Source organism: Acinetobacter baumannii, assembly GCF_009759685.1.
GTDB classification, from domain to species: Bacteria; Pseudomonadota; Gammaproteobacteria; order Pseudomonadales; family Moraxellaceae; genus Acinetobacter; species Acinetobacter baumannii.
This window is the reverse complement of sequence record NZ_CP046654.1, coordinates 114,482-1,037,227: the sequence shown is the minus strand read 5'-3', so window position 1 is coordinate 1,037,227 and position 922,746 is coordinate 114,482. Positions and strand designations below refer to the sequence as shown.

Below are 922,746 nucleotides of genomic sequence, written 5' to 3'. Positions count from 1 at the left end.
GGCTAATAGCTGCGCCTGTATTACGTAATGGTACAACCCGAGCCCTTGCTATATAGGCAGCTTCACCTAATGCCTCGACATAGTTCACACCATGATAGCTTGGGTCTGGCGTGTTCAATACTTTAAAACGCTCCGGATATTTACCCCAAGGAAACTTACCGCTATCGATAATCGCACCACCAATACTATTGCCATGACCACCAATATATTTAGTCAAAGAATGTATGACGATATCGGCGCCATATTGGAATGGTTTTAATAAAGCAGGGGTAGCGACTGTATTATCAACAACGACAGGTACGCCATATTCATGGGCGATTTTCGAAATTTCTTCTAGATCGATGATATTTCCAAGCGGATTGCCGATTGACTCAACAAAAACAAGTTTAGTTTTATCATCAATTAAGTTACGTAAGCTTTCAGGCTTTTGATAATCAAAAAAGCGAACTTCAATGCCTTGTTTTGGCAGGGTATGAGCAAATAAGTTGTACGTTCCACCATATAAAGTTGAGACTGAGGCAATATTATCTCCAGCTTCAGTAATGGTCTGAATTGCGTAAGTAATAGCTGCCATTCCCGATGCCAAAGCTAATGCCCCAATACCGCCTTCTAACGCAGCAAGGCGCTGCTCAAGTACGGCTGTGGTTGGATTCATAATACGGGTATAGATATTGCCTTGAACTTTTAAATCGAAAAGGTCGGCACCGTGTTGTGTGTTATCAAATGCATACGAAGTTGTTTGATAGATAGGGACTGCAACAGCTTTAGTGGTTGCTTCTGGAGTGTAGCCTGCGTGAATGGCTAAGGTTTCATCTTTATAAGTCATGATTACTTCATCTTCGTGAGTTAAATATTGAGCGAGTCTAGCTTAAAATTTATATAGAAAATTGCAGAAATTCTGGTTTGTTATCCAATTTTAGGAATATAGATAGAAAAATATACGCTGAAACGTTGTATAAATCTTATACATAAACATTTTGCAACTTATTGAAAAAGAAAATTGTTTGATAAATCCGTACGATGGAAATCATAACTTCAAGTCATTAGTGTTTTCATCGTATAATACGCGCGATTATTTTGTCGCGTTTTGCGATGTATTGGTTTTTCAATTGAGGAGTCCTGCGTGGCCCAATATATTTATACGATGAACCGAGTGTCTAAGATGGTTCCGCCAAAGCGCGAAATCTTAAAAGACATCTCTTTATCATTTTTCCCGGGTGCCAAAATTGGTGTTCTCGGTTTGAACGGTGCGGGTAAGTCTACCTTGCTTCGTATTATGGCTGGCGTAGATAAAGATTTCTCTGGTGAAGCTCGTGCACAACCTGGAATTAAAATCGGCTATTTAGAGCAAGAACCGCCACTTGATCCGACTAAAGACGTTCGTGGTAACGTTGAAGATGGTGTGCGTGAAGCTTTAGATGCTTTAGAGCGTCTTGATCAGGTATTTGCAGAATATGCAGACCCAGATGCTGATTTTGATGCGCTTGCGAAAGAGCAGGAAAAATTAGAATCAATTATCCATGCTTGGGATGCACATAACCTAAATAACCAGCTTGAAATCGCGGCAGATGCCTTGAACCTTCCAGCTTGGGATGCAGATGTAACTAAGCTTTCTGGTGGTGAACGCCGTCGTGTAGCACTTTGCCGTTTATTGCTCTCTAAACCAGATATGTTGCTTCTTGACGAACCAACGAACCATTTGGATGCAGAGTCTGTATCTTGGTTAGAGCGATTCTTAAAAGATTTCCCTGGCACAATCGTGGCGATTACGCACGACCGTTATTTCTTAGATAACGTTGCCGAGTGGATCTTGGAGCTTGACCGTGGACACGGTATTCCTTACCAAGGTAACTATACTTCTTGGTTGGAGCAAAAAAATGCTCGTTTAGAACAAGAGCAGAAACAAGAAGAATCTTTTGCTAAAGCATTGAAAAAAGAACTTGAATGGGTTCGTCAAAATGCGAAAGGTCAGCAAAAGAAAAACAAAGCGCGTATGGAGCGTTTTGAAGAGCTTAACTCACGCGAATTCCAACAGCGTAATGAGACCTCTGAAATCTATATTCCACCTGGTCCACGTTTAGGTAACAAGGTTGTTGAAGTAGAAAATATCAGCAAGTCATTTGGTGATCGTTTACTTTACGAAAACTTGTCATTTACCGTACCACCAGCAGCGATTGTAGGTATTGTTGGTCCTAACGGTGCCGGTAAAACGACTTTATTCCGTATGATGACAGGTGAGCAAAAACCTGACACCGGTACTGTAACACTTGGTGATTCGGTTAAAGTTGCTTATGTTGGTCAGATTCGTGACACTTTAGATGATAACAAAACGGTTTGGGAAGAAGTTTCTGGCGGTTTAGACATCTTGAAAGTGGGCGATTATGAAATTGCATCACGTGCTTATATTGGTCGTTTTAACTTTAAAGGCCAAGATCAGCAAAAACGCGTAGGTGAATTGTCAGGTGGTGAGCGTAACCGTTTACAACTTGCGAAAATTTTACAGCAAGGTGCAAACGTTATCTTACTGGATGAACCATCAAACGACTTGGACGTAGAAACTTTACGTGCACTTGAAGATGCAATTTTGGTATTCCCAGGTACAGTCATGGTTGTATCGCATGACCGTTGGTTCCTTGACCGTATTGCGACTCATATCTTGTCATTTGAAGATGAACAACCAGAGTTCTATACAGGTAACTATACCGAGTTTGAAGCTTATCGCCGCGCTAAGCTAGGTGACGACGCTCAGCCTCATCGCAAGAAATACAAAAAAATTAGCGGTTAATTACTGCTAAATTTAAAAACCAGCCTAAGGGCTGGTTTTTTGTTAGAAGGCAAGTTTACTAAAAGCTTCTTGTAAGCAACGTTCAGCATCAGGATGTCCCTGACTTGCTGCTTTGTTTAACCACTTTTCAGCTTCAGTGTAGTTTTTATCTAAACCAAATTGACCATTTAAATAGCCAATACCAAGTTTAAAGGAAGCGTCAGCATTACCTCTTAAAGCTGCACGGAGGTAGCACCACATCGCATTGCGGTCATTTTGGGTAATATCTAACCAATTCTGCATACGTTCATGATCTTGTATGGCTAACTCTTCAAAGCGTAAGCCTTGTTCAATTTCTTCCTCAGCTTGTGAATGCATATCGGCTGGTAAGTTTTCAAAGGCAAACAAGTGATTAAGCCCATGCTTGATTGTTTTCATATTCATGACAGTCTCCCCTTGTTCCTCAATTTGATTGAATTGACTCACACTTTTAAGCTAGTCCCTTATATGAAAATCTTATGTTATTTTTTGTAAATCTGATATAGCGCATTTGGATGAAAAATGATGAAGTTTTAGCTTACATAAAAGTTACACGTGTTTTTACGCTTAGCGAAATTTCTATAAAAGTATTGGTATACAAACGTGAAAATAGAATTTAAAAAGTTTAAGAACAAATGATTATTCAAAATAAAAAAATTGAGAAAATTTATAAATATCAAACAAAAGAAATTTTCTTAAACAAAACCAGCCTAAGGGCTGGTTTGTTTTTAGATTAGTAAGGGCGCTTATTTAGTAAAGTCACCTCGTAAATCTGACAAGATGAGAGAAGGGGCTACCGTCACTATATCAAATGCCATCGCTAAAGGATAAAGCGCCATACGCGTTACACGTTTAAACGGATGTTTCTTGGTTATTTCATCTTTTTGTTGTAAGGCGATTGGATATGGAGTTGGAATCGTTTGTTGGACTTTTAAAGTAGGACTGGTTTGATAAATTTGGCCTTTAAAACGAATAATAGCGTAGGGATATAAAAGCTGTGTTTGGTTCTCCATAACCATAAAATGATTTTTAAACCCTAAATTTTTTAAATTTTCTTTCTGTTGATCAGAGAGGTTTGAAGTGGGAATATTGTATTGAAACTTGAGTTCGCCATGAAAATGCGTAGGATCATCCATTTCGAGTAGCAGAGGAGAGGGAATAATTAAAGTTCTTTGATTTACAGGAATATTTTTAATGATATTTAAAAATTCCGAACTTCCTTCGGTCATTAAATAATTAAAGTCTTGACCTATAAATACGACGCCTTGTTCTTGCTGGTTTTTAACGGCTTGCCCAAGTGCAATAATTTGATCTGTTTTTAAAATAGTTGTTTGGACCTCAGTCGTCTCATTCGGCAGGGCAGTCGATAAAATAGAAGTTGCACATCCACTTAAGCCAAGACAAGTTACTAGTAGGCAAGTGGTCAATGTTTTATACATGAACATTACTCTTAAAAATTATTTTTGAAAAACTTAGGAAAGATATGGGTTAAGAATGGAACCCATAAATCAACGTTTTGTAATTTTATTACATGTAGCTCGCCTGCTATAGTTGCTTCGTGCAATTTCTAACAGCCATGGTGTACTGTTGCCACGTTCTGCAATTTTCATGTCCGTCTTATTCTGTTTGCTTATATTCCAGAGTTTATGGAATATAGCAGCGGCTTTTTGCGCGCATGAAAATCAAGAAAAAGCACTACATCATTTTGGTCATCATGCAGCTTTAAATGTATATCAAACGTCTTCCCATACCCATGTTGAACATACTGAGACTTTAGATGCTGCTCATAAAGCACCTTTAAACTTACAAGACCATCATGATCATTTACCGACATGTTTTCATGTCGTCATGACAGAAGTTGCAAAACAAGCTCAAACCCCTGTTTTGCATGTGCATGAACTTTCACAAATTTATCATTGGTCTAATTCTTACCAGTCTCCACATCTTAGTGCCTTAAAACCGCCTCCTGTTTTAACCCCGCTATAGGTGGGGTAGCCAAAAAAAGCCCACCGCATCTTTTATTTATTGCGGGGCTAAAACATGTCTTCTATTTTTTCAAATCGGGTGAACCATCCCGACTTATTGGGTTGTAACGTTAAGATAACGTTGAAAAAGGTTGTAACCATCTCAAGCCTGTCTATTGTCATGTTATTGGCGGGACAAATGGCAAATGCTGCTTCTGATATTCAACAGGGCTCTTATACCCAAAAAGCAGCTTTTAGTTTTGAACAGGCATTAGCGCGAGCACAAAGCTATCAAACTCAACAAGGTGTCTGGCAGGCACAGCAGCAAATGGCTGAGGCGCAATTAAAACAAAGTCGCTTATGGGCAAATCCAAGTCTTTCTATTGAGCAAACAGGTTTGCAGAGTGACCAAGAAAAAGAACTCGCGATCGGCATCTCTCAGCCTTTAGATATTTTTGGGCAGCGTAAGGCCGCACAGCATTTAGCTAAAGTAGAAATGTCAAAGGTTGACTTGGCCGAACAACGTTATAAGGCTGAGCTTGAGTTAATAGTTAAATATTTCTGGTCACAAGTGGCCTTGCTTGAACTTGAAAAGTCTCTCATTGGAGAACAGTTAGCAGTTAGCCAAGAGAACTTGTCTGCATCGGAAAAGCGTTATCAGGCAGGGAGTATTGCTCAGGTTGATGTAGATCGAGTACGTATGTCTCACTTGGAAAACCAGCGTTTATATCAGCAGGTCGATTTGAAACTACAAGTTGCTAAACAGCAACTGGCCAACTTATGGGGCGGTGATTCAAATCAGATCCAACTATCTCAAAGCTCTAATCAGCTGTGGGTATTGGCAGCGGATGTAGAGTCTGGTCAAGATCGACAAAACAATTTGCTAGAGCGCTCTTTTCAACTAGATGCTCTTGCGCAGCAAGCCACTATTCAACAGCTGAAGGCAAAAGCAAGACCACAACCTGCGGTAACTTTGGGGGTGAATAACACTCGTTCCCCAGAGCAGCGTACGGAAAATCAAATCCGCTTAGGGGTGGAAATTCCTTTAAATCTTTTTAATCGTCAACAATACGGAATCAAGATTGCTCAGGCCAAACAAGAGCTGTCTCAACGACAACAGAGCTTTTATCGACAGCAGAATCAAGTGGATATTGAAACTCTGATGTCAGAGTTAAAAGGCTTACATATTCAGTTCAAGCAATTAAATGATCAGCAAGTTCCTCTTGCCGTTCAGGTTCAACAAAAAACATTGCAAGGTTTCCGTTTGGGTAAGTTTGCCGTTACCGATGTGCAGCAAGCCACAATGCAGTTGCAAGATGTGCGCTTACGTAAAGTCGAGCTATTAAAACAGGCTTGGCAAAATTCAATTGAAATTCAAAGTTTACGTCTAGGGCTAGAGCCAGAACAGATCATGGCGAAAGATGCCTTAATGCAACTTAATCAACGTGCTTGGCAACAAGCTCAAGCATTCCCAACTCAGGCAGGAGAATAATAATGTCGGCAAATTTAAAGAAAAATTCTCAATGGCTTTGGGTTGGAGTAATTGCTGCCATTACTGCAATATTAATTGGTTTACTCGTTTTAAATTCAAAAAATAAATCTAATTCTTCGGAACCATCGGAAGGCCACGGGCATGCTGAAGAAGAGGGTGAAGAACACCATGATGAGGGAGAAAAACCACTACTACTCACTGCTCAGCAAATGCAGGAACAAAATTTAAAAATTGAACAAGCTGAACTAGGTGAAGTTCCTCAACTTCAGACTTATCCAGGCAAACTAGTAGTCAATACAGACCGCCAAGCCCATGTTTCGCCAAGTTTTAGTGGTCGTGTCGAAGCGGTATATGTTGAACTAGGACAACAAGTTAAAAAAGGCCAGGCACTTGCAAACTTATTAGTGCCAGATTTAGTCGATCAGCAAGCCAATTTGCAAATAGCCCAGTCTAATCTTGAGTTAGCACGTCAGGACTATGAGCGTGAACGTAGCTTATGGTCTCAAGGAATTTCCGCGAAACAAGATTATCAACGAGCTTATAACGCTTATCAGCAAGCACAAATTCAGGTTAAAGCAGCTCGCTCGCGCTTAAGTGCATTCGGGGCAGGTTCTGGTTCAGCAGGGCGTTATACCTTAACAGCGCCAATTGCGGGTATCGTGAGTAATAAAGATATTGTAGTGGGTGAAAACGTACAGTTAGCAGATCAGCTTTTTATTATTAATCAGCTTGATCGGTTATGGCTGGAATTTATTTTACCAAGCAATGCAAATATCAATGTACAGCCAAATCAAGAGATTGAATTTAAATCTTTACAAACTGGGAATACATTTTCTGCTCAGGTTCAAAGTTTAACAACAGAGGCAGATGCTCAGACTGGACGCTTACAAGTGCGTGCCAAAGTTTTGGCAAATAGCAGTGAGTTGCGTCCGAACTTGATGGTTAACGTTGAGCTAAATGCAGGGTCAACACAAAAAGTGACTCGTGTAAAAGCGCAAGCAGTTCAACAAGTTGAAGGTAAAGACGTTATCTTTACACCAAAAATGGTCAAAACAGGTTTTGAGTTTGAACCTGTCACTGTACAGCTAGGCCAACGTTCTAAAGATGGTCAATGGGTTGAAGTTGTAAAAGGAATAAATCCAAGCCAGCGCTATGTTGCAGAAGGCAGCTTCTTACTTAAGTCCGAATTGGAAAAAGGAGAGGCTGAGCATGGACATTAATAAGCCTGAGCTGCCCAAGCCAGAAGGACTGTTTGACAGAGTTATTCAGTTTGCTATTCAAAATGCTATTTGGGTCATGCTATTTGTTCTGGCGTGGATTGGTGTTGGCATTTGGAGTTATCAAAAACTCCCTATTGATGCCGTTCCAGATATTACCAATACCCAAGTCCAGATTAATACTCAAGCCAATGGGTATACCGCTTTAGAGGTCGAACAGCGGATTACCTATCCTATTGAAAATGCGATGGCAGGAATTCCAAATCTGGAACAAACTCGCTCCATTTCTCGTTATGGGCTTTCCCAAGTCACCATCATTTTTAAAGATGGGACAGATATTTATTGGGCAAGACAACTGATTAACCAGCGTTTACAAGAAGCGGATGGCCAACTACCCGAATCAGTTGATCCTATCATGTCTCCTGTTTCAACAGGCTTGGGTGAAATTTACCAATGGGTGGTAAAAGCAAAATCAGGTGCTAAGAAAGCAGATGGCACAGCCTATACAGCCATGGATTTACGTGAAATTCAGGACTGGATTGTACGTCCTCAATTGCAGCGTGTGAAAGGCGTGGCGGAAATCAACAGTATCGGTGGCTACAATAAAACCTATATTGTGTCACCTGATTTAAAACGTTTGCAGCAGCTTCAGATTTCAATCAATGAATTTCAAACTGCTCTGCAAGAAAATAATGAAAATCGCGGTGCAGGTTTTATCGAAGAAAACGGAGAGCAACTCACCGTTCGTGTACCGGGCATGTTAAGTAGTGTTGAAGATATTCAAAACATTACTGTAAGTACCAAAAATGGTTTGCCGATCCGCGTGGTTGATGTTGCGAATGTCTCTATTGGACACGATTTAAGAACAGGGGCTGCAACTTACAACGGTGAGGAAACGGTTCTTGGCATTGCCATGATGATGATGGGAGAAAACAGTCGTACAGTTGCTCAGGCGGTCGATGCCAAAATTAAGGAAATACAATCTACCTTACCTAAAGGAGTGGAAATCGAGACGGTTTATGACCGGACGAGCTTAGTAAACAAAGCAATCGCAACGGTGCAGAAGAACCTTGTAGAAGGCGCGATTCTGGTTATTGTGATTTTGTTTATTTTTCTAGGAAATTTTCGAGCTGCTTTAATCACAGCCTGCGTTATTCCATTATCGATGTTATTTACCCTGACAGGTATGGCTGAACAAAACATTAGTGCCAACCTCATGAGCTTAGGAGCGCTCGATTTCGGGATTATTGTAGATGGTGCAGTTGTTATTGTAGAAAACTGTATTCGACGTCTAGCAGAAGCACAGCATGCTTTACATCGGCCTCTTACGCGGTCTGAACGATTCAAAGAAGTTTTCCTTGCAGCAAAACAGGCCCGTCGCCCACTGATTTTTGGGCAAATGATTATTTTAGTGGTCTATTTACCTATTTTTGCCCTATCTGGTGTTGAAGCCAAAATGTTCCATCCAATGGCGATGACTGTGGTGATGGCATTATTGGGTGCCATGATTCTTTCTGTGACATTTGTACCTGCGGCAGTTGCTCTTTTTGTTACGGGTGAAGTGAAAGAAAAAGAAACACGTTGGATGCAGCTTTTAAAGCAGAAATACCGAGATGTCCTCGATCAGGCTTATCAGCTTAAGATAGTAGTTGTTAGTTTTGCATTAAGTATTTTAGTGCTCACAGGTGTGTTAGCGACCCAAATGGGCAGTGAATTTGCTCCGCAGCTCAGTGAAGGTGACTTTGCCCTGCAGCAAATGCGTTCACCGAGTACTGGTCTCGAGCAATCACTGCGAATGCAGGAAAATACTGAAAAGCTCATTTTGAAAAACTTTCCAGAGGTGAAAGCTGTTTTTGCTCGAACAGGGACAGCTGAGGTTGCAACTGATGTGATGCCGCCGAATATCTCTGATGCGGTCATTTTGCTTAAACCGCATGATCAATGGCCAAACCCGAAAGAGACGCTAGCTGAGCTACGTTCACGTATGGAAGCTTTCTTGGCAACCTTACCGGGGAATAACAGTGAGTTCTCTCAACCGATTGAGCTACGCTTTAATGAGCTAATTTCAGGGATTCGTAGTGATATTGGCGTCAAGATTTTTGGCGACGATATGCAAGTACTCAATGAGCAGGCACAGGCACTCGCTCAGAAAGTACAAAAAATTTCAGGTGCTACCGCGGTTAAGGTAGAACAAACGAGCGGTTTACCGGTGCTGAGTGTAGAAATTAATCGTCCTCTGGCCGCGCAATACGGATTATCTGCCAAAGCTATTCAAGATATTGTTGCTGCAAGTGTTGGTGGACAAAATGTTGGACAGATTTTACAAGGCGATAGACGATTTGATTTTGAAATTCGCCTAGAAGACCAGCAGCGTACCATCCAAAACTTAGCTCAACTTCCGATTCAGTTGCCAAATGGTGGACTTATCCAACTTCAAGATGTAGCTAAAGTTGAACGTACCTCAGGCCTAAATCAGGTGGGACGTGAAAATGGAAAGCGCCGTGTCATTATTACTGCGAACGTAGAAGGCCGTGACTTAGGGTCATTTGTTCAAGAGTTAAGAACAACACTCGCAAAAGAACAACTGCCAGCGGGTTATTGGTTGGAATATGGCGGTCAGTTTGAAAATTTAGCTTCAGCTGCTGCACGAATGAAAATAGTTGTTCCATTAGCGCTTGCTATGATTTTCATTCTACTCATGGCTGTATTCCATAATGTGAAAGAAAGTCTGTTGGTCTTTAGCGGCGTGCCGTTTGCTTTGTCAGGTGGTCTGATTGCGCTTTGGCTAAGAGATATCCCGCTGTCCATGTCAGCTGGTGTTGGGTTTATTGCATTATCTGGTGTCGCTGTTTTGAATGGTTTGGTGATGCTGAGCTTTATTAAAGAGCTTAGAGAAAAATTTGATATTCAAATAGCCACGTGGAATGGGGCGATCTTGCGCTTAAGACCGGTACTCATGACGGCTTGTGTTGCTTCACTTGGTTTTATTCCGATGGCTTTGGCTACGGGAACTGGTGCAGAAGTTCAGCGGCCTTTGGCAACAGTGGTTATTGGTGGCATTATTTCATCTACGATATTAACTTTGGTTTTATTACCGGTCATTTATCGATGGATGAATGAAGACAAGACGAAAAGTGTTGAGCATTCATAATGTCATCGATTTGAGATATCTTTTTTGATTACAAAATTTAAGTCGAAAAAGTGTTTGTAAGAGTTAAAGGTAAAGGTGTCTTCATCGTTACTTTTAACTCACCATAAAGATAAATAAAAAGGAGTCCGCAAAATGGGTGGACATCATGGTCATGATCATAGTCATGCTGTAGTGACTGAAGGTAATGCTAAAAAATTAACGATTGCCTTGGCGCTTACCACGACATTCTTAATTGTTGAGGTGATTGCAGGTTTAATCACACAAAGTTTGGCATTGCTCTCTGACGCTGCACATATGTTTACAGATGCAGCTGCTTTAGCAATTGCTTTGGTTGCCATACAGATTTCTAAACGTCCTGCCGATAATAAACGTACTTTCGGTTATCAGCGCTTTGAAATTCTGGCCGCTTTATTTAATGCGCTCATGCTTTTTGTGGTGGCAATTTATATTTTATATGAAGCCTATATCCGCTTTTCGCAGCCACCTGAAATTCAAAGTGTAGGTATGCTCATTGTGGCGACCATTGGCTTGGTAATAAACCTCATCTCAATGAAAATTCTTATGTCGAGTGCTAATAACAGCTTAAATGTGAAAGGTGCTTATCTAGAAGTATTGAGTGATGCACTAGGCTCAGTTGGCGTTATTATTGGTGCAATTATTATTTACTTCACTAATTGGTACTGGATTGACACGCTTATTGCAGTACTGATTGGATTTTGGGTGTTGCCAAGAACATGGGTTTTACTTAAGCAAAGTATTAATATTTTGCTCGAAGGTGTACCCGAAGAGGTCGATATTGAGAAGCTACGTGCGGATTTACTTGCTTTAAATGGTGTTGAGAGTATTCACCAACTCAAAGTGTGGGCGATTACGTCTAAAAATATCCATTTAACCGTGCACTTATTTGCGCCTGAAGCTGACCGTACCAAGTTGTATCAAGATGCTGTTGAAATGCTTTCTCATGAGCATGGTATTGGTGAAGTGACATTGCAAATTGAAGATGATGCTGAGATTAACTGTCAGCATATTGCTCAACATGCTTCACACGAGCATAACGATAATGACAAGACACATTCACATCAGCATTAAGCTGATGTGAATACAGTTTTAAATTTCCCACTCATGATTGCAGTCACGACATTTCCAATGTTTTTGTGACTGCATAAATGCTTGCATAGACAATTTAAAATCAGGCAAATCGCGCCAGAACATAAAACCTGCCCCTACAGTAACCACAAATGCAACTACTGTTGCAATTTGAAGAGAGCTGCCTGCACCATTGCCAAAAATCCACATAAAAATACTAATCACAACCAAGAGTAAAAGCACAAAAATGGCAGGAACTAAAATCACTAAGCTTTTAGGCACAACAGGTTTAGCACTATTAACACCTTGGCTCACCGGCATAATTTTAACACTTTGACATTGAGGGCAACGATATTGCATGACAGCTCCACATTAAATTTGAATCTATTCTAACGGAAATGCAAAGAAAGAAAAAAATTTGTAGCTGATTAAAAAGTTGAGGTGAATATCCAATATAAAATACTTTTTTGAAACAATGGTATATAAAAAAATGATGATTTATGCGTACACATAAAAATTAAAATAATGCTGTAGAGCATGCTAATCTAGATAAAAACCAAGTGTGTCCAACACTGGAAATGAGCTGAAATGCTCATCAATAGGATGTGAAAGAAATATAAAAAGGAGAGGGACTTGGGTCAAGAAGATGACAATAAGTCGAAGCCTACAACGACATCAACAGTTTCAGGGAATCCTGACCCTATAAAACTGTCATTCTCACGCCGTTTGCTGCATAAAACATTACAGCATGCACAAGATGCCGTCGGGTTTGCTAGTGATACTACACGTAATCTTGCTGAAGTTGCTGATGCAGCCTTAGATGCTTTGGATCAGGTGACATCTCATACAAAGCGTGGAGTGGTGGGCATGACTAATCTGGCAGCAGGGACTGTCAGAGATATGGTGTCTGAAACAAGTGAAACTGCAAGACAGGTTGCCTTAATCATGGCACGTACTTTTCTAGGTAAAAGTACCTTGAATTTGTATTTGCCTGAAATGCTATTAAACAGTCAAATTCGTAAACGCATAGATCGTTCGGAAATTGATGATATTAAAGTTCAATGTGGCAATGATCGGTTTCAGATTGAAATCGATGGGCACTATCACCGTTTTCTATATCGGCTTAGTTTAGATTTTCGAGTATTGGAATGTCGCATTGGACAAGAAAAGTTCTTACGCTTACGCCAAATGGATGAAAGTCTGGATGTGCAAATACGTCATGGTGGAACATTATCGAATTGGGCTGTTCGCCGTATTGGTCGAGTAGGTTTTGAAGTGATTAATATGTTGCCTATTCCATCGCTGATTAATCATTTAATTCGTGATATTCCGGGTATTCAGCGTGATGGTCATCGCATGTGGTTCATTGACCTTGAGCAAGCAGGTTTTATTGATTTCATTAATAACCGTTCATGGATGGTAGAAAAACTTTTAAATTTAACCGACTTTAGTATTCTACCGGGACTCAATATTTTAAGAGAAAGTCGTGAGCTTGTGCAGCAACTGGTAGATCAGTTCGAAATAAAAGGACTACGTGTTCAATCAGGCCGTCTGGAAGTTCAGGTTGGAATCGCAAATTAAATAAGTATGACGGGAAGCTGGTTTATGATCAGCTTTTTTATTGTCTAGATAAGAAAAAAGCCACTGTCGTTATGCAGTGGCTTTTTAGAATTTGGCGTCCCTACGGGGATTCGAACCCCGGTTACCGCCGTGAAAGGGCGATGTCCTAGGCCTCTAGACGATAGGGACTTATATGAGGCATACATCTGAAAAATATTGGCGTCCCTACGGGGATTCGAACCCCGGTTACCGCCGTGAAAGGGCGATGTCCTAGGCCTCTAGACGATAGGGACGTTTCAGAGGTGGGCGTATATTAGGTCGATTTAATAAAAGTGTCAAATAGTTTTCTGAAGAAATATTAAAAAAATCAGTTAAGCGCTTAAAAATAACTCAAATTGTAGAAAATATATACGTTTATAGATATTTTTTATTGGAAAGGCTCAATAATTGTTTTTACCACAGCATGATGTTGTAAGTAGCCGACAATTTCATGAGGTTGGTTGGCAAAAGTAAAAATCTCTTGATTAATAATGGGAGGAGTAAAATTAAAAGGTGCCTCACTTAAGGGAAAAGCGGTTAAAAAGTCATCTTTAGAATAAAAGTTATACCAGTCGCCCTTTAAACATTTAGGACGTTCAATGGGAGTGGGGAGTTTGCTTTGTATGACGCGAAAAGAAAGAGGGGATGCTAAGGTAATAAAACGCTGTACTGAAAACTGATAGGAAGGATCTGATAATAAATGATAGGCAATTACAGAACCCAAAGAGTGGGCGACTACAATACAATCTTCATCATCATGCATTTGTTTTAAAATTCTTTGATGAACCTCATACATAAAATCAGGATTAGATAAGTACATATAAGTTTCAATCAAGAATTGCTGAATTAAGCTTTCATGTAATTTCGGAAAATTATTTAAAAGAACCACCATTTCCTTAAGAACGCGATCTTTCACCAACTGTGAAGTTAAATATAAACGCTCTGATAAGCTTTGCGCTGGTTGATCGGGTGAAAGAGGAAGGTGGGGTATAAAAGGAGTATGTTCCTTGGGTGTTGATGGTTGATGATGTAAATGGATGGGTAAATGAAAATTAAAAGTTTTTGGAAGTAAAGTATTAAGATCAAGTTGATTGGATAATTGATACTTCGTCATTAAATCGCCATAAAATGGCATATGTATATGTAGATCTCTTAAATTAACTCTACAGTGCAATTGTTTTAAGCCCAGTTTAAATACTTTTAGCCAGTGCTCTTTTAAACGATGTGCTGTGTAATTCTGCTGATTCATCCCATGGATAAATATAATTTTCATTGTATACAAGGAATTGTTTTTTAATATAAATTTAAATCTACAACGGTAGATTATATAAAGCCAGTCTCTAAGCAAAAAAAAGTGTAGCTTTTTGCTACACTTTTTAAATTACAAACACTTAAGCTTTATTTCGATAGAAAATAAAGTAGCTGAGATAGCACAAGGCAGTAAAAATTAAGCAACCTATAAAGCCAGCACGCATTTCAGGATCTGCTGCCATACTTAAACATGTAATAAAGCAGAAAAGAAAACCTAAAATTGGAACGATAGGGAATAACGGTGCTGCATATTTTAAATCGCTAACCGAATGTCCAGAACGGTACCATTGTCGACGGAAATTGAACTGGCTTAAACAAATGCTCATCCAGACAATAACCATAGTAAAAGCTGCAACACCTAGCAAGTTTTTAAAGATGGTTTCAGGAGCAAATTGCTCTGATAATAAGCCTGGAATTGCACCGAACATCGTTACAACTAAAGCAACAATAGGTGTCCCGCTTTTTGAAAGTGTTGCAAATACACCCGGAAGGAGTTTTTGCTCCGATAAAGACCACATCATACGTGAAGCTGCATATAGTCCCGAGTTTGCGGCTGAGAGTAGTGCAGTAATAATAACAAAACGGATGATGTCATCTGCATATGGAATACCGATGTAATTAAATACGGTAACGAAAGGACTATTACTTACGTTGTCACCACCTAAACCAGCAAGTTGGAAAGGAAGTAATGCACTAATTACAATAATAGTGCCCACAAAGAAAATCAGAAGACGCCAGATTGCAGCATTAATCGCTTTAGGGACATTCTGAGCAGGATCTTTAGTTTCGCCAGCAGCTACACCAATTAACTCTGTTCCAGAGAAAGCAAAATTAACAATGAGCATAGTGGTGAAAATAGGAAGAAAACCGTGTGGGAACCAACCTTGGGCGGTTAAATTACTAAACAATGGAGCAGTTTGAGCGCCGTGGAAAGGAATTAAACCAAAAATTGCTAATAATCCAAGCACAATAAAAGCAATAACGGTAATGACCTTAACTAGCGCTAGCCAGAACTCTGACTCGGCAAATACTCGGGTTGAACTGATATTTAACCCGAAAATAGTTACTGCAAAAATAAGTGTCCAGATCCACATTGAAATTTGTGGAAACCATTCCTGCATAAGTAGAGCAGCGGCGGTAAACTCGGTTCCTAGCGTTGCTGTCCATGTTAGCCAGTACATCCATGAAATCATGTAACCTGTACTTGGACTAATGTACTTTCGAGCGTATGCGCCGAAAGAACCCGAAACAGGCATATGTACAGCCAGCTCGCCTAAACAGAGCATGACCATGTAAGCAATTGCACCCCCAAGAATATAGGCAATAATTGCGCCAATAGGTCCAGTTTGTGAAATGACTTCCCCTGAACCCAAAAATAAACCAGTACCGATTGCTCCACCTAGCGATAACATGACAAGGTGGCGGGTACTCATGGCTCTTTTTAAAGGTGCAGTACTGTTCTGATGCTGAGCATCTAGTTGTTTGTCAGATGGCTGCATATTACACATTGAGAGAATTTGAGAAAGACGCTATTTTAGATAAAATAGACAAATGTGCAATCAAGAAGCAGTCAAAGAATAGACAGGAAGGTGACGATAGAGTCTTTAAAAGGAATTTTTAAAATAGAAAATGGCGTCCCTACGGGGATTCGAACCCCGGTTACCGCCGTGAAAGGGCGATGTCCTAGGCCTCTAGACGATAGGGACTTGATGAGGCAAACACAAAGGAGCTTGGTGGAGCCAAGCGGGATCGAACCGCTGACCTCTACAATGCCATTGTAGCGCTCTACCAACTGAGCTATGACCCCAGTTTGTGTGAGCGCAATATTAGGGTGAATGCGCTCACACGTCAATAAAAAAATGAATTAAGCTTCGCTAGTTGCTTCATTTTTCGGCAATTTTAAACTTTCATTAAGCTTTTCCCAGTTTTTTACCTCTTTTTTACTCGGTGCACCCACAATTTCTAGCGCATGACGTAAGCGAGCAAAAGTTAAGTCAGGGCCAAGTGTAACCATCGACTGCATAACTGGTGTTGAACTGGTTGAGCCAGCAATTGCAATAAAGAACGTTGGCATGAAGTCACGTAATTTAATGCCCATCTGATTTGCCAAATCCATTAAAGTTTGACTAACTGTGTCGTTATTCCAAGTAAACTGACTTTCAAGACGCCAAATTGCGAATTGTAAACTTTGACGAACTTGCTCTTGAGTCAATTTTTTACTTTCAAACATTTCAGCCGTAATTTGTGGCATATGGTTAAAGTAGAAACCAGCCCAATTTACAGCTTCAGAAAGTAAATTAATACGTGGTTGAATAGCGGCAGCAATGTCTTCTAAAGTGCTGCGATCACTTTTCCATGTCAATAAACGGTCTAATAGTTGTCCTGGGGTTAACCCTTTAATCCATTGACCATTTAACCAATTGAGTTTTTCAACGTCAAAAATTGGTCCACCTAGTGATACGCGTTGAATATCAAAGTTATCCATCATGTCTTGTAATGTGAAAACTTCTCTTTCATCCGGCATTGACCAACCCATACGGCCTAAATAGTTGAGTAAGGCTTCTGGTAGAACGCCGATATCACGGTAGTAGTTAATTGAGGTCGGGTTTTTGCGTTTAGATAACTTCGATTTATCCGGATTACGAAGCAACGGCATATGGCAAAGCGTTGGCATTTCCCAACCAAAGTATTGGTAAAGCAACTGATGCTTCGGCGCAGATGGAAGCCATTCTTCACCACGTAATACATGGGTGATTTCCATTAAATGGTCATCAACAACGTTAGCTAAATGGTAGGTTGGTAAACCATCTGTTTTAAGAAGTACTTGCATGTCGACTTGTGCCCAAGGAATTTCAACTTCCCCACGGAGTAAGTCGTTAAATTTACACACGCCTTCTTCAGGCACTTTCATACGGATAACATGAGGTTCACCCGCTTCAAGACGTCGAGCTACTTCTTCTTGAGACAGCTTTAAACCACGACCATCGTATTTTGGTGTTTCGCCACGAGCTTGCTGCTCGGCACGCATTTGGTCAAGTTCTTCTGCTGTAGCAAAACAATAAAAAGCATGACCTTTTTCAACAAGTTCTAACGCGTATTGCTTATAAATTCCCATGCGCTCTGATTGGCGGTAAGGAGCGTGAGGACCACCTACATCCGGACCTTCAGACCAATTTAAGCCTAACCAGCGTAGAGAGTCTAAAATCATTTTTTCAGATTCTGGCGTAGAGCGAAGCTGGTCTGTATCTTCAATTCTTAAAATGAATTCCCCGCCATGCTGTTTCGCAAAACACATATTGAATAGGGCGATGTAGGCAGTACCAACATGTGGGAAACCGGTAGGAGAAGGTGCAATACGAGTACGAACTTTCATAGTTAATGGGTCAAAATAAAAATTGAAACTATTATAACGAAAAAGCCCAGTATTCTGACGTTTTATTTAACGACAGTCTGGGCTGAAATTGAAACGATGAGGGGGGCGTTTCAAATATTAAGAAGTGTGTGGCTGGAAGATTGCCTGAACAAAACGTGAAAAACGTTCATGCTGTGCTGCAAGAAAGTTTTGAGTTGGTGTAACACGGATAGTATTAAGTACTTTTAACTCATCATCTGTTGATGGAAGTACAATAGTGTTACGTTTTTGCTGGTCTAAAGCTTTTTCAATAAGTGAAGACTGTTTATCTGAAAGACTTTTACTTGGTGTATCTTTCAGTACGGCTGCTGTAGATAGTTGCGATGCAAAACTAAGCACCAAACCCAAGCTTAAAGCTTTTCCATAATGAATTTTCATTTTCTGTTCATCCCCTCAGTACATTTCGTCTATTTTTTGAGTTTAACCAAATGTAAAATTACGGTAACGCTACGATTCAAACATAAATTTTAATAAAAAAGTAGAACTATGTCACACTTTTTACAAAAAATACCTTTATTTTACGCTGGTACCTTTAAATGTAGCCTATGTGTATCCATTACGTCTCATTATTTAACAAATTAATGTGTAGATAAAGTGAAGACTATAAATAAACTATAAGAATAATTACAAAACTTTTCAAAAAGGAGAAGGAAAAATTAGAGTTAACTATATCTTTTAAAGTGATTAGTAAAACATTTATTTATATAACTATTTGATTGAAAACTAAAAAAATAAAAATATAGTAGACGTTAAAAGTAAAAGTGGTTTTTATAAATGAAAAGAATAGCAAGAATTGCAGTCGCTACGTATATGGGGTTGGCAGTAAGTGCTGTGCAGGCGGCGACTACATTTTTAAATGTTTCTTATGACCCAACTCGAGAGTTTTATCAGGAATATAATCAGGCATTTGGTAAGTTCTGGAAACAACGTACCGGGCAGGACGTGGATTTTAAACAATCCCATGGGGGCTCAGGAAAACAGGCTCGCGCTGTAGCAACTGGTCTTGAGGCAGATGTGGTGACCTTAGCCTTAGCCAATGATATTGATGAAATTGTAAAAGCAGGCTTTATCCAGCCAAACTGGCAAAAAGAATTCCCTAATAATTCTGCACCGTATACCTCTACAGTTGTGTTTTTAGTAAGAAAAGGCAATCCAAAAAATATTCGTGATTGGAATGATTTAACTAAACCTGGTGTTGAAATTATTACGCCTAATCCAAAAACGGGTGGGGCACCGCGTTGGATTTATCTTTCTGCATGGGGATATGCTTTAAAGCAGCCGGGTGGAAATGACGCTAAAGCCAAAGAGCTGGTTAAAAAACTTTATCACAACGTTAAGGTGTTAGATTCGGGAGCGCGAGGCTCGCTTACTACATTTGCTGAGCGTGGAATTGGAGATGTTCTACTTTCTTGGGAAAATGAAGCACTATTGGCAACGAAAGGTCTCGATAAAGATAAATATGAAATTGTTTACCCATCAATTTCAATTTTGGCAGAACCATCTGTTGCCATTGTTGACAAAACAGTCGACAAAGACGGTAACCGTACTTTGGCAAAAGGTTATCTCAACTTTTTATACTCACCTTTAGGTCAAGAGTTGGCTGCTAAACACTATTTCCGTCCTCGCAACCCTCAAGTTGCTGCTAAATATGCAGCACAATTCCCAAAAATTAAATTATTTACGATCAATGATGTTTTTGGCGGTTGGGCAAAAGCCCAGAAAACCCATTTTACCAATGGAGCCATCTTTGATCAGATTTATGATGGAAAGCAGTAGGTAAAATATTGGTAGAGTAGAAGTTTAAAAATTAGTTTACTTTTTTATAGTGAAGCAAGTGAACCTGAAAAGGTGAGCTTGCTTTTTTGTTTTGCTTAAAAAATGAAAAGAAAACGGTTTTCTCTATGAAAAATTAATATTTTCCTACAAAAAGCCGTTTGGTGTTAGCCATAAACAAGGTGATAATGTGCAGTTACATTTTTACGCTATGATTTAACTCCTATGTCGCATATTTCTGTCTTACTTTTTGAGACCGTTGAAAGCTTATTGGCAGATCGCACAACTGGGGTGTATATCGATGCAACCTTTGGACGAGGTGGGCATACGCGCTTGTTATTGTCGAAACTCGATGAAAACGCCCGAGTATATGCTTTTGATAAAGACCCTCAAGCTCTGGAAGTTGCGGCTGCTTTAGCACAAGAAGATCCAAGATTTACGATTATTCATGCAAGTTTTGCTGATATTAAGGAAAAAATGCAGGAAATTGGGGTGCAAAGTGTCGATGGAATTATGGCAGACTTAGGTGTGTCCTCTCCTCAACTCGACCAGGCTGAACGCGGCTTTAGCTTTATGCAAGATGGCCCGTTAGATATGCGTATGGATAACTCTAAGGGATTGACTGCTGCCGAATGGTTACTTGAGGTAGAAGAGGAAGATTTGGCAAATATCATTTATCAATATGGTGAAGAACGATATAGTCGCCGTATTGCTAGGGCAATTAAGCAGGCCGGAAAATTGGATACTACGGCGCAATTGGCTGAAATAGTAAAAACAGCCCATCCAAAATGGGAAAAGCATAAACATCCGGCGACACGTACGTTTCAGGCAATCCGTATTGCTATTAACAAAGAACTAGATGATATTGAAGTATTTTTACCGCAAGCTGTAGACTTGCTTAAACCAAAAGGGCGTTTGTCTGTGATCAGCTTCCATTCGCTTGAAGATCGGTTGATCAAACAGTTTATTCAAAAAGAATCAACTCTAGCAGAAGATTCTGGTTGGGGGATGCCTCAACAGCAGGTTGATACGAGAAGATTAAAGAAAATTTCACGGGTTCGTGCGAGTGAAGAAGAAGTAAAAGCGAATCCACGTTCACGTAGTGCATGGCTTCGGGTTGCTGAACGCTTGGAACAAAAAGGCGCGTAATGAAAAGCAGTGATGAAATCGAAACCACAGAAAATAAAGTGGTCAAAAAAGTTGTGGTATATGCAGTCATGGTGGCATTGGTTTTTATCAGTGCCATGATGGTGGTATTTCAAGTATTTGAATACCGTCATGATTATAGAGAGTTAAGCTCTTATATGCGTGAACGTGATGACCTCAATGCTGAATGGGGGCGTTTATTGATTGAGCAACAAACATTTGGTGCGACTGCTCAAATTGGTACACGTGCTGTGACACAATTACGAATGTTTTCGCCACCTGCTGCAGAAACGGTGGTAATTTCTTTACCGATGACCTCAGAGCAAAATAAGTAAGGCCTTGCTGTATGGTAGATAAGCGAACAAAGCAAACACGAAAAAAACAGCAGTCTATTTCGGAAAAACCAAGTCTTGCCTTTGATATGTGGCGGTTTTATCTGCTCTGGGCGGTAGTGCTACTGTGTTTTGTGGTATTAATTGCACGTGCATTTTATGTTCAAGTCATTAATAAAGACTTTTTGCAAAATAAGGCCAATGCCAATATTTTGCGTACTGAACGTATAGAGGCTATGCGTGGAGTGATTAGTGATCGCCACGGTGTACCTTTAGCGATTAGTAGTCCAATCATGAAAATTGTGATTGATCCGCGTGATTATTTTGAGACCAAGCATTTATATGATCAAATTACGGCTGAACTAAAACAAGATCCAAACAACCGTAAATTAAAACGCCAATTGCCAGATAAAAATTTAAATCTTGATGAACTTGCCGACGTGGTGGGTGTTGATCGTGCTGATCTTAAAAAACAGATGAATGCGCGTCCGCGTTCTCGCTATCTGGTTTTGAAAAAAGAAGTACCTCCTCAGCAAGCTGACCTCATTATGAAAGGTAATTTCCAAGGGGTGTATGCAGAAAAAACTTATAAACGTTATTACCCGCAACCTCAGCCAAATGCCCAAATTATTGGTTTGACCAATAGTGAAGGTCAAGGTATCGAAGGCTTGGAAATGCAGTTGAATAAGCAACTGTCAGGTGTAGACGGTGAGCAAAAAATTATTCGCGATAAGCGTGGTAACCGTTTAAAAGTTTCTGAGGTAATTCGTGAGGGTGAACCTGGTGAAAATATCACTTTAAGTATCGACTCACGTTTGCAGTACATTATGTACCGTGAATTAACGGCTGCAGGTGTGGCTAACAATGCGCGTTCAGCAACGGCGATTGCAGTTGATGTTAAAACGGGTGAAATTCTGGCAATGACCAGTTGGCCATCTTATAACCCGAATGATAAGAATGGCTTATCAAATAAAGATGCTATGCGTAACCGTGGGGCGATCGATATGTTCGAGCCAGGTTCAACCATGAAACCTTTTACTATTTCTGCAGCTTTAGAAACTGGTCAATATACGCCAAATACGATTGTAAATACCTCCCCTGGCTCAATGCGTTTAGGCTGGCATACTATTCGTGATACCCATAACTATGGGGCTTTGACCGTAAGTGGTGTCATTATTAAGTCTTCAAACGTGGGTTCTGCAAAAATTGCGTTATCACTTCCGAAAGAAACTTTGCCGAGCTTCTTTAATCGTGTTGGTTTTGGTAAGCGTTCTGCAGTAAGGTTCCCTGGGGAAAGTTCAGGTCTGGTTTTACCTGTTAATAAATTAAACTCTTCTCAAATCGGGACCATGGCATATGGTTATGGCTTAAACGCGACAATCCTTCAATTGGCTCAAGGTTATGCCATGCTTGCAAATCATGGTGTCAAAATGCCATTAAGCTTGCATAAACTAGATCAGCCACCTAAAGGTGAGCAAGTTTTAAATCCGAAAATTGCCGATCAAGTTTTGTTAATGCTTGAGCAAGTGACTATGCCGGGTGGTACTGCAAAACAAGCCAATATTCCTGGTTATAGGGTAGGTGGTAAAACAGGTACTGCACATAAATTGCGTGCAGATGGTAAAGGATATTCAAATAATGAGTATCGTGCCTTATTTGCGGGTGTCGCACCAATTAGTGATCCACGTTTAGCCGTTATTGTAGTGGTGGAAAACCCACAAGGTCGCTATTACGGTGGTTTGGTTGCCGCTCCAGTTTTTGCTCGTATTATGCAAGAGTCGTTGCGCTTAATGAATGTGCCGCTTGATAAGCCACTTAATACTCCAGAAAATCCTATTCGCAGGTAAGCTATGACTGTTTCTTTTCAAGAAATTCATCCAATCGAAATTGATGCTCAATGGCCTCGACAGCCATTTTACGGCTTTAGTTTAGATAGTCGTAAAGTTGAAACGGGCCAAATTTTTATTGCTTTGACAAGTTATAGCCAGCCTGAAAAAACGCGTACATTTGCTGAAGCAGCTTTAGCAAATGGAGCGTTGGCTGTCATTAGCGAAACCGAATTAGGTGTAGCAAATGAATGGGTATGCCCTGATGTGCGTCAGCGCATGGGAGAGTGGCAAAAACGTTATTTGCAACAAGCTGATGTAGTAAAACCTCTACGGATTATTGCTGTAACAGGCACAAATGGTAAAACAACAATTTCTCGTTTAATTGCTGAGTTAATTAGTTCACAACAGCAGCGCTGTGCAGTGATGGGGACAACAGGGAATGGTATTTTACCTAACTTAACGCCTTCTACGCATACTACCCTCGACGCTCTACAGTTACAAAATGCGCTACATGATTATGCTAAACAGGGAGCAACTTTTGCTTCTTTAGAAGCAAGTTCACATGGTCTTGAACAGGGTCGATTAAATGGTTGCGATATTGAAATTGCTGTTTATAGCAACTTAAGTCGTGACCATCTGGATTATCACGGCACTTTAGAAGCTTATGCAGAAGCGAAGGCGCGTTTATTTCAGTTTAATTCGTTAAAAGTCGCTGTTATTAATTTAGATGATGCGCATGCTGACTTGATGATTAAGTCTGCCCAAAATAATCCAGCACAACCTAAAATTTTGACTTACTCACTAACTCAAAATACAGCTGATTATTACATTACCGATTTAAGCTATAGCTTAGCGGGTGCAACTTTTCATTTAGTAAGTCAGCAAGGTTCATTTGCGGTAGAAAGCCCATTATTAGGTCATTTCAATGTTGAAAATTTAATTGCCGCACTCATCGCTGCTGAGCAAGCTGGTTTCGATTTACAGGCATTGGTTAATTTTGTTCCTAAACTAATTGGTGCGCCAGGCCGAATGCAAGTTATTCGTGATGATGAGCGATTATTTGTAGTGGATTATGCGCATACACCAGATGCATTGATTCAAGTGCTTAAAACATTAAAGCGTCATGTTTCGAATCAGCTTTGGGCGGTGTTTGGATGTGGTGGTGACCGTGACCGTGGTAAGCGTCCACTCATGACTCAAGCAGCTTTGGATGGCGCAAATCCTGTTATTCTGACTTCAGATAATCCAAGAACAGAAGACCCTGAACAAATTTTTGCTGACATGAAGCAAGGAATTGATTTTTCAGGGCATCGTATGCATGAAATTCATGACCGCCGTGAAGCAATTAAATTTGTTGCAGAGCAAGCTCAAGCTGGTGACATTGTAGTGATTGCCGGCAAAGGACATGAAAATTATCAAGAAATTAATGGTGTGCGTCACTGGTTTGATGATGTGGTTGAAGTGCGTTCCGCGATTGATGCCCAACATCATACGGTAGATGCTGCTTACCCTGCACAATAGGAAAAATTATGCATACTTCAACCACCAGTACCGTGCCTTTGGAACCGTGGACAGCTCAACAATTACAACAGGCAACACAGGGTTACTGGCATAAAGACCAGATCCCTCAAACTGAAATTAAACGTATTTTGACTGACTCGCGTCATGCAGAAAGTGGGGATGCCTTTTTAGCACTAAAAGGTGAACGTTTCGACGCGCATAATTTTGTCGCGCAAGTGGCTGCAAATGGTTGCCAAGTCGCTATTGTCGAGCGGCCTATAGATGCAGAAATTGCTCAGCTTGTAGTTGCCGATACCCGTTTGGCTTTAGGGCAACTTGGTGCGTATCGTCGTGAACAAAATGCTCAATTGAAAGTAATTGCTTTAACGGGTAGTAGTGGTAAAACCACCACCAAAGAAATGCTAGGAAGTATTTTGTCTCGTTTAGCACCTACATTGATTACCCGAGGCAATTTAAATAATGACCTTGGTGTGCCGATGATGTTGCTTGAGCTTCGAAAGGAGCATCAGTATGCGGTGATGGAACTTGGTGCAAATCATCAAGGTGAAATTGATTACACATCAAAAATTGTTCAACCGCATGTTGCTGGCATTTTAAATATTGGAACTGCTCATTTGGGTGAGTTCGGCGGGCGTGATGGCATTTGCCGCGCTAAATCAGAAATCTATCATCATATTTTACCTCAGGGCGTTGCTATTATTCCGCAACAAGATGACTTTACCGCTGAGATTCGTGAAGCAGCCAAAAGCCATCAAATCATGAGCTTTGGTGCTGGTGGTGATGTCTTTGCTACAGAGATTGAATTGTTGCCACAATCTGCCAATTTCCAGTTACATACGCCTCAAGGTTCAAGTTTTGTAAGACTGCCGTTTGCGGGTGAGCACAATGTGCAAAACGCAACTGCAGCAGTAGCATTTGCTTTGGCGTTAGGTGTTAGCTTGGAAGATATCGTAAAAGGTCTAGAGCAAGCACAAGGTGCAAAAGGTCGTTTGAATTTTATTCAAAAAGCGCCTCATTTATTTATTGATGATACTTATAACGCCAATCCAACATCTATGCGTGCTGCGGCACAAGTATTACTTCAGCAAAATGGCATTAAAGTCATGGTGATGGGGGATATTGGGGAGTTAGGTGATAGCAGTTGGCAAGAACATCACGATTTAGGTCGCGATCTTGCTGAGCTTCCTTTAGACCATATTGTTGCAGTTGGGCAGTTTGCCTCAGCAGCTCTCGAAGGCGCAGGTCTTCATTCTACTAAATTGAAAGCATTTCAGACTCAAGCTGAGGCGCTTCCATTTTTAATCAATCTAATCCAAACACATCAACCCCAGTCCATGAGTTTCCTGTTTAAAGGTTCTCGCTTTACTCATATGGAAACGTTGATGGCTGATTTGATGGAGAAACTTTAAATGCTGTTATGGTTGTTTGAACAACTTGCGGGCTATCACAGTTCGTTTCAGGTTGTTCGTTATTTAACATTACGTTCTTTACTCAGTGTATTAACGTCACTGACCATTGGTTTGGTTCTCGGACCAATCATGATTCGTAAATTACAAGCGTTAAAATACGGTCAGGCAGTAAGTTCGTTTGCTCCTGAAAATCATGCTAAGAAAATGGGTACACCGACCATGGGTGGGATTTTAATTCTGCTCTCAATTGGTATTAGTACTTTATTGTGGGCTGATTTATCTAACCCTTATGTTTGGATTGTACTTGGTGTAATGGTTGTGTTCGGTGCGGTTGGCTGGGCAGATGACTGGATTAAAATTCGCTATAAAGATAATGCAGGTCTACCTGCCCGTAAGAAGTTTTTCTGGACTTCTGTCGCATCGCTGGGTGCTGGTATTGCGTTATATTTAATTGCTACCCAACAATCTAATGCAGAATACACAGCAAATATGCTGGATTTATTGATTCCTTTCTTTAAGAATCTTTCAATTCCGCTTTCTATTGTTCCTTTAGGTTTAGCATTTATTGTATTTACCTATTTAGTAATTAATGGTGCCTCTAATGCGGTTAACCTAACTGATGGTTTAGATGGTTTAGCCATTATGCCAGTGGTTATGGTAGCGACGGGCTTAGGCGTATTTGCGTATTTATCTGGTGACATTCGTTTTGCCAACTATTTGCATATTCCTTATGTGAAATACACTTCAGAACTTGTGGTGATCTGTTCTGCCATGATTGGTGCGGGTTTGGCATTTCTTTGGTATAACGCACATCCGGCGCAAGTCTTTATGGGTGATGTGGGCGCTTTAGCTTTAGGTGCAATGCTTGGAACCATTGCCGTTATGGTTCGCCAAGAAATTGTATTCGCAATTATGGGCGGTGTTTTCGTTATGGAAGCGGTATCGGTATTCCTGCAAATCGGCTCATTACGAATGCGGAATAAACGCGTATTTTTGATGGCACCTTTGCACCATCACTATGAAAAACAAGGCTGGAAAGAAACCCAAGTAGTTATCCGTTTCTGGATTATTACGATTATGCTGGTTGTTTTAGGCCTAATGACCTTAAAATTGCGCTAGAACTTATTTTGGTGTCAATATAAAGCCAGTTTCTACTGGCTTTTTTTATTGGAGAGGTAAATGACAAAAGTTGCTGGTCTAGACCAATTATCTGTAATTAATCAAAAAGTAGTTGGAGAGGGCGAAGTCTTACCTCAAGTTGTGCTTAAAGATGGAAGTCAGGTGCAAACGGGAACTGTCGCGACGATGCTGCATAATATTGAACTCTATAATGCGGGGCAAAGAGGGCAAATTGAAGAAGAGTTGAAGATCGCAATTCCAACTTTAGTTAAAGTGGGCTTGTTTGATTTGTTTGAAGTAGATGAATGGATTAAGGGAACAAATGCAGGCCGTACATTTGTTGGAATGCATGCTAAGGCTTATTTACAACAAAAAGAACAAGAGAATAATTAAACGTGACTACGCAAAATTTAATGTGCCCTGTGTGTCGTCAACGACTTGAGCTGGTAAGCAAAACATGGCGGTGTGAACAGGGCCATAGCTATGACATTGCAAAGCAAGGTTATGTGAACTTACATGTTGTACAGCACAAACATAGTAAAAATCCGGGAGATACTCCTGAGTCTGTAGATGCGCGCCGTGCTTTTTTACAAGGTGGCTATTATCAACCTTTACAGCAAGCAGTAGTTCATTTGCTGAAACAACTTAAAGCTAAAACGGTACTTGATATTGGCTGTGGTGAGGGCTATTACACCAGTGCAATGCAACAGGTCGTTGAACAGTGTATAGGTGTAGATATTGCAAAAAATGCAGTACAACGCGCAGCAAAGTTAAATGACAAAGTGACATGGGTGGTTGGTACAGGAGCAACTTTACCGGTCATCGATCAAAGCATGGATGTGTGTACGAGTCTTTTTAGCCCGATTCCCCAAACGGAAATTCTGCGTGTTTTAAAAGATGATGGTTATTTAATTGTTGTGACCCCGGCAACCGATCATTTGTATGCGATGCGTGAGGCGTTGTTTGAACAGGTTAATCCTCACACACCACAGAAATTTGTTGAACAATTGCAAGATTTATTTGAGTTGAAAGAGCAGCAAGTTATTGATGCTCCTTTAGTACTTGACCAGCAGGCTTTAAAAAATCTTATTGCTATGACTCCCTATGCTTATAAGGCATCTCCAGAACGTCGTATGCAATTAGAACAGAAAGCACACTTACAAGTGACCGCATCTTTTCAAATTTATCTTTTTCAAAAGCGTAATAAAAAAGCCATCTAACGATGGCTTTTTTATTTTTATTCAATTTGATTAATCAAGTTTTCTAATTCATCTTTTTCACGCTTCGGCGCTGCCCCTTGCGAAGGTTTCATCGCTGGAGGTGTTGTCTTGGAAGGAATCACAATTTCCTCACCCGGTAAGTCATCGAAGTCATTATTGGTGGTTTTAGGTTGTGGTGGTGCAGGACGATAGAGTGGGCGTGCTAATGGAGGGGCAGCACGATAGGTTTTCTTATCGCCTACTTCAGTTGTGACTTCTTGCTTATCGCGAGAAATAGGTGCCTGAGCATCTTTTTCTAAACGAACCCAAGCAGCTGGTGTACCTTGCAATGCTTGACCCATAAAGTTAATCCAGATTGGTAGTGCAGCAATACCACCATACTCACGGCGACCAAGTGTAGTCGGCTGGTCAAAACCAACCCATGTTACAGTTACTAACTTGCCATTAAAACCTGCAAACCATGCATCTTTTGCATCGTTAGTCGTACCTGTTTTACCTCCTAAATCACTACGGCCGATCTTGAGTGCAGCACGACCTGTACCATGCTCAATTACGTCACGTAAGATATTTGCCATGTCATAAGCAGAGCTTGATTTTAAAATGCGCTGAGCTTGACGATATTGACTGTTATTTTTGTCCGTCTGTTTAAGATTGAGTTGTTTGGTTGTCTTTTCTTTCTGCTCTAGCTCTTTATTTGTGACTTCAATAACTTGATCGTCTGGAGTAGTTACCTGTGCATCGTCAGTTGTCTCAGGAGCATTAATACATGGAATACATGCATATTCTGGCTTGGCTTCGTAAATGACTTTACCGTATGCATCTTCAATACGCTGAATAAAATGCGGTTGAACACGGTAACCACCGTTTGCGAATGTTGCATAACCAGTTGCCATTTGAATTGGTAATACTTGAGGCGTACCTAAAGCAATGGTGTAGTTACGTGGAATTTGATCCTCTTGTAAACCAAAATCCATGAATAATTGGCGAGTACGTTCAATTCCTACAGTTTGTAAAAGTCTTACTGAAACCGTATTACGAGACAAATACAAAGCACGGCGTAACGGGATCATGCCTAGGTAGCGACCATCAGAGTTCTTCGGTGTCCACTTGCCAATCGTAATAGGGCTATCATTCACCATACTATAAGGTGTCATGCCACGTTCTAATGCTAAAGCATAGAGGAATGGTTTGATGGTAGAACCTGGCTGACGCCAGCCTTGTAAAGCACGGTTAAATTTTGATTGATAGAAATTATAACCACCTACAATTGCTTCAATTGAGCCATCGTTTGGGTTAATTGCAATGAGCTGACCTTGAACTTTTGGTACTTGAACTAGTGACCACGCAGTTTTAGCTTCATTTGGGCGTAAACGAACAATATCTTTAACTTTAACAATTTGAGATGCACGAGAAGGCGCTGCCCCTACGCTATTTGCATTGCGATAGGGACGGGCCCATGACATGCCGGACCATTGCACGGTTACTGTTGAGCCATCTTGCATTAATGCTTCAAAAGAGCTGCTATTTACCTTGGTGACTTGCGCCGGATAAGTGTTGGCATATGCTCTAAATTCGCTTAATGGCTTATCATGTGCTTCTGCACCACGCCAGCCATGACGACGGTCATAAGCTTCAAGACCGTCCTGCACAGCTTTTTCCGCAATCGCTTGGCGTTTCGCATTAATTGTTGTGTAGACTTTATAACCAGAATCAATTGCTTGTTCACCAAAATGTTTTACAAGCTCTGAGCGGACCATTTCACCTGCGTAGGGGTGAATATTATTTAGGTCACGGTTGGGCATATTCAAATTGATTGGCTCTGCAACGGCCTTTTGATATTCCGCTTGAGAGATATAACCAAGTTGAAGCATTCGGCCTAAAATCCAGTTGCGACGTTCAAGTGCACGCTCAGGGTTAACAACTGGATTATATTTAGATGGTGCTTTAGGCAAGCCGGCAATCATGGCCATTTGGGCAATGCTGAGCTCATTAATGCTTTTGTTGTAGTAAATCTTTGCAGCCGCTGCGATACCGTAAGCATTTTTACCTAAGAAAATCTTATTTACATAGAGGCTTAAGATGTCTTCTTTAGATAAGTTTTGCTCAATTTTTCGAGCCAAAAAGATTTCTGTTAGTTTGCGTTTTAAAGTTCTTTCTGGACTCAAATAATAGTTCTTTGCGACCTGCATCGTGATGGTTGAGCCACCAGTTTGTACATCAGAACCCGTAACACTTTCACTCAAAGCACGGCCTAAACCTTTAAAACTAATGCCGCTATGTTCAAAGAAAGAAGAATCTTCTGCTGCTAGGAATGCATGAATAAAATTAGGAGGAATTTGTTTGTATTCAACCGGAATAGAAAGTTTACCACCGTATTCAGCAATGAGTTGATTATCGGCTGTATAGACTTGCAATGGTTTTAAAAGCGGTGCTTTTTTTAGTGAACTCATTTCCGGAAGCGTTGGGGCAATATAGAGATACATGCCATAGAATCCCATCGGAAGTGAGACTAAGATAATAATAATGATCAAAAAAATTGGACGCACGAAGCCCAAACTGGATAGCTTTTTCATGATAAGTAAGCTTTAATAAGATCGAATACAAACTAATTGTGGTCAGTATAGCCTTTAGACATGCGGATTGTTAGATGAGATATTGTATCCGTGTAAAAATAAAGACCGAGATTATTGGTTTGTAATTTTTTTGGGGATAAAAAAATAATAGGACAATAGTGTGCTCAGGTTATATCGTAAACCTAATAAGGGGTTAATGGGTGTCGATATTAGTTCGACTTCTGTTAAGTTGTTAGAGCTCTCTGTCAAGAACGGTAAATATTGGGTAGAAAGCTATGCTTTGATGCCTTTACCCGAAAACAGTGTAGTTGAAAAAAATATCTTAAATCCAGAAGCAGTTGCAGAGGCTTTGGAACGGGCGATGAATTTAGCAAATCCCCAAACCACTCATGCTGCAATTGCTGTTCCGACATCGACGGTTATTCATAAAACTATCGAAATGGATGCAGATATGAGCGATGACGAACGCGAAGTTCAGATTCGTGTAGATGCGGAGCAGTATATACCGTTCCCTTTAGATGAGGTGAGCCTTGATTTTGAGGTTTTGCCCGATCGTCTTGCGAATCCAAATCGTGTAAATGTGCTCTTGGTCGCCACAAGAACAGAAAACGTTGAAACACGCGTTGAAGTGCTTGAATTGGCAGATTTAAATCCTAAATTGGCTGATGTCGAAAGTTACGCGGTTGAGCGCGCTTTTAGCGTGTTTGCTGATAGCTTACCGATGGGTGCAAATACCATAGGGATTTTAGATATCGGCCATATCATGACGACATTATCTGTCATGCAAAATGGCAAGATTATTTATACACGAGAGCAGGTTTTCGGCGGAAAACAACTTACGCTTGAAATTCAAAGTCGTTATGGTTTGTCTTTAGAAGAAGCAAGCAGAGCGAAAAAAGATCGTTCTTTACCAGATGATTATGAAATTGAAGTGCTAGACCCATTTCTAGATGCGGTAGTGCAGCAGGCGGCCCGCTCACTACAATTTTTCTTTTCTTCATCCCAATTTAACGAAATAGACCATATTTTGCTCGCTGGTGGAAATGCGAATATTCCAGGCCTTGCCAAGCTTTTGCAGCAAAAATTAGGTTACCGTGTCACGATTGCCAACCCGTTTTTACAAATGGGCTTTTCTCCTCAAGTCGACGTTCAAAAAATTGAAAATGATGCTTCATCTTTAATGGTGGCATGTGGCTTGGCTTTAAGGAGTTTTGATTAATGGCAACAATTAATTTACTGCCTTGGCGCGAAGAGCTGAGGGAGCAACGAAAAAAACAATTTATAACGTTATGTTTTGGGGTGGTTGTTTTGGGGATTACAACCGTATTTGGGGGATAGTTTTATTTTGACCATAAATTAGATGATCAAGAGCAAGCGAATCAGCTCATTATGAGCACAAATCAGAACCTTGATCAGCAATTAAAAACATTAAACGGCTTACAGGAACAGCGTGATGCCATTATTGAACGCATGAAGTTGATTCAAGGTTTGCAGAGTCAACGTCCAGTAGTGGTAAGACTTGTTGATGAGTTAGTTCGAGTCACACCATCAGCTATGTATTTAACGAAATTTAGCCGAACCGGAGATAAGTTTACGATTGAAGGTAAAGCTGAAAGTCCAAATACAGTAGCCGAACTACTCCGTAATCTTGAAGCATCTCCTTGGTATCGTAATGCTTTTATGAACTCTTTCTTGGCTAATGAAGAGAAAAAAGATAAGGCTGCAAGTTCTCTTCTTCCTAGGGTGGAAGACCACTATGGTAGTTTTGTTGTGACTGTCGATTTGGGGGAAATGGGCGTGACCACAACGGATGATTCTGCTAAGCCATCTGCTGGTGAAAGTGTGGGGGCTGCTAAATGAGTCAAGACGAACTTCAAGAATTGTCATTAGAACAATTATCTGCAAAGAAAAAGAAATTTAATCTCGATAAATTCCTTCAGCAATTTAATACGCTGGATATGAACAACTACGGTAGTTGGCCAATATCTGTAAAAATTACGTGTTGGATTTTTATTTTCTTTGCTGTGTTAGCTTTGGGGTATTTCATTGTTATTCAACCGAAATTACAAGCTATTGATAATGCTCAAGCTCAGGAAAGCAATTTATTAAACGAATTTCGTGAAAAAGACTCGAAATTACGTAACCTGCAACAGTATCAGGTACAGCTTCAAGAAATGCAGGCAAATTTCAACCAGCAACTAGAGCAGTTACCAAAAGAAACTGAGATTCCGAGTTTAGTTGAAGATATCAACTTAACAGGAGTGAACTCTGGATTGAAATTTAAAAATATTCGCTTGGAAGATGAAGTAAAGCAGGAAATTTTTATTGAGCAACCAATTGCCATAGAAGCGACCGGGGACTATCACGCATTTGGAGCTTTTGTAAGTAGTATCGCTGCTTTGCCTCGTATTGTAACCATGCACGATTTTACTGTTGATGTATCGCCAGCTAAAGATAACAAGTCTGATATTCCTGTGCTGAACTATTCCATTAAAGCAAAAACATACCGATACGTAGGGGCAACAGATACATCGGAGCAAACAGGCAAAGCTCCAGCAGCATCTGCTTCAACGAACACTACTGTTCAGCCGAAATAGGAGAGTTATGATGAAAATTAAGCAAATTACTCTTTATGTTTTGGCGTGTGCTGTGCTTGTCGGTTGTGATTCAAGAATTGATGCAGTAAATCAGGAAATGGCCAATATTCGTAATCAGCCGCCACTCCCTATTGAACCAGCACCGATTTTTACTCCTGTACCGCAATTTAATTACGCTGCTCATCAATTAAAAAGCCCATTTATGCCAAGTTCTCTGGCTGCCGAGCTCAAGATTATGGCGGGGAAACGGGTTTATCCGAATTTCTCACGTGCGCCGCAACCACTCGAAAGTTATGCTCTTGAAGCTTTAAATATGAAAGGGAGCATGCGAAATAATCGAGGGCAGATATTGGCCTTGATCCAGACACCGGATCAGCAGATTGAACGGGTACAAGTGGGTAACTATATGGGTATGAATCAGGGCCGTATTACCCATATTAGTCCAACCCAGATTGATCTGGTTGAAATCGTACCTGATGGTCGAGAAGGCTATGTCGAAAGACCAAGAACCTTGGTCTTGATTGGGCCTGCACCCTAAAATTTAGGGAATAACAACGAAAAAATATTTTTAAAGATTATTTAATTGGGGATGGTCAGACAATGAATCACGTATTCCGTCAGTTTTCTATGGGGGCTGTAGCTATTGCGATTATGCAGGCTGCATCTGCACAGGTCAGCATGACCAACATTGTACCAATGCAAATTGCAGGTCAGGGCACAGAAATTAGAGTCATGTTTAATGGCTTGCCACCACAACCACAAGCTTACCAACTTGAAAATCCTTCACGTTTAATCCTTGATTTTGATAAGGCACAGCAAGGTTTAAAACAGTCTAAAATTAGTGTTGCAACTAATGAGGCTAGTTCTGTAGATGTTACTTCAGATGACCAGCGTTCACGTTTAACTGTAAACCTAAAAGATGCTGGAGCATTTACAACACGAGTAGAAGGTAATACCTTTATTTTAAAAATTAATTCTGCTCAAACAAGTAATAACCCGCTACCTGTGGTCTCAGCACAACCACAAGGTGTTTCAAATATTGGCTTTCAACGTGGTAGTCAGGGAGAAGGTCTGGTTGTTGTAGATCTTTTAGGAAGTAATACGCCTGTAGATGTTCAGCAGCAGGGTAGTAAAGTCGTTATAAGAACAATAGGTACAAAAATCCCGACACATTTAGCACGTCGCTTAAATGTAAATGATTTTGCAACACCGGTTTCAAGTATCGATGCTTATAATGATAAAGGGGTTGGTGTAATAACTATCCAGTCCTCTGGTAGCTATGAATATATGGCCTATCAGGCAGAGAATAAGCTCACGATCAGTTTGAAACGTCCCCAAGATAAAAATGTTACCTCTTTATATAAAACGCCGAATTATTCGGGAAATAAACTTTCATTAGACTTCCAGGATATTGAAGTACGTCGTGTGTTGCAATTGCTTGCTGATTTTACAGGCATCAATATGGTAGCTGCCGATAGTGTACAAGGTAATATCACACTACGTTTAAAAGATGTACCTTGGGATCAGGCGCTTGATATTATTTTAAAAACTAAAAATCTTGATAAACGCCGTAACGGCAATGTGATTTGGATTGCTCCAGTTGCAGAATTGATTAAAGCGGAAGAAGAAGAAGCGAAAGCTGTTGCACAAAGTGTCAAACTTGCACCCTTACAGACTGAGTATATTCAACTGAAGTATGCTAAAGCTGGCGATATTATGGGTCTCATTACACAAGGCTCAAATAATAGTAATGGCTTACAACATACTTCTGGTGGAGGGACCTCAACTTCAACCAATTTAAATACTGGAGTTGATAGTCTAGGCAATAATGTGGGTAGTTTGCTTAGCCCGCGTGGCACTATTACTCAAGATGACCGAACCAATACTCTTATTATTAATGATACTGCTCAGTCAATTGATCAAATTCGTAAAATGATTGACTTGCTTGATGTGCAAGTTAAACAGGTTATGGTTGAAGCACGTATTGTCAGAGCCTCTACTTCATTTACCAAAGAACTTGGTGTGAAGTGGGGCATTCTGTCGCAAGGTATTACCAATAACAACAATTTGCTGGTTGGCGGTAGTGAAACAACTTTATGGAATTTACGCGAACCGAAGAAAGATGAAACTACTGGTGGGTATAAATATACGATTGAGCGCCCAGATAACTTAAACGTGGATTTAGGGGTTTCTAATCCTGCAGGAAGTATTGCTTTTGGCTTGATTAGTATGTCTGACTTTATGTTAGATCTTGAATTGTCTGCTTTACAAGCGGATGGTTATGGTGAGGTTATTTCTACCCCTAAAGTCATGACTGCCGATAAACAAACAGCAAAAGTTGCAACTGGTCAACAAGTTCCATATCAATCTACAACTAACTCTGCAGCAGGTTCAACTGCTACAACATCTTTTAAAGATGCTTTGCTGAGTTTAAATGTGACACCAAGTATTACACCTGATGGCAAGATTCAAATGAAGTTGGATATTTCTAAGGATTCTGTAGCGGGTGCGGCTCCAAATGGAGAGTTGATTTTAAATAAAAATAATATCAACACCAATGTATTGGTAGATAATGGCGAAACTGTCATTTTGGGTGGTGTTTTTGAGCAAACAACTATGAATTCACAAACCAAAGTTCCTTTCTTTGGTGATATTCCTGTTGTTGGGCGTTTATTTAGAAAAGATGTAAAGTCTGATGATAAACAAGAGTTGCTGATTTTCGTTACACCACGAATTGTTAATGACACTTTAGCGAGAAATCATTAATATATTTTTTAATGAAAGCAATTGAAATAGGTGGCGCCTTGCCAAGCAAAGCGTTTGAAACCCTACCAAATATTTATTTGGTAGGGCCCATGGGGGCAGGAAAAACAACCGTTGGACGTCATTTAGCAGAACTATTAGGGCGTGAATTTTTAGATAGTGATCATGAAATTGAACGCAAGACAGGGGCAACTATTCCCTGGATTTTTGAAAAAGAGGGAGAAGTCGGCTTCCGTACGCGTGAAACTGTCGTTTTAAATGAGCTTACTTCACGTAAGGCATTAGTGCTTGCCACAGGTGGCGGTGCTATTACTCAGGCGCCTAATCGGGAGTTTTTAAAGCAACGTGGAATCGTTGTTTATCTATATACTCCTGTCGAATTACAACTACAAAGAACCTATCGCGATAAAAATAGACCTTTATTACAAGTTGAAAATCCTGAACAAAAATTGCGGGATTTATTAAAGATCAGAGATCCTCTGTATCGTGAAGTTGCACACTATACGATTGAAACGAATCAAGGTGCTGCACGTGATCTTGCCCAAAAGATTTTGCAACTTATTCTATCGAACAAGTTAAAATAGACGAACTGACTAGTGGTTTTATAAATTCATGCAAACTTTACATGTTGAATTAGGCGAACGCCGTTATCCTATTTTCATTGGTAGCCAACTTGACCCGAAACAATTACTAGAGCCTTACATTCATGGTCAACAGGTCATGATTGTGAGTAATGTTACGGTTGCACCTTTATATTTAAGCCACTATCAGGAAGCTTTGAAAAGTCTAGGTAAAACGGTTGCGACCTGTATTTTACCTGATGGCGAAAAGTATAAAGATATTCAGCATTTAAACTTAATTTTTGATGCATTGCTTGAAGCTGGTTTTAACCGTGATTGTACGGTTTTAGCTTTAGGTGGTGGTGTCATTGGTGATATGGCTGGTTTTGCTTCTGCTTGTTTCCAACGTGGCGTTTACTTTGTACAGGTTCCTACGACCTTACTTTCACAAGTAGATTCAAGTGTTGGTGGAAAAACAGGAATTAATCATCCGCTTGGCAAGAATATGTTAGGTGCTTTTCAGCAACCACAAGTTGTTTTAGCTGACATGGCACAATTGAATACATTGCCAGAACGTGAGCTTTCGGCAGGTTTAGCCGAAGTAATTAAATATGCACTTTTGGGTGATGAAGATTTCCTGGTTTGGCTTGAAGAAAATATGGATGGCCTGGTTGCAAGAGATGCTGACCTTTTAGCAGAGGCTGTTTATCGTTCATGTGCTCACAAAGCCCGCATTGTTGCCAACGATGAGAAAGAGCAAGGGGAACGTGCTTTACTTAACTTAGGCCATACTTTTGGCCATGCGATTGAGTCGTATCTAGGTTATGGGACTTGGTTGCATGGTGAAGCTGTCGCAACTGGAATGGTTATGGCGGCAGATTTATCACAACGTTTGGGCTGGATCTCAAATGAAGATGTGGCACGTACAAAAAAAATCATTCAACGTGCGAATTTGCCGATATCATGTCCACAAATTCCATTGGATGATTTCCTTGGATATATGGCTCATGACAAAAAAGTTCTTAATGGGCAATTACGTTTGGTGTTGTTAAAACAACTCGGACAAGCTGTAATTACCAAAGACTTTGATGTTGAACTTATGAAACAAGCTATTTTGGCGAATCAACACGGATAACAAATAAGGTAAAGCATGACTGTATCACGTACACTTTGGCAGAATGTTCAACAATATATCTGGTTGGTTGGTGGTATTGTCTGCTTATTCCTTGCTTTTATTTTTTGGGTCATAACTGATAATAAAAAACTGGTTGAGGTTGAAAAGTCAGCTGATTCCGATGCACCTGTACAAATTCAGCCAGAGAAAGTTGCAACCACTCCTAACTTAGGTGCTTTAGCTGACGAGGTTCGTCCACTGGATTTAACAACGCGAACTGTGGCGTCAGGTGAACATGAGCCTGAGTTTCGTGGCACAAAATTTATTAATGAAAATAAAAAACAATGGACGCTTGAGTTATTCAGAGCTTCTGATGAAGACATCATTAAAAACTTTTTAAAAAGTCGTACTGATCGTAATAAGTTTATTTATTTCCGCTTAAGCGGAGAACAACAAGCAGAACAATATGTGTTGGCTTACGGAACATTCAAACGTTCAGAAGATGCGGTTCAGCAATTAACACAGATTAATTTGCAGTTACCTGATTCGGTTAAACCTCAGCCACAGCAGTTCTCAAGTTATGCCCCACTGGTAAATGATTTGGGGGCAGATGAGATGAAAGGTGGCAATAATCAGTTATATGAAGTTAGATTGCGTCCAGCGGCTTTGCCTAGAATTGATGAATCTTTATTAATGTCAGCTCCAGCGAGTGGTACCCTAAACACTCAGCCAAAACCTGCTAATACTAACTCAGCTACAAAAACTACTATTGTGCGTCGTGATGCGGCAGGGAATGTGGTTGATGTACAGCAATCGAATTCTAATATTGATCAGCCAAATAAACCTGCACAGACACGGGTTAGTGAGAATCAACCCAAAAATGCTACAAATGAGGGCACAAGAGGGAACTAAATCACCTTAAGTCGTGCTCTAAAATAGTGCAAATATAAGGTGTATTAATATTTTTTGACCAGATGTGGTGCATATTTAGTCATTTTTTAACATGATAACGTGAATAAAATAATTATATTTATAATAAATATAAAGATTTAGGCCTATTTTTCTATTTTGGCACACTTTTTGCTTTATTGTTGTGCTTATTAATGTGCTGCAAACTATTTTAGCCTCTAAGAAGTGAATTCTATGCAGAGTCGTGGGGTCGAACTGCTTTAAAAGAGTGCGAAATAAGTCAAAACATTTTTCTAGCAAAAACCAGTGTACGTAAAAATGGAACAGCGTATATTGGCTTATCCGCCCAAAATTTTTTTTTGCGAAACATTGAGCTAACTATCGTCCATAGGCACTATCGCAAAAAGAAGTTGTTTGTTTGACGCTCGAAAGAGCCTTATTGAAAGAAGGGTACGCTATGCACATGCCATCGCCTAATACTGTAGCTCCCGCTCAAGGTTTATATCAGCCTGATGAGTTTAAGGATAACTGTGGTTTTGGACTGATTGCCCATATGAAGGGTGAATCAAGTCATCATCTAGTAGAAACCGCGATTCACAGTTTAAGTTGCATGACGCACCGTGGTGGTATTGCCGCAGATGGCAAGACGGGAGATGGTTGCGGCTTATTATTGGCGATGCCAAAGCAATTTTTCCGTGATGAAGCAAAAAAACTGAGTGATATTACACTGAGTGAAATTTTTGCTGTGGGTACGGTATTTTTAAATATTGATCCAGCATTAGCACAGCACTCTAAAAATATTTTAACGAAAGAAATTGAGTCAGAAGGTTTACGTGTACTTGCTTGGCGTATCGTTCCAACAAACAACGATGCATTGGGTGAAATCGCGCTTCAATCTTTACCTGCTTTTGAGCAAGTCATTGTGAACTGTCCAATGGGCGTAACTGAGGTTGAATTTAACCGTAAGTTATTCTTGGCGCGTCGCCGTGCGGAACAACAACTCCAAAATGATCCGTTATTTTACGTGACTACGCTTTGCTCGACAGTTATTAGCTATAAAGGCTTAATGATGCCTGCGGCGATTGCCGAGTTTTATACAGACTTGGCAGATGAGCGTTTAAAATCACATATCGTGGTATTCCACCAACGTTTCTCTACAAATACATTACCGCGTTGGCCATTAGCTCAGCCATTCCGTTATCTTGCGCATAATGGTGAAATCAACACAATTACAGCAAACCGTAACTGGGCATTAGCGCGTACTCCTAAATTTGAAAACCCATTATTGCCAGGTCTTACTGAGCTTAACCCGATTGTAAACCGTACAGGTTCGGACTCTTCAAGTTTAGATAATATGCTTGAGATTCTGGTGGGCGGTGGTATGGATTTATTCCGTGCTTTACGTATGCTCGTGCCACCAGCTTGGCAGAACGTTGAAACTTTAGATGCAGACTTGCGTGCATTCTATGAGTTCAACTCAAAACATATGGAAGCTTGGGATGGTCCGGCAGGCCTCGTTATTCAAGATGGTCGTCATGCGATTTGTATGCTTGACCGTAATGGTTTACGTCCTGCGCGTTGGGTTATTACCAAAAATGATTACATTACCTTGGCATCTGAAATTGGTGTTTGGGGCTATGAGCCAGAAGATGTAGTATCAAAAGGTCGTGTAGGTCCTGGTCAAATCTTGGTTGTAGACACCCTTACAGGTAAAGTGCTTGATACTAAAGACGTTAGCAATCACTTGAAAAACATGCGTCCGTACCGTGAGTGGTTACGTGACCATGCAATTCGCTTAAATGCAAACCCGGAACTTGAAGAACAACTTGTTGATAAAGGTTTAACTGGCGATGCATTAAAAGCGGCTCAAAAAATGTTTATGGTGACATTTGAAGAGCGCGATCAGTTGTTACGTCCAATCGCTGAGAGCGGTCAGGAAGCTGTTGGTTCTATGGGTGACGATACACCAATGGCTGTATTGTCTCGTCAAGTACGTCATGTGACCGATTACTTCCGTCAACAGTTTGCACAGGTGACAAACCCACCAATTGACCCATTACGTGAGTCAATTGTTATGTCACTTGAAACCTGTTTGGGTCGTGAGCAGAACGTATTCGAACAAGGCCCTGAACATGCTGATCGTATCATCATCTCTAGCCCGGTTTTATCAAATTCAAAAATGCAGCAAATTCGTAGCATTGAACGTGCGGGTTATGAGGCGGTTGATATTGATCTGAACTATGCTGAAACCGAAGGTTTACAAGCTGCGATTACTCGTATTTGTGAAGAATCTGCACAAGCTGTTCGTGATGGTAAGACCTTAATTGTTTTAACTGATAAAAACATTCGTCAAGGTTATTTACCTGCAAATGCTGCGCTTGCAACAGGTGCGGTACACCATCACCTCATAAAAACTGGTTTGCGTACTGATGCAAACATTATGGTTGAAACCGGTTTTGCACGTGATCCACATCAATTTGCGGTGTTACTCGGTTTTGGTGCTACTGCCATTTACCCATACCTTGCATATGATGTAATCAATGATTTGATTGCTAAAGGTGAGCTTTTAGGTGATCCAATCCATGCACAGGCAAACTTCCGTAAAGGTATCGAGAAAGGCTTATTAAAAGTTCTTTCAAAGATGGGTATCTCGACAGTAGCTTCTTACCGTGGTGGTCAGTTATTTGAAGCAGTTGGTTTATCTTCTGAAGTTGTAGATCAATGTTTCTTAGGTGTTCCTAGTCGTATCCAAGGTGCAACATTTGTTGATCTTGAAAATGACCAGAAAAAGTTAGCGGCTACAGCTTGGTCTAACCGTAAACCAATTGATCAAGGTGGTTTGCTGAAATTCGTATTTGGTAAAGAATATCATGCGTTTAACCCAGACGTGATTAACTCGCTACATAAGGCAGTTCGTTCTGGCAAATACGAAGACTTTAAAGAATATGCCGAGTTAGTGAATAACCGTCCGATCGCGACTATTCGTGACTTATTTAAGTTAAAAACAACCAATCCAATTCCGGTTGAGCAAGTTGAATCGGTTGAAGCTATCTTGCCTCGTTTCGACTCGGCAGGGATGTCATTAGGCGCGCTTTCTCCAGAAGCCCATGAAGCAATTGCAATTGCCATGAATACCATTGGTGGTCGTTCAAACTCTGGTGAGGGTGGTGAAGATCCTGCGCGTTACGGCACAATTCGTAACTCCAAAATTAAGCAAATTGCATCTGGGCGTTTTGGTGTAACACCTGCATATTTAACTTCTGCTGAAGTCTTGCAAATTAAAGTTGCTCAAGGTGCAAAACCGGGTGAAGGTGGTCAGTTGCCAGGTGGTAAAGTGAATGGCTTGATTGCACGTTTACGTTACTCTGTTCCGGGTGTGACACTTATTTCACCTCCGCCGCATCATGACATTTACTCAATTGAAGATTTGTCGCAACTGATTTTTGACTTGAAACAAGTTAACCCGAAAGCCATGGTATCTGTGAAGTTAGTATCTGAGCCGGGTGTAGGTACAATTGCTGCAGGTGTTGCTAAAGCATATGCAGACTTTATTACCATTTCAGGTTATGACGGTGGTACTGCTGCGTCTCCGCTTTCATCAATTCACCATGCAGGTTCGCCATGGGAGCTTGGCTTGAGTGAAGCGCATCAGGCACTTCGTGTAAATGACTTGCGTGGCAAAGTACGTGTACAAACTGACGGTGGTTTAAAGACTGGTCTTGATGTTATTAAGGCGGCTATTTTAGGTGCTGAAAGTTTCGGTTTTGGTTCTACACCAATGATCGCATTAGGTTGTAAATACCTACGTATTTGCCACTTAAACAACTGTGCGACCGGTGTTGCGACTCAACAAGATCATTTACGTCAAGAGCACTATATTGGCGAACCACAAATGCTCATTAATTTCTTCCACTTTATTGCAGAAGAAACGCGTGAATGGTTGGCAGCTCTTGGTGTAGCTTCACTTAAAGACTTGATTGGCCGTGTAGATTTACTTGAAGTCTTACCGGGTGAAACAGAGAAACATGCTCATCTTGATTTAAGTGCATTATTAACTTCTCATCCTGCTGCTGAAGGTAAAGCACAGTATTGTGAAGTAGAAGGTAATGCACCGTTTGACAAGGGCGTATTGGCTGAAAGAATGGTCGAAGAAATGCTTCCTGCAATCGAGTCAAGCGCTGGTGGTCAATTCAATTTTAATGTCGTGAACTGTGACCGTTCAATTGGTGCACGTGTATCGGGTGAGATTGCTCGTCGCTATGGCAACTTGGGTATGGAAGCACATCCGGTTGTAATGAACCTAACAGGTACTGCTGGTCAGTCACTTGGTGTTTGGAATGCTGGTGGTTTGCACATCCGTCTTGAAGGTGATGCAAATGACTATGTAGGTAAAGGTATGGCTGGTGGTCGTATTTCGATCTTCCCACCAAAAGGTTCACCTTTCCAGACACAAAATACAGCAATTATTGGTAATACTTGTTTGTATGGTGCAACTGGCGGTAAGTTATTTGCTGCAGGTACAGCAGGTGAGCGTTTCGCGGTTCGTAACTCTGGTGCGTTTGCTGTTATTGAAGGTGCAGGTGATCACTGCTGTGAATATATGACTGGTGGTGTTGTGACTGTGCTTGGAAAAGTGGGTCATAACTTCGGTGCAGGTATGACAGGCGGTTTTGCTTACGTGCTTGACCTCGATAATGACTTTGTAGATTACTACAACCACGAGTTAATTGACTTAACCCGTATTTCAACAGAATCTATGGAAGATCATAAAGAGTTCTTGTTGCGTATTATTGACGAGCACATCAAGGAAACAGGTAGTGCTTGGGCTTACAAAATCCGCAATGAGTTTGACTTCTACAGCCGTAAATTCTGGCTTGTGAAACCAAAAGCTGCTAACTTGCAATCGCTTTTGAAAACTACACAAGCTGACCCACAATAATTCCACGACTGCAAAGACATAGGCAGGTGCGGGCAACAAGGAAATCCGCGCCTACCCACGGAGAGAGACATGGCAGAACGCCTAAATAATGACTTTCAATTTCTGGATGTACCACGTCAAGATCCAGAGAAAAAAGATATTACTGTCCGCAAAGCAGAGTTTGTGGAAATTTATAAACCTTTTACTTCGGAAACTGTAACCAATCAGACGCACCGTTGTTTAGGTTGTGGTAACCCATATTGCGAATGGAAATGTCCTGTACATAACTACATTCCAAATTGGCTAAAACTCATTGCTGAAGGCCAAATTTTCCAGGCTGCTGAGCTTTGCCATCAAACAAATACTTTACCTGAGGTATGTGGTCGTGTATGTCCGCAGGACCGTTTGTGTGAAGGTGCTTGTACCTTAAATGATGGCTTTGGTGCAGTAACTATTGGTAATGCTGAAAAATATATCAATGACACGGCTTTTGCTTTGGGGTGGCGCCCAGATATGTCACATGTGAAGTGGACAGGTAAAAAAGTTGCAATCATTGGTGCAGGTCCAGCAGGCCTAGGCTGTGCCGACATTTTAGCTCGTGGTGGTGTTAAACCGGTGGTATTTGACAAGCGTCCTGAGATTGGTGGCTTACTAACATTTGGTATTCCAGAATTCAAGATGGAAAAAGATGTGATGAAGCGCCGCCGTGAAATTTTCACTGGCATGGGCATTGAATTCCGCTTAAATACTGAAATTGGTAAAGACGTCACGATTGATGAATTACTTGCTGAATATGATGCAGTATTCATGGGAATGGGTACTTATACCTACATGAAAGGTGGTTTCCCTGGTGAAGATCTTGACGGTGTTTATGATGCGCTTGATTTCTTAATCTCTAACGTGAACCGTTGTCAGGGATGGGAAAAGGACCCAAGCGAATACATTAGCATGGATGGTAAGAAAGTTATTGTTCTTGGTGGTGGTGATACCGCAATGGACTGTAACCGTACTTCATTACGTCAAGGTGCCCACGACGTAACATGTGCATACCGCCGTGATGAAAGTAATATGCCGGGTTCTGCACGTGAAGTAAAAAATGCGTATGAAGAAGGCGTAAAGTTCTTGTTTAACCGTCAACCAATCGAGATTGTTGGTGAGAATGGCAAAGTGACAGGCGTAAAAGTGGTAACGACGCAGATGGGTGAACCAGATAGTCGTGGCCGCCGTAGCCCTGAGCCAATTCCGGGTTCGGAAGAAATTTTACCGGCAGATGCAGTTTTACTTGCGTTCGGTTTCCGTCCAAGTCCAGCAGACTGGTTTGGTAATGTGAATATTAATCTTGATGGTTCAGGTCGTGTTGTTGCACCTGAACAGCAAGAATTTAAATTCCAGACTTCAAACCCAAAAATCTTTGCTGGTGGAGATATGGTACGTGGTTCAGACCTTGTGGTTACAGCTATCTGGGAAGGTCGCCAAGCTGCTGAAGGTATTTTAGATTACCTTGGTGTTTAATCTAAAAAATCATTATTAAAGTTTTTGATAAAGCCTGCGATATGCAGGCTTTATTTTTTTTACCATTAATCAGTTTGATGTTTTTGGCAAATACAATAAGCTTTTTTGCCCTGTTTAGCCCCTTAGTCGCAAGAGATACTCAAAACTTCCTTCTTCAATACAATAGGTGTTGAATATGAACATCGCAGGCATGACGGCAGAAAAATCATATTTAAATCGTCGAAAAGCGTTGGGTATTACAGTGCGTCGCCTTGAGTTTAATCCTCAAGCTATCAAACGCTATTATTTTGCAAATTCGCCTTTAATGTCCCATTTTTTAACTGCACTCTCTTCAACATTTCCCGTAGGAGAACAGTTTTTTGTAAATAGCGTGCGTAATGTACGTGACAAAGTTTCCGACCCTCAACTACAGGCTCAGATTGCGGCATTTATTGGGCAAGAAGCAATGCATTCGAAAGCACATGGAGAGTTCAATGAGGCTTGGCGTCGTGATGACTATAATCTGGATCGCTTTCAAAACTGGTTGAATGAGCGTGACAAATATTTAAGAACAATTCCACCTAAGCTACAGCTGGCACTGACATGTGCATTTGAGCATTTTACGGCTTTGCTTGGAGGATATATTTTACAGCATCCTGAATTATTAAAAACTTTGGATCAAGATGCGTTAAAGCTTTGGGTCTGGCACGCTATTGAGGAAATTGAACATCGTTCAGTTGCATTTGATGTCTATCAACATGTCTATGGCGATGACCGTATTCGCAGATTATTAATGCGTAGTGTCACTACAGGATTTGCGAGTCTTGCTTTCTATGGTACGACGCGATTATTTTGGCAAGATAAATGGAAAAGCTTGCCTAAAATGGGAGGAAATATTTTTGGTGTGTATTTGCTTGTTAAAATGCTTATACAGCTAACTCCTGAATATTTTGCTTATTACAAAAAGGACTTCCACCCGAGTCAAAAAGATTATGGTCATATGGTCGATTATTGGAAAAGTTATTTGGCTGATGAATATCAAATGACAAGTTTCCAAGAGGAAAAAAATCCAAGACCAAGCTAATAAAAAACCGGATTTAAAAATCCGGTTTTTTTAAATCTATAAAATAAAAGCAACACAATAATGCCAAAATCGTCATACAATCGGGAAAAGTGGTTAAAAATATAAAGAAAAACTTGAGGATAATGTGACGATGAAAACGTTTAAACAACTTGCTATCGCGACAACACTTGCCAGTACCCTACTATTTTCAGGCTGTGGCTATAATACCTTACAGGTTAAAGATGAAGCTGTAACAGCGGCTTGGTCTGAAGTACAAAACCAATATCAACGTCGTGCCGATCTAGTTCCAAATTTGGTAAATGTTGTAAAAGGTTATGCTAAACATGAAGAACAGGTTTTAACAGAAGTCACTCAAGCACGTGCCAATGTTGCAGGCTTGAAGGTTGATAAAGAAGTATTAGAAGACCCAGCATTACTTGAAAAATATCAACAGGCACAAAGCCAGTTAACTGGGGCATTATCTCGACTTATTGCCGTTTCAGAAAATTACCCAGATTTAAAAGCCAATACCCAATTCCAAGAATTGCAAGTTCAGCTTGAGGGAACAGAAAACCGAATTGCTGTTGCCCGTAATCGTTATATTACAACTGTTCAGGACTATAACGCTTATGTTCGTCAATTCCCACAAGCAGTAACAGCAAAAGTGATTGGCATGCATCCTAAAGCCAATTTCTCTGCAGAAGCATCTGCTCAGCAGGCTCCAAAAGTTTCTTTTGATTAATTTTATAAATCAAAGGAGTGCCGTATGAGAAATACTCTATTGCTTCAATCAAAGCAAATTAAGGTCTTTATTTCGACCTTAATTTTGCTCTGTTGTGGTGTTCTTTTCCAGAATACGGCATGGAGTGAAAGTAATATTGCAACTGCTACTGATGAGGCTGATGCAGTAGTTGCTGGCAAAATTATACAAAAGCAACAAGCTCAAGCTGCTGCATCTAAACTAGAGGGGCAAGCTGCTTCAGGTCCTGCTCCTCAAGTTCAAGTTGCTAACGATATGGCTGATGGTGAATCAATACGTGGTTTACCAACTTTGAACCAGCCGGTAATTGATCAAGCTAACATTTTAAGTGAGGCTGAGAAGCAACAGCTCGATCAAAAAATTCTAAGTTTGTATCAACAAGGCAAAGCGCAGATTGGTATTGTGATTGTTCCTACCACTGGCCAAGAAGATATCTTTGATTATGCATTGCGCGTTGGTGAAAAGTGGCAATTGGGATCATCTAAACGTGATAATGGATTACTCATTGCAGTCGCTGTAAATGATCGCCGTATGCAAATTTTAACCGGTTATGGCTTAGAAGGTGTGTTGCCGGATATTGTGGCAAGTCGGATTATTCGAAACCAAATTACACCTTATTTTAAACAAGCCCAATATGCACAAGGTTTGAGTGCAGGTATCGATGAAATCGGAAGAATTTTAAATCTTGACCCAGAAGTAGCACAGCAAGCTGCTCAAGATTTAAAAGAACGCCAACATCAAGCTGCTGAAGAACAACAAGCCAAACAGACAACACTGACAATGGCTTTATTTATTCTGGTTGCTGGAATTGTGGGTTCATTTATTGTTGGACGACCACTTAGCGCGTCAACAGCTGGCGTTGCGGCAGCGGTAGCTGGTTTTGTAAATGGTGCTGGCGTAGTAATGAGTTTACTACTAGGTTTTGGTATTTTCTTTTTACTCATAACTTCAATTGCCCAACTGATTTTACAGGCTATTCTGAGTGGAGCTGGTGGCGGTGGGCGCGGAGGAGGCTTTGGCGGTGGTGGCGGAGGCTATGGCGGCGGCGGTGGACGTTTTGGCGGTGGAGGTGCTTCAGGCTCATGGTAACAACATCAGAAACAACCCAAATTATTACTCAGCCAAAAATTGAGGAATCTGTAGAGCCAAGTTTAAAACGTTGGTTTAAGCATTTTTGTTATTTACCAGCAAGTAGCAGATATTTCTCCAAACAAGACAAACAAGTTATTGCTGAGGCTGTACAGCAAGCAGAGCATGGACATGTTGGCGAAATACAGGTTGTCATAGAAGGCCATATCCCATGTTCACAAGCGTATAGACAAAATACACGTTTAAGAGCCCAGCAATTATTTGCAGAACTGGGTGTATGGGATACAGAGCTCAATAGTGGTGTATTGCTCTATTTAAATCTGTGTGAACGCACAGTAGAAATCATCTTTGATCGTGGGATTAGGAATGCAACTACTGAACAAATATGGCAGCAGATTTGTAAGTCGATTGTAGAGCAGCTTCAACAAAAACAATATCAGAAAGCGGTAGTTACAGGAGTTCAGCAAATTGGAGAAGTGATGGCGCGCTTTTACGATGAAAACATGCCAGATCAATTAAATGAATTAGGTAACGCACCTATCATTATTAATTAAATGATTGACTCAAAAATTTAACTGTTTTTTTTAAATTTTTGCTCAATAAGGTGACTGACAAAAAATGTCACCTATTTGATTATTTTTATAGAGATTTTTATCACATTCGATATTAAAAAAATGAAATAGGCAATAAATTAACTTTTATCGGTGATTCAGTTCTACTAAATTCCTAGTGACAATTTTTGTCAGTTAATTACAGCTTAAGCTACTAAAATAAGGCTTTATAAATTATAAGTTTATGTTTTTTAACAATAATAAAAGTTGGCATGGTTGCTGCAATATATTTGATAGCTGAAAAGCTTATATAAAAACATACATACAATCTTTGGGGAAAAGGCTATGAATGCACAAAAAGGTTTTACATTAATCGAACTTATGATCGTGGTTGCCATTATCGGTATTTTGGCGGCAATTGCGATTCCTGCGTATCAAAACTATATTGCTAAGTCACAAGCATCTGAGGCATTTACTCTAGCAGATGGATTGAAAACAACAATTAATACTAATTTACAGGCTGGGACATGTTTTGCTGGCGGCGCTACTGCAGCAACGGCCGCTGATCAAGTAGCTGGAAAATATGGTGATGCTGAGATTGGCGGAACTGCACCAAATTGTACGATCACCTATACATTCAAATCATCGGGTGTATCAACTAAACTTACTTCTAAACAGATTGTAATGAATGTAAGCGAAACAGGTATTTTAACAAAGAATAGCAGTACTAATGCTCCAGCTGAGTTACTTCCACAATCTTTTACAGCTTCATAAGTTGATATAAAAAAGAGAGGTTTCGGCCTCTCTTTTTTTATTGAAGAAAATAAATATGTTAAAAAAAATTATTCTATTTCTATTAGTCGCAATTTATCTTATTACAGCTATATTAGGGTATCAAACTGGCTGGTCTATTTTTCAATATGATGAACTTCGTTTATTGCAGTTTCCTTTAGCGCTATATGCTTTATTAATATTAATCTTCGCAAAAAAACTAAAATTTTCAATTTATAGTCAAATTACTTTTTTTATTATTGCTGGGCTCATATTAACTCAACAAATAAATTGGGAAATTTTTGAGTTTCAAGAGCTTTGGTCTGTGATAGCATTACTTTTTATATTTTCTGCCTTAACATATGAGTTAAGGAATATAAAAAATATAGAGCATGGTATTGCACTAATTGTAGTTACAGCGATTATTCCATGTTTGTTTATTTTGATTTCTATTTTTAATTTTATTATCCATCAACAATGGTTTGATTGGCAGTTTAACTCTGGCACGATTCGGATTTATGATAGTGTTATTGTTCCCTTGTTTTTCTTCCTGATTTATCTAAAAAATAAGAAATATCCTTATATCTCTTATTCTTACCCTATAGCAATTTTCTTTTTTGCTTTAGCATGGTTTTTTGATGGAGCTAGGTCCGCTTTACTTGCGGTAATGACAGGATTACTAGTTCTCTTTATATACTCTAAAGAAAATCGAAAGCTTATTTTGCAAAGCTGTATTTATATTTTTTTAGCTTTTTTTGTTTATAAAATTACTATTTTTTTAGCTGAAAAAAGTACAATGACTGTAATACGAGCGGGGACATCGCTGCGCGCAGAAATGTGGAAGTTTGTATTTGAACAATGGAAACAGCACCCATTTACTGGGGTTGGTGGTGGCTATTTGTCTAAGATCCAGTATGCGTATGGACGTCATATACATAATCTATATTTAAGACTTATTTTTGAATGGGGCATTATAGGTCTCATATTCTGTATATGGATGTTGACCCAGTTAATTGGCTTATTTAAAGATAAAACTGTTTCACTAATTTTGAAAGTTGGTGTGATCGCCGTTTTAGTTGATGCAATGTTCTCAGGTAGTATGGTGTACCCAGCGTCACAAATTGCCTGTGTATTATTTATAGCTTTTACTTTTTCTCATAGAGAGTTAACTTCTAGTTCCCAATATTCTTTTAGATCGACAAAAATACTGATTGCTTTATGGGGAGTTTTATTCTTATACATCACAATAATGTATTTAGGACAAGATTTAAATTGTTGGAATTGTGGAAGCTATGGAGGACGAATGGCTCCAAACTTTTGGTTTTATGGTGGTGCGGAGCACTTAGTACCAACCTCAAAAATTCCTTAACTTTTGAAGTAAACTTTATCAAGTCCTTTTCATATAGACTCATACATTTTTCTTTAGGGTTCCATGTATAATTTCACCCATTTCTAATAGTCTCAAACCTATCACTATGCAAGTATTCTTTCTGTTCCTCGCAGCAATTTTGTTGGGTTTTGCGTGGTTATCACCATTTCACTATAACCCTTGGGTAATGTTTTCTAGTGAAATGAGTACTTTTGCGGCAGGTTTAAGTGTCTTAGCTGCACTTTTTTATCAAAATATTAAAATTCCGCGTGCACAATTATTGCTATTGCCATTTATTTTAATTCCAGTGGTGCAGTGGGCTTTTGGTCTAGTTTTTGATTTTAGTACAGCTTTGTTAAGTTCACTTTACTTATTAGGCTTCTGGTTTATGGTTGTGGCGGGTTATAACTTGTCACTAGATCAACAAAAGCGAGATCAAATTTTTACAGGCTTTAGTTTATTACTGATTATTGTATCAATTGCGACCAGCTTTATTGCGATATGCCAATGGTTAAATATTGAGTCTCATTTTGTGCATATGTTGCATTTAATTGGTAACCGTCCTTACGGCAACTTTGGTCAACCTAACAATATGGCAACCTTTCTGATTATGGGGCTATTAGGTTGTCTATTTTTATATGAAAAGAATAAAGCAACAGTTTGGTTACTTTTCCCTTCAGCACTCCTTATCTTGTTTACAATCACTTTAAGCCAATCAAGAACGTCTTGGGTCGTTTTTCCATTTTTACTTATCTATTGGATAGTTAAACTATTTGGAAAACAAAAAAGATTTGGTTTTATGCAAGGGTTCTTGTGGTGCGCTGGTTTTTTTGTAATAGCTGGCGTGATTCTGCCATTTGCTACTAGTTTAATTGAAGCATGGTCAAGCGCTGAAGTAACCCAAGCAAGTAGTTTAGTTGAAAGAGCAAGTTCTGGATATTTACGTTTTAATATCTGGACCCAAATGCTACTTGCTGTACAGCAGCATCCTTGGTTGGGGTATGGTTGGCACCAAACCAGTGTGGCGCAAATGTCAGCTTATGCTCTTTTTCCAACAACTGAGTGGACGACCAGTGCCCATAATATTTTATTAGATCTCATCATCTGGAACGGTATCCCAATAGGTATAGTCATTATTGCTTACTTTGCATGTTGGTTCGTTTGGCTAAATCAGCAGGCTAAAGAAACTATCTCAATTATTGCAATTATGATGGTGTGTACCGTACTCATTCATGCCATGTTAGAGTTTCCTCAACGCTACGCTTACTTCTTACTTACTTGTGGTTTCTTATTAGGCATAATTCAGGCACAGACACCTGTACTCAAAGGTATTGTACTCAACAAGCAGGTTCTTCGATTAATTTGGGGAATAAGTGTAATACTTCTGGTAGCAATTTGGCGTGACTATAATGTCTATGTCACAAATAGTAATTTGCTGTTTAAGAATAAACAGCCAAATGCTGAGATTTTAGGAAGTAATCAGATTTTTATTTTAACGCAGTTTGAGCAGCGTCTAAAATGGATTGAGATGAAGCCTGAAACTACTTTATCTGATGCTGATTTAGCAGTATGGGGTAATTTTGTGAAGAATAAAGCGACGCCTTATAACTTGCGTAAATATGCCCAGCTACTTGCCTATAATGGAAAAGTAGAACAGGCCGAGCAGCAAATATTTATTTTGCAGCATCTTTATCGACAGCAAATAACTTTGGCAGAGTTGTTAAAAAATAAATAAAAAAAATCCCCTTGAGTACAAGGGGATTTTTTTTATGAGGAATTACATTTGGCTTTGGATATAATTTTCGATACCAACACTGCCAATAAGATCAATTTGAGTATCTAACCAATCCCAATATTCTTCCTCTTTTTCTAAGATTTCTTGTACCAAATCACGCGTTACATAGTCTTGTTCTGTTTCGGCTAAAGCGACCGCTTTCTGAATTGCTTCAATATTTTCTTTTACTTTACGGATGTCGCATTGCAGAACTTCTTCTGTATGTTGACCGATATACAATTTACCTAAGTGTTGAAGATTAGGGAGACCTTCTAAAAATAAGATACGCTCAATAATTTTATCAGCATGCTTCATTTGGCGAATTGATTCTTTATATTCGGCAGAACCGAGTTGTTCAATTCCCCAATCATTAAACATACGAGAGTGTAAAAAGTATTGATTAATTGCAGTTAAATGATGATACAGCACTTGGTTGAGCTGATTAATGAGATCACGATTGCCTTTCATTGTAGCTACTCCAAAACAATTTCTGCCTTAATTCAATTAAGGCAATCTATAAATTCATTTTAGTGAACAATCATGGATATGGCGAGTAATTTATGGAACAGCAAATGAAAATCGCAATCAAAAACAACACGATATTGGTAAATGTGAATTTCCTTCCAAAAAAAACCGCTTCAATGAGGAACATTTAACGTTCCGCAAAAAGCGGTGGAGGAGTCAATAAATTTTTGTTAAATATTAATTTTTATTATGCAGCTACAGAAATGCGAGCAGCAATTTCTGCTAATTCTTCACTAATAATAGCACGTGCTTCTGGTGCACAGCGTCCACAGCAAGTACCAAGATCAAGCAAATCGCGAATTTCACGATAGCTTTCAGCGCCATTTTCAATAGCGTCTTTAATATCCTGATCGGTAATGCCACGACACAAGCAAACGTACATGGGAGTAATCCCCAAATATAAATGCGATAATTGATATTATTGATAATTATTATCGTTTGTCAATGAAATTCATTTAAAATCTCATTTATCGTTATTGGGATTTTGGATAAAAAAATACCACCTAAGCGGAAATCTGAGAGTTACTCAGCTTTTTAAGCTGGGGTGGTATCTAATTTTAGAGCTAAATAATTTCTAGTTAATATTTTATCTTACTGATTAATAATAACAATTCCATCCATTTCAACTAAAGCCCCTTTAGGCAGGCTTGCTACACCAAGTGCAGCACGCGCTGGGTATGGTTGAGCAAAATATTCGCCCATAATTTGGTTAACGAGTTGGAAATTAGATAAATCAGTAAGAAAAATATTGAGCTTTGCAATATCTGCAAGTGTGCCGCCTGCAGCTTCACATACTGCTTTAAGGTTATCAAAAACACGGCGGATTTGAGCTTCAATGCCGTCTACAAGTTCCATACTGTAAGGATCTAAACCAATTTGCCCTGATAGATATAGTGTGTTACCTACTAAAATGGCTTGAGAATATGTGCCGATGGCAGCAGGGGCATTTTCAGTATGAATGACTTGACGGGACATTTGGTTCTCCTTGATTAAATCTTTTTTCATCATAATCGATGATACGTTTTGACAAAAGTATCATCGATTTAATTGATTAAGTACTTCTAGAAGTTAGATTTTAGTAAAGCAGAACAAATTTTAGCTGACTTTGGAAATTTCCATTTGTGGAGCAGGGGCGTCTAGACGCTCAATACGTGGGAAGCCATAGTGCATTCGTAAATCACGAATGACTTTTGCAATATGTTTACGGTTGTTTACTACAATATTGACGAAAGTACGCTGTTCGTTGGAATGTACCATTTCTACCCCAGCATTATTTTTACGACATTGGTAGATGAGGTCTGATACCTGTTCATCATTCATTGCCATATAAATCGCAAGGTAAGCAGTAAAACGTACATCATCTACGTCATCTGCTTTCCATTGAAGCGGCATAATGTTTTCTGGGTGTAAATGTTGTTCATGAAGCAAATTATGACAACGAATACGGTGCACAATTAAACCACGTCGTGTTAAATGGCCTTGAATTGGATCGCCTAAAATAGGATTACAACAGTGGGCATATTTAACATCAATGCCTTCAGTTCCTTGAATTAGTCGATCTGAATTTTCTGCTCGAGGATGCTTGTCATTTGCAAACAAATGGTTAGCTACAAGTTGAGGAAGTAAATCTCCAACAGCAATTTGCTCAAATAATGCATCTTTATTATCAATATGACGCCATTGTAAAAGATCCAACCAATCTGCATCTGAAAGGTCGTTAATAGAACGATTAAAGAGTTTCAAAGCTCGTGAAAGTGCTTGGGCACCAACTAAACGTTGTTCTTCAATATCTTGGTCTTTGAGTACGTGCTGTAAAGCACGGCGAGCTTTTTGAGTGTTAATGAAGCTCAGCCAATCTGGATTTGGCGTTGCTAAAACGTCAGTAATAATCTCAATAACCTGCCCACTAACTAATGGTGTAGAAAGTGGCTTAATTTCACCATCAACTTTCGCACCTACCGCATGGTTGCCTAAGAAAAGACTAGCTGAATAGGCAAAATCAACTACTGTGGCACCTTGTGGTAACTCATGTAACTGGCCGTGTGGTGTGTAAACCCAAATTTTTTCTTGATGCAAATAATCAAGTAAGTCATTAAAAGTCGTTTTAGCACATTCACCATCAATGAGTGTATTTAGGTTCTGCATGGAGGCTTGAATGGCAGAGCGGCAAGTTTGTGGGGCATTTTCGCCGAGTACTACACCGAAACGTGCAGCTTTACGCATCAACTCAGTTTGAATAGTGAGCGATAAGGTAGTTTTTTCACCCTTAAGCTTGATCATTAATGACTGATTGCCACCTGGTAACGGGCGGCGGATATGATCTTGATATTGGATGACCTGAAAATTTTCTTTTAAGGCTGCTACTAAACGATCGCAGTCTGCAATGGATTGCAAAACGATTTCAAAGGCATGGCTATGAGTAAGTTCTTGTAAATCCATTTCATTTTTTACGAAATGGCGTAAGAGCTCAATATTATTATTTTTCTTTTTAATTCGACCTTGAATATGATAATTGTGGAGAAGCTCCGCAAGATTTTGTTCCCAGATACTTTGGTATTTACATCGCTCTGGTTTGGTTTGAAGCAACGCATTTTGAACGTTATCAAACATATCTAAATCGAGATTTTGATAACATAAATTTTCAAGGTTATCGGCCATTTCATTCATGCCGACTAATCTTGCCATCGGTACGAAAATATCAAAGGTTTCTTGAGCAATACGAGCACGCTTATCGGGCCGTAAGGCGCCCAATGTGGTCATATTGTGGTAGCGATCAGCTAGTTTAATAATAATGACGCGTGGATCTTGCAAAGTAGCTTGTAGAATTTTTCTAAAAGAAGCAGCTTTATTATATTCTTTATCGCTCGACTGGCTTAATTTGGTTACGCCATCAACAAGCTCTGCAACTGTTTGCCCAAATCGCTCAATAATATCGTCTTTTGTATATTGAGTGTCTTCAATGACATCATGTAAAAGTGCAGCCATTAATGTTTCAGGATCCAGACGCATATTCGCTAAAATACAGCTAACCGCGATAGGATGCAGAATATAAGGTTCACCACTTTTACGGGTAATACCAGTGTGTGCCAGATCTCCAAAATCGCAGGCAGCAAGCACTTTTTCGACTTCACTTACCGATAAGTAAGGGTCGATAATTAATTTGAGCTGTTGCTTGGCTTGGCTGACCTCTTCGCCTGGCATAGACCACCCTTTTTCTGTTGCTTAAAAAACTAAATCTATCTACTTCTTAATGAAAAGCATATTGCGGAACTTGTCAATTTTTTCGTTTGAAAAAGTGTATTTTTTTTTCAATGAAAATAATTGCTTTTACCAATATGTTTTAAATATGCATAAGCCAAATAAAAAACCATCGCAAAAAAACGATGGTTTTTTATAGAAACAGGAGTAATTAGAAAGAAAAACCTTCTAAATTTAAGCTGTTTGTAGAAAGGGCAAGATCAAGACTAGAAGTTTGGTAATCTTGCTCACGTTGTTTAAGAATTTCTTTCGTTACGTGACCTACAGCGATTTCACGTAAAGCAACAACTGTTGGTTTGTCGTTATCCCATTCTACAGTTGGCTCCATGCCTTGACGTGCCAATTGACGAGCACGTTTACTTGCAACGAGCACAAGCTCAAAACGGTTGTCTACATGATCTAAACAATCTTCAACGGTGACGCGTGCCATAAAAGTTCTCGTTTTGGAATGGTAAATTTGAACAGACTAAATAGTATAAAAGGCTTTCGTTCCAGACTCAAGTTATTCCTGTTTTGGTTGTGGAGTAATCAAGTCTTGAATTAGATTTTGATGTCTTTTTGCCTGTTGAGATAAGACTAAACGATTTGCCGTAATGACGGCTTCAAGCTCATGTAGGGCTTTATTAAAGTCATCATTAATGATGATATAGTCGAAATTTACATAATGCTGCATGTCTTCAACAGCACAGCTTAAGCGGTGTTCAATAACTTCAACAGAGTCTGTACCACGGTTAGATAAACGTTGACGTAAATCGAATTGAGTAGGTGGTAAAATAAAGATCTGTTTAGATTCAGGAAACAGCTTACGTACTTGCTCTGCACCTTGCCAGTCAATTTCAAGCAAGACATCATGTCCTTGAGCTAACTGTTGTTTTACGGTTGCTTGCGAAGTGCCATAGTAGTTACCAAATACTTCAGCATATTCGATAAATCCACCTTGGTTTACTTGGTCTAAAAATTCATCTTTTGTTGTGAAGTGATAGTGAACACCATCTAACTCACCTGGTCGTTGACCTCGGGTAGTATGCGAAACTGAAACATGTAAATTGCTCACACGGTCAAGTAGGGCTTTCACCAAAGATGTTTTGCCCGTTCCTGATGCAGCAGAAACGACAAACAATAGACCCGACATGATATTTTTCCTGATATGATAAAATATCTTCGCTATTGTAGTGTACCGTGCGTTTAAACTGAATAGTTTTAACTGCAAATATTTACGAGAAGTTCCCCTGTTTTATTAATTTTGAGGCTGTTATGGAAATTGTGTTAGCTAATCCGCGTGGTTTTTGTGCCGGTGTTGATCGAGCCATAGCAATCGTCAATCGGGCTTTGGAATGTTTTAATCCTCCTATTTATGTACGTCATGAAGTTGTACACAATAAATTTGTGGTAGATGACTTACGCCAAAGAGGGGCTGTTTTCGTTGATGAGCTGGACCAAGTGCCAGATGATTCTATTGTAATTTTCAGTGCGCACGGTGTTTCAAAAGCAGTTCAGCAAGAAGCAGAGCGTCGAGGCTTAAAAGTATTTGATGCGACTTGTCCATTGGTGACTAAAGTACATATTGAAGTAACTAAATATGCTCGCGAAGGGACAGAAGCTATTTTAATTGGTCATGAAGGACACCCAGAAGTTGAAGGTACGATGGGACAATATGACAAATTAAAAGGTGGCGATATTTATCTGGTTGAAGATGAGGCTGATGTGGCAGCACTTGAGGTTAGACATCCGGAAAAATTAGCATTTGTTACGCAAACGACCTTATCTATTGATGATACAGCAAAAGTGATTGATGCTTTGCGTGCAAAATTCCCGAATATTCAAGGTCCGCGTAAAGATGACATCTGTTATGCAACTCAAAATAGACAAGATGCAGTACGTGACTTAGCTGAAAAATGTGATGTTGTGCTGGTTGTTGGCTCGCCTAACTCGTCAAATTCGAATCGTTTACGTGAGCTTGCTGAGCGTATGGGGAAAGCTGCTTATCTAGTAGATAATGCAGATCAACTTGAACAATCATGGTTCAATGATACTTGTAAAATTGGTGTTACAGCAGGAGCTTCAGCCCCAGAAATTTTAATTAAGCAAGTGATTCAACGTTTACAAGATTGGGGAGCTCAGGCGCCTAAAGAATTAGAAGGACGTGAGGAAAATATTACTTTTAGTCTTCCTAAAGAATTACGTATTCATGTGACCCAGGCATAAAATGTGACTTATTTAACATACTGATTTTAAATAGTTAAACAGATAATTGTTAACATGACAGTTATCTGTTTTTTTATACCCTTTGTCTGTTTTGTATTTGTTTTGTAGTTTGTAAAAGTAAAATTTAAATAAGAAATAAAAAATTTTAGTTTTATTTGGGGTTCTGGGGATGAGGGGAATTATTCCACAAGAAGGGTTCACCTTGGTCGAGCTAATGGTGACGATTGCAGTCATGGCTATTATTGCACTGATGGCTGCGCCATCAATGTCAAATTTATTAGAAAGTAAACGTTTAGATGCTAATCAAAGAGACTTAATCAACACTTTATCAGAAGCGAAAAGTCAGGCAATTTTAGGTCGTCAGAATGTTTCTGTTAACTTGAACTCAACAGCTTCAAATACACCCACTTCATTAAATTGGAAGACAGCTTCTAATAATACTCTTGAGCTAAAAAATATAGCCGCTGATGGTACGCAAAGTTCTTTAACGACTACCACTTTAGCTTTTAATGCAAATGGAGTAGTGGCAAATATAACTCAAGATACGCTTTTATCTATTTGTAATTCTAGAATAAATAAAAAGAAAGTCATTATTTTGACCAAGCTTGGCACTTTAGTTTTTAAGGCCGAGGAGACTTGTTAATGCATCACTATAAGCAAAAAGCCCAAGCTGGGGTGGGCTTACTCGAAGTTTTGGTTGCCTTAATTTTACTTGCTATTGGAGTTTTAGGTTATGTTGCCTTGCAGCTAAGAGCTATGGATGCATCTTCAGAAGCATTAAGTAAATCTCAAGCCATTCTAGTGATGAGGGGATTAGCAGAAAATATCCGTACAAATAGTACTCAAGCTAGCCAGTATCCTACATTTGTGCGTAGTTATAGCAACTATACATCTGATACTCCTGCACCCACGTCATGTTTTAACTCTCTATGTACTGCCTCCCAACTTGCTCAATTTGATGCCTATCAAGCAGCTAGAAATGCTAATCAACTGGGTATGAGAATTACGATGTCAAATTGCCCTGGCGTTACAAATACAATGGTGCAACAACGCCAGTGCCTATTTGTCTTTTGGGGTAAAACTGCGCCAGTGATTACTACAAATGGAACAAATACTAGTGTGGATGTTTCAAGTTGTATGAGTAATAACGGTGTTTACGTGAATAATTCAACTTGCTTAATGATGGAGGCATATTAAATGGCTCAATCATTTATTTCTAATAAAGAACAAGGTTTTACCTTGATTGAACTTATAGTCGCCTTAGCTTTAGGCCTAATATTAGTGGCTGCTGCAACACAGCTATTTATTGGAGGGCTTTTATCCAGCCGATTGCAAAAGGCCAATGCTGAAATTCAGGACAGCGGTATTTTTGGTTTGGAATATATGGCACGTGATATACGGCTTCTAAATTATGGAAATGTTGTAAATCCACAATTAACAGATACAACGCCTTGGGGAGGTATTGTATTAACAGGTTCAACAGCAACAAATGCCAACAATATTAATTTTATTCCAAAAGTTGATACAAATACTTATATTCCGGAAGCGTTATTAAGCCGTGGTGCAGGTGATACGGTAAGTACAGTGAATAACCACTGGAAAGGTCTTTCAAATATACAGAATAGTTCAAATGCTGAAGTACAAAGCGATCAACTAACTATTCAATTCATTGCCCCGACCAATATGACTAATTGTGAAGGTGTGAATGTGTTAGCGGGGGACCTAATAGTTCAACGGTATTTTTTACGTGTTGATAATAATGGTAGTTCTCAACAGGATTATGCACTTGCATGTGATGCGAATACCCCTGCGGTTAGTGCTACAGCTCAACCTGATATCGTTAATGGATTAGGAGATGCAGGGCAAATTATACTGCCTCGTATTGACCATTTTCATGTCTTATTAGGTGCGAAAAACGCAGCTGGTAATTTTGCTTATTACACAATTCCTCAGTATCGGGTGGCTGCACAAGCTGCTCGAGATGCGAGTCCAGCTGTGGCTGCTCCAAGAATTCTGTCAATACAAATATCGGTATTAGCCCGTTCTACAAATAATGCTCAAAATAAGGCAATAGACCCTAATCAGTTTTTTCTTATGCTAGATCAGAATGTGCATGCTGCCGATAACAGAACTCGCTTTTTGCGACGCGTATATAGCGTGACAATTGCTTTACGCAATGCAATGGGGGAAACAATATGACCCATTTAAATTATAAAAATATTAAAGGTCGATCTAAGGAAACGGGTGCCACACTTATTGTTGTACTTATTATTTTATTGATTGTTATTTCTGTCGGGGTTTTGGCAATAAGAGTAGCGATTGTTTCTCTAAAAGTTGCAACTAATAGCCAAGTTGGCCAATTAAACTTTCAATCTTCAGATACTCCGTTAGAGCTTATTGTACAGATGAACCCAACCACATTGACAAATATTACCAATGTGATTGGTGCAGCACTTAAAGCACATGAAAGTAACCCTGGTGCGGAATATAACTTTTGCTATAAACCAACCTCTACATCTGTAAGTTTTGCTCAAACTCGGGGAGCAAGTTTGCTTCGGGCTGGCAGCGCCAATAATGCTGTGGTTGAAGACGGTGGAGTAGCAGGTTTCTGCGATTTAACAAGTGACTATGGAAGTAATCGTCAAGCGGTAGTTACTCAAGTTGCTGTCAGTATCCCAACCGATGCCATGCCTGATATTCCGGGTTCAAATCTACCTCGGGACATAAATCTTTCCGAAGGAACCCAACTTCCTAAAAGTATGCTATCTACGCAACGTATTCGGGTTATTACAACAGCGTTTTTACCTGCTTATGCATCAACTTCTTTAGAAACTCTGCAATCTGATTGCTTAAGTACGAGTTCCGCAAAAATTAGTGACAACTTTGATAGTGCATTAACGGATAAGCAAACTCTAGCTGATTGTTTGGCAAACCATAACGTACCTTTTAGTACTCAAGTTCAAGAATTTAACTATACCAATAAGCTGACTGAAATCACGGCACCAGGTTCATAATGGGGAATATCATGAAACTAAAATTGAAGAATTTTAAGCCAAATAATTTGTGGTATGCCGTCTATTCAAGCTCAATGATATTCACATGGCTAATGACAAGCTCTGTGGTGCAAGCAAGTGATTTACAAATTTATGCCTCACCTACAGCAGGTAAAAAAACAATTGTGATGATGTTGGATACATCAGGAAGTATGACCAACAATAGTTATGGTGAAAACCGCTTAGCCATGCTTAAAAATGGTATGAATGCTTTTTTGGCTAGCAATAACCCTGTCTTAAATGATACGCGAGTAGGTTTAGGAAATTTCTCGGCAAATGGTGACAGCCGAAGTGGACAAATTTTAGTGGCTGCTGCTCCTTTAGGTGATGCAAGTACTTTAAATACGGTAGGCTCACAACGTTATAAATTAAAACAAGCTGTTGCTAATTTAACTGCGGGAGGCTCAACACCTTCAGCCCACGCTTATGCTGAAGCAGCTGCTTACTTAATGGGGACAACCACATATTCAGAGACGAATTATGCTATTCGTAAAGATAGTTATATCAAACGTGTAAGAAGATCTGATAATAGAACTGAATATTCATATTGTACTAATTACCGTGATTCGCAAATTGATACAGCCAACCTATGGCAACCTTGTCGTTCAAATAGTTATTGGAGTAGCTGGTCAACAAATAATCCAGGTGTGGATAATGCTACTGCTTATGATACTTCATCTGACTGGACTTATTACTATACTTATTACTACACCACTTTTAATTATGCTGTAGCAAATGCAGATAGCGGTATTCCAAAATCTAAATCAAACGATACAGCTAGCAATCCGAATATTGTTGTAGACCGAAATGCTACTAACTCCAATGCAGTGTATCAGTCACCTTTACCTGCAGTAGCGAATCGCCAGAGTTGTGATGGGCAAGGTATTTACTTCTTATCGGATGGCGAACCGAACAATACAACAAATACACGTTCGGCAAGTGTCATGTCGACTGCTTTAGGTAGTACTTTTGGAGCTGATTTTAATTGTTCTGGAGGTTTATCTAACACTACGGCAGACTCTGGTTGGGCTTGTATGGGGGAGTTTGCAAAAAGATTATTTGATAAAACAAAGAACCCTGCCGGAGTTTCTATTCAAACAGCATTTGTCGGTTTTGGTAGTGACTTTTCTAGTTTGAGTTCTTCTGATGTAAAAAATGCCTGCCGTTTAAGTTCGAGAACCCAGTCTGACCGAAAAGGAGATGATGCGTGTTCACCGAATCAATCTACAAATGCGGTAGCTGCACCAGGTTATGGGAATGGTGGTTTTTTCCCTACTCAGAGTTCACAAGGCGTAACAGACAGCGTTATCGCATTTATTAATAATTTAGATAAAGTTCCTTTAGAACCCTTAACCACAGGTGCTATCTCAGTTCCATATGATGCATTGAATCCCAAAAATTTACAGGAATATGGTTATTTACGAGCTTTTGAGCCAAATCCAGCTAACACGTACTTAACATGGCGTGGAAATTTAAAGAAATATCATGTTGTTTTATCTGGAGCGAATGCAGGTGCTTTTGAGGCCAATTCTGGCGGATTAGTCTACAATGCAAGTGGGGCTTTTAGGACTGGAACAAAGGATTATTGGAATAGCTCTACTTATACTGACGGAGGCAAAGTCTTTTTAGGTGGTTCATATGCGAATGTGCCTTTACCCATTGCTGGACAACCTGAAACACGTGATGCAGAAGGAAATATCACAAAATATTATTACGCAGTACAAAGTAAAATCCGCAACTTATTTACTGATGTTTCCGCCGTTGCAGCAGATGGTAGCTTAACGAAAATTTCAACTTCTGGAACTAATTTGCTAAAAATTCCAGCTGCTCCACCAGAAGGAACTAATCCTTTTGATACGGTGGCTAATACAGCAAGTTATGTTTTAGGTAAATTTGATCCATCAACTGGACAAAATATTTTAAAAGCTTTTCCTATAAGCTTGAAATTAAAAATATTAAATTATTTAGGTTATTCAACAGATATTAATGCAACAACTCTGCCTTCATCTTTGGTTACATCGAATGAACCTTATTTATCGATGGGGGGAAGTATTCACTCTTTACCGGTTCAACTAACCTACAATGGAACACTAGATGATAATGGGAATTTAACATCTGCCCGAGAACAATCCATCCTCTATGGAACTATGGAAGGCGGATTACATATTGTGGATGCTTCATCTGGTATTGAGCAAATGGTCTTTGTTCCTGCAGATATTTTAAATGATTCAGTTGCTTCCAAAGCTTTAGTTGTTGGTCAAAGTGATGCTTCAGCTCCCGCTCATGGTATGGACGGAGCTTGGGTATCTGATCCAGCCTATAATATTACTACAGTAGGAAGTGGTAGCTCGGCAGTATCAAAAGTAACTGCAAAGCAAATGAATATTTATGGCGGCATGCGTATGGGAGGAAGTAGCTACTACGGACTAGATGTATTAAGCCCTACTTCACCGAAACTGCTTTTTAGAATAGGGGCAGACCAGACTGACTATAGCCGTATGGGTCAAAGCTGGTCTAAACCCGTACTCGCGAACATCCGTTATAACGGTTCTATTAGACGCGTCCTGATTGTTGGCGGTGGTTATGATCAGTGTTATGAAAAACCAAATATTACGTTGACTGACGCTTGCTTTACCAATGGAAAAGCAAAAGGAAATGCTGTCTATATTATTGACGCAAAAACTGGTCAGCGTTTGTGGTGGACAAGTGATACAGGTTCTAATACTGATAACGCCAATATGAAGCATAGTATTGTTAGCCGTATTAGTACTTTAGACCGTGATGCTGATGGCTTAGTCGACCATCTATATTTTGGAGATTTAGGCGGACAAATTTTTCGCGTGGACCTTAATAATAATCAGACAAAAACCAATTCGACCTATAGCAGTTTTGGTGTCAGAGTTGTGCGTTTAGCGAATTTAGCAACAAATGATTCAACTTATGATGGCACAAATGATTATACAGGTGGGAATGCTCCTCGTTTTTATGAGCCTCCAACAGTAACGATCCACGATTATGGAATTCACACTTTTATTACAGTAGGTATTGCATCAGGAGACCGTAGTACACCTTTAGACGTTTACCCACTCACAGGTCGTGAAGGTATGACGCCTGCAAGTGCATTAAGTGGACGTCCTGTAAATAATGTATATGGAATTATTGATAAAGACTTTGTTAAAAAGAACTTAATGTCTTTAACTGATAATCAGCTTGAAACAAAAGATATTACACGGACAGGCTTAAGAAAAAATCCACAAATTCTAAGAACAGGTGAAACAAGAGTAGCTCAAATTTTCTTCCCCACTACAGGAGTAGGTAAAGGTGGTTGGTATCGCTCGCTTTCTAGTACGAGCGATGGTACAGAAAAAGCTAATAATAGTTTTCGTATTAAAGGAGGACTCAAAGCTTTTGAGGAACCAATGGCAATTACGGGTAATTTAATTATTCCAGTTTATGACCCTCAAGGAACGGGAATTGTTGCGGCAGATCCTTGTCTACCTCGTGTTGTGGGAGAAACAGACCGACAAACTTATTGTTTACCATTTGGTGCTTGTCTTAATCCGGATGGAACCATTAATTCAAATAAAGAAAACCCGAGCGGGTTTCAAACAAAAACTGGTAGTAACTGTCCAGCTGGAGTCTCTGAATGTAATACAAATGTCATTGGTGCAGGTATTCGTAATATCACATTTGTTCCAAAAAGAGATGAACCTCCTGTGACTAATAGTTGTGGGAAATTACAGCTGTCTGGAAACGAGAACGGAACAGGTGAGTGGCAATGTACAAGTCATTTACTTCCTGTGCGCTGGTATGAGCGCTATCGCTAGAAGGAACAGCTTATGAATAAGTACTCTATTCTACGGTTCAATCAAGGGGTTACCTTGATTGAGCTTATGGTCGTGATTGTTATCGTTGCTATTTTTGCTTCAATTGCTATCCCTTCATATCAAAGTTATAGCCGTAGAGCTACTGCATCTGCGGCTAAAAGTGAAATTTTGAAATTAGCTGAACAATTGGAACAGCATAAATCAAGAAATTTTACTTATAGGGGGTTTACCACAACCTCTATAACCCTACCTCGCGGGGGATATACGATTCAGATTACTGATGATACGACGACAGGAAATTTATTGACGAATGCTGCTGCAAATGGACAAACATGGGTCATTAAAGCGACAACTACAGATTCAAGAAACTTTAATTTTATTGCTAAGAATTCAGGTTTGCGTTGTCAAAGTTTAACAGCTACGGCTGTTGATAATGACTGTGGTGGAACAGTCACTTGCAATGTATGTGAAACAAATAGTGAGAATTGGCAATGAAGAATGGTTTTACTTTAATAGAAATCATGATTGTAGTAGCGATAATTGCAATTTTAGCAGCTATAGCGACACCTTCATATTTGCAATATTTACGTAAAGGGCATCGTACAGCTGTTCAATCCGAAATGATGAATATTGCCCAAACATTAGAATCAGAAAAAGTAGTTCACAATCGTTATTCGTCGAATGCGACCATACAGTCGATTTATGGTTCTAATGTGAGTCCTCTTCAGGGCAAAGCTTTATATACTTTAGCTTTTACTACTTTAAACGATTCGACATGGGTGCTTACGGCAACACCAATCGCTAATACTTCACAAGCTGGTGATGGAATTATTTGCTTAAATGATCAAGGGCAAAAATTTTGGGCAAAAGGTGCTACAGATTGTGCACTATCGGCTTCATCAAGTTGGACAGAGTAATTTAAATTCAAAACTGCGGATAACTCAAAATTTAATCTTTCTTTCAGGGTGAAAATCACGTAGAATGTCGCCCTCTATGAAAGGGGTTTGAAGTGTTGCCGATGGTCGGCGCAGGGATAATCCGTAAGAATTATAAGGCTTTTATCATGGTTGTTATTCGTTTAGCACGTGGCGGCGCAAAAAAACGTCCATTCTATCAAATCGTTGTGACTGATAGCCGCAATGCACGTGATGGTCGTTTCATCGAGCGTATCGGTTTCTTTAACCCAACTGCACAAGGTCAAGCAGAAAAACTTCGTTTAGATGCAGACCGTTTTGCTCACTGGGTTTCTCAAGGTGCTCAACCTTCTGAACGTGTTGCTTCTTTGGCTGCTCAAGCTAAAAAAGCTACTGCATAATTATTGTAGTAGGTAGCCCATGACACCAACACAGAATGTTCCCGAAGATCGTATTCAGATTGGACAGTTACGTTCAGCTTATGGATTAAATGGGTGGCTCTGGGTGTATTCCAATACAGAACCCATGAGCAATATGTTTGACTACTTGCCTTGGTACATCGAGACCAAGGCCGGTTGGCAAATCGTTGATGTAAAACGTTGGAAACCACATGGCAAAGGCCTGGTTGTTGCTCTAAAAGGTGTGAGTGATCGCACAGGAGCAGAAAGCTTGGTTGGCGCTAATATCTGGATTGCTAAATCTCAACTGCCGAAAGCAGATGTAGATGAGTACTACTGGTCAGATTTGAAAGGCTTAACAGTGTTAGGTCTTGATGACGACGAACAGGAAGTGAACTTGGGGCAAATTCATGAGTTGTTTGAAACTGGAGCCAATGATGTGATGGTTGTACGCGCTACACCAGACAGCATTGATTCAGAAGAACGCATGATCCCGTGGCATAAAGATGTGGTGCAACGCGTTGATCTTGAAGCTGGTCGCATTTACGTCAATTGGGGCGTAGATTATTAATCCTTTTTATAGGATTAACGCAGCAGGAAAATAGAGGAGTCTGCGGTGTTTTTTGCAGTCATTACGCTTTTTCCTGAAATGTTTGAAGCGATTACAGCCTACGGGATTAGCGGGCGTGCAGCAAAACGTGACATAGTACAAGTCACTTGTATTAATCCACGTGATTTTGCTGAAGGGAATTACCGAAGAGTGGATGAACGTCCATTTGGTGGTGGTCCTGGTATGGTGATGATGGCGGAGCCTTTGGCAAAAGCAATTAACCATGCCAAACAACTTGCTTCGCAAGCAGGATGTGTTCATGTACCTGTGGTGTATATGTCTCCACAAGGCAAAACTTTAAATGAACAGGCAGTACAGCAGTTTGTCGATTATGATGGCTTAATTGTATTGTGTGGGCGTTATGAAGGCGTCGATGAGCGTTTGATCCAGCATTATGTTGATCAGGAATGGTCGATTGGAGATTACGTCTTATCTGGTGGTGAACTACCTGCCATGGTGTTGCTTGATAGTATTATTCGCCGTTTGCCGAATGTAATGTCAGATGAGCAATCAGCGATACAGGATTCTTTTGTAGATGGTCTTTTGGATTGTCCGCAATACACTAAGCCAGACCAGTTTGAAGGTTTAGATGTTCCTGAAATTTTAAAGTCGGGACATCATGCCAATATTGAGAAATGGCGTTTTTTGCAGCGTTATCAACGAACTTTAGAGCGTCGACCTGAGTTGATTGAACAGGTTACGTTGACTAAGCAGCAAAAAAAATGGCTGTCAGATGAACAAGGGTAAGCATATTCCCTGTGTTTTTCTGAGCAAAAGATGAGAAGCTTTGCTTCGAATTAAAGCATAAGTCTATTTTTTTATAGATTTATGTGCACTTAAGGCTCTTTACGGTTGTCGTAAAGGGAAAGTTAAACGGGTTGATATGCGCTTTAGCCTCTATCCCCAGCGGAAACTCAGGCCTCTTCTGACTCCGCACATATTGGAGATTCCCACAATGAGTGGTAAACATCCTTTAGTTCAAGCTATTGAAAATTCACAGTTAAAAACTGACCTTCCTGAATTTGCTCCTGGTGACACAGTAGTTGTTCAAGTTAAAGTAAAAGAAGGTGACCGTGAACGTCTTCAGGCATTTGAAGGTGTTGTAATCGCTAAGAAAAACCGTGGTTTGAACTCTGCGTTCACAGTACGTAAAATTTCTAGCGGTGTTGGTGTTGAGCGTGTATTCCAAACTCACTCACCAGTTGTTGCTAAAATCGAAGTGAAACGTCGTGGTGACGTTCGTCGTGCTAAACTTTACTACCTCCGTGACTTGTCTGGTAAAGCTGCACGTATTCGTGAAAAATTACCAGCTCGTAAAGCGTAAGCTTATAGCGAGTAAAAAATGCGCCTTTTGGCGCATTTTTTTGTTTTAAAGCTTATAATCCTTGAAGTTTTAAACGGTTAGCATGTTGACGATAAACCGAGACAGGGTCTGCTGCAAAAATAGAACGTATTCCCATGACCTGATTGACTTCATCTAAATGATTCCAGTTATAGTCGTCACGAATAGTTTTACCAAATTTGGCACTGCATCGAGAAACCAGCCCATCATTATCCCCAAATGGGTCAACCACTAGACTACTTCCTGTTAATGCAATATCAAAAGGATCTAATGGATTTGTGAGTGCTTTATTGCCAGAGAATGAATACATATAGATTCCTTTCTCTTGATAAGCACCTTCACCACAAGACGTGGTAGGAACACCCATTGGAAATTGAGAATTAAACTGTGCAGAGCCTTGAGTCGATAAACTGTGGGCACCTGCTAAGGAGTCATGCGGATAACTATTTGGGTCTAGACCTCCTGCCCAAGTAATTGCTGCGGAAAACCAGTTTACTAATGTTGCCAGTCCGGATAGAGGAGTACCCTCAACATTCAGGATGACATCTGCCATTGGCGATCCTTTGTGAGGTGCACCAATAGTAGTAAGCGAAGCGACTTTTTCAGGCATGATCCCAGCGACATAGCGAATTGTAGGTCCCCCGTGGCTATGTCCGATCAAGTTGACTTTAGGCTTTCCAGTGATGGCAATAATTTCTTCTACTTGTTGGGCAAGTTGTTCTCCACGAACTTCAGTTGAGTTAAACGGTGAAACTCTTGTTGCCCAGACATTTCCTCCGTTACGCGCAAGATCAGGAAGAATCTGATACCAGTAGTCCAGACCAAGCGTATCTGTTCCAACTCGGTTAAAACCAGCCATACCATGGTTAAAAACCAATGGATATTTGGTTTGTGCATAAGTTGAATAGACGAATGAGCTTTTGACTTGCTCTGCATTTGTGGCATGGGTTGCTGAAACACTCAGTCCTGAGAGTATTGCAGCACAGAAAAATATTAAGTTCCTTTTCATTTTTTACTCACTATTTTTATTTTGTATGAGAAGCAGCTTCTACTGCTGGATAAGGTTTGGCTCACTTTGAAATAGAAAAGCCTAGTAGTTAAAGGGTAGTTCACCTCCTTGGTCATGGACTGTTTCAAAAGTTCTAAGACGAAGCTGTTCTTGCGATGAGCTAAATTGTTGTTGGCGTAGTTGTTGAATAGCTTGTTTTTTAGCGCTGTCACTCATATTGCTATGCAGGACTTCATCACGTTGATTTAAGTAGCCAGTCACTCGCTGTTGCCACGCATTACGCTGTATATCTAAAGTTTCTAATCGTTGAGTTGCCTCGGCTCCAACAAGTGCTGTACGCATTTGCCGAAGTTCCTCTGCTGAACCATTGCGAGCTTTAATTTGTTTGGTCAGTGTGTGTAAATCATCAAGCTTTGAGAGTTCTTGTAGGTTTTCTTGCCAGTCTTCTGGTAATTGTTCAAAGCGCTCTTTGAGTTTTTTAGCTTTTTCAATTTCGCTTAAAGATGAATCTTCTAAAATCTTCATGCGATCTAATGTGTAGTTCTGATAAATGTCTTCTGTTGAAAATAACCCTTCAATTTCAGAGGCAGAGAAGAAACGTTTTCTTATATCTTGAATTGAACTGAAGATCTTTTGAAAATAATTTTGATCCTGTTGTTTAGATTGAGGCGGTTGAATTTGTGCAAGCTGCTCACGGTATTTTAAATAACGCGTCCACAAATCAATAATCTGTGAGCGGGCTGGCTCTAAATATTGATCTTGTATAAATTTCTCAAAATGAGTTTTAACTTGTTGTAAATTGCTCTCGCCATACTGCGTAATAAAATATTCAAAGCAGTCACGGGTTTGGCTATTCACAACTAAATGCTGTGAACTATCAATTTTTAATTGGCAGTTAACTTGAGTATCTTGCTGACTTTTACTCAAATAAGTATTTTCGTTTAATGGTGAATTTAAAGTAGATTGTGAAGTAGCTACCAACCTAGCTTCATCCTGATTTGGCTGAGGTGAAGTATTTTCCGAGTCTGGGCTTAGCCAATACACACATGCGATGAGGCTCAAAATAAAAAATCCGAGCACACACCACCATATCTTTTTCTGCATCCTTTGCATAAAGATATCTTCCTTAAGTTTTCATTTGTTGTTTTTTTACTCGATCATTAATGTGCCATAAAATAAGTGAAAAGGCACCTAAATATTATGAAAATATCTTGCTGAATTTGCTAACATGTCGGCACTTTTCTCTAGCTTTGTGTTCCAGTAAAAATGACGACAAAAAATCAAAAAATTTCTCGTCGCCATATCAGTGGTGTATTTCTTTTAAATAAACCATTAGGGCTAAGTTCTAACGCTGCTTTGCAAAAAGTGCGTTGGCTTTACCGTGCCCAAAAGGCGGGTCATACTGGTGCATTAGATCCATTAGCAACCGGTTTACTTCCTATTTGTTTAGGAGAGGCCACTAAATTCTCACATTACTTGCTGGACTCGACAAAGCGTTATCAAACTACTGTTCGATTAGGCCAAACTACAACAACAGGTGATGTTGAAGGCGATATTTTACAAGAACGTCCTATCCCGGTTCTTAGCAAAGAGCTTATTGAGCAAACTTTAGAAAAGTTTAGGGGCGATATTCAACAAGTTCCACCGATGTACTCGGCATTAAAAAAAGAAGGTAAGCCACTATATGAGCTGGCCAGAAAGGGTATAGAGATTGAGCGTGAGGCACGCCCAGTTACGATTTATGCCTTAGAACTCATTGAATTTACTGAAAATAGTATCACTTTAGATGTAACTTGTTCTAAAGGAACATATATTCGTGTGCTAGGTGAAGATATTGGTGAGGCACTTGGTTGTGGTGGTCATTTAACCATGCTTCACCGTATTCAAACTGGACATTTTGAACTCATCCCAAGTTATACCATTGAATATTTGGAAAGCTTAACGGAAGAGCAAAGAGAAGCTTCGCTACTGCCCGTATATGCTCCAATTGACCATTTCTTAAAAATTCAGGTTCCCGAAGGACGGGAAAAATATTTTTGTAACGGTCTAGAAAGCAATATTGATCATTCTGCAGAAGCAGAAGTGTTGGTTTTTTCGGGTGAACGCTGTCTAGGTTTAGCTGAAATTACCGATAAAAAACGGTTGGTACCTAAACGTATCTTAAATTTGTAGTAGATGTAGAGTATAAAACATGGGCATGGAATGGGATGTTATCCTTAGTTTGATCTTTTTTGCGTTTACTGCGGGAGCAATTGATGCTGCTGTTGGTGGCGGCGGACTCATCCAGATTCCCGGGATCATGAGCACTTTCCCTAACATGTCGACTGCTACGGTGATTGGTACCAATAAAGTCTCATCCATTTTTGGTACGGCATCGGCAGCTTATACATTTGCTAAAAAAGTAAAGTTGCAATGGAAGCTTTTAGCCGTTATTGCCATTTGTGCCTTGATTAGTTCTTTCGCTGGTGCAGCTTGTTTGTCGCTTATCCCTCAATCGGTATTGCGTCCTTTCGTTTTTGTGATGTTGATTGTGATTGCGATTTATACCCTAGTTAAAAAGAACTTCGGACAGGTTCATACCGAGCAAAAAATTACCACGAAAATGCTCGTTTTAGCTGGTATCGGTAGTCTGGCGATTGGCTTTTATGACGGTATTTTCGGACCGGGTACTGGTAGTTTCTTTATCTTTTTCTTCATTCGTTTTTTACAAGTCGATTTTTTACATGCTTCGGCGTTGTCAAAAATCGGTAATTTTATGACTAACTTAGCTGCGCTGAGTTTCCTCATTCCAACTGGGCACGCTATTTTACATATTGGTTTAATGATGGCAGCGGCTAACGTGCTAGGTTCTATTGTTGGGGTGCGTACCGCACTTAAATACGGTAGTGGGTTTGTACGTATTATCTTTTTAATTTTGGTGAGTATCCTGATTTGCCGTTTGGGATATCAAATGTTTGTTACAGGTTAAATAAGATAAAAAGTATGAACTGTTCCTGAGGAGTGGTTCATACTTTTATGTATCTTTTAAAATTAGAAATATAAAAAACATTACAGAAACTTACTAGAAAGAAAACTGTGTAAAAAATAGTCTCATTTTAAGCTACTTAAATAATATAAATTTTGCCGTACGATAAACCTTGAAATAAAAAAGATTTTTTAACTAAAAATGAGGAAGAGAATGAATATTTTCGAAGCATTAAGAGAAAGCCACGAAAATCAACGCAACCTTTCTGAACAATTAATCCAGACACATGGTTTAACCGAAGAACGAAAAGAATTATTTGATGCATTAAAAAACGAACTTTATGCTCACTCAGTTGCCGAAGACCGTTATTTATATATCCCTTTAATGTTTGATGATGTCGGTTTGGATATTACGAGACATGCTTTATCTGAACACCATGAAATGGATGAGTTGGTCGAGCAACTCGAAAAAACGGATATGAGTAGCCCAAGTTGGTTGGCAACCGCTAAACAGTTGAGCGAAAAAGTCCATCACCACTTAAAAGAAGAAGAGCATAAATTTTTTCAGCAAGCCGGTAAAATTCTTAAAGACAGTGAAAAAGAAACGCTAGGCAATAAATATTTAAAGGAATATAAAAAGTATAAAAAACAGCAATAAGCTACACCTATGATGCTGTTTTACTTCTTAAAGTAACCCCAATTGACGCTAGCATTACGCAAGCTAAAGCCACCCATTGCAGCATGCTGATTTCTTCGTGAAGTAATAAGAAACCTGTTAATGCTGCCAATGCTGGCGCTAAACTTGTTAGGGTGCCATAAGTTAATTTATTAAGTTGTTTGAGTGCCATTAGGTCGAGTGCATAGGGAATAGCAGTCGCTAAAACTGCAATAAGTAAGGCTTTACCCCAGTACTGTGTATCAAGTAATGCTGGGCCATTATACCAAATACCAATTGGTAATAAGGCGATGGCAGATACGGTAATCCCTATGGTTAAGGCATGCATTCCTATATTTTGAGTTACAACTTTTTGACCAAAATAAATATAGAATGCCCAGCAAAGCCCTGCGCCTAAAGCACAGGCTGCACCTACGTAAGAAAAGTGGTGTTGAGTTGGATCTTGCCAAGGTACCATGAGTGCAATACCCAGCATGGCAAAAGCTACCCAGATATATTCGCTCTTTTGTTTGATAGAAACTAGGGCTAGGCCTAATGGACCAATAAATTCTAGACCTACTGCAATCCCTTGGGGCAATTTCCCAAGAGATGTGTAAAATAAGATATTCATTAACCCTAAAGATGCGCAATACATTAATAAATCACGCCATTTTAAATAAGGTAAACGAGACCAGATTTTCCAAGAACGGAACATAACGGCAACAATCACTGCTGCAAAACATAGTCTTAAAATAGTAACGGTAAGCGGATCTAAAGCCGCGATAAGTTGCTTGGCAAATGAAGCGCTGATTTGATACGAAACCATCGACAAAATCATATAGAGCACAGCAATAATTGGAAGATTTTGCATGGAAGTACCTTAACGCTTCATTTGATATGTAAAAAAATAAGAGTGATTCATTATAGTCAATACTGGGTTTCAACTCGCAGGTTTTGCAGAATTAACTTACTGTTTTTTCACGTTGTTGTCGGGCTCTTTGGGTGGTTATGGTACAACCCACAGAAGCAGTAATAATAGTGGCGAGTGCCAACCATTGATTCCATAACAGGTATTCACCTAAGAAGATAAAACCGGAAAGTGCAGCAACAGCTGGCTCTAGGCTCATCAATGTTCCAAAACTTAAAGGTGTTAAATTGCGTAGAGCTAACATTTCTAAAGAGAATGGAAGTGCACTGGCTAAAACGGCGAGACCAATAAAATAAAAAAAGTATGGTAATTCTATAACTTGCCCAATCGAGCCTGAGAAAAAAGTAATAGGTAAAAGTATACAAGCACCTACAGTCATGCCCAAACAAACTGTATGATTACCTGAGATACCAGAAGGCTTTTGCCCTGCAATAATATATAGGGCCCAACAAGCACCCGCACTCATCGCAAATAGGACTCCGATCCAGTCCAAACTATGTGCTTGGTTAAAAGGAAATAATAAAATGAGACCAATAATTGCGAAAGTGACCCAGACAAAATCATATTTTTGTTTAGCATGGTAAAGGGCCACACTGAGTGGACCAATAAATTCAAATGCAACCGCAATACCAATGGGTAAACGTTCAAGCGATAAATAGAAAAGGGCATTCATGCCAGCAAGAGCAAAGCCATAACTTAAAATAGCTTTCCATCGGACCTGACTAAAATTAATTTTCCAGATCTGAAAAATGAAAGCCAAAATAAATGCCCCGATACATAAACGCATTGCAGAAACAGTCAGTACAGGAAAGTTCTGAAACAGGACTTTAGCTAAGGATGCGCTACTTTGGACACTTAACATGGCAAGAATAAGAAAGCCCAAAGCATGAAGCTGGGATTTCTGGCTTGGACTGGACATTTTATTATTTGATCAATTGGTATACTTTTCACATGATAATGTAAATACCTATAAAAAAGCCACAGACAATGCTGTGGCTTTTAAAGTTACAGTCTGTATTAGAACAATACGCGTACGCGAATTGTGCCCTCAACTTCATGCAACATATCTAAAGCTTCTTGAGAGGCAGAAGCATCTACGTCCATTACAAGGTAACCGATGTCGCCTTTAGTCATAAGTGACTGACCAGAAATGTTGATGCCTTGTTCAGCAAACAAGTTGTTGATTTTAGACAATACACCCGGTACGTTTTTGTGGATGTGTAGTAAACGGTGTTGACCCGCTGTCAATGGCAACGCGATTTCTGGGAAGTTTACGGCAGAAAGTGTCATACCCTTATCAGAGTAAGCAACAAATTTCTCTGCTACTTCTAAACCGATGTTTGCTTGAGCTTCCATTGTTGAACCACCAACGTGAGGAGTCAAGATCACGTTGTCTAAACCACGAAGTGGAGACTGGAATTCTTCACCATTTGCTTTTGGTTCTTTCGGGAATACGTCAACTGCCGCGCCTGCAAGGTGACCAGATTTGATTGCATCAGCTAAATCTTCGATTACTACACATGTACCACGTGCAGCATTTAAGAAGATCGCGCCTTCTTTCATTTTTGCAAATTGTTCTTTAGTGAAGAAGTTACGTGTAGACGGAACATCCGGTACATGCAAAGTCACAACATCAGCAGTTGCTAAAAGTTCATCTAAAGAACCAACTTGGCGAGCATTACCCATTGGTAATTTAGTGACTGCATCATAATAAATGACATGCATACCCATACTTTCAGCAAGAACCGAAAGTTGAGAACCGATGGAACCGTAACCCACAATACCTAAAGTTTTGCCACGAGTTTCAAAAGAACCCACAGCAGATTTGTCCCAACCACCACGATGACAAGCCGCTGACTTTTCAGGAACACGGCGAAGAAGAAGAATAGTTTCAGCAAGTACGAGCTCTGCAACCGAACGCGTATTTGAATATGGTGCGTTAAATACAGGGATACCACGTGCCATCGCTGCTTTAAGATCTACTTGGTTTGTTCCGATACAGAAACAACCTACTGCGATCAATTTATTTGCAGCTTCGAAAACTTCTTCAGTCAATTGGGTACGCGAACGAATACCAATAAAGTGAGCATCTTTAATTGCTTCTTTAAGCGCTTCGCCTTCAAGAGCAGTTTTGCGATAGTCAATGTTGGTATAACCCGCAGCGTTTAAAGTATCGACTGCGTTTTGGTGAACGCCTTCTAACAAAAGGAAACGGATTTTATCTTTAGGTAGTGAAAGATGTTGGCTCATTACGGCTCCGCTACAAAGGCCAAATTTGGTGGCGGTATAATAACATACTGGGCAGCGCTATAGATATTTCGTTTATACCATCGCCTTATGGCAATTTTATCTATGTCTAATCACTTCCATTTATGGCTTGTCGAACATTACAAAATATGCTTGATCTACGTTTAGGCCCAAATTTTCCTTTAAGGCCTTATAAAAAGTGTTTTATTGGTGTTAAACATGTTTTGTAGTGACAGTATCTCTATTCTGAACTTTATCGCTTGTGCTGTTACATGTAGAATATAGGAGTTCCTTGAACATTATGGCTTTGCTCAGGTGAAAACCTAGAGAAATATGAGGTCATAGTCCCACCACAGTTTACTTCTTGCTAGGTCTGCAAACGATGAATGCTCCAGTCGCTTTAACACCTGAGTTACTCACCCAATTAACAGCAATCGTCGGTGAAAACCGTATTAAAACCGATGCTGATAGTCTCGAAAACTGGGGTAAAGATCATACCAAGCATTTTAATCCGAACCCATCGGTCATCGTTTTTCCATCAACGACTGAACAAGTTCAGGAAGTTGTGAAGCTTGCAAACCAGTTTAATATCGCAATTACACCGTCAGGTGGTCGTACTGGACTCTCTGCTGGTGCTGTAGCAACCAATGGTGAAATTGTCATTAGCATGGACAAAATGAACCAGATTCTTGAGTTCTTCCCGGCAGACCGTATGGTCCGTGTACAAGCTGGTGTTGTGACTGAGCAATTGCAAAATTATGCAGAAGAGCAGGGTATGTATTATCCGGTTGACTTTGCATCAGCGGGTTCTAGTCAGATTGGCGGTAATATCGGTACCAACGCTGGTGGTATTAAAGTCATTAAATATGGCATGACGCGTAACTGGGTACTCGGTTTAACTGTAGTGACGGGTAAGGGCGACATTTTACGTTTAAACAAAGGCATGATTAAAAATGCAACTGGATATGCATTACAGCATTTGTTTATTGGTGGTGAAGGTACATTAGGTTTAGTGACTGAAGCAGAAATTAAACTTGAGCGTCAACCACAAAACCTACAAGTTTTAGTTTTAGGTGTTCCTGATTTTGATGCAGTAATGCCTGTGTTACATGCTTTCCAAAAAGATATCGACTTAACTGCATTTGAGTTCTTTGGTGAGCTTGCAATGCAAAAAGTACTCGACCGTGGTCATGTTCAACGTCCCTTTGAAACTCAATGTCCATTCTATGTATTGCTTGAGTTTGAAGCGCCATACGAACCGATTATCGACAAAGCAATGGAGATTTTCGAGCACTGTATGGAACAAGGTTGGGTACTTGATGGTGTAATGAGCCAGAGTCTTGACCAAGTAGAGAGCTTGTGGCGTTTACGCGAAGATATCTCTGAATCAATCGCGCCTTTTATTCCGTACAAAAACGATATTTCAGTATTAATTACTCACGTACCTGCATTTATTCGTGAAATTGATGCGATTGTTCAAGAAAACTATCCTGACTTTGAAATTTGCTGGTTCGGCCATATTGGCGACGGTAACTTACACTTAAATATTTTAAAACCTGAAAACTTGACCAAAGATGAGTTCTTTGCGAAGTGTCAGGTCGTGAATAAATATGTATTTGATACCGTTAAAAAATACGATGGTTCAATCTCTGCCGAGCATGGCGTAGGTATGACGAAAAAGCCATATTTGGAATATTCACGCTCAGCTGAAGAAATCGAATATATGAAAGCTTTGAAAAAAGTATTTGACCCGAAAGGTATTATGAATCCGGGTAAATTATTCGATCTTTAAATTAGATCTATTTTGTAGAACTACATAGTTTCTACAGAGTAACCGACAAAGGCATAGCATCATAAAGCTATGCCTTTTGTTTTTTGGTGATGAAAATGCAACGTTTATTTTTAATTTCTGCACTCTGTGCTGGACTTATGACGGGTTGTGCAACTACAAGTAAATTAATTCCTTTTGTGGGCTCGGAAACCCCAATGCAACAAGTACTTAAAACGCAACCCGAGATTGTAAAAGAGCATAACAATACTTCAGTTCAGCAGGTATTTAACCGAGTAGAATCCCCAACTGTTTCTCGCATTACTGTTATACAAACCGGTTTAATGGATGACTCTGTCTCAGCAATTCGGACGGAATATTTATTTAAATTGGTTGATGAAAAGTGGCAATTGCAAAATAAGCAAAAGAGCTACCAATGTGCAAGAGGAAAAGGTTCTAAAGGTTTCCAAATGCAGCTTTGTTCTTAAGCATAAAAAAGACGATAAATATATCGTCTTTTTTATTTCTTAAATTATACGCCGCTTTCTAAAATTTTAATTTTGACGTCAACTACATCATCTTTGACTGCTTCATGATGCGCTTGCATATGAGGTGTAGCTAAGTGTGCTTCAAGATGAGCTACACTTTCCCATTTTTCTAACATCACAATAATGTCAGGGTCTTTGTTCTGGAAGCTCGCATTTGAAATGTGGTCAACTAAAGGTTCATAACCATGGCAACCATCTTCTGCTAAAACAGTTGGAATGATTTTTTGAAATGCATTCAATACGTTTTGGCGGTGCTGCCCACCCGATTGAGTACGAATTTCCGCGATAATAGTAAGCATGGTTTTCTCCGGATTAGGCTGCTGCAAATAGTGTGTTCAAATGTGCTTTGTATGCTTCCACATAACTATCTACATCAGGCATTTTAATTACATCATTTACAATAAATGTTGGTAGGGTACTCATACCTAAGAACTGATTTGCTTTATGAAATGGTAAATAAACACCATCTACACCCACGCCATGGAAAAACTGATCCGCATCGTCAAATGCTTCCATTGGCGCATTCCAAGTAAGCGACAGCATATATTTTTTGTCATGAATTAAACCACCTGAACCATATTTTTTTGAGGTATCAGAGCGGCTACGACCATCATTTGCATAAAGAGAACCATGACCTGTCGTAAATACATCGTCAATATATTTTTTTACGGTCCACGGTGCACCCATCCACCAGCCAGGCATTTGATAAATTACGACATCTGCCCATAAATACTTTTCTACTTCGGCTTCAGCATTGTAGTCGCTATCTGCACGAGTGACTTTTACTTCATGACCGAGTTCAGTGAGATGATTCGTTGCTAATGTCGTGAGTGTGTCATTTAATTCACCATTTGAGTGGGCAAATTGTTTGGCACCATTAATGACTAAAATATTGCTCATGGGAGTTACTCTAATTCAATTCTTAAACTTGAGCGATACTTTAGAGAACTTACTCTTAAAGAAAAATGTAGTAATTGGAAAAATATTATTGATTAAAAATCATTAATCTTGGTTTGATACCTCATACTGGTTTCTTCATTTTAATGGTAAATACTTTACAAAGTTGAACGGAAAAAATTGTTTGTAGCCTTTAGCATCATGGTGAAGTTGTGGTGGAGTTGTGGTGGAGTTGAGTATGAAAAAGATTGGTTTACTCATGATGTATAATTTGCTGATTCTGAGTGCTTGTACACCAAATACAAATCCACCTACACCTCAAGCGAACAGTCCGATACAAGCTGTTTTACTCGATCAACCTAATCTTTTAAATAATGCCAGTAATTTAAGTATTTCACAGCAAATGAATGCCTTAGAGGACCCTTCTAATGCTCAAGTTACTATTTTGCAGACAGAGCCGAGTGAAGATGCTGTTTCGAAAACACGTACTGAGTATTTATTAAAAAAAGATCAGACTGTTTGGAAAATCGTGAATAAAAAACAAAGTTATCAATGTACAAAAGGCGAGGAAACAGCAGACTTTCAAGTTAATCCTTGTCCTTAAAGCTGAATTACTATTGAATATGTGGATAACTTTAGGGTTATTCGCAATATAAAAATGAGTTCGTCATCATTAAAATATAGAATTTAAAATTGTTGGAATTGTCCGATTGATGATCAATTTGAAAAGTGATATTGTGTCATCCGGCAATTATGCCAGATGGTAAAAATTACCGAATCTCACGTCATACATTTTTTCTCGTTTTAGACACCTTGTGAATACGGTGTTTCACATTCTAAACATGCACTCTCACGGCATATAACAACTTAACTAAAGATTGACTGACCATACTGTCATCGTCATGACTACATTATTTATTTCAATATGTAGTTGCTGAGACATATTGGCCGCTATTTTGAAGTGTACAAACTCATGAAAAATATTCAAACGACAGCGTTGAACCGTACGACGTTGATGTTTCCTTTAGCTTTAGTGCTATTTGAATTTGCGGTTTATATTGGTAATGACCTGATTCAGCCAGCCATGTTGGCAATTACTGAAGATTTCGGTGTAAGTGCAACTTGGGCGCCGTCTTCAATGTCATTTTATTTATTAGGTGGTGCATCTGTTGCATGGTTACTAGGACCTTTATCAGATCGATTAGGCCGTAAAAAAGTACTTTTGTCTGGTGTTTTATTTTTTGCCTTGTGCTGTTTTTTAATTTTATTAACGCGGCAAATTGAACACTTTCTGACATTACGTTTTTTACAAGGTATTGGGTTAAGCGTAATTTCAGCAGTGGGATATGCCGCAATTCAGGAAAACTTTGCCGAGCGTGATGCGATTAAAGTCATGGCCCTCATGGCAAATATTTCATTGCTTGCGCCTTTGCTAGGGCCTGTACTTGGAGCTTTCTTAATTGATTATGTTTCATGGCACTGGGGTTTCGTGGCAATTGCTTTACTTGCACTGCTGAGTTGGGTTGGCTTAAAGAAACAAATGCCTAGTCATAAGGTGAGTGTAACCAAACAGCCTTTTAGTTATCTTTTTGATGACTTTAAAAAGGTATTTAGCAATCGGCAGTTCCTTGGGTTAACGTTGGCCTTACCGCTTGTAGGTATGCCGCTTATGCTCTGGATCGCGTTATCACCAATTATTTTGGTCGATGAACTGAAGCTAACGAGCGTGCAATATGGTTTAGCACAGTTCCCGGTATTTTTAGGTTTAATTGTTGGTAACATTGTTTTAATTAAAATTATTGACCGTTTAGCTTTAGGTAAAACTGTCTTAATTGGCTTACCGATTATGCTCACTGGTACGCTAATTTTAATATTAGGTGTTGTCTGGCAAGCCTATTTAATTCCTTGCTTGTTAATAGGTATGACACTCATTTGTTTTGGTGAAGGAATTAGCTTCTCAGTGTTGTACCGTTTTGCACTCATGTCATCTGAAGTGTCAAAAGGAACTGTAGCTGCTGCTGTTTCAATGCTATTGATGACGAGCTTTTTTGCAATGATTGAGCTTGTACGCTATCTCTACACTCAATTTCATTTATGGGCTTTTGTCTTATCTGCTTTTGCATTTATTGCCTTGTGGTTTACTCAACCACGTTTAGCTTTAAAACGAGAAATGCAGGAAAGAGTTGCACAAGACTTACATTAAAAAATACCGGAATTTATATTCCGGTATTTTTTTATTCTATTTAATTTCATGCTCTAAAAGTTTGCCTTTTAAGCTTAAGAGTTCAGGCAAGGTTTCTAATAATAAACTCATCTGTTTTAAGACAAGTGTGTAGTTCTCTGAAAAATGTTCGTGAGTTATTAAACTTTGAATTTGCTTTAAAGTCTGTTCAAGAAAATTAAAGTTAACCAAAGCTTGTTCAAATAAACTTTGTTTAAGAATTTGCTGACAATCCAGTAAAAGTTGTAATACCTGTTGATCATCAATTTTTTGTCTTTGGCTGCCTAATGCTGCGACATAACTCAACTGGCTGTGGCTATAAACCAAATAACGAAAGGCGTAATGAATCAGCTCGGGATTTGGGTTGGGCTCGGCACTTAAGCTTGAAATCATATTCGACAGTTCAATTTGCGCGTTATGTGCAGCTCGGCGAATTCTACGATATTCAATGTCTTGATTTTTCCCGTGCTGATATTGCTCAACAATCACATTGAAGTAATCGAAGGTTGCTTGGCTACTTTTCTTAATATTGTTTGGAATATTACGGAAGTTCCAGTCTGGCCAAATAAAATTAACAGCAAGCCAAGCAATAAAGCAGCCTAATAAGGTGTCGATTAGGCGAGGTAAAATAATGCTGTAACCTGCACCTTTTAAGTTGAAAATGAGCAATACCATTAAGGTTGCCATCAGTGTTGCCAGCGCATATTTTTTCTGGCGTAAGTAGAAAAAGCTAACTCCACAAATAATGGTAAGAATGAGTTGACCTTCAATACTAGGAACAAAATATAAAATGGGAATACCCAATAAAACGCCGAGTAAAGTCCCAATCGTTCTAAGCTTTAAACGACTTTTGGTTGCAAAGTAAGTAATTTGGCAAACAAATAAACTGGTGAGCAAAATCCAGTAACCATGTTGGGCAAAAGGTAAGAGGGAAATGGCATAACCTGCGGCAAATACAACCGCAATTCGTACTGCATGTCTAAATAGGGCCGATTGTGGCGTCAGTTGCTGCCGAATTTTTAAAACAAGGTCTGAAAATCCTTGAATATCATCATCTAGTAAATTGAGATGTTCTTGCTTGTTCTGACTTAGCGTTTCATTAAACGGTTGAGCATATTGAAGCTGCTCAAATTGTTCATGCATTCCTTTTAAATTATTAAAAATTAGCTTTAAATTTTTAACTTCAAAATTTTGTGGATGCTGTTGTATCCAGTCTTTCAAAGAGCTTTCCAAATGGTTTAGGCCAATTTGGCTTTCTTGAGAAGACTGATATTGTTGATTATGCAAAATGCATTGGGCTAAATCATGGCAAGCTTGTGCCTGTAAGCGTAGGTTTTTCTGAAAACGAAAAATGAGATCACTACGGCTAAAATTTTGTTGGATATGCTCGTAGTGTAAATAATTAGAAGTTGCCTGCTCGTGTATATCTCGCGCAAAAAAGTATAGGTTTAACCAGTAAATACTTTTATTACTGACTCGTGATGCCTTAAGGCGAGTCAGCAGAGAGCTGCGTATTTGGTTAAGGCTCTGTGCAACTTGTGTATTTTGTAGTGATAATTCAAATAAAAGCTGTTCAACATTTTCTTTATTATCTGGGTCGAATAACCGTGCTTTAGCTTGAAGTAAGGCTGAAATTTCTTCAAAAATTTGTGAAAGTTTATCTTGTAAAGGAAGTGTTGGTTTAAGAATAAAAAATAAAATAGAAGTTAGGCCGTACCACAACGCACCATAGACAAAATAAGTAGGCTGTTGGTACCAGTGTGCATATTCTCCTAAACCAAACATACTATAAATTGAGAGTAAAATCGTACCAAAAGAAATGGTGGCGTAGCGTTGCCCTAAAGCTCCCAATAAAATGAAACAAGCACTGGAAATTGAAAGATATAAAATAAATAAAAATTTATAAGGTGCTAAAAAACCAAGAATAGTGCTAACAGTAAAAAAGAGTAGGCAGACATAGAGCAGGTTGCGTAAACGAAGACTTAAGCGATCATCAAAATCAGTAAGTGCAGCAGCAATCGCACCTAAAGTCACAGGAACGATCAGCTCATTATGACCTAACCAAAGTAAACCTAAAGTTGTGCCTGTGAGTACAATTAAAATTTGCAGGCAATAAATTAAAATTGAATTCGCTTTAAAACGATTGAATAGTTGAGTCAGATTATTCACGGCTTTTTTCTAAATGAGAGGGTACGTGACAATAGGTATTTAAATTTTTATTACTTGAAAAATATTATGCGTTTTGTCTAAAAAAGTCAGTTTATTTTTTAAGATTTTATAATAATTAATTAGTCTAAGTTGCTTAATAAAATAACAAAATTGTGGATATCTTTTTAGATACCCACAATTTAAAAATAGCACTTATTTGATTACACCACATGCAATTCGCGCTCCGCCACCACCTAGAGGCAGAGGAGAATCTGAATAGTTATCACCACCAGCATGAATCATGATAGCGCGACCTTGAATGTCAGCAAGTTTTAAACGTGGTGCAATAACAGCAGTTGTAGCTACACCAGTATTGTCAACGACTAATGCTGGTAAATCGCCTAAATGCCCAGTTGTTGGCGTACCATGATGGGGGGCTTGGTTAGGGTTATAGTGGCTACCAGCAGCTAAAGCAGCGCCTGGTTTTCCATCTTTAACAGCAGGGGCACAAGATGGATTTTCATGGATGTGGAAACCGCGAGTACCACTTGGTAAATCTGCTAAAGCAGGGGTAATGATTAAGCCCTTATCACTATCTTGAAAGCTAATAGTACCAATTTTTTTACCTATACCATTAGCTGTCACTTCATTAACATCCACCACTTTTTTAGTATGCATTGTGGTAAGTGCATGGGCTGTATCAGATACAGTCTTACTTACCGTGCTACAACCAACCGTTAATAAAGCTGTCAGTGCACATACTGCACCAATTTTATTAAATACTGGCATTATAGATATCCTTATAACTATAAATCTGATTTTTTTATTCAAGCAAAGGTGCGTGAACCCTACAAGTTAATTTAAATAGTCACTTTGTATCTTGAAATATTTTTAAATCATTAGCTTAGTTTTTAGATGGCGGTAAATCATCATCTGAATCATAAATCATGGTTGTTTTTGGCATGGGTTCAGGGTCAATTGTCTCATGAAGCCATTCACGCCAAATTGCTAATAAAACAGCTAAAATAACAGGGCCAATAAATAGACCAACTAAACCAAAACTTGCAATTCCACCCAATACACCGAACATAATCAATAAAAACGGAATTTGAGTCGCACCAGAGATTACAAGTGGGCGGATCACATTGTCTGAACTACTTACAATCAGCACACCCCATAAGATGACGCCAATAGCTTCCATGGTTTGACCTTGAGAGAACAACCATAGACCAACACCTAAATAGGAAACAGGAGTACCAAACGGAATTAGCGCTAATAAGAACGTTGCAATGGTGAGAACCATTGGATTAGGTACACCAGCGACGAAATAACTTAATCCAGCAAGTACAGCTTGAGCAATTGCAGTTAAACCCACGCCATACACAACGGCACGTGTGGTTTCTGAAATTGTGTCGAGATAATGATGAATACGTGGCCCAATCACCATTTCCAAGGCTTTACTCACTTGGGTTAAGATCGTGTGGCCATCACGATAAAAGAAGAAAAGACTTAAAATTGCAAAACAAAGTTTGACGATATTTTTACTAATTTCATTTAATAACACACGCCCATAACTTAAATGGCTTTGTACCCAAGCTGCAATATTTTGAATAGTACTATTAGGGTCTGTGTTAATTTCGTTGAGTGTGCGAGATATTTCTTTACCAATAAACGGAAGATTACGAATAAAATCGGGAACGCTTAAATGACCTGAAAAGACTTGACGCTGTAAATCAAAATAAAGGTTTCGGCCTTCATGTTGTAGAATAAAAATAGCACATGTAAATGGCACACCAACAATTAAAATGACTAAGCTAATCATAACTGTAGCATTTAAATTATTACGGTTTTCACCAAAAAAATGCTGAATTCTTAAATAAATCGGCCAAGTCATGTAGGCAATAATGGCAGCCCAAAGTACAGGTACAATAAAGTACTTCAGGATGTTAAATCCTAAAAAGATCAGGATAAAAAACAGCCCAAACAATAAAACGCGCTGTAAAGTAGGAGCGTATGGATGCACGAACAAAATTCTCTAATTTTTAAAATAGAATAAGGTCATATTAACTGAAAAATGACCTGAGACAAATTTTAGGCAGGCGTGCTCATTTCTGCATCTTGCCCACCTAAAATAGAGAGATGGTTTTAGAACCATTCAGATTTATCTTCAATCAGTTTATTTAAAAGAGGCTGCCACTGGCTTTGAATTGCAATAAAGTTCTTTTGTGGTTTATCAAATACACTTAAACCTTGCATTGCTAAACTGCCATAAGCACTACGCTCTGCAATCCATGCGATAGGTTCATGTTCGATTTTTTCAAAAAATTGCTGAATATCTTTTGAGCTGGCGCTGTTCGGTTTAACTCGGTTTGCAAGTAGTAAAATTTGTACTTTACCTTTACGAATACGTTTAATATCCTGCAAATGCTTGAGAAAACGTCGTGTACTGTCGATATCGAAAAATGAAGGCTGAAGTGGAGTAATAATCGCATGGGCTTCGCTGACTAATTGTTCAGCATGATCACCTGAAAGAGCACCCGGTGCATCAATAATTAAATAGTCTAAATTTTTAGGTGCATCACCAATTGATTTTTCTTGACGCCAGTCGAGGCTTTGAATTACAGCTACGTTATCTGGACGTTGCTTTAACCATTGTAAGGAAGATTTCTGGTTGTCAGAATCTGCCAATGCTACTTTATATCCTTTTTGTGCCAAAGCTGTTGCCAACGTAATGGCTGTCATGGTTTTTCCGCATCCGCCCTTTTGATTTGCAATAAGTATCGTTTTCATAAATTCAGTTATATTCAGCAGCACACTTGTTCTACTTATACCTTAGCATCTTTTTATGTGAAGTAGATGACTGCCTTTGACAAAAGTTTAAGCTACTCCCTAATTTTAGATATGATTGCTCATCTATCGCGATGATGTGTATTTGTTAAGGAAAATTTATGTCCGTATGGCTGGCCATGCTTATTGGTGCTGGTATTGGTATTATTATCACGACGCTTATTTTATCAAATACCCGTAATGGCCGAATCAAGGCTGAATACGAGCAATATATTGCCGAGTTGGAGCTTGAGCATCAACAAGCCCTTGCCCAAGCACAAAAGAGAAGTGTAAATACGAGCCGCGCCGTATTAAAAGGAAAAATGGCAGAACAATTTGCGCCAGTCTTGCCGGAATTTCAGTATTTGCCAAGTGATGCCAAGTTTATGGGCGACCCAGTTGATTATATTATTTTCGATGGCTATACCGATTTTCGAGATGGAGACGGAACTGCCGATGATATTCAAATTATTTTGCTAGATGTCAAAAGTGGAGGGGCACGTTTAACAAAAGGGCAGCAAGCAATTGCTCAGGCAATTAAGGAAGGGAAAGTTCGCTTTGAAACGTTGAGAATAGATTTTGAAGATTAATAATCTATTTAATTAGGCACAAAAATAGACGAAATTGATCTGTATTGTTACTAAATTCCGATATTTTTTTCATACCTTAGAGCTACCATAAAACGAAGATCTAATGAATTTGATCTAGCAATATTTGAGGTATAAAGCGATGAAAAAACAACGTTTGATGATAGCTTTGCTGGCGACTTTAGGCATGGGTTCAGCATTTGCATCAACCTCGAGTGAATACAATATTGCCAATGGCTTGCTTCCAGTTGAAAAAGATCAATCAATTTCTGTATTACAACCATTTCAGGGAAATTTTAGGATTTTAGGTTCAAAAATTTATCACAATGATGAGCAAGCCAAATTTTCACCGATTGATTATGCGGTAAGTTGGGGTTTATTTGCTCAACCTGAAATCGCACGACATATTTCAGTGAAACAATATGACCGCTATTTAAACTGGAAAATAGCAAAACTTCCTGTACCCGCTGAGCAAGCGATGCAGATGGTATCGAATATGCACATTATTCCTGCAAACCCTGAAATCGCCCAACAAATTAAGCAAGTTAAACGTGGTGATTTGGTTTATTTAAAAGGTGATCTGGTTGAAATCAAAGATAAAGATTTGGTTTGGAAGTCATCTTTGACCCCAACTGATACCGGCGATGGTGCATGTGAACTCTTCCGTGTTCAATCCATTCACTGGGTTGAAAAACAAAATATTTAAATTAAAAAAGCCTTCTTTATAAGAAGGCTTTTTATTGCATGCAGTTAAATTAATGCTGCTGTGAGGCTTTCCAGTACTTTAACTGATTTTGTGCTTGTAAATAGTCAGCAAGCTGTTTGACCTGTTCATCTTTACTTGCCTGCTTATCACTAAAGTTCTTTTCTTGGTTTTCCCAATATTGATAGAGTAAGCCCTGAATATAACGACCTTGTTCAGTTTTTAAATCGAGGTCTTTTAACATGGTCAATGCTGAGCGCACATTATCAAGCGTACGTTTTTGTTCAAACTCTGCGGTGAGTGTGCCAGCCTCATGCATTTTCGCTAACTCATTTTCCATCTCGTCACTCATTTCAGTAAAGCGGCGATCGTAATCTTCTAGTAGCGCAATATCATGGGCATCATCCGCAGTAGCTGGGAATTTCTTCACTGGTCTTTCATTGAGTTTTTCCAAGACCTGGTCGGTAGATGAACTTGTATGAGATTGTTCAGTCTTTGCTGGCTCATCTGCTTTTTTACAAGCCGTCAATAATAGGCTAGAGCTGAGCAAAGACATTAAGATGATATGAGGCGTTTTTTTTAACATAGCTTTCAACCGAACCTATTCTCTATGATTTGACGACGTACTTTTTTGAAAATGATATGCATATGTAATATATGGAAAAACAATCTGATCTTGTGGGCCTAACCCAGTAAAATCATAAACAATTTTTTCAAACTGAGCTTTGAGCTGTAGTTGATCTTTTTCAGTCATTGCTGCAATAAAACTTGTTGAAAGTAACCGTTTACTCACCACTTGTTCGACAGTACCATGCTGCGATTGCGAAAAAGTATTTAAATTGTCAAAAGTAAATAAATCTTGCTCTTCAAAAACCTTTTTCCACCTTTCACTATGGTAACGAGGTGTATCACCTTCGAGTGGTAGTAGAAAATCCGCTAAGGCTTTTACCCAGTCTGTACCTTCATCGCGCTGGTTCCAAACAAGTCCTAAATGTCCTTGAGGTTTTAATACCCGATGGATTTCGGTCAATGTTTCTATGTTGTCAAACCAATGAAAAGATTGGGCACAAATGACAGCATCAATCTGTTGGTCATTTACCGGAATATTGTGGCTAAAGGCTTGTATAGTTTTAATATCAGGATAGGCTTGCTGAAGCTGTTGTAACATCTCGCCAATTGGCTCTACCGCAATAATATTGGCATGTGTCTGTTTTAAGTAAGGTAAGAATTTGCCAGTACCCGATCCAAGATCGATAACAGTAGAATTTTCATGTATTTGGAGCCGATCTTGTAGCCAACTTACTATTTCTACGGGATAATTTGGTCTAACTTGCTGATAAAGCTCAGCAGCAGAGCTGAAGCCTTTTTGAGCGGCAGGATGTAAGGATTGTGTCATATTTTGCGCTTTTTAATCTGACTGGCATCTATAAAATAAGATACTCCGCAATCATAAATTGGCAAAACACCTATTTTGTTTCATTTTTGACGATGTATGTGGGAGTAAATTTTCTTTCGGTGTGAGCATGGATAAGCAAATTATTTTTGAAGACGAACACATTAGAGCCATTTTTTTACAAGGCGATTCTAATACATTAGTTCTCTCTTTTGGCGATTTGATTACCCGGGCGAGTGGCTTATCTATCAATGCTGAAAAGTCTCTAATAAAGTACCAATACAGTGTTATTGGGGTGATGCCAAAACAAAAATCATGGTTCCCAAAGGCCAGTATGGTTGAGCTGGCAAAAGTCATTTTGCCTATTATTCAGCGTTTTAAAAATATTGTAGGTTATGGCGGCTCAATGGGCGGCTATGCAGCAATTAAATATTCGAATTTATTAAATATGAATCGAATCATTGCATTTGTGCCTCAGTATTCAATTGACCCTGAACAAGTTGAAGACCGACGCTATGCTGAGTTTTTCGATGCTGTCGCGAATAAAGACATGCAAATTCAGCTGCAAGATGTAGATGCAAGTCGTGAATACATTATTGTTTATGACCCTTACTTTTCAATTGATCGCGAACATTACTTAAAAATAAAAGAGATCTTACCAAGTTTACATACAATTCATTTGCCTTTTACAGGACATGAAGCTTTATCTGTATTGGCAAGCTCAAGCCTTTTACATGATTTTATTGAGCATGAATTTGATGAAACGTATTTCTATCAACAAGTTCGTAAAATCAAAAAACAAAGTAAGTTCTATTATCGTAATGTTCTTGCAAATGTGCTGACATACCATGACAGCATGTTATTGAAAATATTGCGTCAAAATGACTTTCAGTTAGATGAACGTTATTTAGACAATGCGCTTAAGCAAGCGGTCTCACGTAGTCTTATTAAAACAAAGCAAGCTACAGAGCAAGATTTTCAGAAGCTTGGAATTAAAATTCAGTATAGCCAGCAAGCTGAAAACCCTAAAAAAGGTTTTAAAAATCAATTTAATGCAATACTAGTATTTAATTTGATTAATCTAAAGCTTGAAACCTATGCTGTAGATGTAGTGTTGGCAAACCCATCATATTTGATTCCGATTGTGGCAGAACACACTGGGGTTGTTCAGATTGAGTTAAATAATGAACTTTATTTGTTAGGGATGAATGATCGAAAAATTATTAAATTGTTTAAACAGGGTGATGCACTCACTTCGGATATGAGTCCGTTTGTTATTAAGCAATATTCTGATTTCTTTGCGTTAAGCTATAAGCAATTAAATTTAAATTGTGATGAACAAGGTGTATGTGATTACGTTGAAAGTTCCATTCAGCCATCTCAACAGTTTGTATTGACCAGTTACTAAGTTATTTCCTCGATTAAATAAAGCTCAAATCTCGAGATTTGAGCTTTATTTTTTGCTTAAAAAATATTTTTTTATCAATTTATTTGTATATAAAATTAAAAGTCATTATTTAAATAAATAGTGTCTCTAATTTTTAAATAAAGATAGAGCTAAAAGTAGGTATAGTGAATTAAGTGAAAAATTATTATATTTTAAAAAGTATGATTTTTTAATTTATATAAATTAAAGAAATGATGCAAGATTAATTAAAATACAATAATTACCCTAATAATTATTAATTGATTGTTTTTAATATATATTTTATTTGATTGGCAAAAGATTGCTTAAAATAACTTCACTATTCAAAGATAATTGCATATTTATTTTTTTATCCTAAAATGATTTTTTACTAAATTGTCGTTACAGTTTTTTATATGCAATCATTAAATTATCGGAATAATGATGCATCGCAACATGGAAGTTCTGCACCTTTGAAACGAGCAATGAGTACTCGACATTTGGTGATGATCTCCCTTGGCGGTGCCATAGGTACAGGTCTTTTTCTTGGGTCTGGCGACGTAATCTCTCAAGCAGGTCCAATTGGCGCAATTATCTCTTATTTCTTGGGCGGTCTAATTGCCTATACCGTTATGCTGTGTCTCGGTGAGCTAGCGGTTCATGTCCCTGAGTCTGGCTCTTTTGGTGAATACGCACGGCGTTATATCGGTCCAGGTACGGGGTATATGATTACTTGGCTGTATTGGCTGACTTGGACTGCAACTTTGGGGACTGAGTTTACCGCTGCGGCCTTGTTGGTTCAGGAGTGGTTTCCATCTACCTCGGTGTGGGCTTGGACTCTTTTCTTTGGCGCCTTGGTTTTCTTTCTTAATGTAAGTTCCACCCGCTTATTTGCAGAGTCTGAATTTTGGCTGGCGCTTGTAAAAGTAATCACCATTATCTGTTTTATTGGTTTGGGGTTACTGGCGATTTTTGGCTTTATTCCTTATCAGGGGCATGAAACAGCACCATTGTTCAGTAATTTGACTGCTCATGGTTGGTTCCCAAATGGTCTTTTCCCAATTTTTGCCACTATGCTTATCGTTAACTTTGCATTTTCTGGCACAGAATTAATTGGGGTGGCGGCTGGCGAAGCTGAGAATCCAGCAAAAACAGTTCCTAAGGCAATTAATGCGGCTATTTGGCGCTTATTGATTTTCTTTGTTGGTACGATTGTAGTGATTAGCTCACTATTGCCATACCACCTAGCAGGTCTTAGTGCAAATGATGTGAGCAGTAGCCCATTTGTGACTGTATTTAATTACATTGGTATTCCGTATGCAGAGGATATTATCCGTTTCGTAATTATTACGGCTTTACTTTCAGCTGCTAATTCGGGTCTATTTGCTGCATCACGTATGATGTGGTCGCTTTCAGCAAAAAATCAATTACCTAAAATTTTCGCGAAACTCACGCCGTCTGGAACACCTATTATTGCCATTATTGTCACCATGTTTGGTGCTATTCCAGGATTGCTTTCAGAACAATTTGCACCAGAAACAATTTTTAAAAATTTGTTGGGTGTTGCTGCTTTTACAATGGTTGTCGTTTGGATTGCAATTTGTATTTCGCAATTTAACTTCCGTAGACAGTGGTATAAGTCAGGAAAAACAGTAAAAGATCTACGTTTCGCTGCACCACTTTTTCCTCTTACTCCAATTGTAGGCGGGCTATTCTGTATAGTTACTTGTATCAGTATGGTATTTGATCCTTCTATGCAAGTGGGCTTTATCTGCTGCATTATTTTTATCTTGCTATGCTATGTCAGCTATTTCATCTTTTATCGTAAAAAAGATATAGCTCAAAACTAAGTCTTTTGCTAACTTGGTTGTGTTGATTGAAGGCTCCTTATGGGGCCTTTTTTCATGGGCGTAACTTGAGCTTTAAAGTGAGTTTTATATATTTTTTTTGAAAATGTTTTTTTTGTTTTGATAATAAAAGCAAATATTGACACATAAATTAACCACTTGTCGGAATATTATTAATAGCTAATTATTATAAGTTTTTAAATAAGTATATGTTTATCATGGTTATTTAATAAAGAGATTGTTTAAATATTTATATATCTTTGTTTTGAATTAGAGAAACTGAATAAATATTATGAAAATTTATAGAAATTTTAAGAATTTTTTGAAATTTTTTGTTAATTAAGTTGTTGTTATTAAATGGTAATTTTTTAATCATTTTTAATTTTAATATTTTTTTAATTTCCATAAAATAAAATTATTATAGTGTAGTGTTTTTTTAGGTCTGGTTACTTTTTTATTATAAAAAATAGAGAAAATTGATTATTTTTTCTCTGCTTGTTTATTTTAAAATGTTCTAAATTAACTTGCTCTGTGCTATATTTACTTAAAGATTTTATGTCTATATGAAGGCTTGATTAACTCGCTTGAGTAGTGATGTGAAACTTGCAGTATTACTGAACAATTTTTATTTAAAAAGACTAATGGAGGGATCTATCGATTAGTCAAAAATAATTTTAGGGACTTATGGTTTTTTTGTTTCATGAACCCTAGTTCTTTTTAACTCCCAAACGGTTATGTCACCTCTTTTGTACTTATTTCCAGTCGACTTATTTGAGTTGGTTGCGGTGGAACTTTTGCTTTTATAAAGACTTTTTATAAATGGCAGATGAGGCAAAAGAATATTGTAAAAGATATCGATATATAAAAGTAAATCGTACTTTTGATATCACAAGATGGAATTTAAAAGGTCTAAAGCTTTAGAAGAGCTGAAGATTTTATAAATAAATCAAAACATTGTTATTGCAAGGTTTTGGTTGCTGAATAATAAAGACTGCAGATTTATCACATCTGAGTCTGTGTAGGTAGATAGGAAAAAAGATGTCAGATCTTTCATACGTAAACGAACATAGCGATGCATGGCAAACTTACTTGGCTCAAATTGACCGTGTAGCGCCATACTTAGAACATTTAGCTGATTATATCGATACTTTAAAACGTCCTAAGCGTGCGCTTATTGTGGACGTGCCAATTGTAATGGACGACGGTTCAATCCAGCACTTTGAAGGCTACCGTGTACAACACAACTTGTCTCGTGGTCCTGGTAAAGGTGGTGTTCGTTACCATCCAAATGTTGACTTAAATGAAGTGATGGCATTGTCTGCATGGATGACAATTAAAACTGCTGTTTTGAACTTGCCATTTGGTGGTGCAAAAGGTGGTATCCGTGTTGACCCACGTAAATTATCAAATCGTGAATTAGAGCGTTTAACTCGCCGTTATACGACTGAAATTGGTCACATTATCGGACCTCAAAAAGACATTCCTGCTCCAGACGTTGGTACAAATGCCAATATCATGGGTTGGATGATGGATACTTACTCTACTAGCCAGGGTCACACAGTGACGGGTGTTGTAACTGGTAAACCAGTTCACTTAGGCGGCTCTTTAGGTCGTGTGAAAGCAACTGGTCGCGGTGTATTCGTTACTGGTCGTGAAGTTGCTGCAAAAATCAACTTACCAATTGAAGGCGCAAAAGTTGCTGTTCAAGGTTTTGGTAATGTAGGTAGTGAAGCTGCTTTCTTATTTGTTGAATCAAAAGCAAAAATCACTCACGTTCAAGACCATACTGGCACAATTTTCAATGCTGATGGTATTGATCTTGTTGCGCTACGTGATCACGTAAATGCAAACCAAGGTGTTGGTGGTTTTGCTGGTGCACAAGCAATTGCAGATGAAGATTTCTGGACTGCAGAAGTAGACATCATTATTCCTGCTGCATTAGAAGGCCAAATTACAGTTGAGCGTGCTGAAAAACTTAAAGCTAAGTTGATTTTAGAAGGCGCGAACGGCCCGACTTATCCTAAAGCTGAAGATGTATTGGTTGAGCGTGGCATTGTTGTAGTTCCTGACGTTGTATGTAACGCCGGCGGTGTAACTGTAAGTTACTTCGAATGGGTTCAAGACATGGCGAGCTATTTCTGGAGCGAAGAAGAAATCAACGAGCGTTTAGACAAGTTGATGGTTCAAGCAATGGATGACGTTTGGAATACAGCGAACAAGAATGCTTGTACTTTACGTACAGCAGCTTACATCTTGGCATGTGAGCGTATCTTAAAAGCTCGTAAAGAACGCGGTATTTTCCCAGGCTAATCTGAGGAAACTACCTTTTAGGAAAGGTGGGCCGAGCAAATATAAAGGATGTTATAGGGTTATTTGTTCGGTCCCTTTTTCTAAATGAATTAAATTAAAGACAGTAAGACAGATTAAATAAATTAAATAGATACTGAGGTAAGCATGGAACAGCCAATTTCTGTAACTCGAAGCAACTTTAATGACTGGATGGTTCCAGTATTTGCACCGGCAAATTTCATTCCGGTACGTGGTGAAGGTTCACGTATCTGGGATCAAGAAAATAAAGAATATATCGATTTTGCAGGCGGGATTGCAGTAAATGCATTAGGTCATGCGCATCCAGTGGCAGTCAATGCGTTAACAGAACAAGCAAAAAAACTTTGGCACGTTGGTAATGGCTATACCAATGAACCAGTACTACGCCTTGCTAAACAACTCACCGAAAATACATTTGCAGACAAGGTTTTCTTCTGTAACTCAGGTGCAGAAGCGAATGAAGCAGCATTAAAACTTGCGCGTAAAGTTGGACTCGACAGCGGTGTTGCAGGTAAAAGTGGCATTGTGGCATTTAACAATGCTTTCCACGGCCGTACTTTATTTACCGTTTCAGCAGGTGGCCAACCAAAATATTCACAAGACTTTGCACCACTTCCAAACGGTATTAGCCATGTTGCTTATAATGATTTAGAAGCAGCTAAAGCAGTCATAAATGAACAAACTTGTGCAGTAATTGTGGAGCCTGTACAAGGTGAGGGCGGGGTTATTCCTGCTGACATCGAATTTTTAAAAGGTTTACGTGAACTGTGTGATCAGTTCGGTGCCTTACTTATTTTTGATGAAGTACAAACTGGTGTAGGTCGTACAGGTGCACTTTATGCCTACATGAACTACGGTGTGATTCCGGATGTACTTACGACTGCAAAAGCATTGGGCGGTGGTTTCCCGGTCGGTGCAATGTTAACAACTGATAAGTTCGCACCGCATTTTTCTGTAGGTACACATGGTACGACTTATGGTGGTAATCCGTTAGCAAGTGCAGTTGCAGGTGCAGTTTTTGAGTTTATTAATACACCAGAAGTACTTGAAGGTGTGAAACACCGTCATCAATATTTCCTTGATGCATTAAATACTTTAAATGCTGAATATCAAGTATTTGATGAAATTCGTGGTCAAGGTTTATTGATTGGCTGTGTACTAAAAGCTGAATATGCAGGTAAAGCGAAAGACATTACCACATGGGCAGGCGAAGAAGGATTACTCGCTTTAATCGCAGGACCTAACGTGGTTCGTTTCACTCCTTCTCTAATTATTCCTGAACAAGATATTGATGAAGGGATTGCTCGTTTAAAAAGAGCTTTGGCAAAGTTGGCTAAATAAAAAAAAGGAAAGCTAGCCATGATGATTGTCCGTCATGCCGAGTTTCGAGACCTTGAAGATATTTATAAATTAGCGGGTAAGTCAGGTGTTGGCCTGACTTCCTTGCCACAAAATATGGATACGCTTTCGGCTCGAATTTCACGTACTCGCAATACTTTAAATGGCAATGTTCATAAGAGTGAACAGGGATATTTGTTTGTTCTTGAAGATACCGAAGCTCAACGTGTTATTGGTGTAAGTGCAATTGAGGTTGCTGTAGGTTTAATTGAACCTTGGTACAACTTTCATGTGGGAACACAAGTACACGCTTCAAAAGCATTAAACGTTTATAAATCATTACCGACTTTATTTTTAAGTAATGACAGAACAGGAAGTAGTGAGCTCTGTACATTATTTTTAGATCCGGAGCGCCGTGAAAATCAAAACGGTAAATTTTTATCGAAAATCCGTTTTATGTTTATCGCAGCATTTAAGCAATATTTTGAGAAAAAACTAATTGCGGAAATGCGTGGCTACTCTGATGAAAATGGATGTTCACCTTTTTGGGATGCGATTGGGCACCATTTTTTTAATATGGATTTCTCAACTGCAGACTATTTAAGTGGTATTGGCCAAAAAGTTTTTATTGCCGAGCTGATGCCACGTTTTCCAGTCTATGTTGACCTTTTGCCAAAAGATGCGCAAGAAGTGATTGGAAAAATGCATCCACATACTTTGCCTGCTTATCATGTGCTTGAATCAGAAGGTTTACGTTATCAAGGGTATGTCGATATTTTTGATGCGGGTCCAACTATTGAAGCCAATATTGATGAGTTGCGTGCAGTCAAAGAAAGTCAACTCTTAAACGTCAAAATTACCAATGAGGCAACAGTGGGTAAAACACAATACCTTGTTGCCAATGATAATTACCACGACTATCGGGCCATGTTATTGAAGCTTGATCTCGTAGATAACACTTTAAATTTAACGCATGAACAAGCTGAAAAACTCGGTGTACAAGAAGGTCACGCTGTTCGTGTGTTATCACTAAATCCTATGGAAGTATCCTGATGTCAAACTCTTTATTTATAAACGGTGTCTGGTTACAAGGCAGCGGTACAACATTTGTAAAAACTAACCCGGTTGATAACCAAACTGTATGGTCAGGCGCTGAAGCTACGGCTAGTGATGTTGAGAAAGCTTGCCAAGCTGCTCGTACAGCATTCCCAGCGTGGGCGCGTTTACCTTTTGCTGAGCGTGTGGCGATTGTAGAAAAGTTTGCAGTTTTGCTTGAAGAAAATAAAAAGCCTTTAGCAGAAGTGATTAGCCAAGAAACCAGTAAACCTTTTTGGGAAACATTAACTGAAGTTCAGTCAATGATTGGCAAGGTTGCAATTTCGATTCGTGCTTATCACCAACGTACCGGTGAAAGCTCAACTGAAATGGCAGATGGTGTGGCATCTTTACGTCACCGTCCACATGGCGTACTTGCAGTTTTTGGTCCATATAACTTCCCGGGCCACTTGCCGAACGGACATATTGTTCCTGCGTTACTTGCTGGTAACACAGTTGTATTCAAACCAAGTGAATTAACGCCTTGGACTGCTGAAGAAACTGTAAAACTCTGGCAACAAGCCGGTTTGCCAAATGGTGTAATGAATTTGGTGCAAGGTGGTCGTACCACGGGTGAAGCGCTAGCTGCCTCACATGAAATTGATGGCCTATTATTTACCGGAAGCGCAAACACAGGTTATCACCTACACAAACAAATGGCGGGTGCTCCTGAGAAAATTCTTGCGCTTGAAATGGGCGGCAATAATGCATTGATTATCGATGAAATCGAAAATATGGATGCTGTTGTTAACCTCACTATTCAATCTGCATTTGTTTCGGCAGGGCAGCGTTGTACATGTGCGCGCCGTATCTTGGTAAAAAATGGTGCGCAAGGCGATGCATTTATTCAACGTTTTGTTGAGGTTGCTAAAAACTTAAAAGTTGGTCGTTGGAACGATGAGCAACAACCATTTATGGGCGGCGTAATTTCATCGGCTGCTGCAACAAACATGATGAATGCCCAGCAAAAGTTGCTTGAGCTTGGTGCAAGAAGCTTGTTGCCAATGACACGTCCTCAAGAAGACAGCTCATTACTTACTCCAGGCATTATTGACGTAACAGGTGTAGCGGGTATTCCAGATGAAGAATATTTCGGTCCGCTTACCACTATTCAGCGTTATGACAGTTTTGATGAAGCATTAAAAATTGCTAATGCAACTCGTTTTGGCTTGTCTGTTGGTTTGGTTTCTCCAAAACGTGAATTGTTTGATGACTTACTCATTGAAGCACGTGCCGGAATTGTGAATTGGAACAAACCATTAACAGGTGCATCGAGTGCAGCACCATTTGGTGGTGTAGGAGCTTCAGGTAATCACCGTGCAAGTGCATTTTATGCTGCTGACTACTGTGCTTGGCCAATGGCTTCACTCGAAAGTGAAAGCTTGACGTTGCCAGAAAAATTATCTCCAGGGATTGTGTTGCCTTAACACTAGGGAAAGAAAAAATGAAAGGATATGAAGTAAATTTTGATGGTTTAGTGGGACCAACACATCACTATGCGGGTTTGTCTTTTGGTAATGAAGCATCGACCAAAAACCGCAATAATTTGTCTAACCCAAAATTGGCGGCGAAACAAGGCTTATTAAAAATGAAAGCTTTGGCTGACATGGGGATGAAACAAGGTGTACTTGCTCCGCATGAGCGTCCACATGTTCCGATGTTACGCCGTTTAGGTTTTACCGGAGATGACATTAGTGTTGTGGCTCAAGCAATGCGTTATTCACCAGAGCTACTGTCATCTTTAAGCTCAGCTTCTCCAATGTGGACTGCAAATGCTGCGACTGTTTCACCTTCGGCTGATAGCCAAGATGAGCGCGTGCATTTTACAGCGGCTAACCTGAACAATAAATTTCACCGTTCAATTGAAGCTGAAACTACAAGCCAAGTTTTACAAGCGATCTTTAAAAATGAACGTCATTTTGTACACCATGAAGCTTTACCGCAAGTGGCTTTGTTCGGTGATGAAGGGGCAGCAAATCACAATCGTTTAGGTGGTGATTATGCTAAACGTGGTGTTCAGGTGTTTGTTTATGGTCAACAACATTTAAATAATGGTTTACCGGGACCAAAACGTTATCCTGCACGTCAGACACGTGAAGCGAGCGAGGCCATTGCACGATTGCACCGTTTAGATGAAGCACATACCGTTTTTGTTCAGCAAAACCCGGATGTGATTGATCAGGGTGTTTTCCATAATGATGTAATTGCGGTAAGTAACCAGCAGGTTTTATTCCACCATCAACATGCATTTTTAAATCAAGATCAGGCATTTGCCGAAATTCGTCAGAAAATGGCAAGCATCGGTGAAGACTTTATTTCAATTGAAGTGCCTGAAAACCGTGTGACTGTGGACGATGCTGTTGCAACATATTTATTTAATAGTCAGATTTTGACTCGTCCAGATGGTGGAATGACCATTGTTGTGCCAGAAGAGTCTCGCCAAAATGCTGCAGTATGGAGCTATTTGAATGACATGATTCAAATGGGTACACCAATTGATGCAATTCAGGTTTATGACTTGCGTGAAAGTATGCGTAACGGTGGTGGTCCGGCTTGTTTGCGTTTACGTGTAGCATTAAATGAAACCGAATTAAATGCCGTAAATCCAAAAGTTCTCATGAATGATCAATTGTTTATGACACTTAATCAGTGGGTAGATAAACACTATCGCGATCGTTTAGCACAAGAAGATTTGGCAGATCCGCATTTACTCATGGAAAGCCGTATGGCACTTGATGAACTGACTAAAATTTTAGGTTTAGGTTCGGTTTATCCTTTCCAAAAATAATGAGGAGGTGACATGCAAGATTTTCTAGCATTAACCTTACAAGGTGAGCAACCTGCAACGCGCGAGGGAAAACAAGCAAATTTTTCTTGGCGTTGGTTAGGTGAGGGACTTCTTGAATGTACACCACATGCGCAGTACGACAAAGCTGTCGTACTGTCAGCTGGAGTACATGGAAATGAAACGGCACCAATTGAATTGCTATCTCATCTTTGCACCGATTTATTTGCTGGGCGTTTAAAGCTTGCGGTGAGATTATTGCTTGTATTGGGTAATCCCTATGCGATGCGTCAAGGCAAGCGTTATGTACATGACGATGTAAACCGTATGTTCTGTGGTGGGTATAAAAATCTGCCTGTAACTGAAGAATCTAAGCGTGCTGAGGTTTTAGAGCAGACTGTTGCCACTTTCTTTCAGGAAAGTTCGAGTCAGGCAAAACGTTATCATTATGATTTGCACACCGCAATTCGGGCTTCATTATTACCAACATTTGCTTTATTTCCATATCAAACACATGGCTATGATGCTGATTTAACAGCAAGTCTTGAAGCAGCTGATTTGGATGCTTTGGTTTATCATAATGCGATAGGTAAAACGTTTACCCATTTTACGAGTGAGAATTTTAAGGCGGCGAGTGCAACTTTAGAGTTAGGCAAAGCATTGCCATTTGGACAAAATGACTTGAGTCAATTTGCTTCAATTGATGAAGTCATTCGTAACGTGGTTTCTGAGCAAGCTTTACCAGTGCGTAATAAACCAAAAATTCGTGTGTTTCAGGTATCTGACTCTTTAATAAAAAAAGATGAAGAGTTCCACCTGAATTTATCTGCTGAGGCTCCCAACTTTTCAACTTTTACTAAAGGCGAAATCATTGCGACTCAACCTTCTGGTAACTATGTAGTTGAACAAGATCAGGTCTGGATTTTATTTCCAAACCCGAATGTGAAGATTGGTTTACGTGCAGGCTTGGTTTTAACTGAAACAATCTGAATAGTTAATTTTAGACAAATAAAAAAGGGCGATGAATCGCCCTTTTTTATTGCTAACTTAATTAGTTAGTACCGAAAAGACCTTTAATAAAAGATTTCTTTTCGCCTTTTTGTGTAGTCGCTTGAGCGCCTGCATTTACGTTTGCATTTGCATTAATACCAGCAACATTAACACCAACGTTTACACCTGTTTGAGCGTTAACTCCATGAGCCGGTTGAGCTGCATTTAATTTTGCTTGAGCATCAGCTTTAGTGTCAGCAACGAATTCTTTTTGCTCAGCTTGATTTTGTGCTACACGAGCTTTAACAGCATCTACGCGTGCTTGAGCATCGGCCTGTTTTTCAGCAGTAAATTCTTTTTGGTCAGCTTGTTTTTCTGCTACCTTAGTTTTTACAGCATCAAGATGTGCTTTTGTATCTGCTTTAGCTTCAACTGCTAGGTTTTTAGTGCCAGTTGCAGCCTTAGTCGCTAAATTTTTTGTACCTGTAGCAGCTTCGGTAGCAAAATGTTTAGTACCAGTTACAGCTTCACTTGCTACATGTTTAGTGCCAGTAGCAGCTTTAGAAGAAAGTTCAGTTACTTTACCTGTTGTTTTTTTTGTAGCTTTAACGGTTGTGTCAGCAGCTACATGACCAGCATGTTTTGCTGTGTTCCCTACAGTATGTGCAGTATTTTTGACTGTATTGGCTACGCCACTAACAAGACCACCTGGTTGTACGTTGACTTGAGCAGATGCACCTGCATTAACGCCCGCACTTTGTGCAAAAATAGAGGCAGAAGCAAGTACACTTGCAGTAACGATAGCTGTTTTCATCATTTTCATTGCGATATCCTTCAAAGAATATACCCTTTTAGTGAGGTATTTCATAAACGCAATCGCATCATAGCTAAGGAAATATGAGCTTGGGAACTCACTTCATCAAAACGTTACAACAGTGTTACATTGAGTAAACAGACTAGGGATAAATTGTGAAGATTAATAAAAATTAATAATAAAGTGAAAAAGAACATTTATTTTTTAGTTATTCTTATTAAGCTGGTCCTATTTTCATCTTACAGCTTTTTAACCTTCATCTCCTAAATTTTTCTATCGTTGTTCATGTGATACATGCCTATATCTATAAATGTGATGTAGTTCTCGTTATTTATTAGAGGAAACGGCATAATAATTGCTTATTATGAGAATAGGGTGCTTTTTAGCACTTTTTTGAACCTTATTCTGCCAGAAATATAAACGTAAAGGGCAGAACTGTATTTTTGCTTATTCGAGAAAAGATATTTTAGCTTTTCTCATGTTTATACATTTTATGAAATAGAAATTTCACATGAAATGTAACTCAAGAAATGTCTCTTTATTTCGAATAATCAAAAATAAATATAGATGTCTATAAACAAAAGAACAGAGATCTTAAATGATGAAAATTATAGCTTCCTTACTTGTAATAGTCGGCTTGATCGCCGTTGTTCTTTATTTCAAACCCACAAGCGGTGCATCTGATGTATTCAATTCTGCTTTACATGAGACGAATTCACCACAACCAGATACTTCATCTTCCCTTTCTAAACTTAAGGAGCCTACTCAACCTAAAAACGTATCTTTAAATTCAAATCACTCTCAATCGGTATCAGCAGATACCGTTCCTTTTTATGACACAAAAAGTGATCCTTCGATTCAACCGATTGATCCAGAAAAAGATCCAGCAAATGAAATAAAAGCGAAATAAGCAAATTGTTAGTTGAAAAACTACGGAGAAAAATAATGCAAAGTAAAACGTTGTTTCTATTAGGTCTATGTACAATTTTCAGTACAACTGCGTCCGCTCTTCCTTTGGACTCCAAAGGGGCCAAACAGCGGTTAACTCAAGCAGCAAAACAAAAAGTATTCCAAGGTAAAATAGATTTAGATGCCTTGGTTAGTAATGATTCAAACGATTTAATTGTCGAATACAATATTCCTTCATCGAGCGTACCTTCTGGTTTAGAACGGCGAAGTTATATTGCTACAAATAAAAAGAATCTTCAGACAAGGTTTAATCGTGCCGGCGGTGTACAAGTACTTCGGGATTACAATAACCTGCCTTTAGCTTTTTATCGGATTAGTAACCGTGAGGCTTTAGTATCTTTATTAAATGATCCGAACGTTAAAGCAGTTTATCCAAACCGTATTAACCGTACTACAACTACTGAAAGTTTGCCTTTGATTAATCAACCACAAGCCAATACCAATGGTTTTACGGGGGAGGGATCTAGTGTTGCTGTGCTGGATACAGGGGTAAATTATCTACATTCAGATTTCGGATGTACCGCTGTGAATACTCCATCAAGTACTTGCCGCGTGGTTTATTCTTTTGATAGTGCACCAGATGATGGCACTTTGGATGATGATGGGCATGGCAGTAACGTTTCCGCTATTGTGTCGAAAGTCGCTACTAAAACTAAAATTATTGGTATTGATGTATTTAGAAAGGTCAGATCGCAAGGTAAGTGGGTAAGCACCGCTTATGATAGTGATATTCTCGCGGGGATTAACTGGGCTGTAAACAATGCACAAACCTATAATATTAAAGCGGTGAATTTGAGCCTTGGCGTGCCAGGAGTCAAATATACCTCTGAGTGTAGCGATAGTAGTTATGGAACAGCATTTGCCAATGCGCGAGCTGCTGGCGTGGTTCCGGTTGTAGCCTCTGGTAATGATGCCTTCCCTGACGGCATTTCATCTCCTGCTTGTGTGGCAGGGGCAGTAAGGGTAGGTGCTGTTTATGATAGTAATATTGGTGGTGTGTCATGGGGTAACCCCGTGAAATGTTCTGACCCAACTACAGCAGCAGATAAGGTAGCCTGCTTTAGTAATGGGGGAAGCCTTGTGACTTTATTGGCGCCGGGTGCAATGATTACCGCAGGTGGCTATACCATGGGCGGTACCTCTCAAGCGACGCCACACGTGGCAGGCGCGATTGCTCTATTGAGAGCGAATAGTGTGAGTCCAACTGAAAGTATCGATCAAACCATTAGTCGGTTAAAAGCTACGGGTAAACCTATTACTGACTCAAGAACGGGCTTGGTTTTCCCACGGATTGATTTACTGGCGGCAACCAATGGTTTAACCGTTAACTAAATAGCATATTTATAATTTTTTATTAGGTCCAAAAAATTTAAATGGCTATGGCTCGTTGCAAAAGATAACTTCTGCAACGAGTTTTTTTATGAAAAAGCCTTAATCACACTTTGCTAAGTTGTCTTTACTAAAATTACTTTGAAGTTTTTTGAAATTATTTTGAATTTCGGGATCTTGGATATTAAAAGTGGTAGAGCTTTTGGTTGTCGAATTGGTCGCTTGACTTAATATGCCAGAAGAGTCTGGATATTGTTCTGTAAATGATTGAGCTGAAATCAGACCTTTATTATTAAAAATCCAATGTTCAGTTACTTGTCCACCACCTAAATAACCCGTAAATTCAATCATACAAGCTTGCTTATCGTGTTTAATGAGCTTGGCTACATTGCCTGTGGTGGTTGGATAAGCTTCGATATTGGTATCTTGTTCTAAAACTTGTGCCTGAGGATAAGAAGAAAGAGGTGCGGTAGTTGCACATGCAGTTAATGCTAAGCAGCACAGGGTAGAAAAGAGAAGTTTTTGACTGTTCATAAGGCAGGTTCCTAGCTCTTTGTAGTGGATGTATGTCTTTTTTAAAGTGTGTTTCTTTGGAAGCGCGATATGATCGCGCTAATCTGGTTTAATCTTAATTGGCAGTCGTACTAGATTTACTTAGCTCACCTTGTTCGATTGGAATATTTTCACCGTTTCTACTGCTGGTGATATTTTGCTTAGCTTGTTCTATTTTCTGTTCAGTAAATACTTTGGCTGTATCCGCTTTTTGTTGAACAACTTCTGCTTTTTCGGCGGTAAATTCTTTCGTATCTTTCCATTTTTCACTAATTTTATTTGAAGTTTTTTCAGAAGCGCCTTGAATAGAATCTCCTAAATTTTGAATTCCTTTTCCTGTTTTGTATAACAGTACGCGGCCTAAGCTTGGATTATCGCCATAAGGCATTGTCTTAGAGGTTGCTTCATTCACTTGTTGAGGTTGAGGTGTTTCAGCAAAGAGAGATGATGAAACCAAGATAGAGCTTGTAATACATAAAATTTTTATGGCTTTCATTTTGGATTAATCTCCCCAATGACTATCAAAATATAGATAGCTGATCTTACTGTTAAAAATAAATCTTGTGCAGACATGAGATAAAACCCATACGATTTGATTACGAGAAATCATCATTTGAAGGGAATAGCATCCTTACCCAAATGCTTTATAAACAAAACTCAGACTTAATCAATTCTATAAACATGTCTCTCGCTTTATGGTTACTCACATTTTTATGCCAGAAAAAATGATTTTGCATAAAGGCAAGGTATTCGAATTTATAACTTTGAATATGCGCTAAATTTTTATATTGCTCATAAATACTCTTAGGCACTAACGCCACGCCAGAACCCGCACTGACACACCCAATAATGGTGGCGTAACTGGTAATACTGGTGATAGGGAGAGAGATATTCTTCAGTTTAAGCCATTCTTCAAGAGCTGCGCGGTAAGGACAGCCTTCAGTCCACATAAAAATTTCTTTACCAATCAAATCTTCTTGGCAACGAATTTCTCCCAAAGAGTGAGATGCAATTAAGACCATGTCTTCTTGATAAATACTGAGTTTATTCAGCATAGGAAACTCAATATTGCCTGCAACAATTGCTCCATCAAGTTTGTGCTGAGAAATATCGACTAGTAACTGTTTCCATGTGCCAGTAATAATTTGAATAGAAACTTCTGGATAACGTTGATGATATTTTGCAAGTAAGTTGGGCAGGCGAGTTGTGGCAGAAGATTCAATTGCTCCAATTTTTAGTGGGCCAGAGGGAGGTGCATCTGGATGAATACTCCGTTTCGCTTCATCGCATAGCGCTAAAATTTTATGGCAATAATCGAGAAAGATTTCTCCTGATGGGGTGAGTTTTAAAGCTTTACCTTCACGATAAAACAGCGGTGCGCCTAGTTCTTCTTCAAGTTGCTTAATGCGTGTAGTGATATTGGAGGGTACGCAATGTAGTTGTAGTGATGCTTTAGCCATGGTTCCGCATTCAACCACGGTTTGAAACATTTTTAACTGGGTAATATCCATATTTAATCATTCACTTTTAATGAATATTTGACTCAATATAAGTTAATTTTATTCAACTATCTATACGCATATGATGAAAGAGTTCCATTTCATTAGTGCAGATTTAACATGGCAATTTCTCTTGCTGCCGAAACCCAGCCTCCAGCATTTAAGCTTTACTTATGTATTGCTGTAACCGTTTTTTGTTGGGGCTATTCACCTATTGGTGTACATAGTGCTTTGCATTCATATACACCGCAGCACATTGCCTTGCTTCGCTTTTTGATTGCATCGGTTTTCTTGCTGCTTTTAGTCATGAAAAAAGGGATTCAGCTTTTAAAATGGAAAGATGTTCCTGCGCTTGCCGTATTAGGGTTTTTCTCTGTAACGCTGCATCATTTGCTTATCAATACGGGGCAGCAATATGTAACTGCTGTCGCTTCTAGTATTTTGAGTCAATCTATTCCGCTATTCACTTTTATTATTTCAGCTTTGGTTTTTAAAGAGCATATTCGGTTCAAACAGTGGTTGTGTATTTTGCTAGGGCTTTGTGGCGCCGTGTTAGTGGTCAGCGGAGATCATGGTTTTGGTATGCCGAGCCCTTATAGTTTGTTGATTGTTTTAGCTGCAATCGCCTGGGGGATTTATTTTAATTTATATAAAAAATTTGCCTTAAATTATGATGCCTTGAGCATGATGTGCTACATCATTTGGTTCGGGACCCTTCCTTTACTATTTTATAGTGCTCATTTACCTAGTGAAATTTTACATGCTACTTGGCAGGCCAATATGTCGGTTGTCTTATTAGGTGTTTTTCCAAGTGCGATGGCTTATGTACTTTGGGGCTATGTACTTAAAAATATGCCGTTAACGATTGCATCGAATTTTTTGTATTGCTCGCCGATTGTCGCCATGAGTTTGGCGGTTCTTTTCTTAAATGAAAAACCATCAATGATGGTGCTGCTAGGTGGAGTAATTATTGTGGGGAGTTTGGTGTGGATGAATTGGGGGAGAAAGAAAGGGGTGTGATGGGTACCCTTCTCCTTTCCTATTAATGGTTCCAATCCTGTGTACGAATACGACCAGTTTGATAATAGATAGATACAAGCTCAATAAAATTTTTGAAGTCAGCATTTTCATTCACAATACGATTAATAGATTGCCAATCAACTTCTGTTCGTCTGCGTGCGGGCAATAAAATTTCACTTTCAGTTGGGTTTTCTGGTGTTAATAAAATGACACCAATACCGTGTAATGCAGATAACATACGGAGTTCATCTTCAACATCACTTGTAGAAATCGAGGTTGCAACTAAATATCCTTCATTTGCCCAGCTTGAGTTACTTACAGCTTGAAAGAAGCTACTACGAATATTTGTGCTATTGAGTTCTTTTTTTACTTCAAATGACCATAAGCGAACATTTTGTCCAGAACCGTGTTTAACGCAACTTTTAACTGGTTCATTCCAGTGTCTGTCTAAAGGTTGCATGGCAACAATATCGGGATGCAACCATTGATTACCATTTTGTCCTCGAGAATTCTTAGATCGTTTTTCATCTATTCTGAGGCAATATAAATTGAGTTCTGACTTTAGAAATTCGGTAAGAATAGGGTATAAATCATGCTCAGATAAATTCCCAGACTTTATAATTGGCAAATTAATTTCAGGTTCTAAACTGTCTAAAAGAGATTCGCTAATATCTGAATTTATATTATGGTTTGCTTCATAAATTGTGTGGGGATCAAACCAGAATTGTCTTGGCCGAGGTTGATCTTGTAGGTGAATATGTGGGGATATTTTTAGAATATTGGTTTTTGCTCCGCTACTAATTTCACGGACAATTTGTTGTAAGAAGTCTGCTTCTGATTCAAAACGATTATTTTTCCTTTTTTGGTCATAATCTTCTGGATATTTTTGAATGATAGATTCGGCAATCTCTCGTGCATTAAATTTTTTATTTGGATACGTTTTTAAGAATTCTGCGACTTTTTGCGTTTGTGATAACTTAGACATACTTGAGTAGATCTGTTTAAAAAGAAAACCCCACTATTATTAGCAGGGTTTCTAAGTTATTTCAATGAATTACAGAGCTTAGCCTTGCAACACACTCACATCAGCAACAGCAGTAAACAAGTTACGTAACTGAGCTAATAAACGTAAACGGTTTGCTTTTAGGTCAGCATCGTCTGCCATAACCATTACACCATCAAAGAATGCATCAATCGGCGCGCGAAGTGCTGCAAGCTTAGAAAGGGCAGCAGTATAGTCCTTTGCTGCAAGTAATGGTTCAACCACAGGTGTCACTGCTTGAAGCTCAGCAAATAATGCTTTTTCAGCATCTTCAACCAAGTTCGCTTCAACGACAGAACCTTCTGGTGCTGCTTCTTTTGCAAGAATGTTAGCAACACGTTTGTTTGCAGCAGCAAGTGCAGCAGCTTCAGGTAATGTACGGAAGTGGTTAACAGCATTTACGCGCTTGTCAAAATCAAGTGGAGATTTTGGTGCAAGAGCTTGAACTGCTTGAAGGACGTCAACAGCAACGCCTTGGTCTTCATACTTAGCACGGTAACGACCTTCCAAGAACGCAACAGCATCAGCGCGAGTTTTGTCATGGTCTTTAACGATATCGCCATAACCTTGAAGCGCAAGATTTACTAACTCTTCAATTGTTACGTCTAGCTCATTTTCAATAATTAAACGTAAGATACCGATTGCTGAACGACGAAGAGCAAACGGGTCTTTAGAACCTGTAGGCGCTTGTCCAATACCAAAAATACCAACAAGCGTATCTAAACGGTCAGCAAGGGCAATAGTTGTACCTGTTTTGGTTTTTGGTAAAACATCACCCGCAAATTTTGGTAAGTATTGTTCACCTAAAGCTTCTGAAACTTCAGTATTTTCACCTTCAATACGTGCGTAGTAAGTACCCGCAATACCTTGAAGCTCTGGGAATTCACCAACAAGCTCAGAGGTTAAGTCGCATTTAGCAAGTAATGCAGCTTTTTCAGCATCAGCTGGGTTTGCACCAGTGATTGAAGATAATGCAACTGCAAGTTTTGCAATACGTGTTGATTTGTCCCAAAGCGTACCAAGCTGTGCTTGGAATACCATGTTTGCTAATTTTTCTTTACGAGATGCAAGCGGTTGCTTTTGATCTTGTAAGAAGAAGAATTCAGCATCAGACAAACGAGGGCGAACAACTTTTTCGTTACCTTCAATAATTTGAGTCGGGTCTTTAGACTCAATATTTGAAACAGTAATGAAGTAAGGCTGCAATTTACCTTCCGCATTGATCAAACAGAAATATTTCTGGTTGTCTTGCATTGTCGTAATAAGAGCTTCTTGAGGAACAGCTAAGTAGCGTTCTTCAAAAGTTGCACGTAAAGCCACAGGCCATTCAACTAGACTTGTTACTTCATCAAGTAAGTCAGCTGGAACAATCGCAGTTGCATTCACTTCATCAGCTAACTTTTTCACTTGTTCTTGAATGGTTGCCTGACGCTTTTCAAAGTTCGCTACAACATATGCTTTTTCTAACGCAGCTAAATAGTCATTTGCATGCGCTAAGGTCACAGCTTCAGGTGCATGGAAACGGTGACCATAAGTCACATTACCAGCTTTGTGATCTTGAATAGTCGCCTCAATAACTTGGTCATCTTTGAGTAAGACAACCCATTTCACTGGACGTACAAATTCGGTACGGCTTGCAGCAGAACGCATGCGCTTAGCAATTGGTAAATTATCTAACGCAGTTTGTAAAATCTGTGGAAGTAAAGCATCAAGGCTTTGACCTTTCACATCTTTTAAATAGCAAACTTTTTCAACTTTACCTGCTTGGAAAGTGGAAAGCTGATCAACTGTAATACCTTGACCACGCATAAAGCCTTCGAGTGCTTTAGTCGGTTTGCCTTCTGCATCGTAAGCTGCTTGAACAGCAGGGCCGTCAAAACGTTTTTGTGTATCCGCTTGAGCAGCATCTACATCTACAATTTTAAGCGCTAAACGACGTGGAGCGGCATAAGCTTCAACAGATGCGAAGTCTAAACCTGCTTCATTTAAGCCTTTTACAGTTTCTGCTTGTAGTGCATCACGTAACGTTTTTAAGCTTTTTGGTGGAAGCTCTTCACAGCCAAGTTCGAATAAAACAGTATGTTTGCTCATTAGTTTTTCTCCGCCTTTGCTGCTTCACTTTCAGCTTGTGCTTTTAGCTGTGCCAATACTTCATCACGTAAGTGTGGTTCTGCCATTGGGAAGCCAAGCTCTGCACGTGCTTGTACATAACTTTGTGCAATAGCGCGCGCCAAAGTACGTACACGTAAAATATAACGTTGACGCTCAGTTACAGAAATTGCGCCACGTGCATCAAGCAAGTTAAAGGTATGAGACGCTTTAACCACTTGCTCATAAGCTGGAAGTGGAAGTTTAGCTTCCATTAAACGGTTAGCTTCTGACTCGTAGAAATCAAATAGTTCAAATAGTTTGTCAACTGGAGCGTATTCAAAGTTATAAGTCGATTGCTCAACTTCATTTTGATGGAATACGTCGCCGTAAGTCACAGTACCAAATTGGCCTTTGGTCCAAACAAGGTCATAAACCGAGTCAACGCCTTGAAGGTACATTGCAAGACGTTCTAAACCGTAAGTAATTTCGCCTGTTACTGGGTAACATTCAACACCACCAACTTGTTGGAAGTAAGTGAACTGAGTCACTTCCATACCGTTCAGCCAAACTTCCCAACCTAAGCCCCAAGCACCAAGAGTTGGAGATTCCCAGTTGTCTTCTACGAAACGGATATCGTGAGTAAGCGTGTCAATCCCGATTGCTTTTAAAGAATCAAGATAAAGCTGTTGAATGTTGTCTGGGTTTGGCTTAAGTACCACTTGGAACTGGTAGTAGTGTTGCAAACGGTTCGGGTTTTCACCGTAGCGACCATCTTTTGGACGACGTGAAGGTTGAACGTATGCAGCATTCCAAGTCTCAGGCCCTAAAGCACGTAAGAATGTTGCGGTGTGGAATGTTCCAGCGCCCATTTCCATGTCGTAAGGTTGTAGTACGACGCAGCCTTGTTCGGCCCAATAGTTTTGTAGGGCAAGAATTAAGCCCTGAAATGTATCAATGTGCGAGATGGCGCGACTCATGTAGCATCCACGAATTTATGAGAAAAATTGCCCCTAAGTATAAGGATTTTGTGGGGGAGTGGCAAAGGCTTAATGCGGAGGAAATTATTGAGGCGGTAACTAAAACTTTAATATTTCCATAATCCTGTTGGGGTAATTGTTAGCCACATCATTTTAATGATAATATCCACCCGTAATCTTTTTTATTGTTACGATAAAAAATCGCGAAAAATCGACTTAAGTTTCATTTCTCTTCCACTAGAAAATACTCAGTCGACACATATCCCAATCTTTAAGATTCGGCCAGCGTTCATCAGGGCTTGAGTTGTTATCAAGCATCGTTAACAGGTTTTCACATTTACTGTGCCTGACTTTTCGATAGGACGCTTTATGAATCGATCTTTATTTATTATCTTTGCAACTATTGCTTTAGATGCTATTGGTATCGGTCTTATTTTTCCGATTCTTCCTTTATTACTACAAGATATGACGCATAGTACTCATATTGCTGTATATATGGGTATATTGGCCAGTCTCTATGCGGCCATGCAATTTATCTTCTCTCCCTTATTAGGAGCTTTAAGTGATCGATGGGGACGTAGACCAGTCTTACTTATTTCACTGGCTGGTTCGGCAGTTAACTATCTCTTTCTAACTTTTTCACATAGCCTAATTTTATTGCTAGTAGGTCGCATTATTGCTGGAATCACCAGTGCCAACATGGCTGTTGCAAGTGCTTACATTGTCGATGTTTCTCAAGAAAATAACCGCGCAAAATATTTTGGTTTAATCAATGCTATGTTTGGTGCAGGCTTCATTATTGGCCCTGTATTGGGTGGATTCTTGAGTGAATATGGATTAAGACTTCCTTTCTTTGCGGCAGCTATATTGACAGGGCTTAATCTTTTATTTGCCTATTTTGTTTTGCCTGAATCCCGAAAAGAGACTTTGGAGAACAAACAATTATCTACATTAAACCCTTTTAAAATATTTGCTGGTATTAGCTCTATTCGTGGTGTACTTCCACTTGTTACCACCTTTTTTATCTTTAGTGCCATAGGGGAGGTATATGGAGTCTGCTGGGCATTATGGGGACATGACACATTTCAGTGGAGCGGTTTCTGGGTAGGTCTTTCTCTAGGCGCATTTGGTCTATGTCAAATGCTGGTACAGATTTTTATTCCGAGTCATGCTTCAAGATTACTGGGTAATCGTAATGCTGTGCTGGCTGGTATTGCTTGTTCTTGTTTGGCTTTAGCTGTAATGGCTTTCGCCCAAAATGGTTGGATGATTTTTGCTATTATGCCTATTTTTGCGCTAGGGAGTATGGGGACACCTTCATTACAAGCCTTAGCTTCTCAAAAGGTTTCTGCTGAACATCAAGGACAGTTTCAGGGAGTGATAGCATCTACGGTAAGTATGGCCTCTATGATTGCCCCTATGTTTTTCTCCACTCTTTATTTTCAGTTTCAGGAAAAATGGCCGGGAGCAATTTGGTTGAGCGTGATTTTGATTTACCTGATCACCTTACCGATCATTTTGTATAGTACCCGGCCAGTCGTACAACAAAGATAGTAATGTAGAGTTAAACTCTCTATTTATCCTAAATAGAGAAGATCTATGGCCTACTCCCTTAGATCATTCTAATTTAAAACGTCACTTCATGACGCCGAGCGTACTTCACTGGATTAAATTTAAGAATGCGAAATGATATTTTTTAAACGATGCCATAAATGAGTCGTTTGATATGTCTGATCGCATTCGGGAAAAAACTACAAATTCTTGCTGATGCTGCTAAATATGATGTGTCTTGTTCATCAAGTGGCAGTGATCGTAAAAACAAAAATAAAGGTCTGGGGGATGCCAGTCATTCGGGTATTTGCCATAGCTATACCGAAGATGGCCGCTGTGTATCTCTCTTAAAAATTCTATTTAGCAATGTTTGTATTTTTGACTGCGCCTATTGCGTTTCACGCCGTTCTAATGACGTCCAACGTGCGGCATTTACGGTGCAAGAGGTTGTTGACTTAACCATTAATTTTTACCGTCGTAATTATATTGAAGGTTTATTTTTAAGCTCAGGCATTTTTAAATCGGCAGATCACACGATGGAGCGTATGCTTCAAGTCGTGAAAAAGTTGCGTCTTGAAGAAAACTTTAATGGTTATATTCACCTAAAAACAATTCCGGGAGCATCGCCTGAACTGATTCATGAAGCAGGTTTATATGCTGACCGGATGAGTATTAATTTAGAGATGCCGACTGAGATTGGGTTAAAAACTTTTGCGCCAGAAAAATCACATCAGGAAGTACAAAAAGATTTAGGTTTGGTTCGTGACCGGCTCATTCAATTGAAAGATGAGCGACAAATTATTAAGCACGTGCCGAAATATGTACCGGCAGGGCAGACTACGCAAATGGTTGTTGGCGCTCATCAAGAGTCAGACCAAGATGTTTTGTTTATGGCTGACAAACACTATAAAGAATTTAAACTCAAACGTGTCTATTTTTCGGGTTATATCCCAATTAATAACGAAAATAATTACTTGCCCGCAGTTGGCTCTGCGCCTCCGTTGCTTCGTGAAAACCGACTCTATCAAAGTGACTGGCTGATGCGTTTTTACGGTTTTGAAGTCAATGAAATCGTTAATGAAAAACACCCTAACTTAGAACTTGATGTAGACCCAAAATTAAGCTGGGCCTTAAGGCATCCTGAACAGTTTCCGGTAGATTTAAACCGTGCCGATTACCAGATGATTTTACGTGTACCGGGCATTGGTGTGAAATCGGCCAAGAAAATTGTGCAGGCTCGTCGTTTTGGGAAAATCCATATCGATTTACTTAAAAAACTCGGTGTGGCCTACCAACGAGCAAAATTCTTTATTCGCTGTGAAGACAGTCCAAAATTCCAAAAAGAACTATCTTCAAGTTTTATTCGGCAGCAGATTTTAATGCAAGGCTCGTCGAAATATGTGCAGCAGCTTTCGCCACAATTAAGCCTTGGGTTTTAGCTATGTTTAATGAGGAAGTCGCTTATTATTTTGATGGTTCAATGGTTGGGCTGCTGAGCTGTGTTTTTCGTGCATTTCAATTTAAAGAATTACAGGTTAGGCTTTGCTTGAATGATGCGGCTCAACATGGCCTGTTTGCCGATAAAATTGAGGTTTCAAATAATGAGCAACATGCAGAACGTGTTTGGTCAGCGCTACAAAAAAAGCTTTCATCCTCTTCGTTAAGACAATTTTATTTTGCCTCTTTATCTGAATCTTTAGATGCCTATCAACATTTATTTAATTACTGTATTTATGTGTTTAGTAGCCATTCTTCTGTAGAAAAAGATTATTCACATCCCAGTGTTTTAGCGATTGCGCAGTGGACGAAAAAAGTTGGACGAGAGAAGCATCGGATGGAGGCTTTTATTCGTTTTAAGAAAACCAAAGATGAGCTTTTTTTAAGTCTGGTTCGTCCTGATTTTAATGTTTTACCGCTTATTCAGCCGCATTTTAAACGGCGTTATCAAGATCAGCGTTGGCTAATTTATGATGAGCAACGCAAGTTTGGCCTATATTATGATTTACGGGAAATACATGAAGTTTCACTCGAAGCCTCTGACGTTGACCGTAATTTAAAAAATGGAATGAGCCAAAGTTTTCAGCTTGAGCTAGATGAGCAAGAAGTCTTATATGACCAGCTTTGGAAGGATTATTTTAAAAGCGTTAATATTACGGAACGCCAGAATATTAAGCTTCATGTGCAATATTTGCCAAAAAGATACTGGCGCTATTTAAATGAAAAGTTAATTGAATATTAAAACATTAAAATAGTAAGAGCACATTCAACAGGTTTTCTGATAATTGAAAGATATAATTTAAATGCACTTTATGTGGCTTTGGGCGTATACTTTTGCCCGTTATAAATAACGGCATATCCCCTAAGGTGTACTGTGAGTGTTATACAGCCAGAATGGTTACAGATTTTAAAACCGAATTTTAAGGTTTTACCCCTAAAAGAACGGTTGCTTTGTGGCGTTGGAGCGCTATGTGGTTTAGCAATTTCCTCATTAATTAGCTGGTATGTTTTAGGCGGAATTAATGCTTGGTACATTGCACCAATGGGGGCCTCATCTGTTCTCTTATTTGCTGTACCTACCAGTCCATTGGCTCAGCCTTGGAATGTTATTGTCGGTAATACATTAGCCGGAATTATTGGGGTCGCCTGTGCACAGTGGATTCCGGATTTAACCACGGCTTTTAGCGTGGCTGTGGGTTTTGCCATATTTTTGATGATGACTACCGACTCCTTGCATCCACCTAGTGGAGCAGTTGCGATTACGGCTGTGTTGGGCGGCGCTGCCATTCATAAATTAGGCTTTTATTTCGTTTTTTATCCGGTTCTGCTCAACTCATTACTTCTACTCGGTTTTGCTGTATTTTTTAATCGATTGATTGGGCGACATTATCCGGTTACTGCACATTTAAATGAGCGTAGTAAAGATCCAACGCCCACTCAAAAAGTATCAATTCAGCCAAAAGATATTGAGTATGCATTAGAACATCATACTGAACTGTTAGATATCAGCCAGTACGACTTAGAAAAAATCATTTTAGAAGCGCAAGAACATGCCAATGAACGTATGGTGAACCAATATACCTGTCAGGATATTATGAGCCGTGATGTGATTAAATTGCATGAAAATGATGATATTCATCAGGCATTAGATAAATTTAAACAAGAAAATCTCATGAGTTTGCCTGTAGTTAATGCAGACAACCATTTAGTGGGTACTTTGGCGCTATATGAAGTTGTGGAATGGTTTAAAGGGGCAACAGATCCAAGAAACTCATGGCAGCATTACGTAAGACAAATTATGAGTCGTCGAGTAGTTACTGTACTGCCAACTCAGCCGATTCAAGACCTTGTACCTTACTTTGTTGAGAAGTCTTTTAACTATATTCCAGTGGTTGAGGAACGAAAACTGATTGGAATCATTAGCCGTGCAGATATGATTGCGGCTTTACAACAGCAGTTAAATCGTAAATTGTAATTTTAAACATAAAAAAAGCTACGGTTGATTAGGGGATGCAACCGTAGCGACCAAAATAAACTAAGTTTTTTAATGTATTTGTTCTTCTCGTACAGTGCGAACAGGTTGTTGATAACCTTGCACTTGTTCTGGCTGTTTTTTAGGAATTACCAACCATAAAACTAAGTACACTAAAATCCCTGGAAAAGCCGCGCTCATTATCGAAACTAACACGAAAATAATGCGTAATAAATTTGCATTCCAACCAAATCGTTCAGCAATACCGCCCATTACACCGGCGATCATGCTTTGTCGGTTCGAGCGATATAAACCAGAATTGGCCATCTAAGTCTCCTCAAATATATAAGTTACAAGGAATCATTTATTCACTTGGTTAATAAGAATATGGAGCCAATCCGAATGAATTAAAGGTTCACGAAACTAAAAATGGTTAAAATATGTAAATGGTTTAAATCAATGAAAGCAACATCTACTAAAATGCACTGTTTCGGGGCTGAAAGTGTTTGTAGCAGCGATGATATCGTTCCTGAACAATAAGGTTGAACTGTAGCATTGCTGTTGTATGTGAATGATGTATATGTCTTTGAAGTGGTCTGGTCTTTTAATAAAACATTTGGGTGTGGCAGCCATCTTGTGTATGGGGTTAAGTGCCTGCGATGTAAATCATGCCGACTCTAAAGATCACTCCGCGGTAGCAACGACTTCTAGACATGAAGATAGTTTGATTAAAAGCACCACGAAGGTTAAAACTTTAGATGATGCAGCAGGGCGAACTTTCTTGCCTGAGGGCGTTCCAGATCAAACCTCAAAACTATCCGAAGCAGACCAACAATATGCAGGCCGTTATCACACTCGTATTTCATGTGAAGATAATTTTGCCGATTGTGAAACAGGCGAGGCAGAATATATTTTAAATTTATTACCTGATGGAACTGCATATTGGAATGTTGTTCATTTTGGTCGTGTTGGTAGTAAAGATGGCTCAAAAAGTGCGGTCATCAATCAATTATGTCCTTCCTTGAAATGGAAGGTCGAACCTGCCGCTCATGAGTTAACGATTCAATGTCCTTTATCAGATGTTAACTTCTATTTTGATATTGATGCAAAACAAAGATTGGTCGTAAATTTAGAAAAATTATTTTATAGCGATTTTGGTAAAAACCGTGAGTTTTTGGAACAAAATTATTTTGTTCCTACAAAAGCTTATGTACTTGATAAAGAGTAAAGCCAATTTTAGCAAAATAAAAAAGAGCGCAATATCAATTGCGCTCTTTTGATTTTAGAGTCTATAGATCATTAGTAGTCGAAACTAAAGTGTTCCGCTGGTAATGAAGTCAGCGTACGAGAAGTCGTTACCATTGATTCTGCATGACCTTGAGCACGTGGTAATAAACGGTCAAAGTAGAAATCTGCAACTTTAATTTTTGCTTTATAGAACTCAGGAGTTTCTTGGCCATTACCTGCTTCTAATTTTTCAGAAGCGACAACTGCTTGTTGTGCCCAGAAATAAGCCATCATCACATAGCCTGAGAACATCAAGAAATCTACAGAAGCAGAAGATACGATGTCACGGTCTTTACGTGCAGCAAGCATGATACGAACAGTTAAAGTGTTCCACTGAGCACAAAGCTTTGTTAAGTCCCAAGCAAAACGACGTAAGTATTTATTACGCGCATGTGCAGCACAGAACTTTAAGATTTCAGCAGTGTATTCACGAACTACTTTACCTTTTGAGCTTAACAACACTTTACGACCAATCAAATCGAGTGCCTGAACACCAGTTGTTCCTTCATACAAAGTAGAAATACGGGCATCACGTACGATTTGCTCCATACCCCATTCTTTAATGTAACCATGGCCGCCGTACACTTGCATACCGTGGTTAGCAGCTTCTAGGCCAAGCTCGGTCAAGAAACCTTTTAAGATTGGTGTATAGAAACCAAGTTTATCGTCATAATCTTCAAATGCAGCTTGGTCACCGCGTGTCAAAGCATCTGTCATTTTGTCAGCAAGCTGTGCTGCGTAGTAGATCATTGAACGACCACCTTCAGCGATTGCTTTTTGAGTTAACAACATGCGGCGTACGTCAGCATGGTGAATGATCGCATCAGCAACTTTATCTGGATCTTTTTTACCTGAAAGGGCACGCATAGACATACGTTCTTTGGCATATGGTAGAGCGCCTTGGAAAGATAACTCTGCATGGGCAATACCTTGAACCGCAGTACCAATACGCGCTGTGTTCATAAAGGTAAACATGGCATGTAAGCCTTTGTTTACTTCACCAATGAGGTAACCTGTTGCATTATCAAAGTTCAATACAGCAGTTGCAGAAGCGCGGATACCCATTTTGTGTTCGATTGAACCACAGCTTACAGTATTACGTTCACCTACGCCGCCATCCGCAGTTGGGATAAATTTAGGGACGATAAATAATGAAATACCACGAGTACCTGCTGGTGCATCTGGAAGACGTGCAAGCACAATATGAATAATATTTTCTGTTAAATCATGCTCACCGGCAGAAATAAAGATTTTTGTACCAGAAATCTTATAAGTACCGTCAGCTTGTGGTTCAGCTTTGGTTTTTACCTGACCTAAGTCTGTACCACATTGAGGTTCGGTTAAGCACATTGTGCCGCTCCATGTACCTTCAACAAGTTTCGGCATATACGTTTGTTTTTGCTCATCTGTACCGAATTGCAAAATAGTATTCATACAGCCTGAACTTAAACCTGGATACATGGTAAATGACCAGTTCGCAGTACCCATCATCTCTGATTTAATCAGGTTTAAAGACATTGGTAGGCCTTGACCACCAAATTCTTCAGGATAAGAAAGACCTTGCCAGCCACCCATTACAAACTGGTCATAAGCTTCTTTAAAACCTTTTGGCGTTTTAACTTCGCCGTTGTCAAAATGGCAACCTTCTTCATCGCCAGATTGGTTAAGTGGAGACAGTACGTTTTCACAGTAATCTGCTGCGCCTTCAAGAATCATATCTACTGTATCAGGATCTGCACTTTCACCATTTGATAAAGTTTTGTAGTGAGCAGGATAGTCTAGTACTTCATTCATTAAGAAGCGGATATCGTGTAGCGGAGCTTTATATGCTGGCATGGCTTTAATCCTAATTTTGAATCATTGTGGGATTATCTGAATCGATGATTTGATTATTCACTCGCATGATAAAAATACAATGTTAATCGCACCCGAAAGGAATGTCAGAAAAGCGAATTTTGTCGAAAATAAATACACCTGAAATTATAATTTCTGCTAAAGTCGGGACTTATACTTTTATGTGAAAAAACAACTAATTTTTTTTATTTTTAGCAAGTTTTGTTAAAAAGATAAAGCGATAAGGTTTTAAAAAAGGTTATGCATTTAAAATATCTCAGTTTATGTTTATTTAGTTTGGGCTTGACGGCATGTGCACAACACGGCGTGCGTCCACAGGTGGCATCTGCGAGTTTAGAGCAAAAAGCCATTCAAAGTGTTAATGCGATGTATGAATACCCAAGTTATGATTATCGCGGAAACTTTAAAATTACCGTTGATCCTTCACAAATAAAGCAAAATGTAAAAGCTGAGAATACTGCTAAGCTAGATGCTGAATTACAAAAGAAAGTTGATCAATATTTACGTGAACAAAAAGTTGCCTTAAGTAAAGCACAGAAACAAACCTTATATGCGGCGATTGCAAACGAACAAGGTGATTTGGGACTGACTTCCTCAGCACGTTCTGAAAAAATTAATACCGTATTATTTAATTTGTTAAATGATCTTCAGTTTAGTTATGACGGCTCGATACATTATCGTCAAAAAATGGGTTCATTTAATTTAACTGCTAGATATGAAAAACCGACACTTTTAGTTCAGGCAAAATTGCCAATGGTGCTTGATCTTGAGAATTATAAGTTTTACATAAATTATTTTGGTTTGATGCCATATTTGGTCAATAAAGATAACCAAAATAATTTAGCTTATGTTGATTTCTCAAAATATAAAGCCTTCTTTAAAAATGTCGATCAGAAGAAGTTTATTGAATACCTTAAAGCTTCAAGTGCTGTTTCATACCGATTAGCTGAACCGCAAAACTTACAACGTGTATCGTTAACTGAGGCTGATCGTAAAGCAGGGGCGGTTGAAAGAATTCGTTTAAAGACGACGGTTGAACAACTGCTTTTAGAAGTAGATTTGTTTGGGCAAGTTAATGAAAAATATCTTCAAAAAAGTGTTTTAGGTCTTGATGAGGAAAAACTTGCTGAAACGCTTGCCGCAGAGATTGCTGCTTCTGATGCGAAAAAAGGCACTGCAGGTAAAGAAGAACAAAAGGTTTCTTCTGATGACGCCGCTGCTGTTAGCCAACAGTTGTACTCCCTTGTTAATGCTCATTTAGGCAATACCTCTACTTCTGAAGATGAGGAAGTAGAGCCTGCTTCTAGTGAAGAGGCGAGTGATGTAGCTGTAGCAGAGACTGAACAAACTTCAGAAAATGAAGAAGTAGTTGCCTTGACGGAAGATCAATGTATTGAATTAAAATCACTTAAAAAACCGGTCGCTTTAGGGGATATTAATTATTGCCAAATCTACGGTATTGATGTTCTAGATCAGAGCGATACAAGTATTCAAAAAGCGCAAATCAAGTCTCGTCAGGACGCTTTAAAGCAAACTTTTGAAGCTTATAACCAAAACCAGTTTATTAATGATGAAGCATTCAAAGCTCTTTGGTTAAAACATAAGGATGAAATTGAACAAGCTTTACCGAAGCAAAGAAACCCAATCACAATTGATGTGGCTTTAGATGACAAAGGCCGTGCAGTCAATATGGATTACGATGTTGATTACACGCCAGCTGAGTTTAAGCACCGCTTCAATATTAAAGCAGATATGCAAATTCTGAATTATGGGAAAGCGACTTCAATTGATCAGCAGCAGCTTAAACAAGCTAAATCTGTGGCTGAAGCAAGTAAAGGTTCTATGCTGGAAAACTTTATTAAAGGTTTTAGTGAAAAGCTTGGGCAAAGTGATGTTTCAGAGCACCCTGTGGGCACACATAGTGATGTACAAGATTTAGATGCAAATCTGGCTGTACTTGCAGATAAAACCTATGATGCAACGCATGCTTATGACAAAACTTATAAAGCAGTATTTATTGCCAAATTGACTGCCGAAAAACCGTCATATATTAAGTATTATTCAGTTCAACAGCTACAAGAAATTGCTGAGGTTTATGCTTACTGGTTCTCTGATGAAGATACATATAATCCTCAAGGAAAAGCCTTAGAGCGTATTACCGCTTTACAGAAAAAACATCATCTTGAACAAGATGATCAGTTTGACCACGAGTTAGGACGTGCTGTAGATCATATTGTATTAACGACTATACAAGGTAAAACAGGGTGTGAAGCTTGGCAGAAGCTACAGAAGCAATATAAACAGCCAGCCCAACTTTTCTCAAAACAGTATCAGTTAGAGTTTGAAAAACAAAATGGTGTTTCTGCTGAAGAAAAGCATCTGTTATCAGAAACGGCTGATATTTTAGGGAATGTTTATGTGGCTGCTCGTAAAAAACAGCTTTCGGAAAAAACAATTCAGAACTTAAAACCTGAACATAATGAATTTATCGATTATGAAATTTTCCGTGAGGTTTATAAGCAAATGGTTGCCGCTAGAAAATAATAAGTAAGATAAAAAAGAACCTACATATGTAGGTTCTTTTTTTGGTTTATAGAAAATCTTTTAATTGTGGTCGTACATTATTCCAGATAGAGAAGGCTTCAATAGCTTGGCCTACTAACATGCCAAAACCTTCCGCATAAGGCACATTACGCTGTTTCGCTTGATCAAGGAAACTAGAAGGTTTGCCATAAGCCATTTCATAGGCATATTTAAATTTTAATTTTTCAGGTAGTTGTAAAGCATCGCCTGAAAGACTTGCCGAAGTTGCATTAATCACAATATCAAAATCGCCTTCTAAATCATTTAGGGAAATTGCTTGTAATTGGGCTTGTGGAACTGCTGTTTTTAAGTCATCTACAAGTTGTTCTGCACGAGCTAAAGTTCGGTTTGCAATGACGATTTTTTGGGCACCAGCCTGTACAAGGGGATAAATAACACCACGCGTTGCGCCGCCAGCTCCTAAAATTAAAATAGTTGTATTTTCAAGATTCCATTCTAAAGCTTGAATTGCGGCAACTAAGCCTTGGCCGTCTGTATTGTCACCATGTAATTTGCCATTTTCCATCCATAAGGTATTTACAGCTTTAGCAATTTGAGCACGATCGGTTAACACATCACATAAAGCAAAAGCTTGCTCTTTAAAAGGAACAGTAACGTTCATACCACTGCCGCCTTCTGCAAAAAAACTTCGCATGCTCGATTCAAAACCGTCAAGAGGAGCAAGCCGTTTTTGATAGTTTAGATCAACACCTGTTTTTTCAGCGAAAGCATGATGCAATTCAGGAGAGCGTGATTGTTCGATCGGATTGCCAATTACTGCAAACTGTTTGGTCATTGTTATATCCAAAATTTTAAAATGGCATGAGGCAGATAGAGCCTGCACTGAATATTTAGCAGGCCTCACTATAAGTCAAAATAGCACAAGAAAAAATATTTGAATGAAGGCAAATGGAAATCAAAAAAGGAGATTCTTTAGGGTGGAAGCCAAAGAATCCCCAAAACAAAAAATTAGGCGACTTTTTCTTCTAAACCTAACCAATCACGAGGTTTTAAATAGTAATCAGTTAAACGCTTCTCTGGAGAGTCTTCATCCCATTCAGGGCGATAAGACCATGCAGCTAGATTAGGTAAGCTAACTAAAATCGACTCAATACGGCCACCTGTTTGTAATCCAAACAACGTACCACGGTCATACACCAAGTTATATTCCACATATCTGCCACGGCGGTAAAGCTGGAACTCTCGTTGAGCCTCGGTATAAGGCTGTTCGCGGTGTTTTTCGAAAATTGGCAAGATCGCATTTAAATAGCCATTACCTACTGCTTGAATATATTTAAAGCAGGTTTCGAAATCCCAGCAATTTAAATCATCAAAGAATAAACCGCCCACACCACGTTGTTCATCGCGATGCTTTAAATAGAAATAGTCATCGCACCATTTTTTATGTTCAGCATAAACATTGTCACCAAAAGGCTTACACAGGTCATAAGCGGCTTGGTGCCAATTTAAAACATCTTGATCATCTGGATAAAATGGCGTTAAGTCAAAACCTCCACCAAACCACCAAATCGGATCTTGACCTTCACGCTCTGCAACGAATAAGCGGACATTCGCATGCGAGGTTGGAATATTCGGGTTTTTAGGGTGAATGACTAAAGACACACCTAGCGCTTGAGCTTTTGCCCCTGCAATTTGAGGGTGACGTTCTGTTGCAGAAGCAGGCAGTTTACTAATGTTGATATGTGAAAACATCACGCCGCCTTTTTCAATCACTGTACCATTTTGCAGTACACGTGAACGGCCGCCACCGCCTTCAGGGCGCTCCCAATCATCAATGATAAATTCTGCTGTCCCACCACCAGCTTTTTCTTGTTGTTCTAAACCGGCACAAATACGGGCTTGTAAATCGAGGAGAAATTCGCGGACACGTTGAATATCTGTTGAAGTCGGATGTTGCATAATGACCCTCAAAGATGATCGAAATAGATTAGATACATCAAAACATAAATCCATAAAAAAAGTAAGGGATTTTTTCTAATTCCTGAAAAAATCCCTTAAATATAATTTTTAAATTTTGGACTTGAAATCAAAAATCATCTTTTTGGTAAAGGTGATCCATTCTTTCACGTTTGGTTTTTAAATATTGTTCATTAAAAGGATTACGACCTACGGTTAACGGTACACGGTCTACAACGTTAATACCTTGATCTTTGAGTGCCTGAATTTTCAAAGGATTATTGGTAATTAACTTTACTTCTTTTACTTTTAAGTGATCGAGCATGATGCTACACATATCGTAACGACGTGCATCGGCAGGTAAATTCAGTAGTAAATTGGCATCTACTGTATCGTGTCCCTGATCTTGTAGGGCATAAGCACGAATTTTATTGGTTAAACCAATTCCACGACCTTCTTGGCGTAAATATAGAATTACGCCTTGTCCTGCTTCATTGATGAGTTTTTGAGTGGCTTGTAGTTGTGGGCCACAATCACATTTTAATGATGCAAAAGCATCACCTGTTAAACATTCAGAATGTACACGGACTAAAACAGGACCTGTTGGCGGATTTTCTAACCCTTTAGAAAGTGCCACATGTTCTTCACCTGTTGCTGGATCTTGAAACACAGAAATATTGAATTCACCAAAAGCGGTCGGGAGTTTTGATGTTGCAATGAACTCTATAGGCACAGATTAACTCATCTTTTAACCGAAAACGGTTTAAAGTATAGCGTAATGCTGGGAGATTGGTCGAATTGTCATAATCATTTTGCACACTAAGGTTTTCTTTTTTGTATAAAGAAGACGATAATAGTTGATAAATAGTCAGATTATTCAGGATAATCTGCCAACCATACCCATACTGTATGAGAGACTGCTTTGCATGATCTCGTTCGCAAATGTGGCTGATTGAAGGTGACTTCATTCGATTGTATGATCGACCCATTTTGACCCAGCTTAGGATTTGCCAGGCTTATAAAGGCTTTGCCACATATGTTGTATACCGAAATTCCAACTCAACGCCCTGTTACGCCATTGTTAGATGCGATTGATCATCCTCAACAATTACGTCAGCTCGAGCATAGCCAATTACTACAAGTGGCTGATGAGTTGCGTCAATATATTTTATATGCAGCAGGCCAGAGTGGTGGCCATTTCGGTGCTAACCTCGGCGTGGTTGAGCTGACGGTAGCGCTGCATTATTGCTTTAATACACCAAATGACCGTTTAGTTTGGGATGTGGGACACCAAGCATACCCACATAAAATCCTGACTGGACGTCGTGAACAAATTACGACCATTCGCGCTAAAAATGGATTGGCTGCTTTCCCAGCCAGAGAAGAGTCTGTTTTTGATACCTTTGGGGTAGGGCATTCTTCAACTGCTATTTCAGCTGGTTTGGGTATGTCTTTGGCACGTCGCTATCAGAAAGACCCATGTGAAGTCGTTTGTATTGTGGGTGATGGTGCAATGACTGCGGGCATGGCATTTGAAGCAATGAATGATGCTGTTGCTCATGATGCAGATTTAATTGTTGTACTCAATGACAACGATATGTCGATTTCTTGCAGTACAGGTGGCTTTGCCAAACATTTAGCTGCAATTTGGGAAAAAGGTCATTTAGTTAATGTCAATGAACATGGTGAAGCTTATATCCAGCCACACCCAAAATGGACATATAACTCTCGGTTACACCAATCTGCAACCGATGCGGCAGATAATTTATTTAAAGCAATTGGTTTTGATTATTTCGGGCCTTTTGATGGACACGATGTCACTCAGTTGGTTCAGGTGTTCAACGCGCTCAAAAAACGCAAAGGTCCACGTTTAGTTCACGTTTATACCAAGAAAGGTAAAGGCTTTGCTCCTGCTGAAGCAGACCCGATTACTTACCATGCGATTGGCAAAATTAATGCTGCTTCGGGCGGGAAAACACCACCAAAATACTCTGATGTGTTTGGTGAGTGGTTATGTGATGAAGCTGCACAAGATGAGCGTTTGCTTGCGATCACGCCTGCAATGTGTGAAGGCTCGGGCATGGTTAAATTTGCGAAGCAATTTCCTCAGCGTTTCTTCGATGTCGCGATTGCAGAGCAGCATGCTGTAACACTTGCAGCAGGAATGGCATGCGAAGGGCTAAAACCTGTTGTCGCCATTTATTCAACATTCCTGCAGCGTGGTTACGATCAGCTTATTCATGATGTCGCATTGCAAAATCTTGACGTGACTTTTGGTATTGACCGTGCAGGCTTGGTTGGTGAAGATGGTCCAACGCATGCAGGTGCATATGACTATGCCTATATGCGTACTGTGCCTAATATGGTGATCATGGCACCGAAAGATGAAAATGAATGCCGTCAAATGCTTCATACGGCCTATGCCTATAATGGCCCGGCTGCGGTACGCTATCCACGTGGTGCAGGTGTGGGCGTCGAAATCCAAAAAGAGATGACTGTTCTTGAATTGGGTAAAGCTGAAATTGTTGCAGAAATTAAAGCAAACAGTGATGAGCAGATTACGGTTTTAGCATTTGGTAGTCGTGTCATGGTTGCTCTGGAAGCAGCTGAGCAATTTGCGCAAAAACATGAAGTCAGTGTGTGTGTTGTAAATATGCGCTTCGTAAAACCGCTTGATGAACAAATGATTCGAGACTTGGCTGAGCATACTCATTTATTCGTGACAGTTGAAGAACACGCGATTATGGGTGGTGCGGGTAGTGCAGTGAATGAGTTTATGGCTCAAGAACAAATTGTTAAACCTATCATTAATTTAGGTCTACCAGACTCGTTCTTGCATCAGGCGACACATAATCAAATGCTACAAGATTGTGGTTTAGATGCTAAGGGTATTTTGAACTCGATTGAGCGAGCATGGCTTAAGGTAAATCAGGTGGTTTAATACCTCAATAAAATTTTTCGAAACATTTTTTCCCAAAAAGCGTATTCATTTGCTAAAATGGATACGCTTTTATGCATTATTCTTTGTCAAAATCTTCAAATTTGTATTGTAGTGGGTGTTCAATGGAACCTATGGTGGTGATGGCTGCGCGTGCGGCTCAAACAGTTGGTCAAGAGCTTTTAAAAGCGCATCAAAATCGTCATAAGCTCGATTTGCAAGTTGAAGAGAAAGGCATTGATGGTCCTGTAACACGTGTAGATCGTTATTTAGAACAATTGACGATTGATACATTACGTAAAAGTTATAAAAACCATAGCTTCTTAGGTGAAGAGTTCGGTTTGCAAGAGGGCAAAGGCCACGATGCAGACTGGTGCTGGGTGATCGACCCTCTTGATGGCACGCAAAACTTTATTAATGGTTTCCCTCATTTCTGTATTTCTATTGCTGTTCAGCACAAAGGTGTTACTCAGCACGGCGTAATTTACGATCCAGTACGTGACGAATTGTTTTCTGCAAGTCGTGGCCGTGGTGCAGTGATGAACCAGCGCCGTATTCGCGTAAATGTAAAAGACAGCCTAGAAAATACATTCTTGGCAGTAGGTCACCCTTACCGTGCTAAACGTGCTGGTGAAATTGTGTCTTATGCAGAACAACATTTCGCATCACTCTTGGCGGTAACACAAGCGGGTGCTCAAATCCGTCGTGGTGGCTCAGCTGCTCTCGACTTAGCTTATGTTGCTGCTGGTCGTTTTGATGGTTTCTTTGAACTTGGTTTAAAACCATGGGATATCGCTGCTGGTGAGCTTATTATCAAGGAAGCTGGTGGTGTTGTGGTTGACGCACGTGGTGGTAATGATTCACTTGAAAATGGTCAAGTGATTGCATGCTCACTGAAAATGTTAAAGCCATTAATGCAAACTGTAGTTCCTGCTTGGGACAAAGCTGCAAAATAATTTAAAAAGTTATTTCTGAGTAAGACCCTCTTTTTATAGAGGGTTTTACTTTTTAATGGTCGGTAAAATACAAATAACAGTAGAAATACCGAGAAAGTTGATTAAAACACATGACTTTTAAATTCTTTCTGCTATAATCCGCCCACGCACTTAAATTTCCGTTCATTACCTGAACATTCTGTTCTATTCATTGTAAGCGCACGCTGTCCATAGAGAGGACCATTTCTTGCGCCCCAATCGCTCAGCGATTCTTCAGGTTGCGGCCGTAATCAAGCGTGCGTTTAGTCCACATCGTCGTTACTCGGATTGCTGCTGAATAATAAGATTCAGCTAATATTTGCTTTGCCGCTTTTGCCGATGTCTATTTGTATTTATTAAAAATGGAGCACCCTTTGGGGTGGAACTCTCTATGAGCAAAACTTTTGCCGAATTTTCTTTGCACGAAACCTTACAACAAGCTCTTGAAGGTTTAGGTTTTACTAACCCAACTCCTGTGCAAGAACAATCTATTCCTGCTGCTTTAGAAGGTAAAGACCTTCTTGTTTCTAGCCAGACTGGTTCTGGTAAAACTGCTGCATTCTTATTACCGACATTACATAATTTGGCAGGTCAAGATACTTTCGTTCCGTTCAAAGAACGTATGAAAGCAGTGACTCAGCCTAGCATTTTAGTTTTATGCCCAACACGTGAATTGGCTCAACAAGTTAGCCAAGACGCAATTGCTTTTGTACGTCACATGAAAGGTGTTCGTATTGCTGCAATTATGGGTGGTATGCCTTTTGGTAAACAAATTCAACAGCTTAAAGGTGCTCAAGTTGTAGTTGCGACTCCAGGTCGTTTATTAGACTTAGTTAACCGTCGTCAATTAAAGCTAGACAAAGTTGATGCTTTAATCGTGGACGAAGCTGACCGTATGTTAGACCTTGGTTTCTCTGAAGACTTAGAAGCGATCAGTGACTTGGCTGCGAATCGTGGTCAAACGTTAATGTTCTCTGCAACTTTTGCTGACCGTATTATTCGTCTTGCTGAGCGCATGATGAATGAACCTGAGCGTATTGCAATTGAAACTGGTCACAGCACCAATACTGACATCACCCAAACTTTACACTGGACAGATGGTTTCGAACACAAGAAGAAACTTCTGACTCACTGGTTGGCTGATGAAACGCTTGACCAAGCTGTTGTATTCGCGAGCACACAAGAAGATACAGATATGTTGGCTGAAGAACTTGCAGAAGCAGGTCATTCAGTTGTTGCACTTCACGGTGCAATGCCGCAAACAGTTCGTAACCGTCGTTTACGTAGTATCCGTGAAGGCCGTGCGAAAATCTTAGTTGCTACTGACGTTGCTGCACGTGGTCTTGACGTTCCAACAATTTCACACGTTATTAACTTCGGCTTACCAATGAAGCATGAAGATTATGTACACCGTATTGGTCGTACAGGTCGTGCTGGTCGTACAGGTCAAGCGATTACTTTAGCGACTTATCGTGAACGCGGTAAAATCCGTGCGCTTGAAGATTACTTAGAAGCTCGTTTAAATGTTTCTGAAATTGAAGGTTTAGAGCCATCTCCACCTCCAGCTCGTCCACGTCGTGAAGGCGGTCGTGGTGGTAACGGTGGCCGTGATGGTCGTCGTGGTGGCGGTTTCGGCGGTGGTCGTCGTTTCGAAGGTGAAGGTAACTTCAAACGTCGTGAAGGTGGTCGTGATGATCGTCCACGTCGTAGCTTTGATGATAAGCCTCGTGGTGAGCGTCCTGCTTTCGGTGGCGAAGATCGTCCACGTCGCGAGTTCAACTCAGATCGTCCACGTCGTGAAGGTGGTTTTGAAGACCGTCCAAAACGTAGCTTCGGTGGTGAAGACCGTCCACGTCGCGAGTTCAACTCAGACCGTCCACGTCGTGAAGGTGGTTTTGAAGACCGTCCAAAACGTAGCTTCGGTGGTGAAGATCGTCCGCGTCGCGAGTTCAACTCAGATCGTCCACGCCGTGAAGGTGGTTTTAACGATAAGCCTCGTTTTGATTCAAATGATGACAATCGTGGTAACCGCGTAGACTATAAACCACGTCGTGAAAACGGTTTCGGTGACCGTCCACAACGTAGCTTTGGTGGTGAAGATCGTCCACGTCGTGAAGGTGGTTTTGGTGATCGTCCAAAACGTAGCTTTGGTGGTGAAGACCGTCCGCGTCGCGCAGTTCGCGAAGAACACTTTAATCAAGAATCTCGTGGTGAGCGCCGTCGTAAATTCGACCGTTAATCTTTAAGAGATTTAAAAAAAGGCCAGTTTACATACTGGCCTTTTTTATTTTTTAGTTTTGTTATAAAATAACAAAGTGTGAAACAGTTCAATGTTTATTGTAATAATGCGTAAAAGTAAGCGAAAAGAGTCGCCTTTGGCATGGTTGAGTAAATTCTTATTTCAACATGGTTTGCCATATCTTTTTATTGCACTTGCTTTGTGCAATGGAATTTACTTTGCCTATGCTTTATTAACTGGCCATTTCGTAGACCAGTTTCAAGTTCTCGATCAATAAATTTCTTTTCAAAATCTAGCTCCTATTCCTATATTAGCTTGTTTTGCTTTTGTCAAAATTACAACAAGATTCCCAAAATTCAGTGTTATAGTATGCGGGCATAAAAGTGCAGGAATGATTGCCATTATGAATAATAAAACTCCTCTCTCGACTCAATCACTGATTGAAGTGAAAAACTTGAGTTTTAACCGAGGGGAACGCGTCATTTATGACAATATTAGTTTAAATATACGTCGAGGCCAGATCACGGCCATTATGGGACCATCTGGTACAGGTAAAACGACCTTATTACGCTTGATTGGTGGACAGCTTGTTCCCGATCATGGCGAAGTTTTGCTTGATGGCAAAGATATTGCTCAAATGTCACGTCAGGAATTATTTGCAGCACGTGCGCGTATGGGAATGCTGTTCCAGAGTGGAGCTTTATTTACCGATATGTCGGTTTATGAAAATGTCGCTTTTCCAATTCGTGCGCATACTAAGCTTTCTGAAAATCTCATTGCAGAACTGGTCGCTTTAAAACTTGAATCGGTGGGCTTGCGTGGAACAGAACAGCTTATGCCTACTGAGTTGTCAGGTGGTATGAACCGACGGGTCGCTTTAGCTCGTGCAATTGCGCTTGATCCCGATTTAATTATGTATGACGAACCTTTTGCGGGGCAAGACCCGATTGTGATGGGTGTTTTAACGCGTCTCATTCGCTCATTGCGAGAGGCACTTGATTTAACCACCATTATTGTCTCGCATGATGTGGCAGAGACGTTGTCGATTGCCGACTATATTTATGTTGTCGCTGAAGGCAGAATTCAGGGTGAAGGTACACCTGAGCAACTCAAGGCACATGCTTCTCCATTTGTAAAACAGTTCTTAACCGGTTCGGTAGAAGGTCCGGTTGAATATCAGTTTAGCCACCAAGCTTATTTAGATAACGAGGTTCGTCCATGAATACGATTGCCTGGTTAGGTAGACTCGTTATTGAGCGGATTCGAGGCATTGGTGCTGCGGCACATATGCTCTTGCAGATTATTTTTTCATTTCCTACCAAAGGTGGTTTTGGTCGTTTTGTTTACCAAATGCACCGCGTAGGTGTGATGTCCTTACTTATTATTGCTGTTTCTGGTTTGTTTATTGGCGCGGTTCTTGGCTTGCAAATGTATAGCATTTTGGTCACTTTCGGTGCTGAGTCGATGTTGGGTACAGCGATTTCGTTAACACTACTCCGTGAGCTTGCTTCTGTGGTTGCTGCATTGCTATTTGCAGGACGAGCAGGTTCTGCATTAACTGCCGAAATTGGTTCAATGAAACAAAGTGAACAGCTTGCCAGTATGGAAATGATTGGTGTTGATCCTTTAAAGCAAATCGTATCACCACGTCTTTGGGCTGGCATAGTCAGTTTGCCAATGTTAACTGTTATCTTTGCGGCCATTGGTATTATTGGTGGCAAGATGGTCGGTGTTGACTTTTTAGGTGCTGATGAAGGCTCCTTCTGGAGTGGTATGCAAAATACAGTGCGTTTCGGGCATGACATTTTCAATGGCACGATTATTAAAAGTATTGTTTTTGCTTTGATTTGTACATGGGTTGCTGTTTATCAAGGTTATGCCTGTGATCCAACACCTGAAGGTATTGCAACGGCAATGACCCGGACGGTTGTGTATTCTTCATTATGTGTTTTAGGTTTTGATTTCGTGTTGACTGCGGTCATGTTCGGAGGGATTTAATGAAATCACGTACTAGTGAGCTGGCCGTAGGTATCTTTGTCATTATCTTCGGTATCGCTTTATTCTTTTTAGCAATGAAAGTGAGTGGTTTAGTGGGCACGAACTTGAGCGATGGCTACACCATGAAAGCTCAGTTTGATAACGTTAATGGTTTAAAGCCTCGTGCTAAAGTGACGATGAGCGGTGTAACAATTGGCCGCGTTGATTCAATCACGCTTGATCCGGTTACACGTTTGGCTACGGTTACTTTTGATCTTGATGGAAAACTGACAAGCTTTAATGCTGAACAGTTAAAAGAAGTTCAAAAAAATGCTTTAGACGAATTACGTTATAGTTCTGATTATACGCAAGCGACTCCAGCGCAACAAAAAACAATGGAACAGCAACTGATCAGTAACATGAACTCCATCACAAGTATTGATGAAGATGCTTATATAATGGTTGCAACCAATGGTTTATTGGGTGAGAAATATTTAAAAATCGTACCGGGTGGTGGTTTAAACTACCTTAAACGTGGCGATACTATTTCTAATACCCAAGGAACGATGGATCTAGAAGATCTTATTAGTAAATTTATTACTGGTGGTGGCGCAGGTAAGGTTGCCGCTGGTTCATCCTCAGCAGAAGAAAAAGCTCCTGCAAGTACTGACAGCAGTGCACAGCCGTCATTTGTTGAGTAAGAGATTATTTGAAGGAGTGGTTCCAGGTGAATACGTTGTTTAAACAAACCCTTACAGCAAGTATTTTGTCTACTATGATTGCTGGTACAGCTTTTGCTGCACCTTCAGAAGCACCACCTGACTTTATTAAGCGTGTTGCTGATGGCTTGATTTCTCGTTTAAAAGCCGATCATGCTAAATTGCAAAATAACCCAGCATTAGTAAAAACAATTGTACGCCAAAACTTAGACCCGTATGTTGATTCACAAGCGTTTACTCGTATTGTGATGGGTACTTATGCAACAAACCAATATAGTACTGCTGCACAGCGTGCTCAGTTTGAAACGAACTTCCGTAATACATTAATTGAGAATTACGGTAGTGCATTTGCTAAGTATACAAACCAAACTTACACGATGCGTCCATACAAGGCGACAGCTGGTAAAAACCCTGTTGTGACTTTAGATTTTAATCACAATGGTGAAAAAATTCCTGTGTCGTTCCAGTTGGCAGACAAAGGTTCGCAATGGAAAATCCGTAACATCAATGTTTCTGGTATTGATTTAGGATTGCAGTTCCGTAACCAGTTTGCTGCAACTGTGAAACGTAATGGCGGTGATTTGAATAAAGCAATTGCTACGTTCCAACCTGATGCAGATGCTGCTGTTAATCAGAATAAACAAAAATAAGTAGGTGAAGAGTGGTTCAGTATCTTAACCAAGAGTTAGTTGTTTCAGGCAAAATTGATTTTGAAAATGCTGAACAACAATACCAAGCTGGATTGGCAATTATTAAAAAGCAAACAAGCTTTCCTTTAATTGTTGATTTAAAGCAGCTTGAGCATGGTAATACGTTAGCCTTGGCTGTTTTAGTGCAATGGCTACGTCAAACTCCACAAAAGTCTGGATTACATTTTAAAAATGTACCGGAGAAGATGCTGAAAATCATTCAAGCCTGCCATTTGCAAGAAGACCTACATTTGGTTTGATGAGCAAAGATAAAAAAGCACCTAAATTTAGGTGCTTTTTTATCTACAAAATTTGCGGGGGTAATCTCTTTAAATCCATTTTTTCCAGCGGAAATAAATGATAGGTCCAATAAAGAAACCAATAATAATTAATAAAACGATAATAAAGCTGGTTGTACCGTGTGCGAAAGGAAGTACATCCGTGTTCATCCCATAGATACTGGCGATCAACATAGGTGGTGCCAACATACTTGGTAATATCGAGAATCGACGGATCGTATCGTTTTGTTCAGTGTTAATAAATCCTGACGTTGTATCAAGCAAGAATCGTACTTTTTGGAATAAGAAAGCGTCATGTTCAACAAGCGAGCGAACATCTTCACTAAGTTCTCGAATATCTGCATCGTAGATATGGCTACCTAAAGCACGTGGACGAGACAAGAAGGTTAAAACACGGCGCAAATCAATTAAACAGAGCTGTGCTTTCCCAAGCATGTCTTCTTGTTGTGCCAAGCGAGTAATCATGTCATCAAGATCTAAAATCTGTTCACGTTGATGGTTATTGAGAACCTCGGTTGAGTATTTTTCTAGATCCTTGTGGATATCTTCCAAGATATCCGCAAGCTCATCTAGCTTTGCTTCAAGTAAGCCCAATAAAATCCATGTTGGATCTTTATAATCCATTTCGTAGTCATTACGACGAGCTCGAGCACGAAAAGCACGAAAGGCAACTAACTTTTCACCACGTAAAGTAAATAAGCGGTCTTTATGTAAGATGAATGCAACAGTCTGCACCATGGCAAGCATATGGGAAGAATCTTCGGCATCCCCATCAACCTGATAATTTTTATTTTTCGTTAAAAAATAGGTGCTGATATGCAAAATACCGTCATCATCACGGTAGAATCGAGCAGAAGATGAAATGTCTTCTAACGACTTTAGTGTAGGTAAGTTCTGATTGTAAGCATCTAAGACCCATTGTTGTTCTTCTTGAGAGGGTGCAATAAGATCAAGCCATACTAATTCGGGATGTAGATCAAATCCACCATTGATGGTGGCATCTTCCAGACTTCCGCGTTCTGTGGCATAAAAGGCTTCAAGCATGTGTCTTTTTTCCTTACGCAGTCTGATGGAAATTGATGGGTGTATTTTAGACAAGGATTTGCCGAAAAACACTTGCCAATACGCTATTTTGCAAAAAAAAACTCTGTCGATAGTCTAGTTTGTCAGCATGACAGTTCAATAAAACGGTTTTTATACTATGAATTCAATTTGTATTTTCTGTGGTTCATCTCTTGGTTCAAACCCAATCTTTCAACAAATTGCTCAATTAACCGGTGAAGCTATTGCTAAACAAGGTAAAACACTCGTTTATGGCGGTGGCCGTTCTGGTTTAATGGGTGTTGTTGCTGATAGTGCTTTGCAAGCCGGCGGGCAGGTCATTGGGGTAATTCCTCGTGCTTTAGTTGATCGCGAGTTAGCTCATCCTGGACTGACAAAATTATATGTCGTCGAAAATATGCATGAGCGTAAAACCAAAATGGCAGATCTGTCGGACGGTTTTATTGCTTTACCAGGTGGGGCAGGTACATTGGAAGAAATCTTTGAACAATGGACATGGGCACAATTAGGTATTCATCAAAAGCCGTGTGCTTTTCTAAATGTAGCTGGCTTTTATGAAGATTTGCTTAAAATGATTCAGGGAACTGTAGATAACGGATTTAGCCAAGCGCGATTTGTTGATAAATTGATTGCCTCAGACAAAATTGAAGATATTCTTCAACAATTTGAGCAATATCAGGCTCCTGCTCCGAAATGGACAAATGCCGACGTTCAACCATAAATGAGGTTAAATAGGTGAAAACAATTACGGTTGCCGCTGCGGTGATCTTAAATGAACAAAATGAATTATTGCTTGTCAGAAAGCGTAATACACAAGCTTTTATGCAGGTAGGCGGTAAACTGGAGCCGAATGAGGCTCCGGAAGCTGCTATACAGCGTGAAATCTTGGAAGAAATAGGCAGCCCGTGTGTAATAGAACAGTTTATAGGGCGTTTTGAGACAGCAGCTGCCAATGAACCGGATCATACGCTTATTAGCCATTTATATTTGGTTCGATTAAAACAATCTCCACAAATTGCAGCTGAAATTGCTGAAATGAAGTGGGTGAAATTTAATGATTCCGAGACAAAACTCGCACCATTAACCAAAGAAATTGTAATTCCGTGGTGTCAGCAGAACTTATCTATAACTCTATAATTTTAATATGATGTAGACGAAGCAGCAGCTAGGCAACTGGCATGAATAGATGTACACCCTAGCTGTTTTAGCGCCTGACTTAAAGCGTGAATTGAACTTCCTGTTGTGATTACATCATCAATAATCAGCACACGACGATAACGCCGTTTTTCTTGAGTGAGCGCAACAAATTGCTGTTCAATATTTTCAAATCTTTCGAGTCGAGATAATCCCTTTTGAGAATGCTCATTTAAGCGTTGTACAGGCTGCCAAACTGGTATTTTTAATTGCTTACTCAAAAGATTGGCAAGTAATAAGGATTGATTAAAACCACGTTCAGTTAAACGTTGTTTAGAAATAGGCATGGGTACAATCGCTTGTACCTTAGGAAATTTTAATTGGTGTAAAACTTCAGCGAGTAAGGTTTGGTAATGTAATTTTTGTTCATATTTAAACTGCTGAATAATCCGGTTAATTGGATAGGCGTAGTGACAGGCCACAAGAACAGACTGATCATTGCGCTGAATGGTTTGCTTAAGCCACGGTAGCTGTTCCCAGCATTCTTTACAAAGAGAATATTTTTCCCGTGTTCCTATTTCGCAAAGTAGGCAAGGGGACAGCAACTGGAAAAGATACTGTGGGTTTAAAAACTTAAACATATGCGTATCGAGGAGCTTCGGGAAGCCAGCGTTTCAATAAGGCATCAGCTTGCTCAGGGTAATCTTTTAGAACTTGTTGTGCAACGTAGTGTGCTTGACTCAATAAATGATCATCTCGCTCTAAACGTGCGACACGGAAACCCATATCACCTGTTTGTTTTGTTCCTAATAACTCACCCGGGCCTCTTAGCTCAAGATCTTTTTCAGCAATAACAAAGCCATCATTACTTTCTCTTAAAATTGAAAGTCTTTCTTGCCCATTTTGTGAAAGTGGTGGTTTATAGAGAAGAACACAAAAACTGGCTTTTGCACCTCGTCCTACACGCCCTCGTAATTGGTGTAGCTGTGAAAGCCCTAATCGTTCAGCATTCTCAATGACCATAATCGAAGCGTTAGGTACATCTACCCCAACCTCAATAACAGTTGTGGCAATTAGCAGCTGTAGTTCATTGTTTTTAAATGCTTGCATGACAGCCTGTTTTTCATCGGCTTTCATTTTGCCATGAACCAAACCAATATTAAGTTCAGGAAAGCGCTCTTTCATTTCTTGATAGGTGGCTTCGGCGGCTTGAGCATCTAAAGTTTCGGACTGTTCAACCAGAGTACATACCCAGTAGGCCTGTTTGCCTTCTCGGCAGTTTGAAGCAATTCGTTGCAGTACTTCTTCACGACGATCTAGCGGAATCGTGACGGTCTGAATTGGAGTTCGGCCTGGGGGTAATTCATCAATAATTGATGTATCTAAATCGCCATAAGCACTCATTGCCAGTGTTCTAGGAATTGGCGTTGCAGTCATGACCAGTTGATGTGGGGTGAGCTGTTCGGCGCCTTTATTGCGTAAGGCTAATCGTTGATCGACCCCGAATCGGTGCTGTTCATCAATAATCACGAGTCCTAGTTTTGCAAATTCAACGTTATCTTGAAATAAGGCATGAGTACCCACAATTAGTTCAGCATGGCCTTCTTTAATTTGTTGCTCAGCGTGTGCCCGCGCTTTCCCTTTTTGTTTACCCGACAACCAAGCTACCGTAATACCTAAAGGTTCAAACCAGCGTTTAAAATTTAAATAATGCTGCTCTGCTAAAATTTCGGTGGGTGCCATTAACGCAACTTGCCAATCTGCTTCCAATGCATGACATGCTGCAACCGCTGCAACTAAAGTTTTTCCAGCCCCTACATCACCTTGTACCAAACGCAGCATAGGTTGATGTTGTTTTAAGTCGTTTAAAATTTCTTTTGATACACGTTTTTGTGCGTTGGTCATTTGAAAAGGTAAAGCTTCTAGCAGCTTTTTTGCAAGCACTTTACTACTCGGAAAAGCAGGTGAAGCAATTTGGCGAATATAAGCACGTCGAGTGAGAAGACTAATTTGATGTGCGACCAGCTCTTCAAAAATAAGACGTTGCTGCGCAGGATGAGAGCCTTGAGCCAATTGGATCATATTGGCATCAACTGGTGGCTCATGAATGTAATGTAAAGCTTCTTTGAGTGCATACCCATTTGTATATTGTTTAGGGAGTAACTCGGGTAAAGCATCACTGTGATGCTTCAACGCTTGTTTAACATATTCGCGTAATTTAGCTTGTGTTAGTCCATCGGTACTTGGATAAATTGCTGTGAGCTGCGTTTTTGGAAGGGGAGTATGTTCATTAATAAGTTGAATTTCTGGATGATAAAGCTCAAGCCCTCGTGCACCTACGCGAACTTCACCAAAAATACGTAAACGGTTACCAGGTTTTATTTTGTCGGTTAAATTTTTATAAATATGATAAAAGCGTAAAGTCACCTTACCAAATTCATCTTGTATTAATGCGGCCATAGATTTACGTTTACCTAGAGGGAAATCAACAGATTTGACTTCACCCTCGAGTAAATAACTACGACCAACCACCAATTGATTCATAGGAATAATGGTACTGCGATCTTCATAATCACGGGGCAGATGAAACAGCAAATCATCTGTGGTAAAAATATTTAGTTTTTCGAGTAGGGCTGCTGAAGCCGATCCAACGCCTTGTAACTGATGGACTGAAGTCATGTCCCCTCAACGAGTTCTCTATGCATATATTATTTATCGGTTATGGTAAAACATCTCAGCGTGTTGCTAAACAACTATTTGAGAAAGGACATCAAATTACCACAATTAGCCGTAGTGAAAAGACAGATCCTTATGGGACACATCTTGTACAGGATATTTTTACGCTCGATTTAAGCGAAATTGCACCTGTAGATGTAGTGTATATTTTACTTTCACCAGACGATAGTACTGTTGAAGGTTATCAGCATACTTATGTGGATAGTATTGAGCCTATTCGTCAGGCTTTAAAATCGCATCCGGTTAAAAGATTAATTGTGGTGTCATCTACGCGGGTATATGGTGAAAATTCTGGTGAAGCAATTGATGACCATAGTGAGATTCACCCAAACGATGCCCAAGGGCATATCTTGCACAATATGGAATTGCTATGGCAAAAGTATTTTCCGTCACAGTGCGTGATTGTGCGTCCTACAGGGATTTATGGGGCTTCTATTGATCGCCTAAAACGAATGGCTGAGCACACGCAAACCTATCCAAATATTCACTATAGTAATCGTATTCATATTGATGATTTGGCAAGGTTTTTGGCATTTTTAGCCGATTTTGAAAAACCCCATAAAAGCTATCTTGTTGCTAATAATGCACCTGTACCTTTGCATGAAGTCTTACTGTGGTTTCAAAGTCAGTTAGATTTACCGCTACTTACCTTAGATTCAGCTCATGTTTCAGGCAAAAAAATTTATGCGAAACATTTGTTTGAGACGGGTTTTCAACTTGAGCATCCAATTTGCTTTAATGACTATTTATTATGTTTAAATGCTCATGGTACAAATTAAAATTTAGACTAAACTTTAAATAACAACAGAAATACCTGATGAGGCAGTTAAATTGCCGATAAAGATAAAAAGGTTAAAAGTGAAAAAATTTTGTTTAGCTTTCTTTTTGAGTGTAACGTCAGTTACGAGTTGGGCTGGGGATCAGGTGTGGTGTGCATATGATCCAGCGGGTACCCAAGGGGATATTACGCGTCGACTAAATGACATTCGTTTATATGCTCAGCAATATCAGGTCAAATTCAAAGTCGTTAGTTATCAAAAAGAGCAGCAAGCTATTCAAGCCTTTGATGAAGGTAAATGCTCAGGCTTAGCTGCCAGTAACTTTAATACTTATCAGTATAATCATTTTATGGGCAGTACCTCAGGTATTGGTCTTATACCCAATAACCGGACTGCACGAAATCTATTGCAGCTTTTAAATCATCCTACAATTGAGAAAAGATTAATTAATAAAGACTATGAAGCAGTCGGTATGATTCCGGTTGGAACAGCAAATATGGTCATGAAAACCAAAAAAATATCAAAAGTGGCACAGCTTAGAGGTCAACGAATTGGAGTTCTGGCCAATAACCCGCCACAACAAGCTTTGGTGAGAAGTGTAGGTGCGCAGCCAGTATATGTTGATTTATCGAATGCGATTGCGCAGTTTCAACAAAATAAAATTGATATTATGCCAGCGCCTGTTTATGGTCTTTTGCCTTATAACCTACAGAAAGATTTTGGGCCAGATACTCAGGTGATTAATTTTCCTTTGGCGTATTTCGGGGTAAATATAATTATTAAACCGCAAGCTTATCCAGCCAACTTTGGACGAAAAATTCGGGCTTGGTTTGTCCAAAATAGTCAATTATTAACGAATCGAGCTATACAATGGGAAAACCATTTACCAGCCTATTATTGGGTTGACGTTTCTTTTTACGAAAAGCAGAGCTATGACATTATGGTGGCAAAAATACGCAATCAATATGTCCGCTCCGGTTATTACGATGCCTACTTTGTGGAGCTAATGAAACGCTTACGTTGTATTGATGATCCGCGTTACTTTGAATGTCCAATGAGTAGATAAAATAAAAGGCAACTTAAGTTACCTTTTATTTTGCATGAAGATTTTAAGCTTTTTTACGTTTTAAACGGCGTTTAGCTTGCTGAGAAGCCATTGCTTCAAGAGCTTCTTTTAACTCTTCATCAGTAAAGGTCGTGATGTGTTGCAACATTTGTAATGTCACTTCATCAAGCACCAACTGTGCGCCTGCTGCCATTTGACGGAAATTGTCATCAAACTCGATTTGGCCTTGGTCATTCGTTCGAATGTAGTTTTGTTGAGTTAAAACTTTGATAAAGCTTTGGAACAATGCTTTGTCAAAGAATTCAGGAGAGTTAAACTCATAAAGAACTGATAAACGTTGGCCTAATAAATGACTTAATTCTTCAACTTGTTTTGCTGAAATATTGCCTGAACCACGCTGAGTGATTAAAGCTAAAGTCATGTAATAACGTTCAAGGCTTTGTTTAACAGGTGTTGCTAATACAACAAGCTGATTATGCTCTTCAGTATTTGGTGCAGAGCTAATTAAATTGCCTTCGTCATCTTGTTGAATAAGATTTGATTGAACCAATGCATCTGCATATTGCTCAATCTGTTCTTTAAGTTCGCTACTTTTCCATTTAAGGAAGAGTTCGGCTTTTAAGAATGGATAAAGCGTATAGATAACATTGCTTAAATCAGCACGGCTAATTTTCCCGTTATGTTCAACAAGAGATGCAATCAATGAAGGTAAAACGAATGCATGCAAAATGTTATTACGGAAATAGGTGAGGAGAACTGCTTGGTTATCTTCAATCGCAATAATGTCACCAAGGGCATGCTGTACACGCTTAATCAATTTAAGCTTTAAGCCATAAGCAATAATTTCCTTACCAGAGAGCGGCGTCACTTCTGTACGCTGATCGTAAGGGAAATTTGATGCTAAATTGCGGTAAGCTTCAAGCTGCTTAATACAGATTTCTTCATCAAGCGTATGCTTTGGTGTTGCAAGCAAAATAATTGAAAGTAAAGAAACCGGGTTAATCACTACCGCACGGTTAATATTTTCTAAAATCGCATTTGCAGAACTGTTTACTGCTTCTGAAACAGCAGGTGGCACTGGGTCATCGTTCTTTTCAATATAAACGTTCTCAGCATTATGCTGTTTAAGCAAGTCATCTAGAAAAACAGGTTCACCAAAGTTAACGTGTACTTTACCGAAAATACGTTCAATTTTTCGGAGTGTTTTTAAAATACCAAAAATAGACTCGGCTTCTTTTGGCTTACCTTGCATTTCGCCTACATAGGTTGAACCTTCCATAAGGCGCTCATAACCAATGTAAGTTGGCACAAATACAATTGGTTTGGCACGGCCACGTAAATGACTATGGACTGTCATTGCGAGCATGCCGGTTTTCGGTGGTAATAAGCGGCCTGTGCGCGAACGTCCACCTTCAATAAAGTATTCAAGTGGTGTATTGCGAGAAAGAATACTATATAAATATTCTTTAAATACAGAAGTATAAAGACCATTACCACGGAAAGAGCGGCGAATAAAGAAGGCACCGCCACCACGTAAAAGCTGACCAACGAAAGGTAAGTTTAGGTTGTCGCCCGCAGCAATATACGGAACCATCAAGCCACGTTTATAAATCACATAAGACAGTAGTAAGTAGTCAATGTGGCTACGGTGACATGGTGTGTAAACAATTTCATAGTCTTTTGCAAGCTCTCGGACAGTACTGAAGTTATGAACTTCTACGCCGTCATAAAGCTGAGTCCATAGACGTGTTAATGCCAAATCTGCAAAACGTACTGCTGAGTGAGAATAATCAGATACGATTTCATTCACATAGCCAATCGCACGGCGCTCTGCTTCAAGCATGCTTATTTTACCGCGAATACTTTCGCGTCGAATTGCTTCTTGAACATCACGAGACTTTAATACCGACTGCATGACATTGCGGCGGTCAGATAAGTCAGGGCCTAAAACAACTTCGCGTTGGCGATCAAGGTAGTCATTTAAAGTGCTAACAATATAAGTTGCTGGTGAAAGGTTTGGATAATGCTTCTGAGCATATTCAACGAGGTCACGTAAAGACTGTGGTTCATGGAATTCCAAATAAGATTGGCGACCATGCAAACCAATATTCACAAGCTGTTTAACTGTACTTGGTGTTGCCCATGTATCTGAGAATAACAACTTAAACCAAGAGTCTTCTTTATCTGGAGAACGACCCCATAAAACGGTTACCGGAACCAGTTCTATGTCGAGTTCAGGATTTGCTTGTAAAACTTCGATTAGTTTAATTAAACGTGGCGGAAAAGCATGAGGAGGGGGATTCAGTAGGTTATTTTCATCATTGTGTTGTAAAAATAAAACTGAAGCTTTTTCCTGATGAGTACCGATGACTAATGGATCTAGCGCTGGCTTTAAATTTAAGCGGCGAGTTTCCCCATCCACCACTAAAGCATTACTGCGAGAATGATTTTGCAAGACATAGCACACTACTTTTTGGCGCTCGGTCTTCGCTTCTGTTTCTGTTGTTGATACTGGTTCAGTAGGAACTTCCCCAAGAACATGTGGTGTTACCACGAGGTCAAGTAGTTTACTCGAAAGCCGACGATACATTTGACCAAACCCACTCTTGGACATAAGAACTCCTACTTCTTAAAGACAAATCCCGGCACCAAAGGCAGAGGGTAAATATTTTGCGGTATTTATTAAAAAAAACAATATGCTATTTTCTGATAAATTATAATTCTTTTGGCATTTTTTATCGTTAAAAATCGTATTTTTAGCTGTTTTAAAGGCAATGTTTGTCAGAAGTTGACTGATTGTTCCATGTACAAATAGTTTTTTATGGCACAATAGATTCTACACATCTGTCCTTTAATACCAATTTTGCCTGCAATATGAAGGTATCTCTCATGAATGCGTTAACCCAAGAACTGGTTGAGCTGCTCACTTTAGAAAAGCTTGAAGAAAATATTTACCGTGGAATTAGCCGTAATTTGGTCGGTAAACGTGTTTTTGGAGGTCAGGTTCTCGGTCAAGCATTACGTGCTGCTTCTTACACAACTGATCGTCCTGCGCATTCTCTGCATGCCTACTTTTTATATGGTGGTGATATTAATGCTCCAATCATCTATGAAGTAGACCGTTTGCGTGATGGCAAAAGCTTTGTCAGCCGTCAAGTTCGGGCAATTCAGCATGGACGAGTTATTTTCTCGGCAATGGTGTCTTTTGCTAACCCTGAAGAAGGCTTGAACTATCAGCATCCAGAACCAGATTACCCAGCTCCTGAAGCGCTAAAATCGGAAAGTGAGTTGAAAGAAGGTATCCTGAATTTTGTACCGGAAAATGTTCGTGCAAGTTTTATGCGTGAGCGTCATGTTGAAATCCGTCCGATTGATCCAGTCAATCCATTTCAACCACAACCGGAAGCGCCTTTTAATGCGCACTATATCCGTACCCATGACCGTATTCCAAAACAGCTGGATGACATTTCATTGCATCAAGCAATTGTAGCGTTTTACTCAGACTTTACTTTGATGACAACAGCTTTAAGACCACATGGCTTAAGTTATATTTCTCCAAGTTTGCAATGTGCCAGTATTGATCATGCGATTTATTTCCATCGCCCACTTCGTGCTGATGAATGGATGCTCTATGACATGGAAGCTACAGTTAGTGCGGCTTCTCGCGGTTTAAACTTTGGCCGTATGTGGCAAAATGGCCAACTCGTATGTAGTACGGTGCAAGAGGGTTTGATGCGTTTACGGGAAATTGAAACTCAATAAATAACGATGAGCCATCTGAAAAGATGGCTTTTTTATTTTTAATTGAAACGATGTGACAAAAAATTGCTCGAATGAAAAGCAAGCTCATGTCATATTTACAAAAGGATTGCCTACTGAAAAAAATAATGTTGATATGAACTTAAATACACAAATTCTGATTGCTGCCATTTTAGGTTTAGCCTTTGGCTTCCTACTTACCATGTATCCGGATACTGCTTTTGTAAAGCACAGTTTATATGGATTAGGCATATTAAGTAGTGTTTTTATTGGGCTACTTAAAATGTTGTTGGTGCCATTAATTTTTAGCTCCATTGTGGTTGGAGTTTCAAATTTGCAGGCAGGTGGACAATTAGGCCCAGTTTGGAAAATCACATTCTTGTGTTGTATCACCACCACCACTTTGGCCTTAATTTTAGGTATTAGCTGTGCTCATTTGTTTGAGGTCGGGCGAGGTGTAGATATTTCAATTTTTCAGGCATCTATGCAAAGCTATCAAACACCAGATAGTTTAAACCCGGCAACTTTCTTCACTAATTTTATTCAAAATACTTTAATTAACCCATTTAAAGCTTTTAGTGACGGGAATGTTTTAGCTGTCGTCGTGTTTGCTCTATTTGTGGGTGTTGCTTTAGTTCATGGTGGCGAACGTTTTAAAAGTATTCGGGTATTGAGTCATCAGTTTTTTGAAATGATGATGATGTTAGTAGGTTGGGTAATGAAATTGGCGCCGTTAGGTATTTTTGCCTTACTCGCTAAATTAATGGCTACCGAAGACATTTCAGTATTAAGCCGATTGGCGGAGTTTGCTGCTGTGGTAACAGGTACTACTATTTTTCATGGCGCTGTTGTTTTACCGCTACTGCTTTGGATTTTTGGTCGTATGAGTCCTTGGGCTTTCTTCAAAGGCACACGTACAGCTTTAATTACCGCATTCGCAACGAGCTCTAGCTCTGCCACTATGCCGCTGAGTATGAAATGCGCACAGGAAAACTTGGGTGTCCGTCCTCAAACCGCGGGTTTTGTGATTCCATTGGGTACACAGCTCAACATGGATGGCACAGCTTTATATGAAGCTGCTGCCGCGCTCTTTGTGGCAAATCTAGTTGGACTAGACTTAAACCTGACACAACAAATTGTAGTGTGCCTAACCGCAATGATCGCATCACTTGGAGCACCAGGAATTCCAAGTGCGGGTATGGTTACCATGATTATGGTATTACAGTCTGTGGGTTTACCTGCCGAAGCAATTGCGATTTTACTTCCAATCGATCGTTTACTCGATACGGTAAGAACGGTTGTAAATGTGCAGGGAGATATGATGATTAGTGTGGTAGTAGATCGATATACCAAAGATAAAGATATCAGTATCTAATCTCTAAATAAAAAAGCAGGATTTATATCCTGCTTTTTTATTTTAAGCTGCTTGTAATTCAGCTCTTTTGGCTGCTGGCGACTGCGATAAATAACTTACCGCATCTTCAGTGCTACCTTCTTTAACTGGATCATACCACGGCATGAGATAGTCAATTTGCTGAGCAATAAGCCAGATTGGGTTTGGTAAAACTTGATTATCTTTTCGGCTAATTTTATACCATTCTAGAGCAACCCAAGCTGGGAAAAATCTAGATTTGGCAGCATCAGCAAAACGTGGATCTTGCTTCATAATATGTGCAGCGCCGTCTACCCATAGCCCTAACACAAGCACAATCACCGCAAGACTTAAATAATAGCGTGGAATATAACCGCCTCCTAAATGGCGATATAAATCGAAAGCAACCGTGCGGTGTTCAATTTCTTCTGAACCATGCCATTTTACCAAGTCTACCATTTCTGGATCTGCACCTAACTCTTCCCAACGTTTGTTATAAAGCGCATATTTACCTAGGACACATGTCATGTGTTCAACTGTCGCGATAACACCTAAACGAAATAAATCCCATTGCTCTTGCAAGAATTGCGGAACTTCTTTGTCAAAAGGCTTATCTGCTAAAGCAGTGCTAAATAGATAATTCATAATGTCCAGATTTCTCTGGATATCAATATTGCGTGCACTTAAATATTCTTTATTGGCAGAAGTGTGTGCGTTTGCATGCATTGCTTCTTGGCGAATAAATGCTTGTACATCCTGTTTAAGTTTTTCATCAGTAATACGCGGTAAAACCTTGTTATAGAGTCGGCAGAACCAGAACTCTCCAGCAGGCAAGATATTGTTAATTTCATTAATAAAATAACTTGCAAACGGTTGGTTTGGAATCCAGTCTACAGGGGTATCTTTCCAGTCAAATTTTACCTTGCGTGGAAGAATTTTATAATCAATAGAAGAACCTAAAGCCTTATTCTTCAAAAAAGATAGCAATTTCATCATTTAGTCCTGATTTTTAACTCGATGAAGTTATGATGAGTATAAAAAAAGCCCCTACATTTGTGTTTAGCAATAGGGGCCAATTGAATATAAATTTAATGAAGAAATTGTATCTGTTTTGACGATTTACTCTTCTGCATCCTCATCGCTTGCTTCTGGGATTGCATCAACGTCAAATTCTGGCTGTTGTTCAAGCGTAAAGTGCAGACGTCCAGCCATCACACTTGCTAGCTCTTCTAAACCTAGTTTGTTTAATGAAGAAAAAAGCTGAATCGAGAAATCAAGCTTCATTTTTTTCAGTTGTTGTTTAACTTCAAGCAATACTTTGTTCGCTGGGCCGCGGTTCAGTTTGTCTGCTTTGGTTAAAAGAATATGAACAAATAAATGGCGTGAATAAGCCCACTCTAGCATCATCATGTCAAAGTGCTGTAAAGGGTGGCGAATATCCATAAGTAAAACCAAACCTTGTAAGCTTTTACGATGGATTAGATAGTTTTCTAATTCTTTTTGCCATACACGTTTCATATCTTCTGGTACGGCTGCATAACCATAACCAGGAAGGTCAACTAAGCGTTGATCAGGGTTACCTAGGCTGAAAAAGTTAATCATTTGCGTACGCCCAGGTTTTTTGGAGGCACGTGCAAGCTGTTTCTGGTTTGTTAATGCATTAATTGCGCTAGATTTTCCTGCATTTGAACGTCCGGCAAACGCAATCTCGTAGCCGCTATCTTCAACACATAGTGCCAATTTAGGAGCACTCATTAAAAATTCAGCTTGGCGTAACCAGTTTAGAGATTGCACAGCATAGGCTGTAATCGCTGGATCCGGTTTCTTTTCATAACTGATCTTTTGCTTGGGTGCGAGTCTGGCTTTGGTGTCTTTCGATTTTTCACTACGACGCATAAAAAATAACTTTTTAAATGAGAGGGCTCGCGCCTAGTATAAAGGAGCTTGGTTATTCTTGCTAATTTTCAGTAAGCTTGCTTAAAAAGATAAATAGAATAACGGGTACTAGATTTGCAAAAAGGCGATAGGGGAGTGATCTGAAGCGGATTTTGGCTGTTGTAAAACTTCACCTAACGTATATTGATCTAAACTTTGATAAAAGCTTTCCAAAGCTTGATCAAGAATACCTTTCAAACCGCAATGGGAGCGTAAAACACAAGGTGGTGTATTGCATTCAACAATTTGGTGGTCACCTTGTAAAATTCGGACAATTGTTCCAAGTTTTAAATCTAAAGCTTTTGGATTTAATCGAATTCCACCACCTTTGCCGCGAATGGTAATAATCCACTCTTGTTTACCCATAAAATGGACAACCTTCACAAGATGATTTTGCGAAACATATAAATCTTGAGCGATTTCTGCAATCGTGTACGGCGTATCACTTGGACGAGCGACATACATTAATATTCGCAAAGCATAATCGGTAAATTTATTAAGTTGCATGATCACCAAAAACTAAAGGTTAAGAGGTTGATCATCTTAGCCTGAAAGTCTAAAGAATAAAACTTTCAGGCCAGAGCTTTTTAAGTTACAGCGTTAAAGGAGCTGAAACTTGTACTTGATCACCAACTCTATAGTGCTCAAGCAAAATGTTTGAAACAGAGAACTCTGTATGGTCTTCTTCTGGTTGAACATCAAAATGATAAGTATTGTCCTCTTGAGCCTCCGTGAACTTAAATGCTTTTGGTTGTTCAAGCTGTTGGTTAGGTACTTGAACCTTTACAGAAATAAAAGCATTTGCTGGGCTGGTGAGTACATCTTCATGATCAGTTGCCTTTAAAGTAAAGCGTTTGCCAGACTCAAGTGGGTCAATTTGCGTAATTTCAAATGAACGCCAGCCAGCCCATCCACCTTTCAAGCTTTCAAGTTGTTCATATTTTTGTTTTTCAACACCAATTAAGATATCTGCCAACTGTAAGTAAGCTTGTTTCCACGCTTCAATGAGCTCTGATTCAAATGGAACATTTAAAACTTCACTAATTGAATGAAGCAAGTTGTCGCCCACAATTGCATATTGATCTGGCTGAATATCTAAACTGACATGCTTAGTGGTAATGCGTTCAACCGCTTTGGCAAGTACCGTAGGATTCTCAATATTTTCAGCATACGCGAGTACAGCTGCTGCAAGGGCACGAGGTTGGCGTAGGCTGGTCTGATCATCAAGATTAAAAACATTTTTTAGTTCTGGGTTGTTATTCAACATACGCTTATAAAAGTATGTAGTTAGAGTAACACCATGTTCACGCAATACAGGTACAGTAGATTTAACGAGTTCAATTTGTTGTGGAGTCATGGCTAGACCTTAATTATCTGGCTATATAAGATGTATTTAAAATACATCTTTAAAATAGTTGTAGCAATAGCTTTTTAATAAAAACCTTAAAAAATTTAAGGGATATAAAATCCCTTAAATTAATATGCTGATTTAAAAATAAATTTTATTTTCCAAATAATGAGCCGAGTAGCCCCCGTACTAATTTTTGACCAGTACTACCACCTAAGCTGCGAGCAGCACTTTTTGCAAAAGTTCCGACAATATCTTGAGTAAGTTTAGCTCTTTCACGCGCCGCACGTTCCTCTTCTTTTTGCTGTTCACGTGCTAGACGCTCTTGTTCTTTGGCTTGTTGCTTCGCTAAAGTTTCCTGTTCTTTCGCTTGCTGTTTTGCGAGTTCTGCATCTTGTTTTTGCTGTTCCCGTTCAGCCACTTTATTTTGGAGCATTTCATAGGCACTATCACGATCTACAGCTTGTTCATAAACCCCGGCAATAATACTTTGCGAAATTAAGGTCTGACGCTCTTCTGGAGTGATAGGCGTAAATGAAGAGTAAGGAGGCATAACCCAACCACGTTCTACAATTTGAGGTGTACCTTGTTCATCTAGACAACTAATCAGTGCTTCACCTACACCGAGCTCGGTAATTGCTTCATCTACTTTAAAATCGGGATTAGAGCGGAATGTGTCTGCTGCTGTTTTTACTGCTTTTTGATCTTTAGGAGTAAAGGCACGTAAAGCATGTTGTACACGGTTGCCGAGTTGCCCTAAAACACTTTCTGGTAAGTCGAGCGGGTTTTGGGTAATAAAATAAATTCCCACACCTTTAGAACGAATTAAACGTACAACTTGTTCAATTTTTTCTTGTAAAGCTTGACTGGCGTTGTCGAATAACAGGTGAGCTTCATCAAAGAAAAACACGAGTTTAGGTTTATCCATATCACCAACTTCTGGAAGCTGTTCAAATAATTCTGAAAGCATCCATAACAGGAAAGTAGCATATAGCTTAGGTGTATTCATGAGCTTGTCAGCCGCAAGAATATTGATATAACCATGCCCATTTGCGTCGGTTTGTATAAAGTCCAGAATATTTAAAGCTGGCTCTCCAAAAAACTGCTCTCCCCCTTGGTCGGCAAGAGCAAGGAGATTACGTTGAATAGCGCCTAAGCTGGCTGGAGATAAGTTGCCATATTCGGCTTTAAACTCAGCTGCATGTTCACTTACAAAAGTGATCATGGCTTTTAAATCTTTAAAGTCGACCAGAAGTAACCCTTGGTCGTCTGCAATACGGAATACGGCAGATAAAACACCTTCTTGGGTGTCATTCAAGTTGAGTATACGTGCTAATAAAATTGGTCCAATTTCAGAAATAGTGGTTCGAATAGGGTGGCCTTGCTGACCAAATAAATCCCAGAAAACAACTGGATTGGCTGCAAATGGAACACTATCGATCTGTAAAAGCTTTAAGCGTTCATTAAATTTATCCGAAGCTTCACCAGCTTTTGCGAGGCTTGAAACATCACCTTTTGCGTCGGCAAGAAAGACGGGAACGCCGATTCGAGAAAAACTCTCTGCGAGCACCTTTAGGGTAACTGTTTTACCTGTACCGGTCGCACCTGCAATCAGGCCGTGCCGGTTGGCAAATTGGGAAAGTAAAACAATTTCTTTTGATGTGTCGTTAATATTTTTTGCAATAACAATCGGTGTACCCATATATTTTTATCCCTTAGTGTGAGCCACTATTGATGTTGTCGTTTTACATTTGTTTCAGAGCATTTTCGATATCTTGAATTAAATCTTGTGGATCTTCTAGCCCTATACAGAAGCGAACCAACAAACCTTGTTGTAAATGTGTATTTTCAAGTTTTCTCATCATTTTTAAATCATAAAGCATGACGAGACTCACCGGTCCTCCCCAACTAAAACCAAGTTTGAATAGCTTAAGAGCATCACAAAAACGGCGTACTGCTGAAATATCATAATCAGATTTGAAAACAACACTCACTAAGCCTGCACTTCTACCTGTTGAGCAAATTTCTTGCCAGTATTGATGACCAGGTGCAGCTTTATCGCTTGGATGTAGAACTTGTGCAAACTGAGGTTGCTCTTTTAACCATGTCAGTAGGGTTTTAGCATTATTTGATTGTTGCTCATACCTTAATGACATATGCGCAAGACTGCGTTGAATTTGGGCGGTATCATCACCAGATACCGAAATCCCTAAAATGGCATGCATTCGGAACAAACGGTGGTGTAACTTCTCATCACGAGTTACCACACTTCCCATTAAAATATCGCCACCACCACTTGGATATTTGGTAAGCGCATGAATGGTTAAATCTACTGATAAATGTTCATCGGAAAAATCAAAAGCATTAAAGGCGAGGCCAGCTCCCCAAGTATTATCGAGTGCGGTTAAAACGCCATGCGCTTTTGCTTTTTTTACTAGCGCTTTGAGATCTGGAAATTCAAGAGTGACAGAACCTGCTGCTTCTAACCATAGTAACTTGGTTTTATCAGAAGGCTGGAAACTTGAGACATCAATCGGGTTATAAACTTGAACATTAATTCCATATTGATCTTTTAAGTAGTTTAGGTGTTCCAGATTCGGACCATATATATTGTCTGGCACCCAAACTTCGTCACCTGTTGCTAACACAGCAGAATTTACGAGATTAATTGCAGATAATCCGCTTGGAGCAAGTAGGCAGTATAAACCACCCTCAATTTGAGCAATATTGTCGCCTAGTGTAAATGTCGTAGGCGTACCGTGGGTGCCATAACTATAGTCATAAGGATCGGTCCAGTGACGATCAAAAAGGTGCGAAGTCGATTTAAAAATAATAGTTGATGCACGAAATAAGGGAGGTTGCACGGTTTCAATAAATTGAGGTGCTTTTCGTGGTGCATGAATGAGTTGGGTTTGGAAATTGTTATGCTTTTTCATGAGGCGCTATACTTTACATAATGAGATTAGATTAAGAGAAAACTTACTTAACTGCTAGATTTTTGATTATTTCTAAGATGTTTCGTTACTAGTGTAACATTCACTAAAACTTGGCTTTATTTTTGCAAAGATCAAACCAACATTCTAACAACAATAGGTTTAAGCGCATGAAGTCGCATTTACGTGTTCACTATTTTCAACATATTGCTGGCGAAGGTTTTGGAAGCTGCTATTCATTCTTAAAAGCACACCATGCAACGATAACAGCTACAGAGTTTTTTGCACTTCCAGTTGATCTCCCTTTGGAAATAGAAGCATTGCCACACATTGAAGATGTGGATTTGCTACTTATTATGGGGGGAACCATGAGTGTAAATGATGAGGCAAATTATCCATGGTTAAAAATAGAAAAAAGATGGATACGTCGTTATTTGGCGGCGGGAAAGCCTGCGATAGGACTTTGTCTCGGAGGGCAACTTATTGCCAATGCACTAGGAGCGGCCGTTAGTAGAAACCGTTATCAAGAATTGGGATGGTCGACCGTACAAAGGGTGCCGAATTTACCTAAAGAAAGCTTTTTATTACCAGAAAAAATAAATGTAATGCAGTGGCATAGTGAAACTTTTGAGATTCCTAAAGGTGCGATTCATTTAGCAGAGAACTCAGTTTGTCGTAACCAGATGTACCAAATTGGTTCAAATGTTCTTGGTTTTCAATTTCATCCAGAAATGACACCCAAGGTATTAAATCTTCTTTTAGAGAACGAACAAGAGCTTTCTATTTTTAAAGGTGAGTATGTTCAATCTTTAGATGAACTACATCATTGCGACATCCAAAAGTTTGAACAAGGCAATCAACTTTTAAACAGGGCAATAGAGTTCGTGGTCAATCAATAAAAATATAGAGTTGATGAGAAAAAGGATGAATTGAGCAGAAAATAGAAAAAGAGAATTGCATAAGACTTAAACAATCGTTATAATGAGCGACCCTCAAGAAGAGGGCATTTACTGCGAAGAAAGTAGTAAATGTGCATTACAGTCGTGGCATCGATCACGACCTTGGTGATTATCACTGCCTTTGACACTTACCAGATAGGTGAGATGCGTCAAAGGTGATTCTTTATATATTTGGCTTGGAGTTTACTGGTATGTCTAACCAGAGAATTCGTATCCGTCTTAAGTCTTTTGATCATCGTCTGATTGATCAATCTGCTCAAGAGATCGTAGAAACCGCTAAGCGTACCGGCGCACAAGTGTGTGGTCCAATTCCGATGCCTACTCGCATCGAACGCTTCAACGTTCTTACTTCACCGCACGTTAACAAAGATGCGCGTGACCAGTACGAAATCCGCACCTACAAACGTTTGATCGACATCGTTCAACCTACAGATAAAACTGTTGATGCATTGATGAAGTTAGATCTTGCAGCTGGTGTTGATGTTCAGATCGCTTTGGGTTAAGGCTTTCGGTTAATTAACGATTAGTTAATTAGGCCGCTTTTTTAGAGGTTTATGCACATGGCTATTGGTTTAGTCGGTCGCAAATGTGGTATGACTCGCATCTTTACAGATGCTGGTGTTTCTGTACCTGTTACAGTCATCGAAGTCGATCCAAACCGCATTACGCAAATCAAAACACTTGAAACTGATGGTTATCAAGCTGTTCAAGTAACTACTGGTGAACGTCGCGAGTCTCGCGTAACTAACGCTCAAAAAGGTCACTTCGCTAAAGCGGGTGTTGCTGCTGGTCGTTTAGTTAAAGAGTTTCGTGTTACTGAAGCTGAGCTTGAAGGCCGTGAAGTTGGCGGTACTATTGGCGTTGATTTGTTCACAGTTGGTCAAATTGTTGACGTAACTGGTCAATCAAAAGGTAAAGGTTTCCAAGGTGGTGTTAAACGTTGGAATTTCCGTACCCAAGATGCTACTCACGGTAACTCTGTTTCTCACCGTGTTTTAGGTTCTACAGGTCAAAACCAAACTCCTGGACGCGTGTTCAAAGGCAAAAAAATGGCTGGTCACTTAGGTGATGAACGCGTAACAGTACAAGGTCTTGAAATCGTATCTGTTGACACTGAACGTTCAGTTTTGGTTGTTAAGGGTGCAATTCCTGGTGCAACTGGCGGTGACGTTATCGTACGTCCTACCATCAAGGCCTGAGGGGAAATACCGTGAATTTAAAAACTGTTTCCGGCTCTGCTGTTGAATTGTCTGAAGTAGCTTTCGGACGTGAATTTAACGAAGCTCTTGTACACCAAGTTGTTACTGCTTACTTAGCAGGTGGTCGTCAAGGTACTCGTGCTCACAAATCACGTGCAGACGTTTCTGGCGGTGGTAAAAAACCATTCCGTCAAAAAGGTACTGGTCGCGCTCGTGCGGGTTCTATTCGTAGCCCAATCTGGGTTGGTGGTGGTAAAACTTTTGCTGCTCGTCCACAAGATTGGTCTCAAAAAGTAAACCGTAAAATGTATCGCGGTGCAATGCAATGTATCTTAGCTGAACTTGTTCGCCAAGATCGCCTTGTTTTAGTTGAAGAGTTCGCTGTTGCTGCTCCAAAAACTAAAGAATTGCTTGCAAAACTTAACGATTTAAATGCAGCTCGTGCTTTGATCGTTACAGATGCTGTAGATGAGAACTTATATCTTGCAGCGCGCAACCTTCCACACGTTGATGTGGTAGATGCAACTGCAATCGATCCTGTAAGCTTGATCGCGTTTGATAAAGTTGTGATGTCTGTAGCTGCTGCTAAGAAAATTGAGGTAGAACTCGGATGAACAACGAACGTATCTATCAAGTCCTAAAAGGACCAGTCTTCTCAGAAAAGGCACAAGTTTTAGGTGATACTGCTGGTGTTCAAGTATTTAAAGTAGATATCAACGCTACTAAACTTGAAATCAAAAAAGCAGTTGAAAAACTTTTTGGTGTAGAAGTTGTTAAAGTTAACACAACTATTACTAAAGGTAAGACTAAGCGCTTTGGTCGTACATTAGGACGTCGTTCTGATGTTAAAAAAGCATACGTCACCCTGAAAGCCGGCCAAGATGTTGAAATGGCTGACTTGGGCGATACCGCTGAAAGCGCAGCGGAATAAGGACGAAAATTATGCCGATTCAAAAATGTAAGCCAACGTCTCCAGGACGTCGCTTTGTAGAGAAAGTGGTTCATGACCATCTTCACAAAGGCGCGCCTTATGCACCGTTGGTAGAAGCAAAAAAACGTACTGGTGGTCGTAATAACAACGGTCACATTACTACTCGTCACGTTGGTGGTGGTCATAAGCAACATTACCGTATCGTTGACTTCAAACGTAACAAAGATGGCGTACCTGCTGTTGTAGAACGTATTGAATACGATCCAAGCCGTACAGCGCATATTGCATTATTGAAATATGCTGACGGTGAGCGTCGTTATATCATTGCGCCTAAAGGCTTACGTGCTGGTGATAAAGTACAATCTGGTAACGATGCTCCAATTCGTCCAGGTAACTGTTTACCACTTCGTAACATGCCAATCGGTTCTACACTTCATAACGTTGAACTTAAAATCGGTAAAGGTGCTCAATTAGCACGTTCTGCTGGTGCTTCTGTTCAATTGTTGGGTCGTGATGGTTCTTACGCAATCATTCGTCTTCGTTCAGGCGAAATGCGTAAAGTACACGTTGAATGCCGCGCTGTAATTGGTGAAGTTTCTAACCAAGAAAACAACCTTCGCTCATTAGGTAAAGCTGGTGCTGCACGCTGGCGTGGTGTTCGTCCTACCGTACGTGGTATGGCGATGAACCCGATTGATCACCCACACGGTGGTGGTGAAGGGCGTAACAAAGGTATTCAACCTGTAAGCCCATGGGGTCAAAAAGCTAAAGGGTACAAGACACGTACCAACAAGCGTACGACTAAGATGATTATTCGCGACCGTCGCGTCAAGTAAAGGAATCTGACTAATGCCTCGTTCTCTGAAAAAAGGCCCATTCGTCGATGCGCACTTGTTCGCTAAGGTTGAAGCGGCTGTTGCTAGTAACTCTCGCAAGCCGATCAAAACTTGGTCTCGTCGTTCGATGATCCTTCCAGACTTTGTTGGTTTAACAATTTCTGTTCACAATGGCCGTAACCACGTTCCAGTAATTGTTACTGAGCATATGGTTGGTCATAAACTCGGTGAATTCGCGCCAACTCGTACCTATCGTGGTCACGGTGTTGACAAGAAGTCTAAACGTTAATAGGTGTCATGATGGAAGTAACTGCTAAATTACGCGGTGCCGCTATCTCGGCACAAAAAGCACGTTTGGTTGCGGACTTAATCCGTGGCAAGTCTGTTGCACATGCTTTAAACATCTTGAACTTCAGCAACAAAAAAGCTGCAGTTTTAGTTAAAAAAGCATTGGAATCTGCAATTGCAAACGCTGAACACAATAACAGTTTAGATGTTGACGACCTTAAAGTTTCTACGATTTACGTTGACGAAGGCATGAGCCTTAAACGTATTATGCCACGTGCTAAAGGCCGTGCAGATCGTATTACTAAGCGTACTTGTCACATCACCGTTAAGGTAGGGGTTTGATATGGGTCAGAAGGTTCATCCAATCGGTATCCGCCTAGGTGTTGTGAAACGTCATAACGCTAACTGGTATGCGAATCCGAAACAATACGCTGAATACTTGCTTAAAGATCTTCAAGTTCGTGAGTTTTTAACTAAAAAACTTAAGAATGCGATGGTTAGCAATATTCTTATCGAACGTCCATCAGGTGCTGCTAAAGTAACAATTAGCACAGCTCGTCCTGGTATCGTAATCGGTAAAAAAGGCGAAGACATTGAAAAATTACAGCGCGAACTTACCAACATCATGGGTGTTCCAGCGCAAGTAAGCATCAACGAAATTGATCGCCCAGACTTGGACGCGCGTTTAGTTGCTGAAGCAATCGCTTCTCAATTAGAAAAACGTGTAATGTTCCGTCGTGCTATGAAGCGTGCGGTTCAAAACACTATGCGTGCTGGTGCTAAAGGTATCAAAGTTGAAGTTTCTGGCCGTTTAGGTGGTGCAGAGATCGCTCGTACAGAATGGTATCGTGAAGGTCGTGTACCTTTGCACACTCTTCGTGCGGACATCGACTATGCAACTATGCGTGCTGAAACTACTTACGGTACGATTGGTGTTAAAGTTTGGATTTTCCGTGGTGAGATTTTAGGTGGCATGAAACAAGTCATGAACCCTGCTCCTGCTGAAGAACGTCCAGCTAAACGCGGTCGTGGTCGTGGTGAAGGTCAAGAGCGTCGTGGTCGTCGCGGTGACCGTGCTGCTGACAAGGGAGAATAATCCATGTTGCAACCTAAACGTACCAAATTCCGTAAAGTGCACAAAGGCCGTAACACTGGTCTAGCACATCGTGGTAGTACAGTATCATTTGGTTCGATTGCAATTAAAGCAACTGAGCGTGGTCGTATGACTGCACGTCAGATTGAAGCTGCACGTCGTACCATTAGCCGTCGTATTAAACGTGGTGGTAAAATCTTCATTCGCGTATTCCCGGACAAACCAATTACCGAAAAACCTTTAGAAGTTCGTATGGGTAACGGTAAAGGTAACGTGGAATATTGGGTTTGTGAGATCAAACCAGGTAAGATCCTGTACGAAATTGAAGGTGTGAACGAAGACTTGGCACGTGAAGCTTTTGCTTTAGCTGCTGCTAAACTTCCGTTTAAAACCACTATCGTGACTCGGACGGTAATGTAATGAAAACTAAAGATCTACGTGAAAAATCGGTAGAAGAGTTGAAAGCTTTGCTTGATGAGCAACAGCTTAACCAATTCCGTCTTCGTATGGCGAAAGCAACTGGTCAGTTGGGTAAATCGCACGAAGTGCAAGTTGCTCGTAAGACAATTGCTCGTATTAAGACACTCCTTACCGAAAAACAGGGGAACGGACAATGAGTGAAAAAACAGTCCGCACGTTAACCGGCAAAGTAGTAAGCGACAAAATGGACAAATCTATTGTTGTCCTTATCGAACGCCGCGTTCAACACCCGTTGTATGGCAAATCAATTCGCCGTTCAACTAAGTTACACGCTCATGATGAGAACAACGTTGCTAAAATTGGCGATGTTGTAACCATTAAAGAAAGCCGCCCAATTTCTAAAACTAAAGCTTGGACTTTAGTGGAAGTAGTTGAAGCAGCTGCTGAGTAATTCGACGTTCTTGTTGCATCATCGGTCAATTTCGAGTACTCTTTGAGCCTTTCGAAATTGTGACCGGTGATGCTCGGTTTTGGAGTAGGGCAATGATTCAAACCGAAACTATGCTCGACGTAGCAGACAACAGTGGTGCTCGCCGCGTACAATGTATTAAAGTACTTGGTGGTTCACATCGTCGTTATGCTTCTGTTGGCGACATTATTAAAGTTACTGTAAAAGAAGCTATTCCACGCGCACGTGTTAAAAAAGGTGACGTGATGAATGCAGTTGTAGTTCGTACTAAGTTCGGCATTCGTCGTCCAGATGGTTCTGTGATCCGTTTTGATGATAACGCTGCAGTTATTTTGAACAACAACAAAGCTCCGATTGCGACTCGTATCTTCGGACCAGTGACTCGTGAACTTCGTACTGAACAGTTCATGAAAATCATTTCATTGGCTCCTGAAGTTCTATAAGAGGCAATCATGGCTAAGATTAAAAAAGGCGATCAGGTTATCGTGATCGCAGGTAAAGAAAAAGGCAAACAGGGTACTGTTTTGTCTGTTTCTGAAGACCGCGTTAAGGTTGAAGGCCTTAACTTAGTGAAGAAGCATCAAAAGCCGAATCGTGTAACTGGCGCTGAAGGCGGTATCGTTACTCAAGAAGCTTCGCTTCATATCTCAAACGTGGCAATTTTAAATGCTACAACCCAGAAGGCTGACCGTGTTGGTTACCAAGTGATTGATGGCGTGAAAACTCGCGTTTACAAATCAACTGGTGAATCAGTGGCGGTAGCGAAGTAATAGGTTGAAAAGGCAATGGCCAGACTTAAAGCACGTTACAACGACGAACTTAAAGCGAAGTTACAAGAAGAACTTAGCATTAAGAATGTGATGGAAATTCCTCGCATCACAAAAATCACTCTTAACATGGGTGTAGGCGCAGCAGCTACTGATAAGAAATTATTAGACGGCGCTGTAGCTGACATGCAATTAATTGCTGGTCAAAAACCAGTAGTTACTCTTGCACGTAAATCTATCGCTGGTTTCAAAATCCGTGATGGTTGGCCAATTGGTTGTAAAGTTACTTTACGTGGCGACCAAATGTACGAATTCTTGGACCGTTTGATCTCTATCGCAATCCCTCGTATCCGTGACTTCCGTGGTTTCTCAGCGAAATCTTTCGACGGTCGTGGTAACTACTCAATGGGTTTGAAAGAGCAAATCGTTTTCCCTGAAATCGATTTCGACAAGATTGATCGTATTCGTGGTATGGATATTACTATTACTACGACTGCTCGCACCGATGACGAAGGCCGTGCGCTTATGCGTGCATTCGGCTTCCCGTTCAAATAAGAGGTCGATATGGCTAAGAAAGGTATGATTAATCGCGAATTGAAACGCGAAAAAACTGTTGCTAAATACGCTGCAAAACGTGCTGAATTAAAAGCAACTATTGCAAATGTAAATGCGAGCGACGAAGAACGTTTCGAAGCGATGTTAAAGTTACAAGCATTGCCACGTAATGCATCTCCGGTACGTCTTCGTAACCGTTGTGGTTTAACTGGTCGTCCTCATGGTTACTTCCGTAAGTTCGGTTTAAGCCGTAACAAATTACGTGACACAGTAATGCAAGGTGATGTACCAGGCGTTGTTAAGGCAAGCTGGTAAGGAGCGACTAAATGAGTATGCAAGATACCGTTGCCGACATGCTAACACGTGTTCGTAACGCACAAATGGCTAAGAAACAAACTGTTTCTATGCCGTCTTCTAAGTTGAAAGTTGCTATTGCAAACGTACTTCAACAAGAAGGTTATATTTCAAACGTAGAAGTTGCTCAAGAAGAGACAAAATCTACTTTGACTATTACTTTAAAATATTTCGAAGGCAAACCAGTTATCGAAATGGTTAAGCGCGTAAGCCGTCCAGGCCTTCGCCAATACCGTGGCAAAGATAAACTTCCAAGCGTTAAGCAAGGTTTAGGTATTGCAATTGTTTCTACAAGCAAAGGCATCATGACTGATCGCGCTGCACGTGCTGCGGGCATCGGTGGTGAAGTTATTGCTTTTGTTTCTTAATAGGTGATTCCTCATGTCTCGTGTGGCTAAAGCCCCAGTAACTGTACCAAATGGTGTAACAGTTACTCAGAACGGCCGGCAGGTCGAAGTGAAAGGCAGCAAAGGTACATTGTCTTTCAACCTGCATGCGCTGGTCGAGCTAAAACAGGAAGAAGGTAAACTTCAACTTGCTCCAGCTAAAGAATCGAAAGATGCTTGGATGCAAGCTGGTACTGCTCGCGCTGTATTGAACAACCTTGTTAAAGGTGTTAGCGAAGGCTTCGAACGTAAGTTGCAGCTAGTTGGTGTTGGTTATAAAGCTGCGGTTAAAGGTACAGTTGTAAACCTTAACCTTGGTTACTCACACCCAATTGACTACGCTTTACCAGAAGGTGTAACAGCGGAAACTCCAACTGCTACTGAAATCATTTTGAAATCAGCAAACAAGCAGTTGTTAGGTCAAGTAGCGGCAGAAATCCGTGCATACCGTTCTCCTGAACCATATAAAGGTAAAGGTGTTCGTTATTCGGATGAAGTCATTCTTCGTAAAGAAGCTAAGAAGAAATAAGGCGCGAGGTTCTTATGAACGAAAAGAAACAATCCCGTTTGCGTCGTGCGAAAAGCACACGCTTGCACATCCGTGCATTGGGTGCGACTCGTTTGTGTGTAAACCGCACTCCGCGTCACATCTATGCTCAAGTTATTTCAGCAGATGGTGGCAAAGTTTTAGCGCAAGCTTCAACTTTAGATGCATCTTTACGTAGTGGTACTACTGGTAATATTGAAGCTGCGACGAAAGTTGGTGCTTTAATCGCAGAACGTGCTAAAGCAGCTGGCGTTACTAAAGTTGCATTTGACCGTTCTGGTTTTAAATATCATGGTCGTATCAAAGCCTTGGCTGATGCTGCTCGTGAAGGCGGCTTGGAGTTCTAATCATGGCAAAAGTTGAACAAAACGAAGGTCTCGTTGAAAAGCTGGTTGCCGTTGATCGTGTAGCCAAGGTTGTTAAGGGTGGTCGTATCTTCTCTTTCACAGCATTAACTGTTGTGGGCGATGGTAATGGTCGCGTAGGTTTTGGTCGTGGTAAAGCTCGTGAAGTTCCAGCTGCTATTTCTAAAGCACTTGAAGCTGCACGTCGTAACATGATCACTGTAGACCTTGCTGGTACTACTTTACAACACCCTGTGAATGCTCGTCATGGTGCAAGCCGTGTATACATGCAACCTGCTTCAGAAGGTACTGGCGTAATCGCTGGTGGTGCAATGCGTGCCGTTCTTGAAGCTGCAGGTGTACATAACGTACTTGCTAAATGTTATGGTTCTACTAACGCTGCTAACGTAGTAAACGCAACTTTTAAAGGTTTGCGTGATATGACTTCTCCTGAGAAAGTCGCTGCGAAACGTGGTAAATCAGTAGAAGAAATTCAAGGGTAATCAATCATGAAAACGATTAAAGTTACCCAGACTAAATCTTCTTCACATCGCTTGAAAAATCACAAGCTTTGCTTACAAGGTTTAGGTCTGCGTCGTATTGGTCATACTGTAGAAGTGCAAGATACGCCTTCTAACCGTGGTATGATCAACAAAGTCTACTATATGGTTAGTGTAGAGGAATAAGCCATGACTCTGCGTTTAAATGAGCTTGCACCTGCAGAAGGTGCAAAACGTGAACACCGTCGTTTAGGCCGTGGTATCGGTTCTGGCGTTGGTAAGACTGGTGGTCGTGGTATCAAAGGTCAAAAATCACGTAAAAGTGGTGGCGTTCGTCCAGGTTTCGAAGGCGGTCAAACAGCGATTTATCGTCGTTTACCTAAATTCGGTTTCACTAGCCAAATCGCTTTAAAAACTGCTGAAGTACGTTTGTCTGAGTTAAGTAAAGTGGAAGGCGACATCGTTAGCCTTGAAACTTTAAAAGCTGCGAATGTTGTTCGTCGCGATCAAATTCGCGCTCGTATCGTGCTTTCTGGTGAAATCACTCGTGCATTCACTGTTCAAGGTGTTGCATTGACTAAAGGCGCTAAAGCTGCAATTGAAGCAGCTGGCGGCAAAGTCGAGGAGTAATCTCGAGTGTCTATGTCTCCTAGTTCTTCAGGTCATGTCAACATGATGAAAGGTCAGCCATTTCACGTGAAATATCGTGAAATTATTCGCCGGATGAGTTTTCTAATCGGTGCATTGCTGGTCTTTCGACTAGGAGCGCATATTCCAGTACCAGGCATTAATAATGCTGCGTTAGAAAATTTATTTCATGCAAACCAAGGAACTATTCTTGGGCTATTCAATATGTTTTCTGGCGGTGCTTTAGAGCGAATGTCGATTCTTGCTTTGGGAATCATGCCTTATATTTCTGCATCAATTATTGTGCAGTTAATGTCTACAGTGATTCCTTCTCTCGAAGCCTTGAAAAAGGAAGGGGAGCAAGGTAAACGTAAAATTAATCAATATACGCGTCAGGGTACATTATTACTTGCAGTGGTTCAGGCAGTAGGTATGTGTGCAGGTCTTATTGGACAGGGTATTACTCTATCTAGTGGTCTTGCTTTTTATATACCTGCAGTTACATCACTTGTCGCAGGAACTATGTTCTTAATGTGGCTAGGTGAACAGATCACTGAAAGAGGTATCGGTAATGGTATCTCAATGATTATTTTTGCAGGTATTGTTGCTGGTTTGCCTAAATTAATTATGCAATCAGTATCATCTGTCGATAATGGTCAAACAAGTTTAATTGGTCTTGTTATCTTTGGTCTTTTGTCTCTTGGTGTATTGGCGGCGATTGTGTTTATTGAAAAAGCACAGCGTCGTATTCCAGTAAACTATGCACAGAAGCAGCAAGGGCGTCGTATATTTACAGCTCAGCAAACACATCTACCGTTGAAAATTAATATGGCTGGTGTGATTCCTGCGATTTTTGCGAGTTCTTTACTCTTGTTCCCAGCTAGTTTGGGACAATGGGTAGGAAGTGCAGATCCGAATGCTGGTTTAATTAAACGTAGTTTACAAGATTTAGCTTTAGTATTGTCGCCTGGACAGCCTTTGTATTTGGTGCTCTTTGGTGCGTTAATTATCTTTTTCTGTTACTTTTATACGGCTTTAGTATTTAGCCCTAAGGAAGTATCAGAAAATCTAAAACGCAGCGGAGCTTATGTGCCTGGTATTCGCCCAGGTGAGCAAACTGCTCGTTACTTAGATCATATTCTTAATCGTTTGACGTTTATTGGTGCGATTTATATTACAGTCATTTGTTTGATGCCAATGATTCTACAAAGTTCTTTTGGTATTCCATTCTATTTGGGTGGTACCTCATTACTCATTGTAGTCGTTGTTGTTATGGACTTTATGGCTCAGCTACAAGCGCATTTAACTTCTCATCAATATGACAATCAAACATTAATGAGAAAAACGACTGCTCATCCTAAGGGATAAGCGCACTTAGAGGTTTCATCATGAAAGTACAAGCTTCTGTAAAGAAAATTTGTGGTAGCTGTAAAGTTATCCGTCGTAATGGGGTTATTCGCGTGATTTGTAGCGCAGAACCTCGTCATAAGCAGCGTCAAGGTTAATCTAATCAAGACCTGTTGATTTCAGTAGGCGAATTGGGTTAATATCCGCCCCTCAAGATTTTTGTGGGGCGGTTGATTATCTCTACTGCCTTTTTGGAGAAAAGTGAATGGCTCGTATTGCCGGTGTAAACATTCCGGATAACAAGCATGCTGTTATCTCCCTCACTTACATCTTTGGTATCGGTCGCCACACTGCTAAGAACATCTTAGCTGCAGTTGGTATTACTGAGACTACTAAGATCCGTGAGTTGGACGATGCACAGCTTGATGCGATTCGTGCAGAAGTTGCTAAGGTTCCTACCGAAGGTGACTTACGTCGCGAAATTTCCATGAACATTAAACGTTTAATGGATTTAGGTTGCTATCGTGGCCTTCGTCATCGTCGCAGCTTGCCTGTCCGTGGTCAACGCACCAAAACTAACGCACGTACCCGTAAAGGTCCGCGCAAACCGATTAAAAAGTAAGATTTCTGGAAGCTAAAAGATGGCTAAAGATACTCGCACACGCAAGAAGGTCACTCGTACCGTCTCTGAAGGTGTTGCACACATTCACGCGTCTTTTAATAACACCATTGTTACGATTACCGATCGTCAAGGTAATGCATTGGCTTGGGCCACCTCAGGTGGACAAGGCTTCCGTGGTTCACGTAAATCAACTCCGTTTGCTGCTCAGGTAGCTGCTGAAGTTGCTGGTAAAGCGGCTTTGGATTACGGTTTGAAAAACCTTGACGTCCTTGTAAAAGGTCCTGGTCCAGGTCGTGAGTCTGCGGTTCGTGCATTAGGCGCAGTGGGTTATAAGATTAACAGCATTACCGATGTGACTCCAATTCCTCACAACGGTTGCCGTCCACCTAAAAAACGTCGCGTGTAAGGAGAAACATTCATGGCTCGTTATATTGGTCCAAAATGCAAACTCTCTCGCCGCGAAGGGACAGACCTGCAACTTAAATCTGGCGTTAAACCATTTGACGTCAAAACTAAAAAAGCTAACAAAGCACCTGGTCAGCATGGTCAGGCTCGCGGTGGTAAGCAATCTGAGTATTCACTACAATTACGTGAAAAACAAAAAGTCCGTCGTATTTACGGTGTGTTAGAGCGTCAATTTAGTAACTACTATAAAGAAGCAGCTCGTGTTAAAGGCGCAACTGGTGAGAACTTGTTGAAATTGCTTGAAAGCCGTCTTGATAACGTTGTTTATCGCATGGGTTTTGGTTCTACACGTGCAGAAGCTCGTCAGTTAGTAAGTCACCGTAGCATTACTTTGAATGGTCGTCGTGTAAACATCGCATCTATTCAAGTTAAAGCTGGTGATGTAATTGCGGTTCACGAAGGTGCTAAACAACAATTGCGTATTAAAAACGCGATTGAATTGGCTGCTCAACGTGGTATTCCAGCTTGGATCGAAGTTGATCACTCTAAGCTTGAAGGTACGTTTAAAGCTGCACCAGATCGTTCTGATTTACCTGCTGAAATCAACGAAAGCTTGATTGTAGAATTGTATTCTAAATAATCCTTGAGGTAGCAATAATGACGCGTACTGCAAACGAGTTTCTAACTCCGCAAGCGATCAAGGTCGAAGCGGTAAGCGGGACCTCGGCAAAAGTGATTCTGGAACCTTTAGAGCGTGGTTTTGGCCATACTCTAGGTAATGCTTTACGTCGCATTCTATTGTCTTCTTTGCCAGGCGCTGCTGTGGTTGAAGTAGAGATAGAAGGTGTCGAGCACGAGTACAGTACTTTAGAAGGCTTGCAGCAGGACATCGTCGAGCTCTTGCTGAACCTAAAAGGATTGTCTATTAAGCTGTTCGATCAAAATGAAGCTTATTTAACATTAGAAAAACAAGGTCCTGGTGACATTACTGCTGCCGACCTTCGTTTACCTCATAATGTTGAAGTGGTTAACCCAGAACATTTAATTGGTACTTTGAGTGCTACAGGCTCATTAAAAATGCGCTTGAAAGTTTCTCAAGGTCGTGGTTATGAAACATCTGACTCTCGTTTCCCTGAAGGCGAAACACGTCCTGTAGGTCGTTTACAGTTAGATGCTTCTTATAGCCCAATTAAGCGTGTTTCTTACACCGTAGAAAATGCGCGTGTAGAACAACGTACCGATTTAGATAAACTGGTAATCGATCTTGAGACCAACGGTACGGTTGATCCTGAAGAAGCAATCCGCAAAGCGGCAACAATCTTGCAACAACAAATTGCAATATTTGTTGATCTTCAGAAAGACCAAACTCCTGTTGCTCAAGAACCTCGTGAAGAAGTTGACCCAATCTTGCTTCGCCCAGTAGATGATCTAGAGCTTACTGTTCGTTCTGCTAACTGTTTGAAAGCAGAAAATATTTACTACATTGGTGATCTTGTTCAACGTACTGAAGTTGAGTTGTTAAAAACTCCTAACCTTGGTAAAAAATCGTTAACAGAGATCAAAGATGTTTTGGCATCGAAAGGTTTACAACTCGGTATGCGTCTTGAGAACTGGCCACCAGCTAGTCTTCGTATGGACGACCGTTTTGCCTATCGTAGCCGTTAATTAAGTAGGACTATCACCATGCGTCATCGTAATAGTGGTGTGAAATTAGGCCGTACAAGCAGCCATCGTAAAGCGATGTTCCAAAACTTGGCTAATTCTTTATTTGAACATGAGTTGATCAAAACAACTTTGCCTAAAGCTAAAGAATTACGTCGTGTTGCTGAGCCTTTAATCACTCTAGCAAAAAACGATACTGTAGCAAATCGTCGTTTAGCATTTGCTCGTACTCGTAATGCTGCAACTGTTGGTAAATTATTTACCGTACTCGGCCCTCGTTACAAAGAACGTAACGGCGGTTATCTACGTGTTCTTAAAGCGGGCTTCCGTGCTGGTGATGCAGCACCGATGGCTTACGTTGAGCTTGTAGATCGTGAAGTGAACACTTCAGCTGAATAATTGATATTATTCAAAAAAGACCGGCTTTATGCCGGTCTTTTTTATTTTCCAAAAAACATAAAATTAAAAATTTGTCCCCAAGTGACATAAAAAAACGGATAAACGGTCAAACTTGACATTGTGTATTGTCAAAATTGTGATTTAATAAAGTTATATTCTCAACAATGGGTATAAAAATAAAATGGAAAAGCAAGTTGATGTATTAATCATTGGTGCAGGCATATCAGGAATAGGAGTTGCTGCCCATTTATCTAAAAACTCTCCACAACGTCAGTTTGAAATTTTGGAGCGTCGTGAATCGTTTGGTGGAACTTGGGATCTTTTCCGCTATCCTGGTATCCGTTCTGATTCAGATATGTCTACTTTTGGTTTTAACTTTAAACCATGGCGCAAAGCCAATGTTCTCGCTGATGGTGCCTCTATTAAAGGATATCTAGGGGAAGTGATTGATGAGTTTAAGTTAAAAGAAAAAATTCATTTTGGCCATCGTGTCCTTTCTGCGAATTATGATTCTGCCTCGAAAAAGTGGCATGTTATTGTCGAGGACAATAAGAAAAAACAGCAGACTTGGGTTGCTAACTTCGTTGTAGGTTGTACTGGTTATTATAATTATGACCAAGGCTACGCGCCGGCTTTCCCAAATCAAGAAGCTTTCAAAGGTCAACTCATTCATCCACAACATTGGCCTGAAAACTTGGATTATAAGGGTAAAAAAGTAGTAATTATTGGTAGCGGAGCTACAGCAATTACACTGGTGCCTGCAATGTCAAAAGGTGGAGCAGGTCATGTAACGATGTTACAACGTTCACCAACTTATATTGCTTCTGTTCCGTCTATTGATTTCATCTATGAAAAAACTCGTAGATTTATGTCTGAAGAAGCAGCCTATAAATTTACGCGTGCTCGTAATATTGGTATGCAACGAGCAATTTATGCATTGTCTCAAAAGCATCCTAAAACAGTTCGTCGTTTACTCTTAAAAGCAATTGAAATGCAACTTAAGGGTAAAGTTGATATGAAACATTTTACACCTTCATATAACCCTTGGGATCAGCGTCTTTGCGTAGTTCCTGATGGTGATTTATTCAAAATTCTTCGTGAGGGTAAGGCGAGTGTTGAAACTGATCAAATTGAAAAATTTACTGAGACTGGTATTCAATTAAAATCAGGCAAGCATCTTGATGCCGATATTATCGTATCTGCAACAGGTTTGCAGGTTCAAATCATGGGCGGTGTGCAGGCAACTATTGATGGAGAGCCAGTTAAATCATCTGAACACATGCTTTATAACGGCGTGATGCTCAGCGATGTACCAAACATGGCGATGATTATTGGCTATGTAAATGCTTCATGGACATTAAAAGTTGATATTGCAGCAGATTATATCTGCCGTTTATTAAATTACATGGATAAGAATAATTATGATGAAGTCATTCCATCTGGTGATAAGAGCGTGATGGAAGAAGACACAGTCATGGGTAGCTTATCATCTGGTTATATTAGTCGTGCTGCTGACGTGATTCCTAAACAAGGTAAACAAGCTCCATGGCAGGTAACCAATAATTATCTTGAAGACCGAAAATCATTAAAAAATGCAAAATTTGATGATGGTGTTCTACGTTTTCATAAGCATTCAGAAGTTTCTACACGTAAACCAAAATTAGTGTCTTGATATTCGAAAATAAAAAAGGAGGCTATAAGCCTCCTTTTTATAATGAAGATTAAAGAGTTCTAGAGATTAATTCTTTCATAATTTCATTGGTGCCTGCATAAATACGGTTTGCTCGGTGATCGATATAAGCGCGTGCAATTGGATATTCCATCATATAGCCATAACCACCATGTAATTGAAGACATTCATCTACAACTTTTGAAAACATATCTGAAATTTTATATTTTGCAGCCGCTGCAGCTTCAACACTCAATTTTTCATCGAGTTGTAATTCCATACAACGATCTAAATAGGTACGGCAGAAATCTATCTCTGTTCTAAGTTCGGCAAGTTTAAAACGAGTATTTTGGAATGCTCCAATTGGTTTGCCAAATGCTTTACGATCTTTTGTATATTGAACAGTATGTGCAAATGCCGCTTCTGCCCCAGCTTGGCAGATAATAGCAACTAGCATACGCTCCCACGCTAATTCTTTCATGAGCATGATAAAGCCCATGCCTTCCATACCTAAAAGATTTACTTTAGGAACACGAACGTTATCAAAGAAGAGTTCACAGGTATCTTGGCCTTTCATACCAATTTTGTTAAGTGGTTTGCCCTTAGTAAAACCAGCACGGTTAGCTTCGACAATAATGAGTGATAAATTGGCAGATCCTTTATCGCTATTCCCCGTTTTACAAACGACAATTGCCATATCGCATAAATAGCCATTGGTAATAAATATTTTTGAACCATTAATGACATATTCATCGCCATCAAGAACGGCTGTTGTACGAACCGCTTGCAAGTCTGAACCTGTTCCCGGCTCGGTCATGGCAATTGCGGTAACCGTCTCACCAGTAGCCATTTTAGGGAGCCATTTCTGTTTTTGCTCTTCATTACCGAAGTTATTGATATAGTTGGCTACAATGTCGGAATGCAGTGAGAAACCTGTACTTGAGTCCATTGCATAGGCTTGTTCTTCAATAAGAATCATGCTGTATAGGCGATCGACACCTGAACCACCATATTGTTCTGGCATGGTGGTACAGAGTAAACCTAATGCACCAGCTTTATTCCAAAGATCTCGGTCAACATGTTGTTGTTTTTCATATTTTTCAATATTAGGTACAACTTCTTTCTCATAGAATTTACGTACCGTTTCCCGAAAAGCTTCATGTTCTTCATTAAATAAATGGCGAGGTAACATATTTGGAATGGGACGAATAGCACCAGATTGCATTGTATTTCTTCCTTGGTTTGGGCTTGATGTTATGAGCTAAACATAAGGGAAGCGACTAGACCTAACAATGTGATGAATGCTCATTTATGGCGGTGAAGTGATAAGTTTGGTCAATTTGATATTTTTAGCGAACTTTCTCATGTGATCAGGTAAACTAAGCGCACTATCAACGCAGATGGGGAAATAAATGTCTGAAGAAATGACCTTGGAAGAACGTAAAGTAATCTATCGCGCACGTCGTGGTTTAAAGGAAATTGATGTCTATTTTGACCCTTATGTGAAAAATTATTATTTAAAGGCAGACCCGGCAGAAAAAGCATTGTTTGCTGAGTTGGTAGAACAGGAAGACCCTGATTTACTAGATTGGTTTATGGAAGTATCAGAACCACCACGTACCGAATTACGTGACTTTATCTATAAATTAAAACACTATGTTCATGGTTAATTTATTTTGATCAACCATTTGAATTTTAAGCTGAAATATAGTCGTTTTTCGATTATATTTCAGTTTTTTATTGGCTTAAGCTTAGCAGTTCTATTTTATCAATTAATGCCGTTACTATGGTGGTTAGTTGTAATCAGCTTACTATTTATCAGCTTTATTTTCTTTTTAAAGCGTCCGCAGCTTGCACAAATTGCTTATTTAGATAAAAAACTATGGTCGCTTGCTTATCACTCACAGAACACCATTTCTCGCGTCAAAATTTTAAAAATAATTGATTATCAGATTTTCATAGTGATCTATTTTGAAGGTCATAAAACACTAACTTCTATCATTTGGTTTGATCAAATGTCATTAGCAGAGTGGAAAAAGCTTAAAACTTTAGAAAAACTCTATTAATTGTTAGACAATTCTACATTTGTATATTTATTTAAAATTATTATTAATCAATATTTTATACTTTATTTCTTTTTGGGAAATTGAAATTGTCTAGTTAAAATACAGAAAAAACAGCAAGAAAGTTAATTGTCGGACAATTTCTCAATATGGTTACTATTCTATCGGTTAAAGTACAAACACCAACGTAAAGTGTGTCGGAGGTCTCAAATGGAGATGCCAACATGGTCGTTCTTGGTCATTGCCATAATTATGGCGGTGGTGATAGGAAGAGCAGGAACTTTACTCAGGGAACATCTTAACCGAGTTAATCTTAGCAAAGTTAAGAGACAGAGGATGCAAAGGTCATCGATCAGTCAATAGTCTAATTGGTTAATCGATTAATTTCATCAAGTGTCCAGTTTTTAACTGGGTGCGAATGTAGTAAGGAGGTCTCTCATGGAGATTTCAATGTGGATGTTTCTGTTGATTGCAGTAATTATGGCTGTAGTAGTAGGAAGAGCAGGAACTTTACTTAAGGATTATCTAGAACAACAATAATATAAGCCGTTAAAAGCTTATCCCAGTTAATAAGTAGCATGTGCTGAACCGTCGCAATGCTACTTTTTTTTGCCTAAAATTTTTGTTTCCCTGAAAAACTGTCAATTTTATCTGCTGTGAAGTGTGTCAAAGTATAAGCGCTACAATTAGAGTAATTACTCTTTTATTCAAGATATGCATCTGCTAATGTACATCTGAAAAGGAAAAAACAAATTACATCGAGGACAGGAAGATGTCTAAAGTCCAAAAAATATGCCAAGGTTTGGCGGTAAGTTTTCTTGCAGCTTCAGTTTTATCAGGTTGTTCATACGTCGTGAAGAGTGGAGCAAATGTTGCTTTAGGTTTTGAAAAGCACGTCGTTCCACCTATTTTGGCAATGCAAGATGCTGAAATGGTCTGTAATACTGGTAGTGCCTTAACTCCTGCAATCATGTCGACTAAAGGTATGGGTGCAGATCCTACTCGTGTTGCTGTCTTAATGTATGCTGCTTCAGGTGTATGCGCGGAAAACCAAGCATTAGAACAGGAATTACGTTATTTGCGTGCTTCAAAAGCAGGGCAGGTAACAGAAGCTCAAGATGCACGTATTGCACAGAAGCGTTGGGCTGCAATTGCTGCTGAGCGACAATACGCAGGCTATAAGCTCTTTGCTGATCGTTGGGAATCTAAATATAAATATCATTTAGGTGATTCTTGTCCAACAATGCGTAGTGATATTGACCAAACTGTATATTTACTTGGGATGATTAGTGGTCTTCAAGCTGTGACCAACGATATTAACTCTGGCGGTTCTGTCAATGTTCCGAAAGATATTGCTGCTATTGTAGAGCGCGGTATGGTCTGCCTTGATAACCAAAAATTCTGGGGCGCACCAAATGCAACGCGCGCAGTGATCTGGACTTTATTACCAGGCGCTAATGAAGGGAAGCCTGATCCATATGAGACTTTAAAACAGTCCGTGCAAATTGGTGAACAAAAAGGTGTGCGTTTATCTCATGCATTATATGCCGTAGCTGCTCAAGCGAGTGGTGACGATGCCAAAATCCGTGATGCATTAAAAACTTATGCTGCATCTCAAGCAGATGACAAACCAGTCAATCCGAACTTTAAATTAATCGATAGTATGGCTGGTTTAATTGTGCGCGGTATTTCTGACCGTTACTGGACTGAGCATACTGGTGTTCGTACCGGTGATGACGGTATGTCTCATTTCTGGGATGAGAAAAACGAAGGCTCAGCTGAATTGGATGAGTTGTTTGATGGTGGAGCTGCATCGGAAGCCCCAGCTGACACGAAAACTGCACCAGCACAGTAAAATAGATCTGAAGGAACTCACTCTTTACGGTTACTAACTCTAGTAATCGTAAGGAGTCTGGTTTAAAAGGAGTGTGCTATGAAAGATCATGTACTCAATAAAAAAGTGCTTTTGGTCGCAGGGTGCATTTCTGTTTCTGCATGTTTACAGGTGTTTCCGGATTATTTTATCTATTGGCGTGAAAGCTTACTCGGCGAGTTCTGGCGTTTATGGACAGCACACTGGGTACATGTCGGATGGATTCACTTTCTTTTAAATATGATGGCATTTGCGTGTTTGCCTTTCATATTTCCACATACCAAAGTGTGGCACATTTTAAGTCTTCTTTTTCTTTTACCACCTTTTATTAGCTTGGTGTTCTATTTTTATTTGCCCAATATCGATGCATATGCCGGCCTTTCTGGGGTACTCCATGGGTTATATACCGCAGTTGCTTTGGTTTACTTGCAATACCGTAAAGAAAGGAATTTTGCATTTCTGGTCTTAGGTTTAATTGTTGCAAAGTTGATTTGGGAAAATACATTTGGGCAAACAGGAACAGCCCAGCTCATTGGTAGTCCAGTTTTAACTGAAGCTCATCTATATGGGGCGATTGGTGGTGCAATCTTTGGAGGATGCTATTGGCTCATACAAAGATTCAAATAGAAAGATTGACAATACAAACTGTTAAAAAAGTGATTTTAGTCATTCTTTATTGATAAAGTTTGATGCAAATTTGATCGTTGAATAAAGGGATTGGTAGAAGGGGGATGGACGATACCCCTGACCAAGGAAATTGCATGACTCAAAGCCTTTGTTATGAGGGATTTGAGAGAACAAAATTGGAATATTTATGCAAGAATATCAAGAAAAAAGATCTGGATTAGGTCTGCTGGGTTATATCTGGAATGAATGGATCTCAACATTCATTATCCTCATTTTACTATTGATGACGCTCATAATTGGTACCGGGGAAATGATCCACGGTCAATTATTACGTATCGGGGAACGTCTTTATGGTGACCCTGCTACAGGCATGCAATATTCATTCTTGCGTGCTGAGCCTGAAAAGCCGACTTGTGATCGACATCCGAATATTGATGCTCAAGTAAAAGAGCAGATGAAAGCAAATGCATCTGATGATTTTGCGAGCTTCTTTGGTGCTGCATCGGAAAGTGATGTCCGTGCATCCTTACTAGCAGCACAGCAGCAATGTGAAGAAAAATATCAGGCTTACGACAAAACTATTAAATATATCGAAGCAAACCCGGGCGTACGTACTTATCGTGCGATCGAAACAGGTTTCTTTGGTATTTTTAAATTCGGTACAGAAAACCGTGCCATTTTACTGGTCTTTATGGTACTGATTTCAGCGATTACTGCATCATTGAAATATCACCATATTGGCTTGCGTAATCCAGCAACAAAAATAGATTACAAAGTGTATTCTCTATTTATGTTGATTGGTAATGCGCTACTAAGCTTCTCGGTCATTAGCCAGTATCGTTCAGTCATTAATTCCGGGGTAACACCTACTTATGAAACAGTAACGATTTACTGGATATGGATGATTCTGTTTGTTGTTCTGACCTTAATTAGTCTGTATCAACTATTTGTTTCACCTCCACCAAAACGTGAAGGCGGTAATATAGGTTTAGCCTTACTTTCTGTACCTTTATATGCCTATATGGCACTAATTACAGGTATTGTATTCACGTTCTTTATGGATTATCCAATGGGGCAAGGGATTTACCTTGGTTTATTGGTTGAGTTCTCGGGTATCTTCTTAAATCTTGCCTTATTTATTTGGGCGGGTATGTTACTCACGCAAACCCGTGTTATGGACTTGTTCTTAAATGTACTTCGTCCATGGAACTTGGCGCCAGAAACCTTAACTTGGTTAATTCTGATTGCTGCTGCTGTACCGACTGCTTATACCGGTGCTTCGGGGATTTTCGTTATCGCGGCTGGTGCGATTATTTATAAGGAAGTTTGGAACGCAGGCGCTCGCCGTCAATATGCATTAGCTGTATCTGCAATGTCTGGCTCCCTAGGGGTGGTTGTACGTCCATGTCTCTTGGTCGTTCTAATTGCGATGTTGGATAGTCGTCATGTTACATCTGATGAATTATTCGGACATGGTATTTATGTCTTCTGGCTAACAGCATTTATTTTCTTGGGTGTATCCCTTTTATTGGCAGAAGAAAAGTTCCGTGTGAACTCGCCAAAAGTGGCACTACCAGGTATGGCACGAGCTTTCGTACCGGTTATTCCATATATCTTAATTACTGTAGTTGTCCTTGCATTTTATAAATATGCATTAGATACAGGAATGAATGAATTTACTGCACCAGTGATTCTGCCACTCGTGCTTATTGCGATGATTCTGTACGATAAAATGGTTATGCCTAAAGAGGCACCAGCTTTAAATATTCATGAGGCGATTGTTCGTGAGCATGAAAAGAAATCACCGTTCTTACAGACTCATGATCCGCATAGTTCACAATTCCGTCTTGGTTTTGGTGGTGCATTACGTTTTGCGACATCAGAAACAGTGGGACATATCGGTGCCTTAATTATTTTGATGGCATTGTCTGCAAGTGTAGGCGGCTTAATTGAACGCTCTGAAGTGGTCGAATTATTACCAACTCATTTAGGCAGTATCTATATATCACTGGCATGTATTGCACTGTTACTTGCAATTATTGGTATGTGTACAGATCCATTTGGTGCCGTAATTTTAGTGGCAGCAACTATTGCTCCTGTAGCTTACGAAAATGGTATTCATCCAATTCACTTCTGGATGATTGTATTGGTCGCATTCGAATTTGGTTATGTAACGCCGCCAGTTGCCTTGAACCATCTATTAACGCGGTTATCCGTTGGTGATGATGAGGTGAATGCTGCCGATGCAGAAGCCAAAGAGAAGTACACAAGTTTCTACTACCGATATGAACGCTGGTTATTACCAATTATTGTCTTGTTCTCATCATTGGTATTGGTAACTTATGCACCACTAATACTGAAATTATTTGGTTGGTATAAGTAATTTAAATATATAAGCCGAGCAAAAACACTCTCTTTAAGAGGGTGTTTTTTTATGTGGTAGTTATTTTGAACATATAAATTTTTAGTAAATAAAAAGCTAGCTCAGAGTGAATTAGCTTTTTGCATCATATCTAGAGTTAAACAAATACTATTGTTGTTTAACTTGGGCCTCAAGAAGCTTCACTTGCTCTTCTTTTAGCTTAATAAGTTGATCTGCATCAGTATGTTGAGCTTTTAGTGTCGCTTCCTGATCTTGCAATTGACGATGAATGTCATTGAGTTTAGACACTTCTTCTTTAGCTAAAGATTCTTGAGCAGGGATTGGTTGCTTGAGCACATCTTCATTCACAAGTTGCTGTGAGTTAGCGGTTTGTGTTTGAACCACAGGTTCCGAGCTTTCAGAAGGTTTTGTAGTTTTTTCAGGAGCTGGTACCGAGGCTGGTTGTGGATCAACCATTGGCGCTGACGACGCAGTTTTTTTGAAAAACCATTGTGCTGCGAAAAAAAGCACGACGAGAATGCTTAAGCCCCCAATTAAAATCCACAATAGTTTTGAGTTTTGTTTTCTTTGTAGTGGCATGTCTAAGACCTTTAGTCAGAACGACGAGGCTTGAACTGTATTACCCCAATTTCATCAGGTATAGCGGGCGTTTCAGGCTCATCAATATGAGTCGGACGATTTTCGCTATAACCGCATTCGATACATTCAATCCATTCGTCTTCAGCGGTGGTTAGCATGACAATCCGATCTATGGCTTCACATTTTGGACATTTAGCCCCAGCAATGAAACGTTTCTTCATCTTTATCACCCTAACCACACGATCAATTTAGGCCCATAGTTTAAGCGGTTTTGTTATCGTTCGTCCAACCTTGATGACGTAACAATGCATCAATTTTTGGCTCACGACCGCGGAAATTCACAAATGCTTCAAGAGCAGTATCTTTCCCACCCACCGCTAAAATTGCCTGACGGAATTCTTTACCCGTTTGAGTATTGAAAATACCTTCATTTTCAAAACGGTCAAAGGCATCACTTGCTAAAACTTCTGCCCATTTGTAAGAGTAGTAACCTGCTGCGTAGCCGCCTGCAAAAATATGACTAAAGCTATGCTGGAAACGGTTGTAGTCGACGGTTGGAACTACTGCATATTGTTTGCGAATATCATTTAAGGTCTGCTGAATTTGCTCACTATTCAACGCAGGAGTTTTGGTGTGAATAGTTAAGTCAAATAAGGCAAATTCAAGCTGACGTAAAGTTTGCATACCAGACTGGAAGAAACGTGCACTTAATAAAGCATCAAGTAACTCCTGAGGTAAAGTCTGCTTGCTCTCAATATGCTCACTTAAAACATCAAGACTTTCTTTATCCCATGACCAGAATTCCATAAACTGACTTGGTAGCTCGACTGCATCCCAAGCAACGCCGTGAGTACCTGCAACTGAGATATTATCTACTTCAGTAAGCATATGGTGTAAGCCATGACCAAACTCGTGGAATAAGGTAATGACTTCATCATGGGTGAGTAAGGCTGGCTGGTTGCCTACAGGTGGAGTGAAGTTACACACCATATAGCAAATTGGTTTTTGTAAACCATGAACAGTTTGCATACGTGAGCGGAAACCACTCATCCATGCTCCACCACGTTTCCCTATGCGCGCATATAAATCAAAGAAGAAGCCGCCAACAACTTCACCTTGGTCTTCTAACTCAAAATAACGTGCATCTGGATGCCAAACCGGAGCTTCACGTTCAACGATGTTAATACCATATAGACGCTGTACGATCTGGAATAATCCCTGAATCACTTTTGGTGCAGGGAAGTAAGGTTTTAAAGCTTCTTGTGATAAGTTGAATTGTTGTTGTTTAAGCTTTTCAGAATAGTAAGTGGTATCCCAAGGTTTAAGCTCATCAATACCATCTTGTTTGGCAATAGCTTGGAGTTCGGCAACTTCCTGAAGTGCAGGGGTACGTGCATGCTCAGCTAGGTCGACCAAAAAGTCATGAACTGTTTTGACATCAGGAGCCATTTTGCTGGCAAGAGAATATTCAGCATAGTTATTAAAACCGAGTAGTTTTGCCATTTCTTGGCGAAGACTCAGGATTTCTTCCATAATTTTGCTGTTGTCAAATTCTGTTTGCTCAGACTGATCTGATGCACGTGTGACATAAGCTTTATAAAGCTCTTCTCGCAAGGCACGATCATCAGCATAGGTCATGATGGCAAAATAAGCTGGGAAATCTAAAGTTGCGACCGCTTGATCAAGCTCACGCTGTTTGCCGTACTGTTTTAATAACTCAACATTACTTTCCGGAAGACCTTTTAATTGGTCTTCTGTCAGTGGTTTAAAATAAGCCTGTGTCGCATCAAGTACATGGTTTGAGAAGTCAGAAGAAAGCTGTGAAAGACGTGCAGAAATTTCAGCGTAACGTTTTTTTTCTTCACCCTCTAAAGCAACACCAGAAAGTTTAAAATCACGTAAAGCGAGACGGATGGCACTTTGTTGCGCAGGGCTTAGCTTTGAATAGCTCTGACCATCATGAATGAGTTGATAGGTCTGATATAACGCCGTGTGTTGGCCAAGCTGAGTGTAATATTCACTTAAAGTGGGTAATAGTGATTGATAGACTTCTCTGGTTTCAGCATTGTTCATTACAGCATTTAAATGAGACAACACTCCCCATGATTCACTAAGGTTATTTTCAAGTGCATCAATTTGTTCAAGTACGGCAAGTTGCTGGTCTGTCTCGGATGGTGCAGCCGTAAGGGTGTTTAAAAACTCTTGTCCTGCTTGAATCGCTTGTTGAATATCTTGTTTTAAATTATCTAATGTAATTTGATCAAAGCGGGGAGTAGGTAGAGTCGCTTGCTGTAAAGTCATTGCTAATAGCCACATTATTTTTTAAACATAGTATTAGATGTAGGTATTGTTAGGCAGGAAATCAAGCTTAATTTAAAAAATAAACGTTTTAAAAACATTAAGCCCCCATTTTGGGAGCTTAATCATAATTAATGCAAATACCTATGAATTAGTCAGCCTTAGACTTGGCGTTTGACTTTTTCTTTTTAGGTTTCGCTTTTTTCTTTACTTTTTCTGGTTTGGCCTCTGCTTTTGTAGAGGTTTTCTTACCAGACTTTTTACTATATGAGCTTGGTTTGCCTTTTTCCTTCTTTTTACGGACAGGTTTTTCACCATCAGTTGATACAGACGGTTTACCAAAAACTTCTTCTGTTGCTTGTGTGCTAGTTTTGGTTGTGCGTGGAGCACGACTACGAACTACACGTCCAGCATGAGTAACTTGTTTAATGAGTTGGAAATCGATTTTACGCTCTTCTAGATTTACACCAGCAACTTGAATTTTAACTTCGTCGCCTAAACCGAAGACTTGACCACGATTTTGTCCAATGAGGTTTTGACTAGCTTGATCGTAAATAAAGAAATCATCGCCAAGTTGGCTAATGTGAATCATGCCATCAACATAAAGATCTTTAAGAGTAACAAATAGGCCAAATTCAGTTACCGCACTCACAATACCAATGAACTCATCACCTAAATGTTGTTGCATATAGTGGCATTTCAACCAAGTCGTTACGCTGCGGGATGCTTCATCGGCACGGCGTTCTGTTTGAGAGAAATGTTCACCTGCATCATCTAAAGCTGCACCGGAAAGTGGGTAAGGCTTTTGTTTTAGATGAGCTTTAATTGCACGATGTAACAATAAGTCCGGGTAGCGGCGAATTGGTGAAGTGAAATGTGTATAAGCTTCATAAGCTAAACCATAGTGACCTGCATTTTTGGCACCATAGTAAGCTTGCATCATTGAGCGTAATAACACGGCGTGAATGCTTGGTGCATCAATACGGTCTTTAGTTGCCTCAATAACTTTTTGATAGTCTGCCTGAGTTGGTTGGTCAGGGAAAGGTAAACCCAATAGTTTTACAAAATCTTTTACTTTTTGAATACGTGAGAATTCAGGTGCCTCATGTACACGATACAACATCGGAATATCATGTTCTAAGGCATATTCTGCTGCTGCTACATTGGCAAGCAACATACACTCTTCAATAAGCTTATGAGCATCATTACGTGTACGAGGTAAAATTTCTTTAATTCCACCTAACTCGTCAAAGGTCATATAAGTTTCAATGGTTTCAAACTCCATTGCATGACGATCAACACGTAAGTTTTTCAAAATCTGGTAAAGCTGGAAAAGTGTATTTAGCGATTTATGAATATTACGATCTTTTGGAATTGCATCAGTTGCACCTTCAAAATATTGTCCTACTTGCGTATAGGTCAAACGTGCTTTTGAATGCATGACTGCCGGATAAAATTCATAACCTGTAACACGACCCGTACGAGAAAGTTTTAGGTCACAGACCATGCATAAACGATCTACGTGTGGGTTAAGTGAACACAATCCATTTGATAATGCTTCTGGTAGCATTGGTAAAACAAAATGTGGGAAATAAACCGAAGTGCCGCGCTCTTCAGCTTCTTCATTTAATGCCGAATCTAACCGTACATAATGGCTCACATCGGCAATTGCAACGACAACTCGGTAACCACCACCAGGACGTTTTTCCGCATAGACTGCATCATCGAAATCTCGCGCATCTTCACCATCGATTGTGACAAGTGCCAAGTCTCTTAAATCAACTCGACCTTCGCGATCTTGTTCAGCAGGTTCTTTGAAACTTTCAGCTTCTTTTATAACTTCATCTGGAAATTCGTAAGGTAAACCAAACTCTAAAATGGTTTGCGGAATAATAATTTCAGTATCGGCTTTATCTGCCATAGACTGAATAATATGTGCCGTTGCAAATTCTTCCCGGGTTGGGTAAGTGTCTATAGCAACACGAAGCATATCGCCGACATTTGCTTTAGCATGTTCAACCAATTCTTTTTCTAGTGGGATAGGTTGATGCTGATTTGGATTATTAGGCTGAATAAAATATTCGCCCTCATGTACCGACAATTTACCAATTAACTGTTTTACTCGATGCTGTATAACTTCGGTAATGAAACCCCATGGTTTACCTTTGCGATCTACCGATGTCTGCCGAACACGGACCCGATCACCATTAAAGACTAAACGTAACTCACGCTCAGGTAATAACAAATCATCTTGACCATCAATATGTGCTGTACCCAAACCTTTACTATTAATATAGACAGTTGCTTCATAGGTAGGTTGGTCTGCCACCAACTGAAACTTAAAACCATCCTTCATAAGTTGGCCATCACGAACCATAGCACTTAAGCGATGACTTAAGGCTTCAATACTTTTCTGATCTTGAATATGAAAATGGTCAACAAGTTCTGCATGAGATTGCGGTGTTTGCAATTGTTCCAACGTATCTAAAATAAGAGTACGGCTTGGAATAGGATTGTCATAACGTTCAGCTTCGGCTTTTGCTTCGGGGTCAACCCAGTTTTTTGTCATGTCGTTTGGTTTCATGCTTGGCAGATAGGTTTAGCATAAGACATGCAGACCAGAACTGCACGTTCAGGTTTGCAATAATGTGTTATGCATTACTGTGTTGAAATAAAAAAATAATATCTATCTTAACAAGCGTTTGATTGAAAAAGGCGAAAAGAATACGAAAATTGTTTAAAAAATATTTAATTGAACGAAAAAACAAGAAAATTTCAGTATCATGACTTGAACAATGTAGTTTTAGTTTGTATTATGGCGGCTCGTTCCGGTGAGGTGGATGAGTGGCTGAAATCACTTCCCTGCTAAGGAAGCATACCTATTACTGGTATCGAGGGTTCGAATCCCTCTCTCACCGCCATTTACTTAATGCGCTCATAGCTCAGCTGGATAGAGCACTTGGCTGCGAACTAAGGGGTCGGGAGTTCGAATCTCTCTGAGCGCACCAAGTAAAATCGAACGAATCGCTGAAAAGCACACAAGTTACGCGCTCATAGCTCAGCTGGATAGAGCACTTGGCTACGAACTAAGGGGTCGGGAGTTCGAATCTCTCTGAGCGCACCAACTTGAAGAATTAACCGCTTTTATAGCGGTTTTTTTGTATCTGCTGTTTATTAATTTTTAAAAATCTAAATTTTATAACTTTTTAATTATATTAGAGATAACGATAAATGAATCTGGCTTTATTCGATTTTGATGGCACGATTACCCATAATGATACCTTCAGTTTATTCCTTAAATTTTCTTTGAGTAAAAAAACTCAAATATTAGGTGGCATCCGTCTTGCACCTTATATAGCGGGTTATAAGCTTGGGTGGGTAACGGATAAAACGATCCGTACTAAGCTCTGCCAAGTGGGATATATCGGCTATGATGCAGCTTCTTTGATATGCAAAGGACAAGAGTTTGTTAAAAAAGTAATTCCTTCCTGTATTCGTGAAAATGCTTTAGAACGCATTCTCTGGCATAAACAACAGGGAGATCAGGTCGTTGTTGTATCTGCTTCATTAAGTGTTTACTTGGAAAGTTGGTGTAAATCTTTAGATCTGGATGTTATTTGTAATCAACTTGAAATAGATAATGGTATTTTGACAGGTTATTTTATTGATGGTGATTGTGGTTATTTAGAAAAAGTAAATAGAATAAAAAATAAATATGACTTAACTCAATATACTATAATCTATGCTTATGGTGATACACCTAATGATTATGCGATGTTGGAGTTAGCTCATAGAAAATATTATAAATGGCAAGAGATTAATTAATATTTAAAAATATATTAAAAAAGAAAGCCACTTATATAAAGTGGCTTTCTTTGTAATTATTAAACAGTATTGAATGAGTTTTCTAGGAAGTTATCAGTAAGTAATGATGTCGGTACGATCGTATGCGTTGTATTTGTTACGCTAGATACTGTAGAAGTTACACCACCGAGTAAGCTACCACCAGTCAATCCGCCTAGCAAATTAGAAATAACATCTAAACTGCCTTCACCAGTAACACCACCCGTTAAGCTTCCAACGATATCCGTTACGATACCGATAGGGTTGTCTGTACCGCCAGTAACACCACCAGTTAAACCGCCGAGCAGATCAGTGACTACGCCAAGCGGACTGTCGCCACCTACGCTACCAGTTAAACCACCGAGAAGGTCAGTGACTACACCAAGCGGACTGTCGCCGCCTACGCTACCAGTTAAACCACCAAGTAAATCAGTTACTAAACCTAGTGGGCTATCTCCGCCAGTTACGCCACCAATAGTTCCTGTTACTCCGCCAATGATTTCAGTTACTAAACCAGTTGCAGTTGTACCATTTGTAATAAGCGTATCGAGAATACCGGTAGCCGCTTCAGTAGCGCCTTGAATATCACCACCGACTAAATCAGAAACAACTTCAAGAGCACCGTTGACCGTGTCACGAGACGTTTCGAAAGTTAATGTGCCAAGGTCTGCAATTTCAGAAACTGGATGCTCAGCTTGAGGTAATACACCAATAATAGTGTCGGCTACTGTATCAATACCAGTATTAATAATTTCAGTTTTCAGGCTTTCAACGCCTTGAAGAATATCGATGCCGCCTTGAACAACATCGATTACTGGAGAAATAGGAGATGTACCACCACCAATAATGCCACCGGTTACGCCGCCGATAATGTCAGTTACTACACCAAGCGGATTGTCACCACCGATACCGCCAGTAACACCGCCGATAATATCAGTTACTACACCAAGAGGATTGTCACCGCCAATACCGCCAGTAACACCACCGATAATATCAGTTACTACACCAAGAGGGTTATCACCGCCGATACCGCCAGTAACACCACCGATAATGTCAGTTACTACGCCAAGAGGATTATCACCACCGATACCACCAGTAACACCACCAATAATATCAGTTACTACGCCAAGAGGATTGTCACCGCCGATACCGCCAGTTACGCCGCCGATAGTACCTGTCACGCCACCAAGGATATCAGTAACAATTCCAGTCGCTGTTGAACCATTCTGAATAAGTGTTCCTAGAATACCAGTTGCATTTTCAGTAGCACCTTGAATATCGCCACCGACTAAATCAGAAACAACTTCAAGAGCACCATTGACCGTGTCACGAGACGTTTCGAAAGTTAATGTGCCAAGGTCTGCAATTTCAGAAACTGGATGCTCAGCTTGAGGTAATACACCAATAATAGTGTCGGCTACTGTATCAATACCAGTGTTAATAATTTCAGTTTTTAGGCTTTCAACGCCTTGAAGAATATCGATACCGCCTTGAACAACATCAATAACTGGAGAAATAGGAGATGTACCGCCACCAATAATGCCACCGGTTACGCCGCCGATAATATCAGTTACTACGCCAAGAGGGTTATCACCACCAACACCACCAGTTACACCGCCAATAATATCTGTAATCACTTCAAGTGGGTTGCCATCAACACCGCCAGTTACACCACCGATAATATCTGTAATCACTTCAAGTGGGTTGCCATCAACACCACCAGTTACGCCACCAATAACATCAGTAACACTTCCAACCACACCAGTAACAATACCTGTAGCAGTTGTGCCATTTGTAATAAGCGTATCGAGAATACCGGTCGCTGATTCAGTAGCGTCTTGAATATCACCACCGACTAAATCAGAAACAACTTCAAGAGCACCATTGACTGTGTCACGAGAAGTTTCAAAAGTTAATGTGCCAAGGTCTGCAATTTCAGAAACTGGATGCTCAGCTTGAGGTAATACACCAATAACTGCATCAGCTACAGTTTCAATGCCTGTATTAATAATTTCAGTTTTTAAGCTTTCAACGCCTTGAAGAATATCAATGCCGCCTTGAACAACATCGATTACTGGAGAGATTGGAGAAGTTCCGCCGACAACACCACCCGTTACTCCGCCGATAATGTCAGTAACAACTTCAAGAGGGTTACCTGTAACGCCACCCGTTACGCCGCCAATAATATTGGTTACAGTATCAATTGGGCTTGTAGACCCTACAGTACCTGTTACGGTACCAACTACATTAGAAACTAAGTCTGTGGTTGTATGTGAAACTGTATCGGTTACAGTTGAAATCACATTAGAAAGTAAGCCTGTTGTTGAAACATTAGCAATGTTGATATCAGAAACATTTACATTAACAGAGGAACCTGTGTTTACTACAGGGGTTATCGATACAATATTACCCAGGTCCTGAGTAACTTTTGATATTGAAGAGACGAGATTTTTCAGTAAGAACATGGTGGTCTATTTCCTGTGTATTTATGTATTTTTAAGTAAGTATTTATATATTGCGTTACGCAATTATTGAGATATGTATCGCAATAATTAAAAATTAGTATTGTGTAGATCTCAAAAAGTGTCAATGCATATTTCTACTCAAATAAATTGATACTTATAATATTTTGACAATTAGTTATTCTTTAGATTTAGACATAAAAATAATAATTTTTTTTATAATATATTCTTTATAGATGAATACATTTTTTCTTTATTTTTTTATTATTTTTTATGAATATTAAAGCTAACTAATTTTATTTATAAAAAGACTTTTGCATAAGTAGAAATATTTTATTTATATAATCCTGACTAAAAAACTAGACTTTTGTTTCTGTCAATTTGGCCAAAATGCCCAAATTAGATACGGGAAATAGAGAACTTTAATTGAAAAAAAATATTTCAAATACATTTTATAGGCAATCATCTCGACTTTTTTGAAGCTAATCTACTTAAATATTTCATTATGGCTAAGAACTAGACGCTTGATGACAAAAAGATGAAAAATGTCTTTCTAAAATGAAAAAACTGCGTATAATGCCCTCCATCAAGTACGCGCTCATAGCTCAGCTGGATAGAGCACTTGGCTACGAACTAAGGGGTCGGGAGTTCGAATCTCTCTGAGCGCACCACTTGAAGAATTAACCGCTAGATATAGCGGTTTTTTTGTGCCTATTTTTTATATTTTTTTAATAAAGAAACCTGGTACTTGTGATAACCAGCTTTAAAAAAATCTAAATTCGAAGCTATTTATTAGCCGAATGTTTTAAAGCGGCTTTCATCATCAATAAAAGCTTTTTCGCCTGCTGCGCCTTCAATAGAGCCAAAAACTAGCTGAGCTCTTAGTTTCCATTCTGCTGGAATATTAAATGAGGTATTAATTTTCTCATCAATAATTGGATTGTAGTGTTGCAATGAAGCACCAATATTTTGTTCAGCTAATACATTCCAAACTGCAAATTGAGCAATGGCTGTTGAATGTTCTGACCAGATCGGAAAATTATCAGCATAAAGTTCAAATTGCTCTTGTAAGCTTTTAATAACGCTCTGGTCTTCATAAAACAGAACTGTACCTGCGCCTGCTGCAAAGCTTTGAATTTTTTGTTCTGTTCCAGATACCGCTTCAGCTGGGATAATGGTTTTTAAAACTTCTAGAACTGTATTCCAGAATTTATGATGTGATTGTCCAAATAAGATCACAGCGCGAGATGATTGAGAGTTAAAAGCTGAAGGGCTGTGTCTTATTGCTTCTTGAATTAACTTTTCAATCTCATCATTTGATTGGCTTAAGTTATTGCCAATTGCATAAATAGAGCGGCGGTTTTTAATGAGTTCTATAAAAGAGGTTTCATTTGAGGGTTCTAGCTCTTGAGCAGCTTTCAAAGCCACATCTTCTTGAGCTGTTGTTTTTTGTTTGAAGCCAAATAGTTTTGCAAAGAAAGACATGACGAATTCCACGAAAAGAGACAATAAAAGCATTCTATAAATTTAAAAATATGAAATAAGCCTTATAAATATGAATCTACGTTCTATATATGAAACGCATAAGTAGCTTGTACTAATAAACGCTTTACAGTTAAAGCAAAAATAAAAAATCACTTTTGATTCATTTTAAAGCGTAGATGAATATGCTCTAATAGTTTCGATTTATTCAATATTGATACATTGTGATGACCGAGCAAAAAAGCGCTTTATCTTTACGTTATTATTTAAATTTAGAAGAGTCTCAAGACGGATTTGGCTTGGTGACATTCGGAAAGAAGCAATTCACACGGTTTTTGACACCTGTTATTAGTATTGCAATTATTATTTGGGGCTTATATTTAGGCTTTTCAGGTGTTGGCCGCTACTATGTTGCTTTAGGCGTTTTCTTCTTGGTTATGCAAGGTCTAATGCGCTACTGGCTTTTACCTATGATGTTTAAACGTCAATTTGTACGTTATCAATTTGGTAAGAGCGAGCAAGGAATCGATTTATATCAAGATTATTTTGAGCTCTATGCTGCTGGGCGTAAACAAGCTGTACAGTATAGTGAAGTGCAGACTTTTGCTAAAGGCAAGCTGACTTATATGCTTGAGCTTAAAAATAAAACGGTCATCATTGTACCGAAACGTGCATTTGCTCAGGCTTCAGATCAAACTATATTTGAAAATACATTTAAGAAATAAGTTATTGGAATTATTAGCCGCAACAATAAAGGAAGCTTCATGAAAACACGTCCTTCAAAAATCGTTTGTGTGGGCAGAAGTTATGCTGATCATGTAAAAGAACTGAACAATGCAATGCCAGGACGTCCGGTGTTATTTATCAAACCACCAAGTAGTTTGATTGGTTTAGATGAAGGCATTTCATGGAATCCTGCGTGGGGTAGTTGTCATTTCGAATGCGAATTTGTTTTACGCATTGATCAGCCACTAAAAGGAGAAACTGATCCGCAAAAAGTATTGCAGGCCATTGGTGCAGTGACTTTAGGATTGGATTTAACATTACGTGACTTGCAAAATGAGTTAAAAGATAAAGGCCAACCTTGGGAAAGAGCAAAGGCTTTTGATGGCTCGTGTGTGCTTGCAGACTGGGTAGATGTAAGTGAAATCACGAACTGGGAAGAGACTAGATTTACTTTCCATATTAATGATGAATTACGTCAAGACGGTAATACTGCTTTGCTCATGTTTAATATTGCTTATCTTTTAGTAGATATTAATCAGGTGTTCTCACTTGAGCCAGGTGATGTCATTATGACGGGTACACCCGCAGGTGTAGGGCCATTAAATGCTGGCGATCAGTTAAAAATGACTTTGAAAGGTGCTACTCAAGATTTTGTTTGGGAAACATTTGTTAAAGCATAATTTTATTTAAGTTATTAAACTTTAAACCCTATTATTAACCGGATAATAGGGTTTTTTTATTATACTCAAAATTAATTTATTGATAGAGCTTTCGGAACTGGTCTGGGGTAAAACCCATCCAACGTTTAAACATATAAATAAATGCCGATGCGCTGGCATAGCCCAAATCAAAAGCGATACTTTCTATGGTTTTTCCTTGATTAAGCATGGTCATTGCTTTCATTACTTTTAATCGTTGCCTCCATTCATGTAAAGACATTCCCAGCTCTTTTTGACTGTAACGTGCCAATGTTCTTTCAGTCATATTTATTCGTTCAGCTAATTCTTGCAAGGTGCTGTTATCGGCAGGGCATTGATGTAAATCATTTAGAATTTTTGCTAAAGCTGGATGATCTGTTGTAGGTAAATAACTACCCACTAATTCAGCCTGCATCAGTTGATCTAATAAAACTTGGAGTAGGCGTATATATTCGACTTGGGTTTCATTTTGTGGGTTTTGCCTCAAGTGATCGAGTAAAGCAGGTACAAGTGGGGAAGTTAATAATATACCAGCTTTCTGCGGTAACTTTTGGCACAGACTTTCATGAACATATAAAGTTGCATGAGTCACTTCGTTGCGGTTAATACCACTGTGTTTGGTATAAGGAGGAAGCCAAATACCATAAGGTGGCGGGGTTAAATAATTAATTTGATCAATATTAACTTCGAGTACACCACTAAACGCATAAATAAACTCACCCCATGCATGCGCATGTTGAGGATAAACTGTTTCTGCGGGTGCATTACGAACACGGAACCAAAGCAAATCAGGAATTGCGTTATGAGCCGGAATTTCCTGAAAATCCTGCACACGTTGAGCTGATTTTTTCATCTTTGAAAATTGCCTGAAATTACTTATGTCTTGTCTGTTTTTCACTATATCATCTAAATAAGACAGTTCTATAGTCAGATTTTTCGCTATAAATAAAGGTGCTAAATGGAAGAGCGCAAAAATCTGGATACTAGAGCTTCGGCTTTAATGGTGCTTTTATGTATGGTCTTAGGGCTGCAACAGGTGGTTCTGAAAATAGCAGCACCAGATATTTCGCCGATTATGCAAATCGCTTTACGTTCCGGCTTATCTGCTGTTCTAGTTTTACCTTTATTGTGGCGAGATCATTCGATTCATCTATTTTCTTATAAACAATGCAAAGCTGGCGCTCTTATTGCTTTATTTTTTTCATTAGAATTTTATTTCGTCACTCAAGCCTTAAAGTTTACCTCTACCTCTCATACAGTAGTTTTACTGTATACCGCTCCAATTTTTGTTGCATTAGGGCTTCATTGGAAATTTCCCACTGAACGTCTGAATCGAGCACAATGGGGTGGCATTGCTCTGGCTTTTATGGGGATCATTCTTACATTTTACCCAACAAGCACAGCTACAAATGCGCCAGCTCTAGCACAAGTTTTGTTAGGCGATTTATATGCACTTATGGCTGGGCTTGCATGGGCACTCAGTACAATTATTGTTCGTTTATCTCCTTTAGCTCAAGCGCCGGCAACTCAAACATTGTTTTATCAACTATTTGGCTGTTTTGTTCTACTCTTACTAATCGCTTTTTTAACAAATCAAACAACAATTCATTTCACCACTTTAGCGATCTTAAGCTTAAGCTTTCAAACTTTAATCGTATCTTTTGCAAGTTTACTATTATGGTTTTGGTTATTAAGAAATTATCTTGCATCACGATTAGGGATATTTTCTTTTTTAACCCCATTATTTGGTGTGTTATTTAGTATTTTGTTATTAGAGGAAAAACTAGAAATTAAATTTATTTTTGGAAGTATTTTAGTGTTGTCAGGAATAGTCATCATGAGTCTAAAGCAGGGCAAAGCTAACAGCAGCTAAGCCCTCACTTTAGTTGAGTATTATTTCTCTTCGAAAATTGTTGAAAGTGGAATAGAGAGCTTTGCAGCTAAATAATCATTAGACTCTACTAAAGCTGGGCCAATTTTTTCCATCCATTCGTCATCATCATGCACATTTGATACATCCTGACGTAAAGGTAATGGATAAGGCAGTGCAGTGAAGAAGCTCCAAAAGTCGACTTGAGATAAATTGCGGACCAAAACATATTCATCCTTATCGGTACGTTTAACCAGATTTTGCTCTTCTAGTAAGAGAACATAAGCAGGCCAGCGACCAACTTCACCACGACCTAAAATTTCTAATGCTTCTTTATCACTTACGCTTTCACCAAGTTTTTGCTTTTTATAGAACAATTCCAAGATATCGAGCAGCATTAAAACCGGATGTCTTTTTTGCTCTTTGCCTGAATGAAAAGCGGTAAGAGCAAAACTTACCTCGACACCAAGCAATACAATATTCCAAGATAAGAAGACCCATAATAGGAAAATAGGTACTGCTGCAAACGCACCATATATGATTTCATAACTGGTGAAATTTGACATAACAAAGCTAAATAAATTTTTGAGTGTCTCAAATAATGCAGCACTTAAGCATGCAGCAATTGCTGCTGCATATAGGGGAACTGTGCGGTTGGGAATAGTCCAATATAAAATAAAAAAACCTAAAATTGTGAGAACAAAAGAAATGAGCCAGAGTAAAAAGGCGCCATCAAGTTGATAACCTGTGAAGTTATTGCTTAATAAATTCATGGAAGCAACAGTTGATGAAATAACAAATGCACTGCCTAAAATAATTGGACCAAGTGAAATAATAGTCCAGTAACGCATAAAGCCTACAATACCGCTACGGGTTTCTTTTACTCGCCATATTCGGTTAAAAACGGTTTCAATTGAAGTAAGCATTAAAACTGTTGTGACAAAGAGGAATAGCACACCAATTACAGTTAAATTACTGGACTTTTCGGTAAAAGCATTAAGAGCTTTATCAAAAGCAATCGTACTTTTAGGTAAAAAATTACTGTAGATTAAGTGCTGTAACTGTTGTCTGGCAGGTTCCAATGCCTTAATTGAAGAAATAATAACTAAAAATACCGTTAACATAGGTACAACGGCAAAAAGAGTCGTATAGGTGAGGGAGCCGGCTTGTTCACGGCAACGATCCGCTTCAAAACGCTTAATTACGAATAAAATAAATTGAAACCAGGTCTTGTTATAAAAAGGAAGCTTCTTCAAAAAACGTTCTAACATGCGTCATCTATCCCGATTTTTTTAATCATGATGTGGGTGATTGATATTCACCAGTGTATTCGGTTGAGAACACTATCGTTGATGTGGGTAAACTTTAACCTAAAGAATAAAAAAGTATTCTGAAAGTTCTGTATGTATCATCGTAACAAAAGGTAGTAAAAAGCTTTTACCGATATTTGTTACTGTGCCCTTAAAAATCAATCACCTCTAGAATTCCATAAAATTGGCTACGCCAAAAAAACAAAAAATACCGTATAGTGTTCTTTTTAACAAAATTCGTGAAACCGATGCAACCTTACATTCTTGTGCTTTATTACAGTAAATATGGTTCAACTAAAGAAATGGCGCACCTTATTGCGAATGGTGTTGAATCGGCAGGTATGAATGTAAAAATTCGCACAGTACCTAATATTGCAACAGTGGTAACAGAAGCTGAGCCAAGCATTCCTGAAGAAGGTGATATTTATTGTACTTTAGAGGAACTGGCCAATTGTGCAGGCTTAGCGCTAGGGTCTCCAACTCGCTTTGGTAATATGGCAAGCGAAATGAAATATTTTTGGGATCAGACTACAAGCCTTTGGTTAAATGGTGCTTTACATAATAAGCCAGCATGCGTTTTTACTTCTTCTGGTTCAATGCATGGTGGGCAAGAAAGTACGTTATTAACGATGTTACCTCCATTATTTCATCACGGTATGATGATTTTAGGATTACCAAACTCTATTCCGGCTTTGTCGAATACTAAAACAGGTGGGACTCCCTATGGCGCAAGCCACGTGAGCGGTCCAAGACATGACCAAAATTTAAGCCAAGATGAAAAAAATTTATGTGAAGCACAAGGGAAGCGTTTAGGCGAAATCGTAAAAAAACTTCATTCTTAAATTTATGGCAATAAAAAAGAGCGGGTTTCCGCTCTTTTTTATTTAAACTATTTTATTCTTTTACAAAAGTTACTGTGCCATCAGCAAGTGATTGAACACGCGCTAATGACTCAACGCGGTAACCTTTTTCAAGTAATAAATCACGGCCTGGTTGGAATGATTTTTCAATCACAATACCCACACCTACAACTTCTGCATTTGCTTGATGAATTAAGTCAATCAAACCAAGCGCAGCTTGACCATTTGCTAAGAAGTCATCAATCACTAAGGCTTTGTCGTTTGAGTTGATGTGCTTATTTGAAATGGCAATGGTACTTTCTGTCTGTTTAGTGAAACTAAACACTTTAGCGCGATATAAATCGTCTTTTAAAGTAAGCGATTGATATTTACGAGCAAAAATCACAGGTACACCAAGTTCTAAACCTGCCATGATTGCTGGCGCAATACCTGAAGCTTCAATGGTAATAATCTTGGTAATCCCTGCATCTTTAAAGCGAGTGGCAAATTCTTTACCAATCTGCTGCATGAGTACAGGGTCAATTTGGTGATTTAAGAAAGCGTCGACTTTCAACACTTGATCAGATAGAACGATACCTTCTGTTAAGATTTTCTGTTCTAGTGCGTGCACGGGAGAATCCTCTAGACGGATGCTTTTTAAAGCAAATGCGTATTTTAAAAAGCATCCGAAAAAATGCAAGCTTTAATTCGTTTTACCTGTATAACTTGTTAATAGCAAACCATAAGATGTTTTGCCATCAATATGACTTACCTTGACTGGAAGGTAGTCTAATTTCGGTGCTAGCCAGAAAATTGTGCTGCGCTCAGGTTTCTTATGTTGTAAAACAACTTTTACGGTATCGAATGTGCCATAAGAGGTTTTAATTTTCTCGTTGCCTTGTTTAACAAAACGACGATTTTCAACTTCTTTTGCATCTGCTAGAGGGTAAGACGATTTAAGTGAACCATTTTTTAAATCTTCACGAATCTGTAATTCTGCATTTAGCTCATCAAGCACACCTGCCTGCCAAGCAAATGAGCGCGCTTTATCGTCTTTTTTCGTGCTAATAGTCTTATTGCCAGGATTAAAATTAATACTCATTGTGTTGTTATGAATCAAAATTTTACTGGTACGACTAAAGCTTTGTGAACCAATTTTACCGTTTGCAAAACTAAATTTACTTGTTTCACTTGCAGAAGCGATTCCACCTGCTTTTGCTGTGAATTGATAAGTCCAGTTATTGCCTTGTTGACTCAATGCACGTGTCGCTGAACCCATACCTTTATTATTGTAGGTAAACTGATAATTTGCCTGAAATGGGCTCATGGCAAGTGCATGGCTAGAGAAACTTGCAATAAGCAAAGTTGTCGAAATACCAGTTGCGATGCTGAATGATTTCAGAAATTTTGTTGCCATAAGTAAATATCCTTGTACAGACTGATAGGTCAGTGCTGATGCATCTATGACTTTTGCATATTATGCCTGTTGATCATGGAGAAAAAATCAGGATTTATGCTAAATATGTAATCTCTTTGTGTTTTTTAACAGTGAATTTCTTTAGTTCATACCGTTGTTATACATCTTTTTGCTGTATTGGCGTAATTTCAGTGTCTTCAAGTTCATCTTCAGAATCATCATCTTGATCACGGAAAAGTAAAGCAGCCAGATTAACATTACCAAAAACAACTAATTCTGCTTCACGTACTCGTGCATAGTTGATATGAACCTTGCCTAAAGTTTCAATAATACTGGCCTTTTTAGCAAACCAACGGTTAAGGTCTAAGAAGATCAGGTCATCTTTTTCTTGGGCTACATCAAATCGCTCCAGAATCATGCCTAATGGATCTTTTTTTAGAATTTTGTGATAGTAAAAAATAGCCGCTTTTACAGCAATTTTTTGCCAGAAATTTTTATATTTAGCTTCTACAATTTGCGTGTTACTAATTTGCTCAAAAACAATAAGTTGTTGTTCTTTATTAAATTCCATCTGGATAAGTTTTAAGTCGACCGACAAAGTGGTCTCTAAACCTTTAACATGCATTGTGGCATAGAGTCTTAACCAGTCATGATAAAGATCTGCATGTAGATCATCTAAAAACTCGACATTATTAGTCACGTAGCGTTCTAAGGTGGCATTTAGAAAAGTTTGCGATAATGTAAAATCTCTTTCTTCCTCAATGAAGGCTTCAGCTTTTCGGTAGACTTTATGAAGACGTTTGACTAATGAGGAAAATAGCGTTTGCATAAAAGAACTTCCAGAAGATGATTTACTAAAGAATCCACACAATCTTTATTATGATAAAAAACAGGTTTTGATATTGCAGTGTAACAAATTTAATTGATACATTTTGACAAAATGAAAATGGATAAATATCAATATTTGAAGTGAATCACACTTTTATCCATATTTGAATATCAGTTTGTGTTTTATTCGGTAATACCGTGGGGAAAAGGCATCTATATGCTTTTAAGATTATGTTGAAAAAAAGAAGTCTATCCATAGAGCCTTTTTATTATTGGTGGCAAGACCGAGTCTTTATCGCTGCAATAATATTAGCAATCTTACTGCATATTTTTGTGTTGCTCATCCATTTTGCGATGCCTGCGCCGTCAGAACAATCGACTAAAGAAATTGCAATATCGATTCGTCCTACTGAAGATGTGATCAAGCATGCAGACTTTTTAGCCCAAGCTGATCAACAAGGTTCAGGGGCTTTTCGGGAAGCTCATCGGATGTCGAGTAACTCTCCAGCGCCTATGCCAAGTGATGCTTCAACAGGAGAAGCTCAGCTAGAAACTTTAGAAAAAGTGCAGCAACAAAGAGAACTTAAATTTGAAGAAAAAGTACTCATGACTGTATTGAGTTGGCAGAAACAAGCAGAGGAGAGCCAAAGAAAAAAAGCACTTGAACAATTACAAAGTCAGTTTCAGGCAAAAGCTGCCATGGTAGCGAGTCTTGAAGCTCAGTATTTACAACGTCAGCAAGATTTTAGTCGCCAACAAAAGATAAAAACAGTAGATGGTATTCAGGCCAAGAAAGATGCGTCAGCAGCTTATCTAGATAAATTTCGTGAAAAAGTAGAGCTTTATGGCAACCGTTATTATCCAGAAGAAGCGAAACAGCAACAGTTAAAAGGTGAAGTTCGCCTTATGGTAATTTTGAATGCTCAAGGGGGAATTCGTGCAATTCGTTTGCTTGAAAGCTCAGGTCATCCAGTTCTAGATGAAGCAGCAAAGGCATCGGTACGGCGTGGAGCGCCGTTTGGCCGTTTTGATGCAAATATGAAAGATATTTCGGAACTTCGTATTATTCGTACATGGCGTTTTGATCCAGCTGAAGCTGAATTTGAAGTTCATTAATGAAAAAATGTGGATAACTTTTAGGATATCCACATTTTTAAAATGTATTAAGAAGCTGACTGCGTTCTTAATCGTATGAGGGAATTTGATTATTCCTGATATGGGTTGGCAATATTGAGTTTAGCTAAGATTTCGATCTCTAAACCTTCCATTTCTTCAGCATCCTCATCACTTGTTTCATGGTCATAACCAAGTAAATGTAGAACCCCATGAACTAAAAGATGCGCAAAATGATTTTGTGCGGTTTTCTTTTGTTCCAAAGCCTCTTGTAATACCACTGGAATACAAATTACTAAATCACCCAACGGTAATGCGTCGAGCATTGGTAAAACTTCTTCAGGAATATCACTTGGAAAAGACAGAACGTTAGTTGGCTTATCTTTCTCTCGATATTGCAAGTTAAGTTGATGGCTTTCTTCCAAATCAACACATGCGATACCAATTTCGCAATCTTCTTTATAGCCAACGTGGCGTAAAGTTGTCTCAATAATTTTTTTGAGTTGAGCCCGTTTGAGCTCTAACTCAGGAGATTGAAAGTCTTGTTGTAAACTTAAACTGATTTTCAAAATGAATCCTTAAGCATCCTGATGTTGCAAGTCTGCTGCTGTATCGTTTTCAGCAATTAATGCTTCTTGGCGTGCTTTACGTTCGGCACGTGCTTCAGCATTAAGACGCTGTTGTTCACCATCCCAACCCTCATAAGCTTCAACAATTTTTTGAACAAGTTGATGGCGTACTACATCGCGGGAATGGAAACGGGTAATATGAATTTCTTTAATGTTCTCAAGTACGCGAAGAGCGTGTGCCAAACCAGATTGTTGGCCTCGAGGTAAATCTACTTGGGTAATGTCACCTGTAATCACTGCACGAGAGCCAAAACCTAAACGGGTCAAGAACATTTTCATTTGTTCTGGTGTAGTGTTTTGAGCTTCATCCAAAATCACAAATGAATGGTTAAGAGTACGACCACGCATATAAGCAAGTGGTGCAACTTCAATCACTTGACGTTCGATTAACTTGGCTACTTTTTCAAAGCCCAGCATTTCGTAAAGGGCATCGTAAAGAGGACGTAGATATGGGTCGATTTTCTGGGTTAAATCACCAGGTAAGAAACCGAGCTTTTCTCCTGCCTCTACCGCAGGGCGGACAAGTAAAATGCGCTGGATTTCATTACGTTCTAACATGTCCACTGCGGCAGCAACTGCTAAATAAGTTTTACCTGTACCAGCAGGGCCTACACCAAAAGAAATATCGCTTTGTAAAATACGTTGTACATAGCGTTTTTGATTGGCACCACGTGGATTAATGCGACCTTTTCGAGTCTGGAAATAGACATCCATGGGCGCATCATGCTCATCCATTTCTTCGCCAACTAGTTCAAAGTTTCGTTCAGTTTGCGAAGATTGAATCAAGAGGTGTAACAGGTCAGCACTGATTTGTTGGGACGCCTCTGTTTCTTCGTAGAGTCGTTGCAATAACGCTTCGGCTCTCCCAACAGCATCTATCTCACCATCTATGTAAAAAACATCTCCACGATGAGTAATTTTGACATCTAAACGCTGTTCAATTTGCTTAAGGTGCCCATTATAGGCACCCAAGATGCTCTTTAAACGTTCCATTGAAATTTCAGGAAATGTTACGGTACGTCGAATCGCTGCAGTCAAGAGAAAACCTTTCAGTAGACTTTAGAATACCTCTACATTACGCCACGTCAGGCTCAAGATTCAAGAGTTCACCGTAAACTAAATTTAAAGTTTTAATTTCAGTAATCTCAATCTCTGCAAAACGACCAACCCACGATGCATCGCCTACAAAAGTCACTAAACGTGTATTGTCTGCTGTACCTACTAAAATATTAGGGTCTTGATCAGATACTTTTTCAATAAGTACACGTTCAATTTTGCCAAGCATTGCGTCAGTTTTTTCAATACTAGATTGCTTAATGACTTGTTGAACTTGTGCTAAACGTTCTTTTTTAACGTGTTCAGGGGTTGTATCTGGTAAGTCAGATGCTGGTGTACCCGGGCGTTTTGAATAAACAAAGCTATAAGAATGATCAAAGTCTAAATCTTTGATAAATTGCAATGTTTCTGCAAAATTTTCATCCGTTTCACCAGGGAAACCAATGATGAAATCGCTCGATAAATGCATATCAGGACGTATTTTGCGTAACTTGGCAATCTTATCGATGTATACATCAATCGTGTGATTTCGCTTCATTGCTTTGAGTACATCGTTAGATCCACTTTGTACTGGCAAATGTAAGTGTGAAACCATTTGAGGTAAATCTTCATAACACTGAATAAGTTCATCAGAGAACTCAAGCGGATGCGAAGTTGTATAACGTAAACGGCCAATACCTGGAATTTCTGCAACGAGTCGTAACAATTCAGGGAAGGTACAAATGCCACCTTCGAATGTTTCGCCACGATATCCGTTTACATTTTGACCAAGTAAGCTGATTTCACGGACACCTTTTTCAGCAAGACCTGCGATTTCTGCAAGAACATCATCAAGTGGACGTGAAACTTCTTCACCACGAGTGTATGGAACAACACAGAAAGAACAGTATTTAGAGCAACCTTCCATAATAGAAACGAATGCTTTAAAACCTTCTACGCGTGGTTCAGGTAAGAAGTCGAATTTTTCAATATCAGGGAATGAAATATCAACGAGCTTAATTTTTTCTTTTTTCGGCTTTTCCACTTGTGCGTGATGTTGATCAAGCATTTGCGGTAAACGGTGTAAGGTTTGTGGACCAAAAATCATGTCGACATAAGGTGCACGTTTTTGAATATTGTCACCTTCTTGAGAAGCAACACATCCACCCACACCAATAACAAGATCAGGATTTTGTTCTTTTAATTTGCGCCAACGACCTAATTCACTAAATACTTTCTCTTGTGCTTTTTCACGAATAGAGCAAGTATTCATGAGCAGAATGTCTGCTTCATTAGGGTTATTCGTTAACATATAACCATGAGAATCCCCCAAAAGGTCTGCCATACGGTGACTGTCATACTCATTCATCTGACACCCTTGAGTTTCAATATATAGTTTCTTTATTGAAACATCAGTGGTGTGCGTTGGCTGGGTAACAGTGTTTTCTGAGGCAGCTTTGGCACCATTGGGAATGAAGGTTTGAACCGTCATGCAGGCTCCTAACAGATCGATCTAGTTAAATAATAAAATGACCCAAAACGGGTCAAACCAATCATTATAGCAGTATTTTGAGCAGAACAGATAACAATAAACTCCCATAAGCTACACATGATTTATGGAGACAAATGACATGAATTTTAATGATGTTGAATCAGATAGTTACATAACACAACAAAAGAAAGCATGAAGAATAATTAAACTATGCCTAAAGGTGGATAGTCAGGATTTAACGCATTTATGAGACCAGGTAAAAAGAGCTCATCAAACAAGAGTCGTGTGATGAAAAATAAATATGCACATCGTAGCTGGTTAGGAGCTGTGTGTTTACTTGGTTGTTCATTATCTTATGCCGCAGAAGAACAATTTAACGATGCACTAAATGCCGCCAATAGTGGTAATACTGCATTGTTAGATCAATATCAGCTTGCAATGCAAAATGATGTGTTGGGCTACTATCCTGAATATTGGAAATTAAACACGAATTTAGGCTTTCAATCTCCGACATCAATTGTAAGCTTCGCACAGCGCTATCCACAGTCTGCTATGGCAGAAAAGCTGGCCGCGGATTATGTCGAAGAAAAAGTTAAACAAGCTGACTTTGCGTCTGCACAACCAATCTTGCCTTATGTTTCGAATCCTGATCAGGCCGAGAATTGTGCTTTAGCGCAGGTGAGAGCTAAAAGTGGTGATGCGTTAGTTTTTGCTGAATATAAAGATGTATGGTTAGCCACTGAATCGCAACCAGAATCATGTATTGGACTCGGCCGTATGATGCTGTCTAGTCCATTAATGAGTACACAAGACAAGCAGCAGCGCCTGTGGGTACAGTTACGTGCAGGTTTATCTGGACAGGCGCTTGCTACAGCACAGACTTTGGGTTTGAATTTGTCTTTGGCTCAGCTCAATCAGATTCAGGCGAATCCACTGAATTACTTGTGGTCAGCACCAAAAACCAATGATGTAGATTATGCCTATTTGATTTTTGCACTAGGCCGATTAGCAAATAATGATTTAGGAAATGCTTTTGCAAATGTACAGCGTGTAGCGCAAGGTACTCCAGAGAGCGTGCAAAAGTATCTCTATCGAACCGTAGCCTATATTGGTGGAACTACGGTAATGAAAAACAACTTTAACCGTGAAGTCCTTCAATATTTTGACGCAAGTTATGGCTATCCGTTAAGTCCTGAAGAAGCTGAAATTTATGCACGACAAGCTATTCGTTTTAGTGCCTGGGAAAGTTTAATTCGTGCAATTGATAGTATGTCGGTTTCACAAAAACAAGAAGATCGCTGGCAATATTGGTTAGCGCGTGCGACAGAGCAACGTGGCGATAGTAATTCTAAAAACACGGCACAACGTATTTATAAAAAATTAGCTGAAAGTGGGGATGATTATCACAACCTTCTTGCAAAAGACCGTTTGGGCGTACGATATAATCATCAGCCGTATAATGATGAGCCAACTGCAAGTGATTTACGCCGTCTAGATCAAAATATTCACTTTAATCGTGCATTTACTTTAAGACGAATTAATGCCAACCCAACTTATACCAACCGAGAGTGGAACTGGGCTGTTCGTCAAGCATATCTTCAGCATGATGATGGATTACTATTAGCGGCGGCAAAACGTGCTCATGATATGGGATGGTATGACCGCGCGATTTATGCGGCAGATCGTACAACGAATAAACATAATGATACGTATCGTTATGTGACCCCGCATAAGACCAATGTCGTAAGCCATAGTTACAATGCTGGAATTGATCCTGCTTGGGCTTATGGTTTAATGCGTCAAGAAAGCCGATTTGTTACCTCGGCACGCTCTCATGTAGGTGCTGGTGGACTTATGCAAATTATGCCGGATACGGCAAAGTTGATTGCTCGCCAGATGGGAGAAACATATAATCCGGCAGCGTTAAGTGAAATGAACACCAATATTCGTTATGGGACATTTTATTTATCGATGATTCAAGGGCAATTAAGTAATAACCCTGTTTTAGCAACGGCAGGTTATAATGCTGGGCCGAATCGGGCAAGACGTTGGCAACCTGATTATCAACCGATTGAGGCTGATCAATATACAGAAACCATTCCATTGCTTGAGACCAGAGATTATGTCAAGCATGTCATGACGAATGCGACGCATTATGGAGTGATATTAGGTCAAGGTGCTCAATCATTAATACAACGTATGAAAGTCATTCCAACGCGATCATCACCTTAGTTTTAGATGATGAATGATGGAACATTCTTTTAATTGGCATAACCAAGTTTTAATTAAATGAAATATAGAGACCTAGGACTTCAATCAATATCGCAACTTGCATGGTGGATCATCTGTGCAAGCGTTGGTTTGTTGAGTTCTGTTTTACATGCGGAACCTGTTAACGTGCAAGGTTATGTTATGCATGTACAGATGACGCCTGCTGTTTGTGCGCTAGATCCTTCTAAACAAAAGCAGCGTAAATGTCTTGAAGGATATTCGCTTACGATTACTGGTTTAATGCCTGAAACCACCAGAACTGACTGTTCAACACAAAGCTCAGCTACACTGTCACCACTGCAAGCTAAGGTGGTCGCTCGGGTGATGCCAGACAATAATGCTCGTGTGCAACTCTGGAGAAGTGTGGGTGGCTGTGTGCCTATGAATGCAAGTCAATATTTCCGTACGATTATTAACTTTGCTGAACGTTTAAAAATACCTGCTAATCTAACCAGCTCTACTAATGTGGAAATGCAGCAATCTACATTACGTCAACAATTTACCAAGCTTAATCCGAGTTTACCTCAAAATGGTATTCGCTTCACTTGTCAGCTCTCACGCTCTGATGTCGTACTAACAGAAGTTAAAGTCTGTTACACGGTAAATGGTCAATATAAGCAATGCTCAAATCACGTTGTCTCTAACTGCCCAAGCGAAATTACTATTAAAGGCAGTTATTAAAAGCAACAACCATTTCATAAAAAAATGCTGACCATACATTGAATCTATTTGTAAAGGTTAATTTGTATTTTCTATCAGACTTTTGGTGAAAATGAGTCGCTTTTACATGCATCTGCCACTTCTTTAGAGTACAATCTTTGCCGTTTATGATGATTTGGTTAAGTAGAATCGCTACTTAACCCGATTAAGGACACTCATTGGAGACAATTACATGAAGCAACCCGTTCGTGTTGCCGTGACTGGCGCTGCAGGTCAAATTGGTTACAGCTTATTATTCCGTATCGCAAGCGGTGAAATGCTAGGTAAAGATCAACCTGTTATTTTACAATTGCTTGAAGTTCCAGTTGAAAAAGCACAACAAGCGCTTAAAGGCGTAATGATGGAACTTGATGACTGTGCTTTCCCTTTATTGGCTGGCATGATCGGGACTGATGATCCTAAAGTTGCATTTAAAGATGCTGACTATGCGTTATTGGTAGGTTCTCGTCCACGTGGTCCTGGTATGGAACGTGCTGACTTGTTAAAAGTTAACGGCGAAATCTTCATTGGCCAAGGTCAAGCATTAAACGAAGTTGCTAGCCGTGACGTTAAAGTATTAGTTGTAGGTAACCCTGCAAATACGAATGCTTACATCGCGATGAAATCTGCTCCAGATCTTCCAGCGAAAAACTTCACAGCAATGTTGCGTCTTGACCACAACCGTGCGTTGACTCAAGTTGCTCAAAAAGCTGGTGTTGCTGTAGCTGACATCGAAAAATTAACAGTTTGGGGTAACCACTCTCCAACGATGTATGCTGACTACCGTTTTGCAACTGCAAATGGTGAAAGCTTAAAAGACAAGATCAACGATCCAGCTTGGAACAAAGACGTATTCCTTCCAACTGTTGGTAAACGTGGTGCTGCGATTATCGAAGCGCGTGGTTTGTCTTCTGCTGCTTCTGCTGCTAACGCTGCAATCGACCATATGCGTGATTGGGCACTTGGTACAAACGGCAAGTGGGTAACTATGGGTGTTCCTTCTGACGGTTCTTATGGTATTCCTGAAGGCGTTATGTTCGGTTTCCCTGTAACAACTGAAAACGGTGAATACAAAATCGTTCAAGGTTTAGAAATCGATGAATTCAGCCGTGAGCGTATCAACTTCACTCTAAACGAGCTTGAAGAAGAACGTGCAGCAATTGCTGACATGGTAAAATAATTCATCAGTTTGATGAGTTGGAAAGCACTCTCTTGTAGGGTGCTTTTTTATATGTGAAATTTAATAAGAACACACAAAAAACAACAAGAAAATATAGGCATAGATATGCAACTCACATCTATTGTTGTTAGATTATTGGAAAGAAGCCATGGGAGAATAACAATGTTTGAACAACAACCGACATTACAACTTTTATTTGAGCAATTGGGTTTAGATTCTGATGATGCAAATATTGAAAATTTTATCAGAACGCATCAATTGCCGGCTGAACAGAAGTTACATGAGGCCTCTTTCTGGTCCCAAGGTCAAAGTGATTTTTTAAAAAGTCATTGGGAAAAAGATGATGAGTGGATTGTAGTTATTGATGAGCTGAATGAGCAATTACATGAAGATAGTGTGAAAAAATAACAAATGAAAAAGGCCTGTTAGTTAACAGGCCTTTTTCATTAATAAGTTAGTGAGTTCTTAACTTAATTAAATTTTTATACCATGGTTCATGACGTACCGGATTAAATATAGGATGTTCATGAAGCAACTCAAGATCACATTGAGCAGTTGATAAATATTTTGTGAGCCAATGACGAGTTAGTGCAGACTCTTGCTGTGCTGCTGACGCATAAGCCAAGAAGAAATATATATCGCCATGTTGATGATGAGCTAGAGGTTTCAAAATTTGCTGAGCAATCAGCGCAAAGCGTTTTTCCTTATTTAACTCAAAATAAAGCATATAAGCTTTAGCTAAATGCAGCGATAGGTTTAAATACAAACTCATTGGCATTTCTTCATATTCCATACGAGCTTGTTCCAGCAAAACTATGGCTTCTTGCAAGAAGTGAATTTGTTCTTGGCGAACACGGCTTAACGTAACGAGCTGCATACGTAATTCTGCACGCTCCAAAGCAAGCTCGGGCGTATTCTCAGTTAAATAGAGTTGGTCTGTTTCACCAATTCTGGACACAATCGCTTTTGTTTCAATAGACATACGCCTTCGCCTTTTTAATCAATATCTTTTATATCGGGTCCGTTTAAGAAATTTAAAGAGCTTTCTTTTAAACCCAAATTGAGTTTCCGCTACGAAGCCAAGCAGTAATAGAGAGGCGTTGCTGTTTAGAAACTAAAACCTCATGAAGCAAATTGCTCTGGAATATAACTAAGCGATTAGGCTCTGGTGTAATGATATGCCAAATATCGTTTTTATCTTGTAAGCGTAATTGGCCACCCCACTCATCTTGCCATTGAGGGTGTAAATAATAAACGGTAGACATAATACGATCATTTTTTTGCTGAGGGTTATCTCGATGTAATGCGTAGAATTCACCTGGGTTATAACAGGCAAAATGTGCTTCAACTTCTTTAATACCTAAAAAGAAAGCTTGATTTAGATGCTGGCAAAATGAAGTTAATGTTTCTACATGCTGCTCAGCAACAGGAAGAGATTCATTAATCCATAAAATATGATCGCTTCGGATCGTACTCACCACACCATTTTGAATACCCGCTTCTCGAAACTCATCAAAGTGATGGCTACACTCTTTGGCAACTTGAGTATGATATTCAGCAGAATAAGCTTGGTTCACAATTGCGAAACCATGAGCATTTAAGTCATCTAAAATCTGGTCCAGATTCCAGCAGTCAGGAAGCGGTTGAGAGTGCATATAACCTCATATCGATCGTAAGAAAATCAAGCAGCCTTATTTTAGATGATCACAACCTTACGAAAGAATATTTTTTTCATGTTAAACTAATCGTTGAATTGAGGAATTAAAGTCAACATGAATTACCGTCACCATTTCCATGCGGGCAACTTTGCAGATGTTATGAAGCATGTGCTTTTGCTACAGCTTCTCAACCGTTTAAATGCTAAAGATAAACCTTATCGTTATATCGATACGCATGGAGGTGCAGGAAAATATGATCTATCTCAGGCACCTGCACAAAAGTCAGGAGAATTCCTAACAGGTATTCATCGTCTTGTACAGCTTTCTGACATGGAAAAGCGCCAAGCTCCTGAAGCCATCCAGCAATACCTAAAACTTGTAGAAGAATTACGTGCTCAAGAAGGTAAGGGAAGTTATCCGGGCTCTCCGTGGTTTGCTTTACAAGGTATGCGTGAAATTGATAAGGCTACAATATTTGAAATGCAGCGTGATGTATTTCAACAATTACGCCATAACATTCATGATAAACGTGCAGGTTTGCATGAGCGTGATGCATATGAAGGTTTGCTTGCCGTAATTCCACCAAAGGAAAAGCGCGGTTTAGTGATGATTGATCCGCCTTACGAATTAGAGCGTAAGGATTTCCCGCAATTGGTTGAACTTTTACAAAGCGCTTATAAAAAATGGCCAACAGGTGTCTTCGCGGTTTGGTATCCAATTAAAGATCGCGCAATGATTGAACGTTTTGAAAAGAAAATGTTTAAAACTGGAATTCGCCGTCAATTAATCTGTGAAATTTGTGTTTGGCCAGATGACACACCTGTAGGTTTGAATGGTTGTGGTTTATTAGTAATTAACCCACCTTGGCAGTTCTCCGAACAAGCAGATCAAGCCCTACAATGGTTATTCCCTCACTTACGTATGCAAGAAACAGGTGGTCATGCCGCTGTACGTTGGTTAGTGGGTGAGTAATAATTAATCTAAATCAATGCACATGTTTGGAATAGAAAATAATGACAAATGCGCCTAAACCAGAGCAAGATTTAACTCATAATGAACATTCTTTTGATGGGATTACGTTCGAAGTGGTTGAAGAAGAAGATAATCCGGAAGGACAAAAAGTGAAGCGCAGAGGTATTTACCTTTGGCCTAACTTAATCACGACAGCCGCTTTGTTGTCTGGTTTCTATTCCATTATTGCAAGTATGAATGGCGAATTTGCTCAAGCGATTTATGCCATTTTTCTTGCAGCATTATTTGATGGGTTAGATGGACGCGTTGCCAGAGCTATTGGTGCCCAAAGTGCTTTTGGTGAGCAATATGACTCTTTATCAGATTTGTTAGCATTTGGTGTAGCGCCAGCAATGCTAATGTATAGCTGGAGTCTACATGACTTAGGCCGTATCGGTTTGGCATGCTGTTTTGTTTATACCGCTTGTGCCGCGTTCCGTTTAGCACGATTTAATGTTCAGATTGGAGTGGTTGATAAGCGCTATTTTATTGGTATTGCTAGTCCACTCGCCGCGATTATCATTATTTCACTCGTATGGGTAGCTCGTGATTATCCGTTCATTTTTGATTTACGCGATATTGCTATTCAAACCATTAATGCGGTCATCATGGTGGTTGTGGGACTACTTATGATTTCTAATATTAAATATTACTCATTTAAGCAAATGGATCGTAAGCGTGTTCCTTTTGTAGTTATGTTGCCAGTAGTACTGATTTTTGCAGCAATCACTTATAATATTCCAATGGGTATTTTGATTGTATCAATCATCTATGCTCTATCAGGTTTTGTTACCACACTTTTAGCTAAAAAAAATAACGAGACCATCAAAACATAAAATTAGATGAGGTTCGGTATGCCTAAGTTGATAAGTGAAAAAAATCAATTACAGCAACTGAGCCTCAACTCAAATGGGGGAGTTGTCTATCAGCCCGCCAGAGGTTTTTTTAAAGTTGTCTATCAAGGTTTAATTCTTCCTAACCTGCCTGCACCACTTCGTTACTTTAATTACATTAGTCTAATCGGTCAGCCTAGAATCCCTCTTTGCTATAACGCAAATGATATTGTGACTTCTGCAGTTGATACAGCAACTGTACTGGTTAGCAATAGCTTACATAGTGTAGGGCACTTAAAAACTTATTCCATTCGACGCCAATGTCAGCTTAATCCTAGTCGGTATCAATTCGATAAAACTGATCTTATTGAGTGGCAAATCCCAAGAGTTCAGCTTAGACGAATCGATTCTGAAATGAGCTGTGATTTAATCGTCCAAACTCCTTCCGACATTTCGAATTCATCAGCATTGCAGTGGGGAATATCTGACTACTGGTCTATTTTGTGCCACTGTGAAGGTGAGATTTTATATAAAGGACAGAAATATGAGGTCAATGGATTAGGCCGATTTAAACATGCTCGGGCCTTACATTTACCTTTTTTATCTTTATGTTTTTATACCTGTCAAATTATTAATTTGAATGAAACCACTCAAGTCACACTTTCTCAAATAAGAAATCAGTGGAATATCATTCTATTTTCACGTTTAGATATTCAAGAACTAGGAAAGCAGCCCGTCACGTTTACAGAAGATGTTAACTTCCACATCCACCGGGTTTATCCAAAAGTTGAAACACCGCATGGGCGAGAAATGTATTTACCACGAGAGTTTTCTTGGCAATGTAAAAAAAATGGAAAAGTTATTTTTGAACTCTATGGTGAAAGTCGTGGTGATTACAAATTTGGGTTAGCTGCTGGATACATAGGAAGTTTTCGTTATCAATTAAGTTGGAATGATCAATGTCTTCAAGGAGAAGGTGGATATTGTGAATACATTGATTGTCGACCTTTAAGATGGCAAGAAAAGAATCAAAACGAAAAAATGCTCGATAAATTGCTGCTTTTACAACCGTGTTTATATAAAAAATGAATATTTTTATCATTTTTGGGTAAAAAACGACCGCTTGATATGAAATGCTAGAAAAAGGGGTTGCAAAGGGAAAGAGATGGTCTATAATGCACATCCATCGGCGGTGATGCAGATAGAAACTTGTTGAAAAACAGTTACTTGTGATTAGATTGGTTGCTTTAAGTGATGAATTTGATGGTAAGTTGGTTTAGAGAATGAGTTTTAAAAATATCGAAATTACCTGTTGACTTTTAAGAGATTAAGAGTAATATAGCCGACCTAGCTTGCTGGTGACGAACCAGTAAGAAGATCATTAAGAGAATTGAAGAACAACTTGTGTGGATTTTTACTGATTGATTAATCGAAATAATTTTCATTGATTGATTGGTTTAAATTACTCGAAGTTTATTTGAGCGAAATTTAAGTCAGTAATTGATGAGCCAGAATTGGCACCTTGTCTATAAATAAGGTGCAAAATGATTTTAACTGAAGAGTTTGATCATGGCTCAGATTGAACGCTGGCGGCAGGCTTAACACATGCAAGTCGAGCGGGGGAAGGTAGCTTGCTACCGGACCTAGCGGCGGACGGGTGAGTAATGCTTAGGAATCTGCCTATTAGTGGGGGACAACATCTCGAAAGGGATGCTAATACCGCATACGTCCTACGGGAGAAAGCAGGGGATCTTCGGACCTTGCGCTAATAGATGAGCCTAAGTCGGATTAGCTAGTTGGTGGGGTAAAGGCCTACCAAGGCGACGATCTGTAGCGGGTCTGAGAGGATGATCCGCCACACTGGGACTGAGACACGGCCCAGACTCCTACGGGAGGCAGCAGTGGGGAATATTGGACAATGGGGGGAACCCTGATCCAGCCATGCCGCGTGTGTGAAGAAGGCCTTATGGTTGTAAAGCACTTTAAGCGAGGAGGAGGCTACTTTAGTTAATACCTAGAGATAGTGGACGTTACTCGCAGAATAAGCACCGGCTAACTCTGTGCCAGCAGCCGCGGTAATACAGAGGGTGCGAGCGTTAATCGGATTTACTGGGCGTAAAGCGTGCGTAGGCGGCTTATTAAGTCGGATGTGAAATCCCCGAGCTTAACTTGGGAATTGCATTCGATACTGGTGAGCTAGAGTATGGGAGAGGATGGTAGAATTCCAGGTGTAGCGGTGAAATGCGTAGAGATCTGGAGGAATACCGATGGCGAAGGCAGCCATCTGGCCTAATACTGACGCTGAGGTACGAAAGCATGGGGAGCAAACAGGATTAGATACCCTGGTAGTCCATGCCGTAAACGATGTCTACTAGCCGTTGGGGCCTTTGAGGCTTTAGTGGCGCAGCTAACGCGATAAGTAGACCGCCTGGGGAGTACGGTCGCAAGACTAAAACTCAAATGAATTGACGGGGGCCCGCACAAGCGGTGGAGCATGTGGTTTAATTCGATGCAACGCGAAGAACCTTACCTGGCCTTGACATACTAGAAACTTTCCAGAGATGGATTGGTGCCTTCGGGAATCTAGATACAGGTGCTGCATGGCTGTCGTCAGCTCGTGTCGTGAGATGTTGGGTTAAGTCCCGCAACGAGCGCAACCCTTTTCCTTACTTGCCAGCATTTCGGATGGGAACTTTAAGGATACTGCCAGTGACAAACTGGAGGAAGGCGGGGACGACGTCAAGTCATCATGGCCCTTACGGCCAGGGCTACACACGTGCTACAATGGTCGGTACAAAGGGTTGCTACACAGCGATGTGATGCTAATCTCAAAAAGCCGATCGTAGTCCGGATTGGAGTCTGCAACTCGACTCCATGAAGTCGGAATCGCTAGTAATCGCGGATCAGAATGCCGCGGTGAATACGTTCCCGGGCCTTGTACACACCGCCCGTCACACCATGGGAGTTTGTTGCACCAGAAGTAGCTAGCCTAACTGCAAAGAGGGCGGTTACCACGGTGTGGCCGATGACTGGGGTGAAGTCGTAACAAGGTAGCCGTAGGGGAACCTGCGGCTGGATCACCTCCTTAACGAAAGATTGACGATTGGTAAGAATCCACAACAAGTTGTTCTTCATAGATGTATCTGAGGGTCTGTAGCTCAGTTGGTTAGAGCACACGCTTGATAAGCGTGGGGTCACAAGTTCAAGTCTTGTCAGACCCACCATGACTTTGACTGGTTGAAGTTATAGATAAAAGATACATGATTGATGATGTAAGCTGGGGACTTAGCTTAGTTGGTAGAGCGCCTGCTTTGCACGCAGGAGGTCAGGAGTTCGACTCTCCTAGTCTCCACCAGAACTTAAGATAAGTTCGGATTACAGAAATTAGTAAATAAAGATTGAGATCTTGGTTTATTAACTTCTGTGATTTCATTATCACGGTAATTAGTGTGATCTGACGAAGACACATTAACTCATTAACAGATTGGCAAAATTGAGTCTGAAATAAATTGTTCACTCAAGAGTTTAGGTTAAGCAATTAATCTAGATGAATTGAGAACTAGCAAATTAACTGAATCAAGCGTTTTGGTATGTGAATTTAGATTGAAGCTGTACAGTGCTTAAGTGCACAGTGCTCTAAACTGAAATGTTGAAGTTACTAACTTGTAGGTAACATCGACTGTTTGGGGTTGTATAGTCAAGTAATTAAGTGCATGTGGTGGATGCCTTGGCAGTCAGAGGCGATGAAAGACGTGATAGCCTGCGAAAAGCTCCGGGGAGGCGGCAAATATCCTTTGATCCGGAGATGTCTGAATGGGGGAACCCACCTACTTTAAGGTAGGTATTGCAACATGAATACATAGTGTTGCAAGGCGAACGAGGGGAAGTGAAACATCTCAGTACCCTTAGGAAAAGAAATCAATTGAGATTCCCTCAGTAGCGGCGAGCGAACGGGGATCAGCCCATTAAGTTATGTGTGTTTTAGTGGAACGCTCTGGGAAGTGCGAACGTAGAGGGTGATATTCCCGTACACGAAAGGGCACACATAATGATGACGAGTAGGGCGAGGCACGTGAAACCTTGTCTGAATATGGGGGGACCATCCTCCAAGGCTAAATACTCCTGACTGACCGATAGTGAACCAGTACCGTGAGGGAAAGGCGAAAAGAACCCCTGTGAGGGGAGTGAAATAGATCCTGAAACCGCATGCATACAAGCAGTGGGAGCACCTTTGTGGTGTGACTGCGTACCTTTTGTATAATGGGTCAGCGACTTATATTCAGTAGCGAGGTTAACCGTATAGGGGAGCCGTAGAGAAATCGAGTCTTAATAGGGCGTTTAGTTGCTGGGTATAGACCCGAAACCAGGCGATCTATCCATGAGCAGGTTGAAGGTTGGGTAACACTAACTGGAGGACCGAACCCACTGTCGTTGAAAAGCCAGGGGATGACTTGTGGATAGGGGTGAAAGGCTAATCAAGCCTGGTGATAGCTGGTTCTCCCCGAAAGCTATTTAGGTAGCGCCTCGGACGAATACCATAGGGGGTAGAGCACTGTTTCGGCTAGGGGGTCATCCCGACTTACCAAACCGATGCAAACTCCGAATACCTATGAGTACTATCCGGGAGACAGACTGCGGGTGCTAACGTCCGTAGTCAAGAGGAAAACAATCCAGACCGCCAGCTAAGGCCCCAAAATCATAGTTAAGTGGGAAACGATGTGGGAAGGCATAGACAGCTAGGAGGTTGGCTTAGAAGCAGCCACCCTTTAAAGAAAGCGTAATAGCTCACTAGTCGAGTCGGCCTGCGCGGAAGATGTAACGGGGCTAAAACTATGTGCCGAAGCTGCGGATGTATACTTTGTATACGTGGTAGGGGAGCGTTCTGTAAGCCGATGAAGGTGTGTTGAGAAGCATGCTGGAGGTATCAGAAGTGCGAATGCTGACGTGAGTAACGACAAAACGGGTGAAAAACCCGTTCGCCGAAAGACCAAGGGTTCCAGTCCAACGTTAATCGGGGCTGGGTGAGTCGACCCCTAAGGCGAGGCCGAAAGGCGTAGTCGATGGGAAAATGGTTAATATTCCATTACTTCTGTGTAATGCGATGAGAGGACGGAGAAGGCTAAATCAGCCTGGCGTTGGTTGTCCAGGTGAAAGGATGTAGGCATGTATCTTAGGCAAATCCGGGGTACTCTATGCTGAGATCTGATAGCAAGCTGTACTTGTACAGCGAAGTGGTTGATGCCATGCTTCCAGGAAAAGTCTCTAAGCTTCAGTTACACAGGAATCGTACCCGAAACCGACACAGGTGGTCAGGTCGAGTAGACCAAGGCGCTTGAGAGAACTCTGCTGAAGGAACTAGGCAAAATGGTACCGTAACTTCGGGAGAAGGTACGCTGTTGTTGGTGATGGAACTCGCTTCCTGAGCTGACGACAGCCGCAGAAACCAGGCCGCTGCAACTGTTTATTAAAAACATAGCACTCTGCAAACACGAAAGTGGACGTATAGGGTGTGATGCCTGCCCGGTGCTGGAAGGTTAATTGATGGGGTTAGCGTAAGCGAAGCTCTTGATCGAAGCCCCAGTAAACGGCGGCCGTAACTATAACGGTCCTAAGGTAGCGAAATTCCTTGTCGGGTAAGTTCCGACCTGCACGAATGGCATAATGATGGCGGCGCTGTCTCCAGCAGAGGCTCAGTGAAATCGAAATCGCTGTGAAGATGCAGTGTACCCGCGGCTAGACGGAAAGACCCCGTGAACCTTTACTGCAGCTTGACACTGAACTTTGACCTTACTTGTGTAGGATAGGTGGGAGGCTTTGAAGCTGGAACGCTAGTTCCAGTGGAGCCGTCCTTGAAATACCACCCTGGTAATGTTGAGGTTCTAACTCTGTCCCGTGATCCGGGACGAGGACCGTGTCTGGTGGGTAGTTTGACTGGGGCGGTCTCCTCCTAAAGAGTAACGGAGGAGTACGAAGGTGCGCTCAGCGTGGTCGGAAATCACGCGTAGAGTATAAAGGCAAAAGCGCGCTTAACTGCGAGACCCACAAGTCGAGCAGGTACGAAAGTAGGTCTTAGTGATCCGGTGGTTCTGTATGGAAGGGCCATCGCTCAACGGATAAAAGGTACTCTGGGGATAACAGGCTGATACCGCCCAAGAGTTCATATCGACGGCGGTGTTTGGCACCTCGATGTCGGCTCATCTCATCCTGGGGCTGAAGCAGGTCCCAAGGGTATGGCTGTTCGCCATTTAAAGAGGTACGCGAGCTGGGTTTAGAACGTCGTGAGACAGTTCGGTCCCTATCTACCGTGGGCGCTGGAAATTTGAGAGGATCTGCTCCTAGTACGAGAGGACCAGAGTGGACGAACCTCTGGTGTACCGGTTGTGACGCCAGTCGCATCGCCGGGTAGCTATGTTCGGAAGGGATAACCGCTGAAAGCATCTAAGCGGGAAGCCTACCTCAAGATAAGATTTCCCTAGGACTTTATGTCCTCTAAAGAGCCGTTCGAGACTAGGACGTTGATAGGTTGGATGTGGAAGCATAGTGATATGTGAAGCTGACCAATACTAATTGCTCGTGAGGCTTGACTATACAACACCCAAGCAGTTGTATATGAAGCATCAATCGATTCTTAAATATGCAAGACAACTTGATTTAGTTATACCTCTAGCTAAAATGAACAGATAAAGTAAGATTCAATCAGCCCAGTCTGTTACAGATTTGGAAAACGCTTCGGCATCAAATAAGACCCAAGCAAGTATCCATAAACAGTTGTGCTGGCGACCATAGCAAGAGTGAACCACCTGATCCCTTCCCGAACTCAGAAGTGAAACCTCTTAGCGCTGATGGTAGTGTGGGATTACCCATGTGAGAGTAAGTCATCGCCAGCTCATTATTCTAAACACCCCAATCTCAAAAGAGGTTGGGGTGTTTTTTTATATGGGAAAGCAATCAATAAAGAATTATTTAAATATAGAACTACAAATCATTTTTGGATGCTTACTCGGTTCTATTAGATTGAAAATTGAACTAAACGGCAGAATATTATAAAACTATAAAAAATTAGAAATAGGAAAAATAAAATGGAATATAAAGGAAGTTGTCATTGTGGTCAGGTAAAGTTTGCCGCGGAAGGTGAGCTAACAGAAGCCTTATCTTGTAATTGTTCTATCTGCCAAAAGAAAGGGTCTTTACTTTGGTTCCTGCCGACTAATCAGGTTACCGTTACTTTAGATTCTCCTGATATTTTAGCGAATTACACTTTTAACAAGCATGTGATTAATCATCATTTCTGTAAAAATTGCGGTATTCATCCCTATGCTCAAGGTATAGATGCCCAAGGTAATTCGATCTTTGCGATTAATGTTCGATGTATAGATGATATTGATTTAGAAAAGATAAAAATAAATTATTTTGATGGGCGTTCTGTTTAATAACTATAAGGTTTATTCAATGATGACTAAAAAACAATTAACTTCAAAACAAATAGATATGTTGCTTGAATTATTAAAAAATAGATTTGAAAAGAATATACATCGACATAAAGAAATTGATTGGATGAATGTGCGAGCTAAACTCATTGAGTCTCCAGACAAACTATGGGCATTGCAGGAAATGGAAAATACAGGAGGAGAGCCGGATGTTATTGCTTATGACCAGCAGAAAGATGAATATTTGTTTATAGATTGCTCTGTTGAGTCACCGAAAGGTCGTAGAAGCCTTTGCTATGATCGAGAAGCCTTAGAGTCTAGAAAAGATCATCCTCCTAAAAATAGCGCAATAGACTTAGTCCAAGAAATAGGGGCTGAACTCCTAACAGAAGAGCAATATCATCAATTACAACAGCTCGGTGAGTTTGATCTAAAAACATCAAGCTGGCTTGCTACTCCCGAGGAAATTCGAAAATTAGGAGGAGCTCTTTTTGCGGACCGTCGCTATGGTCGAGTCTTCATCTATCACAATGGAGCCCAGTCATATTATGCAGCTCGTGGTTTTCGCTGCTGTTTAAGGGTATAGGTCTTGCGAATCAACTCGATCGTCTGGATTTGATATTTTATGCCAAGAAAATGGAGATTCTTGCAACTTTTGACTGATGGTAAACATGACAAGATATGTTCTGGAATTAAATAAAAACATCAGGACATTTCTAAAAATGCAGCTCAATCCAATTTACTATAATGAACAACATATAGCTTTTGCCGATAATGTTCGTAGATTTGTACAAAAAGAAATGGCACCTTTCGTTAATGAATGGGATGAGGCTGAGACATTCCCAAGAGAACTTTATAAAAAGGCTGCCGAAATTGGATTACTGGGTCTAGGTTTTTCAGAAGAATATGGTGGTATTCCAGATGCAGATCCATTCTATTCATTACTGGCTGGTATCGAAATGGCAAAGGCGGGTTCAGGTGGGGTGCATATCTCGCTCATGGTCCATACCATTGGCGCCCCTCCCATTCAGCACTTTGGGAGTGAGGAGTTAAAGGCTAGAGTTCTGCCAGGTATTATTTCCGGTGAGAAAATTTCGGCTTTAGCGATTACAGAACCTGGTGGTGGTTCAGATGTTGCTGCATTACAGACTAAAGCTGTCAGAGATGGGGATTATTATATTGTTTCGGGCGAGAAAACATTTATTACATCGGGAATTCGTGCAGACTATTATACAGTTGCAGTGCGTACTGATCCGACAAAAACGGGTGCAGAAGGCATTTCAATGTTACTCATTGATGCACATAGTGAAGGTATTACTAAAACGCCTTTGAAGAAAATGGGGTGGTGGGCATCAGATACGGCACATTTGCATTTTGATCAAGTACGAGTACCTGCATCAAATCTACTTGGCAAAGAAAATGCTGGTTTTAAAGTTATTATGAATAACTTTAATATGGAGAGGTTTTTCTTGGGAGTAGTCGCTTATGGGTATGCATTAGTCTGTTATGAAGAAGCTTTAGAATGGGCACAGCAACGTAAAACTTTTGGTAAGCGATTAATAGATCATCAAGTAGTACGCCATAAATTGGTAGATATGGCAACCCAACTGACCTCAACGCGGGCATTACTTGAAGAAACAGCATGGAAAATGACTCAGCCGAAGTTACAAGGACCTGAGTTGGTGGCGCAAATTTCAATGCTTAAAAATGTTGCGACTCGCACTATGCAATTTTGTGCTGATGCGGCTGTACAAACATTAGGTGGTATGGGCTTTATGCGAGGTACCAAGTCAGAACGTATTTACCGTGAAGTGAAGGTCAATATGATTGGCGGTGGTGCTGAAGAAATTATGAAAGATTTGATTAGTAAACAGCTTGGTTATTAATTCTTATAAGGTGGACTTTGAGCCACCTTTTTTATTTCAAAGCCATTTCCCAAACCATTTCCGTTAACTCATCAATTTTGACTTTACCCTCAGATTTATACCAAGTTACAGTCCATGAAATTGCACCGCCAATTAAGCGTCGCCAAATAAAAGCATCGTGTTTGACTTTACCTTGTGTGCGTAACTTTTCTATAACGTCGAGCCAGATTTGTTCATATTCATTACGCATTTTTAAAAGATAATCTTGCTTTTCTTTTGATAGAGCGAACCATTCGTACACCAACACAGCCATGGCTGCACCAGTATCTCCAGTAATTGAGATCAGTTCGGATTTAATAAGAGCACGTAATTGTTGTTCTGGGTCTGTAGATTGAGTTACTGCATCATTTAAACGGGCAAGATTATAGATAATGGTCTGTTCCATCACATGAGCGAGGATATCATCTTTACTTTTGAAATGATGAAATAAGCTTCCCGATTGGATTCCAATAAACTGAGCAAGTTCACGAACAGTGGTTTTATCATAGCCTTGCTTATGAAAAAGATAGGCTGCACCGTGCAATAAACGGCCACGTGGACTGTCATCAAAGCAGGGGATATTTGGAATCTGTTCAATTGAGGTGGCAATCATGTGCTCAGTTTGTTCCTTTATCTAAAAGACTATAGTGGAAATTTTCACTAAATTTCATCGTATTTCAGGTTATTTGCCGAATTTGGAAGATTTGGTCAACATCACAATAACATTTTGCGCTTTACAAACCAAGCGCTTGCTTGGTAATGTTGAGGCTGATTTTTAGACAAAATAATGAGAAATAGAATGGCAAATAATCAGCAGGATGATCATCGAGTCGTAAAAATAGGGTGTGCCTCTGGGTTTTGGGGAGATACCAATACTGCCGCTTTTCAGTTAGTGCATTTGACCGATATTAATTATTTGGTTTTTGATTATTTGTCCGAGATTACCATGTCGATTATGGCAAAAGCGAAGATGGTAGAACCGAAACATGGTTACGCTTTAGATTTTGTCAGCCGAGTCATGGCACCCTTACTAAAAAAAATTGCTGAAAAAAAGATTAAAGTGATTAGTAATGCGGGTGGTGTTAATCCATTGGCTTGTCGGGACGCATTGCAAAAAATTATTAAAGAGTATGGTCTAGATCTGAAAGTGGCTGTGGTTTTAGGTGATGATCTTTTACCAAAACATGAGCAGCTTAAGCAGCAGAATGTTCTGGAAATGTTTAGTGGTGGACCTTTACCAGAACAAGTGGCGAGTAGTAATGCTTATCTTGGAGCAGTGGCTATTCGTGATGCTTTAGATTTGGGGGCAGATATTGTGATTACGGGCCGTGTCGTCGATTCGGCTGTGGTCCTTGCTCCTTTACTTCATGAATATCAGTGGTCGCTCGATGATTATGACAAATTGGCTCAAGGTTCGTTGGCAGGGCATGTGATTGAGTGCGGTGCGCAATGTACAGGCGGCAATTTCACCGATTGGCATTTGGTACAAGGCTTTGACAATATGGGTTTTCCAGTGGTCGAAGTGAGTGAAGATGGCTCATTTGTTGTAACTAAGCCTCAAGGTACGGGTGGTCTGGTTTCTACTGCTACTGTTGCAGAGCAAATTGTTTATGAAATAGGCAATCCTCAAGCATATTTACTACCCGATGTCATTGCTGATTTCAGCCACGTGCATTTAGAGCAAGTCGGGGAGCACCGAGTTCGTGTGACGGGTGCAAAAGGACAAGCACCAACTACACAATATAAAGTCAGCGCGACTTACCCAGATGGATATCGGGTTTTAGTGAGTTTCCTCATTGCAGGACGTGAGGCACCACAAAAAGCACAAGTCATTGCTGATGCGATTTTGACTAAGTGTGAACGTGTTTTAGCAATGCGCTCAGTGCCGCCATTTAGTGAAAAGTCTGTTGAAATTTTAGGTATTGAAAGTACCTATGGCGACCATGCCCAAACATTGAATAGTCGTGAAGTTGTGGTCAAAATAGCTGTAAAACACATGTTTAAAGAAGCATGTATGTTCTTTGCATCTGAAATTGCACAAGCTTCAACAGGTATGGCTCCAGCCTTGGCAGGAATTGTTGGAGGCCGACCCAAAGCATCTCCAGTGATCAAATTATTTTCATTTTTAATTGATAAAAATCAGATCAATGTTGAAATTGATCTTGATGGCCAACGTCACGCGGTTGAAATTCCACAAGGGGTTTCTACAGAGCAATTGCCTACATTGACGGCAGGTGAAAATGCAGTTTATCAAGGAGATGAAATTGAAGTTCCTTTGATTGAAATTGCGCATGCCCGCAGTGGTGATAAAGGCAATCATAGCAATATTGGCGTGATTGCACGTAAAGCAGACTATTTACCATGGATTCGTGCAGCACTAACTGAACAGTCTGTTGCAAGCTATATGCAACATGTCTTGGATGCTGAGAAAGGGCGAGTAATTCGTTATGAGTTACTGGGTTTAAATGCACTGAATTTTATGTTGGAGAATGCCTTAGGTGGTGGTGGTGTTGCCAGCTTACGTATTGATCCGCAAGGTAAAGCCTTTGCCCAACAGTTATTGGATATGCCTGTTAAAGTTCCGGCACATCTTTTAGAAAAATAAAATGAATGGATGAAACAAAGATGAGTTATCAATCAATATTTAGACCAGGTGCTTTCGCCAATAAAGTCATTATTGTGACAGGTGGTGGCTCAGGAATTGGACGCTGTACTGCACATGAGCTTGCAGCCCTCGGCGCTCAAGTAGTGATTACAGGACGCAAAATTGAAAAATTAGAGAAAGTAAGCCAAGAAATAATAAAAGATGGGGGCTTAGTTCATTTCATTGTTTGTGATAACCGTGAAGAAGAACAAGTGAAAAATATGATTGCCGAAGTGATTGAGAAATTCGGCAAACTCGATGGTTTGGTAAATAATGCAGGCGGGCAGTTCCCCTCAGCTTTAGAGAATATTTCGGCGAATGGTTTCGATGCAGTCGTGCGTAATAATTTACACGCAACTTTCTATCTAATGCGTGAAGCTTATAACCAATGGATGGCTAAACATGGTGGCAGTATTGTCAATATGACTGCTGATATGTGGGGCGGCATGCCGGGAATGGGACATTCTGGTGCCGCGCGTTCAGGGGTTGATAACTTAACTAAAACAGCATCGGTTGAGTGGGGCAAATCTGGTGTTCGTGTAAATGCGGTTGCACCGGGGTGGATTGTATCATCCGGTATGGATAATTATAGCGGTGATTTTGCCAAAGTAATTATTCCAAGTCTTGCTGGCAATGTACCGTTAAAACGTATGGGAACTGAGTCGGAAGTCTCATCGGCAATTTGTTATTTACTGTCCGATGCTACGGCTTTTGTGTCAGGTGTAACTTTGCGTATTGATGGCGCTGCATCGCAAGGGACACGCATGTACCCACTAGCCGAAGCAATAAATAGTCAGTCTTATAATGGTTTCCATCGCGCGTTTATTCCTGAAATTTTTAAAAAAGATAAGACTGAGAAAGTCGAGCAAAGCAATAATTCAGGCTCGGAGTGAGGAATAAAAAATGACCATTCTTCAATCCGAAATTACTGTTGGTAGTGAACAGTATCAAAAGAATAAAGAGGCACTGCTTACTCAGCTGAGTGAAGTCCGTGCAATTCAGCAAAAAAGCATTGATAAATCGTATGCTGCTAAACCGAAGTTTGACAAGAAAGGCAAGATTCTGCCGCATGAGCGTGTACGGTTATTGCTCGATGCTGATTCACCTTTCGTTGAGCTTTGTGGTTTGGTCGGCTACAACATGCATGATGATAAAGATGGCTCTGAAGCGGGTGGCGGCGTGATTGCCGGCATTGGTTTTGTCAGTGGTGTGCGTTGTCTGGTCTCTGCAAGTAACAGCGCGATTAAAGGCGGGACCATGTCACCCATGGGTGTACAGAAAACTTTGCGTTTGCAAAAAATTGCCTTAGAACAAAAACTCCCGCTGATTACGCTGACCGAAAGTGGCGGCGCTAACTTAAATTATGCAGCTGAAGTATTTACCTATGGTGGTATGACTTTTGCCAATCAGGCACGTCTGTCTGCGGCAGGTATTCCTCAGCTTGCAGTGGTACATGGGAATGCAACGGCAGGAGGAGCTTATCAACCAGGTCTTTCGGATTATGTCATTGTAGTACGCAAACAAACAGAGATGCTTCTTGCAGGTCCACCTTTACTTCTGGCTGCCACTGGCGAAGTGGCAACAGCTGAAGAGTTGGGCGGGGCTGAAATGCATGCACAGGTTGCTGGAACAGCAGAATATTTGGCTGAAAATGATGCCGATGGGATTCGACTTGCGCGTGAAATTTTTGAACACCTCAACTGGAAAGAGCAAATCAAACCAGTTGATGTGACTTATAAAGAGCCTCGTTACGATACCGAGGAACTGTTGGGTGTTATTCCAAGTGATCCTAAACAACCATTTGATATGAAAGAAGTGGTTGCCCGCATTATTGACGATTCAGATTTTCTAGAATTTAAGCAGGAATATGATGATTTAACGGTATGTGGCTGGGCAAAAATTGGTGGTTTGCATATCGGTATTATTACCAATAATGGTCCGATTACCCCTCAAGGAGCAGCGAAAGCAGCTCAGTTTATTCACTTATGTGAACAGACCAACCGTCCGTTATTATTCTTACATAACACTACTGGCTTTATGGTGGGAACCGATGCCGAGCAAAATGGCATTATTAAACATGGCTCAAAACTGATTCAAGCGGTTGCCAATTGTACTGTACCTAAAATTTCAATCGTTGTGGCAGGGTCATATGGTGCTGGTAACTACGCAATGTGTGGTCGGAGTTTATCGCCAGATTTTATTTTTGCTTGGCCGAACTCGCATGTTGCTGTAATGGGGGCTGCACAGGCCGGAAAGATACTGCGTATTGTTGCTGAAGGGAAACAAAAAGCTTCCGGGCAGGAACCGAATCCGCAAATGCTCGATTTTCTTGAGCAAAGTACTGCGATGAAATTAGAGCAGCAATCTACCGCGCTTTTCAATACGGCCATGCTACATGATGACGGCATTATTGACCCGCGAGATACCCGAAAATTACTTATTTTCCTTTTAGAAACTATTTATGAAGCACAGCAACGCGAACTAAATCCGACCCGTTTTGGTGTGTCTCGTTTTTAATCAATCTTTACCGTAATTAAAAAATTAATAGGAATAACACAATGAAATTTACTGCCGAACATGAAGCACTGCGCCGTACAGCTCGTCAATTTGTTGAAAATGAACTGAATCCGCATATTCCAGAATGGGAAGAAGCTGGACGTTTCCCGATCCACGATGTATTTAAAAAGATGGGGGATCTTGGCCTATTGGGGATTTGTAAGCCTGAGGAAAATGGTGGTCTGGCTTTAGATTACTCTTATAACTTAGTTGTGGCTGAAGAAATTGGACGCGCAGCTTGCGGCGGTGTGCCTTTAGCCATTGGTGTACAAACAGATATGGCAACACCTGCTTTGGCGCGTTTTGGTAGCAAAGAATTACGTGATGAGTTTTTAACACCAGCCATTGCTGGAGAATATGTTGCCTCAATTGCGGTATCGGAAGTGCATGCTGGTTCGGATGTTGCTGCTATTAAAACGACTGCTAAAAAAGATGGCGATGACTATGTCATTAACGGCAGCAAAATGTGGATTACCAACTCACTGCAGGCCGATTTCTTCTGTCTTTTAGCCAACACATCTGACGATAAACCACATGTTAATAAGTCGATGATTATTGTGCCAGCCAAAACTAAAGGGATTAGTTTTTCAGAGCCGTTAAATAAATTAGGGATGCGTTCAACGACCACAGCGCAGGTTTATTTAGACAATGTACGTGTACCTCAGCGTAACTTGGTTGGCGTTGAAGGTATGGGCTTCATGATGCAGATGATGCAATTTCAGGAAGAGCGTTTATGGGCTTGTGCTAATGCGATTGGTGGTTTGGAAAATTTAATTCAAAAGACTATCGCCTATACCAAAGAGCGTACGACATTTGGTCAACCACTCATTAATAACCAATATATCCATTTTCGTTTTGCCGAACTCATGACTGAAGTAGAAGCGCTTAAAGCCTTAACCTACCAAGCGTGTGAACAGCATATTGCGGGTGAAGATGTGACTAAGCTGGCATCTATGGCAAAGCTCAAAGCAGGCCGTTTAAGCCGTGAAGTTGCCGATAGCTGTCTACAATATTGGGGTGGCAATGGCTTTATGTGGGATAACCCTGCATCCCAGCTATATCGTGATGGTCGTTTAGGCTCTATTGGCGGTGGCGCAGATGAGATTATGTTGGGGATTATCTGTAAGTTGATGGATATCTTGCCAAAAAAACAAAAATAAGGAATCAACCATGACACTTTCAGCATCGCTTCAAGCTTTAGATATTGATGACAGTATTCAATTAGAACAAGACGGCAGTGTTTTATATCTTTGGTTAAACCGACCAGAGAGCCGTAATGCCATGAACTTGAATATGGTCAATGCGATTCAACAAGTTTTTACTGCCATTCGTGATGATCTTTCAATTCGTGCAGTCATCTTTCGTGGTGAAGGTGGGACTTTCTGCGCAGGTGGTGATATTAAGGACATGGCTGCTTTACGCGTTGAAGCAACTAACATTGGTAGTCTACAACCTTATACTGACTTTAACCGCCGTTTTGGTGCCATGCTTGAGCAAGTTGAAGCTGCACCACAGACTGTTGTGGTCATTTTAGAAGGTGCGGTGTTAGGTGGAGGTTTTGGGCTGGCATGTGTTTCTGATGTTGCCATTAGCCGTGATAATGCGCAGTTTGGTTTACCTGAAACTGGGCTTGGTGTGATTCCTGCTCAAATTGCTCCTTTTGTGGTGAAACGTATTGGCCTGACTCAGGCACGCCGACTTGCTTTACTCGGCATGCGTTTTGAAGGGCATACAGCACTGAGTGTCGGTGTGGTTCATCAAATTGCACATAATGAAATTGAACTTGAACAAGCTTTAGAGGAAACCATTCAACACATTAAACGAGCAGCTCCTCAAGCTTCACGTGTGACTAAAGCACTGTTATATCGAACACTCAATGAACCTTTAAATGAGTTGCTAGATGATGCTGCACAGCAGTTTGCTCAAGCGGTTGGTGGTGCTGAAGGACAAGAAGGAACGATGGCTTTTATCCAGAAAAGGTTACCAAATTGGGCCGATGAATCATAAGAGATAAGGATAAAAATAATGAAATTTTCAAAAATACTGGTTGCCAATCGTGGTGAAATTGCAGTTCGCGTGATGCAAACAGCCAAGGCAATGGGTTACCAAACCGTCGCAGTTTATTCCGATGCAGACCGTAATGCTCGCCATGTGCAAGAGGCTGATGAAGCTGTTTATATTGGTGCTTCAAAAGTATCGGAGTCTTATCTCTCCATCGCTAAAATTATTGAAGCTTGCAAAAAAACAGGGGCGGATGCAGTTCACCCCGGCTATGGTTTTTTGTCAGAAAATACTGATTTTGCTCAGGCATGTATCGATAATCAGATTACCTTTATTGGGCCTACCGCTTCTGCAATTGAGTTAATGGGCAGTAAACGCCTTTCAAAAATCGCCATGATTGAGGCGGGCGTCCCTTGTGTGCCGGGGTATGAAGGTGACCGACAAGATCTCGAATATTTAGCAACTCAAGCTGAGCAGATTGGCTTTCCAATTATGGTCAAAGCTTCTGCGGGTGGTGGCGGTCGTGGCATGCGTTTGGTACAGCAAGCATCCGAGTTGTTTGAGGCATTACAAACCGCACGTTCAGAAGCTGAAAATGCTTTTGGTTCTGGCGAGCTCATTTTAGAAAAAGCAGTCATTGCTCCACGCCATGTCGAAATTCAGGTTTTTGGCGATACACACGGCAATTATGTCTATCTATTTGAACGTGATTGTTCGATTCAGCGCCGTCATCAAAAAGTAGTTGAAGAATCTCCCTGTCCGGTGATGACGCCTGAACTACGTCAGCAAATGGGTGAGGCAGCTGTAGCAGCGGCAAAAGCATGTGCTTATGTCGGGGCAGGTACAGTTGAGTTTTTGCTAGATGCATCGGGTGCATTTTACTTTCTGGAGATGAATACCCGTTTGCAAGTGGAGCATTCTGTCACTGAGCTTATTACAGGGTTGGATTTAGTTGAATGGCAGTTACGTGTGGCGAATGGTGAGCAGTTACCTTTAAAGCAACAGGAATTGACCTTAAATGGACATGCGATCGAAGTACGTTTGTATGCAGAAGACCCACGTCAGGACTTTTTACCACAAACAGGAAAAATTTTACGTTGGAAGCCTGCAACCTTGCCAAATGTGCGAATTGATCATGGCATGTTAGCAACTGATGAAGTCAGTCCATTTTACGATCCGATGGTAGCAAAGGTGATTGCCTATGGGAAAACCCGTGAGGATGCGATTCGCTTACTGGCTCGTGCAGTCGATGATAGTGTTTTACTTGGAGTGAATAGTAATAAACAGTTCTTGGTCAATTTACTGCGCCATCCAGTTGTTGTCGCAGGGGATACCAATACTGCATTCATCCAACAGCATTTCAAAAATGATCCGAGCTTACACTATCAAGTTTTATCTTTAGAAACCTTAGCGATTGCTGCAGCACTATTTAGCCAAAGTAAAGGTACTGCAGTGTGGCAAACTGGGCTTGGTGTGCCATTACCGTTAAAATTACAAACTGCCGATCAGCAAATTCAATTGCAGCTTTCATCTGTAAATAACACATTCACGGTAAAGTTCTGTGATCAAGTAGTTTGTATTGATGTGCTTGAGAAAACGCCAGAACAGCTAGTTTACTTAATTGATGGTGTACTTCGCCGTGTTCAATATGTATTGGATGATGATCAGCTTTATCTAGATCGAGATAATGGCAATGTTTTGATACGCAATATGACTTACGCTGCACCAGAAGCTACCGATGTAGCGGGAGATGGCAAAATTCGAGCACCGATGGATGGGGCTGTAGTGAATATCCTAGTCAATGAAGGCGATCAAGTAGTAAAGGGCCAAACATTATTGATTCTTGAAGCCATGAAAATTCAGCAACAGATTAAATCTGATGTGGATGGTGTAGTCGATGAAATTTTAGGTCAGCAAGGTCAACAAGTGAAAAAACGGCAAATGCTGTTTAGTATCCAAATTTAAGAGAAAAGCAATTGTGGTTACTAGTAATCACTATTGATCTATAGAAGATGATTATTTAAATCAAAAAAGGGAACATACGTTCCCTTTAATTATAAAAAACAAAATTATACAAGCTGTGTATACATACAATAGAGATAGCCTAAAATAGCTAAAGCAACAAGAGGAGCGATAACTTTTGACCATCCAGGAATAAAAGTTTCGATAGGTTGCTCTTCAACATGTAAATCTTCATGATGTGGTTGGGCTTGGTGAACCATTTGGTTGAACTCCTTCATTGTTGCATCCAATGATAGCTCTTCTTGTTCAACAGGTTTAGAACCAATGAGCTCTGTTAGATGGTTTGTTGACCAAACCCAATCTTCAGCTTGGCCAGATAAATGTTCAACTTGCCCTAAAATGAGCTCTTTTAAACCACTTTGGCCGAAACCACCAGTCTCATCAAGTTGATTAAGTTCTGTTAACTGTAATGCCAGAATCTCAGAAATACTTTGCTCAAGTTCAGAATTTTTTAAAACTGACTTATTGTGTTTTGACGTAGTTAGATGACGTGCAACTTCTTGAATATACAATGGATCGGCAGTTTTGATTTCATGATAAATTTTATTGTCGTCCTGACGCCATAAGCTGATTAATTTACCAAGCGTCAATATATTCACTTCGTCAATCAGCTTATTTTTCTCATTGGCTGGATATTGATTTAAAAGCTGAGGCTTTTGAATTTTTATTTGCTCAGCAAAGTATTGGACTAAATCAAATGCCATACTTTATTCCTCTAAAATTAATCTAAAATTCTTAATGTTGGCTTTTTCTTGGTTGGTTCAGATGTTTCTTGTGTTTCTGAGTCTAACTTATCTTCTACAGGCGCTACATTGGCATATTCTTCAGGGTCAAAGAATAAACCTTGTCCATTTTCACGTGCATAAATACCTAAAACTGCTTGAATAGGTACGTAAATATCTTTGGAAACGCCGCCAAAACGTGCTGAAAATGTAATCGCATCATTGCTAATGAGTAGTTGATGTACCGCATGAGGCACAATGTTTAAAACAATTTGTCCATCTTTCACAAACTGTTGTGGTACATCAGTGTGAGGTTGTGTTGCATCAACGAGTAAATAAGGTGTGAGTTGATTGTCACAAATCCATTCATAGATTGCACGAGCAAGATAAGGACGTGTAGGGGTTAATTCAATAGTTTGCTCAGACATATCACACTATTCCATATTTAATAGTTCATTGTAACGGGTTTTCTCTTGGGGCGTCATTGATTTAACAAAAGAAGGGCGGCTAAAGATACGTTTACAATACAAAAATATAGGTCGACACTGCTGCTTTGGTAAATCAATTCCCATGCTATTAAGTCTCACAAAAATTGGAGCAAGCATACAGTCCAGGATTGAAAAATTTTCGGACATAAAATAAGGGAAATGCTGAAATAAAGGGGTAAGTGATATTAAGGTATCACGCAATTCTTTTTGTGCTTTTTGTTTTTGTTCTACATTTAACGTATCTGCATGTCTAAGCATATGATCGGCCAACTTAAACCAATCATTTTCAAGACGCCAAATATATTGGCGTTGCTCTGCACGTGCCATAGGGGCATCGGCATATAGTTTATTCTGACGATATCGATCATCGAGATACTCAGCAATGATAGGTGCTGAAAATAATTTAAGATTTTGCTCAACCAGCATTGGCAATTGATTATAAGGATTTAGGCTTGCCAGATCTTCATCTTCGTGATCAGTCACGATTAATTGATATTTAATTTGTTTTTCTGCCAATAAAAAACGGATCCAGTGTGAACGGAAATCATCAGCATGGCTGTAAAGGGTAATTCCCTGAATTGAGGTGTTTTCGACCGACATATCACAAGGTATGGTTGTGTGAATCGGTTAGAATACTAAAAATATGCGTGGAAATCACGGTGACAAAGATAGAGTTTCATATATTTATCTGTTTCACTCATCTACAAAATGAATATGCAATAAAAAAGCCTTGGAAAAACCAAGGCTTTTTGTCCGATTCGGTAAACGAATTAACGTTTAGAGAATTGAGGACGTTTACGAGCTTTACGTAAACCAAGTTTCTTACGTTCAACTTCACGAGCATCACGAGTAACGAAACCAGCTTGACGAAGAACAGGTTTTAAAGTTTCGTCAGCAGCGATAAGTGCACGAGTAATACCGTGACGGATCGCACCAGCTTGACCACCGATACCACCACCTTTAACAGTGATGTAAAGGTCATATTTTTCAGTAGCTTCTAAAAGCTCTAAAGGTTGACGAACAACCATACGAGCAGTTTCACGACCGAAATATTGCTCTAAAGTACGGTTGTTAATAACGAGTTTACCTGTACCAGCTGACAAGAAAACACGTGCAGTTGCGGTCTTACGGCGACCTGTACCATAATTAGTAGCCATGTGCTGTATCCCTTAGATGTCCAAAACTTGTGGCTGTTGAGCAGCGTGTGGATGCTCGCTACCAGCGTACACTTTCATCTTCTTGATCATTGCATAACCAAGAGGACCTTTTGGCAACATGCCTTTAACAGCACGTTCAAAGATTTCTTCAGGTTTGTGAGCAACTAATTTTTCGAAATTAGTTTCTTTTAAACCGCCTGGGAATTCAGTGTGGCGATAGTATTTCTTGTCAAGCGCTTTGTTACCAGTCACTTGAACTTGTTCAGCATTGATAACGATGATGTAGTCACCAGCGTCAACGTGAGGAGTATAAGAAGTTTTGTGCTTACCGCGTAAACGACGTGCAATTTCAGTCGCTAAACGACCAAGAGTTTTACCTGTAGCATCAACAACGAACCAATCGTGTTGTACTTCAGCAGGCTTTGCGCTGAGAGTTTTCATTCAAACACTACCTATTATAGTTGGTTTGAGCTAGACATCGCTCAAACAAAAAGGAGACGAGATTCTAAACGAGTTTGTTGTCAATCACAAGAAAAATCCCATATAAGCTACATAATTTTATCCCTAATCCGATGAATGTAGGATATGTTAAAATAATTCAAATTTTAGAGATGTGTCGGGGGTGATTGTGCTGCCTTTATATGTCACTTCCGGTGAACCTGCCGGTATTGGTCCAGATATTTGTTTAAGTCTGGCAAAACGGGTTGATGAACGTCCTGTTGTGGTTTTGGCTGATCGAAATCTAGTACAACAACGCGCTCAAAAGCTTGGTCTAGACATTAAATTTTTAGAGTATAGCGGACAAGCTGAATCGTCTTTGCAAGGCGAGCTTTATATAGAACATGTACCCCTAGAAACTATAGTCGTTGATGGACAGCTTAATGCTGCTAATGCCGCTTATGTATTAGAGCAATTACGTCGCTCAGCTGATTATGCTATGTCTGGTAAGAGCGTCGGTGTAACCACTGCTCCTGTTCAAAAGTCGGTGATTAATGATGCAGGGATTTTATTTAGTGGACATACTGAATATTATCAAGAATTTGCAGGCGTAGAGCGTGTTGTTATGATGCTGGCAACGAAAACGTTGCGGGTGGCTCTGGCGACCACTCATTTACCATTAAAAGATGTCGCGGATGCAATTACCAAAGAACGCTTGCATCAAGTGATTGATATTTTACTTCACGACTTAAAAACCAAGTTTAAAATTAATGATCCTCGAGTCTTAGTATGTGGGTTAAATCCTCATGCAGGCGAAGATGGTTATTTGGGACGTGAAGAGATTGATACGATCAATCCGGTACTTGAAAGCTACCGATCACAGGGAGTTAAATTAAGTTTAAGTTTGCCAGCTGATACTTTATTTACGCCCGAACATCTTAAAAATGCTGACGCTGTTCTTGCGATGTACCATGATCAAGGCTTACCTGTGTTAAAATCACAGGGTTTTGGTGAAGCAATCAATATCACATTGGGCTTACCATTTATTCGGACTTCGGTCGATCATGGTACTGCTCTGTCTTTAGCTGGGACAGGATTGGCAAAAAGCTCAAGTTTAAATGTCGCTGTCGATTTAGCTTTATCTTTGGCAGCGAGTTAAATTTTTCATGTTGGAAATGTTCTATGTATCAAATTAATGCCCTAAACCCGAAAGATGAAGGGCATAAAGCTCGTAAACGTTTTGGTCAAAACTTCTTACATGATCAACGAGTCATTGCCAAAATTGTACGCTCAGTCAATCCGCGTACGGGTGATAATATCGTCGAAATTGGTCCAGGTTTAGCTGCTTTAACTTCTCCTCTAATTGGAGAATGTGATGCATTAACTGTAGTTGAATTAGACCGTGATTTAGCTGCTGGCTTACCTGAACGCGTGCCACATCCAGAACGTTTAACTATCGTAGAAGCTGATGCATTAAAATATGATTTTAGTCAGCTTGTAAAAGATGGGCGTCCATTACGCGTTGTCGGCAATTTGCCTTATAACATTTCTACACCATTACTTTTTCATCTCTTGGAATTTGGTAGCCAAGTTAAAGACATGCACTTCATGTTGCAAAAAGAAGTGGTAGAACGTATTACTGCTGAACCGAATACAAAAGAATATGGCCGTTTATCAGTCATGATCCAATATTATTGTCAGCCTACCTTTTTATTTGAAGTTCCAGCAGGCGCATTTAACCCGCCACCAAAAGTGACAAGTGCAGTATTTCGCTTGGTTCCTTACGAACAAAAACCAATTACGGCGAAAGATGAAAAAGCTTTAGCTCGCTTGGTTGCCCACGTCTTTACTCAGCGCCGTAAAACGCTAAGAAACAGTCTTAAAGGCATGTTGGCAGAGGATGGTTTCGAGAAAGCAGGAGTCGACCCAATGGCTCGTCCAGAAACTTTAACTCTTGCAGAGTTTGTGGCTTTGGCAGATCAAATGGTGGCATAAATGACTAAGCGCTATAACTATGTAATTGGAGATGTGCAAGGTTGTTTTGAGGCACTTAAAGCGCTATTAAAAGAAATACGTTTTGACCCTGATCAAGATTTTATCTGGTTTGCTGGTGACTTGGTTGCACGTGGTGAAAACTCTGTAGGTGCTCTACGTTTTATTAAAAAACTAGCTGATCGAGGGGCTGCTGCTACTGTATTAGGTAATCATGATTTAACCCTGATTGCCGGTGCTCGCGGTCTTAAGGAAATTAAAGAAAAAGATCGCACGCGGGATGTTATTGACGCCGTGGATGGTGATGATCTTATCGATTGGTTACGTAAACAGCCGTTATGTTTATTTCCAAATGAGCAAACAATACTGACGCACGCAGGTGTACCTTGTATTTGGGATGCACAAAAAACTGCTGCATTGGCAAAAGAAGTTGAGGCTGTATTGGCGCATGATGATTTATCTGTGCTAGATGCATTTTTAGCTGAAATGTATGGTTCAAAACCCGATCTTTGGACAGATGATTTGACAGGTAATGAACGTTTACGTTGTATTACCAATTACTTAACTCGTATGCGTTTAACTAATGCAGAAGGGGCTTTGGAGTTTAGTTTTAAAGATACTTTAGATGCACCAATGCCAGAAGGTTATTTACCGTGGTTTGAATTTCCAAGTAAGGCTGCACAAACCCATCAAATATTTTTTGGACATTGGGCTGCTCTAGAGGGTAGAACTATTAGTGAGCACATCCAAAATGTTGATGGTGGTTGTGTATGGGGTAAAAACTTAATTGCTTATCGTCTTGAAGATCAACAAGCTTTTTCTGTGAGCAATCCTGTTATGTAATAAAAAAAAGCCGCTGAAACGGCTTTTTTATTTTTAAGATATTTATTCTAGGCGAATCCAGATCTGATTACGACCTAAAGCAGATACCCCAAGGTAACCGCGCATGTGTAGACGTTTACCATTTGCACTGAGTTTTGCTTTTAATCCGTAAACTTTACCCGTATTTGGGTCTAGAATTTTTCCACCTGTATAGGTTGAATTATCAGTTTGCTTGAGCCCGGTTGCGATATCTAAGCCTAAAATAGGCTTATTGGTATAAGGCGCAGGACAGTTATCACAAATTTCTTTTGGCGTATAACCTGGGCGCGGTGTAATTTTTACGATTTTACCTGCATAAGTACCATTTGCCTCTTTCCGTATTTCTACATGTGCTTTAGGTGTACCTGTTTTATCATCAATCGTTTGCCAAAGACCTGTAATATCAGCTGCAAAAGTAGCTGTATTTATTCCCACTAGGAGCAAAGCTCCAACAAAAAATTTCCCCATAATCAAAAAATCCTTTTAGATTTGAAAGGTCCATCTTATTTGTAATTAATAACGGGTTCAATGTTTATTTAAACTACTTTTTAATCAGTGTATTCCAAAAGATAACATGAAGGTTGGTAGCCAAATAGCAGTAAATACACCGTTTAATGCCATACCAAATGCCGCATAACGACCTGCTACAGGTCCACGTTGCCAAGCTTGGGCAGTTCCAATTGCATGTGCAGCTAAGCCTAGAGCTAAACCTGATGCTCTTTCATCGTGTATATGCTTAAGTAAAAATGGTGAAAATGCTGCACCAATAACTCCGGATAAAATCACAATGAGAGTGACTAATGTCTCTGGAGCATGTAATAAGGTCGCGATGTTTAAAGCAATTGGGGTGGTTACTGCACGTGTAGCAAAAGCCAAAATAGTCGGCTCAGACATATGCAATAGGTAAGCAAGGCCCATTGGTAAAGCAACGGCACTAATGCTGGCAAAGCATAAAATACCAATCACCGATTTAAGAGGTAAATCGTCATAACGCATTGCAGCCAAAGGTATAGCTAAAGCAACCGTGACATAGCCTAATAAATGGCTGAATAAATCATTTACGTAAAGTCGATATTCTTCATAGGGAACTTTCAAAATTGACAATAGCCCAATGACAATGAACATGCCGAAAACTAAAAGAGGAACTTGAGGAAAGCGGCGGTTTAATGGTTTTGCACAAAGATAGCCAACTAAAGTGATCAAAAATCCATAAAGAATCATAAACATTTTATTCTCCTTATAACCAATGTTTTGCCATTTTTGCATAGACCCACAAGGGTATAAGGGTGCTCACTACCAAAACAAAAAGAAATAGCGGAATTTCTTTACCCATATGCACCAGCATAATTAAGGAGCCTGCACAAATGGGTAAAAAAGCAAAACCACTTTCTTTCATGACTTTATTGTTAGTATCGACAAGTCTTAGCGGGATTTTCTTAAATTTACGCCAAATCAGTAAAACGATAAGTAAACTAATTAAACCTACCAGATTGCCTAACTCTGGATGACCAAAAGCACGCATAACGACGACTGAGCCTTCGCGAAAACCGATAATAAGTAGTAAGGTTCCTACCCATGCTGCCCAGTCTATACTTTTGATCTTATCCATATTTTTTATCTCTAAAAGTTTACTTATCAAGTTTTAACTGATCTAGTGCTTGATTTCAAACTCTTCCAGTGGTCTTTTAAACTGACTTGCGCGTTCACCTAATATCTCATCTATAGGGAGTTTGGCTTGGCGAATTAACTGCTCAAGCTTATGAGGTGCAATTCGTATATCAATATGTAATAGCCCTTCATCGTCATAATGCTCAGATTGAATGACATTTAAAGCATAAAGTTGAGTACGCAATTTGCCATAAGCAGGTTTAAGTACCAATGAGAAGTGTTGAAGTTGTCCCATTAGACATTCTTGTACGGCTTGGCGAAGTAAATCTAGACCTAACCCTGAGTGTGCAGATACATAAACACGATCTGGAACATGGGGCTCTGAATAAATAATTTTTGCCTCTTCGCCACTCAAATCAATTTTGTTATAAACACGAAGTACGGGTGCATCCGCGCCAATTTCCTTCAATACACCTTCAACTGCTTCAATCTGGTCAAGCATGTCATGACTACTGCTATCGATGACATGTAAAAGCAGGGTAGCTTCAAGCGTTTCTTCTAAAGTTGCTTTAAATGATTCGACCAAATCATGTTGTAAGTTTCGTACGAACCCTACTGTATCTGCTAGAACCACCGTACCAATTCCATCCCATTCTAGACGGCGTAAGGTTGGATCAAGTGTTGCAAATAGTTGGTCGGCTGCATACACATCACTTTTCGCTAAAATATTAAATAAGGTTGATTTACCCGCGTTGGTATAACCGACTAATGAAACAGTTGGGATCGAAGCTTTTTGTCTTGCAGCTCGTCCTTGCATACGGGTTTGATGGACTTTCTCTAACTTATCTTTTAACTGGGTAATACGAACACGAATGAGACGACGGTCTGTTTCGAGTTGTGATTCACCGGGACCGCGTAAACCAATACCACCTTTTTGTTGTTCAAAATCAGCAGACCAACCACGGATTAAACGGGTTGATAAATGTTTTAACTGAGCAAGTTCAACTTGTAATTTACCTTCATGGGTCCGCGCGCGCTGGGCAAAAATATCTAAGATGAGACCGGTGCGGTCAATAACGCGGCATTTTAAAATCTTTTCTAAATTACGCTCTTGGGCAGGGGTTAATGCATGATCAAAAATAACAAGACTTGCTTCTAAGTCCTGAACTTGTTCTGCAATCTCATCAACTTTACCTGAACCAATAAAAAACTTAGGGTCCGGTTTATTACGTTGAACTTTAATGTGCTCAAGAATATCTGCACCAGCTGACTGTGCAAGTAGAGCAAATTCTTCGGCATCCAGATCATCTAATAATTGTACAGACACACTCACTAATATTGTGCGTTCACCGCCTTGATGCCGATCAACATATTCCACGTGGCTATAAATCCTGAATAAGGTAAAACTTTATTCTAGAGGAAACTTGGGCAAAAGGGGAAAGGGTTTACTCTTATTCTTTAGATTAACTACAGCGCATTTTATTTTTATTTGTGTCTATCACACAGCGATGCAAGTTTATTCCGAAACGTATAGAATGGCTCGAGATGGGTATAACAATGATTGATCGTTAGTGAAATTTTATGACTCAAACGCAAAGTATAGTGAATTCAACGTTAAAGAAATTTTCAAAAATAGGTTTATACGGAAAAAAAGTTACTTCAGCGACTGCGGCAATCAGTGAAGGTTTTTACTTAGTTTATCGTCATGGACTTTATAAAGATCCAAATAACCCTGTTAACACTCGATATGTTCAATATTTCTGTCGTCGTTTATGCCAAGTATTTAATCTTGAAGTTCAAGTACATGGCACAATCCCTAGAGAGCCCGCTTTATGGGTGAGTAACCATATTTCTTGGCTTGATATCGCCGTTTTAGGTTCAGGTGCACGTGTCTTCTTCTTAGCTAAAGCCGAGATAGAAAAGTGGCCTATTCTTGGCAATTTGGCGAAAGGTGGGGGCACCTTATTTATTAAACGTGGATCAGGTGACTCCATTAAAATTCGAGAGCAAATTACCGAATTTTTAAAGCAAAATATTCCGGTTTTATTTTTCCCTGAAGCGACTACTACAGATGGCCATTCTGTTAAGCGGGTTCATGGTCGTTTACTCGGAGCTGCTATCGAAGCTCAGCGTCCGGTACAGGTATGTTTAATCTGTTACGTAAACCGTCATGGTGAGTTAGATACCGTTGCACCATTTATTGGTGAGATGTCATTCGTTGAGCATATTCAACGTGTGCTAGAAATGCCGAAAGTAACAGCCCATTTACTTACACTTCCTCCTATTTCGGTAGAAGGCCATGATGTAAAAAGTTTGACTCAAGAAGTACAAGAAAAAATGGTTGAAGGATTGGCTCAATTACATAAAAAAGTACTTAAGCCAAAAAGTTAATTACATAAAACCTTCGAGTGGCAGCCATGATAGCAGTTTCATGCCTGCCTTTTGCCACCATTTCATTTCTGGTTCTTTTTTATAAATTACAGGGCCTTTTGAAGTTTCTTGTTGCCAGTAAATATGATTGTTTGGGTCGAGCTTTAATTTATAAGCATATTTGTTTAAGTTTTCATCCATCGTATGATGAATTGTTTTGGCCAGTGATGGACTATCTAAAATTACGCCAATTTCAGTATTTAAATACGCCGAACGTGGGTCAAAGTTAAATGAACCGATAAAAACCTGTTCATCTAATGCCATAAGTTTGGTGTGTAAACTTGAGCGGCTTAAACCTTTCATGTTTACTTTCGCTTTGGTTGCCAACTCATCCGTATTTTTATTTAAATCGCGTTTATCTGGAGTTGGTAAAAACTCATAAAGTTGAACGCCGTTTTTCAAAAGTTCTTTACGATATTTTCCATAAAACGCATGAACAACAGCTACGTCATTTGCTTTGAATGAGTTTGTTAAAACTCGAACTTCTACACCTTCTTTAGCAAGCGTACTTAAAATTTTAGCACCTTGCTTTTCTGGAATAAAATAAGCTGAAATCAGGTCAACATTGCTTTCTGGTTTTTCTAAATGGTTAATCAATTGGAAATTTAAATGTTCTTCTTTTTTCGCTTTTGATCTAATTTTATCAGGTGAGTCTTTCACAACCTCTGCTTTAACCCAATCAAATTTAATATTACGGTCTAACCATTTATCAAAAGCATGTGATCTAGAGGTTAAGTCAAGGAAGTTCTGAACGGTGGCTTGTTGATAATGAGCATCAAGTTGTTGTTTTAAGCTTTCATAGCGCAAACGGTGTTGTTGAGCACTGACGATACTTTGGACTGAATATGCATATTCATGATTCCAGTAGTCATCAAAAGAATTCACGATATCATCAACGGCAGCTCCAACCAACATGACATCGACATCAGAAAACTGATAACTGTCGCTGACGTTGTAATACTGATTTGTCATATTGCGCCCACCAATAAGCGCAACCTGATTATCAGCAATAAAGCTCTTGTTATGCATACGATGATTGATACGTTTTAAGTCTAAAATCATATCCATCGCGCGATATTTGCGGAAACGGTATGGGTTAAATAATTTAACTTCAATATTTTTATGTTGAGAAAGTGCGAGTAACACGCCTTCCATCTTTTTAGCATTATTGTCGTCAATTAATAAACGTACTTTAACACCCCGATCAGCAGCACGAATAATGGCATGTAAAGCTAAAGCACCGACTTTATCGTTATCCCAAATATAGTACTGTAAATCTAAAGTCTTTTCGGCTTTATCAATCAGCCTTAAGCGAGCCGCGAGTGCTTCTAAGGGATCATTTAAAAGATGATAACCCGTTAAATTCGGATTTTTTTCACGTAAAGGCGTAATAATTTTTGAAAGAGAAGTTTGAGATGTATCGATATCTCGTGCGTACTGGATTGGTTCAGGGCTATGTTTGGGTAATGTGCTACAACCTGTCAAAGCCACAGCGAAACTTGAACATACGACTATAGAAGCTTTAATCAAAAAGCCTTTAGCCAGTTGATGAGTTTGAAGCTGTTTGGAATGAAAGGATTGTGCCATAATCAATACATACGATAAGGTGAGCTAGAGTATAATTCGTGCATATTGAAAGATAAATATTGAATTTGATCACTAGCAATCAATATAAGATAAGTCGAGAATCGTAATGTGGAACCCAAATTCAATCATCTTTTGTTTTTACCTTATTTTTTCAATACTTGCTCTCTGGGGAATTATTGAAGCCTGGGTTCATCAATCACGTACTGAAACGATTCATCCATTTAAAGCTTTTGTTCACTTACTTGCTTTTTATCTATCTTATCTTCTTATTCCACTTTGGTTCTTTAATTTATATGCCGGTTGGATAGGTTATTACTCAATTCATGAAACCATTTTTATCTTTTTATTAAGCGGTATTCTCATTTACGCACGTTTTATAGAGCCACATATGGTACGTGTCGATGTTCACCAATATCGTTTAAATCCAGATCGCCGTTTTGCTAAACCTGTAAAAGTCGCTTTAATTGCAGACTTACATATAGGCCTATTCTCTGGGCATGAACGTCAACTCAAAATCATTGTGAAAAAGCTCAATGAACAACAGCCAGACTTAGTAGTTGTGGCAGGAGATTGGACTTATGAGCCAGAAGATAAGCTAGTACAGGAACTGAGTGTACTTAAAGATATTAAAGCTCCAGTTTATTCAGTTCCCGGGAACCATGACGAGCAATATCCGGGTCCGCCTATTCAACAATTATTAAAAGATGCACTTCACTTCAATGATGTAATGGATATTGAAGGAAAAATTGTTGAGTTTGATGAGTTTCGTTTAATCGGGATTGGTGACTTATGGGCAGGGAAAACCGATATGCGTTCAATGCCAGACTTACCTCAAGATAAACCATGGTTAATTCTTTCCCATAACCCCGATACGGTAGATATGGTCCCTAAATTACCTAATCGCCCTTTAATGTTGTCAGGTCATACACATGGAGGGCAGGTCGAACTTCCGTGGGTAACCAACTATATTATGAAAAAAGTATCAATTTTAGGCCATAAACGTGGTTTCTATTCGCATGAACACGCCGATGTATTTGTTACCGTAGGAACAGGTATGGTTGGAATACCATTAAGATTTCGTGTACCGCCTACTATTGATATTATTGAACTTGTATAAAACAAAAAAGCCAATCACAAAGGATTGGCTTTTTTATAATGAAAAATTTAAGGAATAATTACGATAGCAACACGACGATTAATTGCCCGATTTTCATTGGTTGTATTCGGTACATACGGTTGAGTTGAACCACGTCCAATAACGTAAATATTTTCCTTTTTAAAACCGTGAGTCAAGAAAAGGTTCGCAACACTTTGCGCACGTTCTTCAGATAACTTTTGGTTGTATTCAGGATTACCTACATCGTCAGTGTGACCAACGATTTTTAATTTATTCAAATCATATTTATTTAATTGATTTGCTAAACGTGTAAGCTCTGCTTCATGACTTTGTTTTAATGTTGCGTCATTAAAATCAAATAATAAGCGTTCCGGTAAACCTAGAGTCCAGCCTTCATTAGTAAGTACAAACCCCTCTTTTTTTAGCATTTTTACTTGACGATATTTCAAAGGACCAAAACTCAAGCAGCCTGCAAGCGCAATGCACAGCAATGCAATAAAGGAGAGTTTCAAAGATCTTGTATTCATAAATTAGCCTAAATTTAATTCTCTGGTTTATAAATAAACCAATGTTGCTCAGAAGTCTTAGCCTTATACATCGCTTGATCTGCTTGCATAATAAAATCTTCTGGACTAGACGCAAATTGGGATAAAGCAATCCCTACACTAAAACTGAAATAAATCGTTTGATCATTTAGATGCAAAGGTTCTTTACAGCTTTCGAGTAAATTTTCAGCAATAGATATTAAATGATCGGCATGCGTAATGGAATGCAAAATAACCGCAAATTCATCACCGCCTAAACGGGCAATAAAATCTTGATGACGTAAACGCGTTTGTAACCTTTTCGCCCTCTCTTTTAAAACCTCATCACCAGCTAAATGTCCGAACTGATCATTAATTGATTTGAAGTTATTGTTATCTATAAACAATAAGGCTGACTTATTATCAAAATCCTTATCTTCAAACATATCTAATAGTATTTGATAAAAATAATGTCTATTCGGTAATAGGGTCAGCTGGTCATGATGAGCTTGAAACGATAATTTACGATTTTCCTTTTGCAGCTGATTATCCCAAATCTGAATTTCTTCAAGTAACTCATTAAAAACTGTATTTAGATCTTGAAACTCTTTAATTCGGTTATAAGGAAAACGAAGGTTATAAGCTTTTTGTTCACTCACGATTTGAGCAATATTTGTGAGTGGATAAATCGCTTGCATAATTTGACGATAAGTCAAATTCACTGACCACCACAATGCACAAACAATAAATAGCATCGCAATAGCAAGGCCGACCATAATCATCTTTAAAAATTGCAATATTTTTTCAGAACTACCAAAAAGGGTGAGTTCACCTACATTCTGTTGATGATGATAAATCGTCAAATGTACCGGCTCATTTAAAAACCAGTGATCAAACCATTTCTCTAACACCGAAGTTTGACTCGACAACTTAAAACTTTGAGCAATCAGGTGATGTTCAGAGTCATAAATATGAATTGCTCGAATAGAGTGATCATTTGTGTATTCATTTAAGATTTGTTCGATCGTGATCTTATCGTTAAACACAACGGCAGGCTGAATACGCTCAAGAAGAGTATGGCTAAGTAATTGCAAATTTTGTTTTGCATAAGTTTCCATCGTAAAAACGGAAATTGATACAAATGTAAAAGAGCAAATAAAGAAAGTTATAGCAAAGATCGTAAATTGAGACTTTCTAAAAAGTGCATGTAGCGAAGTGGATTGATACAACTTAGATATCATAATCCTTACTCCGCGTTCTTAGCCAAGAGTAAAACCCTTGGATCAATATGGACCTTGGAATGGCTTAATGCATCTAAGTTAACTTTAAAAGTGGTGTAATTATTTTGATTATATAAACAAAAGATACTACCAACTTCACATTCTGGATTATTAATACTTAAAGAAAGCAAAGAACGATATGGATAATTCTGAATTAAGTTTTGCTGCTGCTGAGGTGGTGTGGTAGAGAAATAAACAGCCTGGCAATGCGATTTAGAAAAATCTTTAGCATTAACAGTTTGTACACGATAGTTATAAGATAATTGTTGAATATAAGACTGGAAGGTAGAAGTAATTGATGCATTATCAATTACACAAAGAGTAGGCGTGCTGACATTCTCCCACTTGCTATAACTTAAAATAGATAAAGTAAGCACATAAAAGTTATGTTTTGAATTGGCATAAGCAGGCCCACTCGTAGCAAACACTACAAGTATGCAAAATAATACTTTCTTAGCGGAGTGCCACATGGTGAGTTAATGCCAAATCAATTGCACGAATAATCTATTCTACATGAAGTTGAATAACTAAAAAAAGTTTAATATCTCATCTAATATCGAGTGAAAAGCCTAAAAAATGTACGCTTGATATGAAATGCTAGAAAAAGGGGTTGCAAAGGGAAAGAGATGGTCTATAATGCACATCCATCGGCGGTGATGCAGATAGAAACTTGTTGAAAAACAGTTACTTGTGATTAGATTGGTTGCTTTAAGTGATGAATTTGATGGTAAGTTGGTTTAGAGAATGAGTTTTAAAAATATCGAAATTACCTGTTGACTTTTAAGAGATTAAGAGTAATATAGCCGACCTAGCTTGCTGGTGACGAACCAGTAAGAAGATCATTAAGAGAATTGAAGAACAACTTGTGTGGATTTTTACTGATTGATTAATCGAAATAATTTTCATTGATTGATTGGTTTAAATTACTCGAAGTTTATTTGAGCGAAATTTAAGTCAGTAATTGATGAGCCAGAATTGGCACCTTGTCTATAAATAAGGTGCAAAATGATTTTAACTGAAGAGTTTGATCATGGCTCAGATTGAACGCTGGCGGCAGGCTTAACACATGCAAGTCGAGCGGGGGAAGGTAGCTTGCTACCGGACCTAGCGGCGGACGGGTGAGTAATGCTTAGGAATCTGCCTATTAGTGGGGGACAACATCTCGAAAGGGATGCTAATACCGCATACGTCCTACGGGAGAAAGCAGGGGATCTTCGGACCTTGCGCTAATAGATGAGCCTAAGTCGGATTAGCTAGTTGGTGGGGTAAAGGCCTACCAAGGCGACGATCTGTAGCGGGTCTGAGAGGATGATCCGCCACACTGGGACTGAGACACGGCCCAGACTCCTACGGGAGGCAGCAGTGGGGAATATTGGACAATGGGGGGAACCCTGATCCAGCCATGCCGCGTGTGTGAAGAAGGCCTTATGGTTGTAAAGCACTTTAAGCGAGGAGGAGGCTACTTTAGTTAATACCTAGAGATAGTGGACGTTACTCGCAGAATAAGCACCGGCTAACTCTGTGCCAGCAGCCGCGGTAATACAGAGGGTGCGAGCGTTAATCGGATTTACTGGGCGTAAAGCGTGCGTAGGCGGCTTATTAAGTCGGATGTGAAATCCCCGAGCTTAACTTGGGAATTGCATTCGATACTGGTGAGCTAGAGTATGGGAGAGGATGGTAGAATTCCAGGTGTAGCGGTGAAATGCGTAGAGATCTGGAGGAATACCGATGGCGAAGGCAGCCATCTGGCCTAATACTGACGCTGAGGTACGAAAGCATGGGGAGCAAACAGGATTAGATACCCTGGTAGTCCATGCCGTAAACGATGTCTACTAGCCGTTGGGGCCTTTGAGGCTTTAGTGGCGCAGCTAACGCGATAAGTAGACCGCCTGGGGAGTACGGTCGCAAGACTAAAACTCAAATGAATTGACGGGGGCCCGCACAAGCGGTGGAGCATGTGGTTTAATTCGATGCAACGCGAAGAACCTTACCTGGCCTTGACATACTAGAAACTTTCCAGAGATGGATTGGTGCCTTCGGGAATCTAGATACAGGTGCTGCATGGCTGTCGTCAGCTCGTGTCGTGAGATGTTGGGTTAAGTCCCGCAACGAGCGCAACCCTTTTCCTTACTTGCCAGCATTTCGGATGGGAACTTTAAGGATACTGCCAGTGACAAACTGGAGGAAGGCGGGGACGACGTCAAGTCATCATGGCCCTTACGGCCAGGGCTACACACGTGCTACAATGGTCGGTACAAAGGGTTGCTACACAGCGATGTGATGCTAATCTCAAAAAGCCGATCGTAGTCCGGATTGGAGTCTGCAACTCGACTCCATGAAGTCGGAATCGCTAGTAATCGCGGATCAGAATGCCGCGGTGAATACGTTCCCGGGCCTTGTACACACCGCCCGTCACACCATGGGAGTTTGTTGCACCAGAAGTAGCTAGCCTAACTGCAAAGAGGGCGGTTACCACGGTGTGGCCGATGACTGGGGTGAAGTCGTAACAAGGTAGCCGTAGGGGAACCTGCGGCTGGATCACCTCCTTAACGAAAGATTGACGATTGGTAAGAATCCACAACAAGTTGTTCTTCATAGATGTATCTGAGGGTCTGTAGCTCAGTTGGTTAGAGCACACGCTTGATAAGCGTGGGGTCACAAGTTCAAGTCTTGTCAGACCCACCATGACTTTGACTGGTTGAAGTTATAGATAAAAGATACATGATTGATGATGTAAGCTGGGGACTTAGCTTAGTTGGTAGAGCGCCTGCTTTGCACGCAGGAGGTCAGGAGTTCGACTCTCCTAGTCTCCACCAGAACTTAAGATAAGTTCGGATTACAGAAATTAGTAAATAAAGATTGAGATCTTGGTTTATTAACTTCTGTGATTTCATTATCACGGTAATTAGTGTGATCTGACGAAGACACATTAACTCATTAACAGATTGGCAAAATTGAGTCTGAAATAAATTGTTCACTCAAGAGTTTAGGTTAAGCAATTAATCTAGATGAATTGAGAACTAGCAAATTAACTGAATCAAGCGTTTTGGTATGTGAATTTAGATTGAAGCTGTACAGTGCTTAAGTGCACAGTGCTCTAAACTGAAATGTTGAAGTTACTAACTTGTAGGTAACATCGACTGTTTGGGGTTGTATAGTCAAGTAATTAAGTGCATGTGGTGGATGCCTTGGCAGTCAGAGGCGATGAAAGACGTGATAGCCTGCGAAAAGCTCCGGGGAGGCGGCAAATATCCTTTGATCCGGAGATGTCTGAATGGGGGAACCCACCTACTTTAAGGTAGGTATTGCAACATGAATACATAGTGTTGCAAGGCGAACGAGGGGAAGTGAAACATCTCAGTACCCTTAGGAAAAGAAATCAATTGAGATTCCCTCAGTAGCGGCGAGCGAACGGGGATCAGCCCATTAAGTTATGTGTGTTTTAGTGGAACGCTCTGGGAAGTGCGAACGTAGAGGGTGATATTCCCGTACACGAAAGGGCACACATAATGATGACGAGTAGGGCGAGGCACGTGAAACCTTGTCTGAATATGGGGGGACCATCCTCCAAGGCTAAATACTCCTGACTGACCGATAGTGAACCAGTACCGTGAGGGAAAGGCGAAAAGAACCCCTGTGAGGGGAGTGAAATAGATCCTGAAACCGCATGCATACAAGCAGTGGGAGCACCTTTGTGGTGTGACTGCGTACCTTTTGTATAATGGGTCAGCGACTTATATTCAGTAGCGAGGTTAACCGTATAGGGGAGCCGTAGAGAAATCGAGTCTTAATAGGGCGTTTAGTTGCTGGGTATAGACCCGAAACCAGGCGATCTATCCATGAGCAGGTTGAAGGTTGGGTAACACTAACTGGAGGACCGAACCCACTGTCGTTGAAAAGCCAGGGGATGACTTGTGGATAGGGGTGAAAGGCTAATCAAGCCTGGTGATAGCTGGTTCTCCCCGAAAGCTATTTAGGTAGCGCCTCGGACGAATACCATAGGGGGTAGAGCACTGTTTCGGCTAGGGGGTCATCCCGACTTACCAAACCGATGCAAACTCCGAATACCTATGAGTACTATCCGGGAGACAGACTGCGGGTGCTAACGTCCGTAGTCAAGAGGAAAACAATCCAGACCGCCAGCTAAGGCCCCAAAATCATAGTTAAGTGGGAAACGATGTGGGAAGGCATAGACAGCTAGGAGGTTGGCTTAGAAGCAGCCACCCTTTAAAGAAAGCGTAATAGCTCACTAGTCGAGTCGGCCTGCGCGGAAGATGTAACGGGGCTAAAACTATGTGCCGAAGCTGCGGATGTATACTTTGTATACGTGGTAGGGGAGCGTTCTGTAAGCCGATGAAGGTGTGTTGAGAAGCATGCTGGAGGTATCAGAAGTGCGAATGCTGACGTGAGTAACGACAAAACGGGTGAAAAACCCGTTCGCCGAAAGACCAAGGGTTCCAGTCCAACGTTAATCGGGGCTGGGTGAGTCGACCCCTAAGGCGAGGCCGAAAGGCGTAGTCGATGGGAAAATGGTTAATATTCCATTACTTCTGTGTAATGCGATGAGAGGACGGAGAAGGCTAAATCAGCCTGGCGTTGGTTGTCCAGGTGAAAGGATGTAGGCATGTATCTTAGGCAAATCCGGGGTACTCTATGCTGAGATCTGATAGCAAGCTGTACTTGTACAGCGAAGTGGTTGATGCCATGCTTCCAGGAAAAGTCTCTAAGCTTCAGTTACACAGGAATCGTACCCGAAACCGACACAGGTGGTCAGGTCGAGTAGACCAAGGCGCTTGAGAGAACTCTGCTGAAGGAACTAGGCAAAATGGTACCGTAACTTCGGGAGAAGGTACGCTGTTGTTGGTGATGGAACTCGCTTCCTGAGCTGACGACAGCCGCAGAAACCAGGCCGCTGCAACTGTTTATTAAAAACATAGCACTCTGCAAACACGAAAGTGGACGTATAGGGTGTGATGCCTGCCCGGTGCTGGAAGGTTAATTGATGGGGTTAGCGTAAGCGAAGCTCTTGATCGAAGCCCCAGTAAACGGCGGCCGTAACTATAACGGTCCTAAGGTAGCGAAATTCCTTGTCGGGTAAGTTCCGACCTGCACGAATGGCATAATGATGGCGGCGCTGTCTCCAGCAGAGGCTCAGTGAAATCGAAATCGCTGTGAAGATGCAGTGTACCCGCGGCTAGACGGAAAGACCCCGTGAACCTTTACTGCAGCTTGACACTGAACTTTGACCTTACTTGTGTAGGATAGGTGGGAGGCTTTGAAGCTGGAACGCTAGTTCCAGTGGAGCCGTCCTTGAAATACCACCCTGGTAATGTTGAGGTTCTAACTCTGTCCCGTGATCCGGGACGAGGACCGTGTCTGGTGGGTAGTTTGACTGGGGCGGTCTCCTCCTAAAGAGTAACGGAGGAGTACGAAGGTGCGCTCAGCGTGGTCGGAAATCACGCGTAGAGTATAAAGGCAAAAGCGCGCTTAACTGCGAGACCCACAAGTCGAGCAGGTACGAAAGTAGGTCTTAGTGATCCGGTGGTTCTGTATGGAAGGGCCATCGCTCAACGGATAAAAGGTACTCTGGGGATAACAGGCTGATACCGCCCAAGAGTTCATATCGACGGCGGTGTTTGGCACCTCGATGTCGGCTCATCTCATCCTGGGGCTGAAGCAGGTCCCAAGGGTATGGCTGTTCGCCATTTAAAGAGGTACGCGAGCTGGGTTTAGAACGTCGTGAGACAGTTCGGTCCCTATCTACCGTGGGCGCTGGAAATTTGAGAGGATCTGCTCCTAGTACGAGAGGACCAGAGTGGACGAACCTCTGGTGTACCGGTTGTGACGCCAGTCGCATCGCCGGGTAGCTATGTTCGGAAGGGATAACCGCTGAAAGCATCTAAGCGGGAAGCCTACCTCAAGATAAGATTTCCCTAGGACTTTATGTCCTCTAAAGAGCCGTTCGAGACTAGGACGTTGATAGGTTGGATGTGGAAGCATAGTGATATGTGAAGCTGACCAATACTAATTGCTCGTGAGGCTTGACTATACAACACCCAAGCAGTTGTATATGAAGCATCAATCGATTCTTAAATATGCAAGACAACTTGATTTAGTTATACCTCTAGCTAAAATGAACAGATAAAGTAAGATTCAATCAGCCCAGTCTGTTACAGATTTGGAAAACGCTTCGGCATCAAATAAGACCCAAGCAAGTATCCATAAACAGTTGTGCTGGCGACCATAGCAAGAGTGAACCACCTGATCCCTTCCCGAACTCAGAAGTGAAACCTCTTAGCGCTGATGGTAGTGTGGGATTACCCATGTGAGAGTAAGTCATCGCCAGCTCATTATTCTAAACACCCCAATCTCAAAAGAGGTTGGGGTGTTTTTTTATATGGGAAAGGGATAAAAGTGGCTAGGTAATAAAAATAAACTGTGTATTATCTAACTGAACAAACTTAGCCTCAATCAAGCAAAAATAATGTAGCACTCAACAGAAGAAGGCTTCTTGAAGTATAAAGAGCTAACTTTGCAAGAAAGCTCTCTTTTAATAATAATTATTTCAACTGCCTGCGAGCATGTTTAAGAGCAGTACGCAGGCCTTCTTCTAGTGTTGGATGATAAAAAGGTTTCTCTAAAATATCATTTAAAGTTAGCTCTTCTCCAATAATCCAGCTTAATAGATGAGCCATATGTTCTGTAGCTTCGGTAAATAACTCTGCACCAAGCAATTTCTGACTTTCTCGCTCTATATAAACTTCAATAGCACCCTTATTTTTCCCGAGTACGATAGCTCTTCCTTGTCTTTCATAAGATGCTTCACCTGTAACAAAGTCTACTCCATCATCTTTAAGTTGTTTATAACTTTGTCCCACAATTGCCATTTCTGGATGGCTAAATACAATTCCTAAGGGAGGAAGAGTTTTAACTGAATTAAGCTGTGGATAATTCAAACAGTTATGAACAACTTTTTTACCTTCATGGGCAGCTTCATGTTGTAAAGGGGTAGAAGTGTATGCATCACCAGCAATAAAAATTGGATAGTTATCTAGTTGTTTAGTTTTTGCATTTACAGGTAGTAATTTAATATCTTCAAAAGACTTATCAATATTTTCTAACTTTAGCGTGTCAAGTAAGCTCGAACGACCTGTTGCAGATAACACGTACTCAGTCTGGATAGACTCCTCTTTTTCATTAATTTTATAATTCAATATAACACCATCAGAAGTAGATTTAACCTCATGAGGCAATGTCTCAAATAAGAAATTTAACTCTTTACTCAGTTCTTCTTGAGCGAGTTGTTGTAGCTTAGGACTAGTAAATATCCCAATTCTTTTACTACGAGCAAATATAGTGGTTTCTACACCCAAATGATGCATGGCTTGGGCAATTTCTAGGGCAATTACTCCACTTCCAATAATAGCGATAGACTTGGGTAGGGTGTTTAATTCAAATATTTGATCTGTAGTAATAAGACGATCATCTAATTCTTGTTTCCAAGTTTGATCATAATTAGGTGTAGAGCCTACTGCTAAAATAAAACTTTTTGACTGATACCGTTTACCATTTACTTCAATAGTTTTTGCATCAATAAAATGAGCTTTACCCGAAATTTTATGTTCAGTGGGCCATTGTTCGACATCTTTTACTGTGGCCTTAGTAAAACGATCACGTAAGGTTCTCACATGCTCCATAACCTGATCAGTATTAATATCTGCTGAAGCACTCAGCCCAACCTCTTGGGCATTTTGTATATCATGCATACGGTTTGCAGTAGAGATTAAGACTTTACTTGGCATACACCCTACACGTGCGCAAGTAGTATCCCAAGGGCCATCATTTATAATTAAAAGATTATTAGTGTATTTTACTGCTTCTTTATAAGCGCTAATACCAGCCGTACCCGCGCCAATGATAATAAGATCGAACATTCTTAATGGGCTGTTTTTTAGAGATAGTCATATAGAATATATAGAAAAACCCTCCTAAGCAGAGGGTTTGTTTTGCTTATTTTGACTTAAAATGTAAATTTTTGCGCGAATGGTGATTTTAAGATAGTTGAAACAACTCCATTTTGATTAGTAGATTGACCTTCAATACTTACGCCATTAATTACATGTTTAAAGTCTAAAGTACTTCCATTCAAATCTTGTTTAAAAGTAAAAATATTTTTTCCTTCTAAATAAATACTACCATTAAACTTCTGTAGATTCGTCGTTGGGGTCTCATTCTCAACTCTACTTCCTTCAATACCAGTAATATTTGGTAAGCTTAATACTTGATTCTTACCTAATCTCACTCTATATATTGCGTTATTCGTATTGCCAGGAGTTGAGTTTACAACAAATGATATTGGTTCTGCGAAAGGAACATTAGGATTATCATTGATAAGTACATTGAAACCAGAACCACCTTGGATTACATAGAGATCACCATCAGTTGAGGTATTATCTTTATATACGCTCATTGCGCCTGTGGTAACTTCTTTTTCAGTTGGCTGGCCTGTCTGTGGATCTTGGACCATGGTAGTTGTAGTAATTTTATAATCGCTTGTGGTTGAGTTAATTAAGACAAATCTTTTTTGTTTAGTTTGTTGAAGTCCCCATGACTGTTGGAATGGATATGCAAAGGCTCCAGTAATAGTCACATCCTGGAAGTTTTTATCCTTATTTTCATTCTCAAAAATATAAATTCTGGTATTAGATTGATATTCCTGTAAATTTGGAGAAATATTATCAGAAGCAAGCTTAATATTCTTTAAATCATCTGCTGTAATATCAAAATCCCAATCATTATAACCTGTAAGTAAGGATTTAATTTCTTCACCTTTAAATACGTAGCAAGCGCGATAATCTGTAGTACTATTAATAAAACATTTTTCACGATAATGATCAGTATATTTAGTAAGGTCCACTTTTCTAATATCTAAAGTTAACTTGAGCGGGCCTTGTGCAAAAGTATCTAATGCATGATCGATATAACCTTTTGATAAGCTTTCATTATTAAGATCATATGCACCAAATAAATATTTTCCTTCTTGCTTTACACTATTTAAAACAGAATTGGCAAGTTCTTGATCGGTTGAAGGTGTAGTTGGTGTTGTCGTTGAACCCGAGTCTGAGTTTTGATTATAGTAGCCATCACCACCTCCACCACAAGCTGATAAGAAAACAGCTAAAGTAAGCCCACATACCCCTTGAGTAAGTTTCATCATTATCCCCATTAAAATGATAAGTTATTTAAAATAATTTTTAGTTTTACAAAATAACATATATTTCATGAGCTTGCTCAGGATATTTACATCAAGAAAATTTAATTAAATGCTTGTTCCCATACTTACCCCGACAGTAGGGCGTACTTGCATAGATGAACACGCGCTGAGAATAAGGCAGCTTACTAATAACAAAATCAATTTATTCATAAAATAACTAAGTAAATAAAAAGTGATTTAACAACTTTAGCTGAAGACTGTTTGTATATCTGTTGAATTGATGCAGTTGTATATATTTTTTTATTAAATAAAAGCTCTATCTTTAAATAAAAATAGAGCTTATGAATTTATTTAATCGTCTAACAAATCCATTTGTTTGGCTAATTGATAAAGATTGTTTGAACGGTTTCCAGTACGGCAGAACATGAGAACCGGTTTTGGAAGTTCATTATAGTGATTTGCAAAAGTACGAACATCAAGTTCAGTAATTTGGCCAGCTACAACAGGCTGATAAACATAATCTAGACCAGCTTGGCGTGCTGCTTCTTCAATTTGAGCACTGGTTGGTTGTTCTGGACCACCTTCCATGTCAGGACGGTTATTAATAATAGATTTAAAGCCTTTTTCTACAACTTGACCCACATGTTCTGGGCCAATTTGACCTGCGAAACCAACATTCTCTGACATTTCGTCACTCCAAAATTTAATAAAACCTCTTATGCTGTATCATAGCATTAAGCTTAACCTGAGATACAAGACACTAAAACGTTGTTCCTACATAGATAAAATTTATGTAAAAGAACAGCTCTAGATTTTTAAAAGGCGATCAGGATGTTTTTTGTAAATTCATTACTTCGACCATAATGCCACGGAGCACATATGCACGCTTATACGGTTGAGCCTTTATATGTTCCATGTGATCAGGAAATGATCGCAGCTGACTTTTATATTCCAAAAACAAATAATAAATCTGCGGTAATTATCATGGCACATGGTTTTGCCGGATTGCGTCAATTCAAACTCATCCAATATGCCCAGCGTTTTGCTCAAGCTGGCTATGCGGTTATTTTATTTGATTACCGATATTGGGGTGGAAGTACAGGTAAGCCCCGAGAGATGATTTCTATCAACTCTCAACTAGAAGACTGGAAGACCATGATTCAATATGCTTCTACGTGTAAATTTATAGATAATCGAAGAATTGTATTGTGGGGAACATCCTTAAGTGGGGGATATGCTTTAAGCCTAGCTTCTGAATTAAAGAATATTCAGGCCATTATGGTACAAATTCCATATGTTGATGGTGCGGAAACAGCAAAATTATACCCATTACAGCGTTATCCCCAAGCTTTAAAGTTGTCGAGCCAAGATTATATGGGTTCAAAAATGGGCCTTAACCCTAAAAGGTTGCCTGTTGTAGATCAATATAAATTGTGCTTTATGCCAACAGCAGATAGCTATTATGGTTATTTATCGATTGTGAATCCGGATTATTACTGGAGTGGAGAAGTCCCGGCACGGGTGTTTTTTAATTTGATGCGTTATCGCCCAATTCAACTTGTACGTCAAATTAATATTCCAGTTTTATTTATTGCGGCTCAGCATGATTCTTTGATTCCAATTGAGTCTAGTCGTGAAGCTGCGACTAATATTGCTCCTTTTGTGAGTTATCATGAATGGGATATGAAACATTTTGATATCTATCACGGTTCATGGTTTGAAAAAGCAGTGACGACCCAATTAGAATTTTTACATCAGCATATAGGAGTGATGTAAATGATTATTGTATGTGCATCGTGCGGTGCAAAAAATAGAGTACCAGAGGAAAAACTTACCGCTCAACCGAGTTGTGGACAATGTCATCAGCCATTACTCCCGCTTGAGCCAATTGAGTTAAATGAACAAAACTTTAGCAACTACATCACAAATAGTGATCTGCCTATTTTGATAGATTTATGGGCAGAATGGTGCGGACCTTGTAAAATGATGGCGCCACATTTTGCACAAGTTGCAAAACAAAATCCACGTGTCATTTTTGCCAAGATTAATACCGAAGAGTCTCCTCGCTTAAGCCAAGCATTTAATGTGAGAAGTATTCCTACCCTTGTATTAATGAATAAAACCACAGAAGTTGCTCGAATGAGCGGCGCATTACGCGCGCCTGAATTGCAACAGTGGCTAGATCAACAACTTCAAACGAATTTCGGGAGCTAAGGTGTCAGAAGCTTATACCAAACCAGAAGGAATTTTATCCTTACAAACGATTGCCATGCCAGCAGATACAAACTGGAGTGGTGATGTGTTTGGTGGGTGGATCGTGTCACAAATGGACTTGGCTGGAGCAATTCACGCGGAGCGTTTTAGTCGTGGTCGCTGTGCTACGATTTCCATTAATCAGATGACCTTTTTGGTTCCGGTAAAAGTAGGCTTTGTTATTAGCTGCTATACCAAAATCTTAAAAGTGGGTAATACCTCTATTCAAATGCAAATTGAAGTTTGGGATAGCCATGATGACTCTCGTGCCCCAATTCGTATTACTGAAGGGGTCTTTACCTTTGTTGCAGTAGATGTAAAAGGCAACAAACGTCAGATTCCTGAGGAAGCGAAACAGAAATTTCTTGCCTCTCAAGAATCGTAATAAAAAAGCCCAAATTTGAATTTGGGCTTTTTTATATCTTTATTTCTTACGTTTAGGTAACCATGCCCATAACATTTGGCATTGAATCGGTTCATTACCTGCATCATCAATGACCGTAACTGGAATAACAAGTTCACCTTTCTCATGATCAGCAATATATTTTTGCTGTTCGGTAGAGAGAGTCGCTGTTGCTGTTAAACCACCTTCAACCACTTTTAAATAATCAACATGTAATGATTTGATTAATAAAATACGGTTATCTGGAATATGTAAACCCGTTAGAAAACCTGTTGCAGTTTCTGCCAAAAGCGCCATAGCCGCAGCATGGACACCTTTAATATGGTTCTGCATATTTTTTTGATTCTCTAAGCGAACCGTCACATGGTTTACATCTACTTCCAGATAGCGAATGTTTGCTGTACCCACCATTGGCACAATGCGGCCAAATGCCTTACTCCAAAGCGTACTCCGAATACCTTTAGGGAATTTTGAAGTTGCTTTTACCAGTTTTAATAGACGATTGGATTGAGACATGGGATTACCTTAATTGGGAATGTCATGCTAAGACATTAATCTTTAAAGTTATTAAATTGTAATGGCAGACCAAATTGTTGTTCACGTAAAAAAGCCATCACTTGTTGTAAAGTGTCACGCTTTTTATCAGTTACACGGATTTTGTCGCCTTGAATAGATGATTGCACTTTGATGCCACTTTCTTTAATGGCTTTATTAATTTTTTTTGCTGTATCAGAGTCAAGGCCATCTTTTAGTTTAATCACTTGTACAAAATTTTTGCCTGATGCTGTTGCTTTCTGTGGGTCAAGCGCTTGCACATCAATTTTACGTTTATAAAAGTGATTTTCTAACATGTTATAAACTTGTTCACACTGGAAATCACTTTCTGTACTGATTTTTATCTCTTTATTTTTTTCATTTAATTCGATAGAAACATCATGACCACGGAAGTCAAAACGTGTTGCAATCTCTTTTTGGGTGTTTTGTACAGCGTGGTTAACTTCAAATAACTCTAATTCAGAAACAATATCGAAAGAAGGCATAGTTTAGACCTTTACAAAGTGAAAGAATATTTGAGATGCTAAGAGGGTTTTCTTCATTTGCCAAGTGTTGTTTACATCAAAGGAGTGCACAATGATCCGTAAACAAGAAATTACAACATTTGAGTTCCCAGAAAATGCTGTTATCTGGGATGTCCGTGATTCAAGTGCTTATGCAGAAGGGCATGTTAAAGGTGCGGTAAGCCGCCCAATTAATGATTTAAATGCTGATATTTTGAACCAGGTCGCTGCGGATCAGCCGATTTATATTTTATGTGGTGGTGGTAGCAAAGCTCCTCGTGCAGCTGAGAAACTAGAAGGCTTAGATGCCTCGCGTGAATATGTCGTGCTGATGGGAGGGACGCGTGCAGCTCGTGACGCAGGTTTACCTCTAGAGCAGGGCGCATAAAAAAAGCACCTTCGGGTGCTTTTTTATTGGGACCAAATTTTCTCAAGTGCACTATTGAGATTTAAAATAAGGTTTCTTAGATTTAACTTTCTTTTGAAAACGTTGGGCATCTAATTTCTGTAATAGGCTTTTGGGAACAGGACAAGCTTCACCTAAAATTTGGGCCACTAAAACTTCACTACAAAGCGGCGCAAATAAAAAGCCCTTTGAGCCTAAACCTGCAAAAGTAGAAATACGGCTTTCATTCTGCATTTTTCCCACAACTGGAAAATAATCTGGACTTTGAGCGCGAACTGATGCTCGTCCTTGCCATTGTTCGACTGACGGTAATTGTTTTGCATAATGAGGAAAAACGCTGTGGATTAATTCAAAGTTATGCACATGGTCATCAAGCAGTACTTCTTGATCGTCTCGGTTTGGGTAGAAAGAAGCCCCTAGAATAAGTTCAGACGTATTCAGTTGCATACAATAACCGCCATAGCTATAGGCTTCGTTTAAAGGTAAGGTTGCAAAAGAATTATCAACCCAGCTCACCTGTCCACGTATAGGTTTTAAGAGCGGATAATTTTCAAATAAAGCAGCACTTTCTCTGGCGCAGCACACCACGACATGATCAGCCTCTAAAGTAGTTTCATTACCACTTTTTAATTGAACTTTATTTTCAAAAGAAACAAATGTCGTAATATTGGCAATTTTCAGTTCAATACCTGGATGTTGCAAAATTTCAGCACGTAATTGGTGCGGAGAAACTGCTCCAGCTTCGGTCAACAAAATATGTGGATAGTCTGATTCAAGTGAGCTTGTTTGCTGCGTGACAATATCAGCAGGATATTGATCAGCAAGATCGAGAAGATCTTGTGCATTCTTTAAAGCCATTTGCTGTATTTGAATCGGGTGAAAAGCTTGAAAATTTTTATAGAAATTTAACGCATGTTGCCAGCTTAAAGTCATGAGATGCTCATGGCTTTGTTCAATTGGGCATAGTTTCGGATTAAGCAATGCCAACGGATTGCCAGAAGCACCTGATAACGGCGCTGTACGCTCAAATAGAGTGACCTGATGCCCACGTTGAGCAAATGCCCAAGCTGTGCTTAAACCTGCAATCCCAGCGCCAATTACGGCGATATGCTGCTGAGTAAAATGGAGAGTGTCGCTAACTGGTTCTAATAAAATTTCTTCACTTACAGGTGCTTTCCAAACGGCTTTAAGCATTTCCCGTTTATGCCCAAAACCGCGGGGACGAGAAATATCGATTCCGTGAGCCTTTAGCCCACGTTTGAGGACACCAGCTACACTAAATGAGGCAAAGGTAGTGCCATAGTCGGAAAGCCGAACAATATTATTTAAAACATTTTGTTCCCACATGTCCGGATTACAAGAAGGCGCAAAACCATCCAGAAACCAGGCATTCACTGCCTTCGTTTTTACCATACTTGGAAAAATATCTTGTGCATCTCCTAACCATAGGTCGATGCTGAAGCGCTCTTCTGGAAAACTTAAACGATGGCAGCCTGCAAGAGGTAAGGGATATTGCTCAATAAGTTGTTTGGAAAGCGGTTTAAGTTCATCCCATACATTTAAAGCACGAATGAGATCAGCTTTGCTTAAAGGAAACTTTTCGACGCTAATTGCATGTAAATGACTGTGGTTATTTGGACGTACTTGTTGCCATAGTTGCCAGAGCGCAAGAATATTTAAACCAGTGCCGAACCCGGTTTCTCCTACACTGAAATATTCAAAATCTTGTAAATTGGCTAATCGTTCTGTTAGGTCATTGCCATTTAAAAATACATGCCGTGTTTCAAGCAGACCATTATCTTTAGAAAAATAGACATCACCAAATTGTTTGGAAATGGGAACTTCAATACCATCAATAAATTCCCAATCCAGCTCAGCAGTTTGTATACGGTTTGATTTGTTCATTCGGTTTAATAAGTCGCTCAGGATTACCACTGACGTCGACGTTTGGTGTAAACATAACTCGCAATAAAGAAGCCAAGCAGTACGCCACCTGCAAGAGTTACTGCGCCATATAAGAACATTTGAGCACTACGTTCACTTTGTAAAACTTGTACCTGAACAGACAAGTTATCGTTCTTTAGCTGCAATTCTTGGTTTTGTGCTAGCGCTTCAAGGTTTGCATGTTCTAGCTGTTTTAGACGAGATGCTTGATCTTGAACTAAAGCCTTAATTTTTGCATCTTGCTGTTGCTTGTTCTTTGCGATTTGTTCTGCTGTAAGCGGTTGTGTTGAGGTTGGTGCTGTTGTAGTCGCGGGTTTAGCTACAGTTGCAGAAGTAGGTGCTGGTTTAGCATTCTGTGTTGACGCTGCAGTTGGAGGCGTTGCTGGTGTCGCAGCAGGTTCAACTGCTCCGGCAGTTGAACATATCAAACACAAGCCAAGAAAGCTTTTGGTTGCAAGCTGCATGCGTTTACCCTTTTGGAAATGCTTTATTAAATGGTTTGACATCAACATGACTATAGATGCCTTCTTTCAAAAATGGTTCTTCTTTTAACCATTCATCTAAGGCTTCACGTGTATCAAACTCTACAATCATGGTGCTGCCATAAAAACCAGCTTGCGGATCATTAGGGTCTTTTGGCATCGCTCCAGCAGCAACTAGACGACCTTCATCATCAAGTTTTTGCAAACGTTCGATATGTTGAGGACGTACTGCTAAACGTTTCTCTAGAGTTCCTTCGTTATCGGTACAGCTTAGAACAAAAAAAGGCATGTCATCGTATCTCTATAATCAATCCGAAACCACATTAAGCATCTGGTGACTTAAAATGTTTACGTAAAATAATGAACTGAATAATGATAAATGAAAACATGACAATCATGTCACCAAATGCAGTAAATTCGCCCCAATATTTTCCGCCGTGGAATAAAAACGCAAAGAAAACATGTAAACCAGACATCACGACAAACATAGCTGCCCAAGCAAAGTTTAAATTTTTCCAACCTTTTTCGCTTAAGGCTAAAATCGGATCAAATAAACGTTGAATAAGAGGCTTACGGTCTTTACCAAACCAAGGTGAAACTAAGAAAGCACCTGCAAAAACTAGATTCAAAATAGCGGCTTTTAAGCGGATGTAAAAATCATCGCTCAACATAAGGGTAATACCACCAAAAATGACTGTCATGAACAGCACAATCCATTGCTGTTTATCTAGACGGAACTTTTGCATGATGAACAACGCACCATACACTACCAGCATTGAAATAATTAAACCGGTAGTAGCGACAAGAATATTATTATTATCAACACCGCCAGCAGACCCGATCAGTTTGAGTAAAGGATGCTGTGTATCGGCTGGATCAACTGTCTTATATAAATAAAAGAAAATAATTAATGGAACAAAGTCCAGTAGTGCTTTCATGTTAGAGTATCTGATCAGGTTTGGTGAATGGCATAGTATAAAAGATGCAAGGCATAGATTTACATACACATAGCAATATTTCTGATGGAACTTTGTCTCCAGAATTGCTAGTGCAAGCTGCTGTCGATGTGAAGTTGCATACTTTAGCGCTAACCGATCACGATACGATGGATGGATTACAGCGTGCAAGAAATGCTGCACAACCCCATGATTTGCAAATTATTACTGGTGTGGAGATTTCAAGCCAGTGGTCACGACCAAGCACGAAAAAAAGCTATGGCGTGCATATTGTGGCTTTAAATATGCAAGATGAAGCCCCAATTTTAGAAGCATTAGAACAACAAAAAAGAATTAGGGCACAAAGAGCGGAAGTTATTTGTGAACTATTAAAAAAGTGTATTGGCTTTGATATTTATCAAGATGTGCTCGATAAAGTTGAAAATCAACCAGACCGGATTACCAGAACCCATATTGCTAAAACCTTAGTTGAAAAGAATGTAGTAAGTCGTCCTCAACAAGCTTTTGATCGTTTTTTAAAAGAAGGGAAGCGTGCTTTTGTAAAGTTTGAAGGATTGGGTTTGAAAGAGACCATTGAGGTTATTCATAACAGTAAAGGATTTGCAGTTTTAGCTCATCCAACCCGTTATGATTTATCGGCTACAAATACCCGGTATTTGATTGAGTTATTTGCAAGTTGTGGTGGAGATGCGGTGGAGTTGCCGCCTCCAGTAGATCCTTTATCTACTCGCCAAATGATTGATCGTATGATTGACCAGCATCATTTGGCCATTTCAATTGGTAGCGATTTTCATGGTGAAAATATGCCGTGGATTAAATTAGGAAACACCCCTAAACCAGCGAGTAACCAGCAAGGCATTTGGGAGCGTTTTATCTAATTGCATTTTAGAGCAAGTTGTTATCTTGAGCTTGAATTGGAGGAGGTGTGGGCTTACCAAGTGTCCCCAAAAGCTCAATTTCGATACTACGTACCATTGCATCTAAAGGTAAATCATTACTTTGCGTACCAAATGGTTCCTCAATTTCGGTACTTAAAGCATCAAGCCCTAAAAATGTATAAGCCAGAATTCCAACCAGTAAAGGCGTTGCTAAACCAAGTAAAGATCCTAAGCTAAATGGCAACATAAAACAGAAAAAATAAACGGTACGGTTAAGCAAAACTGAATAAGCAAAAGGAATAGGAGTATTTGCAATACGGTCACAGCCAGTTTGTACGACACTTAGATCTGCAACATTCTTATTCATTTGAGCATAAATAATATCTGAAATTTCCCCTTCTTTAAGCGCTTGTAATAATTCCCATTGAATAAGGCTAAGCGTATATTGCGGTGCGTTATTTTGTTGGTAAAGTTGGGTAAGTGCTTGTTGGCTCATGCCACTGGTTTGTATTAGCTCGGTGGGGTTGGCTGTTTGACGGCGTAAACGGTCACGTAATACATTGGCAAATACAATAACGTGCTGAATGACACGTTCACGGCGGGCTTGAGTTAAAATCCGGCAGTCACGGTCGAAATGACGCGAAGTTGCAATCAGGACCCCCCATAATTTTCGGGCTTCCCACCAGCGGTCATAACATGCAGTATTCTTAAAACCTAAAAAAATAGAAAGTACGACACCAATTAAAGTAAAGCCAACTAAAGGAATTTCTGGAAAACGATAGAGGTTAATATATTCAACCCCACCAATGATTGCCGAAATCAGCATTACTACCCCTAAAGAGGGCAAAATTTTAGGTAAAATCGTCCCTCGCCAAGAGAATAAAACTTTAAAAATACTGGGCTGTTCACGAACAATCATTTTATTTTAAACGTCGCTATTTTTGTTTTGATATTCTAAGCTTAGTGAAGCTTTGTCAATATCATTGAACGGCTATTGAGGTAGGGTTGAGCAGTTGTTGTTCAGCAAATGAAAAGCTACCTTCGGGCGAGATAATAAAATGGTCCAGCAGACGAATTTCGACAAGCTGACAGGCCTGTTCAAGTTGCTGTGTGAGTTTAATATCTTCAGGAGAGGGCTGTGGGGAACCAAATGGGTGGTTATGTGCTATTACTAATTGGCAAGCGTGCTGTTGTAAGGCATAACGTAAGGTTTGATTCACTGAAACAGCGCAGTGTTGAACTGAACCAAAAAATAACTTTTTAAAATGTAGTTTTCTCAACTCGGCATCTAAGCAAAGTACGGCAAAGACTTCTTGTTTTTCACCTTTTAATTCGTAACGCAAATAATCTAGAACTAAATGAGAAGAATGAAGGCTTAGCTCAGTCTGACTAAAATGATAGTCGAGATAACGCCGTCCAAGCTCTTTTACGGCCAGTAATTGGGAATACTTGGTAGCTCCAATACCATTAAATTGAGCTAATTCATTGTAAGATGCATCGAAAACAGCGTTTAGACTACCAAACTGTTGAATCAGTAAACGTGCGAGCTCTACTGCTGAATGTTGACGTGAACCTGAGCGAAGAAAGATCGCGAGTAGTTCAGAGTCAGAGAGACTTTGAGGGCCTTGTTGTAATAACCGTTCTCTTGGCCGTTCTTGTTCTGGCCAATTTTTAATAGAATTATTCATATTCCCCAGCAATATTCTGCTTAAAAATTTATTTTGTTTGCCCAATCAATCTTGGGTCTGCGCGTATTTAATGCTATTGTGAGCGCCACTGCAACAGAAAGGTATCCTGTTCGTGAGCTTTGATTTAAGTGTTATTCCTCATAAAAACATTGTTTTAGCTGTTACAGGTGGGATTGCTGCCTATAAGAGTGCCATTTTGGTCCGTCGTCTTAAAGATTATGGTTTTGACGTTCGGGTTGTGATGACACACGGGGCTCAAGCATTTATTACACCTCTAACCTTTCAGGCTCTTTCAGGAAATCCTGTACATACCGAGCTTTTAGACCCTGAGGCTGAAGCTGGAATGGGCCATATTGAATTGGCTCGTTGGGCTGATTTATTACTGGTTGCTCCAGCAAGCTGTGACACATTAGCTAAGTTTGCTAATGGTTTGGCAGATGACTTACTCAGTACTTTATTTTTAGCAACTAAAGCGCCTGTGTGGGTCGCTCCTGCGATGAACCAGCAAATGTGGGCTGCAAAAGCAACTCAGCGTAATTTACAAACTCTGGTTGAAGATGGCGTGCATGTGATTATGCCAGATGCAGGGGAGCAGGCGTGTGGTGATGTAGGCTTAGGCCGTATGCCGGAACCGGAAGAAATTGCAAGGCAAGTGGCGGGTTATTTCCATCAAGCCCAACGTGCAATTGCTGAAAAATTTGGGTTGTTGGCAGGTAAGCGAGTTGTAATTACTGCCGGACCAACCCGTGAGGCGATTGACCCTGTCCGTTATATCTCAAATCATAGTACTGGAAAAATGGGCTTTGCTTTAGCTGCGGCATGTTATGCAGCAGGCGCAAAAGTTACGTTAATTGCTGGTCCCGTAAGTTTAGATACTCCAAACGGTGTTCAACGTGTAAATGTTGCTTCGGCTCGACAAATGTTAGATGTCAGTATGGAATCGCTTGAGACTGGCTGTGACATCTTTATTGCGACGGCGGCTGTAGCTGATTATCGCGTCGCCGAAGTGGCAGAGCATAAAATTAAGAAAGCAGGGGATGAGCTGAATGTTTCCCTTGTAAAAAATCCGGATATTGTGGCAACCATTGCAGCTCAGGAAAAACGTCCATTTATGGTGGGCTTTGCTGCCGAAACGCAGAATGTTGAAGAATATGCAGCAGGGAAACTCGTTGCTAAAAAGCTAGATATGATTGCATGTAACGATGTTTCTCGCGCCGATATTGGCTTTGCTTCTGATGAAAATGCGATGACAGTATTTTTTGCTGAAAGTTACCATATGAAAAAACGTGAGTTAGAAAAAGCATCTAAGCAAGAAATTTCTCAACAATTGGTTGAAGCTATTTCGGATGCTTTACGCCGTAAATAATTTTTGAACCACATAAAAAAACCGCGAATAAATCGCGGTTTTTTTATAGTCTTATTTAGACAATCAAGGGATTTCATCTTCAAATTCAGGTTTGACCTGAACAATGAAGTCTTGACGGTTAAGACCACGCCATAAGGCAAATGCTGTACCGATATAAATCGAAGAGTAAGTACCGACAAAGACACCGACAAACATTGCAACAGAGAACCAGTGTAAGCCATCACCACCTAAGAACATCATTGCAAGTACTACGAGCAATAATGTCATTGAGGTATGGATGGTACGGCGTAAAGTCTCAGTTAACGCAATATCAACGATTTCACGTGGAGTTGCACCGCGAATTTTACGGAAATTTTCACGGATACGGTCTGAAACAACGATGTTATCGTTAAGCGAGAAACCAATCACCGCAAGTACGGCAGCTAAAACTGTCAGGTCAAATGGCCATTGGAATAAAGCAAATGCACCAATAATGATGATGATGTCATGGAATAAAGACATCACGGCACCCATTGCGAGTTTGAACTCAAAGCGAATGGTGACATAGATCAACATTAAAATCAGCGCAAGTGCAACAGCGCCAGCCGAACGAACATAAAGCTCGTTACCTACCTGACCGCCTACAGAGTCCACTTTATGAACTTCTGCTGCATTGTTTGGTAATTGCACAGCTTTGGTAATCGCATTATTAAGATCTTCAACCTTAATATCTTGTACTGGCATACGAACAAGTAAGTCTTTATTACTACCTAAAGTTTGTACTACAGCATCTTTAAAACCAGCTTTGTCGAGAGCCTGAATAACTTCTGCCTGATTTGCTGGCTGAGCATAGTTAAGCTCGGCTGAAACACCACCTGTAAAATCCAAACCTAAGTTAAGACCTTTGGTCGCAATAAAGAAAATGCTCGCTAAAGTAATAAGGATCGAGAAGATTGCTGCAGGTTTAGCAATCTTCATGAACGGGATGATTTTTGCATCATCCGGACGACCATATTGTTTTGAAGGCTGTTGAGTCACTTTAGTCATCATAGATCTCCTTAAATGCTCAACTTTTTCAAGTTACGGCGTTTACCATAAATGATTTGTACAATCGCACGCGTTACTGTAATTGCAGTAAACATTGAGCAAATAATACCGATCATTAATGTTACGGCGAAACCTTTAATCGGGCCAGTACCGATTGCAAACAGAATGAATGCAACAAGGAACGTTGTTAAGTTCGAGTCGAAAATGGTGTTATAGGCTCGATCATAACCTGCCACAATAGCCTGTTTAGGTGAGGCCCCCCAGAGCATTTCTTCTCGAATACGTTCACATATCAGTACGTTGGCATCGACTGCCATACCAATGGTAATGACGATACCCGCAATACCCGGTAAGGTGAGGGAAGCACCTATCCAAGACATAATGGTTAAAATCATTGCCAGGTTAAATACAAGTGCAAAGTTTGCGATTAAACCAAATAGACGGAAGAACACGACCATCCAGATTGCAACAAGTAAGAAACCGATTTGCGTTGATAGTACACCTTTATCAATGTTTTCTTGACCAAGGCTTGGACCAACAACACGCTCTTCAACGAAGTACATTGGCGCAGCTAAAGCACCGGCACGAAGCATTAACGCAAGTTCAGATGCTTCTTGAGGTGAACTTAAACCAGTAATACGGAAAGTTGAACCTAAAACGGCTTGGACGGTTGCGGCATTAATCACGACAGACTCGGTATATGGTGTACGAACTTCTGTTTGAGCACCAGTTTTTGGATCTGTAACGTAGCTAATCTTTTGTTTATTTTCGATGAACAATACCGCCATGCGTTTTCCAACTGCATTACGGGTTGCATCTGACATCAGCTTACCGCCAGCACTATCGAGCGTAATATTTACTTCGGCACCACCAGAGTCTTGGCTAAAGCCAGAACTTGCATTTTGAACGCGTTCACCAGTCAAGATACGGTTACGTTGCAACAACAGTTGGCGACCACTATCTAAAGACTGATAAGCAAAAACTTCCGTACCCGGAGGTAACGGTTGACCATTATATTTACCCGTATATGGATCAATATATTGATCATTTAAGTCAGATACCAAACGGAATTCGAGGTTAGCAGTACGGCCTAAAACACGTTTAGCTTCTGCTGTATCTTGAACACCCGGTAATTCAACGACAATACGGTTGCTACCCTGACTTTGTACTAAAGCTTCTGCAACACCAAGTTCGTTAATACGGTTACGTAGTGTTGTTAAGTTCTGATTAACTGCATAAGCCTGAATTTCTTGACGACGTACATCAGTATAAGTGAGCTTTAAGATTGAACCTGTCGTGCTCGCTAATGCCTGTTGGGTATATTCATTACCATTACGGCGTAAAAAATCCATTGCTGCATCACGATCCGCATTGTCAGCAAACTGAACAGTGATCACATTATTATTTAACGCAAGATTGTTAAATTTAATTTTGTTTTCACGGAACTGACGACGCAAATCGGTGGCAGAGGTTTCCATACGTTGGGAAATGGCTTTGTCCATATCTACTTCAAGCAAGAAGTGGACACCACCACGTAAGTCCAAACCAAGTTTCATTGGTTTCGCCCCAATTTTTTGCAACCATTCTGGAGTTGTTGGTGCAAGGTTTAGGGCTACAACATATTGATCACCTAAGTCACGGCGTAATACTTCTTTTGCTTTCAATTGCGCTTCAGAAGAGCTGACACGCAAGAGAGCAGCATTATTTGTAAAAGTATTATCGTGGCTTGCAATATTTGCTGTTTTTAAAATTTGCTCTGCTTTTTGCACCACACTTTGATCAATTTGGGTACCAGCTTTGGCACCGGAAATTTGAACGGCGGGCTCATCCGGATATAGACTAGGCAGTGCGTATAATGTACTGACTACCAGAACAACCAGAATCAGTAAATATTTCCATGCAGGGTAACGCATTCGCTTTCTTCTTAAATGAAAAAGCCGTGCTAAAGCACGACTGTTTTATGATTAAAGGTTATTTAGAGTGCCTTCTGGTAATACAGAAATTACGCTGGCACGCTGAATTTTTACTTCTACACCACGGTTAAGTTCAACAACCGCATAGTCACCTTCAAGTTTAGTTACTTTGCCCATTAAACCGCCAGCAAAGACAACTTCGCTACCAACACCCAAGCTTTCGATTAAAGAACGGTGTTCTTTTGCACGTTTTGCTTGAGGACGCCAAATTAAGAAATAGAAGATTGCAACGAATACAACAATCATCAAAATGTTTGGTAAAAGGCCAGGGCTTTGGGCTGCTGCTGGAGCTGCATGTGCAGTAGAAATGAACAAGCTCATTTTAATTTCCTAAAGTTAAAAAATATGAGTCAGATACCTGACATAATCCTAATTCGTTTTGCAATTTACCTTGTCTTGAGGTTGAGCGCAAATCTCGCTTATTCATCGACAGGGCATGGTGGAACTTCTAATCCGCGGCGGGCATAAAAGTCCTGAACAAATTCATCAAAAGTGCCATTGTCTAATGCATCACGCATACCTTCAGTTAAACGTTGGTAATAACGTAAGTTATGAATGGTACCAAGCATAGACGCCAACATCTCTCCACACTTCTCAAGGTGGAACAGGTAAGCACGAGTAAAGTTCTTACAGGTATAGCAATCGCAGTGTGGGTCAAGTGGTCCTTGGTCATGACGATATTTACTATTACGAATACGTACCAGACCATCAGTGACAAAATAATGACCATTACGTGCATTACGTGTTGGCATTACACAGTCAAACATATCGACACCACGGCGCACCGCTTCAACGATATCTTCAGGTTTACCTACACCCATCAGGTAACGTGGTTTGTCATGCGGCATCTTGTTTGGAAGATAATCTAAAACCTTGATCATCTCTTCTTTTGGTTCACCAACTGACAAACCGCCAATTGCGTAACCGTCAAAGCCGATTTCAAGTAAGCCATTTAAAGACTCATCACGTAAGTCTTCATACATGCCGCCTTGAATAATGCCAAATAACGCATTTTTATTTTTAAGTTCATCGTGGTGATGAGTCTTACAGCGTTTTGCCCAACGCAAAGAAAGCTGTAATGATTTTTGTGCTTCTTCATGTGTCGCAGGATAAGGCGTACATTCATCAAAAATCATGACAATGTCAGAGTTCAATACATGCTGAATTTCCATTGAAATTTCAGGCGATAAAAAGACTTTTGAACCATCAATCGGAGAACGGAAAGTAACACCTTCTTCCTTAATTTTACGCATAGCGCCAAGACTAAATACTTGGAAGCCGCCAGAGTCAGTCAAAATTGGCTTATTCCATTTAATAAAGTCGTGCAAGCCGCCGTGTTGCTTGATCACTTCAAGGCCCGGACGCAAATATAAATGGAAGGTATTACCTAAAATAATTTGTGCCTGAATATCTTCAATATCACGTGGCAGCATGCCTTTGACTGTACCGTAAGTCCCCACCGGCATAAAAACAGGGGTTTCAACAACACCATGTTCTAAAGTTAAACGACCACGACGGGCACGGCCCGACTGACCTAATTTTTCAAACTTCATTTAAAAATCCTGAACAATAGCAAGCAATGCCGTAGGGCAGTGCAAGGGCGAAAAAACAGTTCGCTGCTAAAAAGAGGGCTATTTTCCTTGATTCTGCGACGTAGTTCTACTACTAAATGTAGCTGACTATAAAATCGGTCAAATTTCTGGGTGACCGATTGCTTTTTTACTTCGACTAAAAGTTCGGTTTATAGTCAAAATTGTCAGTAGCCAAATTATCTCGAAAAGGGCGAATTGTTTTTTTAGATAAAGTCATCGTATTGATAATATTATTTGGGAACACTTCAATCTGATTATTAAATACTTCGACGTTGCGGTTAAAAATGCTGATTGCCGCGCCGACATTTTCGTTTTGTTCCTGAATATCATCCATCATTTTGCTATAGAGCGTATTTGCTTTTAGTTCAGGATAATTTTCAACCACGACATTTAGGCTACGGATTAGCTCTTTACTCATTTTTTCAATCTGTTGTAATTGAGCAATATCAGTATGATCGACATTCAAACTTAGAATTTGCTGACGTAAAGCAGTTACTTGTTCTAAAGTTGACTTCTCGAACTGAGTATATTGATTGAGTGTGGTTTCTAGTGCTTCAAGTGTTTTTACTTTCTGGCGTTCGAAATTTGCAACCTCAGCCCAAGCGCGTTTGGTCGCGTTAAAATAACGCACAATGTTATTGCGAATGTAGATGCCCCACGCAATCAGTACGACGAAAATCCCCAAGAAAATGAATAAGCCTGTCATTTTTACTCCTCTTATTGTTATTCCCTCATTATGCCCTCTAACTTCTTATTTTTTTAATAAGTTGCCAGTTCAGCAGTACGAGAGATTTATTTAATTAAATTAAGCATGAATTGCTGAAATTTTTCATATTGCGGCATAGTCATGGTACGTAAGTGACCACGTAATGCGGGAATATCATGAATTTCACTACGTTTACTGGTGGTTTGAAAAAGATCTTGCTCACCGAGATAACATAATATTTGCTCTTCATGATGATAAATTAAATCACCGCTAAAATGTTGAAAAAAATCATGAAGTTTTAACGTTAGACTTGGACTCATTTCTTTAGCTAACTGGTGCTGGTGGGTTCCGAAAATACTCAGTTCTTGGTTAATGAGAATGTCGCTACTTTGCCATTCGCTTAAGTATGGTTCAAAAAAGCGAGAACGTTGATTACTTACAGCAATACCTAAAGCTGGTATTTGAAAAATAAAAGCGCCCCATAAGTCTTTATGAATCTCTTTTACTATTTTTTTATCGCTGTTCTGGTCTTGAAGAATAGGTAAATTATTTACATAGTGGTATTTAAATAGCAGGACTTGATGATCTGTAATGCCGTCATTCCATGTTACTGAAGCAAACTCGGTAATTTCATTCGCTTCATTGCCTCGGTTAAAAAGTGGAAAGTGTTGTTTTAATTTGCTTAAGACTAAAATGGGTTGGGCTTGTATTGGAAGATAAGCTGGTAACTGCTGAAACTTTAGGCCATAACGTAAAGCAGTCATACGCTGTTCTAAATAATGAATAACTTCAGTTAAAGGTTTTTGCGGTTCATAGAGCAAATAGGCGAGGAAACCAGTTAAAAATGCCCATAATAGACTCCAACTATATTGAATATGAGGATGAAAAAAATATCCAAATAATAGCGTCGTAATACTGCAAATACCTAACAAATAAGACAGGGTATTCACAAAACGAAGGTTATGATCTTCACGCCATGGATGTAACGCGTTTAAGAGTTCTTGATCTGTTTGTGACTTTTGTCCAGCATCCCAAAGTCGGGCAATATTACGAAAGACCTGTGTATTTTTTTTACGTCTTATATGAAGTGTTTGTTGTATGGTATCAATTGGCATGAAGGTAATGAGTTGATTATCATAAATTGCTAACTCTAGATTATCTTTTAAATTGAAAGAGATAAATAGAAATAAGTCTTAAATAATTACTTTTATGACTTCGGTATTTGAGGTTCATCAATGAAATGCTGCAATATATTTGCAAACTGCTCAAATTCTGGCATTGAAAGAGTTTCAAGGCATTCAGCAAGCTCACGTACACTAGTGCCATATAAACTTTGCTGGCATAAAAGATTTACATTACAGAGCCAACATAATGCAGATGTTTCAGGGTGTACATAGAAATCCCCTGGGAACCCTTCCAACATTTTCTCTAATAATAACAACCGATCAGGGCTTAGAAATTTTACTAAGTCCAATTCATTAATTCCGCTTTGTTGGTATTTTTGATTAAAACGGATATCACTTGATTCCCAAGCTACTCCTAAGCGACAAGCCTTTTTCTGTTGACTTGAAATGCTGACTCCGCGAACTGGAAAATTCTCTAGAATGATGCCGTATAAGTTGTAACTAACATCTTTTAGTTCCCATTTACCTTTTGAATTATAGGCCATCTCTCGATTGACATAATGGTATCTAAATATTTTATAGGGGTGAGTTGTTTCTCTTACTTGCCACTTGCCGAGTATTGCAGTTAAAACTGAATTTTGTTGATTGCCTAACTTAAACAAAGGAAAGTCTGAAGCGGACGTTCCTTCTTTAGGTAGGTTATCTTCAGTTGCAAATTTGAAATTATATTTATGTTCATAATAATAAGTTTGGATATCTTGAAGTAGGCAAATCAGTTCGGCCGTCGATGCTCTATGATAAAAACCATAAAAAATCGCAAGAATGGCAAAAGGGAAGAAGTAAATCGAGATTAAAAAGCCTAAGGCCATACAAACTAAGGCGAAAATTGTAGCATTCCAAAAAATATAATTTCGAATATCAAGTTGTTGGGGGCCTGTCCAATTCTTTAATGAATAAACAAGAATATCAGGTGGTAATTGCTGATTAAGTAAATTTCTTAATGCCTCAATATTTCTTAAAGTAATTTTGTTATGTGTATTTTGATTGTCAAAAGCACTTTGAATTTTTTGAAAAAGCAGTTTCATAAATTTTATTATTAATCGAAATTGTAGGTGGGTCAGCTGGGTTAAACCTCGAATTAACTTATAAGATTTAACCCAGCTTTAGTTTTTAAACTTCTAATTTATCAATCAGCATTGCATCGCCATAACTAAAGAAGCGATAGCGATCTTTAACGGCATGTTCATAAGCAGCCAAAATATTTTCTCTATTTGACAATGCTGAAACTAACATGAGCAGGGTAGACTCAGGTAAATGGAAGTTAGTAATTAAACGGTCTACGATGCAGAACTCATAACCCGGATAAATAAAGATTTGTGTATCACCAGTCCATGCTGCGATTTTTCCGCCATGCGCTTGAGCTGCACTTTCTAAAGCACGTGTTGCAGTTGTACCCACAGCAATCACTTTATTACCGCGTGCTTTAGTTGCCAAAATTAAATCAATAGTTTCTTGAGGAACATCACACCATTCACTGTGCATAACATGATTTGTAATGTCATCAGTGCGTACAGGCATAAAAGTACCTGCTCCGACGTGAAGAGTCACAAAGGTTTTCTTAACGCCTTTTTGGTCTAACTTTGCTAACAACTCTTCGTCAAAATGCAAGCTTGCTGTTGGGGCAGCCACACTGGCAATTTTTTCTGGATTATGGAAAACCGTTTGATAGCGTTCAGTGTCAATTGCTTCTGCTTCACGATTGAAGTAAGGCGGGATAGGTAACTGACCATATTGCTCAAGTACTGGCAAAATTGGTTGTGAAAACTCAACAACAAATAAGTTTTCGTGACGGCCACGCACAATCACGGGAATATTGTCCGCACCAACAAAAAGCTCAGCCCCTGCTTTAGGTGAATTGCTCGCTTTAATATGGCAATACGCTGTGGTGTGGTTCAGCATACGCTCAACCAAAATTTCAATAGCACCACCTGTAGCACGTTTCCCTTTAAGTCGAGCTTTCATGACTTTGGTATCGTTGAGTACCAATAAATCACCTTCTTCGAACAGATCAATAATATCTGTGAACATATGATCGTGATATTGGCCCTTAGCATCTAAATGCAATAAACGCGAAGCACTACGTGTTTCGAGTGGGTAACGGGCAATAAGTTCATCGGGTAGTTCAAAGGAAAAGTCAGACAGTTGCATATTCAGGAAAAACACCGCAAAAATTGCGCCTAGTATAAACTTTTTCGCTTTTTTATGGCTGTGCTTCTGGCCTAAATCATGAAAAATGTTTAAATGATCTAAAAGTGAACGATAATATTCACTTAGGGTTTGACAAGTTTTGCAAACGCGCTAATATACGCAACACAAACATACTTCCTCTCCCGAGGTGGTGAAATTGGTAGACGCGGCGGACTCAAAATCCGCTGTCAGAGATGACGTGTCGGTTCGAGTCCGACCCTCGGGACCAAGATTCAGAATCTTATGATTCTATGAAAACCCCTAAACTGACGGTTTAGGGGTTTTTTGTTGGATATAAAAAAGTTCCTAGACTTTACGAAATTATGAGCTACTTGCTTTGGTTCCGAGGGTCGGGATCAAATCGCTTATAAATTTAGAGCTATTAAAGGTTTTTTAATTTTTCAATTCAAGCAGACTTTATTTAAATATGAAATGCATTTGATAAAAGCAAAATTTGAGTCGAAGTTAAGGTTTCATATTTATAAGATGATTTAAGCTAATTTTTATCTCTTTTCTAGCTAATTTTGACTTCCTATTTCCTATTACTTACAACTCTTTCTTCCAAAAAAATTGTTGTATTTTTCTAAACCATACCCACTTTATGTATCTGAAAACCTTTAATTGAAACTTCACATTTCTATTTCGAAAAGAAAGTTGCTCTTTTAATGTACTGTGTTAAAGTTTGTAGTAGATCATAATGATTATAAGTACATTCTTCAAAAGAGCGGTTCCGACCAACAATGACAAAATCTGTGAGGCGGGCATGACACAGCGATTAGAACTACATCAGGTAGAGCAGTTAACAGCTTGTAAGATATCACTATTACTTGGATTAAATGCCGAGCAGAATTATATTGAGCAATTTTTCCGGTTTAGTCTTCGCCTGTTGAAGTGTCAAAAAGCTTTGCTTACTTTTAATCAGGAACCTTATTTTTGGCATCATTGCCCGGATGGCATGACTGCAATTTCCTTTAAACCTTCAAGACACCTAAAACAATGTTTTGCTAAACAACAGGTGATTCATCACAATCATCCTTCTTATCAAAATTTAATCAACTATTTAAAAGAGCTAAATATTGAATGTGGGCGTGCCTTAGCTGTCCATTTGGTGCAGCCTGACCAGACATCTATGGGATTTGCAGTTTTCTTCGATGACGATGAAAATTGTTTTGAAGATGATCAAATTCAGTTGCTTCTCGATTACTGTTCTAGTTTTATGCAACAAGTCGAGTTGAAGTTTAATTATGAAGAATTAAATGAACTCTATGAGCAGCAAGTCGCGCTGAACTCGAGTAAAACAAAGTTCTTTTCCATTATTTCGCATGACTTGCGGGCACCATTTCATGGCTTGTTAGGTTTCTCCGAAGTGTTAGCTAAAGAACGTGAAACACTGGATGAGTCGAGTATTCAAAACATTGCCGATTATTTATACGACACTTCTCAATCGACCTATAACTTACTTGAAAGTTTGCTGACATGGGCAATGGCCGAAGGTGGTCGCTTTGTTTATCACCCAATTAATTTTAAGCTTAGACAAGTGAGCAATATTGTTTGTGATGTGCTGCATACTTTGGCTTTAAAGAAAAATATTGAATTGGTAAATGCGGTTTCCGAAGATTTAAAAATCTATGCCGATATCAATATGATGACTTCCGTGATCCAAAACTTGGTGTCAAATGCATTGAAATTTACCGATGTTGACGGCTCTGGAAAAGTGTTCATTGAAGCAAAGCAGGTGGGTACAAATGTCGAAATCACTGTGCGTGATACAGGGCTTGGCATGACTGAACAGCAAATGGCAAATTTATTCCATCCGCGTATTACAGCAAGCTTTAAAGGCACCGCTGGGGAAAAAGGTGCGGGTTTAGGTTTGAGCTTATGTAAGCGTTTTGTCGAGATTAATCAGGGGAAAATTAGTGTAACTTCCCAAAAAGGAGTGGGAACGACATTTAAAGTTTTATTACCCTCTGCTCAAGAAGTTCCTGAACATCATATAGAACAACAAAATACATCTGAAGCAAAATTGGTTTAATCCCTTTTCCTACTACTACTTGAACTGCTATAACTAAAAAGAGAGTCTGAGGAAAAGAGCTTTTTTATATGAATGCGGAGCAGTTACAAAAAACATTGCGTGCCAGCCAATATGCTGAACAAGTTTTAGGGTTACATCAGGCTGTTTTAGAACAAGATTATCAAATAGATCAATTTGCTGCACCGCTCTCAACAGAACAAATTTACCAACTTGTAGACACCACCCTTGACGGAATTGGCGATGAAATAACGTGGATGCGTGCGCTTCGTATACTGCGCAGTCGTTTAATGTTTCGCTGGATCTGGCAAGATGCCAATCAACTGACGGATGTCGTTACACTTACTCGTGAACTTTCAGACTTTGCCGATGCAAGTATTTGTGCCGCAAAGGCTTTTGCTCGTGTTGCATTGGTTGTTAAACATGGCGAACCATTAAGTTATTCAGGCAAAGTTCAAGATTTGATTGTGGTTGCCATGGGTAAGCTTGGGGCACAGGAATTAAATCTATCAAGTGATATCGACCTGATTTTTGCCTTTGATGAGCAAGGCGAAACCAACGGTCGTAAATGTATTGATGTACAGCAGTTCTGTATTTTGTGGGGACAAAAACTTATTTATTTACTTGAACATATCACTGCAGATGGTTTTGTGTTTCGAGTAGACATGCGCTTACGGCCTTGGGGAGATGGCTCAGCATTAGCGATTAGTCATGCAGCTTTAGAAAAATATTTAAGTCAGCATGGCCGTGAATGGGAACGTTACGCATGGATTAAGGCACGCGTAGTTACTGGGGGTAAAGAAGGGCAAGACTTATTAGAAATGACACGTCCTTTTGTATTCCGTCGTTATGTCGATTACACCGCTTTTGCTGCTATGCGCGATATGAAAGCGATGATTGAGCGCGAAGTATTACGTCGGCATATTGAAGATGACATTAAGCTCGGGGCAGGCGGTATACGCGAAATTGAGTTTATTGTTCAGGTGTTCCAGCTTATTTACGGCGGTTCTAAACGTGAGCTGCAAGACCGTCAATGTTTGGTCAGTCTTGAACATATTGGTGAGGCAGGCTTGTTAGAAAAACAGGCCGTACTAGAGCTTGAAGATGCTTACCTATTCTTACGCCGTGTTGAACATGCAATTCAAGCCTTGAATGATCAACAAACGCAACTATTACCAGAAGAAGCAGATTTACGACAACGCATTATAGATACTTTGGGTTTTACGAGTTGGAATGAATTTATTGATGTTCTTAACGAGAAACGCCAAAAAGTAAAAGTTCAGTTTAAGCAGCTCATTGAAGACACAAGTTCCAATGCAGCTACCGAGAACTTTGGACAGTTAGAGCAGCAGCTAGATGAAGTGTTAGATGATAATGCAAAAAATCTGATTCATGAGTTCTGGCATGGTCATGCACTTAAAAAACTTCCTTCCAATGCCGTGCAGCGTTTAAAAACGTTTTGGCCCCATTTAATTGAAGCCATTTTACAGTCTGAACAACCACAAACTGCATTATTACGTTTAATGCCACTGATTGAATCAGTCATGCGTCGAACCGTCTATTTGGTAATGCTGATTGAAAGTAAAGGGGCATTACAACGCTTAGTAAAAATGGCGACAGTGAGCCCGTGGATTTGTGAAGAGTTAACGCAATATCCGGTATTGCTGGATGAGTTCTTGTCGATGGACTTTGAATTACCAAAACGTAAGGACTTGGAAGACTCATTACGTCAGCAATTACTTCGTATCGAAATTGATCAGGTCGAAGATCAAATGCGGGTACTTCGCTTGTTTAAAAAGAGTAATGTGTTAACGGTCGCTGCAAGTGATGTGTTAGCTGAAAGTCCTCTTATGAAGGTCTCTGATGCTTTGACAGATATTGCAGAAGTCAGTGTTAATGCAACTCTTAATTTAGCTTATCAGACCGTAGCAAAGCGTCATGGTTACCCAAAAGATGTCGAGGGAAAACGTTGTTCACTCGATTATAAAGCCTTTGCTGTCATTGGTTATGGCAAGGTGGGTGGTATTGAACTGGGCTATGGTTCGGACTTAGATCTGGTCTTTATTCACTATCTAGATGAACAAGCCGACACGGATGGTACTAAGTCAATAACTGGTTTTGAGTTTGCCATGCGTGTCGCTCAAAAGTTTATGTCTTTAATGACCACTCAAACGCTTGATGGCCGCGTTTATGAAATTGATACACGTTTAAGACCTTCAGGTGAGGCAGGTTTATTGGTGACAAGCCTGAAAGCCTATGAGCATTATCAGTTGAAAAGTGCATGGCTTTGGGAGCATCAGGCATTAGTTCGTGCACGTTCTATTGCAGGTGATGAAGCGCTTTGCCAAAAATTTGAAATATTTCGCCGCGAGATATTGACTCAATCTAGAGATGAGGCTTATGTTCGTGAGGAAGTGCTGAAAATGCGTCAGAAAATGAAAGACCACTTAGGTTCATCTTCTGAACAAAAAAAACATGGTATTTTTCATTTAAAACAGGACGCAGGTGGTATCGTAGATATCGAATTTATGGCACAGTATGCTGTACTTGCATGGAGCGGGACGAAACCCGATCTCGCCCATTATTCTGATAATGTAAGAATATTAGAAGATGCTGCTAAAGCAGACTGCTTATCCAGTGAAGATGCCACAGCATTAATTCGAGCCTATCTTAGTGAACGTGCCGAAAGCCACCGCTTAGCCCTTGCGAATCAATCCATGCAAGTAAGCGCAGCGGACTGGCGTAGTACCCGTGCGGTCGTTTGCAATTTATGGCAAAGATTAATAGACCCAACCGCCTCGGTTGAGTTGGATAGTGAATGATTTTATAACAATTTGGAGTGTTCCATGAATTTGGCTGATCGTGATGGTTTTATTTGGCAAGATGGACAATTAATTGATTGGCGTGATGCAAAGATTCACGTTTTAACCCATACTTTACACTACAGTATGGGTGTATTTGAGGGTGTTCGTGCTTATGAAACTCCTAAAGGTACTGCAATTTTCCGTCTTCAAGACCACACAAAACGTTTGTTAAATTCAGCAAAAATTTATCAAATGAAAGTGCCGTATGATCAAGCAGCGCTTGAACAAGCACAAATCGATGTTGTTCGTGAAAATAAATTAGCTTCTTGCTATTTACGTCCACTGATCTGGATCGGTTCAGAGAAACTTGGTATTGCAGCAACAAATAACACTATTCATGCCGCTGTTGCAGCATGGGCATGGGGTGCATATCTTGGTGATGAAGCAATGGCGAAAGGTATTCGCGTTAAAACTTCATCATTTACTCACCACCATCCAAACGTGACCATGTGTAAAGCAAAAGCATCTGGTAACTACACGTTGTCAATTCTTGCTCACCAAGAAGTTGCACATTCGGGTTACGATGAAGCAATGCTTATGGACCCACAAGGTTATGTGTGCCAAGGTTCTGGTGAAAACGTATTCTTGATTAAAGATGGTGTTTTACACACTCCAGATATTGCTGGTGGTGCACTTGACGGTATTACACGCCAAACCGTGATGACGATTGCTAAAGATCTTGGTTATGAAGTTGTTGAGCGTCGTATTACGCGTGACGAATTCTATATTGCCGATGAAGCATTCTTCACAGGTACTGCTGCTGAAGTAACACCAATTCGTGAATACGATGACCGTCAAATCGGTGCAGGTTGCCGTGGCCCAATTACTACTGAAATCCAAAAGACTTTCTTTGATGCAGTTCAAGGTAAAAATCCAAAATATGAACACTGGTTAACTTACGTAAAATAAGTTAATCCGTTAACATGAAAAGGCGAACGTTGGTTTCGCCTTTTTATTTTTGGGTTAGGGAGCTTTTATGCATATTGTCTATGTCTCTGATGGTAAAGCAGGGCATCGCTCACAAGCTTTAGGCTTGTTTCAGGCGATGCAAAGACAGCAGGCAAATGCAACTTTTGAAGAAGTCTCTATTAATGACTTGCCTGTTATGTCCTTAATCAAAGCGCTTTTTTCTTCAAAAAAATCTCTATTTCAACAGGCGCCCGATTTTATATTTGGTGTTGGAAGTCATACGCATTTTCGTGTCTGGTTGCTCGGTAAAATTTTCAAAAAGGCGAAGACCATTATTTTAATGAAGCCAAATTTACCGACGGTTTGGTTTAATTATGCTGTGATTCCAGAGCACGACGGTATTCCTGCGAATAATCGAGTGATTGTTACGCGTGGGGCATTAAATCCCATTCGTAATGAAAAACGCCATCAAGCTTCTAGAATTTTAATTGCATTAGGTGGTTCGTCAAAACGACATCAATGGAACCAAGAAAAAGTATTATTAAGCATGCAAAAGATTGTTGAGAATAATCCAGATGCCGAAATAATTCTAACGACTTCACGTCGAACACCAGCAGAGTTTATTGATATTTTAAGACAACAAAGTTTTGCCCAGCATTTACAAATATTTCCGGTTGAGCAAACACCTCAAGGCTGGATTTTTGAAGAGATGCAAAAAGCAGAAGCTGTATGGGTAACAGAAGATAGCGTTTCTATGGTTTTTGAAGCACTTACTGCGGGTTGTCGCGTAGGGGTCATAGCAATCGATCGGTTGAAAGACGATAGAATTACGCACTCGATTGATCAAATGATAGAATCACAACTAATTTCACAGAATACTTGTGTCGTACAGTTGCCACAACCTTATGCTTTTAAAGAAGCAGACCGTGTGGCAACATATCTTTTAGCGAAAAATTAAATTTTTTATTTTGAGTAAATAAATGAAAATATTGCATATTGCAAATTTTGGCTTTAATAAACAAGGCGCACATTTTTACTGCACAGACCGTAAAATTTCTGCCGGATTAATTGAAAATGGCCATTTCGTTTATGATTTTAGTTTCCGTGACATGGCTCGAATGGGAACAATCTTTAAAACCAAAAAATTAGGGGCAAAGTGGGCCAATAAAGAAGTACTCAAGGTTGTTAATAATATTGAACCTGATTTGGTATTGATTGGTCATGGCGACTTGATGAGTCCAGATGTTTTAAGACAGATTAAAGAGTCTTACCCCAATACTAAAATTGCATTTTGGTATGTTGATCCGCTTTATCTTGAAAACAAACTCGACTTTGTCAAAGCATTTTCACCTTATCTAGATGCTATTTTCTGCACAACAGGTGGAGAATATCTCCAAAAGTTAAAACAGCCTCATTTAAGTGTGGCTTATATGCCGAATGTTGGTCATCGCAATGTAGAAACACTACAGCAATTTTCAAACTCAAAAACTGACAAAACTTTTATTTTCTGCGGTGTTGTTTATAAAGAGCCTGAGCGCGAGAAATTCTTAAAAGATTTAGCAGAGGCTTTGCAACAAGGCCATGTAAATTATCAATATTATGGTTGTTTTGAACAGCCAGGTGTATATGGTAAGGCTTATTATAAGGTTCTGTCTGAAACAAAAATGGGGCTCAATTACTCACGCCGTAATGATGTAACCTTATATAGCTCTGATCGTATTGTTCAGCTGACTGGTAATGGTTTACTTACCTTTAGCCCAAGAATTCCAGGCTTTGAGAAACTCTATACTGAGCAGGAAGTGGTTTACTTTGATGATCAGTTTGACTTGGCTAAGAAGATACAATTCTTTGATCAAAACCCAGAGCAGGCTGAAAAAATAGCGAAAGAGGGCTGGGAGAAAACGCGTAAGTCTTTCAATGCTAAACGCATCACCCAGTTTATGGTTGAAGTGACATTTAAGCAGCCCCTTTCAGAAGATTATGAATGGTCACATGAGGTTTATGCATGATGTGGTTTTTGTACGTTGCGGTAGGCCTGCTAGCACTTGCTGCACTGTTATATGTGCTAGGTAATTATACATTCTGGCTTCCGTTTCGTTCGAGTAAACTACCTCGCATTGTGATGTTACATCAGGTCACTCCTAAAGATGCTGCTTCTGGCATGAATATGCCTCCTGAAAAGTTTGAACAACTCTTAACGTTGTTAACGCGTAAAGGCGCTATCTTTTGCTTTGTTTCTGAGCTTGAACAATATCGTAATCAAAAGAATGTGGTTGCTTTAAGTTTTGATGATGGCTTTATGGATAATTATCTTTATGCCTATCCACTACTCAAAAAATATAACGCGAAAGCAACTATTTATTTAGCAACGCAAATTGAAGGCATCGAAAAGCTCACTCATGAGCAAATCCATGAAATGGCCAACTCTGGTTTAATTGAATTTGGTGCGCATACTCAACATCATGTGAACTTACTTAAGCTTGATGACCAAACCGCTTATGACGAAATGCTTCAGTCTAAGCGTGATGTTGAAGCATTAGTTGGGAAGTGCCCGAGTTTTGCTTATCCATTTGGTCGATTTAACGAAAAGCACCAGAAAATGGCCCAAGAGATTGGCTTTAAAAATGCAGTATCGACTCGTAAAAAAATCGAAGCATATGAAGCAGATAACCAATTTAATATTCCACGTGTCAGCACGCATGGTGCCATGAATGCTTTACAGATGCGTATCGCCCTTGCTAAAGGACGTTATAAGTTATGAATAAAATTCCATGTAGTGTTTATATTGTCACTTTAAACTGTGGTGCTTGGTTAGAGCGAACTTTACAAAGTGTCAGTGAGTTTGATGAAGTTATTATTTTAGACTCGGGCAGTACTGATAATACTTATGAAATTGCTCAGAGCTTTGAAAATACGCAAATTTCTCACCAAGACTGGCAGGGTTATGCTGGGCAAAAAAGTTTAGCTTTAGCTAAATGCCGAAATGATTGGGTGCTTAATTTAGATGGCGATGAAGTTTTATCTAATGAGTTAAAACAAGAAATTGTTGAGACCATTCAACAGAACAAGCTTGATGCACTCATCACCCCAATTAATGATGTATTTTTAGGTGTTCCGAACAGTAAACATACTAAAAAACATGCAAAAGTGCGTTTTTTCCGTAGGTCTAAAGGGCATTATGACCTTGCCAATAAAGTCCATGAAAATGTGATCGTAGATGGTGAATCTCAACGTGCTCAACACGATATTTACCACTATGGTGAGTCGAGCATTTTCGTTAAAGTCGAAAAAAATAACCAATATTCCAACTTAAAAGCATTAGAGAAATACCAAAAAGGAAAGTCTCCAAGCATTGCAAAATTGGTTTTGGTGATGCCAGTGACTTTTATGAAGTCTTATTTTATTCGCCGTAGCTTCTTAAATGGTTGGCGTGGTTTCGTAAATAGTATGATTAACGCATTTTATGCATTTCTAAAAGAAGCTAAGCTTTTTGAACAGACCATGAATAAAGATAAAAAATAAGTAGGCAAGCTATGAAAATTGTTCAGGTATTGGCAACTAGCGGTGGAGTTGGTGGATTAGAGCAGCACACTTTTAACCTTGTTAATGAGCTTGCTTTAAACCATGAAGTACATGTGATTGCACATCCTTGCTATGTAGACAAGTTTAGCCAACAAGTACATTTTCATGCTATCGATTTTGCCCGTAGTCGTTGGAATATTTTTTTACTTTGGCAACTTAAAAATCTTATTCAACAAATCCAACCCGCTATTGTTCATGCACAAGCAGGAAAAGCGGCTGAGCTGATTGCCCGCATTAAGCCATTTTTATCTGATCCAAAGTTTGTAACGACTGTTCATGGTACTAAAAAGAATAAGTCTGCTTATTTAGCAGGTGATGCAGTTATTGCGGTGAGCCAAGCGCTCACGCAAGGCATTCCAGAGTCTAAAGCACACGTAGTTTATAACGGAGTATATCCTCAGCCCGTACTTACAACTGAAAATAAAGAAAAATTGCTTCAATCGATTCAAAAAGATTTTACTGAGCTAGACACAAGCAAAAAAGTTGTTATGTGTATTGGACGTCTAGAACCAGTAAAAAATATCAGTTTATTGATTGAGTCGATGCAACAGATTGATGCCAATTTATGGATTGTTGGTGACGGTTCACTTCGAGCAAGTTTGGAAAAGCAAGTCAGCGAATTGAACATGCAAAATCGGGTCGCTTTTCTTGGGTTTAGAACTGATGCGCGTGATCTGGTACAACTGGCTGATATCGTGGTTTTATCATCAGATCGTGAAGGTTTTCCACTTGTTATGGTCGAGGCTTTACAGGCCGATAAAGCAATGGCTTCAACCAAAGTGAACGGTGTGATCGAGTGGTTGCCAGAGCAATATCTAGCCGAAATTGGAGATACTCAAGGTTTAGCAAAAGCGATTGAATATGCCCTTCAATCTGAGGCTCAAAATGACTTCAGCCCACTATATGCAAAGGCCAAGGCTGAACTGACTGTACCAGCCATGGCTGAGCAGACGCTTAACATTTATAAAGGCCTGCTGAAAACTTAATTATTTTTTGGTGTAAGGCGGATGGCATCAAGTACGACGAAATTATCTTCGAAATTAATAGTATGGCAACCGTCATCTGCTTGATTCCAGTCTGGTAAAACTACTTCTAGTAATTTTTCTTCATAAGCTGCTGGACTAAGCTGAGTAATTGCTTTTAATTCGATATTGCCGCCATAACGTTTTAAAGAATCTTGGCTTGGCCGAACCAGTTGCCCTTTGTAAACAAAAGGTTTGCCCGCCATACGGAACTGCTGACTTCCTCGGCACACTGGGTTCATTGGGTGCTCTTGCCAGTTAGGATTTAAAATATCTTCGGTAAAGAACAAATCTAAACGGTCACCAAACTTTTTACAATCACGGCGCGTTGAGGTAAAAAGATACCATAAGCCCTCATGGTAAAAAGGGGTGCTATCAACCGCTTCAATATTTTCCATTAGGTTAGAATGCTTCTCCCATTTCATTGGAAAATCAGTACATTTCCAGAGTTCAATAGTTTTGTTGGCAGAAGACTCTGGAATCATGTACCAAGTGCTATCTATTTTAAATACGCAAGGATATGAGAGGTGGTAATCGAGTTTTAAAATAGTTTCGGGCGGGGTGTAAGTGCCATCCTTAAAGACTTCTAAAACTGAAAGAAAGCCTACCGGATGTTGATCATCCACCTCTTCAAAGAAAATAAAATGTCGTCCATTTTCATGAGCATAAAAGCTATCGGCAAAGGTAAACTTTCCAGGAGAATGGATTTCAAAGAGAGAATCTAATTGCTCAAGTATTGTAAAAGGTTGTTCTAACCAGCCAAAACGCATATACCAATGAGAGTCAAAAGTTTTTGCTTTTTTTGCTTGTTGGTACTTGTACCATTTTTTTTGGATTAGGCGATTTAGCATTAAATTTTACACTCGATATAACTATAATTAGATAGACTATCCCTGACTCATTTTAACATTTGAATGAAATGAAAAAATATTTAATCAGTATTGAATCTACGAATAGTGAACGTTTAAAAAAGTTGTTCTCTCAAGCAACATTTTATAAATATCGAGATGAATTTAAACAATTTGGGGTAATTGGGAAAAATTTAAGTGTTAGTGAGTATTTTCAACAAGGGGTAGCAGGCAAGAAGAAACCGATGACGCCTGGTGAACTAGGCTGTGCCATGTCTCATATTGCTGCATTAAAAGATTTTTTAAGCTCTGATGAAGAATATGCCATTATTTTTGAAGATGATGTAATCGAACGTTTTGAAATTGATTTTCAAGATTTAGAAAAACACATTCGTTCTTTGAATTTTGGTCCTTGCTTTTTCCTAAGCTTGGGCGGTATTCAAATGAAAATATGTAATCGGGTTCGAGGAAAACTTTTACCTGAAGAATTGTATAACCAAAAAATTCTTAAAGTGGATTACGACTATCTTGAAAAACTTGCCTATGCTTATGCCTATGTTATAGATCGTAAAATGGCACAGATGTTGGTCGACTATCATCAACCGATAAAAATTTACGACCATTGGCAAGACCTTGTAGGGCGTGGTGAATTTAGTTTTTATGTCAGTTTCTTATTCGATCATCCCATTATTGAGAACAATGATGCTTTAAGCTATTTGGAGAAGGAAAGAAGTTTAGTCGGCTCGCATTCTCAAGACGATAGTGATTTTTTGCGATACCTTAGAGTTAAATTAAAGAAATATATACTTAATAAATATATAATTTAGGTGTCTCTTTCGTTTTTATTATTAATTTTATGATTAAGCAAAAAAATATTATTATTGGGTCAGCTACAGGATACAACGCTGACCTGATCTCTTCTTTTGTATATTCTTTGGGAAAGACAGACTTTGATGGCATATTGACTTTAATTATATATAAAGAGCAAATGACAGAGTTTGTGAATGTATTCTCAGACGTCAAAAATTTTAAAATTGAATTTAAAGTTTCAACTATTGGTAAATTTAAATCAAAGTCAAAGTATTCAGGTATTTATAAATATAAATTTGTGAAAAATATTTTTAAGAAAATTATTGACTTAACCGTAAACGAAGCAAAACCCGAAACAAAGATAAAAGGCCTTAAAATCACAGGTTATCCTCATGTGAGCCGTTTCTTTGAATATAAAGAAATTGTAGAAAATCATCCTGATGCTTCACATGTATTGCTAACTGATGTTCGAGACGTTTTTTTTCAAAGTAATCCTTTTAAGAATCTTAGCAAAGCTTTATTTGTCGGAATGGAAAATCCAGACTTTACGATAGGTACTGAGCAATATAACCAAAAGTGGATTTTGGATGCATACGGAGAGAGTTTTTATAATCTTGCAAAAGATGAGCAAGTCTCTTGTTCTGGCGTTACTATTGGGGATCATGAATCAATTAAAGTCTATATCAATAAAATGATTGAAGAATTCTGTAAACAGCCATATCAAAAAATGTCTAACAGAATTTATGATCAAGCCATGCATAATAAATTATTAATTACTAATGAGTTGGCAGAGGTAACTCGTTGTCAGCCATTTGAATCTATTATTGTAACTCTTGGATTATATCCAATAGAGCAAATTTCTATTAATGATCAAGGTTTTATTATTAACCGTAACCAAGAAATCATTCCTATTGTCCATCAACATGACAGACATCCGGAACTGATTCAGTTATGTGATAATTATATTGGAAAATAAATTTAAGATTTTCTAAATGTTAGGTCAGATGCGGATATTAATTTTTATCCGCATTTCCTTTTAAGACCATATAAATCAGCGCAACAAAAATAAGTAATGCACCGACTAAACTACTTACGCAGAAATAAAGAATACGTTGATTTGTTGTAAGGTTAAATAATTCATTCGCAAGGATATAGCGCATGAAAAACCATTGTGCGAGAGAAAATACAATCACGACTAAAGCATGTCGACGAACGTCAGGACGCATTGCCATAATCAATTACCATGGGAGAAAGAGAACAGTTATTATGCCATTTGCCTACTATCATCTCAATAGAGCCTTAATTAAGCTAATTACATAGAAAAATTAAAATTATGGAGAAATTGTGAAGTTTTATTAACATTAATAAACCATCATTTCCTTTTTTATCGAATTTTATCTAGTAAATTACTGCATTTATTTGGATAGATGTTTAATGCAGCCGATCGATTTTGTAATGATTTGGGTGGACTCAACCGATACGAAATGGCAGCAGCAATATATATATTATAAATCCAAAGAAACAAAAACCAAGATTGATGAGCTCGTTGATCAATGTCGTTATCGTGACTGGAATAATCTTCATTACTGGTTTAGATCTGTTGAGAAATTCTGTCCTTGGGTAAGGAAAATTCATCTTGTAACCTGTGGCCATTTTCCTGAATTTTTAGTCAAAAATCATCCCAAATTAAATTTGGTTACTCATGACCAAATTATAGAACCTCATTGTTTGCCTACGTTTAATTCACATGCGATTGAAATCAATATTCATAAAATAGAAGGCTTGGCAGAACACTTTGTCTATTTTAATGATGACACCTTTATTAATAGTCCTTTAAAACCAGAGTTCTTTTTTAAAAATGGTTTACCTTGCGATGGTATTCAATTACAACCTTTGATGGTGGTGGGGGAAGAGAACTTTTTAGGCGCAGTTGCTTTGACGGATGTCGCAATTATTAATAAATATTTTGATAAGAGAAAACTCTTTCGGAGTAATCCTTCTGCACTTTTTAATCATCGATATTCGATAAGTAATAATTTGGGCAATTTTTTAAGCTTATATAATCGAAAATTCTCAAGCTTTTATAGTACTCATTTACCCCAACCGTTTCTAAAATCGGTGTTTGAAGAAGTTTGGAGAAACGAAGAGAGCTACTTAAAAGAAGTATCAAGTCATCGATTTAGACAACCTTTAGACGTGAACCAATACCTATTTCGATTATGGCAGTTATGTTCGGCTCGTTTTTACCCAGTAAATATATTTCAGCGTGGACAGAACTTTAATTTAAGAATACAAAATCTTCCTGAAATTAATCATGTTATTAAGAATGAGCAACTTCCACAGATTTGTTTAAATGACGATGAACACGTGGTCGATTTTGAAAAATTAAAAACAGAAATTATCCAAATTTTTGAGCAAAAATTTAATACGGTTTCAAGTTTTGAGAAAAAGATAACACATTAAAATTTTCTTAATAAAAAACCCTGCAATTGCAGGGTTTTTTATTAAAGAGCAATTAAGCTTCTTTCTTTTGTTGTTCACGTAAGCGGATGCCCAAGTCACGAAGCTGGTTTGCTTCAACAGGAGCTGGTGCCTGAGTAAGTGGACATTCAGCAGTTTTCGTTTTAGGGAACGCAATAACATCACGAATTGAAGTCGCGCCAGTCATAAGCATTACTAAACGGTCAAGACCAAATGCCAAACCACCGTGAGGAGGTGCACCGTAACGAAGCGCATTGAGTAAGAAGCTGAATTTTTCTTCTGCTTCTTCATCGGAAATACCAAGCGCTTCAAAAATCGCTTTTTGCATTTCTAATGTGTAAATACGAAGTGAACCACCACCAACTTCAGTACCATTCAATACCATGTCGTAAGCAACAGAAAGTGCTTCGCCTGGATTGCTCTTCACGTCTTCTACGCTAGATTTAGGTAATGTGAATGGATGGTGAACAGAAGTCCATTTGCCATCGTCAGTTTCTTCAAACATTGGGAAGTCAACAACCCAAAGTGGAGCCCACTCACAAGTCGCAAGGTTCAAGTCATGACCGATTTTGACACGAAGGGCACCCATTGCATCATTTACAATTTTAGCTTTGTCCGCACCAAAGAATACGATATCACCATTTTCAGCACCAACACGTTCAAGCAATTGCATTACGATTGGTTCGATGAATTTAACGATAGGAGATTGAAGGCCTTCAATTCCTTTTTCGATTTCATTGACTTTAATGTACGCTAAGCCTTTTGCACCGTAGATACCGACAAATTTAGTGTATTCGTCAATCTGACTACGTGTTAATGAACCTGCGCCCGGTACACGAAGTGCGGCAATACGGCCTTTAGGGTCTTTAGCTGGACCTGCAAATACTTTGAACTCAACTTCTTGCATTAAGTCTGCAACATCAACGAGTTTTAACGGAATACGCAAGTCTGGTTTGTCAGATGCATAATCACGCATTGCTTCGCTGTATGGCATACGGCGGAATTTTTCAAATTTTACGCCAAGCAAGTCGTTAAATAATTTAACAGTCATGCCTTCCATCAAATCCATAATGTCATCGTCGTTTAAGAACGATGTTTCAATGTCGATTTGAGTAAATTCAGGCTGACGGTCAGCACGTAAGTCTTCATCACGGAAACATTTCGCGATTTGGTAGTAGCGATCAATACCACCAACCATCAACAATTGTTTGAATAATTGTGGTGATTGTGGAAGTGCATAGAAGCTACCATTTTGTACTCGGCTTGGTACTAAATAGTCACGCGCACCTTCAGGGGTTGCACGAGTTAAAATCGGAGTTTCAACGTCTAAGAAACCATGATCGTCTAAATAGTTACGAATTAAGTTGGTTACTTTAGAACGGAAGCGTAAACGCTCTAACATTTCTGGACGACGGATGTCCAAGAAACGATATTTTAAACGGTGTTCTTCTGACACGTTAATAGTGTCATCATTTAATGGGAATGGTGGAGTTTCAGATGCAGCAAGAACTTCGATTTCTTTGCCTAAAACTTCGATTTGACCACTCACCATATTTGGGTTTTCAGTACCTTCATAACGGCGACGAACACGACCTGTAATTTTTAATACATATTCAGAACGTGCTTTATCTGCAGTTGCAAATGCTTCTGGAGTATCTGGGTCAATAACCACTTGAACGAGACCATCACGGTCACGCATATCAAGGAAAATAACACCGCCATGGTCACGGCGACGATGTACCCAACCGCATAATGTAACGGTCTGGTCGATTTGGGCTTCAGTTAAAGAGCCACAGTAATGAGTTCGCATCATGATGAAGATTATCCAAACTATATTGGCTGAAAAGACGGATGCGTAAACCGCGCACCGTCAAAAAAATAAGTTTTCGATTATGCCCTGTTGAATGGCATGCCACAAGAACTAGATCAAAAAACAGCTATAATTTAGCTAAAAATGAGCAATTTGGCAGCAAGTTTAGCTATTTAACCCATTCTTTGTTGTCGATCTAAAAATAAGAATAATAGACATCCCAAACTAAACGTACTTAACCAACCTTGCATAAACTCATTAATAGAGCGGCCAGTAAAATAATAGGTATCAGAATGCCAAACCTCATGGGGAATATAACGGGCATAGTCCCAAAATGAAAATAAGCCTAAAAGTGTAGATAAAGCAAATAAACACCAAGCAAAAATTTTAATTTTATAATTTACTTTCCAATGCTGTTTATGGCGCTGATAGTAATGAATACTCATCCAGCCTAAAAAAGGTAATGCCAGAGCAGAAGAACCGAGTTGAAGAAGGCGATGCAATGGATAAGGGCGGCCAAACAAGTGAACAGTTTGCGATAAAAAGTCTTGAAATATAAAAGTTCTAAAGTCTGAGTGGGTAAGCCCATCCCAAATGAGATGTGTTGCTATACCAATGAGTAGAGCAATTATGATTCCAATAAAAAAGCTAAAAAAATGTCTAAAAGAATCTAGTTTTAAATCGTGTTGGATACCAAAAAAACGGTAAACCACAGGTCGGTAAAGTAAATACCAAATGGCAGAGAATAATAGCCCTAATGCAAGGTTAGGGTAGAAAAGCCCCTTCCATTGATGAGTCAGCATACCTGATTGCATTGTAAATAAGCGGTAAAGATCGGGCGTCATACTGCCAATTGCTAAGGCGGCAATGGGTAACGTATTTCGGCTCAATTTAGCAAGTGGAGGGGCGATAACTGCATGGGAGATTGTAAAAGGCATTAGAAAAGAAAGCTTCTCACATCATCAAAAAGTTGAGTCTATCGAAACATGTCATTAGCGAATGTTTTTTATTGCAAAACAACTGAAATGTTATAATATAACAAAACAAAAGGCGTACGATTAGAGACTCACCTCATGTTGTTCTATAAAAATATTTTGACCTTATCCATTTTGGCTGTCATATCCATACCTGTATTTGCAGCAGAAAATGAAAATGTTGAGAAGTTAGAAACTATCCGCATCAAGGCACACCCCCTTGAGCAAACTTCAAAAGATTTTGCAGTCGCAGATACTGTAGTTGACCAAAAGCATTTGACGGAAGGGGCCGCCACTATTGGGGATGCGCTCAATAGTGAGGTGGGGATTTATGCGAATCAATTTGGGGCTGGTTCGAGTCGCCCAGTCATCCGTGGACAAGATGGACCACGTGTTAAAGTTCTTCAAAATTCATCTGAAAATGTGGATGTCTCAACTTTGTCTCCTGATCATGCTGTAACAGTAGATCCAGTTCTCGCAAAACAAGTTGAAGTGATTCGTGGACCCTCTACTTTATTGTTTGGTGCGGGAACTGTTGGTGGTTTAGTCAACGTTATTGATAACAAGATCCCTACACAAATGCCTGAAAATGGTTATGAAGGACAAGTTGGCTTACGTTACAACACTGGAAGTGATGAAAAACTGGCGAGCGCTGGCGTAACTGTTGGCCTAGGCAGCCAAGTTGCTTTACGTGTTGAGGGGTTAACTCGTGATGCGAATAATTATATTGCTCCCAATTATATTTATGAAGGTGAAAAAGAGCGCCGTGTAGACAATACTTTTGCGCAGGGTGACTCGGTTAATGTTGGTCTATCTTGGATTTATGACCGTGGTTATACGGGTGTTTCTTATAGCAACCGCAGAGACCAGTATGGCTTACCGGGGCATAGCCATGAATATGAAACTTGCCATATTCATGGTTTAAGTTTGCATTGTGGAGACCATGAAGAGGGTGAAGAAGGTCACGATCATGAGCATGAAGAACATGAACATGGTGGCCCATGGATTGATTTAAAATCTGAGCGTTACGATTTTAAAACCGAGTTAAATGATCCATTTGCAGGCTTCCAAAAGTTACGTGCGCAAGCAAGCTATACTGACTATCAGCATGATGAAATTGAAGAGGGAACAATTGCGACCCGATTCCAAAACAAAGGTTATGATGGACGTATTGAGTTAGTACATAACCCTATTGCAAGTTGGGAAGGGGTAATTGGTGCACAGTTAGGTCAACAGAAATTAGATTTAACTGGCGAAGAAGCATTCATGGCTCCAACCACTACCAAAAAGTGGAGCGTATTTGCTTTAGAACATAAACAATGGAAAGACGTACATTTTGAGCTTTCTGCCCGTGCAGATCAGCAAGAAATTGATGTAGACGATAATTCTAAACAAGATTTTGATGGTTCGGCATTCTCTTACGCAGGTGCTGCGAATTGGGAGTTTGCACCGAACTATAAACTTTCTTTTGTCGCTTCACATCAAGAGCGTTTGCCTTTAGCTCAAGAGTTATATGCAAATGGTGGACATTTTGCGACGAATACTTATGAGTTAGGAAATGATCAACTCGGTAAGGAAAAATCGAATAATGTTGAGTTAGGTTTGCATTTTGATAATGACAAACTTGATTATCATCTTCATGTGTACCATAACTGGTTTGATGACTACATCTATGCGCAAACCCTTGACCGTTATAAAGACTTCCGTTTAGTTCAATACACTCAAGATAAAGCACGCTTCTATGGTGCAGAGGGTGAAATTGGTTATCAAATTACCCCAATGTACAAGATCAGTGCTTTTGGCGATTACGTGCGCGGTAAGATTGATGCCGAGGGCAATGCTCCACGTATTCCGGCTGGGCGTTTAGGTACTAAAGTTGATGCAGATTTTGGTGACGGTTTTAGTGGTTCTGCTGAGTACTATCATGTCTTTAATCAAGATAAGATTGCGGCTTATGAAACCGAAACAGAAGGCTACAACATGCTCAATTTAGGGGTAGCATACTCTGGACAATATGGTGCAAAAACAGATTATCGCGTTTATTTAAAAGCGAATAACTTGTTAGATGACACGGTTTATCAACATGCGTCGTTCTTATCAAATATCCCGCAAGTTGGACGTAACTTTACCGTCGGTGTAGATTTTAGTTTCTAAGGCTTCAACACGAAACTAAACTTGAAAAATCAAGCCAAAAGACCTAATTTGAAACTATCAAGTTAGGTCTTTTTTATGCGTATTTTTCAGCGAATTCATCAAAAGTTAAATTGGTCAGGACGTCGTTATATGGCGGTCATACTTTGCGTTGTTGCTATTGCATATCTTGCATCGGCAATTTATCACACAGTGAAACCATTGCCGCAAGGAATTAACTTTAGTGGCAAGCTCAGACATGCTGATGTTAAATTTTTAGCCGATAAAACGTATATTGATGCGAATGGGCAACAACAGGTTGATCAGCACATCTTTGATGAAATCTTGAAAATGATTGATGAGGCAAAAACCACAATTGTGGTGGATATGTTCTTATTTAATTCAGAAGTAGGCGATTCAAATCTAAAGCAAAGACCATTGATGCAAGAGCTCACTGATGCACTAATTAGTAAAAAAAGACAAAACCGTCAAATTCAGGTTGTTATGATTACCGACCCGATTAATTCGGTATATGGTGGTCTAAGCCCTGAACACTACCGCCAATTACGCCAAGCTGGTGTTGATGTCATCGAAACGAATCTGGCACCTTTACGTGCTTCTAACCCATTCTGGTCGGGGTTTTGGTACATCTGTTGCCAAAATATTGGCAATAATCCAGAGAAAGGCTGGTTACCCAACCCATTTGGCGATGAAAAAATCACGCTACGTAGTTATTTGAACTTATTTAACTTTAAAGCAAACCATCGTAAAACTGTTGTCGTTGATACCGATACGGGTTGGAAGTCATTGGTGACTTCAGCCAATCCGCATGATGGTAGTTCGCGCCATTCTAATGTGGCATTGGTGGTAAATGGAGCCACAGCTGCTGATGTACTTCAAACCGAAGCTGCTGTTGCGCAAATGTCAGGAAGTAGTTCACCATCACTTATATTAGGCGATTTTGAAAAAGACGTTAGCAAGCCTCAAGTTCAAGTGCTAACTGAAGGGGCAATCTATGAAGCTGTATTAAAATTAATTAATACGGCTAAACCTAAAGAACATCTTGATTTAAGTATGTTCTATTTATCTGAACGTAAGATTATTAAAGCTCTAAAAAGTGCCCAAGAACGTGGCGTTATTGTTCGTGTTTTACTCGATCCAAATAAAGATGCGTTTGGTAGACAAAAGAATGGTATCCCAAACCGTCAGGTAGCTTCAGAGTTACATGCTGCTGGCATTCCAATTCGTTGGTGTGATACCCATGGTGAGCAGAACCATAGCAAAATGATCTTGAAATATAATGCTCAACAAGCTGTGTTAATTGTAGGATCTGCCAATTTTACAGCCCGTAATTTAAAAAATTATAACCTTGAAACGGATATGTTGGTTGTAGGCAAAGTTCAAGATCAAGTCTTTAAAGATGCTCAGAATTACTTCAATACTTCGTGGTCAAACCTACAAGGTAGACAGATGAGCGTGGACTATGCGAAGTATGCCGATGAGTCTAAAGTGAAGTATTGGATTTATCGTTTTATGGAATGGTCAGGTTTATCGACTTTTTAATCACTATCTTGAAGTTTTCCAAAAATGGCTTGTGCCTAGAGTCATCCACAACCTGAGCGAGGGAAAGCAAACATCGTCTGCTTCGAGCGCAAGACAAACAAAGTGCGTAGTTCAAACTCAAGCATAGCTTTCGCCTTGCGGTACGGCAAAGATTATTAATCTTTGCTATCCGTACCTCAGGTTTTGTGGATGACAAATGCTTTTGGTTACTTTGGGCGAAACCAAAGTAACGAATTAGCTACTACAAATAGAAATTAAAGCGGTAAGACCCCGTCGTGCTAATTAAAAATAGAAAATAAAACTTTGAATATTTTAAGGCGCTGGCGGAATCAACTGATCCAACGCTTTATCATCTAACTTCTCTATTTCACTCAAATCCGTCTTAATTTTCCACTGCGACTCATCATCTACAGGATTCGGCAAACGCGCTTCAAGCCAATCACAAACCACATCTGGAGAAAACTCAGGGTGATTACACTGAATAACCCATGATAAAAAATCTTTTGCTTCACCATTCATGTAAGGTGGTGGAGACACAGGAAAGAATAAAGTAGGTAAACGCTCATTCGTCGACAGGTAATTTAAAACATGCCCTAGTTCTTGAACGGTTTGCCATGCGAGAGGGTGTTCTACATCAATACTGAACTTAAACCACCAAGCGTGTTCGCCATCTGCTCCATGAGCCATGATACGGGCTTCTTGTACACTTGGAACTTTGCAGAAAAATTGATGAAGACGTTCAAAACTGATTTCAGACACAGCAATTGACCTAGCTTGAAAAATGCTAATGGTAGCACAGATACAGATTCTTCATATTTTCTTTATAGTCATTACAAACAATATCAATCAAAGCCATTTTATTCATGGTTTCTCCTTGACTCTCTCTTAATCTAGCTTCAGATCAAGATAAAAAGGAATACTCTCCATGAAAAAGCCTATTGTTCTCGTACTTTCAACATTAATGTTGGGTATGTCGGCAACTGCGATGGCCGATTCAAATCATCGTTGGGATAACTATCACGGTAAAGACCATAATCGCTATGAACAGCGTCATGATTATCGTTATGACCACCGCAATGATCATAGAGCTCCTGTTTGGTCACATTCTGAGCGTGGCAACCATTATGGCCGATATGTAGCCTTTAAGCGCGGTGATCGTATTCCTGTGGAATACCGTAATAGCCGTTATTATGTCTCAGACTGGCGTGCACATCGCTTATATGCACCACCACGTGGATACCACTGGGTGAAGACTCCTAACCAATACTTATTGGTTGACTCGAAACATCACATTTATCGAGTTCGTTAAATGTAAAATAAAAAATGGCCCGCTTGGGGCCATTTTTTTATGCCAACTCGTCATCTTGCGGTTGGGGTGTTTTTAACGAAGTAGGTGTTTTTGAATGTTTTTCTTTCATAACAGATGGGTAGTGCCAAGAAGCAAAACGGACAACTAAAATAGAGAGAGCTAAAATAAGAATTGAGCCTGTAATAATGACTTGATCAAGGTCGGCTTTATGATCATGTTGGATATCAGAAATCAGTAAACGTGTTAGGGCTGTAATGGCGACATAAATAAGAAAACGTACAGGCATATGATTAGTTTTAAAGTAAATTCCAACCATTGCCCCAAGTTCTAGGTAAATAAATAACAATAAGATGTCATCGATTGATGCATATTTTTTGACGGTCAGAATTTCAAAAACGGTATGAGCAGCAGACCAAGCAATCATACAGCCTATGATAAATAAGGCTAAATAATGAAAAGCCTCAACAGCATAATGTCCAAACCGATCAAGGGTTCTTTCAAACTTTTTGGGATCAGGCATAGTAAAATCTTTTTTAATATGAGAATGTTTAGAAATTAAACAAATTTTGTGCCAATGGAAATAGTAAATACAAAATAAAAAGCGCCTGATTATTCAGGCGTTTTTATTGAAATTTAGTTCAATTCAAATAATAAGACGATATCCACTATCAAAGCGATGGCTATTCCAAATTTTCATATTGCTGAATGGCATCTTCAAATGCAATATGGCCTAAAAATTTACCTATACTCTTTGTGGGCTGTTCTTGTTCAATCGCATGCGCAAATTTCACAGCCGCCTCATTTTGTAATTGTTCATAAAGTCGTTTGCAGTTTGGAAATTGATCAATATCAATAACATTATGATATTTCAACCACCGTGCGATACCTGCGTAGTATCCGTCTACAAAAGATAATTGATCGCCCATTAGCCAAGTTTGATTTGTCAGGCTATTTTCTAAAGCGGTAAATGCTTTTTTAACTTGGACTGCTCCATATTCACGTAATGCTTGTTTATTACCTTCTGATGAAGAGTGTTCAAGGCTATACCAGAGTGGGCTAAATGCATTAAATAAAGTCGTATTCAAAAAAGCTAGTTTCTGATTAAAGAGATTAAATTGTTCTGTTCCTTGCTCATAATGAAAAGCCGCATTCAGGCTTTTTGCCATGATATGGTTCAAGATAGCCATGCTTTCCGTTAAAACTTTACCATTATCGTAGAGCAGTGCGGGTGTTTCGCCGACTGGATTAATTTGGCGGTATTCCTCGGTATTACACTGAGCCGGCATCTCAATTCTACAGAGCTGATAAGGTAAACCTGACCATTCTAAGGCAACAATAGAACCAAATGAACAGCCAGATGGGACGCCATAAAATAAAGTGAAAGTAGACATGATGATTACTCTTTTGTGATGTGTAAAATCATCTTAAGTCGCCAGAAAAGTTTCTAGTAGTCAGGTATTATGAGACTTATTGTCTACATATATGGACATTGAAGAATGCTACTTAGACAAAACTTGAATGATGTTTATCTCTTTGTTGTTGCTGTAGAGCATCAGGGATTTTCCGCAGCAGCTAAACGGCTTAATTTACCTAAATCAACAATCAGTAAGCGTGTTGCAATATTAGAAAAAAAGCTAGGCTTAACCTTAATTCATCGTAGTTCACGTAGTTTTGTCTTAAGCGAAGCAGGTAAACTGTTTTATCAACATGCCAAAAATGCAGTAGATGAGTTTCGTTATGCAGAAGAAAATTTATTAATACAACAACAAGAGCCAAGTGGTGTAGTCAGGCTCAGTGCTTCTGTACCCATTGCCCAGTATCTTTTATCTGATTGTTTGCCTGAACTTGCAGAACGTTATCCTAAGTTGTTATTGCAAGTAGAGGTAACTGATCGTTACGTTGATGTCATGAGTGAAAACTTTGATATCGTGATCCGTAGTCATTTTCAACCCTTGCCGGATTCTGGGTTAATTCAACGTGTACTTAAAAATGATAAAATCATCGCTGTTGCAGCGCCTGCCTACTTAATGAAATCGTCTCCTATACATACACCAGAAGATTTACTCAAACACGAAGGTATATGGCCTGAATTGCAAATGAATCCATGGCATTTTCAAAATATAAATGGTCAGAAAGAGATAGTACGTCCAAACATCCGCTTTGTAGCAAATGAGTCGGAGATTTTAAAGGGGGCTGCAAAAAGGGGATTGGGGATTACGCTTTTACCTGAAACTTTTTGTATGAATGAACTATCTGAGGGTAGCTTAATTCATGTTTTGCCAGAATGGTCTGCTGGTAGCGTAACGACAAGTTTATTGATGCTAACAAGACGAGGGCTTTTACCCAGTGTCAATATTACTGCTGACTTCTTGGTTGAGAAATTAAAAACTTAAAAGTTATTCTACTTTTTATGATTAGAAATAAAAAACGCCTGATTATTCAGGCGTTTTTATAAAAAATTTAATTACGCTTGGTTTGTAAAGTAATCTTCACTAAAGCCCATAATTAAGTCTGAACCAGCTTTGATTTTAGCAATACGTGCATCAATATCTGGCAAGATACGTTCAACAAAGTATTGAGCCAATGCAAGTTTGTTTTGGTAGAAATCACCAGACTTGTCTTTAGCAGCGGCAGCAATTTTTGCAAACATATAAGAGAAGCTGAGTAGACCCACTGCATGTAAGTAATCAACAGCAGCAGAGTTTGGGAACTCTACGTTCTCTGCAGCTTGCTCAATAATAAACTGAGTGATTGCTTCGATTTCAGTTGCAGCATCTAAAGTTGCATCTTTAATGAAGTTCAAATCAGTGTCTAAGTCATTTGCAAAGTCACGAATTTCAGTGATGTATTCAGCAATGAATGCACCGCCACATTTAATGGTTTTACGACCAATTAAATCTTGAGATTGAACGCCGTTAGTTCCTTCGTAGATTTGAGCAATACGAAGATCACGGATACATTGTTCCATACCCCATTCACGAATATAACCGTGACCACCAAATACCATTTGAGCATCTAAAGTTGCTTGGAATGCTGTATCTGTGAGGTAAGCTTTTGCAATTGGAGTTAAAAGCGCAACACGGTCATTGGCTTTTTTCACGGCTTCTGCATCAGTTGAGAATTTAGTGATATCGAGCTGCTGACCTACATAAACTGCAAAGGCACGAGAAGCTTCGTTGTTTGCACGTACGTTTAACAACATACGACGTACATCGCCGTGGACTAAAATGCTGTCAGCAGGTTTGCTTGGTGACTGAACACCAGTTGCACTACGACCTTGTAAACGGTCAGTCGCGTATTGAGCAGCATTTTGATAAGCAAATTCAGAAGCACCTAAACCTTGAATACCCATTGATAAACGTTCGTAGTTCATCATAACGAACATGGCAGCAAGGCCTTCGTTTTCTTTACCAACGAGGTAACCTTTCGCACCGTCAAAGTTCATCACACAAGTTGCAGACGCTTTGATCCCCATCTTATGTTCAATAGAGCCTGGACCAACATGGTTACGGTCACCTAAAGAACCGTCTTCATTTACAAGGTATTTCGGGACAATAAATAACGAGATACCACGTGAACCAGCAGGAGCATCTGGAGTTTTAGCAAGTACCAAGTGAATGATGTTTTCTGCTAAATCGTTGTCACCGCCAGTGATGAAGATTTTAGTACCTGTAATATTATAAGTACCATCTTCATTGCGCTCGGCTTTAGTTTTGATAATACCTAAGTCAGTACCAGCATGCGGTTCAGTCAAACACATGGTACCTGACCATTCACCTGAATAAATCTTAGGTAAATACGTTTCTTTTTGCTCTTGAGATGCGTAGCTACTTAAAGCCATACCTGCACCTACTGAAAGAAGTGGGTAGAGCATGAAAGATGGATTTGTCGCGAATAACATTTCATCGGCAAGAACGGTAAGCATTTTTGGCATGCCTTGACCGCCCCATTCTTCATCTGCACCTAAGCCAATCCAACCACCTTCTGCATATTGACGAAATGCATCTTTAAAGCCAGCAGGAGTAAAGACTTCGCCGTTTTCGTAGCGAGCGCCTTCTTCATCACCAGTACGGTTTAATGGATGAGTCACGTTCTGAGCAAATTTAGCCATTTCTTCTAAAATTGCTTCAGCTGTTGCAGCATCTACATGAGCGAGTTTCTCATTAGCCTGCCAAAATTGTTCTGCTTTAAATACATCATTTAAGATGAATTTCATATCAGCTAAAGGAGCATTGTAAATTGGCATAATCGTTCACCTTTTTTGTGCACATCGGCCTGTGCTAGATATCCTGTAAAACGAAATGGATATTGAATTTAAAATCTAAATTTATCATTGATTTTATAAAAAAAGGACCGTCAAAACTGAGCAGTCCTTTTTTGGTTTTTAACATTGCATATCGCAACTAACTATGATTAGAAAGCGAAATGTTCAGCATCTAATGCCATCAATGGGTCTAAACCACCTGCGATAACGTCTACATGAGAGCGTACACGCGGTAAAATTTTCTTGAAGTAGAAGCGAGCAGTAGTTACTTTCGCATTGTAGAAATCAACATCGGTTGTACCCGCAGCTAATTTCTCTTGTGCTACAAGCGCCATACGAGCCCATAGATAAGCTAAAGTAACGTAACCAGAGAAGTAGAGGTAATCTACAGCCGCTGCACCCACTTCATCCGGATTTTGCATTGCACGCATACCGATTTGCATAGTGAGGTCGCCCCATTCTTTGTTCAGCGCAGCAAGTGGCTCAACAAATTCTTTCATGGCAGCATTGTCTTTATTTGCTTCTACAAACTTGTGAACAATCTTAGTGAAATCACGAAGCATTGCACCTTGAGTTTGTAAAACTTTACGGCCTAACAAATCAAGTGCCTGAATTTCAGTTGTACCTTCATACAAACAAGCAATACGTGTATCACGTACGATTTGCTCCATGCCATGCTCAGAAATGAAGCCATGACCACCGAACACTTGAACACCGTGCTTAGCAGATTCAGAACCTGTTTCAGTTAAGAATGCTTTTGCAATTGGAGTCAATAAAGACAAGATGTTGTCAGCAAACTTACGCTCTTCTTCAGTTTCGCCTTTTTCAACGATATCTGCATATTGAGCAAGTAAGTAAACAAGTGCACGACCACCTTCAGCAAATGCTTTTTGAGTTAAAAGCATGTTACGAACGGCAGGGTGAACGATAATTGGATCTGCTTCTTTTTCTGGAGCTTTAGGACCAGAAAGTGAACGCATAGCTAAACGTTCTTTCGCGTAAGTTAAAGCACCTTGGAAAGAAGACTCAGATGCAGATAAACCTTGAACCGCAGTACCAATACGTGCTGTGTTCATGAAGGTGAACATACAGTTCAAACCACGGTTTTCAGGGCCAATTAAATAACCTTTTGCTTGGTCAAAGTTAATGACACAAGTCGCGTTACCGTGAATACCCATTTTGTGTTCGATTGAACCACAACGTACGGCATTACGTTCGCCTAGAGTTCCGTCTGCATTGACATTGAACTTAGGAACGATGAATAACGAAATCCCTTTAGTTCCTTTTGGTGCGCCTGGTAGACGAGCAAGAACGATATGGATAATGTTTTCAGCCATGTCGTGTTCACCAGCAGAGATAAAGATTTTCTCGCCAGAGATTGCATAGCTACCATCTGCATTTGGTTCTGCTTTAGTACGGATAATACCTAAGTCTGAACCTGCATGAGATTCAGTTAAACACATCGTACCTGTCCAAACACCTGAAACAAGGTTTGGTAAGTAAGTATTTTTTTGCTCTTCAGAACCGTGATGTTCTAATGTACGTACTGCACCGTGAGACAAACCAGGGTACATACCCCATGCCCAGTTAGAGCTACCTACCATTTCTGAAATTGCGATACCTAAAGAGTTAGGTAAACCTTGACCACCGTATTGTTCTTCTGCTGATAAAGACGGGAAACCAAGTTCGATGTATTTTTGATAAGCTTCTTTAAAGCCTGTTGGTGTAGTTACAACACCATCATTCCAAGTACAACCTTCACGGTCGCCAACTTGGTTTAAAGGAGAAAGTTCATTTTCACAGAAGTCTGCCGCAGCTTCTAAATATTGATCAACCAATTCACGGCTTACGTTACCTTGAAAGTCAGGTAATTTTGCATAGTGTTCTTCAGCATTTAATAATTCATGCAAAACGAATTGCATATCACGTAAGGGCGCTTTGTATTGTGGCATATCGGGTTCCTCAATACTGGTGAAACCAGAGTTATAATCCTAATCTACGATAATGTGCCATAAGGCACCTTGAACTATTACATCGTGCAACAACTTGCATAACTGTACAAGCACCTCGGGGCCTTTACTTTGTGACTGCAAAGTCAAGAAAAAAATACTTGAACTATGTAAGTGCTTTGAGTGTAAACACTTTTGATGAAGTTTAGATGAGACAAATAGTCAAAATCGTAAATAGTTATGTATAAACAAAAGGCGCCTTCTGGCGCCTTTTGTTTTATTATTTTTAGAATTATTTTGCTTGAGATGCTACTGGAGCAGGTGCATTGACTGGTGGTTGAGGACGTTTTGGCTCAAAGCGGAGGTTACATGTACCTTCAAGTGTTTTATCTCCAACTTGAACATTGACAGTTTGTCCAACAGCTTTACCTTCACATGCTTTTTGAATTTGCTCAAAACGAGCTTTACGCTCTGCACGGTGTTGTTCCCATGCTGCTTTTTGTTCAGGCGTAAATTCACGGTGTTTCATACGATGGTGGTGACCATCACGTGGGCCATCTTGCATCATGCCATGTTCTGGCTTAGGTGGTTGAGTTGTTGATTGACAAGCAGCCAAACTACCCATAGTTACAATTGCTGCACTGAATAATGCAATTTTAGCCGTCATTTTCATGGTTAAAACCCTTTAATGTTTGTTTTAAGATGACTTAAAGATTAGATAATAAAGATGAAGAAACAATGGAGAGTTTTTCTTTTCGTTGTTGGTTACAATGCAAAATATAGAGTAAAAATGAGAGAGTGCTTTTGAACGTTCTACGTGTTCCCATAGCCTTGCGGTTATTTTTAACGGTTTTGCTTACCACGCTGTTAATTGCAACTGCGAGTTTGAGTGTACTGCACTGGACGATGCAAAAGAACTTTGCCAAATATGTAGCCGATGTTGAAATGCAAAAGCTAGATCGGCTTATTACTAATCTGGGAAATGTATATACCGTTTATCATGATTGGGGGAATGCGATTCAGGCGCAAATCTTACAAATTGAAGGAACGGCAGCACCAGATGATTATGACCGTCTTTCCCAGTGGTGGTTACGCCGCCAATATGATATTGCCATTCAGCAGCATTCTTTCGATGAACACACTCTCATTAATATTTCTCCAGATGCGGGAACGGTAAATAAGAACTCTATTTTTAGTGATGAAGAACTACGTACGCTTGAGCAAAACTTACCTTCGGAATATCAACCGTTTGAAGGTTTAAGATTCCCGCTAAGTGCAAACCAGTTTCGTCCAAGCGATGATAAAAACAAATCAAAAAAAGGAAGCCTCAAAGACATTGAGACGCAAAATGGTAAGAAGCGTTTTATTGCTTTACCAGACCGGCTGGGCTTAAGTTCTCGTTTATCTTTATATGATGCCAAACACCAGTTCGTAGTGGGTGAACCGCCGTCTTCGGATCAGATGTCTTATCGCCCGATTATGGTTAATAGTCGGGTCGTAGGTTATTTAGGTCTAAAACCAGTTTTAGATAAAGAAGATGCATTAAGTATTAATTTCTTCAGTAATCAAAAGCGCTATTTACTTTTAATTTATGCTTTAACATTATTGTCGAGTTTAGTTGCAGCACTTTTAATGGCAACTTATTTTAAAAAGCCAATTCAGCGTCTATTAAATGCAACAAATGAGTTAACAAAAGGTAATTATCAACACCAAGTTGTGATTAAACGAAATGATGAGTTAGGTGATTTATCTACTCAATTAAATCATTTAGCTGAAATTTTACATCAGCATGAAGAATCACGACGTCAATGGGTTGCAGATACCTCTCATGAATTGAAAACTCCATTGGCTGTTCTGCAAGCGCAGATTGAAGCGATGCAAGATGGTATTCGAAAGGCAACACCTGAACATCTTGATGCCATGATGCGACAAGTTTCGAGTTTAAAGAAATTGACTCAAGATTTGGCAGACTTGGCTCAGGCTGATGCTCAACAACTTAAATGTTATTTGAGTTCGGTTAATCCTTGGGAAGTTATACTGCAAGAAGTCGAAAATTTCAGACCTAAACTCGAACAAGCAGGGTTAGAAATTGAGGTGGAAGGTGAAGGCGCTTCTTTATTGTTAGACCGTGATCGATTTAAACAAATTATTGTTAACTTGATTGGTAATAGTATTCGCTATACCGAAACAGGTGGAAAGATTCATATTCATACAAATCAAACGCCTCAGGAGTGGACTTTATATGTTGATGACAGTCCATTTGGTTTAAGTGATGAGCAATTATCACGTTTAGGTGAACGTTTTTATCGTGTCGATGATTCGCGTACGCGTAGTACAGGTGGAACAGGATTAGGCTTAGCTTTATCTTGTAAAATTGCGCAGGCGCTTGGTGGTACACTCAGTTTTGAACACTCACCATTAGGTGGTTTACGTTGTGTACTGACCTTTAAAAAGCAGAGTTAAATAAAAGGAAAAATGGCCCATGAAACATATTATGTTGGTTGAGGATGAAGTCGAGTTAGCGCATCTGGTGCGTGATTATCTTGAGGCTGCTGGATTCGAAGTAAGCATGTTTCATGATGGTCAGGATGCTTACACGAGCTTTCAACAACGTAAACCTAATTTAATGATTCTGGACTTAATGGTTCCAAGAATGGATGGTTTAACGATTTGCCGTAAGGTACGTGAACAGTCTGATTTACCGATTATTATGGTGACGGCACGTACCGAAGAAATTGATCGTGTCTTGGGTCTAAACATGGGGGCAGATGATTATGTGTGCAAACCTTTTAGTCCAAAAGAACTGGTTGCTCGTGTGCAGGCCGTTTTACGCCGTTTAGAACGTAAGGCGGAGCCAGAGCAAAATGATTCTTTCCGTATTGATAAAGCACAGCAAAGAATTTGGTATCAACAAAAATCTTTAAGTTTAACGCCAACAGAATTTCGCCTACTTGAGTTATTTTTAGAACATGTGGGGCAAGTTTATTCACGTGCACAATTATTAGATCATATTAATCCGGATAGCTTTGATGTTGCCGACCGAGTTATTGATAGCCATATTAAAAACTTGCGTCGAAAAATCACGGAAGTGGCCGAAACTGGTAACCGTCATGAGTGGATTCAAGCTGTTTATGGAGTAGGTTACCGCTTCGAATATCCAGAAGAATAATTGCTTAGAAAAGTTATGCTGTGGATAACCACAATGTTATCCACAGAAAATGTGGATAAAAAATTAAGAAGAACAGCTCACCGCTACATCAGGTACATCGCTTGGTAACGGACCTAAATCTTCCGGTTTTTCCAAATCTGGTTGTCTTGTATAGGGATGGTTGAGTAGCTTAAATAAGCGGTCAACCTCACTAAAATCATCTCGCTCCGCTGCCTCAATAGCTCGCTGTGCCATATGGTTACGTAAGATATAAATTGGATTTACCTGCTGCATGTTTGCATCAAGCTCATCAATATCTTGATATTCACGGATGTTTTGATACTGCGTAAGGAATGCATCAAATTGTCGAATATCAAGGCAGTCATCACGTAAAGCTTTGTATTCTTTATTTTGAAGGCGAATGAAGCTTTGGGTGTAATCGAGCTGCTCCGCTTGCAGAATACGCAAAAAGCTTAAGCCGCATTCAGTACTGTCTTTATGAAAATGAGGAAGCCCCATTTTTTGACATAACCCAGTGGTGTAATGCTCAATAAAAGTCGGCTCAAATTCTTCTAGGCAAGCGGCCAGCGCTTCTTTGAACTGCTCTTTATGCTCAGGTTCGGCAAGTGGAATGAGATTATTTAACCAAGTCCATAAGTTCCAGTGCGCAATACTCGGTTGGTTTTGATAGGTGTAACGCCCTTGGTAATCGGAATGGTTGTTAATCCAATTTGGTCGGAAACGTTCCATAAAACCGTATGGACCAAAATCAAGTGTAGAACCCGTAATATTTAAGTTATCGGTATTCATTACACCATGAGCAAAACCGACCAACTGCCATTTGGCGATCATAATGGCTGTATTTCTAATCACAGCTTTAGCAAAAGCTAAAATAGGTTGCTCTTCTTGTTGGCATTCTGGATAGTGCCATTCAATACATTTTTGAGTGAACTCGGCCAATAGCTCAGGTGCATATTGATTGATCCATTCAAAATGGCCTAAACGGATATGACATTCAGATGTTCTAAGTAACATTGCGCCAGGTTCTAGCTTTTCACGCTGTACACCTTGAGTGGAGCTTGTAAAACCTACTGCGTGACTAGAAGCCACCCCTAAAGCATTTAAAGCATGTCCTGCTAAATATTCACGAATAACAGAGCGTAAAACTGCTCGCCCATCTCCCATACGTGAATAGGGCGTGGGGCCTGCACCTTTTAAATGTAAATCTATGGTTTGGCCTTTTTTATTAAGAATCTGCGCAATGAGTAAGCCACGTCCGTCGCCTAGTTGACCGGCCCATTGCCCAAACTGATGGCCTGCATACACCATAGCCAAAGGCGGGAATTCCGAGAAGGTACGCTGACCACTGCAAATTTCTACCCAAGCCTGTTTTTCTTCATCTGTCCATTGTAACTCTTCGGCTAAAGCTAAATTAAAGTGTCCAGCCTTTGCACCGCGAAGCGGAGAGGGTTGCTGGATATGAAAAAGCTTAGGATTGAGCGATGAATAAAGCGGATTAAATTGCATAGGCTGGACTAAATATTTGAGGCAAAATTCACTATACCATAGTTAAAAACAAGCCAAAAAATAGCACCTGCAAAGTATGGCTCTACAGGTGCTTTTTCGGGATAAAGACGTATTAGTCTGGTACGACGTTTGTGTTCTTTTTAATGTTACGCATTAAAGTTTCTAAACACTCACGGTGATGACTCAAACGATGTTCAAGCAATTGGAAATCAACTTTTAACTTGTGATCCATTTTGTGAATCTTTTCAGCCATTGCTGCTTTCTTTGCTTGTAACTCTTGTTCTTTGAGTTTCGCCCAGTCATTTAAAGTATGTGTAAATGCTTCATACTCTTGAGCAATACGTTGCTTCATTTGACTAATGTCGGCATTTACATCATGACCATAAATAGCCAAGTCTTGTTCAGCATATTTAAACTTCATTGCCAATTCTGCTTTTTTAATATTAAAGCTTGGAATACGACGTAGGTTCTTTGCTAAACCGATCTTAGAGCATGTCCAAATGAGCCATTTTGTTGGATCATATTGCCACCATTTCACACCATTACGATAATCGTACTGGAAAATATGGTGATAGTTGTGGTAACCCTCGCCCCAAGTTGCAATCGCTAACCAGAAGTTATCACGTGCTGAGTTTTCATCGGTATAAGGACGTTTACCGAACATGTGGCAAAGTGAGTTGATGAAGAATGTAACTTGATGACTAATGATTAAACGTAATAGACCACCAAGAAGTACAACACCCCATAAATCGCCAGTTGCCCAGCCAACCAAACCTAAAATACCAACGTGAACTGCTACGACCATCAAGGCGTAGTATTTATGTTGGAACATCACCAGTTTGTCATTGAGTAAGTCTGGCGCATTTTTAAAATCTGGTTCAGATGGAGAATGATCGCGGATCATCCAACCCATATGGGCATACCAAAAGCCACGTTCAATTGAATATGGATCTTCATCTACATCGTCGACATGACGGTGATGGGTACGGTGACCAGATGCCCAAAACAGAATACTGTTTTGTACAGCAAATGTGCCGCCAATCATTAAAAGAATTTTAAGTGGTAACGACGCTTCATAAGCACGGTGTGCCCAAAGACGATGGTAACCAGCAGTAATCCCCATGCTACTTAAAGCTAAAAGAAAAAATAAGCTTACCCATGCGCTTACACTAAAATCATAATAATACGCATAAATCGGGATTATGATTGCAGCAAGAATTGGTAAACCAATTAAGGTAATGCTAGCGGTCCAGTTAATTGGGGCCTTGAGTGGGGCGGAAGTCATATCCGGCAGCGCTCCTAGAAACCTTGTCATACAAGGTAAAAAGACAAATCGACATAGCAAAACCAATCTTCAAGATATATTGCTATTTTGCACATCATATTAGCACGTGCTTAGTGAGAATCACTAGCATTATTGTACAGATGTATTGAAAGAACCGTAACAGAATTAAACCATGCCTGACAACATTTCAGATAGGAGAAGTTGTGTAATGAAAATACAGCGATTGAGAAAAAAGAATAGCATTGATATTGCAAGGAAATTGCCATTGAAATGTCTTTTCATCGCAATCAGCCTTGTATTGGCAGCATGTCAAAGCACGCCGCAACCAAATAATCACAAAGGCCAAGTAAAACCAACACATCGTGTACAAACACCAGTTGTGAAAAAGAAAGTGAGTCCAGATGGTGTTCAAGATATAGATTGGCAAATTACCCAGATAAATGGTCATAAGGCAAAATTCTTTAACCAGTGGCCGACTCTTTCATTGAACTCTACAGTCAAAACAGTAACTGGTCATACAGGATGTAATCGTGTTTTTGGACGATATACTTTTGATTTCAGCCAAAAGAAACTTGATATGGAAGTTAACGCAGGTCATTCGAGTTGTGATGGCGCGTTGGCTCAAGAAGCAGAATTGGTCGATTCTTTACAACGTATTAAACGCTTCCAGTTGGTAGGTAATACCTTATATCTACTTGATCAAAGCGGTCAGCGTTTGATTCAGGCCGAGAAAAAATAAAAGGTGGTCAGTACCACCTTTTTTATATTTAAAGAGCTTCAAGCATTGTGGTTGGAATATCTGTAATTAAGCCCTGAATATCTAAATCCTGTAGTCTCTTTGCTCTTTCTACATCGTTCACTGTCCAGACACTAATGTTCAAACCAGCTTGATGAGACAATTGAATCATTTCATCTGTTGCAAGTTGATCATGCCAGCCAATATGACAGCACCCATATTGATGAGCAAGTTCAATCGCCGTTGCTCCAACCGGAAGTTCAACTAACAATCCGCGTTTAAATTGAGAGTTGATATCACGTAAAGCGGTTAGAATTTGAAGATCAAAACTTGTGATGGTCACGACTTTCTCGAAACCTTGTAACTCAGTCTCAAGCTTTTGAACTAACTTTTCTGCTAATGCCATATCTCTTACAGCTTTAACTTCAACTTCAATATGATCAAAGTTATCAAGTAAATTTAAAACATCTGTAAGCGTAGGGGTTGGTTCAGAGGTTGGCCAGTTAGGCCAATTTTGACGATGATCAAATGATAATGCTTGAGCCAATGTTGATTGCTCTACAATCTGGTCGACACCTGCCGTGCGCAAAAAATTATCATCATGAATGACGACCAACTCTTGATCTTGCAGCTGACGAATATCAAATTCGACACCACGAATACCTAAATTTTTAATGTGCTGAAAACCACCTAATGTATTTTCAGGAGCTTCTCGGCGTGCACCACGATGACCAATAATGCGCATAGATTTCTATTGTCCGTTCTTTTTGATAATGATCTCTTTAAACGTAGAGATCTTTCTTAACTTAATCTATTTTTAAATCATCTCATTAATATTTTTTTGCCAAAGGACTTCTTGTCCACCTTCAGCACGCTGTAAAGCACGCGATGCGACAAATAACCAGTCAGATAGACGATTTAAAAGTTGAAGGGCAGTGGCTTGAATATTTTGATCGCGAGTTTGTACTGACATGAGCGATCGCTCTGCACGACGACAAACGGCACGGGCTTGATGGGCATAACTGCAAGATAAAGAACCAAATGGCAGAATAAATTCTTTTAGCATAGGCAAATCTTCATTCATACGGTCAATTTCTTTTTCAAGAAATTCAATACAAACGGGCTGAAGCAAATTGTAATTTGGAATACAAACTTCGCCGCCTAAGTCAAAAAGCCAGTGTTGAATCAGACTCAAGCTTTTGTCCCAATCAGCTTTATTAGCCACTTGGCTATCTGTGATTTGAGCACGAAGTACCCCAATAATGGCGTTTAGTTCATCAACATCACCAAGTGCCGCAATTCTTAGATCATCTTTAGCAACACGAGAGCCATCGCCTAAACCTGTGGTACCTGAATCGCCTGTGCGTGTATAGATTTTGCTTAAACGGTGTCCCATGATAGATATCCTGAACATAAAAAAGGGGATAATGTCGGTCAGAACATTACCCCGAAACTGGAGTTAAGAAAATATTTTTATAATAAAGTTTTTGCTTAGTAGCTTAAGGTCACACCAGCTGATGCAAGGCGGCCGCTGGCAATATAGTATGAACCAACCTCTTTATTCCATGCAGTCTTATAGTCTGTATCATATAGGTTTTGAATATTAGTAAAGATTTTAACATTTGGGCTCATTTGCCAATAAGCGTTAAAATCAAGAGTAGTGTAGCCTGGAACATCTTGTATATCTTTTGCTTTGCCTTTTGCAACGAAAGCAGTGTTGAAGCCATATACACCATTATCCCATCCAATATTCATATTGAAGTTTTGACGTGGGCGATTTGGCGCATCTTGATCAGTTTCATCATTTTTAGGTTGAATATAAGCATATTCCGCATTGATAAACCAATTATCTAGTGACCACTTTAAACCTAATTCAGCACCAGTTAAGGTTGCTTTATCAATATTATAAAATACGAAATTTGTTGCAGCAGAAGATACCATCAAGTTATCAACTTTAGTTTGATAAACTGAACCATATACATTGAAGCCGTGGTTTAGTTTTTGATCAAATCCAAGTTCATATGACACGCTTTCTTCTGGTTTTAAATCTGGATTACCTCCCCACCAAGCTGGCTCTGTAATAATTTGACCTACAACTGGTGCACGGAAAGCTGTACCAATATTTGCATATACGCTAGTTGTTGGTGTAACAAGGAAACGACCAGCAAGTTGTCCAACTGTATGTGTACCAAATTGGTCATTATCTTCTACACGAATGCCTGCTTGGGTATTAATGCCATCATGTTGATATTGATGTTGTAAATAATAGCCAGTCGTCTTATTAGAATTATCGAATCCTGTGTCACCATTATAAGCAACTACTTTCTCTGCAGTTGTTTTATTATGCTCTACACCAAATAAAATATTTTGGCTTGGTGTAAATTGCCATTTAATATTTGAATCTACCTCTTGTTGCTTGGTATTTACAATTGAAGGATACGCTGCTTTTATTAAATTATATTGATCTTCAAATTGAGAAAGACGAGTATTCCAAATAATATTGTTAGTTAAATTAAGGCGAGCGTTAACATTATATAAGCGGTTAGTAAAATCATACGCTTGCGCTGCGCCATAAGAAAAAAAGTCACCAGTACCTTTATTTTCTTTGATTTCAGCTGATAAAGCATATTGCTCTTTATCAACACCAACTTTAGCTGAATACCCTTTTTGATCAAATCCAGCTTTGCGATCGTCATTGCTAATGATTTGATCACCATCTGTTTCAAAACGTTGACCACGAATTTGAGCGTAATAACCATCTTGGGCTAAATCTATACCTAAAATAGATTTATAAGTATTCTTTTCACCAGCTTCGATCGTCGTAAAGATTTTATTTTGTGTAGGAGTTTTTGAAATTAATTGAATTACACCGCCAATAGCATCAGTACCATACTGAACTGAAGCAGGGCCTCGTAATATTTCAATTTGTTTAATATCTGTTGTATCAAATAAGTGAATATTTTGACCAGCTACAGTCGCAGTATTTGAACGCATACCGTCTTGTAAAAATAGAGTGTGTCCAGCACTAGCTCCTCGGATAAATACGGAGGCTGTTTGGCCATAACCACCTGTTTGATGAATAGTTAAGCCAGCTTCTTTTCTTAATAGCGAGGGCAAATCTGCAATTGGATTCTGTTCTATTGTTTTTTCATCAATCACTGAGATACGCGCTGGAACTTCACTGGCTTTTTCAGCACTTTTTGAAGCAGTGATAACAATTGGGTCAAGCTGAGTTGCATTTGTTGCATCTTCAGCAAAAATAACAGGTGAACACCCCATCGCAATAGCGATAGCCCCTACCAGACGAGTAGGTTGAAAAGATTTAGACATAACATGCTCCATACATTCACCCCACGTGAATGATCGGGTAGATAGATGAAACAAGTAGGTCTCCGGACTTCAGCGCCATAATTCATTTATGGACATATTCACCTTCCCACACTACTGCAGTGGTGTAAGTCGATTTTGACTTAAAAAATATGCTTTACATTGTTACCGTTGCGGGGGCAGTGCCGGACTTTCACCAGCTTCCCTAAAGCATGAATTGCTTACACTTGCTTCCATTTGAACGCAGTATAAAGTGCCGAATTACTTCGTACAATGTCATTTAAAGCAATTCCCTGAGAACTTTTACGCAAGGGGCAAAAATTGCATTACAATGGCGCTTATTTTAAGAAATGGTTGTAGTTTAAGCAGCTCATGAGCCAATCAAACCAAAAACGTACACGAGCAAAAATCTGTGGAATTACTCGCAAGCAAGATGTTCAGGCAGTAGTTGCAGCGGGAGCAGATGCGATAGGCTTTGTTTTTTTTCCTCCGAGTCCAAGAAATGTAACAGTTGAACAGGCAGAAGAATTAGCAAAACTCGTTCCGCCTTATGTACAAATGGTGGGTTTGTTTGTAAACGCGAGTGTTACTGAAATTCAGGATATACTTGATTGTGTTCCCCTAGATGTATTACAACTACATGGCGATGAAACTCCAGAACAATGTCAGGAAATAGCGCGTCATTGTAAACGTCGCTGGTATAAAGCGATTCAGGTTAAACCTGATCTGGATGTAATTGCTGAAATTCAAAAATATCAGGCAGCTGGTGCCAGTGCTGTATTGCTCGATGCATGGCATCCTGAGCTTAAAGGGGGCACAGGACATCAGTTTGACTGGTCTAAATTCCCGAAACTTGATATTCCATTAATCTTGGCAGGTGGTTTAACCCCTGACAATGTCATTGACGCTATTCATACTACCGGTGCTTTTGCAGTAGATGTGAGCGGAGGCGTAGAGTCCGCAAAAGGTATAAAAGACCAACAACTCATTGAACGATTTATGCAAGGAGTCCAACGTGGATCAGCAAAATAATGTGATTGACTATACCCAATTCCCAGATGCAAATGGGCATTTCGGTATCCATGGCGGACGTTTTGTGTCAGAAACTTTAATGGCGGCATTAGAAGATTTGGAAAATCTCTATTCCCGCATGAAAAATGATGAACAGTTTTTGGCAGAATTCGACCGTGACCTCGCCTACTATGTAGGTCGTCCTAGTCCACTTTATTATGCTGAGCGATGGTCAAAAGAGTTAGGTGGTGCGCAAATTTACCTTAAACGTGAAGACTTGAACCATACAGGCTCACACAAGGTAAACAACACGATTGGTCAGGCACTACTTGCAAAGCTTTCTGGTAAAAAACGTATTATTGCCGAAACTGGTGCAGGCCAGCATGGGGTAGCAACAGCAACAATTGCAGCACGTTTAGGTCTTGAATGTGTTGTTTATATGGGTGCTGAAGACGTTAAGCGTCAAGCGATGAACGTTTACCGTATGCGTTTGTTGGGTGCAACAGTTGTACCTGTGCAAAGTGGCTCTAAAACGTTAAAAGATGCCATGAACGAAGCAATGCGTGACTGGGTAACCAACGTTGATACAACGTATTATGTAATTGGTACAGTTGCAGGCCCGCATCCTTATCCTCAACTTGTTCGTGACTTCCAGTCGATTATTGGTCGTGAAGCACGCAAACAGATTTTGGAGCAAGCGGGTCGCTTACCAGATGCATTAGTTGCCTGTGTTGGTGGCGGTTCAAATGCAATGGGCTTGTTCTATCCGTTCTTAAACGATGCCAGTGTAAAAATGTATGGTGTTGAAGCCGCTGGTTTTGGTATTGAGACTGGTAAACACTCTGCGCCTTTAAATGCGGGTCATGTGGGTGTATTACATGGTAACCGTACTTATTTAATGAGTGATGAACAGGGCCAGATTATTGAGACACACAGTATCTCGGCGGGCCTTGATTATCCGGGTGTTGGTCCTGAACATAGCTTCTTGAAAGATATGAAGCGTGTAGAGTACGTGCCGATTAATGATACAGAGGCTCTTCAAGGTTTCCGTGACTTAACCAAAATCGAAGGGATTATTCCTGCGCTTGAAAGCTCGCACGCGATGGCGTATGTCTCTAAGCTTGCACCGACGATGTCTAAAGATCAGATTATTATTGCGACTGTTTCAGGCCGTGGCGATAAAGACTTAATGACAGTTGCACGCATTGATGGCGTAGAAATGGTCGAGATGTAAGAGGATACAATGCCAAGCTTGTTTATGGTGATGTTGGGCGGGCGTCATGCACGTGCTAATACAGAAGTTCATGATGTGGTCATGGCTGTAGGAGATACTTTGGAAGAAGTTTATCCTCAACTTAAACAAGCTTGGTTTGGTGAGGCTCAAGGATTACATATTGATGCTTGGGCTAAGCTCTCAGGAGTTAGTTCTCAAGGACAGAACTATCAAATTCATTTTACAGATGCTGCTCCACAACCAGATGATTTAAAGTTATATTTAATTAATCTAGGTGGATATAATGCACGTGAATTCGGTGAACTTCATCGTTATGAGTTTGTGGTGGCACCGAATGTGGTAGTTGCCAAACAATTAGGTAAACAATTTATAGATCGGCAGTGGCAAAAAGCACATACAGACCGGGTCATTGATATTGATGACTGTTTAGCGATAGATTGCGTGGCAGGCCGTTATATTCATTTAATAAAAGGCGATTTTGCTGCAACAATTTGGGAAAATACATATTTGACTGTGGGATAGGTCATTTGAAATCTAATATTCATATGGAAGTGGGTAAATGGATTTAATTCAAGAAAATGGACAGCCTCGTTATGGGCGTTTTGAATCTGTACCGTTCACCATTCATGTCCAACGTTATATTTATAAAACTCCTTATGGCAAAGTCCTAAAAGGCTGGCGCAAACAATTAAAATATAAGAAATTTAAATTTTGTGGCATTCAACATAAACATTATAGTATTGGTCTGGCAATTGCAGATATTGGCTGGGTCGGACACGGTTTTTTCTATATCTATGACCATGAAACAGGGCAAGTCATTGAGTGGAATGCTATTCAGCCGTTAGGTCACAAGACGTATCTTGATGAACAGCCTTTGTTTAATCAAAGTTATTTTTCTAAATCGCCTTATCAGTTTGATATTCAGCATGCCAATGGTGTGCGATACATTCGGGTAACTAAATATGGGGAAATTTGTCTGAGCGCCCGTATTTTCTGCGCCGGAACAGATATTTTAAGCTTGTGTACCCCAACAGGTATCAATGGTTGGACCTATACCCAAAAGCAGACCACTTTGGCTGTAGAGGGAATGTTCATTAATAAGCAAAATCAAGTTGTACAATTTGATGAAAAGACATTTGCTTCACTTGATGATACTTGCGGATTTTTACGTCCTGAAACAGCTTGGTTCTGGCTCTCATGTAACTTCTGGGATGAACAGGGGCGTCGTATTGGGTTAAATCTGGCCTCGGGTGTTAATGAAAGTTTTGGTAATGAAAACTGCCTATGGATTAACGGAGTTTTATTTCCGCTAACAGACGTTTTATTTGAAAAAGTAAATGATGAACTTTGGCAAATTAGCTCACTAGATCAAAAACTTAATCTACAAGTGCATATTGGTTGGTGCCGATATGAAAATATAAACTTAAGAATGATTGGCAGTCAGTTCAATCAATGGCAAGCTAAAATTAGCGGCACGATTGAGCATGAGACAACCGATATAATCTATTGCAAAGAACAATACGGTTTACTAGAGCAACATTATGCAAAATGGTAACAAGCAGGTTATAAACCTGCTTGCCAAAATGCTTCACCCGCTGCAATAGGGTCATTTGTTTTTTCCAAAGTTTCAATCCAAACGGGATACTGACGAATAACAGGATGCTGGCTTGGATGAAAATCTTTTTTAAACCAATCCATATATTGTTTTTTCATAGCTGTTAATGTGCCATTTTTGCCAAAGAACCAAGGTAAACCTTTAAGGTTCATCAAGAGTCTTTCTCTTGGACTAAAGCCATCACATTTCAACATGATATTGGTACGATAAAGCGTAAAACCGAACATGAGTACGGTTGTTAAAACAAGCACAAAGCGACGTGTTGACTCTGGAACTTCTCCCACCTGTCTCATCACATCAAAAGCTACATCGCGGTGTTCCATCTCTTCAATCGCATGCCATGCAAACAAAGCTCGAACATAAGGATGAGCGCTTTCTAAAGTTTTTTTATGGCTATAAAAGGTTTCTGCCATTAACGCTGTTAAATGTTCAGCGGCAGCGGTCATGGCAATATTATATTGTGGTGAACGTTTTGTTAGTTCAAAGCGGAAAATCTTTTTAAGGGTGGTTGTGAACTGGTCAACAGGCATGCCTTGCTCTTTCATGAGCTGATTCATTTTGTCATGTGCAATACCGTGTTGAGCTTCTTGTTTAATAAAATCCGCAACTCGTTTTTGTAGTTCAGGGTCATCAATTTTATCGCGGAACATACGCACACATTCAATGAAGTAACGCTCTCCATCTGGAAAGGTTAAGCTGAGTGCATCAAACATACGAGTTAAAAAAGGATCATTGTTAAACCAAAAGCGAGGTGCTTCGTTTAAATGAAAATCGAGATCTTTACGAACTACTGGTTCGACCTGATAAGAAACATGTGCGTTCATCTTTTATTTCTCGCAACTATAACCTTTTCATTAGTATGTCGCGAGTGATCGGCTTTGTTTTGACAGTTATCGCCAATTTTTATACAGTTTGCGACAAAATGGCAGTAAAAAGGACGCGCCATGCAAGAATTTACTATCTCAAATGGTTACTTCTACCTTTGGAATACGTATTTAAAAGAAAAAGGAATAGATTGGCAGACACTTAATTTAAGTGAAATTCAAACACGTCAAGTCCAAAATATTTTATCTGCTTCTATAGATGCTCAATCTTCTTTAGACCTTTTTATTGAACTTTTAGAGATAACTGAAACGCGATTACATGTGACTAATTTGGCTTTAGAGATGGCAGCCTGTATTACCCCTGCCAACTTTGGGGTCTTGGGTTATATGGCGTCCAGAAGTGATACCTTAGGTCAAGTGGTAGAGTATATTGCAAAGTTTCATCGTTTGGTCATTGATGGTGCACAGGTTGTCCCTATACAAATTGAACAGGATGCCTCCAAAATTCGCCTATATTGGCCTTTGGTCGATGACAGTAATATTCTACTGAGTGAGCTGACTTTGGCCGCAATGGTACAGCTTGCTAAACAGATTGCCCCTGTACATGAGTTTCTTTTACAGCATGTAGAGTTCGTACACCGAGCGCGTGGGGCAGTGGTTCACTATCAACGTTTCTTTCAGTGCAAATTGTCATTTGAACGGCCTTACTATGCATTAACTTTTGCAAGTGAAAGTTTAAATGTTCGCCCTCAACATGCAGACCCAACTTTAGTGCAACTTTTGGTGAAACAAGCCGAAGAAGCTTTAGTTCAGCGGAAAATACATGCCGATTTAGTTCAGCAAATACATTGGATCGTACAGGAATACTTTAAGCATAAGCAGCAAGCACCCAAAATAGAAGATATTGCCATCGAACTGAATGTTTCCGTAAGAAGCTTGCAGCGCCAATTACAGGCATTAAACACTTCATTTAAATTAATTTTAGATGCTGAGCGTATGAAACGCTGCGAGATATTGTTAAGCCAAAATGAAAGTCTGACTGCAATTGCCGACCAGTTGGGTTATTCGGATCAGTCTGCACTGGCAAGAGCATATAAAAATTTAACAGGGCAAACATTATTAACTCGAAAAAAGCAATTACAGCTCATCCAGAAAAATGCAACGAAATAGAATTTTGGATGCTTTTTTGCTCAATTTGTAAATCAATAATGGCCCAAAAATAGGAAGCTTTGATCATTGAGAAAAGTTTCAAAATATTGATAAATGTACGCCATGGGTTGTATGAATCATACAATCGAATATCGCCATAACGTTAGACCTGTTCAATGAACAAAAAATAGCGTTAAAATGCGGTGTTCTTGTATTTCTACAAACAACTCCTCAATTTTAAATAATTCAAGGAAAGCACAACCCTATGTCACGTCTTGCCACCCGTTTTGAAAAGCTGCAGTCCCAACAACGTAAAGCGCTTGTATCTTATGTCATGGCGGGTGATCCACAGCCACAAGTAACGGTGCCGTTACTTCATAAAATGGTTGCGGCAGGAGTAGACGTCATTGAGCTTGGTTTACCATTTTCAGACCCGATGGCTGATGGTCCGGTAATTGCACTTGCTGCTGAACGCGCACTTGCGGCTGGGACGAACACCTTAGATGCGCTGAACATGGTAAAAGAGTTTCGTGAGCAGGATCAGGAAACACCTGTAGTTTTAATGGGTTATCTTAATCCTGTTGAAGTGATTGGTTACGAGAAGTTTGTTTCTTATGCGAAACAATGTGGTGTAGATGGCTTATTACTTGTGGACTTACCACCGGAAGAGTCAAAAGAATTTGGTGCAATCTTGAAACAACATGATATGGATCAGATTTTCTTACTTGCACCAACTTCAACTGATCAACGTATTCAACACGTAGCGAATCAGGCAAGCGGGTTTATCTACTATGTTTCACTCAAAGGTGTAACAGGTGCAGCGACTTTGGATACTTCTGAAGCGGCTGCACGTATTGAAAAAATCAAAGGTATGACTAACGTTCCAGTTGGCGTTGGTTTCGGAATTAGTGATGCTGCTTCAGCGAAAGCGATGGGTAGTGTTGCAGATGCCGTGATTGTAGGTAGTGCTTTCGTTAAATCTTTTGCAACGTTGGCAGCTGATGAAGCTGTTGAACAGACGGTGAATAAAGTCAAGGAGCTTCGAGCAGCGCTCGATGAGTTAGTATGAATCAAGAAGTGAAATCAGGGAAAGTTCTTAGCCCTTCGACGCCATGGACACAGCGTCCAGTTCCAGGTATTGAAGTTGCAGATGAGCAACAGACTCTCAAAGCAACATTTACTGAGCCAACTATTGAGTGCCCTGAATGTCATGCTTTAGTGACACGTACAGCAATATCTTTTAATGCGTATGTATGTCCACAGTGTGACGAACACTTACGAATGAAAGCTCGCGATCGCTTAAACTGGTTCTTCGACAATGTTGTGGCTGAATTAGGTCAAGAGTTTAGCGCGAAAGACCCATTAAAGTTTGTTGATAGCAAACCGTATCCAGATCGTATGCGTGAAGCGCAAACTAAAACTGGTGAAACGGAAGCTTTAATTGCCATGCAAGGTAACTTAAATGGCGTAGATATGATTGCATGTGCTTTTGAGTTCGACTTTATGGGCGGCTCAATGGGTACTGTAGTAGGTGACCGTTTTGTTAAGGCAGCTGAACTTGCAATTGAAAAACGTCAGCCATTAATCTGCTTTGCAGCTTCTGGTGGTGCACGTATGCAAGAAGGTATGTTGTCACTTATGCAAATGGCGCGTACTTCTGCTGCAATCCAAAAATTAAAAGATGCAGGCTTACCTTATATCGTGGTGTTAACACATCCGGTATATGGCGGTGTAACAGCTTCTTTAGCAATGTTGGGTGATATCCATATTGCAGAACCTAAAGCAATGATTGGCTTTGCCGGTAAACGTGTGATTGAACAAACTGTACGTGAAACACTAGAAGAACCGTTCCAACGTGCAGAATATCTGCTTGATCATGGTGTGGTCGATCAGATTGTTCATCGTCATGCTTTACGTGATACTGTATCTCGTCTTGTATCAAAATTGATGAACTTACCTTGAAACAACAAGCTCCACTTTCAACAGACTCTTTAGATACATGGCTCAATTATTGGAGCCATGTTCACGTTACAGGGATCGATCTTGGTCTGGAACGTGTTATTCCCGTAGCAGAAAAATTAGGCGTGACTAAACCCAACGCTAAAGTTTTTACCGTTGCTGGAACAAACGGGAAAGGTTCAACCACAACAACGCTTGCGTCTATATTAAAAGCACAAGGTTACAAAGTTGGGTTGTATCAATCACCGCATATCTATCGTTTTAACGAGCGAGTCAAATTAGGTGGAGTTGAAGTTGATGACCAAAGCCTGATTGATGCTTTTGTACAAGTTGATCAGGCTCGTCGCGAGTGTGATTTAAGCCTATCTTTTTTTGAAGCAACCACTTTGGCTGCTTTTGTTATTTTTAAACAGCAACAATGCGATGTATGGGTTCTTGAAGTCGGTTTAGGTGGGCGTCTTGATGTTGTCAACGTAATTGACCCTAATATCGCCGTGATTACCAATATTGGCCTCGACCATACAGATTGGTTAGGCGATACCATCGAAAAAATTGCTTTTGAAAAAGCAGGTATTATCCGACCTCATATTCCTGTCATTTTTGCAGGTGAGCAATCTTTGCCTCAAGCGATTCAAGATAAGGCAAATAGCTCACAAGCCACGCTATACGCGATTAATAGGGATTATTTTTATAAACTCGCTGATGATGGAAAACATTGGTATTTTGCAAGTGAAGGCACCACTTTAAGGTTGCCGCTTGGTACACTTGCAATCGAGAATATTGCAGGAGCAGTTGCGGCCGTATTAAATAGCGGACTTGAAATCTCGCAACTAGCGCTAGAGGAGGGCATTACAAATGCCCGCTTGGCTGGACGCTTCGAAGTGCGTCAAGTTAATGGAAAAACCATTATTTTTGATGCCGGACACAATCCTCATGGTGTTGAATTTTTGTTAAAGCAATTGCGAAATTTCTTAGAATACAATAAACAGTACACAGAAGTTGTCGCAGTATTTTCAATGCTGGCAGATAAAGATATAAAATCAGTAGTCGATTTGTTGAAACCTACTGTTTTACATTGGAAAATTGCTGAGTTGAATGTGCCGCGTGCTGCACCGATTCAGCAATTGAATGACGCCCTGCAAGGCCAGACAATACAACAATTTGGCAATATCAAAGAGGCTTTTAAATCAGCGCTTGAGCAAACAAATAACAATCAGCTGATTTTAGCCTGTGGTTCGTTTCATACTTTAGAAGCGATTTGGGAGTATTTGGAAGAATGTCAATGAATAACAAACAACGCTGGATGGGTGGCGTTGTTTTATTAGGTGGTGGTGTTTTATTGGCAGCATTACTTCTAAAAGGAAATGAAGAAATAAAACAGGTAGATGTTCAACCCCAAACTTCAACATCACCGAAATTACAAGCTAAACCAAAGCAATCAGCACAAGAAGGACAGATGGTACAGCTACAGCCACTTGCAGTTGATGTTGAAACAGAAAAACGTCTTCTTGAAGAACAGCGCCGTTCTCGTGAAAAAGCTGTAGCAGAACAAGAGGCTCGTGCTGCCGAATTCTTGGCAATGCAACAACAGGCAGAAGCGGATGCGGCTCGTAAAGCTGCTGCTGAATATGCCGCGATTAATGCTCGCCGAGCTGCTGCACAAGAAAGTTCCGATAATATTCCTCCTGAAGTCGCGGGTAGTGAGAATAAGGCAAAAGGGCAGCAAACTGATACAAAAAAGTCAGTAGATCCGGCTAAAGCGGATGCAGATAAAAAAGCTGCTGAAGCGAAACGCTTAGCTGAAGCGGATAAGAAAGCGGCTGAGGCAAAACGTCAGGCAGAAGCAGACAAGAAAGCAGCAGAGGCTAAACGCCAAGCAGAAGCAGATAAGAAAGCAGCTGAGGCAAAACGTCAGGCAGAAGCGGATAAAAAGGCAGCAGAGGCGAAGCGCCAAGCAGAAGCGGACAAAAAGGCTGCTGAAGCTAAACGTCAAGCAGAAGCAGATAAGAAAGCAGCTGAAGCGAAACGTAAGGCAGAGGCCGAGAAAAAAGCTGAAGCAGAGAAAGCACGTGAGTTGCTTGAAAATGGTGATAAAAAATGGATGGTACAGGTTGCATTGGCTGCTAACCAAGCAAATGCAGATGCTGTAGTCTCTAAATTACGTGCAAAAGGCTATAAGGTCACGACGAGTCCAACCAGTAAAGGTATCCGTATTATGGTTGGTCCTGCAAAAGATAGAGATACGGCAGATACTACACGTAAGAAAATTACTTCTGACGCCAGTTTAAATATGAAGTCAGCTTGGGTGATTGACTGGGTGCCTTTAGATCAGCGTAAGTCAGATTAATTTTATTCTGAAATCTAATTAAGATGGATTCGACAGTTGCTGTTGAATCCATTTTACATTTTCAGGGGTAAATAAACGGTCAATATTCTTCCAAATAATATGATAACCATAACCCCCTTGTTTCATTTCTTTCACTGCATCATCAATTGCCCAGTTTTCAAAAATAATTCGATACATGGCGACGCTCGCCCCTGTACGGTCTGAACCATGATAGCAATGTAGTAAAACACGTTGATTATTTTGCTTGGCAAGCTGGATTTGCTGCATAACTTCTAATAAATCTTGTCGATCAATTGCCCATGTATTAATCGGAATATGGACAAGATTAAAGTTTTCATTTTTAAAGACTAAATCATCTGATGCTTTGGCTCTTAAGTTAATAACAGTCCCAATTTGATAGTGTTTTAATTCGGGAATCATGGCTGCATCGGGCTGTTCACTCCGGAAAACATCATTGCTAATTTGATAAAAATTATGAGTTTGAGAAACTAAGGTTCCCCAATCGTGAGGTCTGTGCTCATGGGCAATACTTTCGTGTTGCATACATCCTTGAAGGCTTAAACAGACCGCAAATGCAATAAGTGAAAAAAATTTCATGTTTGGTACCGCCGAAGCTCATGGGGGTCATGTGCACAAATGATTTCAATCGTTGGCTCATGTTGAGCCAGATGCTGTAATTTTTTTAGGTTAATAAGACGCTTTTCATTGTCTTCAGCAAATGTCTTTTCTAGAAGGGTAAGAGATCTTAATTTATTTGCTGGATTTAGCTCTAGGTGTGAGTAGTAAGCATCTCCACAAAATAATAACCATTGATTTTGTTGCTTTATCGCAATACCACAATGTCCGGCAGAATGGCCCAATAATGGCACCATTAAAATTTCATCTTGAAATAGGGGTAAACCTTTTACTTTTTCAAGGTTAAACCATTTTTCACCTTGTTGATACTCAACAAAGTTCCAGTACCGATGTTGTTTATATTGATTAGTTCTATAACGAAGCTTGCCTTTAAAATTAGGCAGTTGTGCAGCATTGTATTCAGTGGCTAGCACATGGACAGTGGCGTGGGGGAAGTCTGAAATTCCGCCTGCATGGTCAAAGTCGAGGTGAGTCACAAAAATATGCTGCACATCTTTAGGATGGAAACCCAGTTTCTGAATTTGTTGAATAGCACTGAACTCAAGATTCGGTTCAATTTTCCCCAACCGTTTGACTAAAGAGCCAAGGCGCTGTTGCATGTGTAGATAATCTTGTAGGCCAAATCCGGTATCAATCAGTACAAGGCCTCGATCAGTTTCTACCAAAAGACAATGACAAACAATTTCAGCTTTCCAGCCTCTCTGCCCAAATAAAGGTGCACATACAGGGCACATACTGCCGCATTTTAAATGATGAATTTTATGGATCATGATTTTTGTTTTTTGCACAAACTCTTGGGAAGTTATAACTGATCTCAACACTAAAAACCATGTGTATTCATTAATGTAAAAAAAGCCATCGGGTGAGATGGCTTTTAAGATGGAAATATTTGTTTATGTGCTTTAGTTAGTTTTCTTTGTTTTTTCTCATTATTGAATATGCCGTTTATTGGTTTTTTAGGGAATCTTTCAGATGTTTACCTACGCACTTTGCTTGTCTTGCAGGGGACCTTTCAGACGCTTGCCTACGCGCTTTGCTTGTCTTGTAGTCAACTTTTCAGATGCTTGCCTACGCACTGCGTTTGTCTTGCGCTTCGATTAAAGCCTTGTTAAAGGCTTTAATCTTGCTCAGGCTGTGGTGTGAGGCGTAAATAAGGTTTCACCGCAGTATAACCTTTAGGGAAGCGTTGTTTAATTTCCTCTTCATCTTTTAAAGAAGGGACAATGACCACATCTTCACCTTGTTGCCAGTTCGCTGGTGTAGCTACTTTATGCTTATCGGTTAATTGTAATGAATCAACAACACGTAAGACTTCATTAAAGTTACGACCAGTCGAAGCAGGGTAGGTGATGATTAGACGAACTTTTTTATTTGGGTCAATAATCACTAAAGAACGAACAGTAAGGGTTTCACTGGCATTGGGATGAATAAAACCGTATAGCTCAGATACTTTGCGGTCTTTGTCAGCAATAATTGGAAAATTGACTGTTGTATTTTGAGTTTCATTAATGTCATTAATCCAGCCTTTGTGCGACTCTACATCATCTACAGATAAGGCAATTGCTTTAACATTACGTTTTTCAAATTCATCTTTTAGTTTTGCTGTATAACCCAATTCAGTTGTACATACTGGCGTATAGTCGGCCGGGTGTGAAAATAAAATGCCCCAACTATCACCTAGAAAATCATAAAAATTAATAGTGCCTTCGCTTGATTCTTGTTGAAAATCAGGGGCTGTGTCGCCTAATCGTAATGTCATGATAAATCCTCAATTGCTTAAAATTTGTTATATGTTGAAATGACTATGCCGCAATTTATTTATTATTAAAATTATTGTTTTTATATTTTATTATGAACTTTTTATATAAGTGTAAATATATATGATCAAAACATATGAATTTATGGGCTGAATCAATGTAACTTTAAGATAAATTTGCTAAATTAGATTTCTCGGAAGTTGTGCTCAATAGATGAGCATTAATGTCGAGTTTTTAGGTGTCAGATGCTTTAAAGGGGCTTAGAAAATGGGTAAAACCATTTGTCTAATGATCAGATTTTTTTTATGGGTTTTGTGCAAACCCCTTGTACTTCAAATTTCTGACACCATAATAAACGACTGAGAAAAAATTTATTCATTTGACCAAGCAAGATTTAGAGAGTTTATCCATGTTGGCAAGTCTGATCGGAGGTATCTTCGGTACAAAAAATGAGCGTGAACTCAAACGCATGCGCAAAATTGTTGAGCAAATCAATGCGCTCGAGCCGACGATATCAGCTTTAAGCGATGCAGACTTATCTGCAAAAACTCCAGAATTCAAACAACGTTATAATAATGGCGAAAGTTTAGATAAGTTACTCCCTGAGGCGTTTGCAGTTTGTCGTGAGGCAGCAAAACGTGTAATGGGCATGCGCCACTACGATGTCCAGTTAATTGGTGGTATTACCTTACATGAAGGCAAAATTGCCGAAATGCGTACCGGTGAAGGTAAAACCCTTATGGGTACTTTAGCGTGTTATTTAAATGCATTAAGTGGTGAAGGCGTTCATGTAATTACTGTAAACGATTACTTGGCACAACGTGATGCTGAGTTAAACCGTCCTTTATTTGAATTTTTAGGTCTAAGCATTGGTACAATTTATTCAATGCAAGAACCAGCAGAAAAAGCAGCCGCCTATCTTGCTGATATTACCTATGGTACCAATAACGAATTTGGTTTTGACTACTTGCGTGACAACATGGTGTTTTCTTTAGCAGAAAAGAAACAACGTGGTTTGCACTATGCCATTATCGATGAAGTCGACTCAATCTTGATTGATGAGGCGCGTACACCATTAATTATTTCTGGTCAAAGTGAAGATTCTTCACACCTCTATACTGCAATCAATACGATTCCACCAAAATTACGCCCGCAAAAAGAAGAAAAAGTTGCCGATGGCGGACATTTCTGGATTGATGAAAAGCAGCGTTCAGTTGAAATGACTGAAATTGGTTATGAAACTGTAGAACAAGAACTTATTCAAATGGGTTTGTTAGCGGAAGGCGAAAGCTTATATTCAGCTACAAATCTAAACCTCGTTCACCATGTTTCTGCGGCTATTCGTGCGCACTTCCTATTCCAACGCGACGTTCACTATATTATTCATGACGGTGAAGTCATTATTGTTGATGAGCATACTGGCCGTACCATGCCGGGCCGTCGTTGGTCAGAAGGCTTACACCAAGCAGTTGAAGCGAAAGAAGGTTTGGCTATTCAACCTGAAAACCAGACTTTAGCAACAACTACTTTCCAGAACTATTTCCGTCTTTATAAAAAGCTTTCAGGTATGACAGGTACTGCCGATACTGAAGCTGCGGAAATGAAAGAAATTTATGGTCTGGACGTCGTTATTATTCCGACACACCGACCTATGATTCGTAATGACCAGAACGATTTAATCTACTTAAACCGTAATGGTAAATATAACGCGATTATTCAAGAAATTATGAATATTCGTCAGCAGGGTGTTGCACCGATTCTTATTGGTACGGCAACGATTGAAGCCAGTGAAATTCTATCGTCTAAATTGAAGCAAGCTGGTATTCATCATGAAGTTTTGAACGCAAAACAACATGAGCGTGAAGCAGACATTATTGCTCAGGCAGGTAGCCCGAATGCAGTAACAATCGCAACAAACATGGCCGGTCGTGGTACAGATATTATCCTTGGGGGTAACTGGAAAGCGAAACTTGCCAAACTTGAAAATCCTACCCCTGAAGATGAAGCGCGTCTAAAAGCGCAATGGGAACAGGACCATGAAGATGTATTGCAAGCAGGTGGCTTGCACATTATTGGTTCTGAACGCCATGAATCACGCCGTATTGACAACCAGTTACGTGGTCGTGCGGGCCGTCAGGGTGACCCTGGTGTTTCTCGTTTCTATTTATCTCTTGAAGATGACCTCATGCGTATTTTCGCAGGCGACCGTGTTGTTGCCATGATGCGTGCAATGGGGCTTAAAGAAGATGAAGCGATTGAACACAAAATGGTAAGCCGTTCTATCGAAAATGCGCAGCGTAAAGTTGAAGCACGTAACTTCGATATTCGTAAAAACTTACTTAAATATGATGATGTGAATAATGAACAACGTAAGATCATTTATTCACAACGCGACGAAATCTTAGCTGAAAATACTTTACAAGAATACGTTGAAGAAATGCATCGTGAAGTAATGCAGGCGATGATTGCTAACTTTATTCCACCAGAGTCAATCCATGACCAATGGGATGTGGAAGGTTTAGAAAATGCTTTACGTATTGATTTAGGTATTGAGCTACCAGTTCAAGAATGGTTAGAACAAGATCGACGTCTTGATGAAGAAGGTTTGGTTGAACGCATCAGTGATGAAGTGATTGCGCGTTATCGTCAGCGCCGTGCACAAATGGGTGATGAATCGGCAGCAATGCTTGAGCGTCATTTCGTTTTAAATTCTCTTGATCGCCATTGGAAAGATCATTTGGCTGCAATGGATTATTTACGTCAAGGTATCCACTTACGTGGCTATGCGCAAAAAAATCCTGAGCAGGAATATAAAAAAGAAGCATTTAACTTGTTCGTGAACATGCTGGGTGTAATTAAAACTGATGTTGTAACTGATCTGTCTCGCGTACATATCCCAACACCAGAAGAGCTTGCAGAAATGGAAGCTCAACAGCAGCAACAAGCAGAAGCAATGAAGCTTTCTTTTGAACATGATGATGTGGATGGATTAACAGGTGAAGTGACCGCTTCTCAAGAAGCACTTAATGAGTCGGCTACTGAACAACAAACGTTCCCTGTACCTGAAAGTCGTAATGCTCCATGTCCATGTGGTTCTGGTTTGAAATATAAACAGTGTCACGGCAAAATTTAATTTGTGTTATAAAAAAAGCAGAACGTTTGTTCTGCTTTTTTTTCGTTTGTAGTAAGCCTGTGAATAATGTTTGCAGTTTTAAGCATTAAATGCTATTTACTTCTCATCCAGAGTGTATGTTGGAAAGACAATGAAAAAAGTATTACAACCTTTATTTTTAACTGTTCTTGCTGTGCCAAGTTTTGTTTTCGCAGCAGAAACAGCTTCAGCCCCTCAAACCACAACGGTTGATAAAGTACTTGCGGCAAAAGGCCCAACTTCGGCTCAGGCTGTAGTGAAACAAGAAAATACGACGGTGATTAGCCCTCGTACAGGTATTCGTTACACATTGGGTAACACTGGTAATCGCCCAATCATTTTACAAACTGCTGCGATCGCTCCAGCAAACTCTGCAAATATTAACCGTATTGTTGCAAGTAACCCAGCTCTATCTCCAAAGAGCCAAGAAAAAGCAAAAGTTGCATTAATTGGTGAAGCTGCTGTTGCTGGTGCGGCAGCAGTTGCAGCGAATAATGTAACTGCCCCAGCTGTACCAAACAGTGTTACACCTGCAAATCCTGCATCATTGAACTAAGTTCTATATATAAAAAAGCCGGTCAATTTTGAACCGGCTTTTTTATATCAGGGTGTTTGAAAATATTTAAATCTGATTATTTACATCTACATTTTTTGTTTCGCGTATTAATAAAAACGCGATTAATGATAAAAGTGATGCTGCTGTAAGATAATAACCAACTGCATATAAACCATATGTTTCAGCAAGTTTAGTTGCAATAAGCGGTGCAAAAGAAGCACCAAAAATACCAGCCAAGTTAAACGTTAAAGCTGAACCCGTATAACGTACTGAGGTTGGGAAAATTTCTGAAAGGACAGTACCAATTGGACCATAGGTCAAGCCCATAATTGATAAGCCAGTACACAAGAACAAAAACACAATGAGTGTGTTTCCAGACTCTAACATACTAGAGAAAAACAGTCCGAAAATTGCAGCAGCAATACATACACCAATAGAAGTAGCTTTACGGCCAAATTTTTCTGCAAAAATGGCAGAAAGAGGGATAAAGGCTGCAAAGCAAAGGGTTGCAAACAGTTGAAGTTCTAAGAACTCACCACGCGCATAGCCTAGTTTGGTTGTTCCCCAGTTAAGTGCGAATACTGTAGTTAAATAAAACACAACGAAGGTACAGATTGCTGCAATTGTACCGAGAATAAGTTTGCCCGTGTGTTTTGTCACCACTTCTTTAAATGGAATATTAACTTCTTTTTGCTTATCTAAAACCTTCTGGAAAGCAGGGGTCTCATGAAGTTTTAAACGAATGTATAAGCCAACAATAACCAAGACAGCACTTGCAATAAAAGGAATACGCCAGCCCCATTGCATGAATGCTTGCTCAGGAATAGCAGCACTTAGAAGTAAAAAAGAACCAGTTGCTAAAATAAAACCGATAGGTGCGCCAAGTTGAGGGAACATGCCATACCATGCACGTTTGCCTTCAGGTGCATTTTCTGTAGCAAGTAAAACCGCACCACTCCATTCACCACCTAAGCCTAAGCCTTGTCCTAAACGGCATAAGGCGAGCAATAACGGTGCAACAATTCCAATCTGAGCATAGGTTGGTAATAAGCCAATACATACGGTTGAGATACCCATAGTGAGCAATGCTGCCACCAATGTTGCTTTACGACCTATACGATCTCCTAAATGCCCAAATAGTGCTGCACCGATAGGACGGGCAATAAAGGCGATTGCAAAAGTTGCAAGTGATTGTAAGACTGCGGCACTACCACTACTGGCAGGGAAAAATAGGTGTGGAAAAATGATAACGGCAGCAGTTGCATAGATATAAAAGTCGAAGAACTCAATGGTTGTACCGACTAAACTTGCAAACAAAACCCGTGTTTTCGAATTGGTGGCTACTACAGGAGCAGCAGTCGCAGAGGTTGACTCCATATAAGTCCTTATATCAGTTAAAATTTATTTTTAATTTACTATTCTCTTTAAAGGCATATTTTTCTTAAAAGAATAGCGTGAAAGAACATCATCCATGACTCTTTCAGGATCACTGAATATGAGTGAAAAATGGACTAAACAACGTACCAATAGATAGCAAGAAAGTGTGCACCTGCACCTAAAAGCACAAAAATATGCCATATCGCATGGGTATATCTTACCTTTTTTAACGCGTAAAACAATGCTCCAACGGTGTAAGCTAAACCTCCAGTAATCAATAACATCAAAGTATCTTTGCTTAAATAGGTTCGCATATCATCCATTACAAAAACGGCAAGCCAACCCATAAGAACATAAGCAAGTAGCGAAATTTTCTGAAAACGGTGAATAAAAACTAACTTGAAAAGTGTACCAATTGCAGCAATGCTCCAGAGCGCAATAAGTAAAATATGAGCTTTTTGTGTAGGTATAGCAATACTTAAGAACGGGGTATATGTTCCAGCAATTAAATAATAAATAGCCGTGTGATCGAGTTTTTTATACCAGTAACGTAAATTTTGTGTTTGTGCAAAATGATAGAGAGTCGAACTAGTAAACACGAGAATTAAGCTAAAAGCATATACCCATAAACCTATCCACTGGGCAGTGGAAAGATAAGATCCTTTTATAATTAAAAAGACAGAGGCAATTACTGCCATAACCACACCAGCGCCATGGCTGTAGGCATTAAAAAGTTCTTCTTTTGGGTCGTAGGTTTCTAACACCGATTTACTCATAAGTTTATTTTTTGATTAAAAATACAAATGTATAGAAATACAAAACAGTCGTAAAGTTATTTTATTTTTCATCCTATACCCTTTAAACTTTCACTTTATATGAGTCACCATTTTTTAGGTATATCAGTGTCGGTTTTCTCCTTTGAGCAAGAACAGCAATTCTTTCATGAAATCAAACAAATGCTTGATCAGCAGACTTTTGAACGTTTGATTTTGAGCCAATATAAAGGAGAGTTGACACAGCTGGAAAAAATTACTTTCCGTGTTGTGGAGCTACATGGAAAAAAACAACTTTCCGCGCTATATCATCATACTACCCAAGATGTGACTAAAAATTATTCATTCGAAGATGGCTTAGAACAGATTGCTGTGCTGATTACGCAATGCAAACAAGCGAATTTATTTTCCACTCATCAAGAAATCCAGCTTAAAAAAAATAAGAAAAAAGCCATGCTTAATATGGGTAAAAAACACAGCGTGACTACCGTTCCAACTGTACAAGCGCATGATCGTGAGAAACAGCGTTATGTACAGCAGGGTAGTGCATTTTTAAAAGAGCTTGGCATTACCGATGAGAAAGCTCAAATCATTCCAAGCATGGCTCGTAAATGGAAACAGATTAATAAATTTATCGAAATTTTTGCGAGTGCATACGAACAAATTGATGCTGAGCAAAAAGAGTTAAATATTGTCGATTTTGGTTCAGGAAAAGGGTATTTAACTTTTGCCTTGTATGATTATTTACAAGAACAACAAAAGGTTCCGCTCATTACTGGTGTAGAGCTGCGCCGTAACTTAGTGGAGTTTTGCCAGAACGTTGCAGAAAAAGTACATTTTAATCATTTAGACTTTTTTGAAGGTGACGTTCGTAGTTATCAACCGGAAAAGCTGGACGTTATGATTGCCTTACACGCGTGTGATATTGCGACTGACTTTGCTATTCATACAGGAATTCGTTTAAACGCTTCGATGATTATGTGCGCGCCATGCTGTCACAAAGAGTTGCGTCCACAACTACATAGTCCTGAAGTTTTACAACCCATGCTACAGTTTGGTATTCATGCGGGACAACAAGCCGAGATGTTGACCGATACCTTACGTGCGTTACTTTTAAAAGCATATGGTTATGAAACTAAAGTTTTTGAGTTTGTATCGCTTGAACACACCAGTAAAAATAAAATGATTTTGGCGACTAAACGCAAAAACGTGACACAACCTGATGCCAAGATTATGGCTCAAATTCAAGCATTGAAAGAAATGTATGGAATTAAAAAACAGACTTTGGAATTGTTATTACAAGACCAGCTGCCGATCGAAAATATTGGCTGCAAATGCTAGGAAGGTGAGTGGATGTATAAAGTTATAGCGGGTAGTTGGACGCAGTTTGAGGAAGCTGCAAAATACATCCGTGAACAAGTCTTTATTCAAGAGCAAGGCATTGCGCCCAAAGATGAATGGGATGATTTCGACAGCACTGCTGTGCACTTTATGATGTATGACAAAGAGCAGCCTATCGCTACAGCACGTTTGTTGCCACAGCATAGCGTAGGGCGTGTTGCTGTTTTAATGCTTTATCGAAAGCAGGGTATAGGTAAAATTCTAATGCAGCATATTATTGAATATGCGCGCCAACATAAATTGCCTTATTTAAAGCTTTCCGCGCAAACCTATGTGACGGCTTTTTACGAAGCTTTAGGTTTCAAAGTGCAGGGTGAAGTGTACCAAGACTGTGGTATTCCACATATTGATATGACTTTAGCGTTAAGTTGAGATTCCTTTTTAGAAATCTCAACTTTGAACTACTTCATCGCATTCCAGTTTTCGATGGCTTGTAAGCCTGTTTCCAAACCAACTTCATAACTGTAACGAAGCTTTTTCGGATTTGTCGTTAAACGCCCTGCCATATTTTTAAGAGGCGGTGGACATACCTCTAAAATTTGCTGTTCTGGGTTACTGCTACGAACAAATTCAACTGAAGCATTATAACGGGCACAGCGGTTACGCAAACTATTTGCAAAACCATAATGGTGTTTAAAAGCATATTTCGCAAGGAATTGGTCGCCTCGGCTACTGGCTTTAAAATAGTTCTTCGGACGAGTACGTAAAACTAATAGCTTTTTGACACCACTTTGCTGAGCCGCCCAGCGAACGGGTAGAGCATCTGCAACGCCGCCATCAAAGTAGGGTTCACCCATAATATCGACGGGATGACGAGTTAAAACCGGAATTGAGCTAGAAGCACGCAGTGCATTTAGCAAATTATCTTTACCAGCACGAAGATACTCAGCATGACCAGTTTTAGCATGCGTCAATACCATATAAAAATCTGGATTTTTGGCAAAAAGGCTCTGTTGATCGAGAGGATGTTCTTGCTCGCCAATTTCCCACATCCATTTTAAATCGAGTAAATCACCACCTTTAAAGAAGCGTTTGTAATCGATAAATTCAGGACGTAGTGAATGATCAATATAGAAGGTTAAGGTGCGACCCTGTTGGCCTGCCAGGTAGTTAGCTACATTGGTCGAACCAGAAGATACGCCTACATATAAATCAAAAGGGTTGAACCGTTGTTGTAGAAAAGCATCAAGTACACCACTGGTAAAGGCACCACGCATGCCTCCACCTTCTACAACCAGTGCATTGCGAGAAAAATCTGTCATTTGAAAAATATCTGATTACTGATGTGAATGCTGATGTTCTTGCATGTCCATTTCAGGCATATTGTCATGCTGAGTTTGCTGATCTGTTGATTTCTCAGCTTTTTGCTGCATTTCATGCTGTTGAGCTTTGCGTTGTGCTCCTGGCATATAGTCAGGCTCATTACTCATTGCTAAATAGAAAAAGCCAAGGAAGATCGCACTTAAAACACCGACGATTAGAACAAATTTCCAGCCTAAAATTGCTGATTCGGAAGAATTTTTATCGGACATAAGGATATCTCGAATGTGCTGTAGAAGCACAGAAATGAAGTCTATTTATAGCATATTTAGGTATAAGGCTGAAATCTTAAAGGTCATAAAGAAAAACCCATATAAATAAAATATATTTATATGGGTAAGGTTTATGCAATTTTTAAATATTCAAGAGCTCTAACTTATTGAATATTTTGCTTCTGCTCAGCTTTAGTTTTTAGTAACGTTGGGGGCGTGAAGCGCTCACCATATTTGGCAGCCAACTCTTCGGCACGTTTTTGTGCTTTATCAATCCCATATTGATTTAAGAATTGAATTGCTCCTCCCGTCCACGGCGCATAACCAATTCCAAAAATAGAACCGACATTGGCATCAATCACTGACTCTAATACCCCTTCTTCGTAACAACGTAGGGTATCTAAGGCTTGTACAAACAAAATACGGTCAATCATATCTTGCTCGGAGATATCATGATCTTTTTGCCAACGGTTTAAGCCTTCCCATAGGTGCTTTTTGCCATTTTCAGGATAATCATAAAAACCTGCGCCAGCAGCTTTACCTTTACGGTTTAATTCATGAATCATGGTATGAATCACTTCATCTACCGGTGTTTTCGGTAACTCTTTGCCTTCAGCTTGTAGTGCCTTACGCGTTTCACTTGCAACATGCTCCGTTAAAGTTAAAGACACTTCATCTTGAATCGCAAGTGGTCCTACCGGCATGCCAGCTTTCAGTGCTGCCATTTCAATACGCGCTGGATGGACGCCTTCTGCAAGTAAGCGCATACCTTCTTGAATAAAAGTACCAAACACACGACTGGTAAAGAAGCCACGGCTATCATTGACAACGATTGGTGTTTTTCCAATTTGCTGTACAAAGTCATAGGCTTTGGCAAGTGTCTCTGCGGAGGTGTTTTTACCTTTAATAATCTCAACCAACTGCATTTTGTCGACAGGGCTAAAGAAATGCAGGCCAATAAATGCTTTATCATTCTTGCTTGCTTGCGCTAAACCTGTAATCGGTAGGGTGGATGTATTTGATGCCATTACACCATTAGGCGCTAAGTATTGTTCAGCTTCTTGAGTGACTTTCGCTTTGAGCTCTTGGTTTTCAAATACGGCTTCAATAATCAGGTCACAACCTTGTAAGTCTTCAGCAGAAGCTGTAGCCGTAATGAGCGATAAAATCTGATGACGTTTTTCTGCAGTCATGCGGCCTTGTGAAACACGTTTATCTAAGAGCTTTTGTGAATATGCTTTGCCTTTTTCAGCATTTTCAACAGATACATCTTTAAGGATAACAGGAATGCCTTTAATTGCAGTGGCGTAGGCAATACCGGCACCCATCATGCCCGCACCCAACACGCCCACTTTAGTGGCTTGCCATTTTGCAATATCAGCAGGACGGCTAGCACCCGACTTAATTGCATTTAGACCATGCCAGAAAGTGCCAATCATATTTTTAGAAATTTGGCCTGTTGCTAGTTGTGTAAAGTAGCGAGACTCGATGCGCAAGGCGGTATCGACATCAACTTGAGCACCTTCAACTGCGGCAGCCATAATCGCTTCAGGAGCAGGATAGCAGCCCTTGGTTTTGTCTTTTAACATGGCTGGCGCAATGGCAAGAACTTGTGCAACTGCCGGAGTTTTTGGATCGCCACCCGGAATTTTATAACCCTTCACATCAAAAGGCTGTTGAGATTTTGGATTGGCTTTGATCCAAGCAATCGCTTTATCTAAAAGTTCTTGTTCATTTTCAGCTGCGTCATGAATTAAGCCTAAAGATTTGGCTTTATCGACACCGAACTGCTTACCTTCCATTAAAAATGGGAATGCATTTTGAAGACCAAGCAGACGGACCATACGTACAATACCACCGCCGCCCGGTAGTAAACCTAAGGTAACTTCTGGTAGGCCAAATTTGCTTTTCGGGTCATTGATTGCAATACGGTGATGGCAACTTAATGCGATTTCCCATCCTCCGCCCAGTGCAGTGCCATTTAATGCTGCAACAACTGGAATTCCTAGCGTTTCAATTGTACGTAAATGACCTTTTAGCTTTTCAACCATATTAAAAAAGTCAGTCGCATGTTCTGGCTGAACTTGAATCAGCTCATCTAGGTCACCGCCAGCAAAGAAAGTTTTTTTAGCTGAGCGGAAAATAACACCTGAAAGTTCTGTTTCTGATTTAAGTTTCTGAGTCGCCTCATCAAGCGAGTCACGAAACTCGGCATTCATGGTGTTCGCAGATTGACCTGTTGAATCAAGCGTTAAAATGACAATATTGTCGGCATTTTTTTCGTATTGAATTGCACTCATCTTTATATATCCCTAAATTTTTATACGCGTTCAATAATGGTGGCAATACCCATACCACCGCCAACACAGAGCGTCGCTAAACCGCGCTTTTTATCTTGTCGTTCAAGCTCATCAAGTAGTGTGCCTAAAATCATGGCACCTGTTGCTCCTAAGGGATGGCCTAAAGCAATCGCACCGCCATTTACATTGACTTTTTCAGCAGGAACGTTGAGCTCATTAATAAAACGCATAACAACTGCCGCGAATGCTTCATTAACTTCAAATAGGTCAATATCATCAATCGTAAGGCCAGCTTTTTCTAAAGCTTTACGTGCAGCAGGCGCAGGGCCAGTCAGCATAATGGTTGGGTCAGTACCGACTAATGCAGTCGCCAAAACTTTAGCGCGTGGTTTTAAATTTTGTTCTTTTACTGCTTTTTCTGAGGCCAATAAAACGACAGCTGCTCCATCGACAATACCTGATGAGTTACCAGCATGATGAACATGATTGATTTTTTGTGCTTCTGGATATTTTTGTAAAGCAACTGCATCAAAGCCCATTTGCCCCATCATTTCAAAACTTGGGTTGAGCTTTGCAAGACCTTCTAGTGTAGTATTGCCTTTAATAAATTCATCTTTTTCTAAAATCACAACACCTGCGTGATCTTTGACCGGCACAACTGATTGATCGAAATAACCATTTGCTTGAGCTGCCGCTGCTTTTTGTTGTGACTTTACGGCAAAATTATCAACATCTTCTCGGCTATAGCCATCTAAGGTTGCAATGAGGTCAGCGCCAACACCTTGTGGAACAAAAGATGATTTAAGGTTGGTTTCCGGATCTAACGCCCACGGTCCGCCATCAGAACCCATTGGGATACGTGACATTGATTCAACGCCACCAGCAACCACTAAATCTTCCCAACCAGAACGAACTTTCATGGCTGCCATGTTGACCGCTTCTAAACCTGAAGCACAAAAGCGGTTAATTTGCACACCTGCAACATCATCATTCCAGCCCGCTGCAATCGCTGCTGTTTTGGCAATATCACCGCCCTGATCACCAATTGGTGTTACGCAGCCCAGAACAATATCATCTACTTTAGATGTATCGAGTTGATGGCGTTGCTGTAATTCGTTTAATAGAGTGGTGAGTAATGTGATTGGTTTTACTTCGTAAAGAGAGCCGTCTTTTTTTCCTTTTCCGCGTGGTGTGCGAATGGCGTCAATAATATAAGCCTCGCTCATAACAGTTCCTTTTTTTATTACTTAAACTTTGTCGTGTTTTGAGTGTACTGTTTTTAAGAGGGAGTGCAATGACGATAAGCGCACCAGTCAGGTGATGATTTTTGCCAATGGCGATACAAAAAAGCCCAAGTTGAACTTGGGCTAAATGTGAAACTAAAGAGATTTAAGAATTAATGGTAACCATGGAGCTGGCGATATAGACCTGGAGTAACGCCAGTCCATTTTTTAAATGCGCGGTGGAATGTACTGGTTTCACTAAAACCGACTTGCTGAGCAACATCTTCAAGTGTTAATTCAGGATTGAGTAATAAGTGAATCGCAGCATCTCGGCGTAAAGCGTCTTTCACGCCCTGATAGCTTTTACCTTCGGCAGCTAGGCGGCGGCGTAAAGTTTGCGGAGATAAATACAACATTGATGCAACGTCATTGAGCGTTGGCATTTCTTCACCAATTTGGCTTTTGAGTACTTCACGAATACGTGAAGTCAACGAATTGGTGTTTTTGAATTTTACTAAAAGCTGAGCAGGGGCTGCTTTTAAGAATTCTTCTAATGTTTTTTCATCTTGGCGAATTGGTAAGTCAAGATAATCAGCCGCAAAGGTTATTTCGGTACGCGGTGCGTCAAATTGCATAACCGGCGCAAAGAATAACGCGTCATATTCATCTGCATGTGCAGGACGTGGATAGCTAAAATGAACACGTTCTAATGGTAAGCGACGTTCAATCAGCCATGATGCCAATCCATGCCAGATCATGAGCATACTTTCAGTAATGAAATGATCCGGATCTAATGTTTTTGGAATGAGAGGTACTAAACGTGCTTCGTGTTTGTCACGCTCCAGCGTTACTGACCATTCATCACCAAATAATTTGTAAAATTGAGATGAAAGTTCAAGGGCTTGGCCCAAGGTTTTTGCATGAATAATCAACTGACACATAATGGCAAAAGTGCCCAAACGACGCGGTTGTACATCGAAACCAACGTGTTCGTCTTGTGTGACCATCCATAACATTTTTATAAAACGGGTATATTGTTCTGGTGAGATTCGAGCTTTAGGTTGACGTAATAGTTCCGCTTCGATACCCACATGTGAAAGTAACGTCTCGACATCCATGCCAAGGCGCTTTACGCCTGTCAAAGCCGCATTCACGAAGTGGATGCTAATCGTATCGCGACTCATATTGAATCCTTCAGTCTCTTTGATGTTCACTTTAAATTGACCTAAATGACCGTCTAAAAAAATAAATTGGCGATTTACAACAGTGTAAAAGCACTTTTTACATGTTAAATTGCCGAAATGATCAAGGTAAATGGCTGAACATGACATTGTTTTAGAATATTTGCTTAACTAATATAAAAGAAAATTCGAATAATAGTGGTTAAAAAAACGATGACGACTGCATTAAATGGACTTAAAGTTCTCGATTTCTCGACGCTCTTACCTGGACCTTTCGCCACAATGTATTTAGCCGATATGGGGGCAGAAGTCATCCATATTGAATCTCCATCACGTCCAGACCTCATTCGGATTATGCCGCCCTATGCAAATGGGCAGGCGACTGCACATAGTTATCTAAATCGAAATAAGCAGTCGATTGTTCTCGACTTAAAAGATGCTGCAAGTATTGATCTGATTAAAGCCAAGATTTCTGAATTTGATATTGTGATTGAGCAGTTTCGGCCAGATGTCATGCGCCGTTTAGGGCTGGACTATGCCACCCTTGCAGAAATTAACCCGCGTTTAATTTATTGTTCAATTACAGGTTATGGCCAAACTGGAAGTTATAAGGACAGGGCGGGACACGACATTAATTATTTAGCCTTAGCTGGTATTGCTGGGTATAGCGGCCGACAAGATAGCGGCCCACCACCGCTTGGTATTCAGGTTGCCGATATTGCTGGTGGTTCATTACATGCAGTCATTGCGATCTTGGCTGCTGTAGTTGAACGTAGCCGTAGCGGTATAGGTCAATATATTGATATTTCCATGACGGACTGTGTTGCAAGTCTAAATAGTATGGCAGCTTCAGCCACGCTTGCCGCACAAGTTGAACAGGCTCCCGAGCAGGGGATGCTCAATGGGGGGATTTTCTATGACTATTATATGACGCAAGATGGCCGTTATCTTTCTATCGGTAGCCTTGAACCACAATTTATGGCAGGTTTGTCTGCGGCATTAGACTTACCTGTGTTATTACAAAAAGGTGCGTCATTAGATGTGCAAGATCGACAGGAAGTTAAGCAAGCCATTCAAGAAAAAATTAAAGCCAAAACATTCAAAGAATGGCATGAAATTTTTGCAAATCTCGATGTTTGTGTAGAACCCGTATTGAGTTTAAGTGAGGCTTTAAATTCACCGTTAGCACAACAACGTGGATGGATTGTGAATGTTCCTTTGCAAAATAATACGCCAGATACAGAACCACAAATTGCATGCCCAATTAAGTTTTCACGTTCGCAAATGCGATATTCCTTTGTAGGTCAAAAACTTGGCGAAGGGCAGTGGTGAGGTTAAGGGGCTATTTCTTATACAGTATGTATTGAAATTATTATCTGAATAATCAATTGATTAACATTTTGAATAATTTCTTTACATAAAATTAGCGTAACCTTTATAAACAAAGACATAAAAGGTTCGTAAACATGAAAACGCATAAATCTTTGATGGTTTCCTGTTTATCCGTTTTATCAATTACTCTTTTTGTTCAGCATGCACAAGCTGCTGCTGCATTTGACCCAAATGGTTCTTGGATGTTGGGTGATTGGAACGGGCAACGTACAGCGTTGCAAGCACAAGGTTATGATTTTTCTTTTGGATATACCGGTGAATATGCCGGTATTTTAGATTCCAAACAAACATCTACACACGGTAGTGCTTATACAGGGCAACTTGCTTTAGGTTCTCATTTGGACCTAGGTAAAATTTTAGGGTGGCAAGATACAGAAGCTCAAATCACATTAACTTATCGTGATGGGCAATCGCTTTCTGAACATTCTCCAGCATTGGCTGGGCACCAAAGTTCTGTTCAAGAAGTGTGGGGCCGTGAACAAACTTGGCGTTTAACAGATTTATGGATCAAGAAAAAATTCCTTGATCAGAAGTTAGATGTTAAAGTGGGCCGTTTTGGTGAGGGTGAAGACTTTAATAGTTTTGACTGTGATTTCCAGAACTTGGCACTTTGTGGTTCACAAGTGGGTAACTGGGTAGGCGATCAGTGGTATAACTGGCCAGTTAGCCAATGGGCAATGCGTGTCAAATATAACTTGCAACCTGATTTATATACACAAGTGGGTGTATATGAATATAACCCTGAAAACTTGGAACGTGGCAAAGGCTTCAACCTAAGTACAGATGGTTCTCACGGTGCAATTATTCCAGCAGAAGTAGTTTGGTCACCTAAACTAGGTGTGCAAAGCATGCCTGGTGAATACCGTTTAGGTTATTACTATAGTACTGCCGATGCCAAAGAAATTGCAGATTCAACTAAAACATCTCATAAGCAAGGTGTTTGGGTAACTGCAAAACAGAAATTATTCCAGCCAGCTGATCAAACTGACCGTGGTTTAACAGGGTTTGTGAACCTGACTTTCCACGACTCAGATACCAACAAAGTTGATAACATGCAAAATATAGGCTTAGTCTATAAAGGTTTGCTGAATCAACGTCCTCAAGATGAGTTGGCACTTGGTGTTGCTCGTATCCATATCAATGATGATTGGAGCGATGTTCAAGCCAAAGAATACGACACCGAATATAATACCGAGCTTTACTATGGTATTCATGCCACTAACTGGCTAACTATTCGTCCAAATGTGCAATATGTTCGTCATGTTGGTGCATTAAAAAATGGTGATAACACTTGGGTAGGCGGTATTAAGTTCTCAACTGCATTCTAAGTAATTATTCCGAAAACGGATTGTCGAGGGTTAAATCATTGATTGAAGTATCCTGACCTTCCGTTTTTTTCTTTATGCCTGAATTTTGTTTTAGACGTATTGGTGATGTCATTTTTCTATAAGTTTTTTGGCACATCTTTCCGATAAAAATGATGATTGATAAGAGGTGGTTTATGAATCAACCTTCTTCAAGATCAGGTTTAACGACTTTTACCGTAATTATTATTGGGTTATTGGCGTTATTCCTGCTAATTGGAGGTATTTGGCTCGCTACACTAGGCGGTTCAATTTACTATATTGTAGCTGGAGTCTTACTTCTCATTGTTGCATGGCAACTCTACAAGCGCGCTTCTGCTGCTTTGTGGATTTATGCCGCATTAATGCTAGGTACTATTATCTGGAGTGTCTGGGAAGTTGGAACAGACTTTTGGGCGCTTGCACCACGTTTAGATATTTTAGGTATTCTTGGTTTATGGTTATTGGTTCCGGCTGTAACTCATGGAATCAACAACCTTGGATCAAGTAAAGTTGCCTTATCTTCAACTTTAGCAATTGCAATCGTGTTGATGGTTTATTCTATCTTCAATGATCCGCAAGAAATTAATGGTGAAATCAAGACACCTCAACCAGAAACTGCTCAAGCCGTTCCAGGTGTTGCAGAGAGCGACTGGCCTGCTTATGGTCGTACTCAAGCTGGTGAACGTTATTCTCCATTGAAACAGATTAATGACCAGAACGTAAAAGATCTGAAAGTTGCCTGGACATTCCGTACTGGTGATTTCAAAACAGATAATGACTCTGGCGAAACAACCAATCAGGTTACACCAATTAAAATTGGTAATAACATGTTTATCTGTACGGCTCACCAGCAATTAATTGCGATTGACCCAGCTACAGGTAAAGAAAAATGGCGTTTTGATCCGAAGCTTAAAACGGATAAATCGTTCCAGCATTTAACTTGTCGTGGTGTAATGTATTACGATGCAAACAACACAACTGAATTTGCGACAAGCTTACAAACTAAAAAGTCGACTTCAACTCAATGTCCACGTAAAGTCTTTGTTCCAGTCAATGATGGACGTTTAGTTGCTGTAAATGCTGACACAGGTAAAGCATGTACTGACTTTGGTCAAAATGGTGAAGTGAATTTACAAGAATTCATGCCATATGCTTATCCAGGTGGTTATAACCCAACATCTCCAGGTGTTGTTACTGGTTCAACAGTGGTTATTGCCGGTTCAGTTACCGACAACTATTCAAATAAAGAGCCATCAGGTGTTATCCGTGGATATGACGTAAACACTGGTAAGCTTCTTTGGGTATTTGATACTGGTGCAGCAGATCCAAATGCAATGCCAGGTGAAGGTACAACCTTTGTTCATAACTCACCAAATGCTTGGGCACCTTTAGCATACGATGCCAAACTTGATATCGTTTATGTTCCAACAGGTGTAGGTACTCCAGATATCTGGGGTGGTGACCGTACCGAGTTGAAAGAACGTTATGCGAACTCTATGTTAGCGATTAACGCTTCAACAGGTAAATTGATTTGGAACTTCCAGACAACCCATCACGATTTATGGGATATGGACGTACCGTCACAACCATCTTTGGCAGATATTAAAGACAAATCTGGTAAAACTGTTCCAGCAATTTATGTCTTGACCAAAACAGGTAATGCCTTTGTTCTTGATCGTCGTAATGGTCAGCCAATTGTTCCTGTAACTGAGAAACCAGTTCCACAAACAGTTAAACGCGGACCACAGACTAAAGGTGAGCATTATTCAAAAACTCAGCCATTCTCTGATTTGAACTTGGCACCACAAGATAAATTAACTGATAAAGACATGTGGGGTGCCACTATGCTTGATCAGCTTATGTGTCGTGTGTCTTTCAAACGCCTCAATTACGATGGTATTTATACGCCACCATCTGAAAACGGTACTTTAGTTTTCCCTGGTAACTTAGGTGTGTTTGAATGGGGCGGTATGTCAGTTAACCCTGACCGTCAAGTTGCTGTAATGAACCCGATTGGTCTGCCATTCGTGAGTCGTTTAATTCCTGCTGATCCAAACCGTGCGCAAACTGCAAAAGGTGCGGGAACTGAGCAGGGTGTACAGCCAATGTATGGCGTACCTTATGGTGTTGAAATCAGCGCATTCTTATCTCCACTTGGTTTACCTTGTAAACAACCTGCTTGGGGATATGTTGCTGGCGTAGATTTGAAAACTCATGAAGTCGTTTGGAAAAAACGTATTGGTACAATTCGTGACAGTTTACCGAACTTGTTCCAGTTACCAGCTGTAAAAATTGGTGTTCCTGGTTTAGGTGGTTCTATTTCTACTGCAGGTAATGTCATGTTTGTTGGTGCAACTCAAGATAACTACATCCGTGCGTTTAACGTAACGAATGGTGAGAAACTTTGGGAAGCGCGTTTACCAGCAGGTGGACAAGCAACACCAATGACTTATGAAATTAATGGTAAACAATATGTTGTAATTATGGCCGGTGGTCATGGTTCATTTGGTACAAAAATGGGCGACTATTTAGTGGCTTATGCATTACCAGATAACAAATAAAAGTTTGCTATCAAAAAAGCCCGGATTTATCTGGGCTTTTTTTATGTCAATTTAGATTAAAGCTTATCAATAAAACCGTTATTAAATATGCAAAAAAAGCATTTTATTGATGAATAAAAGCTCGCTATGCTATCCGCCTTAATAATGAATCTACTAGCCATACGCCATGTATTTATATACCGATTTCGATCAGCAGCTGATTAATCAACGAGTTGCTCAGTTCCGCGATCAGACAGAGCGCTATTTAGCGGGCAAACTTTCTGAAGATGAATACCGCCCATTACGTTTGCAAAATGGTTTATATGTGCAACGTTATGCACCAATGCTACGTATTGCTGTGCCGTATGGCTTAATGAACTCAAAACAATTACGTAAAATTGCTGAAGTATCAACTCAATATGACCGTGGCTATGCACACGTATCTACGCGTCAAAATATTCAGCTAAACTGGCCTGCACTTGAAGATGTGCCAGAAATTTTAGCTGAACTCGCAACTGTACAAATGCATGCCATTCAAACCAGTGGTAACTGTATTCGTAACACGACTACTGACCAGTATGCAGGTGTAGTTGCTGGTGAAATTGCTGATCCACGCCCAACATGTGAATTGATTCGTCAGTGGAGTACATTCCACCCGGAATTTGCATTCTTACCACGTAAATTTAAAATTGCCGTTTCTGCACTTGAAGAAAAAGACCGTGCAGCAACAGCATTCCATGATATTGGTGTGTATATCGTGCGTAATGAAGCAGGCGAGATGGGCTACAAAATCATGGTGGGTGGTGGTTTAGGCCGTACTCCGATTATTGGTAGTGTCATTCGTGAGTTTTTACCACGTGAAGATTTAATTGCTTATTTAGAAGCAGTTTTACGTGTTTATAACTTACATGGCCGTCGTGATAACAAGTATAAGGCGCGTATCAAAATCTTGGTTAAAGCATTAACGCCTGAAGTATTTGCACAGAAAGTTGAAGCTGAATTTGAACACACACGTGAAACATTAAAAATTCAGCCAGAAATCTTGAAAAAATTAGACGAAGAGTTCACGCCGTTTGATTATCAAGATTTAGAAGATGAAGACTTTACAGCTTTATTTGCTGAGCATCCAAAATTCAAACAATGGTTCAATATCAATACGCATGCACATAAAGTAAAGGGCTATCGTATTGTTACGATTTCTTTAAAACGTGCAGGCATCGCACCGGGCGATATGACCACTGAAGAAATGAACTTCATTGCAGATCTCGCTGATAAATATACGTTTGGTGAACTTCGTACGACTCACGAACAAAACATTGCTTTAGCAGATGTACCTCAAAAAGATTTGTTCGATGTATGGCAAGCGCTTGAACAACACAACATGGCTCGTGCGCATATCGGCTTTATTACCGATATTATTAGCTGCCCGGGTGGTGATTTCTGTTCACTTGCAAATGCGAAATCAATTCCTATTGCTGAAGCGATTACACGCCGTTTTGAAGATTTAGATAAAGTTTATGATCTTGGTCATTTAGACTTAAATATTTCTGGCTGTATGAATGCTTGTGGCCACCACCATGTGGGGAACATCGGTATTTTAGGTGTAGATAAAAAAGGCGCTGAGTTCTATCAAATTACATTAGGTGGTAATTCAGACCATGATGCTTCAATTGGTGACATCTTAGGACCATCATTTGCAGCAGAAGCCGTGCCTGATGTCATTGAAGAAGTATTAAATACGTATCTTGATTTACGTACTGAAGGTGAGCGTTTCGTTGATACATATCGCCGTGTAGGAATTCAACCATTTAAGGAGCGTGCATATGCTTAATACAGCTCTACCTGTGCTTTATAAAGATGGCACGATTGCAGATAATACTTATCAAATCATTGCTGAAGATGGTGTGATTCCTCGAGGTGACGTTGTTTTAACAACAGCACAGCTCGATCAACTGGCTAACATTCAAGGTAAAAAAGCTTTGTATGTGACTGTGAACGATTCACCAGAAGATCATACATTCCCACTTAGTGAACTTGATGCAATTTTTATCGAGTTCGCAGGTTTCGGAGATGGGCGAGGTTATTCATTCGCTGCATTATTACGTCGCCAAGGTTTCCAAGGTGAACTACGTGCAACAGGTGATGTATTTAAGGATGTCTTAAATTATTTAAAACGTTCAGGTTTTGATAGTTTTGTCATTAAAGAAGGTAAAGATGTGCAAGAAGCTGCTGCTGGTTTGCAAGACTTTACTCATCCTTATCAAGCTTCAACAGCTGTGCCAAAAGCAAGTTATCAAACTGGTGCTTAAATAGCTTCTAAGTGAAAAGGCTGAACTGAGGTTCAGCTTTTTTTATAAATAATTTTTAAATAAATGAATTGAAGAATAAAAATGTTCGCTTTAATTTCAAAAATAAATCCTGGCGCTTGGTGGTTAATATTCGCTATTGCAACGGATGTACTTTCAACCTTTTATTCAGCTAAAGGCAATGGATTAGTTAATAAAACTGCTCAGGGAATTGCTCTAGTTTTGTATATTATCTCTTTTGCATGTGCTGCTATTGCTTTGAAATATATGCAAGCTGGAATTTTATATGTGTTGTGGTCTGGGGTGGGGGTATTGGCGACCGCTTTTCTCGCAAAGATTTTTCTTGGGCAAAACATTGATGTCGCAGGATGGATTGGGATTGGTTTTATTACAGTCGGCTTAATGATTATTGCGCAATACTCTAATATCGATGTTTAAAGCCCTTATAGAAACACTGAGATCTCTATAAGGGCTAAAGAATTAAGTATCTAACTGGCAGTTAACCATCCATTTGACACCAAATTGATCAGTAAAAGCACCGTATAAAGCGCCCCAGAACGTTTTTTCTAGTGGCATTTCAATTTTGCCATTTACAGATAAGGCATCAAAAAGTTGCTTTGCCTTTTCTTGCTCATCTTTTTCAAGGTTAATTGCAATGTAATGATTATTGCCCTGAGTAAATACACTATTTGGTGTACAGAATTGATCAATGACATCTGATGCCATGAGTACAGTGTATTCGTTAATCGGCAGGGAAACATGAAGCACTAAATTTTTTTGAGCTTCCGATAACGTGACACCGTCATGAGGCGGCATATCGCTATAGCGGCTCAGCATGGCAAATTCACCGCCGAATACTGATTTATAAAAATTAAAAGCTTGCTCTGCCTGGCCTTGAAAATTGAGATAGTGATTGAGTTGCATTGTTATTGTCCATTGTTGTTTTCATTTAGAAGAATAAGTTAAAACGGAAAAGAGATTTTGTGGGTCATTTTTTGTAGTTTTTTCATAAAAAATCCCACCGAAGTGGGATTTTAAAAAAGGTTTTAATTAAAGAATTTCGATGGCAACAGCTGTTGCTTCCCCACCGCCGATGCAAAGAGCAGCGACACCCTTTTTACCACCAGTACGTTTAAGCGCATGAATAAGCGTAAGAATAATACGAGAGCCTGTCGATCCTACAGGATGACCAAGTGCACATGCTCCACCATGAATATTGACTTTTTCTGGATCAAGTTTGAAATCATCAATTGGGCACATTGTAACCATCGCAAATGCTTCATTAATTTCCCAAAGGTCAACATCCTGAGCATTCCAACCTGCTTTTTTAAGTACTTTTTCAATAGCGCCAACAGGAGCAATTGTAAATTCTGAAGGATGTTGAGAATTTGACGCTGTGGCTATGATTTTTGCAAGTGACTGTAAGCCGCGCTGTGCTGCAACTTCACTCGATGTTAAAACTAGTGCAGAAGCACCATCAGAAATTGAACTCGCGTTTGCAGCAGTAATTGTACCGTCTTTTGCAAAAGCTGGTTTAAGAGATGGGATTTTATCAATCTTGGCATTTAAGGGTTGTTCATCCTGATCGACAATGACATCCCCTTTACGGGTAGAAACAGTAACAGGTACAATTTCATCTTTGAAGTAGCCTTCAGTAATCGCAGTTTGAGCACGTTTTAAAGAACGAATTGCAAAGTCATCCATTTGCTCACGAGTATAACCACGTGTATTTGCCATATCTTGAGCAAATGAACCCATTAAACGACCAGTTTCAGCATCTTCTAAGCCATCAAAGAACATATGGTCTTTAATTTCACCGTGGCCCATACGGTATCCCGCACGTGCTTTGGGTAAGACATAAGGCGCATTGGTCATCGACTCCATACCACCGGCAACTACAATTTCAGCACTTCCTGCTTTAATCATATCAGCCGCTTGCATTACCGCCTTCATGCCTGAACCACAAAGTTTATTAATTGTCACAGCTCCTGTTGAATCAGGTAAACCTGCTTTACGCATGGCTTGACGAGCAGGGCCTTGCTTTAAACCCGCTGGTAATACGCAACCCATAATGACTTCTTCGACATCTGTAGGCTGTAAACCTGCTCGTGCGATTGCTTCTTTAATTGTTACTGCTCCTAGTTCAGGAGCAGTTAGTCCTGATAGTGATCCTTGAAAACCACCCATAGCAGTACGAGCACCATTAACAATTACGATGTCAGTCATTGTTGTAATCTCCGATTGTTCTTAATCTCAAAATAAGAAATGTTTAAAACCTAAGCAGTATATTGCAAAATGAAGAACGGGTTAGCTTCTGCATTAGACTGTAGAGTTCTAACAATTTTTAAGCTCTTCTAAGCGCACATGGCCCATTTTGCTAAGAATTAATTTAAAGTTTTTAAGCTGGTCATAAGAACAATAGATAAAACTGCCATTCGACTCGATGGGTAATCCAGAACTACCTTGAAAAATAATACTATTTTGTTTTTTTCCAAAACGTTGTAATTTCATAGAACCGTAGTGATGGTTAAGATCTATAGAGGTCAATAATTCTTCATTTAAATCATGCTGTAGATTACGGTTATTATCTACAAAGCTGATTACGCGGTTATCCCAATTCGTATTGCAGACCAATTGATCAGAACTTGGACAAAGTACAACATTCTTATGCCTAATAATTGCGTCATATTTGGCTTTTTGTATATGAATTGTGAGTATACGCGGCGTATTTTTTAGTTCTACAGATGCCATAAATTGATGGTATAAAGGAATGGCTATAACTGACATAATCACAAGAATTACGAGTGTTATAGTGAGCTCAACTGTAGTAAAACCAGGAGATTTAAACATTAAAAAACCTTAATATATGTATAAATAGAGCAATTTTATGTTTTCTGACAATGATTTATATTATTTTTTATAATGAGGAAACACAAAATTAAATAAGGGTTATCAGTCGGCTAGAATACTGGTAAAATCACGGCAAGCGAAACAAAGAAGTTGTTCATATTTGCTAGTTGGGTAAAAAATTACCGAATTACAACGGAAATTGTAAGTAATTTTGTCAATAATTTACTTGATTAAAATTATCAAGCACTTGGAAAGTCTATCAAGTGTTTGTATGATTCAAATGTGAATAGCTTAAAAATAATACTGGGGTAAAAAAATATCTCAGGGGCCAATAAATTTAGGCTGAGCTTGAACAACAATTGTTATCTCTGGAGGATATCCATGAAATTGAGTCGTATTGCACTTGCTACTATGCTTGTTGCTGCTCCATTAGCTGCTGCTAATGCTGGCGTAACAGTTACTCCATTATTGCTTGGTTACACTTTCCAAGACAGCCAACACAACAATGGCGGTAAAGATGGTAACTTAACTAACGGTCCTGAGTTACAAGACGATTTATTCGTTGGCGCAGCTCTTGGTATCGAGTTAACTCCATGGTTAGGTTTCGAAGCTGAATATAACCAAGTTAAAGGCGACGTAGACGGCGCTTCTGCTGGTGCTGAATATAAACAAAAACAAATCAACGGTAACTTCTATGTTACTTCTGATTTAATTACTAAAAACTACGACAGCAAAATCAAGCCGTACGTATTATTAGGTGCTGGTCACTATAAATACGACTTTGATGGCGTAAACCGTGGTACACGTGGTACTTCTGAAGAAGGTACTTTAGGTAACGCTGGTGTTGGTGCTTTCTGGCGCTTAAACGACGCTTTATCTCTTCGTACTGAAGCTCGTGCTACTTATAATGCTGATGAAGAGTTCTGGAACTATACAGCTCTTGCTGGCTTAAACGTAGTTCTTGGTGGTCACTTGAAGCCTGCTGCTCCTGTAGTAGAAGTTGCTCCAGTTGAACCAACTCCAGTTGCTCCACAACCACAAGAGTTAACTGAAGACCTTAACATGGAACTTCGTGTGTTCTTTGATACTAACAAATCAAACATCAAAGACCAATACAAGCCAGAAATTGCTAAAGTTGCTGAAAAATTATCTGAATACCCTAACGCTACTGCACGTATCGAAGGTCACACAGATAACACTGGTCCACGTAAGTTGAACGAACGTTTATCTTTAGCTCGTGCTAACTCTGTTAAATCAGCTCTTGTAAACGAATACAACGTTGATGCTTCTCGTTTGTCTACTCAAGGTTTCGCTTGGGATCAACCGATTGCTGACAACAAAACTAAAGAAGGTCGTGCTATGAACCGTCGTGTATTCGCGACAATCACTGGTAGCCGTACTGTAGTAGTTCAACCTGGTCAAGAAGCGGCAGCTCCTGCAGCAGCTCAATAATTTGAGTTCTTGAACAGTAAAAAAGCGACTCGTTAGAGTCGCTTTTTTATGGCGATTTTTAAAATATTTGGTCATTTGTAAATCTCCTGATTCATAATCTCTTCCAATCATTACTTAAAATAGTTACCAAACCCCTTTCTTCAATTGCTGTTTAGTATCTTGTCTATTTCTACGATGTTGAGCACGAGGTTTTTCTGTTTCGTGCATACCACCTTTGTGAAGTAGAGGGGATAGAGCTACTTGATTACGGACCTTAATTTTCGGCATTTCTTTAATTTTCATGTCTTAACCTTTAATACATAAAACTTGTTTAAGAGTATGAACGACTTCAATGAGATCTGCCTGATTGGCTATAACCTCATCAATATCTTTATAGGCAGTTGGAATTTCATCGACTACACCACTGTCTTTACGGCATTCAATCCCTTGTGTTTGTTCAATCAAGTCCTGCTGATTAAAAAGAACTTTTGCTTTGCTTCGGCTCATTTTGCGGCCAGCTCCATGAGAACAAGAACAAAAAGATTCAGGGTTTGCTTTACCTTTAACAATATACGAGCGTGCTCCCATAGAGCCTGGAATAATTCCTAACTCATCTAAACCTGCTCTAATTGCCCCTTTTCTTGTAACAAAAAGGTTTTCACCAAAGTGTGTTTCTTGACTCACATAGTTATGGTGACAATTGATTGCTTCTTTCGTCATTTGAAAAGAAGGTAGAAGAGGGCGAATTGCTTCTAATATTAATCGCATCATTTCTTTACGATTTTCAAAAGCATATTCTTGAGCCCACTCTACTGCTTCTACATAATCATTAAAGCTTTGCGAGCCTTCAGCAAAATAACTTAAATCTTTATCAGGCACGTGCCCAAAGCGATGTTGTGCCTCTTTCTTGGCCAACTCAATAAAATAAGTACCTATGACGTTACCAAGACCTCGGCTGCCCGAATGGAGCATCACCCATACATCTTGATTTTCATCAATACATAACTCTATAAAGTGATTACCGCCGCCTAAAGTGCCCAACTGTTTTTGCCATGTTGCCTCAAACTGACGAAGCATTCGGACAAGACCCGGATGCTTTTTAATAATAGGTTCTAAGCGTTTTTCAAGTGGAATAATGCTAGAAGCTTTCGCTTTGACTTGTTTGTGCAAAGCAAATCCAACCGGCACTTTCCGTTCAATGGCGTCCCGCAAGCGACTTAAGTTATCTGGAAGTTGTGAAGCTTTCAGGCTCAAACGAATAGCATTCATTCCGCAGCCAATATCTACACCCACTGCAGCAGGAATAATGGCATGTTTAGTAGGAATGACGCTGCCTACAGTTGCACCTTTTCCAACATGCACATCAGGCATAACAGCAATATGAGAATATATAAATTGCAGTTGTGCCATCTTCTTGAGTTGTTCAATACTTTCACTATCTATGTCTTGAGTGAAAATTTTAACGGGGACACCATATTGTGCCTCTTCGTTTAATATCTTTTGTATGCCCATAATTATTCTCTTATTTATTGTCCGAATAGGAATAAAAAAACCTAGCGAATGCTAGGTCTTAAATTCAAGCATTCGGACAAGTGAATTAAATTTGTACACTTGTCCGTGAGCTGACATCGTGCCAAATCGTTACTGTGTTTTACCTTGTAGTGTTGGCATGATGTCCTCCTTTTTTAAAAAGTGCCGTTGAAAATATGAACGGCATTTTACCTGTTTTTAACTAAAGATCAAGTTTTTGACCTTTGATAAGCGCTGATTAATTACTTGAACTCAGTATTAATCTTGCTCTGGTTTTACATCCATTTGATCGTAAGGAATTAATTTAGTTTTATTTTTCCATTTATATCCAAGCCAGATTACTAAGAATAAAGGCAAGCTGATATAAGTAGAAAGTAAGCCAATCCAGTCAATTTTACCGCCTAAAACCGCTTGGTAGTTTTGTCCTAAAATAATGACAGAACAGAGGATAAAGGCAAACCAAGGTGCGAATGGGAAAAACTTAGCGCGGTATGCAAGATCTTCTAATTTATAACCTTGAGCAATATAACCTTTACGGAAACGATAATGCGAAATTGCAATACCTAACCAGACAATGAAACCACACATTCCTGACATATTGAGGAGCCAGTTAAATACTTGCTTTTCTCCGATAAAAGTCGTTAAGAAGCAGAATGCAGCAATGAATGTAGTTGCATATAACGCATTCATTGGAACACCACGATTATCGAGTTTTGCAAACCATTTTGGTGCACGGCCTTGTTGCGCCATATCAAATAACATACGGGTAGAAGAATACATGCCCGAGTTACCTGCTGACAAAATAGCAGTCAAAATAACTGCATTCATTAAGCTTGCAGCAAAAGCAAAACCTACTTTTTCATAAAGTAAGGTGAAAGGAGAAAGAGCAATATTTTCTGTTGCTGCTGCTTGTAATAAGTTTGGATCATCATAGGCAATTAGGGTGCCGATAATGAAAATACACAAGATATAGAATAATAAAATTCGCCAGAAAATCTGTTTAATTGCAAGCGGAATCGTCTTCTTCGGATCTTTTGATTCACCCGCTGCAACACCCACCATCTCGGTTCCCTGAAATGAGAACCCGGCAATCATGGCTACCCCAATCATGGCTTGTAAACCACCTACGAAAGGTGCCTCTTTATAAGTCCAGTTGCCAAAAGTTGCTACTCCTGGTGTCAACATAATCTTAATAATCATGGCGATACCAATGATAATAAAGGCAACAATGGCAATTACTTTAACCATGGAGAACCAGAATTCACTTTCACCAAATCCTTTTACGGTCATCGCATTAATCATAAAGATAATGACGAGAAAGAGGGCGCTCCAATAGAATCCGGGAACATCTGGAAACCAGAATTTCATAATAAACTGTACGGCAACGAGTTCAAACGCAACCGTAATTGCCCAGTTGTACCAGTAGTTCCAGCCTAGAGCGAAACCAAAACCTTCTTCGACGTAGCGACTTCCATAGGTAAAGAATGCACCGGATGTTGGTGTGTGTGTCGCAAGTTCACCTAAACTGGTCATTAAGAAGTAAATCATAATACCAATGAGGGAGTAGGCGAGTAACGCCCCGCCTGGACCTGCATTTGCAATCGTTGACCCAGAAGCAAGGAAGAGACCTGTACCAATGGAACCACCAATGGCGATCATATTCAGATGACGAGCCCCAAGCTTACGCTGGAGTTTTTCAGGAGCATGTGTTTCGCTCATGGAGATTCCTTACATAGTTTGTTATGCACAGGCATATAACACCTTAAAGCCTTGAAGATCAGTTTTAATCTCACACTGACCAAAGTGCTTCTCAATTAAGATCGGATAGTTTAAAAAACGGTTCGCTACAATCCATAGCTCACCTGATGCCTTTAAATGTTTTTTAGCGTTCTGGCAGAGTCCTTCACTTGCATCATAGTTGGTATGAATACCCTGATGGAAGGGAGGATTACTGACAATGGCATCAAGTTCTGTTGGGGCGTCTGCAATTCCTGTAACAGGCTGCAATCTCAACTGGTCTGAACCTATTCCATTTCGACTAAAAGTCATTTCCGTTGACTGTAAAGCGAAGGCATCAATATCTAGGGCATGGATAATATTACTTGAATTTGCTTTTGCCAAATAGCAACTGATAATTCCAGCTCCACACCCGAAGTCGGCAATTCTACCTGATTTCACCTGATTTAGATAAGGGAGTAAAACAGCAGTTCCGGCATCTAGATGAGTTTGGCTGAAAACGCCGGGTAGGGCACAAATGGTAAGTTCTTGCTCATTTACTTGAACAGTATAGGTTTTTAACCAGCTTTCAAGAGGTTTGATCTTTTCAGTTTTCTCAATTTTTAAATGCCATAACTGACAATGTCGGGCACTATCAAGTTTAAGTATTTTGCCAAAGCTTTGTAGTTGTTTTGCTGCTCTTTCAACACCACCTTTTTTTTCACCTACTAAAAAAACTGATTGGTCAATTTTCAGATGGCTCATCACTACATGCAATATATAGTTTAAAAGCTCTTTTGATTTTGGAACAAAAATTATAGCCTGATCAAATTCTTGTGATGGAAACTCAACCGAGAAATGAGCTGGTGTGCCTGCATTCACAAAACCCTGATAGTCAGCATAATTCCAAGTCCACACTGATGCATCAATCTCAGTGGGTAATTGACTGACTAGGGCGTCATTCGGTGCATTAATTAACAAGACCCTACCTTTTAAATAGTTTTGTTGTCTTAATATCACTTCACTTCTAGGGTCCATGTACATCTCTCATGAAGAAGAATGCCCAGTGAAAACTGGGCAGTAATCAAAATTAAAATTGGTTATTTATGTGTTTCTGGGAGTACAACATTTAAAATTAATGCTGCAATACCGCCTGTTGCTACGCCGGAACTAAAAATATTTTTAAATAATTCTGGCAGATGCTCCAAAATTTGTGGCACTTGAGCAACACCCAAACCTAATGCAAGTGAAATTGCAATAATTAAAAGAGCGCGGCGATCTAAATGAATTGATGAAAGAATATTAATACCTGAGGCAGCAACAGCACCGAACATTACCATGACTGCTCCACCTAATACGGCTTGTGGAACAGCTTGTATTACACCAGCTACAGCAGGGAATAGACCTAATAAAATGAGTAAAGCAGCAATCCAGATTCCTACATAACGACTTGCTACGCCAGTTAATTGGATAACACCATTATTTTGGGCAAACACGGAGCTTGGGAAAGTATTGAATAGGCCAGCAAGTAGTGAATTTGCACCATTTACTAACACACCACCCTTAATACGTTGCATCCACTGAGGACCATCTACAGGTTGGTTTGATAGTTTACTGGTTGCCGTTACGTCACCAATTGCTTCTAAAGACGTAACCAAATAAATAAATGCCATTGGAATAAATAAGCCCCATGAGAAGCTTAAGCCAAAATGCATCGGTGTCGGAATTTGAATCACGGGCGCATCTTTTAGACCAGAGAAGTCTAGATATCCCATAAAGCCGGCAAGAATGTAGCCAATCACTAAAGCAATTAAAATAGCTGAACTTTTAATCCAGACAATACGAATACGGTTTAGGACAATAATAATAGCAAGAACCGTACACGACATTATAAGGTTATCAGCACTGGCAAAAGTATGGTCCTGCATGGCTTGATAACCACCGCCCATACTAATCAAACCTTCTTTAATGAGCGTTAGACCAATCAGGAGTACCACAATACCTGTCACAAGGGGAGTAATTAGCTTTTTTACCCATGGGAGAATTTGTGATACGCCCATTTCAATAAATGAACCTGCAATCACAACACCAAAAATAGCAGCCATAACTTGATTGACTGGTGTACCTGCAGCAACCATTGCACTGCCAATACCGATAATCGGGCCAATAAAGTTAAAACTTGTACCTTGAACAATAAGTAAGCCTGCACCAAACGGACCAACTTTTTTACATTGTAAGAAAGTCGCGATTCCTGAAATGACCAAAGACATTGATAAAATCATATTGGTTTCATTTCGTGGAACGCCTAATGCTAAGCAAATTAGAAGTCCGGGAGTAACAATCGGGACAATAATTGCAAGCAAATGTTGAAAGGCTGCCAAAAAAGCCACGAACGGTTTTGGTCGGTCATCTAGCCCATAAACGAGGTCAAGACTGTCTTGTGATGGTTGATTGGACATGGGAGTAAATACGCCGCAATTTCGCAAATTGGCGCTATTCTAATCGAGATACCTATCTTTACAAAACGAAATACAGACTATTGGAAAATTTTTTTGTCAATGTCAATAAACTGTCACTACTCAAGAGTAGTGTTTTTCTGTATAATTTGCCCTCAAATTTTAGGCGTTTCGAATTTTCATGTCAGATATCAAAAATCTCCGTAATATCGCAATTATTGCGCACGTCGACCACGGGAAAACCACACTTGTCGATAAACTACTTCAGCAATCAGGTGCTCTCGGTGACCGAGCAGGCGAGATTGAGCGTGTCATGGACTCGAATGCGCTTGAAAGTGAACGTGGTATTACCATCTTAGCGAAAAACACCGCTATTACTTGGTTAGACAAACGTACAGATACAACTTACCGTATCAACATCGTGGATACCCCGGGACACGCCGACTTCGGTGGTGAAGTAGAACGTGTAATGTCGATGGTTGACTGCGTACTACTTCTTGTTGACTCACAAGAAGGCCCAATGCCACAAACTCGCTTTGTGACTCAAAAAGCCTTTGCCCGTGGTTTAAAACCAATCGTGATTATCAACAAAGTTGACAAGCCAAGTGCGCGTCCAGACTGGGTAATCGATCAAGTATTTGATTTGTTTGATAACCTTGGCGCAACTGATGAGCAACTTGATTTCCCAATCGTTTATGCATCAGGTTTACGTGGTGTAGCGGGTCCTGCTCCTGAAGAGCTTGCAGAAGACATGACTCCGTTGTTCGAAACGATTGTAGACATCGTTGAGCCACCAGCTGTTGATGTTGATGGTCCATTCCAAATGCAGATTTCATCACTTGACTATAACAGCTTCGTAGGTGTTATCGGTGTTGGTCGTATTCAACGTGGTTCTGTAAAACTAAATACTCCTGTTACTGTAATTGACAAAGAAGGCAATACACGTAACGGTCGTATCTTAAAAATCATGGGTTACCATGGTTTAGAGCGTATTGATGTTGATTCTGCATCTGCAGGCGATATCGTATGTATTACTGGTATTGATGCACTTAACATTTCTGACACGATTTGTGATCCGAAAAACGTTGAAGCATTACCACCTTTATCTGTAGATGAACCTACAGTGTCTATGACTTTCCAAGTAAACAACTCTCCGTTTGCTGGTAAAGAAGGTAAATTCGTAACTTCACGTAATATTCGTGAGCGTCTTGATCGCGAATTAATTCACAACGTAGCTTTACGTGTTGAAGATACTGACAGTCCAGACCGTTTCAAAGTGTCTGGCCGTGGTGAACTTCACCTTTCAGTTTTAATTGAAAACATGCGTCGTGAAGGCTTCGAATTAGGTGTATCACGTCCGCAAGTAATCATTAAAGAAATTGATGGTGAAAAACAAGAACCTTACGAAAACGTAACGTTTGACGTTGAAGAGCAGCACCAAGGCGCTGTAATGGAACAAATGGGTCACCGTAAAGGCGAAATGACCAATATGGAAGTTGACGGTAAGGGTCGTATCCGTATTGAAGCAACTGTTCCTTCACGTGGTTTAATTGGTTTCCGTTCTGAATTCTTAACCATGACCTCTGGTACTGGTATTATGACTTCAAGCTTCTCTCACTATGGTCCTCTTAAACAAGGTACTGTTGCGAAGCGTCAAAACGGTGTGTTGATTTCTATGGTTCAAGGTACATGCTTGGGCTATGCATTATTCAGCTTACAAGACCGCGGTCGTTTATTCGCTAAGCCACAGTTAGAAGTTTACGAAGGTATGATCGTAGGTATTAACTCTCGTTCAGACGATATGGTTGTAAACCCAACTAAAGCGAAACAGTTAACTAACGTTCGTGCGTCTGGTACTGATGATGCTTTAACTTTAACACCTGCAATTGAATTCACGCTTGAACAAGCTCTTGAATTTATTGAAGATGACGAGTTAGTAGAAGTTACTCCAAAATCAATTCGTATCCGTAAGCGTTACTTGACTGAAAATGAACGTAAACGTAACCGTGATAAATAATTTTTCTTAAATGAAAAAGAAAAACCGCTAAATTCGTTTAGCGGTTTTTTATTGCTTACTGGTAAAGCTGAAAGTAAACTTAAAGTCATATTTTTCTTGTAAGCAAATATGTTGTTAAAGTGTGAAATAGCTTTCTTTTTTTGAAAAAAATATTAAATTATCAATATCATGGCGAGTACTATCTAGACGGATAAGAGGCCAGTGAAAAAAGAAAAATATGATGTGTTCCTCCCCCCTACATCTGGAGATGTTTAGATGAGTATTATTCAAGAATTTAAAGAATTTGCCATTAAAGGCAATATGATGGATTTAGCCATTGGTGTAATTATTGGTGGTGCTTTTGGCAAAATCGTAGACTCGTTAGTAAAAGATATCATCATGCCACTTATCACTGTAATTACTGGTGGTGGTGTTGATTTCTCGCAGAAATTTATCGTGTTAGGTGCAAACCCTAATAACTTACAATCTCTAGATGCCTTACAAAAAGCAGGTATCAATGTATTAACTTATGGTAACTTCCTGACCATTTTAATTAACTTCCTGATTTTGGCTTGGGTTGTGTTCTTAATGGTGAAATTATTAAACAAACTTCGCCGTGATAAGAATGAGCCAGAAGCTCCAGCTGCAACTCCAGAAGACATCCAATTATTACGTGAAATTCGTGATGAGTTGAAAAAACAAGCTTAATAAAAAGTATTTAAGTATAAAAAACGGTACCTAGTGTACCGTTTTTTATTACATAGCATTTTATACTGGACTAGAGATATTGATAAACTTGCTAAATCACAGTTAAGTTTAGCTAAGCAGATAGAACAAGGACATAAATTAATGAATCAGCTTTTTGTATATGGAACTTTATGCCCTAATAAAGCAAATGCTCATATTTTAGAGCAGATTGGTGGTAACTGGACAAAAGCGAGTGTACGAGGAGTGATTCATATTTTAGATTGGGGACCAGACAAAGGCTTAAAGGCCTTAGAATTAGATCCAGAAGCAGATTGGGTAGAAGGCTATTTGTTTAGCACAGAAAAGTTAGCAGAAAACTGGCAAATGTTAGATGATTTTGAAGGCTTTCAATACCAACGCGTGACAGCAGATATAAAATTAGAATCGGGTGAGTATGTTAAAGCCTGGACATATCAAATCAATATGCAGGCTAAAGCTCCCCACAATTACAAGTAAAATGCTGAAATCAACGTAAGCCAGTCATTCTGAATTTAACTTCTAAGAGATGATAGCCAAACTGGCTTTTGATTGGACCTTGTAATACACGTTCAGCAGCCGTAAAAACTACTTTGTCAATGACAGGCACCAATTGCCCTTTTTTGACTTCACCAAGTTCACCACCACGTTTTGCCGAATTACAGGTGGAGTATTGCTTGGCAAGTTTGGCAAAGTCAGCACCACTTTGTAGCTTCTTTTTCAGCTGTTCGGCTAAGTCTTTATCTTTGACTAAAATATGTCGGACAATTGCTGTTTGCATGTTGTCTTCCTCCAAAAAATTAAGGCTTTCTCAGCTTTTTAAGTGGTTGGCACTGTGGGCAAAATACGCTGGCACGCTGACCGAGTTTTAAGTTTTCTAATGTGGTTTCACAGTTAACACACATTTCACCGGCACGACCATAAGCGAGTAAAGTCTGTTGAAAATAACCATTTTCACCCATGGCATTGCTGTAGTCTCGTAAAGTCGAGCCGCCTAAATCAATTGCTGACTTTAAAATTCGCTTAATCTCAACAACCAGTTTCTCAATCTGTTGCATGGTTAAATCACCAGCAGGCTGTGCTGGATGAATGCCAACATTAAACAAGCTTTCAGTTGCATAGATATTGCCAACCCCAACCACTACATGATTATCCATGAGTGCAATTTTTATGCCGACAGCTTTATTTTTAAGTTTAGAAGCTAAATATTCTGCATGAAAGTCAGTACTTAAAGGCTCTGGCCCTAAAGTATCGATGAGTTTGCCTTGAGTTTCAGGGTTAAGCCAAAGAATACAGCCAAAACGACGTGGGTCATGGTAACGTAACTGCTGGTCTTCAAATTGAATAATGAGATGATCATGCTTTCTCAGTTCATCGTTTGGTTGACACAGGCGAAAACTACCCGACATTCCTAAATGCCAGAGCATTTGATCTTGTTCAAACTCTGCCAAAATATATTTTGAACGTCGATTTAACCCAATGAGACGTTGTCCAACAAGTTTCTGAACATTATCTGGTATAGGCCAGCGTAAGCTAGGATTGCGTACTTCAACACTTAGAACTTTTTGATTCAATAAGGGAAATAAACTGGTTTTAGTGGTTTCGACTTCGGGTAACTCAGGCATGCCAACTCGCAGAATTAACAGATATACTGGATTAATCAAGTATAACGTGTGGTATGTAATATTTCAGAGAATACTATGTCAGATATTTTACCATTAAGCTGGTTTCAACGAGAAACTTCGGAAGTAGCATATGATTTAATCGGCTGCGTATTATGTAAGCGACAGCCTGATGGACAAGTTATCCGCTGTACAATTAGTGAAACAGAAGCTTATTTGGGCGTCCGCGATAAAGCCTGCCATAGCTACAATGACAAACGTACCGCACGAACAGAGGTGATGTATCGCCATGGTGGTACCATTTATGTCTATTTAATTTATGGCATGTATGAAATGCTCAACATTATTACTCAAACAGAAGGTGTACCTGAAGGAGTGATGATTCGATCAGCATTTTTAAATAGTGCTTCAACTAAAAAAGAATATAAGCTTTTGGCTGGACCCGGCAAACTGACGCGTTATTTAGGCATTGATCGGACTTTAAAAGGCCAGACTTTGGGTGAAGAATCTGGACTATGGATCGAGGCAGCCACTATACAGCCAGAAGTGGTTTTAACGCCACGTATTGGAATTGATTATGCCGAGGAGGCAAAAGACTGGCCTGAACGGTATTGCTGGAAAGATCATCCATCATTAAGTCGATAATTCTCATCTGGTGAACAAATTTATATGGCAAAACGAGCGTTCCAGATTTACAACAATGTAGACCGAATTCTATATCCAGACAAGACACTGCTTTTTGTTATCATAACTACAATATAAATAAAGGAAATAAGCATGTCCTTATTACGCTTAGACCGACTTCATTACTGTATTTTGATGAGTATGGGCTGTATTTCTAGCCCACTTGTTTGGGCCGAAGACTTAAATTCAGACGTTGCCAAATTGCCAACTTTACATGTGGAAGCGACACGTACTGACACCGGTTATTTACAAACACCAGCTTCGGTTTTCCGAATCGAGACACCTCAAGTGGACAGTTCTTCACAAGTAAATTTAACTGAAGTTGTGAAGGGCATACCGAGTTTACAGATTCGTAACCGTGAAAATTATGCGCAAGATCTACAGCTATCTATGCGTGGTTTTGGTGCACGTTCTACGTTTGGTGTCCGTGGTATTCGTCTTTATGTGGATGGTATCCCTGCAACAATGCCAGATGGGCAGGGCCAAACATCTAATATCGACTTAAGCAGTCTAGATCATGTTGAAGTTCTAACAGGACCTTTTTCTTCACTTTATGGAAATTCATCAGGCGGGACTATTTTAACTTCTACTAAAGAAGGGCAAGGGAAAGACTCAATTGAGCTGAGCTATTCGGGTGGTAGCCATGATAAAAGCCGAGCAGGACTTGTGCTGCAAGGTGGGGCAAAAGGGGCGAATGAACCAAGTTATATTATTAGCTCATCATACTTTGATACCGACGGTTACCGCGAACATAGCGGTGCAGAAAAAGTACTAAATAATGCAAAGCTCAGCTGGAATCTTGATGATGGTAGTAAAATCAACTGGGTAACCAACTATGTAAAAATCCACGCCGATGATCCGCAGGGTCTAACGCATGATCAGTGGAATGCAAATCCAAAGCAACAAGTTCCATTTTTAAAGCAATTTAATGTTCGTAAAGATATTGAACAAACCCAAACGGGTATAACGTGGTCTAAACCGATTAATGATAAAAATGAACTTTATGCCATGGCATATTTAGGCAATCGCCAAGTTACTCAATATCAATCTATTCCTAAATCAACACAAGAGGCTAATGATAATCAGGCTGGCGGGGTTATTGATTTTGAACGTAATTATTATGGCGCTGATTTCCGTTGGACGGGTAAAGAGTTACTTCCAAATACCACGCTAAGTGTCGGTGTTGCACTTGATGCAATGGATGAAGATCGTAAAGGTTTTGAAAACTTTAATGCGGATGGTATTTATGGTGTCAAAGGTAAGTTACGCCGTGATGAAGATAATACTTTGTGGAATATCGATCCATATGTACAGGCTTCATGGCAGTTCTTACCTACATGGCGTTTAGATACGGGCGTACGCTATAGTAATGTTCACTATAAGTCGGAAGATAACTATTTAAGTAATGGTGATGATAGTGGTAAGACGGATTACGATAAAGTTTTACCGTCGGTTGCTTTAAGTTGGCAAATTTTACCTGAACTCATGGCCTATGTAAGTTATGCCAAAGGTTTTGAAACACCAACTTTTACTGAAATGGCATATCGACCTGATGGTCAAAGTGGTTTTAATTTTGATTTAACAGCTTCAACAAGTGATACCTATGAAACTGGTTTAAAGTCGCAAAACCAACTAGGTGATTTTACTTTGGCAGTTTTCCAGACTAAAACCAAAGATGACATTGTTTCGGCCGGTAACTCAAATGGTCGATCAACGTTCCGTAATGCAGATAAAACCTTACGTGAGGGCGTAGAATTTGCATGGAATAAAAAGTTATGGCGAGACTTAACAGCGACCGCAAGCTATGCCTATTTAGATGCAACTTTTGATGCAAATGTGCCTGAAAAACTTGATAAAAAAGGTAAAGTTCTCGCTTCAGCAATTTCCTCAGGAAATGCCATTCCGGGTATTGCCAAAAACCAAGTTTATGCCTCTTTGGCATGGCAGCCATCGCACGGTCTATATGGTGGGGTAGATGTACAGTATATGGATAAAGTATACGTGAATGATACCAACAGTGACGCAGCACCGAGCTACAGTGTAACCTCAGCAAATATTGGTTATGCATGGGTGGTTAATGATTGGAAAATAATTAGTTTTGCTCGTGTAGATAATCTTTTCGATAAAAACTATGCGGGATCTGTGATTGTAAATGACAGCACACAAATCAAAGTAAACGGTCAGATGGTACCCGCTAAACGCTACTTCGAACCTGCTGATGGACGTAACTGGAGTGCAGGTTTACGTGTAATTAAACAATTCTAGGAATTAAAAATGGCAAAATTATTCGAAACGGTTAATTTCGATTCACTACAACTGGTCAATAGAATTGTAATTGCCCCAATGTGCCAATATTCGGCAACAGATGAAGGCGAAATTACCTATTGGCATGAACAGCAATGGGCAAATTACGCGTTGTCTGGAGCTGGGCTATGTATTGTGGAAGCTACAGCTGTACAGGCGGAAGGTCGAATTGGTTATGCAGATCTTGGCCTTTGGAATGATCAGCAACGTGACCAGATCAAAACTTTATTGGGAAAAGTTAAAACACTTTCTCCTATGCCATTTGGAATTCAGTTAGCTCATGCTGGACGTAAGGCATCTACTGAAAAGCCTTGGTTGGGTAAAGGCCAAATTGCAAAAGATCAGCCACATGGTTGGCAAACAGTTGCTCCAAGTACAAGTACTTTTTCGGTTCATGATGCAGCGCCACATGCTTTAACCATTGCCGAGATTAAACAAATTCAACAAGACTTTGCAGCTGCGGCCAAACGTGCAGTTGAAGCGGGCTTTGAGTTAATTGAGGTACATGCTGCTCATGGTTACTTGCTACACCAATTCTTATCGCCAATTGCAAATCAACGTACTGATGAATATGGTGGCTCTTTAGAAAACCGTATGCGTATGACGCTAGAGGTTCTTCAGGCAATTAAACTTGCTGTTCCCGAAGGTTATCCGGTAGGGGTACGTTTATCTGCAACAGACTGGATGGATGGCAATGAGCAGTGGGATATTGAGTCTACGGTTGGTTTATCAAAAGCCTTAGAGCAGTTAGGTGCGGCCTATATTCATGTCTCTAGTGGTGGTTTACATGAGCATCAAAATATTACCATTGGAGCCGGTTACCAAGTTCCTTTCGCGGAACAGGTTAAAAAACATGTAGCTATTCCTGTGATTGCTGTAGGTCTTATTACTGACCCACAACAAGCTGAACAAATTTTAGAAAACCAGCAAGCTGATGCCATTGGTCTTGCGCGTGCAATGTTATATGACCCACGTTGGCCATGGCATGCTGCAGCTACATTGGGGGCAAAAGTCAAAATTGCTCCTCAATATTTGCGTTGCCAACCACATGGCTTAAAACAGCTTTTTGATTCTTTTTAGTTTTTAATATTCGGGCAAACTAAGATTTGCCCGTTTTTCTTTTGAAATGAGTGAGGAAGTAGTCTGTGGTTTTTCAGGTAATTCTACCAATTTTGATTTTGTTATTAATGGGGTACTGTAGTGTCCTCATTAAACTGGTAACACCTGAACAAATTAAGGCTCTGAGTGCATTTGTTATTAAAATTTCTTTACCTGCTTTTTTAATCCAATCTTTAGCCAATAAGAACTTACAAGATATTTGGCACCCAGCTTATTTTATTGCTTATGGTGGCGGCTCTTTAATCTTGTTTTTTTTGGCTTTTATCTTTTACCGCAAGTATTTTAAAAATAGCCTAACACATAGTGCAGTCATATCGATGGGCGCTTCTATGTCAAATACAGGTTTTATGGGTACAGCGATTCTAACCATGCTAATGGGGAGTCATGCTGCAATCTATATATCTTTAACCTTAATTATCGAAAATTTATTAATAGTTGCTTTAATGCTTATTTTGGCAGAAGCGGGTTTGCATCAACAGCAACGGCTTTTGCCTTTACTGAAAAAAACATTCATTAATTTACTTAAAAATCCTGTAATTATTGCAATTTTAGTTGGGATGAGCTGCATTTTGCTAGATATTCATCTGCCTTCAAAACTTGGTCAAGCCTTAGAACTTTTAGGAAGAACAGCTTCGCCTCTAGCATTATTTGCTATTGGTGGCAGCTTGGTTGGTATTGGTATTACCGCCGTGAATTTCCAAAGTATATTGTTGGCTGGATTTAATGTCATCCTTATGCCTGTTGTGATTTTTGGGCTGTTCCTTTTATTGCCAAACGTGAGCCAAGAGATGTTATATGCTGGCACTTTACTTGCTGCGCTGCCAATGCCGATCGCTTTTGGTATTTTTGGGCAAGCCTACGGTTTAAATGAAAGAGCATTAACCCCCTTAATGATTAGTACCATTATTGGCTTTATGGGGGTGAGTGGGCTTATTGCTTTGTGGTGGTAAAAGAAAAGCCCCATGTGGGGCTATTGTCTCTTTATTATTTTTTAGGAGCTGGCTGCGTAGGAGCGGCGGCAGCTTGTTTATTCTTCTCAGCAATAATTTTTTCGACCGAAGCTAAAGATTCTCTAGCATTAGGAACATTTTGCTTGGCAAGCTCAGTAAAGATCTGTTTTGCTTGAGGCAGGTTCTGAGGAATGATATTGCCATTCGCCATCATGGTTGCTAAAGCCATAGATGCAGGCGCATAACCCTTTTGGGCAATTGTTTGTAAAGCTTCAATGCCTTGGCGTTTCATTAAAGGATTTTTATTTTCAACCCCTTGGCTAATATCATAAAGCGCTTTGACTTGAATAGCAGGGTAGTTTCCTTTTCTAATCAAAGGCGCTAGCTTTTGTAAAGCAATTTGGTGAGATTGAGGTTTTTTCTGCGCAAATAAAATGGTCGCTATTTTGACAGTTGCATCATCAGAACCTTGAGCTGCTGCTTTTTGAATATATTGACTGAATTTGTTGCTATCTTTGGCAACACCTAATTCACCAGTCTCATAAATTTGTGCAAGCGTGTAACTCGCTTGAGCATAACCTTTATTTGAGGCATCTTCATAATATTTCAGAGCTTTGGCATTATCTTTGGCAGTGCCTTGGCCCATTTGTGTCATATAGCCTAAGTTATAGATGGCTTGAGCATTTCCTGTTTGTGCAAGACGTTGGACTTCTTGAAAAGCAGCAGGATAATTTTTTGCTGCGTATAGCTGCTCAGCCTGTTTAAATACATCGTTTTTAGCTGCAGATGTCGTAGTGTCTGCTGCAAATATTGATGAACTTGAAATGGCAATTAGACTGGCGATAAGTAATTTCTTCATTTCTTTTTAACCTTTTACTTTGTAGCTACATCATTCCATCGATGTATTAGCTCAATTCAATTTCTCATCATAAATATTGATGGCCGAAAGTAAACAGCCGATTTGTATATAAAACGATGTCTATAAAGCAAACTGTGGAGAAAAATAATACGCCACTCTACTTAAGAGAGGGGCGTATTGGATTATTTTACTGACTGTAATAATGCTTCAATCTGTTTTGCATCACTTGGTACGCCAGAGATTCTTTGACCATCTTGTAAGAACAGAGTTGGTGTGCCATCTATATTTAATTTCTGGCCTAAAGCAATATTTTTCTGAACTGGACTTGTACAGCTTTTGCCAGCCGCTGGCAATTTACGGTTAAGCATATAATTTGTCCAAGCTTCTGAAGAGTTTTTAGAGCACCAGATTTGATTAGAAACCTTTTCAGCATTTGGATGTAAGCTGGTCAGCGGATATAAGAATACATATACCGTTACGTTATCCACCCCAACCATATTTTGTTCTAGACGCTGACAGTAAGGGCAATCAGGGTCACTGAAAATATAAAGAGTACGCTCTCCTTTACCTTTGACGTATTTAATTGCCTGATTTAATGGGAGACTTTTAACATCAATTTTACCCAGTTCGGCAATTCGCTCTTCTGTCATATTTTTTTGTTGTTTGATATCAACTAAATTGCCTACAAAAAAGTATTTTGCATCTTGATTGGTATAAACAATACGACCACTTGTATAGACTTCATAAATTCCAGCGACAGGTGACTGATAGACACCTTTTACAGGGAGGTCTGGATAATTTGTCTTCAGATTTTGTTCAAGTGTTTTAACATCAGCATGAGCAGAACCGAAAAAAGCCAAACTCAATATGAGTGTAGCAAGTTTAGTTTTCATATTTTTTCTCTTAGATTACAACATGGATTATGATGGCATAGAAAACTTAAAAAATTGATGCCCTAATTTAATGAATTCATTAGAATTTTGTATCTACAGAAAAGCCCGTAGATTTATCCACGGGCTTTTAATTTATTAAATATAATTATTGTGGTCTAGCAACATCACCACTTAAAGCTTCTGGTAAATCTAAAACTTGAAGACCTAATTCTTGAAGGGCGGCGGGTTTCGCAACAACTAAGGCAATATAACCGTCAGTAGTTTGGGTACTATTAACCACTTCTACGTCATTGTGCAGTTGAGTTGCTGGAGCAGGTGCATCACCTGTACCTTGAACTAAATGCAACCAGTGTTTTGGTTTTGCTTTAAACCAAAGGCGCGCCACAATTTCTTGACCTAAGTAACAGCCTTTATCGTAATTGACGCCTTCGCGTTGATGTAAACGTAATTCTTGTGGCTGAAACTCATGTTCAGTCGCTTGAGCAATCCATGCTTGACCTGTCATGATGGCTTGTTTTTGCCATTCGGAAATATCAGTTTCTGTAGAGCTGAACTCAGTATGGCCATTCACAACTTTTGGGAATACAGCACCTTGTTCACTTAAGGTCATTTTTGAAAAAGCACCATATTTTTTAATGTGCTTCGCGAATTCTTCAGCTTGATCTTGAGTGACAATAATGTCAAAACTTTCTGCATTATTCTTTTTTAGCCACAAGCCAAAATGGATGCGGCCCTTAAGATCACAAATGGCTGTATAGCGTGTTTCATTTTCAGCTAAACGTTCAGTATCTACAGTCACTTGGCCTTGTAAAAACTTTTGTGCATCTACACCGTTTAATGCATATGAGGAGAAAGCGAGCAGACTCATGATTAATCTCAAATTCAATATGTTTCTTTATGATTGCTGACTATTTTGCTCCATTTTTACTAAAAAATCAGCCATAGTTTTCGTAATTTACTTTTGTATAAAACAATAGGTTTAGGTCAAAAAAACACCAAAAATATACGTTAAAAGAAATTCTACGGTTTAAGCTATTCAACATAATTTTTATAACTTAAATGGACTTAAAATAAGGAGAAGACAATGGCAACAGGTACAGTAAAATTACATCGAGTGTTTAAGGCACCAGCTGAACGAGTTTATCGTGCTTTTCTTGACCCAGATGCTTTAGTTAAATGGATGGCACCTCACGGTTTTACCGCAAAGGTTCATAGTTTTGATGCAAAAGTAGGGGGCTCATACAAAATGAGCTTTACCAATTTCTCAACTGGGTCAACGCATTCATTTGGAGGTACTTATGTTGAGCTCGTTCCCAATGAATTAATTCGTTATAACGACCAATTTGACGACGCAAATTTACCAGGCACGATGCAGGTCACCATTACATTAAAAACAGTATTGGTCGGCACAGAAATACACATTACCCAAGAAGGAATACCTGAAGTTATTCCTGTGGAAGCATGCTATTTAGGCTGGCAAGAGTCTTTATCTTTATTGAAGTTGTTAGTAGAAGCCGACATTCCAGATCAATAATTGTCTTTTTAAATTGAGATTTAAATAAAAAGTGAGTAGAAAAACTACTCATTTTTTTATTTTTAAACACTATCAAAAATGAACAAAATATTGAATGATCATATGAAGCTCAATGAGTTAAGCCTTCTTGTGAGATAAAGATATGAACATACAAATTAAAAGAATTTATGAGGATGTAAGCGGTGATGATGGAAAGCGAATTTTGGTTGACCGACTATGGAGTCGAGGGATTAGCAAAGAAAATGCTCATTTAGATTTATGGTTAAAAGAAATAGCTCCTTCAACTGAACTTCGTAAGTGGTTTCATGCAGAGTCCGCAGAACATTGGGTTGAGTTCAAACAACGTTATTTAAAAGAACTAGAAACCAACCCCGCAGTTAAAGAGTTATTAGAAATCGTTTCACATCATAAAGTCACACTTTTATATTCGGCTAAAGATGTGGAACATAACCATGCGATTATTTTAAAAGAATATTTATTAGAAAAGAGCAAAAGTTAAATATATAAATTTTTTTTTGGTAAAAGTCTTTTATTTAAAACTTTAAAAAATGAGTCATATCTCGCATAATATACTTTTTGAGATTTTTTTATGTCTTTGCCAAACTGTCCAAAATGCCAATCAGAATATACATATCAAGACGGCGATTTATTAATTTGTCCAGAATGCTCACACGAGTGGAAAGAAGGGGAAGCTTTAGTAACTGAAGAGCAAGAAGTTATTAAAGACGCTAATGGAAACGTTTTGGCGGATGGCGATAGCGTTACTGTAATTAAAGATTTAAAAATTAAAGGTTCTTCTTCAGTTGTTAAAGTCGGAACAAAAGTAAAAAGTATTCGTTTAGTTCCAGACGCAAGTGATGGTCACAATATTGACTGTAAAATTGATGGTATTGGTCAGATGAAGTTAAAATCTGAATTTGTAAAAAAAGCTTAATTTGTTAATTTTAATTACATTTTGGTAGAGATTGCAGGCGTGATCTCTACCTTTTTACATTTCAACATCCTTATAATTTTATTACGATAATGTATAAAAAGTAGACTATCCAAAGCTTAAGAGCTCATTTATATTGTCATTAAGAAGAATTAACTTTCGTCCAGAATAATAACGAAAGTCATACCCACACCAACAAAAAAACGAGGTTCATATGGCAGGATGGTACGAAATTACACAAGCGAATGATGGACAATATCGCTTTGTACTTAAGGCTGGTAATGGCGAAATTATTTTAAATAGTGAGCTATATAAAGCGAAAGCATCAGCAGTCAATGGTATTGAGTCAGTTCAAAAAAATAGTAGTGACGATGCGCGATATGATCGTTTAACTGCAAAAAATGGGAAACCTTACTTCAATTTAAAAGCTGCAAATCATCAAATTATTGGTTCGAGCCAGTTTTATGCCAGTGAAGCTTCACGCGATAAAGGCATTGAATCGGTTAAAAACAATGGATCTTCCACAACCATTAAAGACTTAACAGTTCAGGTGTAAAATTAAATTAAAAAAAGCAGCTTCTAAAAGCTGCTTTTTTTATTTATGTATTTATTAACGCGCTAATTTAGCTAAGAGTTCTTCTTTAGTTAAATTGCTCGCTTCAGCATCACGGCGACCTTTATATTCAAAAGTACCCGCATCAAGACCTTTTTCACCAATCACAATACGGTGTGGAATACCCATTAATTCAAGGTCAGAGAATTTAACGCCTGGACGTTCGTTACGGTCATCAAGTAATAAGTCAAAGCCTTGGGCTTGAAGTTCTGCATAAAGCGCTTCTGCTGCTTCAAGAGTACGTGGTGATTTGTGTGCATTCATTGGAACAATTGCGATTTCAAAAGGAGCAATCGCTTGAGGCCAAATAATCCCTTTGTCATCGTAGTTTTGTTCAATTGCAGCTGCAACTACGCGTGTCACACCAATACCATAACAGCCCATTGTTACTGTAAATGGTTTGCCATCTTCACCGAGAACTTTACATCCTAAAGCTTCAGAGTATTTAGTACCAAGTTGGAAAATATGGCCCACTTCAATACCGCGTTTAATTTGTAGTGTACCTTTACCATCTGGAGATGGGTCACCTTCAACCACATTACGCAAATCGAAAACTTCAGTAATCTGTGCATCACGTTCCCAGTTTACGCCTACAGCATGTTTGTCTGCCTCATTTGCACCAGCAACGAAGTCAGAAAGAACAGATGCAGCACGGTCAACAATTACAGTGATGCCTTTTTCAACTAAACCTTGTGGACCAGTGAAGCCAGCAGTTAAGCCAAATGCTTGAAGTTGTTCTTCTGTGGCAAACGCGAGAGGAGCGGCCACTAAAGGATGCTTCTCGGCTTTAATTTCATTAAGTTCGTGGTCACCACGTAAGAATAGGGCAACGACAGGTACATTGCCTTTCTCATCAGCAACGCCTTGAACCAATAAGGCTTTTACAGATTGTTTAGGGTCAGCATTTAAGAACTGGCAAACATCAGCAATTGTTTTTTGATTTGGTGTTTCAACCAATTTAAATTCTTGTGTAGGCGCTGCACGCTCACCCACTAAAACAGCTTCAGCCATTTCAACGTTTGCTGCATAATCAGACTCAGTTGAAAATGCAATGTCATCTTCACCGCTTGCAGCTAATACGTGGAATTCATGTGAAGCTGAACCACCAATTGAACCTGTATCTGCTTGTACTGGGCGGAAATCTAAACCTAAACGAGTGAAAATACGGCTATAGGTGTCATACATCACATCATAAGTTTCTTGTAATGATTCTTGAGTTGCATGGAAAGAATAAGCATCTTTCATGATGAACTCGCGTGAACGCATTACACCAAAACGAGGGCGGATCTCATCACGGAATTTGGTTTGAATTTGATAGAAATTTACAGGAAGCTGTTTATAACTTTTTAGCTCGTTACGTGCTAAATCGGTAATCACTTCTTCATGTGTAGGACCAAGCACAAACGGATTGTCGTGACGATCTTTGAAACGTAATAATTCAGGACCATATTGTTCATAACGACCCGATTCTTCCCACAAGCTTGCGGGTTGAGTTACGGGCATGAACACTTCCATAGCACCTGAACGGTTCATTTCTTCACGAACAATGGCATCAACTTTTTTAAGCACACGTGTTCCCATCGGCAGCCATGTATATAAACCAGATGCCAATTTACGAATCATCCCCGCACGTAACATGAGCTGATGTGAAATCACTTCAGCATCGTTTGGGGTTTCTCTCAACGTTGCAAATAAAAAGCGGCTTGCGCGCATGGAAAAAGTCCTAAAAGTTAAGCGTTATAAAAACGCGGATTATACGATAGTCGCTGCATTATGACATGAATCGTCGGGTTTGACGCAGCATAAAGTTTTTCAAGTCATCCAGATAAGTGAAAATGACGGGGACAACCACAAGAGTCAATAAGGTAGAGGTAATGACACCCCCAATTACAGCATGAGCCATTGGTGCACTTTGTTCACCACCTTCACCTAAACCTAGAGCTAATGGAACCATACCCATCACCATCGCACTTGTTGTCATCAAGATTGGGCGTAAACGGGTTTTGCCTGCTTGTAAAATAGCATCATAACGACTTATCCCATCTTCCATCGCTTTTTTAATAAAGTCGATAAGCAAAATCGCGTTTTTGGTTACCAGCCCCATCAGCATAATAATGCCAATAATTGAAAATAGATTTAGGGTACTCCTAAATAAGAATAAGGCCAGGAAGACACCAATCAGGGACAATGGTAAAGATGCCATAATCGCAGCAGGGTGAATAAAACTATTAAACTGAGAACCCAACACAATATAAATAAATACAATCGAAAGGGTAATTGCCGTTAACGCATAACCCGCAGATTCAGCCATATCGGCATTTGCCCCTTGAGTATCAAAGGTATAACCAGCTGGCAATTTGAATGCTTTTTGCATTTTATCGATATCTTGACCGATATCCCCACTTGGACGTCCTGAAGTGTTTGCTTCAATTAAAACTTCACGTTCAAGGTCACGTCGGTTAATTTGCGAAGCTCCAAGTTTTTCTTGGGTTGTGGCTACGGCGCTTAATGGAACTAAAATATTTTGCCCATTTGCATTGGTTTTATTCGAGTTGAGATATAGGTTCTGAACATCTTGGGGAAGCACACGTTTATTTTCATTTAAACGGATATTCACATCATAAGTTTCGCCGTCACGATCTTCCCATGTTGTGACATTGTCACCTGCAATGAGTGGTCGAATCGCATTCGCAATTTGAGAAACAGATAAATCTAAATCACTGGCCAGTACACGGTTAATATGTACACCTAAAGTCGGTTTAGGTTCTTTTAAAGAGCTTTCTAAATCGACCACACCATCAATTTTTTCCATTTCAGCCATGAAACGATCCGAGATTTTTTGTAGTTCATTTAGATCAGATCCTTTAATAGAAATCATGATTGGCTTTTGACCACCAGACACTGAGTCTTGAGCAGCAGCGACTGAAGTCACTCGGATGCCAGCTACACTTTGTAAACGATCACGGAATTCATTGTTGAGTGTTGTCAGGTCTGCACTACGTTCTTGTTTTGGTTTTAGGGTGACTCCTAAACCTGCATGGTTTTTACCGGAGTCGACTTCACTGTTAACCACTCCATAAGTAGAAACGACATCAGGGAATTGCCTAATAATCTGATCAACCTGATGTAATTTTGCTTGGGTATATTCTAAAGAAGAATCAACAGGGGTTTCGAACTGAATACGAATTTCACCTTTATCTGGTGTAGGTACAAATTCGGTTCCGATCATTTTTGATAAGCCTAATGCCACAACCAATGAAACAATTGCAATAATGACTGTGATGAAACGAAAGCGTAAGGCAAGCTTTAAAAGCTTTTCATAGATGTGCGTTAGGCCATCTAATAGATTAGAAATATAGTTAAAGAAACGTTGCAGTCGACTTTCTTTTTTCTTTATAGGATCTTTCCAGTGTGCGGAAAGCATTGGGTCGAGTGTAAAGCTGATGAACATGGAAATAAGAACAGCCGTACTTACAGTTACCCCAAATTGATAGAAGAAACGCCCAATTAAGCCTCCCATAAAGGCAACTGGTAAAAATACCGCCACAATGGTGAGTGTGGTTGCAAGTACTGCTAACCCAATTTCTTTAGTACCATCTAAAGCCGCAGTGACATGATCTTTGCCGAGCTCTGTATGTCTGACAATGTTTTCCCGAACCACAATCGCATCATCAATTAATAGACCAATACTCAGTGACAGGGCCAACAGTGTCATCATGTTAATGCTAAACCCAAACGCCCAGATGAATGTTAATGTGCCAAGTAGGGTAATCGGTAAGGTTAAACCTGTAATAACAGTAGATCGGAAGGAACCCAAAAAGAGTAAAACAATTAAAACCGCTAAGACCGCTCCTTCAATAATGGTGCGAACAACGTCTTTAATTGAAGCACGAATACCTTTAGAGCTGTCGGCGACAACTTTATAATTCAAACCCGCAGGCATTTGAGCTTTTAGCTTCTCTAAGGTCTGATAGGTCTTGTCAACAACCTGAATTACATTAGCATCGGAACTTTTTAAAATATCGACAGAAACCGCTGTTCTTCCATTATAAAAAGCACTTGATTGCAGTTCTGCTTGAGTATCTTCAACGGTTGCTACTTGTTTTAGAAAAATAGGGGAACCATTTTTATTAGCAATAACTAAATCACCAAATCCAAGAGGATGGATGACTTTTGATTGAATCTGAACAACCAGTTCAGAATTCTTTTGTTGTAAGGTTCCTGCAGGTACTTCTATATTTTCATTTTTTAGGGTGTTAATGACCTGATCAATACCAATACCATAGCTTTGTAATTGTTCAGGATGAACCTTAATCCGAATTTGACGTTTAGCATCACCTAGTAAATTGACATTACCCACACCAGAAACAGTTTTAAGCTGAGGCACAATTTTTTTGTCTACATAGGAGCTTAATTGAGCCAAGCTCATGCTGTTCGATTCAAACACGACTGACATAATGGGGCTAGATGATGGATCGTAGCGTTGTACAATCGGCGTATCTATTTCATCGCGGAATTGGGCAATAACTGGAGCAATTTTGTCGCGAACATCTTGTGCTGCAATTGCCGAAGACGTATCAAGATTAAACTCTGCAATCACCATCGAAAGCCCTTCACTTGAGCGTGAAGTAATTTGTTTAATACCCGAAATGGTATTGATTTGATCTTCGAGTTTTTTGGTAATGTCCGATTCAACTGCTTCAGGTGAAGCACCCGCATATTGCGTAGTGACAACTACGAATGGGAAATCAATATTTGGAAACTCTTCAACGGTCATACGTTTCCAAGATGCTAACCCGAGTACCATTAGACTGAGCATCATCATGATGGTAAAAACGGGGTACTTCACACTAATTCGGGTAAACCACATAAGCTATTTGCTACCTTATTTATTTTTTTCGGTTGTAAGCGTCACTTTTTTATTGATATCAGAATCTTCAAACTGGATACGACTTACCTGATCTGTACTTTGTAAACCCTGAACTAAAGCGATATTTTCGTTGTATCGTTGTTCAACCACTCGAATTTTGACTTTCTGAATCGTTTGATTGCGTATTACCCATACAAAAGGATCATGTTGCAGATTTTGAATACTATCTAAAGGAATGGTTTGTCCCTGATTGCTATCATTATGCAAAATAATACCGTTAATGAACGCACCAATACTTAATGAATCAATCGCTTCTTTAGGGCTCGCAAAGAATTCAATTTGTCGGCTATCTTGATCTGCTACAGGTGAGATACGAGTCAGTATGGCATGTAATTGTTTCGAGTTACCCTGAATCTGATACTGGATAGAGCTACCTACTTTTAAGGCAGATTGTTGTTCAATAGGTAGTTTCGCTTGTATTTCTAATTGATCCGGATTAACGATTTCAAATAATGTTTGTCCAACCGAAACGGTTTGTCCCGGTTCAACTTGTCGTTTTGTAATAACACCTGAAATGGGGCTGGTAATAATACCGTCTCGATCAGCTTTTTTAGCAATATCCACATTGGCTTGTTGAGCTCTAACACTTTCAAGTTGACCTTTATAATCCACCTGACTTTGCTCAAACTCTACACGGGCAATAAAGCCTTGATTGAGTAATCTTTGTTTTCGATTCATCAAATTACGTGCAAGTTCTGCTTGTGCCTGAGCAGAAGCAAGATTAGCCTGTGCCTGAGCTAAGCGTGCAGCGTTGTCTTGATTATTTAATCTAACTAAAACTTGGCCTTTTTGTACCTTTTGACCTACATTGGCTGTAACGGCAGTCGCTGTTGCACTAACTTGGGCTTGAATAGAACTTTGTTGTACTGCACGAATAGTTCCTGTAAAAGCGGTTTGAGCGGCGAGTGAGCCTTCTTTTACAGGAATTAAATCTTGAGGAATGAGTTCAATTTTTTTAGGTTCAGATGCTGTTGTTTTTGGTACTTCTTGCTGGTTACATGCAGCTAAGATTAAACTCAGACTGATCAAGCTTAATTTAAAAAAAGTAGAAGGGGTAAGATGCGTTGTGCGCATACAGCATCATCCTGTAATTCAAATTTTATTTTGCCCCTATTCTTGATAAAGCTGTAACCTTATTCAAGCTTTTTTAAACGTTCGATAATATTTTCATAATCTTTATTGGTGCGATTATAGGTTTTCGAAAGTATTTCAAGTGTTTGTTTAACCTTATTAATATTCATAAGATTGTTTTCAATCAAGGTTTTATGTCTTTCGGGAACTTGTTCACCCTTACGAAAATATTCCATTTCTTGCCGTTTAAATAAAATTTTGTCTTGTTGTAATTGACTCAGTTGGTCCTGCTGATAATTTATTTGTTTTTTAATTGCCAATAATGCTTGGTCTCTTTTAATCGTCGCAGTTTTACTATTGCTATATGCTCTTTTTAATTTGTTATCTTCTTCTCTATATCGAGCTGATAATGCACGCTGTGAGGACTGATTTAAATCGGCTTCAGAATTATAAGGATGATTTCTTTTAATGACCTGCATATTCTGATCGAGTGCTTCATATCCATAGCGAATATGAGCCGGCGTTACGGATGTACTAATATTCGCAATACCATGCTGATCATAATAACGATACCAGACAGCTTTAGGAGCAGCATTTGCAGCCAACGTTGGGGAAGAGAAAAACAGTGCTCCGCAAGAGGCAATGCCTATAGATACAGACAAGCAGTTCCTATAAAAGGCATATTTCATCCGCTTATTCATAAAATTCCCCAAAAAAGAAAGGTAAGTCACTTATTTTTAAATAATTAATCTTAAATATATTAGTTATTATTTAACTGAATAAAAATATCAACATTATAAAAAAAATGATAATTTTTTTGAAAGTGTGATGAGGTTAAAAGTTATTGTTTATAAATGAGAAAGTAGACAAAAAGCTTACATTGAAAATAGAAGTATAGATATGTTAAAAATGCGTATAAATCTGTAAAAACAAATTTAAGTTAAATTGCATTTATATTTTATGTTATGGGGATGGAAGATTAAATGGAAGATGCATTCCAAAATCTGAAAGTAATGGTTATTGATGACTCAAAAACTATACGCCGTACCGCAGAAACTCTATTGCAACGCGAAGGTTGCGAAGTGATTACTGCTGTCGATGGATTTGAAGCTTTATCTAAAATTGCTGAAGCGAATCCGGATATTGTTTTTGTAGATATCATGATGCCTCGTTTAGACGGTTATCAAACTTGTGCTCTGATTAAGAACTCTCAAAATTATCAGAACATTCCCGTTATCATGCTCTCTAGTAAAGATGGTTTATTTGATCAGGCAAAAGGGCGTGTGGTAGGTTCAGATGAATACTTGACGAAACCTTTTAGCAAAGATGAATTGCTAAATGCGATTCGTAATCATGTAAGTTCATAATAAGTAATTTGAGGGCAAAAGAAATGGCACGTATTCTCATTGTTGATGACTCACCAACAGAAACTTTTCGTTTTAAAGAAATCCTAACTAAGCATGGCTATGACGTACTTGAAGCATCTAACGGTGCAGATGGTGTGACTTTGGCAAAAGCTGAGCAGCCTGACTTGGTATTAATGGATGTGGTCATGCCAGGTGTAAATGGTTTTCAGGCAACGCGCCAGATTACCCGTGATGAAGACACGAAGCATATTCCGGTGGTGATTGTGAGTACTAAAGATCAGGCAACTGACCGAGTATGGGGTAAACGTCAAGGCGCAATCGATTACTTAATCAAGCCAATCGAAGAAAAGCAATTAATTGATGTAATTAAACAATTTCTAAATTAACTCATCCATCCATAAAAACATAAATAACGGGATAAATACGCCCGTTTTATAGGATCGAGTATGGCAGCGAATGGATTTATCGAGTTACTTCGTTTGTCTAAACGGGGTAATAAGAATTACGCTTCAGTTCAAAATGAAGCACAGCGATGGTCAGGAATTGCTTTTGAAATGAGAGGGCAATACTTCGTCGCACCACTTGGGGAAGTGTCAGAAGTTATCTATCCACCGAAATATACACCAGTTCCAAATACTCAAAGTTGGGTCAAGGGATTGGCAAACATTCGTGGAAGGTTACTTTCGGTATCTGATTTGGCTCATTTTATTTCAGGGCAGCGGAGTTCATTTTCGTCTACCCAAAAAGTGCTGTGTATTAGCCATCATGACCAATATGTGGGGTTGGTTGTGGATCAGGTTTTGGGGATTCAGCACTTTAATAAAAAAAGTTTTTTTTCTGAGAGTTTAGACTTAGGGGAAAACCTAAAAGAATATTGCCAAGGGTATTTTCACCAACACAATCAACATTGGCATGTCTTTTTATTTAGTCGGTTATTGCAAAACCCACACTACATGAACGCATCGACAAAATTTATAAACTAATTTTTATGCTGTGAATGAACAGCGTATTTTTCTGGGGAGAAGCTGTATGGGCTTTAAACTTAAAAAGAAAAGTGGCAATCGCGGTGCTACCGGAAAATCGAGTGTCAATTTTATTGCAAAAATCCAGTCAAAAATTGAGCAGTTTGCCAGTTTATTTGGGGAAAGTGAAAAGTCCAAGCCTATCCTTTATGCAGCGCTGTTATGTTTAGTATGTGCGTTAATTTCATTAGCTTATCTATTTTATAATGTACCTCGTCATAACCAGTTAATTCGAAGTCTTGGTGAGTTACGTCTGTTATCTCAAACCATTTCTAAGCAAGCAACTGAAGCAACAGAGTCGGGTTCTCAAGAGGCGATCACAAAGCTACAGCAATCTAAAAAAGACTTTGATGAGAACTTACTTGAAATTGAAAATATTCACGGTAAGTCGACCGATGAATATCAAAAAGTTGAGAAAATATGGGGTGAGGTTTCAAAAAATATTGATTTGATTTCATCACATCAACGAGTTCTTAACCAGTTATATGATACCAACATCTCGATTAGTGAAACGGTTCCAGAGATTCAGGCAGAATATAACTTGATGGTCGACCAAATGGCTCGCCAAGGTTTGCCAAGTAGTCAGGTAATTATTGCTAAAAACCAGGTATTTATTGCAGAACGTATTTTACGTTCGATTAACTCGGTGTTAAGTGGTACAGACGGAAATGTATCAACTAGTGACTTTAGTGTCGATATTGAGACTTTTGGTACCTATTTAAATGCTGAACTGAATGGTAATGCCGAGTTAGGTGTTGATCGTATTGCTGATCCGGCTTTACGTGAATCTTTAGAAAGTATTAAGTCTGAATATGACAAAGTCTTAAAATCTGCTGCTGCAACGGTATTAAAAAATGGTAGCCAGATTGTCAATGTTCGTCAGGCTTCTTCTCAGATTTTCTCTAAATCGGATGTAATGTTGGAAAGTCTAGGACATTTATCTGATGTTGCAAGAAAGAACTGGCTCACCTTATTTTTAGGTGCTGTTCTTATTCTTTCATTAGGCGGACTAATTTTCTCTGTATTCAAGTTAATTACACTACGTAGTGTAATGGATAAGCAACGTGTTGCTCGATTACAGGAAGAATATGACCGTAACCAGAATGCGATTTTACGTTTACTTGATGAAATTGCCGATTTGGCGGATGGTGACTTACGTTCATATGCAACTGTATCTGAAGACTTTACGGGTGCCATTGCCGACTCGATTAACTTCGCAATTGACCAACTGCGAGATTTGGTTTCACGAATTCATGAAACCTCTCAGGAAGTTGCACGCTACACACAAGATACGCAAAGTATTACTAACCAGTTAGCAGAGGCATCAGAACATCAGGCACAAGAAATTGCAGGTGCTTCTACTGCCATGAATGAAATGGCACAGTCAATTGACCAAGTATCTGCCAACGCTTCTGAATCTGCGGAAGTAGCACAGCGTTCAGTACAAATTGCATCAAATGGTGCACAAGTGGTAAATCGTTCAATTGAAGGTATGGATACTATTCGTGAGCAGATTCAGGAAACTTCTAAACGTATTAAGCGCTTAGGTGAGTCTTCTCAAGAAATTGGTAACATCGTATCGCTCATTAACGATATTGCAGACCAAACGAACATCCTTGCATTAAATGCAGCAATTCAAGCATCTATGGCAGGTGAGGCTGGCCGTGGTTTCGCCGTGGTTGCCGATGAAGTACAACGTCTTGCTGAGCGCTCAGCATCTGCAACCAAACAGATCGAAACACTGGTTAAAACAATTCAGACCGATACCAACGAAGCCGTTATTTCAATGGAACAAACAACGACGGAAGTTGTACGTGGTGCGAATTTGGCAAAAGATGCGGGTATTGCACTGGATGAAATCCAAAAAGTATCGGGTGACTTGGCAAAACTGATTGCGAGCATTTCCGACGCAGCAAAACTTCAGTCAGCATCTGCGAGTCACATTGCAACCACCATGACGGTTGTACAAGAAATTACTTCGCAAACAACAACGGCAACGTTTGATACTGCTCGCTCCGTATCAGAGTTGGCGAATATGGCAGAGTCATTACGTGAGTCAGTAACGGACTTTAAATTACCTGACTAAATTGGGGGATAAGAATAGCTATTCTCATATCGCTATTCTTTTAAAAGTATGAGCAGCGCCAGACAAATATTGGGGAGATAGTTATTTTTCTGGTGTTGACTCTGTAGTTTTCCCCACTCAGGGGGTAAGCAAAAGAAGCCTTTGCTATGAAAGAAATATTAAAAACTTTAACTGAAGCAATGACGCTACCTGAAGATAGCTATTCTGAACAAGATGCTGAGTTTCTTGAGATCTTCATTGAAGAAATTGAAGAGATTTTTGTTGATTTGCAACCTTTGATAAATAAATGGATGCAGTCTGAGAATATTGCTAAGCTCACTGAAATTCGTCGTCATTTCCATACCTTAAAAGGTTCCGGAAGAATGATTGGCGCTAAATCTTCAGCTGAACTTGCCTGGACAGTCGAAGATACACTCAACCGGGTAATCAACCAAAGCTTACAATTAACGCCAACTATCCAGAGCTATGTGCAGTTAGTATTTAAGTTCTATTTCCTTAAATTAGTAGATAATTTTAAGCAAAAAAGAGCACATACCTTAGATTTCAGACCTCTTATTTTATTAGGTCAACAACTACAACAACAGCAAAGTTTAGAACCAGCTTTAGAAGAGCTTTTACAACTTTCAAATACGCTTACGGCCGAAACAGTGACTGGTCTTGAGCTAGATTATATTGAACAAGATTCGTTAGCCGAGCCAATCATTCAAGCTACTCATACTGAAATTGAAATAAATCTAGATGAAACTTTGACCTTATTTATGGAAGAGGCGGAAGAACATTTAGCCACGATTCATCAATTTTTGGATCAAGAGTTACATCAGTATGACAGTTACAATGCTTTAATACGTGCTTTACATACTTTGCGTGGTAGCTCTGCAATGGCGCAGGTCGAAACAATTTTCGAGGCCAGTACCAAAGTTGAGCATTTATTTAAAATACTACTGCAAGAAGAGTTATCTTCTCACTCTGAAGAAATTTTATTATTACAAGAATATCGTGAGTTTGTTCGAGATAGCTTGGAACTACTATCTAGATATAGTTCAAGTGAACAGCTCGAAGCGAGATTGCAGCAATTTAATCAATCTTGGGATGCATATGTTGAGCAACATGGTGACCGAACAGATCCGTTAATGCCTTCTCATGGCTTGGTATCGCAATTATTACAATTAGATGTTTCTGAATTACTGGATGCAGAATTAGATTTTGAGAAGGGTATTCGTAATGAGTTTCCTGATTATCTTGAACGCCTAAGAGAACAGGCTGATTTATTACTGCAACATACACATTCTCAAGCAATGTTGGGTTTACATGAATATACCAGCCAACTGAAAGAAAGTTATGAAGTGCTGCTTGATAAACCTGCTTTATTACAATCGGACTATATATTTGAAATTTATCAAAAAGCGCATCAACAACTCATTCAATTATTTGATGCTTTAGCTGCTGGTCAGCGAGTCGGTGTTGTTAAGCAACACCAAAGTATTTTAGAAGAATTAAAACTTTATACGCAGTACACTCCAGACATATCAAATGACCTGCCTCAGCAGGATTCGACATCTTTTGAACCAATATCCAATATTGAACCAGAGCCAGAAGTAGTAGCTACTGTAGAGAATTTCTCAGACTCTGCAGACTGGGCGGTATTAGGTCAAAGTGTGCAGCAAGATCGACAATATATTTCATCTACACAAGTGAATCGAAATTTTGATGCTGATCTTTTAGATATCTTTCTTGAGGAAGCTGAAGAATTACTTGAGGGAATTGATACCGATCTTAATATTTGGGTAGGTGAGCAAGAAAACTTTGCAGCTCTGAACAACCTAATGCGTTATTTGCATACCTTGAAAGGGGGAGCAAATATGGTTCAGGCAACGTATCTTGGTTTGATTGCCCATGAATTAGAAAGCATTTATGAGCGTTTAATTCAAAAGCAATTAGTAGCAACTTCAGATTTAATTGATTTTATTCGTTTGGTTCAAGATGACTTGGCTGATCGTTTACAAATCATGCGTGAACAACAACTAGATTATGCAGCTCCTTACACAATTAACGCATTAAAACGAGCGGGTCAAAACTCTAACTTCCAACCTGTATCAGTGGTTGAGGCATTTGATGCTGAAAGTGAGGTATTCTCTGAGCAAGAGGTGATATCTGAAATAATAATAGATGAGATACCAGTAGAACTTGAACCTGCTCTTGCAAAGCTAGAAACTCATCACGATCAGGTATTCGATACAGCGGTTACCGAGTTAGCTACTCCAGTTGAAGTAATTACCTCGGTTACATCGCAAGAGAATGAAGTTGCAGCTGATGAACAGGACATTGATGCTGTTGTTGAACAGACCTTCCTAGAAGAAGCTACTGAATTGTTAGAAATGGCTGAGTCGCTATTAAAACAATGGTTTGAACAGCGTACAAATCGTAGTATTTTGCTTCAGCTACAAAGAGCCGTGCACAGTTTGAAAGGTGGTGCACGAATGGTGGGTTTAGAAGCCGTACAAGCAATTGCCTACCAACTAGAAAATGCTTTTGAACAATTTGCGTTGCATCACTTCAATTCAAATATTTATGATCATTTATTAGAAAGTGCAATTGCATGGTTAAAAGATGCAATTTTCAACCACAATTATCAGCATTTCGATGGATTACAGCAAAGTTTAGAAAATATTCAATTCTTTGAAACTACAATCCAGATTCCGACTAAGTTAACTAGAGCGGACTTGTTTAGCTCAGAACCAGTGATGACCTTTATACAAGGTGATGGTACAGAGCCTCCACCAATGATGGGAGCGTGGGAGCAAACAGAGCGTCTGGATCAGAATAATGAAATGATCCGTGTCTCAGCCGACTTAATCGAGAAAATGATTGATTTGTCTGGTGAAAATTCCATTAACCGTTCACGAATTGAAATGGACCTAAGTCAGTTTAGCCATACACTAGTTGAAATGGAGTTGGCGATTCAACGACTTGCCGATCAGTTACGACGAATGGAAGGTGAGTTAGAAACACAGATTATTGCTAAACATGGAATTGAACATTCTCGTTATACCGACTTTGATCCGTTAGAGATGGACCAGTATTCATCTTTAAATCAATTGTCGAAATCGCTTGCTGAATCTGCATCGGACTTGGTCGACTTTAAAAATACGTTATCTGACAAAATCAGAGATACCGAAAGTTTGCTTTTACAACAATCACGAATTCAAGCGGAAATTCAAGAAGGTTTAATGCGGACACGTTTGGTCCCATTTTCGCGTTTATTGCCGCGTTTACAACGAATTGTTCGTCAGACGTCTACAGCATTGAATAGACCTGCTGAGCTTTTCGTAAATAATACGGAAGGTGAGTTGGACCGCAACATTTTAGAACGGTTAGTGACTCCGCTTGAGCATATGCTCAGAAACGCAATTGACCATGGTTTAGAAGACCGAGCGCAGCGGCAACAAGCAAATAAACCGGAAACAGGGCGTATTGAGCTTAATATTCAGCGTCAAGGTACGGATGTTGTGGTTGTCTTTAGCGATGATGGTCAAGGTATTGATGTTGAAAAAGTACGTCAGAAAGCACTCCTTGCCAGATTGATCAAGCCAGAACAAGACTTAGAACAGCAAGACATACTGCAACTCATTTTCCATCCAGGTTTAAGTACAGCAGAGCAAGTCACTCAGATTTCCGGACGTGGTGTAGGTCTTGATGTCGTGCAGAGTGATATTAAGTCTTTGGGGGGACATGTCAGCGTTGAATCCGTCTATGGGCAGGGAACAACATTTACGATTCGCGTACCGACTACAGTAGCGGTAAGTGATGCCTTAATGGTGAAAGTGGCAGATCAACAATTTGCGATTCCACTCGCTCAAATCGATCGAATTATTCGAGTGTCACCAGCCTCTTTAGAGCAGTATTTTGAAAGTCCTCAAGAACTATTTGAGTATGAAAATAAACGTTATCCATTACGTTATCTTTCTGAATTTGTTGGTAACCAACCCATACCACGTTTAAATGGTGTGATGTATTCATTACCTGTGTTAATGATTAAAGCCAATAATGGCCAAACTGTGGCACTACTTGTTGACCAGTTAATTGGCTCTCGAGCACAAATTGTAGTGAAACCAATTGGTCAACAGTTCTCTAGCATTGGAGCAATTGCAGGCGCCACAATTTTAGGTGATGGACAGGTCTGCTTAATTTTAGATGGACAAAATATTGCGCGACAAATTCAGTCAACTCAGCGTCATAAACAACTTAGTGAAGCAGTGTATAGACACCGAGAGTCTGATGAACGCCGCCTCATCATGATTGTAGATGACTCAGTAACTGTGCGTAAGGTCACTTCCCGATTACTTGAACGCCAAGGCTATGATGTGGTTACGGCTAAAGATGGTGTTGACGCCATAGAACAGCTAGAAAATATTAAGCCAGATTTGATGCTACTTGATATTGAAATGCCACGTATGGATGGTTTTGAGGTTCTCAATCTTGTACGACATCATGATATGCATCAATACATGCCAATTATTATGATTACTTCCAGAACAGGCGAAAAACATCGTGAACGAGCATTCTCGTTAGGTGTAAGTCAATATATGGGTAAACCTTTCCAGGAAGAAGAGTTACTAGAGAATATCGATGCTTTACTTGTAGCGTCTGAAAGTGAGGTCAAATCATGAAAGGTAGTGTAAATACATCATTGATCGCTAATATGGACCAACAAGAGCTACAGCATCTTATTACAGTTTCAACTGGTTTTATTGACGCTTATATCATTGAATGTAACGATCAGGTACCTATGCTATTGCCACAAAACATTGTGTTGTCTGCCATGGATGTAAAAAATGGCGTAAAACATATTGAATGGCATGATGTGAAGCTACCGGTCTACTCAGTACATAACGCAATTGATCAACATGCAGTAGCATTAGTGATTGAAGGGGAAAATATTAGCCAACGTTTTGCATTAATCTGTAAAACTATGCCAGTTTCTACTCGTCTGCGTATTTCTGAAATTGTCGATGAAATGGATGAGCATGAGGCTGAACAATATCCAGCAGTATTTAAATATGTGCGTATGCAAGATCAACGCTACTATATACCTAACTTAAAATATATTGAAAAATCACTTGGCTTATAAAGGAAAAAGGAACTCTTTTGAGTTCCTTTTTTATTTTATTAAGCTAATAAATTTTCTAAAATTTGCTCATAAATATCAGTTAATGGATCAAGATCATGTACATCAACATGTTCATTAATTTGATGGATAGTAGCGTTTAGAACACCGAGTTCTAAAACTTGTGCACCTGTTGGCGCAATGAAACGCCCATCAGATGTACCACCACTTGTTGAAAGCTCAGTCTCAGTACCAGTCACATTTAAAATAGCAGTTTGAGCTGCGTTAACTAATTCACCTACTGGAGTTAAGAACGGTAAGCCAGACAAATTCCAGACAATTTCATACTGTAAGCCATGCTTGTCTAAAATTTCATGAACACGTTGTTTAAGTTGTTCTGCTGTAACCTCGGTTGAATAACGGAAATTAAAAGTAACTTCTAAAGTACCAGGGATCACATTGGTTGCGCCAGTACCTGCATGGATATTTGAAATCTGGAATGAAGTTGCAGGGAAATACTCATTGCCATTGTCCCAAACTGTTTGACACAACTCAGCTAAAGCTGGCGATGCTTCATGAATTGGATTACGTGCCAAGTGTGGGTAAGCTACATGACCTTGTTTGCCTTGAACCTTCAATACAGCATTAAGAGAACCACGACGGCCATTCTTAACAATATCACCTAATTTATGAGTACTTGATGGTTCACCGACTAAACACCAAGTAATTTTTTCATTACGCTTTTCCAGTGTTTCGATGACTTTAACTGTACCGTTAACAGCAGGACCTTCTTCATCTGAAGTAATTAAAAAAGCAATTGAACCTTTATGGTTTGGGTGTTTTGCTACAAAACGTTCAGATGCAACTACCATTGCAGCTAATGCAGTTTTCATATCTGCTGAACCACGACCATATAATTTGCCGTCGCGAATTTCTGGTGCAAATGGGTCTGAATTCCAAGCGTCTAAACGTCCTGTTGGTACTACGTCGGTATGACCAGCAAAACAAAATACAGGGCCTTCGGTTCCACGTCGAGCCCATAAATTATCGACATCTCCAAAGCGCATAGGTTCAATATGGAAGCCAACTTTAGCTAAGCGGTCAGCCATAATAGTTTGGCAAGTATGATCAATAGGAGTAACAGAAGGCTGTTGTAAAAGTTCTAAGCTAAGCGAGAGAGTGTCTGAGTGGTTCATACCGGAAATTGCGTACTGATGAGGTGAAATATAGTCCGATATAATAGGCGAATCTCTAAGGGATGGGTATTTAAAAATAAAAAAACCTTATCGAAACGATAAGGTTTTTAAATGTTAAGCATAACTTACATTTTATTTTCAGTTTTTTGTGCGGTGTTAGTTACAGCATCACCAGCTTTAGAGACATCTTGACCAAAACCCTTGAACGTATTACAACCTGTTAAAACAAATGCCACCATTACAGATGCGACTAAAACTTTTTTCATCATTTTCTCCGTATAAATTTAATAATGAAGTAAATTTAGATTAAAAAACAAACGGAAAAAGAAACATGATTGTTTAATAGTAAAAACGTTATAAATTGTTTCTATAAGGACGTGGTCTCTTGTAAAACACCGTTATTTTTGATGAGAGAAGGTTTTAAGCTTAGTAAAGCAGGGTGCCTGAACATATAAAATCGGGTTTCATTAATATTTTGACAATATAGGCCATCAGTCCACCAATAAGCAGTGTTTGAACTCGCTTTTTGATGAGGACAAAGCCATTCATGTCTTTCTAAGCGGTAAAAGTCAGATTTAGGGATTTCTGTACCCCAAGTACCTAAGCGACGTTTTAAATTTATCCATTCAGGAATAGGCTGTTCTTGAGGTAAATTTAGAGGAAGATAAAGTTGTCCTTTTAAGACAGCGAAACGTTGTTGAACTTTAAACCCTAAAGCTTCTGAAAATTGAAATTGTTTGTCAGTAAAGTGGTAAAGCTTTTTACTTAAAGTATCTTGTCTATTTAAACCAATCCATTGTTCTAAATTTAATTGACCTTCACCTAGGTAATATTTTAGAGCAACTTCCCAATGTTCAATTTCTTGAGTATTTTGATTTAAAACTAAAAAATCGAGTTCACCTAAAGTTTTTGCTCCATCAATTTTTTGAATGCTATGGCCTAATAACTGATAAGGATGATATTGATCTTCTTGTAGCCAAAACCAAAGTAAATTTTCAAAACGTAAACCTAAGCGTGTGCTCTTAAGCCGAGACATAAATTGAAGTAAAGGTTCTGGTGCTTCATCAAGCTGCTTTAGGCGGGGTAAGTAATTTTGAAAATGTTGTTCCCAATTTTTATCTGTATGTAATTGAAAACTATGTCGAATAGTAAGGCTGCAGGGAAGTTGGCTAAGTAGATTCGGGCTGGCAATTGTAAAGGCCAATTGTCTTACCATTGGGTGACTGAACTGTAACCATGGCTCAAAATAGGATGTTTTAATTGAGGCAATATTCATACGTTGAGTACTCGAAATAATTCATCCAAATTTCATGGTCAATCAACAAAACAATACCAGAAAAACACTTTATACTACGAGTAACAATAGCTTAAGGTTTATATATGCGAACATTGTTTTGGCGAACTCTGGTCGTGATTTTTATCACGCTTGGTATTATTGGAGCAATTTTACCAGGCATGCCGACAACAGTGTTTCTTATTCTGGCTGCTTGGGCGGCCTCAAAAGGGTGGCCTCAGATGGATGCGTGGTTGTTAAACCACCCCAAGTATGGACCAACCCTGCGGGACTGGCGAGCAAATGGGACAGTACCGCGTAAGGCAAAGTGGATTGCAACCATTATGATGACCGCAAGTGGTATTCTGATGCTGTTTACTTCGGCGCCGTTTTGGGTCAAGGTTTTTACCGATACTACCATGCTTGTTGTTGCAATTTGGTTATGGCTACGTCCTGAGCCAAAATTAAAAGATTGATAATCTTTTAATTTTGGCGCAAGACAAGCTTCCCCATAATTTTTCATTAAAGCTCAAAATAGTTGAGTTGATATAAGAGAAGAAATTCGATGTCCCAATTTAAACTTGAAGATGCAGATATTCTTATCGATTTAGCAAATCAAACTTTAAGCTTACCTAAACATAATAAGTTTTACGTGGTCTCTACTGGCAAAAATGGAATTGGGGAACAAGAAAATACGGGTAAAACCCCACGTGGATGGCATCGGGTTGCTAAGAAATTTGGTATGCAATCTCCCAAAAATGCAGTTTTTATTGCACGGCAGCCCACAGGTGAAGTTTATAGCAGTGAATTAGCCGCACAATTTCCTGAGCGAGATTGGATATTGTCACGCATTCTTTGGTTAGATGGCTTAGAAGAGGGCTTTAACAAAGGCGAAGGCCATGACACGATGCAACGTTATATCTATATTCATGGTACGCCTGATAAAGAACCGATGGGGGTTCCAATGTCACATGGGTGTATTCGAATGCGTAATGAAGAAATCATTGAATTGTTTGATTTAGTCTCTGAAGACGCATTAGTTTATTTGTCTGAACAATCTTTAACCTAAAATAGGATTTTAAAGATTATTGTTTAATTAGCCGAATGATCAAAATATTAAAATAAGTGCTTAAATAAAATACAAAAAATTGTTTTTTACTTAATAATGACTTATTTTTAATCATTCATTCGCATTTTTTTGAAAAGTTGTCGAAAAGCGTTTGACACCTGTTAAAGATTCTCTATAATGCACCTCACAAACGATGAAGACGTTAAGGGCGCTTAGCTCAGTTGGTAGAGCGTCTGCCTTACAAGCAGAATGTCGGCGGTTCGATCCCGTCAGCGCCCACCAAGCCTTTACGTTAAGATCTCAAGTGCAGCGGTAGTTCAGTTGGTTAGAATACCGGCCTGTCACGCCGGGGGTCGCGGGTTCGAGCCCCGTCCGCTGCGCCACTTAAGACTTAACATCGTTTACCCCACAATTGCGATATTGTGAAAGTGCAGCGGTAGTTCAGTTGGTTAGAATACCGGCCTGTCACGCCGGGGGTCGCGGGTTCGAGCCCCGTCCGCTGCGCCACTTTTATAAAACGCTTTTGCAGGGCGCTTAGCTCAGTTGGTAGAGCGTCTGCCTTACAAGCAGAATGTCGGCGGTTCGATCCCGTCAGCGCCCACCATAATTTGTGACCATACTTTATTTTTAAAGTATTGCAAGTGCAGCGGTAGTTCAGTTGGTTAGAATACCGGCCTGTCACGCCGGGGGTCGCGGGTTCGAGCCCCGTCCGCTGCGCCATTCTCTTGATTCCCTGATCTAGAGGATGTAATGTATAAAGACTGCGATTGTTGTCTTTTTCAATCAGGGCGCTTAGCTCAGTTGGTAGAGCGTCTGCCTTACAAGCAGAATGTCGGCGGTTCGATCCCGTCAGCGCCCACCATAATTTTTTCAAATTTAAAAAATTAAATACACTAATTTATTTGGTGTTTTTTGCGTTTCTGCTCTTCCTGTTTTTTATCTATCTATTTTATCTCTTTTTTAGTTAACCCTCTCTTTTCCATACTTAATTTTTGAGTTCAAATTATTATTACTATCGAGTTTAACTAAAGCTGCCATGCTATAAAGCGATAGCAGCTTTCTGAACCAAGATTAATACTCGTTTAGAAGCCAGCCACTAGCGTACGCAAAATATTCACGTAGCCAAGCGTTGTAGCGAGTAATTAAAGGTGTTTCTGCAGCGACCATATAAACCTGTGTATAGCCTTGTTTCTTTGCAATAGCTGCAGCTCGTGGTGTATGGAAGTCACTTGTAACAATTGCAATAGGTTGATTAACACTAATATGAGCTTGTTCAAGTAAAGGTTTACTATTTTTAAGATTAAGTTCTGTACTTGTGCTTTTGTCTTCAAGGATCATTCGGTCTTTTGTTATATGAAAATGTTGTTTCAAGTAGCGTGACATGACTAATGCTTCAGGTTCTTTTTCTGAAAAGTCCAAACCGCCTGTTAAAATAACCTTTGCTTGCGGTTGTGAAAGGGCAACTGGAGCTGCTGTGTCAAGACGCTTTGCAAGAATAGCTGAAGGCTCTCCATTTTCGACACCACTTCCTAAAACAATAATTGCTTTAACTGCGGGGAGATTTTGACTTGCGTCTTTATTTTCTTTAATAAAATTAAAAAAATAGCCTAAGCCAATTAACCAAATCCAGAAACACAACCACCCAAAACGCCAAAGAGTATGAAGCCGATAGTGATAGAAGAAAAACCGTTCTAAATGATAATAAAATAATGCATAAAGACAGAAGAATGCTCCTAAAACTAAAGGAACAAGTGTGCCTACATGAATTTTATTTAGAAAAGCTAGAAATAAGCCATCCAAAAATAAAATTGAACCAATGACTGCTAAGAAAATCCGAATCCACTTACTGACTTGCATTGTGTTTAAAGCTGCAATTTAAATTGCAGACAGTGTATGCAAAATCATTCCAAATTCAATGCTGATTGTAATAAAAAGCCGAGTAAAGCATTTTGGCTATTACTCGGCTTTGTTATTTATTGATATTTAATAAACATCACGGCGATAACGGCCTTGTTGTCTTAACTCATCGACTTGTTCTTCGCCTAAAATATGAATAAGTGCTTGATCGACTCCACTTGCCATCCCATCAATACTGCCGCATACATAGAGTACTGCACCGCGTTCAATCCAGTTGACTAACTCTGCTGCATTTTGTCGGATGATATCTTGAACATAAACACGTTGTTCTTGATCACGTGAAAATGCAAGATCAAGTCGTTTTAACATTCCCATCGTTTGCCAAGCTTCAATGGTTGATGCATAGAAGAAATCATGAGCACGTTGGCGTTCACCGAAAATTAGCCAGTTTTCAGTATAGTTATGGCGAGTTCGTGTATGAAGTAAACTCATTAAACCCGCGATTCCCGTTCCATTACCAATACAAATAATTGGACGATTATCATCAATCAAATGAAAAGACTCATTGGTACGGATACGCAGTGCAACATTTTGATTAATTTCTGTATGTTGAGTCAGCCAACCTGATCCTAAACCTAAATTACCAGACTCATCATATTGTTGACGAACAACTAGACGTAATACTTGCTGAGAAGGGATGCTAGCAATGGAATATTCTCGCGTTGGTAGGGTAGGGAGTTGTTCTAGTAAATGGTCCAGATTGGCAAACGGTTCAATTTCACCAGTTAAATCTTTATTCCAAAGTGCCTTTTCAATAGAAACCTGTAGCGAGTCTACCACTGCATTTTTAAGAATGTGATGATGCTGTAAAAACTTATTAATACGTTCAGGGCTGTTACCTGGTTGTATTTCAGCAATGTCTCCAGCTTGCCATATAGCTTCATGACTGGCAGTAAGTTCAATATTGTAGGCAGGCTGACCTAGACTATTTGGATTGAGTAAATCACGTTGTTGTAATGTCCAATTATCAAACACTTTTTCGATATTAACAGCATGCAAATCTAGTTTGGTTGCTTTTACAAGCGCCTGATTCCAGTTTTGAATATCTGCCGGATTTGCATTATCTACTTCTATAATATCGAAGAGGGCTTTGGCACCATTGTTTTTAAGCCATTCATCTACTGTGTGGCCAAAACTACAATAAGTATCCGGATATTCCTTAGAACCTAAAGCTAATACTGCATATTTGACATGTTGAAGTTCTAAGTTGGTTTTTAATAACTTTTTAGCAAAATTAGAAGCTAAGTCAGGTGCTTCTCCAGTACCATAGGTGCTAATCACAAATAATATTTGTTCATGTTGCTGTAAATCAGCTTCGGTTAGTTGTTGTACAGATTTAACCTGAACTGGTTGATGCGCCTCTTGTAAGCTCGTTGCCGTACTCCACGCGAGTTGTTCCGCAACTCCAGTTTGGGTGGCATAAGTGATTAACCAAGGCTTAGCATTTTGATCGATATAATGGCCTGCTAAAGACTGGCGAGCCGCTTGAGTAAGTTTTTTCTGCTTACGGCGTTTAAGGTAAAGCATCCATCCGGTAACAAAGAATAATGGCATGGCTAAAGAAGCAAGCATCGCCACAAATTGATAAACTGGTCCGAAGAAACTACCTCGGTGCACAGGTAACATACTGCTCATAATTTTTTGATTAAGCTTTTTATCTTCATAAAGCTCCATTTTTTCAATATTGGCAGTTTTATAGTTATAGACAGCTTGGTTACGTGCACGTTCATGTTGTGGCGTTGCATCTACAAAACTTAATTCAATTTTTCCATCATCTTTTTTAGGTAAGTTAACTGTTAAAGTCGAATAATCACGTCCAATCTGATTATTAAAACCACTCCAAGTTTGGTTAAGTGCGGTAATCAGTTGAGCATTATCTAGTTGAATTTTAGGCAATTGATCTTTATTTCGCCCAGATCCACTATGGCCTTGCATTTTAGGTTGTTCTACACCTAATACTTTGAACATACCACTACGCCACCAGTCATATGACCAATATAGACCTGTACATGCAAAAAGAAGATAAAAAACAATAACCCATGTACCTACAACAGCGTGTAAATCCCAAATAAAATTTCGACCTTTAAGTTTGGGCTTAACAGCAAGCCATTGACGTGCAGAGTGCTTTTTCGGCCAGCGTAAATATAATCCGCTCAAAACAAAATATATGAGCATTAGGGCACAAGCACCGGTAATTTGTTTACCGAACTCACCAGCAGTTAAGTTTCGGTGAATTTGTTGTATTAATAAAAGTAGTTTACGACCTTGTACCTCTGGTAATACTTGAGCTGTATAAGGGTTAACCATCATATTGTAGCCGCGTCGTTCGCCTTCTTTTTCAATGTTTACTACAGATGAGGCGGTAGGATCTTTGGCAATTGTAATGCTATTAATTTTAATTTCAGGCTGGATTGTTGTGAAATGCTGGTAAAGCTGAGCAGGGGTAAGCTTAGGTGAGCTTTGTGCTTGCACAACATAACTATCTGTGTTTACCCATTTTAAAATTTGCTGATCATAAGAATAAATTGCGCCTGTAACACCCATAATGGATAAGATGAGGCCAGCACTAATACCCAGAAACCAATGAATTTGAAATAAAAACTTTTTAAACATGGTCGAATAATGTAAATATGATGGAGATCTTGTAACGAAGTATAGCCGAAGATTGAGTAGATAATATGGATTTTGGAGATAATATTAATTTTCATTATCATTTATTTTTAGCATAATAAAAAACCTCCTGTAAAGGAGGCTTTTTAAAGAGGTGAAATTATAAAGTTTTCGGTTCACCTACACTTTCTTTCAAATGCTTACGAATTGTATTGAAAGAAAAGTTTTTAGAGTCCATACGTTTAGGCAATATATATGCACCTTGTTGTTCCTGACCTTTAGGATCTTTTACTTTAAAGTTAACTAAAATAAAGTCAGGGGTGTTGTACCATTCATAGATATTTTTCCATCCGATAGTTCCAACGCCTTCTTGTAAGCCCATTTGCTGGCGCATTACGATACCGTGAGGTTGTACACCTAAGCGAATACCTTTGATTTCCTGCACAGGAAACTCATTCATCTTACGCTTAACGTACCATTCCAAACCATATTTGCGGCCTAGGTAATAAAGTACTACACAGACAATAGCAACCCAGCAAATCACTGTAGAGTAGTTCTTGATAAAGATAAGACCTAAAATCGCAAGGGCTAAAATTACGCCCATAATCGCCCAGATTTTTGTGCTGATTTTATTGGTGCTGCGCCAGATAAGAAGTTGTGCATTACGTTGCTCAGCTTCTGATACCTCGTAAGGAACAGGCTGAAGCGTATAAGCATATAAAGTTTTCGCGGTCATAGTGCAAATAACAAATTGTAAACTGTTTTAAGTTTAGCATTAATTGGCATAAGTCAGGAAAGGATATTATGCCAATTTCATACTAAATTCTGACTCAAATTTATAATGATGCAAGTTCGCTAGCATCATTATCCAGATCATGACTTAGCCGTTGTTTTAACATACTAAATCGATTTAATACACTGAGCATCAGCGATAATTGCTGTAAAATAATGAGCGATTTTTGGTCATCTTCATCATTTTGGCTTAAGCGCTGACGTATCGTCTGTAGCATATTTTGTGCCGTAAGATCAGGCATTTCATCTCTTAACAAAGCACCTTGTATATCATCTAAAGCTTGATCTAATACGTTAAGAACCGCTTGATCCTGAATCTTTTCTCGATGTGCTCCAAGTGCTGCGATATAACTTAAAAATGTATGATTGAGGCATAAAAATTCAAATATATCGGATTTACGAGTAGGGTCGAAGTCTGGCTCTGTTGCTAAAGTAGAAATAAGCGAAGCGACTTCTGCATCGGTATTATGTGCTGCTCGGCGGACAATACGGTAATTGAGGGCATGATTATGTCCTTCATGATATTGTTTTACCACTTCAGCTAAATAATTACATTGTGCTTGTAAGGAGCGTCGAATACTGCGTGGGAGGCGACGGAATTTCCAGTCAGGCCAAATAAAGGTCACGCCAAACCATGCTAACGCACAACCAATTAGGGTATCAACAAACCTAGGAATAGCTGCAGCGACTGCTGAACCGTCCAGATTAAAGTTAATTAATGCCAAAATAGTAATAAAAGCGGTTGCTTGAGCATATTGCTTACTACGTAACTCGAAAAACAGTACGCCACTCAAAATTAGCATGACTAATTGCCCTTCCACAGAAGGTACTAAAAATACTATGCTAAGGCCGACAATAATCCCGACTAATGTACCTACAATACGTAAACGTAAGCGACGTTTTGTTGCGTTAAAGTTAGGTTGGCTAACAAATAAAGCAGTCAACATAATCCAGTAGCCATATTCGATATGGGTCATTTGAATAAATACATATCCAATAAAAAGAACAATCGAAACTCGTATGGCATGACGGAATAGTACAGATTCAGGTGTTAGATTTTGTTTTATTCGGACAACAATATCATTCCAACCTTTTAGATCATCATCTTTAAGTTGGTTTTCAGCCTGCTTTACTTTGTCAGACTGAATATGCTGTTCCGTTTCTAAGTTGAGTAATTGTGAGTCAATAGACTTTAAGTTTCGGTATAAGGCAAAAAGAGCATTTACCCACAATAAGTCATACTGCTGATCATCTCTTAACTTTACTAAAGATAAGCGTAAATTCTCGAAACTCTGCTTAAAGCGTTTGTTATGGATATAGGGTTTACGCTGTAAAATACATTCATTTAGCTCTTGGCAAGCTTTACCCTGAATTGCCAAAATGCGCTGAAACCTAAATAAAATATCACTGTGCTGGAAAATTTTAGCTAATTTTTGATAGTCGATATGGGCAGAATCTGCACGTTCATGGATATCTTGTGCGACAAAATAATAATGTAGGCTACGGCGAGTACCTTTTTGTCCACGGTCACCCTTTAAACGGGTTAAAAGGGCGGTTTTAAGATCATTAAAAATCGTTATTAATTTGCCATTTTCTAATGAAAGATCAATCATGCTTTGCTGATAACTCGCAGGAGTCATATCGACATCAAACAAATTAGATTTGGCAAACAGAAAGTCGCCTAATGAAGCATAAGAGGCCGCAAGTTTATCTTGGAGCTGGCGAACCGGAAATAATAAAAAGCTAATGGTTGCAATAAGTCCGTACCATGCTGCTCCTGCAACCAAAAGCGCTGGCTGAATATACCACTGGTCAAATAAATGAACTCCCAACATGGTATAAACTGAAACAACCAGACATCCATAAGAAATTGTTGCGTAACGGCGACCTAATGACCCGAGTAAAATCCAGCCAATACAAGAGGCAATCAGCCCTAGCGCAAAAAGCATTGGATAAGGGAAAAGTAATTGCACGGAAGCTGCGGTAATGAAGAAACCAATATAGGTGTAAATCAAATTCATGATTCGCACTGAAAAGCGATCATCAATATCACTTAAACCAGCTGCGACCACACCTAAAGTGAGGGGAATAGTTGCTAATTGATGTCCTAGAAAATAAGGCACGAACGCAGTTCCTGAAAAGGCAATCAGCATCCGCACGTTATACATAAATGATGTGTTATAAGTCGCTCTTTTTAGGCGTTTAAACCAAGATTTCAAATGAAGTCCTTGCTGATCAACCTGAGTGATAAAGGATTTGCGTATTTCTACACCAATGTTGCACAAATCATACGATAGACAGTGTAAGCTTGTCTGTATGCAAATGATTGAAAAATGAAATATCGTTATGTCTGAACAAACAGCCCAGCGTCAATATTCTATTGGCTGGATTATGTTGCTCGCTTTACTCACGGCTTTAGGGCCATTATCCATTGATATGTACTTACCTGCGTTGCCTCAAATGGCCCATGATTTTGGGGTGAGTACGCAAATGGTAGCAAACACATTGCCAGCTTATTTTTTTGGTTTAGCCATTGGACAACTGGTATATGGACCTTTAAGCGACCGTATTGGTCGAAAAAAGCCTCTTTATTTTGGGCTTGCGCTTTATGCAGTTGCAAGCTTGTTCTGCGTGCTCGCTACAAATGAATGGAGCCTAATTGCTGCCCGTATTTTACAAGCCTTAGGTGGTTGTGTGGGGGTGGTTATGGCTCGTGCTGCTATACGCGATAGATTAGATGTCCAAGGCTCGGCACAAGCTTTTTCAAGCATGATGATCGTAATGGGCTTGGCACCTATTTTGGCACCGATGATTGGGGCCTGGATATTAATCTGGTTTCCGTGGCAAGCGATTTTTATTGCGCTTTCAATTGTAGGGGCAATCTGTTGGCTATGTGTACATTTCTTTTTTAAAGAAACTTTGGCAATGGATAAGAGGCTCAAGTTATCTCTATATCAAGTGGCTACCTTATATGGTGCTATTTTCAAAGATGCAAGCTTCCGTTTACCTATGTTTGCAGGATGTTTAACAGGTGCAGCATTATTCTGTTATATCAGCTCAGCTCCAGCCGTTTTTATGGATCAATATGGCTTAAATCAGCAAGAGTTTGCTTATGTATTCGGGCTCAATGCTTTTGGCATTATGTTAATGTCATCTTTAAATAAGCACCTAACCACACGTGTTGAAATCACTAAGCGCTTAAAAGCAGGTTCAATGGTACAAGTGACAGGTGCAAGCATTGTGTTGATTGCTGGCTTAATTTCTGCAGCACCTTTATGGCTAGTAATGTTAGGACTGTTCTTAGCAATTTCAGGAATTGGTTTAACTGGACCAAATGCTATGGCTCTAGCCATGTCAAAGCAAGGTGCTCGTGCAGGAACAGCCAGTGCAATTATGGGCAGTATGCAATTTGCTTGCGGTTTATTGGGTGGAGTACTGCTTAACTTCCTTATTTGGTCTGCATCACTCAATATGGGAGTGATGATGGTGTTATTTACATTAAGTGGTTTTATTGTTGTTTTAAAAGCGATTCGACAAGCAAAAAGCCAATCACTCTCTTGATTTTAAGAGAGTGATTGGCTTGCATCTTTAATCAAGAAAAACTGCAAAATTCTCAACAGGCTCTCTAGGCGTAATAAAGGTATTCACAATATGTTCAGGGTCGGCATGACCTAGTGCAATTGCACATACCAACTCTTCGTCATCTGCTGCGCCTAAAATATCTAACACTAGCGGATGGAAATGGTTCCAAGCTGCTTGAGGACAGGTGTCTAATCCCCGAGCCTTGGCAGCGACCATGACATTTTGAATCATCATGGCGATATCCATTTTGGAACCAATTCCCATTGCTTTATTGACTGTAAAGAAAATTCCGACTGGAGCATCAAACAGTTCGAAGTTACGTAACTGCTGAGCAGCCATTTTTTCTTTTTCACCTTTTTTAATATCTAACAAACCGTAGAGTCCCCAACCATTTTCACGGCGGCGGTCAATAAAAGGAGAGACCCATTTTTCAGGGTAATATGCAAAAGTTTCTTTATATTGCTCTGCAAGTTCGGGATTTTTGGAAACCTCAATCTGTGCTGCACAAACACGCTCTACCATTTCATCACGTTTATGACCTGTGACTACATAAACTTTCCATGGTTGAGTGTTGGTACCGGAAGGTGCTCGACTTGCGACTCTTAATATATCTTTAATGACTTCTGGCTCAATGGGAGTGCTTAAAAAAGCACGGACAGAATGTCGAGAGGTAATTGCTTCGTCAACAAGGCGGACTTGTTCCAAATTCATGAGTACTCCTGATCTTTTCCCTCAATATTTAATACTTTTTGAGATGCAATTTCATCTGCTGAAATTGCTGTATTTATAAGCAAAAAATATTAGAAAACAGATATCCTTATATATATGATTAATGACTTGGGTAAGACATGATGTCTGCTCAATGATAGTTCGAATATGCCACTTTAGGCTTAAAATGGTAAAGTGGTGTGACTTTGATAGTCATTCAATTAAAACCAAAATAAGGGTTGAGTAAAAATCGCTCAATTAGAAAAAAGGTATAATATGTTTAAAAACAGTACAAAACAGATGTTTTTGTATAAAAAATAATCTTAAGTTGCATAAACTTTTAATGAAAAACATACACAAAATTTTAAATTTCTGCATAATACCGACTTTTTTACGCAGGTATGATTTCTCCATACTCACGTTAGGAAAAAAGTAGTGGCTGCAAATAAAATACTTTTACAGAAAGGATTTTGTGCAGAAATGGAGAAATACACGAGGTATAAGGAGCTTTACATGAGTTTACCGCTCATCAACAAGCAGTTCATGAAACAAGGATTGGCGATTACCATTGCAACCATGAAAATGAACGTAACTCACGCAACTACTGAGCCACAAGAAATACAACAGCTTGGTAAAGATCTCGATGCACTCTTCTTTAATGAAAAAGAAAAGGGCACAGATAGTCGTGTTATGACCATGGCTTGTTACAGTCTTTGAAATTTAAATCCAGTTTAGACATTCGCCCAAAAGTATATGTAAATATGCTTATTGGCTTAAATCCAGTTTTTATAACTCGATTAATTGATGGGAATCATTAAACGAGCTGATTTAGCGGTGGTCATTTGTTAGTTTCCAAGTTTGTAGCCGAGTCGATGCATTCTGTTCACCCAAATGGGAATATGTTCAGTGGTGCGATGAATTTATTTTATCTGAAGGGTGCTTTCTCTCATGTAACCTTCAAAGGCTTAGTGCTGGGCATGATGTTGCTTAAACTTGTGACGGTAATTGCTATTCAAGTGACATTAAAAGTTTTTCCTTAAATGTACTGAAGAAGTCCCTATTTTTAGGGGCTTTTTTGTTTATTGCAGTATTTTGGCTTGTGCTAATAGCACATTAGCAAGAACGTAAGCGGACCGAGTATGAATGAACAACTCAATGCCACACTGATGTCGTGGGTACAATTTTTTAATGAACCTTTATGGGATTTTCTGGTTATTTTCTTGCTGGCCGTCGGTATTTTTTATACGGTCTTAACAGGAGCAGTGCAAATTCGCATGTTCTTGCAAAGTATTCGTGTTATGAAAAGCAGCCGTACAGAAGGCGAAGATGAGCATGGCCTTACACCTTTCCAAGCGTTTGTAACAGGTCTTGCGAGCCGTGTTGGGGTGGGTAACATTGCTGGTGTGGCAATTGCGATCGCAATTGGTGGCCCAGGCGCCGTGTTCTGGATGTGGGTAACCGCTGTACTTGGTATGAGCTCTGCTTTTATCGAATCTACTCTTGCTCAACTTTTTAAGGTGAGAGACAGTAATAGCAAGCAATTCCGCGGTGGTCCAGCCTACTATATTACTCAAGGTTTACGTAGTAAAACTTTTGGTGTGATCTTCGCATTAGCATTGATCTTTACTTATGGTTTTGTATTTAACTCAGTTCAAATCAATGCAATTGCTAATGCATCTTCACATGCTTGGGGTTGGGATAAAGCTAATCTTATTGCGCATTTAGGTGGTGTTGATTTAGAAATTTCATGGGTTGGTCTTGCTCTTGTTGTGATGGTTGCATTAGCAATCTTTGGTGGTATTAAACGTATCGCTAAATTCGCAGAGATGTTTGTTCCTTTAAAAGCAGGCCTTTATCTCTCTGTAGCGTTATATATTGCATTAAGCAACTATGCGATTTTACCTGATGTTTTAAAACTGATTGTGACTGAAGCTTTCCACTTTAATGCTGCGGCAGGTGGTTTCTTCGGTGCTGCTGTATCAATGGCAATGATGCAAGGGATTAAGCGCGGGTTGTTCTCAAACGAAGCAGGTATGGGTTCTGCACCAAATGCGGCGGCTGCGTCTGATGTAAAACATCCTGTAAACCAGGGTTTGGTACAAATGCTTGGTGTATTCGTAGATACATTCATTGTATGTACAAGTACAGCAATCATCATTTTAGTTTCTGGTGTTTACCAAGATGCTGGTTTCGTCGGGGTTGAATTAACCCAACGTGCACTAGAGACTCAAGTGGGGCACTGGGGAGCTGACTTCTTAGCTGTTCTATTATTCTTGTTCTGTTACTCAGCTGTATTAGGTAACTATGCTTATGCAGAAAGTAACGTACAGTTCATTAATAACAACCCGAAAGTCATGTTCATCTTCCGTATTTTTGTATTGGTGATGGTGTATTTCGGTGCAATTGGTAGTGTGCCATTAGTATGGTCAATGGCAGACTTGTTTATGGGTATTATGGCTACCATTAACTTGGTCGCAATTTTACTCTTAACACCAATGGCTCGTACTTTATTGAAAGATTACCGAGCGCAATTGAAGCAAGGTATTAAAGAACCTGTATTTAAAATTAATAAATATCCAGAGTTGAAGAAAAAAGTCGATTCAGATATTTGGTAATTTTGTAAGAAAAGCCTCTTAGAAATAAGGGGCTTTTTTTCGGCATAATAAAAATGCTTGAGTATAAAAATTAAACATGACAAATTAAATAAATTCACTACAGCATTTCACAAAACGAGCAACTAAAATTGCAATTCGAAAATTAACGTCATAGTGCAAAGATGGGCCATGAAACAGCTTAAATTGTGGGTTCTCGGACTTTCTATGGTGTTGGCCGGGTGCCAAACCACCTCACACTTATCTGCCTTAAAACCGCAAACGGCAGAGGCATACTCACGTTTCGTCGATCAGCCTTTTGCGCAGCTTAAGAAGCAGCATAAGAAACCAGTAGTCGCATTAGTACTAGGTAGTGGTGGTGCACGAGGATATGCACATATTGGTGTTATTGAAGTTTTAGAACAGCATGGTATTCGTCCTGATTTCATTGTTGGAACCAGTGCAGGAAGTATTGTTGGGGCAATTTATGCGAGTGGAAAAACGCCTGATGAACTTCGCGATACTGCATTGAAAATGAAAGCTGCAGATGTTCGTGACATCAGTATTGGTTTAAAAGGTTTTTTTGATGGCAAAAAAGTTGAAGACTACGTAAATCAGCAAGTAAATAACTTGCCGCTCGAAAAAATGAAAATTCCGATGTATGTAGTGGCAACAGAGCTAAGGCATGGCACCAAAACCGTATTTAATTATGGCAATACGGGACAGGCCGTGAGAGCATCAGCCTCAATACCAAGCATGTTTGTACCGACTAAAATTGGTAAATCTGAATATGTAGATGGCGGTTTAGTCAGTCCGGTACCTGTTGAAGTAGCCCGTGATTTAGGAGCCGATGTCATTATTGCTGTCGATATTCTGGCTCAACCCATTTATACGGAAACCTCAAATGTATGGGGACTCTTTAACCAGAATATTAATATTATGCAAGGACGTTTGGCTGCCGAAGAACTTCAATATGCAGATGTAGTAATTCAACCGGATTTAAGAGAAAAAGCACATATTTTTGATGTAAAAGGCCGTGAAGCAACCATGAAGGCAGGCATAGATGCAGCAAATGCAAAACTGTCTGATATTCAGTTTGCGATTGATGAAAAAATAGCTGAACAGAATCTATCTACTGACGGTTTAAGTGCGCAAACGCAATAAATTGAAAGCAAGTATATGAAAAATTAAGTAAAAGCCCGCTAAGGGCTTTTTTGTTGAAAAATAAAAGATTTGTATGTGCTGACAAAAATTTTTGTATAGTGGAGCTATGCTGAAAACTACTCATGACACATATGAGATATTCATGCTATTTTTCAAAAAAATAATTGATTTGTAACATATTGAGGCCAGCTACTTAGATGATTCAGCAACAGGTAAAAAATGAGTTTCCAACATTAGAAGATATACATGCCGCTGCAGAGCGTTTAGATGGTTTAGTTGTTAAAACACCTTTTGTTTTTTCAGAAACCATTTCTAAAACCTTAGGGGCTGAAATGTGGCTGAAATTTGAGAATCTACAGTTTACGGCTTCGTTTAAAGAAAGGGGCGCATTAAATAAACTTTTGAGCTTATCTGAACAAGAAAAACAACATGGTGTAATTGCAGCTTCAGCTGGTAATCATGCGCAAGGGGTCGCTTATCATGCACAGCGCACAGGAGTCACGGCAACTATTGTTATGCCAAAATCGACGCCCAATGTGAAGGTGCAACGAGTACGTGAATACGGTGCGCGTGTTATTCTGCATGGACAAGACTTTTCGGAAGCTGCTGCTGAAATGCACCGTGTGGCACAAGAAGAATCTTTAACCATTATTCATCCATTTGATGATGCTGAAATTATTGCGGGTCAAGGTACTATCGCGCTCGAAATGCTGGAAGCTGTTCCTGATTTAGATATCTTGGTCGTACCTATTGGAGGTGGTGGTCTCATTTCTGGTATTGCGATTGCTGCAAAATCAATAAATCCTAAAATCAAGATTATTGGAGTTCAGTCGGTTGTTTATCCAAGTATGGCGAAACTGCTTTGTAACTATCAACTCGCGGTTTCAATGGGTTCAACGGTAGCTGAAGGTATTGCGGTTAAAACTCCGGGTGAGCTGACCACACAAATTGCTAAGCATTTTGTAGATGATATTGTGGTAGTCACTGAAGATATGATTGAAGAAGCGATTGCGCTATTACTCAACATTGAAAAAACAGTGTGTGAAGGAGCTGGCGCAACTGGAATTGCTGCAATTATGTCTCGTCCCGATCTATTTTTAGGTCATAAAGTTGGTGTGGTGTTATCTGGTGGCAATATTGATACACGCGTAATGGTTTCAGTATTACAGCGTCACTTAACTCGTACTGGCCGTATGGTTCGTATTCGCGTTGAATTACCAGATAATCCGGGTGCCTTAGCGCGTCTAACAGCAATTATTGCGGAGCAGGGGGGTAATATTTACGAACTTCGACATGAACGCTTTGCAGCAACAAGCCGTGCTAAAGAAAGTGCGGTGAGTGTCGATATTGAACTAAAAAGCGCTCCAGATCTGGAACCATTAATTCAGGCTATGCAACTTGAAGGCTATATTGTTCGTAAAGAAGAGATTTAAACGTACATATGGCTGTGATATAAAAACTGTATATGGCTCTTAGGGGAGCCATATACAAAGCAATTTAAACGGATTAAATTGCATAAAGGGATGAATTTACAAAAAAACGATCAAATCCTTCAATGAAATGGGAAAAATTGACAATTCTCTAAACTTTAGCCTTCACAATTTTAAGGTTTAGGTTTTAGTATTCCTTTCATTGTAAATTTGAAGAAATATAGGGATATCAACACTCAATGTTCAAATCATTTTTTCCATCACCACGATATTTCTTTATATCTGCGGTTATTTGGCTCGCGCTAAATATGGTGCTCTGGTATACAGGGGGAGATCACTGGGGACAGTATCTTGGCTTTCCTCAGGGGTATGCAGATGCTGAGTTGCCTATTGGGGTAAGTCGCTTCTGGTCGCCTGCTTTTTTATGGTTTTACCTCTGGTTTTTAGTCTCCACAGCACTGTTTGCTAGCTTTTGGAAAATTATATCGAATAACCCATGGCAGCGTTGGTCTATCTGGGGCTCGGCTTTTATTTTATTTAATATCTGGTTTAGTGTTCAGGTCAGTGTTGCCATTAATGCATGGTATGTACCATTTTGGGATTTAATCCAACAAATGCTTTCAAGTGGAGGGGGAGATCTCTCTGCACTTTATAGTGAAACTCTAGTCTTTCTTTACATTGCAATGGTTGCTGTGACTTTAGCTGTGATTAATGCTTTTTTTACAAGTCACTATGTATTTCGTTGGCGTACGGCAATGAATGAATATTACACGGAGCATTGGGAAAAGCTTCGCCATATTGAGGGTGCTTCACAGCGTGTACAAGAAGATACCATGCGCTTTGCAACAATTTTGGAAGACTTAGGGGTTGAGCTGGTCAAAGCTGTTATTACATTAATTGCTTTCTTACCAATTTTATTTCAGCTTTCTAAACATGTTCCAGTTTTACCAATTGTCGGCGAGCTAGAACACTCCTTGGTATGGGCCGCAATTGTATGGTCAATTTTTGGTACTGTCCTACTCATGGTGGTTGGTATTAAATTACCCGGTCTACAATTTAATAACCAAAAAGTAGAAGCAGCTTACCGTAAAGAATTGGTTTATGGTGAGGATCATGCAGATCGTGCAAAACCTGCTACTTTACGTGAGTTATTTAGTAATGTACGTAAGAACTATTTCAGACTTTACTTCCACTATGCCTATTTTAATATGACAGCGATTTGGTATGGACAGCTTGATATTCTCTATAATTTGGTTGTTCTTTTCCCATCGATTGCTGCTGGTAAACTCACATTAGGTTTAATTCAACAAATTGCGAATGTATTTGGACGCGTACGTGAATCATTTCAATATTTAATTACTTCTTGGAAGACGATTATTGAACTACTTTCAATTTATAAGCGTTTAAAAGCTTTCGAATCGATATTACATAAGTAAAAAGAGCCCGCGAAAGCGGGTTTTTTTATGATTATTGATTTAATGGGTTGCATTATAAAAATTAAGGATAGGGCCAACTAGAAACTGCTGCGACTTATCTAAGGTGACTTGAATCTCTTTATAGTTAAAAGTGTCTTCATCATCATACTTGGCAATACCATGGGTTTTATTGTTCACTTGAGGAATTTGGTAGCTAAAAAAAGCGACTTTTTTAGAGGGATGAACAATATTGATAAGGTTTTTAGGGTCTTTAAAACCACCATATTCATTTTCAAGACTTTCTTTTAATAGTTCAGGAAAATAAAGCGTTGCATTGGGTAATCCACATCCAACGCAAAATGAAGAGTCATAAAGCTTTATCGCTTGCTTCTGATCTGGACTCATGATTAGAGCAAAACCAGTTCCATTTGCCCCTGCATTTGCTTGAACATCTTGCCAGTTACGTGGAACAAGTACTAAACCTACTTCAGGTAATGCAAGAAGCTTTAATTGCTTGGCATGTTGAGCATCAAGTTTAAAATTAAAACTACAGCTTTTAGGCGTGCATTTTTCAAAACTTTTAAGTAAACCATCTTCTATTGGGTTTTGTGCCGTAACGCCATAAAAAGGGACTGCAACGCCGTTTAAAAATTTTGCCTCTCCAAGAGCATAGAATTGATTGTCTGCTTTGCGGGTTGTAGCAGAGCTATAAAATTTGGGGAAATGAGGAGTAAAGCTTTTTACTTCTGCATAAGCGGTTGAATTTAGGCTGATTAATATTGCCCATAATAAAAAATTTAGTTTTTTCATTTTTAGAAAGTAATCAATTTAAATCTTATATAAATCTAACATATTCTTTTAAACTAGACGGTAACTCAAAATTTAACACTGTTGTTAGCTTCATAATAAAACAGACGTGTAGAGACATGAAAAAATGAAAAATATACTTTCAATTTGTTGTTTGGCAGTAATAAGTTCTTATAGTTTTGCTCAAGATATAAAAGGTATTTCATTTTCTCACCAAGAGTGGGAAATCTCTTGCAGTAATACGGGCACCTGTAAGGCTGCAGGGTATCAAAACGAAGAAAATGGTGATAATCCAGCTTCAATTTTATTAACACGTAAAGCAGGCCCAAAACAACCTGTGCAGATTGAGTTTGCTTTGTCTGACTATGAACAAAGCATACCTGCAAACCAGCTTAAAAATATCCATTTTTATATAAATGGCAAAGATTTAGGTATGGTGGGTGTAGATGGTACTGAGCTGCCAATTATGGGTAAGCTAAACAGCTCGCAAGTCAATGCTCTACTACAGCAGTCCAAACAGAAGACTGAAATAGTATTTAAAAATGCGCAGCATAAATGGAAAATTTCCGATGCTGGGATGACTGCCGTATTATTAAAGATGGATGATTTTCAGAAGCGTATAGGGACTATTGGTGCTTTGGTTAAAAAGGGCAGCGCCAATGAAACTAAAGTACTTATGCCGGAGCCAAAACTACTTGTTAAACGTATTAAGACTTCAAACAAACCTTATTTAACTTTACAGCCTAAAAATAAACAGTACCAAGCAATACACCGTAGTTTGATAGCTGCTAAACCGAATCCGAAAGAAGATGGCTTTTGTGAAGGTATTTATAGTGGTAACAGTGATGGGGCTGAACCACAGAAAATTGAGCTATATAAACTAACCAATAAGAAAGTTCTGGCGACTACATTGTGTTGGAGAGGGGCTTATAACGAAGGGTATGGGGCATGGGTACTCGATGAGTCTTTAAACGGTAAGGCCGCGTTTGTAACTGAGTCCGCCTCAGATTTTGATAGCGGTATTATTAGTAGTGCCCAAAAGGGACGAGGCATTGGAGATTGCTGGGCAAGTGAAGAATGGGTATGGGACGGCAAGAGTTTTGTGCATACTAAGGATATGTGGACGGGTATGTGTAAAGGCTTGGCAGCAGGTGGAGTGTGGGAGCTTGATCGCATTGAATCAGTCATAAAGTAAGTATTTTGCGGTTACAGAGTCATAACAGGTAACTTTAGTGACTCTGTGATAAAAAGAACAGATTGTTTATTGGAGCTAGACCTATGTCACGTCATCTTTATGCTATTGCTCGCCGTAAGTTTTCACATCTGAGCCGTTCAATATGTGTGGCGGCGACTGTACTGGGCGCAACACAAATTGCGATGGCTGGTCCAACAGTTGATCAGCTCAGTGATTGTTTAGTTAAAGCAACAACAGCTTCAGATAAAACTACGGTGCTCCAATGGACATTTACAGCTTTAGCGGCTCATCCAGATTTAAAAGCATTTAGTAATGTAACGCCTGAGCAAAAAGACCAGTTAGATCAAAAACTGGCTCAGGTTTTACAGCGGATAATTGTAGAGCAATGTTCTGCTCAGACCAAAGCTGTAATTCAGGCTGAAGGTGTGAAGGCAGTTGGGGAGGCTTTCCAACAGTTAGGTCAAAGTGCGGGTGAAGATATTGTTAAAGACCCAGCCGTTAAACAGCAGTTGCAGGGCACATTACGCTATATCGATTTAAATAAATTGGTGACAACGTTTTTAACACCAGAAATTTGGAATAAATTAGGAATTACAAGATAAAAATCTAGTTTCCTATTTTAGTAATAAAGCCTGCTATCTAAATGCAGGCTTTATTGTATTTGGGATGAAGAATCTTATTTAGATACTAATCTTAGCGCCTAAAACTTTCACAAATTGTGCTAACCAAGCTGGATGTGCAGGCCAAGCTGGAGCAGTCACCAAATGCCCATCGGTAACGGCATCAGTTACAGCAATGTCTGCATATTGCCCACCTGCTAATTTTACTTCGGCTGCACATGCTGGATAAGCCGAGCAGAGGCGGTCTTTTAAAATGTCTGCCGCAGCGAGTAACTGAGCACCGTGGCATACGGCTGCAATTGGTTTTTTCACTCTATCGAATTCACGTACAATTTCGATAACACGTTCATTCATGCGTAAATACTCTGGCGCACGGCCACCCGGGATGACTAAACCTATATAGTCTTCGGTATTAACGGCATCGAAATCATAATTAATCGCGAAGTTGTGACCACGTTTTTCGCTATAAGTTTGCTCACCTTCAAAATCATGAATAGCTGTTGCAATATGGTCACCGTTCTTTTTATTCGGGCAAACAGAATGTACGGTATAACCTAAACCAGTTAAAAACTGGAAAGGAACCATGGTTTCATAGTCTTCTGCATAGTCACCGACCAACATTAAAATCTTTTTAGACATGATTTATCCCTCTTTTTAAAATATAAGTGATTTCAATTTTTAATTTAAATTAGCACAGCCGTTATGTGATTTTTTAGAAAAAAGAATATTCTTTAGTCGAAGTGTATCTTGTAGGTCATATAAAAAAGCCCCGATAAATCGAGGCTTTTTTGTTGAGTTAGCTAATGGAATTAACCAATCAACTTTTTCATTAATTCATTGACTTGAGCAGGGTTGGCTTTACCCTTAGATGCTTTCATGACTTGACCAACAAGACCGTTAAAGGCTTTTTCTTTACCAGACTTGTATTCTTCAACCATTTTTTCATTGGCTGCAAGTACTTCTTTAATGATTGCTTCAATTGCACCTGTGTCAGTTTCTTGCTTTAAGCCTTTTTCCGCAATAATGTCATCGGCAGATTTACCTTCCGATTCCCACATAAAGCCAAAGACTTGTTTAGCAATTTTACCGCTAATGGTGTTGTCAACAATACGTGCAATCATGCCGCCAAGCTGTTCAGCAGAAACAGGTGAGTCTGTTAACTCTAAGCCCGCTTTGTTTAAAGCACCAGAGAATTCACCCATTACCCAGTTTGCAGCAATTTTACCTTGCTTCGCACCACCAGCCGCAGCGACAACAGCTTCATAGAAGTCCGCCATTTCGCGTGAGAGCGTAAGTACGTGTGCGTCGTATTCAGTTACACCAAAGTCTGCAATAAAGCGTGCACGGCGTGCTGCTGGCAACTCAGGCATAGTTGCTTTGATGGCCTCAATTTGCTCATCTGGAATAATTACTGGTAACAAGTCTGGATCAGGGAAGTAGCGGTAGTCATTCGCTTCTTCTTTAGAACGCATAGAACGCGTTTCCATTTTATTTGGATCGAACAAACGAGTTTCTTGATCAATTTCGCCGCCCCATTCCAAAATTTCCATTTGGCGTTCAATTTCAACATTGATCGCTTGCTCAATGAAACGGAATGAGTTGAGGTTTTTAAGCTCACAGCGTGTGCCAAATGGTTGTCCCGGACGACGTAAAGACACGTTACAGTCCGCACGGAATGAACCTTCAGCCATGTTACCGTCAGAAATACCTAACCAACGTACTAGTGTGTGAATTGCTTTGATGTAGGCAACTGCTTCTTCAACCGAACGCATGTCTGGTTCAGAAACGATTTCAAGCAAAGGCGTACCAGCACGGTTTAAGTCAATGCCAGACATACCTTCAAATTGGTCGTGCACAGACTTACCCGCATCTTCTTCAAGGTGAGCACGAGTTACGCCAATGCGTTTAGTCGTTCCATCTTCAAGCTGAATGTCGATATGGCCCAAGCCCACAATCGGATTGTCCATTTGGCTAATTTGATAGCCTTTTGGAGAGTCAGGATAGAAGTAGTTTTTACGTGCAAAGACTGAAGCTTGGTCGATGTAAGCATCAATCCCTAAACCAAAGCGAATTGCGAGTTCAACCACTTTTTCATTTAAAACCGGCAATACACCCGGCATCGCCAAGTCTACAAGGCTCGCTTGTGTATTTGGGTCTTGACCAAATTCAGTTGATGAACCTGAGAAAATTTTAGAATTGGTTGCAAGCTGAGTATGAATCTCAATACCAATAACGACTTCCCAACCGTCAATCAATTTCAACTTTTGAGCTTCAGCCATTATGCATTCTCCTCAGCAATTGCCGCACGTTTGGTGTGCCAGTCAGTGTTTTGTTGGTATTGGTGAACAATCGACAACAATTGTGATTCTGACCAGTAATTACCGATTAACTGTAAACCTACTGGTAAGTTGTCTTTATCAAAACCAACAGGAGCATTAATCGCTGGCAAGCCTGCTAAGTTCACTGCGATGGTATAGATATCGCCTAAGTACATTTCAACAGGGTCTAAAGATGCACCAATTTTGTAGGCAGTTGTTGGTGCAGCAGGTGCTGCAATTACATCTACATTTTCAAAAGCTTTTAAGAAGTCTTGTTGAATTAAACGACGTACTTTTTGTGCTTTTACATAGTAAGCATCGTAATAACCCGCAGAAAGAGCGTATGTACCAATTAAAATACGGCGTTGAACTTCTGGACCGAAACCTTCTGAACGCGAACGTTTGTAAAGATCCATCAAGTCAGCTGGGTTTTCACAGCGGTAACCGTAGCGAACACCGTCATAACGTGACAAGTTAGAAGATGCTTCCGCTGGCGCGATGAGGTAATACGTTGGTACATAAGCTTCAGTCATGTTGAGGTCGATTTCAACAAGCGTTGCGCCCATTTCTTCAAGCTTTTTCAAAGACTCTTCAACACGTGCTTTTACGTCCGCATCTAAACCTGCAACGTTAAAGTATTGTTTAGGAATACCAATGCGTAAGCCTTTTACAGATGTGTTATTTAGGTTCGCAACGTAATCATCGACTTCTTTTTTAACCGAAGTTGAGTCTTTAGCATCGTGACCTGCAATTACATTCATTAGGTAAGCACAGTCTTCAGCAGAGCGTGCCATTGGACCTGCTTGGTCTAATGATGATGCATAAGCAATGATCCCGAAACGAGATACACGACCATAAGTTGGTTTTAAGCCTGTTAAACCACAGAAAGAAGCAGGTTGGCGAATTGAGCCACCTGTATCGGTACCTGTAGCAAATGGTGCTAAATCAGCTGCTACAGCCGCAGCAGAACCACCAGATGAACCGCCAGGAACATGGTCAAGTGCCCAAGGGTTACTCGTTGCACCTACATATGAACTCTCAGAAGTTGAGCCCATCGCAAACTCATCCATGTTCACTTTACCTAAAGTAACCAGACCAGCTGCTTTAGTTTTTTCAACAACGGTTGCATCGTAAGGTGAAATGAAGTTATCGAGCATTTTTGAACCAGCAGTGGTTTTAATACCTTTGGTACAAAAGATGTCTTTGTGGGCAAGAGGAATACCCGTTAAAGCAGTTGCATTGCCAGCTTTTAATACAGCATCGGCAGCATCGGCTTCGCGAAGTGCCTGTTCTGGAGTAACCGTCACATAGCTCTTAACTTGCGGGTCAATTTTAGCAATACGTTTTAAATAATGTTCAGTCAATTCGCGAGATGAAAACTTCGCTTGGCTTAAGCCTTCAGCAAGTTCGCGAATTGATAAGCGATGTAAATCAGTCATGAGTAAAATTTCTTTACATTCAAAATAGGGAAGATGGGTTGATTGATTAAAAGTTATTCAATCACGCGAGGAACAAGATACAAACCATCTTGAGTTGCAGGTGCAACTGCTTGGTATTCGTCCCGATGATTGCTTTCAGTTACCACATCAGCACGTAAAGGTTGAGGATTGTCAAAAGGACTCTTTAAAGGTTCTACGCCTTCCGTATCAATGCCTTTTAAGGTTTCCATCATGCCTAAAATTTTATTTAGACTTTGAGCATATTCAGCAGATTGCGTATCATTGAGCGACAATCGAGCAAGATTGGCGATTGCTGAAACTGTTTGTGCATTTAAATCTGCTGAATGCTGTGCATCCGATGTAGACATAACATCACCTAATCAGTATTAAAAATTTTCAAAATATCGTGCGTTATAATAAGCGATTGACTTGTTCAAATCATCACATTTAGTTTAAAGTTGCCACCTTGCATCCACATGAAAGTTTAACTGAGAACGAACCGTGATTCTAAAACGACTAATTGGCTTGTTTTCGCCGGATCTAGCCATTGATTTAGGTACAGCAAATACACTTATTTATGCACCAGGCCGCGGCATTATATTAAATGAACCAACAGTTGTGGCAATTCGTCACAGTGGTTCACAAAAAATTGTTGCTGCTGTAGGTCTAGATGCTAAGCAAATGCTAGGCCGTACACCTGCGAATATTTCTGCAATTCGTCCAATGAAAGACGGTGTAATTGCAGATTTTGAAGTGACTGAAACCATGTTGAATCAGTTTATTGGTAAAGTTCACGAAAAACGTTTGTTCCCACCTGCACCTCGTGTAGTTGTATGTGTACCATGTAAATCAACTTTGGTCGAGCGCCGTGCAATTCGCGAAGCCGTATTTAATGCGGGTGCTCGTGATGTACGCCTAATTGAAGAGCCAATGGCTGCTGCAATTGGTGCTGGCATGCCAGTTGAACAAGCATGTGGTTCTATGGTTGTGGATGTTGGTGGGGGTACAACTGAAATTGCAATTATTTCATTGCAAGGTTGTGTCTATGCTGATTCTTTACGTATTGGTGGCGATGTATTTGATGAGCAAATTATCAATTATGTTCGTAAAGCTCACGGTTGCGTAATTGGTGAAACCACAGCTGAAATTATTAAAAAAGAAGTTGGTATGGCTGTTTCTGATGGTACGACATTAGAAATTGAAGTACGTGGCCGTAACCTTGCAGAAGGTGTACCTCGTGCAATTACCGTAACTTCTGACGAAATTACTCAAGCAATTTCTGACCCGTTACAAAGTATTGTAAGCGCGGTGAAATCTGCACTTGAACAAACTCCTCCTGAACTTTCTTCTGATATTGCTGAGCGCGGTATTGTGTTGACAGGTGGTGGAGCGTTACTTCGTAACCTTGATAAATTATTAGCTCAAGAAACCGGTTTACCAGTTGTTGTTGCTGAAGACCCTCTTACTTGTGTAACCCGTGGTGGTGGTAAAGTATTGGAATTCTTCGACAACCCGAACCATGACATGCTTTTCGTCGGTTAAGTTTAAGGATTAGGCGGTGCAACCGAATATTTTTTCAAGACAGCCGCCATCTTTCCGCTCGTTCATTATTGCGGTCATTACATGCTTGGTGGTGCTGTTCTTTGATTGGCGCATGCCTTATGTAATTCAGCCAGCAAGGGATGTCTTGTACGCTGCATATAATCCAATTTATGCACTTGCAAGTTATCCGGTACTGTCGAGAGAATGGCTGAATCAACAAACTAAATCTGAAACACAACTGCGCCGTGAAAACACTGCAATGCAGGCTGAGCTATTACAGGCTCAGGTCCGCTTGCAGAAGCTGTCTGAATTATCTGCTGAAAATACCCGCTTACGTGGTTTACTCGATACGCCATTAATTATTGACGGTCGTATGGAAATTGCGGAAGTAATTGGGACAGATGCCGATCCACTTCGTCACATTATCATTATTAACCGTGGTGCAATGGATCATCTTAAAGTTGGTCAAACGGTTCTGGATGATAAAGGGATTATGGGGCAAATTATCAATGTATATCCTCATAGTTCACGTGTGATGTTGCTTTCTGACAAAGAGCATTCTCTATCTGTTCGTTTAGAGCGTACAGGGATGCGTGCAATTGTCTCGGGTACTGGTGATTTAGGCCGTTTAAAAATGGAATATGTGCCAACGAGTGCAAATATTCAGGTCGGCGATAAAGTATTAAGTTCAGGCTTAGGTGAGCATTTTCCAGCAGGTTATGCCGTGGGTACGGTGGCTAAAATCCGTCGCCATAATTCAGGTGAGTTTGCTGAAATTGATGTTACACCAGCAGCACAATTAGCAACTGGTCATCATGTTGTTGTACTTTTCTCTGACTCATTAGCGAAGGAGCAACCATATGCCGATCGCTAAGTTGAAACGTGAGAAGCGTAAAGATCCATTATGGGGAATTATTCTCTCTATAATCGTGGGGTCTGTCCTCATGATCTATCCACTATCTTACGACATCTCGGGCTGGCGACCATTATTCATGCTTATGATCATGTTGTTTTGGGTTGTGTGCCAGCCAACATGGTGTGGGGTGTGGTTCGCATTTGGTATGGGGATTTTTACAGATCTATTGCTTGATGCACCTTTAGGATTAAATGCACTGAGTTTTGTTATTGTCACGTTTATTACCCGATTTTTAATACGCGAACGCCGTATTTTGACTTTTGGTAATTTATGGACGATTGCTACATTGGTGATTATTGCTCACTTAGCGTTTATGTGGGTGACTCAAACGATGGGGGGCATTCATTTTTCGATTGCTCGACATTGGCAACCATTGATGACAAGTATCTTAACCTGGCCTGTTGTCTATTATTGTTTAGCAAAATGGCGCATTTAGTTTTAGCTTCTAGTTCTCCGCGTCGGAGAGAGTTGTTGCAACAACTGGGCTTAAATTTTGAAATCTATAGCCCTGATATTGATGAATCTGTTCATGAAGGTGAGCTGGTTCACCAATATGTAGAGCGGTTAGCGAGAGAAAAAGCCCAAGCTGTATTAAACATTTTTCCAGATTCAGTGATTATTGCAGCAGATACGAGCCTTGGTCTGGATGGTCAGATTATTGGTAAACCTGACTCAAAGCAGCATGCCTTTGACATCTGGAAACAATTATCTGGTCGTTGGCATGATGTATTTTCCGGAATTTGTATTGCAACACAGCAACAAATCTTAAGTCAGGTGGTGCAGACCCAAGTTGAGTTTGCATCTCTAACTACGCAAGATATGGAAGATTACTGGGCCACAGGAGAACCTGTAGGGAAGGCCGGTGCATATGCAATTCAAGGAATTGCCTCACAATATATTCCCAAAATTCAAGGAAGTTATAGTAATGTGGTAGGGCTTCCTTTGTACGAATTTTCACAGTTATTCAAAAGAGTGAAGACATAAGGGGTTGTTGATAATTCTTGATTGAATTGCATTGTCGATGAACAATGGACAAAGCTACATTAACAGTCCCTCTGACTCTTTAATAAAAATTTTATAATGCTTTGAGTTTATGTATGTCAGAAGAACTACTTATTAATGTCACACCTATGGAGTGTCGGGTGGCATTAATCGAAAATGGAACTGTTAATGAGCTGTATGTTGAACGTACAGTTAAACGTGGACTTGTCGGCAATATCTACAAAGGTAAAGTTGTACGTGTGCTTCCGGGTATGCAAGCAGCCTTTGTTGATATCGGTTTATCCAGAACGGCCTTTTTGCATATTAATGATATGGTTTGGCCACGTTCACAGCCAACTCCAAATGTGTTTGAACTACTTCATCCAGGGCAGATTCTTACCGTTCAGGTGATGAAGGATATGCTCGGTACTAAAGGCGCTCGCCTGAGCACAGATCTTTCAATTCCTTCTCGCTATTTAGTTCTTATGCCATATGGTAACCATATTGGTGTTTCTCAGCGCATTGAGTCTGAAGAAGAGCGTGATCGGCTACGTAATATTATTGAGAGCATTCAGGCGGAGCATAATTTACCCGGTAGCGTAATTGTTCGTACTGCTGCTGAAGGGGTAGATGAAGCCGAAATTGCACAAGATATGTGCTACCTCAGTAAGTTATGGGAATATATTCAGCGTAAGCAAGTTGATGTGGCAGTACCTTCCTTAATTTTTGAGGAACTACCGCTACCGCAACGAATTATCCGTGATCTGGCAAGTGAAGAAACCGCAAAGATTTATGTCGATTCGAGAGAGATTCATGGAAAACTGCGTGAGTTTGTAGATGAGTTTGTTCCGAATATGCAAAGTCGCCTGATCCATTACCCGGGTGAGCGTCCATTATTTGATCTTTACAACGTTGAAGAAGATATCCAAAAAGCACTGCAAACACGCGTTGCTTTAAAGTCTGGTGGTTATTTAATGATTGACCAGACTGAGGCGATGACCACAATAGATGTCAATACAGGCTCTTATGTTGGTGGCCGTAGCCTTGAAGACACTGTCTTTAAGACCAACATGGAAGCGACTCAGGTGATTGCGCGTCAGCTTAGACTACGAAATCTAGGCGGCATTATCATTATTGATTTTATTGACATGCAAGAAGCGATTCATCGTGAAGAAGTGATGCGTCAATTTGAAAAAATGCTTGAACGTGATCATGCCAAGACCAAAATCACGCAGGTTTCTGAACTTGGTCTGGTAGAAATGACACGTAAACGTACACGAGAATCATTAGAACACTTGTTATGTGAATCGTGTCCAACATGTCAGGGACGTGGTTTTGTCAAAACTGCAGAGACAGTGTGTTACGAAATATTTCGAGAGATATTACGCTACACCCGTGCATTTGAGTCTACGAGTGGCTTTACTGTCGTTGCTCATCCATCCGTGATTGACCGATTATTAACAGCAGAAGCACCTGCAGTGGCGGATTTAGAGCATTTTATCAACAGAGTTATTAAATTTCAGGTCGAAAATTTATATACGCAAGAGCAATACGATATCATTTTAAGTTAAAGTTGTAACAAGATATCGCTTAATCCTTGTTACAACTGAAATTTTACTTTCATTCATGAATTTTAAATACTACTTACATACAGTAGCCCTAGACGTTCTCCCTATTAAACGTCTTAGCAAACAATAAGAGGTATAACCCATGAATGTAAGTGAAAACTTAATTAGCAACGGTCTTAAACATGTTTTAGAAAGCACGCCAGTCAATAGCTGCTATATGTTGAATGACCAAGGTAAAGAAGTACCAATCACAACTGCAATGATTCGTTCAGTATGTCATCAGTTGCTTAACCAGTGCCGCGCAATTAAAAAATAAGGGGCCATTTTAAAGCCCCTTAATTTTTCCTAACTCGCTGAATGATGTTTCAGCTGTTTCTCTTCAATAATTTCTTCGAACCGTTGAATCTCATCTTCAAGATGCGTTAAAAGGTTTTGCATTTTAGGTAAAGCATTTCGACATGCTGTTAAACCTACTTCAAGCTTATCCAGATAGCTTGTCATTGTAATATTGAGCGCTTGCCCGTCCATGACAATAGAAGCAGGGTAGAGTGCATCTAATTTCGCCCCATTCCAATAAAGCGGCTCACGTGGGCCAGGTACATTGGAAATCACTAAATTGAATGCCTGACGCTTAGGAAGCATCCCAGACATGATGTTAAGTCCAGCTGGACCATAAACAACAGCGCTATAGTTTAAAATCTCATTCGCGGTCATGCGGCTAAAGCGTTGCTTTGAATTTTGCATACTACGACGAATGATCTCGAGCCGCTCTAGAGGCTGGTCTTTATGAGTTCCTAAATTTGCCAAAATCATGGTAATACGATTGCTCACGTCAGAGTCATCTGTGCGTAGGGAAGCAGGAACCATGGCAATAAGAGGCTTTTTAGGCAGGCTGTTATGACTAATCAGATATTCACGTAATGCCCCAGAACACACAGCAAGTACGACGTCATTGATCGTTACACCGAGTGCTTTAGAAATCTTTCTAAGGCGACTTAATTCAAAAGATTGGGCTGCAAATCGACGTGAAGCACTTACACGTTGATTTAAAATCGAAACAGGAGCCTGAAAGGTAGAGACGTAATCAGGATTTTTACCCATTTCTTTAAAAATGGTTTGCGATAATTCCTGCATGACTTTAGGGGTCACCTCAAGTTGTGATTTGATACCACCTAAAATACTTTTGATTTTACTTGTACTTGGTTTTGGTACTTTTAAGCGTTTTGTTCTTTTACTTTCTACACACCAAAGTGGAACCACATGTTTTTCTTGTGGTGTTTTTGACAGAGACTTCTCAATTAAGCGCATGCCTGCAACACCATCAACCATGGCATGATGAATCTTAAAGTACATCGCGAAACGATTGCCTTCGATCCCTTCAATAATGTCACACGTCCAAAGTGGTTTTGCACGATCAATTAAAGAGCTGTGCTGCTGGGAAATATAAACCAGTAATTCACGAATTCGGCCAGGATGAGGCAAGGCAATATGGCGAAAATGGTGGTCGATATCGAACTCTTCATCTTCATCCCAAAATAGACCATTTAAACGGTTATTGAAGGGTGGGACAGGAATACTTTTAGATTGGCGAATTTCTTCTACTAAATCATGAACGAAAGTTTCAGGGGCATTTTCAGGTATTTCAAATAAAAACAATCCGCCAACATGCATCGGTTGTTGTCTTTTTTCTAGTGATAGAAAAATAAAATCAATAGGGTGTAATGGACGCATAACTCGTTGTGCCTCATGCTTTTTTCTAAGAAGCCCTTAACTGAGCTCTTATTAGAATTATAGAACCGTAAATTTAGTATATAGCGTTTATTACAGATTAAATATGACTTTGTGTACGAGATATAACTGTAAAAAAAACCACTGATTCATCAGTGGTTTTTTTATACCGAACTATTTTTTCAAGTTACCTGCATGTAAGCCACATTCTTTTTGTGTTGCTTCTTCCCACCACCAACGGCCTTCACGTTCATGTTGATTTGGAAGTACTGGACGTGTACATGGCTCACAACCAATCGAAACAAAACCACGCTCGTGTAGAGGGTTATATGGAATTTCCATCATGCGGATATAACTCCACACATCGGCGCTAGACCAGTTCGCAAGCGGATTATACTTAATAAGTTGCTTACCCGGACCAGAGAAGCCTGCATCAGCTTGTACCACTGGAATTTCAGTACGTGTACCAGGGCTCTGATCTTTACGCTGACCTGTAATCCAGCCATCTAAGGTCGCTAGTTTCTTACGTAAAGGTTGAACTTTTCGAATGCCACAGCATTCTTGATGTCCATCTTTAAAGAAACTAAATAAGCCTTTTTCATTCACCATGCTTTGCACAGCTTCCGCATCAGGGAAACAAATCTCGATATTAATATTGTAGTGCTTACGAACAGTTTCAATAAATTGATAAGTTTCAGGGTGTAGACGGCCTGTATCAAGACTAAAAACACGGAAAGGTTTACCTAAACGTGAAGCCATATCAATTAAGACTACATCTTCTGCTCCAGAGAACGAAATTGCGATCTCACCTTGTTGGCTTAATGCAAGTTCTAGAATCTCGCGCGGACTTTTAGCTGCATATTCAGCCGCGAGAGCATCAACGATATCAATAGTCGGAATAACGGTCATGGGTGTTCCTGGCAAAAGGCTTGGGCGCATTGAGTTATGAAAAATATTCTAAAGGATAGTGAATAAATTGCTTAGCACTTTAATTTCGATCCTTATGAATAAAATTGATTTGATCAATAACAACGCAAAACTGAAAATCTTAATGGTATGATACAGCAATTTTTAACCAACGTTGGAAGCATTCATGGAAATCGTATGCCTAGATCTTGAAGGAGTTTTAGTTCCTGAAATTTGGATCAATTTCGCAAAAAAAACAGGGATTAAAGAACTAGAAGCAACAACTCGTGATATTCCGGATTATGATGTTTTAATGACTCAGCGTCTGAATATCCTAAAACAACACGGTTTAGGCTTAAAAGACATCCAAGAAGTTATTGCCGAGATGGGGCCACTACCAGGTGCAAAAGAGTTTGTTGAATGGGTGAGCAATCATTTCCAGCTGGTCATTTTGTCGGATACTTTCTATGAGTTTGCTCATCCTTTAATGAAGCAATTAGGCTGGCCAACAATTTTCTGTCATAAATTAGAGACAGATGAAAATGGTATGATTACCGCTTATAAACTTCGCCAACCTGACCAAAAGCGTGAGTCGGTTAAAGCACTACATGGTTTGAATTTCCGTGTGATTGCAGCAGGTGATTCATATAATGATACAACGATGCTTGGTGAAGCCGACCATGGTTTCTTGTTTGATGCGCCTGCAAATGTTATTGCGGAGTTTCCTCAGTTTCCTGCAATCAATGGTTATGATGCATTAAAAGAAGCAATCCGTTCTGTTTCACAGCGCAATATTCCTGCTTAAGCAAGAAAAAATAGACAATAAAAAAGGCGCTTATAGCGCCTTTTTTATTTAGATTGGTTTTTAAAACTTAGAATTTATAACCAAGTTTTAAACCGTAAGCGATAGCATTGTTATCAGAGAAGTCTGCAACATATTCATCGCTACCTGCTTGCGCGCCTGTTTGAGCTTTGGCATCACCCAACCAGAAGTATTTTACGCCACCAGCGATGAAAGTTTGTGGAGTAGGGCTATATTGAACACCTAAACCTACGTTCCAGTAACCTTCTGTTGGTCCTAATGTTGTTACAGGATTACCTGCACCAGAGTCCCAACCTACAGAAACATTACCAGCCCATTTATCATTAAGTTTACGGCCTACACCAGCGTTCACAGACCATTGGTCATCAGAATATTCAACTAGGTTGAAGCCATTTGGACGCCCAACAAGACCACCTACAGCTTCTGAGACTTTGCCAAATTTATATGGTTGAATTGAGAAATCTTTCCAATTCACCCAGCGTACATTGGCAAACGCAACTGTATCCGCCATGATACCTGTCTGAAAATCAAGGTTAACAGACTGTGGTGTTGTGATTGTAGTTTTACCAGATGAATTAATTGCTTGAAGTTTAGATGCTGGAACGTCTAAACCAGCCAATACTGAAGTAAGACCAGGGAAATTTAATATAGATAAATTTTCATCAATATTTACTTTGTGATCAATTTCAGAACGATAAGTTACAGATGCTCTAAGTGCGATTTCAGGAATCTGATAAGCAGCACCTGCTAACCAACCAGCACCAGTAGTTTCTTTAATACTTGCATCATAACCATTATAAAGGCTATAAGCTTGACCTCGTAAACTTACATTACCTTTAACGGTTTGTAATACAGGGCCTGCATAGAAGTTAAAGTTTTTAGTTGGTTGATAACCAAATACAAAAGATAAGTTTTGTGTATCTACCTCTACTTTAGTTCCGCCAGTACCTAAATAATTATTTGCTACAGCAAGAGCACCAGCAAGTTGTTGAAATTGAGGACTTGCTAAAACTTGGCCTTTTGCTATTGCTAAGGTTTGATCATTTACAGGTAAACCTTGTGCTACTAAAGCCTCTTTTGCTTTTTTAGTAACAATCCCGTCAATTGCACCAGCTGATAAAACTGAGTCAGACCCTGGGTTTGAAACAAATGCATTATTACCTGTGTATTCTGCATCTGAACCAAATGGTTGATCGTAAAGTAAACCAAAAGAAAATTTATCGTTAAGTTGTAATTTTAAGGCTGCACTTGGGAAAAAATAATCATCAGCCATATCGCCAATGTTACGACTTGTTGTGCTTGATCCTGCTTCTTTACCTGCTACATCTGGGTCTAGAATAGAAATACCAGCTTCAAAGTAATTACCAGGTTGGAAGAACGCAGACATTGACTGTCCAGAGCGATCTAAAGCTGCTGCAAAAACCCCAGTTGCAGGCAGCGTTGCTAAAATCATTGCAGTGCTCAGATGTTTTAATTTCATTTTTAATCTTTCCTTGAACTTCAAGACATTTTTTAAAAGTAATAGAGTTAAACCGTTTAAACTGTGTTGCCTTCAGTGCTTTGAATTACAAGTTTCAAAGCATTGATAACTCCATGTAACAAAAATAGCATAATTACACTAAGAGTAAATCTGTTCTATGAACTGCAGAGTACTCACTTTTTATACAAAAAATGACAATAATAAATGAAATATGAAGGAATATTTTTGTTGTTTAATTAATTTAAATAATTGATGTTTATATCTTTTATCTATTATTAAAGTTACTTGTTTTTATGACATTTTTGTCATAAATCCAAGAAAAATGGTCAAAGATTTTTTTGTAAAAATATGAATTGATTGATTATGAAATGAGTATTAGTCATCATTTTTAATGGATAAGTCTAGTTTCTCTACACATGTATATTATTGATTCAGTTTTATATTGTTATTTGCTGGATAAAAATTGAGAGTATTTTCTTTACTATTTGGTCAAATTTTTTGAGGAATTAATTGCTGGATTTAAGCTTGCTTTATTTAAGGGATAACCGAAATAGAAAAGAATTCGGTTATCGCGCCTTTTAGATTTAAAACATAGCATTAGAGGGGATATAACTTTTCATCAAATTCTTCAAGTTTAGGAAATTTTAATGGTTCAAGTTGGTCAAGGTGAGTGAGATACGTGACATAGTCCTCAAGAATAGTTTCACGCACTTCTTGGCTAATGTAAGGTACATGGTAGGCAATGAATGGGGGAAGAACTTCAAAGCCAGTATAAGCCAAAGTACCGCGTTGAATCGGTGATAGATAATGTTCAATTGGTCCGTGAATAGAATTTTCCCCAAACATATGTGTTCTACCACCGAGTGTTAAACAGAGCATTGCTTTTTTACCTGCCATGCCACCATGGTTGTAAAACCGCTTACCACCATAAAAAAGTCCAGAGACAAATACACGATCAATCCAGCCTTTTAAAATTGCTGGAACAGAAGTCCAATAAAGCGGAAAGTTCAAGATAACTAGATCTGCGCGTTTTACTTTGTCAATTTCTGCTTGAATATCAGGAGCCAAAAGTTGTTGTTTTGTGGCATTTCGCTGTTCTAATGCATAGTTAAAATAATCAGGTTGATTGAGTTCTAAAAAATCTTCCTTAGAGGCCACAGGATTAAACTGCATTGCATATAAATCGGAAATTTCTACTTGATGGCCCAATTTTTTAAAGGTTTGCTGTGCTGTCGTTTTTAGGGAAGTTGTAAAAGACAGAGGTTCTGGATGAGCATGAACAATCAGGATATTCATAATGTCTTTACTCTTAAAGATAAGATTAGTTTTTAGTGGAATGTCGGAGAGTTAAGTCAGTTTGTCTTAAGTGACTATGCCTGAATTTAAAAGCATGGCATAGTTCAAGAACTGACAGTTTTTACCATTTAACGCCACAATTACGCTTTCTAATGGGCCGCTCATGACTCCAGAATTACCCGGAACTTATATTAATTTATTAGCTGAGATCGTTAAGCGCAGAGGTATCTCTTGTGAGCAGTTTTTAGAGGGTAGTGGAGTAACACCGGAACAATTAAAAAAACCGTATTGGTATGTTGAGTTTAATACCTTAAATAACTTACTTGAACATGCGATTCAACTCACTCATGAGCCAGCATTAGCGGGTTATTTAGCATTGGAAATGAAAGCTTCTTGTTATGGTTCTGTCGGTATGGCAGCCATGGTGTCTGCAAATCTTGAAGAGGCTTTAAAAATACTTGAACAATTTATTGGTTCACGTTGTGATGCCTTTAAACCTGAGTTAAAGCAAGAGCAAGACGATGTTTACTGGTCTATTCATCAACCTTTAAAAAGTTTTCAATTAAGTTCAGATGCGACTATTTTTTTGTTGTTAGGTTTTGTTTACATCGCAAAACATCTAACAGGGTTATCTTCTTTAGGTACAGTGCAATTGAATATGCCCGAACCACTAGGTTTTTCAAAAATAAAAGATAAATTAGGCGTAAGTTGTTTATTTGAGCAAAAACATAATATTTGGATTTTTCCAAAAGAATATTTAATGCAGCCTGTACTCACGGCTGATCCTATGCTGACACCTTTACTGAAAGCACAGTGTAAAAAAGATATTGATAAATTGAAGTTACGAAGTGGATGGAAAGCAGAAATTAGCCAAGTAATAAAAAAATTATTGATCAATAGTCAGGGGGAAATATTAAAAGTTAAGCAAGTTGCCCAAATGATGAATATGTCAGAACGTAGCCTACAGCGGTATTTGGCAATAGAGAATACAAGTTTCTCAGCATTAGTTGATTTAACTCGAAAGCAATATGCACAAGAACTTTTGCAAAATAGTTTAATGTCAATTGAATCTGTGGCATTAAGTTTAGGCTATGCCGATACATCCCATTTCACCCGCGCTTTTAAACGCTGGATGGGTGTAACACCGAAGTATTATCAAACTCAGTTGAAACTAAAAAATTTAGATATAAGTGAATAATCAAGAAGACCACAAATTTGAAAGTAGTCTTCTAACCCTATTTTAATTTGTTAACTCTTGTTTTGATGAAAGTGTATGAATTACTTCAAAATAGCTCGGTGGAGTGGGCACATGCCCACGTTCTCTTAATATTTTGTGCATACGCGGTAATTTAAAATATGGAACAGACGCCATTAAATGATGTTCCATGTGGTAATTGACATGAATAGGGGCCACAAAGCTTCTCGCAATCCAACCTGCACGTGTGGTACGAGTATTGGTTAAAGCAGTATTGCTGGTTTGCATACCTGCATGTTCTGCCATTGAACGAATTCTTAAAAATAATGGAAATGGTGTCAAATAAGCCAAAGGCCATAACCAATAAAAACGTTGTTGACCACATGCTTTTAAAACACCATAAAGTAATAGGTTGGTTGCAATAGCGCCTGTACTGTTTTTTGCAATACTCTTTGCATAGTCAACAAATTTTTTATCACTGCGGTCTAACCAGATTTGATCATTGGCTACAGTCCATTTCATGACATCAAGGTCCATCAACACACGGCCTAAGCTAAACTTTAATCCTGTTATACCGGTTAAGTCGCGTAAGAATTTACGAGTAAGAGATTTTTTACTGACAGGAAAGCCTGCAACTAAAGAAAGATCTGGGTCATCTGGTGTAGATGTTTTTGCGTGATGACGAACATGGTGTACACGATATTTTTGTAGGTCGTTCCAGATTGGGCGGGCACATAGCCACTCTCCAACGAAATCATTTATTTTCTTATTTTTGAATAAACTTTTATGGGATGCATCGTGCATTAAAATTGCGAGGCATAACTGACGGCCAGCTAAAACAGCTAGAGCAAGCATACATGCTAATAATTTCCCCCAACTCGGTAAGTAATCCCACATCATAATTAAGCTGGCAAATGTTCCTCCAATAACAGCCCATGTGCTAGCAACGGCCCAAGCGCCATATGCATCTGAAGGTTCTGTAAGCTCTTGTATTTCTTCTCTGCTAAATAGATCGGTAACACTCACCTGTGCATTCATTTTTATTCTCCCAAATTAGAGTTTGGTATCCATATTTTATATTACAAATATAGTCATAAAAATTTAAAAAGTGAAATATTTGTTTGTAAAAAAATAAATCAGATGGCTATAAATTTAATTCCTGTTCATATATTTTTTTCCAAAGTTTCTGGCCAATTGCATCTAGTTGCTGTACATCTTGAGCAAATTGATTACGAGCAGATTCATTTACAAATGGTGCGGGTAATAATGGGTCATTCATGAGTAAGGCAATTGTTTCCCTTCCTAAAAGAAGTGCCTTGACTGCTGCATCGTTTAAAGGGGAGTGAGCATAATTTTCAAGCCAGTGTGTAATATCTCGGCTATACATTTCATAATTTTTTTCGAGTTGTTTGGTATCCCATAAAGAAAAAATTTGCTTAAGCGTTGTTGAGTCGACATGTTGAATAATACAAATTTTTGCTTCTTTCTCTAGCCCTGCTAAAACAAGCTCATCACAGGTTTTTTCAAAGCTATAGGCTAAATTGTCTGGGCGGATGTAAATACCAGTTTCCAGCTCTTTAAAACCAAATTGACGAAGTGCACGTTCCCGTTTTTTTAGTGCTGTTCGGTCTATGCGGCCTAAGGTTCCTGTAAATACGGCAAGATAATGCTGCTGCCATTCTTTAGTTTGTTTAATTCCATTTTTACGATTGAGAATAACTTTTGCCCAATCTTTTGCAGATGGAGAAAGTTGATAGATTCCGCGTTCTACGCTCTGGATCATACCTTCATTTAACAAGCGTGTTGTCGCAACTCGAATACCATTTTCACTTAAGTTAAAAAGTTTAGCTGCAACCAAAATTTGTTTGATACTGAGCTGAGGATAAGCGGAAGAAAGAAAGAGGTCGATAATAAGATGACGTGCGTTAATTTTGGTATTTTTCATTCAGTCTGAATTTTTGATATGAGTTGTATTTAATTGGAATAATAACATGTTTTTTTAAGGACTTTTTAAGATGATTTTCTAAACTCATCTATTGTAAAAGACTTATCTATAACAAAAGAAAATTTGGCCATTTTTAACCAAGTTTTATCTTTTTACGATAGTTAACCTAAGTTTGTCATTATGATGTGATACATTATCGCACTTTAAATAAACTGCCTTTCACTAGAGGCAATAACCACAAATGCTAGAAATGATCTGATATTGAACACATGTTGAGCTAAATAAAAGGCTAACTGTGGCGATAAAATAAATTTTAGATCGTTCTAGTGATTAACTAACTTTCTTTGAGCAAGTTATGGAAAATTTTGAAGTTATAAAAGCACTGTTTCTAGGCTTTGTTGAAGGCTTAACTGAATTTTTACCTATTTCGAGTACTGGTCATTTAATTTTATTTGGTCATATTATCGATTTCCATTCAGATGGCGGTCGTGTCTTTGAAGTAGTGATCCAGTTAGGTGCTATTCTGGCAGTGTGTTGGTTATATCGTCAGAAAATCATTAACTTAATCAAAGGTTTTTTTAGTGGTGATGTCGAGTCACGCCATTTTGCCATTAGTGTCTTAATTGCTTTTTTCCCGGCAGTGATTATTGGCGTTTTAGCTGTAGACTTTATTAAAAGTGTTTTATTTAGCCCAATTGTGGTTGCGATTGCTCTGATTGTCGGCGCGCTTATTATTTTCTGGGTTGAATCTAAACAATTTGAACATAAAACGGATGATGCGACCAAGATCACGTTTAAACAGGCGCTTTTAGTTGGTCTGGCTCAATGTGTTGCGATGATTCCTGGGACTTCTCGTTCTGGTGCGACAATTGTAGGCGGGATGTTTGCAGGCTTGTCTCGTAAAGCTGCAACAGAGTTTTCGTTTTTCCTTGCAATGCCGACCATGCTGGGTGCAGCAACTTTTGACCTAATTAAAAATGCTGATGTGTTGACTTCAGACAATATGGTTAATATTGGAGTGGGTTTTGTTGCGGCATTTATTGCTGCTTTATTGGTTGTAAAAGCACTCGTACTCTTCGTTGAGCGTCATACATTACGTGTATTTGCGTGGTATCGAATTGTATTAGGTGTAATTATCCTAATTGCTGCTATGTTCTTTAACTTATCTGCTTAATAGTCAGGTTAAGGATAAAAAACCTAGAGAAATCTAGGTTTTTTATGCCTAAAAATAGCTTTAACTTGCTTATTTATACAAAGTACTACCAAGAAATACTTTTTCCTTTTAGTTTGATTGATATAGTAAATCTTAAATAGCCCGTAAAAAATAAAGCAATGCAACAGAATGACTTGACGAAAAGTTTGGTAGAGGCTTTTTTGTATTTGGCTCCTCAAGAGGGGTTATATCCCACTCATATTTCAAATATCACCCTGATGAGGGTAGATCATTCCACACAGCCGGTTGCCGTATTGCAAGAGCCTTCCATTGTTTTAGTCATTCAGGGTGTAAAACGGGCTTATATTGGAAAAGATATTTTTAAGTTTCAACAAGGCCAGTGTTTATTTATCTCAATTGCTATTCCTTTTGATTGCGATACCTTGGTTGAGCGTGAACCAATGCTTGCAATTGCGATTAAATTTGAACCTCAAATGATGGCTGAGCTGGCGACTAAAATGGATAAAGAGCAGCGACCACTTATAGAAGATTTTGATAACAAAGAGATAAAACTGAGCTGTGGTTTAAATATTATTGAAATAAACTCGGTTATATCTGATGTTGCTTTACGCTTGTTGAACTTACTTCGTTCCAAGCAAGATACTGCAATCTTAGGAGAGCAGGTGAAACGCGAACTTATTTATCGGGTTTTACAAGCTGGCGGTAGTGATTTTATCCAGAACCTTTCGGCTATTATGAGCCGAAGTGGAGTGATTTATACGATTTGTGAAATTATTCAAAGAGATTATTATCGTAACTTAACGGTTCAGGAGTTGGCTAAACAAGCAGGAATGAGCGTTTCGCTTTTTCATCAAGCTTTTAAGAAAGTTACCAACTATTCTCCATTACAGTACATCAAAATTACTCGGTTACATAAGGCACGTGATTTAATCCTAAATAACCAAATGGGCGTTGCAGAAGCTGCCTATGAAGTAGGATATGTGAGTGCCTCACAGTTTAGTCGAGAGTTTAAGCGGCTGTTTGGAGTCCCACCTAAATTATCAACAAACTAAAGTAAATCAACACGTCTTAAATATAAACCAAACATGGAGCATATCAATGAATCTTCCGACAACCATGAAAATTGTTGAAATTACGGTTCCTGGCGGACCTGAGGTTTTAAAACTTCAAGATTCAAATGTTCCGGTACCTCAAGCTGATGAGGTTTTAATTGAGGTTAAAGCTGCTGGAATTAACCGCCCTGATGTCTTACAGCGTATGGGGTTATATCCAATGCCTAAAGGGGTTACTCAAATCCCTGGACTTGAAGTCGCTGGTGTCGTGGTTGCTGTGGGTGAGCAAGTGCAACAGTTTAAAGTCGGGGACAAGGTTTGTGCTTTAACCAATGGTGGCGGGTATGCAGAATACTGTGCGGTAACTGCAACTCAAGTATTACCAATACCTGAGAATTTATCATTTACTCAAGCTGCTGCGATTCCAGAAACATTCTTTACGGTTTGGGCAAATCTTTTTGATATTGGCCGTTTAAAGAAAGATGAAACTGCACTGATTCATGGCGGTGCAAGTGGGATCGGAACCACTGCTTTAGCGATTTGCCATGCTTTAGGTATTAAAACTTTTGCTACGGTTGGTAGTGAAGATAAAGTTGAAGCACTCTCTAACTTAACCACAGCAATTAATTATAAAACCCAAGATTTTGAGCAGGAAATTTTGAACCATACTCAAGAACAAGGTGTTGATGTTATTTTGGATATTGTGGGTGGTTCTTATTTTCAGAAAAACTTAAATCTATTAAAACGTGATGGCCGACTTGTCATTATTGGCTTTATGGGAGGTCGAATTGCAAAAGAATTTGATTTACAAAAACTGATTTTAAAACGCGCAACGATTACAGGCTCAACGATGCGAGCGCGTAATAGCCAAGAAAAAGCACAGATTGCTCAATCTTTACATGAACATGTATGGCCGTTATTGGAGCAAGGCAAGTGTTTACCACAAATTTATAAAACGTATGCTTTTTCAGATGTACAAAGTGCTCATGCATGTATGGAGCAGGGCGACCATATTGGAAAGATCGTTTTAGAGATGAATGCTTAATCTTATCTGTGACAGTTTAGGTGAATGACATGTTTGCCTAAACTGAAATTTTATAATTATTAATTGTGCCTATTTCTATATAAAAATTGCCAAATTCTATTGGCTTGTTGCACCTGTTTCTTGATCTGAATATACATTTAATAAGGAATAATAACTGTCTTAAAGCTGTTATTTCGCTCTTCAATTCTAAAGGATGGTAACCATGAATACCCCAGCATCAAATGATAAAAATCCAACTCCAGATTTAGCTGAAGATAATGCGTTCTTCCCATCACCATATTCACTGAGTCAATATACTTCTCCTAAAACAGATTACGATGGCACAACCTATCCAACGCCGTATGCGGGCAATAAAAAGGTTTTAATGATTGCAACTGATGAACGCTATATCCAGATGCAAAACGGTAAGTTCTTTTCTACCGGAAACCATCCAGTAGAAATGCTTTTGCCAATGTTCCATTTAGATAATGCTGGTTTTGAAATTGACGTTGCGACACTTTCAGGTAATCCAGCCAAACTTGAAATGTGGGCAATGCCAAAGCAAGAACAAGTAGTATTAGATACTTTCCAGAAATATGCAGATAAATTAAAAAATCCGTTAAAACTTGCCGATATTTTAGAAAATGTAGTCGGTGAAAACTCTCCATATACGGCTGTATTTATTCCGGGTGGGCATGGGGTATTAGCGAAGATTCCGCATAGCCTTGAAGTGAAGAAAGTTCTTAAATGGGCAGTTGAACAAGACAAATTTATTATTACGTTATGTCATGGTCCAGCTTCGTTACTGGCTGCCGCAGTAGATGAACAGCCTGAGAATTATATTTTTAAAGATTATCAAATTTGTGTATTCCCTGATTCGTTAGATAAGGGAGCGAATATTGATATTGGTTACATGCCTGGAGCTTTACCGTGGTTAGTCGGTGAAAACCTTGAAAAACTCGGTGTAAAGATTTTGAACACTGGCATTACTGGTCAATGTCATCGAGACCGTAAATTGTTAACGGGCGATAGTCCGCTTGCTTCTAATAATTTAGGCAAACTTGCAGCTGAAACATTGCTGGCTGAAGTGAAGGATTAATTCACTAAAAGTGTGCGCCCTGCGGGACTCGAACCCACGTCGGTCGCTTAGGAGGCAACTGCTCTATCCAGTTAAGCTAAGGGCGCATAATTTTCTGATTATAAACAAAAAAGCCATTGCCGAGGCAATGACTTTTTATAGTTTTAAGTACAAGCTGTTAGATTACTGTTCTTTGGCATTGAGTACTTTAAACAAAATAAACATGAGAATGATCCAAATAGGAATCATCATCACTGATTCTTTAAAGCCCTGACTCCACATAATGTAGAGTACTACAGCAATAAAACCTAAAACCAAATAGTTACTAAACGGTGCCCAAAGTGCAGGAAAGTGAGTTTTTTGACCGAGTTTTTTCATTGCTGATTTAAACTTAAGGTGAGTCATACTGATCATCGCCCAGTTCAATACCAGTGCTCCAACAACAATGTACATTAAGTGGCTTAAAGCATCTTCTGGTACAAAGTAATTTAAAAGAACACAGCCAAAAATGAGTAATGCCGATAGCAAAACTGCTGGTACAGGTACACCTTGTTTATTTACTTTCTTGAAAATTTTTGGTGCATTGCCTTGTTGAGCTAAACCGTAAAGCATACGGCTATTTGCAAACATCCCACTGTTATAAACAGAGAGAGCGGCGGTTAAAATAATAAAGTTCAGTAAGTGTGCAGCCCAACCAATACCCATTTGACTAAAAATCATAACAAATGGACTTTTGTCGAGACCGCCAAGATCTAATTGGTTCCATGGCACTAATGAAAGTAAGATCGCTAGTGAACCGATATAGAAAATCAAGATACGGAAAACGACTTGGTTAATTGCTTTTGGAATCGTTTTTTTCGGATCTTTTGCTTCTGCTGCGGCCATACCAATCAGTTCAATACCACCAAAGGCGAACATCAAGAAAGCCAACATATAGAAGAGGCCGCTAAAGCCATTTGGAAAAAATCCACCATGAGACCAAAGGTTACTAAACGAAATGCTTGAACCTACATCTGCTGTAAATAGCAAATAAAGGCCAAAAACAATCATAGAGATAACCGCAGCAACTTTAATAATAGCGAGCCAGAATTCGGACTCACCATAAAATTTGACGTTTGTTAGGTTAATTGCCGTAATCACGACAAAGAAAAATAAGACAGAAGTCCATGCTGGAATATGAGGCCACCAGTAATTAATATATTTGGCTACCGCGGTGAGTTCACTCATCGCAACCAGAACATAGAGCATCCAATAATTCCATCCAGCTAAAAATCCGGAAAATTTCCCCCAGTATTTATACGCAAAATGGCTGAACGATCCTGCAACAGGTTCTTCAACAATCATTTCTCCCAGGTGGCGCATAATTAAAAAAGCAATTAAGCCACCAATGGCATATCCTAAAATAATGGATGGTCCCGCAGATTGAATCACTTGCGCCGAGCCTAAAAATAATCCGGTACCAATTGCTCCACCCATAGCAATTAATTGGATATGTCGATTTTTTAGTCCTCGTTGAAGTGTAGAAGATTCGTTGGTCAAAGGTCTTCACTCACAATGAATAAGTAAATTATTCTAATAGATGGATTTATTTTAGCCTAGACTACAATTGAACAAGGGATGACTGTAAAGTAACCATAAAAAATATTTAAAATCATAAACTTGCTTTTAATCATGTTAAATTGGTTGAAAAATCTTCCAAAAATATATTTTTTGATAGACTTTTTTTCTTATGATTTTACTTTATTCGGTCATTGCAGGCATGAATTGAAATTTCCAAAATAAACCCGCGTCAATACGATTGATGTATGAAAGTAGAGTGCTATCTCTTGATCATAAAACGATTTAAGATGAAGCGAATGACTAAACAAGTCTGCTTGTTTTGAGATATAAAAACACAATAGTAAGGATAACAGTTGATATGAGCTTCGTACCGCAAATTAAAATTCCAGCAACTTACATGCGTGGTGGAACCAGTAAAGGTGTATTCTTTAAACTTGATGATTTGCCGGAAAAAGCTCAAGTTGCAGGTCAAGCAAGAGATCAACTCTTGCTACGTGTCATTGGTAGCCCAGACCCTTATGGAAAACAAATTGATGGAATGGGTGGAGCGACTTCGAGTACCAGTAAAACCGTTATTCTCGCTAAAAGTACACAGCCAGACCATGATGTCGACTATTTGTTTGGGCAGGTTTCAATAGATCAGCCTTTTGTAGACTGGAGTGGTAACTGCGGTAATTTGACAGCTGCAGTTGGTTCATTTGCAATTTCAAATGGTTTGGTTGATGCCGATCGTATTCCTGAAAATGGCCTCTGTACTGTTCGAATTTGGCAAAAAAATATTCAAAAAACTATTATTGCGCATGTACCTATCACCAATGGCCAAGTTCAAGAAACCGGAGACTTTGAACTAGATGGGGTAACTTTCCCTGCCGCTGAAGTTCAAATTGAGTTTTTAGACCCTGCCGATGATGGTGAAGAGGGCGGTGATATGTTCCCGACAGGGAATGTTGTTGACCAATTAGATGTTCCAGAGATTGGTAGTTTTCAAGCCACATTTATTAATGCCGGTATTCCAACCATTTTCTTAAATGCAGAAGATTTAGGCTACGAAGGTACTGAATTACAAGATCATATTAATGGTGATGCAGCAGCATTAGCACGTTTTGAAAAAATTCGTGCCTATGGTGCAGTTCAGATGGGCTTAATTAAAGATATTTCAGAAGCAGCCGCACGTCAGCACACACCAAAAATTGCTTTTGTCTCTAAACCAAAAAATTACACAGCTTCAAGCGGTAAAAACGTTTCAGAGAAAGATGTCGACTTACTCGTTCGAGCTTTGTCGATGGGCAAACTTCACCATGCCATGATGGGAACAGCAGCGGTAGCAATTGGTACAGCGGCTGCGATTCCAGGCACTTTAGTAAATTTAGCGGCTGGTGGTGGAGAACGTGAAGCAGTACGTTTTGGACATCCATCTGGAACATTACGTGTTGGTGCCCAAGCTGAACTTACAAATGGCCAATGGGTGGTGAAAAAAGCCATTATGAGCCGTAGTGCGCGTGTGTTAATGGAAGGTTGGGTACGCATTCCGGGTGACAGTTTCTAAAAGTCATTTAAATGAAAAGCCTCTCTACCCTAGAGAGGCTTTTTTTACTTCTGACATCCATAACTCATCACGCACTTTTTACAGTGAATCGTGTATGATGTAGCACATGAATGTTTCATCACATTCAATAAAATTTTTCTACTGATTTTACGAGGCGACTGTGTCATCACTCTCTCAAGTTAATGCGGATGTTTTAAAACAAGCTCAACAACGTATTCAACAAGATTTATTGACGACACTGGCTGCATTCTCAATTCCCGAACCTTTAAAAAGCGCTGTACATCATGCAGTTATGCTCGGTGGAAAACGTGTGCGTCCGGCTTTGTGTTATGCTACAGCTTCTTTACAAGATAATCCAAATTTTGCGGCTGCTCGCCGTGCTGCAGTTGCTGTTGAACTCATCCATTGTTATTCCTTAGCACATGATGACCTGCCTTGTATGGACAATGATTTGCTTCGCCGTGGTCAGCCAACGTGTCATGTTGCATTTGGTGAAGATACCGCGTTACTTGCGGGTGACATTTTACAATCGATGGCATTTGAAGTTTTAGGTAGTCGTTTGTTTGATGAGCAAGGGCAGGGAACGGATGCTGCAATTGTCTTAAAGCAAATTCAAATTTTAGCTACAGCTAGTTCTAAAATGGTTTGTGGACAGGTCTTAGACTTACAAGCCGAAGCTAAGCAAATTTCTCAAGACGAACTAGAAAATATCCACCGTAATAAAACGGGTGCGCTTATTCAGGCTGCCATTATGATGGGGGCAGTGACAATTTTCTCGGGCACAGATCAGGCAATTCCAAAACTACGTCAATACGGACAAGCAATTGGACTGGCTTTTCAGGTCCAAGATGATATTTTGGATATTACGTCGAGTACTGAAACTTTAGGCAAAACCGCTGGTAAAGACGAACAAGTACAAAAATCGACTTATCCTGCTCTAATGGGACTAGAGCAAGCACAAGTATATGCCAAAGAATTGCATGATCAAGCTTTCGAAGCTTTAGCGCATTTCGGTGAAAATGCAAAAGAATTAGTTGAGATTTCACAATTCCTGTTAGCTCGTACTAATTAATAAAAATATAAATCAATCTTCCTACTTCTATTCAGACTTAATGAATACAGGAGAAAAGAATGAATGGTGAACAGCTTCATCAACTCGCAATAGAGGCGGCGCGTAATCTCCCTTTTAGTGAGCAAACTCATCCATTTGGTCCAGAGTATGAAGTTTTTAAAATTTTAGAAAAAATGTTTATGCTGACAGTGGAAGTGTCTGGCGTAAAAATGATTAATGTCAAATGTGACCCTTATAAAAGTCAGGAATATCAGGAACTCTATCCATTTATTATTCCCGGCTATCACATGAATAAAAAACACTGGATTTCGATTAAACCGCATAAAAATTTAACAAGCGATTTTCTCCGAGATTTGATTCGCGACTCTTATGACTTGGTCGTAAAAAAGCTTCCTTTGAAAGATCAGAAAAGATTAAACAACCAATAATATAAAAGAAAAACGGCGACATGATTGTCGCCGTTTTGATTTCAATGGCTTATTTGAAGCAATTAAATTAATTATGCTTTCCCATAATGCCACGAATTGTATTTAAAACATCTGCAGGTAACACAACAGTTTTAGCATTGCTTGATTTCGCCATCTCTTGCATTGCTTTGACGTATTGTTCACCTAACAGGTAAGCAACAGGAATTTCTTTATCACCTACGGCACTTGTTACCATTTCAATCGCTTTTTGAGAAGCTTCTGCTAAAACAACCTGCGCTTCGGCATCACGGCGAGATGCTTCTAAACGACCATCTGCTTCTAAAATTGCAGCTTGTTTCTCACCATCAGCTTTGGTAACTGTAGCACGACGTTGACGTTCAGCAGCGGCTTGAGCTTCCATGGCAGCTTGCATGGTTGAAGATGGCTGAATATCTTGAATTTCTACTGTTTTTAAAGTGATACCCCAATCTGAAATATCATCAGAAATCGCAGCTTTTAGTTTAGCTTTAATGTGATCTCGTGAAGATAGGGCATCATCTAGATCCATTTCACCGACAATTGAACGTAGTGAAGTCTGTACAAGGTTTTGAATGGCCCATGTATAGTTTTCAATACCGTACACCGCTTTTTCAGGTGTAGTCAGATTGATATACGCCACGGCATTCATGAGTAATACAGCATTGTCACGGGTAATGACTTCTTGTGATGGAATATCAAGCACAATATCTTTAGTGGTGACTTTATAGGCCACGTCATCAATATAAGGAATAACGAAGTTAAGCCCCGGATTAAGCGTAGAATGATATTTTCCTAAACGTTGAACAATCCATTTATAACCCTGAGGAACAATACGTACCCCTTTAAAAATGGTAACAGCAACAAAAGCCAAAAAGGCTAAAACAATAATAGTACCAACTGGCATGAAAATAACCTCTCTTTATCTTTAATGTTTATGAAGTGCTGTGGGGCTGAACAATTAAGTCATTACCCGAAATATCAATGACTCGAACCCGATCACCGACTTTAACAGGGGTGGTGCTTCGACAGTTCCATTCATCGGCCCCTAAAATAGGCATAGGGAAACGAACAATAATTTGGTCATGAGCAAGTCCGGTCTGAATCACCATACCAATTTGCCCAATCGTCGCTTCTCGAGGTAAACCTGCTTTAGTTTTATCAATAGATAAAGGCTTAATAAATTTAAACCAGAGAAGGGTACATAGCACCGATAACACAATCCACAGCACTATTTGAGTAGTAAGGCTGATATCTGGAAATAACCAATAGAGAAAGCAAACCATTATGGCTGCAATACCAAACCAGAGAGCGGCAAAGGCAGGGAGAATCAGCTCAGAAAGAATAAGTAAGATACCCAATACAAACCAGTGCCAAGGTTCTACAACAAACTCCATAGATCTGCTCTTTTATATGTCTTTATGATGGGTAAAAGTGATTTCATATCACTTTTACCACTGTAGCAGATGATGGAGAGTGTGGATAGAAAAAAACCACCTCAATTAAAATTTAGGACGTGGCGCAGGCTTAAATGCAGCTGGAGATTTTTTGAAGTTTGCAATTGCAGTTTCAATTTGGCGAATTTGACCTTGAGCAGCTTTTTCGCCTTCTAAAATAGCTTCATTACTTGATTTTAAATCGAGTGTACCTAAGTGCCCAACTTTAGGCTGAATCACCACGTTAGCTTGCTTTAACTCTTCATTAATACTTTGTTGACCCATAATATTAATGGTTTGATCAAGCAATCCCCACATATTCGCAGGTCGGTTTCCTGCCGGACGTGCAGAAATATCAACTGCAATCACAATATCAGCACCCATATCACGTGCTGTTTTGACCGGAATTGGGCTAACCAGTCCGCCATCTACATATTTCTGCTTACCAATGGTTGCAGGTACAAACACATTTGGAATACTGCATGAGGCGCGAACAGCTTGTCCTGCATTACCTTTAATAAAGTCTGCTTTTTGGCCATTATCAAGACGGGTTGCTACCGCTGCAAAACGAATTGGGAATTTCTCAATAGGCTTGTTACCTACGTTACGGTTAACATAGTCCTGTAACTTTTGCCCAAGAATAATACCTTGGCGATTCAGGGTTAAATCGCGAATATCAGACTCTTGCAATTTAAGCGCAAGATTTTGGAGTTGATAAGGCGTTTGTCCACTGGCATAGATACTGCCTACAAAGCTACCGGCACTTGTACCCGTAACAATTTTCGGTTTAATACCATGTGATTCTAAAACCTTGATAACACCAATATGTGAAAATCCTTTTGCTCCACCGCCACCCAATGCAAGTGCAATCACTGGTTCGCGCGCTTTAACTGAAGTGGTCGGTGTTGGTGTTTTGCTGAACTTATCACAGCCGAATAGGGCTAAAGAGATAAATCCGATACTGGCAAATTGAGCAATTTTCATCTTTGAAAAACAATCTATGGCAAGATAAATTAAGATGGCCCATCAGACCAGATTCGTTCAATTTTTGCTAGGTTTTTTTCACAAGATTTTGTAAAGGCTCTGCAAGCCAATTACGATTTTTCGGTGATATTTTTCCTTCATAACGTTCAAAAATCTTGGCGAGATCTTCATCATAATTTCCGCTTGGAGTTAAATAGCCTAAGCAGTGAATAGTCTTACGGTCATAATCAAAAGAAAACATCACAATAGGAATATTGGCTTTTGCAGCAATATGGTAAAAACCACTCTTCATTTTTTTTGCTTTCTTACGTGTGCCTTCTGGCGCCATTCCAATCCAGATCTTGTCATACTGTTGAATAGTCGCAACGACTTGTTCAGTCAGACCATTGGCCGAGTCACGTTTTACAGGAATAACGCCCGCCCAATCTAAAACCCGTTTAAAAGGTGGCTTAAATAAACTGTCTTTACCTAGCACCGTAATTTGAATACCGAGTCCAAAAATGGCAAGAAAACCATACCAGCCATCAATATTGGAGGTGTGGGGAGAAATAATGGCTACAGCTTTAGGAAAGTTGGGAACTTCACCTTCTATAGTCCAGCCTTGTGCCAAAAAGAGTTTTTTAAATAATGCTCGACTTAAAGCATTACCACGTTGGGGAACCTGAGACGGTAGATTAGGGAAATGTTGTTCCATATTTTTAAGTTTTAAATCATCCTTTGTTTTATCTTAATCTTTTGAAATCTGCGCTTCATTGGCAAAATGTAAGACCACGCATGGTATTTCATGTTATTACCGCACAAATAAATAAAAGTAGGTATATATGTTCCGACAGCAAAATCTTTATCTTTTGCTCTTTTCCTTATATTGGGCACAAGGTTTGCCTGTAGGTTTTATGACGCATGCCTTACCTGTCATATTAAGAGCTCAAGGTGTATCTCTTGCCCATATTGGTGGTTTTGGGCTGCTCATGTTGCCTTGGTCAATCAAAATATTTTGGGCGCCGTGGGTAGATCGACATGCCATCTCGCATTTAGGTCACTATCGTAGCTGGATTTTACCTGCTCAGTTTTTGACGGTGGGTGTACTTTGTATTTTATCTTTTTTCCCTATACAAGTTTTAGATCAGCCTCTTTATCTCTTTATTTTTTTTATTACGCTGTTATTTATGAACTTAACAGGCACAACTCAAGATATCGCGACCGATGCTTTGGCGGTCAATTTATTGCAACACGATCAGCAACATTGGGGAAATACTTTTCAGGTTGTAGGTTCACGACTTGGTTTTATTGTAGGCGGGGGAGCCGTGTTATGGTGCCTAGACTGGTTATCATGGCAACCAACTTTTCTATTATTAGCCGCTTTAGTCTTTATTAATACCTTACCTATTTTACTATTTAAAGAGCCATCTCATACTTCTCATTCACCTCATCAATATAGCCAACCAAGTCTAGTTACAAAGATTAAAGCTTACTTGGGGTACTTCTCTCAAAATAAGGAACTTCGTTCTTGGTTAATCGTCCTTATAACTTTTAAGGTTGCAGATGGTTTAGCCGGGCCATTACTTAAACCTTTAATGGTGGATATGGGTTTAAGTTTTACTCAGATTGGTATTTACATCACCATGCTTGGGGCTGTTGCTGCTTTATTGGGGGCACTTAGTGCTGGCTGGATGTTAAAACATATTTCTAGGTCTACAGCATTAATGGCTTTTTCAATATTAAAAATTATGAGTTTAGGGGGCTATGCGTATTTGGCTTATGCTTATGAACAAAAGGTAAAGATAAATGTATGGCTTATCTATGCCGTAAATGCCCTGGAAGATGCCTTTGCTGCCATGCTACTAGTTGTGATGTTAACTTTGGTTATGGATTACAGTCGAAAAAACTATGCGGGTACCGATTTTACTTTTCAGGTTTCAGTCATGGCGACAGTCAGTGGTGGTCTTTATAGCTTTAGTGGAGTCATTGCAGATGCGTTTGGTTATTTCCATTATTTGATAGCTATTGTCAGTATTGCGGTATTCTTTTTAATTCCTATTTACTTATGGAAAGCTGCCAAAACTGTATAAAAAATAATATTAAGTAGATGAAATAAAGAGACTTAAATATAACTAAGCTGCACTAAAAAATCATACTTATATTTTTAGCCAATCTTTTAAAAATGTATATTTTTGGCTATTTAAATGGCTTATTAATTGTGCCATCTTGTTTGGAAAGCAAAAGGAAGCTGCAAGGAGAAAAGTGGATGCGAATAACAAGAAAAATCATGTGAATCAAATAAGACTGGCAAAAAAATATTCATTTAGATTGGATATTAGCCTAAAGTCTAAAAAAGAATAATGAAATAATGATTTAATCATTCTATAAGATAAGAGAGTTGTGTAGGATTCGTTACAACATGAAGTTAAGGTAAAGGTTCTGTAAACCAAAAAGTAAATGCTGATTCTTTTGGACCGGAATTTTTAATCTTACCCAGCGTTAAAATTGGTTTTGATTGCGGTAATAAAATTAATGCAATCAAATTTGGAGGATGGTTGATTCTTTAGTGCTTAATGGTCACACGAATCAACTTGGCATGGACAGGCAGCATAAAATATATTTTTAGGAGTCTTTGATGGATCTATTCCTTAATCGTAAATCGTTTGTTGTTAAAAGTTTAGCTATTACAGTAACAGCTTTAATGATGAGTGGGGCAAATGCGGCAACTTCTGATAAAGAGGAAATTCGAAAACTTCGTCAAGAAGTTGAAGCATTAAAAGCATTAGTTCAAGAACAACGTCAAGTACAGCAACAACAGCAACAAGTACAGCAGCAACAGCAAGTACAGTTAGCTGAAGTAAAAGCACAACCTCAACCTGTGGCAGCACCAGTGTCTCCATTAGCAGGATTTAAATCTAAAGCTGGCGCTGATGTGAACCTTTATGGTTTTGTTCGTGGCGATGCTAACTATATTATTGAAGGTGCAGATAACGACTTTGGTGATGTAAGTAAGTCAGACGGTAAAACACATGATAAATTACGTGCGACTGCTAAAACAACACGCCTCGGTTTAGATTTTAATACACCTGTTGGAGACGACAAAGTTGGTGGTAAAATCGAAGTCGATTTTGCTGGTTCAACCACAGATTCAAATGGCTCATTGCGTATTCGCCATGCTTATTTAACCTATAACAACTGGTTGTTTGGTCAAACGACTTCAAACTTCTTATCTAACCATGCACCAGAAATGATCGACTTCTCGACAAACATTGGTGGTGGTACTAAACGTGTACCTCAAGTACGCTATAACTACAAACTAGGTCCAACTACACAATTATTTGTTTCTGCTGAAAAAGGTGATAGTACTACTTCGGTAACAGGTGATAGTATTAAGTATAGCCTACCAGCATTAACTGCTAAAATCACTCAAGGCTATGCAGAAGGCAGAGGTTCTGCTTCAGCTCGTGTTCTTGTAGAAAATTATAAATCACAACTTGCTGATGATGATAAAACTGGTTGGGGCGTTGCAGTTGGTACTGACTTTAAAGTGTCTGATCCTTTAAAACTCTTTGCTGACGCATCATATGTTGTGGGTGATAATAGTTACTTGTATGGTAGTAACTCTCCATACGCAGTAGATGGGAATTCTATTGAGCAAAATGAATTTGTAGCAGTACAAGTGGGTGGAACTTATAAGATTTTACCTAACTTACGTTCTACTTTAGCGTATGGTGCTCAGTTCTCTGATGATGGCACTGATTATGCGAGATTAAATGCCTCTGCAAATGAAAAAGTTCAACAAGCATGGATCAACTTTATCTATACGCCAGTTAAACCAATTGACTTAGGCGTTGAGTATGTAAACGGTAAGCGTGATACATTTGAAGGTAAGTCTTACAAAGATAACCGTGTTGGTTTAATGGCTAAATATAGTTTCTAAGAACGATTTTTAGCTAAAAATAGAAAAGACGAGGTTAAACTTAACCTCGTCTTTTTTTATTTGTTAAATTTAAAAAATAATAATGAAATAAGGCCTCTCAATTAGATCATTTTTTATTTAAGTCATTTTTAAGTTTCAATTTCTACATTAAAGCATCATAAAAAGATTGTAGTCACTCACGATGCTGAATTTTTTTTCAACATTAAGAAATAAACAGATTTCCCTGTTTATGTTTAATCTCATTATAGCCATTTGGCTAGGTGCAATTTTAAATATTGGTTTTTATCATCAAGTTCATACTTTAACTCCATATTTTGGAGTAAAGGCTATTTTGTTTTTAGCTGCTACTCTCGTAATTCTTGTTGCTACCTATTATGCGGTTTTACAAATCTTAAATTGGAAATGGACTGCCAAAATCTTTGCAATTTTATTGATATTTATTGGTGGCTTTAGCTCTTATTTTGTAAACACATTGGGTGTCATTATTTCACCTGACCAAATTCAAAATATGGTGCAGACCGATGTTTCGGAAGTTACCGATCTAATCTCTTTACGCTTTGTTTTATGGACAATTTTTTTTGTTATTTTACCCATTTTTTTAATTACTCAAGTTAAATTTAAACAAGAAAAAGTATCACGGTTGTTATTGAAGAAAGTATTCTCACTGGTAGCTTCATTTGCAGTGGTCGGTGTTTTACTTTTTACCTACTATGTCGATTTCGCTGCAATATTTCGTGAGCATCGTGATTTAAAAGGGATGATTTCACCGCAAAATAGTATTTCATCGCTTATGTCTTACTATCATAAGAAGGCTCCGAAGAAAAATCTGCCTCTTGTGATATATGGACAAGATGCTCATCAAGTTCAGCGCGTCCAAAAGAACCTCCCTAAGTTAATGATACTTGTTGTAGGTGAAACGGCGCGTGCCGAAAGTTTCTCATTAAATGGGTATGCAAAAAATACGAATCCGGAGCTTTCTAAACAAGATATTTTCAACTTTTCGCAAGTGAGCTCATGCGGTACGGCAACAGCGGTTTCTGTACCATGTATGTTCTCGGGTATGCCACGTGTAGATTATAATGAGCAATTAGCCAGTCACCGCGAAGGTTTACTAGATATTGCAAAACGTGCGGGTTACCAAGTGACTTGGATTGATAATAACTCTGGTTGTAAAGGTGCATGTGATCGCGTTGAACAATACCAGATTCCAGAAAACTTAAAGAAAAAATGGTGTAAAGATGGCGAATGTTATGATGACATTCTCATTGACAGCTTAAAGCAGTATTTGGCTACTATTGCCAAAGATGATGATCGCCCACGTTTGATTGTTTTGCATCAGGTGGGTAGTCATGGACCTGCATATTACAAGCGTGCGCCTGAAGCATATCAACCCTTTAAACCGACTTGTGATACGAATGCGATACAGGGCTGTTCGCAAACAGAATTGCTAAATAGTTATGATAATACAATCGTATATACAGACCATGTATTAAGCCAAATGATTAATACTCTAAAAGAAATATCAAAATATCAGACAGGTTTATGGTATTTATCTGATCATGGCGAATCAACCGGAGAACATGGTTTATATTTACATGGTTCACCTTATGCAATCGCACCGAGCCAACAAACACATGTACCAATGATTATGTGGTTCTCTGAAAGTTGGAAACAACATAATCTTGCTCAAGTGAATTGTTTAAGCCAACAAACTAAACAAAAGTTAAGTCAGGATAATTTATTCCCAAGTTTGTTAAGTTTGCTGGATGTAAAAACTCAGGTCATCAACCCTCAACTGGACATGTTGCACTCTTGTGCCCATGTAAACTAAAGCGAGCCTAGAACATGACAAAAATCTTGATGATTGAAGATGATTTTATGATTGCAGAATCAACGATCACGTTGCTGCAATATCATCAATTTGAGGTGGAATGGGTCAATAACGGTTTAGATGGTTTGGCTCAATTGGCGAAGACTAAATTTGATCTTATTCTTTTGGATTTAGGATTGCCTATGATGGATGGTATGCAAGTTTTAAAGCAGATCCGTCAAAGAGCAGCAACACCAGTATTAATTATTTCTGCTCGAGATCAATTACAAAACCGTGTCGATGGTTTAAATTTGGGTGCAGATGATTATTTAATTAAACCTTATGAGTTTGATGAGTTGCTTGCCCGTATTCATGCATTACTACGCCGTAGTGGAGTAGAAGCTCAACTTGCGAGTCAAGATCAACTATTAGAAAGTGGCGATCTGGTTTTAAATGTTGAACAGCATATTGCGACGTTTAAAGGTCAACGCATTGATCTATCAAATCGTGAATGGGCAATCTTAATTCCACTTATGACTCACCCAAATAAAATCTTTTCTAAAGCCAACTTAGAAGATAAGTTATATGATTTTGATAGTGATGTGACCAGTAATACTATTGAAGTATATGTTCACCATTTAAGAGCGAAGCTGGGTAAAGATTTTATCCGAACCATCCGAGGACTGGGCTACCGTTTGGGGCAATCATAATTTAAAATTTCGGGACTTCATAAAAGTGCATTATTCATTAAAAAAACGACTGATTTGGGGCACCTCAATTTTCAGTGTCATCTTAGGTTGTATTTTAATTTTTAGTGCTTATAAGGTTGCACTTCAAGAAGTCGATGAAATTCTAGATACTCAAATGAAGTATTTAGCGGAAAGAACAGCTGAGCACCCTTTAAAAACTGTAAGCAGTAAGTTTGATTTTCATAAAACTTACCACGAAGAAGATCTGTTTATCGATATCTGGGCTTATAAGGATCAGGCCCATTTGTCTCATCATTTACATTTGCTGGTTCCACCTGTTGAGCAAGCGGGATTTTATTCTCATAAAACCGCTCAAGGTATAGTCAGAACTTATGTTTTACCTTTGAAGGATTACCAGATTCAGGTCAGTCAGCAAGAGAGGGTTCGTGAAGCTTTCGCTTGGGAGCTTGCGGGCAGTATGTTTATTCCGTATTTAATTATTTTACCTTTTGCAATATTTGCCTTAGCAGCCATTATTCGTCGTGGTTTAAAACCAATAGATGATTTTAAAAATGAGTTAAAAGAACGCGATTCCGAAGAACTCACCCCAATTGAAGTACATGATTATCCTCAAGAGCTTTTACCTACTATTGACGAAATGAACCGTCTTTTTGAGCGCATTTCTAAAGCGCAAAATGAACAGAAGCAATTTATTGCCGATGCTGCTCATGAATTACGAACACCTGTGACTGCACTGAACTTACAAACCAAGATTTTGCTAAGCCAGTTCCCTGAGCATGAATCATTGCAAAACTTAAGCAAAGGTTTGGCACGTATTCAGCATTTGGTGACTCAGCTTTTAGCATTGGCAAAGCAAGATGTAACTTTAAGTATGGTCGAGCCTACTGGATATTTTCAACTCAATGATGTGGCATTAAATTGTGTGGAGCAGTTGGTCAACTTGGCTATGCAAAAAGAAATCGATTTAGGTTTTGTTAGAAATGAACCCATCGAAATGCATAGTATTGAACCTACTGTACATTCGATTATTTTTAATTTAATTGATAATGCAATTAAGTACACCCCGCATCAGGGTGTCATTAATATTTCAGTTTATACCGATCCAGATCACTACGCATGTATTCAAATTGAAGATAGCGGTGCAGGAATAGACCCTGAAAATTACGATAAAGTCCTTAAGCGTTTTTATCGCGTGCATCACCATCTTGAGGTGGGAAGTGGTCTAGGTTTATCTATTGTAGATCGTGCAACTCAAAGGCTTGGTGGGACTTTAACTCTCGATAAGAGCTTAGAACTTGGCGGTCTTTCTGTATTAGTGAAATTACCTAAAGTCTTACATTTAAATGAAACAAGAGCGTGATTACGTAAGCTCTTGTTTCACTTGTTTTTCGAACTCAAAACGATGAATACAAATCGCATAAAATAAAATATTTATTGCCCAAACGACCCAGCCTGTCCATAAGTTATGGCTTAGGAAATGTGCTCCTCGCATCATTTGCGCCCAACCCATCATGAAACCTAATAAAATACCGGAGAATAAATAAAAGTAAGCACGTTTAGGTTGTTCAAGACGATAAACAAAATAACCTGTCATTAAAATAAAACCTGCACTTGCATGACCGCCTGGAAAACAATGGCCATGTTTAGCGCTAAAGTCCCAAATATAGCTTCCTAAAGTATTAGGGTGAACCATATTCCAAGGGCAGGCGTGAGCAGATTGCGACTTTATTAGGCCAACTATACTGCTACCGAGCATACTGACAAAAAACATATAGCCATATTGCCAGCGATAAGGTTTTAATTTTTTTAATTTAAATGACGTAAGCCATAAGCCAAAAAAGATAACATAAACGGCGGTGATGATTTGTTTTACAATTTCATGATTAAGTCTTTCTAGATACCAATTGTCCCGATTGAAAAAATGACCTGTTGAATCAATCCAAGGCTGGATGAGGTACATATCAATTTTCCCACCCACTGGAAAAACAATTAAAAGCAGAAAAAAACTGAAAAACAGAAGAATGATATTAATCTGGAAAAATTGTTTTTGCTGATTCATGCCATGCAACATCAATTAGATTGTGAGTAAAGGCATTACATAAAATAAAACTTAAATTGCTCTTAAACTAAATTTAATTTCGTGACCAAAATGATAAGTGAGTGTATCCATTCACAACCTGTTGAGCATAAGAAGTTTAAAGTTTTTGCAAACTATTTGAATAGTAATAAACAAGGAACAGGTTTTGTGAATGGAAATGGTTTTGGTTACTTTTGCCGAAACAAAAGTAACGTAATTGACTGATGTTATTTGCTATTACAGAAGAAAAGACTCTGTCGTGCCTACACAGAATTAAAACATACCTTCTTCAGAGTTTGCTGAGATCTTATGAATAGATAAGTCTGCACCACGGAACTCATCTTCTTGAGATAGGCGAATGCCAATGGTCGCTTTAAGGATGCCATAAACAATGAAACCGCCAGCCAGTGCAATGGCAATCGCGAGTGCTGTACCGATGAGCTGAGAGAGGAATGATACGCCGCCTAAACCACCTAGCCATTTTTGACCAAAAATACCTACGGCAATACCACCAAATGCACCGCATACACCATGTAGCGGCCAGACACCAAGAACGTCATCAACTTTGAGTTTGTTTTGGGTATAGGTGAATAGATACACGAACATGGCACCCGCTGCACCACCAATCACAAGAGCACTGACTGGATGAACAATGTCAGAACCTGCGCAAATAGCGACTAAACCCGCAAGTGGACCGTTGTGTAAGAAACCAGGGTCATTTTTCCCAATCGTATTTGCTGTAATTGTACCGCCAACCATTGCCATAAGTGAATTAATCGCAACGAGACCGGAGATTGCATCAACACGCTGTGCACTCATCACATTAAAGCCAAACCAGCCGACAATTAAAATCCATGAGCCAAGTGCCAAAAATGGAATAGAAGAAGGTGGGTGAGCACTTACACGGCCATCTTTCTTATAACGGCCAGAACGTGCGCCCAATAAAATGACAGCAGCAAGTGCTATCCAACCGCCCATGGCATGAACTACGACTGAACCCGCAAAGTCATGAAAAGCTGCGCCAAAAGTTGTTTCTAACCATTTTTGCAGACCGTAGTTGCCATTCCAGACCATTCCCTCAAAGAACGGATAAACCAGCGCAACCAATGCGAGTGTGGCAATCGCTTGTGAACGCATTTTTGCGCGTTCTGCAATACCGCCAGAAATAATGGCGGGAATGGCCGCAGCAAAAGTGAGTAAGAAAAAGCAACGCATGAGGTTATAGCCATGATCATTGGATAAAACCGTACCATCATGAAAGAAGTGCTGACCATACGAAATATAGTAGCCAACAAAGAAATATGCGATTGCGGAGAGGGCAAAGTCAGTCAGAATTTTACTAAGCGCGTTCACCTGATTTTTGTGGCGAACTGTACCAAGTTCCAAGAATGCAAAACCTGCGTGCATGGCAAGAACCAAAACTGCACCAAGTAATAAGAAAAACAGATCTACATTTTGCATAGCATGCTCGAAAAAAGTGCTAAATTCCATTTTGGAACAAATCTGGGTCTGTAAATTGCACCAAAATAGATTTAAGGAATCTAAAAACCTAAGTTTGTCGAAACAAACTCAATTGCATAAAAGTGAATATGCAATAAGCGCACCAATTTGGATTGAAATAGAGGATTTTGGCGATAAATGGTGCGTTGTCTTATTCAAGACAGGGCAATAAGGGCGCTTTTTACGTTACAAGTCATCTAATATGTTGATAAATCGACCTGAAAGAGATCATTATTAAATTTTTAAAAAGTATCTATATTTAATTAATGATCAGACCAAACCTCTTGAGCAACTTCTATAAATGCTTTTACGGCTGGACTGATGTGTTTCTGGTTTTTTACTGCAAGACCAATAGAGCGTTTAAGGTTTGGTTTAAATGGTCGTTTAACTACGTTTGGATAAAGCGAGAGTAACTCTTTGGTGATCACCATATCAGAGACAATCGAAATCCCTAACTGGTTGTGGACCATACTGACGATACTTAGAATTTGTGACACATAAAATTTGATATCTGGTTTGACATTAAAACTTTTTAAAATTAATTCGACCTGATGTCGACTACCCGCCATTGTCATAATGAAAGGGCAGTTTTCTAATTGTGCTGGATCAATATAGAGTTGTTGGGCGAGTGGGTAACCTCTCGGAATTAAGGCAACAAAACGATCTTCAATTAAGGGAAATGTATCAAAACGCTCATCTGGCATAATCAAAAAACCAACTTCGATGCGTCGCTCTAATAACCACTGAGCAACTTCTTTATCTTCACCTTCATCGATATAAATTTCGATTTTTGGGTAGCGTTGCCGAAAGGTTTCTAAAATTTCAGGCAATAGATAAATAGATGATGAAGCTCCAAAAGAACCAATACGTAATGTGCCTTCATTTAAACCATGAATGGCAGCTACTTCTTTTTCTAAGGTATCGGAAATACTCAACAGCTCTTTTACATGGGTTAATAACTGCTGACCTGTCGTCGTCAGCTCAATATCGCTTTGAGTTCTTGAAATCAGGTTAATGCCCCATTGTTGTTCTAATGATTTAAGCGCATGGGAAACTGCCGACTGTGAAATTCCCAGCTTTTCTGCTGTAGCAGTAAAGCTTTTTAGTTCAGCAATGAGTGCGAAAATTTCAAGCTGGGTAAATGTCATGTTGTACTTATTATGAGTAAAAACTCATTTTATCATGAGTTTTCATTATCTTTAATATATGAGTAAGCCAAGTTAGTTCCCAAACTAGCAAGCCTCAACAAAACTCGAGTAAAGAAATGAATAGTATTGTTTTATCTCTTTTTCCTTTAGTTGCATTAATTGCATCGGGATACTTATTTAAAAAATATCGTTTTTTTAGCGATGAGTTTTGGGCTGGGGCAGAGAAGCTGAATTATTATATTTTATTCCCCGCTTTGCTTTTTAGTACGCTATCGACCGCAAAAATTGACTTACAAAGCTTGAGTACAGCCATCATTGCGATGTTGGTTGTGGTTTTAGCAGTCACCATCTTTTTATACATCCTCCGAATATTTTGGCACATACCACCTGCACGTTTTGGTGTGCACGTACAAGGCATGGTTCGCTTTAATACCTATATCGGTTTGGCTTTAGTCACTTCGCTTTTTAAAAGTGAAGGAATGGCAATTCTGGCAATTTTATTAGCACTTTGCATTCCGCTTGTGAATATTATTTCGGTGCTTGCTTTAACTTCTAAAGAACACATGGCAATTAAACCCGTTTTGATTGCACTCCTTAAAAACCCTTTAATTGCATCATGTGTGGTCGGAGCCGCAGTCAATGCGCTTCATATCCCGATTTGGGAAGGCTTTACCCAGTTTATTAAGCTTTTTTCAGTGTCGAGTTTGCCGTTAGGTTTGTTATGTGTTGGCGCAGCTTTACAGTTTATGCAAATTAAAAAAGACATTATGGTATTGGCAGCAGATACGTTTGCTCGACTTTTAGCAGTACCTGCTTTGGCTTATACGGTCTGCATGTGGTTTGATTTACCAAGTTTGCAAACGCAAATTTTAGTTATTTTCTTTGCGCTACCGACTGCTTCTGCTTCATACATTTTAACCAAAGTTTTGGGGGGTGATAGTCAGCTTATGGCAGCCGTGATTAGCTTTCAAACCTTATGTGCTGCCGTGACTTTGCCACTAGTGATTTGGTGGATTTCTTAAGATATAAATCTTTAGTCTGACTCATATTTAAAGAATGCTTGGCTACCTTCCTCATCTGATTATTGCTACACTTTTTTCTTTTTCAGGTGGATGAGTATGTCCTTTGATCTCAAAGTGAGCTTGCAGCAAAGGTCTGAACCGTCTGCACAGCAGAAAAAACTGAATCGCCTGATTGATAAAATAGAGCAACAAAAAGTTAGCCTGAGCACATGGCAAAATGCACAAGCTGAGATTCAACAGTACATTCGGCAAAAACTGATGCCTGTATATAGCGATTTGCATGAAGTGCTATTTCAGCAGTTAGAGCAACTTTGGAATATGCTGCATAGCCATGAGTTTTCCAAAGCAGACATGCAACAACTAGACGAAAAAATTGCCCAGCTTGCACAAATGTTGAAGCGCTCCAAAATGCTGTCTGCTGAACAATTGGATTTAGTGAAACAGATCGATACCTTTTATCAGCAACATGCAGGGGAATCGGTAAAAAAGAATAGAAAAGCTCAGTCAATAAAATCTGGATACGATGAAAGTGCTGAGCAAAGTGTAGAGTTAGAAGAAGACTTTGAGCAGTATGCTGCTGAGCAACAACAAGCGAGAGAACAAGCCAAGCAGCAAAGACAGCAACAAAAACGTGAACAAGCTGAGCAAATGGCAGCCCAGTCACTCAAAACAGTTTATTTAAAAATTGCCGCGATGATTCACCCAGACCGTGAGCAAGATGAAACTAAAAAATTAGAAAAAACCGAGTTGTTTCAACAAGCAAGTCAGGCCTACGAAAAGCAGGATTTGTTTTATTTACTCAAACTCCAGTTACAGCTTGAACAGAATAAAGGGCTAGGTGCTAAAGACTTATCTGCCGAGCAGTTGCGGTTTTATAAACTGGCTTTAGATGCACAAAGTCAGCAACTTGAAAGTCAAATTGGTGAGATTTTAGATTCGTTTCAGTTAGCAAAGAATGTAAAAGCAGAGCATGTACATATTAGTGATGTGTATAAAGCTATAGATGCTGATTGTGCTGAGTTAAAACAACAGTTGAAGTGGGAAAAAGAGCGTTTAAAGCATATGAAAAAGGTGAGTGGGGTGGAAATGCTGTTGGGGCATGGGGTGCTTTAATCAGTTTCTAGGTTTTATGTGCAGCCATGAGACTACCGATGATTTGATAAGGTATAAATTCTGAAATAGGAAATCGTTGAGATTGGATTTTTTATAAAATATAGTGTGGAAATTATAAAAATTAAAAGATCGGATTTATGAATGAAAAATTTATTCAATTATCAAAAGAACTTAAACATAGACCTATTTTAGAGAAGGCTTTAGGTTATTTTCCTAACTTACCTTTAGTTGCTATCGATTGTGGCTGTGGCGCTGGCAATGAATCTGCTTATCTACTCTCAAAGGGATTTAATGTTCATGCTTTTGATATTTCAATTGATGCGCAAAAAGTCTGTACTGAGCGATTCAAAGATGACTCTAAATTTATTTTCTATCATGAATCTTTTGAAGACTTTAATTTCCCGTCTGCAAGCTTAATTATTGCTTCATCAAGTCTGTTCTTTTGTAACCCAAGCTATTTTTATAGCGTAATTAAACGAATGATAAATGCTCTTTCTGAAGGTGGAATTCTTGTAGTTGATTTATTGGGAATTTATGATGAGTGGGTTATTAGAGAACCTACAAAATTTATAGGATTTACTTATCAAGATATAGCTGATTTATTCTTATGTGATTTTAATCTGCTGTTTCATAAAGAAATGAATGAAAATTTACCTTTATTGAATGGTTGCATAAAAACATGGCATCTTCATATGCTGATTCTACAGAAAAGTGATTTTTAAATATAGAAAACCCAGAACCTGCTTGCACAGATTCTGGGTTCATTTAACTAATTAAATTAAAGCGCAGCAATTTGCTCCATATTCGCTTTAACTTTATCTAACTGCGCAGCAAACTCAGCAAGCTTCGCTTTTTCACCTTCAACAACCGCTGCTGGTGCTTTAGATACAAAGCCTTCATTTGCAAGTTTGCCCGCGATTTGATCGTGTTGCTTTTGGATTTTATCCAAGTCTTTTTGCAAACGAGCAAGCTCAGCTTTAGGATCAATTAAGCCCTTCATTGGTACAAATACCGATGCATGACCTACAACACTTGAAGAAGAAAGCGGTGGTTCTTGATCTTTACCTAAGAACTCAATACTTTCAACTTTAGCCAATGCTTTGAACAACGCTTCAATACGAGTAATTTGCTCACGTTCAGCATTAGAAATGTTTTGAAGTAATACTGGTAATAAACGCGCATTACCTAAGCCCATTTCACCGCGAATGTTACGTACCGCACCAATCAAACCTTGAAGCCATTGCATATCTGCTTCAGCTTGTTCATTGATTTTTGCTTGCTCAGGAATAGGGTATTGAGCAGTCATAATCGTTGGGCCGCCTTGACCAAGCATTGGTGCAAGAGTCTGCCAGATTTCTTCTGTCAAATATGGCATTAATGGATGAGCCAAACGTAATGAAGCTTCCATGACTGCAAGCAATACACGGCGTACTTCAGCTTTACGCTCTTCTGAAACTTCTGCATCGTTTAGAACTGGTTTAGTTAACTCAACGTACCAGTCACAGTACTCATTCCAGATAAAGTCGTAAATCGCTTGAGCAGCAAGGTCTAAACGGTAAGTTGCAAACGCTTGGTGTACAGCAGCTTCAGCTTTTTGCAGACGGCTGATAATCCATTGTTCTGGAAGTTCCCAAAGATCAGGACGAGCGTCGGTACCAACAGTTTGGCCTTCAACATTCATGAGAACGAAACGAGTTGCGTTCCAGATTTTGTTACAGAAGTTACGGTAACCTTCAACACGTTTTAAGTCGAACTTGATGTCACGACCAGTGTTTGCAAGGGCACAGAACGTGAAACGAACTGCGTCAGTACCATAAGCATTAATGCCTTCCGGGAATTCTTTACGCGTTGATTTTTCAATCTTCGCAGCATCTTTCGGGTTCATGAGGCCAGTTGTACGTTTTGCAACTAAGCTTTCTAAATCAATACCGTCAATCAAGTCTAATGGGTCAAGAACGTTACCTTTAGACTTCGACATTTTCTGACCTTCACCATCACGTACCAAGCCGTGAACGTAAACCGTCTTAAATGGAATTTGAGATGAACCATCTTCATTTTTCATGAAGTGCATGGTCATCATGATCATGCGGGCAACCCAGAAGAAGATAATGTCAAAACCGGTCACCAACACATCTGTTGGGTGGAAAGTTTTGAGTTCTGGAGTTTGTTCTGGCCAACCTAAAGTTGAGAATGTCCAAAGTGCAGATGAGAACCATGTATCAAGTACGTCTTCGTCTTGTTTAAGCTCAACATCGGCCGCGATGTTATTTTTCGCGCGAACTTCTTCTTCGCTACGGCCAACATAGATGTTGCCATCAGCATCGTACCAAGCTGGAATACGGTGACCCCACCAAAGCTGACGTGAAATACACCAGTCTTGAATGTCACGCATCCATGCCATGTACATGTTGCTGTATTGCTCTGGAACAAACTTAATACGACCATCTTGAACCGCTTCAATTGCAGGCTCAGCAAGAGGTGCAATTTTTACGTACCATTGGTCAGTCAATAATGGTTCAATGATCACACCTGAACGGTCACCGCGTGGCGCTTTTAAGTCATACGGTTGGATTTGGTCTAACCAGCCTTCAGCTTCCGCTTGAGCAACTAATTTTTTACGTGCTTCGAAGCGCTCTAAACCAGCATAATCTGCAGGTGCAGTGATGGTTTTAGAAATTTGTTCGCCAGCTTTGGCAATATATTCAAACTCACCTAAAACTTCAGCGTTTTTGTTGAAGATATTGATGATTGGCAAGCTATTGCGTTTACCTAACTCATAGTCGTTAAAGTCGTGAGCAGGAGTGATTTTTACACAGCCAGTACCGAAGTCTTTTTCAACGTAGTCGTCAGCAACGATTGGAATTAAACGACCAGTAATTGGCAATACAATATTTTTACCAACAAGGTGTGCATAACGCTCATCTTCTGGGTGAACAGCAACAGCAGTATCACCAAGTAAAGTTTCAGGACGAGTCGTTGCAACTACGAGATAGTCTTTGCCATCTTGAGTTTTAACTGATTTATCTTCAAAGAAATATTTAAAGTGCCAAAGTGAGCCTTTTTCTTCTTTGCTTTCTACTTCAAGGTCAGAAAGCGCAGTTTGAAGTTTAGGGTCCCAGTTTACTAGGCGCTTACCGCGGTAAATTAAACCGTCTTCGTGCAATCGAACGAATACTTCTTTAACGGCGTTTGATAAACCTTCATCCATCGTGAAGCGTTCACGTGACCAGTCTACAGACGAACCTAAACGACGAATTTGTTTGGTAATTGTGCCGCCAGATTGCTCTTTCCATTCCCAAACTTTTTCGATGAATTTTTCACGGCCTAAATCGTGACGAGTGATACCTTGTAAGCCAAGTTGACGCTCAACAACCATTTGAGTTGCAATACCAGCATGGTCAGTACCCGGTTGCCACAAAGTGTTTTTACCCATCATACGGTTATAACGGGTGAGGGCATCCATAATGGCATTGTTAAAGCCATGGCCCATGTGCAAACTACCAGTGACGTTTGGTGGTGGAATCATGATACAGAATGATTCACCGTGACCAGAAGGTTTGAAGTAACCTTGTTCTTCCCACGTTTTGTACCACTTCTTTTCGATCTCGGTTGGATCGTAGGTGGTGGCAATATTTTGAGCGGTTTGAGCGTCAGTCATAGTAGCTTAGATCGAATATGCATAAAAAATTGCATCTATTGTAGCAAAAAATTGCCTCGAAATTAATGTGCTGAAAACAGATAAACGGTTTTGTATTTTTTTCAAAAAACGGTAGATTTATGAAGCATGGATCACAATTTAATCGTGTAGCGGCACGGCAGAAAAATTACAAAAGAATTGAAAAGGGATGCGACATATGAGCTACAAAGTTTTTTTAAAGATTTCCGATTCAACCTATACCCAATTTGCTTCAATTCGAGAGAAATTACATGCTGGGGTAAGAGAAAGCCAGTCGAAAGTATTGGGGGACGTTCTTTCCGATTTGTCGTGTGAAATTATTGAGCAAGTTTTCTCTGTATTGTTAAAGGATGAGCAAGACAACTCTACTATGACTCAAAAACAGCGGTATGAGTCCGAGAAAGTTCTTCAGCAAATTTTAGATACTTTCCGAAAATATATGCCTTGGTCAGTCTCTTTTTTCGGTAATGAAAGACTTTTACCTTTAGTTGATTATATGACCTCACTCATGAAAGAACGTGAGCAAGAGGTTTATATTACATACCCGATCACACCTCAACTTGTACAACAGGCCCAAACACTGACGGAACAAATACGTGAGGGCAATATGCAAAGCGTAGAAAAAGCTTTTCAGACCTTAATTCAAATTGTGGATTTAGGTGTAACAAGCCTAGTACGTGAACCTAAAAAACGTTTAAAATTTAATTTGGTTGTCGATAAAACCCTAAATGGGGTCATTAATATGACAACGCATTTGGGCTATAAACGTTTGGAAAAATTGGGGACGCAGGTTGATCAAACGACTGCAACTCACTATATCAACCACTTTTTGGCCTTCATGCATCAAGCAGCATAATTTAAAAAGATAATAGGAAGTTAAAATGGCCAAACTTGATACTTTGCAAAATAAAGTGGTGTGGGTTACGGGAGCATCTTCTGGTTTAGGTAAAGCTTTAGCTGGTGAGTTTGCTTTGCAAGGTGCTCAAGTTATTTTAACTTCGCGTCGCTTTGAAGAGTTAGAAGAAGTTCGCGTTGGTTTACTCCATCCGGATCAGCACTTGTCGGTAGTTGCAGACATTACCAATCAAGAGCAAGTTCAAGAGGCTTATGAGCAGATTTTAAAAGCAAAAGGACGAATTGACTGGCTTATTAATAATGCGGGTTTAAGTCAGCGTGCTCTTATTCAAGACACCACAATGGCAACAGAACGTGCCATTATGGAAGTCGATTATTTCTCACAAGTCGCATTAACCAAAACTGTGTTACCGACCATGCTTAAACAAAAGTCTGGCCGAGTTGTATTTGTGTCGAGTGTAGCAGGGCTTTTAGGTACGCAGTACCGTGCGAGTTATTCGGCTGCTAAAGCTGCTATTCATATGTGGGCCAACAGTTTACGTGCCGAAGTTGCCGATCAGGGTGTTGAAGTTTCGGTTATTTTCCCGGGCTTTGTAAAAACTAATGTTTCGTTTAATGCACTAAATGGTGCAGGGCAACCTCAAGGCCACCAAGATGAAGCAATCGAAAATGGACTAGAAGCCGATGTTTTTGCAGAACAGTCAGTTAAGGCATTAATGCAAGGACAGGAATATATTGTAGTGGGCGGTACTAAAGAAAAATTAGGCGTGATGGTTTCCCGTATGTCACCGAAACTACTCTATAAAATGATCCGGAAAACAAAAGTGAAATAAAAAAAAGATTTCGCCGTGCTAAATTGATGGAAAAACCCGCATAGAAGGTTCGCCATGGATCAAGACTACCATCGTATTTTAGAGGTCATTACGCGTTTTCAATTGGTTTTTGACCAGAAAAATTGGGATGCGTTTGATGAGTTGTTGGCCGATCAACTTGAGGTGGACTATTTGCAGTTTAGAGGGGAACCTTTATGTGTGGTGTCTTGTCATGAATATAAAGGTTCACGGCAACAAGCTTTGTCACATTTGCGGCTACAGCACAATTTAAGCAATCCTCTTATTCGGATTGAACAAGACCGAGCATGGTTAGAATGTAATTATCAAATTTATCGTTTTTCGGAAAATGATTATTTTCATTCTTTTGGTCGCTATTATTTTACTTTGGCAAAACAACAGGGCATATGGAAAATTACCGGAATTTGCCAACACTTAACTAAAAATATTGGCAATCCGCGTATACATTTTTCTGCTATGGGGCAGTGTTAATCTTTGACTGCTGTTCCGTAGGCAAATACCTCTACCATTCCACCTTGCATACCCAGTTCGGTTGTACTCAGCCGAACTCCCATAATGTGATTGGCACCGACACTTTGAGCTTGTTGTTTTAGTCGTACGATAGCCTCGCGGCGAGCACGTTCAACAATACTTTCATAACTGGTCAGCCGACCACCTAAAATATTTTTTATGGAGGCCAGCACATATTTAAAGTAGTCATGCGAAATAACCACATTACTGCTAATAAAATGACCCAACTGGTCGCTTGTGGCAAAACGATTGGTATCAATTCTGATATGGGCAAATTGTTGCTCTTTTTCTAGAAGTTCATTTAAATGTTTTCGTTCAATATGGCGGCCAAAAGCCCAACCAATACTGAAAAGAATGAGAAAAATAACAAGCTGAAAAATAAGATTGTCCATTTTCTACCTATGCATTAAATGGATCGGGCAGATGAGGTGCTTGAGGCTGCACAACCACTGCTGTGCCATATACGAATAACTCAGAAGCACCTTGGGCAATATTTGAGGTAGAAAAACGAATACCAACAATTGCATTGGCACCGAGTTGTTCTGCTTTAGCAATCATACGTTGCATAGCCTCTTGGCGAGATTCTTCTAATAATTCGGTATAACCCGTAAGTTCACCACCTACAATATTTTTTAAACTTGCCATCAAGTCGCGACCCACATGCTTACTACGGACGGTACTTCCGTAAACGACATCAAGCTGCTTTAAAATTTGATGGCCTGGAACACTTTCTAAATTACTTAATAACATTGTTTTTTATCAAACTAAATTTCTTAAGCTTTCAAGATAAAAAATATTCAGATGAGTTGCAATAAAAAAGCCCACCGAAGTGAGCTTTTATAAGAAAGTGATTTAAAACTTATTGCTTTTTAAGTTCAGCACTAGATGGTTGGTGTACCACTGTATCTGAAGTATTTGCTTTTAAACCACCACCTAGAGTTTTGTATAACTCGATTTGGTTGTTTAAGTTTGCTTGTTGAAGCAATAACAAACCTTGTTCAGCTGCATATGAAGAACGCTGTGCATCAAGAACAGTCAAGTAACTATCAATACCAGCACGGAAGCGGGCATTTGAAAGTGTGTAGTTGCGGTTAGTTGCTTCTACTAGACGTTGCTGAGCTGTTAAACGCTCGCCAATGTTGGCACGAGTTGCAAGCGCGTCATTAACTTCACGGAACGCAGATTGAACTGATTTTTCATAATCAGACAATGCAATTTTCTGATCAGTTTCAGAAATTTTTACATTGGCACGACGTGTACCCCAGTCAAAGATTGGTAAATCTAAGCTTGGACCAACTGACCAGACAAAACCACCAGACTTAAATAGATCACTTAAGTCAGTTGATGCATAACCAGCCGAACCCGTTAAGCTAATGGTTGGGAATAAACGTGCTTTTGCAGCACCAATATTCGCACCCGCAGCGCTTAAGTTGTATTCAGCAGCTTTTACATCTGGACGGTTATTTAACAAGTCACTTGGTAAACCGGCAGTAAATACATTTTGTTGAGCAATGCGTTTTACAGGTTGTGTAGGTAACAAGTTTTGTGGAACAGGTTGGCCTACAAGCAAGTTCAACAAGTTTTGTGCTTGAGCAATTTGAGTTTTGTAGTTCGCTACATCATTACGCGCAGTTTCTACAGAAATCTGTGCTTGACGTAATGGAACTTCACTGTCAATACCTACATCAAAACGTTTTTTGTTGAGATTGTAAGAATCTAACTGTGCTTTAAGCGTTTGTTCTGCCAGTCTTAAGTTTGCTGTTGCAAACGAATAATTTAACCATGCTTGAGCAACTTGGCTAATCAGACTGATTTGAGTCGAATCACGAGCACTTTGTGTTGCAAGATAACTATCTAAAGCAGCATCTTTAAGGCTACGAACACGACCCCAGAAATCTAGCTCATAAGCAGTTACACCCAAACCTACTTGATAAGTAGAGTAGGGGTTATTCGGATCACGGCTTTGAGAAACCTGACGAATTGCACTACCACTTGCTCCGATTGTTGGAAGCTGGTTGTTCTGTGTAATCTGATATTGCTGTTGAGCACGTTCAATATTGAGCGTTGCTGTACGTAAGTCACGGTTATTGGCAAGAGCCAAATCAATCACTTCAAGCAAACGCGGGTCAGCAAAGAACTGTTTATAACCCTGTTCAGCAATAGACGTACCAGAAGCGCTGTTATATGCATAGCTTTGTGGTATATCGGTTTTCACGACTGGTTCTGGGCCGCGCATGCTTTGACAAGCTGCCAAAGCAAGCGCAAGTGCAGATACCGCAATGCTACGACCTGAAATAGACCATACTTTTTGCATCACGATTTATGCTCCTGAGTGTTTATGGTTTTTGGTTTGTACTTAAAGATACTACGAATCCACACATAGAATACAGGGATAAAGAAGATACCTAAGAACGTCGCGCTGAGTACGCCACCAAGTACACCAAAGCCTACAGAGTGCTGACTTCCTGCACCGGCACCTGTTGAAAGTGCAAGTGGAAGTACACCGAAACCGAAGGCAAGGGTGGTCATGATAATTGGACGTAAACGCATTTTTGCAGCATGTAAGGTTGCATCAAGTAGATCTTCACCTTTTTCCTGCAATTCTTTTGCGAATTCAACAATCAAGATCGCATTTTTTGCAGAAAGACCGATAACCGCAATAATCGCTACCTGGAAGTAAATGTTATTTGAGAGATTTGGATCTCCTTTAATAATCATTCCCAAGTAGGTCAATACGATTGCACCAATGACACCAAGTGGTACCACAAGTAAAACCGAGAACGGAATTGACCAGCTTTCATATAGTGCAGCCAAGCAAAGGAATACGATTAACAATGAAAGTGCGTATAAGAACGGCGCTTGAGCACCAGACTCACGTTCTTCAAGTGATAAGCCTGTCCATTCATAGTCGAAACCTTGTAAGCCCATAGATGGTAACTTACCAATAATTTCTTCCATTGCTTTCATGGCATCACCAGAGCTCACACCAGGTGCAGGTGTACCTTGAATGTTAACCGATGACACGCCGTTATAACGTTCGAGACGTGGAGAACCATACGTCCATTCGCCTGTAGCAAATGCCGAGAATGGAACCATCTCACCTTTGTTATTACGTACATACCATTTGTTTAAGTCTTCAGGCATCATACGGCTGCCCGCATCACCTTGAACATAAACTTTTTTCACACGACCACGGTCAACGAAATCGTTAATGTATGAGCCACCCCATGCAATACGCATTGTATTGTTGATTTCGGCAATACTAACGCCCATAGCACCAGCTTGAGCCTGATCTACATTAATTTGATACTGAGGAGTATCTTCCTGACCATTTGGACGCACCCCTACAAGACGTTTATCTTGTGATGCCAAACCTAAAATCGTGTTACGAGCTGCAATCAGTTTCTCATGGCCTTGACCACTTGAATCTTTAAGCTGCAAGTTAAATCCGGCAGTTACACCAAGTTCAGGCATTGCTGGAAGCTGTAATGGCATAACGTATGATGCATCTTTAATGATCATATTTAATGCCATACCACGCTGAATCAATGAACCAATTTGAGTTTCTGGTGTCGTACGTTTGCTCCAGTCTTTCAACTTAACGAAGCCAATACCCGCGTTTTGACCAACACCTGTGAATGAGAAACCAGAAACAGTGAAAATAGATTCCACGGTATCTTTTTCATTCATAAAGAAGTTAGTCATGGTATCAATCACTTTACCGGTACGGTCAAGCGTTGCATTTGGTGGTAATTGTACAAGTGTCATGACCACACCCTGATCTTCTTCTGGTAAGAATGAAGACGGGAGTTTTTGGAACAAGAAGACTAAAAGGGCAACTACAACAGCATAGAGCACGCCAGAGAAGATTTTGCCTTTAAGCATGCGGCTAACACCATTTTGGTAGCTATGCGACATGCGGTCAAAACCATTGTTAAAGCTTCTAAAGAAACGCGCAAAGATATTATTGCTTGGTTCTTTATTAGGATCATGCTGTTTCAAGATAGTTGCACAAAGTGCCGGTGTGAACGTCAACGCTACAATTAACGACAGAACCATTGCAGTTACAAGGGTAATCGAGAACTGGCGGTAAATTACACCTGTTGTACCACCAAAGAAAGCCATTGGTACGAATACCGCTGTCAATACGCTGGTAATACCTACTAACGCACCAGAAATCTGCTGCATTGAGCGAGAAGTGGCGGTAACCGGATCGGTATGATCTTCACTCATCACACGTTCAACGTTTTCGACTACAACAATGGCGTCGTCGACCAGAAGACCGATTGCCAATACCATAGCGAACATGGTTAAGGTATTAATTGAGAAGCCAAAGATATTAATGACCGCAAATGTACCTAATACAACTACTGGAACTGCAAGCGTTGGAATAATCGTTGCACGCCAGTTTTGTAAGAATAGGAACATGACAATGAATACCAAAATCACGGCTTCAATTAATGTGTGTACTACACTTTCAATTGAAAGACGGATAAATGGAGTCGTGTCATAAGCCAGTTTATCTGCAAGACCTGTTGGATAGTTCTTACGTAGTTCAGATAAACGTTGTTCAACTGCTTCGGCTGTGTCGAGTGCGTTAGCACCTGTTGCAATTTTAATTGCAAGACCAGCTGCCGGTTTACCGTTAAACTTCGAGTCGAATTGATAGTTATCCGAACCTAATTCTACGCGAGCAACATCTTTTAATCGAACCTCAGCACCTGATGCTGTGTTCTTTAAGAAGATATTTTTAAACTGCTCAGGAGTCTGCAATAAGCTTTGTGCATTTACTGTTGCGTTAAGAACTTGACCTTGTACAGCCGGAGCACCACCTAACTGACCTACAGCAACTTGCGAGTTCTGCGCTTGTAAGGCAGTTGCAATATCACTAGGAGTAAGTTGATAGCTTGTTAATTTAGCTGGATCAAGCCAGATACGCATTGCGTATGAACCACCGAAGACCTGTACCTCACCAACACCGGCAACACGGCTAAGCGGTTCTTTAATTGACGAGTTTACGTAGTCTTTAATGTCAGAGTCTGACAGGTTGTTATCTGGTGAATAGAATGCAATAACTTGCAAGAAGCTCGCACCAGATTTAGTAACTGTTACACCTTGACGTTGTACATCTTCAGGTAAAAGCGCAGTTGCAGATTGCAATTTGTTTTGAACTTGAACCTGTGCAATATCAGGGTCAACACCTTGTTCAAAGTTTAATTGAATAGATGCCTGACCATTACCAGCACTGTTAGATGAAATATAACGTAAGCCATCAAGACCATTCATTTGTTGTTCAATGATCTGGGTTACAGTATTTTCAACTGTTTCAGCCGATGCACCAGGATAAGTCGCAGCAATCGTTACGGTTGGTGGTGCAATCGTTGGATATTGTGCAATAGGCATTTTTGTTAGCGTAAGAATACCTGCCAACATAATGACTAATGCAATCACCCACGCAAATATGGGGCGATGAATAAAAAATTGTGCCATTCAATCTACCCCTTATGCATTTGAAGCTGCTTTCTGTTCTGCTTGAGGTTTACCTGATTGAGCCGGTTTCGCAGCATTTGGTGCTGCACCTTGAGAGTTTGCTGGTTGAGCTTGATAAGGTTTTGCTGATACTTCTTGCCCTTCTTTAACTTTGGCAACACCATCAACAATGACTTTATCGCCGGCTTTTAAGCCGTTAGTCACAATCCAGTTTTGTCCTTGAACACCAGAGGTTTCAACAGGACGGCTCTCAACAACCCCTTTAGCATTAACAAGCATCGCTACAGCTTGTCCTGTAGGTAAACGAGTAATGGCAGCTTGAGGAATCAGGTAAGCATTTGGAACAACGCCCTGAACAATTTGCGCAGTGGTATACATACCCGGAAGCAATAAATGATTCGGGTTAGAGAATACGGCACGTAATGTAATTGTTCCTGTATCTTGGTTTACAGAAGCGTCAGAGAAAGCAAGTTGCCCTTCGATTGGATAGGTAGAACCATCTTCAAGCTTTAATTTTACTTTCGTGTTGTTACTGTTATTTAAACTGCCTTTACTTAGTTGTTGACGTAAACGCAATAACTCAGCACTAGACTGATTAATATCAACATAGATAGGATCTAACTGTTGAATCGTTACCAACGGGTCAGTCTGGTTTGCAGTAACCAAAGCACCAGCCGTTACTGAAGAACGACCAGATTGGCCAGAAATAGGAGAGCGAATTGTAGAATAACCAAGATCTACATTTGCATTTGTTACTTGAGCCTTAGCTGCTGCAACTTGTGCTTCTGCAACATTGACTTGACCAAGTAAGTCATCATATTCCTGTTTAGACACAGCATTACTAGAAACAAGTTGTTTATAACGATTTAACTTGGTACGTAGTGAAGCTAGATTTGCCTGTTGTTGTAGGAGTGATGCTTTTGCATTTTCTAACGTTGCACGGTTCGTTCTAGAGTCGAGCTCATAAAGCGCCTGACCTTCACGAACATAGCTTCCTTCAGCAAATAAGCGTTTTAAAATCACGCCACTTGTCTGAGGACGAACTTCAGAAATTTGATATGCTGAAGTACGGCCTGAAAGCTCAACGCTTTGTTCAACACTTTGTGGTTGAGCAACAATAACACCTACTTCTGCAGGCGGCATTTTCTGAGCAGCAGCAGCTTGCTGTTTCTCATCGGAGCCTTTGCTACAACCAACAAGCGCGATACTTGTTGCTAATGCGCAAGCAGTAAGGGCTGGTGCCCAAAGCTTAGCCGACATCATTGTTCCACCTCGTTTAGATAAAATCTAAAAATATATTTGTTTTCTACTTAACCTACTTTGTGTTTGTAATAACCAGAGCCAAAGCAGTGCAATCCAAATAAAACCAATGCCCCAACCAGCGAGTACGTCTGTTGGGAAATGAACTCCTGCATATATTCTTGAAAGCCCCATACACACAAACCAAAGACAGGAGATCAAAACAATATAAGGAGAGTTAATGTTGTGCTTATGGCATAACATAATCATTGCCAGACAAGCCAGTGTTGATGCATAAACACTATGTGCACTTGGGAACGATGCACCGTAACTTTCAACAATATGATATGCCTCAGGAGGTCTAGGCCGGTTAACACACCACTTGAGCAGCCAACCCATGGTGATACTGCCAATAACTCCCAAGCTAATGAAAATAACAGTAATATATTTTTTATACCATGCTAAATATATACATACTAGAAAGGATAAAAAACATACAAAAGGCATGCCGCCTACGCGTGCAAGAAAGGTGGTTATAGTATTAAGATAATCTAAACGATGGTGACTCAATGTTTGAACGGTGAGCAAGTCCAAAGATTGAAGACTTGGTACAAAAAGACCAAGAACACCTAATCCTAAAAAAACGCAACCAATACAAAGCAATAGATAGGGCATAAACACACCTTTGCTTATTCATATAGTTTTTCACTATTGAACGCCGTTGAAAGTGTACTTGCCAGTACACTTTTTTTCAAGCCTGATAGATCATCGTAAATTCATTTTGAAATTTTTTTAACATTTGGAAAAACAATCACAACAAAATTGACGGACATCACATTTTGTGTACAAAGCAAAACATTTAATGTTCTGCTTTTTTTCCGCTATTGGCTTGGGCATTTTCTTCTAATTCTAGAGGCTGTTTCGGTGGCCAAAAGAAGTCACTTGGTCGGGTAAGAAAATGGGTCATGACCAGTTTAGCTAATGGCTTCCATTGTTCAAAGCGAACTCGACGTGCACGTAATGCCACAATAATAGTGAGTGTGAAACTCACAAATAAGTTGGTGAGACCAATACAGAGTACGCCTAAAAATGAAACTATAATCAAGCCAATATCAGGGCTACCATTAATAGTCATTAAACCTTGAATGAAGTTCGCTGAAGCAAAAGCAATGTGACGAATATCTAGAGGTAGGCCCAAAATAAAGCCAATTGTTCCCATACTTCCTAACATTACGCCAAATAGGAAATTACCTGCGAGCGCCCCTAAATTACGTTCAATATATTCTGCAAAACGGTTCAGGCGTTCTTGTCCAAATAAGTTTCTTAAACGTCGATGTGCTTTTAAACGGGGTCCTACTTTTCTATAAACTGCCATGTTGTCGAAGTAGCCCGCAATTAGGCCAGATAAAAACAAACACACCCCAGCAATCGCTGCATGCGGAACGGCTAATGACGTAAAAGGGTTTAGGCTGTGTAATAGATAAGTTGCCTTGGTATGAGTTAATAAAGGCTCATCAAGATAGAACTGCCAAGCAAAGGTAATAAGAGCGGCAGTAGGAATTGCAATCGAGATATTACCCAAAATAGCAATAAACTGAGTTCGAATAATATTGATAATAAGTGCGGCTAATTCTGCAATTTGTGCAGTTTTAGAGCCTTTACGTTGCTGTACAGTTGCAGCGAGGGCAGCGGCTGTCATTGCGGGTTGTTTTGTTGCAACAGTAAAGTGCAATACATGAATCAGAATAAAGCCAAGTGAATAGTTCATACTGAACGTAAAGGCTTGCATGAGCGGAGCCATAGTCATACGTGCAGCAAGAATTTTTAATGAGGCCATACAGGCAATAATCACACCTGCACCAGCAGCGGCTTTATACATGCCCCAAAAGCCTTTGGTGTCTGTACTTACATAATGTTCGCCAGTACGGCTTGCATTCTCTGTGACTTGAAAGGCAATAAGCTCACTGGTCGTGCTGAGTAACGAGCGGACACTTTTTTCACTATAATGTGCTTTAGTTAAGTCTGAAATTAAGTTTCCTAAAGAAACGTAGCGTCCCTCGCTATCGTCTACAACTAGATAGAGTAATAATTCAATCCGATCTAAACACTGTTCAAGTAAAGACAAAAGATAGGTCAAACTTAAACTAACACCGATTCTTTTGGTCGCTCGACGTATTTTTAAAACGACGTCTCGACACTGCTCTAGCATTACAAATGCTTGAGAGGCATCAGGTGGTGGAAGCACAGCAATGTCGTTGCTGGAAATATCCTGTTTTTTGTACTTCTCTATAAACTCAATAATTTCACGGTTTTGTACCAAAAATGGCGATTCATATTCGGTTAATTCAGGTTGAGCGTTAATAAATTCAGGATAAAGACCGATACCACTAATACGGTAAGATAAGACAGTAATTGCCTTAATCATTTCTCGCTGAATGGCATGCTTTTCATCGACATTACTGTTACTTTGCCCAATAAGTCCGAACAAAGTTGCCCAATCCTTGTCATCAACATTGTTTAACCAGATTGAATCACTTTCTAAATAGAAAATTTTTCCAATCAGAATTTTTAGCTGGCTTGCATCTTCAATAAGTGGCAGAAAATGGCCGCCAAGTCTTTGCCCAAGCTGGTTCCAGAAGCCATCTAAAGACAAAATACCGCTATCTGCATATAAGCTGACTTGCTTATATTGATTAATGAGGCGTAATAAAAAGGTTTGTAAAAGGGCTGGAGCGGTAGGAGTAAGTAATAGGCTATCAATAAAGGCTTGTATTTTTTGCTCTATTTCATCCGTATCTTGGGGATCGGATGGCCGTAAAGCATTGACCAGGTCAATGAGAATATTTTCGTCAATAACAGCTTGAGGGTTTTCAAGCTGTTTCTGGATTTTAAAAAAATGTTCTGAAAAATTTATATGCATAGGCAAAATAATATCTATTGTATTCGATGTAATGCAAGCCGAGTTAAATTAATCAACGCTTGACGATAAGGTGTATCAGGCAAGATTGATAAGGCTTGCAGTGCTGCTTCTGTTTCTTCTTGGGCACGGCGCTGGCAATAGTCTAAAGCACCAGACTTTTGCACAATTTCAATCACTTTAGGTAATTGGTCAACACCACCAGTCGCAATACTGCGTCTAATAATGGCATGCTCTTCACCGGTTGAATGTGCTAATGCTGAAATTAACGGTAAAGTCGGTTTACCTTCCATTAAATCATCACCAATATTTTTACCTAATGTTTCAGCATCTGAAGTGTAGTCTAAAATATCGTCAATAATCTGGAATGCATTTCCGAAATGACCTGCAAATAATCTTAAAGGTTCGCGGTAAGCTTCTTGCCCAGCTAAAATAGCTGCACCTTCGGTTGCAAGTTCAAATAAACGAGAAGTTTTCCCGTGAATAATTTTTAAATATGTTTCTTCGGTTGTATCCGGTTGATGCTGAGATTGGAGCTGTAATACCTCACCTTCAGCAATTTCACATGTACCTGTTGAGAAGTCTTTTAATAAGGTCATGTTGTTTAAATCAACCAAAAGGTCAAAAGCGCGGGCAATAAGGAAGTCACCAACCAATACGGCCGTTTGATTGTTCCATGTTGCATTTGCAGTAGGACGACCACGGCGAAGTCCAGATTCATCAACTACATCATCATGCACTAAAGTTGCGGTATGAAGCATTTCAATAATAGCTGCCAGACGCTGTGCATTTTGCATATTGTCGAGGCCGCAAGCGCGTGCTGCAAGTAAACACATGATTGGGCGCATACGTTTGCCGCCAGCTTCAACTACATGTTTACTCACTGACATGACCAAGCCGACTTTTGAGCTAATTCCTTCATTAATCAAGTGATCCATCGCAGCAAAGTCTGTAGCAACAGGAGCGAGAATGTCTTGCTTAAAATCGATGACCATATGAAGAAAAACCCCGTATTGGTAGATAAGTGGCGTTAGTGTATCAATTAAAAGTGCATTAAACAGGGAAACAAGCAATTGATATTAATCATTTGTATGTTCATGAAGAGTTCTTTGTTCTTTATTTCGGCAAAACGATGTGTTTCCGACAAAACAATAAATTTTAATAACGTCAACATGAATACAGCTTGTTCTTGTTGCAAGTTGTGTTTGGAACTGTATTTTAAATTCCATTCAGAATCAATGAAAAGTACTAAAATCAAATTGAAGCTATTTTTATTATGTAAGAATGATGGCTTCTGTTGCTTAGTTAAAGATAAAGCACTTGTCGTTTGATCAAATTTCACTTAAAATCTGTCGCCTTGTATAACCCCAGTGGCGTTCGTTTTAAGATCGATATATCCCTTTATCGGCACGACGACACGGGCTGATTGGAGTACGTTATGTACGCAGTAATCCAAAGCGGTGGTAAACAGCACCGTGTAGTTGAGGGTGAAACCCTTAAAGTTGAATTATTGAAGGCTGAATCTGGCGCAACTATTACATTTGATGATGTATTAATGGTTGTAAACGGTGACAACATTCAAATCGGTGCTCCAGTTGTAGCTGGCGCTAAAGTAACTGCAGAAGTGATTGGTCATGGTCGTCACGACAAAATCCGCATCATCAAAATGCGTCGTCGTAAACACTACCGTAAACAACAAGGTCACCGTCAATGGTTTACTGAGTTGAAAATTACTGGTATTTCAGGCTAATCACGAGGAGTAAGAGACATGGCAACTAAAAAAGCCGGTGGATCGACGAAGAACGGTCGTGATTCAAACCCAAAAATGTTAGGTGTTAAAGTTTACGGTGGTCAAACTGTAACTGCTGGTAACATCATCGTTCGTCAACGTGGTACAGAATTCCACGCTGGTGCAAATGTTGGTATGGGCCGTGACCATACTTTATTTGCTACTGCTGACGGCGTAGTAAAATTCGAAGTGAAAGGTCAATTTGGCCGTCGCTACGTAAAAGTTGAAACTGTTTAAGTTTTAGCTTAAGAAAAAGCCCACATTTTGTGGGCTTTTTTTATGGAAATACATCAATATTGTCTTCATGATGATGAATGAAATTCTACAAACAACATGAATAACATAACAAAATATCTTATTTTCTCAATGATTAGCACAAAGTTTGTCGGTTAATATAAGTCTTGAATGAAGAGCTTGTTTAGCTGGATTAATTGAAAGGCTAGCAAGTTATCTTACAGCAACTAAAAAGGTGATGACATGAATATGCTTCGTAAAACCATGTGTGCTATTACACTCAGCGCCTCAGTGCTTGCTCCTGTAATGAGTACTACAGCGTTCGCTGCACCCGTAGCAGCACCGGAGCAACAGGCAATTGGGAACTTGGTAAATCAGTTATCAGGCTTACAGCGTTTGACTGCCGATTTTGAACAGATAACGAAAGCGAATACAAAAACTGTAGCACAGAAAAAAGGCTTAAGTGCTCAGCATATGAACCAGACATTTAAAGGTTCAATGAAAGTTGAACGTCCGGGGAAATTTTATTGGGAAACTGTAAGTCCCTCTAAGCAAACTATTGTAACAAGTGGAAAAACAGTCTGGATTTATGATCCTGATCTGCAACAGGCTGTGCGCCAAAGCCTAGATGATCAGGTCGCTGATACACCGGCTTTATTACTTTCTGGTAATACTAACCAAATCATGAAGTCTTACCGGGTAACTCAGCCAGATAAATCTAAGTTATATTTCACTTTATTCCCTAAAAAAGAAGATGGCGCTTTCCAAAGCTTAACGATTAGTTTTGGTGCCAACAAAGCACCTACACTCATGGTATTGCAAGATTCTTTAGGTCAAACAACTTATGTTCGTTTCAAGAATGTTAAAGTAAATGCCTCAATTCCGGCTTCAACTTTCAATTTTACGCCTCCGAAAGGTACCGATATTATTGATCAATAAGTCTGATTATTTAGAAAGCCATCTTTACGATGGCTTTCTTTTTATATATCAAGCCTAGATACATTTTTTAACCCCGTCTTAAACCTACGCTTTGTATAGTGGTAGGAGTGAATTTACGGGGATTAACATGCAACTTTACGATAAAAAAACTATTTTCATTCTTCCAATGTTAGCTGCCATGGTTGCGGTGAGCGGTTGTCAGCCAAAATCTACGGCTAAAGATGAACAACCGGCTTCTAGTGCTTCAGTAAAAGAGCAAAAGCAAGCTGAAGTCCCTGTCATTCAAGCAAAAGTTGTTCCGGTAAAGCTGCCAAAACCAAAAGTTTGTCTTGAAGACGGCTGCACTGAATATGATTTTCAGACCGTACAGACCAATCAAAAATGGATTAATGATTATTTTACGAACCGTATAAAGAAAGCAGACCCGAATGCTTTTGCAAATTTGGCTGATAAACCTGTTGAGGTACCAGAAGGGGAGCCGAGCTCAAGTCAGAGTGCAATCTATGTCCGTTATTTAGGGCAAAATTATAACCTTGCAACCTTTGCATTCCAGACATATTCATACTCTGCGGGGGCAGCACATGGTATGTCACATCAAGAGTTTGTAAATTTTGACTTGCTAAATAAAAAGCACATTACCGTTGAAGAACTTATTAAGCCAGATGTTGAAAAACAGTTGGTTGATGCACTTTTTGATGCAAATACTAATTGGCTTCAAGAGCACAATATTAGCCGCGAAAAACTGCAATTAAGTGATAATTTCTACTATGGTGCAAATGGGATTGTTTTTGTCTATCCAATTTATGAATTAGCTTCTTATGCAGAAGGTATGTCTGAATTAACCTTGCCATATTTTGAAGCAGCTAAATATATTAAACCTGAGTATTTACCGAGTGTACCGAACTATAACTTATAAAATATAAGATCTATTCTAAGAATTGTGTGAAAGCTATTCGTTATGAAGATGATCACTATATTTTTTAGTGTTAAGGGCTTACACTATAGCCAGTTTTTTACCCATATTATGATTGATTATGATCGACCCTAAGTTACTCAGAAATAATATTGAAGTCGTTAATGCAGCTTTGGCAAAACGTGGTGTTCAGTTAGATGTTCAAGAATGGGCATCTTTAGAGACTCGCCGTAAAGACTTGCAATCAAAAACTGAAAAGTTACAGGCAGAGCGAAATGCTGGTGCTAAACAAGTGGGTCAGATTAAAAAATCCGGTGGTGATGCTTCTGAAATCATGGCACGTATGCAAGCCATTGGTGATGAAATTAAAGCTGCCGAAGTTGCTTTATCAGAGCTACAAAACGAGATTGAGCAAAAAGCGCTTAGCATTCCTAACTTGCCGGACGAATCTGTGCCAGCTGGTAAAGATGAAAATGATAACGTTGAAATCTCAAAATGGGGTACACCTCGTCAGTTCGATTTTGAAATCAAAGATCATACTGATTTAGGCGAGTGGATGGGTGGACTAGAGTTTGAAACTGCCACTAAACTCACAGGCTCACGTTTTAGTGTGTTGAAGGGGCCTTTAGCGCGTCTACAACGTGCTTTAACTCAGTTTATGCTCGATACCCATACTTTAAAGAATGGTTATACCGAAGCGTATGTGCCTTATTTGGTAAATGCTGATTCATTACGTGGGACAGGTCAGTTACCAAAATTTGAAGAAGATTTATTTAAACTTCAAGGTGAAAAAGAATACTACCTCATCCCTACAGCAGAAGTTCCAGTCACTAACTTTGTCCGTGATGAAATTATTGATGCAGATCGCTTACCATTAAAATATGCGGCTCATACTCCATGTTTCCGTAGTGAAGCAGGTTCTTATGGTCGTGATACACGTGGTTTAATTCGTCAGCACCAATTTGACAAAGTTGAAATGGTGCAAATCGTTAAGCCTGAAACATCTATGCAGGCACTTGAAGAGCTTACTGCACATGCTGAGGGCATTTTACAGGCGCTTGGTTTGCCTTACCGCAAAATTTTGCTCTGTGGTGGTGATATGGGCTTCGGTGCGACTAAAACTTATGATTTAGAAGTTTGGGTTCCAAGTCAAAATACTTACCGTGAAATTTCAAGCTGCTCTAATATGGGTGATTTCCAGGCACGTCGTATGAAAGCACGCTACCGTATGGATCAGAAGAAGACCGAATTGGTGCACACTCTAAATGGTTCAGGCCTTGCTGTAGGGCGTACTTTACTTGCAGTAATGGAAAACTACCAACGCGAAGACGGTTCAATTGAGATTCCAGAAGTATTACGCCCATATATGGGTGGTGCAACGTTTATTGATTAAGCTTTGCATCTAAATTGTGCATGGTTTTTGCTTAAACATAGTCAGATGATTGATGTAGAGGTTTAAGGTGGATATTTTTCCAATCTCTTTGAAGTTGCAGCAGCAACGTTGTCTGATTGTGGGCGGAGGGCATATTGCTTTACGCAAGGCAACCTTATTAGCTAAGGCAGGAGCAATAATTGATGTTGTTGCTCCTGCAATTGAAGATCAGCTTCTGCAATTAATTAAAACAACAGGCGGCGAGCCGTTTATTGAAGCTTTTGCTGAAAAATTTTTAAGTACACCCTATCGTTTAGTTATTGCAGCGACCAATGATGCAGAAGTAAATAAAATAGTTTTTGAGCAGTGTGAAGCACGCAATTTACTTGTAAATAGCGTCGATGATATTCCACATTGTCGTTTTATGGTGCCTGCGATTATTGATCGATCTCCATTAATTGTTTCTGTGGCCTCAAATGGAACATCTCCTGTTCTATCTCGTCAAATCCGTACGCAGTTAGAAACCTCTATTCCACATGGCATGGGCAAGTTAGCTGAGTTTTCAGGAAAATGGCGCAATCAGGTTAAAGAAAAAATTTCTAATCCAGATGAGCGCCGTATATTTTGGGAAAACTTGTATGCAAGCCCCTTAAAAGAACAAGTTTTTAATGACAATCTAGATGTTGCCGATAGCATGCTTGAACAAGCACTGCAGGAGTGGAAAGCACCTAAAGGCGAGGTTTATTTGGTGGGTGCAGGTCCAGGTGATCCTGAACTCATTACTTTAAAAGCTTTACGTTTAATGCAGCAAGCTGATGTGGTCATTTATGACCGTCTTGTTTCTGCACCTATTTTAGAATTGTGCCGTCGAGACGCAACAAAAATATATGTTGGTAAAGCGCGTTCTAACCATAGTGTTCCTCAAGAAGGTATTAATGCATTATTGGTTGACTACGCGAAAAAAGGTAAACGTGTTTGTCGTTTAAAAGGGGGAGACCCTTTTATTTTTGGCCGTGGTGGCGAAGAGATCCAAGAGTTATTCCAAGCTGGCGTCCCATTTCAAGTTGTTCCCGGTATTACTGCTGCGTCAGGTTGTTCAGCTTATGCAGGTATTCCGCTTACCCATCGTGATTATGCCCAGAGTGTCCGCTTTCTTACAGGCCATCTAAAAGAAGGTTCTCCTGAGTTACCGTGGAACGAACTGGTATACGAAAACCAGACATTAGTACTGTATATGGGGTTGGTGGGATTAGAGCGTATTTGTGAGCAGCTGATTGCGCATGGACAACGTCCAGATATGCCAGTTGCATTAATTTCAAAGGGTACGACACCTGAACAGAAAGTTGTGGTGGGGTCACTTGCTGATATTGCATCTAAAGTGACAGAACATCAAATTCATGCGCCGACACTCACAATTATTGGTGAGGTTGTACGTTTGCGTGAACAGTTACAGTGGAATTAGTAGGCTTATTGATATCTGCAAAAGAGATGTAATTATTGCCTGAGCTAACCAATAAGTAATTTAAGTGAGTAATTAAGTGATTCATGTTGTTCTATACGAGCCAGAGATTCCTGCTAATACAGGTAATATTATTCGTCTATGCGCGAATACAGGCGCTCAATTGCATTTAGTTAAGCCTTTAGGCTTTGAACTTGATGATAAAAAGCTTAAACGTGCAGGGCTTGATTATCATGAATGGGCAAGAATGCAAATTTGGGACAACATAGAGCTTTGTCTTGCGGACTTAAAAGCAAAAGGTGTTGAGCATGTTTTTCCTTTAACTACGAAAGGTTCTGCTACGCCTCATACAGTTGATTTAAATAGACCTGTGGCTTTATTGATGGGGCCAGAAACACGCGGCTTGCCTGAACATGTTCGTCTGATGTTCCCTCAAGAACAATGGATTCGTTTACCAATGGCAGAAAACTCAAGAAGTTTAAACTTATCTAATGCAACTGCCGTAATTGTATATGAAGCATGGCGTCAGCAAGGCTTTAAAAAATTAGGTTAATTTCTTAAGTACTAAATAAAAATAAGGCCCTTAGTGGCCTTATTTTTATTCAAGCTTGCTCTAGCACTTTTTCATCATAAGTCATTTGGGCTGCTAAAACCTGTTCAATATTGGTTTCGGCCCATTCCTTTAATTGGAACGCCATTGAAGCGACATTTTGCCCCAGAGAAGTGAGTGAGTAATCAACACGAATAGGAGACGTATTCTGAATTTTACGCTCAATAAAACCATCTCTTTCTAGCATCTTTAGTTTTTGTGATAAGACTTTAGGAGAGATGCCTTGTATATTCTTTTTGAGCAAATTGAAGTGCTGAGTTTCCTCTTCAAGCACATTTAAAATCAATAAAACCCATTTATCTGCAATTTTTTCAAAAAATAAACGAGCAGGGCAATGTTGTTGAAAAACATTATATTTTAGACCTTCATTCATACTTTTTACCTGCTAATTTCTTAAAAAATTACCATAGTTACCAGTTAGTAACTAATTGACACCTAGTATCTAAAATATATCATTAAATGGAATTTAATAAAACATAGGTTTTCTTCCATGTCTAATTCTAATATTGCGGTTGTATATTTCTCAGGTTATGGCCACACTAAAGTAGTGGCTGAAACTTTTGCTAATGAAATTAATGCTCAACTTATCCAGATTGATCAGGAAGGTAATATCACTGAGCAAGATTGGGAAACATTGAATAATGCAAAAGGTATTGTGTTTGGTGCGCCGACCTATATGGGTACAGCACCATGGCAATTTAAAAAATTTGCTGATGCAACTTCAAAGGTTTGGTTCACACGTGGTTGGCAAGATAAAGTATTTGCAGGCTTTACGAATAGTGCAAGTTTAAATGGGGATAAACAAGTTACGCTTATCCAGCTGCAAACTTTAGCATCACAGCATGGTGGCATTTGGGTGAGTCTGGGCTTATTGCCAGCGAATACAAAAGATGCAACACGTGAAGATGTAAATAACTTAGGCGGTTCGGTAGGGCTTTTAGTTCAATCGCCTTCGGATGCAAGTGTAGATGAAGTCCCAACAGGGGATTTGGAAACAGCTAAAGTTTATGCAAAACGTGTACAAGCCATTGTAAATAAAATATATGGTTAATGAGTCCATAAAAAAGGCGCTTTTAAGCGCCTTTTTTATTATTCATGCTCATTATGTTGAGGAGCATTATATTTAAAGCCTTTGGTTTTATAGGCAAGATAACCTACCCCAAACACTGCCCAAGCTAAGCCAATTTGCAAAGCAAGCTTGTCAATTTCTAACCACATTAAGAACACACTAGCAAAGCCAAGCGTTGGTACAATAATGTAATTAATAATATCTTTGATAGATTTGTTTTTACCATCTCTCAGCGCGTAGCGCGAAATCACCGAGAAGTTTACAAAACTAAAAGCAGTTAAGGCCCCGAAACTAATTAAGTTAACAATATGTTCAAGGTCTAAAAAGCCAGCAGATAATGCAACCACACCAACAATAAGAATGTTGTAAGTCGGAGTATGCAATCTTGGGCTAATATGACCAAACAACTTTTTATTGATAACCCCATCACGACCCATTACATACATTAAGCGAGATACACCAGCATGTGCTGAAATACCGGATGCCATTACTGCAACTACAGCAAAATATAAAACTAATGTTTTAAATGCAATGCTGCCAATTGCTGCAACCATAACAGGTTGTGATTCATCTAACGGTTTAAAATAGATGTTTGGGTTGCTAGGGAAATACAACTGGATAAAGTAAGTGCTTACGATAAAAATAATACCTGCAAGCAATGCTGTTGAGAAAATCGCTTTTGGAAGCGTTTTTTCAGCATCTTTAGTTTCTTCTGCAAGTGAAGATAAAGCATCAAAACCTGTAAAAGAAAAGCACAGTACTGTTGCACCACCAATCAAAGCACTAATAGAAGTCATATCATTCCAAAAAGGAGTTAATGACCATAATTCGGCTTTATCGGGATTAAGCGTACCATCAGCATATACGCCTTGGGTAAGGAGAATATATACTTGATAAACAAAGTAAAAAATAACACCAAGTTGAATAACCACAATTGTACTGTTAAAACGCGCGACAAAGCGTGCGCCAAATAAGTTAATCACAGTCATTAATGCAGTTAAGCCAATAACCCATAGCCAATTATTTACTTCTGGAAATAAAGCTCTTAAATAAATATCGGCCAAAATGATATTGACGAGTGGTGAAAGTAGATAGTCTAGCCAAGATGACCAACCCACCATAAAACCAACATTAGGGTGAATTGACTTTTGGGCGTAGGTATATGCTGATCCTGAAGAAGGATAGCGTTTGATCATGTGTCCATAACTGATCGACGTCAATAAAATTGCAACTAAGGCAAAGATATAAGAAGTAGGTACATGTCCACCACTTCGTTCTGATACTAAACCAAAAGTATCAAATAAAGTTAATGGCTGAATATAAGCTAAACCAATAATAATGATGTGCCAAAGCACAAGATTCTTTTGAAGTTTAGCTGTTGGTTTAGTCCCAGATAAGTTTGTCAACGGCGTTATCCTCATAATCGTTGATCAAGGATCAGCTTGGTGTTAAGGATCGTTTGAGACGAACGATCCCCCCTACATAAAAGATAAAGTGCGCCAATCTATCCTAAATTGATGCAAATTGTCAGTACTTTCGTGGATTTTTTAGCAAATTTTTTGCCATATTTCCAAAGAAAATGATGAATAAAAATTCATAGATATAAAAAAGGTCTGATTTGTCATAAAAATCAGACCTTTAGCTTTTTGCTTTAGATATCTAAATCTTAACTTACCAAGCTTTTTGTAAGATCTCTCGTAGATCTTTTAAGCTTGCTTCTTTAGGATTATAAATAATTGAGCCATCATTTAGTGCTTTCTCTGCCACTTCATCAAGCTGTGCTTCAGTAACTTTACCTGTTTCACGTAAGGTACGTGGTAATTTGGTTAAGCTAAATAAACGATCACGCATTGCTAAAATAGTTGCGATTGCTCTGTCTGCACGCTGAGTAGCAGGAGTCTGGGCATAAATATCGGCACCTGCAAGTGGTAATAGCAACTCGCCAATTTTCTGACCATTGACTTGTTTATTGTACTCAAGCACATAAGGTAAGAATAAGTTCATGCACAGCCCGTGGGGCAGGTGAGCAACTGCACCTAATGCATGTCCTAATGAGTGTACAAGACCTACCATCGAGTTAGAGAATGCGATACCTGCCATTGTAGAAGCTTGTGCAAGTTCTAAACGACCTTGTGAGTCATTTGGATTTTCTAAGACATTAAATAGATTTTCGCTAATTTTTTTAATACCTGCACTTGCATAGGCATCACTAAGCGGGTTAGCTGCCATACAGGTGTACGCTTCAACACAATGTGTTAACGCATCCATACCCGTCATTGCAGTTAAGTGAGGTGGTAAAGTTAATGTCATGCGTGGATCTAAAATCGCAGCATGTGGCATTAAGTAATATGAAGCAAATGCCAGTTTAACATTCTTTTGTGTATCAGACACAACAGCAACCATGGTCACTTCAGATCCCGTACCTGATGTAGTCGGGATGACGAAAAATGGTTTTAATGGTTTTGGTAGGTTGTGTGCACCAGAATATTGAAGAAGATCATCTCCACCTTCTGATACTAAAATGTTAGTTGCTTTAGAGGTATCGATAACAGAACCACCGCCCACAGCAATAATCGCATCACATTTATTTGTGCGATAAGCTTCCGCGGCAAGTCGAACAACTTCAAGACTTGAGTCTGGTGGAACATCATCAAAAACATGACCAATGACTGCATCAGTTGTGCTAAAAGCAGCTTCAATAGGGTTCAACAAGCCATTTGCACGAACGCCTTTATCGGTAATGATAAGAGGGCGTTTTGCACCTAAAGTCGCAAGTTCAAACGGAATATGTTCTAAAGCAGCATTACCGGCAATGACTTTTACAGGACAAAAGAATTCGTAATATGGTTTAGCCATGTTATGCGCTCCGCTTGAAGTAAGACTTAGCTACTTTTAAATAAATATTTGCAGCTTGGTTGAATTTTTCTTTTAGGGTAAGTTCAGTTGGGTATTCTTTAACAGCGAGTGAAGCCACCAATTTCGGTAAAATGAGAGACTCCATTTTATTGAGGCAGCGAACTAAACGAATTGCTGCGGATACATCACCATCAGCAATCATACGGTCATTTGCAAAGGCTTGAGCAGTACTTTCCTGAAAAGAGAAAACCAAAAAAGCATGAGTTACATGCTTAAACGTAATGGTTAAATCAGGCTTTTTTTCCGCTCTTTTCAGCAGTTCTAATTGTTTATCTTCTGTCACTCGTGCAAAAAATGCTGGTCCATTTGGGAAGACATTCATTGAAAGTACAAAGTGAACAGGAAATTTAGACACTTCCTCTTGTATTTCACTATCTACTTGACTCGCCATGACTAAGCCTCGACCAACAACGTCCATCATGAGCTTAACGTAGGCAAGTTGCAGAGTGGGCTTTACAGCTTTTGTCGAAATCACTTGCTATCCCTTCTTAAAATTATGCAAAAGCAAATTTAGAGTAATTACTCTAATATATTTTTATTCCATCTCAAAATCATTTATTCAATTTTGACTTCTGGGTCATTAAAGTACCCAGTAGCTTTAATATACTCAATAAAGTCCTGACAAAGTTGTTCAAATGATGGATATGGAGTCACTAAATCTTGTATGCGGACCATTTCTAGCCCTGCATAACCACATGGGTTGATGGTTTGAAAACCAGTTAGAGCACAGTCTAAGTTTAGGGCTAAACCATGATAACTACGTCCACGGCGAATTTTGAAGCCTAATGAACCAATCTTTCTGCCATCCACATAAACGCCTGGTGCATCAGGTTTTGCATATGCTTCAATGTTATATTTCTTTAAAACATCTATCATAAATTGTTCAGCAAAACTGACCAATGTGCGTACATTCCATTTCAGTCGATTAAGGTCAAACATAAAGTAAGCGACGAGTTGACCAGGACCATGCCATGTCACTTGTCCACCACGGTCAGTTTGTACCACAGGAATGTTTGATGGAATCAGAATATGTTCTGGTTTTCCTGCCTGACCTTGAGTTAGTACTTTGTGATGCTGGAGTAACCACAGCTCGTCTGCTGTATTTTCATCACGTTGATTGGTCAGGTTCTTCATCGATTCGAATTTGCTTTGATAATCTTGTAAATCGTTCCACTGACGAATAATCAAAGTGGGTTTATCAAGGCTCATTAAACATTTTCCTGTGCATGGTACTTAACAGAAGGGAAGTCTCTCAACTTTAAATTATGAGAGTATGCTTTTGATGAGTTTAAAGTATTTTGCCTAAACGGTTCTAAATATTTGTAATTATTTCTATAAAGATTGGTATAAATAAAAATGCCATGACATTAAAATTGTCATGGCATTTTAAAATTAAAGCGCAGTTCTTATTTGCGGACAAGCAGCCAAGTCTGCATATAAAGCATGCACTTGTTCCAATTCATCAAAGCGTAATTGCGCGGTTAATGAATGGTATTTGCCTGTACGTGATTCTTGTACTTTTAACGTTGTTTGGTCAAAGTCAGGAAAATGTTTCACTAGAATATCAACGACAGCTATACGTAATTCTTCACCCGCATCGCCAATGAGTTTAATTGGATAGTCCATTGGAAATACCCAAAGGTCTTCACGGAGTTCGCGAGATGGAGTGCGGTCTAACATAAGTAACCTCATCATGTGAAACGCCTGCATCATCGCAGGCGTTTATAGCTCTTTCTATTAAATGGGGACTAGTCTCGAAATTTCAAGATTTCAAAAATTAGTCATTCTCTAGGAAAGAACGCAAGTGTTCGGAACGAGAAGGGTGACGTAATTTACGCAATGCTTTTGCTTCAATCTGACGAATACGCTCACGTGTTACATCAAACTGCTTACCTACTTCTTCTAAAGTATGATCGGTTGGCATATCAATACCAAAACGCATCTTCAATACTTTTGCTTCACGTTCAGTTAAGTTTTCTAAAACTTCACGAGTTGCTTCTTTTAAGCCTTCTGAAGTCGCAGCATCAATTGGAGAAGTGATGTTCTGGTCTTCAATAAAATCCCCAAGATGCGAATCTTCATCATCACCGATTGGAGTTTCCATTGAAATTGGTTCTTTCGCAATTTTAAGAACCTTACGAACTTTAACCTCATCCATTTCTAAGCGTTCACCTAACTCTTCAGGAGTAGGTTCACGGCCCATTTCCTGTAATAATTGACGCGATACACGGTTAATTTTGTTAATCGTTTCAATCATGTGTACAGGAATACGAATTGTACGAGCCTGATCGGCAATAGAACGGGTAATTGCCTGACGAATCCACCAAGTCGCATAAGTTGAGAATTTATAACCACGACGGTATTCAAACTTGTCTACAGCTTTCATCAAACCAATGTTCCCTTCTTGAATCAAGTCAAGGAACTGTAAACCACGGTTGGTATATTTTTTCGCAATCGAAATTACCAAACGAAGGTTGGCCTCTACCATTTCTTTTTTCGCACGACGAGCTTTGGCTTCACCAATTGCCATACGTTTAGAAATATCTTTAATTTCACTAACGTTTAGGCCAAGCTCTTTTTCGATATCTGCAATTTTTTGCTGGAAGGCTAAAACATCAGGACGAACTTTTTCCAAGTGAGCCTTGATTTCAGCTGGAGCTTTAGCAATTTGTTCATCTAACCAAGCAGGATTAGATTCCTGTTTCGGGAAAGATGTACGGAACTGGTTACGGTCCATACGGCCACGACGTACTGCATAACGCATAATTTCACGTTCATTGGCACGAATTTGTTCATGAGTTCCGCGAATCATTTCTGAAATGATGTCAAATAAACGTGGAGTAAATTTAAACATCATAAATACAGTTGCTAAAGACTCAAGAGCTTCATTTGCTTCAGGGCTATTACGGCCATGTTTTTCAATGACAGCTTTAGTTTGAGCCCATGCAGCTTCTAATTCAGCAAAACGAACTTTTGCAACTTCAGGGTCTGGACCTGAATCACCTTCAGAATCATCATCACCTTCAGACTCTTCTTCTTCATCGTCATCATCAAGCTTAACTTCTTTCGTTGACTTTGTAGATGATTCGTCTTCTTCCTCAAGCTCTTCAACGTCTTCTAAAACTTCAGGAATATCTTCATCAGTTTCAGGGTCTAAATAACCAGATAAGATATCGGCAAGACGGCGTTCGCCAGTTAAAAAATCATTATATTCTTTTAATACAACTTCAACAGCATTTGGCCAGTAAGCGATTGAGTTCAAGACATCACGAATGCCTTCTTCAATACGTTTAGCAATGCTGATTTCACCTTCACGGGTTAACAGTTCTACTGTACCCATTTCACGCATGTACATACGTACAGGGTCTGTCGTACGTCCAGGCTCATTTTCAACAGATGCAAGTACGGCAGCAGCTTCTTCTTCAGCAACTTCATCAGTTGCATCAGCTGATTCGCCGAACATGGTATCGTCAGATTCAGGTGCACGCTCGTGTACAGGAATACCAACGTCTTGAAGCATCTGGATGATGTCTTCAATCTGTTCGCTTTCAGTAATCGAGTCCGGCAGATGATCGTTAACCTCAGCGTAAGTTAAGTAACCTTGTTCTTTGCCTCGGCTAATCAGAGCCGCTACTTGAGAAGTAGGGGAATGCATATCGCTCATCTTTGCTTACTCTTTGTTGAATCTGTGGCAGTGAAAAACCGTGCATGATAGCACAATTTGCTTGAAATGTTTGGGCTTTGATCGGTGACCGTTAAATAAAAAATATCTTTGAATTCACGACTATTTTTTGAATATTGGGCTAAAATCATTTTTTTCAAGGTTAAATCATAGAAAAATTTGTAGAAATCTTCGCTTATCAAAAGATTGTTCTGTTTTATAAATACACAATTTTTTGGGTGAAAAAAAGTACAAATGAGCAATTAAATGAAAAAAATATAAATAAAACTTGACAAGGAAAAGTAAGACAGATAAATAGCGGCTAGACCCATTCACATTTTTTCATTATGAGGTAGTTTTAGTGTCTTCTACAGATTTTGAACTAGATGATAACTACGGCGATGATGATGATGTCGGTTTTGATGAGTCATCAGGCAAAATCAGTGCAAAAGAATCGTTGGAAAAACGTAGATTAATTGATGATCTATTGGCACAGCGCCGTTTAGAGCGTGAGTTAAAAGATTTCGATTATGATTTAGACGATGATGATCTTGATGACGAAGACTAATCAAAACTAAATAGGGCATCGTCAGCTTAAGTGCTATGCTATCGTCAATTTCTTTTTAAAGTCAGGTAACACACAATGAGTGCATTAGATTTAGACCAATTAAGTGAATATCTAGATGGAGACCACAATGAGTATGGTCTAGACTTTGCTGCAACTCATGGATTTTTGTGTGCAATTGCAGTAGGTCCTCAGTTTGACCGTTGGTTAGATGAATTGTTCGAAGGTAACCAGAAAAAGGTTCCGGCTGAAATTATTCAACAAATCAAGGTTTGGCTAGAGTCGATTCGTCAAGATTTAGCAAATGAAAATGGGATTGAATTTCCATTTGAAGTTGAAGAAGCTGACGTTGAATCAAGCCTAGGTGATTGGAGTGTAGGGTTTGTTGATGCAATGTTCTTAAACGAAGAGGCATGGTTTGCCCCTGAGTATGAAGAACAATTGGTTGATTTGACTTTACCGATCATGGTTTTTAGCGGAATTGATGAAGAAGATCCACAGATGGAATCTTTCCGTCGCAATGGACAGTTAATGGATGAACTGGCAGAAGAAATCCCAGATAATTTGAATGAGTTATATTTGATGTACCATACTCCAAATTAATTTATTAGAAGAAATAATAAATAACGTCCTTTCTAGGGCGTTTTTTATTGTCAGAATTTATCTATATGAATTAAAAAAGGCATTTAGAAAACTAAATGCCTTTTTTGAAAATCTATTAAATCTTATAGACGTTTACGTTTAGCGGCAGCAATTTGTGATTGGCGCATACGGAAACCAGCTTTTTGTTTTTCAGTGGTTTTATCAATACAATACAAGCAAGAAACACCATGTTCATAGCTTGGTAGCGCAGACTCTTCAGGAGTTAAAGGCCAGCCACAAGCATGACATTTAATGTTTGCACCTTCTTCAACACCATGCGTTACAGCAGTACGTCCATCAAATACGAAACATTCGCCTTCCCAAAGGCTTTCATCAGGAGGAGTTTCTTCTAAATATTTAAGAATACCGCCTTTAAGGTGGTAAACCTCTTTAAAGCCTTCTTGAAGAAGTAAAGAAGTTGATTTTTCGCAGCGAATACCACCCGTACAGAACATCGCGATTTTCTTATCTTTATGTTGTTCTAACTCTTTTTTTACATATTCAGGAAATTCGCGGAAAGTTTCTGTTTTTGGGTCAATCGCCCCCTTGAAAGTTCCGGCTTTATATTCATAGTCATTACGTGTGTCGATTAGAATCACATCATCACGTGCAATAAGCTCATTCCATTCTTTAGGATCAAGATAGTGACCCACTAAATCACGAGGTTTTACTTCAACGCCTAAAGTCACGATTTCTTTTTTAAGCTTGATTTTCATTTTACGGAAAGGTTTGTCAGAACTATGGGATTCTTTATATTCCATAGCGTTAAAACCTTCGTTTAACAAAAATTGATGAATCGTATCAATTGCCTCACGGTCCCCAGCAACGGTGCCATTAATTCCTTCACCTGCTACAATCAGAGTTCCGCAAAGGTTAATTGTTTTCACTAAGTCTAAAAGACGTTGTTGAAGATCAGCTGGATCTTGAACTTCTTTAAATTGATATAGTGCTGCAACAACCCAACCCGCGGTCGCTTGCTGTTCTACAGGTGCAAGCTGTTCTACAGTAGCGTTCATGGAAAACTCCAAATGTATTAAGATAGAAATTTAAGGCGCATATTTTAGCGCGAAAATTCGTAATAAGCGAGAAAACCATAAAAAGTATATGGTTTATTTAAGGAGTCTGTTTTGAGTAGTGATCATCGAATGCTCTCTCTCACCCCATGTGCAGGGCGTTGTTCAACAGTTTTTGGTGATCAGGTATGTCGTGGTTGTCGCCGCTTTAACCATGAAGTAATTCAATGGAATACCTATACGGCAGAGCAGCGTTTAGCTGTCTGGAAGCGTTTAGATGATCAATTGGATCAGATTTTGGTACCTATGTTGCCGCAGGCGAATCTACAGCATGTAGAAGGATTTATATTAGGTAAACGTGTCAGGTTAATGGAAGGGGCGAGTAAAGGGCGTAAACTCTACCATGCCTTAAAAATATGTGAAAAGAATAAGCATTTAGCTCATGACAGTGGTTTAGGGATTTCAGAAGCGCAAGTTAAACAAGTATGGACTGAGTTTGAAAGACGTATTTTAGCTTTGGCCAAAGCAAGTTATGAGTTGGCTTGGCTAAGAGCTGATGGTATTAGTCATCACTTATTAAATATGTTTGAAGAAGAATAACTTTTAAAACTTATTTATAAAAAAAAGCTGCCATTAGGCAGCTTTTTTACATTAATATTCTTTCGAATATTAACGCTTGATGTCACGTTGCACTTCACCAGTGTAAAGCTGACGAGGACGACCAATTTTGTAAGGACCGCTGTGCATTTCTAACCAGTGACTGATCCAGCCAACTGTACGTGCAAGAGCGAAGATAACGGTAAACATTTCTGTTGGGATACCAATCGCTTTAAGGATGATACCAGAGTAGAAGTCTACGTTAGGGTAAAGTTTACGTTCAACAAAGTACGGGTCGTTCAATGCAATACGTTCAAGTTCCATAGCAAGCGCTAATTGAGGATCATTGATACCTAATGCTTCAAGAACTTCGTCACAAGTTTGCTTCATCACTTTAGCGCGTGGATCGAAGTTTTTGTAAACGCGGTGACCGAAGCCCATAAGTTTAACTTCTTTGCGTTTAACTTTTTCCATGAACTCAGCAACATTTTCAACGCTACCGATTTCATCAAGCATTTTAAGAACTGCTTCGTTCGCACCACCGTGTGCAGGACCCCAAAGAGCAGAGATACCAGCAGAGATACACGCATATGGATTCGCACCAGTAGAACCAGCAAGACGAACTGTAGAAGTAGACGCGTTTTGTTCGTGGTCAGCGTGAAGCGTAAAGATACGATCCATTGCACGAGCAAGAACAGGGTTTACTTTGTAGTCACGGTCTGCAGGAGTTGCAAACATCATGTGTAAGAAGTTTTCCGCGTAATTTAAGTCATTACGTGGATAGATGAATGGCTGACCTACAGTATATTTGTAGCTCCAAGCAGCAAGCGTTGGAATTTTAGCAATCAAACGAATCGCAGTAATTTCGCGGTGGTTGATGTCTTCAATGTCAAGGTTGTTGTGATAGAAAGCAGATAATGCGCCTACTACACCAACCATGATTGCCATAGGGTGAGCATCACGACGGAAACCATTGAAGAAACGGCTAACTTGATCATGAACCATAGTATGAGCACGAACTTTCGCATCGAACTCAACTTTTTGTTCAGCAGTTGGTAACTCGCCATTTAATAATAAATAACAAGTTTCAAGGTAGTCTGCTTGAGTCGCTAACTGGTCAATCGGGTAACCGCGGTGTAATAAAATACCTTTGTCACCATCGATAAATGTGATTTTAGACTCGCATGAAGCTGTCGCCATAAAACCAGGATCAAAAGTAAAGTGACCTGAGGCCAATACATCTTTAACGTCGATTACATCGGGACCTAATGTGCCACTGTAAATTGGTAATTCAATTTCTTTGCCATCAAGATGTAATACGGCTTTTTTGCCAGTTGCTTCAGACATTCAATAGATCTCCTGTCCTGGTGAATGATTATCTGACTCGAAATCCTAATTTTCTCATGTGCGAATCAGACGGTGTCAAAATTTGCTATAAGATTAGTGAGTACTGAAATTTTGTCAATTATACTTATGGATAAAAAATGACGTTCCCACAGAGAGTTAGTCATCAAGACCCGAGCAAAAAAAGTCAGTAAAATCACTGCATCGGGATGGTATCATAAGTCAATTCAAGAAGAACGTGCAGAAAAAAATGAAGCGTGAGTACAATTGTAAGCAAATTTTTAAATAAAAATTAAGAATAGGGTAACGTTATAAAATGCCAATCCGATTAAAAAAATCATAAAACTCAGACTGTAATTTTAAATTGTGATTCAAAAATCGCCACATTATCACTATTTGATAATTCCAAAAGTTGTCTTTTTTTTAAGTTTAATTGTTTAAAAAATAGCTCATTGAACGGTCTAGAAAAAATTAAAACTCATTTTTTGTAAAAATAGTGATCATTGTTAACAGTCAAGTAGCACTTTATTTCTTTTGATATAAATACGGATAATCCCTCTTTATAGATAAAACCGAATAAAATTAGCAGGTAAGAAGTAGTTTTATTTATATTTTTGTCTTGAGTTGATGATTTATTAACTTTATCTTTAGTCTAAAATGCACTTATTTTAAATAAAACTGTAGAAAAGCAATTTTTTATAAAAGATGAGATTAAACAAGCACATGTTTTGTTTAATCTTAACTTCGGGATAGGGAAGGATGCTGTTTGGCTATGTGAATGATTCTTATTTGATGAGTTTTTGCGGAAAAGCCAAAGTCGATTGTTTGTATTTTGATATTTCGCGTTTTATAATTCAGTGTCGTTTATAGGTTAGGCATGAGCTGTGCTTGCCTAACAATGCCAGCTTTCCTTGGAATTAATTCAACAAACTCCGGTCGGAGTTTCTACCTACAGGATGCCCGCTGTGAAAAGCAACAGACCTGTCAATTTGTCCATGGGTCAGGTGTTAGCGGTAAATTTACGCTCACCCGTGGCTATTGCATCAATTTTACACCGTTTATCAGGTGTCATCGTTTTCTTATTAGTACCAGTTCTCTTATGGATCCTAGATAAATCATTATCTTCACCAGAAGGATTTGACTACGTTAAAAATGTCGTTTTTGGAAATATCCTCGTACGTTTTGTTGTGTGGGTATTTGTAGCCGGCTTGATTTTCCACTTTATTGCTGGGGTTAAGCATTTGCTTGCAGATCTAGGTTTTGCTGAAGAACTGCAAAGCGGTCGTATTGCAGCGACAATTTCATTGATCTTATCTGTGGTAGCCATTATCGCAGCCTTTGTATGGATTATGTTCTAATGAAAAGTGCTACAGGTTTAACAGGTTCAGGTTCTCGTGATTGGTTTATCCAGCGTGTAAGTGCTGTGGTATTGGCAGCTTATACTGTTGTTCTTTTTGGTTGGATCCTCTGCAAAGGCGGATTTGACTATCAACAATGGGCTGGCTTCATGATGACATTACCAATGAAGATTTTCTCTTTATTGGCAATTTTGTCGCTTATCGCACACGCATGGATTGGTATGTGGCAGGTTTTTACTGACTATGTCACTACTCGTCAAATGGGTCCTTCAGCGAAAGGTTTACGCCTTGTACTGACTACGGCTGTCATTATTGCAGTGTTTGTGTACGCAATCTGGGGTATCCAGATTTTCTGGGCGAATTGATAGGAAGATATCATGGGCGCGATAAACCCTAAAGAAGATTATTCAAATATTCAAAACCTCACTTTCGATGCTGTTATCGTTGGTGGTGGTGGTTCTGGTATGCGTGCATCTTACCAACTTGCTCAAGCAGGTTTGAAAGTTGCAGTACTTACTAAAGTTTTCCCAACACGTTCACATACAGTTGCTGCTCAGGGCGGTATTGGTGCGTCGTTAGGTAACATGCAAGAAGATAACTGGCATTTCCACTTTTACGATACAGTAAAAGGTTCTGACTGGTTAGGTGACCAAGACGCAATCGAATTTATGTGTCGTGAGGCGCCAAAAGTTGTTTATGAACTTGAACACTTAGGTATGCCGTTTGACCGTAACGCTGATGGTACAATTTACCAACGTCCATTCGGTGGTCACTCTGCAAACTATGGTGATAAACCAGTTCCACGTGCTTGTGCTGCTGCCGACCGTACTGGTCACGCTTTATTGCACACGCTTTATCAAAGCAACGTGAAAATGGGTACTCAATTCTTCGTTGAGTGGATCGCTCTTGATTTGATCCGTAACGAAGCAGGTGATGTACTCGGTGTAACTGCAATTGACCAAGAAACTGGTAACATTGCAGTGTTCCAAGCAAAAGCAACATTATTTGCAACTGGTGGTGCTGGTCGTGTTTACCGTGCATCAACAAATGCTTATATCAACACTGGTGACGGTCTTGGTATGGCTGCTCGTGCTGGTATTCCATTACAAGATATGGAATTCTGGCAATTCCACCCTACAGGTGTTGCGGGCGCAGGCGTATTGTTGACTGAGGGTTGTCGTGGTGAAGGTGCGATCCTTCGTAACAAAGACGGCGAACCATTCATGGAGCGTTATGCACCAACTTTAAAAGACTTGGCTCCGCGTGACTTCGTATCACGTTCTATGGACCAAGAAATTAAAGAAGGTCGTGGTTGTGGTCCAAAAGGTGATTATATCTTGCTTGATATGACTCACTTGGGTGCTGACACAATTATGAAGCGTTTACCATCTGTATTTGAGATTGGTAAAAAATTCGCAAACGTGGACATCACTAAAGAACCAATTCCAGTAGTACCAACAATCCATTATCAAATGGGTGGTATTCCTACGAATATGCATGGTCAAGTGTGCTTACCAGAGCCTGGTACAGACAACTACACTAAACCTGTAAAAGGTTTCTATGCAATCGGTGAGTGTTCATGCGTATCAGTACATGGTGCGAACCGTTTAGGTACTAACTCACTTCTTGACTTGGTTGTATTTGGTAAGGCTGCTGGTGAGCACATTATCGATTACGTAACTAAGCATCATGGTGATGAATATGCGCCGCTTCCAACAAATGTATTAGAGCAAACTTTAGCTCGTGTACGTAAATTGGATGAATCAACTTCTGGCGAAAATGCTCAAGAAGTTGCTGATGCAATTCGTGATATCGTTCAAGACCACGCAGGTGTATTCCGTACTCAAGCATTGCTTGATAAGGGTGTTAAAGAGATTCTTGCTCTTGAACCACGCGTGCGTAACATCCACTTGAAAGATAAATCTAAAGTATTTAACACTGCACGTGTTGAAGCGCTTGAAGTTGAAAACTTATATGAAGTTGCAAAAGCTACATTAATTTCAGCTGCTGCGCGTAAAGAATGTCGTGGTGCGCATACGGTAGTTGATTATGAATTACCAGCTGATCACCCAACTTATTCATACGGTCGCCGTGATGATGAGTGGATGAAACATACTTTATGGTATTCATCAGATAACCGTTTGGAATATAAGCCAGTGCGCTTCAAGCCGTTAACTGTTGATCCAATTCCACCAGCACCACGTACATTCTAATCGGGAGTATAAAGATGAGTAGAGGTACTCGTACATTCGAAATCTACCGCTATGATCCTGATAAGGATAAAGCGCCGTACATGCAAACTTTCAAGCTTGAATTGACTGATAAGCACCGTATGTTGCTTGATGCATTGCTTGCTTTGAAGGTTCAAGACGAAACTTTAACATTCCGTCGTTCTTGCCGTGAAGGTATTTGTGGTTCTGATGGTGTGAATATTAATGGTAAAAATGGTTTGGCTTGCTTGCAAAACCTTAACGATTTACCAGAGAAAATCGTAATTCGTCCATTACCTGGTTTGCCGGTTGTTAAAGATTTGGTTGTTGATATGAACCAATTCTATGATCAGTATGACAAAATTCAGCCATTCTTGATCAATAACCAACCTGCTCCACCTAAAGAGCGTTTGCAATCTCCTGAAGAGCGTGAACACTTAAATGGTTTGTATGAGTGTATTCTTTGTGCATGTTGTTCAACTTCATGCCCATCATTCTGGTGGAACCCTGATAAATTCTTGGGTCCTTCAGCGTTGTTGAATGCATATCGTTTTATTATCGACTCTCGTGATACTGCAACTGCAGAACGTTTGGCTCGTCTTGACGATCCGTTCAGTTTGTTCCGTTGTAAAGGTATTATGAACTGTGTGTCAGTATGTCCTAAAGGTTTGAATCCAACAAAAGCAATCGGTCATATCCGTAATATGTTGTTAGATCAAGCGGGTTAATTCTGCGCAAATAGAGAACGCACATCCTTGATGTGCGTTTTTTTTTAATTTTATAATACGTGTCTTATACTTTAGTCGGTAAAAGAGGGGTTTTTATATAAAGCACCATATATTAATAGATAAAATTGGATATGTATTTCGCCAATTTATAGATGGTATGTGTCAAAAAAATCAATCGTTCGTTAAGAACATGATACGATTTGCCACAAAGTTATAGGTGAAAAAAGCGTATACTAGTGAAATTAAATTAAGTGGCACGATCTTAGATCTGTGCTTAATTTTTATGGTTAAAGTCATTTTAGAAAAGTTAATTTTAAAGTTAATTTTTCTAAAAAGATTTGCAAAAAATTGCTCGGTTTTTTATCGAGTATAAGGTGAGTGATGATGCCATTGAGGGCGTTGTGATTCATTAATTACCTATGGAGTTTTCTCTCTAGGTAGTATGACGCCCCATGGTCTTGAAGACCTGTTGGGTAAGTAGTGTCATTTTTACCAATTTGACATTATGCATCATGGGTATGCTTAAAAGGCAGCCTGTAATATTTTTTGCAATAGGAAATGGGTCCACAAATGCAAGAAGTTGCTGACGCATTGCGTCTTGACACTGAACTTTCCGCTGATAGTGCAGCGTATATTGAAGAACTTTACGAGCAGTACCTGACTTCCCCAACCTCCGTCGCTGAGGACTGGCGCCAATATTTCGATAAATATCCAAAGGGTGACCAACCACACAGCGCTGTGCGTGAGCAATTCCTATTACTAGGACGTAATGCTAATCGTGTTCAACCTGTTGTACAAAGTACTGTAAGTACTGAACATGAGCGTCGTCAAATTGGCGTTTTACAACTCATTGCTGCTTATCGCAATCGCGGACATCAAAAAGCTAAGTTAGATCCGTTAGGTCTTGCTAAGCGTGAAGATATTCCTGATTTAGATCTTTCAGCACACGGTTTAACCAAATCAGATTTAGACACAGTATTCAACACAGGCAATCTTGAGATCGGTAAAAGCGAAGCAACGCTTGCTGAGATGATTGAAGCAATGGAAGCAATCTATTGTGGTTCGATCGGTGTTGAATATATGCATATCGTGGACACAAAAGAGAAACGTTGGATTCAACAGCGTCTTGAAAGTGCCCGTGGTAAATTCAATTTCTCAAATGAACAAAAGAAAGGCTTCTTAGAGCGTTTAACCGCTGCTGAAGGCTTAGAAAAATATCTCGGTAATAAATACGTCGGCGCTAAACGTTTTGGTGTTGAAGGCGGCGAATCTTTTATTCCTATGGTAAATGAGATTATCCAGCGTGCTGGTGCCGTAGGTTGTAAAGAAGTTGTTATCGGTATGCCACACCGTGGTCGTTTGAACCTTCTTGTTAATATTATGGGTAAAAACCCTGCGGACTTATTTGGTGAGTTCGAAGGTAAAGCACTTCATAAGAAAGGTTCTGGTGACGTTAAATACCACCAAGGTTTCTCAAGTAATGTAATGACTCCAGGTGGTGAAGTTCACTTGGCATTGGCATTTAACCCATCTCACTTAGAAATCGTTGGTCCTGTAGTCGAAGGTTCTGTACGTGCGCGTCAAGTACGTCGTAGAGACATCGGCGGTGATGACGTATTACCAGTTATTGTTCATGGTGATGCTGCATTTGCAGGTCAGGGCGTGAACATGGAAACCTTCCAGATGTCACAAACTCGTGGCTATACGGTTGGTGGTACAGTTCATATTATTGTGAACAACCAAGTTGGTTTCACAACTTCTGATCCACGTGATGCGCGTTCGACAGAATACTGTACAGACGTTGCTAAAATGATTCAGGCTCCTATCTTCCATGTAAATGGTGATGATCCTGAAGCTGTTATCTTTGCTACTCAATTAGCACATGATTTCCGTCACGAATTCCGTAAAGATGTAGTCATCGATTTGTTCTGTTACCGTCGTCGCGGCCATAACGAAGCAGATGAGCCATCTGGTACACAACCATTGATGTATCAAGTGATTGCTAAGAAAGCAACTACTCGTACACTTTATGCTGATCAATTGGTACAAGAGAAAGTACTTGACCGTGCTGAAGCTGACCAAATGGTTGAAGATTATCGTGCTGATTTAGAAGCGGGTAATCATGTAGCGAATGCTTTGATTCTTGAACCGAACACTAAAATGTTTGTAGATTGGACTCCATATTTGGGCCATGAATATACAGACGATTGGGATACTTCATTTGACATAAACCGCCTTAAAGAATTAGGCGAGGGCATGAGCAAGCTTCCTGAAGGGTTTGTAATGCAGCGTCAGGTTCAAAAAGTAATTGAAGACCGCGTGAAAATGCAAACTGGTGAAACTCCATTGAACTGGGGTGCAGCAGAAACTTTAGCTTATGCAACTTTATTAGATGAAGACTATCTAGTTCGTATTACTGGTGAAGACGTGGGTCGTGGTACCTTCTCACACCGTCATGCAAAATTGCATAACCAAGTTGATGGTTCAACTTACATTCCTCTTTGCCATGTGAAAGAGAACCAACCACGTTTTGCGATTTACGATTCTCTTTTATCTGAAGAAGCAGTTCTTGCGTTCGAATATGGTTACGCAACTACAATTCCTAAGAGCTTGATTATTTGGGAAGCACAATTTGGTGACTTCGTAAACTGTGCTCAAGTTGTGATTGACCAGTTTATTGCTTCTGGTGAGACTAAGTGGGAGCGTGTTTGTGGTTTAACAATGTTGTTACCACACGGTTTCGAAGGTCAAGGTCCAGAGCACTCTTCAGCTCGTTTAGAACGTTTCTTACAGTTATGTGCTGAAGACAACATGCAAGTGATCACTCCAACGACACCTGCACAGATTTTCCATGCATTACGTCGTCAGGCTGTACGCCCAATTCGTAAGCCATTAATCGTAATGTCACCGAAATCTTTACTTCGTCATAAACTTGCGACTTCTACTTTAGAAGAGCTAGCACATGGTTCATTCCAAACTGTAATTGACGAAATCGATCAAATTAACAAGTCAGATGTAACTCGTCTTGTACTTTGTGGCGGTAAAGTTTATTACGACTTACTCGAAAAACGTCGTGAACAAAACTTAACTAATGTTGCAATTGTACGTATTGAACAGTTGTATCCATACCCAGAGCAACGTCTTGCGGAAATCTTGGCTGCTTATCCAAATGTGAAAGAACTCGTTTGGGCGCAAGAAGAGCCGAAGAACCAAGGTGCTTGGTTGTTTATCGCACCGCGTTTATATGACGATATCTTAAAATCTGGCAAACAAATCCGTATCAGTTTTGCAGGTCGTGAAGCTTCTGCTGCACCAGCTTGTGGCTCACCGTACTTGCATGCAAAACAACAAGCTCAGCTAATTAATGATGCATTGGCAATCGAAGCTGAACAATCAGGAGATTCTCAATAATGGCAACCGAAATTAAAGCACCGGTATTCCCAGAGTCTGTTGCAGATGGAACCATCGCAACTTGGCATAAAAAGGTGGGTGAACCTGTATCACGTGATGAAGTAATCTGTGATATTGAAACCGACAAAGTTGTTTTAGAAGTTGTTGCTCCTGCAGATGGTAGCTTGGTTGCAATCATTAAAGGTGAAGGCGATACAGTTCTTTCTGACGAAGTTATTGCTCAATTCGAAGCTGGTGCTGGCGCAGCGGCTGCTGCTCCTGCGGCAGTAGAACAAGCAGTTGCTCAGACTCAAGCTGGTGCTGCTCCTGTTGTTGAGCGTAACGAAACTGTATCTGATCAAGCTCCTGCAGTACGTAAAGCGTTAACTGAATCTGGCATTGCTGCTTCTGACGTACAAGGTACTGGTCGTGGTGGTCGTATCACTAAAGAAGATGTTGCGAACCATCAAGCTAAACCAGCTGCTAACGTTACTCCATTAAGCGTTGCTGTTGGCGAACGTATCGAAAAACGCGTTCCAATGACTCGTTTACGTAAACGTGTAGCTGAGCGTCTTCTTGCAGCTACTCAAGAAACAGCAATGTTAACTACATTTAACGAAGTTAACATGAAGCCAATCATGGAATTACGTAAGCAATATAAAGATGCTTTCGAAAAACGTCATGGTGCTCGTTTAGGCTTCATGTCATTCTTCGTTAAAGCAGCAACTGAAGCGCTTAAACGCTACCCAGCTGTAAATGCTTCAATTGATGGCGATGATATCGTTTATCACGGTTACTACGACATCGGTGTTGCAGTATCTTCTGATCGTGGTCTTGTTGTACCAGTATTGCGTGATACTGACCGTATGAGCTATGCAGAAGTTGAAGCAGGTATTGCTGCTTACGCTGCTAAAGCACGTGATGGTAAATTATCTATCGAAGAAATGACTGGCGGTACTTTCACAATCACTAACGGTGGTACTTTCGGTTCATTACTTTCAACTCCAATTTTGAACCAGCCGCAAACTGGTATCTTGGGTATGCATAAAATCCAAGAACGTCCTATGGCGGTAAATGGTCAAGTTGAAATCTTGCCAATGATGTACTTAGCGCTTTCTTATGACCACCGTATGATCGATGGTAAAGAAGCTGTAGGTTTCTTGGTAGCAATCAAAGAATTGTTAGAAGAACCAGCTAAACTCATTCTTGATCTTTAATTTCTTCGAATAAATACCTACCAGGGTAGAGTAATCCTCTATCCTGGTTTATGGAGATAAAAATGTCTCAACAATTTGATCTTGTTGTCATTGGCGGTGGTCCTGGTGGTTATGAAGCTGCGATTCGCGCTGCTCAACTAGGCTTCAAAGTCGCTTGTATTGAAAAACGTATTCACAACGGTAAGCCTTCTTTAGGTGGTACTTGCTTAAACGTAGGTTGTATCCCTTCTAAAGCTTTGCTTGATTCTTCTCATCGTTATGAAGATACAGTGCATCATTTAGCTGATCACGGTATTACAACTGGTGAAGTGAATTTCGATCTTGCAAAACTTCTTGCTCGTAAAGACAAAATTGTTGACCAATTAACTGGCGGTATTGATCAATTGCTTAAAGGCAACGGTATCGAGTGGTTAAAAGGTACAGGTAAATTACTTGCTGGTAAAAAAGTTGAGTTTGTTCCACATGAAGGTGAAACTCAAATTTTAGAACCTAAATACGTAATTCTTGCGTCTGGTTCTGTGCCTGTAAATATTCCTGTAGCTCCTGTAGATCAAGATATTATTGTTGATTCAACTGGCGCATTAAACTTCCCTGAAGTACCTAAGCGTTTAGGTGTAATTGGTGCAGGTGTAATCGGTTTAGAACTTGGTTCAGTATGGCGTCGTCTTGGTGCAGAAGTTGTTGTATTTGAAGCAATGGATGCATTCTTGCCAATGGCTGATAAAGCACTTTCTAAGGAATATCAAAAAATCTTGACTAAACAAGGTTTAGATATCCGCATTGGTGCAAAAGTATCTGGTACTGAAGTAAACGGTCGTGAAGTGACTGTTAAATACACTCAAGCTGGTGAAGACAAAGAACAAACGTTTGATAAGTTAATCGTTTGTGTTGGCCGTAAAGCTTATGCTGAAGGTTTATTAGCTGAAGATTCAGGTATTAAATTAACTGAACGTGGTTTAGTTGAAGTAAATGATCACTGTGCAACTTCTGTAGAAGGTGTATATGCGATTGGTGACTTAGTGCGCGGTCCAATGCTTGCTCATAAAGCAATGGAAGAGGGCGTAATGGCTGTTGAACGTATCCACGGTCATGCAGCTCAAGTAAACTATGACACAATCATTTCTGTTATCTATACACACCCTGAAGCGGCGTGGGTTGGTTTAACTGAAGAGCAAGCTAAAGAAAAAGGTCATGAAGTAAAAACTGGTCAATTCGGTTTTGCTGTAAATGGTCGTGCTTTAGCTGCTGGTGAAGGTGCAGGTTTTGTTAAGTTTGTTGCTGATGCAAAAACTGACCGTTTATTAGGTATGCATGTGATTGGGCCTGCGGCATCTGATATCGTTCACCAAGGTATGATCGCACTTGAATTTGTATCTTCTGTTGAAGATCTTCAGTTGATGACTTTTGGTCACCCAACATTCTCTGAAGTTGTTCATGAAGCTGCACTTGCTGTAGATGGTCGTGCAATTCACGCGATTCAACGTAAGCGTAAATAAAATAAAGAGCGGTCCTCCGCTCTTTTTCACATTCGATGGTGTGATTAAAAAATCATCAAGTTGATAGACGTAGACAGCAATTTGCTTATACAACATGAGAATGTTGCGCAAATTGAAGACAACAAACAAAGTTAAGTAGGTAACTAAATGAACTTACATGAGTATCAAGCTAAAGCGTTATTGAAAGAATATGGTATGCCGGTACAAGAAGGTATCTTGGCAACCAATGCAGACGAAGCAGTTGCTGCATTTGAACAGCTTGGTGGTAAATTCGCTGTAATGAAGGCGCAAGTTCATGCTGGTGGTCGTGGTAAGGCTGGTGGCGTTAAAGTTGCAAAATCTAAAGAAGATGTTATCGAATTTGCAAACAATATCATTGGTACTCGTCTTGTAACGTATCAAACAGATGCAAATGGTCAACCAGTAAACAGCATCATTGTTGCTGAAGACGTATATCCAGTTGAGCGTGAGCTTTACTTGGGCGCGGTTGTAGACCGTTCTAGCCGTCGTATTACTTTCATGGCTTCTACAGAAGGTGGTGTAGAAATCGAGAAAGTTGCGGAAGAAACTCCAGAAAAAATTATCAAAGTTGAAGTTGATCCATTAGTTGGTTTACAACCATTCCAAGCACGTGAAGTTGCATTTGCTTTAGGTTTGAAAGACAAACAAATCGGTCAATTCGTGAAAATCATGACAGCTGCTTACCAAGCATTTGTTGAAAATGATTTCGCTTTATTTGAAATTAACCCACTTTCAGTTCGTGAAAATGGCGAAATTTTATGTGTAGACGCGAAAGTAGGTATCGACTCTAACGCGCTTTACCGTTTACCTAAAGTTGCTGCTTTACGTGACAAATCTCAAGAGAATGAGCGTGAGTTAAAAGCATCTGAATTTGATCTTAACTATGTTGCTTTAGAAGGTAACATTGGTTGTATGGTTAACGGTGCTGGTCTTGCAATGGCAACTATGGACATCATTAAACTTTATGGTGGTCAGCCTGCAAACTTCCTTGATGTTGGTGGCGGTGCAACTAAAGAGCGTGTAATCGAAGCGTTCAAAATCATTCTTGCTGATACGTCTGTACAAGGTGTTTTAATCAACATCTTCGGTGGTATCGTACGTTGTGACATGATTGCTGAAGCAATTATTGCAGCGGTTCAAGAAGTAAATGTAACTGTTCCAGTGGTTGTTCGTTTAGAAGGTAACAACGCTGAGTTAGGTGCGAAATTACTTGATGAATCTGGTTTGAAATTAATTTCTGCGAACGGTTTGTCTGATGCCGCAGAAAAAGTTGTAGCTGCAGTTAAAGCGTAAGGGGAGTATCAATCATGAGCGTATTAATTAATAAAGACACTAAAGTATTGGTACAAGGTTTTACTGGTAAAAACGGTACTTTCCACTCTGCACAAGCTTTAGACTACGGTACAAAAGTTGTTGGTGGTGTTACTCCAGGTAAAGGTGGTACAACTCACCTTGACTTACCAGTATTCAACACAATGAAAGAAGCTGTACGTGAAACAAATGCAGATGCATCTGTAATCTATGTACCAGCTCCATTCGTTTTAGACTCAATCGTTGAAGCGGTTGATTCAGGTGTTGGCCTAATCGTTGTGATCACTGAAGGTGTTCCAACAATCGACATGCTTAAAGCAAAACGTTATTTAGAAACTAACGGTAACGGTACTCGTTTAGTTGGTCCTAATTGCCCAGGCGTGATCACTCCGGGTGAATGTAAGATCGGTATTATGCCTGGTCACATCCACCAACCAGGTCGCATTGGTATCATCTCACGTTCAGGTACATTGACTTATGAAGCTGTTGCTCAAACAACTAAGCTTGGTTTAGGTCAGTCTACTTGTATCGGTATCGGTGGTGACCCAATCCCAGGTATGAACCAAATTGAAGCTCTTCAATTGTTCCAAGACGATCCAGATACTGATGCAATTATCATGATCGGTGAGATCGGTGGTACAGCGGAAGAAGAAGCTGCTGAATTCATCAAATCTAACGTGACTAAACCTGTAGTAGGTTACATCGCTGGTGTAACTGCGCCTAAAGGTAAGCGTATGGGTCACGCTGGTGCGATCATTTCTGGTGGTCAAGGTACTGCTGAAGAGAAATTCGCTGCATTTGAAAAAGCAGGTATGGCTTACACTCGTAGCCCAGCTGAGCTTGGTTCAACTATGTTGCAAGTATTAAAAGAGAAAGGTTTAGCTTAATTGCTTCCTTGAATCTTTAAAAAATACCGCATCTGAAAAATGATGCGGTATTTTTTTTGTATTATTGAAAAGTTAAATAAAATTGATACAAGGAATAATTTGGTTAAAAAAAGACAAAAAAATACGCAATGATTGGGGTGATCACTGCGTAGAACAACGAATCTGTTAAAAACAGTTTCGGCTTAAGGAGAAATGTCGTGAGGTTCATATCAACCTACTCAAGTTATATTAGTGACGCATTCTTATTTGTTCATTAAGGTTCACGTTAATTAGTGTTACTTCACGTTAAAAGGGTAAAAGCGTGTGAATCATAATAAATATATAGAAATTCTAAAAAATTAAATTGTTGAATCTAAAAATAATTATAAAAAAAGCCCCGTAGGGCTTTTTTGATTTATATCTTTAATATAAAAAATTAGAACTTAAATAAGCCTAAGCCATCTTTAACTTCGTCTAAAGTCTGCTGGGTAATGATTCGACATTTATCAGTACCTTGGCGTAAAACATCCATAATGTAGTCAGGATCTTTAGCAAGTTCTTCACGACGTTCACGTATAGGTGTAATTAATTCTTTTAGTACACCTTCAAGACGTTTTTTAACTGTACCATCACCAAGACCACCACGGCGGTAGTGTGCTTTTAGCTCTTCAACTTCTTCTTTATTTGGGTCAAATGCATCTAAATAAGTAAATACAATGTTTCCTTCAACTTGACCCGGATCTTCAATGCGAAGATGATTTGGATCGGTATACATCGCATTTACAGCTTTTTTAATGTCTTTGTCAGAAGCATTTAGAACAATGGTATTGCCTAATGACTTAGACATTTTCGCTTTACCATCAAAACCAGGTAAACGAGCCATATTAGAAAGCAATGCTTTACATTCAGGTAAAAGGTCTTGACCAATTTGACGGTTTACACGACGCACGATTTCGTTAGTTTGCTCAATCATTGGAATTTGATCTTCGCCTACTGGTACTACAGTCGCTTTAAAAGCCGTAATATCAGCTGCCTGTGCTACAGGGTAGCAAAGGAAACCGGCAGGAATATCACGTTCAAAACCACGCATTTGAATTTCAGATTTGATGGTTGGGTTACGCTCCAAACGAGCTACAGTTACAAAGTTAAGATATAACATTGTAAGCTCATTCAGTGCAGGCAAGCATGACTGTACACAAATTGTGGTTTTAGTTGGATCAATGCCTACCGCTAAATAGTCTAGAGCAACTTCTAAAATGTTACGGCGTACTTTATCTGGGTTATCGGCATTGTCTGTTAACGCTTGTGCATCTGCTAATAAGAGATGTTGATGATGGCTATCCTGTAGACCTACACGAGAACGCAAAGAACCGACAAAATGCCCGAGGTGAAGTTGTCCGGTTGGGCGGTCGCCTGTCAAAATAATTGGACGCTGATCAACATTACTCATTATTTATTCCACTATGGTATTGGCTTAATCAGGGATAATAAGCCCTGCAATATAAAAGATTGGCATTATTGTACGGGAAATAAAATTTTTTCGTCAGCAATTGGGTAAACTTTTCTTAAAATAATATTGTGAATTTATTCAGTAAAATTACAAAAATTGAAAAAAATCATCTTACAATAGTTTAATAAATACAAACCTGGATAAGAAATGGCAAGTGGCTTACTTTTACTACTAGATGATATTGCAACAATTTTAGATGACGTCGCCTTAATGAGCAAAATGGCAGCAAAAAAAACTGCTGGTGTTTTAGGTGATGATTTGGCTTTAAATGCACAACAGGTTACAGGTGTCCGTGCTGATCGCGAATTACCGATTGTGTGGAAAGTTGCTAAAGGCTCCTTTGTTAATAAGCTCATTTTAGTTCCTCTAGCTTTATTAATTAGTGTGATTGCTCCTTGGTTGATTAATCCTTTATTAATGCTTGGCGGGCTATTCTTATGTTATGAGGGTGTTGAAAAAGTTCTTCATACCATTACCCATAAAAAAGCCTCAACCTCAGAAGAAGCACAAAAAGAGTTTGATAGTGAAGAGTTAGACTTGGCAACTTTTGAAAAAGATAAAGTGAAAGGAGCTATTCGTACAGACTTTATTTTGTCAGCTGAAATTGTGGTTATTTCTTTAGGTACTGTGGCAACTGCAACTTTAATGACTAAAGTTAGTGTCCTCAGCATTATTGCAGTTGTGATGACGATCGGCGTTTATGGTTTGGTCGGCATGATTGTTAAAATTGATGACTTGGGTCTATATTTAACAAAACAGGCTGCTTCTTTTAAACAAACTATTGGTCGCGGGCTGCTTGCATTTGCGCCACTTTTAATGAAGTTATTGTCTATCGTCGGCACTATTGCGATGTTTTTGGTAGGTGGAGGGATTATTAATCATACGATTCCTTTACTCCATCATGTCACTGAAAATACAGTTGACCATGTGGAAACTATACCTGCTGTAGGCAACATCATTGGTGCTTTAACCCCAACGCTTATTAACTTTGCAATAGGAATTGTTGCTGGTGCAATAGTATTGCTTGTTGTTAGCTTGATACAAAAAATGTGGCCAAAAGCTTCTAGTTAATCAGGCCATCTACAAAGAAGAGGGAAATTATGCGTTGGAGAGATCGTCGAGTCAGTACCAATGTTGAAGACCGTCGAGGCGGAGGCGGTGTTAGGGCAGGTGGTATTAGTATTATTGGTTTGGTTGTGGCATTTGTTGCATGGAAATTTTTTGGCGTTGACCCCCAACAAGCATATCAGGCAACGCAGCAGGTTACTGCTTCGCAACAATCAAATGCAACTGCACCCGAAAGTTTAACCGCCGAGCAAAAGGAAGCTTCTGATTTTGTTGGAACAGTATTAGCCGATACAGAGGATACGTGGACACCTATTTTTAAACAGTTAGGTAAAACTTATACGCCACCAAAATTAGTCTTGTTTAATGGGATGATTCAGTCAGGCTGTGGCACAGCTCAGTCTGCAATGGGTCCCTTTTATTGCCCGGCAGATCAGAAGGTTTATATCGATACAGAATTCTTCAAAGATATGCGTGAGCAGATGGGAATATCTGGTGAACAAAATCAGACAGAATTATCGAGACAAGATCAGGCAGGGGACTTTGCCCAAGCTTATGTGGTTGCCCACGAAGTAGGACATCATGTTCAAACTTTGCTTGGTATTTCATCTCAAGTGCAACAGGCTCGTGCACAAGTCAGTCAAAGAGAAGGTAATCAGTTATCTGTACGTCAAGAATTACAAGCTGACTGTTTAGCGGGTATCTGGGCCAATCATAATCAACAGCGTACTCAGTTTTTAGAGCAGGGGGACGTCGAGGAGGCAATGGATGCCGCGCAAAAAATTGGAGATGACTACTTACAAAAACGAGCAACAGGACAAGTCGTTCCGGATAGCTTTACTCATGGTAGTAGTGAACAGCGAATGCACTGGTTCCAAGTCGGTTTAAAAACCGGTGATATTAACCAATGCGATACTTTTAATAATTCTATCTAAATTTATAAATAAGATGAGTTTACAAGGTGTTTAAGTAGGCTCATCTTTTTAATCATCCCTTCTACATAATTAATGTTAAGAAATTTAACTAATTGATAGAATGATTAACGTAATTCGTTAAACTTGTATTCCAACTTTTTAATTGCTTGGGCACACATGAGGTGTCTATTTTCTCGTTCTGTTCAGTTCAGCTGTCTAGATTTTTTATTTGGTCATTGACCCAGAAGAAGGGTGTTCATGGGTAATTTTTTCTTATTACAAGCATTTACGGTTGTATTTGCCTTATCAATTGCGACCACCATATTTAATAAACGTATTTTGGGCTTTCCTCAGGCTATCGGCGTACCTCTTGTTTCTGCGATTTTTGTCTTCATTTTGCAATGGGGAGCCAGTCTTTTAAATGGTAATCAATTCATTACGATCAATATTCATAATATTGAGGAAGCAGTACGTCACATCGATTTCTATGATTTTTTAATTAATGGTGTTATTTGCTTTATTCTGACATCTTCAGCACTTAAATTTAAAATTTCAGATCTAAGAAGCTATTGGAAACAGATTAGTATTTTGGCCACTATTGCCTTGGTAATCTGCGCTGTATTGTTTGGTAGCTTACTTTACGGTTTCCAATTGTTAGTTGGGCATCATGTACCAATTTTGGTTCTTCTATTATTAGGTGCAGCATTAGGTGCAACAGACCCGATCGGTATCAAAGGTGTTTTAAGTTCAATTCGTGCTCCTCATCATCTCATTGTTAAATTAGAAGGAGAATCTTTATTTAACGATGCGATGTGTATTGCCTTATTTATGACATTACTGAATGTTTTACAGGGTGAACATTTTTCATTGGTTGCGACATTAGAAGCTTTGCTTTATGAAATTGTGGTAGCTGTTGGTATTGGGTGGGCATTTGGGATAGGTACTTTACGCTTATTACGTGGTAAACACGAAATGGAATCCCTGATTTTAACAACTGCATTACTTGCAAGTGGAGCATATTTGGTGGCTCTATTTGCCCATGCATCTGCACCGATTGCCTGCGTCATTGGTGGTTTAATCGTCGGCAATAAATGGAAAGAAATTCGTGAAGAGCGTGAGATCAGAGAGGTTAACCATTTTTGGCATACGGTAGAAGGGATTATCAATTCATTCTTATTTACTTTAATTGGCCTTGAGTTATTTATTCTTGACTTAAACTTTAGCCTGATTTTAGGTGGAATAGTTGCTTTCTTTATTCTGCATATTTCTCGTTTTGCCGCCAACTTTATGTCTTTTGCTTTCTTCCCAACAATGCGTAAGACCAAAAGTTACAATGGTAGTTTAACTATTTTATCTTGGGGTGGTGTTCGAGGAGGGATTTCACTCGCTTTAATTTTGGCGGTCGCGAATATTCCGGCGCTGAGTCCTTATAGTAGTATTCTGATTGGATATACCTTTATTAGCGTATTGTTATCTGGTGTAGTGTGTGGACTTGGCCTTCCTGCGGTAATGAATGCGTTTTATTACAATCCTAATGAAGAAACGGAAGGGCTTAAAGGCTTTTATCAAAAGCTATGCCATAAAATGAATCGCCGTGGCTTTCAATATATAGTTGGAGAAGATGCATTAGGAAGAGAAACAATTACTATCTTTAACCCAGATGTTATTGTTGATCAAAAAACAGAAGACGGGATCGCAACCATGCATGATCCAAATAAGTTACAAGAAGTAAAACGTTTTGAAAGTCCCGATAATTTCTAAAAGTAAATAAAAAATAATTTTTATTTGAATATAAAAATGAGGCTTTAGTGTAATAGTAAAATATTATATAAAGCCATTTTTTTTTCTATATATATCATTATTAATATATTTTATTTTATTGAGATATTAAAACTTGTTATATAAAAATTTAAATTAAAATAATTTTCAATGAATGTTCAATAATAAGAAACTAATTTTGTTTTATATATAAAACAGTTAATAAGCTTGTTGAATAAATTATAAGTAGAAAAATCAGATTTTTATTTATATAAAATTTGTATTAATTAATTTTTTTTCTTTGAGTACTTTAGTATTTGTTTTTTTTATTTTAAAGTGTTTAATGTAAAAATGATCACATTACTTAATGTTTTTAAGTTGTAGGTCAAAAACTCGAAAACATTAAGTAAAAAGAATTATACATAAAATCATTTAAATCAATAATATAAAAGGAATATAGATATGCCTGAGATACAAATTATTGCCAAGGATAATCATAAAACCTTGGTAACCACAGAGGGAACTTCTGCAAAACTTTCAGAAGCGTCAGTTGTGTTGGTGAAAGTGGCTGCCAGTGATGTATTGGTAGTGAATAGGGAGGGTACCAATGCAGTCATACGTCTGAAAAATGGCGAGACTATTGTTATTGAAGGCTTCTTTAGTGGAACAGCTGAGCCTAAAGATAACAGTCTGGTTTTCCAAGATGAAAATGGACAGTTGATTTGGGCAAAATTCAAAGATGCTGAAAATGATGCAGATGCTGATAGTGATGCGGATGCAGATGCTGACAGTGACGTGGAACCACAAGCACTTTTAGGTGAAGATTTACCAGCAGCTCTACCAGCAGAAGCTCCACAAGAGTTGGTATCTGATGTTATTTACCAGCCTATTTCTTCAATTGAGCCTCTACTTTATCATGATGCAGGCGTGAACCCATGGTTATGGGCTGCTATTCCACTAGTTGCAGGCGGTATTATCGCTGCAGCATCAAATCATGATAGTAATGATGATTCTTCAGTACCTGCTGACACCACTCCACCAAGTACCGATGGCGTAACTTTCTCGGTTGACCCTGTTACTTCTGATAATGTGATTAATGCATCAGAAGCATCAGGTAATGTCACCATTACAGGTGTTTTGAAAAACATTCCAGCAGATGCGGCCAACACGGCCGTTACAGTTGTTATTAATGGGGTAACTTATAATGCGACTGTAGATAAAGCAGCAGGTACATGGACAGTAAGTGTACCGGGCAGTGGCTTAGTTGCGGATGCAGATAAAACAATTGATGCCAAAGTAACGTTTACAGATGCAGCAGGTAATAGCAGCAGTGTTAACGATACACAAACTTATACACTTGATACCACTGCACCAAATGCACCAGTGATTGACCCAGTTAACGGGACAGACCCGATTACAGGTACAGCAGAACCTGGTTCAACAGTGACTGTGACTTATCCGGACGGTAGTACGAAAACTGTTGTAGCAGGACCGGATGGTACTTGGACTGTGCCAAACCCAGGTTTGAATGATGGCGATGAAGTTACAGCTGTAGCAACAGACCCTGCTGGCAATACATCAGGACCAGGAACAGCTATTGTTGATGCAGTTGCACCGACAGTAGCGCTTAACGATGTATTGACCAATGACAGTACACCAGCACTTACTGGTACAGTGAACGATCCAACAGCAACTGTGGTTGTGAAGGTGGATGGTATTGACTATCCGGCAGTAAATAATGGTGACGGTACATGGACGCTTGCAGACAATACCTTGCCTGTATTAACAGACGGTCCACACACCATTACCGTGACTGCAACAGATGCAGCAGGCAATGCGGGTACAGATACAGGTGTTGTGACAGTTGATACAGCTGCTCCAAATACAGCTGGCGTTACCTTTACGATTGATTCAGTAACAGCTGACAATGTGATTAATGCATCAGAAGCAGCAGGTAATGTCACGATTACTGGTGTTCTGAAAAACATTCCAGCAGATGCGACTAACACGGCCGTTACAGTTGTTATTAATGGGGTAACTTATAATGCAACGGTAGATAAAACAGCAGGCACGTGGACAGTAAGTGTGCCGGGCAGTGGCTTGACTGCGGATGCAGATAAGACGATTGATGCCAAAGTAACGTTTACAGATGCAGCAGGTAATAGCAGCAGTGTTAACGATACACAAACTTATACACTTGATACCACTGCACCAAATGCACCAGTGATTGACCCAGTTAACGGGACAGACCCGATTACAGGTACGGCAGAGCCTGGTTCAACCGTAACAGTAACCTATCCTAATGGTGACACAGCAACAGTTGTAGCAGGACCCGACGGCAGTTGGTCAGTACCAAACCCTGGCCTTAATGATGGTGACGAAGTTGAGGCAATTGCTACAGATCCAGCAGGCAACCCATCTTTACCAGGTACAGCTACTGTTGATGCAGTTGGTCCAAATACCGATGGTGTTAACTTTACGGTTGATTCAGTAACAGCTGACAATGTGATTAATGCATCAGAAGCGTCAGGCAACGTTACTGTTACTGGTGTATTGAAAAACGTTCCGGCAGATGCAGCAAATACAGTAGTAACTGTTGTGATCAATGGCCAGACGTATACTGCAACTGTAGATAGCACAGCAGGCACATGGACAGTAAGCGTACCAGGTAGTGACTTGACTGCGGATGCAGATAAGACGATTGATGCCAAAGTAACGTTTACAGATGCGGCAGGTAATAGCAGCAGTGTTAACGATACACAAACATATACAATCGATACCACTGCACCTGATGCACCAGTAATTAACCCGGTTAACGCGACAGACCCGATTACAGGTACGGCAGAGCCTGGTTCAACAGTAACTGTGACTTATCCAGATGGCAGTACAACAACAGTTGTTGCAGGACCGGATGGTACTTGGACAGTACCAAATCCAGGTTTAAATGATGGCGATAAAGTTACAGCAATTGCTACAGATCCAGCAGGTAACCCATCATTACCAGGCACAGCTATTGTCGATGCAGTTGGCCCAAATACAGATGGTGTTAACTTCACGGTTGATTCAGTAACAGCTGACAATGTGATTAATGCATCAGAAGCGTCAGGCAACGTTACTGTTACAGGCGTATTGAAAAACGTTCCGGCAGATGCAGCAAATACAGTGGTCACTGTTGTGATCAATGGCCAGACGTATACTGCAACTGTAGATAGCACAGCAGGCACATGGACAGTAAGTGTACCGGGCAGTGGCTTGACTGCGGATGCAGATAAGACGATTGATGCCAAAGTAACGTTTACAGATGCGGCAGGTAATAGCAGCAGTGTTAACGATACACAAACATATACAATCGATACCACTGCACCTGATGCACCAGTAATTAACCCAGTTAACGGGACAGACCCGATTACAGGTACGGCAGAGCCTGGTTCAACAGTAACTGTGACTTATCCTGACGGCAGTACAACAACAGTTGTTGCAGGACCGGATGGTACTTGGACAGTACCAAATCCAGGTTTAAATGATGGCGATAAAGTTACAGCAATTGCTACAGATCCAGCAGGTAACCCATCATTACCAGGCACAGCTATTGTCGATGCAGTTGGCCCAAATACAGATGGTGTTAACTTCACGGTTGATTCAGTAACAGCTGACAATGTGATTAATGCATCAGAAGCGTCAGGCAACGTTACTGTTACAGGCGTATTGAAAAACGTTCCGGCAGATGCAGCAAATACAGTGGTCACTGTTGTGATCAATGGCCAGACGTATACTGCAACTGTAGATAGCACAGCAGGCACATGGACAGTAAGCGTATCAGGCAGTGACTTGACTGCAGATGCAGATAAGACGATTGATGCCAAAGTAACGTTTACAGATGCGGCAGGTAATAGCAGCAGTGTTAACGATACACAAACATATACAGTTGATACGGTTGCACCAAATGCACCGGTGCTTGATCCGATCAATGCAACAGACCCAGTAAGCGGTCAGGCAGAGCCTGGTTCAACCGTGACTGTGACTTATCCTGATGGCACCACTGCAACAGTGGTAGCAGGCACAGATGGTAGCTGGTCAGTACCAAACCCGGGTAACCTGGTGGATGGCGATACAGTGACTGCAACAGCGACTGACCCTGCAGGCAACACTTCATTGCCAGGTACAGGCACAGTTTCAGCAGACATCACAGCACCTGTGGTTGCGCTGGATGACGTGTTGACGAATGACAGCACACCAGCACTTACTGGTACAGTGAACGATCCGACTGCCACTGTAGTTGTCAATGTGGATGGCGTTGACTATCCGGCAGTGAACAATGGTGACGGCACCTGGACGCTTGCAGACAATACACTTCCAACACTCGCAGACGGTCCACACACCATTACCGTGACTGCAACAGATGCAGCAGGTAACGTAGGTAACGATACTGCAGTGGTGACCATTGATACGGTTGCACCAAATGCACCGGTGCTTGATCCGATCAATGCAACAGACCCAGTAAGCGGTCAGGCAGAGCCTGGTTCAACCGTGACTGTGACTTATCCTGATGGCACCACTGCAACAGTGGTAGCAGGACCGGATGGTAGCTGGTCAGTACCAAACCCGGGTAACCTGGTGGATGGTGATACAGTGACTGCAACAGCGACTGACCCTGCAGGCAACACTTCATTGCCAGGTACAGGCACAGTTTCAGCAGACATCACAGCACCTGTGGTTGCGCTGGATGACGTGTTGACGAATGACAGCACACCAGCACTTACTGGTACAGTGAACGACCCGACAGCCACTGTAGTTGTCAATGTGGATGGCGTTGACTATCCGGCAGTGAACAATGGTGACGGCACCTGGACGCTTGCAGACAATACACTTCCAACACTCGCAGACGGTCCACACACCATTACCGTGACTGCAACAGATGCAGCAGGTAACGTAGGTAACGATACTGCAGTGGTGACCATTGATACGGTTGCACCAAATGCACCGGTGCTTGATCCGATCAATGCAACAGACCCAGTAAGCGGTCAGGCAGAGCCTGGTTCAACCGTGACTGTGACTTATCCTGATGGCACCACTGCAACAGTGGTAGCAGGACCGGATGGTAGCTGGTCAGTACCAAACCCGGGTAACCTGGTGGATGGCGATACAGTGACTGCAACAGCGACTGACCCTGCAGGCAACACTTCATTGCCAGGTACAGGCACAGTTTCAGCAGACATCACAGCACCTGTGGTTGCGCTGGATGACGTGTTGACGAATGACAGCACACCAGCACTTACTGGTACAGTGAACGATCCGACAGCCACTGTAGTTGTCAATGTGGATGGCGTTGACTATCCGGCAGTGAACAATGGCGACGGCACCTGGACGCTTGCAGACAATACACTTCCAACACTCGCAGACGGTCCACACACCATTACCGTGACTGCAACAGATGCAGCAGGTAACGTAGGTAACGATACTGCAGTGGTGACCATTGATACGGTTGCACCAAATGCACCGGTGCTTGATCCGATCAATGCAACAGACCCAGTAAGCGGTCAGGCAGAGCCTGGTTCAACCGTGACTGTGACTTATCCTGATGGCACCACTGCAACAGTGGTAGCAGGACCGGATGGTAGCTGGTCAGTACCAAACCCGGGTAACCTGGTGGATGGCGATACAGTGACTGCAACAGCGACTGACCCTGCAGGCAACACTTCATTGCCAGGTACAGGCACAGTTTCAGCAGACATCACAGCACCTGTGGTTGCGCTGGATGACGTGTTGACGAATGACAGCACACCAGCACTTACTGGTACAGTGAACGACCCGACAGCCACTGTAGTTGTCAATGTGGATGGCGTTGACTATCCGGCAGTGAACAATGGTGACGGCACCTGGACGCTTGCAGACAATACACTTCCAACACTCGCAGACGGTCCACACACCATTACCGTGACTGCAACAGATGCAGCAGGTAACGTAGGTAACGATACTGCAGTGGTGACCATTGATACGGTTGCACCAAATGCACCGGTGCTTGATCCGATCAATGCAACAGACCCAGTAAGCGGTCAGGCAGAGCCTGGTTCAACCGTGACTGTGACTTATCCTGATGGCACCACTGCAACAGTGGTAGCAGGACCGGATGGTAGCTGGTCAGTACCAAACCCGGGTAACCTGGTGGATGGCGATACAGTGACTGCAACAGCGACTGACCCTGCAGGCAACACTTCATTGCCAGGTACAGGCACAGTTTCAGCAGACATCACAGCACCTGTGGTTGCGCTGGATGACGTGTTGACGAATGACAGCACACCAGCACTTACTGGTACAGTGAACGATCCGACAGCCACTGTAGTTGTCAATGTGGATGGCGTTGACTATCCGGCAGTGAACAATGGCGACGGCACCTGGACGCTTGCAGACAATACACTTCCAACACTCGCAGACGGTCCACACACCATTACCGTGACTGCAACAGATGCAGCAGGTAACGTAGGTAACGATACTGCAGTGGTGACCATTGATACGGTTGCACCAAATGCACCGGTGCTTGATCCGATCAATGCAACAGACCCAGTGAGCGGTCAGGCAGAGCCTGGTTCAACCGTGACTGTGACTTATCCTGATGGCACCACTGCAACAGTGGTAGCAGGACCGGATGGTAGCTGGTCAGTACCAAACCCGGGTAACCTGGTGGATGGCGATACAGTGACTGCAACAGCGACTGACCCTGCAGGCAACACTTCATTGCCAGGTACAGGCACAGTTTCAGCAGACATCACAGCACCTGTGGTTGCGCTGGATGACGTGTTGACGAATGACAGCATACCAGCACTTACTGGTACAGTGAACGACCCGACAGCCACTGTAGTTGTCAATGTGGATGGCGTTGACTATCCGGCAGTGAACAATGGTGACGGCACCTGGACGCTTGCAGACAATACACTTCCAACACTCGCAGACGGTCCACACACCATTACCGTGACTGCAACAGATGCAGCAGGTAATGTAGGTAACGATACTGCAGTGGTGACCATTGATACGGTTGCACCAAATGCACCGGTGCTTGATCCGATCAATGCAACAGACCCAGTGAGCGGTCAGGCAGAGCCTGGTTCAACCGTGACGGTGACTTATCCTGATGGCACAACTGCAACAGTGGTAGCAGGACCGGATGGTAGCTGGTCAGTACCAAACCCGGGTAACCTGGTGGATGGCGATACAGTGACTGCAACAGCAACTGACCCTGCAGGCAACACTTCATTGCCAGGTACAGGCACAGTTTCAGCAGACATCACAGCACCTGTGGTTGCGCTGGATGACGTGTTGACGAATGACAGCACACCAGCACTTACTGGTACAGTGAACGACCCGACAGCCACTATAGTTGTCAATGTGGATGGCGTTGACTATCCGGCAGTGAACAATGGCGACGGCACCCGGACGCTTGCAGACAATACACTTCCAACACTCGCAGACGGTCCACACACCATTACCGTGACTGCAACAGATGCAGCAGGTAACGTAGGTAACGATACTGCAGTGGTGACCATTGATACGGTTGCACCAAATGCACCGGTGCTTGATCCGATCAATGCAACAGACCCAGTGAGCGGTCAGGCAGAGCCTGGTTCAACCGTGACTGTGACTTATCCTGATGGCACAACTGCAACAGTGGTAGCAGGACCGGATGGTAGCTGGTCAGTACCAAACCCGGGTAACCTGGTGGATGGCGATACAGTGACTGCAACAGCAACTGACCCTGCAGGCAACACTTCATTGCCAGGTACAGGCACAGTTTCAGCAGACATCACAGCACCTGTGGTTGCGCTGGATGACGTGTTGACGAATGACAGCACACCAGCACTTACTGGTACAGTGAACGACCCGACAGCCACTGTAGTTGTCAATGTGGATGGCGTTGACTATCCGGCAGTGAACAATGGTGACGGCACCTGGACGCTTGCAGACAATACACTTCCAACACTCGCAGACGGTCCACACACCATTACCGTGACTGCAACAGATGCAGCAGGTAATGTAGGTAACGATACTGCAGTGGTGACCATTGATACGGTTGCACCAAATGCACCGGTGCTTGATCCGATCAATGCAACAGACCCAGTGAGCGGTCAGGCAGAGCCTGGTTCAACCGTGACGGTGACTTATCCTGATGGCACAACTGCAACAGTGGTAGCAGGACCGGATGGTAGCTGGTCAGTACCAAACCCGGGTAACCTGGTGGATGGCGATACAGTGACTGCAACAGCGACTGACCCTGCAGGCAACACTTCATTGCCAGGTACAGGCACAGTTTCAGCAGACATCACAGCACCTGTGGTTGCGCTGGATGACGTGTTGACGAATGACAGCACACCAGCACTTACTGGTACAGTGAACGACCCGACAGCCACTGTAGTTGTCAATGTGGATGGCGTTGACTATCCGGCAGTGAACAATGGTGACGGCACCTGGACGCTTGCAGACAATACACTTCCAACACTCGCAGACGGTCCACACACCATTACCGTGACTGCAACAGATGCAGCAGGTAACGTAGGTAACGATACTGCAGTGGTGACCATTGATACGGTTGCACCAAATGCACCGGTGCTTGATCCGATCAATGCAACAGACCCAGTGAGCGGTCAGGCAGAGCCTGGTTCAACCGTGACTGTGACTTATCCTGATGGCACCACTGCAACAGTGGTAGCAGGACCGGATGGTAGCTGGTCAGTACCAAACCCGGGTAACCTGGTGGATGGCGATACAGTGACTGCAACAGCAACTGACCCTGCAGGCAACACTTCATTGCCAGGTACAGGCACAGTTTCAGCAGACATCACAGCACCTGTGGTTGCGCTGGATGACGTGTTGACGAATGACAGCACACCAGCACTTACTGGTACAGTGAACGACCCGACAGCCACTGTAGTTGTCAATGTGGATGGCGTTGACTATCCGGCAGTGAACAATGGCGACGGCACCTGGACGCTTGCAGACAATACACTTCCAACACTCGCAGACGGTCCACACACCATTACCGTGACTGCAACAGATGCAGCAGGTAACGTAGGTAACGATACTGCAGTGGTGACCATTGATACGGTTGCACCAAATGCACCGGTGCTTGATCCGATCAATGCAACAGACCCAGTGAGCGGTCAGGCAGAGCCTGGTTCAACCGTGACTGTGACTTATCCTGATGGCACAACTGCAACAGTGGTAGCAGGACCGGATGGTAGCTGGTCAGTACCAAACCCAGGTAACCTGGTGGATGGCGATACAGTGACTGCAACAGCAACTGACCCTGCAGGCAACACTTCATTGCCAGGTACAGGCACAGTTTCAGCAGACATCACAGCACCTGTGGTTGCGCTGGATGACGTGTTGACGAATGACAGCACACCAGCACTTACTGGTACAGTGAACGATCCGACAGCCACTGTAGTTGTCAATGTGGATGGCGTTGACTATCCGGCAGTGAACAATGGCGACGGCACCTGGACGCTTGCAGACAATACACTTCCAACACTCGCAGACGGTCCACACACCATTACCGTGACTGCAACAGATGCAGCAGGTAATGTAGGTAACGATACTGCAGTGGTGACCATTGATACGGTTGCACCAAATGCACCGGTGCTTGATCCGATCAATGCAACAGACCCAGTGAGCGGTCAGGCAGAGCCTGGTTCAACCGTGACGGTGACTTATCCTGATGGCACCACTGCAACAGTGGTAGCAGGACCGGATGGTAGCTGGTCAGTACCAAACCCGGGTAACCTGGTGGATGGCGATACAGTGACTGCAACAGCAACTGACCCTGCAGGCAACACTTCATTGCCAGGTACAGGCACAGTTTCAGCAGACATCACAGCACCTGTGGTTGCGCTGGATGACGTGTTGACGAATGACAGCACACCAGCACTCACTGGTACAGTGAACGACCCGACAGCCACTGTAGTTGTCAATGTGGATGGCGTTGACTATCCGGCAGTGAACAATGGCGACGGCACCTGGACGCTTGCAGACAATACACTTCCAGTGTTGGCAGATGGTCCGCATACGGTAAGTGTGACTGCAACAGATGCAGCAGGTAACGTAGGTAACGATACTGCAGTGGTGACCATTGATACGGTTGCACCAAATGCACCGGTGCTTGATCCGATCAATGCAACAGACCCAGTGAGCGGTCAGGCAGAGCCTGGTTCAACCGTGACTGTGACTTATCCTGATGGCACAACTGCAACAGTGGTAGCAGGACCGGATGGTAGCTGGTCAGTACCAAACCCGGGTAACCTGGTGGATGGCGATACAGTGACTGCAACAGCAACTGACCCTGCAGGCAACACTTCATTGCCAGGTACAGGCACAGTTTCAGCAGACATCACAGCACCTGTGGTTGCGCTGGATGACGTGTTGACGAATGACAGCACACCAGCACTTACTGGTACAGTGAACGACCCGACAGCCACTGTAGTTGTCAATGTGGATGGCGTTGACTATCCGGCAGTGAACAATGGTGACGGCACCTGGACGCTTGCAGACAATACACTTCCAACACTCGCAGACGGTCCACACACCATTACCGTGACTGCAACAGATGCAGCAGGTAATGTAGGTAACGATACTGCAGTGGTGACTATTGATACTAGTTTGCCAGTTGTATCTTTAGATGATTTAACTACTAATGACACGACTCCTGCTTTAACAGGAGCTATTGATGATCCAACAGCAACCGTTGTTGTAAATGTTGATGGTATCGATTATCCAGCGACTAACAATGGTGATGGTACCTGGACGCTCGCAGACAATACACTTCCAGTGTTGGCAGATGGTCCGCATACGGTAAGTGTGACTGCAACAGATGTGGCAGGTAACGTTTCAACTCCGGTAACAGGTACAGTGACTGTTGATGCGACAGCACCAACACTTGCGATCACGACAGATGACCTTGCACTTGCGGCAGGTGAAGATGCCAACATTACCTTCACGTTCAGTGAGGCAGTTGCAGGCTTTGATGTAAGTGACATCACGGTTGTAGGCGGTACATTGACTGGCCTGACTACAACGGACAACATCACCTGGACAGCAGTGTTCACACCGGATGGTACAGGCACAGCACCAAGCATTGCCGTGGCTGATGGCAGCTACACAGATGTTGCAGGTAACCTTGGTACAGGCGATGTACTTGACGGTACAGACGGCTTTATCGTTGACCTTGTAGCACCGGTAGTAACTTTCGCGGATGTATCGACTAACGATACAACTCCTGCATTGACCGGTACGATTGATGATCCTACTGCGACAGTTGTAGTGACTGTGGATGGCGTGGATTATCCGGCAGTGAACAATGGTGACGGTACCTGGACGCTTGCAGACAATACACTTCCAGTGTTGGCAGATGGTCCGCATACGGTAAGTGTGACTGCAACAGATGTGGCAGGTAACGTTTCAACTCCGGTAACAGGTACAGTGACTGTTGATGCGACAGCACCAACACTTGCGATCACGACAGATGACCTTGCACTTGCGGCAGGTGAAGATGCCAACATTACCTTCACGTTCAGTGAGGCAGTTGCAGGCTTTGATGTAAGTGACATCACGGTTGTAGGCGGTACATTGACTGGCCTGACTACAACGGACAACATCACCTGGACAGCAGTGTTCACACCGGATGGTACAGGCACAGCACCAAGCATTGCCGTGGCTGATGGCAGCTACACAGATGTTGCAGGTAACCTTGGTACAGGCGATGTACTTGACGGTACAGACGGCTTTATCGTTGACCTTGTAGCACCGGTAGTAACTTTCGCGGATGTATCGACTAACGATACAACTCCTGCATTGACCGGTACGATTGATGATCCTACTGCGACAGTTGTAGTGACTGTGGATGGCGTGGATTATCCGGCAGTGAACAATGGTGACGGTACCTGGACGCTTGCAGACAATACACTTCCAGTGTTGGCAGATGGTCCGCATACGGTAAGTGTGACTGCAACAGATGTGGCAGGTAACGTTTCAACTCCGGTAACAGGTACAGTGACTGTTGATGCGACAGCACCAACACTTGCGATCACGACAGATGACCTTGCACTTGCGGCAGGTGAAGATGCCAACATTACCTTCACGTTCAGTGAGGCAGTTGCAGGCTTTGATGTAAGTGACATCACGGTTGTAGGCGGTACATTGACTGGCCTGACTACAACGGACAACATCACCTGGACAGCAGTGTTCACACCGGATGGTACAGGCACAGCACCAAGCATTGCCGTGGCTGATGGCAGCTACACAGATGTTGTGGGTAACCTTGGTACAGGCGATGTACTTGACGGTACAGACGGCTTTATCGTTGACCTTGTAGCACCGGTAGTAACTTTCGCGGATGTATCGACTAACGATACAACTCCTGCATTGACCGGTACGATTGATGATCCTACTGCGACAGTTGTAGTGACTGTGGATGGCGTGGATTATCCGGCAGTGAACAATGGTGACGGTACCTGGACGCTTGCAGACAATACACTTCCAGTGTTGGCAGATGGTCCGCATACGGTAAGTGTGACTGCAACAGATGTGGCAGGTAACGTTTCAACTCCGGTAACAGGTACAGTGACTGTTGATGCGACAGCACCAACACTTGCGATCACGACAGATGACCTTGCACTTGCGGCAGGTGAAGATGCCAACATTACCTTCACGTTCAGTGAGGCAGTTGCAGGCTTTGATGTAAGTGACATCACGGTTGTAGGCGGTACATTGACTGGCCTGACTACAACGGACAACATCACCTGGACAGCAGTGTTCACACCGGATGGTACAGGCACAGCACCAAGCATTGCCGTGGCTGATGGCAGCTACACAGATGTTGTGGGTAACCTTGGTACAGGCGATGTACTTGACGGTACAGACGGCTTTATCGTTGACCTTGTAGCACCGGTAGTAACTTTCGCGGATGTATCGACTAACGATACAACTCCTGCATTGACCGGTACGATTGATGATCCTACTGCGACAGTTGTAGTGACTGTGGATGGCGTGGATTATCCGGCAGTGAACAATGGTGACGGTACCTGGACGCTTGCAGACAATACACTTCCAGTGTTGGCAGATGGTCCGCATACGGTAAGTGTGACTGCAACAGATGTGGCAGGTAACGTTTCAACTCCGGTAACAGGTACAGTGACTGTTGATGCGACAGCACCAACACTTGCAATTACAACTGATGATCTGGCTCTTGCAGCAGGTGAATCAGCGAACATTACCTTCACATTCAGTGAGGCAGTGGCAGGCTTTGATGCGAATGATATCACCCTAGTAGGTGGTACATTGAGTGCATTGGTTACGACTGACAACATCACCTGGACAGCGGTGTTCACACCGGATGGTACAGGCACAGCACCAAGTATTGCCGTGGCTGATGGTAGCTACACAGACCTTGCAGGTAACTTAGGTACAGGTGATGTACTTGATGGAACTGATGGTTTCGTTGTAGACATTGTTGCACCGGTAGTTGGTTTCACAAATGTAACTACTAATGATGATACACCACCATTGACTGGTACGATTGATGATCCTACTGCGACAGTTGTAGTGACTGTGGATGGCGTGGATTACCCAGCAACCAACAATGGTGACGGTACCTGGACGCTTGCAGACAATACACTTCCTTCATTAATTGATGGTCCGCATACCGTAAGCGTAACTGCAACCGACCCTGCGGGTAATGTATCGATTCCGGCAACTGGTACGGTAACGATTAGTTCTTCTAGTATCTTGGCCTTTGACAACACTGACCATGCAGTTCTTAGTCCGCAACCATCTCTTGTGGGTGATGATGTAAGTCTAGGCAGTACTTCTTATTTAGTACTTACATCTGTAGCAGGCTTAGACCTTCAACTTGGTGGTAATTCTCTAGGATTTACTGTCGCTGCTGGTCATGAAGGTGATGTTACTTTCCAATATAGTGGCTTAATCGACGCAGCTGTACTTTCTGATTACAAGTTAGTAGTTCAGAAGTTCAATACAACAACTAACCAATGGGAATCTATACATGGTGATGCTAATTCATCATTAATTAGCTTGCACTTGTTAGGTATTGGTACAGGAAATGTTCCTGGTGCAGTCCTTGATGGTTTAGATGCGGGTCAATACCGTGCCTTCTTAGCCTACGACGGACTGTTAGGATTGGGCGTGTTAGGCACTCTTTCTGCCACTATGGATGATTATGATTTGTCTGTAGCAGGTGGATATGAAATTGGTAATGCTGAAGGTAACGTGATTACTGATCCAGATCCAACAACAGGTCAGGTCGATCAGGTAACTGCAAATACTTATGTTTCATCAGTGAATGGTCATCCGATTGATGCTGATGGAGAGACATTTGCAGGTACTTACGGAACAATTACTTTCTATCAAGATGGTAGTTATGTGTATGTACCAAATGCAGATGGTTCTGGTGTAGGTCAAACTGATGTATTCACATATACATTAACTGACTCAGTAACTGGAGCAACAGGTCAAGCTAATCTTAATATCGTGTTTGATTCGATTCGTGCAGCGGATAACCTTGTTGAGGTTGAACTCAATCCACAATATCAATTGGTGGGTACAGAGACTGATTCAGCATTCTATGGCGTTCTATTGAATGTTGGAAATATTGTTGACCTACAACTCCTCACAGTAGATACGGTTGACTTTACTATCGGTGCTGGTCAGGAAGGGGTTGCAACATTTAACTTCAATAGCTTGATTGGTGCATCTGCTTTAGGTGACTACAATGTTGTGTTGCAAAAATACAATGATGTAACAGGACAATGGGAAGCAGTGAATGGTACAGGTGATCGTTCATTACTGAACTTGACCTTGCTTGGTAATACGCCAACTGCGCAAATAGGCGGGCTTACAGAGGGTGAATATAGAGCATTCTTATCATTCAATGGCTTGGTAGGCGGAGCAGTAGCTGTAACATTAAACGGCAGTGTAGATGTCTATAACCCAGCGGTTATTACTGGTTACGATGTCGTAGCAGCTCATGGCAACCTAATCTCTGATCCAAATACGAATGGTGATGTTGATATCGCTACACCTAACAGTATTATCAGTGAAGTCAATGGTGTTGCAGTAAGTGCATCTCCAACTGAGATTATTGGTACTCACGGTACTTTACTCATCTATGCAAATGGTGATTATACCTATACGCCAAATGCTGATAGTGCTGGATTAGGTCAGGTTGATCAATTTACTTATACCTTGTTAGACCCAGCTTCTAATACAACTTCACAAGCTACGTTCTATGTACATCTAGATAGTAAAGTTGTGGATATGAATTGGGATGCAGCTGATCCACCACAACCTGCTACTGTAACGATTACAGCAGTGGATGACGCTGTAAATGCTGCAATTGCTGCTGAGCCTCATCTCATCGAAGATGACAGAGCATTGGGTAGTGCAACTTATCTTGCATTGTTATCGTTGGCTGGCATCAACCTACAAGCTCCTTTACCATTCGTGAATAGTACTGTGGAGTTCAATGTAGGTGCTGGTGAAACTGGAACCGCAACCTTTAAATACAGCAGTTTAATTAATGAAGGAGCACTCGGTGATTACCAACTTGTAGTACAGAAATTCAATACTGCTACAAATCGTTGGGAATCAATTACCGGTAGCAGTGAAGCTTCTTTACTGAACTTAAGTGTATTGGGTATAGGTGTGAATGCGACACCGGGAGTGGTTGTTGAAGGGCTTGACGAAGGTCAATACCGTGCCTTTATGACATACAACGGCCTCTATGGTAAGAGTATCCTTGGTACATTGTCAGGTACGATGGATGTTTACGATCCAAACCAAATTGACTTTACTGGTTTGGCATCTGAAGGCAATGTCATTACTGGTCTTGGCGTAGGTACAAATGCTGATGCTGTAACTGGATACACAATTGTTGATTCAGTTACTGTAAACGGTGTGACTACGAATGTTGATCCAAATACTGGAACAATTATTCAGGGTCAATACGGTACGCTTCAAATATTCGCGAATGGTGATTACATCTATACGCCGAATAATACGAATGCCAACCTCGGTCTAGTCGATCACTTCACTTATACGTTGGCTGATCCTTTGGGCGGCAATATAAGTGCAAGTCTAGACTTCACTATTGGCAACAGTACGCCAGTGATTGCCGTAGACGACCTTGCTGTAGCTGTTGTTAATCCAGAATATCTGCAAATTGGTAATGATGTTGCGGTAGGTAATACTACGTATCTAGCATTATTAACATTGACTGATAATTTTGACTTCCAAGCTGGCGGCCAAAGCGTTAACTTCACTTTGACTGATGCGACATTAAATGATGTAACGTTTAACTACAGTGCGCTTATCAGCGCAAGCTTGTTAGCTGATTATGTTCTTGTGGTACAAAAATTTGATACTGCAACCAATCAATGGGTAGCTGTAAATGGCACTGGAGATGCGGACTTACTCAGTTTGGCAGCCTTTGGTGGAAATTCAGTGACATTGGAAGGTCTAGCTGCTGGTCAATATAGAGCCTATATGACTTATGCTGGTAGTGGTGTTGGAGTTAGCTTATTAGGTACATTGTCAGTTCAGAAAGATGTATTTGATGCGACAAATATCACAGGCTACAGCACTCAAGTTGCAGAAGGTAATGTTATTCATGATGTCGGCTTAAATGGACACGCAGATACTGCTTCTGGTTTTAGCACAGTAACTAGCGTTGAATTTAACGGCACAGCATTTGCGGTTAATGCAACAGGTGTCACAACCATTGTCGGTGACCATGGTACATTGTCAATTTATGCTAATGGTAACTACAGCTATCAACCAAATGGTGAGGCTGCAAGCCTTGGTCAAGTTGATCAATTTACTTACACCTTGTCAGATGGTCTAAATACATCGCAAGCGACCTTGTATCTCCATATTGATAGCGATGCAGTCGACATGACTTGGAATACAAGTGATCCATCACAACCTGCTGTCATCACAGTTACTCCTGTAGACGCGATTGATAACGTTGTTTCTGCTGGTGTAGATATCGTTCCTCAAGGTGAGCTTGGTGTAGCTGTAGGTTCTGCAACTTATCTAGCATTGGTGGGCATTACAGAGAACTTAAATGTTTCCTTGTTAGGAACACCAAGTGTTGCATTTACAATTGATGCTGGACACGAAGCTGATGTGACATTCGCATATGCTCCAGTGCTTTCATTATCATTGTTTAATGACTATAAAGTTGTATTACAGCAAAAAGGTGCTGATGGTGCTTGGCATAATATTGACGGTGGCTCAAGTACTGGCTTACTCAATATTGGTTTACTAGGTAACGGTGGAATTGGTGTTACTGTTCCAGATCTAGGCCAAGGTGAATACCGTGCATTTATGGTGTACACCGGTTTAGGAGTAGGTATCTTAGGTACAATGAGTGTAGTGAAAGATGACTTTGATTACACAGTTGCGCCTACCAATACAGCGGTTGTTGCAGATGGTAATGTATTGACTGATGACGTAACTACGTTAACTACTCAAGTTACCACTGTGACATCTGAAGTAGTGGGTGCTCTACCACAAACTGTCGGAACAGATACAGTTATAAACGGTGCATACGGTACATTGGTGATTTCTACAAATGGTCACTACACCTATACACCAAATACAACTGATCTGAGCGCGATTGGTAAAGTGGATTCATTCACTTATACAATTCGTGATGTATTAACAGGGGCAACAGATACAGCGACATTACATGTTCAGGTTGGTTCACCAGACGTAACGATCGCATGGGATGCTGCTAACCCAGCAAATGATGGCGTAGTACAATTAACTGCTAATCCTGATCATGTGGTTACAACTACAGACTTCTCAAATGCTGCTGATCTACCAGTAGATGTGGCGAGCCCTGTGGTTTCTGTAAACCTCATCGGTTCTAATTCAGTAGTGTCTGATCAGTTTGTAGTAGGAGCTGGAACTGTTGCTAATATTGATCTATCAGCGGTTTATACAGCACAACCTCTAGCAAGTTTACTACCGACAGTAAGTTATGTGATCCAAAGCTGGAATGGTACAGCATGGGTGAATACAATTTACTCAGGTTCTCAAACTGCTCTAGGAAGTGTGGCAACTATTCAAGCGGGTAGTGTTGCATTCCAAGACACTGTTGAGCATTTAGCTGCAGGTACCTACCGCGTACAATATACGCTAACAGGTGTTTCACTTGGTGCGACTTCACTAGATACAAATGTTTCTACAACGACAGTTCATCTAGATACTTATCGTTCAGATTGGATCAGCGGAAATGTGTTGGCAGGAGACAACATCGGTGGAGTAGCGGATACAGGTATCTTGTCTCATGAAGGAGCTAAACTCCAAGTTTGGGATAATGCGCAAAATGCTTATGTTGATGCAGTTGGACAAACAATCAATACCGGTAACGGTGTATTGATTATGCAATCAAATGGTGAATATGAGTACCGTCCAAATGATGTGACTACAACCACACAATTGGCGTCTACTGACAGTATTAACTATAAGATTGTGTCCGTAACTGGTAATGTTGAATCTCAATCTACCTTAACGATTGATTTAACACATAATGATTACAATCTGCTTTACACAAGTACTTCTGCGAATGACACATTCACAACAGGTACGGGTTCAGATACTGTGATTTACCAAGTGTTAAATAACGTTGCTATAGGCAATGGAGGTAATACTGGTGGTAATGGCGTAGATACTTGGACTGACTTCCATGTTGGTAATGTTGCTACAGACAAACAGGCTGATCTGATTGATATCAGAGGATTACTCGATGGAGCCCAAACAGACGCCAATATTGGAGAGTATTTGAATGTCACAGTAAGTGGTGGTAATACAACAATCCAGATTGACCGTGATGGGTTAACAGGTCTATTCCCTGCAAATAACTTCACTACATTGTTAGTCTTACAAGGTGTTACTACAACAGAGACTGAATTACTTAACAATGGTCAAATTCTCTATTAACAGATAATTGACTCATCAGAAAAAGAGAACCCTAGGGTTCTCTTTTTTTATTTTTAAACAATACGTTAACCTAGCTTTGCAAGAGTTCATGCTATGATGCATTGAGAATTTTATAGAACAACAAATAACGGATAGGGACTTAATTCGAGTGGCGGTATTTTTAGACTTCAAAAGACAGCTCAAGCTTTGGTTAGAACATATCGTTCACCATGTTTCAGACCTTCAAGAAGAAACTATTTTATTTATATCATTTGGCCCTAAAGATCACAGATGTAGCGTATGGCATAGTGAAAAAACAGTGCTTACACAAGCAACTCTACAATTATTTGATTTTATTGATGATCAGTTTTCGCCAGATCAACTTCCAGACTACATAAAAATTGATGTTGCGTACAATTTAGAAAAGCAAAGTTGGAACCAAATAGAGCAGCAGGTTCATCACCAATTTCACAATAATCATTACCGCAGAGGTATTGGATTTGATGATTCCTGTTCGGTAGCTTTTCTGGAGCAAGAAATATATGGAAAAGCCATTATTCGGGGCTTAAGTTATGACAAGCCGAACTTTTTTGATGAAACAAATCTGAACTATGCAATTAAACAAAAATATCGTGCGGCAAAGCCGGAAATTAGACTTCAGTCACTACAAGAAGTGTGGACTTTTGATACCTATGCAACTTTTTATGAAAATGGACAATTTATTAATTTAGCGAGTCGTTACGACGCAAATGGCATTAGAGCCATTACCAGCAATAAAAAACAGCACTTTAGAGACCTCATTGAGAAGAATGCAGCGTTTTTGCAAAGCCAGATTCAAGAAAATGGCAAATTCATTTATGGATATTTTCCTGCTTATGATCGTGATATACGGAACTATAATACGGTACGTCACTGTACTTCGCTTTACGCGCTTTTAGAGACTTTTGAAGTACAAGATAAACCTGAATACTGGCCTAAAATTGTTGCAGCAATTCAATACGCACTTACTACTTTCTATAAAGAAAAAGATCCAATAACTGCGTTTATGATTGATGGTAAAGAAGGGGAGCTAGAAATTAAATTAGGTGCAAATGCCGCAGCTATTTTAATGTTAACGAAATATCAAGAAATCACAGGAAAAGATGATTATTTAAAATATGCAGAGAAACTTGCTCATGGTATTTTAGAATTAGTAGATCCAGATGGATTAACTACTCATGTATTAAATTATCCAAATTATGATTTAAAAGAAAAGTTCAGAATCATTTATTATGATGGAGAAGCAGCATTAGCTTTATTAAGGTTATATCAAATTAATCAGGATAAAAGATTATTAGACACAGTTAAGTTAATGTTTGAAAATTTTATTCATAAAAGATATGAAAAATATCATGATCACTGGTTAAGTTATTGTACCAATGAGCTTACAAAAATATGTCCTGAAGAAAAATATTTTATTTTTGGTTTAAATAATTATTTAAAACATTTTATTTTTATTCGAAATAGAAAAACAACATATGCCACTTTATTAGAAATGCTAATGGCAGCCTATAAAATGGTAAATCGTTTAAAAGAGCAAGGCCATAATGCACTTTTTGAACAAGCATATATGTCTGAGTTAAAAAAACTGATTACGTTTCGAGCCGAATTTCAAACCACAGGTTTTTTCTATCCGGAAATAGCCATGTATATGGCTCGACCAGATAAAATATTGCATGCTTTTTATGTACGGCATGACCGCTTTAGAGTAAGAATTGATGATCAGGAACACAACCTTTCTGGTTATATTGCCTACGTAAAAGATTTCGAAGGAGGGGAGATATGAGTTACCCTCTATTTGAAATTAAGCTGCTAGCTGCTCTTGATCATGCTCAATTTGAAGAGGCAATTTGGGCATTTGAAATTGATGGAGACATTTCTACATTATTACTGATTGATTATGCATTAGAACAATTTCATCAAAAAAAAGTTCAAGCTGATGAAGTCTATCGGGTTCCTGAACAAAAAATTAAGAAAATTGGTAAACAAAATTTAGGTCTAGAAAAAAATGAGTCATATACATTTGCCGAGCTCTTACAATTCTTAATTTTTACTCAGGCAAATGATGTTAAAGATGCTTTAAGCAATATGCTGTTTGGCTCTATTGAGCAAACACAATTGATCTTGTCTAAAAGAGCAGAAGATCACCAATTAGCTTTAAGAGCACCTAATCAATTAAAAAATCTATTTTTATTGGTAAAACACATTTATAGCTATCCAGCTGAGCTGAAAAAACTTTTCTTTATTAAAACACTTTCTTTTAAAAATAAAGTATATCAACCGATTACGCCTTTGCTTGCTCATCCGGTACTCACTTCGGTTTTATATATCTCACATACCTTTAGACAGATTTATATCACTTATTCCGAACATAACCGGAGCATTGGTTTTTTCTCTTTTCTGGATGATATTCACCGTCTGGAGCATATGGTTCCTTACTACCATTATTTTCAAGAGGAGCATGTGGAGGCCAAAAAATATTCTTCTCAAACAGGCATTATCAATATTCTTGGAGATACCTATTTTGGTGAAATGTATACCGAAAAGCGTAAGTCTAGAGGGCAAACAGATGCCTTACAGCAATATGGATATCATTATTCATTTGAAAAAATACAGCCCTTTTTAGGTAAAAATGACATCAACATCGCTAACTTTGAAGCAGTATTTTCTTTAGAAAATCAATCGCCGTTAAAAGATAAAAAGCCATTTGTTTTAAAAGCAGATGCTAAAAAAACATTAGAAGAATTTAAGAGCATTCATCTAAATTATTTGGTCTTAGCAAATAACCACTTGAAAGATTACGGTGAGCAAGGATTAGCCTATACATTACATCAGTTGGATCAGGCGAGTATTTCTTATATTGGCGCTGGACTGAACCAAAAAGATGCTCACAATTACTTTGAAATCACTTTTGAGACTAAGCACTATGCGATTTTTAATGGTTATTGGCATAGAGACACGGCCTATCTGGATTATGACTTTTATGCGATAGGATCAAGAAGTGGAGTAGCTTGCTTAAATGGCGTTTTACTTGAACAAATAATGCGTTATAAGCAGGCTCATCCAGAACGCAAAATTATTGTTATTTGTCATTGGGGTGTCGACTTTAAGCCTATTACAAAAGACCAAACTAAACTCGCGACTATTCTTACTCAAGCAGGAGCGGATCTGATCGTTGGTCATGGTGCTCATACTATTCAGCCAATCCAGATCATCAATCAAAAGCCTATTGTTTTTAATATAGGCAATGCAGTGTTTAATAGTGACGGTGAATATGAACAGCAAAATGCTTTGCCATTTGGCTGTATAGCTAGACTTGATTTGGCAAAAGATATCATTCGCCTTTACCCCATTTACACCAATAATTTACAAACATTTTGGCAGCCTTATCCTGTAGATACTGAAGACTTCTCAAAGGCCAGTATTTATATGACATCTTTACTGACCCCTGAGAATTACATGGCATCCCAAGATAAATTAGGGAGATATCTTGAAGTTAAATTTTAAGGATATTGGTTGTAAGTCGATAAAATGGTTTGCAGTTGTACTGGAGTAAACCCTAAATTTCTTAAGCCACCACTGCCTAATTTACATTCGGCACTTGTCATAATATTGGTTGGAGTACGTTTTGTAGCCTTCGGGGCACAAACATGTTTTAGACCAAATACATGCCCCATCTCATGCACACTACCAGCCTGAATATTATAATTTAGACGGTTCCAATCTAATAAAATAAAAGGTTTGCCATTATTACGAAATGCTCTGCTTGTTACATCTTCAAATTTCCATTTTGTTGAGTAGGCATCATAAATAAAAACAATGACTTCTTTACTTACAGTGCGCTTAGGAAAACATGTATTTACACTGGCAGGAATAGTTTCAGTAGAAATGGGATAAGGCTGGTTAATTTGCTGTTTCAAATCACAATGTAACTTTGAGAACTCTTCATAAGGGATATAACGGTGTAATTTAAATTTGAAAATCTTATTATTTTTATCATCTACATAATATTTATTTAAAATCTTAATTTCCTTACGCATTTGTTGATAATTATCAAATTTTGTAGCCTGAGGAGTATTGGTAGTAAAAACAAAAGTGACGGGAACAATAGGCCGACCATCTGCAGATATACTTGGACCTCTTTCTGAAAGCAGAGGGGGACGAGTAGTACAAGAAACACACAGTAAAGTTCCACTGATCAACAGCAATATTTTTTTCATGCGATTTTCCCTTGAGCTCATCTTAGAGTAGGTTTAATTTTATTCAAAAATTTTTATATGATATGAATAATGTCAATGTTTATGGATTCCATTTTGACAACTCAGTATGAACTACATCGACAAATTTTAGAAGTCATCGCTTTGATTCCATATGGAAAAGTTGCAACTTATGGCCAAGTTGCTCGTATGGCAGGTTTACCTAAACATGCCAGATTAGTTGGGTATGTGCTTAAACATCTTGAGGCAGATCATCAGGTCCCTTGGCATCGTGTTATTAATTCGCAAGGTAAAATTAGCCTAAGTAAGTTTAATGAAAAGGGCGAAAACGTTCAGCAGTTAAAGCTTGAAGCAGAAGGAATCTATTTATTAAATGGCAAAGTAAACTTAAAGCAATTTGCTTGGCAGCCTTAAAAGTATTTTAAAAATTGCCTGCCTTGCTACATTAAGCTAGACAGGCTTTTTAGTTTTAACGAACTATTAAAACCGGGATATGACTTTCACCTAAAACCTTTTGCGCAACACTTCCTAATACAAGTTTTCGTACACCTGTGCGGCCATGAGAACCCATCACAATCAGATCAGCATTAAGCTCTTGTGCAGCTTGAATAATTTCTTCGTGAACAACAAAACCTTCAAGTAATTTGGTTTCTACACTAAGTCCTTCTTGCAAAAATTGTTGCTTGGCTTGCTCTAAAATATCTAGCAAATATGTTCTAGTACGCTCAATCAATTCATTGGTTTGCCCCGTCTTAACGTAAAGGTCAGCAATAATCGGGTCAAGTGCCATAACTTGTACAACCGTAATTTTACTGTTTAATGCTTTCCCAATTTTGATCGCTTCCTTCATAGCAACCATAGAAGTTTCAGAACCGTCAATTGGTACAAGAATATGTTGATATAACATGAGTTTATTCCTTATTGTAATGATGATTATTTATTCAATACTTTATACTTCTTTTCTTACGATTGAAATTCGAGCACGTAATCATTTGTGTTTTTAAGCAAGAAATTCTTGCAAATATATTTTATTCGCTCTGTAATTTTTTAAGATGTACTGTTAATGCATCTATATCATCCGTTTGTAAATATTCCCGCATTTTTAAAACTTGTTTTTCATCTAAATCATAAATTTTTAAAGCAAGTAGTTTTTCTATTTGCTCCTGAGGAAAACGGTATTTAATAATTTTTGCAGGTACGCCACCAACAATTGTATAAGGAGGGACATCTTTAGTGACCACAGCTCCAGTTGCAACAACAGCACCTTCACCGATTTTTACACCTTGCATAATCATTGCACGACTTCCAATCCAGCAGCCATCTGCAATTATAGTGTCACCAGCGGCTAAAAAACTTCGGGTGTCAAAGGGGAATGTCGATATCCAGTCTGGCCGATGAAGTTGGTTACCACCCATCATAATCACGCATTCAGCGCCAAAACAAACAAAATTACCAATATAGAGCTGATCAATTGGCTTGTCAGGAGTAGAAGGCTTGTCATGTAGATATCGCACTACACAGCGTTCAAAACCTTGATCCCAATATGCCGAGTAGTAAGAGTAATTCCCTTTAATATGGATATTTGGATTTTTCACAGTTTTGGAAATAAACTCAAATTCACACCAATGGCGGACTGGTGTGTTAATTAGAGGAGTATCCATAATTTATTATCCAAACAAAAATGAGCCAAACCATATTAAATAAAAACCCCTCATGAAGAGGGGTTCAAGTGTATTACCTTAGAGGTATTCTACACTTACAACTTCGTATTCCACTTCGCCTTGAGGAGTGGTAATTTTTACTTCATCACCTTCATTTTTACCCAAAAGGCCACGTGCAATTGGCGAATTTACTGAAATTTTATTGATTTTAAAATCAGCTTCATCATCACCAACAATCTTATAAGTCTTGCGTTCTTCAGTATCAAGGTTTTCAATCGTTACCGTAACACCGAATACAACACGACCGTTTTGTTCTAAGTCTTTAACATCGATGACTTGTGCAGCACCCAATTTTCCTTCGATATCTTGGATACGGCCTTCACAGAAACCTTGCTGTTCACGAGCAGCATGATATTCTGCATTTTCTTTTAAGTCCCCATGTTCACGTGCTTCAGCAATCGCTTGAGTAATACGTGGACGTTCAACAGTTTTCAGATGTTGTAATTCTTTCTCTAAGGCGATTTTACCTTCAGGGGTCATTGGATAACGTTGCATTTCGGTCCCTCTTAAGTTGAGAAAACACAGTTAAAAAAATGAAAAAGTCCCGCCACCGATAAGGTGGCGGGACTTATCGGAAAAAAATTAACCTACAGTTAAATCTTGCAAGCGGTATACATCCATTGGCAATTTCACAGCAAAGGCTTGGCAAACCGCTTCTGCGCCATTGATAGTCGTTGTGTAATACACTTTGCCTTGTAGGGCAGCACGACGAATCATTGCAGAGTCATATTGAGCTTGTTTGCCTTCAGTAGTATTGACAATAAGGTGTATTTCACCATTTTTCAAGCGGTCAACAATATGTGGACGGCCTTCAGTTACTTTATTTACAGATTCACATTCTAAACCTGCTTCTTTAAGTACCTGATATGTTCCACCTGTTGCTACAAGTTTGAAGCCATATTCAACTAATTTCTTAGCAATATCAGCGATGTATTTCTTGTCTGACTCACGAACAGATAAGAACGCATGCTTTACTTCACCTTCAGTTGGCAAGCCTGGTAAGCGGTCATTTGAGCCTAAAACAGCCTTATAGAATGCTTCACCAAAGGTTTGACCAACACCCATTACTTCACCTGTAGATTTCATCTCAGGACCAAGCATTGGGTCTACGCCAGGGAATTTTGCAAATGGGAATACTGCTTCTTTTACTGCGAAACGATTTGGAATAATTTCTTTAGTAAAACCTTGAGACTCAAGTGATTGACCCGCCATACAACGAGCAGCTACTTTTGCTAAAGATTCACCAATACATTTCGATACGAATGGAACAGTACGTGATGCACGTGGGTTTACTTCAAGAACGTAAATATCGTTGCCTTTCACTGCGAACTGAACGTTCATTAAACCAACTACACCAAGTTCTTTTGCCATAGCAATTGTTTGACGACGCATCTCATCCTGAATCTCTTTAGAAAGAGAGTAAGGAGGAATAGAACATGCAGAGTCACCTGAGTGAATACCTGCTTGTTCGATGTGTTGCATAATACCGCCAATCACGACATCTTTACCGTCAGATACGCAGTCAACATCAACTTCAGTTGCATCATCAAGGAAGTGGTCAAGAAGAACAGGTGCTTCATTAGAAGCCTGTACTGCTTCACGAAGATAACGTTTAAGCTCATCTTCGTTATAGACGATTTCCATTGCACGGCCACCTAATACATAAGATGGGCGAACAACTAATGGATAGCCAACTTTCGCAGCTTCAGAGATACCTTCTTCAGCAGATTTTACAATGCTGTTGTTTGGTTGACGAAGCTGTAAACGTTGAATCATTTGTTGGAAACGTTCACGGTCTTCTGCACGGTCAATTGCATCTGGAGATGTACCGATAATTGGAGTACCAGCTTCTTCTAAAGCACGTGCCAATTTCAGTGGAGTCTGACCACCGTATTGTACGATTACGCCTTTAGGCTTCTCTGTACGTACGATTTCAAGTACATCTTCAAGTGTTACAGGTTCGAAGTATAGACGATCAGATGTGTCATAGTCGGTAGAAACAGTTTCAGGGTTACAGTTCACCATGATTGTTTCATAACCGTCTTCACGCATTGCTAAAGCAGCGTGTACACAGCAGTAGTCAAATTCGATACCTTGACCAATACGGTTTGGACCACCACCAATAACCATGATCTTGTCACGATTTGATGGGTTAGCTTCACACTCTTCATCGTAAGTCGAGTACATATATGCTGTACCAGATTCAAACTCGGCAGCACATGTATCAACACGTTTGTAAACAGGGTAAACACCCAAGTTCCAACGTTGCTTACGGAATTGCTTTTGAGAAATACCCATAAGGTTCGCAATACGAAGGTCAGATAAACCTTTACGTTTGAACGAACGGATATTTTCAGCAGTGAGATCACCAAAACCTAAAGTTTTTACTTGAGCTTCTGTGTTGACGATATCTTGAATTTGGATCAAGAACCAACGGTCAATTTTAGTTGCTTCAAATACATCATCTAAAGAGAAGCCGTGACGGAATGCATCTGCTACGTACCAAATACGTTCAGGTCCCGGAACTTTAAGCTCTTTTAGAATAGTTTCTTTTACATTTGTTGCACCAGCTTCGATTTTCTCATCGAAACCGCTTACGCCAACTTCAAGACCACGTAATGCTTTTTGTACAGATTCCTGGAAGTTACGACCAATAGCCATGACTTCACCAACAGATTTCATCTGAGTGGTTAATACAGGTTCTGCTTGTGGGAATTTCTCGAAGTTAAAACGAGGAATCTTTGTTACAACGTAGTCAATTGATGGTTCAAAGCTTGCAGGAGTTACGCCACCAGTGATGTCATTTTTCAATTCATCAAGGGTGTAACCAACAGCAAGTTTGGCTGCAATTTTTGCAATTGGGAAACCAGTTGCTTTAGACGCAAGCGCAGAAGAACGAGATACACGTGGGTTCATCTCGATCACAACCATACGGCCGTCTTTCGGGTTAATACCGAACTGAACGTTAGAACCACCTGTCTCAACACCAATTTCACGAAGAACTGCAACTGAAGCATTACGCATCAATTGATATTCTTTGTCAGTTAAGGTTTGAGCCGGTGCTACAGTGATTGAGTCACCTGTGTGAACGCCCATTGGGTCGAAGTTTTCGATCGCACATACGATAATACAGTTGTCGTTTTTGTCACGAACAACTTCCATTTCGTATTCTTTCCAGCCAATTAAAGATTCATCGATCAATAATTGGTGAGTAGGAGAGAGGTCGAAACCACGTTCACAAATCTCTAGGAATTCTTCGCGGTTATATGCAATACCACCGCCTGAACCACCCATAGTGAATGACGGACGGATAATTACTGGGAAACCAAAGCGAGATTGAATTTCCAATGCTTCTTCCATTGTTTCAGCAATGGCAGCTTTTGGACATTCCAAGCCGATTTTGCGCATTGCTTCATCAAACAATTTACGGTCTTCAGCTTTTTCAATTGCTTCTTTTGTTGCACCAATAAGTTCTACGCCGTATTTTTCTAATACACCATTTTCATCAAGTGCAAGTGCGCAGTTAAGAGCAGTTTGTCCACCCATAGTAGGGAGTACTGCATCTGGGCGCTCTTTTTCAATGATTTGAGCAACAGTTTGCCAAGTAATTGGCTCAATATAAGTTGCATCAGCCATTGAAGGGTCAGTCATAATGGTTGCTGGGTTAGAGTTAACCAAAATAACACGATAGCCTTCTTCACGAAGTGCTTTACATGCTTGAGCACCAGAATAGTCAAACTCACAAGCTTGACCAATGACAATTGGACCAGCACCAATAATTAAGATGCTTTTAATATCCGTACGTTTAGGCATTATTCGCTCCTTAATTACTGTTTAGATGCTTCAATAAGTTCGATGAAATGATCGAACAAAGGTGCACAATCATGTGGACCTGGGCTTGCTTCAGGGTGACCTTGGAAGCTGAAAGCTGGTTTGTCTGTACGATGAATCCCTTGTAGAGTGCCATCGAACAATGATTTATGCGTTGCTTTTAAGTTAGCCGGTAATGTTTCTGCATCTACAGCAAAACCATGGTTTTGAGATGTAATCATCACTGTACCATCTTCAAGATTTTGTACAGGGTGGTTCGCACCGTGGTGACCATGATTCATTTTTACAGTTTTTGCACCAGAAGCGAGTGCCAAGATTTGGTGTCCTAAACAGATACCAAATACAGGTAATGTTGTGGTTTCAACAATAGTTTTTACAGCTTCGATAGCGTAATCACAAGCAGCTGGGTCGCCAGGGCCGTTTGAAAGGAATACGCCATCCGGATTAAGTGCTAATACTTTTTCAGCCGGAGTTTCAGCAGGTACAACAGTGAGTTTACAACCGCGGTCTGCAAGCATACGCAAGATGTTGGTTTTGACACCATAATCGTATGCAACCACATGGTATTTTAACTCAGGTTGAGTAAAGCCTTTACCTAATACCCATGAACCTTCAGACCATTCAAAGCCTGTCGGATCACAGCACTCTTTTGCGAGGTCTAAACCATTTAAACCACCAAAAGCGCGAGCTTTAGCAATTGCTTCTTCTTCAGTAATATTTTCGCCGGCAAGGATGCAACCATTTTGTGCACCTTTATCACGTAAAATACGAGTAAGTTTACGTGTGTCAATATCAGCAATTGCGACAACATTGTGCGCTTGCAAATATTCACTTAATGATTGCTCAGAACGGAAGTTGCTATGTAATAGTGGAAGGTCACGAATAATTAAACCATTCGCCCATACTTTATGGATACGACCAGATTCAACGTCTTCTTCGTTGCAACCAGTGTTACCAATATGAGGGTAAGTTAATGTCACAATTTGTTGTGCATAACTTGGGTCAGTCAAAATTTCTTGATAGCCTGTCATGGCTGTGTTAAAAACGACTTCTCCAGTCGTACTTCCCGTTGCGCCGATTGACGTTCCTTTAAAGATCGTTCCATCTGCGAGGGCTAAAATGGCGGGGGTGCTCAAACCAAAGCTCCTGAATTTCGGCTGTAAAAAAGCGAGTAGACCTAAAAAAGATAGGCGATGTTCTAAAAAAACATGCCCCTCCTCACTGGTCTGCTCGCTTGTAACTTAACAGCGCATTATACGCATGGAACCTTAAAAAGTCTATTTATTTTCTATTAAAAAATTTAATTCATTGCTTGCTTTTAGCAAAAAAATTCATCCACTTGTCTGAAATTGATACTTTTAGCAAATTGTCTGACAATCTGGCTGCTGAAATTATCTAATTCCTCTTATTGTAATGTTAGTTAAAAAATAAACAATACGAGGAAATAGCATGAGCGATAACCAAGTTTCAAAAGACATAGCTGAGAATACTTCATCAGTAGCAGAGACTGTAAAAACAGAAGTAGCTGAAGCTAAAGAGGCCGTAGCCAAAACGACGACTCGGGCTAAAAAAGCGGTTAGCACTAAAGCTACACAGGTAAAAGAAGTTGTAGCTGAAAAAACAGAACAGGTCAAAGAAGTGGCTCACGAAGCGACTTCGCAAGTTAAAGAAGCTATTGCAGAAACACAAGAGCAAGTAAAAGCTGTAATTAATGAGACCGAAGAAAAGATTGAAGCTGAAACACAAGAATTGAATCAGAACATTCACAATCAATTTGCTCAGATTAAACAAGATATTTTACAGCGTCTTGATGTGATTAAAGCTCAGTTCAATACTTCACAAGAAGGATTGAATGAATTAAAAAATACTTTAAAAGCTGAAATCAATGCATTAATTGAAGATCTAACCAAAGTGACTAAGGAACTTAAAGGTGACATTAGCCAAATTTCTTTAAAACACAAAGACTCTTTAACTGAAAGCTTAAAACGCACTAAAAATAATGCGGTTGAAGCTTGGAACAAAGCAAGAGATCACTAAAGATTTAGCATTAAAAGTTAATAAAAAAAGCGAGAATTAATTTCTCGCTTTTTTGTTTTTTAAAACTCATGCAGCCAATCACGTTTATTGTGAAAATCAGCATGTTTTCCACTATGCTGCATTGCATAGTACTGCATACCATCTTTTGTTTTTAAAACAGCAGTCAAACCTAGATAAAGGTTTGCCCATTTTAAGCGGTGCTGTTGCATAAACTGGCTTAAGTCAAGACTTACATTTAACCCATAGTGGGTACGTTTGAGATGATTCAATTCGATATCGTAAGCAACGAGGGGAGGCATGCTTTCCGGATAGCGATATTCTTCAAACTGGTAAGTCTGCCATGCTTGAGAAGGGGAAAGATTAATTTCCCGGTAGAAATCTTCATCATGCACGCCAATGAAAATTTCAAAACAAGTCTCTTCCCACAAAAAGTCCTGGCGAGGATGAGCTGCGACTTCTTGGGGCCAGATAATTAGTTGGTTTGGATCACGAATCCAAAAACCCACATTTAATGTATATGGGGCTTGCTGTTCAATTGCGCCAACAACAGAAACAGCATGAAAACGATCAAAAGCTGAAAGTTCGTAACTTGCCATAAGTAGTCAATAAGTTAGTTTGCTAAGTGTGCGTGACGAACAAGGTTAGATAAATGTTGATTTTGCTTAGCTGCTTTTTTATAGAGTAAAACAATTTTACCAATTTTCTGTACAGCTTCAGCACCAGTTGCTTCTACAATCGCATCAATTACTGCGGCACGAGCTTCACGGTCTTCACCAGCAATTTTTACCTTGATGAGTTCATGATCGTTTAAAGCACGAAGCGTTTCTTCAATAACAGCGTCTGTTAAGCCTTGTCCACCAATCATGACAACCGGATTAAGCACATGACCAATTTGACGTAAACGTTTACGTTCATGAATAGATAAAGCGGCCATTAAAAATACCTGATTTTAAAAACGACTTAGTATAGCAAAAAACTTAAAATCAAATGTACGAAAAACTGTATAAATAATCGATCAACATTATTGGAAAAAAACTGTAAAAGTTATTGAGATTACGTTACATCCGTACTGTAATGAGAGTAATTTTCACGTACAATGAGCAATCAGAAGTTTTTTTGATATTTAGTGAGTTATGGCAACACGCATCACCAACCAAAAATTGTCTAAAAGTAGTCGTGCGTGGATGAGGGAACATCTAGACGATCCTTTTGTAAAAAAAGCACAAAAGGAAGGATATCGTGCACGAGCAGCGTATAAACTTCTTGAAATTCAAGAAAAATATAAGTTGATCAAGCCAGGCATGACAGTGGTGGACTTGGGAGCAGCTCCTGGGAGTTGGTCACAAATCGCTGGGAAACTCGTTGGTAGTAAAGGATTGGTTATTGCTTCCGATATTTTACCTATGGATGCTTTGCCAGATGTCACTTTCTTACAAGGCGACTTCAGAGAAGAAGCTGTATTTGAAAAATTGTTAAATATTTTAAACGGAAGACAAGTAGACATTGTAATTTCTGATATGGCCCCCAATACATCAGGTAATAGGGCTGTTGATCAACCTCGACAGATTTACTTGTGTGAACTTGCTTTAGACTTTGCTCAGAAAGTCTTGGGTCCAAATGGACAGTTTGTTGTTAAAGTGTTCCAAGGCGCAGGATTTGATGAGTTTCGTAAACAAGTCGTTGATAGTTTTGATGTGTTAAAAACAGCAAAACCAGCAGCTTCTCGGGCACGATCTAAAGAAGTTTTTTTGGTTGGACAAGGGCGTAAGAAAGCATTGCAATAAAGTTTACTTGCCAAGCTCCTAAAAATTGTGCATTTTGTATCTTTTAGGTTATCCGCAAGCAAGACAATTGCTGTTTTTAAGACGATCGGCCAAGTTTGGGCATGATCAAATTAGATTGATATGGGAATAAAGCTTTGAGCGATTACTTCAAGAATGCCGTATTGTGGCTAATAATACTTGGTGTTCTGATTTTAATTTTCAGTAATATCAGTGACCGCAATAAGCCAACTGCAATGAAATATTCAGATTTTGTTGCAGCGGTGAATGCTGGCCAAATTAAGCAAGTCACGATTGACGGTTTAAATATTAGTGGTGAAAAAACTAACGGATCTCAGTTTGAAACTGTTCGTCCGCAAGTTGAAGACACTGAACTTATGCCAAGCTTAAACAAGCAAAATGTTGTTGTAGAGGGCACAGCACCACAACGTCAAGGCATTTTGATGCAACTTCTCATTGCTAGTTTCCCTGTACTGTTAATCATTTTGTTATTCATGTTCTTTATGCGTAACATGGGTGGTGGTGCAGGCGGCAAAAATGGTCCGATGAGTTTTGGTAAGTCGAAGGCAAAAATGCTTTCTGAAGACCAAATCAAAGTGACTTTTGCTGACGTTGCCGGTTGTGATGAAGCGAAACAAGAAGTTGTGGAAATTGTAGATTTCTTAAAGGATCCTGCAAAATTCAAACGCTTGGGCGCTACTATTCCACGTGGCGTGCTTATGGTTGGTCCTCCAGGTACTGGTAAAACGTTATTAGCCAAAGCAATTGCTGGTGAAGCAAAAGTTCCATTCTTTAGCATTTCTGGTTCTGACTTTGTTGAGATGTTTGTGGGTGTGGGTGCGTCCCGTGTCCGTGATATGTTTGAACAAGCAAAACGTCATGCGCCATGTATCATCTTTATTGATGAGATTGACGCAGTAGGTCGTCACCGTGGTTCAGGTACAGGTGGTGGTCATGATGAACGTGAGCAAACCTTAAACCAAATGCTCGTAGAGATGGACGGTTTTGAAGGTAATGAAGGCGTAATCGTTATTGCTGCGACTAACCGTGTTGACGTATTAGATAAAGCATTGTTACGTCCAGGCCGCTTCGACCGTCAAGTTATGGTTGGTTTACCTGACATCCGTGGTCGTGAACAAATTCTGAATGTACATTTGAAAAAATTGCCTTCAGTTACTGGTGTAGATGTTAAAGTTTTATCTCGTGGTACACCTGGTTTTTCTGGTGCTCAGTTGGCAAACCTTGTAAATGAAGCTGCTTTGTTTGCTGCTCGCCGTAATAAGAACACTGTCGATATGCATGATTTTGAAGATGCAAAAGACAAGATCTATATGGGTCCTGAACGTAAATCAATGGTTTTACGTGAAGAAGAGCGTCGTGCAACTGCTTACCATGAAGCTGGACATGCAATTGTTGCTGAGATTTTACCAGGCACTGACCCTGTGCATAAGGTAACAATTATGCCGCGTGGTTGGGCTTTAGGTGTAACTTGGCAGTTACCTGAACAAGATCAGATTAGCCACTATAAAGACAAAATGCTAAATGAAATTGCAATTTTGTTTGGTGGACGTATTGCTGAAGAAGTCTTCATTCAGCAGCAATCGACTGGTGCTTCAAATGACTTCGAACGTGCTACAAAAATGGCTCGTGCGATGGTAACGAAGTACGGTATGTCTGACAAAATGGGTGTGATGGTTTACGAAGATGAAAACCAAAATGGATTCTTCGGTAACGTAGGTAGCCGTACAATTTCTGAAGCGACTCAACAACAAGTTGATCAGGAAGTACGCCGTATTTTAGATGAACAATATAAAGTTGCTCGTGATATCTTGGAAAATAATAAAGATATCGCACACGCAATGGTTAAAGCGTTGATGGAATGGGAAACTATTGATCGTGACCAAATCCGTGACATCATGGAAGGCCGCGAACCTCAACCACCTAAAGTTTATATTGCTGAAAATCCGGTATCAGCATTTGAGCCACCAAAAGATGGTCCATCTACTCCGCCGCCATTACCAGCGATGAATTAAGTTAATTAATAAAAAAGCCACAGTCATGTGGCTTTTTTATTTGTCTTAACTTTGGATAAAGCTGAAAAGAAATCGACAGCATGTAAAGCTTACTTGCTAAAATAGCCGCTGATTTTGAACCGGAGCTTTTTATGCAGTTAATATCTTTACCAAAGCAGATTTTACAGTGTGGACAGCTTCAATTAGATTTATCTCAGCCCCATGTTATGGGTATCTTAAATGTCACTCCTGATTCTTTCAGTGATGGTGGCAAACATAACCAATTAGACCAAGCGGTTGACCATGCACTTAGTATGATTGAGCAAGGCGCGACTATTATTGATATTGGGGGGGAGTCTACCCGACCTGGTGCTTCAGAAGTTGCAGTAGAAGAAGAAGTGCGTCGTGTGGTACCTGTCGTCGAGGCTTTATCTCACCATAACGTTATTTTGTCGATCGACACGAGTCAGCCAGAAGTTATTCGCGCAGCAAAAGCAGCAGGGGCACATATCTGGAATGATGTTCGTGCCTTAACACGTCCCAATGCTTTAAAAACTGCCGTAGAGTTAGATATACCTGTAGTAATTATGCATATGCGCGGTGAACCAACGACAATGAATCAGTTGGATCAGTACACTGATGTAACACTCGATGTGATGCAAGAGCTGCAACAGCGCATTGATGAGGCTTTGGCTGCTGGGGTAAAAAAGCACAATATTATTGTTGATCCTGGATTTGGCTTTGCGAAAAATGCTCAGCAAAATTTAAAACTATTAAAAGAATTTTGGAAACTTAATGAACTTGGTTATCCAATTTTATCTGGCCTTTCTCGTAAACGTTTCATAGGTGAAGCTTTACAAGGCGCTCCTGCAGATCAACGTGCTGTGGGAAGTGTAACTGGGCATTTGCTTAGTATTCAGCAGGGATCATCCATTGTAAGAGCACATGATGTAAAGGAAATGCATGAAGCAATTTTAGTTTGGAAAGCGGTGCAGCAAGCTTAAATAATGACGTTATAAAATTGGACTCACTCAGTGCTCATTAAAATAGAGTGGATGAGTGAGTCGGGTAAATATCTCGTGATTTTTACGAAAATATGTTATAAGCGGCAAGTTTTTGCTGTTGTGTAAACTTTTGTATGTTTGAAGACTTACTTCTCCCAATGTTTGATGATGAATATTATCCAGATATTTTGGTCGCTGAACTCAAGCAGCTTATTGAGCAATTTGCTAAAAAAGTTCAAAAACCTGCTTTAGCTGAGCAAGATATCTATCGATATGCTCATCAAACTGTAAATGAAATTAATGAAATGAAGCCACAGTTCGAAGATCTAGATTCATCGCTTGATGATAGTGCTGCTGATTATATTGCTGAGGCAATGATGATGGTGGTACAAGATGCAGGATATTTAGATCTGGAAATGGAAGAGTTGGTAATGAATCGAGAGTGGTGATTACTCTCGATTTTCAGAATTTTTGAGAGCTTCTAATAAATGACATGTCTCGCCTAAATGAACTTCGTCTATTTTCTCAATTTTTAAAATTAAATTTCCATTCTGCTGTTCATTTACTTCTGCCAATACGCTGACCCAATAGTTTTTTTGTTGCTGCTGTAGCTCTTTAAATTGAGTAAATATCTCTTGAGGGGCTTCAATTAGATAGTCATCTTGAGTAATAGAGCAGCGTACAAAGTGCCAATCATTATTTTTGAACAAGATTGTACCGTTAAATATATCTTCGGCATTTGCAAAGGGTATAAAAAAGAGTAGAGCGGATATAAATATTAATATTCTGATCATGGCATTATTTTCATCAGGCATAAAAAAACCAGCTTACGCTGGATTCTTTATGGCACCAAATTCAATAGTTGAAAATGGTGCCCGGGGCCGGACTCGAACCGGCACGCTTTGAGGGCGGGGGATTTTAAATCCCCTGTGTCTACCTATTTCACCACCCGGGCATGTGCGCAATAATAGAGGACAAGTGCGCGATTGGCAAGAGAAAAACAGAGAGTTTGCTTTATTTTCAATCAGTTCTTATCAGTATTTCTATAAATTAACCAATTTATGTCATGATTTGTTCATCAAACTGAGATCAGTTGTTCATCTTCTCTACTTAAGTTTAAGACACTCATTGCTTAAAACTTAGGTAATTTTATGTCAGAGAAAATTTCACGCCGAGAATTAATTCAAAAAAGTCTACTCGGTTTTGGGGCTTTATCTATACCTGTTGCTTTTACAGGTTGTAATGATGGCTCAGATGATGAAAGCCCAGAAATACAAGTAGATTTTCTTCATGGTGTTGCAAGCGGAGACCCACTACAAGATAAAGTTATTTTGTGGACACGAGTAACACCGACAGACTCTGGGGTGCGCTTAAAAGTTGTATGGGAAATTTCAACCGATAATCAGTTTAAACAAAATTTAAAGACGGGAATGGTTGAAACAAGCAAGACTGATGACTTTACAGTGAAAGTTGATGCAGCTGGGTTACAAGCAGATACGGTGTACTACTACCGTTTTAAATTTGGTAATAAAGTTTCACCGGTTGGGCAGACGAAAACATTACCAACATCCACCAATAAAGTGAGCTTTGCAGTATGTTCTTGTTCTAACTATCCTGCGGGTTACTTTTATGTTTATCGTGAAATGGCAAAACAGAATGTTGATGTCATTATTCACTTGGGTGACTATATTTATGAATATGGGGCAGATGGCTATGCGACAGAAGATGCAACCAAGTTAGGCCGTAATTTACCTGCCGATAATAATAAAGAAATTATTAAATTAGATGATTACCGCAAACGTTATGCGCTTTATCGTCAAGATAAAGATTTGCAAGCAGCTCATCAGCGCCATCCTTTTATTGTGATTTGGGATGACCATGAGTTGGCAAATGATGCTTGGCGTGAGGGGGCGGAAAACCATCAAAGTAATGAAGGGGCTTTTTCGGACCGTAAATTAGCTGCTCTACAGGCTTATTTTGAATGGATGCCAATTCGTCCAGTTTCTAGTACAGATCATTTAAATATTTATCGCCAGTTTAATTTTGGCTCTCTTGTTCAGTTAACCATGCTAGATACGCGTATTATTGCGCGTGATAAGCAGCTTGCATATGCAGACTACATGACAACTACAGGTTTGGATATTGCAAAGTTTCAGGCAGATTTAACTAATCCGGTGCGTACTTTGATGGGATATACGCAAAGAGATTGGTTGGTCGATAAATTAAAGCAATCTACAGCAACATGGAATGTAGTAGGGCAGCAAGTTTTAATGAGTAAAATGTGGATTCCAGCTGAGTTGTTGGCGTCTTTAGGGCAAATTACTTCAGGAGGAACTTCGCCTGAGGCGCTTGCTAAGATGAATGCACAAATTACCGAGTTGGTCGCTTTAAAACTTCGTTTACAACAAAATGATCCGACATTAACAGCCCAAGAAAAAGCAAGAATTATGACGGTTTCACCATATAATCTCGATGCTTGGGATGGTTACTATGCTGAGCGAGAGTTTGTGTACGATAAATTGGCAGAGTTTAATAAAAAGATCATTGTGTTAGCCGGGGATACACATAATGCATGGGCATCTTATTTATATAGCCAGAAAGGGAAATATGTTGGAGTTGAATTAGCGACGAGTTCTGTATCGTCTCCAGGTTTGGAAAAATATTTAAGTATTCCACTGACTCAGCTTCAACAGTTTGAATTTGCTTTTACTACATTAATTGATGAATTGGTTTATTGTAATTTAAATCAACGAGGATACTTGTTGGTTACTCTAGATCAGGCGCAAGTTCATTCTGAGTGGAGATTTGTAGATTCAATTAAAAATACCGAATATCAGATAGATTCAAGTAGACAAAACGATATTGTATTGGATCTGAATTTGATGCCGTTAAAACAAGGTCAAAAGACGGCTTAAAATTAAAAAATAGAGGGTTACATAGTAGCCCTTTTTTTAGGCATAAAAAAACCAGCTTACGCTGGATTCTTTATGGCACCATATTCAGTAATTGAAGATGGTGCCCGGGGCCGGACTCGAACCGGCACGCTTTGAGGGCGGGGGATTTTAAATCCCCTGTGTCTACCTATTTCACCACCCGGGCTTTACCAAATTTGGAGGCGGAGGTCGGAATCGAACCGGCGTCCACGGAGTTGCAGTCCGCTGCATGACCACTCTGCCACCCCGCCTGCATTTGGTGATGCACATATTAGCAACCTTTACAAAAAAAACAATACTGTTTTGAGCGAAGATGCACATAAAAACAACATCTAGAATAAAATTGTCGAAATTATCATGTATTATTGGCACATTAAATTCATGTCTACCTTGGAGATGTGCTGTGGCATTGGTTTTAGACGGTCGTGCATTAGCAAAGCAAATTGAAGAAAATTTGTTGGTACGTGTTGAAGCTTTAAAAGCGAAAACAGGTCGTACCCCAATTTTAGCGACTATTTTGGTTGGGGATGATGGTGCTTCTGCAACTTATGTACGTATGAAAGGGAATGCCTGCCGCCGAGTAGGTATGGATTCATTAAAAATCGAATTACCACAAGAAACCACAACAGAACAATTATTAGCTGAAATTGAAAAGCTTAATGCCAATCCAGATGTTCACGGTATTCTTTTACAGCATCCAGTTCCTGCACAAATTGATGAGCGCGCATGTTTTGATGCGATCTCTTTAGCAAAAGATGTAGATGGCGTAACTTGCCTTGGTTTTGGCCGTATGGCAATGGGTGAAGCTGCATATGGTTCAGCGACTCCTGCTGGCATTATGACGATTCTTAAAGAAAACAATATCGAAATTGCTGGCAAACACGCGGTTGTAGTTGGCCGTTCAGCAATTTTAGGTAAACCAATGGCAATGATGTTGTTACAAGCAAATGCGACAGTAACGATTTGTCATTCACGTACACAAAACTTACCTGAGCTTGTGAAACAAGCTGACATTATTGTTGGTGCTGTAGGTAAAGCTGAACTTATTCAAAAAGACTGGATTAAACAAGGTGCAGTTGTTGTAGACGCTGGTTTCCATCCGCGTGATGGCGGTGGTGTAGGCGATATTCAATTACAAGGTATTGAAGAAATTGCTTCTGCTTATACACCAGTACCGGGTGGTGTTGGTCCAATGACCATTACAACTTTGATTCGTCAAACTGTAGAAGCTGCTGAAAAAGCTTTAGGTTAATTTAATTTATTCACGGCGGCGTCCTACCGTTTAACGCAAATGTTAGGAGCTCGTATGTTACTTTTCTTTCGGGATGAGTAGCGAATGCTACGCAAGACCAAAACGGTTGCACTAATTAAAGCAGTGGAATTGAACTAACGTATTTTTAGTAACTAGCCACTATCATGCTTTAAGCTACTGTTTTAGTCTTGCTCGCGATGCAGATGATCAAATAGTAATTATAAATTGTTGAGCTTATTTATGAGCTGCACCTTTCAACTGTCCAAAGCCCCTGAACATTTACTTCAAGCCTTACATGAAGTCATTCCTCATTGTGAATTAATGGCACAACAGTTGCCAGAAACTCCAATTTCTTTATGGTTGATTCCACCTGTTTTTCCAACTGATCGATTGGATGACGAAGTTATTCGCCGTATCTGGAATGACACGCCGTATTGGATTTTCTGTTGGGCATCAGGCTTGGCGATGGCTCAGTGGATACTTGCAGAGCCACACCATGTTAAAGATAAAGTGGTGTTAGATTTCGGAGCAGGTTCTGGTGTAGTGGCAATTGCTGCAAAAATGGCAGGAGCAAAACGCGTAATCTGCTGTGATATTGATCAGGTTAGTTTAAATGCTTGTCGTGAAAATGCTTTACTTAATGATGTAGAACTCGAATATTTGGATGATTTATATAAGGCTGAACAAGTCGATATTTTACTTGCTGCCGATGTGTTATATGACCAATGTAATCGCTTTTTCTTAGACGAATTTTTAAAATTTGCACCAGAAGTATGGGTAGCAGATAGCCGTGTTAAAAACTTTAGTCATCCAAAATATGAAAAAATTGAAGAAAGAAGTGCAACAACTTGGCCAGATCTGGATGAAGCGAAAGAATTTAGAAATGTAAGTTTTTATAAGACGCTGTAAGAGAACAGCGTCTTTTTTTATGTTATGAACAAGTATAACGAACGACTTTTAATGTACTTGGACGTGCTTCAAGTGCTTGGCGTGTCGCATAATCTTCACCATTATTTAAGCTAGGTGTATTTGATAAGCCAAAAGAAGCGCGGGTTTCACCTAGTTGAATTCCGTAATGCTCATCTTTAGCTGGATTAGGAATTTCATTGATGCTTAAAATTGATAATTTATAAACTTTCTGAGCACCTAACACATTTTGACAAGCGCGTTGCAATTTACGCTCATCAAGTTGCTGGTTACTACGACCAGCTAAAGTGTAAGCTAAAGTCGCTGAAGTTTTTGTTTGGTTTTCAATCTGGTAGCCAGTTGAACCATTATATTGTCGAGGCGTAGTCTGACATGCAGTTAAAATGAACATACTACTTAATGCCAAACATAGAATACTTTTATTCATCAGTATCGTCCTTATTTTCTTATATGAAGTATCTCATAAAATAGAAACGTTGTTGGAGCTTATTCACTAAGTTAGAGCTAACATTCACTTATGATATTAGCTCTAATTGAAGGATTTTAATGTTCTTTAATTTTTGAATGATGCTTGGTGTCTTTCATGAAGATATAAATCAGCAATGAAATGAAAATCATGATACTGACGTAAATAAAGAACCAAGATTCGTGCCCGGCTTCTTTAAAACTTAATGCAAAAAACTCGGCTGTACCACCAAATAAAGTATTCGCAATTGCATAAGGTAATGCGACACCTAAAGCTCGAATATGTGCAGGGAAAAGTTCAGCTTTCACTACAGCATTAATTGATGTGTAGCCGGTTACCATAACCAGTCCACCTAAACATAGCCAGAAAGCAGTCCAGTAGTTATGCGTGTTTGCAAGTGTATCAAACAAAATATAAGTGAATAAAACACCTGTAACCCCGAAGGCGATCATAAGCGGTTTACGGCCAATTCGATCTGATAAGGCACCTGCCAATGGCTGTAAGCACATAAAGATGAATAAGGCTAAAGTGGTAATTTGAGTAGCCTCAGGCTTGGTAAAACCAGAAGTATTCACTAAATATTTCTGTAAATAGGTGGTGTAAGTATAAAAAGCTAAAGTACCACCAGCAGTTAGGAATAATACAGTGAAGGCTTCTTTAGGGTAATGTTTAAATAAAGCAAACATTCCTGATTTCGGCTGATCTGTTTCTGCTTGAGCGTTTTTAAAGGATTGAGTTTCCAATAAGCCACGACGAATACGGAACACTACAATAGCTAAAAGGGCTCCGATGAAAAACGGAACACGCCATCCCCAGTCATGCAGTTGTTCTTCGGTGAGTATCATTTGCAAGATGAGTAGTACGCATAAAGCTGTAAGCTGTCCTGCAATTAAAGTGACATATTGAAAGCTTGAGAAAAAACCACGTCGATCTTTTTCTGCCATTTCACTTAAATACGTTGCACTTGCGCCATATTCACCGCCTACACTTAAGCCTTGAATTAAACGTGCAATAACCAAAAGCAATGGAGCAAATACGCCAATACTTTCGTAGGAGGGGGTAACAGCAATCAGTAGCGAACCGATACACATTAAAGTAACGGAAAGCGTAAGGCCCGCTTTACGTCCTTTACGGTCAGAATAGATCCCCATAATCCATGCGCCAATGGGACGCATAAGGAAACCCACTGCAAAAATAGCTGCAGCTTGAAGAAGTTGTGCGGTTTGACTTCCTTTTGGGAAAAATGCATGAGCAAAATAGAGCGTAAATGCGGCATATACATACCAGTCGTACCATTCGACAAGGTTACCGGCAGAACCGCCCAAAATTGATTTTAGACGGGTTTTTGTATCTAAATTAGAATGTGGAGTTGTTGCGGTAGAAGGTTGATCAACCATGATTCGCTCCATGTTTCGCTTGGGTTGAATGCTAAAAAAGAGAAGATTTATTCCGTTTTTACATATTATCTACAGGAGTATTTCACTTTATTTTTTTTATGTCTGTAAAACAATGTTTATTATTTAAGCAAAGGAATAAGTTGAATATTTATGTGATTTCAAATTAGGCGATCAGCATATTTTTATCTTCTAATTTCAATATTTTTCTTATTACTTTTTTCCATGCAGTAAAAAATTGATAAAGAATGGGTAATGTTTGGACGAAGAAACCCTATGCCACTTAAAAATAATGATATATTCCAAAGAAAATTTTAAATAAATACAGTTAGGCATGATGTTTTTGCATTGTGGGCTAGATGTGTGTGGAAAATGAAAGGGACATTCAGATGTCAAATTGCCCGAAAAAATATATTGTCGCTTTTGATCAGGGAACAACAAGCTCAAGAGCAATTGTTTTAGATCATGATGCGAACGTTGTCAGTATTGCTCAAAGAGAATTTACCCAGATTTACCCTCAGCCAGGTTGGGTTGAGCATGATCCTATGGAAATTTGGGCAACTCAAAGTGCTGTATGGGTCGAAGCATTGGCTCAAGCTGGCATCAAGAGTGAACAAGTTGCGGCAATTGGAATTACAAACCAACGGGAAACCACTATTGTCTGGGACAAAAAAACAGGAAGGCCTATTTACAATGCGATTGTTTGGCAAAGCCGACAAACAACGGAAATATGCAATCAATTGTATAAAGCAGGTTGGCAAGAATATATCCGTAAGACCACTGGTTTAGTCATTGATCCATATTTCTCGGCCACAAAAATTAAATGGATTTTGGATCATGTTGAAGGCAGCCGTGAGCGTGCTGAACGAGGAGAGCTATTATTCGGTACGGTGGACACCTGGCTCATTTGGAAACTAACTAATGGTGCTGTTCATGTCACTGATTTTACCAATGCATCTCGAACCATGCTGTTTGATATCGAAAAGCTTGAGTGGGATGAAAAACTTTTACAAGCTTTAGATATTCCTAGAGCAATTTTGCCGGAGGTTCGTAGTTCATCTGAAGTTTATGGATATACACATACCATTAGTGGACAAGAAGTAGGGATCCCAATTGCCGGAATCGCGGGTGATCAGCAGGCTGCGCTTTTTGGTCAAATGTGTGTTGAGTCGGGACAGGCTAAAAATACCTACGGTACTGGCTGTTTTCTACTCATGAATACGGGTAAAAAGATTGTCCGTTCAGAGCATGGATTACTCACAACTATTGCCTGTGGTGCGAGTGGTGAGGTGAACTATGCCTTAGAGGGTGCCGTATTTAACGGTGGTTCTTGCGTACAGTGGTTACGTGATGAATTAAAGGTTATTAAGAATGCTAAGGATTCCGAGCTTTATGCAACACGTGTAAAGGATAATAATGGTGTATATGTAGTACCTGCTTTTACCGGATTAGGAGCACCGTATTGGGACCCGACAGCTCGCGGCGCAATTTTTGGTCTGACACGTGGGGCTAGTATTGAACATATTATCCGCGCAACTCTAGAGTCTATAGCCTTTCAAACTCGGGATGTTTTAGATGCCATGCAACAAGATGCAGAAGAAGAGCTTCGTACACTCCGTGTCGATGGAGGAGTAACGGAAAATAATTTCTTGATGCAATTTCAGGCCGATATTTTAACGACACCGGTAGAGCGTCCAATAATGAAAGAAACTACAGCATTGGGTGCAGCTTTCCTAGCAGGGTTGGCCACTGGTTTTTGGCAAGATCTTCATGAGTTAAGAAATAAATCTGCCATAGAAAAGGTTTTTGAACCGAAAATGCCTTCTGAACAAGCTGAACTCATTTATAAAGGTTGGCTAAAAGCAGTTAAGCGTAGTCAAAATTGGGCAGAGGATTGAACTTTTTCTTAATTAATTGAATTCAACAGTAGGGTAGTCAATGGATAGTTAAATGCTAGAGGATGCAAAATTGATTATTCTACTTTTTTGATTGTTGTTTCATCAATTTGATGTTTTAATTTTTATAAGATCAACAATAAAAAGAACATGAGAAATGAAAGTACAACCTAATGATTATTCAAAAATATATGATATTGCTGTAATTGGTGGCGGTATTAATGGTGTTGGTATTGCCAATGATGCAGCAGGGCGCGGATTATCGGTATTTTTATGTGAAAAAGATGATTTAGCCAGCCATACCTCATCTGCTAGCAGCAAATTAATTCATGGCGGCCTACGTTATTTAGAACATAAAGAATTCAGGCTGGTCAGAGAAGCATTAGCAGAGCGTGAAGTATTGCTAGCTAAAGCGCCACATATTATTAAACCAATGCGTTTTATCATGCCTCATCGACCCCATTTACGCCCTGCATGGCTAATTCGAGCAGGTCTATTTTTTTATGATCATTTGGGAAAACGAGAAAAATTATTAGGATCAAATCTCATTTATTTCAAAGAAGACAGCCCTTTAAAACCAGCGATAACACGTGGTTTTGAATATTCTGACTGTACTGTAGATGATGCGCGTCTTGTGGTGTTAAATGCACTACAAGCTAAAGAGAAAGGGGCAAAAGTCGTTACACGTACACGTTGTGTTAAGGCTTATAGACAACAGGAATTGTGGCATCTGGAGTTACAAAGCGGAGCTGAGTTTTATCAGATACGTGCGAAAGCTATTGTAAATGCGGCGGGACCTTGGGTTGAAGAAATTATTAGTGAAAATCTGGGATTAAGTTCGCCTTATCAAATTAGGCTTATACAAGGAAGTCATATTGTTGTGCCAAAATTATATGACTGCCATAAGGCCTTTATTATGCAAAACGAAGATCGACGGATCGTTTTTGCAATTCCTTATTTAGAAAAATATACCCTCATTGGTACAACAGATCAGGAATACACAGGTGATCCACAAAAAGTAGAGATTACTGATGTGGAAATTGATTACCTTTTGACAGTGACAAATTCACATTTTAAAAAGCAGTTGACGCGAGCTGATATTGTAAGTCAGTACTCGGGTGTGCGTGCTTTATGTGATGATGAGTCGGATAATCCATCTGCAATTACACGCGACTATACTTTGGCTCTACAGGCAGAAGATAAAACCACACCATTGCTCTCAGTGTTTGGGGGCAAGATTACAACTTACCGAAAGTTAGCCGAAGCTGCTTTAGAACATCTGGCTCCTTTTTTTAATGACATGGCAGAGGAGTGGACTGCAGATGAAGCATTACCTGGCGCCGAAAACTGGACAACCCTAGAGGATTTAATCAATCAGATTAAAACACGTGTAAGTGGAATTTCTGACTCACTTGCCAACCGTTGGGCTCATGCATATGGCACAAGAGTGTGGAATATGCTTAAAGAGCGAAATGCTGTAGAACAATTGGGTCAACATTTTGGCCATGATTTGTTTGAGTGTGAAGTCAGATATTTGTGTGAATATGAATGGGCTCACACAGCAGAAGATATACTTTGGCGCAGATCTAAATTAGGTTTGGCATTTGATGAAAAACAGGTAAAAGTTTTAGAAGCTTATTTATCAGAACGTCGATTAAAAGATGATGCCGCATAATAAAAAAAAGGTCGCACATGGCGACCTTTTTTATATAGAGCAATTAGAAGCCAGTTTTTACAGCTTCAAGTAAAGCTGCTTGACGTTCTTTTAATGCTTTAGGTAAGCGTTCGCCAAGTTTATTGAATAACTCAGTGTGGCTTTCAATTTCAGTAACCCATTGGTCTTTATCTTGATTTGTGATGAGGTCAAATTGTTCTTTAGTGAACTCAGTACCTTCCCAATTCAAGTCTTCATATGTTGGAACAAAACCGATAGGTGTTTCAACAGCGTTCGCACGACCTTCACAACGATCAATGATCCACTCAAGAACACGCATGTTTTGACCAAAACCAGGCCATACGAAGTTGCCTTCCGCATCACGACGGAACCAGTTTACGTTGAAGATTTTTGGTAATTTGTTGCCAGAAGCTTCAGCTTTTTCACTTACTTTCGCACCAAGGTTTAACCAGTGGTCAAAGTAGTCAGCCATGTTATAGCCAGCAAATGGAAGCATCGCGAATGGGTCACGGCGAACAATACCTTGTTGACCAACAGCAGCAGCAGTAGTTTCAGAACCCATAGTTGCCGCTTTATATACACCGTCAACCCAGTCGAAAGCTTCAGAAACTAAAGGTACTGTATCTGCACGACGACCACCGAAGATGAATGCAGAAATTGGAACACCTGCTGGGTTTTCCCAATCAGCATCGATAGATGGACATTGACCTGCTGCAACAGTGAAACGAGCATTTGGATGTGCTGCTTTTTCGCCGTTTACGTGAGGTTGACCTTTCCAGTTAGTTAGGTTGGCTGGAACTTCTTTAGAAAGACCTTCCCACCAAACTTGACCATCGTCAGTTACTGCTACGTTTGTATAGATAACGTCTTTGTGAAGAGTTGCCATACAGTTCGGGTTAGTTTTGGTATTTGTACCAGGTGCTACACCGAAGAAACCAGCTTCAGGGTTAATCGCATATAAGCGACCATCTTCACCTGGTTTAATCCAAGCAATATCGTCACCTACAGTTTCGATTTTCCAACCTTCATAACCTGCTGGTGGAATTAACATTGCAAAGTTTGTTTTACCACAAGCAGACGGGAATGCAGCAGCGATGTAGTGTTTTTCACCTTGAGGGTTAGTTACACCAAGAATAAGCATGTGTTCAGCTAACCAACCTTGTTCGCGTCCCATGACAGAAGCGATACGAAGAGCTAAACATTTTTTACCAAGTAACGCGTTACCGCCGTAACCAGAACCGAAAGACCAGATTTCGCGAGTTTCTGGGTAATGAACGATATATTTCTCTGGGTTACAAGGCCAAGCAACATCTTTTTGACCTTCAGCAAGTGGAGCACCTACTGTATGTACGCAAGGAACAAACTCGCCATCTGTACCTAATACGTCATAAACTGCTTTACCCATACGTGCCATTTTGCGCATGCTAACAGCTACATAAGGAGAGTCAGTTAATTCGATACCAATGTGAGCAATATGGCTACCTAAAGGACCCATAGAGAAAGGAACAACGTACATGGTACGGCCTTTCATTGAACCTTCAAATAAACCATTTAATTTTTCACGCATAACAGCTGGATCTTCCCAGTTGTTTGTCGCACCAGCATCTTCTTTATTTTGAGAGCAGATGTAAGTACGATCTTCAACACGCGCAACGTCAGATGGGTCAGAATTTGCAAGATAAGAACCAGGATGTTTTTCTTGGTTTAATTTCTGCATGGTGCCGTTAGCGATCATCAAGTCGATTAGACGTTGATACTCTTCTTCGCTTCCGTCACACCATTCGATTTTTGCTGGTTTGGTTAAGTTTGCAATTTCTTCAACCCATGCTATAAGCTTAGGATGACGAACGAATTCTGGTGCGTTCACTGTGGTCATGGTGAGGCCTATTCAAAATATGTACAACGTACAAGTCATTCATTGGGATACAATGAAAGATCAAATAAAAAAGTGGCTGTATTAAAGCATAAAATCATAAAAAAAATAAGACTAAAGACTAACTAGCAGATATTTGGAGTTTTCTTTATTTTTTAATGAAAATCATATGTTTATATGTTTTTATAAGGTTTTTGCTTTTATATTTTTATGTTATATGTATGTTATTTATCTAAATTATTTTGTTTAAAATCAATGAATTAGTCTTGAAAAATTTTTTTGAGAATTATTATTGATTATACAAATGAAGCTCATTCAAAATTTACATAAAGAGACTTTTAATAGGCGATTTTATATACAAAATAGAATAAAGAACTGACTTTACGATAATAAAATGCGGCCTTTGAAACCTCTTTCAATCATCTATAACGAAAAATCAGGATTTCATGCTTCAAAACATGAAGACGTCTATGAGCAGCTCATGACTGTATTTACAGAATATGGTTTTGAAATACAAGTATTTGAATTAAATGAAAATACATTATTTGATGATTTGATAAATAATGTTATTCATCGACATTCACAAAATGAAAATACAGGAGTGGTTGTTGCGGCAGGAGGAGATGGTACTTTAAATGCGGTTGCAACTAAACTTAAAAATACTTCTATTCCCATGGGAATTCTGCCTTTAGGGACTTTTAATTATGTTGCTAAAGTTTTAGAGATTCCGTTAGACCTTTTAGAGGCAGCAGAGGTTATTGCAACAGGTAAACCTAGGTCAGTACATGTAGCAGTTATTAATGATCATATTTATCTAAATAATGCCAGTTTAGGTTTATATCCTCTTTTTATCAAAAAACGCGAACTCTACAATAAATATTTAGGAAGACTGCCTTTACATGCCTATACCTCAGCTTTAGATGTTTTATTGAGAGAAAATAAATCAATGAAGCTTTCTATAACTGTAGATGGCAAGAAATACCCAGTTAAAGCGCCGCTTATTTTCTTTGGAAATAACCAATTGCAACTATGTGATATGAAGCTCAGAATTGCAGAATGTGCAGCACAGGGAAGAGTTGCTGGAGTTGTAATTACAAAAAGTGATAAGCTGAGTTTACTAAATATGCTTTGGCAATGGGTTCAAGGTAAAGTTGAAGATGCACAAGATGTATATAGTTTTTGTGCTGATCATGTCATTGTTGAATGTGCAAAGAAAACCAAACTCACAGTGGCCTTAGATGGAGAAATCATAGAGATGAAACCTCCTTTAAATTTCACTGTAGAAAAAAATGCTTTAAATATTATGGTGCCGAATGTTACTACATCTGTCTGATTTACACTTTGGGACAGAAAAAAAAGAGTGTTTAGAGGCAATAAGTGATTTTTGTATTCAGCAACAGCCTGAAGTGATTGTTGTGAGCGGCGATATTACTCAACGCGCCAAATATGAACAATTTTTTAAATGTCGACAGTATTTAGATAGCCTCAATATTCCTTATCTTGTGGTGCCTGGTAACCACGATATACCTTTGTATCATGTCTGGAACCGTTTTTTTTCTCCATTTACCCGTTATCGATATTTTTTTGGTGAATTAGAGCCGACTTTAGAAACTGAACATTTTTATATTGTTGGGGTGAATAGTATACGTCGTCGTTATCATACGCGTGGGCATATTTCGATTGAACAAATTCAAGCTACTTATGAGCGCTTAGACAGAGGACCTAAAAATAAAATAAAGCTAGTTGTTTTTCATCAACCCTTTTATACGCCCCCTGATAATAAGCATGGAATAAAAGATTGTCCGGTTCTGGGTAAAATCGCTTTAGAAAAGTGGAGTACAACTGGTCTATTTGGAATGTTACATGGGCATCTCCATAAAACAGCTATATATGATTTAACTCAGATTTATTCTCTAAAAATAGATCATCCTATTTTTGATATACATGCAGGTACAGCAACTTCTACTCGCTTATATCATCATAATCCAAATAGCTTTAATACAATTTCAAATGAAGGAAAAATTCAACATTATTGGTTTAATTACGATTTAAAGATTTTTCAATTAATTTAATTTATAAAAATTCTATAGGACACTTAACTTATGAGTAGATTGATAAAATTTTATCCATTACAATGCTTAAGCTAAAAATTCTATATATGGGGAATAGGAAAACATTTTAAATGTTTTATCATTTTAAAAAATAATATTAATACATAAAAAGATTTTGACTATATAAAAAGCCGTGCTTTTTAACTAGCTACAATATGGATTTAGTTTTTTATGTTCTTTAATAATATTTTATTAAAATGAGTCTCTATTTGACTTAATATTTTAGAAAAACTTAATAATTATTTAAAATTTCATGGTGGAAAAATGGTACAAGTATCATTAATGGCAAATAATGCTTCAAAAAATAATACAGTTGATATTAATGTTGGCCAAACAAAAAATATTGTAGTAGATCCGAAGGTAATCGCAAAAATTGATATTAATCCAGAAAGAATTGCTTCAATAACAAGAGATGGTAATAGTGCAGTTATTCATCTAAAAGATGGGACTGAAATTGTTTTAGAGAACTTTTTTATTAGTGAAAATCCACAAATTCTTTTAAATGAAGGGCAGACTTATTGGACTGCTAATTTAGCTGAAGATGCTACAGGACAGACCACTGTTAATTATTTAGAATTAAAAGAGATACCAAAATATATAGATGCTTCATCTTCTGTACCTATCTGGTCTTGGGTTGTTAGTGCTTTAGCTGGTGCAGGGACAGTTGCATTATTATCTCAGCAAGACGCCAAAGATAAAACACCTCCGGAACCAGGTAAATTGTCTTTCCAAAATCTTTTAGATTCAGGGGAGTTAACACAAGATCAGATCACGAATGATAACAAGTTTAATTTAAAACTCAGCGGACAGGAAAAGGGAAGTAGCGTAACGTATTTAATCTCTACCGATGAAGGTAAAACCTGGCAAGAGACGACATTAAATCAAAAAGATTTAGCTGACGGTATTTATCTTTATAAAGCTGTAGTGACAGACGCTGCTGGCAATACCTCGGAAACGGCTGTACAAAAAGTGGTTGTGGATACTACCGCGCCGCAAGCAGGTGAACTGGCTTTATCTGACTTGAGTGATACAGGTGTTTCAGTAACAGATCAGATCACGCAAGATAAAAACTTCAATTTAAAGCTTGAAGGACAGGAAAGCGGCAGCCGAGTAACATATTTAGTTTCCACTGATGAAGGAAAAACTTGGCAGGAAACCACGGTAGTCCAAAAAGATTTGGCTGACGGTGTTTACCAATATAAAGCTGTAGTGACAGACACTGCCGGCAATACCTCGGAAACGGCTGTACAAAAAGTGGTTGTGGATACTACCACACCACAAGCAGGTGAACTGACTCTATCTGACTTGAATGATACAGGCGTTTCAGTAACAGATCAGATCACACAAGATAAAAACTTCACTTTAAAACTGGAAGGACAGGAAACTGGTAGCCGAGTAACATATTTAGTTTCTACCGATGAAGGAAAAACTTGGCAGGAAACCACGGTAGCCCAAAAAGATTTAACTGATGGTGTTTACCAATATAAAGCTGTAGTGACAGACGCTGCTGGCAATACCTCGGAAACAGCTGTACAAAAAGTGGTTGTGGATACTACCACACCACAAGCAGGTGAACTGACTCTATCTGACTTGAATGATACAGGCGTTTCAGTAACAGATCAGATCACGCAAGATAAAAACTTCAATTTAAAGCTTGAAGGACAGGAAACTGGTAGCCGAGTAACATATTTAGTTTCCACTGATGAAGGAAAAACTTGGCAGGAAACCACGGTAGTCCAAAAAGATTTGGCTGACGGTGTTTACCAATATAAAGCTGTAGTGACAGACACTGCCGGCAATACCTCGGAAACGGCTGTACAAAAAGTGGTTGTGGATACTACCGCACCGCAAGCAGGTAAACTCACTTTATCTGATTTGAATGATACAGGTGTTTCAGCAACAGATCAGATTACGCAAGATAATAGTTTTACTTTAAAGCTAGTTCAACCGATTGTGATTGGGGAACAAGCCGCTTTACTAGACCACTATGAAGTTTCAAAAGATGAAGGAAAAACTTGGCAAGAGACAACAGCTGATCAAAAAGATTTAGCTGATGGTATTTACCAATATAAAGCTATAGTGACAGACCTCGCAGGCAATATCTCAGAATCTGCTATACAAAAAGTTGTTGTAGATAATTCCTTAAATGTTGAATCAACCACAGTGATTGTAAAGCCGATTACTGAAGACAATACAATAAGTCTAGTTGAAAAAGATCAAGTTATTTCTATAAGACTTGAAATAGCTAATTTACCCACAGATTTAAATAGCTCACTGACATCAGTAAATACGACATTAGACAATGTTACTTATAATTTTCATTTTGATGAAGTCACGCAAGAATGGGTTACTGAAATTCCAGCAGAGTTTCTTTGGTCAGTAGAGCCGCAAACCAATATATCAATTGATATTAGTCTTACTGATCAAGCTGGCAATACAGCCATTATCACACATACCCAAAATTATAATGTGGATCCTACTCCGAATTCACCAACCCTAGATTCATTGACTTTCAACAATATAGATGGAGCTATCATTTCAGGTAGTGCATATAAAGGAAGTAAGGTCGATATCTACAATAAAAATGGTGATTGGCTTGCAAGTACAATAACTAATGAAGAAGGTAAATTTACTTTACAAGATCTTTCAATTAACTCAAATCAAGAAGTTTACGCAGTCGCTACTTATAATGGTTATAGCAGTGAAAATTCATCAATTGGGTTAGTTACTGAAGTTCCAGCTATTAGTATTACACGAATTAGTCCAGAAGGCGTGATTAGTGGTTATGCGACTGAAGGTAGTCATTTTATTGTAAAAGATCAGAATGGAAATATTTTACAAGAATTTAATTCTAATGTATTTGATAGCTCTGGTATTACACCATTTAGTGTAATGGCATTAGGCGAAGTAAGACCATTTATTTTGTCCCTCGATCAGCCTTTAGAGGAAGGGGCTCAAATTATTATCTCTACAGATAAAGATAATATTTCAGGCCATCCACAATATATTACTGCAGACTATACTCCAGCAGTATTTTTAGAAACTCCACAATTTGATATTAGTGGTGAAACTTTATCAGTACATGTTAATGAACCTAACAGCTTTATTCGTGCATTTTCTGGAGAAGGCAATTTAATTGCTACAGGTTTTACCGATGAGCAAGGCTTTGCAAGTTTACAGGTGTTCCAATTTTTAAAAGAAGGCGAAACGGTTACTGTACAAGTAGTAGATAAAAATCAAAATACGAGTGAAACCCTAATCGAGGTTCCAAACTTTGCTTATATTCCACATGTTGAACGTATTACACAAGAAGGCTTAATTTCTGGAGTTGCTGAAGATAATAGTACGGTAATTGTACGTGATGCTGATGGCAATGAATTAGGAAAGGTTACATTAGGTGATGATAATAGTTGGAGTGACTTTAGTCATTTTAGCTTGAGTGTAAACCGCCCTTTAATTGATGGAGAGAAAATTTCCGTTCAAATTATTGATAATAAAGGGTTAATGAGTCCTGAGCAAAATATCATCGTAGATCTGACTCCTCCATCTGCTCCAACGGAGTTAAATTTCAATGATGCTGGTGATTTAGTTTATGGTCATGCAGAACCTTTCTCTGAAATTTTAGTTAAAGATGGGCAAGGAAATATTCTTAATAAATGGTTTTGGAATAACTGGACCGATGAGAGTGGAAGTTTCTCAATAGAACTAGGTACATTTTTAACAAATGCTGAGACAGTTTATGTCACGGCTACCGATGTAAATGGAAATGTAAGTTTAGCAGCTCAGATACAGGCGCCTAACTATGCTTTTGCCCCCCATGTAGATAGCTTTACTTCGGATGGCGTGATAAGTGGGCAAGCTGAAAATAATAGTACTCTCACTGTTAAAGATGCCAAAGGTGACGTTGTAGCTGAAATTAAAGTTGGTGAAGATAACGGTTGGAATGGATCAAGTTATTTTAAACTCCAGCTTGATCGTCCTCTTGTCGATGGTGAGCAGTTTTTCTTATCAATTAAGGATGCACGTGGGCAAGTAAGTGCTGATACTGTAATTACCGCTGATACGGTTGCTCCTACACCAGCCAGCAATTTAGTTTTCTCAGAAGATGGTTCATATCTTACGGGTGTAGCAGAACTGAATACTACGATTCAGGTTTTTGATCATAATGGTCAGCTAGTGAATATATGGAATAACACCATTAACTCTGACGGTACATTCACTATTTACTTAGGTAGTAACAATTTACATGGAGAAGCATTCACAGTCACTGTTAAAGACCAAGCCGGAAATGTGAGTGAGGCTATTTCAATAAACGCGCCACTTGACGATATTGCACCGAATCCAATTAAAAATATTTTACTTGATGCAAATGGCCAAAACTTTACAGCACAAGCAGAAGCAAATAGTCAGATCGAAGTTTTTGATTCATTGGGTAATCAGACAGGTTGGGGTTCTACAGATAGTGCAGGTAATGCTTCTGGTTCTTTCAATCAAACTTATTTACACGGTGAGGAACTCACTTTTGTTGTTATAGATCGAGCAGGTAATCGCAGTATCGAATTTAAGCAAAATGCTTTAATTGATACCATTGCACCAAATCCGATTGAAAATATCATCTTCAACGAAAATGGCCAAAGTTTTACAGCTCAGGCAGAAGCCGGAAGTTCTATTGATGTATTAGATCAGACTGGAAATAAGATTGGTTTTGGTTACACCGATAGCTCAGGTAATGTATCTGGTTATTTTCAACAAGTTTACTTACACGGTGAGGAACTTACTTTTGTCGTGATCGATCGAGCAGGTAACCGCAGTGCAGAGGTCAAGCAGAGTGCTTTGAATGATGACGTCGCACCAAATCCGATTGAAAATATTGTATTAGATCTCAATGGCCAGAACTTTACAGCTCAGGCAGAAGCAAATAGCCAAATTGAAATCAAAAATAATAATGGTGACGTCGTAGGTTATGGATCAGCAGATAGTGCAGGTAATGTTTCAGGATATTTGTATCAAGTGCATTTACATGGCGAAGAGCTCACTTTTATTGTAGTTGACCGAGCGGGTAACCGCAGTACAGAGGTCAAGCAGAATGCCTTGATTGATGATATTGCGCCAAATCCGATTGAAAATATTGTATTAGATCTCAATGGTCAAAACTTTACAGCACAAGCGGAAGCGAATACTCAAGTTGAAGTTAGAAATGCTGCAGGTGAGGTCGTAGGTTCTGGTTATGTAGATGGCGCTGGTAATGTGTCAGGTTATTTATATCAAGTCTATTTACATGGAGAAGAGCTCACTTTTGTTGTCGTTGACCGAGCGGGTAACCGCAGTACAGAGGTCAAGCAGAATGCCTTGATTGATGATATCGCACCAAATCCGATTGAGAATATTTTACTTGATGCGAACGGACAGAACTTTACAGCTCAGGCAGAAGCAAACACTCAAATTGAAGTCAAAAATACTGCTGGTGAAGTCATAGGATCTGGTTCAACCGATAGCATGGGTAATGTTTCTGGTTACTTCTATCAGGTCTATTTACATGGTGAAGAACTCACTTTTGTTGTAGTTGATCGAGCGGGTAACCGCAGTACAGAGGTCAAGCAGAATGCCTTGATTGATGACATTGCTCCGAATGCGATTGAAAACATTATCTTTAATGAAAATGGTCAAAACTTTACAGCGCAAGCAGAAGCAAATAGCAAAGTTGAAGTTAAAAATGCTGCGGGTGAGGTTGTAGGTACTGGTTATGTAGATAGTGCTGGTAACGTCTTGGGTTACTTGAATCAAGTTTATTTAAAAGGTGAGGAACTCACTTTTGTTGTGATTGATCAAGCCGGTAATCGCAGCGTTGAAGTAAAACAAACAGCCTTTCTCGATAATACAGCACCAGAAAATGCGACTAATTTAGTATTTAGCGAAGATGGTTCATATCTAACTGGTATGGCTGAGCCAAATGCTACGATTCAAATATTTGATCAGAATGGTCAATTATTAAATCTTTGGAATAATCATGTTAATTGGGATGGAACATTTAGCGTCTCATTAGATACTAATTACTTGCATGGCGAAGAATTTAAGGTGGTTGTAGTAGATCGGGCTGGTAATTTGAGTAGCGCGGTTACTGTAAAAGCGCCACTTGATGATACTGCTCCTGTAGCTGCAAGTAATCTGGTCTTTAGTGAAGATGGTTCATCCCTTTCGGGTGTAGCAGAGCCAAATACCTTCATCCAGATTTTTGATCAAAATGGTCAACAGGTGAATACGTGGAATCAGAGTGTAAATGCTGATGGTACATTCACTATTTCTTTCGGAACTTACAATTTACATGGTGAAGAGTTCACAGTCACTGTTAAAGACCGAGCTGGAAATGTGAGTGAAGCTGTTTCAGTTAAGGCGCCGCTTGATGATATTGCCCCAAATCCGATTAAAAATATTGTATTTGATGCAAATGGCCAAAGCTTTACGGCACAAGCAGAAGCAAATAGTCAGATTGAAATTTTTGACTCATTTGGTAGTCAGATAGGTTGGGGCTCTACCGATAGCACTGGTAATGTGACGGGTTACTTCTATCAAGTGTATTTACATGGAGAAGAATTAACGTTCGTTGTTATAGACCGAGTAGGTAACCGTAGTGATGAAATGAAGTTAAATGCTTTGATGGATACCATTGCACCAAAGCCGATTGAAAACATCATCTTTAATGAAAATGGGCAAAATTTTACAGCACAAGCAGAAGCCAATAGTTTTATTAGTGTCAAAAATGCTGCGGGTGAGTTTGTTGGCTATGGTTATGTCGATAGTACTGGTAATGTGTCCGGTCACTTCAATCAGGTTTACTTAAAAGGTGAGGAACTCACTTTTATTGTTATAGATAAAGCAGGTAATCAAAGTATTGAATATAAGCAAAATGCTTTAACTGATGATATTGCACCAAATCCGATTGAAAACATCGTCTTAAATAAAAATGGACAAAACTTTACAGCGCAAGCGGAAGCCGATAGCCAAATCGAAGTTAAAAATACTGCGGGTGAGGTCGTAGGTTCTGGTTATGTAGATAGTATTGGTAATGTGTCAGGTTCTTTTAATCAAGTCTATTTACATGGAGAAGAGCTTACTTTTGTTGTAGTTGACCGAGCAGGTAACCGTAGTACAGAGGTCAAGCAGAATGCTTTGATTGATGATATCGCACCTAATCAAATTGAGAATATTGTTTTTGATGTAAATGGTCAGTACTTTACGGGGCATGCTGAAGCAGATACTCGAATTGAAGTACTAGATCAATTTGGCAATCGCGCTGGTTGGGGATATGTTGATAGCCAAGGTAACGTGATAGGTTATTTCAATCAGGTTTATTTACATGGAGAGGAATTAACTTTCATCGTTGTAGATATAGCTGGTAACCGAAGTGTTGAAGTTAAGCAAAATGCTTTAATTGATAATGTCGCACCGCCAGCAGCAGCAAATATTACATTAACCTCAGACGGATTGCTTTTTGGTGAGGCGGAGCCAAACTCAACTGTTGAAATTATTGATCAATATGGTGCAGTTATCACAACAACTTATGTTTGGTACGATGGCACATTTAATCAATGGATTAATCTGAGTCAATACCAGACACAAAATTTAAGTATTGTTGTCAAAGATCAAGCAGGTAACCGCAGTGAAGTTGTACATGAATTAGTACCAGTATTTACCAACTCACCAATTGCTGCAACAGAGCTAAAACTGGATATAGATGGTCATATTCTGACAGGTAAGGCGACAGTAGGAATGTCGGTTGTTGTTACATCTACTGATGGTCAGACCATTAACGGAGGGTGGAATAATGCTGTGAATGAAGATGGTAGTTTTGCTATTCAGTTAAATGATTACTATCTACAGGGACAGACATTACAAGTTCGAGTTTATGATCAGAATACGAATCAATATAGCCTAATCTCTGAAATTATTGCGCCTTTAGACAATATTGCTCCAGTAATTAATGAAGTGGTAATTAACAATGATGGTTATGGTATTACTGGGCAAACTGATTCAAAAGCAATCATTCAGGTAATGGATGCGGATGGAGATTTACGAGCAGAATTTCAAGCGGATGAGACTGGATATTTTAACGCTAGTATTTATCCACCTATATTACGTGGAGAGCAGTTATTTATCACTGCGATAGATTTAGCCAAAAATATAAGTAAGCCATTTAATATTACTTTTAATGCAGATACTAATGCACCGCCATCAGCAGAGCATATTGTGGTATCTGAAAATGGTTTTTTTATTGAGGGAACCGCTGTAGCAATTAGTACTGTGCATATTTTTGATGTGCATAGTAACCATGTTGCCACTAATGTTGCAGATGAAGCTGGAAACTTTAATATTCAGTTGTATCCACCTCTAGCGAGTGGACAAATTTTACGCATTGTTGTGGAATACAATGGGTATCAAAGTGCTTACACCGAAATTACGGCACCTATAGACACTGTCGCACCAAATGCAGCAACTCAGCTTCTCTTAGAAGATGGAAATGTACTTTCAGGACAAGCGGAAGCATATTCAATTGTTAATATTTTTGATGCTAATAATAATTTGGTTGGTCAGACTAATGTTGGAAGTGATGGTGCTTTCTTAACACACCTATGGTATGAGTATTGGCATGGCGAAACATTAACGGTAAAAGTAGTTGATGCCAATCAAAATGTGAGTGTGGGGACAACGATTGTTGCTATAAATGATACGGTAGTTCCAGATGTAGTTACGCAGCTTGCTATAGATGAATGGGGTTCGCTCACAGGGAGGGTAGAAAGTTATGCTACTGTTGAGCTTACCTATCATTTTACTGACCAACCGCTTTCTGTAACGAGCACTACAGCATTGGCAAATGGAATGTTCTTTATCTATCTGGATAGAAATGCAACTTCACTTGACCTTACTGTTATTGATCGTGCTGGAAACCGTAGTGAAACCATTAGCCAAATAATTAGTGATTTACCGACTGTTATTATTGATCACTTTAAAGGTGATGCTACAGATAATACTTATAACATTGATACTATAGATGATTTTGTTCAAGAATATATTGTTGAGCCGTATGCAATATATAAAGACGTCTGGATTGATAATAGCTATATGTATTCAGATTGGGTCATTGAAGGCCATTATGAACAGATATGGTTTGTTGATGGATATTATGAATCGCAATGGGCCACAAGTGGTTATTCAACTGTACAAAATATTTATCAAAATCAAAATGGTATAACTTATATTGATAATGGCACGGCAGATAGCGATTATAGTCGATATGAACAACAATATTATGATTTCGTGAATGGCCAATGGCAAGAAGGCTATGAATTAACTTATATACGTTCAGAAGAAGGATGGGTTGATACAAGTCATTATGAAGATGTTTATATTGATACAAGTCATTATGAAGAGGTTTGGGTAGATACTAGCCACTATCAAGATATTTGGGTAGAAAATAGTTATTGGGAGAGTCAACTTGTTGAATCTGGCCGTAGAGATGTGGATTTAGGCGGGCATGATAAAATTATCAGTTCTGTTAATTATAGTTTGGTTGGTTTATATCAAACAGTAAATGATCCAACGACTGTAGATTCGTTTTTGGAAAGCGGTCGTTATGTAGAAGACTTGGAACTGGTTGGTTCTGCTCATCTCAATGCAACAGGTAATGCTTTAGATAATCTTTTAACAGGTAACTCTGGTAATAACATTTTGAATGGGCGTGAAGGTAACGATACCTATATCACTAATGAAGGTACTGATACCATTCTGTTCCAATTGCTAAATAGCCAAGATGCGACTGGCGGGAATGGACATGACACGGTGTTAGATTTTACTTTAGGTGATATAAGAACTAACCTTCAAGCTGACAAAATCGATTTAAGTGAACTATTAATTGACTATTCTAAAGATGTAAGCGCATTAGCTAAATTTATTACTGTAGAGCAAGATGCTGGGAACACGACTATTAGTCTTGACCGAGATGGCGAAGGTACAATGTTTAATAGTGTGTCACTGTTAACTCTAAATCAAGTAAATACAACATTAGACGAATTACTAAACAACCAGCAAATTATTGTTTAATATGAATATTTAACTTTAGGAAAGAGGCTATGAAAATAGCCTCTTTTATTTTGTGCTTTAAATTTAATAAAAACTCTTCACAACCTGTTAAAAAATGACCAAAAAAATAGAATTTTTTTTCATTTTCCCCTTGAAGCCATTTTTTTCATCCCCACAAAAGTGACATCTAAATATTTTGTTATTGCTCTGGATTAAAGCAATAACGATTAATCAAAAAGACTAAGTCTGATGGAGTTAATTATGAGCAACATTCGTCCATTACATGATCGCGTTGTGATTCGTCGCGTAGAAGAAGAAACCAAAACTGCTGGCGGTATTTTATTGCCAGGTTCTGCTGCTGAAAAACCATCTCAAGGTGAAGTAATTGCAGTAGGTAATGGTCAAATCACTGATAACGGCGTACGTGCTTTGGATGTTAAAGTTGGTGACAAGGTGTTATTTGGTACTTATGCAGGTACAACAGTTAAAGTAAATGGTGAAGAACTCTTAATCATGAAAGAGTCAGACATCTTAGCTGTATTAGAAGGCTAATCGATCCATAACTCAATTCATTATCAGATTCAGTATTTAAAAAGATTCGGAGTTTAATATGTCAGCTAAAGACGTAAAATTTGGTGATTCAGCTCGCTCAAAAATGATTGCAGGGGTAAACGTACTTGCAGATGCGGTTAAAGTGACTTTAGGTCCTAAAGGCCGTAACGTTGTGATCGACCGCTCCTTCGGTGCGCCGCACATCACTAAAGACGGTGTAACTGTTGCAAAAGAAATTTCATTAAAAGACAAGTTTGAAAACATGGGTGCTCAACTTGTTCGTGAAGTTTCAAGCAAAACTAACGACATCGCAGGTGACGGTACAACAACTGCAACTGTACTTGCTCAAGCAATTTTAAATGAAGGTATCAAATCAGTAACTGCTGGTATGAACCCAATGGATTTAAAACGCGGTATCGACATTGCAGTAAAAACTGTAGTTGAAAATATCCGTTCTATTGCTAAACCAGCTGATGATTTCAAAGCAATTGAACAAGTAGGTTCAATCTCTGCTAACTCTGATACTACTGTTGGTAAACTTATTGCTCAAGCAATGGAAAAAGTAGGTAAAGAAGGCGTAATCACTGTAGAAGAAGGCTCTGGCTTCGAAGACGCATTAGACGTTGTAGAAGGTATGCAGTTTGACCGTGGTTATATCTCTCCGTACTTTGCAAACAAACAAGATACTTTAACTGCTGAACTTGAAAATCCGTTCATCCTTCTTGTTGATAAAAAAATCAGCAACATTCGTGAATTGATTTCTGTTTTAGAAGCAGTTGCTAAAACTGGTAAACCACTTCTTATCATCGCTGAAGATGTTGAAGGTGAAGCGCTTGCAACTCTTGTTGTAAACAACATGCGCGGTATCATCAAAGTATGTGCTGTTAAAGCTCCTGGTTTCGGTGACCGTCGTAAAGCAATGCTTCAAGACATTGCGATCTTGACTGGCGCAACAGTTATTTCTGAAGAAGTTGGTATGTCTTTAGAACAAGCAACTCTTCAAGATTTAGGTACAGCGCACAAAATTACTGTTTCTAAAGAAAACACAGTTATTGTTGACGGTGCTGGTGATGCTGCTGCTATCGCTGAACGTGTTCAACAAATCCGTGCTCAAATCGAAGAATCTACTTCAGAATATGACCGTGAAAAATTACAAGAACGTGTTGCTAAGTTAGCAGGCGGTGTTGCTGTAATTAAAATCGGTGCAGCAACTGAAGTTGAAATGAAAGAGAAGAAAGACCGCGTAGACGACGCACTTCACGCAACTCGTGCAGCAGTTGAAGAAGGTGTTGTTGCTGGTGGTGGTGTTGCTCTTGTTCGCGCTGTAAATGCTCTTGAAGGCTTAAAAGGCGCTAACGAAGATCAAACAGCTGGTATCAACATTTTACGCCGTGCGATTGAAGCTCCACTTCGTCAAATCGTTGCGAATGCTGGTGATGAGCCATCTGTAGTTATCAACGCTGTTAAGAATGGTGAGGGTAACTTCGGTTACAACGCTGCAACTGGCGAATATGGTGATATGTTAGAAATGGGTATCCTTGACCCAGCTAAAGTAACTCGTTCTGCACTTGAACACGCTGCTTCTGTTGCTGGCTTAATGTTAACTACAGAATGTATGATTACTGACATTCCTGAAGACAAACCAGCTGCTCCAGATATGGGCGGTATGGGTGGTATGGGCGGAATGATGTAATAACGCATCAACGCTTTAACCCCAAAAAAATCCCTGCATTCGCAGGGATTTTTTTATTTTTCCAGTAATTTTAAGAATAAGTTAAGTTCAGAACCCTAAAATTAAAACAGGAACAGCAGCTAGAAGTTCCTCTTTTGTTACAACCATGCTTATCTATTTATAAGCATGGTTTTTTTTATCCAAATAAAATAATAAGCCAAGTTGCGACAATAATAGAAAGTGCAACAAACTGAGCGGCACTACCCATATCTTTCGCATTTTTGGAAAGTTGGTGTTTCTCGAGTGAAACTCGGTCAACCACTGCTTCAATGGCAGAGTTGAAGAGCTCAACAATGATGGCAAACAAACAGACAATAATCATCAGGGCATGTTCGCCGCGAGTTACATCAAGGAAAAAGCTGACAGGGATGAGTACAAGATTAATTAAAACAATTTGCCGAAATGCAGCTTCATTTTGGTAAGCAGCTTTAAATCCTGAAATTGAATAACTGGTGGCATTCAAGATGCGCTTTAGGCCACTTTTACCCTTATAGGGAGAATAACTATCCATTCACTTATATTTTTGACACTTTTCATGCATTATATAGTGCAGCCCTTAAAAAAATATTAAATCTTTTTTAAAGATTTTGACTTTATAACTCCATAGAGAAGAAGAGATGAAAAAACTATTTGTAGCCTTAGGACTTATCATGGGTAGCTTGCATATAAGCTATGCAGAACCAGCTTCAGCTCAACAAGTACCCGGATATTACCATCATCAATTTGGTAATTATCGGATAACTTCCTTGCTCGATGGCACTATTTATCTAGATCCTAAATTGTTTAAAAATTTAAGTCCGGCTGAAAAAACTAAAATTTTAACGAAATATGCTGCTGTAAATGAGAAGGGGATTCAGACTTCAGTAAATGCTTTTTTAGTTGATGATGGTAAAAGTTTGACGCTTGTTGACAGTGGAGCTGCGAGTTGTTTTGGTCCACAGTTAGGTTCAATTGCTAAAAATCTTGAATTAGCGGGCTATCAACTTGCTAATGTGAAAACTGTTTTATTGACCCACTTACATCCAGACCATGCGTGCGGTATTGCTCAAAATGGAAAAGCCGTATTTCCTAATGCAACCATCTATGCTCATGAGCGTGAAGCAGATTATTGGTTAAATCCAGAAAATGAAAAAACTGTACCAGCGGATAAAAAAGAAAATTATTTAGGTACTGTTAAAAACGTAAAAGCTGCACTTGCACCTTATCAAGCAAAAAAAGCATTCAAAACCTTTAAAGATGGTGATGTTATTCAAGGTTTTGAAGTGATCAATACACAAGGGCACACACCGGGTCACCATAGCTTCCGTTTGAAGAGTAAAGGGCAACAAATTGTCTTTGTTGGTGATATTGTCCACTCACATTCTTTACAGTTTGATGCTCCAAAAACTGGAGTAGATTTTGATGTAAATTCAGAGCAGGCAATTAATACTCGTTTAAAAATGTTTGCTGAAGTTTCAAATAAGCAACAATGGGTAGCTGCCCCGCATTTACCGTTCCCAGGAATTGGTCATGTGTATAAAGTGAATGCTGAGCAGTATCAGTGGATTCCTTTATATTTTAATAACAGTCTTGATAAATAAAAAAACAGGGCATTCATTGCCCTGTTTTTTTATGAAGATTGAATTATTTTGCTGCTTTTTCAAAATTAGTGACAGCTTCGCGACCGAGTGCTGGGTCATCGGTAAAAACGCCATCAACACCTGCCTTGAAATAGGCTTCAAACTCTTTTAACGCACCAGATGGACAACGTTCAGCAGGTTTATCTGGGCTGCACTTTAACGGCGCTGGTAAGAAGTTATTTTCTGGTCGGAAAGTATAAGGATGTACTTTTAAGCCAGCCGTATGTGCATCAGAAATAAACGTACTAGTTTTATAAGAGCCATCGTTATTAAAGGTCAGTATGTAACCTTTACTTGGTCCTACACCATTTGCATATTTGGCAACATCTTTTAACCCTTGTGCTGTGGCCAAATCAGCATAAGTTTTAGTGTCACCAGACTCTACGAAGTCTGCTGGTCGAGATGTTTTTGAATCGTATAGCTGAATAATTTGTGCATGTTTAAGCGTCTTATGAAGATCAAGCTCATTTTTTAAATATTTTAAATTACTCACTTCAAAAGACTGTAAATAGACAGGTGCAATATCACGTGTATATTTATATTTGGCTAAGGTTTCTAGAAGAGTATCTTCCATTGCCAGATTTTGATTTTTAAAATAAGTCGGATGTTTCGTCTCAATATATAAACCTATAATTTTCCCCGTCTTTTTATAGTTAGCTTCGGCAAGCTCAATGATTTGTTCTAGAGTTGGGACAGGGTAAAGGTCATTATAAGCTGTGTTGGCTGGTCGAAACTCAGGAATACGTTCACGCGCTTTAAGCTGCTGTAATTCACTTAAAGTGAAGTCTTCCGTGAACCAACCGGTTAAGTCGACGCCATCAATATTTTTTGTTTTTTTACGGTCTGCAAACTGACTTAAAGTGCTTACATTGGTTGTTCCACCAATCTCATTTTCATGGCGGGCAACCAATACGCCATCTTTTGTAGAGACTAGATCCGGTTCAATGAAATCTGCGCCGTCATCAATCGCTTTTTGATATGAAGCTAAAGTATGTTCAGGACGTAAAGCGCTAGCGCCGCGGTGTCCTACTACTAGAATTTTAGGAAGTTGATATTCTGGCGTGGTTGGCGTCGTTTCAGTTTTATCGTCATCATTACAACCAACCAAGCTAATTAAACTTAAGCATAAAAGTGCTTTTCTAAACATAATTCTACTCATATTGTTTTAGTTGAAACGACTCAAGTTTCGGTGCCTTGTTTGACATGATCATGAAGAATTCATGAATTTTAAGTGACACTCGTTAACTGGTTTTTTATTGGTTTGTTGGAAATATTCAATCACGCTTTGTTTTTGTCTTAATTACATTTATTGTTTAATTCTACTTGTCTTTTTTATACCTCTCGTTGATCATCACAAGGTCTCGAAGCGGCATTTACTTCTGTTAATTAACGACATCATACCGAGCAGCCATGCTATCTAAATTTTTTATTCAACGCCCCATTTTTGCCAATGTATTGGCGATCATTGTTATGGCTTTCGGTATTTTTTCGGTCATGAATTTGCCTGTAGAACGGTATCCAGACATTGCTCCACCTAAAATTACTGTGTCAGCCAACTATAGTGGTGCAGATGCTCAAACGGTTGAGCAAAGTGTTACTCAAATTTTAGAACAGCAAATACAAGGGATTGATCACTTACTCTATTTTAGTTCATCGAGTGACTCATCTGGACGTAGCCGAATTACTATAAGTTTTGATAACGGAACAAATCCGGATACTGCTCAGGTCCAAGTACAAAATAGTATTAGTGGCGTAATACGTCGCTTACCTGATGAAGTTCAACGCCAAGGTGTTACGGTAAGTAAGTCACTGGGTGACACTTTTATGGTAATTGGCTTATATGACTCGACAGGTAAAACAGGAAACATTGAGCTATCGGACTATTTAACTACGCATGTGGTAGATAACCTGAACCGTATTGAAGGGGTGGGCGAAACTGATGTATTTGGTTCACAATATGCCATGCGTATCTGGTTAAATCCCGATAAATTAAAGCAATATAATTTAATGCCAAGTGATGTAGCGAATGCAATCACCGCACAAAATACTCAAGTCGCCGCTGGGGCAATTGGTGACTTACCCGTAATTGACGGTCAATATTTAAATACAAAAGTCACAGCAGGTTCTCGCTTAAAAACAGTTGAGGATTTTAAAAATATTGTCGTGAAGTCGAATAAAACAGCGAGTTATGTGTATTTAAAAGATATTGCCAGAGTTGAGCTAGGTGCAGAAAACTATCAGTCTTTTAACACTATTAATGGCTATCCTGCAGCAGGTTTGGGTATTTCTTTATCTTCGGGTGCAAATGCAATTCAGACCTCTAAGCTCATCCACCAAACTCTAGATCAGCTTACAACGAAACTACCAGCGGGTTATAAAATCGTTTATCCACGAGATAATACGCCCTTTGTTCAAGAGTCAATTAAGGAAGTAGTAAAGACTCTGGTAGAGGCGATTATTCTGGTTATTTTGGTCATGTTCCTGTTCTTACAAAGCTGGCGTGCTACGCTCATTCCGAGTATTACCGTTCCAGTTGTGATTTTAGGAACTTTCGCTGTCTTATATGTGCTTGGTTTTAGTATTAACACCTTAACGTTATTTGCGCTGGTACTCGCGATTGGTTTGCTAGTCGATGATGCAATCGTGGTCGTGGAAAATGTTGAGCGGCTCATGCATGAACAGCACTTATCTCCTAAAGAAGCTGCTATTGAGTCGATGGGGGAAATTAGTGGTGCCTTAGTCGGAATTACGTTGGTTTTAACTGCTGTTTTTATTCCAATGTCCTTTTTAGGTGGTTCAATTGGGGTGATTTACCGTCAGTTTTCTATTACTTTAGTTGCCGCTATGGCGTTGTCGCTTATTGTTGCGCTCATTTTAACACCGGCTTTATGTGCATTAATTTTAAAACCAAACCCTCAACCTCAGCGTTGGGCCGTATGGTTTAACCAAAAGATTGAGCAACTTAAAAATCAATATATCAAGCTTGTTCAGACGAGTATTCATTACAGTAAATCAGTTATTGTGATTTTTGTGGCTTTAATTGCCGTTTTTACGCTGTTCTATAACGGTTTAAAAAGCGGTTTTATTCCTAAAGAAGACCAAGGAATTTTAAGTGTTCAAATTAAGCTCGTAGACAGCGCACCAATTTCTCAAAGCCAGAAAATTGGTGAGCAAGTCCGCCAATATTTCTTAACTCAAGAAGATAAAAACGTAGATTTGGTTTTAATCCGCTATGGACGAAATTATTCGGGCACAGGACAAAACTTGGCACAAGGGTTTATTGCTCTAAAACCGTGGGATGTCCGAACAGGAAAAGAAAACTCGGCTGAGGCTATACAAAAGCGTGCAATGAAATACTTTAGTCATTTTAATAATGCACAGATTAATGTGACTTTACCTGCCTCAGTTAATGGCTTAGGTCAAACAGATGGTCTGGATTTATGGATTCAGGATTTGAATGGGCAAGGGCAAGATTTTCTAGATAGTGCCTTCCGCCAATTGCAGGCTCAAAGTAAAAATTATTCAACTTTCGAAAACTTTGATAAGCAGTCAACCAATAGTAAGGCAAATCTTAATATTAAGATTGACCAGAAACAGGCACTAGCAAATGGACTACAGCTATCGGCAATTAATAATACTTTATCTAGCGCATGGGGCGGAACTTATGTAAATGACTTTATTGATCGGGGCCGTATTAAACGTGTCATGATTCAAGGTGATGCCGAGTTTAGATCTAAACCGGAAGATTTATATAACTGGTCTGTACGTAATGACCAAAATGAAATGGTTCCGTTTAGTTCATTTGCCACCTTTAGCTGGGGCGGGGCACCGGAAATTGTAAAACGCTATATGGGATATAGTGCTTTACAACTACAAGCAGATGTTGCGAGTGGCAGCAGTTCTGGCCAAGCGATGAAAGATGTAGAACAACTTGTTAACCAACAAAAAGATATTGGTTTAGCGTGGACAGGTTTATCTTTTGAAGAACAGAAGTCGACTAATCAGGCGGTGTGGTTATATTTAATTTCGGCTGGATTTATTTTCTTATGTTTAGCTGCTTTATATGAAAGCTTAAGTATTCCTGCCGCCGTAATGACATCTATTCCGCTTGGTGTAGGAGGAAGTGTGATTTTCTCTTATATTTTTGGTTTGCCAAATGACGTGTATTTCCAAATTGCGCTATTAACGACTATTGGTTTGTCATGTAAAAACGCCATTTTAATTGTTGAGTTCGCGGCCTTAGCGCAAGAAAAAGGTAAGAATGCCATTCAGGCGGCCTTAGAAGGTGCGAGCTTACGATTAAGACCGATTCTAATGACCTCTTTAGCCTTTGGGGCAGGCGTAATTCCGCTTGTGTTTGCTCAAGGTGCTGGTGCGGTTAGTCGTCAAGAGATTGGTATTAGTATTTTAGGTGGCGTGATGTTTGGTACTGTGCTGGTTCTGTTTTTTATTCCGGTCATGTACGTATTATTACGTTCACTGTTTAAATCGAAAGCTTCAACCTAAAAGTAAACAATTTAAAAACGGGCATCAAATCAAGTATATTAAGATTAACTTTTCTTCTTATATTTGATTTTGATGCCTCAAGAAAAAAAATTAACACAGCAGCAGGTTATCGCCCTAGAACGGGATCTTGCCAAGTTCGCAACCATGATGGATAGTGCGGTCCGTATTCCTTTTACAAAGCAGGGTATTGGCGCTGATGCTGCCTTAAGTACTATTCCAATTGCCGGTGATGTCGCTGGGTTCGCACTGACGTGTTATGCCATTTATAAGGCTAAACAAATAGGTGTGCCTCAGCATAAGCTCACTCCAGTGATTAAACTTGCTGTAGTCGATGCCGTAGTCGGTTTTGTTCCAGTTGCAGGGACTATTTTCGATATTTTTATACGTCCCAGTCGAAAAGCATTAGATGTGGTGCATACGCATATACGTGAAGAATATGCGATTCAGAGTGATATTCATGTCATTCATCCGTATTTACATGAAAAGCTCGAAAAGAAGCAACAACAGTCGGCATTCTGGCGTAACCCTGTTGTGAGTTGGTTATGGTTGCACATACCCGATTTATTAGGTGCGTTTATACTGCTTTTAATTGGCTTAGCTGTGTGGTGGGGTGCAAGTTACCTTTGGGGACTTTATCAAACTATATAATCAAAAAATAAAGCCTCCATTTGGAGGCTTTATTTTTACATTAAACGTTTTATGGGCAATCTAATTGGTGTAGAGCTGCCACACGTTGTTCAATTGTAGGGTGAGTTTGGAACAATGCAGCTAAACTAAAGCCTTGTTCTTTACCTTCCGCAATTGCGAACGCTTTCATTTCTTTTGGCATTTGGTCAGGTAACTCTGTTTCAGCTTGCAAACGTAATAAAGCAGAAATCATCGCTTGTTTACCAGCTAAACGCGCACCGGCTTCATCTGCACGGTATTCACGGTAACGAGAGAACCACATCACAATGGCAGAGGCAAGAATACCGAACACGATATCTAGAACCATTGTAATGATGAAATAACCCATACCTGGGGCTTCATTGTCTTGACGACCAAAGACATTACGGTCAATAAAGTCACCTACTACACGAGCAAAGAACATAACGAAGGCGTTTACAACACCTTGGATGAGCGCCAATGTGACCATGTCACCATTTGCAACGTGGCCGATCTCGTGCGCCAGCACAGCACGTAGCTCATCTTTGTTCATACGCTCAAGTAGACCGCTTGAAACGGCAACTAAGGCATCATTTTTATTCCAGCCTGTTGCAAAGGCATTAGACTGATATGAAGGGAAGATACCAACTTCTGGCATATTAATACCAGCACGTTGAGAAAGTTCAGCGACTGTTTGCAATAACCAGCTTTCAGCTTGGTTACGAGGAGCATTTGGGTCAATCAGTTCTGTACCAGTAGTTTTCTTAGCCATCCATTTGGACATGAATAGAGAGACTAAAGAGCCCACCATACCGAACACAAAACAGATGACTAAAAGGTTGCCTAGATTTAAGCCACCCGCGCCATGGTAACTACCGACACCGAAGAGTGACAAAATAATGCCAGCTACAACCAGTACCGCGAGGTTGGTAAGCAAAAACAAACCAATCCGCATCATTGAGAAAATCCTCTTATAAATAAAATATTATCTGATTTATAAATTATAAATCACTCAGCTAATATGCGGCGCTTAGGGGAAAAATTCAAGAAAAAAATAAGGAATCAATACATTCTTTGCGATCAAAGAATGTATTTAAATTAAACAAGTTATTAGAAGGCCCCTCTGAACATGACAGTGGGGGTAATAGATCATTACAATTTTTTGACAATAGAACCCGCTAAATAAATAACCGTAAGGTATTAGGCCTTTTAAGCTTACTCAATCCGGATATGTGCAATAGCAGTTGCATTATTAGTGACATAAGTTCCCGTAGGTGCGTCTGTATATGTACCATCTGGCAATGTCACGATTTGGCGCGAAGAAGAATACTTTATAGGCTGAGCAGAGACTTGCGTCGAAGTACTGTGCGGTATGGCTGGTTGGTTTATCGCTTGGGCAGAAATACTTGAATTGCTAAAAGAAGAAAGGCCTACACCAGAAGAATATAAGTTTTGGTAGCGGCTAGTGACTCGGCGAACATAATCTTGGGTTTCACGGAATGGGGGAATACCGCCATATTTATCGACGTTTCCTTCTCCTGCATTATAAGCGGCAAGCGCCATTTGCGTATTACCGTTAAAACGTTTGAGCAACCAACTTAAATATTTAGCACCAGCGAAGATATTTTGCTGAGGATCATAAGCGTTAGATACGTTAAAACGACGAGCAGTAGCCGGCATAAGCTGCATTAAACCTTGGGCGCCAACCGGAGAGCGGGCATTTACGTTAAAGCCAGACTCGGTATGCATAACGGCTTTGATTAATCCTTCCGAAACGCCGTGCTGTTGTGCTGCCTGCTTAATAATATGGTCAAAAGCATTTTTGTTTTTGCTATAGCTTGGTAGAACCGAAGCCTCTGAAGTCCCCCAGTTGCTATAACTATGAATATTACTATCCGGGTAGTAGGTGACTTTTACTTTTTTGAGTGAATGGTCATAACTTTTACGGTTAGTCAGTAAAGTACTGCCGTTTTTGTCTTGGTAAATGTACATCTGACCTGCTGAAGTCGGCGTTATACCTACCGAAAAAGTGGTCATCCCCAGTAAACAAGAAAAAAGATATTGAACCGAATTTTTCATTTTATGTTATTCACAATTTTAGGGTCTCAAAACTTGTCAAAGAGTTTATCAAAAAATATTACTTAAAGAAGTTTTGTGTAATTTTTTTTATTTTGACTCTTTGAAAAAATCAAGCAGTTTTGCTCGAATGATCATCAAAAAAAATTAAAAAAAAATTTTAAAATGATTCTATTGACTTGAATAACTATTTGAAAAATAAAGGTAAAAATCATTGGTTAAAAAATGATCAATTTAAATAAAACCCTTAACAGAAGGTCAAAACAGTTTGTCAAGTATTAAGAAATCCACAATTTTATCCACAGGTTTTGTGGAAAACTGTGGAAAAGTCCAAAAAGTAAGCATTTTGCGCAAAAAATGAACTCATCGGTCAAAATAGCGCACTGCTTTTGCATCATGCCTGAGCATTATGACGACTTCAAGAATTGAAACTATTCTTTTGATGCGATTCTCATCCGAATCATATAAAATTGCGCGGTATTTTTATTTATGGGTATATCTCGTCTATGTACGCGCCAGTTGAGTCCAACGAAGGATTTAATTTTAAGCCTGAACTTCCAACAAGCTCGGCCTATTATCGTTTGCTTAAGAAGCTTCGCCGTCAAGTTGGACATGCCATCCGTGACTTCAATATGATTGAAGATGGTGACAAGGTCATGGTGTGTGTGTCTGGTGGTAAAGACAGTTATACCTTGCTCGACATTTTGTTGCAGTTCAAACGTATTGCACCAATCAATTTTGATATTGTTGCGGTTAACCTTGACCAAAAGCAGCCTGGTTTCCCTGAAGATGTTTTACCACGTTATATGGAAGAAAATAACATTCCGTATTACATTTTGGAAAAAGACACTTACAGCATTACCAAACGTTTAACTCCTGAAGGTAAAACGTACTGTGCTGTGTGTTCACGTTTACGCCGTGGTTCGCTTTATGGCTTTGCTCAAGAAATTGGTGCAACCAAAGTTGCGCTAGGGCATCACCGTGATGACATCATTGCTACTTTCTTCTTGAACTTATTCCATGGTGGTAGCTTAAAGGCAATGCCACCTAAGCTTTTATCGTCAGATAAGAAAAATATTTTGATTCGTCCTTTGGCTTATGTTGAAGAAAAAGACATTATCAAATATGCAGAGTTACGTAAGTTCCCGATTATTCCGTGTAACCTTTGTGGTTCACAAGAGAACTTACAACGTGCCATGATCAATGAAATGCTTCGTGAATGGGACAGACAGTATCCAAAACGTTTACACAGCATTTTTGGTGCGTTACAGAACGTTTCACCTTCACAACTTGCTGACCGTGATTTGTTCGACTTCGAAGTTCTTGACTCGCAGCGCGAATTAGACTTTAAAGATCCAGAAGAACTGAAAAAACGTTTAGATGTAGTGAACTTAAGCTTTGCTGCTGAATAAAACGAATTAATAAGTCAATTGAAGGCACTTTATAAACAAGTGCCTTTAATGTATCAAAATACTAAAAAATGAATGTTCCGTACAAAAAGTCATAGCTCAACCTTAAAATTACATGCTATAACAACGCTCAAGCAGAAGTGCTTCACACGATGTTGTCTGGATAGGCAACACTAGAGAAATTGAACAAATAAATTTGAGGAAGAATCATGCCTGCATTTTTAACTGATGATTGGTTTGCGACTGTCGAAAAATTAACTGCTGAAGCAGGTGATCTTAATTTGCCACCAGCTCTTGCGAATTTGGCAATTAATTTAGTAGTTACAGATGCTTCTGGAAATACCGAATTAGCGTTAGATGGGGGTAAAATCCAAAAAGGTTTGTCTTCAAATGCCAAAACTACATTAAACATGGATGCTGAAACTTTACGTAAAGTATTCCTTGAGTTTGATATGGCAGCTGCTATGCAGGCATTCATGACTGGTAAAATAAAAGTTCAAGGCGATATGTCTCAGTTAATGGCTTTACAAACAGCTAAACCAAGCCAAGAACAAAAAGATTTGTTCAAAAAAGTATTAGAGCAAACTGCTTAAACTGAAAAAGAATTCATATAAAAAGCTTACCCGAGAGGTAAGCTTTTTATTTATACAAACAATGAATTTATCAACTTTTAGATGATAAAAACTAGATATTAATTCGCGTTTGTGCCGTTTTAATGTGCTCAAGATAAGCACGTATACGAGTCACATACTGAACTGCTTGTTTGTATCGACCATTGCGAGTTTTGTTACTCTGCAAATAATTATAGAGATTAACCCATTGGTTCGGGTCTTTCCCTTGGGCTTGCAAGCGCTTTTGAATCTGGTTCACCGCACCCGGTCCCATATTGTAAGCCACAAGTGCATACCAGTTGCGATCTGGGAAAGGAATATCATCATACTCACTTAACATGAGATCATAATATTTCGCACCGCCCTGAATACTCTGTGCTGGATCGTTACGGTTACTTACACCCATTGCCCGAGCTGTACTATTGGTTAACATCATTAACCCACGTACACCTGTTGGTGAAACAGACTCTGGCTTTAGGTACGATTCTTGATAACCAATCGCTGCAAGCAAATGCCAGTCTAAATCGTACTGAGCAGCACTTTGTTTAAAGCTTGCTTTGTAAATCGGTATACGTGCACTTAAGTCACGTTGAATCGTAGACCAAGCTTCTGGTTTTACAACATTACGGTTATAAAAAGAAGCAAGTTGCTGAGTTAGACCATTTTGTTTGCTTTGACAAACAAAACCGCTTGCTGTTTGTGTAAGCGGGTCATCTGCTTGTTTAAACACCCAGCTTAGATTCGGATTTAATCCATTTTTTTGCAAATTTACGATATCACCACAACTTGCAGAAAAAGACATTAAACCTTTGTTCTCGATTGAACTTAAGCTTGCGGTTGTCATGGCAAGATTTGCTTTACCTTGCTGAACCCACTTAAGCGCCGTGGCATTATCTGTCACGATTTTGAAGTCCAACTTTACATTTAAGCTTTGTGCATAGTTACGCGCTAAGTCATAACCGAAGCCGTGTAAAAACTGGTCTTCTTTAAAAACAGTCGTTGGGCTTTCTACGGCAACCACTGTTAATGTGTTTGTGTTAACTACAGTATTGTACTGTAGGGTTTTTCCTGCATTGATACTATGAAAGGGAAAAAACATAGTGCTGAGCGCAAGAACTTTCAATGGGAGAGAAGAAAATAAAGAGCTAAGGCCAAGCCTCGACCCAGAACTTGAATTACTGTGCATGTTGTCTCCGCTACAGGTAATTTATGCCCTAAAAGTCAGACAAAAAGCTGCCATAACTTCTAAAAGTTGATAAATTCAATAAGGGGTGGGCAGTCATGACGTCATTCAAAATGACATGAAATGAAAAAAGCAAACTGTGTAGAAAATCTACATAGTTTTTGAGTGGGTTAAAAAATACTCAACATTTAAGATGCGCGCATCATAATATTGAAAAAAAGTATTGTCAAATTTTGTACAATTAAATATCCGATATATCATCATAACAACATGAATTTATTAAGGAAGAAAATTTATACACTTCTGATGTGAGAAAATAGGGTATAAAATGCTACATCTTGTAACCCTTATGTTGTTAATCAGTGGTTTTTAATCATGAAATCTAACTTAATCACTCGGTCAGGCCATGACAAATTAGTTGCTGAATTAAAACAACTTTGGCATGAAGAAAGACCAGAAATTACGAAAAAAGTAAATTGGGCTGCAAGCCTCGGTGACCGTAGTGAGAATGCAGATTATCAATATAACAAGCAGCTCCTTAGAAAAATTGATCGACGAGTACGCTACTTAGGAAAGCGTTTAGAAGAGTTAAAAATTGTTGATTACTCACCTGAGCAAGAAGGCAAAGTTTACTTTGGTGCTTGGGTCGACATTGAAAATGAAGAAGGGGAGCAAAAAACTTTACGAATTGTCGGGGTAGATGAAATTTATGATCACCATCCTCAGCATATTTCAATTGAGTCACCTATGGCACGTGCACTCTTGAGTAAAGAAGTCGATGATGAAGTAGAAGTACACACGCCTCTGGGCAAAAAGCTGTGGTATATCAATGCAATTCGCTATGAAAAACCTAAAAATGATGAAATTTAGATAGATTTGTTTTTATTTTGAGCGTTTGAATTAAAAATTAAATAAAAGATTTGCCAACTTGCATTTTTGTTTATATTATAGCGCTCGTTGGAAGCGTGGCAGAGCGGTTTAATGCACCGGTCTTGAAAACCGACGAGGGTGTGAGTCCTCCGTGAGTTCGAATCTCACCGCTTCCGCCAAAATTCTTAAAAAGCCCTTGTTAATGACGAGGGCTTTTTTTTATGCATATAAATTACTAAAAAATGATCGTGTTCCCTTCTACATATTTCTAAGTATAGTCTCTCCCGTTCGAGGGTTCGTTAAAGTGACATTTTCCAGCGCCTGAATGTACCAAGAATGATTCTTCTGGGTGAGCACAGTAAGAATGAGAGTATCAATCTGATGAGGCCCTTGAGGATGAGCTACGCCCGCAGTGAGGCGGCTCCAAAAATGTGAAATACATATATCTTCACTCATAGGTGTGAGGTCTATCAGCTCATTCTTTAGTGTTGAATCACGATAAATAGTTTCATGAATAGGTTGATGCATTGCAATAATTTCATCAACTCCTTTAACGTAGTGACCGAAACGGTTAACGAAAGTCGCCTCTTTATCAAAAAGAGCAGCAAAGGCCTGCATATCATGCTTATTCCAAGCGGTTTGAAATGCTAAAGGTATTTCTTTTGGGGTTATTATGTGTTGACTCATACCAGCACCACTGTTTAATTTTTTAAGTCCATTTTCAAATATTATAAATAAAGATACTTCGTCATGCTTAAATGAAACAGGTGATCTTAGCTCGCCTTCCAAGAGTATCTTTGTTTAACCCACACAACTCAACACACCAAATAGGGTCGGTTGAGTTATGAGGAAAGTAGATAAACATCTGCTCGCTCAATCCGCTTAATGGAGTTAACTTTTTATAAAATCCAGATAAAGATATAAGTTAAAAAGAATTGATGCATACAAATTTAATATAATGTTAATAATCAAACATCATGCATAAATTTAAATATACTCTTTTATTTTTTAAGAACTCTTTTAATAATTCAGAGCTAAACAATTAAGTTTAAAATATGGAGAATTTGTATACAGGATGGCTTTTATTAGTTTAATTAAAATGAGAACTATATAAATCTTGTGAATTCTAGTTTTTTACTTCATTAGTTTTGTACGTTTTTATCTTAAAGATAATCATAAAATTTGAATAATAATATTAACTATTTGATTTTTATTTATAAATTAAAATTAACAGCTAAGGTTCTTACTGTGTTGAATAAACATCAAAACTAAAAAATTTAATCTTGCTTTAAGTTCTCTTAATTAATTTATGGCCTATCTAGATTTCGTTAATGGGTCAGAAAAATAAATTATGACTTCATTTAAGCCAAATCAGAAAATTAAGAGAGTATAAAAATGAACCAGTTTGTAACGAACACGAAAAATGTAATTCGTGGAAAGTATCATCCGGAATTTTTGCAGAATGAAGTCTTAGCCGATATTTTTGCTCATACTGCACAAACTCTTCCTGATAAAACGGCTTTAATTGAAGCAGATAAAACGCTGAGTTATGGTGAGCTGTATCAGCAAGCCTTAATTATGGCTCAACATCTGGCTTTAAAAGGGGTAAAGCCAGGTCATATTGTAGGGGTATGGTTGCCGCGTGGTATTGAGCTTTTAAAAGCTCAACTGGCCATTTGTTTAAGCGGTGCAGCTTGGCTTCCTTTTGATATGGATACGCCCGCGGACCGTATTGCGGTATGTCTTGAAGATGCCGAAGCAGTAGGAATGATTACTACAGATGAATGGTATGAACATTTAGCTGAAGTGCCACAAACAAAATGGACCAACACCGAGCTGCAAAAACCACTAAGCGAAAGTGTAAGTTTAGCGAAAACCACTCCAGATCAACCTGCCTATATTATTTATACCTCGGGTTCGACAGGTAAACCCAAAGGAATTGTGATTACTCAAAAAAATATTTGTCACTTTTTACGTAGTGAAAATAGTATTTTGGGTATTCAAGAGCAAGACAAGGTCTATCAAGGCTTTTCAGTCGCTTTTGATATGTCGTTTGAAGAGATTTGGCTTTCTTATTTTGTGGGCGCAACGTTGTGGATTGCGCCGAAGTCACTTGTCAGTGATCCTGAGCGGTTATGCCAAACCTTAAAGCAGGAACAAATTACAGTACTGCACGCTGTTCCAACATTACTTGCTTTATTTCCTGAAGACGTACCTAATTTAAGAATTATTAATTTAGGTGGGGAGATGTGTCCGGACTCACTGGTTGACCGCTGGGCATTACCTCATCATCAAATGTTTAACACCTATGGACCAACCGAAACCACGGTTTCTGCAAGTCTTGAGTTATTAGAACGCGGCAAACCTGTCACCATTGGCAAACCCTTACCAAACTACGGTATGTTGGTCATTAACTCTGAAAGAGAGTTGCTCGAGCAAGGTGAAACAGGGGAGTTATGTATTTTTGGTCCAAGTGTGGCACAAGGCTATTTAGGACGTCCTGATTTAACCGCAGATAAGTTTATTGAAAACCCTTGGGCAATGAGTATAGAGGAAGAATTACTCTACCGTACTGGGGATTTGGCTAAAATTGATGAGTTTGGTCAAGTACACTGTTTAGGTCGTGCCGATGACCAAGTTAAAATCCGTGGTTTCCGTGTAGAGCTTGGCGAGATCGAAGCTGCGCTTTGCGATATTGACGGAATTGGTACGGCAGCCGTTATTCTTCGTCCTGAAGACGGCATTGATCAACTTATTGCGTTTATTGCACCAGAAATTGATGCAAAGCAAGCTATAGAAATTAAAGAACTACGCCATAACTTGAGTCAGCGATTACCGCCTTATATGGTGCCAAATCGTTTTGAGATTATTGAAGAAGTTCCACGTCTATTATCTGGGAAAATTGACCGTAAAGCTTTAAAAGCAAGACCGCTCACAAGTGTGGTAGACCGCAGTGAATCTGACCAGCCACAGAACCCGGCCGAAGAAATCCTATTTGAAATTTTGAATCGCTTGTTCCCAAACATGCCGATTAAACTCGATTCCGATTTCTTCGATGATTTAGGCGGGCATTCACTACTCGCCGCTGTTTTAATTTCAAATCTGCGTGAGCATGCGGAATATAGCCATCTGACCATTCAAAACTTATATCAAGCGAGAAGAGTAGGCGCGATTGCTGCACTCATGTTAGAGCAGCCTGAACCTACTTTATTTGATAGCCAAATTGGACAAGATAACCCTCGTAATCAGACCTATAAATGGTTATGTGGTATTGCACAGCTCGTAACTATTCCGGTTTTAATCTCGATTAATATTTTGCAGTGGTTAGCGCCATTCTTTACCTATCACTACTTTACCGGTGGAACCCGCGACAGTATTCCGTATGCGATTGCGTTGTCTTTATTGGTGTATGTCACTGTTATTATTAGCAGTTTTGTACTGTCGATTACGGTAAAACGACTATTAATGTTAGGAATTGGCGCAGGGCGTTATCCATTATGGGGATTAACCTATTTCCGTTGGTGGCTAGCAGACCGTATTAGTAATATTTCACCTGTCTATCTCTTGTCGGGTTCGACTTTACTTAACTTATATTTGAAAGCACTGGGCGCGAAAATCGGCCACGACGTTACCATTAGTTCCGTACATATTCGTATGCCATCTTTACTGACTATTGAAGATGGCGTGAGTATTGGTTCTCAGGTGAATTTAGAAAATGCCAAAGTTGAACATGGTCATTTGGTATTAGGTTCAATTCACCTTAAACAAGACTGTTATGTAGGTTCGTATGCTGTATTAGAAGAAAATACAGTGTTAGAAAAACAAGCCCATGTAAATGCCTTAACTTCAATTGAATATGACACGGTTGTACCTGAGGGCGAAATTTGGGATGGAACACCTGCTCAGAAAATAGGGCATATAGATGAGCAATCTAAATTGCCAGAGCGTCCTAAACTATCGTTTATACGTAAAATTGCTGAATATGGATACTATGGCGTTAGCGCATTAATTATTGCCTGTCTTTTCTTTATTCCAATTTTTCCAAGCTTCCTTTTGGTCGACTGGTTAGATGTAAATGTATTTAATATTAACCCGAACAACCATTTGCAAATCGCGCTTTACTATTTCATTTTAGCGATTCCGGCTAGTGCAATGATGATGATGATTACTGCGGTGATTTCTTCAGGTCTGCGTAAAATTGCATTGCCGCGTCTTGAAACCGGAACCTATGCGGTTCATGGCAGCACGTATTATCGTAAATGGTTTGCGGCCCAAATTTTAGAAACCAGCTTGCAAACCTTACATGGCTTGTTTGCCACTATTTATGCGCCTACATGGTTTCGTATGCTGGGAGCAAAAGTAGGTAAAAATACCGAAATTTCTACCGCAACTGGCGTTATTCCAGAAATGCTAACTTTGGGTGAAGAAAGCTTTATTGCCGATGCGGTAATGCTGGGCGATGAAGAGATTAAAGGTGGTTGGATGTCTTTAAAAGCAACCAAAATCGGTAACCGTAGTTTTGTGGGAAATAGTGCTTATATTGCTGATGGGACAGTGTTACCAGACAATGTTTTAATTGGCGTGCAATCAAAAACACCAGATAACCGTGAAATGTATGACGGACAAACTTGGTTTGGTTCTCCGGCATTGCTGTTACCTGCACGTGAAGCTGCTGAAAAATATCCTGACCATTTAACCTTTAAACCAAGTATTAAGCGCCGTTTAATGCGTGGTTTTATTGAAGGGCTTCGTATTGTATTGCCGGCCGCACTTGCGATTGGGGTGGGTTATATGATCGTACTAGACGTTATTGATGTGATTAATAACTACAATATTGAGACAGGACTGGTTGCATTAACGCTCGCAGGGCTGCTTTATGGCGTTGGCTGTTTTCTTATTGTTGCGCTATTAAAGTGGATTTTGATTGGTCGCTATCAACCGCGTTCGGCACCTATGTGGACCATGTTTGTATGGTTAAGTGAAGGGATTACCAGCCTATATGAATCAGTTGCGATTCCTAACTTCTTAAACTACTTAAGAGAAACACCAATGTTGCCATTCTTCCTGCGTATTTTAGGGGTTCGTATTGGTAAAGATGTTTATATGGATACGGCTGATATTACCGAGTTCGACTGTGTCAGCATTGGTGACCGTGCCGAGTTTAATAGCTTTTCAGGCCCGCAAACTCACTTGTTTGAAGACCGTATTATGAAAATTGGGCAAGTGAACGTGGGGCATGATGTAGTGGTCAATGCGCGCAGTATTATTTTATATAACGCAAACGTGAGTAACCATGCTGTGTTAGGTCCATTAACATTGGTCATGAAAGGTGAAAATATTCCGGCTAAATCTGCTTGGATTGGTTCACCAGCCGTGCCTTGGGTTCATAAATAATTAAGTGTTGAATTGAAAAAAAAGCCTCTGTAGAACAGGGGCTTTTTTGTAGTTAAGCTATGGTTATCGTACTCAGTTTTGGTTTATTCAGAAGGATATAATCGAATTAATTCATATTTTAGATAAATATCTATTTCTTTAAATCCTTCTTTGCAATTATAAGAAGTTGAGTCAGTGATTGATTATAGTATTTATATTCTAATTCATAAACTTCCCATAAAGGATTTGAGCGTTGATCTAAAATCTCTCTATTACGTAACTTTACTAATACATTCACGGCTTCCTCAGATACATAAAGAGTTGCTAAGTCTGTCGCTCTATATAGTTTCCTTATGCCATCTGAATACTTCTGTCTTAGGTCTGTAGCTCGCTCGTCAGAAATAAAATCATCTTGTCCATAATCTTCTTTATAAACTTTATAAAATTGTATCATGTCATAAAGTGCGTTAATTATTTCGGTATAAGCTTGCTCTTTTCTGTCCCACCATTTTTCTGTATAGAACTTTTTCATAGTCCAGATTGAGGTCAGATACGATGAAACTATTGCAATAACGGTTCCAGATACAATACTAATTAGTAGATTTTGGTACATTTTATATGTCTATCAAGTGCATAATATAAATAAGAAATTTTAACAGTATGAGTAAATAAAGCTCTTATTTTTTTTTAAAAAATAAAAGATGCTAGTAAAGCAAGAGCGAAAACAGGAACAAATTTACTAAAACCTACCAAATCGATAATTCTTTCAAAGATATTAACCCAAATAATCTCAAACATAATAAATGTGAGAATCCCACAGATAATTTTACAGTTACGTTCCAAATTCTTCATTTTATTATCTTATATAGTTTTAAACTTAAACAGTAATCATACTATGAAATATTTGTATAGATTGAAATTAAAACTATAAATTACTGGCATCCTATTTTTTATACTTTTTCTGTAGAATGGTGGAATAAGGGCGAGGCAACCTATTAGATGAAAATTATTAAACAGAAAAATAAGACAGATTCCTTTACAAGGTATCTTTTAACAAGGTTTTTGTTTTTAGGTGTTTGATTATATTTAGAAATTATTGTAAATATTTGGAATAACTCAAAATAAACTATATTCTACTTTGTTGTGATTTGTGTGGATAAATTATTGAATTTTAATAATAAATAAAATAGAATTTTGTAACAATTGTTTTTGAGACAGGACCTATGCTAGACGGCTACTCGGCAAAACATTTTGCAAGAGCTTTTAAAAAAAATGATATCCAACGATTCCAATTATCAGGTATTGAAGTTGAGGATTTTTTTAAAGAGTTAGTACAAAGATGTCAGAGTAATAAGTTTAATATTAATGGTCTAAAAATATCAAAAGATAAAAAAATACATTATATCCATAATGATTATCCGCATGAACATTTAATGGCTAGACATTGTAGTAATATATTAATAAATTTACACAATGTAAGTATTCCTGATAGAAAAAATTTAATTACATTACTAACAAATATTATAAAAGATAGCCTTAAGACTAATTATATAAGTATACATAGATTTGATATAAAATCTTTTTATGAGTCTATAAAGTTCCATAATGTTGAACATATAATAAATGATAGTCGTTTAGAGGGTAGTATTAGAACTACATTGAAATCATTATATAAAAATAAAAATAAATTATTTCGTGGAGTATCGGTAACAGCAGTATTATCTGAAATTTATATGAAAGAATTTGATTATAGAATGAAGTCAAATAAAAATGTTTTATATTTTTTTAGATATGTGGATGATATAGTTTTAATAGTCAAAGAAGGAATTAGTGAAAAGGAAGTTTTAAATTTAGTAGAAAGTAATTTGCCAGATGATTTGCAGTTGAATAATAATAAGCATAGTTATGTAATTATAAAAAATAATATGATTTTGACACAGAAATGTGAAAAAAGAATTAGTAGTGGTGTTTATTTCCCGAGTAAATTGCAGAATGAATGCTTTATAGATTTTTTAGGGTATAAATTTATTTTTATTATAAAGGATAAAATAGAAGTAGAAGTGGGTATTTCGGAAGTTAAAAAAAGCTTAATAAAGAAAAAGGTTTTAAGAAGTTTCTTTAAATATAGAAAAGAAAATGATTTTAATATGTTGGTTTACCGATTAAATTATTTGTGTTCAAATGTTAGGATTTTATCAAGTAGACGCCTTTATTCTGGTATTTACTATAATTATTCTTTAATTGATTTTGATATTAATAAAAAATGTGGGGTAGGGTATAACGATTTGTGTGATATTGATAATTTTATAAAATCTATTATTTATAGTAGTAATAAACATCCAGCAGTTAGAGGTATAAATTTTAATAAACAACAAATTACAGAGTTAAAAAAAATTAGTATAATTTCAGGATTTAATGATAAAAGAATACTAAAGTTATCAAATGAAAAAATATCAAAAATTAAAGGAGCTTGGTATAATGTCTAAAAAAATCCATAAAATTAAAAGTACTGAAGCAGAAAGTATCTTATCGAGTGAAGTTTTACCTTTTGAAACTTTAATTTTTTTTGATAATAGAAATTTAATTAATTTTTTTAATGAGGAGGTCAGCTTTCTAGGAAAAGCATTTAGGAAAGAATTTACTATCGCTTATGATTATAAAATTAAACAAAATGGGAAAATTAGAGCCTTATCTATTATGCACCCGATGACTCAACTATCTTTTGTTGAGTTATATAGAAAATATTATAATCAAATTCTATATCATACTAGTATTAGTAAGCACTCATTAAGGAAACCAATAGCTATTTCTAAAACTTACTATACTCCTAAAATGATTCAAAAGATAAAACGCATTGATGATGAAAACTTAGAAGGTTATGAAAATACAAGTTTTTTTAGATATGGTCCTATGCGGTTAGCTCATAAGATTTATGATTCTGAGTTTCTTTTAGAAATGGAAACTAGTTATAAATATATGAAGAAAATGGATATTTCAAAATGTTTTTATAATATCTATACCCATTCAATTGTTTGGGCTATACATGATAAAAACTATGCAAAGAATAATACAGGTATTAATGATTTATTTGGTAATTTTTTTGATAAGAAAATGCAAAATTCTAATCATAATGAAACTAATGGTATATTAGTAGGTCCTGAGGTTTCTAGAATTTTTGCAGAAATTATACTTCAAAAATTTGATGTTAACTTGGCTTTGAATATAGAATCAAACTGTAGTTTAAAGATTGGTTCAGATATTGATTTTTACAGATATATGGACGATATTTTAGTTTTTTCAAATAAAATTGAAAATTTGGATTTAATAAAGGATATAATATCTGACGAATTATCTTTTTTTAAGCTGCATCTCAATAATTCTAAAGAGTCTCTTATTGAAAGACCATTTTGTACTAATTTGTCTTCTTTGAAAGTTAAAATATCAGAATTTATTAATAATTTTGTTAAAGATAATTTTCAGAAAAGTAATTTGGAAAAATTGATTGATAATATTGATTATGCTTTAAATAAAGATAGATTCGATTTTGAATTGTTAAAAAAATCTATTAAAACTTCTAAGAGAAATAAAATTATTGATAAGGATTTTAATTTTTCTGTAAAAAAAATTGATAAATTATATATAAAGTTTATTTCTGATATTCGTGCTTTGTGTTCACTTTATGAAATGAAAGTTGAAGAAATTAGTTATTATATATTAAAAATTTTAGATAAAAAAATATTTGAAATACTTCGTAGCGTTAGATATTCTGAAAATGATAAGTTTAATATTTTTAATATTTTTGTAAGAATTTATTTTTATTTATTTAAGATAAACCCTGAATATAAAAACTTTCTTTGTATTGCGAGGTTTTTACTTTTTTCTATAGATTGCTTTAGCGAAAATTTTAAAAGAGATGTAAAAAAGATATTTTCTATCCAAATTGGTAATTTTCTTAAAGACTATAATGGTGATGATGTGGTTTATTGTAATTTAGTTATTTTGACATCTTGGATGGGTAAGAAATATGAAATAAATGAAGATTATTTGAAGAATATATTAAATAAAAATGATTATTTTTGTGTGATAACTGGAATTAATTATTGTAGGAATATTAAAGCTAGAAATAGTCTAAAAATTAAATTTTTAGAAAATGCTTTAAATATAATAGAAAAATATGAAAATCCTTTATTATCTTCCGAAGCACTAATGTTGTGTTGTGATATTTATAATTGCAATTATTTGGATAAAATGGATAAAAATATAATAATTGAATTATTTTGTAATAAATCTATTTTACATGTTAATAAAGGGATGCCTATATATTTAAATCCTGAGACTTTTAAGAATAAATCCAAAGGATTAAATTTTTTCCAATGGAATACTGGGAAAATAGCAGACTTAAAGAAAATTGTATTATCAAAACAGTTGCTAAATGTTTATTAATTAATATAATTGCTATGCCCTCTAAGCATTACTTGGTAAAAGTAAGTTCTTTGTATCAAAGTAACTTTTATCTTGTAATGAGGCTAATTGGTAGAGTCAAAGGTAAAAGATTTTCTAGTCGAAAACCTAAGAAACTATCAAAATCCTCAATAACTCTTCTTATATTCACCATGTGAAAACGCAGTAATGTGTAGAAGTAGTTAAAAATGATTGTTTTTTGAGCATATCATATACACACGATAGAGGGCACTTTTTATAAGAAAATTTCTCACTGAAATCCCCTATATTCAATATGTGTAAAGGAATTATTAAATTCTAATCTCCTTCTAAACAATGATCCTTTACCACTTTATAAACCCGCATTTAACAATAATCATCTCATTATTTATCCTTACTTTTTAATGATCTAAATTAAAACAAATGTCATTTTGTGTGCTTGACTGTAAAAGAACAGGGCACTATTCTTTGCCTGCTGGCCACATTGCCAGTCGGTCGTCGCAGACCGCATAATAACTCCCGCATCAGAGTCATTCCTTCTGAGGAATAGTCTTGTGTGGTAGCTACTCGTCCCTTTCCCGTAGCGGTAGGACGGGAGAGGGACACCTACGGGTGTGCTAGTTTGAGTTATTACTAGTCTGCGAACCCTTTCTCGTTCTGCCACCATAATTTTAATGCTTTGGCAGAACTCCCAATAAAAAGGAGTTGGCTTTGCACATCCATTATTTCTTGGCTCTCAATGCCAAAAGCTATAACGACACCACATAAACTTTAAAGCAGTTTGAGGGCCATTAGCGCTTTCAGGCTTTAAATCGTCACGACTAAAAACTTGCAGCAACAATAAAACTTGAGATGTGCCAAGCACAGTCTTTATAGGCTTTGCTGTGCCTTTTTTTCTCCCAAAAAAGTATCTCATTTATAAACAACAAGAATTTATAATGGTAAAACTATGCCAAATTTAGCTCTCCCAACACGTGCCTTATATGTTGTAAATAAAGCAATTGATCTGTTTCATCACCGTGGGTTCCACCTTATTGGGGTCGACAGAATAGTGAAAGAATCAGAGATTACAAAAGCGACTTTTTATAATTATTTTCACTCTAAAGAACGGCTTATTGAAATTTGCCTGATGGTGCAAAAAGAAAAGCTCCAAGAACAAGTAATCGCAATGGTCGAATATGACTTAGGCACTCCTGCCATCGATAAACTCAAAAAGCTTTACTTTCTACATACCGATCTAGAAGGGCCGTATTACTTATTATTTAAAGCCATTTTTGAGATTAAAAATAGCTATCCCAACGCTTATCAAACCGCGGTACGGTATCGAACATGGCTAAAAAATGAAATTTATAGCCAGCTTAGAACGCTTAAATCTGATGCTTCATTTAATGATGCCAAACTATTTTTATATATGGTGGAAGGCACCATTATTCAGCTTTTAAGCTCTGGTGGGGTAGATGAAAGGGAGAGATTATTAAATTGCTTTTTGGGGCAGTTTATAACCGAGTCAAAGTCAATTTTATAATTAATGCCATATTAAAGGCTTTCATCTATTTATGATAAAAACAACAAATAGAATGAAAGCCTAAAATTTGAATTACAACTTAGAATGTATTTTGAATAATGACGTCATCGTAAGGAAGTTTACCTACGCGCGGGTAAGGTTCAGAAGCTGCTTTACCAACCGCAATCATTAAACACACCACATGGTCTTCAGGTAAGTTAATAAGCTTTGCCATTGCATCAAAGTCAAAACCATCCATTGGACAGCTATCTAAACCATGCTCTTGAGCAAGTAACATAAGGGTTTGAGCAAAGATGCCCGCACTACGCATCACTTCGTCACGTTGGGTTTGTGGGCGGTCACGGTAATACTGGTCGATTGCACCAACCATAATATCTTGAACTTCTGGAGAAGCTCCATCCCATACACGTTTAGCGTCAACTTCCCATGTATTTACTTTGGCACATAACACAATCAGTAATGATGACTCTGTTACTTGTGGTTGGTCCCAAGCAATCGCGCGAATTTTTTGTCTTAACTCTGCATCTTCAACAATGACCGGACGCCAATGCTGCAAGTTAAAAGCGCTTGGTGCATTTGCTAAAACTTCTTGTAATAACTGCTTCTTGTCATCTTCAGAGAGTTGAAAAGCAGGGTCGAAGCGTTTAACTGCACGGCGTTTGCGGAGAGCATCAATAACATTCATAAGATTTTCCTACTTGAGAGTTGGGTAGCCGTAGTCGTTAGTTTTTATAACGTTGGGCTACTTCAGCCGAAGAGAAGTTTGGTAATAATGTCATACGCGATTTTTCAAAATTATTCCATTGATTTTCATCTTTCAGCACAGGAATTGTAATTGTTTCTTTACGATCAAAACCAATCAGGGCTGCATCGACCAAATCATTGACGTCCATTAATGGCGGAACTTGGCTTAAATCTATACCTGAACGTTCCCAAATTTCGGTTTTAGTGGCAGAAGGTAATACAGCTTGAACGTGTACCCCATGATCTTTTAGCTCTAAATGTAAGCCTTGGCTAAAAAATTGGATGAAAGATTTACTTGCGCCATAAATGGTAGAACCAAATTCAGGCGCTAAGCCAAGTACAGAGCCTAAATTAATAATGGCGCCTTTACCTTTGCGTATAAGGGATTGCGACATTGCATGAGACAACCGCACCACCGCAGTCATATTTAAAGTTAGAAGTTTTTCAATCTCATTACGATCTTGAGTTAAAAAGTTTCCGTTCAGTGCAATCCCAGCATTATTTACCAAAATTTCAATATCAGCATCGTTTTTGAGTACATCTTCAATTTTGCGAATGTCTTGATCATTTGATAAATCGGCTTGAATGAACTCGACCTGTACGCCATATTTTTCTTGAAGATCTTTTGAAATTTTATCTAAACGGTTGGTGTCTCGTGCTACCAAGATTAAGTGATAGCCACGTTGAGCAAATCGATCTGCATAAACAGAACCAATTCCTGACGAAGCCCCTGTAATAAGTACTTTTGATTGAACTGACATGTGATGTCTCCACGCTTTAATTTTTAGATTACGATCATAATCTAAAATATACAGGTTTTGATGTCAATCATAATCAATGTATAATAATGACGAGCAGGGTGAATAAAAGTGAGCGCACCAACATGAAAGTCAGTAAAACTCAGGTAAAAGAAAACCGAGATAAAATTGTTGAAAAGGCGACTCAACTGTTTCGTAGCAAAGGTTACGACGGGGTGGGCATTGCCGAATTAATGTCTAGCGCAGGCTTTACTCATGGTGGGTTTTATAAACATTTCAGCTCGAAAACAGACCTTGTTACTATTACTGCCAAATATGGTCTTGAGCAGGTTTTAAAAAGAATAGAAGGTTTAAACTTAACCCAATTTATTCAAATGTATGTGTCTCGTACACATCGGGACAACCGTGATCAGGGCTGTACCTTAACAGCGCTATCTTGTGATGCCGCAAGACAGCCCGACGAAGTAAAAGTCGAGTTTGAAGAGGGCATTGAGCAGCTTATTGAGTTCATTATGAATGAACGCGCAAAACAAGTTTCTTTAGAAACAGAAGAGCTGAGAAAGCAAGCTATTAATATTCTTGCTCAGTCAGTAGGGGCAATTGCATTGTCTCGTGCATGCCCAGACCAATCAAACCTTAGCGATGAAATCTTGGAGAGCTGTAGAGAGAGTCTTTTAAAATTAGCCGATTAGGCTTTTTTATCATTTAAGCTGGTTTGGCTAAACTGAATTAATCTCGCTATATCGACTGTTCGCTCATAAATGAGTTCTGCTGCATGTTCGCAGGCGTGTTCTAGGGTGATGGGACCATTGGCTAGTGAGAAAGCAGCGCTTACACCGTGCTCATAAAGTGCTTGGTAGTCTTCACCTAAAGTCCCTGCAATCACAATGACCGGAACATTGTGGGCTTTGGCAATTTGGCTTACCCCAAAAACGGTTTTACCGCTTAAGGTTTGTTGGTCAAATTTACCTTCCCCCGTAATTACCCAATCTGCGTTAGAAATTTTATGCTCAAGCTGATTCAGTTCAGCCACAACTTTAACTCCAGCTTTAAAGTCTGCATTTAAATAACTTTTGGCGGCAAAGCCCAAACCACCAGCAGCCCCAGAACCCGCTTCATCTCGTTTGTCGAAACCTAAAAGCTTAAGCGAGACATCGGCAAAATGGGCAAGGGCTGCATCGAGTAACTGGACTTGAGCAGGAGAAGCACCTTTTTGTGGGCCAAAAATATGTGATGCGCCATTTGGACCGCAAAGTGGATTGGTTACATCGGCAGCCAATAAAAACCGTGTGTGCTGAATACGTGAGTCGAAATGTGTTAAATCAATTTTGGATAGGTGGCTAAGGGCAAGGCCGCCAGCGGGTAAAACGTTTTGGTTAGCATCGAGTAAAACTGCGCCCAAAGCACTGAGTAAGCCTGTGCCGCCATCGTTGGTGGCGCTGCCGCCCACAGTTAAAATAATATCTTTTGCACCCGCGTCTAAGGCATCCAAAATAAGCTGGCCTGTTCCAAATGTTGTGCTGTGGCAGGCATCACGCTCAGAAGGGGGAACTAACTGTATGCCGCTTGCTTGAGCCATTTCAATCATGGCAATTTTTTGTTTTTCTAACCAACCCCATTTGGCCTGAACAGGCTGACCTAATGGTCCAACCACAGTTTTTTCACGCCATTGACCATCGCAGACTTCTAAAACTGCTTCAATGGTTCCTTCACCGCCATCTGCCATGGGGCACAAAATCGTTTCTGCATCGGGAAAAACCGCTTGCCATCCTTGGGCAATGGCTTGAGCTACCTTTAAAGCCGATAAGCTATCTTTAAATGAATCAGGGGCGATCACAACCTTCATAAATGCTCTAATGCAGATAAATTTTTAATTGTTTTATACTGCTTAATGCGAAAAAAACATAGATAAAGTCGTGTAAGTGTCAATTTTAAAAGGCTTTCAGTCTGTTAAAAATGCAACCCAATAATGTTTTTATCTGTAAAAGATAGAATTAATATCTATTTAACTATTTGATTTATATGTTTTTATATAAATAACGTGGTTGGCTTGAATTATTGTAATTGTAAAGAATATGGCACATATTATAAGAACGGTTGAGCCGGCTTTTAGCATAGTGGCAATAATATAAAAAGTGGACTCTACTCATGGGTAAACAGCGGGTAGCTTTGATAAAACCATAATTAAATTGTGATTTCACTGAGCCTGTTGAGTGTAAAAAAGATAAGAGGATGAAAAAGTGGATAATTCAGAAGAACAAAAGCACATACAGGAAAATAACGGTTTTGCGCGAATTGAGCCATATACTCATCCTGCTGGCGGGTGGGGCGCACTGCTCAGTGTTGCTCGAAACTTAAAGCGACAAGATATTTTAGGTAAAGGTTCAATTACCTTACTCAACATTAACCAGCCTACAGGTTTTGACTGTCCCGGCTGTGCATGGCCAGAAAAGAAAGATGCTCACGCATTTAACTTCTGTGAAAATGGTGCAAAGGCGGTTGCCTTTGAAGCGACTAGTAAAACCGTCACTCCTGAATATTTTGCAGGTCATACCGTTAGTTGGCTATCAGAACAAAGTGACTTTTTTCTAGAAGACCTAGGCCGCTTAACAGACCCAGTTCGTTATGATGCTGCAACCGATAAATATGTGCCTATTTCATGGGACGATGCCTTTAAGCTCATCGCTCAACATTTGCATGCGCTAGATCATCCAGACCAAGCGGCATTTTATACCTCGGGCCGTGCCAGTAACGAAGCAGCATTTTTATATCAATTATTTGTACGAAGCTTTGGTACAAATAACTTTCCAGATTGTTCGAACATGTGTCATGAAACCACAAGTGTTGGTTTGCTCGACTCGATTGGTTTAGGAAAGGGCACAGTCACCCTAGAAGATTTTGATTTAGCCGACGCCATTTTTAGTTTTGGGCACAACCCGGGAACCAACCATCCACGTATGTTAGGTACTTTGCGTGAAGTGTCTAAACGCGGCGGCAACATTATTGCGATTAACCCTATTAAAGAGCGAGGTCTCGAACGTTTCCAAGACCCGCAAGCACCGCTTGAAATGATGACCAATGGCAGTACGCCAATTAGTCGCTATTATTTCCAGCCTAAAATTGGCGGCGACTATGCACTGATGTTGGGTATTTTAAAGCACTTACATGAGTGGGATAAAAAGGCCCTTGCATCAGGTAAACCAAGCGTTTTTGACCGAAACTTTATTGCAGTCAATACCGTTGGTTTCGACGAAATGATTGCGGAGGTCGAAAGAACAGAGTGGGCAGATCTTTATAAGCACTCAGGTCTGTCGCCTGAACATTTAGAAAAACTGGCTAAACTCTTTTTAGAGTCAGAGCGTTCAATTTTCTGTTGGGGTATGGGGATTACCCAGCATCGTCACGGAACTGCTAACGTACATATGCTGGCAAATTTATTGTTGGCACGTGGTCAAATTGGTAGACCGGGTGCAGGGCTTTGTCCGGTTCGTGGGCACAGTAACGTGCAAGGCGACCGCACTATGGGCATTAATGAACTCCCTAGCCCGAAACTTCTCGACAATATTGACCGTGTGTTTGGTATTAAATCACCAAGAAAAAATGGATATGGTGTGGTTGAAACCATTAAAGCCATGGCCGAAGGTGATATCAAAGTCTTTATTGGTTTGGGCGGAAACTTTGCCGTTGCAACACCTGACACCGCTTATACACAAGAAGCGCTTAGAAAATGTAATTTAACCGTACATGTGGCAACCAAGTTAAATCGTAGCCACTTGGTGTGTGGTAAAGATGCGCTTATTTTGCCATGTTTAGGCCGTACCGAAATTGATGAGCAGCTTCATGGACCACAAGCTATTACAGTTGAAGACTCAATGAGTAATGTCCACTTGTCGGCAGGGCGTAATACTCCAATTTCTAAAAATATTTTGTCTGAACCCGATATCGTAGCAAGAATGGCTGAGGCCGTGCTGCCAGAGAGTCAGATTAAATGGAAATGGTACATTGAAAGTTATGACCGCATTCGTGACTCAATTGCCGATGTGTTTGATGAATTCCATGATTTTAATTTACGCGTTTATAAACCCGGCGGTTTCCATTTAGAACATCCAGCTAATCAGCACATCTGGAATACAAAGAGTAGTAAAGCGCAATTTCTAATTACGCCACTTGAAGAAGTCTATGCGGATAAAGAAAATCAGTACGCTGCCGCATATACCGAAAGTAAGGTTTATACCTTAATGACCACCCGATCTCACGACCAATACAACACCACTTTATATGGTCTGGATGACCGTTACCGTGGGGTTTTTGGTCAGCGCCGTGTGTTGTTTATGAACCAAGCCGATATTGATGAAGCGGGCTTTGAAGCAAATCAGTGGGTTGATATTGAAAGTGTTTTCTCGGATGGTGTGAAGCGTATTGTGCATAGTTTCCGTATTGTGCCGTACAACATTCCACGCGGCAGCTTAGCGGCTTACTATCCGGAAACCAATCCTTTGGTGGCCTTAAGCAGTCATGATAAATATGCCAAGATTCCGGCTTCTAAAAGTGTTCCTGTGATTTTACATCCCGGAAATGCGCCAGAGCATTTTAACTTGGCAACAGCCGTTGACCCTGAAGATGCCAATAAGAAAGTTAGCAGTCTTTAAGTGAATCTGATTTTTTAAAATGAAATTTAAGCAAAAGGCGCTCTAAACAAGCGCCATTTTGAAGTAAAGGAAATAATTTTGACACCACATGCTTATGGGGTTGAAACATTGCCAGTACAGCGGTTTAACAAAACCGAATCTGAAAATGTCTTAGATCATATTGTGCAAGAGTACCCAATTGCCTTGGTATATAACGGTATTTCGCATGCGGTGATGATGGCGACACCGACTGATGTCGATTTATTTGCCAAAGGTTTTAGTCTTTCGGAAGGAATTTTAACTGGCTTAAAAGAGCTCTATGCCCTTGAGGTGCATCAAAATGAATTAGGCATTACGGTGGAAATGACCATTTCATCAAGAGCATTCGCCGCCCTAAAGGAACATCGCCGTATGATGGTAGGCCGTACAGGCTGCGGTTTATGTGGAATTGAAAGCTTAGAGCAGTTTCAGTTAGACGTGCCAAAAATTACAACGCATGCATCAAAAATATGGCTTGAGCAAATTCCGAGTGCTATTTCCCATTTAAAAACTCAACAAGAAATTACTGCTTTAACGGGTGGGGCGCATGCCGCAGCGTGGGTAGTTGACGGTCAAATCGTGGCTTTATTTGAAGATGTTGGCCGCCATAATGCCTTAGACAAATTGCTCGGTTATTTAGCGCAAGAAAACTACGACACCAGTTTAGGTTTTGTGGTGATGACCAGTCGGGCAAGTTATGAACTGATACGAAAATGTGCTCAGCTCAATATTAGCTTGCTTGCTTCAATTTCAGCACCTACCAGTATGGCCATTCAGTTAGCCAAGCAATCAGGCCTGACTTTGGCAAGCTTTTGTAGGGGCGATGGATTTGTTTTATATACGGAAATATAAAATATATCTTTTAATGTGAAGGAATTAGGGCTGGGTTCATTCGATATTCCTTTCACTTTTAAGCTAAGGTTAGTTTTTATAGATTATTATAAAATTCTAAAGGTTCAGAGTCTGTCCAAATGTCTTGGGTACAATCAATAAAAGAATGGGCAAAACGTCTAAAAAAACAAATTATTATGCTTTGGTTTGCCTCAAGGCATCCTCAAATGCCGTGGTTACCCAAAATTATTGCTGTGGTGGCGGTGGCTTATGCGTTTAGTCCAATCGACTTAATTCCAGACTTTATTCCTATTTTAGGCTTTATTGATGATGCGGTTATTTTACCCATACTGATTTGGTTAGCAGTTCGTTTTACGCCTCAACAAGTCATTTTCGATGCTGAACAACAAGCTAAAGAATGGCTAGATGAACATGAAAAGCGGCCAAAAAACTATTTGGTTGCCGTACTTATTATTTTAATTTGGCTCACACTTGCCGTGATGGCTTACTTTTATTTTGGCGGTGGTTTGTAAGTGAACTGAGTCTTGAAACCCTGTGCGAATTTAATACCCTTAACATTGTACTTTGCCACAACTCAAAGGATAATAACGTTTTTATAAGCTATGGGTTGCAGACCATGAAAATCGTCGCAGATGAAAATTTGGCGTTTACCGATTACTTTTTTTCAGAGTTTGGCGATATTCAACATAAAGCAGGGCGCACCTTAACGCATACAGACGTACAAGATGCTGAAGCTTTATTGGTTCGTTCAGTCACCGCAGTAAATGAAAGTTTAATTCAAAATACCGCCCTAAAATATGTGGGCAGTGCCACAATCGGGACCGATCATTTAGATATTCAAGCTTTAGAAAAGCAGGGCATTACATGGGCCAATGCCGCAGGTTGTAATGCACAGGCGGTTGCTGAATATGTGATTACAGCTTTACTGCATTTAGATGCTAGCCTTTTAGAACAACAAGAAAAATTTACGCTAGGTATTGTGGGTCTTGGCAATGTTGGTAAGCGCTTGGCCTATATGGCTCAGTTGCTTGGTTGGAAAGTGATTGGCTTTGACCCCTTTGTACAGTTAGATTCAATTGAAAATGTAAGCTTTCAAATCTTGTTGCAACAAGCTAATGCAGTTTCAATTCATGTACCGCTGACCAAAAAAGGCGAACATGCGACGTATCATCTGTTTGACGAAAAAGCTTTTGCAGCGTTTCAACCGAACACGATTTTAATTAATAGTGCACGCGGTCCGGTCGTAAAAGAAGCCGCTTTAATCGAAGACATTCAACGTACCCAGCGTAAAGTTGTACTTGATGTATTTGAGCATGAGCCAGTGATATCTGAAGAGCTTTTAAATATGTTGGCTTTGGCGACACCGCATATTGCAGGTTATAGCTTGGAAGGAAAAGCGCGTGGTACGCAAATGATTTATGAAGCGTTTTGTCAAAAATTTGGATATGACATTAATAAGCGTTTCGAAACCCAGTTACCTGCATGTGAAGACTATTTTTCAGGACATGATTTAAAAGCAGTGTTAAAGCAAAAAATATCTCAAATTTATGATATTGCTCAAGATGATGCCAACATCCGTGCCTGTGTTAAAGAGGGCAAGGTAGAGCAAAAAGCATTTGATTTATTACGTAAGAATTATCCGCTGCGCCGTGAATGGGCAGCTCACGGGGGACCACAGGCATGAGTTTAAGTTATCAACCTACTTGTTCAATTGATGCTTTAAAGGCTCGTGCCAAGCTCTATACCCAAATCCGTCAGTTTTTTGCAGAACGTGGGGTCATGGAAGTTGAAACACCCGTGGTTTCACAAGCAGGTGTGACTGACGTACATTTAGCCTCGGTTCAGGCTTTACGTCATATCAATGGCAAATTGCAGACTCAGTATTTACAGACTTCGCCTGAATTTGCCATGAAACGTCTACTGGCAAGTGGCAGCGGACCGATTTATCAAATCTGTAAGGTTTTCCGAGACGATGAGCACGGGCGCAAACACAACAGTGAATTTACCATGCTTGAATGGTACCGTCCGGGTCTGGACTTAAAAGCGTTAATGCACGAAACAGCCGATTTATTACAAACCTGTTTGCAGCATCGTTTTGGCGAAGTTCGTCCATTTATTTTAAGTTATAAGCATGCTTTTCAGGACCGTTTAGATATTAACCCGTTGCAAGCGACTTTGAAGCAACTTAAAGACACAGCAAATCGTGTTGGGTTAAATCTCGACTTGGGCGATGACCGTTTAGCTTATATGGATTTGTTGTTTTCTCATTTTGTTGAACCAAGTTTAGGGTTTGATGCACCTGTCTTTTTAACTGACTTTCCTCCAGAAATGGCATCTTTGGCAAAAGTGAAATTAGATGAAGATGGTGAAGAGGTCGCAGCGCGTTTTGAGGTTTATATCGAAGGCTTAGAGCTTGCCAATGCCTATGATGAATTGCTCGATTCAGACGTGTTGCGTTCTCGCTTTGAAGCAGATAATGCAGAGCGAGCTAAACAAGGACTTCATGTCATGCCATTAGATGAGCACTTGTTGGCTGCGTTACCTCATATGCCTGAATGTTCAGGGATCGCTTTAGGAGTTGATCGATTACTCATGGTTGCAACCGATCAACTTAAAATTGAAAAAGTCATCGCATTTCCAGCCGAAATTGCCTAAAAACAATGAAATAAAAAAGCCACAATAATGTGGCTTTTTTATTTAGAAATTATTTAAGTTAGGCTTGTTGAATACCTGCAACAACCCAATCTTGCTGTGAACCAACAGGTTTTACAAAGTGCCAGATTTCAGTAAATGGCTGTGGCAAGCTGTTTAAATCTTCACTTACTGTACCTGTGAAACGTACGCTCACAATGTATTGACCATTTTCAGTCGCACTGTCTACAACCATTGCATTTAAGTTACTAAACTCAGCAACGTCCTGATCTTGGTTCTCCATGATGTCGTTATACATAGAGTTGTAAAGTTCAGGGGTTAAGTAACGACGAATTTCTTCAATGTTACTTGCACTATTGATTGACTGAATGTGGTTAAAACGCTGACGGGCAACGCGTAAGAAAGAAGCAGGCTCACTACCATCTGGTAATTGGTTACCGCTATTCGTCGTTGCGCTACCAAAAGGAGCTTGTGTTGCTGCACCGCCACCTACAGATTGACCAAAGATATTGGTATTGTCACCTGTATTGGTTGGAGCTGCCGAGCGGCCAAATGGGTTTTGACCGCCATTATTTGGTGCATAAGGGTTATTAGCTGCTAATTTTTTTTTTGATCCCAATTTACGGAATACAAAGAAAGCTACAGCAGCTGCAAGTAATACCCAAAGCCAGCCAGGAATACCACCTTTTTTCTCTTCTTGGGCTTGAACAGCTTGTTCATTACCCGGTTGAGTTACTTGGTGTTCAGCTGATGTTGATTTGTCATCTGCTAAAGCATTTGCTGCAACAGCACCTACGGCAGCACCAGCCACACCAGCGGCAACCATTGAACCAACACCCGGACCAGATCTCTGAGGTGCTGTAGCAGGTTGTTGAACTGGAGTCACTTGACGAGGTTGTTGATAAGACTGGCTTGAAGTAGTAGAACGTGCCATACCGTGGCTTTTACCACCACCTGCACGTTTAGCTTCAGCAAGCGGAGAAATTGCTAAAGCAGCCATTAAAATACCGGTAATCAAGCCACGCTGGTGTACTTCCATAGGAAATTCCTGTTTAAAGTTAATTTGTAATAGTATTTATGCAGGTATTTACTCTAAATTTCAACCTTAAAAGTATGTTTTTTTATGTCAATTCATCACTAAGTTGCATCGCCTCAGTCAAGGCTTCATGCAGGCGGGCAACAGCAATCACTTGTACGCCCGGAATTGCTTTTTGCGGGGCATTACCTCTTGGTAAAATGACGTATTTAAACCCATGTTTTGCTGCTTCTTTTAAACGTTCCTGACCATTAGGTACAGGGCGGATTTCACCTGAAAGCCCAACTTCACCAAAAACTGCAAGCTGCTGAGGTAAGGCTTTTGTTCGCAAACTCGAAGCACATGCAAGTAAAACAGCCAAGTCCGAACCTGTTTCGGTAATTTTTAAACCACCTACAATATTGACATACACATCTTGTCCGGTGGTTTGTACACCCCCATGACGATGCATAACAGCAAGCAGCATGTTTAAACGGTTTTGTTCAAGACCAAGTGCAACACGTCTTGGTTGTCCTTGAGCATCATCGACTAAAGCCTGAACTTCAACTAAAAGTGGGCGAGTTCCTTCACGGCTAATCATGACAATTGAACCGGGAATGGCTTCGTCATAACGACTTAAAAAGATAGCAGAAGGGTTAGCCACTTCACGTAAGCCTTTATCGGTCATGCCAAATACGCCAAGCTCATTGACTGCACCAAAACGGTTTTTCACTGCACGAATCATTCGATAACGTGAGTCTGATTGGCCTTCAAAGTAAAGTACGCAGTCCACCATGTGTTCTAAAACACGAGGACCTGCCAATGCACCTTCTTTGGTCACGTGACCAACAATAAATAGCGCTGTGCCACTATTTTTTGCATAACGGGTTAATAACGCAGCAGATTCACGAATTTGTGAAACCCCACCCGGCGCAGATTGAAGCGTTTCTGTGTAAAGCGTTTGGATAGAGTCCAAGATTGCGACAACAGGACGTTCTTGTTCTAAAACTTCACAAATGCGTTCGACACAAGTTTCAGCCATGACTTTTAGCTGGTCTGTTGGCAGGTCAAGGCGTTGGGCGCGTAAGGCAACCTGTGACAGCGATTCCTCACCCGTAATATAAAGTGCAGAACTTTTTGCACTTGCCATGTGAGTTGCTGTTTGTAAAAGAATGGTCGATTTACCAATACCCGGGTCACCACCAATGAGTACTACAGAACCTGTCACCAAGCCACCACCAAGCACACGGTCAAATTCGCTAATACCTGTTGGTAAACGGGTTTCATGAGAAACAGAGACTTTATTAAGCGTTGTAATATTGGCGACTTGACCCGCATAACCCCCAACTTTAGGACGTGCACGATGAGCAGTGGTGGATTCTAGTTTGACTTCATTAAGACAATTCCATTCACCACACTCTGAACATTGACCTGCCCATTTTAGATGATCGGCACCACATTGCTCGCAACGGTAAACGGTTTTGACTTTGCTCATATTCGACTTCAGTGAGATAACTTCATAATCATTAAAAGCAGAGTATAGCAAAAAGCCCAATAGAGAACTTAATCGATATGGAATACATTTTGCTTAAGCTTCGGTGAGCAAAATTAAAGAGTAAATGTCATGTTTTAAAAATAGAGAGATAACGTAGTAGTCAGTCAAATTTCGAGAAAGTATTAGAAGCTCGAGAGGGAATTGGTAGTTAAAAAGTTGATCAATTGATATGGCTTTTTAATTTAAAAATCAAAGTAGTTCAAGTCTTAATTTTAGACTGAAAAGTGCGTTGTATTGCTAGGTTCTTGTGCGTATTATCGGATTTAATTGTATGTATCTTGAAATTATCAGCAATACAGACAAAAATTGGTTAGCTGAAAAGTTGTCAAAAAATATACATTTAAAAGATACCTGCAAATGGTGCGATATCGTCTTTTTGATTTGATTTTAGCTAACGGACTAAAAAAATTACTGGAGTGTATTCATAAAATGTCGAATCAAAATCTGAGCGACCCTCATGAACAAGGTGAGCTCCATCGTAGTCTCTCTAATCGGCATTTACAGCTGATCGCGATTGGTGGTGCCATCGGTACCGGATTATTTATGGGTTCAGGTAAAACAATTAGTCTTGCCGGACCTTCTATCTTATTTATTTATATGATTATTGGTTTGATGGTGTTTTTTGTCATGCGTGCGCTTGGCGAACTTCTTCTGTCAAATTTAACCTATAAATCATTTATTGATTTTTCTACCGATTTAATTGGCCCATGGGCTGGTTACTTCGTGGGTTGGACCTACTGGTTGTGTTGGATCACGATTGGTATCGCCGATCTGTCTGCAATTATTTATTACTTACAGTTCTTCAATAATGGCTTACCTTTCTCGCCTGTTGAAGGCGCAATGATTAGTGTTGCCGCGATTGTGTTCATTATGGGATTGAACTTATTAACAGTTCGATTGTTTGGTGAATTAGAGTTCTGGTTTGCACTTATTAAAATCCTTGCGATTATTATTTTAATTGCAGTGGGTCTGTGGATGATCTTTACAGGCTTTACGTCTACTACAGGTGAAGTCGCTTCATTTACTCATCTTTGGGCAAATGGCGGTTTCTTCCCAACAGGTGTGCATGGCTTCTTGGCTGGTTTCCAGATTGCAATTTTTGCTTTCGTGGGTGTTGAACTTGTGGGAACAACAGCCGCGGAAACTAAAGACCCTGAGCGTAATTTGCCTAAAGCGATTAACTCAATTCCAATCCGTATCATTATTTTCTATGTATTGGCGCTACTCATTGTAATGTCAGTAACACCATGGAACAGAATTGATCCAGCGATCAGTCCATTTGTAAACCTGTTTAGTCAAGCAGGGGTAGCGGCAGCCGCGATTTTGATGAACTTGGTGGTATTGTCATCAGTCATGTCATCCATGAACAGTGGTGTATTCTCAACAAGTCGTATGTTGTTTGGTTTATCTCGTGAAGATCAGGGGCCAAAAGCTTTTGGTAAGCTTAACAGACGTGCAGTACCGGCAAATGCATTGTATTTCTCTGCTGCGTGTTTATTGTTAGGTGCAGCATTACAGTATTTTGTACCAAATACAGTTGAAGCATTTACGCTTGCAACAACACTTTCAACGATTCTCTTCATCTGCGTATGGTTGCTTATTATCTGGAGTTACATCCGTTATTACACCACGCGTCCTGAACTGCATGCCAAATCAACATTTAAATTGCCAGGTGGCTTATTTACATGTTGGATCACGATTATTTTCTTTATTGGTATGATTTACGTATTGTCTTTAGAGCCAGACACCTTTAAAGCGCTTAAAGTCAGCCCAATTTGGTTTGTTATTTTGATCATTGGTTATTTCTTCTTCTATAAACCACGTCATAAAAAATAATTAAATTTATTTGGTTATGATCAAACGCTGGCTGAAAAGCTGGCGTTTTTTATGCATATTGTTTTTCTATTCAAGTTTACTCTTTAGCCGCTTGCCTGATCACGGTATACTGCATCGAATTGTTTAAATCAGGTGCTCAGATGCGTCGTGTCATTTGCCTCATCAGTTTATTGAGCAGCAGTATTTTGCTTAGCGCTTGCGGTCAGTCAGGAGCATTGCAGCTACCTTCTGATCCAAATTATGACAAACGTGCAAAATACTTGCTCTATCGTAATAAAGAACAGAAACAAGTTGTGCAACAAGATGAACAGGCTGAACAGTCAGTCGAATCATCAGCCGCTCAACCACAAACTACATCACCTTAAGCTTTGAAATAAGGACACCTTCATGAGTTTCACCCGCATTAATGGAGTATTGCATGCAGAGCAATGCTCTCTAGAGCAGCTTGCGCAGCAATTTGGCACACCGTTATATGTTTATTCAAAAGCAGCTTTTGAAAAACATTATTTAGATATGGATCGTGCCTTTGACTTTATTGATCATCAAATTTGTTTTGCGGTGAAGTCGAACTCAAATATAGCTGTTCTTAATGTTTTGGCAAAACTTGGTGCGGGTTTTGACATTGTGTCTGGTGGTGAGCTAGCACGTGTTTTAAAAGCAGGTGGCGATGCTTCTAAAATTGTTTTTTCAGGTTTAGGTAAAACTGAAGCTGATATTGAAACGTCATTAAATGTAGGTATTGCCTGTTTTAATGTCGAGTCTTATGCAGAGTTGGACCGTATTCAAAAAGTAGCAGCTCGCCTAGGCAAAAAAGCGCCTATTTCTTTACGTGTAAATCCTGATGTCGATGCAAAAACGCATCCTTATATTTCAACAGGATTAAAAGAAAATAAATTTGGTATTCCAAGTGATGCAGTTTATGAAACTTATCAATATGCTGCATCTTTACCTAACCTTGAAATCGTAGGTATTGATTGCCACATTGGTTCACAGCTCACTGAAACTAAACCATTTGTTGATGCTTTAGACCGTGTCATTGTGATGATTGATGAGTTGAAAAAACTAGGCATTAATCTGAAACATATCGATATCGGTGGTGGTTTAGGGGTTTGTTATAAAGATGAAACACCGCCAAGTGTTGAAGAATATGCAAACTCTATGAAGCCGGCTTTAGAAAAATTAGGCTTGAAAGTTTATATGGAGCCGGGTCGTAGCATCAGTGCAAATGCAGGTGTACTTTTAACCAAAGTTGATTTGCTTAAACCAACGACGCATCGTAACTTCGCGATTATTGATGCAGCAATGAATGATTTAATTCGTCCTGCTTTATATGAAGCTTGGATGGATATTCAACCTGTTGTACCACGTACAGATACCGTAGAAAAAACTTGGGATTTGGTTGGTGCAATTTGTGAGACAGGTGATTTCATTGGTAAAGACCGCTCACTCGCATTACAAGAAAATGACTTGTTGACTGTACTTGGTGCCGGGGCTTATGGTTTTGTCATGAGCTCAAATTACAACACGCGTGGCCGTGCAGCAGAAGTCATGGTATCAGGTGAAAAAAGCTATTTAATTCGTGAACGTGAAACGGTTGAGTCGCTTTGGGAAAAAGAACGTTTATTGCCTGAGGAGTAAATGAGATGTTATTAGAATTTACCAAAATGCATGGTTTAGGCAATGATTTCATGGTGGTTGATCTAATTAGCCAAAGAGCTTATTTAGATACTGCAACAATTCAACGTTTGGCAGACCGACACTTTGGTGTGGGGTTTGATCAGCTTTTAATTGTTGAACCACCAGATGTACCCGAAGCTGATTTTAAATACCGTATTTTCAATGCAGATGGTTCTGAGGTTGAGCAATGTGGTAATGGTGTGCGTTGTTTTGCCCGTTTTGTCCACGAACGTCATTTAACCAATAAAACCAACATTACCGTACAAACCAAAGCGGGTATTGTAAAGCCAGAGCTTGGGCAAAATGGTTGGGTGCGTGTAAATATGGGTTACCCAAAGTTTCTACCAAACGAAATTCCATTTGTTGCCGAAGAGCCAGAAGCTTTATATACCCTTGAGCTGGCAAATGACCAAAACATTAGTATTGATGTGGTCAACATGGGTAACCCACACGCGGTCACTATAGTTCCAGATGTGCTTACTGCTGATGTAGCAGGTATTGGCCCGCAAGTTGAATCACATAAACGTTTCCCTGAACGCGTTAATGCTGGTTTCATGCAAGTGATTGATGACAAGCATGTTCGCTTACGTGTATTTGAACGTGGTGTGGGTGAAACACTTGCGTGTGGTACAGGAGCTTGTGCTGCTGCGGTAAGTGGCATGCGCCGTGGTCTACTTGCGAACTCTGTAGAAGTTGAACTTGCTGGCGGTAAGCTACAAATTGAATGGCAAGAAGGCGATGTGGTCTGGATGACTGGTCCAACAACTCATGTATATGATGGACGTTTGGATTTACGTTATTTCCAAGGTTAATTACGATTTTTTTTAGGGGAAAGATCTTAAAATAAGGTCTTTCCCCTATGTTTTTACAAGAATAAATATTGAGAGAAAAATGCAAAATAAAATTAGAGGAGCAATTTATGGTTTGCTGATTGGTGATGCAGTCGGTGTACCATATGAATTTCATTCAGATTTGCAGCTTCCACTTTACTCACATATTGATATGATTCCACCTAAAGATTTTAGGCGGACTTATCCAGATATTCCAATTGGAACATGGTCAGATGATGGAGCTCAGGCTCTATGCTTATTGGCATCACTATTACATTGTCAGAAACTCGATAGTATCGATTTTGCTAACCGTCTTCGCAATTGGTACCGTTATGGTTATATGGCGGTTGATTATCAAGTGTTTGATATTGGAGTGCAAACTGCTCAGGCGTTACAACGTTATGAAGCTGGGGTGTCTGTAGAAGAGATGGCTAATACAGATGAACATTCGAATGGTAATGGAGCGTTGATGCGCACATTGCCTTTGGCATTATGGTATAGGGGATCTGATCAGCAATTAGTTGAGTTAGCCTATCAGCAGTCTCATTTGACCCATGCTCATCTTCGATCAAAAATTTGCTGTGCTTTATATTGCTTATGGGCAAAGTGTTTATTAAAAGGACAATCAGTTAATAATGCTTGGAAATCTAGTATTTCCATACTGATGCAACTTTATAAAAATAGTGTTAATGAACAACAAGAACTCAATCATATTATTGATTCAACACATGAGAAAAAAATATCGGGCAGCGGTTACGTAGTGGATTGTTTACATTCAGCTCGTTTCGCTCTGCAACAAGATAATTATGAAGATGTCATTAAAACAGCTATTGCTTTAGGACAAGATACTGATACAACCGCTTGTGTTGCAGGAGGATTGGCAGGAATTGTGTTTGGATATGAAGGGATACCACAAATATGGTTACAGCAGTTAAGAGGGAAAGAAATACTAAAACCATTATTAACCCAATTAGAAGAAGCATGATATGAATTTAATTTTCTTACCCGGTGCATCAGGCAGTACGACATTTTGGCATCCCCTAATTGAAAAATTACCTCAGCAGTATCGTGCAAAAATTATTGGTTATCCCAGTTTTGGAGATACACCAGAATCCTTAGAAGTCAAAAGTTTTGAAGACCTAACAAATTATGTGGTCAATCAAATTCATGATGAGTCTGTAATTATTGCTCAATCTATGGGGGGAATTTTTGCAGTTACCGCAGCGTTGCAAAAACCTCAATTAGTAAAAGGGCTGGTCTTGATTGCAACTTCTGGTGGAATCAACCTTGAACCATTTAATGTGCAAGACTGGCGTGAAGCATACCGCCAAGCATTTTTAAAATATCCAGATTGGTTTATTACCACCAATGCCAATTATGAAGAATTTTTGTCAGATATAAATATTAAAACTTTATTAATCTGGGGTGATAACGATCCGGTGAGTCCAGTTCAGGTAGGTCAATATTTAAATCAAAAGTTTGAAAATTCGACTTTATATGTTGTGAAAGGTGGTGACCATCAATTAGCAGAAAAATATGCCGATGAAGTTGCAGTTCAAATAAAAAATTACTTAAAAGGCCTAATGTAAGTTTTTAAGTATTATTTAGCGTGCTATGTGTTAGCACGCTTTTAAAAATTTACCTTTTACTCAACGCTAATTTCAAAGCGAATAGAACAAAAATACTGCCCGTAATTCGGTCCATATATTTTACAAACTTGGGTTGCTTTAGATAGCGCGAAAGTGGCTGCATAGCCAGAATTAATAGACTTGACCATAACACGCCAATCACCACATGAATCATTACTAGTCCCATTACCCAAGTAACAGCCGATGCTTGCGCTGGAATGAACTGGGGAAGAAATGAAATATAAAAAATACCAACTTTTGGATTGAGCAAGTTGCCAAAGAAACCTTTAATAAACCAATTCTCTGAAGTAGAGCGATTTGAATGATTGTCTTGTATATCTGCGAGCTGACTACGAGGTTTTAAAATCATATTTAAACCCAACCATGCTAAATAAGCGGCGCCCATCCATTTCAATATATTGAATGCTAAGTCGGATGCCATCAGTAGGGCACCTAGACCGCATGCCACGACAATTCCCCAAGCAATACAGCCAAGACTAATTCCTAGAGCTGCTTGAAACGCTTTAGATTTTCCTTCAAGTGTTGCAGTACGAATAATTAAAGTTGTATCTAAACCAGGGGTAAGGGTAAGTAAAGTAATGGCAATTACATAAGGAATGAGTATAGCGGTCATGGTGTAAGGTCCAACGGATACTTGGTATAAATTGTAATATATAAGTTGGATTCATTATGCTGTGCGATATCAAATTTTCCTGATTAAATAGTTTTTGGTACACTCAAAAAAATGGGCAAATAAATGGAGAGCAATTTGGATTTTGCATTACAACTGCTCTCAATGTGGTTAAAAGAAAGAAAAATTCAAAACCAGTCTGAGCATACAATTACCGCTTATGAGCGAGATGTTAAAAGCTTCCTTGAATTTTGTGAGCTTAAAAAAGTTGATTTAAGAAATGTTGAAGCTTCAGATTTGCGTGAATATTTGGCTCAACGTGTTGAGCAAGATCAGTTAAGTTCAAGTAGCATGCAACGTCATCTTACTTCTATTCGTCAGTTTATGAAGTGGGCTGAACAGGGCAAATACCTAGAAATTAATCCTACTGACGATTTTAAATTGAAACGTCAGCCTAGACCTTTACCGGGCATGATTGACATAGAAACGGTTAATCAAATTTTAGATCAACCCATGCCTGAAAAACCAATTGATCAGCAGCTTTGGTTAAGAGATAAAGCCATGTTGGAACTACTGTACTCAAGTGGTTTACGGCTCGCTGAACTGCAAGGCTTAACGATTAAAGATATTGATTTTAATCGTCAACTCGTTCGTATCACGGGCAAAGGAAATAAAACCCGTATTGTACCGTTTGGGAAAAAGGCAAAAGAAAGCTTATTGAATTGGCTAAAAATTTATAACATCTGGAAAGGACATTTTGACCAAAATGCTCCCGTTTTCATTTCACAGCGAGGCGGTGCATTAACCCCTAGGCAAATTGAAAAGCGTGTAAAACTTCAGGCACAAAGAGCGGGTGTAAATGTCGATTTACACCCACATTTACTTCGACATTGTTTTGCTAGCCATATGTTATCAAGTAGTGGTGATTTACGTTCAGTTCAAGAGATGTTAGGTCATAGCAATTTATCGACTACTCAAATTTATACACATATTGATTTTGATCATTTGGCCCAAGTGTACGATCAGGCCCATCCACGAGCCACTAAGCATTAAGCCGCTTTAACTGGATTAAAAAGCAGAATGTAGAGATCATTTGTATTTTTTTACAAATTTGTTTAAAAGAAATCGATGAAATTACCCAATTGACCATTTTGATCTTTGCACATTTTGTCGGCATATATAGTCTAAAAACTATAAATTTTGATTCATTTTTGAGAGTCTTATGCCTCTGACTAATAAGGTAAATAAGATAAAAAGATAATAAAAATCAAGGTATAAAATAGACTTTAAAAAGAATAAAATAGGAGTTAGATATGTATAAAAATTTTTTTATGAACTGATGATTTCATTTTTTTTGCCCCGTTCCAGAAAATTGTGACTTGACCGAAATGCCAAACACATTGCAAGATAGGGTACCTAAAAAATTTTAATCGAAGAGTTAATATACTTTTCTCAACATTTACTTTTGCTAGAACAGCCGAGGATTACATGAAGGCTCTTGTTGCTGTAAAACGTGTGGTTGATGCCAACGTTAAAGTTCGTGTTAAGCCGGACAATAGTGGGGTTGACCTTACCAACGTTAAAATGTCAATTAACCCATTTTGTGAAATCGCAGTGGAAGAAGCGGTTCGCTTAAAAGAAAAAGGAACAGTATCAGAAATCGTTGTTGTTTCTATTGGTCCTAAAGAAGCTCAAGAACAAATCCGTTCTGCAATGGCTTTGGGTGCAGACCGCGGTATTTTAGTTGAAACTACTGACGAAATTGGCGCTCTAGAAGTTGCTAAAATCTTAAAAGGTGTTGTTGACGCTGAAAAACCAGAACTTATCCTTCTTGGTAAACAAGCAATTGATGATGACTCTAACCAAGTAGGTCAAATGCTTGGTGCATTATTAGGCGCTGGTCAAGGTACGTTTGCTTCTGAAGTGAAAGTGGATGGCGGTAAAGTACAAGTGACTCGTGAAATCGACGGTGGTTTACAAACTGTTGAACTTGCACTTCCTGCAATCATTACAACTGACTTGCGTTTAAACGAGCCACGTTACGCTGCATTGCCTAACATCATGAAAGCTCGTAAAAAACCGCTTGATACAAAATCTCCTGCTGATTACGGTGTTACAGCTGGTACTAAGCTTAAAACGATTAAAGTTGAAGCGCCTGCAGAACGTAAAGCTGGTGTACAAGTGAAATCTGTAGATGAGCTTGTTGAAAAATTGAAAAATGAAGCGAAAGTGATCTAATACGGAAGGATAAAATCATGAGTATTTTAGTTATCGCTGATCACAACAACCAGACACTTAACGGTGCTACTTTAAACGTTGTTGCTGCAGCTCAAAAAATCGGTGGTGATATTACTGTATTAGTTGCTGGTTCAGGCGCTCAAGCAGTTGCTGACGCTGCTGCTAAAGTTGCTGGTGTGAGCAAAGTATTACTTGCTGACAACGCTGCTTATGCAAACCAATTAGCTGAAAACGTAGCTGGCTTAGTTGCTGACTTGGCTAAAGGTTACAAATACGTTTTAGCTGCTTCTACTACAACTGGTAAGAACATTCTTCCACGCGTTGCTGCGCTTCTTGATGTAAGCATGATCACAGACATTATTTCTGTTGAATCTGCGAACACATTCAAGCGTCCAATCTATGCTGGTAACGCAATTGCAACTGTTCAATCTGACGAAGCAATCATTGTTGGTACTGTTCGTGGTACAGCATTTGATCCAGTTGCTGCGGAAGGTGGTTCAGCTGCTGTTGAAACAGTTGGCGAAGTAAAAGATGCTGGTGTTTCTAAGTTTGTATCTGAAGAAATCGTTAAACTTGATCGTCCAGAATTAACTGCGGCTCGTATTGTAGTTTCTGGTGGTCGTGGTGTAGGTTCTGGTGAGAACTACCACAAAGTACTTGACCCATTAGCTGACAAGCTTGGTGCAGCACAAGGTGCTTCACGTGCAGCAGTTGATGCAGGCTTTGTACCTAACGACTTCCAAGTTGGTCAAACTGGTAAAATCGTTGCACCTGAGCTTTACATTGCTGTAGGTATTTCTGGTGCGATCCAGCACTTGGCTGGTATGAAAGATTCTAAAGTTATTGTTGCTATCAACAAAGACGAAGAAGCACCAATCAACAGCGTTGCTGACTACTGGTTAGTTGGTGATTTGAACGCTGTAGTACCAGAGTTGGTATCTAAGCTTTAATCTTTATTGATTAAAGTTAAAAACCCCTAGTTTTGAACTAGGGGTTTTTTGTTTTTACAGTCTGAAGTTAGAAGTAAAAATTAGAAAATTTATGCTTTGGATGTTTGATTTTTATAAAATAAAATTCACATAGTTTTGATTAGGCATGAAGATAATGATTGCAGCTAAAAGAGTAGAATAATATGCAATTAAATTATACAAATATCACCAGATTGGCAGTGTAGATTCCGCACATTACAAAGCGCTTTTATGCTATAGTATACAGCTATATTTTTTTCGATTTTAGTTCACTTTCCGGAACTAAATTTTTTGCAAGATCAAGACATATAAACGGATAGAAATATCTATCTGTAAGAAGGAGTATGCATGAGCGTATCGGAAATCCGACCGATTGCCATTGAGGACGAACTCAAGCATTCATATTTAGATTACGCGATGAGTGTAATTGTATCTCGTGCATTGCCGGATGTGAGAGACGGTCTTAAACCTGTTCACCGTCGTGTGCTTTATGCCATGCACGAATTGGGCAATGACTATAACAAAGCCTACAAGAAATCTGCTCGTGTCGTTGGGGACGTAATCGGTAAATATCACCCGCATGGTGACTCAGCTGTTTATGAAACCATTGTTCGTATGGCTCAAGACTTTAGCTTACGTTATTTATTGGTTGATGGTCAGGGTAACTTCGGTTCGATCGATGGCGATAGCGCCGCGGCAATGCGTTATACCGAAGTCCGTATGACTAAGCTGGCACATGAGCTTCTTGCAGATTTAGAAAAAGACACAGTTGACTGGGAAGATAACTACGACGGTTCGGAACGTATCCCTGAAGTACTTCCGACACGTGTTCCAAACTTGTTAATCAACGGTGCTGCGGGTATTGCTGTAGGTATGGCAACTAACATGGCACCACACAACATGACAGAAGTTGTGAATGCTTGTTTGGCTTATGCTGATAATCCGAATATCTCGATTGAAGGATTGATGGAATACATTACCGGTCCTGATTTCCCTACAGGCGGTATTATCTACGGTAAATCAGGTATTGTTGATGCCTACCGTACCGGTAAAGGTCGTTTACACATTCGTGGTAAATACCATTTCGAAGAAGATGAAAAGACAGGTCGTACAACCATCGTCTTTACTGAAATTCCATATCAAGTAAACAAAGCAAGAGTTATTGAACGTATTGCCGAGTTAGTAAAAGAGAAAAAGCTTGAAGGTATTTCAGAACTTCGTGATGAGTCAGATAAAGAAGGTATGCGTATTGCAATTGACTTGAAACGCGGTGAAAACGCAGAAGTCGTTGTAAATAACTTATTCTTAAATACCCAGCTTGAAAACTCATTCAGCATCAACATGGTTTGTCTAGACAATGGACAACCAAAATTGATGAATCTAAAAGATATTATTGCGGCATTTATTCGTCACCGCCAAGAAGTTGTGACACGCCGTACCATGTTCGAATTACGTAAAGCACGTGAACGTGGTCATATCTTGGAAGGCTTGACAGTTGCTTTAGCCAATATTGATGAAATTATTGAAACCATCAAAACTTCTGCAAACCCTGCTGAAGCGCGTGAGCGTTTACTTGCGGGAGAGTGGGCTGGTGGTGGCGTTGTTGCACTACTTGAAAAAGCTGGTGCAATTTCTGTTCGCCCAGATGAAATTGAAGGTGAAGATCCAAATCGTCCATTTGGTTTAAGTGATTCAATTTATCGTCTGTCACCAACACAAGTAGGCGCAATTTTAGAATTACGTTTACACCGTTTAACTGGTCTTGAACAAGACAAGTTACATGCGGAATATACTGAAATTTTAGGTCAAATTGCTGAACTTACTGCAATTTTAAATGACTTTAACTTGTTAATGGGTGTTATTCGCGAAGAGTTGGCACAAGTTTTACAACAATATGGCGATGCACGTCGTACCGAAATTGTTGAATCTCGTGTGGATTTCTGCCGTGAAGATTTAATTCCTGAAGAGCAAGTGGTATTAACGGTTTCGCAAACGGGTTATGCAAAAACTCAACCACTTTCAGACTATCAGGCACAGCGCCGTGGTGGACGTGGTAAGTCTGCAACCTCAATGAAAGATGATGACTTTATTCAACATCTGATTGTGGCATCGAACCATGCGACCGTACTTTGCTTTACCAATGTGGGTAAAGTGTATCGTCTGAAAGTATTTGAAGTTCCTCAAGCATCACGTGGGGCAAAAGGCCGTCCAATCGTGAACTTGTTACCTCTAGATGCAACAGAAACCGTAACTGCAATCTTGCCGTTAACCGAGTTCCCGGAAAACCACTATGTGTTTATGGCGACAGCTTCTGGTACGGTTAAGCGTGTTGAGTTAGAACAATTTGCAAACATTCGTTCAAATGGTCTACGTGCTATTGAACTTAATGAAGAAGATACCTTAATTGGTGTTGCGATTACTGATGGTAATCAGCAAATCATGTTGTTCTCTAACGAAGGTAAAGCAATTCGTTTTGCTGAAACTGACGTACGTGCAATGGGTCGTACAGCGAAAGGTGTACGTGGTATGCGTGTAAGCTTTGCAAGCAGCACCTTAAGTGAAGAAGATGCAGATGTAGAAAATGATGATTCAGATGATAATGATGATTCAGCAGATTCAAGTCTAGTAAGTCGCATCGTATCGCTTGTTGTTGTGCCTGAGACAGGTGAAGTACTGTGTGCGAGTGCCAACGGCTATGGTAAACGTACTCCAGTAAATGACTTCCCGACCAAGAAACGTGGTGGTAAGGGTGTTATTGCGATCAAGACAAGTGAACGTAACGGTGAGCTAGTTGGTGCAGTTTCTATTGATGAAACCAAAGAGTTATTATTAATTTCTGATGGTGGTACGCTTGTTCGTACGCGTGCTGCAGAAGTTGCAATGACAGGCCGTAATGCTCAAGGTGTTCGTCTGATCCGTTTAAGCGAAGAAGAAACGCTCGTTGGCGTAGTTTCAATTGAAGCTGTAGAAGACGAAGAAGAACTTCTTGAAGGTGAAGTAGATACGACTGAAACTGATAGCGAAGAAGCTGTATCTAATAATGAAGATACTTCTGAAGAGTAAAACGTTTTAAAATAAAAAAAGGAAGCTTCGGCTTCCTTTTTTTATTTCTGGTTTATTTCGAGGGATGGAAAATAAACACATCATAGTTTTTGTAATGCAAAGTTTTTACTGACGGGTCTTTAGTTGCAAAATTATGAGGTTGACTTATCACGATCAGATCTTGTTTTTGCATTAGAGCATCTTGAAGCTGCTGTTCGCTCCACAAGTACTTTTTGAGTTGCGGTTCAAATAACAAACCATCTTTAATTTCTAAAGAGGCACTATCTGAATGTACAGTATCCCATTGGTTTACGATATAAACGGGCTGCTTAAGTTTTAAAAGGAATGGAACATCATAGAAATAATAATTGTAGAAAACGATTTTTGTAGATGGGGCAATGTACTCAGCAAAATCTGTTTGGCCTACATTGTTTTTGGTATCTAAAATACGAACAGCAAATGGGACTGCACTACATAGAACAATTAAACTTATAAAAATATAGGTCAAATATTTCAATTTCTGTTTTTTATATAGCCCAACTAACACAAGTGGAAGCACAATTAATAAGGCACCAATGAGATAAATAAATATGGCTTGGTTTTGGAAAAAAGGCTGATGTGCACGAATAAAATGTGGTATTGCACTAACGCCAATTCCAACAAGTATAGTAAATACAGGAATACCCCAAGTCTGCAATCTGGTTTTATTACTGCTTTCAAGAACCTTATTCATCACAAGCGCGAAGAAAATGGCAAGAGGCGGAACAGCAGGTAAAATATAGCCTGCTAGCTTAGAAGGCGGAATAGAGAAGAAAACCGTAACAGAAACAAACCACCATACAAATAGGGCAAGTAAAGAGCATGATTTATAATCTTTAAAAATGGTTTTTATAGACGTAAATCTACTCGCAAAAAGCCATGGTAAAAAACTGACAAATAAAATCATAAGATAAAAGCACCATGGCTGTTTGTTATTAAACTCTTTTGAACTAAAACGATTAAATTGTTGATCAATAAAAAATAGTGTAAAAATTGAGGATATTTACTTTGTACTAAGTAGAGCCAAGGACTAACGATGAGTAGAAATAACAAGATAGCCAATGGATTAAGAAGAGAAGGTATTTTCTTCCATTGCTTGGTGTAAATTAACCACGGTAAAAGAATCATCCCGGGAATTAAAATCCCAATTAAACCTTTGCTTAAGAAGGCTGCTGCACCAGCGATATAACCTAAAAATAAAATAGATTTCTGTGCAGAAATGGTGAAGTCAACAAAACATAAAACACTAATGGTGATCCAAGAGGCGAGCAGTAAATCATGGTTAATATATTGGCTACTACCAAAAAAAAGCAGGTTAGTGGCTAAAATAATAACGGTAAGTTGTGCAACGCTTTCTGAAATATGCTTTTTTACGAATAAAAATAATCCCACTAACATGAGGGTACCAGCCAAAACAGGTACTAAACGTAACACCCATACATGCACACCAAAAAGCTCCATAAACATAGAACTTAACCAATGTAGTAAAGGAGGCTTATGCATGAAAGGTAAGCCATCGATTCGTGGAGTTAACCAGTCTCCAGATTCGAACATAGTACGGCTAATATCTCCGTAGCGGCCTTCATCTGGTACAGATAATGGTCTAATCCAAGACAAAACAAATAGCCAAATCGGTAAGAATATTAATAAAAATTTGGAACTACGAAGCCATTGCTGCATACATAATCCTTAATGTTGAAATGCAAAAAAACGGTTAAGTAAAAAAGTCACCATAGATGTCAGAACAATTGCAGTACACACTAAGGTTGAAACAGGTACGTTAAAATAGAGGTTTGAAAGTAAAAGAAAACTTTCATTAAATAAAAAACCTAAGCCGGCAACCAACGTGAATTTTGGGAGAGTCTGCCGATGCGTAAGATGTTGCGCTTTAAACGTAAAAACGCGGTGCCCAAAATAGCTCACCCAATAGGCGAGTAGAAAAGCGCATAAATTGGCATATTGCAGTGCAACATGTTTCTTAAATAGAAGCATGGCTATACTATAATGAGTAAGTGCTGCTGCGGTCCCTGTAGTAGTAAACCGCGCAAACTGAAGAATATGAGCAAACATTAGAAACTAGAGAACGTATTTTCTTGGTGGGCGATTGAATGTTCCTGCTTAGTACGAGAATGTTCGGTAGAAATAATATATTTTGGGCGGTTTTTAACTTCAGCATAAATGCGGCCAATGTATTCACCTAAAATTCCTATGAATAACAATTGTATGCCACCTAATAGCGTCATACCTGCCGCAAGTGTTGCCCAGCCTGGAATAGAAATTCCCTCAATCAAAGTTTTAATGATAATCCACACTCCGTAGCTCATCGCACCTAAGGCCAGAATTGCACCTAAGTAAATACATACGCGTAAAGGTAAATCAGAAAAACCCGTTAAACCTGACATGGCCAAGTTAAAAAGAGATTTTAAGTTGAAGCTAGAACGGCCATGTTGACGTTCTTGCTCAGAAAAATTAATGCCTATACTTTTAAAGCCAACCCAAGCATATAGACCTTTCATATAACGATTTTTTTCTGGTAACTGTTTGATGGCTTCAACAACTTTTGCATCAAGAAGTCGGAAATCTCCAGCACTTTCTGGAATATCAATAGGTGAACTTAAGTTTAAAATACGGTAATAAGCTTGGGTTAAAACACGTTTAAGCCATGATTCGGTTGTACGATTACGAATACCATAGACCATGTCATAACCATTTTTCCAAAGATTAATCATGGTTGGAATTGCTTCAAATGGATGTTGAAAATCAGCATCAATCAGTAGAGCGACTTCACCAGTCACATGGTCTAAACCGGCACTTAAAGCTGCTTCTTTGCCAAAGTTCCGTGAAAGCTCCAGCACAACTAAAGGATAATCCTCAATCATTGTTTGTAAAATTGGAATGGTATCGTCTTTACTTCCATCATCTACCACAATAATTTCATAGCTAAGATTTTGCTGTTTTAGACTATTTGCTAAAGCAGGAATAAAGGTTTTTAAATTCTCTGCTTCGTTGTAGGCTGGAACAACGCAGGATAAAAAGGGTTTTATATTCATTGCATTGCCCCTAGTCTGGTGAGCTGGATACCGTATTGTTGACAATCAAGTTGGAACTGATCCGAACTGAAGTATTGATATTCTTGAATTCGGGCGTGTTGAATTGGATCTTGATCCTTTGATTGTGCAAGTGCTGGATGGCACATAATCAGTAAATGGTCTTTTGCATTCGCAAGCCAATATTGATTGAGTTCGCCATAATTGGTCAGTTTGAAATCATAGATGCCAGCAAATTGGCCATTTTGATTAAAGTGATATGTCTGGCAAGCTTTTGCCAAAGAGTTAGAACCTAATGCTGAGAGCATACGAGCTTTAAAACGGTAATGAGGGGGATTGATCGGTTGTTGTAAATTTCGAATCCAACCCGTAAATTTTTTCTCTTTTAGTAATTGCAGCAAAATATCACGTATAAATGGAAATTGATGAATGTGTTGATGACCATCTATAAAGTCAGGTTGTTTTCCTAATACTGAAACAAATAAGTCCCATTGCTCCTCAATACATTGAGTGATTAATTCGCGATTAAGACTTGCAGACCATGCTCGGACTATAAGCATAGGTAAGGGAAAAACCAGATTACCCGAAGCGAAAGCATGGGTAAGATTTAGATGTAAACCGAAATCAACTCGATCACTAAACGGTTTTAATTTGGCAGCAGCAGTTTCCCATAAATCAGATTGGGTCATACATGAGGTGGCTTGAAGCGCACCTTGTTCAATAAGTTGAATAATTGCGTCAGATATTTCTGCATTCATTGCAAAGTCATCTGCGCAATAGCACACCTTTGCCATATTTAAATTCCACCATAGGGCAGGGTTACAGAATTATTCTGCTTAGCTGCTGAAAAACTATACGTTTTTTAATATGGAGAAATTTCCTTAATTCCAACTTAAAGTTTTCTTAAGGTTTTATGACAATTGATGTAAATTAATTTATTGAATTTATTTGATTTTTTATAAAATTTAAGTCAATTTTTTTAAGAAATAAGCTTTAACTATAAGATTTTATAGTAATTAAAAATATAATTTGTACACTTTGATTAGCCTATGAATAAGTTTATTTAGATACTTTTAAACGTGAATAGGCAGTAATTAAAAATATAACCCCAATAGTCGCAAGAAAAATTAATTTCGGGGCCACGACATTTAAAGGAACGCCCATTTGATTAAGTTGTACAAACATCTGTACGGCGTATGTAGAGGGTAAACACCAAGCAAACCATTGCAACCATTCAGGCATGGCTTGATGAGGCCAGGCGGCACCAGTTAATAAGAAAAGAGGAACTGAGCTAAATACAATAATATGTCCAGCACGTTCCGGTATATCTAAAAGTGAGCCAATCAGCATACCTAATCCAATTACACAGCTAATAAAAATAGGAACGGCGACTAGCAAACCGACAAAGTTTCCACCGTGTGGATAGTCATTGAACCACAAGGTAAAACCAAAAAGATAAAAACTTCCTAAACAACCAATTGTAAAGATACTGGCAAAAATTCCTGCAAAACGAATAGGGGTAATTTTTTCATGTTGTTCGCGGTAACTTGCAACCAGCATGGCCAGACCTAACACAATTGTTTGGTGAATAATAAGTGATGCAACTGCAGGAAAAATATAACTACCGTAGCCTGAAAGCGTATTAAATAAAGGCATTTGGTGAATAGAAAGAGCAGGCTGGAAGTGTGTACGTTGTCCAAACCTTTCAATATATTCCTTTAAGGTTGCTTCAATAGAAGTGGCAAGACCTAACCCAATTTCTTTAGTTTTTAAAAAGTTGGTTGTGCTTAAGTATAAGCCGATTCCGCCAGTTTCTCCGCGGCGTAAGCTCTGCGTTAAATTGCTTGGTAAAAGTAAAATACCATCGGCTTTTTGTTCGCGAACCATTTGTTCAGCTTCAAGAAAATTACCAGTGACATCAACAATTTTAACGTGAGGGCTATTGGCTGTTTGACCAATGACTTGAGAAGTTAAAAGACTTTGTTCTTCATCAACAATGACAATTGGAATTGATTCTGCGCGCTCAGCTTTATAGGCTGTCGGATAAAAAAAACTATAAAGAATGACGGATAAAATAAGTGTTGTGAAAACTGAACTGTTACTCACAATATCTTTAAATGTTTGAACGTAAGCCTTTAAAAATTCCTTCATGGTGTTGCTCCTTGAACCAGTTTTTTAAGCAGCAAACAACTTAAAAAGAAATAAATAAGGCAGTAGCCAATAAGTATTAAGAAAGGAGACATTGAAATGAAAAGTGGACTTCCAATCACCCATTGTTCGGTCTGGAGCTTTGCATAAGGGGTGTACGGAATTATCAATGACCAAAATTTAGTGAAAATCGGTGCATTATTTAAAGGTAGAGTAACGCCTGCAAAACTTAAAGAAGATCCGCCATATACTGCAATAAAACCAAAAGTTTTACTTAAATTTTTGGTCGCGAGAATGACGGTACTACTAATTAAAGCATAGGAAAAATAAAGCAAGAACTGAGCAGCTAATAAGAAACTTAGTGAACCTGCTACAAACCAGCCTCGAATTTCAACCAGCCAAAACATCCATAACCAAGTCCAGAAACAGAAAATAAAGCTATACAGCAAATTTTTAGCCAATAAGCCTTGAATAAAACTTTCTCGGTTCACCCACTGTGTTAGTGTGCCGCGTTTAATTTCTTGTCCAATGGCAAATGCCACACAGCAACATAGTAATAAATGTAATACGGCTGGAACCATGAAGGGTTCTAAATAGAACTCATAGCTCATACTCGGGTTATAAAGCGTTGAAATTTTGACGTGTGCTGTAGGTACATCTATATAGGGAATATTATTTGCAAGATAATTCTGGCCAGCATAGTCTGCTAAAGCATTGAGAGTGCTGACTAACATCGCCGAGGAAATCGTGTTCCCGACACTAAAAAAAGATTGGTTAAAAGCAATACTGATTTGAGCATCTTTAGCTTTCACAAAACGTTTTTCGGCACCATCCGGAATAAAAATATAACCCCATATTTTGGTTTCATTGAGTAATCTCTCGGCTTCACTTGAGCTTGTAGTAATTGTTTTTACATCGACTGTATGATTTAGCGAAAGATACTTTCCAATATTACGGCTCAGTTCACTCTGGTCTTGATCAATAATGGCAATGGGTAAATGTTCAGCTTTACCTGCATAAAACATGCTGCTAAACAAAAAAATGATAAAAGCAGGGATGAGTGTCACCATACACAAATCCCATTTATTGCTTCTTAAATAGTTTAGTTCACGTAATATGCTGGCAAACATGTTTTATTTTTCTTCTTTAATTTTAAATAGAACACTCATGCCAACTTTTAAGTCTTTGACAGGACGTTCAGGCACCAAATGTAATTTAAAACTACGAATGTCATAACCACCGGTCTGACGTGTGGTTTTAATGGTGGCAAATTCACCTTCGGCATCAATATTTTTCACTTTAAACATCACAGTTTGATTCAGCGCAGGAATGAAACCTTCTAGCGTTTTGTTTTTATAAACAGAAGCGTATTGGTTTTCACCGACATTTAAACTAACCCACAAATCATCATCTTCTAAAATGCTGACAACAGGTACACCCATAGCAACAAGTTCAGAAGGTTTGCCATAAGTTTTTGAAACTGTACCTGAAATAGGAGCAAGTAAACGAGTTTCTGCCTCAAGTGCTTGAGCTTCACTTACCGCGGCTTTTGCAATCTCAACTTGTGCATCCGCTGTAGATTTCTGCTGACTGGTACTTCCGCGCTTTGCTCGAGCATATTGTTGATAAGCTGCTTCACTTAACTCTTGAGCAGAAGTCTGTGCGGCTAACATCTCATCTCTTCTTTGACGAGAAATAACACCTTGTCTATATAAATTTTCTCCACGTTGATAAGTGGTTTTAGCAAGGTTTGCCTGTGCTTTCATACTCTGCCAATTGGCATAAAGAGTATCAATATTTTCCTGTTGAGAGCCTCGGTCTACCGTAGATTGAAATGCCAAAGCCGATTGTAGGGTGGCTAAGGCTTGTTGTTTTTTAGCTTCTATTTCAGGGCTGACTAAACGAACAAGGGGCTGACCTTTGGAAATTTTCTGCCCCTCTTGCACATAAATTTCTTCAATACGGCTCGGAACCTTAGTACTGACATGAACTGTTTCAGCCTCAACTCGGCCTTGTAATTCAATAGGCTTAGGTTGATAGCTTTTCCACAAACCGAAAATGATTAAACCTAATAGAGCAATAACCACGACCACAATAATTAGTTTAATTTTCGAATTTTTAGGAGGTTGAGAATCACTTTTACTCGTTTTTACTTCTTGAGTATTGTCGGTTTGAGTATTCTGCTGATTTTGGTGATTTTCTGCCGTATCCGCAACAGGAGAATTTTGTTCTGAATGAGCTGAGTCTTGATTCATGTTATGCCCCCATTAGCGGATATAGTCAGTGTGTGGTTGAGTCACATAAGCTTTAAACTGGTCCATAGAACCATGGCTTTGTAATAGCGTTGCGAGCGACATGACATATTTATAAGCATTTAAAGCCATTTCTGTTTTTAAAGCACTTAATGCATTTTGTGCATCGATCACTTGAGTCGCTGTACCCATGCCTTCTCGGAAAGAAAGTTCCTGAATACGTAGGTTTTCTTGAGCTGCGCTGATATTCCTTTGCAATAGCGTATGACTTTGCTGTGCTGAATTGAGCTCGTTATAAGACTTATTCAATAATGCTTCAATCTCTTGTTTAGTTCGTTCAGTCATGAGTTCTGAAGCATAACGTTTTAACTCGGCAGCATGAATATTCTTATTTTTATCTACGCCAGAAAACAGATTGTATTTTGCCATAACACCTACAATCCAGTTTTCATTTTCATCGAGTGAATACTCACCAAAAGCGAAAAGACTCGGTTTTTTTGCTGCTTGTTGAGCCTGAATATTTGCATTTGCCAATTGAGTGTCTAACTGCATTTTTTGCACAAGGCTAGATTTTTGAGAGTAACTGCTTAAAAGAGATTCTAACGATTGGCTACGAACAGTATTTACAAAAAGAGGAGTACTTAAATCAGCATTATTTTGCTGGTGCAAAAGATTGTTTAAATTAAATTGGCTAGCATTCAGATTTGCCTGCGCATTTTGTAGAGTTCGTTCGGCATTGTTACGAGCAACTTCAAACTGCATACGTTGCCCTTTACTAATAAAACCTTGCTGTTCGAGCTTTAACGCATTGCTGTAATGTTTTTGCATTGCATTAAAGTTAAATAGACTACTTGCGACCAGTTGTTGTTGTAATTGCACATTAAAATAACTTTGTACGACTTCGAAGCGCTGGATATCTTGTTGTTGTTGGCTTGAAAGCTCGGAGCGTTGAGCCTGAATGTTGGCTATTTTTTTGGCACTAGTTGTTAAGCCCCCTGTGTAGAGCGGCATCACCACTGAAATAGATGGTCGGACTACTTGGTCTTCTACAGTCAAATTAGCGTAGTCAGGAAAACGGTTTATACCGTCATGTATGATTTGGTTTGAGCCTTCTTGAACTTGACCTAAAACATCTGATGGAATGACATTGTTCCACTGGGATAATTTATCATTGAGTCCTTGGCTTAAATCATTTTCAAGTTTTTGTTTAAAAGAGCCTAAGGGTACATCTGTTTCACTATGAAAAGCATATGCTCTCACATTTAAATCAACTCTGGGGAGTCCTAAACCTTTTACCGCTTCGGCTTCTAACTGAGAGGCTTGTTGTAATGCTTGGTTGGCTTGAGTGCTGTATGAGCTTTTTAAAGCCTGTTGTTCTGCTTCAGCATAACTTAAACTTTGCGCATAAATAGGCGTTGCAATTAATACTCCCAATACCAACGCAAGGTAATTGGGTTTAAACAAAAAAGGACGTTTAGACTGTCGATATTGATGTGTTGGCATTTTATATAACAATTTTTGATCATCCCTTATAGTTTAAATTTCTTGTTATTAAATTCAATTATCATATTGTTTATTATACAATTGTATAAAAGCACAAAATGATTTTGAGTTTATTTTTGCTTGATGGAAAATCATACAGCAAGTTTTTATATGTTTATCACAGTATGGGAAACTATATTCACAAGTCAAGTTGAACTTTATTTAATAAAACTTATAAAAAAAATAAGTGAAAGCAAGGAAATAAATAAAATAGTTATTGAAAAAATAGGCCTAAATACGCCCTAGCATTGAAATATTTACTAGAGAAGCTGCTGCAACCTTAAGCAATCTGTGGTTAAATGCCTTTTTTTATTGTGTTTCACTTTTACAAGGGAAAAATCATGCGCGCGTACAATTTCTGTGCTGGTCCTGCTGCATTACCTACTGCCGTTTTAGAAAAAGCTCAACAAGAATTGTTGGATTGGCAAGGTAAGGGTCTATCCATCATGGAAATGAGTCACCGTAGTGCTGACTATGTTGCTGTTGCGGAAAAAGCTGAAGCAGATTTGCGTAAGCTCATGAATATTCCTGAAAACTATAAAGTGCTATTTTTACAAGGTGGCGCGTCATTACAATTTTCAGCAATTCCTTTAAACCTGCTTGGAAAAAATAACAAAGCAGATTATATCCATACTGGAATTTGGTCTGAAAAAGCTTTAAAAGAAGCAAAACGTTATGGCGATATTAATGTTGTAGAAGCTGGTATTAAAGTAGACGGTAAGTTCGCCATTTCTGAGCAAAGCGAATGGAACTTGTCTGACGATGCAGCTTATGTCCATTATGCTGATAACGAAACAATTGGCGGTTTACAGTTTGCTGGTGTTCCTGATGTTAAAGCACCACTGGTATGTGACTTCTCATCAAGCATTTTATCTGCTCCACTTGATGTTTCGAAATTTGGTCTCATCTATGCAGGTGCGCAAAAAAATATTGGTCCTGCTGGTTTAACAATTGTTATTATCCGTGATGACTTACTGGATCAAGCTAAAGCAGAAATTCCAAGCATTTTAAAATATGCTGATCAAGCCAAGAATGGCTCTATGGTAAATACACCATCGACTTATGCTTGGTACTTGTCTGGTTTAGTATTTGAATGGTTACTAGAGCAGGGTGGGGTAGATGCTATCCATAAAGTTAACCTTGAAAAAGCTCAGTTACTCTATGGCTATATCGATTCAAGCGACTTTTATAATAACCCGATTGCTATTCCAAATCGTTCAATCATGAATGTACCATTTACTTTGGCAGATGAAGCTTTAGAAAAGCAATTCTTGAAAGAAGCTGAAGCAAATCACTTATTGAACTTGGCAGGTCACCGCTCAGTAGGTGGTATGCGTGCAAGTATTTATAACGCTGTACCATTAGAAGGCGTTCAGGCGCTTATCCGCTTTATGGATGATTTTGCTAAACGTAATGGTTAAGTCATAAAATGAATAAAGCCCTCAAAAAGAGGGCTTTATTTTTATATAAATGATCAATTAAAAAGGCATAAAACCAAATTGATGTATCATAATTGCGGCTAAGAACATACCTAAAACGAAAAAGCAAAACGCACCAGTATCGACCCTTATACGTGGGTTACTAGTTTGAATGAGGCTGGTGGTTTGTTCAGGTATAATCTTCATTCAATAGCCTAATTTTTAAAATATTAGTGAAATTCAATTAGTTTCACTATTTTTAGCATAAATATTCGCCTGAATCCAGATATTGCCACGAATATATTCACCAATATTAAAGTTTTTGTACAAATCATTTTTTGTAGCAATGCGCACTAATATGGCAGGAAGGTTGTCTTCTAAAACTAAAGTGACATCATAAAGGGTATATTCTGCACCCATAAATGACATTGAAGTTTTACCGACAATATTACCTTGGAACCAAGCTTCATCTTCTTGACCAAGATTTTCTCCATATAAATATGCAACCATTTTAGAAAAATCAACCGTTACAGGTTCTTGATCTTCTTTAGTTTTTGGTTGCCATTCATTAATCAGTTCTTGTAGGTTTTCGGGTGCAATTCCATTATGCTCAGTTAAAATCGCATTTAATGCACGGTGATGTTTAATTGACGCTGGATCATCTACGACAATTGTTTCTCCCGCAGGCACTGATTCTAATTCATAGGCCCATGCATTAAATTGGACTTGATAAGTTTGGGTTTTATCATATTGGCAACGATTAACGCTAAATAAATTATCAAATGCATAAATCGTTGTACTTTTATTTAATTTTAAACTTAATACTGCTTGAGTAGCAGAGTCACAAGTAATGATGCGCTCAATTTGGGCATTATATTGATAGGGACTATCAAAACTCGGGAAGGCAGTTTTTAAAGCGCGAGGTTTTTGATTTTCAACTGCAATAATTTGATTAATGGTGACCTTCTGACCTTGTGGGCCTTGAATGAGCCAAAAAGATTGATCCATTTCGTCTTCATTTTGGCATAAACCCATTGGCATTACAGGAGCATCAAGCGCTAGTCCAAGCCATTTTGGTACATCTGTCTCTGGATGGGAAGTCAGTAGATTCCAATGCTCTCCATGACTACCAAAATTTTGGTCGTTTACCGTAATAACTTCTGGACTGTTTTGATTTTTCATAGGTACGATTGATGTTGGGTTTATCTCACTTGATATATTAAATCGAGGGTAATTGCTATTTTTCAAGTCAACATATGTAAATTCTCTTGTAAAAGCACGTATTTAGTTATTAAAAAGTTCTCCATCTAGCAAAACATGTGTTGTTAAGAGTGCATATAAATAATCATTAACGTATTGTTCAAATTAAATTTAAAAAACAAGTTTTATATTTAGCGCTATTCTCTAATGAAATGCATCTGTTAGACTTATATTTTTAGTGGAAATAGAGAATAACGTGCTGCCATTCAAGTTGTGGGTAGACGCAGATGCATTACCTAAAATTTTGCGTGAAGTCATTTTAAGAGCTTCGGATCGTTATCAATTAGAAGTGATTTTTGTAGCCAATCAAAATGTCGGTATTACCCCTTCAGTGCGTATTAAATCTCTGCAAGTTTTAAGTGGAGCCGATCAAGCCGATCAGGAAATTGTGAATCGTATGTCTGAAAATGACATTGTCATTACGCAAGATATTCCACTCGCAGCTCAAGTTATTGAGAAAGGTGGTATTGCGATTCACCCACGTGGTGAGGTGTATACCACAGCGAACGTAAAAGCACGTTTGCACTTACGTGATTTTATGGATACGCTGCGCGGCGCAGGAGTACAGACGGGTGGTCCACCACCTATTTCAGAACGTGATAAGCGCGAATTTTCTAGTGCACTCGACCAAACGATTTTAAAGCAAAAACGTAAAACTGCTTAGTGAGCCTCTTATGCCATCCCAAACCAACTTGGCTTCAACTTATGTCTTGCTTGTATTTATCTGGGCAACGACACCTTTAGCCATTGTATGGAGCGTATCTGACTTACATGTCATGTGGGCTTTACTGTTACGGTTTTATATAGCTTTGCCTCTGTCGGTTATTGTTTTACTTGTTCTAAAAACTTCTTTTCCAACTCATAAACAAGCTTTACATAGTTATTTTGCAGGGTCTTTTAGTTTAATCGGCTCGCAAATTTTTACCTATGCTGCGACCCAATATTTAAGTTCTGGCATGATTGCCTTGATGTTTGGTCTAGCGCCTATTATGGCTGGGTTGATTGGTCGTTTTGCTTTTGGTCAGTATCTTTTTAAATTGCAGTGGCTAGGTATGGTTGTTGCTGTTTGTGGACTAGCGATCATTTGTTTAAATGGTTCAAATCAACATGTGCATCCATTTGGCATTGTCTTAATGTTGGTCAGCGTTTTTGTTTATTCATTTTCTATATTTTGGGTAAAGAAAGTGAATGCCAAAATTCAGCCAATGGCTCAGGCGACTGGTTCGATCTTGGTTTCTTCAATTTTGGCAAGCTGCCTTATTCCATTTATTTGGCAATATGCACCGACTCATTTACCACAAGCTAAATCTTTATTTGCATTAATTTATACAGTTCTGATGGCTTCACTTGTGGCTATGTTCTGTTATTTCAAACTTGTTCAGAATATAAAACCGACCACTTTATCGTTAACGACAGTCATTACACCAATGCTAGCAATGATCATTGGAGCTGTTTTAAACCATGAACAATTGTCGATTATGGTTTTTGTGGGAGCTTTCATTATCTTATTTGGTCTATTTCTATATTTTTATAAAGACATTCAAGCAAATCGTAATTTTGCTCAACATATTAAGTCTAAGTAGGAGAAGATGAGGGTAATTTGTTGAGCTTATTCATTAAATTGTTCTAATTCGTAGCTAAATGCATGATCAAATTGATCTCATATCTTAAGTAGTAGAAAATAGCGCAGCAATATAATATTAGGATTGTTAAGGATAGATCAGAACTTACTGATTTTTAAGCCTTAATACAGCATCTAACGATATGGCTAAATAAGAAGTGTGAATGAACACTTCTCTTTTTCCATCAATGACCTTGGATTTAGAAGGTATGTTTAAACCAATCTCACTGTATATAGGGTTGAGATATACTCGCGCTCGACGCAGTAATCATTTTATTTCTTTTATTGCATTGGTTTCGATGGTCGGTTTGACACTTGGTGTCGCTGTACTAATTACGGTACTTTCTGTAATGAACGGTTTCGACCGCGAATTAAAAAATCGTGTTTTGGGAATGGTACCGCAAGCGACAGTTTCATCGACGCAAATCCTTACGGATTGGCCTGAACTGGTTAAACGAGTTGAAAATCATCCCCACGTGACTGGAGTTGCACCTTTTACCCAATTGCAAGGTATGTTAACTGCTCAAGGGCAAGTGGCAGGTATTATGGTGACGGGTATTGACCCTAAATATGAAAAGAATGTCTCTATCATTCAAAATCATATTGTTGCCGGTAGCCTCGACTCACTTAAAAAAGGTGAATTCGGTATCGTACTTGGTAAAGACATGGCCGATTCGCTTGGCTTACGTCTAAACGATAGCGTGACATTGGTTTTACCTGAAGCGACTCCATCTCCAGCTGGTGTTGTACCTCGTTTTAAACGCTTTAAAGTGGTGGGTATTTTCAGTGTAGGTGCTGAAGTTGACTCGATGGTTGGATACATTGCTTTATATGATGCTTCAACTTTATTGCGTTTACCTGATGGCGCTCAAGGCGTTCGTCTAAAATTAGATGACATTTTTGCCGCTCCTCAAGTTGCCGATGACATTGTGAAGAATTTGCCAAGTAATTTCTACGCAACAAACTGGACCTATACACATGGCAACTTATTTAATGCCATCCAAATGGAAAAAACATTAGTCGGTTTATTGCTTGTACTAATTATTGTAGTTGCTGCATTTAACATTGTTTCGTCTTTAGTTATGGTCGTGACTGACAAAAAATCAGACATTGCAATTTTACGTACTTTAGGTGCATCGCCATCTATGATTACTAAAATCTTTATGGTGCAAGGTACGGTTATTGGTGTGATCGGTACAGTTGCGGGTACGGTTTTAGGGGTTATTCTGGCACTTACGATCAGCGATATTATTTCTTGGTTTAATAATGTTCTCGGACTTAATCTGTTCGATGCCTATTTTGTACATTACTTACCTTCTTACTTAAGATGGCAAGACGTGACAATCATTGTGATTGTTTCTTTACTCTTAAGTTTCTTGGCAACTATTTATCCGGCGCTTCGTGCAGCCAAAGTTCAACCTGCCGAGGCATTGCGTTATGAGTAAAGTCGTTTTAGAAGCAAAAGATATTTATAAACATTTTGATGACGGTAAATCTAAGGTTGAAGTCATTAAAGGTCTCTCTTTACAAGTGGAAGCAGGGCAGTTTGTATCTATTGTCGGAGCAAGTGGTTCAGGTAAAAGTACTTTGTTGCATGTACTTGGTGGCTTAGATCAGCCGACTAAAGGACAGGTATTTTTGAATGGTCAGCGCTTTGATAACTTGGGTGAAGCGGAACGTGGCTTTCAACGTAACCAATACTTAGGTTTTGTTTACCAGTTCCACCATTTATTACCTGAATTTACCGCTCTTGAAAATGTAGCGATGCCTTTAATGCTTCGAGCAGACAGTCAATATAAGTCGGTAAAGGCGCAGGCTGAATATTTGCTAGATCGAGTTGGGCTATCTCATCGTATGGACCATAAACCAGGTGAACTTTCAGGTGGTGAGCGTCAACGTGTTGCACTTGCTCGTGCATTAGTGACTAAGCCTGCGGTAGTACTAGCTGATGAGCCTACGGGTAACCTAGATCGTAAAACAGCAGTAGGTATTTTCGAGTTGCTTACCGATCTTAAGAAAGAACTAAACATGGCAATGTTAATTGTGACCCATGATGAGCAATTAGCTCAGGCAGCAGATTCAATCTTACATATGGAAGATGGGCTGTGGGTAAACGGTTCTTAAAAAAATTGTCATTAAATCACATTGTTAAAGCCCACTGAGTTGGGCTTTAATTTTGCCCCTAAAATGATAATGACTAGATTTTCAATGTTTAAGATTATTCTATTGGGGTGGATTGGCGGTATTGCATTGATGGGAATAGATTTCCCTTTAATCATGCAATATGAAAAAGTGGGCAAGGCTCTACTGTTACTTGCCTTTATTTTTTATCTTTATAAACGCCCCATGTTCGGTGATCGACCATTTTTAAAGGCAGTGTTTTGCTTATTATGTACAACAAGTCTTTTTATGGTTGGTTACCACTATGCTGAAAAAGCACTGATTGAACGATTAGAACAAAGAGAAACAGATACCCGAAATCTCGACATTATTGTTTATATAAACCGTTTAAGTGAAGAAAAAGATAATAAGGTTCAACAAACTGCACAAGTTCTAAATCTTTCTAAAGAACCGGTGAATTGGTTGCTATATTTAAAAAGTAATAATCAAAATTTATTAAAGAATAATCAGAATCTTGAATTAGGTCACTATTATCGAATATCTGGAAAAACAAGACCTGCGCATAGTTATGCCACCCCAGGAGCTTTTGATCAGGAAAAGTGGTTTATTCAGCGAAATATTATGTCTGGTTTTAACGTGAGATATATTGAGCCTTTAAGCCTTGATGAAATCTATCGATTAGGCTATCAGCAACATTTAAAAGAACAACAGTCTTTTTCCAATAGTTTTCGTTTAAATATAGAAAAACTTCGCTTAACTTTTAGGCAAATATTAAACAGCTCATCTTTACAGCAAAAGGGTTTAATTTTAGCTTTGCTGACAGGTGATGAAAGTCTTTTATCAGATGAAACTCAACTACAGTTCAAACAATTAGGAATTAGTCATTTATTGGCGATCTCAGGCCCACATGTGCTCATTTTTGCCATTATGTTATCTTGGGCATGTCATCAATTTATTAGTCGTTATTATCCTCAAATTTATTTATGGAAACCGAAACAGGTTTTGATGGCTGTACCATGCTGCCTTGGTGTTTTAATTTATACTGCATTTGTAGGTTTCGAAATTCCTGCACTACGAACATTATTATCAGCATTTATATTTATTGGTTTTCTATTATTAAAACAACCTATTAAACCTTTTACATTACTCGTATATAGTGCAAGTCTACTGTTGCTAATGGACCCGTTTAGTGTGCTTTCTGCAGGTTTTTGGCTGTCTTATGGGGCATGTTTTATTTTATTAAGAATTTACCAAACTATAGCGCAGCTACCTGAGCAACATTTTTTGAGTCTGAGTTCAAAAATGATTTTTATGAGTAAGGTGTTAATTGAATCTCAAGGCAAAATATTTATTGCATTGAGTCCTTTAACCTTACTTTTCTTTCAACAAATTTCTTGGGTTGCTCCATTAACCAATATTATTGCCGTGCCTATTGTTGGGGGTGTTATTGTCCCTTTAAACATCATGGCTGCTTGCGCATGGTTTGTAATAAAACCATTTGGAAATATGCTTTTTCATTTCAATGATATGTTGCTCAGCATATTGCTGAGTTGTTTGGGCTTATTAGAAAAACTCTCTTTACCATTACAAGGTATAAGCTTGACGCCACTGTCTTTATTAGCGATTAGTTGTGCCATTATTATTTTATTTTTACCTAAAGGAATTCTGCCCAAAACTTGGGGAATATTATGTTGTTTACCCTTAGTTATTATGAACAAAACGAGTCAGCAAATTCAGCTTAATATTTTAGATGTTGGGCAGGGGCAGGCTATTTTTCTACAACATCCCGAACAAAACTGGTTAATTGACACAGGCGGTTCTTACGATGAAAAAATATTTAGTATTGGACAAAATGTTGTAGTGCCTTTTCTACGTCAGCAAGGCGTAAGACAACTAGATCATGTTGTGCTATCCCATCTTGATCAAGACCATAGTGGCGCGTTTCCTCTTATTCAACAAGAGATTCCTGTAAAGCAGCTTATTTCGAATGAACAATTACCAAATGATTTAAAGCAACCATTCCAATATTGCTATCAAGGGCAACAATGGCATTATCCTGAGTTAGATATTCAAATTTTATGGCCTAAAGAAAAAGATCTGGCTTTTGTTGCTTCTAATCAGAATCAATATTCTTGTGTTGTATATCTTCAATTTAAAAAAGTTGGTGGTTACCAAAATTTTCTTATTATGGGCGATGCTGGATGGGAAGCTGAATACGAGTTATTAAAAGATTATCCTAACTTGAAGATAGATGTGTTGGTGCTAGGGCATCATGGAAGTAAGCACAGTTCGGCTTATGATTTCTTGGCGACCTTAAAACCTAAACTGGCCATTGCATCGGCAGGGTTTGATAACCGTTATGGCCATCCTAGCCAACAAGTTATAGCACGTTTAAAAGCTCTACATATTCCGCTAAAAAGCACTGTGGAACAAGGAACCTTAAGTTTTGTGTTGGAAAACCACAAAATAGTTTTACATGACCGACGTTTGGATAGGCTCTGGTTGAGTAGAGGTTTTTAAAGCTTCTGCTTTGAGCCTATCTACAATTTTAAGTGCTTCTGTCGGATCGATATTATAGATATTGTCTAAAGCAGGGTTCGCTTTAAAACGTTTATAGCTCCAGTGATAGTGTTCTGGATATTGATAAATGAGTTGCTCAATCGCTTGATGGATGACATACGTTCCATCGTCCGCAGTACCCTCATAGATTTTCTCATCCATTGGCTCGATATGCATGGTAAAGCCATCGTTTTCGTTACGGATCGCATAAAGAAACAGAGCTTTTGCTTTAGTTTTCTGGATGAGTTTTGCGCTTAAATTACTTGAGGCAAGTGGAACACCAAAATAGTTCACCATATCTCCACCCACATTAGGGGTATGATCCGGCAAAATTACTGTCGTTTCACCTTGTTTTAATGCTTTAAAAATTTGTCTTACACCGCTTTCATCGGTAGGGACGAGATTCGCTTGTTCACGGCTACGGGCTTCTCGCACAAAACGGTCTGCATCAGCATTTTTAACGGGTTTATATAAAATGGTCATTGATGTGAATTGAGCACACCATGCATTCATGACTTCCCACGTACCAAAATGTGGAACAATAAGAACTACACCTTTTTTTGCAGCTAATGCTTCATGAAAAAAATGTTCACCTTCAATACGGTGAATGCGTGAGATATTTTTACTATTTGATGAGCCCCAAATACTTAAAAACTCAAAATATGAAGTTAATTCGTTTCTTACAGCTTTTTCTGTAATCGCTATACGCTGCTGAGGTGTTAAATATGGAAGCGCAATTCTTAAGTTAAGCTCAATACTTTTTGATGTTCTAGTAATTTTTAGAGTATTTACAAGTCCTGCTAACAGACGAGCAAGAAAACGCCCAAATTGAATGGGTTGGCGGCTAAATGTTTTGAGTAATTGATAGTTCATGCTTTTTGAATCTGGTCTAGTCATCTATAGCAGTAAGTAAGGAAGAAACAACAAGTAAAAAAAGACAAAAATATTATAAATGAAATCATATTATTTAGACAGTTTTTATCAAATCAACGTATATAATGACATCATTTCGATTGATTTGGATTGGAATTTTATGTCCGATTGGCCACCAAAACCACAAAATGAACCTATAATCCCTAAACAGAACGGACCGGAATGGCAAATCCTTGAGAAAGCTGTACTGGCTTCTGTAGAAGAACAACGCCGTAGTCGTCGCTGGGGTATATTCTTTAAAACACTTACTTTTATTTATCTATTGTTCATTATCGTCTTAATGGGCAAAGGCTGTTCGACCACTAAAGATGGCTCTACAGCAAGTAGTAGCAGTGCTCACCTTGCAGTGGTTGATATTATTGGAACTATTGATGCTTCAAGCAATCAGGCTGTGAATAGTGAAGATACAAACAAAGCGCTTAAACGTGCTTTTGAGGCATCGAATAGTAAAGCAATTGCCCTTAATATTAATTCTCCTGGTGGTTCACCTGTTCAGTCAGATGAAATCTGGCAGGAAATTCGCTATTTGAAAAAAGAGCATCCTGACAAGAAAGTCTATGCGGTAATTGGCGATATGGGTGCTTCGGGTGCTTATTATATTGCTTCTGCTGCCGATGAAATTATTGTGAATCCATCAAGTTTGGTAGGTTCAATTGGTGTCATTATGCCAAACTATGGCATTACTGGTTTAGCTCAAAAACTAGGAATTGAAGACCGAACTCTTACAGCGGGGACGAATAAAGACATTTTAAGTATGACAAAACCGATTAATCCTGTACAAAGACAACATATCCAATCTGTACTCGATAATGTTCATACTCACTTTATTAACGCGGTCAAAGAAGGGCGTGGGAAACGCTTAAAATCTAATGATCCTGCTATTTTCTCTGGTCTTTTCTGGACTGGCGAGCAAGCAATTCAGTTAGGCGTAGCTGACCGTTCAGGTAACATTACAAGCTTGATGCGTGAACTGAAGCTTGATAATAAAGTTGACTACACGATTGAACGTAACCCATTACAATCCATTCTAGGGCGAATGGGATCAGAAATGGGGAAAGGTTTAAGTGAGTCGGTTGCTGAACGCTTACAAACAAGTCAGGACGCAAAACTACAATAATTTAAGCAGGATAGCGGTATGTCAGTAAAACCGGTTATACACTTTGCGCATGCCAACGGCGTGCCATCTATGGTGTATCAAAAATTGTTTGATCAATTAAAAGATGAGTATGACGTAATTTATGTTCCACTCATTGGACCTGACAAACGTTATCCGATTACCAATCATTGGCCTTTTTTGGTTGATCAGGTAATTGATAGTATTGTACGTCAAGCGAAGGGGCGAAAAGTGATTGGACTGGGCCATTCACTCGGTTCAGTTTTAACTTTAATGGCCTCTTTTAGACGGCCTGAGCTGTTCTCACAAGTGATCATGTTAGATCCGCCTCTTATTTTGGGTAGATATTCTTTTGCTTTTCATATGGCAAAATTATTTAAACCCAAAATAGTTGATGATATGACACCAGCGGGTTTATCTGCACGTCGTCGCGAGCATTGGGAATCACGTGAGCAAGCAGCTGCATTGTTACGCCCAAAAGGTTTTTATAAAGACTTTGATGAAGACTGCTTTCAAGCCTATATTGACTATGCTTTGAAAGAAGACTCGGTACGTGGTGGTGTAACATTAACTATTTCCCGTGAAGATGAAGTTGCGATTTTCCGTAAAAACCCTTCTTGGTGGTGGTTACCCATGCCAAAACCGAAAATGCCAGTACATTTAGTTGTAGGAAAAGAGAGCGCCTTTTTAAAAAGAGGTTTTCCTCAAATGGCAAAACGCAAAATGGGGATTCCATTTAGTGTTGTTGAAGGAGGGCATATGTTCCCTCTAGAGCATCCGATTGATACAGTGAATTATATTAAGGAACTTATTCACCGTAATTCACGCTAATAAAGCTTTCGCAAAAAAAGGACATGCATGCATGTCCTTTTTTAATTGTTGTTAAGCAAACTTTTACCAAGATGCAAAACGGATAGGGTGTTCAAGAATTTTATTGCGGAAATAGGCTTGTCCATTTTTCCATGTGAGCTGGCCATTACATAACCACTCTGCAACTTGAGGATAAATAAAATGCTCAAGTTTATGTACACGTTCGGCCAAGGATGCAACATTGTCATGTTCTTTTACTTCAATGGCAGATTGAGCGATTGCTTGACCAGCATCAAGTTCAGAAGTCACAAAGTGAACGGTACAGCCATGTAATCGATCCCCCGTATTTAATACACGTTGATGTGTATTAATGCCTTTATAGGCAGGTAATAATGAAGGATGGATATTAAGCATTTTACCTTGCCATTTATCGACAAAGTCAGCAGTTAAAATACGCATAAAGCCAGCTAAAATAACCACGTCAGCTTGCCATGCGATAAGTTGCTGATGCATAGCTTCATCAAAATCTTCACGACTAGGAAAGTCTTTGTGAGAGATTACGGCTGTCGCGATATTGGCATTTTGAGCACGCTCTAGGGCATAAGCATCGGCTTTATTAGACAGTACACCTACAATTTGCCCTGATAGATTTGCATCTATCAAGGCTTGTAAGTTGCTGCCGTTCCCAGAGACTAGAACAGCAATTTTCATCATTCAAAGATCACACGAATTTTTTCGTCTGCACCTTCCACTGATTCAGCATTTTCTTGGATATGTCCGATTTTCCAAGCTTTTTCACCTTGAGCATTAAGCACTTCAATTGCTTTTTCTGCATCATTTGCATCAACAGCAATGACCATACCTACACCACAGTTAAAGGTACGGTACATTTCAAAACGTTCTACATTGCCTTCGCGTTGTAAAAGTTTGAATAATTCTGGCCATTCCCAAGAAGCTTCATTAATTACAGCTTGAGCACCATTTGGTAATACACGTGGTAAGTTACCTGGTAAGCCGCCACCAGTGATGTGTGCCATCGCGTGTACATCAACTTGTTTGCAAAGCTCTAGAACTGGTTTTACATAAATACGTGTTGGCTCCATTGCTACGTCTGCAAGAGGGCGACCATCAATTACTTGAGTTAAGTCTACATTCTTAACATCTAAGATTTTACGTAGTAATGAATAACCATTTGAGTGAGCACCGCTTGATGCAACACCAATAAGTACATCACCAGATTTTACTTTAGAGCCATCAATAATTTTGCTTTGCTCAACTACACCTACGGCAAAACCAGCAAGATCGTAATCTTCGCCTTCATACATGCCAGGCATTTCAGCTGTTTCACCACCTACAAGTGCGCAACCTGCAAGTTCACAACCTTTACCGATACCAGTAACTACGTTTGCAGCTACATCGACATTTAAGTGACCAGTCGCATAATAGTCGAGGAAGAATAGTGGTTCTGCACCACAAACCAAAAGATCGTTTACACACATCGCGACAAGATCTTGGCCGATTGTGTCATGACGATTAAGGTTAAGTGCTAAACGTAATTTAGTACCTACACCGTCAGTTCCAGAAACCAAAACAGGTTCTTCGTAACCTTTAGGAATTTTGCATAGTGCACCAAAGCCACCAAGTCCGCCCATTACTTCTGGACGAGTTGTACGTTTAGCGACTGACTTGATACGATCGACCAGTGCGTCGCCCGCTTCAATGTCAACACCCGCATCTTTGTAGCTTAAACCGGTATTTGGGGTAGAAGTTGAGTTGCTCATAAATGAAGTCTCCGCATTGGCGGCAGATTATAACCTGAATATACGAAACTCTTATGTTATTTATGCTCGAAAATGCTATCTTTAATAAAAATATTTTTCCATTTATAACGATTAAATCAAAAAAGGCTAGATTTTATGCAAGATCGTATACTGCGCCGTATTTTCTTACTCGCAGGTATTGTATTGCTGGTATGGGTATTATACTTGCTCAAGCCTGTGGTCATCCCATTTATTGGTGCTTTTTTCCTGGCTTATTTATTTAGTCCACTAGTCGAAGTTCTAGTAAAAATTAAGATACCTCGCTGGTTGGCAATTAGTATTGTTTTTATTGGTATAGGTGTAACTTTAACCGTTGCATTATGGTACCTGGTTCCACTGATCTGGAAACAACTTGTTTACGCTCGAGACAGTATTCCAGCGGGGATTCATTGGATTAATGCAGAGCTATTACCATGGATTTCTTCGACCTTCCATGTCCAGCAAATGGAAATTGATACCGATCAAATGTCCAAAGCTGTGATGGATTATGTTCAGACCAATTACAGTGCCGATAGTATTCAAGCAGTTTTATTAAAGCTTGCACAATCAGGACTTAATTTTATTCAAATTGGTGGAACAGTTGTTTTAATCCCAATTATTGCTTTTTACTTCTTATTAGACTGGGACCGTATGTTACAAAACTTACGTCGTCTCATTCCACGGCCATATGAGGCTACGACCTTACAAATCGTCCGTGAATGCCATAGCGTGTTAGGAGCATTTGTTAAAGGTCAGTTCCTTGTTATGCTTTTGCTCGGTGTAGTTTATGCAGTAGGCTTACAATTAATTGGATTAGAGGTAGGCCTAATTATTGGTATGGTGGCAGGTCTTGCCAGTATTATTCCTTATCTAGGATTTGCAGTCGGGATTATTGCAGCGGTTATTGCAAGTTTGTTCCAATTTGGAATGGACTGGACACACTTATTACTTGTTGGCGTAGTCTTTATGATTGGGCAGGCAGTAGAGGGCTATATTCTGCAGCCATTCCTACTCGGTGATAAAATTGGTCTTTCACCTGTTGCAGTTGTATTTGCTGTTTTAGCTGGGGCTCAATTGGCTGGCTTTTTAGGAATGTTAATTGCATTACCTGTGGCGGCTGTCATTGTGGTGCTCTTAAAACACCTCAGAGAAAATTACGAACGGAGTTCATTCTATGCTCCATCTTCTACATTATTAATCCAAGAGGGTAATATTGAGCAACTTCATGTAGAAACTGAAAATACTAAACTTGATCTTGAAGTTAAAAAACAGCAAGATACAGATACCCCGAATCTTTCAGATCAGAAATAATTTCAAGGCCAATTCATTATATGCGTCAACTCCAACTGGATATAGAACCTCAACTTGATGCCCGAATCAGTGATTTTTCGGGACCAGGTTGGGGGCATGTAGTGGATGCAGTGCGACAACTACATGCGGGTCTAGTAAATAGATTTTATATCTATGGTGGCGCAGGAACAGGCAAGAGCCATTTGCTTTCAGCGATTTGTGATTCTTATTTAGAGGTCGGTAAATCTGCAATTAAAGTTTCTTTGCTTGAACTTCTCGATGCTCCAATTGAGGCAATTACTTGCTTAGAGCACTATGATCTGGTGGCTTTAGATGATATTGAGTCAATTAGTGGGGTGCCTCACTGGCAAAAAGCTGTTTTTCATTTAATGAATAACCATGAAGGACAACTTGTTTTCTCTTCACGTGTTGCACCGATTGAATTAAAACTAGAGTTACCAGATTTACAATCGCGACTTACACAAGCAGTGAGTGTAAAAGTGCCGAGCGGAAGTTTATATGCTGACCGCTATGCTTTAGTCACTTCTGTAATGGCTAGACGTGGGATCCATTTTGATCAGCAGATTGTAGACTATTTACTTTTACATGGGCCTCATCAAGCTTCTATTCTATTGCAAACCGTAGCACAATTAGAAAAACTCCTTAAAGGTGAGAAGACTAAACTTTCAAATGCAACGTTAAGACAAATCTATGCTTTAATTGATGAATATCAACAATAATAATTTTCTAGCTTCTGGACTTTTAATTTATTAGCCTAAGTAAACTTTCCTTACTATAAAAATCATGAGCTATTTATTCTTTTAACCTTGAAAAATACTTTTAAATTTTTATAAGTAAAATTTTCATATATCAATAGATCTTTAATTGTACAAATATTTAGAAAGTTCCCTATCGAAAATGACGCTATAGACCGATCAAAACATCTTGAGAAATTCTGATTCCTGTGACAAAGTACGCACAAAGGATGCGTTTGCAAAAGTGGAAACTTTGCAATATTGACAAAGAAAAATGAAAAAAATAGGTAAGGAGAAGGGTATGCTCAAACGGAGCATTGCTTTTGCATTATTGGCTGCTGCTGGGCATGCTTATTCTGCTGATATTGAAGTCACAACTACAATTGATGAAGATGTCGATAATACAGTATGCTCATTACGTGAGGCTGTAGAACTAATAAATAAGCGTAATTCAAGTGATTCTACCGTGGTTGCCTCAGTAAAAGATGGGTATCATGGCTGCGGAAATAAGGACGCTTCATCAAATATTATTTTACAGCGCGATAAAGAATATACGTTAAATAGCAGAATAACGATTACAGCACCCCTTACAATTAGTACAGCAAAAAATGATTCTACATTAGTTGATACTGATCAGCCCGGTTCTCATAATGCAACTATCAAAATGGCAGGTACAGATCAGCTATTTAAAATTGATGATGAGAGTGTTGAAAAAGCATCATTTTCGGTTTTGTTGAGTGATCTTAACTTACAAGGGGCAGGTGCAAACTCTAAAGTGTTAACAGGTGGTTTAATTTTAAACCATGAAAAATTGACTATTCAAAACTCTCGTTTAACAGGTGGATATGCGAATCAAGGTGGAGTGATTTACAATCAAGGGTTTGCCTCAAAAAGTGATAGAACCTTTGGTTTTGTTTATATTGTAAATAGCCTTATCCAGAATAATAAAGCAGCCCAAGGTGGGGTAATCTATAGTGAGCAACCCTTATTTCTAATTACTCAATCGGTAATTCGTGATAATGAAGTTAGTAATACAAGTGGTTCACTCTTCTTCAGTCAAGATTCATTTGATGATGAAAGTACTGGAGAATATGTAGTTCAACGTGCTATAGGATTAAGCAATAGTACGGTCTTTCATAATAAAGGTGGTTTTATTACGAATGTTCGAGATGGGATGTTTGTTAATAATATTACGATGATTAAAAATGACAAAGGATTATTCCTTGAAGCTCCACAAGGCAATGCTTCAATTTCAAATAGTATATTAGTTGGAAATACAATTAATTGTCAGGCTAATTCAACTGATAAAGCAATTATCCAAAGTAATTTAGTGACTACAGAATGTAATCGTAACGCTTCAGTAAAAGTTCCAAATATTCTTTATCCTGCCAATCAGAAATTAATTGCTGGTAGTACAGATGAGGGAGTTTGTGATGTAGCTTCAAAGGATGGGTTGTTATGTCCTTTTAATACGCCAAAGGATAGTTTCTTGGGCTTTTTTAAGCCACGGTTACTTGAAAGTTATAATACTTTAGCTGATTCACTTATTATTAATAAAGGCCGTTTGTACAGTGATGGTACTTCTGTAGGCTTGGCAAGTTGTGAAACTTTAGATCAGCGTGGAAAAAGACGTACTGGTTATGATGAGTTATGTGATTTAGGCGCAATTGAATATATCCTAAATAGTGAGATCTCTTCAGTTGGTCAGGATATTAGATATGGGCAGGTTGCAAAGTTTAGTATTTTAGGCTCATTAAGTGAAGCAGACTTGGTTACACCTGCCACGTGTAAGCGTTTATTCGGTGAACGTCCTGATGGTAAAGAATGGCAACCTGGCTGTTTGAAAATAAAACAAAGTACTGATACACCTGTTTCGAAAGGTACCGTAACTATAGATCAGAATGGAAATGTAATTTATACACCAAATGGTAATTGGCATGGTGCAGATATTTTTAGTATTCAGGTAGTTACAAGTATTTCAAGATTTAATGAAGGAGTCGAGTTCCAATACATTACTATTCCTACAAGAATTGTACAGGAACCTTTGTCTGGAATTGAAGATAAATCTGTCAGCTCTGGTGGGGGAGGAAGTATAGGGGCTGGTTTTATTTTAAGTTTACTAGGGTTGGTTGCGTTACGTCGCTTTAAGTCATAATCAAGGATGAAGACTATGAAAAATTATAAAAAAGCATTATTGGCGTTATCTATACTTGCGACCATGCCATTGTTTGCTGATAGCACAAATAAACGGATTGAGGTTACAACTTTTGCTGACGAAGATGGTGAAAATCCAAATGCGTGTTCATTACGTGAAGCAATTAAAGTGGCAGCTACACGTAAATCAGACTATGGATGCACTATTTTTAGCTTAGATGATAATCAGGCAATTCAGTTAAAAGCAGGGACTTATACTTTAAATAAAGAATTAGTACCAAATGCAAATATTTCTATCTATGGTTATGGAGAGCGAGGAGAAGATAAAAATTGGACAGAAAAAAACCCTCTAACAAATGATTATCCTGCTCTACCAGAACTTAAAACACGTATTAATGCTGCGGGTAAGTCACGCATATTTAATACTGCAGAGAATAAAAAGGCTTTAACTTTACAAAATATTATTTTAGAAAATGGTATAGCTTCAACCCAAGGCGGGGCTATTTATGCAGGTGGTAATGTCACCTTGTTAGATTCCCAAATTTTAAATTCTCAAGCTCCAAAAGGTGGTGCCATTTTTCTGGGTGGGAGTGGGGTAAACTTATCAATAAGCCATTCATTACTACAGGGTAATCAAGCAGTTACCGGTAGTGTTTTAGCGATGAGTTGTAAAGAAGAACCAGCTTATGCTAAACGTGATATCACTATAACGTCTTCAAGTATTTTCAAAAATGGTTCGCTTAACTCTAAGAGTACATTTGAATTTTGTGGTGAACCAAACGCCATATTGACAATTAATACGATTGCAAAAAATATCGCTGATAAGATAAATGGTAGTATTCTAAAATTTACTGGAGATGCCGTTCCTGGAAGTACAACTAATCCCTCAACTATACTGAGCGGAAGTAGTAGTTTAAATTTACAGAATAATACGATTGTTGAGAACACTGCACATACTACCTTCTTATATGATAGTTTGGGTATAAAAGAATTAAGGTTTAATTTAATAGGGTACAATCTAGGTAGTTACGCTTGTCGTTATTTAGTGGGACCTGCTGCGGACCTAAAAAATTCTGGTTTTACACTATCATTTAATGCATTAAATTTAACGAATAACGTTGAAAAATGTGATTTACCAACAGAAGCACTTACCTCATCTAATAAGACTATTGATATTGCGAATATTCCTTTTAGTTCGTTATTAGAACCGCAAAGTTCTGCTTCGCCAGAAACAGGCTTTTTACCTGTTTATTACCCATTGAATAACACCTCATCTCCACAAAATGATTTGATAGATGTAGATCCTGATGGTAAAGATACTTGTATAACTCTAGACCAACGGGGGCTTATTAGATCTGTAACTAATAAGTTATATTATCAGTCAGGTATCAAAAATAGTTGTGATATTGGTTCGATTGAGCTAATGAAACTGACTGCTGGAGATATAAAAGATTTAGGCAATGATTCTTTTACTGATCGAATTTCTACATATCAGACTCGATATGATAATGTACAAGAAAATCTTAAGAACCAAGCTTTTTCATATTTATGGCCAGTATTAAAAATAAGATCGGTAGAATATAAAAATCTTCTTGATCAAACTAAAGCAAATGCAAAGTATCGTGCTATTTATATAGATTTGAAAGCTAAAGGATTGCCTTTACCTAATGAGGGTGCTAATCACACATTAAAATTCTTTAATACAACTGATTATAATATTAATGTTGAAACTATTGGAACAGGTTTAATAGACGATAAAGTTTATAATATTAAGGATAAAGAAGAGAATATACTTAAATGTGAATGGAACTCTGCTTTACAGCAAATTATATTTTATCGTTTAGATGACAGAATTACCCAAGCAGGTGATTACAACTATTGTAAATATACAGTAAGTACTAAAGATGGTTCTATTCAATCGACAGGTTTATTAGAGGCTCGTTTTGATAACATTGCTCCTGTAGCTACTGATGAAACAGTTTCATTTAAATATTTGGCTAATGAAATTATCCCTATAAATTTACTTAAATATGCAAATGATGATGGGGACGGACCAGCGAATACTCTTCAAACAAAACCTAATAAGCCTCAATTTTGGGTCAATGATAAAGGCGTTGAGCTACCAATTTATCTTCCAAGTAAAAGTTCAAAAGATGGTATTTTTAAAGTAGTAAAAGCGGATCGAGAAGGTCCATGTCCTAATAATGATAAAGATAATACTTGTTATGGCGGTAATATCTATATTCAAGCTAGTAATGTATTTAATACCTTCAACGATACCTTAACTTATTATGTATATGATGCTGATGGTAAAATCTCAAATGAGGGTACTATTAAGTTGATAAGTACAGCAACCACAACTGATGATTCACGTGGCGGTGGAGGTGGCGGAAGTATTGGAATCCTTTCTATCGCATCACTACTAAGTTTAATTGCTTATAGACGTTATCGTAAGTGATGAGAAAAATAAAAAAGCCTCCACTAGGAGGCTTTTTTATTTGTTAGTAACTTTTTATTTTTAAAAAAGATAAATGTTAAATACGGTTTTTAGTGCTCTAAATATTTATTTATATATTCTTCGCGTATAGCAGTTCTTTCATCAGCACTTGCTTTGAGCATGCGTTGACGTAAATCATTACGCTCTTGTGTACTCATTTTTTGCCAAGCTTCACGCATTTTTTGCTTTTCTGCATCTGGAAGCTGGTTAAACCAATCCATACGTTGTTGCAAGTTAGCACTTTGGTTGGATGGTAATTCCTTTAAGCTTTGATAACGTTTAATTACGGCTCGTTGCTCTTCTTCAGATAGAGCATTCCAAGTATCATCTACTTGCGTATTGGCATCTTTCGAAAAAATCCAGAAACGTTCGAAACCTGCAAAACTTGTTTGCAAGAAACTTAATGAACAAAGGATAAGTGCTAACTTTTTAGCTACCATGTTGAACTTTATCCTCACCCAACACCATAAGCATTTCTAAATCTTCTACCATTTGTGGCGATAATTTAGGATTTACAACGACTTGATTTTGTGGCTTATCAAGCATATCTACTGAGTTTGGTAAAATAACAAAACCAGTAATCGCTGCTGCGAGTGCAAAACCAGTCATTTTCCAGACACTATAATAAGAGGCTGGTTTTTGCTGGATATGGTCAAGCACATGATTCATCACCACTGTTTTATTTTTATGGTGATGGGCCAAACTATCGAGTTTGGATGTCACCTTTTTAGTGAAATCATCATGATTCATTGGAACCTCCCATGGGATTTAAATGCGCTAAATACTCTCTAAGTCCCTGAATTGCTCGATGATAATGGGTTTTTACACTACCTTCGGTGCAGTTCATAATTTGCGCTGTAGTATGGGTATCAAAACCTTCCCACGCACGTAACATAAAAGCTTGTTGTTGACGAACAGGTAGTTTTGCAATCGCTTCCTGGATCTCTTCTATGGTCACTGCTTGATCTAGAAAATCTGCTGGATTGATTGCTTTTTCATCGACAATATCAATGATTTCTTCATCATCATTGTCTAGACTAACTTTTTTGAAGAATGAAAATGGGTTTGCCCGACGTGCTTCTTTGCGGCGCCAATCCTGAAGTTTATTATTTAGAATAGTATAAAATAGGGGATACCATTCTTCAGTACTTCGATCGGCGTAAGACTTGTGTAAAGCAATAAATGCTTCTTGAACCAAGTCCATAGCAATGCCTTGTTGTCCTTGGGTAGCACTTTCCATCATCACTAAAGCACGACCAGTAACATCTTGCATGAAAACCTTTAGGCGTTGCTCAGCCGTGCTGGCATGAGCACTAGATGCTTCCGATCGAGACTTTTTCGGTGCTAAATCCATGGAGATGGAAAATCCTGTCATTGGACGTACCCACCTTATCTTCAATATATCTCTTATATAACGTTGAAAAGAGGTGGGAGGTTGACAACAATCGGCTATTTTTTAGTAGTGTAAATGATTTTTTTCACAAATATGAGCGATGTAAAATAAATTAACGTTTTATTGGCGTTGGCGAACCATTTCAAAAAAACAAATTGATCCTGCAATGGCTACATTTAATGACTCTTGACCACCGGGCTGCGGTATAGTCACTGATTGTGCATGGTCTAAAGCATAATCACTTGCACCTTGTCCTTCATTGCCTAAAATCCAAACACATGGTTTTGAAAGGTCTTTTGAATAAAGACTAGTCGAGCGATGAGAGCTTGTAACGAAAACAGGAATATCGAATTTAGGAAGAATATCGGTCAATTGAAAGTTTTCAAAACAAGACAGGCTAAAATGTGCCCCCATACCTGCTCTTAAAACTCGTGGAGACCAAAGTGAGGCAGAGCCTTGTGTGCAAATAATCTGTTTTATATTTGCTGCTGCCGCTGAACGTAACAATGTACCTACGTTACCCGGATCTTGTACATTTTCTAGAATTAACGTATCTACGCTATAGTCAATGGTTGATGCAGTTTTCGGTAAATCGATAATAGCCAAGCAAGGAAGAGTATTACCTAAAGTACTTAAATCTTTATATAAAACTTCGCTAATAATAAAGACATGACCTTGGTGAAGTTCAATGATTTTCTTTAAATCGGGATGTTCTAAGGCTTGTTCAGTCGTAAACAACGAAAAGAGTTTTTTCTGTTGTTGTAACCAAGCTAGACAAAGGTGGGTACCTTCAAGAACTGTTTGTTGATGCTTTTTTCGGGCGCTATTGAGTTCAATTAAACCACGCAAATGTTTAATTTTTGCATTGACTTTTGATTCTAAAAAAATAACCGCCATAAGGGAATATCCAAAAGGGCGTCATCATACTATGACGCCCTGTGTAATTTAAATTATTAATGATAGCTTGTTACACGTTCAACTTCATTCTTAGAACCGATAATCACAGGAACACGTTGATGAAGTTCTGTAGGTTCAATCTCTAGAATGCGTACACGGCCAGTAGTTGATGCGCCGCCTGCTTGTTCAATGAGCATACTCATTGGGTTGGCTTCATACATTAAACGTAAACGACCAGCTTTTTTCGGGTCTTTTAAGTCATATGGGTAAAGGAAAATACCACCACGGCATAAAATACGGTGAACATCCCCCACCATACATGCGACCCAACGCATATTGAAGTCTTTTTCACGTACAGATGTTTTACCTGCAAGTAACTCTTCAATATATTGTTTTACTGGTTGTTCCCAATGGCGTTGGTTAGATGCATTAATAGCAAATTCTTGAGTATCTGCTGATACTTGAACATTCTCTGTAGTAAGTAAGAATGTTTGTGTTTCTGGGTCTAACGTAAAGAAAGCTACACCGTTTCCAACTGTTAAAGCCATCATAGTTGATGGGCCATATAACACATAGCCAGCAGCAACTTGTTGAGTGCCTGCCTGCATGAAATCTTGTGCTTGTGTAACCGCATTTTTGGCAGGAAGAATCGAGAAGATTGTTCCGACACACATGTTGATATCAATGTTGCTTGAACCATCTAATGGATCAAATAGAACCAAGTATTCGCCGTTTTCTTGTGCTGGTGTAAAATCATCAAGTTCTTCAGATGCAAGACCACCCACGTGAGGATGGACTTTTAAAGCATCGATTAAATAGTCATTAGAAATCACATCAAGTTTTTTCTGTGTTTCACCTTGAACATTTTCGTTACCTGCGCTACCCAAAATTCCAGCCAAGGCACCTTTTTGTAAGGCTTGATCAATGGTTTTACAAGTCGCAGCAATTGTGTCGATGACTTGAGCCAACTCAGGTGTAAGATTCCCTTTTTCTTGTTGTAAAAATTGGGACAATGTGAGGTTGGACATAAAAAAACGCTCCTGTGCGCAAGCATCAAAATGAGTCAGATAAATACGTGGCATATTCTAGATGAGAATGCCGAAAAATAAAAATTATCTTACTTTATTTGTGTTGCATTTATGCTTACAAGCCCCATTTTACGTGGTATGTTGTTTGCATAACAAAGGAATGTAGATTTAGGAGAATCGAAATGACAACTAAGAAGTTTGATGCGACCCCAACAGCAGGTGAACCAATCAATTTAGAAGAAATTTCGAAAGAAAGTGTTCAGGAAGCTTGGAAAGATTATGAGGCAAAACCTGAATATAAAGCTTTTAATAAGCATGATTTGATTGAGTCAATGCAACATTCAGAAGAAGAGCAAAATAAATCTTCTTAAAGTAAGAATGTAAAAATAAACGCCCATATTTGGGCGTTTATTTTTTGGGATGTTTTATTTTAATAGAGGAGGAACCGCTTCATAGTTAATTTCAACGCGGCGGTTTTCTTTCCAAGCTGATTCATCATGGCCAGGATTAACAGGTGCTTCTTTACCATAACTTACAGCTTCAAGTTGCTGAGGATTTACACCACTGGTAATAAGATAATTCTGAACTGCTTTTGCACGGCGCTCACCCAAGGCCATGTTGTATTCGCGTGTACCGCGCTCGTCCGTATGACCAGTTAATGCAACTTTTGAGTTTGCATTTGCCATGAGGAACTGAGCATGAGCCTGAAGTGTTTGGTAATCTTCAGTAGATAAATCACTACTGTCATAATCGAAGTGAACGACGCGTTTCGCTAGGGCAGCCTTGTTTGCCTCAGTTACACCTTTTGAAGAAGCACCTGCTAGATTTTGAGCATTTAATGCAGCATCTTCACTTAAGCCTGTCGTATTTACTGTGCTTGGGTTAGTTGTACCTGTAGTTGCCGTTGTTGCTGGCTTACGACTTGCACAACCTGTCATGACAAGTGCTGCACTAAGTAGAGGAAAGGCCAAATATTTAATTGATTTCATCATCATCTCCATCAATGGAATAAAAAGTTATTTAGGTGCCCAGGCTGGTTCACGTACTTCACCTTGCTCACTCGGTAAATTCATACGGAAACGACCATCAGTGGACATGATAGACAGTAAACCACGGTTCCCTTCACGAGTTGCATAAACCACCATTTGCCCATTTGGTGAGAAACTTGGTGATTCATCTAAACTGGTTGGGGTAAGAATATTGACAATGCCTGTATTAATATCTTGGATCGCAACTTTATAGTTACTACCACTTGGTCGATGCACAAGTGCAATTTTTTTACCATCTGCACTTAAAGTGCCACGAGCATTAAATGACCCTTTAAATGTTAAGCGTTTTACTGAGCCATTCCCAAAATCATAGCGATAAATTTGAGGAGAGCCTCCACGGTCAGATGTAAAAATAAAAGCTTTTCCATCTGGTGTGTAACGCGCTTCAGTATCAATTCCCGAGTCATTTGTCATGCGTTTGACTTGGCGAGTTGATAAATCCATTTGATAAATTTCAGGGTTACCATTCATCGATGCTGTAAATAGCATTGATTTGCCATCTGGTGAAAAGCTTGGTGCACCATTTAAGCCTTTAAAACTCGTAATTACTTCACGTGTTCCAGTAGAGAGATCTTGTAAATAAATGGCTGGACGTTTAGTTTCAAAAGAAACATAAGCAATTTTTTTAGCGTCAGGAGTCCATGCCGGAGACAAAATCGGGTCACGTGAAGAGAGAACAGTTTTCGGTTGTTCACCATCTGTATCGGCGATTTGTAAGGTATAACGTTCAGCAGGAGTGGCAGGATTACGTAATACATAAGCGATACGACCACTAAAATCGCCTGGAATTCCGGTTAAGGCCTGATAAATAGCGTCACTTACCATATGTCCTGCTTGACGTATGCGTGAAGCAGGAACATTTAACAATTCATTCAGAAGATATTGCTGTTTTTGTACATCATAAAGTTGGTAATGGACTTCAAACCCGTCAGCTGTTTGCTTAATTTGTCCAGTAACAACATAAGGAATACCCGCAGCTTGCCAATCAGATGCTTGAATCTGGTTAATAGCAGCATTTGCAGGTAAATTTTTTGATGAACTTGTAAAACGTCCTGAGCGGTTCAAGTCAGTTTCAACAATAGGATAAAGTCCATTGTCGTTATTAAAAGGCACAATAGCGATTTTAGGCGCCTGATCAGGTGCTTTTGCAATCTCTAAATGTAATTGAGCAAAGGCAGCTGTTGGTGCAAGAGGACTTAATGCTGTAAGTAGCGTTAAGGCTAGAAGGTGTTTGCGGCTCGTTTTCATAGGTTTAAAGTCATTGAAGGTATTTTTGTGACTGGTGATTTTGTAGCATAGTTACATGCTTCAAACTATTTAAAGCATGTAACTCTTACAAAATTATTGTGCTCTGAAAGTAGAGGTAACGCTTCGCGCTTCTCGTCTTGCATCAGGATCCGATGGCATTGGGTAAGGAGCAGACGCCTGAATTGCAGCTTTGATACTTGCATCCAATGCATCATCTCCACTTGACCGTGTAATAACAATCGAGCTAACACTACCTGAGTCAGACAGGGTAAATCTAACGCTAACAGTTTTACCACTGCTTCCTGTAGGAACATCCCAAGCACGACGAATTTTCTGCTCAAAATCACGTTTAGCCGAAGATGCAATTTTTTTAGCTTCACCTTTTTTCTGGGCAGCTTCTTCTTGAGCTTTTTTAGCAGATGCAGCTTTTTCTTCGGCCTCAATTTCGGCTTTACGTCTAGCATCTTCTGCTGCTTTTTGTTGTTTGGCTTTTGCATCAGCCTCAGCTTTACGTTTAGCGTCTTCTGCTGCTTTTTGCTGTTTAGCTTTCGCATCAGCCTCAGCTTTACGTTTAGCATCTTCAGCCGCTTTTTGCTGTTTAGCTTTCGCATCGGCCTCAGCTTTGCGCTTAGCATCTTCAGCTGCTTTTTGCTGCTTGGCTTTTGCATCAGCCTCAGCTTTACGTTTAGCATCTTCAGCTGCTTTTTGCTGTTTAGCTTTCGCATCGGCCTCGGCTTTACGTTTCGCGTTATCAGCTGCTTGTTGCTTAGCCTTAGCATCTGATTCAGCTTTACGTTTGGCGTCTTCGGCAGCTTTTTGCTGTTTGGCTTTAGCATCTGCTTCGGCTTTTCGTTTAGCTTCTTGTTGTGCTTGAAGTTTAGCGTTTTCAGCTTTTTGAGCTTCACGTTTTAGTCTTGCTTCAGTCTCAGCTTTACGTTTAGCTTCCTCAGTTACTTTTTGTCTAGCTTTCGCATCGGCCTCAGCTTTTGCATTTTGTTCGGCTTTTCGTTTTTGTTCAGCTTCAGCTCTCGCTTTAGCCTCCGCTTGACGCTTAGCTTCAGCCTGTTGCTTTTGTGCTTCCTCTAAACGTTGTTGCTCTGCAGCTTGCTTTACTTTAGCAGCTTCTTCAGCTTTACGCTTTTCCTCAGCTAATTTTGCTTGTTGTGCCTGCTCAGCTTTTTGCTTTTGAGCAGCAAGTTGTTGTGCTGTTGGAGGAGGAGGGGCGGCTGGAAGATTTTGAGGAAGAGTTTCATCCACAATCGGGCTTAGAACTTCTTCAGCCTGATTTTCTGCTACGGTTGGTTGCTCAACTTCTTTTGCCAAAGGTGGTGGTAAATCTTCTGGTTTAACTAAAACAGTGGTGAGCTTTTTTGGTTGTTCAGGTGGTTTACTCAAGCCTAAAAAAAGCAAGCCAACAATGGCAATTGCATGAACTCCAAGGGTGAAGCTCAATGCTATTGCATTTTGTTTAAAAGGAGGCTTTTGATTTTTATTCATAGCTTATTTTAAAGGCTCTGTCAGAAGGCCAACTTGAGTTAAACCTGCTTCTTGTAAACTTGCCATCAATGATACGACTTCTCCATAAGGGCGGGTCTTATCACCATTCACTAAAACTGTAAGTTGTTTATTTTCCTGCTCAGCTTGTTTTTGTGCTTCACTTAAAACAGACTCAAGTTTTTCAAGAGAAAGTGGCTCATTATCTTTGTAATCTTCATATTGAAGATAAATATTGCCATCTTTACCAATCGTGACCATGGCTGGCATATCTTTTGATTCAATTGGATGATTATTTGCCTGAGGTAAATCGACTTTAATACCACTGGTAATCATGGGAGCAGTCACCATGAAAATCACTAAAAGTACCAGCATCACATCGATATAAGGCACGACGTTCATGTCACTTTTTAATGGTTTTTTTATGCGCTCAAAGCGCCCTGAACGTTGAATGGCCATTATGCATCTTCCTGTGATGAACCCACAGATTGACGTTGCAATAAAGCAATCATCTCTTCGGCAAATAATGCACGATCAGAGTAGACACTTTCGCTTTTAGCCGTAAAGTGGTTAAAAGCCAATACCGCAGGAATTGCAGCAAATAGACCAATTGCAGTTGCAATAAGGGCCTCGGCAATACCTGGCGCAACTGTCGCTAACGTCACTTGGTCAACAGCAGCCAAACCAATAAAAGCATTCATGATTCCCCAAACAGTACCGAATAAACCGATATATGGGGCAACCGAACCGATACTTGCTAAAGTACCTAAACCATATTCCAGACTACCCTGATCACGACTTAAACCTACACGTAAAATACGTTCTGTTCCTTCGATCATTTGTGAGGTAGGAGCTTGGCGTTTTTTGAGTTTAAAAAACTCACTCAATCCTTGATAAAAGATATCTTCAAGGCCTGAGCGTTTTGAATTGAGTTGTGCGTTGTTGTAAAGCGTATTGAGTTCAGCACCAGACCAGAACATTTTTTGGAAATGTTCATCATCTTGGCGTGCTTTTTTATAACTCATATGTAACTTGGCAATCAGGTACCAACTAAAAATTGATGCTAACAATAAAATCAGCATGACCAACTGGACGACTGGACTTGCTTGTAAAATAAGGTCAGAAATATGCAGGGTTGATTCAATGTTTGTTGCCATAGTTACATATGCCGGTTGTTTTTTTAGTCTTGTTCCAATTCTTTACGAATAAGATCACGTATTTCTTCCGGAAGACGACGTGGCATTAGATCTTTACTTAAACATGCCAACTCAACCTCACCAGAAGCAAGCAAGATTTCACCACGATAAATATTTTGTTGCAACACAAATGACGCAGCTTTACATGAAACTACACGCGCTGTAACAGTAATTAAGTCATCCATTAAAATAGGACGCATATATTTTACGTCAATTTTATATACCACAAAGTTGTAGTCTTTTTGATGCCAGTAATGGTCAACGCCAGCAGCGCGGAGCCATTCTGTACGGGTACGTTCCATATAGCGAATGTGGTTGGCATGGTAAACAATACCACCTGCGTCCGTATCTTCAATATAAACACGAATGTTGAATTCAAAATGATTCGCCATGAGAGTATTCCGTTTTAGTTCACTATAGAGCTTTATATTTAAAATATGACTGTTGAATAAAATATCAGTTCTATCCAAAGCCATACATCTGCTTTTAAATACGGGGCAGTTTAGCAGATTGCATACTAAGTCCTATGGCACAACCTTTCAATCGCGACTGCTGTCTTTCTTCTTTAAAACGGAACACTCTATGGTGAGCATATTGTTAAGTTAAGACTGTTTCCATGCAGCCTGAACTTGTTTAGCGATATTCGGATAGTCTAAAACGAATCTTATATGTAGCTCGGTTCCTGTCTTTAAGGCCTTATCATCTACTATAAAAGAAGGGTTGTGATTTGGTGCAGCTTGGCTTAAGTCCTGATTTTCAGGTGTTGCTCCTAAGAAAACGAAGAAAGAGGGCATTAATTTCCCATAATAGGCAAAATCTTCACTTGCACTTGCATTATGGTCCAAAACATGAAGATTCGAATCTCCAACAGTTTTGGCTAATGTTGGCTGGATAAGTTGAGTAAGAGCTTTATTATTCATGGTTACTGGAGCATAAGGCGCAATTTCAACTTTTGCTGTTACATCATTAGCTTGAGCGTTATTTTCCACCAGAGTTGGTAAGCTCTTTAGGATATTTTCTCGGATCTGTTCGTTATTGGATCGAATAGTACCGATCATATTGACCTGTTCATGAATCACATTTCCAGCTGTACCGCCTTGAATATTGCCAATACTAATAACGCCCATACCTTGGGTTAGGTCGGTTCTTCGGCTAATAAGACTTTGTAAATTATTAATCATTTGAGCTGATGCATAAATTGGATCTCTGCCTAACCAAGGGGTTGAGCCATGAACCTGTTTGCCGTTAACTTGAATCCGTAAGTGATCGGCACTGTTTAAAATAGCACCATCTTTATAATATAGATGTCCGCTTTTCATGCCGGACATGACATGCATGCCAAAAATGGCTTCTGGTTTGTAGTCTTTAAATGCACCATCCGCAATCATTTTTCTTGAGCCGATTTGATCACCATGCGTGAAGTTATCGATATCCGCTCCACCTTCTTCAGCTGGCTGAAATACAAAAACTACAGTGCCTGATATTTTATCTTTATTGGCCGCCAGAATTTTTGCTGCACCTAATAACATTGCAGTGTGTGCATCGTGTCCACAAGCATGCATCACATAAGTTTCTTTACCTTGATAAATTGCCTTTTGTTTACTGGCAAATGGCACACCACTTTTTTCTTCCATAGGTAGCGCATCCATATCTGCTCTAAGCGCAATAATAGGGCCGGGGTTATTCCCTTTTAAAATGCCGATTACCCCTGTTTTTGCATAACCTGTTTTGACTTGAATGCCATAAGACTTTAATTCTTTTTGAATCAATGCAGATGTTTTAAATTCCATATTGCCTAGTTCAGGGTACTCATGGATGTGTTGTCTTAATTGAATGACCTGATTTTCATTTTGTTGTGTAGCATCTTTTACCCAATCCGCTAGGCTCAATTGACTTATTAGGGCAAGTGGAAAAATTAAAGCGGTTTTTTTGTACATATCCTTATCCTAAAAATATTATTGTTCAGAAGATTTAATATCTAGATTTCTTATAATTCAGTTTTTAAAAATATTAAAAAATCAATAAGGTATAAAGAAAGACTTAAAAGGTATAGAGTGGCTAATTTATTGATAAGACAATTTTTATTTGAGTTAAAAAGAATAGTTAAATAAAAAAAGGAAGAGAAAATTCTCTTCCTTTGATTAGTTTTTAGGCTCAGGTGGCGTCATGCCAAACTGCAAATAAGATTGGTTGGTTGCAATGCGACCTCGTGCAGTACGCATAACATAACCTTGCTGAATTAAATAAGGTTCAATAACATCTTCAAGTGTTCCGCTATCTTCAGCCATAGCAGCTGCAAGGGCTTCAACACCAGCAGGTCCACCATCAAAACGTTCTAACAACATACTTAAATAACGTCGGTCTAAGGTATCTAAACCAGCTTTATCGACATTAAGCATATCAAGCGCACGTTGTGCCATTTCATGGTTAACTTCGCCTGTACCTTTTACTTGTGCATAGTCACGTACACGGCGTAATAAACGATTGGCAATACGCGGTGTTCCGCGTGAACGGCGTGCAACTTCTTCTGCACCCTCAACTGTAATGGGTACATCCATGAGGTTTGCAGATCGTGACACGATGTGAGTTAAGTCTTCTACAGAATAGAATTCAAGACGTTGCACAATACCGAAACGGTCACGTAGAGGCGAGGTGAGTAAGCCGGCACGTGTGGTCGCAGCAACAAGTGTAAAAGGGGGTAAATCTAGTTTAATTGAACGGGCAGCAGGGCCTTCACCAATCATGATATCGAGTTGGTAATCTTCCATTGCCGGATACAGAATTTCTTCAATCACTGGTGAAAGACGATGAATCTCATCAATAAATAAAACATCGCCTTCTTCAAGGTTAGTCAGCATTGCAGCCAAATCACCCGCACGCTCTAAAACAGGCCCTGAAGTGGATTTGAGATTGCCACCCATTTCACGCGCAATAATATTGGCAAGCGTAGTTTTTCCTAAGCCCGGTGGACCGAAAATCAGTGTGTGATCGAGTGCTTCACCACGACCACGAGCCGCACCGATGAAAATTTCCATTTGCTCGCGTACGACTGGTTGCCCGATATAATCGGCAAGTGAAGTCGGTCGAATAGCCCGATCAAAATGATCTTCAGGTTTTTCTGTTCCACTGATTAGACGGTCTTGCATAGGTGTGTTTACTTCATCATTGATTTAAGTGCAGCACGAATAATATCGGCTGATTCAGTGTAATCGGCTTTAACCGCCGCAACAGCTTTTTGTGCTTCTAGAGGTTTATAACCTAGTGACTGTAATGCTGCTTCTGCTTCTGCAACAGGTGAGTTCGAAACAAATTGAATCTGAGGCAGGGCCGCAGCGCTAGAAGTTCCTTGTGCCAAAGTTTTAAAACGGTCACGAAGTTCGATCATTAAACGTTCAGCCGTTTTTTTGCCTACACCCGGAACTTTGACCAAAGTATTCACATCGTCATGTTCAATTGTGTGTACCAGCAATTCAACACTTAACGTAGAAAGAATACCTAATGCCATTTTTGGGCCAACACCATTTACTTTTAGTAAGGTGCGGAAAATAGTTTTCTCTTGAGCATCACTAAAACCATAAAGCTGCTGAGCATCTTCACGGACGACCAAATGCGTCCATAGCGTAACTTTCTGGCCTTTTTGTAATTGGCAAAATGTTGAAAGCGGTGTATCAATTTCATAGCCCACGCCATTTACATTCAGTAAGACAGTTGGGGCTTCTAGGGCAAACACTTCGCCAATTAAACATCCGATCATAGCGTAATTTCACTTATTCATAACTGTAAATCTGGTCGTTTTAAATGTATTAAAACGACACTAGCTGTATTTCTTTCTATATTAAGGCAGCTTAAAACAAGCCGATTTTATTACCTTGTAGCTCTTGAGCCAAGCTATAAGCCTGATGATCTGAAAACTTACTGATAATATCGAGTACCTGCATGATATTGCTGTAGTGGTTATTACTAAAGCGAGCACCGTACAAATTAAGAATAGACATCAAGCGCTGTTCTTTAAAGCTTAAAGATTTATGCGGCATCGTTAAGGGAACAAATGCATCAAGAATAGTTTGCAAACTTTGGTGAGCAATAATTTCTAAACCAGACTTTTGTGGGTGTTCAAAGATTTTTTCACGTGCCAGATTTTTGGCTGTTTCAATACCTGCCGCAATATCAGGCGAACAGTACTGTAAAAGACTACCTTTGAGCTGACCAGTAATAATTTCATAATGATGTTTGGCAAAAGCTGTAGTGACTTCATCAACCAGACGCTTCATAACACGGCCACGCAATGCCGAAATTTTTTGTTGCCATGTGCTACTTGGGAGTGATAGCTCTTCAGGTTGGCCATAATCTGCAATCAAGTTGAGAAAAATTGGTTCAACCTCTTGGTAATTCAGCATATTTAGAATAATGCCATCTTCTAAATCGATGAGGGCATAGCAAATATCATCAGCAGCTTCTAATAAATAGGTAAGTGGATGACGGCAGTAGTGATATTCACCTAATTGAATAAGTCCGAGCTGCTCAGCAATTTGTTTTAAAATTTCTTTTTCAGATTGATAACAACCAAATTTCGCTCGTTGGTGGGATGGACGATCACCTTGAGACGCGATTGTTTTTGAAAGCCAAGGATATTTTAAATAAGCGCCTAAGGTCGCGTAAGTTAAACGCATGCCTCCATCATCTGGATGATAGTCAATACGGGTTAATAAGCGTAATCCTTGGGCGTTGCCTTCAAACTGACGGACATCGGCTTCTTCTTCGGGAGTTAATTTTTTTAAAAAATCATTATGTGAGGCATCGTCAAACCATTCACGAATTGCATATTCACCTGCATGCCCGAAGGGTGGGTTGCCAATGTCATGAGCAAGGCAGGCCGCTTGAATAATTGCGCCGACATCGGCAGGAGAAATCCAGACAGGCAATTCATCTTTAATTTTTTCGGCTGCCAGCATGCCCATGGAACGGCCAATACAGGAAACTTCAAGCGAGTGAGTTAAACGGGTATGAATGCCATCATGCTGTGCTAAAGGATGAACTTGAGTCTTGCGGTTTAACTGACGAAAACTTTGTGAAAATATAATGCGGTCATAATCTTTATGAAATGGGCTTCGAGCCAGCTCTGTGCTGCTTTTTTTACTACCTAAACGAACTGCAGACAGCAGTTCTAACCAACGCATTTGTTCCATTTATCATTATTCAAAACTATAAAGCCTGATCATGCCAAAAAAATGCTAAAAGCACTAGCTTGGTGCGACATAGTTTGTCTTAGTTCAGGTTTTATTATGTTATTGAATAAACATGAAACAATTTATTTTGAGCGAGAATGATTAAAAAAATGATTTTGAACAAAAAACACATCACTTCTTGCAGAATTAGGTTACAGAATACTGATTCTACATCTAGCTGATTTTAGCAAGACACAGTAGAATATGCGCTCTCTCTAAAGTCACATTGCGGTAAGGTTCACAAGACCTGCCCGTGGAGCCAAAATCAACATGTTTATCGTGGCCGGTGCAGCAGCACATTCTTCTTTTAAGAAAGCTCAACTATTAACACGTTTATCGTCAATTAGTTCTGTTCAATCTTTTGACAGCCAATGGGTCTATTTGTTTGATCAAGCGCTCAACGAGCAGCAACATCAATCTGCTTTGCAATTATTAAATGACGGTGAGTCTTTTGAACTTCGTCAACCTGCAAGTGATGAGATTCAGATTTTAGTAACACCACGTGTGGGTACGATTTCACCTTGGTCATCTAAAGCGACTGACATTTTCAAAAACTGTAATACGCCAGTTCACCGTTTAGAACGTGGTCTTTTATTTACCTTAAAAGGTGTTTCTGAAATTTCTAATGAAGTAAAACAAGTACTTCATGACCGTATGACTGAAACTGTTTTTGCACAAATTGAAGATGCAAAAGCACTGTTTTCAGAAACAGCACCAAAACCTTTAAATTCAATTGATATTTTAGGTCAAGGTAAAAAAGCATTAGTAAAAGCCAACAACGAATTTGGTTTTGCGTTATCTGAACAAGAAATTGATTATTTAACTGAAGCATTTACTCGACTTGGTCGTAACCCAAATGACATCGAGTTGATGATGTTTGCACAAGCAAACTCTGAACACTGTCGTCATAAAATCTTCGGTTCTGAATGGACAATTGATGGTGAAAAACAACCATTATCATTGTTCCAAATGATTAAAAACACTTATAAAGAGTCTCCAACTGACGTGTTATCAGCATATAAAGATAACGCATCTGTAATTGTTGGTTATGACACGATGCGTTTTTATCCGAAAGCAGATGAAAACGGTCATTTTGTTTACAAATATAAGAGCCAAGCTGCTCACATTTTAATGAAGGTTGAAACTCACAACCACCCAACAGCAATTTCTCCATTTGCTGGTGCAGCAACAGGTTCAGGCGGTGAAATCCGTGATGAAGGTGCAACTGGTCGTGGTGGTAAACCGAAAGCAGGTTTAACAGGCTTTACAGTTTCTAACTTAAATATTCCTGGTTTTGAACAACCTTGGGAAGAAAACTACGGTAAACCTTCACGTATGGCATCGCCATTACAAATTATGATTGAAGGTCCATTAGGTGGCGCGGCATTTAACAATGAATTTGGCCGTCCTGCATTAAATGGTTATTTCCGTACTTTCGAACAAAACGTAAATGGTGAAGTGAAGGGCTTCCATAAGCCAATCATGATCGCGGGTGGTTACGGTAACATTCGTCCTGACCATGTAGAAAAAGATGCGATTCAACCGGGTGACTTGCTCATTGTATTGGGTGGCCCTGCAATGTTAATCGGTCTTGGTGGTGGTGCTGCTTCTTCAGTAGACAGCGGTACAATGGGTGAAAGCCTTGATTTCGCATCTGTACAACGTGAAAACCCAGAAATGGAACGCCGTTGTCAAGAAGTGATTGATACTTGCTGGCGTTTAGAAGACTTCAACCCAATCGTGTCTATTCATGACGTAGGTGCTGGTGGTTTATCAAATGCAATGCCTGAGCTTGTAAACGATCATGAGTTAGGTGCAGTTCTTAACCTTCGTAAGATTCCTTCATTAGAGCCGGGCATGAGCCCAATGGAAATCTGGTCAAATGAAGCACAAGAGCGTTATGTTCTTGCAATTCGTCCAGAGTCTTTAGAACAGTTCGAATCAATCTGTGCTCGTGAACGTTGTCCATTTGCCGTGTTAGGTGAAGCAACTGAAGCTCGTCACTTAACTGTTGAAGATCCATTGTTCCAAAACAACGCAGTTGATATCCCAATGCAAGTGATGCTTGGTGGTACACCGCGTATGCAACGTTCTTATGAAACAATTGAACGTAAAGGCAACGAATTTGACGCTTCAAAAGTTGATTTGAAAGATGCGATTTTCCGTGTATTGAAAAATCCTACAGTTGCGTCTAAATCATTCTTGATCACCATTGGTGACCGTTCAATTACAGGTATGGTTGCACGTGACCAAATGGTTGGTCGTTGGCAGATTCCTGTTGCAGATGCAGCAGTAACGACTACCAGCTTACAAGGCTTCACTGGTGAAGCAATGGCAATGGGTGAACGTCCACCAGTTGCATTGTTAAATCCAGCAGCGTCTGCTCGCTTGGCAGTTGCTGAAGCAATTACCAATATTGCATGTGCAAACATTGAACAAATTAGCGATATCAAACTTTCTGCAAACTGGATGGCTGCTGCTGGTCAAAAAGGTGAAGACCAAGCATTGTTTGAAGGCGTGAAAGCAATTGGTATGGAAATGTGTCCTGCTTTGGGAATTGCGATTCCTGTAGGTAAAGACTCACTTTCAATGCGTACGACTTGGAACGACAACGGTGAAGATAAAGCTGTAACATCTCCAATGACTGGCGTAATTACTGCATTTGCTCCAGTAGCTGATGTTCGTAAGACTTTAACACCTGAACTTAAGAATTTAGAAGACTCAGTACTTGTCCGTATTGATTTATCTAAAGGACAATTCCGTTTAGGTGGTTCGATTCTTGCGCAAGTATATAAAGCAATTGGTTCAGTCACTCCAGATGTTGATAGTTTTGATGACTTCAAAGCGTTCTTTGCTTTAATTCAAGACTGGAATAACCGTGGCTTGATTCAGGCTTACCATGACATCGGTGATGGTGGTTTACTCGCAACTGTAGCTGAAATGATGTTCGCTTCGCGTTTAGGTGTAGCATTAGAAGATCAGACTACTGCTGGTTTATTTGCAGAAGAAATTGGTGCAGTAGTTCAAATCAAAGCAGCTGACTGGGAAGCTTTACAAGCAGAAGTTGCTGCTTCTAGCTTAAAAGATGCAATTGCAGTAGTTGGTCGCGTAAATAATACTGATCAATTATCTGTAAATGGCTTAACTTTAGAGCGTGCAGAGTTACAACAGGCTTGGTCTGAAGTATCTCATCAGATCCAACGTTTACGTGATAACGTTGAAACTGCTGACCAAGAATTTGCTTTAATTACTGATAAATCACATCAAGGTTTAATTGCAAAACCTACATTTGATTTAAATGAACCTATCGAAGCACCGTTTATTAATAGCCGTCGTCCGAATATGGCAATCTTGCGTGAGCAGGGTGTAAATGGTCATATTGAAATGGCAGCAGCTTTCGATAAAGTTGGCTTTAACACAATTGACGTACACATGAGCGATTTACTTGCTGGTCGTGTGAGCTTAAGTGATTTCGAAGGTTTAGTGACTTGTGGCGGTTTCTCTTACGGTGACGTAATGGGTGCAGGCGGTGGCTGGGCAAAATCAGTTCTGTTCAATGCGAAGTTACGTGATCAGTTTGAACAATTCTTCCATCGTGAAGGTACGTTTAGCTTAGGTATCTGTAATGGTTGCCAAATGTTGTCACAATTAGCGCCACTTATTCCGGGTGCTGAACACTGGCCACGTTTCCACCGCAATATGTCAGAAGTTTTTGAAGCACGTAGCGTAAACGTTCGTGTTGAAAAATCAGTTTCTGTATTACTTGATGGTATGGAAGGTTCAATTTTACCGATTGCTGTAGCACATGGTGAAGGCCGTGCGGTTGCTAGCGAAGCTGATATTGCAAGCTTAAATGCAGCGAATCAAGTTGCATTGCGCTATGTTGACAGCCACGGTAACCCAACTCAACATTATCCATTGAACCCAAATGGTTCACCGGAAGCGATTACGGGCGTAACGTCTAAGGATGGTCGCGCAACGATTATGATGCCGCACCCTGAGCGTACTTTCCGTGCTATCCAGCATTCTTGGAAACCAGAAGAGTGGACTGAAGACGGTGCTTGGTTACGTATGTTCCGTAACGCACGTAAGTTTATTGGTTAATATAAAAAATGAAATAAGCCACCGTAAGGTGGCTTATTTGTATGTAGTACAATGTGAATAGAATAAATAGTAGAGAAGAAAAATGAAGTCAAAAATCCATTTCCGTGAGTTTGCACTTTTGATGGCATTACTCATGTCTATCGTGTCTTTTTCGATAGATGCGGTGTTGCCTGCTTTAGGTGAGGTTGGACGAGTTTTTGAATTAAAGAATAATAATCAGACCCAGTGGGTCATTATTGGTATTTTCTCCGGCATGACAATAGGGCAGTTGATTGCAGGACCACTTTCCGATGCGATTGGACGAAAACGTATTTTATTTACCGGTATTATCATCTACTTTTTGGGAAGTTTATTGTGCTTTACCACACAAAGTTTTGAATGGTTTTTAGTAGGTCGCTTTATTCAGGGTATTGGGGTTTCAGGTCCTTATGTCGCCTCAATTTCCATTGTGCGAGATAAATACAGCGGTGCTCAGATGGCCCGTATTATGTCCTTAATCATGATGGTATTTATGGTCGCTCCAGCGATTGCACCAAGTCTGGGACAACTCATTATTCACTTCTTTGGTTGGCGTGATATTTTTGTTTTATACATGATCTATGCAACTGTCGTTGGAGCGTGGGTCGCTTTACGATTAGAAGAGACGTTACTTCCTGAAAATCGTTTACCTATGCGGTTACAAGCATTTCAAGATGGGTTCAAAGAAGTTGTAAGTAATAAGACCACCATGAGCTATTTGTTATGTGCAGGCTTTTGCTTTGGTGGATTTATTGGTTACTTAGGTACTTCTCAGCAAATTTTTATGCAGCAGTTTGGTAAAACAGGGCAAGAGTTTAGTGCTTATTTTGCTGTGCTTGCTGGTGTAATGGGCATTGCTTCATTTACCAATTCTAAAATTGTCATGAAGTTTGGTATGCGTCCAATCTGTATTTATGGCTTTCTCGGTTTGTGCTTAATTTCATTAATTTTCTTAGGGATTCAACTTATAGGTGTGACTGTAGCATTTTGGATGTTTATGCTTTATGCCTGTATTTTATTTTTATTATTTGGAACTTTATTTGGTAATTTAAACGCGATTGCAATGGAACCTATGGGACATGTAGCTGGTATGGCATCAGCTATTATTGGTGCAGCTTCGTCCGTATTGTCGCTTATTCTTGCCTCTATTATTGGGCAATTATATAACGGCACATTAATTCCAATGACTTGTGGTTTTGTCATTTTATGTGGTTTAGCATTTATGATGACCGTATATGAGAACAGATATTTAAAGGAATCGAATGTTTAAAATGATCCAGAATAATGATAGCTCACTGAATTAGATAAATTTTCTTTAAACTTAAAGTAAAGGTAAGAAAATACGTTTTTTAAGGACTTTAAGAAAATCTATAAGAGTATAGACATAAGTGTATTTAACCCCTTATGCTTGGATTGCTGTTGGTTCAATTTTTGCTTTCTCTGTAACAACGATAAAAATCGGAGATCAAAATGATGAAAAACAAAAATCACATAAGAACGATGTACACAAGAGATAAAGGCTGGCGTTTATTTGGCTTGGCGCTTGCCATACAAATACTTTTTATTGGAGCAAATTATTTAGCAATGATGAGCTGACTTTGATTCGGAGTCTTCTTAAAGGGTATGATTTAAAGCAAATTTACTAGTTTTGAGTCATTCTATTCATGTTAAAGCTGATTTATTACGTACCAGAGTCACATCTTGAGTCGACTAAACAGTCTATATTTGCGGCCGGAGCAGGTGGGATAGGGAACTATGAACAATGTGCTTGGCAAGTTAAAGGAATAGGGCAATTCAAGCCAGTTAAAGGAGCTGACCCTTATATTGGAGAGCTAGGTGAACTTGAGCAAGTTGACGAATGGCGTGTTGAAACGATTGTGCTTGAAGAAAAGGCAAGTGCAGTGGCAAAAGCATTAAAGGCAAGCCATCCTTACGAAGAGCCTGCCTTTGAGTTTATTCAAATCATAGAAGTTGATTTTTAATTAAACTGTGAAAAGTCCGGTTTACGTTTTTGCATAAATGCCTGCACAGCTTCTAGCATTTCTGGTGATTGAACGCGTTGCATAAAGATTTCTGCTTCATGGTCAATACATTCAATAATCTGATCTAAATCATGTTTCATTAATGCTTTGGTTTGTTTTAATGAAGCAAGCGGTAAAGCTGTTAAGTGTTGGGCAGTTGCCTGAGCAGTGGCATAAGCATCTTCAACGATTTCATTAACTAAACCAGCTTGTACAGCAGTTTCTGCATTGAACTTTTTCGCAGTAAACAGAAGTTCAGCTGCTTTGTGATAACCAGCTTGTTTAACCAATAATTGACTTGCACCACCTTCAGGAGAAAGCCCAAGGCTAACAAAAGGAATTTGAAAGAGGGCCGTATTGTCGGCAAAAACGAGGTCTGCCTGTAATAAAATCGTAACACCAATACCAATTGCCACGCCTTTTACTGCAATAATAAGCGGCTTCGATAATCTGGCAGCAGATTTAAGGAGTACAAATGGAGGAACTTGACCTGCTGGACCAGCATTCGGATTTTGTACAAAACCCATAAAATCTTTCATGTCATTACCAGCGGTAAAATCATGTTCGGCACCACGTAGAACGATTACTCGTACATCTTTATTTTGGTCGGCTTCATCAAGTGCTTTGGCAATCCATAAGTAAAGTTCGCCATATAATGCATTTTTTGCTTCTGGGCGATTTATGGCTAAGGTGAGTACGCCACCTTCTAAATTTGCTTGTAAATGTTGATGAGGTTGTTGAATACAGCTAAGTGTCATCGTACTATCCTTGCTTTAAACCACGTTGTTGATTTTTAGGTTCTCATTATGGCGCATATTTTTTGTAATGAGCGTAACTGGTGAGTTCATAAAAAGTGAAAAACTAATTATGTATACATTTGACTATCTCGTTTTTATAGGTCGTTTTCAGCCATTTCATTTGGCACATATGCAAACGATTGAAATTGCACTGCAACAAAGTCGCTATGTGATTTTGGCTTTAGGTTCTGCCCAAATGGAACGTAATATAAAAAATCCGTTTCTTGCAATTGAACGAGAACAAATGATTTTATCTAATTTTTCATTAGATGAGCAAAAGCGCATTCGTTTTGTACATGTGGTTGATGTTTATAATGATGAGAAGTGGGTAAAACAGGTTAAATCATTAGTAAATGGTGTAATAGAACCGAACTCAAAAGTTGGTTTGATTGGCCACTTCAAAGATGAGTCATCTTATTATTTACGACTATTTCCAGAATGGGTGATGGTCGAACTTGATAGCTTGAAAGATTCGATTTCTGCCACTCCAATGCGTGAAGCCTACTATCAGGGCAAAATTAAAACGGATGCATTTCCCAAAGGCACTATTCAATTTTTGGAAGAATTCCAAAATACACCGTTATATTTACAGCTACAGCAAAAGTTTTTACAGGCAGACCATTCAAATATTGAGGAAACCGTGTCGTCTCATAAAGAATGAGTCGATCTAACTAAAGAATCTCTGGTTTTTAAAAGTAGATTGAATTTTTTTGATGCTTTTTTGAGTCTACTTTAAAAACCTGCAAATTGTTGTGTCCAATAGCTTTTTTGTTTAGCAGACTGGTCAGAAGCACATGCAATGGCATATTCGGTATATCTAGGGTTCATAATATTACTGCAATGCAGAGGACTGGCGATCCATTTAGCCATGACCTCATTTAAAGTTTTTTGTCCACTCGCGACATTCTCACCATTGGCTTTACTCAGCATATGATATTTTTTTAATCTCGCTCTTAAATCTAAACCTGTTGAGCCAACATGCCCAAGAAAGTTGTTATTTGCCATATCTTTAGAGTGAGCATTTGCACCTTGATATAAATTATTATTCCAGCTTAAAGGTTTAGCTGCAGAAAAATACTGCTGACCACATTGACGAGAATCTTGTCGAATTTGATTAATTGCATTAAGCACAGCTTGTCGGTAAGCAGGATTTTGTAAATCTTGGCAGCTTATTTCTATCGATGATTTTTGAACTTGTGGTGTAGAAGAGCTCAGTGTAGGAGGAGTGCTTGATGAATTAACGGAGCAGGCAGCAATAACAAGGCTACAAGGCAATAAAGTACAAACTTTTAGTAGATTCATAGCAATGCCTGAGTTCGAGTTATTTTAATATTTTTATCATACGCCAAATTAAAATGGCTGAGCAATTTATGTGCGTGTAAAAAAGCGAGTATTCAACTCGCTTTTTTGTTACCCAAGCTTATTAATTAAGCTGTTTGTAATGCTTTTAAATCTTCTAAAACCTGTTCAGCATGGCCGGCCGCTTTCACCTTACGGTAACTTTTAACTAAGGTTTTATTATGGAAAATAAAAGTAGAGCGTTCGATCCCCATTACTTTTTTCCCATACATATTCTTTTCTTTAATCACATCAAAGTGTTTGCAAAGTACTTCTTCTTTGTCACTAATTAAATCGATTGTCAGTGCCTGCTTTTCTGTAAAGTTTTGATGGGCTTTTACCGAGTCGCGTGATACTCCAAAAATGCGAGCACCTAAAGCATCAAATTGATCTTTTAAACAAGAAAAGCCGACAGCTTGTGTTGTACAGCCTGGCGTTGAGTCTTTAGGGTAGAAGTAAATAATCAGCCATTCATTATCGACTTCAGCCAAATTAACTTCGCCGTGTGTGGTTGGGAAAACCTGATTTGGCAGTTGAATATTCTCAGACATTTCTTATCCTTTAAAAGTTAAATTTGATCTAATTCAAGTGGTAAAAAAGCATATTCTTCATGATAAACAATATCGAGCTTTCTTACAGGAATAGCTTTGTTAAAAATTGGACCATCAATCACAGTGGTATGAAATTCACCACCTTCTCCACATGGATCAATTCCACGGTTTTCAAGTTTCTGTATATATTCTAACGATAACACTTGACCTAAATCTTCCACCTTCATTCCGAGTTTAAGGTTTACAGTCACAACTACACTCTGAAATCCAAGTTGAATAAATTCTTCAACAACTTCACGATGGGGCCGTAGCCAGAGCGGCATTCCTAATTTAAGGCCCACTGTTTTAGTAACACGATCATGCCAACAACCATGTTCCGGCATATCTAAATCACCTGTAACCAGTACCTCAGCACCTTTTTGTTTGGCTTCATTTAATAAGTTGATGAATTTATTTTCATAGTCATTCCAGCTAGAAGATGCCATAAATACAGGTAAGCCAATTGCTTGTGCTTGCGCCCGAATAATATCAAGTGGCATTGCATGTGAACGGGAGCGTTGTCCTTGCTCTTCCAGCATAACGATTAAACCAATTACGTTACCAGTTTGCATGGCATGATAAAGTGCAAGAGAGCTATCTTTACCTCCACTAAAGGAGACAATTGACGGTCTGTTATGTGCGTTAGTTTTCCATTGTTCCTGCATGACTTATTTCGAATGAAGAGATCGGTGTCATTTTAACAGAGCTATAAAAAAGCCTGCATAAATGCAGGCTTAATTTGGAGCAACAAAAGCTTATTTTTTAGGAGCTTGTTGTTGAGCTGCTTTCATTGCTTCTTCAGTTAGTTTCTCAAGCTTAGTTGTTAACTGAGGACCGAAACATGCTTTAAGGTCACGGTTTTGCTGTTGTACAAAAGCTAAAGAACTTGGGCTTTTCTTCGCATTGATTGCGCTTTGAATTTCCCATTTTTGTGCTTCAGTCACTTTACCTTGCGCTTCAACTTGGCAGCTACAGAATTTGCTAACTTCAGCTGAACTTAATTTACCGCCTTTTGCAGTTTGGTCTTTACAAACGTTGATTAATGCACCTTTAACGTTAGTGCTTTTATATGCTGCTTGAACTGGGTTTTCAGCTGCTTGAGCTGAACCAGCCATAAGTGCAGCTGCTGAGAATAAAGATGAAAGAATAAGATTTGATTTTAACAACTTCATAAATTTTACCTACTTATTGCGGTATATAGCGTGTTGGATCGGTAACACCAGCATCGATAAAGCCTTCTTTACGCAAACGGCAACTGTCACATTTACCACACGCACGTCCTTGAGCATCTGCTTGGTAGCAAGATACCGTTTGACTATAGTCTACGCCATGTTCAATCCCTAAACGTATAATATTCGCTTTGGATAAATGTAACAGGGGTGTTTCAAATTTAAGAGGTTTTCCTTCCACGCCAGCTTTAGTTGCTAAACGAGCCATATTGGCAAAAGCATCAATAAATTCTGGGCGACAGTCAGGATATCCTGAATAATCAACGGCATTGATGCCAATAACAATCGCTTCAGCATTGAAAACTTCTGCAGCTGCTAAGGCATAAGAGAGGAAAATTGTGTTACGTGCTGGTACATAAGTTACAGGAATACCTTCTTGTAATTGTTCTGGTACAGCAATGTTATGATCTGTAAGTGCAGACCCGCCTAAATTGGCTAAATCGATATTAATTACACGATGTTCAACACCTGCACGCTGAGCTAATGCTTTTGCAGCATCAAGTTCAGTGGTTGAGCGTTGACCATACATAAAACTAATAGCAATACATTCATAGCGCGCTTGTGCCCAAGCTAGGCAAGTGGTTGAGTCTAAGCCGCCTGAAAGTAAAACAATGGCACGAGGGCGCATATTTTTCTCCATATTCGGAATGATTTATTTTATTGAACGATTAGCGACCTGATTCATCGTTCCAGAGCAGTTTATGTAACTGAAGCTGGAAACGTACAGGCAGTTTGTCGTCCAGTATCCACTGTGCCAGATCACGTGCTAAACGTGGCAGGCCAACAGCACCTTTTTCAACTGCAAAAGCAGGGGAGAACCAGACAGTACTGACTTTGGTTTGCAGTTGATATTGTTCAACTTGTTGTTTTGACCATTCATAGTCTTCACGATTACAAATCACAAATTTGATTTGGTCACGCGGTGTTAAATGGTCAAGATTACTGATGAGATTACGGTGTTCTTCACCAGAAGTTGGAGTCTTTAAGTCGAGGACTTTTGAAACACGCGGATCCACTCTTGATACATCAAGAGCGCCACTGGTTTCTAGGGAAACGTCAAAACCAGCGTCACATAAACCTTGTAATAAAATTAAGCAATTGGGTTGTGCTAGGGGTTCACCGCCTGTTACACAAATATAAGGCGTTTGATATTTTTCAGCCGTTTCAATAATGTGCTCAAGTGATAAGCGTTCGCCACCTTCAAAAGAATAAGTGGTGTCGCAATAACTACAACGTAAAGGGCAACCTGTGAGACGAATAAATACAGTCGGTAGGCCAGAGGCATTTGCTTCACCCTGCAAGGAGTAAAAAATCTCGGTAATGCGTAGACCGGACGCAGGGTCAGAGACAGGAATTGCAGAGGAACGTAAGGAAGCCATTCTAGAAATACCACACTATATAAAAAATAAAATCTCTACGATCAGTGTTGATCGTAGAGATGTTTGATCAAACTGAAATTAGTCAGCGCGTAACAAATCGTTCAAACTTGTTTTTGCACGTGTTTGTGCATCAACTTTTTTCACGATAATTGCAGCGTATAAGCTGTATTTACCATCAGCTGACGGTAAGTTACCTGGTACAACAACTGAGCCAGCAGGAACACGGCCATAATGGATTTCACCAGTCTCACGATCATAAATACGTGTAGATTGACCGATATAAACACCCATAGAAATAACAGAGCCTTCTTCGACAATAACACCTTCAACGATTTCAGAACGTGCGCCGATAAAACAGTTGTCTTCAATAATGGTTGGGTTAGCTTGTAATGGTTCTAAAACACCACCGATACCAACACCACCTGATAAGTGAACGTTTTTACCGATTTGAGCACATGAACCTACAGTTGCCCATGTATCAACCATTGTGCCTTCATCTACGTAAGCACCAATGTTGACATAAGATGGCATTAACACCACATTTTTAGCTTGGAAACTACCACGACGAGCAACAGCAGGAGGAACAACACGAACACCCGCAGCTTTAAATTGCTCTTCAGTCCAACCAGAGAATTTAGTTTCAACTTTGTCGTAGAAACGAAGATCACATGACTCGATTGGTTTATTGTCATTAAGTTTAAATGATAATAAAACAGCTTTTTTTAACCATTGATGAACAACCCATTCACCATTGATTTTTTCTGCAACTCGAAGTGTACCGTTATCTAAACCAGCAATTGCTTCTTCAACAGCTTGGCGAATTTCGCTTGGGCAATCTGCTGCAGTGAAATTTGCGCGGTCTTCAAATGCTTGCTCAATGATCGTAGAAAGCTGAGACATGATCTTCCTTCCATAAAAAATTTTAAAGATTTTACACTAATTTGTGACAAGAATCTTTGAAAAAACGTGTTACGTTTAATTGAGGTATAAATGAGTTAAACCAAAATAAGCTTATTAGATAATCAAGTGTTTTTTACACAAAAATGATTTGAAAATAAAAATTTAACTCAATTTGTATCAAAAAATAACAGAAATCTAGCAGTTTTTGTATAAAAAAGAATCTATGCTCTTGAATATAATTTTTGTCACAAGCTGAATAAATTAAAAACAGAGCCTTTTCTTAAGGAGAAAACGATGAAAGTATTACGTGTTTTAGTGACAACTACAGCTTTACTTGCTGCTGGTGCTGCAATGGCGGATGAAGCTGTTGTTCATGACAGCTATGCATTCGATAAAAACCAATTAATTCCAGTAGGCGCTCGTGCTGAAGTAGGTACTACAGGTTACGGTGGTGCTTTGTTATGGCAAGCAAACCCATATGTAGGTTTAGCATTGGGTTATAACGGCGGTGACATTTCTTGGACAGATGATGTTTCAGTAAATGGCACTAAGTATGATTTAGACATGGATAATAACAATGTCTATCTAAATGCTGAAATTCGTCCTTGGGGTGCCAGCACAAATCCATGGGCTCAAGGCCTATATATAGCTGCAGGTGCGGCTTACTTAGATAATGATTATGACCTTGCTAAACGTATTGGTAATGGTGATACCTTATCAATTGATGGTAAAAACTATCAACAAGCAGTTCCTGGTCAAGAGGGCGGTGTAAGAGGTAAAATGTCTTACAAAAATGACATCGCTCCATATTTAGGTTTTGGTTTTGCTCCAAAGATTAGCAAAAACTGGGGTGTATTTGGTGAAGTAGGTGCTTACTATACTGGTAATCCAAAAGTTGAGTTAACTCAGTATAATCTTGCTCCTGTAACTGGTAACCCAACATCTGCTCAGGATGCGGTTGATAAAGAAGCAAATGAAATTCGTAACGATAATAAATACGAATGGATGCCAGTTGGTAAAGTTGGTGTAAACTTCTACTGGTAATAAATAGTAAAAAAACGAGCTTCGGCTCGTTTTTTTATATCTAAAAATAAAAGAGCTACATAAGTAGCTCTTTTATTTTGTTCTTAAACTTTATTCATCTGGATAGGCAATTTTTTTCAATGCTTTAATGTCAGCATCAGGTGAGCATAAAGAAATAAACTCATAACCATAACCACGTAATAAATGGCCTTTGCGAACAGCAATCCATGTGGTGTTGACACCAAAGATATCAGTTTTAATTTGTTTTAAACGATAGTCACGTTCTGCATCGTAAGCGACATCATTGACAATTCCAACGCCCATGCCGAGTTCAACGTAAGTTTTGATAACATCGGCATCAAGAGCAGACATTACAATATCGGCATCAATTTGTGCATCTTCAAATGCTTTATCGATCTTTGAACGACCTGTAAAACCGCCGTGATAAGTAATCAGTGGGTATTCAGATAAAGCATCAAGATCAATTTTATCGAGCTGTGTAAGTGGGTGATCTTGAGGAGTAATAATGCTGTGCTGCCATTGATAATATGGAATGCTTGCTAAATTTTCTTCAGTTGTTAAAGACTCTGTCGCGATGCCAATATCAGCTTCACCTTGTAAAAGCATTTCTGCAATTTCGACAGGGCTTGCTTGTTGCAAAATCAAATGAACTTTTGGAAATAGTTTCTTAAATTGATTGACGATTGGTGGTAATACATAACGTGCTTGAGTATGTGTTGTTGCAATCGTTAAAGTACCTTCGTCCACTTTATTAAAGTCATCGGCAAGACGTTTAATATTTTCAGCATCTACAAGCATGCGTTCTACAATGCTAAGGAGTGATTGACCGGGTTCAGTTAAACCCAGCAGACGTTTACCTTTACGGACGAAAAGTTGTACGCCTAATTCATCTTCTAAATCTTTAATATGTTTACTTACACCTGATTGAGAGGTGTATAACGCGGCAGATGCTTCCGTTAAATTAAAGTTTTGGCGTACTGTTTCTCGGATAATTCTTAATTGTTGAAAGTTCATTTACACTTTTCCTCAAAAGAGGTGAGGAACGGCTTTAAATACCGCGAGATGGCTCCTCACCAAATAATTCCTTAAGCAACTTGATCTGCAAATAGGTGAAGTTGAGATGCACTTACCCAAACAGTTTGATTTGGTTTAAATGCATGTTGTTTTGCAGCTTCACTGCTCAGAGCAATCTCAATTAAACGTCCATTACGATCTTGTAATTCCGCCACTACTTTTCCAGCAATCCAGACTTCACGTACAAAAGTTGCTTCAATTGTATTTGCCTGTGGTTGCGCATGAATATGTAACTCATCCGGACGGGCAAAAGCAATTACTTTTCCTTGCGGTGCCTGAACTGTGGTCGGTAATTCGATACGATCATTGCCAATACGGATAATACCGCTTGCATGTTCACCTTCAAAACGATTTGCTTGACCCAAGAAATCAAATACAAATGGCGTTGCAGGTTTTTCGTAAACTTCGCGCGGAGAACCAATTTGTTCGACGTTACCTTTATTCATCACAATAATTTGGTCGGCTACTTCAAGTGCCTCTTCTTGGTCATGGGTTACGAAAATTGAAGTGATATGCAGCTCATCATGCAAGTTACGTAACCAGCGGCGTAATTCTTTACGAACCTTAGCATCTAGTGCACCAAATGGTTCATCAAGCAATAACACACGAGGTTCCACGGCAAGTGCACGAGCTAAGGCAATACGTTGGCGTTGACCACCAGAAAGCTGGGCTGGGTAACGGTCTGCTAAAAAGCCCAATTGAACCAAATCAAGCAGACGAGTCACACGTTTTTTAATTTCGGCTTCCGATGGGCGTGTGGCACGAGGACGGACACGTAAACCAAAAGCAATATTGTCAAATACGGTCATATGACGGAATAAAGCATAGTGCTGAAAAACAAAACCGACCTGACGTTCACGGACATGTACATTGGTTGCATCTTCGCCTTCTAGTAAGACTTGACCACCATCTGCTGATTCTAAACCCGCAATAATACGAAGTAGCGTCGTTTTACCGCAGCCAGATGGGCCGAGTAAGGCAACCAGTTCACCCTCTGGGAAATCGAGTGAAATATTTTTAAGCGCATGGAATGCACCAAAGTGTTTTTCAATATTTTTAACTTGAATACTCATGATTTCATTCCTTACGAATCAGTTGAATGCGGTTCTGGTTTGTCTTGATGTAGTTCTAACCAGGTTTTTAAAATCAGTGTTAATAGTGCCAAGAAAGCAAGTAGTGAGGACACCGCAAAAGCTGCACTAAAGGTGTACTCGTTATATAAAATTTCGACATGTAGAGGCAGGGTATTGGTCTCACCACGGATGTGGCCGGAAACTACTGATACTGCCCCAAACTCACCCATTGCACGGGCATTACACAAAATCACGCCGTAAATCAGACCCCATTTAATGTTAGGGAGTGTGACTTTCCAAAAGGTTTGCCAACCTGAGGCACCGAGTACAATCGCTGCTTCCTCTTCTTCAGTTCCTTGCGCTTCCATAAGTGGAATTAACTCACGCGCCACAAATGGAACTGTAATAAAGATGGTCGCTAAAACAATGGCAGGTACGGCATATAGAATCTTGATGTCATGTTCCATGAGCCAACCGCCTAACCAGCCTTGAGCACCGAAAATCAGTACAATCATTAAACCTGCAATAACAGGTGAAACCGAAAAAGGCATATCAATAATGGTGGTTAAAATTGCTTTACCTTTAAACTGAAATTTGGAAACAGCCCATGCAGCGGCAACACCAAATATCACATTAATCGGAACGGCAATTGCTGCGGTCAATAGTGTTAATTTCACTGCTGATAATGTATCTGGATCAATTAAAGCTTGAACATAGACTTCAAGGCCTTGTTTAAATGCTTCAACAAAAACCAGAATAAGTGGCAGCATGAGGCAGCTAAGGAAAAAAATCAGTGCAATTGTAATGAGCGTATAACGTACCCAGGTTGGTTCACGTGTCGCGTCACGAGATTGCAATTTCAAGGCAAGTGCATTGCTGTCGGTATGTAGGTTCATGTGACATTTCTCCCTGTACGACGGTTTGCCCATGCTTGAAGTAAGTTAATGACAAATAAAATAATGAAAGAGAGAACCAACATCACTGCTGCAATAGTCGTGGCACCTGCATAGTCATATTCTTCTAGGCGAGAAATGATCATAAGCGGAGCAATTTCAGTTTTAAACGGCTGGTTACCTGCAATGAAAATTACAGAACCATATTCACCTACACCGCGAGCAAACGCTAAAGCAAAGCCTGTAAATAGGGCGGGGAGTAATATTGGTAAAATAATTTTAGTAATGGTCTGCCAACGATTTGCACCGAGTGCGGAAGCTGCCTCTTCAAGTTCAGTTTCAATATCACTTAATACCGGTTGAACGGTTCGAACAATAAAAGGAATACCGATAAACACTAAAGCTAGCGTAATCCCGATAGGGGTATATGCAACCTGAATACCAAGTGGTTCTAAATATTGACCGATCCAGCCTGTAGGCGCATAGAGTGAGGTCAACGCAATGCCTGCAACCGCTGTTGGAAGTGCAAAAGGTAAGTCCACTAAGGCATCAACCAGACGCTTTCCGGGAAAGTTATAACGGACAAGGCACCAAGCTAAAAGTAGCCCAAAAACAACATTAATAAACGCCGCAATTAAGGCTGAACTAAAGCTGAGTTGAAGCGATTTTAAAATACGCTCAGAGGTTAAAATTTCCCATAGTCCGTCCCATCCGATTCCAAATGATTTGATAAAGACTGCGGCTAATGGAATAAGCACAATAAAAGAAACGTAAGCGAGGGTGAAGCCCAATGATAGACCAAACCCAGGCAGCACTCGGGATCGCTGCGACATGATATTTCCTCAAAGAGAAAAGCCTGCTGAAATCAGTAAGCGAATAAATAAAGATAAACGGCGCGGTATAAAGCTAGGTATTAAGCAAATTTCAAAGAGAAATGTGTCTTTACCGGATCAATAGATGAGTGGCTACACATCGAGTCTTCAGGAAGTAGATGATTCAGTAAGTCAGGAAACGGACCGAAGCCTGAAGCAACATTAATATGACCGACTTGTCCAAGGTTAATCGGGGTTAATTGCCAAGATTTCGCAAGCTGTAAAGCATCAAAAAAGTCTAACCATGGATCATTTTCACTAATGAGTAGCGTTGCAGGCACATTAATTTTTAGCTGATGAAAATAATCTTTGTAGTCAGTCAAACTATGACGGGCAAATCCCGCTTCACCAAAACGTGCCGGATTTGCAGGAGCAACCAAAATCAGTTTTTTAACTTGAAGTTGTAACTCTGGATGCTCTGCTAAGGCAGCAACACTAGTTAGGCAGCCGAAACTATGCGCAACAATTTGGACTGGTGCTTGTACTGCTTGAACTGTGTTAACGAATTGCTCAATCCATTCGCTTAATACGGGTCTATCCCAGTTCTTTTGCTCAACGCGAGAACTAGACACGAGTTGACGCTGCAACCAAGATTGCCAATGTTGATGTTCACTTCCACCTACACCCGGAACAATTACAGTGTGTGTCATGTCTGTTCTCCTTATCGTTAGAACAAAGAATTACTTCTCTGCACTATTGATTTTCACGATTTGATCGAAAACACCACCATTATCAAAGTGTTGCTTTTGTACTTTTGTCCAACCGCCAAACTCTTTATCAATGGTGACAAGTTTCAATGGCTTAAATACATTGCTATATTTTTTGAGTACAGCTGCATTGCGAGGACGGTAGAAATTACGTGCTGCAATTTCTTGACCAGCAGGTGAGTACAAATAGTTGAGGTAACCTTTTGCAATAGTTAAGTTGCCTTTTTTCGCTGCATTTTTTTCAACAATTGCAACTGGTGGCTCAGCCAAAATAGATAAAGATGGCGTCACAATCTCAAACTTGCCAGGTTGTTCACGGATAGCTAAATGTGCTTCATTTTCCCAAGCCAGTAATACGTCACCAATTCCGCGTTCAGCAAATGTAGTGGTTGCACCACGGGCACCTGAATCTAAAACTTTGGTGTGTTTATAAATTTGGCGAACAAACTCTTGCGCTTTTGCATCGTTACCACCTGCTTGATGTTTTGCCCAAGCCCAAGCTGCAAGATAGTTCCAACGTGCACCACCAGAAGTTTTCGGGTTTGGCGTAATAATTTCCACGCCTGGCTTGATTAAGTCACCCCAATCTTTAATTTGTTTAGGGTTACCCTTACGAACTAAAAACACGATAGTTGATGTGTACGGAGTAGAGTTTTGCGGTAACTTTTTCTGCCAGTCTGTTGGAAGCAATTTTGCTTTTTCAGCAATTTCATCAATATCAGCAGCAAGTGCTAATGTCACAACATCTGCATTTAAGCCGTCGATTACAGCGCGGGCCTGTTTACCAGAACCACCGTGTGATTGTTTAAACTCAATATCTTGACCGGTACGCTGTTTCCAGTAAGTACCAAACTGTTTATTGAAATCTGTATATAACTCGCGAGTTGGATCGTAAGAAACGTTTAAGAATTCTTGAGCTGCAAACGATGAAACAGAAAGTAATGCAGCAATAACCCCGACTTTTAACTGAGAAAAACGCATGAGATAACCCCTCAAAAAATACGAAATGTTCAAAACATGAACGCAGAATAGCGCTAGTCTTTATTCTAAAAAAATAATAAAAAACGAATTTAATATGAAAAATATAGAAATAATAAAAATGGATAAGTTATTCTTAAATCTTGATATATAACAAGTTTCAAAAGTTTCTCTTAAATCGGTATAATTTTTTAAAATCAGTCATTTATTAATTAAATGAAAGGTGTTGTATTGTTGGGTGGTTTTAAATAAAGGACGGATTAAGCATGTGGTGTTTTAAAAATGGACAACCTGTAGAGACCATTCCTTTATTGGACCGGGCATTTCATTATGGGGATGGCTGCTTTACCACAATTCGTGTTTTTCAAAATAAGATTGAGCTTAAAGCACGGCACTGGGAACGTCTAAAACTTGCTTGCCAAAAATTATCTTTGGTTGCAGATTTTGAGTTAATCGAACAAAGTTTGCAGCATCTCCAAAATCAGAATCTCGTGCTCAACGGGACTTTAAAAATTGTGATTAGCCGTGGTGAAGGTGATCGTGGCTATAGTTTGCCAAAGCATGCGGCAGATATTTATATCTGGTTTTATCCAAAAGCATTGGAGCAGTTCCAGCCAGATTTTATACAGTGTGGTGTTTTAAATCAGGCTTTAGGTTTAACCATGCCGAGTTTAGTTGGGCTTAAATCCTTAAACCGTCTTGAGCAGGTATTGCTAAAAAAAGAAGCAGATCAACAAGGCTGGGTTGAAGCTTTAGTAACTGATGTACAAGGTTATATTGTTGAAGGGGTAAGCAGTAATTGTTTTATTCGTTTAAATGATAGATGGATTACTCCGGAACTTCGCTATAATGGCGTCCACGGTGTGATGCGTGCAGAAATTTTGGCGCGTATGCAGCACTACGGAATTGCCTGTGAAGTCAGAATAATTGAGCTAGATGAAGTACCACAAATACAGAGTCTATTCTTTTGTAATGCTTTACATCCAATGCGAGTAGTTACTCAAATCAGTGAACAAATTCTAGAGTCACAGGCGTGCCTAAATTTATTTCATACTCTTAACTTGAATCAGATTCATTAATATGCCGAAGCCACCTGTGAATGCGAAAGCAAAAAATGCTAAAAAAAAGGGCAAGAAAACAGCATCTAATTTTCCAAAAAAGTTAGTGCTGATTGGCTGTTTTATCGTTTTAATTTCTATTTTTGCTATTTTATGGTCAAGTTTATTTAAAGCTTATCCTATTGAAGGGAAAAAGCAGATGCTATCGATCACATCAGGTGAGACCTATTCTGGTTTTATTGATCGCTTAGCCAAAGAAAATAAAATCCATTTCCCAATTGTACTTAAGCTTTATCAAAAGTTTATGATTCATGACAGTATGAAAGCTGGTGTATATGAGATAGAGCAGGGAATGAGCGTAAGACAAGTATTAGAGATGTTATCTGATGCTGATAATGCCCAGATGAACCGTGTTCTAGTGATTGAAGGAACAACTTTTAAGCAGCTGATTACAGCACTCAAAAATGATAAAAATGTAAAAAATACGATATTGGATTTACCAGATGACCAGCTTATGAAGGCTTTAGGTATTCCTTATCATCATCCTGAAGGTCTGTTTGCACCCAACACTTATTTCTTTGCTAAAGGTGAGACCGATAAGAAAATCCTGACTGATTTATACCATCGTCAAATGAAAGCCTTAGATGCGGCTTGGGCAAAGCGGGCACCGAATTTACCTTATAAAGATAAGTATGAAGCTTTAATCATGGCTTCTATTGTTGAAAAAGAAACGAGCCTCGATAGCGAACTTACACAAGTTTCAGGGGTTTTCGTGCGCCGTTTAAAACTCGGTATGCGTTTACAGACTGATCCAACCGTAATTTATGGTATGGGTGCAAACTATAAGGGGAACATTACTCGCGAAGACTTACGTACACCAACACCATATAATACCTATACAATTAACGGGTTACCGCCAACTCCAATTGCGCTGCCAAGCCAAAAAGCCATTGAGGCTGCGTTACATCCAGATGATTCAAATAACATCTATTTTGTAGCGACTGGTAATGGTGGACATAAATTTACGGCAGACTTGCAAGCACATAACCAAGCAGTGCAAGAGTATTTATCCGTGTTGAGATCGAAGAAATAAGGAAAAGAGATGTTTATTAGCTTTGAAGGCACGGAAGGGGTAGGCAAAACTACACTCATTCGAAAAATTCATCAGCATTTTGAAGAACAAGGTAAACAAGTTGTTTTAACTCGAGAGCCGGGTGGAACACCGCTCGCAGAACAAATCCGTTCGATGCTTTTAGCAGTGAATCATGATGAAAATATGAGTCATGATACTGAACTGCTCTTAATTTATGCGGCACGAGCTCAACACTTACAACAAGTTATTTTACCGGCATTAGAGTCTAATAAAATTGTATTAAGTGATCGTTTTACCGATGCGAGTTTTGCTTATCAATGTTCCGGTCGTGGTTTAAGCCAAGACAAATTACAGCTTTTAAACCAGAACTTCGTTTCACGCATGCCAGAAGTGACTTTTTGGTTAGATGCACCAATTGAACTTGGTATGAACCGTGCACGTGAACGCGGAGCTTTAGACCGTTTTGAACAGGAAAAGTTAAGCTTCTTTACCAAGGTTCGTGAAGGATATGAAACCTTATGGAAAGCTGAGCCTGAGCGTATTAAACGTTTAGATGCTACACAAAGTCCTGATCAGGTATTCGAGCAAGCTTTGCAATATTTAGCATAAGCTATGGGATTAGCCACTCTCATATTTTTGGGGAGTGGTGAAAAATGACAAGAAATCTGGTTTTAAACGTCATAGAAAATATTGGGCAGTATCTTATGCTATTTTAATTACTGTCTAAAATTGAAGAATAACAAGGATGAAAAGCTCAAAAGAAGAAATTGTGGCATTTCTTGAAAAGGAATTCCCACAAAGTTTGGAACATTGCACGATTGAATCAGTGACTTCTAAAGCTGCCGTTGTTTATTATCACGTTGACCAAAGACATCAACGTCCGGGTGGTACTATATCTGGCCCGACTATGATGACTTTGGCAGACTTTGCTTTATATATTGCAATACTCGGTGAAATTGGAATTATTGGTTTAGCTGTAACCACCAATTTTAATATTAATTTCCTGAGAAAACCCGCAGGTGATCAAGACTTGCGCAGTGAATGTAAGCTCATGAAAGTAGGAAAGAGCTTAGTCGTAGGTGAGGTCTGGATTTATTCAGTAGGGCAAGAGGAACCCGTGGCACATGTGACCGCGACTTACTCAATTCCTCCTAGACCATAAATCTTAAGTAATAAAAAAGCACGGCATGAACCGTGCTTTTTATAAAGAGACTATTTATACACTAGTATTCACCAAAGGTTGCTCTACTGCAAAGTTTGGAGGCGTCAGAACCGTTTTACGAATCTCACTCGAAGTTTCCGGATAATCAAGTGTGTAATGTAAGCCACGTGATTCTTTACGGTGCATAGCACAACGAACAATCATTTCAGAAACAAGTACAAGATTACGCAGTTCAATCAGGTTTTTGCTGACACGATAATCTTGATAATATTCAGTAATTTCGCGCTTTAGCATTTCAATACGGTGTAAAGCACGTTCTAAACGTTTTGTGGTTCTTACAATACCAACGTAGTTCCACATGGTCGAACGTAACTCATCCCAGTTTTGTAAAATCACGACATCTTCATCTGGATTGGTTACTTGAGAATCGTCCCAAGTGGGTACTTCCGGTAATTTGAAGTTTTTATCAAACTTACTTTCGATATCTTTTGCTGCACTCATGCCATAAACGAAGCATTCAAGTAATGAGTTACTCGCCATACGGTTTGCACCATGTAAACCTGTATAAGAGGTTTCACCAATTGCATATAGACCTTCAATATCAGTCTGGCTATTTGAGTCAACCACAACACCACCACAGGTATAGTGTGCAGCCGGCACCACCGGAATCATGTCTTTAGTGATGTCGATACCTAGCTCAAGCAATCGTGCATAAAGTGTAGGGAAGTGCTCTTTAATAAAATCCGGTGATTTGTGTGTAATGTCTAACCACACATGGCGAATACCGAGACGCTTGATTTCATGGTCAATGGTACGTGCCACAATATCGCGAGGAGCCAACTCTGCACGATCGTCAAAACGTAGCATAAAACGTTCGCCATCTGGCAAACGTAAGTAAGCACCTTCACCACGCATGGCTTCAGTAATTAAGAAAGAACGTGCTTGCGGATGGTAAAGACAGGTTGGATGGAACTGGTTAAATTCCATATTGGCAACACGGCAACCTGCACGGTATGCCATCGCAATACCGTCACCAGTAGCAATATCCGGATTAGACGTATAAAGGTAAGCTTTCATTGCGCCACCGCAAGCAAGTGCGGTAAATGGGGCAAGGAAGGTATGAACTTTTTCAGTACTTTCATCTAGTGCATACAAACCAATAGCGCGATTCGCTTGATCTGTATGACCCAATTTATGCGACGTGATTAAATCAATCGCAATATAGTTTTCAAAAATAGTGATATTTTTACGTTCTTTGGCGCGTTCAACCAAAGTGGTTGAAATAGCTTTGCCAGTTGCATCAGCAGAATGAATAATACGGCGCTGCGAATGGCCACCCTCACGAGTCAAATGAAGCTGTTCATCTTCATCTAAGGTGAACTGAACGCCTTGCTTTAAAAGGAAATCAACAGAAGGGCGACCGCCTTCTACAGTATGTTGGACTGCATCCATTTCACATAAATGAGCACCTGCAATCATAGTGTCATTAATGTGTTGTTGAATAGAGTCAGTTTCATCAAGTACTGCAGCAACACCACCTTGTGCATAGAAGGTACTTGCTTCAGTTAAAGCAGCCTTAGCTAAAACTGCAATATTAAAATGACTTGGTAACGATAAAGCCAGACTTAAACCAGCACCGCCACTGCCCACAATAATCACGTCAAAGTGGTGAATTGTCTGTTGATTAGGCATGTCCATTCGCATCAATTTAAAACGTCCGCTAATGACACCCCTTTTTACCTAAAAAGGCAAGAGCTTAAGCGCTCTAAGTCACAGAAAAATTGCAATTAGCTTAAAAAATTGCAATGTGTAAAATAAACGTGATGAGGATGCCTTACAAATAAACATATTGTTACGCACAATTCCAAAGCATTGTGATACAAAAGTTTTATTCTTATTCTCGTAGACCAATTGTGGGTGAGCACCGAATGAAATCTCGCTATTTACAACAAGGAATGTATGCAGCGGTATTTACAGTTGCTGCTGTTCAAGCAAATGCTGCTGTTGATTTTTCAAACCTCGTTGAACAAGTTAGTCCGGCTGTGGTGAGTGTAAACGTTGTAAAAAAAATGACTCAGGATGAACTGTTACAACAGCAAGTTCCTGAAATTTTAAAACGTTTCTTTGGTAATCAGGTTATCATTCCACAGCAACAAGGTCCTCAAGAGAAAACCGCATATGGTAGCGCGTTCTTTATTAGTAAAGACGGTTATTTACTTACGAACCACCATGTAATTGAAAATGCTTCCCGCATCAGTATTACTTTAAATGACCGTCGTGAAATAGATGCAACAGTGGTCGGTAGTGATGAGCGGACAGACGTTGCATTATTAAAGGTAAACGGAACTAACTATCCTGCTTTACGAGTAGGAAATGTTGACCGTTTACGTGTAGGAGAGCCGGTTTTAGCAATTGGTTCACCATTTGGTTTTGATTATTCAGCTTCGGCAGGTATTGTTAGCGCTAAATCACGTAACATGAGCGGTGAAACCTCTGTACCATTTATTCAAACCGATGTGGCGTTGAACCCTGGTAACTCAGGGGGGCCATTGTTTAACCAAAATGGTGAAGTTGTCGGGGTGAACTCACGTATCTTTAGTGGTACGGGGGGGTATATGGGCTTATCTTTCTCTATTCCAATTGATGTTGCGATGGATGTAGCTGAACAGCTTAAAACGAAAGGGAAAGTGACTCGTTCATACCTAGGCGTTATGATGCAAGATATTGACCGTAACCTTGCAGATGCCTATAAATTGCCTAAACCGGAAGGTGCTCTGATTACTCAGGTTTCTCCAAATTCACCTGCTCAAAAAGCAGGGCTTAGAGCTGGCGATGTTATTCTAAAATTAAATGGTGCTTCTGTACTGCGTACTAGTGATTTGCTTTATGCATTAAATAAAGTACAACCAAACCAAACTGTTCAGTTTGAAGTTTTACGTGATGATAAAACCCGAAATATCTCGGCAACACTAGCAACTGCACCTGATGAAACACCAGCTACCGGTAATCAAGCCTCTGCTTCTAAAGGTCCAGTATTGGGAATGAGTATTCGTGATCTCGCTGTGCCAGAGAAAAATGCTTTAGGTATAAAAGGCGGTATTTATGTACAAGATGTTCGCCGTGGTGGATTAGCATCATTGTCAAATATCATTCCTGGCGATGTGATTATTCAGGTTAATAATACTCAGATTTTGAATAGTCAGGATTTTGCAAAAGTTGTTTCGAATTTGCCGAAAAATACAGTTGCGCGAGTTGGGATTATTCGTCAAGGACAACGAGCAATGCTTGGTTTACGTATTCAGTAAAATATTATAAAAATGAACCACCCTGAAAATGGGTGGTTTTTTATTATTTGTATTCGGCATAATGTTCGATCTAGCTAATTAAATTTTAGCTTTGAATTTAATGATTAAAGTGGGTGTTTTGTGAGCAGTATTTTCGATTTACATATTCAGGTTCAGCCACAGCATATTGATGCTTTAGGGCATGTTAACAATGTAATGTATGTCCAGTGGATGCAAGACGTCGCTGCTGCTCATGTGGAAACATTAGGGGTAGGAGTAACCAAATATCTAGAGCTAAAACATGCAATGGTTGCGGTTGAACACCATGTGCAATACCGTAAAGCTGCGTTTGAAGGTGAAGAAATTGTACTGCGGACATGGCTAGATGATATTAATGCTCTATATTCATTTCGTCAGTATGCCTTTTTCCGTCCTTCTGATCAGGCAATTTTGTTCGTCGGAAATACCAAATGGGCATGTATTGAAATCGCTTCAGGTCGACCTAAACGTATGTCGCCGACTTTTACACAGGCTTATAAACCTCTTGATTCAAGTATAAATCCTTTAGATTTTACTGTTTCATATGCCCGATAATCAGAAGCATTACTTGTACTTTGAATTATCATTTTTTAAAACATAAGTACAAAGCTCATGAATTTTGGATACTTTAAAATATCCATCTGCTATAATCTCTCGCAATTTGTTAAACCGCTTTGGCTATGTATTAAAACAAGCTACATAGCACTTTATATTTTCTCAAGGTAGCCCATGGCGCAAGCTAAAAAATCCGTTGATATCAAAAATATCCGAAATTTCTCGATTATCGCTCATATTGATCATGGTAAGTCTACTTTGGCTGACCGTTTTATTCAGATGTGTGGTGGCCTGCAAGATCGTGAGATGCAAGCTCAGGTCTTGGACTCAATGGAGCTCGAGCGTGAACGTGGGATTACCATTAAAGCTGCTTCGGTGACGTTGTACTATACTCATCCAAACGGGCAGGAATATCAGCTTAACTTTATTGATACTCCGGGACACGTTGATTTCTCTTATGAAGTATCTCGTTCATTAGCTGCTTGTGAAGGTGCGTTATTGGTTGTTGATGCTGCACAAGGTGTAGAAGCACAATCAGTTGCAAACTGTTATACCGCTATTGAGCAAGGTCTCGAAGTTCTTCCAATTTTAAATAAAATTGATTTACCGCAAGCAGAGCCTGAGCGCGTTATTCACGAAATTGAAGAAATTATCGGTATTGAAGCAACCAATGCACCTACATGTTCTGCAAAAACAGGCTTAGGCGTTGAAGGTGTTTTAGAAACATTAGTTGATGTTATTCCTGCTCCTACAGGTGACCGCGAGGCTCCTTTACAGGCATTAATCATTGACTCATGGTTTGATAACTATTTAGGTGTTGTCTCTTTAGTTCGTATTAAAGATGGTCGTATCCGCAAGGGCGACAAAATGTTGGTTAAATCTACTGGTCAGACTCACATTGTTACATCGGTAGGTGTATTCAACCCTAAACATACTGAAACTGGCGTGCTTGAAGCTGGTGAAGTAGGCTTTGTTATCGCGGGTATTAAAGATATTTTTGGTGCGCCGGTAGGTGATACCATCACGCTTTCAACAACCCCTGAAGTAGCTTCACTTCCTGGTTTTAAAAAGGTTAAACCTCAGGTTTACGCAGGCCTTTTCCCAATTGATGCAAGCGATTTTGAACCATTCCGCGAAGCCTTACAAAAACTACAGATCAATGACTCGGCTTTATTCTTTGAACCTGAAAGTTCAGATGCGCTTGGTTTTGGTTTCCGTTGTGGTTTCTTGGGCATGTTGCACATGGAAATCGTACAAGAGCGTTTAGAGCGCGAGTATGACCTTGATTTGATCAGCTCAGCGCCAACGGTAGTGTATGAAGCTGTTACTAAAAAAGGCGATACGATCTATATTGATAGTCCATCTAAAATGCCGGATGGTTCTGTTGTTGAAGATTTGCGTGAGCCAATTGCAGAGTGTCATATTCTTGTACCGCAAGAGTACTTAGGTAACGTCATGACCCTATGTATTGAGCGCCGTGGTGTACAAAAAGACATGAAATTCTTAGGTAATCAAGTTTCAATTACTTTTGAAATTCCTATGGCTGAAGTGGTTATGGACTTCTTTGATAAGCTTAAATCATGTTCACGTGGTTTTGCTTCACTTGACTATAACTTTATTCGTTTTGAGAGTTCATCTTTAGTTAAGGTTGACGTGTTAATTAATGGTGAGAAGGTCGATGCGCTTGCAATGATTTGTCACCGTAATGATGCTCGTCATCGTGGTATTGCTTTAGTTGAGAAAATGAAAGATTTGATTCCACGTCAAATGTTCGATGTCGCAATTCAGGCTGCTATTGGTGCACAAATTATTGCTCGTTCGACCGTGAAGGCGATGCGTAAAAACGTTTTAGCAAAATGTTATGGCGGTGACGTGTCTCGTAAGAAGAAACTACTTGCGAAACAAAAAGAAGGTAAGAAACGTATGAAACAAGTGGGTAGTGTAGAAATCCCACAAGAAGCGTTCTTAGCTGTTTTGAAAGTAGAAAGATAAGAGAAAAGGCTGGGATGAACTTATATTCTCCCAGCCGCAAGGCAAGCAGCTAAGCTGCGAGTGAGGTCCTGTGGATTTTGATTTTAATTTAATTCTTGTTCCTGTTACGCTGATTTTATTTGCAGTGTGGTTGCTAGATAAGCTTGTTTTTAAACAGCGTGCAAATAAAGGGCGAGAGAACGAAAATTTTGTTATTACATGGGCCTATGACTTTTGGCCGGTTTTAGCTGTTGTGCTTGTACTTCGCTCATTTCTTTATGAACCATTTAATATTCCATCAGACTCTATGGTTCCGACCTTAGAGACTGGCGATTTTATTTTAGTTAATAAATTTGACTATGGTGTCCGTTTACCTATCGTCAATAAAAAAGTGATTGATGTCGGTGAACCGAAACGTGGTGATGTCATTGTATTCCGTTATCCACCACAACCTACTATTAGTTATATTAAACGTGTAATTGGCTTACCTGGTGACCATATTGTTTATGATCATGGACAATTGATTATTAATGGTCAAAAAATTCCTAAAGTACCAACACAGTTTAGTCGCGAAAAAGATGCTTTAGATACACCAACTTCTATTTATCATAAAGAAACAATTGGTGATCATACTTTTACGATGCGTGAGCTTGAAGGCGTAAATGTTGCGCGTCAGGCGCCATTTATCAACTATGTTGATAATGGTAAATATGCAAACCAAGACGGTTTATATTGGGAAGTAACAGTTCCGAAAGGACATTACTTTGCAATGGGGGATAACCGTGATCAAAGTGCTGACAGTCGTTTCTGGGGCTTCGTACCTGAAGAAAATTTAACAGGCCGAGCTTTCTATGTCTGGATGCATAAAGAACCTGGTTTCCACCTGCCAAGCTTTAACCGAAATGGGAAAATAGATTAAAAACAACCATTAGGAAAACAAAAATGCGTAAGGCACAACAGGGTACTTCGTATTTAGCAATTTTATTTGGGGTGGTCATATTTGCAATTGCGGTGAAAGCCGTACTTGCAGTTTGGCCAGCATATTGGGATGATCGTGTGATTAATAATCAGATTACAGAGCTTATGCAACAAAGCTCGGCTGATATCACACCCCAAAAGTTTATGACACAGATGGACCAACGACTGGAAATGAACAACATTCGTGATCTGCATTTTAAAGAGATTGCTGAAGTGTTTAACCAGCCAAGTCTAACAGTCAAAAAGAAATATGAGGTAAGAAAGCCTTTCTTACTGAATATTGATTTAGTTTTAACATTTGAGAAGAGTTTTGACAAAACATCAGTTCAAGCTAAGTGATCCTCGCTTACTCAGTCGAATCGGTTATCAATTTAAGCAGCCTGAATTGCTACAGTTGGCTTTGACTCATCGTTCAGTGAGTCATAAGTATAACTACGAACGTCTGGAATTTTTGGGCGATTCACTGTTGGGGATGATTATCGCCAATTATTTATACCATGCGTACCCTCATGAAAATGAGGGGCGACTAACGCGTATGCGCGCGACTTTAGTACGTCAGGAAGCATTAGGTAAAATTGCAACCGATTTGCAACTTAGTCGATGTTTAATATTAAGCACAGGCGAGTTGAAATCTGGTGGTCATCATCGTGAGTCAATATTGGCTGACACAGTGGAGGCCATTATTGGTGCAATTTATCTTGATAGTAGTGATCTGAACCTACTTAAAGATATTGTGTTAAAATGGTATACGCCTTATTTAGATCATATTGAGCCAACAGATCAACTCAAGGATCCAAAATCACGTTTACAAGAGTATCTACAAGCACGTAAAAAACCTCTCCCTGTTTACGAGGTTGTAGATATTCAGGGTGATGCGCCTCATCAGCACTTTAAAGTCGAATGTTTGGTAGATGGTTTATCAAAAATTCATGGTGAGGGGTCAAGTCGTCGTTTTGCCGAGCAGGCAGCAGCGGCGGAAATTTTAAAGTTATTGGAGCAATAACCTGCATGTCGATGCATTCTGATCAAATCAATCCAGATTCAAACGAAAACCAAGATCCAAACAATCTGATTGATCAATTTTTTAGTTCCAAAGGCGTTACAATTCCTTCGGATTTTAAGAGCGGATTTGTGGCGATTGTAGGACGTCCAAATGTGGGTAAATCTACCCTCATGAACCATTTATTGGGCCAAAAACTCTCTATTACTTCACGTAAACCTCAAACGACACGCCATAAAATTATTGGTATTGATTCGCGTGAAAAAATGCAAGCGGTTTATGTCGATACCCCAGGTATGCATAAGAAAGAAGTACGTGCAATCAATAAAATGATGAACCGTGCTGCGCATTCTGCGTTACGTGACGTGAATTTAGTCTTATTTGTTATTGATGCCCACAAGTGGACTCAAAATGACGATTTAGTTCTTGATAAACTTAAGAATGCTGATATGCCAGTTATTTTGGTGATTAATAAAGCTGATACTTTTGGAGATAAGAGAGAGATTCTCCCTTTAATTCAAGAACGTGCCAAACTTATGAATTTTGCTGAGATTGTTCCTGTTTCTGCACTCCGTGGAGCAAACTTAGAGCACTTAAGTGAAACGATTGAAAAATATCTTCCTTATCAGCCACCTTTATATTCATTCGATCAAATTACGGACCGTTCAGAGCGCTTCTTGGCAAGTGAAATCATCCGTGAAAAAATCATGCGTCAGTTGGGTGAAGAGCTACCTTATGATTTAACAGTACAAATTGAATCTTTCAAAACGGAAGAGGCAACTGTTAATGAAAAAACTGGTCGTTTAAAACCAGCATGTACCTATATTGATGCAACTATTTTTGTGGATCGTCCTGGTCAAAAAGCAATTGTGATTGGTGAAAAAGGTGCCAAGCTTAAAACAATTGGCATGGATGCACGTAAAGACATGGAAAAAATGTTCGAACAAAAGATCATGCTTACCTTATGGGTTAAGGTCAAAGGTGGTTGGTCTGATGATGAACGTGCTTTAAAAAGTTTAGGATATAGTGATATCTAAAAAGTAGGGAATACTGGTATGAAAGCAATTACATCAATATTGATTATCGTTGGATGTACATTGATGTTGCAAGGTTGTGTATATAAGCTTGTAACCGTACCAGTAGGTATTGCTTATAAAACGACTAAAGGTGTAGTGAAGGGTACAGCTGCTGTTGTAGGGGCTGTAATTCCTGATGATGACGATAAAAAAGAAAAAGAATCTGAGGAATAGTTTCTTTTTATGATGCGCAATGAAGTCCTACATGGATATATGATTCACCATCGTAAATACCGTGAAAAAAGCCATATTGTGCATCTCTTCACTCAAGAATATGGGCGGGTTGATGGTATTTTAAGACAGACTCCGCCTCCTCAATATCAGCCAATCCGTTTGCAAGCCACAGGCAAAAGTGAGCTCAAAAATTTTACAAAGCTGGAAATACTAAATCAGCCGGTTTTCTTTTTTGGCGATGCTTTTTTTGCAGGGTTCTATTTAAACGAAATTGTTCTTAGACTTTGCCCACTAGAAGAGGCAATGCCACAAACTTTTGAACAATACCAGTTAACGCTGCTTCAACTCCAGCAGCTATCTTCTCATGAAAATCCGGATTTATTTCTTAGACAGATCTTGAGGCAATTTGAGCATATCTTGCTTGCAGAGCTAGGCTATGCGATTGATTTTTCAATTGATAGCTCACAAAAAGAAATTTTGCCTCAACAGTTTTATCAGTTTCAAGTGACTGAAGGATTTGCCCCCGTTGTTCAGGCAAGACGCTCATCGTTGTCAGGAAAAGCAATTTTATCCATGCTGGATTATGAGCAGGGACAGGATTTTTCTCACGAACAATTGCAATTATTAGGTAAACTATACCGTCAAATGATTACATCGCTTTTAGGTGACCGTCCCCTAAAAAGTCGACAATTGTGGATTCAAAATACTCAAACTCAATCGTAATTAGGATTTTTTTATGGCTGCATTGCTTGGTGTAAACATAGACCATGTTGCTACTTTAAGACAGGCGCGCGGTACTGCTTACCCAGACCCTGTAGAAGCTGCTCTTATTTGTGAACAAGCGGGTGCAGAGGGGATTACTTTGCATTTGCGTGAAGATCGCAGACATATTCAAGATGATGACGTGCGCCGTATGCGTCCATTATTGAAAACACGTATGAATCTTGAAATGGCCGTAACTGATGAAATGGTTGAGTTTGCGAAAGAAATTCAACCGCAACATGTGTGTTTTGTACCAGAACGACGCCAAGAAGTTACAACAGAAGGCGGTTTAGATGTAGTGGGTAACTTTGAAAAAGTTAAAGCTGCAACTCAAGCTTTAGCTGCCATTGGTTGTGATGTTTCACTCTTTATTGATGCTGATTTTGCTCAAATTGATGCAGCAATTGCTTGTGGAGCGCCTACTATTGAATTACATACTGGGGCTTATGCAGATGCAACAACAGAGCAAGAACAACAAGAAGAACTTGCTCTCATCGTAAAAGGTGTGGAATACGCAGCTTCAAAAGGTTTGGTTGTAAATGCTGGTCACGGTTTGAATCTGAAAAATATTGCTCCAATTGCGGCAATTCCACAAATTCATGAGTTAAATATTGGTCACTCAATTATTGCGGAAAGTGTTTTTGTTGGACTAGTACAGGCGGTGAAAGACATGAAAACAGCGATTCAGGCAGCAGGATAAGTAGTAATGTCGAGTATCAATTACGATGAATTAATGCAGCCTGTATTAGCATTTTTAGGGTGCCAAACCCCAAAAGAATGGTTGGATGAGGCCGTTAATAATTTAGACATCTTGATGCAAGATCATGCTAACTGTGAGAAAAAGGCAGCGGGTACAGCCATGAACTTGATGTTCCGCTATAGTTTTTTCACGGACCTACAAGTTAAGCTTGCCCAGCTTGTACGTGAAGAAATGCTTCACTATGAACAAGTTCTAGAATTTATGACAAAACGTGGGCAAGAGTGGAAAGGTTTAAGTGCTGGACGCTATGCAGGTGGCTTACGAAAAGAAATCCGCACATATGAACCAGAAGCTCTAATTGATGTACTCGTGATTGGGGCTTTTGTAGAAGCACGTTCATGTGAACGCTTTTATGCGCTTGCTCCGCGTGTTGATGATGAGTTAGGACGCTATTACCGTTACTTGCTTAAGTCAGAATCTCGTCATTTTGAAGACTATTTAGCATTAGCGCTTGACGTCGCAAAAACTGCCAAAATGAAAGATCCTGAAGAAGATATTCAACAGCGTATTGAACATATCCGTGAAGTTGAAAAGAATCTGATTTTGACTCCAGATGATACTTTCCGTTTTCATAGTGGTATCCCTGCATAAGCTTGGATACCTCAAGTTAAAAAGTTTACCTTTCACGGTAAACTTTTTTATTAAGTAGCTCTAACTTCTAAATAGTTTGAGCCGATATTTAAGGTTAAGTAAGGACCATTTTTTAGTTTTTTAATGCATATCATTATTTAATAAATATATTTTTTACAGATTTAAATTTCTCTTAAAATTTTTAAAAAAACTTTTATTTTTTTAGGCTAATAATAAATATTGTGTAAATATAAAGGCTGATATGTTCATCATGAGTTCAACTGAAACAGTTGATTATTTCTAAGGATATAAGAATGTTAGCATTAGTTACAGGCGCATCAGCAGGTTTTGGTTATAGTATTTCAAAAAAACTGATTGAGTCAGGCTATAAAGTTATTGGATGTGGAAGACGCGCAGAAAAATTAGAAGAACTACAAAAACAGCTTGGCGAAAATTTCTACCCACTCGTATTTGATATGACTGATACGGCAGAAAATATAAATAAGTTATTTAAAGAATTACCAAATGAATTTCAAATCGATCAAATTGATTTATTAGTGAATAATGCAGGCTTGGCATTGGGTCTAGAGCCAGCAGATAAAGCGGATTTAGATGATTGGTACACCATGATTGATACCAATGTTAAAGGCCTTGTTACGGTTACCCGATTAATTTTACCAAGTATGGTAAAGAAGAAATCAGGCTTAATCATTAATATGGGTTCAATTGCAGGTACATACCCATATCCAGGTGGTAATGTATATGGAGCAACAAAAGCTTTTGTAGAGCAGTTTAGTTTAAATCTACGTGCAGATTTGGCTGGTACTGGCGTGCGAGTAACGAATATTGAACCAGGGTTGTGTGGTGGTACCGAATTTTCTCTTGTACGTTTTAAGGGAGATCAGGAGAAAGCTAACAGTCTATACGATAAGAAAAATCCAATTTTGCCGGAAGATATTGCAAATACAGTAGCATGGATCGCATCACAACCACCGCATATTAATATTAACCGTATAGAAATGATGCCAACGACTCAGACTTTTAACCCTTTAAAAGTTGTAGAAGTGGAATAATGTAATTTTAAAAAGATCTAAGCGTAGAAGGTCACCTAAGTTTAGAAATGATGATTCAATCTGGTAAATATTCGAATTATGAAAAGCAAATCCTCTACACGCAGTAGGGGATTTTTTATAGGTATACTTTAATAGAGAGTAATAAAAAAGCCCGCTTTAATGCTGCGGGCTTTTTAGTATTTGGCTCTCCCACCTGGGCTCGAACCAGGGACCTGCGGATTAACAGTCCGTCGCTCTACCGACTGAGCTATGGGAGAATCTGCATGCGATTATAAGGAGATTTTGACAAGGGTCAAGTAAAAATCGTCATGTTTCATTCATTTTTGTGTTGTATGCTTTTTATTTGATCAGTTGAAAGGTGAGACCATAAATTACTTGCACTTTGAAAATTCAATTGCTAGATTCAGAAAAGAACAAGCGTTTGGAGTAATCCAAACAGTGTGGATTTAAACCAACTTGCCAGCACTAAAATGGCTAAATCGGAGATAAGTATGAAAACACTTACTGTTGCTTCTATTTTTTCTAATTTTGATTTTTATCAACGCAATTATCTCAATATTTTAAATCAACCAGAATCTTATTACACACCTGTAGAAGATGCATGGATCGATGCTTTTCCATTTAAAAAACAAGATTTGTACTTAGGTGACTTACTACAACTCTGGTTTAGTTCAAAATGGGATGTGCATACTTCATTGAAAGTTTTAAAGTGTTCCAAGGTATTAGATCAATCTAAACCTCTCTATATTTTCCAGCTCGAAGGAGAATTATTCCTAGGTAAAAATAAAGTTTTAGCTTGGTCTACTCAGCATCATGAAGTGATAGAGCTTCAACTTAAGAATATTTGGGCACCTTATGTGGTTGCGAAAACTTGTGACCGCCCAGATATTCCTTACTTAATGAAAAAGGCAGCCGTTTAAAGCTGCCTTGGTTTTTATGGTCGAATAATCATGCAGGTTGCTGTTGCATAAGCATAAAGTTTGCCTTCTTCATCAGTAATTTTTCCTTCGGAAATACCTAAATTTTTACTTAAATTGATCACTTTACCTGTGGCAATTAAAACCTGATTCTGTGGAAGAGGGCGGCACATTTTCACATTAAGATCTATGGTTCCATAACCCACACCAGCAGGTAGCATTGTATGTACAGCACAGCCAGTCACTGAATCTAGAACAGTTGCAGCAAAACCACCATGTACACCACCTAAAGGATTTAGGTGATTATGATCTGCTTGTGCTTTGAAAGTTACAGATCCTTCTGAAATCTCAGTAGGTTGCATCGGAATAGTTTTGCTAATACTGGCAGGTGGAATATGACCTTCAATCATGGCTTGTAAAAATTCGAGGCCTGTCATTTCCATAGGATTTTTCATTTTTTGAGTCCTTCAGTTATTAAAGTTCTAAAATGGAACTTGATGTTAAATTAGGCGTTAAATTAATTATTGTCAAGTTGAAGTGAATAGAAAGATAGGTCACTTATAGTTTATAAACTTGTAAAATTTGGTTGAGCAGAATATTTTATAACCCTAAAAATATAAACTTTTTGTGGAAAATAATAATGAACGGACAGTGTTTATGTGGTGAAACAGCTTTCGAAGTTGAGTTAAAAAATCATGATGTACATGTTTGCCATTGCTCGATGTGTCGTAGACAAACCAGTGGTGTCATTATGACAGTTGATGTAGTTAAAGGTAGTTTAAAGTTTATTCAGCAAAAGCATCTTAGTGTATTTAACTCTTCTGAATGGGGTGAAAGAGGCTTTTGTAACGCTTGTGGAACAACAATTTTTTGGAGAACAAAAGATCAAAGTTACTGCAATATCAATGTGTTTTCTTTAAATGAACCAGTAAAAGATTTGAAATTAGATATGGAAATTTTTTATTGATTCAAAACCTGATTTTTATAATTTTCAGAATGATACAAAAAAACTGACTGAGGCTGAGGTGGCAGCTTTATTTAATTTAGAATAATTTTAATTATAAAAAGGCCTCAATTTTGAGGCCTTTTTAAAATTTCTAAGTTAATTTTCAAAGAAATATGAAATTAGAATTGGGTATAGAACTAATTACTAAAATTAGTGTTTTCAGGAAAAAAGAAATAGTTGGAGTAAAAATTATTGAGAAGACTTCCGATTGTAGGAAAAAGTCTTAGTTTTATAATTTAAAAGGTAAATAATATTTCAGGAAAATTATGTAATTAAAATAATTACTTTTAAACATTCTTAATAAAATAAAATTAAATCAGTTAGTCTTAAGAGTAACTAAATCTCGCCAATATTTATTAAATCGAATAAAATAATTTTAAAATTAATACTTTTAAATTATTGATAGAAAATGATAGATACTAAACCTCTTATAGCAATTGATCTTGGAACCAGTAACTCACTAGTTGGTATTTTTGAAAATGGTCAGTCCAAACTTATTAATAATCCTTATGGTATGAAAACTACGCCCTCAGCTATTGCATTGGATGAGCAAGGGCAAATCTTAATTGGACAAGCTGCATTAGAGTTAAGAAGTCGTGGTAAAGAGGTATTAACTAGTTTTAAGCGGTTAATGGGTACCTCAAAAAGATTAAAATTAGGTCAGCAGAGCTTTTCAGCAGTTGAATTGTCTTCATTGATATTAAAATCTCTTAAACAGGATGTGGAGCAGGCTTTGCAATGTGAAGTAGAGGAAGCCGTGATTACGGTGCCTGCTTACTTTAACGATATCCAACGTCAAGCCACTATATCTGCTGCAGAACTTGCGGGTTTAAAAGTTAGTCGACTCATTAATGAACCTACTGCAGCTGCTCTAGCATATGGTTTAGGGCAAACGCAGGATAGTTGTTTCCTGATTTTTGATTTAGGAGGGGGAACCTTTGATGTCTCAATTGTTGAGTTGTTTGATGGCATCACTGAGGTGCGAGCTAGTGCAGGAGATAATTATTTAGGTGGAGATGACTTTGTTCAGTTGTTAATGAAACAATACTGGAAACAGCATGCAACTATTTTTGGCTATACTGAAAATACTATTCCATTTGATATTGAAACAGCATTAAGAGCTAGAGCACAACATAGTCTTCATGTTTTAAGTAAAGAAGCGAAAACAGATTTAATATTTAAATGGGAAGATAAAGAGGCCACCCTAGAAATTACTCAAGAAGAATTCGCAGTATGGGCCGAACCATTATTGCTTAGATTACGCCGCCCACTAGAGCGTGCCTTGAGAGATGCTAGAGTCCTGCCTCAACAGGTTGACCAGATTATTATGGTAGGTGGTGCGACACGTATTCCAGTTGTTCGCAAATTAGTAACAAAATTATTTGGTCGTTTTCCGTCGACAAGTGTCCAACCTGATGAAGCAATTGTACGTGGTACCTGTGTACAAGCAGGTTTAAAAGCAAAAGATGTATCTTTAAAAGAAATTGTTTTAACAGATGTTTGCCCATTTAGTTTAGGGATTGCAGTGGAAAATGATGAGCAGTTTTCACCTATCTTAGAGCGCAATATTGTAATTCCTGCCAGTAAGGTAAATACGTATACTGCGATGAATAAAGGGCAGAGAGAAATTATTGTTAAGATTTATCAGGGCGAACATCGACTGTGTAAAGAAAACATTTTTTTAGGTGAGCTCAATGTGCCTTTACCTCCAAATAATGACTATTTATCTATTGAGGTGCGATTCTCTTATAATCCAAATGGTATTTTAGAAGTTGATATAGAAGTTCCAAGCACAGGAGAAAAGCTCCAAAAAGTGATTGTTAATCATCAAAATGTAATGAGTACGGAACAAATAGAGCAGGCCCGTCAACAGTTGCAGGAATTGAAAATACATCCTCGTGATACTTTAATGAATAAGAGCTTATTATTACGAGCAGAGCGTTTATTTAGTGAATATACAGGAGATCTACGTTTACAGATTGGAGAGCGAACACAACAATTTAATTATATTCTAAATCTGCAAGATCCAAGACAAATACGTGAGGCACAACAACATTTCGAAGCTTTTCTTAATGAAATTGAAGATTTAAGTTTGTTTGAAGAGTATTAATTTATATCTCCTTGTATGAATTCTTTGTTAGATACATACAAGGGGATATTTTTAGCAGCTAGATAAAATGATTTTTTTTGCTTGATAGCTTTGATATAAATAATAAATTAATATCAAAGGGAAAAGTATGGTGTATAACGTTGCTATACATAAGGCGATGTAGGTTAAATATTTAAGTGTAGAAGAGAGATTCTTGGCACTAAATCCGGTTATTAATATACTTCCTAGAATCAAGCCTGCAGCATACATAAAAGGTTGTGAGGAAGATTTTATAAATAAATAGCTAAAGCCAAAAACCCAGAATAGCCTAAAGAAGATAATACCAATACTTCTATACATTATTTGTTTATCTGTTAAGTTGGTATCTTCTTTATTGTATCCAAAAATATAGAAGAGAGGGCGGAAAGATTCTGGGTAAAATAAGAAACAGATCGGGATCAGACTATAAATTATGAACCAGATATGATTAGGTTCACCAATAATAAAAAAGATAGAAATAAGAAAAATACTAAGAGAGATTAAACCGATATTAATTATCCATTTATCGATATTAATAAATGCACTTTGCTCTAATCTATTCATATATGGTGTTGCATCTAGCAGCAAAGCACTCAGTAGTATAGTTGTAGATATAAACCATCCATAACTTAGAAGTTGATGGGGTAAATCTGGAAGCCAAGGGGTCAAACTGCAGAGAATAAATCCACTTAAACACCAATATTTAAGATAATAGCCCAATGTTCTTTCATAACCAGGGTGACCTAAAATTCTGGTATTTAATATAGGTTGTAGTATAAATATATATAACAGACTAATGCAGACTGTAATTAATAAATTTACTATAATTTGATTATCTGGAGCTATAAGGGAATTAAAAAAGAGAAAGGTTATAGTTATAAATAGAATATTTATTATAGTAAATTTCCAAAAATTGCTTAAACTTTTTAGAAATAAGTAATTAGGGTTAGTTTGGGTGATAGAAAGCTGTAACTTATCAATAACTTCAACTGTACTATAGTTTTTTGAAATTTTATTTAAACTTTTTCTTAATTTGAGCATTTTTAATGGATGAAATTTTTTTTCACCAGAAAGTTCATTTAATAATTCAAAATGTTCATTAGGTAACTTTTTTAAGAGTTTGTATCGAGATAAAAAACTATTTAACTTTTCCTGTAATAAGCTTGAGTAATAAGATGGATTATATTGATGAATATCATCAGGATAAGTTTCATGCCACAATTCTAGAAACCGAAAATATTCGGGTTGTAGATCATCAATTTCAATTTCTGCTAAAGGGGCTTGGAGTTGATCTTTTATTTCTATTTGTTGACTAAGAGGAATATCATATTGTTGACTAAGTAAATAATTGAATTTATCGAATGTTATATCGCTAATATCTTTATTCCATAGTGCATTGCTAACTTCCTCAAGAATTACTGGAATACTAAGTGCATCTGATTGAATACATTCGTTACTGGAAACAGAATATTCGGTTTTCTCTTTTTCAATTATTTTCTGATGGTTTGTGACAATATTTTCAGCATTTTTTTCTGTAAAGATATAACAAAAATCATCAAGATCATTTTTTCTTAATAGATCTAAAATTTGATCTCTGAAATGGTTGCTAATACTTTTATCTTTATATGCTTCAATTTCATTATTAAAATGTATTAATTCATCACGTATATTAAAGTTAATGTCTTGAATAGCAATATGATGTTTTAGTCTCTTAAGTTTATTTTCAAGTGTTTGATCATTTAAGTCATCTGAATTTAAATTTTGGTCATTAAAAGAATTATTTTCTTCAAATATAGAGGATGAGTTATCCAAATCCTCATTTTCATATATTAAATGTTCTGCTTCGAATTGAGCAGTTTCTAATGCTTCTCTAAGAAGAATAAATTCTTCTGGCTGGGTATCTTGATCGATTAACTTTAGTTGTTTGGCATACGCCTTTTTTATTTCTCTCTGGTTATCTGTTGGTTCTATTCCTAATCTTTGCCAAGCTGTCATTTCTTTTACTCAAAGTGTTTTAATAACGGAAGATTTATTTAAATGAATGATACATTTTATCTTAATTTATTATTTTACTATAAAAAGAGAAAGGTTGAAATTAATGGGCTGACCAAATATATTGTATTTCACTTTATAATAATTATGAAAAATTATAAAAATCAAAGTAATAAAAAAGGAAGTTTTAAATAAAAACTTCCTTTTTAGATTTATAACTAATAATTATGCTTTCTCAGCTTCGATAGATGCAATTGCAGCATCAACGCCTTCGATTGATTCAGCAGCTTTTTTGATACGTGCTAACGCATCAACAAGTACTTCGTCAGCTGTTGCATATGAAATACGCATGAAACCACCTAAACCAAATGCATCACCAGGAACGACCGCTACGCCAGTTTCTTCAAGTAGCCACTCAGAGAATTCTGTGCAAGATTTTAAGCCTTTTGCACGAATAAGAGGGCGAATGTTTGCATACGCGTAGAACGCACCATCAGCAGGTAAGCAAGAGATACCTTTGATGTCGTTTAAGCCATTAACCACTAAGTCATGACGACGTTTAAACGCTTCAATCATTGGTTTTAAAACATCTTGTGGACCATTCAACGCAGCTTCAGCAGCAACTTGCGAAATTGAAGTCGGGTTAGAAGTTGATTGAGACTGGATTTTTTTCATTGCACCAATGATTTTTGCTGGGCCGGCTGCATAGCCAATACGCCAACCTGTCATTGCATATGCTTTAGAAACACCATTTAAAACAATCGTGCGGTCATATAAATCAGGTGCAACAGTTGCAATGTTGTAGAACTCATCTTCCCAACGAATTGGTTCATACATGTCGTCAGATGCAACAAATACTTGCGGATGACGACGTAAAACCTCAGCTAAAGCTTCTAATTCAGCTTTGCTGTAAATCATACCTGTCGGGTTAGATGGGCTGTTTAATACCACTAAACGAGTGTTAGGAGTAATTGCTGCTTCTAATTGTTCAGGTGTAATTTTGAAACGTTGCTCTTCGCCACATTTCACGATAACAGGCGTACCTTCAGCAATAATGACCATATCTGGATAGCTTACCCAGAATGGCGCAGGGATGATCACTTCATCACCCTTGTTTAATAATGCTAGTGCCAAGTTAAAGAAGCTTTGCTTACCGCCACAAGAAACCAAAATCTGGTTAGGTTGGTAATCAAGATTATTATCACGCTTTAATTTAGCAATAATTGCTTTTTTTAACCCAGGAGTACCATCTACAGCCGTATATTTGGTGAAACCATTATTAATCGCTTCAATTGCAGCATCTTTGATGTGTTGAGGGGTATCAAAATCTGGCTCGCCAGCACCCAAACCAATCACGTTCTTGCCAGCAGCTTTAAGCTCAGCAGCTTTATTAGTTACAGCAAGTGTAGGGGACGGTTTGATAGCATTGACACGATCAGAAAGACGTACGTCCACGGCAATATTCCTCTTATGGGATTAAAAATAAAAAGCACACTATCTTATCGCAAAAATTAAGCAATTTGCGGATGTGGGGATTTTTAGATGTAAAAAAGTTTAATTTAGGAAAGATCTTGTTGCGATTTTATTCAATTGAAGCTTTTTTCGAAAGAAACAAGAAAAATCCTTTATAATAAGCCGCAATCGAAATATCGAGAATGAATCATGACTGAGCAACAGCCAAAACAGAAAAAGGCTTTGGTGAAATTGCCATTTCCAATGCCGAATGAAAGTAACCAAGCAGGCGATGCTGTACACAACCAAGTACGTCCGAAACCTGAACAATATGCAGATAGAACTTGGATGCCACCGCGTGGTACTCGTCGTTCTATGGGTAAGCGCTAATTTAAATAAAAAAACAGGCAATATGCCTGTTTTTTTATGGTAGAAGAATTTCTTGATAATAACTTTTTTTCTTTTGATACATATGATGATCTGCGCGTTTTAGCATATCTTCAACTTGTTCATTTTCTTTTGTTGTGGCGTGCCCAATCGCAATACTAATAGGATGACTTGAATAATATTGATTATCTATATTAAAAAGCTCCTGAATGGTTTGCAGCATCATCAAAACATTCGCTTCATCTGCACCAGGCATTAAAATTACAAATTCGTCGCCACCGATTCGAGAAGCTGTATAAGCAGTATTCATAATTGCCTGATTTAAAATATTACCTACTCGACGTAATAAACCATCACCAATATCATGGCCAAGTTGATCATTGGTTTCCTTTAAGCCGTTCATGTCTAAAAAAATTGAAGAAACAGGGCGAATAATACTGCGATTTAAACGATTAAGCTCTTCTGTAAAAAAAGCTCGGTTATAAAGTTTGGTCAGTACATCATGCTGGCCTAAGTATTCTAGATAATTTTCGGCTTTCTTTCGTGCAGTAATATCTGTAAGCGCAACCTGTACCAATCCCCAAGTCTCTTCATAACCGGGGAATACGGTAAATTGCAATAAGACATTTCTAATTTGGCCATCTAACGCATAGTTAACGGCTTCACGCTTGTGGTGAATATTTCCTTGCCAGAGTTCAATCAGCTGTTCTCTAAAAGTTTCCACCATCTCTTCGGCAAAAATTTTATGGGTATTTTTTAACAGAGTGGTTTTATCTGGTGCTTTAAATAAATCGAGAGTCGACTGATTGACGTCTAAAATTAAAATGTCTTCTATGCATTGGCGAACAAATTCAGGATGTACATCTAAAAAAGTCCTAAAGTCTTCAATTCCTAATAGCCTAAGCTGATCAATTCTATTTTTAATACGGCTAAAATCTTCAACCCAAAGCGAAGTCGGGGAGTAGATAAACATTGACTCTGCTAGGCGTCGATTTTTCTCTTCCTGACGAAGTGCATTTTGATACGGAGTAATGTCTTCGGTGGTAATTAAAATACGGTCAAACGTAGTTTCAGAACCCGGTAAAATTGCTCCACGTAGTTGTACATCAATACGTTTACCAGAGAGCGTGTAATTTATAGTGGTACTCGAGAAATGAGTTTTGCTATTCCATAACGCTTCGAGTTCATGAATATGAGCTTCAAACATTTCTTTTTTAAAAATAAGATTTAAGTTGGCACATAACTCTTCTTGGTTTTTTGCTTCAAAAAGGTCTAATACTTTTTGGTTGACCTTAATAATTTTAATTTTATGAGCACATTCAACCACTAGATTTTCATTTTGGCTTAGAAATTCATATAAGTTTTCAACCCCTTGATTTCTCCATAAGTCAAATAACTGCTTAACTTCACTAAAGTCTTCAATCCACATTGGAATTGGGGTGAGGTCAAAAATTGAAGAATCTAAAGTTTCCATGCGTTTCTTTTAAGTATTCAGTTTGTCTTAAAGTATAATGAGAAAAACTAAGATTTGGGAAAATAATCGATTTAAATCTATTAGAATAATTAAAATAAAAATATTAAATATAAGTAAAATAATGAGAAAGCAGAATTTATCTGCTTCACTCATAAAATATTAAAGTAAATTAACGGTTAATAGGGTGGTCGATATTTTTCTCACCGCGCCATAATTTTATAAAATCTTGCTCATCAAAATCATAAAGTTCCATAAGCGCAACAATTACACTTACGAAAATCATTGCACCTTCTGAGTTACCATGAATATTAAAAATCTTACCATTGAGCTTACCTAAAATATCTCTCAATTCGTGGTCACGGCCTCTGCCATAGCGGTCACGAGGATACAATTCCTCATTAAGCACAATAAGCGCTATCGCTTTTTCAGCACGTGATAAATCCGTTTTATCTAAAGCATCTTCAAAAGATTCACTACCGTGATTAAAGTAGAAAATAACTTCATCATTAATGAAACTTTGAACCATTTTTTGAGTGAGTGTTGGGAACTGTGAAACAGCATCTTCTTCCACATACGGTTTAAACGATTCAGGAAAAATCACATTGTGATGTATGCCTTTAAAAAGAGGAGCGATTTCGGAAACCTTATAACCTGCGATTCCACATCCTAAAGCTGTCACAAAGTATTTCATTTTAGGATGATTTTTTGCATAAACTTTAAAGTCTTCAACATAATGCTCGATTTGGGAGAGTGGCATTTGTTGGATATGTTCATTTAATGTTGGAATTGCAAAGCTCTGACCAGCCCAGCCACGTCCTACACCCTCTACAGCCCCAAAATGCTGACTGGCAACACGTGCGGCTCCACTACCATGTTGTCCAGCCATATTACTACCGAAGACAAACACGGTATCTTCAGGGAGTTCGGTTACAATACTTTCATCATGATATTGATAGGTCATGGTTATGCTTTTTATCTAATGGATAAGTCCATGTTGCAACCGTTTACAGCATTGGTCAAGTATCAAGATGCTTAATATTTTCGATATAGATTAATCTCACTATAGACTTTAAATTAGGGAAAAAATCCCCATTAATTTGCTAGACGATAAATTCAAATTTTTTATAAAGAGAGAGAACTGTGAACGAAAATCAACCTTTCGATTTGGTCACTCATTACCAGCCAGCGGGTGATCAGCCACAGGCAATTGAAAAGCTGGTGAATGGTATCGAAAAGGGTTTTCGTAATCAGTTACTGCTAGGCGTGACCGGTTCAGGTAAGACCTATACCATGGCAAATGTGATTGCCCAAACTCAGCGTCCGACGATTGTGATGGCGCATAATAAGACCTTGGCAGCCCAGCTCTATGGTGAGTTTAAAGCCTTCTTCCCAAACAATGCAGTTGAGTATTTCGTAAGTTATTACGACTACTATCAACCCGAGGCTTATGTTCCGTCGTCAGATACATTTATTGAAAAAGACGCGGCAATTAATGACCATATTGACCAGATGCGATTATCGGCAACGCGTGCTTTGTTAGAACGTCGTGATGCGATTATTGTTGCTTCTGTTTCGGCCATTTATGGTTTGGGTGACCCAAATGCTTATATGCAAATGTTATTGCATGTGGTCCAAGGTGACCGAGTAAGTCGAGACGAAATTATTCGCCGTTTGGTTGAAATGCAATATACGCGTAATGAGCTTGAATTCTTACGTGGTACGTATCGTATCCGTGGTGAAATTATTGATATTTTCCCGGCAGAATCCGACCAACATGCGATTCGTATTGAACTCTTTGATGACGAAGTAGACTCAATTCGCTGGTTTGATCCGCTGACCGGTAAAATGGTCCGCAAAGTACCACGTGTCACGATTTACCCGAAAAGCCATTATGTGACGCCAAAAGACAACCTAACACGCGCTATCGATACTATTAAGGATGAATTGCAAGACCAGCTTAAGTTCTTCCGTGAACATGACAAGTTACTCGAAGCGCAGCGTATCGAGCAACGTACGCGTTATGATTTGGAAATGATGCAGCAGTTAGGATACACCAATGGTATCGAAAACTACTCACGTCATTTATCGGGACGACCAGCAGGGGAAGCACCACCGACTTTATTTGACTATGTACCAGAAGATGCCTTACTTATTATCGATGAGTCGCATGTAACGGTTCCTCAAATTGGCGCAATGTATAAAGGTGACCGTTCGCGTAAAGAAAACTTGGTGAATTACGGTTTCCGTTTACCAAGTGCGCTTGATAACCGCCCAATGAAATTTGAAGAGTGGGAGCGTATTGTTCCGACCACTATTTTTGTGAGTGCCACACCAGCTAGATATGAACTGGAAAAATCAGAACAAGTGGTTGAGCAGGTTGTTCGACCAACAGGCTTGATTGATCCTGAAATTGAAGTTCGTCCGGTGCTTACCCAAGTCGATGATGTTTTGTCTGAGATTAATATTCGTAAGAACTTAAATGAGCGTGTATTGGTAACGACTTTAACCAAGCGTATGGCGGAAGATTTAACATCTTATTTAAAAGAATATGGCGTTAAGGTTGCTTATCTGCACTCGGATATTGATACAGTTGAACGTGTCAAAATTATTCATGAATTACGTACAGGCGTATTTGATGTACTAGTGGGTATTAACTTGCTGCGAGAAGGCTTAGATATGCCGGAAGTTTCTTTAGTTGCTATTTTAGATGCAGATAAAGAAGGTTTCTTACGTTCTGAGCGTTCGCTTATTCAGACGATTGGTCGTGCTGCGCGAAATGTGAAAGGTAAAGCAATTTTATATGCTGATACAATCACTGATTCTATGCGAAAGGCAATTGATGAGACAGAGCGCCGACGTACAAAACAAATCGAGTTTAATGAGCAGCATGGTATTACACCACGTAGTGCAGTTCGTCAGGCTGTGAAAGAAATTGATACGGGTGAAGTACTTTCTGATGATCAGATTGATGAGAAAGTACTAGAGCAGGCACAAGCACTTAGCGCAGATGAACGACATATTCTTTCTGACCCTAAATTGTTTAGTAAGCACATTACTAAGCTAGAGAAAGAAATGTTAAAGGCGTCGAAGGATTTACAATTCGAGCAAGCGGCGCGTATTCGTGATGAAATTGTTCGTTTAAAAGCGCAAATGTTGCAATAAATGAATACATAACACTACATGATTTGTTTAAAAAACAAGCTACTGTAGATATTTAAGTTATTTTGTATTCACAACAAAGAGTTGAGGGCAACAATGGCATTTCGAAATAATGTTCCGCAAGCCAGTTGGCGCTTGGCAAAAATTGCATTGGGCGGTATTGTTCTGACTGGCTTAGCTGTCGGAACATATGCCTATGCCCAGCAGAAGCCTCTACCTACAGTCGATAAGGTTGAATTAGACCGTTATTTAGGTGTGTGGTATGAAGTCGCGCGTAAACCTGCTTTTTTCCAAAAAAAATGTGCTTACAATGTATCTGCAACCTATACCTTAAATGAAAATGGAAACATAGTTGTAGATAACCGCTGCTACGATAATCAAAAGCAATTACAGCAATCTATCGGTGAGGCCTTTGTAGTTAATCCGCCGTATAACACGAAATTAAAGGTAAGCTTTTTACCCGAAGCTGTAAGATGGATTCCGATAATTCGTGGAGACTACTGGATTTTAAAGCTCGATGAAGATTACCAAACAGTTTTGGTAGGCGAACCTTCCCGAAAATATCTTTGGGTTTTATCTAGAACGCCGCATCCACACAAAGAAGTGGTTGATGAATATCTAAATTATGCAAAAACATTAGGATTTGATATTCGAGATATTATTCATACCGAGCATAAAGAATAAATATATGCTGCTTAAGAAAAAACCATGTTTTCGCATGGTTTTTTCTTTTTTATAGTGGATAAATCAAGTATTGTATCCCTTTATTTTTCTTAAAGTATAAAGAGGTTAGTGATGTTAAAGGGCGTGATTTTGTCTGTCATGGCATCATTAACTTTTGGTGTTCTTTATTTTTATACTCAATTACTCGGCCAGCTTGATAGTGAACAGACTTTCGGATGGCGTATTATTGCGACTTTGCCATTTTTAACTTTATTTATGTGGTGGAGTGGTGATTTAAGCCATATTAAAAATATATATCAACGTATTTTAGCGAAACCTTCTTTACTTCTATTACTCATTACAACATCCGTTTTGACTTCGGTGCAGTTATGGCTGTTTTTATGGGGGCCTATGCATGGACGTGGTTTGCAAGTTTCTTTGGGATATTTCCTGTTACCGCTTGTTTTGGTTTTAGCGGGTAGTGTCTTATATGGAGAGAAAATATCGAAATTTCAGTGGATCGCTATTGTTCTTGCAATTATTGGTGTAGGGCATGAGATTTTTCGACTAGGAAGTATTGCTTGGGAAACTGCTTTAGTGGCTATAGGTTATTCCGCTTATTTCTTGTTACGTAAGAAAATTAAAACGGATAATTTAGGGGGCTTTTGGTGGGACCTTCTGATTATTATGCCAGTTGCAATCTATCTGACACATACAGGGTTATTGCCATATAGTAAGTTCCTCGATCAACCGACACTCGGGTTGGTTATTGCGGGCTTAGGTGTGCTTAGTGCTATAGGCTTGGGATGTTATATATTGGCAAGCCGTTATTTACCTTTGGTTGTGTTTGGTCTGCTTGGATATCTTGAACCGGTATTACTTGCTTTAGCATCTTTAGTGCTAGGGGAAAGCATTGGTAAAGAAGAATGGTTTACTTATCTTCCAATTTGGTGTGCCGTTTTCGTATTGGTTTTAGAAGGGGCTTTTCATCTTTACCAACAGCAGCAAAAAGCCAAAAATTTGCAATTAAATATCGAAAAATATCAAAAAAGATTAAAAAATGATGCTCACGATTAGAGCATCAAAATCTAAAAAGTAAGAAAAAGCAAAAATTTAGCGGCTTTAAACAATAAGATAATAAAAAATAATTATAGGTATTTTATGAATTTATGATGAATTTTGGGAAAATCTAGCCACTAACGTCAGCTTTTGATTCATTCTTGCCAATAATTCCATTACAATTACGGGGTTTTAAAAATCACGCCTAGATATAATTAATTAGAGGACGTATCTGTGAGCAAAGACACTATCATCGCCCTGCACGCTGAACACCAAGGCCGTTGGAAAAACCGTGAAGAAATCGCGGAACGTATGATTGCATTAATCGGTCAATTATACCGTGAAAAAAATATTGTCGTATCTGTTTACGGTCGCTCTTTAATTAACCGTTCTGTTATCCAAATTTTGAAAACTCACCGTCGTACACGTGTTGTAGATGTTGAGCTTTCTGTAGTAAATACTTTCCCTATTTTAGAAGCTTTAGCAAAAGTTGAAAATATCGGTTCTGCAGAAGTTGATATCGGTAAACTTGCAGTTGAATATAAAGAAAAAGGCGGTGATGTTGACGCTTTTGTTGCTCAAGCTGTTGAGTCAATTAAAGGTAGCGCAACTTCTGAACAACCTAAAGATGTAGTTCTTTACGGTTTTGGTCGTATTGGCCGTATCTTGGCTCGTTTAATCATTAGCCAATCAGGTTTAGGTCGTGGTTTAAGCCTTAAAGCGATTGTTGTTCGTAAGTCTTCTGACGGTGACTTGGCTAAACGTGCTTCTTTACTTCGTCGTGACTCTATTCACGGTACTTTTGCAGGTACAATCTCTGTTGATGAAGAAAACGAAGCAATTATCGCTAACGGTAACTTCATCAAAGTGATCTATGCGTCTAGCCCAAGCGAAGTAGACTATACTCAATACGGTATTGAAAACGCGCTTTTAATCGACAACACTGGTAAATGGCGTGATGCTGAAGGCCTAAGCCAACACTTGAAATGCCCAGGTGTTGCACGTGTTGTATTAACTGCACCAAGTAAAGGCGAAATGAAAAACGTTGTATTTGGTGTAAACAACTCTGACATTTTAGATGAAGACAAAATCATCTCTGCTGCAAGTTGTACAACAAATGCGATCACTCCAATTCTTAAAGTATTGGATGACAAATATAAAGTTCTTAATGGTCACGTTGAGACAGTTCACTCATTTACAAATGACCAGAACTTAATCGATAACTACCACAAAGCTGATCGTCGTGGTCGTGCTGCTACATTGAACATGGTTATTACTGAAACTGGTGCTGCTAAAGCTGTTGCTAAAGCATTGCCTGCGTTAAAAGGTAAGTTAACTGGTAACTCTGTACGTGTTCCAACACCAAACGTATCTCTTGCGATTTTAAACTTAACGCTTGATAAAGAAGTTGATCGTGAAGAAGTGAACGAATACATTCGTCAAATTTCGATCAACTCTAACCTTCAAGGTCAAATCGGTTATACCAACTCTACAGAAGTGGTATCAAGCGACTTTATCGGTTCTCGTACTGCTGGTGTATATGATGCTCAAGCAACGATTACTTCTGGTAACCGCTTAACTGCATATGTTTGGTACGATAATGAAGTAGGTTATAGCTGCCAAGTATTACGTATTGCTGAGCAAATGTGTGGCGTAAGCTATAAAAAAATTCCTGCAGAAACTAACGCTTAATCTGTTTTAACGTTAGATAAAAGAATGTGACAAAAAGACCCAGTTTAGACTGGGTTTTTTTACAACCGTACAAAATATATGCTGATTATTTTTTAGAAATCAATGAGAATACGGTTTAAGGAACAAAAAGAAATAGTAAGGGATTGGAATTGCAGCAGTTTAAAAGATTATTGATCGTCTTCTTTTTTATTATCATCGCGAATATATGTGGTGTACTTATCGCCATTTGGGTGTTTAAACATTTTAATATTTATATTCCGTTGAAAAACCAGGCAGTAGCGATCGATTTACAAGAGCCATTACAGGTACAAGTTAAAGTAAAAGATGCTTTAAATGTCGATGTTAAAGGTCGAGTGAATGCTAATATTCCTATTAATGAGAAGTTAAATATTCCTTTAACGCAGACTTTAACACCACGTGTCTATTTCGATAATATGGTGCCGATTAGTACGGTTATTCCAGTTAAAGAAACTTTAAAAGTTGAGCAAAGTTTGCCAATTGACACGAAAGTTCAGGTGAGAGTGCTTGGTAAAGATATTACTTTGCCATTAAAAGGTAATATTCCTTTACAGTTAGATGTACCTATTGATATTCAAGTTCCACTCGATCAGAAAGTTCATTTGAAGTTTGATGCGCCAGTAAAAACGGTCTTAAAAGAAAATCTTCATATTCCATTAAATGCTCAATTAAAAACAAATATTCCAATTCAGGGAAGTTTGAATGTCCCGGTGAAAACAGCTTTAAATGCGTCGGTAGATGTAAAAAATACCTTGCCTGTTAAAATCGAGCATGGTGAGTTAAAAATACCACTATCGAGCATGAGCCTGAATCGCGTTAAATCTGGCGAAGATCACTCTTCACCTGTTCAGAACCAGACAAAATAGGTGAATGGCTTATGTTTGGCTCATTAAAAAGTATATTAATCAGTTTCTTTCTGATTATGATACTCACGGCAATCTTATTTTGGTTCTATTTAAACATACAGGCTTCAGTTGTAGTTTCAGCACATGAGTCGGATATTCGTTTACCAGAATCATTAGAAACTAAAATACATGTTGGTAATAATTTGCAGGTCCAATCGATAGGTAAATTAGACACATCTATTGATATTGACCGTCAGATTTCAGTTCCATTAAAAGGAAGATACTTGGCTGATTTAGAGTTTGAAGTCGAGACTCCAATTACAGTAAGTGTTGATTATGCGACAACATTAAAAGTCGATCAGGTAATGCCTTTAGAAACAACCACTGATTTAATTTACAAAAATAAGTTATTACCAAGGTTTCCATTAAAATTAAATATCCCGATTAAACTTGATATTCCATTTCAGTTAAAACGTAGTTATACCATTCCGGTTAAAATTGCTTTTAATGGTCCGGTTTATTTTGAGTTTGACGAATCTATAAATTTGCCAATTAAACATCAGTTTAACCCAAGTTTGAACGTTAACGATGCAATGGAAATGGGGAATATTTCAAGCTTTAATGCCATTATGTATAACTCTGTTCAGCACACTAAAGCTAATTTGGACATGAAGATGGATTTACCTTTACGTAATGTTCATCCTTAGGTAATTAATCAATAAAATTAGACCATGGCTTGCTGTAGGTTTATATCCTGATAAAAAGAAATAAAATAAGCAGCAGGAAAGTAGAATTCTCTCGATTTTCTATTCGAGAATTTTCTGAAAATATGGCAGAATAGGCGGTTTTAGAGTTTTTAGAGGATTGGCAAATGCGCTTTGTTGATGAAGCAGTCATTACCGTAGAGGCTGGCGACGGTGGCAATGGCGTAGCCAGTTTTCGCCGTGAAAAATTTGTACCATTTGGTGGCCCAGATGGTGGTGATGGCGGACGTGGTGGAAGTATCTATATTCAAGCAGATGATGATACAAGTACCCTAGTCGATTACCGTTACACCCGTAAATTCCGCGCTGAGCGTGGTAAAAACGGTGCAGGTGCTAACTGTACTGGACGTGGTGGTGAAGATGTGGTTTTAAAAGTACCCGTTGGTACAACAATTGTTGATACAGATTCAGGCGATATTATTGGCGATCTGGTAGAAGACGGCCAAAGAGTCATGGTTGCAAGCGGTGGTGAAGGTGGTTTAGGAAATACTCACTTTAAATCATCAACCAACCGTGCTCCACGTAAATGTACGACAGGTACAAAAGGTGAGTTCCGTGAAATTCGCCTTGAGTTGAAAGTATTAGCAGATGTTGGCTTATTAGGTATGCCAAATGCTGGTAAATCAACATTTATTCGTGCAGTAAGTGCCGCGAAACCAAAAGTAGCAGATTATCCATTTACCACTATGGTTCCTAACCTAGGTGTAGTAGATGCTGACCGTCACCGCTCGTTTGTGATGGCAGATATTCCGGGACTTATTGAGGGTGCAGCAGAAGGTGCAGGTTTAGGTATTCGTTTCCTTAAGCATTTAGCACGTACACGTATTCTTTTGCACATTATTGATGTACAACCAATTGATGGTTCAGACCCGGCCCATAATGCTAAAGCAATTATGAATGAACTTGCCAAGTTTTCTCCTACTTTGGCGAAGTTACCAATTGTATTAGTACTTAATAAACTTGATCAGATTGCTGAAGAAAGCCGTGAAGAATGGTGTCAGCATATTCTAGATGAGTTGCAATGGACAGGTCCTGTCTTTAAGACCTCGGGTTTACTCGAAGAAGGAACCAAAGAAGTTGTTTATTACCTCATGGATCAGATTGAACAACAACGTGAACGTGAAGTTGAAGATCCTGAGTACGCAGCAGAAGTAAGAGCATTCCGTGAACAGCTTGAAGCTGAAACACGTGAACAGACCATTGCAGCGAAGGAAGCATACCGTGCTATGCGTAAGGCACAACGCCTTGAAAGCATGATGGACGATGATGATGACTTCGATGACGATGAAGACGATGGTGATGTAGAAAGCATCTACGTTCGTGATTAAAAAACCGAGGAAAACATGATAGAAGTGGTCGATGGGCAACGTAAGCTCAGTGAGTGTAAACGAATCGTTGTTAAAATCGGATCATCTTTACTCACGGCAAATGGGCAGGGTCTAGATCTGGACGCTATTTCGCATTGGGCGAAACAGATTGCAGATTTACACAATGCTGGACATGAAATTATTTTAGTGTCTTCAGGAGCTGTGGCAGAAGGTATGGTTCGTATGAAGCTTGCGAGTCGACCCACCGATCTACCCAGTCTTCAAGCATGTGCCGCAATTGGGCAGATGGGCCTAATTCATACTTGGTCTAGTGTGCTTGAAAATCATAGTATCCGAACTGCTCAGGTGTTGTTAACACATGATGATTTGGCAGACCGCCGTCGTTACTTAAATTCATGTGATGCATTGCAGAACTTGATTGATTGGCGTGTTATTCCGGTCATTAATGAAAACGATACTGTATCTACCGATGAGATTCGTTTTGGTGATAACGATACACTCGCAGCTATGGTTGCTGGTCAAGTACATGCTGATTTATTAATTATTTTAACAGATCAGCAAGGTATGTTTGATTCAGACCCACGTCATAACCCTGACGCAAAGTTATTATCAACTGTGCGTGCCATGGATGATGTTTTATTTGAAATGGCTGGTGGTGGTGGTGTGCTTGGGCGAGGTGGCATGGTCACTAAAGTTCGTGCTGCACGTTTAGCTGCCAAGTCAGGTTGCCCGACATTGATTGCTAGTGGTGAAAGCGATAATGTGTTGTCACGAGTGATGGCGGGTGAGATGCTGGGTACGTTGTTTACGACTGATAAAGACCGTATGACAGCACATCAGCAATGGCTTGCTGCACATTTACAAACAGCGGGTCGTCTTGTAATTGATGATGGCGCAGTTGAAGCGATTAAATTGAAACATCGCAGTTTATTGCCTGTTGGGGTAAAAACTGTTGAAGGACATTTTGATCGTGGTGATGTGGTTGAATGTGTCGATAAACAAGGTAAACGTGTTGCGGTTGGGCGAGTGAATTTTAGCTCTCGTTCTGCTGAAATTATTAAAGGTCTTTCTTCAGACAAAGTTTACCAAGTACTTGGTGAAGCCCGTTCATTAGAAATGATTCATCGCGATCATATGGCAATTTACTAAGTTGTTCTAAATTAAAAAAGCTCGCATCATGCGAGCTTTTTTTGTGGGGTTAATGAGGGCAAGATTCGATCTTCACCGACCATAAAAGGATGTGTAGCAAGACTAAGCATGTCTAAATCTTCTGAGCTATTTCCATACGCATAGATTCGCTGATAATGTTTTAGAGAATATTGCTCATGTATTCTTATCTTCTTTTGCTCACTACTACAATCCGGAGTTGAGTAGTAACCTGTCATCATGCCATTTTTAATTTGAGTCTCTGTACAAATTAATTCAATATCTAGTAGTTTGCAAAGTGGAGCAAGATAGATATCAATGGAAGCAGAAACTAATACCACTTGATCACCTAATAGCTGGTGTTGCTGTAATTGTGCAAAAATTTCAGGTGAAAGTGCAGAGACGAGTTCTTGTGCGTATTCTTCGCCTAGTCTTTGCAATTCAATTGCAGGAGTATCTCTGAACATGCTACGAAATAGCTTGGCACGCATCGCATGGGCTGGATAAAAGTTAAGATAATAGGCTTGAATCCATGGCAGGATTTTCAAGCCTTGCTTCACAATATGGCGTTTAGACAACGCATAAAAGATGAACCCTGTAAAACTGTCTTTACTGCACAAGGTTCCATCAAAATCGAACAGGGCGAGATTTTTTATAGTTTTATTCGTTTCGCTCGTTGCATACATGTTTCATATCGTCCGTTTACGCGGGTTGCATACCAGTTAGTATTATAGTCACGACTTAGTTTAGGCCCAGAAATCACCACTTGCGGCATAATTGCATAGAGCGGATCTTTGCCAGTTTTTGATTTATAAAGTTTAGTCAGCGCAATATAAGTTTGAGTACTCTCAAACTTTTTCTCTTTTTCTAATTTTAGATCATCACGAATCTGTCTTGGTGTAACTAAAACATTATTACTAGCAAATACGGTAATTAGTTCTTTTTCTGACTCGCTTTGAGTTGCGCGTGGATCACCATCTTTTGTGTAAAGGAGTAGATCGCCATCAAGACTTATATCCTTGTCGGTGAGTTCTTTTAGCATTTTTTGAAAAGCTGCATTACGACTAGAGTACATACCAGAGTTGTAATCTGCAAAACGATAAATGGCTTTATCATAATCTGCCGGATAAACCATTAAACGGTGAATTCCATAATATAGGCCGCCATACTCGGTATATAAGTCATCACGTAGTGCAGCAGTATTCATACTTGAGCGTTTGTTTGCTTTAGCATAGTTAATATGAACTTGCATTGAACCCAGTGTAGTGATCGGATTCATTTTTTCGCCAATATCTTGTCCAACTAATTTAGCTGCGCCAGTTAAAGCACTCACGTGATAGTGTTTGGCCATAAAGTCGAAAATTTCTCGGTAAAGTAAATCAAGGTCTTTCTCGGTTTTAACTTTACGCATCTGACTCATATAGTTATTGTCAGGAGAAGGTTGCGTTCTTAGTACTTCTTCAAAGTAACCTGCAATTGTTCCACCAATGGTTTTGCCAAGCTTATCTTCAAATTTTTCATTTAAACGTGTACTGACTTCCTCAACCGCTTTTTGTCCTAATCCGGGCACTTGAGGATTGGCGACAAAATTGGATTCTTGATCAACGACCGCCACAATACTACAGACATTTTGTTTGGTTTTAGGAATGTCTAAGTCTTTCATAATGTCATCAATATCTTTAGCCCATGACTCTCGGTCATGCACACGAGATGGAATGAGACGTTTGATTTGCTGGCTTTCTAATTCAGGCTCATCATTATTTGACCACCAGGCTTTATCTCCACAAGCAGCTAAACTCATGCATACGGCAACCATACCGAATGATTTAAATAAAAAACGGGAAGACAACGGTTTGTTCATGGAGAGGAGGACACCTACATAAAAAGATGAGCTGATCAAGCGGATGAAGTATACTATGCCGATCATCAATTGTATGAATATATATGTATATTGGTCCCTATCAACTGTCAAATAATTTAATTGTTGCCCCTATGGCCGGTGTAACTGACCGTCCATTTAGAACGCTGTGCAAGTATTTCGGTGCGGGTCATGCAGTCAGTGAAATGATGACTGCTGACAAGACTTTACGTATGACTAAAAAAAGTCTTTATCGTGCTAATTTTGATGGAGAGTTAGCTCCAATTTCTGCACAGATTGCTGGTTCCGATCCGGAACAGTTGGCTGAAGCGGCTCGTTACCAAGTCGCAAATGGCGCGCAAATTGTTGATATCAATATGGGATGTCCTGCAAAGAAAGTATGTAATAAATTAGCGGGTTCAGCATTATTACAAGATGAAGATTTGGTAGCTCGAATATTAGATGCAGTCATTGCAGCAGTTGATGTTCCGGTAACTTTAAAAACCCGTTTGGGATTTTTAAATGGCCAAGAGAATATTCTACGGGTGGCTAAGCGTGCCGAAGAGGCTGGCATCGCTGCATTAGCACTACACGGCCGTACACGTGAAGATATGTATTTAAATACCGCCCGTTATGAATTGATTAAGCATGTTAAAGAATTAATCCATATTCCTGTGATTGCTAATGGTGATATTGATAGTCCTGAGAAAGCAAAATATGTACTGGACTATACTGGGGCAGATGCAATTATGATTGGGCGGGCTGCACAAGGTCGACCGTGGATTTTTCGTGAAATTGCCCATTACTTAAAAACTGGTGAACACCTTGCTGCTCCGAATATTGAAGAAGTTAAAGAAGTGCTTTTAGGGCATTTGTCTGAGTTATATCAGTTTTATGGTGAATACTCTGGTTGTCGTATTGCCCGTAAGCATATTGCTTGGTACACCAAAGGTTTACGCTCAAGTAATGAGTTTCGACAAAATATGTATAAAGTTGAAACGACTGCTGAACAAGCTTTAGTTGTTGAGAGCTATTTTAATCAATTGCTTGCTGAAGGTAATTTGATGAGCGATGTTCAGGTTGAACAGGTTAATTTATTAGATACTCACTAAAATAAAGCAACCAGTACAGAGACTGGTTGCTTGGAATTTTTACCTATTCATTGTCTAGCATTTCAACGACCAGTTGATTAACCAGATCAGGTGCTTCAAGTTCACGTATTTGTGCAACGTTACTTCCTGCCCAAAAAGCACCAAAACCGTAATCTTGGTGTTTGCTTGCAAGAGCATTTAGTTGCTTTGCTAAATCATAGGTATAAGGATATTCGGGTTGTACAGGGCGAGTAGGTGAATCAATTTTTGTATGCCAATGGTTGAGTATCCCCCGAGCAGGGCGTCCAGAAAGACTAGCACTAATCTGTGTTACAGGTTTACTAAATAGGGCTTTGCGATATTCGGCAGAAGCATTTGAAGTTTGGCATTGAACAAATGCTGTCCCTAATTGGACTGCGGCTGCGCCTAAGCCCAACATATGTTTGGCTTGTAAGCCAGTCATTATGCCACCTGCGGCGACAACCGGAAGTGTACAGTGCTGCACAATCAGTTGAACCAAGTCACTAGTTTTAATTGCCCCATCAAAAGTTTGGTTGAAAATCCCTCTATGTCCGCCTGCCTCAATCCCTTGGGCAATAATAATATCGATACCCGCTGCCTCAATAGCTTGAGCTTCGATCAAATTAGTTGCCGAAACCATAGTCAAAATACCAGCCTCTTTTAAAGCTTTAATTTGATGCGGATGCGGAATACCAAAGTGAAAACTTACTGCTTTTGGCTTAGTTTCTAAAACAACATTTAAAAAATCATCATTGTCTAAAAAACTTGGATAGATACAGTGTAATTCTTGGGGCGGTTGAGCACCAAATTTTTCAAAATGAGGACGTAGGTAATCAAGCCATAGTTTTGCTTTTTCTACATTAAGCTCAGTCGATTGATGACAGAAAAAATTAACTTGAAATGGGTTTTCCGTGAGCGCTTGAGTTTTTAAAATTTGTTCACGTGCACTTTGTGGTGTGTTTGCTCCTAAGCCTAATGATCCAAGGCCTCCTTGATTTGAAACCTCGGCTGCTAATTCAGGAGTAGAGACGCCCGCCATTGGAGCCAGAAAAATTGGATGTTTGATTGCAAGTTGTTGTAATAGGCTCATTTTATTCACCTCAATTCTTTCTCTTCACCATAACGTGAAAATAGAATGAAGAGCAAATAATATTGGCTATTTAATTTTTAAATATTAAGAGTCTTATTTAAAAAACTCTCTTATAAAGGAGTGACATTAAATAAGGAACCAATCCAGCTTGAAAAAGCCATCGCTAAAATACCCCATAAGGTAATACGTAAACTACCTTTGATTTTAGAAGTGCCTGCAAAATAACTCGAAAGGGCACCTAAAATTGCTAATGCCGCGATACCTGTAATAAGGACACTTGGCATAATTAAATGCTCTGGGCTAAACAAAATGGCAAGCATGGGGAAAAATGCCCCAAATGAAAATGAAGCTGCTGAGGAGAGTGCTGCTTGAATTGGGTTTGCCGCCGTATTTTCATGAATACCGATTTCATCTCGGGCATGTGCACCCAAAGCATCATGAGTTGTAAGCTGAATAGCTACCTCCTTTGCTAGTTCTTTTGAAAGTCCCCTAGAAATATAGATTTGAGTTAATTCATCCAATTCTTTTTGAGGGTATTTTTTTAATTCTTTTGCCTCAATAGCTAAATCTGATTTTTCAATATCTTCTTGAGATTTAACAGAAATATATTCTCCGGCAGCCATTGAGGTTGCGCCTGAAATGAGCCCGGCAACACAAGTGATAAATAGAGTATGTGAGCTTGCCCCACTTGCAGCCATCCCCATAATTAAGCTAGTCACTGAAATAATGCCATCATTAGCGCCTAATACTGAGGCTCTTAGCCAACCTGAGCGCTGAATGGCATGATGCTCTGTATGATGTGGAAAAGCCATGTGTTTTTCCTTATTAATGTTTTATAAATGCTATGAAATTTTACAATTTATTGGTCAAAAAATATGTCATTATTATAGGAAATTTAGGGATAAGACAGAATAGATCAATAATAAAAATGGAGATTAAACAATTATTTTAAAACATCCTTAACCTAACTTAACGATGTAACTTATTATTTTTAATTATAATATTTATTGATCATTCCAAAGACTTGCCCTCCCTAATAAGTCTAATTTACTGTAGAGGTGAAAATGAAAAATATCAAAACAATAAACTCTATAACACATTCAATATTACTGATGGGAGCAGTGATCTCTTCTTTGGGAATGATCGGTATAAGTTCAGTTTATGCACAAGAGCAAGTCGACCCTGCATATAAGCCCGGTAACCCTATTTATGATAAATGGGATAGATTTTATAAAATTGAACAGTCTCAACCGCAAGAAGCAGAAAAAATATTAGTTGAGCTTAGTAAACTGACACCAACCGATATTAAAGTCTGGAAAAGTCTTACTTATTTACAGATTCGACTTGAAAAAAGGGAAGAAGCTTTACAAAGCTTAAGACAAGCAAGAAATTTAGCTCCTCAAGATGACACCTTAAAATTACAAGAAGCTTATTTGCTGAATCAGCAGAAAAAAGATCGTGAAGCATTGGTTTTATTTAAAGAGTTAAGTTCCTCTTCAGACCCTGAAATTGCTGCTAAAGCAACTCAGGCAGTTAAAAATTTAAGTGGGGGAGAAGTTAAACCATATTTTAGAGATATTTATTTTGCACCGTCTTATGAGTCACGGTATGACGATGTTATTTTTCCTTTAAAAATGAGGTATGGCAAAAACATCGATAACGGGCGAGCCCAAGTATATGGCTTTCTTAATTTAAACCGCGATACTCAATCACAAGGTGGGGTCCGACCTGAAATTATTGATGAAAATGCAGCCACTTTAGGGGTGGGGGCAAATTATCAACCATGGACTTCCATTCCTGTGCGAGCCTATGTCGAAGTTGGTGGAAGTTATGACTTGATTGATAGAAATAGAAAGCGATTTCGTGAGAGTGTTGTAGGCGGTGTAACGGGTTATCAAGAATGGTATTCACAATCAAACTGCGATCATTCACTTTGTTTAGATAATTATTTTACTGACTTGTATGGCAATGTCGCGACTTATTCGAGAGAGGACTATAACGTTATTGGGGACTTACGCTTACGCACAGGTTTAAATCTCTATAAGGGTGAGAGTGGGACTGTGCAGGCTTATGTGAAATTGCATGGCTTAGCGGATAGCGAAGATGAATATTACAATAATTTATTTGAATATGGTCCAGGCATTTCATGGCAGCCTTTTAATTATCAACCGATAAAACTACGGGTTGAACGTCTATATGGCAATTATTTTAAAGACGTACCGGTTAATACAAAAGATCATTACAACAATACTCGTGTAGAACTTGTTTTTTATAAGGATTTCTAATAATGAAGAAAATTTTTATTTCAATTGTATTTGGTACTCGTCCAGAGCTCATAAAGTTGGCTCCGGTAATTTTATTAGCAAAACAAGACTCACGATTTCAGGTAGAAGTTATTTTTACAGGACAACATGATGAATTAGTTCGAGATGCGATAGATTTCTTTGGGGTTGAAATTGACCATCGCCTTAAAATTATGAATGCTGGACAAAGCCTAAATCAGCTTTTAATTCATGGCTTAACGCAACTTGAAAATATCTATACAGATGGTCAAAAAAGAGATGCAATTGTTATTCAAGGTGATACTACAACCGTGTTAGCTGCTGGGCTAGTTGCATTTTCAATGAAGATTCCTGTTGCCCATGTCGAAGCAGGCTTACGTTCTTATGATTTAGATCATCCGTTTCCTGAAGAAGGCAACCGTCAGTTAGTTTCTCGTATTACCAAATGGCATTTTGCCCCTACAGAACAATCAAAGCGTAACTTGTTAAATGAGCAGATTCCACCTTCATTGATTACAGTGACAGGAAATACGGTAGTTGATGCTGTATATTTAGGAAGGAAACTCATAGCTGAAAAGACAGGTTTGAAAAATCAACTTGAGCCTTACGGAATTGAATTAAAACAAAACGATAAAGTTGTACTTATAACTGCTCACCGCCGTGAGAATTTTGGCGAAGGAATTCAGAATATTTGTAATGCTGTTGAGTATTTAGCAAAACAGCATCCTGATTTACATTTTATTTGGCCTGTACATTTAAATCCTGCTGTACATAATGTAGTGCACGATAAATTTAAAAGTCATGCTCAAATTCATCTTGTGAAGCCACTCGATTATCCAAGTTTATTGGCCGTTATCGACCGCTCCACCTTTATTTTAACGGACTCTGGTGGTTTACAAGAAGAAAGCCCATCATTTAATAAGCCTGTCTTAATTTTAAGAGACACGACTGAACGCCCGGAAGTGGTAGAGGTGGGAGCAGGGGTATTGGTTGGAACAAATCAGCAGAAAATTATTGAAGAGGCTGAGAAACTTTTAACGGATTCGCAGCATTACCAAAAAATGGCTCATGTTGAAAATCCGTTTGGTGATGGACGTGCTGCCCAGCGAATATTAGATGAAATTGCCAGAACTTATAACTAGAGATCATTTATTTTGAGTTTTTGGGTTCGTTTATGGTGGCGGGTGTGCTGCCATAAACGAGTCGATACCATAGACCGACAATATAAACGGACCATCGGCCCATATAGTGGGGGCCATCAAAAATATAAATTTTTTTCCCTTCATACGCCTTAATTTGAGAGATAATTTCCCAAGGATAGGCTGCACGAAATTGACCATTTTTCTTGGTTCGAAATGCTTCTAAAACAATAACCGTTTTATCTTTTCCAAGTGTCTGTTCAAGTTGATCTAAAATACGTCTAGCTTGTTCGGGAGTTCGTACTCCGACACCTACACCATCTTGGAAAAAAACGCCTGCTTGTTGAGGAAGCCAGCTTTTAACCCATAAATCGTAGTTTTCAGGTTCACTTTCACCACTATAAACACTAACCCAAATAGGTGAGGGTAATTTTTCCAAAACATGTCCTAAGGTACTTACTCTTAGCCATGTTGGGTCGGCTTCTACTGGAAAATAATAGCCTTTTAAAGATGTATCATTTTGTTCTTGAATAATTTGTGCAGATTTTTCACCCAAAGCAACGACATTAGCACGCGCTTCGTGTTCATTATATTCACCTGCTAGCCCCAATATAAGATTTTTGGCCCAAGGTTGCTGTTTAATTTTTTGTAAATCAATGGCTTTTTCCCATTGAGGAAGATTGGAGTTTTTCCACCAAGATTTAGATTCAACGACTGACCATTGGGGAACAAAAGTATTTATTCCTAAGTAATGCCAGTTTCCTTTAGGAGGAGTAGTATCATTGTCAGGTTGCCAGAAAATACCCTCAATAATGGGAGGTTGCCCATGATTTTTGAACAACCCCGCATAACCCACTACACTACATATAATTAAAATAATAAAAGCAGTTATTTTAATTGGTATCTGTTTTTTCATTATTACGTCGTAACCAATACCACAAGAAGATCACTATTATCATAATTGCAGAGATAATCACAACTAATAAAAAGAATGATGATTGCTGAACTAATGGCGCTTTTTGATTACCTACAATTAATTTTTGAAGAACATAAATATTGCCGTTTTCAGACACTAGCATTTTGGTCACATTATTTGGGATTTTATGCTGTATTTTTCCCCATAAATGCATAAAGGTTTGTGCACCGTTTTCAGAGTCTGTAATTACATCGAAGCGGTTATTGTTATAACTTACGATAAAGCCATTCGCTGCTGCGGGTGCATAAATAATATTTTGATGCATTAAGACTTGTTGCTGATAAATCTCTTTGTTCACTCTCACATTCACTGCTTGTGGAGAGGTCGGAGAAAAGCGTACTAGGTTCACTGGCATTGGTGCTTGTGTCAGCAGCATATTTTTAGCGACTTGTCCTAAAATAATGGCAATATTTAATGCCCCGGATTGGTCATCAATTGCGATTGTTGGCTTGGTGGCTAAGGTCATTGAAAGAGCGGCAACACCATTTTTAAGTTTATGGGGAAGTTTTACCGTTGATTTGGCGGTATCAACCCAGAGTGAGCCGTGAGCATTGGGTAAACATTGAGAGTTGGCAATAACCGAGTTTTCAAGTTTTAAGCTAAAGTTGGTTGTATTTGAAATTTCCTTGGCAAAGATGTTGAACTGTCGGTTTACAGGGTCGGATGCGAGATCCGCCGTTTTCATACTTCCTGCAAGTCCTCCATCAATCCATGCTGTAATGTTTGAACCTTGTAATAGTCCACTTTGAATACGAAGTGCGATTTGCCCTTGCAGAATATCAGTAGGTTGCCATACTGCCGGAAAATCAAGAAATAAATTCTTTTCGGCATGATTTAGTCGAAAATCCTGAATACCTAGATCTGCAAGCGTATCAATTTTTTTAAATTGCGCCCAAGTTGGTGCTGAAATTGTAGTTGGAAAAATAGCGCTGCCCGTATCAAGCTGTTGCACATAAGTTGGATTAATTAGCCCGTTAATGGCAGCGGTAAGCTCTTGTGGAGTGTGATAAGTAATAGATAGCGTCGGTACACCTTCAGCCGGTTTAGCAATTTGTACTAAGGCTCCTCCTTTGAGTGGGCTTGCCGAACGAATCACTTCAATAATAAAGTTCGTTTCAGGATTTAGATTGGTTTGGCCTGAATCAACCCATTCAATTGGCGTTACGGAGCTCCACGAACTTACTAATCGGCCCAACATAGAGGCTTCGGTAATTTCTTTACGGTTATATTTTAAGATCCCGACAAAAGGTGTAGGTCGTCTAGCCTGAGGGTTAAATAAAGCGTCCGGTAGATCTTTTAAACGGTACTCATTTCGAACAGGCGTAAAGTCGAGTTGGGAATTACTCAAATAAGTTAAGTGATCAATATCTTCTGTACAGAATGTTTCTTTTGTTTGGTTAAGCGTCGTTGGTTTTGCATATTGTTGAATAATAAAATCTAAACGGTGAAAACCGCTCTGGCTGGCAGGAATATTAAATTTGAATTGGCCATCACCATTAAGCGTAGTGTTATAAATGAGCTTATCGTCATATTTGACGAGTACTGTTGTGTCATTTTCAGTTGAGTAGTCACTCGAAAACTGAATGTTTTGCCATTCAGCACCTTTTCCAATATAGAAAAAGTGAGGCTCGACTGTATATTTAGTCGAGGTACTAATATCGTCGAGTTTCCATGTATAAGCATGAGTAGACATGCCAAGCAAAAAACTGGTGCTGGCAAGGAGCACTTGAGCTGTTTGGTAAAGATCAAAAGTCTTTTTCATTTATTTTTTCTCCTTGCTACGTTCCGTTTTGTACCATTGAAGGGAGTTGCCCTGTATTTTATTTTTTAGCATGTCGAACGCGGCTTTAAACACAATAAATAAGAAGATTTGTGAATAACTTACGTAAGATAAGACCGAGTAAAAGTAAAGTTCTGGTTTAACTTTTTCTAAAGAAAGCGTAAACCACATTTGTGCTACATAGAGACAAAATGAGAGTCCCCACAGTAGTGTAAATGGACCAGGAACTGAAATACCTGCAATATCAAGTAAGCCAAGCGTTAAGGTAATATGACTCCAGAATAAAGCCGGTACAAAAAGGATATAGCACATAATGTTATTTAGAATTTCAATTCCGATTGGGAATGGAGTTCTCAGTGCTACGGGTAAATATTTGCGTGTTACATAAAAATTACCTTGAGTCCAGCGTGAGCGCTGTTTAACGAATACGCTTAACGAAGGAGGGTCCTGTTGCCAACCAATTGCATAGGGAACCCATTTAATTCGTTTTTGTCCGATAAAAATTCGGAAACTCATTTCTGTATCATCCACTAACGATTTTTCATCAAAACCGCCCAAAGTCTCTAGAGCATCGCGCCAGATGACATAATTTGTTCCCATTAATGTTGATAGTTCAAAACGTTGCCAGCGTCCACCTTGAAAGATCCATTGGAAAAAGATGAATTCAATCGCAATAAAGCGAGTCAAAATACTATCTTGCCAGTTACGGGTTCTGACTTTGCCATTTACCGCCACTAACTTTTTATCGGCTAACAAGGTTTGGGCAAGTAATCGGACGCAATCGGGTTCAGGAGTACTATCGGCATCATAAACAACAATTAGCTCACCTTTGGCATGAGGAAGACCATTATTAAGCGTTCTTGATTTACCTTTACCACCCATACCTTTGGGTACATTGACAATTTTTATGCAAGGATAAATTTTTGCGAGGTTTTCTGCGATTTCAAGGGTGTTGTCTTTGGAGCCATCATTGATCAGTAAGACTTCATAAGACTCTGCCGGATAATCCTGTTGAGCAATGGCATGCAAAGTGTCCTCAATCACAACGCCTTCATTATAAGCAGGGATCAAAACACTTAAGACTGGCCATCTTTCTGGTATTGGTAAGTTTTGCAGCTCTTTTTCAGCCGTTTTGGAATACTTCCACGCTTGATAGCTTAACCATGCCCAAAATGCTTGTGGAATCCAAATACCTAAAAAGCCAAATAAAAACAGGATATCAATTGGAGCCATTTTTACGGACCCTCCTAATAATAGAAGAGATGAGCAGCAATAATAAAATTGCCCCGACCACTAAGGAGATCCATGAAATATAGCTACCAAATGTACCGAGTAGATCCGGATACGTCGTTGTTAAAATCAGGTCAAGTGGAACAACAACAATACTTAAAATAATAAATATATAACCTATAAGATTCGTACTTACATGTTCAGGAGTACTCTCATAATCAATATTATTAAAGTTCCAAGAAATGCCGAGTTGAGGATATCGAATATTAGATAGAGGTAAATCGGCAGGGGGATTAATGATAATTTCATAACCTGAAACATGGCCGTTAAAACTCTTGGCCGAGTAAAATAAATGTGGGCCTTGTCTGACTTCTCTTGAGGGTAATGGTAAATTTGCTGAATTTAGCTGGATAATATAACTACCCGCTGGTTGAGAAATTAAATTTTCATCCCATCCTGTACTCACAAAAGCAGCCATTGGGCGTAAACCAATAGCGGTCGAAAAAGTTGCTTTTGCGGCAAAATATTGAGGTTGTTCAGTTTTAAAAAGCACAATAGGAATAGCACCTTGGCTTACTGCTTCTTTTAACAAGAAATAGTGAGGAAAACCGAATACTTCGTCTGGCAAGATAATGCCGGGTCTAATTCCGTTATGGATAAACTTTTGGAAACTTTCAGAGCTAATCTGATCAATCGTAAAGACAGGCCACCATGTATCTTGGTAAGGGAAAAACATGGAAAGATCACTAGGACTTTGAACCTCGGCTTTTATTTGCTCAGCTTTAATTTCGCAATGATAATATTGTCGATAGAACTGTTGTAATGTGGCATCTGGATATTGGCTAGAGGCGATTACAATTCCACAAATATTAAGAAGATTAGACATTAGCTCATCTCCTCAGGTGGAATAGGAACAATTTTGTATTCCACCTCAAGACGCAAAGTCGTAATTTCTTTTAATTTTTTTAAGAATATAGGGTCTTCTTCTGTTTTCTGCTGGCGAATCATAATACTGTAAATATTTTCCAGATCATCATCTGCAAACTGGAAAACAATCTCGTTGGGTTCATGCTGGCTTAAAATTTTAATCATTTCATTTTGAGTTGTTTTCCAGACATCATCGCCTAACATTTCTTTAATTAGACTGCGATTAAGAATTCGAATTTCGAATACTTCATAATCTTGTACATTGTGGTGATCAAGTAATTTAAAAAAACTACGCTGAAAGTATTTTAAAGCACTGAGCGGGAAAATATCGCGGCGATAATTTCGGTCATAGCTTTGAATATCACGGTATTTCTGTACATTAATTTCAATATTGTGGCGTACAGCACTTAGAAAGAGCGGTATTAGGGGAATAATGAATAATAAAAGTAACTGACGTTCAATATGTGTTTGTGCGCCTAAGTCGAGTAAAAAGTATACGGCAACCCCAATAAAAGCGACTAAACCTACAATTAAAGACAAACCGACTTCTAAAAAAGCACCTGAAATTAAAAGAAGAAGAATAAAAATCCAACTTCCTCTAAAACTCACAGGCAGCCACTCGTATGCAACCATTCCCATAAATAGATGAGCTGCGATAATCCATAAGACGAGTGTTCTACCGGGGTGTTTTTGTTGCATGTGGCCTATGCTACCTTTTTTGTAATGTTAATTTTTTTATACTTTTATAATGAAAGGTGTTGATTTGCGAAGTAGTTGTTGTTTCTGTCCTTTTTAGTATCTATTATGTTTATTTGTAGATTAAAGCCACTGTATAGTCAAACCTTGTTATTAATTTTTCATCAAAAATAAACAGAGCAGACTCAATTGTTATCTAAATATTCTTGAAAGTTTCAATTGCTTTAAGGCGTGTTTCTTTTAAATCTACTATGGGTTTTGGATAATTTAAACCAAGATCGGTTTTGCTTGAGTAGGGTTCATGAATCGTTTTATTGTCCAAATGAGCCAATTCTTTCACCCATTGGCGAATATACTCACCCTCCGGATCAAACTTCTTTGATTGAGCAATTGGGTTGAAAATCCGAAAATAAGGTACGGCATCTGTTCCTGTTGAGGCACACCATTGCCAACCGCCATTATTTGCGGCGAGGTCACCATCAATTAAATGTTGCATAAACCATTGTTCACCAATGCGCCAATCAATCAAAAGATTTTTACATAAAAACATGGCCGTAATCATACGTATTCGATTATGCATCCAGCCTGTTTGTAAAAGTTGTCGCATCCCAGCATCAACAATAGGAATACCGGTTTGACCCGTTTGCCATGCGGTTAAATGTTCTGGATTATGGTTCCATTTAATCTTCTGAGTATCTTTTTTAAACGGGATGTGTTTAGAAACATGCGGAAAATCAAATAAAATATGTTGGTAGAACTCTCTCCAAAGAAGTTCGTCTAACCATATTTGTTGGCCCTCATTGACTAAGTGAAAGTTGCCATGTTGATTACGAAAGAGTGCTTGTAAACACTGTCGAATAGATAAAATACCAATATTTAAATAAGGCGAAAGCTTACTTGTACCTTGTATATGAGGAAAATCGCGCTCGAGTTTATAGTGACAAACCGATTCTTCAATAAATTGATCTAATTGTTCTAATGCGTATTGTTCGCCAACAGGCCATAAATCTTGCTGTTCTTTTGAGAGAGATGGGCAAAATAGTTTTTCAATTTCGTCTAAATCAATATTTTTCCCCTGTAAAAAATCTAGTGGTACTTCATTTTGTTTATTAGGGACCGGATAACATTGAGGTAAACCGCTTGTGTCGAGCTTTGTATAACAAGCTTTTTTGAATGCACTAAATACTTGATATGGTTGTTGTGATTGGTTACGGATTGAACGTAAAGGAAAAATAGTACGGTCATGGAATAAAAATAGTTCTTTGCCATGCCGATTTAAATAGTCTTGTACCGTTTTATCTCTTTTTAATTCATTTACGCCTATTTCGATATTGGCATACACGTTTTCAATATTATATTTCTTGCTGAAATCAGAAATAAAGTTTGCGATCTCTTTCCAATAGGGAATGACTTGAATAACTAGTGGAATATGCAGTGCTGCTAACTCTTTCTGAAGCGTTCTGAGTTGTCGTAAATAAAAACCTATTTTTATTGGAGCATCGGCGTGTTGTTTCCATTGCTCTGGCGATAAGATGACTAAACCGAGTGAAGGTCCTTGCTGGCTGGCGTGCCATAAAGCTGCATGATCATGTATACGCAAATCTTGGCGAAACCAAATGAGCTGATAAGCATTTGACATGCAAGTCCCTAAAAATAAATTAACTCTATGAATATTATATAAATTAAAGACATAAAAAAAGCAAAGCCGAAGCTTTGCCTTTTATTATCTTCTAAAAGAAGACTTAGTGGTGGTGACCACCCGCACCGTGTACGTGACCGTGATCTAATTCTTCTTGAGAAGCTTCACGGATTTCTACGATTTCAACTTCAAAAGTTAAATCTTGACCAGCAAGTGGGAAGTTTGCATCAACGATAACGTTGTCACCTTCAACTGCTTTAACAGTAACGATTTGAACGCCGTCATCTGTTTGAGCTTGGAATTGCATACCTGGTTGAATGTTATCAACGCCTTGGAACATTTGAGCAGGAACTTCTTGTACTAGGTCTGGGTTATATTCGCCATAACCTTCAGCAGCTGGTACGTTAACAGTGAATTTATCACCAACAGTCTTACCAGTTAATGCATTTTCTAAACCAGGAATGATGTTGCCTGCGCCATGCAAATAGGCAAGTGGTTCACCTTGAGATTGATCAAGTGTTTCACCCTCAGCGTTTGTTAATTTATAGTGGAATGAAACCACGTGGTTATTTGCAATTGCAGTCATGTTTTTGATCCATTCAATCAATTAAAGCGTACATCATAAAGTGAAAAATAAATTTTGTAGACTACAAAATCTCAATCTTTAACACTTTTTCTAATGCGTTTTTATCTAAATAGGGATGAACTTAAAAAATTCAACTCAATACAGCTTAATTTTTGGTCGTACTCGTCTTGTAAGTAAATCTTTCATTGTGAGTAGTCCAGCTTGAGTGTAACCGTGAATTGTTGCTTGATGTAAACGGTATAAAGATACATACATCGTTTTGGCAATATATCCTTGGACACTGACATCCCCCAGTAATTCTCCAACCGCTTTATTACGACTTAAAGACACAAGTGAACCTTTGTCATTAAAAGTAAACATCGGTTGTGATCGGCCATTTAGCCTAGCAGCCATAGCATCGACTAAAAAGCTTGCTTGTTGACTAGCAACTTGAGCGCGTGGTCCGAGAGGCGGGTGTCTTGCATCAAGTTGGCAATGGGCACAATCACCAAATGCAAATACATTAGGATCGGAATAGGTCTGCAGCGTTGCATAGACCATTAAGCGGTTAATATTGTCACGTTCGAAATCGCTAAGACTTTCAAGTACTTTTGGTGCTTTTACCCCAGCTGCCCATACCGTAATATCACTGTTGAGCTGGTTACCATTACTAAAATAGATACAGTGTTCATCAATTTTTTCAACCCGGTGTTTAGTTAAAATTTCAACACCCATTTTTTGAAGCTGTTTTGCGCTATGTTCAGCTGTTTTTTCACTTAGAGCAGGGAGGATGCGTTCTGAGGCCTCAATGAGTGTAATTTTGACTTGATTCGGATGGATCTTTTTTAAACCATAGCGATAAAAGTTTTTGGTCGTTTCAATCAGTTCAGCCGCAAGTTCGACACCTGTTGCCCCCGCACCAATAATTCCAATATTTAATGTACGTTGATCGGGTTGATTTTGCGCTTCGATATATAAATGTAAAAGATCTTGCTGGAAAATATCCGCCTGTTTACGGCTATCGAGGAAATGGCAGTTTTCACGAACACCGGGTGTATTGAAATCATTTGATACTGAACCAAGCGCTAAAACCAGCGTATCGTAACTGAGTTGTTGAATATGGGTATTTTGTTCTTTAGAGACTTGAGGGGGAATTAAATCAATTATTTTCTTATCTTTATTTACTGCTATGAATGTTCCCAACACAAATTCATAGTGGTGTTTTTCTGCATGGGCAAAATAATTGGTTTGCTCTTCGTGAGGATTTAAAGAACCCGCCGCAATTTCATGAAGTAATGGTTTCCAGATATGAGTTAGATTTTGGTCAACCAATGTAATTTTGGCTTTACCATTTTTCCCAAAAGTTTCACCAAGTTGTGTGGCGAGTTCTAAACCACCAGCACCACCACCGACAATAACAATATGATGTAAGTTTTGGGTCATTTTTATCACCTAATTATTTTTCTATAAAAAAAAGATGGCTGAATTATGCCATCTTTTCTTTATAAAATTTATTGTGCATCTGTGCACAATTTGATGTTTTTAGTGCGAATCTATAGGGTAGAGTTTTGCTGCACTGTGCTCACTTGATGAAAAGATTGAGAATAGGCTTGAGAACCACATCATAATTCTTTGAAAAATATTTGCTTCTTCAATGTGTACATCATTTTCAATTTGAAGACTGCGAATGAGCTGGTTGTTTTGATAAATTGAAACTGTTGCCAAATTCATCGCTTTCATTAACGGTGCTGTTAACTTTTGCTCATTTAACTGAATATTTACACGTGTTTGAGTTGTTTCAAGTGGAGCAATAACTTTAGGTTGTTGATTACTATCAAGAACCTGAATACGCTGTGTAGCATAATCAAACGTATTTAAATCAATTGGTGTTGGCTCAGCATATAAAGAAGTCGTAACAATGGTTGGCTGCTTAGTTTCTACTTTAAACATTTTTAAAGTTGATTTAATAACAGGCAATTCAGCAATTAATTTTTGCTCAGGAATAACCACTTCATCACGTGTATAAGCATAAGCAAGATTCATTAATTTATCTGCAATTTCAGCACGTTTCACAGCACTTGGTGTACCTAAGACAATTACCAGTAAACGTCTTTGCGGTAAGTTCGGTGAAAATGAAGGGCGTGAAGCTGTTAGAGCCAAGTTATAACCTGCTGCTTTGGTATAGCCAGTTTTTAAGCCATCTACAGATGGGTCATATTTTAAAGCAAGGTTCGTCGCGTGGTGAAAACGTTGATTGTAGCTAAAGCTCGGCATTTTCGAATAATGTAAATATTCAGGGGTCTGGTGAATCACTGCCTGACTTAATAAGCTTAAATCATGAGCTGTCGTGTAATGATCCGGCATTGTAATGCCAGCAGGGTTACTAAAGTGCGTGTCTTTCATACCCAGCGCTTGTGCTTCTTGATTCATACGCTTTACGAAATGAGGCACATCACCAGAAATTTTTTCAGCCAAAGTCACAGCTGCATCATTTGCAGACATAACAATTAAACCAGCCAAGAGCTGATCAACTGAAATTTGCTCGCCCGCTTTGAGGTACATTTGTGATTCATCCCACTGCACCACGCTTACGACTGGTGTTGCAGTAATGACTTCGTTCAGTTTTAACTTTCCAGCCTTAATCTCTTTTAATGCAATATAGGCCACCATCATTTTGGTTAAAGATGCTGGCGCACGTTGTACATGACTATTATGCTCAGCAATAATTTGACCAGATTGGGTATCTACAATTGTCCATGCAGCGGCTTCAACACTTTCAGGAGCAATATTAAGTAGAGCAGCATTGGTAAGAGTAGTACAGAAAATACTAAACAGCGTAAAAAGAGATAGGAAGAATTTCACTAGGTGACCTTGACGTTTACTGGCAAATACGGAACACAGATGCCCAGCATGCTATGCCTTTTTTTTGTAGAAGGCTAGTGTGAATTGTTGCCAAAAAATACATCTACGCAAGTCGATACAAAAAAGTGATAATCTAATGTGAAACCGTTCTTATTTTTAAATTGAAGAATTTATGTTGCATTATCAAATTGAGTTCGATGATTACAAACAACACCTTGTTCACGTGACAATTCGCTTTTTAGCGAATCCAAATCAGGAACTATGGTTACCAACGTGGATTCCGGGCAGTTATCTCATTCGAGAGTTTTCTAAGCACATCGAGGCAGTAAAGGCCTATGATGAAGCTGGACGCATGCTCAATATTAAAAAGACTGAAAAAAATCGCTGGCGTTTATTTAACACCGATCACGAGTTAATTACTGTTGAATATGATGTTTATGCATATGATTTATCAGTACGTGGTGCTTATGTAGATCAAACGCGTTTATATATTAACCCTGCCTGTGTGTGTTTAGGCTTAGAAGGCCAAGAACAATCTGCATGTGAATTAGAAATCTTTTTGCCGGATGAATTAAAACACTTTCAGTTAGCAACAGGATTAGCTTCAAAAAGTTTAGTAAAAGGACGTTTTACTTTAAAAGCTGATCATTATGATCAACTCATTGATAGTCCATTTGAACTGGCTGATCAAACGCGTTTTAGCTTCGAAACGCATGGAATTGAACATGAGTTTGTAATTTCAGGTACTCACGCTACGAATGTTGATCGTTTAAAAACGGATATTGAAAAAATTTGTGCAGCCGAAATTGATCTGTTTGGTTCGGCACCGTTTAAAAACTATACCTTCATGACCATGGCAACAGGGAATAGTTATGGTGGGCTAGAGCATTGCAATAGCACAAGTCTGATTACTCCACGAGATGATTTACCGAAATCGAATGAACCTACTGAACCTTCAAAAGATTATCAACGTTTCTTAGGTTTATGCAGTCATGAATATTTCCATTCTTGGTTAGTAAAGTTTATCCGTCCAGAAAATTTTGCGAACTACAACCTGCATCAAGAAGGCTATACCTCACTACTGTGGATTTTTGAAGGGTTTACTTCGTATTACGATGATTTAATTTTATTGCGCAGTGGCGTGATTTCCCAAAAGTCTTATTTAGATTTGTTGAAATCACAAATTGATCGCTATTTGCAAAACCCGGGACGTTTTGTTCAAACAGTAGCAGAATCAAGTTTTGATGCTTGGATTAAATTTTATCGTCAAGATGAAAATTCGAATAATGCAGGCACGAGCTATTATAACAAAGGTGCATTAGTTGCCTTATGTTTGGACTTAGGCTTACGTTTACGTGGTTCTAGCCTTGATGCCTTAATGCGTCGATTGTATGAAAATACGCAAAACGGTGTTCAGGTTAATGAGCGTACAATTTTTGATTTATGTGAAGAGCTAACAGGCGATAGTTGGGTAGAGCAAATCAATCATTTGATTAATACTACTGAAGAGTTACCACTTGATCAGTTATTCCCTGAGTTTGGTTTAAGTTATACGCTTAAAAATGATAAGACTTTAGCTTATGGTTTAAAGCTAGCTGATAAGCCTGAAGGTGTGTTAGTACAAAATGCTCACCGTGAGGGAGCTGGTGCTAAAGCGGGTATTTCTGCTAATGATGTCATTATTGCAATTGATGGACTAAAAGCGACAACAAAACTTATTGAGAAATATGCTAAACAAAAGGGTAATTACTCAGTCTTGGCTTTCCGCCGTGATGAGTTATTGTCGTTTGAAGTTACAAGTAACAGCATAAACTTAACTGAAATTGAACTTATTATTGAAGATCAAAGCAAAGCTGACAAATGGTTAAAAGCCTAAATAACCGTTAATTAATTTATAAAAAACCGATGTTTCGTGCATCGGTTTTTGTTTTTTCCTAACTTCAAAACATAGAAAGAGTCTTTATCTTTGAGTTTGTTTTGAATGAAAAGTATAATAATTGTCAGAACTCTGAAAGATATCTCATGTAATTTAAGACTGTTCTATACCTAAAAAGTTGGTAAAAGCACATTTATTACCATAAGTTAGGTATAAGATTATTATCGATAGATTTAAATTATGTATTATTTCGCTGCGAAATGTCGTTATCACTGGATATTTCGTTGACTGAAAGCCAATGAGAGCCGATACTCTCAGGGTTTTATTTAAGCATATCGGTTCGTAGGCACTGGGCCAAAAGCTCGGTCCTCAAAACTCAATTCAACGGAAGGGGCTATATATGGCTGGTGAAAAGTCAACCATCATTTACACACTGACTGACGAGGCGCCATTATTGGCGACTTATTCGCTACTGCCGATCATTGAGACCTTTACTAAGCCAGCTGGTATCGAGATTGTTAAAAGTGACATCTCTGTAGCTGCACGTGTGCTCGCAGAATTCGCTGACTACCTAAGTGAAGAGCAAAAGGTATCCGACAACCTTGCTGAGCTAGGTCGTCTTACACAAGATCCAGATACTAACATTATCAAACTCCCAAATATTAGTGCCTCTGTTGCGCAATTGACAGCATGTATTAAAGAACTTCAATCTAAAGGTTATGCAATTCCTGACTATCCGGAAAACCCAGCGACTGAAGAAGAAAAAACAATCAAAGCTCGTTATGGCAAATGCCTAGGTTCAGCAGTAAACCCTGTTCTTCGTGAAGGTAACTCTGACCGTCGTGCTCCTGCTGCCGTTAAAAATTACGCTAAGAAACACCCTCACTCAATGAGCGAGTGGAAACAATGGTCGCAAACTCACGTTTCACACATGGAAGAAGGTGACTTCTACCACGGTGAAAAGTCAATGACACTTGACCGTCCACGCAATGTAAAAATGGAACTTATCACAAACAGTGGTAAGAGCATTGTTCTTAAGCCAAAAGTTGCGCTTCAAGAAGGCGAAATCATTGACTCAATGTTTATGAGCAAAAAAGCGCTTTGCGACTTCTACGAGAAACAACTTGATGACTGCCGCGAAGCAGGAATTTTATTCTCATTACACGTAAAAGCGACAATGATGAAAGTTTCACACCCGATCGTTTTCGGTCACTGTGTGAAAATCTACTATAAAGAAGCTTTCGAAAAACACGGTAAGTTGTTTGACGAATTAGGTATTAACGTAAATAACGGTATGGCTGGGTTATACGAGAAAATCGAAACTCTTCCAACCTCATTACGTGAAGAAATCATTGAAGATTTACATGCTTGCCAAGAACACCGTCCTGCACTTGCGATGGTTGACTCAGCAAAAGGCATCACTAACTTCCATTCACCTAACGACATCATCGTAGATGCTTCTATGCCTGCAATGATCCGTGCTGGTGGTAAAATGTGGGGTGCTGATGGTAAGCAATACGATGCTAAAGCAGTAATGCCAGAATCAACATTTGCCCGTATTTACCAAGAAATGATCAATTTCTGTAAATGGCATGGTAACTTTGATCCAAAAACAATGGGTACAGTACCAAACGTTGGTTTGATGGCTCAAAAAGCTGAAGAATACGGTTCTCACGACAAGACTTTTGAAATTCCTGAAGCAGGTATTGCAAACATTACTGATCTTGACACTGGTGAAGTGTTATTGACTCAAAATGTTGAAGAAGGCGATATCTGGCGTATGTGTCAGGTGAAAGACGCTCCGATTCGTGACTGGGTAAAACTTGCAGTAACTCGTGCACGTAACTCAGGCATGCCTGCGATCTTCTGGCTTGACCCATACCGTCCACACGAAAATGAATTGATCAAGAAAGTACAGAAGTACTTAAAAGATCACGATACGACTGGTCTTGATATCCAGATCATGTCTCAAGTACGTGCAATGCGTTACACACTTGAGCGTGTAGTTCGTGGCCTCGATACAATTTCTGTAACCGGTAACATCTTACGCGACTACTTAACTGACTTGTTCCCAATTATGGAACTTGGTACTTCTGCGAAAATGTTGTCTATCGTTCCGCTTATGGCGGGTGGTGGCATGTACGAAACTGGTGCGGGTGGTTCAGCACCTAAACACGTACAACAACTTGTGGAAGAAAACCACTTACGTTGGGATTCGCTTGGTGAGTTTCTTGCGCTTGCAGTTTCTCTAGAAGAAATGGGTATTAAAGAAAATAATGCTCGTACGAAGTTACTTGCGAAGACACTTGATGAAGCGACTGGTAAATTGCTTGACAATGACAAGTCTCCATCACGTCGTACAGGCGAACTTGACAACCGTGGCAGTCACTTCTACTTGTCACTTTACTGGGCAGAAGCACTTGCTGCACAGAACGAAGATGCTGAGTTGAAAGCTAAATTTGCTCCACTTGCAAAAGCATTAGCTGAAAACGAACAGAAGATCGTTGCTGAGCTTGCTCAAGTACAAGGTAAACCAGCTGATATCGGTGGTTACTATGCAGTTGACCCAGCGAAAGTAAGCGCTGTAATGCGTCCAAGTGCTACATTCAATGCAGCGCTTTCAACTGTTCAGGCTTAATTACTAATTCATTAGTACATAGCTAAAAGCCGGTGCATAAGCACCGGCTTTTTATTTTTATAAAATAAAAGTCATTAAAAAAAGCCCACTAACGTGAGCTTTAAAACTTAAATATTTTTATCGGCTATTGCGGCTACGACCACGTGGTGCTTTGGTATTTGGACGCGTTGTACCGTTAGTCTTACGACGCGGTTTTTCACTTTCATCCATTTGCCAAATACGCTTTGTACCAGATTTTTTCGCAGATCCATCTTTGTTCTTGCGAACCATTGGCTTACCGCCAGTGCCACCCGGTTTTTTCACATATGAACGTGAACGATAAGGTTGTTCAGCCGGAACATCTTTAAAGTCTGGGTAGAGTAGAGGCTCAATTTCTTTGGTTTCGCCCGGTTGTAATCCCAATTGAACTAAGTCAATCGTACCAATTTTTGTACGAATGAGACGTAAAGTCGGAAAACCTACCGCAGAGGTCATGCGACGAACTTGGCGGTTACGACCTTCACAAATAGAGATTTCAATCCAAGATGTTGGAATGCTGGCACGGTAACGTACAGGAGGATCGCGGTCCCATAACCATTCAGGCTCACTTACCTTAATTGCTTTAGCTGGTAAAGTCATACCATCATTAAGCTCTACACCCTTACGAAGCTGCTCGAGTGCTTCTTCGGTTACATCACCATCAACTTGAACTAAATACGTTTTGTATTTTTTATTCGCAGGGTTGGTAATGAACTGATTCAAACCACCATGATCAGTTAAGAAAACTAAACCCTCAGAGTCCATATCAAGACGGCCTGCTATGCGCAAAGTCGGGTCATCTACAAAGTCAGAGACCGTCATGTGTGCTTCGTCTTTACGAAACTGGGAGAGAACGTCATATGGTTTGTTGAGAATGACGATTTTCATAAAAAATGACTTCTTCTTTCAAATAAGCGGTAAAAACATTGAGCTATATTTAAGTGCGAAATTTGCTTATTTCCCACATAAATCTCAAAAAGGGTTAAATTCGATTAAGCTATTATGCGTTAATAAAAGTTGAAAGTATTGTTTATCGATAATTATTTTTGTTTGGTTAGTTAAATATTATAAAAGGGAGAATCTACATAATGGGTTATCAGAAGATCGTGGTTCCTGCCGACGGTGATAAAATTACAGTAAAAGCAGACCTGTCACTGAATGTACCAAATCATCCAATTATTCCTTTCATTGAGGGTGACGGTATTGGTGTAGATATTACACCGGCAATGAAAAAAGTTGTTGATGCGGCAATTTTAAAAGCCTATGGCGGCAAACGCTCTATTGAATGGATGGAAGTGTATTGCGGTGAAAAGGCCAATAAAATTTACGGTACCTATATGCCGGAAGAAACCTTTGAAGCGCTGCGTGAATTTGTAGTTTCTATTAAAGGCCCTTTAACTACACCAGTCGGTGGCGGCATTCGTTCACTCAACGTTGCACTACGCCAAGAACTGGATTTGTATGTATGTGTACGTCCTGTGCGTTGGTTCCAAGGCGTCCCTTCACCCGTTCAACATCCTGAGTTAACTGACATGGTAATTTTCCGTGAAAACTCGGAAGATATTTATGCGGGTATTGAATGGAAAGCAGATTCTGAAGAAGCTAAAAAAGTCATTAAATTCCTTCAAGAAGAAATGGGGGTCACAAAAATTCGTTTCCCTGAAGGATGTGGTATTGGTATTAAACCTGTTTCTAAAGAAGGAACACAGCGCTTAGTTCGTAAGGCTATTCAGTTTGCAATAGATAATGACAAACCTTCGGTGACTCTTGTTCATAAAGGCAACATTATGAAATATACCGAAGGTGCCTTTAAAGAATGGGGGTATGAGTTAGCGCTAGATCGTTTCGGTGGTGAATTAATCGATGGTGGCCCATGGGTTAAAATTAAGAACCCTAAAAATGGTAAAGACATCATTATTAAAGACGTGATTGCAGATGCTTTCTTGCAACAAATCTTGATGCGTCCTGCTGACTACTCTGTAATTGCAACCCTTAATTTAAATGGTGACTATATTTCAGATGCTTTAGCAGCAGAAGTAGGGGGAATCGGGATTGCGCCAGGTGCGAATATTGGTGGAGCTATTGCAGTGTATGAAGCAACGCATGGCACTGCACCTAAATATGCTGGGCAAGATAAAGTCAACCCGGGTTCAATTATTCTCTCTGCTGAAATGATGCTCCGTGATATGGGGTGGATAGAAGCAGCGGACCTGATTATTAAAGGTATTTCAGGAGCGATTGCAGCTAAAACCGTAACTTACGATTTTGAGCGTTTAATGCCGGGAGCGACCTTGTTACGTTGCTCAGAATTTGGCGATGCCATAATTCAGCACATGGAAGATTAAACTTTCATAGAAAAGCCCTCAATTGAGGGCTTTTAAAGTCTTTAGATTTATAATTTTGAAAAATAATAAAAAATAAGAATATTAAACGTTAAAATTTTAGCTAAGAATTAGCCGTATAGGCCCACAATATACATGCTAATATCGTTAAACTCAGCAATATTAAGCCTTGCCCATGATGTGTTGCATACAGTGGTACATTTCCAATGGTATGCGTCATTTTGTAGTTTAGAATAGGCCGAATACAAAAGAAAAAAAGCGGTAATGATAAAATCACTGTATTACTAATTTTAATTGTATGGCGAAAATAGTAACTAAATAGTCCTATTAGGGCGGCATACAATAATGTTTTAAATAGCACCTCTCCACTGGTGTATATATCTATACCGAGATAAAAATTAAACTTCCATATCAGAAGACTAACTGTAGCAATTATTGCGATAATACCTACAACAACGGCATTTGCTGGGTTTGATACATTGAACATTTTTAGAGTTTTTAATTGATATAAATTAATTTGCTTAAAATATATATTATAGAAACATATAGTACAGTGACGATTTTTAACTTTATAAAACTCCCTAAAAATCCTCATTTAGACATTTTGAGACTCAAGCGAGTTTGAGGTTGTTTCTTTAAATACCCATAAGGCAAAACAAAATATGATCACGATGAGTAGTCCTAAACTTTGACCATGACCCGAGAGATAAAACGGAACATCTGGGATAGTTTGAATGGCCTTGTAGTCAAGAATTGGCTCTAGCCAAAAGTATGCAAATGGAACAGCAATTAAAAATTGTGTTGTAAACTCAATATGATTGCGTGTTAAAAAGCCCAAAATAGCTGCTGTGACAATATAGATAACAATCCTTACCGAGACTTCGTATGATGTTGTCATATCCAGTGCAAAGATGGTCTGACACTTAAATACCAGTAATAAAACACCGATAAAAGCGAACATCGCCAAGAGCTTTAAAAGCTCATCAATGTAATTGTTATTGCTCATGTTTTGCTCAATTTTAAGTATTAAAAATTATAAATTTTGACTGAATATAGATCAGAAAATAGCTCTCTACATTGACATAATATGACATTTTTTGTCAGTTAAGCGTTTTTAATAAGCGTACTAAAATAGCTGTTATGCGGTTTGTTCTACTGATCTATTCATTAATTTTTATTTTGGCAATATACGACTACTCAATGGAAAAGCCCCTTATGTATAGGGGCTTTTTTTATTGCATAAATTCTGGATGTTTCTGGGGCTTAGAAACACCAATTTTCTTTTGATAGCTTTGGTCTAAAGCCTGAATAAGGAGTACGAAAACAATCAAAAAGAGAGGAAAGAATAAAGTTTTCACGTTTCGGTTTCTCCGAGAGTGTTCGGCATGGATGAACGGATAGGAATTAAAAGGCTCAATGCAAATAACAAAACAATACCGCCCATTAAAAACAGGTGGGCATAAGACCAATGCAAGTGATGTAAAGTACTAATAACAACGCCACCTAATAACTGAGTGCTGGCAAACCCAATGGTGGCAAGGCTCCAGATTTTTTGATAACGCTGTTCATAAATCTGTAGCAGACTGTAAGAGCTAATAAATACGGTGGCAGGTGTGAGTAAACCTGTAAGAAAGGACGATAAAGTGAGCAAAGCAGTAGCATGTGAAAAAAATGGTAGGGCAACTGCCAAGCAATAGACACCGTATAGACATTTAATTGCCTGCAAATATCCAATAAGGCGGCTTAAACAATACGCCACAAAGGCGCCAACATAACTTCCGACTCCATAAAGAACCCAAAATAAGTTTCGTTGTTGCAATGGAAAATGTAGGGTCCCCGATAAATAGTCCATCCAAAACAAAGAGTGAGGGATATATGCAAAAGCACTGCACATATAAGCAATAATAATGACCAGTCCTAAACGTGAATGTTTGAAGTTTTGAGGAGCGTGATTGGCCGTTTGAACGGACTCGGTAGGTGGGTGCCTTAATAACTGAAAAAGTACCAAACTGCCAATAATGGAAATGGCGGCAAAAATTTCCCAGACATATTGAACAGGCATATTTTTAAGTGCAGGAATAATGAGAGTGGCAGATAACACGCCTGCGCCAATACCACTAAACCCTAAAAAATTGACTTTGAGCCTTTGGCTAATTGCAATATTTTTCATGGCAAAGCTAGGTGCCAAAATCATGAGTAGGCCACCTGCGATACCTGAAATGGTGCGCCAGAGAACAAACCAAGCCAAAGACATGTGTATAAAAGAACAGCAGAGTAGGCTTAAGCTACCTAAAACCGCCGAAGTTATAATCAAAGCGGGTATAGATTTTTCTTTAATGCTAAACAGTGCCAATAATGCGCCAACCAGATAGCCCAATAAATTTGCACTTCCTAAATAGCTTGCAAAATCATGAGTCCATCCATATTGCACAATCATAATAGGCATGAGTGCGGTATAGGAAAATCTAAAAATACCAATTCCTAGGCAAGTCGCTAAAAAGACAAGCAGGCTCATTCGATAGAATGTAGACATGAGAAATCTCTCAATTTTTTTATTATTAAAAGCGAGTTTATTTATCATTAGAAATGATTTAATATGATATTAATTATCTTGTTTTGAGATAGTGGCATGTTGCTTAAGTCTTTAGAGTTTTTTTTAGCGGTTGCAGAGAGTGGAAGTTTTTCATTGGCTGCACAAAAAATGTGTACGGTTCAATCCAATATCACGAGCCACGTGAAAAAGCTTGAAGAAGAGTTAGGTGTGATTTTATTAAATCGTCATAACCCCGTTACATTAACCAATGCAGGACACCAGCTACATAGTTATGCTGTGCAAATGATCGCACTGCATAATAAAGCGAAGACAATCTTCCGAGAAGGTGATATTGACCCGAATGAAACTATTCGTTTGGGCAGTATGGAAACGACAGCAGCAATACGACTTCCTCAATTGCTTAATGAATGTATGCAGCAACATCCGAATTTGCCGCTCGAACTTCAAACTCACCCGACAGGATATTTGTTAAATGCTGTGCAACAAGGAGAAGTCGATTGTGCTTTTGTCGCTTCTAAATATGTGATTCCAGAGCTATATAGTTTTCCGGTGTGGCAAGAACAACTGGTTTTGGTTTGCCCAAAACAACAAATTATTTTTCCCGACATTGCCACCCTCGCAAAGACTCGATTTATTGCATTTCGACAAGGATGTTCCTATCGGCATGCAATTGAGTTGTTTTTAAATGATCACAGTGTGCCACCTTCGCAAATTATGGAAATGGGCAGTCTGGATGGCATTGTAAGCTGTGTGGAATTAGGTGTCGGTTTTGCTTTATTGCCAAAGTCATATCTGAATAAAGTAGCCGATAAAGTCTCATTAAGTTGTTTTGAAATTAACACTGAATCTGCACATTTCACTACTTATTTGGTCGCTCAGCCTCCTGAAACATGGGGCAGTAATCTAAAGCAGTTTATTTGTTTTATTGAGCAACAATTTATACAGAAATGCGCTTAATTTTTATACATAAATATCTAACGTAACTTATGTTTTAAAAGTGATATATATGTATTTAAAAGTCATTTTATATTCTCATTCAGATCGGTAATGATCTGCATGCTAGAAAATTGTTGAAAAGGGTAGTTTATATAGGCCGGCTATGGTCAAATATGCCCCCTTAAAAGATGACACAAGCAATAATTTGGAGTTTGGGAATGAATATACCCTTAATCATCAATATTGTGGTTTTTGTCGGGTTAATATTTTTACTCGCCCAAACACGTAAAACGGACTGGAGCTTATCTAAAAAAGTTCTAGCTGGCTTAATTTTAGGTGTAGTGTTTGGTTTAGGACTACATTTGATTTATGGCGGTGGCCATCCGATTCTTGCTGAATCTATTAGCTGGTTTAATATTGTTGGTAACGGCTATGTAAAACTTTTACAAATGGTCGTGATGCCTTTGGTCTTTGTTTCGATTTTAGGTGCGGTAGCGAAGCTACACCAAGCTTCTTCTTTAGGAAAAATCAGCTTCTACACCATCGGGACTTTGTTATTTACCACACTCATCGCTGCGCTGGTTGGGGTATTTGTGACGAATTTGTTTGGTTTAACTGCCAAAGGTTTGGTACAAGGGGCGGCTGAAACAGCTCGACTTACTGCAATTCAGACTGACTATGTGGGTAAAGTAACAGACTTAAGTGTACCGCAATTTATTCTTTCTTTTATTCCGAGTAACCCTTTTGCTGAGTTAACGGGTGCAAATCCGACTTCAATTATTAGCGTGGTTATCTTTGCTGTCTTTTTAGGGATAGCAGCACTCAACTTAATGAAAGATGATGCAGAAAAAGGTCAACGTATTCTGACGGCTATTCAGACATTACAGTCTTGGGTAATGAAGCTTGTTCGTTTAGTGATGACGCTTACACCATATGGTGTTTTTGCCCTAATGACGAAAGTTGTGGCAAGTTCAAATGTCGCAGATATCTTGAACCTAGGTGGTTTCTTGGTGGCGTCTTATTTAGGTTTGGCGATTATGTTCGTCGTGCATGCCATTATTTTGACTCTGACTGGTGTTTCTCCACTTAAGTTCTTCAAGAAAGTTGCTCCCGTTCTAACATTCGCATTTACGAGTCGTTCAAGTGCTGCAAGTATTCCACTGAGCATTGAAGCGCAAACTCGTCGTTTGGGCGTGCCTGAGTCTATTGCAAGTTTCTCTGCTTCTTTTGGTGCCACTATTGGACAAAATGGTTGTGCGGGTTTATATCCAGCCATGCTCGCAGTCATGGTTGCGCCAACTATGGGTATTAACACCCTAGACCCAATGTGGATTGCTTCGTTAGTGGGTATTGTGACTTTAAGTTCAATTGGCGTAGCAGGTGTTGGTGGTGGTGCAACTTTCGCAGCATTGATCGTACTTCCTGCTATGGGCTTACCTGTAACATTGGTTGCTCTTCTTATTTCAATTGAACCACTCATTGATATGGGACGTACTGCGTTAAACGTAAATGGTTCGATGACTGCTGGTGTAGTTACAAGCCAATTTATGGGGCAGACCGACAAAGCTATAATGAATAGCGAAGATGAAATTGAATTAACTCAACATCATTAAGAGTTAATATTAAACGGCTCTCCACTCTGGATGAGCCGTTTTTTTATATGTGTAACTTGCAACTGTGATGTTAATTTTTAAAAAACTGTATCTGTTTTTCTTTTAAATAATTTTCGAAAATGAGCCTATTAAGAAAGAGAGCACTAACATGAAAATGTATCAAGTCGATGCTTTTACCAAAGAGTTATTTCGTGGAAATCCGGCTGCTGTGATCGTTGAAAAAGAGTGGCCAGATGCTGATTTAATGCAAAAGATAGCGCTTGAAAATAACTTATCTGAGACTGCTTTTGTAAAAATTATAGACTCTGAAAATTATGAAATACGTTGGTTTACTCCAACGGTTGAGGTGGATTTTTGCGGGCATGCAACTCTTGCGAGTGCTTTCGTATTATTTAAAGATTTTACTGAGAAAAAGACTCTTAATTTTCATGTACGAAACTTAGGTTTGTTTGTAGTTCATCAAGATGAAGACGGCAAAATCAGAATGGATTTTCCAATTCGTAAAGCTCAGCAAGTTGAAGATTATCCGGCTATTTTACGTCAAGCATTAACAAAACCGTTTAAAGCAGTTTATCAAAATGTTCAAGCCTACATTGTTGAATATGAGTCAGTGCAAGATGTGTTAGATGAGCAACCTGACATGAACTTACTTAAAGCCTTAGGTAAACGGACTGCAATTACAACTACAGCAATGGATGTTGCAATCACCTCAAAAGCTGACGATCAATATGACTGTGTTTCTCGTTATTTTGCACCTGTCGCAGGCATTGATGAAGACCCGGTTACTGGTTCAATTCATACCGCAATAGCGCCACTATGGGCAGAGAAACTCGCTAAAAATAATATTGTGGCCTATCAGGCTTCTAGCCGTGGAGGCGTTTTGTATTGTAATGTCTTAAATCAGGAACGTATTGAAATTTCGGGATATGGCAAACTTTATATGCAAGCCGAAATTTTTCCTTAAAATATAAGGCCGTTTAAATAAACGGCTTTTTTTTTCAAATCTTTACTATGAAAGTCAGCTCAAATTTCCTACTATAGTCACACAACTATTGATTTTTTATTATTCAAATTAATTGGTATTTATATGTTTATGCAGTTTAAACAACTGACTCTCTCCCTATGTATTTTTGGTTTAAGTGCTGCCTCTTTTGCACAAACAACATTAGTAAAAAGTAAGCAAAATGTTGAGGAATATAAATTAGATAATGGTTTTCGGGTAGTGCTTGCGCCGAATGACAAAGAAAATAAAATCTTTATTAATACCATTTATTTAACGGGTTCTTTAAATGATCCACAGGGTAAAAGTGGTTTAGCACATTTACTCGAACATTTAGCATTTAAAGGCACGCAAAATGTAAAAGGTGAAGAATTCCAACGCCGTTTAGATCAATATACGTTAATGACGAATGCGAGCACGGATTACTATTCAACCAAATACACCAATATTGTCCGTCCAGAAAAAACAGCACTCGATCAAGTGCTGTACCTTGAATCTGAGCGCATGGACAAATTAGTTCTACAAGAAAAATTTGTGCCTTCTGAAATTGAAATCGTAAAGCGTGAACGTGAAGTCCGTATGGATCAGCCTTTTGCTGTCTTGATGGATCAAATGTGGAAGTCGGCTTATGGTAATCAATATCTAGGTCGATTACCGATTGGTGATTTACCTGAGCTTAAGTCAATTAAAATGCCTGAGTTGAACCAGTTCTATCGCAGTTGGTATGCGCCTAATAATGCGGTCATGGTGATTTCAGGCAAGTTTGATAAAACTGATGTTTTAAAAACGATAGACCAATATTTTAGCCCAATTCCTGCAAGAGCTGTGCCTAAGCCTGTTCAAGTGCCTGTGTTAGATTCTACAAAACTCAAAAACCGTGAGTTTGTGGTGAAAAAGGGTAGTGATTTGGCCAAATTCCATATCTATATGGATGGTAAAAACACAAAAATTCAACCGGAACTGGCTTTCGCACCTATGTTGTATACCATGCAGCCAAGTGGTCATTTGTACCAAAATATGGTTGAAACAGGTGTTAGTACAGACGTTCAGGCATCAACATGGCTAGATCAAGATTTTAACGTCGTATTTTTAGGTGCTATTTATTCACCAAAAAATGACCCTAAAAAAGTTGAAAGCGCTTTGCTCTCTGGAATTGAAAAGGGTAAACCTTTTACAGAGACTGAGCTAAATCGTGTAAAAAGCTTAATGAAAACGCAAGGTGAGTTAGTCAATAAAGATGCCGTTGCTTTGGGTTCCCGTTTAAGTGATTACACTGTAGCGGATGGGCAATGGGACCAATATTTCAAAGATTTAGATTCAATTGATAAAGTGAAGCTCAACGAGGTAAATCAAACCTTAAAACAGTTCCTTGTTGCAGGTCATCGTATTGATGGCGATATTTTGCCAACACCAGAAGACCAAAAGAAAGCATTACAACTCGACGCAAAAGATAAGCCTAAAACATTAGATCAAACAGATGTTAAAGCAGAGCCTTTAAAAGATCCGAAAGTTTATCAACAAGAAGTTGCCGAGTTTTTAAAAACGTCTAAGCAATATGCCGAAAGTAATGAGAAAAAGATCATTCGCGGAAAACTTAAAAATGGAATGAAGTATGCTTTATTCCCTGTAGAAACCCGTGATGATCGTACCTATGCCACCATTACTATGGATTTTGGTACTGAAAAATCTTTATTCGATAAAGGTACGGTTGTTGATTTAACTTCATATTTATTGCTTCGCGGTTCTGATAAATATAGCTTGCAAGATATTGCCGATAAATCGATTGATGCAGGTGGCGCAGCTTATGCAAGTGCCGATGGCAATGGTATGACCATTAATATTCAATCTAAAACTGAAAAGTTCGATGAGTTTTTCAAGTTTGTTCTAGAGGTCATGAAAAATCCTAAATTTGAACAATCTCAATTTGATTTAATTAAATCTCAAAGCTTATCTAGTCTTGATCGTCCTTATACGGAACCGGATGTGGTAGCAGGTCTAACATTATCTCGCTTGGTAGAAGAATACCAGCCGGGTGATTTGCGTTATCACTTTGAACCGGAGCTGGCTAAAAAACAATTAAAGAATGTGACTCAAGAACAAGTCAAAGAGCTTTATCAGCATTTCTTTGCCATGAATCATGCGCAAATTGCGATTACAGGTGCATTTGATGCCCAAAAAATGAAAAAGCTATTGAATCAAGAGTTCGGAAGCTGGAATAGCAAACAACCGTATGAAAAAATCTTGATTCAGCACGTTGATTTCCCTGCTCAGCAAGTACATGTCTTATCTGAGCAGCGAGAGTTTGGTAGTTATCAAAGTGTACTGGCCTTACCAGTTGGGAAAAACCATCCTGACGCTTCTGCATTAATTTTAATGAATTACATTTTGGGTGAATCTCAAATTTCTTCACGTTTGGCTCAAGAGCTTCGTGAAAAAAATGCATTGGTATATGGCTTTGGTACTGGTTTGCAATTAGATCGAGACACGAATGTAGGTGCGTTAAGCATTAGTGCAAATTATACGGCTGGTCGCTCGGCACAAGTTTCTGCTTCAGTTCATAAGGTTCTAAATGACTTAATTACTCATGGTATTACAGAGCAGGAGCTTGCAGCAGCGAAGGCGGATATTATGAAGAAACGTGTTACTGCCTTAGAAGATGAACGTAATATCCACGGTATGTTAAATCTAGAGCTTGAGTCAGGTAAAACATTACTTGACCGTGTTAAACATGACCAAGAGTTAACAAAGTTAACGGTTGCTGATGTGAACGCAGTTATTAAAAAATATATTAAACCTTCAAATCTTGTTGAAGTTATGGCTGACCAGTATGGTCAAGCACAAAAGCAGTAAATAATTGCCAAATAAAAAGCCACATGAAGTGGCTTTTTATTTGAGTGGTAAAATATTTTAATGGTCGTGTTTGTGAGTATGAAAATCTTCATTCTTACGGAAACGTAAATAGTTATCGAACTGTTCACAATACTCATCAAAGTTATCTTCAAGCATCATTTGAAACTGTTGAAGAAGGTAAGACATCACCTGATCTTTTGCATCACGCATTTCATTACCATCTTTAAAATTATTGGCAGCCACCCATGTATTAAAACGAGCAGTTGCAAATAACATGGCTGCGCTCACTTGACCACGAAGCTCGGCCGGGTCTGGCTTTTGGCCTTTTGGCGGGCGACAAAAATCATTTGCTTGTTTAATGAATTCATCCGCACGCTCAAAGAAAACAGCATTTAACGCTTCTTCTTCAGTAATATCTGTTGCATTAATCTTTTGAGACATGACTTATTCCCGCAAAAATAGAGCTGCTTATTATAGGCAAAGCCTTGCGGAAACAAAACCTTTGCCTTAGTCTGTAAATAGCCTAAGTATTGGGAGTTATAATATGCAAGATGCAATTGCCGTTCAAAGTCTAAAAACAGACATTGCTTTATTACGCCAGCATATTTTTCCACCCCAATATTTGGAGCATGTAGAAGGGCTGCCAATTTATTATGGTTTGCAAGAAGAAGTTGTGGCCTATTACCAACAATGGAAAGATTTAATAGAAAGGGCACAAGAGCTTTTTCAACCTTTTATGGAAGATGAATTACCAGATGCAATTCATTTACCAAGCCATCTAAACTTACCCTTATTCTTTTTCCATGTAGACCGAATTCGGATTAATAAAACACGCGCAAAAGAATCAAAAACTTTCCGTGGTGTTGCAAGTCTTATTGAAAAATGTGGGCAGTTTGACACAAACCAGATATTTACCATGCAAGAATGGTTGCAAAGTGATGATACAGCAGCGCTAGTTGCACACCGTGAATTTATTGATTTACGGACGTATGTATTCCAGCATGGTCAAAGTGAATATACGCGTTCACGGTTTTATACCAATGGTATTGTGTTAGGGGTAGAGCCACACTTTAAACTCGTCGATGCTCGCGATAAACCAAGAAAACAGCGTAGTGATAGCTATAGCGATCCATTAGCAGATAACGGTGTATGGAAAGTATTTGGTAAATATAGATAAAAAGTCGCGGCATATTTGCCGCGACTTCAAGATTCTTACCAAAATGTTTTTGCCTGTTTAAATTTTTGCAAAGCTTCGGCAGACTGATTTTGTAAATAAGGTTGTTTGGCTTTAACCCATCCTAATGCAAACCAAAAATGTGGGTCGTGTTCAATCGCTTTATTAAATAGATCTTCGGCAATAAATAAGTCGTTATAAAGTCCTAAAGTATTTTGCACAGGCTGTAATTGTTTTAAAAACTGCTGAACATTTTTACGAGGATATAAGCTCGATATAAACTCAATGCAGTAACGAAGCTGTTTGGCTTTCTTGCGCGTTCTGTGTTGTTCGGTGACTTCAAGTTCAGTGAAATGATCGGCATTACTCACCACTTGATGATGTAACTTATCTAAGCTTTTTCCTATATATTTTTTCAATTTTCCTTTGGCGTTTTGATCTTCTTCTTCTGAATAGGCAAATGCTAATAAGGCAAGTATAAGCTTAATGGTGTCTGCTGATTTAAACAGTGTGGCAAGATCTTTTAATGGCTGTTCAGAGAGCGGAAGTAAAAGCTCAGGTGAACCATGCTGCACAATCATAGGTAAAATTTCGGTACGAATGGCATCTTCATCTCGCGTGTCCCCAAGCTGACGGAACAGTTCGGCAATTTGCTCTTCCCACACAGGGTTTAACTCGTCTGACCATGCTGAAAAATGTTTTAGTGCACTACGTAAACGGCGTAAGCTTACACGTGCCTGATGAATGTGCTCAGCCTCGGCAACTCCATCGGCAATTGCGGCCATGTTAGGCAAGAATTGTCCCAAACAGTTTTCTACAATCTTTTTGAGTGCCTGTTCTGCTGAAATGTCTTTATCTAAGTTCAGATTTTTTGCGTGAACAGCCGGTGAAGCAGCTTGCCCCAATGCGAGTAAATTACCGCGCTCGGCTTTACTTCTAACATCGAGCCAAAGTTCATAACGATTAATCCATTGCTGAGCAAATTGAATAAGTGTTTTAACTGCACCTTGTTTAAGTTCGAACTCAACTTCGCAAATTTTGCTTTGTGCTGTTGCTGTTTTTACGACGCCGTCATCGAGACAGACTTCAATTGCCGTGTCATCTGCTTCAAAAACATGATAGGTACGTTGTACATCAGTCTCAAACTGTAAGCTTAGCTTTTCGACTTCAGAGCCTAAAGCTTGAGTAATCAAATCTGTGACGGCTTTATTGTCTTTATATAACTCAAGGTTTAAGTCAGGTTCTTGATCGCATTTTCCTAAAAAAACTTCTTCTTCGACACGATGTAAATGACTTTGGCCGGCAGCCTTAAAGGTTTGTACCCACAGATCATTTTCTTTACGTAAGCGTAAGGCCATACCATTTTTTGCAAGTAGGCGGTCTGGCGTATCGTAATACTTGGCCTGTAAATGAATATACTGTGCTTTATGTTTTTTTAAATATTGCTGGACGGTTTTTTTCTTCGATTCAGGTAACTGAAACTTAAGCTCAACTTCAACCATAACAGATCTCCCTGAATCAGGTATTTAAACTATCTTGAATAAGTATAATAGCTTAGCGCTAAAAATAATGTTTTTGATAGAGAAAGTTACAATCAAACATATGACGCTATACTTTTATTTAGGTGTACAATCAGGTGATGTTTTGATCAAATAAAAATCAGGAAGATGATCGTGAATGCACGCGTAAATTTTAATCATGAAACTCAGCCAGAGTTTGAGTTACCTATTAAAAACTATCAGGAATTTTATCGTTTTTATTTAACTGAACACCGTAATATTATGAGCAGACGCTTACATGCGGTGGGAAGTAGCATTGGTCTATACTTTTTTTCAAAAGCTATTCGTAAGAAACAGGCCAAATACGCACTCTATGGTTTAGTTTCTGGCTATACATGTGCATGGGTTGGACATTTTATGTTTGAAAAAAATAAACCTGCCAGTTTTAAACAACCGCTTTATAGCTTTATTTCTGATTGGCGAATGCTCTCCGATGTTGCGACTGGTCGGTTAAGTTTAATTGATCGCAAGCACGATAAAATTCCAAGTTAATTTTTATTTCTATTTTTAATATACCGATTGGTACTGATAAGCCTATATCAATCGGTACTTATGATGACTTATAAATCCGTTATACTAGCGAAGTTTTTAAAAAGCGAGAGTAGAGTATGCGCGGTTTATACCTCATTACCAATGATGACCCAATCCAATTATTATTAGAAAAATTAGACGCCGCACTCGCAACCCGTCAAATCGCAATTTTACAGTACCGCCGTAAAAAAGTAGACAAAGCCGACCAGCCTGCTGAAGTCGAACAGATCAAACAGTTATGTGAAAAATATCAGGTTCCTTTTGTCATTAATGATGACCTAAAACTGGCTGCTCAGTTTGGTTTAGGTGTGCATTTAGGTCAGAGCGATGGTGAAATCACTGATGCAAAATCGCAGTTACCAGAAGGTGTCATTATTGGCCGTACTTGCTTAAACTCTTTAGAGCTTGCTCAAAAAGCAATTGCCGATGGCGCAACTTATGTTGCCTTTGGTGCGGTTTATGCAACTGCCACTAAACCGGAAGCTGGCAATGTAGGTATTGAAGTCATTAAGCAAGCAGCAGCTCAATATGATTTACCTATTTGTGCAATTGGTGGTTTGACTGTTGAAAATTCAAAACCTGTGATTGAGGCCGGAGCTGACCTCTGTGCAGTCATTAGTGATATATTAGGTCGATCAACTGCTGAAATTCCTGCCCGTGTACAAGCGTGGGCACAATTATTTTCTTAAGCTTTCAAAATTATTTTTTAGATATTTAAGACGAGCATTTCCATGAGTTTATCTCCAAAGCAAGAACAGTTATTTAAACAAGCCAGCAAACACATTCCAGGTGGTGTGAACTCTCCAGTACGTGCCTTTAATGGCGTTGGAGGAACACCGGTTTTCATTGAGAAGGCCAAAGGTGCATATTTGTGGGATGTAGATGGTAAGCGCTATGTAGATTATGTTGGCTCTTGGGGACCAATGATTTTGGGCCATGCTCATCCGGATATTATTAAGGCTGTGCAAACAGCAGCAGAAGATGGCTTAAGTTTTGGTGCACCAACCGTACACGAAACAACGTTGGCAGATATTATTTGTGAAATCATGCCATCTATTGAATTGGTACGTATGACCAACTCTGGTACAGAAGCGACCATGACTGCTATTCGTTTAGCACGTGGGTATACTGGCCGTGACAAGATCGTGAAGTTTGAAGGTTGTTACCACGGACACTCTGACTCATTGTTAGTAAAAGCAGGTTCTGGTTTATTAACTAAAGGTGAGGGCGAACCAACATCAAAAGGTGTACCAGCTGATTTCGCTAAACACACTTTAACACTGCCATATAACGATATTGCAGCATTAAAAGAATGCTTTGCTAAATTTGGTCATGAAATTGCAGGCGTCATTATTGAACCTGTCGCAGGTAACATGAATATGGTGAAACCAATTGAAGGTTTCTTACAAGCGATTCGTGATGTGTGTGATGAATACAAATCTGTATTTATTATTGACGAAGTAATGACAGGTTTCCGTGTTGCATTGGGCGGAGCTCAGTCAGTTTATAACGTTAAACCTGATTTAACGACTTTGGGTAAAATTATTGGTGCTGGCTTACCAGTTGGTGCATTTGGCGGTAAGCGTGAAATCATGGAGTGCATCGCACCTTTAGGGGGTGTATACCAAGCGGGGACTTTATCTGGTAATCCACTTGCTATGCGCGCTGGTATCGAAATGTTTAAACATTTACGTCAACCGGACTTTTACAACAAATTATCTGCTCAACTTGAAAAGTTACTTGCAGGCTTACAAGCAGCAGCAGATGAAGCGGGTATTCCATTTAAAACTCAGCAAGCTGGCGCAATGTTTGGGCTTTACTTTACTGACCAAGAAGACATCACAAGCTTTGACTCTATGTTGGCATGTGATATTGAAGCTTTCAAAAAGTTCTTCCATGGCATGTTAAAACGTGGCGTAAACTTGGCGCCGTCTGCATTTGAAGCAGGCTTTATTTCATCTGCTCATTCTGATGAAGATATCGAGTTTACCATTCAGGCTGCAAAAGAAACCTTCGCCGAAATGAAGTAAGCAAAAAAGCCCGTTTTAAACGGGCTTTTTAATTTGAGCTATTTTATATTTGTAGAGAACAATGTTTTATCCCTTACCTCGAAAAATCCAGTTAGCCGCAAGTACTTCAAATTGGCCTATTGAATCTACGCAAAGCATATTGCTCCTAGTCGGGCTAGATGATCTTGAAAATATATCTGATTGGGCGCATCAGCCATTAGCCGATCATTTAGAAATACTAAGTAAAAGAGCACAAGCACTCGAAATTCCGGTCATGATGATTCAGTCATCTCAACTTCAACAGGCCATGTTACAGCTTGGGCAGCACTTGTCATCAAACACTCAGGCACAGGTAATTATGGCGGGGAATTTATCACCGCTATTTAAGCAAGTCATGCAGCTTGTTTTATCCATTACCGATTATGTAGCTGTTGTAAATGATGCAATCTTGGCGAGTAGTTTAGAGCAGCATATACAATGGATTGAAAAAATAAGTTTTGACCATATTCAACATATAAACACGCAGACTTTAATGCGCTTATGGTCTTTAAGTGCACCGTCATTACAGGTGTTGTCTGATAAAGGAATTTTATTGGCAGTTGCTGAACAGATAGCGCGACATCCAATGGAAATTCATCCCGAAATAGATTTAAGAAACTATGGTCTAGACGCTTCGGGAGTCAATTATTTGGTGGAATTATGGCGTGCTAATGGTGCGAGCCTAACTGTTGATGAGTTGATGCAAACTCCTACATTGCAACATATTATGCAGTTATTGAAGCGCTAATCGGCTTTAGCCGTAATGTGATTCATAATATTTGCAAATTCTGTCGTTAATTTACCCGAACAGCATTGTAATTCGGACGTAAGCTTTTTATTATTGCCCGCTTGTTTTTCATCTTGCCTTGGGAATACAACTTTGAGTGATTTTCTAAGTGAACATCTGATCTATCGTGATGATGATTTTATGGTGATTCATAAACCTTCGGACATCTTGAGTGTGCCAGGGAAAGGTGATTTACATGACAGCGTTTTGACAAGACTGGTGGCAATTGAACCACGAACTTTGCTCATTCACCGCCTTGACCGTGATACTTCGGGTATTTTGGTTTTTGGGTTATCTAAGCGTGGACAGAGTGCGATTGCACGCCAATTTCAAGACCGTCAAACTTCGAAAATATATGAAGCGCTAGTTGCTGGTCATTTAGAGGGTGAAGGGACAGTGGATATCCCTGTCGTCTATGATCCGAGTCGACCACCTTTACATATTGTCGATGCTTCTCATAACAAACCTGCTTTAACACATTGGCAGGCAATTGAACATTTCCAGATTCAAGGACAACCGGTTACGCGTGTCAAATTAACACCGATTACCGGTCGTTCTCATCAACTCCGTGTACACATGCAATATCTGGGACATCCAATTGTAGGTGATACATTGTATGCAACACCGGAACAATTACTTGTTCCTCGTCTGTGCTTGCATGCTAAACAGTTAAGCTTTAATCATCCTGTCACAGGGGAATCATTAACTTTTAACTGTCCTGTACCGTTTTAATGTAAAAACTTTCAATGAGTAATTTTTGTAGCGAAACAATTTAATTGGTTTTTGCTGCAAAATTTTGCTTTAAAGACTACATAAAAAGATGCAAAAATAAGCTACTTTGCATCGTACAATATGTAGTGCGAACTTGAGAAAAAGGTGGAAAAATTGCAGCAGTATGCTATTGGTCAACGTTGGCTATCAGATACAGAGACTGAGCTCGGTTTAGGCGTTCTTATTGATGTAGATGAAAGATCTGTCAGCATTTTATTCCCCAAAAGTGATGAAACGCGTGTTTATGCACGCAACAATGCACCGCTTTCTCGCATCATCTTTAACACAAATGATGAGGTTCAAGACCAAGAAGGTCAGAAGTGGATTGTTGAGTCGGTTGAAGACCGTCATGGTGTTTTGCGTTATAACGTGGTTCGTACTTTAGAAAATGGCGAGCAAGAACGTAAAGCGCTAAACGAAACACGTATTGGTGCACAAATTCAATTATCAAAACCTTTAGATCGTTTGCTGGCAAGCCAGATTGATTATAAAGAGTGGTATGACCTACGCATTGAAGCAATGCTGATGCAGGCGCAAATGCAAACCAGCCCATTACGCGGCTTGGTTGGGGCGCGTGTAGGTTTAATTCCGCATCAGCTCTATATTGCACATGAAGTCGGTAAACGTTTCGCACCACGTGTTTTACTTGCTGATGAAGTAGGTTTAGGTAAAACAATTGAAGCTGGTTTAATTATCCACCAACAGCTTAAAACCGGCCGTTCTGAACGTATCCTGATTTTAGTCCCTGATTCTCTTCAGTATCAGTGGATGATTGAAATGCGACGCCGTTTCAATTTGCAATTTTCTCTGTTTGATTTAACCCGTACTGCATCTATCAAAGAACATGATCCAGAACTTAACCCGTTCTTAACTGAGCAATGTATTATTGCCAGCGTCGACTTGATGGTGGACCATGACGATTTGCGTGAACAAGCATTAGAAGCTGGTTTCGATTTACTCGTCGTCGACGAAGCACATCACTTGATGTGGAGCGAAGAAGAGGGTGGTAACGATCGTTACGACTTGGTTGAAGAGCTTGCTGAAAATACGGCAGGTGTATTGTTGCTTACTGCAACGCCTGAACAGCTGGGTGTGGAAAGTCACTTTGCGCGTTTACGTTTGTTAGATCCGCAGCGCTTTAGTAGTTTAGAGCGTTTCTTAGATGAAGAAGCCCAATATCAGCAAACTGCGCAAGTTGCAGAAGTGCTTATGTCGGATGAGCCTTTAACTCAAGAGCATTTAACTGCTTTAGAAGGTTTGTTGGGGCATTCAATTGAAGACCAACCTGAGCAACGTTTCAGAGCGATTCATGAGTTGTTAGACCGTCACGGCACAGGTCGTATTTTATTCCGTAATACGCGTGAAGCGATTCAAGGCTTCCCTGGCCGTGATTGCCAACCTGCGCCTTTACCTGCGCCAGCAGATTGGTCAAAAGACGGTAAATTACGCGAGCAAATGTGGCCAGAAGAAGCACAAATTGATGGCTCATGGATGCAAAATGATCCGCGTGTACCGTGGTTAATGGAAATTCTACGTAAAGAACTTAAGCATAAAAAAGTTCTTTTAATTGCCCGTAGTGGTCCTGTTGTCGAGTCTTTAGAAAGTGCGCTTCGTTTGCATGCAGGTATTCGTACAGCCATGTTCCATGAAGGTATGAGTTTGCTTGAGCGTGACCAAGCGGCTGCTTACTTTGCAGAAGAAAGCTACGGTGCTCAAATCTTACTTTGTTCAGAAATTGGTTCAGAAGGCCGTAACTTCCAGTTTGCGAGTGATTTAATTTTATTTGATTTGCCTGCAAACCCTGACGTTTTAGAACAACGTATTGGTCGTTTAGACCGTATTGGTCAAGAAAACCGTATCCAGATTCATGTACCTTACTTAATGGGCACCGCTCAAGAGCGTATGTTCCGTTGGTATAATGAAGCATTAAATATTTTCAGCAATATTTCTCCAACGGCTCAAACGCTACAAGAAAACTTTATTGTTGAATTAAAAGATTGCTTGCTTGCCGACCAAGGTCAAACATTTGAAGATTTACTCGAAGAAGTTAATGTTCAACGCCAAGCTTTAGAAGCAGAGTTACAAGCTGGTCGAGATCGTTTGCTTGAGTACAACTCATGTCGTCCTATCGTTGCACAAGAAATTGTTCAAGCGTTAGAAGACTATGATGACAACACAACGCTACCTATGTTTGTGAAGCGTTTCATGTCTTCAACTAATATTGACTTTGATGAGCAAAGTAACGGTACAGTCATTATTCGTCCAACCGACCAGATGCAAGTGCAAGGTTTGGCATTAGATGAAGAAGGTATGACTGCGACTTTCTATCGTGACCAAGCGCAAATGCGTGAAGATGCTCAGTATCTGACTTTAGAACATCCATTTATTGAAAGTGTCATGGAAATGATCCGTACACAATCATTTGGTAGTACCAATGTTGCTGTGCTTAAGTCCAATGCATTAAAGCAAGGTTCGGTTTTACTTGAAGTCTGGTTTAAAGTTGATGTGGTGGCACCAAAATCCTTGAACTTGCCATCAAGCTTACCAAAACAACTTATTCGCGTATTGTTAAGTGAAAATGGTCAGGACTTATCTGAAAAGATTGATCCAACCATTTTAAAACCGTATTTGCATCACTTAGATGGCAATAGCTGCCGCCAAGTGGTTAAAGCCCGCCGTGAAGTGATTGAAGAGCGTTATAAACAAGCGCTTGATATTGCTAAAGAAGGTTTACCTCAGCTTCAACAGCAAGCAAAAGAGCATTATGGTAATAAATGGCAATATGAGATTGATCGTTTAACTTACTTAAAACAGTTCAACCCGAGCATTCGCCAAGATGAAATTGAGCGCTTACAGAAGTTGCAAAAAGAAGGTTTAAGCTTGCTTGAGGGCTTAACTGTAACGCCTGAAGCGATTCAAGTGCTTGTAGTAGTTAAACCATAAGCAATGAGTAATAAAAAAGCGCCACACAGGCGCTTTTTTTTATTGAGTAAATTTAAGTTAAATCAATCTGGCATCTTTTAATTCTAGTTTTAAATAAGCATAGAAAATCGGTGCTGCAATTAAGCCACTTAAGCCAAAGATTGACTCGAAAATTAACATGGCCAATAAAATTTCCCATGCATTGGCATTAATTTTATGACCAATAATTTTGGCATTAATAAAGTATTCCAACTTGTGAACTAATACGAGGTAGAGTAGCGCAACACCTGCTAGACCGAGTGAAATTGTAAGAGCCGCAATAAAAGTTAAAGTATTTGAAATTAAATTCCCTAAAATTGGAATTAAGCCAAACATAAAGGTAAGAATGGTTAAGGTTTTGGCGAAAGGTAGGTGAACACCCCAGATCGGCAATAGTACAAAAGCAAATAATATAAAGAGCAGCGTATTAATCGCTGAAATTTTAATTTGTGCAAAAACTACATTTCTAAAAGAAATTGATAATTTTTGAATACGTTGGATCAGTAAGGATTTGAAAACAGGTTGGGGTGTACGTCGGTGAAAGCCGTGAATAGCAACCAATATACCGATAATAAGACCCATCACCATAGTCACTAGATTATGCAAAATATCGGAACTGGCATTTTTTAATGTAGTCACGTTATCTTTCATAAACGCGAATATTTCATCTTTCAGTTCTGTAACGCTATCTGGAATATAGCCCGGTAAATATTTCCCAATCTCCGCTTGTAAGTGCAGTAGTGTTTGGTCGACTTTACCGTTAATACTATGTAAACCGACTCCTTTTAAATCATAAACTACAAAGCTAATTAAACTTGTAATGAAAAAGGCAAGAAGAGAAATAGTAATAATACTTAATAAAATACTAATAAAAATGCGGGCTCTTTGACCATCAATATAACGTTCAACAATAGAGCTTAAACTAATAATAATTTCATAAATGAGAAAGCCTGCAAAAAAACTTGCTAAGAGATGCAAGGGGATAACCGAAAGCAAAAAAATGCCCATCAGAATATAGCTTGCAATCAGGCTTTGACGATTACTCAAACTTTGCATGTGAATCCCTGAATAACGTGGGGAAGTATCGATATGTATTGCTAGAATTATTTACTTATACTCTTGCATCTAAGCTGCTTCAATCTATGGTTTATATTTTTATTAATCAGCAGGCACAGGTGTATAAAAAATGGCTTGTAAAATCACAAACCATTTTATGTGGAATCTATCTTATTTTTGCTTCGTCTAGATGACGGGCACCTTCTAAAATCATTCTGATCATAATCATTGTTTGTTCTGCGACTTCCGCACGCTGATCAATAGGAAGGTCAATCACTTTGGCACCCATGTGAAACACAAGTTGTGTAATTGCTTTTGCAACAAGTTCAGGGTGGTATAGATGATTGTTATTGAGGCGTTCTAAGCGAATTAAGTCTTCTTGTAGCTCTTGCTGAAAGAAGTTGAGCTGTCGATCTACAGCAGCTTTATAAGAAGCGGAACCTGTAAAACCTTCTCGCAACAATAAACTTAAATTACCTTCATCAGCATCCAGCTGTTGCAGAAAAATTTCTACAGAACTACGAATAATGCTGTCTTGCAAAGATGCACGAAGGCGTGCTTGACGAATAATTTTACGTAATACGATACCGGCACGGTCAATGAGTGAAATAGCTAATTCATCAATGTCTTTAAAGTGACGATAAAAACTGTTTGGGGCAATACCAGCTTCTCGAGCAACTTCTCGTAAGCTGAGTGAGGCAATACTTTTTTGTGGACCAATCAGGTTAAGAGCTGCCTGAAAAAGTTCTTCTTTCGTAATCGTCGCTTTTCTTCCAACAGAACGCGTTACTGTTTTTATTTCAATGACATCTTGTGACGAGGCTGTGTCATTTGGGCTCTGAGAAAGTGAGGTTTGGGTCATGTTTTTCAATATATTCTTAAACTGTCTGGATTATAGCGTTAGACAGGGAACTTGTGAAATTGTAATTAAAAGTACGAGTGTATATACAAATATATATACATGTGTATAATAATTAAAAAAGAGCGACAGAGCCCTCAGTTATGCAAGCAATCGAAAAGAGAAATTCTCTATTCAATTCATTAACACAAGCTGTATTTGACAAAAATATGGCGAACTTCTGGCTACAAAAAATAAATCCTTTATGGTCTGTGCAGCATGGACTAGTTCAAATTGTAAAAAAAGAATTCGTAGCTCATGACACTGTGAGCCTGACATTAAAATGCAACCGCTTAGTGAAAATGGGCGCGGCAGGTCAACATCATCCAGTGATTGTTGAAATTGCGGGCCGTCGCTATGAACGTACTTATAGCTTGACGCAAATTGATGCAGAGCACTTACGTTTAACAGTTAAAAAAGTTGCTGATGGTATTGTCAGTAACTGGTTTATTGCAGAAAGCAAAATTGGTGATGTTTTTGAGCTTGGGCAGCCTTATGGTGACATGCAACAAAACATCCAGACACCGAAATTAATTATGTTGGCTGCTGGTAGTGGTATTACACCAATGTTGAGCTTAATCACAGCAATTAAGCAAAGCCAACAGTTAGAAAAAACGCAGGTTCAACTTTTATATTGGGTCAAACAGCGTTCTGATGCTGCTTTTACAGAGTACTTTGAACAAGTGGCTGAACAAAACCCAAACTTTAGCTATCAGGTGTTTTACACACAAGAAACGCCAAATGATGAACGTTTAAATGCCGAACACCTTGCACTAGTTGATGGTATTGAAAACAGCACAGTTTATGCATGTGGTCCATCGGGTTTTGTTTCAACTGTTGAACAGCTTTTTGAAAAAGCACCAACTGTACTTACAGAAGCATTTAGTTTAACTAATGAAAGTTCTGCGGATGACATTGGTTATGTGAATGTCACATTAACCCAGTCTAATAAAGTGATTGCAATTCCTAAAGGCCAATCCATTTTGGTCAGCCTTGAGCATGAAGGCCTTAAGCCGACACATGGCTGTCGTATGGGAATTTGTAATAAATGTGTTTGTAGTAAAACGCAAGGTTCTACACGTAATTTACTAAACGGTAGCCAAAATACGGAACCAAGCCAATTACTTAAAATTTGTGTGAACTCAGCACAATCCGATCTAGTTATTGATCTTTAAGAGAGAACTCTTATGAATATGCCAGTGAAAGTCGAATATTTTAAAAATCCTAAAAATCGAGATTTGACTCCAGCAGAACTTGAAGCATTTGCAAAAGAGCTTGATCAGATCAAACAAGAAGTATTGGATGATTTGGGTGAAAAAGACGCTAAATATATCCGCCGTGTCTATGCTGCTATTCGTTATAGTAGCTTTTTAGGCCGAGCTTGTTTATTTGCAGGTTGGTTCCCGCCAGCGTGGATTTTAGGTACGGGTTTATTAGGTTTCTCTAAAATTATGGAGAACATGGAGCTCGGCCATAATGTTATGCACGGTCAATATGACTGGATGAATGACCCGAAATTTAATGGTCAAACTTATGAATGGGACACTGTAGGTACCTCTGATAACTGGCGTCAAACCCATAACTATAAACATCATACTTATACCAATATTAAAGGTATTGATGATGACATTGGTTATGGCTTACTTCGCTTATTCCCTGAGCAACGTTGGAAGCCAGGGTTCTTGTTGCAACCGATTTATAGTATTCCATTTTGCTTATTGTTCCAGTGGGGCGTAGCAATTCAGAATCTTGAAATTGGGCGTGTACTTTACAAGCGTAAGACTAAGGCACAATTTTTAGAAGAGTTAAAACCAGTTAATAAAAAGATTGGCAAGCAACTCTTTAAAGATTATGTTTTCTTCCCACTTATTGCAGGGCCGGCAGCACTACCAGTATTTACAGGTAACTTGGTCGCAAATGGTCTTCGTAATATCTGGACCTTTAGTATTATTTTCTGTGGTCATTTCACGAAAGATGCAGAAGTGTTTCCAAAATCTGTTTTACAAGAAGAAAGCCGTGGACATTGGTATATGCGCCAAATCCGTGGTTCTTCTAACTTAACAGGTTCAGAAGCATTCCATATTTTGTCTGGTCACTTAAGTCATCAAATTGAACATCACTTATTCCCAGATATTCCTGCTCGTCGTTATCGCCAAATGGCTCCAAAAGTTGAGGCGGTTTGTAAGAAATATGGCTTGAACTATAACAATGCCAGCTTTGTTAAGCAGTTTGGACAAGTGGTTGGGCGTATTGTGAAATATGCGTTCCCATTTAAAAAATAATATTTTGTTCTTATAACATTGTACGCACTTCTGATTTTTCAGAAGTGCGTTTTTTTTGACTTAGCACTAATATGAAGGAATTATTGAATTATTATTAAATATGCCCCATTGTTCAAACTGTTTTATAGAGAGCGAGGTTTGCTCTGTAATATCATTTTCATTCAATTGATTTGCATTAAAAATAACATGGGGAGGATGCCAGATTAAACCACATCTGCGTGCAGTGGCTTTTAAAGGAGCCATGAGTTCATCTAGAGTAAAGCCATTTTGCCCCAGTTTTTGATATGCCGAACTTAAATTGCCAACCGTAATATGCAAATAAAGTGGTTTGCCTTCAATATGCTGGCCTTCCTGTTCATAAAAAAGATAAAACATCCGCGTTAAGACGGCATCCATCCAAGCTTTAAAAATAGGTGGAACTGAATACCAATAGATAGGAAACTGCAAAATAATGTGCGAAGCAGAAATCAGGCGTTGAGCTTCAATCGCACCATCGTTCATTATATCTAAAGATCCGTTATACAGCTTTTGAATGTCAACAATATCAATTTTGTCCTGATCCTGTAATGTTGCAACCAAAGCGCGATTAACCTTAGATTGGCTCAAATCGGGATGAAAAACTAATAAAAGTGGTTTATTCATAATATATCTCCTTAATTTCTATGATGATTAATCACATGCGATAAATAATATTCACATCATAAAAAAAGCAGCCCTATAATAAAATTGACTAATTTAATTGAGCAGATGAAAGAATTTTGATGAACAAACAGATTTCTTGGGATGATCAGAAATTCTTTTTAGTGGTTTTAGAAGAAGGGAGTTTCTCAGCAGCAGCTCGTAAATTGGGCGTTACACAACCCACTGTTCGAACACGTATTGAGCATCTTGAACATCAGTTGGGAACTGTTTTGTTCAGCCGTTCTGTTCATGGTTTGAAGCCAACGGAACACGCTTTGGCCCTTGAAGTCCCTACGCGAGCAATGCAACGTGCTTCTGACTATTTTATGCGGACAGCAAGTGCTCCGTTAAACGTAATTGCAGGCAGTGTCCGAGTGAGCGTATCGGATTTTCTGGGAACAATGGTTCTACCTCAATTACTTTCAAAGTTCCGCTTACTGTATCCCGAAGTTAATATTGAATTATCCCTAAACAATTCTTCTGCCAACTTACTTGAGCAAGAGGCTGATCTGGCAATCAGAATGTATCCACCAGTTCAAGAGGCACTTGTGGCTAAAAAGATAGGTGAGGTGCCATTGGGGCTCTATGCTCATCGAGATTATATACAGCGTAAAGGTAATCCCACTTGTCTAGAAGATTTAAGACAACATGATTTGATTGGTCCAGATCGTAATCTTCTTGAAAGAGAAATGATAAGGATGCTTTTACCTGAGCTTAAAAATGAACAATTCAAGATACGCACCGATAGCCATCCTGCTCAGTTTTCAGCAGTAAAGGCTGCGTTAGGAATAGGTTTTATTCAGTGTCCTATAGCAAATCAATGCCAAGAGCTTATACAAGTGATTCCAGACCTAGAAGTTCATCGATATGACCTATGGCTCGTAATCCATGAAGATTTTAGACAAATTCCGAAAATCAGAACGCTTTTTGATTATTTGGCTCAAGCTTTGGGAAATTATTTAGTTGGGAAAATTTAGAGAAGTAGCAAGACTTAAATATAAAAAGCTCATGAAGCTTTATTAAATAAATAATATTGCTGATCAGATATAGAAAAGGGTCCAAGTAATCATATGATTGGACCCGGAAAATTACTTTTATTTAAACTGGATTGAACCGTTTGCATTTACAGTAATTTTAGATTCACCAGCAGCCATGTCTTGAGCTGGTGCCGCTTCAGTAGCAGCGAACTTAGCTAAGCTGGCACGCATTACAGGTTGAGGAAAATAGTTATTCGTGTTCAGGTTTAGAGTGACCAAAGAATATTGGCTTTTATTCCATGCCTGAGTCAGCATTTGAGCACGCTGTTGAAAGTTTTTAGATGCTTCTACCATCAATTCATTCTCAACTTTTTTACGTTGCTCATCTGAAACGCTAAAATTAATGGATTGAGTTTGAAAGCTTTGTTGTAACTCATTAATTAATTGGCTAGCAGCTTTGAAATCTTTACTTTCTAAACGAATTTCCGCGCGGCCACGCCATTCTTTTAATTTATTACTGTCATTGTCATAAATTGGATAAGTGCTTTGGGCACCAGTTTCCACTTTCACTTGTGGGTATTTACGCGAAGTCGCGAGTGCTTGGTTCATTAACTGGTTAATTTGGTTTGAAAGTTCTGCAGGCTGCTTATTGCTTTTTTCAATATATAAAGTTGCATGCATTTCATCGTTTGAAACTTGGCGAGAAGCTTCTGCTTGAACATTTACAATATTGTAGTGAAGGGCATTATCATCTTGGGCAAAAACCATAGGGCTGAGTACCGTACCAAGGAGAAGAGTAGATATTGCTAAAGTACGCATAAATTTATCCTTTAAAAATTAATATAAATTTAATTTTTTTCATTAAGAAATGTTAAACATAAGTTATGCATAACTTTTGCAGATTTTGTGGGGTATTTGTAATATTGAAATCAAGTTTTTTAATTTCTGGTAAGAATAAAATTCTTTAAAAATAAAAAACTTAGAATTAAAGTGTTTCAATGTAACTTAAAAAATCACACGAATATAAAAAAAGAATATTTTCTTTAGGTTGTCACATAGTATGATGATAATTCATCATAACTATTGGGATAATACAATTTTTCAATAAGATTAGATGAGTAAAGTACACAAAAGACGTTTTTTTTCTTGCAAAATTAGGTATCATCGCGCTCCTAGTTACAAGATATAAAATATGTGTCTTCGCTAGTTCTATAAAGCACCGAGTCAAAGGACCAAAAGTCACCAGACTTATTTCTTTCTACCCTTATCAGAGATGGTAATCCGATATGAGCGTTACTTCTGTCAACCCTGCCACTAATGCTACCAACGAATATTATTTGACTCGCCAAAGTCAAATGGAATCGAATGTTCGTAGCTATCCACGTAAATTACCGTTAGCGATAGCGAAAGCACAAGGTTGCTGGGTTACTGATGTTGAAGGTACACAGTACCTTGATTGTTTAGCTGGGGCAGGTACATTGGCTTTAGGTCATAATCATCCTGCGGTGATTCAAAGTATTCAAGACACATTGGCAAGTGGTTTGCCATTGCATACTTTAGACTTAACCACACCTTTAAAAGATGCGTTTACTGAAGCGTTGTTAGCATATTTACCAGGTGGTAAAGAAGAATATTGCTTACAGTTCTGTGGTCCTTCTGGTGCAGATGCGACTGAGGCAGCAATTAAACTTGCTAAAACTTACACTGGCCGTAGCTCAGTGATCAGTTTCTCTGGTGGTTACCATGGTATGACTCATGGTTCACTTGCAATGACTGGTAACTTAAGTGCAAAAAATGCAGTGAATGGCTTAATGCCAGGCGTACAATTCATGCCATATCCGCATGAATATCGCTGCCCACTTGGTCTAGGTGGTGAAGCTGGTGTTGACGCTTTAACTTACTATTTCGAAAACTTTATTGAAGATGTTGAAAGCGGTGTAACTAAGCCTGCTGCTGTTATTCTTGAAGCAATTCAAGGTGAAGGCGGTGTTGTTACAGCTCCAGTAAAATGGTTGCAAAAAATCCGTGAAGTGACTGAAAAGCACAACATCGTTTTAATTTTAGACGAAGTTCAAGCAGGCTTTGCTCGTTCAGGCAAAATGTTTGCATTTGAACATGCCGGTATTGAACCTGATGTCGTTGTAATGTCTAAAGCAGTAGGTGGTGGTTTACCACTTGCAGTATTAGGTATTAAGCGTAAATTTGATGCTTGGCAGCCTGCTGGTCACACTGGTACTTTCCGTGGTAACCAACTTGCTATGGGTACAGGTCTTGTTGTATTAGAAACGATCAAGGAACAAAACCTTGCTCAAAATGCACAAGAGCGTGGTGAATTCTTACAAGCTGAATTGAAAAAATTAGCTACTGAATTCCCATGTATCGGTAACGTACGTGGCCGCGGTTTAATGATTGGTGTTGAAATCGTTGACGAGCGTAAACCTGCTGACCGTATCGGTTCTCACCCTGCTGACTCTCAGTTAGCGGCTGCGATCCAGACTGCTTGCTTTAACAACAATTTATTGCTTGAAAAAGGTGGTCGTAACGGTACAGTAATTCGTTTACTTTGCCCACTCATCATTACTCAAGAAGAGTGTGTAGAAGTAATTGCTCGCTTTAAGAAAGCAGTTGCAGAAGCATTGGTTGCAGTGCGAGGCGCGTAAGTATGGTGGATTTTGCAGAACATCGTAAAGCGTTACTCTGCAATGATGCACAATCCATTGCTGACTATGAGTCAGCAATGGGCGAAGCGGTAAAAGCCGTTTCAGCATGGTTGCAAAATGAAAAAATGTACACAGGCGGTAGCATTAAAGAGTTGCGTTCAGCAATTTCTTTCCAACCTTCAAAAGAAGGTATGGGTGTACAACAATCTCTTCAACGTATGATTGAGCTTTTCTTGAATAAAAGCTTGAAAGTACACCATCCACACTCATTAGCACATTTACACTGCCCAACCATGGTGATGAGCCAGATCGCGGAAGTGTTAATCAATGCAACTAACCAGTCTATGGACTCATGGGATCAAAGCCCGGCAGGTTCATTAATGGAAGTTCAGCTTATTGATTGGTTGCGTCAAAAAGTAGGTTATGGTTCTGGTCAGGCTGGTGTTTTCACTTCTGGCGGTACTCAATCTAACTTGATGGGTGTGTTACTTGCTCGTGACTGGTGCATTGCGAAAAACTGGAAAGACGAAAATGGTAACCCATGGTCTGTACAGCGTGATGGTATTCCAGCTGAAGCAATGAAAAACGTCAAAGTCATTTGTTCTGAAAATGCTCACTTCTCTGTGCAAAAGAACATGGCAATGATGGGTATGGGCTTCCAGTCAGTTGTAACTGTTCCTGTGAATGAAAATGCACAGATGGATGTTGATGCTCTTGAAAAAACAATGGCGCATCTTCAAGCTGAAGGTAAAGTTGTTGCTTGTGTCGTTGCGACAGCGGGTACAACTGATGCTGGTGCAATTGATCCATTGAAAAAAATCCGTGAAATTACTAATAAGTATGGTTCATGGATGCATATCGATGCTGCGTGGGGCGGTGCACTGATCTTGTCAAATCACTATCGTGCAATGCTTGATGGTATTGAGCTGTCTGATTCGATCACTCTCGACTTCCATAAGCATTATTTCCAAAGCATCAGCTGTGGCGCGTTCTTGTTAAAAGATGAAGCGAACTATCGTTTCATGCATTATGAAGCTGAGTACTTGAACTCTGCTTATGATGAAGAGCATGGCGTACCTAACCTTGTGTCTAAATCATTACAAACGACTCGTCGTTTTGATGCTTTAAAATTGTGGATGACCATTGAATCACTCGGCGAAGAGCTATATGGTTCAATGATTGACCATGGTGTAAAACTGACTCGTGAAGTTGCAGATTACATCAAGGCAACTGAAGGTTTAGAGCTTTTAGTTGAACCACAATTTGCTTCGGTATTGTTCCGTGTTGTTCCGGAAGGTTACCCAGTTGAGTTTATCGATAGCTTGAACCAAAACGTAGCAGATGAATTGTTTGCACGTGGTGAAGCAAATATTGGTGTAACAAAAGTTGGTAATGTACAGTCATTGAAGATGACAACATTAAGCCCTGTAGTAACTGTCGACAACGTTAAGAACCTTTTAGCTCAAGTATTGGCTGAAGCTGAACGCATTAAAGATGCGATTGCTTCTGGTAACTACGTACCACCAATCGACTAATTGAGTTGATACCCCAAAAAGCTCGGTTTATTGCCGGGCTTTTTTATTACATATTATTTTTATTAAAAGTGTGTATCAGAAGAAGGGTATATGCACAAAACATGCATATTTTCAAAAAACAAAAATAATTATGCATGATTTATGGTGAGCAAATTTCTTATTGTATTGGTATGTTCCCGATTTTTTGGCCGCATTGATATATCAATACGGCACTTGCTTTAAACCATACTACATAAAGTAAGAAGTCGTAATTACAATTAAGACAAGGAAGAAGAAATGCAACAAGCGAATATGCTTAATGAATTTAAACTTATTATTGGCGGTCAACTTTGTTCAGGTGAACAAGGTGAACTGGAAATTATTAATCCTGCTACAGGCTTAACTGGTGCACGTTGTGCAAAAGCATCAGTTGCACAAGTGAATCAAGCTGTTAGTGCAGCTAAACAGGCTTCTAAAGCTTGGCAGCTTGTCTCGCATGATGAGCGTAAATCAATTTTAAACAAGATTGCAGACGGTATTGAAAAGCATGCTGAAATGCTTGCAGAGCTGGTGGTGCTTGAACAAGGTAAACCACTAGCACTGGCACAAATGGAAGTGCAAGGTGCAATTGGCTGGACGCGTTATGCGGCTTCTATGGATTTACCGGTAGAAGTAATTGAAGACAGTGAAACTAAGCGTATTGAGCGCCATCGCCAACCATTGGGTGTAGTGGCTTCAATTACGCCATGGAACTGGCCACTCATGATTGCAGTTTGGCATATCATGCCTGCTTTACGTGCAGGTAACGTTGTCATTAGCAAACCTTCTGAATACACACCATTATCGACTTTACGTTTATGTGAAATCATTCAGCAAGAAGTTCCAGCAGGTGTAATCTCAATTATGGTTGGTGCTGGTGAGATTGGTGAAGCATTATCTTCTCATCCAGATGTGCAAAAAGTCGTGTTTACGGGATCAACTCGAACAGGGCAGCACATTATGGCTGGTGCAGCTCAGCAGCTAAAACACTTAACTTTAGAGCTTGGTGGTAATGATGCCGGTATTGTATTACCAGATGCAAATATCGATGAAATTGCTGTTAAGATTTTTAATATGGCGTTCTTGAATGCTGGTCAAACATGTGCGGCGTTAAAGCGTTTATATGTGCATGAAAGCCAATATGAAGCCTTATCTCAAAAGTTAGCTGATATTGCCAACGCTCAAGTTGTGGGGGATGGTATGGCATCTTCTACAACATTTGGACCAGTACAAAACCAGATGCAATATAACAAAGTGAAAGCTCTTATTGCTGAAGCGATTGCACAAGGTGCAAAAGCACTTTCTGGACAACAACAGCTACCAGAGCAGGGCTATTTTATTGCACCAACTATTTTGACTGAAGTTTCTGATTCTTGCCGTGTGGTGCAAGAAGAGCAATTTGGTCCAGTGTTACCTGTTTTAAAATATACCGATATCAACGATGCTATTGCTCGTGCCAATGACAGTGAGTTTGGTTTGGGCGGTTCAATTTGGTCTTCTGATCTTAAAACCGCACAGACCTACGCTACACAGCTTCAATGTGGAACGGTCTGGATTAATACCCATGCAGAAGTACTGCCTCATGCACCTTTCGGCGGCTGGAAAATGTCTGGCTTAGGCGCTGAGTTTGGTTTGGAAGGTTTGCTTGAAAATACGATTGGACAAACGGTCCATATTAGTAAAGTCTAAATATTAATTTTAAGGCGGATTTAGTATCCGCCTTTTTATTTTCACTTTTAAGAGTGAAAAGCTGAGTTATTTTATTGAGAGTGATGATAGCTCATGCTTTTAGGCTTGATTAAAAAATGATTCTGTTCTTTAATTTTTTTCAGAACAATGTAAGACTTTATGTGCCCTATAAAATTATAAGAAAGCAATCTTTCAGTCACAAATTGAGAAAGCTGTTCTAAATTTTCAGCAACGACTTTTAAAATAAAATCAGCATCACCACTAATTGAAAAAGCATCCTGAATGTTATCTTCAGCTTCAATCAGCTCTTGGAAAGCTTGCTGTGATTTCGCCTCGTGTGTTCTTAAGTTTATGTGAATCATCGCTGTAACTTCCAGCCCTAGCGCCTGTTGCTGGATACGTGCTGTATAACCGAGGATCACGCCTTTTTGTTCAAGCAATTGACGTCGTCTTGAACATTGAGAAGCAGATAAACCGATTAAATCTCCAATTTCCTGATTGGTGAGTCGTCCATTCTTTTGTAGTGCCTGAATGATTTGCCAGTCGAACTTATCCATTGCATAAAATCCTTTTATGATACACAAATTATGTATTTTTATTAAAATGCGTTTTCATTATGCACGAAATCTAAAAGATAGATGAAATATTATTTTTCTATGGAATAAAAATTGGTCTCAAAGGATATAGAGCAATGTTCATAGAAATTGGTGAATTTTTAAATCTTCGTCTAAAACAAATGGGTATCCAACATCTTTTTGGTGTACCTGGTGATTTTAACCTCTCATATCTAGAACAAGTTGAAGCAGACCCACAACTCGAATTTATTGGAAATTGTAATGAATTAAATGCTGCCTATGCAGCAGACGGTTATGCACGAATTAACGGTTTTTCTGCCTTGGCAACCACTTATGGTGTAGGTGACTTAAGTGCCATTAATGGTATTGCAGGTGCCTATGCAGAAAATGTACCTCTTATTCATATCTCAGGTATTCCACCTTTACATGCAGTTCAAAAGGGCACTCTCATACACCATACGTTAGTTGATGGTAACTACGACAATATTATGAACTGCATGAAAGAGTTCACAGTTGCCCAAACTCGTTTAACTCCTGCAAATGCAGCTTCTGAAATTGACCGTGTATTGCGTCAGTGTTTCCTTGAACGCCGTCCTGTACATATCCAACTACCTGGTGATATTACTCACGTTAAGATTGAAGTGTCTGAGCGTCCGCTTGACCTAAGCTATCCAGCTGTTGAACCTGAATTATTACAAAGTGTGGTAAGCAAACTTTGTGACATTATTGAGAATGCTCAAAGTCCAGCGCTTTTAATTGATAATGAAGCCTCAGTTTTTGGTGTAACTTCACTTTTAAATGATTTGTCTCAGAAATGCTCAATTCCATTTGCAGGTATGAATACTGCAAAAAATATTATGGATGAAGGCTCACCTCGTTACATCGGAACTTATGTGGGTGGGGCAAGCCAACCGCATGTGAAAAATATCATTGAACAATCTGACTGTTTAATTGGTGTTGGCGCGCGCTTTACCGATGTAGGCTCAGCTGTATTTACGCATCAAATTGAGACCAAGAACTACATCGAAATTAAATCTTATGGCTTGAATATTTTTGGTCAGGATTTTCCGGGTATTGAAATTGGACAATTACTTGTCGAGCTAAATAAAAAAGTTGCGCCACGTAAATCGTCAATACCTCTTCTTGAAAAACAACCTCAGAAATTAATTGAAGCGCCAGCTCAACAGAAGCTTAGCCAAGATGTGCTTTGGAACTACATTTCAGGGTTCTTAAAAGAAGATGATGTGATTATTGGTGAAGTAGGAACATCAAACTCTGCATTGTCAGGTATCAAACTTCCTGCCACAGCTAAATATATTGCTCAACCGCTTTGGGGTTCTATTGGTTATACCTTGCCAGCTTTGCTTGGTAGTTTGTTAGCTGCTCCTGAGCGTCGTCAAATTTTGTTTATTGGTGACGGTTCGTTCCAGCTTACGGTACAAGAACTCTCTACGATTATCCGCCATGGTTTAAAACCAATTATTTTCTTGTTGAACAATGGCGGCTACACCATTGAACGTTTAATTATGGGTGAAAACGCTGCCTATAACGACGTGCAAAACTGGAAATACACTGAAATCCCAGCAGTATTTAACGGTAAGAAAGGCCATACAACTTATGTAGTTGAAACCGCCGGGCAGCTAAAGAGCGTTTTAGACAACGTTCAGCAAAATGACCAGTTAACCTTTATTGAATTGAAACTACCAGCAATGGATGCACCGGTGAGTTTGAAAAAATTTGCTTCTGTGATTGCACGTTTTGACTACGGTGATCGCGGCTACGAAATTTTAAAGGAGCGTTCCCAACCAGTTAAATGTAAGGATGCAATCTCTTTTTAAATAGAAGATAGGACACGTCTTCTCAAAAATTAAATGGACTCATACTAAAGCAACTTATGTCCGAAGGTCGGTTTCTGGCCTTCGGATATGGTGCTGAATAAAGGTGTACAGGAAGTGACACCAACATTGGAGATAATGTTATGGATGCAAACAATAAGCACGAGTTAAAACAAGGCTTATCCAATCGGCATATTCAACTCATCGCACTCGGAGGGGCGATCGGAACAGGATTATTCTTAGGTCTATCACAAACAATTAAACTGGCAGGTCCTTCAATTTTATTGGGATATGCAATTGCAGGAATTATTGCCTTTTTGATTATGCGTCATTTAGGTGAAATGGTTGTTGAAGAACCGGTAAGTGGTTCTTTTAGTTATTTTGCGAACAAATACTGGGGCAAAATGGCTGGTTTTATGTCTGGCTGGAACTACTGGGTTTTGTATGTACTGGTGAGTATGGCCGAACTGAGTGCGATTGGTACTTTTATTCAGTTTTGGTGGCCAGAAATTCCGACATGGCTGACCGCTCTATTTTTCTTTATTTTAATTAACGGCATTAACTTGGTAAATGTCCGCTTTTTTGGGGAATCGGAGTTCTTATTTTCCTGCATTAAAATTGTTGCGATTTTAAGTATGATTGGCTTCGGTGCTTATCTTTTACTTTCAGGCTCAGCAGGTCCGCAAGCGGGTGTTGCAAATTTATGGCAACACGGTGGTTTCTTTCCGCATGGTATTCATGGCTTTATTATGGCTTTGGCTGTCATTATGTTTGCATTCGGTGGTCTAGAACTTATCGGTATTGCTGCGGCTGAAACGAAAAAACCGGAGACAACAATTCCAAAGGCAGTAAACCAGATTGTTTATCGCATCCTGATTTTTTATATCGGTGCAATCGGTATTCTTTTATGTCTTTATCCATGGAATATGGTGGCAGAAGGCGGTAGCCCGTTTGTCTTAATTTTCCAGTCCCTCAATAGTAATGGCGTTGCGAATGTTCTGAACTTTGTGGTCTTGATTGCTGCTATTTCGGTTTATAACAGTTGTATTTACTGTAATAGTCGTATGTTGCATGGTTTAGCAGAGCAGGGCAATGCGCCAGCAATTTTGAAAAAAGTGAACAGCCGCGGTATTCCGGTCCCTGCTGCAATTGTGTCTGCTTCAATTACAGCAGTCTGTGTAGTGGTCAACTATTTAATTCCTGGTCAAGCTTTTCAGCTCTTTATGATGTTGGTTGTGGCTGCGCTTGTTATTAACTGGCTTATGATCTCAGTCACGCATTTGAAATTTACCAAAGCAATGAAATTGCAAAAGCGTCAAACCAAATTCCAAAGCATTATGAGCCCATGGAGTAATTATTTAACTATTAGTTTTGTATGTTTCATTCTCATTATTATGGCGATGACACCAGATATGAGACTCGCTGTTATTTTGGGGCCTATCTGGCTTGCGGTTTTAGCGATTATGTATTTCTTTAAGTATCGTAAAAAAATGGTCGCAATGCCGGAAGTACAATCAAACTAATAAGCTAAATTTACAGTGATATTGCGGTTATCTGACATAAGGCAGGTAACCGTTTTTGTTTTGTCATAATATTTTCATGTTCGGGCGAAATAATTTTTTAAAAATAAAGGTGTCACGTAAAAAATTGAGAATTGTGTCAATAAAATAATTTTGTAACATCAATTCATTAAATTACTTAAGTTTTTATAATTTAAGCATAATTATAATTTTATTATTTTAAACGTTTGTCATATTTCCCATTAAATCTAAATAGCAAAGGACTTATAAAATCATCTTAAATAATTGATATAAAATAGATTTAAAAATGTGACAATGAACATTATAAAAATCATGAAAGCGTCATAATACTGTAACTTATTTGTCATATTTTCTATTCACAATGCAGCTATCGAAGAGCGTACAAGCACTCAACAAAAAGTGACGTACAACCTATTGCATTAATGAGAGAGAACAGAATGCGCTTAAATCCACGTCAAATCGCAATTGCATTAGCAGTAACTGGGGCCGCTGTAACAACGACTGCAAATGCAGCTCGTGATACGATTCAAATTGCTGGTTCTTCAACTGTATTACCATTTGCCAGCGTTGTAGCTGAAGAGTTTGGTAATACATTCCCTCAATTTAAAACTCCTGTTGTAGGTTCTGGTGGTTCTTCTGCTGGTTTAAAACAGTTCTGTCAAGGTGTTGGCGACAACACAATCGACGTTGCAAACGCTTCTCGTAAAATTAAAAGCACTGAAATCGAAGCTTGTAACAAAGCTGGTGTAAAACAAATTCAAGAAATCAAAATTGGTTATGACGGTATTGTATTTGCGTCTAGCTCAAGCAAAGCAGCTTATAAATTAAAACCTTACCATGTGTTTGCTGCTTTAGCTGCACAGTTACCTTCAAAAGGTAAATTGGTTCCAAACCCTTATACAAACTGGAACCAAATTGACAAATCACTTCCTAATGAGCCTATTACGCTTGTTATTCCTGCGTCTAACCACGGTACGCGTGAAGTTTTCCAAGAAAAAATGGTTGAAGCTGGTTGCGAAGCGTATGAATACTTCAAGAGCCTAGACAAAGACGCTCAAAAGAAAGCATGTTCTACTTTCCGTAAAGACGGCCGTGTAATTGAAATTGCTGGTGACTATACAGAAACTCTAGCTCGCTTAAAAACTTCTCCAAGTGCAGTAGGCGTATTTGGTTTAAGTTTCTATGACATGAACCGTGACAAGTTACGTGTAGCGACAGTAAACAACGTAGTTCCTTCTGAGAAAACTGTGTTAAATGGTACATACCCTGTATCTCGTCCACTATACTTCTATGTAAAAGGCGAGCACTTAAAATCAGTTAAAGGTTTACCACAATACGTAGAATACTTCCTAAGCAAAAAAGCGACTGGTAAAGGTTCTAAAGCTGAGCGTGATGGTTTAATCGCGATGTCTGATGCAGAACGCGCTAAAGTTTTAGCTGACTTTAAAGCAGGTAAAACTGTTAAATAAGTTAGTTTAAATAGGGGCTGGTGATCTCAAGCGATCATCAGCCTTTTTGTCTAACACGTTTTTCCCAAATTATGACAATTGAGAAAACAGTGGAGAATACATGAATCTGCTACTTATCGGTGTGTTGTTAGCCCTTGTGGCAATTGCATATCAACTTGGGCTGAGAAAGAGCCGCCACCTAGCAGGTAAGGGAAGCAACTCGGCGACATTACATTCTCGTCCTGGTTATTATGGCGCACTGGTTGGGCTTTGGTGCGGTATCCCTGCTTTTTTAATTTTGATCATTTGGAACTTGGTTGAGCCAAGTATTTTAAATCATATTATCTTTAACAACGTACCTGCTTCTGTGACAGCTTCTCTAGATGAAGCAGCAAGAAGTGTACTTGTTGATCGAGTTCAAGCGATCGCTTCTGGTTTTGGGGTAAGTGATCATCCCGCGGCTTATGAGTTGGCTGCTGCTCAGCAATATGCAAAATTTCAAACTATTGGCTCTTTTGCCAAATTTGCTGTTGTTGTCTGTGCCGCTTTGTTGGGCTTAGTGTGGGCAAAGAAGAAAATCAGCCAAGAATATCGCGCACGTAACCAAGTTGAGCGTGCAATTAATGTTGGTTTGATCTTATGTTCTGGTGTTGCAATTTTAACCACGATCGGCATTGTAATGTCGATGTTTGGTGAGGCAATGCACTTCTTCCATTTTGTAAGTCCAATCGACTTTTTCTTTGGTACAGAATGGAACCCTGGCTTTAGTACTTCAGGTAATGCAGAAGGTAGTTATGGTTTATTACCATTACTATGGGGCACGCTCATGGTCAGTGGTATTGCCTTATTAGTTGCTGTACCTGTTGGCTTAATGATTGCTATTTATTTAGCTGAGTATGCTTCGCCGTGGTTACGCTCATGGGCAAAACCTACCATTGAAGTTTTAGCGGGTATTCCAACAATCGTTTATGGTGTTTTTGCCATGATGATTATTGGGCCATTCTTTAAAGCTGCTGGTGCGTATGTTGGTATTGAAATTAATGCAACCAGTGCTTTGACTGCCGGTTTTGTAATGGGAATTATGATTATCCCATTCGTTTCATCTTTGTCTGATGACATTATTACTCAAGTTCCTCGCGCACTTCGTGATGGTTCGTTAGGACTGGGCGCAACCAAATCAGAAACGATTCGCCAAGTGGTTTTACCAGCAGCTTTACCGGGTATTACAGGGGCATTTTTATTGGCTGTTTCGCGTGCCGTAGGGGAAACCATGATTGTGGTTTTGGCAGCAGGAAACAGTCCACTTCTACATGCAAATCCGTTTGAAGCTGTTTCGACAGTTACCGTAACCATTGTAAAACAGTTAACGGGTGATACTGATTTTGCGAGCCCACAGGCCTTGGTGGCATTTGCACTGGGTTTAACACTCTTTGTGATCACTTTAGGATTAAACATTGTTGCACTGTACATTGTGCGTAAATACCGTGAGCAATACGAATGAGTACATCAAATACATCGTCTCCTATGGATCAGAACGTATTTGATCCACAAGCTGCTGCTCAGGCACGTGATCGCCGTAAAAAAGTGATTGAAAAATCATTGGCTAAACGTCACCGCAAAGAAAAAGCTTTCCGCTTTGCAGGTTTGTCAGCAGTTGTTATTGGCCTTGCATTCGTTGCGCTACTGTTTGGCAGTATTTTGGCAAAAGGTTTACCGGCATTCTGGCAAACCAGTATGAATGTACCAGTCTACTTCGATCCTAAAGTAATTGATGCAGGTCCAGTGCCGGTACGTACACAAGGTGAAACACCTGCACATTACCAAGAACGTTATGTCGATTGGCAAACGAAAATGGGTATGGTCGATTGGGATAGCCTGATCGTAAATGGCATGATTGCTAAAGATCCTTCACTTGCATCACAACGCGATTATTTAAGTAGCCTTTATGCAAGTTCTGAAGCTTATCGCTTACGTGATATGGTGTTTGCTGACCCATCACTCATTGGGAAAAAAGAGAACCTAACTTTCTTGGGTGATGCCAATGTAGATGTATGGCTGAAGGGTAATATTGACCGCTCATTACCAGACGACCAGCAACAACTTGATCCGGAAATCCGCAAGCTGGCAGATGACCTTAAAGCAAAAGGTGTACTTGAAAATACCTTTAATACCACTTTATTTAAGAATCCTGACTCTCGTAGTTCACCAGCGATTAGTGGTCTTGCAGGCGCATTCATGGGTTCATTATTCATGATGCTGATTGTGATCATTATCTCGATTCCAATCGGTGTTGCCAGCGCAATCTATCTTGAAGAGTTTGCTCCAAAGAATGTCATTACAGACATTATTGAAGTCAACATTAATAACCTTGCTGCTGTACCTTCAATCGTGTTTGGTTTGTTGGGTGCTGCAATCTTTATTGGTTGGATGCATTTACCGTTGTCAGCTCCTTTCGTCGGTGGTTTGGTATTAAGTTTAATGACACTACCAACAGTCATTATTACAACACGTGCTTCTTTAAAAGCTGTGCCACCTTCAATTCGACAAGCTGCCCTAGGTTTAGGTGCGTCTAAAGTACAAACCGTTTTCCATCATGTTTTACCGCTAGCGTTGCCCGGCATCATGACGGGTGCAATTATTGGTGTTGCACACGCACTCGGTGAAACTGCACCTTTACTTTTAATCGGGATGAGTGCATTCGTTGCAAGTGTTCCAACCACCCCATTTGATCAAGCAACTGCTTTACCTGTCCAAGTTTATCTATGGCAGGGTAATGAGTTGCGTAACTTCTTCGAAGGCCGTACTGCTGCTGCGATTATCGTACTTCTTGCATTAATGATTGGTTTAAACAGCCTTGCAATTTGGTTACGTAAAAAGTTCGAAGTGCGTTGGTAATAGAGGATAAATCATGAATACAATTGATATTACGAATTCCTTAGAAAAGGATAAGTTAGTGAATACTGAACAATCTCAACTTACAGATACACAACTGCATCATGGCACTTCGTACGTTTCGCATTTTGAACCACATGCTTCAAAAAAGCCAAACTCAACCGAAATCAAGATCAGTGCACAAGATGCCCATGTTTATTATGGTGACTTTGAAGCGATTAAAGGCATCGATTTAGATATTTATCAAAATGAAGTAATTGCGTTTATTGGGCCATCAGGCTGCGGTAAATCGACTTTCCTGCGTACTTTAAACCGTATGAACGACACGATTGATGGCTGTCGTGTGACAGGTAAGATCACTCTAGATAACAAAAATATCTATGATCCAAATCTGGACGTTGTATTACTGCGTGCACAAGTTGGTATGGTGTTCCAAAAGCCAAATCCATTTCCTAAATCTATTTTTGATAACGTGGCATATGGTCCGAAGCTACACGGTTTAGCTCGTGACAAATATGACCTAGAAGAAATTGTTGAAAATAGCTTGCGTAAAGCAGGTCTATGGGAAGAAGTGAAGGATCGTTTAAACCAACCGGGTACTGGCTTATCTGGTGGCCAGCAACAACGTTTATGTATTGCACGTACAATTGCAGTAAGTCCAGAAGTGATCTTGATGGATGAACCTTGTTCTGCACTTGACCCAATCGCAACGGCAAAAGTGGAAGAGCTGATTTCTGAACTGTCTGATCAATACACAATCGTTATTGTAACGCACTCGATGCAACAAGCAGCGCGTGTTTCAGACCGTACAGCTTACTTCCATTTAGGTGATTTGATTGAAGTAAACTCTACAGAGAAAGTATTTACTCAGCCTGACCATCAATTGACAGAAGCGTACATTACTGGCCGTTTCGGTTAATTGATCGTTGTAAAAGAAAAAGAGCCTAGTGCTCTTTTTTTATTTAATAAATGAAAATGACTCTATTTTGCAAAATCGCTATTGAATTTTAATCAAAAGAACCACATCTTAAGGCTATAAAGACAAACTTATGAGCATAGAATTTTATGTTATTCCATTTGCCTAAACTCCCTGCGGAAATACGTGTTAGTCATTTAAATGCACGTGTAAATGAACAGAGAAAAAAAATTGCACAAACCACAGCAAGTCGTTTAGAGCTTTTACAATTGGCTCAACAACTTGCAAAAGAAGCTAAAATTCGCCGTAAGAACAACCAGAAAATTTTTGTTTTAGATTTTAAAGGTGACATTCAGGCATCTGCGGTTGAAAATCTTCGTGAAGAAATCACCCTTATTTTAGCAACGGCTAAAGCTGGACGTGACCGTGTTGTGGTACGTCTTGAAAGTCCGGGTGGTATGGTTCATGGATATGGATTGGCGGCAGCTCAATTGGTTCGTTTGCGTGATGCAGGTTTTCATTTAACGATTTGTGTCGATAAGGTTGCGGCAAGTGGCGGCTACATGATGGCTTGTATTGCAAATGAAATTATTTCTGCACCGTTTGCTGTTGTGGGTTCGATTGGTGTTGTGGCTCAGGTACCAAATTTCAATCGTCTTTTAAAAGAACATAACGTGGACTTCGAACTTTACACAGCAGGGCAATATAAACGTACTGTCACCATGTTTGGTGAGAATACTCCTGAAGGTAAGGCGAAATTTGAAGAAGAGCTACAACAAACGCATGTGTTGTTTAAGCACTTTGTAGAGAAATATCGTCCACAGCTTAATGTAGACAAGGTTGCTACAGGTGAACATTGGTATGGTCAAGATGCACTTGATTTAAACCTTGTAGATAAACTACAAACTTCAGATGAGTATCTATTAGCATTGTTACCTCAGCATGACGTATATGTAATTAATACCCGTAAAAAAGCAACTTTGGGTGAAAAATTAGGTTTACAAGCAGCTCAAATGGCAGATAGCCTGATTCCGGCTGTAATGAATAAAGTGGCTGATACTTTAGCAAAAGCGAATTCAACCTTAGTCCAAATGCGCGATACTAAATTTTAATTAAGATATATTTTCAAATTAAAGAGTGCCTTTTAGGGGTGCTCTTTTTTATGCGAAAGACTAAAAGAATTTAGTTTGAATTGCCGGAATGCCCATTCATTTTTATAAAAAATAGATATTGAATAAAGATTCAAAAAAAATTGTTGATAAATATACTTATTGAATTGTGATAAATAAGTGATTTTGATATTTTAGGCAACAATAAAATAGCTTTTAGATGATCCATTTAAAAGATAAACATTTAAAAATATAACTGAAATTTAGGACAGGAAATAATGACAAGAATAATTGTAGCATCCAAAGAGGGTTTGGACGTTCTGCAAGATGGTCAGCTCAATAAGGTGGTTTTAAACCAACCTACTATTATTCAAATTGGTGTAAGTCAAAAAGATATCGCATCGATGGAAAAGCAGGGTGGAAGTCTAGTCATCCATTTAAAAAATGGAGAAACAATTGTCTTAGAAAATTTCTTTAATGAAGCAACGAATACAACAGAGCATTCACTCGTTTTTCCAACTGAACAAGGAAAATTTGTTGAAGCACAATTTGATGCTCAAGGTAGGGTTATAGATTATAGAGGCTTAAATCATGTTACGGATTTGGCCTATACCAGTACGAGTCATTCAGCTGCAACAATGGCCGTTGATAATGATCCAAGCTTTTCAATGGGTAATGTACTAAAAGCAGGCTTAGCAGTTTTAGCCGCTGAAGGTTTATATCTTTGGGCATTTGATAAAGATGATAAAGATGATTCACCCAGTACTCCCGATTTAATAGCACCTGCTGCTCCTACAGCTACGCTTGCTGATGATACTGTGACAGTGACTGGCAAAACTGAAGCAAATGCGAAAATCTACATTAAAGATGCAGCAGGTAATACAGTGGCCTCAGGTGTTGCTGATGCGAGCGGAAATTACACGATTAAATTAGATAAGCCGTTAGTGAATGGGGATAAATTAAATGTTATTGCCCAAGATGCGGCTGGAAATAATTCTAAAGTTACTGTGGTAACAGGAACAAAAGATACAATTGCCCCAGATGTTCCACAAGCTCAATTGAGTGATGATGGTTCCTTAGTGACAGGTAAAGCAGAAGCAAATGCAAAAATCACTGTTTATGATGCCACTGGCAAAGTATTAGGTACTGTTTTTGCGAATAAAGATGGTATTTATTCTTTAAAACTTACTCCACCATTAACCAGTGAAGCGGGCGGTAAAGTGGTTGCCGAAGATGCTGCGGGTAACAAATCTGAGGAAGTTAAAATTATTGCGGGTAAAGATACCATACCGCCAGCATCTCCTTTTGTTGAAGTAAATAAAGAAGGGTCGGTAATACATGGTAAAACTGAAGCAAATGCAAAAGTTCAAATAAAAGATGCCGATGGTAAAGTGATTGGAAGTGGGACCGCCGATGCTCAAGGTGAATTTCAAATTACACTTTCACCTGCTTTAAAAGAGGCGCAAAAGGGCACAGTGGTTGTGGAAGATGCTGCTGGTAATGTATCTAAACCAGTTGAAATTACGCCAGGCTTTGACTCGATTGCACCAGATAAACCGACTGTTCAAATTAATACAGATGGTACTTCTGTAACCGGTACGGCTGAGGCCAATGCCAAAATTGAAATTAAAGATACAACAGGGAAGGTAATTGGTAGTGGAACAGCGGATGCGAATGGAAAATTTACAATTTCTATTTCACCAGCTTTAACGGATAATAAACATGCTTCGGTATCAGCTATAGATAATGCTGGAAATAAGTCTGAAGTTGTTGATATTGTAGGTACAAAAGATACAACACCACCAGCAAAACCTATATTAAATAGCGTAGATGATGATGTAGGCGCTGTTAAAGGAGCTATAACGGCTGGTTCTGAAACTGACGATGCTAGACCAAAACTTACAGGCTCAGGTGAAGCAAATGCAACTCTTACGATTTATGATAATGGTGTTGCAATTGGAGTTGTGACGGTAACAAGTGGTAGATCTTGGTCATTTACATTTGATAAAGACTTAGCTCTTGGTAAGCATACTATTACTTTGACTCAAACTGATGCGGCAGGCCTTACCAGTGAGGCAAGTTCTCCATTTACCTTTTATGTAGTTGCACCGAAAGCTGCGAGCCTGTCTGAAACTTCAGTAGATACTTTAAGTACAGAAGGGCCATCTTTGGCAGATAGTGTCGGATTGCATACTTTAAAGGCAGCGCAAAGTACAACAACTGAGATGAATAACCCGCAGAAATCGGTTCCTTTAGATGATTTATTAAAAAGTTCTACGGCTAGTGAATCAGACCCAATCGCAAAGCTTCTCTCATCAACAGCGTTAAAAACGACTCAGGCATCTGAGCCAATTGAAGTAAATGCATCAGTTGGTCAGACAACATCAAATCCTGATCATCCTTTACCTGATACAACTTCTTCGGTTTTACAAAACCTTTTAGATCAAACTTATCCAGTTGTTTAGGGTATTTGAGACAACATGTAAAAAGCGCTCAATGAGCGCTTTTTTAATTTTAATTTATTGTTTGATTTTTTGGTGTTGTGAGAAGAGCGATTAGCCCATAGAGGATTGCGCCAATTGTAGCGAGTAACATGTCTTTATGTGCATCCCACATATCACCTTGTTGCCCATTATAATTTTCAGCTTGTTCAGGTGATAGCCCGATTGCAATTGCCCATTCGATCAGTTCATAAAAGACACTAGACGCCATCACAAACTGGACTACAAGTAAGAATAAAGAAAAAGGACGTGCAGTGGGTAACCATACTTGGAATACACGATAAATAAGAGGATAGAGCAAAACACCATAGGCAAGATGAACTAAACGATCATACATATTGCGGGACCAGCCCATATATTGATCTAGGTTGAAATGGAACACCTGTTGTATCCAGTCATTGTATGGAACGTAGGAGTAGAGATAGTGAGCACCAATAATATGGATTAATAAAAACAGTAGATAAAAAGTAAAACTTAAGAAATCCAGTCCAATTTTTTTGAAAATAATAAAAAGCAGAATCACCATAAAAACAGTGCCAGCTTGATGAAGCAAATAAGCCTCAAACTCAAGTGGTTGAATACCTGAAATGATAATGGCAATAAAAAGCAGGCCAAGTGCAATATAGTGTTTAACTTTGAATTCTTTTTCGATCATTTTATAAATAAGTCTTTATTCTGATTTGTATGAGTGTAATAAAAAAGCGAAGCCTAAGCTTCGCTTTTTATAACTTTTTTAATTAGATTTTGCTAATTAATTCGTTAATTTGTTTAGCTTGTTCAGCAGCATTACCTGTGTAAGTTGCAGGTGTAAGCTCAGCTAAGCGAGCACGCTCTTCACTTGGTACTTGAGCAAGTTCGTTACCATTTACGAAGTCAACCATCATGTCACGCGTCATTGCTTGACCACGAGTTAATGCTTTTAACTTCTCATATGGTTTTTCAACGTTATAACGACGCATAACCGTTTGAATTGGCTCTGCAAGAACTTCTTGAGCTTGGTCAAGATCTTCATTTAAGCGGTTTGCATTGAGTTCAAGTTTACCAATACCTTTTAAGCAAGCATCAAAAGCAATTAAGCTTTGAGCAAAACCAACACCCATGTTACGAAGTACAGTTGAGTCAGTTAAGTCACGCTGCCAGCGAGAAATTGGTAATTTTTCGCCTAAGTGAGCCAATACTGCATTTGCAATGCCTAAGTTACCTTCAGAGTTTTCAAAGTCGATTGGGTTAACTTTATGTGGCATAGTTGATGAGCCAACTTCACCTTCTTTAAGTTTTTGCTTGAAGTAACCTAAAGAGATATAACCCCATACGTCACGGTTAAAGTCGATCAAAATTGTATTGAAACGACGTAACGCGTCAAATAATTCAGCCATGTAGTCGTGTGGCTCGATTTGAGTTGTATATGGGTTAAATGTTAAACCTAAAGATTCAACAAAAGCTTGTGAATGCGCTGGCCAATCCACATTTGGATAAGCAGAAAGGTGAGCATTGTAGTTACCTACAGCACCATTGATTTTGCCTAGTAATTCAACATTTTCAAATTGTTTGATTTGGCGAGCTAAACGATATGCAACGTTCGCCATTTCTTTACCCAAAGTTGTTGGGCTAGCAGTTTGACCATGTGTACGAGACAACATCGGTTGTTCAGCATGAGTTGTAGCTAAAGCAGAGATTGCATTTAAAATTTGCTTCATGCTTGATACTAAAACTTCACGACCGTTTTTAAGCATAAGTGCATGAGACAAGTTATTGATATCTTCTGATGTACAAGCAAAGTGAATGAACTCACCTGCATTTTGTAATTCAGCAATACCTGCAATTTTCTCTTTCAAGAAGTATTCAACTGCTTTTACGTCATGGTTAGTTGTGCGTTCAATTTCTTTAATGCGGTTCGCATCTTCTTCAGAGAAGTTGCTTACGATTGCATCTAGAGCTGCATTTGTTTCAGCTGAGAAAGGAGCAACTTCAACAATTTCCGGACGGTTAGAAAGCGCTTGTAACCAACGCACTTCCACAGTGACACGAGCATGAATTAAACCAAACTCAGAAAGAAAAGGGCGTAGCGCATCACATTTGCTGGCATAACGTCCATCTAATGGTGATAGTGCGGTTAAAGCGTTCATAACGATTCCTTAATGCTGGAATAAACATAAAACAAAAATAATCTCGTTACAGCCTTAGATAACTTGGTACTGTAAACGAGCAAGTGCTTGAATATCCTGTAGCAATTTACGTTTGCTAAAAATCATGTTCCATGAACTACCGCCGAGTTGTCGCCATAAATGGGCCATTTGTAGCCCCGTAAACAGACAAGCACGAATACGGTTGGTATGGTTGGTATCTTTAAATGCCTCAGCATTACCACGAACAAGAATACGTGGATTAATCTGTCCGGCAGTATCAACATAGGTTTGCGCCAAATTGGCTAAAATACTTGGATGTAAATAGTTATTATCAAAAAAAGAAAGCTGTTTTAAGATCTTCTGCTGCGCTTTTTCAATAATCGCCACATATTCAGGATTGCTATAGACCTTTTTCTCTAACTGCAAAAGTGACATCGCATAAGACATTGGAAGTTTTGCACTACGCATTTTAGGCAAACGAGATTTAGGCGCATTGGTAAAAGGCTGAGTGATACAATTTTCAAGAGTTTTAAGACCCAACGAAATATCAGCCAATTGATTGAAAAAATCCAACGTCTGAACAGCATTATTATTTGTTGTAGGGCGAATATTTAAACTCGCCTTTATTAATAACTCAAAATAAAAGTTACCACTTTCACCAATACTTTGCTGACCTGTCATGGCGGTCATATGCGTAAGCTGGGTCGCTTGAAATACCCCAGCCAAGGCAAGGGCACGGTTTTGGCGAACATTCAAGGCTTGTGATTGTTGAAAGGGTAACTCCACCATGCCATTCATTCCCTTAAATAAAATTTGGTGTAGGGGCGTTTGTATGGTGAATAACACCCCCGCCTAGGCAAACTTCATCCGAATAAAATACAACACTTTGGCCTGGTGTAACTGCACGTTGAGGTTCATCAAACTCAACACGAACACCATGCTCACTATTTTCATCAATAAACACTGTACAAGCTTGATCAGGCTGGCGATAGCGTGTTTTAGCGGTGCAACGTAATCCTTCAGCCGGAATATTTTGCTCGCCTGCTACCCAGTCAATGGCCTCACTCCAAAGCTGTGTACTTTGCATAAGTGGGTGATCATGTCCTTGGCCGACCACTAAACGGTTATTGGCAACATCTTTATGAAGTACAAACCATGCACCTTCTGATGCACCTTTCATACCGCCTAGACCAATACCGCCACGTTGACCGAGCGTATAGTACATCAGACCGTGATGTTCACCAACTTCTTTGCCGTTATCAAGTACAATTTTACCTGGTTGAGCGGGTAAATATTGTTTAAGGAAGTCATTAAAGCGACGTTCACCGATAAAACATATACCAGTTGAATCTTTTTTCTTCGCCGTTGCTAAGTCTAGTTCTTCGGCAATTCTACGAACTTCCGGTTTTTCAATTTCACCTACCGGGAAAAGGGTTTTATTAATTTCACGGCCATGCACTGCATGTAAGAAATAAGTTTGGTCTTTATTGTTATCTAAACCACGTAATAAAGGTGCATATGCTTCACCTTTAGAGTTATAAGCAGTTTCAGCACGACGAGCATAATGACCTGTTGCAATAAAATCTGCACCTAAGGTCATGGCATGATCTAAAAATGCGCGAAACTTAATTTCTTTATTACATAAGATATCTGGGTTTGGAGTGCGACCGGCTGCATATTCAGCCAAGAAGTGTTCGAATACGCGGTCCCAATATTCCATAGCAAAGTTTGCAGTATGAAGCTTAATACCGATTTTATCTGCGACTGCTTGAGCATCGGCTAAATCTTCCATTGCCGTACAGTATTCCGTGCCGTCATCTTCCTCCCAGTTTTTCATGAAAAGGCCTTCAACTTGATAACCCTGTTGAAGTAAGAGCGCCGCAGAAACAGAGGAATCTACGCCACCAGACATACCGACGATGACACGTTGTTGCATAGGACTAGGCATCCAAATGAGAAGTTAATGAGGGAGAGAAAGGGTGCTCATAAATAAGAGCTAAAGGATAATGTTGTCCTTTCATGGCGTCTTCAATGGCTTTAATGACAAGAGGACTACGTGCACGGGCAGATTCTTTAAGTTCATCTAGAGTCATCCAGACAGCAGAAACAATACCTGTATCAAGTTTTGGGTCGCTTTCGACATGAGTGACATGCGCTAAAAAGCAGAAGCGATAATAAGTACGGTCCGGAAACATAGGCGGGGTATAAGTATAAATACCAAGTAGGGCATCTATATCTATATGATGTCCTGTTTCTTCAAGCGTTTCACGGATCGCTGCTTCTGTTAGTGTTTCACCACATTCCACATGACCAGCAGGTTGATTAAACACTGTGTGTACAAAACCTTCGCTATGTTCTTCGACAAAAAGATAGCGTCCATCTTTTTCTACGACTGTAGCGACAGTGACATGAGGAGTCCATGCGGCCATAAAAAAGCACCATGAATTTAAAAGTCGTATGATACGAAATTTAGGGGTTTTTGGCTACGGTCATCTTACAAACGATAGAGCATGCTAAGAACTCTATCGTTTGAAAAACTCGATTTATTTTAATTTATTTGATTATCTTTATGGTTATTTTGCACTTTTACATAATGTCTTGCTGAGTAAGGTAGAAATGCCAATTCTTTTTCGGTTAGAGGACGTACTTGTTGTACGGGGCTTCCAACATAAAGATAACCACTTTTTAAGACTTTACGAGGCGGAACTAAGCTTCCCGCACCAATCATCACATCATCTTCAATAACAACATCATCTAAAATAACCGTATTGATTCCAACTAGTACGCGGTTACCAATAGTACAGCCATGTAAAGTCACATGATGGCCTACTGTCACATCTTCACCAATAATAAGAGGTGAACCATTAGGTTTTGCATCATTTTTATGACTGACATGTAGCATACAATGATCTTGTACATTACTGTTTTTACCAATTTGAATACTATTTACATCTCCGCGAATGACTGCAAAAGGCCACACCGAAACATTTTCGGCCAATTTAACATCACCTACAACCACGGACATTTCATCAATGTAACAGCTTGGATCAATTTGTGGGTGATGGTCTAAATAAGGACGGATGTTTTTTGCCATGAGAAGTATCAATAGAAAATTTAGTAAAAGTATAAAATAAAAAAGCACTCACGCTAATAGCATGAGTGCTTAATTCAACTATTCTAAAATTATTTAAATTTAGAATAGGTTGCTGAAGAATTGTTTGATATGGTCAATTAAACGTGCGAAGAAACCAGCTTCTTCAACAGGTTTTAAAGCAACCAATGGTTTTTCAGCAATAACTTTACCGTCTAAACTTGCAACAAGCTTACCAACGACTTGACCTTTTTGAAGTGGTGCATTTAGGTTCGGTTGAACAACCAATTGAGTTTTAATGCCGTCCGCTTTGCCTTTAGGCATAGTCACGTTAAAGTTTTCAGCTAAACCAACCTGAACTTCATTTTCTTTACCAAACCAAACTTTAGCTTTTGCAAGCACTTGGTTTGCAGGTTGTACATTTGCAGTTTCAAAGTTTGCAAAACCCCATGCCAATAATGCACGAGTTTGGTCAGCACGTTCAGACATGCTTGGTGTACCAAAAATAACTGAGATTAAACGCATTGGACCGCGTTTACTTGAAGTCGTTAAGCAGTAACCAGCTTCATCAGTATGGCCTGTTTTTAAGCCATCAACACTTGGGTCAGTGTAAAGTAAAGCATTACGGTTACCTTGTTTGATACCGTTAAATGTGAATTCTTTTTCAGAATAAATCGGGTAGTATTTTGAGCTGTCTTTAATAATATGTTGTGCTAAAACAGCCATATCTTTTGCAGTTGAGTAATGACCTTCAGCTGGCATACCAGTTGAGTTAATAAACTGGGTATTGGTCATTCCGATACGTTTTGCTTCCTGGTTCATCATGTGAGCAAAAGTACCTTCATTTCCAGCAATATGTTCAGCCATTGCTTTTGATGCATCATTACCTGACTGAATAATAATACCGCGAAGCATTTCTAAAACAGTTGCTGTACCATTTAATGGAACATACATACATGATTCAGAACTACTGCCTTTACACCAAGCAGATTCGTTCATACGAACCTGTTCATTTTCGGTAAGCTCACCTTTTAATAATTTTTGTTCAATGATGTAGCTTGTCATCATTTTAGTCATAGAAGCAGGAGCAAGCTTTTCATTTTCATTTTTAGAAGCGAGAATTTGTCCTGTCTCGTAATCCATTAATACATAAGACTTATTATTTAATTCTGGCGGAGCTGATAAGACAGTTGCTGCATAAGAAAAACTTGGTAAGAGGAGGAGTGCAGCAATAGCGCTTTTTCGAGTCATTCTAGGTAATTCCAATATCTTGTATGAAGCAGAAGAGCCTAGCATTTTAGGATAAAGCAAAGCCGACTTCTATGGGGGAAGTCGGCTTTTTCAAACAGTATTGTAACTAGAGAGTTTTTAACTAATTTAGTTTTGCGATTGATAAGCTTTCACGTCTTGGCAAACTAACGTATTTTGTTCGTTACCAGCAGCTTTTGCATCATTACGTGCTTCTTTTAAGACTTTCTTGAAGCTCTTGTCTTTACTACGTTTTTCTAAAGCTGCAACTGGATCGGCTTCATTTGGCAAATAGTCTTTTACAAGACGCTCATAACCTTGAGCAAATTCGGCATCTTTTTTACCAATCAAACTTGGGCAAATTTCAGAAAGTACTTGAATTGCTGCTAATTCTTCCGGTGTAGTACCTTTGGACGGTGTAACTTCAACAACATTTTCATTTTCGGTTTTCTTTTCAGCTGTTTTTTTCTTGTCAGCAGCATAACCCACTGTTGCCATTGTCATGAGTAAAACAACAGAAAGTGATTGAACTAAGCTTTTTTTCATAAACATGGATAACCTGAAACAAAAATTTGAAATATGCCGATAGCTTAAACAATTTAAACGCTAAAAAAATGGAAAAAATGTATTGTTATGTAGGTTTTCTGCTTTATCTCAACAGAAAACCCCAAAGATAAGCGTACTGATTGAGCTAAGCTCTTAATCTTTGTAATTTATCACTTCCTCACAAAGTTCATGTTGTTCGTGATGATCCATTTCTTTGGCAGCCTGACGTGCTTCACTTAACAAGGTTTTATATTCTGAATCATTTTGCAGTGCAGAGAAGGAGATTGATTTATTGGAATAACCACTCAGGTACATTGCAATAATCTTTTGGGTATTGGTTTCAAGTTTTTTATTTGCACCAACAAAAGTAGGGCAAATTTCTTGTAAGACTTGAGTAGAGGCAATGTCATCTTTAATTAAGCTGTCAGCTTCTTGTGTTGAGATACCCTCATCAGCAAAAACCGCTTGAGTACACAATGTGATACTGATCCCCAATACTTGAAAAAAAGGAGCGAAAGTTTTCATTTTTTCACAATTTTATAATGCTATGGAGGCATAAATATATATAATTCAACAAATAATTCAATTGAGAAAACCTCTGGGTTTATTTGTCGAGAAAGATTTTTTGTGAATATTTTAATTGCCAATGATGACGGTGTCTTTGCACCAGGTATACAAGCTTTAGCTGACGCATTAAAACCACTAGGCCGTGTTGTAGTGGTTGCTCCAGAAAGTGAAAGAAGCGGGTTTTCGAGTGCCTTAACTTTAGATCGTCCTTTACGTCCTATTCAAATTGCTGAAGATGTATGGGCTGTTAATGGAACACCAGCCGATTGTGTTTATTTATCCATGAATGGATTATTTGATTTCGAATTTGATTTGGTTGTCAGTGGGATCAATAGTGGCGCAAATTTAGGCGATGATGTTTTATATTCGGGAACTGTTGGTGCAGCCTTTGAAGGTCGTTTAATGAAACAACCTGCAATTGCGGTTTCTTTGGCTGGGCCTGATGTACGTTCATACGACCATAAAGATGATTATGCGCAAGCAGCTAAATGGGTACATGACTTTATCGCAAAAGGATTACCTGCACTGCCACCGCGACATATTTTTAATATTAATATTCCAGATGTACCTCAGCTTAAAGGTACACAAATTACTTACCAAGGCCGCCGTGCCCAATCTAAACCTATCACCAGCCATGTAGACCCTAGAGGAAGACAGGTTTACTGGATTGGTCTTGCGGGTGAGGCGGTAACTGATCCACAGCGTATTGCTAGTCAAATACAATCTGATTTTTTTGCGGTCGCGAATGGTTTTGTGAGCGTGACGCCAATTCAGATGGATGCAACAAACTATGCGGTTTTAGAAGATTTGCAGGCCAGTTTGGGGTAATAAACTGAGCCGAATGTTATAACTTTGTGAATAAAGAAAAAGAGGAACATGTTTCCTCTTACTTTTTTGGTACTCTTAGCCGAAATGATTTGTAGCATTTAGTGAGGGAGATCGATGCATTTAACTGGGCAACAAAGCAGATTGCATATTCAAAGAGACAAAATAATGAAAATTATGATGTTGTCTGTAGCTGTAGGTTTTACTGTTGCAATGGCAGGATGTGCTTCTAAACCACAAATTAATAATAGTTCTCGCTATGCAATGGCTCCTAACTATTACACGGTCCGTTCAGGTGATACTTTAAGTGGTATTGCAATGCGTTATGGTCTGGACTATCTCAGTATTGCAGAGATGAATGGTATTGCACCGCCATATCGTATTTATGTTAATCAATCATTGCGATTGAAGAAATCTTCTTCACCAAGAACCGTGTCGACACAAGTCATGGCGCAACCGGAACCGATTAAGCGTCAAACAATTGCTTTACCGACAACCACTGCACCAACCACGACCACTCCGCCACCAGCAACTGTTGCGCCATCAACCAATACAACAGTCGGAGCGTCTATTCCAAGCTCAAGCTTACGTTGGGTGAAACCAAATAACGGTCCGGTTATTCAAGGCTTTAATTTGGCGAATAATGTCAAAGGAATCCGTTACGGTGGTAACCAAGGTGACCCGATTTATGCGGCGGCTGATGGTCAAGTTGTATACGCAGCCGATGGTCTGAAAGAATATGGTAACTTAGTTTTAATTAAACATATTGATGGTTACATCAGTGCGTATGCCCACAATAGCAAGATGATGGTCAAGAGTGGTGACAATGTAACCGCAGGCCAAAAGATTGCTGAAATGGGGTCTTCAGGGGCATCTCGCGTTATGCTTGAGTTCCAAATTCGCCTTGACGGTAAACCGATCAACCCTGCAAATCTTTTACCAAATTAGCTAATGCATTAAATATAGGTTTCCTCGTATAATACAATTGGTTGCTTTCATTACAACAATAAGCATTTTTTATAAATTTAGAATTAGATTTGAGGAAACCTATGTTAGATCAGCTTCGTGCGATGGGTGTTTTTGCTTGTGTGGTTGAAAAAAGTTCATTTAGTGGTGCGGCACGTGAATTAGGCATTACAACAAGTGCTGTAAGTCAGCAAATCCGTTCTCTTGAAAATGAAATGGATGTAATTTTATTACATCGTTCTACGCGAAAACTTAGTTTGACTGAGGCAGGGCAGGCTTTTTTCTCAAGTTGCCAAGAAATGTTGGCAGCAGCAGAAAGAGGCAAAATCAGAATCAATGAATTGCGAGATGATTTGATTGGTGACTTGCGTATTGCAACTACCCCTGATTTAGCGGTTCAGCACATTATTCCTGCTTTATCTCACTGGATGTCTGCCCATCGTGGTCTATCTGTTCATTTTGAAGTGGGGCACCGATATATCGATTTAATCGAAGAGCGAATTGATATTGCAGTGCGCATGAGTTCTACAGCGGTAGAAGAGAGCGACTCTGTTATTCCTATGGCTTTTGTCGATCAGATTTTGGTAGCTTCTCCCAGCTATCTCAATCAAACAAGCCCGATCTTGCATCCAAATGATTTAAACAACCATGAGTTGCTTTCTATCAATGCAATGAATGATTCACGTAGTTTTAATTTTCAGCACGCTAAAACTGGTGAAAAATTAAATATCGAGATGACAAGCCGTTTGCAAAGTAATAATTTACAAGTGGCTAAAGCGCTATGCCAGCAAGGGCATGGAATTGCCAGAATTTTATATTTAGATGCTCAAAAAGAATTAAAGAATGGTTCTTTAATTGAAATTCTTCCAGATTGGAAACTCCCAGCTTTCACTTTATATGCAGAGATTGCAAAACACGATCAACAGCCAATGAAAATTCAACGTTGTGTCGAAGCGCTTAAGCAATACTTTAGTCAGTTGGCTGGCGGAAGAGCAATGCAGATTGTTCGTTAACTTTTATCTCATTCATAAAAAAGGGCTTGTAAAAACAAGCCCTTTTTTATGTCAGTTTTATTTTTGCTTCAGCGTAGCAACTTCCTCTTGTGTTTCTTGAGGAAGATCATCGGCTGTGAGCTCTTCATGCTTTTTAATTTTTTTCTTATTTTTCTTTTTCTTCTTTGGCTCCTCTTCAACTTCTGCGCCATCTTCGATCGCTTGCCAGTACTCAAGTTGTTCCATTACAGCGGCATAAATAGAATGCTTACTGTATTTGCCTTTTTTGTCGAGGGTACCAACAGGGCGAGCCATTAAAATCTCAAGTGCTTGATCAATTGTATCAATTGCATGGATATGGAATTGACCCATTCGCACCGCATCAATCACATCTTGACGTAGCATCAAGTGTTGCATGTTTTGGCGTGGAATAATGACACCCTGTTTGCCAGTTAAACCTTGTAGCTTACATGCATCATAGAAGCCTTCAATTTTTGCATTCACGCCACCAATTGGTTGAACTTGACCTAACTGGTTCATAGAACCGGTAATTGCCCATGACTGATCAATTGGTAACTGACTAATTGCAGAGATTAATGCAGAAAGCTCGGCAACGGTTGCACTGTCGCCGTCCACTTGGCCGTAACTTTGTTCAAAAGCCAGAGCAGCAGAAAAATGTAGAATCTGTTCACGGCCAAAGTGAGCTTTTAAGAAGCTAGACATGAGTAACACGCCTTTGGCATGCAATGAACCACCTAATTCTACGCTACGTTCAATATCAAGAATATCACCACCGCCTTGATAAACCGAGGCAGTTAAGCGTGAAGGTAAACCAAACTCAACATCTGCATAGTGAATGACAGAGAGGGCATTAATTTGACCTAAACGATGGCCAGAAGTTTCGATTAACTGGGTTCCACGCGATAAATCTTGCCAGTAAAGTTCTCTTAAATAGCCTAAGCGATATTGTCGGTGTTGTAGGGCAAGGTTAATGTGCTGGTCGGTTACCATCTTATCATTGGCTTTAAATGCATGATGATGCGCTTCACGAATAAGATCACCCAATGTTGAAGCATGTAACGACAATGAGCTTTGGTCTTCGGCCTGACGGCTTGAGTCAGTCAGTAATGCCGCTAGAGCACTGCGGTCAAATGGAAGTAGTTTATCGGCTTGTACATAGTCTGCAATCAGCTGCATATAAGCTTGTTCATTTTCGTCATTACGTTGTAATGTATCGGTAAAATCTGCGCGAATTTTAAATACGCTACCAAGCTCTGGTTCTACTTCTAAAATTTCATAATAAATCTCAGGCTCTGCCATCAGTACCACTTTAATATCAAGTGGAATAGCAGCAGGCTCTATCGAGATACTGCCGGTTAATGTCAACATATGTTCAAGAGAAGAGAGCTTGAGTTGGCCCGATTTTAAGGCACGCTTTAAACCTTGCCATGCATAAGGCTGTTCGAGTAATTGCTCGGCCTCAAGCATTAAAAAACCACCATTGGCTTGATGTAGGGCACCAGGGCGAATAAGAGTGAAATCTGTGGTAATTGTGCCGTTGTGGGTGAGTTGTTCTACATGACCCAGCAAGTTGTAGTGCGTTGGGAAATCTTCAAAAATAACTGGTGCACCGCTATTTGGCTTGTTTGAGACAATCACATTTGCTTGATAACGCGCTGGTACGCGATTGAACATAGCAGGAGCAAAGTCATCTTCTTCTTGTTCTAAAATTAACTCAACATTGTCAATGATATCTTGAGCATACTGTTTTAAATAATCTTCAAGGCCTTTCACTTGACCATATTTATTTAAAATTAAGTCCATGCGTGGCATAACCACTTGAGTGGCGATGTCTCGATTTAAAACAGAAACTTTGTCGCGCGCATCATCTTCTAAGTCGCCCAAATGCAGACCAAGACGCTCAAGCTTTTTATCCATATAGCGAATATTGGCTGCAATCTCAGCACGCTGTTTACTATTTAAAGCGTCAATTTCTGTTTGAGTCAGTTCTTGAACCTGATTATCTTTTAACTGTACAGGTACAAAGCCATGTTTCTCATTTCGAGAAATCAATTTTAGATCAAGTTCTTCGCCTTCTTTTGTTAATTCGACAAGTGCCTGTTGCTGTTCATCACCAGTTTCCTGACGGATTCGCTCGATACGGTTATGATAAGTCTCTGCACTAAAACGACGTTCAAGCTGCTTTAAAATAATTTGCCAAGTTTGATGAAGAGTTTGTTGAAACTTGGTTCCTTGTCCAGCAGGAAAGCGTAGCGCAATAGGCTGACGAGCCTGTTTAAAGTTATAAACATATACCCAATCATCTGGAGTAGGCATTGTTTTGGCATGTTGTTGTAGTAAACGCTTAATCATGGTGCGTTTACCTAAGCCTGCTGTTCCTACCGCAAAAATGTTATAACCAGAGTAGGGTAAGGAAATACCGGCTTCTACCGAAGCTTTGGCGCGGTCTTGCCCTAAAAAGTTGTTGAGCGGCTTGATGCGTTTTGTTGAGGCTGGAATATTTTCAAAATTTGGAATATGCGTAAGTTGTTCGGGTTTTAACGCTGTTTTATCTAAAGTCATTTTAATATCAGGTTGCTCAAAAGCTGAAGGAAATGCATTTATTGTGACGTTTGTGGTGTTTGTTTTAGCGAGTGATAAAGTTGAAGATGTCACTTGATCAAGTTTTTGTGTCACTGTTGATATCCAGCAAAAGAAAACGAAGGTTGAAGATTAAAGGTATACAGGTTTAGCATAAAATATCAAGCAAACTTGCCGTTTTTATCATCAAAACAAAACTTGATTGCATAAAGAATCTTGAAAGCAATTGTAAGAAGCGATTGAATAGGCGCATTTATAATTTATGGAAAATAAAAAACGAATGACCACACAAACCTCTGGTTGGGTCTCGGCGTTTAAAGCATTTTTAGACCGTCGTGCATTAATTATGCTATTTCTGGGTTTTTCTGCCGGAATACCCATTTTATTAATTTTCTCTAGTCTCTCTTTATGGCTAGGTGAAGCAGGGATTGATAAAAGTGCAGTTACTTTTTTCAGTTGGGCGGCTTTAGGATATTCCTTTAAATTTGTTTGGGCTCCTTTAATTGATGAGTTACCTGTACCAGTTTTGACTAAAGCTTTAGGCCGAAGACGTGCATGGTTGCTTATTGCGCAGTGTTTAATCGTACTTGCGATATGTACAATGGCTTTTGCCGACCCTGCTTTAGGTCATAGTTACCTTGTTCAAATGGCAGCAGGCGCAGTTTTACTTGGCTTCTCGGCTGCAACGCAAGATATTGTGATTGATGCTTATCGTATTGAGCTGGCTGAAACAGAAATGCAGACAGTGTTGGCATCAACTTATAATGCGGGTTACCGGATCGGTATGATTGTAGCTGGTGCTGGTGCATTATTCTTAGCGGCGCATTTGGGGACCGCAAAAGGAAATTATATTTACGAGGCTTGGAAGACGACCTATTTAACGATGGCAGCAGTCATGTTGGTCGGTATTATTACAACTTTACTCGTTCGTGAACCTAAAGTTGATCGTATATATAAAAACTATAAATCAAGTGATTATTACCGTCTGGTTTTAGTATTTTTTATTGCGGTTATTTCATTTGTATTAACCTATATTTACTCAGGCCAAGTTACCGAAGCAATTTCAAAAGCTGGCAATATTCAAGATAGTGCTGCTTTATTTGGTTTAGAAACTTTAAGGTTCTTAACGGCGACAGGCGTTGCCATTCTAGCTGGTTATCTATTAGTAAAAATAGGTGTGGTGAACCAGCAAATGGCTAAGGAAACTTGGATTGCCCCAATTCTGGATTTCTTTAAACGTTATGGTGTCAAACTTGCCTTAGTACTTCTATTCTTGATTGGGTTCTTCCGTATTTCAGACATTATTGCTGGTGTGATTTCTAATGTCTTTTATCAAGATCTGAACTTTAGCAAAGAACAAATTGCTGAAGCCGTAAAAGTTTATGGTGTTATTTTCAGTTTGGTGGGTGGTTTCTTAGGTGGCTTATTAGCTCAACGTATGAACATCATGAAACTGATGTTCGTTGGTGCTGTATTGGCAAGCTCTACTAATCTCATTTTCATTGGCTTAGTAAAATCTGGAAAACCGCTTGATATGGTGGATGTCCAAATTGGGAATCACCATTATAAAGTGAAGCCAGATGAAGTGGGGTATTGGAAGCTAAAAGTGCCAAGCTCAAGTTTTAATGGCACCCAACAAATTGATGTAAAAGCTGGTTATGCTTTGCAAGATCAACAAGCCGAGACTATCGTTCGGGCTCAACCTCTAGTGACAACTCATTCTGAGAGTGTTCCTTTACAAATTTTACCTTTAATGGGAAGTGATCAGATATCGGCTAAATCTTCCGAAGGCAGTGTCGTGGTTCGTGGTCAGTATTTTGGCAAAGCCTTATTATCTACTCAAAAGATTGTGGTGAATCTTGATGGACAAAATTTTGATGCAAAAATGACAGATCAAAAGGGTGTGTTTAACGCAGCAATTGATATGCAAAAATTATTGTCATCACCAAGTAGGCAACTTACTGCTTCAATTGTCGATGGAAATCAAAAAATATTATCGATTACTCACCACTATGAAGTCGCTTCAAATTCTGTACCAAAACCTGAGTTAGATGTAAATATCGACCCTTTACCGTACATTGATACTCAATCAGGTCAAGAAGTTGAGATTAGTGGTAAAGTCATTAAACCTTATAGCTCACTATGGCTTTATTTTGCCATTGTCGTTGATAACATGGCTTCAGGCTTAGCCGGTGCGGCATTTATTGCGTTCCTTTCAAGTTTGACCAGTGTGTCATTTACTGCTGTTCAATATGCGATCTTTAGCTCACTTATGACTCTTACCCCAAAACTTTTAGGTGGATATTCGGGTACCATAGTGAGTAATATTGGATACCCAAACTTCTTTTTGATGACCACAATGATCGGGATTCCAATCTTAATTTTAGTTGTTTGGGTTGGAAAACTGCTTAAAGATCATCAAACACATGACATAGAAAAGGCAGGTGAATAAACATGCGAATGCTTCATACAATGTTGCGAGTAGGCAATTTAGAACAATCTTTAAAGTTCTATACCGAAGTATTAGGGATGAAGTTACTTCGTAAGCGTGATTATGAAGAAGGTCGCTTTACACTGGCATTTGTTGGTTATGGCGATGAAGAAAATAATACCGTGCTTGAACTTACTCATAACTGGGATACCTCAAGTTATGATTTAGGAAATGGCTATGGTCACATTGCGATTGGTGTTGAAGATGCTTATAAAGCATGTGAAGAAATCAAAGCACGTGGCGGTAAAGTCGTTCGTGAAGCTGGCCCAATGAAGGGTGGTGTAACGGTGATTGCATTTGTTGAAGATCCGGATGGCTACAAAGTCGAGCTTATTCAACAAGACGCAAATGCTAGAAATAATTAAATAAATGACTCAGGCGCTTTAAGATTTAGGTCTTAAAAGTCTAGCTTTATTTTTATAGCCCAGTATGATGAAGGCTTGACCAAATGGTCAATTTATCAACTGGGCTTTTCTTTATCTAAAATAATCATAGGATGTGAACATGCTGAAGTTCTTGGCACTTGATCGATTTACAATTTTGTTGGTTGGCATGGTACTACTAGCAACTTTTTTTCCAGTCAGTGGTCAAGCTGCGCAGTATTTCAATACATTAACTACAGTCGCGATTGCTATTTTATTTTTCTTGCATGGTGCCAAGCTGTCTCGTGAGGCAGTCATTGAAGGTATTTTGCATTGGAAAATGCACTTACTGGTATTTGCAATTACGTTCTTTATTTTTCCTGCTATTGGTTTATTGGCTAAACCTATTCTTTTACCTTTATTAGGGCAGCAGCTCTATTGGGGTTTTTTGTTTATGTGTTTCTTGCCATCTACTGTTCAGTCTTCTATTGCATTTACTTCGGTTGCAAAAGGGAATGTGGCAGGGGCGGTATGTAGCGCATCTTTCTCAAACTTGGTAGGTATGTTTATTACGCCAGTTTTAGTCAGTTTCTTTATTTTAGGACAAAGTCAGCACGGATTTGATCCTACATCTTCAATTATACAAATTACTTTGTTGCTATTAGTGCCTTTTGTTTTAGGGCAATTACTTCGTCCCTATGTTTTTCCATATATGGCAAAAGTACCAAGTATTGTAAAAGCATTTGACCAAGGTTCAATTTTGATGGTGGTCTATGGTGCATTTAGTGGGGCAGTGGTTGCGGGACTTTGGCATCAGGTGAGTTGGAAAACCTTACTGCTTTTGACCATTGCTTGTTCTGTTTTACTCACCATTATTATGCTGCTTGCACTTTATTTACCGCGCGCTTTTGGTTTTAATCGAGCTGATCAAATTACAGTGTTCTTTTGTGGCTCAAAAAAGACCTTGGCCAGTGGTGTACCTATGGCACAAATCTTATTTATTGGCCAACCTTTAGGTATGATCGTTTTACCAATTATGATCTTTCACCAAATCCAGTTAATGGTCTGTGGGGTCATTGCAAATTACTTGGCTAAATCCCAAGATTAATTCGCAAAAAAAATTTATATGGCGTATAATACTGCCCACTTGTTGTGCTTAGCTCTAACCCTTGAGGTTTCGGTGGGCCAAAAGAATGGTCTGTTGTGGTGTTGATCTGCTTGTAAAAGCTTTCCTCAATTTAATTGAGAGTGATCAATTGCGATGACAGCTTAAGCCTTTCTTCAATTAGGAGTAATCGACGATGCGCGCCGATATTCACCCAAAATATGAAAAATTAGTTGCAACTTGTTCTTGCGGTAACGTAATCGAAACTCGTTCTGCTTTAGGTAAAGAAACTATTTACCTTGACGTATGTTCAGCTTGCCACCCTTTCTACACTGGTAAACAAAAGAATGTAGACACTGGTGGTCGTATCGACAAATTCAAACAACGTTTTGCTGGTATGTCTCGCTCTATCAAGCGTTAATACTTCAAAACGAAACAAAAAACGGGCTTATGCTCGTTTTTTGTTTTTAATATACAAGACCATTATTGGTCTTGTACGTCTGTTAAGCGGTCAAGTTTTTTCTGAAAATAATCACCTTGTAGAAAGCGCGCTTCTACATTCCATGCATTGGCAAACAGGTTCATATCATTCAAGTGAGCTAATAAAATTCCAATCGGTTTTACAGTCAAATAGTTCAATATTTTTTCTTGCAAGTTATTAAGCCCTTGGTCTGAGCTTAATAGATCAGTTTTACTGGACTGTAATTTTACAAGTTGAATATCAAGCTGCTGTAATATTGAATCGCTATACATAGAAGAAGCAAAATCTCGAATTGAAATTTCCGCACCATGTTGGCGTAAGCGAGCAATGTGTTGTTGAGCAATTGGAAGATAAGGCTGAAGAGCTTGTTCTGAAAATTGCAAAATCAGTGGGCTTTCAATTTTACTTCCGATAATAGTCAGTAGTTTGGAAATCAGCTCAGGGAATGTTTTATCTTTTAGCAAAATATCAATATTAAGGTTAATAATGAGTTTCGCTTTAGGATACTGAGCAATGAAATTATGAAGCTGTTTACACGCTTCTACCAATATCCAGCGGTCTAACTGAATTGAAAGTTCTGCATCTTCTTTAAGATCACTTAAATCATTTAAGTCATACCATTGTTCACCCGCAATAAAACCACTTGTCACTTCATAGTTGTGAGTTTCTTGGTCATGCTTATCGTAAATTTGCTGGTACTTCAGATGTATTTCGCCCTGAGCTAGTTTTTGTCTTAACTGCTGGAGCAAAGAGGACTGAGGCGTATGGTCAAAATGTTCAATTGTTAAATCAAGAGGAACAGCTTCAATGCTCGGTGAAACCGTTTTTTCTACTGTTGGCATTACTTCAAGTTGAGGTGTAACCCGAGGTAAATCCTGTTTTTCAGCCTCGTTCAATAATGAGCTAAAAGAGTTCTCAGTTAAGGGCTGGTTGAGAAAAGCATAACCAAGCTTTAACTGCACTGAAAAGTTTTGCTCATTTACTTTTAACAAATGTTCTTTTTGCAAAGTTTGTAAACTCGTTAGCTGTGAGTTTAAAACTGAACTATTTTCGGCTTGTAAAATCCCGACATAACTACCCAAGTCGACTTGGAAAATCGGCATCTGTGCATGGTCTTTTAAAAAACCATGGAGCTGATTGAAATATTGTCCTAAAGTTTGCCAACCCTGTTGAAAAATTCGTTCTGGGCACTGGGCAAGTCTAAATAAAACAACGGCGTTTGCTTGGGCAGGGTGGGTCGATAAATGACGATTAATCTGTGGCCAAGCTGCACTCAACCCAACACTTTTTTCGGACAGAGCACTATTTGCTGGAGTAGTTAAATCAACTTGATAGTCGATGGTGAGTTGTACCGCGTCTTCTTCTTGGCTTGGAATAAACTCGAGTTTTAGCGCATTATTACCCGAAATAGCCTGATGCTGACTCTGGATTTCAAAGCGTGCCTGATCAAACTGGCCTAAAGAAATTTTCTTAAACCGCTGTTTAAAAATATTTAAATCGTTGGGCTGTAAGACATCTAAAATTGGCAATCCGATAATGTCTTCTTCTTGCTGGAAACCAAAAAGATTCAAATATTCGGTATTTGCCTTAATGTGGATGCCTTCTTGAAAAATAGCAACCGCTTTATGGCTGTTGTCGACCAGCGTTTGCGTATGCGTATGAATGGTATCAAGCTCGGCCAAAAGACGTTGTTCCGTCTGTAAAAGGCGGCTGTATGACAGTGCCCGAACCAGCGTAATATAGAAATAATCTAGCAGTTCTAATGGGACTACATCATAAATCCCTTTTTGAATATAGCTTTGATATTGCTGCGCTTGGTAATCATCTGGCTGTAAAAGTAATATTGGAAGCTGCGGCTGTTCTGAGGCTTGAACAAGGGAGAGAGTTTGTTCAATTTTCAAATCATAGGCGCGACCAAAAATAATGACATCCCACGATGTATTGAGCTGCTTTTCAAAACTTTTTAAATCATCAAGTAATAAGGCATTAACTTGATAATCATTCCCCGATAATAAATTTAAAATTTGGTTATAACGTAACTGGTTATCATCAATAATGAGTAAACGTATTTCAGTACGTTTTAACCTTTTAGATAGTAAAGAGTTTCTCACTTTAATGCTTCCCATAAATCTTGGCTATTCACGGTGTTATTCTTTTTCAGCATGAACTGATCAAGCAGGTACTGTTGCTGCTCATTCAGAAGCTCAAATTGAAATTGAATAAAACTTTGAGTAATGAGTTGTGCTTTGAGTAGATACACTTTGATTTCTTCTGTCCCCAATCGTAAATGAATTGTTTGTTGCTCTCTAAAAATTTGAGACCCCGGTAAAATAAGCGTGTTTTGTATTTCTTCTAGGTTTTGAGTTTGTAGTAATAGTGCAGGGTGATAATTACGCGTATGACGCTCTGCCTGAATATGTACAGCGCAAGGGAACATGGCCTGTGAAAGAATTTCTAAACCCAGTTCCAGACTTTTTTCTGTAGATTGCTTAATCCAGCGAATTACACCGCCACGCCACTGACCATGTAGCGTTTCCTTCACCAAAATATATTCGCCGGTTCTTAAGTTTTTAGGTGCTTCGCCGGACCATTTAATACGATAGCCATTAACACTAATATCAAGCACGGTAGTTTGATAAATGGTTTTACTCTCACGGCTTAAGCGTTGATAAGACGAGGTTTGTTGTTCTTTTTTCTCTAAATTGGATAAAACTTTCGACTCACTTTGTAAATTATAGTTATTACTCAGTTGTAGCGTTTCTTCAAAGTTTTTGGCTTTAGATAAATAAAAATGTGCGGTACTTAAGCCAAAACAAATTTGTAAAGCTGCATTATATTCATAACGCTCATGACGGCGCTGTGCTGTGGTGCCCAAAATCGTTTGAACGTGAAACTTTAATGCGGGACTTAAATAAATCTTTTCATTTTTAGACATATATTGAGCATTTTTATGCATGGTGGCAGTGACATGCTCAAGCAAAGCTTGCGTGCTAATAAAAATACTTGGGTTGAAATTCGAGCTTTGTTTTTTGTTATATACAGGCGGATGATCTTTAGTTGGGTCCACCACATACTTTGTTGAAGCAGTGTCTTTCGGCAAGATCTGAATCATGCGTGCCCAATCAAAACTACATTGAAACAGGGCTTGAATTTCTGACTGGCGAATCTGATTGGTGTTAAAAATATCTAATAAAATAAGCTGTGCATAAGCCTGCGTAATATTGGCTAACGGGTGCTGTACACCTTGAATATGATTAATATTGGTTAAATGATATTTGTATTGAACCGCTGTTTCATAAAGCTGGTGGGCAATTAACCATTGACCTTTGACAGGTTCGCTATAGAGCATATGCTGTTGATATAAAAGATTGGTCAACTGCTGCAATGCGTGGAATGTCGCCAGAATTCGTGCGGTTTGTAAATTTTTCTTTTGTTTAAAAGAGAATAAAGAAAACTTCTGCTTTTGTAGCTGTTCGTGGCTTGTTTGCGCAATATTTAAATAAATACTGGCAAAATAACAGCGCAGAAGCATAGCCAGTTCAATAATGTGCTCGTTACGGTCGGTACTAATGACGCCTTGGTTAAAGAAGTTTTTTTCTAAACTCGCCAACACATTATTAATGGTTGGGTGAAGTGTCTGAATTAAGTCAAAGCGTAAGGTTTCACTACAATTTAACTCATTCAGCTCCAGAATTGCTGTAAATAGCGCTTTTGAAGTATCACCCAATTGCATAATAGAAAGGGTAGTGACCCACTCATTAAGATCTTTAATGTTGGCTTCACAAAAGCTTAACCGTTCACGAGTAAGTGCGGTTTGATTGTGAAAAATGTCCGAAAGCGCATTATTCATCATCACTTATTATATAACTCAAAAAGTTGTAGCCCCAAAAAGCGGTGTTTTATTCTTTTCGCCCGCAATTTCCCTGACGAGTTTAGGAACCAAATATCCTGGTAGGCTCGCTAACACGTCTTGATATATCGCATCTATTTCAGATGGTATTAAATCAAAATGTTGTGCGCCTTTTACTTTATCTAATACATGTAAGTAATATGGCATAACGCGAGCTTCAAATAGACGATAACTTAAATCAGTTAAAGTTTGAGCAGAATCATTCACCCCTTTAAGCAATACTGCCTGATTTAGAACAGTAATGTGGTGTTCAGATAGCTGCAACAATTTTGAACAAGTAAAGTCATCGAGTTCAGAAGCATGGTTTGAGTGTACCACCAGAATAATACGCAGCCTACTGTTTTTTAATAAAGAAATAAGCTCTTCGTCGATACGGTTTGGAATGACAATTGGAACGCGTGAATGAATTCTCAGAATCTTCACTTGTTTGAGAGATGATAAACGTTCTAGCCAAAGCGCTAATTTACGGTTAGAAAGCGTAAGAGGGTCACCTCCGCTTAAAATCACTTCGTTAATATCGGGGTTCGACTCGATATAATTTTTAATGTTTAGCCAATCTTCATTTTTAGGTAAATTTTCCTGATAAGGAAAGTGACGGCGGAAGCAGTAACGGCAATGGACCGCACATGCGCCGGTCAAAGTCAATAAAAAACGAGATTTATATTTATGTAAAACACCCGGTAACTGATTGGCTGCTTCTTCACCTAAAGGGTCGGTGACAAACTCAGGATGTTCCTCAAGTTCTAAATGATGTGGCAACACTTGGAGTAAAAGCGGATCAAGAGGATCTTTAACGTTCATTTTTCCGACGAACGCACGCGGAACACGCAATTTAAACTTTTCAGAAGCCAGAATCGCCCCTGATAATAGCTGATCAGTGGATAACTCGAGCAGGTTCAACAACTCTAAAGGATCGGTAATAAGGTCACTGAGTTGTGATTGCCAGTTTTGCTCTTGGTGTAAATAGTTTATCATGCGACACGATTAAGATAATGCAACAGCGCATTATATCGCATAGTTGACTTGTTAAGTTTGGAGTGTGCCAGTCATGGCCAATTATTCTACAAATGATTTCAAGCCAGGCCTTAAGGTCATGCTTGATAGTAACCCATGTTCAATCATGGAAAACGAATACGTAAAACCGGGTAAAGGCCAAGCGTTCAACCGTGTAAAATTACGTAACCTTAAAACTGGTAAAGTTTTAGAAAAAACTTTTAAATCTGGTGATACTTTAGAAGCTGCTGACATCGTAGAAGTAGAAATGAACTACCTATACAACGATGGCGAAATGTGGCACTTCATGGACCCAGAAAGCTTCGAACAAATTGCAGCTGACAAAACTGCAATGGGTGATGCTGCTAAATGGTTAAAAGACGACTCAAATGAAACATGTACAATCATGTTATTCAACGGCGTTCCTTTAAACGTAAATGCACCTAACTTCGTTGTATTGAAAGTTGTTGAAACTGATCCGGGCGTACGTGGTGATACTTCTGGCGGTGGCGGTAAGCCAGCTAAGCTTGAAACAGGTGCGGTTGTTCGTGTTCCGTTATTTGTTCAGCAAGAAGAAAGCGTTCGTGTAGATACTCGTACTGGTGAGTATTTAGAGCGTGCATAATAGTTAAAAAATAAACTATTATCGAAGGGATGATGTCAATCATCCCTTTTTTTATGCGAAAGTATAAGAGGAAAAAGAACAAAGGAGGAGTAGAGTCACAAGGATTGAGCAGAGAACAGTACATAACAATATAAAACTGCTGTAATTATTTATTGAGAGGTTAAGAATGGACACAATGCAAGCGAAATCTACGCTTCCCTCCAAATTGGTCTGGAGCCTAGTAGCAATTATAGGTGCTATTTCTTTCGGGATGCTGGCGCTAAGTCGTGGTGAACATGTTAATGCAGTATGGTTGGTACTGGCAGCTGCATGTGTGTATAGCATCGCATATCGATTTTATAGTCTATTTATTGCAACTAAAGTATTTGAATTAAACCCGAGACGGTTAACTCCTGCACATCGTTTAGCCGATGGCTTAGACTATGTGCCAACAAATAAGTATGTACTGTTTGGACACCACTTTGCCGCGATTGCCGGCGCAGGGCCATTAGTCGGGCCGATTTTGGCTGCACAAATGGGCTTTTTACCGGGCACCATCTGGTTATTGGTTGGTGTGGTTCTGGCGGGTGCGGTACAAGACTTTCTAGTTTTATTTATATCAACACGCCGTGATGGCCGTTCACTGGGTGAAATGGCAAAGCAGGAGCTTGGTCCTTTTGCCGGTATTGTGGTCATGTTGGGTGCACTTGGGGTAATGATTATTATCCTTGCGGTATTGGCTTTAGTTGTTGTGAAAGCACTTGCACATAGTCCGTGGGGTGTCTTTAGTATTGCAGCCACTATTCCAATTGCATTGTTCATGGGCGTTTACATGCGCTTTATTCGTCCGGGACGTATTGCAGAAGTTTCAATTATTGGCTTCGTTTTAATGATGCTGGCAATTGTGTATGGTGGACATGTTGCCGCAGATCCATATTGGGGTGAGTTCTTCACTTTAACTGGAACACAGCTCACTTGGTGTCTCATCATTTATGGTTTTATCGCATCGGTACTACCGGTTTGGTTGCTATTAGCACCACGTGATTATTTATCTACTTTCCTTAAAATCGGGGTTATTCTTGGTTTGGCAGTCGGTATTGTGATTGCATTGCCTGATCTTAAAATGCCTGCTGTTACCCATTTTATTGACGGTACAGGTCCGGTTTTCTCAGGTAGCTTATTCCCGTTCTTATTTATTACCATTGCCTGTGGTGCCATTTCAGGTTTCCATGCGCTGGTATCGAGTGGCACGACACCAAAACTTGTTGATAATGAAGTTAATATCCGCATGATCGGTTACGGCGGTATGCTTATGGAATCTTTTGTCGGGATCATGGCGATGATCTGTGCGACAGTATTAGACCCAGGTGTGTACTTCGCGATTAATGCACCAGCAGCAGTGCTCGGCACAACCGTAGAATCTGCAGCGGAAGCTGTACGTAATCTAGGCTTTGTTGTTACGCCTGAAATGTTGACGGTTTTAGCTCAAGAAGTAGGTGAAAGCTCAATCCTTTCACGTACGGGTGGTGCGCCTACCTTTGCTATTGGTATGGCTCATATCATTTCTGAAATCTTTAACAGCCGTGCCATGATGGCATTCTGGTATCACTTTGCGATTTTATTTGAAGCATTGTTCATTTTAACTGCGGTAGATGCAGGAACACGTGCTTGTCGTTTTATGGTGCAAGACACGGTTGGTATTGTTATTCCGGCGGTTAAATCTTCAGGTTCATTCTTTGGTAACTTGTTAGGCACGGCCGTTGCAGTAGGTGGATGGGGCTTCTTCGTCTATCAAGGTGTGATTGACCCACTTGGCGGCGTCAACTCATTATGGCCTCTATTTGGTGTGGGTAACCAAATGCTGGCTTCGATGGCACTCATTTTGGGTACCGTGATTCTGTTCAAAATGAAAAAAGAGAAGTATGTGTGGGTGACGATCATTCCAACCATTTTCTTGTTCATTACCTGTATGACAGCAGGGTGGCAGAAGATTTTCCACGAAAACCCGAAAATCGGTTTCTTGGCTCAAGTACATAAGTTCTCCGATGCGATTGATCGCGGTGAAATTCTTAAGCCTGCAAAAACCATTGCCGAAATGCAAACTATTGTGCTATCGAACCAGATTAATGCTGCACTTTGTGGCTTCTTTATGATTGTATCGATTGTCATGATTATTGCCTCAATTGGTATTGTTCGCCGTGCTTTAGCAAGTCCAACACCGACTGTAAATGAAGCACCTGCGGTATATACCGATCCTGAAGTGGTTACCACTCGAGGAGAATAAAGATGAATTTTAAATTTGCAAAAAATGGTACTGTCATTATTGCGAAAATCATCAAAATGACCGTGCTTTCGCAAAAAGAGATATTGCTCTCTCCAAAGAACTGGTCACGTATCGCAACCTTATGGCAGCGTTTACAGCAAAGCTTCCGACTCATGGTTGGTGTGCCGGACTATCAAACGTATCTGGAGCATATGAAAGCCCATCATCCAGATTTAACGCCTATGGATGCACAAACTTTCTATCGACATTGTGTTGATGCAAGATACCCATCTGCAGGTGGTACTTTGAAGAAGTGCCCTTGCTAAGTTGACCTTGATATTTGGCTAAACAAAGACGGTATGTGGTTGAACCATGTACCGTTTTACTTTTTGGGAAATGAAAAAGAGTTTGCTCAAAGTCTGCTCATTTGTATTTTTTTCACTGGTAAATCACTTGTTTTGCTTTTGAAAAATGAATATGATGCTTTCCATCTTAGGCGTATAGCTCAGTTGGTTAGAGCGCTACGTTGACATCGTAGAGGTCTCCAGTTCGAGTCTGGATATGCCTACCAAGATTTAAAGACATATAAACTCGAATAGTTTTATATGACTTGAAAAGCCCTAGACTATAATGGTTTAGGGCTTTTTTTATTGGTTTTATAATTTAATTTCAGTTTCTGTATTAGCCTAAAAGAGCAATTTCATTTCCTAAAAGGCTGAAGCAGTCAGGAGCTTTATTCAATATTGAATGTTTTAGATAACGATAAATTCTTTATTAATAACTAAAAACTGATGAAGTACCTCCTATTTGAGGTACTTCTAGGATCTATATATGCAAAAAAAACTGCCAATACCAGATAACTTACCAAATCATTTAACGGATATTTTTTATCACATCAATATAAGTTTGCCTAAAGGCGATTTAAAAGAAACTGTCAAGTTAGATGAAGCTATAAATCAACTTAACGCAAGGGATGTATATGCTTTACAGGATTATCCTCTGCATAATTTATCTGAATATGCGGGTTGGGCTATTAATTCAGAAATAACTCAAACTGCGAGTATAGAAAGCCCTTTATTCATTGCCAATTGGTACTACTGGGGGCAACAGCTTTATAGATCTATTAATCCGTATAAATTAGACCTAAAAACTCCAAGTTTGTTAGAAATTCCTGCTTATACAAAATTACCAGAGTTTTTAGATTCGGTCATTCCTGAACAAGATGAAAGACTGGATCTTTCTGACACCGATGCCAAAAAGATTACTGGCCCTATCTCTGCCATGCATGGTGTTATTCCTAAGGGCAGCATATTTAAACAAGGCGATGTGATTCTAAAAAAAGATGAGAGGTTAACTCCTGAAAAACTAATTATCTTAAGACGGGCAGGGATCAAAGAATTAACTATTTATAAAAAACCAAAAATTCTTATTGTAAGTATGCATTCTTTTGATAAAGAAGAAATGAGTGAGGAAAGTCTGTATGTTAAAGATGTTTTGAAAACATGGGGCTATGAGCAGGTAGAAATCAAATCACTTAAACCTGAACGTTACGATGCTGCATTTAATAGTCTTAAAAAAGATAATAATTCGGCTTTAGATGAGTCATTAACGACAAGCAGGGACGATTATATAAAGTTCTTTGAAGAACAGACTATGAATTTTGATGTCATTCTTTGTTGTACATATCAAAATAGTCGTTCCGCTTTATTTCAGCTTGAGAAACTTCCGATCTTTGATCAAAGCAGTATGTCAGCTGCTTTGAATACTCGTTGTATGCCTGGTAATGAAATTAAAATTCTCAAAGGGAAAGATAGAACGCCACCTAGTCGTGAGACAGTTCAAATTTATGATGAGAACGGTAATCACAAAGGTATGTGTGTAGTCGTTACAGAAGACAAAGCGACTATTATTAATTTACCGGGTGATATCCAAGATATTGCGATTCTGATGCATGCTTTTGTGAAATATATTTTAAATAAACACATCTCAGACTTTTTTGATCATGCTTATTTCAAAGGTAAAACGGACATAGAGATTGTTCCTGATGTAACAAATAGAAAATTGTTATGGGGTCATTACAAGGCTCATGAAAGTGGGGAATATGTATTAGAAATTATTGAACAGCAGCCATATCAAATAGAACCATCTCTTAGTGCAAATTGTATTGTAATGGTTCCGTTTCAAGAAAAAGTAATTGCCAAAAGCAATGATTTATATTTTATGAAAATAGATTGAATCTAATTTCTATGTATAACTTAATTAGATGGTGTAACCTCAGAAATATGTAAACTTTTCTCATGTTAAAAGGTCACATCGTCCAAAGCTTACCGTATAAAAATTCATATAAACTCGAATCGCTTTATATGACTGAAAAAGCTCTAAACTATAATGGTTTAGGGCTTTTTATTGCTTTATATAATTTAATTTCAGTTTCTATAATATAGTGTGTTTATACAAGGAGAGATTAAAATTAATTAGTAAAAAACAATACATGTTAGAAAATTTGGATAAGAGCTATTTGTAAGGTTTGAATGGATGAAAAAAATTTATATTTTTATATTTTATATTTTTTCTTTGAGTACTCATGCTGAAGAAATTTCTTCAAACAGCTCTGCTTATTCCATAAACGTTCGTGATGCGTTTAAGGAAGAACTATTTGGATCTAATGTAGGTCATAGTTGGATGGGTGTACCAACAGAGGAATACGATCAAAAAGTTATTTTAGGTGCTAGGAGTATTTACTGCGCAAAGGTTGCAGATATACTCGATAAACCTCTAGAGGCTATAAAGCTTTTCAATAAAGGTTCAGAAAATTTAAATGAATATTCTATGCAACTTGATGTAAGGAATCCTATTTCGACAAAATATAATTCTATTTTGAAATTTTCTAAACCGCCTTACGTAGTAGGGCATGAAATTATTAAAGGAATGATAATTGAAAACATCATTTCTTTAATTGATGAGCAGCTTTATACATTAGGCAGTCAAAAAGAAATAAAAAAATCGGAATTAAAAATTTTTTATTCTGATGAATGTACCCAGTATCTTTAGAAGATCATGTTTTAGGACTAAAAACTAATAAAAAATAGAGCGTCGCATAACGCTATGATCGGCTGCTTTAATTCTATGACATCTGAAAGCCGTAGAATACTTAATTTCTAGGCTCCTTAAATATGTCTCTTCTTTCATGTTTTCAATTCCGTGAAAAGCCATACTTAATGAGGCAAAGATTTTTGATTCTTCGTAATCATCAGTTAAATAACAAAGAATTTCTGGGTCTGTTCTTCTAAATTTTTCAATATCAGATACTCGGGTGTTGATGGTTGTTTCTACTTCATCAAAAGAGTTCAATTGACTTAGTATTGTATTTACCCTTTTTCGTAATGCAGCAGGTTGTATCTTTTCACCCTCAATAATTTGATTGTGAGATTTTAAAGCGTCTCTCAATGCCTCTCGAAGTTTGAAAACTTTCTTTTCAAACTCTTTGAAATTTCTATCATCAAAAATGTTTAACGATGATATATGACCAATCGTATGAGTTGCCATATAAATTAGAGTTTCTTCATTCGGATTATCAGGGTCGGGTTTTCCTAATTTATAGGTCTTTACTTCAACTTTTGTATTAGCAGCTTTGTAACGCTCATTTAGTTTTAAATAATTTCTTGAGCCAATATTAAGTTTTAGGTTAAAGTAATAATCTTCTATGATTTTTAAATTAACTTCGATCTTACGTAATCTTTCAATATATTCATCAATACGAATAGCAAAATCAAAAACTTTACCTAATTTTTTCTCAGCTTCTTTAGTATTCTCATAGAGGCTGATTCCTTGAATGATTCCTCCATTTGCTCCAAACTTTCTTTCAGCACAATCATTGCCCATTATACTTAGTGAGCCATCTTTTAATTTAATAACATAACCGAAATTGTGTTTGTGATTACAAAGCCCTCTATCACTAACTAAACAACAATGCATGTCCCTGTCTCGAATTTGATAATCAGAGAACACCGAATCAAAATTTTCGGGTGTAATTAAATTTTGTTCTAAAAAACCAGGTAAACCTAAAACTTCATCATAGTTAGTAATGCGTGGAGTCGATGCCATCTTATTGTCTCTATAAAATTTATAATTAATTATAAATGGATTAAAATATTTTTGTTCCACTTGACCGTTATAACAATAACTTTAACGACAATATACGTCGCATAAAAATTATCTTTTCCTAGTAATAACTATAATTAATTGAATTAATATTTCTTGGTCACTCTATAATGTTGAGGACAGTCTTCTTAAAAGCTGTACTATCATATTCCATCATCTTACCTCACCTTTATAAACCCCTCTTAAACAATAACTTAATCATTATTTAGCCTTACTTTTTTAATGATCTAAATTAAAGCAAATGTCATTTTGTGTGCTTGACTGCTAAAGGGCAGAGCACTATCCTTTGCCTGCTGGCCACATTGCCAGTCGGTTTTGACGAACCGTTTCACACGAGTATCAGAATTATTCCTTCTGAGGGATAGTTTTGGGCAGCTCTTCGTCTCCCTCTCGTAGCGGTAGGACGGAAGGGGGACACCTTCGGGTGTGCTGGCCTCGTGTGACCAGTTCGTCAACCCTCTTTCGTTCTGCCACCATAATTCTATAAATGTTTGGCAGAACTCCCAATAAAAAGGAGTTGGCTTTGCACATCCATTATTTCTTGGCTCTCAATGCCAAAAGCTATAACGACACCACATAAGCTTTAAAGCAGTTTGAGGGCCATTAGCGCTTTCAGGCTTTAAATCGTCACAACCAAAAACTTAGCAACAATAAAACTTGAGATGTGCCAAGCACAGTCTTTATAGGCTTTGCTGTGCCTTTTTTTCTCCCAAAAAAGTATCTCATTTACAAACAACAAGAATTTATAACGGTAAAATTATGCGAAATGTAGTTCTCCCAACACGTGCCTTATACGTTGTAAATAAAGCAATTGATCTGTTTCATCACCGTGGATTTCACCTTATTGGGGTCGACAGAATAGTGAAAGAATCAGAGATTACAAAAGCGACTTTTTATAATTATTTTCACTCTAAAGAACGACTCATTGAAATTTGCTTGATGGTGCAAAAAGAAAAGCTCCAAGAACAAGTAGTTGCAATGGTTGAGTATGATTTAAGTACTTCCGCAATCGATAAACTCAAAAAACTTTATGATTTACATACCGATGTAGAAGGGCCGTATTACTTATTATTTAAAGCCGTTTTTGAGATTAAAAATAGTTATCCCAACGCTTATCAAACCGCAGTGCGCTATAGAACATGGTTGATCAATGAAATTTATAGCCAGCTTAGAACACTAAAACCTGATGCCTCTTTTACCGATGCCAAACTATTTTTATATATGGTGGAGGGCACAATCATTCAGCTTTTAAGCTCTGGTGGGGTAAGCGAGCGGGAGGGTGTGTTTGAGTGTTTTTTAAGAGGGCTAACTACATGCAAATGAAAAGTTTAGGGTTGCGTCAGTAGCAGCTAAATACGAGTCATAAGAAAGGGGGCTGTACTGTATTTATCAAAAAATAACTTGTTTATTTAGCATGGCTCCTTTAAATAATGAAAGAGAAAAACAACAATGATCTCTATAGCTGTATGAGGGAGGACGTTATTTGAAGTTATTTATTGTGATATTTATTGCCATTTTTTCCAGTATTGGAATCATTTGCTTAATCGCATTACTCAGAAATTCAAAAAATTATTCACCATCGGGTGAGCATGATTATTCAGCTTCAACACATTCACAACACCACCATATTCACGATAACAGTCACCATAGTTCTCATTCATCAAATGATTGCTCATCATTTTCCGACTCAGGCGGATGTGATGGGGGCGGTAGCAGTGACTAAAAAGCCCTTTCATATAAAAGGGCTTTTAAGCAGTTTAAGGTAAATCAAACCAGATAAACTGGCTGTCTTCATTTGCATGAATCACGGCGTTATCTTCAAAGACCAGAGCATCACCCGCTTTCACTTCGTACTCACCAATACGAACTTCACCTGAAATTACATGAACGTAATTAACTCGTTTTGAAGTCTCAACTGGCAGTTCACGACCTTTTTCAAGTACAGCAGATTTTACCTCTGCATCTTGGCGAATATGCATTGGTGCATTTGCGTCAGGGCCTGCAATCAAATGCCATTCGTTAGGTTGATTACGTGGGTCCAAACTAATTTGCTGATAATTTGGCTCGGCTTCTTTTACATCGGGAATAATCCAGATTTGTAATAAGTGCACTGGTGTATCGGTGTTATTAATCTCACTATGAGCAACACCTGTACCGGCACTCATAAGTTGCCATTCACCTGCTTTAATCTGGCCTTCATTTCCCATGGTGTCACGGTGTGAAATTGCACCATCAAGCACACAGGTTAAAATTTCCATGTTGTCATGCGAGTGAGTACCGAAACCGTTGTGGGCATCGATTCGGTCATCATTAATGACTCGAAGTGCACTTACCCCCATATATTTAGGGTTATACCAGCTACCAAACGAAAAGCTATGATAAGACTCTAACCAGCCTGCTTTAACATGACCACGATCTTCACTACGATGCAAATAAGCATTCATGACTCGATCTCCTCAATTATTATTTATCTCTTGAGGAATATGTTAAACCTGTGGGGTAAAGCTAAAAATAGAGTAGATGCAACATATTGTTGCATTTTTAAGATGATTAAGATTTTTATAAATATTCGTTTTAAATTTTAGATATAAAAAAACCTGTATAAAGCAGGCTTTTTTTAAAAGACATTACATATAAATGCCTATCTATAAGGCTTTAAAGGAAATTATAGATAGACATTGAGTTTGATTAGGCAGATAAAAACTCCGCGTATTTAGAAATATCGACATTGCCACCACTAATAATAATGCCGATACGTTTGCCTTTTAACTCATGTTTTAAATTACGGGCAGCCGCAAATCCGAGACATCCTGTCGGTTCAACCACCATCTTCATTCTTTCAGCAAAGAACTTCATAGCGTTAATGAGTTCTTCGTCTGTGACCGTCAAAATATCATCAACTTTCTGTTGAATAATAGGAAAGGTCAATTTGCCCAAATATTGAGTCTGCGCGCCATCGGCAATGGTTGGTGGGGTATCAATATGAACAATTTCTCCTTTTCTAAAAGACATTTGCCCATCATTTCCTAGCGCAGGTTCAACGCCATATATTTTACAGTTCGGAGAAAGCTGGCGAGCCGACAGGGCAGAACCTGCCAACAAACCGCCGCCACCTAAACATACAAACAGGTAATCTAAATCACCGACTTCTTCAAATAACTCTTTAGCAGCTGTACCTTGACCTGCAATCACATGCGGATGGTCATAAGACGGAATTAATGTTAGACCATTTTGTTCGGCAATCTCTTTTCCAATTTTTTCCCGATCTTCCGTATAACGGTCAAATTCAACAATATTACCGCCGTATTCTCGCGTTGCTGCCATTTTTGCAGCAGGTGCATCTTTAGGCATGATAATGGTTGCTGGAATACCAAGAATTTTTGATGAAAGCGCAATAGCTTGTGCATGATTTCCCGAAGAAAAAGCAACTACACCTGCTTTCTTTTGAGTCTCATTAAATTGCAAAAGTGCATTCATGGCACCACGAAATTTGAAAGCGCCTACACGCTGAAAATTCTCACATTTAAAGAACACTTCTGCTTCAAATTCATTGTTCACCGTACGTGAAGTTAAAACAGGAGTTTTATTTACAAAACCTTTTATACGTTCAGCAGCGGCTGCGACATCTTCATAATTTGGAAGGGTTAAATTTTTCATAATTAAACCTGATTCTATTCAATGTTTTCGGATGCAAGATTTCGTATTGCCAAAGAAAGCACAATCTATTGACCTTGTTTAGATAAAATATATATATTTAGATAAAATGTCTAATTTATTTTTTAATTTGATAACAAAGAGATATAAGATTTTGATTTACATTAAGTTTAAAATTAGATAAAAAGTCTAAATTACTGTTTGCGTACTTCACTCTAGGGTTTGAAACAGCATTAAGTCATTAGGAGAAATACATTGGGCAATCGTGATAAACATTTACTCACTCAACTCGATACCATCGCGAAAGGGTTAAGTGAAACACTAGCGCCTTTTTGTGAAGTGGTTGTCCATGACTTAACCAATCCTGAGCATGCCATACTTTCAATACACAATAATTTATCTGGCCGAAAAGTTGGAGATCCGGCAACTGAGTTGGGGCTGGCAAGAATTATGTCTCCGGAGTTTCCAAACCTTATTACAAACTATGCTAACCAGTTTGCAGATGGCCGCCCTGCAAAAAGCACCTCGATCGGTATTAAAGATGAAGAGGGCCAGTACGTAGCTGCTTTATGTATGAATATTGATTTAACCTTATTTAGAGGGATGCAAAGCGCTTTAGAGCATTTCACTAAAATTGAGACTGACAGCATTATTGAAAATTTGGAACCGAATGGCACGGAAGCAATTCGAAGATATATCGATCAGTTTGCTTCAAAACATGCCACTACACCGCGTATGCTAAAACTCAATGAGAGAAAGCAATTAATACAAGAACTCAAGAATAATGGTTTATTAGAAATTAAAAAGGCGGTGGAAACGGTTGCCCAACATTTAGGTATATCCAGAGCCAGTGCCTATTTGTATGTAAAAGAAACTTAATTTGCTAAATCGAGGTCATCATATTCGTTTAAGGTCTTACCTTGCTGAATATGTTCCTGATAATGTTGAGCGCGCAGTTTGTCTAACTCTGAACTAGATACGCCATCTCTCCAATAGCCAGCAATGCGCACGTCATTTTTATTTAACTGTTGGTCTTCTAGAAAAAACTGGCGTAAGGCTCTTGCTTCGTTGCGTTCGCAAGCCGCCCAAATCGTAATATTTTTGTAATGTTCTAGCGCAAATGCTGCCTTTAAAAGAAGGCCTTTTTGTGCCGTGTGATGTTCTTTATGGAACGAATGAATTTTGACATGCTCAAGTTTGGGTAATTGGCTAGCAATATCTTTTTCAAAACTTTCAATGAAAATATCAGCACTTACACCATTTTCCCATTGCTGGAGTATTGAATATAACGCGGGTACAGCCGTATCGTCGGCAAACATGACCACATGCTTTTTGGCTGTGAAATTGGGAATGAAATGGGGGCGTGGGCCAATAAGCCCGATTTTTGTACCCACTTGAGCCGAATTAAGCCATTCCATTGCTGGGCTTAAATCTTCATGTTTAACAAAATCAATTTCGATTTGAGTATTTACAGGGTTAAATGAACGGACCGTATAGACGCGTGAAATGGGTTGTCCCTCTGGCGGATTGCTCACAATTAACCGAATTGCCAAATTGGGAGCTTGCCAAAGCTCTGGCTGTAATGTGTTGATTTTTCCTTGAATTCTTACAATGGACGGATACGGTGTATGGATCGAGACGATAGTCATCTCAAGTTGTTCCATATCTTGTAAATGGTCTTTTTCTTTTAATAAGTCGCCATATTCTTGTTTCGATTTTTCTGCAATTTTTGTCATATATATAACCCAAGCTTAATGATTACTATAGAGCGCGATAATTGATATAGATGTAATCTCTCTATGAGCTACGATAACCAAGTTAGCCATTAATGTAAATAATAATCATTATTAATTGTGGGTTTTAGACGATAGAATTAGTTCACTAAACGACTAAACCGAATAGAAAAATTATTTTATTATTTTGATATTTATCATTTTTTATTAATGTCTTTTAAAAGAAAGAAATTGATATTTCTCTTAATAGTAATTGTAAATGATTATCATTTATATTATTGTGCTGGGGTATCTATTATTCAAACAAACAGCGATGAAAAAGACATTTTTATAACTTTGTTTTGAATATTAGGTTGGGTGGTATTGCATAAAGAATAGGGTGAGGACCAAGATAAATGCTAAAAGATTTGAGTCAAAATTTAGGGCAAACGAATGATAAAAATAACAATGTAGAAAATTTCTTAAAGCAAATTTATGAAAATATTTTTGAGCAAAATTCCAATCGAGCAGCACTCATTTTTGAAAACCGTAGCATTAGTTATGCTGAGGTAGGGACTCAGGTCGCCAAAGTCATGTATGCGCTAAAAATGCAAGACTTGGCGACAGGGTCGGTGGTGGCAATTTGCCTGAGAAAAAGTCCTGAGCATATTTATACAGCTTTGGCATGTGCGCTTACTGGCATCATTTGGCTACCTGTAGATATGGACTCACCGCCGTCGCGACTGAACTATTTATTGACGAATAGTCGGGCAGATGTTGTGGTGAGTGACTCATTTATTGCAGGTGTGCAAACACTAAATATTAATGAGATTTTATCGGCTACAACTAAGTACAAACCGAGCTTTAATGCCGAAATTAACCGACGTCCGGCATATTATTTATATACTTCGGGAAGTACAGGGACTCCGAAATGTGTGGTCCTAAATAATCAGGCCACAGAAAACACGCTACAACAGACGATCTCGGAATGGAAAATTACTGCTGACGATGTGATTATGGCGGTAACACCGTTTCATCATGATATGTCGGTATTTGATGTATTTGCTTCAATGGCAGTGGGTGCAACTTTAGTGGTTCCATCTTTTGAGCAAAGTAAAAATGCTGTTGTCTGGGCCGATTTAGTAGATCGTTACAAGGTTACGATTTGGAGCAGTGTGCCTGCCATTGTCGATATGCTGTTCAGTGTAGCTCAAAAAGAACAACTACAGTCTTTACGTTTAATTGCCCAAGGTGGCGACTATATCAAGCCCTCACTTATAGCGAAGTTAAGACAACAATTGCCTAACGCTCGTTTATTTTCATTAGGTGGGCCTACCGAGACCACAATTTGGAGTATATGGCATGAAATAAATGAGCAAGATCAGGAAATTATTCCGTATGGAAAAGCTTTAGAAAATAACCGTTATTTTATTTTGGATGAAAATCTGAAGCCTTGCCAAATGGGCGAGGTCGGTACGATGTATATGGCCGGCCTAAATTTATCTAATGGTTATTTACTTGATGGGGAAATTAATTATAAAGATTTCGTTGATATTCAAGTGAGTGAAAATGAAACTCAAACTGCTTTTCGCATGAGTGATCAAGGATATTTTAGGGAAGATGGAAATATTATTTTTGCGGGACGTGAGGAAGGTTATTTAAAAATAAAAGGTGTGAGAATCTCTGCGGCAGAGGTTGAAAATGCTTTGACGAAGAACCCGTATATCCATAACTGTGTGGTAGTAAGTTGTGTACATCCAACGACTGAAACTCAAGAGTTAGTCGCCGTTTACACCCTAGAAAATAAATACAAAACTACTCGCCTAAATAGCCCCGAATTAAAAAACTTCTTAAAAATACATTTGCCGAGTTCACATATTCCTTCGAAATATTTGGCCGTGGAAACCATACCTCTCACTCGAAATGGAAAAATTGATCGTAAAGCTGTGCAAGAAATCGCTCAGGGGAAAATTTATGTCTCTTCTACGTTGTCTGCAAACTCCTCTAAAACATCGTCATCAATCGCTGAGGTGGGGGATTCGGTTCTATCGGTTTTCCGTGAATGCATAGCTGACAGCCAAGCTGAAAAAATGGATATTTTTTATAGAAGTGAAATATTAGCGATAGGCATTCGTCCGAAACAACTCATGAGTATTGCGCAGAAACTTTCTCAAAAGCTCAATACACAAATTGATTTTTATACGCTAGTTAGCTGCAAAACAATTCAGGATGTGGTGAATAAAGTAGAGCAGCAAATAAAATAGAAAAATTGAAATGTGCTTAAAAGCAGAGTTGAGATGTTTGCTTTTAAGCACATGGTTGGTTTTAGGGCAACTAGATTTGAGCTAAGGTTGCCTTAATTTTTTCACAGATACTTTGCACTGTTGCAGTCGGGAAGCGGTGAGCCTGATAAGTAATAATCATGCTTAACTGATGCTGTCCATCAATCACATTTTCCATAATTTCAAAATGTAATCCGAACATCGATTCATCACGTTCCGGCAAAATCTGACGATAAGGAAGGTCTTGTCCCTGAGGTGTTTTGAGCGCGCCGTTTAAAGCATTATTTGAATGGATATGAATAAACACATCAAATAACAGTCCTTCATCAGCGCTCATCCCTAACGCATTTTGTATATGGTTGATGGGAATATCTGCATAGGCCATCGAGGTATTAATCATTGTGCTGATATTGTGGAGCAACAATTGGAATGAATCTGAAGGGCTAAACTGTGTGCGATGCGCCACCATGGTTGTAAAGTAACCCACCGTATCAAAAAACTCAGGATCAGTTCGTCCAGATGCAGAAGTACCAATCACAATATCTTTTAAATCACCTTGTTGCTGTAATGCATGGGCGATAGCAGTATAGAGAACCGCGAAAATAGAAGAGCTGTGTTGTCTCGAAAATGCGAGAAGCTTTTCATGCATTTCTGGTGCAAATTTAAGTTCGAGCCATTGGACTGGAGGTTTTTCCTTTTCAGCATTTAATTCATGTTCCGAAACAGGAAGGCTTAGACCTTTGGTTGCCCCTGTTAGCAGGTTAGTCCAATAATTTAGATGGTCTTGATTGATACCTTGTTTTTGCTGGAGTAAAGAAAAATCAAGAATGGATTGGGCTGGTGCCTTCCAGCTCGGTGCTTGAGCATTTGAGCGAGCAAGATAAGCATGCGCAAGGTCAGCCATAATCGTATTTAAAGACCATTCATCAATCACCATGTGGTGAACTAAAAACGATAAAGTTTGGCGACCTTTAGCATTTCGAATTAAACGAATTCTTAAGGGAAGCTCACGGGTTAAATCAAATTTATATGAAGCTTCACTGGCAAGCGTTGCATCGTGACTTTCGGCACTGTTCCAAAACCATTTGAAGTGTTTAAGTTCAGACGTAGGAACAACCTGCTGATAGGTTTGACCATTGGCGCTATTAAAAATTGTGCGTAAACCTGCATGTCGCTCCACAATATCTGTAAAGGCTTGCAAGAAAACATCTTCATTAATTTCTTCAAGGAATTCTACGGCAAATGGTAAGTTATAAATTGGGCTAAAATCGAACGCAGAATAAGCTTGCCACAGGAAATCTTGAGCTAAAGTAAGCGGGGCTTTATCTACACTTTGTAAGGTGGTTTTTTCGGTTTTTTCAGATTTAACGAAAGCATATTGGGCTAAATCGGCAGCAGATGGAGATTTAAAGAAATCATTAAATTGAATCTCAATTCCATGTTTATTGAGTAGGTTTCCAATAATTCGTGTTGCTAATAGTGAATGGCCACCAAAATCAAAAAAGTCATCATGTTGGCTCATTTCTGGTTCAGCGAGCGTATTTCGGAACTCTTCTAAAATAATTTCTGAAACATAGGTTTGGTTAGGTTGTTCTGGCGCTTTTGTAGAACTTGCAAGATGATTTGAGATATCAATTTCTGTCAGCACCAATGGCACATTATTGGGTGAATATTGTTGATATCGATTTTGTATAGCCTGAATAAAATCTGCCTTTTGATAGCTTTCATCGAGAATCGGGTGGAGCGCTAAAATAAGGAAATAGCCTTGTTCAGTTTCTACGAGACTTGTAAAAAAAGGGGGATGAAATTCTGCATTCCATGCTTGCGCTTTTAAGGTATTTACCTGCTCAAATACGTGTTCTGCATAGCTCTTTTTTATTTCTAGGCAAGCTGAATGGTCATCAAATGGATATTTGTATAAATCACCTTCGTCACTAAATGTATAGCGGACATTTAAGTCAGGTGTAGTTTTAATAATGTCTTGAATTGCTTTAATGAGCAGTTGAATGTCTAAATCTTGATTAAGTTTCCATAGATTAAAACGTCGGTTAACTTGTTCAGGCTGTTGTAATTGCAACATCCAGATATGTTCTTCGTAATCAGTAACCGAAAGGAGAGTGGGCGATTTGGAAAATTGTTCCAACATAAATGAATCCTGGTTTATCAAATGGCTATTTTCATCAATTTTTATTTCGCAAATTTTTTACATTAGATTAAATTTCATATAATTCATAATGTTATAGATTTGCTTGTTTGCAAAAATTGACCTTTTTCTAATGAGTTGATGTCCACATGAACTGTACTGATGTAACAGTAGGGTTACATTTTACCTTTAAACATACTATAATTGATTCTCATTTACATCAAGATTATTATTTGCAAGTAGATAGTACCAATTGAGAATGACTAATTTTTAAAATAGAAAATAAATAATAAGTGATTGATTAATATTTATTTAATTCGAAATTGGTTGGGCAAAAATAATTTAAAGATGAAAAAAATGCTCCTCGGAATAGGACTGTGATTTTGCCTATTCAAAAGGAACTGATTCTGTTGTCTCGATAAAATTGAGGAATTTTCATGAGAATATTCAATCATGAAAGGTTGATAAGCCCATCAAATGTTGAACAAATTTTCCCTCGCTTTGGTTTGATGGGACTAAATTTGCAATTTGCATCGGCTTTATTACGCTCAAGTGGGGCACGCCACTGATGCGATTTGGCTTATTCTGTATTTTTATCATTTTATGTATTTGTTCGTTATTGCTCGGGGCTGAACAAATACAGTGGTCTACCTTATTTTCTTTTTCTCATGAGAGTTGGCTCACTCTTACAGCCAGCCGTATTCCTCGTTTAATTACTATTGTGCTTACCGGTATCGGGTTGGCGGTATGTGGCGTCATCTTGCAGCATATTGTGCGTAACAAATTTGTTGAACCGGAAACGTCGGGCGGTTTAGATGCTGCCAAACTGGGAATTTTAGTGTCGTTAACTTTAGTTCCGGTAACCAGCACGCTGAGTAAAATGATATTTGCGATCATTTTTTGTTTTATTGCCAGCTTAATTTATATCGCAATTATTCGCCGGATCCGTTTTAGAAATACGGTTTTAGTACCGGTTATTGGCTTGATGTACGGCAGTGTACTGAGTGCCTTAGCTGAGTTTTATGCCTATCGCTTTAATATTTTACAAAGTATGCAAGGGTGGCTTTTAGGAGATTTTTCAAAAATTATCCAAGGCCACTATGAAGTTATTTACATTATTTTTCCGATTGTTGTCCTGACTTATCTTTTTGCACACCGCTTTACCGTAATTGGTATGGGTGAAGAGATGGCTTCTAGCTTAGGACTTAGTTATGCAGCTATAGCCGCCATTGGTTTAATACTGGTTGCCATTACAGTTTCAACCACAGTGATTACTGTTGGTGCCATTCCTTTTGTCGGGCTCGTGGTCCCCAATTTGGTCGCACTGAAATACGGAGAAAACTTAGCTAAAACCTTGCCCATTGTGGCTTTGGGTGGAGCGTCTCTATTACTGATTTGCGACATTCTTGGTCGCTCGATTATTTATCCATTTGAAGTGCCAATTGGACTTACCGCAGGTGGTGTGGGGGGAATTATTTTCCTCATCCTCATTTTGAGGGAGTTCAGATAATGCGTATTACAAAGCTATGGATGATTTATCTGATTGTCATCTGCCTAGCAGTATGTTTTTTATTTTTAAACTCAGGACTAGATTTTGATTACGTCATTCCTAACCGACTTCTGCGTCTTGCCACGATTGTGATAGCCGGTATTTGCGTTGCTTTTTCCTCGATTGTTTTTCAGACACTGGTCGGTAATCGTATTTTGACCCCTTCCATTATGGGCTATGAAGCGATTTATCTCTTATGGCAAGTTTTGTTGTTGTTTTTTTGGGGAACGCATGGATTAAGCCAGTTAGGAATAAACGGTAATTTCTTTATCTCAATCGTTTTAATGCTGCTTTATTCGTGGGTAATCCATAAGTGGTTATTGCCATACGGCAGAAATGATGTCTTTCTCCTGTTGCTTTTAGGGTTAGTCCTTACGATGGTCGTCGGGACGGTTACTCAATTTATTCAACTCAAAATTAATCCTGGTGAATTTTCTGTTTTCCAAGGCCTTAGCTATGCTTCGTTTAATCGCTCTCAACCAGAAACTTTATTGTATGCCAGCGTAGCCGTAGTCATTGTTCTATTCCTCGGTAGAAAAGCGCTCCCTGTTCTGGATGTTCTGGTTTTAGGGCGTGAGCAAGCTATTTCATTAGGCATTCATCATCACCGCTATATCAGTTTCTATTTAGCCCTGATCGCTATTTTGGTTGCGGTATCTACCAGTCTGATTGGCCCGACAGTATTTATGGGCGTATTTATTGCCAACATTACTTATGCACTAGCAAGAAGTTATAAGCATAAATTAACGCTGCCCATGGGCTGTGCCATCACGATTGCCATATTTATTGCTGCTCAAATTTTAGTTGAGCACGTTTTTAATTACAAAACGACCGTCAGCATTTTGGTCAATCTGGTATGTGGCATTTATTTCCTTGCGCTGACGGTTCGTACCCGAGGTGTTGCATGATTCATGTCAAGAATATCAATAAGTCATATGGAAATAAGCCAATACTGACTGACGTAAATGTTGAATTTCCTACAGGTCAGGTGACGTCACTCATTGGTCCAAATGGAGCTGGAAAATCGACTTTGCTCATGATGATGGCACGTTTAATTGAACCAGATAAAGGCGAGATTTTTCTTAATCATCAAAATATTGCGGATATTAAAACCGCTGTTTACGCGAAGCATGTCGCGACTTTACGTCAAGCACCCGGCTTTAATTTGCGCTTAACCGTAGAAGAGCTGGTTTCATTTGGACGCTTTCCCTATAGCCGTGGTGTTTTAACCGAGCAAGATCGTCAGGTGGTTGATGAGGCTATTGAGTTTCTTTCTTTAGAACCACTGCGCAAATCTTACATAGATGAAATTAGTGGTGGTCAAAGGCAAATGGCCTTTTTGGCGATGACGATCGCACAGCAAACAGACGTACTTTTATTAGATGAACCCTTAAATAACCTTGATATGAAACATGCCGTTCAAATTATGCGCGCACTCAGGCGCTTATGTGATGAACAAGGGCGCACTGTGATTTTAGTCATTCATGACATCAATTTTGCCACGAATTACTCGGACCATATTGTCGCGCTCAAGAACGGCAAGCTTCATTTCAGTGGGTTAACCGAACAAGTGATTACAGAGGCGCGATTAAATGATCTGTACGAGCTTGATTTTGAAATTACATACAGTGAGCGTGGCTGTATGTGTAATTACTTCAACTCATCTGGAGCTTGAATACATATGAACTGGAAGAAAAAGTATGGGGGAGTAGCCCTCATCATAGCGGCAGCTGTCACTCTACAAGCATGTGATCAAAAAGTTGCAGATACCACTCAAGCTTCTCAGAAGCTAGCAGAACCGATTACGGTAAAACATGCGCTTGGAACTACGGTGATAGATCATTTACCGCAACGCGTTGCCGTACTTGATATGAATGAAGCTGACTTTCTAGATCAACTCAATGTCCCGATTATGGGAATGCCAAAAGATTATGTTCCACACTTTTTGGAAAAATATAAAAAAGATGCACAAATTCAGGATTTGGGTGCAATTGTACAGCCCAATATGGAAAGGATATATGCATTAAAGCCAGACCTGATTTTGATGACGCCATTACACGTTAATCAGTATCAGGAACTGTCCAAAATTGCCCCGACCATTCATTACGATATCAACTTCAACAATAGCGAGAGTAATCATATTGGTCTGGTTAAAGACCATATGATGACCTTAGGAAAAATATTTAATAAAGAAGACTTAGCTCGCCAGAAAGTTTCTGAACTTGATGAACAGGTGAAGCAAGTACAAGCCGTAACGGCCAATCGCCCAGAAAGAGCATTAGTCGTTCTTCATAACAATGGGGCATTTAGTAATTTTGGTATTCAGTCACGCTATGGCTTTATTTTTAATGCCTTTGGGGTAAAGCCTGCAAGTGGAGTGGTGGATACAAGTCTACATGGGCAACCTATTTCGAGTGAATTCATCAAAAAAGCGGATCCCGACATTCTTTATATCGTGGACCGAACTGCTGTGATGGAACATCGCCCAAACATTAATGCTGCTAGTGTTGAAAATCCATTATTACGTCAAACCAAAGCATGGAAAAACGGTCGTGTCATTTTTGTCGATGCCGATGCGTGGTACACCACGGCTGCAAGCCCAACCTCACTCAAAATAGTGATGGAAGATGTGAAAAAAGGCTATCAATAAATTTTTGGGCACATCACTTAGTTAAATTTTAGAGCATAAATTTTCACTATTTTGCTATGAATTTTAAGCAGATAGTTAATAAAAAATGAATCAAAACATTAAAGGTCTTTCAATGAACAACGTTAGCTATAACCGTAATTTTAAAACTGGGAATGATCAAAGAATTAATCACCGTTCTTTTGTATTAAATGGCGTTGCATCTGCACAAATGGCCCTTCGATTAGGCTATGCATTAGGCACCGTATTTGTTCTATGTGCATCAAATACCTATGCTGCTGTTATTGATAATTCAACAAAAACTCTAGAACAACAAACTGCTCAAACAAATGTAGCAGCTTTACCAGCAATTACCGTAAAAGCTGAACAAGACGATACTTATGCGGGAGGGCAAGTTGCAACATCGAGCAATGTTGGATTTCTCGGTAGTAAAAAATTTCTAGATACGCCATTTAATACGATTAGTTATACCGATAAGTATATCGAAGATAAACAGGCAAAAGATATTACAGAAGTGATTGCAGCAACTGATCCATCGATATATACCAACGGTGCAAGTGGTGGTTGGAGTGAAAACTATTATATTCGTGGATATGCTTCGAGTACGAATGATATGTCAATGAACGGACTTTTTGGTATCACACCGTTTTATCGAACTTCTCCGGAAATGTTTGGCCGCGTTGAGGTGTTGAAAGGTCCCTCCGCTTTGTTAAATGGGATGCCGCCAGCAGGATCGGTGGGTGGAACGGTAAATCTAGTGACCAAATATGCGGCTGATGAACCGTTTGCACGATTGACCACAACTTATATGTCGGATGCCCAGTTTGGTGGACATGTCGATGTTGGAAGAAGATTTGGTGAAAATAAAGAATTCGGCGTTCGTATCAATGGAATGTATCGAGATGGAGATGCAGCAGTTAATGATCAGTCTAAAGAAAGTCGTTTATTTTCGCTTGGCTTAGATTGGCAAGGTGAAAATGCACGTGTTTTTGTTGATGCTTACGATGCCTTAGATCATGTTGATGGCGTGACACGTGGTGTTAACGTCTCTACTGCAGTTGGAATTCCGAAACCGCCGAAAGCGGATACCTTACTTAGTCCGGATTGGGGCTCTGTTGAAACCAAAGATAAAGGCGCAATGATTCGTGGCGAATATGATTTTTCTGATCAGTTGATGGCATATGCGGCTTATGGACAAAGTACAACTGAATATAAGTACAATGGGGCAAGTGCAGGGACGATTACGAGTAGCACTGGAACACTGAGTTCAACACTTGGACAACTTGCTTTTGACGTCGATAAAAAATCAGCAGATGCTGGTTTTAAAGGCAAGTTTGAGACGGGGTCTGTGAAACATCAATGGGTCGCCAATGCAACCTACTATAATCATACACAAGATGATTATGGTTATAGAATTATCCCAGGTTTTAGTGATCCTGTTATTACGAATATTTATGATCCCAATCCAAATTGGGGGCCTAAACCGGAATTTACACCGCCGTTTCTATTTCATTCGACACTCTCTACCTCTAGCTTTGGTTTAGCCGATACATTGTCGTTTGCTCAAGATAAAGTACAGTTGACTTTAGGACTTCGTCATCAGACTGTAAAAGCAACAAGTTCTGTTAATACATTACCTGAAAATGCTAAATCAGCAACCACGCCTGGTGTCGCCTTACTGATTAAAGCGACTGATAAAATTTCTGTTTATGCAAACTATATTGAAGGTTTGACAAAGGGTGATCAGGCACCTGCAACTGCATCAAATCCAGGGGAAATATTTCCTCCTCAAAAAACCAAACAACAGGAACTTGGTTTGAAGGTTGATTTGGGGACATTTGCGCATACCTTGAGTGCATTTGAAATTACCAAACCAAGTAGTTATTTAGATCCTTCAAAGCTTGTGAATAACTTACCTACCTTTGTTTCGGATGGAGAACAACGAAATCGTGGTATTGAATGGTCATTTTTTGGTTCACCGATTGAACATGTGCGTTTAATGGGTGGCTTTACCTATCTTGATCCTGAACTTACCAAGACTAAGAGTGGAGGAAACGATGGTCATACAGCAGTTGCTGTGCCAAAAAATCAGGCTAAGCTTGGAGCAGAGTGGGATACTCAAGTAGCACAAGGGACTTTAACCTTATCAGGAAATATCAATGCAGTTTCCAAGCAATATATTAATGCAGAAAATACCTTGTCCGTACCAGGGCGTACACTCTTAGATGTTGGCGCACGCTATAGTACGAAAGTCGAGGACCACCCAGTTACTTTCCGTGCCAATATCTACAACTTAACCAACAAAGCGTATTGGGCACAGCCACAATTGACGAATTTGGCTCTAGGCGCACCAAGAACGTATATGCTATCTGTATCATATGACTTTTAATTTGTTGTAATCTTCAACCGAATAAAAAAACCCGCAATCGCGGGTTTTTTATGATATTCATATTTTATTTTGGCAAACCATAATGTTGGAAAGAAGACTGTTTAGGAATTCGATAAGCATTACGCCCCAGTAGCTGATTAATAATGACTGAGTTTCGGGTTGCTCCGATCCCTAAGTCTGGAGAACCAACGCCTTGCTGAAAAATCTCGGCATTCTGAATGAAAATACGACCTTGTCCTTGATCACAACGTAAAGCCGTAAAGTCTTCTTGAACAATACAATCATTTTTATCATCAACAGCTAAAATAGAACCCTTCATATTTTGGAACCATTCAGGCCAATCATGAACATAGCCTGTAGCTGCGACAAGGGCATCAGTTTCTAATTCGCAACGTTGATCGAGTTGGGTGTGCAAACAGGTTAAACGCAGAGAACCCGATTCAAGTTCTTCAACCGATTCAACTTCGCAGCTTGTGTATAGGCTTAAGCCGGATTTTTCACCGGCCACTGAACGCTCATAAAGAACATCATATATATCACCAATGGTTGAGAAGCTAATTCCTTTATAGATCAGGCCCTGAGTAGCAGCAATGTCACGACGTTTATCTCTAGGCAGGCTTTGGAAATATTGCATATATGCAGGGGTAAAACATTCTTGCCCAAGTTTAGAATATTCCATTGGGTGAAAGCCGGCAGAACGTGTGATCCAACGAATAGATGCACCTGCTTTTACTTGTTCTGGTGTAAGTGAATTAAATAAAGCAAGTACACATTCTGCTGCACTCTGGCCCGAGCCAATAACCGTGACCTGTTTACATTGCTTGAGTTGTTCCTGAATTTTTGCAAACTCCGCTGAATGTTTTACCAAAGGGTGTTTGCATGTTTCCAGCCATTTAGGAATTCGAGGTTTAGTTCCAATACCAATCGCCAGATTTTGGCTTATATATTTTTGTTTTTCGCCTGAGGCTGATTCACTTTCTATAATAAATTTATCCAGCTTGGCGTCATATTCCACATGGCTTACGTTTTCTCCAAATCGACAATCGGGTAATTGTTTTGAAGCCCAACGGCAATAATGGTCATATTCACGGCGTGGAATTAAAAAACTGTCGTAATAATAAAACTGATGCAAGCGATCATGTTGATGTAAATAATTAATATAGCCTAAGGGATGGCAAGGATTGGCCATAGTAACCAAGTCGGCAAAGAAAGGAACTTGTAATGTCGTACCTTGCAATAGCAACCCTTCATGCCATCGAAATTCTGGTTTGCGTTCTAAAAATACGCTTTTGATTTCGGGATGATGAGACAAAAGAGCAGCTAAACCTAAGTTGAATGGCCCAATACCAATTCCGGTAATATCTATTTTTTTCATGTTTATACTTTATCTGTTTCCAAAATGATGAAAGTTCAAAATACGAATTAATGTGGTGTTAGTAGTTTCTCTACATCAGCAATATTGCGACATTGAATAAGTTGAACAGGTGAGAGCTGAATCGCGTATGTTTCATTAATACGTTTTGAAACGACCTTTAAATGATGTGGACGTAGCCCGAGATGAGTAAAATGAGTTGAGTTGTCCACTTCCATATTTGGCGGGTGGCCTATCACTTCTAAGTAAATGTCGAGTAGTTGATTTTGCTGTTTAGCATTATTTTCAATTGGTATAGATGAATGATCGGACTCATTATTTTTAAAATATAGTCGTTTATTTTGAAGCTCACTGAAAAAATTGCTGAGATCAAAACTGAATATTTCTGAACCAATAATTTGCTTGATTGCTAATTGCAGTGCATCCAAGAAATCGTCAATCATGTTGGGTGGAAATGCTTCTTGGGCATAATCAATATCGAAAATCAAAGCGCCGTCATTTCTTGTGCTAAAGCGAATATCAATTGCAACTTGAGGTGTTTGGGTCAGTCCATCTAGTTGCTGAATAGGATGAGATTCAGATAATACAGGCCATGATAAACCATTTGTAATTACAATCGGTAATACTGGAGCAGTGCCAACTTTTTCAAATAATAGTCGAGCGAGATTAACGCCTGAAAATGAAAGATGCTGTAAACCCTCTAAAACTTCAGTTTGCAAGCGGTTTGCTTGTTCAGCAAATTGATGTGAGGTTTTCCACTCAACAGCAATAAACGTAGAGCTATTGGAAAATGGTCCGGCATAGAGGGGAAGTGTAGGGACAGCAACGCATAGAGATTTTTCAGTGTTCCAATGAGATAGCACTTCCAAAATAAGCGCCATGATGACTGAGTTTTTAAACAGTGAATGTTTTGCGCCAATTTTAGACAACTGTTTAAATTGATCTTTTTCTATAACCAGACTGTTACGTTGGTAACGTGAAGTCGGTAAATGCTGTAAGGGTGTTTTCCACGGAAGCGTAGGAATAGCCGATAATTTAGAAAATTTTCTTTCCCAGTAAGCCATATCTGCGTGATGAACAGACAGGCTATTTTCAACTTCATTTTCTTCTATTTGCGTTTGGATATCATGTTGTTGTCCATCGAATAGCTCTAACATAAGTGAAGCTATAGATCGGCCATCTAAAATTAATGCATCAAAGCGGACAAAAATCGTTAGTAGATTATTTTTTAATAAAAAGACGGTGATATTCCAAGGCGACTGATTTAAATCAAATAGCTCATGCGTATAACTATTTTTATAGGACTGGATGTGGTGAGAAGCACGTTCAGGTTCCCATGTAGTTAGGTCTATTTCTTTTAAATTGACACTCACTTGATCGCTTACATATTGTATTAACCTATTTTTATCAATATAGGTTCGTAAGCTGTCATGCCGCCGTACCATTTCTGCCAATCGTTGTCTTAATAAAACAATATCCATTTTGCCGTGATACTGCCTAAACTCTTGCATGGCAACACCACCTAAAGGAAGGGCTTGAGTTCGGCCTAATAGGTAGGCTTGCTGTAATGCATTTAATGGTTTTTGAGACGTACGATCTGACGAGGTATTTTGTGCTGGGCTTATAATTTGTGTATTCAGTTGCTCAGGATGTGCGGCAAGATTTTTAAGTAAATGAATGAAAGATTCAAATAAATTCGTGATCCATTCTTTGGGGAGAGCATCTAAACGGATGTCCCAATTAACTAAAATACCGTCATCTACATGAGCAACTTGTGCATCAAGTGCAACTTGCGGCCCTTGTGAAATGACCCAATTCATTGAGCCAAAAACACGGCGGACACGTTCGGAAAGTAAATTATCATTTTCTAAGTCGAGCGCCGCTGTAAATACCACGGGAGCAATCTGTGCACTACCATGATAACGGGACAGGTCACGTAGAACATTCACACCCGAATAATGTGAATGCTCTAATAACTCAAGCATTTGATTTGCTATTTGTTTGCAGAATGCGGCTAAGGTAGTTATTCCTTTCATATCAACATCAAGGATGACTAGATTAGCAAAATCACCAATAGTGCCTTCGACATTTTTTAAAACTGGCTCGCGCCAAAAAGTAGGAATATTTAATCGGAAGCTGTGATCTTTGGTTGCATGACCAAGCGTATAGGCAAATAGACCTAATATCAGATTGGTCACAGTAATGCGTTGTTCTCTAGCAAGTTGTTGTAGTGCTGTTCGTTCTTTTGGCGATAACCACGTACTTAAACGATCACTTTTTGCTGTTTTGAACTCTTGATGAATGAAAGGTAGAGACGGAGCAGGGCTAATATGAGACAGACGTTGTTTCCACCATAAGCGGTCTCGTTGGCTTAATTTTTTTAGGTCAGGGTCCGTCCGTATTTTTTGATACCAGTCAAAAAAATTAGGCGGACGGGAGAATGATATTCCTGGGTCTTCATAAAACAAAGAAAGATCTTCCATCAAGTTCAAAAAACTGGACGGATCTATAGCAATCATGTCCGTATCTACATGAAAACGGAAAATATTATTTTTAAGAACACTTACAGAAAATCTTGCAGTCTGGCCCTGACTTAGATCAAGTTTTTGATGGGTCCATTGCTCACGTTTTTGCATGAGCATTTGCTCAATTTGATGATCGCTAAGCTTTGAAAAATCATCGACTTCTAATATCTGTTGAGCCTTCTCAGCCATGATGTTTGCGATGCCATCGGCGCTCAAACTCAACCTCAAAATAGGGTGTTCTTTATAAAGTCGTTGAAGTGCTAAATGTAATTTTTGTAGATCAATAAATTGACCGTCAAATTCTGCATAGAGGTGGGCAGCAACCCCACCTAAAGTTGCGTTGCCAGAGCGACCAAACCAGCAGGCCGCTTGCATCGAAGTTAATTCACACATTGAACGATAACTCGGTTGACAAATTAATCTTGTTTCAGCATCATACAAACAAATGAAAATGATTACCAGTTGCATTTGTTAATCATTTCCAATTTTGCTGTGAATATATAGCTTGTCCGTCTTAAGAGTTTTCTTTAGTCGGTATTCAAATTAAATATTTATGCCGAGATGTAAGAAAATTTACCAAGAATCAATAGCTTGATAACCATTAAATTAAATTGAATATTTAGAATGTCATGAAAAAACAGTTGATTGAGTTTGTTCGCTGGTCTCCCGAGAGAGCGCAACACTATCGAAATAAAGGTTATTGGATTGACCAACCTTTGACGCGCATTTTAACGGTAGGGGTTCAATCGCATCCGCATTCGCCGGCAATTATTTGTGGTGAACGTCAGTTGAGTTATATCGAGCTGGACCGGCTATCAACAAATTTAGCTTCTCGACTAGCTGAAAAAGGTTTGGGCAAGGGTGATACTGCTTTAGTACAACTTCCCAATGTTGCGGAGTTTTATATTGTCTTTTTTGCCTTGCTTAAAGCAGGCGTGGTTGTACTCAATGCGCTATATAGCCACCGCCAATATGAACTAAATGCCTTTATTAAACAGATTCAACCTAAACTTTTAATTGGTTCGCGTCAGCATGAAGTCTTTAGCAATAATCAATTTATTGACTCACTTCATGATGTAAATTTAAGTCCTGAAATTATTTTGATGCTCAATCATCAAGCTACCGATTTCGGACTATTAGACTGGATGGAAACACCAGCAAAGACCTTTGTCGATTTTTCATCTACACCTGCTGATGAAGTTGCTTTCTTTCAGTTGTCAGGTGGAAGTACGGGAACACCAAAACTTATTCCACGCACGCATAATGACTATGACTATAGTGTGCGAGCCAGTGCCGAGATTTGCGGTTTAAACTCGCATACCCGGTTATTGTGTGCTCTGCCAGCTCCGCATAACTTTATGTTGAGTTCACCCGGTGCATTAGGTGTTTTACATGCAGGTGGATGTGTGGTGATGGCACCAAATCCTGAACCGCTCAATTGCTTCTCTATTATTCAAAGACATCAAGTCAATATGGCATCTTTAGTGCCGAGTGCTGTCATTATGTGGCTAGAAAAAGCCACGCAATATAAAGATCAAATTCAGTCTTTAAAGTTGCTTCAAGTGGGGGGAGCAAGTTTCCCTGAATCTTTAGCTCGTCAAGTTCCTGAAATCCTCAATTGTAAATTACAACAAGTATTTGGAATGGCCGAAGGCTTGGTCAATTACACCAGACTCGATGACTCCGACGAGCAAATCTTTACGACACAAGGGCGTCCTATCAGTTCTGATGATGAAATCAAAATTGTGGATGATGAGTATAGGGAAGTCCCAGAAGGTGAAATAGGGATGCTTGCGACTCGGGGACCTTATACCTTTTGTGGTTATTACCAAAGCCCTGAACATAATTCACAGGTCTTTGATGAGGACAACTATTACTATTCGGGCGATCTCGTGCAGCGTACTCCTGATGGTAATTTACGTGTAGTAGGAAGAATTAAAGACCAGATTAACCGTGGTGGTGAAAAGATTGCTTCGGAAGAAATAGAAAAACTTATTCTTCTACATCCGGAAGTTATGCACGCAGCTTTGGTCGCAATTGTTGATGAACAATTCGGTGAAAAGAGTTGTGCCTTTATTGTTTCTCGTAATCCTGAACTTAAAGCTGTTGTGCTCAGACGCCATCTTATGGAGTTAGGTATTGCACAATACAAACTTCCAGACCAGATCAAATTAATCGAAAGTTTGCCACTGACCGCAGTCGGTAAGGTAGACAAAAAACAACTTCGCAGCATTTTAAATACATCTACAACATCTTAATAAATATTGAGCAGCATATGGCTATTTCAAAAATTTCTACTTATCTCATGCCCGAAAGAGAGAGTTATCCAAATAATAAAACAGACTGGCAATTAGATCCTTCTCGAGCAGTTTTATTAATTCATGATATGCAGCGCTACTTTTTAAATTTTTACGATGCTGAAAGTGAATTAATTAAAACGGTTGTTAATCATTTAGTTCAACTAAGGAGTTGGGCACATCAGAACAATGTTCCAGTTGTCTATACCGCACAGCCTTATGAACAACCAGCGGAAGATCGCGCATTACTGAATGCGATGTGGGGACCGGGTTTGCCAGCCTCAACAATCGATCAGCAAAAAATTATTGATCAACTCTCTCCTGCTGAACATGACATTGTCTTAACGAAATGGCGTTATAGCGCGTTTAAACGTTCGGATTTACTTGAAAGAATGCAAAACTGGAATCGTGATCAGCTCATTATTGGCGGTGTCTATGCCCATATCGGTTGTATGGTTACGGCAATTGAAGCTTTTATGAGTGACATACAACCCTTTCTGGTTGGAGATGCAGTTGCCGATTTTTCAGAAGAAGAACATCGTTTAGCTTTGAAATATGTATCTTCACGGTGTGGTCAAGTTGTGGATACTGAATCTGTAGTGAGGCAAGTGGCAACAGGCATTACACGACCTTGGCTAGAGCAAAAAGTCCAGCAGCTTATTGAAGAAGATGAATTAGATCCTGAAGAAAACCTGATTCTTTATGGATTGGACTCATTACGAATTATGCAGTTTTCTTCGGAACTCAAAGCACAAGGAATCAATATTAGTTTTGAAGAATTAGGACGCACACCCACTTTATCAAATTGGTGGTCATTGGTTGATGCACGGCAAAGGATTGCAGGGTAGAGGGTTGCCATCATAAGGCATACGACAAATCCTGGTCGCTAAATTTATACATAAAATTTATATCTTTGATAGCGACTCCTTAGACGACTTGTAATCGTCATATTAACGGAGCAAAAAATGATTTTATCGCCTGCTGATCAAGAGAGAATAGAGACATTCTGGAATTACTGTTTAAAACATCAATACTTCAATATTGGATATCCTGAATCTGCAGATTTTGATTATTCCGCTTTATTCCGTTTTTTCAAATTCTCTATTAATAATTGTGGTGATTGGAAAGACTATAGTAATTACGCATTGAATTCTTTTGAGTTTGAAAAAGATGTGATGGCGTATTTTGCTGAAATTTTTCAAATTCCCTTTGAAGAAAGCTGGGGATACGTAACCAATGGTGGCACAGAAGGTAATATGTTTGGCTGCTATCTGGCGCGTGAGCTATTTCCTGATTCCACATTATATTACTCAAAAGATACGCATTATTCGGTGAGAAAAATCGCCAAATTATTGCAGATGAAATCTTGTGTGATCGAATCATTGGATAATGGTGAAATCGACTATGATGATTTAATCCATAAAATAAAAACCAATAAAGAAAGTCACCCCATTATTTTTGCAAATATTGGTACGACCATGACCGGTGCAATTGATGATATTGAAATGATTCAAGAGCGCTTAGCGCAAATCGGAATCATGCGCCGAGATTATTATATTCATGCCGACGCTGCCTTAAGTGGCATGATTTTACCTTTTGTTGATCATCCTCAAGCGTTTTCCTTTGCTCATGGTATCGACTCAATCTGTGTGTCTGGTCATAAAATGATTGGCTCACCGATTCCGTGTGGCATTGTTGTGGCCAAACGCCAAAATGTAGAGTGTATATCGGTAGATGTTGACTATATCTCTACACGTGATCAAACCATTAGCGGTTCTCGTAATGGTCATACGGTCTTGTTGATGTGGGCGGCAATACGTAGCCAAACTAATTTACAAAGACGACAGAGAATTCAACATTGTCTAAAAATGGCCCAGTACGCGGTTGATCGCTTTCAGGTAGTGGGAATTCCTGCTTGGCGAAATCCGAATTCAATTACTGTGGTATTTCCGTGTCCTTCAGAGCACATCTGGAAAAAGCATTATCTGGCAACCTCTGGAAATATGGCTCATTTAATTACTACGGCACATCACCGAGATACACGTCAGATTGATAGCTTAATTGACGACGTTATTTTTGATTTACAAGGTGTCTCTAAACGTACAGTTGGTTTTTAGTCATATCAACCAAGATGATTTAGACAAATCCATATTAATTTTTACAGTCTAGAAAATGATCTAAAAATATTTTGATAGGGTGGTCAGGAAGTTTTTGATGCAATTAAAGTTTTTAAAAAAATACTTTTTATATGATTTTCTTATTCATGCTTTTTTAAAGCCGAAAATGACAATTCTTGCTGGTCAATTGAAGCGAGATTTTATTTTAAGTACCGCTTTTTTTATGAATATAAAGAGAGATAAGCATGTCTGATTTAAAGTTATCTCATCTGATGACAGACTCTTCCTTGGCACCTGCACTCAAGCCAGCATTTCCTAAATTATTTGCAGGAACACTTGCTGCCGTATTTTCTGGTTTAGCCATTTTAACTGCCATGTGGGGCATGATTCAGTTGATTGGTTATTTATCTTCTTATTGGGTGATCTTTTCAGCGGTTTTTTGGATAGTCGGGGCGGCATTGGCAGCACTGGCTTCATGGTTAGTGCATGATGCAGAGGCTGGATTTTCGGCACGATTACGTCGTCAAATTGCTCATCATTTAATTCGGTTACCTAACACAACCCTATCAAAACAGGGTGACCAAAGCTTAAAACGACTGGTTTCAGACGATATCGCAACTTTGCATCATATGGTGGCGCATTTACCGTCGGAAATTGCGATTTTTGCTGTAATCCCTTTAGTTTCTATTGTTTTATTAGTTGTGTTGGTGGGCCCGATGGCACTTTGGGTATTATTACCTGGGGCAATGGCTTCACTCTATTATTTAATTATTGTTCCCCATGTATCAAAACGGGATGGCGCTGCGCGTATGCAGGTCATGTTAGATATTATTGGTTCTGCTGATGATTATGCGCGCGGCATTCGTGATAACCGAATATATGGGCAACAATCAGGTGCTTTAACAGCCTATACTCAATCAGCACAAAATTTCACTCAAAATATGGTGTCTTGGGTGAGTAAAGTCGCAACACTCGCTGCTGTTGCCACTGCATTACTACAAGCTGTTGCAACCTTTGCCATAGCCTATTTTGTAGCTTATCAATACGACAGCATGACCTTGGCTGCAACACTTTTCTTTAGTTTGGCCATCGTGACACCTTCGCTACGTTTAGGGCATGGTCTTGATTATGTCGCTGCTGGGCGAGCTGCAGCTAGTCGTTTATCTGCTTTCTTAAAAGAGCCAGTACTCTCATCGGGCAATCTACAACAGATTGAGGGAGATGTAACACTCGAAATAGTTAATGCAAGCTTTGCAATTGAAAATCAAAAAGTATTTGATCGATTAAGTTATTCATTTCCAAAAAATTCAATGACTGCAATTACAGGGCCGAGTGGAGTTGGCAAAACAACCTTACTGCGAGCACTTGCTGGTTTAGCCGTATTGCAAGAAGGTGTCGTTCAATTAGCCAAAACAGATATTTTGCAATTACATGAAAAACTAAGGCATGAAAAGGTTTTGTTTATTCCACAAGGTGGAGATGTATTACCGACCACAGTAAGAGAAAACTTGTCCTTATCTGCCGTTAATGCAAATGATGCACAACTTGAGCAGGCATTACTCAAGGCCCAACTAAAAGTAGATTTAAATGCATATGCAACTTTACTTTCAGGCGGTGAAAAACAGCGCATAGGAATAGCGCGTGCGTTTTTATCCTCAGCTCCTATTATTTTATTAGACGAGCCAACGAGCGCACTCGACCAGACCAATGCGACAAAAATAATATTGGAGTTAAGCGACTTAGCTAAAAACCAGAATAAAACCATCGTCATGGTCACTCATGATCTTGCCTTAGCTGCTCATGCCGACAACAGGTTAGTGCTTAAAGGCCCAACTGACTCAGGGAAATCTTTATGAATACTGCTGCTAAATTAAATAAAGATCAGATTTTTTCGATGCTTCCTCGTGCGGCCAAACAAAAATTAATTATTGTTGGTATTGGATGGATCATTGTTGCAGCAATTGAAGCAATCGCATATACCGTATTGGCATTTGCAATTGTCAATCAATGGTCACCAAGCTGGGTTCTCATCAGTGCAATTGCAGCAATATTAGTGACAGTTATAGTCACTCGTGCTGGCTTCCTTACTGGTGTGCGTTTAGCAGGGGACCTATTTGCTGAGTTAGGCAAATCTTTAGCTCGTGCCAAGCTCTCTTGGTTTACCAATGAACAGCGTGCTCAGATTAAGACAATTGCTGGACAGGGAATTCCTGGGTTTATGAGTATTCCTGCTCATCAATTGCAAACCTTTTTACATGCGCCTTTTATGCCTTTATTTCTCACAATAGGAATAGGCCTGCTTGCTGGAGCAGGCGTAGCATTTGTCGCTTTAGGCTTACTTTTACTCTCTTTATTTGCTCAATTCCTAGCACAACGTGCACTCATGCATATTGATAAAAAACGTAATACTGCCGATTTAGCTGCTTCACAAGCAACGTTGGAATTGGTTGATCATGTTGAGTTATTACGCACAGCCGCGGGACCAGAACGTGCGGTTCAAAGGCTGGAACATCGTTGGGAAGAGCAAGAAGAGACATTAGTACGGATCAACCGTGCTGCTGCATTTGCAAGTTTTGTTGCGACCTTGGCAAGTGTTTTACCCATTGCAGGGATGGCAACGTATCTGGTGATCGCTGGAGTCAATCATGCTGCTTTGGTATTGGCATTACTCGTCTTAATTGGACGTGCAGCAGCGCCGTTAGGTGAACTTGCTACTGCAGGGTTGCATATCAATGATTTATTTGCTGCACTACGCAACTTTAATCAGATCACCCATCCACCTGAGTTGCCTGAGCCATTACACCCTCAAATTCCTACTGGCCATCATATTTCGGTACAAGGCGTTAGCTATGCGCCAGCACTTGAAAATATATCTCTCGATATCACATTGGGGAGCAGAGTATGGGTTACCGGACCAAGTGGTAGTGGTAAGAGTACTTTACTTGAATTGCTTACACGGTTTGATGATCCACAAATAGGAAAAATTACCCTAGGTGGTATAGCTCTTGATCAAATGAAATATGAAGATTTGGTCTCGAATATCGCTTATGTCACACAAGAACCTATTTTGTTCACAGGTACACTGGCTGAAAATATCCGTTTAGGAAAATCTGATGCAACTGATGATGAAATAGAAAAGGCTGCAAGAGATGCCGCATTAGGAGCAATGATTGACCGTAGTTCAGAAGGAATTAATCAATCGGTGGGTAAACAAGGCACCGCATTGTCTGGTGGTGAACGTCAGCGGGTCGCAATTGCCCGAGCATTACTCAAAAATGCGCCGATTTTAATACTTGATGAAGCAACCTCTGCCTTGGATGAAGAGACTGAGCAGGAAATTGTTACAACGATACGTGCTCTTTCTTCTACGGTTATTTTTGTCACACATCGTGACTCAGCTATTTGGCAACCGACTCAAACTATCAATTTAGCTTCAACTTCTGTTTAAAAAAATAGCGCAGAAATCTGATTTAAGCATTTTTTATAAAAGAAAAATGCTTAATATTTGGAGAATTCTTGAATGAATAAACCTCAATATAATATGTTCTGTTTACCGCCTGCGGGGAGTAGCGCAAGTATTTATCATCCATGGAAAAAGCAGATCTCTGACAATATTCGTATTATTCCTATTGAATATTCGGGTCATGGTATAAAAATAAATGAACCATTGATTGATGATCCTGATCTATTGGCTATGCAAATTGCCAATGAAATACAAGCTTACTCAGACACACCCTTCATTTTATTTGGACATAGTGTAGGAGGTAGCTTGATTTGGAAAGTACTCAATTATTTGAATGAAAAAACCATAATTGATCAGTTGAGATTAATTGTTATAAGTAGCCGACCTGAGCATCACTATATTCAACATATGCGGTACAAGCATGAGCTAACTGATGAAAAAATTATTGATGAATTAAAGCGATACAATAATTTTCCTGATGAAATTTTAAATAATCAGGATGCACTCACATTCTTTCTCAAAATCATTCGTAATGATTTCTATCTTAGTGATCAATTACTTGGCGAGAAGATTCATAAGACTGAGGTTCCGATCGTTGCATTTTATGGCAAACAGGACCCTGATATTCCTAACAAAAGAATGATGGATGCATGGCAACAACACACAGAAAATTGGTTAGGAAGCATTGAGTTTGAAGGGGACCATTTCTACTTTCTCAATCCCGAAACTCGAGTGAAGATGCTTGAAAACATTGCTGCCATCGTTGAAACATTGACCGTGAATATTGAATAAAGTCCATGCTATGAATACGAAGAAGCAGCTAAGTAGAGGGGCTAATTCATGTCTGGATGAAATAAATATTCAATATGAAAAGCTAACAGCTTTCGGGATAGATATACATAAGGTCCAGCTCAGCCAAATCAAAGAAATACCTCAGCTTGATCATATCTATCAAGAGCTGAATATATTTCTTCCACCGAATATAAAAAGCTCACGCTTCATTCGTCAATTAGAGTTCTTGACGGGGCGCTTAGCAGCAAAATATGCATTACAAAGCTTTAACTTACAAGATTCTATTGTCTATCAAGGTAGACATGGGGAACCCCTATGGCCCGAAGGAGTGATGGGGGGGATTAGTCATGTTGGATCAAAAAAATCATGTTATGCCATCGCATATGCTAGAAATAACACACCTAAAGAAAAAATATTTGGAATCGATATAGAGTCTCAAAAACATTATATTTTTTTTCAAAAGAAAGATGAATTTTATGATGTTTTTCTCAATAAAAACGAGCAAGAAGAAATTGAAAAGCTACTAAAAGATCAAGCATATTTATATTTGATAATATTCTCCGCTAAAGAAAGTATCATTAAGGCATTTTATTTAAAATATAAGCAAATTATTGATTTTAAGAATATAAAATTTAAAGCGCTAGATGGCGCGTTTCTTTATTTTTACCTTAGACAAGAAAGTTTAATCGAGATAACTCTAGAGGTTAAAGTTTATTTTTTTCATACAAATAACGAGATAATTACAATTTCTTGCATTGAAAACTAAATTTGTTATTGATAATAATAATCATTTGCATTAATGTGTGTTTCAGTATTTTTATATCCTTATATTTAAAAAGAAGTACTACAGAATTTGCTTGAAAAAAATCAATGTGAGAGGTGATATACAGATGATGCAGACTCAAATATCAGTAGAGCAAAATTTAGATCATATCGGTCAAAAGAAATTTTCATGTTTTTCTACGAAGAATTATTATCTTGAGGTCAACGAATTCGTTAAAACGTTAAATACACCTGCAGCAAATACCGCACTATTGAATGAAGAGATTGCAAAATGCTTTGAAGAAATTAAAAAGCAAGGCCATCAAAATCCAGTTTTAATTGGTGCTATACCTTTTGATATTACAAAGAAAAGTAGCTTAAATTTTTATGCTGATCATAAAAAAATAACACAAGCATCTTCTACGATTAACTCATTAAAAAATCGTAATAACATTGAGATAATTAATAAATCATTACTCATTCAACGCCAAAAATTTGAAGGTACAGTACAGTTAGCATTAGATGCTTTTGAGAAAAAGAAGGTAGAAAAAGTTGTTCTTTCTCAGGCTGTTGAATATGAGTTCAACCGTCATCAAGAGCCAGAAAACTTATTGGCTGCTTTATTAAAACAAAATCCAAATGCTTATAATTTTGTGATTCCAGTAGAACATAATAATTATATTCTAGGCGCAAGCCCAGAACTGCTTTTATCAAAACAAGGTCGTATTGTAACCAGTAATCCTTTGGCCGGTTCTAGACCCAAATCTCAGATTTCCGAAAAAAATTTCGTCAGCCAACAAGAATTAAATCATTCTGAGAAAGACCAACATGAACATCGAATTGTGGTTGAAAATATTATTAGAAATTTAGCCACTCATTGTGTAGAGCTTAAGGTTTCTGAATTTCCAGATATTTTAGAAACATCAACAATGTTGCATTTATCATCAGAATTCCAAGGTGTGCTTAAGCAACAAGCTCCCGATGCCTTAAACCTTGCATTAGAATTACATCCAACACCAGCAGTTTGTGGCTCACCAACTCATGTTGCTAAGCAGTTTATTTTAGATCATGAAGGTTATGACCGACATTATTACACGGGGTTAGTCGGCTGGATGGATGCGGAGGGTAATGGTGAGTGGGTAGTGACAATTCGATGTGGTCTACTCAGTGAAAATAAAATGCGCTTATATGCTGGTGCGGGGATTGTTGAAGGGTCAGATGCTGAAGCTGAATGGCTAGAAACAGAAGCTAAAATGCAAACCATGCTAAATATTCTAAATACAAAAGTTGCTGTGTAATTAGTAAACCTGGGCAGGTTTTATTTTTATAGCCAAAATAATAACTACATATTCCACGGGGCTATGCTAAAAAATTTAATAAAAAAGCCTGCATAAAGCAGGCTCTTTTAATTAAGAGGATTATTCTAAGAATTTAACAGTTACGCCTGAACGTACTTTATTACCTAAATCGTTAGCATCCCAGTTCGTTAAACGGATACAACCGTGTGATGCAGTTTTAGAAATTAAAGACGGGTTTGGTGTACCGTGAATACCAAATGATTTTTTGCTTAAACCAATCCAGATATTACCTACAGGAGCATTTGGACCTGGTGGTAATGAAAGCGGTTTTAAGTTATTGCCTTGTACAAAGTTAGAAGGAGAGTAGCTGTACCAAGGATTACGTGCTACACCTACTACCTTGTAAGTACCGGTCGGAGATGGCGTATCAGTACTGCCAATTGTTGCAGGAAATGACGCAATCATTTGATTACGGCTGTTAAACAGATACAACTGTTTCGCACCTTTATGCGCAATAATCAAGTGAATATCTTCTGGTAAGTCATTGCGTACATTTGGAACAATGATTTTTTCACCAACTTTTTTGAATGTCGCAGTCGGGTTAATTTTCTTTAAGAAGGCTTCATCAATATGAAACTTCTCGCCCAACATTTCACTTACGCGTGTGTAGTACAAACCTTTCATTTTTGCTTGTAAAGCATAGTCAGAAGGAATTGATTGTGCGTAAGGACCTTTTAAATCGGCATCAGTAATGGTGTATTCAATAAACGCTGGTTTGTTTTGTTTAGCAACAAGCGCATCCCAAGTTTCTTTAGTTAACTCGCCAGTAGGAGATAAACCATTCATTTGCTGGAAAGATGCAATTGCTTTTAATGTATTTTTACCGCTCATGCCATCGATAGCACCCGGTGAAGCATGTGCATTATTAAGCATAACGTGAGCGCGTGCATAAACTGGAAGTTGGCCTTTGCCAATATTTTCATACCACTCAGCGTTGTTTAAGCTATCTAATGTCCATGTAACCGCTGGCGCAGAAGTTGCTGTAGACGGAGTAGCTGTTGTGGTTTTAGCCGTAGCTACTGGCGTTGAAGCGGCAATACCTGAATCAGCATTTTGGTCTTCAGCTTTTTGTAAATTTTGTAATGTTGTTGACGCTCTATTTAGGTCATTTTGTTCTTGTGCAGTAATCTGAGTCTGAGCTTGAGCTTTTACAGTTGAAGCAGCATCTACAGCAAGCGGATCAATCGGATCTTCTACAGGAGCAGATACTTTATTAGGGTTCAGTGGTTGCTCAGTTGTTGACGCAGCCAAAGCAACATTAGCAATAATACAACTTAAACTCATAGCGAGTAATGAGCGAACAAACATGTAATTCAACCTTAAGAATTTTCATATAAGCAATAGGGAAAATCAGATCCTTTAGGCCATAAACTCACCAATCATTCATTCTTATGAATTTAATATTGGCTTATTTGAGACTCGAAGGGATATAAATAAACCCGATGTAACATGCTGCAAGTATTGCAGAAAACGTTTCTTCTTGCAGTAGACTTTTGTGTAAATATGCATTTTTTAGTAGATTGGCAAGTTTTTTGTGTGAAATTGAAATTATAAAAACACTCACCTTTTGTTATGATGCTGCCACATGAAAAAGATAGAGATCGGCAATGACGACACTTAAAAATGATCGTTTCTTACGTGCTTTATTACGTGAGCCTGTAGATACCACTCCAATATGGATGATGCGCCAAGCAGGACGTTATTTGCCTGAATATCGGGAAACACGCTCAAAAGCTGGTGACTTTCTATCTTTATGCAAAAATACAGAGTTTGCTTGTGAAGTGACTTTACAGCCTTTGCGTCGCTACGATTTAGACGCAGCAATTTTATTTTCAGATATTTTAACTATTCCAGACGCATTAGGGCTTGGACTATATTTTGAAACTGGAGAAGGTCCGAAGTTTCATAAAACGGTACGTACTGAACAAGATGTGGCTAACTTACCTAAGCTTAATGCTAAAGCCGATCTTGATTATGTGATGAATGCAGTAAGTACGATTCGTTCTGCTTTAGGTGGACAAGTTCCACTGATCGGTTTTTCGGGTAGTCCTTGGACACTGGCGACTTATATGGTTGAAGGTGGTTCAAGCAAAGAGTTCCGTTTTACCAAGCAAATGATGTATGCGCAGCCGGAAGTTTTGCATGCGTTGCTCGACCATTTAGCAGATTCAGTCATTGACTACTTAAATGCGCAAATTGATGCAGGCGCTCAGGCAATTCAAATCTTTGATAGTTGGGGTGGGGCTTTAGCACACCGTGAATATGTAGAGTTCTCTCTTAACTATATGAAGAAGATTATCGCGGGCTTACAACGTGAAAAAGATGGACGCCGTATTCCAGTGATTGTGTTCACTAAAGGTGGCGGTCAATGGTTAGAACCAATGATCACGACAGGTGCCGATGCATTAGGGCTGGACTGGACGACACCATTAAATACGGCTCGAACCACGGTGGCAGGTCGTGTTGCCCTACAAGGGAACCTTGACCCGGCTGTTTTATATGGTTCGGCGGCTTCAATTGAAAAAGCTGTAAAAGCAATGTTAGATGATGCTTATGCAAACGGTGAGAAGACCGGTTACGTTGCTAACTTAGGGCACGGAATTACCCAATGGGTAGATCCGGCGCAGCCAAAAATCTTTGTAGATACAGTACATGAGTATAGTGCTAAATATCTAGGATAGTTTTTTGTGCAATATCTGTTTTTACCTCTTCAATTTATTGGCAAGGCTGTTTCGGCAGCCTTGTTTGGTATTTTGCTTCTCATCGCTTTTGCCCTAACTGCGTCGATGGGAAGCCATGAATATATGGGTTTTTATCGTTATGATTATTTACTCATATATGCACTGATTATTCAGATATGTCTCTTATATTTAAAACTTGAATCATGGGCAGAAGCCAAAGTTATTGCTTTATTTCATGTCATGGCGATGGCCATGGAAATATTCTTGACTCATCCTGCGATTGCTTCATGGCAATATCCGCAGCCTGCGGTATTTAAAATTTTGACTGTGCCTTTATTTGCAGGCTTTATGTACTCTGCCGTAGGTAGTTTTTTTGCACGCTCAATACGCCTGCTGCAAGTTTCATTTGAAAAACTTCCGAGTTTTGGAAGTATGCTTTTGCTCGCATTTTTCTCATATATAAACTTTATGAGTAAATTTTTTGTACCCGATATTCGCTATATTTTATTTGCCATCAGTGTTTTTATTTTTTGGAAAACAAAACTTTATTTCCAATTAAATGAGCATAAATTTAAAATCCCGATGTTGCCTGTATTGTTTACACTCGCTTTTCTGATCTGGATTGCTGAAAATATTAGTACCTTTTATAAAATCTGGCTTTATCCAAGTCAGGTAGAGGCTTGGCATATGGTGGGCTGGGGTAAACTTGGTTCATGGTATTTATTATTACTCTTAAGTTTAGTACTGGTGCTTAAAATATTAGGTCATCGAGATAATCAAGGTAACTGGAATTTAAGATAAATTTTTCTTTTACACTTTTTATCATATTATTTATTTTTTAATTGCTAAATGATTGGCTTATCGCTATCTTTAATATCGTGTAATAAGAATTACACATAACAATACATAAGAAACAATCAATAATGATTTTTGGAGATATACATCTATGTTAAAAAAATTAGCTTTAGCTGCTTTGTTAGCAGCTGGTTCAAGTGTTGCTATGGCTGATAACGATGTAGGTTGTGGTGTGGGTACGCAAGTATGGGCTGGCCAAAAAGGAGTGGTGCCTAAAATTCTTGCTGCAACAACAAACGGTATTTTTACTAACCAATTATTAGGTATTACTTTCGGTACTTTAGGTTGCCGTCAGGGTGGAACAGTTACAGCACAAGTTGTTACTTTCACAAATGAAAATGCAGAAGCTTTAGCGCGTGACATGGCTGTAGGCCAAGGTGAAAGCCTGAATGTACTTGCTGAGTTAATGCAAATCAAACCACAAGATAAAGACCGTTTCTTCAAAGTTTCAAAAGCAAACTTTGGTGAAATCTATTCAACAAACAACCAAAATACACTTCAAGTATTAGCATCATTACAAAACGTAATGGCTAAAGACGAAGTTTTAAAAGCTTACGTATAAATTTGAAATTGAAAACCCTGTCATTTGGCAGGGTTTTTCTTATATTTAATGATTAAAATTGATGAGCTTAATGAAATCGGTTGTTTTAATTTTTGCCTCTTTGGCAGTGAATATTGCGTATTCAGCAGAAACAAATCCATCTATTCAAAACTACTGGTCCATTGCAGAACAAAAAAAATTAGACCAAGACATTACATGGCAAAGGCTCATGTATGCCAATAAAAACCAGAAAAGTGAGGTCACTTATGCTGGCTATTTCCTATCAAAAAATGGAAAAAATAATTTAAAAGAAGAGCTGAAAGCAGACATCTCGGCATTATTTATACCTACGCAAGATAACCAGTCAATTCGTTGTAAATTTCCGGCACGCAGTCAGTGGCTTATACAGCAATTAGGCATTCAAGAAAATGAATTGCCGCAAGTAAAATGTTCAGAATTTGAAAACTGGATTGGGCAGATTAAGCCTTATAAAGCGACCCTAATTTACGCTACAGATTTTATGGGTAATCCAAGCTCAATGTTTGGCCATACCTTATTACGTCTAGATCCTAAAGATCAACAGCAGTTAAACCTCGTTTCTTATGCCGTAAACTATGCAGCAACTGTGGCAGGCAATGACAACTGGTCATATGCATGGAAAGGCTTAACAGGGCAATATCCGGGTGAATACTCACTTATGCCTTACTATCGTAAGGTAAAAGAATATGGTGATTTTGAGAGCCGTGATTTGTGGGAATATGAGTTAAATCTATCTCCAGAAGAAACGCGTTTTTTGGTGAGTCATATTTGGGAAATGCAACATGTAAGCTTCCCTTATTACTTTGTGAGTGATAACTGTGCATATCGGTTATTGGGCTTAGTCGATTTAGTTAAACCTGAATCTCATCTACAAGAAAAGTTTAACTACGCTTCTATTCCAATGGAAACCATTAAAGCGATGCAACAACAAGGACTCACCAAAGCTCCTGTGTATCGACCTGCTTTAGAAACTCAATTATTGGCCCAAGCTCACCAGCATGGCGCATCTTTAGCTAAAGTTGCTCATCAGTTAGCAATGAAGCCAATTAAAGAGTCTTCGGAAACACTTAAATCATTTAGCCCATCAGATCAGGCCAAAATTCTTGAGATGGCTTATGATGATTTATATCTACAGTTTATTGGCCGCAAAGTTGAAGAAAGCTTTGCTCAGCCACAGCTTAGACAGCTTTTAGCACTACGAAGTCAGATTGATTTAGACAAACAGCGCCAAGAACCTAAAAGACCATCAACCGAGCCGACTCAAGGCCATAATGCACGTAATGTTTCGTTAAAACTGGGCGAAGTGCAAGGTGACAAATTTATCGAGATAGGTCATAGACAGGCTTATCATGACTTAATAGATCCGCAGGGCGGATACCGTGCTGGTACTCAATTATTATTTTTAAATGGTAATGCACAGTGGCGAGATGATCATTTAAAACTAGAACGTCTTGATCTGTTAGAAGTGAACTCTTATAACCCGATTCAACCATTTAAAACTCCACTGACTTGGGGATTTAACTTAGGCTGGCGTCAGGAAGCGGTTCATGACGGTGTTTATAGTGATGAAAAGCAGCATGGCGTCGCGAGTTTTAATGCTCAGGTTGGTTACAGTCTTGCAGATTATGAGCGCAAACATATTTGCTATGGGCAGGTACAAACTTATGTCCAAGCGGGTTCAAATTTAGATAAAGGCTGGCGTGTGGGAGTAGGGCCGACATTAGGATGTATGAATCAGTGGTTTGAAAAATTTAACACTGTGGTACAAGTTGAGCTGCCATATTGGGAAGACCAAAACCAATGGAACTTACGGCTAAATACACAGTGGCAATATGCCATTAATAGTAATAATGCCATTCGCTTTAATTGGGATTATGAAAAACAAAATCATCTAGATTGGATGAAATCAAGCTTAGGATATGTTTGGTTCTTTTAAACCATGTACCTATAAAAAAAGAGAGAAATAGATGATGACTATTTCTCTCTTTTTATTTTAGGGAAAAATTATTTCTTTATTGCATTCAGCACAGCATAAGCTGCCTTAATGCGCTCTTCATTTGGAATACGTTTATTGGTTAACATGACTAAACCAATATTTTCTTTAGGAATAAACACTACATATGTTCCGAAACCGTTAGTTGAGCCAGTTTTATGGTACATCTTAACTGAAGGCTCTTTTGAAATAGCAGTCACTTTATTAGGTTTCATCACAATCTGTTCTGAATTACTGTCTAATAAAGTTTGTAACGTTGCCGGATAAGAAAACTCTTCCCAACCAAGCGCTTGATACATGGTATTTACTTGATAGCGACCTTGATGTGTTTCATTAATTGCCCGTTGAATATCTGTCGGATATTTCTGTGGGTTAAGGTTGGCATGAATAAAACTCAACATATCCGGTAAGGTGGATTTGACGCCGTATGCTGGGGCATCGAGTGGGCCGGGGTTAACTCGAATCGGCTGATTTTCTTGGTTATAGCCAAAAGCATAGTTTTGCATTTGGGTCTTAGGTACATTTACATAGCTATGTTTTAAGCCAAGGGCCGGAAAAATTGTTTTTTCTAAGACTTGGTCGAAAGGTTTATTCATAGACAAAGCTACAACCTTTCCAAATAGGCCAATACTTGGATTTGAATATTGTCTGTATTCACCGATTGGGTTTTTAGGTTTCCAGTCTTTGAAAAAAGTTAAAACTTGTTGGTCTGTTTGTACTTCATCTGGAAACTGCAAGGCAAGGTTACCACTTGTATACGTCGCGAGTTGAAGTAAGTTAACTTGGTCAATCGGTGTATTTTTTAGTTCTTTCCAATACTTACCAGGCGTATCGTCAAAAGAGATTTTTCCTTTATTTTTTGCATATCCACCTGCTGTCGCGGTAAATAATTTACTGACAGAACCTAGCTCAAAAATAGTACTGCTATTTACGGCTTTTTTATCTTGAACAGATTGAAGACCATAATACATTTCATACTTTTTATTATTTTGAATAACACCCACAGCCATACCTGGCACATCATATTTTTCTAATAACGGTTTAAAGTTTTGATCTACCAGTTTTTTAATTTCTTGGTCTTTTGGTGTATTGCCCGCATAAATTGAGGTACTAAAAATAAAAAGCGGGGATAAAAGTAGACAAGAAATTTTTTTAAATCGCATGATTAGCTCATAAATTATTTAAAAAGAAAGATGCCTACTTTTATAACAAAAATCACCTAATTCAATTGTTATGTTTTGTAGAATTGGATCGAAGTTTATCGCGTTCAGCGATAAAAAAAGCCCAACATTGTCGGGCTCTTATTTAGGCAGTAAAAACTATATTAGTAGCTTTCTGGTACTGCACTTAAGAATTCACGGCGCGCTTCTTTATCGGTTTTAAAATCTCCGACAAATGAAACTGTACGGGTGGTAGATTCTTGTTTACCTACACCACGCATCATCATACACATATGTGCTGAATCGATGACTACAGCGACACCACGAGCATCAGTGACTTCTGCAACAGCTTCAGCGATTTGCTGAGTCAGGTTTTCCTGAATTTGCAAACGACGAGCAAACATCTCGGTAATACGTGCAAATTTAGATAAGCCAAGAACTTTGCCTTCTGGTAAATAGGCAATATGAACACGGCCATAGAATGGAAGGAGATGGTGTTCGCAGAGCGAATAAAATTCAATATTCTTCACCAATACCATTTCATGGTTATCTGATGGGAAAACAGCATTATTGGTGACTTCTTCTAAAGTTTTACTATAGCCAGAAGTTAAATATGAAAAAGCTTTAGCCGCACGCACAGGCGTATCTTTAAGGCCGGGACGATTAAGGTCTTCACCGACGGCAGTCAGAATATTTGCGTACGATTGCTGCATTGACATAAGACGTATAAATTTACTCTATTAGACAAGCTCGGCATTGTATCAGAAACATGACCTGATGTTCATAAATCCTCGCACTATATTTATTTTGGTTTTTCCGTACGCTTGATAAAAGATGAATAAATTTCATGTTTTTTAACGTTAATAGTCAAGTGTTTGGACATGAAATGTGCGCTTAATATTGATAAGTTCTAAATGATCGCCTAATGGCATCATATTTGCACAGAAGCATTATTATAAAGCATAAGGATAAAACATGTTAGAACGTCCAATCACCTTCTTTTTCCGTGGTGGTCAGCAGCAAGTAGAAAATGTAGTACCTACAATGACGGTTTTACAATTTCTGCGAGAATATACTCAAACTGGTAAGACTAGGCAGACTGGTACAAAAGAGGGATGTGCTGAGGGCGATTGTGGTGCATGTACAGTAGTGATTGGTGAGTTGGTCAATGACAACCTGCAATTACGTAGTGTGAATGCGTGTATTCAGTTTTTACCAACTTTAGATGGTAAGGCCCTATTTACAGTAGAAGACCTTCATAGCTTATTGCCAGTACCAGATGGCACACTTCATCCGGTACAACAGGCGATGGTCGATATGCATGGTTCACAATGCGGTTTTTGTACACCTGGTTTTATCATGTCGTTGTGGTCAATGTATGAAAATGAACAACAGTCTCTAAGCAAAGATAAAATCAGTGATTATCTTTCTGGAAACTTATGTCGCTGTACAGGCTATCGCCCTATTTTAGATGCAGCACAAAAAGCTTATGACTATCCACGTGTTGTATTAGAACGTCAAAAAGTAATTGATGTATTAAAAGAGATCAGAACATTACCTGCATTGCATTTGAATGATCAAAAGCAGCAATTTTTTGCACCCAAGACTTTGCAGGATTTTGCTACTTTACGTTTACAGTTGCCGCAAGCACGTATTGTTGCAGGTAGCACAGATGTAGGTTTGTGGGTCACAAAGCAGGGCCGTGATTTGGGCGATATGCTTTATATCGGTCAAGTTGAAGAGCTGAAAAAGGTTGTAGTCACAGACCATGCTTTAACAATTGGAGCAAATGTAAGTTTGAGTGATGCACTCATTAAAATTTCAGATTTTTATCCCGACTTTCAAGAATTACAGCGCCGTTTTGCTTCCATGCCGATTAAAAATGCAGGAACACTAGGTGGAAATATTGCTAATGGTTCGCCTATTGGTGATTCAATGCCGGCATTAATTACGCTAGGTACACGATTGATTTTGCGTGTAGGTGAGCAGACTCGTGAAATTGCTTTGGAAGACTTTTATTTAGACTATCAAAAAACAGCATTACAACTTGGTGAGTTTGTTGAGGCGATTGTTATTCCGCTTCGCGAAGGGCAGACACGTTTTAAATTTGCCAGCTATAAAATTGCCAAACGTTTTGAGCAAGATATTTCTGCGGTATGTGCAGCCATTTCTTGCGAGTTAGATCCTCATTATATTGCTCACAATGTAAGAATTGCTTTTGGTGGCATGGCAGCTATTCCCAAACGTGCAAAATATGCAGAAGCCATATTAGAAGGCCAGCAAATTACAGCAGAATTGATCGTTCAGGCGCAGCAGGCATTGTCGCAAGACTATCAGCCTTTAGATGATGGACGTGCTAGCTCGGCATATCGTTTACACGTCGCGAAAAACTGTTTACAGCGTTTTTATGTAGAAAAAATCCTGTCTCAAACGATCACTCGTGTGAATGACTTGATTGCTATGGTGGAGATCTGACATGAATCAAAATATTGACTTAAGGGTTTCTAAAAAATCAGCTAAAGCAGGCGAATCGATTCCACACGAAAGTGCACATTTACATGTGACTGGGCAGGCAACCTATATTGATGATTTACCCGAGCTTGAAAATACCATGCATTTGGCAGTTGGATTTTCAAATTGTGCCAAAGGCAAAATCAGTAAGTTTGATTTGGATGCAGTACGTCAGGCTGAAGGTGTTTATGCAGTTTTTTCGGCAAAGGATATTGAGGTTGAAAATAATTGGGGACCAATTGTAAAAGATGACCCAATTTTTGCTGAAGAGCAGGTTGAGTTTTATGGACAAGCCTTGTTTGTCGTTGTTGCCGAAAGTTATCAACAAGCTCGTCAGGCAGTTCGCTTAGCACAAATTGAGTATGTGCCTGAAACCCCGATTTTAACGATTCAAGATGCGATTAAAAAAGAATCGTGGGTGTTGCCGCCTGTTGAATTTAGCCATGGTGAAGTTGAACAGGCATTTCAAAATGCAGCCCATCAACTTTCAGGTGCTATTGAGCTAGGCGGGCAAGAGCATTTTTATCTTGAAGGGCAAATTTCCTATGCGATTCCACAAGAAAATCAGAGTTTAAAAGTCTATTGCTCGACACAACATCCAACCGAAATGCAGTTACTGATTTGTCATGCATTAGGCATGAATATGCATCAGGTCAGCGTGGAAAGTCGCCGTATGGGTGGCGGTTTTGGTGGTAAAGAGTCACAGTCAGCGCAGTGGGCATGTATTGCCTCTTTGGCAGCACAAAAAACGGGCCGTCCGTGTAAATTACGCTTAGATCGTGATGATGACATGAGTGCTACAGGCAAACGTCACGGTTTTGCTTATGAGTGGTCTGTGGCTTTTGATGACAGTGGTGTTTTGCAAGGCTTAAAGGTACAACTGGCTTCAAACTGTGGTTTTTCGGCTGATCTTTCTGGGCCAGTGAATGAACGTGCGATTTGCCATATTGGCAATGCCTATTATCTAAATGCAGTTGAGCTATGTAACTTACGTTGTAAAACCAATACTGTTTCCAATACGGCATATCGTGGTTTTGGTGGACCGCAAGGTATGTTTGTCATTGAAAATATTATTGATGACATTGCGCGTTATTTAGGTTGTAATCCAGTTGAAATTCGTCAGCGCAATTTCTTTGCCGAGCAGCCCGGTGGGGGACGTGATCGTATGCACTATGGGGCAGAAGTCCGTGATAATGTTGCGCCAAAATTGGTAGCCGAACTATTGCAAAGTAGTGATTACGCGAAGCGTAGACAGACTATTCATGCCTTTAATCAGAACAATGACATCATTAAGCGTGGTATTGCGTTAACCCCATTAATGTTTGGTATTTCATTTAACGCCGTGCATTACAATCAGGCAGGTGCACTGGTCTATGTGTATATGGATGGTACTGTCGCGATTACACATGGTGGTACAGAAATGGGACAGGGGCTATATACCAAAGTACGGCAGGTTGCTGCACATGAGTTGGGTTTACCCATCGATAGCGTTCGTTTAATTGCAACCGATACTTCTCGTGTGCCAAATACTTCGGCAACTGCAGCATCGAGTGGCGCAGATCTAAACGGTAAAGCTGTTCAAAATGCCTGTATTAAAATTCGTGAGCGTCTGGCAAAACTTGCAGCCGAAATAAGTCAAAGTGAAGCTGACCAAGTCCAGTTTGAAGATAGTATGGTTTCAACAGCGAATGGTCATTCATGGACATTTCCTGACTTGGTTCAACGGGCATATATGGCACGTGTACAACTATGGGATAGTGGTTTTTATAAAACGCCAGAAATTCACTATGATCAGGTCAACCATTTAGGGCGTCCATTTTTCTATTATGCCTATGGTGCAGCGGTTAGCGAGGTCGCAATAGATACCTTAACTGGGGAAATGAAAGTATTACGTGCTGACATTTTGCATGACGTTGGGCAGTCAATTAACCCTGCAATTGATATTGGGCAAATTGAAGGTGGGTTTGTGCAAGGGATGGGATGGCTCACGACAGAAGAGTTGTATTGGCAGCCGCAGGGTCCACACGCAGGCCGATTATTTACCCATGCACCTTCAACTTACAAAATCCCGACCAGTGTGGACATTCCTCATATTTTTAATGTCAAACTATTTAATAATCAAAATCAGGCAGACACCATCTATCGCTCTAAAGCGGTAGGTGAACCGCCATTTATGTTGGCATTATCGGTTTTCTCTGCAATTCGTCAGGCAGTACAGGCGGCTATTCCAGAAAATGCACCGCTCGTACTCAATGCTCCGGCAACTGCCGAGGAAATTTTACGTGCAATTGCGATTGGACGGGGACAAGCTTTGGCTGCTCGCCCACAGGCTAAAATGTAGAAGATTATGCAACATTTACAATGGTGGACTGATTTTGTAGCGTGGCAAGCCGATGCGTTGCCTATGGTATTAGTCACAGTGGTCCGTGCAGATGGTTCAACACCACGAGAGGTTGGTGCAACGATGTTGTTGCGATTTAATTTGCAACAGCAATGGCAGCAGTCAGATACGATCGGTGGTGGGCATTTAGAGTTTCAGGCGATTGATATTGCTAAAGCAATGTTAAAAGAATCGGAAACTTGTGTGAGGCGTATTGAACGCTTTAACCTCAGTGCTCGGCTTGGGCAGTGTTGTGGCGGAGTAATGTGGTTATTGTTTGAAAAAATATTACCCGCTGAAATTGCGTCGGATTTATCTGGGAGTTTGCAAGCATGGCGAGCTGGAAAGCATATATGGCGTAATGTCTCATATCAATATGCATCCACTTGGCAAACGATGGATATGGAACAACAACCAAGTTTCGAGTTTCATTCTGGCAGCAGTGAAGAATGGCAATTTAGCCAGCAGATTCAACCAAATACCATGCAAGTGCTGATTTGTGGCGCGGGGCATGTGGCTGAAGCAATTGTCCGTTGTTTATTACCTATTGGTGTGAGGGTGAAATGGATTGATCCGCGTGATGATATTTTCCCATCCGATTTACTGGAACAGGCGTACTGTATAACAACTGATACCTTAGACGCCGAGATCGAACCTTTTGACCGTTCAGGTGCAGTTTTAATTTTAACGCACGATCATCAACTAGATCTGCAACTGTGTTTTACAGCCTTAAAACCTACGGCAAAACCATTTGCTTATGTTGGGATGATTGGCTCAAAAAGTAAAAGGGCCATTTTTGAAAAACGTATGCAGGTGCGAGGTTATACTCCGGAAACATTACAACGTTTGGTTTGTCCGATCGGGATAGACGGGATTTCATCAAAACAACCTGCAATGATTGCGATTGCAGTAGTTGCTCAATTATTACAGGTATTTGATGTAAAAAAATGATCCCAAAGGATCATTTTTTTTGTTCAAATTTTGGATTTTTTTCTGCACGTTTAAGCAGTACGAGAACAGCGCCGGTGCCACCTTGGTTTTCAGGGGCACTTACAAATGCCAAAACATCACGATGTTGGCGTAGCCATCCGTTGACATAGGTTTTTAAGACCGCTTCTGGGCCTTTACCATGCACAATTTTAATGACATTTTGATTTTCATCTTTTGCCATCTGGATGATTTGTAAAACTGCGTCACGTGCTTGTTCAATGGTACAGCCGTGTAAATCTACAGCTTCAAACCAACGCATCTTGCCTGCTTTTAAGTCTTCAAAAACCTTATGTTGAAGAGTCGCAATGCGATAGCTTAACGTTGCTTGGCTTGCGACCGGATTTAAAGCAGCTTGTGTATCTGATAGCTCGGCATGTTCGGTATCACGACCACCTTCGGCAGCTGCACGTTTCGCCAGTGTTTGTGCATCAACTTTTTTGGCACGTGGGGTTTTTACATCGGCAATATTACTATTGTTGATGGGTTTAACGCCTGCAACAGCCTGCTTAAATAGATGTGTGTCTTCCAATCCTTCAGACTCAGCCTGAGATTTTTTAGACTCAGGCTGATTTGCGATTTTGCTTGAATGAGGATTGGAGATTTGCTTTTTAAATTGCTTCAATAACTTTTGTTGCTCTTTAGAAAGCGATGAATCTTTATTACTCATATATCTTCATTAAACCGTTTGAGGTTGTCCAAAAAGGGCAGTAAAAGCTTGATCTGGACGTGGTTGTTTCATAAAACTTTCGCCAACCAAGAAACTGTGAATATCATGCTCTTGCATCATACGCACATCATCTGGTGTCGCAATGCCACTTTCAGTGATCAGTAAACGTGAGGACGGAAGTAATTTTTTCAAGCGGATAGACGTATTTAAATCTACATCAAACGTTTTTAAATTACGGTTATTCACACCTAGTAAACATTGCTCAGAAAGTTTTAAGGCACGCTCTAACTCTTCTTCGTCATGAACTTCAACCAATACATCAAGTTGATGTTCAAACGCTGTTTTAGACATTTCTTCGAGTTGCTGGTCAGACAAACAAGCAACAATTAATAAAATACAGTCAGCATGCAAAGCACGTGCTTCAACTACATTATATGGGTCGACCAAAAAGTCTTTACGTAAAGCAGGTAGGGCACAATGATTGCGGGCAATCGCAATATTTTCATCTGCACCCTGAAAGAAATCCACATCAGTCAGTACCGATAAACATGCTGCTCCAGCTTGTTCATATTGCTGAGCAATTTCAGCAGGATTAAAGTCTGCGCGAATGATCCCTTTTGATGGAGATGCTTTTTTAATTTCAGCAATCACACCCGGACGTTTATGTTGTAAAGCATTTGCAAAGCCACGCACCGGAGTCGCTGCTTTTGCAAGCTCTTCTACGTCTTGCAAATTACGTTGTTTTAAACGCGCAGCAAGTTCCTCATGTTTACGGTCAACAATTTTACCTAAAATGGTATTTTGAATATTAATCATGAGAAGTCCTTAATCTGCCTGAGATTGTTTTAATATTTTAGTAAATTCAGCTAAAACACTCATTTTCTCTAATGCTTGCCCGCCGTAAATAATATCTTGAGCGAATGCAACAGCCTGAGCATAAGTCTTGGTAATGCCCGCTACATAAATGCCTGCGCCTGCATTAAGCGCAATCATGTTTGCAGCTTTTTCACCAATATCAGATTTATTTTTGCTTAAAGCATCTTTAATGAGCTTTAGACTCGCCGTTGCATCTGCGACAACCAAACCATTTAATGTTTGTGACTCAATCCCGACATCTTCCGGATTAAGGGTCCATTCCGTAATTTCACCGTCTTTAAGCTCAGCAATAGTTGTCGGAGCTGCAAGACTGATTTCATCAAGACCATCTTTTGAATGGACAACCATGACATGTTCGGCACCAAGTTGTTTCATCACTTCGGCAATTGGGCGGCACAGTTCATCTGAAAACACACCAATCACAAAGCGTTTTACACCAGCTGGATTGGTCAGTGGGCCGAGTAAATTAAAAATACTTCGAATACCAAGTTCACGACGTGGGCCAGCCGCATATTTCATGGCTTTGTGGTGGTTTGGTGCAAACAAGAAACCTACACCCATTTCGCGGATACAGCGTTCGGTTTGTTGCATATCTAAATCAAGATGAATACCTGCTTGTTCAAGTAGGTCTGATGAACCTGATTTACTTGAAACGCCGCGGTTACCATGTTTTGCAATGGTTGCACCCGCTGCTGCAATCACAAAGCTAGACGCTGTAGACACGTTAAATAAATTTTGTCCATCACCACCAGTACCCACAATATCAACTAAATGTTTGATATCGCTCACATCGATCTTGATCGCAAATTCTCGCATGACACGTGCGGCCGCTGTCATTTCGTCAATGCTTTCACCTTTCATGCGTAGGCCCATCATTAAAGCACCAATTTGTGCTTCGGTTGCCTCACCTTGCATGATGCTGCGCATAATTTCTTCCATTTGAGGCTGAGTCAAATGAATGTTCTTGGTAATGTGGTTGAGCGCCTGTTGGATATTCATAGTCATGATTTACAGCATTAATGATTAAAATTTTTAGGTGAAGTTGATCGAGTGTGGGAGGTTCGGCCTATTGCGTTCCATGATTCACTAGCTAGGGGAGCTATGTTAGCAGAAAATAACCAAAGATTTTTGCTGTTCGATAAGAGTTTTAAAAATTTTGCTCAGTTAGGGTATGGGTTTGAGTCATAAACAGAATTTATTTATTGAAAAAGGTTTTAGTTTGTTGTGAGTTTTTATGATAAATAATTAACCATTTGGTATATCTTAAACATCAATATATCTAGAAAAAATGTGTATAAATCAACCAAATAAAAGTGGATATAGTAGGGCGATCTTTATTTTGTCTATTAATAAATATGTATTTAAATAACTTGAAATATGTAGGGGCTTTAAAAAATAAGCGCTCATTTATTTTTGTATTTGTTGCACTGTTTCATCCATTAAAAAGCTATGCGCAAGAAACCGTAGAGCAAACACAAAACCAAGCTAAACCAGATAAAGTAGTTCGTGTTGCGGTGACAGGTTCTCGGATTTCAAAAGCACAAAAAGATGGCCCGACCAGTGTGACCGTCATTACCGCAGCTGATATTGAAAAACAAGGTTTTAGTAATGCATTTGACGCACTCAATAACCTGACGCAAAACACTGGTTTTGTGCAAGGTGCCGATTATGGAAATACTTTTACACCTGCAGCGAACGCCATTAGTTTGCGAGGTCTGGGACCCAATCATACTTTGACTTTAATTAATGGACATCGGGTTGCAGACTATCCTGTACCGTACGACGGTTCTGTCAATTTCGTGAACTTAGCCAATATTCCAACTGCCATTATTGACCGTATTGAAATATTAAACGGTGGCGCTTCTGCAATTTATGGTTCAGATGCAATTGCAGGTGTGGTAAATATTATTCTGAAAAAGAAAACAGACGGTACTCAATTTAATATTAAGGCAGGTGGAACCAAAGAAGGTGGTGAAAATTTACGTTTACAACTAAGTGGTAGTAAAACTTTAGACAAGCTTAGTCTGGTTTATGGGGTTGAACTCAGCGGCCGTGAACCGATATGGGCAGCCGATCGGGATTTTATGAAGAGCCGAACTCGTTTGGGAGAAAAACCAGACACGATTGTGGGCCGTAAAAATGCCGATACTGGTAAATACCTTTCTATTGGTGGATGTCAGGCCTTTAATGGTTTATTTAACGGATCAGTCAATAATATTGGACAAGCAGGGGCGGACAATTGTGCCAGTGGTTTGGCACGGCCAACTTATTGGACGGTTCAGACCCAAAACCGCAGCCAAAATGGTTATCTCGGTTTAGATTATGAGTTAAATGATAAAACCCAATTATTTGCAGATTTTTTGATTGGGGCAAACCAAATTGAAAATAATACCCGTAGTCCGACATGGACTTCTTTAGCTGCAACGAGTGGTTATTTCCTAAATCAAGATTCGGGAAATTATGAAATTTGGAATCGCCGTTTTGCACCTGAAGAATTAGGTGGGGTAGAACGAATAAATAAAAAATGGAAAGAACTTTCTTCTAACTTAAATTTTGGAATTCGAGGCGATATTGGAGAGACGAGCTGGAGTTATGAAGCAGCCTATAATGGTTCCATTTATACTAGTCAGCTAAACCGTCAAGGCTTATTACGTTCGAATGTGGATGAGTACTTCTTAGGTCAGCAACTTGGTACAGATGCAGATGGTATTCCTATTTATTCCCCTCATTTAGATCGTTTAAGTCGACCACTAACAGCAAGTGAATTTGAAAGTATTTCGGGCACAACAAAAGAAAAAGATAAATCGTGGGCACAAAGTTTAACCTTAAGTGCGAATGGTGATGTGTTTAAGTTACCTGCGGGAACTGCCAAACTTGCAGCAGTGGCTGAAATTGGGCGTCAAGGCTTTTCGATTAAGCCAGATCAGGCAGTTGAAAATGGTGAGTTTTATAATACGAGTTCTAGTGGAGAATATAGTGGTACTCGTACACGCCAAGCACTTGGTGCAGAATTATTCTTACCTTTAGCAAAACCGTTAAATTTAACCCTGTCCGGACGCTATGACCGTTATGCTTTGTCAGATAACAGCATTGATAAGCTAACTTTCGGTTCGGGTCTCGAGTTTAGACCACATCCGACATTATTGGTGCGTGGTAATTACGCGACCAGCTTTCGTGCACCAGATATGAACTATCTGTTTTTAAATCAACAAAAAGGTTATTTCGCAAGTACGACTGACTATTTACGTTGTAGCCAAACGGGACAACCTTTAGATAAATGTACTTTTAAAGATTACGCACCTGGGGCGAACTACACTTTAACCGGAAACAAAGAGCTGAAACCTGAAGAGGGTAAATCTTATGGTGTAGGATTTGTTTGGTCGCCAACCAATAAATTTGATATCAGCATCGATTACTGGGATATCAAAATTGATAATCTTGTGACCAACTTAAGTGCGGACAAAATTCTACGTTTGGAAGCAGATTGTCGTTTAGGCAACCAAGATATTAACTCTGCAGCCTGTATTGATGCATTAGCACGTGTGGAGCGTAACCCTGCAAATGCAGTTGTCGATCCAAATGTAATTAAGAATATTAATATTGTTCCGATTAATGCTGCATCAGACCATACCCGCGGGATTGATTTCACTAGCAGATGGCGCTGGAAAACAGACAGCTTTGGTAACTTTCTCTGGACGATCAATTATAGCCGTGTACTAGAACATGAATATCAACAATCAAAAGATGGCGAGAAAGATGACTACTTAAAAGATTTAACCATTCCTGATTGGCGTGACCGTTTTAATACCAGTCTCAGCTGGAGCTTTGGTGATTGGGCATCAACAGTATTAGTTAATCGTTATGGCAAAATTCCAAACGGCGACCAAACTGCTTACCTAAGTCCAACGTATTTGGTGAACTGGAGTGGTACTTATCAAATCTCTCCAAAAGCTTCTGCTTCAATCATTATTAATAACTTGTTTGACAAAGTGAAACGAGATGACACAGGCGGTTGGCCGTATTATCCGGTAGGATCATATTCACCATTCGGCCGTCAAGGTTGGTTGGAGTTTAACTATAAATTCTAAGAATGATGTATGGATGCAGCGAAGTGGTACAGCATTTGCTGCATCTTTTTATTTAAAACTACAGAGGATAAAACCCCTTATGCTGGTCAAGCCTTCATTTAAAAAAAGATTGCTACTTACAACATTATTATCTTTATCGGCAACTCAAATTTTTGCATCGAATAACAGTGAACAAATCCCGATTGGTAAATTACCCGAGTGGGTCGTACCCGAATCTTATGATTTAGATTTTAAGATTGATCCTGCACAAAAAGGCTATACTGGTAAAACCACTATTCATTTAAAGCTGGCTCAAGCCACAGATCACATCTGGATTCATGGTAAATATTTAACGGTTAAAGATGTGAATATTACATCGGCAGAGGGTATTAAAACCAAGGCAAAATATGAGCAAGCCTCTGAAATAGATGGGGTGAGTAAAATTAAATTTGCCAAAACCTTGCCCGCAGGACAGTATCAACTCGTTCTAGATTTTAATGCGGCGTATGACCAGCAGCTCGATGGTATTTATAAAATCGAGTTTGAGGGTAAACCTTATGTGATGACGCAAATGGAAGCAATTAGTGCACGCCAGTCATTCCCATCATTTGATGAACCACGTTTTAAAACGCCGTTTAATATTCGTTTGACGATTCCAAGCAAATATTCAGGGTTTGCCAATACCCAACAAACGTCGGAGCAAGCAGAGAAGTCGGGTTGGAAAACACTCAGTTTTGCACAAACCAAACCACTACCAACATATTTACTTGCATTGGCTGTCGGGCCGTGGCAATTACAAAAAGGACCTGATATTGGAGCAACTTCATGGCGTAAGCAGCCGATCCAGTTACGTGGTATTGCGCCCGATGCTAAAGCTGAAAAAATGCAGCAAGCCTTATCTGAAACGCCAGCCATTTTAAAAACTTTAGAAGATTATTTTGCCTTTGGTTATCCATTTGACAAGCTCGACTTACTTGCAGCACCAGACTTTGCTGCTGGGGCAATGGAGAACCCGGGGTTAATTACTTTTAGAGACTACTTGATGTTATTAGATAAGGACTCGCCAGTTTTTTTTGTACAGAATTCATTTAATGTCAATGCACATGAGTTGGCGCATCAATGGTTCGGTGATGTCGTCACGATGCCGTGGTGGGATGATTTGTGGCTAAATGAATCTTTTGCCACATGGATGCAAAGTAAAATTACTCAAAAATTACATCCTGAATTTAATGCTGACCTAGAACGTATTACAGACACCGCAGATGCGATGAAAAGTGATAGCTTGGTGAGTGTGCGCCGTATTCGCCAGCCTATTTTAAGTAATGCCGATATTCAAACTGCTTTTGATGGTATCACGTATCAAAAAGGTGCGGCTGTTTTAAATATGTTTGAAAGCTATTTGGGTGAAGAAAAATTCAAACAAGGGGTGCGCAATTATATTAATAAGCACCAATATGGTAATGCGACAGCCAATGATTTAATTAGCGCTTTAGCAGAGCAGTCTGGACAAGGTGAGCGCTTTACTAGAGCGATGAAAAGTTTCCTTGATCAACCGGGTGTACCTTTACTCAATACTTCACTACAGCAAGAAGGCAATAAAGTCTTTTTAAATGTGAAGCAAAGCCGTTATTTACCTGTGGGCTCAAAAGGTGATGCAAGAAGCCTCTGGGGTGTACCATTATGTGTACGTTATGAAGTTCCAAATGCAGGTAGTAAAGTGCAATGTGAATTGGTAGACCAAGCAGAAGCCAAAATTGAACTCAAAGGTGCCAGCCTTGACAGCTGGTATATACCAAATGCAGATGCGGCGGGATACTACCAATTTAGTTTGCCACAAAAAGAGTTTACTCGTCTGACTGCCGCTACAGAAAAGCTTTCTAACACTGAACAGTTGGCTTATGCCTATGCGATTTCAGCTGCTTTTAACCACGGCGATATTAATTTGTTGGCTGTCGTAGATGCTGCGAAGAAATTTGCCAATTCAAATAGCCGACAAATTAGTACAGCGCTGTTTTCCCAGTTAAGTACCATTCATCGTCATGTATTGAAAACAGAAGCTGAACGTGAGCATTTTAGAAAAGTTTTGGCAAATTTATATTTACCTAAATTAAATCAGTTGGGTTATGTCAGCAAAACAGACGAATCAGCTGAAGACAGTTTATGGCGTAGTGAGTTGGTTAGATTTCTTGCTTTAGATATTCAAGTTCCTGAAGTTCGTACCCAACTGTTAAAACAGTCTGATGTTCTATTTGCTCAAAAGCAGCTTAATTTTGCGCAAGTAACACCTGAATTATTGCCAACCATTTTAGCTGTACGTGTACAAGAAAAAGGTCAACCAGCTTTTGACCGATTGTCTGGAGAGTTACAACGCGTGACTCAACCGACACAACGTCTTGCAATACTTACAGCCTTGGGTTCAGCAAATCAAGAAGCAACGCGCCAACAAGCCCGTCAGTTGATTTTAAACCCGCGTGTTAAAGTTGGTGAAGTTCGTACCGTGGTCAACTCAATCAATAATTATGGAGATGAACAAGGTGGCTTATGGTCTTGGTTTAAGGTAAATCATGACGCTGTGTTTGATCGTTTAGGTAAATCTTCAGCTGGGCGTTTCCCTGCAATGTTTAGTGGGGCAGCATGTACCCAACAACAAGCGGCACAGTTAAATGACTTTTTTGCACCACGAACTAAAGAGTTGGTCGGGGTAGAAAGAGGATTGAAACAGACTAAAGAGCGTATTCAACTCTGCGAATCGCTGGTAGCAAAACAAGATGGGTCAATTGTGCAACAGTTAAAGTTGTAATTGATTCAGCCATAAAAAAGCCAACTGATAGTAGTTGGCTTTTTTATTAAGGGTTCTTATCAAATTACTTTAAAAACAATCTATTGACGGCTGACTTATGCGTAGATGTCTAAAAAGTTTTTAAAGATTTGATGGCCATGTTGGCTCAAAATGGATTCCGGATGGAATTGCACGCCTTCAACAGGAAGTGTCTTATGTTTAACGCCCATAATTTCTTCCATTGAGCCATCTGCTTCATTGGTCCAGCATGTTACTTCAAGGCAGTCAGGTAGTGTTTCTTGATCAATGACTAATGAATGATAACGAGTTGCTGAGAAAGGGCTAGGAAGATTACTGAAAATACCTTTATTGCTGTGGTACATGTCAGATAAACGTCCGTGCATCACCGTTTTGGCTCTTACAATTTTCCCACCAAAAGCTTGCCCAATACTTTGATGGCCTAAACACACCCCAAGTAAAGGAATTTTTCCGGCAAAATGATTAATTGCAGGAATTGAAATACCTGCTTCACTTGGAGAGCAAGGGCCAGGGCCAATCACAAGATATTTTGGTTGCCATCGTTCAATATCCTCTAATGTGACTTGATCATTGCGAACTACTTTTACTTCCTGATTCAACTCGCCAAAATACTGGACGATGTTGTAGGTAAAAGAGTCGTAATTGTCGATCATTAGAAGCATGATGAACTTAACCTCATGATAATTAAAATATATTTAATGAGTAGTTAGAATATTACTCACATTCATACTCACTGTTTAGAAAAGACTTTTTAGGTTTGAAAAATAAGAAGCCGCTTTCTAATGGGCTAATATAGCAAAAAAAGAAGTAACCAGTTTAACTATTTCATTCGTTAGAAATTTGCAGAAAAAACGGCTTTAAAAAGTGAGGTTTTTTGAAATTATAGATAAGTACAAATAAGGCAGAATAAGCTTCTATTGTAAATAAAAAACTATTCTGCCTTGGTCATACAAGAAGATTAAATCTTACGTGTGTTATAAATCAACCAATCTAAAACATCGCCAGATAAATGTTCAGCCAGTCTTTCTTGAACAGTTTCATGATAACCATTTAACCAGTCTTTCTCTTCATCCGTTAGCATGTCAACGACAATACAATCTAAATGAATCGGGCAAAGGGTCAGCGTTTCAAACTCTAAGAAATCGCCGTAGGTTTTCTCAAACCCTGAGTGAAGTCTGTTTGCAACCAGATTCTCAATACGAATACCGTATTGTCCCTCATGGTATAAGCCCGGCTCGTTGGAAAGAATCATACCTTCACGCAACTTACTATAGGCATGAATAGGCGCGTAATAAGAAAGAACTTGTGGTCCTTCATGCACGTTAAGCGCAAAGCCTACGCCATGACCTGTACCGTGACGATAATCTAAACCATATTGCCATAACGTATGGCGACAAATTGAATCGAGTAGTGGGGCAGCTAAACCTTCTGGATAAATCGTTTTTGCCAAAGCAATATGACATTTTAAAACCAGAGTATAGTCACGTTTTTGTTGCTCTGTTGGTGTTCCTACAGGAACAACACGGGTAATATCCGTTGTTCCATCAACATACTGGCCGCCAGAGTCAATGAGTAATAGGCCATCGCCTTCAATGAATGAGTAATGTTCTTCAGTTGCACGGTAGTGAGGTAGAGCACCATTGGCATTAAAGCCGGCAATCGTTGAAAAGCTTGGGCCTATAAAACCCTCTTGTTGAGCACGGAAAGCCGTAATCTTTTCATCAATGGTGAGTTCTGAAATGCGTTGACCTTGATGAAGTGCTTTTTCTAACCAGTTGAAGAAATGGCAAAGGGCAACACCATCTTTCACCATGGCATGACGGATATGAGCAATTTCGCTTTCATGTTTACGCGATTTAAAAAGTGTACTTGGGTTGATGTCGTAGACAACCTGAATATCTTTTGCGATGGCTTGTTCATGAAAAATCGAGACTTTGGCTGGATCTAAAAGTACTGAGGCATCAGAAATATTCGATAAAAACTGAGCTGTATCTTCGTAGTCACGAATCTCAATGCCATCAGCTTTAAAAGCCTGTTGGGTAGTTAAATCAACTTTGTTACTATCAATGAATAAAACAGCCTGTTGAGCACTGATATATAAATGCGAAAGAAATACAGGGTTATATTCTACATCTTGTCCACGTGCATTTAAGACCCATGCAATATCATCTAAAGATGAAATGAAATGTCCTTCAATCGCCTTAGTTTTTAACGTTTCGCGTATTGCCTGAATTTTTTCTTTACGAGATAGGGCATTTAACCCTTCAGGCATTAAATGAATCTGCTCTAAAGGAAGTTCTGGACGATTAGACCAGATCAAGCCAATTAAATCTTGCTGTGTTTCAAGCTTAAAGCCACGTTGCTTTGCTGTATTTTCCAACGCTTTAAATTGCTGGATTGAAAGTGTTTGCCCATTTACTGAAATAACCGAACCAGCCAGTAGATTTTTCTCAATCCATGCGAGATGTGTAGAAGATTCATCACTGGTCAGTTTTTGTAATTGAAAGCCAGTTCCAGCGAGTTGTTGTTCGGCTTGTACCCAATAGCGCCCATCGGCCCAAAGTCCTGCAAAGTTTTGGGTCACAACTAAAGTGCCAACAGAGCCACTAAAACCGCTTAACCACTGCCTTGCTTTCCAATAGTCTGGTAAATATTCAGACATATGGGGGTCTGCACTCATGACAACCAAAGCATCAATACTTTGATTGGTCATGAGTTCACGAAGTTTCGCTAGTTTTTCTGGAACAGTTAAGTCGTTCATATCGTTTCCAAATCAGGTTGAACTTTGTTGGTACTTTTGTCCATTAATTTATTCATTGGTTTCTTTAATAAAAATAACACGATTGCGCCAATAACCAAGGCTAATACACAGCGCATAAATAGGCTAGGTAAATGATTAATACCATCTGCCGAGACTTGCCCGCCAATTAAACCTGCCATAAGGTTGCCAAGAGCTGTACCTGTAAACCATAAACCCATAATTTGACTACGTATGACATCAGGTGCAAGTTTGGTCATGGTTGATAAGCCAATTGGGCTTAAGCAAAGTTCACCTATGGTAAGAAGAAGTAAAGTACCGACTAACCAAAATGGTGAAACTACTCCGCCATGAATAGCAAAATGACTGGCTAGAGACATAAGTAAAAAGCCACCTGCTGCGAATAACAACGCAATAATAAATTTGCTGATATAGCTTGGATCTTTATTCGCTTTACCTAGCTTCGCCCATAGCCAAGCTGCAACGGGAGCAAAGATAATAATAAAAAGAGCATTGATTGATTCAAACCATACAGTTGGGATTTCAAATCCGAAAACAATACGGTCCGTATAATCTTGCGCAAATAAAGTAAAAGTCGTGGGTTTTTGTTCGAAAGCTGACCAAAATAGGGCAGAGGCTGCTAATAAAACGAAGCAAATAATTATTTTAAATTTTTCATGTTGCTCTAAATTCAGGAAAAGTAGTAAATATGCAAAATAAGCAATAATCCCAATGCTAATACCTACGGTTAAATAGGTTGCGACAGCGACGGGATTGATGTGAATGATACCGAGGAAGGTTAGCGCAATAACGACTGCAACTGCGAATAAAAAGCTAAATACAATTTTAGGCGCATTTTTATTTTCTACAACAGGTTTGCTACAGCTATTAGCTTCTTGGCGTAGCTCATTAAATGTTTGGAGCTGAGGCATTGCCATAAAACGGAAAATTAATAAAGCAATTAACATCCCAATGCCACCAATACCAAAGCCTAAATGCCAGCCATGGTCTTTCGCCAAAAGCCCTGTAATAAGTGGGGCAATAAATGACCCCATGTTAATTCCCATATAGAAAATGGAAAAACCTGCATCACGTCTTGCATCATTGGCTTTATATAGTGTTCCCACGATCACGGAAATACATGTTTTAAATAATCCGGTACCTAAAACAATCAGTACTAAACCTAAGTAAAAGAAAGATTGATCAAATACAGATGTAAGGGCAATTGATAAGTGACCTAAGGCAATAATAATTGAACCGTACCAGACAGCACGTGCTTGGCCTAACCAGTTATCAGCAACCCACCCCCAAAAACGGTCATTAAATACATGGAGCCTGCAAATAATCCAACAATCGCTGCGGCAGTTGGTCGATCAAGTGCTAGACCGCCGTCATTGACCATCGCAATCATATAAAGAACGAGTAAGGGCCGGATTCCATAATAAGAAAATCTTTCCCAAAGCTCTGTAAAAAATAGCGTTTGTAATGGTTTAGGATGGCCGAAAAAAGCTTTATCCGATTGTTCAAAGTCATATTTCATTATTCAAATCCTTGAATGCTTTTAAGTTTTTTATAAACATAACTTTTGGTTTGTTTATTTATAACAAAAATTTATGCATATAGTTTTTAGTTTTTTTTAATAATAAAAGCAAGTTTGGCCTGTATAAAAAAAGTGAATGAAAAAGAACATGAATAGTAAAATTTATTTTTTGCTGAGTAATGTGAGATCTACTATATGTGGTCTTATTAACTGCTTAGATAGCGACTAAATAGTGCGTTTATTTAGAGAAATTCATAAAAATGAAAAATAATTATTAGATTTTAACTAAAGCAGAAGGCATTTAACTGATGGTTTAAGGCATAAATTTAAGTTGCTGAAATAAACCAAAGGAACTCACTGGGGAAGATCGATGTCAAAGGAGTGATTATTTTCAAGTAATCCGATAAGAATCTCAGCATTATATATAAGAAAGTATTATGATCATGGACGACTGTTAGAAATTGATGCAGCGGTTTATATCAGTGCAACAATTTTGCACTAAATTAGGGCAATAATGAGCTATTTAAATATGCCATAATTTGAAAATGTGTGAATATGGTGCATTTACACAAGCAAACAGTATAATGGGTTCAAGACAAGGGGCCTAAATCATGAATACTTATAAGTAATTCAATGTTTTAGGTAAGTCTTATAAAGTTGGTATGAGAATTGCTTAATAAATACCAGCAACTAACACGCACTCAACAAGTGCAACAAAATTTCATTGGAGCAAAATGAGCATGGCGAACAAGGTCCTTCAACTCATACAAGAAAGTGGCGCAAAATGGGTCGATTTTCGCTTTACTGATACTAAGGGTAAAGAACAGCACGTAACTTACCCAGCTGATTCTATTGATGAAGATACTTTTGAAGACGGTAAAATGTTCGATGGTTCTTCAATCGCTGGTTGGAAAGGTATTGAAGCATCTGACATGATTTTACGTCCGGATGCAGAAACTGGTTTCATCGACCCGTTCTTTGCTGAGCCAACAGTAGTTGTGACTTGTGACGTTATTGAACCTTCAACTGGTCAAGGTTATGAACGTGACCCACGTTCGATTGCTCGCCGTGCAGAAGAATACTTAAAATCTACAGGTATCGGTGATACTGCATTCTTTGGTCCAGAGCCAGAATTCTTTGTATTTGACGAAGTGAAATGGGACATCGATATGTCTGGCGCTCGTCATACATTAATCGCTGAAGAAGCTGCTTGGTCTACTGGTAAAGATTACGAGTCTGGTAACTCAGGTCACCGTCCACGTGTTAAAGGTGGTTACTTCCCAGTTCCTCCAGTTGACTCTGCACAAGATATGCGTGCAGAAATGTGTGCAAAAATTGAAGACATTATGGGCCCAGGTCGTGTAGAAGTACACCACCACGAAGTTGCTTCTTGCCAATTAGAAATTGGTGTGAGCTTCAATACCCTTGTTCGTAAAGCTGACGAAGTTCAACAGTTCAAATATGCTGTTTGGAACGTTGCACATCAATATGCAAAAACAGCTACGTTTATGCCTAAACCAATGGTAGGTGATAACGGTTCTGGTATGCATGTTCACATGTCTATCTCTAAAGATGGCAAGAACTTGTTTGCTGGTGATGAATATGCAGGCCTTTCAGAAATGGCGTTGTACTTCATCGGTGGTATCATCAAGCACGCTCGTGCATTGAATGCAATCACAAACCCATCTACAAACTCATACAAGCGTTTGGTTCCTCACTTCGAAGCACCAATTATGCTTGCTTACTCAGCGCGTAACCGTTCTGCGTCTATCCGTATTCCTTACGTTTCTAACCCTAAAGGTAAACGTATCGAAGCTCGTTTCCCAGACCCAATGATGAACCCGTACTTAGGTTTCGCTGCGTTGTTAATGGCTGGTATCGACGGTATCCAAAACAAGATCCATCCGGGCGAAGCTGCTGACAAGAACTTGTATGATCTTCCTCCAGAAGAAGAAGCAAAAATCCCAACAGTTGCTCATAGCCTAGATATGGCTCTTGAAGCACTTCAAGCAGATCACGAATTCTTGTTAAAAGGCGGCGTGTTCACTAAAGAAATGCTTGATGCATATATCGAACTTAAAACTGAAGATGTACGTCGTCTTAACACGACTACTCACCCAGTTGAATTCGATATGTACTACAGCCTGTAATACATACTTCATAAAAAAGCCTGCTTATGCAGGCTTTTTTATTGCTTGGAATGTTGATTGAATTCTCTACGTTTTTTATCAAAAAATTGGGGTAAACTAGGTGCGAGTTTTCATGTGAGCAGATTATGCGTAAACGACAACCAGTACTTAAGCAGGAAAAGACTTTAAATCCTGAATTGAAAACATGGTTGTATGCGTCTGGTTCTCTGACACAACAACTCACTGAGCTGGGTGGTGGGAAGTTCAGCGTAAAGCCTTTCAAAGAACATTTCCAGCGTTTAACTTTTGCCGACAGTCAATGGATGAACATGCCCCATACCCACACTTCTTGGGTAAGGGAAACCTATTTATATGGCAGTGATGTAGAGCCGTGGGTGAAAGCAAAAAGTATTTTTCCCATTCAAAGTTTACAAAAAAAAGCCCGTATATTTCAGCATATTGGTTCTAAGCCAATAGGTCTTTTTTTATTTCAAAGAACAACACCACTTTGTGATCGCCGGATTATTCGTTTACCAGAAGGCTGGACGCGACAAAGTTGCTATACTTGGCATGGATGTAAATTTATTGTTCAAGAAACATTCTTACCGGCTTTTGAAGCTTTTTTATATCAGCAGCACGACAAGGAATTACTATGACGACTGCAACAGGTACAACATGGCGTCAGCGTTTAGAAGCTTATTATTATCTATGCCGATTTGATAAGCCAATTGGTACTGAACTGGTGTTTTGGCCAACCATGTGGGCACTTTGGGTTGCATCAAAAGGAATACCGAATTTAGGTATTTTATTCGTCATGATTTTAGGCGTCATTTTTATGCGCGCTGCTGGATGTGCCATTAATGACTTTGCTGATCGTAAAGTAGATGGTCATGTAGAGCGTACAAAAACACGTCCGTTAGCAACAGGGGTTATTCGAGCCAGAGAAGCAGTATATGTATTCTTGGGTCTTGTTTTAGCAAGTGCATGTTTGTTGTTCTTTTTACCCATAGAAACTTTCTACTGGTCATTTGGAGCATTATTTTTAGCTTTCATTTATCCATTTATGAAACGCTATACCAACTTACCGCAAGTTTTTTTAGGAGCAGCATTTTCATGGTCAATTCCAATGGCCTTTACTGCGGTAGGTAAAACTCCGGATCTGACTTGCTGGTTGCTCTATTTTGGTAATTTGGCTTGGACAGTGGCTTATGACACTCAATATGCAATTACAGATCGCGAATATGATTTAAAGATTGGTGTGAAATCTACAGCTATTCTTTTTGGTCGATATGACATCCAGATTATTGCGCTTTTACAAGCAATAAGTCTTGTTTTGATTGGTACAGCGCTATATTTAGAAAATATCTTATTTCCTTGGGCCATTATTGCTTTAGTTGTAGTGGCATTTGATTTTATATATCAAACAATTAAAACCAAAGACCGCAACCCTCAGGTATGTTTTTGGGCATTCCGTCACAATCGTTGGGTTGGATTAATCATTTTTCTAGGAATATTTTTAAATTTCATATAGTAAAAATGACCGTGAGGTTGAAAAGTGTTCTATGCAGAGCACTTTTTTTATGTCTTAATATTTGTGCATGAAAAATATGCGGAATAAATAACACATAAAAAGGATATTCTATGAAACGGTCAAAAATTGCTTTAGCTATAACATTATCAATTTCAGCATTATTTCTTACAGCATGTAATGACGATGATGATGATTACATTGGAGTAAATCCTGATAAAACGTACATCTCTGAAAAAAACTATTCTCAAGATACTTTAAGTGGTGCTGCCTCTATCAAAGTGATGACCTATAACATGGAGAATGTACAAGGAAAAACAGCTCAAGCAACGGCACTGGTCATGTTTCCTAAAGTTACTCAACCTAAGGATGGTTATCGAGTAGTAGTGTGGGAACATGGAACTGTAGGTGTAGGGGACAGTTGTGCACCAAGTAATAATACAATTAATCCACGGTTTAAGATCTTAGCCGATACATTGTTGGCGGCTGGTTATGTCGTGATTGCCCCAGATTATGAAGGATTGGGCACCCGGGGAATGCATCCATATTTGAATCTATCAAGTGAGGCTAAATCAGCATTAGCTGCTGTTAAGGCCGCGAAAGATCATTATGGTAATCAGTTAAATGGTGCATGGATGTCGATTGGGCAGTCTCAAGGTGGACATGCTTCATTAGGCACAGCGGAATTTGCTAATAATGATGCTAATTACAAAGGGGCAGTTGCAGGAGCGCCAGCTTCAAGCCTCGGATATATTATTTCTACAGTTGCACCACAAGCAATTCAAGATATTCTTAAAAAAGAGCAGGCTGGTACTGTACCTGTTGGTACGGCTGTAGAAGTATATGCTGAGCTTCTTGCATATGCCGCATATACTACCGTAGGTATTACTGCGTATGAGCCTAAATTTAATTATCGTGAAATTTTCCAACAACGTTCTCAAAGTATAGCTGAGTTCGCAGAGGGGACTACAGGTGAAAATGGTGTATGTTTAACCGATTTGCATAATAAATTTGCGGATGATATTCGAGATTTCCTGGCTACTAATGCCGGTAAAACAGTTTTAGATTATCCCGGTTTAGCTGGTAATTTCCAAGAAAACCCAACTGTGAAAAAATTCTTGGTAGATAACCAACCTGCTACTAAAAAAATTAATTCACCGGTCATGATTGTTCAGGGTACTGCTGATATGGCTGTACCATATCCAGTCACAGATGCCCTGCAAAATGGTCTTAAAAAAATGGGAACTGATGTGACATTTGTACCTGTTTTAGGGGCTGCTCATACTCAAGCGATTGTATGTAGAAATGCTGAAATTTATCAATTTGTTCAATCTAAGATGCCAGCTAAAACAAATATAGTGCTTGATCCATCAGTAATAGATGCTAGTAAGAATGTTGAATGTACTGGAATAGCACAATAATTTTTTGCATTTAAGATATTCAAATTAAAAGGGTCTTAAAGAAGGCCCTTTTTTGTTATATTGTTACGCATTCTGAAATCGATATTATTTGAGTTTGAAGAACTTATGAGCCAGCAATCTGTTGAAAAAAAATCTGTTCCTTGGTTATTAATGGGATTAGGTTTACTTATTCCTTTTCTGATTATTGGAATACTTTTTTTGGCTGCAAAAAGTGATGCTCAGAATAAGAAACAATATGAACAGCAGCGTTTAGAAATGGAAAAAAGAATAGCTGAGAAAGAAGCTGCCAATTCTGACAAGAAATAACAGTAGTTTTTAATAAATATCTTTTTGTAGCTGGCGTACACTCGGGATGTTTGTATAGCGTCTTACGATATAACCTGCCTCTATGAGCATTTGATCACGAAGACGATCTTCTTCGACTTTCTCAAGGTGAGTAGGGTCATCTAGCTCAATAATGGCTATTACTTCCATGTTTTCATCAAGCAAAACAAAATCAGTGACTTTACGGTTGAACTGACTACGAACCTTATAATCATTACTGGTTATTAATGCGCTAAAAGCCACTTGTGCTAGAACATGATAACTTGGGAAACTCTGTTTTAAGCGTATAAACATTTGAGTTTCAAAATTAGTAATAACAGGACGGGCAAAGAATTTTTGTTTGGGAAATAAATAAGGGCGTAAACAAACAAGAAGAAAAATACAGGTGCTTAAGCAACCTAAAATAATAAAAAATAAATGACTCGATTCGAACATGTGAAGACATCATACAAATAAAAACCCACTCATAAGGAGTGGGTTTTTAGAATCTTGGCTCTCCCACCTGGGCTCGAACCAGGGACCTGCGGATTAACAGTCCGTCGCTCTACCGACTGAGCTATGGGAGAATCTGGAAAGGGATTTTAGGCAGGAAAGGGGGCGAGGTCAAGGGTTAATAATGGAATTAGTGAGAATATCTAACTGATTGGTTTAAAAATATTCGAAACATTGATTTTATTCAAAATAATAGAAAAATATTAAATGATTAGAAAAGAAAAAGCCCACAATGAATGTGGGCTTTTAGAATCTTGGCTCTCCCACCTGGGCTCGAACCAGGGACCTGCGGATTAACAGTCCGTCGCTCTACCGACTGAGCTATGGGAGATTAGTAGATGGCTCTCCAACCTGGGCTCGAACCAGGGACCTGCGGATTAACAGTCCGTCGCTCTACCGACTGAGCTATTGGAGAATCTGATGCGCATTTTATGGATGAAATCTAAAAGCGTCAATAAGAATATTAAAGAAAATGAATCGTTTGCTTGATTAATATGCTTTTGTTGTACTAAAAATAAAAAAACCACCCAAAACAGGGTGGTTTTTTATAAAGAAATAAAATTATTTCTCTACACCAGCTGGTTGGCCTGCAAGTTTTGCATTTGCATAGTCCCAGTTCACAAGGTTTTCTAAGAAAGTTGCGATGTATTTAGGACGTAAGTTACGGAAATCGATGTAGTAAGCATGTTCCCATACGTCAATTGTTAATACAGCAATTTGACCATGTGCAAGTGGAGTGTCTGCATTAGAAGTTTTAGTAATAGAAAGTTTACCGTTTACTTCATCAGCAACTAACCAAGCCCAACCTGAACCGAATTGAGTTGTTGCTGCAGCAGTAAATTCTTCTGCAAATTTTTCGTAGCTACCAAAAGCTTCGTCAATTTTAGCAGCGATTGCGCCAGTAGGCTTACCACCACCGTTTGGCTTCATGCTGTTCCAGTAGAAAGTGTGGTTCCAAACTTGAGCAGCATTGTTGAAAATACCAGCTTTAGATGCATCACCAGCAGTTGCTTTAATGATTTCTTCTAAAGTTTTACCTTCAAGGTCAGTACCTTTGATTAAGTTGTTTAAGTTAACAACATAGGTATTGTGGTGTTTATCGTGATGGTATTCTAAAGTTTCTTTACTGATATGTGGCGCTAAATCATCATAGCCATATGGAAGTGCAGGTAAAGTAATGGTTGTCATGTTCCTATTCCTTGCATTTGCTGGGTTATACAATTAAGTGGCTCTATTGTAAATGATTCTGGATGCAATAGGGCAGCCTTTTAAAGAACTATACACAATAAAGATCTAATTAATACGCATAACACAGATTGAAAAAAAGACTTAATTAAATCGGATTATTCAATTCAAAATATTCACTTTCAATAGCAAACTGTTTTGAAATTGCTTGTGCTAAACGTTGAACCCCATAACGTTCGGTTGCATGGTGACCACAGGCAAAATAATGAACGCCTAATTCTTTTGCTTCATAAAAAGTTCGTTCACTGACTTCGCCTGAAATATAAGCATCGCAACTTTGTAAAGCAGCTTTAGCAATAAAATCTTGAGCACCGCCTGTACAGAAGCCTACTTTTTGAATACTTTGTTTTTCAGCCGGTAAATGGATCACTTTAAAATCAAAACTGTTTTGTAGTTTTGCTTTAAATTCCTCTACAGAAAGCGTTTGCTCTAAATAACCGATATTACCAATTGGATGTTTCTCGGTTAGATCAAGTGGTTCTAAATTTTGTAAGTTTAGTTTTTCTGCAATAGCGATATTATTGCCTAAACTCGGATGTGCATCTAAAGGCAGATGGTAAGCGACTAATGAGATATTATTTTGAATAAGTTTTTTTATACGGTTACCTCGCATACCAGTAATTGGGTACGGTTCGCCCTTCCAAAAATAACCGTGGTGTACGAGTAAGAGATCGGCATTCTGAGCAATGGCTGCATCAATTGCATCTTCAGAAGCAGTAACTGCACAAAGAATACGTTTTACTTCAGTTGAACCTTCAATTTGCAGGCCATTTGGTGCGTAATCTTTAAATTCTGCTGCTTTTAAGGTTTGGTCGCACCACTGAATAATTTCATGCAAATTTGCCATGATATTTCCTGAATTGAGTAGTAAAAGTTGCTAAAGCTATAGAAACATATTTTGTTGTGTAACTAAAGCTAGACAAATCTTTTTTGACTTTTTTATGTATATCGACATATTTAATTTAAAATGCTTAACTGAAAACTCTTTTTGTTCAATATATTAATTTAATTAAAAACTTCTTTGCGTAGAGGATATGAACGTGCGCCGCACCTTTACATGGTTACCTTGGGTGTTACTTATTATTGTAATTGCCAGTTTTATTGCATGGCAAAAATACCATCAGCCGAAACCAACTGTTGCAGTTGATGGGGTGCAAATGCCAGCTGAGAAAGTTGAGCCACTGGTTGATACTTCTCGAACGGGCGGGGTGGTGTCTTATAGTGCTGCGGTAAAAGTTGCAGCACCAGCAGTAGTTAATATTTTTACGACCCAGAAAGTTAAACAAAATCATCCTTTATTAAGTGATCCGGTATTCCGTGAATTTTTTGGAAATCAGGTTCCTGAGCAACAACAGCAAAATGAAAATAGTTTAGGTTCAGGGGTTATTGTTCGCGCCGATGGTTACATTCTCACCAATAATCATGTGATTGCTCAAGCTGACCAGATTGTGGTGGCATTACATGATGGACGCCGAGCAGAAGCTACAATTGTTGGCACCGACCCTGATACAGATTTGGCGGTTATTAAAATCGATTTAGATAAATTACCAGTATTGCCTTTTAAGCTCAGTGGTAATGAAGTTGGTGATGTTGTTTTAGCGATTGGTAACCCATTTGGCGTAGGGCAAACTGTAACTCAAGGGATTATTTCAGCAACCGGTCGCTCTGATTTAGGTATTAATACCTATGAAGACTTTATTCAAACTGATGCTGCAATTAACCCAGGTAACTCAGGTGGCGCATTAATCGATGTGGCTGGTAACTTGATTGGTGTGAATACGGCGATTTTCTCACAATCGGGTGGCTCTTTAGGAATTGGCTTCGCGATTCCGGCAAAGGTTTGTCAGCAAGTATTAAACTCGATTTTAAAAGATGGTCGTGTTGTTCGTGGTTGGTTGGGTATTAGTTTACTTCCACCTACACAAGACGATGTATTGGCACCTAAACAGCAAGTGGGTGTAGTTGTTGCTGATGTCTTAAAAAATGGTCCGGCAGATGCTGCGGGGATTAAAGTTGGCGATAAAATTGTTCAGGTGAATAATGAGCCGATCACTTCAGCTTCTCATTTAATTAATTATGTCGCTTTGCAAGAACCAAATAGCGAAATTAATGTTCTGGTTGAAAGAGAAGGTAAACAACAAAACTATGTTGTGACGGTAGGTGAGCGAAAAGCACAGAATACACAATCTCAGTATATTCCGCTTCCAAGACGTTAAAACCTAAATAAAAAAAGCCTCATTTTGAGGCTTTTTTTATTGTTGTTTATTAGGAGTGACTAAGACTTTGATGCTGATTTTTAAATTCAGCTAAAGCTTCAATTCGATATTGAATAAGCATTTCACCAATTTCAGCACCCTTAATGTTCTCTGGTAAATCTTGAACTTTAATGGAGCGAACAATTTGCATGGCTTCACGCATGTATTGAGCTTGAGGATATGGACGATCTTCTAGTCCTAATCTGCCTTTTGCATCACACTCGCAGGCTTGTACAAAAGCTTCCACTCTTTCTGGACGACGTAAAACATCTAAGCGTTGCAATAGACGCCATAAAGTACCAGGTTTCAAGGACATAATCTGATGACATTTTAAATGTTCTTTGCACACTGATAATGCCAATTGTTTGGTCTGTGTCGGAACTCTTAAACGTTCACATAATTGGGTAACTGGCTTAATTCCACGTTCTTCATGCATGATATGACGAGGAAGTTCCTCGGCTGGAGTGAGGGCCTTACCAAGATCATGCACTAAAACAGCGAAACGTACATCAAGCGAGTAGTTCGACTTACAAGCTTGCTGTAATGACATTAAAGTATGAATGCCGCAATCCACTTCAGGATGATATTCGGGACGTTGAGGCACACCGAATAAAGCATCAATCTCAGGGAAAAGATGTTTTAAAGCCCCACAATCACGCAAAGTTTGGAAATAAATATCGGCATGATTTTCCATTAAAGCGCGTGAAGTTTCTTTCCAGACGCGCTCTGGTGTTAGTGCATCAAGTTCACCTGAATCTGCCATGGTTTGCATAAGTTGCAATGTCTCTGGCGCAATTTGAAAACCATATGGGAAATATCGGGCGGCAAAACGCGCGACTCGCAATACCCGTAAAGGGTCTTCAGCAAAAGCTTCTGAAACGTGGCGCAGAATTTTATTTTCTAAGTCGTTTTGGCCACCATATGGATCATATATTTTACCATCTTGATCCATTGCAATCGCATTAATGGTTAAGTCTCGACGAATTAAGTCATCTTCTAAACTAACGGTTGTATCAGTAAAGAATTGAAACCCGTGATATCCCTGTCCAGACTTTCGTTCGGTTCGTGCAAGTGCGTATTCTTCTTTGGTTTCGGGATGAAGAAACACAGGGAAATCTTTGCCTACAGGTTGAAAACCTTGGGCGAGCATGTGTTCCGGCGTTGCACCGACCACAACATAGTCTTTTTCTTGATAGGGATGCCCAAGTAAATAATCTCGAACAGCACCGCCTACTAAATACACTTGCATGAAAAAACCTCTATTCTTCAAGCAATCATGCTACAGAATAGAGGTTTTCTCAAGTCATTAGAAAGGCTTTTCGTAAAAAGCGGTTTCTAAATTACTTTTCTTGCTGTTGAATTTCAGCAACAGTTAAAGCAGTCATATTGATAAGACGGCGAGTCGTCGCTGTCGGAGTCAAAATATGAACTGGTTTAGCAGCACCTAGTAAAATTGGACCAATTGTTACGTTGTTACCAGAAGTTGCTTTTAACAAGTTGAACGAAATATTTGCTGCATCTAAGTTCGGCATAATCAGCAAGTTCGCTGAACCTTTGAAACGAGAACCAGGGAATGCAAAATGACGAATATTTTCGTCTAATGCTGCATCACCATGCATTTCACCTTCAACTTCAAGCTCAGGAGCTTGCTCAGATAAAATACGATAAACTTCACGCATTTTTTGAGCGCTTGAGTCTGTCTGGTCACTACCGAAGCTTGAATGAGAAAGTAGCGCTACGCGTGGTGTAATACCAAAGCGACGTACTTCTTCAGCCGCCAAAATAGTCATTTCAGCAAGTTGTTCAGCAGTCGGATTAGTGTTTACATAAGTATCAGCAATAAACAAGTTGCGATCTTCAAGCATTAATGCATTAAGCGTGAAGAAGTTGTTCATGCCTTCTTTAAGACCAATTACATTGCGTACGAAGTCAAGGTGAATGTTATAGCTACTGTAAGTACCACATAACATACCATCTGCTTTGCCAAACTTAACTAGAAGTGCAGCAATGAGTGTTGAACGACGGCGAGCTTCACGTTGAGCATATTCAACAGTGATGCCTTTGCGTTGCATAGTTTGATAGTAGTCTTTCCAAAACTCTTCGTATAACGGATTTTGTTCTTGATCTACAATCTCGATATTTACGCCGTGTTGTAAACGTAAGCCTAATTTTTTGATGTTTGCTTCAATGACTGCTGTACGACCAACTAAGATTGGTTTAGCTAAATCTTCATCAACTGCAATTTGAACAGCACGTAATACGCGCTCATCTTCACCTTCAGCGTATGCAATACGTTTAGGATCTGTTTTTGCTTGAGCAAAAATTGGTTTCATCAAGAATGCTGAGTTATAAACAAACTCAGAAAGTTTTTGACGATATGCAGAGAAATCTTCAATAGGACGAGTTGCAACACCTGAATCCATTGCTGCTTTAGCAACAGCAGGCGCAATTTCTAAAATCAAACGTTGATCAAGTGGGCGTGGAATTAAGTAGTCACGGCCAAATGAAGCAGATTTTTCACCATAAGTAGCTGCGTCAGCTTCTACGTGAGCCATACGTGCAATTGCGTGTACACATGCAATTTTCATATCTTCGTTAATTGTTGTAGCACCTACATCAAGTGCACCACGGAAGATATAAGGGAAACATAAAGCATTGTTTACTTGGTTCGGGTAGTCCGAACGACCAGTTGCCATGATTACATCTGGACGTACTTCATGTGCATGTTCAGGCAGAATTTCTGGATCTGGGTTTGCTAATGCAAAAATAATCGGATTTTCAGCCATTTGTTTCACCATATCTTTGGTGAGAATACCAGCAGCTGAAAGACCTAAGAACATATCCGCGCCAGCCATTACTTCATGTAATTGAGTCGCTTTAATGTCTTGTACATAACGTTTTTTCGATTCATCCAAGCCTTCACGTGAAGTTGTAAGAAGACCACGAGAATCGGCAACAATGATGTTTTCTTTATTTACGCCTAAAGCACAAAGTAAATCTAAACAAGAAAGGGCAGCAGCACCTGCACCTGAAGCAACGATTTTGATTTCTTCAATTTTCTTATTAACGATTTGTAGAGCATTTAATAATGCTGAACCTACAATAATACTTGTTCCGTGTTGGTCATCATGGAACACAGGAATTTTCATGCGTTCACGAAGTTTCTTTTCAATGTAGAAACATTCAGGCGCTTTGATATCTTCAAGGTTAATACCGCCGAAAGTTGGTTCTAATGAAGCAACAATATCAACGATTTTATCTGGATCGTTTTCAGCAATTTCAATATCAAATACATCGACACCAGCGAACTTTTTGAACAGAACGCCTTTACCTTCCATTACCGGTTTAGAAGCTAATGGACCAATATTACCTAAACCAAGAACCGCAGTACCGTTACTGACAACAGCAACCAAGTTACCACGCGCTGTATATTTTGCAGCAGCTGAAGGATCACGTTCAATCTCTAAACATGGAGCAGCAACCCCTGGTGAATAAGCTAGAGCCAAATCTCGTTGGTTGACAAGTTGCTTACTTGGCGTGACGCTGATTTTCCCTGGATTTGGATATTCGTGGTAATTTAAAGCGGCCTGTTTTAAAGATTGATCGTCCATCTGAGTCTCTATTGATACAAAAAAGCAAACTAGTCAAGTTGCTCACAAAGGTTGGTAATTTATCTGCTTACTATGTACAAAATTATATCAAGTAACATAATAGGTAGACGAATGGCCAATAGCCTCATGGTGAGCTAAATGCTAAAGAATATAACACTACTTCTCTATTTCTCACAGTCAAAAACGCTCATTTTTGGAAAAACCAGCGCATGTAAAATAGACTGTTAAAACAATTATCAAATATGCGTATTTGTTTGTAGATATTGAAGAATCTGATTTGGATGAAGTGGACGGCTAAAGAAAAAGCCTTGTAAAAAATCACATTGCTGCTTTTGTAGATAAATAACTTGTTCTTCGGTTTCCACACCTTCTGCAACTAGCTTTAATCCCATGCTTTTACCCATCGCAATCATCGCATTCACAATTGCTTCTTGTTTTTGATCACCGATTTTCGAAACAAAGGCCCGGTCAATTTTTAAAACATCGATTGGGTATTCTGTTAAATAAGCTAGAGATGAATATCCAGTGCCAAAATCATCTAGTGCAATTGAAATATTACGTTCTTTAATGGAGTGCAATAGTTTTTTTACATTGTCAGTATTATCTAATAAAGCAGATTCCGTGATTTCTAGTTCTAAATTTGAACCATCAAGATGATATGTGTCTAAAACTTCGTCTAAATCACTGAGTAAAAGACCTCGATGAATTTGTTGAGCAACAATATTTACAGAAACTCGGACATCGGCATAGCCAGCTTTTTTCCATTCTTGTAGCTGTTTGCCAACTTTATCTAAAACGACTTTACCAATATCGGAAATAAGGCTACTACGTTCAGCAAAAGGAATGAACATATTTGGCATAACTAACCCTTTTTCAGGATGCTGCCAGCGAATGAGTGCTTCAAAACCTTTAATCGATTTGTCATTTAAATTAATTTTTGGTTGGTAATACACCACAAATTCATCATTTTGAATGGCTTTACGCAACTCTTGTTCTAAGTCTGCTGTCTTATATGGGTTTGTAGTTTTATTACAATAATAGCTGATAGTATTGCCACCTAAACGTTTTGCTTCCGACAAAGCTTGTTCGGCATGATTGTTGAGATGATCAATTTGTCGGCCATGCTCAGGGAAACAAGCAACCCCAATAGAAGCTGTAATGAAATATTCTTGTTCATCAATATAAAAAGGCGCATTTAAAGCTTGTAATATATTTTGGCAATATTGCTCAATGTTGGGATGAATAGGTGATATTTCATAAATAATTGCAAAATCATCGCCGTTTAAGTAAGCCACTAAAATTGCATTGATATTGGTCAGTCGTAGTCGCTGTGCAAATTGTTTAAGTAACTCATCCCCACTATCATTATTTAGAAACTCATTAAATGCTCTAAATCTATCGATATTAATACGTATTAAAGCCAAATTTTTAAAACTATAAGATGGATTAACAAGATATTGATGTAATTGATTATAATAGTAAAAGCGGTTAGGAAGGTGAGTCAAACTATCATAGTTTTTTAAATAAGATAAATGCTGCTCTTGTCGCTTTTGGTCGGTTAAATCACGTGCAAAACCAATATAATTAATAATCTGGTTGTACTCATCTTTAACTGCATTAATATGAAGCCATAAATAGACACTTTTACCCGATGTAAACTTTTCATCAAATTGGCCCATATATTCGCCAGTTTTTAGAAGTTGTTGAGTAATGGAGTCGTGAAATTGTTGTTGCTGTAGCTTCTGATTTATTGTGATATTAAATAGCTGCTGACTTAATAATTCAGATTTTGAAAAGCCAGTTAATTTCTCATAATAGGGGTTAACTTCAATATAGTTGAGTTTTTCATCTAGAATAAAAATTCCTTCAGCTGCCTGCTCAAGCACAATCGCAGAAAGTCTCAAATGTTCTTGATCTTTTTTTTCCTGATGAATATCTCTGGTCATTCCGACCATACGTAAAGCTTTATTGGTTTTAGGATCACGGCTAATGACACGTCCTACGTCATGAATCCAACGCCACGAACCATTACGACGTAGAATACGGAAGGTAATATTGAAGTGATCAGATTTTCCTTCCAAGTGTTCTTTTAAACGTTCATCAAATAACTTTCGGTCATTGGGATGAATGCGCTCTAAAATTGACTTGAGGTGTAAAGGAGTATTTTGAGTTTGTTTTTGTTGATCAAAAAACGTTATTTCTAATTTTTGTTTCTCAATATCCCAATCCCACGGTCGGATACCTGCTGTTTCATGTGCAAATGCTAAATTATGATGATGGCTTTCAAGCCTCTCATTCATTTTAGTGAGGTCATATGTCCTTTCCCGAACCTTTTGTTCGAGCAAATGATTATTAAATTGAAGCTGTGCTTCAATATCTTTAGATTTATTTACTTCTTGTTGGAGCTGTACACATAACTCTTCAGCCCATTGAGTATGCTGTTCTGCTACTTGAACAAGTTGTTTATTTTTAAATAATAGTTGAGAAATTTTTTGATAGTTACGCTGAGTTGCATAAGCACAAAGCAAAGTTGCGACGAAAGCTAAATTATAAGCAAAGTAAAAGGGGAGTTGGTTGATTTGAGAATGAGTAAACTGTCCAATAATGAGTGGGACTGTACTTGGAATAAAGAGTAAATAAAAATATCGAGGTTGTTGAGTTAAAAATGTAAGACCAATAATGTGGGCTGAGGTAATAAATAATGCTATCAGGATATGAACATCAGAAACAGATATTAAAGTGTCAGGAAGGGAAAAATGCAGAACAATGATATTAATTCCCATTAAAATTCCAGACGTCAAACAAATGCCTTGTAGCATTAAATCGGTTTTCTTAATGAAATGAATATCACGATAATGTGTTAATAGCTTTGGGACAAATAATAGACAGGTAAGCGTTAAAATAGTAAAGCCAATTGACCAAATAAAGTTTGTAATGTAAGAAGTAAAGTAACAAAAGAAAATAATAGCTGAAATTAGGCACAGTAAAATTAGGCTAACAAGATACCAGCGGATATATTGAATTGAGAGGCGAAGCTGCTCAATTTTTGTTTGATGCTGTAAATATTCTTCCTGAAGGCCAGACATAAGATTTTTCTATCCTATTTTTTTACATTTATACAGAAAGAATCTGATTTATCAGTGGAAAAAAATTTAAATTAATATTCATACCGTAAAAGTAAGTTAACTTTAATTGTTGATTTAATCAATGTTCAATAAGTTTATATGGATAAAAACCGATAATTTAAAATAGATAATGCTACAACAGGTGCAGTTTCAGTACGTAATACACGGTCCCCAATACACCAGTTCATAAATCCAGCTTGATTGGCTTGCGTAATTTCATTGTCACTTAAACCACCCTCAGGACCAATTAAGAGGGCTAGTTCAGGTTGTATCCCTGCCAATACATCTTTTTGCTCTTTTTCAGGAGCTAAAACAAATTTAGATGCAGGAAGGTCAGATGAGTTTAACCATTCATGAAGAGAAATAGGTGCTAGAACTTCTGGAACTAAATTGAGTCCACATTGCTCACATGCTGCAATTGCAACAGCTTGCCAATGATCTAATTTTTTTTGATCGCGGTCATATTTCAAACGCATTTCGCAACGTTCACTGGTCAAGAGCTGAATCTTACTGACACCAAGTTCAGTTGCTTTCTGAATGGCATAATCCATTCGGTCACCTTTACTCATGACCTGACCAAGAATGGCTTTAAATGGAGCATTACGGTTTACAGGATTAAAATTCTCAATAGTGACAAACGCATTTTTTTTATTAATTTCGGTCAATGTCGCGAGATACTCACCACCTTGGCCATTAAATAGTGTAGCTTGTTCTTGTAATTGTGCGCGTAAAACACGTACCCAATGATGGAAGACTGATTCAGTTAGTTGAATTGTTGAGCCAACTGTAAGTTCAGTTTCGATAAAAAAACGATTCATTGGGCACGCCTTACAAAATTAATTTAAACCAAGGTCAACAACAAGCTGACGAGTTGGTTCGACTTGGTTCATTGAGTAGAAGTGTAAGCTTGGTGCACCACCTGCAATGAGGCGTTCGCATAGCTTAACAACAACTTCATGACCAAAAGCTTTAATACTTTCACTGTCATCGCCATAGGCTTGTAATTGCTTACGAATCCAGCGAGGAATTTCAGCACCAGTACCATCTGCAAAGCGAATTAAATTACTTGCATTGGTAATAGGCATGATACCAGGAGCGACTGGAATGTTAATTCCAGCTTTATCCAAACGCTCTATAAAATAAAAGTATGAGTCTGGATTAAAGAAGAATTGAGTAATTCCCGCATTGGCGCCAGCTTGTACTTTTTCAATAAAACGTTGGATATCTGAGTCAAGGCTTTCGGCTTGAGGATGCATTTCTGGATAAGCCGCAACTTCAATATGAAAGTGGTCGCCTGAGTGCTCACGAATAAAACGTACTAAATCTTGAGCATAAGGAAGTTCACCAAGACCAACCTGTCCAGATGGTAAGTCGCCACGTAAAGCGACAATACGGTCAATGCCTTGAGCTTTGTATAAATCGAGTAGTTCAGCAATACGCGTCTTATCATCACCAATACAAGAAAGGTGAGGGGCAACAGGAGTGCCTTTACCATTGAAATCTTCAATAGCAGCAAGTGTGCGTTCACGAGTAGAACCACCAGCACCATAAGTAATCGAGAAAAACTCTGGATTTAATTGCTGTAATTCTTGGTGAACAATACGAAGTTTTTCAGCACCGGCATCAGTTTTTGGCGGAAAAAACTCAAAAGAAATAGGTGTACGTTTAGTCATGTCAAATCCTTGTAAACAGCGAAACATTTTTAGAAAAAAGGGCAGTCGGTTCACCGTCTGCCCTTATGTTCTTAGTATTTGTAAGCGTCAGATTTGAATGGCCCCTCAACAGCAACGCCTAAATAATCAGCTTGCTCTTGAGTTAACTGAGTGAGTACACCACCGAAACCTGCAACCATTGCAGCAGCAACTTCTTCGTCAAGTTTCTTAGGAAGAACTTCTACGCGAATTTTTGCAGCTTTTTCACTTGCAGGTAGGTCGGCAAATTTCTCTTGGAATAAGTGAATTTGACCTAAAACTTGGTTAGCAAAAGAACCGTCCATAACACGTGATGGGTGACCAGTTGCATTACCTAAGTTTACAAGGCGGCCTTCAGAAAGAAGGATAAGATAGTTGTTTTCGTCTTCTGAACGATAAACTTGGTGAACTTGTGGCTTAACTTCAACCCACTTGTAACCACGTAAATAAGCCGTGTCGATTTCTGTATCGAAGTGACCGATGTTACATACAACTGCACCAGCTTTTAAGCTGTCTAACATCGCTGCATCACACACATGGTAGTTACCGGTTGTTGTTACAACAAGGTCAGTGTTGCCAAGAAGATCGTGGTTAATGTCTTCTTTTTTACCTGTTTGTACGCCGTTTTTGTATGGAGATACAACTTCATAACCATCCATACATGCTTGCATTGCACAAATTGGGTCAACTTCAGTTACACGAACGATCATGCCTTCTTGACGTAAAGATTGAGCAGAACCTTTACCTACGTCACCGTAACCGATCACAAGCGCACGACGGCCAGATAAAAGCATATCTGTTGCACGTTTGATTGCGTCATTTAATGAGTGACGGCAACCATATTTATTGTCATTTTTAGATTTAGTAACAGAATCATTTACGTTGATTGCAGGTACTTTTAAAGTGCCGTCTTTCCACATTTCGATAAGACGTTGAACACCTGTTGTAGTTTCTTCGGTAATACCGTGAATGCGCTCTAAAAGAGCAGGATATTTTTCATGAACAAGAGCAGTTAAGTCACCGCCATCATCCAAGATCATGTTGGCATCCCAAGGTTGGCCATTTACATTGATTTGTTGTTCAAGGCACCATACATATTCTTCTTCAGTTTCACCTTTCCAAGCAAAAACTGGAATACCGCGAGCAGCAATTGCAGCAGCAGCGTGGTCTTGAGTCGAGAAGATATTACAAGATGTCCAGCGAACTTCAGCACCTAATTCAACAAGCGTTTCAATAAGAACCGCTGTTTGAATAGTCATGTGGATACAACCAAGAATTTTTGCACCAGCAAGTGGTTTAGACGCTGCATAACGTTTACGTAAGCCGATCAAAGCTGGCATTTCTGCTTCAGCAAGTTTGATTTCTTTACGACCGTAGTCAGCAAGTGAGATGTCAGCAACTTTGTAATCTGTAAATGAAGCATTAACCGCGTTCATCAGGATCTCCTAGGAAAAAATAGTATTGATCATTCTGTTCGCGGATGCCGTTGTTGGTTAAAACGAGTGTTTAACCGATCGTCGAGCCTGGCAAAATGATCTTTAGTGCCGATCATTTGTCGCAGCATCCCTCGACTAGCGGAACATTGTACTTGGAAAAGCTTTTAGTGCCAATCCAGTTTTGTTTATTATCTGCGTAATTACGACTTTAGATCTAAATTATGGCCTTAAATATTCCCGAATCTTTGGCAAATCTCGAAGCGAACTGTGGCCTTTTTGCAGTTTGGATGGTACTTCAACATCATGGAGTACAAATTGATGTTGCTGAGCTGATTAAAGTTTGCCGCTATGATGATGAAGGAACTTATACGATTGCTTTAGCCGTTGCTTTAAAAAAGTTGGGCTTTGAGGTGTCATTTCACTCAGATCATGATCCTAACATTAGCCCAAGCGAACGCATGAGCTATAAAGAAGCAAAGATATTAAAAATACCAACTGGGCCAGCGCTGAGCTATCAAGATATTCAAACAGAGACGCATAATGGAAAAATGGTGATTGTGTACTACGACACTTTAGAAGGGGTAGGGAATCAGTCGCTCATTTATTCTATAGATCAAAATGAAATCTGCTTTTTTGATAGTTTTGAGCCGATGTCGGCAGCAGTTTTTGAGAATCAACGTAAAGCAGAAGGTATTTGCCGTCAGGCTGTCGTAATTGGTGACCGTAATTTAAATATTCATTCGACTAAATTGAATTAAATTTAAATGAGCCAGTAAAATGCTGGCTCATACTGAAGTTATTGTTGTTGATAATCTTGAATGACTTCTAGCGCAGCACGGAAAGCTTCCTGAGTAGCAGGGGCGCCGCAATATGGTAGGCTATGCAATAAAGTTTCCTGAATTTCTTCAACTGTACAACCATTGTTGAGGGCACCACGAACATGGCCCTTGAGTTCTGTTGGTGATTTGAGTGCAGTTAACATTGCCAAAGTAATTAATGAGCGATATTTACGTGGCAGCACACCTTCACGTTGCCAAGTTGATCCCCATGCATGTTCATTAATCCAGTCTTGTAAAGGCTGGGTAAAGGGCACGGTATTTTCTTGGGCACGTTTTACAAAAGCTTCTCCCATCACTTCTGTGCGTACTTTTAATCCATTTTCGTAATCTTGCTTAGACATTAATTTCTCCTAAAAATAAAAGCGTCGAGTGACGCTTTTATGGTTATTTATTAATTAATGCGAATCAAAAATGATTGCAATAGTGAATTGGTGGAGGCACCAGTCACACTATTTGATGAGGGTTTGACAAAGGTAGGTCTTTATTTAACTTTTCATCAAAAACATCGGTAAGCATGCTATCGAATCGAATTGCGTTGTACTGCAATAATTGTTGAGCTTCGCTTTCAGAAATAAAGCCTTCTTTTATCGCTTGCGCAATATTCTCTTCAAAAGTAAGACCCGTAAACTTGCCTTTGGATTCAGCTTTCTTAAACTTATCCCAAAGCGGTTCAATGGTTCTTAACATTTGGAACGTGTGCTCTAGACGGCCAGTGACATCATTAGGTTCAGTTGAATAGTACACATGGCGTTTGAGTTGCACTCTAAACGGATGTTCTTCCATCATGAGTTCAGCAACTTGTTGTTTTAACTCATCGTCAGGTTTTGAAATCACACGACCTAACGGGAAGCATATCCATTTGATAAATGCTGCTGGAAGCTTGGCTGGGAAGTTGTCAAATAGTCCCCAAAATGCTTCCTGAATATTCAAGAATGCTTTTTGCAGTGCTAGTTTGGCATGAAGTTGTTCAGCTTCAGTTTTTTGTCCAGCCTCATAATATTTTAAAATTGCAGTGGCAATAAACAAGTGCGCGTGAATATCTGCTAAGCGGCCTGATAGCATTTCTTTACGCTTTAGATCTCCTGCGAGTAATCCTAGTGCCATATCGGAAACAAGTGAAAAATTGGCGCTAAAACGATTGATGGTTTTATAGTAACTTGCAGTGAATTGATCTGCTGACTGAGGCGCATCACTCGAACCACCTGTCCAACCATAAGCAAATGATCTTGCACCGCGGTTAAAGGTATAGGCTAAATGTTTAAACAACAAATCATCGAATTTTTGTACGGCATTGGCTTTGTCGTCAGACTGAAGTAATTGCAATTCTTCAAAAAGATAAGGGTGACAGCGCATTGAGCCTTGACCAAAAATCATCAATGAGCGGGTTAAAATATTTGCACCTTCTACTGTAATAGCAATTGGAATCGCTTGATAGGTGAGAGCAAGGAAATTGCGTGGCCCAAGTTGAATTGCACGTCCTCCAGCAATATCCATTCCGTGATTAACCACTTTACGCATCGTTTCAGTTGCATAGTATTTTGCCATGGCAGTCATTACAGCAGGGGTTCCACCTTGGTTTAGACCGCACGTCACTAAATAACGGAATGCTTCAAGCATATAGGCATCGCTGGCAATTTCACTGCTTGCTTCTTGTACACCTTCAAATTTGCCGACAGAAATATTGAACTGTTGACGAATTCTTGCAAAAGCACCGACAGTGAGATAGCTCATTTCACCTGCGGCCGTGGCTAATGCGGGCAGTGAAATACCTCGGCCAACACCTAAGCATTCCATCAGCATGCGCCAGCCTTTACCGGCATTTTCTTGTCCGCCAATAATCCAGTCAATTGGAATGAAGACATCTTCACCCTCTACTGTCCCATTCATGAATGGAGAGCCCGGATAGTGTCGTGCACCTATTTTTACGCCTGCATGATTGGCTGGAATTAAAGCACAGGTAATCCCGTACTCAGTTTTAGTCTTATCTCCAAGTAAACCTTCGGGGTCATAAAGTTTAAATGCTAGACCGACCACTGTGGCAATTGGAGCGAGCGTAATCCAACGTTTAGAGAAATTCATGCGCAGCCCAAGAACTTGAGCACCTTCATATTCGCCATAGCAGACTACACCCGAATCTGGAATTGCACCTGCATCTGAACCTGCTTCCGGACTGGTTAAACCAAAGCATGGAATTTCTTCACCTTTAGCAAGTCCCGGTAGATATTGCTGCTTTTGCGCATCTGTACCGTAATGCATGAGTAATTCACCGGGTCCTAATGAGTTAGGAACCATACAACTCACCGCAGCAGTTAATGAACGCGAGGCAATTTTGCTCATAATGCGACTTTGAGCAAATGAGCTGAACTCTTTGCCACCAAAGGATTTTGGAATAATAAGACCCAAGAAGCCTTTATCTTTAATGAACTGCCAAACTTCAGGAGGAAGGTCTTTTAATTGATGGTGAATTTCCCATTCATCAAGCATGCTACATAGCACTTCAACTTCATTATCGATAAAACTTTGTTCTTCTGGTGAAAGTGTAGGATAGGGATATTTTTCAAATTGCGACCAATCTGGAGCCCCCATAAATAACTCTTTTTCCCACCAGCTTGTTCCTGCTTCTAAGGCTTCTTGTTCAGTGGTACTGATGCTTGGCATTGAGTTGGCCAGAGTTTTATATGCAGGTTGGGTAATTAAGTTAAACCGTAAAGGTTTAAACAAAATAATAATGCTAAGTGCAATAAGGGGAATCCCTAAAAGTAATGCCCACGGCGTTAAAATGAAAGCAGTCAGTATGGCTACAGCAATCGTAATAACACTACCAGCGACTCTATTTAGGTTAAAAAAGAAAATTGCCCATATTGCAACAAGCTGAATGACAATACTTAAAACAAAGAGTAGGAAAATCATACTTGCTCCTTGCTAGATAAGCCCTCAAGTTAGAAATAATAAAAAAGCGAGGAGAGATTTAAGGCTTAACTAGCGAATTTTTTAATGCTGTTTAAATTTGATTTTTTATGTCGCAATTGATGTATATGCTAGAGCAGGGATATATCGTGCTTTTAGGTATAAAATATTTTTGAATGAAAGTGTAATGGCTTGTTTTATCGATTTGTCAAGAAATGTTATTGATTTTGTTGTATAAATAAAAAAGCCCTCATAATCTGAAGGCCTTTTTAATACTTGTGAAGTGTTAAGCTTCGATTGCTTGTACCGCAATTTTTTTCGCAGGATCTACCTTGCGACGAACTTCAGGAACAGGTTCACCATAGTATTGGCGATCAGCAAAATAGCTTGAACGAACCATTGGTGCAGACCAAATATTACTAAAGCCAAGTTTACGGCCATGCTCTGCATAACGTTCAAATTCTTCTGGTGTTACAAAACGGTCAATTGGTGCATGCTGTTTAGAAGGCTGCAAGTATTGACCAATAGTGACATAGTCGACATCGTGAGCACGTAAGTCATCAAGCAATGCAATGACTTCTTCTTCAGTTTCACCAATACCCACCATCAAACCACATTTTGTTGGGATGTCTGGGCAGTATTCTTTAAACATTTTTAATAGGTTTAAAGAGTGCTGATAATCTGAACCTGGACGCATCGCTTTATATAGACGAGGTACAGTCTCAATATTGTGGTTAAATACGTCTGGTGGACATTCAGTCATAATGCGTAAAGCAATATCCATACGTCCACGGAAGTCTGGTACTAAAATTTCAAGTAATGTATTTGGGCTAAGTGCGCGAGCTTCTTTAATACAGTCCACAAAGTGTTGTGCACCGCCGTCAAGCAAGTCATCACGGTCAACCGAAGTGATTACTGCGTATTTGAGCTTAAGATTGGCAATTGTCTCTGCCATGTGGCGTGGTTCATCAGGGTCCAATGCATTGGGACGACCATGCGCTACGTCACAGAAAGGGCAACGACGTGTACAAATATCACCCATGATCATGAATGTTGCTGTACCACCGCCAAAGCATTCTGGAAGGTTCGGACAAGCTGCTTCTTCACAAACGGTATGGAGTTTTTGAGCACGTAAAGTCGTTTTAATACGCTGAACTTCTTCTGGTGCCGTCATCTTGACACGAATCCAGTCAGGTTTACGCGGCACTTCAACCGTAGGTACAACTTTTACAGGAATTCTTGCGACTTTTTCTGCGCCACGAAGTTTTACACCCTGTTCAGGTTTACGGTGTTCTGACATATTTAACTTTTCCACTCGTTTATAGAGACATTGACATTGTATTATAGCGGACTTCTACAAGTAATAGCGGAAAATAACTATTCATATAATAAATGTGGCTATTCAGAAATATAGGGTTGAGAAATACATAAATTCACCGCATATTAGCCATAATTTATTATAAAATATGGTCATTCAACAGAGGAAGGAGCTTTCAATGCCACGTAAAAAAGAGGTCGTTAGTGGGAATTTCGTTAAGTACGATGCGGTAGTTCTCGGTTCTGGACCTGCAGGTGAAGGCGCGGCAATGAAGCTTGCAAAAGCTGGTAAGCGTGTTGCAATTGTAGATGTACGTGATCAACTCGGTGGTAACTGTGCACACGTAGGAACCATTCCAAGTAAAGCATTACGTCAAACAGTTTCTAGCATTATTCGCTATCAGCGTGATCCAATGTTTCAAAAAGTAGGTGAATGGAAACAGTTCACTATGAAACAGGTCTTGCGTAATGCGCACAAAGTGATTCAACAACAGGTTGATACGCATACACGCTTTTATGACCGTAACAAAATTGGTGTCTTCCATGGTCGTGCATATATTCAAGACAAAAATACAGTTTTAGTTTTTAGCCACGAAGGCATTAAAGAAACAATTATCTGTAAGCAAATCGTGATCGCGACAGGTAGTCGTCCTTATCATCCGCAAGGTCTTGATTTTGACCACCCGCGCGTATTTGATTCGGACAAAATTCTTGATCTTGATTACTCAATTCAAAAAATCATTATTTACGGCGCAGGTGTTATTGGCTGTGAATATGCCTCAATCTTTATTGGTTTAGACCACAAAGTTGATTTGATCAATACTCAACAAAAACTCTTAAGTTATCTAGATGATGAAATTGCCGATGCTTTGTCTTATCACTTACGTGAACAGGGCGTGTTGATTCGTCACAATGAACAAATGGATCATCTTGAAACATTTGATGACCACGTTGTTCTACATTTACAAAGTGGTAAAAAGATTAAAGCTGATGCGATTCTTTGGTGTAATGGCCGTTCAGGTAACACAGAAGGTTTAGGTCTTGAAAATGTTGGGTTGGTACCAAATAGTCGTGGTCAACTTTCTGTAAATGATCAATATCAAACTGAAGTTGAAAACATCTATGCTGCTGGTGACGTGATTGGTTGGCCTTCACTTGCTTCGGCTGCCTATGACCAAGGGCGCTGTGCTGGTGCAAACATGAGTGGTGAAGATGCGAAGCCAGTACGTGATATCCCTACAGGTATTTATACCATTCCGGAAATCTCATCTATTGGTAAGAATGAACAGGAATTAACGGAAGAGAAAATTCCGTATGAAGTCGGTCAGGCTTCTTTCCGTCATTTAGCGCGTGCACAAATTACCGGTGATACAGTAGGTGAGTTGAAGATTCTTTTCCATCGTGACACTTTGGAAATTTTAGGTATTCACTGTTTTGGTAATAATGCTGCTGAAATTATCCACATTGGACAAGCAGTTATGCACAGCCCAAACAATACTTTGAAATATTTTGTTGAAACGACATTTAACTATCCAACCATGGCTGAAGCATACCGTGTAGCTGCACTTAATGGTATGAATCGTTTATTTTGATTTTAAATAAGTTTTTCATGAAAAAGCCCGCAAACTTGCGGGCTTTTTTATTTTTATTAGACCATATGTTTTTTATATTTTTATGACAATGTACAGAGTGATTTCAGCGTCTCATCCCTCTAGTGTGCACAAAATGCTTGATTAAAATATTCAAACAAATCAGGTGTCTGTTTCCATAAAACAATAGATAAAACCAGAAGAGCTAAGATGAGGAAAGTCACAATTGTTTTCAAAAGTACGGCATTATGCGTCATGAATAACAGCCTCCTCATTTACAAAGAAATGTACGATTACCCCTAATATACTCAATGCGATAGAACAGAGCCAAATCGCATTGTAATTACCTGTTAAATCATGGTTAACACCACCAAGCCAACCACCAAAGAAAGACCCGACTTGATGGGTGAAAAATACAATACCACTTAACATTGAAAGGTATTTAACACCAAACATATTTGCCACGATACCATTGGTGAGAGGAACCGTAGAAAGCCATAGAAGCCCCATGATAATACCGAAAGCATATACTGTATAAGTGCTTAGAGGTAATAATAAGAAAGCAATGATTGCGATGCCGCGGCTACCATAAAGTGCCATTAATAACTTAGGTTTCGAGAAACGATCTCCTAACCAGCCTGCGCCATAAGTCCCTACGATATTAAATAATCCGACTAAAGCAAGAAACACCGTACCTGTAGCGGCATCAAAGCCGTGGTCGATTAAATAACCTGGTAGGTGAACACCCAAAAAGACAACTTGGAAGCCACATACCAAAAAGCCTAAAGCTAACCACCAAAAAGGTTTATGTTTTCTCGCAATGTGAAGTACTTGTTTAAAGGTGAGCTGAGGTTGGGCAATTGCTTTTGGGGTTTGGTTGCTTGGCCCTTTTAACATCCATGCTAGAGGAATAATAAGAGCGATTAACAGCGCACTTACCATTAAAGCTGATGACCACCCCACTGTCTTAAGTAAGAGAAGGGTAGAAGGCAGCATAATAAATTGGCCAAAAGAACCGGCTGCACTGGCAATACCCATTGCCATACTTCTTTTTTCTGGCGGAGCAGCTCGGCCTACTGCGCTAAGCAGAACTGTAAAAGAAGTTGCTGATAAAGCTAAACCAATAATCAGACCTAAGCTTAAATTCAAAATGAGTACACTTGAACTAAAAGCCATTAAGAGTAAGCCATGGGTATAAAGTAATCCGCCGACTGTTACCACAACTTTACTGCCATATTTATCTGCAATTGCCCCAGTAAAAGGCTGAACTGCACCCCAGATTAGATTTTGCATGGCAATTGCTAGACTAAAAACATGCTGTCCCCAACCGAACTCATGACTCATCGGGACTAAATAAAGCCCAAAACCATGTCGTACACCTAGTGACAAAGCCAAAATAATGGCACTTCCAATGAGCATATAAATGAGTGATTGAGAAAACTGATGGCTTGTTTTAGTCATTGTGAGTAGAAAATTATAAGAATGTGATAAATCATTGTAGAAGATATATCGAATAATATCGATATATCTATAAAATTATTTTAAGAAAAATTAAAAAGTATCTTAGAGATTTCGAATTATTATGAAAAAGGTGAAGAAGCAAAAATCATTTGTGATTTCTGCTTCTTATCAGAATTAAGCTGCTGAATTGCGTTCAAGTAGAGCCTGTTCAAAAAGTACTTTTTCTTTTTCTTTGTGCTCGGTTGTGAAGCGAATCAAAATTACACTACAGCCTGCAACCATAACCAGTCCACCTAAAATAAATAGACAAGTTTGAATATCAAGTACGCCTTTTAGTAAGAAACCAGCTGCTACTGCGCCCACATTTCCACCTGCGCCAATAATGCCTGCGACGCCGCCTAATGCATTTCGGTCAATAAAAGGGACCAGTGCATATGTTGCTCCGCAAGCCATATGGGTAAACAATGCAAAAACTGTCATGGAAATAATTGCAAGAGCTACGACGTTCATTTGAGAGAAGAGTATTAAGAATAAACCTTCGCCTAAAATCATCAGTACAAGTACTTTAGTACGTCCGTCTAAACCTTTTTTGAGTGCGACTTTATCGGAAATAATACCGCCCAATGCACGTGCAAATAAGGCAAGAAGTCCAAATATACCTGCGGTTAACCCTGCTGTTTTTAAATCCATTTTGAATTGGTCAACATAGTACATTGCGGCAACATTATGGATGAAAATTTCAATACCAAAGCAAGCACCATAAGCGAGGAATAAAATCCAGACACGGTAGTTACGAGCCGCTTGCATTAAGATTGCCATGCCACCTTTTTTACCACTACCCACCTCAATACCTTGTGCACGAACTTCTTTAAAGTTTCCTTGAGGACAGTCTTGGGTAAGTTTCCAGTAAAGAACCCCAACAATTACCATCATTACGCCTGGTACGATTAATGCAACGCGCCAACCCATAGTTTGCTCGACACCGAACATTACAATTGCACCGAGTAATAAAGGCATTAGAGCTTGTGTTGCACCACCGCCAGCATTACCCCAACCCGCAGCAGCTGCATTTGCTGTGCCTACGACATTTGGTGCAAACATGATACTGGTATGATATTGCGTAATGACAAAGCTTGCGCCAATTGCACCGATGAGTAAACGGAAGAAAAGAAAAGATTCATAGCTGTTGGCAGCGGCAACACCAAATACAGGAATACTGCCAAGTAAGAGAAGGGTGGTGTAAGTAATACGCGGACCATATTTATCACAAAGTGGTCCGACAGCAAGCCGCACTAAAATTGTAATTGCAACGGCGGCAATATTAATATTGGCAATTTGATCTTTGGTTAAGTCGAACTCACCTTTAATAACGGGCATTAATGGAGCGCAAGCAAACCATGCGAAGAAGCAGACAAAGAACGCAAGCCAAGTCATGTGGAAAGCACGCATGGCTGGGGTTGAAAAACTGAATAATTTAATTTCAGTCGCTTTTTTTGCATCTAAATTAATATTTGAAGACATACGCCGTCCCCCTGAACTGAACGAAATTTTAATTTGCACGACAAAATGAATTGTCTATTTGCATACCGATCAGAGCGGACATCTTTGGCCGTCTTGGTTTATCCATTGAATCGCCATTGATTCATCATGTCATAAATAAAGCAAAGTGCGTGCCAAAAGATAATTTTTACTAAAAGGAAAATCTTAGTTTTTAATTTTATTAGGTTAGTTGTCTAACATAAAATGATTAGAGAAAAGGAATTAAAAGAAGAGGTGATAATAAAAAATAAAGAAGGTTGAGCTTAGTAAACACGTTTCTAAAAAATGCTCATTTTTTTGGCATTTTGGTTTAAAAAGAAGCAATTTTGGCAGGATAAATAAAAAAGCTATAAAAGCTTAAGTAAAGCTTTTATAGCTTGTGTGCTTTTGAGATTTAGAATCGGTAACCAATACCGGCATAACCTAATATTGGATTAATTTCGATATCTGCTTTTGCATTAATTAACTCACCGTACTTGGCATCATTGACTGTAATAGTTGTGTCCGTTTTTAAGTGAGCATAAGACACAGAGCCAACAGCATACCATTTGTCATTAAAGTCATAGGTGAAACCAGCAGTCGCAACAGGTGCAATGGCATCGGAAGCCTCAAGATTTACTTTTGGATCACCAGAACTTTTTAAACGATCAAGAGCAGCTCCCGCTTTGCCATCTTTAATATTGACAATCATATGACCAGCATTTACTAAATCTTTTTCGATTTCAGGATTTATTTCTAATTCATTGAAATATGCATACATCACACCTAGTCCAATATAAGGTCTGAATTTATTTACACCGGTCTTGCCAAAATGATATTGAAATTCAAATGCTGGTGTCCAAGCTCGAGCTGATGCCGCACTTCCATGGCCTTCAAGGTCAGTGATAAAAATTTGTTTTTCTAAATCAATAGATGGTAAACCAATACCCCCAATTAAAGGTAGCTCAATTGATGGATGAGCTTGGGCTTTAAGGGGAGCATAAATTTTACCTTTACCCTGTAAGTCGACTTTTGGGGGAATACCTGCCTTTATTTCTAATGAAACATTATCGGTAAAGAAGTAGTTTGTCATGATGCCTAGTGTTGTAACATCATCTGCTTCTAAACCTGTCCCCGGATTATCCCATTGATCTAATCCATAAATATTCGCATTACCACTTAATTCTGCTGGTAGTTTTTCTTTTCCTAGTTTATCTAAGAAATCTATAAAGAATGTAGATAAGTTGGGATCCATATCTTTAGACATGCTCTCTTTGACTGTCTTAATAGAGACATCGCCAACCTGAGCTTGTTCACCTTTTTTCACAGCAGTATTCACAAAAACAGGTTGGGCTTTTCCTGTTGGTTTGACATATAAAGGACCAGCTGAGACTGAAAAACGTTTGAAACCATCACCATCTTTTAAACTAAAATATGGGGAAGCGGCGGAAGTGACTGTTGGCAGAGCAAATAAGGCAGCTGTCATACAAAATAATGACTTTTTCATCATAAAAGGACTCCATGTCCGAGCATTTGTTTACTGATTTTTATTGAGCCCACCATAACGCGTTTTATTGAAATAATTGTGTATTAAAAATTAATAATTGTAATTTTTTTGAAATATTTGTTTATATTTGGAAAGTTTTATTAATAAAAAGTACAAAATGAAAAAGAAAAGGCTACATAAAGCAGCCTTTTCTTAATTTTAATTAAATTATTGATTGAAGCGTGAAAGATCTTCTTCTGGGCGAGCTGTTAATACTTCAATCCCTGTTTTAGTGACTAAAATAGTATGTTCATATTGAGCTGAAAGTTTATGGTCTTTGGTTACAACTGTCCATTTGTCACCAAGCAATTTGGTTTGCCAAACACCCGCATTTACCATAGGTTCAATAGTGAAAGTCATACCAGCTTCTAAACGCATGCCCGTACCAGCTTGGCCATAGTGCAACACTTGAGGTTCATCATGGAAAACGGTACCAATGCCATGACCACAATATTCACGCACTACGCTAAAACGTTCTGATTCGACATATTTTTGGATGGCATGTCCAATATCGCCTAAATACGAACCATCTCTAACTGTTGCCATTCCACGATACATCGCTTCTTGAGCTACTTTACATAAACGATTTGCCAGAATAGAAGTTTCACCACCCACGATATACATCATGTTGGTATCGCCATGATAACCATCTTTAATGACGGTCACGTCGATGTTAAGGATATCGCCGTTTTTTAAGATTTTATTTTCAGAAGGAATACCATGACATACAACATGGTTAACCGAAGTACAGATAGAGTGTTGAAAAGCAGGGCGTCCTGGCGCACCACCGTAACCTACACAGGCCGGAATAGCGTGCTGTACATTTTCAATATGATTACGACAAATCGTATCAAGCTCGAGTGTGCTTACACCAGCTTTAATATGCGGCTTGATCATATCTAGAACTTCAGCCGCCAGTCGTCCTGCAATGCGCATTTTTTCAATTTCATCTGGAGTTTTGATTAATCGACGTGGAGCTGTATAAGTACTGTTCATGATCTCTAAAAACTTTTGGTAATTTACAAGCGTCTATGGTATAAATAGCCGCCCATTTTATCAAATGCTTTTCGTGAATATCTTTTACGAAGAATTTTGATAGATGGAGTAAAAATCCGCACATATATCGTCACATTACTCTGGGTGCCCGTAAAAAGGTGGAGAATGCGGATATATGGAGGCCTAACCCAACTTTTAAGGTAAAGAAAATGGCAGATTACAACGTAAGCATGCGCGACCTTCTTCAAGCAGGTGCGCACTTTGGTCACCAAACTCGTTTCTGGAACCCAAAAATGCGTCAATACATTTTTGGCGCGCGTAACAAAATTCACATCATCAACCTTGAGCACACTGTTCCTGCGTTAAATGATGCTTTGAACTTCGCTAACCAATTAGCAAGCAAAAAGAACAAAGTTTTGTTCGTTGGTACAAAACGTGCTGCTTCTAACATCATCCGTGAACAAGCTCAACGCGCTGGTCAACCATACGTAGATCACCGTTGGTTAGGTGGTATGTTGACGAACTGGAAAACACTTCGCCAATCTATCAACCGTTTAAAAGATCTTCAAACTCAATCTCAAGACGGTACTTTTGCTAAGCTTACTAAACGTGAAGCTTTAGAACGTACTCGTGAGATGGAAAAACTTGAGCGCTCTTTAGGCGGCGTTAAAAACATGGGTGGTTTACCTGACGCATTATTTGTAATCGACGTTGATCACGAAGCGATTGCAATCAAAGAAGCGAAAAACTTAGGTATTCCTGTTATCGGTATCGTTGATACAAACTCTAACCCAGACAACGTAGATTACGTTATTCCTGGTAACGACGATGCGATCCGTGCAGTAACTTTATATGCTTCAGCTATGGCTGATGCAATTCTTGCTGGTAAAGAATACGCTCAATCTCAAGCGAACGCTCAAGCAAAAGGCGATGACGCTGCGAAAGACGCTTCTGAGGCTTAATGCGTTTTGACGCAGGCTTGTCATTTTTGCGACATGTAATGGTGGCAAATTAAGCGTCGAGAGTGCAAACGGCCCAGAGTTTCTTTGGGCCGTTTTTGTTGAACAGATTTATTTTCTACCGATTTTAGGAGATCAACATGACTGCAATTACTGCAAGCATGGTAAAAGAATTACGTGACCGTACTGGTCTTGCAATGATGGAATGCAAAAAAGCATTAACAGAAGCGAACGGTGACATCGAACTTGCTATTGATAACCTTCGTAAATCTGGTCAAGCTAAAGCTGCTAAAAAAGCTGGCAACATTGCTGCTGACGGTGCAATCACTATCGTTCAAGACGGTAATAAAGCGATCTTAGTTGAAGTAAACTGTCAAACTGACTTCGTTGCTAAAGACGAAAACTTCTCTAACTTTGCACACACAGTTGCTGCTGCTGCATTAGCTGCTGGCGAAACTGATGCTGCTAAAATTGCTGAATTAAAATTAGCTGATGGCCAATCAGTTGAAGAAGCTCGTATCGCGCTTGTTCAAAAAATCGGTGAAAACATCCAAGTTCGTCGTGCGAAAATCGTTGAAGGCGAACAATTGGCTATCTATAAACACGGTTTAAAAATCGGTGTTGTAGTTTCTTATACTGGTGATGCTGACACTGGTAAAGGTATTGCAATGCACGTTGCTGCATTCAACCCAGTAGCAGTAAATGCTGAAGCTGTTCCAGCTGACCTTATCGCTAAAGAGAAAGAAATTGCTGAAGCGAAAGCGTTAGAATCTGGTAAACCAGCGAACATCGTTGAGAAAATGGTAACTGGTTCTGTTGAGAAATACTTAAACGAAGTTGCTCTTGACCGTCAAATGTACGTTATCGACAACGAGAAAAAAGTTGCTGACGTATTAAAAGCGACTGGTACAAATGTTGCTAACTTCGTACGTTTCGAAGTTGGTGAAGGTATCGAGAAAAAAGCTGAACTTAGCTTTGCTGAAGAAGTTGCTGCTGCTCAAGCTGCTGCGAAGTAATTCGTATCTTCAAAAAAAGCCCCCTATGGGGCTTTTTTTATCTCTGTTGAAAACGGAATCTAAAGATGACAAATAAAAAGAATCTAGGTATTGGTGGCATAATTGTTTTATTGATTGCTGCATATTTGGGTCTGGACTTATCTGGGCATAAAAACAATCCGACGCCATCAAGCATACCTGCGAATCAGCGTACTGAAACGACGTTTTCAAATGATGGAGTAGATACCATAAAGGCTGCTTATGAACGTAGACAAAGTAACGTTCAAGTGCAGGGTAGTGGTCGAGTAAAAGCAATCTTAAAAGAAGATAATGATGGGTCGAGACACCAGAAATTTATTCTGATATTAAAAAATGGACTTTCAATTTTAGTAGCACATAATATTGATTTAGCACCAAAAATTGAAGATTTAAGAAAGGGTGATATTGTCGAATTTAACGGGGAATATGAATATAACGAAAAAGGTGGAGTATTACATTGGACGCATCATGATCCACAGAACCGCCATGAAAATGGTTGGTTGAAACATAATGGTCGTATTTACCAATAGAAAATAGGGTATCCATTTCCGCATAACAGCAATTTTGTTCTATGCATCTTTTTAAAACATGCTATGTTTTTTTGTAGATAAATAGATGAGATGTATATATGCACCGGGAACAGGCTGACTACTTGCATTTGCGAGAGTTGGGCGGTTTAGAATTATTAAAAGCACATTATCACCAAACACAGTTTTCAAAGCATACTCATGAAGGATATTGTATTGGTGTCATTGAAGAGGGTGCACAGTCTTTTTTTAGGACGGGTCAGCTACATGTTGCCCCTAAAGGTGACATTATTTTGGTTAATGCAGATGAAATTCACACCGGCTCATCTGCTGTCGAATCGGGCTGGCGTTACCGTGCAATCTATCCTACGCCCGAAATGCTTGCTGAAGTAAGCCAAGATTTTTTTGAGCAAGGCCATGGGGCACCTTGGTTTCCGCAAGCTGTAATTCAGGACTTGGGATTATCTCAACAACTCTGTTTATTATTTGATTTATTAGAACAAAAAGACAATTTTTTGCTTAAAGAAACCATGTATTTATCGACATTGGCATGCTTAATGGTGCGTCATGGTAAGTCAAGACACACCTTTTGCGAGTTACCAGAAGCTTATTCAAAAGTATTAAAAGTTAAAGATTTGTTAGCTGATATGCCTGAAAAGAATTTTTCTTTGCAGGAATTGGCTGATATGGTCGGGTTAAGTGCATGGCATTTTTTAAGACAATTTAAAAAACATGTGGGTTTACCGCCTCATGCATGGTTAGTACAGGCGCGTTTGCAAAAAGCGAGACAATTATTAAAACAAGGCGTTCAAATTGTAATGGTTGCACAGCAATGTGGTTTTTCTGATCAAAGCCATTTTAATCGTCATTTTAAGAAGGCGATGGGTGTTACACCAACCCAATATGTGGCGAGTCTTAATCTTTAAAATTTATTTGCAGTGCTAACCGCAATTTTGTTCAAGCGAAGCTGAGCTAAATACCAGAAAATCTATAAATAATAACTGTTATAGATGTCTAGGGATGAATACTCATTTAAATCAATCTATTAGATTTTCTAAAAGCCGACCACCGCATCTTTTTTTACGAGGGGTGATAGATATATTGCCACTATCTATTTCGGTTATACCATGGGCTATTTTAGCTGGATCAATGGCAGTTCATGCGGGTTTATCATTTTATAAAGCACTAGCGATGTCAGGAATTGTGTTTGCTGGCGCTGCGCAATTAGTAAGTTTAAGCATGGTGATGGAAGGTGCATCGTTATTAACCATCTATGTCACTATTTTCTTTCTTACTGCTCAACATTTTATTTATGCTTTAACTTTAAGAAATGACATTTCTATTTTGCCTCTCTCAAAAAGATTAACTTTAGGTTTTCTGCTTACCGACGAATTATTTGCAGTAAGTGTTCCTAATGAGAAAAAACATCCTCAATACTTATTCGGAGCAGGTCTTTGCTTTTATTTATTTTGGGTGGTTTTTAGTTTAGTGGGTATTTTATTAGCAACGGCGCTACCTAACTTATTAAATTATCATTTGGATTTTTCCATTATTGCTATTTTTGTTGCCATGATTGTTCCTATGTGTAAAGGGAAGCCTGTAATGGCAGGCATTTTAATGACTTGTGTCAGTGGTTTTGTGCTTAAATTTTTTCATATAGAAGGTGCCATTCTAATTTCTGGTTTATTGGGGATGTTTATTGCGGTAATAGTCGAAAATAAAATGGGAGAAAAATAAAATGTCATGGCTTATGATTTTAGGACTGGCAGCTATCGTATTTTTTAATCGTTATTATTTTTTGGAACCAAACGTAAAAGTTAAATTACCAGTACTTATGAATAAAATGTTGAATTATTCAGCTCCTTGTTTATTAAGTGCTATTTGTATTCCAGTAATTTTTTTTGAAAATAATGAATTAAGAGGATTTTTAGATAATCCTTACTTATACGCAACGATATTTTGTACTGTCGTGGCTTTCTATTTTAAAAAAGTGTTACCGAGCGTTCTGCTGAGCCTAGCATTTTTTTATTTTATAAATTTTCTAATAAATCATTAAGTTAAAGCTGAATCTTTTTAGGATTCAGCTTCTTCAAAATTTATTGAGCAATCAGTTTCTTTTGACGGCTTTTCCAATGAGGTAATATCTTTGCAAGATAAGCATCCATACACCAGACCGGACCAATCAAGAGAAATTGCAAATCTTTAAAGAAAGAAGGTTTTTTCCTTCAACTTTATGTCCATAAAATTGTCCAATCCAGGCAAACACAAAAAGAGCAATATAAAATCCTACACCTACTGGTAGAACATAAATAAGCCATGCCATCACAACAAGTAGAGCAGCCATTGCTACTGCAAGTACAAGATCAAGCCGAGCATAAAAAATGAGTGTCAGTACTACGAGTAAAGCGGTGAGTAGGGCACTAAAGTGAGCAATAATTCCAATAATCGAAAATAAAATAGCTGGAACACATACCCAGTGAATTTTCTTATTTATCGGGTTTTGATGACTTTCACTATATTCATCAAACCATTCACCGATAGATTTCATAGACCTTGTTCTCCTTGTCTAATTTTGAGTCATTCTTTTTCTGTTTATATTTTATCCTCTCGTTATCGGGAGAGACAAGACAAGTTGTATATCGACATGTTTGTTAAATCAAGTAAGCCTAAAATTTAAAGTTTATTCATTTCGGCACAAAAATGAAAAACAGCACTGAAGAAAGGGAGGATGAGCTCAAAAATTTCAGATTATTTATTTGTGATTTTGAGAGAGTCAAATCCTCAAAAAAACCTCATTTTCATGAAGAATGGGAAAATAATAGAAAAATACTCAACTCATCTTGTCTTAAAACGCGTTAAACAACTCTTTTTAGACTAAAGTGGTACTAGGGTAGCGGAATTATTTTAAAATGGCTGTAATCGAAAAATATGCGCAAAAATCGATAAAGAATAAATCAGTGTGTTTTTGGGTTAAAAAATAATCATTTTTGTAATGAAAAAACGAATCTAGACACAAAATTTTTATAGTTTTTTTTTGCTCTTTTTATATTAAAAAAGCCACAACTTAACTGGTGGCTTTTTCATGAACTCGAGGAGTAATCGCTTATGAAGTAGGACCGTCTACACGCTCAATACTTACTTTAGCAGTACCAGCATTGGTAATACCAAGGCGTTTAGCTGCACCGTATGATAAATCAAGCACACGATTACCATGGAAAGGACCACGATCGTTTACTTTTACCACTACGCTTTTGCCATTGTCTTTGTTGGTGACACGGATATAACAGTTAAGCGGTAAGCTACGGTGAGCAGCAGTAAGTGCATTCATATCGAATGTTTCACCACTTGCAGTTTTACGGCCATGAAATTGACGACCATACCACGATGCCATGCCAGTTTGGCTAAACTTACGAACAGTATTTGAAGCTACTGTGTTAAGTTTTTCAATCACTGAAGGCTCATCTTCAGGGATTTCAATTTTAGCTGCGATAGCTTGACGACGGATTTGATCGCCAGAACGTTCAGTGATTGAAAGACTGTTAATATTAGAGAAACGAGAATTAAAGTTTTGAGTATCTTTACTCAACACACGAGCAGCTAAATTTGCATTTGGACCATCTACATCGCTATTTAATGATGATGATTGCATCATTTCAGCGTGCAGTGGGGCCATGCTTAAACTAGCCGTCAGTGCAAGAATGTATTTCAGCGATAACTGCATTTATATAAACTCCTGAGAACATGCACTTTTTCATTTAGCCAAAGAGCTAAAAATTGAAGTGAACATGCCTAATTATTCACTTTTGCAATTGCTTGATTGGGGTGGATAATATTCATCGCTTACGGAGAGTGTCTAGTCTTTAACGAGAAATAGTTACAAAAAGGGCAAAAACTTACAGTTTTAGGTTAAAAAATAACCAAATATGTAACAAGGTGTTTAAAATGTTTGTATTGTGATCGATTTAACAAAAATATTTATTGACTTTTACATAAACTCATCAAAAAGCTAGCCTATCGGCTAGCTACTTCTGTACCTAACAACCATACGGCAGTCGCATACATTCGGCTTTTGTTATAAGTCGTAATTACTTGAAAGTTCGGATAGGTTAAATAGTAAATTGGACCGTTATAGTCTTGTAATTGAATAACATTTACCATATCTAAGTCATCAATTTTGACTAACGGATTTAAAGGGGAAATCCCTTGATTTTTTAGTGCACCATACGGAGTGGGCTGGGTCAAATCTTTAGCAATGATACTTTCCGGATTTGAACCCGTGTAACGAGCCATAAAACCAATAGGTTGATCGCGTTGCCAGCCTTGTTTTGCTAAGTAATTTGCGATTGAGCCAATCGCATCTTCTGCAGAGTTTCGTAGGTCGATATGACCATTACCATCAAAGTCGACCCCGTACTTACTAATGTTGCTTGGCATAAACTGCGGGAAGCCAATGGCACCAGCATAAGAACCTACAATACTATTGGTTGGATAACCTTCTTTGTAAGTCCATGCAATGAGAGCAGCTAACTCATCGCCAAAATATTCAGCACGGCGTGGGTAGCCAAATGCTAACGTTGCAAGTGCATCACGAGTAATAAACGAACCTTTATTGGCTCCATAACCTGTTTCAACACCTAAAATGCCTAGAATAACCGCTTGAGAAACACCAAATTGTTGTTCAGCACGATTGAGAGCATCGGCATATTGGTTTTTAAAGCGGACACCACGTTGAATAGTACCTTCGACTAAAAACATAGAGCGATAGTCGTACCAAGGCTTACTTTCACCAGGGCGAGTCATAATATTTATAATGTTTGGTAAATTTTTTGCACCATTCATAGCGGCGTCAACCTGTTCACCGCTTAAGCCATAAGTGCTCATGGCTTTTTGTTTAAAATTTAAATAGTTAGGATGAGTTACAAAATCATTGGCCTGAGCAAAATGACTTGTGCTAATAAGGCCAGTACACAAGGCAAGCACTTTTAAAGTTTTATTAACAAATTGAGACAACATATCTTTTTTAAATTCCAGATTATCGATGTGTATGAATAGACATGACTAAACCAAAAGTGGCCATTAAAGTAATAATAGCGGTACCGCCATAACTCATAAAAGGTAAGGGAACACCCACTACAGGTAAAATACCACTGACCATTCCTGCGTTTACAAATACATAAACAAAAAAAGACAAACCAAACGCGCCAGCCACTAATCGGCCATAATTGTGAAAGCTTTGTAAACCGATTTGAAATGTTCTAAAAATAATGGCCGAATAAAGAATTACTAATATAAGTACACCAATTAAACCGAATTCTTCTGAGTAAGCAGCAATAATAAAGTCAGTATGGCCTTCTGGTAAGAAGTGCAAATGTGATTGAGTACCTTCGAGGAAACCTTTCCCTGAGAACCCACCAGAACCGATTGCTGTTTTGGACTGAATAATGTTCCAGCCTGTTCCTAAAGCATCCGCTTCTGGGTCAAGCAACGTTAATACCCGTTGACGTTGATAGTCGTGTAAAAGGAATTCCCATGCAATTGGAATCACAATAGCTGCACAAGCTGCTGCTGCACCGATCATGCGCCAAGATAGCCCACTTAAGAACAGTACAAAAATCCCACTTGCTAATACTAATAGTGATGTTCCTAGGTCAGGCTGTTCTGCAATAAGTAAAAATGGAACACCAATTAACATTAAAGACAAAATAACCTGCGAGAAGCTAGGAGGAAGAGGTTTACGAGCTAAAAACCATGCAACCATCATTGGCATGCCAATTTTCATAAATTCGCTGGGTTGAACACTCCCGAACCCCGGAATATCAATCCAGCGCTGCGCGCCCATGCGAACTTCACCAAAAACCATAACGCCAATTAAGGAAAACAGGCCAAATAAATAAAAATAAGGTGAAAAAGCTTGATAAACCTTGGGTGGAATTTGCGCTAGGCTAATCATGACCAGAAAGCCGATACCAAAGCTCATGGCCTGTTTACTGACGAGTCCCACATCTTGTGCAGATGCACTATAAAGTACCGTTAAACCTAACAATGCATTTAGGAATAAAAATAGGCATAACCAAGGGTCAATATGAAGCTGCTGCCAGCGCGAAGGTTGCATGGCAGTACTAAGGCCATCTCGAGGAGCTTGGCGTAAAAATTTATATTGTGGACTAGGAGACATGCGGCTTTAACTAAAGGTCAATCAGTGCTTGGCGCATGCTAACATAAACCTGATTTATGACAATGTATATCAATATTTTGCAATAAAAAAACCTGGCTCTCACCAGGTTTCCGATAGACTATTTTTTATTAGTTAAAGAATAGTCCATCATGATATTCAGCCATCGCTTTTAGTTCAGTGCGATTTAAACTTGGAATGAGTTTGTCGATCGCAATATGAACTGCTTTAGTTACAGCAGCAGCGCCAATATCGGCTGCTTTACGCTTAATCATGCCTAAATCTAATGTTTTATTAAAGTCAGACATAAAATGTCTCACCATAGCATCACCGAACTGTTTATATAGTTCTGCTAATGCTGCTTTATTAATGTCATTACCCGCCTGAAGCTCGGCAAAATTATGCTTCAAGTTGGTAACTAGGCCAGCATCTAAAGCAACGCCAACTTTATATTGGCCTTGCGGATCTTTAAATAAGCTTTTCTCTGAAAACTCAACTGACTGTTTAACCACATCGTTTGGCGCTTTGCTGAGTAATTGCTTTAAAAGCACGGCAACTGTTGATTTGACATAACCAGCTAGTTTTTCGGCAGTATCTCTTTTTTCACTCGCTGGGAAATGTTGTACTAACTGGGTAAGTACATTTTCAATAATTTCTTCATTGAGTTGTAAAGCGATTTTGTCTCGAAGTGGATATAACGGTTCACTAGAATTTTTATTCGCAATTCCAGTCTGTATATCGTTCAATAAGCCTTCAGAAGGGGTAAAACCAAAAAACGGCATGGTGTATCCTCAAATTATTCGTTTTATTGTCGTGCCAATCGAATCGGTTTTGGCATCCATGTAAGATCCGATACTCGGCAAGGATTGATATCAAGTCCACCGCGGCGAGTATAAGTTGCATAAACCATCAGCTTTTCAGGTTGCAAATTTTGCCAAATATCGGCAAAGATTTGTTCGACACATTGTTCGTGGAAACCGTTATGCTGACGGTACGAAATAATATAGGCTAAAAGACTACGATAACAAGGTTTTTTGCCCTTAAAACGAATAAAAACTGTCCCCCAATCCGGTTGACCCGTGACTGGGCAGTTACTTCTCAAAAGATGAGAATACAGTTCAACTTCGATTTCTTCATCTGACTCATCAAGTTTTAAGAGAGTAGCATCAGGATGTTGTTCTAAACGCTCTGGCATAAGATCATCAATACAGATCCCTTGAGGTTTAGAAATCTCTAAATCATCTACTTGAAATAGGGTTAATTCAACTTTTGCACCTGCCGCAGCAGATAAATCTTTTTCAACTGTTTCAATGAATGACTGTGTAGAGTCAAACTGAGTGAAGTTAAGACTATTGAAATAAAGTTTTAATGACTTTGATTCAATCAAATTCGGTGAAGAAGCTGGCAGTGTAATTCTGCCGATAGCAACCTGTGGAATACCGTGAGCATTCAACCAAGAAATTTCGAAAACGTGCCACCAATCTTTACCTTGGGTTATACCTTCGATATGAGCATATTTTTCACGAGATTGAGCACGTGCAATTGGAAATAACACATCGGGTTGATAGCTAGTTGGATATTGGGTTTCTTTACCCAATAAAGACTGTTCGACACTCATTCACGCATTCCTGAACCACGAGCAAGTAAATAATAAGCAATTCCGTAAAGTACAGCACAGCATAATGTCACAATGATTAAAGAGAACGAAACGTTCACGTCACTATGACCTAAAATGCCGAAACGGAAAGCATTTACCATATAAACAATAGGATTAATTAAAGAAAGTTTTTGCCAAAAAGGACCAAGTGCACTAATGGCATAAAACACACCACCTAAATAGGTAAGTGGAGTAAGTACAAATGTTGGAATAATAGAAATATCATCAAATGATTTTGCGTAGACTGCATTAATAAAACCGCCTAAAGAAAATAAAACGGATGTAATTAATACTGTATATATAGTTACGAACCAGTTATGGATAAAAAGGTCAGTAAAAAACATACTCATCGCGGTAACGATTGCACCAACCAAGACACCTCGACAAATACCACCAATAACATAGCCCCATAAGATAATATGTAAGGGCACAGGACTCATAATCAGCTCTTCAATGCTTTTTTGAAATTTCACACTAAAGAAACTCGATGATACATTGGCATAACTGTTGGTAATGACAGCCATCATGATGAGGCCAGGTACAATAAATTGCATGTAACTTACGCCACCCATTTCACCAATACGTGAGCCAACCAAATTACCGAAAATGACAAAGTACAAACTCATGGTAATTGCAGGTGGTAATAAGGTTTGCGGCCAAATGCGTAGAAATCGGCGTACTTCTTTACGAACTAGAGTCCAGAGGGCAATTTGCAGTTGGTTAAAGTTCATTTTGCCGCTCCTTCAAGATTTTTCTCGACCATTTTGACAAATAGCTCTTCAAGACGATTCGATTTATTTCGCATGCTGCGAACACGAATACCTTGTGACTCTAAAAGTTGGAATAAATCATTTAATGTATGTGCTTTATCCATTGTTACTTCTAAAGTACTACTATCAATTAAGTTGAACTTCACACCAATAATATTGAGCTGGAGTGGGGCAATAGGTTCAGCCAAATCAAAAATAAAAGACTCTTCACTCAGCTGGTTTAAGAAACTTTTCATGCTGGTATCTTCTTTAATGACACCACGGTCAATGATGGCAATTTGACGACACAACATTTCTGCTTCTTCGAGATAATGTGTCGTTAAAATAATAGAAGTACCGTTTTCGTTCATTTCAGTCAGAAAATCCCACATAGAACGGCGTAACTCAATATCTACACCTGCAGTAGGCTCATCTAAAATAAGAAGTTTAGGCTCATGCATCATGGCACGGGCAATCATAAGACGGCGTTTCATACCACCTGACAGCATACGTGCTTGTATATTACGTTTTTCCCATAGGCCCAGTTTTTCTAAATAATGTTCTGCGCGCTTTTCTGCAATCTTTCTATGGATACCGTAATAACCAGCTTGCGTTACTAAAATATCAAATGCTTTTTCAAACTGCCCAAAGTTAAATTCCTGAGGGACAACGCCAAGCTGCTGTTTTGCCAAGGATGGATGAGTATCGAGATTATGTCCGAAAATCTCAACTGTTCCTGAGGTCTTTTTCGTGAGGGAGCTGATAATACCAATGGTTGTTGATTTGCCGGCGCCATTTGGACCTAACAACGCATAAAATTCACCTTCAGGCACAGTGAGGTTAATACCTTTTAACGCCTGAAAACCATTACGATATGTTTTGGACAAATCTCTTAAAACCAAAGCATCAGTCATGAAATTCTCACATTATGAAAGAGGGGTATATTTTGAGCGATAATGATTAATAAACCAAGTAAAATAGTCGGAATTTTATAAAATTGAGATAAATTTATGAAGTTATTATATATAAAATGGTGCGCTCGGCGGGCACTTGATCAAAAATAACAACTTCTTAGGTTTTTTTATCTTTTCTTATTATTTCATACAAAACAATCAAATGCCAAATTAGCCAATAATCTGTACTTCTATTATTTCTTATTTTTTCCTATTATTTCGGTTATCACAATTACGCCAAGATTACGCCACAAAATTATGGCTTCATTTAGACAACGCAACAATACATGGCGAGCCGAGATAAGTGTAAACGGAATTCGCGAAAGTGCAACCTTTGATACAAAAGCACAGGCACGAGCTTGGGCATCTAAACGCGAGACTCAGTTACGCGAACAATCGCATGGCAAATTACCAGATCACTCTTTTTTAGAAGCTATTGAACGCTACTTAAGTGAAGTGAGTGTTAAAAAGAAAACTCATGAGAATGAAGTCAAGCGAATGGCTTTCTTCAAGCGTGAGTATAAAAAGCTATGTCAAAAGCAATTGGCCAAAGTCACAACTGACGATTTAGTGCAATGGCGCGACTCCCGATTAAAAGAAGTGCAGGGTGCTACTGTCCGGCGTGAAGCAAATATTTTAGCTTCTTTATTTACTGTTGCCCGGAAAGAATGGAAGTGGATTAAAGAGTCTCCAATGGCCGACTTGACTTTACCACCACCATCAAAGCACCGAGATAGACGAATTGCTCAGGATGAGATTGATAGATTATGTCTTGCAGCAAATTGGGATAACAATGTACCAGTAAATTCAACTCAGCAAATTATAATTGCCTTTCTCTTTGCAATTGAAACAGCAATGCGTGCTGGTGAGATTGTTGGGTTGACTTGGGATCGTGTTTATTTAAAAGATAGATATTTAGTTTTAACTGAAACAAAGAATGGTACTAAACGAAATGTACCACTATCTAAGCGTGCAGTTGAGTTGCTTACTTTATTAAAAGGTCTTGATAAAAAGCAGGTCTTTACTTGTAATTCCCAAAGCTTTGATACGCTTTGGCGTAAATTAAGAGATAGATGTCAAATCACTGATTTGCATTTCCATGATACACGCCATGAGGCTTGTACACGCCTTGCAAGGAAATTAGAAGTTTTAGACTTGGCCCGTATGATTGGGCATAAAGACTTAAGAAGCTTGATGGTCTATTACAATGCTACTGCAAGTGAAATTGCAACGAGGCTAGATTAGCCCCGTTGCATATCCAAGATTAAGCCCAACGATTAAATTCGTGATGATCAATACCACATGGTTTACGCTCAACAAGATTTAAACATTCGCCTTGAAAAACCATTGGCAAATGTTTCTGTAATCCTTTTTCAAAATCCTGTGTAGCCGCCTTCATTTCATCAAGCAACTTAGCCAGTAAAGATTGAGCGTCTTCACGATCTCGAAGTAAGCGCTTAACTAATGCTTCCTCACATGCGTAACGTGCTTTTAGGTATGGCTCAATGATGCTTAGAATGCGATTAAATTCTTGTGCCAGCAATGGCAAATGTTCAACCTCAAACTTAGCAGGGCTCGGTACGCCAGTCACATTGCGAAGCGAGTACCAAATTGCGCTGCTGACTGATTGCTTCTGATCTAAGTGACCTGCACAGCACCAAATCAGACGCTTGATGTTTAACATGTCATTGTTGTTGATATAATTGCGTTTTTCGATTGGTTTTGGTGCTTCGTATTTGCCTGTTTTGCGGATGGTTGGCAAAACTTCGTTAAATACCCAATCTTGGAATTGTTTTGCTTCTGGTTTATTTGAACGAAAGATGATCCGATAAAGATTTGGCTCATTAACAAATTTAATCTTTTGATTTCCACCATTTGTAGGGGTGTGGCAATCTGCCAACCCCTTTTCATCCAAATCACGTAATAAACGAGAAGTACGATCAACTGATAAAACACAGCAGACATCAGCAAGACAAAACCACGGCTCAGCATCAATTAACTGAACGCGAACATTATAATCATTATGAAAAGTAAAATTAGAAATTGCATTCATGGTGAATACTCCTTGAGATAGGGATTTTCACCACCAAAATTGAGACCAATCAATTAGGGTGGCAGGTTAAACGGAATTGGTCTTACTAGTCTCAAGGGTCTAGCGTGCCGAAGCACTTCCGCCTAACCCACCATAACAGGGCATTTTCCACAGAGTGTAGAAAATTATAGGCAAAATAAAACCGCTAAATGCGGTCTTTCGACCTTGAGAAACTTTTGGAGACCAATCCAAACACCCGATTTTGCGGGTGCATATTTAAATTACATTCAATTCGATTCATTGTCAAATCACTTGGCTATTTTACGTGGTCGTCCTCTTTTAGGTTCATCATCTGACTGTTCGTTCAACCAGTTTGACAACTCTGCCAAGTTCCATCGTCTTCCTTGACCGCACTTAATAACATAGCGCGGTTTAGGGAAGGTTGGTAGGCAGCAAACTGCTGCCTTAAAATGTACATCTCCATATCCCAAGAACTCAGCAGCTTGGGAGTCATTAAGCCAGATGTCCGAAGGTGGTAACGCTACAACAAAGTTACTACCTATATTCGCAATTGCTGTCATTTCACCCCTCCTTACTTTCCGCTTTTCTAAAATCAGTGCCTTCTGGATCTATCCCAAAATATTCACAAATTTCTGTAGCTTTTGTCGCACCTGGCCCATGTCTGGATACATGAACCCAATTCAAAACGTACTTTGGCTTTTTACTATTCATGAGAGCCATTAGATAAAGTTGCTCAAAGTTAAATTCACTCATCCCTCAGCTCCCGATTCGCTTTCCAGCTTCATTGCACCTTCTTCTGGATACTCACTTATATAAACGTAGTAACCACTGCCGCTATGAGCTTCCTCAAACCAAGCAATTGTTAATTCAGTTTCTAAAAGTTCTGGATCTTTGTTTGGTGCACCAAAGTTTGCTGCTGCATATAATTGCTCACAGGTTAAGTAAATCTTTTTCTCTGGCACCGCCTGAGCTTTGGCTTTATTCCAAAAACTCCATAATTGGCGTGCCTGTTCACGCATAAAGAAGACTTCACCATCCATAATTGAATAGCTGAATAGATCCTTATTTTTGTACGTGTCAGCTAAATCAGGCACAAACCAAAGCTCCATAGTTTCTTTCTTGAAAACTTCAATTTGAGCTTCTAGCTCTCTTCCCTTATTCAAATCTGTCATGCTGCTGCTCCTTAGCTCGGTCTTTTGCTGAATTTGTCGAACGTTTGCATGAACTGATCAACACTAAATTGAATTGTTTTCTTGGCATTGTGCGGTTCAAATTGAGCAGCATATAGAGCCATACCAAGCCACATTACTGAGAATGTGAAAACCTTTGCTGAGTCTTTATCTTGGCTATTCATTTCATCAACCATAGGCCCAATAATTTTCTTAAAAATCTCTTCTGCGATCTGGTCAGAAGTACCGCTAATTGTGTTTAATTCGATTTGTTTCATGCTGCCACCTTACCCTTGTTGCTGAATTGCTTGATTTACTGCATTGATGTCATTTGAAGGAGCTTTTTTGCCTTCTGATAACTCTTGCTCGTTTTTCTCAGCAATAACTGTTTGCCATGTAGTTTCACCGTTTTTGATTGCACCAAAGACAGCGCGCAATTCGTCAATTTGGGCAGGTGAGCACTGATCAAGAGGGCAGCCGATATAATCAACAAGGTTTTGAGCTTTAACACCAATGGTGTTGAATGAATCTACAATTTGTTTGCGGTACTTCTCTGGATCTTCTTTGATGCCACTTTGACGGGTTTGCAGAATTAAATGCTCTGCTTCATCCTGTAGATCACCTGGAATGATACGAAGTCCAGCATTACGAATAGCTTTTGAAATTGCCGCATTTCGCTTATTAAGCATTTCATCTTCAGTGGCAACAACCTCATATACTTTTTGACCCTCACTATTGAGGCGCTCACTAACAACATCACGACCCGCAATTGCCTTGCGTTCCACTGTTTTATTGATTTTTATGTCTTGTGGGTATGTTGTATTTGACTCAAGATCAGTTACTGAGACGCGATGAATCTCCTTATGTTCATCTTCAAATATCATTGTTGTTTCAACAAGAATATTTGTCATACAGCGAATTGCGACCTCAACAAAACGTATTCCTAAACCTGTTACAGATCGACCACCTACGGGCTTTTTGTAGTAGGTAGATGTATTGTCAGCAAATGAAGGGCGACGGCATTCTTTTAAAAGGTCTTGGCGCACAGCATCCCAATTTCTAGGGCGATGCATAGCCATCATATAACGCGCTTCAACTTGAGCCTTTGCTTGTGCTGCAAGTACGTTTGCTGCTGTTTCAGCTTGAGGAACAATGCCTTGATTTAATGTTGCAAGCATATTCATTGTTATTCTCCTAGAAATTCTTTCTTAGCCCATAAAGGCAAATCAATTGGTTGAATCTGTTTTGTGTAGCCTTGCCACTCATTTGACTCTTTGCATTGAAGTAGAGTCAGCATTGCAGATCGGCGTTTCTGCTCACCAATAAACAGCATTTCATCTGATGCGTAATAGATGATTGACTCATGCGGATCGTCTTCTTCTACTGCAAAAAATAGGAAAGAAGGGTTGTATTCATCACCGTAATAAGCCTTGTATCCATTGATATACATAGCCGCTGAAAGTGAGTAGTCATAGTTTTGGCAACTTCTTGAAAATGCATTCGCACGCGCATCCGTTGTCTTTTTGATGTCTACAATTAACCCGTTAGGGAAATATTCACTTGTTTCAGGTGCTACATGCCAATCAGGGCGAATACGACATTCAAGACCTGTTTCTTCATCATCAAAAAAGATTGAAGCTTCACGAATACCACCCGATAAAATCATGTTGTACATTGGGTGGCGTTTCATTGCTTCCGCAGCTTTAGCGGCTGCTTGATACTGTTCTTCGGTAATGATTGTCTTGCTTGCATTGTCCTGTAAGAACTTTGCTATTGCTTCTTTACCTACATTTGTTCGCTTATTAACGATTGGTTCGATTGCAACTTCATCGTTAAAAACTTCTGGTTCAAGGAATAGAACATGAACCGCAGTACCAAGTGCCATTGCAGGAGTCTGCTTGTGTTCCTTATCACTCATATGCTCAGCAAAGAAGTGGGCAGGAGAACGCAGAATGGTTTTAAGCTGAGAGCTACTAACAGCCGAATGAGCGTGATACGCTGCATTCGACATGTTATGTACCAAAACTGGCGCATTCATAATCTTCTCCTAATTCTTAAAATGGCAACTGCTGAGTAGTGTCTGAATACCGGACTTCAATTTGTCCTTGTGTAGACTCCTCAATTAGCATCTTGAAGTAGGCCATTGCCTCAGCAAGTGTTGTCTCTGTTGCTGAAGCAGGACGACGGATAAGCACATCAATGGCTTCAAGTAGTTTTCTTTTCTCATGCACTTGATCACACCACTCCCGCTCTTCATCTGCCAATTCTTCGGCGTAGTATTTAAGCTGCTCGTTTAAGCTATGTACTTGTGCATCTGTAAGCTTGAAACGTAAGCCAATTGGTGACTCAATGCCGTCTTTATCAGTCACAACAGCATGAGTTCTTGTGTCTACTACAAGCACTTCATACTCTTGGTCATGTGCACAACCACTGAACTGATCAGTTACTTCACGAGTGTCATAAGTCGTTTCGGCTTTGATCTGGCAGTTAAGAACATTGCAGCCGTAAGTTAGATCGAAATAGACCGTCTCACCTTCGACTTGAATGTCAGTAGACATATCTAAGTAAGGGAAAGAAGGGCATAGCAGCTCGGGTTTAAGGGCTAACATATTCATTAGATAATCCCCCAGTGAACCGCCAAGATGAGGTTAAACATCAAGATGTATAAAAGGGCTATGATCATGAGGCACCTCGTATCTTTCTGAGTTGCGCTACGACTTGCTTGATTTCTTCTTCGGTGCGCCACCAACCAAAGTAAGAGTAAATGTCACTCCCATATTCAGCAGATCGCGAGTAGCCACATTTGCTATTGTCATCAATAAACCAAACTTCTTGACCAACTTCTGGCTCAAAAGGCTTCGGTAGCTCAAGTTCAAGCTTGATGGTTTGAGGTTTGAGGCGGAAATCAACACGAACATTATCAAAAATATCAAGATTGTATTTGCTCTCATCTAAGTCATACCAGTTGACACAATTTACATTCTTGATTTGAATATCAACTCCATTAGCCCACGCAAGCTTTGCCTCCGCACCGCTAATCAAGGCTGGGTCTTGGGGTTGAGTAATAGGCGTCAGGCTATTCGCAATATAATCTTCATAGTCATTTGATTTATTAATTGCTGATTTACACCATTCTCCACACCAGTAATAAATGACCTTATCGCTAGTTAAATAGATTGATTCATCCAGCTTGTCGCGATGTGTCGCATCTCTCACATCATTACGCTTCAACACGACAAGGTCGCGGAGTTGAGCTATAGTAATTTCTACGCACTCATCCAAATTCATATTGTGGCGGTAGAAACTTCCGCTACCATCTTCAAAAACTGCAACCCATCCCACATATGGTTCATATGAAGAGTTATCAGGCTGGTAACCAATCTTTTTAAATAGATCCCTTGCTTCATCTGCGCTAGCTTCATCTTTAACTTTGATTTTGTAGTTATCCATGAGAGGGCTCCTTGTCTTCTTCCAACTTCTTAAGTGCTAAATCCCATGCTGCTTTTTCAGTATTAGCTGAGTTAGCAAAGAAATATTGGCCTTCAAAGATTTGGTAAAACTGGAACATGCCAGCACCAATAGGCTTACAATAAAGGTTCGGGTTTGCCTGGAGGCATAATGCTTTTGAGTTCATTAGTTAGCTCCTTCCACTTGCACACGCACATACATGTTCTGTTTTGCTTTGAGTTCGTTTGCTGCTTGTTCGTCGGCACAGCTACGTAAAAAACCTACAGCTAAAAAGAAAACTACCCAGAACAATAAGAATCCTGACGTACCATCAACAAACGCTTGCTTGATTGAATATTTATTCTCAGTCATTGCTAGATTCCTCCTGAACTGGATGAACGTAGCTATCACACATATTCAAAAGCATTGATTTGTGTTGATTCCAAAATTCAAGCGCTTCGCTATCCATGCGCGTGATACGCGCATCATCAAATGATTTCCAATCTTCAACACTGTGTTCTTGGCAGCCAATTCGCATTTTCCCCAAGCCACTAATAATCACATTCCAGCGCAATCCGTAAACAATGAGCGGGGCAGCTTTGGCACCAAAAAGGTCGGCACCGCGAAGGTTGGCATCGCGAAGGTTGGCACCGCGAAGGTTGGCACAGCTAAGGTCGGCACCGGCAGCAATCGCACTTTCTAATACATGACGAGCAATCATTCCTGATTCCATACCTTCAGGAACATCACAGGTAAAAAGGACTTCTTCTGTGAAGCGATTTTTAATTTCGAATTTCTGTGTCATAATCTTCTCACTCATTGAGTAAAAGTCCCGTCGGTCGAATGTCTGGGACTTTTTTGTTGTCTGTGAGATAAATATCGCATTTCCGATATTATTAGTCAATAGGTAATCCGATATTTTTATAGAAAATCCGATTTTTTATGCTTTAATAGACAAAAGAAAACCCACCGTGGTGGTGGGTTGGATGGGGAAATATAAAAATAATTAAAACAAAAATCCAAGTTTTGAAAATAAATAAGACCAGTTACCACATTCAATATTTAGTTTTTCACAAATATTGGGAACTTTCATGTTGTGGCCTTGTGATTTAGCATCCCAGTTTAAAAAAGGATTTCTTTGCTCGCACGTTATAACACAAGCATCTGAACCATAATGATGAGCCAAACTAACAACATCAAGATCAGCGTAATTATCTTTTGTTACGTGGTGTGAATTTTTTGATGCATTATATTTTAATAACTCTTGTTTTAAACCAAGGATTGATGCTCCGTGTTCATTTGGCTTGATTTGATGAACGCAGAAACGATCAAGAAAGGCATGAAATATTGATTCATCATACTCATAGTCTGCAATCTTTTGTTCAATTTCATGCAAAACAGCTTCACACATATAAAACTTAACTTGGTTGGCTAGTCTGGAGCTTTCTAAAGAACTCCATATTTCCTTAAATATTTGTTCTGGATAATTTCTGTAACAAAAGTCTAATACAGCATTTGTATCTAAGCTAATTTTAATCATTATTAGAAGACCTTTTGCTGCAATTCTTTAAAGGCTGACGGTTTTGATGTCTTATTGAATCCAAGAATATTTTTGGCGGTATTGGATGATATGCGCTCTTGCCACATTGCACTCATAACTTTTTCAACAAAGTTGTAGCCAAAATACTTTAAGACCATATTTTCCTTCTTAGAACCGAACCCCCCACCATTTTCTTTGGGTTTGATGTAATCTAAATAATCAGCAAGCTGATCTTGATTTATTAATCCAAGTATTTTTAACTGAATGGCAATAGCTGCCTTGCTTGCTTTTGTTTGTTTTCGAATAAGAATAACATTCTCTTCGATGGTTAAATTTTCATTAAAGCAATCAGCCACAATATTTTTTGGGGCTAAAACATACCCTGTAACTTGATCACAATATTTTTCAAGACTATTGTCAGATTCTAGTAATCGCCCATCAAAGACACTACTACCTAATCCTAAATGGACAATTTCATGAACTAAAGTAAATAGCTTTCTAGATTGAGATTGTCCTGAGCTAAAAATGGCAATAATGGGTACCGCATCAAAATACAAACACATACCATCCGAGCCAAATTTATCACGCCCTCTATCTATAACTACTACATCCATGAGCTCTACAATGTCTCTCCAAGCATTAAAGTAATCATCTGAATTCTTGATTTTTTTGCTGTGTGTGTAAAAACCAAAATAGTCAATTATTGCTTGAGCATCTTCTTCTGCATTAGTTCCGCTAAGCTTCAAATCGAAAGCTTTAGGCTCTTCATTCAGAGAACTTAATATAGATATAAAGTTATCTCTAACTTGGCAAAATTCCTGCACTAAAGCATTTTCTTTATATCTATCTTCTGGGATATCTATATGATTTCTAAATTCTATTATTTCAGGCGTATTACGCTCATAGATAAAATTATCAGTTGTTAGATACACTGTTGGCACAAATAAAACTTTTGAAATAGTTTCTAATTGGCTCAGCTTAAATACTTCAACTTCATCCAAGGCCTTATTAATTTTGCTTTGAGATATCTTAGTTAAATTGGCGAGTGCACTCGCTGACACATTCATGTCAGTCATATAGCGCCTTAGCGCATTTGGTGAGTGTTTAACCAATTCAATAACCATCAGTCTTTAAAAGCCTCTTGTAGATACCTAGCATTATACTAGATTTATTTTAGCACTTGCTGAATTTAGCCCAATTAATTCCCAATCCAAAACCCCACAAAGCAGCGTAATGTCTGCCTTCACCTTATCCAATGACTGTACCGGGTTCACAGTTTATTAATCTTTGGTTTTATTAATCTTTTGCTCAAGCTTTCCTTCTTTTACCAACTGCACGACCTGCTCATTAGTAAGCACAGGAATAAAGACCTTATCGCCAATGTCTTTAGAAAGAATCTTTACTTCTTCGGCTGTTAGCACCAAAGCTTCACCATGTTTCGCAGCATCATTGATGCGAGCAATAATCTGGTTGATTGGTAGTTTTGAATTGTCCATATATCACCTAAAACCTTAATTTAACTTTTTCTAACACGCTTTGGACGTGATCCGCCTAATGGTCTAAATGCATCAATAACTAAGCCTACGAGCTCCATACCATCTTCAAATTCAATAATATTAGGATGGAAGTTGGGGTTTAATGCTTGCAAGTATTTGCGCTGGTCGCTTTCAATTACAAGCTTCTTAAAGGTTGCGTCTGAATTATTTCTAACAACGATGAGGTCATCAGCGATTAGATCGCAAACTTGATAGTTTGGATTAACTAAAATGTAGTCTCCCTCTTCATATCTAGGGGAATTACTTACTCCAACTACTCTCAAATAAAAACAACCATCTGGATCATCTGCACTAAGTGGTGGCAACCATTCATTTATTTTATTAGGATCGATAGCTTCTACTGATGTCATTGTCCCTGCCTGCACCCAAGAAAGAACGGGAATTAGTTTTTTAGTTATAGGCTCAACATTATTGTCAAACTTACTGACAATTCCTTTTTTTAGCTCTTCTGCGGTAACACCAAGTGCGGTAGCCAGCTCAAGTATAGAGCCTGTCGATTTGGCATTCCCTGTTTCGAGATCAGAAATTACAGATTGTTTGACACCTGACTTCATAGCCAGTTCTTTTTGAGTCATTTTCTTAGCTTTGCGAATTGCTTTTAAGTTTTCGCCCAAAGTAGCCATAAATTTGTCCATCGTTACTTCTATCGGAATTCTGATACATATTTCAATCGGTTTGGCTATTGAATAAATATCGGAAAACCTATATATTTAATAAAAATTATCGGAGACCGCCCATGAATCAATGGCAGAAGATGATCTCTGAGTTAAGGGAAAAGGGTCTTACTCAGACATTTATAGCCGCAGAAATCGGGTGCTCACAGAATTACGTTAGTGATTTAGAGCGCGGGTTATGTGGGAAACGCCTTTCATATGATCTAGGAAGAAAACTAGAAAATTTATGGAAGGAATATTGTTCAAAACAATTAACCGCTTAGGAACTAAACCATGAGCAAAGTATCAACCGAATTGAGTGCAAGGGCTAGAAATGAAGTTTCTAGAGTTTTGCAAGCCCTTGCATCAAGCAATCAAAGTCAGGTTGCTGAACAGTTGGGGATTGATCCAAGCACATTATCACGAATGAAAAATGATAGAAAATCCAATGGCTTGACTGAGCTTGAGAACTGTTTAGTGCTATTGGATGTTCTTGGATTTAAGACTGTCCTCAAGAAATATCGAATGATTAGCGAGGAAAAACTAAATGCGCTTTTTGTGATGTCAAAAGCGTGGATGGAAAGCAAACAAACAATTGACGATCTTTTTCAAGATGACATTGAAGATTTCGGCATGTGTTTTGAGCTTGGATATAAAGAAAAAGCCTGATGGTGACAATCAGGCTCAATGTTCAAACAAGGTGGATTAAATGAACTATCAAATATTAGCAGACATTGAACTAAATCGGAAGATTAGTTTGTTTCAAAAAGCGGTTGAGGCTTATGCAACAGAACGCAGTTTAAAAAACTCGGTCGCTGTAGCTGAGGCTAAAAGTAACTTGGAGCGTCATTACTATGAATCTTACAGCTTTGCGGTTCATAAGGGAGTATGAGCATGGAGTTTATGAAGGCGCGAAATATGCCCGTCAGTATGGTGATCTTCAAAGGCTCTACGATGCTTCAAGTGATGAATTCTTCATTGAAGAAATCAACGATGCTTATGAAGAGTTTAAGAGGAGCCTAATATGAGCTTAGACGCAACTCTATGGGCTTGGAAGGCTCCTGTTAAATCTGCCACTCAAAGATTGGTACTTGTGTCTCTAGCTGATAGAGCAGGTGAGGATTTTACTTGCTATCCAAGCGCAGAAAGACTTCACAGAGATACATTGCTAAACAGAAAAACCATTCTGAAAGTTATTTCCGATTTGATTGAATTGGGTCTTGTTTTGGACACTGGCAAGAAAATTGGTAACGGAGTGCGTGTACTAAAATTAGTTGGTGTTGATGGTCGTGAAAACCAACCAATCAGTACCGAAATTGGTACTGGTACCGAAATTGGTACTGGTACCGAAATTGGGATACCTACCCATCCCAAAAACGGTACCTCTACCCATCCCAATTTTGGGATACAGAACCTCCCAATGAATCTACCAAAGAACCTACCAAGGGAAAAAGACAAAAAGTCAAAAGCGAAAAATGAGTATTCCGATGATTTCGAGAAGTTCTGGTCTGCATATCCAACTTGTAAACGTAAATCAGACAAGTCTGGCACTTATAAAACTTTCAAAAAATATGAATCTGAGTTTGAGATTGAAAAATTAATCTCGATTCTTGAAAAACAAAAATCCGATGTCTCTTGGACAAAGCAGGATGGTGAGTTCATTCCATCACCTAGCGTTTGGCTAAACCAAAAACAATGGGAGAACGAATTTTGGTTTCAGGTCAACAGTCCTGTGGCAACTCCTGATTTCTCTAATGCCCAATTGCAATATGGAGACTGGTAATGAGTACAAACATTCAAAATATGACAATTGAGCAGAGTGTTCTTGTTGCACTCATGACAACAAGCAACTCACTTGAAGTAGTTGCAAACGATTTGACTGAGGAACATTTTTACGCTGGTCGTCACAAAATTATTTACCGCGCAATTGTTGAGTTGGCGAACTCAGATATGCCTTATGACTCAGTATTTGTTTGCAAGCATCTACAAGAGCGAAACCTTCTCAATGATATTGGCGGGGAAGAGTATTTAATTGAACTTAACAGTGCAGTTGGTAGCGTACACCACCTAGAATATTTTGTTGCTGAGTTGAATAAACTTAAGCAGCATCGTGAAGTTGAAAATATTGGTCTCTCGATTGCAGAGTGCGCTAAAGATTTGACCATTACTGATGTTTACTTAGCTGCTGAGAATTTATTTAGTTCGTCTAGTAATTCAATTGAGCAAAAGCAAACAGGCTTTGATTTTAACCAAGCTTTAGAAAAGACACTTGAGCGATTTGAGAAAAAGATTGCCCAGAAGGAACAAAAGGGCTTCATAGGTGTCCAGTTCAATATTCCTCATCTTGATAACCTTCTTGGCACAATCGAGAAAGGACATTTTTGTGTTATTGGTGGTCGTCCGGGTAGTGGCAAGTCAACACTCGCGCAGATGTGTGCAATGCAAACTGCTAAGCGCTACAACATGCCAGTATTGTTTATCTCTGCTGAGATGGATACGCCAACCCTAACCAACCGTATGATCTCAGCATTAGGGCATATCCCATATAACAATCTGCACAATGGGGAAATTTATGACGGGATGTTTGAAAAGCTTACTGCCACGATAGCTCAGTTCCGCAACCTTCCAATTTTTATTGAAGAAAAGCAAAAGCCAACAATTTCTGAAATCCAAAGCTATGCGCGTAAAGCAAAACGCAAATACAAGGCTCTAGGCTGCATCATTGTTGATTATATCGGCTTAATCCGAGACCCATCTAAGAAGGACCGCGTTCAAGAAGTTGCATCAATCAGCCGTGATTTAAAAGCCATGGCTAAAGAGTTTGATTGTCCAGTAATTGCATTAGCTCAACTCAACCGAGCAGCAGAAGGACATAAACCTGTTGCAAGCGACCTTAAAGACTCAGGTCAAATTGAACAGGATGCAGACCAAATTATCATGGTCCACCCATTACTCGAAAAAGAGACAAATGCACCTACAGGTGTAACTGAATTAATCATTGCTAAAAACCGTCACGGTAAGCGTGGATCTGTAAAGGTTCAGGATCGCTTAGATATTTGTCGTTTCGTAGGCATGTCATTCCCAGTGGAAGAGAGAGGTGCAGCGTGACTCTATCAGAAATTAAATTCCGATTAATCACAATCGCGGAAAAAAGAAAGCGTCCTTACTTCGACATGATCGTGGTTAAAGAAGTACATGAGGCATTCAAAAACAACACCTACCGCGAATTAAAAAATTACGTGCTTGCTGAAATGGAAGTTTCTGTTTTGAACATGGTGGAGTTAGGCAGATGAATTACAAAGAAATGATGGCACTACGCTGCGCGTACAACCATGGGTTAAAAACAACCGAGACAAGAGCAGCTGCATGCTTGTATATCAAACTTAGACGTGCAGGGAAGATTGAAGAGTTCAAAGCTGAAAGCATTACCAAACGTGACGGAGAGCAACAATGAAACCAGAACAGTTTATTCGTGATTGGGGTTTGCCAGAGGCTAAACGAATTATTAATGAGTCTCCTGAATGGGCTTCTGAGTGGTGCATGGATTGCAAGGACTACATTAATTATTGCGACTCAGATGTTGTTAGTGATTGTGAATCTTGTGTCTCTATTGCTGGCCTAGAGCGTCTGGTGGAGTCTTTGGACATCATTAGCGACCTAGATGGAATCGATGCGGCAAAAGGAACATTGGCTGAATTAATAAAGCTCGATTGGGATGAATTTGAGCATCGTTGGATTGATAACTGGATGTGCACAAGACCACGTTTAGAACAAGCCATCCGCGACCACGAATCAATATACGGAGGCGGGGATGAGTAAAACTATTTTTAAATTGATTGTTAAGTTCCTTCAATTTGTTGTAGTGGGGCTTTCTACGATTGGCTTGTTTTATTGGATCTTCGGCCCAGCGATTCTAAGTGATGACATGAGCCGAATGTTTATTGTTGTAGCTGTTTTATGTGCTGGAGTTATTTCCCACTTAGCTACCACACAAGAAATTGATGAGTGGTTTGATGAGCACTTTAAAAAAGGAGCCAGCCATGAGTGAGTTTAAAAAAGGCGACATCTTGGTTAATAAAACGGCTGTGAATACAGGAGCTATTGAGCTGATCTATGAGCATAAATACTACTTTCATGGCTTTAGCAAAGACTTTGGGATCATAACAATTGCAAAGAAGAAACTTGATAGGTATCGCAAAGCAACTGAAGCAGAAAAGCAGATAGGCCACCGCATTGACTGCGAAGTATTAGACAAACTAGAAAACCACATTTCGCCGAATTGCGAGGTCAAAAATGGATAAGTGTAGAGAAGAGTTTGAAAAGCAAAGGTACTGGATTGGATTATTCAGAACAGGTGTTGATTTTGATGTGACTCTTGGTGAATTCGGAAGATACATTTCAAATGGAACAAAAAGTACTGATGCAATGGATTTGGAGTCATTTAACGAAAAATGGGAAGCATGGGCAAACTGCTGGCAGCACCAGCAAGCGAAAGTGGAGGAGCTGCAAGCACTTTACACCCAACAAGGCATAAACATGCTGAAGCTGCAAAAGCGGGTGGATGCAGTAATTATCGAAATTGAAAATATGTATTTATCAGGTGCCATTGGTTTTGACACGGTTAAGAAGTTAGAGCAAGCGCTCAAGGGGGATCAATACGATGAACATCGCAAGAAAGCAGAAGAGGCCATCTCAAAAGGTGCAAGCCTAACCAACCATAGGATTGAGCTATGACCACATTCAAAGAGGCTCAAAGGGTCCAGTCACAAAAGGCAGCTCGTTCTAAGCGATTTAATCGAGTGCCTACAGAAGATCAAGAACAGATGACGCTCATGAGTTGGGCGCATCGTGTGAAGTATGGTTCAGGTCGTTTGAGTGATTACTTATTCCATATTCCCAATGGTGGCTCAAGAAACATAATTGAAGCTGCAAAGTTTAAGAAGTTGGGCGTGAAGGCTGGTGTTCCAGACCTTCAGCTAATTGTTCCAAATGGTGAGATACACGGGCTTTGGATTGAATTGAAGTCAAAGAAAGGGAAATTACAACCAAGTCAAAGGCTCATGATTCAACGCTTAGAAGAACAAGGTTACATGTGCAAAGTCTGCTTCGGTGCAGATGAAGCCATAGATGAAATTAAAAAGTATTTGATGATTTGAGGTGACGTGATGGTCTTTTACGAAGTTGGGACATACGAACAATACGAAGAAGGTTTTCATGCTTTCTTTCGCACTCGATATGAAGATAAAGCTGAACAAGTCAAAGCATGGGCAGAGGAGTACCAAGCTAGGACACCTGAATGGCCTACAGGTGAGACTGATGAAAAGCAGATTCAATATATGGATCTTGTTCGAAAAATTGATGATGAGTTTGCAGAGCTAATAGGCAAGAAGTTCCCAATATCAAACTATTCAAAAGAAATGTACTCAATACTTATAAACAAAGCAGAATTAGATGATTAAGGGTGACGGTATGAAATCAAAGGTAGATGTAGATGCATTAAAGCTCACACTCCAATGGCAAGGATTCTTTCTAAAGGGATGGTTTGAAGATCATTGGTGTGACCTCAAGGACTATGCAGAAGCTTCTTTAAAGCTGCTTCTAATCATCCTGAGAATTTTGTTTTCTCCCATTCTCATTATTTATGTCATTTGGCAGACCAGAAAAATGTATGAACAGATAGCGAGCGGAGAAGTCAACAGAGAAAAAGTCAGAAATCACATCAAGAAATACGGCAAGTAAGGGGAAAGAGATGAATGCGGCAGTGAATACACAATTGAAAAGAAAACATTTCTCAGTGGCAATCAACTGGCATGAGAAGCCAATTGAATGGCATTTAGAGCAATATGGGTCATGGTTATTGTTGGATGATCATTATTTTAGTCTTGGTGAATCAAGTGTACTAGGTCATTTGATTGATACTGCTAATGGTGTTGTAGTTGATCGTCGTCAACGTGTTGCCCCACTATGTAAAATCAATGATGAGCATGCCGATGCAGTGGCAGATATGCTTACTCACTTAATGCAGAATGAAACAACTAAAACAAAGCAATGGATGAGAATTGTCATAATGTTTTATGTTGAATTCAAGTCAGAGGAGACAATTGCTAAGAAGCTTGGAGTGTCTGAATTCTCAGTAGCTCGCGACAAAATGTTAGGCATGGTTCGCTTGGCTACTAAATATCAATTCAAAAGTCGCATAATAGGAGCTTGAAAGTCAGGGTGTACTTTGATATATTCATGTTATAGTGACAGTAGTGTATGTGGTTCACTGCCTTATTTCAAAAGCTCACTTAATCGTGGGCTTTTTTGTTGCCTATAGGAAAGTTGCCCGAATTGGTAAAGGGGATGGCCTGCTAAGCCATTGTTGCTATCAGCGACGCATGAGTTCGAACCTCATACTTTCCGCCAGTAATGGAAGAGTAATCCAAGTTTCGGCCTAATGGATGCGGTCTTGAAAACCGTTAGCTTTAAATGGCGTGTGGGTTCGAGACCCACCTCTTCCGCCAAATTCTAGGAGGTTCACATGCTCCGAATTATTAAGCAGGTCTTTTGCATACATGTTTGGGAATATGAATCCGACATGTTCAATCAGAAAGAATGCAGAAAGTGTGGAAAGATTAAGTGTTTGTAGCCCTGTCGTTTGACGGGGTTTTCTTTTTCTAGCGTTTAATTTAGAGAAATGAGTGGGCATGGTTAGTTTGTGGTAGGAAAACGATAGGATACCTCACACCACAATAAACGTTCTTATCACAAAGCTCATTTCATCTAAGTCAAATGGATTGGGGTATTTATGAATCGAAAACAGAAGAAAGCAAAGCGATTGATTGCTAAGGCACATACAAAAAAGCAAGCTCAGATCTATATGACTCCCAAAGAGAAGCAAGACATTTATGAGTGGAACACTGCTCACAATGAACTGCATGAAGAATTCATGGAAGGTTTTGAAGAGCCTCAGTTCATTAAGGGCTTTAAGGTCGGCATTTGGCTTGCATTCTGTGCTGCAATAATTTGGATATTCTGGCATTTCTTGGGGTGAACATGGACACAATCGAAGCGAAGAAGAATTT

Annotated in this window: 810 protein-coding genes, 31 tRNA genes, 6 rRNA genes, 12 pseudogenes and 1 riboswitch (2 of these 860 only partly in view); of the genes and pseudogenes, 488 read left to right on the top strand and 371 right to left on the bottom strand. The window is 39.2% G+C overall.

Going from position 1 to position 922,746, the window contains the following annotated elements:
* A protein-coding gene (locus GO593_RS04915; protein ID WP_000221152.1) for an O-acetylhomoserine aminocarboxypropyltransferase/cysteine synthase family protein crosses the window boundary here: on the bottom strand, positions 1-826 show its 5' portion. The gene continues 452 nt to the left of window position 1, outside the view; only the first 826 of its 1,278 coding nucleotides appear in the window; the start codon lies at positions 824-826; the stop codon falls past the left edge of the window.
* 297 nt (positions 827-1,123) lie between these two features.
* Here GO593_RS04915 and ettA point away from each other — a divergent pair, with 297 nt between their 5' ends.
* A complete protein-coding gene (ettA, locus tag GO593_RS04910; protein ID WP_000090021.1) occupies positions 1,124-2,785 on the top strand; it encodes an energy-dependent translational throttle protein EttA in 1,662 nt (553 codons plus the stop codon).
* A gap of 42 nt (positions 2,786-2,827) precedes the next feature.
* Here the strand turns inward: ettA and GO593_RS04905 are convergent, their stop codons facing one another.
* Both GO593_RS04905 and GO593_RS04900 read right to left on the bottom strand, forming a co-directional pair.
* Positions 2,828-3,208 carry a tetratricopeptide repeat protein gene (locus GO593_RS04905; RefSeq protein ID WP_001056511.1) on the bottom strand — a complete coding sequence of 127 codons (381 nt, stop codon included), beginning with the start codon at positions 3,206-3,208 and terminating at the stop codon, positions 2,828-2,830.
* A 341-nt stretch (positions 3,209-3,549) separates the two neighbouring features.
* The gene (locus tag GO593_RS04900; protein ID WP_000278587.1) at positions 3,550-4,242 is read right to left on the bottom strand and encodes a YidX family protein; all 693 of its coding nucleotides are present in this window, start codon (positions 4,240-4,242) and stop codon (positions 3,550-3,552) included.
* Between the two features lie 148 nt (positions 4,243-4,390).
* Between GO593_RS04900 and GO593_RS04895 the strand changes: the two genes are divergently transcribed.
* The 5 genes from GO593_RS04895 to GO593_RS04875 all read left to right on the top strand — a co-directional run bounded on the left by GO593_RS04895 (position 4,391) and on the right by GO593_RS04875 (position 11,716).
* A complete protein-coding gene (locus GO593_RS04895; protein WP_001138085.1) occupies positions 4,391-4,789 on the top strand; it encodes a cation efflux protein, CzcI-like in 399 nt (132 codons plus the stop codon).
* A 54-nt stretch (positions 4,790-4,843) separates the two neighbouring features.
* The gene (locus GO593_RS04890; protein ID WP_002194560.1) at positions 4,844-6,259 is read left to right on the top strand and encodes a TolC family protein; all 1,416 of its coding nucleotides are present in this window, start codon (positions 4,844-4,846) and stop codon (positions 6,257-6,259) included.
* 2 nt (positions 6,260-6,261) lie between these two features.
* Positions 6,262-7,479: an efflux RND transporter periplasmic adaptor subunit gene (locus GO593_RS04885; RefSeq protein WP_001275657.1), complete on the top strand. Its 1,218-nt coding sequence runs from the start codon at positions 6,262-6,264 to the stop codon at positions 7,477-7,479.
* Positions 7,469-10,627, top strand: a complete 3,159-nt coding sequence (locus GO593_RS04880; RefSeq protein WP_000353986.1) for an efflux RND transporter permease subunit — start codon at positions 7,469-7,471, stop codon at positions 10,625-10,627. The genes GO593_RS04885 and GO593_RS04880 overlap by 11 nt, the downstream gene beginning before the upstream one ends.
* Positions 10,628-10,759: 132 nt before the next feature.
* Entirely contained in the window at positions 10,760-11,716 is a 957-nt protein-coding gene (locus GO593_RS04875; protein WP_000508757.1) for a cation diffusion facilitator family transporter, read from the top strand.
* 18 nt (positions 11,717-11,734) lie between these two features.
* Here the strand turns inward: GO593_RS04875 and GO593_RS04870 are convergent, their stop codons facing one another.
* A complete protein-coding gene (locus tag GO593_RS04870) occupies positions 11,735-12,073 on the bottom strand; it encodes a hypothetical protein (RefSeq protein ID WP_001200011.1) in 339 nt (112 codons plus the stop codon).
* 273 nt (positions 12,074-12,346) lie between these two features.
* Between GO593_RS04870 and GO593_RS04865 the strand changes: the two genes are divergently transcribed.
* Complete coding sequence (locus GO593_RS04865) at positions 12,347-13,294, top strand: hypothetical protein (protein WP_000529521.1); 948 nt, start codon at positions 12,347-12,349, stop codon at positions 13,292-13,294.
* A 92-nt stretch (positions 13,295-13,386) separates the two neighbouring features.
* On the opposite strand, the gene GO593_RS04860 is transcribed toward GO593_RS04865, so the two are convergent.
* The 8 genes from GO593_RS04860 to GO593_RS04825 form a co-directional block, all read right to left on the bottom strand.
* Positions 13,387-13,462, bottom strand: a tRNA-Glu gene (locus tag GO593_RS04860).
* A 28-nt stretch (positions 13,463-13,490) separates the two neighbouring features.
* Positions 13,491-13,566 (bottom strand) — tRNA-Glu (locus tag GO593_RS04855).
* Positions 13,567-13,700: 134 nt separating this feature from the next.
* The gene (locus GO593_RS04850) at positions 13,701-14,585 is read right to left on the bottom strand and encodes a lipase family protein (protein WP_001986587.1); all 885 of its coding nucleotides are present in this window, start codon (positions 14,583-14,585) and stop codon (positions 13,701-13,703) included.
* Between the two features lie 118 nt (positions 14,586-14,703).
* Positions 14,704-16,122, bottom strand: a complete 1,419-nt coding sequence (locus tag GO593_RS04845; RefSeq protein ID WP_001183123.1) for an amino acid permease — start codon at positions 16,120-16,122, stop codon at positions 14,704-14,706.
* A gap of 131 nt (positions 16,123-16,253) precedes the next feature.
* A tRNA-Glu gene (locus GO593_RS04840) sits at positions 16,254-16,329 on the bottom strand.
* Between the two features lie 25 nt (positions 16,330-16,354).
* Positions 16,355-16,430, bottom strand: a tRNA-Ala gene (locus GO593_RS04835).
* A gap of 57 nt (positions 16,431-16,487) precedes the next feature.
* The gene (gene gltX, locus GO593_RS04830) at positions 16,488-17,996 is read right to left on the bottom strand and encodes a glutamate--tRNA ligase (RefSeq protein WP_000868422.1); all 1,509 of its coding nucleotides are present in this window, start codon (positions 17,994-17,996) and stop codon (positions 16,488-16,490) included.
* A 117-nt stretch (positions 17,997-18,113) separates the two neighbouring features.
* Complete coding sequence (locus GO593_RS04825; protein ID WP_000690905.1) at positions 18,114-18,413, bottom strand: hypothetical protein; 300 nt, start codon at positions 18,411-18,413, stop codon at positions 18,114-18,116.
* Between the two features lie 396 nt (positions 18,414-18,809).
* Between GO593_RS04825 and GO593_RS04820 the strand changes: the two genes are divergently transcribed.
* The 9 genes from GO593_RS04820 to GO593_RS04780 all read left to right on the top strand — a co-directional run bounded on the left by GO593_RS04820 (position 18,810) and on the right by GO593_RS04780 (position 28,384).
* Positions 18,810-19,811, top strand: a complete 1,002-nt coding sequence (locus GO593_RS04820; RefSeq protein WP_002135158.1) for a sulfate ABC transporter substrate-binding protein — start codon at positions 18,810-18,812, stop codon at positions 19,809-19,811.
* 222 nt (positions 19,812-20,033) lie between these two features.
* Positions 20,034-20,957 carry a 16S rRNA (cytosine(1402)-N(4))-methyltransferase RsmH gene (rsmH, locus tag GO593_RS04815; RefSeq protein WP_000018346.1) on the top strand — a complete coding sequence of 308 codons (924 nt, stop codon included), beginning with the start codon at positions 20,034-20,036 and terminating at the stop codon, positions 20,955-20,957.
* A complete protein-coding gene (gene ftsL / locus GO593_RS04810; RefSeq protein WP_000842465.1) occupies positions 20,957-21,289 on the top strand; it encodes a cell division protein FtsL in 333 nt (110 codons plus the stop codon). The genes rsmH and ftsL overlap by 1 nt, the downstream gene beginning before the upstream one ends.
* A gap of 11 nt (positions 21,290-21,300) precedes the next feature.
* Positions 21,301-23,133, top strand: a complete 1,833-nt coding sequence (ftsI, locus tag GO593_RS04805) for a penicillin-binding protein PBP3 (protein ID WP_000227936.1) — start codon at positions 21,301-21,303, stop codon at positions 23,131-23,133.
* Positions 23,134-23,136: 3 nt separating this feature from the next.
* Positions 23,137-24,636 carry a UDP-N-acetylmuramoyl-L-alanyl-D-glutamate--2,6-diaminopimelate ligase gene (locus GO593_RS04800; RefSeq protein WP_000218550.1) on the top strand — a complete coding sequence of 500 codons (1,500 nt, stop codon included), beginning with the start codon at positions 23,137-23,139 and terminating at the stop codon, positions 24,634-24,636.
* Positions 24,637-24,644: 8 nt separating this feature from the next.
* Complete coding sequence (locus GO593_RS04795; protein ID WP_000557502.1) at positions 24,645-26,045, top strand: UDP-N-acetylmuramoyl-tripeptide--D-alanyl-D-alanine ligase; 1,401 nt, start codon at positions 24,645-24,647, stop codon at positions 26,043-26,045.
* Positions 26,046-27,164: a phospho-N-acetylmuramoyl-pentapeptide-transferase gene (mraY, locus tag GO593_RS04790; protein ID WP_000928089.1), complete on the top strand. Its 1,119-nt coding sequence runs from the start codon at positions 26,046-26,048 to the stop codon at positions 27,162-27,164.
* A 60-nt stretch (positions 27,165-27,224) separates the two neighbouring features.
* On the top strand, positions 27,225-27,557 hold the full coding sequence (locus GO593_RS04785; protein WP_000169602.1) for a DUF7709 family protein: 333 nt from the start codon (positions 27,225-27,227) through the stop codon (positions 27,555-27,557).
* A 2-nt stretch (positions 27,558-27,559) separates the two neighbouring features.
* Complete coding sequence (locus GO593_RS04780) at positions 27,560-28,384, top strand: putative RNA methyltransferase (protein WP_001990541.1); 825 nt, start codon at positions 27,560-27,562, stop codon at positions 28,382-28,384.
* A 17-nt stretch (positions 28,385-28,401) separates the two neighbouring features.
* On the opposite strand, the gene ponA is transcribed toward GO593_RS04780, so the two are convergent.
* A complete protein-coding gene (ponA, locus tag GO593_RS04775; RefSeq protein WP_000736672.1) occupies positions 28,402-30,957 on the bottom strand; it encodes a penicillin-binding protein PBP1a in 2,556 nt (851 codons plus the stop codon).
* Positions 30,958-31,117: 160 nt separating this feature from the next.
* Here ponA and GO593_RS04770 point away from each other — a divergent pair, with 160 nt between their 5' ends.
* From GO593_RS04770 to GO593_RS04690, 17 genes and pseudogenes are all read left to right on the top strand, one after another.
* Positions 31,118-32,176, top strand: a complete 1,059-nt coding sequence (locus GO593_RS04770) for a pilus assembly protein PilM (protein ID WP_005143496.1) — start codon at positions 31,118-31,120, stop codon at positions 32,174-32,176.
* A pseudogene (locus GO593_RS04765) lies at positions 32,176-32,817 on the top strand (PilN domain-containing protein). Before GO593_RS04770 ends, GO593_RS04765 begins: the two are co-directional and overlap by 1 nt.
* Positions 32,814-33,554 carry a type IV pilus inner membrane component PilO gene (locus GO593_RS04760; protein WP_000076101.1) on the top strand — a complete coding sequence of 247 codons (741 nt, stop codon included), beginning with the start codon at positions 32,814-32,816 and terminating at the stop codon, positions 33,552-33,554. The pseudogene GO593_RS04765 and the gene GO593_RS04760 overlap by 4 nt, the downstream one beginning before the upstream one ends.
* Positions 33,555-33,564: 10 nt before the next feature.
* Complete coding sequence (locus tag GO593_RS04755; protein WP_000695065.1) at positions 33,565-34,092, top strand: pilus assembly protein PilP; 528 nt, start codon at positions 33,565-33,567, stop codon at positions 34,090-34,092.
* 62 nt (positions 34,093-34,154) lie between these two features.
* A complete protein-coding gene (gene pilQ / locus GO593_RS04750) occupies positions 34,155-36,320 on the top strand; it encodes a type IV pilus secretin PilQ family protein (protein WP_001017037.1) in 2,166 nt (721 codons plus the stop codon).
* A gap of 11 nt (positions 36,321-36,331) precedes the next feature.
* Positions 36,332-36,901: a shikimate kinase AroK gene (gene aroK, locus GO593_RS04745; protein ID WP_000643712.1), complete on the top strand. Its 570-nt coding sequence runs from the start codon at positions 36,332-36,334 to the stop codon at positions 36,899-36,901.
* Between the two features lie 28 nt (positions 36,902-36,929).
* Positions 36,930-38,012 carry a 3-dehydroquinate synthase gene (gene aroB, locus GO593_RS04740; RefSeq protein WP_001194003.1) on the top strand — a complete coding sequence of 361 codons (1,083 nt, stop codon included), beginning with the start codon at positions 36,930-36,932 and terminating at the stop codon, positions 38,010-38,012.
* A gap of 15 nt (positions 38,013-38,027) precedes the next feature.
* The gene (locus GO593_RS04735; protein WP_000218797.1) at positions 38,028-38,903 is read left to right on the top strand and encodes a hypothetical protein; all 876 of its coding nucleotides are present in this window, start codon (positions 38,028-38,030) and stop codon (positions 38,901-38,903) included.
* Between the two features lie 460 nt (positions 38,904-39,363).
* Entirely contained in the window at positions 39,364-43,839 is a 4,476-nt protein-coding gene (gene gltB / locus GO593_RS04730) for a glutamate synthase large subunit (RefSeq protein ID WP_001139944.1), read from the top strand.
* Positions 43,840-43,908: 69 nt separating this feature from the next.
* Complete coding sequence (locus GO593_RS04725; protein WP_000840831.1) at positions 43,909-45,330, top strand: glutamate synthase subunit beta; 1,422 nt, start codon at positions 43,909-43,911, stop codon at positions 45,328-45,330.
* Between the two features lie 175 nt (positions 45,331-45,505).
* Positions 45,506-46,393, top strand: a complete 888-nt coding sequence (locus GO593_RS04720; protein ID WP_001017317.1) for a metal-dependent hydrolase — start codon at positions 45,506-45,508, stop codon at positions 46,391-46,393.
* A gap of 130 nt (positions 46,394-46,523) precedes the next feature.
* Positions 46,524-47,114 (top strand): LemA family protein, encoded by a 591-nt coding sequence (locus tag GO593_RS04715; protein ID WP_000846931.1) that lies wholly within the window; start codon positions 46,524-46,526, stop codon positions 47,112-47,114.
* A 24-nt stretch (positions 47,115-47,138) separates the two neighbouring features.
* Positions 47,139-48,221 carry a TPM domain-containing protein gene (locus GO593_RS04710; RefSeq protein ID WP_001246543.1) on the top strand — a complete coding sequence of 361 codons (1,083 nt, stop codon included), beginning with the start codon at positions 47,139-47,141 and terminating at the stop codon, positions 48,219-48,221.
* Entirely contained in the window at positions 48,215-48,775 is a 561-nt protein-coding gene (locus GO593_RS04705; RefSeq protein ID WP_000258949.1) for a TPM domain-containing protein, read from the top strand. Before GO593_RS04710 ends, GO593_RS04705 begins: the two co-directional genes overlap by 7 nt.
* A gap of 342 nt (positions 48,776-49,117) precedes the next feature.
* On the top strand, positions 49,118-49,546 hold the full coding sequence (locus GO593_RS04700) for a pilin (RefSeq protein ID WP_000993713.1): 429 nt from the start codon (positions 49,118-49,120) through the stop codon (positions 49,544-49,546).
* A gap of 55 nt (positions 49,547-49,601) precedes the next feature.
* On the top strand, positions 49,602-50,912 hold the full coding sequence (locus GO593_RS04695) for an O-antigen ligase family protein (RefSeq protein WP_000913740.1): 1,311 nt from the start codon (positions 49,602-49,604) through the stop codon (positions 50,910-50,912).
* Between the two features lie 106 nt (positions 50,913-51,018).
* On the top strand, positions 51,019-52,647 hold the full coding sequence (locus GO593_RS04690; RefSeq protein ID WP_001195770.1) for a PglL family O-oligosaccharyltransferase: 1,629 nt from the start codon (positions 51,019-51,021) through the stop codon (positions 52,645-52,647).
* Positions 52,648-52,689: 42 nt separating this feature from the next.
* Here the strand turns inward: GO593_RS04690 and bfr are convergent, their stop codons facing one another.
* The 7 genes and pseudogenes from bfr to gmk all read right to left on the bottom strand — a co-directional run bounded on the left by bfr (position 52,690) and on the right by gmk (position 57,601).
* Positions 52,690-53,154 (bottom strand): heteropolymeric bacterioferritin subunit Bfr, encoded by a 465-nt coding sequence (bfr, locus tag GO593_RS04685; protein WP_000678117.1) that lies wholly within the window; start codon positions 53,152-53,154, stop codon positions 52,690-52,692.
* Between the two features lie 244 nt (positions 53,155-53,398).
* The gene (locus GO593_RS04680; protein ID WP_000289091.1) at positions 53,399-53,593 is read right to left on the bottom strand and encodes a bacterioferritin-associated ferredoxin; all 195 of its coding nucleotides are present in this window, start codon (positions 53,591-53,593) and stop codon (positions 53,399-53,401) included.
* A gap of 209 nt (positions 53,594-53,802) precedes the next feature.
* Positions 53,803-54,186 carry a RidA family protein gene (locus GO593_RS04675; RefSeq protein WP_000090000.1) on the bottom strand — a complete coding sequence of 128 codons (384 nt, stop codon included), beginning with the start codon at positions 54,184-54,186 and terminating at the stop codon, positions 53,803-53,805.
* 120 nt (positions 54,187-54,306) lie between these two features.
* Positions 54,307-56,412, bottom strand: a complete 2,106-nt coding sequence (locus GO593_RS04670; RefSeq protein WP_001117590.1) for a RelA/SpoT family protein — start codon at positions 56,410-56,412, stop codon at positions 54,307-54,309.
* Between the two features lie 39 nt (positions 56,413-56,451).
* Positions 56,452-56,582: pseudogene (locus GO593_RS04665) on the bottom strand (hypothetical protein).
* Between the two features lie 38 nt (positions 56,583-56,620).
* Complete coding sequence (rpoZ, locus tag GO593_RS04660) at positions 56,621-56,899, bottom strand: DNA-directed RNA polymerase subunit omega (protein WP_000135049.1); 279 nt, start codon at positions 56,897-56,899, stop codon at positions 56,621-56,623.
* A 72-nt stretch (positions 56,900-56,971) separates the two neighbouring features.
* On the bottom strand, positions 56,972-57,601 hold the full coding sequence (gmk, locus tag GO593_RS04655; RefSeq protein ID WP_000015937.1) for a guanylate kinase: 630 nt from the start codon (positions 57,599-57,601) through the stop codon (positions 56,972-56,974).
* Positions 57,602-57,723: 122 nt separating this feature from the next.
* Between gmk and ispH the strand changes: the two genes are divergently transcribed.
* The 12 genes from ispH (at position 57,724) to rplS (ending at position 68,800) form a co-directional block, all read left to right on the top strand.
* A complete protein-coding gene (ispH, locus tag GO593_RS04650) occupies positions 57,724-58,674 on the top strand; it encodes a 4-hydroxy-3-methylbut-2-enyl diphosphate reductase (protein ID WP_000407064.1) in 951 nt (316 codons plus the stop codon).
* A gap of 169 nt (positions 58,675-58,843) precedes the next feature.
* Entirely contained in the window at positions 58,844-59,317 is a 474-nt protein-coding gene (locus GO593_RS04645) for a pilus assembly FimT family protein (RefSeq protein ID WP_001214059.1), read from the top strand.
* The gene (gene pilV, locus GO593_RS04640) at positions 59,311-59,871 is read left to right on the top strand and encodes a type IV pilus modification protein PilV (protein WP_002194578.1); all 561 of its coding nucleotides are present in this window, start codon (positions 59,311-59,313) and stop codon (positions 59,869-59,871) included. The genes GO593_RS04645 and pilV overlap by 7 nt, the downstream gene beginning before the upstream one ends.
* Positions 59,872-60,873, top strand: coding sequence for a PilW family protein (locus GO593_RS04635; RefSeq protein WP_000079195.1), 1,002 nt, complete (start codon positions 59,872-59,874; stop codon positions 60,871-60,873).
* A complete protein-coding gene (locus GO593_RS04630; RefSeq protein WP_000149377.1) occupies positions 60,870-61,688 on the top strand; it encodes a PilX N-terminal domain-containing pilus assembly protein in 819 nt (272 codons plus the stop codon). Before GO593_RS04635 ends, GO593_RS04630 begins: the two co-directional genes overlap by 4 nt.
* Before the next feature lie 11 nt (positions 61,689-61,699).
* Positions 61,700-65,554 (top strand): PilC/PilY family type IV pilus protein, encoded by a 3,855-nt coding sequence (locus tag GO593_RS04625; protein ID WP_000768965.1) that lies wholly within the window; start codon positions 61,700-61,702, stop codon positions 65,552-65,554.
* A 12-nt stretch (positions 65,555-65,566) separates the two neighbouring features.
* Positions 65,567-66,049, top strand: a complete 483-nt coding sequence (locus tag GO593_RS04620; RefSeq protein WP_001046417.1) for a type IV pilin protein — start codon at positions 65,567-65,569, stop codon at positions 66,047-66,049.
* Complete coding sequence (locus GO593_RS04615; protein WP_000788344.1) at positions 66,046-66,471, top strand: type IV pilin protein; 426 nt, start codon at positions 66,046-66,048, stop codon at positions 66,469-66,471. The genes GO593_RS04620 and GO593_RS04615 overlap by 4 nt, the downstream gene beginning before the upstream one ends.
* A 146-nt stretch (positions 66,472-66,617) precedes the next feature.
* Positions 66,618-66,869, top strand: a complete 252-nt coding sequence (gene rpsP / locus GO593_RS04610) for a 30S ribosomal protein S16 (protein ID WP_000260334.1) — start codon at positions 66,618-66,620, stop codon at positions 66,867-66,869.
* Positions 66,870-66,888: 19 nt separating this feature from the next.
* Entirely contained in the window at positions 66,889-67,437 is a 549-nt protein-coding gene (gene rimM / locus GO593_RS04605; RefSeq protein WP_000189236.1) for a ribosome maturation factor RimM, read from the top strand.
* 45 nt (positions 67,438-67,482) lie between these two features.
* Positions 67,483-68,223, top strand: coding sequence for a tRNA (guanosine(37)-N1)-methyltransferase TrmD (trmD, locus tag GO593_RS04600; RefSeq protein WP_000464598.1), 741 nt, complete (start codon positions 67,483-67,485; stop codon positions 68,221-68,223).
* 208 nt (positions 68,224-68,431) lie between these two features.
* Entirely contained in the window at positions 68,432-68,800 is a 369-nt protein-coding gene (rplS, locus tag GO593_RS04595; protein WP_000014562.1) for a 50S ribosomal protein L19, read from the top strand.
* A gap of 52 nt (positions 68,801-68,852) precedes the next feature.
* Here the strand turns inward: rplS and GO593_RS04590 are convergent, their stop codons facing one another.
* Together GO593_RS04590 and GO593_RS04585 are read right to left on the bottom strand one after the other, a co-directional pair.
* A complete protein-coding gene (locus GO593_RS04590) occupies positions 68,853-69,794 on the bottom strand; it encodes a lipase family alpha/beta hydrolase (protein WP_085916958.1) in 942 nt (313 codons plus the stop codon).
* Between the two features lie 114 nt (positions 69,795-69,908).
* The gene (locus GO593_RS04585) at positions 69,909-70,940 is read right to left on the bottom strand and encodes a lipase secretion chaperone (RefSeq protein ID WP_001189454.1); all 1,032 of its coding nucleotides are present in this window, start codon (positions 70,938-70,940) and stop codon (positions 69,909-69,911) included.
* Positions 70,941-71,093: 153 nt separating this feature from the next.
* On the opposite strand from GO593_RS04585, the gene truB reads away from it, so the two are divergent.
* From truB to GO593_RS04570, 3 genes are all read left to right on the top strand, one after another.
* Positions 71,094-71,999 (top strand): tRNA pseudouridine(55) synthase TruB, encoded by a 906-nt coding sequence (truB, locus tag GO593_RS04580; protein ID WP_000208698.1) that lies wholly within the window; start codon positions 71,094-71,096, stop codon positions 71,997-71,999.
* A gap of 19 nt (positions 72,000-72,018) precedes the next feature.
* Positions 72,019-72,795, top strand: a complete 777-nt coding sequence (locus tag GO593_RS04575; RefSeq protein ID WP_000525222.1) for a sulfite exporter TauE/SafE family protein — start codon at positions 72,019-72,021, stop codon at positions 72,793-72,795.
* A gap of 210 nt (positions 72,796-73,005) precedes the next feature.
* Positions 73,006-73,449 (top strand): hemerythrin domain-containing protein, encoded by a 444-nt coding sequence (locus tag GO593_RS04570; RefSeq protein WP_001019905.1) that lies wholly within the window; start codon positions 73,006-73,008, stop codon positions 73,447-73,449.
* Positions 73,450-73,456: 7 nt separating this feature from the next.
* On the opposite strand, the gene GO593_RS04565 is transcribed toward GO593_RS04570, so the two are convergent.
* The 3 genes from GO593_RS04565 to serA all read right to left on the bottom strand — a co-directional run bounded on the left by GO593_RS04565 (position 73,457) and on the right by serA (position 76,624).
* Positions 73,457-74,317, bottom strand: coding sequence for an EamA family transporter (locus GO593_RS04565; protein ID WP_001180513.1), 861 nt, complete (start codon positions 74,315-74,317; stop codon positions 73,457-73,459).
* A 91-nt stretch (positions 74,318-74,408) separates the two neighbouring features.
* Entirely contained in the window at positions 74,409-75,293 is an 885-nt protein-coding gene (locus tag GO593_RS04560) for an EamA family transporter (RefSeq protein WP_000098159.1), read from the bottom strand.
* A gap of 98 nt (positions 75,294-75,391) precedes the next feature.
* Complete coding sequence (gene serA / locus GO593_RS04555) at positions 75,392-76,624, bottom strand: phosphoglycerate dehydrogenase (protein WP_000077814.1); 1,233 nt, start codon at positions 76,622-76,624, stop codon at positions 75,392-75,394.
* A gap of 379 nt (positions 76,625-77,003) precedes the next feature.
* On the opposite strand from serA, the gene GO593_RS04550 reads away from it, so the two are divergent.
* Positions 77,004-78,413, top strand: a complete 1,410-nt coding sequence (locus GO593_RS04550; protein WP_000993504.1) for an FAD-binding oxidoreductase — start codon at positions 77,004-77,006, stop codon at positions 78,411-78,413.
* A 95-nt stretch (positions 78,414-78,508) separates the two neighbouring features.
* Positions 78,509-78,877: a hypothetical protein gene (locus GO593_RS04545; protein ID WP_001189303.1), complete on the top strand. Its 369-nt coding sequence runs from the start codon at positions 78,509-78,511 to the stop codon at positions 78,875-78,877.
* A gap of 44 nt (positions 78,878-78,921) precedes the next feature.
* Here GO593_RS04545 and GO593_RS04540 read toward each other — a convergent pair whose 3' ends face one another.
* Both GO593_RS04540 and GO593_RS04535 read right to left on the bottom strand, forming a co-directional pair.
* Positions 78,922-79,236, bottom strand: a complete 315-nt coding sequence (locus GO593_RS04540) for a putative quinol monooxygenase (RefSeq protein ID WP_000955560.1) — start codon at positions 79,234-79,236, stop codon at positions 78,922-78,924.
* Positions 79,237-79,249: 13 nt separating this feature from the next.
* Positions 79,250-79,837 (bottom strand): NAD(P)H-dependent oxidoreductase, encoded by a 588-nt coding sequence (locus tag GO593_RS04535; RefSeq protein ID WP_000065455.1) that lies wholly within the window; start codon positions 79,835-79,837, stop codon positions 79,250-79,252.
* Between the two features lie 235 nt (positions 79,838-80,072).
* On the opposite strand from GO593_RS04535, the gene GO593_RS04530 reads away from it, so the two are divergent.
* Positions 80,073-80,438: a hypothetical protein gene (locus GO593_RS04530; RefSeq protein ID WP_000719504.1), complete on the top strand. Its 366-nt coding sequence runs from the start codon at positions 80,073-80,075 to the stop codon at positions 80,436-80,438.
* 369 nt (positions 80,439-80,807) lie between these two features.
* Complete coding sequence (gene craA, locus GO593_RS04525) at positions 80,808-82,037, top strand: chloramphenicol efflux MFS transporter CraA (protein WP_000790118.1); 1,230 nt, start codon at positions 80,808-80,810, stop codon at positions 82,035-82,037.
* Positions 82,038-82,073: 36 nt separating this feature from the next.
* Here craA and yccS (GO593_RS04520) read toward each other — a convergent pair whose 3' ends face one another.
* From yccS (GO593_RS04520) to GO593_RS04505, 4 genes are all read right to left on the bottom strand, one after another.
* Positions 82,074-84,224 (bottom strand): YccS family putative transporter, encoded by a 2,151-nt coding sequence (yccS, locus tag GO593_RS04520; RefSeq protein WP_001061808.1) that lies wholly within the window; start codon positions 84,222-84,224, stop codon positions 82,074-82,076.
* Between the two features lie 192 nt (positions 84,225-84,416).
* Positions 84,417-84,992 (bottom strand): superoxide dismutase family protein, encoded by a 576-nt coding sequence (sodC, locus tag GO593_RS04515; protein WP_001143885.1) that lies wholly within the window; start codon positions 84,990-84,992, stop codon positions 84,417-84,419.
* 115 nt (positions 84,993-85,107) lie between these two features.
* Positions 85,108-86,226 (bottom strand): AI-2E family transporter, encoded by a 1,119-nt coding sequence (locus tag GO593_RS04510; protein WP_000553809.1) that lies wholly within the window; start codon positions 86,224-86,226, stop codon positions 85,108-85,110.
* A 122-nt stretch (positions 86,227-86,348) separates the two neighbouring features.
* The gene (locus GO593_RS04505) at positions 86,349-86,993 is read right to left on the bottom strand and encodes a ParA family protein (RefSeq protein WP_000849145.1); all 645 of its coding nucleotides are present in this window, start codon (positions 86,991-86,993) and stop codon (positions 86,349-86,351) included.
* A gap of 158 nt (positions 86,994-87,151) precedes the next feature.
* On the opposite strand from GO593_RS04505, the gene GO593_RS04500 reads away from it, so the two are divergent.
* Positions 87,152-87,619, top strand: a complete 468-nt coding sequence (locus GO593_RS04500; protein WP_000118035.1) for a Holliday junction resolvase-like protein — start codon at positions 87,152-87,154, stop codon at positions 87,617-87,619.
* 139 nt (positions 87,620-87,758) lie between these two features.
* The gene (locus tag GO593_RS04495; protein WP_000744750.1) at positions 87,759-88,322 is read left to right on the top strand and encodes a hypothetical protein; all 564 of its coding nucleotides are present in this window, start codon (positions 87,759-87,761) and stop codon (positions 88,320-88,322) included.
* A 49-nt stretch (positions 88,323-88,371) separates the two neighbouring features.
* Here the strand turns inward: GO593_RS04495 and GO593_RS04490 are convergent, their stop codons facing one another.
* Both GO593_RS04490 and GO593_RS04485 read right to left on the bottom strand, forming a co-directional pair.
* Entirely contained in the window at positions 88,372-88,905 is a 534-nt protein-coding gene (locus GO593_RS04490) for a hypothetical protein (protein ID WP_000915016.1), read from the bottom strand.
* A 15-nt stretch (positions 88,906-88,920) separates the two neighbouring features.
* Positions 88,921-89,715, bottom strand: coding sequence for a class I SAM-dependent methyltransferase (locus GO593_RS04485; RefSeq protein ID WP_000194459.1), 795 nt, complete (start codon positions 89,713-89,715; stop codon positions 88,921-88,923).
* Between the two features lie 127 nt (positions 89,716-89,842).
* Between GO593_RS04485 and GO593_RS04480 the strand changes: the two genes are divergently transcribed.
* The 8 genes from GO593_RS04480 to astE all read left to right on the top strand — a co-directional run bounded on the left by GO593_RS04480 (position 89,843) and on the right by astE (position 101,500).
* Positions 89,843-91,120, top strand: coding sequence for a hypothetical protein (locus tag GO593_RS04480; RefSeq protein WP_000360755.1), 1,278 nt, complete (start codon positions 89,843-89,845; stop codon positions 91,118-91,120).
* Between the two features lie 413 nt (positions 91,121-91,533).
* Positions 91,534-92,967: an amino acid permease gene (locus GO593_RS04475; protein WP_001191140.1), complete on the top strand. Its 1,434-nt coding sequence runs from the start codon at positions 91,534-91,536 to the stop codon at positions 92,965-92,967.
* A gap of 1,035 nt (positions 92,968-94,002) precedes the next feature.
* Complete coding sequence (locus tag GO593_RS04470; protein ID WP_001281781.1) at positions 94,003-95,274, top strand: Glu/Leu/Phe/Val family dehydrogenase; 1,272 nt, start codon at positions 94,003-94,005, stop codon at positions 95,272-95,274.
* Between the two features lie 144 nt (positions 95,275-95,418).
* Complete coding sequence (locus GO593_RS04465; RefSeq protein ID WP_000437496.1) at positions 95,419-96,633, top strand: aspartate aminotransferase family protein; 1,215 nt, start codon at positions 95,419-95,421, stop codon at positions 96,631-96,633.
* Between the two features lie 18 nt (positions 96,634-96,651).
* On the top strand, positions 96,652-97,683 hold the full coding sequence (astA, locus tag GO593_RS04460; protein ID WP_000973732.1) for an arginine N-succinyltransferase: 1,032 nt from the start codon (positions 96,652-96,654) through the stop codon (positions 97,681-97,683).
* Positions 97,683-99,152 (top strand): succinylglutamate-semialdehyde dehydrogenase, encoded by a 1,470-nt coding sequence (gene astD, locus GO593_RS04455; RefSeq protein ID WP_000071652.1) that lies wholly within the window; start codon positions 97,683-97,685, stop codon positions 99,150-99,152. The genes astA and astD overlap by 1 nt, the downstream gene beginning before the upstream one ends.
* 17 nt (positions 99,153-99,169) lie before the next feature.
* Positions 99,170-100,513 (top strand): N-succinylarginine dihydrolase, encoded by a 1,344-nt coding sequence (gene astB / locus GO593_RS04450; protein ID WP_000679450.1) that lies wholly within the window; start codon positions 99,170-99,172, stop codon positions 100,511-100,513.
* A 12-nt stretch (positions 100,514-100,525) separates the two neighbouring features.
* On the top strand, positions 100,526-101,500 hold the full coding sequence (gene astE, locus GO593_RS04445) for a succinylglutamate desuccinylase (RefSeq protein ID WP_001150814.1): 975 nt from the start codon (positions 100,526-100,528) through the stop codon (positions 101,498-101,500).
* 61 nt (positions 101,501-101,561) lie between these two features.
* Here the strand turns inward: astE and GO593_RS04440 are convergent, their stop codons facing one another.
* Complete coding sequence (locus GO593_RS04440) at positions 101,562-102,323, bottom strand: hypothetical protein (RefSeq protein WP_000783288.1); 762 nt, start codon at positions 102,321-102,323, stop codon at positions 101,562-101,564.
* Positions 102,324-102,915: 592 nt separating this feature from the next.
* Between GO593_RS04440 and GO593_RS04435 the strand changes: the two genes are divergently transcribed.
* Both GO593_RS04435 and GO593_RS04430 read left to right on the top strand, forming a co-directional pair.
* Positions 102,916-103,224 carry a hypothetical protein gene (locus tag GO593_RS04435; RefSeq protein ID WP_000691034.1) on the top strand — a complete coding sequence of 103 codons (309 nt, stop codon included), beginning with the start codon at positions 102,916-102,918 and terminating at the stop codon, positions 103,222-103,224.
* A 35-nt stretch (positions 103,225-103,259) separates the two neighbouring features.
* Positions 103,260-104,615, top strand: coding sequence for a S8 family serine peptidase (locus tag GO593_RS04430; RefSeq protein WP_001190936.1), 1,356 nt, complete (start codon positions 103,260-103,262; stop codon positions 104,613-104,615).
* 99 nt (positions 104,616-104,714) lie between these two features.
* On the opposite strand, the gene GO593_RS04425 is transcribed toward GO593_RS04430, so the two are convergent.
* The 3 genes from GO593_RS04425 to GO593_RS04415 all read right to left on the bottom strand — a co-directional run bounded on the left by GO593_RS04425 (position 104,715) and on the right by GO593_RS04415 (position 106,675).
* Positions 104,715-105,146: a hypothetical protein gene (locus tag GO593_RS04425; RefSeq protein ID WP_001088069.1), complete on the bottom strand. Its 432-nt coding sequence runs from the start codon at positions 105,144-105,146 to the stop codon at positions 104,715-104,717.
* A 94-nt stretch (positions 105,147-105,240) separates the two neighbouring features.
* The gene (locus GO593_RS04420) at positions 105,241-105,660 is read right to left on the bottom strand and encodes a hypothetical protein (protein ID WP_000644154.1); all 420 of its coding nucleotides are present in this window, start codon (positions 105,658-105,660) and stop codon (positions 105,241-105,243) included.
* A gap of 148 nt (positions 105,661-105,808) precedes the next feature.
* Positions 105,809-106,675, bottom strand: coding sequence for a LysR family transcriptional regulator (locus GO593_RS04415; protein ID WP_000355650.1), 867 nt, complete (start codon positions 106,673-106,675; stop codon positions 105,809-105,811).
* Between the two features lie 108 nt (positions 106,676-106,783).
* On the opposite strand from GO593_RS04415, the gene GO593_RS04410 reads away from it, so the two are divergent.
* Positions 106,784-107,683 carry a DMT family transporter gene (locus GO593_RS04410; protein ID WP_001018289.1) on the top strand — a complete coding sequence of 300 codons (900 nt, stop codon included), beginning with the start codon at positions 106,784-106,786 and terminating at the stop codon, positions 107,681-107,683.
* 22 nt (positions 107,684-107,705) lie between these two features.
* Here GO593_RS04410 and GO593_RS04405 read toward each other — a convergent pair whose 3' ends face one another.
* The 3 genes from GO593_RS04405 to glyQ all read right to left on the bottom strand — a co-directional run bounded on the left by GO593_RS04405 (position 107,706) and on the right by glyQ (position 111,793).
* Positions 107,706-108,668 carry a COG2958 family protein gene (locus GO593_RS04405; RefSeq protein WP_000041047.1) on the bottom strand — a complete coding sequence of 321 codons (963 nt, stop codon included), beginning with the start codon at positions 108,666-108,668 and terminating at the stop codon, positions 107,706-107,708.
* 78 nt (positions 108,669-108,746) lie between these two features.
* A complete protein-coding gene (gene glyS / locus GO593_RS04400; RefSeq protein ID WP_000033890.1) occupies positions 108,747-110,816 on the bottom strand; it encodes a glycine--tRNA ligase subunit beta in 2,070 nt (689 codons plus the stop codon).
* Positions 110,816-111,793: a glycine--tRNA ligase subunit alpha gene (gene glyQ / locus GO593_RS04395; protein WP_000085212.1), complete on the bottom strand. Its 978-nt coding sequence runs from the start codon at positions 111,791-111,793 to the stop codon at positions 110,816-110,818. Before glyQ ends, glyS begins: the two co-directional genes overlap by 1 nt.
* A 369-nt stretch (positions 111,794-112,162) precedes the next feature.
* Here glyQ and GO593_RS04390 point away from each other — a divergent pair, with 369 nt between their 5' ends.
* From GO593_RS04390 to GO593_RS04375, 4 genes and pseudogenes are all read left to right on the top strand, one after another.
* Positions 112,163-113,347 carry a TCR/Tet family MFS transporter gene (locus tag GO593_RS04390; protein ID WP_001082090.1) on the top strand — a complete coding sequence of 395 codons (1,185 nt, stop codon included), beginning with the start codon at positions 112,163-112,165 and terminating at the stop codon, positions 113,345-113,347.
* A gap of 172 nt (positions 113,348-113,519) precedes the next feature.
* Positions 113,520-114,783 (top strand): annotated as a pseudogene (locus tag GO593_RS04385) (putative DNA modification/repair radical SAM protein).
* A gap of 2 nt (positions 114,784-114,785) precedes the next feature.
* Positions 114,786-115,583 (top strand): TIGR03915 family putative DNA repair protein, encoded by a 798-nt coding sequence (locus tag GO593_RS04380; protein ID WP_000481387.1) that lies wholly within the window; start codon positions 114,786-114,788, stop codon positions 115,581-115,583.
* Positions 115,584-115,715: 132 nt separating this feature from the next.
* Positions 115,716-116,816, top strand: a complete 1,101-nt coding sequence (locus GO593_RS04375) for an HPP family protein (RefSeq protein WP_000111462.1) — start codon at positions 115,716-115,718, stop codon at positions 116,814-116,816.
* Between the two features lie 69 nt (positions 116,817-116,885).
* Here GO593_RS04375 and GO593_RS04370 read toward each other — a convergent pair whose 3' ends face one another.
* Positions 116,886-117,140, bottom strand: coding sequence for a PspC domain-containing protein (locus tag GO593_RS04370; protein WP_000013717.1), 255 nt, complete (start codon positions 117,138-117,140; stop codon positions 116,886-116,888).
* A gap of 253 nt (positions 117,141-117,393) precedes the next feature.
* On the opposite strand from GO593_RS04370, the gene GO593_RS04365 reads away from it, so the two are divergent.
* Positions 117,394-118,041: a DcrB/PsbP domain-containing protein gene (locus tag GO593_RS04365; RefSeq protein ID WP_000054175.1), complete on the top strand. Its 648-nt coding sequence runs from the start codon at positions 117,394-117,396 to the stop codon at positions 118,039-118,041.
* 71 nt (positions 118,042-118,112) lie between these two features.
* Here GO593_RS04365 and GO593_RS04360 read toward each other — a convergent pair whose 3' ends face one another.
* On the bottom strand, positions 118,113-119,936 hold the full coding sequence (locus GO593_RS04360; RefSeq protein ID WP_001112080.1) for an acyl-CoA dehydrogenase C-terminal domain-containing protein: 1,824 nt from the start codon (positions 119,934-119,936) through the stop codon (positions 118,113-118,115).
* A 258-nt stretch (positions 119,937-120,194) separates the two neighbouring features.
* Between GO593_RS04360 and GO593_RS04355 the strand changes: the two genes are divergently transcribed.
* Positions 120,195-122,498 carry a hypothetical protein gene (locus tag GO593_RS04355; RefSeq protein WP_000550351.1) on the top strand — a complete coding sequence of 768 codons (2,304 nt, stop codon included), beginning with the start codon at positions 120,195-120,197 and terminating at the stop codon, positions 122,496-122,498.
* A gap of 46 nt (positions 122,499-122,544) precedes the next feature.
* Here the strand turns inward: GO593_RS04355 and aroE are convergent, their stop codons facing one another.
* The 3 genes from aroE to ribA all read right to left on the bottom strand — a co-directional run bounded on the left by aroE (position 122,545) and on the right by ribA (position 125,187).
* Positions 122,545-123,333 carry a shikimate dehydrogenase gene (gene aroE / locus GO593_RS04350; RefSeq protein ID WP_000166002.1) on the bottom strand — a complete coding sequence of 263 codons (789 nt, stop codon included), beginning with the start codon at positions 123,331-123,333 and terminating at the stop codon, positions 122,545-122,547.
* Positions 123,334-123,506: 173 nt separating this feature from the next.
* Positions 123,507-124,457 (bottom strand): oxygen-dependent coproporphyrinogen oxidase, encoded by a 951-nt coding sequence (gene hemF / locus GO593_RS04345; protein WP_001164616.1) that lies wholly within the window; start codon positions 124,455-124,457, stop codon positions 123,507-123,509.
* Positions 124,458-124,584: 127 nt separating this feature from the next.
* Positions 124,585-125,187, bottom strand: coding sequence for a GTP cyclohydrolase II (ribA, locus tag GO593_RS04340; RefSeq protein ID WP_001121170.1), 603 nt, complete (start codon positions 125,185-125,187; stop codon positions 124,585-124,587).
* A gap of 303 nt (positions 125,188-125,490) precedes the next feature.
* On the opposite strand from ribA, the gene dxs reads away from it, so the two are divergent.
* The 9 genes from dxs to GO593_RS04295 all read left to right on the top strand — a co-directional run bounded on the left by dxs (position 125,491) and on the right by GO593_RS04295 (position 134,250).
* Positions 125,491-127,395, top strand: a complete 1,905-nt coding sequence (dxs, locus tag GO593_RS04335) for a 1-deoxy-D-xylulose-5-phosphate synthase (RefSeq protein WP_000967377.1) — start codon at positions 125,491-125,493, stop codon at positions 127,393-127,395.
* A gap of 122 nt (positions 127,396-127,517) precedes the next feature.
* Entirely contained in the window at positions 127,518-128,348 is an 831-nt protein-coding gene (locus GO593_RS04330; RefSeq protein ID WP_000433617.1) for an inositol monophosphatase family protein, read from the top strand.
* Between the two features lie 409 nt (positions 128,349-128,757).
* Positions 128,758-130,605, top strand: a complete 1,848-nt coding sequence (locus tag GO593_RS04325; protein WP_000047395.1) for a DEAD/DEAH box helicase — start codon at positions 128,758-128,760, stop codon at positions 130,603-130,605.
* 91 nt (positions 130,606-130,696) lie between these two features.
* Complete coding sequence (locus tag GO593_RS04320) at positions 130,697-130,882, top strand: hypothetical protein (protein ID WP_002135592.1); 186 nt, start codon at positions 130,697-130,699, stop codon at positions 130,880-130,882.
* Positions 130,883-131,008: 126 nt separating this feature from the next.
* Positions 131,009-131,827 carry an ABC transporter ATP-binding protein gene (locus tag GO593_RS04315; RefSeq protein WP_002135589.1) on the top strand — a complete coding sequence of 273 codons (819 nt, stop codon included), beginning with the start codon at positions 131,009-131,011 and terminating at the stop codon, positions 131,825-131,827.
* Positions 131,824-132,603: a lipid asymmetry maintenance ABC transporter permease subunit MlaE gene (gene mlaE, locus GO593_RS04310; protein WP_001091947.1), complete on the top strand. Its 780-nt coding sequence runs from the start codon at positions 131,824-131,826 to the stop codon at positions 132,601-132,603. The genes GO593_RS04315 and mlaE overlap by 4 nt, the downstream gene beginning before the upstream one ends.
* A complete protein-coding gene (gene mlaD / locus GO593_RS04305) occupies positions 132,603-133,283 on the top strand; it encodes an outer membrane lipid asymmetry maintenance protein MlaD (protein ID WP_000842362.1) in 681 nt (226 codons plus the stop codon). Before mlaE ends, mlaD begins: the two co-directional genes overlap by 1 nt.
* Positions 133,284-133,309: 26 nt before the next feature.
* Positions 133,310-133,951, top strand: coding sequence for an MlaC/ttg2D family ABC transporter substrate-binding protein (locus tag GO593_RS04300; RefSeq protein ID WP_001093907.1), 642 nt, complete (start codon positions 133,310-133,312; stop codon positions 133,949-133,951).
* An 11-nt stretch (positions 133,952-133,962) separates the two neighbouring features.
* Positions 133,963-134,250, top strand: a complete 288-nt coding sequence (locus GO593_RS04295; RefSeq protein ID WP_000250997.1) for an STAS domain-containing protein — start codon at positions 133,963-133,965, stop codon at positions 134,248-134,250.
* 69 nt (positions 134,251-134,319) lie between these two features.
* Here the strand turns inward: GO593_RS04295 and GO593_RS04290 are convergent, their stop codons facing one another.
* Entirely contained in the window at positions 134,320-135,333 is a 1,014-nt protein-coding gene (locus GO593_RS04290; protein ID WP_000888321.1) for a CorA family divalent cation transporter, read from the bottom strand.
* Positions 135,334-135,490: 157 nt separating this feature from the next.
* Here GO593_RS04290 and GO593_RS04285 point away from each other — a divergent pair, with 157 nt between their 5' ends.
* Together GO593_RS04285 and GO593_RS04280 are read left to right on the top strand one after the other, a co-directional pair.
* A complete protein-coding gene (locus GO593_RS04285; RefSeq protein ID WP_001084310.1) occupies positions 135,491-136,072 on the top strand; it encodes an LOG family protein in 582 nt (193 codons plus the stop codon).
* A gap of 14 nt (positions 136,073-136,086) precedes the next feature.
* A complete protein-coding gene (locus GO593_RS04280) occupies positions 136,087-136,488 on the top strand; it encodes an NUDIX hydrolase (RefSeq protein ID WP_000849700.1) in 402 nt (133 codons plus the stop codon).
* A 2-nt stretch (positions 136,489-136,490) separates the two neighbouring features.
* Here GO593_RS04280 and GO593_RS04275 read toward each other — a convergent pair whose 3' ends face one another.
* Both GO593_RS04275 and recG read right to left on the bottom strand, forming a co-directional pair.
* Positions 136,491-137,126 carry a ComF family protein gene (locus GO593_RS04275; RefSeq protein ID WP_000472268.1) on the bottom strand — a complete coding sequence of 212 codons (636 nt, stop codon included), beginning with the start codon at positions 137,124-137,126 and terminating at the stop codon, positions 136,491-136,493.
* Positions 137,119-139,164 (bottom strand): ATP-dependent DNA helicase RecG, encoded by a 2,046-nt coding sequence (recG, locus tag GO593_RS04270; RefSeq protein WP_000204946.1) that lies wholly within the window; start codon positions 139,162-139,164, stop codon positions 137,119-137,121. Before recG ends, GO593_RS04275 begins: the two co-directional genes overlap by 8 nt.
* 20 nt (positions 139,165-139,184) lie before the next feature.
* Between recG and GO593_RS04265 the strand changes: the two genes are divergently transcribed.
* Positions 139,185-140,000 (top strand): NAD-dependent epimerase/dehydratase family protein, encoded by an 816-nt coding sequence (locus tag GO593_RS04265; RefSeq protein ID WP_000547772.1) that lies wholly within the window; start codon positions 139,185-139,187, stop codon positions 139,998-140,000.
* A gap of 79 nt (positions 140,001-140,079) precedes the next feature.
* Positions 140,080-141,066 carry a putative multidrug efflux protein AdeT2 gene (adeT2, locus tag GO593_RS04260; protein WP_000712902.1) on the top strand — a complete coding sequence of 329 codons (987 nt, stop codon included), beginning with the start codon at positions 140,080-140,082 and terminating at the stop codon, positions 141,064-141,066.
* Between the two features lie 43 nt (positions 141,067-141,109).
* On the opposite strand, the gene plsB is transcribed toward adeT2, so the two are convergent.
* Positions 141,110-143,680 carry a glycerol-3-phosphate 1-O-acyltransferase PlsB gene (gene plsB, locus GO593_RS04255; RefSeq protein ID WP_000045410.1) on the bottom strand — a complete coding sequence of 857 codons (2,571 nt, stop codon included), beginning with the start codon at positions 143,678-143,680 and terminating at the stop codon, positions 141,110-141,112.
* A gap of 275 nt (positions 143,681-143,955) precedes the next feature.
* Between plsB and GO593_RS04250 the strand changes: the two genes are divergently transcribed.
* Positions 143,956-144,828 (top strand): acyl-CoA thioesterase, encoded by an 873-nt coding sequence (locus GO593_RS04250; RefSeq protein ID WP_000993136.1) that lies wholly within the window; start codon positions 143,956-143,958, stop codon positions 144,826-144,828.
* Positions 144,829-144,934: 106 nt separating this feature from the next.
* The gene (locus GO593_RS04245) at positions 144,935-146,200 is read left to right on the top strand and encodes a dicarboxylate/amino acid:cation symporter (RefSeq protein WP_031945381.1); all 1,266 of its coding nucleotides are present in this window, start codon (positions 144,935-144,937) and stop codon (positions 146,198-146,200) included.
* A 42-nt stretch (positions 146,201-146,242) separates the two neighbouring features.
* Here GO593_RS04245 and GO593_RS04240 read toward each other — a convergent pair whose 3' ends face one another.
* The 6 genes from GO593_RS04240 to GO593_RS04215 form a co-directional block, all read right to left on the bottom strand.
* The gene (locus GO593_RS04240) at positions 146,243-147,193 is read right to left on the bottom strand and encodes a metal-dependent hydrolase (RefSeq protein ID WP_100244301.1); all 951 of its coding nucleotides are present in this window, start codon (positions 147,191-147,193) and stop codon (positions 146,243-146,245) included.
* Between the two features lie 123 nt (positions 147,194-147,316).
* Complete coding sequence (gene yihA, locus GO593_RS04235; RefSeq protein WP_001254456.1) at positions 147,317-148,093, bottom strand: ribosome biogenesis GTP-binding protein YihA/YsxC; 777 nt, start codon at positions 148,091-148,093, stop codon at positions 147,317-147,319.
* A gap of 108 nt (positions 148,094-148,201) precedes the next feature.
* Positions 148,202-148,639 (bottom strand): RrF2 family transcriptional regulator, encoded by a 438-nt coding sequence (locus GO593_RS04230; protein ID WP_001176608.1) that lies wholly within the window; start codon positions 148,637-148,639, stop codon positions 148,202-148,204.
* Positions 148,640-148,724: 85 nt separating this feature from the next.
* Positions 148,725-149,489 carry a globin domain-containing protein gene (locus GO593_RS04225; RefSeq protein ID WP_000188888.1) on the bottom strand — a complete coding sequence of 255 codons (765 nt, stop codon included), beginning with the start codon at positions 149,487-149,489 and terminating at the stop codon, positions 148,725-148,727.
* 145 nt (positions 149,490-149,634) lie between these two features.
* Positions 149,635-151,182 carry a helicase HerA-like domain-containing protein gene (locus GO593_RS04220; RefSeq protein ID WP_000537113.1) on the bottom strand — a complete coding sequence of 516 codons (1,548 nt, stop codon included), beginning with the start codon at positions 151,180-151,182 and terminating at the stop codon, positions 149,635-149,637.
* A gap of 43 nt (positions 151,183-151,225) precedes the next feature.
* Positions 151,226-152,416 (bottom strand): PLP-dependent transferase, encoded by a 1,191-nt coding sequence (locus GO593_RS04215; protein ID WP_000716507.1) that lies wholly within the window; start codon positions 152,414-152,416, stop codon positions 151,226-151,228.
* A gap of 167 nt (positions 152,417-152,583) precedes the next feature.
* On the opposite strand from GO593_RS04215, the gene GO593_RS04210 reads away from it, so the two are divergent.
* The 30 genes and pseudogenes from GO593_RS04210 (at position 152,584) to GO593_RS04065 (ending at position 168,795) form a co-directional block, all read left to right on the top strand.
* Positions 152,584-153,312, top strand: a complete 729-nt coding sequence (locus GO593_RS04210) for a type 1 glutamine amidotransferase (RefSeq protein WP_000835293.1) — start codon at positions 152,584-152,586, stop codon at positions 153,310-153,312.
* A gap of 251 nt (positions 153,313-153,563) precedes the next feature.
* Positions 153,564-153,875, top strand: a complete 312-nt coding sequence (gene rpsJ, locus GO593_RS04205) for a 30S ribosomal protein S10 (RefSeq protein ID WP_000070912.1) — start codon at positions 153,564-153,566, stop codon at positions 153,873-153,875.
* Positions 153,876-153,932: 57 nt separating this feature from the next.
* Positions 153,933-154,571, top strand: coding sequence for a 50S ribosomal protein L3 (gene rplC / locus GO593_RS04200; protein WP_001982642.1), 639 nt, complete (start codon positions 153,933-153,935; stop codon positions 154,569-154,571).
* 11 nt (positions 154,572-154,582) lie between these two features.
* A complete protein-coding gene (rplD, locus tag GO593_RS04195; RefSeq protein ID WP_001050255.1) occupies positions 154,583-155,185 on the top strand; it encodes a 50S ribosomal protein L4 in 603 nt (200 codons plus the stop codon).
* On the top strand, positions 155,182-155,502 hold the full coding sequence (gene rplW, locus GO593_RS04190; protein WP_001058538.1) for a 50S ribosomal protein L23: 321 nt from the start codon (positions 155,182-155,184) through the stop codon (positions 155,500-155,502). Before rplD ends, rplW begins: the two co-directional genes overlap by 4 nt.
* Before the next feature lie 11 nt (positions 155,503-155,513).
* Entirely contained in the window at positions 155,514-156,338 is an 825-nt protein-coding gene (rplB, locus tag GO593_RS04185) for a 50S ribosomal protein L2 (protein ID WP_001122318.1), read from the top strand.
* Between the two features lie 13 nt (positions 156,339-156,351).
* Positions 156,352-156,627, top strand: coding sequence for a 30S ribosomal protein S19 (rpsS, locus tag GO593_RS04180; RefSeq protein ID WP_001138119.1), 276 nt, complete (start codon positions 156,352-156,354; stop codon positions 156,625-156,627).
* A gap of 11 nt (positions 156,628-156,638) precedes the next feature.
* Positions 156,639-156,968: a 50S ribosomal protein L22 gene (gene rplV, locus GO593_RS04175; protein WP_001982638.1), complete on the top strand. Its 330-nt coding sequence runs from the start codon at positions 156,639-156,641 to the stop codon at positions 156,966-156,968.
* 1 nt (position 156,969) lies between these two features.
* Positions 156,970-157,786, top strand: a pseudogene (gene rpsC, locus GO593_RS04170) (30S ribosomal protein S3).
* A complete protein-coding gene (gene rplP / locus GO593_RS04165) occupies positions 157,726-158,139 on the top strand; it encodes a 50S ribosomal protein L16 (RefSeq protein WP_000941215.1) in 414 nt (137 codons plus the stop codon). The pseudogene rpsC and the gene rplP overlap by 61 nt, the downstream one beginning before the upstream one ends.
* The gene (rpmC, locus tag GO593_RS04160) at positions 158,139-158,336 is read left to right on the top strand and encodes a 50S ribosomal protein L29 (protein WP_000849928.1); all 198 of its coding nucleotides are present in this window, start codon (positions 158,139-158,141) and stop codon (positions 158,334-158,336) included. Before rplP ends, rpmC begins: the two co-directional genes overlap by 1 nt.
* Positions 158,333-158,590: a 30S ribosomal protein S17 gene (rpsQ, locus tag GO593_RS04155; protein ID WP_001291845.1), complete on the top strand. Its 258-nt coding sequence runs from the start codon at positions 158,333-158,335 to the stop codon at positions 158,588-158,590. The genes rpmC and rpsQ overlap by 4 nt, the downstream gene beginning before the upstream one ends.
* Before the next feature lie 92 nt (positions 158,591-158,682).
* The gene (rplN, locus tag GO593_RS04150) at positions 158,683-159,051 is read left to right on the top strand and encodes a 50S ribosomal protein L14 (RefSeq protein WP_001982634.1); all 369 of its coding nucleotides are present in this window, start codon (positions 158,683-158,685) and stop codon (positions 159,049-159,051) included.
* Between the two features lie 9 nt (positions 159,052-159,060).
* Positions 159,061-159,378 carry a 50S ribosomal protein L24 gene (gene rplX / locus GO593_RS04145; protein ID WP_001062685.1) on the top strand — a complete coding sequence of 106 codons (318 nt, stop codon included), beginning with the start codon at positions 159,061-159,063 and terminating at the stop codon, positions 159,376-159,378.
* 15 nt (positions 159,379-159,393) lie between these two features.
* A complete protein-coding gene (gene rplE / locus GO593_RS04140; protein ID WP_000113197.1) occupies positions 159,394-159,930 on the top strand; it encodes a 50S ribosomal protein L5 in 537 nt (178 codons plus the stop codon).
* 9 nt (positions 159,931-159,939) lie between these two features.
* Positions 159,940-160,245, top strand: a complete 306-nt coding sequence (rpsN, locus tag GO593_RS04135) for a 30S ribosomal protein S14 (protein WP_001074624.1) — start codon at positions 159,940-159,942, stop codon at positions 160,243-160,245.
* 11 nt (positions 160,246-160,256) lie between these two features.
* Entirely contained in the window at positions 160,257-160,652 is a 396-nt protein-coding gene (rpsH, locus tag GO593_RS04130; protein WP_000062616.1) for a 30S ribosomal protein S8, read from the top strand.
* Between the two features lie 13 nt (positions 160,653-160,665).
* Positions 160,666-161,199, top strand: a complete 534-nt coding sequence (gene rplF / locus GO593_RS04125; RefSeq protein ID WP_000091932.1) for a 50S ribosomal protein L6 — start codon at positions 160,666-160,668, stop codon at positions 161,197-161,199.
* A 14-nt stretch (positions 161,200-161,213) separates the two neighbouring features.
* Positions 161,214-161,564: a 50S ribosomal protein L18 gene (rplR, locus tag GO593_RS04120; protein ID WP_001003194.1), complete on the top strand. Its 351-nt coding sequence runs from the start codon at positions 161,214-161,216 to the stop codon at positions 161,562-161,564.
* A 2-nt stretch (positions 161,565-161,566) separates the two neighbouring features.
* Positions 161,567-162,064, top strand: a complete 498-nt coding sequence (rpsE, locus tag GO593_RS04115) for a 30S ribosomal protein S5 (protein ID WP_001141025.1) — start codon at positions 161,567-161,569, stop codon at positions 162,062-162,064.
* A gap of 6 nt (positions 162,065-162,070) precedes the next feature.
* Complete coding sequence (gene rpmD / locus GO593_RS04110) at positions 162,071-162,247, top strand: 50S ribosomal protein L30 (protein ID WP_000849088.1); 177 nt, start codon at positions 162,071-162,073, stop codon at positions 162,245-162,247.
* Positions 162,248-162,250: 3 nt separating this feature from the next.
* Complete coding sequence (rplO, locus tag GO593_RS04105) at positions 162,251-162,691, top strand: 50S ribosomal protein L15 (protein ID WP_000175340.1); 441 nt, start codon at positions 162,251-162,253, stop codon at positions 162,689-162,691.
* A gap of 45 nt (positions 162,692-162,736) precedes the next feature.
* The gene (gene secY, locus GO593_RS04100; RefSeq protein WP_002000592.1) at positions 162,737-164,056 is read left to right on the top strand and encodes a preprotein translocase subunit SecY; all 1,320 of its coding nucleotides are present in this window, start codon (positions 162,737-162,739) and stop codon (positions 164,054-164,056) included.
* A gap of 20 nt (positions 164,057-164,076) precedes the next feature.
* Positions 164,077-164,193, top strand: a complete 117-nt coding sequence (gene rpmJ, locus GO593_RS04095; RefSeq protein ID WP_000867907.1) for a 50S ribosomal protein L36 — start codon at positions 164,077-164,079, stop codon at positions 164,191-164,193.
* A 107-nt stretch (positions 164,194-164,300) separates the two neighbouring features.
* Entirely contained in the window at positions 164,301-164,657 is a 357-nt protein-coding gene (gene rpsM, locus GO593_RS04090; protein ID WP_000090815.1) for a 30S ribosomal protein S13, read from the top strand.
* Between the two features lie 19 nt (positions 164,658-164,676).
* A complete protein-coding gene (rpsK, locus tag GO593_RS04085) occupies positions 164,677-165,063 on the top strand; it encodes a 30S ribosomal protein S11 (protein WP_001040166.1) in 387 nt (128 codons plus the stop codon).
* A 12-nt stretch (positions 165,064-165,075) separates the two neighbouring features.
* Positions 165,076-165,702, top strand: coding sequence for a 30S ribosomal protein S4 (gene rpsD / locus GO593_RS04080; RefSeq protein ID WP_000135204.1), 627 nt, complete (start codon positions 165,076-165,078; stop codon positions 165,700-165,702).
* Between the two features lie 17 nt (positions 165,703-165,719).
* The gene (locus GO593_RS04075; protein WP_000198631.1) at positions 165,720-166,727 is read left to right on the top strand and encodes a DNA-directed RNA polymerase subunit alpha; all 1,008 of its coding nucleotides are present in this window, start codon (positions 165,720-165,722) and stop codon (positions 166,725-166,727) included.
* An 18-nt stretch (positions 166,728-166,745) separates the two neighbouring features.
* Positions 166,746-167,123, top strand: a complete 378-nt coding sequence (gene rplQ, locus GO593_RS04070) for a 50S ribosomal protein L17 (protein WP_001216380.1) — start codon at positions 166,746-166,748, stop codon at positions 167,121-167,123.
* Positions 167,124-167,304: 181 nt separating this feature from the next.
* Positions 167,305-168,795, top strand: coding sequence for a flavin-containing monooxygenase (locus GO593_RS04065; RefSeq protein ID WP_000415127.1), 1,491 nt, complete (start codon positions 167,305-167,307; stop codon positions 168,793-168,795).
* A gap of 49 nt (positions 168,796-168,844) precedes the next feature.
* Here the strand turns inward: GO593_RS04065 and GO593_RS04060 are convergent, their stop codons facing one another.
* Positions 168,845-170,017 (bottom strand): acyl-CoA dehydrogenase family protein, encoded by a 1,173-nt coding sequence (locus tag GO593_RS04060; RefSeq protein ID WP_001190553.1) that lies wholly within the window; start codon positions 170,015-170,017, stop codon positions 168,845-168,847.
* Positions 170,018-170,204: 187 nt separating this feature from the next.
* Here GO593_RS04060 and GO593_RS04055 point away from each other — a divergent pair, with 187 nt between their 5' ends.
* The 5 genes from GO593_RS04055 to GO593_RS04035 all read left to right on the top strand — a co-directional run bounded on the left by GO593_RS04055 (position 170,205) and on the right by GO593_RS04035 (position 175,738).
* Positions 170,205-170,462 carry an FAD assembly factor SdhE gene (locus GO593_RS04055; protein ID WP_001288210.1) on the top strand — a complete coding sequence of 86 codons (258 nt, stop codon included), beginning with the start codon at positions 170,205-170,207 and terminating at the stop codon, positions 170,460-170,462.
* 6 nt (positions 170,463-170,468) lie between these two features.
* Positions 170,469-170,858 carry a membrane protein gene (locus GO593_RS04050; protein ID WP_000607073.1) on the top strand — a complete coding sequence of 130 codons (390 nt, stop codon included), beginning with the start codon at positions 170,469-170,471 and terminating at the stop codon, positions 170,856-170,858.
* Between the two features lie 769 nt (positions 170,859-171,627).
* A complete protein-coding gene (locus tag GO593_RS04045; protein WP_000049103.1) occupies positions 171,628-172,710 on the top strand; it encodes a hypothetical protein in 1,083 nt (360 codons plus the stop codon).
* Positions 172,711-172,788: 78 nt separating this feature from the next.
* Positions 172,789-173,355, top strand: coding sequence for a rhombosortase (gene rrtA, locus GO593_RS04040; protein ID WP_000651536.1), 567 nt, complete (start codon positions 172,789-172,791; stop codon positions 173,353-173,355).
* A gap of 187 nt (positions 173,356-173,542) precedes the next feature.
* Positions 173,543-175,738: a TRAP transporter large permease subunit gene (locus tag GO593_RS04035; protein ID WP_001158905.1), complete on the top strand. Its 2,196-nt coding sequence runs from the start codon at positions 173,543-173,545 to the stop codon at positions 175,736-175,738.
* A gap of 147 nt (positions 175,739-175,885) precedes the next feature.
* Here GO593_RS04035 and GO593_RS04030 read toward each other — a convergent pair whose 3' ends face one another.
* From GO593_RS04030 to rnr, 4 genes are all read right to left on the bottom strand, one after another.
* Positions 175,886-176,317: a hypothetical protein gene (locus GO593_RS04030; RefSeq protein WP_001130979.1), complete on the bottom strand. Its 432-nt coding sequence runs from the start codon at positions 176,315-176,317 to the stop codon at positions 175,886-175,888.
* Positions 176,318-176,328: 11 nt separating this feature from the next.
* Positions 176,329-176,538: a YheV family putative zinc ribbon protein gene (locus tag GO593_RS04025; RefSeq protein WP_000745518.1), complete on the bottom strand. Its 210-nt coding sequence runs from the start codon at positions 176,536-176,538 to the stop codon at positions 176,329-176,331.
* Between the two features lie 40 nt (positions 176,539-176,578).
* Positions 176,579-178,633, bottom strand: coding sequence for a M3 family metallopeptidase (locus GO593_RS04020; RefSeq protein ID WP_000266473.1), 2,055 nt, complete (start codon positions 178,631-178,633; stop codon positions 176,579-176,581).
* A gap of 133 nt (positions 178,634-178,766) precedes the next feature.
* On the bottom strand, positions 178,767-181,184 hold the full coding sequence (gene rnr, locus GO593_RS04015; RefSeq protein WP_000165356.1) for a ribonuclease R: 2,418 nt from the start codon (positions 181,182-181,184) through the stop codon (positions 178,767-178,769).
* A gap of 261 nt (positions 181,185-181,445) precedes the next feature.
* Between rnr and GO593_RS04010 the strand changes: the two genes are divergently transcribed.
* From GO593_RS04010 to GO593_RS03995, 4 genes are all read left to right on the top strand, one after another.
* A tRNA-Ser gene (locus GO593_RS04010) sits at positions 181,446-181,536 on the top strand.
* A 10-nt stretch (positions 181,537-181,546) separates the two neighbouring features.
* Positions 181,547-181,623: transfer RNA gene (locus GO593_RS04005), tRNA-Arg, on the top strand.
* Between the two features lie 39 nt (positions 181,624-181,662).
* A tRNA-Arg gene (locus GO593_RS04000) sits at positions 181,663-181,739 on the top strand.
* Positions 181,740-181,846: 107 nt separating this feature from the next.
* Entirely contained in the window at positions 181,847-182,440 is a 594-nt protein-coding gene (locus tag GO593_RS03995; protein WP_001046670.1) for an HAD-IB family hydrolase, read from the top strand.
* A gap of 59 nt (positions 182,441-182,499) precedes the next feature.
* On the opposite strand, the gene GO593_RS03990 is transcribed toward GO593_RS03995, so the two are convergent.
* The gene (locus GO593_RS03990) at positions 182,500-184,923 is read right to left on the bottom strand and encodes a beta strand repeat-containing protein (RefSeq protein WP_000479325.1); all 2,424 of its coding nucleotides are present in this window, start codon (positions 184,921-184,923) and stop codon (positions 182,500-182,502) included.
* A gap of 591 nt (positions 184,924-185,514) precedes the next feature.
* On the opposite strand from GO593_RS03990, the gene GO593_RS03985 reads away from it, so the two are divergent.
* Positions 185,515-185,591: transfer RNA gene (locus tag GO593_RS03985), tRNA-Arg, on the top strand.
* Between the two features lie 121 nt (positions 185,592-185,712).
* Here the strand turns inward: GO593_RS03985 and GO593_RS03980 are convergent.
* Positions 185,713-186,405: a nitroreductase family protein gene (locus GO593_RS03980; protein ID WP_000007414.1), complete on the bottom strand. Its 693-nt coding sequence runs from the start codon at positions 186,403-186,405 to the stop codon at positions 185,713-185,715.
* 224 nt (positions 186,406-186,629) lie between these two features.
* Between GO593_RS03980 and GO593_RS03975 the strand changes: the two genes are divergently transcribed.
* Together GO593_RS03975 and GO593_RS03970 are read left to right on the top strand one after the other, a co-directional pair.
* Positions 186,630-187,127, top strand: a complete 498-nt coding sequence (locus GO593_RS03975; RefSeq protein WP_000139385.1) for a YcxB family protein — start codon at positions 186,630-186,632, stop codon at positions 187,125-187,127.
* Positions 187,128-187,166: 39 nt separating this feature from the next.
* On the top strand, positions 187,167-187,808 hold the full coding sequence (locus GO593_RS03970) for a fumarylacetoacetate hydrolase family protein (RefSeq protein WP_000857685.1): 642 nt from the start codon (positions 187,167-187,169) through the stop codon (positions 187,806-187,808).
* A gap of 76 nt (positions 187,809-187,884) precedes the next feature.
* Here the strand turns inward: GO593_RS03970 and GO593_RS03965 are convergent, their stop codons facing one another.
* Entirely contained in the window at positions 187,885-188,679 is a 795-nt protein-coding gene (locus GO593_RS03965) for a helix-turn-helix domain-containing protein (protein ID WP_000747864.1), read from the bottom strand.
* A 105-nt stretch (positions 188,680-188,784) separates the two neighbouring features.
* On the opposite strand from GO593_RS03965, the gene GO593_RS03960 reads away from it, so the two are divergent.
* Entirely contained in the window at positions 188,785-189,699 is a 915-nt protein-coding gene (locus tag GO593_RS03960) for a DMT family transporter (RefSeq protein WP_000392665.1), read from the top strand.
* Between the two features lie 20 nt (positions 189,700-189,719).
* On the opposite strand, the gene GO593_RS03955 is transcribed toward GO593_RS03960, so the two are convergent.
* Positions 189,720-190,967 (bottom strand): YihY family inner membrane protein, encoded by a 1,248-nt coding sequence (locus tag GO593_RS03955; protein ID WP_000893466.1) that lies wholly within the window; start codon positions 190,965-190,967, stop codon positions 189,720-189,722.
* 287 nt (positions 190,968-191,254) lie between these two features.
* Here GO593_RS03955 and wrbA point away from each other — a divergent pair, with 287 nt between their 5' ends.
* Positions 191,255-191,848, top strand: a complete 594-nt coding sequence (wrbA, locus tag GO593_RS03950; protein WP_001183346.1) for an NAD(P)H:quinone oxidoreductase — start codon at positions 191,255-191,257, stop codon at positions 191,846-191,848.
* Between the two features lie 52 nt (positions 191,849-191,900).
* On the opposite strand, the gene GO593_RS03945 is transcribed toward wrbA, so the two are convergent.
* The 3 genes from GO593_RS03945 to GO593_RS03935 form a co-directional block, all read right to left on the bottom strand.
* Entirely contained in the window at positions 191,901-192,476 is a 576-nt protein-coding gene (locus tag GO593_RS03945) for a xanthine phosphoribosyltransferase (protein ID WP_000543073.1), read from the bottom strand.
* 72 nt (positions 192,477-192,548) lie between these two features.
* The gene (locus GO593_RS03940) at positions 192,549-193,262 is read right to left on the bottom strand and encodes a DUF3108 domain-containing protein (RefSeq protein WP_000201548.1); all 714 of its coding nucleotides are present in this window, start codon (positions 193,260-193,262) and stop codon (positions 192,549-192,551) included.
* 157 nt (positions 193,263-193,419) lie between these two features.
* Positions 193,420-194,091, bottom strand: a complete 672-nt coding sequence (locus GO593_RS03935; protein ID WP_001193957.1) for a hypothetical protein — start codon at positions 194,089-194,091, stop codon at positions 193,420-193,422.
* Positions 194,092-194,321: 230 nt separating this feature from the next.
* On the opposite strand from GO593_RS03935, the gene GO593_RS03930 reads away from it, so the two are divergent.
* On the top strand, positions 194,322-195,206 hold the full coding sequence (locus tag GO593_RS03930; protein ID WP_000914774.1) for an energy transducer TonB: 885 nt from the start codon (positions 194,322-194,324) through the stop codon (positions 195,204-195,206).
* Positions 195,207-195,295: 89 nt separating this feature from the next.
* Here GO593_RS03930 and ybeY read toward each other — a convergent pair whose 3' ends face one another.
* Genes ybeY through miaB form a run of 3 tightly spaced genes read right to left on the bottom strand, consistent with a single transcriptional unit; the run spans position 195,296 to position 198,359 of the window.
* Positions 195,296-195,772 carry an rRNA maturation RNase YbeY gene (gene ybeY, locus GO593_RS03925; protein WP_000703571.1) on the bottom strand — a complete coding sequence of 159 codons (477 nt, stop codon included), beginning with the start codon at positions 195,770-195,772 and terminating at the stop codon, positions 195,296-195,298.
* A 9-nt stretch (positions 195,773-195,781) separates the two neighbouring features.
* Positions 195,782-196,870, bottom strand: coding sequence for a PhoH family protein (locus GO593_RS03920; protein WP_000122983.1), 1,089 nt, complete (start codon positions 196,868-196,870; stop codon positions 195,782-195,784).
* A gap of 37 nt (positions 196,871-196,907) precedes the next feature.
* Positions 196,908-198,359, bottom strand: coding sequence for a tRNA (N6-isopentenyl adenosine(37)-C2)-methylthiotransferase MiaB (miaB, locus tag GO593_RS03915; protein WP_000218136.1), 1,452 nt, complete (start codon positions 198,357-198,359; stop codon positions 196,908-196,910).
* 288 nt (positions 198,360-198,647) lie between these two features.
* Here miaB and GO593_RS03910 point away from each other — a divergent pair, with 288 nt between their 5' ends.
* The 4 genes from GO593_RS03910 (at position 198,648) to GO593_RS03895 (ending at position 202,917) form a co-directional block, all read left to right on the top strand.
* Positions 198,648-200,591, top strand: coding sequence for a lytic transglycosylase domain-containing protein (locus GO593_RS03910; RefSeq protein WP_000792526.1), 1,944 nt, complete (start codon positions 198,648-198,650; stop codon positions 200,589-200,591).
* A gap of 57 nt (positions 200,592-200,648) precedes the next feature.
* Positions 200,649-201,311 (top strand): ribonuclease T2 family protein, encoded by a 663-nt coding sequence (locus tag GO593_RS03905; protein ID WP_000877281.1) that lies wholly within the window; start codon positions 200,649-200,651, stop codon positions 201,309-201,311.
* 211 nt (positions 201,312-201,522) lie between these two features.
* A complete protein-coding gene (locus tag GO593_RS03900) occupies positions 201,523-202,509 on the top strand; it encodes a malate dehydrogenase (RefSeq protein WP_000813006.1) in 987 nt (328 codons plus the stop codon).
* A gap of 162 nt (positions 202,510-202,671) precedes the next feature.
* Positions 202,672-202,917, top strand: coding sequence for a DUF2789 family protein (locus GO593_RS03895; RefSeq protein WP_000462893.1), 246 nt, complete (start codon positions 202,672-202,674; stop codon positions 202,915-202,917).
* Between the two features lie 46 nt (positions 202,918-202,963).
* Here GO593_RS03895 and GO593_RS03890 read toward each other — a convergent pair whose 3' ends face one another.
* A complete protein-coding gene (locus GO593_RS03890) occupies positions 202,964-203,491 on the bottom strand; it encodes a hypothetical protein (protein ID WP_000021434.1) in 528 nt (175 codons plus the stop codon).
* 67 nt (positions 203,492-203,558) lie between these two features.
* A complete protein-coding gene (locus tag GO593_RS03885) occupies positions 203,559-204,164 on the bottom strand; it encodes a 2OG-Fe(II) oxygenase (protein WP_000556107.1) in 606 nt (201 codons plus the stop codon).
* Positions 204,165-204,281: 117 nt separating this feature from the next.
* Between GO593_RS03885 and GO593_RS03880 the strand changes: the two genes are divergently transcribed.
* From GO593_RS03880 to GO593_RS03830, 11 genes and pseudogenes are all read left to right on the top strand, one after another.
* On the top strand, positions 204,282-205,139 hold the full coding sequence (locus GO593_RS03880; RefSeq protein WP_001109438.1) for a 23S rRNA (adenine(2030)-N(6))-methyltransferase RlmJ: 858 nt from the start codon (positions 204,282-204,284) through the stop codon (positions 205,137-205,139).
* A 41-nt stretch (positions 205,140-205,180) separates the two neighbouring features.
* The gene (pssA, locus tag GO593_RS03875; RefSeq protein ID WP_000180205.1) at positions 205,181-206,014 is read left to right on the top strand and encodes a CDP-diacylglycerol--serine O-phosphatidyltransferase; all 834 of its coding nucleotides are present in this window, start codon (positions 205,181-205,183) and stop codon (positions 206,012-206,014) included.
* Positions 206,015-206,032: 18 nt separating this feature from the next.
* Positions 206,033-207,143: pseudogene (locus tag GO593_RS03870) on the top strand (DUF6670 family protein).
* Between the two features lie 419 nt (positions 207,144-207,562).
* Positions 207,563-209,099, top strand: a 16S ribosomal RNA gene (locus GO593_RS03865).
* A 59-nt stretch (positions 209,100-209,158) separates the two neighbouring features.
* Positions 209,159-209,235, top strand: a tRNA-Ile gene (locus GO593_RS03860).
* Between the two features lie 55 nt (positions 209,236-209,290).
* Positions 209,291-209,366, top strand: a tRNA-Ala gene (locus tag GO593_RS03855).
* A 340-nt stretch (positions 209,367-209,706) separates the two neighbouring features.
* A 23S ribosomal RNA gene (locus GO593_RS03850) occupies positions 209,707-212,599 on the top strand.
* Positions 212,600-212,783: 184 nt separating this feature from the next.
* Positions 212,784-212,898, top strand: a 5S ribosomal RNA gene (gene rrf, locus GO593_RS03845).
* The 16S, 23S and 5S rRNA genes sit together here with 2 tRNA genes alongside, the layout of an rRNA operon.
* Positions 212,899-213,090: 192 nt before the next feature.
* Positions 213,091-213,441, top strand: a complete 351-nt coding sequence (locus tag GO593_RS03840; protein WP_000455817.1) for a GFA family protein — start codon at positions 213,091-213,093, stop codon at positions 213,439-213,441.
* A 19-nt stretch (positions 213,442-213,460) separates the two neighbouring features.
* Positions 213,461-214,024: a DUF4256 domain-containing protein gene (locus GO593_RS03835; protein ID WP_000988415.1), complete on the top strand. Its 564-nt coding sequence runs from the start codon at positions 213,461-213,463 to the stop codon at positions 214,022-214,024.
* Between the two features lie 136 nt (positions 214,025-214,160).
* Positions 214,161-215,324 (top strand): acyl-CoA dehydrogenase family protein, encoded by a 1,164-nt coding sequence (locus tag GO593_RS03830; RefSeq protein ID WP_001176654.1) that lies wholly within the window; start codon positions 214,161-214,163, stop codon positions 215,322-215,324.
* Positions 215,325-215,355: 31 nt separating this feature from the next.
* Here GO593_RS03830 and GO593_RS03825 read toward each other — a convergent pair whose 3' ends face one another.
* A complete protein-coding gene (locus GO593_RS03825) occupies positions 215,356-215,955 on the bottom strand; it encodes a TetR/AcrR family transcriptional regulator (protein WP_000562192.1) in 600 nt (199 codons plus the stop codon).
* A 186-nt stretch (positions 215,956-216,141) separates the two neighbouring features.
* On the opposite strand from GO593_RS03825, the gene GO593_RS03820 reads away from it, so the two are divergent.
* Genes GO593_RS03820 through GO593_RS03795 form a run of 6 tightly spaced genes read left to right on the top strand, consistent with a single transcriptional unit; the run spans position 216,142 to position 224,508 of the window.
* Complete coding sequence (locus tag GO593_RS03820; protein ID WP_000002852.1) at positions 216,142-217,947, top strand: acyclic terpene utilization AtuA family protein; 1,806 nt, start codon at positions 216,142-216,144, stop codon at positions 217,945-217,947.
* 20 nt (positions 217,948-217,967) lie between these two features.
* Complete coding sequence (locus GO593_RS03815; protein WP_000121945.1) at positions 217,968-218,879, top strand: SDR family oxidoreductase; 912 nt, start codon at positions 217,968-217,970, stop codon at positions 218,877-218,879.
* 10 nt (positions 218,880-218,889) lie between these two features.
* Positions 218,890-220,503 (top strand): acyl-CoA carboxylase subunit beta, encoded by a 1,614-nt coding sequence (locus GO593_RS03810; protein WP_000154099.1) that lies wholly within the window; start codon positions 218,890-218,892, stop codon positions 220,501-220,503.
* A gap of 41 nt (positions 220,504-220,544) precedes the next feature.
* The gene (locus GO593_RS03805) at positions 220,545-221,702 is read left to right on the top strand and encodes an acyl-CoA dehydrogenase family protein (protein WP_000673010.1); all 1,158 of its coding nucleotides are present in this window, start codon (positions 220,545-220,547) and stop codon (positions 221,700-221,702) included.
* A 10-nt stretch (positions 221,703-221,712) separates the two neighbouring features.
* Positions 221,713-222,549 (top strand): enoyl-CoA hydratase/isomerase family protein, encoded by an 837-nt coding sequence (locus GO593_RS03800; RefSeq protein WP_000175514.1) that lies wholly within the window; start codon positions 221,713-221,715, stop codon positions 222,547-222,549.
* A gap of 18 nt (positions 222,550-222,567) precedes the next feature.
* A complete protein-coding gene (locus tag GO593_RS03795) occupies positions 222,568-224,508 on the top strand; it encodes an acetyl/propionyl/methylcrotonyl-CoA carboxylase subunit alpha (protein WP_000672542.1) in 1,941 nt (646 codons plus the stop codon).
* A 104-nt stretch (positions 224,509-224,612) separates the two neighbouring features.
* On the opposite strand, the gene GO593_RS03790 is transcribed toward GO593_RS03795, so the two are convergent.
* From GO593_RS03790 to rplM, 5 genes are all read right to left on the bottom strand, one after another.
* On the bottom strand, positions 224,613-225,269 hold the full coding sequence (locus GO593_RS03790) for a hypothetical protein (protein WP_000863328.1): 657 nt from the start codon (positions 225,267-225,269) through the stop codon (positions 224,613-224,615).
* A 17-nt stretch (positions 225,270-225,286) separates the two neighbouring features.
* Positions 225,287-225,715 carry a ClpXP protease specificity-enhancing factor gene (locus GO593_RS03785; protein WP_000003709.1) on the bottom strand — a complete coding sequence of 143 codons (429 nt, stop codon included), beginning with the start codon at positions 225,713-225,715 and terminating at the stop codon, positions 225,287-225,289.
* 6 nt (positions 225,716-225,721) lie between these two features.
* Complete coding sequence (locus tag GO593_RS03780) at positions 225,722-226,375, bottom strand: glutathione S-transferase N-terminal domain-containing protein (RefSeq protein WP_000110148.1); 654 nt, start codon at positions 226,373-226,375, stop codon at positions 225,722-225,724.
* Between the two features lie 170 nt (positions 226,376-226,545).
* The gene (rpsI, locus tag GO593_RS03775; protein WP_000224786.1) at positions 226,546-226,932 is read right to left on the bottom strand and encodes a 30S ribosomal protein S9; all 387 of its coding nucleotides are present in this window, start codon (positions 226,930-226,932) and stop codon (positions 226,546-226,548) included.
* Positions 226,933-226,944: 12 nt separating this feature from the next.
* Entirely contained in the window at positions 226,945-227,373 is a 429-nt protein-coding gene (gene rplM, locus GO593_RS03770; RefSeq protein ID WP_000854894.1) for a 50S ribosomal protein L13, read from the bottom strand.
* Between the two features lie 172 nt (positions 227,374-227,545).
* Between rplM and pdxA the strand changes: the two genes are divergently transcribed.
* The 3 genes from pdxA to GO593_RS03755 are packed head-to-tail and all read left to right on the top strand — an operon-like array spanning position 227,546 to position 230,205.
* The gene (gene pdxA, locus GO593_RS03765; protein WP_000017237.1) at positions 227,546-228,529 is read left to right on the top strand and encodes a 4-hydroxythreonine-4-phosphate dehydrogenase PdxA; all 984 of its coding nucleotides are present in this window, start codon (positions 227,546-227,548) and stop codon (positions 228,527-228,529) included.
* A 23-nt stretch (positions 228,530-228,552) separates the two neighbouring features.
* Positions 228,553-229,365, top strand: coding sequence for a 16S rRNA (adenine(1518)-N(6)/adenine(1519)-N(6))-dimethyltransferase RsmA (gene rsmA, locus GO593_RS03760; RefSeq protein WP_000284347.1), 813 nt, complete (start codon positions 228,553-228,555; stop codon positions 229,363-229,365).
* Positions 229,366-230,205 carry a symmetrical bis(5'-nucleosyl)-tetraphosphatase gene (locus GO593_RS03755; protein WP_000167246.1) on the top strand — a complete coding sequence of 280 codons (840 nt, stop codon included), beginning with the start codon at positions 229,366-229,368 and terminating at the stop codon, positions 230,203-230,205. It abuts the gene before it with no gap.
* Between the two features lie 42 nt (positions 230,206-230,247).
* On the opposite strand, the gene GO593_RS03750 is transcribed toward GO593_RS03755, so the two are convergent.
* The 4 genes from GO593_RS03750 to hflX all read right to left on the bottom strand — a co-directional run bounded on the left by GO593_RS03750 (position 230,248) and on the right by hflX (position 233,209).
* Positions 230,248-230,691: a DUF2147 domain-containing protein gene (locus GO593_RS03750; protein ID WP_000514366.1), complete on the bottom strand. Its 444-nt coding sequence runs from the start codon at positions 230,689-230,691 to the stop codon at positions 230,248-230,250.
* Between the two features lie 84 nt (positions 230,692-230,775).
* Entirely contained in the window at positions 230,776-231,450 is a 675-nt protein-coding gene (locus tag GO593_RS03745) for an LrgB family protein (protein ID WP_000480818.1), read from the bottom strand.
* A 10-nt stretch (positions 231,451-231,460) separates the two neighbouring features.
* Positions 231,461-231,832: a hypothetical protein gene (locus GO593_RS03740; RefSeq protein ID WP_000357904.1), complete on the bottom strand. Its 372-nt coding sequence runs from the start codon at positions 231,830-231,832 to the stop codon at positions 231,461-231,463.
* 42 nt (positions 231,833-231,874) lie between these two features.
* Complete coding sequence (gene hflX, locus GO593_RS03735; protein ID WP_000456884.1) at positions 231,875-233,209, bottom strand: ribosome rescue GTPase HflX; 1,335 nt, start codon at positions 233,207-233,209, stop codon at positions 231,875-231,877.
* Between the two features lie 203 nt (positions 233,210-233,412).
* Between hflX and GO593_RS03730 the strand changes: the two genes are divergently transcribed.
* The gene (locus GO593_RS03730; RefSeq protein WP_000195147.1) at positions 233,413-234,222 is read left to right on the top strand and encodes a lysophospholipid acyltransferase family protein; all 810 of its coding nucleotides are present in this window, start codon (positions 233,413-233,415) and stop codon (positions 234,220-234,222) included.
* Here the strand turns inward: GO593_RS03730 and GO593_RS03725 are convergent, their stop codons facing one another.
* Positions 234,223-235,848: a phospholipase D family protein gene (locus GO593_RS03725; RefSeq protein WP_000079181.1), complete on the bottom strand. Its 1,626-nt coding sequence runs from the start codon at positions 235,846-235,848 to the stop codon at positions 234,223-234,225.
* A gap of 106 nt (positions 235,849-235,954) precedes the next feature.
* Between GO593_RS03725 and GO593_RS03720 the strand changes: the two genes are divergently transcribed.
* Positions 235,955-236,965 (top strand): metallophosphoesterase, encoded by a 1,011-nt coding sequence (locus GO593_RS03720; protein ID WP_000267334.1) that lies wholly within the window; start codon positions 235,955-235,957, stop codon positions 236,963-236,965.
* A gap of 47 nt (positions 236,966-237,012) precedes the next feature.
* Here the strand turns inward: GO593_RS03720 and GO593_RS03715 are convergent, their stop codons facing one another.
* Genes GO593_RS03715 through GO593_RS03705 form a run of 3 tightly spaced genes read right to left on the bottom strand, consistent with a single transcriptional unit; the run spans position 237,013 to position 239,239 of the window.
* Positions 237,013-237,492, bottom strand: coding sequence for an OmpA family protein (locus GO593_RS03715; RefSeq protein WP_001097560.1), 480 nt, complete (start codon positions 237,490-237,492; stop codon positions 237,013-237,015).
* 14 nt (positions 237,493-237,506) lie between these two features.
* Positions 237,507-238,730: a diguanylate cyclase domain-containing protein gene (locus GO593_RS03710; protein ID WP_001985195.1), complete on the bottom strand. Its 1,224-nt coding sequence runs from the start codon at positions 238,728-238,730 to the stop codon at positions 237,507-237,509.
* Positions 238,731-238,735: 5 nt separating this feature from the next.
* Positions 238,736-239,239, bottom strand: coding sequence for a YfiR family protein (locus GO593_RS03705; protein ID WP_001985194.1), 504 nt, complete (start codon positions 239,237-239,239; stop codon positions 238,736-238,738).
* A gap of 542 nt (positions 239,240-239,781) precedes the next feature.
* Between GO593_RS03705 and GO593_RS03700 the strand changes: the two genes are divergently transcribed.
* The 5 genes from GO593_RS03700 to rrf (GO593_RS03680) all read left to right on the top strand — a co-directional run bounded on the left by GO593_RS03700 (position 239,782) and on the right by rrf (GO593_RS03680) (position 245,117).
* Positions 239,782-241,318, top strand: a 16S ribosomal RNA gene (locus GO593_RS03700).
* Between the two features lie 59 nt (positions 241,319-241,377).
* A tRNA-Ile gene (locus GO593_RS03695) sits at positions 241,378-241,454 on the top strand.
* Positions 241,455-241,509: 55 nt separating this feature from the next.
* Positions 241,510-241,585: transfer RNA gene (locus tag GO593_RS03690), tRNA-Ala, on the top strand.
* 340 nt (positions 241,586-241,925) lie between these two features.
* A 23S ribosomal RNA gene (locus GO593_RS03685) occupies positions 241,926-244,818 on the top strand.
* A gap of 184 nt (positions 244,819-245,002) precedes the next feature.
* Positions 245,003-245,117 (top strand): 5S ribosomal RNA (rrf, locus tag GO593_RS03680).
* A gap of 212 nt (positions 245,118-245,329) precedes the next feature.
* Here the strand turns inward: rrf (GO593_RS03680) and GO593_RS03675 are convergent.
* The 3 genes from GO593_RS03675 to GO593_RS03665 all read right to left on the bottom strand — a co-directional run bounded on the left by GO593_RS03675 (position 245,330) and on the right by GO593_RS03665 (position 248,670).
* Positions 245,330-246,703 (bottom strand): dihydrolipoyl dehydrogenase, encoded by a 1,374-nt coding sequence (locus tag GO593_RS03675; RefSeq protein WP_000459898.1) that lies wholly within the window; start codon positions 246,701-246,703, stop codon positions 245,330-245,332.
* Between the two features lie 86 nt (positions 246,704-246,789).
* Complete coding sequence (locus tag GO593_RS03670) at positions 246,790-247,983, bottom strand: hypothetical protein (RefSeq protein ID WP_000779311.1); 1,194 nt, start codon at positions 247,981-247,983, stop codon at positions 246,790-246,792.
* 351 nt (positions 247,984-248,334) lie between these two features.
* The gene (locus GO593_RS03665; RefSeq protein ID WP_001293924.1) at positions 248,335-248,670 is read right to left on the bottom strand and encodes a protein tyrosine phosphatase family protein; all 336 of its coding nucleotides are present in this window, start codon (positions 248,668-248,670) and stop codon (positions 248,335-248,337) included.
* Between the two features lie 192 nt (positions 248,671-248,862).
* Between GO593_RS03665 and GO593_RS03660 the strand changes: the two genes are divergently transcribed.
* The 3 genes from GO593_RS03660 to GO593_RS03650 are packed head-to-tail and all read left to right on the top strand — an operon-like array spanning position 248,863 to position 250,621.
* On the top strand, positions 248,863-249,759 hold the full coding sequence (locus GO593_RS03660; RefSeq protein WP_000543478.1) for an alpha/beta hydrolase: 897 nt from the start codon (positions 248,863-248,865) through the stop codon (positions 249,757-249,759).
* Positions 249,760-250,197: a thioredoxin TrxC gene (trxC, locus tag GO593_RS03655; protein WP_000587652.1), complete on the top strand. Its 438-nt coding sequence runs from the start codon at positions 249,760-249,762 to the stop codon at positions 250,195-250,197. It abuts the gene before it with no gap.
* A 1-nt stretch (position 250,198) separates the two neighbouring features.
* The gene (locus tag GO593_RS03650) at positions 250,199-250,621 is read left to right on the top strand and encodes an acyl-CoA thioesterase (RefSeq protein WP_001287657.1); all 423 of its coding nucleotides are present in this window, start codon (positions 250,199-250,201) and stop codon (positions 250,619-250,621) included.
* A 39-nt stretch (positions 250,622-250,660) separates the two neighbouring features.
* Here GO593_RS03650 and GO593_RS03645 read toward each other — a convergent pair whose 3' ends face one another.
* Complete coding sequence (locus tag GO593_RS03645) at positions 250,661-251,155, bottom strand: DUF4442 domain-containing protein (RefSeq protein ID WP_000083571.1); 495 nt, start codon at positions 251,153-251,155, stop codon at positions 250,661-250,663.
* Between the two features lie 35 nt (positions 251,156-251,190).
* A complete protein-coding gene (locus GO593_RS03640) occupies positions 251,191-251,679 on the bottom strand; it encodes a YajQ family cyclic di-GMP-binding protein (protein ID WP_001138893.1) in 489 nt (162 codons plus the stop codon).
* 91 nt (positions 251,680-251,770) lie between these two features.
* On the opposite strand from GO593_RS03640, the gene GO593_RS03635 reads away from it, so the two are divergent.
* Entirely contained in the window at positions 251,771-252,085 is a 315-nt protein-coding gene (locus GO593_RS03635) for a rhodanese-like domain-containing protein (protein WP_000619820.1), read from the top strand.
* Positions 252,086-252,136: 51 nt separating this feature from the next.
* Here GO593_RS03635 and mnmC read toward each other — a convergent pair whose 3' ends face one another.
* Genes mnmC through GO593_RS03615 form a run of 4 tightly spaced genes read right to left on the bottom strand, consistent with a single transcriptional unit; the run spans position 252,137 to position 255,467 of the window.
* Positions 252,137-254,008 carry an FAD-dependent 5-carboxymethylaminomethyl-2-thiouridine(34) oxidoreductase MnmC gene (gene mnmC, locus GO593_RS03630; protein ID WP_001043504.1) on the bottom strand — a complete coding sequence of 624 codons (1,872 nt, stop codon included), beginning with the start codon at positions 254,006-254,008 and terminating at the stop codon, positions 252,137-252,139.
* A 23-nt stretch (positions 254,009-254,031) separates the two neighbouring features.
* Positions 254,032-254,511, bottom strand: a complete 480-nt coding sequence (locus GO593_RS03625) for a hypothetical protein (RefSeq protein WP_001175200.1) — start codon at positions 254,509-254,511, stop codon at positions 254,032-254,034.
* 4 nt (positions 254,512-254,515) lie between these two features.
* Positions 254,516-254,818: a YciI family protein gene (locus GO593_RS03620; protein WP_001115787.1), complete on the bottom strand. Its 303-nt coding sequence runs from the start codon at positions 254,816-254,818 to the stop codon at positions 254,516-254,518.
* A gap of 34 nt (positions 254,819-254,852) precedes the next feature.
* Entirely contained in the window at positions 254,853-255,467 is a 615-nt protein-coding gene (locus tag GO593_RS03615) for a septation protein IspZ (RefSeq protein WP_000645707.1), read from the bottom strand.
* Between the two features lie 44 nt (positions 255,468-255,511).
* Between GO593_RS03615 and GO593_RS03610 the strand changes: the two genes are divergently transcribed.
* Positions 255,512-256,363, top strand: coding sequence for a PHP domain-containing protein (locus tag GO593_RS03610; protein ID WP_001161543.1), 852 nt, complete (start codon positions 255,512-255,514; stop codon positions 256,361-256,363).
* Between the two features lie 7 nt (positions 256,364-256,370).
* Here the strand turns inward: GO593_RS03610 and GO593_RS03605 are convergent, their stop codons facing one another.
* Together GO593_RS03605 and radC are read right to left on the bottom strand one after the other, a co-directional pair.
* Entirely contained in the window at positions 256,371-257,282 is a 912-nt protein-coding gene (locus tag GO593_RS03605) for a bestrophin family protein (protein WP_000637023.1), read from the bottom strand.
* A gap of 61 nt (positions 257,283-257,343) precedes the next feature.
* Positions 257,344-258,063 (bottom strand): RadC family protein, encoded by a 720-nt coding sequence (radC, locus tag GO593_RS03600; RefSeq protein ID WP_100244291.1) that lies wholly within the window; start codon positions 258,061-258,063, stop codon positions 257,344-257,346.
* Between the two features lie 100 nt (positions 258,064-258,163).
* Here radC and coaBC point away from each other — a divergent pair, with 100 nt between their 5' ends.
* On the top strand, positions 258,164-259,417 hold the full coding sequence (gene coaBC / locus GO593_RS03595; RefSeq protein WP_000006958.1) for a bifunctional phosphopantothenoylcysteine decarboxylase/phosphopantothenate--cysteine ligase CoaBC: 1,254 nt from the start codon (positions 258,164-258,166) through the stop codon (positions 259,415-259,417).
* 63 nt (positions 259,418-259,480) lie between these two features.
* Here coaBC and secF read toward each other — a convergent pair whose 3' ends face one another.
* From secF to queA, 8 genes are all read right to left on the bottom strand, one after another.
* Positions 259,481-260,446: a protein translocase subunit SecF gene (gene secF / locus GO593_RS03590; RefSeq protein WP_001984787.1), complete on the bottom strand. Its 966-nt coding sequence runs from the start codon at positions 260,444-260,446 to the stop codon at positions 259,481-259,483.
* A gap of 8 nt (positions 260,447-260,454) precedes the next feature.
* Positions 260,455-262,356 (bottom strand): protein translocase subunit SecD, encoded by a 1,902-nt coding sequence (gene secD / locus GO593_RS03585; protein ID WP_001270222.1) that lies wholly within the window; start codon positions 262,354-262,356, stop codon positions 260,455-260,457.
* 51 nt (positions 262,357-262,407) lie between these two features.
* A complete protein-coding gene (gene yajC, locus GO593_RS03580) occupies positions 262,408-262,737 on the bottom strand; it encodes a preprotein translocase subunit YajC (protein WP_000051669.1) in 330 nt (109 codons plus the stop codon).
* A 98-nt stretch (positions 262,738-262,835) separates the two neighbouring features.
* Entirely contained in the window at positions 262,836-263,969 is a 1,134-nt protein-coding gene (gene tgt, locus GO593_RS03575) for a tRNA guanosine(34) transglycosylase Tgt (protein ID WP_000667231.1), read from the bottom strand.
* Between the two features lie 175 nt (positions 263,970-264,144).
* Entirely contained in the window at positions 264,145-264,714 is a 570-nt protein-coding gene (locus tag GO593_RS03570) for a LemA family protein (protein WP_000147165.1), read from the bottom strand.
* A gap of 86 nt (positions 264,715-264,800) precedes the next feature.
* Complete coding sequence (locus tag GO593_RS03565) at positions 264,801-265,829, bottom strand: hypothetical protein (protein WP_001121112.1); 1,029 nt, start codon at positions 265,827-265,829, stop codon at positions 264,801-264,803.
* A gap of 92 nt (positions 265,830-265,921) precedes the next feature.
* Positions 265,922-266,923, bottom strand: coding sequence for a hypothetical protein (locus GO593_RS03560; RefSeq protein ID WP_000770576.1), 1,002 nt, complete (start codon positions 266,921-266,923; stop codon positions 265,922-265,924).
* An 85-nt stretch (positions 266,924-267,008) separates the two neighbouring features.
* Positions 267,009-268,046: a tRNA preQ1(34) S-adenosylmethionine ribosyltransferase-isomerase QueA gene (queA, locus tag GO593_RS03555; protein ID WP_001177135.1), complete on the bottom strand. Its 1,038-nt coding sequence runs from the start codon at positions 268,044-268,046 to the stop codon at positions 267,009-267,011.
* A gap of 181 nt (positions 268,047-268,227) precedes the next feature.
* Between queA and GO593_RS03550 the strand changes: the two genes are divergently transcribed.
* The 9 genes from GO593_RS03550 (at position 268,228) to GO593_RS03510 (ending at position 278,455) form a co-directional block, all read left to right on the top strand.
* Positions 268,228-268,314 (top strand) — tRNA-Leu (locus GO593_RS03550).
* Positions 268,315-268,848: 534 nt separating this feature from the next.
* Positions 268,849-270,117 carry a sensor histidine kinase gene (locus tag GO593_RS03545; protein WP_000194111.1) on the top strand — a complete coding sequence of 423 codons (1,269 nt, stop codon included), beginning with the start codon at positions 268,849-268,851 and terminating at the stop codon, positions 270,115-270,117.
* A 68-nt stretch (positions 270,118-270,185) separates the two neighbouring features.
* Positions 270,186-272,936, top strand: a complete 2,751-nt coding sequence (gene glnE / locus GO593_RS03540; protein ID WP_000990840.1) for a bifunctional [glutamate--ammonia ligase]-adenylyl-L-tyrosine phosphorylase/[glutamate--ammonia-ligase] adenylyltransferase — start codon at positions 270,186-270,188, stop codon at positions 272,934-272,936.
* Between the two features lie 24 nt (positions 272,937-272,960).
* A complete protein-coding gene (locus tag GO593_RS03535; RefSeq protein WP_001046506.1) occupies positions 272,961-273,887 on the top strand; it encodes a branched-chain amino acid transaminase in 927 nt (308 codons plus the stop codon).
* Between the two features lie 67 nt (positions 273,888-273,954).
* Entirely contained in the window at positions 273,955-274,845 is an 891-nt protein-coding gene (locus GO593_RS03530; protein WP_000548420.1) for a mitochondrial fission ELM1 family protein, read from the top strand.
* Positions 274,846-274,867: 22 nt separating this feature from the next.
* The gene (locus tag GO593_RS03525) at positions 274,868-275,896 is read left to right on the top strand and encodes a glycosyltransferase family protein (protein WP_000697424.1); all 1,029 of its coding nucleotides are present in this window, start codon (positions 274,868-274,870) and stop codon (positions 275,894-275,896) included.
* Positions 275,893-276,648: a polysaccharide deacetylase family protein gene (locus tag GO593_RS03520; protein ID WP_000989966.1), complete on the top strand. Its 756-nt coding sequence runs from the start codon at positions 275,893-275,895 to the stop codon at positions 276,646-276,648. The genes GO593_RS03525 and GO593_RS03520 overlap by 4 nt, the downstream gene beginning before the upstream one ends.
* A complete protein-coding gene (locus GO593_RS03515) occupies positions 276,645-277,409 on the top strand; it encodes a glycosyltransferase family 2 protein (RefSeq protein WP_001033817.1) in 765 nt (254 codons plus the stop codon). The genes GO593_RS03520 and GO593_RS03515 overlap by 4 nt, the downstream gene beginning before the upstream one ends.
* An 11-nt stretch (positions 277,410-277,420) precedes the next feature.
* Positions 277,421-278,455: a glycosyltransferase gene (locus tag GO593_RS03510; protein WP_000706915.1), complete on the top strand. Its 1,035-nt coding sequence runs from the start codon at positions 277,421-277,423 to the stop codon at positions 278,453-278,455.
* On the opposite strand, the gene ghy is transcribed toward GO593_RS03510, so the two are convergent.
* The gene (gene ghy, locus GO593_RS03505) at positions 278,452-279,342 is read right to left on the bottom strand and encodes a glycosyl hydrolase Ghy (protein ID WP_002134572.1); all 891 of its coding nucleotides are present in this window, start codon (positions 279,340-279,342) and stop codon (positions 278,452-278,454) included. The genes GO593_RS03510 and ghy overlap by 4 nt on opposite strands.
* Before the next feature lie 68 nt (positions 279,343-279,410).
* Here ghy and GO593_RS03500 point away from each other — a divergent pair, with 68 nt between their 5' ends.
* Entirely contained in the window at positions 279,411-280,166 is a 756-nt protein-coding gene (locus tag GO593_RS03500) for a glycosyltransferase family 25 protein (RefSeq protein ID WP_000760352.1), read from the top strand.
* 29 nt (positions 280,167-280,195) lie between these two features.
* Positions 280,196-281,125, top strand: coding sequence for a lipooligosaccharide outer core biosynthesis glycosyltransferase GtrOC6 (locus GO593_RS03495; protein ID WP_000595315.1), 930 nt, complete (start codon positions 280,196-280,198; stop codon positions 281,123-281,125).
* Positions 281,126-281,162: 37 nt separating this feature from the next.
* Here the strand turns inward: GO593_RS03495 and GO593_RS03490 are convergent, their stop codons facing one another.
* Positions 281,163-281,381 (bottom strand): hypothetical protein, encoded by a 219-nt coding sequence (locus GO593_RS03490; protein ID WP_001251492.1) that lies wholly within the window; start codon positions 281,379-281,381, stop codon positions 281,163-281,165.
* Between the two features lie 202 nt (positions 281,382-281,583).
* On the opposite strand from GO593_RS03490, the gene GO593_RS03485 reads away from it, so the two are divergent.
* A complete protein-coding gene (locus GO593_RS03485) occupies positions 281,584-282,612 on the top strand; it encodes a stealth conserved region 3 domain-containing protein (RefSeq protein WP_001182453.1) in 1,029 nt (342 codons plus the stop codon).
* A gap of 52 nt (positions 282,613-282,664) precedes the next feature.
* Here GO593_RS03485 and aspS read toward each other — a convergent pair whose 3' ends face one another.
* Positions 282,665-284,443, bottom strand: coding sequence for an aspartate--tRNA ligase (gene aspS, locus GO593_RS03480; RefSeq protein WP_000986451.1), 1,779 nt, complete (start codon positions 284,441-284,443; stop codon positions 282,665-282,667).
* A 170-nt stretch (positions 284,444-284,613) separates the two neighbouring features.
* A complete protein-coding gene (locus GO593_RS03475; protein ID WP_001116946.1) occupies positions 284,614-285,378 on the bottom strand; it encodes a DUF4184 family protein in 765 nt (254 codons plus the stop codon).
* Between the two features lie 135 nt (positions 285,379-285,513).
* Here GO593_RS03475 and znuD point away from each other — a divergent pair, with 135 nt between their 5' ends.
* The gene (gene znuD, locus GO593_RS03470) at positions 285,514-287,568 is read left to right on the top strand and encodes a zinc piracy TonB-dependent receptor ZnuD (RefSeq protein WP_000899887.1); all 2,055 of its coding nucleotides are present in this window, start codon (positions 285,514-285,516) and stop codon (positions 287,566-287,568) included.
* A gap of 75 nt (positions 287,569-287,643) precedes the next feature.
* Positions 287,644-289,107 carry a phospholipase D family protein gene (locus GO593_RS03465; RefSeq protein ID WP_001218079.1) on the top strand — a complete coding sequence of 488 codons (1,464 nt, stop codon included), beginning with the start codon at positions 287,644-287,646 and terminating at the stop codon, positions 289,105-289,107.
* A gap of 312 nt (positions 289,108-289,419) precedes the next feature.
* Here the strand turns inward: GO593_RS03465 and GO593_RS03460 are convergent, their stop codons facing one another.
* The gene (locus GO593_RS03460; protein WP_001290059.1) at positions 289,420-289,866 is read right to left on the bottom strand and encodes a hypothetical protein; all 447 of its coding nucleotides are present in this window, start codon (positions 289,864-289,866) and stop codon (positions 289,420-289,422) included.
* A gap of 166 nt (positions 289,867-290,032) precedes the next feature.
* Between GO593_RS03460 and GO593_RS03455 the strand changes: the two genes are divergently transcribed.
* On the top strand, positions 290,033-290,416 hold the full coding sequence (locus GO593_RS03455) for an RcnB family protein (protein ID WP_000743009.1): 384 nt from the start codon (positions 290,033-290,035) through the stop codon (positions 290,414-290,416).
* A 37-nt stretch (positions 290,417-290,453) separates the two neighbouring features.
* Here GO593_RS03455 and GO593_RS03450 read toward each other — a convergent pair whose 3' ends face one another.
* Both GO593_RS03450 and GO593_RS03445 read right to left on the bottom strand, forming a co-directional pair.
* Positions 290,454-290,936, bottom strand: a complete 483-nt coding sequence (locus GO593_RS03450; protein ID WP_001113293.1) for a phosphate-starvation-inducible protein PsiE — start codon at positions 290,934-290,936, stop codon at positions 290,454-290,456.
* 160 nt (positions 290,937-291,096) lie between these two features.
* Complete coding sequence (locus tag GO593_RS03445) at positions 291,097-291,807, bottom strand: glutathione S-transferase family protein (RefSeq protein ID WP_000103025.1); 711 nt, start codon at positions 291,805-291,807, stop codon at positions 291,097-291,099.
* A 123-nt stretch (positions 291,808-291,930) separates the two neighbouring features.
* On the opposite strand from GO593_RS03445, the gene GO593_RS03440 reads away from it, so the two are divergent.
* Complete coding sequence (locus GO593_RS03440) at positions 291,931-292,809, top strand: LysR substrate-binding domain-containing protein (protein ID WP_085916936.1); 879 nt, start codon at positions 291,931-291,933, stop codon at positions 292,807-292,809.
* A gap of 71 nt (positions 292,810-292,880) precedes the next feature.
* Here GO593_RS03440 and GO593_RS03435 read toward each other — a convergent pair whose 3' ends face one another.
* The 3 genes from GO593_RS03435 to GO593_RS03425 form a co-directional block, all read right to left on the bottom strand.
* Positions 292,881-294,662, bottom strand: coding sequence for an acyl-CoA dehydrogenase C-terminal domain-containing protein (locus GO593_RS03435; RefSeq protein ID WP_001123426.1), 1,782 nt, complete (start codon positions 294,660-294,662; stop codon positions 292,881-292,883).
* A gap of 167 nt (positions 294,663-294,829) precedes the next feature.
* Entirely contained in the window at positions 294,830-296,632 is a 1,803-nt protein-coding gene (locus tag GO593_RS03430; RefSeq protein ID WP_001136744.1) for an acyl-CoA dehydrogenase C-terminal domain-containing protein, read from the bottom strand.
* Positions 296,633-296,921: 289 nt separating this feature from the next.
* Positions 296,922-297,302, bottom strand: a complete 381-nt coding sequence (locus GO593_RS03425; protein ID WP_000784267.1) for a hypothetical protein — start codon at positions 297,300-297,302, stop codon at positions 296,922-296,924.
* Positions 297,303-297,433: 131 nt separating this feature from the next.
* On the opposite strand from GO593_RS03425, the gene baeS reads away from it, so the two are divergent.
* Entirely contained in the window at positions 297,434-299,092 is a 1,659-nt protein-coding gene (gene baeS / locus GO593_RS03420) for a sensor histidine kinase efflux regulator BaeS (RefSeq protein ID WP_001984796.1), read from the top strand.
* Between the two features lie 19 nt (positions 299,093-299,111).
* Entirely contained in the window at positions 299,112-299,798 is a 687-nt protein-coding gene (locus GO593_RS03415) for a response regulator (protein ID WP_000680577.1), read from the top strand.
* Between the two features lie 63 nt (positions 299,799-299,861).
* Here the strand turns inward: GO593_RS03415 and GO593_RS03410 are convergent, their stop codons facing one another.
* Positions 299,862-301,304: a protein adenylyltransferase SelO gene (locus GO593_RS03410; protein WP_001160211.1), complete on the bottom strand. Its 1,443-nt coding sequence runs from the start codon at positions 301,302-301,304 to the stop codon at positions 299,862-299,864.
* Between the two features lie 112 nt (positions 301,305-301,416).
* Positions 301,417-302,589, bottom strand: coding sequence for an acyl-CoA desaturase (locus tag GO593_RS03405; protein WP_000199593.1), 1,173 nt, complete (start codon positions 302,587-302,589; stop codon positions 301,417-301,419).
* A 208-nt stretch (positions 302,590-302,797) separates the two neighbouring features.
* On the opposite strand from GO593_RS03405, the gene GO593_RS03400 reads away from it, so the two are divergent.
* Complete coding sequence (locus tag GO593_RS03400; protein WP_000701693.1) at positions 302,798-303,328, top strand: META domain-containing protein; 531 nt, start codon at positions 302,798-302,800, stop codon at positions 303,326-303,328.
* Positions 303,329-303,356: 28 nt separating this feature from the next.
* Here GO593_RS03400 and GO593_RS03395 read toward each other — a convergent pair whose 3' ends face one another.
* The 3 genes from GO593_RS03395 to GO593_RS03385 form a co-directional block, all read right to left on the bottom strand.
* Entirely contained in the window at positions 303,357-304,070 is a 714-nt protein-coding gene (locus tag GO593_RS03395; RefSeq protein ID WP_001220108.1) for a glycerophosphodiester phosphodiesterase, read from the bottom strand.
* Positions 304,071-304,142: 72 nt separating this feature from the next.
* Entirely contained in the window at positions 304,143-304,721 is a 579-nt protein-coding gene (locus GO593_RS03390; RefSeq protein WP_000509978.1) for a cob(I)yrinic acid a,c-diamide adenosyltransferase, read from the bottom strand.
* Positions 304,722-304,816: 95 nt separating this feature from the next.
* Positions 304,817-306,667, bottom strand: coding sequence for a TonB-dependent receptor plug domain-containing protein (locus GO593_RS03385; RefSeq protein WP_001984799.1), 1,851 nt, complete (start codon positions 306,665-306,667; stop codon positions 304,817-304,819).
* Positions 306,668-306,691: 24 nt separating this feature from the next.
* A riboswitch (cobalamin riboswitch) is annotated at positions 306,692-306,898 on the bottom strand.
* A 126-nt stretch (positions 306,899-307,024) separates the two neighbouring features.
* On the opposite strand from GO593_RS03385, the gene GO593_RS03380 reads away from it, so the two are divergent.
* Genes GO593_RS03380 through GO593_RS03365 form a run of 4 tightly spaced genes read left to right on the top strand, consistent with a single transcriptional unit; the run spans position 307,025 to position 310,452 of the window.
* Positions 307,025-307,684 (top strand): phosphoribosylanthranilate isomerase, encoded by a 660-nt coding sequence (locus GO593_RS03380; RefSeq protein WP_000083551.1) that lies wholly within the window; start codon positions 307,025-307,027, stop codon positions 307,682-307,684.
* Positions 307,668-308,897, top strand: coding sequence for a tryptophan synthase subunit beta (gene trpB, locus GO593_RS03375; protein WP_000372737.1), 1,230 nt, complete (start codon positions 307,668-307,670; stop codon positions 308,895-308,897). Before GO593_RS03380 ends, trpB begins: the two co-directional genes overlap by 17 nt.
* Before the next feature lie 9 nt (positions 308,898-308,906).
* Positions 308,907-309,419 (top strand): DUF1543 domain-containing protein, encoded by a 513-nt coding sequence (locus GO593_RS03370; protein WP_001139541.1) that lies wholly within the window; start codon positions 308,907-308,909, stop codon positions 309,417-309,419.
* Positions 309,420-309,456: 37 nt separating this feature from the next.
* A complete protein-coding gene (locus GO593_RS03365) occupies positions 309,457-310,452 on the top strand; it encodes a DUF2804 domain-containing protein (RefSeq protein WP_000364273.1) in 996 nt (331 codons plus the stop codon).
* Between the two features lie 8 nt (positions 310,453-310,460).
* Here the strand turns inward: GO593_RS03365 and GO593_RS03360 are convergent, their stop codons facing one another.
* Positions 310,461-311,336: a metal-dependent hydrolase gene (locus GO593_RS03360; protein ID WP_000991233.1), complete on the bottom strand. Its 876-nt coding sequence runs from the start codon at positions 311,334-311,336 to the stop codon at positions 310,461-310,463.
* 120 nt (positions 311,337-311,456) lie between these two features.
* Between GO593_RS03360 and GO593_RS03355 the strand changes: the two genes are divergently transcribed.
* The 5 genes from GO593_RS03355 to GO593_RS03335 all read left to right on the top strand — a co-directional run bounded on the left by GO593_RS03355 (position 311,457) and on the right by GO593_RS03335 (position 316,791).
* Complete coding sequence (locus tag GO593_RS03355) at positions 311,457-312,506, top strand: AraC family transcriptional regulator (protein ID WP_001155165.1); 1,050 nt, start codon at positions 311,457-311,459, stop codon at positions 312,504-312,506.
* A 244-nt stretch (positions 312,507-312,750) separates the two neighbouring features.
* Positions 312,751-313,554: a tryptophan synthase subunit alpha gene (gene trpA, locus GO593_RS03350; RefSeq protein ID WP_000088559.1), complete on the top strand. Its 804-nt coding sequence runs from the start codon at positions 312,751-312,753 to the stop codon at positions 313,552-313,554.
* Complete coding sequence (accD, locus tag GO593_RS03345; protein WP_001071168.1) at positions 313,551-314,447, top strand: acetyl-CoA carboxylase, carboxyltransferase subunit beta; 897 nt, start codon at positions 313,551-313,553, stop codon at positions 314,445-314,447. Before trpA ends, accD begins: the two co-directional genes overlap by 4 nt.
* Positions 314,444-315,730, top strand: coding sequence for a bifunctional tetrahydrofolate synthase/dihydrofolate synthase (gene folC / locus GO593_RS03340; protein WP_000813098.1), 1,287 nt, complete (start codon positions 314,444-314,446; stop codon positions 315,728-315,730). The genes accD and folC overlap by 4 nt, the downstream gene beginning before the upstream one ends.
* Positions 315,721-316,791, top strand: coding sequence for an SPOR domain-containing protein (locus tag GO593_RS03335; RefSeq protein ID WP_002010595.1), 1,071 nt, complete (start codon positions 315,721-315,723; stop codon positions 316,789-316,791). The genes folC and GO593_RS03335 overlap by 10 nt, the downstream gene beginning before the upstream one ends.
* A gap of 18 nt (positions 316,792-316,809) precedes the next feature.
* Here the strand turns inward: GO593_RS03335 and GO593_RS03330 are convergent, their stop codons facing one another.
* The 3 genes from GO593_RS03330 to GO593_RS03320 form a co-directional block, all read right to left on the bottom strand.
* Positions 316,810-317,388 (bottom strand): dual specificity protein phosphatase family protein, encoded by a 579-nt coding sequence (locus tag GO593_RS03330; RefSeq protein ID WP_000668086.1) that lies wholly within the window; start codon positions 317,386-317,388, stop codon positions 316,810-316,812.
* Entirely contained in the window at positions 317,385-318,197 is an 813-nt protein-coding gene (locus tag GO593_RS03325) for an MBL fold metallo-hydrolase (protein WP_176579867.1), read from the bottom strand. The genes GO593_RS03330 and GO593_RS03325 overlap by 4 nt, the downstream gene beginning before the upstream one ends.
* A gap of 347 nt (positions 318,198-318,544) precedes the next feature.
* Positions 318,545-319,186: a peroxiredoxin gene (locus tag GO593_RS03320; protein ID WP_000175334.1), complete on the bottom strand. Its 642-nt coding sequence runs from the start codon at positions 319,184-319,186 to the stop codon at positions 318,545-318,547.
* Between the two features lie 407 nt (positions 319,187-319,593).
* Here GO593_RS03320 and secA point away from each other — a divergent pair, with 407 nt between their 5' ends.
* Together secA and GO593_RS03310 are read left to right on the top strand one after the other, a co-directional pair.
* On the top strand, positions 319,594-322,317 hold the full coding sequence (gene secA / locus GO593_RS03315) for a preprotein translocase subunit SecA (protein ID WP_000881343.1): 2,724 nt from the start codon (positions 319,594-319,596) through the stop codon (positions 322,315-322,317).
* A gap of 130 nt (positions 322,318-322,447) precedes the next feature.
* Positions 322,448-322,891, top strand: coding sequence for a hypothetical protein (locus GO593_RS03310; protein ID WP_000757175.1), 444 nt, complete (start codon positions 322,448-322,450; stop codon positions 322,889-322,891).
* 66 nt (positions 322,892-322,957) lie between these two features.
* On the opposite strand, the gene GO593_RS03305 is transcribed toward GO593_RS03310, so the two are convergent.
* Both GO593_RS03305 and trhA read right to left on the bottom strand, forming a co-directional pair.
* Positions 322,958-324,268, bottom strand: a complete 1,311-nt coding sequence (locus tag GO593_RS03305) for an MFS transporter (RefSeq protein ID WP_000446412.1) — start codon at positions 324,266-324,268, stop codon at positions 322,958-322,960.
* 134 nt (positions 324,269-324,402) lie between these two features.
* Positions 324,403-325,044 carry a PAQR family membrane homeostasis protein TrhA gene (trhA, locus tag GO593_RS03300; protein WP_001984806.1) on the bottom strand — a complete coding sequence of 214 codons (642 nt, stop codon included), beginning with the start codon at positions 325,042-325,044 and terminating at the stop codon, positions 324,403-324,405.
* Between the two features lie 126 nt (positions 325,045-325,170).
* Between trhA and GO593_RS03295 the strand changes: the two genes are divergently transcribed.
* Together GO593_RS03295 and GO593_RS03290 are read left to right on the top strand one after the other, a co-directional pair.
* Positions 325,171-326,382, top strand: a complete 1,212-nt coding sequence (locus GO593_RS03295) for a class I SAM-dependent methyltransferase (RefSeq protein WP_000110463.1) — start codon at positions 325,171-325,173, stop codon at positions 326,380-326,382.
* 12 nt (positions 326,383-326,394) lie between these two features.
* Positions 326,395-326,814 carry a GNAT family N-acetyltransferase gene (locus GO593_RS03290; protein ID WP_000278742.1) on the top strand — a complete coding sequence of 140 codons (420 nt, stop codon included), beginning with the start codon at positions 326,395-326,397 and terminating at the stop codon, positions 326,812-326,814.
* 29 nt (positions 326,815-326,843) lie between these two features.
* Here the strand turns inward: GO593_RS03290 and GO593_RS03285 are convergent, their stop codons facing one another.
* The 5 genes from GO593_RS03285 to GO593_RS03265 form a co-directional block, all read right to left on the bottom strand.
* Entirely contained in the window at positions 326,844-327,704 is an 861-nt protein-coding gene (locus GO593_RS03285) for a patatin-like phospholipase family protein (RefSeq protein ID WP_000129263.1), read from the bottom strand.
* A gap of 15 nt (positions 327,705-327,719) precedes the next feature.
* On the bottom strand, positions 327,720-327,974 hold the full coding sequence (locus tag GO593_RS03280; protein WP_001280986.1) for a hypothetical protein: 255 nt from the start codon (positions 327,972-327,974) through the stop codon (positions 327,720-327,722).
* A 164-nt stretch (positions 327,975-328,138) separates the two neighbouring features.
* Positions 328,139-330,274, bottom strand: a complete 2,136-nt coding sequence (locus GO593_RS03275) for a 3-hydroxyacyl-CoA dehydrogenase NAD-binding domain-containing protein (protein WP_001274315.1) — start codon at positions 330,272-330,274, stop codon at positions 328,139-328,141.
* A gap of 20 nt (positions 330,275-330,294) precedes the next feature.
* Entirely contained in the window at positions 330,295-331,500 is a 1,206-nt protein-coding gene (locus tag GO593_RS03270) for an acetyl-CoA C-acetyltransferase (RefSeq protein ID WP_001287644.1), read from the bottom strand.
* Positions 331,501-331,670: 170 nt separating this feature from the next.
* On the bottom strand, positions 331,671-332,681 hold the full coding sequence (locus tag GO593_RS03265) for an AraC family transcriptional regulator (RefSeq protein ID WP_000085721.1): 1,011 nt from the start codon (positions 332,679-332,681) through the stop codon (positions 331,671-331,673).
* A 210-nt stretch (positions 332,682-332,891) separates the two neighbouring features.
* Here GO593_RS03265 and GO593_RS03260 point away from each other — a divergent pair, with 210 nt between their 5' ends.
* The 6 genes from GO593_RS03260 (at position 332,892) to GO593_RS03235 (ending at position 340,700) form a co-directional block, all read left to right on the top strand.
* A complete protein-coding gene (locus tag GO593_RS03260) occupies positions 332,892-334,010 on the top strand; it encodes a CaiB/BaiF CoA transferase family protein (protein ID WP_000205326.1) in 1,119 nt (372 codons plus the stop codon).
* 155 nt (positions 334,011-334,165) lie between these two features.
* Positions 334,166-335,398 carry a carbohydrate porin gene (locus GO593_RS03255; RefSeq protein ID WP_079377343.1) on the top strand — a complete coding sequence of 411 codons (1,233 nt, stop codon included), beginning with the start codon at positions 334,166-334,168 and terminating at the stop codon, positions 335,396-335,398.
* A 173-nt stretch (positions 335,399-335,571) separates the two neighbouring features.
* Positions 335,572-337,977, top strand: coding sequence for a glucose/quinate/shikimate family membrane-bound PQQ-dependent dehydrogenase (locus GO593_RS03250; RefSeq protein ID WP_001075590.1), 2,406 nt, complete (start codon positions 335,572-335,574; stop codon positions 337,975-337,977).
* A 166-nt stretch (positions 337,978-338,143) separates the two neighbouring features.
* Positions 338,144-339,787, top strand: coding sequence for a nitrite/sulfite reductase (locus GO593_RS03245; RefSeq protein ID WP_000281766.1), 1,644 nt, complete (start codon positions 338,144-338,146; stop codon positions 339,785-339,787).
* Complete coding sequence (locus GO593_RS03240; protein ID WP_000935253.1) at positions 339,780-340,265, top strand: DUF934 domain-containing protein; 486 nt, start codon at positions 339,780-339,782, stop codon at positions 340,263-340,265. The genes GO593_RS03245 and GO593_RS03240 overlap by 8 nt, the downstream gene beginning before the upstream one ends.
* 81 nt (positions 340,266-340,346) lie before the next feature.
* A complete protein-coding gene (locus GO593_RS03235) occupies positions 340,347-340,700 on the top strand; it encodes a DMT family transporter (RefSeq protein WP_000457783.1) in 354 nt (117 codons plus the stop codon).
* A 42-nt stretch (positions 340,701-340,742) separates the two neighbouring features.
* Here the strand turns inward: GO593_RS03235 and GO593_RS03230 are convergent, their stop codons facing one another.
* From GO593_RS03230 to GO593_RS03220, 3 genes are all read right to left on the bottom strand, one after another.
* Positions 340,743-341,186, bottom strand: coding sequence for a VOC family protein (locus GO593_RS03230; RefSeq protein WP_001176580.1), 444 nt, complete (start codon positions 341,184-341,186; stop codon positions 340,743-340,745).
* A gap of 126 nt (positions 341,187-341,312) precedes the next feature.
* Positions 341,313-342,488: a thiolase family protein gene (locus GO593_RS03225; RefSeq protein WP_000129971.1), complete on the bottom strand. Its 1,176-nt coding sequence runs from the start codon at positions 342,486-342,488 to the stop codon at positions 341,313-341,315.
* A gap of 108 nt (positions 342,489-342,596) precedes the next feature.
* Positions 342,597-343,112 carry a GspH/FimT family pseudopilin gene (locus tag GO593_RS03220; RefSeq protein WP_000477156.1) on the bottom strand — a complete coding sequence of 172 codons (516 nt, stop codon included), beginning with the start codon at positions 343,110-343,112 and terminating at the stop codon, positions 342,597-342,599.
* Positions 343,113-343,493: 381 nt separating this feature from the next.
* On the opposite strand from GO593_RS03220, the gene omp38 reads away from it, so the two are divergent.
* On the top strand, positions 343,494-344,564 hold the full coding sequence (gene omp38 / locus GO593_RS03215) for an outer membrane protein Omp38 (RefSeq protein ID WP_000777878.1): 1,071 nt from the start codon (positions 343,494-343,496) through the stop codon (positions 344,562-344,564).
* 123 nt (positions 344,565-344,687) lie between these two features.
* Here the strand turns inward: omp38 and GO593_RS19040 are convergent, their stop codons facing one another.
* The 5 genes from GO593_RS19040 to GO593_RS03195 form a co-directional block, all read right to left on the bottom strand.
* Positions 344,688-344,846, bottom strand: coding sequence for a hypothetical protein (locus tag GO593_RS19040; RefSeq protein WP_000692859.1), 159 nt, complete (start codon positions 344,844-344,846; stop codon positions 344,688-344,690).
* Positions 344,847-344,849: 3 nt separating this feature from the next.
* Entirely contained in the window at positions 344,850-346,055 is a 1,206-nt protein-coding gene (locus GO593_RS03210) for an RtcB family protein (RefSeq protein ID WP_000512702.1), read from the bottom strand.
* Positions 346,056-346,331: 276 nt separating this feature from the next.
* Positions 346,332-347,792: an amino acid permease gene (locus GO593_RS03205; protein ID WP_000004971.1), complete on the bottom strand. Its 1,461-nt coding sequence runs from the start codon at positions 347,790-347,792 to the stop codon at positions 346,332-346,334.
* Between the two features lie 21 nt (positions 347,793-347,813).
* Positions 347,814-348,827, bottom strand: coding sequence for a class I SAM-dependent methyltransferase (locus GO593_RS03200; RefSeq protein ID WP_000371538.1), 1,014 nt, complete (start codon positions 348,825-348,827; stop codon positions 347,814-347,816).
* 62 nt (positions 348,828-348,889) lie between these two features.
* Positions 348,890-350,248, bottom strand: coding sequence for a uracil-xanthine permease family protein (locus GO593_RS03195; protein ID WP_000070859.1), 1,359 nt, complete (start codon positions 350,246-350,248; stop codon positions 348,890-348,892).
* 178 nt (positions 350,249-350,426) lie between these two features.
* On the opposite strand from GO593_RS03195, the gene typA reads away from it, so the two are divergent.
* The 3 genes from typA to GO593_RS03180 all read left to right on the top strand — a co-directional run bounded on the left by typA (position 350,427) and on the right by GO593_RS03180 (position 353,444).
* Entirely contained in the window at positions 350,427-352,262 is a 1,836-nt protein-coding gene (gene typA, locus GO593_RS03190) for a translational GTPase TypA (RefSeq protein WP_001280092.1), read from the top strand.
* A gap of 255 nt (positions 352,263-352,517) precedes the next feature.
* Positions 352,518-352,949, top strand: coding sequence for a large conductance mechanosensitive channel protein MscL (mscL, locus tag GO593_RS03185; protein ID WP_000022555.1), 432 nt, complete (start codon positions 352,518-352,520; stop codon positions 352,947-352,949).
* A 141-nt stretch (positions 352,950-353,090) separates the two neighbouring features.
* Entirely contained in the window at positions 353,091-353,444 is a 354-nt protein-coding gene (locus tag GO593_RS03180; RefSeq protein ID WP_001984816.1) for a gamma-glutamylcyclotransferase family protein, read from the top strand.
* A 10-nt stretch (positions 353,445-353,454) separates the two neighbouring features.
* Here the strand turns inward: GO593_RS03180 and GO593_RS03175 are convergent, their stop codons facing one another.
* Positions 353,455-353,745, bottom strand: coding sequence for a peptidylprolyl isomerase (locus GO593_RS03175; protein ID WP_001192454.1), 291 nt, complete (start codon positions 353,743-353,745; stop codon positions 353,455-353,457).
* A 19-nt stretch (positions 353,746-353,764) separates the two neighbouring features.
* Positions 353,765-354,589, bottom strand: coding sequence for a bifunctional DNA-formamidopyrimidine glycosylase/DNA-(apurinic or apyrimidinic site) lyase (gene mutM, locus GO593_RS03170; protein WP_001114564.1), 825 nt, complete (start codon positions 354,587-354,589; stop codon positions 353,765-353,767).
* 75 nt (positions 354,590-354,664) lie between these two features.
* On the opposite strand from mutM, the gene GO593_RS03165 reads away from it, so the two are divergent.
* The 4 genes from GO593_RS03165 to GO593_RS03150 all read left to right on the top strand — a co-directional run bounded on the left by GO593_RS03165 (position 354,665) and on the right by GO593_RS03150 (position 359,643).
* The gene (locus GO593_RS03165; RefSeq protein WP_001280161.1) at positions 354,665-355,231 is read left to right on the top strand and encodes a DNA-3-methyladenine glycosylase; all 567 of its coding nucleotides are present in this window, start codon (positions 354,665-354,667) and stop codon (positions 355,229-355,231) included.
* A gap of 132 nt (positions 355,232-355,363) precedes the next feature.
* Complete coding sequence (locus tag GO593_RS03160; RefSeq protein ID WP_000055235.1) at positions 355,364-357,535, top strand: TonB-dependent receptor family protein; 2,172 nt, start codon at positions 355,364-355,366, stop codon at positions 357,533-357,535.
* 9 nt (positions 357,536-357,544) lie between these two features.
* Positions 357,545-358,654: an NADH:flavin oxidoreductase/NADH oxidase gene (locus tag GO593_RS03155; protein WP_001096150.1), complete on the top strand. Its 1,110-nt coding sequence runs from the start codon at positions 357,545-357,547 to the stop codon at positions 358,652-358,654.
* 65 nt (positions 358,655-358,719) lie between these two features.
* Positions 358,720-359,643, top strand: a complete 924-nt coding sequence (locus GO593_RS03150; RefSeq protein WP_000231858.1) for an AEC family transporter — start codon at positions 358,720-358,722, stop codon at positions 359,641-359,643.
* A 34-nt stretch (positions 359,644-359,677) separates the two neighbouring features.
* On the opposite strand, the gene GO593_RS03145 is transcribed toward GO593_RS03150, so the two are convergent.
* The 3 genes from GO593_RS03145 to ygfZ form a co-directional block, all read right to left on the bottom strand.
* Complete coding sequence (locus GO593_RS03145; protein ID WP_000734697.1) at positions 359,678-360,502, bottom strand: tetratricopeptide repeat protein; 825 nt, start codon at positions 360,500-360,502, stop codon at positions 359,678-359,680.
* A 182-nt stretch (positions 360,503-360,684) separates the two neighbouring features.
* Positions 360,685-361,395, bottom strand: coding sequence for a DsbC family protein (locus GO593_RS03140; protein ID WP_000850466.1), 711 nt, complete (start codon positions 361,393-361,395; stop codon positions 360,685-360,687).
* A gap of 145 nt (positions 361,396-361,540) precedes the next feature.
* Complete coding sequence (gene ygfZ / locus GO593_RS03135; RefSeq protein WP_000054208.1) at positions 361,541-362,263, bottom strand: CAF17-like 4Fe-4S cluster assembly/insertion protein YgfZ; 723 nt, start codon at positions 362,261-362,263, stop codon at positions 361,541-361,543.
* A 216-nt stretch (positions 362,264-362,479) separates the two neighbouring features.
* On the opposite strand from ygfZ, the gene GO593_RS03130 reads away from it, so the two are divergent.
* The 4 genes from GO593_RS03130 (at position 362,480) to GO593_RS03115 (ending at position 364,416) form a co-directional block, all read left to right on the top strand.
* Positions 362,480-362,929 carry an SRPBCC family protein gene (locus GO593_RS03130; RefSeq protein WP_000190594.1) on the top strand — a complete coding sequence of 150 codons (450 nt, stop codon included), beginning with the start codon at positions 362,480-362,482 and terminating at the stop codon, positions 362,927-362,929.
* A gap of 142 nt (positions 362,930-363,071) precedes the next feature.
* Positions 363,072-363,428, top strand: a complete 357-nt coding sequence (locus GO593_RS03125; protein WP_001025492.1) for a DUF488 domain-containing protein — start codon at positions 363,072-363,074, stop codon at positions 363,426-363,428.
* Positions 363,429-363,518: 90 nt separating this feature from the next.
* Positions 363,519-363,863 carry a zinc ribbon domain-containing protein YjdM gene (locus GO593_RS03120; RefSeq protein WP_000056785.1) on the top strand — a complete coding sequence of 115 codons (345 nt, stop codon included), beginning with the start codon at positions 363,519-363,521 and terminating at the stop codon, positions 363,861-363,863.
* Positions 363,864-364,074: 211 nt separating this feature from the next.
* The gene (locus GO593_RS03115) at positions 364,075-364,416 is read left to right on the top strand and encodes a YegP family protein (RefSeq protein WP_000929503.1); all 342 of its coding nucleotides are present in this window, start codon (positions 364,075-364,077) and stop codon (positions 364,414-364,416) included.
* A gap of 54 nt (positions 364,417-364,470) precedes the next feature.
* Here the strand turns inward: GO593_RS03115 and GO593_RS03110 are convergent, their stop codons facing one another.
* The 4 genes from GO593_RS03110 to GO593_RS03095 are packed head-to-tail and all read right to left on the bottom strand — an operon-like array spanning position 364,471 to position 371,175.
* A complete protein-coding gene (locus GO593_RS03110; RefSeq protein WP_001202762.1) occupies positions 364,471-366,186 on the bottom strand; it encodes a proline--tRNA ligase in 1,716 nt (571 codons plus the stop codon).
* 58 nt (positions 366,187-366,244) lie between these two features.
* Complete coding sequence (locus tag GO593_RS03105) at positions 366,245-369,343, bottom strand: efflux RND transporter permease subunit (protein WP_001984823.1); 3,099 nt, start codon at positions 369,341-369,343, stop codon at positions 366,245-366,247.
* Between the two features lie 15 nt (positions 369,344-369,358).
* Positions 369,359-370,477, bottom strand: coding sequence for an efflux RND transporter periplasmic adaptor subunit (locus GO593_RS03100; RefSeq protein ID WP_001260821.1), 1,119 nt, complete (start codon positions 370,475-370,477; stop codon positions 369,359-369,361).
* A 59-nt stretch (positions 370,478-370,536) separates the two neighbouring features.
* Positions 370,537-371,175, bottom strand: coding sequence for a hypothetical protein (locus GO593_RS03095; protein WP_002027721.1), 639 nt, complete (start codon positions 371,173-371,175; stop codon positions 370,537-370,539).
* A gap of 282 nt (positions 371,176-371,457) precedes the next feature.
* Here GO593_RS03095 and pilG point away from each other — a divergent pair, with 282 nt between their 5' ends.
* The 6 genes from pilG to GO593_RS03065 all read left to right on the top strand — a co-directional run bounded on the left by pilG (position 371,458) and on the right by GO593_RS03065 (position 380,077).
* A complete protein-coding gene (gene pilG, locus GO593_RS03090) occupies positions 371,458-371,841 on the top strand; it encodes a twitching motility response regulator PilG (protein ID WP_000389061.1) in 384 nt (127 codons plus the stop codon).
* A 23-nt stretch (positions 371,842-371,864) separates the two neighbouring features.
* On the top strand, positions 371,865-372,227 hold the full coding sequence (locus tag GO593_RS03085; protein ID WP_000101096.1) for a response regulator: 363 nt from the start codon (positions 371,865-371,867) through the stop codon (positions 372,225-372,227).
* 60 nt (positions 372,228-372,287) lie between these two features.
* On the top strand, positions 372,288-372,824 hold the full coding sequence (locus tag GO593_RS03080; RefSeq protein ID WP_000729758.1) for a chemotaxis protein CheW: 537 nt from the start codon (positions 372,288-372,290) through the stop codon (positions 372,822-372,824).
* A gap of 46 nt (positions 372,825-372,870) precedes the next feature.
* Entirely contained in the window at positions 372,871-374,949 is a 2,079-nt protein-coding gene (locus tag GO593_RS03075; protein WP_000505931.1) for a methyl-accepting chemotaxis protein, read from the top strand.
* Positions 374,950-375,095: 146 nt separating this feature from the next.
* On the top strand, positions 375,096-379,616 hold the full coding sequence (locus GO593_RS03070) for an Hpt domain-containing protein (RefSeq protein ID WP_000658883.1): 4,521 nt from the start codon (positions 375,096-375,098) through the stop codon (positions 379,614-379,616).
* The gene (locus GO593_RS03065) at positions 379,613-380,077 is read left to right on the top strand and encodes a hypothetical protein (RefSeq protein WP_000678928.1); all 465 of its coding nucleotides are present in this window, start codon (positions 379,613-379,615) and stop codon (positions 380,075-380,077) included. Before GO593_RS03070 ends, GO593_RS03065 begins: the two co-directional genes overlap by 4 nt.
* A 38-nt stretch (positions 380,078-380,115) precedes the next feature.
* On the opposite strand, the gene dapE is transcribed toward GO593_RS03065, so the two are convergent.
* From dapE to GO593_RS03050, 3 genes are all read right to left on the bottom strand, one after another.
* Complete coding sequence (dapE, locus tag GO593_RS03060; protein WP_001016574.1) at positions 380,116-381,249, bottom strand: succinyl-diaminopimelate desuccinylase; 1,134 nt, start codon at positions 381,247-381,249, stop codon at positions 380,116-380,118.
* A gap of 125 nt (positions 381,250-381,374) precedes the next feature.
* Positions 381,375-381,518, bottom strand: coding sequence for an entericidin A/B family lipoprotein (locus GO593_RS03055; RefSeq protein WP_001984826.1), 144 nt, complete (start codon positions 381,516-381,518; stop codon positions 381,375-381,377).
* A 98-nt stretch (positions 381,519-381,616) separates the two neighbouring features.
* Positions 381,617-382,525, bottom strand: a complete 909-nt coding sequence (locus GO593_RS03050) for a DUF1853 family protein (protein WP_001017531.1) — start codon at positions 382,523-382,525, stop codon at positions 381,617-381,619.
* 104 nt (positions 382,526-382,629) lie between these two features.
* Here GO593_RS03050 and GO593_RS03045 point away from each other — a divergent pair, with 104 nt between their 5' ends.
* The 8 genes from GO593_RS03045 (at position 382,630) to GO593_RS03010 (ending at position 384,453) form a co-directional block, all read left to right on the top strand.
* Complete coding sequence (locus GO593_RS03045; protein ID WP_001259501.1) at positions 382,630-382,998, top strand: YbaN family protein; 369 nt, start codon at positions 382,630-382,632, stop codon at positions 382,996-382,998.
* A gap of 89 nt (positions 382,999-383,087) precedes the next feature.
* Positions 383,088-383,591 (top strand): cell wall-recycling L,D-carboxypeptidase ElsL, encoded by a 504-nt coding sequence (gene elsL / locus GO593_RS03040; RefSeq protein WP_000077301.1) that lies wholly within the window; start codon positions 383,088-383,090, stop codon positions 383,589-383,591.
* A gap of 206 nt (positions 383,592-383,797) precedes the next feature.
* Positions 383,798-383,873 (top strand) — tRNA-Val (locus GO593_RS03035).
* Positions 383,874-383,897: 24 nt separating this feature from the next.
* Positions 383,898-383,974, top strand: a tRNA-Asp gene (locus GO593_RS03030).
* A gap of 47 nt (positions 383,975-384,021) precedes the next feature.
* Positions 384,022-384,098 (top strand) — tRNA-Asp (locus tag GO593_RS03025).
* 21 nt (positions 384,099-384,119) lie between these two features.
* Positions 384,120-384,195: transfer RNA gene (locus GO593_RS03020), tRNA-Val, on the top strand.
* A gap of 39 nt (positions 384,196-384,234) precedes the next feature.
* Positions 384,235-384,311, top strand: a tRNA-Asp gene (locus GO593_RS03015).
* Between the two features lie 66 nt (positions 384,312-384,377).
* A tRNA-Val gene (locus GO593_RS03010) sits at positions 384,378-384,453 on the top strand.
* A 209-nt stretch (positions 384,454-384,662) separates the two neighbouring features.
* Here GO593_RS03010 and GO593_RS03005 read toward each other — a convergent pair.
* The 4 genes from GO593_RS03005 to yccS (GO593_RS02990) form a co-directional block, all read right to left on the bottom strand.
* A complete protein-coding gene (locus tag GO593_RS03005; protein ID WP_001198160.1) occupies positions 384,663-385,448 on the bottom strand; it encodes a YdcF family protein in 786 nt (261 codons plus the stop codon).
* A 126-nt stretch (positions 385,449-385,574) separates the two neighbouring features.
* Positions 385,575-388,121, bottom strand: a complete 2,547-nt coding sequence (locus GO593_RS03000) for a PepSY domain-containing protein (RefSeq protein ID WP_000473047.1) — start codon at positions 388,119-388,121, stop codon at positions 385,575-385,577.
* A 157-nt stretch (positions 388,122-388,278) separates the two neighbouring features.
* Positions 388,279-388,854 carry an SdpI family protein gene (locus GO593_RS02995; protein WP_000125649.1) on the bottom strand — a complete coding sequence of 192 codons (576 nt, stop codon included), beginning with the start codon at positions 388,852-388,854 and terminating at the stop codon, positions 388,279-388,281.
* A gap of 100 nt (positions 388,855-388,954) precedes the next feature.
* On the bottom strand, positions 388,955-391,129 hold the full coding sequence (gene yccS, locus GO593_RS02990) for a YccS family putative transporter (protein ID WP_001984830.1): 2,175 nt from the start codon (positions 391,127-391,129) through the stop codon (positions 388,955-388,957).
* A 127-nt stretch (positions 391,130-391,256) separates the two neighbouring features.
* On the opposite strand from yccS (GO593_RS02990), the gene GO593_RS02985 reads away from it, so the two are divergent.
* Positions 391,257-392,471, top strand: coding sequence for a multidrug effflux MFS transporter (locus GO593_RS02985; RefSeq protein ID WP_000003698.1), 1,215 nt, complete (start codon positions 391,257-391,259; stop codon positions 392,469-392,471).
* 27 nt (positions 392,472-392,498) lie between these two features.
* Here the strand turns inward: GO593_RS02985 and GO593_RS02980 are convergent, their stop codons facing one another.
* Complete coding sequence (locus GO593_RS02980) at positions 392,499-393,203, bottom strand: nitroreductase (protein ID WP_001047591.1); 705 nt, start codon at positions 393,201-393,203, stop codon at positions 392,499-392,501.
* Between the two features lie 510 nt (positions 393,204-393,713).
* On the opposite strand from GO593_RS02980, the gene GO593_RS02975 reads away from it, so the two are divergent.
* From GO593_RS02975 to sbmA, 6 genes are all read left to right on the top strand, one after another.
* Complete coding sequence (locus tag GO593_RS02975; RefSeq protein ID WP_002073137.1) at positions 393,714-393,917, top strand: hypothetical protein; 204 nt, start codon at positions 393,714-393,716, stop codon at positions 393,915-393,917.
* Positions 393,918-394,099: 182 nt separating this feature from the next.
* Positions 394,100-394,240 carry a hypothetical protein gene (locus GO593_RS02970; RefSeq protein WP_000490937.1) on the top strand — a complete coding sequence of 47 codons (141 nt, stop codon included), beginning with the start codon at positions 394,100-394,102 and terminating at the stop codon, positions 394,238-394,240.
* Positions 394,241-394,339: 99 nt separating this feature from the next.
* Positions 394,340-395,815, top strand: a complete 1,476-nt coding sequence (locus GO593_RS02965) for an alanine/glycine:cation symporter family protein (protein ID WP_001005337.1) — start codon at positions 394,340-394,342, stop codon at positions 395,813-395,815.
* A 168-nt stretch (positions 395,816-395,983) separates the two neighbouring features.
* Positions 395,984-396,955 (top strand): patatin-like phospholipase family protein, encoded by a 972-nt coding sequence (locus GO593_RS02960; RefSeq protein WP_000811536.1) that lies wholly within the window; start codon positions 395,984-395,986, stop codon positions 396,953-396,955.
* A 197-nt stretch (positions 396,956-397,152) separates the two neighbouring features.
* A complete protein-coding gene (locus GO593_RS02955; RefSeq protein WP_000615951.1) occupies positions 397,153-398,388 on the top strand; it encodes a threonine ammonia-lyase in 1,236 nt (411 codons plus the stop codon).
* A 236-nt stretch (positions 398,389-398,624) separates the two neighbouring features.
* Entirely contained in the window at positions 398,625-399,821 is a 1,197-nt protein-coding gene (gene sbmA, locus GO593_RS02950) for a peptide antibiotic transporter SbmA (protein ID WP_001984834.1), read from the top strand.
* 39 nt (positions 399,822-399,860) lie between these two features.
* On the opposite strand, the gene GO593_RS02945 is transcribed toward sbmA, so the two are convergent.
* The gene (locus GO593_RS02945; RefSeq protein ID WP_000735823.1) at positions 399,861-400,610 is read right to left on the bottom strand and encodes a DUF4850 domain-containing protein; all 750 of its coding nucleotides are present in this window, start codon (positions 400,608-400,610) and stop codon (positions 399,861-399,863) included.
* 124 nt (positions 400,611-400,734) lie between these two features.
* On the opposite strand from GO593_RS02945, the gene GO593_RS02940 reads away from it, so the two are divergent.
* Both GO593_RS02940 and GO593_RS02935 read left to right on the top strand, forming a co-directional pair.
* Positions 400,735-401,802: a DUF1176 domain-containing protein gene (locus tag GO593_RS02940; protein ID WP_000789884.1), complete on the top strand. Its 1,068-nt coding sequence runs from the start codon at positions 400,735-400,737 to the stop codon at positions 401,800-401,802.
* A gap of 83 nt (positions 401,803-401,885) precedes the next feature.
* Positions 401,886-402,404 carry a hypothetical protein gene (locus tag GO593_RS02935; protein ID WP_000086443.1) on the top strand — a complete coding sequence of 173 codons (519 nt, stop codon included), beginning with the start codon at positions 401,886-401,888 and terminating at the stop codon, positions 402,402-402,404.
* A 78-nt stretch (positions 402,405-402,482) separates the two neighbouring features.
* On the opposite strand, the gene GO593_RS02930 is transcribed toward GO593_RS02935, so the two are convergent.
* The 4 genes from GO593_RS02930 to gatC all read right to left on the bottom strand — a co-directional run bounded on the left by GO593_RS02930 (position 402,483) and on the right by gatC (position 406,547).
* Positions 402,483-403,061 carry a DJ-1/PfpI family protein gene (locus tag GO593_RS02930; protein WP_000037740.1) on the bottom strand — a complete coding sequence of 193 codons (579 nt, stop codon included), beginning with the start codon at positions 403,059-403,061 and terminating at the stop codon, positions 402,483-402,485.
* Between the two features lie 170 nt (positions 403,062-403,231).
* A complete protein-coding gene (gene gatB, locus GO593_RS02925) occupies positions 403,232-404,701 on the bottom strand; it encodes an Asp-tRNA(Asn)/Glu-tRNA(Gln) amidotransferase subunit GatB (RefSeq protein WP_000796650.1) in 1,470 nt (489 codons plus the stop codon).
* On the bottom strand, positions 404,701-406,179 hold the full coding sequence (gatA, locus tag GO593_RS02920) for an Asp-tRNA(Asn)/Glu-tRNA(Gln) amidotransferase subunit GatA (RefSeq protein ID WP_000130667.1): 1,479 nt from the start codon (positions 406,177-406,179) through the stop codon (positions 404,701-404,703). The genes gatB and gatA overlap by 1 nt, the downstream gene beginning before the upstream one ends.
* 53 nt (positions 406,180-406,232) lie before the next feature.
* Positions 406,233-406,547: an Asp-tRNA(Asn)/Glu-tRNA(Gln) amidotransferase subunit GatC gene (gene gatC, locus GO593_RS02915; protein WP_000107699.1), complete on the bottom strand. Its 315-nt coding sequence runs from the start codon at positions 406,545-406,547 to the stop codon at positions 406,233-406,235.
* Positions 406,548-406,680: 133 nt separating this feature from the next.
* Here gatC and GO593_RS02910 point away from each other — a divergent pair, with 133 nt between their 5' ends.
* The 6 genes from GO593_RS02910 (at position 406,681) to GO593_RS02885 (ending at position 411,502) form a co-directional block, all read left to right on the top strand.
* Positions 406,681-407,721, top strand: a complete 1,041-nt coding sequence (locus GO593_RS02910; protein ID WP_000601379.1) for a rod shape-determining protein — start codon at positions 406,681-406,683, stop codon at positions 407,719-407,721.
* A gap of 16 nt (positions 407,722-407,737) precedes the next feature.
* Positions 407,738-408,595, top strand: coding sequence for a rod shape-determining protein MreC (mreC, locus tag GO593_RS02905; RefSeq protein ID WP_001182997.1), 858 nt, complete (start codon positions 407,738-407,740; stop codon positions 408,593-408,595).
* Positions 408,582-409,073, top strand: coding sequence for a rod shape-determining protein MreD (mreD, locus tag GO593_RS02900; protein WP_001121008.1), 492 nt, complete (start codon positions 408,582-408,584; stop codon positions 409,071-409,073). The genes mreC and mreD overlap by 14 nt, the downstream gene beginning before the upstream one ends.
* The gene (locus GO593_RS02895) at positions 409,061-409,621 is read left to right on the top strand and encodes a Maf-like protein (RefSeq protein ID WP_000940845.1); all 561 of its coding nucleotides are present in this window, start codon (positions 409,061-409,063) and stop codon (positions 409,619-409,621) included. Before mreD ends, GO593_RS02895 begins: the two co-directional genes overlap by 13 nt.
* A gap of 113 nt (positions 409,622-409,734) precedes the next feature.
* Entirely contained in the window at positions 409,735-411,189 is a 1,455-nt protein-coding gene (gene rng, locus GO593_RS02890) for a ribonuclease G (protein WP_001288187.1), read from the top strand.
* 139 nt (positions 411,190-411,328) lie between these two features.
* Positions 411,329-411,502 (top strand): PA1571 family protein, encoded by a 174-nt coding sequence (locus GO593_RS02885; protein WP_001103036.1) that lies wholly within the window; start codon positions 411,329-411,331, stop codon positions 411,500-411,502.
* Positions 411,503-411,531: 29 nt separating this feature from the next.
* Here GO593_RS02885 and GO593_RS02880 read toward each other — a convergent pair whose 3' ends face one another.
* Together GO593_RS02880 and GO593_RS02875 are read right to left on the bottom strand one after the other, a co-directional pair.
* On the bottom strand, positions 411,532-412,917 hold the full coding sequence (locus tag GO593_RS02880; protein ID WP_001247585.1) for a WS/DGAT/MGAT family O-acyltransferase: 1,386 nt from the start codon (positions 412,915-412,917) through the stop codon (positions 411,532-411,534).
* Between the two features lie 171 nt (positions 412,918-413,088).
* The gene (locus tag GO593_RS02875; RefSeq protein ID WP_000216076.1) at positions 413,089-413,823 is read right to left on the bottom strand and encodes a phosphoadenylyl-sulfate reductase; all 735 of its coding nucleotides are present in this window, start codon (positions 413,821-413,823) and stop codon (positions 413,089-413,091) included.
* Between the two features lie 184 nt (positions 413,824-414,007).
* Between GO593_RS02875 and thrH the strand changes: the two genes are divergently transcribed.
* Positions 414,008-414,625: a bifunctional phosphoserine phosphatase/homoserine phosphotransferase ThrH gene (gene thrH / locus GO593_RS02870; RefSeq protein WP_000406996.1), complete on the top strand. Its 618-nt coding sequence runs from the start codon at positions 414,008-414,010 to the stop codon at positions 414,623-414,625.
* A 67-nt stretch (positions 414,626-414,692) separates the two neighbouring features.
* Here the strand turns inward: thrH and GO593_RS02865 are convergent, their stop codons facing one another.
* The gene (locus tag GO593_RS02865) at positions 414,693-416,123 is read right to left on the bottom strand and encodes an OmpP1/FadL family transporter (protein WP_000768254.1); all 1,431 of its coding nucleotides are present in this window, start codon (positions 416,121-416,123) and stop codon (positions 414,693-414,695) included.
* Between the two features lie 597 nt (positions 416,124-416,720).
* Complete coding sequence (locus tag GO593_RS02860) at positions 416,721-417,419, bottom strand: NAD(P)H-dependent oxidoreductase (RefSeq protein ID WP_001023278.1); 699 nt, start codon at positions 417,417-417,419, stop codon at positions 416,721-416,723.
* A 163-nt stretch (positions 417,420-417,582) separates the two neighbouring features.
* Here GO593_RS02860 and GO593_RS02855 point away from each other — a divergent pair, with 163 nt between their 5' ends.
* A complete protein-coding gene (locus GO593_RS02855; protein WP_000187153.1) occupies positions 417,583-418,617 on the top strand; it encodes an AraC family transcriptional regulator in 1,035 nt (344 codons plus the stop codon).
* 42 nt (positions 418,618-418,659) lie between these two features.
* Here GO593_RS02855 and GO593_RS02850 read toward each other — a convergent pair whose 3' ends face one another.
* Together GO593_RS02850 and GO593_RS02845 are read right to left on the bottom strand one after the other, a co-directional pair.
* On the bottom strand, positions 418,660-419,652 hold the full coding sequence (locus tag GO593_RS02850) for a fatty acid desaturase family protein (RefSeq protein ID WP_000993876.1): 993 nt from the start codon (positions 419,650-419,652) through the stop codon (positions 418,660-418,662).
* A gap of 106 nt (positions 419,653-419,758) precedes the next feature.
* Positions 419,759-420,559, bottom strand: coding sequence for a PaaX family transcriptional regulator C-terminal domain-containing protein (locus GO593_RS02845; RefSeq protein WP_000799166.1), 801 nt, complete (start codon positions 420,557-420,559; stop codon positions 419,759-419,761).
* A gap of 355 nt (positions 420,560-420,914) precedes the next feature.
* On the opposite strand from GO593_RS02845, the gene GO593_RS02840 reads away from it, so the two are divergent.
* The 4 genes from GO593_RS02840 to hchA all read left to right on the top strand — a co-directional run bounded on the left by GO593_RS02840 (position 420,915) and on the right by hchA (position 424,908).
* The gene (locus tag GO593_RS02840) at positions 420,915-421,733 is read left to right on the top strand and encodes an undecaprenyl-diphosphate phosphatase (protein WP_000426931.1); all 819 of its coding nucleotides are present in this window, start codon (positions 420,915-420,917) and stop codon (positions 421,731-421,733) included.
* Positions 421,734-421,891: 158 nt separating this feature from the next.
* Positions 421,892-422,785, top strand: a complete 894-nt coding sequence (locus GO593_RS02835; protein WP_001186874.1) for an AraC family transcriptional regulator — start codon at positions 421,892-421,894, stop codon at positions 422,783-422,785.
* A 46-nt stretch (positions 422,786-422,831) separates the two neighbouring features.
* Entirely contained in the window at positions 422,832-423,830 is a 999-nt protein-coding gene (locus GO593_RS02830) for an NAD(P)H-quinone oxidoreductase (RefSeq protein ID WP_001053077.1), read from the top strand.
* Between the two features lie 202 nt (positions 423,831-424,032).
* Positions 424,033-424,908 (top strand): glyoxalase III HchA, encoded by an 876-nt coding sequence (gene hchA, locus GO593_RS02825; RefSeq protein WP_001095769.1) that lies wholly within the window; start codon positions 424,033-424,035, stop codon positions 424,906-424,908.
* A gap of 13 nt (positions 424,909-424,921) precedes the next feature.
* On the opposite strand, the gene GO593_RS02820 is transcribed toward hchA, so the two are convergent.
* Positions 424,922-424,994: transfer RNA gene (locus GO593_RS02820), tRNA-Arg, on the bottom strand.
* 76 nt (positions 424,995-425,070) lie between these two features.
* A complete protein-coding gene (locus tag GO593_RS02815) occupies positions 425,071-426,426 on the bottom strand; it encodes an amino acid permease (protein WP_001984839.1) in 1,356 nt (451 codons plus the stop codon).
* A gap of 379 nt (positions 426,427-426,805) precedes the next feature.
* On the opposite strand from GO593_RS02815, the gene prpF reads away from it, so the two are divergent.
* The 3 genes from prpF (at position 426,806) to GO593_RS02800 (ending at position 429,493) form a co-directional block, all read left to right on the top strand.
* On the top strand, positions 426,806-427,993 hold the full coding sequence (prpF, locus tag GO593_RS02810; RefSeq protein ID WP_000011477.1) for a 2-methylaconitate cis-trans isomerase PrpF: 1,188 nt from the start codon (positions 426,806-426,808) through the stop codon (positions 427,991-427,993).
* A gap of 160 nt (positions 427,994-428,153) precedes the next feature.
* A complete protein-coding gene (locus tag GO593_RS02805; protein WP_000097114.1) occupies positions 428,154-429,065 on the top strand; it encodes a polyprenyl synthetase family protein in 912 nt (303 codons plus the stop codon).
* A gap of 59 nt (positions 429,066-429,124) precedes the next feature.
* Positions 429,125-429,493, top strand: a complete 369-nt coding sequence (locus tag GO593_RS02800) for an MmcQ/YjbR family DNA-binding protein (protein WP_001012948.1) — start codon at positions 429,125-429,127, stop codon at positions 429,491-429,493.
* Positions 429,494-429,560: 67 nt separating this feature from the next.
* On the opposite strand, the gene GO593_RS02795 is transcribed toward GO593_RS02800, so the two are convergent.
* The 4 genes from GO593_RS02795 to GO593_RS02780 form a co-directional block, all read right to left on the bottom strand.
* Positions 429,561-430,415, bottom strand: a complete 855-nt coding sequence (locus tag GO593_RS02795; protein ID WP_001143942.1) for an SPFH domain-containing protein — start codon at positions 430,413-430,415, stop codon at positions 429,561-429,563.
* A gap of 28 nt (positions 430,416-430,443) precedes the next feature.
* Positions 430,444-430,905 carry an NfeD family protein gene (locus GO593_RS02790; RefSeq protein ID WP_000397562.1) on the bottom strand — a complete coding sequence of 154 codons (462 nt, stop codon included), beginning with the start codon at positions 430,903-430,905 and terminating at the stop codon, positions 430,444-430,446.
* Between the two features lie 105 nt (positions 430,906-431,010).
* Positions 431,011-431,928 (bottom strand): patatin-like phospholipase family protein, encoded by a 918-nt coding sequence (locus GO593_RS02785; protein WP_000684973.1) that lies wholly within the window; start codon positions 431,926-431,928, stop codon positions 431,011-431,013.
* 67 nt (positions 431,929-431,995) lie between these two features.
* Positions 431,996-432,622, bottom strand: coding sequence for a lysophospholipid acyltransferase family protein (locus tag GO593_RS02780; protein WP_000434847.1), 627 nt, complete (start codon positions 432,620-432,622; stop codon positions 431,996-431,998).
* A gap of 127 nt (positions 432,623-432,749) precedes the next feature.
* Between GO593_RS02780 and GO593_RS02775 the strand changes: the two genes are divergently transcribed.
* The 5 genes from GO593_RS02775 (at position 432,750) to GO593_RS02755 (ending at position 439,727) form a co-directional block, all read left to right on the top strand.
* Positions 432,750-433,997 (top strand): MFS transporter, encoded by a 1,248-nt coding sequence (locus tag GO593_RS02775; protein WP_000489713.1) that lies wholly within the window; start codon positions 432,750-432,752, stop codon positions 433,995-433,997.
* A 545-nt stretch (positions 433,998-434,542) separates the two neighbouring features.
* Complete coding sequence (locus GO593_RS02770) at positions 434,543-435,847, top strand: DcaP family trimeric outer membrane transporter (RefSeq protein WP_000362917.1); 1,305 nt, start codon at positions 434,543-434,545, stop codon at positions 435,845-435,847.
* Positions 435,848-436,028: 181 nt separating this feature from the next.
* Positions 436,029-437,678: a phosphoethanolamine transferase gene (locus GO593_RS02765; RefSeq protein WP_031946429.1), complete on the top strand. Its 1,650-nt coding sequence runs from the start codon at positions 436,029-436,031 to the stop codon at positions 437,676-437,678.
* 14 nt (positions 437,679-437,692) lie between these two features.
* The gene (locus GO593_RS02760) at positions 437,693-438,367 is read left to right on the top strand and encodes a response regulator transcription factor (RefSeq protein ID WP_000161505.1); all 675 of its coding nucleotides are present in this window, start codon (positions 437,693-437,695) and stop codon (positions 438,365-438,367) included.
* Between the two features lie 25 nt (positions 438,368-438,392).
* On the top strand, positions 438,393-439,727 hold the full coding sequence (locus GO593_RS02755; protein WP_000559383.1) for a two-component system sensor histidine kinase PmrB: 1,335 nt from the start codon (positions 438,393-438,395) through the stop codon (positions 439,725-439,727).
* Here GO593_RS02755 and GO593_RS02750 read toward each other — a convergent pair whose 3' ends face one another.
* Positions 439,728-440,438, bottom strand: coding sequence for a phosphatase PAP2 family protein (locus GO593_RS02750; RefSeq protein ID WP_005143680.1), 711 nt, complete (start codon positions 440,436-440,438; stop codon positions 439,728-439,730).
* A 69-nt stretch (positions 440,439-440,507) separates the two neighbouring features.
* Here GO593_RS02750 and GO593_RS02745 point away from each other — a divergent pair, with 69 nt between their 5' ends.
* Entirely contained in the window at positions 440,508-440,669 is a 162-nt protein-coding gene (locus tag GO593_RS02745; protein ID WP_100743397.1) for a hypothetical protein, read from the top strand.
* A 48-nt stretch (positions 440,670-440,717) separates the two neighbouring features.
* Here GO593_RS02745 and GO593_RS02740 read toward each other — a convergent pair whose 3' ends face one another.
* Both GO593_RS02740 and GO593_RS02735 read right to left on the bottom strand, forming a co-directional pair.
* Positions 440,718-441,905, bottom strand: coding sequence for an ammonium transporter (locus GO593_RS02740; RefSeq protein ID WP_002135016.1), 1,188 nt, complete (start codon positions 441,903-441,905; stop codon positions 440,718-440,720).
* Between the two features lie 302 nt (positions 441,906-442,207).
* Positions 442,208-443,092, bottom strand: a complete 885-nt coding sequence (locus GO593_RS02735; protein ID WP_000144734.1) for a LysR family transcriptional regulator — start codon at positions 443,090-443,092, stop codon at positions 442,208-442,210.
* Positions 443,093-443,208: 116 nt separating this feature from the next.
* On the opposite strand from GO593_RS02735, the gene GO593_RS02730 reads away from it, so the two are divergent.
* From GO593_RS02730 to GO593_RS02720, 3 genes are all read left to right on the top strand, one after another.
* The gene (locus GO593_RS02730; protein WP_001084919.1) at positions 443,209-444,114 is read left to right on the top strand and encodes an AEC family transporter; all 906 of its coding nucleotides are present in this window, start codon (positions 443,209-443,211) and stop codon (positions 444,112-444,114) included.
* A 96-nt stretch (positions 444,115-444,210) separates the two neighbouring features.
* Positions 444,211-445,227, top strand: coding sequence for a hypothetical protein (locus GO593_RS02725; protein ID WP_000006937.1), 1,017 nt, complete (start codon positions 444,211-444,213; stop codon positions 445,225-445,227).
* Positions 445,228-445,364: 137 nt separating this feature from the next.
* Positions 445,365-445,949, top strand: coding sequence for a methyltransferase domain-containing protein (locus GO593_RS02720; protein WP_001003055.1), 585 nt, complete (start codon positions 445,365-445,367; stop codon positions 445,947-445,949).
* Positions 445,950-446,005: 56 nt separating this feature from the next.
* Here the strand turns inward: GO593_RS02720 and GO593_RS02715 are convergent, their stop codons facing one another.
* A complete protein-coding gene (locus GO593_RS02715) occupies positions 446,006-448,885 on the bottom strand; it encodes a valine--tRNA ligase (protein WP_000128722.1) in 2,880 nt (959 codons plus the stop codon).
* 196 nt (positions 448,886-449,081) lie between these two features.
* Here GO593_RS02715 and GO593_RS02710 point away from each other — a divergent pair, with 196 nt between their 5' ends.
* Genes GO593_RS02710 through GO593_RS02700 form a run of 3 tightly spaced genes read left to right on the top strand, consistent with a single transcriptional unit; the run spans position 449,082 to position 451,080 of the window.
* A complete protein-coding gene (locus GO593_RS02710; protein WP_000120765.1) occupies positions 449,082-449,759 on the top strand; it encodes a hypothetical protein in 678 nt (225 codons plus the stop codon).
* Between the two features lie 25 nt (positions 449,760-449,784).
* Complete coding sequence (locus GO593_RS02705) at positions 449,785-450,591, top strand: SDR family NAD(P)-dependent oxidoreductase (RefSeq protein WP_001086065.1); 807 nt, start codon at positions 449,785-449,787, stop codon at positions 450,589-450,591.
* Positions 450,592-450,645: 54 nt separating this feature from the next.
* Complete coding sequence (locus tag GO593_RS02700) at positions 450,646-451,080, top strand: nuclear transport factor 2 family protein (protein ID WP_000371759.1); 435 nt, start codon at positions 450,646-450,648, stop codon at positions 451,078-451,080.
* Here GO593_RS02700 and GO593_RS02695 read toward each other — a convergent pair.
* The 9 genes from GO593_RS02695 to GO593_RS02655 all read right to left on the bottom strand — a co-directional run bounded on the left by GO593_RS02695 (position 451,077) and on the right by GO593_RS02655 (position 462,107).
* A complete protein-coding gene (locus tag GO593_RS02695) occupies positions 451,077-451,511 on the bottom strand; it encodes a YbjQ family protein (protein ID WP_000369287.1) in 435 nt (144 codons plus the stop codon). The two genes, GO593_RS02700 and GO593_RS02695, sit on opposite strands and share 4 nt — an antisense overlap.
* 7 nt (positions 451,512-451,518) lie before the next feature.
* Complete coding sequence (locus GO593_RS02690) at positions 451,519-451,869, bottom strand: YbjQ family protein (RefSeq protein WP_000927238.1); 351 nt, start codon at positions 451,867-451,869, stop codon at positions 451,519-451,521.
* Between the two features lie 109 nt (positions 451,870-451,978).
* Positions 451,979-453,433 carry a multidrug efflux RND transporter outer membrane channel subunit AdeK gene (adeK, locus tag GO593_RS02685; protein WP_001174793.1) on the bottom strand — a complete coding sequence of 485 codons (1,455 nt, stop codon included), beginning with the start codon at positions 453,431-453,433 and terminating at the stop codon, positions 451,979-451,981.
* Positions 453,433-456,609: a multidrug efflux RND transporter permease subunit AdeJ gene (gene adeJ / locus GO593_RS02680; protein WP_000046678.1), complete on the bottom strand. Its 3,177-nt coding sequence runs from the start codon at positions 456,607-456,609 to the stop codon at positions 453,433-453,435. Before adeJ ends, adeK begins: the two co-directional genes overlap by 1 nt.
* Positions 456,610-456,621: 12 nt before the next feature.
* On the bottom strand, positions 456,622-457,872 hold the full coding sequence (gene adeI / locus GO593_RS02675) for a multidrug efflux RND transporter periplasmic adaptor subunit AdeI (RefSeq protein WP_000986589.1): 1,251 nt from the start codon (positions 457,870-457,872) through the stop codon (positions 456,622-456,624).
* A gap of 24 nt (positions 457,873-457,896) precedes the next feature.
* Positions 457,897-458,523, bottom strand: coding sequence for a phosphatase PAP2 family protein (locus GO593_RS02670; RefSeq protein WP_002004370.1), 627 nt, complete (start codon positions 458,521-458,523; stop codon positions 457,897-457,899).
* A gap of 184 nt (positions 458,524-458,707) precedes the next feature.
* On the bottom strand, positions 458,708-460,768 hold the full coding sequence (locus GO593_RS02665) for a site-specific recombinase (protein ID WP_000547886.1): 2,061 nt from the start codon (positions 460,766-460,768) through the stop codon (positions 458,708-458,710).
* Between the two features lie 14 nt (positions 460,769-460,782).
* Positions 460,783-461,760, bottom strand: a complete 978-nt coding sequence (gene sdsA / locus GO593_RS02660; RefSeq protein WP_000234081.1) for an All-trans-nonaprenyl-diphosphate synthase — start codon at positions 461,758-461,760, stop codon at positions 460,783-460,785.
* 47 nt (positions 461,761-461,807) lie between these two features.
* Complete coding sequence (locus GO593_RS02655; RefSeq protein WP_000667118.1) at positions 461,808-462,107, bottom strand: hypothetical protein; 300 nt, start codon at positions 462,105-462,107, stop codon at positions 461,808-461,810.
* A 96-nt stretch (positions 462,108-462,203) separates the two neighbouring features.
* Between GO593_RS02655 and rplU the strand changes: the two genes are divergently transcribed.
* The 7 genes from rplU to GO593_RS02620 all read left to right on the top strand — a co-directional run bounded on the left by rplU (position 462,204) and on the right by GO593_RS02620 (position 468,024).
* Positions 462,204-462,515 (top strand): 50S ribosomal protein L21, encoded by a 312-nt coding sequence (gene rplU / locus GO593_RS02650; protein WP_000271409.1) that lies wholly within the window; start codon positions 462,204-462,206, stop codon positions 462,513-462,515.
* 18 nt (positions 462,516-462,533) lie between these two features.
* Complete coding sequence (gene rpmA / locus GO593_RS02645) at positions 462,534-462,791, top strand: 50S ribosomal protein L27 (protein ID WP_000201632.1); 258 nt, start codon at positions 462,534-462,536, stop codon at positions 462,789-462,791.
* A gap of 240 nt (positions 462,792-463,031) precedes the next feature.
* Positions 463,032-463,727: an outer membrane lipoprotein chaperone LolA gene (gene lolA, locus GO593_RS02640; RefSeq protein WP_001056756.1), complete on the top strand. Its 696-nt coding sequence runs from the start codon at positions 463,032-463,034 to the stop codon at positions 463,725-463,727.
* 127 nt (positions 463,728-463,854) lie between these two features.
* Positions 463,855-464,643, top strand: coding sequence for an RsiV family protein (locus GO593_RS02635; RefSeq protein ID WP_001177773.1), 789 nt, complete (start codon positions 463,855-463,857; stop codon positions 464,641-464,643).
* A gap of 118 nt (positions 464,644-464,761) precedes the next feature.
* The gene (gene serS, locus GO593_RS02630) at positions 464,762-466,033 is read left to right on the top strand and encodes a serine--tRNA ligase (RefSeq protein ID WP_000566834.1); all 1,272 of its coding nucleotides are present in this window, start codon (positions 464,762-464,764) and stop codon (positions 466,031-466,033) included.
* A 67-nt stretch (positions 466,034-466,100) separates the two neighbouring features.
* On the top strand, positions 466,101-467,474 hold the full coding sequence (cysG, locus tag GO593_RS02625) for a siroheme synthase CysG (protein WP_000350913.1): 1,374 nt from the start codon (positions 466,101-466,103) through the stop codon (positions 467,472-467,474).
* Between the two features lie 76 nt (positions 467,475-467,550).
* Positions 467,551-468,024 (top strand): tRNA (cytidine(34)-2'-O)-methyltransferase, encoded by a 474-nt coding sequence (locus tag GO593_RS02620; RefSeq protein WP_000582207.1) that lies wholly within the window; start codon positions 467,551-467,553, stop codon positions 468,022-468,024.
* 49 nt (positions 468,025-468,073) lie between these two features.
* Here the strand turns inward: GO593_RS02620 and GO593_RS02615 are convergent, their stop codons facing one another.
* Positions 468,074-468,454, bottom strand: coding sequence for a winged helix-turn-helix transcriptional regulator (locus GO593_RS02615; RefSeq protein ID WP_001002019.1), 381 nt, complete (start codon positions 468,452-468,454; stop codon positions 468,074-468,076).
* 117 nt (positions 468,455-468,571) lie between these two features.
* Between GO593_RS02615 and GO593_RS02610 the strand changes: the two genes are divergently transcribed.
* A complete protein-coding gene (locus tag GO593_RS02610; protein WP_000071875.1) occupies positions 468,572-469,132 on the top strand; it encodes a flavodoxin family protein in 561 nt (186 codons plus the stop codon).
* 38 nt (positions 469,133-469,170) lie between these two features.
* Here GO593_RS02610 and GO593_RS02605 read toward each other — a convergent pair whose 3' ends face one another.
* From GO593_RS02605 to rpoD, 6 genes are all read right to left on the bottom strand, one after another.
* Positions 469,171-470,556: an APC family permease gene (locus GO593_RS02605; protein WP_000183443.1), complete on the bottom strand. Its 1,386-nt coding sequence runs from the start codon at positions 470,554-470,556 to the stop codon at positions 469,171-469,173.
* A gap of 265 nt (positions 470,557-470,821) precedes the next feature.
* Positions 470,822-472,006 carry an iron-containing alcohol dehydrogenase gene (locus GO593_RS02600; protein WP_001118410.1) on the bottom strand — a complete coding sequence of 395 codons (1,185 nt, stop codon included), beginning with the start codon at positions 472,004-472,006 and terminating at the stop codon, positions 470,822-470,824.
* Between the two features lies 1 nt (position 472,007).
* A complete protein-coding gene (locus tag GO593_RS02595; protein ID WP_000626048.1) occupies positions 472,008-472,541 on the bottom strand; it encodes a hypothetical protein in 534 nt (177 codons plus the stop codon).
* 80 nt (positions 472,542-472,621) lie between these two features.
* On the bottom strand, positions 472,622-473,275 hold the full coding sequence (gene lipB / locus GO593_RS02590) for a lipoyl(octanoyl) transferase LipB (RefSeq protein ID WP_000050862.1): 654 nt from the start codon (positions 473,273-473,275) through the stop codon (positions 472,622-472,624).
* A gap of 183 nt (positions 473,276-473,458) precedes the next feature.
* Positions 473,459-473,746, bottom strand: coding sequence for a YbeD family protein (locus GO593_RS02585; RefSeq protein WP_000887099.1), 288 nt, complete (start codon positions 473,744-473,746; stop codon positions 473,459-473,461).
* Positions 473,747-473,843: 97 nt separating this feature from the next.
* Positions 473,844-475,730, bottom strand: a complete 1,887-nt coding sequence (rpoD, locus tag GO593_RS02580) for an RNA polymerase sigma factor RpoD (protein WP_001281941.1) — start codon at positions 475,728-475,730, stop codon at positions 473,844-473,846.
* A gap of 358 nt (positions 475,731-476,088) precedes the next feature.
* On the opposite strand from rpoD, the gene GO593_RS02570 reads away from it, so the two are divergent.
* Both GO593_RS02570 and GO593_RS02565 read left to right on the top strand, forming a co-directional pair.
* Positions 476,089-476,295 carry a PA3496 family putative envelope integrity protein gene (locus GO593_RS02570; protein ID WP_000099358.1) on the top strand — a complete coding sequence of 69 codons (207 nt, stop codon included), beginning with the start codon at positions 476,089-476,091 and terminating at the stop codon, positions 476,293-476,295.
* Between the two features lie 75 nt (positions 476,296-476,370).
* Positions 476,371-476,895, top strand: coding sequence for a YecA/YgfB family protein (locus tag GO593_RS02565; protein WP_001274941.1), 525 nt, complete (start codon positions 476,371-476,373; stop codon positions 476,893-476,895).
* Between the two features lie 122 nt (positions 476,896-477,017).
* Here the strand turns inward: GO593_RS02565 and trhO are convergent, their stop codons facing one another.
* On the bottom strand, positions 477,018-477,950 hold the full coding sequence (gene trhO / locus GO593_RS02560; protein WP_000994655.1) for an oxygen-dependent tRNA uridine(34) hydroxylase TrhO: 933 nt from the start codon (positions 477,948-477,950) through the stop codon (positions 477,018-477,020).
* Positions 477,951-478,061: 111 nt separating this feature from the next.
* Between trhO and GO593_RS02555 the strand changes: the two genes are divergently transcribed.
* Positions 478,062-478,547 carry a DUF1289 domain-containing protein gene (locus GO593_RS02555; protein ID WP_001984862.1) on the top strand — a complete coding sequence of 162 codons (486 nt, stop codon included), beginning with the start codon at positions 478,062-478,064 and terminating at the stop codon, positions 478,545-478,547.
* A gap of 69 nt (positions 478,548-478,616) precedes the next feature.
* Here the strand turns inward: GO593_RS02555 and gltA are convergent, their stop codons facing one another.
* Positions 478,617-479,891, bottom strand: a complete 1,275-nt coding sequence (gltA, locus tag GO593_RS02550; protein WP_001287579.1) for a citrate synthase — start codon at positions 479,889-479,891, stop codon at positions 478,617-478,619.
* 953 nt (positions 479,892-480,844) lie between these two features.
* Here gltA and sdhC point away from each other — a divergent pair.
* From sdhC to sucD, 10 genes and pseudogenes are all read left to right on the top strand, one after another.
* Complete coding sequence (gene sdhC / locus GO593_RS02545; RefSeq protein ID WP_001984863.1) at positions 480,845-481,246, top strand: succinate dehydrogenase, cytochrome b556 subunit; 402 nt, start codon at positions 480,845-480,847, stop codon at positions 481,244-481,246.
* Complete coding sequence (gene sdhD / locus GO593_RS02540) at positions 481,246-481,611, top strand: succinate dehydrogenase, hydrophobic membrane anchor protein (protein WP_000833672.1); 366 nt, start codon at positions 481,246-481,248, stop codon at positions 481,609-481,611. The genes sdhC and sdhD overlap by 1 nt, the downstream gene beginning before the upstream one ends.
* A 12-nt stretch (positions 481,612-481,623) precedes the next feature.
* Positions 481,624-483,459, top strand: a complete 1,836-nt coding sequence (sdhA, locus tag GO593_RS02535; protein WP_000500957.1) for a succinate dehydrogenase flavoprotein subunit — start codon at positions 481,624-481,626, stop codon at positions 483,457-483,459.
* A 14-nt stretch (positions 483,460-483,473) separates the two neighbouring features.
* Positions 483,474-484,184: a succinate dehydrogenase iron-sulfur subunit gene (locus GO593_RS02530; protein WP_000086385.1), complete on the top strand. Its 711-nt coding sequence runs from the start codon at positions 483,474-483,476 to the stop codon at positions 484,182-484,184.
* A gap of 283 nt (positions 484,185-484,467) precedes the next feature.
* Positions 484,468-484,597: pseudogene (locus GO593_RS02525) on the top strand (hypothetical protein).
* A 157-nt stretch (positions 484,598-484,754) separates the two neighbouring features.
* Positions 484,755-487,595: a 2-oxoglutarate dehydrogenase E1 component gene (locus GO593_RS02515; RefSeq protein WP_001984866.1), complete on the top strand. Its 2,841-nt coding sequence runs from the start codon at positions 484,755-484,757 to the stop codon at positions 487,593-487,595.
* Positions 487,595-488,791: a 2-oxoglutarate dehydrogenase complex dihydrolipoyllysine-residue succinyltransferase gene (gene odhB, locus GO593_RS02510; protein WP_000179879.1), complete on the top strand. Its 1,197-nt coding sequence runs from the start codon at positions 487,595-487,597 to the stop codon at positions 488,789-488,791. Before GO593_RS02515 ends, odhB begins: the two co-directional genes overlap by 1 nt.
* A gap of 62 nt (positions 488,792-488,853) precedes the next feature.
* Positions 488,854-490,287 (top strand): dihydrolipoyl dehydrogenase, encoded by a 1,434-nt coding sequence (gene lpdA, locus GO593_RS02505; protein WP_000082610.1) that lies wholly within the window; start codon positions 488,854-488,856, stop codon positions 490,285-490,287.
* A gap of 147 nt (positions 490,288-490,434) precedes the next feature.
* Positions 490,435-491,601 (top strand): ADP-forming succinate--CoA ligase subunit beta, encoded by a 1,167-nt coding sequence (gene sucC, locus GO593_RS02500; protein ID WP_001048573.1) that lies wholly within the window; start codon positions 490,435-490,437, stop codon positions 491,599-491,601.
* Positions 491,602-491,615: 14 nt separating this feature from the next.
* Positions 491,616-492,506, top strand: coding sequence for a succinate--CoA ligase subunit alpha (gene sucD / locus GO593_RS02495; RefSeq protein WP_000114637.1), 891 nt, complete (start codon positions 491,616-491,618; stop codon positions 492,504-492,506).
* A gap of 415 nt (positions 492,507-492,921) precedes the next feature.
* Here the strand turns inward: sucD and trpS are convergent, their stop codons facing one another.
* A complete protein-coding gene (gene trpS, locus GO593_RS02490) occupies positions 492,922-493,935 on the bottom strand; it encodes a tryptophan--tRNA ligase (RefSeq protein ID WP_000072941.1) in 1,014 nt (337 codons plus the stop codon).
* 207 nt (positions 493,936-494,142) lie between these two features.
* On the opposite strand from trpS, the gene GO593_RS02485 reads away from it, so the two are divergent.
* From GO593_RS02485 to GO593_RS02460, 6 genes are all read left to right on the top strand, one after another.
* Positions 494,143-495,066: a DUF808 domain-containing protein gene (locus GO593_RS02485; protein ID WP_000146247.1), complete on the top strand. Its 924-nt coding sequence runs from the start codon at positions 494,143-494,145 to the stop codon at positions 495,064-495,066.
* 29 nt (positions 495,067-495,095) lie between these two features.
* Entirely contained in the window at positions 495,096-495,995 is a 900-nt protein-coding gene (gene ypfJ, locus GO593_RS02480) for a KPN_02809 family neutral zinc metallopeptidase (RefSeq protein WP_001267652.1), read from the top strand.
* Positions 495,996-496,232: 237 nt separating this feature from the next.
* Positions 496,233-497,735 (top strand): cation:proton antiporter, encoded by a 1,503-nt coding sequence (locus GO593_RS02475; protein WP_000526259.1) that lies wholly within the window; start codon positions 496,233-496,235, stop codon positions 497,733-497,735.
* A gap of 459 nt (positions 497,736-498,194) precedes the next feature.
* Positions 498,195-516,737 (top strand): BapA/Bap/LapF family large adhesin, encoded by an 18,543-nt coding sequence (locus GO593_RS02470; protein ID WP_085762530.1) that lies wholly within the window; start codon positions 498,195-498,197, stop codon positions 516,735-516,737.
* A 148-nt stretch (positions 516,738-516,885) separates the two neighbouring features.
* Positions 516,886-518,541 (top strand): AGE family epimerase/isomerase, encoded by a 1,656-nt coding sequence (locus GO593_RS02465; RefSeq protein WP_000257909.1) that lies wholly within the window; start codon positions 516,886-516,888, stop codon positions 518,539-518,541.
* A complete protein-coding gene (locus GO593_RS02460) occupies positions 518,538-520,262 on the top strand; it encodes a CapA family protein (RefSeq protein ID WP_000121366.1) in 1,725 nt (574 codons plus the stop codon). The genes GO593_RS02465 and GO593_RS02460 overlap by 4 nt, the downstream gene beginning before the upstream one ends.
* Here the strand turns inward: GO593_RS02460 and GO593_RS02455 are convergent.
* Positions 520,259-520,975: a zinc metalloprotease gene (locus GO593_RS02455; RefSeq protein ID WP_000722326.1), complete on the bottom strand. Its 717-nt coding sequence runs from the start codon at positions 520,973-520,975 to the stop codon at positions 520,259-520,261. The genes GO593_RS02460 and GO593_RS02455 overlap by 4 nt on opposite strands.
* An 81-nt stretch (positions 520,976-521,056) precedes the next feature.
* Here GO593_RS02455 and GO593_RS02450 point away from each other — a divergent pair, with 81 nt between their 5' ends.
* Positions 521,057-521,386, top strand: a complete 330-nt coding sequence (locus tag GO593_RS02450) for an MGMT family protein (RefSeq protein WP_001986539.1) — start codon at positions 521,057-521,059, stop codon at positions 521,384-521,386.
* A 55-nt stretch (positions 521,387-521,441) separates the two neighbouring features.
* Here the strand turns inward: GO593_RS02450 and GO593_RS02445 are convergent, their stop codons facing one another.
* The 5 genes from GO593_RS02445 to carA all read right to left on the bottom strand — a co-directional run bounded on the left by GO593_RS02445 (position 521,442) and on the right by carA (position 527,660).
* Positions 521,442-521,879, bottom strand: a complete 438-nt coding sequence (locus tag GO593_RS02445) for a universal stress protein (protein ID WP_000966781.1) — start codon at positions 521,877-521,879, stop codon at positions 521,442-521,444.
* A 121-nt stretch (positions 521,880-522,000) separates the two neighbouring features.
* Complete coding sequence (locus tag GO593_RS02440) at positions 522,001-522,633, bottom strand: CatB-related O-acetyltransferase (RefSeq protein WP_000380750.1); 633 nt, start codon at positions 522,631-522,633, stop codon at positions 522,001-522,003.
* Positions 522,634-522,711: 78 nt separating this feature from the next.
* Positions 522,712-523,188 carry a transcription elongation factor GreA gene (gene greA / locus GO593_RS02435; protein WP_001190204.1) on the bottom strand — a complete coding sequence of 159 codons (477 nt, stop codon included), beginning with the start codon at positions 523,186-523,188 and terminating at the stop codon, positions 522,712-522,714.
* Between the two features lie 87 nt (positions 523,189-523,275).
* The gene (gene carB, locus GO593_RS02430) at positions 523,276-526,506 is read right to left on the bottom strand and encodes a carbamoyl-phosphate synthase large subunit (protein WP_001126293.1); all 3,231 of its coding nucleotides are present in this window, start codon (positions 526,504-526,506) and stop codon (positions 523,276-523,278) included.
* 14 nt (positions 526,507-526,520) lie between these two features.
* Complete coding sequence (gene carA, locus GO593_RS02425) at positions 526,521-527,660, bottom strand: glutamine-hydrolyzing carbamoyl-phosphate synthase small subunit (protein ID WP_000106446.1); 1,140 nt, start codon at positions 527,658-527,660, stop codon at positions 526,521-526,523.
* Positions 527,661-527,973: 313 nt separating this feature from the next.
* Between carA and GO593_RS02420 the strand changes: the two genes are divergently transcribed.
* Complete coding sequence (locus tag GO593_RS02420) at positions 527,974-528,561, top strand: hypothetical protein (RefSeq protein WP_001282880.1); 588 nt, start codon at positions 527,974-527,976, stop codon at positions 528,559-528,561.
* Positions 528,562-528,620: 59 nt separating this feature from the next.
* On the opposite strand, the gene GO593_RS02415 is transcribed toward GO593_RS02420, so the two are convergent.
* On the bottom strand, positions 528,621-529,157 hold the full coding sequence (locus tag GO593_RS02415) for a DOMON-like domain-containing protein (RefSeq protein WP_000179363.1): 537 nt from the start codon (positions 529,155-529,157) through the stop codon (positions 528,621-528,623).
* Positions 529,158-529,171: 14 nt separating this feature from the next.
* Positions 529,172-529,495 carry a ribosome assembly RNA-binding protein YhbY gene (yhbY, locus tag GO593_RS02410; protein ID WP_000729551.1) on the bottom strand — a complete coding sequence of 108 codons (324 nt, stop codon included), beginning with the start codon at positions 529,493-529,495 and terminating at the stop codon, positions 529,172-529,174.
* A gap of 199 nt (positions 529,496-529,694) precedes the next feature.
* On the opposite strand from yhbY, the gene rlmE reads away from it, so the two are divergent.
* The 4 genes from rlmE (at position 529,695) to GO593_RS02390 (ending at position 533,807) form a co-directional block, all read left to right on the top strand.
* On the top strand, positions 529,695-530,345 hold the full coding sequence (gene rlmE, locus GO593_RS02405; RefSeq protein ID WP_000235573.1) for a 23S rRNA (uridine(2552)-2'-O)-methyltransferase RlmE: 651 nt from the start codon (positions 529,695-529,697) through the stop codon (positions 530,343-530,345).
* Positions 530,346-530,479: 134 nt separating this feature from the next.
* Positions 530,480-532,375: an ATP-dependent zinc metalloprotease FtsH gene (gene ftsH, locus GO593_RS02400; protein WP_001286662.1), complete on the top strand. Its 1,896-nt coding sequence runs from the start codon at positions 530,480-530,482 to the stop codon at positions 532,373-532,375.
* Positions 532,376-532,506: 131 nt separating this feature from the next.
* A complete protein-coding gene (gene folP / locus GO593_RS02395; RefSeq protein WP_001176030.1) occupies positions 532,507-533,358 on the top strand; it encodes a dihydropteroate synthase in 852 nt (283 codons plus the stop codon).
* Between the two features lie 134 nt (positions 533,359-533,492).
* Complete coding sequence (locus tag GO593_RS02390) at positions 533,493-533,807, top strand: DUF5713 family protein (RefSeq protein ID WP_000461267.1); 315 nt, start codon at positions 533,493-533,495, stop codon at positions 533,805-533,807.
* On the opposite strand, the gene GO593_RS02385 is transcribed toward GO593_RS02390, so the two are convergent.
* On the bottom strand, positions 533,808-534,173 hold the full coding sequence (locus tag GO593_RS02385) for a hypothetical protein (protein ID WP_001112520.1): 366 nt from the start codon (positions 534,171-534,173) through the stop codon (positions 533,808-533,810).
* A 54-nt stretch (positions 534,174-534,227) separates the two neighbouring features.
* Positions 534,228-534,313: transfer RNA gene (locus GO593_RS02380), tRNA-Leu, on the bottom strand.
* Between the two features lie 196 nt (positions 534,314-534,509).
* Here GO593_RS02380 and GO593_RS02375 point away from each other — a divergent pair.
* Positions 534,510-536,273 carry an alkaline phosphatase D family protein gene (locus GO593_RS02375; protein WP_001290944.1) on the top strand — a complete coding sequence of 588 codons (1,764 nt, stop codon included), beginning with the start codon at positions 534,510-534,512 and terminating at the stop codon, positions 536,271-536,273.
* 98 nt (positions 536,274-536,371) lie between these two features.
* Here GO593_RS02375 and GO593_RS02370 read toward each other — a convergent pair.
* Together GO593_RS02370 and GO593_RS02365 are read right to left on the bottom strand one after the other, a co-directional pair.
* Positions 536,372-536,457: transfer RNA gene (locus tag GO593_RS02370), tRNA-Leu, on the bottom strand.
* A gap of 11 nt (positions 536,458-536,468) precedes the next feature.
* Positions 536,469-536,542: transfer RNA gene (locus tag GO593_RS02365), tRNA-Cys, on the bottom strand.
* Between the two features lie 152 nt (positions 536,543-536,694).
* On the opposite strand from GO593_RS02365, the gene folD reads away from it, so the two are divergent.
* Both folD and GO593_RS02355 read left to right on the top strand, forming a co-directional pair.
* Complete coding sequence (gene folD, locus GO593_RS02360) at positions 536,695-537,543, top strand: bifunctional methylenetetrahydrofolate dehydrogenase/methenyltetrahydrofolate cyclohydrolase FolD (protein WP_001229846.1); 849 nt, start codon at positions 536,695-536,697, stop codon at positions 537,541-537,543.
* Positions 537,544-537,783: 240 nt separating this feature from the next.
* A complete protein-coding gene (locus tag GO593_RS02355) occupies positions 537,784-538,452 on the top strand; it encodes a class I SAM-dependent methyltransferase (RefSeq protein ID WP_001278006.1) in 669 nt (222 codons plus the stop codon).
* A gap of 22 nt (positions 538,453-538,474) precedes the next feature.
* Here the strand turns inward: GO593_RS02355 and GO593_RS02350 are convergent, their stop codons facing one another.
* Together GO593_RS02350 and GO593_RS02345 are read right to left on the bottom strand one after the other, a co-directional pair.
* Entirely contained in the window at positions 538,475-538,897 is a 423-nt protein-coding gene (locus tag GO593_RS02350) for a hypothetical protein (protein WP_001043188.1), read from the bottom strand.
* Between the two features lie 116 nt (positions 538,898-539,013).
* Positions 539,014-540,345: an MFS transporter gene (locus GO593_RS02345; protein ID WP_001984607.1), complete on the bottom strand. Its 1,332-nt coding sequence runs from the start codon at positions 540,343-540,345 to the stop codon at positions 539,014-539,016.
* 374 nt (positions 540,346-540,719) lie between these two features.
* On the opposite strand from GO593_RS02345, the gene glpK reads away from it, so the two are divergent.
* Complete coding sequence (glpK, locus tag GO593_RS02340) at positions 540,720-542,228, top strand: glycerol kinase GlpK (RefSeq protein WP_000063772.1); 1,509 nt, start codon at positions 540,720-540,722, stop codon at positions 542,226-542,228.
* Between the two features lie 154 nt (positions 542,229-542,382).
* Positions 542,383-543,900 carry a glycerol-3-phosphate dehydrogenase gene (gene glpD / locus GO593_RS02335; protein ID WP_000868048.1) on the top strand — a complete coding sequence of 506 codons (1,518 nt, stop codon included), beginning with the start codon at positions 542,383-542,385 and terminating at the stop codon, positions 543,898-543,900.
* Positions 543,901-543,943: 43 nt separating this feature from the next.
* On the opposite strand, the gene GO593_RS02330 is transcribed toward glpD, so the two are convergent.
* A complete protein-coding gene (locus GO593_RS02330) occupies positions 543,944-545,776 on the bottom strand; it encodes a phosphoenolpyruvate carboxykinase (GTP) (RefSeq protein WP_000214355.1) in 1,833 nt (610 codons plus the stop codon).
* 391 nt (positions 545,777-546,167) lie between these two features.
* On the opposite strand from GO593_RS02330, the gene GO593_RS02325 reads away from it, so the two are divergent.
* The 5 genes from GO593_RS02325 (at position 546,168) to groL (ending at position 560,203) form a co-directional block, all read left to right on the top strand.
* Positions 546,168-547,106, top strand: coding sequence for a diacylglycerol/lipid kinase family protein (locus GO593_RS02325; RefSeq protein ID WP_001247651.1), 939 nt, complete (start codon positions 546,168-546,170; stop codon positions 547,104-547,106).
* On the top strand, positions 547,087-547,845 hold the full coding sequence (locus tag GO593_RS02320; RefSeq protein ID WP_000924316.1) for a metallophosphoesterase family protein: 759 nt from the start codon (positions 547,087-547,089) through the stop codon (positions 547,843-547,845). The genes GO593_RS02325 and GO593_RS02320 overlap by 20 nt, the downstream gene beginning before the upstream one ends.
* A 303-nt stretch (positions 547,846-548,148) precedes the next feature.
* Positions 548,149-557,979, top strand: a complete 9,831-nt coding sequence (gene blp1, locus GO593_RS02315; protein ID WP_000250972.1) for a biofilm-associated Ig-like repeat protein Blp1 — start codon at positions 548,149-548,151, stop codon at positions 557,977-557,979.
* A 240-nt stretch (positions 557,980-558,219) separates the two neighbouring features.
* Positions 558,220-558,510, top strand: a complete 291-nt coding sequence (locus GO593_RS02310; protein ID WP_000065579.1) for a co-chaperone GroES — start codon at positions 558,220-558,222, stop codon at positions 558,508-558,510.
* Positions 558,511-558,568: 58 nt separating this feature from the next.
* On the top strand, positions 558,569-560,203 hold the full coding sequence (gene groL, locus GO593_RS02305) for a chaperonin GroEL (protein ID WP_001274623.1): 1,635 nt from the start codon (positions 558,569-558,571) through the stop codon (positions 560,201-560,203).
* Positions 560,204-560,378: 175 nt separating this feature from the next.
* Here the strand turns inward: groL and GO593_RS02300 are convergent, their stop codons facing one another.
* On the bottom strand, positions 560,379-560,753 hold the full coding sequence (locus tag GO593_RS02300; RefSeq protein WP_000379022.1) for a diacylglycerol kinase: 375 nt from the start codon (positions 560,751-560,753) through the stop codon (positions 560,379-560,381).
* Between the two features lie 106 nt (positions 560,754-560,859).
* On the opposite strand from GO593_RS02300, the gene GO593_RS02295 reads away from it, so the two are divergent.
* A complete protein-coding gene (locus tag GO593_RS02295; protein ID WP_000732896.1) occupies positions 560,860-561,822 on the top strand; it encodes an MBL fold metallo-hydrolase in 963 nt (320 codons plus the stop codon).
* A gap of 43 nt (positions 561,823-561,865) precedes the next feature.
* Here the strand turns inward: GO593_RS02295 and GO593_RS02290 are convergent, their stop codons facing one another.
* Positions 561,866-563,008 carry a glycerophosphodiester phosphodiesterase gene (locus tag GO593_RS02290; protein ID WP_000488509.1) on the bottom strand — a complete coding sequence of 381 codons (1,143 nt, stop codon included), beginning with the start codon at positions 563,006-563,008 and terminating at the stop codon, positions 561,866-561,868.
* A 263-nt stretch (positions 563,009-563,271) separates the two neighbouring features.
* On the opposite strand from GO593_RS02290, the gene GO593_RS02285 reads away from it, so the two are divergent.
* Positions 563,272-566,367, top strand: a complete 3,096-nt coding sequence (locus tag GO593_RS02285; protein ID WP_000949246.1) for a multidrug efflux RND transporter permease subunit — start codon at positions 563,272-563,274, stop codon at positions 566,365-566,367.
* 72 nt (positions 566,368-566,439) lie between these two features.
* A complete protein-coding gene (locus GO593_RS02280) occupies positions 566,440-567,015 on the top strand; it encodes a DUF4112 domain-containing protein (protein ID WP_001135453.1) in 576 nt (191 codons plus the stop codon).
* 49 nt (positions 567,016-567,064) lie between these two features.
* Here GO593_RS02280 and htpX read toward each other — a convergent pair whose 3' ends face one another.
* Both htpX and GO593_RS02270 read right to left on the bottom strand, forming a co-directional pair.
* On the bottom strand, positions 567,065-567,970 hold the full coding sequence (htpX, locus tag GO593_RS02275; RefSeq protein WP_000984535.1) for a protease HtpX: 906 nt from the start codon (positions 567,968-567,970) through the stop codon (positions 567,065-567,067).
* A gap of 257 nt (positions 567,971-568,227) precedes the next feature.
* Positions 568,228-569,091 (bottom strand): lytic transglycosylase domain-containing protein, encoded by an 864-nt coding sequence (locus GO593_RS02270; protein ID WP_000798650.1) that lies wholly within the window; start codon positions 569,089-569,091, stop codon positions 568,228-568,230.
* Positions 569,092-569,594: 503 nt separating this feature from the next.
* On the opposite strand from GO593_RS02270, the gene ttcA reads away from it, so the two are divergent.
* Positions 569,595-570,500: a tRNA 2-thiocytidine(32) synthetase TtcA gene (ttcA, locus tag GO593_RS02265; RefSeq protein WP_000271251.1), complete on the top strand. Its 906-nt coding sequence runs from the start codon at positions 569,595-569,597 to the stop codon at positions 570,498-570,500.
* Between the two features lie 206 nt (positions 570,501-570,706).
* Complete coding sequence (locus tag GO593_RS02260) at positions 570,707-571,090, top strand: SCP2 sterol-binding domain-containing protein (protein WP_001110719.1); 384 nt, start codon at positions 570,707-570,709, stop codon at positions 571,088-571,090.
* A 91-nt stretch (positions 571,091-571,181) separates the two neighbouring features.
* Here GO593_RS02260 and GO593_RS02255 read toward each other — a convergent pair whose 3' ends face one another.
* Positions 571,182-572,294, bottom strand: a complete 1,113-nt coding sequence (locus tag GO593_RS02255) for an MltF family protein (protein ID WP_001984613.1) — start codon at positions 572,292-572,294, stop codon at positions 571,182-571,184.
* A 372-nt stretch (positions 572,295-572,666) separates the two neighbouring features.
* On the opposite strand from GO593_RS02255, the gene greB reads away from it, so the two are divergent.
* A complete protein-coding gene (greB, locus tag GO593_RS02250; protein ID WP_000841361.1) occupies positions 572,667-573,161 on the top strand; it encodes a transcription elongation factor GreB in 495 nt (164 codons plus the stop codon).
* 89 nt (positions 573,162-573,250) lie between these two features.
* A tRNA-Ser gene (locus GO593_RS02245) sits at positions 573,251-573,340 on the top strand.
* Positions 573,341-573,419: 79 nt separating this feature from the next.
* Here the strand turns inward: GO593_RS02245 and GO593_RS02240 are convergent.
* Positions 573,420-573,950, bottom strand: coding sequence for a YybH family protein (locus GO593_RS02240; RefSeq protein WP_000398196.1), 531 nt, complete (start codon positions 573,948-573,950; stop codon positions 573,420-573,422).
* Between the two features lie 606 nt (positions 573,951-574,556).
* On the opposite strand from GO593_RS02240, the gene posA reads away from it, so the two are divergent.
* Positions 574,557-578,555, top strand: a complete 3,999-nt coding sequence (posA, locus tag GO593_RS02235; RefSeq protein ID WP_001071468.1) for a delta-poly-L-ornithine synthetase PosA — start codon at positions 574,557-574,559, stop codon at positions 578,553-578,555.
* Positions 578,556-578,685: 130 nt separating this feature from the next.
* Here posA and GO593_RS02230 read toward each other — a convergent pair whose 3' ends face one another.
* Positions 578,686-579,066, bottom strand: coding sequence for a hypothetical protein (locus GO593_RS02230; protein ID WP_223291473.1), 381 nt, complete (start codon positions 579,064-579,066; stop codon positions 578,686-578,688).
* Between the two features lie 691 nt (positions 579,067-579,757).
* On the opposite strand from GO593_RS02230, the gene drt3a reads away from it, so the two are divergent.
* The 3 genes from drt3a to GO593_RS02215 all read left to right on the top strand — a co-directional run bounded on the left by drt3a (position 579,758) and on the right by GO593_RS02215 (position 584,499).
* Positions 579,758-581,020 (top strand): antiviral reverse transcriptase Drt3a, encoded by a 1,263-nt coding sequence (gene drt3a / locus GO593_RS02225; RefSeq protein ID WP_002135326.1) that lies wholly within the window; start codon positions 579,758-579,760, stop codon positions 581,018-581,020.
* The gene (gene drt3b, locus GO593_RS02220; protein WP_000037651.1) at positions 581,013-582,977 is read left to right on the top strand and encodes an antiviral reverse transcriptase Drt3b; all 1,965 of its coding nucleotides are present in this window, start codon (positions 581,013-581,015) and stop codon (positions 582,975-582,977) included. Before drt3a ends, drt3b begins: the two co-directional genes overlap by 8 nt.
* Positions 582,978-583,923: 946 nt before the next feature.
* A complete protein-coding gene (locus GO593_RS02215) occupies positions 583,924-584,499 on the top strand; it encodes a TetR/AcrR family transcriptional regulator (protein WP_001133073.1) in 576 nt (191 codons plus the stop codon).
* A 79-nt stretch (positions 584,500-584,578) separates the two neighbouring features.
* Here the strand turns inward: GO593_RS02215 and GO593_RS02210 are convergent, their stop codons facing one another.
* The gene (locus tag GO593_RS02210) at positions 584,579-585,184 is read right to left on the bottom strand and encodes a nitroreductase family protein (RefSeq protein ID WP_001100692.1); all 606 of its coding nucleotides are present in this window, start codon (positions 585,182-585,184) and stop codon (positions 584,579-584,581) included.
* 37 nt (positions 585,185-585,221) lie between these two features.
* On the bottom strand, positions 585,222-586,004 hold the full coding sequence (locus tag GO593_RS02205) for an SDR family NAD(P)-dependent oxidoreductase (RefSeq protein ID WP_000116132.1): 783 nt from the start codon (positions 586,002-586,004) through the stop codon (positions 585,222-585,224).
* Between the two features lie 122 nt (positions 586,005-586,126).
* Between GO593_RS02205 and GO593_RS02200 the strand changes: the two genes are divergently transcribed.
* A complete protein-coding gene (locus GO593_RS02200; protein ID WP_000868731.1) occupies positions 586,127-586,693 on the top strand; it encodes a TetR/AcrR family transcriptional regulator in 567 nt (188 codons plus the stop codon).
* Here the strand turns inward: GO593_RS02200 and GO593_RS02195 are convergent.
* On the bottom strand, positions 586,690-587,847 hold the full coding sequence (locus tag GO593_RS02195; protein ID WP_000869490.1) for a glycerate kinase: 1,158 nt from the start codon (positions 587,845-587,847) through the stop codon (positions 586,690-586,692). The two genes, GO593_RS02200 and GO593_RS02195, sit on opposite strands and share 4 nt — an antisense overlap.
* A gap of 394 nt (positions 587,848-588,241) precedes the next feature.
* Here GO593_RS02195 and GO593_RS02190 point away from each other — a divergent pair, with 394 nt between their 5' ends.
* The 5 genes from GO593_RS02190 (at position 588,242) to epmA (ending at position 594,175) form a co-directional block, all read left to right on the top strand.
* The gene (locus GO593_RS02190) at positions 588,242-590,650 is read left to right on the top strand and encodes an FdhF/YdeP family oxidoreductase (RefSeq protein WP_000370442.1); all 2,409 of its coding nucleotides are present in this window, start codon (positions 588,242-588,244) and stop codon (positions 590,648-590,650) included.
* 78 nt (positions 590,651-590,728) lie between these two features.
* Entirely contained in the window at positions 590,729-591,520 is a 792-nt protein-coding gene (fdhD, locus tag GO593_RS02185; protein WP_000187626.1) for a formate dehydrogenase accessory sulfurtransferase FdhD, read from the top strand.
* A gap of 119 nt (positions 591,521-591,639) precedes the next feature.
* The gene (locus tag GO593_RS02180; RefSeq protein ID WP_000119198.1) at positions 591,640-592,032 is read left to right on the top strand and encodes a YkvA family protein; all 393 of its coding nucleotides are present in this window, start codon (positions 591,640-591,642) and stop codon (positions 592,030-592,032) included.
* 104 nt (positions 592,033-592,136) lie between these two features.
* Positions 592,137-593,204, top strand: coding sequence for a 4-phosphoerythronate dehydrogenase (locus GO593_RS02175; RefSeq protein WP_000706084.1), 1,068 nt, complete (start codon positions 592,137-592,139; stop codon positions 593,202-593,204).
* Positions 593,201-594,175, top strand: coding sequence for an EF-P lysine aminoacylase EpmA (gene epmA, locus GO593_RS02170; protein WP_000059546.1), 975 nt, complete (start codon positions 593,201-593,203; stop codon positions 594,173-594,175). The genes GO593_RS02175 and epmA overlap by 4 nt, the downstream gene beginning before the upstream one ends.
* Positions 594,176-594,233: 58 nt before the next feature.
* Here the strand turns inward: epmA and GO593_RS02165 are convergent, their stop codons facing one another.
* Both GO593_RS02165 and radA read right to left on the bottom strand, forming a co-directional pair.
* Positions 594,234-595,211, bottom strand: coding sequence for a Tim44 domain-containing protein (locus GO593_RS02165; protein ID WP_000451848.1), 978 nt, complete (start codon positions 595,209-595,211; stop codon positions 594,234-594,236).
* A gap of 82 nt (positions 595,212-595,293) precedes the next feature.
* Positions 595,294-596,682, bottom strand: a complete 1,389-nt coding sequence (gene radA / locus GO593_RS02160; protein WP_000048862.1) for a DNA repair protein RadA — start codon at positions 596,680-596,682, stop codon at positions 595,294-595,296.
* 489 nt (positions 596,683-597,171) lie between these two features.
* Between radA and GO593_RS02155 the strand changes: the two genes are divergently transcribed.
* The 6 genes from GO593_RS02155 to GO593_RS02130 all read left to right on the top strand — a co-directional run bounded on the left by GO593_RS02155 (position 597,172) and on the right by GO593_RS02130 (position 602,674).
* Entirely contained in the window at positions 597,172-598,578 is a 1,407-nt protein-coding gene (locus GO593_RS02155) for an amino acid permease (RefSeq protein ID WP_000070815.1), read from the top strand.
* Between the two features lie 140 nt (positions 598,579-598,718).
* The gene (lptM, locus tag GO593_RS02150) at positions 598,719-598,943 is read left to right on the top strand and encodes an LPS translocon maturation chaperone LptM (RefSeq protein WP_001255198.1); all 225 of its coding nucleotides are present in this window, start codon (positions 598,719-598,721) and stop codon (positions 598,941-598,943) included.
* A gap of 22 nt (positions 598,944-598,965) precedes the next feature.
* Complete coding sequence (gene lysA, locus GO593_RS02145) at positions 598,966-600,216, top strand: diaminopimelate decarboxylase (protein ID WP_000011146.1); 1,251 nt, start codon at positions 598,966-598,968, stop codon at positions 600,214-600,216.
* A 5-nt stretch (positions 600,217-600,221) separates the two neighbouring features.
* Positions 600,222-601,067 (top strand): diaminopimelate epimerase, encoded by an 846-nt coding sequence (dapF, locus tag GO593_RS02140; protein WP_000923484.1) that lies wholly within the window; start codon positions 600,222-600,224, stop codon positions 601,065-601,067.
* 79 nt (positions 601,068-601,146) lie between these two features.
* Complete coding sequence (locus tag GO593_RS02135; protein ID WP_001180020.1) at positions 601,147-602,070, top strand: ADP-ribosylglycohydrolase family protein; 924 nt, start codon at positions 601,147-601,149, stop codon at positions 602,068-602,070.
* A gap of 1 nt (position 602,071) precedes the next feature.
* A complete protein-coding gene (locus GO593_RS02130; RefSeq protein WP_001048908.1) occupies positions 602,072-602,674 on the top strand; it encodes an alpha/beta fold hydrolase in 603 nt (200 codons plus the stop codon).
* Between the two features lie 49 nt (positions 602,675-602,723).
* Here the strand turns inward: GO593_RS02130 and GO593_RS02125 are convergent, their stop codons facing one another.
* Complete coding sequence (locus GO593_RS02125; RefSeq protein ID WP_000125214.1) at positions 602,724-603,347, bottom strand: LysE family translocator; 624 nt, start codon at positions 603,345-603,347, stop codon at positions 602,724-602,726.
* 162 nt (positions 603,348-603,509) lie between these two features.
* Between GO593_RS02125 and xerA the strand changes: the two genes are divergently transcribed.
* The 4 genes from xerA to gyrA all read left to right on the top strand — a co-directional run bounded on the left by xerA (position 603,510) and on the right by gyrA (position 609,613).
* Complete coding sequence (gene xerA / locus GO593_RS02120) at positions 603,510-604,397, top strand: site-specific tyrosine recombinase/integron integrase (RefSeq protein ID WP_162540417.1); 888 nt, start codon at positions 603,510-603,512, stop codon at positions 604,395-604,397.
* A 435-nt stretch (positions 604,398-604,832) separates the two neighbouring features.
* Positions 604,833-605,582, top strand: a complete 750-nt coding sequence (locus GO593_RS02115) for an electron transfer flavoprotein subunit beta/FixA family protein (RefSeq protein WP_000646179.1) — start codon at positions 604,833-604,835, stop codon at positions 605,580-605,582.
* A gap of 17 nt (positions 605,583-605,599) precedes the next feature.
* On the top strand, positions 605,600-606,532 hold the full coding sequence (locus tag GO593_RS02110) for an electron transfer flavoprotein subunit alpha/FixB family protein (protein ID WP_000025985.1): 933 nt from the start codon (positions 605,600-605,602) through the stop codon (positions 606,530-606,532).
* Positions 606,533-606,898: 366 nt separating this feature from the next.
* Positions 606,899-609,613: a DNA gyrase subunit A gene (gyrA, locus tag GO593_RS02105; protein WP_000116449.1), complete on the top strand. Its 2,715-nt coding sequence runs from the start codon at positions 606,899-606,901 to the stop codon at positions 609,611-609,613.
* 52 nt (positions 609,614-609,665) lie between these two features.
* On the opposite strand, the pseudogene GO593_RS02100 reads toward gyrA, so the two are convergent.
* From GO593_RS02100 to GO593_RS02065, 8 genes and pseudogenes are all read right to left on the bottom strand, one after another.
* Positions 609,666-611,311: pseudogene (locus tag GO593_RS02100) on the bottom strand (ArnT family glycosyltransferase).
* Positions 611,312-611,320: 9 nt separating this feature from the next.
* On the bottom strand, positions 611,321-611,701 hold the full coding sequence (locus tag GO593_RS02095) for a GtrA family protein (RefSeq protein ID WP_000457358.1): 381 nt from the start codon (positions 611,699-611,701) through the stop codon (positions 611,321-611,323).
* Positions 611,701-612,681, bottom strand: a complete 981-nt coding sequence (locus GO593_RS02090) for a glycosyltransferase family 2 protein (RefSeq protein ID WP_001022407.1) — start codon at positions 612,679-612,681, stop codon at positions 611,701-611,703. The genes GO593_RS02095 and GO593_RS02090 overlap by 1 nt, the downstream gene beginning before the upstream one ends.
* Complete coding sequence (locus GO593_RS02085) at positions 612,678-613,472, bottom strand: ChbG/HpnK family deacetylase (protein WP_001140931.1); 795 nt, start codon at positions 613,470-613,472, stop codon at positions 612,678-612,680. Before GO593_RS02085 ends, GO593_RS02090 begins: the two co-directional genes overlap by 4 nt.
* A gap of 265 nt (positions 613,473-613,737) precedes the next feature.
* A complete protein-coding gene (locus tag GO593_RS02080; RefSeq protein ID WP_000657715.1) occupies positions 613,738-614,829 on the bottom strand; it encodes an A1S_2622 family ABC transporter permease subunit in 1,092 nt (363 codons plus the stop codon).
* On the bottom strand, positions 614,826-615,896 hold the full coding sequence (locus tag GO593_RS02075) for an ABC transporter permease (RefSeq protein WP_000258018.1): 1,071 nt from the start codon (positions 615,894-615,896) through the stop codon (positions 614,826-614,828). The genes GO593_RS02080 and GO593_RS02075 overlap by 4 nt, the downstream gene beginning before the upstream one ends.
* Positions 615,897-615,959: 63 nt before the next feature.
* Positions 615,960-617,081 carry an HlyD family secretion protein gene (locus tag GO593_RS02070; protein WP_001070868.1) on the bottom strand — a complete coding sequence of 374 codons (1,122 nt, stop codon included), beginning with the start codon at positions 617,079-617,081 and terminating at the stop codon, positions 615,960-615,962.
* 12 nt (positions 617,082-617,093) lie between these two features.
* Positions 617,094-618,581 (bottom strand): TolC family protein, encoded by a 1,488-nt coding sequence (locus GO593_RS02065; RefSeq protein WP_001142049.1) that lies wholly within the window; start codon positions 618,579-618,581, stop codon positions 617,094-617,096.
* A 380-nt stretch (positions 618,582-618,961) separates the two neighbouring features.
* On the opposite strand from GO593_RS02065, the gene serC reads away from it, so the two are divergent.
* Positions 618,962-620,041 carry a 3-phosphoserine/phosphohydroxythreonine transaminase gene (serC, locus tag GO593_RS02060; RefSeq protein ID WP_001203181.1) on the top strand — a complete coding sequence of 360 codons (1,080 nt, stop codon included), beginning with the start codon at positions 618,962-618,964 and terminating at the stop codon, positions 620,039-620,041.
* Between the two features lie 57 nt (positions 620,042-620,098).
* Here the strand turns inward: serC and GO593_RS19035 are convergent, their stop codons facing one another.
* Together GO593_RS19035 and GO593_RS02055 are read right to left on the bottom strand one after the other, a co-directional pair.
* Positions 620,099-620,245, bottom strand: coding sequence for a hypothetical protein (locus GO593_RS19035; protein WP_000691794.1), 147 nt, complete (start codon positions 620,243-620,245; stop codon positions 620,099-620,101).
* A 33-nt stretch (positions 620,246-620,278) separates the two neighbouring features.
* A complete protein-coding gene (locus GO593_RS02055) occupies positions 620,279-621,220 on the bottom strand; it encodes a hypothetical protein (protein ID WP_000795874.1) in 942 nt (313 codons plus the stop codon).
* A 256-nt stretch (positions 621,221-621,476) separates the two neighbouring features.
* Between GO593_RS02055 and GO593_RS02050 the strand changes: the two genes are divergently transcribed.
* The gene (locus GO593_RS02050; RefSeq protein WP_001985538.1) at positions 621,477-621,962 is read left to right on the top strand and encodes a YaiI/YqxD family protein; all 486 of its coding nucleotides are present in this window, start codon (positions 621,477-621,479) and stop codon (positions 621,960-621,962) included.
* Positions 621,963-621,972: 10 nt separating this feature from the next.
* The gene (locus GO593_RS02045) at positions 621,973-622,881 is read left to right on the top strand and encodes a DMT family transporter (protein WP_001140081.1); all 909 of its coding nucleotides are present in this window, start codon (positions 621,973-621,975) and stop codon (positions 622,879-622,881) included.
* Between the two features lie 29 nt (positions 622,882-622,910).
* On the opposite strand, the pseudogene GO593_RS19360 reads toward GO593_RS02045, so the two are convergent.
* Positions 622,911-622,991: pseudogene (locus tag GO593_RS19360) on the bottom strand (PilZ domain-containing protein); the annotation flags it as partial.
* 137 nt (positions 622,992-623,128) lie between these two features.
* Between GO593_RS19360 and GO593_RS02040 the strand changes: the two are divergent.
* The 3 genes from GO593_RS02040 (at position 623,129) to GO593_RS02030 (ending at position 627,560) form a co-directional block, all read left to right on the top strand.
* Positions 623,129-624,364, top strand: coding sequence for a lipoprotein-releasing ABC transporter permease subunit (locus tag GO593_RS02040; protein ID WP_001984636.1), 1,236 nt, complete (start codon positions 623,129-623,131; stop codon positions 624,362-624,364).
* The gene (gene lolD / locus GO593_RS02035) at positions 624,357-625,043 is read left to right on the top strand and encodes a lipoprotein-releasing ABC transporter ATP-binding protein LolD (RefSeq protein WP_000049406.1); all 687 of its coding nucleotides are present in this window, start codon (positions 624,357-624,359) and stop codon (positions 625,041-625,043) included. The genes GO593_RS02040 and lolD overlap by 8 nt, the downstream gene beginning before the upstream one ends.
* An 84-nt stretch (positions 625,044-625,127) precedes the next feature.
* Positions 625,128-627,560 (top strand): DNA internalization-related competence protein ComEC/Rec2, encoded by a 2,433-nt coding sequence (locus tag GO593_RS02030; RefSeq protein ID WP_000472725.1) that lies wholly within the window; start codon positions 625,128-625,130, stop codon positions 627,558-627,560.
* Here GO593_RS02030 and GO593_RS02025 read toward each other — a convergent pair.
* A complete protein-coding gene (locus tag GO593_RS02025) occupies positions 627,513-628,496 on the bottom strand; it encodes a lysophospholipid acyltransferase family protein (RefSeq protein ID WP_001984639.1) in 984 nt (327 codons plus the stop codon). The genes GO593_RS02030 and GO593_RS02025 overlap by 48 nt on opposite strands.
* A 136-nt stretch (positions 628,497-628,632) precedes the next feature.
* On the opposite strand from GO593_RS02025, the gene sppA reads away from it, so the two are divergent.
* Together sppA and GO593_RS02015 are read left to right on the top strand one after the other, a co-directional pair.
* A complete protein-coding gene (sppA, locus tag GO593_RS02020) occupies positions 628,633-629,649 on the top strand; it encodes a signal peptide peptidase SppA (protein WP_001286607.1) in 1,017 nt (338 codons plus the stop codon).
* Between the two features lie 18 nt (positions 629,650-629,667).
* Positions 629,668-630,477 carry an alpha/beta fold hydrolase gene (locus tag GO593_RS02015; protein WP_000114071.1) on the top strand — a complete coding sequence of 270 codons (810 nt, stop codon included), beginning with the start codon at positions 629,668-629,670 and terminating at the stop codon, positions 630,475-630,477.
* Positions 630,478-630,540: 63 nt separating this feature from the next.
* Here GO593_RS02015 and purN read toward each other — a convergent pair whose 3' ends face one another.
* Together purN and purM are read right to left on the bottom strand one after the other, a co-directional pair.
* Positions 630,541-631,170: a phosphoribosylglycinamide formyltransferase gene (gene purN / locus GO593_RS02010; RefSeq protein WP_000975526.1), complete on the bottom strand. Its 630-nt coding sequence runs from the start codon at positions 631,168-631,170 to the stop codon at positions 630,541-630,543.
* Complete coding sequence (purM, locus tag GO593_RS02005; protein WP_000071984.1) at positions 631,167-632,237, bottom strand: phosphoribosylformylglycinamidine cyclo-ligase; 1,071 nt, start codon at positions 632,235-632,237, stop codon at positions 631,167-631,169. Before purM ends, purN begins: the two co-directional genes overlap by 4 nt.
* Positions 632,238-632,372: 135 nt before the next feature.
* On the opposite strand from purM, the gene cxpE reads away from it, so the two are divergent.
* From cxpE to GO593_RS01985, 4 genes are all read left to right on the top strand, one after another.
* The gene (cxpE, locus tag GO593_RS02000) at positions 632,373-633,566 is read left to right on the top strand and encodes a chloramphenicol efflux transporter CxpE (RefSeq protein WP_001153980.1); all 1,194 of its coding nucleotides are present in this window, start codon (positions 632,373-632,375) and stop codon (positions 633,564-633,566) included.
* 20 nt (positions 633,567-633,586) lie between these two features.
* Positions 633,587-634,285, top strand: coding sequence for a DnaA regulatory inactivator Hda (hda, locus tag GO593_RS01995; RefSeq protein WP_001249535.1), 699 nt, complete (start codon positions 633,587-633,589; stop codon positions 634,283-634,285).
* A gap of 316 nt (positions 634,286-634,601) precedes the next feature.
* Positions 634,602-636,455, top strand: a complete 1,854-nt coding sequence (gene rbtA / locus GO593_RS01990) for a rhombotarget A (protein WP_000920020.1) — start codon at positions 634,602-634,604, stop codon at positions 636,453-636,455.
* A 15-nt stretch (positions 636,456-636,470) separates the two neighbouring features.
* On the top strand, positions 636,471-638,912 hold the full coding sequence (locus GO593_RS01985; protein ID WP_000800799.1) for a CSLREA domain-containing protein: 2,442 nt from the start codon (positions 636,471-636,473) through the stop codon (positions 638,910-638,912).
* Between the two features lie 89 nt (positions 638,913-639,001).
* Here the strand turns inward: GO593_RS01985 and GO593_RS01980 are convergent, their stop codons facing one another.
* The 5 genes from GO593_RS01980 to GO593_RS01960 all read right to left on the bottom strand — a co-directional run bounded on the left by GO593_RS01980 (position 639,002) and on the right by GO593_RS01960 (position 642,269).
* Positions 639,002-639,391, bottom strand: coding sequence for a DUF3106 domain-containing protein (locus GO593_RS01980; protein WP_000225917.1), 390 nt, complete (start codon positions 639,389-639,391; stop codon positions 639,002-639,004).
* The gene (locus GO593_RS01975; protein ID WP_001015075.1) at positions 639,381-639,701 is read right to left on the bottom strand and encodes a hypothetical protein; all 321 of its coding nucleotides are present in this window, start codon (positions 639,699-639,701) and stop codon (positions 639,381-639,383) included. The genes GO593_RS01980 and GO593_RS01975 overlap by 11 nt, the downstream gene beginning before the upstream one ends.
* Entirely contained in the window at positions 639,691-640,305 is a 615-nt protein-coding gene (locus GO593_RS01970; protein ID WP_000362312.1) for an RNA polymerase sigma factor, read from the bottom strand. The genes GO593_RS01975 and GO593_RS01970 overlap by 11 nt, the downstream gene beginning before the upstream one ends.
* A gap of 159 nt (positions 640,306-640,464) precedes the next feature.
* Positions 640,465-641,241, bottom strand: a complete 777-nt coding sequence (locus GO593_RS01965) for a TrmH family RNA methyltransferase (RefSeq protein WP_000268353.1) — start codon at positions 641,239-641,241, stop codon at positions 640,465-640,467.
* 56 nt (positions 641,242-641,297) lie between these two features.
* Positions 641,298-642,269: a class 1 fructose-bisphosphatase gene (locus tag GO593_RS01960; protein ID WP_000067971.1), complete on the bottom strand. Its 972-nt coding sequence runs from the start codon at positions 642,267-642,269 to the stop codon at positions 641,298-641,300.
* Between the two features lie 182 nt (positions 642,270-642,451).
* Here GO593_RS01960 and GO593_RS01955 point away from each other — a divergent pair, with 182 nt between their 5' ends.
* Complete coding sequence (locus GO593_RS01955) at positions 642,452-642,640, top strand: NF038105 family protein (RefSeq protein WP_000208542.1); 189 nt, start codon at positions 642,452-642,454, stop codon at positions 642,638-642,640.
* Between the two features lie 54 nt (positions 642,641-642,694).
* On the opposite strand, the gene pal is transcribed toward GO593_RS01955, so the two are convergent.
* From pal to GO593_RS01905, 10 genes are all read right to left on the bottom strand, one after another.
* On the bottom strand, positions 642,695-643,258 hold the full coding sequence (pal, locus tag GO593_RS01950; RefSeq protein WP_000836015.1) for a peptidoglycan-associated lipoprotein Pal: 564 nt from the start codon (positions 643,256-643,258) through the stop codon (positions 642,695-642,697).
* A gap of 27 nt (positions 643,259-643,285) precedes the next feature.
* The gene (tolB, locus tag GO593_RS01945; protein WP_000858385.1) at positions 643,286-644,566 is read right to left on the bottom strand and encodes a Tol-Pal system beta propeller repeat protein TolB; all 1,281 of its coding nucleotides are present in this window, start codon (positions 644,564-644,566) and stop codon (positions 643,286-643,288) included.
* 93 nt (positions 644,567-644,659) lie between these two features.
* Positions 644,660-646,063: a cell envelope integrity protein TolA gene (gene tolA / locus GO593_RS01940; protein WP_001039153.1), complete on the bottom strand. Its 1,404-nt coding sequence runs from the start codon at positions 646,061-646,063 to the stop codon at positions 644,660-644,662.
* A gap of 3 nt (positions 646,064-646,066) precedes the next feature.
* Positions 646,067-646,519, bottom strand: a complete 453-nt coding sequence (gene tolR, locus GO593_RS01935) for a protein TolR (RefSeq protein ID WP_001007562.1) — start codon at positions 646,517-646,519, stop codon at positions 646,067-646,069.
* Entirely contained in the window at positions 646,519-647,217 is a 699-nt protein-coding gene (tolQ, locus tag GO593_RS01930; RefSeq protein WP_000224630.1) for a protein TolQ, read from the bottom strand. The genes tolR and tolQ overlap by 1 nt, the downstream gene beginning before the upstream one ends.
* Before the next feature lie 23 nt (positions 647,218-647,240).
* Entirely contained in the window at positions 647,241-647,648 is a 408-nt protein-coding gene (gene ybgC / locus GO593_RS01925; RefSeq protein ID WP_001273591.1) for a tol-pal system-associated acyl-CoA thioesterase, read from the bottom strand.
* Between the two features lie 210 nt (positions 647,649-647,858).
* Positions 647,859-649,193, bottom strand: coding sequence for a M20 family metallopeptidase (locus GO593_RS01920; RefSeq protein ID WP_000277199.1), 1,335 nt, complete (start codon positions 649,191-649,193; stop codon positions 647,859-647,861).
* Positions 649,194-649,397: 204 nt separating this feature from the next.
* A complete protein-coding gene (gene ruvB / locus GO593_RS01915; protein WP_001154002.1) occupies positions 649,398-650,402 on the bottom strand; it encodes a Holliday junction branch migration DNA helicase RuvB in 1,005 nt (334 codons plus the stop codon).
* 8 nt (positions 650,403-650,410) lie between these two features.
* Positions 650,411-651,010, bottom strand: coding sequence for a Holliday junction branch migration protein RuvA (gene ruvA / locus GO593_RS01910; RefSeq protein ID WP_000578663.1), 600 nt, complete (start codon positions 651,008-651,010; stop codon positions 650,411-650,413).
* Between the two features lie 91 nt (positions 651,011-651,101).
* Positions 651,102-652,442 carry a deoxyguanosinetriphosphate triphosphohydrolase gene (locus GO593_RS01905; protein ID WP_000437078.1) on the bottom strand — a complete coding sequence of 447 codons (1,341 nt, stop codon included), beginning with the start codon at positions 652,440-652,442 and terminating at the stop codon, positions 651,102-651,104.
* A gap of 309 nt (positions 652,443-652,751) precedes the next feature.
* Here GO593_RS01905 and purL point away from each other — a divergent pair, with 309 nt between their 5' ends.
* The 4 genes from purL (at position 652,752) to GO593_RS01890 (ending at position 658,585) form a co-directional block, all read left to right on the top strand.
* Positions 652,752-656,585, top strand: coding sequence for a phosphoribosylformylglycinamidine synthase (purL, locus tag GO593_RS01900; RefSeq protein WP_000471083.1), 3,834 nt, complete (start codon positions 652,752-652,754; stop codon positions 656,583-656,585).
* A gap of 82 nt (positions 656,586-656,667) precedes the next feature.
* Positions 656,668-657,873: a multidrug effflux MFS transporter gene (locus tag GO593_RS01895; RefSeq protein WP_000836943.1), complete on the top strand. Its 1,206-nt coding sequence runs from the start codon at positions 656,668-656,670 to the stop codon at positions 657,871-657,873.
* Positions 657,874-658,073: 200 nt separating this feature from the next.
* Entirely contained in the window at positions 658,074-658,199 is a 126-nt protein-coding gene (locus tag GO593_RS19310; RefSeq protein ID WP_000977276.1) for a KGW motif small protein, read from the top strand.
* 68 nt (positions 658,200-658,267) lie between these two features.
* Positions 658,268-658,585, top strand: coding sequence for a YqfO family protein (locus tag GO593_RS01890; RefSeq protein WP_000916029.1), 318 nt, complete (start codon positions 658,268-658,270; stop codon positions 658,583-658,585).
* On the opposite strand, the gene GO593_RS01885 is transcribed toward GO593_RS01890, so the two are convergent.
* Entirely contained in the window at positions 658,582-659,382 is an 801-nt protein-coding gene (locus GO593_RS01885) for an enoyl-CoA hydratase-related protein (protein WP_000175547.1), read from the bottom strand. The two genes, GO593_RS01890 and GO593_RS01885, sit on opposite strands and share 4 nt — an antisense overlap.
* A gap of 109 nt (positions 659,383-659,491) precedes the next feature.
* On the opposite strand from GO593_RS01885, the gene GO593_RS01880 reads away from it, so the two are divergent.
* On the top strand, positions 659,492-660,082 hold the full coding sequence (locus GO593_RS01880; RefSeq protein WP_001991184.1) for a nicotinate-nicotinamide nucleotide adenylyltransferase: 591 nt from the start codon (positions 659,492-659,494) through the stop codon (positions 660,080-660,082).
* Between the two features lie 71 nt (positions 660,083-660,153).
* On the opposite strand, the gene GO593_RS01875 is transcribed toward GO593_RS01880, so the two are convergent.
* The 7 genes from GO593_RS01875 to dapD all read right to left on the bottom strand — a co-directional run bounded on the left by GO593_RS01875 (position 660,154) and on the right by dapD (position 664,857).
* Positions 660,154-660,723, bottom strand: a complete 570-nt coding sequence (locus GO593_RS01875; RefSeq protein WP_001050707.1) for a CAP domain-containing protein — start codon at positions 660,721-660,723, stop codon at positions 660,154-660,156.
* Between the two features lie 125 nt (positions 660,724-660,848).
* Entirely contained in the window at positions 660,849-661,310 is a 462-nt protein-coding gene (locus tag GO593_RS01870; RefSeq protein WP_001293529.1) for a peroxiredoxin, read from the bottom strand.
* A 17-nt stretch (positions 661,311-661,327) separates the two neighbouring features.
* Positions 661,328-662,014 (bottom strand): Dph6-related ATP pyrophosphatase, encoded by a 687-nt coding sequence (locus tag GO593_RS01865; RefSeq protein WP_001157851.1) that lies wholly within the window; start codon positions 662,012-662,014, stop codon positions 661,328-661,330.
* A gap of 90 nt (positions 662,015-662,104) precedes the next feature.
* Positions 662,105-662,521: a hypothetical protein gene (locus tag GO593_RS01860; protein WP_000771345.1), complete on the bottom strand. Its 417-nt coding sequence runs from the start codon at positions 662,519-662,521 to the stop codon at positions 662,105-662,107.
* A 13-nt stretch (positions 662,522-662,534) separates the two neighbouring features.
* Positions 662,535-663,206: a 7-cyano-7-deazaguanine synthase QueC gene (gene queC, locus GO593_RS01855; protein WP_001247780.1), complete on the bottom strand. Its 672-nt coding sequence runs from the start codon at positions 663,204-663,206 to the stop codon at positions 662,535-662,537.
* 40 nt (positions 663,207-663,246) lie between these two features.
* A complete protein-coding gene (gene queE, locus GO593_RS01850; protein WP_000157723.1) occupies positions 663,247-663,957 on the bottom strand; it encodes a 7-carboxy-7-deazaguanine synthase QueE in 711 nt (236 codons plus the stop codon).
* A 78-nt stretch (positions 663,958-664,035) separates the two neighbouring features.
* A complete protein-coding gene (gene dapD / locus GO593_RS01845; RefSeq protein ID WP_000080867.1) occupies positions 664,036-664,857 on the bottom strand; it encodes a 2,3,4,5-tetrahydropyridine-2,6-dicarboxylate N-succinyltransferase in 822 nt (273 codons plus the stop codon).
* Positions 664,858-665,151: 294 nt separating this feature from the next.
* On the opposite strand from dapD, the gene carO reads away from it, so the two are divergent.
* Entirely contained in the window at positions 665,152-665,901 is a 750-nt protein-coding gene (gene carO / locus GO593_RS01840) for an ornithine uptake porin CarO type 1 (RefSeq protein WP_000866529.1), read from the top strand.
* Between the two features lie 90 nt (positions 665,902-665,991).
* Here the strand turns inward: carO and GO593_RS01835 are convergent, their stop codons facing one another.
* From GO593_RS01835 to GO593_RS01810, 6 genes are all read right to left on the bottom strand, one after another.
* Complete coding sequence (locus GO593_RS01835) at positions 665,992-666,915, bottom strand: CysB family HTH-type transcriptional regulator (RefSeq protein ID WP_001011052.1); 924 nt, start codon at positions 666,913-666,915, stop codon at positions 665,992-665,994.
* Between the two features lie 71 nt (positions 666,916-666,986).
* Entirely contained in the window at positions 666,987-668,048 is a 1,062-nt protein-coding gene (locus GO593_RS01830; RefSeq protein WP_000027499.1) for a sulfate/molybdate ABC transporter ATP-binding protein, read from the bottom strand.
* A gap of 11 nt (positions 668,049-668,059) precedes the next feature.
* Positions 668,060-668,944, bottom strand: a complete 885-nt coding sequence (cysW, locus tag GO593_RS01825; RefSeq protein WP_001048807.1) for a sulfate ABC transporter permease subunit CysW — start codon at positions 668,942-668,944, stop codon at positions 668,060-668,062.
* The gene (gene cysT, locus GO593_RS01820; RefSeq protein WP_000083115.1) at positions 668,941-669,774 is read right to left on the bottom strand and encodes a sulfate ABC transporter permease subunit CysT; all 834 of its coding nucleotides are present in this window, start codon (positions 669,772-669,774) and stop codon (positions 668,941-668,943) included. The genes cysW and cysT overlap by 4 nt, the downstream gene beginning before the upstream one ends.
* An 80-nt stretch (positions 669,775-669,854) precedes the next feature.
* Positions 669,855-670,463: an RBBP9/YdeN family alpha/beta hydrolase gene (locus tag GO593_RS01815; protein WP_000149917.1), complete on the bottom strand. Its 609-nt coding sequence runs from the start codon at positions 670,461-670,463 to the stop codon at positions 669,855-669,857.
* A 30-nt stretch (positions 670,464-670,493) separates the two neighbouring features.
* Entirely contained in the window at positions 670,494-671,501 is a 1,008-nt protein-coding gene (locus GO593_RS01810) for a sulfate ABC transporter substrate-binding protein (RefSeq protein ID WP_001212600.1), read from the bottom strand.
* Between the two features lie 263 nt (positions 671,502-671,764).
* Here GO593_RS01810 and pabC point away from each other — a divergent pair, with 263 nt between their 5' ends.
* The 4 genes from pabC to GO593_RS01790 all read left to right on the top strand — a co-directional run bounded on the left by pabC (position 671,765) and on the right by GO593_RS01790 (position 674,811).
* Positions 671,765-672,577 (top strand): aminodeoxychorismate lyase, encoded by an 813-nt coding sequence (pabC, locus tag GO593_RS01805; protein ID WP_000263427.1) that lies wholly within the window; start codon positions 671,765-671,767, stop codon positions 672,575-672,577.
* A gap of 1 nt (position 672,578) precedes the next feature.
* Positions 672,579-673,649 (top strand): endolytic transglycosylase MltG, encoded by a 1,071-nt coding sequence (gene mltG, locus GO593_RS01800; RefSeq protein ID WP_001125860.1) that lies wholly within the window; start codon positions 672,579-672,581, stop codon positions 673,647-673,649.
* A gap of 9 nt (positions 673,650-673,658) precedes the next feature.
* Complete coding sequence (tmk, locus tag GO593_RS01795; protein ID WP_000470763.1) at positions 673,659-674,258, top strand: dTMP kinase; 600 nt, start codon at positions 673,659-673,661, stop codon at positions 674,256-674,258.
* 136 nt (positions 674,259-674,394) lie between these two features.
* Positions 674,395-674,811, top strand: coding sequence for a PaaI family thioesterase (locus GO593_RS01790; RefSeq protein ID WP_000842540.1), 417 nt, complete (start codon positions 674,395-674,397; stop codon positions 674,809-674,811).
* Positions 674,812-674,865: 54 nt separating this feature from the next.
* Here the strand turns inward: GO593_RS01790 and nadB are convergent, their stop codons facing one another.
* A complete protein-coding gene (gene nadB / locus GO593_RS01785) occupies positions 674,866-676,509 on the bottom strand; it encodes an L-aspartate oxidase (protein WP_000367531.1) in 1,644 nt (547 codons plus the stop codon).
* A gap of 230 nt (positions 676,510-676,739) precedes the next feature.
* Between nadB and GO593_RS01780 the strand changes: the two genes are divergently transcribed.
* The 12 genes from GO593_RS01780 (at position 676,740) to GO593_RS01725 (ending at position 687,053) form a co-directional block, all read left to right on the top strand.
* A complete protein-coding gene (locus GO593_RS01780) occupies positions 676,740-678,116 on the top strand; it encodes a Do family serine endopeptidase (protein ID WP_000842416.1) in 1,377 nt (458 codons plus the stop codon).
* Positions 678,117-678,236: 120 nt separating this feature from the next.
* Complete coding sequence (locus tag GO593_RS01775; RefSeq protein ID WP_000094834.1) at positions 678,237-678,689, top strand: acyl-CoA thioesterase; 453 nt, start codon at positions 678,237-678,239, stop codon at positions 678,687-678,689.
* 174 nt (positions 678,690-678,863) lie between these two features.
* Entirely contained in the window at positions 678,864-680,681 is a 1,818-nt protein-coding gene (lepA, locus tag GO593_RS01770) for a translation elongation factor 4 (protein ID WP_000035781.1), read from the top strand.
* Between the two features lie 70 nt (positions 680,682-680,751).
* Positions 680,752-681,579 (top strand): signal peptidase I, encoded by an 828-nt coding sequence (gene lepB / locus GO593_RS01765; protein ID WP_000344903.1) that lies wholly within the window; start codon positions 680,752-680,754, stop codon positions 681,577-681,579.
* Between the two features lie 23 nt (positions 681,580-681,602).
* Positions 681,603-681,977, top strand: coding sequence for a DUF4845 domain-containing protein (locus GO593_RS01760; RefSeq protein ID WP_001224039.1), 375 nt, complete (start codon positions 681,603-681,605; stop codon positions 681,975-681,977).
* On the top strand, positions 681,949-682,641 hold the full coding sequence (rnc, locus tag GO593_RS01755) for a ribonuclease III (protein ID WP_000160699.1): 693 nt from the start codon (positions 681,949-681,951) through the stop codon (positions 682,639-682,641). Before GO593_RS01760 ends, rnc begins: the two co-directional genes overlap by 29 nt.
* 11 nt (positions 682,642-682,652) lie before the next feature.
* Complete coding sequence (era, locus tag GO593_RS01750; RefSeq protein ID WP_100223360.1) at positions 682,653-683,675, top strand: GTPase Era; 1,023 nt, start codon at positions 682,653-682,655, stop codon at positions 683,673-683,675.
* An 18-nt stretch (positions 683,676-683,693) separates the two neighbouring features.
* Positions 683,694-683,888, top strand: a complete 195-nt coding sequence (locus GO593_RS01745; protein WP_001984672.1) for an NF038104 family lipoprotein — start codon at positions 683,694-683,696, stop codon at positions 683,886-683,888.
* Positions 683,889-683,897: 9 nt separating this feature from the next.
* Positions 683,898-684,611, top strand: a complete 714-nt coding sequence (recO, locus tag GO593_RS01740) for a DNA repair protein RecO (protein ID WP_000985102.1) — start codon at positions 683,898-683,900, stop codon at positions 684,609-684,611.
* 13 nt (positions 684,612-684,624) lie between these two features.
* Entirely contained in the window at positions 684,625-685,350 is a 726-nt protein-coding gene (gene pdxJ / locus GO593_RS01735) for a pyridoxine 5'-phosphate synthase (protein WP_000729411.1), read from the top strand.
* A gap of 6 nt (positions 685,351-685,356) precedes the next feature.
* On the top strand, positions 685,357-686,001 hold the full coding sequence (gene miaE / locus GO593_RS01730; RefSeq protein WP_000095056.1) for a tRNA-(ms[2]io[6]A)-hydroxylase: 645 nt from the start codon (positions 685,357-685,359) through the stop codon (positions 685,999-686,001).
* 293 nt (positions 686,002-686,294) lie between these two features.
* Positions 686,295-687,053, top strand: coding sequence for an SDR family oxidoreductase (locus GO593_RS01725; protein ID WP_000880601.1), 759 nt, complete (start codon positions 686,295-686,297; stop codon positions 687,051-687,053).
* A 181-nt stretch (positions 687,054-687,234) separates the two neighbouring features.
* On the opposite strand, the gene GO593_RS01720 is transcribed toward GO593_RS01725, so the two are convergent.
* Positions 687,235-687,310: transfer RNA gene (locus GO593_RS01720), tRNA-Asn, on the bottom strand.
* A gap of 58 nt (positions 687,311-687,368) precedes the next feature.
* Between GO593_RS01720 and GO593_RS01715 the strand changes: the two genes are divergently transcribed.
* Positions 687,369-687,503 carry a hypothetical protein gene (locus GO593_RS01715; RefSeq protein WP_085916973.1) on the top strand — a complete coding sequence of 45 codons (135 nt, stop codon included), beginning with the start codon at positions 687,369-687,371 and terminating at the stop codon, positions 687,501-687,503.
* 41 nt (positions 687,504-687,544) lie between these two features.
* Entirely contained in the window at positions 687,545-687,973 is a 429-nt protein-coding gene (locus GO593_RS01710; protein ID WP_000855168.1) for a hypothetical protein, read from the top strand.
* A 14-nt stretch (positions 687,974-687,987) separates the two neighbouring features.
* Here GO593_RS01710 and GO593_RS01705 read toward each other — a convergent pair whose 3' ends face one another.
* Positions 687,988-688,425, bottom strand: a complete 438-nt coding sequence (locus GO593_RS01705) for a PaaI family thioesterase (RefSeq protein ID WP_000795395.1) — start codon at positions 688,423-688,425, stop codon at positions 687,988-687,990.
* Between the two features lie 185 nt (positions 688,426-688,610).
* Here GO593_RS01705 and GO593_RS01700 point away from each other — a divergent pair.
* Both GO593_RS01700 and GO593_RS01695 read left to right on the top strand, forming a co-directional pair.
* Positions 688,611-689,022 (top strand): annotated as a pseudogene (locus tag GO593_RS01700) (GFA family protein).
* Positions 689,023-689,385: 363 nt separating this feature from the next.
* Positions 689,386-691,086 (top strand): Hsp70 family protein, encoded by a 1,701-nt coding sequence (locus GO593_RS01695; RefSeq protein ID WP_000567437.1) that lies wholly within the window; start codon positions 689,386-689,388, stop codon positions 691,084-691,086.
* 51 nt (positions 691,087-691,137) lie between these two features.
* Here GO593_RS01695 and GO593_RS01690 read toward each other — a convergent pair whose 3' ends face one another.
* Entirely contained in the window at positions 691,138-693,099 is a 1,962-nt protein-coding gene (locus GO593_RS01690) for a hypothetical protein (protein ID WP_000127903.1), read from the bottom strand.
* A gap of 222 nt (positions 693,100-693,321) precedes the next feature.
* Positions 693,322-694,551, bottom strand: coding sequence for a pyridoxal phosphate-dependent aminotransferase (locus GO593_RS01685; protein ID WP_000383199.1), 1,230 nt, complete (start codon positions 694,549-694,551; stop codon positions 693,322-693,324).
* 207 nt (positions 694,552-694,758) lie between these two features.
* On the opposite strand from GO593_RS01685, the gene GO593_RS01680 reads away from it, so the two are divergent.
* A complete protein-coding gene (locus GO593_RS01680) occupies positions 694,759-694,938 on the top strand; it encodes a hypothetical protein (protein ID WP_000139632.1) in 180 nt (59 codons plus the stop codon).
* A 34-nt stretch (positions 694,939-694,972) separates the two neighbouring features.
* On the opposite strand, the gene GO593_RS01675 is transcribed toward GO593_RS01680, so the two are convergent.
* Positions 694,973-696,409, bottom strand: coding sequence for a sensor domain-containing diguanylate cyclase (locus GO593_RS01675; RefSeq protein ID WP_000448854.1), 1,437 nt, complete (start codon positions 696,407-696,409; stop codon positions 694,973-694,975).
* A 169-nt stretch (positions 696,410-696,578) separates the two neighbouring features.
* A complete protein-coding gene (locus GO593_RS01670; protein ID WP_000222202.1) occupies positions 696,579-697,370 on the bottom strand; it encodes an A1S_2505 family phage non-structural protein in 792 nt (263 codons plus the stop codon).
* A 179-nt stretch (positions 697,371-697,549) separates the two neighbouring features.
* On the opposite strand from GO593_RS01670, the gene uvrB reads away from it, so the two are divergent.
* The 8 genes from uvrB to proB all read left to right on the top strand — a co-directional run bounded on the left by uvrB (position 697,550) and on the right by proB (position 707,086).
* The gene (uvrB, locus tag GO593_RS01665) at positions 697,550-699,571 is read left to right on the top strand and encodes an excinuclease ABC subunit UvrB (RefSeq protein ID WP_001004984.1); all 2,022 of its coding nucleotides are present in this window, start codon (positions 697,550-697,552) and stop codon (positions 699,569-699,571) included.
* A gap of 93 nt (positions 699,572-699,664) precedes the next feature.
* Positions 699,665-700,252, top strand: coding sequence for a lipocalin family protein (locus tag GO593_RS01660; RefSeq protein ID WP_000885644.1), 588 nt, complete (start codon positions 699,665-699,667; stop codon positions 700,250-700,252).
* 108 nt (positions 700,253-700,360) lie between these two features.
* Complete coding sequence (gene rarD / locus GO593_RS01655; RefSeq protein ID WP_160948537.1) at positions 700,361-701,308, top strand: EamA family transporter RarD; 948 nt, start codon at positions 700,361-700,363, stop codon at positions 701,306-701,308.
* Between the two features lie 216 nt (positions 701,309-701,524).
* Positions 701,525-702,982, top strand: a complete 1,458-nt coding sequence (locus tag GO593_RS01650; RefSeq protein ID WP_000031228.1) for a glyceraldehyde-3-phosphate dehydrogenase — start codon at positions 701,525-701,527, stop codon at positions 702,980-702,982.
* Between the two features lie 149 nt (positions 702,983-703,131).
* On the top strand, positions 703,132-703,866 hold the full coding sequence (locus GO593_RS01645; RefSeq protein ID WP_001183840.1) for a hypothetical protein: 735 nt from the start codon (positions 703,132-703,134) through the stop codon (positions 703,864-703,866).
* 11 nt (positions 703,867-703,877) lie between these two features.
* Complete coding sequence (locus GO593_RS01640) at positions 703,878-704,552, top strand: hypothetical protein (protein WP_000468065.1); 675 nt, start codon at positions 703,878-703,880, stop codon at positions 704,550-704,552.
* Between the two features lie 164 nt (positions 704,553-704,716).
* Positions 704,717-705,937: an Obg family GTPase CgtA gene (gene cgtA / locus GO593_RS01635; protein ID WP_001212949.1), complete on the top strand. Its 1,221-nt coding sequence runs from the start codon at positions 704,717-704,719 to the stop codon at positions 705,935-705,937.
* A 15-nt stretch (positions 705,938-705,952) separates the two neighbouring features.
* Entirely contained in the window at positions 705,953-707,086 is a 1,134-nt protein-coding gene (gene proB, locus GO593_RS01630; RefSeq protein WP_000573844.1) for a glutamate 5-kinase, read from the top strand.
* 26 nt (positions 707,087-707,112) lie between these two features.
* Here the strand turns inward: proB and GO593_RS01625 are convergent, their stop codons facing one another.
* Entirely contained in the window at positions 707,113-707,769 is a 657-nt protein-coding gene (locus tag GO593_RS01625; RefSeq protein WP_000271360.1) for an HAD-IB family hydrolase, read from the bottom strand.
* Entirely contained in the window at positions 707,736-708,944 is a 1,209-nt protein-coding gene (locus GO593_RS01620; protein ID WP_001039855.1) for a DUF1615 domain-containing protein, read from the bottom strand. Before GO593_RS01620 ends, GO593_RS01625 begins: the two co-directional genes overlap by 34 nt.
* A gap of 83 nt (positions 708,945-709,027) precedes the next feature.
* Between GO593_RS01620 and dusB the strand changes: the two genes are divergently transcribed.
* On the top strand, positions 709,028-710,053 hold the full coding sequence (gene dusB / locus GO593_RS01615) for a tRNA dihydrouridine synthase DusB (RefSeq protein ID WP_000275421.1): 1,026 nt from the start codon (positions 709,028-709,030) through the stop codon (positions 710,051-710,053).
* Positions 710,054-710,096: 43 nt separating this feature from the next.
* On the opposite strand, the gene GO593_RS01610 is transcribed toward dusB, so the two are convergent.
* Together GO593_RS01610 and GO593_RS01605 are read right to left on the bottom strand one after the other, a co-directional pair.
* Positions 710,097-711,143, bottom strand: a complete 1,047-nt coding sequence (locus GO593_RS01610) for an NAD(P)H-dependent flavin oxidoreductase (protein ID WP_000055181.1) — start codon at positions 711,141-711,143, stop codon at positions 710,097-710,099.
* Between the two features lie 110 nt (positions 711,144-711,253).
* Positions 711,254-711,955 carry a VIT1/CCC1 transporter family protein gene (locus GO593_RS01605; protein WP_000885360.1) on the bottom strand — a complete coding sequence of 234 codons (702 nt, stop codon included), beginning with the start codon at positions 711,953-711,955 and terminating at the stop codon, positions 711,254-711,256.
* Positions 711,956-712,207: 252 nt separating this feature from the next.
* Here GO593_RS01605 and GO593_RS01600 point away from each other — a divergent pair, with 252 nt between their 5' ends.
* Both GO593_RS01600 and wecB read left to right on the top strand, forming a co-directional pair.
* The gene (locus GO593_RS01600) at positions 712,208-713,428 is read left to right on the top strand and encodes a tetratricopeptide repeat protein (RefSeq protein WP_005143806.1); all 1,221 of its coding nucleotides are present in this window, start codon (positions 712,208-712,210) and stop codon (positions 713,426-713,428) included.
* Positions 713,429-713,430: 2 nt separating this feature from the next.
* Complete coding sequence (gene wecB / locus GO593_RS01595; RefSeq protein WP_000718059.1) at positions 713,431-714,567, top strand: non-hydrolyzing UDP-N-acetylglucosamine 2-epimerase; 1,137 nt, start codon at positions 713,431-713,433, stop codon at positions 714,565-714,567.
* 7 nt (positions 714,568-714,574) lie between these two features.
* Here wecB and GO593_RS01590 read toward each other — a convergent pair whose 3' ends face one another.
* The 9 genes from GO593_RS01590 to GO593_RS01550 form a co-directional block, all read right to left on the bottom strand.
* Positions 714,575-715,480 (bottom strand): alpha-amylase family protein, encoded by a 906-nt coding sequence (locus GO593_RS01590; RefSeq protein WP_000744222.1) that lies wholly within the window; start codon positions 715,478-715,480, stop codon positions 714,575-714,577.
* On the bottom strand, positions 715,458-717,302 hold the full coding sequence (locus GO593_RS01585) for a hypothetical protein (protein ID WP_000750605.1): 1,845 nt from the start codon (positions 717,300-717,302) through the stop codon (positions 715,458-715,460). Before GO593_RS01585 ends, GO593_RS01590 begins: the two co-directional genes overlap by 23 nt.
* Positions 717,303-718,553: a glycosyltransferase family 2 protein gene (locus GO593_RS01580; protein WP_000035257.1), complete on the bottom strand. Its 1,251-nt coding sequence runs from the start codon at positions 718,551-718,553 to the stop codon at positions 717,303-717,305.
* On the bottom strand, positions 718,540-719,436 hold the full coding sequence (locus tag GO593_RS01575; RefSeq protein WP_000067473.1) for a hypothetical protein: 897 nt from the start codon (positions 719,434-719,436) through the stop codon (positions 718,540-718,542). The genes GO593_RS01580 and GO593_RS01575 overlap by 14 nt, the downstream gene beginning before the upstream one ends.
* Positions 719,436-720,176 carry a hypothetical protein gene (locus tag GO593_RS01570; protein ID WP_001186263.1) on the bottom strand — a complete coding sequence of 247 codons (741 nt, stop codon included), beginning with the start codon at positions 720,174-720,176 and terminating at the stop codon, positions 719,436-719,438. Before GO593_RS01570 ends, GO593_RS01575 begins: the two co-directional genes overlap by 1 nt.
* Positions 720,177-720,369: 193 nt before the next feature.
* The gene (gene phrB / locus GO593_RS01565) at positions 720,370-721,812 is read right to left on the bottom strand and encodes a deoxyribodipyrimidine photo-lyase (protein WP_000063717.1); all 1,443 of its coding nucleotides are present in this window, start codon (positions 721,810-721,812) and stop codon (positions 720,370-720,372) included.
* Positions 721,813-721,915: 103 nt separating this feature from the next.
* Complete coding sequence (locus GO593_RS01560) at positions 721,916-722,398, bottom strand: FKBP-type peptidyl-prolyl cis-trans isomerase (protein ID WP_000123995.1); 483 nt, start codon at positions 722,396-722,398, stop codon at positions 721,916-721,918.
* A 135-nt stretch (positions 722,399-722,533) separates the two neighbouring features.
* Positions 722,534-723,820: an NAD(P)/FAD-dependent oxidoreductase gene (locus tag GO593_RS01555; protein ID WP_000193143.1), complete on the bottom strand. Its 1,287-nt coding sequence runs from the start codon at positions 723,818-723,820 to the stop codon at positions 722,534-722,536.
* Positions 723,821-723,919: 99 nt separating this feature from the next.
* Complete coding sequence (locus GO593_RS01550) at positions 723,920-725,239, bottom strand: D-alanyl-D-alanine carboxypeptidase PBP6B (RefSeq protein ID WP_000667902.1); 1,320 nt, start codon at positions 725,237-725,239, stop codon at positions 723,920-723,922.
* Positions 725,240-725,411: 172 nt separating this feature from the next.
* On the opposite strand from GO593_RS01550, the gene GO593_RS01545 reads away from it, so the two are divergent.
* Positions 725,412-727,115, top strand: a complete 1,704-nt coding sequence (locus tag GO593_RS01545; protein ID WP_000903518.1) for a M61 family metallopeptidase — start codon at positions 725,412-725,414, stop codon at positions 727,113-727,115.
* A gap of 400 nt (positions 727,116-727,515) precedes the next feature.
* Complete coding sequence (locus tag GO593_RS01540) at positions 727,516-729,753, top strand: NADP-dependent isocitrate dehydrogenase (RefSeq protein WP_000896681.1); 2,238 nt, start codon at positions 727,516-727,518, stop codon at positions 729,751-729,753.
* A gap of 117 nt (positions 729,754-729,870) precedes the next feature.
* Here GO593_RS01540 and GO593_RS01535 read toward each other — a convergent pair whose 3' ends face one another.
* Positions 729,871-730,659 carry an rRNA large subunit pseudouridine synthase E gene (locus tag GO593_RS01535; protein WP_000706554.1) on the bottom strand — a complete coding sequence of 263 codons (789 nt, stop codon included), beginning with the start codon at positions 730,657-730,659 and terminating at the stop codon, positions 729,871-729,873.
* 200 nt (positions 730,660-730,859) lie between these two features.
* Between GO593_RS01535 and icd the strand changes: the two genes are divergently transcribed.
* Positions 730,860-732,116, top strand: coding sequence for an NADP-dependent isocitrate dehydrogenase (gene icd, locus GO593_RS01530; RefSeq protein ID WP_000542117.1), 1,257 nt, complete (start codon positions 730,860-730,862; stop codon positions 732,114-732,116).
* Positions 732,117-732,216: 100 nt separating this feature from the next.
* Here icd and GO593_RS01525 read toward each other — a convergent pair whose 3' ends face one another.
* The 4 genes from GO593_RS01525 to GO593_RS01510 all read right to left on the bottom strand — a co-directional run bounded on the left by GO593_RS01525 (position 732,217) and on the right by GO593_RS01510 (position 734,646).
* The gene (locus GO593_RS01525; RefSeq protein ID WP_001218087.1) at positions 732,217-732,708 is read right to left on the bottom strand and encodes a hypothetical protein; all 492 of its coding nucleotides are present in this window, start codon (positions 732,706-732,708) and stop codon (positions 732,217-732,219) included.
* Complete coding sequence (locus GO593_RS01520) at positions 732,709-733,119, bottom strand: hypothetical protein (RefSeq protein WP_000069680.1); 411 nt, start codon at positions 733,117-733,119, stop codon at positions 732,709-732,711.
* Positions 733,120-733,345: 226 nt separating this feature from the next.
* Entirely contained in the window at positions 733,346-733,471 is a 126-nt protein-coding gene (locus GO593_RS01515; RefSeq protein WP_000853583.1) for a hypothetical protein, read from the bottom strand.
* Complete coding sequence (locus GO593_RS01510) at positions 733,468-734,646, bottom strand: YbfB/YjiJ family MFS transporter (RefSeq protein WP_005143810.1); 1,179 nt, start codon at positions 734,644-734,646, stop codon at positions 733,468-733,470. Before GO593_RS01510 ends, GO593_RS01515 begins: the two co-directional genes overlap by 4 nt.
* Positions 734,647-734,742: 96 nt before the next feature.
* Here GO593_RS01510 and GO593_RS01505 point away from each other — a divergent pair, with 96 nt between their 5' ends.
* The 4 genes from GO593_RS01505 (at position 734,743) to GO593_RS01490 (ending at position 741,066) form a co-directional block, all read left to right on the top strand.
* Positions 734,743-735,624, top strand: a complete 882-nt coding sequence (locus tag GO593_RS01505) for a LysR family transcriptional regulator (RefSeq protein WP_000925118.1) — start codon at positions 734,743-734,745, stop codon at positions 735,622-735,624.
* Positions 735,625-735,821: 197 nt separating this feature from the next.
* Positions 735,822-737,216 (top strand): L-cystine transporter, encoded by a 1,395-nt coding sequence (locus tag GO593_RS01500; protein ID WP_001025080.1) that lies wholly within the window; start codon positions 735,822-735,824, stop codon positions 737,214-737,216.
* Between the two features lie 148 nt (positions 737,217-737,364).
* Positions 737,365-738,180 (top strand): PhzF family phenazine biosynthesis protein, encoded by an 816-nt coding sequence (locus tag GO593_RS01495; protein ID WP_000784943.1) that lies wholly within the window; start codon positions 737,365-737,367, stop codon positions 738,178-738,180.
* Between the two features lie 123 nt (positions 738,181-738,303).
* Entirely contained in the window at positions 738,304-741,066 is a 2,763-nt protein-coding gene (locus GO593_RS01490; protein WP_000480983.1) for a M16 family metallopeptidase, read from the top strand.
* A gap of 57 nt (positions 741,067-741,123) precedes the next feature.
* Here the strand turns inward: GO593_RS01490 and GO593_RS01485 are convergent, their stop codons facing one another.
* Positions 741,124-741,507, bottom strand: coding sequence for a DUF3144 domain-containing protein (locus GO593_RS01485; RefSeq protein WP_000078676.1), 384 nt, complete (start codon positions 741,505-741,507; stop codon positions 741,124-741,126).
* Positions 741,508-741,610: 103 nt separating this feature from the next.
* Between GO593_RS01485 and GO593_RS01480 the strand changes: the two genes are divergently transcribed.
* Entirely contained in the window at positions 741,611-742,243 is a 633-nt protein-coding gene (locus GO593_RS01480; RefSeq protein ID WP_001150005.1) for a hypothetical protein, read from the top strand.
* Positions 742,244-742,278: 35 nt separating this feature from the next.
* On the opposite strand, the gene GO593_RS01475 is transcribed toward GO593_RS01480, so the two are convergent.
* Positions 742,279-743,742 carry a CYTH and CHAD domain-containing protein gene (locus GO593_RS01475; protein WP_000230514.1) on the bottom strand — a complete coding sequence of 488 codons (1,464 nt, stop codon included), beginning with the start codon at positions 743,740-743,742 and terminating at the stop codon, positions 742,279-742,281.
* Positions 743,743-743,907: 165 nt separating this feature from the next.
* On the opposite strand from GO593_RS01475, the gene GO593_RS01470 reads away from it, so the two are divergent.
* From GO593_RS01470 to rapA, 6 genes are all read left to right on the top strand, one after another.
* On the top strand, positions 743,908-744,291 hold the full coding sequence (locus GO593_RS01470; protein WP_000636743.1) for a DUF962 domain-containing protein: 384 nt from the start codon (positions 743,908-743,910) through the stop codon (positions 744,289-744,291).
* A 116-nt stretch (positions 744,292-744,407) separates the two neighbouring features.
* Positions 744,408-745,019, top strand: a complete 612-nt coding sequence (gene thiE, locus GO593_RS01465; protein ID WP_001214807.1) for a thiamine phosphate synthase — start codon at positions 744,408-744,410, stop codon at positions 745,017-745,019.
* A 42-nt stretch (positions 745,020-745,061) separates the two neighbouring features.
* Positions 745,062-746,360: a glutamate-1-semialdehyde 2,1-aminomutase gene (hemL, locus tag GO593_RS01460; RefSeq protein ID WP_000059225.1), complete on the top strand. Its 1,299-nt coding sequence runs from the start codon at positions 745,062-745,064 to the stop codon at positions 746,358-746,360.
* A gap of 61 nt (positions 746,361-746,421) precedes the next feature.
* The gene (locus tag GO593_RS01455; protein ID WP_000499853.1) at positions 746,422-747,126 is read left to right on the top strand and encodes an isochorismatase; all 705 of its coding nucleotides are present in this window, start codon (positions 746,422-746,424) and stop codon (positions 747,124-747,126) included.
* A 132-nt stretch (positions 747,127-747,258) separates the two neighbouring features.
* Complete coding sequence (locus GO593_RS01450) at positions 747,259-747,897, top strand: RluA family pseudouridine synthase (RefSeq protein ID WP_001279315.1); 639 nt, start codon at positions 747,259-747,261, stop codon at positions 747,895-747,897.
* A 144-nt stretch (positions 747,898-748,041) separates the two neighbouring features.
* Positions 748,042-750,879, top strand: coding sequence for an RNA polymerase-associated protein RapA (gene rapA, locus GO593_RS01445; RefSeq protein ID WP_000413579.1), 2,838 nt, complete (start codon positions 748,042-748,044; stop codon positions 750,877-750,879).
* A 57-nt stretch (positions 750,880-750,936) separates the two neighbouring features.
* Here the strand turns inward: rapA and GO593_RS01440 are convergent, their stop codons facing one another.
* Positions 750,937-751,953 (bottom strand): AI-2E family transporter, encoded by a 1,017-nt coding sequence (locus tag GO593_RS01440; protein ID WP_001191208.1) that lies wholly within the window; start codon positions 751,951-751,953, stop codon positions 750,937-750,939.
* Positions 751,954-752,119: 166 nt separating this feature from the next.
* Positions 752,120-752,815 (bottom strand): HTH-type transcriptional repressor FabR, encoded by a 696-nt coding sequence (gene fabR / locus GO593_RS01435; protein WP_000195199.1) that lies wholly within the window; start codon positions 752,813-752,815, stop codon positions 752,120-752,122.
* Positions 752,816-752,955: 140 nt separating this feature from the next.
* On the opposite strand from fabR, the gene GO593_RS01430 reads away from it, so the two are divergent.
* Both GO593_RS01430 and GO593_RS01425 read left to right on the top strand, forming a co-directional pair.
* Complete coding sequence (locus tag GO593_RS01430; protein ID WP_001147894.1) at positions 752,956-754,026, top strand: ferredoxin reductase; 1,071 nt, start codon at positions 752,956-752,958, stop codon at positions 754,024-754,026.
* A 12-nt stretch (positions 754,027-754,038) separates the two neighbouring features.
* On the top strand, positions 754,039-755,133 hold the full coding sequence (locus GO593_RS01425) for a fatty acid desaturase family protein (protein ID WP_001057073.1): 1,095 nt from the start codon (positions 754,039-754,041) through the stop codon (positions 755,131-755,133).
* Positions 755,134-755,199: 66 nt separating this feature from the next.
* Here the strand turns inward: GO593_RS01425 and GO593_RS01420 are convergent, their stop codons facing one another.
* Positions 755,200-755,775 carry an NAD(P)H-dependent oxidoreductase gene (locus tag GO593_RS01420; protein ID WP_001039791.1) on the bottom strand — a complete coding sequence of 192 codons (576 nt, stop codon included), beginning with the start codon at positions 755,773-755,775 and terminating at the stop codon, positions 755,200-755,202.
* Between the two features lie 119 nt (positions 755,776-755,894).
* On the opposite strand from GO593_RS01420, the gene GO593_RS01415 reads away from it, so the two are divergent.
* A complete protein-coding gene (locus GO593_RS01415) occupies positions 755,895-756,791 on the top strand; it encodes a LysR family transcriptional regulator (protein ID WP_001041371.1) in 897 nt (298 codons plus the stop codon).
* A 117-nt stretch (positions 756,792-756,908) separates the two neighbouring features.
* Here the strand turns inward: GO593_RS01415 and GO593_RS01410 are convergent, their stop codons facing one another.
* Positions 756,909-757,610: an SIMPL domain-containing protein gene (locus GO593_RS01410; RefSeq protein ID WP_001259425.1), complete on the bottom strand. Its 702-nt coding sequence runs from the start codon at positions 757,608-757,610 to the stop codon at positions 756,909-756,911.
* Positions 757,611-758,077: 467 nt separating this feature from the next.
* On the opposite strand from GO593_RS01410, the gene GO593_RS01405 reads away from it, so the two are divergent.
* The 3 genes from GO593_RS01405 (at position 758,078) to GO593_RS01395 (ending at position 762,693) form a co-directional block, all read left to right on the top strand.
* Positions 758,078-759,451 (top strand): diaminobutyrate--2-oxoglutarate transaminase, encoded by a 1,374-nt coding sequence (locus GO593_RS01405; protein ID WP_000117542.1) that lies wholly within the window; start codon positions 758,078-758,080, stop codon positions 759,449-759,451.
* A gap of 2 nt (positions 759,452-759,453) precedes the next feature.
* Positions 759,454-760,986 carry a pyridoxal phosphate-dependent decarboxylase family protein gene (locus GO593_RS01400; protein WP_000227391.1) on the top strand — a complete coding sequence of 511 codons (1,533 nt, stop codon included), beginning with the start codon at positions 759,454-759,456 and terminating at the stop codon, positions 760,984-760,986.
* Positions 760,987-761,262: 276 nt separating this feature from the next.
* Positions 761,263-762,693 (top strand): aldehyde dehydrogenase family protein, encoded by a 1,431-nt coding sequence (locus tag GO593_RS01395; protein WP_001183493.1) that lies wholly within the window; start codon positions 761,263-761,265, stop codon positions 762,691-762,693.
* Positions 762,694-762,764: 71 nt separating this feature from the next.
* Here the strand turns inward: GO593_RS01395 and GO593_RS01390 are convergent, their stop codons facing one another.
* Positions 762,765-763,250, bottom strand: coding sequence for an Lrp/AsnC family transcriptional regulator (locus GO593_RS01390; protein ID WP_000357090.1), 486 nt, complete (start codon positions 763,248-763,250; stop codon positions 762,765-762,767).
* A gap of 134 nt (positions 763,251-763,384) precedes the next feature.
* On the opposite strand from GO593_RS01390, the gene GO593_RS01385 reads away from it, so the two are divergent.
* From GO593_RS01385 to blp2, 8 genes are all read left to right on the top strand, one after another.
* Entirely contained in the window at positions 763,385-765,106 is a 1,722-nt protein-coding gene (locus GO593_RS01385) for an alpha-keto acid decarboxylase family protein (protein ID WP_000469454.1), read from the top strand.
* A gap of 140 nt (positions 765,107-765,246) precedes the next feature.
* A complete protein-coding gene (locus GO593_RS01380) occupies positions 765,247-766,626 on the top strand; it encodes an amino acid permease (RefSeq protein ID WP_000339846.1) in 1,380 nt (459 codons plus the stop codon).
* Positions 766,627-767,081: 455 nt separating this feature from the next.
* The gene (locus GO593_RS01375) at positions 767,082-768,113 is read left to right on the top strand and encodes a substrate-binding domain-containing protein (protein ID WP_001238909.1); all 1,032 of its coding nucleotides are present in this window, start codon (positions 767,082-767,084) and stop codon (positions 768,111-768,113) included.
* 100 nt (positions 768,114-768,213) lie between these two features.
* The gene (pstC, locus tag GO593_RS01370) at positions 768,214-769,593 is read left to right on the top strand and encodes a phosphate ABC transporter permease subunit PstC (RefSeq protein ID WP_001050723.1); all 1,380 of its coding nucleotides are present in this window, start codon (positions 768,214-768,216) and stop codon (positions 769,591-769,593) included.
* A complete protein-coding gene (gene pstA / locus GO593_RS01365) occupies positions 769,590-770,987 on the top strand; it encodes a phosphate ABC transporter permease PstA (RefSeq protein ID WP_000107954.1) in 1,398 nt (465 codons plus the stop codon). The genes pstC and pstA overlap by 4 nt, the downstream gene beginning before the upstream one ends.
* Before the next feature lie 13 nt (positions 770,988-771,000).
* Entirely contained in the window at positions 771,001-771,903 is a 903-nt protein-coding gene (pstB, locus tag GO593_RS01360; protein ID WP_001091973.1) for a phosphate ABC transporter ATP-binding protein PstB, read from the top strand.
* A 146-nt stretch (positions 771,904-772,049) separates the two neighbouring features.
* Positions 772,050-773,012, top strand: a complete 963-nt coding sequence (sohB, locus tag GO593_RS01355; protein ID WP_000897185.1) for a protease SohB — start codon at positions 772,050-772,052, stop codon at positions 773,010-773,012.
* Between the two features lie 275 nt (positions 773,013-773,287).
* Complete coding sequence (gene blp2 / locus GO593_RS01350; RefSeq protein ID WP_000196847.1) at positions 773,288-775,474, top strand: Ig-like repeat protein Blp2; 2,187 nt, start codon at positions 773,288-773,290, stop codon at positions 775,472-775,474.
* Between the two features lie 49 nt (positions 775,475-775,523).
* On the opposite strand, the gene GO593_RS01345 is transcribed toward blp2, so the two are convergent.
* The 9 genes from GO593_RS01345 to GO593_RS01305 form a co-directional block, all read right to left on the bottom strand.
* Positions 775,524-776,165, bottom strand: a complete 642-nt coding sequence (locus tag GO593_RS01345; protein WP_000570321.1) for a DUF2238 domain-containing protein — start codon at positions 776,163-776,165, stop codon at positions 775,524-775,526.
* Positions 776,166-776,247: 82 nt separating this feature from the next.
* Positions 776,248-777,636 (bottom strand): adenylosuccinate lyase, encoded by a 1,389-nt coding sequence (purB, locus tag GO593_RS01340; protein WP_000993080.1) that lies wholly within the window; start codon positions 777,634-777,636, stop codon positions 776,248-776,250.
* A 54-nt stretch (positions 777,637-777,690) separates the two neighbouring features.
* The gene (gene hflD / locus GO593_RS01335; protein WP_000229971.1) at positions 777,691-778,425 is read right to left on the bottom strand and encodes a high frequency lysogenization protein HflD; all 735 of its coding nucleotides are present in this window, start codon (positions 778,423-778,425) and stop codon (positions 777,691-777,693) included.
* A 13-nt stretch (positions 778,426-778,438) separates the two neighbouring features.
* Complete coding sequence (mnmA, locus tag GO593_RS01330; RefSeq protein ID WP_001187604.1) at positions 778,439-779,572, bottom strand: tRNA 2-thiouridine(34) synthase MnmA; 1,134 nt, start codon at positions 779,570-779,572, stop codon at positions 778,439-778,441.
* Positions 779,573-779,576: 4 nt separating this feature from the next.
* Complete coding sequence (locus GO593_RS01325) at positions 779,577-780,065, bottom strand: NUDIX hydrolase (protein ID WP_000741964.1); 489 nt, start codon at positions 780,063-780,065, stop codon at positions 779,577-779,579.
* A 119-nt stretch (positions 780,066-780,184) separates the two neighbouring features.
* Positions 780,185-780,730, bottom strand: coding sequence for a gamma carbonic anhydrase family protein (locus GO593_RS01320; protein WP_001107199.1), 546 nt, complete (start codon positions 780,728-780,730; stop codon positions 780,185-780,187).
* A gap of 99 nt (positions 780,731-780,829) precedes the next feature.
* Positions 780,830-781,978 (bottom strand): D-alanyl-D-alanine carboxypeptidase PBP5/6, encoded by a 1,149-nt coding sequence (dacC, locus tag GO593_RS01315; RefSeq protein ID WP_000197255.1) that lies wholly within the window; start codon positions 781,976-781,978, stop codon positions 780,830-780,832.
* Positions 781,979-782,104: 126 nt separating this feature from the next.
* Positions 782,105-782,527, bottom strand: coding sequence for an MCR_0457 family protein (locus GO593_RS01310; RefSeq protein ID WP_000480885.1), 423 nt, complete (start codon positions 782,525-782,527; stop codon positions 782,105-782,107).
* Positions 782,528-782,674: 147 nt separating this feature from the next.
* Entirely contained in the window at positions 782,675-783,046 is a 372-nt protein-coding gene (locus GO593_RS01305; protein ID WP_000846421.1) for an MCR_0457 family protein, read from the bottom strand.
* A gap of 102 nt (positions 783,047-783,148) precedes the next feature.
* Here GO593_RS01305 and surE point away from each other — a divergent pair, with 102 nt between their 5' ends.
* The 3 genes from surE to GO593_RS01290 all read left to right on the top strand — a co-directional run bounded on the left by surE (position 783,149) and on the right by GO593_RS01290 (position 785,892).
* Positions 783,149-783,916, top strand: a complete 768-nt coding sequence (surE, locus tag GO593_RS01300; RefSeq protein WP_001023216.1) for a 5'/3'-nucleotidase SurE — start codon at positions 783,149-783,151, stop codon at positions 783,914-783,916.
* A 114-nt stretch (positions 783,917-784,030) separates the two neighbouring features.
* Complete coding sequence (locus GO593_RS01295; protein ID WP_000550750.1) at positions 784,031-784,861, top strand: peptidoglycan DD-metalloendopeptidase family protein; 831 nt, start codon at positions 784,031-784,033, stop codon at positions 784,859-784,861.
* Positions 784,862-784,962: 101 nt separating this feature from the next.
* Positions 784,963-785,892, top strand: a complete 930-nt coding sequence (locus GO593_RS01290; protein ID WP_000886772.1) for a LysR family transcriptional regulator — start codon at positions 784,963-784,965, stop codon at positions 785,890-785,892.
* A gap of 57 nt (positions 785,893-785,949) precedes the next feature.
* Here GO593_RS01290 and GO593_RS01285 read toward each other — a convergent pair whose 3' ends face one another.
* The gene (locus tag GO593_RS01285; RefSeq protein WP_000192286.1) at positions 785,950-788,568 is read right to left on the bottom strand and encodes a Lon protease family protein; all 2,619 of its coding nucleotides are present in this window, start codon (positions 788,566-788,568) and stop codon (positions 785,950-785,952) included.
* 166 nt (positions 788,569-788,734) lie between these two features.
* Between GO593_RS01285 and GO593_RS01280 the strand changes: the two genes are divergently transcribed.
* From GO593_RS01280 to rpmE, 4 genes are all read left to right on the top strand, one after another.
* The gene (locus GO593_RS01280) at positions 788,735-790,924 is read left to right on the top strand and encodes an AmpG family muropeptide MFS transporter (protein WP_000428307.1); all 2,190 of its coding nucleotides are present in this window, start codon (positions 788,735-788,737) and stop codon (positions 790,922-790,924) included.
* A 2-nt stretch (positions 790,925-790,926) separates the two neighbouring features.
* A complete protein-coding gene (gloA, locus tag GO593_RS01275) occupies positions 790,927-791,328 on the top strand; it encodes a lactoylglutathione lyase (RefSeq protein WP_001242511.1) in 402 nt (133 codons plus the stop codon).
* A gap of 133 nt (positions 791,329-791,461) precedes the next feature.
* Complete coding sequence (locus tag GO593_RS01270; RefSeq protein ID WP_001984712.1) at positions 791,462-792,433, top strand: bile acid:sodium symporter family protein; 972 nt, start codon at positions 791,462-791,464, stop codon at positions 792,431-792,433.
* A 193-nt stretch (positions 792,434-792,626) separates the two neighbouring features.
* Positions 792,627-792,851: a 50S ribosomal protein L31 gene (gene rpmE / locus GO593_RS01265; RefSeq protein ID WP_001200845.1), complete on the top strand. Its 225-nt coding sequence runs from the start codon at positions 792,627-792,629 to the stop codon at positions 792,849-792,851.
* Between the two features lie 62 nt (positions 792,852-792,913).
* On the opposite strand, the gene GO593_RS01260 is transcribed toward rpmE, so the two are convergent.
* Genes GO593_RS01260 through epmB form a run of 3 tightly spaced genes read right to left on the bottom strand, consistent with a single transcriptional unit; the run spans position 792,914 to position 797,796 of the window.
* A complete protein-coding gene (locus GO593_RS01260; RefSeq protein ID WP_002135368.1) occupies positions 792,914-795,022 on the bottom strand; it encodes an EAL domain-containing protein in 2,109 nt (702 codons plus the stop codon).
* Entirely contained in the window at positions 795,019-796,764 is a 1,746-nt protein-coding gene (locus GO593_RS01255) for a hypothetical protein (protein WP_000981543.1), read from the bottom strand. The genes GO593_RS01260 and GO593_RS01255 overlap by 4 nt, the downstream gene beginning before the upstream one ends.
* 15 nt (positions 796,765-796,779) lie before the next feature.
* A complete protein-coding gene (epmB, locus tag GO593_RS01250) occupies positions 796,780-797,796 on the bottom strand; it encodes an EF-P beta-lysylation protein EpmB (RefSeq protein ID WP_000611584.1) in 1,017 nt (338 codons plus the stop codon).
* A 73-nt stretch (positions 797,797-797,869) separates the two neighbouring features.
* Between epmB and efp the strand changes: the two genes are divergently transcribed.
* From efp to GO593_RS01220, 6 genes are all read left to right on the top strand, one after another.
* A complete protein-coding gene (efp, locus tag GO593_RS01245) occupies positions 797,870-798,439 on the top strand; it encodes an elongation factor P (protein WP_000035083.1) in 570 nt (189 codons plus the stop codon).
* A 166-nt stretch (positions 798,440-798,605) separates the two neighbouring features.
* The gene (locus tag GO593_RS01240) at positions 798,606-800,702 is read left to right on the top strand and encodes a carbon starvation CstA family protein (RefSeq protein ID WP_000380473.1); all 2,097 of its coding nucleotides are present in this window, start codon (positions 798,606-798,608) and stop codon (positions 800,700-800,702) included.
* 2 nt (positions 800,703-800,704) lie between these two features.
* Positions 800,705-801,007, top strand: a complete 303-nt coding sequence (locus GO593_RS01235; RefSeq protein ID WP_001009533.1) for a YbdD/YjiX family protein — start codon at positions 800,705-800,707, stop codon at positions 801,005-801,007.
* 168 nt (positions 801,008-801,175) lie between these two features.
* Positions 801,176-801,252 (top strand) — tRNA-Val (locus tag GO593_RS01230).
* Positions 801,253-801,512: 260 nt separating this feature from the next.
* Positions 801,513-802,916, top strand: a complete 1,404-nt coding sequence (locus GO593_RS01225; RefSeq protein WP_001170033.1) for a molybdopterin-binding domain-containing protein — start codon at positions 801,513-801,515, stop codon at positions 802,914-802,916.
* Between the two features lie 300 nt (positions 802,917-803,216).
* On the top strand, positions 803,217-803,732 hold the full coding sequence (locus GO593_RS01220) for a hypothetical protein (protein WP_000725511.1): 516 nt from the start codon (positions 803,217-803,219) through the stop codon (positions 803,730-803,732).
* Between the two features lie 24 nt (positions 803,733-803,756).
* Here GO593_RS01220 and GO593_RS01215 read toward each other — a convergent pair whose 3' ends face one another.
* The gene (locus GO593_RS01215; protein WP_000168943.1) at positions 803,757-804,785 is read right to left on the bottom strand and encodes a hypothetical protein; all 1,029 of its coding nucleotides are present in this window, start codon (positions 804,783-804,785) and stop codon (positions 803,757-803,759) included.
* 816 nt (positions 804,786-805,601) lie between these two features.
* On the opposite strand from GO593_RS01215, the gene GO593_RS01210 reads away from it, so the two are divergent.
* Entirely contained in the window at positions 805,602-806,165 is a 564-nt protein-coding gene (locus tag GO593_RS01210; RefSeq protein WP_001246783.1) for a TetR/AcrR family transcriptional regulator, read from the top strand.
* A 434-nt stretch (positions 806,166-806,599) separates the two neighbouring features.
* Here the strand turns inward: GO593_RS01210 and GO593_RS01205 are convergent, their stop codons facing one another.
* Entirely contained in the window at positions 806,600-807,286 is a 687-nt protein-coding gene (locus GO593_RS01205) for a pirin family protein (RefSeq protein WP_000995333.1), read from the bottom strand.
* A 244-nt stretch (positions 807,287-807,530) separates the two neighbouring features.
* Positions 807,531-808,499, bottom strand: a complete 969-nt coding sequence (locus GO593_RS01200; protein WP_000793837.1) for a threo-3-hydroxy-L-aspartate ammonia-lyase — start codon at positions 808,497-808,499, stop codon at positions 807,531-807,533.
* A 252-nt stretch (positions 808,500-808,751) separates the two neighbouring features.
* Between GO593_RS01200 and GO593_RS01195 the strand changes: the two genes are divergently transcribed.
* Positions 808,752-809,375: a helix-turn-helix transcriptional regulator gene (locus GO593_RS01195; protein WP_000528175.1), complete on the top strand. Its 624-nt coding sequence runs from the start codon at positions 808,752-808,754 to the stop codon at positions 809,373-809,375.
* On the opposite strand, the gene bauF is transcribed toward GO593_RS01195, so the two are convergent.
* Positions 809,372-810,232 (bottom strand): acinetobactin utilization protein BauF, encoded by an 861-nt coding sequence (gene bauF / locus GO593_RS01190; RefSeq protein WP_000160875.1) that lies wholly within the window; start codon positions 810,230-810,232, stop codon positions 809,372-809,374. The genes GO593_RS01195 and bauF overlap by 4 nt on opposite strands.
* Positions 810,233-810,624: 392 nt before the next feature.
* On the opposite strand from bauF, the gene basA reads away from it, so the two are divergent.
* Positions 810,625-812,472, top strand: a complete 1,848-nt coding sequence (gene basA, locus GO593_RS01185; RefSeq protein WP_000910263.1) for an acinetobactin non-ribosomal peptide synthetase subunit BasA — start codon at positions 810,625-810,627, stop codon at positions 812,470-812,472.
* Between the two features lie 70 nt (positions 812,473-812,542).
* Here basA and basB read toward each other — a convergent pair whose 3' ends face one another.
* Positions 812,543-814,570: an acinetobactin non-ribosomal peptide synthetase subunit BasB gene (gene basB / locus GO593_RS01180; RefSeq protein WP_000939830.1), complete on the bottom strand. Its 2,028-nt coding sequence runs from the start codon at positions 814,568-814,570 to the stop codon at positions 812,543-812,545.
* 631 nt (positions 814,571-815,201) lie between these two features.
* On the opposite strand from basB, the gene bauD reads away from it, so the two are divergent.
* From bauD to bauA, 5 genes are all read left to right on the top strand, one after another.
* The gene (gene bauD / locus GO593_RS01175; RefSeq protein WP_001210788.1) at positions 815,202-816,143 is read left to right on the top strand and encodes a ferric acinetobactin ABC transporter permease subunit BauD; all 942 of its coding nucleotides are present in this window, start codon (positions 815,202-815,204) and stop codon (positions 816,141-816,143) included.
* A complete protein-coding gene (gene bauC / locus GO593_RS01170) occupies positions 816,143-817,090 on the top strand; it encodes a ferric acinetobactin ABC transporter permease subunit BauC (protein WP_001223275.1) in 948 nt (315 codons plus the stop codon). The genes bauD and bauC overlap by 1 nt, the downstream gene beginning before the upstream one ends.
* The gene (gene bauE / locus GO593_RS01165) at positions 817,087-817,857 is read left to right on the top strand and encodes a ferric acinetobactin ABC transporter ATP-binding protein BauE (RefSeq protein ID WP_000582118.1); all 771 of its coding nucleotides are present in this window, start codon (positions 817,087-817,089) and stop codon (positions 817,855-817,857) included. Before bauC ends, bauE begins: the two co-directional genes overlap by 4 nt.
* A gap of 6 nt (positions 817,858-817,863) precedes the next feature.
* The gene (gene bauB, locus GO593_RS01160; protein WP_001104129.1) at positions 817,864-818,832 is read left to right on the top strand and encodes a siderophore-binding periplasmic lipoprotein BauB; all 969 of its coding nucleotides are present in this window, start codon (positions 817,864-817,866) and stop codon (positions 818,830-818,832) included.
* Positions 818,833-818,917: 85 nt separating this feature from the next.
* Positions 818,918-821,218: a TonB-dependent ferric acinetobactin receptor BauA gene (bauA, locus tag GO593_RS01155; protein ID WP_001073039.1), complete on the top strand. Its 2,301-nt coding sequence runs from the start codon at positions 818,918-818,920 to the stop codon at positions 821,216-821,218.
* Between the two features lie 64 nt (positions 821,219-821,282).
* On the opposite strand, the gene basC is transcribed toward bauA, so the two are convergent.
* The gene (gene basC / locus GO593_RS01150) at positions 821,283-822,593 is read right to left on the bottom strand and encodes a putative histamine N-monooxygenase (protein WP_000717764.1); all 1,311 of its coding nucleotides are present in this window, start codon (positions 822,591-822,593) and stop codon (positions 821,283-821,285) included.
* Positions 822,594-822,640: 47 nt separating this feature from the next.
* A complete protein-coding gene (gene basD, locus GO593_RS01145; RefSeq protein ID WP_001177731.1) occupies positions 822,641-825,583 on the bottom strand; it encodes an acinetobactin non-ribosomal peptide synthetase subunit BasD in 2,943 nt (980 codons plus the stop codon).
* Positions 825,584-825,744: 161 nt separating this feature from the next.
* Here basD and basE point away from each other — a divergent pair, with 161 nt between their 5' ends.
* From basE to basJ, 8 genes are all read left to right on the top strand, one after another.
* Positions 825,745-827,373, top strand: coding sequence for a (2,3-dihydroxybenzoyl)adenylate synthase BasE (basE, locus tag GO593_RS01140; protein WP_000744376.1), 1,629 nt, complete (start codon positions 825,745-825,747; stop codon positions 827,371-827,373).
* 17 nt (positions 827,374-827,390) lie between these two features.
* Entirely contained in the window at positions 827,391-828,260 is an 870-nt protein-coding gene (gene basF / locus GO593_RS01135; protein WP_001018262.1) for an acinetobactin biosynthesis bifunctional isochorismatase/aryl carrier protein BasF, read from the top strand.
* A 117-nt stretch (positions 828,261-828,377) separates the two neighbouring features.
* The gene (basG, locus tag GO593_RS01130; RefSeq protein WP_000603884.1) at positions 828,378-829,529 is read left to right on the top strand and encodes an acinetobactin biosynthesis histidine decarboxylase BasG; all 1,152 of its coding nucleotides are present in this window, start codon (positions 828,378-828,380) and stop codon (positions 829,527-829,529) included.
* Positions 829,530-829,774: 245 nt separating this feature from the next.
* Positions 829,775-831,385: an acinetobactin export ABC transporter permease/ATP-binding subunit BarA gene (barA, locus tag GO593_RS01120; RefSeq protein ID WP_001281550.1), complete on the top strand. Its 1,611-nt coding sequence runs from the start codon at positions 829,775-829,777 to the stop codon at positions 831,383-831,385.
* The gene (gene barB / locus GO593_RS01115; protein ID WP_001090097.1) at positions 831,382-832,977 is read left to right on the top strand and encodes an acinetobactin export ABC transporter permease/ATP-binding subunit BarB; all 1,596 of its coding nucleotides are present in this window, start codon (positions 831,382-831,384) and stop codon (positions 832,975-832,977) included. The genes barA and barB overlap by 4 nt, the downstream gene beginning before the upstream one ends.
* A gap of 72 nt (positions 832,978-833,049) precedes the next feature.
* Positions 833,050-833,784 (top strand): acinetobactin biosynthesis thioesterase BasH, encoded by a 735-nt coding sequence (gene basH, locus GO593_RS01110; protein ID WP_001039969.1) that lies wholly within the window; start codon positions 833,050-833,052, stop codon positions 833,782-833,784.
* Positions 833,785-833,794: 10 nt separating this feature from the next.
* Positions 833,795-834,550 carry an acinetobactin biosynthesis phosphopantetheinyl transferase BasI gene (basI, locus tag GO593_RS01105; protein WP_001093099.1) on the top strand — a complete coding sequence of 252 codons (756 nt, stop codon included), beginning with the start codon at positions 833,795-833,797 and terminating at the stop codon, positions 834,548-834,550.
* A 124-nt stretch (positions 834,551-834,674) separates the two neighbouring features.
* Positions 834,675-835,844, top strand: a complete 1,170-nt coding sequence (gene basJ / locus GO593_RS01100) for an acinetobactin biosynthesis isochorismate synthase BasJ (RefSeq protein ID WP_000983818.1) — start codon at positions 834,675-834,677, stop codon at positions 835,842-835,844.
* A gap of 120 nt (positions 835,845-835,964) precedes the next feature.
* Here basJ and GO593_RS01095 read toward each other — a convergent pair whose 3' ends face one another.
* Positions 835,965-837,212 (bottom strand): L,D-transpeptidase family protein, encoded by a 1,248-nt coding sequence (locus GO593_RS01095; RefSeq protein WP_000498093.1) that lies wholly within the window; start codon positions 837,210-837,212, stop codon positions 835,965-835,967.
* A gap of 299 nt (positions 837,213-837,511) precedes the next feature.
* On the opposite strand from GO593_RS01095, the gene hemE reads away from it, so the two are divergent.
* The 4 genes from hemE to GO593_RS01075 all read left to right on the top strand — a co-directional run bounded on the left by hemE (position 837,512) and on the right by GO593_RS01075 (position 841,956).
* The gene (hemE, locus tag GO593_RS01090) at positions 837,512-838,585 is read left to right on the top strand and encodes a uroporphyrinogen decarboxylase (protein WP_000209397.1); all 1,074 of its coding nucleotides are present in this window, start codon (positions 837,512-837,514) and stop codon (positions 838,583-838,585) included.
* A gap of 6 nt (positions 838,586-838,591) precedes the next feature.
* Complete coding sequence (locus GO593_RS01085) at positions 838,592-839,386, top strand: DUF817 family protein (protein ID WP_001199672.1); 795 nt, start codon at positions 838,592-838,594, stop codon at positions 839,384-839,386.
* Between the two features lie 145 nt (positions 839,387-839,531).
* The gene (locus GO593_RS01080; RefSeq protein ID WP_000914200.1) at positions 839,532-840,002 is read left to right on the top strand and encodes a DUF3015 family protein; all 471 of its coding nucleotides are present in this window, start codon (positions 839,532-839,534) and stop codon (positions 840,000-840,002) included.
* A gap of 70 nt (positions 840,003-840,072) precedes the next feature.
* Positions 840,073-841,956 (top strand): Lnb N-terminal periplasmic domain-containing protein, encoded by a 1,884-nt coding sequence (locus GO593_RS01075; protein ID WP_005143834.1) that lies wholly within the window; start codon positions 840,073-840,075, stop codon positions 841,954-841,956.
* Positions 841,957-842,024: 68 nt separating this feature from the next.
* Here the strand turns inward: GO593_RS01075 and GO593_RS01070 are convergent, their stop codons facing one another.
* Together GO593_RS01070 and folE are read right to left on the bottom strand one after the other, a co-directional pair.
* The gene (locus GO593_RS01070) at positions 842,025-843,176 is read right to left on the bottom strand and encodes an extended-spectrum class C beta-lactamase ADC-158 (protein WP_001211227.1); all 1,152 of its coding nucleotides are present in this window, start codon (positions 843,174-843,176) and stop codon (positions 842,025-842,027) included.
* A 161-nt stretch (positions 843,177-843,337) separates the two neighbouring features.
* Entirely contained in the window at positions 843,338-843,886 is a 549-nt protein-coding gene (folE, locus tag GO593_RS01065; protein WP_001187842.1) for a GTP cyclohydrolase I FolE, read from the bottom strand.
* Between the two features lie 262 nt (positions 843,887-844,148).
* Between folE and xdhA the strand changes: the two genes are divergently transcribed.
* Genes xdhA through xdhC form a run of 3 tightly spaced genes read left to right on the top strand, consistent with a single transcriptional unit; the run spans position 844,149 to position 849,015 of the window.
* Complete coding sequence (gene xdhA / locus GO593_RS01060) at positions 844,149-845,648, top strand: xanthine dehydrogenase small subunit (RefSeq protein ID WP_000893693.1); 1,500 nt, start codon at positions 844,149-844,151, stop codon at positions 845,646-845,648.
* Between the two features lies 1 nt (position 845,649).
* On the top strand, positions 845,650-848,025 hold the full coding sequence (gene xdhB, locus GO593_RS01055) for a xanthine dehydrogenase molybdopterin binding subunit (protein ID WP_001073019.1): 2,376 nt from the start codon (positions 845,650-845,652) through the stop codon (positions 848,023-848,025).
* A gap of 6 nt (positions 848,026-848,031) precedes the next feature.
* Positions 848,032-849,015 carry a xanthine dehydrogenase accessory protein XdhC gene (xdhC, locus tag GO593_RS01050; protein ID WP_001164230.1) on the top strand — a complete coding sequence of 328 codons (984 nt, stop codon included), beginning with the start codon at positions 848,032-848,034 and terminating at the stop codon, positions 849,013-849,015.
* Between the two features lie 10 nt (positions 849,016-849,025).
* On the opposite strand, the gene GO593_RS01045 is transcribed toward xdhC, so the two are convergent.
* The 3 genes from GO593_RS01045 to trpD are packed head-to-tail and all read right to left on the bottom strand — an operon-like array spanning position 849,026 to position 851,596.
* Complete coding sequence (locus tag GO593_RS01045; protein WP_000066134.1) at positions 849,026-849,721, bottom strand: Smr/MutS family protein; 696 nt, start codon at positions 849,719-849,721, stop codon at positions 849,026-849,028.
* A 9-nt stretch (positions 849,722-849,730) separates the two neighbouring features.
* Positions 849,731-850,537 (bottom strand): indole-3-glycerol phosphate synthase TrpC, encoded by an 807-nt coding sequence (trpC, locus tag GO593_RS01040; RefSeq protein ID WP_000608307.1) that lies wholly within the window; start codon positions 850,535-850,537, stop codon positions 849,731-849,733.
* Between the two features lie 9 nt (positions 850,538-850,546).
* The gene (trpD, locus tag GO593_RS01035) at positions 850,547-851,596 is read right to left on the bottom strand and encodes an anthranilate phosphoribosyltransferase (RefSeq protein ID WP_002135374.1); all 1,050 of its coding nucleotides are present in this window, start codon (positions 851,594-851,596) and stop codon (positions 850,547-850,549) included.
* 356 nt (positions 851,597-851,952) lie between these two features.
* On the opposite strand from trpD, the gene GO593_RS01030 reads away from it, so the two are divergent.
* Positions 851,953-854,685 carry a TonB-dependent receptor plug domain-containing protein gene (locus tag GO593_RS01030; protein WP_000281151.1) on the top strand — a complete coding sequence of 911 codons (2,733 nt, stop codon included), beginning with the start codon at positions 851,953-851,955 and terminating at the stop codon, positions 854,683-854,685.
* 13 nt (positions 854,686-854,698) lie between these two features.
* Positions 854,699-857,464, top strand: a complete 2,766-nt coding sequence (locus tag GO593_RS01025) for a M1 family metallopeptidase (RefSeq protein ID WP_001189801.1) — start codon at positions 854,699-854,701, stop codon at positions 857,462-857,464.
* A 95-nt stretch (positions 857,465-857,559) separates the two neighbouring features.
* On the opposite strand, the gene GO593_RS01020 is transcribed toward GO593_RS01025, so the two are convergent.
* The 3 genes and pseudogenes from GO593_RS01020 to GO593_RS01010 all read right to left on the bottom strand — a co-directional run bounded on the left by GO593_RS01020 (position 857,560) and on the right by GO593_RS01010 (position 861,780).
* The gene (locus tag GO593_RS01020) at positions 857,560-858,144 is read right to left on the bottom strand and encodes an anthranilate synthase component II (protein ID WP_000925673.1); all 585 of its coding nucleotides are present in this window, start codon (positions 858,142-858,144) and stop codon (positions 857,560-857,562) included.
* 296 nt (positions 858,145-858,440) lie between these two features.
* Positions 858,441-860,243, bottom strand: coding sequence for an aminopeptidase P family protein (locus GO593_RS01015; protein ID WP_000999143.1), 1,803 nt, complete (start codon positions 860,241-860,243; stop codon positions 858,441-858,443).
* Positions 860,240-861,780, bottom strand: a pseudogene (locus tag GO593_RS01010) (peptide MFS transporter). The gene GO593_RS01015 and the pseudogene GO593_RS01010 overlap by 4 nt, the downstream one beginning before the upstream one ends.
* 734 nt (positions 861,781-862,514) lie before the next feature.
* Here GO593_RS01010 and glnA point away from each other — a divergent pair.
* The 5 genes from glnA to GO593_RS00985 all read left to right on the top strand — a co-directional run bounded on the left by glnA (position 862,515) and on the right by GO593_RS00985 (position 867,164).
* Positions 862,515-863,930: a type I glutamate--ammonia ligase gene (glnA, locus tag GO593_RS01005; RefSeq protein WP_000061267.1), complete on the top strand. Its 1,416-nt coding sequence runs from the start codon at positions 862,515-862,517 to the stop codon at positions 863,928-863,930.
* A 125-nt stretch (positions 863,931-864,055) separates the two neighbouring features.
* Positions 864,056-864,565: a chorismate--pyruvate lyase family protein gene (locus GO593_RS01000; RefSeq protein WP_001231790.1), complete on the top strand. Its 510-nt coding sequence runs from the start codon at positions 864,056-864,058 to the stop codon at positions 864,563-864,565.
* The gene (ubiA, locus tag GO593_RS00995) at positions 864,562-865,440 is read left to right on the top strand and encodes a 4-hydroxybenzoate octaprenyltransferase (RefSeq protein ID WP_000205472.1); all 879 of its coding nucleotides are present in this window, start codon (positions 864,562-864,564) and stop codon (positions 865,438-865,440) included. Before GO593_RS01000 ends, ubiA begins: the two co-directional genes overlap by 4 nt.
* A 110-nt stretch (positions 865,441-865,550) precedes the next feature.
* Positions 865,551-866,858 (top strand): lipase family protein, encoded by a 1,308-nt coding sequence (locus GO593_RS00990; protein WP_000830584.1) that lies wholly within the window; start codon positions 865,551-865,553, stop codon positions 866,856-866,858.
* Between the two features lie 105 nt (positions 866,859-866,963).
* Positions 866,964-867,164, top strand: coding sequence for a hypothetical protein (locus GO593_RS00985; RefSeq protein WP_000082790.1), 201 nt, complete (start codon positions 866,964-866,966; stop codon positions 867,162-867,164).
* Between the two features lie 9 nt (positions 867,165-867,173).
* Here GO593_RS00985 and GO593_RS00980 read toward each other — a convergent pair whose 3' ends face one another.
* The 6 genes from GO593_RS00980 to GO593_RS00955 form a co-directional block, all read right to left on the bottom strand.
* A complete protein-coding gene (locus GO593_RS00980) occupies positions 867,174-867,617 on the bottom strand; it encodes a DUF2726 domain-containing protein (protein ID WP_000464149.1) in 444 nt (147 codons plus the stop codon).
* A 55-nt stretch (positions 867,618-867,672) separates the two neighbouring features.
* Positions 867,673-867,748: transfer RNA gene (locus GO593_RS00975), tRNA-Asn, on the bottom strand.
* Positions 867,749-867,929: 181 nt separating this feature from the next.
* A tRNA-Asn gene (locus tag GO593_RS00970) sits at positions 867,930-868,005 on the bottom strand.
* A gap of 8 nt (positions 868,006-868,013) precedes the next feature.
* Positions 868,014-868,089: transfer RNA gene (locus GO593_RS00965), tRNA-Asn, on the bottom strand.
* Between the two features lie 146 nt (positions 868,090-868,235).
* A complete protein-coding gene (locus GO593_RS00960; protein WP_000208082.1) occupies positions 868,236-868,862 on the bottom strand; it encodes a superoxide dismutase in 627 nt (208 codons plus the stop codon).
* A 145-nt stretch (positions 868,863-869,007) separates the two neighbouring features.
* Positions 869,008-869,766, bottom strand: a complete 759-nt coding sequence (locus GO593_RS00955) for a Nif3-like dinuclear metal center hexameric protein (RefSeq protein WP_001284931.1) — start codon at positions 869,764-869,766, stop codon at positions 869,008-869,010.
* 193 nt (positions 869,767-869,959) lie between these two features.
* Here GO593_RS00955 and GO593_RS00950 point away from each other — a divergent pair, with 193 nt between their 5' ends.
* Positions 869,960-871,135, top strand: coding sequence for a S1C family serine protease (locus GO593_RS00950; protein ID WP_001254963.1), 1,176 nt, complete (start codon positions 869,960-869,962; stop codon positions 871,133-871,135).
* A 49-nt stretch (positions 871,136-871,184) separates the two neighbouring features.
* Here GO593_RS00950 and GO593_RS00945 read toward each other — a convergent pair whose 3' ends face one another.
* The 6 genes from GO593_RS00945 to ahcY form a co-directional block, all read right to left on the bottom strand.
* Positions 871,185-872,423 carry a multifunctional CCA addition/repair protein gene (locus tag GO593_RS00945; RefSeq protein WP_001198539.1) on the bottom strand — a complete coding sequence of 413 codons (1,239 nt, stop codon included), beginning with the start codon at positions 872,421-872,423 and terminating at the stop codon, positions 871,185-871,187.
* Positions 872,424-872,514: 91 nt separating this feature from the next.
* Positions 872,515-874,785: an NADP-dependent malic enzyme gene (locus GO593_RS00940; RefSeq protein WP_000342684.1), complete on the bottom strand. Its 2,271-nt coding sequence runs from the start codon at positions 874,783-874,785 to the stop codon at positions 872,515-872,517.
* 236 nt (positions 874,786-875,021) lie between these two features.
* Positions 875,022-877,871, bottom strand: a complete 2,850-nt coding sequence (locus GO593_RS00935) for a putative bifunctional diguanylate cyclase/phosphodiesterase (RefSeq protein WP_000016024.1) — start codon at positions 877,869-877,871, stop codon at positions 875,022-875,024.
* 134 nt (positions 877,872-878,005) lie between these two features.
* On the bottom strand, positions 878,006-878,728 hold the full coding sequence (locus GO593_RS00930; protein WP_001078584.1) for a 16S rRNA (uracil(1498)-N(3))-methyltransferase: 723 nt from the start codon (positions 878,726-878,728) through the stop codon (positions 878,006-878,008).
* A gap of 18 nt (positions 878,729-878,746) precedes the next feature.
* A complete protein-coding gene (gene metF / locus GO593_RS00925; protein ID WP_000167013.1) occupies positions 878,747-879,583 on the bottom strand; it encodes a methylenetetrahydrofolate reductase [NAD(P)H] in 837 nt (278 codons plus the stop codon).
* A 71-nt stretch (positions 879,584-879,654) separates the two neighbouring features.
* Complete coding sequence (ahcY, locus tag GO593_RS00920) at positions 879,655-881,037, bottom strand: adenosylhomocysteinase (protein ID WP_000994845.1); 1,383 nt, start codon at positions 881,035-881,037, stop codon at positions 879,655-879,657.
* 221 nt (positions 881,038-881,258) lie between these two features.
* Here ahcY and GO593_RS00915 point away from each other — a divergent pair, with 221 nt between their 5' ends.
* The gene (locus tag GO593_RS00915) at positions 881,259-881,795 is read left to right on the top strand and encodes a cysteine peptidase family C39 domain-containing protein (protein ID WP_001196985.1); all 537 of its coding nucleotides are present in this window, start codon (positions 881,259-881,261) and stop codon (positions 881,793-881,795) included.
* A 38-nt stretch (positions 881,796-881,833) separates the two neighbouring features.
* On the opposite strand, the gene GO593_RS00910 is transcribed toward GO593_RS00915, so the two are convergent.
* From GO593_RS00910 to lipA, 3 genes are all read right to left on the bottom strand, one after another.
* Positions 881,834-882,217, bottom strand: a complete 384-nt coding sequence (locus GO593_RS00910) for a carboxymuconolactone decarboxylase family protein (RefSeq protein ID WP_000043118.1) — start codon at positions 882,215-882,217, stop codon at positions 881,834-881,836.
* A 103-nt stretch (positions 882,218-882,320) separates the two neighbouring features.
* Complete coding sequence (locus tag GO593_RS00905; RefSeq protein WP_000576645.1) at positions 882,321-884,786, bottom strand: acyl-CoA dehydrogenase; 2,466 nt, start codon at positions 884,784-884,786, stop codon at positions 882,321-882,323.
* A 283-nt stretch (positions 884,787-885,069) separates the two neighbouring features.
* A complete protein-coding gene (gene lipA / locus GO593_RS00900) occupies positions 885,070-886,083 on the bottom strand; it encodes a lipoyl synthase (RefSeq protein WP_001289260.1) in 1,014 nt (337 codons plus the stop codon).
* A 196-nt stretch (positions 886,084-886,279) separates the two neighbouring features.
* Here lipA and sthA point away from each other — a divergent pair, with 196 nt between their 5' ends.
* Positions 886,280-887,692: a Si-specific NAD(P)(+) transhydrogenase gene (sthA, locus tag GO593_RS00895; protein ID WP_001137505.1), complete on the top strand. Its 1,413-nt coding sequence runs from the start codon at positions 886,280-886,282 to the stop codon at positions 887,690-887,692.
* A 243-nt stretch (positions 887,693-887,935) separates the two neighbouring features.
* Here the strand turns inward: sthA and GO593_RS00890 are convergent, their stop codons facing one another.
* The 4 genes from GO593_RS00890 to map all read right to left on the bottom strand — a co-directional run bounded on the left by GO593_RS00890 (position 887,936) and on the right by map (position 893,210).
* Positions 887,936-889,150: an MFS transporter gene (locus GO593_RS00890; RefSeq protein WP_000169411.1), complete on the bottom strand. Its 1,215-nt coding sequence runs from the start codon at positions 889,148-889,150 to the stop codon at positions 887,936-887,938.
* A 174-nt stretch (positions 889,151-889,324) separates the two neighbouring features.
* Positions 889,325-890,671 carry an MFS transporter gene (locus GO593_RS00885; protein ID WP_000097612.1) on the bottom strand — a complete coding sequence of 449 codons (1,347 nt, stop codon included), beginning with the start codon at positions 890,669-890,671 and terminating at the stop codon, positions 889,325-889,327.
* Between the two features lie 412 nt (positions 890,672-891,083).
* Complete coding sequence (locus GO593_RS00880) at positions 891,084-892,178, bottom strand: OmpW/AlkL family protein (protein ID WP_000976523.1); 1,095 nt, start codon at positions 892,176-892,178, stop codon at positions 891,084-891,086.
* Positions 892,179-892,382: 204 nt separating this feature from the next.
* A complete protein-coding gene (gene map, locus GO593_RS00875; RefSeq protein WP_001089491.1) occupies positions 892,383-893,210 on the bottom strand; it encodes a type I methionyl aminopeptidase in 828 nt (275 codons plus the stop codon).
* A 209-nt stretch (positions 893,211-893,419) separates the two neighbouring features.
* Here map and rpsB point away from each other — a divergent pair, with 209 nt between their 5' ends.
* From rpsB to GO593_RS00845, 6 genes are all read left to right on the top strand, one after another.
* Complete coding sequence (gene rpsB, locus GO593_RS00870) at positions 893,420-894,172, top strand: 30S ribosomal protein S2 (protein WP_001982118.1); 753 nt, start codon at positions 893,420-893,422, stop codon at positions 894,170-894,172.
* Positions 894,173-894,309: 137 nt separating this feature from the next.
* On the top strand, positions 894,310-895,185 hold the full coding sequence (gene tsf, locus GO593_RS00865) for a translation elongation factor Ts (RefSeq protein ID WP_000125378.1): 876 nt from the start codon (positions 894,310-894,312) through the stop codon (positions 895,183-895,185).
* Positions 895,186-895,250: 65 nt separating this feature from the next.
* The gene (locus tag GO593_RS00860) at positions 895,251-895,733 is read left to right on the top strand and encodes a DUF3465 domain-containing protein (RefSeq protein WP_000182506.1); all 483 of its coding nucleotides are present in this window, start codon (positions 895,251-895,253) and stop codon (positions 895,731-895,733) included.
* A 98-nt stretch (positions 895,734-895,831) separates the two neighbouring features.
* Positions 895,832-896,656 carry a helix-turn-helix transcriptional regulator gene (locus GO593_RS00855; protein WP_000554500.1) on the top strand — a complete coding sequence of 275 codons (825 nt, stop codon included), beginning with the start codon at positions 895,832-895,834 and terminating at the stop codon, positions 896,654-896,656.
* A 94-nt stretch (positions 896,657-896,750) separates the two neighbouring features.
* Positions 896,751-897,467, top strand: coding sequence for an AzlC family ABC transporter permease (locus tag GO593_RS00850; RefSeq protein ID WP_001984740.1), 717 nt, complete (start codon positions 896,751-896,753; stop codon positions 897,465-897,467).
* Between the two features lies 1 nt (position 897,468).
* The gene (locus GO593_RS00845) at positions 897,469-897,786 is read left to right on the top strand and encodes an AzlD domain-containing protein (protein WP_000118659.1); all 318 of its coding nucleotides are present in this window, start codon (positions 897,469-897,471) and stop codon (positions 897,784-897,786) included.
* Between the two features lie 40 nt (positions 897,787-897,826).
* Here GO593_RS00845 and GO593_RS00840 read toward each other — a convergent pair.
* The 8 genes and pseudogenes from GO593_RS00840 to GO593_RS00805 all read right to left on the bottom strand — a co-directional run bounded on the left by GO593_RS00840 (position 897,827) and on the right by GO593_RS00805 (position 905,222).
* A pseudogene (locus GO593_RS00840) lies at positions 897,827-898,278 on the bottom strand (Mpo1 family 2-hydroxy fatty acid dioxygenase).
* Positions 898,279-898,833: 555 nt separating this feature from the next.
* On the bottom strand, positions 898,834-899,451 hold the full coding sequence (locus GO593_RS00835; protein WP_001177236.1) for a septal ring lytic transglycosylase RlpA family protein: 618 nt from the start codon (positions 899,449-899,451) through the stop codon (positions 898,834-898,836).
* A 290-nt stretch (positions 899,452-899,741) separates the two neighbouring features.
* On the bottom strand, positions 899,742-900,743 hold the full coding sequence (mltB, locus tag GO593_RS00830; protein ID WP_000951088.1) for a lytic murein transglycosylase B: 1,002 nt from the start codon (positions 900,741-900,743) through the stop codon (positions 899,742-899,744).
* Positions 900,744-900,762: 19 nt separating this feature from the next.
* Positions 900,763-901,905: a rod shape-determining protein RodA gene (gene rodA / locus GO593_RS00825; RefSeq protein ID WP_000075224.1), complete on the bottom strand. Its 1,143-nt coding sequence runs from the start codon at positions 901,903-901,905 to the stop codon at positions 900,763-900,765.
* A gap of 128 nt (positions 901,906-902,033) precedes the next feature.
* Positions 902,034-902,684 carry a hypothetical protein gene (locus tag GO593_RS00820; RefSeq protein WP_001115740.1) on the bottom strand — a complete coding sequence of 217 codons (651 nt, stop codon included), beginning with the start codon at positions 902,682-902,684 and terminating at the stop codon, positions 902,034-902,036.
* A gap of 23 nt (positions 902,685-902,707) precedes the next feature.
* Positions 902,708-903,520, bottom strand: a complete 813-nt coding sequence (gene queF, locus GO593_RS00815) for an NADPH-dependent 7-cyano-7-deazaguanine reductase QueF (protein ID WP_000110165.1) — start codon at positions 903,518-903,520, stop codon at positions 902,708-902,710.
* A complete protein-coding gene (locus GO593_RS00810; protein ID WP_001010536.1) occupies positions 903,517-904,290 on the bottom strand; it encodes an ABC transporter permease in 774 nt (257 codons plus the stop codon). Before GO593_RS00810 ends, queF begins: the two co-directional genes overlap by 4 nt.
* Entirely contained in the window at positions 904,287-905,222 is a 936-nt protein-coding gene (locus GO593_RS00805) for an ABC transporter ATP-binding protein (protein WP_000128669.1), read from the bottom strand. The genes GO593_RS00810 and GO593_RS00805 overlap by 4 nt, the downstream gene beginning before the upstream one ends.
* Positions 905,223-905,519: 297 nt before the next feature.
* Here GO593_RS00805 and GO593_RS00800 point away from each other — a divergent pair, with 297 nt between their 5' ends.
* A complete protein-coding gene (locus GO593_RS00800) occupies positions 905,520-906,506 on the top strand; it encodes a site-specific integrase (protein ID WP_000135934.1) in 987 nt (328 codons plus the stop codon).
* 19 nt (positions 906,507-906,525) lie between these two features.
* Here GO593_RS00800 and GO593_RS00795 read toward each other — a convergent pair whose 3' ends face one another.
* From GO593_RS00795 to GO593_RS00720, 16 genes and pseudogenes are all read right to left on the bottom strand, one after another.
* On the bottom strand, positions 906,526-907,314 hold the full coding sequence (locus GO593_RS00795) for a BRO-N domain-containing protein (RefSeq protein WP_000991751.1): 789 nt from the start codon (positions 907,312-907,314) through the stop codon (positions 906,526-906,528).
* Between the two features lie 287 nt (positions 907,315-907,601).
* Entirely contained in the window at positions 907,602-907,874 is a 273-nt protein-coding gene (locus GO593_RS00790; RefSeq protein ID WP_000123989.1) for a helix-turn-helix transcriptional regulator, read from the bottom strand.
* 1 nt (position 907,875) lies between these two features.
* On the bottom strand, positions 907,876-908,067 hold the full coding sequence (locus GO593_RS00785; RefSeq protein ID WP_001288762.1) for a hypothetical protein: 192 nt from the start codon (positions 908,065-908,067) through the stop codon (positions 907,876-907,878).
* A complete protein-coding gene (locus GO593_RS00780) occupies positions 908,064-908,486 on the bottom strand; it encodes a hypothetical protein (protein ID WP_000130799.1) in 423 nt (140 codons plus the stop codon). The genes GO593_RS00785 and GO593_RS00780 overlap by 4 nt, the downstream gene beginning before the upstream one ends.
* 11 nt (positions 908,487-908,497) lie before the next feature.
* A complete protein-coding gene (locus tag GO593_RS00775) occupies positions 908,498-908,761 on the bottom strand; it encodes a hypothetical protein (RefSeq protein ID WP_000809321.1) in 264 nt (87 codons plus the stop codon).
* 9 nt (positions 908,762-908,770) lie between these two features.
* Entirely contained in the window at positions 908,771-909,667 is an 897-nt protein-coding gene (locus GO593_RS00770; RefSeq protein ID WP_001056664.1) for a hypothetical protein, read from the bottom strand.
* Between the two features lie 2 nt (positions 909,668-909,669).
* Positions 909,670-910,521, bottom strand: coding sequence for a PD-(D/E)XK nuclease-like domain-containing protein (locus GO593_RS00765; protein ID WP_000993519.1), 852 nt, complete (start codon positions 910,519-910,521; stop codon positions 909,670-909,672).
* Positions 910,522-910,732: 211 nt separating this feature from the next.
* Positions 910,733-911,098: pseudogene (locus GO593_RS00760) on the bottom strand (hypothetical protein); the annotation flags it as partial.
* Between the two features lie 64 nt (positions 911,099-911,162).
* Entirely contained in the window at positions 911,163-911,933 is a 771-nt protein-coding gene (locus GO593_RS00755) for a hypothetical protein (protein WP_000371050.1), read from the bottom strand.
* On the bottom strand, positions 911,926-912,117 hold the full coding sequence (locus tag GO593_RS00750; RefSeq protein ID WP_001084984.1) for a hypothetical protein: 192 nt from the start codon (positions 912,115-912,117) through the stop codon (positions 911,926-911,928). Before GO593_RS00750 ends, GO593_RS00755 begins: the two co-directional genes overlap by 8 nt.
* Complete coding sequence (locus GO593_RS00745) at positions 912,117-912,302, bottom strand: hypothetical protein (protein WP_000138429.1); 186 nt, start codon at positions 912,300-912,302, stop codon at positions 912,117-912,119. The genes GO593_RS00750 and GO593_RS00745 overlap by 1 nt, the downstream gene beginning before the upstream one ends.
* Positions 912,295-912,735 carry a pentapeptide repeat-containing protein gene (locus GO593_RS00740; protein ID WP_000192227.1) on the bottom strand — a complete coding sequence of 147 codons (441 nt, stop codon included), beginning with the start codon at positions 912,733-912,735 and terminating at the stop codon, positions 912,295-912,297. The genes GO593_RS00745 and GO593_RS00740 overlap by 8 nt, the downstream gene beginning before the upstream one ends.
* Before the next feature lie 201 nt (positions 912,736-912,936).
* Positions 912,937-913,470, bottom strand: coding sequence for a DUF4411 family protein (locus GO593_RS00735; protein WP_000590883.1), 534 nt, complete (start codon positions 913,468-913,470; stop codon positions 912,937-912,939).
* A 2-nt stretch (positions 913,471-913,472) separates the two neighbouring features.
* Positions 913,473-914,594, bottom strand: coding sequence for an ImmA/IrrE family metallo-endopeptidase (locus GO593_RS00730; RefSeq protein WP_002135396.1), 1,122 nt, complete (start codon positions 914,592-914,594; stop codon positions 913,473-913,475).
* Between the two features lie 156 nt (positions 914,595-914,750).
* Positions 914,751-914,966, bottom strand: coding sequence for a hypothetical protein (locus GO593_RS00725; RefSeq protein ID WP_000370475.1), 216 nt, complete (start codon positions 914,964-914,966; stop codon positions 914,751-914,753).
* Between the two features lie 20 nt (positions 914,967-914,986).
* Positions 914,987-915,649 carry a LexA family protein gene (locus GO593_RS00720; RefSeq protein ID WP_000212391.1) on the bottom strand — a complete coding sequence of 221 codons (663 nt, stop codon included), beginning with the start codon at positions 915,647-915,649 and terminating at the stop codon, positions 914,987-914,989.
* 113 nt (positions 915,650-915,762) lie between these two features.
* On the opposite strand from GO593_RS00720, the gene GO593_RS00715 reads away from it, so the two are divergent.
* The 18 genes from GO593_RS00715 to GO593_RS00635 all read left to right on the top strand — a co-directional run.
* A complete protein-coding gene (locus tag GO593_RS00715) occupies positions 915,763-915,963 on the top strand; it encodes a helix-turn-helix domain-containing protein (RefSeq protein ID WP_001077693.1) in 201 nt (66 codons plus the stop codon).
* Between the two features lie 10 nt (positions 915,964-915,973).
* A complete protein-coding gene (locus tag GO593_RS00710) occupies positions 915,974-916,348 on the top strand; it encodes a helix-turn-helix domain-containing protein (protein WP_000049343.1) in 375 nt (124 codons plus the stop codon).
* Positions 916,349-916,388: 40 nt separating this feature from the next.
* The gene (locus tag GO593_RS00705; RefSeq protein WP_001984752.1) at positions 916,389-916,571 is read left to right on the top strand and encodes a hypothetical protein; all 183 of its coding nucleotides are present in this window, start codon (positions 916,389-916,391) and stop codon (positions 916,569-916,571) included.
* Positions 916,572-916,703: 132 nt separating this feature from the next.
* The gene (locus tag GO593_RS00700; protein ID WP_000050651.1) at positions 916,704-917,462 is read left to right on the top strand and encodes a helix-turn-helix domain-containing protein; all 759 of its coding nucleotides are present in this window, start codon (positions 916,704-916,706) and stop codon (positions 917,460-917,462) included.
* Entirely contained in the window at positions 917,462-918,787 is a 1,326-nt protein-coding gene (locus GO593_RS00695) for a replicative DNA helicase (RefSeq protein WP_000106159.1), read from the top strand. The genes GO593_RS00700 and GO593_RS00695 overlap by 1 nt, the downstream gene beginning before the upstream one ends.
* Before the next feature lie 181 nt (positions 918,788-918,968).
* On the top strand, positions 918,969-919,133 hold the full coding sequence (locus GO593_RS19030; protein ID WP_001106886.1) for a hypothetical protein: 165 nt from the start codon (positions 918,969-918,971) through the stop codon (positions 919,131-919,133).
* Positions 919,130-919,498, top strand: a complete 369-nt coding sequence (locus GO593_RS00690) for a hypothetical protein (RefSeq protein WP_000801870.1) — start codon at positions 919,130-919,132, stop codon at positions 919,496-919,498. Before GO593_RS19030 ends, GO593_RS00690 begins: the two co-directional genes overlap by 4 nt.
* The gene (locus GO593_RS00685) at positions 919,491-919,727 is read left to right on the top strand and encodes a hypothetical protein (protein ID WP_000047547.1); all 237 of its coding nucleotides are present in this window, start codon (positions 919,491-919,493) and stop codon (positions 919,725-919,727) included. The genes GO593_RS00690 and GO593_RS00685 overlap by 8 nt, the downstream gene beginning before the upstream one ends.
* Complete coding sequence (locus GO593_RS00680; RefSeq protein ID WP_001288624.1) at positions 919,720-919,980, top strand: hypothetical protein; 261 nt, start codon at positions 919,720-919,722, stop codon at positions 919,978-919,980. Before GO593_RS00685 ends, GO593_RS00680 begins: the two co-directional genes overlap by 8 nt.
* The gene (locus tag GO593_RS00675) at positions 919,973-920,413 is read left to right on the top strand and encodes a hypothetical protein (protein ID WP_000356507.1); all 441 of its coding nucleotides are present in this window, start codon (positions 919,973-919,975) and stop codon (positions 920,411-920,413) included. Before GO593_RS00680 ends, GO593_RS00675 begins: the two co-directional genes overlap by 8 nt.
* Positions 920,410-920,835: a VRR-NUC domain-containing protein gene (locus GO593_RS00670; protein WP_000206510.1), complete on the top strand. Its 426-nt coding sequence runs from the start codon at positions 920,410-920,412 to the stop codon at positions 920,833-920,835. The genes GO593_RS00675 and GO593_RS00670 overlap by 4 nt, the downstream gene beginning before the upstream one ends.
* A gap of 9 nt (positions 920,836-920,844) precedes the next feature.
* Positions 920,845-921,138, top strand: coding sequence for a hypothetical protein (locus GO593_RS00665; protein WP_000232347.1), 294 nt, complete (start codon positions 920,845-920,847; stop codon positions 921,136-921,138).
* Positions 921,131-921,418 carry a hypothetical protein gene (locus tag GO593_RS00660; RefSeq protein ID WP_000589568.1) on the top strand — a complete coding sequence of 96 codons (288 nt, stop codon included), beginning with the start codon at positions 921,131-921,133 and terminating at the stop codon, positions 921,416-921,418. The genes GO593_RS00665 and GO593_RS00660 overlap by 8 nt, the downstream gene beginning before the upstream one ends.
* A gap of 10 nt (positions 921,419-921,428) precedes the next feature.
* A complete protein-coding gene (locus GO593_RS00655) occupies positions 921,429-921,890 on the top strand; it encodes a hypothetical protein (RefSeq protein WP_000990565.1) in 462 nt (153 codons plus the stop codon).
* 107 nt (positions 921,891-921,997) lie between these two features.
* Positions 921,998-922,087: transfer RNA gene (locus tag GO593_RS00650), tRNA-Ser, on the top strand.
* 5 nt (positions 922,088-922,092) lie between these two features.
* Positions 922,093-922,185 (top strand) — tRNA-Ser (locus GO593_RS00645).
* 284 nt (positions 922,186-922,469) lie between these two features.
* Positions 922,470-922,715 carry a hypothetical protein gene (locus GO593_RS00640; protein WP_001080482.1) on the top strand — a complete coding sequence of 82 codons (246 nt, stop codon included), beginning with the start codon at positions 922,470-922,472 and terminating at the stop codon, positions 922,713-922,715.
* Between the two features lie 2 nt (positions 922,716-922,717).
* Positions 922,718-922,746, top strand: the 5' portion of a protein-coding gene (locus GO593_RS00635; protein WP_001984758.1) for a hypothetical protein. Its footprint extends 175 nt past the window's final position; 29 of the gene's 204 nt are visible here — the first part of the coding sequence; its start codon is at positions 922,718-922,720; the stop codon falls past the right edge of the window.

Excerpts from the sequence above, each read along its gene's own strand:
- GO593_RS03660 (WP_000543478.1), top strand. The coding sequence starts at position 248,863 with ATGCACGCTTATACGGTTGAGCCTTTATATGTTCCATGTGATCAGGAA.
- GO593_RS04290 (WP_000888321.1), bottom strand. The coding sequence starts at position 135,333 with ATGCTTGAAGCCTTTTATGCCACAGAACGCGGAAGTCTGGAAGATGCC.
- GO593_RS01215 (WP_000168943.1), bottom strand. The coding sequence starts at position 804,785 with ATGGCATCGACTCCACGCATTACTAACTATGATGAAGTTTTAGGTTTA.
- rpsK (WP_001040166.1), top strand. The coding sequence starts at position 164,677 with ATGGCTAAAGATACTCGCACACGCAAGAAGGTCACTCGTACCGTCTCT.
- GO593_RS01290 (WP_000886772.1), top strand. The coding sequence starts at position 784,963 with ATGTTAGATCAGCTTCGTGCGATGGGTGTTTTTGCTTGTGTGGTTGAA.
- GO593_RS03450 (WP_001113293.1), bottom strand. The coding sequence starts at position 290,936 with ATGCCTGATCCCAAAAAGTTTGAAAGAACCCTTGATCGGTTTGGACAT.
- GO593_RS01510 (WP_005143810.1), bottom strand. The coding sequence starts at position 734,646 with ATGTCTACATTCTATCGAATGAGCCTGCTTGTCTTTTTAGCGACTTGC.
- GO593_RS02835 (WP_001186874.1), top strand. The coding sequence starts at position 421,892 with ATGCAACAGAATGACTTGACGAAAAGTTTGGTAGAGGCTTTTTTGTAT.
- GO593_RS04710 (WP_001246543.1), top strand. The coding sequence starts at position 47,139 with ATGAGAAATACTCTATTGCTTCAATCAAAGCAAATTAAGGTCTTTATT.
- trhO (WP_000994655.1), bottom strand. The coding sequence starts at position 477,950 with ATGAACGCTACTGTAGAACAGCTTGCACCTGTAGAACAGCAAGCGACC.
- GO593_RS02025 (WP_001984639.1), bottom strand. The coding sequence starts at position 628,496 with ATGACTAGACCAGATTCAAAAAGCATGAACTATCAATTACTCAAAACA.
- GO593_RS02015 (WP_000114071.1), top strand. The coding sequence starts at position 629,668 with ATGTCAGTAAAACCGGTTATACACTTTGCGCATGCCAACGGCGTGCCA.
- GO593_RS01015 (WP_000999143.1), bottom strand. The coding sequence starts at position 860,243 with ATGAACGACTTAACTGTTCCAGAAAAACTAGCGAAACTTCGTGAACTC.
- GO593_RS01495 (WP_000784943.1), top strand. The coding sequence starts at position 737,365 with ATGAAAATGTATCAAGTCGATGCTTTTACCAAAGAGTTATTTCGTGGA.
- icd (WP_000542117.1), top strand. The coding sequence starts at position 730,860 with ATGGGTTATCAGAAGATCGTGGTTCCTGCCGACGGTGATAAAATTACA.
- GO593_RS00745 (WP_000138429.1), bottom strand. The coding sequence starts at position 912,302 with ATGACTGAGAATAAATATTCAATCAAGCAAGCGTTTGTTGATGGTACG.
- rpsJ (WP_000070912.1), top strand. The coding sequence starts at position 153,564 with ATGTCTAACCAGAGAATTCGTATCCGTCTTAAGTCTTTTGATCATCGT.
- GO593_RS00810 (WP_001010536.1), bottom strand. The coding sequence starts at position 904,290 with ATGAACTTTAACCAACTGCAAATTGCCCTCTGGACTCTAGTTCGTAAA.
- GO593_RS04715 (WP_000846931.1), top strand. The coding sequence starts at position 46,524 with ATGAAAACGTTTAAACAACTTGCTATCGCGACAACACTTGCCAGTACC.
- GO593_RS01095 (WP_000498093.1), bottom strand. The coding sequence starts at position 837,212 with ATGTTTGTTCGCTCATTACTCGCTATGAGTTTAAGTTGTATTATTGCT.
- GO593_RS04705 (WP_000258949.1), top strand. The coding sequence starts at position 48,215 with ATGGTAACAACATCAGAAACAACCCAAATTATTACTCAGCCAAAAATT.
- GO593_RS00660 (WP_000589568.1), top strand. The coding sequence starts at position 921,131 with ATGATTAAGGGTGACGGTATGAAATCAAAGGTAGATGTAGATGCATTA.
- serC (WP_001203181.1), top strand. The coding sequence starts at position 618,962 with ATGCGCGCGTACAATTTCTGTGCTGGTCCTGCTGCATTACCTACTGCC.
- GO593_RS04545 (WP_001189303.1), top strand. The coding sequence starts at position 78,509 with ATGCAACGTTTATTTTTAATTTCTGCACTCTGTGCTGGACTTATGACG.
- GO593_RS03665 (WP_001293924.1), bottom strand. The coding sequence starts at position 248,670 with ATGTCAGAGAATGTTGGTTTCGCAGGTCAAATTGGCCCAGAACATGTG.
- GO593_RS04425 (WP_001088069.1), bottom strand. The coding sequence starts at position 105,146 with ATGAACAGTCAAAAACTTCTCTTTTCTACCCTGTGCTGCTTAGCATTA.
- GO593_RS04055 (WP_001288210.1), top strand. The coding sequence starts at position 170,205 with ATGTCTGAAGAAATGACCTTGGAAGAACGTAAAGTAATCTATCGCGCA.
- gyrA (WP_000116449.1), top strand. The coding sequence starts at position 606,899 with ATGAGCGTATCGGAAATCCGACCGATTGCCATTGAGGACGAACTCAAG.
- GO593_RS04075 (WP_000198631.1), top strand. The coding sequence starts at position 165,720 with ATGACGCGTACTGCAAACGAGTTTCTAACTCCGCAAGCGATCAAGGTC.
- GO593_RS04495 (WP_000744750.1), top strand. The coding sequence starts at position 87,759 with ATGAAAAAACAACGTTTGATGATAGCTTTGCTGGCGACTTTAGGCATG.
- GO593_RS02260 (WP_001110719.1), top strand. The coding sequence starts at position 570,707 with ATGCCTGCATTTTTAACTGATGATTGGTTTGCGACTGTCGAAAAATTA.
- GO593_RS04885 (WP_001275657.1), top strand. The coding sequence starts at position 6,262 with ATGTCGGCAAATTTAAAGAAAAATTCTCAATGGCTTTGGGTTGGAGTA.
- nadB (WP_000367531.1), bottom strand. The coding sequence starts at position 676,509 with ATGGACATGCCTAATCAACAGACAATTCACCACTTTGACGTGATTATT.
- GO593_RS03065 (WP_000678928.1), top strand. The coding sequence starts at position 379,613 with ATGAAAGGTAGTGTAAATACATCATTGATCGCTAATATGGACCAACAA.
- secD (WP_001270222.1), bottom strand. The coding sequence starts at position 262,356 with ATGCGTTACCCTGCATGGAAATATTTACTGATTCTGGTTGTTCTGGTA.
- rpmJ (WP_000867907.1), top strand. The coding sequence starts at position 164,077 with ATGAAAGTACAAGCTTCTGTAAAGAAAATTTGTGGTAGCTGTAAAGTT.
- GO593_RS02530 (WP_000086385.1), top strand. The coding sequence starts at position 483,474 with ATGAGTAGAGGTACTCGTACATTCGAAATCTACCGCTATGATCCTGAT.
- lolD (WP_000049406.1), top strand. The coding sequence starts at position 624,357 with ATGAGTAAAGTCGTTTTAGAAGCAAAAGATATTTATAAACATTTTGAT.
- GO593_RS00710 (WP_000049343.1), top strand. The coding sequence starts at position 915,974 with ATGAGCAAAGTATCAACCGAATTGAGTGCAAGGGCTAGAAATGAAGTT.
- radA (WP_000048862.1), bottom strand. The coding sequence starts at position 596,682 with ATGAGCAAAGTCAAAACCGTTTACCGTTGCGAGCAATGTGGTGCCGAT.
- GO593_RS04500 (WP_000118035.1), top strand. The coding sequence starts at position 87,152 with ATGTCCGTATGGCTGGCCATGCTTATTGGTGCTGGTATTGGTATTATT.
- glnA (WP_000061267.1), top strand. The coding sequence starts at position 862,515 with ATGAGCATGGCGAACAAGGTCCTTCAACTCATACAAGAAAGTGGCGCA.
- GO593_RS03970 (WP_000857685.1), top strand. The coding sequence starts at position 187,167 with ATGAAAACACGTCCTTCAAAAATCGTTTGTGTGGGCAGAAGTTATGCT.
- GO593_RS04045 (WP_000049103.1), top strand. The coding sequence starts at position 171,628 with ATGTCTAAAGTCCAAAAAATATGCCAAGGTTTGGCGGTAAGTTTTCTT.
- GO593_RS00765 (WP_000993519.1), bottom strand. The coding sequence starts at position 910,521 with ATGAATGCGCCAGTTTTGGTACATAACATGTCGAATGCAGCGTATCAC.
- GO593_RS00855 (WP_000554500.1), top strand. The coding sequence starts at position 895,832 with ATGCACCGGGAACAGGCTGACTACTTGCATTTGCGAGAGTTGGGCGGT.
- mnmA (WP_001187604.1), bottom strand. The coding sequence starts at position 779,572 with ATGCAACAACGTGTCATCGTCGGTATGTCTGGTGGCGTAGATTCCTCT.
- GO593_RS03140 (WP_000850466.1), bottom strand. The coding sequence starts at position 361,395 with ATGAAAACTAAACTTGCTACACTCATATTGAGTTTGGCTTTTTTCGGT.
- GO593_RS02795 (WP_001143942.1), bottom strand. The coding sequence starts at position 430,415 with ATGCCAGTTGGTACTATTATTGTTTTAGCCTTTTTGGCTTTTGTTGCT.
- GO593_RS03880 (WP_001109438.1), top strand. The coding sequence starts at position 204,282 with ATGAATTACCGTCACCATTTCCATGCGGGCAACTTTGCAGATGTTATG.
- adeJ (WP_000046678.1), bottom strand. The coding sequence starts at position 456,609 with ATGGCACAATTTTTTATTCATCGCCCCATATTTGCGTGGGTGATTGCA.
- hflD (WP_000229971.1), bottom strand. The coding sequence starts at position 778,425 with ATGGTGGAGTTACCCTTTCAACAATCACAAGCCTTGAATGTTCGCCAA.
- GO593_RS02515 (WP_001984866.1), top strand. The coding sequence starts at position 484,755 with ATGCAAGAAGTTGCTGACGCATTGCGTCTTGACACTGAACTTTCCGCT.
- GO593_RS03795 (WP_000672542.1), top strand. The coding sequence starts at position 222,568 with ATGAAATTTTCAAAAATACTGGTTGCCAATCGTGGTGAAATTGCAGTT.
- GO593_RS04410 (WP_001018289.1), top strand. The coding sequence starts at position 106,784 with ATGGCAATTTCTCTTGCTGCCGAAACCCAGCCTCCAGCATTTAAGCTT.
- GO593_RS04470 (WP_001281781.1), top strand. The coding sequence starts at position 94,003 with ATGTCAGATCTTTCATACGTAAACGAACATAGCGATGCATGGCAAACT.
- GO593_RS03175 (WP_001192454.1), bottom strand. The coding sequence starts at position 353,745 with ATGCAAACAGCAATTGTCCGACATATTTTAGTCAAAGATAAAGACTTA.
- plsB (WP_000045410.1), bottom strand. The coding sequence starts at position 143,680 with ATGTCCAAGAGTGGGTTTGGTCAAATGTATCGTCGGCTTTCGAGTAAA.
- GO593_RS01325 (WP_000741964.1), bottom strand. The coding sequence starts at position 780,065 with ATGGCCGCATGGACTCCTCATGTCACTGTCGCTACAGTCGTAGAAAAA.
- GO593_RS01560 (WP_000123995.1), bottom strand. The coding sequence starts at position 722,398 with ATGACTGCAATTGCAAATAACCACGTGGTTTCATTCCACTATAAATTA.
- GO593_RS03085 (WP_000101096.1), top strand. The coding sequence starts at position 371,865 with ATGGCACGTATTCTCATTGTTGATGACTCACCAACAGAAACTTTTCGT.
- GO593_RS03605 (WP_000637023.1), bottom strand. The coding sequence starts at position 257,282 with ATGATTGTTCGTGAACAGCCCAGTATTTTTAAAGTTTTATTCTCTTGG.
- rplU (WP_000271409.1), top strand. The coding sequence starts at position 462,204 with ATGTACGCAGTAATCCAAAGCGGTGGTAAACAGCACCGTGTAGTTGAG.
- GO593_RS04060 (WP_001190553.1), bottom strand. The coding sequence starts at position 170,017 with ATGCAATCTGGTGCTATTCGTCCCATTCCAAATATGTTACCTCGCCAT.
- GO593_RS03445 (WP_000103025.1), bottom strand. The coding sequence starts at position 291,807 with ATGTCTACTTTCACTTTATTTTATGGCGTCCCATCTGGCTGTTCATTT.
- GO593_RS04845 (WP_001183123.1), bottom strand. The coding sequence starts at position 16,122 with ATGCAGCCATCTGACAAACAACTAGATGCTCAGCATCAGAACAGTACT.
- GO593_RS00655 (WP_000990565.1), top strand. The coding sequence starts at position 921,429 with ATGAATGCGGCAGTGAATACACAATTGAAAAGAAAACATTTCTCAGTG.
- GO593_RS00680 (WP_001288624.1), top strand. The coding sequence starts at position 919,720 with ATGAGTGAGTTTAAAAAAGGCGACATCTTGGTTAATAAAACGGCTGTG.
- rplN (WP_001982634.1), top strand. The coding sequence starts at position 158,683 with ATGATTCAAACCGAAACTATGCTCGACGTAGCAGACAACAGTGGTGCT.
- GO593_RS02180 (WP_000119198.1), top strand. The coding sequence starts at position 591,640 with ATGTCTTGGGTACAATCAATAAAAGAATGGGCAAAACGTCTAAAAAAA.
- GO593_RS03385 (WP_001984799.1), bottom strand. The coding sequence starts at position 306,667 with ATGGAGCATGTTATGTCTAAATCTTTTCAACCTACTCGTCTGGTAGGG.
- GO593_RS02635 (WP_001177773.1), top strand. The coding sequence starts at position 463,855 with ATGCAACTTTACGATAAAAAAACTATTTTCATTCTTCCAATGTTAGCT.
- GO593_RS03245 (WP_000281766.1), top strand. The coding sequence starts at position 338,144 with ATGTATTTATATACCGATTTCGATCAGCAGCTGATTAATCAACGAGTT.
- GO593_RS03730 (WP_000195147.1), top strand. The coding sequence starts at position 233,413 with ATGACTCAAACGCAAAGTATAGTGAATTCAACGTTAAAGAAATTTTCA.
- GO593_RS01210 (WP_001246783.1), top strand. The coding sequence starts at position 805,602 with ATGCGAAATGTAGTTCTCCCAACACGTGCCTTATACGTTGTAAATAAA.
- GO593_RS01205 (WP_000995333.1), bottom strand. The coding sequence starts at position 807,286 with ATGAATGCTTATTTGCATCGTAGTGAAGATCGTGGTCATGTTAAAGCA.
- GO593_RS03675 (WP_000459898.1), bottom strand. The coding sequence starts at position 246,703 with ATGTTCGATCTTATTATCATTGGCGCGGGTACGGCTGGTATTAGCGCT.
- GO593_RS19030 (WP_001106886.1), top strand. The coding sequence starts at position 918,969 with ATGAATTACAAAGAAATGATGGCACTACGCTGCGCGTACAACCATGGG.
- GO593_RS02455 (WP_000722326.1), bottom strand. The coding sequence starts at position 520,975 with ATGAAAAAAATATTGCTGTTGATCAGTGGAACTTTACTGTGTGTTTCT.
- GO593_RS00705 (WP_001984752.1), top strand. The coding sequence starts at position 916,389 with ATGAACTATCAAATATTAGCAGACATTGAACTAAATCGGAAGATTAGT.
- bauC (WP_001223275.1), top strand. The coding sequence starts at position 816,143 with ATGCGTATTACAAAGCTATGGATGATTTATCTGATTGTCATCTGCCTA.
- lepA (WP_000035781.1), top strand. The coding sequence starts at position 678,864 with ATGGCGCAAGCTAAAAAATCCGTTGATATCAAAAATATCCGAAATTTC.
- GO593_RS01890 (WP_000916029.1), top strand. The coding sequence starts at position 658,268 with ATGTTAAAGCTGATTTATTACGTACCAGAGTCACATCTTGAGTCGACT.
- GO593_RS03200 (WP_000371538.1), bottom strand. The coding sequence starts at position 348,827 with ATGGACCCTAGAAGTGAAGTGATATTAAGACAACAAAACTATTTAAAA.
- basE (WP_000744376.1), top strand. The coding sequence starts at position 825,745 with ATGAAAAAACAGTTGATTGAGTTTGTTCGCTGGTCTCCCGAGAGAGCG.
- GO593_RS04325 (WP_000047395.1), top strand. The coding sequence starts at position 128,758 with ATGAGCAAAACTTTTGCCGAATTTTCTTTGCACGAAACCTTACAACAA.
- GO593_RS01570 (WP_001186263.1), bottom strand. The coding sequence starts at position 720,176 with ATGCAACAAAAACACCCCGGTAGAACACTCGTCTTATGGATTATCGCA.
- GO593_RS02175 (WP_000706084.1), top strand. The coding sequence starts at position 592,137 with ATGAAAATCGTCGCAGATGAAAATTTGGCGTTTACCGATTACTTTTTT.
- accD (WP_001071168.1), top strand. The coding sequence starts at position 313,551 with ATGAATCAAGAAGTGAAATCAGGGAAAGTTCTTAGCCCTTCGACGCCA.
- GO593_RS02750 (WP_005143680.1), bottom strand. The coding sequence starts at position 440,438 with ATGTTGCATGGCATGAATCAGCAAAAACAATTTTTCCAGATTAATATC.
- GO593_RS02420 (WP_001282880.1), top strand. The coding sequence starts at position 527,974 with ATGAGCGATAACCAAGTTTCAAAAGACATAGCTGAGAATACTTCATCA.
- GO593_RS03900 (WP_000813006.1), top strand. The coding sequence starts at position 201,523 with ATGAAGCAACCCGTTCGTGTTGCCGTGACTGGCGCTGCAGGTCAAATT.
- GO593_RS01505 (WP_000925118.1), top strand. The coding sequence starts at position 734,743 with ATGTTGCTTAAGTCTTTAGAGTTTTTTTTAGCGGTTGCAGAGAGTGGA.
- GO593_RS02125 (WP_000125214.1), bottom strand. The coding sequence starts at position 603,347 with ATGACCGCTATACTCATTCCTTATGTAATTGCCATTACTTTACTTACC.
- pstC (WP_001050723.1), top strand. The coding sequence starts at position 768,214 with ATGAATCTGCTACTTATCGGTGTGTTGTTAGCCCTTGTGGCAATTGCA.
- GO593_RS03490 (WP_001251492.1), bottom strand. The coding sequence starts at position 281,381 with ATGGCAATGCGTCCTGACGTTCGTCGACATGCTTTAGTCGTGATTGTA.
- GO593_RS02485 (WP_000146247.1), top strand. The coding sequence starts at position 494,143 with ATGGCAAGTGGCTTACTTTTACTACTAGATGATATTGCAACAATTTTA.
- GO593_RS01280 (WP_000428307.1), top strand. The coding sequence starts at position 788,735 with ATGGAAAATAAAAAACGAATGACCACACAAACCTCTGGTTGGGTCTCG.
- GO593_RS03570 (WP_000147165.1), bottom strand. The coding sequence starts at position 264,714 with ATGACAGGCTTATTCATTTTCTTGGGGATTTTCGTCGTACTGATTGCG.
- GO593_RS01905 (WP_000437078.1), bottom strand. The coding sequence starts at position 652,442 with ATGGAACAAATGCGTTGGTTAGAACTGCTGTCTGCAGTTCGTTTAGGT.
- trxC (WP_000587652.1), top strand. The coding sequence starts at position 249,760 with ATGATTATTGTATGTGCATCGTGCGGTGCAAAAAATAGAGTACCAGAG.
- GO593_RS01960 (WP_000067971.1), bottom strand. The coding sequence starts at position 642,269 with ATGTCCAACCTCACATTGTCCCAATTTTTACAACAAGAAAAAGGGAAT.
- GO593_RS00790 (WP_000123989.1), bottom strand. The coding sequence starts at position 907,874 with ATGACAGCAATTGCGAATATAGGTAGTAACTTTGTTGTAGCGTTACCA.
- GO593_RS04795 (WP_000557502.1), top strand. The coding sequence starts at position 24,645 with ATGCATACTTCAACCACCAGTACCGTGCCTTTGGAACCGTGGACAGCT.
- GO593_RS02865 (WP_000768254.1), bottom strand. The coding sequence starts at position 416,123 with ATGAAATTAAAACATCTGAGCACTGCAATGATTTTAGCAACGCTGCCT.
- GO593_RS03335 (WP_002010595.1), top strand. The coding sequence starts at position 315,721 with ATGTCAATGAATAACAAACAACGCTGGATGGGTGGCGTTGTTTTATTA.
- GO593_RS04585 (WP_001189454.1), bottom strand. The coding sequence starts at position 70,940 with ATGCAAAGGATGCAGAAAAAGATATGGTGGTGTGTGCTCGGATTTTTT.
- queA (WP_001177135.1), bottom strand. The coding sequence starts at position 268,046 with ATGCAACTGTCTGACTTTTCCTTTGAACTACCCGATGAACTTATTGCC.
- GO593_RS03515 (WP_001033817.1), top strand. The coding sequence starts at position 276,645 with ATGAATAAAATTCCATGTAGTGTTTATATTGTCACTTTAAACTGTGGT.
- GO593_RS01525 (WP_001218087.1), bottom strand. The coding sequence starts at position 732,708 with ATGAGGATTTTTAGGGAGTTTTATAAAGTTAAAAATCGTCACTGTACT.
- efp (WP_000035083.1), top strand. The coding sequence starts at position 797,870 with ATGGCCAATTATTCTACAAATGATTTCAAGCCAGGCCTTAAGGTCATG.
- GO593_RS03320 (WP_000175334.1), bottom strand. The coding sequence starts at position 319,186 with ATGACATTACGATTAGGCGACACAGCCCCTGATTTTCAACAAGAATCA.
- bauA (WP_001073039.1), top strand. The coding sequence starts at position 818,918 with ATGAATCAAAACATTAAAGGTCTTTCAATGAACAACGTTAGCTATAAC.
- mreD (WP_001121008.1), top strand. The coding sequence starts at position 408,582 with ATGCCGATCGCTAAGTTGAAACGTGAGAAGCGTAAAGATCCATTATGG.
- aroK (WP_000643712.1), top strand. The coding sequence starts at position 36,332 with ATGAAAGCAATTGAAATAGGTGGCGCCTTGCCAAGCAAAGCGTTTGAA.
- rplO (WP_000175340.1), top strand. The coding sequence starts at position 162,251 with ATGACTCTGCGTTTAAATGAGCTTGCACCTGCAGAAGGTGCAAAACGT.
- GO593_RS19040 (WP_000692859.1), bottom strand. The coding sequence starts at position 344,846 with ATGAAAATTAAAGAAATGCCGAAAATTAAGGTCCGTAATCAAGTAGCT.
- basC (WP_000717764.1), bottom strand. The coding sequence starts at position 822,593 with ATGAAAAAAATAGATATTACCGGAATTGGTATTGGGCCATTCAACTTA.
- GO593_RS02740 (WP_002135016.1), bottom strand. The coding sequence starts at position 441,905 with ATGCAAAATGTAGATCTGTTTTTCTTATTACTTGGTGCAGTTTTGGTT.
- GO593_RS03890 (WP_000021434.1), bottom strand. The coding sequence starts at position 203,491 with ATGTCTATTGAAACAAAAGCGATTGTGTCCAGAATTGGTGAAACAGAC.
- dapE (WP_001016574.1), bottom strand. The coding sequence starts at position 381,249 with ATGAACCACTCAGACACTCTCTCGCTTAGCTTAGAACTTTTACAACAG.
- GO593_RS02765 (WP_031946429.1), top strand. The coding sequence starts at position 436,029 with ATGCTGAATTTTTTTTCAACATTAAGAAATAAACAGATTTCCCTGTTT.
- GO593_RS01705 (WP_000795395.1), bottom strand. The coding sequence starts at position 688,425 with ATGAAAAATCCTATGGAAATGACAGGCCTCGAATTTTTACAAGCCATG.
- GO593_RS03975 (WP_000139385.1), top strand. The coding sequence starts at position 186,630 with ATGACCGAGCAAAAAAGCGCTTTATCTTTACGTTATTATTTAAATTTA.
- GO593_RS19310 (WP_000977276.1), top strand. The coding sequence starts at position 658,074 with ATGATGAAAAACAAAAATCACATAAGAACGATGTACACAAGAGATAAA.
- GO593_RS04890 (WP_002194560.1), top strand. The coding sequence starts at position 4,844 with ATGTCTTCTATTTTTTCAAATCGGGTGAACCATCCCGACTTATTGGGT.
- GO593_RS03895 (WP_000462893.1), top strand. The coding sequence starts at position 202,672 with ATGTTTGAACAACAACCGACATTACAACTTTTATTTGAGCAATTGGGT.
- greB (WP_000841361.1), top strand. The coding sequence starts at position 572,667 with ATGAAATCTAACTTAATCACTCGGTCAGGCCATGACAAATTAGTTGCT.
- GO593_RS00715 (WP_001077693.1), top strand. The coding sequence starts at position 915,763 with ATGAATCAATGGCAGAAGATGATCTCTGAGTTAAGGGAAAAGGGTCTT.
- sthA (WP_001137505.1), top strand. The coding sequence starts at position 886,280 with ATGCCACGTAAAAAAGAGGTCGTTAGTGGGAATTTCGTTAAGTACGAT.
- rplB (WP_001122318.1), top strand. The coding sequence starts at position 155,514 with ATGCCGATTCAAAAATGTAAGCCAACGTCTCCAGGACGTCGCTTTGTA.
- GO593_RS02070 (WP_001070868.1), bottom strand. The coding sequence starts at position 617,081 with ATGAATCAAGACTCAGCTCATTCAGAACAAAATTCTCCTGTTGCGGAT.
- GO593_RS02840 (WP_000426931.1), top strand. The coding sequence starts at position 420,915 with ATGGAAAATTTTGAAGTTATAAAAGCACTGTTTCTAGGCTTTGTTGAA.
- GO593_RS01895 (WP_000836943.1), top strand. The coding sequence starts at position 656,668 with ATGAAGTCAAAAATCCATTTCCGTGAGTTTGCACTTTTGATGGCATTA.
- GO593_RS01295 (WP_000550750.1), top strand. The coding sequence starts at position 784,031 with ATGCATTTAACTGGGCAACAAAGCAGATTGCATATTCAAAGAGACAAA.
- GO593_RS00800 (WP_000135934.1), top strand. The coding sequence starts at position 905,520 with ATGGCTTCATTTAGACAACGCAACAATACATGGCGAGCCGAGATAAGT.
- GO593_RS02030 (WP_000472725.1), top strand. The coding sequence starts at position 625,128 with ATGTTTAAGATTATTCTATTGGGGTGGATTGGCGGTATTGCATTGATG.
- GO593_RS03955 (WP_000893466.1), bottom strand. The coding sequence starts at position 190,967 with ATGTTAGAACGTTTTTTGAAGAAGCTTCCTTTTTATAACAAGACCTGG.
- gatA (WP_000130667.1), bottom strand. The coding sequence starts at position 406,179 with ATGACTGATTTACATCGCTTATCAATTCGCGAACTTGCTGAAGGCTTA.
- GO593_RS03110 (WP_001202762.1), bottom strand. The coding sequence starts at position 366,186 with ATGCGCGCAAGCCGCTTTTTATTTGCAACGTTGAGAGAAACCCCAAAC.
- GO593_RS01875 (WP_001050707.1), bottom strand. The coding sequence starts at position 660,723 with ATGAATCTACTAAAAGTTTGTACTTTATTGCCTTGTAGCCTTGTTATT.
- GO593_RS01235 (WP_001009533.1), top strand. The coding sequence starts at position 800,705 with ATGAATTTTAAATTTGCAAAAAATGGTACTGTCATTATTGCGAAAATC.
- GO593_RS03155 (WP_001096150.1), top strand. The coding sequence starts at position 357,545 with ATGGCAAAATTATTCGAAACGGTTAATTTCGATTCACTACAACTGGTC.
- GO593_RS04505 (WP_000849145.1), bottom strand. The coding sequence starts at position 86,993 with ATGAAAACGATACTTATTGCAAATCAAAAGGGCGGATGCGGAAAAACC.
- GO593_RS03990 (WP_000479325.1), bottom strand. The coding sequence starts at position 184,923 with ATGTTCTTACTGAAAAATCTCGTCTCTTCAATATCAAAAGTTACTCAG.
- proB (WP_000573844.1), top strand. The coding sequence starts at position 705,953 with ATGATAGAAGTGGTCGATGGGCAACGTAAGCTCAGTGAGTGTAAACGA.
- GO593_RS03230 (WP_001176580.1), bottom strand. The coding sequence starts at position 341,186 with ATGCAACTCAATCACTATCTCAATTTTCAAGGCCAGGCAGAGCAAGCT.
- GO593_RS04820 (WP_002135158.1), top strand. The coding sequence starts at position 18,810 with ATGAAAAGAATAGCAAGAATTGCAGTCGCTACGTATATGGGGTTGGCA.
- pdxJ (WP_000729411.1), top strand. The coding sequence starts at position 684,625 with ATGGCTGCATTGCTTGGTGTAAACATAGACCATGTTGCTACTTTAAGA.
- GO593_RS02470 (WP_085762530.1), top strand. The coding sequence starts at position 498,195 with ATGCCTGAGATACAAATTATTGCCAAGGATAATCATAAAACCTTGGTA.
- ghy (WP_002134572.1), bottom strand. The coding sequence starts at position 279,342 with ATGCTAAATCGCCTAATCCAAAAAAAATGGTACAAGTACCAACAAGCA.
- ubiA (WP_000205472.1), top strand. The coding sequence starts at position 864,562 with ATGACGACTGCAACAGGTACAACATGGCGTCAGCGTTTAGAAGCTTAT.
- GO593_RS03560 (WP_000770576.1), bottom strand. The coding sequence starts at position 266,923 with ATGAAACTGCTTTTTCAAAAAATTCAAAGTGCTTTTGACAATCAAAAT.
- GO593_RS03115 (WP_000929503.1), top strand. The coding sequence starts at position 364,075 with ATGGCAGGATGGTACGAAATTACACAAGCGAATGATGGACAATATCGC.
- GO593_RS01415 (WP_001041371.1), top strand. The coding sequence starts at position 755,895 with ATGAACAAACAGATTTCTTGGGATGATCAGAAATTCTTTTTAGTGGTT.
- GO593_RS04540 (WP_000955560.1), bottom strand. The coding sequence starts at position 79,236 with ATGCTTACTATTATCGCGGAAATTCGTACTCAATCGGGTGGGCAGCAC.
- GO593_RS04645 (WP_001214059.1), top strand. The coding sequence starts at position 58,844 with ATGAGGGGAATTATTCCACAAGAAGGGTTCACCTTGGTCGAGCTAATG.
- rplQ (WP_001216380.1), top strand. The coding sequence starts at position 166,746 with ATGCGTCATCGTAATAGTGGTGTGAAATTAGGCCGTACAAGCAGCCAT.
- GO593_RS02215 (WP_001133073.1), top strand. The coding sequence starts at position 583,924 with ATGCCAAATTTAGCTCTCCCAACACGTGCCTTATATGTTGTAAATAAA.
- GO593_RS02390 (WP_000461267.1), top strand. The coding sequence starts at position 533,493 with ATGTTTGAAGACTTACTTCTCCCAATGTTTGATGATGAATATTATCCA.
- craA (WP_000790118.1), top strand. The coding sequence starts at position 80,808 with ATGAAAAATATTCAAACGACAGCGTTGAACCGTACGACGTTGATGTTT.
- wecB (WP_000718059.1), top strand. The coding sequence starts at position 713,431 with ATGAAGAAAATTTTTATTTCAATTGTATTTGGTACTCGTCCAGAGCTC.
- GO593_RS04720 (WP_001017317.1), top strand. The coding sequence starts at position 45,506 with ATGAACATCGCAGGCATGACGGCAGAAAAATCATATTTAAATCGTCGA.
- GO593_RS04210 (WP_000835293.1), top strand. The coding sequence starts at position 152,584 with ATGAAGTCGCATTTACGTGTTCACTATTTTCAACATATTGCTGGCGAA.
- GO593_RS01380 (WP_000339846.1), top strand. The coding sequence starts at position 765,247 with ATGGATGCAAACAATAAGCACGAGTTAAAACAAGGCTTATCCAATCGG.
- GO593_RS03145 (WP_000734697.1), bottom strand. The coding sequence starts at position 360,502 with ATGAAGAAATTACTTATCGCCAGTCTAATTGCCATTTCAAGTTCATCA.
- serS (WP_000566834.1), top strand. The coding sequence starts at position 464,762 with ATGATCGACCCTAAGTTACTCAGAAATAATATTGAAGTCGTTAATGCA.
- GO593_RS02155 (WP_000070815.1), top strand. The coding sequence starts at position 597,172 with ATGTCGAATCAAAATCTGAGCGACCCTCATGAACAAGGTGAGCTCCAT.
- GO593_RS03280 (WP_001280986.1), bottom strand. The coding sequence starts at position 327,974 with ATGTCCGATAAAAATTCTTCCGAATCAGCAATTTTAGGCTGGAAATTT.
- GO593_RS01540 (WP_000896681.1), top strand. The coding sequence starts at position 727,516 with ATGGCTGGTGAAAAGTCAACCATCATTTACACACTGACTGACGAGGCG.
- sucD (WP_000114637.1), top strand. The coding sequence starts at position 491,616 with ATGAGCGTATTAATTAATAAAGACACTAAAGTATTGGTACAAGGTTTT.
- GO593_RS03165 (WP_001280161.1), top strand. The coding sequence starts at position 354,665 with ATGTCAGATATTTTACCATTAAGCTGGTTTCAACGAGAAACTTCGGAA.
- GO593_RS01030 (WP_000281151.1), top strand. The coding sequence starts at position 851,953 with ATGTATTTAAATAACTTGAAATATGTAGGGGCTTTAAAAAATAAGCGC.
- GO593_RS03360 (WP_000991233.1), bottom strand. The coding sequence starts at position 311,336 with ATGAACGCACATGTTTCTTATCAGGTCGAACCAGTAGTTCGTAAAGAT.
- mlaD (WP_000842362.1), top strand. The coding sequence starts at position 132,603 with ATGAAATCACGTACTAGTGAGCTGGCCGTAGGTATCTTTGTCATTATC.
- wrbA (WP_001183346.1), top strand. The coding sequence starts at position 191,255 with ATGCAACCTTACATTCTTGTGCTTTATTACAGTAAATATGGTTCAACT.
- GO593_RS01690 (WP_000127903.1), bottom strand. The coding sequence starts at position 693,099 with ATGACAGCTTGGCAAAGATTAGGAATAGAACCAACAGATAACCAGAGA.
- rrtA (WP_000651536.1), top strand. The coding sequence starts at position 172,789 with ATGAAAGATCATGTACTCAATAAAAAAGTGCTTTTGGTCGCAGGGTGC.
- GO593_RS02475 (WP_000526259.1), top strand. The coding sequence starts at position 496,233 with ATGGGTAATTTTTTCTTATTACAAGCATTTACGGTTGTATTTGCCTTA.
- GO593_RS03525 (WP_000697424.1), top strand. The coding sequence starts at position 274,868 with ATGAAAATATTGCATATTGCAAATTTTGGCTTTAATAAACAAGGCGCA.
- queC (WP_001247780.1), bottom strand. The coding sequence starts at position 663,206 with ATGCGCCCTCGTGCCATTGTTTTACTTTCAGGCGGCTTAGACTCAACC.
- GO593_RS04250 (WP_000993136.1), top strand. The coding sequence starts at position 143,956 with ATGAATGCGTTAACCCAAGAACTGGTTGAGCTGCTCACTTTAGAAAAG.
- GO593_RS00955 (WP_001284931.1), bottom strand. The coding sequence starts at position 869,766 with ATGGCAAATTTGCATGAAATTATTCAGTGGTGCGACCAAACCTTAAAA.
- aroB (WP_001194003.1), top strand. The coding sequence starts at position 36,930 with ATGCAAACTTTACATGTTGAATTAGGCGAACGCCGTTATCCTATTTTC.
- GO593_RS01790 (WP_000842540.1), top strand. The coding sequence starts at position 674,395 with ATGAAAAGCTCAAAAGAAGAAATTGTGGCATTTCTTGAAAAGGAATTC.
- astA (WP_000973732.1), top strand. The coding sequence starts at position 96,652 with ATGATGATTGTCCGTCATGCCGAGTTTCGAGACCTTGAAGATATTTAT.
- rpoD (WP_001281941.1), bottom strand. The coding sequence starts at position 475,730 with ATGAGCGATATGCATTCCCCTACTTCTCAAGTAGCGGCTCTGATTAGC.
- thrH (WP_000406996.1), top strand. The coding sequence starts at position 414,008 with ATGGAAATCGTATGCCTAGATCTTGAAGGAGTTTTAGTTCCTGAAATT.
- dacC (WP_000197255.1), bottom strand. The coding sequence starts at position 781,978 with ATGACTCGAAAAAGCGCTATTGCTGCACTCCTCCTCTTACCAAGTTTT.
- basH (WP_001039969.1), top strand. The coding sequence starts at position 833,050 with ATGAATAAACCTCAATATAATATGTTCTGTTTACCGCCTGCGGGGAGT.
- tgt (WP_000667231.1), bottom strand. The coding sequence starts at position 263,969 with ATGAAGTTTGAAAAATTAGGTCAGTCGGGCCGTGCCCGTCGTGGTCGT.
- GO593_RS03645 (WP_000083571.1), bottom strand. The coding sequence starts at position 251,155 with ATGTCTCAATCCAATCGTCTATTAAAACTGGTAAAAGCAACTTCAAAA.
- typA (WP_001280092.1), top strand. The coding sequence starts at position 350,427 with ATGTCAGATATCAAAAATCTCCGTAATATCGCAATTATTGCGCACGTC.
- GO593_RS04870 (WP_001200011.1), bottom strand. The coding sequence starts at position 12,073 with ATGCAATATCGTTGCCCTCAATGTCAAAGTGTTAAAATTATGCCGGTG.
- GO593_RS03050 (WP_001017531.1), bottom strand. The coding sequence starts at position 382,525 with ATGAATATTGCCTCAATTAAAACATCCTATTTTGAGCCATGGTTACAG.
- GO593_RS00930 (WP_001078584.1), bottom strand. The coding sequence starts at position 878,728 with ATGAATCGTTTTTTTATCGAAACTGAACTTACAGTTGGCTCAACAATT.
- GO593_RS04695 (WP_000913740.1), top strand. The coding sequence starts at position 49,602 with ATGTTAAAAAAAATTATTCTATTTCTATTAGTCGCAATTTATCTTATT.
- GO593_RS01575 (WP_000067473.1), bottom strand. The coding sequence starts at position 719,436 with ATGTCTAATCTTCTTAATATTTGTGGAATTGTAATCGCCTCTAGCCAA.
- GO593_RS02875 (WP_000216076.1), bottom strand. The coding sequence starts at position 413,823 with ATGACCGTTATTCCGACTATTGATATCGTTGATGCTCTCGCGGCTGAA.
- GO593_RS04025 (WP_000745518.1), bottom strand. The coding sequence starts at position 176,538 with ATGAAGAAACGTTTCATTGCTGGGGCTAAATGTCCAAAATGTGAAGCC.
- sodC (WP_001143885.1), bottom strand. The coding sequence starts at position 84,992 with ATGCCAGTATTTAATAAAATTGGTGCAGTATGTGCACTGACAGCTTTA.
- GO593_RS04330 (WP_000433617.1), top strand. The coding sequence starts at position 127,518 with ATGGAACCTATGGTGGTGATGGCTGCGCGTGCGGCTCAAACAGTTGGT.
- GO593_RS01810 (WP_001212600.1), bottom strand. The coding sequence starts at position 671,501 with ATGCGTTTTTCTCAGTTAAAAGTCGGGGTTATTGCTGCATTACTTTCT.
- GO593_RS03235 (WP_000457783.1), top strand. The coding sequence starts at position 340,347 with ATGTTCGCTTTAATTTCAAAAATAAATCCTGGCGCTTGGTGGTTAATA.
- rpsN (WP_001074624.1), top strand. The coding sequence starts at position 159,940 with ATGGCTAAGAAAGGTATGATTAATCGCGAATTGAAACGCGAAAAAACT.
- GO593_RS00795 (WP_000991751.1), bottom strand. The coding sequence starts at position 907,314 with ATGAATGCAATTTCTAATTTTACTTTTCATAATGATTATAATGTTCGC.
- hda (WP_001249535.1), top strand. The coding sequence starts at position 633,587 with ATGCGTCAACTCCAACTGGATATAGAACCTCAACTTGATGCCCGAATC.
- GO593_RS00740 (WP_000192227.1), bottom strand. The coding sequence starts at position 912,735 with ATGACACAGAAATTCGAAATTAAAAATCGCTTCACAGAAGAAGTCCTT.
- GO593_RS03960 (WP_000392665.1), top strand. The coding sequence starts at position 188,785 with ATGGAAGAGCGCAAAAATCTGGATACTAGAGCTTCGGCTTTAATGGTG.
- GO593_RS03830 (WP_001176654.1), top strand. The coding sequence starts at position 214,161 with ATGCAGCTCAATCCAATTTACTATAATGAACAACATATAGCTTTTGCC.
- GO593_RS02800 (WP_001012948.1), top strand. The coding sequence starts at position 429,125 with ATGAATGGTGAACAGCTTCATCAACTCGCAATAGAGGCGGCGCGTAAT.
- GO593_RS02955 (WP_000615951.1), top strand. The coding sequence starts at position 397,153 with ATGATTCAGCAACAGGTAAAAAATGAGTTTCCAACATTAGAAGATATA.
- GO593_RS03810 (WP_000154099.1), top strand. The coding sequence starts at position 218,890 with ATGACCATTCTTCAATCCGAAATTACTGTTGGTAGTGAACAGTATCAA.
- GO593_RS03940 (WP_000201548.1), bottom strand. The coding sequence starts at position 193,262 with ATGGCAACAAAATTTCTGAAATCATTCAGCATCGCAACTGGTATTTCG.
- tmk (WP_000470763.1), top strand. The coding sequence starts at position 673,659 with ATGTTTATTAGCTTTGAAGGCACGGAAGGGGTAGGCAAAACTACACTC.
- ypfJ (WP_001267652.1), top strand. The coding sequence starts at position 495,096 with ATGCGTTGGAGAGATCGTCGAGTCAGTACCAATGTTGAAGACCGTCGA.
- GO593_RS00725 (WP_000370475.1), bottom strand. The coding sequence starts at position 914,966 with ATGGACAATTCAAAACTACCAATCAACCAGATTATTGCTCGCATCAAT.
- gmk (WP_000015937.1), bottom strand. The coding sequence starts at position 57,601 with ATGTCGGGTCTATTGTTTGTCGTTTCTGCTGCATCAGGAACGGGCAAA.
- rplS (WP_000014562.1), top strand. The coding sequence starts at position 68,432 with ATGAGTGGTAAACATCCTTTAGTTCAAGCTATTGAAAATTCACAGTTA.
- GO593_RS03130 (WP_000190594.1), top strand. The coding sequence starts at position 362,480 with ATGGCAACAGGTACAGTAAAATTACATCGAGTGTTTAAGGCACCAGCT.
- GO593_RS04905 (WP_001056511.1), bottom strand. The coding sequence starts at position 3,208 with ATGAATATGAAAACAATCAAGCATGGGCTTAATCACTTGTTTGCCTTT.
- GO593_RS03710 (WP_001985195.1), bottom strand. The coding sequence starts at position 238,730 with ATGATATCTAAGTTGTATCAATCCACTTCGCTACATGCACTTTTTAGA.
- GO593_RS03965 (WP_000747864.1), bottom strand. The coding sequence starts at position 188,679 with ATGAAAAAATCAGCTCAACGTGTGCAGGATTTTCAGGAAATTCCGGCT.
- purM (WP_000071984.1), bottom strand. The coding sequence starts at position 632,237 with ATGAGCAACTCAACTTCTACCCCAAATACCGGTTTAAGCTACAAAGAT.
- pilG (WP_000389061.1), top strand. The coding sequence starts at position 371,458 with ATGGAAGATGCATTCCAAAATCTGAAAGTAATGGTTATTGATGACTCA.
- GO593_RS02300 (WP_000379022.1), bottom strand. The coding sequence starts at position 560,753 with ATGGATAGTTATTCTCCCTATAAGGGTAAAAGTGGCCTAAAGCGCATC.
- ftsL (WP_000842465.1), top strand. The coding sequence starts at position 20,957 with ATGAAAAGCAGTGATGAAATCGAAACCACAGAAAATAAAGTGGTCAAA.
- glyS (WP_000033890.1), bottom strand. The coding sequence starts at position 110,816 with ATGAGCAAACATACTGTTTTATTCGAACTTGGCTGTGAAGAGCTTCCA.
- basF (WP_001018262.1), top strand. The coding sequence starts at position 827,391 with ATGGCTATTTCAAAAATTTCTACTTATCTCATGCCCGAAAGAGAGAGT.
- GO593_RS03255 (WP_079377343.1), top strand. The coding sequence starts at position 334,166 with ATGGTTTCCTGTTTATCCGTTTTATCAATTACTCTTTTTGTTCAGCAT.
- GO593_RS00985 (WP_000082790.1), top strand. The coding sequence starts at position 866,964 with ATGAGCCAGCAATCTGTTGAAAAAAAATCTGTTCCTTGGTTATTAATG.
- GO593_RS03495 (WP_000595315.1), top strand. The coding sequence starts at position 280,196 with ATGATTAAGCAAAAAAATATTATTATTGGGTCAGCTACAGGATACAAC.
- GO593_RS03520 (WP_000989966.1), top strand. The coding sequence starts at position 275,893 with ATGATGTGGTTTTTGTACGTTGCGGTAGGCCTGCTAGCACTTGCTGCA.
- GO593_RS03745 (WP_000480818.1), bottom strand. The coding sequence starts at position 231,450 with ATGTTTATGATTCTTTATGGATTTTTGATCACTTTAGTTGGCTATCTT.
- thiE (WP_001214807.1), top strand. The coding sequence starts at position 744,408 with ATGCGCGGTTTATACCTCATTACCAATGATGACCCAATCCAATTATTA.
- GO593_RS00690 (WP_000801870.1), top strand. The coding sequence starts at position 919,130 with ATGAAACCAGAACAGTTTATTCGTGATTGGGGTTTGCCAGAGGCTAAA.
- GO593_RS01610 (WP_000055181.1), bottom strand. The coding sequence starts at position 711,143 with ATGAGCCTATTACAACAACTTGCAATCAAACATCCAATTTTTCTGGCT.
- tolB (WP_000858385.1), bottom strand. The coding sequence starts at position 644,566 with ATGAAAACGAGCCGCAAACACCTTCTAGCCTTAACGCTACTTACAGCA.
- GO593_RS04690 (WP_001195770.1), top strand. The coding sequence starts at position 51,019 with ATGCAAGTATTCTTTCTGTTCCTCGCAGCAATTTTGTTGGGTTTTGCG.
- GO593_RS02615 (WP_001002019.1), bottom strand. The coding sequence starts at position 468,454 with ATGAATGAAGGTCTAAAATATAATGTTTTTCAACAACATTGCCCTGCT.
- GO593_RS01490 (WP_000480983.1), top strand. The coding sequence starts at position 738,304 with ATGTTTATGCAGTTTAAACAACTGACTCTCTCCCTATGTATTTTTGGT.
- rplV (WP_001982638.1), top strand. The coding sequence starts at position 156,639 with ATGGAAGTAACTGCTAAATTACGCGGTGCCGCTATCTCGGCACAAAAA.
- GO593_RS00850 (WP_001984740.1), top strand. The coding sequence starts at position 896,751 with ATGAATACTCATTTAAATCAATCTATTAGATTTTCTAAAAGCCGACCA.
- gltB (WP_001139944.1), top strand. The coding sequence starts at position 39,364 with ATGCCATCGCCTAATACTGTAGCTCCCGCTCAAGGTTTATATCAGCCT.
- trpC (WP_000608307.1), bottom strand. The coding sequence starts at position 850,537 with ATGATTAATATTCAAAATACCATTTTAGGTAAAATTGTTGACCGTAAA.
- glnE (WP_000990840.1), top strand. The coding sequence starts at position 270,186 with ATGAATGCGGAGCAGTTACAAAAAACATTGCGTGCCAGCCAATATGCT.
- GO593_RS03275 (WP_001274315.1), bottom strand. The coding sequence starts at position 330,274 with ATGAGTGCAATTCAATACGAAAAAAATGCCGACAATATTGTCATTTTA.
- GO593_RS03750 (WP_000514366.1), bottom strand. The coding sequence starts at position 230,691 with ATGGGGAAATTTTTTGTTGGAGCTTTGCTCCTAGTGGGAATAAATACA.
- GO593_RS04420 (WP_000644154.1), bottom strand. The coding sequence starts at position 105,660 with ATGAAAGCCATAAAAATTTTATGTATTACAAGCTCTATCTTGGTTTCA.
- GO593_RS03905 (WP_000877281.1), top strand. The coding sequence starts at position 200,649 with ATGAAATATAGAGACCTAGGACTTCAATCAATATCGCAACTTGCATGG.
- GO593_RS01255 (WP_000981543.1), bottom strand. The coding sequence starts at position 796,764 with ATGATGAATAATGCGCTTTCGGACATTTTTCACAATCAAACCGCACTT.
- GO593_RS02230 (WP_223291473.1), bottom strand. The coding sequence starts at position 579,066 with ATGAAAAAGTTCTATACAGAAAAATGGTGGGACAGAAAAGAGCAAGCT.
- sucC (WP_001048573.1), top strand. The coding sequence starts at position 490,435 with ATGAACTTACATGAGTATCAAGCTAAAGCGTTATTGAAAGAATATGGT.
- GO593_RS03805 (WP_000673010.1), top strand. The coding sequence starts at position 220,545 with ATGAAATTTACTGCCGAACATGAAGCACTGCGCCGTACAGCTCGTCAA.
- GO593_RS04030 (WP_001130979.1), bottom strand. The coding sequence starts at position 176,317 with ATGCCACTACAAAGAAAACAAAACTCAAAACTATTGTGGATTTTAATT.
- GO593_RS02210 (WP_001100692.1), bottom strand. The coding sequence starts at position 585,184 with ATGAATGTTATTGATGCTCTCCGCAAACGCCGTGCAGTTAAACGCTTC.
- GO593_RS01455 (WP_000499853.1), top strand. The coding sequence starts at position 746,422 with ATGTTTTATCCCTTACCTCGAAAAATCCAGTTAGCCGCAAGTACTTCA.
- GO593_RS03935 (WP_001193957.1), bottom strand. The coding sequence starts at position 194,091 with ATGCAAACGCTATTTTCCTCATTAGTCAAACGTCTTCATAAAGTCTAC.
- GO593_RS03885 (WP_000556107.1), bottom strand. The coding sequence starts at position 204,164 with ATGCACTCTCAACCGCTTCCTGACTGCTGGAATCTGGACCAGATTTTA.
- basA (WP_000910263.1), top strand. The coding sequence starts at position 810,625 with ATGCTAAAAGATTTGAGTCAAAATTTAGGGCAAACGAATGATAAAAAT.
- GO593_RS03740 (WP_000357904.1), bottom strand. The coding sequence starts at position 231,832 with ATGGATAAGATCAAAAGTATAGACTGGGCAGCATGGGTAGGAACCTTA.
- GO593_RS04065 (WP_000415127.1), top strand. The coding sequence starts at position 167,305 with ATGGAAAAGCAAGTTGATGTATTAATCATTGGTGCAGGCATATCAGGA.
- GO593_RS01520 (WP_000069680.1), bottom strand. The coding sequence starts at position 733,119 with ATGAGCAATAACAATTACATTGATGAGCTTTTAAAGCTCTTGGCGATG.
- GO593_RS02460 (WP_000121366.1), top strand. The coding sequence starts at position 518,538 with ATGAGTTACCCTCTATTTGAAATTAAGCTGCTAGCTGCTCTTGATCAT.
- GO593_RS01390 (WP_000357090.1), bottom strand. The coding sequence starts at position 763,250 with ATGGATAAGTTCGACTGGCAAATCATTCAGGCACTACAAAAGAATGGA.
- purN (WP_000975526.1), bottom strand. The coding sequence starts at position 631,170 with ATGATGAAAATTGCTGTTCTAGTCTCTGGGAACGGCAGCAACTTACAA.
- GO593_RS02450 (WP_001986539.1), top strand. The coding sequence starts at position 521,057 with ATGGATTCCATTTTGACAACTCAGTATGAACTACATCGACAAATTTTA.
- ftsI (WP_000227936.1), top strand. The coding sequence starts at position 21,301 with ATGGTAGATAAGCGAACAAAGCAAACACGAAAAAAACAGCAGTCTATT.
- cgtA (WP_001212949.1), top strand. The coding sequence starts at position 704,717 with ATGCGCTTTGTTGATGAAGCAGTCATTACCGTAGAGGCTGGCGACGGT.
- GO593_RS02930 (WP_000037740.1), bottom strand. The coding sequence starts at position 403,061 with ATGTCTAAAAAGATTTTAATGTTGGTCGGTGACTATGCAGAAGACTAT.
- GO593_RS04800 (WP_000218550.1), top strand. The coding sequence starts at position 23,137 with ATGACTGTTTCTTTTCAAGAAATTCATCCAATCGAAATTGATGCTCAA.
- GO593_RS01480 (WP_001150005.1), top strand. The coding sequence starts at position 741,611 with ATGCAAGATGCAATTGCCGTTCAAAGTCTAAAAACAGACATTGCTTTA.
- GO593_RS02670 (WP_002004370.1), bottom strand. The coding sequence starts at position 458,523 with ATGCCCTATCTATTGCTTTGTATTGGTTGCGTTTTTTTAGGATTAGGT.
- GO593_RS02285 (WP_000949246.1), top strand. The coding sequence starts at position 563,272 with ATGCTATCTAAATTTTTTATTCAACGCCCCATTTTTGCCAATGTATTG.
- cysT (WP_000083115.1), bottom strand. The coding sequence starts at position 669,774 with ATGTCGCAGCGATCCCGAGTGCTGCCTGGGTTTGGTCTATCATTGGGC.
- lptM (WP_001255198.1), top strand. The coding sequence starts at position 598,719 with ATGCGTCGTGTCATTTGCCTCATCAGTTTATTGAGCAGCAGTATTTTG.
- GO593_RS04570 (WP_001019905.1), top strand. The coding sequence starts at position 73,006 with ATGAATATTTTCGAAGCATTAAGAGAAAGCCACGAAAATCAACGCAAC.
- GO593_RS01555 (WP_000193143.1), bottom strand. The coding sequence starts at position 723,820 with ATGACCCAAAACTTACATCATATTGTTATTGTCGGTGGTGGTGCTGGT.
- GO593_RS01045 (WP_000066134.1), bottom strand. The coding sequence starts at position 849,721 with ATGAGTAATAAAGATTCATCGCTTTCTAAAGAGCAACAAAAGTTATTG.
- GO593_RS03995 (WP_001046670.1), top strand. The coding sequence starts at position 181,847 with ATGAATCTGGCTTTATTCGATTTTGATGGCACGATTACCCATAATGAT.
- GO593_RS03720 (WP_000267334.1), top strand. The coding sequence starts at position 235,955 with ATGTGGAACCCAAATTCAATCATCTTTTGTTTTTACCTTATTTTTTCA.
- GO593_RS00640 (WP_001080482.1), top strand. The coding sequence starts at position 922,470 with ATGAATCGAAAACAGAAGAAAGCAAAGCGATTGATTGCTAAGGCACAT.
- GO593_RS04475 (WP_001191140.1), top strand. The coding sequence starts at position 91,534 with ATGCAATCATTAAATTATCGGAATAATGATGCATCGCAACATGGAAGT.
- GO593_RS00730 (WP_002135396.1), bottom strand. The coding sequence starts at position 914,594 with ATGGTTATTGAATTGGTTAAACACTCACCAAATGCGCTAAGGCGCTAT.
- mscL (WP_000022555.1), top strand. The coding sequence starts at position 352,518 with ATGAGTATTATTCAAGAATTTAAAGAATTTGCCATTAAAGGCAATATG.
- GO593_RS01920 (WP_000277199.1), bottom strand. The coding sequence starts at position 649,193 with ATGTACAAAAAAACCGCTTTAATTTTTCCACTTGCCCTAATAAGTCAA.
- GO593_RS02945 (WP_000735823.1), bottom strand. The coding sequence starts at position 400,610 with ATGAAAAAACTAAATTTTTTATTATGGGCAATATTAATCAGCCTAAAT.
- GO593_RS04240 (WP_100244301.1), bottom strand. The coding sequence starts at position 147,193 with ATGATGAAATTGCTATCTTTTTTGAAGAATAAGGCTTTAGGTTCTTCT.
- GO593_RS03390 (WP_000509978.1), bottom strand. The coding sequence starts at position 304,721 with ATGGGACACCGTTTAAGCAAAATCTATACACGCACAGGCGATTCAGGT.
- GO593_RS04390 (WP_001082090.1), top strand. The coding sequence starts at position 112,163 with ATGAATCGATCTTTATTTATTATCTTTGCAACTATTGCTTTAGATGCT.
- GO593_RS04435 (WP_000691034.1), top strand. The coding sequence starts at position 102,916 with ATGAAAATTATAGCTTCCTTACTTGTAATAGTCGGCTTGATCGCCGTT.
- GO593_RS01400 (WP_000227391.1), top strand. The coding sequence starts at position 759,454 with ATGGTGGATTTTGCAGAACATCGTAAAGCGTTACTCTGCAATGATGCA.
- GO593_RS01385 (WP_000469454.1), top strand. The coding sequence starts at position 763,385 with ATGTTCATAGAAATTGGTGAATTTTTAAATCTTCGTCTAAAACAAATG.
- GO593_RS04535 (WP_000065455.1), bottom strand. The coding sequence starts at position 79,837 with ATGAGCAATATTTTAGTCATTAATGGTGCCAAACAATTTGCCCACTCA.
- bauE (WP_000582118.1), top strand. The coding sequence starts at position 817,087 with ATGATTCATGTCAAGAATATCAATAAGTCATATGGAAATAAGCCAATA.
- GO593_RS00885 (WP_000097612.1), bottom strand. The coding sequence starts at position 890,671 with ATGTCTTCAAATATTAATTTAGATGCAAAAAAAGCGACTGAAATTAAA.
- GO593_RS03120 (WP_000056785.1), top strand. The coding sequence starts at position 363,519 with ATGTCTTTGCCAAACTGTCCAAAATGCCAATCAGAATATACATATCAA.
- hchA (WP_001095769.1), top strand. The coding sequence starts at position 424,033 with ATGAATACCCCAGCATCAAATGATAAAAATCCAACTCCAGATTTAGCT.
- GO593_RS04625 (WP_000768965.1), top strand. The coding sequence starts at position 61,700 with ATGAAACTAAAATTGAAGAATTTTAAGCCAAATAATTTGTGGTATGCC.
- basI (WP_001093099.1), top strand. The coding sequence starts at position 833,795 with ATGAATACGAAGAAGCAGCTAAGTAGAGGGGCTAATTCATGTCTGGAT.
- GO593_RS03500 (WP_000760352.1), top strand. The coding sequence starts at position 279,411 with ATGAAAAAATATTTAATCAGTATTGAATCTACGAATAGTGAACGTTTA.
- rpsM (WP_000090815.1), top strand. The coding sequence starts at position 164,301 with ATGGCTCGTATTGCCGGTGTAAACATTCCGGATAACAAGCATGCTGTT.
- GO593_RS01500 (WP_001025080.1), top strand. The coding sequence starts at position 735,822 with ATGAATATACCCTTAATCATCAATATTGTGGTTTTTGTCGGGTTAATA.
- GO593_RS03070 (WP_000658883.1), top strand. The coding sequence starts at position 375,096 with ATGAAAGAAATATTAAAAACTTTAACTGAAGCAATGACGCTACCTGAA.
- GO593_RS02965 (WP_001005337.1), top strand. The coding sequence starts at position 394,340 with ATGAATGAACAACTCAATGCCACACTGATGTCGTGGGTACAATTTTTT.
- GO593_RS03620 (WP_001115787.1), bottom strand. The coding sequence starts at position 254,818 with ATGCCTTTTTTTGTTCTAAGCTGTACCGATAACGAAGGAACTCTAGAG.
- GO593_RS01080 (WP_000914200.1), top strand. The coding sequence starts at position 839,532 with ATGTTAAAAAAATTAGCTTTAGCTGCTTTGTTAGCAGCTGGTTCAAGT.
- epmA (WP_000059546.1), top strand. The coding sequence starts at position 593,201 with ATGAGTTTAAGTTATCAACCTACTTGTTCAATTGATGCTTTAAAGGCT.
- truB (WP_000208698.1), top strand. The coding sequence starts at position 71,094 with ATGACGACAAAAAATCAAAAAATTTCTCGTCGCCATATCAGTGGTGTA.
- GO593_RS01545 (WP_000903518.1), top strand. The coding sequence starts at position 725,412 with ATGTTGCATTATCAAATTGAGTTCGATGATTACAAACAACACCTTGTT.
- GO593_RS04565 (WP_001180513.1), bottom strand. The coding sequence starts at position 74,317 with ATGCAAAATCTTCCAATTATTGCTGTGCTCTATATGATTTTGTCGATG.
- GO593_RS02935 (WP_000086443.1), top strand. The coding sequence starts at position 401,886 with ATGTCACGTCATCTTTATGCTATTGCTCGCCGTAAGTTTTCACATCTG.
- GO593_RS03755 (WP_000167246.1), top strand. The coding sequence starts at position 229,366 with ATGACTAAGCGCTATAACTATGTAATTGGAGATGTGCAAGGTTGTTTT.
- gloA (WP_001242511.1), top strand. The coding sequence starts at position 790,927 with ATGCGAATGCTTCATACAATGTTGCGAGTAGGCAATTTAGAACAATCT.
- queE (WP_000157723.1), bottom strand. The coding sequence starts at position 663,957 with ATGGCTTCCTTACGTTCCTCTGCAATTCCTGTCTCTGACCCTGCGTCC.
- GO593_RS04700 (WP_000993713.1), top strand. The coding sequence starts at position 49,118 with ATGAATGCACAAAAAGGTTTTACATTAATCGAACTTATGATCGTGGTT.
- secF (WP_001984787.1), bottom strand. The coding sequence starts at position 260,446 with ATGATGACTAAAGTGACTCAACAGCCTTCAAAACAATATGGTCGTCCG.
- rpsB (WP_001982118.1), top strand. The coding sequence starts at position 893,420 with ATGGCAGATTACAACGTAAGCATGCGCGACCTTCTTCAAGCAGGTGCG.
- GO593_RS02860 (WP_001023278.1), bottom strand. The coding sequence starts at position 417,419 with ATGAATATCCTGATTGTTCATGCTCATCCAGAACCTCTGTCTTTTACA.
- GO593_RS02710 (WP_000120765.1), top strand. The coding sequence starts at position 449,082 with ATGAGCTACAAAGTTTTTTTAAAGATTTCCGATTCAACCTATACCCAA.
- GO593_RS04635 (WP_000079195.1), top strand. The coding sequence starts at position 59,872 with ATGGCTCAATCATTTATTTCTAATAAAGAACAAGGTTTTACCTTGATT.
- GO593_RS02320 (WP_000924316.1), top strand. The coding sequence starts at position 547,087 with ATGTTACTACATCTGTCTGATTTACACTTTGGGACAGAAAAAAAAGAG.
- lpdA (WP_000082610.1), top strand. The coding sequence starts at position 488,854 with ATGTCTCAACAATTTGATCTTGTTGTCATTGGCGGTGGTCCTGGTGGT.
- GO593_RS03425 (WP_000784267.1), bottom strand. The coding sequence starts at position 297,302 with ATGAAAATGACGGCTAAAATTGCATTATTCAGTGCAGCAATTGTAACT.
- ruvA (WP_000578663.1), bottom strand. The coding sequence starts at position 651,010 with ATGATCGGATGTTTAATTGGCGAAGTGTTTGCCCTAGAAGCCCCAACT.
- GO593_RS00960 (WP_000208082.1), bottom strand. The coding sequence starts at position 868,862 with ATGACAACCATTACTTTACCTGCACTTCCATATGGCTATGATGATTTA.
- GO593_RS02085 (WP_001140931.1), bottom strand. The coding sequence starts at position 613,472 with ATGGCAAAGGTGTGCTATTGCGCAGATGACTTTGCAATGAATGCAGAA.
- omp38 (WP_000777878.1), top strand. The coding sequence starts at position 343,494 with ATGAAATTGAGTCGTATTGCACTTGCTACTATGCTTGTTGCTGCTCCA.
- GO593_RS01880 (WP_001991184.1), top strand. The coding sequence starts at position 659,492 with ATGTATACATTTGACTATCTCGTTTTTATAGGTCGTTTTCAGCCATTT.
- GO593_RS03325 (WP_176579867.1), bottom strand. The coding sequence starts at position 318,197 with ATGATCCATAAAATTCATCATTTAAAATGCGGCAGTATGTGCCCTGTA.
- GO593_RS01395 (WP_001183493.1), top strand. The coding sequence starts at position 761,263 with ATGCAACAAGCGAATATGCTTAATGAATTTAAACTTATTATTGGCGGT.
- bfr (WP_000678117.1), bottom strand. The coding sequence starts at position 53,154 with ATGAAAGGCAATCGTGATCTCATTAATCAGCTCAACCAAGTGCTGTAT.
- GO593_RS01780 (WP_000842416.1), top strand. The coding sequence starts at position 676,740 with ATGAAATCTCGCTATTTACAACAAGGAATGTATGCAGCGGTATTTACA.
- GO593_RS03100 (WP_001260821.1), bottom strand. The coding sequence starts at position 370,477 with ATGCGCACAACGCATCTTACCCCTTCTACTTTTTTTAAATTAAGCTTG.
- rsmA (WP_000284347.1), top strand. The coding sequence starts at position 228,553 with ATGTATCAAATTAATGCCCTAAACCCGAAAGATGAAGGGCATAAAGCT.
- GO593_RS04285 (WP_001084310.1), top strand. The coding sequence starts at position 135,491 with ATGAATTCAATTTGTATTTTCTGTGGTTCATCTCTTGGTTCAAACCCA.
- dxs (WP_000967377.1), top strand. The coding sequence starts at position 125,491 with ATGTTGTATACCGAAATTCCAACTCAACGCCCTGTTACGCCATTGTTA.
- GO593_RS03825 (WP_000562192.1), bottom strand. The coding sequence starts at position 215,955 with ATGATTGCCACCTCAATTGAACAGATTCCAAATATCCCCTGCTTTGAT.
- mutM (WP_001114564.1), bottom strand. The coding sequence starts at position 354,589 with ATGCCTGAGTTACCCGAAGTCGAAACCACTAAAACCAGTTTATTTCCC.
- GO593_RS01225 (WP_001170033.1), top strand. The coding sequence starts at position 801,513 with ATGCAAAAAAAACTGCCAATACCAGATAACTTACCAAATCATTTAACG.
- sdhC (WP_001984863.1), top strand. The coding sequence starts at position 480,845 with ATGCCCGCTGTGAAAAGCAACAGACCTGTCAATTTGTCCATGGGTCAG.
- GO593_RS02830 (WP_001053077.1), top strand. The coding sequence starts at position 422,832 with ATGAATCTTCCGACAACCATGAAAATTGTTGAAATTACGGTTCCTGGC.
- GO593_RS03785 (WP_000003709.1), bottom strand. The coding sequence starts at position 225,715 with ATGTCTGAGCAAACTATTGAATTAACCCCTACACGTCCTTATCTTGCT.
- GO593_RS02090 (WP_001022407.1), bottom strand. The coding sequence starts at position 612,681 with ATGAATATAAAACCCTTTTTATCCTGCGTTGTTCCAGCCTACAACGAA.
- mltG (WP_001125860.1), top strand. The coding sequence starts at position 672,579 with ATGCCGAAGCCACCTGTGAATGCGAAAGCAAAAAATGCTAAAAAAAAG.
- tsf (WP_000125378.1), top strand. The coding sequence starts at position 894,310 with ATGACTGCAATTACTGCAAGCATGGTAAAAGAATTACGTGACCGTACT.
- groL (WP_001274623.1), top strand. The coding sequence starts at position 558,569 with ATGTCAGCTAAAGACGTAAAATTTGGTGATTCAGCTCGCTCAAAAATG.
- GO593_RS02195 (WP_000869490.1), bottom strand. The coding sequence starts at position 587,847 with ATGAAGGTTGTGATCGCCCCTGATTCATTTAAAGATAGCTTATCGGCT.
- GO593_RS02255 (WP_001984613.1), bottom strand. The coding sequence starts at position 572,294 with ATGCACAGTAATTCAAGTTCTGGGTCGAGGCTTGGCCTTAGCTCTTTA.
- GO593_RS01410 (WP_001259425.1), bottom strand. The coding sequence starts at position 757,610 with ATGCGTACTTTAGCAATATCTACTCTTCTCCTTGGTACGGTACTCAGC.
- hemE (WP_000209397.1), top strand. The coding sequence starts at position 837,512 with ATGACGACACTTAAAAATGATCGTTTCTTACGTGCTTTATTACGTGAG.
- GO593_RS02700 (WP_000371759.1), top strand. The coding sequence starts at position 450,646 with ATGGATCAAGACTACCATCGTATTTTAGAGGTCATTACGCGTTTTCAA.
- GO593_RS04760 (WP_000076101.1), top strand. The coding sequence starts at position 32,814 with ATGAGTCAAGACGAACTTCAAGAATTGTCATTAGAACAATTATCTGCA.
- GO593_RS02325 (WP_001247651.1), top strand. The coding sequence starts at position 546,168 with ATGCGGCCTTTGAAACCTCTTTCAATCATCTATAACGAAAAATCAGGA.
- GO593_RS01585 (WP_000750605.1), bottom strand. The coding sequence starts at position 717,302 with ATGAAAAAGACTTTTGATCTTTACCAAACAGCTCAAGTGCTCCTTGCC.
- GO593_RS03005 (WP_001198160.1), bottom strand. The coding sequence starts at position 385,448 with ATGCAAGTCAGTAAGTGGATTCGGATTTTCTTAGCAGTCATTGGTTCA.
- GO593_RS00845 (WP_000118659.1), top strand. The coding sequence starts at position 897,469 with ATGTCATGGCTTATGATTTTAGGACTGGCAGCTATCGTATTTTTTAAT.
- GO593_RS03000 (WP_000473047.1), bottom strand. The coding sequence starts at position 388,121 with ATGTTTAAAAAGTTTTTATTTCAAATTCATTGGTTTCTGGGTATTAGT.
- GO593_RS03220 (WP_000477156.1), bottom strand. The coding sequence starts at position 343,112 with ATGTTTAAATCTCCTGGTTTTACTACAGTTGAGCTCACTATAACACTC.
- GO593_RS01420 (WP_001039791.1), bottom strand. The coding sequence starts at position 755,775 with ATGAATAAACCACTTTTATTAGTTTTTCATCCCGATTTGAGCCAATCT.
- GO593_RS00990 (WP_000830584.1), top strand. The coding sequence starts at position 865,551 with ATGAAACGGTCAAAAATTGCTTTAGCTATAACATTATCAATTTCAGCA.
- dapD (WP_000080867.1), bottom strand. The coding sequence starts at position 664,857 with ATGTCTCAGCTTTCTACGATCATTGAGCAAGCATTTGAAGACCGCGCA.
- GO593_RS02295 (WP_000732896.1), top strand. The coding sequence starts at position 560,860 with ATGAAAAAACTATTTGTAGCCTTAGGACTTATCATGGGTAGCTTGCAT.
- mnmC (WP_001043504.1), bottom strand. The coding sequence starts at position 254,008 with ATGAACAAATCAAACCGTATACAAACTGCTGAGCTGGATTGGGAATTT.
- GO593_RS04670 (WP_001117590.1), bottom strand. The coding sequence starts at position 56,412 with ATGCCAGGCGAAGAGGTCAGCCAAGCCAAGCAACAGCTCAAATTAATT.
- GO593_RS01985 (WP_000800799.1), top strand. The coding sequence starts at position 636,471 with ATGAAAAATTATAAAAAAGCATTATTGGCGTTATCTATACTTGCGACC.
- GO593_RS01025 (WP_001189801.1), top strand. The coding sequence starts at position 854,699 with ATGCAGCGAAGTGGTACAGCATTTGCTGCATCTTTTTATTTAAAACTA.
- GO593_RS04900 (WP_000278587.1), bottom strand. The coding sequence starts at position 4,242 with ATGTATAAAACATTGACCACTTGCCTACTAGTAACTTGTCTTGGCTTA.
- GO593_RS02045 (WP_001140081.1), top strand. The coding sequence starts at position 621,973 with ATGCCATCCCAAACCAACTTGGCTTCAACTTATGTCTTGCTTGTATTT.
- miaB (WP_000218136.1), bottom strand. The coding sequence starts at position 198,359 with ATGACGGTTCAAACCTTCATTCCCAATGGTGCCAAAGCTGCCTCAGAA.
- ponA (WP_000736672.1), bottom strand. The coding sequence starts at position 30,957 with ATGAAAAAGCTATCCAGTTTGGGCTTCGTGCGTCCAATTTTTTTGATC.
- GO593_RS01965 (WP_000268353.1), bottom strand. The coding sequence starts at position 641,241 with ATGGCGGTTATTTTTTTAGAATCAAAAGTCAATGCAAAAATTAAACAT.
- GO593_RS03455 (WP_000743009.1), top strand. The coding sequence starts at position 290,033 with ATGAAAAAGCCTATTGTTCTCGTACTTTCAACATTAATGTTGGGTATG.
- pal (WP_000836015.1), bottom strand. The coding sequence starts at position 643,258 with ATGAAATCAATTAAATATTTGGCCTTTCCTCTACTTAGTGCAGCACTT.
- GO593_RS00775 (WP_000809321.1), bottom strand. The coding sequence starts at position 908,761 with ATGAAACAAATCGAATTAAACACAATTAGCGGTACTTCTGACCAGATC.
- GO593_RS02040 (WP_001984636.1), top strand. The coding sequence starts at position 623,129 with ATGTTTAAACCAATCTCACTGTATATAGGGTTGAGATATACTCGCGCT.
- GO593_RS00780 (WP_000130799.1), bottom strand. The coding sequence starts at position 908,486 with ATGACAGATTTGAATAAGGGAAGAGAGCTAGAAGCTCAAATTGAAGTT.
- rplF (WP_000091932.1), top strand. The coding sequence starts at position 160,666 with ATGTCTCGTGTGGCTAAAGCCCCAGTAACTGTACCAAATGGTGTAACA.
- GO593_RS02885 (WP_001103036.1), top strand. The coding sequence starts at position 411,329 with ATGAATGTAAGTGAAAACTTAATTAGCAACGGTCTTAAACATGTTTTA.
- GO593_RS02600 (WP_001118410.1), bottom strand. The coding sequence starts at position 472,006 with ATGGCTAAACCATATTACGAATTCTTTTGTCCTGTAAAAGTCATTGCC.
- purL (WP_000471083.1), top strand. The coding sequence starts at position 652,752 with ATGTTTATCGTGGCCGGTGCAGCAGCACATTCTTCTTTTAAGAAAGCT.
- rimM (WP_000189236.1), top strand. The coding sequence starts at position 66,889 with ATGACACCAACACAGAATGTTCCCGAAGATCGTATTCAGATTGGACAG.
- GO593_RS02715 (WP_000128722.1), bottom strand. The coding sequence starts at position 448,885 with ATGACTGACGCTCAAACCGCTCAAAATATTGCCACCACCTACGATCCA.
- carO (WP_000866529.1), top strand. The coding sequence starts at position 665,152 with ATGAAAGTATTACGTGTTTTAGTGACAACTACAGCTTTACTTGCTGCT.
- GO593_RS03475 (WP_001116946.1), bottom strand. The coding sequence starts at position 285,378 with ATGCCTTTTACAATCTCCCATGCAGTTATCGCCCCTCCACTTGCTAAA.
- GO593_RS00770 (WP_001056664.1), bottom strand. The coding sequence starts at position 909,667 with ATGAATATGCTTGCAACATTAAATCAAGGCATTGTTCCTCAAGCTGAA.
- sdhD (WP_000833672.1), top strand. The coding sequence starts at position 481,246 with ATGAAAAGTGCTACAGGTTTAACAGGTTCAGGTTCTCGTGATTGGTTT.
- GO593_RS03330 (WP_000668086.1), bottom strand. The coding sequence starts at position 317,388 with ATGAAATTTTTTTCACTTATTGCATTTGCGGTCTGTTTAAGCCTTCAA.
- GO593_RS00935 (WP_000016024.1), bottom strand. The coding sequence starts at position 877,871 with ATGTCTGGCCTTCAGGAAGAATATTTACAGCATCAAACAAAAATTGAG.
- GO593_RS02785 (WP_000684973.1), bottom strand. The coding sequence starts at position 431,928 with ATGAAAATTGCTCAATTTGCCAGTATCGGATTTATCTCTTTAGCCCTA.
- rnr (WP_000165356.1), bottom strand. The coding sequence starts at position 181,184 with ATGACAAAAAACTGGGTTGACCCCGAAGCAAAAGCCGAAGCTGAACGT.
- GO593_RS01240 (WP_000380473.1), top strand. The coding sequence starts at position 798,606 with ATGGACACAATGCAAGCGAAATCTACGCTTCCCTCCAAATTGGTCTGG.
- GO593_RS00980 (WP_000464149.1), bottom strand. The coding sequence starts at position 867,617 with ATGTTCGAATCGAGTCATTTATTTTTTATTATTTTAGGTTGCTTAAGC.
- GO593_RS00940 (WP_000342684.1), bottom strand. The coding sequence starts at position 874,785 with ATGGACGATCAATCTTTAAAACAGGCCGCTTTAAATTACCACGAATAT.
- GO593_RS03715 (WP_001097560.1), bottom strand. The coding sequence starts at position 237,492 with ATGAATACAAGATCTTTGAAACTCTCCTTTATTGCATTGCTGTGCATT.
- rpsD (WP_000135204.1), top strand. The coding sequence starts at position 165,076 with ATGGCTCGTTATATTGGTCCAAAATGCAAACTCTCTCGCCGCGAAGGG.
- GO593_RS04575 (WP_000525222.1), top strand. The coding sequence starts at position 72,019 with ATGGGCATGGAATGGGATGTTATCCTTAGTTTGATCTTTTTTGCGTTT.
- GO593_RS03290 (WP_000278742.1), top strand. The coding sequence starts at position 326,395 with ATGTATAAAGTTATAGCGGGTAGTTGGACGCAGTTTGAGGAAGCTGCA.
- prpF (WP_000011477.1), top strand. The coding sequence starts at position 426,806 with ATGAGCTTCGTACCGCAAATTAAAATTCCAGCAACTTACATGCGTGGT.
- blp1 (WP_000250972.1), top strand. The coding sequence starts at position 548,149 with ATGGTACAAGTATCATTAATGGCAAATAATGCTTCAAAAAATAATACA.
- tolQ (WP_000224630.1), bottom strand. The coding sequence starts at position 647,217 with ATGGCAACAAACATTGAATCAACCCTGCATATTTCTGACCTTATTTTA.
- pstA (WP_000107954.1), top strand. The coding sequence starts at position 769,590 with ATGAGTACATCAAATACATCGTCTCCTATGGATCAGAACGTATTTGAT.
- GO593_RS01680 (WP_000139632.1), top strand. The coding sequence starts at position 694,759 with ATGACTGAGCAACAGCCAAAACAGAAAAAGGCTTTGGTGAAATTGCCA.
- GO593_RS02350 (WP_001043188.1), bottom strand. The coding sequence starts at position 538,897 with ATGAATAAAAGTATTCTATGTTTGGCATTAAGTAGTATGTTCATTTTA.
- pilQ (WP_001017037.1), top strand. The coding sequence starts at position 34,155 with ATGAATCACGTATTCCGTCAGTTTTCTATGGGGGCTGTAGCTATTGCG.
- GO593_RS04785 (WP_000169602.1), top strand. The coding sequence starts at position 27,225 with ATGACAAAAGTTGCTGGTCTAGACCAATTATCTGTAATTAATCAAAAA.
- bauD (WP_001210788.1), top strand. The coding sequence starts at position 815,202 with ATGCGATTTGGCTTATTCTGTATTTTTATCATTTTATGTATTTGTTCG.
- GO593_RS00720 (WP_000212391.1), bottom strand. The coding sequence starts at position 915,649 with ATGGCTACTTTGGGCGAAAACTTAAAAGCAATTCGCAAAGCTAAGAAA.
- GO593_RS03930 (WP_000914774.1), top strand. The coding sequence starts at position 194,322 with ATGTTGAAAAAAAGAAGTCTATCCATAGAGCCTTTTTATTATTGGTGG.
- map (WP_001089491.1), bottom strand. The coding sequence starts at position 893,210 with ATGAACAGTACTTATACAGCTCCACGTCGATTAATCAAAACTCCAGAT.
- aroE (WP_000166002.1), bottom strand. The coding sequence starts at position 123,333 with ATGACCAAACAGTTTGCAGTAATTGGCAATCCGATCGAACAATCACGC.
- lysA (WP_000011146.1), top strand. The coding sequence starts at position 598,966 with ATGAGTTTCACCCGCATTAATGGAGTATTGCATGCAGAGCAATGCTCT.
- GO593_RS04315 (WP_002135589.1), top strand. The coding sequence starts at position 131,009 with ATGAATAATAAAACTCCTCTCTCGACTCAATCACTGATTGAAGTGAAA.
- GO593_RS01070 (WP_001211227.1), bottom strand. The coding sequence starts at position 843,176 with ATGCGATTTAAAAAAATTTCTTGTCTACTTTTATCCCCGCTTTTTATT.
- GO593_RS03565 (WP_001121112.1), bottom strand. The coding sequence starts at position 265,829 with ATGCCAATTGATACCATACAACAAACACTTCATATAAGACGTAAAAAA.
- aspS (WP_000986451.1), bottom strand. The coding sequence starts at position 284,443 with ATGATGCGAACTCATTACTGTGGCTCTTTAACTGAAGCCCAAATCGAC.
- GO593_RS19035 (WP_000691794.1), bottom strand. The coding sequence starts at position 620,245 with ATGAAGATTATACCTGAACAAACCACCAGCCTCATTCAAACTAGTAAC.
- GO593_RS02115 (WP_000646179.1), top strand. The coding sequence starts at position 604,833 with ATGAAGGCTCTTGTTGCTGTAAAACGTGTGGTTGATGCCAACGTTAAA.
- GO593_RS00880 (WP_000976523.1), bottom strand. The coding sequence starts at position 892,178 with ATGATGAAAAAGTCATTATTTTGTATGACAGCTGCCTTATTTGCTCTG.
- astE (WP_001150814.1), top strand. The coding sequence starts at position 100,526 with ATGCAAGATTTTCTAGCATTAACCTTACAAGGTGAGCAACCTGCAACG.
- htpX (WP_000984535.1), bottom strand. The coding sequence starts at position 567,970 with ATGATGCGGATTGGTTTGTTTTTGCTTACCAACCTCGCGGTACTGGTT.
- recG (WP_000204946.1), bottom strand. The coding sequence starts at position 139,164 with ATGACTTCAGTCCATCAGTTACAAGGCGTTGGATCGGCTTCAGCAGCC.
- GO593_RS02845 (WP_000799166.1), bottom strand. The coding sequence starts at position 420,559 with ATGAAAAATACCAAAATTAACGCACGTCATCTTATTATCGACCTCTTT.
- GO593_RS02695 (WP_000369287.1), bottom strand. The coding sequence starts at position 451,511 with ATGGACAATCTTATTTTTCAGCTTGTTATTTTTCTCATTCTTTTCAGT.
- basJ (WP_000983818.1), top strand. The coding sequence starts at position 834,675 with ATGATGCAGACTCAAATATCAGTAGAGCAAAATTTAGATCATATCGGT.
- GO593_RS01590 (WP_000744222.1), bottom strand. The coding sequence starts at position 715,480 with ATGAAAAAACAGATACCAATTAAAATAACTGCTTTTATTATTTTAATT.
- GO593_RS02065 (WP_001142049.1), bottom strand. The coding sequence starts at position 618,581 with ATGCCAACACATCAATATCGACAGTCTAAACGTCCTTTTTTGTTTAAA.
- serA (WP_000077814.1), bottom strand. The coding sequence starts at position 76,624 with ATGAGCCAACATCTTTCACTACCTAAAGATAAAATCCGTTTCCTTTTG.
- GO593_RS01310 (WP_000480885.1), bottom strand. The coding sequence starts at position 782,527 with ATGTTTATGAAAAAAAGCTTAGTTCAATCACTTTCTGTTGTTTTACTC.
- cysW (WP_001048807.1), bottom strand. The coding sequence starts at position 668,944 with ATGAACCTACATACCGACAGCAATGCACTTGCCTTGAAATTGCAATCT.
- glpD (WP_000868048.1), top strand. The coding sequence starts at position 542,383 with ATGAAAGTACAACCTAATGATTATTCAAAAATATATGATATTGCTGTA.
- secA (WP_000881343.1), top strand. The coding sequence starts at position 319,594 with ATGTTGGCAAGTCTGATCGGAGGTATCTTCGGTACAAAAAATGAGCGT.
- GO593_RS00695 (WP_000106159.1), top strand. The coding sequence starts at position 917,462 with ATGAGTACAAACATTCAAAATATGACAATTGAGCAGAGTGTTCTTGTT.
- era (WP_100223360.1), top strand. The coding sequence starts at position 682,653 with ATGCATTCTGATCAAATCAATCCAGATTCAAACGAAAACCAAGATCCA.
- trpA (WP_000088559.1), top strand. The coding sequence starts at position 312,751 with ATGTCACGTCTTGCCACCCGTTTTGAAAAGCTGCAGTCCCAACAACGT.
- GO593_RS02110 (WP_000025985.1), top strand. The coding sequence starts at position 605,600 with ATGAGTATTTTAGTTATCGCTGATCACAACAACCAGACACTTAACGGT.
- GO593_RS03400 (WP_000701693.1), top strand. The coding sequence starts at position 302,798 with ATGAAAATACAGCGATTGAGAAAAAAGAATAGCATTGATATTGCAAGG.
- GO593_RS03305 (WP_000446412.1), bottom strand. The coding sequence starts at position 324,268 with ATGGAGTCAACCTCTGCGACTGCTGCTCCTGTAGTAGCCACCAATTCG.
- GO593_RS03485 (WP_001182453.1), top strand. The coding sequence starts at position 281,584 with ATGCAGCCGATCGATTTTGTAATGATTTGGGTGGACTCAACCGATACG.
- GO593_RS04320 (WP_002135592.1), top strand. The coding sequence starts at position 130,697 with ATGTTTATTGTAATAATGCGTAAAAGTAAGCGAAAAGAGTCGCCTTTG.
- rpmD (WP_000849088.1), top strand. The coding sequence starts at position 162,071 with ATGAAAACGATTAAAGTTACCCAGACTAAATCTTCTTCACATCGCTTG.
- GO593_RS01865 (WP_001157851.1), bottom strand. The coding sequence starts at position 662,014 with ATGCAGGAACAATGGAAAACTAACGCACATAACAGACCGTCAATTGTC.
- GO593_RS01870 (WP_001293529.1), bottom strand. The coding sequence starts at position 661,310 with ATGTCTGAGAATATTCAACTGCCAAATCAGGTTTTCCCAACCACACAC.
- rpmC (WP_000849928.1), top strand. The coding sequence starts at position 158,139 with ATGAAAACTAAAGATCTACGTGAAAAATCGGTAGAAGAGTTGAAAGCT.
- GO593_RS03265 (WP_000085721.1), bottom strand. The coding sequence starts at position 332,681 with ATGAGTCGCGATACGATTAGCATCCACTTCGTGAATGCGGCTTTGACA.
- GO593_RS00905 (WP_000576645.1), bottom strand. The coding sequence starts at position 884,786 with ATGATTTTCCTACTCTTTGTTTTAAGTATTGTCATTCAGCTTGTTGCA.
- GO593_RS01760 (WP_001224039.1), top strand. The coding sequence starts at position 681,603 with ATGCGTAAGGCACAACAGGGTACTTCGTATTTAGCAATTTTATTTGGG.
- GO593_RS04380 (WP_000481387.1), top strand. The coding sequence starts at position 114,786 with ATGTTTAATGAGGAAGTCGCTTATTATTTTGATGGTTCAATGGTTGGG.
- GO593_RS01440 (WP_001191208.1), bottom strand. The coding sequence starts at position 751,953 with ATGCAAAGTTTGAGTAATCGTCAAAGCCTGATTGCAAGCTATATTCTG.
- ttcA (WP_000271251.1), top strand. The coding sequence starts at position 569,595 with ATGTACGCGCCAGTTGAGTCCAACGAAGGATTTAATTTTAAGCCTGAA.
- xdhA (WP_000893693.1), top strand. The coding sequence starts at position 844,149 with ATGTTAGAACGTCCAATCACCTTCTTTTTCCGTGGTGGTCAGCAGCAA.
- GO593_RS01580 (WP_000035257.1), bottom strand. The coding sequence starts at position 718,553 with ATGGCTCCAATTGATATCCTGTTTTTATTTGGCTTTTTAGGTATTTGG.
- GO593_RS01835 (WP_001011052.1), bottom strand. The coding sequence starts at position 666,915 with ATGAACTTTCAACAATTAAGAATTATCCGAGAAACAGTACGCCAAAAC.
- GO593_RS03205 (WP_000004971.1), bottom strand. The coding sequence starts at position 347,792 with ATGAGCGAAACACATGCTCCTGAAAAACTCCAGCGTAAGCTTGGGGCT.
- GO593_RS01710 (WP_000855168.1), top strand. The coding sequence starts at position 687,545 with ATGAAAACACTTACTGTTGCTTCTATTTTTTCTAATTTTGATTTTTAT.
- GO593_RS03625 (WP_001175200.1), bottom strand. The coding sequence starts at position 254,511 with ATGCAGCTTGCAACCAAAAGCTTTCTTGGCTTGTGTTTGATATGTTCA.
- phrB (WP_000063717.1), bottom strand. The coding sequence starts at position 721,812 with ATGTCAAATGCTTATCAGCTCATTTGGTTTCGCCAAGATTTGCGTATA.
- GO593_RS03430 (WP_001136744.1), bottom strand. The coding sequence starts at position 296,632 with ATGCCACAATACAAAGCGCCCTTACGTGATATGCAATTCGTTTTGCAT.
- GO593_RS02135 (WP_001180020.1), top strand. The coding sequence starts at position 601,147 with ATGCAAAATAAAATTAGAGGAGCAATTTATGGTTTGCTGATTGGTGAT.
- GO593_RS00915 (WP_001196985.1), top strand. The coding sequence starts at position 881,259 with ATGGCCTTAAATATTCCCGAATCTTTGGCAAATCTCGAAGCGAACTGT.
- GO593_RS02705 (WP_001086065.1), top strand. The coding sequence starts at position 449,785 with ATGGCCAAACTTGATACTTTGCAAAATAAAGTGGTGTGGGTTACGGGA.
- carB (WP_001126293.1), bottom strand. The coding sequence starts at position 526,506 with ATGCCTAAACGTACGGATATTAAAAGCATCTTAATTATTGGTGCTGGT.
- GO593_RS04825 (WP_000690905.1), bottom strand. The coding sequence starts at position 18,413 with ATGAAAATTCATTATGGAAAAGCTTTAAGCTTGGGTTTGGTGCTTAGT.
- GO593_RS00805 (WP_000128669.1), bottom strand. The coding sequence starts at position 905,222 with ATGACTGATGCTTTGGTTTTAAGAGATTTGTCCAAAACATATCGTAAT.
- GO593_RS01425 (WP_001057073.1), top strand. The coding sequence starts at position 754,039 with ATGAATATGCCAGTGAAAGTCGAATATTTTAAAAATCCTAAAAATCGA.
- bauB (WP_001104129.1), top strand. The coding sequence starts at position 817,864 with ATGAACTGGAAGAAAAAGTATGGGGGAGTAGCCCTCATCATAGCGGCA.
- dusB (WP_000275421.1), top strand. The coding sequence starts at position 709,028 with ATGTATATTGGTCCCTATCAACTGTCAAATAATTTAATTGTTGCCCCT.
- GO593_RS03095 (WP_002027721.1), bottom strand. The coding sequence starts at position 371,175 with ATGAATAAGCGGATGAAATATGCCTTTTATAGGAACTGCTTGTCTGTA.
- ahcY (WP_000994845.1), bottom strand. The coding sequence starts at position 881,037 with ATGAACGCGGTTAATGCTTCATTTACAGATTACAAAGTTGCTGACATC.
- rpsH (WP_000062616.1), top strand. The coding sequence starts at position 160,257 with ATGAGTATGCAAGATACCGTTGCCGACATGCTAACACGTGTTCGTAAC.
- GO593_RS04355 (WP_000550351.1), top strand. The coding sequence starts at position 120,195 with ATGCATTTAAAATATCTCAGTTTATGTTTATTTAGTTTGGGCTTGACG.
- GO593_RS04480 (WP_000360755.1), top strand. The coding sequence starts at position 89,843 with ATGGATAAGCAAATTATTTTTGAAGACGAACACATTAGAGCCATTTTT.
- GO593_RS01885 (WP_000175547.1), bottom strand. The coding sequence starts at position 659,382 with ATGACACTTAGCTGTATTCAACAACCTCATCAACATTTACAAGCAAAT.
- GO593_RS03535 (WP_001046506.1), top strand. The coding sequence starts at position 272,961 with ATGAATTTGGCTGATCGTGATGGTTTTATTTGGCAAGATGGACAATTA.
- GO593_RS02730 (WP_001084919.1), top strand. The coding sequence starts at position 443,209 with ATGAATAGTATTGTTTTATCTCTTTTTCCTTTAGTTGCATTAATTGCA.
- barB (WP_001090097.1), top strand. The coding sequence starts at position 831,382 with ATGAATACTGCTGCTAAATTAAATAAAGATCAGATTTTTTCGATGCTT.
- rpoZ (WP_000135049.1), bottom strand. The coding sequence starts at position 56,899 with ATGGCACGCGTCACCGTTGAAGATTGTTTAGATCATGTAGACAACCGT.
- GO593_RS04365 (WP_000054175.1), top strand. The coding sequence starts at position 117,394 with ATGTCTTTGAAGTGGTCTGGTCTTTTAATAAAACATTTGGGTGTGGCA.
- GO593_RS00890 (WP_000169411.1), bottom strand. The coding sequence starts at position 889,150 with ATGACTAAAACAAGCCATCAGTTTTCTCAATCACTCATTTATATGCTC.
- GO593_RS02270 (WP_000798650.1), bottom strand. The coding sequence starts at position 569,091 with ATGAAAAATTCGGTTCAATATCTTTTTTCTTGTTTACTGGGGATGACC.
- ruvB (WP_001154002.1), bottom strand. The coding sequence starts at position 650,402 with ATGCAAGACCGTCTAATCAGTGGAACAGAAAAACCTGAAGATCATTTT.
- GO593_RS01625 (WP_000271360.1), bottom strand. The coding sequence starts at position 707,769 with ATGTATGCAACGAGCGAAACGAATAAAACTATAAAAAATCTCGCCCTG.
- lipB (WP_000050862.1), bottom strand. The coding sequence starts at position 473,275 with ATGAGCCTTGATAAACCCACTTTGATTATTCGTCAGTGGAACGATTTA.
- GO593_RS04370 (WP_000013717.1), bottom strand. The coding sequence starts at position 117,140 with ATGGCCAATTCTGGTTTATATCGCTCGAACCGACAAAGCATGATCGCC.
- rplM (WP_000854894.1), bottom strand. The coding sequence starts at position 227,373 with ATGAAAACTCTCAGCGCAAAGCCTGCTGAAGTACAACACGATTGGTTC.
- secY (WP_002000592.1), top strand. The coding sequence starts at position 162,737 with ATGAAAGGTCAGCCATTTCACGTGAAATATCGTGAAATTATTCGCCGG.
- GO593_RS04265 (WP_000547772.1), top strand. The coding sequence starts at position 139,185 with ATGCATATATTATTTATCGGTTATGGTAAAACATCTCAGCGTGTTGCT.
- rpsS (WP_001138119.1), top strand. The coding sequence starts at position 156,352 with ATGCCTCGTTCTCTGAAAAAAGGCCCATTCGTCGATGCGCACTTGTTC.
- GO593_RS03790 (WP_000863328.1), bottom strand. The coding sequence starts at position 225,269 with ATGGCATTTGATTTAGTCCAATACTTTGCTGAGCAAATAAAAATTCAA.
- GO593_RS04550 (WP_000993504.1), top strand. The coding sequence starts at position 77,004 with ATGAATGCTCCAGTCGCTTTAACACCTGAGTTACTCACCCAATTAACA.
- GO593_RS01475 (WP_000230514.1), bottom strand. The coding sequence starts at position 743,742 with ATGGTTGAAGTTGAGCTTAAGTTTCAGTTACCTGAATCGAAGAAAAAA.
- odhB (WP_000179879.1), top strand. The coding sequence starts at position 487,595 with ATGGCAACCGAAATTAAAGCACCGGTATTCCCAGAGTCTGTTGCAGAT.
- GO593_RS01485 (WP_000078676.1), bottom strand. The coding sequence starts at position 741,507 with ATGTCTCAAAAGATTAATGCAACAGATATTACTGAAGAAGAAGCGTTA.
- sbmA (WP_001984834.1), top strand. The coding sequence starts at position 398,625 with ATGTTCAAATCATTTTTTCCATCACCACGATATTTCTTTATATCTGCG.
- GO593_RS04735 (WP_000218797.1), top strand. The coding sequence starts at position 38,028 with ATGACTGTATCACGTACACTTTGGCAGAATGTTCAACAATATATCTGG.
- glpK (WP_000063772.1), top strand. The coding sequence starts at position 540,720 with ATGTCAAATTGCCCGAAAAAATATATTGTCGCTTTTGATCAGGGAACA.
- GO593_RS04615 (WP_000788344.1), top strand. The coding sequence starts at position 66,046 with ATGAAGAATGGTTTTACTTTAATAGAAATCATGATTGTAGTAGCGATA.
- GO593_RS02565 (WP_001274941.1), top strand. The coding sequence starts at position 476,371 with ATGAGTGCATTAGATTTAGACCAATTAAGTGAATATCTAGATGGAGAC.
- GO593_RS00785 (WP_001288762.1), bottom strand. The coding sequence starts at position 908,067 with ATGAGTGAATTTAACTTTGAGCAACTTTATCTAATGGCTCTCATGAAT.
- GO593_RS03435 (WP_001123426.1), bottom strand. The coding sequence starts at position 294,662 with ATGCCAATTTACAATGCTCCTTTAGCTGATATGAAATTCATCTTAAAT.
- sohB (WP_000897185.1), top strand. The coding sequence starts at position 772,050 with ATGTTATTCCATTTGCCTAAACTCCCTGCGGAAATACGTGTTAGTCAT.
- GO593_RS03270 (WP_001287644.1), bottom strand. The coding sequence starts at position 331,500 with ATGAGCGAGGCTTATATTATTGACGCCATTCGCACACCACGCGGAAAA.
- GO593_RS02895 (WP_000940845.1), top strand. The coding sequence starts at position 409,061 with ATGGCGCATTTAGTTTTAGCTTCTAGTTCTCCGCGTCGGAGAGAGTTG.
- GO593_RS03370 (WP_001139541.1), top strand. The coding sequence starts at position 308,907 with ATGCCAAGCTTGTTTATGGTGATGTTGGGCGGGCGTCATGCACGTGCT.
- purB (WP_000993080.1), bottom strand. The coding sequence starts at position 777,636 with ATGAACGCTTTAACCGCACTATCACCATTAGATGGACGTTATGCCAGC.
- GO593_RS02775 (WP_000489713.1), top strand. The coding sequence starts at position 432,750 with ATGTTCCGACAGCAAAATCTTTATCTTTTGCTCTTTTCCTTATATTGG.
- GO593_RS02330 (WP_000214355.1), bottom strand. The coding sequence starts at position 545,776 with ATGACCACAGTGAACGCACCAGAATTCGTTCGTCATCCTAAGCTTATA.
- GO593_RS03670 (WP_000779311.1), bottom strand. The coding sequence starts at position 247,983 with ATGAAACTTACTCAAGGGGTATGTGGGCTTACTTTAGCTGTTTTCTTA.
- GO593_RS03780 (WP_000110148.1), bottom strand. The coding sequence starts at position 226,375 with ATGTCGGTCGAAAACACCTCAATTCAGGGAATTACCCTTTACAGCCAT.
- GO593_RS00750 (WP_001084984.1), bottom strand. The coding sequence starts at position 912,117 with ATGAACTCAAAAGCATTATGCCTCCAGGCAAACCCGAACCTTTATTGT.
- GO593_RS02610 (WP_000071875.1), top strand. The coding sequence starts at position 468,572 with ATGTCTAATTCTAATATTGCGGTTGTATATTTCTCAGGTTATGGCCAC.
- GO593_RS03405 (WP_000199593.1), bottom strand. The coding sequence starts at position 302,589 with ATGACTTCCGCCCCACTCAAGGCCCCAATTAACTGGACCGCTAGCATT.
- GO593_RS03075 (WP_000505931.1), top strand. The coding sequence starts at position 372,871 with ATGGGCTTTAAACTTAAAAAGAAAAGTGGCAATCGCGGTGCTACCGGA.
- recO (WP_000985102.1), top strand. The coding sequence starts at position 683,898 with ATGATGCGCAATGAAGTCCTACATGGATATATGATTCACCATCGTAAA.
- GO593_RS04430 (WP_001190936.1), top strand. The coding sequence starts at position 103,260 with ATGCAAAGTAAAACGTTGTTTCTATTAGGTCTATGTACAATTTTCAGT.
- GO593_RS04230 (WP_001176608.1), bottom strand. The coding sequence starts at position 148,639 with ATGCAACTTAATAAATTTACCGATTATGCTTTGCGAATATTAATGTAT.
- GO593_RS02345 (WP_001984607.1), bottom strand. The coding sequence starts at position 540,345 with ATGGAGCGAATCATGGTTGATCAACCTTCTACCGCAACAACTCCACAT.
- GO593_RS04755 (WP_000695065.1), top strand. The coding sequence starts at position 33,565 with ATGAAAATTAAGCAAATTACTCTTTATGTTTTGGCGTGTGCTGTGCTT.
- GO593_RS00735 (WP_000590883.1), bottom strand. The coding sequence starts at position 913,470 with ATGATTAAAATTAGCTTAGATACAAATGCTGTATTAGACTTTTGTTAC.
- GO593_RS02415 (WP_000179363.1), bottom strand. The coding sequence starts at position 529,157 with ATGGCAAGTTACGAACTTTCAGCTTTTGATCGTTTTCATGCTGTTTCT.
- folP (WP_001176030.1), top strand. The coding sequence starts at position 532,507 with ATGCAGTTAATATCTTTACCAAAGCAGATTTTACAGTGTGGACAGCTT.
- GO593_RS02690 (WP_000927238.1), bottom strand. The coding sequence starts at position 451,869 with ATGTTATTAAGTAATTTAGAAAGTGTTCCAGGCCATCAAATTTTAAAG.
- queF (WP_000110165.1), bottom strand. The coding sequence starts at position 903,520 with ATGAGTGTCGAACAGTCTTTATTGGGTAAAGAAACCCAATATCCAACT.
- GO593_RS03530 (WP_000548420.1), top strand. The coding sequence starts at position 273,955 with ATGCATATTGTCTATGTCTCTGATGGTAAAGCAGGGCATCGCTCACAA.
- pabC (WP_000263427.1), top strand. The coding sequence starts at position 671,765 with ATGTGGTGTTTTAAAAATGGACAACCTGTAGAGACCATTCCTTTATTG.
- GO593_RS04465 (WP_000437496.1), top strand. The coding sequence starts at position 95,419 with ATGGAACAGCCAATTTCTGTAACTCGAAGCAACTTTAATGACTGGATG.
- GO593_RS02970 (WP_000490937.1), top strand. The coding sequence starts at position 394,100 with ATGTTCAGTGGTGCGATGAATTTATTTTATCTGAAGGGTGCTTTCTCT.
- pssA (WP_000180205.1), top strand. The coding sequence starts at position 205,181 with ATGACAAATGCGCCTAAACCAGAGCAAGATTTAACTCATAATGAACAT.
- GO593_RS00820 (WP_001115740.1), bottom strand. The coding sequence starts at position 902,684 with ATGCCGTTTTTTGGTTTTACCCCTTCTGAAGGCTTATTGAACGATATA.
- GO593_RS02205 (WP_000116132.1), bottom strand. The coding sequence starts at position 586,004 with ATGTCAGTTCAATCAAAAGTACTTATTACAGGGGCTTCGTCAGGAATT.
- GO593_RS04560 (WP_000098159.1), bottom strand. The coding sequence starts at position 75,293 with ATGTCCAGTCCAAGCCAGAAATCCCAGCTTCATGCTTTGGGCTTTCTT.
- GO593_RS01980 (WP_000225917.1), bottom strand. The coding sequence starts at position 639,391 with ATGGTAGCTAAAAAGTTAGCACTTATCCTTTGTTCATTAAGTTTCTTG.
- folE (WP_001187842.1), bottom strand. The coding sequence starts at position 843,886 with ATGCAGCAATCGTACGCAAATATTCTGACTGCCGTCGGTGAAGACCTT.
- GO593_RS03615 (WP_000645707.1), bottom strand. The coding sequence starts at position 255,467 with ATGAAAGCACTACTGGACTTTGTTCCATTAATTATTTTCTTTTATTTA.
- GO593_RS03510 (WP_000706915.1), top strand. The coding sequence starts at position 277,421 with ATGAAAATTGTTCAGGTATTGGCAACTAGCGGTGGAGTTGGTGGATTA.
- GO593_RS04225 (WP_000188888.1), bottom strand. The coding sequence starts at position 149,489 with ATGACTCCACAACAAATTGAACTCGTTAAATCTACTGTACCTGTATTG.
- GO593_RS02995 (WP_000125649.1), bottom strand. The coding sequence starts at position 388,854 with ATGACCGCGAAAACTTTATATGCTTATACGCTTCAGCCTGTTCCTTAC.
- GO593_RS02055 (WP_000795874.1), bottom strand. The coding sequence starts at position 621,220 with ATGAAAAATCAAAACAGTCCAGAAGTTATTACGGTAAACGACCAAAAT.
- glyQ (WP_000085212.1), bottom strand. The coding sequence starts at position 111,793 with ATGAGTCGCGCCATCTCGCACATTGATACATTTCAGGGCTTAATTCTT.
- gltA (WP_001287579.1), bottom strand. The coding sequence starts at position 479,891 with ATGTCTGAAGCAACTGGCAAAAAAGCCGTATTACATCTTGATGGCAAA.
- bauF (WP_000160875.1), bottom strand. The coding sequence starts at position 810,232 with ATGACAAAAATTGCAGAAAAATCGAAACAAGAATATGGCGACTTATTA.
- GO593_RS03800 (WP_000175514.1), top strand. The coding sequence starts at position 221,713 with ATGACACTTTCAGCATCGCTTCAAGCTTTAGATATTGATGACAGTATT.
- rpsI (WP_000224786.1), bottom strand. The coding sequence starts at position 226,932 with ATGGCTACTAATTATGGTACAGGTCGCCGTAAGACCGCAACTGCACGT.
- GO593_RS01955 (WP_000208542.1), top strand. The coding sequence starts at position 642,452 with ATGACAACTAAGAAGTTTGATGCGACCCCAACAGCAGGTGAACCAATC.
- rpmA (WP_000201632.1), top strand. The coding sequence starts at position 462,534 with ATGGCAACTAAAAAAGCCGGTGGATCGACGAAGAACGGTCGTGATTCA.
- GO593_RS03355 (WP_001155165.1), top strand. The coding sequence starts at position 311,457 with ATGCAAGAATTTACTATCTCAAATGGTTACTTCTACCTTTGGAATACG.
- adeK (WP_001174793.1), bottom strand. The coding sequence starts at position 453,433 with ATGCAAAAAGTATGGTCTATTTCAGGTCGTAGCATTGCGGTATCTGCA.
- rplW (WP_001058538.1), top strand. The coding sequence starts at position 155,182 with ATGAACAACGAACGTATCTATCAAGTCCTAAAAGGACCAGTCTTCTCA.
- GO593_RS02790 (WP_000397562.1), bottom strand. The coding sequence starts at position 430,905 with ATGGAGTTTGTTGTAGAACCTTGGCACTGGTTTGTATTGGGTATCTTA.
- GO593_RS02200 (WP_000868731.1), top strand. The coding sequence starts at position 586,127 with ATGAAAGTCAGTAAAACTCAGGTAAAAGAAAACCGAGATAAAATTGTT.
- GO593_RS03545 (WP_000194111.1), top strand. The coding sequence starts at position 268,849 with ATGACACAGCGATTAGAACTACATCAGGTAGAGCAGTTAACAGCTTGT.
- GO593_RS03820 (WP_000002852.1), top strand. The coding sequence starts at position 216,142 with ATGGCAAATAATCAGCAGGATGATCATCGAGTCGTAAAAATAGGGTGT.
- GO593_RS03725 (WP_000079181.1), bottom strand. The coding sequence starts at position 235,848 with ATGGCACAATCCTTTCATTCCAAACAGCTTCAAACTCATCAACTGGCT.
- GO593_RS01605 (WP_000885360.1), bottom strand. The coding sequence starts at position 711,955 with ATGGCTTTTCCACATCATACAGAGCATCATGCCATTCAGCGCTCAGGT.
- GO593_RS01860 (WP_000771345.1), bottom strand. The coding sequence starts at position 662,521 with ATGAAGTTGTTAAAATCAAATCTTATTCTTTCATCTTTATTCTCAGCA.
- GO593_RS00910 (WP_000043118.1), bottom strand. The coding sequence starts at position 882,217 with ATGTCTAAGCAAGATTACGAAAATGGATTAAAAGTACGCACAGAAGTG.
- GO593_RS02940 (WP_000789884.1), top strand. The coding sequence starts at position 400,735 with ATGAAAAATATACTTTCAATTTGTTGTTTGGCAGTAATAAGTTCTTAT.
- GO593_RS02080 (WP_000657715.1), bottom strand. The coding sequence starts at position 614,829 with ATGAAGGAATTTTTAAAGGCTTACGTTCAAACATTTAAAGATATTGTG.
- GO593_RS01305 (WP_000846421.1), bottom strand. The coding sequence starts at position 783,046 with ATGAAAACTTTCGCTCCTTTTTTTCAAGTATTGGGGATCAGTATCACA.
- GO593_RS02980 (WP_001047591.1), bottom strand. The coding sequence starts at position 393,203 with ATGAATTTGGAACAAGTCCGCCTTGTTGACGAAGCAATTACCTCTCGA.
- GO593_RS04275 (WP_000472268.1), bottom strand. The coding sequence starts at position 137,126 with ATGTTTAAGTTTTTAAACCCACAGTATCTTTTCCAGTTGCTGTCCCCT.
- fabR (WP_000195199.1), bottom strand. The coding sequence starts at position 752,815 with ATGACCCAAACCTCACTTTCTCAGAGCCCAAATGACACAGCCTCGTCA.
- GO593_RS01975 (WP_001015075.1), bottom strand. The coding sequence starts at position 639,701 with ATGAATCATGATGATTTCACTAAAAAGGTGACATCCAAACTCGATAGT.
- basG (WP_000603884.1), top strand. The coding sequence starts at position 828,378 with ATGATTTTATCGCCTGCTGATCAAGAGAGAATAGAGACATTCTGGAAT.
- GO593_RS03365 (WP_000364273.1), top strand. The coding sequence starts at position 309,457 with ATGGATTTAATTCAAGAAAATGGACAGCCTCGTTATGGGCGTTTTGAA.
- rbtA (WP_000920020.1), top strand. The coding sequence starts at position 634,602 with ATGCTCAAACGGAGCATTGCTTTTGCATTATTGGCTGCTGCTGGGCAT.
- GO593_RS04020 (WP_000266473.1), bottom strand. The coding sequence starts at position 178,633 with ATGTGGCTATTAGCAATGACTTTACAGCAAGCGACTCTACCTACTCCC.
- rplE (WP_000113197.1), top strand. The coding sequence starts at position 159,394 with ATGGCCAGACTTAAAGCACGTTACAACGACGAACTTAAAGCGAAGTTA.
- epmB (WP_000611584.1), bottom strand. The coding sequence starts at position 797,796 with ATGATAAACTATTTACACCAAGAGCAAAACTGGCAATCACAACTCAGT.
- GO593_RS02850 (WP_000993876.1), bottom strand. The coding sequence starts at position 419,652 with ATGAATGCACAGGTGAGTGTTACCGATCTATTTAGCAGAGAAGAAATA.
- GO593_RS04875 (WP_000508757.1), top strand. The coding sequence starts at position 10,760 with ATGGGTGGACATCATGGTCATGATCATAGTCATGCTGTAGTGACTGAA.
- GO593_RS03705 (WP_001985194.1), bottom strand. The coding sequence starts at position 239,239 with ATGTGGCACTCCGCTAAGAAAGTATTATTTTGCATACTTGTAGTGTTT.
- GO593_RS04530 (WP_000719504.1), top strand. The coding sequence starts at position 80,073 with ATGAAAAAGATTGGTTTACTCATGATGTATAATTTGCTGATTCTGAGT.
- rodA (WP_000075224.1), bottom strand. The coding sequence starts at position 901,905 with ATGTCTCCTAGTCCACAATATAAATTTTTACGCCAAGCTCCTCGAGAT.
- GO593_RS04490 (WP_000915016.1), bottom strand. The coding sequence starts at position 88,905 with ATGTTAAAAAAAACGCCTCATATCATCTTAATGTCTTTGCTCAGCTCT.
- GO593_RS01320 (WP_001107199.1), bottom strand. The coding sequence starts at position 780,730 with ATGGCAAAAAACATCCGTCCTTATTTAGACCATCACCCACAAATTGAT.
- rpsQ (WP_001291845.1), top strand. The coding sequence starts at position 158,333 with ATGAGTGAAAAAACAGTCCGCACGTTAACCGGCAAAGTAGTAAGCGAC.
- GO593_RS03840 (WP_000455817.1), top strand. The coding sequence starts at position 213,091 with ATGGAATATAAAGGAAGTTGTCATTGTGGTCAGGTAAAGTTTGCCGCG.
- adeI (WP_000986589.1), bottom strand. The coding sequence starts at position 457,872 with ATGATGTCGGCTAAGCTTTGGGCACCAGCCCTTACTGCTTGCGCATTA.
- sppA (WP_001286607.1), top strand. The coding sequence starts at position 628,633 with ATGTCCGATTGGCCACCAAAACCACAAAATGAACCTATAATCCCTAAA.
- GO593_RS03415 (WP_000680577.1), top strand. The coding sequence starts at position 299,112 with ATGAAACATATTATGTTGGTTGAGGATGAAGTCGAGTTAGCGCATCTG.
- GO593_RS03160 (WP_000055235.1), top strand. The coding sequence starts at position 355,364 with ATGTCCTTATTACGCTTAGACCGACTTCATTACTGTATTTTGATGAGT.
- GO593_RS02720 (WP_001003055.1), top strand. The coding sequence starts at position 445,365 with ATGAATGAAAAATTTATTCAATTATCAAAAGAACTTAAACATAGACCT.
- mltB (WP_000951088.1), bottom strand. The coding sequence starts at position 900,743 with ATGTTGTCTCAATTTGTTAATAAAACTTTAAAAGTGCTTGCCTTGTGT.
- GO593_RS03640 (WP_001138893.1), bottom strand. The coding sequence starts at position 251,679 with ATGCCTTCTTTCGATATTGTTTCTGAATTAGAGTTATTTGAAGTTAAC.
- xdhC (WP_001164230.1), top strand. The coding sequence starts at position 848,032 with ATGCAACATTTACAATGGTGGACTGATTTTGTAGCGTGGCAAGCCGAT.
- GO593_RS04440 (WP_000783288.1), bottom strand. The coding sequence starts at position 102,323 with ATGAAAATGATGAAAACAGCTATCGTTACTGCAAGTGTACTTGCTTCT.
- cxpE (WP_001153980.1), top strand. The coding sequence starts at position 632,373 with ATGCAAGATCGTATACTGCGCCGTATTTTCTTACTCGCAGGTATTGTA.
- GO593_RS03610 (WP_001161543.1), top strand. The coding sequence starts at position 255,512 with ATGCAAGGCATAGATTTACATACACATAGCAATATTTCTGATGGAACT.
- lolA (WP_001056756.1), top strand. The coding sequence starts at position 463,032 with ATGAATATGCTTCGTAAAACCATGTGTGCTATTACACTCAGCGCCTCA.
- GO593_RS00700 (WP_000050651.1), top strand. The coding sequence starts at position 916,704 with ATGAGCTTAGACGCAACTCTATGGGCTTGGAAGGCTCCTGTTAAATCT.
- GO593_RS03260 (WP_000205326.1), top strand. The coding sequence starts at position 332,892 with ATGACGACTGCATTAAATGGACTTAAAGTTCTCGATTTCTCGACGCTC.
- greA (WP_001190204.1), bottom strand. The coding sequence starts at position 523,188 with ATGCAACGTTATCCAATGACCCCTGAAGGTAAAATCGCCTTAGAGAAA.
- rpsE (WP_001141025.1), top strand. The coding sequence starts at position 161,567 with ATGGCAAAAGTTGAACAAAACGAAGGTCTCGTTGAAAAGCTGGTTGCC.
- rplX (WP_001062685.1), top strand. The coding sequence starts at position 159,061 with ATGGCTAAGATTAAAAAAGGCGATCAGGTTATCGTGATCGCAGGTAAA.
- trpD (WP_002135374.1), bottom strand. The coding sequence starts at position 851,596 with ATGAATATCCAACAGGCGCTCAACCACATTACCAAGAACATTCATTTG.
- barA (WP_001281550.1), top strand. The coding sequence starts at position 829,775 with ATGTCTGATTTAAAGTTATCTCATCTGATGACAGACTCTTCCTTGGCA.
- GO593_RS04405 (WP_000041047.1), bottom strand. The coding sequence starts at position 108,668 with ATGTCTAAGTTATCACAAACGCAAAAAGTCGCAGAATTCTTAAAAACG.
- GO593_RS03250 (WP_001075590.1), top strand. The coding sequence starts at position 335,572 with ATGAATCAACCTTCTTCAAGATCAGGTTTAACGACTTTTACCGTAATT.
- GO593_RS02880 (WP_001247585.1), bottom strand. The coding sequence starts at position 412,917 with ATGCGTCCATTACACCCTATTGATTTTATTTTTCTATCACTAGAAAAA.
- GO593_RS01640 (WP_000468065.1), top strand. The coding sequence starts at position 703,878 with ATGTTTGGCTCATTAAAAAGTATATTAATCAGTTTCTTTCTGATTATG.
- GO593_RS03835 (WP_000988415.1), top strand. The coding sequence starts at position 213,461 with ATGATGACTAAAAAACAATTAACTTCAAAACAAATAGATATGTTGCTT.
- GO593_RS03815 (WP_000121945.1), top strand. The coding sequence starts at position 217,968 with ATGAGTTATCAATCAATATTTAGACCAGGTGCTTTCGCCAATAAAGTC.
- dapF (WP_000923484.1), top strand. The coding sequence starts at position 600,222 with ATGTTATTAGAATTTACCAAAATGCATGGTTTAGGCAATGATTTCATG.
- pstB (WP_001091973.1), top strand. The coding sequence starts at position 771,001 with ATGAATACAATTGATATTACGAATTCCTTAGAAAAGGATAAGTTAGTG.
- GO593_RS01830 (WP_000027499.1), bottom strand. The coding sequence starts at position 668,048 with ATGAGTATTCAAGTTAAAAATATTGAAAAACACTTTGGTGCATTCCAT.
- GO593_RS01405 (WP_000117542.1), top strand. The coding sequence starts at position 758,078 with ATGAGCGTTACTTCTGTCAACCCTGCCACTAATGCTACCAACGAATAT.
- GO593_RS02310 (WP_000065579.1), top strand. The coding sequence starts at position 558,220 with ATGAGCAACATTCGTCCATTACATGATCGCGTTGTGATTCGTCGCGTA.
- rpsP (WP_000260334.1), top strand. The coding sequence starts at position 66,618 with ATGGTTGTTATTCGTTTAGCACGTGGCGGCGCAAAAAAACGTCCATTC.
- GO593_RS01000 (WP_001231790.1), top strand. The coding sequence starts at position 864,056 with ATGCGTAAACGACAACCAGTACTTAAGCAGGAAAAGACTTTAAATCCT.
- trhA (WP_001984806.1), bottom strand. The coding sequence starts at position 325,044 with ATGAGTAAATCGGTGTTAGAAACCTACGACCCAAAAGAAGAACTTTTT.
- GO593_RS01345 (WP_000570321.1), bottom strand. The coding sequence starts at position 776,165 with ATGATCGAAAAAGAATTCAAAGTTAAACACTATATTGCACTTGGCCTG.
- GO593_RS04630 (WP_000149377.1), top strand. The coding sequence starts at position 60,870 with ATGACCCATTTAAATTATAAAAATATTAAAGGTCGATCTAAGGAAACG.
- GO593_RS03980 (WP_000007414.1), bottom strand. The coding sequence starts at position 186,405 with ATGTCTTTCTTTGCAAAACTATTTGGCTTCAAACAAAAAACAACAGCT.
- GO593_RS01535 (WP_000706554.1), bottom strand. The coding sequence starts at position 730,659 with ATGAAAATCGTCATTCTCAACAAACCATATGACGTTCTCTCCCAGTTT.
- sdhA (WP_000500957.1), top strand. The coding sequence starts at position 481,624 with ATGGGCGCGATAAACCCTAAAGAAGATTATTCAAATATTCAAAACCTC.
- GO593_RS02585 (WP_000887099.1), bottom strand. The coding sequence starts at position 473,746 with ATGTTAGACCGCACTCCATCTCGCGAACTCCGTGAAGACCTTTGGGTA.
- gatB (WP_000796650.1), bottom strand. The coding sequence starts at position 404,701 with ATGGCTGAAGCTCAAAAGTTGAAATTGATTGACGGTTGGGAAGTCGTT.
- xdhB (WP_001073019.1), top strand. The coding sequence starts at position 845,650 with ATGAATCAAAATATTGACTTAAGGGTTTCTAAAAAATCAGCTAAAGCA.
- GO593_RS02280 (WP_001135453.1), top strand. The coding sequence starts at position 566,440 with ATGCCTCAAGAAAAAAAATTAACACAGCAGCAGGTTATCGCCCTAGAA.
- drt3b (WP_000037651.1), top strand. The coding sequence starts at position 581,013 with ATGTCTAAAAAAATCCATAAAATTAAAAGTACTGAAGCAGAAAGTATC.
- GO593_RS02735 (WP_000144734.1), bottom strand. The coding sequence starts at position 443,092 with ATGACATTTACCCAGCTTGAAATTTTCGCACTCATTGCTGAACTAAAA.
- GO593_RS02075 (WP_000258018.1), bottom strand. The coding sequence starts at position 615,896 with ATGGTGACACTCATCCCTGCTTTTATCATTTTTTTGTTTAGCAGCATG.
- mlaE (WP_001091947.1), top strand. The coding sequence starts at position 131,824 with ATGAATACGATTGCCTGGTTAGGTAGACTCGTTATTGAGCGGATTCGA.
- GO593_RS03125 (WP_001025492.1), top strand. The coding sequence starts at position 363,072 with ATGAACATACAAATTAAAAGAATTTATGAGGATGTAAGCGGTGATGAT.
- GO593_RS01745 (WP_001984672.1), top strand. The coding sequence starts at position 683,694 with ATGAAAGCAATTACATCAATATTGATTATCGTTGGATGTACATTGATG.
- GO593_RS01600 (WP_005143806.1), top strand. The coding sequence starts at position 712,208 with ATGAAAAATATCAAAACAATAAACTCTATAACACATTCAATATTACTG.
- GO593_RS04485 (WP_000194459.1), bottom strand. The coding sequence starts at position 89,715 with ATGACACAATCCTTACATCCTGCCGCTCAAAAAGGCTTCAGCTCTGCT.
- GO593_RS01670 (WP_000222202.1), bottom strand. The coding sequence starts at position 697,370 with ATGACCTATCAATATCATGATGAAAGTATTGTAACCGAACTCCCTGAA.
- GO593_RS00835 (WP_001177236.1), bottom strand. The coding sequence starts at position 899,451 with ATGCAGTTATCGCTGAAATACATTCTTGCACTGACGGCTAGTTTAAGC.
- miaE (WP_000095056.1), top strand. The coding sequence starts at position 685,357 with ATGTCGAGTATCAATTACGATGAATTAATGCAGCCTGTATTAGCATTT.
- lipA (WP_001289260.1), bottom strand. The coding sequence starts at position 886,083 with ATGTCAGAACACCGTAAACCTGAACAGGGTGTAAAACTTCGTGGCGCA.
- GO593_RS04850 (WP_001986587.1), bottom strand. The coding sequence starts at position 14,585 with ATGAAAATTATATTTATCCATGGGATGAATCAGCAGAATTACACAGCA.
- blp2 (WP_000196847.1), top strand. The coding sequence starts at position 773,288 with ATGACAAGAATAATTGTAGCATCCAAAGAGGGTTTGGACGTTCTGCAA.
- mraY (WP_000928089.1), top strand. The coding sequence starts at position 26,046 with ATGCTGTTATGGTTGTTTGAACAACTTGCGGGCTATCACAGTTCGTTT.
- astD (WP_000071652.1), top strand. The coding sequence starts at position 97,683 with ATGTCAAACTCTTTATTTATAAACGGTGTCTGGTTACAAGGCAGCGGT.
- GO593_RS01200 (WP_000793837.1), bottom strand. The coding sequence starts at position 808,499 with ATGAAAAATTTAACCCTTCCAAATTATGAAGATGTCGCAGCCGCTGCT.
- GO593_RS03240 (WP_000935253.1), top strand. The coding sequence starts at position 339,780 with ATGCTTAATACAGCTCTACCTGTGCTTTATAAAGATGGCACGATTGCA.
- GO593_RS03285 (WP_000129263.1), bottom strand. The coding sequence starts at position 327,704 with ATGACAGATTTTTCTCGCAATGCACTGGTTGTAGAAGGTGGAGGCATG.
- GO593_RS04415 (WP_000355650.1), bottom strand. The coding sequence starts at position 106,675 with ATGGATATTACCCAGTTAAAAATGTTTCAAACCGTGGTTGAATGCGGA.
- ispH (WP_000407064.1), top strand. The coding sequence starts at position 57,724 with ATGGAAATTGTGTTAGCTAATCCGCGTGGTTTTTGTGCCGGTGTTGAT.
- GO593_RS03105 (WP_001984823.1), bottom strand. The coding sequence starts at position 369,343 with ATGTGGTTTACCCGAATTAGTGTGAAGTACCCCGTTTTTACCATCATG.
- basB (WP_000939830.1), bottom strand. The coding sequence starts at position 814,570 with ATGTTGCAATTACAACAGCCTGAACAAGTTAACCGACGTTTTAATCTA.
- GO593_RS03395 (WP_001220108.1), bottom strand. The coding sequence starts at position 304,070 with ATGCGCATTATTGGTCATCGTGGTGCACGCCGAGAAGCTCCTGAAAAT.
- GO593_RS04725 (WP_000840831.1), top strand. The coding sequence starts at position 43,909 with ATGGCAGAACGCCTAAATAATGACTTTCAATTTCTGGATGTACCACGT.
- GO593_RS02855 (WP_000187153.1), top strand. The coding sequence starts at position 417,583 with ATGACTCCAGAATTACCCGGAACTTATATTAATTTATTAGCTGAGATC.
- GO593_RS00670 (WP_000206510.1), top strand. The coding sequence starts at position 920,410 with ATGACCACATTCAAAGAGGCTCAAAGGGTCCAGTCACAAAAGGCAGCT.
- posA (WP_001071468.1), top strand. The coding sequence starts at position 574,557 with ATGAACCAGTTTGTAACGAACACGAAAAATGTAATTCGTGGAAAGTAT.
- rpmE (WP_001200845.1), top strand. The coding sequence starts at position 792,627 with ATGCGCGCCGATATTCACCCAAAATATGAAAAATTAGTTGCAACTTGT.
- GO593_RS04215 (WP_000716507.1), bottom strand. The coding sequence starts at position 152,416 with ATGAAAAAGCATAACAATTTCCAAACCCAACTCATTCATGCACCACGA.
- GO593_RS01660 (WP_000885644.1), top strand. The coding sequence starts at position 699,665 with ATGGCATTTCGAAATAATGTTCCGCAAGCCAGTTGGCGCTTGGCAAAA.
- GO593_RS02130 (WP_001048908.1), top strand. The coding sequence starts at position 602,072 with ATGAATTTAATTTTCTTACCCGGTGCATCAGGCAGTACGACATTTTGG.
- GO593_RS02780 (WP_000434847.1), bottom strand. The coding sequence starts at position 432,622 with ATGGAACAACATTTCCCTAATCTACCGTCTCAGGTTCCCCAACGTGGT.
- GO593_RS03635 (WP_000619820.1), top strand. The coding sequence starts at position 251,771 with ATGATCCGTAAACAAGAAATTACAACATTTGAGTTCCCAGAAAATGCT.
- astB (WP_000679450.1), top strand. The coding sequence starts at position 99,170 with ATGAAAGGATATGAAGTAAATTTTGATGGTTTAGTGGGACCAACACAT.
- rplR (WP_001003194.1), top strand. The coding sequence starts at position 161,214 with ATGAACGAAAAGAAACAATCCCGTTTGCGTCGTGCGAAAAGCACACGC.
- metF (WP_000167013.1), bottom strand. The coding sequence starts at position 879,583 with ATGACTAAACGTACACCTATTTCTTTTGAGTTTTTTCCGCCAAAAACT.
- GO593_RS00945 (WP_001198539.1), bottom strand. The coding sequence starts at position 872,423 with ATGCAAGTGTATTTAGTAGGCGGTGCTGTTCGAGATTATTTACTTGGG.
- GO593_RS01430 (WP_001147894.1), top strand. The coding sequence starts at position 752,956 with ATGCAAGCAATCGAAAAGAGAAATTCTCTATTCAATTCATTAACACAA.
- rplP (WP_000941215.1), top strand. The coding sequence starts at position 157,726 with ATGTTGCAACCTAAACGTACCAAATTCCGTAAAGTGCACAAAGGCCGT.
- GO593_RS04035 (WP_001158905.1), top strand. The coding sequence starts at position 173,543 with ATGCAAGAATATCAAGAAAAAAGATCTGGATTAGGTCTGCTGGGTTAT.
- GO593_RS02440 (WP_000380750.1), bottom strand. The coding sequence starts at position 522,633 with ATGGATACTCCTCTAATTAACACACCAGTCCGCCATTGGTGTGAATTT.
- GO593_RS03080 (WP_000729758.1), top strand. The coding sequence starts at position 372,288 with ATGGCAGCGAATGGATTTATCGAGTTACTTCGTTTGTCTAAACGGGGT.
- sdsA (WP_000234081.1), bottom strand. The coding sequence starts at position 461,760 with ATGGTCATCGATTTTAAGCAAGACATTCTCGCTCCTGTTGCTACAGAC.
- GO593_RS01470 (WP_000636743.1), top strand. The coding sequence starts at position 743,908 with ATGATCGTGAATGCACGCGTAAATTTTAATCATGAAACTCAGCCAGAG.
- GO593_RS03225 (WP_000129971.1), bottom strand. The coding sequence starts at position 342,488 with ATGACTGACATCGTAATTGTTAATGGTGCTCGTACTGCTATGGGTGGT.
- rlmE (WP_000235573.1), top strand. The coding sequence starts at position 529,695 with ATGGCAACACGCATCACCAACCAAAAATTGTCTAAAAGTAGTCGTGCG.
- GO593_RS01695 (WP_000567437.1), top strand. The coding sequence starts at position 689,386 with ATGATAGATACTAAACCTCTTATAGCAATTGATCTTGGAACCAGTAAC.
- rplC (WP_001982642.1), top strand. The coding sequence starts at position 153,933 with ATGGCTATTGGTTTAGTCGGTCGCAAATGTGGTATGACTCGCATCTTT.
- GO593_RS00685 (WP_000047547.1), top strand. The coding sequence starts at position 919,491 with ATGAGTAAAACTATTTTTAAATTGATTGTTAAGTTCCTTCAATTTGTT.
- GO593_RS04680 (WP_000289091.1), bottom strand. The coding sequence starts at position 53,593 with ATGTACGTTTGCTTGTGTCGTGGCATTACCGATCAGGATATTAAAGAC.
- GO593_RS01970 (WP_000362312.1), bottom strand. The coding sequence starts at position 640,305 with ATGGATTTAGCACCGAAAAAGTCTCGATCGGAAGCATCTAGTGCTCAT.
- GO593_RS04620 (WP_001046417.1), top strand. The coding sequence starts at position 65,567 with ATGAATAAGTACTCTATTCTACGGTTCAATCAAGGGGTTACCTTGATT.
- GO593_RS02960 (WP_000811536.1), top strand. The coding sequence starts at position 395,984 with ATGAAACAGCTTAAATTGTGGGTTCTCGGACTTTCTATGGTGTTGGCC.
- GO593_RS01220 (WP_000725511.1), top strand. The coding sequence starts at position 803,217 with ATGAAAAAAATTTATATTTTTATATTTTATATTTTTTCTTTGAGTACT.
- tolA (WP_001039153.1), bottom strand. The coding sequence starts at position 646,063 with ATGAATAAAAATCAAAAGCCTCCTTTTAAACAAAATGCAATAGCATTG.
- GO593_RS01815 (WP_000149917.1), bottom strand. The coding sequence starts at position 670,463 with ATGACACACACTGTAATTGTTCCGGGTGTAGGTGGAAGTGAACATCAA.
- GO593_RS03210 (WP_000512702.1), bottom strand. The coding sequence starts at position 346,055 with ATGGGCATACAAAAGATATTAAACGAAGAGGCACAATATGGTGTCCCC.
- GO593_RS03055 (WP_001984826.1), bottom strand. The coding sequence starts at position 381,518 with ATGATGAAAAAAGTTTTAGTCGCATCTGTAATGGTGGCATTTGTTTTA.
- xerA (WP_162540417.1), top strand. The coding sequence starts at position 603,510 with ATGTGGTTAAAAGAAAGAAAAATTCAAAACCAGTCTGAGCATACAATT.
- hemF (WP_001164616.1), bottom strand. The coding sequence starts at position 124,457 with ATGCAACATCCGACTTCAACAGATATTCAACGTGTCCGCGAATTTCTC.
- hemL (WP_000059225.1), top strand. The coding sequence starts at position 745,062 with ATGAGTTTATCTCCAAAGCAAGAACAGTTATTTAAACAAGCCAGCAAA.
- GO593_RS02165 (WP_000451848.1), bottom strand. The coding sequence starts at position 595,211 with ATGGAAGTACACCAGCGTGGCTTGATTACCGGTATTTTAATGGCTGCT.
- GO593_RS03180 (WP_001984816.1), top strand. The coding sequence starts at position 353,091 with ATGAATCAGCTTTTTGTATATGGAACTTTATGCCCTAATAAAGCAAAT.
- gatC (WP_000107699.1), bottom strand. The coding sequence starts at position 406,547 with ATGTCTACATCGGATGCACAGCATTCAGCAGATTTAAATGCACAAACA.
- GO593_RS02385 (WP_001112520.1), bottom strand. The coding sequence starts at position 534,173 with ATGCCTGATGAAAATAATGCCATGATCAGAATATTAATATTTATATCC.
- drt3a (WP_002135326.1), top strand. The coding sequence starts at position 579,758 with ATGCTAGACGGCTACTCGGCAAAACATTTTGCAAGAGCTTTTAAAAAA.
- GO593_RS02975 (WP_002073137.1), top strand. The coding sequence starts at position 393,714 with ATGAGTTTACCGCTCATCAACAAGCAGTTCATGAAACAAGGATTGGCG.
- GO593_RS02725 (WP_000006937.1), top strand. The coding sequence starts at position 444,211 with ATGTCCTTTGATCTCAAAGTGAGCTTGCAGCAAAGGTCTGAACCGTCT.
- GO593_RS02290 (WP_000488509.1), bottom strand. The coding sequence starts at position 563,008 with ATGTTTAGAAAAGCACTTTTATGCTTAAGTTTAATTAGCTTGGTTGGT.
- GO593_RS03195 (WP_000070859.1), bottom strand. The coding sequence starts at position 350,248 with ATGTCCAATCAACCATCACAAGACAGTCTTGACCTCGTTTATGGGCTA.
- GO593_RS01020 (WP_000925673.1), bottom strand. The coding sequence starts at position 858,144 with ATGCTTCTAATGATCGACAATTACGACTCTTTTACCTACAACATCGTC.
- tolR (WP_001007562.1), bottom strand. The coding sequence starts at position 646,519 with ATGGCCATTCAACGTTCAGGGCGCTTTGAGCGCATAAAAAAACCATTA.
- GO593_RS02445 (WP_000966781.1), bottom strand. The coding sequence starts at position 521,879 with ATGTTATATCAACATATTCTTGTACCAATTGACGGTTCTGAAACTTCT.
- ybgC (WP_001273591.1), bottom strand. The coding sequence starts at position 647,648 with ATGGCGAATCATTTTGAATTCAACATTCGTGTTTATATTGAAGATACG.
- GO593_RS04220 (WP_000537113.1), bottom strand. The coding sequence starts at position 151,182 with ATGGGTACACCGATTGTTATTGCAAAAAATATTAACGACACATCAAAA.
- znuD (WP_000899887.1), top strand. The coding sequence starts at position 285,514 with ATGTTGTTCTATAAAAATATTTTGACCTTATCCATTTTGGCTGTCATA.
- GO593_RS03410 (WP_001160211.1), bottom strand. The coding sequence starts at position 301,304 with ATGCAATTTAATCCGCTTTATTCATCGCTCAATCCTAAGCTTTTTCAT.
- yhbY (WP_000729551.1), bottom strand. The coding sequence starts at position 529,495 with ATGGCCGCTTTATCTATTCATGAACGTAAACGTTTACGTCAAATTGGT.
- GO593_RS04360 (WP_001112080.1), bottom strand. The coding sequence starts at position 119,936 with ATGCCAGCATATAAAGCTCCGCTACACGATATCCGCTTCTTAATGAAT.
- GO593_RS02665 (WP_000547886.1), bottom strand. The coding sequence starts at position 460,768 with ATGCATATAAATTTTTCAGAACATTTTTTTAAAATCCAGAAACAGCTT.
- yihA (WP_001254456.1), bottom strand. The coding sequence starts at position 148,093 with ATGCGTCGTAGTGAAAAATCGAAAGACACCAAAGCCAGACTCGCACCC.
- GO593_RS00665 (WP_000232347.1), top strand. The coding sequence starts at position 920,845 with ATGGTCTTTTACGAAGTTGGGACATACGAACAATACGAAGAAGGTTTT.
- GO593_RS03380 (WP_000083551.1), top strand. The coding sequence starts at position 307,025 with ATGAGCCAATCAAACCAAAAACGTACACGAGCAAAAATCTGTGGAATT.
- GO593_RS02095 (WP_000457358.1), bottom strand. The coding sequence starts at position 611,701 with ATGTTTGCTCATATTCTTCAGTTTGCGCGGTTTACTACTACAGGGACC.
- GO593_RS00755 (WP_000371050.1), bottom strand. The coding sequence starts at position 911,933 with ATGGATAACTACAAAATCAAAGTTAAAGATGAAGCTAGCGCAGATGAA.
- GO593_RS02985 (WP_000003698.1), top strand. The coding sequence starts at position 391,257 with ATGTCTGAACAAACAGCCCAGCGTCAATATTCTATTGGCTGGATTATG.
- GO593_RS02355 (WP_001278006.1), top strand. The coding sequence starts at position 537,784 with ATGAGCTGCACCTTTCAACTGTCCAAAGCCCCTGAACATTTACTTCAA.
- GO593_RS01725 (WP_000880601.1), top strand. The coding sequence starts at position 686,295 with ATGTTAGCATTAGTTACAGGCGCATCAGCAGGTTTTGGTTATAGTATT.
- basD (WP_001177731.1), bottom strand. The coding sequence starts at position 825,583 with ATGCAACTGGTAATCATTTTCATTTGTTTGTATGATGCTGAAACAAGA.
- GO593_RS01075 (WP_005143834.1), top strand. The coding sequence starts at position 840,073 with ATGAAATCGGTTGTTTTAATTTTTGCCTCTTTGGCAGTGAATATTGCG.
- GO593_RS03910 (WP_000792526.1), top strand. The coding sequence starts at position 198,648 with ATGAAAAATAAATATGCACATCGTAGCTGGTTAGGAGCTGTGTGTTTA.
- GO593_RS04880 (WP_000353986.1), top strand. The coding sequence starts at position 7,469 with ATGGACATTAATAAGCCTGAGCTGCCCAAGCCAGAAGGACTGTTTGAC.
- GO593_RS03045 (WP_001259501.1), top strand. The coding sequence starts at position 382,630 with ATGCGAACATTGTTTTGGCGAACTCTGGTCGTGATTTTTATCACGCTT.
- rng (WP_001288187.1), top strand. The coding sequence starts at position 409,735 with ATGTCAGAAGAACTACTTATTAATGTCACACCTATGGAGTGTCGGGTG.
- GO593_RS00860 (WP_000182506.1), top strand. The coding sequence starts at position 895,251 with ATGACAAATAAAAAGAATCTAGGTATTGGTGGCATAATTGTTTTATTG.
- GO593_RS04675 (WP_000090000.1), bottom strand. The coding sequence starts at position 54,186 with ATGTCCCGTCAAGTCATTCATACTGAAAATGCCCCTGCTGCCATCGGC.
- GO593_RS02375 (WP_001290944.1), top strand. The coding sequence starts at position 534,510 with ATGTCAGAGAAAATTTCACGCCGAGAATTAATTCAAAAAAGTCTACTC.
- GO593_RS03310 (WP_000757175.1), top strand. The coding sequence starts at position 322,448 with ATGAAAAAAGTATTACAACCTTTATTTTTAACTGTTCTTGCTGTGCCA.
- GO593_RS02760 (WP_000161505.1), top strand. The coding sequence starts at position 437,693 with ATGACAAAAATCTTGATGATTGAAGATGATTTTATGATTGCAGAATCA.
- trpS (WP_000072941.1), bottom strand. The coding sequence starts at position 493,935 with ATGAGTAATGTTGATCAGCGTCCAATTATTTTGACAGGCGACCGCCCA.
- GO593_RS00675 (WP_000356507.1), top strand. The coding sequence starts at position 919,973 with ATGGATAAGTGTAGAGAAGAGTTTGAAAAGCAAAGGTACTGGATTGGA.
- GO593_RS02770 (WP_000362917.1), top strand. The coding sequence starts at position 434,543 with ATGGATCTATTCCTTAATCGTAAATCGTTTGTTGTTAAAAGTTTAGCT.
- GO593_RS01620 (WP_001039855.1), bottom strand. The coding sequence starts at position 708,944 with ATGAACAAACCGTTGTCTTCCCGTTTTTTATTTAAATCATTCGGTATG.
- GO593_RS01675 (WP_000448854.1), bottom strand. The coding sequence starts at position 696,409 with ATGGAAACTTTAGATTCTTCAATTTTTGACCTCACCCCAATTCCAATG.
- ygfZ (WP_000054208.1), bottom strand. The coding sequence starts at position 362,263 with ATGAGTCTGCTCGCTTTCTCCTCATATGCATTAAACGGTGTAGATGCA.
- yajC (WP_000051669.1), bottom strand. The coding sequence starts at position 262,737 with ATGAGCTTGTTCATTTCTACTGCACATGCAGCTCCAGCAGCAGCCCAA.
- GO593_RS01375 (WP_001238909.1), top strand. The coding sequence starts at position 767,082 with ATGCGCTTAAATCCACGTCAAATCGCAATTGCATTAGCAGTAACTGGG.
- gltX (WP_000868422.1), bottom strand. The coding sequence starts at position 17,996 with ATGAAAGTTCGTACTCGTATTGCACCTTCTCCTACCGGTTTCCCACAT.
- elsL (WP_000077301.1), top strand. The coding sequence starts at position 383,088 with ATGTCCCAATTTAAACTTGAAGATGCAGATATTCTTATCGATTTAGCA.
- GO593_RS03465 (WP_001218079.1), top strand. The coding sequence starts at position 287,644 with ATGCGTATTTTTCAGCGAATTCATCAAAAGTTAAATTGGTCAGGACGT.
- rsmH (WP_000018346.1), top strand. The coding sequence starts at position 20,034 with ATGTCGCATATTTCTGTCTTACTTTTTGAGACCGTTGAAAGCTTATTG.